This is a genomic window from Azoarcus sp. DN11 (assembly GCF_003628555.1).
Taxonomy (GTDB): domain Bacteria; phylum Pseudomonadota; class Gammaproteobacteria; order Burkholderiales; family Rhodocyclaceae; genus Aromatoleum.
Map to the genome: position 1 here is coordinate 2,547,939 of NZ_CP021731.1, position 915,990 is coordinate 3,463,928.

Below are 915,990 nucleotides of genomic sequence, written 5' to 3' on the forward strand. Positions count from 1 at the left end.
CTCCAACCTCGACGCCCAACTGCGCAGCACCGCGCGCGACGAGCTGCAGCACTTCCAGCGGCGCCTCGGCACCACCACCATCTACGTGACGCACGACCAGATCGAAGCGATGGGCTTGGGCGACCGCATCGCCGTGCTCGATCACGGCCGCATTCACCATCTCGGCACGCCGCGCGAAATCTACGTCGATCCGGCCGATACCTTCGTCGCCACCTTCATCGGCTCGCCGCCGATGAACCTTGTCGAAACGGACGACATCATCACCGGATTCCGCCCCGAACAGTTCATGCCGGTCGAGGCGCGGCCAAAGGACGAACCGATGCGCCGCTTCACCCTCGACGTCGGGCGGGTCGAGTACCTCGGCGCCGACCGTCTGGTGTACGGCACCCTGGCGCCGCCGCTACCCCCGAGCCGCGTCATCGCGCGCCTCCCGGCCGGCCCGGAGCTGCCGGTGTCCGCGGGCGAACGCCACGAATTCGCCGTCCGCGAGCGCGACCTGCGCCATTTCGACCGCGCCAGCGGCCGGCGGGTGAGCTGAGATGCGCGCGCCCGCCGCCCGGCACGGCCCGACGCTGTTCGACGACGAGCGCTGGCTCGGGCGGCTGCTGCTCGCGCCGGCGATCCTCTACATCGTCCTGCTGGTCGGCTTCCCCTTCGCGATCGGCCTCTACTACAGCGTCAGCGATGCCACGGTGGGCACGCGCACCTTGCACTTCGTCGGCCTCGACAACTTCCGCCTCGCGCTGGAGAACGCGACCTTCTGGCAGTCGCTGCGCAACGCCGTGGTGTTCACGCTGATCTCGCAGGCCTTCGTCGTCGTGCTCGGCAAGATCCTCGCGATGGCGCTGTACCGCGACTTCCGCGGCAAGTGGCTGGTGCGCTTCCTGATCCTGCTGCCATGGGTCGCGCCGATCTCGCTCGGCAGCATCGGCTGGCTGTGGATCTTCGACCCGGTCTACAGCATCATCAACTGGATTGCCCGCGGCCTGGGCCTGCTGGCCCCGAACGCATGGCCGATCTGGCTGGGCCAGCCGGACCTCGCGATGGCCTCGGTGATCATGGTCAACGTCTGGCGCCTGCTGCCGCTCGCGACGGTCATCATCCTCGGGGGCCTGTGCTCGATCCCCCAGGACATCCACGACGCGGCGGCGATGGACGGCGCCGGCTTCTGGCGCCACCTCTTCCTCATCAACATCCCGCTGGTCATGCCGATCATGCTCGTCGCGCTGCTCTTCGGCATCGTGTTCACCTTCACCGACATGATCGTGATCTACGTGCTGACCCGCGGCGGCCCCTACGACACCACGCAGGTCATCGCCAGCCTCGCGTTCTTCACCGGCATCCAGGGCGGCGACCTCGCGGGCGGCGCCGCGATCGCGCTCTTCCTGTTCCCGGTGCTGGTCGCGGTGGCGATCCTGTTCCTCACGCTGGCGCGGCGGGCGGAGGTGACCTGAGATGAGCACATCCACCATCACCATCAAACGCTGGGCCGCGCGCGGCGGGCATTTCGGCCTGCTCGCCGCCTTCGTCGCCTTCTCGGCCTTCCCGTTCTACTGGATGCTGATCACGACCTTCAAGGAGACCAACGACCTCCTCGCCACCGCGAACAACCCCTTCCTCTTCAACCATCCGCCCACGCTCGAACACTTGCGCGTGCTCGTCGTCGATACGCAATTCGTCCGCTGGCTGGGGAATACCACGCTGGTCGGCGTCTCGGTCGTCGCGATCACGCTACTGCTCGCCGTCCCGGCCGGCTACGCGCTGGCACGCCTCGCCGGGCGCTGGGGCCAGCAGATGGCGATCGGCATCTTCCTCACCTACCTCATCCCGCCGACCATCCTGTTCATTCCCTTTTCGCGCATCATCGCCTCGCTCGGGCTGCAGGATTCGCTGTGGTCGCTGGTGCTGGTCTACCCGAGCTTCACCGTGCCGTTCTGCACCTGGCTGCTGATGGGCTTCTTCAAGGCCATCCCGCGCGACATCGAGGAAGCCGCGATGATGGACGGCTACTCCCGCTTCGGCGCCTTCCTCAAGGTCGTGGTGCCGAACTGCTCGGCCGGCATCCTGACGGCGGTGATCTTCGCCTTCACGCTGGTGCTGCAGGAATTCGTCTACGCGCTCACCTTCATCACCAGCTCGTCGCAATACACCGTCAGCGTCGGCGTGCCGACCTTCCTTGTGCGCGGCGACGTCTATTTCTGGGGCTCGATGATGGGCGCCTGCCTCATCGTCAGCGTCCCGATCGCCATCGTCTTCAACCTGTTCGTCGACCGCTTCGTCGCGGGTTTCACCGTGGGGGCGATCAAGTAGCGGCATCACCGGGAACGCAGGGCGCCCGTGCGCCGTGACTGGAAAAAGCGGCAGGGCTCTCCCATAATTCCCTGTCATGAAACAGACACTCCAGCCCATCGCCCAGGCCTACAAGAGCGACCGCGAATCGGTTTACAACACGTGGTTTGTCAGCAGCGAGGATCGCCTCAAGGCGTTCCGCAGCATCCGCCGCGGCGTCGGCACCGTCGTCGAGGACATCCGGCAGCACCGTTTTCCGAACGACTTCAAAGGCTCATCGCTGGAGTTCGTGCTGAGCTGCATCGCCGAGCAGAAGCAGGTGTTCGAAGGCGCCGCGCATCCCTTCTACTGGAAACCCAAGCTTCGCATCCCGGACATCTACGAGAACGACGCCAACAAGCAGGCTTTCGGCGAATTCCTGCATGCCTGCCTCAAGACCACCGACGTAGGGGCCCTGGAGAAGGAGGTCCTGAAGCTTGCCGGCCGCGGCATCAAGGGACTCGGGCCGGCGGTCGCCAACATCCTCTACTTTCTCCATCCCGAGCTCTTCCCGCCCTTCAACACGGCCATGCTCAACGGCTTCAACGCGCTTTTCCAGGCGAGGAAGAAACTGGGATCGTGGGAGAGCTATCTGGAAATGCGCGAGACGATCATTCAGGCCAACTCGACGCTGGGCACACTATCCAGGGATCTCGGCGCATTCAGCGGAATGTTGTTCGAGATCGGGGTAGGGCGGCTCGCACCCGACGCCAGCGGGCAGGGCACCCTGGTTGCCGCGCAGGAAAAGCTCGAACAGCTTCGGCGCAAGCGCCACGCCCAGATCGAGCAGGACGTCGCGGAAGAACGCCTCCACACCAAGGTCCAGTACCAGCTATCCGAACTCGGGCGCGCGCTCGGGTATGACATACTCGTAGCACGCAACGATCGTAGTGCCCAATACCAGGGCCGCGCGCTCGGATACCACAGCCTGGAAGGGCTCCCGGACCTGGGGCTCCCGCCGGAAGTGCATGCGACGGCAGAGCTGATCGATGTCCTTTGGCTGTACAAGGGAAAGGCGCAAATCGCCGCCGCCTTCGAGGTCGAGAAAAGCACCTCCATCTATTCCGGCATATTGCGGCTGACCGACATGGCGCTCTCCATCCCCGGCAAGGAAGAGCATCTCTACCTGGTGGCACCGGCCGTTCGGGAAAGGGAGATCATCGAGCAGTTGAAGCGCCCCATGTTCCGGCGGCCGGACGAGTTCTCCCTCGGGTACATCCTGTTCGAGGATCTCGATCGCCATTTCGAATCGCTCTGCAAACTCGGCGAAGATCACCGCATCCTCGACAAATTGGCCTGCCGCTGCTGTTTTTGACCGGGTGGCTGTGGTTTTCGCCTCAAACCCGCATCCCGCCGTTTGTGTCGAAGAACTGGCCGGTGATCCAGCGGGCATCGTCGGAACACAGAAAGGCGACCACGTCGGCGATGTCCTCCGGCGTCCCCAGGCGACCGAGGGTGGTGCTGGCGATCATCTGCTTCTTCACATCCTCGGGCAGCAGTTGTAGCATGTCGGTGGCGGTCGCTCCGGGGGCGACGGCATTGACCGTCACGTGCTTCACCCCCAACTCCAGTGCGTGCGCGCGCGTCAGCCCCTCGACCGCCGCCTTGGACGCGCAGTAAACGCCCGCCCCCGGCACCGCGGCGCGGGCACCGCCGGACGAGATGTTGACCACTCGTCCCCCGTTCGTCCCGATCCGGCGTGCGAACTCGGCGGTCGCCAGGAGGGTGGTCAGGACGTTGGCACGGAACACCTTCTCGAAGTGGGTCGTGTCCGCGTCCTCAACCGATCGAAGCTCGTGCACGCCAGCATTGTTCACCAGAATTGAAACCGGACCGAACGTCTGCTCGGCCGCGTCGAACAATTTGGCCACGGCCGCAGGATCGCTCGCGTCGCACTGAAACGCGATCGCTTTCCCGCCCGCCGCAGTGATCTCAGCCACAGTCTTCTCGGCCGCCTTCGCGCTGGTGCCGTAGTTCACGACTACCTTCGCACCGTCGGCGGCGAGGCGCTTGGCCGTCGCCGCCCCGATGCCCCGGGCCGCTCCCGTCACCACCGCCACTTTACCCGTCAATCGTGTTTGTACCATTGGCTTTCTCCTTTTCCTGTTGCTAACGTTGATCACCGGACGGCGCGGCTTTTTGCGCCCGTCGGATGCAGAGAATTGTTAGCGCCAATCTGCATGCTCACATTCATAGTTAATTTGCCAGAAACCTCCCTCATCAATCGAAGGGTTCGCACGGCACTCCACCACACCGTCAACATCAATTACAGCGGCGTTAACTGTGAAAGGCCCCATATTTTCATCAAGACCTACCCAGGCATATAGAAGGGCTGACTGGTGACTCAAAAGCCCCCTCCGAAATTGTTCTTTCGCCCAATCAAACGAGCCAGGGCGCAAAAACCCGAAACTGGCAACCAGCAGACTAACTTCTTTGCTATTGGCGGGATTTAGCATCTTCTCGATAGTGTGCTTACACCGCGAATCCTTGTTTTCCCTTTCCAGATATAGGTACGCTTCTTTACTACCGAATGGCACCCAGCAGAGATCTCGCGGGAAGTGCCAATTCATTTCTCTCCGTACCAGGTATCCGAGCTTCGCGCCCAGCTCTGAAAAATGTCCAAGCTCGGCTGCTGTGATGTCAGAATAGTTAGAAGTTGTATGCCACGACAACTTTCTAAACGAAAGAACATACCCTTCAAATAGCCTTTGTAGAAATATTCGGGAATTCATCGCAACTCTCTTGGCGCTAAATGTTCGACGCGAGGGGCGGCCCGCTTGCGGTACGTCCCTTTGAGGACGGGGTTAGGGCGCTGCATCGAAGAGCGCAAGAGAGAACCCATAGTAGGAGCCGGACTCAAGCTCCTCGCACCAGAGACGCCGAATTTCTGTGTTTGACGCGAAGTACTTCATGCCTCTCAACCACGACTGCCAAACTTCGGTGTCAATGTAGCCCGACTTGAAGTACAGGTATTCCTCGGCGCACAGGTTGAAGTAGTCATAGAGCAATTGCTTGTCTTCGATTGTCAGCAGGAGGCTGCCATCCCTGAGCAGGAGTGCATTCAACCGATTGTTCAACCTGTCATAGTGGGCATTGAAGTCACGGAACAGGCTGATGAAGCGCTCCGTATTGTGATTGTGCTGCGAATACAGGAAGTGGACCAGAGCCGCGACGGCGCCGGTTACTGAAAGGAAGAGCTCCGGTGACAGCCTTGTCGGTAGCAGCGAGAAGGCTGCCGCGTTGGCGGCGACGGCAAGCCCGATGAAGAGCCAGGGATAGTAGTTGCGCTGGCGAAGACCGAAGGGGGTTCGCATTGGAGCGTCCGTAGTTTGGATTCACCGGGCTGCGCGGCTTTTCGCGAAGGTCCGGAGGGAATGGGGTGGGCAACTTTGGCATCGTTCAGGCGCGATGATCTGCTGTGGCTCCGTGAGATTGCAGCAAGCGGACCATTTGCTTGTCTCCGCGCTTCTCGGCAAGATCCAGCAGCGAATTACCGTTCTCATCGGTGCCCGTTGGCTTTACGCCATCGCTAAGCAAGTTGCTTGCGGTAGCCCAGTTGCCTTCCCATACGGCAATCGCAAGCCTAGGGTCCACAAGCCCGCTAAGTTCGCGTCGAATTCTTTCCAATTCCCCTACGTGGGCAGCTTGCTCCGCTGCGGCTTGCTCAACGCGAGCTCTCGTGGAGGCAATTAGTCGCTCCGCCCGCTGCTTGATATACATGACCTTTGTCTGCTTTTCGTCACCGCCACACTCGCCGAATAGACGAATCCACAATCCTTTATCATAAGATCCAGTCTCAAGCTCATCGGCGATCTGACAATAAATGCGATCTTCGTCAACGTTTAACCGTTGGATATCGGTAAATTCATGATCAGACCGCTGAAGAAATTCTCGAGGGATGTTCTGCTCAGTTTCCTGAGCGGATGACGTTGATTCCCGAGTTGTAATACTGACTTCACCGGAGGCTACCGACGGTCGCGCGATCAACCAAATAAGGTACGGGATGAGTGGGATGAGTAAAGCAGCGACAAGCCATACCGCCTTCTGCCAACCTTCTGTTCGTGGTGAAACTGCAATGTGAACAATCATCGCAAGATTGGCAATCATAAACAAGACGCTGATCAGGTGCCAGATTGAAAATCCACCCATCGTATTTAATTCCTGGAGTGCATTGGTAGAAAAAATCCGTGCGTCGCCATTCCACCTATCTAAAAATTACGATAGCAACCGAATGGGATCCGTGCAACCATTTATTACAGCACAAACATAGGCGACGCATATGGCTATGTCAAACTCACCGGCTATAACGGGGAAATGGGGTCAAGTTTCCGACGAATTCGATATATGGCACCGAGCGATGGGATGAGATCGCCCCACGTTTAAAATTTTGTAGATTACGGGCACAAAACGGCCCTGAGACAAGGCGCCCCCGCCGCGGAGGCCCATGAACGCGGTCCTTCTTGACGGTCCACTGCATTCCAGCGTTCAGGTCGCAGTGAGCGCCGGTTGGAGGCCCAGGTGCTCTACAAACGGATCAAAATCCCTGTCGCTGTACAGCAAGGCCATCCCGCTTTCGATGCAGCGGGTAGCAATCACGGTATCGATAGTCTTCCGTACCGTTACACCCAGCGCCCGCAACGAACGAAAATTTCTGGCCGCTTGAATGGCAATTTCTTGCCCACCCAGCTCAACAATTACCAGCGAGGTCATAAGCGTTCTGGCCTGGTTGAAGTCACGCTCGCTTGCGAAGCCTTGCAGTACCTCAGTCAGGATCAAGTCGCCTGTAATAATGAGCTCTGTTCCAAGCAGCGAGTCCAGCTTTTCCGTCTGCGGGATCACGGTTCCGCGGAAGTAGTCGATTCAGGCACTGGACTCGACCAGGATCATTTTTCGGTCCTCATCGTGTCGAGATCGCCTTGCCAGTCGAGCTTGCCACGAAACCGGCGGATCTCTTCCTGCTGACGAAGGCGAAGAAGCGTCTTGAGGGCGAGTTCCACCGCTTCGCGCTTGGTCTTCAAGCCGGTTACGCGGAGCGTGTCGTTCATCAGCTTGTCGTCGATCATAATGCTGGTGCGCATGATGCGTATCCCCTCATTCCGATATGCACACGCTAATCCCCGTCGGCCAGACCGCGCAACCTGACAATGCCCCAGGACGTCCCGTCGCAGAAACTCAGGCCCGTTGATACCAAGCCTTCGAAGCGTTCACGATCCTGACCACCAGCAACATCACCGGCACCTCGATCAGGACGCCCACCACGGTTGCCAGTGCCGCGCCGGATTCGAATCCGAAGAGGCTGATCGCCGCCGCGACGGCCAGTTCGAAGAAGTTGGAGGCGCCGATCAGCGCCGACGGGCACGCGACATCGTGCTTCTCGCCCACGGCACGATTCAGCCAGTAGGCGAGCGCCGAGTTGAAGAACACCTGGATCAGGATGGGCACGGCGAGCAGGCCGATCACGAGCGGCTGCTTCAGAATCGCTTCGCCCTGAAACGCGAAGAGCAACACCAGGGTCGCCAACAGCGCCGAAATCGACCACGGCCCGATCTTCGCCATCGCCGCATCGAAGGCGGCCTGTCCTTTAGCGAGCAGGGAACGGCGCCACAGTTGGGCGAAGACGACCGGGATGACGATGTAGAGCACCACCGAGGTGATCAGCGTGCCCCAGGGCACCGTGATGGCCGAGATGCCCAGCAGGAAGCCGACGATGGGGGCGAAGGCGAACACCATGATGGTGTCGTTGAGCGCGACCTGGGACAGGGTGAAGAGCGGATCGCCGTTGGAGAGCCGGCTCCACACGAACACCATCGCCGTGCAGGGCGCGGCGGCCAGCAGGATGAGGCCGGCGATGTAGCTGTCGAGCTGGTCGGCCGGCAGCATCGGCGCGAACAGGTTGCGCACGAAGAGCCACGCGAGGAAGGCCATCGAGAAGGGTTTCACGAGCCAGTTCACGAAGAGCGTCACGCCGATGCCGCGGACGTGCTGCCTCACTTCATGCAGCGCACCGAAATCGACCTTCACCAGCATCGGGATGATCATGACCCAGATGAGCAGGCCGACCGGGATATTGACCTGCGCGATCTCCATGCGGCCGATGGCCTGAAACAGGCCGGGTGCCGTCTGGCCGACCACGATGCCGGTGACGATGCACAGAAACACCCAGACGGTCAGGAAGCGTTCGAAGACGCTCATCGGAACGCCAGTAGCGACTTTGGCGGTGACTTCACATTGGGCGGACATATCGGCGCTCCCTACAGACCCAGGGCCTGGCGAACCGCCGGGACCAGGCGGGCGCGGATGTCGTCGCGCACCGCAACGAAGCTTTCCAGCGGCTCGCCGTGCGGGTCGTGGAAAGGAAGGTGAATGCACCTGACCGCGCCGGGGAAGACCGGGCAGGTCTCTTTCGCGTTGTCGCAGACGCTCACCACCAGATCGATCGGCTCGTCCGTCAGGGCGGCGACATCCTTCGGATACAGCCCCTCGGTCGGCAGGCCGGCGAGCTTCAGGGCTTCGATGGCGCCGTCCGCGACCTTCGCCTGCGGCCGGGTGCCGGCGGAGATTCCACGCACGAGACCGGCGAGGTCGTGATTGAGGATCGCTTCGCCCATCTGCGAGCGACAGGAGTTCCCGGTGCACAGCACGAGGACCGTCTTGAGCTTGTTCATGGTTTTCAGTCTTGCGGATTGGATGTCGGGCGGCGACGCTTCTGCACCGTGCCGCATGTCGTGGCCGCGGGCAGGCAGGCCTTGCCCTGGCAGCAGTTCCTCGTCAGGAAGGCAATCAGCTCATCCATCGTCTCGTACGCGGCCGAGTAATGGATGAACCGGCTTTCCCGTTCGCCCTTGATGAGACCGACGCGCGCCAAGTGCGAAAGGTGGAAGGAAAGCGTCGCGCCGGGGAGTCCGAGATGCTCGCCGATGGCGCTGGCATTCATGCCCTCGGGGCCGGCTTCGACCAACAGGCGGAAGATGGCAAGACGGGATTCGTGCCCGAGGGCAGCGAGAAGTTCGGCGGCGTTGAGCGTTTCCATATTTCCAAGTTTATGGAAATATGGAAACAAGTCAAGATGAAGGCCGCGCCCGCGTCTTCTTGTGCGGGTTCAGTTCCCGGTATTCGGGGCGAGCTTGTCCTGCGTGCGCAGCTCGAAGTCGCTGGCATCGTGCCGTTCGTGGAGTTGCTCGGCCGGTTCGCCCCAGGTGCGGTTCACCTTGCGGCCGCGTTGCACCGCCGGTCTTCGTGCGATCTCGTGTGCCCACCGCAGGACGTGCGTGTAGCTGGGGGCGTCGAGGAACTCGGCTGCGTCGTAGGCCTGGTTCAGCACCAGCCCGCCGTACCACGGCCAGATGGCGATATCGGCGATGGTGTACTCGTCGCCGGCGATATAGGGGCGCTCGGCAAGCAGGCGATTCAGCACGTCCAGCTGCCGCTTGACCTCCATCGCGTAGCGGTTGATCGGGTATTCATACTTTTCCGGGGCGTAAGCGTAGAAATGGCCGAAGCCGCCGCCGACAAACGGGGCGCTGCCCATCTGCCAGAAGACCCACGACAGGCATTCGGTGCGCGCGGCGGGCTCGCGCGGCAGGAAGGCCCCGAACTTTTCCGCGAGGTACAGCAGGATTGAGCCGGACTCGAACACGCGGAGCGGCGGCGTGACGCTGCGGTCGAGCAGGGCGGGGATCTTGGAGTTGAGGTTGATCGCGACGAAGCCGCTGCCGAACTGTTCGCCATCGTTGATGCGGATCGGGTAGGCGTCGTATTCCGCTCCGGCGAAGCCGCGCGCGAGCAGCTCCTCGAGCATGATCGTGACCTTCACGCCGTTCGGGGTCGCCAGCGAATAGAGCTGCAAGGGGTGCTTGCCGACCGGAAGCTCCTTGTCGTGCGTGGCGCCGGCGACGGGACGGTTGATGTTGGCGAACTTGCCGCCGCTGGGGGCTTCCCATTTCCAGACCTTGGGCGGTGTATATGTGGTGTCGCTCATGACTGCTCCGTTGTGCTTGTCGGGGGCGGGCTCGGCATCCGCCACGGGAAGCATAGCAAAGGAGGGATCGATGGGTCGCCGCATTGCGGAGGGCGCCTGTCGATCGGGCGGGGCTATCTGCCGAGCCGGGGTCCGATCGATTAGCATTGCCTTCCATCGGAACCGGATCGCGAGGGTGAATGTTCATGAGAGTCTTCCAGGTCGAAACAGCGTGGTCGGACGAGAACCTGCGGATTGGCGAACGCCCGGAACCGACCGCCGGGCCGGGCGAGGTCAGGCTGAAGATGACCGCGTCCGCACTCAACTACCGTGATCTGCTGGTGCCGCGGCGCGGCTACGGGTCGCGGATGAAGGCACTGCCGCTCATCATGCTGTGCGATGGAGTGGGGCGGATCGATCAGGTCGGCGAGGGCGTCGATTCGTATCGGATCGGCGATCGCGTCTGTCCGCTGTTCTTTTCGACCTGGCCCGCGGGCGAACCGAGCGCCGAGCATCTGGCGCACAGCCTGGGGTGCGAGATCGACGGCACGATGGCCGAGTACATGGTCGTTCCTGCGTCCAAGGTTGCGGCGGTTCCCGCCCACCTGGACGACGTCGAGGCCGCCACCTTGCCAACGGCCGCGGTCACCGCATGGCGGGCGCTCGTCACGGAAGGGCGGGTGAAGGCGGGTGACACGGTGCTCGTGCAGGGCACGGGCGGCGTATCGCTGTTTGCCCTGCAGTTCGCGAAGATGCTCGGCGCGAAGGTGATCTGCACCTCGTCCAGCGACGAGAAGCTCACGCGTGTGCGGGCGATGGGGGCGGACGAGACCATCAACTATCGGACCACGCCGGAATGGGGCCGCGTCGCCCGCGACATGGCAGGCGGAAGCGGCGTCGACCACGTCGTGGAAGTCGGCGGACAGGGCACGCTGCCGCAATCGCTGCGCGCGGTGCGACCCGGCGGCACGATCAGCATGATCGGCGTGCTGGCGGGGTCGGTGATGGACGCGCCCTTGGGGATGATCGTCACACGTCACGTGCGCCTGCAGGGCATCACCGTGGGCAGCGGCGAGGATTTCAGGGCGATGGCGCGTGCGATCGCACACCACGGCATGCGGCCCGTCGTGGATCGCGTGTTCGCGTTCGATCAGTTGCGCGAAGCGATGCAGTACCTCGCCAGCGGCCGCCATTTCGGGAAGGTTTGCATCCGCCACTGAGGAGCGCAATCCGGGCGCCTTCGGGGGTAGCGACCGGCGCCCGGCAATTCTATTTTTCCCCGAATTTGATTTCTGTCACCGCAACTGCCCCCCGGAACCGTTATACAGGCAGGGAGGTCTTTCGCGGGGTGAGAGAATCATGAAAAGCCACGTTGCCGAGCAGGTGCTTCCTGCCAATCCGCGCTTTCATCTGCGCCGTCACGACGGGTTGTTCCTGCCGATTTCCTTCTTTCTCGTGACCGAGCGGATGCGGGCGGATATCGAGCAGGAGCGCGAGCTGATCATCGAGACGCTTCCGCCGGCGCAGCGTGCGAAGCAGGAGATGCTTTTCAAACGTTATGATCCGCGCAAGAGCGTGCGCGTCTTCGAGGACATCCTGCGGCTGTTCGGCATTCCGCGACGCTCCTGAATTCGGGGACGCACCACGGATTCAACCGTCGAGGGCTGCGTGCAGCTCCTGTGCCATCGACTCCACCTCGTCCGTCAGGGCCAGATAGGCTTCGCCGAGTTTTGCGCGTTCCTGCGCAGCGCTGTCGTAGTCCTTGTTCATCCACTCGAAATGGCCGCCTGCCATCACGTTGCCGATGTAGATGATGTCGGCGAGGTTGCGCGGGTACTCCGGCACGGGGCGCGGGTGGTCGTGGTCGCGCGTGGCGACGGCGATGTCCTCGGGGATGCCGAGCGAGAAGAGCAGGGATTCGCCGATGCTCTCGTGCCATTGGTAGACGAGGTGGCGCACGGTGTCCGGCCGTTCGCGCAGTTCCTCGTACTGCGCGGCGCGGTACAGCATGTAGCTTGCGCCGAGATCATGGACGAGGCCGGCGAACATTGCCTGGTCGGGCGTGACGCGGCCGAATTTCTGCGCGAGGACGGTGCAGGCGGCCGCGCTCGTGACCGAATGCTTCCACAGGCGCGTCGAAATGCCGTCGAAATCGGTGAGGCCCTTGCCGAGCAGGAGCTGCTTCATCGCGAGCGAGAGCGCGAGGGCGCGGACCGACTTGGTGCCGATGCGCATGACCGCGCCCTGCAGATCCTTGACGGGCGGACCGTTGCGGCGGTTGAGGACGGAATTGGCGACGCTCAGCAGCCGGCTGCTGATCAGCGGGTCGAGGCTCACGGCGGCGCTGATCTTCTCGATCGGGACCTCCGGGTCATCGAGCAGTTCGCGCAGGCGGATGGTGAGATCGAAGCAGGTCGGGAAAACGAGTTTGTGCGACAGTTCGCCTGCGATGTCTTCCAGCATGTGGAAACGCTGGGCCTTCAGGGCGTCGCCGGTCTTGTCGTCTTCGCGTGAGTTGGGCATTGCGATGTAACTGCGCTGGGTTATTCGTCGGGATTGCGCCGATGCCGGTCCCGCGAGTCCATCTGCACGGGGCACCTTCGGAGCATGGCGGATTATGGAGTGCGTGTCAGCCGCAATTCAGCGCTGCTCGTCCGGCCGGGGCGAAAGGATGTGCTCGATGAAGTCCCGCAAGGGCATGCGGAAGCCGGCCGCGTTGGGGTGACCGCCTCCGCCGTAGTGTTCGGCAAGGCGCGCGACGTTGACGACGTTGCAGCCGCGCAGCGAAACCTTGACCACGCCATCGCCGGACAACTGCCACACGAGGCCGAACGTCTGCGCGCGTTCCGCGAGGCGTCCGCCGAGTTCGGAGGCGAAGGCCGCGCTGGCATTGATCGCCAAGCCGCGAACCAGCGTATCGGACGCGGAGGCCGCTTCGCCCGGCGCGGCGGTCGCTTGCAGGGTGACCGGCATCACCAGCGCACTCGACGCGAGCCGCTCGACTTCGATGGCGAGGAAGCGGTCCACGGCTTCGCCCTCGTCGAGCAGCGCGCGGTGTGCGGGGGAGGCGGGATCCTCGCTGGCGCGCACGATCGCATCCCACGCCGCGAAGGCGAAGTCGCGCATGCGCAGGGCGCGGCAGAACGGGCGCGTGCCGGCAAGGCGAAAGCGCCACATGTCCTGGTCCTCGATGTGCGCGAGCGCGGCCGGGACCGGGCTTTCGGGGTGGAAATGTTCCCAGGCGAGCCGGGCGCCGGAGTGTTCCAGATCGAAGATCACCGTGAGCCTGCGGGCGGGATCGTCGTAGCGGGCGCGACTGGCCCCGTCGTCTGCGCGCAGCAGCTCGGCCCAGGCCGCGCGGGCGCTGGCGTGGTGGTCGATCAGGCAGACCGAGCGGGCGTGCGCAGCCATCTGTTCGAGTTCTGCGCGCGGAAACGAGAAATCGAGGATGAACACGTCGCGGTCGGCGACGTCGTCTACCGTCCAGCGGTTTCCGTAATGCACGGGCAGGTAGCGCGCGGCGTCGCCGTGACGGCGCCACGCGGCATAGGCGGCGCCGAAGCCGTCGAGGCAGTCGGCGTGATAGAAGATGATGGCGTGTGTCGTCATGATTCGTCCGATCATGCCACAGCGCGTGCGGGGCGCGCCGTCCGGGTGTCAGGCGAGGCCGGTTTCCGGCTTGCGGAAGGGCAAATGGCTGCGCGCATCGTCCTGCCAGGCGGCGACGCCGGCCTTCTGGCGTTCGAGGTGCGGGGCGATCAGGCGCCGCATGTCCGGATCCGGAATCCAGTGCGCCGAACACACGACCTGCGGCGTGAAGCCGCGCGAGATCTTGTGTTCGCCACCGGCGCCGGGCTCGAAACGGGTCAGGCCGTGGCGCAGGCAGTAGTCGATGCCCTGATAGAAGCACAACTCGAAATGCAGGCTGTCGATGTGCCGGCTTGCCCCCCAGTAGCGGCCGTACAGCGTGTCGTCGCTGCGAAAGCACAACGACACCGCGACCGGCACATTGCCGTCACTGGCCGTGAAGACCATCATGCGATCGCCGAGGGTTGCGGCGAGGGCGGCGAAGCATTCGATGCTGAAGGCGGCATGGTTGCCAAAGCGGTCGAAGGTCGACTTGTACAGCGCATGCAGCGCCGGCCACTCGTGCGCGCCGATCTCGCCGCCGTGGCGCACGGCAATGCGCAGCCCAGATTCCGCCGCACGCCGCCGCTCGGCGCGTACCTTGCGGCGCTTCTCGGCCGAGAAGGATTGCAGGTAGCCGGCGAAGTCGCCGAAACCCGCGTCGGACCAGTGGTACTGCACGTCGTGGCTCACGAGCAGCCCCGCGGCGTGCAGCTCCTCGATGTCCGCGGGCGAGGCGAGGGCGACATGCCAAGTGGAAAAACCGTTCTCCTCGACGATGCCCTTCGCGACTCCGATCAGCGCGTTGCACACCGCCGTGGCGTCTGCGGCACCACGCGCGACCAGCAGTCGCGCCCCGGCGACCGGCGTGTAGGGCAGGCCGGAGATCAGGCGCGGGTAGTAGCGGCGGCCGAAGCGTTCCCACACCGCTTTCCAGCTCCAGTCGTAGATGAAATCCCCGTGCGAGTGACTCTTCAGGTAGAGCGGCAGCAGGCCGACGATCGCGTCGTCTTCGCTCGCGACAAGGTGCAGCGGCTGCCAGCCGGCCTCGGGTACGGCGACCCCCTGTTCCTCGACGATGCGCAGGAAATCGCCGTTCAGGAAGGGGTGGCCCGGTTCGGCGAATGCGCTCCAGGCTTCATGCGGGATGTCGGCGGCGCGTTCCGCGATGCGGATCTTCAGGTTGCTCATGCGTCGGGTTGCCATTGCTGAGTTGGGGGCGCGGGCAGTTGGACAATGGCACGGACAATCGTTCAGTGGCGTGAACCGAGCTCACCGTGGGTGACCCCATGCCGTATGATGGAACGATGCAAATCCATCGAATCAGCCTGAACCGCCTCGTGCAGGTGTCGCACGACTTCGACGCCGTCGTCGCGATCGACGTGCTGCGTTCCTTTTCCACCGCAGCCTACGCGTTCGCGGCGGGCGCGTCGGAAATCCACCCGGTCGGGACCGCAGGCGAAGCCGATCGCCTGCTCGATCTCCTGCCCGACGCGCTGACGGTGGGGGCCTTGCCCGGGGGGCGTCCGATGCCCGGCTTCGACCTGGGGAACTCGCCCTCGCGCGTGCAGGATCTGAAGCTCGCCGGGCGGCCGGTGATCCTGTCGACCGCGGCGGGTGTGCAGGCGCTCCTGCGCTTTCGCACGGCGCCGCGCCTTTTCGCCGCGAGCCTCGTGTGCGCCGGCGCAACGCTGCGCGCGTTGCGGGCGGCCCCGCTGGAGCGGGTCGCACTGATCACCACCGGGGAATGGATCGACCGCGACGGCGACGAGGACATCGCCTGTGCAGATTACCTCGCCGCCGGTCTGCAGGGCGAGCCGATCGACCGGGAAGCGCTGGCCCTGCGCGTGCGCAATTCCGATTTCGGCCGGCGCTTTGTCGCGGGCACCGACCCGGCGCTGCCACTCGCCGACCTGAATCTGTGCATGCAGGTCGACCGCTTCGATTTCGCGATGCCGGTGACCCGGGGGCGCTACGGGCTGGAGATTCGTCCGCTACTGCCGCAGACTTGATGCCAGTTGCGGGTCACTGTCCGCGCTTGCGCCGAACTGTCACGCTCTCGCCCGCAATTCCCCAGTTGTCGGTATCGACCTCGTCGATGACGACGACGGTGGTCTGCGGATTCTTGCCGAGAACATCCTGCAGCAGCCGCGTGACGCCGCGGATCAGTTCGGCCTTCTGGTCCGGGGTGGCACCTTCGCGCGTAATCTTGATGTTCACGTAGGGCATGTTTCGTCTTCCGGTGTCGGTGGATCAATGTGAAAGCGCAGGCTACCGGCGGCAACGGATCACGTAAAGTGAATTATTCTGATGCAATGCATCTCGAAATCGAATGCTTGGAAAGGATTCGACATTCGCGGCACGTCCTGCCTCCGGATACGGCCGCCGAACGGCACTTTCACTACCCGGCCCGGACGTGAGACTCTCCATCCTTTGATTCGCGGAACACCTTAATTGGAAGACGATTTCTTCATCGACCCCGAGGACGTCGTGCCAGCCGGGGAGGACCCGGAGGGCGACGATTCGCTGCTCGACGTGGCCCGCGAGCTGCATCTGTGGCTTCAAAGCTTCAACGCACGCCTCGTGCACAACGAGGGGGCAGTGGCAATCGAGGTCGCCGGCGAAGTGGAGGCCGGCGGGCGGCGTTTCCCCTATCGCCTGGTGCCCGAGCGCTGCGTGCTGGCGCGCGTGCAGAAGTGGCGCAAGCTGCCCGAGGAGAAGCATCTCGCGCTGGTGCGCGAGCGGCTCCACATGTCGTCGGTCGCCGACTTCGAGGCCGACGTGCGCGCCTTCGTCACCGGGGTGCTGCAGCGGGCGCAGGCCGAAGGGCTGGACGGTGCGCGCTTCCTGCGTGCGCTGGAAACCGGCAAGGAACTGGCAAGCCGGCGCTTCCGCATCGTCGAGGACCGGCTCGCGGAAGCGGCCGCGCGCCGCCGCGTGGAAACGCTGGCCGAGGCCGCGCGCGACACGGTCAAGCTGACGCGCTATCCGGAGTCCTTCGAGACGGCGTTCATGATGCGGCGCCGTTTCATTGCGATCCTGGGGCCGACCAATTCGGGCAAGACGCACCAGGCGATGGAGGCGCTGGCGCAGGCGGCGAGCGGCGTGTATCTGGCGCCGCTGCGCCTGCTGGCACTGGAAAACTACGAGCGCCTCGCGGACCGCGGCGTCGCGGTAAGCCTCGTCACCGGCGAGGAGCGGCGCATCACCCCCGGCGCGACCCACGTTGCGAGCACCATCGAGATGCTCGACACGTCGCGGCCGGTCGAGGTCGCGGTGATCGACGAGATCCAGATGCTGGAGGACCTCGAGCGCGGTTCGGCGTGGACGGCGGCGGTGTGCGGGGCCGCGGCGAAGACCGTGTTCCTGCTCGGCGCACTGTCCGCGCGTCCGGCAGTGGAAGCTCTCGCCGAGCGCCTCGGCTGCGAGCTGGAGGTGCGCACGCTCGAACGCAAGTCGCCGCTGGAGATGGCGCCGCGTGCAGTGGGCAATATCGGGCAGTTGCGGCGCGGCGACGCGGTGATCGCGTTCTCGCGCCGCGACGTGCTGAACTGGGCGACCAACATCGCCGAGGCGGGTTTTCGCGTCGCGACGATCTACGGCAACCTGTCGCCGGAGGTGCGACGCGCGCAGGCGCAGCGCTTTCGCGACGGCGAGGCCGACATCGTCGTCGCGACCGACGCGATCGGCATGGGGCTGAACCTGCCGGTCGCGCGGGTGGTGTTCTCGACCGCGAAGAAGTTCGACGGCATCTCGGAGGACATCCTGCCGCCCTGGCTCACACACCAGATCGCCGGGCGGGCAGGGCGCTTCGGCCTGCACGAGGCCGGCCTCGTCGCGGGCTTCGACGACCACACGCACCGCATCGTCGCCCGGCTGATGCGCACGTCGGCCGATCCGCTGTCGAGCCGCGGCTTCTACGTGACGCCTTCGCTCCATCATCTCAAGAGCATCTCGGCCGCGACCGGCGAGCGCGCACTCGCGCGGCTGCTCGAACTCTTCTCGCGCAACATCGACCTCACCGACGACTTCTTCCTGCCCGGCGACCTCACCGAGCAGATCGAGCGCGCGCGCTGGCTCGACACGCTGCCGCTGTCGCTCGAGTACCGCTTCACGTTGTCGCTCGTACCGGTATCGACGCGCGTCGAGTCGCTCAACCAGGCGTGGCAGGAATGGGCGCGCGCGCTGTCGAAAGAGCGCACCGCGCATCTTGCGATCGAGCCGATGGGCAGCGGGCGTTACGCGCTGCAGGCCGCCGAGGATGCGTGCAAGAAGTACTCGGCCTATGCGTGGCTGGGCTATCGCCTGCCGAAGCATTATCCCGACGCCGAAGTCGCCGTGGCGCTCGCGCGCAGCACCTCCGAAACGATCGACGAAATGCTTGCGCGCCAGCACGGGCGGCGGCGCGATTCGAAGGGCCGCGGCGGCGGGCGCGGCAAGCCGCGACGCAATGAGGCCCCCCGGCGCCAGACGACCGGGCAGCGCAAGCCGCGGTGATCCGGCGCCGGGGTGCGTCGGTCAGGCGGCAGGGGATGCAAGCTGGCCGGCGTCGCGCTCTTCCAGAAGCTTCACCAGGCTGTAGAGCACGCGGTTCACTGGTGTTGCGACGCCCAGCGCCTTGCCCCGGCGCAGCACAAAGCCGTTCAGGTGATCGATTTCGCTGCGCTTGCCGCGCGCGAGATCCTGCGCGGTCGACGAGAACTGCGCCGGCATCGTCTGCGCGATCCGCTGCACCGACTCCCAGCTGTCGCCCGGCACCGTGATGCCTTCGGCCCACGCCAGGTCGAGGCATTCCTGTACCACGTCGCGCATCACGTCCTCGACGCTGTCGCCGGCCGCGAGCCGGCCGTAGGGCAGTTGCGTGATCGCCGACAGCGCGTTGTAGGCGCAGTTGAGGATCAGCTTCGCCCACAGGGCGCCGACGACGTTGTCCGAAACTTCGACAGGCACCCCAGCGGCGGCGAACAGTTCGACGAGCCGGGCGGACGCGTCGGACGGCCCGATCACCAGCTCGCCGCGGCCGTGGTGCTTCACATGGCCGGGGCCCGCCATCTCGGTCGCCACATAGACCACGGCGGCACCAACCTCACGGCCCAATAGCGCCTGCAGCCGCTCCGCATTGTCGACGCCGTTCTGCAGGCTGAGCACGATCGCTTCCGCCGCGAGGTGCGGCGCCAGTTCCGCGGCGGCGCTGGCGGTGTCGGTCGATTTCACGCAGCACAGCACGAGCTGCGCACCACGCACGGCCTCGGCGCTGGTGCTCGCCCGCACGGGCACGCGCTCCTGGAAATCGCGCGTGTCGAGCAGCAGGCCATCGCGCGTCACGGCATCCACGTGCACGGGACGGCCGATCAGCGTCACCTCGTGGCCGGCGCGCGCGAGCATGCCGCCGTAGTAGCAGCCGACTGCGCCGGCTCCCATCACTGCAATCCTCATCTGCTCTCTCCGTTGTCGTTCTATTGGTAGCAGTCGCGGGATGCGCCGTTGCGATCCATCATCCTGCGAACGGTGCTGGCCCGACGGACAAGTACCGTTCGGGCTGAGCCTGTCGAAGCCCTGCGCCGCCCCGCCCGCCATTCGGCCGCCGGGGCGATCAGGCTACATGTTAGACCCATGCGGCGGCCCGTGCGGCACGGCCGCGAACGGAATTCGCCGCGCGACTGCAGACCGCGCAGGCAGGAAAAAACCCGAAATCGCGCCGCACAATCTGGTAGTGTTGCGCTCCTGCCTGGTGGCCCGGCAAAGGTCCTGGCCGCCGGCGTGCCGGCGCACCGGAATCCTCCGGATGAAACAGCCTGGTTTCCCGTATCCCGCCTGATGACTCCGCAGCACATCTTCCGACCTGTTCCCGCTGTTCTCGGCCTGGCCGCCATGCTGGGTGGCTGTGCCTCCGTTACTGAACCTGCCGCCGTGCAGGCGCCCGCTCCGGTGGAAATGCGAGCGCCCGACGCGTCTTCGTCGGCGTCCGCCCTGCCGGTGCCGGGGGTGCCATCGCCGGGTGCCGTGCCGCTGCCGCCAGGCGCTGCACCGGCCCCTGGCGTCGTTCCGCCGCCTCCGGGAGCCGTGCCGCCAGCCCCGGCAGACGGCCGCTTCGTCCCGGGTTTCCCGCCGCGTGCGCACGAGCAGGAAGCGCGCCGGTTCGTGTATGCGCTGCTGCCCCCCGGTGTCGCCCGCGAACGCGACGAGTGGGCGGCGGACATCGTCGCAGCCTTCATGGGGCTGCACCTCGCGCCCAGCGCGGAGAACTTCTGCGCATCGATCGCCGTCATCGAGCAGGAATCGGGTTTCCAGGCGGATCCCGTGGTGCCCGGTCTGTCGCGCATCGTGTGGCGCGAGATCGAAACGCGGCGCAAGCACTACCTGATCCCGAAGATGGCGCTGGATGCCGCACTCGCGAAGCCTTCGCGCGACGGGCGGACGTACCGGCAACGCATCGACAGCCTGAAGACCGAGCTCCAGATGAGCATCCTCTACGGCGACATCATCGACGAGGTGCCCGGCGGCAAGCGACTGCTCAGCGGTTATAACCCGGTGCACACGGGTGGCCCGATGCAGGTGAGCGTCGCGTTCGCCGAAGCGCATCTGCGCGAGAAACCCTACGCGGGCGTGACCAACGGCAGGGTGCGGGAGGCCGTGTTCTCGCGCCGCGGCGGGGTCTATTTCGGCATTGCGCACCTGCTGGATTATCCCGCGCCATACCGCAGCCCGCTCTACCGCTTCGCAGACTTCAACGCCGGCCGTTACGCGAGCCGCAACGCCGCGTTCCAGCTGGCGCTGGGCAAGGTGGCGGGGCGGCCGCTGGTGCCGGACGGGGACCTGCTGCGCTACGAGGATGGCCGCCCCAGCGCCGCCACGAGCGATACGCAGCGGGCCGTCGCGAAAATTTCGCGGCGCCTGCGGCTAAACGAGGCCGAAATCGACTCCGCGCTGCAACAGGAGAAAACCGAAGCCTTCGGCCGGACGACGCTCTACCAGCGGGTGTTCGCGCTCGCCGACGAAGCGGCCGGGCGCCCGGTGCCCCACGAGGCGGTTCCGCAGATCCGGCTGAAGAGCCCCAAGATCACGAGCAAGATCACGACGGAGTGGTTCGCCAACAGGGTGAACATGCGCTATCGCAGCTGCATGGACCGCGCAGCCGCAGTGCCCGATCTGCAGGTGCAGGCGAACGGCAGTCGTCGGCTGTGATGGCAGGCGCGGGGCGGAAGCTTTCGTCCCGCCCCGCGTGCTGGTTCAGTCGGCCATGTTCGCGAAGCCCGACTTGGGCCGTCCGCAATCCGGGCAGCCCCAGTCGGACGGGACCTGCGCCCAGCGCGTACCCGGCGCGATGCCGTCATCGGGTTCGCCGATCCGCTCGTCGTAGACATAGCGGCATGCGCAGCACTCGTGGCGCTGCATGCCGTGTACGAGTCCGCCCCGCCGAGGCCGGACCGGGGTTGCACTGTGCGTCGGATCCACGAATCGACCTCAGCGGTGAGTGAAGCGCGGCGGACGCTTCTCGACGAAGGCGGCCATGCCTTCCTTCTGATCCGCCAGACCGAAGGTCGCGTGCAGCGTGCGCCGCTCGAACAGCAGGCCTTCGTTGAGCGGTCCCTCGAAGGCGCGGTTCACCGTTTCCTTCATCATCATCAACACCGGCAGCGAGAACTCGGCGATCTTCGCGGCCGCGGCGAGCGCTTCGTCGAGCACGCTTTCGGGCGGGAAGATGCGCGCGACCAGGCCGCTGCGCTCCGCTTCCTGCGCGTCCATCATGCGCCCGGTGAGGCACAGGTCCATCGCCTTGGTCTTGCCCACCGCACGCGGCAGGCGCTGCGTGCCGCCGGCGCCGGGAATGGTGCCGATCCTGATCTCCGGCTGGCCGAAGCGGGCATTGTCGGCAGCGAAGACGATGTCGCACATCATCGCCAGTTCGCATCCACCGCCCAGCGCGACGCCCGATACCGCGGCGATGGTCGGCTTGCGGAAGGTCTTGAGGCGTTCCCAGTTGCGCGTGATGAAGTCGCCCTTGTAGGCGTCCATGTAGTCCATCGCCCGCATCGCCGCGATATCTGCGCCGGCAGCGAAGGCTTTTTCGGAGCCGGTCACCACGACGCAGGCGATGCTGGGGTCCGCATCGAAGCCGTCGAGCGCCTCGCCGATCGCGGTCATCACGTCGTCGTTGAGCGCATTGAAGACTTCCGGGCGGTTGATGCGGATGAGGCCGACTTTGCCGCGCGTTTCAGTGAGGATTACCGAAGTCATCTTGTCGTTTCCCGCCGTCATCACTGACCGTTGCCGAAGGACTTTGCGGTCTCGCGCAGCTTGAACTTCTGCAGCTTGCCGGCCGGCGTGCGGGGCAGGTCCTCGACGATCTCGAGGCGCTCGGGGTAGTACTGCTTGGCGACCTGCTGCTTGTCGAGATAGGCAGTCATGTCGTCAAAGCTGAGCGTGCAGCCGGGTTTCAGCGACACGAACGCGCACACGCGCTCGCCCAGGCGCCGGTCGGGGTAACCGACGACGGCGACCGTGGTGATCGAGGGGTGGCGGTAGAGCAGGTTCTCGATCTCGACAACCGGGATGTTCTCGCCGCCGCGGATCACGATGTCCTTGCTGCGGCCGTTGATGCGGATGTAGCCCTCGCTGTCCTGGTAGGCGAGGTCGCCGGTGTCGAACCAGCCCCCGGCGGTGACGCCGTTGAGCTGCGGGCGCTTGAGGTAGCCGGCGAACAGCGAGGAACCGCGGATCAGCAGGTTGCCGGTCTCGCCGACGGGTAGTTCTTCGGTGCCGCTGGCGTCGGTGATGCGCACTTCGATGCCGGGAAGCGGCCGGCCGTCGGAGATGCCCGATTTTTCCAGCGAACGCGCCGGTTCGGTGACCGTCACGGCGCCGCTCTCGGTCATGCCCCACGCGGAGCAGACGCGCATGCCCATCAGGTCCCAGGCACGCTGGACCACGACCGGCGGAATCGGCGCGCCGGCGCAGTTGAACTTGGTGAACTGCGGCGACACCGGGGAACCCGCTTCGACTGCGGCGCACAGGTCGGCGATGAAGGCGGCCGATGCCATGCTGAAGGTCACGCCTTCGTCACGGACGATCTCGAGCGCGCGCGCCGCATCCCAGATTTCCTGCAGCACGGTGGTGGAGTTGAGGATCAGCGGCAGCATCGCGAGGTAGCCGTAGCCCGTGAGGTGCGCCATCGGCGACGCACCGAGGATGATGTCCGAGGGGCTGAGCTCCATGGTCGCCATGTAGGCATGGAGGTTGGAGAAGAGCGTGTTCGAGGTGTGCATCACGCCCTTGGGCTCGCCCGTCGTGCCCGACGTGTACATGAGCAGCGACACGTCGTCGGGCGCGAGCCCCGGGCCGGAGAGCGGCGGGGTGTCCTCGCGCATGAGCACGTGGTCGAAGCTGTCCTCGCCGTCGCCGTCCACGACCACGACCTGCTTCAGATGCGGCAGCTTCGGCTGCAGTTCGCGCGCCATCGAAGCGTGGTCGAACTTGCGGAACACCGTCGGGACGACGAAGACCTTGGATTCGGCAAAGTTCAGCATGTAGCCGAGTTCGTGCTGGCGGAAGATCGGCATCACCGGGTTGGCCGCAGCACCGAGGCGCGCGCACGCGAGCGACAGCGCGACGAATTCCCATCGGTTGGGCAGCTGGAAGGTCACGACATCCGACTTGCCCACGCCCAGTGCCGCGAGACCGCGGGCGATCAGGTCGACGCGCCGGTCCAGTTCGCGATAGCTGAGGCGAACTGGCTCCGGCTGTCCGTCGCGGTAGCCGACGACGGCCAGCTTGTCGGCGCAGTTTTCGAGCGCACGCCGGAAATGCACATCGATCGTCTCGTCGCGCCACACGCCGGCGGCCTTCATCGGGGCCATGCGGTCGGCGAGCAGCACCGGGTCGAAATTCATGTCCTTTTCTCCTCTCTCGGCGGGCTCGGCCCGCGCAACCTTCTGTGATGTCGTGCGAGATCGCAGCTCATGCCATCGGACTCGCGACAAGAGCAGGGGACCGCAATGCTGAAGTCGTGTCCCCCTGCCGCTGCCACGCCCGACGTCGGGGCGTGTCTCTCTCCGTGATCTCGGCCCCGGCCTCCGCCGACGGCGAAGCGAAAGCTATTCCGTTCGAAATTATAAGTCAATAGCTTTACACAGCATGGCGATACACCAAAGCGGCTGAGGGTCATTATAGATCTACCGTAAACCTTTTGTAGACCAAGGCGCCGGCACATATTTTGACCATGGCGCGCCGAACACAAACAGCCCGTCCTCGGAAAATTATTTATCAATGTATTGACACATTTATTTTGTAATCCCTAGAATGCGCAAAACCCACAAAGGAGGAGCAGCGATGGATTTCAGTCTCAGCCCCGAGCAGCAGGCGCTCGTCGATACCGCCAGCCGTTATGCCCGCGAGCGTCTCGCCCCGAGCTACAAGGCACGTGAAAAGGCCGAGCGCATCGAGCGCGAAGTGATCCGCGAGATGGGCGAACTCGGCTTCCTCGGGCCGGAGCTGTCGGAAGCGCACGGCGGCCTGGGCGTGGACTGCGTGACCAGCGGCCTGCTGCTGGAGCAGATCTCCTACGGCGACTTCAATGTCTCGTACGTGAACCTCCTCACCTCGCTGTGCGGCCAGATCGTCGCCAACTATGCGAAGCCGGAGATCGCGAAGGAATGGCTGGGCCAGGTCATCGCCGGCAAGAAGTCGATCGCGATCGCGCTGACCGAGCCGAGCGCCGGTTCCGACGCGGCGCGCCTCAAGCTGAAGGCGACGCGCGACGGCGATTTCTGGGTGCTCAACGGCGAGAAGACCTCGATCTCGATGGCCACCCAGTCGGACGTGGCGGTGGTGTTTGCCCGCACCGGCAGCGACGCCGACCGCGCCCGTGGCATCAGTGCCTTCCTCGTGCCGATGGACTTGCCGGGCATCACCCGCACGGCCTTTGACGATATCGGCACCCGCCCAGTGGGTCGCGGCTCGATCTTCTTCGACGACGTGCGCGTGCCGGCCGAGATGATGCTCGGCGACGAGGGCAAGGGTTTCGTGCAGGTGATGCAGGGCTTCGACTACAGCCGCGCGCTGATCGGCATCCAGTGCATGGGTGTGGTGCGCGCCTCGCTCGACGAGACCTGGCGCTATGTGCAGGAACGCGAGGCCTTCGGCAAGAAGATCGGCGAGTTCCAGGGCGTGACCTTCCCGCTGGCCGAAGCCGAGACGATGTACGAGGCCTGCCGCGCGCTATGCCTGAAGACGCTGTGGCTGAAGGACCAGGGCCTCGAGCACACGGCCGAGGCGGCGATGTGCAAGTGGTGGGCGCCCAAGCTGGCGTGCGAAATCATCCACCAGTGCCTGCTCACGCACGGTCACGGCGGTTACGCGAGCGACTACGACTTCGGTCAGCGTTATCGCGATGTCATGGGGCTGCAGATCGGCGACGGCACCGCGAACATCATGAAGATGATCATCGGTCGCCAGAAGATCGCGGCGCACCAGGTTTAAAGCTTGGCCATGTTGCGCTGCAAGAGGCTGACGTAATGGATGAACTGCAGCCGGTCGTCGAACGAGAAGCCTTTCAGCGCCTGGTCGTAGAAGTCGTGGATGGGATCGGCGAGCTTGACCCACAGCTCCTCGCCCTTCGCGCTGAGCCTGACCTTGACGGAGCGGCGGTCTTCTTCGCTCGTCGCACGCTCGATCAGGCCGTCGCGTTCGAGGCGCGTGAGGATGCCCGACAGGTTCTGGCGGCTGACGAGGAGGAAGCGCGACAGCTCCCCGACGCCCATGCCTTCCTTGACCTTGGGTCGGGACAGGGCGCCGAGCACGGACCACTGCTGGGTCGTCACGCCGAACGCGTCGAGGGCCTGGGTGCCCTTGGTGTGCAGCGTGTTCGCGGCCTGGAAGAAACGGAAGAACAGCCGGTTGCTGATCTCCATCGTGGCGAGGTCCTTGGCAGCGGAAAGGTCTTTCATCGGGGCGTCATGTCGTTTGCGAACGGCGCCCATTGAAGCGCAAAGCATGGCCCGGATGCAACGGGCGGAATTGATGGTTACCCAACAGGAGGAAGCAAAATGAGAGGTCTTGAAGGCAAGGTCGTGATCGTGACGGGTGGTGCCGGTGGCATCGGTTCCGCAATCTGCCGCCGCTTCGGCGAAGAGCGCGCGAGCGTCGCCGTGTTCGACATCAACCGCGAAGCGGCCGAAGCCGTCGCCGCGGAAATCCAGTCGGCCGGCGGCAAGGCGCGCGCCTATGCGGTCGACCTGACGAGCCAGGATTCCGTGATCACCGCCGTGACCGCCGCCGAAGGCGAACTCGGCCCGATCGACGTGCTGGTGAACAACGCCGGCTGGGACAAGGTCGGCAACTTCCTCGATACCGAAAAGCCGCTGTGGGACAAGATAGTCGCGATCAACCTGTACGGCGCGCTGTACATGCATCACGCGGTCGTCAAGGGCATGCGCGAGCGCGGTCGCGGCCGTGTCATCAACGTCGCATCGGACGCCGGTCGTGTCGGCTCGTCGGGCGAGGCGGTGTACTCCTTCTGCAAGGGCGGCCTGATCGCGTTCTCGAAGACCATGGCGCGCGAACTCGCCCGCCAGCAGATCAACATCAACGTCGTGTGCCCCGGCCCGACCGACACCCCGCTGCTCGACGACATCTGCGGCGAAGGCGAGCGCGGCGAGAAGCTGCGCACCGCCTTCACCCGCGCCGTCCCCTTCGGCCGCCTCGGCCAGCCGGGCGACCTGCCGGGCGCCGTGGCGTTCCTCGCCAGCGACGACGCCGCGTTCATCACCGGTCAGGTGATGAGCGTGTCGGGCGGCCTGACGATGGCCGGTTAACGAACTTCAGCACGAATTCAAGCAATCGAACCAGGAGCAGACCATGGAATACCAGGACATTCTCTACACCAAGCAGGACGGCATCGCGACGATCACGATCAACCGCCCCGCGCAGTACAACGCCTTCCGCGCCCAGACCTGCGAGGAAATGATCCACGCGCTGAAGGATGCGGACTTCGACCGCAGCGTCGGCGTGGTCGTGCTGACCGGCGCCGGCGACAAGGCGTTCTGCACCGGCGGTGACCAAGGCACCCAGGACGGCGGCTACGGCGGTCGCGGCACGATCGGCCTGCCGATCGAGGAAGTGCAGAGCGCGATCCGCGACATCGCCAAGCCCGTGATCGCCCGTGTGAACGGCTACGCAATCGGCGGCGGCAACGTGCTCGTCACCATCTGCGACCTCGCGATCGCGTCCGACAAGGCCCAGCTCGGCCAGGCCGGCCCGCGCGTCGGCTCGGTCGACCCCGGCTTCGGCACCGCGCTCCTGGCGCGCGTCGTCGGCGAGAAGAAGGCACGCGAGATCTGGTACCTGTGCCGCCGCTACACCGCGCAGGAAGCGCTCGCGATGGGACTCGTCAACGCCGTCGTGCCGCACGACCAGCTCGACGCCGAAGTGAAGAAGTGGTGCGAAGAGATCGTCGAGAAGAGCCCGACCGCGATCGCGCTGGCGAAGAAGTCGTTCAACGTCGATACGGAAATGATCCGCGGCATGGGCGGCCTGGCGATGCACGCGCTGAAGCTCTATTACGAAACCGCCGAGTCGGCCGAGGGCGGCAACGCCTTCCGCGAGAAGCGCAAGCCCGAGTTCCGCAAGTACCAGAAGTAAGCAGCGTCCGGTCATGCATTCCGGCCGGGAGCTCCCGGCCGGGACGCGGACCATTGCATCACCTGACAAACACAACGCAGCATCGGAGAGGGAACACGACATGATCCGCGACCAGGAGACACTCAACATTCTTCTCGACACGATCTCGCGCTTCGTGCGCGAGCGCCTCGTGCCGCAGGAGGCGCACGTCGCCGAGACCGACCAGATCCCGGCGGAGCTGGTCGCCGAAATGAAGGAGCTGGGGCTCTTCGGCCTGTCGATTCCCGAGGAATTCGGCGGCATGGGACTGACGATGGAAGAGGAGGTCCTCGCGACCTTCGAGATCGGCCAGACCTCCCCGGCCTTCCGTTCGCTGTTCGCGACCAACAACGGCATCGGCGCCCAGGGCATCGTCATCGACGGCACGCCCGAGCAGAAGCGCGACTACCTGCCGCGCCTCGCCTCCGGCGAGATCATCGGCTCCTTCGCGCTGACCGAGCCGGACGCGGGTTCCGACGCCGGCAGCCTGCGCACGAACGCACGGCGCGACGGCGATCACTACGTGATCAACGGCACCAAGCGTTACATCACCAACGCGCCCGAAGCGGGGATCTTCACGGTGATGGCGCGCACGAACCCCGACGCGAAAGGCGCCCACGGCATCTCCGCGTTCATCGTCGAGAAGGGCACGCCGGGTCTCTCGCTCGGCCACATCGACAAGAAGATGGGCCAGAAGGGCGCTCACACCTGCGACGTGATCTTCGAGGACTGCCGCATCCCGGCCGCGAACCTGATCGGCGGCAAGGAAGAGGTCGGCTTCAAGACCGCGATGAAGGTGCTCGACAAGGGCCGCATCAACATCGCCGCGATCTGCGTCGGCGTCGCCGAGCGCATGCTGGCGGATGCGCTGCGCTATGCGATGGAGCGCAAGCAGTTCGGCAAGCCGATCGCCGAATTCCAGCTCATCCAGGCGATGCTCGCCGACAGCAAGGCCGAGATTTACGCCGCCCGCAGCATGGTCGTGGATGCCGCCCGGAAGCGCGACGAAGGACGCGACGTCGGCACCGAGGCCGCCTGCGCCAAGCTCTTCGCGTCCGAGATGTGCTGCCGTGTGGCCGACCGTGCCGTACAGATCTTCGGCGGCGCCGGCTATCTGTCGGAATACGGCATCGAGCGCTTCTACCGCGACGTGCGCCTGTTCCGCATTTTCGAAGGCACGAGCCAGATCCAGCAGCTCGTGATCGCGCGCAACATGATCCGGGCCGCCGGCGAATGAACGCGCGCGTGCGGGACGATCCCGTCGTCTCGTTCGGCGGCGACGAGGCGGTGCTCGACTGGCTGATCTCACGCCGCCGCTCGATACGGGCATTCCTCTCGGTCCCCGTCGATACGGGCACGATCGAAGGCATGCTGCGGATCGCCGCGCGCGCCCCGTCCGGCAACAACATCCAGCCGTGGCGCGTGCACGTCGTCGCCGGCGCGCAGCGCGATGCGCTGGTGGATGCCGTATGTGCGGCGTACGACCAGGGCGACGACCGCCATGTGCCGGAATACGCGTATTATCCCGCCGAGTTCGTCGAGCCCTATCTCGGCCGGCGGCGCCGCAGCGGCTGGGGCCTGTACGCCCGGCTCGGCATCGAGAAGGGTGATCGCGAAGGGGTGCGGCTCCAGATGCGGCGCAACTTCCGCTTCTTCGACGCCCCGGTCGGACTCTTCTTCACGATCGACCGGCGCCTAGAGCGCGGCAGCTGGCTCGACTACGGCATGTTCCTGCAGAACGTGATGCTCGCGGCTGAAGCGCGCGGGCTATCCACCTGCGCGCAAGGGGCGTGGCTGCCGTACCACCGGATCATCTCGGACATGCTCGGCTTCGGCGAGCACGAGCAGCTCGTGTGCGGCATGGCGCTCGGCTACGCCGACCCCGACGCGCCCGAGAACGCGCTCGTGACCGAGCGTGCGCCCCTGTCGGAATTCGTTGTCATGCACGGCGAGGCTGCCGTTGCCGAACACTGAGGTTTATTCGTGGGACGGTCTCATTGAGCGTCCCGCCTCCGGCGCAGTTCTTCCTGCTCCCTTCTCCCGGACTCGCCGGAGTTGTGGCCGGCTCGACGCCTTCGCGTCGAGCCGGGTTTTTTCATCAGCTACGCTTTTTCTGCTCGCTCAGCGGCACGATCTCGGGCATCACGATGCGCTTGCGCCCAGGCTCCACCGCCGTCAGCGCGTCGGTCTCTTCCATCGTCGCGAGGCAGCGCACCGTCAGGTTCTGGTAGATCCCGGTGCCGCGCACCTTCCACGCCATTTCCTGCTCGCTGAGCTCGCGCACGACTTTCGCCGGCACGCCGGCCACCAGCGAATTCGCCGGCACTTCCATGCCTGCCTTCACGAAGCTGCAGGCGGCGACGAAGCTGTTCTCGCCGATCACGGCGTTGTCCATCACGACCGCGTTCATGCCGACCAGCGCGTTGCGCTTGATCGTGCAGCAATGCAGCACCGAGCCGTGCCCGATGTGGCCGTTCTCCTCGACCACCGTGTCGTGCTCGGGGAAGCTGTGGATCACGCAGGTGTCCTGCACGTTGACGCCCGCCTGCAGGATCAGGCGGCCGAAGTCGCCGCGCAGGCTGGCACAGGGGCCGACGTAGCAGCCGGGGCCGACGATCACGTCGCCGATCAGCACGGCGCTCGGATGGACGTAGGCAGTCGGGTCGACGACCGGCACGACGCCGTCGATGGCGAATACGCGGGGTGTGTTCATCGGGTCTCCTTGTGCGCCCGCAGCGCGGGCTCGTGGGGTTGGTTCAACGGAACGAGTGCTGAAAGGCATTATATTGCCCGGTCAATCGATTCTAGGGGTTTATCCTTGCACGGAAAAGCAGTATCGTGCATTTTCCAAAATAGTCAGAAAAACGGTTCGCAGTGCGGACCCAAGGAGAGCGAGAGATGGATGCAGTAGTCGTCGAACGGCCCAACCCGCAGGTTGCGGTGGTCCGGATCAACCGGCCGGAAGCCCGCAATGCCCTGAACCAGCAGGTCCGCACCCTGCTGGCGGAGCACTTCACCGCGCTCGGGCGCGACCCCGAGGTGCGCGCGATCGTGCTGACGGGCGGCGACAAGTATTTCGCCGCCGGAGCCGACCTGCGCGAGTTCGCCGAAGCGGGCGCGATCGAGATGATGCTGCGCAACACGCAGCGCCTATGGGGCGCCATCGCGAGCTGCCCGAAGCCCGTGATCGCCGCGATCAACGGCTTCGCGTGGGGCGGCGGCTGCGAACTGGCGATGCACGCCGACATCATCGTCGCGGGCGAGGGCGCATCCTTCTGCCAGCCGGAAGTGAAGGTCGGGATCATGCCGGGGGCGGGCGGCACGCAGCGCCTGTCGCGCGCGGTGGGCAAGTTCAAGGCGATGAAGATGGTGCTGACCGGCCAGCCGGTGACCGGGCGCGAGGCGGGCGAAATGGGCCTCGCCAGCGAGGTCGTGCCGGATGCCGAGGTGCAGTCGCGCGCGATGGAGCTCGCGACGCAGATCGCCGCGCTGCCGCCGCTGGCGATCACGCAGATCAAGGAAGTGCTGCTCGCCGGCCAGGACGCCTCGCTCGACGCGGCGCTGATGCTCGAGCGCAAGGCGTTCCAGTTGCTGTTCGCGAGCCGCGACCAGAAGGAAGGCATGCAGGCCTTCTTCGACAAGCGTCCGGCCGGTTTCGAGGGGGTGTGAGCGATGTTCGATGCGATGCGTAATGACTTGACGCTGGGTGTCGTCGGCACCGGCCTGATGGGCCGCGGGATCGCTCAGATCGCGGTGCAGGCCGGCGTGGCGGTGCGGCTCTTCGACACCCGCGCGGGTGCGGCGGGCGAGGCACGCGATGCGGTCGGCGGCATGCTCGCGAAGCTCGCCGAGAAGGGCAAGATCGACGCCACCGAGGCGCGCGCGGCGACCGAAAGGATGACGGTCGCGTCTAGCCTCGCCGAGCTCGCCGGCTGCGACGTCGTCGTCGAGGCGATCGTCGAGAACCTCGAGGCCAAGCGCGGCCTGTTCCGCGACCTGGAGGAAGTTGTCGCGGACGACTGCGTGCTGGCAACCAACACGTCCTCGCTGTCCGTGACCTCGATCGCCGCCGCGTGCCGCCGTCCCGAGCGCGTCGCGGGCCTGCATTTCTTCAGCCCCGTGCCGCTGATGAAGGTTGTCGAGATCATCGACGGCGTGCGCGGTGACCGGGCCGTGGGCGATGCGCTGATGGCGCTCGCGCGCCGCATGGGCCACACGCCGGTGCGCGCCGCCGACACGCCGGGCTTCATCGTCAACCACGCCGGGCGCGGCTACCTCACCGAGTCGCTGCGCGTGCTCGGCGAAGGCATCACCGACTTCGCGACGCTCGACCGCATCCTCAGGGAATCGGTCGGCTTCCGCATGGGGCCGTGCGAGCTGCTGGACCTGACCGGGCTCGACGTGTCGCACCCGGTCATGGAGTCGATCTACGACCAGTACTACCAGGAGCCACGCTACCGCCCGTCGCCGATCACGCGCCAGCGCCTCGCGGGCGGCCTGCTCGGGCGCAAGAGCGGGCAGGGTTTCTATGTATACAAGGACGGCGCCATGCAGCCCGTCGCCATGCCGTCCGTGCCGGCCGTCGCGCCGCAGCCGCTGTGGGTGAGTCGGCGTGACGCGGCCCTGCATGCGCGTGTCGTCGCGGTGCTGGAGGCGCAGGGCGTCGCGCTCGACCGCGGCGAGCGTCCCGCCGCGGCTTCGGTGTGCATCGTGCTGCCGGTCGGCACCGATGCAACCAGCTGCGCGCTGGCCGAAGGGCTGGATCCGAAACGCACGCTGGCGCTCGATCCGCTGTTCGTCGAAAAACACCTGACCCTGATGACGACGCCGTTGACCGCGGCCGAAGCGCGCGACGCCGCGTGGGCCGCGCTCGCCGCCAGCGGCAAGAGCGTGTCGGTGGTGCGCGACAGCGCCGGCCTCGTCGCGCAGCGGGTCGTGGCGACCATCGTCAACATCGGCTGCGACATCGCGCAGCAGCGCGTCGCGACGCCGGAAGACATCGACTCGGCGGTGCGCCTGGGCCTCGGCTACCCGAAGGGGCCCCTGGCGCTGGGCGATTCGCTGGGCGCCGCGACCGTCCTCGCGATCCTGGATGGAATGCACGAGTTCTACCGCGACCCGCGTTATCGCCCCAGCCCCTGGCTCACCCGTCGCGCGCGCCTGGACGTGTCGCTGACGACGCCGGAAAACTGACAACCACACACACCAAAGGAGATTCCATGCTCGACGCCTACCTCTACGCCGGTCTGCGTTCCCCGATCGGCCGCCACGCCGGCGCGCTCGCCCCGGTTCGCCCCGATGACCTCGTCGCCACCGTGATCCGCGAAGTGGTCGCACGCTCGTCGTTCGCGGCGGCCGATATCGAGGACGTGGTGCTGGGCTGCGCCGCGCAGGCGGGCGAGGATTCGCGCAACGTCGCGCGCCACGCCGCGCTGCTCGCGGGTCTGCCGACGCAGGTCGGCGGCCAGACGATCAACCGCCTGTGCGGCAGCGGCCTCGCCGCCGTGCTTGACACGGCGCGCGCCGTCACCGTGGGCGAGGGCGAGCTGTACGTCGCCGGCGGCGTCGAGAGCATGAGCCGCGCCCCCTTCGTCGTCGCGAAGGCGGAATCCCCCTACAGCCGCGACTTCAAGGTGTTCGACACGACGATCGGCGCGCGCTTCCCCAACCCGAAGATCGTCGAGCAGTACGGCAACGACAGCATGCCGGAGACGGGGGACAACGTCGCCGCCGAGTTCGGGATTTCGCGCGAGGATTCGGACCGCTTCGCCGCCGCATCGCAGGCGAAGTACGCGGCCGCGAAGGAAGCGGGTTTCTACACCGGCGAGATCCTGCCGATCTCGGTGCCGACCGGCCGCAAGACGCCGCCGCTGCTCGTCAGCGAAGACGAGCATCCGCGCCCCGAATCGACCTACGAGTCGCTCGCGAAACTGAAATCCCTGTTCCCGAACGGCGTCGTCACGGCGGGCAACGCCTCGGGCATCAACGACGGCGCGGCGGCGCTGCTCATCGGCAGCAAGGCGGCGGGCGACAAGGCCGGCGCGAAGCCGATGGCGCGCATCCTCGCCGGTGCGGTCGCGGGCGTCGAGCCGCGCATCATGGGTGTCGGGCCAGCCTACGCGATCCCGAAGGCGATCGCGCGCGCCGGGCTCACGCTAAAGGACATGGACGTCATCGAGCTCAACGAGGCCTTCGCGCCGCAGGTGCTGAGCTGCCTCAAGCTGATGGGCGTCGCGTTCGACGATCCGCGCGTGAACCCCAACGGCGGCGCAATCGCGATCGGCCACCCGCTCGGCGCATCCGGTGCCCGTATCGCGCTGTCGGCCGCGCGCGAACTGGAACGGCGCAACGGCCGCTACGCGGTCGTCAGCCTGTGCATCGGTGTCGGCCACGGCATCGCGCTCGTGATCGAGCGCGTCCCGGGCTGAGCCGTTTCACTTCCGGCCGACCAGATAGGTCACCCCTTCCGGGCCGTAGCGCTCGGCATGGGGCTGGCCGGCGGCGAGGTGGAAGGTTTCGCCCACCCGCACGGTCTGCGTGACGCCGGCAGACTCGATGAGGATCTCGCCGCCAGCACCAGCGCTTTCGCTTCGAAGGGGTGCGTGTGCAGGTCGAGCGCGCCGTCCGGCTCGCGCTCGACCGTCACGAACTCCTCGAAACCTTCCTCGCGCAGCCGGCGCATGAATTCGTCGCGGTCCATTGGCTCTCTCCCAAGGGCAGTGTGCATCAAGTAAGCTTTGCGGACGAACATCGAATCGCGCGGAGGTGAGGATTTGGAAGATCGCCCCAAACCGTCGGCGGGCATCGTCGGCATCCTGCTCGCGGCCGGGCAGGGCTCACGCTTCGGCAGCAACAAGCTGTGCCACGCGCTTGCGGACGGCACACCGGTTGCCGTGCGCAGTGCGATGAACTTGCGCGACGCGCTGGGGGAAATGATCGCGGTCGTGCGCCCCGGGGATTCCGTGCTGCGCGGGCACTTCGACGCGGCCGGTATTGCGTACGTCCTGTGTGCCGACGCCGCGGAGGGCATGGCGGCGACCCTCGTGTGCGGCATCCGCGCGACGCCGGGGGCAGCGGGCTGGGTCATCGCGCTCGGCGACATGCCCTACATCCGCCCGGACACGATCGCTGCAGTTGCGGCCGCGATCGCCGATGATGCACGGCTCGCCGCATCCTTCTTCGACGGTGGGCGCGGCCATCCGGTCGGGTTTGCGGCGTCGCTGAAGGACGAGTTGCTGGCGCTGCAAGGCGATGAGGGCGCGCGGCGCGTGATCGTCGGCCACAAGGAACAGCTGCGCCGGATCGACTGCGATGATCCGGGCATCCTCGCCGATATCGACGTTCCGGCCGACGTGCGCCCCTGAATTCAGTCGCCCAGCAGTGCTGAAGTCAGCGCAGCGGGCGTCGGAAACGCACGCCAGTGCGCGGCCATTTCCTCTGGGACCAGGCTGCCGTACCCCCAGGTCGCGGCGAAGAAGGGCAGCTTGTTCGCATCGGCCGATTCGCCGTCCTCGCTGCGATCGCCGACATACACCGACACGTGCTCGGGGATGTCGTGATCGGCCATCAACCGGGCGATCATCGCAGCCTTGCCCGGCAGACGCGGCTCGAAGAGGTCCAGCGCATACACGGTCTTGAAGTAGCCGCTCCAGCCGAGGTGATCGAGGATCAGTCGCGTCGGGTGGAGGCGCTTGTTGGTCGCGATCGCGAGCGTACGCCCGCCCGCCGCGAGCCGCGCCAGCATGTCACCGACGCCGGCGTAGGCGGCGGTCTCGCGGTAGCCCGTTGTGTCGTAGCTCGCCTTGAAGTGGGCGGCGAGTTCGTCGATGAGCCGTGCATCTTTCGTCCCCGTGAGGATCTGCAGCGTCTCGATCAGCGGCGGGCCGACGATGGACTCGTCGATCGCCACCACCGGCGTGCGTCCGGCGACCGCGAAAGCCTGACGGTAGCTCGCGAGGATCGCCGGTGCGGAGTCGATCAGTGTGCCGTCGAGGTCGAAAAGGACGTACTGGAAGCGGGACATGGGTGGTCGAAAGCTTGCGGTCGGGCGTGCATTTTACGGCGCTTCGCGTCCCGGCGAATTACCGATCAGCCGGCGGCGACTCTCCCTGCCGGTGAACACTTCGGGCGGAACTGCCGCGTGTCGCGGTAATACATGACGGACTCGTTCTCCGACGTGACGCCCGGAATTCCGAGCAGCGGCAACGGCGCAAGATCGCGCGGCGGGCGCAGCAAGTCGGCCTCGAGGAGTTGCGCGGCGAGCCATGCGTCCATCTCGGCTTGTCGTTCGGCGGCCGGCAGGGCCAGCCATCCGGCATCGACGACGCGGTTGAGCGCCTTGCCGCACAGTCCGAAGAAGGGCTCGCGCAGCTGATCCCACGTGCCGTGACCGAACACGAGGAAGCGGGTCGTCTCGAGCAGGCGGGCGCGCCGCGCCCACAACACCTCCTCCCACTCGTGCGCAGCGAGGAGGGCGGGAATCTCGGGATCGCTCGAGACTACAACGATGCCGCATTCGTCGAACTGCGTCAGCGCGTCGCGCCGTAGTCCGCGGCCGGGCAGCCCGGCGGCGATGCGTGCTTCGCGCTCGCGCCGATGGACGATATTGCAGGCCGCCTTCGTGCGCGGCCACACGCACCACGCGAGCGCGTTGAAGAAATCGTGCCAGTCGTCGGCGCGGGTCGGGACTTCGCCGGTCGCGAAGATATGGTCCTCGTAGGCGAGGGGGCCGGTCGGAGGCAGGACGAAGCGGATCGGCTGTCCGTCCCCGCTCGCCGCGTGCGGAGCGACGTCCCGCAGCAACGCGTCGAGCTGCGCAGCGGCGGGCAGCCCGGGCGCGGTGAAGTGTGCGAGCAGCGCCGCGATCGGTTCGAAGAGCGGCCGGGCGGCGAATGCCGCGGGGGTGTCTGGTCCGGCCGTCATCGATCTCCCGTGTTATTTCGTGCTGATGCGCTTCACCCCGGCGACGAAGCGCGACAGCGTCGTCGACAGCACGCCGCGCGGGATCGTCACCTCGATCAACTGGAAGCGGCCGCGCGTCGCGATCGCCTTGTCGAGCGCGGCTTTCAGCTCCGCGCGCGTCGACACGCGCACTCCGTCCCCGCCCAGGGGCGCGGCTATCTCCGCATAGCCCCAGTTGCCGAGGTCGTTGAAGCCCGATTCCGGCTGGAAGGTGCGCAGCATCTCCCAACTCGCGTTGTTGAACAAGAGCACGATCGGGTCGAAGCCGTAGCGCTTGCAGTTGCCAAGTTCCCAGCCGGTCATCTGGAAGGCGCCGTCGCCGACGAGGATCAGCGGGCGTTGGCCGCTGGTCGCCTGCAGGCCGAGGCCCGCCGGCACGCCGAAACCCATCGTCGCGTAGTAGCCTGGAGCGATGAGCGCGGTCTGCTCGATCTCCATCGCGGTGAACAGGCAGTCGCCGATGTCGGACGCGATCGGCAGCTTGCCGTGCTCGGCGAAGAGGTCGTTCACCGCCTTCGCGATGTCCGTCGGCGCGATCGTCTCGCCGTCCGCGACGAGGCCCCGCGGGTATTGATGCGGGGCGACCGGGAAGGTCTTCTCGGCGCCGTTCTTCACCCGGGCAAGCATCTCGTCGACGAGCGCGGCGAGCGGCATGTTCGCGTAGCTGTGGTAGCCGAGTGCAACCTGGCCGTTGTGCGCCTGGATGGTCTTGCGCAGGTCGATGCGCGTCTCCGACACGGCGAAGTTCGTGTCCGAGATGATTTCGCCCAGCAGGAAGAGGCCGTCCGATCCTTCGACGAGCTGGGTGACGTCCGGCAGTCCCGCGACGCCCATGTAGGTGCCGACCAGCGGTGCGTCGCAGTCGGTGAGCAGGCCGCGGCCCATGAAGCTCGTGACGACCGGGAGGCCCAGTCGACGCGAGAGCTCCGCGACCTTTTCCTCGAGGCCGAAGCGGCGCACTTCGACGCCCGCCATCAGCACCGGACTCTTCGCGACGTCGAGCCGGGCGAGAATTTCATCCACGCACGCGCCCAACGCGTCGCGGTCGATCGCACGCGGGGCCTCGCGCGTCACCGGTGCGCACGGTTCGCGCACCATGTCGCGCGGAATCTCGATGTAGACCGGCTCGGAGTTGCGCAGGCAGCTCGCCAGCACGCGCGCGATATCGGCCGGCGCCCGCGCCGCGTCATCGAGCTTCACCTGATCGCAGGTGATCTCCTTGAAGATCTGCAGTTGCGAGTCGAGCGTCTTGGCCTGATGGTGCAGCAGCAGGCCCGAACTCGCCTCGCCCTTGCCGGGGCCACCCGAGATGACGACCACCGGCGACTTCTCCGCATAGGCGGCCGCAACGGCATTCACCATGTTGAACGCACCCGCGCCGTAGGTGACCGCCGCAACGCCCAGTCCGCCGCGGATGCGCGCAGTCGCGTCGGCGGCGAAACCCACGCCCGGCTCGTGCGAGAGCGTGTAGAGCGGCAGGATTGCCGACTCCTCAATGATGCGGAAGTAAGGCAGGGCGAAATCGCCGGGGATTCCGAAGATCTCGTGGGCGCCGTGATCCTTGAGCACGTGCAGCAGGGATTCGACCAGGTTCATGCGTTGCTCCTCCTATCGTTATGGCGAGCATTATTGCGCGCAATCCGCGCACGTTGCGTTCGTTATGTGCGCATAATGGCGCAGTTAAAGCACGAAATGCGCATAAGGATGGAGAACGATGCAACAGATCGTCGTGGACAAATTCGACCTGCAGATTCTCGATGCCTTGCAGCGCCGCGGCAACGCGACGAACAGCGCGCTCGGGGAGGAAATCCACCTCTCGCCGTCGCAGATCAGCCGGCGGATCAGCCGCATGGAGCAGGGTGGCATCATCGCATCCTACGCCGCGCTGCTCGATCCCGCGGCAGTCGGACTGGACGTCTCCGCCTTCGCGCAGGTCACGCTGGAGCGCCACGGCGAGTTGCGCAGCGACGCGTTCGAACGCGCCGTGGCGGCAGTGCCCGAAGTGATCGCGTGCTTTTCGGTGAGCGGCGACGCGGACTACGTGATGCACATCGTCGCGCCCGACCTCGTGGCGTTTTCCGAAGTCATGATGAAGCGCATCATGCGCCTGCCGGGGCTCGCGCACCTGAAGACCAACATCGCGCTGAAGACGGTGAAGCAGACGAGCGTGCTACCGCTCGACCACATCATGCACGCGCCGCAACCGCGGCGGCGGATGCAGTTCGCGTCGGTTTAGCCGATCCAGTGGCGCACGCGGCCGGTATCGAGGTGCACGAAATCCGATTCCGCGTAATAGCCCACGCCGCCCGCCTGCAGCGCGAGCGCCGCATCGCGCAGCGCGGCCGTGTCGAAGCCCGGGATGCGCACGTCGATCGCGCGGCCGTCCATGTGCAGGCTGCGCGTCGCGACGCCCTTGCCATCGGCCTTGTGCAGCATCGTGTTGGTCGCCGGGGAGCGGAAAGCCGAGATGATCTCGAAACTTTCTCCACCGCAAACCGTCCGCAATGTATGGAGAATATCCAGCAGGCGTGGATCGATGCGCGCGACGTCGCCGGTGCGGAAATCGCGCAGCAGCCAGTCGATCCGCGCCAGCGCCGACGGGATATACGAGCCGCTGCTGCGATAAACGATGCGCAGGGCCTCGTCGGTGTGCGTGTGGCGGAAGCACAGCTCGCAATCGGCTTCCTCAACGCTTGCCTGCGCCCGGCCCATGCTCAGGCCCAGGGGCAGGGCGGCGAGACCCTTGAGCAGGAGCCGACGACCGGCGGCGACGGAATGGAGATGCTTCGACATGATTTTTCGGGTGGCAGGGCGATGGCGCGCGGAAGCAATCGTAAACGCTGCGGCACGAATCGGGTGTGCGATTCGTGGGGTGTTCGTCGTGATCCTGCTTGCACTCGCCACCGTGGCCCTCGCCGCGCCGTCGACCGACGCCCCGCTACGGGACGCCCCGCTACGGGACGCCCTCCGCGAGCGCACCGAAGCGCTGCGTAACAGCCGCGACGTGCGCCCCGGGGGCGGCGTCATCGCCGCACGCAGGCTGATCCCGGAGTTCTACGAAAGCCGGGGCTTCGCACCGGTGTGGACCGACGCCGACCGCCGCCATGCGCTGCTGACGACAGTCCGCGACAGCGTGAGCCACGGGCTCGATCCCGCCGACTACCAGATCGACGTACTGGACAGGGTGGCCGATGCGGCCGGCAGGGATCCCCGAAAGATGGCGGACCGCGAACTGCTGTTCACGGAGGCGCTGATCCGGCTGGTGTATCACCTGCGATTCGGCAAGATCGACCCGCGCGAACTCTACCCGGAGTGGAATTTCTCGCGCTCCCTGGGGGCAGTGCAGCCGGTACAGGCGCTCGAGGCGCTGGTACGTGCGGACTCGCTTCACGACGCCGTCGAGCGCTACGCACCGCAACTCGAATCCTACCGCCGCCTGCGCGGCGCGCTCGCGGCCTACCGGGCAATCGAGGCGCGCGGCGGCTGGCCGGCGCTTCGTCCGGGGCCGACGCTGCGGCCCGGCGAGCGGGATGCCCGCGTCGCGGCCCTGCGTGCGCGCCTGGCGGCGAGTGCCGACTACGTGCCGTCCGGCACTCCCGAACCGGATCTGTTCGACGACGGACTGCGCACGGCAGTGATCGCCTTCCAGTCACACCATGGCCTGGAGCCTGACGGCGCGGTCGGCCGCCTCACACTCGCCGCGCTGCAAATCGACGTCGGCCGGCGCATCGAGCAGATCCGCGTGAATCTCGAACGCCTGCGCTGGGTTGCGCAGGACATCGAGGGCGACTACCTGATCGTCGACATCGCCGGGTTCAGCGCCCGGCTGTACCTCGACAACCGGCTTGCGTGGCAGTCGCGCGTGGTGGTCGGCCGTCCTTACCGCAAGACGCCCACCTTCCGGGCGGTGATGCAGTACCTCGTGCTCAATCCGAAATGGGTCGTGCCGCCGACGATCCTGCGCGAGGATGTCGTGCCCAAGGTGCTCCGCGATGCCCGCTACCTCGCCGAGAACGACATGCGTGTCGTCGATGGCTCCGGGCGGGCGATCGCACCGGCCGCCATCACCTGGGCGCGCTACCGCGACGGCGGTTTCCCGTACCAGATCATTCAGGCGCCGGGAGCGGAGAATCCGCTCGGGCGGATCAAGTTCATGCTGCCGAACGAGTACTCGGTGTATCTCCACGACACCCCGTCGAAAGCGCTGTTCGGGCGCAGCGAGCGGGCCTTCAGCTCGGGCTGCATCCGCCTCGAGCGTCCGCTGGAACTGGCCGTGCTGCTGCTCGACGACCCCGCGCAGTGGAATGCGGAGGCGCTGCAGAAGGCCATCGAGACCGGTGAAACGCGCACGGTCCCGGTCGAGCGCCGCGTGCCGGTGATGATCCTGTACCACACCGTCGAAGTCGGGGACGATGGCAAGGCAAGCTTCCGGCCCGATCTCTACGATCGCGACGCCGAGATTTCGGCGGCGCTGGCGCGCCCGTTCCGGTTCAGCCCGGTCGGGCGGGCGACGAAAGCGCGGTGAGGGGCTCGTCGCCGCGCCCCTCCTGCCGCGCGACCCGACTAAACAACTAGGTCGGGGCGCTCAGATCGGCAATCACCGCAGCAAGGAAGCGTCCCGCCTCGCCACCGGTGACCACGCGGTGATCGAACGTGAGGCTCAAGGGCAGGACGCGATGCACGGCCGGCTTGCCGTCGAAGGCGACGACCTGCTCATGCACGCGGCCTGCGCCGAGGATCGCGACCGTCGGCGGCACGACGATGGGCGCCGCGTACTTGCCCGCGATCATTCCGAAGTTGGACAGCGTGATCGTGTTGCCGCGCATCTCCTCGGCGGGAATCTTGCGCGCCGCGACGTCTGCACGCATGCGGTCGAGCCCCGCGCGCAGGTCGGCCGGGTCGCGGTTCGCGGCGTCGCGCAGCACCGGCACGAAGAGTCCGTCAACGAGGTCAACAGCGATCCCGACATCGATCTTCTTCAGGATGCGACGGCCCATCGTGTGGCTCTCGTACCAAGCGTTAAGGCCCGGTTCGGCCTTGCAGCCCGCGACCAGCGCGCGGATCAGGCGCACAGTGATGTCGGTGCCGGCCGGCCACGCATGGATGTCGGCGTCGTCGATCACCGTCGCGGCAGCGACCTCGCTCTGCGCAAGCGCCATGTTCTGCGCCATCGCGCGCCGCACGCCACGCAAGATCTCGGGCGGGCCCACTTCGGCGAGGATCTTCGCCACCCGCTGGACGTCCGCGAGCGTGATGAGTCCGTCCGGCCCCGAGGGCGTGACCATCGCCAGGTCGACGTCGAGCTGCCGCGCCTGCGCGCGCACCGCGGGAGTCGCCTTGATCGCCGCGGCCGGGCGCCCGACCGCGGCCGGCGCCTCCTGCTGCACCTGCGTGCCGACCTTCACTTCCCCGACCACCGTACCGCTGTCGGCGTCGCCCGCAGCCCCCTCGAAGCCGATCAGCGGCGCACCGACCAGCACGATCTGGCCCGCCTCGCCGAACAGCTTCTCGATGCGTCCGCCCCACGGCGCCGGGATCTCGACGATCGCCTTGGCGGTCTCGACCGACAGCAGCGGCTGGTCCGCCTGCACCTCGTCGCCCGGCTTCACATGCCACTCGACGATCTCGGCTTCCTGCAGTCCTTCGCCCAGGTCGGGCAGTTTGAAGATCTTCATGCGCCCTCCAGCGTTTTCATGACTGCCGCGACGATGCGCTCGACGCTAGGCAGGTACTGGTATTCGAGCCGCGAGAGCGGCACGACCACATCCCACGCGGTGACCCGCTGCACTGGCGCGAGCAGCGAATACAACCCGTGCTCGGCGAGGTTCGCCGCAATCTCCGCGCCGAAGCCGCCGGTACGTGTCGCCTCGTGCACGATCACGCAGCGTCCGGTGCGGGTGACTGATTCGAGGATCGTCGTCATATCCAGCGGCTTGAGCGTCGCGACGTCGATCACCTCGGCCATGATGCCTTCCTGCGCCAGCGCTTCGGCCGCGGCCTGCGTCTCATTGAGCATCGCGCCCCAGCTCACCAGCGTCACGTCGGTGCCCGAACGCAGCGTGAAGCACACGTCGAGCGGCAGCGCCTCGCCGTCGTCGGCCACTTCCTGCTTGAACAGGCGGTAGAGCCGCGTCGGTTCGAGGAAGATTACCGGGTCGGGGTCGCGGATCGCCGCGAGCAGCAGGCCGTAGGCGCGCGACGGGGAGGAGGGGATCACGACGCGCACGCCGGGCAGATGGGCGAACAGCGCCTCGGGGCTTTCCGAATGATGCTCGGGTGCATGGATGCCGGCGCCGCAGGGCGAGCGCACGACCAGCGGACACGACAGCCGCCCGCGCGTGCGGTTGCGCAGCCGCCCCGCGTGGTTCCAGATGTGATCCATCGCCGGATAGATGAAGCCGGAGAACTGGATCTCCGCAACGGGCTTCAGCCCCATCGCCGCCATGCCGATCGCCGTGCCGACGATGGCCGTCTCGGCGAGCGGCGTGTCGATCACGCGCTCGGGGCCGAAGCGCTCCTGCAGGCCGAGCGTTGCGCGGAACACGCCGCCGTTGACGCCCACGTCCTCGCCGAGCACGACCACCGACGGATCGTGCGCCATCTCCCACACCAGGGCGCGATTGATCGCTTCGACCAGATTCAGCTCAGCCATGGCTGCTTCCTCCGTCGTGGGACGCGAACCACTGCGCCGCGTCGAACTGCTCCTTCATCGCCGCCGGCAATTCGGCGTACAGGTGGTCGAACATCGCCGCCGCCGTGGGTGGCGGAATCGCGAGATAGGCGTCGACCGCGGCGGCGACCTGGTCCGCACATTCCTTCTGCAGCCGCTCCTCCTTCTCCTGGTCCCATGCGCCGATGCGCGCGAGATGGTTGCGCAGGCGGCGGATCGGCTCGTTCGCCCACTGCTGTTGCACGACGTCCGGATCACGGTAGCGCGTCGCGTCGTCGGCGGTCGTGTGGTCCCCCAGACGATAACTGATCGCTTCGATCAGTGTCGGCCCGCCGCCCGCACGTGCCTTGTCGATCGCCCGGCGCGCCGCGTCATGCACGGCGATCACGTCGTTGCCATCGACCTGCACGCCCTCGACGCCCGCGGCGATCGCCTTCTGCGCCAGCGTCGGGGTGATCGTCTGGTGTTCGCGCGGCACTGAGATCGCCCACTGATTGTTGTTGATGACGACCAGCAGCGGCGCGCGCCACACGGCGGCGAAATTCAGCGCTTCGTAGAAGTCGCCCTTCGACGTCGCACCATCCCCCAGGAAACAGGCGGCGATGCGCGCTTCCTTGCGCAGCTTGAACGCGTAGGCCGCGCCCGCCGCATGGCACACCTGGTTGCCGATCGGCACGCAACTCGGGAAGTCCTCGCGCGGCACGGCAAAATTGCTGCCGCGCTCGTCGCCGCCCCAATACAGCAGGCTTTCGGTCATCGTCACGCCGCGCACAAACTGCGCCGCGTGGTCGCGGTAGGAGGGCACTAGCACGTCCTCCTTGCGCATTGCGCTGGCGACGCCGATCCCGATCGCTTCCTGCCCGAGTGCGGACGCGAAGGTGCCGATCTTGCCCGTGCGCTGCAAAGCGATCGCCTTCGTATCGAACGCGCGCGTGAGCTGCATCGCCCGATAGAGGGGAATCAGGTTGGCGGGATCGAGGGCAAAAGCAGGCAGCTCCTGCGTCGCCTCGCCCTCCGCATTGAGAAACCGGGTGAACTCGACCTCGAACCGCGCTACGGTGGTCATGGCTTGCTCCTCGCCTCTCGCATTTTTTTGGGTCAGTTTAGCGCACACCATCGGCATTCCGCCCGTGCGTGGCACGACAAAGGAAGGACGTCACGGCGAACCGCAAATTCCCGACTCTGCCCCGCGCAGCCGCAGGCATGCACCCTGGCGAACGATCGAAAGCGCCCGTCGCTGCCATGTCGACCACGCACGTGCGGATCAGTTTCAGGACATTGTCGGTCACGCCGCACGCCATACGCATGCCTATGGCGAAAGTCAGAGGCCGTGGCCCGGTGCGCTACCGGCGTTCCAAAACAGCGAAATGGACGGGGAATATGTGGTTCTTCCGCATGAGGACCGCTTGCCGCGTGGTTAGAATGTTCGCGTGACCCAAATCGGGTTTCATGTTGCGGGGATGGGCGGGTTCGGCCGGAAGTGGGAGGCGCCGTTCCGCAGTCCGAAGAGTTTTCACACTCTCGGCGAGAGTGAAAGGTAGAAGAAGATGCTCCGATTCTCGGATATCAAGATTTGGGTGCGCCTGACGGCGTCGATCTGGACGCTGCTGATCGTCGTTTGGGCGGGAACGATATTCTGGGAAAGCCAGAATAACCGTAAGATGGCCATCGAGCAGGCCGTCGATTTCTCGCACAGCATGTACGACTCCGCGCTGGCGGGGCTGACGGCGATGATGATCACCGAGACCATGCACAAGAAACACGTGCTGCTCGACCAGATCGGCAGTCTCGCGGTGATCCGCGAATTGCGCGTGGTGCCGAGCGAGGTCGCGCGCGAGGGTGTCGAAAGCTCGAAGGATGCGGGCAAGCCGCGCAACGACCTGAAACCCAACGACATCGAAGCGCAGGTCATCCGCACCGGCAAGGAGTTCATCGACGTGCGCGAGGACGACAAGGGGCCCTACCTGCTCGCGATCCGCCCGGCCAAGAACGTCAGCAAGTATCTGGGCAAGAATTGCCTTGAATGTCATGACGCGCCGGAGAATGCGACCCTGGGCGTGATCAGCATAAAGATCTCGCTCGACAAGATGGACAAGGCCATCTCGACGCAGCGCATGCGATCGCTGGGCATCGCGCTGCTCGCCAGCCTCGTGCTGCTGGTCTTCATCTGGTGGTTCATCCGCGGCGCCGTGACCGGGCCGCTCGAACGCATGGTGGCGGGCCTGCGCGCGATCGTGTCCGGCGAGGGCGACCTGACGCGGCGGCTCGAGGTGCGCGGCAAGGACGAGATCGGTGTCGCATCGTCCGTGTTCAACGAGATGATGGCGAAGATCGGCGCGCTGGTGCGCCACGTCGGCGAGTCGGCGTCGCAGGTATCGAGCGCCGCGTCCGAGCTCGTCGTGCGGGCCGATCAGGTGGTCGGATCCTCGCAGAGCCAGAACGCCACGTCGGCCACCACGGCGCAGGCGGTCGGGCAGATGGTGGCAAGCATCGCCACCGTCGCGCGCAGCTCCGAAGACGTACGCCAGCTGTCGCGCGAGAGCCTGCGGCGCTCCGACGAGGGGAACTCCAGCCTCACGACACTGGGCGATCGTGTCGGCATGGTTGAAACCACGGTGCGCGGGATCGCCGATTCGGTCGGTGAATTCGTGTCGAGCACCACTGCGATCACGCACATCACCAGCGAGGTCAAGGAACTCGCCGAGCAGACCAACCTGCTCGCGCTCAACGCCGCCATCGAGGCAGCCCGGGCCGGCGAACAGGGCCGCGGCTTCGCGGTGGTCGCCGACGAGGTGCGCAAGCTCGCCGAGAAGTCGGCGTCGTCGGCGAACGAGATCGACGCCATCACGCACACGCTCGGCAAGCAGTCCGAACAGGTCACGCGTTCCATCGCCGATGCAATGGATCACATCGCGACGAGCCGCGAATCCATGATGACGGTAAACGGCGTGCTTGCCGCAGCCAGCGAGTCGGTCGTCGCGGTCGGTCGCGGCCTCGACAACATCGCCGCTGCGACCCAGGAGCAGGAGCGCGTGAGCGCCGACGTATTCTCGGGTATCGAGACGATCAAGCAGATGGCTCAGGGCAACAGCGAAGCTGCCGGCAAGACGGCCGCCGCGGCTCGTAACATGGGCGAACTGGCGGAAGAACTGCAGGGGGCCGTGGGGCGCTTCCACACCTGATCGCCGGCGCTTGCCCCGGGCAGACGGAGGGAAGGGCGAGTCGGGCGGCTTGCACGCGTCGCGCATGGCAGGGACCGACATTCCCTTCACCCGCGCCGCCGCGCGGCCGATAATGTCCCGCGACCCGAAAGGATAGGGAGCCAGGACTGGAAATGAATGCCGAGTATGCGACCGTCGCCCCCGACCGCAAGGAAATCGATGCGCTGAAGGGAGCGACGGTACTGGAGTTTGGCACCGGATGGTGCGGTTACTGCCGCGGCGCACAGCCGCTGATCGCGGAGGCCTTTGCCGCCCATCCGGGGATTCGCCACCTGAAGATCGAGGACGGGCCGGGGAGGCCGCTGGGGCGCTCCTTCCGGGTCAAGCTCTGGCCGACGTTAGTGTTCCTGCGCGACGGGGTGGAAGTCGCGCGCATCGTGCGTCCCGGCAGCGCCGCGGAAATCGCCGAGGCGCTGCGGCAGCTGGAAACTGGTCCGGCAGCCGCTTAGCGCCGTAACGGCGGCACGGGCGCGGCTCACTCAGCCTTTCGGCACCCGCAGGGCGATGCGGCCGTCGCTCATGGGCGGACACCAGTAGTAGCCCCCGGACGTCGGATGGCTGAAGCGGAACAACGCGTCGACGATACCGTCGTCCAATCCGGCCAGGCGACGCAGCTGCGCTTCGAACGCGTCGAAGGAGCGCCCGAAGGCGAGAAACGCGAGACCGGCCCGGGCGCCATCCGACCACGGCATGGAGCGCCGCAGCACGAAGGCTTCGGGGTCGAAGCTTTCCTGTGCCGTGCGCTTCACGTGCGCGGACTCCGGTGCATCCTCGAGCTCCTCGTTGTCGCCCTTCCTCCGGCCGATGATGTGATCCTGTTCGTTCGCAGGCAGGCGATCGAAGTGGTCGAGATCATGCTGCCAGTGCTGAACGGCGGCAAAACTGCCGCCCCGGCACTCCTTCGGACCGGTGGACGCGAAGGCCACGGCGACCGCTTCATCCCCCTCCGGATTCTCGGTGCCATCTTCGTAGCCGGTGAGATCCAGGCCCTTCCCATAGCGGAAGGCATCGGTCGCCAGCACCAGCCGCAGCGCAGGCGCCACTGCCGCTTCGATGTGCCGGCTACGGTGCAGCAATTCGCCCCGGTCCTCGCCGCGCAGCCAGCACCACAGCGCGTGTTGCGTCGAAGGAATGTCGACGGCGCTGCCACCCAGCACCGGGAAGGCACGCAGTCCATCGACGCGCCCCCCAGCCGCGCGAACGAGCGACTCGCCAAGCCCGACGACGGTCGTGTCGCCGTCCGCGAACCTTGCCAGCCGATCCAGCGCGTCGTGCAGCCCGTCGGCGGCGTCGAGAGTAAAGAACAGGTGGCGTGCCAACGGTGGCACGGCCTTCATGATGCCTGGTTGATACGGGGTCATGTCCGCTCCCGATGGAACAAGGAATTCAGGTGCCGGCTCGGCTGCCGATCAGCCGTGCGCATGCAAACTGCAAGGGTAGCGCATCCCGTTCGAGGTCTGTAGCCCGCGACCGGGAGCCCCTGCGGACGCGGCGCGGCGCCTACGTTGCCTATCAATGCAGCAGAAGGCGAATTGCCAGTCCGCAGAAGGGCTTGTGCGTGTCATCCAGCACCGGCTCACAGACTTATCCACATTCGCTGGGGAAAACTCACGCTATTTCCACATCGAACGCATCTTCTCGGCGAGGTCGAATGCGATGCGACGCGATTCCATCGTGGGGCGCGGCGCCACGGCCGGCGGCGGCCACGAGGTCTGCTCGAAACGCTCGAGGATGCGGTTGGGAATGAAGCGCGTGCGGCTTGCATACACGTGGCGGTCGCCATGGCCGGGCTGCTGCGAAACATGGAAGCGCTGCGGCACGATCAGGTCGAGCTGGTCCTTCGCGCGCGTCATCGCGACGTAAAGCAGGCGCCGCTCCTCCTCGATCTCTCCGCTGCTCCCCGTCGCAAGGTCGGAGGGCAGGCAGCCGTCGACCACATTCAGCAGCGTCACGGCGGACCATTCCAGCCCCTTCGCCGAATGGATTGTCGACAGGATGAGATAGTCCTCGTCGAGAAGGGGAATCCCCGACTCATCGCTCGTGGCGCTGGGCGGATCGAGTGTGAGTTCGGTCAGGAAGCGCTCGAGGTTCGGGTAGGTGGCGGCGATGCGCGCGAGCTGCTCGATATCGCCCGCGCGGATTGCAGCGTCGTCGTACATCCGCGGCATCTCGTCGACGTACCACTGGCACACCGGCTCGAGGTTCGCGGGCCACGTCGCCGACGCGACTGCTTCGAGCAGACCGGAGAATCGGCTCCACGCGCCCCGCACCGCTTCCGGAACGGGCTGCTCGGCCAGCAGCACGCAGCCCGCCGGCGCCGCAGCAATGTTGTCGAGGACACGGCCCGCCGTCTTGGGCCCAATCCCGGCGTGAAGCTGCAGAGCACGGAACCCGGAGACGCGGTCGCGCGGATTGATGGCCCAGCGCAGCACCGCGAGGACGTCCTTGACGTGGGCGGCCTCGAGGAATTTCAGACCGCCGAACTTCACGAAGGCGATGTTGCGGCGGGTGAGTTCCACTTCGAGGCGTGCGCTGTGATGCGATGCGCGAAAAAGTACCGCCTGCGACTTGAGGCGGATTCCCTCCTCGCGCCGGGCGAGCACCGACTCGACGATGCAGGCAGACTGGTCCGCATCGTCCTTGACCGCGACCAGGCGCGGCCTCTGTGTGCCGTCGCGCGCGCTCCACAGGTCCTTCGTGAAACGTTCGCTGGCCAGGGCGATCACGGCGTTGGCCGCACCAAGGATCGGCTGGGTGGAGCGGTAGTTGCGGTCGAGCGTAACCTGATGGGCGGGCGGATCGAAATGGCCGGGGAAGTCGAGAATGTTGCGCACCGTCGCGCCGCGGAAGGCGTAGATGGCCTGCGCGTCGTCACCGACCACCGTGACCCCACACCCGTCAGGCTTCATCGCGAGCAGGATGGCGGCCTGCAGGCGGTTGGTGTCCTGGTATTCATCGACCAGGACGTGGGAGAAACGCCCGCCGATTTCCTTGGCAAGGTCGGGGTCGGTCAGCATCTGCGCCCAGTAGAGCAGGAGATCGTCGTAATCGAGCACCTGCTGGGCCTGCTTCGCCTCGACGTAGCCGAGGAACAGCCGTTTCAGATCCGCTTCCCACTCCGAGCACCAGGGGAAGGATGTTTGCAGCACCTCGCCGAGCGGTGCCTGGGTATTGACTGCGGCCGAATAGATGGCGAGGCAGGTCCCTTTCATCGGGAAGCGCTTCGTTTTCGCGGACAGCCCGAGTTCGTGCCGCACGAGGTTCATCAGGTCACCGGAATCCTCGCGGTCGTGAATCGTGAAGCCGGGCTCAAGGCCAATGCGCCCGGAGAACTCGCGCAGCAGACGTGCACCGATGCCATGAAAGGTTCCGGACCATTCGAGCGTTGCGCCGGCAAGCCGCGGCCGGTCTTTCGACAGCCGGGAGATGATGCGCGTGACGCGGCGGCTCATCTCGTCGGCGGCGCGGCGCGAAAAGGTCAGCAGCAGGACCCGCCCGGGGTCCGCGCCGCTGGCGACGAGGTGTGCCACGCGATGGGCGAGGGTGGAGGTCTTGCCCGAACCCGCACCCGCGATTACCAGAAGCGGAAGCGCGTGATCCGCCGATCCCGGTTCCGTTCCAAACAGGACTGCCGCACGCTGTGCGTCGTTGAGGTGATCGAGGTAGGCTGCCGGCTCCTCCACGGTCGCTTCGTCGTGCATGTTCACCGGCATCCGCTCCGGACATCGGCATCGCACCTGGACCACGCGGACGCGGCGACGGGTTCCTCCACATCCGTGGTGTCCGCACCGGATCGCTGCAGCCACGGGGGAATCCGCGGGGCGTCACGCAGGGCGAAGAACACGGCCTCGTCGCAGGCCGGGCAGATGCGGTATTCGGCGAGGTCGCTGTAGGCGCGCTCCATCGCATGCGGATTCAGCGAGGCATGGCAGTGCGGGCAGATGAATCGGGCGGTCATGGCTTCGTCCTCCATACCTGTAACTATATACAGTCTTCCAGCATTTGGAAATCACATGCCGGTGCACGCTTCCTTCCTCACCAGTTTCGCGCCTTGCTCCCTCAGGGTGCGAGGGAAGCCACTTTCCTGACGACCGTCGTTGTCCCAGCCGCTAACAAATTCGGTGTACGCAAGCGGGCGATACGCAGGTAGAGTTCGCATCGTGTCTCGGCTAGAATCCAACGACGTCAGGGAGATCACATGCTGCAGATCGGTGATATCGCGCCAACGTTTTCACTGCCGGATGCGGACATGGAGGATTTCGACCTCGCCGCAGAACGCGGCAGGCATCATGTGGTCCTCTACTTTTACCCCCGTGACAACACGCCGGGATGCACCCTGCAGGCGGCCGACTTCACCGACCATGAAGAGGACTTCGCCCGCTACGGCTGCATCATCGTCGGTGTCAGTCCCGACGATTGCCTGACCCATGCCGAATTTCGCGACGAGCACGGCCTGTCGATACGTCTGCTCTCGGACGTCGAGACCGAGGTGTGCAAGCTCTACGAAGTGTGGCGGCCCAAGGAAGTCGATGGTGTGAAGAAGATGGGTGTGGCACGGACGACCTTCGTGATCGACAAGGACGGCGTCGTCCGCTACGCACTCCACGACGTAAACCCCCGCGGCCATGCGGCGGGGGTCTTCGAACTGGTCAGGAAACTGGAAACCGAGAAAGCCAATGGAAATTGTCAAGAACACCGTCGTAACGCTTAAGTACACCGTCGTCGATCCGGACGGCAACATGATCGATGACGGCCAGCAGCCGCTGGTCTACATCCACGGCGGCTACGACGGCATCTTCCCCGCCATCGAGGAAGCGCTGCACGGCAAGAAGGTCGGCGAGCAACTGAAGGTCAAGCTGCAGCCCGAAGACGCGTTCGGCGAATACGACGAGGAGCTGGTGCTGGTCGAGGACGTCAGCCAATTCCCCGAGAACATCGAGGTCGGCATGTCCTTCGAGCGCGTCACGGATGACGGCGAAGAGGAAATGATCTACCGCATCACCGACATCGCCGACGGCAAGGTCGTCGTCGACGGCAACCACCCGCTCGCGGGCACGGCGCTGGTGTTCGACGTGACGGTCGCCGAAGTGCGCCCCGCGACGGCCGAGGAGCTGTCGCACGGCCATGTGCACGGTGCGGGCGGCCACCATCACTGATCGGTTTGTCATCGCACAACTGATCGCCAGGGGGCCGCGCAAGCGGCCCCTTTACCGTCCACCGCTCATTCCCCACTCCTGCGCCCGATGACCGCCTTGACCGGAAATGCCATTCCGCAACCTGAAAGCCGCGATCGCGCGCCCGTCGCTCCGCTTCTCGATGTAAGCGGGCTGCGTGTGCATATCGGCACGTCCGGACGGCCGGTGCGGCCGGTGGACGGCGTAGGCTTCTCGATCGGGGCAGGGGAGACCTTCGCCCTGCTGGGCGAGTCTGGCTGCGGCAAATCCATGACCGCGCTGGCCCTGCTGCGCCTGCTGCCGGACGCCGGGCGCATCATCGCCGGAAACGTGCGCTTTGCGGGCGACGATCTGCTCGCGCGCACCGAGGCCGACATGCGCGAAGTGCGTGGGGGAAAGATCGCGATGATCTTCCAGGAGCCGTCGACCAGCCTCAATCCGGTGATGACCGTGATGACTCAGATCGGCGAGGTCCTCGCGCGCCACCGCCGGCTGCGCGGCGCGGCCGCCCGGGAAGAGGCGCGACGGCTGCTCGACGCGGTGGGAATTCCCGACGCCGAACGCCGCCTCGACGACTATCCCTTCCAGTTTTCGGGCGGGATGAAGCAGCGCGTGATGATCGCGATGGCGCTCGCGGGCGAACCCGAGCTGCTGATCGCCGACGAGCCGACGACGGCCCTCGACGTGACGATCCAGGCGCAGGTGTTGGACCTGCTCGTCGGGCTCCAGGCCGAGCGGGGAATGGGCATGCTGCTGATCACCCACGATCTGGGCGTGGTCGCGCGCATGGCGCAGCGCATCGGCGTGATGTACGCCGGCGAGCTCGTCGAGACCGGCGCGCGCGACGACTTCTTCCGCGCCCCGCTGCACCCTTATTCGCGCAAACTGTTCGCTGCGCTGCCGACCGACGCCCAGCGTGGCCGTCCGCTCGCGGCGCTGGGCGGGCAGGTGCCGCCGCTGGACCAGCCCTTCGCGGGCTGCCGCTTCGCCGGACGGTGTCCCGATGTCTTCGCGCGCTGCCACGACGAGGCGCCCGCCTGGCACGTCGTCGGCGCCCAGTCCGTGCGCTGCCATCTGTATGCCGGCGCGCACCGCGCGACGGAAACGGTCCGGGGCGCGGAAGGCACGATCCTGCGGCAGCCGTCCTCGCAACCGGTCGCACCGCTGCTGGACGTGCGCGACCTGCAAGTGCATTTTCCGGTGCGCAAGGGGCTGCTGCGCCGAGAGGTCGCGCGCGTACGCGCTGTCGACGGCGTGAGCCTGACGCTCGCGCCCGGGCGCACGCTGGCGCTGGTCGGCGAATCGGGTTGCGGCAAGACCACTGCCGGCAAGGCGATCCTTCAGCTCGTGACGCCGACCGGAGGTGAGGTGTACCTCGACGGCACGCCGCTCGCCGGTCTGTCGCAGGCGGCCTTGCGCGAACTGCGACGCGACTTCCAGATGGTGTTCCAGGATCCCTTCGCGTCGCTCAACCCGCGCATGCGCGTCGGCGAGATCATCGAGGAGGGCTTGCTCGCGCTCGGCGTGGAGCCGGATGCGCTGAAACGAGCCGCGCGCATCGACACGCTGCTCGCGCGCGTGGGACTCACGCCGGACATGAAGCTGCGCTATCCGCACGAATTTTCCGGCGGCCAGCGCCAGCGCATCGCGATCGCCCGTGCGCTCGCGGTGCAGCCGAAGCTGATCGTCTGCGACGAACCGACGAGCGCCCTGGACGTCTCGGTGCAGGCGCAGATCCTGAACCTGATGCGCGAGCTGCAGGCCGAATTCGAACTGGCCTACCTCTTCATCACGCACAACATCGGGGTGGTGAGCTGGATGGCCGACGACGTCGCGGTGATGTATCTGGGGCGGATCGTCGAGCAGGGGGCGGTCGCGAAAGTGCTGGAGGCGCCAGCGCATCCCTACACCCGCGCATTACTGGCCGCCGTACCGGACATCGCACGTGAAACTGCAGTCAAGGCGGGGGAAGCAGGCAGGATTGCCCGGACGACCGCTGCCGCCGATCTGCCATCGCCGCTGGCCCCGCCGTCCGGTTGCCATTTTCACCCGCGCTGCGAACGCGCCACCGACATCTGCCGCGCCCAGTATCCGGCGCAGACGGAGCTGCGCGGCGGGCGCAGCGTGCGTTGCCACTGGCCGCTCTGAAACTCGCGACGGAGTTAGCGTTTCTTCGCGTGCGGCTTCGTTGTCGACTTGCCCGCCTGCTTGGTCGCCGGCTTGGCGCTGGTCTTCGACTTGGTGCCGGACTTCCCGGCTGCTCGTGTCGCAGCCGGGACCTTGGCCGACGTGCCTTTGCGATTGCCGGCCGCGGATTTGCCCGTGTGCGTCTTTCCGCCGGCGTGTGCGCCTTTCCGGCCGCCCTTGCCGTTGACCTTGCCCGCCGACGGCGGCGGAATCGTGCTGGTGTCGAGTGCCGCGGCGCGGGGAATCATCCGGGCCGCGGCAAGAGCGCCAGCCATTTCCCCGCCCTCGGGCACTAGCAGCGTGTAGCCGGCGCTGACCCGGCTGCGGGCGTCCAGTCCGTTGATCTGCTGCAGTTCGCTGGGCGAAAGGCCGAAGTCGCGCGCGACGGATGCGAGGGTGTCGCCACGCTGCATTTCGTAGGTGCGCCACTGCCGGCCGGCGTCTTGCCGCTCGGCGAGGCGCGCGCGGAAGCGTTCGGCCCGGTCAACCGGGATCACGAGCGAGTTGGCCTGCGCGATGGCGGGGCGGTTGTACGAGGGATTCAGTGCGAGAAACTCGTCGAGCGGCATTTCGGCAAGCCGGGCTGCCGTGGCAAGATCGATGCCCGCGGGCGCCGTAACGGTGACGAAATGGCGAGTGTTGGGGACGTAGGGCAGTTCAAAGTGGAAGAGTTCGGGCTGCGCTACGATATTCTTCAGTGCCTGCAGCTTGGGGACGTAGTTGCGGGTTTCCTCGGGCATTCGCAGCTGGCTGTATTCCGCGGGAAGCCCCGCGGCGAGATTCTTCTGGACGGCCCGCCCGACGGCACCTTCTCCCCAGTTGTACGACGCGAGGGCAAGGTGCCAGTCGCCTTGCATCTCGTAGATGGTCTGGAGATAGTCCAGCGCAGCGTTGGTTGAAGCGATGACGTCGCGCCGCTCGTCCACCCACTTGTCCTGCGTGAGGTTGTAGTTGCGGCCGGTCGAGGGAATGAACTGCCACAACCCTGACGCACGGGCGCGCGAATAGGCCATCGGGTTGTAACTGCTCTCGACCATCGGCAGGAGCGCCAGCTCGGTCGGCATGCCGCGGCGTTCGAGCTCGTCGACGATGTGGTAGAGGTAGCGTCCGCCGCGTTCGAACACCTTCTTGAGGAAGCCCGGGCGGTTGAGGTAGAAGAGCTGCTGCTCGGCGACGGCTTCGGTGTCGAGATCCGGCATCCCGAACCCCCGCCGGATGCGGTCCCAAATGTCGTTTGCGTCACGCGTCAGGTCGAGCGTCAGTACACGGGGAGTCGGATCGCGCAGTTCGAGCACCTGGCTCGGGGAAGCGGTCAGGCCTTCCGTTGATCGCGCTGCGGTCCGCGGTCGCAAGCTCCCGAGTGCCGGTACGTCGGCGGCCTGCGCAGGGGGGGCTTCGGCGGGCGAGGGAGGCGTGAGGGGCGCGGGCGCAGGCTCATCCTCGGCGGTCGCGGAGGAAATGGTCGCGACCAGCAACATGGTCAGCAGCAGAATTCGCAGGAGTGAAATCGCCATCAATCCGGCGCCCGTTCGACAGACAAAGAGGGTGGACTCTAGGGCAGTGTCGTAGGTGCGTCAAACCCGGCGTCGGATGCGCCGGACGGCGGCCAGCCACCGCGATTCGATCCGGCAACGAGCTGCCGTTCGGGCTGAGCCGGTCGCAGTCCGGCCCATGCCTTTCGAACAGGCTCGGAGCAAGCGGTCATATCGGCTTGCCGCCCTTAGAACACGTCCTTCCAGCGGCGCAGGGCGGCGAAGCATTCCGCGGAACCCGTCGGGCGCTGGCCGTCGCGTGCGGTGACGGCATCGATCAGCGCCGATGACTCGGTGCGCAGGAAAGGATTGATCCGGCGTTCACGCTCGATGCTGCTGGGCAGGGTCGGGCGGCCGGCCGCGCGCCGGGCTTCGCATTCCGCAAGCCAGGCGTCGCGCGCGGGGTTGTCGGATTCGGCCGCGCGGGCGAAGGCGAGGTTCGCGAGCGTGTATTCGTGTGCGCAGTGGACCGCGGTGTCACCGGGAAGCTGCGCGAGGCGCTGCAGGGATTGGTGCAGTTGCGCGGCTGTACCGCCGAGCAGGCGGCCGCAACCGGCGCTGAACAGCGTGTCCCCCGGGAACAGGATGCCGGGCGCGTAGTAGGCGATGTGCGTGGCCGTGTGGCCCGGGATGCCGAGCACCGAGAAGCGCAGGCCGAGCGCATCGAGGGCGACTTCATCGCCCTCGCCGACGTGGCGGGTGATGGCGGGGATGTCCTCGCCGGCAGGGCCGAGGACTTCCGGCCGATGGCGTGCCGCCAGCTCGGCGACGCCGCCGATGTGATCGCTGTGATGGTGGGTGAGCAGGACCGCCACGAGGCGCAGGCCCTGTTCGCGCAGGGCCGTTTCGACGACCGAGGCGTCGCCGGGATCGACCACGGCCGCCGCCGGGCCATGCCTGAGCAACCAGATATAGTTATCGCGGAAAGCCGGAAGAGGGATAATGTCGCTGCTGCGGAATTTTGAGTGCTGATCGTTCATGTCCATCCTCAGTCTGTCGGACTGGCTTGAAACCCCGCAGGGAAGCTACCTGCTGCGGTGGGAGCAGGCGAAGTTCGATCTCATGGTAGCCGACATTTTCGGCTACAACGCAGTGCAGATAGGCCTGCCGGAACATAATTTCCTGCGCGCCAACCGCATTCCGTACCGGTTTCATTGCGCGCGCTCGGGCGACATTGCGGTCGTCGCGAACGGTGATGCGCTGCCGTTCGCGGCCGCGAGCATCGATCTTGTGCTGCTGCCGCACGTGCTCGAATTTTCGCCCCACCCGCACCAGGTGCTGCGCGAAGTCGAACGGGTGCTGGTACCGGAAGGAAGCGTCATCATCGCCGGGTTCAATCCCTTCAGCCTGTGGGGTTTGCGGCGGTTGGTGGCGCGGCGTTCAGGCACCTACCCATGGCGCGGGCAATACCTGTCGGTGCGGCGTACGAAGGACTGGCTGGCGCTGCTGGGTTTCGAAACGCAGGCGGGGAGCTTCGGCTGCTATGCGCCGGCGTTCACGCGCACCAAGTGGCTGGAGCGCTGCGGCTTCATGGACAAGGCGGGCGACCGCTGGTGGCCGATCTGCGGCGGCACCTACATCATCCAGGGCATCAAGCGGGTGCAGGGGATGCGATTGATAACGCCGAACTGGCGCGATGCGCGCGCCGCGGCAAAGCGCCTTTCACCGGTGGCCCAGCGCGGGCGGCAGGTGACGGGCGTACAGAAAGTGGAATAAATGGAAGAAGTCGAAATATTCACCGACGGGGCCTGCAGCGGCAACCCGGGCCCCGGCGGCTGGGGCGCGATCCTGCGCAGCGGCCTGCACGAGAAGGAAATCTGGGGCGGCGAGCCCCAGACCACCAACAACCGCATGGAACTGCTCGCAGTGATCCGCGCGCTGGAGACGCTCAAGCGTCCCGTGGCGGCGCGCGTGCACACCGACAGCCAGTACGTGCAAAAGGGTATCTCGGAATGGATCCACGGCTGGAAGAAGCGCGGCTGGAAGACCGCCTCGCGCGAGCCGGTGAAGAACGAGGATCTGTGGCGGGCGCTTGATGAGGCGGCGAGCCGGCACAAGGTCGCGTGGATCTGGGTGCGCGGTCACGCGGGCCATGCCGAAAACGAGCGCGCGGACGAGCTTGCGCGACGGGGCGTCGCGGCCGTGCGCGCGCAGGGCAGGGCCGTTGCCGAGATCTGATCAACCGGCCCGCGAGGGCGCGAACAAATTACCAGGGATGAACCCTTGAGACAGATTGTCCTGGATACCGAAACGACCGGCCTCGACTGGCGCAATGGCGACCGCGTGATCGAGATCGGCTGCGTCGAACTGTTGAATCGCAACCTGACGGGGCGGCACTACCACGTCTACATCAACCCCGAACGGGGGATCGATGCCGAGGCGATCGCGGTGCACGGCATCACCGAGGAGTTCCTCGCGGACAAGCCGAAATTCCGCGATATCGCCGACGACTTCATGGATTTCGTGCGCGACGCGGAGCTCGTGATCCACAATGCGAGCTTCGACGTGGGCTTCCTCGACCACGAGCTGTCGCTGCTGCGGCATCCGAAGCTGGATGCACTGTGCGCGGGCGTGATCGACACGCTGCGGATGGCCAAGGAGCAGAATCCGGGCAAGAAGGCGTCGCTCGACGCGTTGTGCGATCGCTATGAGATCGACAACGCCGCACGCACGCTGCACGGGGCGCTGCTCGACGCGGAGCTCCTCGCCGAGGTCTACCTGGCGATGACCCGCGGGCAGGAAAGCCTGATGATGATGCTCGACGACGAACCTGCGGCGGGCAGCGGGGAAGACGGCGGATCGCCGGTCGAGCGGCCGCCGCTGCGGGTGCTGCGTGCGTCCGCCGAGGAATTGGGCGAGCACGATCGCATCCTGCAGGACATCGCGAAGGCGAACAAGGGCGCCTGCCTGTGGATTCCGCCGGTGCCGGCCGAGGAAGCGCCCGTGGCCTGATCCGGCGGAAGCGGGCTGCAGGGCGGATCAGGCTTTACGCCATCCGCCGTGCGGAATGCGCGCTCAGAGGATCAGCCGTCCGCCCGGCAGACTTCCGGCCTTCTCGAGCCGCGTGACAGTGGGACCGAGGTCGAGGCCGGTCTTGTCCTTCAACGCCCGTGCGCGCTCGCGCAACTCCGTTACGGGAAGGTCGACCTGTTCGCCTTCGGCCCCGAAGGCGACGACGTTGCCGCTGTCGCAGGACGGAAAGGCGATTGCGCGGTCGTCGAAGGCCGTGATGATGCGCTCGACGCTGGTGCGGAAGCCGCGCGAACGGCCGAAGAGATTCACCGAGAGCAGGCCCTGTTCGGACAGCCTGGTGCGGGCCGCCGCGTAGAACGGCGCGGTGTCGAGTGCGCCGGCGCGGGCGTTGCGATCGAAGCCGTCGACCAGGATCAGGTCGAACTTGCGCTCAGTTTCCATCACGTAGCGCACGCCGTCACCGACGTGGATCGCGAGCCGTTCGTCCTCGTCCGGCAGCTTGAAGAACTGGCGCGCGGCAGCGACGACACGCGGTTCGATCTCGACGACCTGGACGCGGGTCTGCGGGCAATGGTGGTGCAGGAAACGCGTCAGCGATGCCGCGCCGAGGCCGATCACGAGGGCCGTGCGCGGCCACTCTTCGGCGTCGCGCAGCAGCAGGCCGGCCATCATTTCACGCGTGTAGGCGAGTTCCAGCGCGTTGGGACGCCGGATGCGCATGGCGCCCTGGACCCACTCCGATCCGAAGTGGAGGTAGCGGACCCCGCCGTCCTCGCTGATGTCGATCGGGGTGCTCATGCCGTCATCCGTTTCAGCGCATAGAGGTGTTCGAGCGCCTCGCGCGGGCTGAGGCTGTCGGGGTCGAGTTCGGCGAGCGCGGTCAGGGCCGGGTGCGACAGCGGTTCGCCCTCCGGTTCGGGCAACGCGGCGAAGAGGTCGGCCTGCGGGCCGGCGCCGACTTCGCGGTTTTCCAGCGCCCGCAGGCGGCGCTTGGCGTCGCGGACCACCGAGCCGGGGATGCCGGCGAGGGCCGCGACCTCGATCCCGTAGCTCTGGCTCGCGGGCCCTTCCTCGACGGCATGCAGGAAGACGATGCGGTGCGCGTGCTCAACCGCGTCGAGATGCACGTTCGCGCACTCGGGGTAGTCGGCGTTGAGGCGCGTGAGCTCGAAGTAATGGGTCGAGAAGAGCGTCAGGCAGCGGTTCTTTTCGAGCAGATGGCGCGCGATCGCGAAGGCCAGCGCGAGACCGTCGAAAGTCGAGGTGCCGCGGCCGATCTCGTCCATCAGCACGAGGCTCTGGTCCGTGGCGCCGTGCAGGATCGCGGAGGCTTCGGTCATCTCGACCATGAAAGTCGAACGGCCCGACGCGAGGTCGTCGGAGGCGCCGATGCGCGTGAAGATCGCGTCGAGCGGACCGATGCGCGCCGCCTGCGCGGGCACGAAGGCGCCGACGTGGGCGAGCAGGGCGATCAGCGCGACCTGCCGCATGAAGGTCGATTTGCCGCCCATGTTGGGGCCGGTGATCATCAGCATGCGCCGGGTCGGCGCGAGGCTGCAGTCGTTGGCGATGAAGTTCTCGACCTGGCGCTCGACCACCGGGTGACGGCCGCCGATGATGTCCATGCCCGGCTGGTCCGAGAACTGCGGGCGGACGTAGCTGTAGCGCACGGCGGCCTCGCCGAAGGCGCCGAGGCCGTCGAGGCAGGCCAGCGCGCGCGCGATGTGCTGCAGCGTCGGGATGTGGGCGGCGAGGTCTTCGAGCAGGGCCTCGTAGAGCATCTTCTCGCGCGCGAGGGCGCGCTCCTGCGCCGACAGCGCCTTGTCCTCGAAGGCCTTCAGCTCGGGGGTGATGTAGCGTTCGGCGTTCTTCAGCGTCTGCCGGCGGCGGTAATCGTCGGGAACCTTGGCGGCGTTCGCGTGGCTGACTTCGATGTAGAAGCCATGCACCTTGTTGAACTCCACCTTCAGGTTCGCGATGCCACTGCGTTCGCGCTCGCGCACCTCGAGCGCCATCAGGAACTCGCCGCAGTTGGTCTGGATGCCGCGCAGGTCGTCGAGCTCGGCGTCGAAGCCGGTGGCGATCACGCCGCCGTCGCGCACCGCCGCGGCAGGCTCCGGCGCGACCGCGCGCACGAGGAGATCGAGGGCGGCTTCCGGCACGCCGAGCGCGGCCACGAGCTGGGCGAGCAGGGCGAGCAGGGCGGACTTCGAAGCGCGTCGTGCAGTTCGGGCAGGCGCGCGAGGCTGTCGCGCAGGGCGGCAAGATCTCGCGGGCGGGCGCTGCGCAGCGCAATGCGCGCGGTGATGCGATCGACGTCCGCAACGCCGCGGAGCGCCTGGCGGGCGTTCGCGAGCATGCGTGCGTCGCCGGTGTCGTTGCCGATCAGCTCGCTAACGGCGCCGTGGCGCGCGGCTGCATGGTGACGGTCGCGCAGCGGGTGGTGCAGGGCGTGGCGCAGCCAGCGCGAGCCCATGCTGGTGACGCAGGTGTCGAGGAGCGAGAGCAGGGTGGGCGATGCTTCGCCACGCAGCGTCTCGGTAAGTTCGAGATTGCGGCGCGTCGCGGCGTCGAGCCTGAGGTATTCCGATTCGCGCTCGACCTTGAGACCCGTCACGTGTTCGAGGCTCTGGCGCTGCGTGCTGCGCGCGTAGTCGAAGAGCGCCGCGGCTGCGCCCAGGGCGACCGCCATGCCCTCGACGCCGAAGCCCGTCAGGTCGCGCGTGCCGAAATGACCGGTCAACAGGCGTTCGCCCGTTTCGCCATCGAACTGCCAGTCAGCGAGGCGGCGCAGCACCGGCGAGAGCGTTTCGACGAGTGGCAGGGCGAGGCCGTCAGGCACCAGTACCTCGGCCGGGCGCAGGCGCTCGAACTGCGTCTGCAATTGCTCGGCGGGGCATTCCATGACGCGCAGGTCGCCGTTCGCGAGGTTAAGCCACGCGAGCCCGAGCACGCCGCGATGCAGGTTCGCCGCGAGGAGCAGCGAATCGGAACGGTCGTCGAGCAGCGCGGCGTCGGTCAGCGTGCCGGGCGTGACGATGCGGCTGACGGCGCGCTCCATCGGCCCCTTGGTCGTACCCGGGTCGCCAACCTGTTCCGCGATCACGACCGATTCACCGAGCTTCACGAGTCGCGCGAGGTATTGTTCGACCGCATGGAAGGGCACGCCGGCCATCTTGATGGGCTGCCCGGCAGACTGCCCGCGCGTCGTCAGCGTGATGTCCAGCAGCCGCGCCGCCTTCTCCGCGTCGTCGAAGAACAGCTCGTAGAAATCGCCCATCCGGTAGAAGAGCAGCGTGTCCGGATGCTGCTGCTTGATCCGGAGGTATTGCTGCATCATCGGGGTGTGCTCTTTGGCAACCAGACCGTATCCCGAGTTATCTGATATTTGCATTCAAGTTGTGAGTGAAAGCCGGCCAGCGTAGGCAACGAAGGCGCTATTGTCTTCGAAGACAACCTCGGACGCGACCGCGACATCATTTGCAATGCGCGAACGGCGTCCGAATTACGTTGGGCCAAGCCTTTTTGAAGTGCCGCCTGCGGCTGACAGGACTTTTAAGTGACTCCGGGTTACAACGGGATGAGACGGCATGGAGTGCCCTGAGGGCAGCACGCCGCGTCAGCGATCGGCCGGATGAGCGAGCGGCTTGTCCATAAGATGAATCAAAAATATTGCTTTTGACGGGGCGGGTCAATAACATATCTTTGCACAAAGATAATTTTCAAAAAGATTGTTGACCCCACAGAGGTGACTGTTCGTCATGGACATCCCGTTGCTGTTGCTTTCGTCGTTCATCATTGCCGTGACAGGCTTGTTGTTCTTCATCTGGTCCCTGCGCAAGGGGCTTCTCGACCCCCATGCCGCCGCGGCCAAGGTCATCTTTTCATCTGGTGAGATCGGTCGGATCGAGGAACCGGCCGCGACAGCGGCGAAGCAACGGGACCTTCAGCGGGCGATGACGGCGTCGCACTCCGAACCCGACGCCACTGAGCTGCAGGCGCGCCTGGCGGCGGATGCCTCGTCGGCTCGACCGGCCTTCGTACTGCTCGGTTTCGCGGTCTTCTGGCTACTGGTTGCTTCGATTGCGGGCCTCACGAGCTCCATCAAGCTCCATGAGCCGGACTGGCTGACGCAATATGCCTGGCTCAGCTTCGGCCGTATCCGCACGATCCACCTGAACGCGGTCGCCTACGGATGGGCGCCGATGGCAGCGCTCGGCATCGCCTTGTGGATGTTGCCGCGGTTGCTGAAGACCACGCTGGAGGGTGCGCGCTTCGCGGTATGGGGGGCCATCCTGTGGAACATCGGACTCGCGGTCGGCATCGGCTGCATCGCGGTCGGGATCAACGATGGCATGGAGTGGCTGGAAATTCCGGGGCAGGTCGGCGTGCTGTTCGCGGTGGGCGGCGCCATGATCGGCCTGCCGCTGGTCTTCACGCTGCGCCGACGCAAGGTCGAGCACCTTTACGTATCCGTCTGGTACATGGGCGCGGCGCTCTTCTGGTTCCCCGTCCTCTACATCGTCGCAAAGCTGCCCAACCTGCACTTCGGCGTCGAACAGGCGACGATGAACTGGTGGTTCGGCCACAACGTGCTGGGGCTCTTTTACACGCCGCTGTCCCTCGCCGCCGTCTACTACTTTCTGCCCAAGGTCATCGGCCGGCCGATCCAATCGTACAACCTGTCGCTGATCGGTTTCTGGTGTCTCGCGTTCTTCTACGGACAGGTCGGCGGCCACCATCTCGTCGGCGGTCCGGTGCCGGAATGGCTGGTCACGCTGTCGATCGTGCAGAGCATCATGATGATCGTGCCCGTCGTCGCGTTCTCGCTGAACCAGCACCTGACGATGCGCGGGCACTTCGCCGCCCTGAAGCACTCGCCGACGCTGCGCTTCGTCGTGCTGGGCGGGATGATGTATACGCTGAGCTCGATCCAGGGCTCGTTCGAAGCGCTGCGCAGCGTCAACACGATCACCCACTTCACGCACTTCACCGTCGCACACGCTCACCTCGGGCTGTACGGCTTCGTCACGCTGGTGATGTTCGGTGCGATCTACTTCGCGATGCCGCGCATCGTCTCGCGCGAATGGCCGTATCCGAAGCTCATCGCCGTGCACTTCTGGCTGGTTGCGATCGGTTTCGCGATCTACTTCGTGTCGCTGACGACGGCCGGGCTGCTGCAAGGCTTCGCGATGCTCGATGCCAGCAAGCCTTTCATGGAATCGGTGCGCGTCACGCTGCCCTGGCTGGAGGGGCGCTCGATCGGCGGCGCGTTGATGACGCTCGGCCATTTCGCGTTCGCCGCCCACTTCGTGCTGATGGCGCTGGCCCGCGGGCCTCAGCGTAGCGGCGCCGCCATTCTCCGTCCCCTTGCCCGGACTGCCTGAACCATGGAAAACCACGTCAAACTGATCTCGGGCGCGATGGTGACGCTCGCCATTGCTACCGTCTCACTCGTCGTGCTGCCCTATCTGCAGCTTCGTCATGAACCACCCACGGCTGGCCTCAAGCCCTATACCGAAGTGCAGCTGCGCGGACGGCAGGAGTACATCCGCCAGGGCTGCGTCTACTGTCATTCGCAGCAGCCGCGCGACCCCTCGCAGGCGCCGGACGACAAGCGTGGCTGGGGCCGGCCTTCGGTCGCGGGCGACTACTACTACGACCGCCCGCATCTGCTCGGCACGATGCGCACCGGGCCTGATCTGCTCAATATCGGCGCGCGCCAGCCGAGCGCCGACTGGCAGCTCGGCCACCTTTACCAGCCGCGTGCCTACACGCCGGGCAGCATCATGCCGGCCTATCCCTTCCTGTTCGAGCTCAAGAAAGAGGCGGGCCCGGGCGACAAGGTCGTCGCGCTGCCGCCACAGTTCGCACCCGGCGGAGGGGTCGTCGTCGCCACGCAGGAGGCGCAGGACCTTGTGGCCTATCTCCTGTCGCTCGATCGGACCTTCCCCGCGCTGGCGCCGCTCGCCGACGCGAGCCCGGCCTCCAAATGACTCGCAGCCACTTTCCCGACATGTCAGCCAAGACTCGTAACGATCACGCCCAGCGGCGCGAAAACGTCGATCCGCATGAATCCCTCAATCCCGTCCCCCGCCTGATGCTGGGCCTGATCGGCCTGCTGCTCGTGTGGGCCGTCTACTACATCTATACGGCGCATCCCGCTACGCGTCCCGCCCTCGGAGACCGCCGCAACGTGGAGATCCTCGCGGCCGTGCCGAGCAAGGCCTTCGATGGCGCGCAGATCTTCGGCGCCAATTGCGCGGCCTGCCATCAGGCCGCAGGCACCGGCATTCCCCAGGTCTTTCCGCCGCTGGCGGGTTCCGCCTGGGTCAATGGCGGCGAACAAGTCGTGATCCAGATTCTGCTGCACGGGATCAACGGCAGCATCGAAGTCGCCGGCAACACGTACAACGGCGTGATGCCGGCGTTCGGCGACAAACTCGGCGATGCGGAGATCGCCGCCGTCGCGAGCCACATCCGCAGCCAGTGGGGCAATCAGGCTGCGCCGGTGACGGCGGAATCGGTCGCGGATCAGCGCAAGCGCACGGCAGACCGCAGCGCCCCGTGGAACGGCGGCGCGGAACTCGCGACGCTGAAATAGGCCGCGTCGCCACAAGCCATGCGTACTGCCATTACCTGCGCGCTGATCCTGCTGTTGGGCCTCGCGGCATTCTCGGAGGTCAGCGCCGGCTTCCGGGTCGTCACGAGCGAGGCCGCGCGCCGCCTCGACGTGCGCGAGCACGCGCCGGAAATGCCCGACGCAGCGCTTGTCGGCGCCGGCGCGTCCGCCTACTCGCTACGTGGGGATCTGGCGCGGGACGGCCGCATCGCACTCGTCGACTTCATCTACACCCGCTGCGAATCGGTGTGCAGCGTACTGGGCACGGAATTCCAGCAACTGCAGCAGGAGATCCGGAAGCAGGGGCTACAGGACCGCGTTCGCCTCATCAGCATCAGCTTCGACCCGGCAGACGACGCCGACGCATTGGCGCGCTACGCAGACCGCATGCACGCCGAGGGCTCCGTCTGGCGCTTCGCCAGTGTCGTCGACCCGCAGGCGTTGCGGCCGCTGCTCGACGCCTTCGGCATCGTCGTCGTGCCCGATGGAATGGGGGGCTTCGTGCATAACGCCGCGATCCACACGCTCGCCCCGGACGGCCGGCTGATCCGCATCGACGACCTCGGTGAGGCCCGCATCGCGCTGCGCTCCGCGCTCACTCACTCGGAGCTTGTGTCACGATGAGCCGCCGCCGATTTGCTTTCCTTGGCGTGGCACTCCTGGCGGCTGGCACTGTGCCATCGCTACGCACCTGGCTCGAGGCCGACATGGCGCGCCACATGCTCATGCAGTTTCCGCTGCTGATCCTTACCGGCGCCGCATTCGCGTCAGCGTTGCCGGCGCGCTTGCGCGGCGCTGTCGCTGCCGTCAACGCGCACGGCCTCGCGGGCCTGCTGTTCTGCCTGTTGGTCTCGGCGTTCTGGATGGTTCCGCGCGCTCTCGATCAGGCTTTGCTGTCGCCCCCGGTGGAAATCGCGAAGATCGCGGCGCTGCTCGTGGCCGGAGGCGCGCTGCGATTGTCATGGCGCCCGGCCGGCATCGTCGTCCAGACCTTCTTCATCGGAAACTGGGCCTGGATGACCGCGGTCGTCGGGCTTCTCTACCAGGACATGAGCACGCGCCTGTGCAACGGCTATCTGCTGGATCAACAGGTCATCGCCGGACAGGGACTCGTCGCCCTGGCGATCGTCCTGCCGACGGCATTCATCGCGCTTCTCGCAAAGCGGGGAGTGCTCGCAGGCGACGCGTCAGAAGCGACTCAGGGCTACCCAACGGGAAGCACTGCGCAGTAGCGGAATTCAGTCACCAGCCGTGTTGATCGCTTCGCCCACCGCTCGCGCGAACTCTTCGGCAAATTACGGCACGATCAGTCCGGATTGGCGACCGCGATAGCAGCGTCACGATCCAGGGCCGGCGGATAGATCCATTCCCGCTCGAGCGACCAGGCGTCCTCTCGCATCAGAGTGATCTGCGAGGCCCAACAACCTTCAGTGTAGCGAGCCCCACGCCTGCATTGGTTTACATAATGCCAATTATGGCGGTTTTACATCGAGCAAGATGCTCCCCGCGAAACTTCCATGATCGCTGCTGACGCAGTTCGGTTGCAGCGCATCGATCACATCGACGCCCACCGTCCGCGGCACGCGGCGCCACCGGCCTTCAGCAGATGTGTGATTTCGTCTGCGGGCTCGGGTTTCCCGGTCAGGAATCCCTGAACGTAGTGACAGCCGTGGTCACGCAGAAAGGCTAGCTCGCCCTCTTGCTCGACCCCCTCGGCGACAACCCTCAGGCCGAGTCCGCGCGTGATCGAGAGCAGGCCGGTGATGATCGTCTCATTCGCCGGGTCGCTTGCAAGATCCTGCACGAAGTCACGGGCAATCTTCAGTGTATCGACGCTCATCCGTTTCAAGTGCATCAGCGAGGAAAAGCCCGTTCCGAAGTCGTCGAGTGCGATCGAGACACCCAGGCTGCGGAGGGTCTCGAGCGTACGGATCACGAGCTGATCGTCGTGCGAAAGATGGCTTTCGGTCAATTCCAGTTCCAGCAAACCTGCGGGCATGCGCGATTCCTGCAGGATGGCGACGACCTTGAATGGGAAGTCTCCCGCACGCAGTTGCACCGGGGAAACATTCACCGCGACCCGCAGGGGCATGATCCCTGCCGCACACCATCGCCTGTGCTGCGCGCAGGCTTCACGCAGCACCCATTCGCCGAGGCGGCCGATTTCGCCCATCCGCTCCGCGATCGGGATGAAGATCTCGGGGGGGACGCACCCAAATGCCGGGGAGAACCACCTCAGCAGGGCCTCCACTGCGACGATACGCCCGCTGTCGAGACAGACTTGCGGTTGATAATGCACGGCGAACTCTCGTCGGTCGAGCGCGCGGTACAGTGCAGCTTCAAGCCTGTCGTCCCTCTCTTCGCCAGCCCCACGAGCACGCAAGTCGGCGGACGGGGCGCTCCAAACACCCCGCGCGGGCACCTTCATCGCGTTTCCGCCAAAGTGGCGCAGACCAAACGCACCGCCGAACACTCCCGCCACGTGGCCGGAAATCAGGTCAACCAGACGTGCCATGCTTTACTCCCCTCCCCTGGACCGCCCGCCTCCCGCACTCGAGGATGCGCCGGACAGCCTGCCTCACCCCGTCCGCCAACGCCGGCAACTCATGGGCGCCCGCGACGGTTCGAGTGCGGCGCCCGCAGGGCGCCGCACAGGTTTGTCACACGATGTTGCGCGGCTTGAGGCTCATGCGCGCGAACTCATGCTTGTAGGGCGATTCCCCAACCTTGCTCACAACGCCGCGGCCGAGCTTGTAGCGGTAATTGTTCGTCATCGGGTCGGGCACCGCCGAGACGACGGCGTTGGCGGGCGACTTCGGGAAGTTGAAGTTCGCCTTGGTGACGCCCGGGCGCATCTCGTCGGAGACGATCGCGACGGTGCGGAAGCGGCCAACCGTGGTCATGATGTGGCCGTCGCGCATCAGGTCGTTGAAGTTCAGGTCCGCGTCGAGCACGCCCTGCGGTTGGCCGGTCTGCACATACACCGTGTCGTTGACGACCTCGACGTAGTCGCCCGACTCGATGCCACGTTTGGCTGCGTCGTCGGGATGGATGAACAGGAAGGCCTCCGGCCAGCGCTGCGACAGATAGGGCTTGCGCAGGTCGTCGAAGCCCGACTGCCAGGTCTCGTTGACGCGCCCGTTCGTCACCCACAGCTCGCCCTTCTCCGCACGCGGCTTCACCGCCTCGTAGAACTGGATCCAGCCGGCGTACTTCCACGGCGACTTGAGCAGGATCGCCTTGCCGCTCTGGGTGTTGAAGGCGGTAAGCACCTTGGTTTGCACGGTCACGCCTTCGAGTTCGCCCCAGTCGTTGGTCGGGTCGTGCAGGCGTTGGGTACCGACGAGCTTACCGTCGCGCTTGCGGATCGGAGTCTGGATGCCGGTCGTGCCGTAGGTGCGCAGCAACTCCTGCGCCTTGACACCCTTCGTCTTCGCCTCGTCGGTCAGCACGTGGTAGCTCAGCACGCCGTTTCGCGAGTAACGCGAACCTTCCTCGAAGACGTCGTTGGAATCCTTCCAGTTGTAACCGCCGTCCTTGTCCAATCCCATCTTCTGAGCGAATTTCTGGATGATCCACCAGTCGGGCTTGGCCTCGCCCGGCGCATCGTAGAACTTGCTGTACAGACGCAGGCGGCGCTCGGAGTTGCAGCGCGTGAAGTTGTCCTCGCCCCAGGTCGCCGCGGGCAGCACGATGTCGGCGAGCTCGGTGCCGATCGGCATGACCGGGTAGATATCGGAATTGACCATCACCATTCCGCCGCCGTCGACGCGGCGCTTGAGCGTCTCGAAGATCGAGCGGCGGTCGAGATGCGTGATCTGGTGCGGACTATCGACGGTCAGCTCGCGCATGCGCTTCTCGAGCGCGTTCGAGCCCATCATCGCGGCAATCCAGGTCGTGCCGATGACCCAGGCGAAGCGCAGGTTGCCTTCCATCAGCCACAAGTCGAGGTTGAAGCTCTTCTTGCGCCGGCCGGGATATTTTTCCGGCGAGAGCCAGCTGGAGCCGCCGCCCGCCACCAGGCCACCGCGCTGGTGGCCACCGCCGCGCGAGATCATGCGCCCGGGCCGGTTACCGGCGCCGCAGATAAGACCGAGCGACGCGAAGGACGTCGTGTTCATGTAGTTGTTGGACCAGTAGTTGCCCTTCTCGCACATGAAAGAGGTCTTCGGCAACGAGCCGTCGGCCTTGCGCTTGGCGATCCACTCGGCGGCCTTGACGATGTCGGCCGGGTCGAGGCCGGTGATCTTCGCCGCGACGTCGAGTTTCGACTCTTCCTGGCTGAGGATGAATTTCTTGTAGTCGGGCCAGTCGCTCTGCCACGTTCCCCAGGTGGTGCGCCATTGCCAGCCGGTGTTGCGCGTGCCACGGCCGTAGCCGGAGTCGACCTCCCACGAGTTTGCGATCCACTTGTCGATGAATTCCTGGTCCTGCCAGTTGTTCTCGATGATGATGCGTGCGAGCGCCATGTGCAGCACGGTGTCGGTGCCCGGGATCACGGGCAGCCACAGCCCGCGCCCCTCGCGCAGCGACCAGGCGACGCCGGTGGTCTTGTGCGGGGTGACGAAGATGAATTTCTTGTCGCCGGGCATCATCCACGTGGTGAACAGTGTGGTCTTCGTCTCGTAAGGATCGACGCCGGACAGGAAGGCCACTTCGCAGTCCGCCCAGTCCTGGTAACTCGACGCGAACGAGTCGATGCCGGCGTCGTCGAGACCGGTCGCGTCGTTGGTGTTCGACGCCTTGTCGTGCCATGCGAAGGCCGGCGTGCCGATCGAGGTCATCGCCAGCTTGGTGATCGCGTACGTGTTCTCGAAATACTGGTAGGAATAGGTCTTCATTCCCCATGCATGTTCGCCGTACTTTGTGAGGATGTACTGCGAAATGTCCGCCATGACCTCCGTGGCGAGATCCCAGGTGACCGGCGTGAGCCGGCCATTGACGCGGATCATCGGGTGCTGCAAGCGCTCGCGCGTGAGGTTGTCCGGGTTGTAGCACTTCTCGGCCAGCGTACCGCCGCGGATGGAGTGGTTGCCGCCGACATTGACCACGGTCGCGTCCTTGTCTGGCACGACTACCACGTGGTGGGGCTTGCCCTTGAAACTGACGACGTTGTGCTGCGAAGGGCTTACCCAGGCGGACATCATCATTTGATGCGGGAAGTCGGCTCGCAGTGCGTTCTGCGCAGCCTTCGCGCCGCCTTCCCTGCCCACCGGCCAGCGATACACCTTGTAGCCGCAGGCAACGGTGCAGTAATCGCAGGCGGTCGTGAAGACGTCGGCGTCCTTCGGCGGCAGAGGTACAAAGTCCTTTGCCGTGTTCTTGTCGTGAATGCTCATGCTGGTTCTCCTCAGGCGCGGTGCTCGGCGGTCATCGCGCTGTAGCCGTAGACCAATCCCATCACGCCGACGGCGTAGATGTCGTCACCCTGCACTTCCAGCGTGATCTGCGGCAGGCTCTCGGTCGCGTGGCCCGCAACCACCATGCCGTGGCGTGTAAGGTCGAAGCTGGTGAGGTGCAGCGGGCACGGCCCGAGCACCTGATGCCCGGGCTTGTAGGTGCCGTCGAGCGGGCCGCCCATGTGCGTGCATTGCTGGTTGAAGGCAACGATGTCGCTGTCGGGGCCGATGCCGCCGCCGGCCGGCGCGCCCAACTTGACGAGGATGTTGCGCACGTCGGCATAGGGATAGTTGAAGGTCAGCGGCTCGCCGACCTTCAGGGCCGACAGGCTGCCGATCTTCTGCCGCGCGTAGCTTGCTTTCAGCAACTGCGCGGCTTCGGCGAAGCCGGGGATGCCGCCGAGGCTGACCAGCGCGAGCGCCGCGCCGCCGGTCAGGAGGAAGCTGCGGCGGCTCATGCATGTGCGCCCGCCTTCGTGATCGTGATCGTGTCCGGCGGGCTGCCGGATCTGGATCGCCCTCTGGCTCGATGTCTGGCTCATGTTCAGGCTCCTTACTTCGTCGGCGCGGGCAGCGGCTGGTAGGCGCCCGGCAGCTTGGGTTCGTCGTGGATCAGCGGTTCGCTCATCGACAGGGCATCGAGGAAAGCGAGCAGGTCGGCCTTCTCCTGTGCCGTCAGGCCCAGTGGCTTGAGCAGTTCGCTCTTGTTGGCCGCGTTTCCGCCGCCCGCATCGTAGAAATCCACCACCTGTTCCAGCGTCTTGAATACGCCGTTGTGCATGTAGGGCGCGGTGTATTTCAATTCGCGCAGCGATGGTGTGCGGAACTTGCCGATGTCCTTGGGATTCTTGGTCTGGAAGTACAGCCCGTAGTCCATGTCGGCACTGCGGTACTTCTGCTCCGCGACGCCCTTCTGGTAGTGTTCCCAGCGATGCGTGACCTGATACAGCACGTCGGTCTTGAAACCTTCGAAGTCGGGCAGACCAAGGTTGTAGAACTTCTGGTCGGAGGCAAGCGGCCCGTTGTGGCACTGGATGCATCCGGCCTTGCCGTTGAAGAGCGTCATGCCACGCTTCTGCGCGTCGTTCAGGGCTTTCCTGTCGCCATTTGCGTAGCGGTCGAAGGGCACTTTCGACGCGTCGGAGACGACGGTGCGCTGGTAGGACGAGATCGCGCGGTAGGCGTCATTCATGCGCGGCCACTCGGCGCCAAACACCTTCTTGAAGGCTTCGACGTACTCGGGCAGGAAGCGCATGCGCATTTCCATCACCGAGGGGTCGCCGTTGCCGGCGACGCTGCCTTCGGCTGCCGATGAGGCCTCGGACTCGAGACTGGTCGAAGTCCCGTCCCAGAACAGCTTGTTGTAGTACGCGGCGTTGAGGATGGTCTGCGAGTTGCGCCAGTGCTGCGTGCCCGGGTAGCCGCGCGAGATCGCGTTGTTGTCGCCCCAGCCGAGCGCAGGCAGGTGGCAGGATACGCAGGGCATCGAGCCATCGCCCGACAGACGGCTGTCCCAGAAGAGCTGCTTGCCGAGCGCGATCTTCTCCGGGGACTGCGGGTTGTCCTTTGGGGACGGCACGGGCGGTAGTGGCGCGAGCGGCGGGAAGGTCTGGCCGGTGGCGGCCGTTGCGGTGAGCACCACCGCGAAGGAGGCGGCGATCGCCGAGAGCTTGAGCGTTGTGCGGTTTTTCATCGTGCGTCCCTCAGTTCTTGCCGAAAGTACGGACCTGCATGTCGGGCTGGCCCGGGTTCGCCACGACGACCGGATCACCCGACAACGTCAGCAGGAAAATCACGAGCGCCTTCTGTTCGCCGGCCGAGAGGTTCAGCGGCTTCAGCCCCGAGCCTTCGCCACCGCCCCGGTTGTAGAACGCGACCACTTCATCGAGCGTCGCGAAGACGCCGTTGTGCATATACGGCGCGGTGTATTTGAGGTCGCGCAGCTGTGCGGTCTGGAACTTGCCGATGTCCGCGGGATTCTTCGTGATCGCGTAGGCGCCGACGTCGGTGCGCGCGCTCATGTAGTTCGGCAGGCCGTTCGTCGCGTAGTGGCGCAGCATCGTGATCGTGCGCAGCGGGTTCGCGAGCACGTCCGGATGCTCGGGCACGCCGGTCTTGTACAGCTTGCCGTCCGAGCCGATCGGGCCGTTGTGGCAGGCCACACAGCCGGCCTTGCCCTTGAACAGCGCATAGCCTTCCTTCGCCTCGGCGCTGATCGCGTCGGCGTCGCCCCTGGCGAATTTGTCGAAGGGCGCGTTGGTGGTCTCCAGGCTGCGGATGAACTCGCCGATGACGTTGAATACGCGCATGCCGTTGATGTCGTCGTTGCGCCACTTCTTCCACAGCGCGTCGTACTCCGGCACCTGCTTCAGGCGCTCCTGCATCAGGCGCCCGTCCATGTTCATCGTGTGCGTCTCGGTGATCATGTCGCGCACGAGGGTGCCGGCGTCGGTGCCGTCGAGGCGCCCGTCCCACATGAAGCGCTGGCGATACTTCGCGTTGAGCACGGTGGGCGCGTTGCGGAAGTACTCCATCGACGGATAGCCCGTCGACAGGGCCTGGCCGTCGCCCCAGCCCTTGGCCGGGTCGTGACAGGACGCGCACGACCGGCCCCAATCGCCGGACAGGCGGCGGTCGAAGAAGAAGTATTTGCCGAGCTCGATCATTGCGGCATTGCCCGGCTTCACTTCGGGCATCGGCGCGAGGTCGGGAGCGGCGCCCTGGGCGCCGGACGGGAGCAGCCAAGCCGCCGCAGCCATGCTGCAGGCAGCGAGGAGGCGCCCCGTGCGCGTGTTGTTCGTCGTTTTCATGATTTCCCCTTGCACGAAGAAAGACCCGACTATCGCAAGGGGTACTGCAAACCCTGTGCCATTTTCATGACACATGAAAACATTCAATAAATCATGGATTTGCTGACGAAATAGGGAAAACGGGCGGTGGTTGGAAATTGACCAGCCGATCAATTTTTGACCGGTTGAAAACCATCCCCGCCACCTTCGCCCGCGCCCGGTTGCAGCTCGTATTCGCGCAGCTTGGTGCGCAGCGTCAACCGGGTGATGCCGAGGATCTCCGCGGCCCGTGTTTTGTTGCCCGCGACGTGGTCCAGTACGCGCAGGATGTGCTGGCGCTCCACCTCCGCCAGCGACATCGGGGTCGCAGCTTCATCCGCGGCTACTGCACTTTCGCCGCTCGCAGGCGCGGCGGCGTGCCCGAAGGGCAGCTGCTCGACCGTGATGACGCCATCCGACGCGAGGATTGCCGCGCGCTCCATCACGTTGCGCAGCTCGCGGATGTTGCCGGGCCAGCGGTACGCGAGCAGGCGCGACACCACTTCGGGTTCGATCGCCGGGCTCGTCATGCCCAGATGCAGCGCGGCCAGTTCCAGGAAGTGGCGTGCCAGCGGCAGGATGTCGGCGGCGCGTTCGCGCAGCGGCGGCACGGCGATGCTGCCGACGTTGAGGCGGTAGAAGAGATCCTCGCGGAAGCTGCCGTCGCGAACCATCACGGGCAGGTTGCGGTGCGTTGCAGCGACGAAGCGCACATCGACGCGGATCTCCTTGCTGCCGCCCAGGCGGCGGAAGGCCTGGGTCTCCAGCACGCGCAGCAGCTTGGGTTGCAGGGCGGGCGACAGGTCGCCGACCTCGTCGAGGAACAGCGTGCCGCCGTCGGCCAGTTCGAGCAGGCCCTTCTTGGCCTGGCGCGCGTCGGTGAAGGCGCCCTTCTCGTGGCCGAACATCTCCGATTCGAGCAGCCCTTCGGGCAGCGCCGAGCAGTTCAGCGTCACCCACGGCCCCGCGGCGCGGGCCGACAGGCTGTGGATGGACTGTGCGATGTGTTCCTTGCCGGTGCCCGACTCGCCGAGGATCAGCGCCGGCACGCGCCCCGCGGCGGCAATCTTGCGTGTCGTCTCGAGCAACTCGCGGAACGCGGCGCTGTCGCCGATCAGCCCCGGCACGACGTCCCCGCCCGCCTGCGCGCGGCGCCATTCGACCTCGCGCCGCAGCTGGCGCGTCTCGAAAGCCCGCCGGATCAGGCTGTCGAGGTCATCGAGGTCGAAGGGCTTGTTGATGTAGTCGTAAGCCCCCGCCTTCAGTGCCGCGACAGCTGTGCGCACCTCAGGGTAGGCCGTCATCGTCACGACCAGCGCGTCCTCCTCGAACTCGTGCAGGCGCGCGATCACCTCCAGTCCGGGGATGTCGGGCAGGCGCAGGTCGAGCAGGATCAGCCCGAAGCGCGTCTCGCGCGCGAGCGCCAACCCGTCGAGGCCGCAGGCGGCGGCCTGCACTTCGTAACCCTTGCGCGACAGCAGGCCCAGCAGGGTCAGGCGCAGGGTCTCGTCGTCTTCAATGATGAGGATGGTGTTGCTCATGCCCGCTCGCGGAATGTATTGGCCACAGCAGCGTGAAGCAGCTTCCATGCCGTCCGTCGCTGTTCACCCCGATCTCGGCTCCATGCTCCTCCACGATCTTGTGCACGATGGACAGCCCGAGCCCCGAGCCGCCCTCGCGCGTCGTGAAGAAGGGTTCGAAGATGCGCCGCTGCAAGGTCTCCGGAATGCCCGGCCCGCTGTCGCGCACGTCGATGCGGACCCGCTCGCCTTCTGCCCCGGCTGCGATGACGACGGTACCGCCGTCGGGCTGCGCGCGCAGCGCGTTGATCACGAGGTTCAGCAGCACCTGCTTGAGCTGCGCCGGGTCGGCGCGCAGCGGCGGCAGTGTGTCGGGAATGTGCGTCGTGATCTCGACCTTCTGGTTGCGTGCCTCCTTGCGCGTCCAGAACAGGATGTCGGTCAGCGTCTCCCCCAACGGCGTCGCGCGCAGGTCGGGCGCCGTGGGAGCCGCGAAACCGTGGAAGGTGCGCAGGAAATCCGAGAGCCGGTCCGTTTCCCCTTCGAGACGGCGCAGCGCCTCGAACACGCCGGGAGGCAGGTCATCCTCGTACTGCAGGGCCTGGGCGACGGCCTTCATGCCCGCCAGCGGGTTGCCGATCTCATGCGCGAGTCCCATCGCGAGCTCGCCCATGGTGGCCATCTTGTCCATCTGGAACAGTTGCCGATCGAGCTCGCGGCGCTCGTCCTGCAGGCGCCGCTCGTCGCTGATGTCGCGGGCGACGACCAGGAACGAGCGTCCGCCGCTGACATCGCGCGTCGAGGTGATCGACAGCGCGAGCACCCTCCCCCGGGTCTTGAGATCGCGGCGCACGGGCATGTCGTCGGCGATATCGGCGGCGATACTCGGCCATTCGCTCCAGAATTCGGCCAGGCGACTACCGGCGACCTCCGCATCCGAGCCCAGCAGCTCCCGCGCTGCGCCGTTCGCCAGCGTGATCTCGCCGTTTTCCGCAACGACCAGGATGCCGTCGCCGGTATGTTGAATGATCGCGGCAAGCCAGGCACGCTCGTGAGCGAGTTCCCGCGTCCGGGCGCCAACCTCGTCTTCGAGCCGGTCACGATGCGCTGCGAGCTTCCCGTAAAGCTCGGCGAGGCGGTCGGTCATCGCATTGAACTTGGTCCCGAGGTCCGCGATCTCGTCGTCGCCGGAAATGCTCACGCGTCGCGTGAAATCGCCGGCGGCGATCGCCTCCGTCTCCTGCGCCAGCGCGTCCACAGGGCCCAGAAGACGGCGGGACAACGCGTAGCCGCCGATCGCCGTGACAATCATCGCGACAACGAGGACGGCATACAGGACGTACAGGTTGACGACAGAGAAGAACAGCGCCTGTTGCGCCATGTCCACCGCGATCACCCAGCGCCCCCCGGTCGTATCCGGAAAGGCCTGGCCGAATTCGATCGGTGCGTACGCGACGATCCGCTCTCCGGTCATCAGCGTGCCTTCGCGCCCGCTCTGCACTGCGGGAAGATGCGACGCGCCGAACACGTCCTGGAGGGCATCGACCGACTGCATCGCGAAGCCCGACGCGGTCTCGCGCGAGCGCGACAGGAAGTGCCCCGCGCGATCGAACAGATATGCCGTACCGTCGCGTGCAACCGCCATCTGCTCGATCTGTGCGAGCAGGATGTCGGCGTCGAGATTCACCACCAGGATGCCATCCGTGGCTGCACCCCGTTCGCCGAGCGCAATCGCGACCCGCACGACCGGATGCTCGGGTGTTTCGATCTGGCCGAACTCGACGTTCAGGTCGAGCGGCGAGACATACAGGCTGCCGGGTTCGATCTGCATCGCGTCGCGGAAATAATAGCGGTCGGACTTGTCCTGCAGTTCCTCCCCCGATACCACGATCACGTCGTGGCCGCGCCGGTCGACACGCACGCGCTCGTGGCCGTCCCGGCTGAGGAAACGGATCTGGTAGATATGCGGATAGGCCGACGCAAGCGCGCTGTAATCGTGTTCCAGGCGCCGCGTGGCGGCTTGTGCGCGAGCACCGTCTTCCTGCCGGATCGCGCTGCGCAGTTCCGCGAGTGCCGGCGCACCGGCAAGGTAGCGCAGCTCCGCGGAGAGCTGGTTGAAGAAGAGCGACACGCCCTTCGCACGAACCGACACTTCCTGTCTCAGATGGCGCAGGGTTTCTTCACGCAATTGGTCGACCGAAAGCGTCACCCCGATGATGCCGGCAATGCCGGTGGGGATGACCGCGGCGGCCAGGAATGCGAAGTAGATGCGCCGCGCAAGGCCGCCGCCGCCGAGCGCGCGCTTTAGTATGCGATCCAGCAAGAGACCTCCGTGGGTCGGCGCCACACTGCGGCGCGGTGCTCCGGACGGGAGCCACGCGCTTTCGCGCCTCGAAGCTTTCCGGGCACGGATCTTCGCATGAAATGCAGTTGCCGTAACACGCAGCCATGCTCTCCGGCATCCGCGGGAAAATGCGCGCCCCGCGCGGAACCATTGGTGCAACAATTCGGGATTCTTCCCGCTCGGGAGTCTCCCAATGAATCATCTGCGTACCCGTGCCGTCCATGCCGGTCAGAAACCGGACCCCGCGAGCGGCGCGATCGCCACCCCCATCAACCAGACATCCGCCTTCGCGTACGGCACGCTCGGCAACGGTGCCGCGATCTTTGCCGGCGAGGCGGACGGCTATCGCTACAGCCGTTTCGCCAATCCGACGGTCAAGGCGCTCGAAGACAAGATCGCCGACCTGGAAGGCGCCGCGGCGGCGGTCGCGTTCAGTAGCGGCACGGCCGCGGTGTCATCGACCGTGCTTTCCCTGCTCGCTCCCGGCGACGAAATCGTGTTCCTCGGGCCGCTCTACGGGGGAACGGAAAGCCTGTTCAACGCGTTCGGCGGGCGTTTCGGCATTCGTGTCGTGGACGCCACGGAGCGCGGGCTCGAAGCGAGCCTGTCGCCCGCGACGCGCCTGATCTGGGTCGAGACGCTGACCAACCCCACGCTGCGCCTGCACGACCTCGCGGCCGTCGCGGCGCTCGCGCGGGCGCGCGGCATCACGACGGTCGCAGACAACACGTTCTGCTCGCCATGCCTGACGCGTCCGCTCGAACACGGCATCGATCTCGTGATGCATTCGATGACCAAATACCTCGGCGGACATGGTGACAGCACCGGCGGCGTCCTTGCCGGCGCGGAACGGCTGATCGCCCCGGTGCGGGCGACCGGTCTCGGGCACGTCGGCGGCAATCTCGCACCGAACGAGGCCTTCCTGATCCTGCGCGGCGTCAAGACCCTGCCCCTGCGCATGGCGGCGCACTGCGAAGGCGCCGCGGAGGTCGCCGCCTTCCTGTCGGCGCATCCCGCGGTTGCCGCGACACACTACCCCGGGCTGGCGACACACCCGCAGCACGCGCTCGCGCGCCGGCAGATGGAGGGCGGCTACGGCGGTATCGTTTCGTTCGAGCTTGCACGAGGCACTCGTCGCGCGGCGGCAGCCCTGCTGGACAACCTGAAGCTGTTCACGCAGGCGGTGTCGCTAGGCGACGTCGACAGCCTCGCGTGCCATCCCGCGAGCACGACGCACAGCTTCGTCTCGCCCGAGGCACGGGCGCGGAGCGGGATCGACGAAGGATTGATCCGCCTCAGCGTGGGGATCGAGCACCCGCAGGACCTGATCGCCGACCTGGGCGAGGCGCTGGCCGCGAGCGTTGCCGCGGCCTGAGCGGCGGCGGCCTACTGCCGCTTCCTGCCCATGATCACCGCAGCGATGCCGGTCAGGACCGCCACGGAGGCCAGGATCAGACGCGCGGTGATGGCTTCGTCGAGAAACAGCGCAGCACCCAGGGTCGCGATGACCGGCACGCTCAGTTGCACTGTCGCGGCGCTGCTCGCGCGCAGACCCGGCAGGGCGCTGTACCACACGGCGTAGCCCAGCCCGGAAGCCAGGGCGCCCGACGCCACTGCGTACAGGACGCCCGCGACATCGGCGTCGAGACGCGGCAGCATCAGAAGGCTCAGCATCGCTGCGAAAGGCAGCGCGCGGATGAAATTGCCGCCGGTACTCGCGGCGGGATTACTGCCGCCCCGCCCGCGCAGGGAATAGATGCCCCAGGCGACACCGGCCACGATCATCAGCAGGGAGCCTTCCAGTGGCGGCGCCGACAACCCCGGCCGCAGCAGGATGACCAGGCCCGCAAACGCAAGCACCAGCCCGCCCGACTGCACGACGCCCAGGCGTTCGCCCCGCCACAGACCGTAGCCGATCATGGTGGCCTGGACCGCGCCGAACAGCAGCAAGGCCCCGGCTCCGGCCGGCAACGTGAGGTAGGCGAAGGAAAAGCCGGCCGCGTAGGCGAACAGTACGGTCGCGGAAAGCCAGTTGCCGTGACGGGAGGATGCGCCACCGCGCAATCGCACGATCAGCCACAGGATGAGCGCCCCGGAAGCCAGACGGATGCTGGTGAAGCCCGCAGCGTCGATGTGCGCTTCCCGCAGCGCCAGGCGGCACAGCAGCGAATTGGCCGCAAAGGCGATCATCGCCAGCGTCGTCAGCAGTACCACCTTGGTCTTGGTCATGCAGGTCGTTCCGTTTATGCCGGCGAGGTCGGCGGTTCAAGGGGGAAGATTCCGTTAACCGTTGTCGCAGGGTGCGCACTGCATCGCACGCAGAATGCCCTACCCCCTATTCGCTTCGCAACTTCAGTGAAGAGCGGACGAGGAGTTGCGGCACGTGCTTGCTCACGGACTCAGCACCACGCCCCAGAACGATACCGAATTACCCATATTCGGGGATTCCCCCACCATAAACGGGTGCACTCCACCATCAATGGGGCAGAACCCCCAAACACCCCTGAAACGGCCGGCACGCCAGGGCAGCGAGGCGGATGACCCAAACTATGCAATGTCGGCAACTGCGCCCAGCGCTCCGGCCTCTGCACGTGCCGGTTTCAGTGCGATCAAAATGACATTGGCAATATTGACCGGTTTGTGATGATGCCCGCCGCCTGATGCATCCATGCCAGAAGAAAGCGTCTCAGCGGACGGGCCGGACGGTGTAACCAGGTGTTGCGCGCGGCACGGGAATTGCCCTGCGCCCTCGTCGGCGTTGCCGCTCATCAAAAACGGTGCGGCCACGCAGTGCCTCGCTCCAGCGCTACCGTTCCACGAGAGCGGCGCCGAGCGGTTCGAGCAGTACCTGCAAGCCCGACATGAGGGAATACCATGAAAAAGCAAAAAAGCTCGTTACCCGTCTACCCGGTCTGCGCGACGCTGTTGTCCGTCACGTGCCTGCTGGCCGCCGGCCTCGGCCAGCCCGCCATCGCCCAGACCGCGATAGCCCCCGACCCCGCCCAACTCCGGGTCCTGGCGCTCAAGACGACCAATTCGCTGAAGACCGTCGGGGTCCCCAATCCCGGAAATCTCAAGGATTTTGTCGTCAACCGCGGCACGCTCATCAAGCTGGGCAAGGCCCTGTTCTGGGACCAGCAGGTGGGCAGCGACGGCCAGGCCTGCGGCAGTTGCCATTTCCACGCGGGAGCGGACAACCGCTCGCTGCATCAATTGAACCCCGGTTTCCGCAACCAGACCCCGGGAGCCGACCCCAACGCGTTCAGGGATGCGACCTTTTTCGGCCCCAACCTGACCACCTTCGGCCCCAATTACCAGTTGAAGCCCGATGACTTTCCGTTTCACAAGCTGGTCAACGTGAATGACCGCGAATCGGGCGTGCTTTCCGATACGAACGACGTCGTGTCGTCCCAAGGCGTATTCAACGCGACCTTCGGTGCCATCGGTGCCTCTAATGCGGCGATTTTTTCGCGGGACAGCGGGACGACCAATCTCGTGGGGCCCGGTGCGGTATTCCAGATCGGCGGCAGGCTGGTACGCAACGTCGAGCCGCGGAACACCCCGACAAACATCAACGCGGTCCTCAACGATCGCAATTTCTGGGATTCGCGTGCGCGGAACGAATTCAACGGTGTGAACCCGATTGGCGCCCTCGATCGGACCGCGATGGTGGTGCAGGTCAGTCCTGGCGGCCCGCCATCGCTGGTCGCGGTACGCATCGCCAATTCCTCCGCCGCCTCGCAGGCGGATGGTCCGCCGCTGAGCAACCTGGAAATGTCCTTTGCCGGCCGGCGATTCCCCGAACTGGGCCGGAAGATGCTCAACCCTGACCTCGTCGCGCTGGGTAGCCAGTTCGTCGCGAAGGATGACAGCATCCTGGGCGCCGACAGCAACCAGAACACGATTCCGGGAAGCCGGGGCATCAAGCCGAAATACGCGGTGCTGATCCAGAAGGCGTTCAGCCCCCAGTGGTGGAATGCGCCGGGCTGGTTCGTTGATCTCGGCACCGGCACGCCCGTCCTGAGGCAAGGCACGCCCTCGCGGCCGAATCAGTTCTCCGTCATGGAGTACAACTTCAGCCTCTTTTTCGGGATGGCGGTGAACGACTATGAAAGGCTGCTGATCTCGGATGGTTCGCCGTTCGACCAGTTCATGGAAGGGGTCGGCACGATCACGCCGGCCCCATTGCCGCTCTCGGACGCGCAGTTGCGTGGCCTGCAGACCTTCCTCACCAAGGGCGGATGCATCAACTGCCACAGCGGCCCGGAACTCACCAACGCTTCCCTCAGCAATGTGCTCAAGTTCGAGATCCTCGAACGCATGATCATGGGCAATGGCGGAGTCGCGGTGTACGACAACGGCCACTACAACGTCGGCGTGCGTCCGACGCTCGAGGACGTCGGCATCGGCGCCACCATCGGACCGGACAACCTGCCGCTGTCGAACACGGTCTTCTTCCAGAACTGCGTCCGCAAGGTAATGGGCGACGTCCCGGGAATTTCCGTTGCCGCGGCGAATCAGCAGTGCGGGGTACCGCAGATCGTGGCCCGGCCGGCAGAAGCGGCGGTGCTGCTGACCAGGGCGGTACAGTTGACGGAGGACGCTGCAATCCGCGCGGGAGCCGAGGCACGGATAGCGAGCGCCGAGGCCCTGCTGACGCAGGCCGTTCCCGACCTCGTAGGGGCCTCCTGCAAATTGGCGCGCAACCCGATACTATGCCCTACGGACCAGCCGGGTGCCGCAGACCTGCTTGCCACGGTCAACTTGCCGCCACAGGCACTGACGGACCTGCTGGCTGCAGCGGCGAGCCTGCTGCCGGATCCGGTCTCGCCGGGCACCTCGGCACGACTCTTCGCCCCGCCGCTTGGTCCCGATGAACGCGTGGCAGTGATGGGCGCGCACAAGGTGCCTTCCCTGCGCAACGTCGAGCTTACCGCGCCGTATTTCCACAACGGCGGGCAGGCAACGCTGCATCAGGTGGTGGAGTTCTACAACCGGGGCGGCGACTTTTCCGCCGTGAATCAGGATGATCTCGATCCCAACATCCATCCGCTGGGGCTGACCGACGAGGAGAAGGACGACCTCGTGGCGTTCCTGACGTCGCTCACCGACGACCGCGTGCGGTATGAGCGGGCCCCCTTCGATCGGCCGAGCATCAGCATCCCCAACGGGGCCCCGGCCGATGTGGCGGCGGCGATCTGCCTGTTTACGCAGGATGCGTGCGCAGTTGAAGCCCGGGTCGAGATTCCGGCAGTTGGCGCGACGGGCCATGTGCAAGCGCTGGGCACGCCGCACACGCCTTATGCGAACTTCCTTGACCCGCTGACACCGTAACGCATCCGCCTCTGCGGTGACAGCGGAGCGGCGGCCCTGCGGGGCCGCCGCGGCTTTTTGCCCGTGTCAGAAACTCTTCGACACGGCAAACACGTAGCGCTGCTTGAAGATCTCGCGCCACATCCCCTCCCCGTTCGTCGCGGCCAGCACTTCATAACCCTCGCACACATCCAGGCGCGCGCTGGTGACCGGATCGTCATCAACAACGAGAAGTCTGGCGGGTCGGTTTTCGATCAAGGCGGACTGGCGGGAACGGTCGGGGACAGGCCGGCAATAATATCGGGATTCACCTTCGCGCCGTCCGGGGATGCAGGCAGCCACAGGCAGACCTCGGCCTGCCTCAGACCGAGGAATCGAAGATTTGCGAACTCCTGTGGTCCGCTGTCGATCCAAGAAGGTGGAGTTTCATCCTCCGACAGCAGGGGACGCTCGAATGACGATGTTGAGGCTTTCCTCCCCCTTGCGCGATTCGATCCTCTCGGCGGCGCAGGCGGGTTACCCGAACGAGGTGTGCGGACTGCTTCTGGGGCAGCAGGACGGCGACGTGGTGACCGTGTGCACCGTGCATCCTGTGCGCAACGTGCATCCGGACCGCACCGCCGATCGTTTCCTGATCGAGCCGCAGGACTACCTCGACGCGGAATATGCCGCAGCCGCCGGCGGCGTGCAGGTGGTGGGCGTGTGGCATTCCCACCCCGACCACCCGGCGAGACCCTCGGCAACCGACCGCGAATTCGCCTGGGGCGGCTGGTCGTATCCGATCGTGTCCGTGAAGGCCGGCGTCGCCACCGAGTTGCGTTCGTGGCGGCTCGACGGCGAAGCGTTCGGCGAAGAGGAGGTGCTGTCATGAGCCGGGTCATCGTTCGCATTCCGACCCCGCTGCGCCCATATACCGGCGGGGCCGACGAAGTCGAGATCGAGGCCGCGACCGTCGGCGAAGCGCTCCGCTCGCTGGGTGGCCGCCACGAGGGCCTGCTGGCACGGGTGTGCGCGGCGGATGGCAGCCTGCGTCCGTTCGTGAACGTCTATCTCGGCGCCGAAAACGTGCGCGACCTGGGCGGGCTTGACGCCCCCCTGCCGCGCGACGGCGCGGTGCTCGCAATCGTCCCGGCGGTGGCGGGCGGTGCCGGCAGCGCGCGCGAGCGCCGGCTTGCGGAACTGAAGGCCAGCGTACCCGAGGTCAGCCCGGGCGAAGCCCTCGCGCGGCAGGCGCAGGGCGCCGCACTGATCGACGTGCGCGAGGCGGAAGAGATTGCTCAGGGCAGCCCGCGTGGCGCACTCCGGCTTGGTCGCGGTTTTCTCGAACTGCGCATCGAAGAGGCCATCCCCGACACCGACCGGACGATCCTCGTCATGTGCGGGGGCGGAACACGCTCGCTGTTTGCCGCCGAAGGGCTGCAGCGGCTCGGCTACCGCAACGTCGCCTCGGTCACGGGCGGCTTCTCGCGCTGGAAGGCCGAGGGCCTGCCGTTCGAGACGCCGCGCGGCCTCGATCCGCATGCGCGCGAACGCTACGCACGCCACCTGACGATGCCCGAGGTCGGCGAAGCCGGCCAGCGGCGCCTGCTCGACAGCCGCGTGCTGCTGATCGGCGCCGGTGGGCTCGGCTCTCCGGCGGGGCTGTATCTGGCCGCAGCCGGCGTCGGCACGCTGGGCATCGTCGACCACGACGTCGTGGATCGCTCCAATCTGCAGCGCCAGGTCCTGCACAACGACGAGCGCATCGGCCAACCCAAGGTCGAATCGGCGCGCCGCACGCTGCAGGGCCTCAACCCGTCGGTGAATATCGAGACCTTTGCGGAGCGCCTGAGCTCGGCGAACGTCGAACGCATCCTCACGGGCTACGACGTGGTGGTCGACGGTTCCGACAATTTCCCGACCCGCTATCTCGTCAACGATGCCTGCGTGCATCTGCAGATCCCGTGCGTGCATGGCTCGGTGTACCGCTTCGAGGGCCAGGTATCGGTGTTCTGGCCGCAGTGCCCACAGCGCCGTGGCCCATGCTACCGCTGCCTCTATCCCGAGCCGCCGCCCGCCGAATTCGCGCCCTCATGCGCAGATGCCGGGGTGCTTGGCGTGCTGCCCGGCGTGGTCGGACTGCTCGAAGCGGTGGAAACGGTCAAGCTGCTGCTGGGCCTGGGCGACCCGCTGGTCGGCCGCCTGCTGCATTACGACGCCCTGCACGCGCGCTTCGACGAGTACCGCCTGGCGGCGAACCCCGACTGCGCCGTGTGCGCGGAAGGACGTCCGTTCCCCGGCTATGTCGATTACGAAGCATTCTGCGCGACGGCGGCCTGAAAGGCGCCCCGCGACGGAAGACGGTCATGGCAGCGATCCCCGTACGTGAATCCCCCCTGCTCGCCCGCGTCGGCCACGTCCCGCTGGTCGAGGTCGGCAGCGCCTGCGAACTGGCGGGATGCCGCGTGTTCGCGACGCTGGAAGGCACGAATCCGGGCGGCTCGATCAAGGACCGGCCGGTCGTGCGCATGCTGATGAAAGCCTTGCAGACCGGTCGCCTCGACGGCGAACGGCGGCTGCTCGATTCGTCGTCGGGCAACGCCGGGATCTCCTATGCACTGTACGGGGCCGCCCTGGGCGTGCCGGTAACGCTGGTCGTGCCGGGCAATGCCAGCCGCGAACGGCTCGACCGCATCCGCGCGAGCGGCGCCGAACTGATCCTCACTGATCCCCTCGAAGGCTACGACTTCGCCGTCGCCGAGGCACGCCGCCTCGCGCGCGAACAGCCCGAACGTTACTGGTACTGCGACCAGTACTCGAACCCGGAGAACTGGCGCGCGCATTACGACACCACCGGCGTGGAGCTGCTGCGCGGCATCATCGCAACGACCGGCCGGCCGCCGGATGCCTTCGTCGCGGGCATCGGCACCGGCGGCACGCTGACCGGGGTCGGGCGCCGACTGAAGGAGGCCCACCCGGCAACGCGGGTGGTCGCGGCCATCCCGGACGAATTTCCCGGCATCGAGGGCCTCAAGCCCCTCGGCCATCCGGGCGACATGGTGCCGGCGATCCTCGACGAAAGCCTGATCGACCGCCGCCTGCCGGTGCGCATGGAGGATGCGATACCGATGTGCCGCAAGCTCGCGAAGGCCGGCCTGTTCGTCGGCCCGTCGGCCGGGGCCTTGGTGCACGCCGCGTGCCGCGTGGCGGCCGAGGACGACGTGCGGTGCATCGCGACGGTGCTGCCGGATACCGGCGAACGCTACGTGTCTACCGGTCTGTGGGCATCATGAGACAACGGGAGTGACAGGGAGCCAGGAACTCACGGAGGTTTGAAATGGCATTGCGGCTAGGCGACGACGCACCGGACTTCACGGCCGAAACGACCCAGGGAAGGATCCGGTTCCACGAATGGATCGGGGATGGTTGGGCGATCCTGTTCTCACATCCGAAAGACTTCACGCCCGTCTGCACCACCGAACTCGGCTACATGGCCGGGCTCAAGAAGGAGTTCGACAAACGCAACACCAAGATCATCGGCCTGAGCGTGGACAGCGTCGGCGACCACGAACGCTGGTCGAAGGACATCGAGGAAACGCAGGGCCACAAGATCAATTACCCGCTGATCGGCGACCCGGACCTGAAGGTGGCCAAGCTGTACGACATGATCCACCCCAACGCCAGCGGTAGCGCGAAGGAACGCACGGCGCAGGACAACCTGACAGTGCGTTCGGTCTTCGTGATCGGCCCCGACAAGAAGGTCAAGCTGATGCTCACCTACCCGATGAGCACCGGCCGGAACTTCGACGAGGTCCTGCGCGTGCTCGACTCGATCCAGTTGACGGCAAAACACAAGGTGGCGACGCCGGTGAACTGGAAGTCGGGCGAGGATGTGATCATCGTCCCCGCGGTCTCCGACGAAGAGGCGAAAACGCGCTACCCGGGCGGCTGGAAGGCAGCAAAACCCTACCTGCGCATCGTGCCGCAGCCCAAGTAGCCGTGCACGGACCGCTTGCGCAGGCGAATTGCCGGGTGTAAACCTCTTGCGACGGGAGGGGATGCTGCTATACCAAGAACGATCCCCTTCCGACGCGAGAGAGGAGCAGAACATGTCCAAACAGACCCTGGCACAGAACTCCCGACGAGCGCCCCAGAAGGAGCGCCCATCCCAAGCGCAAGAGACTACCCCGTCGCCGATGACCGAGCTGGCCGCCGCCATGATGGGCGTGCCGTGGCTGAACCTGTGGTCGGACGCCTGGACGGCGTGGCTGCAACAGTGCGAAGCGAACATGTCGGCGCTGCAGGCCGGAAATGCCGAATCCCCGGACCGTCGCCAGAACGGCACGTCGTGGCTGCCGCAGTTCGAGTCGAAGGTTATCCCCTTCCGCCGCAGCGACGACAAGCCGGGCGTCGAAGCTACCAAGCTGTCGATGCGTTTCCGCGTCCCGGCTTTTCCGTGGATGGTGGGAAGCAACATCATCGCGATCGACACGGTGATGCCTCGCCCCGTCGAGCCGTCCGACGAGAGGTTCCGCACGCCGGAGAAGTGACGAGACACCGCAGGGCCGGGCACGAAACAGGTCCGAGCCGCGGCACCGTCCGCCGCCGGCCATCTGCGCACGGATCCTTGCCGCATAGGGTATCATCATGGCATCCGCGAGCCCGCCCTCCCGGCGGGTTCCGCTCGTTCGAGGGATGCGATGATGGTCTGGTCATTTGTTCGCCGCTTTCCGGTAATCCTCGTGCTGCTTGCCGCCATCGGCCTCGGCGGTTGCGGCTACAACGACTTCCAGCGGCTCGATGAACAGAGCAAGGCCGCGTGGGCGGAGGTGCTGAACCAGTACCAGCGCCGCGCCGACCTCATTCCCAACCTCGTCGCCACCGTCAAGGGCGAGGCGAGCTTCGAGCAGGAAACGCTGACGAAGGTGATCGAGGCGCGCGCCAAGGCAACCGCGATCCAGGTCACGCCGGCGATGCTCAACGATCCCCAGGCGATGGAGCGTTTCCAGCAGGCACAGAGCCAGCTGGGCGGGGCCCTGTCGCGCCTGCTTGCCGTCGCCGAGAACTACCCCAGCCTGAAAGCCAACCAGGCGTTCCAGGATCTGCGCGTGCAACTCGAAGGAACCGAGAACCGCATCGCTGTCGCGCGCAACAGCTACATCAAGTCCGTGCAGGCGTACAACATCCTCGCACGCAGCTTCCCCACCAACCTGACCGCGATGGCGTTCAGCTACGCGCCCAAGGCGGGCTTCACGGTCGCGAGCGAGCAGGAGATCTCGCGGCCGCCGTCCGTCGATTTCGGCGGCGGCGCAGGGAAATACTGAGACTATCCCCGCCGGCCTGCAACCGACCGATGCCCGCGCGCGAATTTCTCCTGCGGCTGGCGTTGTGCATCGGCGCGCTGCTGGTGTGGCCGGGGATCGCCGGCGCACAGGAGCTGCTCCCGGTACCCCCGCTCACGGCACGCGTCATTGACCAGACGGGCACGCTTTCGTCCGGCGAGCGGCAGGCGCTCGAACAGAAACTGGCGGCATTCGAAAAAGAGCGCGGCAGCCAACTGGTCGTGCTGATCGTCCCGACCACGGCACCGGAGGACATCGCAGCCTTCGCCAATCGTGTCGCCGCCGACTGGAAGATCGGCCGGCGCGACGTCGGCGACGGGTTGCTGCTGGTCGTCGCCAAGAACGACCGGCGCGTGCGCATCGAGGTCGCCCGTGCGCTGGAAGGGGCCGTGCCCGATCTCGCCGCCTTCCACATCATCGACCGCGCCATCACGCCCGCCTTCCGCGAGGGCCGCTTTGCGGCCGGCATCGATGCCGGCGTGGAGGCGCTGATGGCGCGCGTGCGCGGCGAAAACCTGCCCCTTCCCGAACCCGAAACCCGCGACTCGGGCGGCTTCGGGTCCCTGCAGGACATCGCGGCGTTCATCATGTTCGGTGTGCCCATCGTCGGCGGCATCCTCGTCGCGATCCTGGGGCGCAAGCTCGGTGCGCTGGCAACCGGGGGCGTCTTCGGCCTTCTTGCGAAATTGCTGCTCGGCAGCCTCGTGCTCGGCGTCATTGCCGGCGTGCTCGCCTTCATCTTCGTCCTGGCGCTCGGCACCGGCACCGGTGGCGGACGGGGTGGGCGGGGCGGGCCCGGCGGGCCGATCATCTGGGGCGGCGGCGGCCGGGGCCGGTTCGGTGGAGATGGAGGCGGCGGATTCGGTTCCGGCGGGGGCGGGAGTTTCGGCGGCGGAGGCGCGTCAGGGCGATGGTAGGGAAAACGCACGCCATGTCGGAGGGCAAGCGATGAGCGCCCTCGCCCGCCTCGTCCGCCACCTGTGGCTGGACACTGCCGACGCACGACGGGCGGTCGGTGCCGAGGCGATACGGCGCCTGGAGGCGCGCGTGCGCGAGAGCGAGCGGCAGCATACGGGCGAGATCTGCCTGTGCGTCGAGGCGAGCCTCCCCATGAGTTACCTGTGGCGCCATCTCAAGGGAGCGCCGATCGACGTCGTCGTGCGCGAACGCGCCGTGACCCTGTTCGGGAAGCTGCGCGTCTGGGACACGGAGCTCAACAACGGCGTCCTGATCTACCTGCAACTGGCGGAACGCCGGGTTGAAGTCGTCGCCGACCGCGCCGTGGCACGGACCGTGAGTGACGCGGCATGGGAGCGCATGATCGCCGACGTCACGCCCGCATTCCGGGCGAACCGCTACGAGGAAGGACTGGAGCGGACGATCGACGCCGTGAGCGCGGTGCTCAGGTCCGGTTTCCCCGCGACGGATGCCAACGGCACGGCACGGCCGAACCAGTTGCCGAACCGGCCCGTCGTGCGCTGAGCGGCGCCTGGCGATACCCTCAACCGCGCAGGCCCCGCCACGCGAGCAGCAGCCAGCCGGCAATCATCAGCGTGCCGCCGATCGGCGTGATCATCCCCAGCACGCGCCATCCACTCAGCGCCATCACATACAGGCTGCCGGAAAAGATCAGCGTACCGAGCGCGAGCAGCACGGCTGCGGGCCCCGCGTTCGGGAGCCGCCAGGCGCCGAGCGCGAGCAGCCCCGTGGCGTGCCACATCTGGTACTGCACGGCAGTGGTCCACCAGCCGAGTTCGGCAGGACCGAGCACATTGCGCAGGGCGTGCGCGCCAAAAGCCCCGAGGGCAACGCCCAACCCGGCGAGCAGGCTGCCCGCGATCAGGATGAATCGGTTCATGAATTTTCGCCCGCTGCGACGCAACGAATGCCGTGAAGCATTGGATTCCCGCACGGCACGTGCCGTGCAGAGGAGTGATCGTCGGGAAAACTGCCGGACGATAGGAACGGTTAGTGTCCCCTGCCGCTCCCGTCCACGCAATCCCCGGGCGTGCAATCTCATGAAACGCCGGATTGTCGCCCGCCCCGACTACGGGGCGGGCCTGACGGGCAGCCTTACTCGGCCACGACGCCGATTTCACCGGCAAAGGCGAGCGGCTCCTCTTCCTCGGGCGCGTGCGGGGCGCTGCGGGCCACCAGCGATACGGCGAGTGCCGCAATGGCGCCGGGAATGGCGAAGAACAGGAAGTTGAAGTGCAGCGGCATCGCCATCGCGAGCAGCGTGCCGCCGACGATGGGGCCGAGGATCGCGCCGCTGCGGCCGACGCCGGAGGCCCAGCCGATGCCGGTCGAGCGGATCGCCATCGGATAGAACTGCGCCGCATAGGCGTACAGCAGGATCTGCGAACCGATCGTGGTCGCCCCCGCCAGCGCGACGAGGACGTACAGGACCTCGGTCGGACTCTTGTAGCCGAGCAGGCTGATCGAGGCTGCGCCGATCACGAAGAAGATCGTCAGCACGGTCTTCAGGTGCAGGCGATCCGCCACGACCCCACCGCCGACGGCGCCAAAGATGGCACCGAGATTCAGCACCAGCAGGAAGGAGAGGCTCGAGCCGAGCCCGTAGCCCGCCTGCGTCATCAGCTTCGGCAGCCACGACGCGAGCGCGTAGACCATCAGCAGGCACATGAAGAACGCGACCCAGAACATCAGCGTGCTCAGTGCGCGGCCGTGCTTGAACAGTGCCACGAGCGGGACGTGGCCGGTCTTGCCCGTCGGGAAGTCGTAGCGGTCACCGGGTTGCGGCACGAAGCTTCCTTCGACGCGCGCGAGCAGGATGGCGGCCTCGCGGTCGCGCTTGGCGTGCAGGAGGAAGCCGATCGATTCGGGCAGCAGGTAGATGATCGCGGGCAGCAGCAACAGCGGCAGGGCGGCGAGGAAGAACACCGAGGACCAGCCGAAGGCCGGGATCAGGTAGATGCCCAGTCCTGCCGACAGCATCCCGCCCACCGAATAGCCGCTGAACATGATCGCGACGAGCGTCGTGCGCAGCTTCTTCGGTGCGTACTCGGTCATCAGGGCGACGACGTTGGGCATCACGCCGCCGATCCCCAGTCCCGCGATGAAGCGGCAGACCGCGAACTCGGTGACATCGCGCGCGAAACCGTTGATGAAGGTGAACAGGCTGAACAGGGTCACGCACACCGCGATCACCTTCTTGCGCCCGAAGCGGTCGGACATCGGACCGAAGATCAGGGCGCCGAACATCATGCCGAACAGCGCGTAGCTGCCGAGAGTGCCGGCCTGGATCGGCGTGAGGTTCCATTCCTTCATCAGCACCGGCAGCACGACGCCGTAGATCACGAGGTCGTAGCCGTCGAAGATGATGATCAGGGCGCACCAGAACAGGACCTGCCAGTGGAAACGATTGAAATTCGCCTCGTCGATCAGTTTGTGTACATCGATGTTTCTCATGCTGCCGTGTCTCCGTGAATCGTTGTAATACCGCGCGGCCCCCCGAGGAGCCGCGCGGTTGGGTGATGCTTCAGTGGCGGTTTATGGTGGTGGGCGGTCAGCTCACGCCCAGGTGCTTATGCAGCACGTCGGGGTTCGCGCGTAGTTCGGCGCTGCTCGCCTCGTGGGCGACCTGGCCTTTCACGAGAATGACGTTCCGGTCGGAAATCGACGTCACTGCCGCATGGTTCTTGTCGATGACGATGGTGGCGATGCCGGTGGCGCGGATCTGGCGGATGATGTACCAGATCTCCTTGGCGATCAGCGGCGCCAGGCCTTCGGTCGCCTCGTCCAGGATCAGCAGGTCGGGGTTCGTCATCAGCGCGCGGCCGATCGTGAGCATCTGCTGCTCGCCGCCGGAGAGCTGGTGGCCGCCGTTGGTGAGGCGTTCGCCCAGGCGCGGGAAGGTGTCCAGCACGCGCTGGTAGGTCCAGTCGCGGCGCCCGTCGACGCCCGGCTTCGCGGCCATGAGCAGGTTCTCGCGCACCGACAGGTTCGGGAAGATCCCCCTGCCCTCGGGCACGTAGGCGATGCCCTTGCGCGCGATCAGGTAGGGCCGCGCGCCGGTCATCGACTTGCCGCGCACCGCGACGCGGCCGTGGCGCGGGCGCACGTGGCCGAGCATGCTGCGGATCAGCGTCGTCTTGCCCATGCCGTTGCGCCCCATCAGGCCGACCGTTTCGCCGCGGCTGATGCGGAAATCGATGCCGTGCAGGATGTGGCTCGTGCCGTAGAAGGAATGCAGCCCTTCGGCTTCCAGAAGGATGTCACTCATCGTCGGGTTCTCCTGCGCCGAGGTAGGCTCCCTGCACCGCCACGCTTTCGCGGATCTGCTCCGGCGAGCCGCTCTCGAGCACCTGCCCGGTCACCATCACGGTGATCACGTCCGCGACGGCAAAGACGGCGTCCATGTCGTGCTCGACGAGCAGGATCGCGTGGTCCGGCGTGAGCTTCTTCAGCAGCGCAACCATCGCCTGCGATTCCTCCGGTCCCATGCCGGCGAGCGGCTCGTCGAGGAGCAGCACCGAGGGGGCGGTCGCGAGCACCATCGCGATTTCCAGCTGGCGTTGCTCGCCGTGGCTGAGCGTGCCGGCGACGACGTCGCGCCGCGCAGCGAGCCCCGCCTGCCCGATCGCCTTGTCCGCGGCCTCGCACAGGTCGGCATAGCCGGTGGCGTGCGAGAAGATGTGCAGCGCCCGCGGTGTGCGCGACTGCGCGGCGAGGCGGCAGTTCTCGAACACCGTGAAGCCGGGGAAGATGTTGGTGCGCTGGTAGCTGCGGCCGATGCCGTTGCGCGAGCGTCTGTCCGGACTCCAGCCCGAGATGTCCTGCCCGCGAAGGAGGATCTGCCCGCCCGACGGCGGCAGGTCGCCCGAAAGCAGGTTGATCAGCGTCGACTTGCCCGCACCGTTGGGCCCCAGCACCGCGTGGAGCACGCCCTTGTGCATGTCGAGCGAGACGTCCTTGTTCGCGTACAGGCCGCCGAAGCGCCGCGACAGCCCGCGCGCGGAGAGCACGAGTTCAGCCATTACGGGCACCTCCTCCGATCAGCAGCCCCTTCAGGCGTCTGGGCAGGCTGGAAAGCCCGCCCGGCAGGACCATCACCACGGTGACGATCACCGCCCCCATCAGCAGCTGCCAGTGCTTCGTCAGCGCGCCGAAGACTTCCTGCAGCACGACGAACGCGAAGGCGCCGATCGCCGCGCCGTTGAGCGTGCCCATGCCGCCCAGGATCACCATCAGCAGCACGTTGCCGGACTGGTGCCAGGAGAGGATTTCCGGGGTGACGAAGCCGAACTGGCAGGCCGAGAGGAAGCCGGCCAGTCCCGCGAGGCCGCCTGCGGTGACGAAGCCCGCGAGCTTGTAGAGAAAGACCGGGAAGCCCAGCGACAGCATGCGGTGCTCGTTGCTCTTGATGCCTGCCAGCGCGTGCCCGAGCGGCGAGCGCAGCAGCACGCGCAGGAACACGTAGGCGACGACCAGGAAGGCGAGCACGACGTAGTAGAACTGCATCGGCTCGTTGAGGTCGAGCAGCACTTTCTCGCCGATGCGCAGTTCCGGCTTCACGTTCAGGAAGGCGCCGTCGGAACCGCCGCCGAGCGGCGTGTCGTGGAAGACGAAGTAGATCATCTGCGCGAACGCGAGCGTCACCATGATGAAGTAGATGCCCTTCGTGCGCAGCACGAACAGCCCCACGACGAAGGCGACCGCGGCGCCGGTGAGGATCGCCCCCGGCAGCACGAGCCACAGGTTCCCCGGATCGTACTTCGGCGACAGCAGCACGACGCTGTAGGCGGCAACGCCGAAGAACGCGGCGTGACCGAAGCTCACCAGGCCGGTGAAGCCGACCAGCAGGTCGAGGCTCATCGCAAAGATCGTCATGATCATGATCTTCGCGATCAACTCGTTGTAGTAGGTCGAGCCGAAGATCGGGAACAGGGCCAGCACCAGCAGCACCAGCGGGAGGTAGTTGCGCTTCTTCTTGGCGGCCAGCGGCATGTCAGATCCTCCGGAAGATGCCTTCGGGCCGCCACAGCAGCACCGCGGCCATCAGCACATACACGGCCAGCCCCGCGTAGTCGGGCGCGATCACCTTGCCGAAGGTGTCGGTCAGGCCGATCAGCAGCGCCGCGACGAGCGCGCCCCACACCGATCCGACGCCGCCGATCACGACGACGACGAAGCAGATGATCAGCACCTGGTTGCCCATGCCCGGATACACCGACGATACCGGCGCCGCGAGTATCCCCGCGAAGGCCGCGAGCGTGACACCGAGGCCGAACACGATGCGGTAGATCAGGTCGATGTTGATGCCCAGCGCCTGCACCATCTCGCGGTTGGAGCTGCCCGCGCGGATCATCATCCCGAGCCGCGTGTAGCGGATCAGCCAGTACATGAGCGCGGCGAGCAGGATGCACACGCCGGACATGAACAGCCGATACACCGGGTAGCTGAGGGTTTCGCTCAACTGGATCGATGCCGACAGGAGCTCGGGGATCGGCACGCCGTGCACGTCGTCACCGACGATCAGGCTGCGCAGTTCCTCGAAGATGAGGATCAGGCCGTAGGTCAGCAGCACCTGGTCTAGGTGGTCGCGCTTGTAGAGCCTGCTGAAGAGCCCCCATTCGAGCAGGAAGCCGATCAGCGCGCTGAGCGCGATGCCAACGATGACGGCCACGAGCAGGTTGCCCGACAGTGCGGTCAGCGAGAACGCCATGTAGGCGCCCATCATGTAGAAGCTGCCGTGGGCAAGGTTGATGATGCCCATGATGCCGAAGATGAGCGTCAGTCCGCTGGCCACCAGGAACAGCAGCAGGCCGTACTGAAGCGCATTCAGCAACTGGATCAGGAAGGTCGAGAAATCCATCGCCGTGTCCCTCCGGGCGCAGCTCGCGCCCGCGTGAAGGTGAGCCGGATCGGGCGCGCGCCGCCACGAGGGCGAACGCCACCTGAAGAAGCAGTGGTGCCGCGCCGGCGGGGCGTGTACTGCGCGGGGGCGTCCCTCTACGTCGCGCCCGCGCACGCCCCGCCGGGGCTGGCAACCGGGTTACATCCGGCAGCCGCGCGCCGGATCGGCCAGCGCCTTCGCGGCGACCGAGATAACCTTGTTCTGCTTGGCCTCCACCTTGCGGAGATAGATGTCCTGCACGGGGTTGTGCGCCTTCGACAGCGTGAAGCGCCCGCGCGGACTGTCGATCGTCGCCTTCTCCATTGCCGCGACCAGCCCCTCGCGCTTCGTGACGTCACCGCCGACCCCAGCAAGTCCCGCCGCGAACAGCTGCGCCGCGTCATAGCCCTGCACGGCATACACGTCCGGCTGCATCCTGAACGCCATCGCGTAGGCGGTGCGGAAGGCCTTGTCCTTGGCGATGTCGAGCCCGTCCGCGTAGTGCAGCGTGGTCAGGATGCCTTCGGCGGAATCGCCCTGCGCTTCCAGCGTGCCGTCGGTGAGGAAGCCCGAGCCGTAAAGCGGGATGGTCTTCTTGAGACCGGCGGCGTCGTAGTCCTTCACGAACTTCACCGCGCCACCGCCCGCGAAGAACACGAACACGGCGTCGGGCTTGAGCGCGGCGATCTCGGTGAGGTAAGGCTGGAACTCGACGTTCGGGAACGGCAGGTACATTTCCTTCACGACCTTGCCGCCCGCTTTCTCGAACGCCTCCTTGAAGCCCGCGACCGACTGCTCGCCGAAGGAATATTTCCAGCTCAGCGTGACGACGTTCTTGTGCTTCTTCTCGGCCATCACCTGCCCCATCGCGTAGGCAGGCTGCCACGCCGAGAACGAGGTGCGGAAGATGTTGGGCGAGCACAGCGGGCCCGTGATCTCGTCCGCGCCGGCGTTCGGGACGATCAGCAGCGATTTCGTCTCGCGCGCGACGCGCGTCATCGCGAGCGCCACGCCCGAATGCACGGTGCCGATCAGGACGTCGACGTTGTCGCGCTTGATCAGCTTGTTGGCATTTTCGGGCGCCTTCGCCGCGTCCGACTCGTCATCGACGGTGAAGTACTCGATTTGGCGTCCACCGAGCTTGCCGCCGCTCTGCTCCACGGCAAGCTTGAATCCGTTGGTGATCGCGTTGCCCAGCGACGCGTAAGTCCCGGTGTACGGCAGCATCAGGCCGACGCGGATCTTGTTGGCGCTCTGAGCAAAAAGCGGTGCTCCGGGCAGGGCAAGCCCACCCGCAATACCGGCTGTGGACAGCAGGAAACGACGGCGATTGAATCCTTGCTCCATTTCACACTCCTCCTTTGGTTAGGCCGCTTGAGCGGCTCTACTTATGAGTGCGCTGCGGGATCTACGCCCCTGACAGCGTGCGCAGCTTGAATCGCTGGATCTTCCCTGTCGCCGTTTTCGGCAACTCCTCCACGAATTCGAGCCAGCGCGGATACTTGTATGGCGCAAGCTTGGTCTTCACGTGAAGCTTCAGCTCATCCGCAAGATCCGCCGCAGGCATGCGGCCCGGTTTCAGCACGACGAAAGCCAGCGGCTTGATCAGGCCATCATCATCGGCCTTTCCGACTACTGCCGCTTCTAGCACTGCAGCATGAGTGATCAACGCCGATTCGACTTCGATCGGCGAAACGTAGATGCCGCCGACCTTGAGCATGTCGTCGTTGCGGCCGGCGTACACGAAGTTGCCGTCCGCATCCTGGCTGTACTTGTCGCCGCTGCGCATCCAATGGCCGATGAAGGTTTCGCGGCTTTTCGCGCGGTTGTTCCAGTACAGCGCAGCAGTGGTGGGCCCGCGCACCTGCAGCTCGCCGGCATCGCCCGGTTCAACCTCCTGCCCGTCATCGCCGATCAGGCGCAGTTCGTATCCGGGCACCGGCTTGCCGCTGGTGCCGTAGCGCACGTCGCCTGCGCGGTTCGACAGGAAGATGTGCAGCATTTCGGTCGACCCGAGTCCGTCGAGGATCTCGACGCCGAAATGCTCGGTCCAGCGCTTGCCTACTTCAGCCGGCAGGGCCTCGCCGGCCGAGGAGCAGCGGCGGATCGACAACTCTTCCCGCCCGGGGAGCGCCGGGCTGGCGAGCATCGACGCGAACAAGGTCGGCACTCCGCAGTAGATGGTGGGCTGATGCTGGCGCAGCACGCGAAAGACGGCGTCCGGCGTCGGCCGTTCGGCCATCAGCACGGCGGTGGCCCCGGCCGCGAACGGGAAGGTGAGGCCATTACCGAGGCCGTAGGCAAAGAACAGCTTCGCCGCCGAGAAGATCACGTCATCCTCGCGCACGCCCAGGATCGGCTTCGAATACAGCTCCGCGGTGTGAATGAGGCTGGAGTGCAGGTGCACCGTACCCTTGGGCGCACCGGTCGAGCCGGACGAATAGAGCCAGAAACAGGGGTCGTCGCAACAGGTGGGCGCCGCTTCGTAGGGCGGACGGGGTGCGGCGATGAGTTCGTTGAAATCGAGATGACCGCCGCGTGTCCCCGCATCGCCTCCGGACACCATGACGTGCTTGATGAAGGGGCTGGCTTCGATCGCACTGGCGAAAGCCGGCAGTACACCGGACGACACCACCAGTCCGCGGGCCCGGCTGTCGCGCAACATGTACGTATAGTCGGAAGCCGTCAGCAGCGTGTTGACCGGAATGGGCACCACGCCCGCCTTGATGCAGCCGAGGAACGCGGTCGGGAAATCGACCGTGTCGAGCAGGCACAACAGTACCCGCTCTTCCATGCGAATGCCCATTTCCCCGAGGGCATGGGCGAAGCGGTCGATGCGCTCGGCGAGCTCCGCATACGTGTAGCTGCCCGCCTGGTCGATGACCGCGGTCTTGCCGCCCCGCCCTGCACGCAGATTGCGCTCGATCAGGTCGTGCGCGGCGTTGTATTCGCGCGGGATCGTGATTCGCGGCGGGCTGACGCTCTGATCCGCGACGCTTAGCTCTGCCATTTTCTCCTCCTCTCCTTGTCGTTCGTGTCGGTCTGGCATCTCCTTGCGGCGGCGGAATCTAGTGAATCGTCATTCCACCGTCTGCTGCCAGTATCTGTCCTGTCACGTAGCTCGCCGCGTCCGAGGCGAAGAACACGAACACCGGCGTGATCTCCTCCGGCTCCGCCCAGCGTCCGAGCGGAATGCGGTCGAGGTACTTTTCCTTAAAGCGTTCGTCCGTGCGGATCGTCTCGGTCATCGGCGTGGCCGCCCCCGGTGCGATCGCATTCGCGGTGATGTTGTAGCGCGCGAGCTCCTTCGCGGTGCTCTTGGTCATGCCGAGCACGCCGGCCTTGGCCGCGCTGTAGTTGATCTGCCCGATCGTGCCGAGCACGCCGGCGGTGGACGTCACGTAGATGATGCGCCCGTACTGGCGCTCGATCATGCCGCCGACCACGGCCTGCAGGCAGTTGAATGCCCCCGTGAGATGCACGGCGAGCACCTGATTCCACTGGTCCGGGGTCATCTTGTTGAGCATCGCCGTGCGCGTGATGCCGGCGTTATTGACGAGGATGTCGATGCGGCCCCACTGCGCGTTGACCTTGCTGGCCATCGCCTCGACCTGTTCGCGATCCGCGACATTGCATGCCACGCCGATCGCCTGTCCGCCGGCCTCGACGATCTGTCCGGCCACGCGGTCCGCCGTTGCCTGATCGAGGTCGATCACGGCAACCTTCGCCCCCTCTTTTGCATAGGCCTTCGCAACGGCCGCCCCGATGCCCTGCCCCGCTCCGGTCACGACTGCGACCCTGTCTTTCAACTGCATGCGAGTCCCCTATCACTGCATGGCGGTCGTCGATCCGCCGGTGAACTGCAATGCTCCCCCCGGTAGCGAAAAGGCCGGGGTGGGAAGAGACGGCCGATGCCGCATCCACCACCCCGGGAAGGGAGAGACCTTATGAAACGTTTAGCCGCCCAGGCATCAGGCCTTGGGCTTCGCCAGGACCTGCTCGGCGAAGTTGTCGTCGAACATGGCGCCTTCGGCGACGAGTTGGCGGAACTTGATGAAGTCGATGACGTCCTTGCCGGTCGCCTTCTTGTTGTTGAAGGCGGTGAAGCCGAGGTACGCCTCGTGGTTCATGTTGGCCGCGAGCCAGTGCCGGTTCGCGAGCTTCATCTGATCCCAGAAGAACTTCTTCTTGCCGCGGATGCCGTCGATCGACTTGATCAGGCACTGCGGGAAGAGGTTCGTGAACTTCCACACGAGCGCATTGACTTCCGCGTCGAGGCGCGAGAAATCGGTCGTGCATTGGCCGATCAGCTCCTTCGCCGCCTGGACCTTGTCGGCCGCGACCGGCTCGCCGTACACCAGCTCGCCGTCATCGACGTAGGCATCGGTGCGGACGAGCGGGTTGCGGACCCATTCGCCGCCCTTGCTCTTCAGCACCGGCACGACCTTGGTGATGAGGTTCTTCGACTTCATCTTGTACGCGCTCCACGGCTCGCACGAGATGCAGTTGTACATCGCGTCTTCCATGTTGAGCATCCACGGCAGGAAGTCCGTGGAGCCGCCATCCGGCGCGCTGCCGTGCTTCGGGCCGGCCTGGCCGAACACCGCCATGTCGGACGTGATGGTGATGTCCGTGGCCATGCCGATTTCCTGGCCGCCGCCGACGCGCATGCCGTTCACACGGCAGATCACCGGCTTCTTGCAGTTCAGGATGCCGTCGACCATGGCGTTGAACAGGTCCATGTACTCGCCGTACTCGTTCGGGCGGCGGGCATAGTAGGAAGCGTATTCCTCGGTGTTGCCGCCGGTGCAGAACGCCTTGTCGCCCACCGCGGTGAACACCACCGCGGTGACCGTGCGGTCCCCGGAGGCGCGCTGGAACCCGGCGATGACGCCCTTGACCATCTCGGTCGTGTAGGAGTTGTACTGCTTCGGGTTATTGAGAATGATCCACGCGGAGTACAGGCCCGGAACCTGATTACCCTGCGGGTCCGTCACCGGACGCTTTTCGAAGATGACCGAGGGCGCCTCGGTGCCGAAATGCTCGTGACCGAGCAGGGCGTGATCCTTGGTTTCGTTGTCGCGGGGCAGCCAATCGAGTGCCATGAGATGTCTCCTGTTTTGTCCAGTGGTGTGCGTGATCAGAAATCGGGCGTCAGGATGACGCGCCGCTTGAGCTTGCCGTGGTGCGCCTCGTCGAACACCTGCTCGATCTGGCTCATCGGACGCGTCTCGACGAAAGGCCCGAGCTTGATGCGGCCGTCCAGGCACATGTCGCGCACGGCGGCGTAGCGGTCCGGCGGGCAGCCCCAGGTGCCGATGATCTCGGCATCGAAGGCCATCAGCTTCGACAGCATGTAGTTCGTCTCCGCCGTGCCATAGCCGACGATCACGAGCTTGCCGGTGAAGGACAGCAGCGACAACGCGAGCTCCTGGCCGGGCTTGCTGCCGGTGACCTCGAAGATCTTCCAGCCGTAGTTCGACGGCAGGCCGCGCTCCTTGCAGAAGCCCTTGAACAGCTCCTTGACGTCCTTCGCGCTCTTGTCCTTCGGGTTGATGATGAAGTCGGCCCCGAAGTCCTTCATCATCGTCAGTTTTTCTTCGTTGATGTCGATGCCGATCACGGCCTTCGCGCCCATGCCCTTCGCGGTCTGCACCATGAAGCTGCCGACGCCGCCCGCGGCGCCGATAACGATCACCAGGTCGTCCTTCTTCAGGTCGGCGCGCACCGCGGCCTGGTAAGGGGTGGTCACCGCATCGGCCACGACTGCGAGATGCTCGAGCGGCGTGCTGCCGCGGTTCTCGACCACGCACAGGTACTTCGACTGCGCGACGATGTGGCTCGAGTAGCCGCCGTAGATGCCCATCGAATTGCCCGGCATCTTCTGCGACAGGCAACGGTTGCCGCGGCCCGTCTTGCACAGCTCGCACTCGCCACACGGGATCACAGCCGGCACGATCACTTCCTTGCCGATCATCGACGGCTCGCCACCGATCACCGTGCCCGAGATCTCGTGGCCCAGCGACAGCGGGGGCTTCTGCACCGTCGGCACACCCATGTAGTAGTACGACAGGTCGGTGTGGCAGACGCCGCAGCCGGCGATCTTCACCACGACGTCGCCCGGGCCCAGCGCGGGCATCGGCACACGGGTCTTCTGCAGCTTGCCCGGCTCGGTCATCTGCCAGGTATCGATGAATTCAGGAATCACGCTTCGTCTCCCACTGTTCTATTAATTCGCTCAACAACAAGGTCATTTTCTGCACGATTCACGAGAAGCCACGCAGCAGCTCCCGTCGAGGCGTGTTTCGTGCCGAAGCGTCCGCTTGTGCCAACGAGGCGCGGAACACGCCTCGACGGGAGCGGGCCGCCGGCACAAGCGCCGGTCAGCTGTTCTTCCACACCGGCTTCCGCTTCTCGAGGAAGGCAGCCAGCCCTTCCTTCGCGTCGTCGGTGTTCATCAATTCCTTCAGGTAGATGTTCTCGGCGGTATCGAGCGCCGCACCGAACGGCTTGTCCGCCACCGCACGGATCGTCTTGCGGGTGCTCGCCAGTGCTGCACGGCTAAGTGTCAGGAACGGAGCGACGAAAGCCTGCACGTCGGCGGCGAACGTCTCCTTCGCAAACACCCGGTTCACCAGCCCGATCGCCTTCGCCTCGTCGGCGCCGATGTTCTCACCCCCGAGAAGCAGTTCCAGCGCACGCGCCGGCGGCACCAGGCGCGGCAGCAGCACCGCGGCGATCGGCGGGAACACCGCCAGCTTGATCTCGGGCTGACCGAACTTCGCGTTGGAGGCCGCGACGAGCATGTCGCATGCGATCCCCACTTCCATGCCGCCACCCAGAGCCACGCCATTCACCGCGGCCAGCGTCGGGATCGGCAGCTGCTGCAGGCGGCGGAAGATGCCGTGGAACACCTCGATCATGCGATCGACCTTGTCCGGCGTGTGGTCCGCCACCTCCACGCCGGCCGAGAAAGCCTTCTCCCCCGCGCCGGTGATCATCAGCAGCTTCACGCTGTTGTCCGCAAGGCAGCGGTCCAGCGCGACGTTCATCTCCTCCATCGTCGGGATGTCGAGGACGTTGAACGGCGGGCGGTTGATCGTCAGCGTCGCCAGGCCGTCGGCCACGCCGTAAGTGATGAACTGGAATTGCGCACTACTCATCTCGTGTCTCTCCTCGTTCTCGTTCGTTTTGCGCGTTTCGTACTTCAGTTCTCGTTCTTCATCTGCAGCCGGTACGAGCAGACCGCGTCGCAGTCCGCGCAGCACACCTCACCGTCGCAGCGGATGTGCCACAGATCCGCGCCGCAATTCGTGCACCGGCACTTGGCTTCCGGCTTGACGGCCGGGCGGATTTCTTCCGCCGACCAGAAATCGATGACCTGTCCCATGGCGGCCTCCGATCAGAACAAATCGTCGAGCTCGTCCGACCCGCCGCCCGGCATCTTTCCGTACTGCTGCAGGTAGGCCTGGATCATCTGGCTTTCGCGTGAGGTAAAGAGCGCGGCTTCCTCGAACACGAAGTTCGTCGCGTCGCCCCCGCGTTCAAGCTGCTCCATCAACCCGGCGCGCAGGTTCTCCACACCCTTGATCATCAGCACGTTCTTGTCGCCGTCAAGCAACTGGAACACGCCAGATTCGGTTGGCACGGACGCGATCGTCGCCTCGTCGAATTTCAGCGACGACTCCGGCGGCAGCACCGCCTCGGCGATCTTCGGCGCGAGGTTGCACTTGAAGCAGCGGGCCGCCTCCGCCCGCGCCGTCGCGTCGTCGAAGCCCAGCTCGACCTCGTCCCAGCCGGTACGCTGCTCGGGCGCCAGCATGATCGGGTGGAACTTGCGGATCTTGTTGAAGCCTTTCTTGCGGCCGATGTACGGGCTGGTCTCCCAGCCGTCGCGCAGCAGCACTTCGGAGATGTCGCCATCGCCGCCCAGCACGATGTCCATCGCGGAAGCCGCCACCCGGCCCTGCGCGACCGACTCGATCAGCGTCGAAGGTCCGAGCACGCAGTCGCCGCCGGCATACACCTTCGGCCGGCTCGTCAGCATCGAATCCTCGCGCACCGTGATGCGGCCCTTGCGGTCGGTCTCGACGCCGAAGCCTTCGAAACGCTTCGGGAACTGGCCGATCGCGGCGATCACCAGATCCACGCCTTCGACGACTTCCTCGCCGGTCTCGACCGGCTTGCGGCGGCCGGAGGCATCGGCCTCGCCCAGCGCCATCTTGGCGTAGGTGATCTGCAGGCGGAAGCCGTTGGTGCCCGGCTCGATCTTCTTCGGCGCGAGCAGGTAGCGGATATTCACGCCCTCCTCCACGCAGCCCTCGAATTCCTCCAGGCGCGCCGGCATCTCTTCGCGGGTGCGGCGATACACCATGTCGACCTCGGCACCGAAGCGGCGCGAGGAACGCGCGTTGTCGGTCGCGACGTTGCCGCCGCCGATCACCGCGACCTTCTTGCCGGTCTGGATGCCCTCGGGGGTATTCACGAGGCCCATCGTCACGGCCTTCAGGTAGGTCGGACTGTCGACCACGCCCGGCAGGTCGTCGCCGGGGATGCCCAGCTTGTCGCCGCCCTGCGCGCCGATGCCGACGAACACTGCACCATACCCATCGTTGAAGAGGGTATCGACGCTGTCGACCTTGGCGCCGAAGCGGAACTCGACGCCCAGGGCCGAGACTTCCGCGACCTCGTTGTCGATGACTTCTGCCGGCACGCGGTAGGACGGGATGCCGTAGCGCGCCATGCCGCCGGCGGCCGGCTGCGCGTCGAAGATGGTTACGCCGTGGCCCTGCTTCGCGAGGTAGTACGCCACCGTCAGACCGGCCGGGCCGGCGCCGATCACGGCGGCCTTCTTGCCGGTCGCCGGCAGCTTCTTCGCGTGTTCGCGCCAGATCCCCGTGTCGTTGTCGGCGGCGATGCGCTTGAGGTTGCGGATCGACAGCGGATCGTCGAGATCCTTGCGGCGACAGGCCGATTCGCACATCGCGAAACAGGCACGGCCGAGGATGCCCGGGAACGGCAGCTTTTCGCGCACCACGGCGATCGCCTCGCCATACTTGCCTTCGGCGGCGAGCTGCACGTAGCGCGGCACGTCGATGCCGGCGGGACAGGCATTCCGGCACGGCACCATCGACTCCTCGCGCTTCGCGGGGTCGAGCGTGCGGTCCATCAGCGCGCCGGTCGGGCACACGGTCACACAGGCCTGGCAGAAGGTACAGCCGGATTCGATCAGCGTCGGCGCGATCGTGCCGACATAGGTGCGCGTGCCTTGCGGCGTCTCGACTTCCTTCACTTCGAGACAGCCCACGCCGCGCACGTCGTTACAGGCGACGAGGCAGCGGCGGCAGTCGATACAGAGGTTGTAGTCGCGGTCGAAGAACGGCTCGTCCTTGATGATCGGCAACTGCACCGGCTTGTACGGCGGCGTGGTGTTCGGAATGCCGATATAGTCGGAGACCTTGCGCAGCTCACAGGACGAGAAGATCGTGCAGCAGCGCGTTTCCTGCGGATTGCCGTAGGAGCACTGCGAGCGCGAACAGCCGTCGCGCTGCGGACAGGTGAGACAGACGTGCGGGTGCGGGCCGAGGATCTTCGCGAGATTCTTCTGGCGCACCTCCTGGATCGCTGCGGACTTCGTCGTCACGGTCATGCCGGCCGTGACGGTGGTCGAACAGGCCTTCGAGAGGCCGTCCGTGCCATCGATCTCGACCATGCACAGATTACAGCCGCCGTCCCCCGCGCCGCGCTGACCGGCAGGCGGCAGATCGGGGTGCGCGCACAGCGCCGGAATGTAGAGACCTGCGGCGGTTGCGGCATTCAGCACCGACGCGCCCGCGGGCGCCTCGATCTCCACGCCGTCGATCGTCAGCTTCACCGGCGCGCCGAACTCGGTCATTCCGACCGGCTTGCTCGCTTTCCACCACCTGATTTCCGATGTCTGCACGGCTTCCATGTCTCTCTCGTCCTCTATTCTGCTCCGGGCTTAGCGTGTGCCCGGTCGGTTCTTATGCTGCCTGTGCGAGCTGCTGGTAACCCGGGTAATAACTCCCCTGGCACGCTCCTGCCCGCACCGCGGCAATGAAACTCGCCATGTCGGTGACGGTCTGCGAGAACTTCGTCGCGCACCGGCCGACCGCAATCGTCTTGTGGCAATCGCTGCCGCCCAGCGCAGGCAGGGCCATGTGGCGAGCGGCACTGATTGCCAGATCGTTGTCGCTGTCGAGGTTGCCGCCGTTATGCGTTTCCACGGCGGCAATCCCGGTGAGGTCGAGCAGGCCGTGCAGCAGGCTGGCCACGCCGACCTCGCGGAACGGATGGGCCGGCACGCAGATTCCGCCGATGCTGTTGATGTGCTCGATGACGTCGTTCATCGGGAGGTAATTGTCGCGCCCCCAGATGTTCCAGCCGTCATCCTGCATACCGTACGCCAGCATGTGCCCGCGATCGGTTGCGATCTCCACGCCGCGCAGCACCAGGAAACCCTCGTCGCGCGCGACCTGCTCGACCGGCCGCGACGCTTCGTACGAGTAATGCTCGGTGATGCAGACTCCGTCGAGTCCCAGCGCCTTCGCACGGCGGATCAGATCCACCGGCTCCAGCCAGTTGTCGTAGGAGTACTTGGTATGGCAATGGCAATCGATCCACATCGGACGGACTCCGCGCGCCGGCCTGGCCGCTCAGGAAACGGTGTACTCGAGGTTGATGCGCTTGGACGGCGAGAAGCGCTGGCGGGAGAAGAATTTCTCCAGCGCGAAGTCGTCCCAGTTCACCAGCGTGTAGACCTTCTTCACGCCCGCGGCCTTCATGTTCATCATGAACTGGTCGAGCAGCTCGCTCGCCACGCCGCGGTTCTGGAAGCGCGGATCGACGCCGATCGTGTCGATCGTCGCGGTCGACTCGGGAATGCCGAACTCGCCGAAATACACGTCGCCCATCACGAAACCGGCGATCTTGCCGTCGATCTCGCACACGAGCGACGAATTGATGTTGTGGGTCGGGTTCAGGATCCCTTCAAGCTTGCGCTCGTAGTAATCGCGGCGATTCTGCTTCGAACCTGCTGCGTCGATCTCGACGATCGCATTCAGGTCTTCCTTCTTCAGCACCCGCATCACACGCTTCTGATCAGACATTTACCTATCTCCTTTGGTTGGCAGTTCCGCGTCCGTTCGCGTCGCCGCCTCTCAGAACAGTTCGTCTTCCTGCTGGGGCTTCGTCGAGCGGCGCGTGTACACCGTACCGATGATCTTCCCCATTTCCTGGTCGGTGTCGAGGCAGGTCGTGCAGCCGTCACCTTCGGTCTGATAGCTCTCGACGTGCACCTCGAAGCCCATGCCCCGGTACGCTTCGGCGATTTCCGACAGCCGCGGCTCGCCGATCGTCGTCAGGCGCTTCCAGCCTTCCCGCAACAGGCGATCCTCGACGTCCTCTTCGCGCGCGGCGCCGGCCAGCTTGATCGGGATCGTCTTCTTCGTGCTCATCTTGGAACCCTCCGTCATCGCCGGGAACATGGTCTACTCCTTACCAGGAATGCTTGATCGCGCCCGGCGTACAGGCGGAGGTACAGGGCAGGCTGGTGTAGCCGCCCGCCGGCTTGCACGCGGCACAGTCATAGGCGAGCGCCCGCGTTTTCTCCTTCTTCACCCACGCCACTTCGTCGTCGTAGTCATCGGTGATGATTTCGAACATCTGCTGCGGACAGGCCTTCAGACAAGCCCGCTCGGCCGCACAGTCGATGCACTTGTCCGTGTCGATGCTGATGTAGTACTCGCCGGAACCGTCCTTGTAACCGTAGTTCGCGATCATTTCCCTCTCCTGGATTCATTGCGCCGCGGCGCCCTTGCGGAGCACCGCGGCCCCGGCACCAATTACTTGGCGGCCTGCTTCTGCATCAGCGTGTAGCCGAACAGCGCGGCACCCAGCGCGCCGGCGATCTGGCTGTCGATCTTAGTCTCGAGCTGCTTGATGCCCAGCAGCTTCTCGATCCGCTTCACGACGCCCGGGTTCTTCGCGATGCCGCCGGTGATGAAGAAGCCTTCTTCCACGCCGATCCGCTCCAGCAGGCTCACGACGCGCTCGGCCATCGCCTGGCAGTACGCGGCGATCACCTTGTTCTTCGTGTAGCCGGCCTTCAGGAGCGCCAGCGCCTCGGACTTCGCGAACACCACGCAGATCGACGACACGGCTTCCGGCTCGACGTCGACGTCGAACGAACGCGGGCCCAGCTCGGCGATGGGGATCTGCATCAGGTCGGAGATGACTTCCATGCCGCGCCCGGTACCGGCCGCGCACTTGTCGTTCATCAGGAAGTTCGTGACCTTGCCCTTGTCGTCGCAGTGGATGGCCTTGCAGTCCTGGCCGCCCATGTCGAGGATGGTGCGCACCTTGTTGCCGCCCATGTAGTTCGCGCCGCGGGCGTGGCACGCGATCTCGGTGATCGCCTTGTGGGCGAAGGGCACGTTCACCCGGCCGTAGCCAGTGCCGACGACATAGTTGATGTCCTCGAGCTTCATGCCGATCTTGTCCATGATGCCCTGCAGCGCATTCTTGGCCGAGTCCGGCGAGTTGTTGCCGGTGCGCATGCTGTTGTAGCCAAACAGCTCGCCGTCACACACCAGCACCGCCTGCGAGGACACCGAACCGACGTCGATGCCGCAGGTGATGATCTTGGCGTCCTTCCAGTTCTTCGTCTCGTCGAACCAGGTGTTTTCCTGCCAGCGCCAGAATTCCTTTTTCTCGGGGGCGGCGGTGGCGGCAGCAACTTCTGCATTCATTTGATCGCTCCTTAATCCGTATCTGTTCGCGTGTCGGTTCAGTGCACTCGTTCGGCTGCAATCAGCGCGCAACCCAGGGCGCTGACGAACTCGGGCAGTTCAGGCAGAAGAACCTCTTCGACGTCCATCGCATTCTTCAGCGACTGGACGAAGCCGGGGTTGTGGCCCATGCCGCCGATCAGCACGACGTTGCCTTCGATGCCGACGCGACGCACCATCGCGCACACGCGACTCGCCACCGCGTCCAACACGGCCTTCGCAATGTCTTCCTTCGGCGTCGAGGAGTGGATCAGCGACACCACCTCCGACTCCGCGAACACCGTGCATTGCGCGTTCATCGGGATGCTCTTGTCGGACTTCAGGCTCGCCTCGCCGAACTCCTTGAGCGACAGCTGCAGCGCGCGGCTCATCGCCTCGGCGAAGGAACCGGCGCCCGCGGCGCACTTCTCGTTACCGGCGAAGTCGACCGCCTTGCCGTCCGAGTCGGTCTTGATGCCGCGACCTTCCTCGGCGCCGACGTCCACCACCGTGCGAGCCTGCGGGTACATGAACACCGCACCGCGTGCGCCGGCGGTCATCTCGGTGACGCCTTCGGTCGCGAAGGCCACCTGACCGCGGCCGGCGCCCGTCGCGAAGACCGACTTCACCTGATCACGGCTCACTCCGGCTTCGGCGAGCGCAGTGTCGAAGGCTTTCTCGGCAGCCTGATCGGCGTCGAGGTCACCCGGCATCATCAGGTGAGCCTTCTTGACCGCGAAGCTTGGCTCCTTGGCACCTTCAACCTTGATTTGTTCCAGCAGCACCACCTTGACGCTGCGGGAGCCCATATCGATTCCAGCGGTAATCATTCTCGTCTCCTCTTGGCTCTGTTTCGGATCAGGCGGCCTGACGGCGCACCCCAAGCTGTTCCATGAAGGCGTCGACACGTGCCTGGGTACGCACTTCGTCGAATTCGCGCTCGTCGCCCATGTTCCCTTCGAACGTCATCACCGGCGTGCCCGACTTCGCGATCGCGAGGCGGTTTTCCATGATGCCGACCGACAGGCCTTCGCAACCGCGGTTCAGGTGCAGCATCACGCCGTCGACCTGCCATTCCTTGATGATGCGCATCATCATTTCGCTCTTGATGCGCGGATCGTAGAAGTGCTGCCACTGCGGCTTCGACAGGTTCCAGTCGGCGTACAGACGCACGGCGGTGTCGCGATCCTTGATCTCGATGCCCTTGTTCCACGGCAGCGTGCGACCACCCCAGGTACCGTCGGCCTTCTCTTCCCAGATGCCTTCGAGGGCGAAGGTGTAGAGCGAGCCGATCGACACCGCACCGTAGGTTTCGAGGTAGCGGAAGATCTTCAGGAAGGACCAGGGCGGCTGGGTGTCCGTCATCAGACGGATGGTCTCGTTCGGCACTGCGGCGATGCCACGGGCGACGCGATCCTTCACTTCCTCGTACAGCTCGTCCATGAAGTCGGCGCACCACTTCGAGGACTTCGACAGCGTGCAGAGCACGTACAGCGAGTACATCGTCTTCTCGTCGAGCGGCGCCGGCTTGACCTTGTTCAGCGCGCAGATATCCGCCCAGCGGGAGGTCGAACGCATCTCGTTCTTGACTGCCTCGATGAACAGCTCGTCGCTGAACTCGCGCCCGGTGGCCTTCTGCACGAATTCGATGCCGTCATGCAGCTGGTTGGCGACATAGTCCAGGCGGGCGTCCGTCATGTCCTTGTACGGACCGACGCCGACGTCCAGGTAGAACTCGGGGATCTTCTCTTCCTTCGCGACGTGCTGGTACCACTTGGAGTGCGAGCAGCAGATCTGCGTCTGGAACACGAAATCGGGCTTCGGGAACTCGCCGCCGAAGGCGTACTTGTTCAGGTGCATGCCGCCCCAGTAGATCCGCATGTACGAGCACAGGTCACGGGCGAAACCGTAGGCTTCGGCCGCGTCCATGCACTCCTTGGCGAATTTGCGGTCGTGGGCAACGGCAGCGGCGTACGGCTCGCCGGTCAGCGAATAGACATCCTCGCCGAGGCCGGCGGGAACGGCGTCGAGCGCCCAGGCCGAGCCGGACCAGCGGATGCCGCCCTTCTCTTTCGCACGGGCGTAGTTCATGTAGTACTGCTCGCGAAGCTCCTTCGCCTTCTTCCAGAGCTTCAGCGGCTCGGTCGGATACAGATTTGCCATGGCGTTTACCCCTCTTTCCCGTCAGTTCAGAACAGCTCTTCTTCGCTCAGCGTCTCGAGGAATGCCTCGATACGGATGCGGAAGGGCCCGATCGGATTGGTGATGTCGAATTCCAGGAACAGCGTCGGAATCCCGTTATCCTCGAGATGACGCTTCAGATCCGGGTAATCGCCCTCGTGCGGATCGCAGAACTTCTGCTGCAGGAAGATCGCGCCTTGAACGCCGTAGTCCTTTGCCAGACCGAGAACGTGATCGAAGCGGGTGTGCGTCGGGTAATCCTTCGTCGGACAGGCCGGACGATCACAATAGCGCTCGGCAATCGCCTTGATGACATCACCTTCGGGCTTCGAGGCATTCCAGAAGTAGCGGCTGCCCGAGCACTGGTCATCGACGACGATGGTTGCACCAACCGACTCCACCATACCCATGAACGCGACGTCGTCGTTCTCGGAACCGATGGTCATGAAGCGGGCACCGGTCTTGCGCTCGACCTTGCGGGTCGGCAGCGCAGCGAGCACCTTCTTCAGCATCTCGTTGTGCTCGCGCTTGTCGATGAACTGCGCGGTCAGCGATGCATACAGGGCTTCGACGCCGGTCACCTTCGGGTCGGCTTCCTTGCGGAGCTCATACAGTTCGCGCAGCAGGCGGCGGTTCTCGTCGCACACGGCCAGCGCATCCTTGAGCATCGCGTCGGTGATTTCCTTGCCGGTCAGCGTCTGCAGGAACACGCGGAAGGACTGCACTTCCTCGTAGTGAGCCTTGCGCGAATGCTGCGACTGGACTTCGTTGGGCATCGGCACGTAGTAGTCCCACTTCACCGTGGGGACGTGCAGGCGCCAGGAACCGAAGGTCTGGCGATACTGGATGCACGACTGGGTCAGCGTCACGCCTTCGGCGTAGTCGAAGCGGCCCAGCAGGCCCTGCGCGAGCGAATCGCGGCAGAACGGACAGAACATGCCGAAGATGTGCGGCTCGGTCACGTTCTGCGGCTCGTGAGCGCCGAGGACGCGCACCGGCAGCATGCCGGCGGCGATCAGCAGCTCTTCGGGCGTATAGGTGCACATCGTTGCCACCACCTGGCCACCTGTCCGCGCCTTCCAGTCGCGTGCATAATCGTGGCGCTTCTCGTACCAGGTCTTGAACTGGTCGAACAAACCATCGCTCATCGAACTATCTCCTCTGATGTGTTCGCGGATCCGTTCCCCGACTCCGCGCTTGCTGCATTATTGTTCCGGCCCTGCATGATGTCGCATGTTACGCACTGGAGTGCATGCGATGTTGACCTAAATCAAACGACTGGCAGGTTGATATGCACGGGACTGCATTTTCAGTGGGCCAAATTGCAGTTAATTGCATTGCAGTGCACAATTAACATGCAATTTGCTGCATTGCAGCAGCAGCGCACGGCGCAGGCAGGCACGACAGATGGCGTTGCGGACCGCGCCGGAAGCGGCGCCGTGAAAGCCGGTGGGACTTCAGGGCATGCGGCAGCCGGCGACAAACCCGCCTCGCCGGCGGGATGTTGCAGCGCAAACCCGGCTGGCGGAGGGGTCAGGGGAGGTGTCGGCGAGCGGGGCGTGTCAGCGCGCGCCCTGTTTCATTCGGCACGCGCACGGGTCCGAATGGCGCGCAGGCCGCCGGATCAGCGGCTCAGGACTTCGAGGATGTCGAGGAAGGATTCTTCGGCCGTGCGGCCCGAAGTGTCGATGATCGCATCGGCCTTGCTGTACATCGCCGTGCGGCCGGCCAGGATGCGCTTGAGATCGTCCATCGCCTCCTGGTTCCCGTTCATCGGGCGGTAATCGCCCTGCGCCATCACCCGCGCCATATGCTCTTCAGGCGACGCGCGCAGCCAGATCGTGAAGCACGACGACAGCAACAGGTCGAAGTTGGCCGGCTCGGAGACGATACTGCCGCCGGCGATGAGGACGAAGGACTCGTTGTTCGCGACCACGGATTCCAGCCCGCGCCGCTCGTAGCGCCGATAAGCCGACTGGCCGTAGAGCGAGAAGATTTCCGACAGGTCCGCCCCCGCTTCCTGCTCGATCACTTTCGCCAGTTCGAGGAAAGGTACGTCGAGATGGTCGGCGAGCATCGTGCCGAGCGTCGACTTCCCCGCCCCGCGTAGCCCGATGAACGCAATGCGCTGCCGTCTTGCTGTGCGCCCGTTCGACTCCAGTTCGCTCTGCAGCAAGCGGCGCGCCCATTCGTGCGTCTTGGGCGGGAAGCGACCCAGGTACTGGATCAGAAGTGTCAGCTCCGGCGACTGCTCGGGTTCCTCGCGCACAAGATCGACGATCGGAAAACCGAGGCCCTGTGCGATCTGCCGCAGCAGGATGATCGAGATGTTGCCGTGCCCCGTTTCCAGCTGGGCAAGGTAGCGCTCCGACACGCCCGACTGCTGCGCCAGCATTTTGCGCGTCATTCCCCGCTGCGCGCGCAAGTCGCGAATGCGGTCGCCGAGCATCAGCAGGTAGTTGTTTTCCTCTACCGACAGATCCGGACGCTTGAGGCGCGACGAATTTTCATCGTTGGACATTTGGGGCCATCCTTGTAAACGGCAATAAAGTGCCGATGAATTATAGTGCGCAAGGTCGGGCCGGATTGCAACATGCAAACGTCGCGTCGGGCATTCGTACAAACCGCAGAAATTCGCGGTCAAGCGTCTGGGAAACGGATCTCGCATCGCGGATGATGCATATGGCATCATCCGGATTTTTTGCCGGCGCATGAATTACATGAAACGAACACGAGCCGTTCTCCCCATTCTTTTCTCGGCTGCCCTCGCATTCGGACAACCCGCGCACTCCGGCCAGGTATTCAAGTGCGCTTCCGACGGCGGGCGCGCCACCTATCAGGCCCTCCCCTGCCCGACTGAAGGCGATCGCATCGAACTGCGCGCACACGACCCCGAACCGGGAGAGCGCGCGGCGGCGCACAAGCGGGCTCGCAAGGAGCGGCGCTTCGTCGAGGCCATCGAGGCGGAACGGGAAGCCGCAAGGCGTAGCGCGCAAGCGCAACAGGATCTGCGCGACACGGAACGGCAGTCCCATGAAACGCGTTGTGCGAGCTACGTCGAGCGTGCAGAGCGCGCGGAAGCCGATGCGCGGATGCATGTGAAACGCAACCGCTACAAGCGCGACCACGAATTGCGCGCGCGCACCTTGCGGGATCGGCACTTCACGGAATGCTTTGCGGCCGGTTGAAACGGCCGCCGCAAACGAACGTCAGACGTAGCGGGCCATCCGGGCCAGTACGCGGTCGCGCCCGAGCACTTCGAGTACGGCGTCGATCGCCGGCGTCTGCGCGACGCCCAGCGTTGCCACACGCAGCGGAATGGCAACCTGGGGCATCTTCAAGCCATGTTCGGCCATCGTATCCTTGATGGCCTGGTTGAGCGTGGCCTTCTCCCACGGCGCGGATTCGAAGCGCGCCTTCAGGCTCGCAAGCGCGATGCGTGCTACCTCGCTCAGGTGCTGCGCGATGAGTTCGGGCGCCGGATGGACCTCGACGCAGTACAACTCGACCGAGTCTGCCAGTTCGCTGAGATTGGCGACACGTTCCTTGTACAGCGCGACGACCGACTCCAGTTCAGGTCCCGTTTCGGGATCGACACCGCGGCGGGCAAGCCGGCGCGAGACTTCGCCGGCAAGGCGGGCGTTGTCGGCCTGCTTGATGTAGTGCGCGTTCAGCCAGTTGAGCTTTTCGGTGTTGAACTGCGCGGCCGAGGGGGTGATGTGATCAAGGTCGAACCACTCAACGAATTGCTCGCGCGAAAAAATCTCGTCGTCGCCGTGACTCCAGCCGAGGCGGCCGAGGTAGTTCACGACCGCTTCAGGCAGATAGCCGTCGTCGTCGTACTGCATGACGCTGACGGCGCCATGCCGCTTCGACAGTTTGGTGCCGTCGTCGCCGAGGATCATCGACAGGTGGGCGTACAGCGGCACCTGCGCGCCGAGTGCCTGCAGGATGTTGATCTGGCGCGGCGTGTTGTTGACATGGTCGTCGCCGCGGATCACGTGCGTGATCCCCATGTCGAGGTCGTCGACAACGACGCAGAAGTTGTAGGTCGGCGTGCCGTCGGCACGGGCGATCACGAGGTCGTCGAGTTCGGCATTCGCAATCTCGATGCGCCCCTTGACGAGGTCGTCCCAGGCGACCACGCCTTCCGCCGGGTTGCGAAAGCGCACCACCGGCTGCACGCCCTCCGGCGGCGTCGGCAGGACCTTGCCCGGCTCGGGCCGCCAGCGGCCGTCGTAGCGCGGCTTCTCCCCCCGGGCGCGTTGCTCCTCGCGAATGCGGTCGAGTTCCTCGGGCGATGTGTAGCAGTAGTACGCCGTGCCGGCCGCCAGCATCTGCTGGATGACTTCCTTGTACCGGTCCATGCGTTGCATCTGATAGATCGGTCCCTCGTCGGCGTCGAGCCCCAGCCAGACCATGCCGTCGAGAATCGCCTGCACCGCCTCGGGCGTCGAGCGCGCGACATCGGTGTCCTCGATGCGCAGGATGAACGTGCCGCCGTGCCGGCGCGCAAACGCCCACGAGAACAGCGCGGTACGCGCGCCGCCGATGTGGAGGTAGCCGGTGGGGCTGGGGGCGAAACGGGTGCGAACGTTGGAAGCCATCGGTGGGAACTCGGGACCGGATCTAAAGACGCGGATTCTACGCCATCGGCCCGCATCCACGGCACGGGAGGCAAGGCAGCGGAATCCGCACGCAAAAAAACAAAAGCCCTGAAACCGAAGCTCCAGGGCCTTGCATTGTGGTGGGCGGTACTGGGATCGAACCAGTGACCCCTGCCGTGTGAAGGCAGTGCTCTACCGCTGAGCTAACCGCCCGGTATTCCGTGCGTCTTCGTCATCGACTGGTGGGCGGTACTGGGATCGAACCAGTGACCCCTGCCGTGTGAAGGCAGTGCTCTACCGCTGAGCTAACCGCCCAGTGTGGCGAAGAGGCGCGATTGTAGTGGGACGGGAATTCTTTCGTCAAGCGCGGGAGCCTATTCGCACCTGCGACTGCGCGTCATATGCCGCATCGCTGGCGCCACTGACCGGTGAGCGCCCGCAGCCTCGCCGCCTTGTCATCAATCGTGCCAAAATATTCCTTGACGTCCCTCGACGGACGTTGCCGAAAGAATAATCAGGAGACAATCAATGGGAGTGATTTTCGCGAAGACGGCGAAGGGACAGGAGGAGTTCGTCAGCCGTAGCGGGGGGCTGTCGCCGCGCGTGCGCAGGGTGCTGATTCTGGTCGATGGCCGGCGCACCGTCAGCGAGCTGCGCGAGCTGGTCGCCGCGGACGATCTGACACATACGCTGGGATCGCTCGAGGAACTCGGGATGATCGAAGTGTGCCAGTCGCCTTCCGCGGCCAGCCAGGAGCCTATGGATCGCCTGCCCTCGATCACGGCGTTTCGCGAACTGCCCGAGGCACGCAACGCGAAGGAGCTCGATATGGCGCGGAACTTCATGATCAATACGCTGAAGAACTTCTGCAGCCTGTACGGCCCGATCTCGCTGATGAGTCACATCAACTCGGCGGATTCGCACGAGAATCTGCGCGACCTCTACCCCGAGTGGTATCGGCTCATCGTGGAAAGCCGCTCGGGTCGGCGCCGGGCGGAGGATCTGCGCAACGACCTGCTGAAGGTACTCTGAGGAAAAGCCTCAATCGACCCACGACGATGGCAGGGCTGCGATGACGGGTCTGGGCAGGCGCACCAGGTCCGTCCAGACCGGCAGTTCCGCCAGCGCATCCGTGGCCAGTCTGCGCGTCTCTTCCGGCGTCAGGTCGAGAATGGCGGCGCGCAGATAGACCGTGCCCACGGTCTCGGCATCAGGCTGCGCGGCCAGGCAGGTCTCGGAAAGCCGGGTCGCCAGCTGAAGGCCGCAAGCGAGGCGGTAGGAGCGCGAATCGGGATCGAAGCCACCGCCTTCGGGATCGCGTTGCCAATACACGACATCGGCGAGCGCCGTCGGAATACCCCAATCCGCGAGGAGGACGGCCGATAGTTCGTGGCGGTCGAAACCGAAGGTCGCGATCTCGGCGGTTTCGACCGGATCGGCGCTGCGCGCGGCCTGCTCCAGGGTGAGGTCGTAGGTCGCGGGCGCAGCCGTGGCGAAGGCGAGCGTGCCGATCTCGCTCAGCAGCCCCAGCGTGAAGGCTTCGGAAGCGGGCAGGTCGCCGCGGTGGGCGGCCAGCGCCTCCATCACCGCCGCATTGAGGAGCGACGCGGTCCAGAAAGCGTTGTAGTTGAAGCGCTTCGAGGTCACTTTCGGCCGGTTCGCGACCAGCGACAACGCGACGGCGTGGGCGCGCACGATGTTCATGCCCAGGCGGATCACGGCCTGCTGGAGATCGAGCGAGCGCTCGGTGCGGCCGAAGCGGGCGGCGGACGCCGCGCGCAACACGAAGCCGGACAGGGCGGGGTCCGAGCGGATCACGCGCACGACGGCGTCGATGCGGACTTCGGGGTCGCGGGCGAGCTCGATCAGCTTCAGCGCGGCGCCGCGCGGGCTCGGGAGTTCATCCGCAGCGAGCAGGAAGTCGCGGATGTTCCCGGTCACCTGTCCGCGATCACGCTGGTTGCTGGCTGAATTCATTCACGTTCCCTCTAGTGATGCGCAGGCGGCTGGCGTTGTTGCCATATCGATGGCGCCGGAGCGCGCCTGCATGGTTCTCTCTTGCTGTCTTGCAGTTCCGGTTCGCGGCAGTGCGCGCCGCCGGCTGGCCCTGTCCGCGCCACGTTCAGCCTCGCAACTCGTCGAGTACGTCGTCCACGACGCGGTCGAGCAGCGGTTCCTGGTCGGCGGTCGACGCCTCTCCGCTGGCGAAGCGCCGCGTGAGTTCTGCGCGCGTCAGGGCTAGCGCGCGCTGCCCCTGGCGATTGGCGAACAGGTACATGGTGCGCGCGGGGCTTATCCAGGTGAGGCGCACGCGACGCACTTCGCCTGATTCGTCCCTGAGTTCGACCCAGCTGCCGCGGGTGAGAAGGTCGAGTTCGAGCATTTCCGGGGTGGGATCGTCGCCGATGGGCTGAAGCCCCGGCAAGGGCCCGGCCCGGCGTGCCGGCGCATTCGGTGGCGGCGGGGGCGCAGGCGGTGGCGCAGCGACGAGCGGGGCCTTCAGCGCGGCGGCATGACACTGCACGAGTTCGGAGAAGAACGCCTTCTGGCGCACCTCGTCGATCGCCGCTGCCGTCATTCCCGCTTTCAGGTTGCGCAGCATCACCGGAAGCTGCTTCACCATGCGCTGGCGCTCTTCCATGCTCCGCTTGGGCAGGACGCTCCACACCAGATCGGCGATTGCGGTGATGGCGTTGGTCCAGCGTTCGCTATTGGTCGGCGGCGTGCTCGTGGCGCCGCTCTCGAGCGCTGCATGTGCAAGCACCCGCGTCCAGATGTCGCGGATGAAGTCCCGCACGGCGGCAGGAAGCTCCTCGTTCGCGAGATGATCGGCCATCGCGTCCTCCCCGATCTTGCGGGCGAGGTCGATGCGTTCGCGCTCCTTGAGGCGCTCGGTCAGGGTCGCGGCACGTTCGTCGGCATAGCGCTCCTGCTCGGTCAGGTAGTTCTCGAACTCCTGCAGGCAGGACGCGAACACGCTCGCATCTTCGGCGAACTGGTTCTGGATGCGGACGACGGCGCCTTCGGCGGCGCGGTACAGCGAGCTGTCCTCAGCCAACGGTCCGTCCCAGGTCACGCTCGCCTGCGCGAGCGAATTGATCAGGCGGCGCGCCGGATGGGTGCGGTTGGAGAAGAAGCCGTGATCCATCATGGCAAGCTTCAGCACCGGGATCTGCAGGCGCCCGATCAGCCCCTTCATCGCGTCAGGGACGCGCGAGTCGTCGAAGATGTAATCGAACAGGGTGGCGACGACATCGATGACGATGCCGTCGATGGAGTTTGCCTGTTTGCTGAGCCCGGCCTCGATCAGTGCGCTGATGATGTTGCCGGTCGCGTCCACGTCGGCCGGTAGGGCAAAGCTCTGGCCACCGAATTGCAGGTCGCCCTGCCCCTGCTGCAGGCCGTTCAGCAACTGCATGAGGTCCGGCGTTCCGGTGCGCTGCCTCCAGTCGCTTTTTTCGACCGCAGCTGCCTTGGCCGTGAAGATCTGCTTCACGAGGTCCGATGGATCGGGTTCTCCGGGAAGCGCGCCCTTGCGCGCGGCCATCCGCTGCGAGGCCTTGCCGCGGCGCGCCCGGGGGCGAACGTTGGGCATGACGCGCCGCGCCACCAGCAGCGCGTTGACATCGTGATAGACGGTCGACATCTCTCCGGCCAGCCGGCCGACCAGGAGTTCGAGCGCGGTCGCGCGCAGCCCGCCCGACGCGTCCTGCTCCCAGCAGATGTTCTTGAGCGCCTCGCAGATCGCCGCCGGCCCGATCGGATTCGCGGCGCCATCGATGTCGTTTTCGCCGAGCATGAAGGCGACCCGGGTCTGGAGGTCCTGGTTTTCCGCTTCGCACGCCCGTTCGAGGCGCGTGGCGAGGTTCTTCACGGCGATCGTGGTGTCGATTTCGGTCTCGTCGACCAGTTTGAGCTCTGGAAAGAAACCCATCTCGCTCCCGTCCTCGTAGAAGGTGCTCGCGACACTGGAGGTCTTGGCCCGCTCCTGGAACTGGTCCTCGAAGCCGGTGCTGAAAGTGCGGTCGATTTCTGCTCCGATGGTGTGCAGCAGTGCCTGCAACTCGATCAGCTTCTGGGCTTCCTCGGCGTTCTTCGCGGCCAATCGACGTGCCTGCAGTTCGTCGCGAAGCTCGCCGACCGACCGCGCGAGCGCCTCGCGCACGCGCTGACCGACGAAGTCGCGGCATTCGAGCAGGACACCCTGATGCGGACGGAATGCGTCGGGGACTCCGGTCTGGCGCGATAAATGTTCGTTGGTCACGACATGCTCCGCTTTCATGGCGGTACGGGACAAGGGCGATGATTGTCGCCGGCTTACCAAGGCTTTATTCAGTTTGACACATTTTGCATCCCGCCACCGATGGAACGACGCTGCGACGCGCCATGCGGGCCGTCGGCCACCCGTGCGCCGCGAAATCTGCGGACATCGCCGCCGGGGAGTGCTCCGTATAATGATTACGGACCGGAGCGCAAACTCTTTAGCGATATTCACATGCCACGAATCAAGATCGACCTGCCCGCGCGTTTCACGTTCGCGACCGAAATCCCGGTGCTCGCACATCACGTCAACTGGGCCGGCCATGTCGACAACGCGCAGCTGGCGGTATTGCTCTCCGAAGCGCGCATCGCCTATTTCGCCAGCCTGGGCTACACGCAGGAGAACGTCGAGGGGGTCGGAACGATTGTCGCCGACATGGCCATCCAGTACGTTTCCGAAGCCTTCGAGGGAGAGACGCTGGTCTTCGACATGGCGGCGGACGATTTCAACAAGTACGGCGCCGATCTCGTCTCCCGCGTGCGCGATCGCGACAGCGGGCGGGAGGTTGCCCGGGCCAAGATCGGGTTCGTGTTCTTCGACTACGCGGCGCGCAGGATCGCGCCGGTGCCGGGGCGTTTCGCGGAGCGGGCCACGGCCGCCTGATTCGCGATGCCCCGCTCAGCCGGGGTCGAGCCGCAGGATCCGGCCGTCGGTTTCGTCGAGGAGGTAGAGCTTGCCATCGGGCCCCTGGCGTACGTCGCGAATCCGCTTGCCCAGCTCGGTAAGCAGGCGCTCCTCCCGGACGACCTTCTCCCCGTCCAGCTCGAGCCGGGCAAGCAACTGGCCGCGCAGCGCACCGACGAACAGGCTGCCCTTCCATTTCGGAAACGCGTCGCCAGTGTAGAACGCCATCCCGGACGGCGCGATGGAGGGGATCCAGACGCGGACGGGCGGCACCACGTCGGCCCGTTCCGTCCCCTCGCCGATGCTGAATCCGGTGACGTACTCTTTCCCGTAGGTGATGACCGGCCAACCGTAGTTGCCGCCGGCGCGGACCACATTCACCTCGTCTCCGCCCTGCGGTCCATGCTCGTGTGCCCACAATTTTCCGGTGACAGGGTGCAGCGCGGCACCCTGGACGTTGCGGTGGCCGTAGGACCAGATTTCCGGTTGGACACCGGCCTTGCCGACGAAGGGATTGTCCGGCGGGATGCCGCCATCGGGGCGGATCCGGACGATCTTGCCGAGGTGGCTCCCGAGATCCTGCGCGCTGTCCCGGTAGGAAAAGCGGTCGCCGAGGGTGACGAAGAGGTTCCCTTCGCGGTCGAACACCAGGCGCGATCCCCAGTGGTTGCGGCCATCGGGGTCTTCACGCTGGGCGAAGACGATCTCGACGTTCTGCAGGCTGCGGGCAGTGTCGTCCAGCCGTGCGCGAGCGACCGCCGTGCGCGCGCCCTTGGACGTCGGCTGTGCGAACGAGAGCCAGATGAGCCGGTCGCGGGTGAAGTTCGGGCCGATGACGACGTCGAGCAAGCCGCCCTGCCCCACGGCATGGACCCGGGGAACGTTGAGGATCGGCGCGGAAAGCTTTCCATCGGGCGAAACGAGGCGCAGACGTCCCGGGCGTTCGGTGACCAGCATGTTTCCGTCGGGCAGGAAGGCGAGCGACCAGGGCGTTTCCAGCCCGCTCGCGACTTCGGTGACACGGACCGGCCCCGCTTCGCTGCGCACGATCGTCTGCGCGTCTGCGACGGGGGGAAGGCCGAAGGACACGATCAGCGAGCACGTGGCGGCGACGCAGCCCCGCCAGCGCTTCCGTCGGCCTGCGCGCACGCCAGGCTCGGTCAGAGGTGACGACGAGAATCGATTCATGGAAATCTCCCTCGCAGGAAACCCGAACTCCCGGATCGCGTGTTCGCCCCCGGATTTGACGGGTATCAATGAGATGCGCCCCGCCTTGTTGAGATCCTTGAAACATGAGGGCAGGGGCGGCGACGCCCGAACCCGACGCCGCGTGACCAGTGCGCGGCCCCGACAACACTCCGAAGGATACGAGGTCGCAGATGGCTTTTCCGGATTTTTTCGCCGACGCAAGACGAATCGAGCTCCGCGATCCCCTCGCGGCGTTTCTTGGCGCCAGTGAGGGGGGCGTGTTCGCTTACGGTTACGAGGATGCCGTGAAGCTCGCCGGCCACTCCTGCCCGACCGTGGCCTCGGCCTACATGCTCACCCTGCATGCCCTGCGGGCGCTCTATCCGGACGAGATGCCCGAGCGCGGCGGCATCCGGGTCGCGTTTCGGGGGCGTATCGACGAAGGCGTCACCGGCGTCATCGCCAGCGTCGTCACGCTACTGACGGGCGCCGCCCACGACGGTGGATTCAAGGGGCTCGGCGGCCGCTTCGTGCGCCGCGGGCTGCTCGATTTTGCTGCCGATGTGCCGTTGGCGATGCGGTTTACGCGCGTCGACACGGGCGCAGCCGTCGATGCGCAGGCGGATCTCTCGTCGGTGCCGGCCGATCCGGAGATGCCGGAACTGCTGATGCGCTGCCTTCACGGACCCGACGCCGGCGAACTGACGCGCCGTTTCGGGCAAATGTGGCAGGACCGGGTGCGCCGGATCCTGATCGACCACGGCGACGATCCGGCGGTATTCCGGATCAGCGCGTCCAGCTGATCCGATCCCGGCCAGGGCCGGGCGGAGGGCCGGGCGGAGGGCCGGGCGGAGGGCCGGGCGGAGGGCCGGGCGGAGGGCCGGACGCGGACAAAGGGCGCGTGCGAAGGGTGGATATGCTAGCCTCGGGGCTTACTGCACCGAATGTCTCCGCCGATGAACGCCCCTACCCTGCCCGAACTGCTCGTCGTCTGCCTGTGCGCCGAATGGTGCGGGACCTGTCGCGAGTATCGCGCCGGGTTCGAGGCGCTCGCGGGGCAATGGCCGCAGGCCGCGTTCCACTGGGTGGACGTCGAGGACGATGCGGACGTCGCCGGCGACCTCGACATCGAGAACTTCCCCACCTTGCTGATCCAGCGCGGGGATCTGGTGCTGTTCTTCGGCACGATGCTGCCGCAGCACGTCTTCCTGCAGCGCACGCTTGAAACGCTCACCGCCCTCGGCGAGGACGAGGCGCGCGCGTACGCGTTCGCCAACGACGAACGGCGCGCCTGGCAGCAGGAATGCAATCTTCGCCCCGCGCTTGAACAGCATCTCGCGCGCAAGGCTGCCTGACCGCGCCTTCCTTTCCGTTTCACCTTCCATGCCCGTCCAGCCCGCCGACCGCAAGCGCTGCGTTTCCTGCAAACGCTGGGGAGGCGCGCGCAAACCCGGCGCCAATCCGGGCGAAGTCGAGTACGAGGACGACGCGCGCGGTGCATGCAACGAGGGGCCGTGGCACGGCACCCTGCGCAGTCCGCGCAACGCCTGCGGGCAATGGGTGATGTGGGCAGCGCTGAAGCTTCCCGAAGCCTGACGCAGGCGCCCGGCGCACGGGCGAAACATCGGCAGATCGTTATATTGCAGTGCAGCTTGCATTCCGTTCCACGGGCGGGTAATTTTGCGCCGCTCCGTATAACGTATACGATCTTACGCAAAACCCATCCATGGCTTCGCCACTCGAACAACTCGCAGTTCCGCGCGTATTGCGGCTCTCGGCATCCGACCAGATTGCCGGTTCGCTGCGCGACGCTATTGTCGGGGGGCATCTCGCGACCGACGAGGTGCTGCGCCAGGATGAGATCGCGGCTCGTTTCCATGTCAGCAAGATCCCGGTGCGCGAGGCACTGAAGCGGCTGGAAGCGGAAGGCCTGGTACGTTTCGCGAAGAACCGTGGTGCTGTCGTGGCCGGCCTCTCGCAGGCCGAGATCCTCGAGTACATGGACATCCGCGCGCTGCTGGAAGCGCGCGCAGCCGGGCTCGCCGCAGCCCGGATCAGCGATGAACGCCTGAACGACGCACGCCAAAAGCTTGCGGAGTTCGGCGCGTCGCAGGACCCCGGACGCTGGGGCGAACTGAACTGGCTGTTCCACTCGACGCTGTATGCAGACGCCGACCGGCCGATCCTGCTGGCGGAGATCCGCGCGCTGTACGACAAGCTGGAACGCTACGTGCGCGCGCTGCTCGCGATGACGGCGCAGACCGAGATGCCCAAGACGCAAAGCGAACACAGCGCGATCCTCGATGCGTTCGCAAGGCGCGACCCCGACGCTGCGGCGTCCCTGACGCGGGCCCATGTGCTCGATGCGGGGGCGTCGCTCGTGCAGTACCTGAAGAACCACAGACACCACGGAGGAAACACATGAAGAAGACCCTGATTGCGACCGCCTTCCTCGCGCTCGGCGCGCAGGCCCAGCTCGCCCACGCCGACCTGACGGTGGCGATCGCGGGCCCGATGACCGGCCAGTACGCCTCGGCCGGCGACCAGATCCGCCGCGGCGCGGAGATGGCGATCACCGACATCAACGCCAAGGGCGGCGTGCTCGGTCAGAAGCTCAAGCTCGAAGTCGGCGATGACGCCTGCGATCCGAAGCAGGCGGTGTCGGTCGCGAACACGATGGTAAACAAGAAGATCGTGTTCATGCATGGCCACTGGTGCTCGAGCTCGACGATTCCCGCCTCCGAAGTGTACGTCGAGGCCGACATCCCGATGGCGACCGTGTCGACCAACCCGCAGGTCACAGAGCGCGGGCTGAAGAACGTCTTCCGCATCATGGGCCGCGACGACCAGCAGGGCCTGGTTGCGGGCGGCTACATCGCCGACCACTTCAAGGGCAAGAAGGTCGCCGTGCTCGACGACAAGAGCGCCTACGGCAAGGGCCTGGCCGACGAGATGGCCAAGGCGATGACCGCCAAGGGCCTGAAGCCGACGCTGCGCGAGTCGATCACCGCGGGCGAGAAGGACTACTCGGGCATCGTGACCAAGCTCAAGCAGGCCGGCGTCGAAGTGCTGGCCTACGGCGGCTACCACACCGAAGTCGCGCTGATCCTGCGCCAGGCGCAGCAGGCCGGCCTGAAGCTGACCGTGATGGGCGGCGACACGATGACCAACTCGGAACTCGTCACCGCCGCGGGCGCGAACGCGGACAACGTGATGTTCACGTTCTCGCCCGATCCGCGCAAGAACCCGGATGCCGCGCCGGTCGTGAAGCGCTTCCGCGACGCCAAGGTCGAGCCGGAAGGCTACGTGATGTACGCCTACGCCGCATTCCAGCTCTTTGCGGAAGCCGCAACCCAGGCCAAGAGCACCAAGTTCGCCGACCTGGAGAAGGCGATGCGCGGCGGCACCTTCAAGACGGTGATCGGCGACCTCTCCTTCGACGCGAAGGGCGACCAGAAGAAGCCCGGCTTCGTCGTCTACCAGTGGAAGGGCGGCCAGTACGACTACGCTGCCAAGTAATCCTGCGTAGTTTCTGTCACCGGCCGGGCGACCCGCCCGGCCTGCGCGCCGCCGGTCCAAAAGGCCGGCGGCGCCATCTCCCGGATGAGTTCGGCGCGGTCGGCAGCCCTGCCCGCTGGCATCGCGCGCGAGACATCCGCACAAAACGACAAAGGAGACTGCTGTGGCATATGCATTGCAACAGCTCATCAACGGCCTGACGCTGGGGGCCGTGTACGGCCTGATCGCGATCGGCTACACGATGGTGTACGGCATCATCGGCATGATCAACTTCGCCCACGGCGACATCTTCATGGTGAGCGCGTTCATCGCGGTCACCGCCTTCACGCTGCTGGCGGCCTTCGACATCACGTCGCTGCCGCTGGCGCTCACCGCGGTGCTGATCACCGCGATCTTCTTCACGTCGGCCTACGGCTGGGCGGTCGAGCGCATGGCCTACCGGCCCCTGCGCGGCTCGACCCGCCTGGCGCCGCTGATCTCCGCGATCGGCATGTCGATCTTCCTGCAGAACATGGTGCAGCTCACGCAAGGCGCGCGCGTGAAGCCGATTCCGCCGGTGATCGAAGGGGGCATCGAGCTGTGGCGGACGGCCGACTTCACGGTGCAGGTGTCGTGGACCCAGATCATGATCATGCTCGTGACGATCGTGCTGATGGTGGCCTTCACCTGGCTGATCACGCAGACCGCGTTCGGCCGCCAGCAGCGCGCCTGCGAGCAGGACAGCACGATGACGGCACTGCTCGGCATCAACGTCGATCGCACGATCTCGGCCACCTTCATGCTCGGCGCGGCGCTGGCCGCCGTCGCGGGCGTGATGGTGACCGTGTACTACGGCGTGGTCGACTTCTTCATCGGCTTCGTCGCAGGCATCAAGGCCTTCACCGCCGCGGTGCTGGGCGGCATCGGATCGCTGCCGGGCGCGATGCTCGGCGGCCTCATCATCGGCCTGATCGAGTCGTTCTGGGCGGCTTATCTCTCGCCCGAATACAAGGACGTCGCGACCTTCGCGATCCTGATCCTCGTGCTGATGTTCCGCCCGAGCGGACTCCTCGGCCGTCCTGAAGTGGAGAAGGTCTGATGAGCGCCGTCATCATCGCGCGCCACGCGCGCACGCCGGCCGAGCGCTTCAAGGACGCGGCCTGGGTGGCTTTCGTCGCGCTGCTGCTGGGCATTCCGATGGTCGGCCTGACGACCGTCGACCAGGGCGGCGCCCTGACCGTCCAGACCCGTTTCGGCATGCTCGGGATCTTCGTCGGCGTGTCCTTCGCCGGCCGTTTCATCTTCCGCTGGGTCATGGACCAGATCCGTGGCCGTCGCGCGGCGAAATCCGCGGTGGCGAAGGTCGATCGCACGCCGCTGGCGATCAAGGTGATCGGCTGGGCAGTGCTCGGTGCGTCGGTCGCACTGCCGATCATGTTCTCCGAAAACCGCTACATGATCGACACGGCCACGACGGTGCTGATCTACGTCATGCTGGGCTGGGGGCTGAACGTCGTCGTCGGCCTCGCCGGCCTGCTCGACCTCGGCTACGTCGCCTTCTACGCGGTCGGTGCCTATACCTACGCCCTGCTCTTCTCGCACTTCGGCTGGACCTTCTGGGAGGCCTTGCCGGTAGCGGGCGCGATGGCGGCGACCTTCGGCATCCTGCTCGGTTACCCGATCCTGCGCCTGCGCGGCGACTATCTCGCCATCGTGACGCTGGGCTTCGGCGAGATCATCCGCGTGATCCTCGTGAACTGGACGGAGCTCTCGAACGGCCCCAACGGCATCGGCTCGATCCCGCGCCCGACGCTGTTCGGACTGCCCTTCGAACGCAGCCCGGCCGAAGGCACGCAGAGCTTCGCGACCTTCTTCGGCGTCGAATTCTCGGGCATGCACCGGATCATCTTCCTGTACTACCTGATCCTGGTGCTCGCGCTGCTCACCAACGTGTTCGTGTCGCGCCTGCGGAAGCTGCCGGTCGGCCGTGCGTGGGAAGCGCTGCGCGAGGACGAGATCGCGTGCAAAGCGATGGGCATGAACGTGACCAACGTGAAGCTGTCGGCCTTCGCGATCGGCGCGATGCTGGGCGGTTTCGCCGGGGTGTTCTTCGCGGCGCGCCAGGGCTTCATCTCGCCCGAGAGCTTCACCTTCACCGAGTCGGCGACGATCCTCGCGATCGTCGTGCTGGGCGGCATGGGCAGCCAGCTGGGCGTCGTGCTCGCGGCGCTCGTGCTGGTGCTGCTCCCGGAACTGGGCCGCAACTTCTCCGAGTACCGCATGCTGATGTTCGGCACGGCGATGGTGCTGATCATGGTGTGGAAGCCGAGCGGCCTGCTCGCGTCGCGCGAACCGACGATCCGTCTCAACAAGGCCGCGGCCACGGGAGGTGAAGCATGAGCGCGACCCTGCTCTCCGTCGAGAACCTGACGATGCGGTTCGGCGGCCTCACTGCCATCGACAACCTGTCGGTGTCGGTGCCCGCCGGCAAGATCACGGCGATCATCGGCCCGAACGGGGCCGGCAAGACGACCTTCTTCAACTGCCTGACCGGCTTCTACAAGCCGACCACCGGCGGCGTGCGCCTCGCCCATCCGAAGAAAGGCGAGATGTGCCTGGAAACGATGACCGGCCACCGCGTCGCCCGCGATGCGCAGGTCGTCCGCACCTTCCAGAACATCCGCCTCTTCCCGAAGATGACGGTGCTGGAGAACCTGATCGTCGCGCAGCACAACTTCCTGCAGGATGCCTCGCGCTTCTCGATCGCCGGCATCTTCCGGCTGCCGGGCTACCGCAAGGCGGAGGCCGAGGCGCTGAAGACGGCCGCGCACTGGCTCGAGCGCCTGGGCCTCACCGACATCGCCGACGTTGCGGCGGGCGACCTGCCCTACGGCACGCAGCGGCGCATCGAGATCGCGCGCGCGCTGTGCGTCGATCCGGTGCTGCTGTGCCTCGACGAGCCGGCGGCGGGCCTCAACCCGCGCGAATCGGCCGAGCTCAACACGCTGCTGCTGTCGCTGTGCCGCGAGGAAGGCATCGCGATCCTGCTGATCGAGCACGACATGAGCGTCGTGATGAACGTGTCGGACCACATCTGCGTGCTCAACTACGGCCGCAAGATCGCCGAGGGCACGCCCGAGGAAATCCGCAACGACCCGCAAGTCATCAAGGCCTATCTCGGCGAGGATGACGAGGACACCGCATCCGGGGAGAAAGCCGCATGATGCTGCACTTGGAGGGCGTACACGCCCATTACGGCCATATCCACGCGCTGCGCGGCATCGACGTCGAGGTGCAGGTCGGCGAGATCGTGACGCTGATCGGCGCCAACGGCGCGGGCAAGTCGACGCTGATGATGAGCCTGTTCGGCAAGCCGGGGGCATCGCAGGGCCGCATCGTGTTCGACGGCGAGGACATCACGCGCGTGCCGAGCCACCTGATCTCGCGCCGCGGGATCGCGATCGTGCCCGAAGGCCGCCGCATCTTCCCGCGCATGACGGTGATGGAAAACCTGTTGATGGGCACCGCTTTCGCCGACCCGGCGAACTTCGATGCCGATATCGGGCGCGTCTACGCGATGTTCCCGATCCTGGGGGAACGTGCGGCACAGCGCGCCGGCACGCTGTCGGGCGGCGAGCAGCAGATGCTCGCGATCGGCCGCGCGCTGATGAGCCGGCCGAAGCTCTTGCTGCTCGACGAACCCTCGCTGGGGCTTGCGCCGATCTACATCAAGCGCATCTTCCAGATCATCCGCGAGCTCAACACCGAGCACGGCATGACGGTGCTGCTGGTCGAGCAGAACGCCCACCACGCGCTGCGCGTCGCCCATCGCGGCTACGTGCTGCAGCACGGCGAGATCGTGCTGGCGGGGACGGGGCAGGAACTGCTCGCGAGCCCCGAGGTACGCGCGGCTTACCTGGAGGGCGGGCATTGACCGATCGCGCTGCCGCCCCGCCCCGCTGGCTGCCCTTTGCCGTACTCGGCATCGGGCTGCTCGCCGTTTCGTTCGGCGCGATCTTCGCCCGCCTGGCCCAGGGCGAAGGTGTTCCGTCGTTCACCGTGGCGACCTGGCGGCTGGGGCTGGCGGCGCTGATCATCACGCCCGTCGCGCTGTTCCAGTCTCACCGCGCGCTCAAGGACCTGAACCGGCGTCAGTGCCTGCTTGCGCTGGCGGCCGGTTTCTTCCTCGCGCTGCATTTCGCGACGTGGGTCAGCTCGCTGGAGTACACCTCGGTCGCCTCCAGTACGGCCCTGGTCACGACCAACCCGTTGTGGATCGGACTGGTGTCCTTCGTGCTGTTCGGCGAGCGGCCGGGCCGCATGATGCTGGGCGGCATCGCGCTGTCCTTCGGCGGCAGTCTGCTGATCTTCTGGAGCGACAGCCAGACCGTAAGCGCCGGGGCGAATCCGGTGCTGGGGAATGTGCTCGCGCTGGCGGGTTCGTGGTGCTTTTCCGCCTATCTGCTGATCGGCAGGCGCCTTCGCGCGGGGCTTCCCCTGCCCGCCTACGTATGGCTTGCCTACGGTGCGGCCGCATTGCTGCTGGCCGGGGCGAGCGGCGTGTCAGGGGCTCCGCTGAGCGGTTTCGGCACGACTGCCTGGGCAATGCTTGCCGGCATGGCGCTCGGCCCGCAGCTGCTCGGACACACGGCCTACAACTGGTCGCTGCGGCATGTTTCGGCCACCTTCGTCGCCGTGGTTACCCTGGGCGAGCCCGTCTGCAGCGCAGCGATGGCTTTCGTCCTCTTCGGCGAGGGCTTCGCGCCGCTGCAGTTTGGCGGTTTCGCGCTGCTGCTGGCGGGCATTTATCTGGCCGCGCGCGGCGAGAAGGCCTGACGCCGCCTTTGCAGATCAACCCCTGATCCAGCCGCGCTTCAGCGCGTAGCTCGCGAGGCCCGCCGCGGTCTCGATGCCGAGCTTGCGGCGCAGGTTCAGGCGATGTGTCTCGACGGTACGCACGCTGACGTCAAGCTTCTGCGCAATGCGTTTGTTGCTGTCGCCCTGGGCGACCAGGATGAGCACCTCCCTCTCGCGTTCCGTCAGTGTCGCTGCGTCGTCCGCTGGCGTCGACAGCGCGGCGGTCAGGGCACTGCTGAAATAGGCGCCCCCGGCCGCGACCGCGCGGATCGCCGCGATGATCTCGGCCGACGGGGCGTCCTTGAGCACATAGCCGCGCGCGCCGGCGCGCATCGCCGACATCACGTAACCCTGGCTGTCGTACATGCTCAGGATCAGCACGCGCAGCTCGGGGCGCTGCCGCGCGAGTGCCCCGGTCAGCTCGATGCCGTTGATGTCGGGAAGGCCGACGTCGACCAGCGCAAGATCCGGCCGCAGGGCCTCGGCGGCCGCCAGGGCCTGCTGGCCGTTGGCCGCCTCGCCGACGATTTCGATCTCCGGGATGTCCCCCAGCCGCGCCCGCAGGCCGTCACGCACGAGTTGATGATCGTCGACGAGCAGCAGGCGAATCGTTGCGTCGGACCCGGTTGTTTCGCTCATGACACGCTCCCCTTCTTCGCATTCGGGCACGGCAGCACGGCCCTGAGCGCGGTGTGTCCCGGCATCGAGTTGACCGCAAGTTGTCCGCCGTGGTGTTCGATGCGCTCGCGCATGTTGCGCAGGCCGATGCCGCCACTGCGGGGATAATCGATCCGCGCTGTGTCGAAGCCGCGCCCGTCGTCCGCGATCACGAGGTGCACCGTGCCTCGCCCGGACGCCAGGGTGAGGCGGACATGGCGCGCGTCGGCGTGACGCTCGATGTTCGTCAGCGCTTCCTGCGCGATGCGATACAGCGTCGTTGCACCGGCCGCATCGGCCGACAGGTCCACTTTGGCGATATCGGCATCGACGACGATGCCGGTACGCACGCGGAATTCGTCGAGCAGCTGCTGCAGCGCGGCCGGCAGGCCGAGGTTGTCGAGCAGCGAGGGGCGCAGATTGTACGAGATGCTGCGGATCTCGCCGATCGCCACCCCCAGGCCATCGAGCCCCTTGCCGATGTGTTCCGCGACGTCGTCGCGCCCGGCAAGCGCCCGCTCCTTCGCGAGTTCCAGGTGGTACTTGACCGACACCAGCAACTGGCTGAGCCCGTCGTGCAGGTCGCGGGCGACCCGCGTGCGCTCCTCCTCGTGCGAGGTCACGATGCGCTGCGCCAGTCCCTTCAGGCGGCGGTCCGCGAGCTGGTGTTCGCTGAGGTTCAGCGCCATGCCGCCCGCGAACACGATCAGGGCCGCGACGATCCCCACGACGGTGAAACCCAGCACGGTCGCCGCGATGCGCGACGCCATCTGGTCGCGCAGCTTGTTCCGGACGGCCTCGACGTCGTCGAGGTAGATCCCGGTCCCGAGGACCCAGCCCCAGCGATCGAGCCTCACGACATAGCCCAGCTTGGCGGTTTCCTTGCCCGTCGAGGGCTTGTTCCACTTGTACTGGAGAAACCCGTCGCCAGAAGTGGCGGTCGCGATCAGGCGCTGGATGACCGGAAGCCCTTCAGAGTCGTGCTTCTCCCACAGGTTGTGGCCGACCAGCTCCGACTGGCGGGGATGGACGATGTTGAGGCCGGAGATCTCGTAGGCAAAGAAATAGCCATCGTCACCGTAGTTCATCTCGTTGAGGATGCGCTTGGCCTCGTTCTTGGTTGCCTCGTCGTCGCGGCCGGAGGCATACAGGTGGTCGATCGAGGTTTGTGCGAGCTGCACGTAGTGCTGCAATTCCGCGCGCTTGGCGACCAGCATCGCCTCGTTCAGCACGACCTCCTGCTGGCGCTCCAGGTCGCGCGCCTGCACCGCGACCATGATCGCGATCGCCGCCACTGCGGCGACGAGCGGCAGCACGGCCAGGACGATGACCTTGTGCTTGAGACGCAAGTGGTGCCCTCCCCCCCGATTCGCCTGCGATTGTAATGCGCCGGGAACGCACGCCGGCGCCCGTGCGCGCCATTTCTACGTAGAACTACGCAGCTGCCGAAAGTAGTAGTGCGAATGGTCCGGCGCGCACCGTTCCGCGACATTAACGTGTGATCCCCGGCACAGGGGTGCCGGGACCCGAGACCAGATCCGGTAAGACCAGAGCCTGAATCAACGGCCTATCCGGAGAGAGGAGGAGTATAAATGGCCACGCTGTCCAGGCACGCGCTATGGGCGCTTGTCGGCATCTTAGGCGCTTTCGCGCTCGCATATGTCGCACTCAGCCGCGGAGAAACGATCAACGCCCTGTGGATCGTCATTGCCGCGGTTTCCGTGTACCTCATCGCCTACCGCTACTACAGCCTCTTCATCGCGAAGCGGGTGATGTCGATCAATCCGGACCGCATGACTCCGGCCTACCGGCACAACGACGGCCTCGACTACGTACCGACCAACAAGTACGTGCTGTTCGGCCACCACTTCGCCGCCATCGCCGGCGCCGGCCCGCTGGTCGGCCCCGTGCTCGCGGCGCAGATGGGCTACCTGCCGGGCATGCTGTGGATCCTCGCCGGCGTCGTCATCGCCGGCGCGGTGCAGGACTTCATGGTGCTGTTCGTGTCGACGCGCCGCGACGGCCGCTCGCTGGGCGACCTAGTCAAGTCCGAACTCGGCCCCGTCCCGGGAGTCATCGCGCTCTTCGGCACCTTCCTGATCATGGTGATCATCCTCGCGGTGCTCGCGCTGATCGTCGTGAAAGCGCTGGCCGAAAGCCCGTGGGGCACCTTTACCGTCGCGGCGACGATTCCCATCGCGATCTTCATGGGCCTCTACACGCGCTACATCCGTCCGGGCCGCATCGGCGAAGTGTCGGTTATCGGCTTCATTGGCCTGATGGCCGCGATCGTCGGCGGCGGCCAGATCGCCGCGAGCCCGACCTGGGCACCGCTGTTCACCTTTACCGGTGTGCAGCTCACGTGGATGTTGATCGGCTACGGCTTCATCGCCTCGGTGCTGCCCGTGTGGCTGCTGCTCGCGCCGCGCGACTACCTGTCGACCTTCCTGAAGATCGGCGCCATCGCCGCGCTCGCGATCGGCATCCTCTTCGTCGCCCCCGAGCTGAAGATGCCCTCGGTGACGCGCTTCATCGACGGCACGGGCCCGGTCTGGGCCGGCAGTCTCTTCCCCTTCCTCTTCATCACGATCGCCTGCGGCGCCGTGTCCGGTTTTCACTCGCTGATCTCGTCGGGCACGACGCCGAAGATGATCGAGAACGAATCGCACATGCGCCTGATCGGCTACGGCGGCATGCTGATGGAGTCCTTCGTTGCCATCATGGCCCTGGTCGCCGCGTCGATCATCGAGCCGGGCATCTATTTCGCGATGAACAGCCCGCTCGCGGTGCTCGGCCCCACCGCCGAAAGCGCTGCGCAGGTGATCTCGAACTGGGGCTTTGTCGTCACCCCCGACGTACTCACGCAGACCGCTGCCGCGGTCGGCGAACACACCATCATCGCCCGCGCCGGCGGCGCGCCGACGCTCGCCGTCGGCATGGCGCAGATCTTCTCGGTGATGTTCGGCGGCACCGCGATGATGGGTTTCTGGTACCACTTCGCGATCCTGTTCGAGGCGCTCTTCATCCTCACCGCCGTCGACGCCGGCACCCGCGCAGGCCGCTTCATGCTTCAGGATCTCCTCGGCACCGTCGTGCCGGCGATGAGGCGCACCGATTCGTGGGTCGGTAACGCGATCGCGACCGCACTGTGCGTCGCCACCTGGGGCTACTTCCTGTACCAGGGCGTCGTCGATCCGCTCGGCGGCATCAACACCTTGTGGCCGCTGTTCGGCATCTCCAACCAGATGCTCGCCGCGGTGGCGCTGGTCCTCTGCACGGTCGTGCTGTTCAGGATGAAACGCGAGCGCTTCGCGGTGGTGACGGTAGCCCCGACGATCTGGCTGATTGCCTGCACGCTGACCGCCGGCTGGCAGAAGCTCTTCGACGCGAACCCGAAGGTCGGCTTCCTCGCGCAGGTGTCGCGCTACCAGGGCGCACTGGAGCGGGGCGAGCTGCTCGCTCCGGCCAAGAACGTCGGCCAGATGAAGCAGATCATCCTCAACAACCAGATCGATGCTGCCCTGTCGCTGTTCTTCATGCTGGTCGTCGTGAGCATCCTGGTGTACGGCCTGCGTTCGTGCTGGCAGGCATACCGCGCCGCGCATCCGACGACGCAGGAAATCGGCGCGCCGGATGCATCCTCGCAGGGCGCTGCGGCGTAAGCCCGTGTTCAACGATCTCACCAAGCTCGGCAAGTATCTCGGGCAGGCCGCCCGCCTGATGGTGGGCCTGCCCGACTACGACACCTACGTCGCGCACATGAAGGCGACGCACCCGGACCGCCCGGTGATGAGCTACGAGGAATTCTTCCGCGAACGGCAGGAAGCGCGCTACAACGGCGGCACCGGCCGCTGCTGCTGATGAGGCACCGTGATCGGCCAAGGATCAAGCATGCAACACCCCAACCCCTCCATCCCTGTTCCGGTCACGGTCCTCACCGGCTTCCTCGGTGCCGGCAAGACGACACTGCTGAACCGTATCCTGACGGCGGCCCACGGTCATCGCATCGCGGTGATCGAGAACGAGTTCGGGCCGGTCAATATCGACAGCGAACTGCTGGTGCAGCAGAGCGCGGAAGTCGTCGAGATGACCAACGGCTGCCTGTGCTGCACCGTGCGTGGGGATCTGGCAAGGAATCTCGTCGATCTCAAGGCCCGACGCGACGCCGGTGAGCTCGCCTTCGACCGCATCGTCATCGAGACCACCGGCCTCGCCGACCCCGGCCCGGTGATCCAGACCTTCTTCGCCGAGCCCGAGCTCGCGGAGACCTATCTCCTCGACGCCGTGCTCACGGTCGTCGATGCCGTTCACGCTCCGCGGCAGCTCGACGAACACCCCGTGCTGCTGAAGCAGGTCGGCTTCGCCGACCGTCTGCTCGTGTCAAAGAGCGAGGGCGTCGCGGCCGATGCGCTCGACGCGCTGCTCGAGCGGCTCGCACGCATCAACCCGCGGGCGCCGATCCGCCAGCTGGTCGCGGGCGAACTCGACATCGGCTTCCTGCTCGACATCCGCGGCTTCAACCTCAACGAGAACCTGCTCGCGGAAGACGCCCCCGCGGCTCCGCGCTTTCGCCCGGCCGCGCAGGATGGCCGAAAGCTGTTCGGCGGAACCGCGCACAGCGACGAGATCGGCTCGCTGCTGCTGGAACACGCGGGCGATGTCGACCTCGACCGCATCGGCGCCTTCGTGCAGGGCCTGCTCGACCGCCACGGCGACGACCTGCTCCGTTACAAGGGCGTGCTCGCGATCCCCGACCAGGCGAACAAGCTCGTCTTCCAGGGCGTGCACCGCCTCGCGGGATTCGACTACGGCGAACAATGGAATGCCGATGCGCGGCGTTCGCGCATCGTGCTCATCGGCCGCCGGCTGCCCGAAGCCGAACTGCGCGCCGGATTCGCGGACTGCGTGATCGCCGCGTGATGTCTGGCGCGGTGGTCGACGCGCCTACAAGGTCTTGTGCGTCCCGTCGCAATACGGCTTGTTGCCGGTGCGCTTGCAGCCGCACAGATAGGCGGTGCCCGTCTCGGCCGCGGTGAACCTGACCGGCAGGAAAGGGCCGCCCTTGTGCGATCCGTCGCAGAACGGCTGGTGCTTGCTGTTGCCGCATTGGCACCAGTAATACTCCTTGCCGGCTTCCAGTTCGACGGCATACGGCCCTTTCTGCGCAATGTTGGGAACGGGATCGGTCATGGCGCGTTCTCCTGAACGTCATCACGCGGATCGCGGCCCCGCGATCCGCACCGTTTCAATCTAGACTGCCGCACGCGCGAAAGGCCAGGAAAAAGTGCCGCGGCCGGATGCCGCGCGCTCGGCGATCAGCCCGCGCGGGTGACGGAAGGGCGGCCGCGACACCGTCTCGAATTCGTCCTGCCCGGCAGCTTGCGCACCGGTGCGGCATCGACGGCCAGGTCGCCCGCGACCAGGATGCGCGCGATGCCGTTCATGCATCCACGCTCACGAGCGTCGGGCGGCGGATTTCCCAGTCGGCAACCCAGTCGGGGACCTGCTCGGCCGGCATGGCCCTGGAAACGAACCAGCCCTGCGCAAAATCGCACCCCATCCCTTGCAGGAAATCCCAGTCCTCGCGGTCCTCGACACCCTCGGCCACAACCTTCATGCCGAGTTGCCGCGCCATGCCCAGGCTCGCCTCGAAGATCGCGCGCAGCGAAGCGTCACGGCCGGCCCCATGCACGAAACCGCGATCGATCTTGAGTTCCGTGAAGGGGATGTCGCGCAGTTGCGCGAGCGACGAATGCCCGGTGCCGAAATCGTCGATCGACAGCCCGATCCGCTTGAGCCGCAGGCGCGTGAGGATCTCGAGCGGCGTCAGCGGATCCTTCATCAGCCGGCTCTCGGTCACCTCGAGCATCACGCTGGCCGAAGGCAATCCCGATTCGTGCACCGCGCGCTCCACGACATCCGGAAAATCGAGCGACACCAGGTTGTCCATCGACACGTTGATCGCAACCTGAAGCGGCAGCCCGTCCTCGTGCCACCGGCGCGCGTGACGCAGTGCCTCGAGCAGGACCGTTCGCGTCAGTTCGCCGATCAGGCCGTTGTCTTCGGCAAGTGCGATGAACTGGTCGGGAAAGATCAGGCCGTCCTGCGGATGCGCCCAGCGCACCAGCGTCTCCACGCCGGTCACCGCTCCGGTCGCGAGATCCACCTTGGGTTGGTAGTGATTGACCAGGTTGCCAGCGGCGATGGCGTGACGCAGCGCGTCCACCGTGTAGGCGTTCCCGCTGGCACGGGCGGCAGCCGGTTCGGACAAGGTCCGCTGCTGGAGGACATGCCGCAGCTCGTCCATGGTCACCGGCTTGCTCAACGCGCCCAGCACCCGCAGACGGTGGCCCTGGGCGAGCTTCTCGGCCGTTTGCAGGATGCGTTCGCTCTCGCCGCTCACGAGGACGAGCTTACCGGCATATTCCTGCCGGGTCAGGTGGCGCACGAACTCGATCCCGTCCATCCCCGGCATCTGCAGGTCGCAGAAAATGAGATCGATGCCGTCGCTGGCCGTGGCGAGTACCGTCAGCGCGTCGTAACCGCTGGCACAGGCTTCGACATCCTCGATACCGAGCCGGCCCAGTTGATGAACGAGCAGCTTGCGCGGAATCGGTTCGTCGTCGACCACCAGGATTCTCATCTGACTTCTCCGCGCAGTGGCAGGGTCTCCGCCGAAAGATCTTCGATAACCCGCGCCATCGTTGCCTCGAACGATGCGGTAAGGCGCGCCATCTGCTTCGCGATCAGGGTGCGATCCCCTTGCTTGGCGTGCTCCTCGAGCGCCGCACAGACGTCACCCAGCAATAGCGCGCCCACTGCTCGCGCTGACGATTTCAGCATATGCGCCGTCGCGGCGATGACGTGAAGCTCGCCGCGCGCATCGGCGTCCTCCATCGTTGCCATGTGCCCCCGGGCAGATTCCGCGAACTCCTGCAGGAATTCCCGTATGACAGTTTCTTCCTCGCCGACCAGCTTCGCAAGCGTCGAGAGGTCCAGCAGCGGCAAATCGCCCGTCGGCTCGAGGCCGACCCGCTGCACGGGCGGTCCGGCCGCCGGCGGCACCTCGCCGTCCGGCAGCCATTGCCGGATCGTCGCGCTCAGGGTGTCGAGCAGCACGGGCTTGGTCAGGTAGCCATCCATTCCCGCCGCATAGGCTCGGCGCTCCTCGCCACGCAAGGCGTTCGCCGTCACGGCCACGATCGGGATCCTCCCCTTATCGCCTTCCTCGCACCGGATCGACTCGGTGAGCCGGTAGCCGTCCATCTCGGGCATGTGGATGTCGGCCAGCACCAGCGCGTAACGGCCCTTGCGCCACATCTGCAGGGCCTCGGCTCCGTCTCCCGCGAGTTCGGCCGCATACCCGAGCAGCGCGAGCTGATGGATCATCACCTTGCGATTGATTTCGTCGTCGTCAGCGACCAGGACCAGGCGACCTTCGCGACGGGCCTGCTCGACGTCGGGCATCGTCAGCGTCGCAGCCTGCTCGGGAACAGGCTGCGACGACTGGAATGTCTCGGGCGACGCCAGCCCCGCCGCGACAGCCACCGCACGTAGCAGCGTCTGCCTGCGCAAGGCATTGCCGTCGATCGTGACCGTGAACGGGTCGCTGATGCGCGGACGCTGGCGACGTCCGCGCTTGATGCAGACGCGCCGGACGCCGTCGAGCGCTTCGGCAATGCGCTGCTCGTTCGCGCCATGGCCTACAAAGCCGATCACGATCGCCGGCGCGCCGAGCGCTCGCACCGCCGCGGCGGCCGAGCCCACGTCGGCAGCGACTTGCACCTGCGCACCGGCATGTTCGAGATAGATGCGCAGGTCGTCGGTCGACAGCTCCGCATCATCGATGAGGATGCAGCCGACTCCGCCGAGTTGTGTGCCCTGTTGCGCCGACTGCGCGTCGGACGCCGGTTCCAACGGTAGGGTCACCGTGAAACGCGCGCCCTCCCCGGGACGACTCTCGACGGTCACGTCGCCATTCATGAGCGCGACGAGCCGCCGGCAGATGGCGAGTCCCAGTCCCGTTCCGCCGAAGCGGCGCGTCGTGGAGGTCTCGGCCTGGGTAAAGGGATGGAAGAGCTCGTTCACCTTGTCGGGGGCAATTCCGATTCCGTTGTCGGACACCGCGATGGCAACGCACAGCGGGTCGCGCTGCGCCATGGTCACGCGGATCCCGACCCGCCCACGGATGCCCGGACGCCCCGCCGAAAACTTGATGGCATTGCCCACCAGGTTGTACAGGATCTGCCGCACGCGCATCTCGTCGGCCACCAGCAGTCGCGGAAGGTCGGGCGCGACGAAGATGGAGAGATCGACATCGCGGCCGTTTGCGACCGGTGCGAGCGACGTGGCCAGCCCCTCGGCCAGTTCCTCCAGTGCGACCGGCGCCGCGTCGAGTTCGAGCCGTCCGGCCTCGATCTTCGAGAAGTCGAGGATGTCGTCGATGATTCCCAGCAGGGTCGACGACGACGAACGTATGGTCGCGATCAGGTCGGCCTGCTGTTCCGTCAGCCCGGTGTGGGCGAGCACTTCGACGAGTCCGACCACGCCGTTCATCGGGGTGCGGATTTCGTGGCTCATCGCGGCCAGGAACGCGGACTTCGCCCGACTCGCCTGCTCGGCATCGTCACGCGCCTGCTGCAGCGCAGCGATCAGCGTCTTGCGCTTGGTGATGTCGTGCAGCGTGCCGATGAAGAATCGCTCCTTCCCGATGCTGTATTCCGCGACACTCAGTTCGAGTGCGACGGTATGACCGAGCTTGTGCCGCCCCTCCACCTCGCGCCTCGTGCCGATGACGGAGCGTTCGCCGGTCTTGAGGTAACGCCGCAGGTAGCCATCATGCCGTTCGCTGTCCGGCGACGGCATCAGCATCGCGACGTTCTGTCCGACGACCTCTTCCGGCGCATAGCCGAGCACCGGGTGGATGGCCGGGTTCGCGCGCTGCACCACGCCGCGCTCGTCGATCGTGATGACGCAGTCAAACAGGTGATCGAGCACCACGCGGAGCTCTTCCTTCTTTTCCCGCAGCGCGTCCATCGCTGCGGTGTGCTCCTCGACCCGACGAGCCAGTACGGCATTCAGCTGGCCGAGGCGCAACGCATGCTCGTGGCGCTCGGTACCGTCGGTTGCGGAACAGAAGATCAAACCGTCGGGCTGCGGCAAGGCCTTCCACTCCAACCGGCGCCAGGAGCCGTCCTTGCACCGGTAGCGGTTTTCGAACCCCTGCGTCGGAATCCCCTCGGCAAGCCTGCCCATCTCGGCCTGCGTTGCCGCGCGATCGTCGGGGTGAACGAAATCGAGGAACGGATGCGCGAGGAGTTCGTCGTCGCTCCACCCGAGCGTTTTCCGGAAGGCCGGATTGACGCGCTTGAAGTATCCGTCGACACCCGCGATCCCCAGCAGGTCCAGCGGGAGGTTGAACAGGCGGTCGCGCTCGTCCTCGGCGCTGCGCCGCGCCTGGAGTTCGTCCTCGAGCTCCGCGGTGCGCTTTGCCACCGTCCGCTCGATTCCCGCCGCATAGCCCGCGGTGCTCAGTGTGCCAAAACTCACGAGGAGCGCCACCAGAACCGAGAACACATGAAAGATGTGCGACTCGGCCCCGTAGGCCGTGACATCGAATCCCGAGCCGGGCTGCATTTCGAGCCGGAAGCTGTGACCGGCGATTTCGATGTCGCGCGTCACGAGCGGTGGCACGTCCGCCGTCAGCCCGTCGACGAGCGTGTACGCCGTCCCGCCGCCCGTTACGTCCCGAACACGGCAGAGCACCCCGCGCGCCCGCGCCGCATCGAGCAGAGGTGCGAGCAGCGCTTCGACGTCGTATACGCCGACCACGTATCCACGGATCTCCCTGTCCCGGGCCCCTGCCTCGGCGGCCCCTGCGGCGTCTTTGGCGAGCACGCGCTGGAACACCAGCAGGGACGGCTTCACGGTCCGGAGAAGGCGCGACCTGTGCATCAGATGGAGAGAACCCGACTCCGAGGCATGGCGCATCTCCGCCATGCGCTCGAAATCGAACGCGTGATCGAGGCCCACGATCATCCGGTTCTTTTCAAGCGGCTCGGTGAACAGCACGGGGTAATACTCCGCCCGCTCCCCGACCGGAAGCGGAGTGCCGTCGGCGTCAGGCTCGAAGATCCGGTAGTCCTGGAGGCCGCCCGCCCGTGCTGCCGACTCGAACGCGGCGCGCTGCTCGCGCGTGACGCGCGGGGCCCAATCCACCGATGACAGCGCCGGATGACGCGTTATCCAGCGGGTATACGCGGCGAACCCCTCGGGCGTCAGGGCGGCATTTGCCGAAATGAAGCGCTCGACGCCTTCCAGCATGGCGACCACGTTCGGCAACGGCAGAAAGCCCAACTCGACGACCTCGTCCATCCGCAGGGCGATGCCCGCACGCTTTCGCTCCGCCTCGATGCGATGCACTCCAACCCCGCCGACACCGAGGAGAATGGCAGTGGCCAGCAGGGTGACTGCGACACGGAAACCGCTTCGGCCGCTGGCTACCCACGCCGGCCGGGCGCCCGGCATGACGAGCAGCCCGAGCGGCGCGAAGAGAAGCACGCCGATCGTATCGCCGGCCCACGCCGCCAGCCATTCGTCGGCGGCACTGGCCGGCGCGAGCCGCGCGAGTCCGACCAGGGCACCGGTTCCGAACGTGGGCGAAACGATGCACGCAACCGGCCCGACCAGCAAAAGAATCCGGACCAGCCTCCAGTGGCTCGCCAGCGCAAACGGCGAGCGAAGGTAGCGCCGGGCAAACCAGGCGCCGAGCACCGCCTGCAGGGTTGCGCCGGTGGCGCAGAACGCGGCGGAGAGAGCGCCAGTCACGCCCGTCGCCGGAGTGAAAAGCAGGTTGAACAGGAGCGCCCCCAGCCATACGCCGGGAAACGACCGGATTCCGAACAGGATCAGGCACGCCAGCGCCACCCCCGCCGGCGGCCAGAGCGATGCGGCAAAACCCGGCGACGCCGCGAGCAGCCTCGAGGCGAGCGCCGCAAGCGCATAGATGGCGGCGACGAGAAGGATGCGCGCCCACAGCTTGTTTACGCGTCCGGTTGCCGGATCGAAGCCGGGGGATGCAACCTCGGCGCACGCCGGCTCCGGCTCGACGGAAGCCTGGGCATGCGCGGTGGAAATGGCGCGGGTCATCGGCGATTTTCTCCGGCAGCGGACCAGCGGTTGCTCGCCGCCATCCGCGTGGTTCATTTGTCACCCATGAACAACCATGCGGTTTCCTTCCATTCTGGCAAAGGCGAAATTCGAACTCAATAATGCGGCGGAATCTCGTCGCGCAGATCGCGGCGCTCGCCGGGCGATCCGGTCGCGGTCTGCCGGTGCAGCTCCAGGATCTGCTTCTGCAGGCGGTCGATCTGCTGTTGCTGCCTGAACACCGTCAGGTTGAGCTCGTCGATGGCGTCCTCGGCCAGCGCGAGCTTGCTTTCGATGCGGTCGAGGCGCTCGTCCATCATGCCTCCTCCGCCACGACGGTCACGTCGCCGAGGATGGATCTCGCCACCGCCTCGGCCACGCGGATGCCATCGACGCCCGCCGACAGGATGCCGCCTGCGTAGCCCGCACCCTCCCCGGCGGGGTACAGGCCCTTCACGTTGAAACTCTGGCAATCGGCGCCGCGCGTGATGCGCAGCGGCGACGAGGTGCGTGTCTCGACGCCGGTGAGCACCGCGTCGCGCATCGAGAAGCCCCTGATCTGCCGCTCGAAGGCGGGCAAGGCTTCGCGCACCGCCTCGATCGCGTAGTCGGGCAGGCTCGTCGACAGGTCGCCGAGCTTCACGCCCGGCTTGTACGAAGGCTCGACCGATCCGAGCACGCTCGACGGCTGGTTCCTGATAAAGTCGCCGACGAGTTGCCCCGGCGCGATGTAGTCGCCCCCGCCCAGCTCGTAGGCGCGCGACTCCCAATGGCGCTGGAAGGCGATGCCGGCGAGCGGCCCGCCGGCGTAATCCTCGGGCGTGATGCCGACGACGATGCCCGCGTTGGCGTTGCGCTCGTTGCGCGAATACTGGCTCATGCCGTTCGTGACGACGCGGTTCGGCTCGGACGTCGCCGCGACCACCGTCCCGCCCGGGCACATGCAGAAGCTGTACACCGACCGGCCGTTCTTCGCGTGATGCACGAGCTTGTAGTCGGCCGCGCCGAGCAGCGGATGGCCCGCATTGGGACCGAAGCGCGCCTTGTCGATCAGCGATTGCGGATGCTCGACGCGGAACCCGACCGAGAACGGTTTGGCTTCCATGTACACGCCGCGCGCGTGCAGCATCTCGAACGTGTCCCGCGCGCTGTGGCCGAGCGCGAGCACGACGTGGTCGCTGCGGATCTGCTCGCCGCTCGCGAGCACCACGCCGCGCAACTGGCCGTCCTCGATCAGCACGTCGGCCATGCGCTGCTGGAAGCGGATCTCGCCACCCAGCGCGATGATCTCGGCGCGCATGGTCTCGACCATGCCGACGAGGCGGAACGTTCCGATGTGCGGCTTGCTCAGGTACAGGATCTCTTCCGGCGCGCCCGCCTTCACGAACTCGGTCAGCACCTTGCGCCCGAGGTGCTTCGGGTCCTTGATCTGGCTGTAGAGCTTGCCGTCCGAGAAGGTGCCCGCCCCGCCCTCGCCGAACTGCACGTTCGACTCGGGGTTGAGCACGCTCTTGCGCCACAGGCCCCAGGTGTCCTTGGTGCGTTCGCGCACGGCCTTGCCGCGCTCCAGCACGATCGGGCGAAACCCCATCTGCGCGAGGATCAGCGCTGCAAAGATGCCGCAGGGGCCGAAGCCGACGACGACCGGGCGATGCGCGAGCCCTTCCGGCGCCTTGCCGACGAAGCGGTAGTTCGTGTCTGGCGTCGTCGTCACGTTGCGGTCGCCGGCGAACTTCGCGAGCAGCGCCGCCTCGTTCGCGACGGTCATGTCGATGGTGTAGATCAGCGTGATCGCCGTGGATTTGCGCGCATCGTAGCTGCGCTTGAACACGGTGAACTCGCCCAGCTCGGCAGGCTTGATGCCCAGGCGGGCGACGATGGCGTCCCTCAGGGCGCCCTCGGGGTGGTCGAGGGGCAGCCTGAGTTCGTTGATTCGCAGCATTGGTGATTCCGGTTGCAGGTTCTCTGGGACGTGCCGGGCACGTCGAAACCCGCGATTTTAAACGGGATTACCCACCGTTACCGCGTTTTCGCGCGACCGCGCGGCCATGCCCCGGAGCACTGCGACCAGAATCGTCCCGACCGCCATCACCACCGCCGCCATGTAGAGGCCGTCGGCGTAGCTGCCCCCGCGCGCCGCGAGCGAGCCGGTGACGGCCGGCCCGGCGATCTGCGCGACCCCGTAGGCGATGGTCATCTTGCCCATCATCTTCGCCGGACGCGTCGGATAGTAGCGGCCGGCCATCGTCAGGACGAGACTCACCGCGCCGATGAAGTTGCCGCCGAACAGGATCGCGCCGGCGAACGCCGGGATCAGGCCGCCCGCGAGCGGCAGCAGGATGCCGACGATCTGCAGCACGTAGGACAGCAGCAGCGAATTCAGGTAGCCGACGCGACGGGCGATGAAATCCCACACGATGCAGGCCGGTGCGGCCGAGAGGCCGAGCACGAGGAACACGAGCGATCCGCGCCCGCCCAGCCCCGGCAGCTTGTCGATGATCGCGACGATGAAGGTCGCGCTGACGACGTAGCCGACGCCGGCGCAGAAATACGCCGCCATGAACACGCGCAGGAAGCCGGCGCCGGGCGGGTTGTCCTCCATTTTCTGGCCGCCGACGGTGAAAGGTGTCGTGTCGGGCCGCGGCAGCCAGCGCCATGCGGGGAAGAGCAGGAGCACGCCCAGCGCACTGAACACGAACCACTGGGTGCGCCAGTCGAGCCACTGCGTCATCAGCGCCACCGCCGCGGCACAGCCGGCGATGCCGAGACCGATGCCGGTGAAGTGGATCCCCAGTTCGGAACGGTGCTGGTGACGGATGAGCCAGTTGAGGATCAGCCCGGTGCCCAGCAGCATGCCTCCCGCGGTGCTCAGTCCGGCAAGGAAGCGCGACACCGACCACCAGAAGACGCTGGTCGTGAGGCCCATCATGATCGTCGTAAGCACGGCGACGACCAACCCGATGCGGTAGAGGCGGTCCTTGAGCACGAGGTCGCTGATCATCGAGGCGATCAGCGCGCCGCTGAGATAGCCCGCGTAGTTCCACGCCGCCAGCCAGCCGGCGTCGGCCACCCCGAGGCCCGCGTGCTGCTGCATCAGCGGCAGGAGCGGCGTGTAGGCGAAGCGCGCGACGCCCATCACCAGGATCAGGCTCAGGACGCCGGCCGCGAGGACCTTCATCCGCTGCATCTGCTCTCTCATCGAGGGTTGTCCTTATCGTTGGTCTCGATACGGTATGGTATGGAAGGCGGCGGCGCAAGCTATCCTGATTCCGACATAAATCCCCTTGATATGACCCGAGTACTTGCCGGACGGAATACGACATCCGCAGCGTGACGCACGCCACGCCACGCCACGCACGGATCGTCACGCAGCGGCGTCCGGGCAAGGCCGGAACGCTTCTCTATACTGGGAGCGCTGCCCGTTCAATCCTCGAGGAGAGCGCGATGTCCGCCCACACCTACAAGCTCGTCGAAATCGTCGGTTCGTCTCCCGACAGCGTCGATGCCGCGATCCGCAACGCCGTCGAGGCCGCGGGCAAGACGATCCGCCATCTCGACTGGTTCGAGGCGACCGAGATCCGCGGCCACATCGCCGACGGCAAGGTCGCGCACTACCAGGTCAAGCTGAAGGTGGGGTTTCGACTGGAGGATTGATCCCGCGGTCGCCTTCGAGCATCGCGCGGCGCGTCTCGGGTGTTTCGAGGCTGATGCGGCCGAGCGCGCCGCTGCGGTAGTCCGTGAGCAGGATCTGCGCGGCCTTCTCGAGGTCGGGCGCCCCGCCCTTGAGACGGCAGCCGCGGCGTGCGGCTACGGTCTCGACGACGCCGACGCCGTCGAGCGCCTCCATGCGCTCGGGCGCGATGCCGTAGCGCTTGGCGACGAGATCGGGATAGCGTTCGAGCAGCAGGTTGCCGAGGAAGGCGGCGACCTCCTCGTCGATCACCGCATTGCGGCCGATCGCGTGGCTGGCGGCGAGCATGAAACCGTCCGAGTCGTGCTCGATCTTCGGCCACATCAGGCCCGGCGTGTCGGTGATCGTCATGCGCGAACCGAGATCGAAGGTCTGCTGCTGCTTGGTCACCGCCGGTTCGTCGCCGACCGCCGCGACACGCCGCTTCAGCAGCGCATTCATGAGCGTCGATTTGCCGACGTTGGGGATGCCCATGATCATCAGGCGCAGCAGCTTCGTGCCGTCGTTGCGGTGCGGGGCCAGCGCCTGGCACAGGCCCGGCACGCGCGCGACGTCCCCCGGCTTCTTGCACGACAGCGCCACCGCCTTCACGCCCGGCTGGGCGTTGAAAAAATCCAGCCACGCCCTGGTCGCGACCGGATCGGCGAGGTCGACCTTGTTGAGCAGCTTGAGGCACGGACGCTGCCGGAACAGGCGCAACTCGCGGATCATCGGGTTGCTGCTCGCCTCGGGAATGCGGGCGTCGAGCACCTCGATCACGACGTCGGTCATCGCCATGGTCTCGGCCGCCTTCTTGCGCGCCGAGGTCATGTGACCGGGAAACCACTGGATGGACATCTGGAACGTTGGCGGTGGACAAGGCGCGCATTATCGCCTCGTTCGGTCCGCGATTGGGGCAAAATGGCGGCCTTTCGAGGGGTGGTGAATGAATCGTGACGAAGTGATCGCGGCGACGCGGCAGTGGATCGAGAAGGCGGTGATCGGGCTCAACCTGTGCCCGTTCGCGAAATCGGTGTATGTTAAGAACCAGGTGCGCATCGTCGTCAGCGAAGCGAAACACGTCGATGCCTTCCTCGAGGACCTCGACCGCGAACTCGAATTCCTTGCCGCCGCCGATCCGGCGGAGGTCGACACGACGCTCCTCGTGCATCCGACCCTGTTCCCGGACTTCCTCGATTTCAACGAGATCGCCGGCATCGCCGAGGAAGCTATCGAGGAACACGAACTCGAAGGCATCCTGCAGGTCGCGAGCTTCCACCCGCGCTTCCAGTTCGAGGACACGGCCGAGGACGACATCGAGAACTTCACCAACCGTTCGCCCTTCCCCACGCTGCACCTGCTGCGCGAAGAGAGCATCGAGCGTGCGGTCGCGGCTTACCCGGAAGCCGAGGCGATCTACGAGCGCAACATCGAGACGATGAAGAAGCTCGGGATGGAAGGCTGGAAGGCGCTCGGCATTCCCGGCCAGTGGGACCAGGTGAGGGACGAGAAGAAGTGAGTCGCGTGCGCCACAAACCGGCGTCTACGACGCCAGTCCCGCCTGCCGCACCCGCGGCAATCCCCGACGTCCGGCCGGGGCAGTCGATCGAGCTCCTCAAGGAGCTCCACATCCTCACGCGCGACGGCAAGCTCAACCAGGACAGCCGGCGCAAGCTGAAGCAGGTATACCACCTCTACAACTTCATCGAGCCGCTGCTCGACGAAGTCATGTCGACGCGCAGCGACCTCACCCTCGCCGACCACGGCGCGGGCAAGTCCTACCTCGGCTTCATCCTCTACGATCTCTTCCTCAAGGCACAAGATCGCGGCCACATCTACGGCATCGAAACGCGCGAAGCGCTCGTCGCCAGTTCGCGCGAGCTCGCGACCCGGCTGGGCTTCGAGCGCATGAGCTTCCTGAACCTCTCGGTCGAGGAATCCATCCATTCGACCGAACTGCCCGAGCGCATCGACATCGTCACGGCGCTGCACGCCTGCAACACCGCGACCGACGACGCGATCCGCTTCGCGCTGGAGAAAGACGCCCGCTTCATCGTGCTCGTGCCCTGCTGCCAGGCCGAGGTCGCCGCCACGCTGCGCAAGCACAAGAACGAATCCTTCGGCCGCACGCCGCTGTCCGAGCTGTGGCGCCATCCCATCCACACGCGCGAGTTCGGCAGCCAGATCACCAACGTGCTGCGCTGCCTGCTGCTCGAATCGCACGGCTACCAGCTCACCGTCACGGAACTCGTCGGCTGGGAGCACTCGATGAAGAACGAGCTGATCATCGCCCGCGCCACCGGCCAGCACCGCGGCAATGCGCGCGAACGGCTCGAACAGATCCTCGCCGAACTGAACCTCGAGGATCTGCGCGAGCGCTTCGTCTATTGACCGGACACGCGGCGTGAAAAACTTGATCGCGGTGAAGTACGAACCGGTTGCACCGGGGTAAGCTGACAACTCACAAACTCCGGGGTGCTCCCATGTCCGACGTCCCCTTTCCCGTCCTGGTCGCGGCCGTCTTCCTGTTTACCTCGCTCACCATGGTGCACCTGGCGATGCGGCATCAGGATGCGCAGCTCGCACTGCCCGAACGCGACGCATATCTCGCCGCGCACGAGCTGCAGTCGGTGACCTGCGCACACTGTCAATCCACCGAGATGCGCGAATTCGGCTTCAACGATGCAGACGACGACCGGCGCATCGTGACCTGCGCCAGCTGCAGGAAAGCGCTTTTCCGCTACACGCGAGGCGCCGCGCCGCACGCATAGAACATTCGGGTTCCCGCGGGGTCAACGGGGCATCGTGGCCCCGGAGTCCGTCATGGAACTCGCATCGCTGACCTCGTCCCTGCTTGCCCGCTTCGGCGTCGCCGCCGAGTGCTTCGACCACGGCGACATCGCCGTGCGCAGTCCGATCGACGGCAGCCTCATCGGCCACGTCGCTTCGATTTCCGCGCCCGCCGCAGATACGGCGCTCGCCACTGCGCACGAAGCCTTCGAAGCCTGGCGCACTGTCCCCGCGCCGCGGCGCGGCGAGCTCGTGCGCCGCTTCGGCAACCTCCTGCGCGAATACAAGACCGACCTCGGCACGCTGGTCACGATCGAGACCGGCAAGATCCGCCAGGAGGGCCTCGGCGAGGTGCAGGAGATGATCGACATCTGCGACTACGCCTGCGGGCTGTCGCGCCAGCTCCACGGCCTGACGATCGCCAGCGAGCGCCCCGGCCATCGCATGATGGAACAATGGCATCCGACGGGCGTCGTCGGCGTCGTGTCCGCCTTCAACTTCCCGGTTGCGGTGTGGGCGTGGAATGCCACGCTCGCCTGGGTGTGCGGCGACAGCGTAGTGTGGAAGCCGTCGGAACGCACCCCGCTCAGCGCCATCGCCTGTGCGGCCCTGTTCGAGCGCGCCTGCCGGGGGCTTGGCGAGGCGCCGAAGGGGCTGCTCGGACTCCTGACGGGCGGTCGCGCGCACGCCGAACTGCTCGCCGACGACCGGCGGATCGCCGTGTTTTCCGCGACGGGGTCGTGTGCGATGGGGCGCGCACTGGCGCCGCGCGTTGCGGCACGTCTCGGCCGCGCTATCCTCGAACTCGGCGGCAACAACGCGGCGATCGTCTGTCCCAGCGCGGACCTCGCCCTCGCCGAGCGCGCGATCCTCTTCGCCGCTGCGGGCACCGCAGGCCAGCGCTGCACGACGCTGCGGCGGCTGATCGTGCACGAATCGATCGCCGATGCGCTGATCGGGCGCCTGCGCGCCGCATGGCGGCGCATCCCGGTCGGCAATCCGCTCGACGCAACCTCGCTCGTCGGCCCGCTGATCGAGCCGGCAGCGGGCGAAGCGATGGCCGTGGTACTGTCCGAAGCGGCCGCCGCCGGAGGAATGGTGTTCGGCGGCGATCCGGTGACGGTGCATGGCTGTGAAGGCGGCTGCTACCGCCGCCCGGCGCTGGTCGAGATGCCCGCCCAGACCGAACTCGTCCGGCGCGAGACCTTCGCCCCCATCCTGTACGTGCTGCGCTACTCGAGCTTCGACGAGGCGATCGCGCTTCACAACGACGTGCCGCAGGGACTGGCGTCGTCGGTCTTCACGCAGGACCTCGGCGAGGCCGAGCGCTTCCTCTCCGCCGCGGGCAGCGATTGCGGCATCGCCAACGTGAATATCGGCCCGTCCGGCGCCGAGATCGGCGGCGCGTTCGGCGGCGAGAAGGATACCGGCGGCGGCCGGGAATCCGGTTCGGACGCGTGGAAGGGCTACATGCGGCGCGCGACCTGCACGATCAACTATTCGGGCGCCCTGCCCCTCGCGCAAGGCATACGTTTCGGGCTCGACGAATCCTGAGGTGACGGTGACGTCCTACTGCGTGTGCTGGTCCGGGGCCTCTCGTGTTACGAGCAGTTGATCGATCCGGTAGTTGTCGATGTCGACCACCTCGAACTTGTAGCCGCGGTAGGTCACCGAATCGGTGCGCTTGGGTACCTTCCGCAGGGCATACATCACGAACCCGGCGAGCGTCTCGTAATTCTCGCTGCCTTCGAACTCGTCGATCTCCAGCGCATGCATGACGTCCTCGATCGGCGTGATGCCGTCGATCAGCCAGGAGTCGGCGTCGCGCTCGACGATGAGCTCCTCCTGAAGCGCGCTGCCCAGCTCGCCCATCACGGTGTTCATGACGTCCTGGAGGCTCAGCAGGCCGACGATCAGCGCGTATTCGTTAACGATCAGCGCGAAGTCCTCGCGCGCGGCGCGGAAGCGGTCCAGCGCCTCGAACAGCGTGAGCGTGTCGGGAATCACGAGCACGCTGCGCAGCATCGGGTCCGCGCGCAGCGAGAGCTTCTGCCCCGACAGGATGCGCGCGAAGATGTCCTTCAGGTCCACGTAGCCGACCACCGCGTCGATCGTGCCCTCGCACACGGGGAACTTACCGTGCGGCTGTTCCGTGAGTTTCTGGCGGATGCTCTCGTCCGATTCGTTGAGCGTGAAGAAGACGATGTTCTCGCGGTTGGTCATCGCCGACCCCACGGTCCGGGTATCGAGCTCGAACACGTTGGCGATCAGTTCGCGCTCCTGGTTCAGCAAGGTGCCGGTCGCGGCACCGGCCTCGGCCATCGCGACGATGTCCTCCGACGTGATGTCCTCGGAACGCACATTGGGCAGCTTGAAGAGCGCAAACAGGCGATTCGCCAGTCCGTCGAAGAACCACACGGCCGGGGCGAAGACGATCAGGAACACCCGGATCGGCTTGACCACCGCGACGGCGACGCGCTCGGGCGCGACCATCGCCAGGCGGCGGGGAATGAGATCGGCAAACAGGATGAAGAGCGAGGTGACGACCGCGAAGGACAGCACGAAGCTGAGCGAGTCGAGCAGCGGCCCGTCATAAACCAGGGAAATCAGCTCGGACAGCGCCGGCGACAGCGCCGATTCGCCGACGATACCGCCAAGGATCGCGATCGCATTCAGGCCGACCTGCACGACGGTGAAAAAATGCCCCGGGTTCGCCTGCAAGGCCAGCACGCGGGCGGCCTCGGCGTCGCCATTGTCCGCCATCAGCCGCAGCTTGATCTTGCGTGCCGCCGCGAGCGATATCTCGGAGATCGAAAAGAACGCGCTCAGCGCGATGAGCACGGCAATGATCAACAACTGATTCGACAAGCTCACGATGCGACTCCGGATTCACCCGCAGCAGGTCGCGCACGCGGCGATGCGCTGTCCTCTTGGCCGGTGCTCCGGGCCCCGTCGCGCCGGCATTCGTCATCCGACGATACCCACACTCCTGGTTAATGCCAAGCGCTTCGGTCTCACATGTGGCGAATTCGGGCCGAGAGCGCTAGCTGCGCGGCGACATCAGGCGTTCCGGCTCGACGGCCACCGTTGCGGAGCCGTCGGTGATCCAGACCTGCCCGTCCTGCAGCGTGCATTGCAGCCGCATGCTGCGCGCGGTCATCGCCGCGAGCGCCGGCGGGATGTCGCTGGGCACGTTCAGCACGGTCAGGTTCGTCAGCCGCGTGAGCTTGTCGCGGATGCCGTTCCACCAGATGTCGGCAGCCCGTCCGTAACTGAGCACGACCACCTCGCGTGCCCGCCCGCTGGCCTTGCGGATCCATTTCTCGTCCGGCTGGCCGACGTCGATCCAGCGCTCGACGAGGCCGGTCAGATCCTTCTGCCACAGGTCCGGTTCGTCGTCCACGCACAGGCCCTTGCCGAACGCGAGTGCGGGGTCCGCGTAGAGCGCGAATGCGAGGATCCGCACCATCATCCGCTCGTCGGTCTCGGAAGGATGGCGCGCGAGCGTCAGGTTGTGGTCGCCGTAGTAGTTGCGGTCCATGTCCGCGACCGCAATTTCCGCCTTGTAGATCGTTGCCTTGAGGGCCATGTCGTCGGTGTCCCGCTGCTGCGATGAGTGATCGGGTGAATCAGTGCGTCGAACTGCCGCCTGCACGGCGGGCCTGCTGCCATCCGAGCACGGCCTGCGTCGCATGGGCCATCACGCGGTCGCGGAATTGCGCGGGGAGTTCCTTCGCCAAGGCGCCGAACAGTGCCTCGTTCATTTCGCGCGCCAACCCGTCGGCGGCCAGACCCTCGGCCAGACACTGGATCTGGATGTGCGCGAGCGCATCCGCCACGAGGCGCCAACCGAGCACCGGCATCCTTTCGGTCAGCGCGAACATCATCCCGCCGAGTCGCGTGAGGATCGCCGTTGCCTGATCGGGCTCGTCGCTCGCGATCATCGCGTGCCACAGGGCGAGGTGGATGCCGCGCCGCAGGTCGATCTTGAAATCGATCGCATTGCCCTCCGAGGCGTCGAGGGCGGCGAACTGGCGCTGGAAGCGCGCATCCTGCTCCGGCCCAAGCGCGGTGCGAAGCGCACCGAGGAGTTCCGACAGCCCCGGGATCGCCACCAGACCGAACGCCTGGCTGTACGCGAGGCCCCACTGGTCGAGCCCCGACACGAGCATCGCGAGGCGCAAGGCCCGGACGTCATCCCCGTCCGCCGCCCGGCTCCAGTTCCCGAGCGCCGTCGCCAGAGCTTCCACGCCGCGGGCGCGGCCGGCATCGTCCTCGTCGAGCGTCAGGCGAAACACCTGCGCGAAGCCGTCCTGCGCCATGCGCGCGGCGAGCTTCTGGACGTCGACGGCCGCCAGCGCGGCGAGCGAGTCGGTCGGGATCTGTTCGGCGGGGGCGTGTTGCGTCATGTCTGGTGTCCAGGCCAAAGGGGCTGCAAAGGGGCCGTATTCTGAGCCGCCCGCAGCCGGACGGCAAATGTCGCCGGTCGATTCACGGGGGGACGTGCCCGCGACACTTGTGCAATGCGCCATTCCTGACAGAATGCGCCCATCCTGCCCCCGCGACGCCGACGACCATGTCCGACCTCCCCTTCGAATCGCTGACCCCCGACCTCATCCTCGATGCCCTGGAGCGTGTCGGGCTCAGGCCCGACGGCCGCATGCTGGCGCTGAACAGCTACGAGAACCGCGTCTATCAGATCGGGATCGAGGACGCCCGGCCGGTGGTCGTCAAGTTCTACCGCGCCGCACGCTGGAACGATGCAGCGATCGCCGAGGAGCACGCCTTTGTCAGCGATCTCGCCTCGCGCGAGATTCCGGTGGTCGCACCGCTGGTGCTCGCCGGCGCCACCTTGCACCATTTCGCGGACCAGCGTTTTGCGGTCTTCCCGCGCGTCGGTGGTCGCGCCCCCGAGCTGTCCGACCCGGCGACGCTCGAATGGATGGGGCGTTTCCTCGGGCGCATCCACGCCGTCGGTGCGCTGCAGCCCTACCTTGCGCGCCCAACGCTCGATATCCAGACTTTCGGCATCGAGCCGCGGCAATACCTGCTCGACAACGGCTTCATCCCTGCCGACCTGCTCGCCTCATGGACCAGCACCGTGGACCAGGCGCTGGACGGCGTGCGGCGCTGTTTCGACCGCGCCGGCTCCGTCGTGCACCTCCGGCTGCATGGCGACTGCCACGCCGGCAACGTGCTGTGGAGCGAATCCGCAGACGCTCCGGGGCCGCAGTTCGTCGACTTCGACGACAGCCGCATGGGCCCCGCCGTGCAGGACCTGTGGATGCTGCTGTCGGGATCGCGCGAAGACATGAGCCGGCAGCTCGGCGACGTGCTGGCCGGGTACGAGGATTTCCACGAATTCTCGCCACGGGAATTGCACCTCGTGGAAGCGTTGCGCACGCTGCGCCTGATCCACTATTCGGGGTGGATCGCGCGCCGCTGGACCGACCCGGCCTTCCCGCGCGCCTTCCCTTGGTTCAACACCCAGCGCTACTGGCAGGACCGCGTGCTGGAGCTGCGCGAGCAGATCGCCGCGATGGACGAACCGCCGCTCTGGTCCGTGTGAGCGCCGCGGGCGGCCGGTCGGCCGCGAACGCAACGCGGTGGGGACAGGGACAGGATCGCGCTATACCATGTAAGCCTCGCGCCGCTTCACCTGGAACCGGCCGTTCAACTCCCTCGAGGCAGGAAGTGTCCCGATGAACGATTCCGACGAACACCACCCGCCCTATCCGCGCTGCACCGGGGTCGGCATCCCGCGCAGCGGGCGCTTCGACGCGGCAGCCTTCGAACGTGCGGTCGGCGACCTCCTGGCCGCCTGCGGCATCGCGCCCGACACGACCCACATGGGCCGGACCGCGACTCGCGTGCGCGAACTGTGGCAGCGCAGGCTGCTCGGCGGTTACGAACTCGATCCGGCTGAAGCGCTCGGCGAAGGCTTCCCGGACGAGCGCTCCGACCTGATCGTGATCCGCGGCATCGCGGTGCATGGCGTCTGTCCCCACCACCTCGTGCCTTTCCGCGGCGTCGCCCATGTCGCCTACCTGCCCGGCGGGCGCCTGCACGGGTTCGGCCGCATCGCCCGCCTCGTCGACGCGATCGGGCACCGCTTCACCTACCAGGAGTGGATGACCCGCGACATCGCCGACGCCCTGTTGCAGCACGGCCGCGCGCGCGGCGCTGCCTGCATCATCGAGGCCGAGCAGCTGTGCCTGCTGCTGGGCGAGGACCGGCGCGGCGACGAGCGCGTCGTCACGCAGGCCTTTGCCGGTGAATTCGAGACACGCGAACACTTGCGCGCGGAGTTCCTCCACGCCGTCGCCGGCCGCAATCCGCGCTGATTCTCGTGCTCAGTGCAGTGTAAACACCGGTGCCCGCGGCTGACCGACTTCGATCATCACGACCTCCTTGCCGCGCAGCATCACCGAGCCGCGTACCCGGTCGTTGCCCGACACCGAATACTCGAATTCATAGACACGTTGCGGGCACAGGCGGCCATCCTCATCGCGAACGAGCCGGAACGAACGGCTGGAAACGGTCTCGTCGAGGAACTGCACGCCCTCGCGGCGGCACGCCGCCCGCGCCGCCTGCACGCCGATTTCCCGGGTACGCACGCCGTCCAGCCAGAACCAGCCGCACAGGCACAGCAGCATCAGCGCTAACAATTCGGCGAAGCTCATGGGGACTCCGTTGGAGTGAATTCGAGCCGCGTCGCGATCAGAGCGCCACGCGGCGCATCATGACGAAGAATGCGGCACTGAAAAGCGCCGACAGGGGCACCGTGAGCAGCCACGCCACCGCAATGCGCATCAGCTGCTTGCGCGTGACAAGTTCCTTGCGATAGACCTCGCGCAGTTCCCTGCGCTCCCGCTTGGAAAAATTTGCCGGGTCCGTCTTCTGTTTCGAACGCGCCTTCAGGTCGGCCAGCATGGCCTTCTTTTCCGGAACGCCGGCGCGCTCGAAGCGGCGGAGGAAATCGTCGATTGCCGCCTGGTCCCCTTCGGGATGCTGAGCCTTCATGTACACGAGCATCCGCTCGTGGTGCCCCTTCAGGTACTCGCGCAGGAAGCCGACGCCGATGACGCCCCCGACCGCAATATGTGTCGAGCTCACCGGCAAGCCGAGCACGCTGGCGGTGATCACGGTCACGGCTGCGGACAGTGCGACGCTGAACGCACGCATCTGGTCGAGTTCGGTGATCTCCTCCCCGAGCGTGCGGATCACGCGCGGACCGAACAGCGCGAGTCCGACACACAGGCCCAGCGCGCCGGTCGTGAGCGCCCAGAATGGAATCGGCGTCATCGGCGACACCGCACCATCCCCGCGGGCCAGCGAATCGATGATCGACGCAAGCGGCCCCACCGCGTTGGCCACATCGTTGGAACCGTGCGCAAAGCACAACAGGGCCGCGGCAAAGCTCAGCGGCAGGTTGAACAGTCGATTCACCCCGGACTTGGTATTCGCGATGATGTAAGCCGGACGCGACAAGGCGCGCTGCACGAGGACGAATACCGGCCCGGCGGCCAGGACGCCACTGCCCGCGGCCAGGGGGAAGTCCGCGGCCCATGCGCTTCCGAAGCCCTTCATCAGCAGGAACGTCCAGAAGGACCACGCCATGAATGCCACGAGCCCCGGCAAGGTCCGCCGCGCCGCGGCAACCATGTCGGCCTGATAGGTGATGCGGCGCTTGATCAGGTACAGGAACAGCGCGGCGAACGCTCCCGCCAGGAGGGGCGACACGACCCAGCTCGCGACGATCGTACCGACGACCGGCCAGTTCACGATGTCCGTCCCGACCGCCGCCACGCCCGAACCGAGCACCGCGCCGACGATCGAATGCGTGGTCGATACCGGCATGCCGAACGCCGTCGCGACGTTGATCCACAGACCGCCGGCCAGCAGCGCCGCCATCATCACCCAGACCATGGTTTCACCGTCGCCGATGCGCGCCGGATTGATGATGCCGCTGCGGATCGTCACGATCACGTCCCCCCCGGCGATCAGCGCGCCGGCCGCCTCGAACACCACCGCGAGGCCCAAGGCTCCGACCAGCGTCAGCGCCCGCGCGCCCACCGCCGGCCCGACGTTGTTCGCAACGTCGTTGGCGCCGATGTTCATGGCCATGTAGCTTCCGAGAACGGCAGCGATCACCAGCAGGACGCCGCCGTCGGGACCACTTTTCGCGGCCGCGTACAGCATCACCCCGACGACGAAGAGCATGGTCATGCCCAGGCGCAGCAACTCCGCGTGCCCCTGTCGCGTGGCCTTGTCGATTTCGTGGATGTGCTTGATGTCCAACTGCAGGCCCGTTATACGGCAGAAAAGTCGTTCATTTTATAAGACATACGCATTTCACAGGCGATCGTATTTGTCGGACCTGCCGCGCGCCTTCTCGACCGGATAACGTTCCGCGTTGATCTGCATCTTGCGCCGTGCCGCGTCCGCGAGGTCGATGTCGAGCACATCGGCCAGGCGCACTAGGTACAGCAGCACGTCGGCCAGCTCCAGCGAAACTTCCCCGCGCGTCGCCTGCGGCAGTGCCACCGACTCCTCGCCGCTCAGCCACTGGAAGTGCTCGATCACCTCCCCCGCCTCGCCCGCCAGTGCCATCGCCAGGTTCTTGGGCGTATGAAAGCGCTCCCAGTCGCGCTCGCGGGCGAAGGCACGCATCGCGTCGCGCAGCTCGCCGAGGCTGTCCCGTTTGCTCATTCGATGTGATGCTCCAGGTCAAAGCCCGCGTCGCCGTTCTCGCCGAGGGCGCGCACCAGCCACGGCATCACCGACTCCAGCACCTGCGGCAACACCCACGGCGGATTGATGATATAGAGCCCGCTGCCGAACATGCCGAAACCGTCGCGCGCCGGTTTGCGCACGGCGAGGCGCACGTCGAGCCAACTTTCGGCGCCGAGATCGGCCAGGCGCTCCGGAAGCTGGCGTGCCTCGGGCCGAGCGAGCATCGGATACCAGACGGCGTAGGTTCCGCCGGGGAAGCGCCGGATGGCGTCGGCGACGGTATCGACGACGCGCCGATAATCCTCCTTCACCTCGTAGGGCGGATCGATCAGCACGACCGCCCGCCGTACCGTCGGCGGCAACAGGCCGCGCAAGCCGCTGAAACCGTCGGCCTTGCGGATCAGCACGCGCTCAGTGTCACGCGCGAAGGTCTGCCCGAGCAGCGCGACGTCGGCCGGATGGAGTTCGAACAGGCGCATCCGGTCCTGTTCGCGCAGCTGCGTCATCGCCAGCGCCGGCGAGCCCGGATAGAAAGTCAGCCGTCCGTGCGGATTGAACTGGGCGACCGCGTCGATGTAGGCGCGCAAGGCCTCCGGCAGGTCATCGCGGCCCCAGAGACGCCCGATCCCGCCGGCGAACTCGGCATTCTTGCCCGCCTGCTCGCTGTCGAGTGCATAGCAGCCGGCACCGGCATGCGTGTCGATGTACCACCACGGCTTGTCCTTGCGGTTGAAATAGCGCAGCAGTTCGATCAGGACGAAGTGCTTGAGAACGTCGGCGTGGTTGCCGGCATGGAAGGCGTGGCGGTAGCTGAGCATGAACGGTGCGGGTCGGGGTCAGGCGCCGAATGCTAACACCGCCTGCTATGATTGCGAGCTGCCGGCACGCATCGCCGGCCCCAAAGGAGAAAGGAAAAATGGCGATTTACGCTCTGGGTGAACATAGCCCGAGCTTCGGCGAAGGGTGCTGGGTCGCGGACAACGCCACGGTGATCGGGCGCGTGGAAGCCGGATCGAACGTGAGCGTCTGGTACAACGTCGTGATCCGCGGCGACAACGACCCGATCACGATCGGCGACAACACCAATGTGCAGGACGGCTCCGTCCTGCACACCGACGACGGCGTGCCGCTGAAGATCGGATCCGGCGTCACCGTCGGACACATGGTCATGCTGCATGGCTGCACGATCGGCGACGATACGCTGATCGGCATCAACGCAGTCGTCCTCAACCATGCCGTGGTCGGCAAGAACTGCATCATCGGGGCCAATGCGCTGATCCCCGAAGGCAAGGTCATCCCGGACCGCTCGCTGGTCGTCGGTTCGCCGGGCCGCATCATCCGCGAACTCACCGACGAGGACATCGCCGGCCTGCGCACGAATGCCGCGAATTACGTGCGCAACTCGCGCATGTACGCTGCCGAGCTGCGCCACATCACGCCCGACCTGCCCAAGCGCCGCGACTGAGACCGGCGCCGCGATTTCGATGGGGAGCGCGCACGGCGTTCCCCGTTCAGTCGGCCGGCGCGTGGCGCGCGAGCCAGATCACCGCACCGAGGATCACCGCGCCGCCCAGCACCTGATTGACCTGGATTGCCTCGCCGAGGAAGATCGCCGCCAGCACGAAGGTCACGACCGGCTCGAGGGTGGACAGGCTTGCGGCATCGGCGGCACCGAGCTTCTGCAGGCCGACGAAGAAGCTCACCATTGCAATGACCGTGGACACCACCGCGATCAGCAGCACCGCGCTCCACCCCATCGCCCCCCGCGGCCACGCGGCGCCCGAAACACCGACGACGGCACCGAACACCACCGCAGCCGCAATCATGACGACCGTCGCGCTCGCCAGGGGCGCCTCCTGGCCCATGACGCGGGTGCCGACGAGGATGTAGACGGAATAGATCAGCGCCGCGCTCACGCCGAGGGCGACCCCCAGCGGGCGTCCGCTGAGTTCGCCGCCAATCGTCAGCGCCGTTCCCGCGAGCGCGATGAGGACTGCCAGCACGCGCCCCATCGTGAGCCGCTTCCGCAGGAATACCGCGCCCAGCATCGTCACGAGCACGGGATACAGGTAGAGAAGCAGCGCCACCAGGCCAGCCGATGCGAAATTGAGCGCCTCGAAGAACGCGTAGGACTGGGCGACGTATCCGACCCCACCCATCGCAACGAGAACCGCCGCATTGCGGGCGGAGGGCCAGCGCCGCCGCGTCGCGAACATCACGGCGGACATCAGCGCGGCAGCGATCAGAAAGCGCAGGAACAATACCGTCACGACGTCCGCGCCGCTATCGCGGGCAAACCGGGCGAAGATCGCCATCGCACCGAAAGCCGATGCCGACACCGCCACATACGTCGCGCCGACCAGGCGCTCGTTACGCATTCGCTCTCCCCGCAAATCGTCAAGCTTGCCGAAGCCAGGCGGGGAGGTCAATGACGCGGGTCGCCCGCGCCCCGGCCACGCACTTACACACATTTACAACACATCGGCATCGGATGCTTGCCGTCGTGTGTCGGAGCGTTACACTTCGCGCCTTGAGGTCTTCCACACGGAATATGCTCCGACGCTGCTTCCTGATCTTCCTGCTGCCGCTGCTTGTCCCCGCCTGGAGCCACGCAGCCGAGGAAAAGACCGGCAGTGGGGCGACGACGGCAGAGCTTTCGGCCGATGCGAACCGGGCAGCCCCGAACGACCTTGCCACCGCGACGCTGTATTTTCAGGCGGACGACAAAAATCCCGCGCCCCTTGCACGGCAGGTGAACTCGGTGATTGCCGCGGCCATCGAGCAGGCAAAGGGGTATGCGAGCGTGAAGGCGAAATCCGCGGGCACCAGCACCTTCCCCCTCTATGGCAAGGAAGGACGACGGATCGAGGGCTGGCGCATGCGCTCGGAAATCCGGCTCGAAGGCCGTGACCTTCCCGCCATGACCGAACTGGTCGGCAAGCTCCAGGGGACGCTCGCGCTGTCGAGCCTGACGATGCAGCCCTCGCCCGAGACGCGCAAGAGCACGGCCGACCTGGCCGCCGCCGATGCGATCCGCGCTTTCCAGGAGCGCGCCCGCAACATCGCCGCCACGCTCAACAAGTCCTGGCGCCTCCGTCACCTCGCCGTCGCCTATGGCGGCGACCCTCGCCCCGTCTTTCCGACCGCACGTGCAGCCACGTTCACCGCCGACGCGTTACCGCTACCCGTCCAAGCCGGAGAAACGGACATCGTCGTCACGGTCAGCGGAACCATCGAACTGACGGATTAACGCGGCACGCCAACGGCGACGCCGCTCGACACTGAAGAAACCTCATGCACCTGAATCGCCAATTCGCAGCCCTCTCCGCACTGCTCATCGGTGCCATTTCACTCGCTGGCACGGCCTGGACCCGCGATGGCTCGCATGTCGTCAGCTATGCCTGTGCCGGCGGCGAGCAATTCACCGTCGAGTACTTCGATGCGCACGTCCGCCTGCGAACCGGCGCAGGGGTCTTCGCCCTCGCCGGGAAACAGGTGAGCAGCGGCGAGAGATACACGGACGGATACACGGTCTTCACCGTGAACGGCAACCGGGCAATGCTCGAACGGCCGGGGCTGCCGGAGAGCACCTGCAGCCCCATGCCCAGGCCGTCTCTTTGATCACGGCGCACCCGGCGCCGGGTCGCGGGCCGGGGCGCTGGACATGTCGTGGCAATTTTCCTATCGTTGCGGGATAAAGAACGAGGGAGCCCGATGACTGTCCGCAAGCTGCTTCAGGGTCTGGCGGGGTTCGCCGTCGCGGCACTCGTCGCCGCATGCGGCAGCGTTCCGCCCCAGCGGCCGGACATCCCGTCGATACCGCCGTCATCGACAGGGCGCGCCGCCGCCGATTACTTCTTTATCGAAGATCCCGAATATTCGCGCGAACTGGTCATTTACGCGCTGGGGCTGCTCGACACCGGATATCGTTTCGGGGGGCGGAACCCGGAAGCCGGTCTCGATTGCAGCGGCATGGTTTCCTTCATCGTCGAGCAGGTATCCGGACGCAAGCTCCCCCACAATGCCGCGCAGATCGCGGGCCAGACCCGGCCGATCAGCCTCACGGCGCTGCAGCCCGGCGATCTGGTGTTCTTCAATACGATGAACCGGCCGTACTCGCACATGGGGATCTACATGGGCGACGGCAAGTTCGTGCATGCGCCTTCGAGCCGCGGGCGTGTCCGCGTCGAAAGGCTCGACAGCCCCTACTTCAAATCCAGATTCGACGGCGCCCGGACCCTCGCTGCCGAAACCTGAGGCGGACGGCGCCAGCAAATCACGCAGCGCAGCCGACGACCCTCACTGCTTTTGCTGCGAAGAGTTCTGTGGGGTGTGGACGAAAACCTCACCGGGCTTGGTCAGCCCGAGTTCGAAGCGTGCGCGCTCTTCGATCGCCTCGTTGCCCGACTTGAGATCACGCACTTCGGCTTCGAGACCGGCGTTGCGCTGTTCCAGCGTGCGGTTCTTTTCGCGCTGTTCCTGCAATTGGCGGTCGACATCCCATACACGCAGCCAGCCGCCCTTGCCCAGCCAGAGCGGGTACTGCAGTGCTGCCACCAGCAGGACGAGGATGACCAGGGGCCAACGCATACGCAACCAACCTTGCCTTAACCAAAAGAAGGCCGGCGAATGGTTCGCCGGCCTTTCGTGTCGTACTTGTGCGGACGGCCCTCGCAGGCCGTCCCGTGGTGCGTAGAGTTTAGCGCACGCGCAGGTTGTAGAAGGCGCGACGGCCCGGATAGCTGACGGTATCGCCCAGGTCTTCCTCGATGCGCAACAGCTGGTTGTACTTCGAGATGCGATCCGAACGCGACAGCGAACCGGTCTTGATCTGCATCGCGTTGAGGCCCACGGCGATGTCGGCGATCGTCGAATCTTCGGTTTCGCCCGAGCGGTGCGAGATCACGGCGGTGTAGCCCGCGCGCTTGGCCATTTCGACCGCTGCGAAGGTTTCCGACAGCGTGCCGATCTGGTTGATCTTGATGAGGATCGAGTTGGCGACGCCCTGGTCGATACCCTGCTCCAGGATCTTCGTGTTGGTGACGAAGAGGTCGTCGCCGACGAGCTGGATCTTGCGGCCGAGCTTGTCGGTCAGCGTCTTCCAGCCGGCCCAGTCGTTCTCGGCCATGCCGTCCTCGATCGACACGATCGGGAAGCGGTCCGCGAGCGTCGCGAGGTAGTCGGCGAAGCCTTCGGAAGTCAGCGTCAGGCCTTCGCCGGCCAGCACGTACTTGCCGTCCTTGTAGAACTCGGACGCCGCGCAGTCGAGCGCCAGCACCACGTCGCGGCCCGGCTCGTAGCCGGCGGCGGCGATCGCGTCCTGGATCATGTTAAGCGCTTCCTCGGTGCCGCTGACGTTCGGCGCGAAACCGCCCTCGTCGCCCACGGTCGTCGGGTAGCCCTTCTTGTCGGTGAGCTTCTTCAGGTGATGGAAGATCTCGGCACCGCAACGCAGCGCCTCGCGGAAGCTGGTCACGCCGACGGGCATGATCATGCATTCCTGGATGTCCAGGCTGTTGTTGGCGTGCGCGCCGCCGTTGATGACGTTCATCATCGGCACCGGCATGGCCATCGGGCCCGATCCGCCGAAGTAGCGGTACAGGGGCAGGCCGGCCTCTTCGGCCGCGGCCTTCGCGACGGCCATCGACACGGCCAGCATCGCGTTGGCGCCCAGGCGCGACTTGTTCTCGGTGCCGTCGAGCTCGATCAGGGTGCGATCGATGAAGGCCTGCTCCTCGGCGTCGAGGCCGATGATCGATTCCGAGATTTCGGTGTTGACGTTCTCGACCGCGCGCAGCACGCCCTTGCCCAGGTAGCGCGCGGCATCGCCGTCGCGCAGTTCGATCGCTTCGCGCGAGCCGGTCGAGGCGCCGGACGGCACCGCGGCACGGCCCATCACGCCGGATTCGAGCAGAACGTCCGCTTCGACGGTCGGATTGCCACGCGAGTCGAGAATTTCGCGCGCAATGACATCAACGATTGCACTCATGGGTTTTCCTGTCCTTCCAGGGGTCAAAAATGGGTAGATCGAAACGCGGGCCGCCTCAGCCCGCCAATTCCGTGAAACCGTGGCTCTTCACGAGCTTGTCGATATCCTTCAGCGTCGCCAGCAGCGCCTTCATCTTCGGCAGCGGCCAGGCGTTCGGCCCGTCGGACAGGGCCTTTGCCGGATCGGGATGGGTCTCCATGAACAAACCCGCCACGCCGACGGCCACCGCCGCCCGCGCGAGCACCGGCACGAATTCGCGCTGACCGCCCGAGGCCGTGCCCTGCCCGCCCGGAAGCTGCACCGAATGCGTCGCATCGAACACGACCGGGCATCCGGTTTCGCGCATGATCGCAAGGCTGCGCATGTCCGACACGAGATTGTTGTAACCGAACGATGCGCCGCGTTCGCACACCATGATGGAGTCGGCGCCGCCGTTGGCTTCGCGTGCCTTGTCGACGACGTTCTTCATGTCGCCCGGCGCGAGGAACTGACCCTTCTTGATGTTCACCGGCTTGCCGCTGGCTGCGACCGCATGGATGAAGTCGGTCTGGCGGCACAAGAAGGCCGGCGTCTGCAGGACATCGACGACGGCGGCCACGGCCGGGATTTCCTCGATCGCATGCACGTCGGTGAGCACGGGCACACCGAGCTGCTTGCGCACGTCGGCGAGGATCTCGAGCCCCTTCTCCATGCCCATGCCGCGGTAGGACTTGCCCGAGCTGCGGTTGGCCTTGTCGTAGGAGGACTTGTAGATGAACGGGATCGCCAGCTCGGCGCAGATTTCCTTCAGTGCGCCGGCCGTTTCGAAGGCCATTTCACGCGATTCGATCACGCAAGGCCCGGCGATCAGGAAGAAAGGCTTGTCGAGCCCGGCCTCGAATCCGCAGAGTTTCATTCGCAACTCCCTCAGGCCGCGGCGGCGGCCACCTTGCGCGCCAGCGCTGCCTTCACGTAGGCGGTGAACAGCGGGTGGCCCTTGCGCGGGTTGGAAGTGAATTCGGGATGGAACTGGCAGCCGACGAACCACGGGTGCACGTCCGCCGGCAGTTCGATCATCTCGCACAGATCGGTGCCGGGCGCGCGGCCGGAGACGACCAGCCCCTTCTCCTCGAGCTGCGAGAGCAGCTTGTTGTTCACTTCGTAGCGGTGGCGGTGGCGCTCGACGACGTCGGCCGAGCCGTAGACCTCGCGCGCGAGCGAGCCGTCGGTGAGGTGGCACAGCTGGGCGCCGAGGCGCATCGTGCCGCCGAGGTCGGACGATTCGGTGCGTTTCTCGACCTTGCCGCTGCGGTCCTGCCATTCGGTGATCAGGCCGATCACCGGATGCGCCGTGTCGCGCTCGAACTCGGTCGAATGCGCGCCGGGCATGCCGGCGACGTCACGGGCGAATTCGACCACCGCGAGCTGCATGCCGAGGCAGATGCCGAGATACGGAACCTTGTTCTCGCGTGCGTAGCGGATTGCGGCGATCTTGCCTTCTGTACCGCGCTTGCCGAAACCGCCGGGCACGAGGATGGCATCCATCTTCTCGAGGGGCTTGCAGCCTTCGCGCTCGATTTCCTCCGAGTCGAAATAATGGATGTTCACCTTGCTCTCGGTGTGCATCCCCGCGTGGTTGAGCGCCTCGATGAGCGACTTGTAGGATTCGGTGAGGTCAACGTACTTGCCGACGAAGGCGACGTCGATCGCCTGCTTCGGGTTCTCGAGCGCATGGACAAGCCTGTCCCAGACGCTCAGGTCGGCCGCGCGCGCGAGGATGTTGAGCTTGTGGCAGACGATCTCGTCGAGCATCTGGTCGTGCAGCTGCCCGGGGATCTTGTAGATCGAGTTCGCGTCGAGACACTCGATGACCGCTTCGGGCATCACGTTGCAGAACAGCGCGATCTTGCGCCGCTCGTCGGCCGGGATCGAGCGGTCGGCGCGGCACAGCAGGATGTCGGGCTGGATGCCGATCTCGCGCAGTTCCTTCACCGAATGCTGCGTCGGCTTGGTCTTCAGTTCGCCCGCGGTAGGGATGTAGGGAACCAGTGTCAGGTGGATGAAACAGGTGCCGGCGCGGCCCTCTTCGATCCCCATCTGGCGGATGGCTTCCAGGAAAGGCAGCGACTCGATGTCGCCGACCGTGCCGCCGACCTCGACGATCGCGACATCCGCGCCTTCGGCGCCGCGCTTGATGTACTGCTTGATCTCGTCGGTGATGTGCGGGATGACCTGCACTGTCTTGCCGAGGTATTCGCCGCGGCGCTCCTTCTTGATCACCGACTCGTAGATCTGGCCAGTGGTGAAGTTGTTGCGCTTGCTCATGCGCGCGCTGGTGAAGCGCTCGTAGTGCCCGAGGTCGAGATCGGTTTCCGCGCCGTCTTCGGTGACGAAGACTTCACCGTGCTGGAACGGACTCATCGTGCCCGGATCGACGTTGATGTACGGATCCAGCTTGAGGTGGGTAACCTTGATGCCGCGGGATTCGAGAATGGCCCCCAGCGAGGCCGCTGCGATGCCTTTGCCCAGGGAGGACACGACACCGCCGGTAACGAAGACGTATTTGGTCATGGGAACGTTGCTGCGGGAAAGCGCGATGATAACCGAAGTGCCCTGCGGGCCGGAAGCGATGTGCGGGACCCGCCCTTTCCCCGACCGGGGAACGGTGCCATGCTAGGCGCATGACTGACGCGATCCGGTGCGAAGCGCCCGCTGAAGGGCGTCGCGTAATCCTTTTCGGCGCCTTCGATCGCCACAACTTCGGCGATCTCCTGCTTGCCCGATGTGCCGCAGCGGGCGGCTCCGCGGGGTGCGTGTTCGCCGGCCTTGTCGCGCGCGACCTGAGCGAATTCGGGGGTTTTCGCACCGTGCCGCTCGCCGCCGCCATCGAGCGCTACGGCAACGACGAGGCGGACTTCGTGCATGTGGGGGGCGAAGTGCTGACCACCACCGCGTGGGAAGCGTCGGTCATGCTGCAGCGCGCCGAGGACGTCCCGCGCATACTGGCCGTCCACGACTACTCCGATACCGCGCGCGACGAGTGGGCGGCCGCATGCCTCGGCACCGCCCGCCGCATCCCCTACGTCGTTGCGAAGGACGATCTGCCCCGCGCCTGGCGCACGCACTTTCGCGGTGTCGGCGGCGTGGCGTTCGATGCGCTCCAGGCAGCGGACAGGCATGAAGTGCTGCGTGCCCTCGCGGGCGCGACGACGCTCGCCGTTCGCGACCGCAGCACCTTCGAAGCCCTTCGCCGCGCCGGGCTCGATGCCGACCTCGCGCCCGACCCGGCCATCAAGACCCCGGCTCTGCTCGGCGACCTGATCCGGCAACGCGCACGACAGGGCGAAGTCGCGTCGCTCCAAGGACGCATGCAGTCGTGGATGGCCGTCCAGCTTGCGGCGGAATGGGGAGACGATGCGACGCTCGAAGGCGTTGCGCAGTTACTGCGTGCCGAAGCCGAGGCACGCGGAAGCGGCATCGTGCTGTTCCGGGCCGGACTTGCGCCGTGGCACGACGACCTCGAAACGCTCGGGCGACTGGCCGATCGCCTGGCAGCCAGGGTGCCCGTCGCGCTGTTCGAATCTGCCCACGTGCTCGACATCTGCGCCCTGCTCGCCGGAGCGAGCACCTACGTCGGGACGAGCCTGCACGGCTGGATCGTTGCGCACGCGTTCGGCGTCCCGGCGCGCAGTCTCGTCCACGGTCCCAGCGACAAGGCCGCGTGCTATCTGGACACGTGGTGCAGCGTGCCACGCCAATGGCGCACGACGGGCGAATCCGTGCCGCTTTTCCCGCGCACGGTCAGCGGATGAAGTCGCGATTCACTTCGCGGAAAAGATCCGTACCGCCGCGCTTCAGCCATTCGAACGCGACCATTTCGCGCGACACGATCTCGATCCCGTGGCCACGCATGCGCGCGAGTGCGAGTTCGCGGTCGCTGGCCCGACGCGAGCCGGCAGCGTCCGCGACGACGAACACATCGTGTCCGGCCCAGCGCAAGCCCAGCGCGGTCTGCTGGACGCAGACATGGGACTCGGTGCCGCAGACGATGATCTGCCGGCGGTCGTCGATGGCGGTGCCCTTCAGGCAGCCGTCGGCTTCGGCGGAGAAAAACTCCTTCGTGACGAACTGCGCCCCGACAGCGACCGCCGCGGCCTTCACTTCCGCCACCGTGCTGCCGATCTTTTCCGGGAAGTGCTCGGTCACCACGACGGGCACCCCCATCCGGCCCGCCACGCCGGCCAACCAGGCACAGTTGCGCACGACCGCGTCGCCGTCGTCGATCGCCGGTGCGAGACGCTCCTGGACGTCGACGATCAGGAGGACGGACTTTTCGCGGTTCATCAGCATATTCGGGCTCCGATGGGATGTTCCGGCGTGCGGGGCACGATCCGGCGGCAATGACGCAACAATGATCGATCAGAGCATGCCGCGAAGTCCATCCGGAATGGGGACGGACTTGTTGGTCGCCACGTCCGTCCACACGACTTTCGAGGCGCCTTCGGCATACAGGCGCTCGTCGCCCTCGACGAAGATCTCGTACCAGGTCATGACACTGCTGCGGCCCGGCATGCCGGCATAGACCTTGACGATGACCGTCGCCGGGTAATTGACCGGGAGCAGAAAGGTACAACTGGCGTTGATCACGACCGGACCCTCGCCCCGGTTGGGATCCACCGCGAAGCCGAGCGTCTCGATCCATTCGACGCGAGCCTGTTCGCAAAAGCGGAAGTACACCGTGTTGTTCACGTGGCCGTAGTAGTCCATGTCGCCCCAGCGCACCGGGATACGGGTGGTATGAACCAGCTTGCGCTCCTGCTCCATTCGATCGCTTCCTCTTGGTTTGGCTCGACAAGGCACTGTAACATACGGTACCGTATGTTTGACATGGCCGGGGCAATCTATTGGTATGGGCATGCCGAGGCGTGCATGTATTAAACTGCAGCCCGCCCAAACAAAACCAAATGCGCGTATTCAAATGGAGAACTGAATGGAACGCGAATCGATGGAATTCGACGTCCTGATCGTCGGCGGCGGCCCTGCGGGCCTGGCGGCGGCGATCAGGTTGAAACAGTTGGCCGCGGAAAAAGGCAGCGACGTCTCGGTCTGCCTGATCGAGAAGGCCGCCGAGATCGGCGCGCACATCCTCTCCGGCGCGGTCATGGACCCGCGCGCGCTCAACGAACTGTTCCCCGACTGGAAGGAACAGGGCGCGCCGCTGAATACGGAAGTCACCGAAGACCGCGTGATCTTCCTGAACGAAACCGGCGGGCGCAAGGTGCCCAACGGCCTGCTGCCGGACTGTTTCCTGAACCACGGCAACTATATCGTGCGCCTGGGCAACCTCGCCAAGTGGCTCGGCGAGCAGGCCGAAGCGCTGGGCGTCGAGGTCTATCCGGGTTTCGCCGGCGCCGAGATCCTGTATGACGAGACGGGCGCCGTGAAGGGCGTGGCGACCGGCGACATGGGCGTGACGCGCGAAGGCGAACAGGGCCCAGCCTTCCAGCCGGGCATGGAGCTGCACGCGAAATACACGCTGTTCGCCGAAGGCTGCCGCGGCCACCTGGGCAAGCAGCTCGAAGCGAAATTCAATCTGCGCGACGGCGTCGATCCGCAGACCTACGGCATCGGCCTGAAGGAACTGTGGGAGGTGCCCGCCGAACGCCACGAGAAAGGCCTCGTCGTGCATACGACCGGCTGGCCGCTGCCGTCGGACACCTACGGCGGCGGATTCGTCTATCACCTCGAGGACAACCTCGTCTCGATCGGCTACGTGGTCGGCCTCAACTACACCAACCCGCATCTGTCGCCCTTCGAGGAATTCCAGCGCTACAAGACGCACCCCGAGATCCGCAGGTACCTCGAGGGCGGCAAGCGCCTGGCCTATGGGGCGCGCGCGATCGCCGCGGGCGGCCTGCAGAGCCAGCCGAAACTGGTGTTCCCCGGCGGTGCACTGATCGGCGACGACGCGGGCTTCCTCAACGCCGCGCGCATCAAGGGCAGCCACGCCGCGATCAAGAGCGGCGCGCTTGCCGCCGAGGCCGCCTTCGACGCGGTCACGGCGGAACGTCAACGCGACGAGCTTGCCGCTTTCCCCGAAGCCTTCCGCTCGAGCTGGCTGTACGAAGAGCTGCACAAGACGCGCAACTTCAAGCCCTACATGAAGAAGGGCCTGTGGATGGGCTCCTTGCTCTTCGGCATCGATCAGAAGGTGTTCGGCGGCAAGGCGCCGTGGACGCTGCACAACAGCTCGGACCACGACAAGCTCAAGCTCGCCTCCGAGTGTCCGAAGATCGACTACCCGAAGCCGGACGGCGTGCTGACCTTCGACCGGCTCTCGTCGGTGTTCCTGTCGAACACCAATCACGAGGAAGACCAGCCCTGCCACCTGCAGCTGAAGGACGCGTCGGTGCCGATCGCGGTGAATCTCGCGAAGTACGACGCCCCCGAGCAGCGCTACTGCCCGGCCGGCGTGTACGAGATCGTGCGCGAGGAGACCGGTCCGCGCCTGCAGATCAACGCGCAGAACTGCGTGCACTGCAAGACCTGCGACATCAAGGACCCGACCCAGAACATCAACTGGGTCGTACCGCAGGGCGGCGAAGGGCCGATCTACCAGGGGATGTAAGCCCGGGCCTGCTGCCAGCGAGTACGGCAGCCTGTGGTCAGGAAGGGGCGGCTCCGGCCGCCCTTTTTTCGTCCGGCTGCAAAAATGCCTCAGGGGGCGATGCAGGCCGGGCGCGTTCAGCGTGCATGGACAGCGTCCCCGATCGTGCCCAGCGGCCGGACCGAGGCCGTGACCTCGACAGTCTCGCGCTTGCCGTCTCGCCCTTCCACGGTCAGCACCAGCGGCACACTATCGCCCGGATGCAGCGGTTTGCGCAGATCGAGCAGCATCATGTGATGCGCCCCCGGCTTGAGCTCCACGGTCTGGCCGGCGGGAAGCTCCACCCCCGCGACCGGACGCATCTTCATGACATCCTTGTCCATCGCCATTTCGTGGATCTCGACGGTTCCCGCGACCGGCGAACCGGCTGCGACAAGTTTTACGTCATGTGACGACGTGAGCCGCATGAAGGCTCCGGTGACTTTCTGCTGCGGCACGGTCGCGCGCACCCACGGGGCCTCGACCTTGACGTCCGCGTGTGCAGGCAGCGCGAGGATCAGCAGGGACAGGGCTGCTGCGATAGATGACTTCATTTTTCCACTCCGTTCCGCTTTTGGGCAGTCGGCTGCATGACGCCGGTCAGCCGAGCCAGCGACGTGCGTTGCGGAACATCCGCATCCACGGCGAATCCTCACCGAGCGTCGCGGGATGCCAGCTCATCTGGATAGTACGGGCGGTGCGCTCGGGGTGCGGCATCATGATCGTGAAGCGGCCGTCCGCCGTCGTCACGCCGGCGAGACCGTCGGGCGAGCCGTTGGGGTTGAACGGGTAGCTCGCGGCGGGTTTGCCGTGGTTGTCGACATAGCGCACAGAGGTGAGCACGCTGCCGCGATCCGTGTCCTTCGCGAACACCGCCCTGCCCTCGCCGTGGCTGACGACGATGGGCATGCGGCTGCCCGCCATGCCGGCGAAGAGGATCGACGGGTTCTCGGGGATCTCCGCCATCACGAAGCGCGCCTCGAACTGCTCGCTGCGGTTGCGATGGAAAGTCGGCCAGTGGTCGGCGCCCGGCACGATCGCGGCGAGGTTTGCCATCATCTGGCAGCCGTTGCACACACCCAGAGCGAAGGTGTCGCTGCGTCCGAAGAAGGCTTCGAACTGCTCGCGCAGCCCCGGGTTGAACAGGATCGACTTGGCCCAACCCTGCCCTGCGCCGAGGACGTCACCGTACGAGAAACCGCCGCAGGCTGCCAGGCCGTGGAAGTCGGACAGGTGATGGCGGCCGGCCTGCAGGTCGGACATATGCACGTCGAAGGGAGCAAAGCCCGCACGTTCGAACGCGGCCGCCATCTCGGCCTGCGAGTTCACGCCCTGCTCGCGCAGGATCGCGATCTTGGGCCGCGCCCCGGTCGCGATCATCGGTGCGACGATGTCTTCCGCCGGGTCGAAGCTCGTGACCACGCTCAGACCGGGATTGGAGAGGTCCGCCAGGGCCTCGAACTCTTCGCGCGCGCAATCGGCGTCGTCGCGCAGGCGGGCGATGCGATAGCTGGTCTCCGACCAGGTCTGCAGCAGCTCGGCACGCCGGGCGTTGAACACCAGCTTGGCATTGCGCCACAGGCGGATCTCGTCGCGCTCGTTCGGCTCGCCGAGGAAGTGATAGGTCAGCCCGGCTTCGCGCAGCGGCGCCGTGACGCGCGCGCGGTCGTCGCGGCGGATCTGGATCACCGCGCCCAGCTCCTCGGCGAACAGTCCGCCGAACAGGCGATCGTTGAGGCGACCCTTGATCGTGTCGGGCTTCTTGTCGAGGCCGTCGACGTCGTTCATGTACTGGTCGTAGCAGACGGTGTCGAGCACGACCGACAGGCCGCACTTCGACGCGAAGGCCATCTCGCACAGCGTCGCGAAGAGGCCGCCGTCGCTGCGGTCGTGGTAGGCGAGCAGCAGGCCGTCCTGGCGGAACTGCTGGATCAGCTTGAAGAAGGCCGCCAGTTGCGTCGGATCGACGTCGGGCGCGTGCTCGCCGACCGAGCCGAACACCTGCGCTAGCGCCGACCCGCCGAGGCGCTTGCGGTCGTTGCCGAGGTCGATCAGCATCAGCTCGGTGTCGACGCCCTCGGGGAACTGCAGCTGCGGCGTGAGCGTGCGGCGGATGTCCTCGACCGGGGCGAAGGACGTGACGATGAGCGACAGCGGCGCGACGACCTGACGGTCCTGGCCTTCGTCCTGCCATGCGGTCTTCATCGACAGCGAGTCCTTGCCGACCGGGATCGCGATGCCCGCCGTCTGGCAGAACTGCGACACGGCGCTCACGGTGTCGTAGAGCTTCGCATCCTCGCCGCGGTGTCCGGCGGCAGCCATCCAGTTGGCGGACAGCTTTACCCTGCCGAGATCCGCGATATCCGCGGCGGCGAGGTTGGTGATCGCCTCGCCTACGGCCATGCGGCCGGATGCCGGCGCGTCGAGGCAGGCGACCGGTGTGCGCTCGCCCATCGCGAAGGCCTCGCCCTTGTAGCCGTGGAAGCTCATCGCGGTGACCGCGACGTCGGCCACCGGCACCTGCCACGGGCCGACCATCTGGTCGCGCGCGGTCATGCCGCCGACCGAGCGGTCGCCGATCGTGATGAGAAAGTTCTTGGAGGCCACCGTCGGCAGGCGCAGCACGCGCAGGCACGCCTCCTTGAGGTCCACGTCGGTGACGTCGAAGGGTGGCACATGCACGGCGCGGCGCGACACGTTGCGCGTCATCTTCGGCGGCTTGCCGAGCAGGACCTGCATCTCCATGTCGACCGGCTTGTTGTCGAAGTGGCGGTCGCTCACGGTGAGGTGGCCGTCGGCCGTGGCGGTGCCGAGCACGGCAAACGGGCAGCGCTCGCGCTCGCAGATGGCACGGAATTCGGCGAGGCTTTCCGGCGCGATCGCGAGGACGTAACGTTCCTGCGATTCGTTGCTCCAGATCTCGCGCGGGCTCATGCCCGGCTCTTCGATGTGCACTTCACGCAGTTCGAAGTGCGCGCCGAGGCTGGCCGAGTCGGCGAGTTCCGGCATCGCGTTCGACAGGCCGCCCGCGCCGACGTCGTGGATCGACAGGATCGGGTTCGCCTCGCCGCGCTGCCAGCACGCGTCGATCACTTCCTGGCAGCGGCGCTGGATCTCCGGGTTGCCGCGTTGCACCGACGCGAAGTCGAGGTCCGCGGTGTTCGTGCCGGTCGCCATGCTCGACGCCGCACCGCCGCCGAGGCCGATCAGCATGCCCGGGCCGCCGAGCTGGATCAGCAGCGTGCCTGGGGCGAACTGGATCTTGTGCGACTGCTGGCCCTGGATGCTGCCGAGGCCGCCGGCGATCATGATCGGCTTGTGATAGCCGCGCACCTCGTTCTGCACTTCCTGCTCGAAGGCGCGGAAATAGCCGGCGAGGTTGGGCCGGCCGAACTCGTTGTTGAACGCCGCGCCGCCGATCGGGCCTTCGATCATGATGTCGAGGGCGGAGGCGATGCGTTCCGGCTTGCCGTAGGGTTTCTCCCACGGTTGCGTGAATTCGGGAATGTTGAGGTTCGACACCGAAAAACCGGCGAGGCCGGCCTTCGGCTTCGAGCCGCGGCCGGTTGCCCCTTCGTCGCGGATCTCGCCGCCCGCGCCGGTCGCGGCGCCCGGGAACGGCGAAATCGCCGTCGGGTGGTTGTGGGTCTCGACCTTCGCGAGGATGTGGGTTTCCTCCTCGCGGAAGCGCCACTGCCCGTCCGGGTCGGCGTAAAAGCGGTCGACGACGGCGCCTTCGATGACCGAGGCGTTGTCCGAGTAGGCCACGACCGTCCCTTCGGGATGCGTCTTGTGCGTCTCGCGGATCATGCCGAACAGGGTCTTGTCCATCGTGCGCGCGTCGATGACCCAGTCCGCGTTGAAGATCTTGTGGCGGCAGTGCTCCGAGTTCGCCTGCGCGAACATCATCAGTTCGACGTCGGTCGGATTGCGCCGCATGCGCGTGAAATTGTCGACGAGGTAGTCGATCTCGTCGTCCGACAGCGCGAGGCCCAGTTCGCCGTTCGCGGCGATGAGCGCATCTCGCCCGCCGCTGAGGATATCGACGCTCGTCAGCGGTTTCGGCTCGTAGTGATGGAACAGCGCTTCGGCCGCATCGACGCTCTGCAGCACCGATTCGGTCATGCGGTCGTGCAGCGCCGGCAGGACGGCGGCAAACTGGCGATCGTCCAGGCCGCCGCGGACGTCGAGGGAATAGGCGACGCCGCGCTCGATGCGCACGACCTTGTCGAAACCGCACTGGCGCGCGATGTCCGTGGCCTTCGAGGACCACGGCGAGATCGTCCCGAGCCGCGGCACCACGACAAGCAATGTGCCTGCCGGGACTTGCGGGGTGGTCGGCACGGCACCGAGCAGATCGACCAGGCGCTCCAGTTCCATCCCGGTCAGCGGCGCCTTGATCTCGATGAAATACCAGAGCTCGGCTGCGAGTCCCTTCAGTTTGGGCAGCGCGTCGGCAACGGTACGCGAGAGCCGCTCCAGACGGGATGAAGAGAGCGCCGCAGCGCCGCGCAGCTTGATGATTTCGGCCATGTGAGTCGGTACGAAGGGTAAGGAAGGACGCGAACGAAGTCCGGCGTACGGAAAAGACCGTAATTATACCCGACGGCCGTGCCCGCTCCCGCTGGGAGTTTCCGTACGTGGCAAGAGGGCGGCCAGCGTGCATCGGCAATGCCTCTCGCGTCGTTCAGGGAGCGCGTGCCGAGATCGGGTAGAATTACATGTTTTGTCCAACGCCGCCTGATGATCTCTGCGCCCCCGTCTCCTTGCTCACGCCAAAGCCTCCGCCGGATCGGCCTCGCCCCGGCGTCGGACGGGAGCAATCGCGAGGTGCGCGCGTGAAGCGACTGCTGGCGATCGCCGCAAGCCTCGCCCTCCTCGTGTGGTTCGCGAGCGATGCGCGATGGGTCGGCCTGATCGACGCGTTCGGGCGCTTGAGCGCTCCCGCGCTGGCGGCCGGTGTGATTGGCTTCGGCGTGAGCTACCTCCTTCGCGCGGGCCGCGTCTACGACGAATTCCGTCGCGACGCTCGCGGCCGATTCGGCGCCTGCCTGCGCATCGTCCTGATTCACAATGCAATGGTGAACGTCGTTCCCTTCAGGGGCGGCGAAGCGGCGTTTCCGATCCTGCTCGGACGCAATTTCGGCACGCCGCTGGGCCGGGCCGTGGCGTCGCTGTTCTGGTTTCGCCTGCAGGATGCGCTGGTGGTCGCCGTGCTTGCCGCAGCCGTCTGGCCGGGCCTTCCGCTGCTGCTGCGGGGCGCGGGCGTTCTCGCGCTGCTCGCGTTCGCGTGGTATCTGCCGCGCTGGGCACGTGCGCCGCATGCGTGGGCCGAGCGTGGCGGCACCGCCGCGAAACTCGCCAAGCTGCGCGACGCCTTCGCCGAGTCGACGCGGCATGCCCGCTTCGGCTGGCTATGGACGCTCGCAAACTGGTCCGTGAAGCTCGCGACCCAAGCCTGGCTCCTCGCCGCCCTCCTCCCGAGCGCCGCCGCCGTCGGAGCCGCCGGCGCACTCGGCGCGGAACTCGCTGCGATCCTTCCGGTCCAGGGGGTCGCCGGCTTTGGCACCTATGAAGCCGGCGCTGCAGCGGCCATGCTGCCTCACGGCATCGTCTTCGCGAGCGCCCTCCAAGCCGCCCTCGCCCTTCACCTTTTCGTTATCGCGTGCGCGGTCGTGTCCGGCGCCCTGGGCTGGCTCATGCCGGCGCCACCGGCTGCCACGCCCGCAGATCGCTCGCCTCTTTCCGGAAAATACTGATTCGAATGAACAAATCGCCCTTGCCGCCGGCCGAGCCGCAGATTCCTGCGGACATGCCCGAACATACCCTTTCCGTCGTCGTACCGATGTACAACGAGGCGGAAAACGTCGAGCCGCTCCTGGAGCGCGTGCATCTCGCGCTCGGGCCCTACCCGTGGCCGTGGGAAGTCGTGCTCGTCGACGACGGCAGCTCCGACGCGACGCCTGCCGAGCTGGCCCGCTGCGCCGACAAGTACGGTCCGCGCGTGCGCATCGTGGAGCTGATGCGCAACTTCAAGCAGACCGCCGCGATGCAGGCGGGCCTGGATGCGGCGCGCGGCAGCGTCATCGTCACGATGGACGGCGACCTGCAGAATGATCCGATCGACATCCCGCGCATGGTCAACCGCCTGCTGACCGAAGACCTGGACCTCGTCGCGGGATGGCGCAAGGACCGGCAGGACGGCCTGCTGCTGCGCAAGGTCCCCTCGCGCATCGCGAACCGCCTGATCGCGCGCATGACCGGCGTGCATCTCAAGGACTACGGCTGCAGCCTCAAGGTTTTCCGCGCGAGCGCGATCAAGAGCGTCCGGCTCTACGGCGAAATGCACCGCTTCATCCCCGCGTGGCTGGCGACCGTAACGACGCCGCGCCGCATCGCCCAGGAAGTGGTCACGCACCATGCGCGCGTCTTCGGGCAGTCGAAATATGGAATCTCGCGCACTTTCCGCGTGGTCCTCGATCTCGTCTTCGTCTACTTTTTCATGCGCTACCGCACCCGCCCCGGGCACTTCTTCGGCGGCATCGGAATCGGGCTGGGCGCGCTCGGCAGCGTGATCCTCGCCTACCTGCTCGCGCTGAAGGTGTTCCACGGCGAGGACATCGGCACCCGCCCGCTGCTCTTCGGCGGATTTTTCCTCGTCATTGCAGGCGTCCAGATGGTCACCTCCGGCGTGCTCGCCGAACTGCTGGCGCGCGTGTATTACGAATCGGGATCCTCGCGTGCCTATCTGGCGCGTCCGACGGGCGCGCTCGACGACTCCGACGGGTGGCACCGGAACGAGGCTCGATGAGCGATTCCGCCGCGCCCCTGCCTCAGCCGCGTTCCTGGCAGGTCGTCGCAATCTTCCTGCTCCCGCTGGTGGCGTTCTGCCTGCGCCTCGGCGGCGCGCCCCTTTTCGACGTGGACGAAGGCGCGTTCTCCGAGGCGACGCGGGAGATGTTCGAACGCGGCGATTTCCTGTCGACCTATCTGAACGGTGCGCACCGTTTCGACAAGCCGATCCTGATCTACTGGCTACAGGCACTGGGCTATCTCCTGTTCGGCGCGACCGAGTGGGGGTTCCGGCTGCCCTCCGCCGTAGCCGGCATCCTCTGGAGCTACGCGACCTGGCATTTCGCGCGCGAGCGCTTCGGCTCCAGTACCGCGCTTGCCGCGCTCGCCGTGGCATCGACCGCGCTGGGGCCGTTCGCGATCGGCCGTGCCGCAACCGCTGACGCCCTGCTGAACCTGCTGCTGGCACTTGCGCTCTTCGACGCGTGGCGCCATCTCGAATCCGGCCGCCGTACGCCGCTCCTGCGCAGCTTCGTCTGGATCGGACTCGGCGCGCTCACCAAGGGGCCGATCGCGCTGATCGTGCCGGGAACCGTCAGCCTGCTCTACTGCGCGAGCCGGGGAGAATGGAAACGCTGGGCGCGCGCCGTGTTCGACCCGGCGGGGCTGGTCATCCTCGCCCTGATCGTCGTTCCGTGGTACGCGGCGGCGCTGGCGATTCACGGCCAGCTTTTCATCGACGGCTTCATCCTCAAGCACAACGTCGAGCGCTTCACGGGTACGCTCGAAGGGCATGCCGGCAGCCTCTTCTACTACGTGATCGCGGTGCCGCTGCTGCTGCTGCCGTGGACGGGCCCCCTGCTCGCATCCGTCCGCCACGTCCGGGGCGATGTCGCGACCGGCGTGCGTCGTTTCCTCTGGATCTGGGCGATCTTCGTCGTCGCGTTCTTCTCGGTCTCCGGCACCAAGCTGCCGCATTACGTGCTGTACGGATCGACACCGCTGTTCCTCCTGATTGCGGTCCATCGCAACGAATTGCAGCGCACCGCACTGCACCTGATCGCGCCGACGCTGTTCCTGGCCGTCTTCCCGTTGCTGCCAGCGATCTTCAACGCCCTCGCCGCGAGCGACGCCGGCAGCGCGTATTACCGCGCCCACCTCCAGCTCGCACTCGCGGAAGCCACGCCCGAGTATTACCTGATCACGATCGGCGGCCTGCTCGCATGGCTGTGGCTCGCCGCACGATGGAATGCCGCCGCGTGGATGAAAGTCGGTGCCGCCGCAGCGATTCAGGTCGTCGTTCTAGCCGGGGTCGTCGTTCCCTGGGCCGGGGCAGTGCTGCAGGGACCCGTCAAGGAGGCCGGCCTGCTCGCCCGCGAAATGGGCGAACCGGTCATCGCCTGGCGCTACTACGCGCCAAGCTTCAGCGTCTATCGGCAGGGCGTGACACCAGGTCGCGCGCCCGAGGCGGGAGAACTCGCGATCACCCGCGCCGATCGCCTCCCGGCCAGCGGCGTGGACGTCCTCTACCGGAAAGGCGGGGTCGCGCTGGTCCGCAAATTGGCCGACAGCGAGCCCAACTGAGGCTCCCGGCATCACTGAAGGAAGTGTCGCATGCGTGAAACCCGCCCTCCCCTGGATCATTCGGCTGCCGGGCAGCCCGGGGGCGGAAAGCGCTTGCCGATGAGCGGGCTGACGCTCTGGATGGTCGGTACGATGCTCGCGTGCGCGGCGCTATTCACGGTCCTGCCGCAGATCGATCTCGCCGTGTCGGGAGTGTTTTACGATCCCGTGCACGGTTTCACCGGCGATTACAACGCCGTCGTCCAATCGCTGTATCGTGGCATTCCGCTCATGTCGAAAGCGGCAGTCATCGGGCTCTTCATCGCCCTGTTCGCCTACTCGTTCCAGCGTGGCGCCACCGGCCGCAAGCGGCGCATCCAGGTTGCCTATCTGATTACCGCGCTGATCCTCGGACCGGGGCTGCTGGTCGATGTCGCACTCAAGGACGCATGGGGCCGCGCGCGTCCCGTCAAGATCGCCGAATTCGGGGGCGCCAGGACCTTTTCGCCCGCCCTGCGGCCGTCGGACCAGTGCGACAGCAACTGCTCGTTCGTCAGCGGACATGCTTCCGCCGGCTTTTACCTTGTAAGCCTCGGGTTCCTTGGCGGCGCGGCGGCCCGGAGGCGCTGGACTCTTATCGGTCTCGCGGCCGGGTCGGCCTTCGGCATGGGACGGATCGCCCAGGGCGGACATTTCCTGAGCGACATCGTCTTCAGCTTCTACGTGACGTGGTTCGCCGCATGGGCGGCGTGGGCGCTGTTCCGGCGCCTGCACTGGCTGCAGGACGACACGGACTTCCAGGTCGGCGCCCCCGGCTCCGGGAGCTAGCGCCCCCCGGCTGCCGCAGCCGGACCGGCCAGCTCGATGACGTTGGCCGCAGGGGCCTCGTCGCCGAGCTTCTCCAGCTTCCCATCGACGACGGCGCCGCACTCCATCTGCAGCTGCCGATACACGATGTTGCCGGATATCCGCGCATTCGACTGCAGTTCGAGGAAATGTTCGACTTCGAGGTCGCCGGTGATGACGCCGTTGATCACGGCGTCATAGGCGCGCACGCGCCCGTTGATCGACCCCTTCTCGCTCAGCACGAGCAGGCTGCGTTCGCCGTCCTGGTTGATGACATTACCCTGGATCCGGCCATCGACCCTGAGCCCGGCAGAGAACAGTACATCGCCGACGATCTCGAGATTGTCGGCGACCAGGCTGGAAAGCTTGGTCATCTCTATCGTGTGCTTGCGCTTGCGTCGCAGCATTAGTGTTGCTCCCTGATTGCAATTCTTGTTTTTACAGCCCCCGCGGGCCAAATCATTTCGCCGGACCGCGCGCACCCGCGGACTTGAGGAACGCGAGCTCGTCGCCCACCTGCTTCAGCTGCTCGTTCAGCGTGGCGACCTGACGCTCCAGTTCGTTCCGCGTGGCCAATTCGACCTGGAGTTCGAAGCGGAGCCTGGAAACCTCCTTCCGGAGTTCGACATTCTCCGCGCGCACGTCCGACAGGAACGACGCCGGGGCGAGATGGTTCTCGAAAAAACGGAAGCCGGCTACGGCCAGCACCAGGATCGCGACGAGCGCCCCCAGGAAGAATGCCACGCGCCCGAAGCCACGGGAGACCGGGCTCAGTGTGTATTCCTTGCGGGTCAGGTCGTGATTTGGCGAACGCGGCGACGGCTTCATCGGCGGCGCTCAGAAGCGTGCCAGGTAATACGCGGGGTCGACGACCAGACCGTCCTTGATGACCTCGAAGTGCAGATGAGGCCCGGTCGAGCGCCCGGTCGAGCCGACCTCGCCGATCTTCTGACCCGGTATCACGATCTGGCCGGGCACCACGGTGAGCCTGGAGGCATGGGCGTAGCGCGTCACGAGACCGCCGCCGTGATCGATTTCCACCGTCTTGCCGTATTCGACGCGATGGCCGGCGTAGGTCACGCGTCCGCCGCCGCTGGCAACGATCGCAGTGCCGCGCGGGGCGGGATAATCCACACCGCTGTGAAAGGTACGATGCGTCGAGGTAGAAACTCCGCGAGGCCGCCCGGTTCGCGGCCGCAGTGCGCAGGCAGGTAGCCCCATTACACCGGAACGGGCGCTGCCCCCTCTGTTCCGCATCCCCGCAACGCACTATCATCGCCCGGAAGGCACAATACGGAACCGTACGTTCCCGGCCCATAAGACGGACACCCGAGGAGACCTGAATGACCGCCGCCCCCCCTTATCCGAATCTGCTCCAGCCTCTCGAGCTCGGCTTTTGCACGTTGAAGAATCGCGTGCTGATGGGCTCGATGCACACGGGACTCGAAGAGTCCGGTAACGGCTTCCAGAAACTTGCGGCGTTCTATGCAGCACGGGCCAGGGGCGGCGTCGGGTTGATCGTGACCGGGGGAATCTCGCCGAACTCGGAAGGCCTGATCTTCCCCGGTGCCAGCGCCCTCACCAACGACGAGGAAGTCGCACAGCACCGCCTGATCGCCGACGCGGTGCATGCGGAAGGCGGACGGGTCTGCATGCAGATCCTGCACACGGGCCGCTACGCCTATCACCGCGGCTCCGTCGCGCCCTCCGCGCTCAAGGCGCCCATCTCGCCGGCGACGCCGCGGGAAATGACCGAGGAGGATATCGAGCGCACGATCGAGGATTACGCCCGCTGCGCGGCCCTCGCCCGGCGCGCGGGATACGACGGTGTCGAGGTGATGGGTTCCGAGGGCTACCTGATTAACGAATTCACCGTGCTGCAGACCAACCAACGCACCGACCGCTGGGGCGGCAGCATGGAGAACCGCCATCGCTTCCCGGTCGAGATCGTCCGGCGCGTACGCGAGCGGGTCGGCACCGACTTCATCATCATCTACCGCATCTCGATGCTGGACCTCGTCGATGGCGGCGCCCCCTGGCAGGAAATCGTCGCCCTCGCGAAGGCCATCGAAGCGGCCGGCGCGACGCTCATCAATACCGGCGTGGGCTGGCACGAGGCGCGCATCCCGACGATCGCCACGATGGTGCCGCGCGCCGCGTTCAGCTGGGTCACGCGGCGGATGAAGGGCGAAGTGAGCATCCCGCTGATCACCTCGAACCGGATCAACACTCCGGAGGTCGCCGAGCAGGTGCTCGCCCGCGGCGACGCCGACATGGTCTCGATGGCGCGGCCCTTCCTCGCGGATCCGGATTTCGTCATCAAGGCCGCCACGGACCGCGGCGACGAGATCAATACCTGCATCGCGTGCAACCAGGCCTGCCTCGACCATATCTTCGAAGCCAAGCCCTGCTCCTGTCTCGTGAATCCGGTCGCCTGCCGCGAGACCGAGCTGCTGATCTCGCCCGCGATCGCGAAGAAGCGTGTCGCCGTGGTCGGGGCCGGCCCGGCGGGCATGGCCGCGGCGGCGACGGCGGCGGAGCGCGGCCATGCGGTGACGCTGTTCGACGCGGCCGCGCAGATCGGCGGCCAGTTCAATCTCGCGAAACGAATCCCCGGCAAGGAAGAGTTTGCCGAAACATTGCGTTACTTCGACCGGCGTCTCGAAAAGGCCGGCGTCGAGGTGAAGCTGAACCACCGCGTCGGCAGTGACGAACTGGTCAGCCGTTTCGATACCGTGCTTCTCGCGACCGGGATCACGCCGCGCACGCCGGACATCCCCGGCATCGACCACCCCAAGGTCGCGAGCTACATCGACGTGATCACCGGGCGCCAGCCGGTCGGCAGGAAAGTCGCGGTGATCGGCGCCGGCGGCATCGGCTTCGACGTCAGCGAACTGCTCACACATGCCAACCTCGCCGAGGATCCGGTCGAACACTACCGCCGCGAATGGGGAATCGACGCCACCTACGCTGCGCGCGGCGGCCTGTGCCCCCCGATGGAGGAAGCGCGCGAGCGCCAGCTGTGGCTGCTGCAGCGCAAGCCGACGAAGGTCGGCGAAGGTCTGGCAAAGACCACCGGCTGGATCCGGCGCACGCTGCTCGGCCGACGCGGGGTGAAGATGCTGGCCGGGGTCAGCTACGAAAGGATCGACGACGCCGGCCTGCACCTGCGGCTCGGCGACGAACTGAAGCTCCTGCCGGTCGACACGATCGTCGTGTGCGCCGGTCAGGATCCGCTGCGCGATCTGCACGCGCCGCTGCAGGCGGCCGGCATGGACGTGCGGCTGCTGGGTGGGGCGGATGTGGCCGCGGAGCTCGATGCGAAGCGCGCCATCGATCAGGCAACGCGCGTCGCTGCGGCACTCTGACGACGCGAACGGCCGGGAGCGCAGCTCGCAAGGGCTGCGCCGTCCGCCGCCTGCCGTGGGCCGTGCGTGCCGCGCGCTTACAACTGCAGCTCTACCCGATCGACGTCGATCACCAGGACACCGCGCGCCCACGGGAATGCCGCCTTGGCACGATCGACCAGCCCCCCCTCGCTCAGGATCGAGGCGGTCCCGTGCAGCAGGCAACCCTGGCCCGGCCCGTGACTGCCATCCACGGCGCGAGATGCGGCCAGCACCTGTACCCGCGCGTTGCGGCGCAGATTTTCCTCGGTCTTGCGGTAGTACCCGGCAGGGAAAACCAGCCGATCGCCGTCGAAGCCCATGCGGCGGAGGTACTCCCCCCAGTTGCCGACGACATGCGGCCCGTCGGGCCCTTCCGTGACGATCGTCAGAAACTCCGTTTTTTCCAGAAGATCCCGGACCGCGCCTTCGATCACACTCATTGCTCGCTTCTCCCGTCAGTCATGACCGTGCGCATCAGCGCGCACGAAGGAATTTCAACGCAAGGCTGTTGCTGAACAGCGCCAGGATCACCAGCACCGCGCCCGTCAGCTCCGCAGCAACAAAATGCTGTCCCTGGTAAATCCCGATCACGAAGGCCGTGATCGGTACCACGTTGATGAAAAGCATGCCGCTGAGCGGGTCGAGCGCACGAATCCCCGCATTCCAGGCAAGGACGGCGACGATGGACGCCAGCAGGACGAGATAGACCAGTTGCGGCGCAACCGGAGCAAGGCTCTGCAGGGACGGTGTGGTCGAGATGCCAGTGATGGTCGTGAACGCCGTCACGGCGATGATCGCCACCTCGCCGGTCAGGCAGGTCAGCGCGGTGTAGCGGAGTGGCGACCAGCCCGGAAAGCTGCCCGCGGCCAAGGTGTAGACGACCCAGCTGAGCGCACCGAGCACGATCAGCAGGTCACCCCACCCCGCGCCCGAATACAGGTTCTCGATCTGTCCGCGCGTCACCACGAGGAACACCCCGGCAAAGGCCGCCGTAATGCAGATGAGCGTGATGCGGGGCGGCCGATGCCCCTGCCACAGCCAGCGGACCAGTGCGCCGATCATGGGCTGCATCGCCATGATGATCGCGCCGTGCGAGGCCTGGGTGTGAGCGAGCCCGACAAAGGCCAACAGGCTGAACCCCCCGAAGCCGATCGCGCCGAACAGGGAGGCGCGGATCAGATGCCCGTCGTATCGCAGGGCCTTGCGTCCCTCCGCGAGCCACAGGATGGCGATGAACACGACCGCCGTGACGCCATAGCGAAGCGTATTGAGGTAATACGCATCCACCGTGTGGAGCGCGTCCTTCGCTACCGGGAACATCCCGCCCCACAGCACGGTCGCGGTCAACAGCAGGGCACACCCCTGCAGGGCGACATTGGGCCTGGCCATCAATTTCCCCGAATTTGTTTTCTGGGAAAATAATAAGCGATGATTAGCATCCGCCGCAATCGGCGGGGCTTCGGGTGGCCACTGACAAGAAAACGGCGGCTGCCGCCGCCGTTTCCCTTCTGCAGCGTGTTACTTGCTGGCGTGCGCGGAGAGCTTGAGCCAGGTGTCGACGACCGTATCCGGGTTGAGCGAGATCGTCTGGATGCCCTGGTCCATCAGCCACTCGGCGAAGTCGGCGTGATCCGACGGCCCCTGGCCGCAGATCCCGACGTACTTGCCAAGGCGGTTGGCCGAGCTGATCGCGAGCGACAGGAGCTGCTTGACCGCTGGATCGCGCTCGTCGAACGCATGCGCAACCAGGCCGGAATCGCGGTCGAGGCCCAGGGTGAGCTGGGTGAGGTCGTTCGAGCCGATCGAGAAGCCGTCGAAGTGCTCGAGGAAGGCGTCCGCGAGCAGCGCATTCGACGGGATCTCGCACATCATGACGAGCTTGAGATCGTTCACGCCACGCTTGAGGCCGTGCGCCGCGAGGAGATCGACGACGCCCTTGGCCTCCTCCACGTTGCGCACGAAGGGCACCATGATCTGGACGTTGGTGAGTCCCAGGTCGTTGCGCACCTTCTTCATCGCGATGCACTCGAGTTCGAAGCAGTCGCGGAAGCTGTGCGCGATGTAGCGCGACGCGCCGCGGAAACCCAGCATCGGGTTCTCTTCTTCCGGCTCGTAGATCTCGCCGCCGAGGAGTTTGCGGTATTCGTTCGACTTGAAGTCGGACATGCGCACGATGACGGGCTTGGGATAGAAGGCCGCGGCGATCGTGGCGACGCCTTCGACCAGCTTCTCGATGAAGAACTGCTTCGGCGTCGCATAGCCGCGCGAACGGCGAGTGATCTCGTCGCGCAGGCTGGCGGGCACCTGGTTGAGCTCGAGAATCGCCTTCGGGTGGATGCCGATCATGTTGTTGATGACGAACTCGAGGCGCGCGAGGCCCACGCCGCCGTTCGGGATCTGCGCGAACTCGAAGGCGAGTTCGGGGTTGCCGACGTTCATCATGATCTTGACCGGGATCTCGGGCAGGTTGCCCATGTCCGTGGTCGTCACTTCGAAGTCGAGCTTGCCGCGATAGACGTAACCGGTGTCGCCTTCGGCGCAGGACACGGTCACCGAGTCGCCCTCGTTCAGCACGTCGGTCGCATTGCCGCAGCCCACGATCGCCGGAATGCCCAGCTCGCGCGCGATGATCGCCGCGTGGCAGGTGCGACCGCCGCGGTTGGTCACGATCGCGCTGGCGCGCTTCATCACCGGTTCCCAGTTCGGATCGGTCATGTCGGTGACGAGGATGTCGCCCGCCTGCACGCGGCTCATCTCGGAAGCGTCGGCGACGACGCGCACGGTGCCCGCGCCGATCTTCTGGCCGATCGCGCGACCGTGCGTGAGCGCCTTGCCGTACTGCTTGAGGCGGTACTTCTCCATCACCAGGCCGTTCGCCTGGCTCTTCACGGTCTCCGGACGGGCCTGCAGGATGTAGAGCTTGCCGTCCTGGCCGTCCTTGCCCCACTCGATATCCATCGGGCGGCCGTAGTGCTTCTCGATCACCACCGCGTAGCGCGCGAGTTCCAGCACGTCATCGCTCGTCAGCGAGAATTTGACGCGATCGGCTTCAGGCACGTCGACCGTGCGCACCGATTTGCCGGCTTCCTTCTTGTCGGCGAAGACCATCTTGATGAGCTTGGAGCCGAGGTTGCGGCGGATCACCGCCGGCTTGCCCAGTTCGAGCGTGGGCTTGTGCACGTAGAACTCGTCCGGGTTCACCGCGCCCTGCACGACCGTCTCGCCCAGACCGTACGAGGCCGTGATGAAGACGACCTGGTCGAAGCCCGATTCGGTGTCGATCGAGAACATCACCCCCGAGGCACCGGTATCCGAACGCACCATGCGCTGCACGCCCGCGGACAGTGCGACGTCGGCGTGGGCGAAGCCCTTGTGCACGCGGTAGGCGATGGCGCGGTCGTTGTACAGCGACGCGAACACTTCCTTCATCGCATGCAGGATGTTCTCGTAGCCGTGGATGTTCAGGAAGGTTTCCTGCTGGCCGGCGAACGAGGCATCCGGGAGGTCTTCCGCGGTCGCCGACGAGCGCACCGCGAAACTGCCCTCGCCTTCCGCGGTCAGTGCGTTGTAGGCTGCACGAATCTCGTCTTCCAGCTTGGCCGGGAAGGGAGTTTCGACGACCCACCGGCGGATCTGCGCACCGGTCTTCGCCAGCTTTTCGACATCATCCACGTCCAGTGCATCCAGCGCCGCGCGGATCCTGTCAGCGAGTCCCTGGTGGGCGATGAACTCGCGGAACGCGTACGCAGTGGTCGCGAAACCGCCAGGAACCCGCACGCTCGAGGGCAGCTGACTGATCATCTCGCCGAGCGAGGCGTTCTTGCCACCGACCTGCTCTACGTCCGACATGCGCAGTTCAGTGAAGGGGATGACATAACGGGACATGAATGGCCTTCCGGTTTTGTTGGGGAGAAAGCAAAATGTAATTTTAACGAAATTTGCTGCTCTGCCGCACGGCAGGTTTTCCCGTATGTAACGATCTTCGGCCACCAATCATGAGCGATCATCCCTCCCGGACCGTATTCTTCATCTCCGACGGCACCGGCATCACGGCCGAAACGCTGGGCCACAGCCTGCTGGCACAGTTCCCGAAGTCGGGGCTGCGCCAGGTCCGCATCCCCTTCGTCGATGATCTCGACAAGGCACTCGATGTGGCGCGCCAGATCCGCGAAGCGCGCGCCAACGACGGCGTCCGCCCGATTGTCTTCAGCACCCTCGTGAATCCGCACCCGGAAAGCGGATTGCGCGATTCGGACGCGCTGTTCGTCGACCTCTTCGAGCAGTTCATTGTGCCGCTGGAAGCCGAACTCGGCCAGCGCTCCACACATACCGTTGGACGTTTCCACGGCATTGCCGAGAGCCAGGACTACAAGGCGCGCATCGAGGCGATCAACTTCGCGATGGCGCACGACGACGGCGTCTCGTCGGATGGCGAACTCGCCGACGCCGACGTGATCCTCGTCGGCGTATCCCGCTCGGGCAAGACACCCACGAGCCTTTACCTCGCCATGCAGTTCGGCGTGAAGGCGGCCAACTACCCGCTGATTCCCGAGGATTTCGAGCGCAACAAGCTGCCGGGCGAACTGCATCGCCACCGCAGCAAGCTGTTCGGGCTTACCATCTCGCCGGAGCGGCTCGCGCAGATCCGCCAGGAGCGGCGTCCCAACAGCCGCTACGCGGCGATCGACAACTGCCGCTTCGAGATCGAGGCCGCGCAGAGACTGATGCGCCGAGAGAACATCCAGTGGCTCGATTCGACGACGAAATCGATCGAGGAGATTTCCGCTACCATCCTGCAGGCCGTAAGGCTCAACAAGCCCGCCTACTGAGCTGTACGGGCGCAGCAACTTCCCCAAACAGGAAATTCCATGAAGAGACCCCGTCAAAAACGCCGCGGTGGTTTGGGCCGTGACGCCGAAAACCTGATCTGGCTCGCAACGGGCCTAGCCGAATCCGGCAGCCGCGCGGAGGACCGTTACTGGGACCATCTCCTGTGCGACAACCTCGACCGCATCCTCGATGAAGGCGGCGAGGACACACTGAACGCCGCGCTCGATCATCTCTATGCGGCGGACGCACGTGCCTACGACGAGCTGGCCGACTACATCGAATCGCGCGCGGAAAGCGCCCCGGGCGTATCGCCCGATCACGACGTCGTGCTGATCGCGGCCCCGGTGCTGGCCTGGTCGCGCTACCGCATCCCCTCGAACACGATTCCGTCCGCGGTACTGGCCAACCTGCGCGTGCACCTGCAGGCGCATGTGCTTGCCGACAAGGTGAAAGTCGCTCTGTCCGACTTCCTCTTCAGCCCCGACCAGCTGCCGCAGGGCTACTGTGCCACCGCTGCGTTCGCGGTCGCCCTGGGGCGTGCCGCGGTTGCGGGGAAGGATCTGCACATCGAAACGGAGGGCATGCCGGAAACCGCCCAGTTCCTGTCCGACACCCGTTACCTGCTGGCGGCGGTCGCCGTCCCGAAGGGCGAGGCGCTGTTCGCATGGCAGGAACCCGAGCGCACGCGCGAACAATGCATGGCGCAATGGCGCATGCAGGGCGGGGCGTGCCTCGCACCCCTTCTGCCAGGCTGCGCGATGGAAGTGGTACTGCCGGAAGCCTATTTCGCCGCGAGCCGCCAGGCCGACAAGGACAGCCGGCCGTACGCGATCCGCGCCTCGGTCGCTTTTCTCGGTGCCGAACTCGATACGCCGGCCGCGAACGTGCGGGCCGTCATCGCGCCCTTCCACGAACGCGAGCTCGAGGAGTACCGCGTCGGCCTGACCTTGAAGGGCAAGGAAGAGGTGGTGCACGGCGTGGTGTGGCCGCTGCTTGGTGCGGAGGACGAGACGACGGACGCGAACGCCGAGATCGAAGCGGTACTGCGCGACTGCGGCGTGACGGAAATCGTGAACCTCGAGCACCGTTTTCCGCTCGAATACTGCGACGACTGCGGCGCGCCGCTCTACCCGTCCCCGGAGGGCGAGATCGTGCATGCCGAGATGCCCGACGAGCACGGGGAACAGGCTCCTCGCCATCTGCATTGACAATGGGGGCGCGCGGCCCGGATGGAGGTGACTCATGAATCGCAAGATCGAAAAGACCGACGCCGAGTGGCACGCGCAGCTGACGCCAATGCAATACCAGGTCGCCCGCCAGAAAGGCACCGAGCGTGCCTTCACGGGCGAATACTGGAATTTCTGGGAGAACGGCGAGTACCGTTGCGTGTGCTGCGGCGCGCCGCTGTTCGACTCGGAACACAAGTTCGACGCCGGCTGCGGCTGGCCGAGTTTCTGGACCGCGGCCACGCCCGAAAACGTGGAGCAGGCGGCAGACCACAGCCACTACATGCATCGCACCGAGGTGCTGTGCCATCAGTGTGGCGCGCATCTGGGGCATGTGTTCGAAGACGGCCCCGCGCCGACGGGACTGCGCTACTGCATCAACTCCGCATCGATCCACTTCGACCCGCGGCGCCCCGCTGATGAAACCGTCTGACCGGGCGTGGCCGCCTCAGGGTACGTGGTCGTCGAGCGCGTCGAGCGCCGACGAGGCGAAGTCACGCCGGTAGAGCACGACCACCACGATCGTCGTCAATGCCAGGAACAGCCACGGCTGGATGAACCAGGTGACCGCGGCGAGGCCGAAGTAGTACGCGCGGATGCCGCGGTTGAACTCGTCGCCGGCCAGCGAGTTCACCAGCGCAACCCGCTGCACCATGCGTTCGCTGACTTCGCTCGATGGTCCGGTCGGACTTGCTCCTATCAGTATCGAGAGCATGTTGAACTGGCGCAGCGACCACGTGAACTTGAAGTACGCGACCACGAAGACCGCGAACAGCAGGAGCAGCTTCATCTCCGCCAGTTCGCGCGAGGTCACGCGCGCGAACGGCAGTTCTGCGGCGAAACGTATCGCCTGGTCCAGCGCGCCGAAAACGGCCAGCAGGCCGGCGATGATGTAGATCGTCGTGTTGGCATAAAACGACACGCTCTGCATCAGGTTCCCGACCAGGGCCGCGTCGCTCACCCGGGTCTCGCGTACCAGCATCTCGCGCGCCCAGTCGAGCCGATAGCGGTGGCTGACGACCATCAGTCCGCGCCGCGACCATCGGCTGTTCTCCGAGAACCAGCCGTAGCCGGCCCATGTGGCGAGAAACCAGCCGAGCGCGACCCAGTCGAGTGTCGATATGCCGCTCATGAGCTCCCTATTCCCCGTGCCGGCCAGGTCATCGTCCGCTCAGGAAGTCGCGCACCAGTGCGATCTGCGCACTGTCCATCAGCACGGGGGCGTGACCGACGCCCGGGATCTCTTCGAGTCGCGCGCGCGGGCCGGTTTCGCCCATCTGGCGGAAGATCTCCGGTGCCAGCAGGTCGGATTCGGCGCCCCGGATGACCATCGTGGGGCAGCGGATCGCCTTGTAGACATCCCACAGATCGACATCGACGGCCACGGGGGCTTCCCGGAAGACGTCCCCGAGTCCCGGGTCGTACACCATCGCGAAGCCGCCCTCCACCGGACGGACCGAGTAGCGGGTCAGGTGCAGCCACTGCTCGTCGGTGAGCGGCCCGAAGGGGGCGCTGACCACGCGGATCCAGGCCTCGGCGTCCGCCATGCTGGAGAATTTGGGCGCCTTCCCGACATATTCCCCGATGCGCTTCAGTGAAACCGCGGTGATCACCGGACCGACGTCGTTAAGGACGAGCCGCGAAATGGGTGTGTGGGGCTTGTTTGCAATCAGCATGCCGATGATCCCGCCCATCGACGTGCCGACCCAATGCACCGTCTCGACATCGAGGCGTGCCAGCAGCGTGACCATGTCGGCGACGTACACGGGAAACCCGTAGTCGGACTTCACGCCCAGCCAGTCGCTGCGCCCGCGCCCGACCACGTCCGGGCAGACGATCCGGTAGTCGTCGGCGAGTGCCTGCGCGAGAAAGTCGAAATCGCGCCCGTTGCGGGTCAGGCCGTGGGCGCACACGAGCACCTTCCGGCTCGCCGGATCGCCCCATTCCGTATAGGCCATGCGGTGGAAGCCGTGCGGGCCGACGCATTGCACGGATTTCTCGCGGACACCATGCCACGGACGCTCGAGTGCGACGTCGGCGGTCGGCGACGAATACGGTTCCGGTGGCAACAGACGGCGCAGGGAGTCGAGCAGGCTCATGGCATGTAGGTCTGGCAGGCAGCGGATTGGCGAAGTGTAACAGGACGACGGGCTAGTGCCCGTACCAGTACCGCGGTGCCAGCTCGCGCTGGCCGGCGATCTCGACATCGCGCGCGCCAACATCGACCCGGACCGCGCCCTGCCCGTCCGTGCGCCAGTTCGTCGCCCCGCTGTCGCTCCAGCGCTGCAGCACCGACGGATGCGGATGATGGAACTGGTTGAGATACCCCGCCGAATGGATGGCGGCGCGCGGCGACACGGCCGCGACGAAGGCCTCGCCCGACGACGACTTGCTGCCGTGGTGGGGAACAACGACCACGGTGCTGGCGAGCGCGGGGCCTTCGCGATCGACCAGTTGCTGCTCTGCGGCACGCTCGATGTCGCCCGCGAGCAGCGCCGAACCACCCGGCGCCGCGACGCGCAGCACGCAGGAGGCGTCGTTGTCCGAGGTCCTGCCAAGCTCCTCGGAGCGCGGATGCAGGACACGGAACTCGACACCGTCCCACACCCACGCCCCGCCGGCCGTGCAAGGCCGCACGAGCGGCCTTTCCTTCCCGTCCTCCGCACCGCCTTCCAGTGCGAAATTGGCGGCGATGTCGCCCACGCCGGTGCCCGCGAGCACGGACGACAGGCCCCCCGAATGGTCGAGGTCGTTGTGCGACACGACCAGCCGGTCGAGGCGAGCGATGCCCGCCGCCTGCAGGTAGGGGACGACGACGCGCGCCCCCGCGTCGCTGCCCTGCCGGTAGGCCGGGCCGGTATCGTAGACCAGTTCGTGCCGGGCAGTCTGCACGTGCACGGCGGTGCCCTGCCCGACGTCGAGCACCGTCATCCGGAACGTGCCCGGAGCCGGACGTTCGGGCACCCACGCAAGCATCGGCAGGATCGCCAGCACGCCCGCGGAGCGGGCGGGCGTTCCCCGCGGCAACATCAGCCACACGACGCCCGCGATCGCGGCGCCGGCGAGCGTCGCCGGTGGCGCAGCCTGCGACCACATCGCGAAAGGCAAGGCGGCAAGCCACTCCAGGAACACCATGAGGAGGCCGAAAAGCCCGTGCGCCAGATCGAGCAGTCCGGTCAAGGGTAGGACGATGGCGAGCAGCGTCAGCGGCGTGATCACGAAGCTCACCAGCGGAATCGCCAGCGCATTGGCCAACGGCGACACCAGGGAGAAGCCGTTGAACAGCACGATCAGCGCCGGGATGGTCGCGAGCGTGATGCCGAGCTGACTACCCACCGCGGCGCGCCAGCCCTTGGCGGCAGCCACCCGCCCGCCGAGCAGGAACATCAGGATCGCGACCGCGCCGAAAGACAGCCAGAAACCGGCCGCCAGGACCGCCCACGGATCGAACGCGAGCACGCACACCAGCGCAAGGCACAGGACCTGGCTCCCCGACGGCTGGCGCCCGCCGAGCAGCGCAAGCGCGACCACGGCAAGCATGATCAGCGAGCGCTGCGTCGGGATTCCCATGCCCGCCAGGATCGCATAGGCGGCCGCCGCAACCAGTCCGGCTGCGGCGGCCGCCTTCATCGCGGGAAGGCGCAGCATGCGCCGGGACGACCGCCGCCACGCCTTGCCGACCAGCCATGCGACGAGGATTCCGACCATCGAGACATGCAATCCGGAGATGCTTATAAGATGACTGATCCCGGTATTGCGGAACACCGTCCATTGCGCGTCGGGAATCGCACGCTGGTCGCCTACCGCCAGCGCGATCAGGACGCCTGCGTACTCCTTGCCCGGCAGCGCAGCCGAGAAGCGGTCACGGATCGCGTCGCGAAGGCGATGGACGAGAATCATCGGCCGGGGAACGAAGCGCTCCAGCAGCGCCGGCGGCGGCCCGGTGCGGACGCTCCCGGTCGCACGCACCCCGCGCTCCAGCAAGGCGGCTTCGTAATCGTAGCCGTTCGGATTCACCAGTCCGTGCGGTTTCTTGAGCCGCACGGTGAAGCGCCACCGCTCACCCGGCCGTACAACGGGCGGTGATGCCGAACTCTTGCCACGCTCCTTGCCGTACCACGACAGCAGAACGCGCTGCGGCACGGGGCCTGCCGCCTCCTCCACCTGAAACACGAACCGGACGCCCTGCTCGGAGGGTTCGGGCAACTCCGCCACAAGTCCGGTGACTGCGATGTCGCGCCCCTCCCACTCCCGCGGAAGCTCGTCCGCGATCCGCCACGTCGCGCGCCACTCCGACCACGCAAACCCGACGCCTAGCGCCACCAGCAGCACGAGGGCACGAAACAGGTTTTCGCGCTGCACACCCGATCTGTACCAGTGCAACAGTGCGGCACCGCCGATGACCAAACCGGCCGTAAGCAGGATCTGCGCCGTGCCGGAAAGTAATCGAGGCTGGTATTGGGCGATCCAGATACCGGCGGCGAACGCGATAATTGCCATTTGCATAGACCGGATCATGCACATGGCACGCTACGCGGGCAAGTACCACCTATGACGGCTGCACCTGGAAAGGCGGTCGCTTACGCCGCAGCGCCGACTCCCGGGTGCGCTCCGCTCAGACCAGCCGGCCGTCCTCCAGACGGAGGGTGCGTTGCGTGCGCCGCGCAAGCCCCTCGTCGTGCGTGACGATGATGAAACTCGTCGCGCGACGCTCATTGAGACTGAGCATCAGGTCGAAAATGACTTCGGCGGTCGCGCGATCGAGGTTGCCGGTCGGTTCGTCCGCCAGCACGCAGGCCGGCTCGGTCACCAATGCCCGCGCAATCGCCGCGCGCTGACGCTCTCCGCCCGACAGTTCCCCCGGCGCATGATCGAGCCGATGGCCCAGGCCCACTTCCTTGAGCATCGCTTCCGCACGCGCTTCCGCCTCGGCGCGATCCAACCGGCGGATGAAGAGCGGCATGGCGACGTTCTCGAGCGCAGAGAACTCCGGCAGCAGGTGGTGGAACTGGTAGACGAAACCGAGCGTCTCGTTGCGCACCCGCCCCCGCTCGGCATCCGACATGCCCGAAAACGCGCGCCCATTGAGCTCGACCGTACCGGAGCCGGGGACGTCGAGGCCGCCGAGAAGGTGAAGCAGCGTGCTTTTCCCGGACCCGGATGCGCCCACGATGGACAGCCGCTCGCCGCGCCTCACCTCCAGCGTGACGTCGTGCAGCACGCGCACCGCGTCGGCGCCTTCGCGAAAAGTCTTCGACAGGTTGCGGCAGGCCAGTACCGTCGCGTTCATCGGTTCACTCATAACGCAGCGCCTCGGCAGGGTTCACGCGGCTCGCCCGCCAGCTCGGATAAAGGGTCGCGACCAAGGTCAGCACGAAGGACACCGATACGATGGTGACGACGTCGGCGGCGAGCACCTTCGACGGCAATTCGCTGATGTAATAGATTTCCTTGTTCCACAGGGTCGCGCCGGTCACGGCTTCGAGCGCGGGGATCACGACGTCGAGGTTGTTTGCCAGCAGCAACCCGCCGACCACGCCGGCGGCGAGCCCGACGAGGCCGATGATCGCCCCCTGCAGCACGAAGATGGTCATGATCGAGCGCGGGCTCGCGCCGAGCGTGCGCAGGATCGCGATGTCCGCGTACTTTTCCTGTACCGCCATCACCAACGTCGAGACGATGTTGAAAGCGGCCACCGCGACGATGAGGAAAAGGATGATCGTCATCATCGTCTTCTCCAGCGCAACGGCGCGGAAGAAGTTTGCATGGCTGCGCGTCCAGTCGCTCACGACCAGGTCCGCATCGAGCCGCCCGACGAGTTCGCGCGCCACGCGGGGCGCCGCGAAGAGATCGTCGAGCTTGAGCCGCACCCCGCTCACGCGGTCGCCCATGCGATAGAGCACCTGCGCATCCTGCAGGTGCACGAGCGCGAGGCCCGCGTCGTACTCGTACATCCCCGCCTCGAAGATGCCGACCACCTCGAACTGCTTGACCCGCGGCAGCACCGCAGCGGGCGTCACGAGGCCCTGCGGCGCAATCAGCGTGACCTTGTCGCCCACCTGCACGTGCAGCGCGAAAGCCAGATCGCGCCCTAGCACGATCCCGAACCGCCCCGGCTGCAGCGCGTCGAGGCTGCCCGCCCGCATGTGGCGCGCAAAGTCCGCAACCTTGTCTTCGGAGCCCGGAAGCACGCCACGCACAAGCGTGCCGCGCACCGCCTGGTCGAACGACAGCATGCCCTGTTCCTGGACGTAAGGGGCCGCCGCGAGGACGTGCGGATTCTGGCTCGCCCGATCCGCCACCTGCTGCCATGATTCGAGTTCGCCGTCGGGGCCGGAAATCTGGATATGCGACGCGACGCCGAGGATGCGCGTGCGCAATTCCTCCTGGAATCCGTTCATCACCGACAGCACGACGATCAGGGCCGCGACGCCCAGGCCCGTACCGAGCATCGAGACGAGGGAAATGAAGGAGATGAAGCGATTGCGCCCCTGTGCGCGCTTCCGCGAGCGGGTGTAGCGCAGTCCAACCAGTATTTCGTATCGCATTTGCCTTGGGCGGAAGTTGCCGGCAAAACCGGAAAACCCGCCATTGTGCCCCTTGTGCAGCCGCTTGGGGAGTTCGCGCGCCACCCATCCCGCATTCGCTCGCACCCCGTTTGCGAGAGCATATTCAGTACGGGTTTTCCCGGACAGGGAATACCCCCGTAGCTTGTCTGACAACATCTTCGTATCGTACGCAGCGCGCCGGAAATTCCGTGCACGGTCGACAAACAATCAAGGGGGCACACCACCGTGGTCTGGCAACAGCTTTACGATCCGTTCAACAACATCTGGCTGTCGAGCGCAGTTGCGGCGATTCCCGTCGCAGTGATGCTCGTCGGGCTCGGGTTCCTGCACATGAAGGCCCACGTCGCTGCGGCGCTCGGGCTCGGCAGCGCGCTCCTCATCGCAATCTTCGTGTTCGGCATGCCGGCCTCAATGGCCGGGAATGCGACCTTGTACGGCGCGATGTTCGGCCTGCTCCCCATCGGCTGGATCGTTCTCAACATCATCTTCCTGCACCAGCTCACGACCGAGAACGGTTCGTTCAAGGTGCTCCAACAAAGCCTCACCGGCATCACCGATGACCGACGCCTGCAGCTGCTGCTGATCGCGTTCAGCTTCGGCGCATTCTTCGAAGGCGCTGCCGGCTTTGGCACCCCGGTCGCCGTGACCGGCGCGATCCTGATCGGCCTCGGCTTCTCGCCGCTCGCCGCCTCGGGCCTCGCGCTGATCGCGAACACGGCGCCGGTCGCCTACGGTGCGCTGGGTACGCCGGTGATCGCGCTGGCGTCGGTGACCGGCCTCGACCTCGGTCACCTGTCGGCGATGATCGGCCGTCAACTGCCCTTCTTCTCGCTGCTGGTGCCGTTCTGGCTGATCTGGGCCTTCGCCGGCTTCCGCGGCATGATCCAGATCTGGCCGGCGATCTTGGTGACCGGCGTGTCGTTCGCGGTCCCGCAGTACCTCGTGTCGAACCTCCACGGCCCGTGGCTGGTGGACGTCGTCGCGGCACTCGTTTCGATGATCTCGCTGATTCTCTTCCTGAAGGTCTGGAAGCCGAAGGAAGTCTGGACCTCCACGGCGCTCAAGGGCCGCAAGGACGACTCGGCGAGCCAGGTCGCCCCGGAGGCCGCCGCGCCCGCCTCGAACGTGCGTCCCGATCGCCGCGCGGTGATCGCTGCCTGGGTGCCCTGGATCGTCCTCACCGTCTTCGTGTTCATCTGGGGCATCCCGGATTTCAAGAAGTGGCTCGACACGGTCTCGGTCCTCAAGATCCCCTTCTCCGGGCTGCACAACCTGATCGAGAAGGTCCCGCCCGTCGTCGCCACCCCGCACAAGGAAGCCGCGGTCTACACGTTCAACTGGCTGTCGGCGACCGGTAGCGGCATCTTCATTGCTGCGATCGTTTCGGGCCTGATGATGAAGTTCAGTCTGGGACAGCTGTTCGGTGTCTATTGGCGCACGATCAAGATGGTCAAGATATCCCTGCTGACGATCGTGATCATGCTGGGGCTTGGTAACCTGACCCGCTACTCGGGCCTCGACGCGACGCTGGGCCTCGCCTTCGCGAACACCGGCTCGCTCTATCCGCTGTTCGGCACCCTGCTCGGCTGGCTGGGCGTGGCGCTCACCGGATCCGACACCGCGGCGAACGTGCTGTTCGGCGGCCTGCAGAAGGTCACGGCGGAACAACTGGGCCTGAATCCGATTCTAATGGCGTCGGCGAACAGCTCGGGGGGCGTGATGGGCAAGATGATCGACGCCCAGTCGATCGTTGTCGCGAGTACCGCTACACGCTGGTTCGGCCACGAGGGCGACATCCTGCGCTACGTGTTCTTCCACTCGATCGCGCTGGCCGTTCTCGTCGGTCTGCTCGTGACGCTGCAGGCATACGTGCCGCCCTTCACCCTGCTGGTGCCGTAACGCAATGGAACGGGCTGGCGCGTGCCCGGCGGGCGCGCCCGGCCCCACCGCGGGAAGCCATACATCCCGTATCAATCGGAGCATCACATGTACAAGAGAATCCTGGTAGCGATCGATGACAGCGCGACCTCCAGCGCCGCACTCGACGAAGCGATCACGCTCGCCAAGGCCATGGGCGGTGCCCTGCGCATCGTGCACGTCGCGGACGAAGCGCCGATCCGCAGCACGGTCGGACTCGAGGCATTGCTGGACGTTGCACAGGTCGAGGAGGCAATGCGCAAGGCGGGCATCGCGCTGCTCGACGCGGCAGCCAGGAAGGCTGCCGATGCCGGCGTGCAGGCTGACACGGCGCTGCTCGAAGGCGAGGAGAAGATCGAGCTCGCGCACAAGCGTGTGGCGGAGTGGATCGTCGAGGGCGCGACCGCGTGGCAGGCCGACGTCATCGTCGCCGGCACGCATGGGCGTCGCGGCTTCGCACGTCTTTTTGTCGGCAACGTGGCGGAGGATCTCGTTCGCCTCGCGACAACCTCGCTGGTCCTCGTCCGCGGGCAGTAAGCAACACTGCCGGACGCGCGCAAGCGTCCGGACTCCGAGCGCTCGGGCGCCCCGTGGCCATCGTCGATGGCTGCCGGGCGCCCGAATCGTTTTTGCGCCAGGCGCTCGCCTACGAAGAACCATTCGGCGCTCGCCATCAATCCTATTGTCATTTTGTAATGACAGTACAATAATGACGGCCGCTCGTATTGAGCGCAAAACAGGAGAGTCCGATGAATCCGTCTCGCCGCAGCATGCTGAAACTGGGTGGTATGTCGCTCGCCATGATCCCGATCGTCGCCTTGGCCGCAAAAAACGACGGCATCCGCAGTTCGATGAAGTACAAGGACGCACCCGACGGCGACAAGAAGTGCGCCAGCTGTAATCTCTTCGTCCCGGGCGCATCGCCGGCCGATCTCGGCGGCTGCAAGGTATTCCCCAACGACACGGAGATCTCGCCGAACGGTTACTGCATGGCCTGGGCGAAGAAGGGCTGAGCCCGAGCCGCCCGACGGATGCGACAGCCTGCCTCGTCATGTGGCGCCGGCCTTCCGGCGGCGCAGAAGGTCGCGGAGCTGCCGCATCCTCTCCCGCCCGGTCCGGGGTTGCCGCCGGCCGGGCAGCCCCGATATGCTAGACTCGCTGCCGGATTTTGAACCGGCGCCCCATGCAGATTCATCTCGTCGTCCCCGGCCTCATCTGGCCGGGCATCTCGGCTCTCGGCCCTGCTTCCGGACTCGACCTGACCTCGCTCGCCTGGCTGCTCGGCCAGGGAAAGCGCCATCTCGCGCCTTTCGAGCCGCTCGATATCCAACTCGCGCGCCTCATGGGCTACCCGGACGATGCGTGTGCCGAACCTCTCCCGCTCGCCACCCTCCGTCGGCTCGGCGAGCCGGCTTTGCCTGCACCGGCGCCGGGCACCGATTGGCTCTGTGCCGACCCCGTCAATCTGTCGTTCGCACGCGAGCATCTGCTGCTGAACGAATTTCCCGGGAACGAACCCGCGCCGGACGAGGTTGCGGCACTGATTTCCGCGCTGAACGATACGTTCGGCGACCTCGGCAGCTTCGAAGCCGCGGCGCCGAACCGGTGGTATCTGCGCGCGGCCGCCCCGACCCGGGCGCGTTTCTTTCCGCTGCACGACGTCGTCGGCCGGCCCGTGCGTGATTTCCTGCCCGAGGGGGAGGACGCGCGCCGGTGGCAGCGGATTTTGAACGAGCTGCAGATCGTGCTGCACAACCATCCTGCGAACCAGGCGCGCGAAGCGGCCGGACACCGGCCGGTGAACAGCCTCTGGTTCTGGGGGGGCGGCACGCCTCCTTCGAATACCCCCCGCCCGCACGGTGCGATCCAGACGGACGATCCGCTGATGCGCGGCTTTGCCATCGCCGCGGGCTGTACGCCGGACACGCCGGATTGCGACAAGGCGCTGGGGCAGGACACGCTCGTCGTGCTCGAGGATCTGCTTCTGCCCGCGCGGCATCTCGACATCGACAGCTGGAGAGGCCGCCTCGAGCAGCTCGAACACGCCTGGTTCGCCCCGCTTGCGACTGCGCTGCGAAGCAAGCGATTGAAAGAGCTTCGTATTACCGCAGCGGGCGACCGCGGGACCCTCGAACTGACCGTGCGCACGGCCGACGCCTGGAAATTCTGGCGCAAGCCGTTCTCCCTGGACCTTCTGCTGAAATCCTTCGCACTCACTGCCGCGGCCGACGGCGGCCAACGCCAGCCATTCTCCCAGGCAGCCCCCCGATGACCCGAATCCAGCCGCGGGCAGTCCCGCCCCGAGCCGTGCAGCGCCTGATCGACGCCGGCACGCATCCTCTTCTCGCCCGCATCTACGCCGCGCGCGGGATTGCCCGTCGCGACGAGCTCGACTACTCACTCAAGGCCCTCATCCCTCCCGCAGCGCTGAAGGGGGCGCGCGAAGCGGCCGAGCTGCTTGCGGATGCCATCGAAGCCGGCGCGCGCATGGTGATCGTCGCCGACTACGACTGCGACGGTGCAACTGCCTGCGCGGTCGGCGTGCGCGCGCTGCGGGCGTTCGGCGCGGACGTCGGCTACCTGGTGCCGAATCGGTTCGAATACGGTTACGGGCTGACACCCGCCATCGTCGAGCTCGCCGCGCGCATGGAGCCGGACGTCCTGATCACCGTCGACAACGGCATCGCGAGCGTCGAAGGGGTTGCGGCCGCCCGCAGCTACGGCATGGCAACGGTGATCACCGACCACCACCTGCCCGGCGATACGCTGCCGGAGGCCGACGTGATCGTGAACCCGAACCAACCCGGTTGCGATTTCCCGAGCAAATCCCTGGCCGGCGTCGGCGTGATGTTCTACACGATGCTCGCCCTGCGGGCCGAGTTGCGTGATCGCGGCGCGTTTGCCGGCCGGCAGGAGCCGAACCTGGGTGAGCTGCTCGATCTCGTCGCGCTCGGCACGGTGGCCGATGTCGTGAAGCTCGATCACAACAACCGCATTCTCGTTTCGCAGGGGCTCGCACGGATGCGGGCGGACCGCATGCAACCGGGGGTCCGCGCGCTGTTTTCGGTTGCCGCCCGCGAGGCCGCCCGGGCGAGCACTTTCGACATGGGGTTCGGACTCGGTCCGCGGCTCAACGCCGCCGGCCGCCTGTCCGACATGAGCCTCGGTATCGAATGCCTCATCACCGACGACATGGGGCGCGCGCTCAACATCGCGCAGGAACTCGACCGGCTGAACCGCGAACGGCGCAGCATCGAGCAGGACATGCAGGAAGCCGCCCTCGCCCGCCTGGCGGGTTTCGAGCCGGGGAACACGGCAACGGCCAGCCTGTTCGAGCCCGACTGGCACCAGGGCGTGATCGGCATCGTGGCCGGGCGGATCAAGGAAAAGCTGCACCGCCCGGTGATCGCGTTTGCGCGGGGGGACGAAGGACAGCTCAAGGGTTCGGGCCGCTCCATCCCGAACCTGCATCTTCGTGACGCGCTCGACCTCGTCAGCAAGCAGCATCCCGACCTGATCCTGCGCTTCGGGGGGCACGCCATGGCGGCAGGGTTGACGATCCTGGAGGGCGACTACGATCGCTTCCAGTCCGTCTTCGAGGAAGTCGTGCAGTCGCTTGTCGATCCGTCGGACCTGACCCGCACCCTCGAAACCGACGGCCCGCTCGAATCCGGATACATGAGTCTCGAGGCGGCGCGCCTGATCGAGCAGGACATCTGGGGCCAGGGCTTCGCGGCGCCACTGTTCGACGATGTATTCCGGGTCGATAATCAGCGCCTCCTCAAGGACAAGCACCTGAAGCTCCAACTGTCAAAGAACAACGTCCGCTTCGACGGCATACGCTTCAATTGTGTCGATGGTGCGCCACCGCAAATCCGGGCAGCTTTCCGCCTTTCACCAAACGAATACAACGGTGTCACGAGCCTTCAGTTGATGCTGGAGCACTTCGAGACAGCCTGAATCCCGCGTCTTCCAATGCAATCTGGCCCCGGCCGACATCTCTGGATGTCGCCCGGGGCCTGTTTTTTGATCCTTGTCAAACATGAGTGATTTATTTGTGCGGCGCACATATCCACGAAAGAAAAGTGGGTAATATCGCCCACATTCAATCACGTCATGCAAAGGGAGTATGTTATGAAGAAATCGCTTGTCATCGCCTCCATGCTCGCGCTGGGTGTCGCCAGTCCCGCTGCGCACGCCTACAAGGCAGGCGACTTCATCGTCCGCGCGGGTGCGGCCAAGGTCGATCCGGAAATCGGCGAGTCGCACGTGTCGTCGACCGCGACCGGCAGGATCCCGGGCTCCAAGGTGGACGTGAGCGACGATACGCAACTCGGCCTGACCTTTGGCTACATGCTGACGGATCACGTCGGCGTCGAGCTTCTCGCCGCCACTCCGTTCAAGCACTCCGTCAGCGTCGGCGGGCTCCCGGCCGGCCTCAACGGCAAGCTCGCCACGATCGAGCAACTGCCGCCGACGGTGACGGTGCAGTATTTCCCAATGGATGCCAGCTCGAAGTGGCAGCCATACATCGGTGCCGGCATCAACTACACGACGTTCTTCAATGAGAGCCTGACGAGCGCACGCAAGGCACAGGGATTCTCCGAGCTGGACCGCAAGCATTCCTTCGGCCTCGCGCTGCAGGCGGGCGTCGACTACATGCTGACCGATCGGATCGTGCTGAATGCGGCGGTCTGGCGGATCGACATCGACAGCGAGGCGACGGCCCGCCATGCTGCGCTGGGCAAGGTCAAGGTCAATGTCGATATCGATCCGTGGGTCTACATGGTCGGCATCGGCTACAAATTCTGACCAGGGCTCACACCGGCACACGGAACGGCGATCTGCGGGTCGCCGTTCTGCTTTCAGTGCCGCGAAGATGACCTCGTCAGCGCGCGAAGCGACCCGAACCGGGTATACTTATTGGTTTTCCAGATTTGCCCGGAGCCTGCCATGGAAGCCGAACGCCTCAACGCCATCGCCCAGAAACTCGACGACCTGCAGGCCCGCGGTCGCGAACTTCGGAGGTATCTTTGACTACGACGAGAAAGCGTCGAAGCTCGAAGAAGTAACCCGCGCACTGGAAGATCCGGCAGTCTGGAACAATGCCGAAAAGGCGCAGGAGCTAGGCAAGGAAAAGCGCCAGCTCGAGGACATCGTCGTCAATCTGCGCGACATCGAGCAGATGTCCATCGACCTGAAGGACCTGTTCGAACTGGCCCAGGCCGAGGATGACGAGGACACCCTCACTGCGGTCGAGGACGATCTCGCGCCGCTGGAGGCCAAGGTCCACACGCTCGAATTCCGCCGGATGTTCTCCAATCCGATGGACCCGAACCCCTGCTTCATCGAAATCCAGGCCGGCGCCGGCGGCACCGAGGCCCAGGACTGGGCCGGCATGCTCGAGCGCATGTACCTGCGCTACTGCGAGCGCAAGGGCTTCAACGTCGAGGTGATGGAAGAGTCCGAAGGCGAAGTGGCCGGCATCAAGGGCGCGACGATCAAGGTCAGCGGCGACTACGCCTATGGCTTCCTGCGCACCGAATCCGGCATCCATCGCCTCGTGCGCAAGAGTCCGTTCGACTCCAACGCGCGGCGCCACACCAGCTTTTCGTCGGTGTTCGTGTATCCCGAAGTGGACGACTCGATCGAGATCGACATCAACCCCGCCGATCTGCGCATCGACACCTACCGTGCGTCGGGTGCGGGCGGCCAGCACATCAACAAGACGGACTCCGCGGTGCGCATCACGCACGAGCCGACCGGCGTCGTCGTGCAGTGCCAGAACGACCGCTCGCAGCACAAGAACAAGGCCGAGGCCATGTCGATGCTGAAGGCCCGCCTGTATGAACTGGAACTGCGCAAGCGCCAGGCCGAACAGCAGAAGCTCGAGGACTCGAAGAGCGACATCGGCTGGGGTCACCAGATCCGCTCGTACGTGCTGGACCAGTCGCGCATCAAGGACCTGCGCACCAATCACGAAGTCGGCAACACGCAGGCCGTGCTCGACGGCGACCTCGACGACTTCATCGCGGCGAGCCTCAAGCAGGGCGTGTAAGCGTCATTCCCGCACGACCTGAATGACGCCCGACCTCGCCGATTTCCTCGCACCCGGCGTCGCCGCGGACGACGTGCCCGAACTGGGCGCGCTCGCCGCGGCACGCCCGCTGATCGACGCCTTCATCACGCTGTTCCGCGGCTCCGAGGCGGAAGTGCTGCTGCGCCTGCTGGTGCTGCGCGAGATCGGCCAGGAATCGGAGGCGCCGCGCTGGTCCCCGGACGCGCTGCGTGCGCGCTTCACGTTCCTGGATCCGGTGAAGCTGGAGACGGTGCTCAAGCGCCTGCGCGACAACGCCCTCCTCGCCTACGCGGACGACGGCCAGTACCACCTTTCCGACCTCGGCCGCAACGCCGTCGCCGCGATCGCGATGCTGCTGCGCTTCTCGGCCGAGGAGGACGCCGAACTGGGATTCCTTACTGCGCAGCTCGCGGGCCTGCAGGCAGTCGGCGGCGTTACGCCGGATGCGCTGGGACACCTGCTGTCCAAGCTCAACGACCTCACCTGGCACTTCGAAGAGGCCATCGCGTCCGGCTCCGAGTTCCGGATCCTCGGCGCACGCCGGCGGCTTTCCGCGAACGGGCGCTGGCTCGCGCGCGGTACCGAGATCCTGAAGAGCCTGCTGGCCGATCCGGAGGTCGACTTCGACATCGCCCGCATTGCACAGCGCATCGGCCTCGCACAATCCAAGCTGGCACGCGTGGATGCGGGCTTCCAACGCGCGCTGAACAAGATCGAGGCCCAGCGCGTCACGCTGGGAGCGTCGGGGATCTCTTCCTCGGACGTCGCGGCCTGGCTGCGCGGGCTCGATGCCACCTCCTTCGCGGCTTTCGCCGAAGGCGCCCTTTTCATGGTGCCCGAGCTGCCGCTTCTCGCCGGCGGGCACGAGCTCATCGACCGTGCGGAAGGCGTGCTTTCCGACGAAGTCCGTGCCCGCGAAACCGATACCGAACTGCCGCCTCCCGATGCGGCGGAGGTAAACGCCGCGCCTGAGCAGGACGATCTCGCCCTGCTCGAGCACTTTGCCCGGCGCCTGGACACCCTGCCTGGCTCCGCTCCCCTGCACACGGTGGTGGCCGGCGGCGGCTTTGCCCCTGCCTCTTACCGGCTGTCGCTGCTGGCACTGCTTGCCGACGGCGGGTCGGCCGGCCCGGCCGACGGTCCGATAGGCGAATTCATGCGCCTGCCCGTCGATATCCACTTCGGCGACGCGCTCGTACCGGTCGGCGAAGACGAGATCGCCGCCATGTCCGAGGGCAGGGTGATCCCCCGCCCGACCTCCTCCGCATCGGCGGGACCCATGAACGCGCGCCCCCTCATCGACGCCTGATGGAACACGAACTCAAGACCCTCACCGCGCGCCTGCTCGCCCATCGCTGGCTGCCGCGCAACGACCGGCAGGTGCGCCGCGCACTGGTCGACGAGACCTTCCGCGTGGAACTCGATCACCGCCTCGCCGCCATCGGCCTGCAACTCCAGGACAACCCCTACGCGGACCACGTCGCGGCCGTCCTCACGCCCGAGATGTTCGAGCCGGTGTTCGGCGCCCGGCGCGAATACGCGGCGAGCAACGTGGGCCTCACGCGCGACGAGATCGCACTGCTGATCGTCATCTGGTCGCTCATCATCCTGCCCAAGCGCGAGCGTCAAGTGACCCGGCGCGAACTGGCTGACGACGGCCAGGGCGACATGTTCGGCGCGGACAAGCCGGTCGCGCACGGCGCGGCGGTTTCCGGGGGACTTTCCGAAGCCTCCCTCATCGCCGACTTCGGCCCGCTGCTGGGGGGCAAGACCAAGGTCAAGAACTTCATGCTCGGCAAGCTCGCCCGCCTGGGCTTCATCGAACGGCGCAGTGGCGTGCTCCACGAAGGGCCCCTGCTCGACGTCGCGCTCGACTATCGCGTGCTTGCCGACCGCATCATCCACGGGACGCTCGCAGACGTGCTCAAGAACGCGGGGCATGCCGTTCCCGACACCAACGCCTTCGAGGACGCCGAGGTCCTGTCCGACGCGGGCGACGGGGAGGAGGACGCCTGATGTTCCACATCAAGCAATTGGAACTCGTCCATTGGGACTACTGGCGCCGGTTCACGCTGCCGCTGGATGCGCAGATCATCACCATCGTCGGCCCCAACGGTTCGGGCAAGACGACGCTGCTCGACGCCCTGCGCACGCTTTTCGCGCTGCGCTGCTCGGGCAAGCGTGATTTCCGCCGTTACGTGCGCCGTGCCGAACGCAGCTTCGCGTGGATCCGGGCCGTCGTCGCCAACCAGCCGGGTTCGACCGGCCGCCGCCCCTTCTTCCCTTGCCTGCACGACGAGGTCACGCTGGCTTGCCGCATCCGCCGTGCCGGCGGCGAATGGACGCGCGACTACACCATCATCGACGGCGATCAGCCGATCGAGGTGCTGGAACAGTCGGAGGACTGGGTCGGCCTGCGCGACTACCAGAACCGGCTTGCGTGGGGCGGGCTCACCCCCGCGATCGCCAAGGTGCTTGCGCTCGAGCAGGGCGACACCGACAAGCTGTGCGAATATTCGCCGCGCGCGCTGCTCGAGCTCGTGTTCGACGTCTTCGGCGACAAGGAAGTGCTCGACAACTACCAGGCCGCGCGCGAGGAACAGAAAAGCGCGGAGCGCGAGCTCGCCGATCTCGGCCTGGATCTCGACCGCCTGCGCACGCAGGCCGAGGGGCGGCGCCTCGAAGCCGACAACTACCTGCAGTGGAAGCAGCTCGCCGACGAGACTCACGCGCTCGAAGCCGAGATCGTCCCGCGCCTGGAGGCGGCGGAACTCGCGCGCGAGGTCGCTACCGAGCGCAACGAGTTCGTCCGCCAGCGCGGCGAATACACGCTCAGGCAGGCTGAGCGCCGCGCCGCCCGCCAGCGTCTGGACGAAGTCCAGGCCGAAAAGTCCGAGGCGGAAGCCCGCCGCAACGCGCTTCGCGCCGAACACGACGCCGCCGGGGCGATCCACCTGCAAGCGCACGATACGGTGCGCGATTTCGAGAAGCTCGTCGCCGAACGTGACAACCTGCGCACCCAGCTCGCCGCCGAGCACGGAGCAGACGCAGTCGCGCTGGAGGCGGAGCACGAAGCGGCCGAAGCGCGCCTGCGCGACCTGAAAGCGCGGGAGCGCGCCCTCGTCGCCGAATTCGAGGACAAGACCACTTCGCTGCGCAACGCCAGGAGCCGCTCGGGGCCGCCGTCCGATCCGGAAGTCGCCCGCTTCCGCGCACTGCTCGACGCCGACGGCATCGGCCACTGTGGTCTTGCCGAAATCGTCGAGGTCACGGACGCCGCGTGGCAGGCCGCGCTCGAAGCGGTGCTGCGCCCCTATCGCCACGTGATCCTGCTCGACCGCGAATCGGACCGCCATGCCGCGTGGGCGCTCGGCGAGCGCGAGCACTTCCGCCACTTCGTGGTACCCGAGCGCGAGGAGGCCCCGCCGGCGGTCGCCCGGAGCCTGGCCGAAGTCGTGCGCTTCTCGGCGCCGGTCCCGCGCTGGCTCACAGACCTGCTCAACCGCATCCGGCGCGTCGACAGCGTCGCCGCCGCTCGCGACCTACCACGCGAGATCGAATGGATCACGCGCGACGGCTACCACCGCGAGCGCCGCGGCGCCCGCCACCTGGGCCGGCCCGCCGAATTCCATTTCGGCGAACTCGCCCGCCAGGCACGCATTGCGCAACTCGACGGCGACATCGCCGGGCTCGATCGGCAGCTCCAGCACTTGCGCCCTCAAGTCGCCCGGGCAGGCGACGAACTCACCACGCTGCGCCAGCGCCTGCTGGGCCTGCAATCCGCACAGCTGCTGGCAGCACGGGCCGAAAGCTACGCCGAGGCCGAGACCGCGCTGCCCGCTGCCCGTGCCGCGCTCACCGCGGCGATCTCCCGATGTGCCGAGGCGCAGGGGGCGCTCGACGAACTCGCAGGCCGCATCAATGGTGTCGTGATCGAAATCGACCGCCGAAACCGCGAACTGCGCGCCTGCGACGCCCGCATCACCGAACTCGAAACCGGCGCCGCGCCACGCCGTCACGTCCAGGCACAGCGCATGCAGCGCCTGCGAGCCCTGCGTCGCGGCATGCCGGCACACTGGCGCGATCCGGCCGAGATCGCGCTGCTCACCGACCGCTACGAAAACGCCGCGGCGGCCAGGCGTGAGCGCGACCGCCTGCGTGCGCGACTCGACGAAGGCGACTGGGTAAAGGATCCCACCGTCATCACCCTGTCGGAACGCCTCAAGGCCGATGTTACCCAGCGCGAACGCGACTACGTCGAGCGACAGGGCTACTGCGCGACCGCGCGCCGACTCACCGAGGAGGCGCGCAGCGCCTATATCGCCAAGCTCCGCGCCACGGTCCGGCAGTACGCCAGGAATCTCAAGGCACTCGGCGAACTCGCCGGCGTCGGCGTGGACTGCCCCACCCCGGCGTTGGGCGACGACGATCTCTCGCTCAGCCAGGCCGGGCTCGAAGTCCGTTTCGACTTCGACCGCAAGGGCGCCGTCGGCCTCAACGATGGCGAAGCATCCGGCGGCCAGCAGGTCATGAAATCGCTGATCCTGCTCATCGCGCTGCTGATGGACGACGCGCGCCCCGGAGGCTTCGTCTTCATCGACGAACCCTTCGCCCACCTCGACGTCGCCAACATCGACCGCGTCGGCACCTTCCTGCGCGCCACCCGCGCGCAGTATCTCATCACCACGCCCGTCACCCACAACGCGAACGTCTTCGCACCGGCCCAGCTGACACTCGTCACGCGCAAGAAGAAGCCGGGCGAAGAGTGGGCGCCAACCATTGGCGTGCTGGCGCGCGCGATTGGCTAAAAACCCGGAATGAACACCGTCATGGAGTGAATGCAGCGTTCAGTTGCGCGCAGGATCATCCAACGCGTCCATGGTCAGGGCAACCTCTGACGGTGCGTCGAGGAACAGGACGCTGCACATCTGTTTCGCGCCGCACATCACGGCTTCCGCCAGCTCGCGCACAAAGCTGCGGTCGCTCGATTCGGTGAAGAGCGGAATCGCGATTGTTTGTCCGGCAAGCTTTTCCGGCTCCGCCAGGATGGCATGCACGATTTCCGGCAAGGGACGACGACCGCGCGGGACGACGCCGGGCTCGACGGCGGCAGAAGACGACGCAGCGCCGGCCGGGCTCGTTGCGATGTCGCTCGCGAGGCGACAGTGCATCTGCGTACCCCGGAGATACCAACAGATCCAGGTAGGCTCTTCCGGGGATGCCGTTTGCGCGCTCGCGCCGGTCCCGGTGAATGCCAGGAGCAAGCTGCAGATCAGCCGCATTGCCGACCAGGAGCGGATTTTCGCGGATAGCAGCAGGAATTCGGGTTTCATGGAGGCACCGTTTTGAGCGACGCCTCGAGTCTATTCAGAATGCGTAGTGGGGAAAATTCGCAATTCACCCGCTGGCGCTTGGTAGAACTACGTACACAGACGTTCTGCTTTCGGGGTTGCAGCCGAAGCCCGCAACAGACCCTGCCTTCGACGCAGGGCGCGCCGGGTTCGAGCACGTCTTCATCCCCGGCCGTCCTATGGCTCGTACCCGCCACGGCGCCCCTTTGACATCCGTCAACACTTGCTCATAACTAGTTGCATTGAGCAACTAGTAAGTTTATTTTTGCAACTGTTGAAGTTTGCAACTTACGGCTTCGACGTCAGAGCACCGACTGCACCTCCGCGTCACGCGCGTCGGCAGCGAATCGAGTCAGCAAAAAACTATAGGTGAGCAACATGTCCAATGCACTAGCCACAACCCAGGCATCGGTAGATGCACTGGCATCCGGTTACCGCGGTACCAATCGCCTGATCCTGAGCATGTGTCTCGGTGTATCGACGTACTGGCTCTTCGCTCTCGCCATGACGGCCCTGGTGCCGACCATCAGCGCCGCCTTCGGCATCACCGCCGACGAGTTGGGCCTGCCGATCAGCATCACCGCGCTGATGTCCGGCGTCTTCATCGTCCCGGCAGGCAGCATCGCCGACAAGATCGGACGCGTTAAGATGGCCCGCGCCGGCCTGGTGGTGGCGATGATCGGCGCCGCAGTGTGCGGCCTTGCTGAAAACACCACGATCCTGACCGTCGGCCGCGCCCTGCAGGGCATCGCCGCGGCGATGATCATGCCCTCCACGCTGGCGCTGGTGAATGCCTATTACACCGGCCCGGAGCGCCTGCGCGCGCTGAGCTTCTGGTCGATCTCGTCGTGGGGCGGCGGCGGCCTGTGCAACCTCTTCGGCGGCGCGGTGGCCTCGTACCTCGGCTGGCGCTGGGCCTTCTGGCTCGTGATCCCGGTCGCGCTGATCGCGCTGTACGGCATGGCTGAAACGCCGGAAAGCCGGAACGAGCACGGACCGCGCGACCAGCGCTTCGACTTCATCGGCCTCGTCCTGCTGGTCGTGGGCCTCCTGACGCTGAACCTGAGCATCACCAAGGGCCGTTCGCTCGGCTGGACCGACATCCTGATCGTCAGCGGCTTCGTCATCGCCTTCGCGCTGCTGCTCGCCTTCACCTTGTATGAGAAGCGCTGCAAGTCGCCGCTGGTCGACCTCTCGATGCTCAAGCGCCGCTCGTACAACGGTGCTGTGATCTCCAACTTCATGCTGAACTCGACGCTCGGTAGCCTGATGATCCTGATGACCTACCTGCAACAGGGTCGCGGGCTCACCCCCTTCGATGCCGGCATGCTCACCCTCGGCTACACCGCCGCCACGCTCGTGATGATCCGCGTCGGCGAGAAGATCGGCCGCAAGTTCGGGGCACGCAGCCCGATGCTCGTCGGCTGCACGTTCGCCGCAGTCGGCATCGCGATGCAGGCCCTGACCTTCATCGACGGCACTTCATATCTTGTGCTGGTGGCGGTCGGTCTCGCGCTGATGGGCCTCGGGTTCGGCATCTCGGCCACCCCTTCGACCAACATCGCGGTCGGCGAAGCGCCCCCGGAAAAGGCCGGTTCGGCTTCGGGCATCTACAAGATGGCGAGCTCGCTCGGCGGCAGCTTCGGCCTGGCGATCGCGACCGTGGTGTACGGCACGATGATCTCGGCCAACCCCGTGGGACTCGCAAGCGCGGCCTTCGGCGGAATCATGACCGGTGTCGTCGCCTGCGTGATCGCGCTCCTCGCCGTCCTGATCTGCGTCCCGACTGCAAAGAAGAACTGAGCTCGGCACCGGCTTCGTGCGGGCGGGGACACCCCTTCCCCGACCCCTCCCGGTCCCCGCCTCGCACGACCCCATGCGCCGGAAGCCAGGCCACCCCCTTCGTCCAACAGAGGTGAAGACATGAACATGCTGCTGCAAGAACTCGCGAACGACGAGAAACAGATCACCGGCTGGCGCCATCACATGCACCGCCACCCCGAACTGGCCTTCGAGGAGCGCCACACCGCCGAATACATCACCGGCCTGTTGCGCTCCTGGGGCTACGAGGTCGCCACCGGCGTCGGCAAGACCGGCATCGTCGCCTCGCTCAGCGCCGGCGACGGCAAGAAGGCGATCGGCCTGCGCGCCGACATCGACGCGCTGCCCGTGACCGAAACGGCGGCCGGCGACCACCGCAGCACCGTCGAGGGCCGCTCGCACACCTGCGGCCATGACGGCCACAGCGCCATGCTGCTCGGCGCAGCGCAGCACCTGGCGCGCACGCGGAACTTCAACGGCACCGTGCGGCTGATCTTCCAGCCGGCCGAGGAAGTAATGGGCGGCGCGCTGGCGATGATCAACGACGGCCTGTTCGAGCGCTTCCCGATGGACGCCGTGTTCGGCATGCACAACATGCCCGGGCTCGAGCAGGGCAAGATCCACTTCACGACCGGCCCGGTGATGGCGGCGGTCGACAACTGGGAAATCGAACTCGGTGGCAAGGGCAGCCACGGCTCGATGCCCGAGCGCAGCATCGATCCGGTCGTTGCCGGCGCCGCGCTGGTGATGGCCTTGCAGACGATCACTTCGCGCAACGTCGCGCCGCTCGATTCCGCCGTGGTGTCGGTCGGCGCGTTCCTTGCCGGCGACGCCGGCAACGTCATCCCGCAGTCGGCCCTGTTGCGCCTGAGCATCCGCACGAGCCGGCCGGAAACCCGCGAACTCGTGCTCGGCAAGGTGCGCTCGATCACCGCGGCGCAGGCGGAGTGTTACGGCGTGACCTGGGAAATCCGCGAAGGCACGCCCGGCGCCGTGCTGGTGAACGATGCCGAACAGACCGCGTTCGCGGCCAGCGTGGCGAAGGACCTGCTCGGTGCCGACAGGGTGGTCACCGACGGCCCGCGCTTCATGGGCAGCGAGGATTTCGCCTTCTTCGCGCAGCGCAGGCCGGGTACCTACTGCTTCATCGGCAACGGCGACACGCCGATGGTGCACCATCCGCAGTACGACTTCGACGACCGTAACCTGCCGGTCGGCGCGGCATATTGGGTCGCGCTCGCGGAATCCTTCCTGCGCTGAGCGCGCCAATTATCAGCTTTCGCTGTTGCGCGGGGGGCAACTCCGTCATAATCGGGGCGCCCCCTTTCACGCGCCGACGGAGTTTTCCGCGCGACATGGTCGCCGGCAACGCATTCTGATGAACGACACCAACGCGCCCTACCTCACCTACAAGCTCGACCTGATCAAGACCATCTCGATCAAGGCGGGCAACACGTATTACAAGAAGGCCTTCGGACTGGGCGTGCGCGAGCTGCGCGTGCTGCGCCTCGTGCATGACCACCCCGGCATCACGGCGAAGGATCTCGGCAACATGCTGGTCCTCGACAAGACGCTGCTGTCGAAGAACATCGCGTTTCTCGAGGATCGCGGCCTCATCACGCGCAGCCCGAACGCGAACGACAACCGTCAGCAGTTCCTCGCCCTCACCGAGGTCGGCATGCGGGTGTGGCGCGAAGGCGAAGAGATCGGCCGCGGGCTGGAACGCGAGATGTTCGCGGACCTGAGCAGCGAGGACTGGAACCACCTGCACACCCTGCTGGACAGGGTGCTGGTTTCGCTCGACAAATGGCAGGAGTCGCACCGCAAGTAATGCGCGGTCCTCAATACGCCGCGGTCGCGCCGGCTGCCCAGAGGTGGGCGGCCACCAGCGCACGCCACGGCGCGTAACGGGCAAGCCACGCCTTCGCCTCGGCTTCGCCCACCCTGCCCTCCGTCCCGAGCAGCGCCTGCAGCCCCCTGCGCACGGCGACATCGCCGTGCAGCGAGCCGTCGAGCCAGCCAAACCCCCGCAGCAGTACGTAGTCGACGGTCCACGGCCCCACCCCGCGCACCGCGAGCAGGCTCGAGCGGATCTGCTCGACGGGGGCAGCCTCCGCCCACGCATCGAGCGGCAGTTCCCCCTCGGCCACCAGCCGGGCCAGCGCCCGCAGCGTGCGCGCCTTCGCGGACGAAAAACCCGCCGCGCGCAGGTCCTCCTCCTCAAGCAACGCGAGCCGCGCCGCATCCGGGTAGCACAACAGCCCCGAGACATGGCGCACGCCGGCAGCGACGATCAGCCGCCGCCGCAGCGACACGGCGGCCTTGAGGCTGATCTGCTGCCCGGTCACCGCCCAGGTGAGCGCCTCGAACGGCGTCGCGGTGAGCGGCACGCGCAGGCCCGAGCGGACCGCGATCATCCGACCGATGGCCGGATCACCGCGAAAACGTTCCTCGAAGGCCTCGACCGTCTGCTCCAGCCCCAGCATGCGCCGCACCATCGGTTCAAACCGGGCCTCGAGGTCGCGCCCCGCGTCAGCATCGAGCGTGATTGCGGCAGTGGCGACAGCCGTATCGAAATGCACGCTCAGGCACGCGGGCGTTCCGTCCCAGAGCATGCCCTTGCACAGCGAATGGTCGGTCACGCGCTCGGCGACCTCTTCCGCATCACGACGATGGAAGGCGAGGATGTCGGCCGGACGAAAACCGGCGGGCAGAGGAATCGAGACGGCGGCCTGCTGCGTCATTTCGCCGCTTCGCGCGCCAGCAGGAGCCGCTTGCGCTCGACGCCCCACCGGTACCCCGACAAGCCGCCGTCGCTGCGGACCACCCGGTGGCAGGGAATCGCCACGGCGAGGCGGTTCGCCGCGCAGGCTCCGGCCACCGCACGCACGGCCTTCGGCGCGCCGATGCGCTCGGCGATGGCCGTGTACGTCACCGTCTCGCCGGCCGGAATCGCCTGCAAGGCCTGCCACACGCGCATCTGGAACGCGGTGCCGCGCACGTCGAGCGGCAAATCCAGCCCGAGTCCGGGCGCTTCGACGAAGCCGACCACCGTCGCCACGACCCGCTCGTAATCGGCATCGCCGCCGATCAGGTCGGCGCGGGGGAACCGATCCTGGAGATCACGCACCAGCACGTCCGGATCGTCGTCGATGAGAATCGCGCACACGCCGCGTTCGGTGCTCGCGACGAGGATCGCGCCGAGCGAACATTGGCCGACGGCGAAGCGGATCTGCTGCCGCGCACCGCCCGCGCGGTAGCTGCCGGCGCTCATCCCCAGAGTCCGGCCGGCCTCCTCGTAGAAGCGCCCGCTCGATCCATAGCCCGCCGCGTAGATCGCCCCGGTCACGGTTTCCTCTGCATTCAGCGTCGCCTTCATCCGCGCCGCCCGGCACGCCCTGGCGTAGGCACGCGGCGTGGTGCCGGTCACGGCCTTGAACACCCGATGCACATGGAAGGGGCTCAGGTTCGCCGCACGCGCAAGCTCCTCCAGCGTCGGCGGACGCTCCGCCAGCGCGATCTGCCGGCACAGGCCCGCCACCATCTCCGCCTGCTGTTGCGACGGTGCCCGCCCCGAAGGCGAGCAACGCCGGCACGGCCGGTACCCGGCTCCGACCGCTTCTGCGGCCGTGGCAAAGAATTCGACGTTCTCGGGCCGCGGCAGGCGTGCCGCACAGGAGGGCCGGCAATACACGCCGGTCGTCCTCACCGCGTAGCAGAACTGCCCGTCCGCCCGCGCATCGCGCGTCTGCACCGCCGCCCAGCGCGGATCGGCCGTCGTTGTCGCCGCGCGCATCTCGATCTGCCTCGACATCTTCATCGCCTTGTCCGATTCCGATGCATCACACTCTAGGCGTACGCCGCGCCGGGCGCACTCCGCTCCTTGCTGTCGAATTCGACCGCGCGGCGGTCACTTTCTCAGCGGCTTCAGCAGGTCGGACAAGCCGTTGTGGTCGAGTTCGTGCATCAACGCGAGCAACTGCCCCAGCCTGCCCGGCGGGAAACCTTCGCGCGCGAACCAGTTCAGGTAATTCCCGGGCAGGTCGGCGATCAGGCGCCCCTTGTACTTGCCGAAGGGCATCGCGGTCGTCACGAGAGCTTCGAGGTGCTCGGAATTCATGCCGCGCTTTTCCCGGCAGTCGCGGCGAGGATCGCGCCCAGCAGATGCCACACGCGCCCCACCGAGGCGATCTCGACGCGCTCGCCCGGCGCATGGGCGCCGCGTATCGTCGGGCCGAAGGACACGATCTGCATGTCCGGGTACTTCGCCGCGATCAGGCCGCATTCGAGCCCCGCGTGGATCACCTGGACCTGCGACTCGGCCCCGAACTCGTGCCGATACACGTCCCGGCACAGCGCGAGCAGCGGCGAATCGGCCTGTGGCGCCCAGCCGGGGTAGTGGCCTGAAGTCACCGCGGACGTCCCCGAGAGCCCGAACAGGCTCACGATTTCCTCGCCGAGCGCGATCGCGGCGCCATCGAGCAGCGATCGCACCATGAAGCTGCACGAGCCGCCATCCGGCCGAAGCACGACGATCCCGAGATTGTTCGAAGTCTCGACCACGCCCGGCACGCTCAGGCTCCGACGCCGTACCCCGTGCGGCGCGGCGTGCAGCGATCCGAGCCACATCGCCTGTTCCGGCGCGGCCATCACCGGCCTAGTCTCCGCCACCGGGACGACGCGCACGCTCACGCCCTCGTCCACACCGTGCAGCTCCTCGCGCAGCCGCGCCTGCCACGCCGTCAGCACCGCTTCCAGTTCGCCTCGACGTCCGGCCGGCAGCGCGACCCTCGCCCACGCGTCGCGCGGCAAGGCATTGCGCGCGGAGCCCCCTTCGAGCTCCGCGAGGCGCATGCCGAATCGCCGCTCCAGGTCACGCAGCACGCGCACGAGCAGCTTGATCGCATTGCCGCGTTCCTCGTGAACATCGACGCCCGAATGCCCGCCACGCAGGCCATGCACCGCGACCCGCCACTGCTCCATCCCGGCCGGGCACGCCTCCGCCCGCCCCGCGCGCTGCACGTTCACGTCCAGCCCGCCGGCGCAGCCGATGAAGAACTCGCCCCACTCCTCCGTGTCGAGATTCAGCATCAGCCGCCCCTGCAGCACGCCCGCCGCGAGCCCCTGCGCGCCACCCATGCCGGCTTCCTCGTCCACGGTCAGCAAGGCCTCGATCGGGCCGTGCACGAGCGTATCGTCTTCCAGCACCGCGAGGATCAGCGCCACGCCGATGCCGTTGTCGGCACCGAGCGTCGTCTCGACTGCGGTGAGCCAGTCGCCGTCCCGCAGCACCCGGATCGGATCGCGAGAGAAGTCGTGCGGCGAATCCGCCGTCTTCTGGCACACCATGTCCAGATGCGCCTGCAGCACGACGCCCGGCGCCGCCTCGCAGCCACGGCTCGCCGGCTTGCGGATCAGCAGGTTCCCCGCGGCATCGACCGACACCGCCAGCCCCCTCGAGCTGGCTCGCTCGCTGAGCCGGTCGCGCAGCGCGTCCTCCGCCTTGGACTGGCGCGGCGTGCCGCACAGCGTGGAAAAATGGGCCCATACGGCGGCAGGTTCGAGGGCGGAGAGCACGGACGGGAGAGATTCGGACATGGCAGGGTGATCGGGGACAAGGGGCGGCAACCAGGGCGCCATGGTAAGCCACGCCGGCCGCACGGTGTCCGCGCCGCACGCAACGTCGCCATCGAATCAACGTTCGCCGAAAATTCCATCGCCATTCACCTTTCCAAAGGCCATACTTGAATCGTGTGGAAACCGTATCGGCGCCCTGCCGGGCGCGCGAACAAGGGGACTGTCATGAGCGAAGAGTTCGAAAAGGTTGAACGCGACGTGGAAGCGGCGGTCGACGGCGACCCCGCTTCGGTCGCCGAGAGGGTGCGGACGATCACACTGGGCGCGCTGTCGCACGGCAAGCTGGACGCCGACGCGCTGAAACAGGTCACCAACGCCGTCCTGAAAGGCGCGCAGCAAGGTATCGAGCGGCCGGACCGCGAGCGCATGGAAGCGATCCGCGAAGCCGTGCGCGGGCTGGACGAAGCGCTCGCCACAGCGGCCCAGGCGACGCTGCTCGCAGTCAAGGAGGCCATCGGCCGCGGCAGCGAATACTCGCGCCAGGAAATTCGCGGCACGCTCGATCAGCTCGACGCGATGGAGTCCGACTTCCTGCGCACGCTGGCCGATGCCGGGCGCGGCGCCACGGGCCTCGCGCGCACGACCCTGCATGAGCTCGCCGAGCACGCCCGCAACAGCGGCACCGCGATCGGCGGACGCGTGGCGAGCGCCGGGGCCGACCTCGCCCGTGCGGTCGCGGATCTCACGCGCGAGCAGGTGCAGAGCGGCGCGCAGACCCTGCGCAACGAAGCGGGGCTGCTTGCCGCACTCGCCTCCGGCATGCTCAGGGGTGTCGCCGACCGCCTGCACCCGGCGGCCACCGACGAGGCCAAGGGCCAACCGCGCGATCCGCAGGCCTGATGCTGTGGAAAGCGATCGGCGCCGCGCGTGAGCTGACACGCGCCCACGACATCGCCGCAATCCTCGTCCGTTACGGCTTCGGCGACCTCGTACGCCGCATAGGCATGGCCGACGCGCTCGAGCGCGCCGGACGGGCCCTGCACTGGCACGAACCCGAGGAACTCGCGCGCCTGGAGCCGCCGGCCCGGGTGCGCCGCGCGTTCGAGGAATTGGGTCCGACCTTCATCAAGCTCGGCCAGATCCTCGCCACGCGGGTCGACCTGTTCCCGCCCGAATGGATCGTCGAGTTCGGCCGCCTGCAGGATGCCGCACCGGCGGTCCCGTTCGAACAGGTGCGCGAACAGCTCACCGAGGATCTCGGCGAAGCGCCGGAAACCGCGTTCGCCGAAATCGACACGCAGCCCCTCGCCGCCGCCTCGCTCGCCCAGGTTTATCGCGCACGCCTGCACGACGGCCGCGCGGTCATCTTGAAGGTTCGCCGACCGGGCATTCGCCCGACCGTGGAAGCCGACCTGCAGCTGCTCACGCGCGTCTCGGAAATCATCGAAGCCGAGGCCCCGGACCTGCGCCGCTATCGGCCCCGCGAGATCGTGCACGAATTCACCCTGTCCTTGCGCCGCGAAATGGACTTCGCCGCCGAATGCCGCTATGCGGAACGCGTCGCGGCGAGCTTCGTCGAGCGGTCGGACATCGTCATTCCGCGCGTGCACTGGCAGTGGTGCGGCGAACGCCTGAACGTCCAGGATTACATCGACGGCATCCCCGGACGCGATCTCGCGGCCGTCGATGCCGCGGGGCTGGAACGCAAGCTCCTCGCGCGCCGTGGCGCATCGGCGGTCCTGAAGATGATGCTGGAGGACGGCTTTTTCCATGCCGACCCGCACCCCGGCAATGTCTTCTACCTGCACGGAAACCGCATCGCCTTCATCGATTTCGGCATGGTCGGCCGGCTCTCCGAAGCGCGTCGCTACGAGCTCGCGGTCCTCCTCAACGGCCTCGTCTCGAACGACGCCGCCGCGGTTGCCGACGTACTGCTCGAGTGGCGCGACGCGGAAGCCCCCGAAACCGAGCCGGAGCGCCTGCGCCACGAGATCGACACCTTCGTCGACCAGTACAAGGGCGTGCCGCTGAAGCAGCTCGATATCGGCGCAATGCTGTCCGATCTCGTCATGATCCTGCGCGAACACGGTCTGTCGCTGCCGCCCGACCTGTCCCTGCTCATCAAGGCCTTCATCACCCTGGAAGGCATGGGCCGGCAGCTCGATCCCGATTTCGACATGGGCGCCGAGGCCGCGCCTTTCCTGCGACGCGTGCTGCTCGCACACCATGCGCCCGATGCGATCGCCCGCCGCAGCTGGCGCACGCTTGGCGACGCGGTCAACCTCGTCACCGGCCTGCCGCACGACCTCAGCCAGCTCCTGCGCTCGGCCCGGCGCGGGAAACTGCAGGTGCAGGTCGACATCGTCTCGCTCAAGCGTCTCGGCGAGCAGCTCGACCGCGCCGCCACGCGCATGACCATCGGCATCGTCACCGCCGCACTGATCATCGGCTCGGCGATCGTCATGACCGTGGTGGGCGATCCGGGCTTTGCCGGCCTGAATACGCTCGGCCTGCTGGGCTTCTTCGGCGCGGTGGCCGGCGGCGTTGCCGTGCTCCTGTCCATCTGGCGCGGCGGGCGTCGCGATTGATTCTGCCGCGCCGCGGCCTGCCGGACGGAAGACTCACGCAGCGCGGCCCTCGCCCGCCTCCTCGTAGGTCCGCCCGTCGCGGATGCGATAGATCCGTCGGAACGTCGGAATGATCTTCTCGTCGTGCGTGACGACGATGATCGCCGTGCGGTACTGCTCGGCCATCCGGTTCAGGATGCGCACGACGTTCAGCGCGCGTTCGCTGTCGAGCGGCGCGGTCGGCTCGTCGGCGAGCACGACCGGCGGGCGGTTGATGAGCGCCCGCGCGATCGCGACCCGCTGCTGCTCGCCGCCGGACAGCTCCGCGGGTGACGCCTTCGCGCGGTGGCCGACGTCGAGCGCCTCGAGCAGCTCGACCGCCATCCGCCGCGCCTCGCGGTTGGGTTTCCCCGCGAGCATCGGCAGCAGCGCGATGTTGTCCGTGACGTCGAGAAACGGAATCAGGTAAGGCGCCTGGAACACGAAACCGATGCTGTCGCGCCGCAGGCCGCGCAGATCGCGGATCTTCCAGCCGCCATCGAACACCGGCACGCCGCCGAGCGCCATGAACCCCTTCGTCGGCTCGATCACCGCGCCGAGACACTTCAACAACGTGCTCTTGCCCGAACCGCTCGGCCCGATCAGCCCCACCACCTCGCCCGGAGCGATCGTCATGTCGACGCCCTTCAGCGCATCGACCGCGGCATCGCCCTCGCCGTAACGCTTGCCCAGCCCCCTGACCTCGATCGCCGGCGCATTCATCTCAGCCCCCGATCGCGGTCGCCGGATCGACCTTCAGCGCCACCCGGATCGCCACCAGGCTCGCGATCGCGCACACCACCATCGTCGCCGCCAGTCCACGCACCGCGTCGTCCGGCAGCAGCAGGACGTACTTCGGGAAATACGGCGCCCACAGCGTCGCAACGGTCTTGCCGATCACGAAACCGATCAGGCCGAGGCCCAGCGATTGCTGCAGGATCATCGCCGCAATGGTGCGATTGCGCGTGCCGATCAGCTTCAACACCGCCAGCTCGCGCACCTTGCCCAGCGTCATCGTGTAAATGATGAAGGACACGATCGCGGCGCTCACGATCGCGAGGATCACGAGGAAGGTCGCGATCTGCCGCGCCGACGTCTCGATCAGCTTCGACACGAGGATGTCCTCCATCTGCCGCCAAGTGTAGGCCTCCAGATGCTTCCAGCGGCGGATGTTCTCGGCCACGCGCTCCGCGTCGTGACCGCTCGCGACCTTGACCAGCACCGCGTTCACGCTGCGGCTCGACGTCTGCGACGCGAGGAGCGCGTCGAGCAGCCCCGGCACCCCCGGCCGGTTCAGCCCCGGATTCGCCGCCGTGCGCGCGCGCTCATTGACGATCGCATCGTTGTCCTTCAGGAATTGCGCCTCCTGCGCATCCTTCAGCGGCAGGAACACCATCGGATCGCTGCTCGACGACACCATCCGCCGCGTCAGGCCCACGACCTCGTACTCCTGCCGCCGGATGCGGATGCGCTCGCCGAGGCGGAAGCCGGTCCGTAAGTCGGCGACCACTTCGTAATGGCTGCGCACCACGCCGCGACCGGCGACGAGGAAAGGCGGCTCGCCTGAACGCCCCGGCTCGAAGCCCACCGCCATCACGCGCACGTCGCGCTCGCCCTGACGGATCTGCATCGTCAGATACGTCACGTTGGCCGCATCCGCGACACCCGGCATGCCGCGCAGCGCCCGGTACGCGTCGTCACGCACGCTCGACGGCTCCGCATAGGGTCCGAGCGTCTCCTGCTGCACCACCCAGATGTCCGCCGCGCTGCTGCGCAGGAGCACCTGCGCGTCATCGACCATGCCGCGGTAGATTCCCGCCATCGACAGCGTCACGCCGATCAGCAGTCCCAGACCCACACCGGTAAAGACGTACTTCGTCCAGTGATGGAGGATGTCGCGGCCGGCGAGACTGATCATCGGCGCGTCCCTTCGAGCGATTCGACCACCGCCACCCGCTCGCCAGCGCGCAACTCGCGCTCGCTGTGCACGATGATGCGATCGCCCGCCTGCAGTCCCTCCAGCACCACGGTCCGCCCGTCGAGCGAGGCTTCGCCCGTGCGCACCGGCACGAAGGCCGTGGCCCCGTCCGAGACGGTCCACACGCCGCGCCGGCCGCCGTGCTCGTGCACCGCGGCGCCCGGCACGGCGAGCACGTCAGCGCCCCGGCTCGTCGCGATCGTCACCTCGGCCAGCTCCCCGAACGCGAAGTCCTTCGGCGGCTCGTCGAACACGACCTGCACGATGCGCTCCTCGGTCACCGCGTCGCCATTGAGTTCGACGCGCGAGACCTTGCCCGGCACGGTGAGTCCCGGTCGCGAGCGCAGCACGATCGAAGCCGCCTGCCCCGCACGCACGCCCCCCGACCGCCCCTGGTCGATCCGCGTGCGGACCCGCACGCTGGCGGGATCGACCATGCGCAGCACGCTCTGCCCGGCGACCAGCGTCGTTCCCGGCTCCGCGTCGCGCGCGGTCACGACGCCCGCGACCGGCGCCACCAACCGCACGTTCGCCCGCTGCCGCTCCACCGCCACGCGCTCCGCATCCAGCCGCTGCAGATCCATCCGCGCCGCATCGAACTGCGCGCGGACAGCCTGCAACTGCGCGCCGGCGGAATCCGCCTCCTGCCGCTTCGCCTCGACCGCCGCGTCGCTGAAGAAGGCCCGCTCGCCCAGCGACGCATAGCGCCGCGCGTTACGCCCCGCGAGCTCCTGGCGGACCTCCGCATCGCGCACCTGCGCACCGGCCGATTCCAGCGCATGCACGGCGCGCGCCGAAGCCGCCCGCGACGCCGCCAGCCGCGCATCGAGCTCCACCGGATCCATCTCGGCCAGCAACTGCCCCGCACGCACTTCGCTGCCGACATCGACATGCACCGCCAGGATCCGCCCCGGACTCGTCGGGCCGATCGCGTAAGCCCGCTCCGCTTCGACCGTGCCGATGCCGAAGACGGCATTCTCGAACGCCCCGCGCTCGAGCACCGCCGTCGTCACGCGCACCGGTGCCAGCGGGCCGCTTCGCACCATCAGCAGGACGAAACCCGCCAGCAGCATCAGCCCGAACACCGACAGGCCGACTGCACGAATCACGCGCCGATTCATCGCCGCCTCCCCGTGATGCCCGACAGAAAGACCCCGAACACGCCTTCCGCGGACTCCTCCACGCCGCGCATCCCGCCTGCAAGCATCGACTGCATCACCAGCCCCTGGACGGCGCCGATGAAGAGCGTCGCGGCGTGCTCTGCATCGACTTCGCGCGCAACCGCCCCACACTCCCGGGCGCCTTTCAGGATCTGCAGCAAAGTCCCCCGGTAAGTCCCAAGCAGCCCGCGGATGCGCCGCTTCACCGCGCTGTCGCCCGGTTGCTGCAGCTCATGGAAGATCAGCCGCGGCGCCCCGGGGTAAGTGACGGCGAACCCGACGTGCGCGCGAAACATCGCCCGCAGTTGCTCCAGCGGCTCGCCGCTCGTGAGCGACGCCTCCTCGATCGCGCCGAGCAGCGTCTCCTCGATCCATCCCGCCACCGCCAGCCAGATCGCCTCCTTGGTCGGGAAATGGCGAAAGATCGCCCCCTGCGTCAGCTTCATCGCGCTGGCGATGCGCGCGGTCGTGATGTCCGCCGGGCTGCACTCGGCCGCCAGCGCGACGACGGCCTGAACGATCTCGGCCTGCCTGAATTCCGACGAGCGCCGGACGCGCGCGGTTTCCATCGCGATGCCTCGCATGTAAGTAATTGCTTACTATCTTAGTATAAGCAAAAAACGATGTACACCTGAAACCGCATTCACTACCTCAGCGGTCCGGCGGCTTGCAGCCTCAGGCTTCCAGCTCGCGCGCCTGCTCGATCGCTTCCTCGATCCGATCCACCGCGATCACCCGCATTCCCGCAATCGCCTGCTTGGGCGCGTTGGCCTTCGGAATGATCGCGACCGTGAAGCCGAGCTTCGCTGCTTCCTTCAGGCGCTCCTGCCCGCGCGGCGCCGGACGGATCTCGCCCGCGAGCCCCACTTCCCCGAACACCACCAGCTCGCGCGGCAAGGGCCGGCTGCGCAGCGAGGACACGATCGCCAGCAGCACCGCAAGGTCCGCTGCCGGCTCGGCGATCTTCACGCCCCCCACCGCGTTCACGAACACATCCTGGTCGAAGCACACCACGCCCGCGTGGCGGTGCAGCACCGCGAGCAGCATCGCCAGCCGGTTCTGTTCCAGGCCGACCGAGAGGCGGCGCGGATTCGGGCTGTGCGCGCCATCGACCAGCGCCTGGATCTCCACCAGCAACGGCCGCGTGCCCTCCTGCGTCACCAGCACGCAGCTGCCCGCCACCTGCTGGCTGTGCTGCGACAGGAAGATCGCCGACGGATTGCTCACGCCGCGCAGGCCGCGCTCGGTCATCGCGAACACGCCCAGCTCGTTCACGGCGCCGAAACGGTTCTTGAACGCCCGCACCAGGCGGAAACTCGAATGCGTATCGCCTTCGAAGTACAGCACGGTGTCGACGATATGCTCCAGCACCCGCGGCCCCGCCAGCGTGCCATCCTTCGTCACGTGACCGACCATGATCAGGCTCGTGCCGCTCTGCTTCGCAAAGCGCGTGAGTTGCGCCGCGCACTCGCGCACCTGCGCCACCGAACCGGGCGCCGACTGCAGCGCTTCCGAATACACCGTCTGGATCGAGTCGATCACCGCGATGCGCGGTTTTGCTTCCTTCAGCGTCGCGAGGATGCGCTCGAGGTTGATCTCCGGCAGCAGCTTCACCCCCGCCGGGTCGAGCTGCAGGCGCTGCGCCCGCAGGGCCACCTGCTCGCCCGACTCCTCGCCGCTCACGTAGACCGCCGCCTGCCGCGCCGCAAGCGCCGACAGCGCCTGCAACAGCAGCGTCGACTTGCCGATGCCCGGATCGCCTCCGATCAGCACCACGCCGCCCGCCACCAGCCCGCCGCCGAGCACCCGGTCGAACTCCTCGATCCCGGTCGGCGTCCTCGGCTCCTCGCGCGGCTCCAGTTCCGCCAGCGACTGCAGCTTGCCGGTCGTGCCGGCGAGCGCCGCGAACCGGCTGCTCCCCGGCCCCGGCGCCTCGATCACCGTCTCGACCAGCGTGTTCCAGCCCTTGCACTGCGGGCACTGCCCCTGCCAGCGCGGCGCCTGGCCGCCGCATTCGCTGCAGACGAAGCTCGTCTTCGCTTTCGCCATCACGCGTTCGCGTCGGCCGTGGCCATCTGCTTGAACCCGGAAACCGCGTATTCCGCGAAAGTCGTGATGAGGCGCGAACGGAACTTGTCGCGCGGCACGATCACTTCCAGGGGCGTGAATTGGCGCGGCTCGAGCGGGATGCCGACGAGGCGGCCGTCGCGCAGGTCGCGCTGGATCGCCGCCCGCGACGCGATCGCGAAGCCCATCCCCTGGGCCGCGAGATGCTTCACGGTCGCCAGGCTGCCCAGCTCGGCACACACCGTCAGTTCGTCGATCCCGATGCCGTCCGCGGCGAAGAACTCCTCGGCCAGCACGCGGATCGCGTTGCCCGGGTCGCGCGTGATCAGCGGGTGATCCTTCAGGATCTTCGCGCTGACGCTCTTGTGCTTCGCCAGTGCATGCCCGGGGGCGCAGATCACGTAGAGTTCGTCGCGCGTCGCCGTCATGCGCTCGATCGCCGGCTGTTCGGACACGATCTCGATCAGGCCGAGATCCAGTTCGCGCGACGCGACACGATCCTCGGTCAGCTGCGAATTGCCCACCACGACGCGCGGCACCACGCGCGGATACTTGCGCTTGAATCCTTCGAGCAACTGCGGCAGCCAGTACGCCGCGATGGTCGTGCTCGCGCCGATGTTGAGTGCGCCGCCGAGCTCGTCGGTGAGCTCGGACACGCGCGATTCCAGCTCATCCGAGAGGTCGAGGATCCGCTCGGCGTAGGCCAGCACCACCTCGCCCGCCGGTGTCAGGCCCACCCGCCCGTGCCCGCGTTCGAGCAGGCGCGTGTTGAAATGCTCCTCCAGCTGCTTGATCTGGAAGGTGACGGCGGGTTGAGTCATGAACAGATGTTCCGCGGCCCGCGTGAACGAACCGTACTTGGCCACGGCGCTGAATACCTGAAGTCTGCGATCAGCCACGGCTGCTCCATAAGTCTGGTTTATAACAGCAATTAAATCACAGCCGGACCGATACGCGAAATGTCTGACAACTTACTGACAACACCGCGCGCGCACCGGCAATGAGCCAAATCACAACAAACACACAGTTGTCGTGATATAAACCGCGCTTCACCTTTCAGACGGCCGTCTCCCACCGATGCCGCTCGGCTTCTACATCATCATGGCGGCGCAGTTCTTTTCTGCGCTGGCCGACAATGCGCTGCTGATCATTGCCATCGCGCTGCTGCGCGAGATGTCCGCCCCGGCAACGTACGAACCACTCCTGAAACTGTTCTTCACCGTTTCCTACGTCGCGCTGGCCGCCTTCGTCGGCGCGTTCGCCGACTCGATGCCCAAGTGGCGCGTGATGTTCATCAGCAACACCATCAAGATCGGCGGCTGCCTCATGCTGCTGCTCGGCGCGCACCCGCTTTTCGCCTACGCGGTCATCGGCCTCGGTGCCGCGGCCTATTCGCCCGCCAAATACGGCATCCTCACCGAGTACCTGCCCCACCGCCAGCTGGTGGTCGCCAACGGCTGGATCGAAGGCCTCACGGTCGGAGCCATCATCCTCGGGACGGTCATCGGCGGCGTCCTGATCCGCCCCGACGTCGGCAACTGGATCGTCGGCCTCGGCCTGCCGATGGTGCATTCCAACCCGCTCCACGCCACCATCGCCATCGTCAGCCTCCTCTATCTCGCCGCCGCAGCGTTCAACCTGCGCATTCCCGACACCGGCGTCGACCACAAGCCGCTCAGGAGCAACCCGATCTACCTGATCCACGACTTCACGCACTGCATGAAGCTGCTGTGGCGGGACAGGCTCGGCCAGATCTCGCTCGCCGTCACGACGCTCTTCTGGGGGGCTGGCGCAACCCTCCAGTTCATCGTGATCAAGTGGGCGGAGCACAACCTGGGATTCGACCTCTCGAAAGCATCGATGATGCAAGGCGTGGTCGCGCTCGGCGTCGCGCTCGGCGCGGTCCTTGCAGCGCGCCTGATCAGCCTGCGCCGCTCCGTTCAGGTGATTCCGCTGGGCATCGCGATGGGGCTCGTCGTCATGGTGATGGTCGTCGTCACCCAGCCGTCGCTGGCGATGGTGCTGATGGTGGTGGTGGGCGGGCTGGCCGGCTTCTTCGTCGTCCCGATGAACGCCCTGCTGCAGCACCGCGGCCACATCCTCATGGGAGCGGGCCACTCGATCGCCGTGCAGAACTTCAACGAGAACCTGTCGATCCTGATCATGACCGGCCTCTACGCGCTGCTGATCATGTCCAACCTGTCGATCAGCGCCGTCATCGTCATGTTCGGCCTGTTCGTGGCCGGCGCGATGTACCTCGTGCTGCGCCGGCATAACACGAACCAGCGCGAAGTGGACTCCATCGCGCTGCTCGACGACCACCCGCACTGAACGCCGGCGGTCGCACGCACTGCCCCGGCATCCCGCGCCCCGCCCAAATCCCGCCTAAACCATTCCGCCTGCGTCGCGCATCACGCGACGCGCAAAGCACAGATCCTCCCAGGCCTTGGCCTTGTCGGCCTGATTCCTGAGCAGGTAGGCGGGATGATAAGTCACCACCACCGGCGTCTCACCGCGCTGGAAGATGCGCCCGCGCGACGCCCCGATGCTGATTTCGGCATCCAGCAGTGCAAGCGCAGCCGGGCGGCCGAGCGCGATCAGCACTCGCGGCTGCACCAGCGCGATCTGGCGTGCAAGATACGGATGGCAGGTCGCGATCTCGTCCGCCTGCGGCGTGCGGTTGTGCGGCGGCCGGCATTTCACCGCGTTCGCGATATACACGTTCTCGCCCCGCTTCAGGCCGATCGCGGCCAGCATCGCATCGAGCAGCCTGCCCGCCGCGCCGACGAAGGGCTCCCCGCGCAGATCCTCCTCGGAGCCCGGCCCCTCCCCGACAAACATCCAGTCCGCGTGCCGATCGCCGACGCCCGGAACAGCCTGCCTGCGCTTCTCGCACAAGCGGCACGCCCCGCACGCGCGGATATCGGCTTCCAGCGCGTCCCAGTCCATCCGCGCGATGCGCCCGGCCCGCCCCGCATCGCCTCCTGAAAGGGGGGCAGCAACCACGGGCGGATTCGTCGGCGTCCTGGCAACAGGAACCCGATCGGCACCAGGCACAACCGGGCGCGCAGCACGCGATTCGGGAGCGGTAGATGGCGCCATCGCCGACATCGGCGGCGGAACATCGATCGCCCCGGATGTGTCCGCGGCGACACTCACTGCCTCCCCGCCCGGCGCCGTGCCGGCAGAGTCTTCGACAGCGTCGGCCGCAGCCGTGCGCAGGCGCCAGATGGGGGCCAGCCCCATCTCGCGCAGCACGGCATCCCGCCGTACCCGGCTCACAACTCGCGCCTCATCACGATCGCATCCTCGCGTTGTCCTTCCGGCGCAGGATAGTAGTTCTTCCGCCGCCCCACAGCCGCGAAGCCATGCCGCTCGTACAAGGCCAGCGCCGGAGCGTTCGTCGGCCGCACTTCGAGGAAGAACTGCGTCGCCCCCACGCGGCGGGCCTCCGAAAACAGGTATTCCAGCAGCGCTCCGCCGATGCCGCGGCGCTGCTCCGTCCGCGCGACGCTGATGTTGAGAAGATGGGCCTCGTCTATCACCGTCAGCATCACGGCATAGGCTACGGGTCCTGCACCATTTCGCATGACCCAGCAGTTGTAGCCGGCGCACAGCGAATCGGCGAAGTTTCCCGCGCTCCACGGGAACGCGTGCAGCTCGCGTTCGTTCTCGACGACCCAGGGCAGGTCAGTCTCCGACATGGGCACGAAACTGAATCCGCCCGTCACGCCCGCCCTCCGCGCGCCAGGCGTTCCGCAGTCGTGAGCGCCACCTTGTCCCGCACATACAGCGGGGCGGCTAGCTCCGCAGCAACCAGCCCGCCGTCGAGCGCGAGACGCGCCCCCAGGCGCGCGATGTCCGCCGCGCGCGCTACCGCATCGCGTTCCACGGCGCCAAGCGCCTCCAGCACGGCAGGCGGAATGCGGTCTCCATAGGCGGCGAACGCCGAACCGATCCCGAACCACTCGCCATCCCCGGGCAGCGTCATCAGTTCCGGCGCACAGCAGCACGGTGGCGCCACTTCCACCGGAAAGCCGTCCCGCATCCGATACGCGGCGGAATACACTTCCCCCATGCGCGCATCGGTCGCGACATGGATCGAATCCCCGACTCCCTGCATCGCCAGCGCTTCCAGACTGCACACCGGCGCCACGCCCAGATCCGCGCCCATCGCCAGCCCCTGCGCCACGCCACATGCAAGGCGCAGGCCGGTGAACGCCCCGGGACCCGCGCCGAACGCGATCGCGTCCAGCGCAACGAGCGCAAGGCCGGCATCCGCTAGCAGGATCTTCAGGGTGGGCAGCAGACGCTCGGAGTGGTTCGAATGCCCTTCAAGACGACGTTCGACGGTCTCGCCGTCAATCAACAGGGCCACACTCGCGTGCTCGCACGAGGTTTCGATCGAGAGAATTTTCATAGGCCGCCCATTTTACCGGCAGCGGCCCGCGATTCGCAGCGAATCGGGAATTCGCCCGCGGGTGGCGCGCCTTCAACGCTCCGTCACGCTGCGGGGCCGTTCCGCATCGCGCATCGCTTCGCGCAACTCGCGGTTCAGCGTCTCACGCTGCTCGCGCGACAGCCGCCGGCGCTCCTGCGTCGCCGGATGCGAAACTTCCGAACCGTTCATGAGCGCACGGCGGAGCTCGGCCCGGCGCTGCTCCCTGGCGTTCGGGTACATCGGTGCCGTCACGCTTTCATCGGCCGAGGGAGCAGACAATGCGCCCTCGCGCGCGAACCCGCTCTCGCGCGCGTACCCTGTGCCGGCTGCAAGTGTCGACGCAAACGCAAACAGCATCGCCACGAGGGTGCCTGCCGGCCGCCACCTGGACTGTCCGCGCTCCCGCCTCCCGGAGTGCGGACAGGATGCTATGAAGAAGAATGAATTGCGATTTGCCATGTTCGCTGCGGGATGGAATTCGCTCACGGTTCGGACGATGAGAACATACCTTCATATTGGGAATTTCGGCACTGACAGGTGAAGATTTAGCAGGCAACGTGTAAGGGCGTGTTGCGTATATCCCAAGCCCTTACGAAACGTTACCCGTAGCGCGCGAATGAACGAATGCGGTGCTGGCACGCCAAAATGTAACCGGATAGGATTCGCCCCATGAACACAAAGATCCGATATCGAGTATTGCTGGTCGACGACGATGCGCGCCTGCGCGAGTTGTTGTCGCGTTACCTGCAGGAGCAGGGGTTCACCGTCAAGGCGGTCGTGGATGCTCCGTCCATGGATCGCGCGCTCCACCGCGAACATTACGACGTGATGGTGCTCGACCTGATGCTGCCGGGTGAAGACGGCCTTGCCATCTGCCGCCGCCTGCGGGCCGACCAGAATGCCATCCCAATCATCATGCTCACCGCCAAGGGCGACGACGTCGACCGCATCATCGGCCTCGAGATGGGTGCCGACGACTACCTCGCCAAACCCTTCAACCCGCGCGAACTGGTTGCCCGCATCCACGCCGTGATGCGCCGCCAGCCGCCCACCCTGCCCGGCGCCCCGACCATCGAGGACGAGGTCGTCAAGTTCGGCAACGTGCAGGTGAATCTCGGCGTGCGGTCGCTCACCCGCGACGGCGAAGAGATCTCGCTCACCACCGGCGAGTTTTCCCTGCTGAAGGTCCTCCTTCAGCATCCGCGCCAACCCTTGTCACGCGACAAGCTGATGGAACTGGCACGGGGGCGCGAGTACGGGGTCTTCGATCGCGCCATCGACGTGCAGGTGAGCCGGCTGCGCAAGCTGGTCGAAGAGGATCCCGCGAAGCCGCGCTACATCCAGACCGTGTGGGGCTTCGGCTACGTGTTCGTACCGGATGAGTCGAAGCCCGCCAGTGAAGGCTGATTTGCCCGCGGCGCTCGCCGAGGAGTCGGCGCCACGCCCCTCGGCGTGGCGCGTACCGAGCCTGTCGCACTTCCTGCCACGGACGCTGCTGTGGCAGACCTTCTTTCTCATTGCGCTGCTCCTCACGCTCGCCCTCGCGACGTGGTCACAGATCTTCCGTCACTTCGAAGAGCCGGCTCGCGCCCGCAACCTCGCCCAGATGGTCGCAAGCGTCGTGAACCTCACGCGCACCGCCCTTATCAACTCGGAAACGGAACGCCGCACCGAACTGCTGATCGAACTGGCGGCGCTCGAGGGCATGCGCATCTATCCGGCCGAGGCCAGCGACGAGCTGAAACCGCTGCCGGATACGCGGGCGATGAAGCTGCTGACGGAGGAAGTGCGCCGCCAGCTCGGAACGCACACGCGCTTTGCCTCACGCTGGAAAACCCTCGACGGTTTCTGGGTGAGCTTCCGGCTCGATCCCGACGACGAGCAGGATTTCTGGCTCATGCTGCCGTCCGAACGCATCGAACAGACGGGCGCACTGGAATGGCTCATCTGGGGAGGCGGCGCGCTGCTTGCCGCACTGATCGGCGCCTACATGATCGTGTCGCGGATCGGCGTACCGTTGCGCAACCTCGCGCGCGCGGCGCGCGTCGTCGGCAGCGGACGCACCCCGCCGCATCTGCCGGAAAAGGGACCGCTGGAGATCGCCACCGTCGCCAAGGCCTTCAACCAGATGGCCGGCGACCTCGCGCGCACCGACGCCGACCGCGCGCTCATTCTCGCCGGCGTATCCCACGACCTGCGCACACCGCTCGCACGACTGCGGCTCGGGATAGAGATGTCTGGCGCCCCCGACACCGACGTCCGTGCAATGGTTGCCGACGTGGAGGAGATGGACCGCATCATTGGCCAGTTCCTCGATTTCGGCCGCGGCGAGCCGCAGGAACCCCTCAAGGTGGAAGACCTGCCGGCCCTCGTCGCCGACATCGCGGAGCCCTACCGCCTGCGCGGAATCAAGGTGCGCATGGACGCCCCGAAGAGCCTCGAGGTACCGGTCCGCACCCTGCCTCTGCGCCGTGCGATCCGCAATCTCATGGACAATGCCGTGCGCTACGCCGGCGAGGACAACCCGATCAGCCTGAGCGTGTCGGCCCGCAACGACGAAGCGCTGATCGAAGTCGCCGACCGAGGTCCCGGCATTCCCGAAGCCGACATGGACCGCATGCGCCACCCCTTCACCCGCCTCGAAGAGGCGCGCTCCAACACGAAGGGGGCCGGTCTCGGCCTCGCGATCGTCGAACGCATCGTCACCTCGCACAAGGGGCGGCTCGAACTGCGCTCCCGCAGCGGCGGCGGCCTGCGCGCAATCATCCACCTGCCGATCCACGACGCGAGGCGCGGACGCGCGCGCCTGTTGGCGCCGGACGATACCGCCAGCGAGTAGCACAGGACCGATCGCCGCGCCGAATGGCTATAATCCCCACGCATGAAGATTCTTTTCGACCTGCTTCCCGTCTTCCTTTTCTTCGTCGCCTACAAATTCGCCGGCCACGACCCTGCCGTGGCCCATGAACTTGCTACCCGGGTTCTCGGCGGCGGAATCGAAGCCACCCAAGCCCCCATCCTCATCGCCACCGCGGTCGCAATCGTTGCCACAGCCGGCCAGATCGCCTGGGTCTGGCTGCGGCACCGCAAGGTCGACACGATGCTGTGGATCAGCCTCGGAATCATCGCCGTATTCGGAGGCGCGACCCTCTTCTTCCACAACCCCACTTTCATCAAGTGGAAGCCGACCGCGCTGTACTGGCTATTCGGCACCACCCTCGCCGGCTCGGAACTGCTCTTCCGCCGCAACCTGATCCGCAGGATGCTCGAAGCCCAGGTCCGGCTCCCCGAGCCCGTGTGGGGACGCCTCAACCACGCGTGGACCGCATTCTTCCTGGGCATGGGCGTGCTCAATCTGTACGTGGCCTACAACTTTTCCGAGGAAGCCTGGGTCAACTTCAAGCTCTTCGGCGGCATGGGCCTGATGCTGCTGTTCGCGCTGGCCCAGGGCCTCTACCTCTCCAAACACATCCAGGAGGAAACCAGCTGATGCTATACGTGCTGATGGGCGAAGACGCCCCCGGCAAACTCGAGGTGCGCATGGCCGTCCGCCCTGCGCACCTCGCACGCCTCGAAGCGCTGCGTGACGAGGGACGACTGCTCATGGCGGGGCCGATGCCCGCGATCGATTCGCCCGACCCAGGCCCGGCCGGCTTCTTCGGCAGCCTCGTCGTCGCCGAATTCGCATCCCTGGCAGACGCGGAAGCCTGGCTCGCGGCCGACCCTTATGTCATCAAGGGCGTGTTCGCCCGCACGAGCGCGCGTCCGTACAAGAAGGTCCTGCCGTGACGGTGATCGACGAAATCAGGGAGCGCCTCGCGGGGCTCAATCCGCTTTCGCTCGAGATCGCGGACGACAGCGCCCTGCATGCCGGTCATGCCGGCGCGAAGAGCGGCGGGCACTATCGCATGACGATGGTGTCGGACGCATTTATCGGCAAAAATACGGTGGCACGCCACCGACTCGTATATGGCGCACTGGGCGAGCTGATGCGGACCCGCATTCATGCTCTCGCCATTCTCGCCCTGACGGCCGAAGAGGCCAAAACTCAACCCACCAGGAAGGAACCTTGATGATCCGTTTTCCCAGCCGTCTTGCCCTTTGTCTCATGGCCGGCCTGATCGGCCAGGCGGCTTATGCCGCTGGTGCCGCGCCGACCGCCACCGTGAACGGCACCGCGATCCCGGCTGCGCGTGCCGAGGTCATGTTCAACGAGCAGCGAGCCCAGGGTGCGCCCGACAGCCAGCAGTTGCGTGACGCAGTCCGCGAGGAGCTGATCCGCCGCGAAGTTCTCGCCCAGGAAGCCACCAAGAAGGGCCTCGACAAGAAGAGCGAGGTCCAGGCTCAAATGGATCTCGCCCGCCAGGCCGTGCTGCTGCGCGCCTATATCCAGGACTTCGTGAAGGCGAACCCGATCAGCGAGGCGGATCTCAAGAAGGAATACGACAGCGTCAAGAGCAAGATGGGCTCGAAGGAATACAAGCCCCGTCACGTGCTGGTCGAAACCGAGGACGAAGCCAAGGCGATCATCGCCAAGCTGAAGGCCGGCGAGAAGTTCGACGTGCTCGCCAAGCAGTCCAAGGATCCGGGCTCGAAGGACAATGGCGGCGACCTCGGCTGGAGCAATCCGGGCATGTTCGTGAAGCCGTTCTCCGAAGCGATGGTGAAGCTCGAGAAGGGCAAATTCAGCGAGACGCCGGTCAAGAGCGATTTCGGCTACCACGTCATCCAGCTCGACGACGTGCGCGACCTGAAGGCGCCGGACTTCGCCGAAGTGAAGCCGCAACTCGAGCAGCGCCTGCAGCAGCAGAAGATCGAGAAGCACATCGCAGACCTGCGCGCGAAGGCGAACGTCAAGTAAGCGCTTCGGACCGCGCAAAACGAAAAGGGCCGCCCCGGATCGGGGCGGCCCTTTTTCTTTTTCTTTTTCTTTTCGGATCGCCGGCGAGACGGGGCAGCAAGCCGCCCCGTCGCGGTGGTCAGAACTGCGCTTCGTCCAACTCCAGCGCGCCGGCGGCACCGTTCACGACTGCGTAGGACAGCCCCGAAGCCTGCGACAGGACGTGGTCGGCATAGAAGCGCGCCGTGACGAGCTTCGCCTTGTAGAAATCGTCATCGGAACCCTCGGCGAGCCGCCTGGCCGACACCAGCGCCGCGCGTGCCATGAGCCAGCCGCCCGAGACGATGCCCAGCAGCTTCAGGAAGGGCACCGAGCCGACGGAAGCCGCCTTGATGTCCTTGCCGTAGGTCGCAACGATGTACTCGACCGCGGATTCGAGCGCGGCGATGCCGGACTCGAGGGACTTGCCGATCGCCACGAAGGCGTCGCCCTGCTGCTCCGCCAGCTGCGCCAGGAGGCCGCGCATCTCGGCGGCCAGTGCCTTGACCGTGACACCGCCCTCGCGGGCGATCTTGCGCCCGATCAGGTCGTTGGCCTGGATCGCCGTCGTGCCCTCGTAGATCGTCGTGATGCGTGCGTCGCGCAGATGCTGGGCAGCGCCGGTTTCCTCGATGAAGCCCATGCCGCCATGCACCTGCACGCCGGTGGAGGCGACATCGATCGAGTTCTCGGTCGACCAGCCCTTGACCACCGGAATCATGAGGTCGACGAACGCCTGATTCTCGGCGCGTACCGCGGCATCCGCGGAGCGGTGGGCAGCGTCGTTCGCGGCCGCCACGACGTAGGCCAGCGCACGCATCGCCTCGGTCTGCAACTTCATCGACATCAGCATGCGGCGCACGTCCGGGTGACGGATGATCGAGACCTTCGGGCCGCCCCGCACCCCCATCTCGGTGCCCTGGATGCGGTCCTTCGCGTAGGCCAGCGCGTGCTGGTAGGCACGCTCGGCCAGCGCCACGCCTTCCATGCCGACAGCGAAGCGGGCCTCGTTCATCATGATGAACATGTACTCGAGGCCGCGGTTTTCCTCGCCCACGAGGGTGCCGATCGCGCCACCGTGGTCACCGAACGCGAGCACGCAGGTCGGGCTCGCGTGGATGCCGAGCTTGTGCTCGATCGACACGCAGTGGACGTCGTTGCGCGCCCCCGGGGTACCGTCGGCATTCAGCAGGAACTTGGGCACGACGAAGAGCGAGATGCCCTTCACGCCTTCCGGTGCATCCGGCAGGCGCGCCAGCACGAGGTGGACGATGTTGTCCGTCATGTCGTGCTCGCCGTAGGTGATGAAGATCTTCTGGCCGAAAATCCTGTACGTGCCGTCGCCCTGCGGTTCGGCACGCGTGCGCACGGCGGCCAGATCGGAACCGGCCTGCGGCTCGGTCAGGTTCATGGTGCCGGTCCATTCACCGCTCACCATCTTGGGCAGGTAGGCCGCCTTCTGTTCGTCGGTGCCGCTCAGCGTGATCGCCTCGATCGCCCCGTTCGTCAGCATCGGGCACAGGGAGAAGGCCATGTTGGCCGACTTCCACATTTCCATCACGGCAGTCGCGACCAGCTTCGGCAGACCCTGACCGCCGAACTCGGGTTCGCAGGCGACCGCGGTCCAGCCGGCTTCGGCGAACTGCGTGTAGGCATCCTTCCAGCCCGGAGCAGTCGTGACCTTGCCGTTGTCCCATTTGGCGCCTTCCTGATCGCCCGTCCGGTTCAGCGGAGCGAGGACCTCGCTCGCGAACTTGTTCGCCTCGTCGAGGATCGCGTCGACCAGATCCGGAGAAACTTCCTCGCATCCGGGCAGCTTCGCGACTTCGTCCAGTCCCGCCAGTTCGCGCATGACGAACTGCATGTCCCGGATCGGCGCAGTGTAATGGCTCATGTGTTCTTCTCCCGATACCTGTTCATATTGTGAAACTGCGCCCGGGTGGGCGCAGTTTTCCGTACAGCTTTTTATAGTTTTTACGGCATTCAACCGACCGCTTTGGCCAACTCCGGCACGACCTCGAAGAGGTCACCGACCAGGCCGTAATCCGCCACCTGGAAGATCGGCGCTTCGGGATCCTTGTTGATCGCGACGATCACCTTGGAGTCCTTCATGCCGGCCAGGTGCTGGATCGCGCCCGAGATGCCGACCGCGATGTAGAGCTGCGGCGCGACGATCTTGCCGGTCTGGCCGACCTGGTAGTCGTTCGGCACGTAGCCCGCATCGACCGCGGCGCGCGACGCGCCCAGCGCCGCACCGAGGGCATCGGCGAGCGGCTCGAGGAGCTTGTGGTAGTTCTCGCTGTTGCCCAGACCGCGGCCGCCCGAGACGATGATCTTCGCGGCACCGAGTTCCGGACGCGCGCTCTTGGTGAGCTCGCGACCCTTGACGCTGGTCAGGCCCAGGTCCGCAGCGGCGGCCACGGCTTCGACCGCAGCCGACCCGCCCTGCCCGGCCGCCTCGAAGGCGGTCGTGCGCACGGTCATCACCTTCACGGCGTCGGCCGACTTCACGGTCGCCATCGCGTTGCCGGCGTAGATCGGGCGCACGAAGGTATCGGCCGATTCCACCGCGACGATGTCGGAGATCTGCGCAACGTCCAGCAGCGCAGCGACGCGCGGGGCGACGTTCTTGCCGATGGCGGTGCTGGGAGCGAGGATGTGCGTGTAGCCCGCGGCGTTTGCGACGACCAGCGCGGCGACGTTCTCGGCGGTCTGCGACTCGTAGTGGGCGGCATCGGCCACGCGCACCTTGGCGACACCCGCGACCTTCGCGGCTTCCGCGGCGGCTGCGCCGCAGTTGGCGCCGGCGACCAGCACGTGGATCTCACCACCGAGCTTGGCGGCGGCCGAGACGGTGTTGAGGGTGGCGGCCTTCAGGCTCGCGTTGTCGTGTTCTGCAATAACCAGGATCGCCATGTTCAGATCACCTTCGCTTCGTTCTTGAGCTTGTCGACGAGTTGCGCAACGTCCGCGACGCGCACGCCGGCGCTGCGCTTGGGCGGCTCGGCGACTTTCAGCGTCGCCAGGCGCGGCGCGACATCGACGCCGAGGTCCGCGGGCTTCACGGTGTCGAGCGGCTTCTTCTTCGCCTTCATGATGTTCGGGAGCGTCGCGTAGCGCGGCTCGTTGAGGCGCAGGTCGGTGGTCACGACCGCGGGCAGCTTCATCTCGACGGTCTCGAGGCCGCCGTCGATCTCGCGCGTGACGGTCGCGACGCCGGCACCCAGCTGGACCTTCGACGCGAAGGTGGCCTGCGGCCAGCCCATCAGCGCCGCCAGCATCTGGCCGGTCTGGTTCGAATCGTCGTCGATCGCCTGCTTGCCGCAGATCACGACGGTCGGCTGTTCCTTGTCGCACAGCGCCTTGAGGAGCTTGGCGACGGCGAGCGGCTGCAGGTCCGCGTCCGACTCGACGAGGATGCCGCGGTCGGCGCCAATCGCCATCGCGGCGCGGATCGTCTCCTGGCAGGCTGCGACACCGCAGCTCACCGCAACGACTTCGCTCGCCACGCCCGCTTCCTTCAGGCGCACGGCCTCTTCCACTGCAATCTCGTCGAAGGGGTTCATCGACATCTTCACGTTCGCAATATCAACGCCCGTGCCGTCTGCCTTCACTCGCACCTTGACGTTGTAATCGACTACGCGTTTGACGGGTACCAGGATCTTCAATGCCGCGCTCCTTTGCGTGTTTGGGTCGGTCGAATTGTGGAAAGGGAATTATCGCACCGCCGCACCGCGAAAAACACGCTGATACGATGGACACTTGACCGCCGACCAAAAAAATCGTTCCATACGCATAAGTATGGATTGCATACGGTACCGTATGGTCATCCTTTAGTCAATACTAGGTCGTATGGAAAACAAGCTCTCAAAACCGCGCGTCCAGCTCGATCGCAATGCCTGGGTGAGTGCCGCCACGGAGGTCCTCGCCGAGGAAGGGATCGCCGGGCTGCGGGTCGAAGTGCTCGCAAAACGCCTGAAAGTCACCAAGGGCAGTTTCTATTGGCATTTTCAGGATCGCCGCGACCTGCTGCTCGCCGTCCTCCAGGTGTGGAAGGACGGGCGCATCCGCGACATCGTCAAGCAGACGCGCGCCCAGCCGGGCCGCGAGCTGGAGCAGATATATCACGTCATCGACGTCTACAGCACCAGCCGCAGCCGGCGCGGTGCGCTGATCGAACTCGCGGTGCGCGACTGGGCGCGGCGCGACCCGGATGCTGCGGCGATCGTCGCCGAAGTGGACGACATCCGCCTGCGCTGCGCACGCGATCTCTTCCTCGCCTGCGGCGTGCCGATGGAGGAAGCGTCGAGCCGCTGCATGCTGCTCTACGCTTACGTGTTCGGGATCTCGCTGATGATCTACGACAAGTTCGACAGCGACGTCGCGCGCCTGAAGCGGGATATCGCAGATCTCATCGCGCAGTCGGCCAGCATGAAGCTGAAAGCGGCAACGGCAGCCTCCTGAGACGGGTCGCGCGACGCGCCGGTCATCCCGGCGGCAGCGCGGGAAAGATCGCGCGGGCGTTCCGGCTGGTCGCGGCGACGATCTCCGGATAAGGCACGGCACGGAGGTCGGCCAGGACTTGCGCAAAGCGCGCGATGTTCGCCGGCTCGTTGCGCCCGCCCTGCGCCCAGGCCGGTGGAATGTCCGGCGCGTCCGTTTCAAGCACGATCGACTCCAGCGGCAGGGTGGCCGCGAGCGAGCGGATGCGGCGGGAGCCGTCGAACGTCATCGCCCCGCCGAACCCCAGCTTGAACCCCAGCGCGGCGAAGACGTCGGCCTGCTGACGGCTGCCATTGAAGGCATGCGCGATGCCGCCCGGAACTTCGATGCGGCGCAAGTGCTTGAGGATGTCGTCCACGGCGCGGCGGACGTGCAGGATCACGGGCAGCCCGAATCGGCGGGCAAGCTTCAGTTGCGCGACGAAGAACAGCTCCTGCCGGGCTCGGTCCAGATCGTGCACGAAAAAGTCGAGGCCGATCTCCCCCACGGCAATCGCACGCCCGTTTGCGAGGCGCTCTTCGAGGATGCCGAGATCGTCCAGTTCGGCATGGTCGACGTACAGCGGATGGATCCCGAAGGCATGGGCGATGTCCAGGTTGGCAGCCGACAGCGCGGCCACCCGGTCGAAACCGGCCGCGTCGACGGCCGGCACGACGAAGCCGCCAACACCCGCCGCACGCGCGGCCGCCAGGACCGCGGCGCGGTCGCCACCGAACTCGGCGGCATCCAGGTGGATGTGCGTATCGACGAGCATCGTCCGGGCACCGGCTTGTCAGGCAGGGCTCGCCGGCCCCGCCCCGATGCGCTCAGCGGCCGCGCCACTCCGGCTTGCGCTTGGCGATGAAGGCGTCGATGCCCTCGGCGGCGTCCTCGCTCATCATGTTGCACGCCATCGTCTCCGCGGCCATCTGGTACGCGGCCTCCATGCCCATCTCGAGCTGGCGGTAGAACATCTGCTTGCCCATGCGGATCGCGAGTGGCGACTTGGCGCAGATGGCGGCGGCGAGCTTCGCGATTTCGGCGTCGAGCGCATCGAGCGGCACGACCCGATTCACGAGCCCGCGGCGCTGCGCTTCCGCGGCGTCGATGAAATCGCCGGTGACGAGCATCTCGAACGCTTCCTTGCGTCCCATGTTGCGCGACAGTCCCACGCTCGGGGTCGCGCAGAAGAGGCCGACATTGATGCCGGAAACCGCAAAACGCGCCACGTCCGCGGCGACGGCGAGGTCGCACATCGACACCAGCTGGCAGCCGGCCGCAGTCGCGATGCCGTGGACACGGGCGATGACGGGCTGCGGCAGCTCGGTGAGCTTGACCATGAACTTGCCGCAGAGGCGGAAGAGGTCCTGCTGGAACTGCAGGGTGTGGTTGCCGCGCATTTCCTTCAGATCGTGCCCGGCGCAGAAGGCCTTGCCCTCGCCTGCCAGCACCAGGACGCGCACGCTGCCGTCGCGGGCGATCGTGTCGACCTCGGCGATCAGTGCTTCGAGCATCGCGCGCGAGAGGGAGTTGAACTGTCCGGGACGGTTGAGGGTGAGCCAGGCCACGCCCCCTTCGTCGCGGCGCAGCAGGAGCGGTGCGTTGTCTGACTGCCGAGGCAATGCGCTCATGGTCTTGTCTCCCGGGATCGTTCTGTAAGTGCTGGAAATCCGATTTTGCCCCATCCGCGCGGCGAGCGGATTTCGGCAAGCAGCCCGACGGCCTAGCGACGGCAGCCCGAGCGCACCTCGGCCGCGCCCGAATCGACGCTGGCGAGCCAGGCCGCAATTTCCCGCGCCAGCTCATCGCCCGCCTTGCGGAAGGCAACGACGCCGCCCCTCGCGTCCCGCGTGGACGCGGGCTCGCGCAGGTCGAACGCCCGCCGCGCCAGCACATTCTCCCCGCGCGGCGACAGGAGCTCGGCGCGTGCGACGATGACGGCCCTGCTCCCTTCTGCCGAGTCGAACACCTGCGCAAACTCGTCGAGATCCAGGCGCAGGCGGCATCCGGCTGCGGCTGACGGTGGCACGGAAAAAGCCTGCAGCAGGCGCCGCTCCAGCAGCTCCGCAGGCGCCGCCGCCCAGCGGCTTTCGGCATAAACCTGGCGCTGGGCCGGCTGGCGATAGTCCAGTCGATACTGCATCGCCGGGGTCGCGAGCCAGGACGGCGCACGAACTTCCAGCTTCGCCGGCGCAACCGCCGGACTCGCCCCAACCGCTTCGGCCAGCCCGAGATCGTACAAGGCGGGGGCTTCCGGCCGCGCCGGAAAATTACCGCATCCATACAGGGAAAGGCCGAGTCCGAGGATGAAAACGGCTCCTGCTGCCCGCCTCCAGGCGCGAAGTTTCATGTGGCTCTCGTGAAGATTCATTTTGCCGGATGCGCTGTTTCCTCGAACCCCGGTTCGCCCGGACCAGGCGGTGCAGGCGGGCGTCCGAGGAGCAGCATTTGCGGGGAGGCATCGACTTCCGCAGCAAGGAGCCCGATGCGCTGCGACGTTCCCTTCAGTTCCTTGAGTAGCGCTTCGAGTTGCGGCAGGGTCTCGTCGGTGAGCCGTTCGCCGGTCGCCCCCGTGGCGGCATCGACACGCTCGGCCAGTCCCTGCAGCCTCGCCATCAGGGCCTTGAGTTCGCCGATGGCCGGCCCGGCATCGGCACTCGCGCGTTCGAGGTTCTGCACGGTGTTCGAAAGCCGGGCGAGGTTTTCGCGGTTCAGCGCCGCCCGGATGGACGCCAGCGTCCTCGGCGCGTCGGCAAAGGTCCGGTCGGCGCCTGCCGCCACCGACTCCAGCCGCTGCAGCGTGCTGCCGATCCGCCGGATGTTCTCGTCGGTGGCCAGCTCGCCGAGCTTGTCCGCCACGTGCTTGAGCTGACGCGCGGCATCGAGGGCCGTATCGGTGAGGCGTTCCATGGTCCCCGGATCGAGCTTCAGCCTTGGCGGCTCCTCGCCCTCGCCGACCAGCGGCGCCGGATCCTCGCCGCGATCATTGAGCTGAACGTAAGCCAGTCCCGTAACCCCCTGGTAGGCGAGCGTGGCCCGGGTTCCCCGCGTCAGCGGGATGTCGTTCCGCAACCGGATCACGACCAGGATCTTGCGCGGGTCGTCGGGGTCGATCGTGATATCGGACACTTTTCCCGCCGGGATGCCCCGGTAGCGCACCCTGGCCTCGAGGTTGAGGCCGGTGACATTGCCCGAAGATTCCAGGATGTAAGTGCGCTGGGAATCGCTGTCGTCCGAGAACCACCACAGGGACGCGATCAGCGCGGTCCCGAGGACGATGGCAAAGAGTCCGGCCGCGAGGGCGTGCGAACGATTCTCCATCAGCGCGCGCTTCCGGTCCGGGCGATCGACCGCAGCCCCAATGGCTTGCGGAAGAAACTCTCGACAAAGGGGTGGTCCAGTTCCATCGTTTCCTCGAGCGCGGCACAGCTGACGATCCGTCGATCGGAAAGTATGGCGATTTTCGTCGCCAGCGCGGCGAGCGTGTCGACATCATGACTCACGAGCACCACGGTCAATCCCAGTTGCCGCTGCAGGCTGCGGACGAGTTCCACGAACGCCAGGCTGCGATCCGGGTCGAGCCCCGCCGTGGGTTCGTCGAGCAGCAGCAGTTCGGGCTCCAGCGCGAGGGCACGCGCCAGGGCAACCCGCTTCACCATGCCGCCGGAGAGTTCCGCCGGCATCAGCAGGGCTGTCGAGGGCTCGAGTTCGACCATGGCGAGCTTGAGTGCGACCAGGTTGGCGATTTCGGCGTGAGTCGCGAGGCGCAGTTCCCGCAGCGGGAAGCCGATATTCTCGGCGACATTCAGCGCCGAGAAGAGCGCGCCGTGCTGGAACAGGACGCCGAAGCGGCGGCGGCGCGTGCGTTGTTCCTTGATACTGCCGGAAAACAGCGGAGCGCCGAAGACCGACACTTCCCCCGCGGCCGGACGCGTGAGGCCGATGATGTGGCGCAGGAGCGTCGTTTTGCCGCTGCCCGAGCCGCCCACCAGCGCGACGACCTCGCCCCGCGCCACGGTGAGATCGACGCCCTCGTGCACCACCTTCGTACCGAAACGCGTGACGATGCCGCGCAGTTCGATCACCGGTCTGGCGTTCACCGCGGCACCCCGATCGAGCGCGTGGCGATCGCGAACAAGGCATCGACAAGGATCACGACGGTGATCGAGGAGACGACCGAGGCGGTCGTATTCGCCGACAGGCTCTCCGTGTTCGGACTGGTGCGCAGCCCGAAATGGCAGGCAACGAGCGCGATCATCAGCCCGAACGCGGCGCCCTTGCCGAAGCCGATGAAGAGGTTGGCGAGCGGCACCACCTGCGGCAGGCGCTCGATGAAGAAAGTCATGCCGAGATCGAGCTGGAGCCACGCCGACAGCATGCCGCCGAGGAGCGCGACCCCCGACGTCCACAACACCAGCAGCGGCATGGCCAGGGTCAGCGCGATCACCTTCGGCAGCACGAGCCGGATCGTGCGCGAGATGCCCATCGCCGACAGCGCGTCGATTTCCTCTGTCACCCGCATCACGCCCAGTTGCGCCGTCATGGCCGACCCGGAGCGCCCGGCGACCAGCACCGATACGAGCACCGGCCCCAACTCGCGGATGATGCCCAGCCCAAGGATGTTGACGATGTAGAGATCCGCCCCGAAGGCGCGCAGCTGAAGGGCCGACAGGTAGGACAGCACGACGCCGATGAGGAAGCCCACCAGCGCCGCGACCGGCATCGCCTTCAGGCCGACTTTGTAGACGTTGGCCGAGATCTCGCGCAGTGGCCACTCGCGCGGGTGGCGCGTCAGATAGGCGAGATCGAGGAAGAGCTGTCCGAACAGACGGATGAAGCCGAGCGCATGCCCCCCGAATGCCAGCAGGGCGCTGCCGAGCGCGATGATCGCGCCGAGCGCGCTGAATCCCGGCCGCCGCGGCAGGCTTGCATGCGCGTTTTCGGCGATTCGCGCGATGATCGCGCGCAGTTCGTCGCCGATCTCGACAGACGCCGGCCAGCGCTTTCCCCACGCATGCCACAGCAGCGCCGCCCCGAAGCTATCGAGCCGCGAGATGTCCTGCAGCGACCACGTGACTTCGTCGCGTCTGGCCGCCAGTTCCGCGCGGAAGGCGTCGAGGTGCGGCGCGAGGGCCCGCAGGGTCCAGTCTCCCTGTAGCCGCACCACCCGCATTGCCGGATCGGCGACGATGCCGGGGCTGCGCATCGCGTCCTCAGGCCGCGAGCGTACGACCGGGATGCATGTGCAGGACGAGGCTGCGGCCGACCGAGAACCATTGCCGCTGTTCTTCGTCGATCGCAGCCGCCGTAAGCGGCAATTGCTTGAGCCAGCCTTCGCGGGCGGTCACGACAAAACCGCGGCCATCGCACCGGATCTCGACCGGGGGGACGCCGCGGCCGTCGCGCGCGCGATGCAGGACGGCGGCCAGCCGCAAGCACAGGATCAGCTGCCAGTCGGGGCTGTCCGGATCGAGTGCCGCGACCCGCTCGAGCTTGCCGCGATGAGCGAGCACGAGGCGCGCGAGCCGCCCCTGGTCCATGCGCGAGAAACCCGGCATGTCGGCGTTCGCGAGAATGTAGGCGCTGTGCTTGTGGTAGCTGGAGTGGGCGACGGAAATGCCGATCTCGTGCAGCATGGCGGCCCAGCGCAGGAAGCGCAGGTCGGGATGCTGGCCGTTGCCGTTGCCGCTGTTGTTCGCACTTTCGGGAACGAGGCCCGCGAACAGGTGCGCCGCGGTGTTCGCGACTTCGTCGGCCTGCCGGCGATCGACACTGTAACGCGCGACGAATGCCGATACGGTCGCATCGCGCAGGTCGTGGTGATGGTACCGCCCCAGGAGGTCGTACAGCACGCCCAGCCGCAACGCACCCTCCGAAAACACCATGCGCTCGATGCCGAATTCCTTGAATACGGCGGACATGATCGCAAATCCGCCCAGAAGAACGGGCAGGCGGTCCGCCCTGAGCCCGGCGAGCTGGAGGCGGTCGAGACTCCCGGCACGCAACAGCACGGCCTTGAGGCGCTCCAGACCCTCGCGGGTGATGCCGCCCTCCGACAGGCCGTTCTGCTCCAGGATCTCGATCAGCGCCTTGGCCGAGCCGCTGGAGCCCACCGCCACTTCCCAGCCGGCCTCGCGGTAGGCGTGCGCAATCGTCTGCAGTTCCCGGCTGGCTGCCATCTCGGCATCCTTGAGGGCGCGCTTGTCGACCCGCCCGTCGGGAAAGTGCTGGAGGCTGTAGCTGACGCAACCCATGTACAGCGATTCGAGGAGGATGGGTTCGAAGCTCTTGCCAATAATGAATTCGGTCGAACCGCCGCCGATGTCGACCACCAGCTGTTGGCGGTGCGGATCCGGCAAGGTGTGCGCGACGCCGACGTAGATGAGTCGTGCCTCCTCGCGCCCGGCAATGACTTCGATCGGAACGCCGAGCGCGGCCTCGGCCTGTACCAGGAACTCGGGCGCATTCTTTGCGACCCGCAGGGTGTTCGTCGCCACGGCACGCACGGAATCGTTGTCGAACCCGCGCAGGCGCTCGTTAAAACGCAGCAGCGCCGCGAGGCCGCGCTGCTGCGATGCAACATCCAACACCTTGGCGGGGGACAAGCCCGCTGCCAGGCGCACCGCCTCCTTCAGCCCGTCGAGCGGATAGATCTGGTCGTTCACGATCCTGCCGACCTGCAGCCGGAAACTGTTGGAACCGAGATCGATCGCGGCGATCAGCTCTTGCATCATGGTTTTGGGTTCGGGGCGACGGCGGGGGTGCAATGCGCGGGATTCTATCATCCCGCCGGAGGATGGTTTTCGGCGGCGACGGCTTTTACGTCGATGCTGCGGCGCACACGGACACCGGGAACACTTCACGCCGTCATGTTTTCGCAACACGAATGTCACATAATCGCATGAACGATCCCCTCCCCGCGCCCTTCCCATGCACAGGCCAGCCCGTCAGCAGCAGTTTCCGACCGACCACTTCATCAATCGCGAGTTGTCCCTGCTGCAATTCCAGCGCAGGGTATTGGCACAGGCCGCCGACAAATCAGTCCCGCTGCTCGAGCGGCTGCGTTTCCTGTGCATCGTGTCCAGCAACCTCGACGAGTTCTTCGAGATCCGCGTGTCCGGGATCAAGGAGCAGATCCGGCTCGGCAGCGGCAGCCCGGGCACCGATGGGCTGACGCCGGGCGACCTCCTCGACCGGGTCAGCCTGGAAGTCCATGCGCTGATCGCCGAGCAGTACGCGCTGTTGAACGAGGATATCCTGCCGGCGCTGGAAGCCGAAGGCATCGTCTTCCTGCGCCGCAGCGTGTGGAGCGAGGCCCAGCGCGCCTGGGTGCGCGACTATTTCCTGCGCGAGGTGATGCCCGTGCTGACGCCGATCGGGCTGGACCAGGCGCATCCGTTTCCGCGCGTGCTCAACAAGAGCCTGAACTTCGCCGTCGAACTCGAAGGCCTGGATGCCTTCGGGCGCGACTCCGGGGCCGCCATCGTGCAGGCCCCGCGCGCCCTGCCCCGCGTGATCCGCCTGCCGCGGGAAATCTGCGAGCACGAGTACAGCTTCGTGTTCCTGTCCTCGGTCCTGCGCTGCCACGTCGGCGAACTCTTCTCGGGCATGCACGTCCACGGCTGCTACCAGTTTCGCGTGACCCGCAATTCCGACCTGTTCGTGGACGAGGAAGAGGTGAAGGATCTGCGCGCGTCGTTGAAGGGTGAATTGCAGCAACGGCATTTCGGCGATGCCGTGCGGCTCGAGATCGCCGACAACTGCTCGGAGGAAATGGCCGCCTTCCTCGTGCAGCATTTCCGCCTGACGCCGAAGGACGTGTACCGCACACCGGGTATCGTGAATCTGGTTCGCCTGATGCAGGTGACGGACTGGGTGAATCGGCCCGAGCTGAACTACCCGCCCTTCCAGCCGCGCCTGCCGAGAACGTTCGACCAGCGCCTGGAGATCTTCGATGCCATCCGGCGCCAGGACATCCTGCTGCACCACCCGTTCCAGAGTTTCAGTCCGGTGATCGAACTGCTGCGCGCGGCGGCCGACGACCCGCAAGTGCTGGCGATCAAGATGACCGTGTATCGGACGGGGACCGACTCCGTGCTCATGGAGCACCTCGTGCGGGCAGCGCAAAAAGGCACGGAAGTGACGGTCGTGCTGGAACTGCGCGCGCGCTTCGACGAAGAAGCCAACATCAACTGGGCGAACAAGCTCGAAGAGGTCGGCGCCCACGTGGTGTACGGCGTCTTCGGTTACAAGACCCATGCGAAGCTGCTGATGCTGGTACGGCGCGAGGACGGGGGGTTGCGCCGCTACGTGCATATGGGCACGGGCAACTACCATCCGCGCACGACGCACTTCTACACCGATTTCGGCCTCCTCACCTGCAACGAGGAGATCGGGCAGGACGTCGCCGAAGTGTTCAAGCAGCTGACCGGCCTCGGCAAGGCATCCACGCTCAAGCACCTCTGGCAGGCGCCCTTTTCGCTCCAGGGCAACGTGATCGCCGCGATCGAGGCCGAAGCGGCGATCGCGCGCAGCGGCGGACGCGCGCACATCATCGCCAAGATGAACGCGCTCCTCGAACCGGAAACCATCGAAGCCCTCTATGCGGCCTCCCGGGCGGGCGTCGAGATCGAGCTCATCGTGCGCGGACCGTGCGCGCTGCGGCCAGGCGTTCCCGGCCTGTCCGAAAACATCCACGTACGCTCCATCGTCGGCCGCTTCCTCGAGCACCATCGCATCTTCTATTTCAGTGCCGGCGGCGAGGACAAGGTCTATCTGTCGAGCGCGGACTGGATGGACCGCAATTTCTTCGGTCGGATCGAGATCGCTTTCCCCGTGCTCGACCAGCGGCTGAAGCGGCGCGTGATCAAGGAAGGCCTGCGCGCCTACCTCGGCGACAACTGCCAAGCGTGGGAGATGCTGGAGGATGGCCGCTACCGCCGCAAGACGCCGCGCGGCGTGCACCGCTCGGCGCAGACCATCCTGCTTGCCGACTTGGCACGGGGACACTGAGGCGTCCGCGCCCGGGCGCGGCTTCGCCTGAAAGCCGGCGCCCCGCCGTCAGGCGCGCGGCCTACTTGCGCTTCACGTCCAGCACGTCCCGCACCTCACCGATCAGCGTGATCGCGCGCTGCACCTGCGCAACCCCGCTCACTTCCATCGTGAAGCGCATGAACGCCGTGCCCTTCTTCGTCAGCGTATTCACGGCAACGACATTGAGTTTCTCGCGCGACAGGACCTCGGAGATGTCGCGCAGCAGACCCTGCCGGTCGGCCGCCTGGACCGCGATGTCGACCGGAAAGACCGACTCGCGGCTGTTGAAGGCCTTCTCGCCCCATTCGGCCTGGATCACCCGCTCCGGGTGAGTCTGCACGAGGCGCTGGAAATCCGGGCAGTCGATGCGGTGGATCGACACGCCACGCCCGCGGGTGACGAAACCTTCGATGGCATCGGGCGGCGCCGGCTTGCAGCAGCGTCCGAGCGAGGTCATCAGCTTTCCGACGCCGACGACGAGCACCTTGTCGTTCGAATCGTCCGCGTGGCGGCGGCCGATGACGATCTCCGGCTCCGCGGCCGGCGCTTCCGGGGCCTCGCCTTCGCGCAGAGCCATCTGCACGGCGCGCACGCCCACTTCGCCCCGGCCTGCCGCGAGGAACATCGATTCGGCGTTCTTGAACCCCAGCTTGCCGGCCAGCTCGTCGATGTTCGCGCGCGACTGGCGCTCGCGCTGCAGTTCGCGCGTGACGAAAGTGCGCCCGCGGGCGAGGAGCTCTTCCTCTTCCTGCTGGCTGAAGTATTGCCTGATCTTGTTGCGCGCACGGCTGGTGGCGACGTAGCTCTGTACCGGATTCAGCCAGTCGCGCGACGGGCCGCCCTCCTTGACGACGTTGATTTCGACCGTCTGCCCGTTTTCCAGCTGCGTGTTGAGCGGAACGAGGTGCCCGTCGACCTTGGCGCCGCGGCAGCGGTGGCCGAGATCGGTGTGCAGGCGGTAGGCGAAATCGATCGGCGTCGCGCCGCGCGGCAGATCGACGACCTTGCCCTGCGGTGTCAGCACGTAGATCGCGTCGTCGAGCGATGCGCGCTTGAACTTCTCGACCCATTCCGCGGAGTCGGTGACTTCGTCGCGCCACGACAGCAGGCTGCGCAGCAGGGCGATCTTCTCGTCGTAGTCGCTGCCGTGGCCCTTGGTGCCTTCCTTGTAGCGCCAGTGCGCGGCCACGCCGAGCTCCGCGTGGCGGTGCATTTCGTGCGTGCGGATCTGCACTTCCAGCGCGCGCCCGTCCCCCGCCAGCACCGCGGTATGCAAGGACTGGTAGTTGTTGCCCTTGGGGTTCGTGATGTAATCGTCGAACTCCTGGCCGATCGGCTGCCACAACTGGTTCACGATGCCGAGCACCGTGTAGCAGTCGCGCACGTCGTCGACGAGCACCCGCAGCGCACGGATGTCGTACACCTGCGAGAAGTCGAGGTGCTTGGCGCGCATCTTGTTGTAGATGCTGTAGATGTGCTTCGGCCGGCCGTAGACCTCGGCCTCGATGCCGACCGCAGCGATCTCCTTCTGCAGCCGCTCGATCGAGGCCTGGATGAATTCCTCGCGCTCGACGCGGCGCTCGTCGAGCATCTTCGCGATGCGCTTGTAGGTGTCCGGCTCGAGGAAGCGGAAGGACAGGTCCTCGAGTTCCCACTTGAGCTGCCACACCCCGAGACGGTTGGCCAGCGGCGCGTAGATGTCCAGGCTCTCGCGCGCGATATCGACGCGCACGTCCACCTTGTGCTCGGTGAAGTAGCGTAGCGTCTGGGTGCGCGACGCGAGCCGCAGCAGCACGACGCGGATGTCCTCGACCATCGCGAGCAGCATCTTGCGCAGGACTTCGGTCTGGGCACGGATCTCGGGCGCCGTGGCGGTCGCGGTCATGCGGGTGAGCAGGCGCAGTCCGTTGAGACGGCACAGTCCGTCAACGAGCCTGGCCGCGGGATCGCCGAACTTTTCGGCGATCCTCTCCGTGGCCTCCTCGATGTAATCCCCGACTGCAAACAGGATCGCCGCGACCCGCGTCTCGACGTCCAGGCGCAGCGAAGCGACGATCAGCGCCATGCCGATCGCGTGGGTCCAGACCGATTCGCCCGTGCCGAGGAAGTGCCCTTCATAGACCCCCTCGGCAAGCGCAACGGCGTCGACGATGGCCGCGCGCTCCTCGGCGCTCAACCCTTCGGCGAGCAGGTCGATGGGGGCCGCGGATTCAGACTGGGAGATGGCGTGGGTAACGGAAACCATGTGCGGATTATCCCATACGGCCAGCCGATCACGGCATGCACCACGCCACAGCGGCCCCGTGTGAGATCATCTGGCCCGACAGATGCGTCCCGTTCGCGCCCATGATGAAAAAAGAGTTCACCACCCCCTGCGTCCTGCTCCCCCTCACCGTCAGGGTGCTCTTCGGCATCGAAGGCGACAACGCCTTCACCGGCGTCACGCTCCGCCCCACGACCGCGAGGGGTGCAGCACTCCTCAACTCCTTCAACCCGATGGCGGCAATCGGGCGTCGCCCCCACGGGCCCGGGCGCTGACGACATGTTCGGCATTCTCGAGCGGTTTCGACGGTGGCGCCGGCAGCGGCGCACCGACGCCGTACCGATTTCCGGCGAGATGTGGGCGCACGCGGAAGCGCACCTGCCCTTTCTCGACTACCTCGAACCCGATCAACGCCACCGCCTGCGCGAACTGGCACGCGCCTTCATCGCCGAAAAGCAGTTCTACGGCGCCCAGGGTTTCGCGCTCAGCGACGAGGTCATCGTCACGATCGCCCTGCAGGCCTGCCTGCCGGTGCTGCGCGTCGGGCTGCGCGCGTACCGCGGCTGGGTCGGCGTGATCGTCTATCCGGGCGATTTCGTCATACCGCGCAAGGTGATGGACGAGACCGGCGTCGTCCATGAGTACGACGACGAAGTCCTCGGCGAAGCCTGGGAGGGCGGGCCCGTACTCGTTTCGTGGCACGACGAGGCCGACGCGCCCGAAGGTGTGAACGTGGTGGTCCACGAATTCGCCCACAAGCTGGACATGGAGAACGGCGAGGTCGACGGTCTGCCGCTGCTCCCTCCCGGCATGCCGCGCAAGGCCTGGGCCGAAGCCTTCTCGAGCGGCTACGAGCGCTTCTGCGCGCAGGTCGATGCGGGCGTGGAAACAGCCCTCGACCCCTATGGGTCCGAAAGCCCGGGCGAGTTCTTCGCCGTGGCCTCCGAGGCGTTCTTCGAGGCGCCCTGCGCGCTCGAAGAGGATTTTCCCGCGATCTACGAGCAGCTGCGGGCCTTTTACGGCGCCGATCCGGCCGAAGGCGAGCGGCGCCTCTACGGCGAACCGCCGCGGGGCGCGACCATCGAAGCGCCCTGAGCGGACGCAAACGCTGGAAGACCGTCGCGGAACCGGCGCATCCCCCAGCCTGGCGAGGATCCCGGAAAGCCTTCGCGCGCGGCCCTGCGCCGGGAAATCTTCGGAACATCCGGGCACCTCTCCCCGCACGAAGATTGTTTTGCACGAATATGCCTGTAGGATTATCCGGCGTATGCAAAATAGCCGGGATTTCCTTTGAATCCGCACCAGGCAAGGCTTTCCGGAATCGCTGAAAAACCTGCAGACGAAATCCGATTGCGATTCCCGGATGGCAGGTCTAAGCTGGAATCGCTGCATCCGAAGGCGCAGCCTGCTGTTCGTTCGACTCAAATCCCGGAGGACGATTCAATGGCGATTACCTGGATTCTGGTTGCCAATGCCAGCCTGGCCAAACTCTATGCGCATCTTGGTCCCAACAAGGGCCTGACGCTGGTTAAGGAGCTGATCCACCCCGAAAGTCGACAGAAAAATTCTGACCTCGTAACCGATCGCGCCGGCGCCTCGCCCTCGGCAGGCAACGCTTCCGGCTCGAAACAGCCCCAGACGGCACCGAAGACGCACGAGGCCAAGGTATTTGCGCAGGAGATTGCACAGGAGCTGTACAAGGGACGGGCCTCGAACGCGTTCGGAAGGGCCATCGTCATTGCGCCCCCCTCATTCATGGGGATGCTCAACGCTGTGCTCGACAGTCCGACCGCACAGTTGATTACGGACCGCTTTGAAAAGGACTACACGAAGGAATCCGAACCGACGCTGCGAGAACGCCTCTCGTCGTGCCTGTTCGTCTGATACCGACCGATTCTTCAAGCGTCTCTCTTCAGGAGACGATGGGGCCGCGATGAGCGGCCCCGAAGAGCAGCGGGGCGCTTGGGCGCCCCGCTTTTTTTGTCGCGCCGGATATGCGGCAGCGGGTCAGTGATGCCACTGACGCCCGCTGAAGTGCAGCCGCTGGGCGTTCTCCATTTCCATCATGGTCATGAAGTCGCTGCGGCTCATCTGGATGATCTTCTCGTGGTCGCCGGACTCGAAATAGATCTCGTCCTGGTCGGCGAGGTTTTCCTCGACGATCATGCGCATGCCATAAACGGCTCCTAGCGGCGGAACTGCGCCGGCTTCGCAATCGGTGAACAGCCGCGACAGTTCCGGTTCGCTCGCCAGGCGCAGCTCACGGTGCATCGCCTTGCTCAGGATGCCCAGCTGCACGTGCTGGGTCGACGGCAGCACCGCCATCAGATAGCCGTGGTCGTCTTCGAGCACGACCGACTTGGCGAGGCTGCCCGCCGGGACGCGCGCGAGGTGCGCCGTATCCAGGCTGTTCCGGGAGTGGGGATGGGCGAGCACGTCGTAGCGCAGGCCGTGCTCCATCATGAATTCGTTGACCTTCGACGGGATTGCCATGGCAGTTCTCCTGGTGTCACGTGCGGGCAATCCTTGCGGGTCGCCCTCAGCGAAAGAAATGGAATCCGGAAATCCTCCCTGCGGCGCCCCTTCGCGTTCGCCGACATTCCATTTTAGGCCGCAGCCCTCGACCTTGCGATCCCGGATCTGCCCGCGCCCCGGCGCAGCGTCTGCGTACGCCGCCTCAGCGTCCGCTCGCCCCGGCGGCGGGCCATGACTTCAGCACCGCGTAGTGCGCGCCATCCTGTGCGCGGTCGGACTCGATGAGCGCAAACGCGTGTACGGGCCATTCGATCGGGGGAGCGATCTCCGAGGCGGGCAGTTCTCCGCGCGCGTTGCGCAGCAGCGTGACGTGCGCAGAGAACTTTCGCGGCTCGACCGGAAAACCTGCATCGGCCAAAACGGCGTTGAGCTGTGACACCAGCGACTCCAGTTCGGGCGGCTGCACGCTCGCACCGGCCCACACGATATGGTTGTGCCGCCAGGCCGCAATGCGATCGAGGGCCAACGCGAACGGGGTGAAGGCGACCTTGTCCGCGCACGCGAGCAAGGCGTCGAGCCGCTCGCGCGGCATGTCGCCGATGAAGGCGAGGGTCAGGTGCAGGGTGTCGCGGCGCATGCGGCGGCCGCCTGTCGTTACATGGGCGCGCTCGCCTTCCTTGTGCAGCCGGCGTGCGATCGCGGGCCCGGGCCACAGGGCGAAGAACACCCGCATCCGCCGGGCCGCGGACGATGGGGGGTCAGGCGGCCGCGTCATCCCGCACGAGCAGTGCCACGACCTGGGCCGCGATGCCCTCGCCGCGACCGGTGAAGCCCAATTTCTCGGTGGTCTTCCCCTTGATATTGACCGCCGATGCCTCGATGTCGAGATCGGCCGCGATGTTGGCGACCATCGCCGGCGCGTGCGGAAGGATCCTGGGGGCGCGGCAGATCACCGTGGCGTCGACATTGACGACGGCGAAGCCCGCGCGCCGCACGGCGGCAAAAGCCTCGCGCAGCAGCACGCGGCTGTCTGCGCCGGCATGCCGCGGGTCGGTGTCGGGAAACAGCCGGCCGATGTCGCCGAGGCCCGCTGCACCGAGCAGCGCATCGGTCAGCGCGTGCAACAGCACGTCGGCGTCCGAATGCCCGAGCAGGCCGCGTTCGTAGGGAATGGTGACGCCGCCGACGATGAGCGGGCGGCCCGGCACCAGGGCGTGGACGTCGAAGCCCTGGCCGATGCGGAACGGAATCTTCATGTCAGCACGAGCCCCTGTTGTCGAGTATCCATTCGGCCAGGTGCAGGTCGAGCGGATAGGTAACCTTCAGATTGGTGGCGTCCCCCTCGACCAGGCGGGGCCGCAGGCCGGCGGCTTCGATCGCGCTGGCCTCGTCGGTGACGTTGGCGGCCGCCTCGAGCGCACGGCGCAGCATCACGTAGCGGAACATCTGCGGCGTCTGCGCCTGCCACAGGCTGTCGCGCGGAACGGTTTCGAGCACATGGCGGTGCGCGTCGGCACGCTTGAGCGTGTCCGCGACCGGAACCGCGAGCAGGCCGCCGACTTCGTCATGCGCAAGGTCGCGGATGAGCTTTTCGATATGCCAGCGCGCCAGGCACGGCCGCGCCGCATCATGCACCAGCACCCAGTCCGACTGCTCCGCCTCGTGCACGATCGCGCGCAGGCCGCCGAGCACGCTGTCCGCCCGCGTCGCGCCGCCGCAGAACAGCGGCACCAGTTTCGGACCGAGATCCGACCAGTCGTAACGCTTCCACTCGGCATCCCCCACGGAGAGCACGACGAAGACCTTGTCGATCTCGGGCGTCGCACACAGGACTTCAAGCGAGTGACGGATGAGCGGCTTGCCGAGCAGCTCGAGGTACTGCTTGGGCTGCGATGCGCCCATGCGGCTGCCGCTGCCTGCAGCCGGGACGATGGCGAAATGGCGGGGACGAAAGTTCTGCATGGCGCGGATTCTAACCGCGCGGCGGCGCACCTGGCGAAGCGAGGCGATCCACGTGCGCCCCGATGACAATTTGGAATACAGTGTGAAGCGGAAGAAGGCGTGAATCCGCGCCCCCGAGATCCGTGCGGCGCGCCCCGAAAGGAATGCACGACATGCCCTTTGCAAAACCGGTCGATCTCGCGCAGATCGAGGCTTTCCTGATCGCGCTCGGAATCGGCCTCCTGATCGGACTCGAACGCGAGCGGGTGGCGTCGGCGCGGGCCGGCGTGCGCACCTTCGGCCTGGTCGGCCTTCTCGGCGCCCTGGTCGGCATGCTCGGCGAGCACCTCGGCTCAATTGCCCCGGTCGTCGTCGGCATGGTCATTGTCGGGGCGATGCTCATCGGCGCCTACCTGCGCCATCCCGATCCCGTCGACCCTGGCACGACCTCCGTCGCGGCGATGCTGGTGTGCTACTGCCTGGGCGTCGCCGTGTGGCTCGGGCATGCGATGGTGGCCGTCATCCTGGCGGTCACGACGACCATCGTGCTCTACTTCAAGACCGAGCTGCGCGGCGTCGCCACCCGGCTGGAAGCGAAGGAATGGATCTCGATCTTCCAGTTCGCGGTGCTGTCGCTCGTCGTCCTCCCCTTCCTGCCCGACGAGACCTTCGACCCCTTCAACGCCATCAACCCGCGGCAGGTGTGGTGGATGGTGGTCCTGATCTCGGGCCTGAGTCTCGCGGGCTATGCCACCCTGCGCCTGATCGGAACCCGCTACGGCGCGGCCTTTGTCGGCATCGCCGGCGGACTTGCCTCGAGCACCGCGACAACCCTCGTCTATGCGCGTGAAGCGCGCGAGGAACCGCCCTCCGCCTCGATGGCCGCGCTCGTGATCGTGCTGGCGAACCTGGTCATGATGATCCGCGTGGCGGTGATCACGGCCGTGGTCGCCCCCGGCGTGGTCAAGTCGCTGGCCATGACGATCGCACCCGCCCTGTTCCTCGGCGCGATCAGCCTCTTCTGGTACTGGCGCGAACAGTCCAGCGGCCAGGCCTTCATGCCCGAAACCCGCAACCCGACCGAATTGCGGGCGGCGCTGGGATTCGGCGCGATCTATGCGGCGGTGCTCTTCGTCTCGGCGTGGCTGTCGGAGGTCGCGGGCTCGCAGGGGATCTACGTCCTCGCACTCGTCTCCGGGCTGACCGACATGGATGCCATCGCCCTGTCGAGCATGCGGCTCTTCAACCTCGGGAAACTGGCGCTCGACGTCACGGTGGTAGCCATCGGGCTGGCCATGATCTCGAATCTCGTCTTCAAGACCGGGATTGCCATGGTCATCGGCGGGCGCCCGCTCGGTCTCAAGATTCTTGGCGGCATGGGCGCCGTCGCGGTGGGGCTCGGCGGCGGGATCGCCTGGTACGCATTGTCCGCCGGGCGCCTATAATTCAGCAGTAAACGCTGAACCACGCATTCGGGTCGCCACCTTCCCCGAAAGGAGCTCCATGGCCACTGCTTCGATTCGCCCGGCTGCGGTCGCCGGATACTTTTATCCGGACGACCCCCAGGTGCTGCAAGCCCAGATCGGCGAGATGCTCTCGACCGCCGTGCCGCTCGAAGCGGTATCCGCTCCCAAGGCGCTCATCGTGCCGCATGCGGGTTATGTGTATTCCGGCCCGGTTGCCGCCAACGCTTACGCCACGGCGGCGACGCTGCGCGACGTGGTGCGGCGGGTGGTGCTGCTGGGGCCGGCCCATCGCGTTCCGGTCGCGTCCTTCGCCCTGCCGGCGGCGCAAGTGTTTTCGACGCCGCTCGGCCCCGTGCCGATCAGCCGCAAGGACTGGCTCACCCTGCAGCAACGTATCGACGTCGTCGTCGATGACCGCCCGCATGCGCTCGAGCATTGCCTGGAAGTTCAGCTGCCCTTCCTGCAGACCATCCTTGACGCCTTCGAACTCGTTCCGCTGCTGGTGGGCGGCGCGAGCGGCGAACAGGTCGCGGAGGTCCTCGACGACCTGTGGGGCGGACCGGAAACCCTGATCGTCATCAGTTCGGACCTTTCGCACTATCACCCGTACGCGCAGGCGTGCTGCACGGATCGCAGCTCGGTGGACCAGATCCTCAAGCTTCGCACCGGCCTCGACCACAATCAGGCGTGCGGTGCGACACCGATCAACGGGCTCCTGCGCGTCGCCGCCCGTCATGGCATCGAGCCGCATCTGCTCGACCTGCGCAATTCCGGCGACACGGCGGGCGACCGCGCGCGGGTCGTCGGATATACCAGCATCGCCTTCTGCGAATCGTCCAGCCATGCCGCTTCCGCCCGCCACTGAGCTCGGGGAGATCCTGCTCGCGCGCGCACGCCTCGCGATCGCCCACGAACTCGGCACGGAAGCCGCCGCGCCGGCGGACGATCCGCGACTCGCCGACCGCGGTGCGACCTTCGTGACCATCAAGCGCAACGGCGAACTGCGCGGTTGCATCGGCAGCGTGCGCCCGCAACGATCGCTCGGCGAAGATGTCGTAACCAATGCGGTGGCTGCCGCAACCAGGGACCCGCGATTTCCCCCGATGGCGCGCAGCGAACTCGGCAAGATCGAGATCGAGGTGTCGCTGCTGTCGCCGGCGGAATTCGTCGAGTTCTCCGGCGAGGATGAGCTGTTGGGCAAGCTGCGGCCCGGCATCGACGGCTTGGTACTGTTCTCCGGCTGTCGCAGCGCGACCTTCCTGCCGCAGGTGTGGGAGCAGCTCCCCGAGCCGCGAATGTTTCTCGCAGCCCTCAAGCAGAAGGCCGGACTTGCGCCGGACCGTCCCGCTCCGAACCTGATGGCGGCGACCTACACGGTGCAGAAGTGGAAGGAGCCGTGAGATGAACTACCCCGGGCGCTACTGGCATCGGCTCGACGACGGGCGCATCCAGTGCGACCTGTGTCCGCGCTACTGCCGGCTGCACGCGGACCAGCGTGGCGCCTGCTTCGTGCGCATGCGCGAGGGCGACGCGATCGTCCTCACGACCTACGGCAGGAGCTCCGGATTCTGCATCGACCCGATCGAGAAAAAGCCGCTCAACCACTTCTACCCCGGCACCAGCGTATTCTCGTTCGGCACGGCGGGCTGCAACCTCGCGTGCAAGTTCTGCCAGAACTGGGACATCTCCAAGTCCCGCGACATGGACCGCCTGATGGACGCAGCCGCGCCCGGCGAGATCGCGCGCACCGCCGCGGACTGGGGCTGCACCAGCGTCGCCTTCACCTACAACGACCCGGTGATCTTTGCCGAGTACGCGATCGACACCGCGAAGGCCTGCCACGAGCGCGGGCTGAAAGCCGTCGCCGTCACCGCCGGCTACATCACCGAAGTCGCGCGCCCCGACTTCTACGCGCACATGGATGCGGCGAACGTCGATCTCAAGGGATTCACCGACGAGTTCTATGTCAAGGAATGCGGCGCCCACCTGCAGCCGGTGCTCGACACGCTGAAATGGCTGGTGCACGAGAGCAAAGTGTGGGTCGAGATCACGACGCTGCTGATCCCGGGGCTCAACGATTCCGAGGACGAAGTCCGCGCGCTGTCGCAGTGGGTGGCGAAGGAGCTCGGCACCGAGGTGCCGCTGCACTTCACGGCCTTCCATCCCGATTTCAAGCTCACCGACGTCCCGCCGACCCCACCCGCGACGCTGACGCGCTCGCGCCGCATCGCGCTCGCCGAAGGGCTGAAGCACGTCTATACCGGCAACGTGCATGACCGCGAAGGCGGCGTGACCCGGTGCACGAACTGCGGTGCCGCACTCATCGAGCGCGACTGGTACGAGATCCTCGGCTACACCCTTGACGACCGCGGCGCGTGCCGCAACTGCGGGACGCCCCTCGCCGGCCGCTTCGGCCGCTTCTCGTCCGCTTTCGGTGCGCGCCGCGTACCGGTGGCGATCCACCGTCAGCCGGCGCGTGCAAGACCCTGATCCGGAACCGAAAACGTGAGACTGCGCACAACCGACATCAGCATTCCCTTCGAGCGCATCTGGTTGAACGGTGAGCTGGTGCACGCACCGGACGTAGCCGGGCTGGCCGTGCTCCTGCGGCCGGCGGGCAGCCCGTTCGCGCAATCCCGTGACCTGAGGGTCGCGCACCAACTGCAGGGCGCGGGATTTGCGACACTGCTGATCAACCTCCTCACCACCTACGAGGAAGCGCGCGACCCCGATGCCCGCTTCAACGTGCCGCAGATGGCCAATCGCGTCATTGCCGTCCTCGACTGGGTCGGCCACCAGCCGCCGCTCTCCGGACTCGGAATGGGCCTGATCGCGTCCGATACGGCGAGCGGGGCCGCGATCCGCGCCGGCGGGAAGGCCGGCGAGCGGGTGGCGGCAATCGTCTGCCGGGGCGGGCGGCCCGATCTCGCCGGCCTGACGCCGCTCAACACGCTCGCCGTCCCGCTACGGATGGTCGTGGGCAGCGACGACCCCCATGCCGGGATGATCCGCCAGGCCTGCGATCATCTCCGCAGCGCACACGACTGGCACGTGCTGGCAGGCGTGTCGGAGGAATTCCGCGAACCCGGGGCCATCGAACGTTTCGGCGAGCTGGCCGCCGCATGGCTGCGCGACAAGCTGCCGCCGCCTGGGCCCGTCGAGCAGCGCATCCACGCCCCCTCTGTCGGTGCGGACGAGCAATCCGAAGGGCCTTCGGACCAATCCGCCGCGCCGCATCCCCTATAATTCGCCTCCTGATTCCGCCTCTTTCCTCCACATCCGTTCGATGTCCCGACCGCTCGACGCCCTGATTCCGCAGCTCGCCTCCCTGACTTTCCCGAAACCCGGCGTACGCCTCGACCTCCCCGCCCTTGCCGGTTCGGCCGACGCCCTCGCCGTCGCCCAGCTTGCCGCGCGCGGGCGCTGCCTGCTGCTCGTCACTGCGAACCCGCTCGACGCGCAGCGCCTGCAGGACGAGATCGCATGGCTCGCGCCCGGCGTGCGCACCCACCTGCTGCCGGACTGGGAGACGCTGCCGTACGAGAGCTTCTCGCCGCACCAGGACCTGATTTCCGAGCGGCTGTCGACGCTTTACGCAGTGAGTCGCGGCGACGCCGACATCGTGCTCGTGCCGGCCTCGACGGCGCTCTACCGCATGGCGCCGCCGGCCTTCCTCGCGGCCTACACTTTCTTCCTGAAGCAGGGCGCGAAGCTCGACGTCGACCAGCTGCGCAACCAGATGGCCGTCGCCGGCTACACCCACGTCACGCAGGTCGTCAGCCCCGGCGAATTCTCGGTGCGCGGCGGGCTGGTCGACCTATACCCGATGGGCGCGGCCCTGCCCTTCCGCATCGACCTCTTCGACGACGAAGTCGAGAGCATCAAGACCTTCGACCCCGACACCCAGCGCACGGTCTATCCGGTGCCGGAAATCCGCATGCTGCCTGCGCGCGAATTCCCGATGGACGAGAAGGGGCGCACGCACTTCCGCAGCCGCTTCCGCGAAACCTTCGAGGGCGACCCCTCGCGCGTGTCGCTCTACAAGGACGTGTCGAACGGCATCGCGCCCGCCGGCATCGAGTACTTCCTGCCGCTGTTCTTCGACGACACCGCGACGCTGTTCGACTACCTGCCGTCCGACACCGCGGTGGTCCTGCATCGCGACGTTCCTGCCGCGATCGAGGAGTTCTGGCGCGACACGCGCTCACGCTACGACTTCCTCAAGGGCGACCGCACGCGCCCGGTCCTGCCGCCGGAAGCGCTGTTCCTCGGGCAGGAATCCTTCTTCACCGCACTCAAGGATCGCCCGCGCATCCAGATCGGCGCGCCGGACGCGAGCACCGAGGCTGCCGCAGCATCGCCCCTGCCCGACCTTTCGGTCGAGCGCAAGGCAAGCGATCCGCTGCACCGCTTCAAGACTTTCCTCGAAGGCGACTGGGCTCGGAGCGGCGGGCGCGTGCTGGTGCTGGCCGACGCGCCGGGCCGGCGCGAGACGATGGCGGAATTCTTCGCCGAGTACGGCGTAAAGCCCGCCGCAAGCGCGGATTTCGCAGGTTTTCTCGCGTCCGCCGAGCCGCTCGCGCTGGGCGTCGGCCCGCTCGCGACCGGCTTTCTGCTGCCGGACGCGAAGCTCGCGATCATCACCGAATCGGAACTCTACGCAGCCACCACCCGCACGCGCGCACGCCGCGACACGCGCAAGGCGGCCACGATGGAGGGCTGGCTGCGCGACCTCTCCGAATTGAAGCCGGGCGACCCCGTCGTGCATGAATCGCACGGCATCGGCCGCTACCTCGGCCTGCTCCACATGGATCTCGGCGAAGGGCAGACCGAGTTCCTGCACCTCGAATACGCCAACGGCGACAAGCTCTACGTGCCGGTCGCGCAGCTGCACGTGATCTCGCGCTACGCCGGCGCCGACCCGGAAGCGGTCGAGCTGCACCGCCTCGGCTCCGGCCAGTGGGACAAGGCCAAGAAGAAGGCCGCGATGCAGGTGCGCGACACCGCCGCCGAGTTGCTCGCCCTGTACGCGCAACGCGCGGCGCGTCCCGGCCACCGCTTCGACTTCAAGCAGCACGACCTCGACGCCTTCGCCGAAGGCTTCGGCTTCGAGACCACGCCGGACCAGCAAGGCGCGATCGACGCCGTCATCGCCGACATGCAGTCGGGCCGCCCGATGGACCGCCTCGTGTGCGGCGACGTCGGCTTCGGCAAGACCGAAGTCGCGCTGCGCGCCGCCTTCATCGCGGTGGCCGACGGCAAGCAGGTCGTCGTGCTGACGCCCACCACGCTGCTCGCCGAACAGCACTACCAGACCTTCGCCGACCGCTTCGCCGACTTCCCGATCCGCATCGCCGAACTGTCGCGCTTCAAGAGCGCCAAGGAACAGGCGGAAGCGCTGAAGCTGCTCGGCGAAGGCAAGGTCGACATCATCATCGGCACGCATCGCCTGCTGCAGAAGGACGTCCAGTTCAAGCGCCTCGGCCTCGTCATCATCGACGAGGAACACCGCTTCGGCGTGCGCCAGAAGGAGGCCCTGAAGGCGCTGCGCAGCGAAATCGACATCCTGACGCTCACGGCGACGCCCATCCCGCGCACGCTCGGCCTCGCGCTCGAAGGCCTGCGCGAGTTCTCGGTGATCGCGACCGCGCCGCAGAAGCGCCTCGCGATCAAGACCTTCGTGCAGCGCCACAGCAAGAGCATCGTGCGCGAAGCGGTGCTGCGCGAGTTCAAGCGCGGCGGCCAGGTGTACTTCCTGCACAACGAAGTCGAGACCATCGAGAACGTACGCAACGACCTCGCCGAGCTGCTGCCCGAGGCGCGCATCGTCGTCGGCCACGGCCAGCTGCCCGAGCGCGAACTCGAACGCGTGATGCGCGACTTCACCGCGCAACGCGCCAACCTGCTGCTGTGCACGACCATCATCGAGACCGGCATCAACATCCCCACCGCCAACACCATCATCATCAACCGCGCCGACCGCTTCGGCCTCGCCCAGCTGCACCAGCTGCGCGGCCGCGTCGGCCGCAGCCACCACCAGGCCTACGCCTACCTGCTCACCGACGCCCACGCCAAGCCCACCGCACAGGCGCAGAAGCGCCTCGAAGCGATCACGATGATGGAAGAGCTGGGCTCCGGCTTCTACCTCGCGATGCACGACCTGGAGATCCGCGGCGCCGGCGAAGTGCTCGGCGAGAACCAGTCCGGCGAAATCCAGCAGGTGGGCTTCAGCCTGTACACCGAGATGCTCAAGCGCGCCGTGCGCGACCTGCAGGCCGGCAAGGAGCCCGACCTGACCCAGCCGCTGGAAGTCGTCTCCGAGATCAACCTGCACACCCCGGCACTGCTGCCCAACGACTACTGCCCCGACGTGCAGGAGCGCCTGACGCTCTACAAGCGCCTCGCCAACTGCGAGGCCGACGACGAACTGCGCAGCCTGCAGGAAGAGCTGATCGACCGCTTCGGTGAACTGCCCCCGCAGACCCAGGCGCTGATCGAATCGCACCGCCTGCGCCTGCTCGTGAAGCCCTTCGGCGTCGCCAAGCTCGACGCCAGCGACGCGCAGATCAGCGTCCAGTTCGGCCCCAATCCGCCCATCGACCCTGCGAAGGTGATCTTCCTGATCCAGAAGGATCGCAACACCAAGATGTCCGGGCCTGACCGCCTGATCCGGAAGGCGAGTCTGCCCAACCTGAAGCAGCGCGTGCAGGGCATCCGGGAGTTGCTGGAGGCGGTAAGGGCGTAAATCGCAGGGCGAGCCACAGTCGCGCACTGGCGTGTGATAATTTCACGAACTGACGATTGGATTCCTATCAATGAAGCATCCCACCTTCGAGTGTCTGGGCGAACAATATCCTTCCCATCTCGAAGAGAAATTCGATCGCATCCTCACGCGCATCGAGTTCCTGTGGGACACGCCCGAGATCCACGACTACTTCAGCGATCTCCTGATCGACAAACGCGGCGGCCGGCAGGGCTTTCCGCCCCAGGTGCTCGCCGACATCATCAGACTGCGGGAATTCCGCGAGCTGGAGACGTTCCGCCAGGCCGAGCGCCGCGAACACGCGGTCCGCGAACTGGCCGACCGCGGCGTCCTTGTCGACCGCGAGGCCTTCCTGAGCGCGCTGCGCGCCGGCGACCGCGAACTCGTCGATCTCCTCGTGCGAGCCGGATTCAATATCCACTGCACCGAGGTCGACGGCACGCCGCCGCTGCTCTATGCACTGAAGAAAGGCTTCACGGTCATCGCCAGCATCCTCGTTAACGCCGGCGCGGACGTGAACGCCCGCGATCGCCTGGGCCTCACGCCGCTGCTGGTCGCCTGCGGCAAACCGACCCAGGGTTATCGCAGCATCGCGGAGGCGCTCATCCTCCGCGGCGCACAGGTGAACGTGCGCGACCCGCTGGGCAACACACCCTTCCTCCTGTCCCTGTCGGGCGGGGTCGTCGACATCGCCGAGCTGCTGGCCGAACGCGGGGCGGACATCTTCGCGAGCACGCGCAAGGGCGAATCCGCGCTCGCGCTGGCACGCAGGCTCGACACCCCGGAGGGCGCACGCGTTGCCGAACTGATCCGCGAAAAAGGCGCCACGCGCTAAGCTAAGCTGCTAGTGCGGCAAGCAAATACGTAACGTCAGGTCGAGCGCTGCACGGTGGCTCGCGCGGGCATCCCCCCGTTACGCCGCGAAGCCACAGGAGGGAAATCATGAACCCCAGGCTGACGCTCATCACTCTCGCGGTCGACGACCTCGAACGCGCCCTGCACTTCTACCGCGACGGACTCGGCCTCGCGACCGCGGGAATCGTCGGCACCGAGTTCGAATACGGCGCCGTGGCCTTCTTCGACCTTCAGCCGGGCCTGAAGCTCGCCGTCTGGCCGCGGACCAGCCTCGCCCGCGATGCCGGAATCGGCGTCGGCGCCCGCTCTTCGACCGAATTCTCGCTCGCGCACAATGTCGCGAGCAAACAGGAGGTCGACGCAGTCATGGAGCAGGCACGGCGTGCCGGTGCGCGAATCGTCAAGCCGGGGGGCGACACCTTCTGGGGCGGCTACGCCGGCTACTTCGCTGATCCGGACGGCCACCTGTGGGAAATCGCCTGGAACCCGCAGCTCGAAATCGCGGAATAGATCCGGCGCATCGAGTCCCGCCGGACGGATGTGCCGATCCCGGCGGAATCAGAACAGGAACGGCTGCCGCGCCGCCGGGCCGGTCGCCTCGACCGCGAAGACCTTGGCCTGGCGCGGCTTGATCCACACCGTCTTGCCGACCGGCAGGTCCAGGCTGGCGGCCCGCTCGCGCGTCAGCTCCACCTCGATCGTCTCGCCGTCGTGCTCGAGCTCGACGCGCACGACCGGCCCGATGCGGTGCACATGGAGCACGCCCGCGGTCATCCCGCCCTTCAGGGGCGCGACGTCGAGCTCGATGTCATGCGGGCGCACGAAGGCGATCGACCCCGATCCGGGCTCCTCCCCTTCGCGCTCGACCTCCGCCCACGCCCCGTGCAGGCGGCTGTGGAAGACGTTCACGTTGCCGAGGAATTGGTACACGAACGGCGACGCCGGACTCGAATAGACCTCGTCGGGCGAGCCGATCTGCTCGATGTGGCCGCGGTTCATCACGACCACGCGGTCCGCGACTTCGAGCGCCTCCTCCTGATCGTGCGTCACGAACACCGACGAGATGTGCATCTCGTCGTGCAGGCGGCGCAGCCAGCGGCGCAGCTCCTTGCGCACCTTGGTGTCGAGCGCCCCGAACGGCTCGTCGAGCAGCAGCACTTTCGGCTCGACCGCGAGTGCGCGGGCGAGCGCGATGCGCTGGCGCTGGCCGCCCGATAGCTGCGACGGATAGCGCGGCGCCAGCCAGTCGAGCTGCACGAGCTTCAGCAGGCCCATCACGCGCTCACGGATCTCGGCCTCGCTCGGCCGGTCCTTGCGCGGCCGCACGCGCAGCCCGAACGCGACGTTCTCGAACACCGACATGTGGCGGAACAGCGCGTAATGCTGGAACACGAAGCCGACCTGGCGCTCGCGCGCGTGGATGTGCGTCGCCTCCTGCCCGCCGAACAGCACGGCGCCGGCGTCCGGTGTTTCCATACCGGCGATGATGCGCAGCAGGGTCGTCTTGCCGCAGCCCGACGGGCCCAGCAAGGCAACAAGTTCGCCGGTCGGGATGTCGAGGGACAGGTTGTCGAGCGCGGCGAAGTTGCCGAAGCGCTTGCTGATGTTGCGGATTTCGATGCTCATGGACGCTCCGTGGCCGGGATCGGCGGCAGTTCGGTCTTTTCCGGCGGCAGCTCGGCCGTCAGCATTTCGGTTTCCTTGCGCATGCGCCACTCGACGATGGTCTTCGCGACCAGCGTCACCAGCCCCAGCATCGCAAGCACCGTCGCCGCGGCAAAGGCGCCGATCTGGTTGTACTCGTTGTAGAGAATCTCGACGTGCAGCGGCAGCGTGTTCGTCTCGCCGCGGATGTGCCCCGACACGACGCTCACCGCGCCGAACTCGCCCATCGCGCGGGCGTTCGCGAGGATCACGCCGTACATCAGGCCCCACTTGATGTTCGGCAGCGTCACGCGCCAGAACATCTGCCACCCCGACGCACCGAGCGAGATCGCGGCCTCCTCCTCCTCGCGGCCCTGCGCCTGCATCAGCGGGATCAGCTCGCGCGCGACGAAGGGGAAGGTCACGAACAGGGTGGCGAGCAGCATCCCCGGCAGCGCAAAGATGATCTTGATATCGTTGGCGGCGAGCCACGAACCGAAGAAGCCCTGTGCGCCGAACAGGATGATGAAGATCAGGCCGGCGACGACGGGAGACACCGCGAACGGCAGGTCGATCAGCGTCGTCAGCAGGCTCTTGCCGCGGAATTCGAACTTCGCGATCGCCCACGCCGCGGCGACGCCGAAAGCGATGTTGAACGGCAGCACGAGCGCCGCGATCGTCAGCGTCAGCAGCATCGCCGAGCGCGCCTCGCTGTCCTTCAGCGCCTCCCAGTACGCCTGCGCGCCCTGCGCGAACGCTTCCCAGAACACCGCGATCAGCGGCAGCACGAGGAACAGGAACAGGAAGCCGAGGGCGACGGCTATCAGCAGCAGGCGGACCCAGCGCGGTTCCGCAGTGGCACGACGGGGGGTCATGGACGGGCCTCCACCAGTGCGGCAGGAACAGCGAGCGCCGCGACCGGCGCCTCACCGCCCTTCACATGGCGGTTCGCGGCCCACCATTGCAGCAGGTTGATCACGAGCAGCATGACGAAGGAGATGACCAGCATCACGACCGCGAGCGAGGTTGCGCCCAGCAGGTCGTATTGCTCGAGCTTGGAGATGATCAGCAGCGGCGTGATCTCGGAGATCAGCGGCATGTTGCCCGCGATGAAGATCACCGACCCGAACTCGCCGATCGCGCGCGAGAACGCGAGCGTGAAGCCGGTCAACCACGCCGGGAAGATGCCCGGCAACAGCACGCGCGTGAACGTCTGCCAGCGCGTCGCGCCCAGCGACGCGGCGGCCTCCTCGACCTCGGCTTCGATATCCTCGATCACCGGCTGCAGGGTGCGGACGACGAAGGGCAGCGTGACGAAAATAAGTGCGACGACGATGCCCAGCGGCGTGAAGGCGACCTTGATGCCGACCCTGGCGAGAAACTGCCCGACCCAGCCGTTCTCCGCGTACAGCGTCGCGAGCGTGATGCCGGCGACCGCGGTCGGCAGCGCGAAGGGCAGGTCGACCAGCGCATCGACGAAGCGTTTGCCCGGAAAGGAATAACGCACCAGCACCCAGGCCACGATCAGCCCGAACACGGCGTTGATGATCGCCGCGAACAGCGACGCCCCGAAGGTCACGCGGTACGACGCCATCGCGCGCTCGGCGGTGGCGATCTCCCAGAAGCTGCTCCAGCTCAGCTTGCCGGTCATGAGGATCATGCCGGCGAGCGGAATCAGCACGAGGAGCGTCAGGTAGGTCAGCGTGTAGCCCAGCCCCAGACGGAAGCCGGGCAGCACGCCATCCCGTTTGGCGGGAGCGGGAAACATGTTGTCGATCGAACGATGAAAGCCTGCAGGCAAAAAGCGAAGCGGCCCGCGATGGGGCCGCCGGTCGCGGGAAATATGCAATTTTACTTCTGAGCGTAAATCTGGTCGAACGTGCCGCCATCCCTGAAGTGCCGGGCCGACGCCTTGCTCCAGCCCCCGAAGACCTCATCCACGGTGAAGGTCTTGATCGCCGGGAACTGCGCGGCATGCTTCTTCAGGATCTCGGGATTACGCGGACGCAGGTAGTTGGCCGCGGCATTCTCCTGGCCTTCCGGCGACCACAGGTACTCGAGATAGGCCTGCGCGAGCTTGCGCGTGCCTTTCTTGTCGACGACCTTCTCGACGATCGCGACGGGGAACTCCGCGAGAATCGACATGCTGGGGTACACGACCTCGAATTCGCCGCGCCCGAATTCCTTTGCGATCAGCTCGGCCTCCGACTCGAAGGTGACCAGCACGTCGCCGAGCTTGCGCTGCATGAAGGTCGTGGTCGCGTCACGTCCCCCGGAACCGAACAGCGGCGCGTTCTTCAGCCAGTTGGCGACGAATTCCTGCGCGGTCTTCTCGTTGCCGCCGGGCTGCTTCAGCGCATAGCCCCATGCGGCCAGGTAGGAGTAACGGCCGTTGCCGGTATTCTTCGGGTGCGGAATGATCACCTGCACCGCGCCCGGCTTCGCGATGTCGTTCCAGTCCTTGATCCCCTTGGGATTGCCCTTGCGCACGATGAAGACCATCGTCGAGGTATACGGTGAGGCGTTGTCGGGGAACTTCTTCGGGTAATCCTTCGCGACCAGCCCCTTCTCAGCGAGGAAATCGACGTCGGTCGCCTGGTTCATCGTCACCACGTCGGCCTCGAGGCCGTCGGCGACCGCGCGCGCCTGCTTCGACGAACCGCCGTGCGACTGGCGCAGTTCGACGGTCTCGCCGGTCTTCTCCTTCCAGTGCTTCTGGAAAAGCGGGTTGTAATCCTTGTAGACATCGCGGGCCACGTCGTAGGAAACGTTGAGCAGGTTCGGCTGGGCGTACGCGCCGGTTGCAAAGGCGAACCCGGCTGCGAGCAACAGGCTGGTCAGTTTCTTCATGCTGGATCCGATAGCGAACGATGAATGGAGAAGGCCTTGACGATAGCCGATGCCAGAAAACGTGACAACGCATGAAACCTTATTTCCATATAACCAAATTTGCAAATACCGATGGATCCGGGGCACCCGTCCGTGACCGGATATAATCCGCCCCTTTCGCGAAGGGGCCCGCACGGCGCATGACGCGCCACATGGCGGCCCCGCGTCTCCCCCAGGACACCCGATGAGACAGAAAGCCCCGGCCTACGTGATCGGCCACATCACGATCAAGGACCGCGCCAGATGGGACGAGTACCGTTCCCGCGTGCCCGGCACGCTGGAGGGATGGGGCGGGGAGCTGGTGCTGCGCGGCAAGCGCGTGACGGTGCTCGGCGGCGAACATGCGCACACGGATACCGTCGTCCTGCGTTTTCCCGACATCGACTCGCTCAACGGCTGGTTCAACTCGCCCGTGTATCAGGCCCTCATCCCGCTGCGCGAACAGGCTGCCGACGTCGTCCTGATTTCCTATGAAAGCTGAGCGGAACGCAGCGTCCGCGGCGGGCTGGTCACCGCTGTTCGGCGCATGGCTCGTGGCAGCCTCGTCCCTGCTCGGCGCGCTCTTCCTCGGCGAGGTCATGGACCTGCCACCCTGCGTGCTGTGCTGGTGGCAACGCATCGCGATGTTTCCGCTGGTGCTGATCCTGCCGGCCGGCATGTTCCCGCTCGACCGCAACGTCATTCGCTACGCATTGCCCCTGGCGCTCGCCGGCTGGATGGCCGCCCTCTTCCACGTCCTGCTCGTCGCCGGCGTGATTCCCGAGCGCATCCAGCCGTGCTCGCGCGGGGTGTCGTGCAAGGAAATCCAGATCGAATGGTTCGGCTTCCTGACCATTCCGATGCTGTCCCTGATTGCCTTCTCCCTGATCGTCGGATTGCTGCTTCTCGCCAAACACAGGATGTCCAGATGAACCAGAAGTACATTTTCGGAATCGCCGCGGCACTGATGGTGGCGGTGTTCGCCACCGCAACCCTCGTTCATGACTCGGAAAAGAAAGCCCACCGCGCCCAGGTCGCCGAGCAGAATACGCCCGCCCTTGTTCGGGATCACTCGCCAACGCTGGGCGAAGCCGAGGCGCGCGTGCATATCGTCGAGTTCCTCGATCCCGCCTGCGAGACCTGCCGCGACTTCTTCCCCTACGTCAAACAGCTGATGGCCGCAGCCCCCGGCCGCATCCGCGTGACCGTGCGCTACGCGCCCTTCCACGACGGATCTGAGCAGGTCGTGAAGCTGCTGGCGGCGGCAAAGCTCCAGGGCAAGTTCTGGGAAACTCTCGAGGCGCTGTTTACGGCGCAACCGAACTGGGCGTCGCACCACGATCCGCAGCCCGAGCTGGTATGGAACTTCATCAACGGCGTCGGCCTGGATATCGCCAGGCTGAAGACCGACATGGCCGACCCGGCGATCGATGCGGCCGTGAAGCAGGATCTCGCCGATGCGCGCACCTTGAACGTCACGCAGACACCGGAGTTCTTCGTCAACGGGCGCCCGATGCCCAGCTTCGGCTACGAGCAGCTCAAGCAACTCGTCGAGGAAGAATTGGAAGCCAGCTACTGAACGATACGCTAACCCGCCCGCACCAAAAAAACCGGCCCTGCCATGAGAGGCAGGGCCGATTGCATTTCGAGGAATCCCGGGGCCGGGGCGACGCGTGAGCGTCGTCTCCCCGCCACACCCGATCCTTACTGGCGGATACCTTCGATCGACAGGGCGATCTCGACAGAATCGCCAACGACGCGCGGCAGGCCGTAGTTCATGCCGAAATCGCTGCGCTTGATCGTAGCGACGCTTTCGAAACCCGCACGGGTGTCGCCGCGCGGCCCCTTCCCGGCCCCCGTCAGCTTCAGGTCGAAATCGACGGCCTTGGTGATGCCGTGAATCGTCAGGTTGCCCGAGAGAACGCCCTCACCCTTGTTGTTCCAGCGCACCCGCGTCGATTCGAAAGTCATGTTCGGAAACTGGGCGGCGTCAAAGAAATCCGCGCTCTTGAGGTGATCTTCGAGCTTCTGGTGCTTGGTATTGACGCTGGAGATCGGCACCGTCGCACTGACTGCGCTTTCGGTGGGTTTCTGGCCGACCACGAAGGTGCCCTTGATGTCGTCGAAGCGGCCCATGAAGCGGCTCACGCCGAGATGCGAGATGAAGAAATAGACGTGCGAGTGGGCGACGTCGATGACGTAATCCCCCGGCACGAGCTCGTCCGCGGCCGGCTTGGCAGCGGTGGCGGTGCGTGCAACCGTCTTGGTCGCAACGGCACCGGAAGCCGAGTGCTGCGCGTATGCGGGCAGTGCAAGGGAGGCTCCCAGTGCCAAGGTCAGGAGCAGTGGGCGGATAGCGATGCGCATGGCTTTTCCTTCTCGTGAAAGTGCCGGTTGAATCCGAAATATTCAGGGACCGAAAGTCTCAGCGGGAGCGCGCCTTGAGGCGGACGATCATCGCTTCCATCGTCACGCGCATGCGCTCGAGCGAGGCCGCAAGACGTTCGAAATCCTTGACCCCGCCTGCCTCGAATTTCTTGCCGAGGTCGCCCAGGCTCATCTTGTCGGCAGACTCGACGAGCGATTCGAGCGGCCGGGTGATCGACGCGGGAATCGTCGTGAGGAGGCCGGCCGCCAGCAGCAGGCCGGCGATGGCGAAGCCGATGTTCACGTAACTGACGACGTTGAAGTTGCTGCGGATGCGCTGATAGGCCAGGGCGGACTCTTCGGCGCGAGCGCTTGCCAATTTCGTCGCCCCCTGGATCAGGACGGTATCGAAGCGCTCGACGACGGGGCGAAGTTCCTCGTTGGCGCGCACCGCCTTGTTATAGGTCTGGGATCTGCCCCCGGCACCTTCGTCGAGTATCGACACGTCGTAACTGAAGCCTTCGATGATGTGGGTGAAGCCCTGCTGGTAATCGTCCAGCGCCGCTTTCCACTGGGTGAATGCCGTGGCGTCGCCCGGCAGGTAGATGCCCTTGCTGTTGGCCACCATCGCCTCGAGCTGGCCGAGGACGCGCCCGTACGTGGCGTTCCAGCTCTCGAGCACCTTGTTGCGCCCGTCGACGTCGCCGACATAGATCAGGTATTCCTTTTCCAGTCGCCGCAACTGTTGCGCCGAGGCGAGCAGGTCGGTGATTTCGCTCGTCGCGATGAAGTTGCGGTTCACGGCGGCGTCGACCAGCCCCTGGGTGCGCGAACCGTAGAAAAAACTGGCGGCGCCTTGCACGAGGATGAAGGCGAGCAGGACGGAGAAGCCGAGGATCAGCTTGTTGCGGATGGACATGGCGGTCACGCGTTTGGAGTTGAGAGGAGTCCGGCCACAAGTTCCTTGACGATGGCATCGCGGTCCACCGTTTCGGGCAGCTCCCGTTGCAGGCGGGCGAGAAAGCTCATCAACTGCCGTGGAGCCAGTTCTCCGTCCTCGAAACCGAGATCGAAGAGAACGTCGTCGACAATGATTTCGGCCAAAACACCTATCTCTCGCGAGAGGCGCTCGACGGTGAGCTGCTTCCAGGACGGATTTACTGACATCGGATATTTCGCAGTTTGCCGGATGCACGACATCCGGCGTGGAACTTGTAAGTGAATATTACCGGTATGAATCCCGGCCGATCAACAACAAACGGCATTGGAATGCCATAAAATCTTTCACACTCAAACACAATATTTCATTAATCCGCGCCCCGCCTTGTTTCCGCCCTGCCCAGGCACTTCGCCACGAGAATGTAACAAATTATCGGTAGCCTCCCGGTCCTGCCCATCCATCGATCGACCGGACACCCGTGCTGCGCTCCATCCTTCTCGGCAAATACCGCGTGCTCGTGTTTGCCGTCGCTGCGTTTTTCCTCGTGAACGTCGGCGTCTTCACGCTGAACTTCGTCCTGCTGCAACACGTCGAGCGCGACGCGGCGAGCATCAACGAAGGCGGCAAGCTGCGCGGATACTCGCAGCAGCTTGCCAAGGCCTTGCTCACGCTGTCGCATGAGTCGCTCGCCGGCGACCCCGTGCAGACGAGCCAGGCGCAGATCTCGGAAGCCTACCAGGCCTTCGACGAGGCGCTGGCGCAGGTGCAGGCCTTCGCGGCAGCAGCGGAGGACCATTCCGTGCTCGAACAGGCGGAAAAGCTCGATCGCCAGTGGCAGCCCTTGCGTGACGCCGCCATCGCGCTGCTGGGCGAGGCGGTTCCGGCCCCGGACGCGATCGAGAGCGCCGTCATCCTGAGCAACACTCGCAACGTGCGCCTGCTGCAGCTGGCCGACGACCTGACCGAGGAACAGGAACGCATTGCGGCGGACCGGGCACACTGGATGCGTACGCTGCAATCGGGTGCGATCGGGGCGGCGCTGCTGATGTTCGTCTTCATCGTGCTGCACGTTGCGCGCCGCCTGTTTCGCAGCGACCGCGCCGCGGAACAGTCGCGGCGCGAAATGACGGACATCCTGCGCACGGTGCGCGAGGGGCTTTTCCTGATCGACCGCAATGGCCTCGTCGGCATGCAGCGCTCGGATCATCTCGCCAAGGTGATTCCACAGCCGCTTGCCGCCGGGGACAACTTCCTCGTGACGCTGGCGGCACTGGTTTCGCCGGACACGATGGATTCGGCGCGGCAGTACATCGAGCTGCTGCTGAACGAGCGCGTGAAACCGGCCCTGCTCGCGGATCTCAATCCGCTGCAGCGGGTCGAGCTCAACCGGCAGGGCAGCGCACGCCCGAAGTACCTGAACTTCAGTTTCCAGCCGGTGCGCGGCGACGCGGGCGAAGGCATTACCGGTCTGCTCGTCGCCGTGGCCGACGTGAGCCAGGAGGTGCGGCTCGAGCACGAACTGGCCAGCGCCGAGGAGCGCGCACGCAGCGAAGTGGCGCTGCTCCTCCAGGTGCTGGACAACGATCCGGACGACGTGGACCGCTTCCTCGGCGACGCCAGGGCGAAACTCGATCGCCTGAACACGACACTGCGCGACGTGAGGCCCGACTCGCGGGAGTATGCGGCGGTGGTGACTGGGGTGTTCCGCGACGTTCACTCGATCAAGGGCGAGGCGGCGGCGCTCTCGATCGGCACCGTGACGGCACAGACCCACCGCTTCGAGGAGGCCCTGACCGGGCTGCGCAACCGCCGGACGCTCACGGGCGACGACCTGATCCCCGTCGCCACCGGTATCGGGCACCTGCTGCAGGAGCTCTCCAGGGTCGAAGCGGTGATCTCGCGCATCGCAGCCTTCGCCCGCCAGCCGGCCGATGCCGGCGGCGGTGCGATTCACGCCGGGACGCCCGCAGCGGAAGATGGCGTGTTCCAGTCGATGCAGCGGATCCAGCGGCTCGCGCTTGCCGTGGCGTCCGACCTGAACAAGAAGGTGCGCGTCGAAACCTCGCTTCCCCACGTTGGGGTGATTCCCGAGCCGGTTCATCGGCTTCTGCGTGAAGGGCTGCCGCAGCTCGTCAGGAATGCGGTGGTGCACGGCATCGAGGCATCGGACGAGCGGCGGCGCGCCGGCAAGCACGAGGAAGGCCGTTTGCGCATCGAGCTCGTGCGCTCCGCGGACGGCAGCCTGGAGCTCACGGTGGCCGATGATGGCCGCGGCATCGACGTACATGCGCTGCGCAGCCGACTGGTCGAAAGCGGGCACCGCACCGCCGAGCAGGTCGCCGCGATGAGCGACCGGGACGTCGTCGCGACACTGTTCGAACCGGGGGTTTCCACCGCCACCACCGTCGATGAGCACGCCGGCCGCGGCGTCGGCCTGGACGTGGTCGGGACGCTGGCACGCGAAACCGGCGCACGACTGCGGCTGGCGTCGTCACCGAGCGAATACACGCGTTTCACCCTGCAATGGAGTCCTGCATGAAGGCAAGACTGTTGATCGTCGATGACTCGATGGTCATCCGGAATCTGATCGCACGCCAGATGCTGGACGAGCGTCTGCCGCCGATCGATCTGGTGGGACTCGCCGGCGATGGCGAACAGGCGCTGACGATTGCGACGGCGCGGAAACCCGACTTCATCACGATGGACCTGACGATGCCCAACATGGACGGCGAAGCCTGCATCGAACGGCTCGCCGAGGTCCTGCCGAGCGCGCGCATCATGGTGGTGTCGGCGCTGAGCGACAAGACCACCGCACTGCGCGCCATCAGCAAGGGCGCACATGGTTTTCTGCACAAACCTTTCACCGAAGAACAACTGGTTGCCGCCCTGCTGGAGCTGATGAGTTGAACTACCGCGCGCTGACCCACGAGGACATCGAGGTCTTTTCCGAAGCCATCTCGGTTTTCTTCCTCAACATGACGCACGAAGCGGCGGTCGTTCGCACGGCTTACATCCTCGACGGCACCTCTGCGCCGCTATGGGGCGATTTCAACGGCGTGATCGACGTTTCCGGGGGGTTTCGCGGCAGCATCACGTTCTCGGCACCCTACGGAATGCTGTCGCGGGTTCTGGAGGCGATCGGCGAGCGCGAGCACTCGGTCGATCGCTGCCTGGACGTCGTCGGCGAGATCGCCAACATGATGTCGGGCCGGGCAAGGCGCCATTTCGGCGAGGAACTGGCGATCTCGACGCCCGCCTCCCGCCTGCGCACCGCAGCTCCCACGCCGGTGCAGGCAGCCGGCGCCCCGTTCGCGATCCCGCTGCGCTGGCACAACTTCGAGGCCAACCTCGTCGTGCATCTCGACATCCGTCGCTGAGCGCTGATCCGATCCCCCGTGCGGTGCTACTCCTCCGCGCGGAGGGCCGCACCCATCGAACGCATGCATTCTCCGGCCCATGCGCCTAATATGCGGAACTCCCCCATCCCGCAGCGGCCCTGACGCGACCTCACCGATTCCGGCGGGCCCGCACACGATCCGATTCATGACGAAAATCTCCGCAAGATTCCCGGTCGTCGACGCCCAGGTGTCACCCACCGGACGCATGGAAGTGCTTTCCCGCACCGAGGCCGCCCGCCTCTCCAGCCAGGGCCACGGCGGCCTGCGCGAGCTCTTCCGCAACTGCGCCCTCGCCGTTCTCAACTGCGGCAATCCGCTCGACGACGGCAAGGAGCTGCTCGCGCGCTACCCCGATTTCGAGATCCACATCATCCAGCGCTCGCGCGGCATCAAGCTGGACATCCGCAATGCGCCGGCAAGTGCCTTTGTCGACGGCACGATGATCCGCGGCATACAGGAACATCTCTTCGCGGTGCTGCGCGATGTCCTGTATGTCAGCAGAGAGGCCGAAGGAACGGCCGGCGCCGCACCGACGCGTTTCGACTTCGGCACGTCCGAGGGCATCACGGACGCCGTGTTCCAGATCCTACGCAATGCGGGGATCATGCAGCCGGTCACCCAGCCCAGCGTCGTGGTGTGCTGGGGCGGACATTCGATCAGCGGCGCGGAGTACGACTACACGAAGCGCGTCGGCTACGAACTGGGCCTGCGCGGGCTGGACATCTGCACCGGCTGCGGGCCCGGTGCGATGAAGGGGCCGATGAAGGGGGCAGCCATCGGGCACGCCAAGCAACGCATCGGCAAGGCGCGCTATCTCGGCTTCACCGAACCCGGGATCATCGCTGCGGAATCGCCCAACCCCATCGTGAACGACCTCGTGGTCTTCCCGGACGTCGAGAAACGGCTGGAGGCCTTCGTCCGTACCGGACACGGCTTCGTCGTGTTTCCGGGCGGGGTCGGCACGGCGGAAGAAATCCTGTACGTGCTGGGGATCCTGCTACACCCGGCCAACGTCGATCACCCGCTTCCCCTGGTCTTCACCGGCCCGAAGAGCGCCGAGGAATACTTCCGCCGCATCGACAGCTTCATCGCGGAGACGCTGGGCGACGAGGCGCGCAGCCGTTACCGCATCATCATCGACGATCCGGCCGCCGTCGCGCGCGAGATGCAGGGCGGAGTCGCAAAAGTGCGCGCCTTCCGCAAGGAATATCGCGATGCCTACTATTTCAACTGGCTGCTGCGCATCGAGCACGAGTTCCAGCACCCCTTCCGCCCGACGCACGAGAACATGCGTCGTCTCAGGCTGAACCGCAATCAGCCGCGCCACCTCCTTGCGGCGGATCTGCGTCGCGCGTTCTCGGGCGTCGTGGCCGGCAACGTCAAGAACGATGGCATTCGCGAGATCGAGCAGCATGGCCCGTTCGAGATCCATGGCGATGCAGGAATCATGGGCCCCATGGACGCGCTGCTCTCGTCCTTCGTCGCGCAGGGGCGCATGAAACTACCAGGGGCGACTTACAACCCCTGCTATGTGGTGGTCTCGGGGAAGCACAACGTAATACGGTCTTAACCATTGGCAGGTATAGTGCCGATACGAGACATCAACACCCCGAAAAATAACCATGAAAAGCCACGCAGCAGAGAACTTCCTCCCCGCAGAACCAGGTTTCCATCGCACGCGCGCCGACGGGCTCTACGATCCGATCCGCTTCGTCTTCGTGAACAAGAACATGCGCGAACACATCCTCAACGAGCGGCGGACCATACTGGATGCCCTCTCTCCCTTGAGCCGGGCGCGCCAGGAACGGATCTTCAACCAGTACGACCCGGACGAGCGACACCGCAAGTTCCGCGAGATCCTTTTGATCTATGGCCGCCCGGTAAACGCCTGAGCGAGGTGCGGCCACGCCGCACGACGATTCTCCCAAAAGCAGAACGCGGCCTCGGCCGCGTTTTGCTTTTGTCCGCCACAGCGATCAGGCTGTTCCCAAACGAAGTCGGTACTGCGTCACTCCCCGGCACGAAGATCCGCGATGCGCTGCCGCGAACCGACCGCCACACCCAGGCCGGATGAATCGGGCCTGGCGCAGGGCCGCGCCCCAACGTGCGCGGCAAGATCTGCAAGCTCCGGCGGAAAATAGAGCACGAGCTCGCAGTGCAGGCCCCCGTGGTTCTCATGCCGCATCAGTACCGCGGTCGTCGCGTTGCGATCGCCCAGTTCCCCGAATAGCGCGCACACGCGATCCAACTCGTCGCCGGCGAGCATCGCATCACCCAAATTTGCCACGAACCATTGTTCCATTCTGTCCACCACGAGATGAAACTCCACGATACCCAGAGTTGGGGCCCGAACCCCTGCTTTCCGGGCAACTCAACCCTGTTCGTCCGGGAACACCGCGCGATAGAGCGCTTCGGTCGCAAAGGCCGCGATCGGTAAGGTCACCATCAGCAGCAGGGGCACGAAGATCGACGCGATGATCGTGCTTGCCAACAGGAAACTCCACGTCAGGTTTGCCGGAATGCTGCGGAAGATGGCGCGAACACTCGCGCTCACGGCCACGACGAGATTGGCGCGGCGCTCGATGAGCAGGGGCACGGCATACGCGGTGATGCTGAACGCGATCACCGCAAAGAGTCCGCCCGCCACGACCGCGCCAACGTGGAAACGCAGAAGTTCAGCGGAAAACGGGAGCAGCATCTTCCAGCCGGTATAGCTGCGACCCAGCATGAAGCTGTAGAGGATCCCGGCATCCGTCAGCCAGATCACGAAGAGGAAGAGGCAGACAAGTACCAGGCCCCAGAGTGACGGCGGTGACTGCAGGAAGCCACCGCCCACGTCCCGCCACGTAGGTTTCCGCCCGCGGCGCTGTGCGGCCGACATGGCGAAGAAGCCCGTCAGCAATGCCGGGGCGACAATCAGGAAGCCTCCCACCAGCGGCAACGCCATCGGCGCCAGGCCGAGCGCAACCAGCAAGGAAATGAACCCCGCGCCGAGCACCGCGAATCCCCCCGCATACGCCAGCGACAGGGGGGCCGTCTGTACGAACACGCGCAGGCCCGACGACACGGCAGCAACGACCTGCCGGGGGCGGACATGCCGCGGTTCCGGGCGACTGACATTCATCGACATGGGGCACCACGTGGCAAATTGTCCATTTCATCCTAGCCCGAATCTGTCATCTGGCATCATCGGCATGCCAGCTCTGGAAGTACGCTTAAGATGCATTTTTGTTGACTCTTTTGCAAGTCCCACTATAGTCAAGTGGACCGCCGCTTTGCGCTGATGCGGAGTCAGGCGTGCAACATGCGCACAACGCATGGCGAAGGATGCCCCCGAGGACGCGACTGCCGCCGGATCGATAAACAGCGCAAGGGAGACCGAGATGCGAGCACCGCCGCAAGCGGCGCCAAAATTCCTGAACCTGCTGCAGATCCGCTTTCCGATCGGTGCGATCGCGTCCATCGGGCATCGGGTTTCCGGCGTGCTGCTCGCCTTCACCCTGCCCCTTCTGGCGCTCACGCTGGACCGTTCACTGAGCAGCGAGGTCGAATTCGACGCCGTGCGGAACCTGGTGTCCGCACCGTGGCGGGCCCTTTTCCTCGCCCTTATCGTCTGGGCCGCCGCGCACCACCTCATGGCCGGCGTGCGTCACCTGCTGATGGACCTCGGAATCGGCAGCCGCCTGTCGCAGGCGCGCACGAGCGCATGGGCAGTGATCGTCGCCGCTGCGATCGTCGCCCTCGCCTGCGCGGCGCGGTGGCTGTCATGAGAATCTTCCTCGGACAACGGGCATGGCTGCTGCAGCGGGTGACCGCACTGGTGCTGCTGGTGTTGCTCGCGCTGGGCGCAGCAACGCTGCTGGCGGGGCCACCGTTGAACTACGCGCGCTGGCACGCACTGGCGACCAGCACGCACGGCGCGGTGCTGATCGTGGTGTTCTTCGCAGCGCTGTGCCTGCACGCCTGGATCGGCATTCGCGACATCACCCTCGACTACGTTCATCCGCCGGTCCTGCGCCTGGGCGTGCTGTCGATCGTCGGCGTGCTCCTGACTGCGATCGTGATTCGCGTCGGGCTCACGATGGCGGCGCATCTTGCGGGCGGCGGATGAGGGCGGAGCGCGGCAGGGAGGGATCATGCGACTGAGCATCTACCGCTTCAATCCGGAAACCGATGCGCGGCCGCGCATGCAGGATTACGACGTCCCGACCGAGGCGGACGACCGGAAGCTGCTCGACGTCCTGATGCGGTTGAAAACGATCGACGACAGCCTGTCGTTCCGGCGTTCCTGTCGCGAGGGCGTATGCGGATCGGACGCGATGAACATCAACGGCCGCAACGGGCTGGCCTGCCTCACGTCCTTGCCGGGGCTGAAGGAGCCGGTCGTACTGCGGCCCCTGCCCGGTTTCCCCGTGATTCGCGACCTCATCGTCGACATGACCCAGTTCTTCGCGCACTACCACTCGATCAAGCCTTACCTGATCAACACCACCGAGCCTCCCGAGCGCGAACGCCTGCAGTCGCCCGCCGAGCGCGAGAAGCTCGACGGGTTGTATGAATGCATCCTGTGTGCATGCTGCAGCGCCTTCTGCCCTTCGTTCTGGTGGAATCCCGACAAGTTCATCGGGCCGGCAGGGCTGCTGCAGGCCTACCGCTTCATCTCCGACTCGCGTGACACGGCGACGGCCGAACGGCTGGCCTTCCTCGACGACGTCTACCGCCTGTACCGCTGCCGGACGATCATGAACTGCACCGAGGTCTGCCCCAAGGGACTGAGCCCGTCGCACGCGATCGAGCGTATCCGGCAAGCGCTGGTGCGCGAATCGTCGTAGGGTCTCCGCCATGGGACACGCGCCGCCCTTGTCCGCCCTGTGCCCGCAGCCCGGCCCGCTCGCCGGGCACGGGGGCGCATTCGCCACGGCACTGGCGCAACGGCTGGGCGCGCTCGACATCTTCTCGCTGCTGCCTCCCGCGAATCTCGAATCCCTCGCGCAAGGCGCGCGCTCGCGCCGCATCGGTGCGGGGGAATCGCTGTGGTTCGCCGGCGAGCACGCGAAACATTTCGCGGTGATCGAAGTGGGCATGGTCGAGATCCGGCGGATGACGCCAACGGGCGAAGGGATCGTCATGGGACTATTCCGGCGTGGCGACGCAGTCGGCCTGGTCGCCGCACTCGAGAGCGGCAGCTTCCCGGCGGACGCCATCGCGCTCGGCGGAACGGCGGAAGTCCTGCTGATCCGCGCGGAGGCGTTGCGAGAAGCACTGGGCAACTCCGTGGCCGTCGGGCTGGCGGTAAACCGTGCACTGCTGCAGCACACGGCTGCGCTGCGCGCGAAGATCGACATCGTCAGCGCGGGCTCCGTACCGCGCCGCCTCGCCGCGCTGATGCGTTACCTGATCGGGCGATTCGGCCAACCGACAGAAGCCGGCACCCTCATCATCGACGCACACCTCGGCCGCGACGAAATCAGCCAGCTCGTGAGCGCGCGGGTCGAAACGGTGATCCGGATCCTGAGCCGGTGGCAGAAGGCCGGCTGGCTCGCCTCGCGACCCGGCAGGATCGAGATCCTGCGTCCCGACATGTTGCAGCGGATCGGTGAATCCTGACCCGCCGCGCGCAGATCTTCGTCGTCAGCGCTCGAGCAGCTTGAACTTGTCCTTCACGGTCGCCCAGAAACCGGCATCCTCAGGCGCCGGCTTCACCTCGACGATCGGGATCCACTTCCTGGCGAGTTCCTCGTTGAGCGGAATGAAATGCCGCTGGTCGGCGAGCACGTCATCCTCCGAATAGATCGCATCGACCGGACATTCGGCGACGCACAAAGTGCAGTCGATGCATTCGCTCGGGTCGATGACGAGGAAATTCGGGCCTTCGCGGAAGGCGTCGACGGGACAGACATCGACGCAATCGGTGTGCTTGCACTTGATGCAGGCTTCGGTGACGACATAGGTCATGATTTTGCTCTCTCGGGGTGATCGGGTCTTGCAGTGCGGGACCAATGTAGGGCGGATGCGCCGCGGCCTGAATGACAAAAATCATTCCCCGCGCCGGACCTGCTCCCTAGGATGGAATCACACCGCACAGACCGGCTCCGCGACAGCCGGATGCCGGAATCGCCCACGATTGCTGGAGATCGCCATGTCCGGACACATCCTGAAGTGGCAAGCCGAGCACGCCAACTACCACAAGCTGCTCGACCTGCTGCAATCCCTTGCCGAAACCTTCATTCACGGCGACGAGCCGGATTACGACCTCATGTCCGACATCGTCTACTACATGACCCAGTATCCCGACCACTACCACCATCCACGCGAGGATGTCGCATTCCGGCGCCTGCTTGCGCGCGACCCGGCCATCGCAGCCATCGTCGACGAACTCGCGCACGAGCACGGTGCGATATCCGAATGCAGCACGGCGCTGGCAGCCGATCTCGCTGCCGTGGCCAATGGCGCGATGATGTCGCGCTCGACGCTGGCCACGGACGTCCGCAACTACGTCGCCTTCCTGAAAAATCACATGGATGCCGAAGAGCGCGAGCTCTTCCCGCGACTTGCCGCCGCGCTCGATGACGAAGACTGGTTCCTGGTCGATTCCGCGATCCATTTTGCTGCGGACCCGATCTTCGGCGATTCCGTGCAGGAGCGCTTCAGGGCCCTCCATCGCCGGATCGCAGGCCAGGCTCACTGCGGATGCAAGATACCCGCCGCGACCGTCTGCTGCCTCGAATGAGGTCGGGCGCTGGCGGGGAAAACGCCCGGCGCTCCGATCAGGCGGAGGGCCGGGGCCTGTTCCGCTTGTCCGCGTACATCGCCTCGTCGGCGTGCTTCAGGATATCGTCCAGATCCTGTCCGTGCCCGGGATGGAGCGCCACCCCAATGCTCGCCCGGGTACGCAGTACCCGCGCGTCGAGATCGAACGGATGGCTGATCACTTCCCGGATCTTGACCGCAACCTGGTGTGCATCCTCGGGCGTCTGGATGTCCTCGAGCAGCACAACGAATTCGTCACCGCCCAGACGTGCTACCGAATCGGCCGCGCGCACACAGCGTTGCAGCCGGCGTGCCACCTCCCGCAGCAGCCGGTCTCCGCACGCGTGGCCGAGCGAATCATTGACCTGCTTGAAATCATCGAGGTCGATGTAAAGCACCGCCATGAGCGCCTGAGTGCGGGCGCATCGGGTCACGGCCGCATCGACGCGCTCCTTGAAAACGCGGCGATTCGGCAGCCCGGTCAGCTCGTCGTAGCGCGCCGCCCGCTGCAGCTCCGCCTTCGTCTGGGCCCGATCGATCGCGATCGCGACCTGGTCCGCGATGAAATGCAGCAGCTTCCGATCCTTGTCCGAATACTGCGTGCCCGGATCGCTCTTCAGCACGAGGACCCCGATCGTGTCGTACTGGACGATCAACGGCAGTGCCAGCCAGGAGCCGTCGTCGTCGACATGCACATGCCCAGCCTCTCCGCACGACGCGGTCAACGCGGCGCCGCGCAACTGCAACGGCCGACCGCCGCAGAGCACCTGGGTGCAGAATTCGCATGCAAGCGGTTCGGGCAGAAGGGGCGAATTCCCCTGCCCGTCCATCTGGTAGGAGAAATCGAGCTGCCGCGTCCGCCTGTCGCAGGTGGCAAGCGCAAAACCGGCTACCGGCACAAGACCGGCGACGATGCGGTGTATCTCGCGCAGCAGGACGTCGAGGTCCTCGGCATCGTGCACGGCTTCCGAAATTGCGTACGTCGCGCGCTGAATGGCCTCGGCGCGCTTCAACTCGGTGACGTCGCGCGCGACCCCGATCCGCAGTTGGTCCTTCTCGGACCAGCATGCCGACCACATGAGGTCGACGCGATGCCCATTCTTGTGGACGTAGCGGTTCGCGAACCCGACGCGTGCACGACCGGCGACGATCTCACCAGCCTCCTGCATTGTCCGCTCGCGGTCTTCCGGGGCGAGAAAATCGAACAGGTGACGGCCGACCATTTCATCGGCCGAATAGCCGAGAATCCGCTCGCACGCAGCGCTCACATACACGATGCGTCCACCGGGGGCGACGAGGAACACCACGTCGAGGAGCAGATCGACGAAGTTGGGCAGACGATCATCGCGCGGGATCGCAGACATCCGGATAGATTACTATCGAAAGGGCAAGGTATGCAGGGAGCTTGACACGGATTCGGCGAGGGAAGCCTGTGCCCCGCATCGGCCACGTCCCGAATTTCGCCGGCCGGGCCGGCGGCGCGTCAGGCCTTGCTGCGGCCCGACCTGCCCTTCTTCTCGCGCTCGCCTTTCGCTCCTGCTTTCCTTGTGGCGTTGCGGCCTGCTTCGGCCTGGTCTAGCCATAGCAGGGCATCCACGTAGGTCATGAATTGCTGCAGGTACTCCGGCGATATTTCGCGCATCTGCCGGAGCGACTGCAGGACGAGGAAATGCGAGTTGAGCGGGCCGGCGTTCTCCGGCGCCTGGGCGAACGCCTGCGACAGCTGCCGGTCGACGCTGAGCCGCGACCAGGTGCTGCGGAAATACCTGACCGATCTCAGTTCCGCTTGCGGTTCGGCGACGGGATCTGCTGCCGGTATCGCTCCGCCCGCCTCGCCGTCCGCCCCCTGGCGGGCAATGTGGGCCAGCAGCTCACCCAGGGGCGTGCCACCCTGCCCTTCGGGCCGCACGAGCGGCTCGTGGTCCTTGTCCTCCACTCGCTCGAAGCGTTCGCGATAGTCGCTCACCACACTGGCCAGCCGGGTATCGAGAAGACGTCTGGCATCGCCATGACAGGCCAGCGAGCGCCGCGCGAGCGCCTCGATGAAGCGAAAGCGGATCGGATCGAAGCGCTCCGCACCGCGTGCGCGCAGGGATTCCATCAGCCGGTCGGTATCGATTCTTGCAGGCGGATTCCGCGCCGGCAAACCGCACCCGGCCGGATCAGCCATTCCCGCCACCCGCCTTGCCTCCCTTGGGAACCGGCGCCATCTCGACGCGACGGTTGCGGGCACGCCCATCGGCGTCGGCGTTGGACGCCACCGGCTGCTCCTGCCCGAAGGCCGCAGCAAACACCGAGGACGATGGAACGCCCTCGTCGACCAGCGCCCGGGTCACCGTCAGGGCGCGCTGGGCCGAGAGTTCCAGGTTGTCGGCGAACTGCCGGTTGGTGTCGCGCACAGGCCGGTCATCGGTGAAGCCGCTCACCATCAGCATCTCGTCGTTCACGGCGAGATAGGCGGCCAGCGGCGGCGCCAGGCTCCTGAGCAGCTGCCGGCCTTCCGGCTGCAGCTCGTCCGAATTGAGTGCGAACAGCACGCTGCCACTGATGCCGATGCGCCCATCGTTGAGCGTCACGCGCCCCGCGGCGAGCGGCACCGCGAGGGCTTTCTCCAGCGCCGCGCGCCGCTGCTCCTCGGCGTTGCGCTTCCGCACCTCCGCCTCGAGGCTGGTCACGAGATCGAGCTGCACGCCGAGCACGCCGACGAGTATCAGCACGAACGCCCCCAGCAGGCCCGACATCAGGTCGCCGAAGACCGCCCATACGGGCGTCGACTGTTCGATGCCTGCTTCGAGCTCGTCCATCCTCAGACCTCGCCGGCGACGAGCGCCTGTCGTCCGGAAAGCGCCTGCAGGTCATCGACGATCTGTCGCTGCGACATGATCGAGAGATCGATGATTTCCCGCGCCTGGGCCACGTAATAGGCAAGCTGCTCGTCGCTGCGCGCGAGCGACTTGTCCAGCGCCCCTTCGATGCGCTGCAGCGTCGTCATGAGCCTGTCGTTGGATTCGGTGAAGAGCTGCACCGCGAGCCCGAACGCCTCGCTCAGGCTGGCAACCTCGACCGCTCCGCCGGTAATCTCGCTGGCGACTTCGACCATCCGCGCCGACTCCGCGTCGATGTTCTCCACGAAGCGGTTGCCGGCACGCTCGAGCATTCCCGACGACGAAGCCACCAGCGCGTCGATCGCCTCCCTCTGTTCGGTGGATGCGCGATTGATCGCATCGAGCAGCGTGTTCAGCGTTTCCATGATGCGGCTGCGCTCGGCCAGCAGTTCGTTGTCGCGCGCGCTGCTCGCCGAAAGCTCGTGCCGCAGCTGGCCGATGACTTCCGCCGCAGCCCGTGGCGCTTCGGCCGCCGTCAGCATGAGGCGGGAGACTTCGGCAATGGTGTTGCCAGCCTGGGCTTCCACGGAAGTCGCGATGTCGCGGGCAGTCTCACCCAGGGTCTCGCAGATGTGCTCCTGCCGCGCCAGCGTCTGCGCGCCGACCTCGTGCCACTCGCGCTGCAGCGACACTGCCATCGACTCCAGCGCCCGGGTCTGTGCAACCCGTCGCGCCTCGTCGCCGGCCGCCAGCTCGGCCTGCAGGGCTCGTGCCGATTCGGCGATCGTCGCGACGAGCGCCGTCGAGCGCTGCGCGAAGGTATCGGCAAAGGCTTCGAGCGACGTGTGCAGATCTCCGGCGAGGCGGTCGCTGGTGCGTTCATGCTGGGTCAGCGCCGTCGTCCAGGTATCCGCCACCGCGGCGACGCTCGCGTCGAAGCGTTGGGCAATGCCGTCGAGCTGCGTCCCAACCGCCTGCGCGACGCGTTCCTGCAACGCGGCGGTTTCGCGCGCAATCCCGTCCATCGTGGAGGCGACCACGGGCTGGATCGTCTCGCCGGCCAGGCGGGTGCTCTCGGTCAGGCTCGCCCTGAGGGATTTGTCGACCGAACGCGCCAGATCCGAATACATCTCCCGCGCGTCGCGGTGGAAACGCTCCTGCCCGGAAACCAGTTGCTCGTTCAGTTCCCTGCCCTGCCGGTCCATCTGCGCCATCATCGCGTCAAACTTCGCTACCAGCTCCGGCAGAACCTGTGCCTGCAGCTGCAGGGCCTTGTAGGTTTCCTGGCGTTGATGGGCGAGCAAAAATCCGCGCAGCGTCGTGGCGATGCGGGTGTCGAGCAGCTGTCCCGCCTGCAGCCGCTCGCGCCGGCACACGGCGGAAATCAGACCCAGCATCGCGGAGGCCGCGACACCGGCCACCGAGGTGCCGAACGCCACCCCCAGGCCCCGCACCGGCGCAGCAAGCGATGCACGGATCGCCTCCAGGTTCGTCGTGCTTTCCAGCGCGATGACGGCTCCCTTGAGCGTCACGACCATGCCGAGAAAGGTCCCCAGCATCCCCAGCAGCACCAGCAGGCCCACGAGGTATGGCGTCATCGCCGGGCCCGGGAGCCCGACGCGCTCGCCCTCGATACGCAGGCGCACCGGGTTCTGCAGCGAACCCGGCAAGCCGCGCAGCCACTCGCCCGCGTTCTCCAGCCCATCGGGAATGACGTCGAGCGCCCGTGCCAGTGCCGACGTGCTGCGATGAAAGTGCAGCAGTTCGACCGCGCCCGTCACGTACACGAAACCGATCAGCGCCGTCATCGTCAGCGCCAGCGCACTCGACCCGACATACCCGGCGCCGACCCACAGCACGGCAATCAGGCCGACGGCGAAGGCCACTCCACAGATCGTTCTATTCATTGCTTCCCTGTTGCCACATTCTCGAGTGCCGCGATCATCCCCGCGACCGGTTGCAAGCGAAGGTCCAGCTCAGCCAGCAGCACGGACTGCATCTCCCGGCAGAACCCTGCCAGCCACCCGCCGGGCTGCATCCACCGGCCAGAGTCGTCAGCAGCCTGCGCCTCGGCCAGCTTCAGCTGATGCAATTTGTACAAGTGATCGAAGCGCCTGCCCAGGAGCCCCGGCACCGTCGCCAGCAGGTCACGCTCGCGGCCGGCCAGCGCCTGCTCCATCACCGCATCGAGCGCCGCGAGCCGCGCGAGAGCGGGCGTCTGCCCGGACAGCGCCGCGCGCACCGTGATCCGCAAGGGGCCGATGCTCGCGCTCATGTCCCGCTGATGGGCGAGGTAGTACCGATGGTAGGGCGCGAAATCGGCCGCGCTCTCGATGCTCGCCTGCGGATCCGGCGTCGGCAGCTCGATTCGCGCCCGGCCGGGCCTGATCACCCCATCGGTGGTGATCGACTCCACCAGCGCAGCACGCACACGGGCCAGCGCCTGTCGTGCGGCCGAGCTTTCCGCCGAAGGGGCCGCGGCCAGGACGTCAGGCGCCGCCTTGTCGGCATTGATCACCGAGAACAGCGTCAGCGCGTCCGCGAAACCCAGCCATTGACCGAGCCTGTCCGCAAAAGACTGCTTCGACGCGGCCACGTCCGCGACCGCGAGATCGGCAAGCGCGCGTACCAGATTCGAACTATTGAATCGCGTACGCGGCAAACCCTGCGCCATACCGAAATCGACGCCCGATCGGCGAGACAACGGGAGAGGCTGCTACGACCCGATCACTCCCACTCGATTGTCAACAGGACCATGGAAACCTTTGTGTAGCAAGGCTTCAGGCCTGATGCGGGTGGCTAATACCGACAGCGATACCGACAAGTTGCCGCGCCTCGACGAGGCGACCTGATAGCTCCATATAGGCTCATGTTGCCCCGTCGTACCGACATCGCCCTCGGCTCCCTCAAAACTGCCCGACTGAGGGGTGGATTAGCCCCTTCCAACTGGCAGAACCCCGTCGAATGTTGACGGTTAACGGTATCAAAGGCGGCCTCCACCCCTGCTCTGACATAGCAGCGGCAGCGTCTTCAGAGGGGCTAACGGTATCAGACCCGGAGTCGCCCCCCGTATCTTGACGGTATCAACGAGTGAAGGGTCTCGGACACCCGTTCTGATACCGTCAAGTCAGCGTCAAGTCGTCCCTTAGGGCGCCACCAAAGCCTACCGACGCGGCTAAAAGGACGCATCAACACCTCCGACGCCCAACAGCCTGTTTGATGCTCCTCAAAGAATTCGGCAATGGCCGCCTCACACTGCCGTATTTGCAAATATATAACCAATCGTAAGTAAACTGCGATTACCGAACTTCATTCAAAGCTTGCCAAGCAATTGACTCGGTGCTAAATATCGCAACATGGCTGCGACTGAGCGAAACAAGCTAAACAACCTCTACCGCCACTGGGCCCCAGGCACGCCGCTGACCTCCAAGGATCTGGCAGCGCTGGGCATTTCAGCCGATTTGGCGGTGCACTACGTGCGCGCCGGTTGGATGACACGGCTGCTACGCGGGGTCTATAGCCGGCCCAACGATGTGCTGGCCTTGCACCCCTGCCTGGTACTGCTACAGCGCAGCATCGAGGGCTTGCATGTGGGAGGCAAGACGGCGCTCGATTGGTACGGAGTGCGGCACTATTTGGCGCAGCAGCCGGTGCTGCAGTTGTACGGGTGGGCGGCGGCCCGACTACCCGATTGGTTCTCCGAGCGTTTTCCGGCGGAGTATCACCGCAAGCGCCTATTCGATGAGGCACCGGACGATCCCTTGCACGCGGCGCCCTTTGAGAAGCGCGATGGGGCCCCACGGGTGTCGGCACCAGAACGCGCACTGCTCGAGTTGCTCAGCGAGGTTGGCGTGCGCCAGCCCTTGCAGGAGGCGCGTGAACTGATGGAGAGCGCATACAGTCTGCGCGCCGACGTGCTGCGCGCCTTGTTGCAGCACTGCACGAGCGTGAAGACGGTGCGCCTGTGCCTGCAGCTTGGACGTGAACTCGCCCTACCTTGGGCAGCGAAACTGGATGCAGCCGAGTTGCCGACCGGCAGCGGACGCGCCTGGGTATCGCGCTCCGCGGATGGCTTGCTGGTGCTCAAGCCATGAATCCACTCTACCTGGACACCGCGCGCCTGCTGACGCAGGTCGCACCGTTCGTTTTTGCAGACGGAACATTCGCGCTCAAGGGCGGCACGGCGATCAATCTCTTCGTTCGCGACATGCCCCGCCTGTCGGTCGATCTGGACCTTGTGTTTACCGATCACACCCAGCCTCGCGAGGCGGCACTGGCTCATATCAACGACGCGATCCGGAAAGCCTCCGAGCGCCTGAAGGCGCGGGGCTTTCAAACGCATGCGGTGGCTGCGGCCGACATTGGCGAGACCAAGCTGCTGGTGCGGCGTGGCGGCATCGAGGTCAAGATCGAGGTGAATTTCGTGATGCGGGGCACGGTGCATCCGGTGCGCTTGGCCGGTCTCACGCCTCTGGCACGCGATACGCTGCTCGCAGACTTGGAGATTCCCGTGGTTTCGCTGGAAGACGTCTATGGCGGCAAGCTCGTCGCGGCCATGGACCGGCAGCATCCGCGCGATCTGTTCGATGTCATGCAACTGTTCGCGCACGAGGGCATCACCGCGGGCATCCGGCGCGCCTTCGTGGTGTATTTGGCCAGCCACAACCGACCGGTGCATGAGGTGCTGTTCCCTGCTCACCGCGACGTCCGACAGGAGTATGAGCGCAACTTCCGAGGGATGACCGCCGAATCGGTGGAGCTCGACGCGCTGTTGGCCGTGCGTGAACGCATGGGGCGAGAGCTTCAGGCTAACTTGGATGCCGATGAACGACGGTTTCTGCTGTCGCTGGTGGCTGGCCAGCCTGAATGGCCACTGCTGGGCATTGCGCATATGGAACGACTGCCAGGAATCCAGTGGAAGCTCCGCAACCTCGAACAGCTAAAGCTCAAGAATCCGAAGAAGTTTGACGAGCAAGTTGAAACGCTGGCGCTGCGTCTGCGGTAATGCCTCTTGAGAAAACTTGGCTACCCTCTACGATTTCAGCATCAACCAAGGACGATACTGGCCGGTACGCCTCTTGATCAATGAAACGCCCATGGCAACGCATCAGTGGCAGCAGCCGTTGGTCTGCAGTACCCGCTTATTCCGAGCATAGACTTGACCCGGATAAGAATAAATTTCAATGACTTGCGATGACAAAATTTTTGTTGATGATTGCACATGAATCATTTCCAACGAACCGCAAGCAACTGAGTTATAAAGACATATTCCTTCAGGTCACTCCCACTCGATTGTCAATCTCACCGTCCACCGCCAGTATTGGCGCCGCTTTTCGCATATTCCCACTCATCAATACTGTCAGCGATACCGTCATAGTTCTACGGCTTGGAACCGTCGCCCTGCCACACTCACTTCCGCGTCCAACCGGACCTGGTTGTCCGAAATCAATCCACATTTTTCGGACACTTATTGGCTCTCGCCTGCCGAATTGTAACCGGCCGTGCCGTGCCCATCATCCAGCCACGCCAAGGTTTGGTCATTGAACGAACGAGAAGAAACCGGCAGCAGCGCTGCCTTGTTGCCTTCCTCGTCATCCCCTGCTGCGCAACGCATCCGCCAACACCGAGAACGCATCGGCAAGTCGTCTTGCCGTTTCCGGCGGCAGCAGCGGCAGCGGCAGCTTGAGATTACGCACGCCGGTTGCAGTGTCCCGCTCAATCCATGGATGCGACGGAGTCGCCGGGTCGCTCGCCGCCGCCAATGCGGAAACCAATTGCGTGCCAAACTGGGCCAAGGCCAGCCAGGGATCGGCGTCGATTGGCGGTGGCGCCTCCCGCTCCGTCACGTCGGCGCCGACACCCGTCTCCACCGCGTCCTCCGGACCGGCCCCGGTTTCCGGCGGAGCTGCCGTACCTGCCGTCTCCTCAGCCGGCGTCATAGCCTCGCCTTCGCCCACATGGTTGGTCACGTTCTCGACCTCCTTCATGAAGCGGTTGAGGCGCGAACCGCCCAGCGCGATCTCTCCCGTGCCACCGTCGAGAATTCCGGCCGACAGCGAACGTTTGAAAGCCAGCACCGACAGCATGCCCTCCTCGATCGTGCCCTTGGCGACGAAATTGACAATCTGCACCGACCGCTTCTGGCCCATCCGGTGGATTCGGGCGATGCGCTGTTCGAGCAGCGCCGGGTTCCACGGTAGATCCATGTTCACCAGGATCGAGGCGTGTTGCAGGTTGAGACCAGTGGCGCCGGCATCGGTGGACAGGAACACCCGGCAGTCGGGATCGTCCCGGAAGCGCTCCACCAGCGCCGGCCGCTTCTCCGAAGGCACCCCGCCGTGGAAGCTGACGTAGCCGATGCCGCGCGCTTCGAGCCGGCGAATCACGATGTCGTGGGTGCGTGTCCATTGGCTGAACACCACGGCCTTGGCCTCGGGTTGCTCGAACAGGCCGTCGAAAAGCGCTGCCAGTTCGTCCGCCTTGACGCCGTGGTCGCTTTCCTGATCGAGCAAGTAGGTGCTGTTGCAGGACATGCGCATGTTCTGCAGGGCGCAGGTCAGGCGCCGCTGATCCCTGTCGGAGAGGAACTTCGTCTTGCGCCAGCGCTGGACGATCTTGGTCACGATCTCCGCGTTTTCCTGATGGTAGGTCATCTGCGCTTCCGTCATCGGCACCAGCAGATTCTGGTCGGTGCGTTCCGGCAATTGCGTCAGGACTTCCGATTTGCGGCGGCGGATCATGATCGGCGCCAGCGTTTGGCCGATCCTGTCCAGCCCGGTGTAGCCGGTGACCCGCCCACCCTCGTCCTTGACCTGGTGCGCGTGCAGCAGCTTCCAGGTGGGGCCCAGGCGGTGCTGGTCGACGAACTGGACGATGGAGATGAGTTCCTCCAGCTTGTTTTCCAGCGGCGTGCCGGTGAGCACGACCGCGTAGGGACTGTCGATGCGCTTCAGGGCGCGGGCGGCGATGGTGTTCCAGTTCTTCACCCGCTGTGCCTCATCGACGATCACCAGTTCCGGCGCCCAGGCGGCGATCAGGTCGAGGTCGGGCTGAAGCTTTTCGTAGTTGGTGATCTTGCAGAAATCGTCCACCGCATAGTCCTTCTGCCGCTGCGCCCGGCCGCCGGCCATGACGCGCGCGCCGTTTTCACCATGGCGCCCGGAAAAGCGTGCGATTTCGCTTTGCCACTGGTACTTGAGCGAGGTCGGACAGATCACCAGCACTTTGGCCACGCCAAAATGTCGGGCCAGGATTTCGGCGGCGGCAATGGCCTGGATGGTCTTGCCGAGACCCATTTCGTCGCCGATCAGCGCCCTGCCCGCCCGGGCGGCAAACAAGGCTCCCTCGGCCTGATATGGATAAAGCGGCACCTTGAGCAGTTTCTTGAGCCGGGGATCGTCGCTACCGTGGGGGAAAATGTCGTCCAGCGCTTTCCCGCGCCGTTCGGCATCACGCCGGCCGACGATGAAATCGAGGGCATCGTCGTAGGCACGCAGGTCGTGGCCGGTCTTGGAAACAGCGGTAAGGAAATGCTCCAGTTCACCCAATTTTTCCGGCGGCAGCATTCCGTCGCGTCCAACGTCGAACAGCCGCCCGGCCGCCTTCGCAACGGCGGGCGGGCAATCCGTGCCGACGCGCAAATGGATCGCCCGTCCGCCGTCGTTGCGCAGGTACAACTCCGAGAACGGTGGATGGTAGCCACGGGCGAAGGCCGTCTTGGCACCGCGCTTCTTCTCCAGCCGCGCGAGAACGAACTCGATGTGCTTGCAGGTGCCCAGTTCGTTGGTGGCGTAATCCGGGCAGGCACAATAGTTGTCCCCCGGCTGTTTGCCACGGATCGCCACCCGATAGCTGCTCTTCGACTGCGGATTGTCGACGCGGAACTCGGAGAAGAACGGTTCCGTGCCGATATTTTCCAGCTCGAACGCCTGCTCGCGGCCAAACTGGCGACGCAGCTGCCGCTGCCATTCCACGGGGGAAATTTCGGTCGGGGCGTGAGTCCGGGAGAGTTTGGGGTCCTTCGGCGGCGATTTCCGGGTACCGCGCGACTTGGTCGATTTGTTGGGCATGAACACCAATCCCTTTCAGTAAATGTTTCTTGCGGACTCACCGCAACAACAGGTCGAGCCGGTTGCGCACCCAGCCGAAGGCAATATGCTCCTGCTCCAGCCGCAGCCGTTCGCGGATGCGGTTGTCGCGCAGATCGTTGTACAGAGCGAGTTCCTCTGGTGTCAGCCGGCGCAGATCAGCGATGAACGGCTTGTCTTCGAAGCCCCACAGGGGGCGATGCGCTTCAAGGGTTGCCCGGTCCATCAGGAAGGACGTGACGTGCTCGAAATGGCCACGCAGCTGATCCAGGATAGCGAAACCGTGGGTATCGATGTCGCCCCAGTAATGGATCGCACACCGCCCCAGCCATTTGGCCCTCGCCAGAGCCTCCCAGCCATAGCCGGCGCCGAAAACGGCGATGCTCCCAGGGAGTTTCGGCAATGCCAGAAAGTTGGTTTCGTTCTCGGTAATGATTACCCGATTAACATCCAGGGTCAGGCGCCCGAAGCTGTCGGCATCCAGGGTAATATCAGGGCACGCTGCGCCCGGCACCGACTGGATGGCCGAGTCGAGAATCCGGAAACGAATCCGCGTCGGTTTTTCCAGAAAGCCGTAGCGGGCGGCAAACTGGGCAACGCCGGTTTTCGCAGGATCCACGCTGCCGAGAGGCAGGCACAGGTCGAGCAGGTCAGCGAGCACGGCGCGATGCGCTTCGATGAACTTGCTGTGGACACTGGGCACATCCACCTGACGCAGGTGGATCCCGGGACGAGGATGGGCGCTCAGCCAATCCACCACGGCCAACAATCGGGGCCAGTCAGCCGCCAGTTCCAGGGCCTGCAGCGGCCTTTTTTCCAGCCAAGGCAGCAGGCCCGGGTTGACTTGCCGGGTCATGGCGACCTGAGCCGCGAACCGATCCCATTCACGACGTCTGTCCAACCACGCAAGCGCATCTGTCAGAGAATCGATCCAGATGCTGGACGGAAGCCGTTGCAGCCCCTGCACCCGGTGGCGAACTTCCCGCCACTCGAGGCGCAACGGGGCCGTATTGGCCAGCTCCGTCGCCCACTTACGCACCGCCTCGAAGCGATCGGTGATGTCGGCCGAGCCGGGGCCTTTGCAGGCCAGCCGCAGCGGGAAACGGACGTTGCCGGTCACGGCTTTACGCAGCAATTCACCGCGCTCCCACAGACGCGCCAGCTGCCCCTTCAGGTCTGCGGGGGTCGTCCACGCCATTACTGCAGGACTGCCTGCATGCCGGATGCCTTCTGCGCGCGGTACGCCTCGATCGACAGATTGAGCAGCCTGGACGCCCGACCCCCCTCGTTGTGCACATAGCCGACACCCGCGACGAAGGGTTCGATGATGTGGATCTTCTGCAGCGGGGTGACGATCAGGAGCTGCAGATTGAGTTGCCGGAACAGCTTCAACCCATACTGCGCCGACTCATCCGAGCCGCGGCCGAACGCCTCGTCGATGACCACGAAGCGGAAGGAGCGCGAGCGCACCGCCCCCCACTCCAGTCCGAACTGGTAGGCCAGGCTGGCGGCGAGGATGGTATAGGCCAGCTTCTCCTTCTGTCCGCCCGACTTGCCGCCGGAATCCGAGTAATGCTCATGCTCGGTGTTGTCTTCGCGCCAGCGCTCGCTGGCAGCGAACAGGAACCAGTTGCGCATGTCGGTGACCTTGGCCGTCCAGCGCCGGTCCTGCTCGGACAAGCCCTCGCGGCCGCGGAATCGGTCGATGATGGCCTTCACCTGCAAGAACTTGGCCTCCGAATACTGGCTGTCGTCGGAACCGGTCACCGCACCCTCGGTACAAGCGCGCAGGTCCTGCTGGAAATCGCGGATCTCGGCATCGGGGCTGGCCTGCGATTCCAGCACGATGTATCGCCCCGGGTTGTAATCGATCTCGCCCAGCGATTTGTTGATATGCGCGATGCGCTCCTTGATGGTTTCCCGCTCGCGGGCCAGCTGCGCGCTGAAATTTGCGATTTCGTTGATGGTGTTGACGTTGAGCAACTCCTTGAAGCGGGCGACGAAGCGGGGCAGGTCGTCGCCGTTCAATTGCGTCAGCAGCTTTTCATACTCGAAGGCGGCTTCGAGGCTGGCATCGATCTCGGCCGTCTCGAGTTTGAAGGTGTCTTTGAAGGACGCCATCGCCTTGATGATCTTTTCGGCCAGGCGCCTGAGTTTCGCGTCTTCGGCGTCAATTCGCGCCTGCAGCCAGGTTCGCGCGTCCTGCTCGCGGTTGTCGCAGGACTCCACGGACAGCTGATGCTCACCCAGGGCTTCGGCACGCATGGTTTCCAACGTTGCTGAAAGCGCTGCATCCTCGATCACGCCCGAGATCAGCAACGCAGTTTGTCCTCGCAGGTCCTGTGCATCCGAGCGCCGCTGCTCGACCTTGGCGCGCCTGTCGCGCGCACCCTGCAATTCGCCCTCGGTAGTCTTGAGCGCCTGTTGCAACTCCCGCAGGCGCTCGTTCAACTGTTTGAGGATGTCGGAGGCCGACTCCAGTGCTTGACGCTCATGCTCCAGCGATGCGATTGCCACTGCCACGCTGGACCAATCGAGCTCTTCGAAGGTGGTGAACTCTTCGAGGCGGGTCAGCGCATCGAGCCGGTCCCGCAGCGCCCGGCGCGCTTGCTCGATCTTGCCGATCTGGCTACCCACCTCGCCCAGGCGAGCTTCGAGTTGCTGGCGTTTGGCTTCCAGAGCGGCAATCTTCGCGCTGTTGCTCCAGCCCAGGACGTAGCGGCTCCGGTCGTCGATGCGATGGCGGTCGTCCTTTTCGTGGCGGCCGCTCGGGTCCTTGATCTGCCCGGCGCGTGTAATGGCGCGGGTTTCGCGCCGGAACTGCTCGGGCGTGGCGCAGCACGCCACATCGAAGCGCTGGGCGAGCTCGCGCTCCAACCAGTCGTAATGGGGCGAATCGGGCTTGACCGCCAGCTTGCGAACCAGGGAATCCCGGTGCAATTCGGGCAACTCCGCCGCCTTGCGCACGCGAACATGGAAATACACCAACCGCCCCCGCAGATGGCTGCCATCCACCCACTCGGCCACCGCCTTGTAGTGGGCATCGGGTACCAGCAATGACAGCCCGAATCCACGCAGCAGGCGCTCCGCCGCGCCCTCCCAGTCGCGCTCGTCATCCCGCACCTGGATCAGCTCGCCGGCAAAGGGCATGGCATCCACGTCCAGGCCCAGGGCGGCGCATATCGCGGCACGGATCCGGATTTGCTGATCATCGATGTTGCTGCGCCGGCGCTTGAGGCTGTCGATCTCGGCTGCGAGCTGGTCATGCTCCAGCTTTCCTTGACGCAACGTCACGCCGTGCTCGGTCAACGTGTTCTGCAAATCGGCATCGCGGTTGTGAGCATCCTCCCGCCAAGCCTTGAATTGCGCACGCTGCGCTGAAAACGTGGCCTCGTCCGTGGCCGCGGGCTCGCCCAGGACGGCCGCGAGCTCACCATAGCGGGCCGCCTTGGCCTGCCGCCCATCGCGCACTTGCTCCTGCTTGCGGATCTCGACGGCCAGACGCTCCAGCCGATCGCCGCCGTTGTCGTTGATGGCCTGCTTCAGCTCATCAATCTGGCGACCGTGCGCTTCGCGGGTGGCGTCGAGGCGGCGCACCTGCCCGTCGATCTTATCCCATTCGTCATCGAGGAGACTGAGACGCTTGTCCAGCAAGCCCAGTTTCAGGCCGGCAAAGTGCGCTCGCAAGCCTTCGCGGCAGTGGCGCAGGTTATCAACCTCGGCAGCCAATGCACCATGACGACGGCAATCGGCCACCAACGGGGTCAGCAAGTCCACTTGCTGCTGCGCCTTGAGCACCGCCTGATGGGCCCGGTTCAAGTCGTCGAAATGACCGATCAGCGCCTGAATGCGCGGCGCTACCTCGAAGGGCTCGAGCATGTGGCCGCGCACGAAATCGGTCAGATTGCCTACCGACTTCATCGACACCGTCTGGTGGAAGAGCTCCAGCGCCTGATCGTTCTCGATGCCGAAGCGGCGGCGGAACCATGCGGCATAGGGAGGAAAGCTGTCCTGCACCTCGGCGCCCTGCCCCCGCAACCGCTTGCGCAAGGCGGCAATGTCGGAACCGAAGTTGGCGAAGTCCTGCGCAATCGCGAGCCCGCGTTCCGCCCCCACGAAGAAGCGAGCCGGCTGCCCTTGGGCGTCCTTCATCCAGAACACCTGGGCCAGGCTCACCGTCTGGTCGTAGCCCGCGTTATGAAAGACACCCAGAATGACCGAGTAGCTGTTGTGATCGCGCAGGGAAACCGGTCTGGCGGCACCGGTGACTTCATTGCGCTCCGACTTGTAGTGCCCGAGGACGTAGGATCGCAAGGTGCGCTCCTTGCTGTCGGCGCCGGCCGCCTTGTTGTAGGCGATGCGCTGAGCCGGCACGAGGAGCGTCGTGATGGCGTCCACCAGGGTCGACTTGCCGGAACCGATATCGCCGGTGAGAAGGCCGTTCTTGCCATCGAGTTGCAGAGTCCACACCCGGCCATCGAAAGTCCCCCAGTTGAAAACCTCCAGGCGGGCCAGGCGGAAGCCGGACAGGGTATCATCCGCCGCAAAGTCCAGCCCGAGGGACAAGGGCTCATTCATGGTTTCGCCCCCACCCCCGACAGGGCCGACTGATAGACGGCCAGGCGGGCGTCGAATTCGGCCAGCCATTGGGCATCGACGAAGGCTTTCAGGATGCGCCGCACCTCATAGTGGGCGGGACCGGCCGACGCGGTCTTGAGCTTGTGCAGGAAGCCAAGCTCCACCACCTTGTTGAGGGTGGACTCGATCTGATCCACCAGCCTGGCCTCGTTCGGACCACCCGGCAGAAACACGCGCACCAGCTCGACGATCTCATCCCGACTCAGCACCAGGCGCGTATCGCCGCCACCGGCATCGAACTCGGCCAGCTTCTTGCGCAGCAGCGCCAGCAGCGCCAGCAGCAGGCTGACCGGAAAGGACAGCGGACGGCGCGCCACCAGCCGTGGCAAACGCGGTGCCGGATCATCGTCGGCCGGCTCCGGGCGGCTTTTCAGGAAAGCATGCCCCTCCGCCTCGTCCAGAACCAGTTCGAGATTGAGCACCGACACATAGTCGCGCACCCGGGCTTGCAGGTTCAAGAGTGCGGCCCACTGGCGCTCGTCGCCCTCACGGTAGAGCACCCCCTTGAGCAGGCCGATAACGAGCACCGACAGGTCGGTGCCGTCGGCCGGGGTTACCGGCACATTGCTGAAATCGTCCATCCCTTTTGCTTCTCTTTGTTCATTTCCAGTCAGCGCAGAAAGATCACGCGGGGAAGGCGCGCGCATCGGGTAAGCGGTTCGCCGCTAGCCTGCCAGTGAATGAATTCGGGTGTATTTTCGTCGATCACAGCCTTGAAGGCATCACTGCCGAGTTGCAGATAGGCCACCAGTTCGGCCAGGCCCTGCTGCAAAGGCTGGGCGCCCACCAACTCGAAGAGCGTGATCTGCGCCTTGTCCTGCAAGGCATGGCGGATATGGCGTGCGAGGCGAGCCTTGTCCACCACCACCTGATCGAAGAGTGCCTGGGGGTCGATGTCTTCATCGCCTGCCTGCAAGACCAGGCTGGCGATGACCGGCTTCACCGCCGGGGTGAACAAGGGACGTTCCATCGCCAATTCGATATCGGCGCCGCTCTCGGCCATCTCCATCACCGGGCCGGCGGGGGGCGTCTCGCGCAGCGCCAGTGCCTTCGCTTCGATGCCGTGCAGGATGTCCATGATGCGGCGGTTTTCAAGCCACGCCTGGTCGTCGAGAAAGCGCCGCAACTGCTGCGACAGGGCCGCCACGGTGCGCTGGGTGTGCTCACCGGCTTCCAGCCAGTCGTAATGCACCCGGCGGGTGCGGGCATCGGGTTGCAGGGAAGCCACGGCCGGCAAGGCCAGCACCCGGTCCAGCAGGTCGGTCAGTTCCTCCTGGCGACGGCTGGACAGCAGGAATTCCCAGAAGGCATGGAAGCTCTTGCCCTGGTCGGAATCGGCAATCGCGTCGCGGTCGCCCATGATCTCTTCCAGCAAGGCCCCCTTGCTGCCCTCCCACAAGGCGATGCGCTCGCGCACCCGCCGGTCGAGCTGGCGGAAGTTGTGTTCGACCTCGCGAAAGTCGGCAAGCAACTCGCGCGCGCCCAGCATGAACTGCTGGAAACGGTCCTTGAGCGCCGTGTCGTCCAGGAGCAACACATCGCCCGCGAGCACGCGCGCGATCTCGGCGTCGATGTCGTCGCGCTTCTTGTGCAGTTCGGCGATCCGCTTGGTCGGGTCGGTCTCGCTGCCTTCGCTCATCTGCTTGAGCAGATCGAACAAGGTGAGCAGGCGCGATTCGGTGCCCACGAACTGCCGCTCGGACAACTGCACGAGCCAGGCGATGGCCTTTTCGGTGGCCGGCGTCAGGTCGAATTGGGCCTCGTCCGTACCGGGTTTGTAGAATTTGCGCAGCCAGCCCTTGTCGGGTGCAGCCCAGTCGTTCAGGTACTCGAGCGCGGACTTCGGGAACGCATCGTCGCCCCGTTGCAGGCGCAGTGCGTACAACTCGTCCTCCAAGGCTTCCGCCAGATCGGCCGCTGCCATCACCCGCACATTGGGGCCGACAAACACCCGATGCAGAAAGCTGGCCACCAGCGGCGCATGGTCCGAACGCAGCAACCGCCACGCGGGGTGGTAGGTACGCAGGGCGTCGAGGGCGGCGAAATCGAGGGTCATTTGACCCAACGGTGGGTGTTGGCGGGCACGAAAGTCAAGACAAATGCATCTCTCGCCATCACCATCAAGATCAACCCACGACAGTCTCCGCAATCAGCACCTCGGCCGGAATACCCAGGCCCAGGTGCAATCTGCGGATCATGGCCAGCGTCAAGGGGCGCTTGTGATTCAAGATTTCGTAGACCCGGTTGCTTTTGCCGATGAACGGCTCGAGATCCTTCACCGACAGTCCGCCTTGCTCCATCCGGAATTTGATCGCTTCGACCGGATTCGGCGCGCCGATGGGGAAGTGTTTGGCTTCATAGGCTTGCACGAGCGTGACCAGGATATCCAGGCGGTCTCCCTGCAGGGTACCCACATCGGGGTCGAGTTCCATCAAGGCTGAAATTTCCTTCAGCGTGGCCTTGTAATCTGCTTCGGTGTGAATGGGGTGGATGTCCATGTAGTCCTCCATGGTCCCTCAGACCATTTCAACGGTTTCGGCGTCCACTTCGTCGTATTCCTTGTGGGTGCCGACGAATTTCACGTAGACCACCTGCAGCCTGTAGGCGATAGCCACGATCAGCCGGTAGTCGTTGCCTTTGATGTTGAAAACGACGCGCCGGTTCTTCAGGATGCTGGCGCTGCCGTACTGCGCCTTGAGATCTGACGGCTGCGTCCAGGACGCTTTGGAGGCTTCCTCAAACCAAGCCTTCAGAGGCTGCTCGGCATCCGGATGAAGTTTCCAGAAGTCTCGAAGTGTGGAGACGGCAATCACTCGCATCCGCGCATCGTAGTCCCAAGACGGGACCAGCGCAAGTGGCCTATAACATCAGGTTTCGGGGGTACTCGGCTGGTAGTAGCACCTATGGCCCGATACCGTAAGCATTTCTGACAGTATCAAAAAACAGTTCCTTCGAAACCGCCTTCTGATACCGTCAGGTATACCGTCAGGTATACCGTCAAAATTGGGTTGCTTGCCCTTGCAATAGCCGCGACTAAGAAGAAAAACATTATTTTAATTTCAATAAGTTACAGAGTCAGTACGCCTATTGATGATTCGCTTCGAATTATTCAACAGCGGCGCAACTTATTAATTTAAAACAATTTTTTATCAACCCATCACTCCCACTCGATCGTTGCCGGCGGTTTGCCCGAGATGTCGTACACGACGCGGTTGATCCCGCGCACCTCGTTGATGATGCGGTTCGACACCTTGCCGAGCAGGCTGTGCGGGAGTTCCGCCCAGTGCGCGGTCATGAAGTCCTGCGTCTGCACCGCGCGCAGCGCCACCACGTACTCATAGGTGCGCCCGTCGCCCATCACGCCGACACTCTTCACCGGCAGGAACACCGCGAACGCCTGGCTGGTCTTCTCGTACCAGTCCGCGGCGCGCAGTTCGTCGATGAAGATCGCATCGGCACGGCGCAGCAGGTCGGCGAACTCCTTCTTGACCTCGCCGAGGATGCGGACGCCGAGCCCCGGACCGGGGAAGGGATGCCGGTAAACCATGTCGTGCGGCAGGCCCAGCGCGATGCCGAGTTCGCGAACCTCGTCCTTGAAGAGTTCACGTAGCGGCTCCAGCAGCTTCAGGTTCAGCGTCTCAGGCAGCCCGCCGACGTTGTGGTGGCTCTTGATCGTGTGCGCCTTTCCGGTCTTCGAACCGGCAGACTCGATCACGTCGGGATAGATCGTGCCCTGCGCCAGCCACTTCGCGTTCGGCAGCTTCTGCGCTTCGGCCTGGAACACTTCGACGAACTCGCGGCCGATGATCTTGCGCTTCGCTTCCGGATCCGAGACACCCTTGAGGTGCCCCATGAACTGCTCGGTTGCATCCACGTGGATGACTTTCACGCCGAGGTTGCGCGAGAAGGTCTCCATCACCTGTTCGGCCTCGTTCAGGCGCAGCAGGCCATTGTCGACGAACACGCAGGTGAGCTTATCGCCGATCGCGCGATGCAGCAGTGCCGCCACGACCGACGAATCAACGCCGCCGGACAGGCCGAGGATCACCTCCTCGTCGCCCACCTGCGCACGCACCTTCTCGATCGCCTCGGCGACGTAATCCGGCATGTTCCAGTCGTGCCCGCAGCCGCAGATCTCGTGCACGAAGCGGGCGATCATTTCCTTGCCCTTGATCGTGTGCGTGACTTCCGGATGGAACTGCACGGCGTAGAACTTGCGCGCTTCGTCGGCGATTGCCGCGATCGGGCAGGCTTCGTTGCTCGCGATCACCTTGAAGCCCGGGGGCATCTCGGTGACCTTGTCGCCGTGGCTCATCCACACGTCGAGCAGGCCGTGGCCCTCGCCGTTCGTGCGGTCCTCGATACCGCGAAAGAGCTCCGAATGCCCGCGCGCGCGGATTTCCGCGTAGCCGAATTCGCGCTTGCCCGAATTTTCCACCTTGCCGCCGAGTTGCTGGGCCATCGTCTGCATGCCGTAGCAGATGCCGAGCACAGGGACCCCCAGCTCGAAGACGGCCTGCGGGGCCTTCCAGTCCAGCGCCTCGTACACCGAATTCGGTCCGCCCGACAGGATGACGCCGGCCGGTGCGAACTCGCGCACGAAATCATCGGAAACGTCGAACGGGTGGAGTTCGCAATACACCTGCTGCTCGCGCACGCGGCGCGCGATCAGCTGGGTGACCTGGGAGCCGAAATCGAGGATGAGGATTTTCTGGTGAGCCATGGCGACGGTCTCGGGGTACGAAAAAAGGAAAGGCGGCCCGCGTGGGCCGCCTTCGGTGTCGGGATCGGGTCAATCCACGTGGTAGTTCGGCGCTTCCTTGGTGATCTGCACGTCATGGACGTGCGACTCGCGCACACCCGCCGCAGTAATCTCGACGAACTCCGCCTTCTGGTGCATTTCCTCGATCGTGGCGCAGCCGAGATAACCCATCGACGCGCGCAGACCGCCCACCAGCTGGTGGATCACCGCCGTCACCGCCCCCTTGTAGGGCACGCGCCCCTCGATGCCCTCGGGGACGAGCTTGTCGGCATTGCCGTCGGACTCCTGGAAATAGCGGTCTGCGGCCCCTTGCTGCATCGCGCCGAGCGACCCCATGCCACGGTACGACTTGTACGAACGCCCCTGGTACAGCACCGTCTCGCCGGGCGCTTCTTCAGTGCCGGCGAACAGTCCGCCCAGCATCACCACGTTCGCGCCGGCGGCAATCGCCTTGGAAATGTCGCCGGAGAAGCGGATGCCGCCATCGGCGATCATCGGAATGCCCGTACCCGCCAGCGCGGTGGCGACATTGTCGATCGCCGTCACCTGCGGCACGCCGACACCGGCGACGATCCGCGTCGTGCAGATCGACCCTGGCCCGATACCGACCTTGACCGCGTCGGCGCCGGCGTCGGCCAGTGCTTTCGCCGCAGCTGCCGTCGCGATGTTGCCGCCGATGACCTCGACGTGCGGGAAGTTCTTCTTCACCCAGTTGACGCGGTCGACAACGCCCTGCGAATGTCCGTGCGCGGTATCGACGACAACGACGTCAACTCCCGCTTCGACCAAAGCCTCGGCACGCTCTTCGGTTCCCGCACCCACGCCGATCGCCGCACCGACGCGCAGACGACCGAGGTCGTCCTTGGCCGCGAGCGGATGCTCGGTGGACTTCATCATGTCCTTCACGGTGATCAGGCCGCGCAACTCGCCCGCGTCGTTCAGCACCAGCACGCGCTCGAGGCGGTGCTTGTGCATCAGGCGGCGCGCATCCTCGAGGCTGTCGCCTTCCCTGACGGTAACGAGGCGATCCGCCGGCGTCATGATCGCCGACACCGGCTGCTCCAGGTTCGTCTCGAAGCGCACGTCGCGGTTCGTCACGATACCCACCACCCGCTTGCCCTCGACGACCGGCAGGCCGGAAAACTTGTGCTGACGGGTGAGCGCGACGACGTCGTGAACACTCATCGTCGGTGGAATGGTGATCGGATCCTTGAGGACGCCCGACTCGAAGCGCTTCACCTTCGCGACCATGCCCGCCTGCTGCTTGACGGGGAGGTTCTTGTGAATGATGCCGATACCGCCTTCCTGCGCCAGCGCGATCGCCAGGCGGGATTCGGTCACCGTATCCATCGCTGCGGATACCAGGGGAATATTGATGCGAATGTTGCGCGTCAGCTGTGCCCGCAGACTGACATCGCGGGGGAGAACCGTAGAGTGGGCGGGGATGAGAAGGACGTCATCGAACGTCAGCGCCTTCTGAATCACTCGCATGGCTTCTATCCTTTCGACCAAATCCGTATTATACAGATGCCGCGAACTCATGGTAAGCGGCGCTTTTCAACGGAGCCCACTCGATGCGTCGCCTTAGCCTGCTTGTGTTGAGCATGATCCTTGCACTGCCCGCCGCGGCCCAGGTGTATCAGTGGCGCGACGCGCAGGGGCGCATCAATTACTCCGACACCCCGCCTCCCGCGGGCGCGGCGAAAACCGTCAAGCCCGCCGCACGAAGCCAGGCCCCGGCGCCCGCCAATGACGTCCCCGACCAGGCGGCCGACGCCGGGACGCAGAAGCCCGCTGCCGATGGCAATGCGCAGGGTACCGCGGGCGAGGCGGGCAAATCCGCCGCGGGGAAGGCCGATCCGTCCAAACCCAAGACGATGACGGAGAAGGAAACGGAATTCCGTCAGCGCCGCGTAGCCGTCGCAGAGGCCGAGGCGAAAGCCGAGAAGGAACGGCAGAAGGCGGCAGAGCTCGCCCGCAGTTGCAGCGAGGCGCGCGCCCAGATCGTCGGCCTGCAGAACAGCCGCCGCATCTCGCGCTACAACAGCGAAGGCCAGCGGGAACTCGTGAGCGGCACCGAGCGCACGGCCGAAATCGATCGCTCGCAACAATATCTCGACCAGAACTGCAAGTAGCGCAGATGCCCCACGACTTGCGCGGGCGGCTGGAGTCCCTTATTCCCCGGCGGGGCCGCCGCCCTTCTTCAGCACCTTGCCTTCCTCGGCGCGTTGCTTGCGCACCGCCTTCGGATCGGCGATGAGCGGCCGATAGATCTCGACGCGGTCGCGGTCGCGCAGCACGGTGTCGAGCCGCGTGAGTTTGGCAAACACCCCGACCTTGTTGCGCCCGTCGAGTTCGATGTCGGGGTGCTTCCCGAGAATTCCCGATGCCTCGATGGCGTCGCGCACCGTCGCCCCCTCCGCCACGCGGACCTTGATCAGATCCTGCTGCGCCGTCAGCGCGTACGCAACTTCCACGTCGATGAATGCGGTCATCATCATCCCTTGGGATACACCTGCTGCGCGCGTTTGATGAACGATTCCACGAAGGTGCTTGCGATGTGGTTGAACACCGGCCCCAGGACCTTCTCGAGCAGCTTGCTCGAAAACTGGTAATGGAGATTGAACTCGACCTTGCAGGCGGTATCGCCGAGCGCCGTGAAACGCCACAGCCCGTCGAGGTGCGTGAAAGGCCCCTCCCTGAGGCCGATCCTCATCTCGCGCGGATATTCCTTCGTATTCTCGGTGGTGAAATTCGCCTTGATGCCGTGATAACTGATGTGCAAGGTCGCGACCGTCGTGTTCCCGGTGCGCGTCAGCAGGTCTGCGCCGCCGCACCACGGAAGGAATTGCGGATAGTCTTCACAGCGGTCGACGAGCTCGAACATCTGCGCGGGGGTGAACTCGATCAGAACCTGCTTCCTGACGTCAGCCATATGCGTGTGGGGCCGGCGCTTCGCCGAACTGCTAAAATGCGCGATTCTACCGCAATGCACCCGCCACGGCCGCTCCCCGCGCCATGCCGTGCCGCCGCGACGCACAGGATCCTGAACCCGCATGAGCATCATCGACAACCGCAAGGCCTTTCACGACTACTTCATCGAGGAGAAGTATGAAGCCGGGCTTGTGCTCGAGGGCTGGGAGGTCAAGGCGATCCGGGCGGGCCGCGCCAACATCAAGGAAGCCTACGTCGTCATCCGCAACGGGGAGATCTTCATCCTCGGCATGCACATCACGGCGCTGGCCGCGGCTTCCTCGCATATCAAGCCCGACCCCGTGCGCACCCGCAAACTCCTGCTGCATGCGAGCGAGATCTCGAAACTCATCGGCAAGGTCGAACGCGCGGGATATGCCCTCGTGCCGCTCGACCTGCACTACACCAAAGGCCGCATCAAGGCGCTGGTCGGCCTCGCGAAGGGCAAGAAGCAGTACGACAAGCGCGAGGACGCGAAGCAGCGCGACTGGGAGCGCGACAAGGCGCGCCTCATGAAGACCAAGGTGTGATCGGCGAACCGCGCTACGAACTGCACGACAGCATCGAGCAGCCTGCGCGATTGCGTGCCCAGTCGGGCCGCCGCGCCGCGAAGCGCTCGCGCCCCGGCTGATCGTCGTAGGGACGGCGCATCACGTCGAGCAGCTCGGACACCCGCGCATCGTCGCCCTGCTCCGCTGCGTCGATCGCCTCCTGCGCGAGGTAGTTGCGCAGCACGTAGCGCGGATTGACCGCATCCATCCGCGCCTGCCGTACGCCGGCGGGCAGGCCGTCGGCGAGCACCCGCGCTGCGTAGCGGCCAAGCCACTCGGCGAACGCCACCTCGTGCGCCTTCGCCTTGTCTTCCACGTAGAAGGCGTCGCGCAGGGGATCGAGCGTGGGCGCCTGCGCATCGACGCGGGCGAGCCCGCGGAAGAAGATCGTCATATCGACTTCGGCTGCGGCCATGAGCTCGTGCAGGGTTTCGACGAGTGCATCGTCCTCTTCGCGCAGATTCTCGAGGCCGAGTTTCGCCGCCAGCATGCGGCGGCTCTCGGCCTCATACACGGCCGCGTAGCGCGACAGGCCGTCCTGCAGGGGTTCGACGCTACCAAACGCCGGATAGAGCGCGTTCGCGAGCTGGAGCAGGTTCCACTGTGCAATGTGCGGCTGATTGCCGAAACGGTAGCGGCGCCCCTCCGCGTCGGTCGTGTTGGGCGTCCATCCGGGATCGAAATTGTCGATCCAGCCGTAGGGGCCGTAGTCGATCGTCAGGCCGAGGATCGACATGTTGTCGGTGTTCATCACGCCATGCACGAATCCGACGCGCATCCAGTGGGCGATCAGCCGCGCGGTGCGCTCGCACACCGCGTGGAACCAGTCCGCGCGTCGGGTGGCGGTATCTCCGGAGAGCTCCGGAAAGTCCCGCGCGATCGTGAAATCGACCAGCTTTTCCAGCAGGGCCTGATCGCCGCGTGCGGTAAAGATCTCGAAGTTGCCGAAACGGATGAACGACGGCGCAACACGACACACCACGGCCCCCGGCTCGGGACGTGGCCGCCCGTCGTAGAACATGTTGCGGATGACCGCCTCCCCCGTGCCGACGATGCACAATGCGCGCGTCGTCGGGATGCCCAGGTGGTGCATGGCCTCGCTGCACAGGAACTCCCGTATCGACGACCTCAGCACCGCACGCCCGTCCGCACGCCGCGAATACGGCGTCGGACCCGCGCCCTTCAGCTGCAGTTCCCAGCGCCCGCCGGCCGCATTGATCGTTTCCCCGAGAGTGATCGCCCGTCCGTCGCCGAGTTGGCCCGCCCAGTTGCCGAACTGGTGTCCGCCATAACAGGCGGCATACGGCTCCATACCGGGCAGCAGCGCATTGCCGGCGAACACCCGCGCGAACTCGGGCGAACGCACCTCGGCCTCGTCGAAGCCGACCAGCCGCGCCACCTCGGGCGACCACGCAATCAGGCGCGGTGCCGCGACGGGGGTCGGCCGCACGCGCGAATAGCAGGCGCCATGTACCTGCCGGACATGCGGAGAGTCTTCCGGGTCGCCGGGCAGATCCCGGACGAAGCGGTTGTCGAATTGGAGGGTTTTCATTATGTGGATGATGCGCGGGGTTGGGGTACTGCCCAATTGAGACGGTGCCGGCGGCGCTTGGTTCGCCGCCGTCGTCCCTTGCGTATTCAGGAACGTCGCGGATCGAAGGCGTCGCGTACGACGTCCGCGAACAGGTTGGCCGAGAGCACCAGCACGAACATGAAGGCGAAGGCCGCCATGAGCGACCACCACACCATCGGTTCGCGCGCGAGTTCGGTGCGCGCCATGTTGATCATGGTCCCGAAGCTGATCGTCGTGGGATCGACGCCGATACCGACATAGGACAGGACGGCCTCGGCGAGCACCAGTCCGGAGAAATCCATCACCAGCGCGATCAACACGATGTGCATCACGTTGGGGAGCACGTGCCGCCGCAGGATGGACGGCGTGCGCACGCCGAAGGCGCGCGCGGCCTGCACGTACTCGAGTTCGCGCAGCTTCAGCGTCTCGCCGCGCAGCAGGCGGCACAGGCCGGTCCAGCTCGTGACGCCGAGGATCAGGCACAGGGCCATCAGGCGCGCATCGGCGCGTTCGGCCGCGGTCGAGAACCACTGCGGATGGGTATCGATCACGACCTGCATCATCAGCACGGCGGCGGCGATCAGCAGCACGCCTGGGATCGCGTTGAGAACCGTGTAGACGTACTGGATCACGTCATCGACCCAGCCCCCGAGATATCCGGCCATGATGCCGAGGGCGACTGCGAACGGCATCATCACGAGCGTCGTCAGCGTGCCGATGATCAATGCGGTGCGCACGCTCTTGAGCGACAGGTAGAGCACGTCCTGCCCGACCTTGTCGGTGCCGAACACATGGTAGAACGGCGCGAGCTGGATCGCGAGGATCGTCACGAGCAGCACGCACGCGAGCGTGCCGAGCGCGGCGCGCCACGCGAGAACCGTCCGGCCCCGCCACAGGGCGCCGGCCGCTTCGATCATCCCCTTCCTGCGTCTGCGCGCCAGCGCGAAGACGAGGATGGCCACGACCGCAATCCAGGCTTCGGCCGCCCCAGTCACCCCGGCCGCGATCCGTTGCGCGACGTCCGCATCGCGCCGGTCGGTCGCTTCGCCCAGGTGGGCGCCGCCCCACACCAGGCGTGGAAAGATGCGGGCCTGGCCGCCACCGGGAAGTTCGACCGTTTCGCGCGCGTACAACTCGGTCGCGAACGGAGCCGAGTAGGTTTTTTCCACCTGCGTGCGCACGGGCGCGATCAGGACGTCCAGCGCGCTGAGCACTTCCGACGAATACGCGACCTGCGTGTTCGCGGGCGCGCCCTCCGGCGCCGGCAGCTGCGCGCGGAAATGCAGGCTGTCGGCGATCCCGACGGCGAGGAAAGCGAGCAGGATCACCGCCGACGCCATGCCGCTGGCGCGGCTGCCCACGCGTCGCCACGCGCCACGCAGCGGCTCGTCCCGACGGACGTGAATGACCGTCATGCCACCGATCGCGAGCAGCAGGAAGAAGAGCGCATCGGTCCACAGGAGGACGGGCAGGAACCCCATCGCCTACTCCAGCCTCACGCGCGGATCGACCAGCGTGTAGGAGATGTCGGTGAGGATCAGGCCGACGATGTAGAGCACCGACCCGATGAACACCATTGCCCGCACGACCGCGAAGTCCTGCGCGTTGATGGCGTCGATCGTGTAACTCCCCAGGCCGGGAATGCCGAAAAAGGATTCAACCAGCAGGCTGCCCATGAATAGCAGCGGAATGACCACGACCACCCCTGTCAGGATGGGGATCATCGCGTTCTTGAGCACATGCCGGAACAGCACGACGCGCTCGGACAATCCCTTCGCGCGCGCCGTTCGCACGTAGTCGCGCGAAACCTCCTCGAGGAAGATCGTCCGGTACCAGCGCGCATTCGACCCCACGCCGGCGATCACGCTGATCGCCACCGGCAGCACCAGGAAGCGCCAGGCGTCGAGCCCCGGGGCATAGCCGGAGATCGGCACCAGCGCCCACAGTTTCGAGATCAGCCATTGCCCGCCGATGATGTAGAAGAGGCTCGATATCGACATCATCGCGACGCACAGCACCACCCCCCAGAAATCCAGATAGCTCGCGCGGAAGAACACCAGGATCAATGCAAACGAAATCGACGCGAACACCCCCAGTACGAAGGTCGGCAACGCCAGCGCCAGCGAGGGCCCCATACGATCGCGCATCTCCTGGGCGATGTCGCGTCCATCGTCGGCGCGGCCGAAATCGAACGTGAACATCCGCAGCGACTTCTGGAAGAAGATCGTGTCCGTCACCCGTCCGCTCCCCTGCGCCTTGGCGTTGAAGAACAGCGGACGATCGTAACCGCGCTCGACCTTCCAGCGCTCGATCGCCTCCGGCGTCACGCGCTTCACTCCGAGCTGCATGCGAGCCATGTCGTCCGGCGAGTTGACAACGAAAAACAGGCCGAAAGTGACCAGATTGACCCCGATCAGGATCGGCACGGCGTAAAGGAGCCGGCGCACGATGTAGGCGAACATCAGCCGCGCCCTCCCACGGCCGTCGCGCGCTCGCGCCGCCGGTAATGCACGAATGCGGGCGCCAGCGCGGCCGCGGCGAGCGCCGCCAGAAGCCCGAGCGGCCACACGATCGGCCGATTCCACTGCGCGCGCGCCGCGTCGCGCCGGGCAACGTCGAGGCGCTGGTACTTCAGGGTGTTGCGCACCATGCTGCCCGTCTTGCGATTGAGCACCCAGGCATGCTGCAGCGAATACGCCTTGGGATGGAAGCCGAAAACCCAGGGGGCATCCTGCTGCAGGATCGCAACCATGCGATCGATCACCGCCTGGCGCTCGGGTCCGTCCGGCATGCTCTTCATCTTCTCGAACAGGCGGTCGTATTCCGGATTCACATAGTTCGCCGCGTTCTGGCCCGATTCCTTCACCTTGGCCTGTGCGCCATGCAGCAGGAAAAGCATGTTTTCGGGATCCGGATAGTCCGCGTTCCAACCGAAGAAGAACATCTGCGCATTGCCTTCGCGGATCTTGTCCTGGAAGCGGTTGTAATCGGTCGGGCGCACGACGAACTGGACACCCAGGTCCCGAAACTGCTTCGCGAGCCAGTCGGACCGCGCCTTGTCGCCGAGCCCGCCTGGCGTCGTGTCGAGGTTGAGGATCAGCGGTTCGCCCGTCTTCGCGTCGCGCCCATCCGGGTAACCGGCCTCGGCCAGCAGACGTCGCGCGACCTCCCGGCTGCGCCGCACCGGGCGCCCGTTGCGCCACTCATAGACCACCGGATTGATCCCGGCCTCGCCTTCGCGGGCGCCGAAAATGCCGGGCGGAATCGGGTGCATCGCCACCACGCCGCGCCCGTTGAGGAAGATGGAGATGAATTCGTCCATGTCCAGCGCAATCGAGATCGCCTGGCGCAACTTGCGCGCCCGCGCCTGTCCCTCGGCGCTCCCGCCGCCCCCGACGACGTTGTCCAGCATGTTGAAGCCGAGGTAGAAGATCGACGGCGACACGGAGGTCAATAGCCGGATTCCCTGCGCACGCATCTCGTCGGACAGCATCACATCGCCCTGGCTGGTCATTGTCACGGCCTGGTCGAAATTGTCCGACGAAACACCGGAGGCATCGTAATACCCCTGCAGGAACTTGTTCCAGTACGGAATGCTCTCGCGCTCGCGCGTGAAGACGACCTCGTCGATGAAGGGCATCGTCTTGCCGCAGTCGTCGAGCAGGCCGGCTTCCCGATCGCCACGCTCGCCGTCGCACGGATAGGCTTCGCCGCGGAAGTTCGGATTCCGCGCGAGCACCATGCGTGCGTTCGGATTGTTCTCCGCCAGCATGTAGGGGCCGGTCCCGATCGGCCACCAGTCCAGCGTGAGGTTGCGCTCCGCCATGCCCGGCTGCCCGTAGAAACGGTCCGCCTCGGGCGGGATCGGAGCGAAGAACGGCATCGACAGCCAGTACAGGAACTGCGGATAGGCACCCTTCAGGGTGATGCGATAGGTGTAGCGATCGACGACCTCCACGCCCGGCACGGAATGGCGCTCCAGGTCGATCCGGCCCGCATTCCGTGCGGCCTCCTCGGCGAGCTCGTTCTGTAAGGTCTTCAGTCCCGGCAGATACTCGGCGATCAGCTCGAAGATCGGGGAATGCAGTCGCGGGTGCGCCAGACGCTTGATCTGATGGACGAAATCCCCCGCCTCGAGCTCGCGGGTGCCTGTTTCGGCAAAATCGCCAATCCCGCGGACGCCGGCCAGATCCTCGGCACGCAGTTCGGCGTAGCGCAGCGTGCCATCCGCCCGCCGCGCCAGTGCCGGATGCGGTTGGTAGAGCACTCCCGGCCGAATCCGGATCTCATACACGCTCTTCGCAACCTGCGACGCCGGTGCGGTCGCGGGAAGCTCCCGTCCTGCGCCGTCGTACCTGCGCACCTCCGGCATGGCCGCCGCGCTGCCCGGCACGAGTGTGTACGGGCGCTTCAGGTAGTGGTACTGGAGGGGCGGCTCATAGATCTGATAAAGGAACGTGGCCTCGTCCTCGCTGTACGATTGCACCGGATCGAGGTGCTTCGGGCGGTCCGTAAAGGCCGAGTACATGATGTTCCGTCCGTGCTCGGCCGCCGGATAGGGGTCGTTCCACACCGGCCCGCAGGCGGGCAGGAGCAGGCAAGGCAGGAGCAGTAAACAGATGCGCCGGAACATGAGCGGCGATTCTACCCGCAAGGCTGCATAATTCACTGCCGACGACACTCCTCTACTGGCACGCCCGTCGACCATCGTCGCCCTTCGGCTATAATCCGCCGACTATCAAGAAGGAGCATTACCAAAAATGGGCTTTCTCGCCGGAAAACGCATTCTGATCACCGGACTGCTCAGCAATCGCTCGATTTCCTACGGCATCGCCAAAGCCATGCACCGTGAAGGCGCCGAACTCGCCTTCACGTATCAGAACGAACGCTTCCAGGACCGCGTAGCCAAGATGGCTGCCGACTTCGGTTCGGATCTCGTCTTTGCGTGCGACGTGCAAAACGACGAGGAAATCACGGCGCTGTTCGAGCAGCTGGCGCAAAAATGGGACGGCCTCGACGGCCTGGTCCATTCGATCGCCTTCGCCCCGAGCGACGCGCTGGAAGGCGATTTCCTCGACGGTTTCTCGCGCGAGGCCTTCCGCGTCTCGCAGGAAATCAGCGCCTGCAGCTTTCCGCTGCTCGCCAAGGGCGCCCGCCCGATGATGAAGGGCCGCAGAGGCGCGCTCCTGACGATGTCCTACCTGGGCGCAGTGCGCACCATGCCCAACTACAACATCATGGGCCTCGCAAAGGCCAGCCTCGAAAGCGCGGTGCGCTATCTTGCCGTCTGTCTCGGCCCCGAAGGCACGCGCGTGAACGCCATCTCCGCAGGCCCGATCAAGACGCTTGCGGCTTCGGGAATCGGCAGCTTCAGCAAGCTGCTCTCCTTCAACGAGCACAACGCACCGCTGCGTCGCAACGTGACGATCGATGAAGTCGGCAACGCCGCCGCCTTCCTCTGTTCGGACCTCGCAAGCGGCGTCACCGGCGAGATCATGTACGTCGACGGCGGCTTCAACACCACAGCGCTCGGCAACTCCGAGCAGCCCTGAAGCGGATGTCTGCGGCTGGCTGCGCCACGTGCAGCCAACCGCCAAAGCAAAACGCCCGATGTGCAAGCATCGGGCGTTTTGCTTTGGTACCAGGGCGTACCGACCGGCAGCGCCCTGGTAAAAACCTTACTGCTGCTGCGCCCGGATCGCCGCCGTGTTGATGTTCACCGCGTAGCGCTGCCGCAGCGAACTCAGAAAGGCATTGAAGTCGCGCTGGCCAACCAGCCGCTGGTACTGCACTTCAAGCGCCTTCAGTCGCGAATCGTCCTTTGCGATGTCGGGGCGCTTCACGCTCTCGATGCGATAAACGGAATAGCCGCCCCCCTGCATCGGCGCCCCGACGTAGGCGGGCAGTTTTCCACCCGGTGCGCCGAACACCGCAGACATCGCCGCCTGCGACAACTCGGATTTGCCACGCTGCACCGTGCGTGCCGCACTCCATTCACCCGCCGCCGACTCGCCCTTTTGCAGCGAAGCAAGCACGGCCTCTCCGCGTGCGGCGGCGAGTTTCGCCGCCTCCTCGGTCTTGAGCTGTTGCTCGATGGAAGCCTTCACCTGCTCGAACGGGGCCCGCTGTGCCGGCTGATGTTCGATGACGCGGGCAGACACCAGCGTCCCGCGCGATACCTCGACGGCCTCGACGTTGCGCCCCTTCGTCATCGCTTCGTCAGAGAACAGCGCATTCAGCAGTTTTTCGTTCGTGTATTCACCCACGGCCCCGCCGACCCGCTCGATCCAGTCGGTCGTGCGGATCTTCAGCTTCAAGGCGTCGGCCACCGGCTTCAGGCTGTCGGACTGCTCATAGACGGTGTTCGAGAAGAGCTCCGCCTGCTCGGCAAACTTCTTGCTCGCCTCCTGGCGCTTGAGTTCCTCGACGATCTCGCCCTTCACTTCCTCGAACGGACGCGCATGCGCGGGCCTGATGTCGGTGACTTCGATGATGTGGAAGCCGAAATCCGAGCGCACGACGTCGCTGATCTGCCCCTTCCCGAGACTGAACGCGGCATCCTCGAACGGTTTCAACATCGTCCCGCGTCCGAAGAACCCGAGATCCCCGCCGCGCGAGGCCGAGCCGGGATCCTGCGATTCGGCCTTCGCCAGCTCGGCGAAGCGCTTCGGGTCGGCGCGCAGCTGTTTCAGTATCCCGGCGGCCTTGTCGCCAGCCTTTGTCACTTCGGCGGCCGGTGCATCCTTGGCCACGGAAATCAGGATATGTCGCGCGCTGCGCTCTTCAGGCTGGCTGAAGCGTTCGGCATTGGCCTCATAGAATTTTCGTGCCGCCTCATCCGAGATGCTGATTTGACCGAGAACCGCATCCTGGTTGAAAACCACATACTCCGCACGCAGGCGCGACGGCCGCTCGAAGCGCGCCGCATTCGCGTCGTAGTACTGCTTCGCCGCGTCTTCCGCGAGCTTCACCTCGCTCATGAACCGACTCGCCGGAAACTGCAGCTCGCTGATCTTGCGCTCCTCGAGTTGAGCCGTCATGAAACGCCTGATCGACTCCCGCGATACGAACGCGGAATCGCCGACGGCCTGTGCCACCTGCTGGATGCGCAGATCCTGCGCGAGGCGCGATTCGAACATCGCCGGCGTCATCCCCTGCGCACGCACCGCCGCTTCGTAACGCTCGATCGCAAACTTTCCGTCCTGCTGGAACGCTTCCACGCTGCCGATGACCTGCTGCAGTTGCTCCGGTGTCACGACCAGGTGCCGGTCTGCCGCGTGCAGTGCGAGAAGACGCTGATTGACGAGGCCCTCGACGACCGAACGGCGGATCGGTTCCGAATCCAGCAACGCCCGGTCAACTTGGCCCCCCATCGATTCGCGCAGGCGGTCCTGCTGCTCGCGCAAGGCGCGATCGAACTCCGCGATCGAAATCTTGGACTTCGCGACCGTGGCAATGTCGGTTCCGCCCGGCCCATTGGAAAAGTAGGAATCCAGCCCGAAGAAGGCGAAGGGAACGACCAGCAGCGCCAGGATGAGCTGCGCCACGCGTTTGTTATTGCGAACTGATTCCAGCATCGTCTGTGTCCGTGAGATCTCAGAAGGGAGGCAGGGCGACCAACGTCGCCAAGCAAAGCGCCCGATTATCGCATCGTGCAGGCCGGCGGGCCAAACCTTCGGGGTGGAATTGCCGACGGGATAAGCGGCGGACGAAGCGAAGGCAATGCGCGTCAACCGGCCGTGTGGCATCCCTCTGCCCTGTCGGGTGCACGGAGCGTCGGGCAGGCGGAGGGCCTGCCCGCTCCATCACGACGAGCCGATCAGCTTTCGGCGAACGTGATGTGCCCGTCCGCCGCATCGACCTTGATCTTGTCCTTCGCGCCGAACTGCCCTTCAAGAATGGCCCTGGCCAGCGGGTTCTCGATCCGTTCCTGAATCGCTCGCTTGAGCGGGCGGGCGCCAAATACGGGATCGAAGCCCGCCGTCGCAAGCTCCGCGAGCGCCGCGTCGGTCACGTCGAGCGCCATGTCGAGTCGCGCGAGCCGTTTTTCGAGGTACTGCAGCTGGATGCGCGCGATGCTGGCGATGTGCTTTTCATCGAGCGCGTGGAAGACCACCACTTCGTCGATGCGGTTGACGAATTCGGGGCGGAAGAAGGTCTTGACCTCGGCCATGACGGCAAGCTTGATGACCTGATAGTCGTCGCCCGACATCTGCTGGATCATCTGGCTGCCGAGGTTGGACGTCATGACGATGACGGTGTTCTTGAAATCCACCGTGCGCCCCTGCCCGTCCGTCATCCGTCCGTCGTCCAGCACCTGCAGCAGGACGTTGAAGACGTCCGGGTGCGCCTTCTCGACCTCGTCGAAGAGGATCACGCTGTAGGGCTTGCGGCGCACCTGTTCGGTGAGATAGCCGCCTTCTTCGTAGCCGACGTAGCCCGGCGGCGCACCGATCAGCCGCGCAACCGAATGCTTCTCCATGAATTCGCTCATGTCGATCCGGATCAGATGCTCCTCCGAATCGAACAGGAACTCCGCGAGGGTCTTGCAGAGTTCCGTCTTGCCGACGCCGGTCGGCCCGAGGAACAGGAAGGAACCATAGGGGCGATTCTCGTCCGACAGGCCGGCACGCGAACGGCGGATGGCGTCCGAGACCAGGCGCACGGCTTCGTCCTGGCCGACGACACGCGAATGCAGGCGCTCTTCCATCTTGAGGAGTTTTTCGCGCTCGCCCTGCATCATCTTGCTCACCGGGATGCCGGTCGCGCGCGAGACGACTTCCGCGATCTCCTCGGTGCCGACCTGCGTGCGCAACAGCTTGAACTTGCGCTCGCCGCTTCCCGCCGTCTCGGCGGCCTTCAGCTGGGCCTCGAGCTGCGGCAGCTTGCCGTACTGGAGCTCCGCCAGCTTGTCGTACTGGCCCTTGCGCTGCATTTCCGCCATCTGCGCGCGCAGTTTCTCGATTTCTTCCTTGATGTGCTGGCTGCCCTGGACGCTGGCCTTCTCGGCGCGCCAGATTTCATCGAGGTTGGCGTATTCGCGCTCGAGCTTTTCGATTTCGTCCCGAATCAGCAGCAGGCGCTTCTGCGAAGCCTCGTCGGTTTCCTTCTTGACGGCCTCCTGCTCGATCTTGAGCTGGATGATCCGGCGTTCCAGCTTGTCCATCGATTCCGGCTTGGAGTCGATTTCCATCTTGATCCGCGCTGCGGCCTCGTCGATCAGGTCGATCGCCTTGTCCGGCAGGAAGCGGTCGGTAATGTAACGATGCGAAAGTTCGGCCGCGGCGACGATGGCGGGGTCCGTGATGTCCACACCGTGGTGCAACTCGTATTTCTCCTGCAGGCCGCGCAGGATGGCGATCGTGGATTCGACCGAGGGCTCGTCCACGAGCACCTTCTGGAAGCGCCGTTCGAGCGCTGCGTCCTTCTCGATGTGCTTGCGGTACTCGTCGAGCGTGGTCGCGCCGATGCAGTGCAGTTCCCCGCGCGCCAGGGCCGGCTTCAGCATGTTGCCGGCGTCGATGGCGCCTTCCGCCTTGCCGGCCCCCACCATGGTGTGGATCTCGTCGATGAAGACGATGATCCGCCCTTCTTCCTGGGCGATTTCCTTCAACACCGCCTTGAGCCGCTCCTCGAATTCCCCGCGGTACTTGGCACCTGCGAGCAATGCAGCCATGTCGAGCGACAGCACCCGTTTGCCCTTGAGCGTTTCGGGCACTTCATCGTTGACGATGCGCTGCGCGAGGCCTTCGACGATGGCCGTCTTCCCGACGCCGGGCTCGCCGATCAGCACGGGATTGTTCTTCGTGCGGCGTTGCAGGATCTGGATGGCGCGGCGGATTTCGTCGTCGCGGCCGATGACGGGATCGAGCTTGCCGGCGCGGGCGCGGTCGGTGAGGTCCAGACAGTACTTGGTGAGCGCCTCGCGCTGTCCCTCCGCATCCTGACTGCCCACGGCAGCCCCGCCCCGTACCGCCTCGATCGCGGCTTCGAGCGCTTTGCGCGCGAGTCCGTGCTCCTTGAGCAGGCGTCCGGTCTCGCCCTTGTCCTCGGCAAGCGCGAGCAGGAACATCTCGCTCGCGATGAACTGGTCTCCGCGTTTCTGCGCTTCCCGATCCGCGAGGTTGAGGAGATTGGACAGGTCCCGCCCGATCTGGACCTCGCCGCCGTACCCCTCGACCTTGGGCAAACGGGTGAGCAGCTTGTCCAGCGCGGTCTTCAGGGGCGGGACGTTCACTCCCGCACGCTGCAACAGCGAAACCGTTCCGCCATCGTCCTGTCCCAGCATTGCGAGCAGCAGGTGGACGGGCTCGATGAACTGCTGATCGCCGCCGATGGCGATGCTCTGCGCATCCGCAAGCGCCTGCTGGAATTTCGTGGTGAGTTTGTCGAAGCGCATTTCCGCTGTCCTCGTTCCGGTATGGGGTTGGCTGTGATATGGGGTCGCCCCATTCCAATTCAACCTTCGCGCGCAGCCACCGGCCCATTATGGGCAGTTCGATAACGGGCTGCGACCGAATTCTGCACGCGTGCGCTTGCTGCGTTGCAGCAAGCGTGTTCAAATAGGACGGATAACTTTCCGCAGGCCTGCCGATGTCGAATCGGCATGCTATGTTGAAGGAATCAGCAGGCGTGTCCAGTAGCCAACGTCGCAAAAAATTTTCAGCGCTCGTGGAGGAAGAACATGGCGATCAAGCAGGAACAGTTCAACGAAATCCAGAAGAAGAACTTTGAAGCGGCGATGCGCTTGGCGCAGATGTCGATCGAGAACTCCCAACGCATCATGGAGCTTCAGGTCGCGACCGCGAAGAGCCTCTTCGAAGAAGGCGTGCAGAACGCCAAGGCGCTCTCCTCCGCGAAGGACCCCAAGGAAGTCCTGGAACTGCGTTCGCACTACACCCAGAGCGCGACCGAGAAGATGCTCGCCTGTGCCCGTGAAATGGCCGAACTGGCGAGCCGCACGCAGGCCGAAGTCGGCAAGCTCGTTGGCGAACAGTTGTCCACCGGCAGCAAGGACGTTTTCGAATCGATGCAGAAGATGTTCTCGGGCATGCCCATCACTGACCAGAACGCCATGTCCGCGATCCAGAACGCAATGGACACCACCCGCGCCGCGTTCGAACAGATGACCCGCGCATCGACCGAAGCGTTCCAGCTGTTCACGCAGCAGACCGGCAAGGGCAAGAAGTAAGCGGGTTCCCCGACCAGAAGAAACGGCGCCCGCGGGCGCCGTTTCTTTTTGGCAGGTCAGGCGCGCAGTCCGGGCCCTACTGTTCCCAGCGTGCGGCTGCCGAGTCGTCGCTCTCCCGCGCGTCAACCCAGCGTGCCCCGTCGGGGGTTTCCTCGAGTTTCCAGAACGGCGCCTGCGTCTTCAAATAGTCCATGATGAATTCGCACGCGGCAAAGGATTCGCCGCGGTGCGCACCGGCAACGCCGACAAACACGATCTGTTCGCCCGGCTCCAGCCGGCCGAAGCGGTGTATGACCCGCACCGCGTACAGCGTCCAGCGTGCCCGGGCCTGATCGACGATTTCTTCGAGCGATCGCTCGGTCATTCCCGGATAGTGTTCGAGCGTCATCGCACCGACGTGCGCGCCGTGGCTCACGTCGCGCACTAGCCCGACAAAGCTGGCGACCGCGCCAACCTCGTTGCGTCCCGCAGACAGGGCCGCGATCTCGGCACCCGCATCGAAGTCTTCCCGCTGCACGCTGACCGACATGACTCAACCTCCCGTCACGGGGGGGAAGAACGCGACTTCATCTCCGGGAAGCACCGGATCGGCGGGAGCCGCCATCCGCTGGTTTCGCGCCGCCCGGATGTTCCGCCCCTCCCCCAGCGCGTTCCAGGGCTCACCGCGTCCGGCGAGAAAGGTCCGCAGTTCGCCGATCGTCGACACGCCGGACGGCAGCACGAAATCCTCGCCGGCGCAGCCGAGCGTTTCCTTCAATGACGCGAAATACAGGATCTTGACGGTCATGGTGTCAGTACAGGAGTTGGCCATAGGGCAGGAAACGTATCGTTTGCCCCCTATGGATGGGCGTCTCGGCCGGCACATCGGCCAGCCCCTCCGCCCACACGATGGACGACAAGGCGGCGGCGCCCTGATTGCCGTATAGCTCGACCGCGCCGGCATCGTTGACGCGGGCTCGCAGGAATTCGCGGCGGCGATCCGGTCTGGGCCAGTCGAAATCCGCCTGCAGCATCAAGGCCTTCGGCGTCACCGCGGTGGCGCCCTGTGTCGCCAGGATGAACGGCCGGACCATGAGCAGGAAGGTCACGAAACTCGACACCGGATTGCCGGGCAGGCCGATGAACGCCGCGGCGCCGACCTGCCCGTAGGCAAGCGGTTTGCCCGGCTTCATCGCGATCTTCCATAGATCAAGCGAACCCTCGGCCTGAACCGCCGGCTTGACATGATCCTCTTCGCCCACCGACACGCCGCCGCTGGTCAGAATCAGGTCATGCCCTTCCGCGGCTTCGCGCAACACCGAACGCGTAGCCTCCAGGCGGTCGGGGACGATACCGAAGTCGGTCACCGTGCAACCCAACTGCTCGAGAAGCACGCGCAACTGAAACCGGTTCGAGTTATAGACGCCGCCTGGCGGGAGCGGCTCGCCGGGCATCACGAGTTCGTCGCCGGTGGAAAACAGCGCGACACGCATCCTGCGCACGACGGGAACCTGCGCGATGCCGACCGAGGCCGCCAGGCCGATCTCCTGGGCCCGAACGCGAGCGCCGGCAGGCAGGACGACATCGCCGGCCGCAATCTCGCTGCCGGCAAGCCGCACCGCTTCGCCGGCACGGGGAAGGTGGTTGATCGCCACTTCGTCGCCGGCATGCTCGCACAGCTCCTGCATCACGACCGCGTCGGCGCCGGGCGGCAGGGGCGCTCCGGTAAAGATGCGCGCCGCCGTTCCCGGTTCAAGGGCCATTCCCACGCTTCCGGCGGGAATACGCTGCGACACCGGCAGGCGCGTTCCACTCTCCGCGACATCGCCCACGCGTACCGCGTAGCCGTCCATCATCGAGGTGTCCAGCGCGGGGACGGCGATCGGCGAGCGCACGTCCGAGGCCATGACGCGCCCGTGCGCGACGAGCGTGTCCGCCATCTCGATTTCGCGGAGCGGGCGGGCTTTCGCCAGCAGCGTGGCGAGCGCTTCGTCAAACGACAGCATGTTTGGATTCATGGCGGGCAGCGTATTCGAGAATGAACCGGACGATTTCGGATGCATCGTTGAGTGACAGGCGGGGCACGGGGCATTCCAGTTGCGCGTCCGACGCGACTGCCACCACGTGGGGGTTTTCAATCCAGAGCGGCGGCTTGCCATGCGTCGGCCGATGGACCTCGATCTTGGGGACTGCGGCAGCCTTGAAACCTTCGATCAGCACGACATCGCACGGCGACAGCACCCGCAGCTGATCGTCGAGCGTCGGTTCGGGCGAGCCTCTCAGCTCATGCATCAGCACCCAGCGGTCGTTGGAGAGCATCAGCACCTGGCTCGCCCCCGCTTCCCGATGGCGATACGAGTCCTTCCCGGGCTTGTCGAGATCGAACCCGTGATGAGCGTGCTTGATGACGGACACCGAAAGCCCGCGGGCTGAAAATTCCGGGATCAGTTTCTCGATCAGCGTGGTCTTGCCTGAGCCGGACCAACCGGCGATACCGAATACGATCATCGTGTTGGCGCCAATGTTTTCACGGATTCAAAGCATACCTCAGGGATTACCTCTGCGCTCACGGCAACGCAACGACGGTGGCGAACCCGCCGCCGGGGGTGCGGAAATTGGTCGTCTGGCCACGATACAGCCGTGCCGCCGCGAGCTGAATCGCGCCCCGGTACGCATAGACGCGCAGGTCCATCTTGAGATCCGTCACCACCCCGCCGACGGACAGGCGCCGCGCGCTCGGGGGGACGAGCTGCTGCGCGATGTAATCGCCCGCAAGGATGTTCTCGAACACGCTCTTGGTGAGCTTGTCCCCGCGGTACGCTGCCCTGCTCCCGAAGCCGGTCGCAGGCTTGAAGAAAAGCTCGCGGCGATTCTTCCACAGGGCTTCGGCATCTTCCGGACGCACGCGCACCGTATGGGGAATGCCGTTCGCGAGGACGGTCCGGGTGGGCAAATCAGCGCCGATCGATTGCAGGAAGCCATCGTCGCACAGCAAGGAGAGGTTCCCCTTGTCCGCGTAGAGCGCATGTGCGCGGGGATGCGGGGTGATCACGGCCGCCTGCGCATGCCATGCCTTGGCCAGCGCAGCCGAAGCCGGTTCGCCCAGACTGAAATCCGTCAGCCGGTTGTAGACCAGATCGACTTCGTGCTCCTCGAGCAGCAGCCGACCGTCGACGAAGCGCAGGGCTTCGGGATCGCAGATCCACGCGGTCAGGCCATGGCGCTCGAACATCCGCTGGAACAGCAGGAACTCCGGCAGGAGGTACTGGTTCTGCGGTTCGCGATCGACGATCGCGACCGTCCGCAGCGGAGCGTCGCCGCGCATGGCGCGCCACTCGGCGCGGAACATGTCCATGAACGCGTTCTCGGGATCCCCTGCGGCGGTCGCTACCGCCAGTGGCGCCACCTCCGCGCAACAGGCTCTCTGCGCACGCGCGAGGGCCACGTTCAGCAGCCCGCCGCCGGCGTTGGTATTGATCTCGATGAGCTTCGGCCCCTCGGGACCGAGGTGAAAATCGAAGCCGAGAAATACGCCGGACGCCGCGCAATCGATCGCGGCGCTCGCGGGAGCGTGTTCGAGTACGGCCGATTGCCACGCCCGCAGCTTCACCACCCGCTCCACCGCCGCCACGATCCCGGCCGCCGCCTCCAGATGGCTGGCCGCGACGAAGGCAACCGAATCGGCGAACAGGTGGGGGCGCGTCGCATTGATGGTCGCCAGCAAGGCGCCGTCACGCGGATCGCGCTCGAGTTCGGCCTTCAGGCGACCGTGGTCGAGTGAAACGCACTGGCAGCCGCGGTTCATGCGTTCGGCGATGTCCCGATGATCCCCGCCCGCAATGGCCCGGATGAGGGGATCGCTTTCAACTGTAGGTAATGCGGTCATGCAGCCCCCGGATCTGTCGAACGCCCGCTCAAGCACCGGCAGGCGGCGGGAGTTGTTCAAGGAATGCGACGGCGTCCGCTTCGGCACGCGTGCGTCGCATCGGTGGCAGGCTGCGCCACACGACCTTCCCGTATTGCTTCTCGATCATGCGGGGATCGCAGATGCACAGCACGCCGCGATCACGCTCGCTGCGAATCAGTCGCCCGGCCCCCTGCTTCATGTTGATGACCGCACGAGGCAGTTGATAATGCATGAAGGGGTTGTGGCCGCTCTTCTGCAGGTGTTCGACGCGAGCGGCGAGGACCGGATCGTCGGGCGGGGCAAACGGCAGCTTGTCGATCACGACGACCGACAAGGCATCTCCGGGCACGTCCACCCCTTCCCAGAAACTCTGGCTCGCGACAAGCACCGCATTGCCGAGGCGTCGAAAGCGATCGAGCAGTTCGGTCCGCGAACCTTCGCCCTGCAGCAGCAGGGGCAGCTTTTCGCCGGCGCGTTCGAGCCCATCGGCGATCAGGCCGTGAATACGCTTCATCGCACGCAGGGAGGTACAGAGGACGAAGGTGCGCCCGCGCGCCGCGCGGATCAGCGGCAAGGCGATCCGGGAAACGGCCTCCGCGTATTCGGGGTGGTTCGGGTCGGGCATCCCCGCCGGCGCATACAGCAAGGCCTGCCGTTCGTAGTCGAACGGGCTTCCCCATACGGCAGTCACGGGTGGGGGGTCGATCCAGCTCAAACCCATCTCGTTGCAGTAATGGCTGAAGCTCTGTCCTACAGCCAGCGTCGCGGAGGTGAAGATCCACGCCCGCGGGTGGCTCTCCAGCTGGCGGCGAAAGACTCCGGACACGTGAAGCGGCGTGGCATTGAGCGCGGCAGACTGGCTGAACACCTCGACCCAGCGGATGAACTCGCCCACCTCCGGCGAACGCCATCGGACCAGCCGTTCCCCCACTTCGGCCGCGCGACGCAGGCAGTTCGCGAGTCCTTCGCTACGCTCGGCCTGCGTTTCCAGCACGGCCGAAAAGGCGTCGAGTTCCTTGCAAAGGGCATCGAGGCTTTTGTCGAACTCCGGCAAGGCCGCGACCTGCGCCGCGGAAAGGCGGGCCGGATCCGCACCGAATGCGAGCCGAAGATCACGCGCAGCCTTCTCAAGCGCGCGCGTCGCATCGATGAGCGCGCGACAGTCACGCGCACCGGCCAGGGTCTCGGAGCGCGTGTCGCGTGCGAGCTCCAGGACCTGAGCCGTCGACACGCTCTCACCGAAGAACAGGCTCGCGGTTTCCGGAAGCTGATGAGCCTCGTCGAAAATGACCGCGTTGCACGACGGCAGCAGCTCACCCATTCCTTCGTCGCGCAGCATCACGTCGGCGAAGAAGAGGTGATGATTGACGACGACGACCTCCGCGTCCATCGCCGCGCGCCGCGCTGCCAGCACGAAACATTCCTTGACGTTCGGACACTCCTGCCCCAGGCAGTTGTCCCGCGTCGAAGTGGCGGCAATCCAGGCGGGTGAATCTTCGCGCACTTCGGAACACTCGGCCTTGTCCCCGCTTTGCGTGATCTGGGCGAACCGCACGATCGAGCGCAAGTCTGCCGCGTCCTGGGCGGTGGCGAAGCGCCCGTCGCGCGCGTTCCGCTCGAGATGGTACGGACACACATAATTCGCGCGCCCCTTCAGGAGGGCGATCGTGACCGGCACCTTGAGCGTCGCGCGAATGGTCGGAAGGTCGCGATTGAAAAGCTGATCCTGGAGCGTCTTCGTGCCAGTGGACAGGATGATCTTTCCGCCCGACAACAACGCCGGAACGAGATAGGCGAACGTCTTTCCGGTGCCCGTTCCGGCTTCGGCAACCAGTACACGATTATCCCTGAGGGCATCGGCGATATGACGTGCCATCTCGAACTGCTGCGGACGCGGACGAAACGAAGGCACTGCCGCAGCAAGCGGCCCGTCCGGCGAGAAGACGGTTTCCAGATCGGTCATCGGTAATCCACGGACCTGTCGAAGCGGGTGCGCCTCTCAGTCGACACGGTGCCCCTGCGCGAGATATTCACGGCTGCGCATCTCGATCAGCCGGCTCACGGTACGGACGAACTCATGCGCGTTGTGCCCCTCGGTGTAGAGTTCGGGCGCTTCGACCGCCGCACTCATGATCAGCTTCACCCTGTAGTCATACAATACGTCGACCAGCCAGGTAAAGCGCCTCGCTTCCGACGCATTGCCAACGTTCATGCACGGCACGCCCGACAACAGGAGCGTGTGATGTTCGCGAGCAATCTCGAGATAATCGTTTTGTGATCGGGGGCCGCCGCACAGCGTCGCGAAGTCGAACCAGATCACGCCGGGGCCATGTGCCAGCACCGGCATCTTGCGCTCCAACAGGTCGATTTCTCCGGCTGTTGCCTCGGCGCCCGAGAGACGACGAAAGTCCCCCCGCATCTTCCGGTCCGACTCCTTGTTGGAGGGCACCAGGTAGATCTCGATCCGCTCGAGTGTCCGCAATCGATAGTCGGTCCCGTGATCCACTTCGATGACGTCGAAGCGGCGCTTGATCATCTCGATCGCCGGCAGGAAATTGATCCGCTGCAGACCGTTCGGGTATAGCCCCTCGGGCGGATAGTTCGAGGTCATCACGAAGATGACTCCCCGTGCAAACAAGGCATCGAGAAGCCGGCCCAGGATCATCGCATCGGCGATGTCCGACACGTGGAACTCGTCGAAGCACAGCAGCCGTGTCTGCCGCGCGACCCGGTCCGCGACACGCTGCAGGGGATCGGGTTCGTTGTTGAAGTTCTTGAGGTCGTTCTGCACCTCCTGCATGAAAGCATGAAAGTGCACGCGACGCTTGCGCTGGTAGGGCACGGCGTCGAAGAAGCAATCCATCAGGAAACTCTTCCCGCGGCCTACCCCCCCCCCAGAAATACACGCTGCGCGGCATGCGCGGACGCGCGAACATCTTCCTGAGGGTTCCCCGCCGCGCCGCCTTGAACCCGACGAGTTCGGTGTACATCTGCTGGAGCCGCTGCGCAGCCGCACGCTGCTCGGGATCGGACTTGTAGCCGCGCGACTTCAGCTGCGCCTCGTAGGCGTCGAGCATGCCGTGCTGCGGGACGTTCAGGACACGGTGGGGCATGGAAACTGTGTGAAGCGAGAATCGATAAAGAAACGAGGGGTGGCCCGGGATTATCCCGCACCACCCCTCCCCGGACCAGCGACCGATCAGAAGTGCAGCGGGCGCTTGTCCACCGCGAGAGCCGCCTCATGCACCACCTCCGACAGCGTCGGGTGGGCGTGGCAGATCCGCGCCAGATCCTCGGAAGCGCCACCGAATTCCATCGCCACCACCGCCTCGGAAATCAGCTCGGAAGCATTGGCACCGATGATATGCACGCCGAGGATGCGGTCGGTGCTGGCGTCGGCCAGCATCTTGACGAAGCCGGTCGGATCGCCGGAACCGAGCGCGCGGCCGTTCGCCATGAACGGGATCTTGCCCGCCCGATAAGCCACCCCCTCGGCCTTGAGCTGCTGCTCGGTCTTGCCGACCCACGCGATCTCGGGCGAGGTGTAGATGACGCCCGGGACGGTGTCCATGTTGCAGTGGCCGGCCTGTCCCGCGATGATCTCGGCGACCATCACGCCCTCTTCCATCGCCTTGTGCGCGAGCATCGGGCCACGCACGACGTCGCCGACCGCGAACACGTTCGGCAGGTTGGTCTTGCAGTGTCCATCGACCGCGATCTGGCCACGCTCATTGACGTTGAGGCCGATCGCCGCGGCATTCAGGCCCTCGGTATTCGGCACGCGGCCGACCGACACGATCAGCCGATCGCATTCGAGCTTTGCTTCCTTGCCGTCCTTGTCCGTATAGGCGAGCGACACGCCCTTCTTCGTCACCTTCGTCTCGCCGATGGTCACGCCGGTCTCGATCGCGAGCCCCTGCTTCTTGAAGACCTTCAGCGCCTCCTTGGCGACATCGACATCTGCGAAGGACATGAAGTCCGGCAGCGCTTCGAGCACGGTCACTTCCGCGCCCAGGCGGCGCCACACCGAACCCATCTCCAGACCGATCACGCCGGCGCCAATCACGCCCAGCTTCTTCGGCACCGAGTCGAAATCCAGCGCACCGACGTTGTCGCAAACGATCTTGTTATCGACCGGGATGCCGGACAGGTGACGCGGCTTCGAGCCGGTCGCGATGATGACGTGCTTCGCCTCGATCGTCTCGTTGCCGACCTTGACGACATAACCCCCCGCACCCGCGCTCTCGAAGCTGCCGTGCCCGGCGAGGAAGGTCACCTTGTTCTTCTTGAACAGGCCCTTGATCCCCGTGGTGAGCTGGTCGACCACCTTGTCCTTGCGGGCGATCATCGTCGGCACGTCGATGCTCGCCTTGCCACCGAGCTTGATGCCCTGCCCTTCGAAGGAATGCTCCGCCTCCTCGAACAGATGCGAGGTGTGAAGCAGCGCCTTGGACGGAATGCAGCCCACGTTGAGGCAGGTTCCGCCGAGCCGGGGCTCGCCCTTCGGATCGGCATACGGGTTGGATTCGGCGCATGCCGTCTTGAAACCGAGTTGAGCAGCACGGATTGCCGCCACGTATCCGCCCGGGCCACCGCCAATGACGAGTACGTCGAATTGCTTGTCAGCCATTATTCTTGACTCCGAAAAAGGAAAAACGTGACGCCGCGCCGGGCGCTTGCGTCCCGGCGCGGCGTCACGTGTGCGTGAATTACACGTCGAGGATCAGGCGGGCCGGATCTTCCAGCGCTTCCTTCATCGTCACGAGGCCGAGCACGGCTTCGCGGCCGTCGATGATGCGATGGTCGTACGACATGGCCAGGTAGTTGATCGGACGGATCACGATCTGCCCGTTCTCGACCACCGGACGGTCCTTCGTCGCGTGGATGCCAAGGATGGCGGACTGCGGCGGGTTGATGATCGGCGTCGACAGCATGGAACCGAACACGCCACCGTTGGAGATCGAGAAGGTGCCACCCGAAAGCTCCTCCAGCGTCAGTTTGCCGTCCTTGGCCTTCTGACCGTACTCGGCGATCTTCTTCTCGATGTCGGCGATCGACATCTGATCCGCGTCGCGCAGGATCGGCACGACCAGGCCGCGCGGCGAACCGACGGCGATACCGATATCCACGTAGCCGTGGTAGACGATGTCGCTGCCATCGACCGACGCGTTCAGGATCGGGAACTTCTTCAGCGCGGCAACGGCAGCCTTGACGAAAAAGCCCATGAAGCCCAGGCGCACGCCATGTGCCTTCTCGAACTTGTCGCCGTACTGCTTGCGCAGGGCCATCACCGGCGCCATGTTCACTTCGTTGAACGTGGTCAGGATGGCGTTCTCGTTCTTCGACTGGATCAGGCGCTCGGCGATGCGGGCGCGCAGACGGGTCATCGGGACGCGCTCTTCCGGACGCTCGCCCGTCAAGGCAAGCGGCGCGGGCGCAGCAGCGACTGCCGCCGGGCGCACCTGGGCAGCAACCGCGTCTTCCTTGGTCACGCGGCCACCACGGCCGGTGCCCGCCACATCCCCAGCAATAATGCCCTTCTCTTCGAGGATCTTGCGCGCTGCGGGGCTGGCCGTACCGGCTGCCGCCGCGGGCGCTGCAGCGGCGGGTGCCGCTGCCGGAGCGGGCGCCGCTGCAGCACCTGCCGCAGCCTTCGCTTCGGTGTCGATCTGAGCGATCAGCTCGCCCGAGTTCACGTTGTCGCCGTTTGCCTTGATGATCTTCACGAGGACGCCGTCGGCGGGGGCCGGGATCTCGAGCACGACCTTGTCGGTTTCGATGTCGATCAGGTTCTCGTCGCGCGCGACGGCGTCCCCTTCCTTCTTGTGCCACGACACCAGCGTGGCTTCGGAGACGGATTCCGACAGTTGCGGCACTTTTACTTCGATCAGCATGTAAGGAACTCCCGATTGCTATATTTATTAGTTAGTTAGGCGATTGCTGCGTCGTGTCCTGAATCGGACCGAAGGCATTCTCGATGACGGCCTTCTGCTGCGCGTTGTGCTTCGCGTAGTAGCCGACCGCGGGCGATGCCGAGGCAGGACGGCTGACAAGCAGCAGGCGGCGCTTGCCGAGCACGTTCACGAGGTGCTGGCGCGAGGCGAGCCAGTACCATGCACCCTGGTTGCGCGGCTCTTCCTGGCACCACACTACTTCCTTGGCGTTCGGGAACTGGTTGATCGCCGCGGCGAAGGCTTCCGTCGGGAACGGGTAGATCTGTTCGATGCGGACGAGCGCCGTATCGGTGATCTTGTTCTCGCGACGATGCGCGAGCAGTTCGTAATAGATCTTGCCCTGGCACAGCACGACGCGCTTGACCTTCTTCGGATCGAGTTTCTCGACCTCCGGGATCACGGTCTGGAAGCTGCCGTTCGCCAGTTCGTCGATCGTCGAGACCGCTTCCTTGTGACGCAGCAGCGACTTCGGCGTGACGATGATCAGCGGCTTGCGCAACTTGCGCACCATCTGGCGACGCAACAGGTGGAAGATCTGCGCCGGCGTGGTCGGCACGCACATCTGCCAGTTGTTTTCCGCTGCGAGGCTCATGAAACGCTCCGGACGGCACGACGAGTGCTCCGGTCCCTGGCCCTCGTAGCCGTGCGGCAGCATCATCACGAGTCCGCTCAGACGGCCCCACTTCGCCTCGCCGGAGCTGATGAACTGGTCGATGACGACCTGAGCGCCGTTCACGAAATCGCCGAATTGAGCTTCCCATACGACGAGCTCGTTCGGTTCGGTGGTCGAATATCCGTACTCGAACGCCAGCACCGCCTCTTCCGACAACACGGAATCGAAGCTCTGGAAGCCAGCCTGGCCTTCCTGGATATGGTCGAGCGGCTTGTAGATGCCCTCGTCCCAACGCTCGCGCTTCTGATCATGCAGAACGGCATGGCGATGGAAGAAGGTGCCGCGCCCCACGTCCTCGCCGGAGAGCCGAACGCGATAGCCCTGCGCAAGCAGGCTGGCGTAGGCGAGGTTCTCGCCCATGCCCCAGTCGAGCGGCAGTTCGCCGCGCGCCATCGCGGCGCGGTCGTCGATGATCTTCTTGACCCGCGAATGCAGCGCAAAGGTCGACGGAATCGTCGACAGGCGCTCACCCAGGCGCTTGACTTCAGGCACCGGGATGGCCGTGACGGCTGCGTCGGTATACGGCTTCTTCAGGAACGGCGTCCAGTCCACCGAGAACTGGCGGTTATGTCCCGGCAATACCGGGTTCGACAGCAGCTCGCCGCGATCCAGGTGCTCGCGGTACTCGGCGATGATGCGATCGGGTTCGTCGGTCTTGCAGGTGCCTTCGGTGACCAGGCGATCCGCGTAAAGCTTGCGCGTGCCCGGGTGCTTGTGGATGGTCCGATACATCAGCGGCTGCGTCACCATCGGCTCGTCCTGCTCGTTGTGGCCGAGCTTGCGGAAGCAGATGATGTCGATGACGACATCCTTCTTGAATTCCTGGCGGAATTCGACCGCGAGTTTCGTCACGAACGCGACAGCTTCGGGATCATCGCCGTTCACATGGAAAATCGGCGCTTCGACCATCTTGAAGAGGTCGGTGCAATACAGCGAGCTGCGGTAGTCACGCGGATCGGAGGTCGTGAAGCCGATCTGGTTGTTGATGACGATGTGGATCGTGCCGCCCGTTCCGTAGCCGCGCGTCTGGGAGAAGTTCAGCATCTCCTGGTTCACGCCCTGGCCGGCGACCGCCGCGTCACCGTGGATGAGCACGGGGATGACCTGGCTCTTGCTTTCGTCGCTGCGCCGGACCTGGCGGGCATACACCGAACCTTCGACCACCGGGTTGATGATCTCGAGGTGGGACGGATTGAACGCCAGCGCCAGGTGCATCGGCCCGCCCTGGGTCATGACGTCGCTGGAGAAACCCATGTGATACTTGACGTCGCCGGCGGTCAGATCGGCAGCAGCCTTGCCTTCGAACTCCGAGAACAGCATCGACGGCGACTTGCCCAGCGTATTCACGAGCACGTTGAGACGGCCGCGGTGCGCCATGCCGATGACGACTTCCTGCGCACCGAGCCCGCCGGCGACGTTGATCAGCTCGTCCATCGCGACGATCGCCGATTCGCCCCCCTCGAGCGAGAAGCGCTTCTGGCCGACATACTTCGTGTGCAGGTAGCGCTCGAGCGTTTCAGCGGCGGTGACGCGCTCAAGAATGCGCTTCTTCTTCGCCACGTCGTAACGCGGCGTCGCACGCACGCTTTCGAGACGGGCCTGGATCCAGCGCTTCTGCGCGATCTCGGAGATGTACATGTACTCCGAGCCGACCGCGCCGCAATAGGTCTGGCGCACGGCCTCGAGGATCTCGCGCAGGGTCGCGTGATCGGTCGAGAAACCGTGGAAGGAGCCGGTGTTGAAGCTGCGCGAGAGGTCAGCTTCGGTAAATCCGTAATAGGACGGTTCAAGCTCGGCGATATGCGGGCGCTCGGTCCGGCGCAGCGGATCGAGGTTCGCCCAGCGGTTGCCAAGGAAGCGGTAAGCGTTGATCAGTTGCAGCGTGCTGACCTGGCGCCGGTCGTCGCCTTCCGGCTTCACGGAGCGCACCGGGCCGCGTTTGGCCATTTCCGCGAAGGCCGCGATCACCGGGCCATGCGCCACGTCGCGCAGTGCGGCACCGCTCTGCGCCTGCAGATTGTCAAAGTATTCACGCCACGATTCGGACACCGACGCGGGATCCGAAAGGTAATTCTCATAGAGCTCCTCGATGAACGGCGCATTGCTGCCGAACAAATGAGAAGTCGCCTTTTTCTGAGTCGTCATTGTGATGCCACCTGTAGTCTTGTTGCTCTGCTTGGGCTATTCGACGCTAAAGCCCGGCGTCTCCGAACAAAAACGGGATGGCCGCGTCGAACGACCATCCCGCGGAGCTCACAGCCGGGATTCTCTCCCGCCCCTGGTCAGCATCTCTTACGGACGCTGAGCCAGTTCCGGCACATTACGGCGCGCCGCGCCGATATACAGCTGGCGCGGACGCCCGATCTTGTATTCCGGATCGGTGATCATTTCTTCCCACTGGGTGATCCAGCCGACCGTGCGGGCAAGCGCGAAAATGCAGGTGAACATCGACGTCGGGATGCCGAGGGCCTTCTGCACGATACCCGAGTAGAAGTCGACGTTCGGATACAGCTTCTTCTCGACGAAATACTCGTCTTCGAGCGCGATCTTCTCGAGTTCCTTCGCCAGCTTGAACAGGCGGTCGTTCTCGAGGCCCAGTTCCCCGAGCACATCGGCGCAGACCTTGCCCATGAGCTTCGCACGCGGGTCGAAGTTCTTGTACACGCGGTGGCCGAAGCCCATCAGCTTGAAGCTGTCATTCTTGTCCTTGGCACGCTTGATGTACTCGCCGACGCGCGACACGTCGCCGATTTCCTCCAGCATGTTCAGGCAGGCTTCGTTCGCACCACCGTGCGCCGGGCCCCACAGGCAGGCGATGCCCGCCGAGATGCACGCGAACGGGTTGGCGCCCGAGGAACCCGCGAGGCGGACCGTCGAGGTCGAGGCGTTCTGCTCGTGATCGGCGTGGAGCGTGAAGATGACGTCGAGCGCACGCACCAGGACCGGGTTCGGCTCGTACTTCTCGCACGGCGTGCCGAACATCATGTGCATGAAGTTCGCCGTGTAGTCGAGATCGTTGCGCGGATACATGAACGGCTGGCCCATGTTGTACTTGTAGGCCATCGCCACGATCGTCGGCAGCTTCGCGATCAGCCGGTTGATCGAGATGTTGCGGTGCGCTGCATCCGAGAAATCCAGCGCGTCGTGGTAGAACGCCGACAGCGCGCCCACGACGCCGACCATGACCGCCATCGGATGCGCATCGCGACGGAAGCCCGTGTAGAACTTCGTCATCTGGTCGTGCAGCATCGTGTGGTTCTTGATCGTCGTCTCGAACTCGGTCTTCTGCGTGGCGTTCGGCAGGTCGCCATTCTTCAGGAGATAGGCGACTTCCAGGAAGTTGCACTTCTCGGCCAGTTGCTCGATGGGATAACCGCGATACAGCAGCTCGCCCTTGTCACCGTCGATGAAGGTAATCGTAGACTTGCAGCTCGCGGTCGAAAGAAACCCGGAGTCATAGGTGAAGAGACCGGTTTTGGCGCCCAGCGTGCGGATGTCGATGACATCATTGCCATGGGTGCCGGTCATCACCGGGAATTCGACGGTCTTGCCATCGACGGTAAGCGATGCGGTGCGTTCAGTGCTCATAGGTCGTCCCTTATGCGTGCCCGTATTAACTACTTGCTCCCTGTAATGACCGCCCTGCCGAGTCAACCCTGACTCAGCAGGCCGATCATCTCTTTCCAGCGATCGACCTCGCACGGATTGCTGCCATTGACCATGGCCCACAGCTCATGGTCCTCGCAGCGCAGCAAATCCTCGAGGTCCGCCAATTGACCGTCCGTGAGGCGGTCAAAGTCCCTTTCCAGAAAACGTGCGAAGACAAGGTCGAGCTCCAGAAGAGCCCGACGGCATTGCCAGCGCACGCGTCCCCGGTTGATGCTCATACTGCGCGGCTGACCATCATGTCCTTGATCTTGCCGATCGCGCGCGTCGGATTCAGACTCTTCGGACACACATCGACACAGTTCATGATGGTGTGGCAGCGGAACAAGCGATACGGATCCTCGAGGTTGTCGAGGCGTTCGCTGGTCGCCTCGTCGCGCGTGTCGGCGAGGAAACGGTACGCCGCGAGCAGCCCCGCCGGCCCGACGAACTTGTCCGGGTTCCACCAGAACGACGGGCAGGACGTCGAGCAGCACGCGCACAGGATGCACTCGTACAGGCCGTTGAGTTCCTCGCGGTCTTCAGGCGATTGCAGGCGCTCGCGCTCGGGTGCCGGCGTGTCGTTGATCAGGTACGGCTTGATCGAGTGGTATTGCTTGAAGAACTGGGTCATGTCCACGATCAGGTCGCGGATCACGGGCAGCCCGGGCAGGGGGCGCAGCACGATGGGCTGCGGCAGGCTGTCGATGTCGGTGAGGCACGCGAGACGGTTCTTGCCGTTGACGTTCATTGCGTCGGAACCGCAAACGCCTTCGCGGCAGGAACGGCGGAAGGACAGCGAATCGTCCTTCGACTTCAGGCGAACCAACGCGTCGAGCAGCTTCTTGTCCGACGGCTCCAGTTCGAGAGTGTAGTCCTGCATGTACGGCTTGTCGTCCTTGTCCGGATCGTAGCGGTACATCTTCAATTGAATGGTGCGCTTGCTCATTTCAATATTTCTCCCGCGCTCAATAGGTGCGCTTTGCGAGCGCAATCGGGTCCACATCCTGCGACAACGGCTGCATCGTCACCGGCTTGTATTCGAGCCGGTTTCCGTCTCTGAACCACAAGGTGTGCTTGAGCCATTCATTGTCATTGCGGCCGTTGGGGAATTCCGCCGTATCCGGGGCGTCGTCGCGCACGTGGGCGCCGCGGGATTCCTTCCGCGCCTCGGCCGACACCATGGTCGCCTTCGCGACTTCGATCAGGTTGTCGAGTTCGAGCGCTTCGGTGCGTGCAGTATTCCAGACCTTCGACTTGTCCTTGATCTCGGTGCGCTTCGAGCGTTCGGCCACGTCGAGGATGGCGGCGGCGCCTTCCTTCAGCAGCTTGTCGAAACGGAACACGCCCGCGTGCTTCTGCATCGTGCGACGCATTTCGAGGCCCACATCGAACACGCTTTCGCCATTGGTCTGCCCCTCGAGGCGCGCCAGACGCGCGAGCGAGACATCGGCGGCGTCGGCCGGCAGCGGCTTGAGGCTGAGGTTGCCACTGCTCAGATCCTCGACGACCGACTCGCCGGCCGATTTACCGAACACCAGCAGGTCGAGCAGCGAGTTGGTGCCGAGACGGTTGGCGCCGTGCACCGATGCGCAGGCACATTCGCCCGCCGCGTAGAAGCCGGTGACCGGGGCGTTCGGGTTGCCGTTCTTCGGCGCGACGACCTGGCCCTTGTAGTTGGTCGGGATGCCACCCATCTGGTAATGCGCCGTCGGCACGACCGGGATGGGCGCCTTGATCGGGTCCACGCCGGCAAACTGGATCGAGATTTCGCGAATGCCGGGCAGGCGCTTCATGATCGTTTCGGGCGACAGGTGCGTGATGTCCAGCAGCACGTGATCCTTGTCGGGTCCGCAGCCGCGGCCCTCGTTGATCTCGGTGACCATCGAACGCGAAACGACGTCGCGCGACGCGAGGTCCTTCAGGTTCGGCGCATAACGCTCCATGAAGCGCTCGCCGGACCCGTTGCGCAGGATTCCGCCTTCACCGCGCACGCCTTCGGTGATCAGCACTCCCGCGCCGAACACACCGGTCGGGTGGAATTGCCAGAATTCCATGTCCTCGAGCGGAACGCCGGCGCGCGCCGCCATCCCCAGACCGTCGCCGGTATTGATGAACGCGTTCGTCGAGCTGTGGAAGATGCGGCCCGCACCACCGGTCGCGAAGATCGTCGCCTTGGCATGGAAGATCGAGACTTCGCCCGTTTCCATTTCCAGCGCGGTCACGCCCAGGACGTCGCCGTCCGCGTTGCGGATCAGGTCGAGCGCCATCCACTCCACGAAGAACTGCGTATTGGCGCGGACGTTGCGCTGATACAGCGCATGCAGCATCGCGTGGCCCGTGCGGTCGGCCGCGGCACAGGAGCGCGAAACCGGCGACTTGCCGTAGTTCTGCGAGTGGCCGCCGAACGGACGCTGATAGATCTTGCCGTTGTCGGTGCGGTCGAACGGCATGCCGTAATGCTCGAGCTCGACGACAACCTCGTTCGCCTTGCGGCACATGAATTCGATGGCATCCTGGTCGCCCAGCCAGTCCGACCCCTTGACGGTGTCGTACATGTGCCAGTGCCAGTTGTCCTCGGTGGAGTTCCCGAGCGACGCCGCGACGCCACCCTGGGCTGCCACGGTGTGCGAACGGGTCGGGAAGACCTTGGTCAGCACGGCCGTCTTCAGGCCGGCTTCGGAAAGTTGCAGGGCCGCACGCAGGCCGGCACCGCCGGCGCCAACGATAACTGCGTCAAAAGTACGCTTAGCGACAGTCACGCTCACAGCCTCCAAAGAATCTGGGCAGCCCAGCCGGCGTAGCCGACGAGCACGAAGATCGTTACAAGATGCAGCGCCAGGCGGACACCGACCGGCTTGATGTAATCCATGAAGATGTCACGCACCCCGATCCAGGCGTGATAGAAGAGCGCCAGGAAGAAGAGGAAGGCGAAGAAGCGGACGAGACCGTTGCGGAACAGGCCGGACCACGTCTGATAGGTCATTTCCGGCAGACCCAGGGCAGCCGCGGCAAACAGGATGGTGAAAATCACCATGAACAGAGCCGTCGCACGCTGCGCGATCCAATCGCGCAGACCATAATGAGCGCCCACGACGATACGCTTTACCATAGCTTCACCCCAATGATCACGGTCAGCGCAATGCTGACTCCCAGCACGATGCGCGAGCTGTTACGGGCCGACTGGAGGTCGATGCCCTTGTGAAGATCGAGCAGAAGGAAACGGATGCCGGCGCAGAAGTGATGCATGTAGGCCCACAGGAGCCCCAGCAAGAGAAGCTTGACGAGAGGATTACCGACAACACCCTTGTACGCCGCAAACGACTCCGCCGATCCAAGGCTGCGATCCAGCAGGTACAGCAGGAACGGCAACATCAGGAACAGCCCCACCCCGCTGACCCGATGGAGAATGGAAACGATACCCGGCAGCGGGAGCCGGATTTCGTGCAGCGCCAGGAATTTGGGCCGCTGCTTGCGCGCTATGGCTTCTGACATATTGTTTTACCCCTAGATGAGCGACGGTTGCCCGCCGCGGTTCTCCCAACTTGTAAAGCGCGAGAATTATATACGCGGAAACCCTTACATCCGCCGGCTCGCCGATCAGTTCAGCTCGTTCAGATAGAAATGCTCCGCCGTGGAATACAACCCTCGCCTCCACTCCACCGGCCTGTCCCCGTACGTGTACGTAACGCGCTCCACGGACAAGAGCGGCGTTCCCTCGGCCACCCGCAAGGCCTCGGCCGTCGATCGATCGGCACCCACTGCCCGTATCCGTTCCTGAGCCCGGATCATGCGCAGGCCAAAGCGAGCTTCGAACAGGCTGTAGAGCGAACCGTTCCAGCTCTGCAGCACTTCCAGCGTCAATCCCTGGAATATTTCGCCGGGCAAGTAGATTTCATCGATCACGACGGGTTTCTGTGCAAATTTGAGCACGCGCCGCACGATGATGATCGGCTCGCCCTGCTCGATGCCAAGCATGCGCGACGCCTCCTGGCCAGCCCGGGCGCGCCAGCAGTCCATCGGCACGCTTTGCGGATGGGCAAGGTCACCATCCATCGGAACGAGACGCAGAAAACGAAACAAGGCACGCGGATCGTTGTGGGACGCGACGAACGTCCCCTTCCCCTGCTTGCGCACGAGAAGATTCTCGGCAGCCATCTCGTCGATCGCCTTGCGGACGGTGCCTTGCGAGACGCTGAACCTCGATGCGAGCTCCTGTTCGCTCGGAATCACCTGACCGGGGCGCCATTCACCCGATTCAAGCGCCTGAAGAATCAGGCTCTTGATCTGCCGATACAGCGGACTGAAGGTTGGGGATTCCTGTGCCATGGGCGCATTTCATCATAAAAATTTTCCAGCGTCCATTATCGGTCTAATGTCTTATATAAGACAAGTGACATTCATTGACACACAACCGACTTGCTTCTACCATCCTTTCGCCCCGGAATCCGGTTTCCGGCTACCCAGATTCGAACGCCCGAGCTGCAGTCGCGGGCGCACGATCTACAATCAATACCGTCTTCAATTCGCTTTAGAGGGAGTACTCAGATGAGCAAAGCCCCCGTCCGTGTCGCCGTCACCGGCGCCGCAGGCCAGATCGGTTACAGTCTGCTGTTCCGCATCGCCAGCGGCGAAATGCTGGGCAAAGATCAGCCCGTGATCCTGCAATTGCTCGATCTGCCGCAAGCACAGAAGGCGGTCAAGGGCGTGATGATGGAGCTGGAAGACTGCGCCTTCCCGCTGCTCGCCGGCATGGTCGCCACCGACGATCCCAACGTCGCATTCAAGGACGCCGACTACTGCCTGCTCGTCGGTGCCCGCCCGCGCGGCCCCGGCATGGAGCGTGCTGACCTGCTGCAGGCCAACGGCGCGATCTTCACGGTGCAGGGCAAGGCCATCGCCGAGAACGCCAAGGAGGGCGTCAAGGTTCTGGTCGTCGGTAACCCTTGCAACACCAACGCCTACATCGCCGCTGCCGCCGCGAAGAAGGTCGGCCGCACCAACCCGAACAACTACCACGGCATGCTGCGCCTGGACCATAACCGCGCCCTGTCGCAGCTCGCTGCCAGGACCGGCCGTTCGGTCTCGAGCCTCAAGAAGATGGTTGTGTGGGGTAACCACTCGCCCTCGATGTACGCCGACTACCGCTTCTGCACCTCGAACGACGACTCGGTGAAGGCGCTCGTCAACGACCACGCCTGGAACAACGACGTGTTCCTGCCGACCGTCGGCAAGCGCGGCGCGGCCATCATCGATGCGCGCGGTCTTTCGTCGGCCGCTTCCGCCGCGAACGCGGCGATCGACCACATGCACGACTGGGCGCTCGGTTCGGACGACTGGGTGACCATGGGCGTCCCGTCGGACGGCTCCTACGGCATTCCCAAGGATGTCGTCTTCGGCTTCCCCTGCGAATGCAAGAACGGGCAGTTCAAGATCATCCAGGGTCTCGAAATCGACGAGTATTCGCGCGAGAAGATCAACAAGACCCTCGCCGAGCTCGAGGACGAGCGTGCCGCAGTTGCCGACATGCTGAAATAATCGGTTGCCGCAACACCGCACCCGAGAGCCGCGGCGAAACGCCGCGGCTTTTTTTTGCCCGTGAATTTCCGCAAAATCAGTCCATCAGGAAGCACCGTGGATAACCGAATGAAACATCCTGCCGAAGTTCTTTTTGCCGGCGAAAAGCCGTTTCCGGTCCTGCCCGCCGTGGATCACTACGCCGGCTCGGAGAAATTGATGCGGAAAGCGCTCCAGCTTCAGCAGGAGCTCGGGCCCATCTTCGATCTCACCTGCGACTGCGAAGACGGCGCCCATGCCGGCGCTGAAGCGGAGCATGCGGCCATGGCGTCGGAGATCATCCTCTCTGCCGACAATCATTTCGGGCGCGTCGGAGCCCGCATCCACGACATCACGCACCCCCATTGGCGCAAGGATCTCGAAATCCTCGTCGGAAACGCCGGACGCCGGCTTGCCTTCGTGACCCTGCCGAAAGTGCGTACGGCAGCGGATGCCGCCGCACAGATCGACGCGCTGCGGGCCGTCGAGCAGGCCCACGGGCTTGCAACGCAAATCCCCGTGCACGTGTTGATCGAAACGCATGGAGCGCTTCGCGAGGCGTGGGAGATCGCAGCGCTGGAGAGCGTCGAATCCCTCGATTTCGGCCTGATGGATTTTGTTTCAGGGCACCACGGAGCCATTCCCGGAAGCGCGATGACGAGCCCGGGACAGTTCACGCATCCCCTGATCGTTCGCGCCAAGGCGGAGATTGCCGCGGCGGCGCTGGGCAACGGCGTTGTGCCGTCCCACAACGTCACGACCGAACTCAAGGACGTCGCATTCATCCGCAGCGACGCCGAACGCGCCCGCCGCGAATTCGGCTACTTGCGCATGTGGAGCATCCACCCCAACCAGATTCGCCCCATCGTGGAGGCGATGCGCCCGGATTTCTCCGAGGTGGAAGCTGCCGTGGAAATTCTTGTCAACGCGCAGGCCGTTGGCTGGGGACCCACGCAGCACCACGGCAAGCTCCACGATCGGGCGTCTTACCGGTACTACTGGGAGCTGCTGTCACGCGCCAAGGCGACGGGCATGGCGATCGGCGACGAGGCGGAACGGCGCTTCTTTCGCTGAAGCGCGGCTGGGCTGTATTTGCAGGTGCGCAGATACGTCTACGGAGCCCCGAATGCGGTGGGCGGAATTCTGACGAAGGACCTGCGGGGGAGCGCTACGGCGCACCCGCGCCTTCCTGCGCGGCCCGTGAGCAAGCGCGATGCGCAATGACGCATCAACGCCGGCGCTGGTGCTGATGGGCCGACGTGGAGGCATCGGGACGCTCTTCCTTGTGGCGAAAGCTGATGCGAGCCTTCGTGAGGTCGTAAGGAGAGAGCTCCACGCTCACCCGGTCGCCCGCAAGGATGCGAATGCGGTGTTTGCGCATCTTGCCCGACGCGTAAGCCTGAACCTCGACTCCGTTTTCCAGCGTTACCCTGAAGCGCGTATCGGGAAGCACTTCATTCACGACGCCCTCCATTTCCAACAGTTCTTCCTTCGCCATTTCAACTCCTTCAAAACGAGCAATGTCCGCGCGTCGCCCTCATGGAGGCTCCATCGGCAAGGCTGCACCAAGGATAGGGACCACGCCACGACGACGACCGGAGCAAACCGGACCAATCCTGACGGGCGATGGCGTCTCGGCTGAGACGTCAGGGATGACCGGGACAACCGGCAGAGAACCGGCCGGAATGGCTACCCGGCCATGAGACCGGATTTTACATTGTACCTGTTCCGGAAGGCACTACCCGGCCCAAATCCCGAAGCGCCCACATGCGAATATGCCTCCCGCCCGCCGGGTTTCCCTATAATGAAAAAATGAGTGTCCTCGAATCCGTCCCCGACGCCTGCACGGTGTTCTTCGCCGACTTGGCCGGCAGCACCCGTCTATACGAACGGGCGGGGGACGCCGTTGCGTATCGCCTTGTCGAACAATGCCTGCAGGGAATGCGCCAGGAGGTCCAGGCCTGTGGGGGCCGGGTCATCAAGAATACGGGTGACGGCCTGCTGGCGGTTTTTTCCGACCCGAATGGTGCTCCCGAGGCCGCGATACGGATTCATAACGTGGTTCAGGACCTGCCTCGCGTATCCGGGCAGAAAATGGCGGCCCGCATGGCCTTCCACACCGGCACGGTCATCGTCAGCGATGAGGACATCTTCGGCGACACCGTAAACGTTGCCGCGCGGCTGCTCGAACTGGCAACCCCCGGGCGCGCCATTGCCTCGGAGCAGAGCGTGCAGGAACTCCAGCCGGAATGGCGCAGCCTGCTGCACCCGCTTCAAAGCCGAAGCTTGCGCGGCGTGTCGCGACTCACCGCCCCGTTCGAACTGGTGTGCGAATCAGTCGGCGATCTGACGGTCGTGCAAACGGTCAACCTGGACGCGGACAATGCTCCGGAACTTCGACTGACCTCTGCAAGCCGCTCGCTGACCCTGAATGCGCAAACGCCGAGCGCCCGCCTCGGCCGCGCCACCTCGTCCGATATTCGCGTGACGGATACCCGTGCATCCCGTGAACACGCGCACATCGAGTTGCGTGGCGACAAGTTCGTGCTGGTCGACCGCAGCAGCAACGGGACTTTCGTCGCCATCGACGGTGAACGCGAATTCGTCCTGTCGCATGAGGAAGTCGTCCTCAGAAAACGTGGCCGCCTGGCGCTCGGCCGTTCAGCCGCCGACAGCCAAGACATCATCGAATTCATCTGCCTGTAACGAGTCCGACCGCCTGCAGCCTGTCGATCACGTTTCCGGCGGATTTCAATGCTTCGCGCATTCGCGCGAGCAGTTCGCGCAGTTGCTCCGATCAACGCGTTTGCCCAGCGCCTGCTGCAAGGCACATACGGATCGCCGGCAACACACGACCGACGCGCCCTCCCTGCTGGCAGCTTCCCGAAAACGCTGCATCACGTTATGCCCCAGGAAGTCGGTAAACAGAATCACCATGCCGATCCCTGCCGGCAATGATGCATTTCGCCGCTGATGGGCGGTTTCACGACCGCTGACGTGCGCGGCGATGCGAATGCCAAATTCCGAAAGGACGTTCGGAATGTTCCCGAGACGATCAGCTCCGACGATTAGCGCGTCCATGCCATCCCCTAAAATCAGTATTGAGAAGAGTTCTCATCCATACTGAACCCAATGGGAATTAATTGCAAGTAGGAATTGTTCTCGTTAGTATTGTGCCATTATTAGTCCACGACCACGCAAGGGAATCACATGAAGAAGACTCTCCTCGCCGCCGCCCTTCTCGGTTTCGGCACCGTGACCGTCCAGGCCTTCGCTGCGGACAACGAACTGAACCTGTATTCCGCGCGTCACTACCAGACTGACGAGGCCCTATACTCGAACTTCACGAAACAGACGGGCATCAAGATCAATCGTATCGAGGCGAAGGAAGATGAACTCCTGGAGCGCATCCGCAACGAAGGTGCGAACAGCCCCGCGGACGTGTTCATCACGGTCGACGCCTCGCGTCTGGCGAAGGCCGACGAGTTGGGCATCTTTGCGCCAGTAAAATCCAGGATCCTGGAAGAGCGCATCCCGGCGCATCTGCGTGCCAACAACTGGTACGCGTATTCGACGCGCGCCCGAGTGATCGTGTACAACAAGGAATCGGTCAAGGCGGAGGACGTGCAAACCTACGAAAGTCTTGCCGGTCCGGCGCTCAAGGGAAAGGTGTGCTCCCGCTCGGGTAGCCATCCCTACAACATCTCGCTGGGCGCAGCGCTCATCAAACACAACGGCGCCGAAGCGACCGAGACTTGGGCGAAGAACCTCGTTGCCAACTTCGCACGAGCGCCCAAGGGCGGCGACACGGACCAGATCAAGGCAGTGGCTGCCGGCGAATGCGGCGTCACGATCGCCAATACCTATTACCTCGCCCGTCTGATGAATTCGGACAAGGCCGAGGACAAGGCCGTGATGGCGAAAGTCGGAACGGTTTGGCCCAACCAGAAGAGCTGGGGGACGCACATCAACGTTTCGGGTGCAGGGATGCTGAAGAATGCGCCGAACAAGGGCGCCGCGGTGAAATTCCTCGAGTACCTCGCCTCTGACGAAGCGCAGGCCTATTTCGCCAACGGGAACAACGAATGGCCCGTCGTCGGAAGCGTCAAGGTCAGCAATCCGGCGCTCGACACCTTGGGCAAATTCAAGGCCGACGCCCTGCCCGTCGGTGAACTCGCAAGCACCGCGGCAGAAGCGCAGAAGATTTACGACCGCGCGGGATTCCGCTGATCGGCCGGAATCTGCGAGGGGCTCGTGAACGAGCTTCTCGCAGAGATCGCCCGTCTGCGGGCGAACGCACAAAAGCAAAACGCCTTCCGGTGACTTCGGAAGGCGTTTGTGTTTGCAGCCTGAATCTCGGGGCCGGCAGTCCCCGGCGGGTTGCCTATTCCGTCTGCGCAGGCGGCGCAGAATTCGGCTTGGGAGAACGTTTGCGGAACTTGCGCGCGGGTTTCTTGGCGGGCGCATCGTCGCCCGACGCCGCGGCCGCAGCCACATTCTTGGGTTGTCCTGCAGGTTTTGCCTGAGCCGGCGGCTTGCCTTGTCCGCCGCCCTTCTGTTGTTGCCGCCCTCCCAACCTCGGGCCGCGGGGCGGCTTGGGTCCGACCAGTCCCGTGGAAGGAGTCGGGCGCCTCAGGTTCGGGTCGGGGGCACCTTCGCGGTTTCCGGGCGCGAGACTGATTTCGAGTTCATTCAGTTCGTCCCATTCGGCGTCGGTGCGCTGATTGTCGGGAATGGCCAGCAGTTCTTGCAGGCGACGACGTGGAGAAGTCGATTGCGGTGCATTCATCGGTGAATTATCCCATCGTTCGGGCGTCGCCGCTCTTGTTCTTTCTCAAAAAAGCGCAGTTTGGTCACATATGGCGAGGGTGCGGTGCGTGGCGTTCGAGCCGACGGCCTCATTTGGGGAAGCGGCGGGAGACGCGTTCGACGATCGATCCCTTGGCGGCCACCTCCGTCGCGCCAGCCTGCTTTGCCGCCTGAAATGCATCCGGGTCGAAATGGGGGCCGAAAACGACGATGTCGACCTGTGGAAAGGTTTCCCGCAGCTGTTCGATCTGGGTGCAGGCACTGCGCATGCCGAGATCCACGACGATACAGTCCGGAGTCTCCGTGCTCTGCTTCTTCAACATGGTGGCACCCGCCGCCTTCCAGGCGGATTCGAGGCGCATGCGACTCATCAGGTCGTCGCACCGCAGCAATATCTTGATTGTCATCCCAAAATTCCGTAGACGTGAATCCGGTTCGATCCGTGCTCTAGACTTCTGTCTCTTCGACCGTACGGCGGCTCCCGCGCACGATCTGCCGCGAGATGATGAACATCGGCAGCAGGCCGACCGCCACGATCGTCACGGCCGCCGTCGATGCCTCGGCCAATCGCTCGTCCGACGCGAGAATATGCGCCTGAGTTGCCAAGGTATCGAAATTGAAGGGCCGCATCACCAAAGTCGCCGGCAGCTCCTTCATGACATCCACAAAAACCAGCAGGCCTGCGGTCAACAGGCTTCCGCGCAGGATCGGCACGTGGACACGCCGTAGCGTAGCCCACTTTCCGGCCCCGAGGCTACGGGATGCGTCGTCCATGCTCGACGTGATCTTGCCCAGACTGCTTTCGACGGTATGGAGCGCCACCGAAAGAAAGCGACTCAGGTAAGCATACACCAGCGCCGCGATTCCTCCGGTCAGCACGAGCCCCGGATTCACGCCGCCCATCTCCTGCCACCAGCCTGCAATCACATGGTCGAGCCGTGTCACGGGAATCAGCACTCCGACGGCGATGACGGAACCGGGTACTGCGTAACCCAGCCCGACGGTGCGATTCAGGGCTCGCGGCAGACGCGAGCGCGCGAGCCGGGCCGCGTAGCCGAGGACGATTGCGAGCAATACCGCGAGCAGTGCGGTGACCGAGGCGAGCACGAAGCTGTTGCGCGCCAGTTGCACGAAGCGGGCGCCGAACTGCGCATCGCCCTCGACGAGCGCCATGCGCAGAAGCAGGGCCGCAGGCAGCAGGAAACCGAGGAGAAGCGGCAGGAAACACAGCAGCGTGGCCAGAAGGCCGAGGGCGCGTGACAACTTGACGGGGGTCGGCGCCGTCTGCTGGCGCGAGGTGTTGTTGAAGCGCGCCCGCCCGCGGCTGGCATGCTCGAGGACCAGGACCACGACGACAAACGCGAGCAGCGCAGCCGAGAGTTGCGCCGCGGCAACGCGGTCCCCGAGCGAGAACCACGCGCGGTAGATTCCGGTCGTGAAGGTCTGCACACCGAAATACGAGACGGTTCCGAAATCCGCGAGCGTTTCCATCAACGCCAATGCCGACCCGGCAACCACGGCGGGTCGCGCGAGAGGCAGCGAAACGCGGAAGAAACTGCCCCACGGACCAAGTCCCAGCGAGCGCCCGGCCTCGAGCATGCCGGACGCGCGCTCCAGGAAGGCCGTTCGGGCCAGGAGGTAGACGTACGGATAGAGGACGAACATGAACATCGCCACCGCCCCTCCTGCCGTGCGGACGTCGGGAAACCAGTAGTCACCCGCCTTCCATCCGGACACTGCGCGAAGCCAGCTCTGGAGCGGCCCGACGAACTGGAGGAAGTCGGTGTAAACATATGCCATCACGTAGGCGGGAACCGCGAGCGGCAGGACGAGCGCCCACTGGAAGAAGCGGCGTCCGGGAAAGTCCGTCATCGTCGTCAGCCAGGCAGTCGTCACGCCGATGCTGGACACGCCGAGACCGACACCGATGCAGAGAATCAGGGTGTTTCGGAGAAATTCGGGCAGGACGGTGGCGGAAAGGTGGCTCCAGGTGCCCGACGTTCCTCCGGCAAAGACGTTGGAGAATACGGAGATCACGGGTATTGCGATCAGCACGGAGATCAGCAGCGAACCGGCCGTCAGCGACGACCAGCGCTTGTGCAACCTTCCCAGCCCTTCCTTGAATTTCATCTCGCTCCCGAGGCATCACGCTGCGGAGTCCATCCCGCGCAGCAGGCAGTCGAGAATTATAATTCATCGCATTTAGATGCAATAATGGCATCGCACAACACGAACGCCGTATCGGATTCTTAATGTCCCATCTCGAGCTCGCCGGCATCGATCTGGCGTATGGCGGCCATCAAGTCGTCCGCAAATTTTCGCTCCGCCTGGAAACGGGCAGCATCGGCTGCCTGCTGGGGCCGTCCGGCTGCGGCAAGACGACGGTGTTGCGCTGTATTGCCGGGTTCGAGCCGGTATTGGCGGGGGAGATTCGTCTCGACGGGCAATTGGTGAGCGGGTGCGACGAGCATCTACCCCCCGAGCAGCGGCGCATCGGCATGGTGTTCCAGGACTACGCGCTCTTCCCTCACCTTTCGGTCGCGGACAACATCGGCTTCGGGCTGCGCCGAGTGGAACCGCAGCAACGCCGCGAACGCATCGGCGAACTGCTGCGTGTCGTGGGGCTTGCCGATCAGGGTCACAAGTATCCGCACGAGATGTCAGGCGGCCAGCAACAGCGGGTCGCACTCGCGCGCGCGCTCGCCCCGCGCCCCAGCCTGCTCCTGCTGGACGAACCTTTCTCGAATCTGGACGTGGAGTTGCGGGAGCGCCTGTCCTACGAGGTGCGTGACATCATCAAGGCGACGAACACGACCGCGATCCTGGTGACGCACGACCAGAACGAGGCCTTCGCGGTCGCGGACGAGATCGGGATCATGAACGAGGGCCGCATCCAGCAGTGGGACACGCCCTACAACCTGTATCACCGCCCGGGCAACCGCTTCGTCGCCGATTTCATCGGACAGGGGGTCTTCCTTCAGGGAGTCGTCCTCAACGATCACCAGGTGCGGGTCGAACTCGGTACGCTCAATAGTGCAATCCCGGTCGAATGCGGCATCGGTTGCGAAAACTGTGGCCGAAACTGCATGGTGTCGGTCCTTCTGCGGCCCGACGACATCGTGCATGACGACTCGAGCACGATGAAGGCGGAGGTGATCCACAAGGCATTCCGCGGCGCCGACATCCTGTACACGCTCAGGCTGAAGAGCGGGGCGAAGGTATTGTCGCTCGTGCCCAGCCATCACAATCACGCCATCGGGGAAAGGATCGGCATCCGCCTGGATGCGGATCACGTGGTGACCTTCCACGACGGCTCCGACGATGCGGTACGCACCCTGCCCGTTCAAGGATCGGTTGCCGTGCACAGATGATTCCCTGGCTGACGGGCGCACCGCATTTCCCCCCCGTCGAGAGCGCGCTCGACGAACCGCCCGGCCTGCTTGCCGCCGGTGGCGCGCTCACGCCGGAATGGCTTCTGGCGGCGTACCAGCAGGGAATTTTTCCGTGGTACAGCGCGGGGGAACCGATTCTCTGGTGGAGTCCCGACCCGCGTCTGGTGCTGGCCCCGGCCCGGATGAAAATCTCGCGCTCCTTGCGCCGCACCTTGCGCCAACCCCGGTTCGAGATCCGCTTCGATACTGCCTTCCCGGCGGTCGTCGAAGCATGCGCCCAGCCGCGCGAACCGGGCGGGAGCACCTGGATCACGGCCGAAATGCAGGTCGCCTACCGCCGCATGCACGAACTCGGATATGCCCACAGTGTCGAAGCGTGGGATGAGGAGGGGCTCGCAGGCGGGCTTTACGGCATCGCGGTGGGAAGGGCATTCTTTGGCGAATCGATGTTCAGCCGCCGTACCGATGCTTCGAAGGTCGCCCTTGCTCATCTGGCTCGCTACCTCGAGTCAAGGGACTTTGCCGTGATCGATTGCCAGATGACCACGCGGCACCTGCTTTCGCTTGGCGCCTTCGAGATCCCGCGTGCCGAGTTCCGCGCCGGTCTGGCGACATGGACGCGGGAGGGGGATGGCCCGGGGCGGTGGTCCGAAGATGCGAGCCGAGGATTGTTCTGAGCGCACATTCGCCGAGATGCAGAAAGATTACCCCTACGCACTCATCCAGTTCTACGCGACCGCGCCGTATGCGTGTTCGTACCTGCCCGAGCGGGTCGCCCGCTCGCAGGTCGCGACGCCGGGCCATCTCATCGATGCGGCGGTGTACAGCGAGCTGGTCCGCAACGGTTTTCGCCGCAGCGGCATGTTCACCTACCGCCCGTATTGCGATCATTGCCGCGCCTGCGTTCCCGTCCGCGTTCCGGTCGAGGCGTTCGTCGCGGACCGCAGCCAGCAGCGCAGTTGGGCGCGGCACCGATCCCTCGAGGCGAGCGAAAGGGATCTCGCTTTTTCGGAAGAGCACTACACCCTTTACCAGCGCTACCAGGGCTCGCGCCATGCAGGCGGGGGGATGGATCAGGACAATCGCGAGCAGTACACCCACTTCCTGCTGCAGAGCCAGGTGGACACCCGCCTCGTCGAATTCCGTGAGCGGGGGGTCCTGCGCATGGTGAGCGTCATCGACCGCCTCAGCGACGGCTTGTCCAGCGTCTACACCTTCTTCGATCCGGACACGCCGAAGGCCAGCTATGGCACTTACGGGGTTCTGTGGCAGATCGAGGTGTGCCGCCGCCTGCACCTGCCGTACGTGTATCTCGGGTACTGGATCAAGGAGAGCCGGAAGATGAACTACAAGACCCGCTTCCGCCCGCTCGAGGGGCGAATCCGGGGTGAGTGGCGAACCCTGGACCCCTTGGCCGACGCGGAATCGGAATAGGCCGCGCTTGGCGCCGGACGGCCCGCGAGGGGCGCATCGTTCGGAAATCCGCGGGGCGAGGTCCCGCACGAAACGGTAGAATCCGCGGATGCTATACGACATCGCGCGCCCCATCCTGTTTTCGCTCGACGCGGAAACCGCCCACGAATTCTCCCTCGCCGCACTCAACCTCGCCGGCCGCCTGCTGCCAACCGGAAAGCCGCTGCCGGCAGATCCGGTCGAGGTCATGGGACTGGAGTTCCCCAACCGCATCGGACTTGCGGCCGGCCTCGACAAGAATGGTGAAGCCATCGACGGCCTGGCCCGGTTCGGCTTCGGCTTCCTCGAGATCGGCACCGTCACCCCGCGGCCCCAGCCGGGAAATCCGCGGCCACGCCTGTTCCGGCTGCCCGAGGTGCGCGGGATCATCAACCGCATGGGCTTCAACAACCACGGCGTCGACGCACTGGTGGCAAACGTCAATGCCGCCCGGTTCAAGGGCATTCTCGGGATCAACATCGGCAAGAATTTCGACACGCCGATCGAAAATGCCGCCGACGATTACCTCGCCTGCCTCGACAAGGTGTACGCGCTGGCAAGCTACCTCACGGTCAACATTTCCTCGCCCAACACGAAGAACCTCCGCCAGCTGCAGGGCGAATCCGAACTCGACGATCTGCTCCGGCGACTCAAGGGGCGGCAAGCGCAACTGGCGGACAAGCACGGCCGCTACGTTCCGCTGACGCTGAAGATCGCCCCCGATCTCGAGCCGGCCCAGGTGGTCAACATCGCCGACGCCCTGCGGCGCCATCGCATCGACGGGGTCATCGCGACGAACACGACGATCTCGCGCGAGAAGGTGCAGGGAATTCGCTACGCCGAGCAACAAGGCGGCCTGTCCGGCGTTCCGGTGTTCGAAAGCTCGACCATGGTCGTCTCGCTGCTTGCGCAGGCGCTTGCCGGAGAAGTCCCGATCATTGCGGCGGGAGGAGTGCTCGACGGACGCAGCGCACGGGCGAAACTCGAAGCCGGCGCAAAGCTCGTGCAGGTGTATAGCGGGCTGATCTACCGCGGACCGGGTCTTGTGGAAGAGTGCGTGCGCGCGACTGCTTCCGATGGCTTTGTCGTCGCTCGCTGAAGCGGCCCGCTTGTTCCCGGGACAAATGCCTGTGAGCGCTCCAGGGTTGAGCAGGGCATAAGGGCGGGCGATAATTTCGCGGTTATCAGGCGATCCGGGATCATGACCAGCTACATCTTCATCGTCATCGGCGCTGTTCTGGTGAACAACGTCGTCTTCGTGCGCATTCTCGGCCTGTGCCCCTTCATGGGGGTGTCCAAAAAGCTCGAGACGGCGATCGGGATGGGCGCGGCAACGACCTTCGTGCTGACGCTCGCCAGCGGCACGAGCTACCTGATCGACCACTACCTGCTGCAGCCGTTCGATCTCGCGTTCATGCGCACGCTCGCGTTCATCGTCGTGATTGCGGCGATCGTGCAGCTCACGGAACTGGTCATACAGAAGACCAGCCCGATTCTGCATCAGGTCCTCGGCATCTATCTTCCGCTCATCACGACGAACTGCGCAGTGCTGGGCATCCCGCTGCTGAATGTCGCACTCAAGCACAACCTGCTGGAGTCCCTTCTGTTCGGCTTCGGATCATCGATTGGTTTTACAATGGCCCTCGTGCTGTTTGCGGGCATTCGCGAACGCCTCGACGGCGCGGACGTGCCGGCCCCGTTCCGCGGTACGGCAATCGCGATGATCACGGCTGGATTCATGAGCCTGGCCTTCATGGGATTCGCCGGACTGGATCGCTTTCACTAGGGCTCCCCGGCGAGAAATCATTTCATGTCTGAAATTGCGCATGCACCCCGCGGCGGGCACTCCGCCGCCGCCCTGCCCCTGCCCCCATGCTGACCTCCATCCTCATCATGACTGGGATAGCCATCGTGCTCGGAGCGGCACTGGGCTACGCCTCGATCCGGTTCAAGGTCGAAGGCGATCCGCTGGTCGAAAAAATCGACGCGATCCTTCCCCAGACGCAGTGCGGCCAATGCGGCTACCCGGGCTGCAAGCCCTACGCGCAAGCCATTTCGAACGGGGAAGCGGATATCAACCAGTGCCCTCCCGGAGGCGCGGAAGGCATCCGCAAGCTCGCCGACCTGCTCGGACGCGAGGTGAAGCCGCTCTCGGAAGAACACGGAACGGAGAAGCCGAAGTCGGTCGCGCGCATCGACGAACAGGCGTGCATCGGCTGCACGCTGTGCGTTCAGGCCTGCCCGGTGGACGCCATCGTCGGAGCGGCAAAACAGATGCACACCGTGGTCGCGCCCCTGTGTACGGGCTGCGAACTGTGTGTCGCGCCCTGCCCCGTCGATTGCATTTCCATGACGCTGGTCGCGGAAACCGTGGAAACGTGGAAATGGAAATATCCGGTGCATGAACTGAGGTCCGCGGCATGATTTCCCGCCTGTTCAATTTCCGCGGCGGGGTCAAGCCGGAGCCGCACAAGAGCGAGTCCTCCGGCACGCCCATTGAAAAGGCGCCGCTGCCGAAGCGGCTGGTGATCCCCCTGCGCCAGAGCCTCCGATCGACCGCGCGATGCCTCGTCGAGCCCGGGCAGAAGGTGCTGAAAGGCGAGCAGATCGGCCAGGGCGAAGGGGCGCTCGGAACCGGCGTCCATGCATCCACCTCCGGCACCGTGGTCGAGATTGCGCCGTACCCGATGGCGCACGCGTCGGGACTCGAAACCTTGTCGGTCGTCATCGCGCCCGATGGCGAGGAGCGCTGGATCGATCGTGCGCCGTTCGATTACCGCAAGGTGTCGCGTGAGGAAGCGCTCGGCTGGCTCAGGAGCTGCGGCATTCTCGGCTTGGGCGGTGCGGGTTTCCCGACTCACGTCAAGCTCGGGAGCGGGACGGGCATCGACACGCTGGTGATCAACGGGGCCGAGTGCGAACCGTGGATCACCTGCGACGACCGCCTGATGCGCGAGCGTGCGGCGGACGTGCTTTCGGGGGCCATGATCCTGCGCGAGCTGATAGGTGCCCGCCGGGTGCTGGTCGGCATCGAGGACAACAAGCCCGATGCGATCGAGCGCATGCGGGCTGCGGCAAGCGGCGTCGGCGATGACGTCGCGGTCGTCGCGGTACCGGCCCTCTACCCTGCCGGCGGCGAGAGGCAGCTGATCCGGGTTCTTACCGGAATCGAAATTCCCCAGGGCAAGTTCGGCACGGATTTCGGCGTCCAGTGCTTCAACGTCGGCACGGCAGAGGCCGTTCATCGTGCCATCCAATTCGGCGAACCGCTGCTTTCGCGCATCGTCACGCTGACGGGCAACGTTGCGCGCCCCGGAAACTACGAAATCCTGCTCGGCACGCAGGTCGCGGAGCTGCTCGCACTGGTCGGCCCCAAGGCGGACACCGATCGCTACATCATGGGCGGGCCGATGATGGGAATCGAATTGCAGAGCCTCGGTGTCCCCGTCACCGCGACCACGAACTGCATCATTGCCGCGTCGCCCGCGCTGTTCCCCCCGCCTCCGCCCGAACAGCCCTGCATCCGCTGCGGCGAATGCGCCCGCGCCTGCCCGGCCGACCTGCAGCCTTTCGAGCTGTACTGGTTCTCGCGCGCGAAAAACTTCGGCAAGGCCCGGGAGTATCACCTCTTCGACTGCATCGAATGCGGCTGTTGCGCCTACGTGTGCCCTTCGCATATCCCGCTGGTCGACTACTTCAGGTTCTCGAAGGGCGAAATCCAGGCCCGTGAGCACGAACGGACGGCGTCGGAGCAGGCACGCACGCGCTTCGAGTTCCGCAATTTCCGCCAGGAGCGGGAGAAGGCGGAAAAAGCGGCGAAGCTGGCCGCCAAGGTGGCCGAGACACGCGCCAAGCGCCCCGAAGCCGCCACCGCACCCGAAACCGCCGCCGCCCCCGAACCTGCGGCATCGCCGGAGGACCTGAAGAAGGCGCTGGTTGCCGCCGCGCTCGCACGCGCGAAGCAGCAGAAAGCGGCCGTGACGCCGAAGAACACCGACAGACTGAGTGCCGAAACTCAGGCCGAGATTGCCGCAATCGACGCGCGGCGCGAAAAGCTCACCACCCAAGACGCCGACAAGACGCCCTGACATGCTGAATTCCCCGTATATCCGCAAGCCGGCCAGTGTTCAGGGGGTGATGCTGGCCGTCCTCGTTGCGTTGATTCCGGCGCTTGTCGTCTACGCGTGGCAGATTGCCGCGGTGGTGTTGGTGAATCTCGCGATCGCCACGGCGACGGCCATGGCGGGCGAAGCGTTCGTGCTCAAGCTGCGCGCTCGGCCGATCGCGCCGGCGCTGTCCGATCTTTCGGCGGTGGTCACCGCCTGGCTGGTCGTCCTGTGCTTCCCCCCGATTCTTCCCTGGTGGGCGACGGTGCTGGGCGTGCTGATCGCCATCGTCGCGGTCAAGCACCTTTATGGCGGCCTCGGACAGAATCCGTTCAATCCCGCGATGGTGGCCTACTGCGCGATGATCGTCGCCTTCCCCGCCCTGATGTCGCAATGGCCGCCCGCCGGCCAGCTGGACTTCCAGACGCAGCTGGGGCTGGTGCTGGGGGGCGTGCGGGAACTCGACGGGATTACCGGGGCCACCGCGCTCGATACGGTCAAGACGGGCTTGCGGGCGGCGGGCGCGACCGTGGAAACAGTCATGGCCCAGGGCAGCTTCGGCCTGGTCGGCGGGCGCGGTTGGGAATGGCTGGCGCCGGCCTATGCGGCGGGTGGCGCCTACCTGCTCGCCCGCCGGGTCATCACCTGGCACATGCCCGCCGCCTTTCTCGTTGCGCTGGCGATGATCTCCGGCGCGTTCTGGCTCGCAAACCCGGGGCAGTTCACCTCGCCGCTGTTCCACCTGGCCAGTGGCGGTGCCATGCTCGGGGCGTTCTTCATCGTCACCGATCCGGTCTCCGGTGCGACCACGCCGCGCGGCAAGCTGATCTTTGCGGCCGGTGTCGCCCTCGTCGCCTACGTCATCCGCGTCTTCGGCGCCTTCCCGGAAGGCATCGCCTTTGCCGTCCTGCTGATGAACATCTGCGTGCCGCTGATCGACATGAACACCCAGCCACGCGTCTTCGGCTACCGCGGAGACAAGACACGATGAGCGCCCGCGACACCGCTGCGCGGACCTCGCTGCGCACCGCAGGCATTCTGGTGATGTTCACGGTGGTCTTTACCGCGTTGATGTCGGCCACCTTTGAAGTGACCCGCCCGACGATCGAAGCCTCGGCGCAGGAAGGGAAGATGCGCCTGATCAACGAGGTGCTGCCGCGCGTCAGCTACGACAACGCCCTTCTGGACGACTTCGTCACGCTCGGCCCGACCCCGGAACTCGGGCTCGATGAAGGCGGGCGCATCTACCGCGCGCGCAAGGCCGGCGAGCCGGCGGCCCTGGTGCTGGAGGTCATCGCGCCGGACGGCTACGCCGGCCGGATCCAGATGGCGGTCGCGGTCGGCGCCGACGGGCGGGTGAATGGGGTGCGCGTCACCGGGCACAGGGAAACCCCCGGCCTGGGCGACTACATCGATCCGCGGAAGGATCGCAACAAGTCGCAGCCCTGGATCGGGCAGTTTGCGGGCGTCTCCTTCGCCGACATCGGCCTCGACAAGTGGAAAGTCGGGCGCGACGGCGGGGTGTTCGCCTCCCGCACTGGTGCGACCATCAGCGCACGCGCGGTGACCAATGCCGCGGCACGCGCTGCGGACTACGCGATTCGTCACCGCGATGCGCTGTTCGCCGCCCACGCGGGCGGGCGACTCTGACCGGAACATGGCCATGAACCTGCAAAGCTTTCGCGAATCGGCCTGGAACGGCCTCTGGCGCCAGAACACCGGGCTCGTTCAACTGCTCGGCCTGTGCCCCATCCTCGCGGTGAGCACCAGTGTCGTCAATGCAGCGAGCCTGGGCCTCGCGACCGTTGTCGTGATGGCCGTCTCTAACTTCGCCGTCGCCTCCCTGCGCAATTTCATCCCCTACGAGATCCGCATTCCGGTCTTCATCCTGATCATCGCGGCGCTCACCACGGTCGTCGACCTCTCGTTCAATGCCTATTTCCACGACCTCTACCTCGTGCTGGGCATCTTCATCCCGCTGATCGTGACGAACTGCATCGTCCTCGCCCGCGTGGAAGCCTATGCCGCCAAGAACGATCCGGTGTCGTCGACCGTGGACGGCGTGATGATGGGCCTGGGCCTCGTCTGCCTTCTTGCCGTCCTGGGCGGATTGCGCGAACTCGTCGGCAACGGGACCCTGTTTTCCGGCATCGAGATGGTGTTCCCGGGGCTTTCGGCGATCTCGCTGTTCGGCCCCGACTATCCCGGTTTCCTGATCGCCATTCTTCCGCCCGGAGCGTTCTTCACGCTCGGCTGCCTGATCGCACTTTCGAACCTGATCCGCAGCCGTGCGGCAAGGCACAAGACGGCGGCCCCGCACCCGACGGTCCCCACCCCGGCGACCGACCAGCCGGCGTCGGCGGCCTGACCCGCATGCCAGGCATGAATCGGGAATCCGTCCGCGAGTTCTTTCGCCGCCTTGCCGCCGCGAATCCGCATCCGACGACCGAACTCGAATACGGTTCGCCGTTCCAGTTGCTCGTTGCGGTCGTCCTGTCGGCGCAGGCGACCGACAAGAGCGTCAACCTTGCCACGCGCGGGCTGTTCGAGGCGGCACCGACCCCCGAGGCGATGATCACCCTGGGCGAGGAAGGGGTGGCCGCACACATCCGCACGATCGGCCTGTACCGGAACAAGGCCAGGAATGTGGTCGCGCTGTCGCACTTGCTGCTCGAGCGTCACGGCGGCGAGGTGCCGCGCGACCGCGTGGCGCTGGAGGCGCTCCCCGGCGTAGGACGAAAGACGGCGAATGTGGTATTGAATACGGTCTTCGGCGAGCCGGTGATGGCCGTCGATACGCACATCTTCCGCCTGGCCAATCGTACCGGCCTCGCACCCGGCAAGGATGTCCTCGCCGTGGAGAATGCCCTGATGCGCCGCGTGCCCAAGGATTACCTGCGCGATGCGCACCATTGGCTGATCCTGCACGGCCGCTATGTCTGCACCGCGCGCAAGCCGAAATGCGCCGGGTGCCTGGTGCGGGACTTGTGCGCGTACCGCGACAAGACCGCTTGATCCATCACTTATCGAGACGAAATGTTCAATCCATCCCGCGATCAGGTCCGTTCCTTCTTCATCGAGAGCTGGCGAAAGTACCGTGCAAAGGAAGTCCAGACGCCGCTCGAGCACATGGCGAACGACTTGATCCTCCTGCATCCCGAATACCACGCCCTGCTCGAGGACCCCGAAGCGGTCGACAAGGAGTTCTCGCCCGAAGGCGGACAGCTCAATCCCTTCCTGCACCTTTCGCTGCATCTGGCGATCGAGGAGCAGTTGTCGATCGACCAGCCCCCCGGCCTGCGCGCCGCATTCGAGGCGTGCCAGGTCCGGCGCGGCGACCGTCACGACGCGTTGCACGACGTGCTCGAGTGCCTTGGCGAAACGATGTTCGACTCTCAGCGGAACAACACCCCGCCCGACGGTGCGGCGTACGTCAGCTGCGTCCTGCGTCGGGCCGGTTGACGAGGAACAGGCTGCGTTGCGAGCGTCAACGCTCGTGTCTTCGGTTGGACACCCTATAATCGGGGTTCGCCAATGAAAGGATTTCTCCGATGCGCTTTGAAGGATCACGCGACTACGTTGCCACCCCCGACCTGATGCTCGCGGTGAATGCGGCGATCAAGCTCCAGCGGCCGCTGCTGATCAAGGGAGAACCCGGCACCGGCAAGACGATGCTCGCCGAAGAGGTGGCCGAATCGCTCGGGCTGCCGCTGCTGCAGTGGCACATCAAGTCCACGACCAAGGCCCAGCAGGGGCTTTACGAATACGATGCGGTTTCGCGCCTGCGCGACTCGCAACTGGGCGACGACCGCGTCAAGGATATCGCCAACTACATCGTCAAGGGCGTGCTGTGGCAGGCCTTCGAGTCCGACACCCCGTGCGTCGTGCTGATCGACGAGATCGACAAGGCGGACATCGAATTCCCCAACGACCTCCTGCGCGAACTCGACCGCATGGAGTTCCACGTGTACGAGACGCGCAAGACGATCCAGGCGCGCCACCGGCCGATCGTCTTCATCACGTCGAACAACGAGAAGGAGTTGCCGGACGCCTTCCTGCGCCGCTGCTTCTTCCACTACATCCGCTTTCCCGACCGCGACACGATGCAGCAGATCGTGGATGTCCACTTCCCCGACCTCAAGAAGGATCTGCTGCGCGAGGCGCTGGAAGTGTTCTTCGGCCTGCGCGACGTTCCCGGCCTGAAGAAGAAGCCCTCGACCTCCGAACTCATCGACTGGCTCAAGCTGCTCGTGGCCGAGGACATTCCGCCCGAGGCGCTGCGGAGCCAGGATCAGCGCGCCGTCGTGCCGCCGCTTGCCGGCGCGCTGCTCAAGAACGAGCAGGACCTGCACCTGTTCGAACGGCTGGTCTTCATGGCCCGGCACAATCGCTGACGAGCGGACGCGTTCGGAAGCCGTGAGGTCACGCCTAGGGCGAATTACATGCTCATCGATTTTTTCCTGCATCTGAAGGCGAGCAAGCTGCCTGTCTCGACGCGCGAATTCCTGACCTTGCTGGAGGGGCTGCGCGACGGCGTGTGCGGGCACGCGATCGACGAGTTTTACTTCTACGCGCGCACCTGTCTGGTAAAGGACGAGTCGCGCTACGACCGCTTCGATCAGGCGTTCGCTGCGTACTTCAAGGGCGTGAGCGAGATTCCCGGCCTGGACAAGGAACTGCCGGAGGAGTGGCTGCGGGCGATGATGAAGAAACATCTGTCGCCCGAGGAAAAGGCACAACTCGAGAAGCTCGGCTGGGACAAGCTGATGGAGGAGTTCCGCAAGCGCCTCGAGGAGCAGAAGGAACGCCACCAGGGCGGATCGAAGTGGATCGGGACCGGCGGCAAGTCGCCGTTCGGCAACGGCGGCTACCACCCCGAGGGCATTCGCGTCGGCGGGGAATCGGCAGGCAATCGCACCGCGATCAAGGTCTGGGAAAAGCGCGAATACCGCAACCTCGATGACTCCATAGAACTCGGTACGCGCAACATCAAGGTCGCCCTGCGGCGACTGCGGCGCTTTGCGCGCGAAGGCGCGGCGGACGAGCTCGACCTCGATGGCACGATCGCGGCGACCGCGCGCAACGCCGGCTGGCTGGACCTGATGATGCGCCCCGAGCGTCACAACGCGGTGAAGGTGCTGCTTTTCCTCGATGTCGGCGGCTCGATGGACGATCACGTGAAGGCGTGCGAGGAGCTGTTCTCGGCCTGCCGCGCCGAGTTCAAGCACCTGGAGCACTTCTACTTCCACAACTGCGTATACGAGGGCGTGTGGCGGGACAGCCGCCGCAGGCATGCGGAAACACTCCCGGTGCATGACCTGATCCACAAGTACGGACCGGACTACAAGCTGATCTTCGTCGGGGACGCGACGATGAGCCCGTACGAGATCCTGCACCAGCACGGCTCAATCGAGCACATGAACGCGGAAGCGGGAGCGACCTGGCTGCGGCGCCTGCTGGACGCCTGGCCCGCCGCTGCCTGGCTCAATCCCGAACCCGAGCGGCTGTGGCCTTACCGTCAGTCCATCGAGATCATCAGCGGCATCATGGGGCAGCGCATGTATCCGATGACGCTGGAAGGGCTCGAGCGGGCGATGCGACAGTTGTCGAAGAAGACCTGAACACCGGACGTGCGCCCCGCGGCGCCGTCCTTACTCCGCAAACGGCAAGGGCTGCATGCCGAAGCCCTCGTCGAGATCCTTGATCTGATGCAGCAGCCCATCGAGTTCTTGCTGCAGGCGTGCCTGCGCCTCTTCGTCGAGCAGGCGCAGGGCTTCGGGCAGCACGCCGCGCGCAGGCGACGGCGCGCGCGCGAGCAACTGGCGCCCGGCCGGCGTCAGCGACAGACGCACGACCCGCTGATCGGCACTCGTTCGCGCCTTCACGACGAGCCCGTTCGTTTCGAGCTTGTCGATCATGTTGGAGGCGGTCGACTGGTGCAGCGCCATCCGCTTGGCCAGCTCTCCGACGCGCAGGCCCGGTTCCTCGAGAAGTTCCTGCAGGGCCCAGAGCTGGGCGCCGGTCACGCCGCTTTGCTTCTCGATCCACTGGGAGTGGCGCTGCGCCGTGCGGATGAGTACCCGGAAGCGCTGCAACACGGACAGTGGCGACACCTGCGCCTGCTGGTTGCGGTCGGTGGGCTTGATCACGCTTGAAGCTCCCCTTTGCTCAATGCCGGGAAACCCCGGAAAATATTTTCACAAATGTTATACCGGACGCTTCATGTCCGGGTACCGTCTTTTACGGATATCGTAGCGGAGACACCGCTCATCCCCAACCAATCCGGACCTTCCGGACTTCGATCGCAACGGAGCATCGTGTCGCCCCCCAAGCTGCAGACGGACGAGAAACGCGCCTCTCTCACCTTCCGTCAGATCGCGCGTACCGGCCGCCGCTACACCAACCCGCTCATATCGGTGGGCCATTGGCGCAGACGCGCGCTCCTCGTCGGCGCAGCGCTGCTCGCCGGGCTCATCGCCATCGTCTTCGCAATGGGATCGGAACGTGCAATCGGCCTGCACGCCCGGCTCATTGCGACCTCGCCGTGGCTGTCGCTCCTGGTCGCCCCGGCCGGATTTGCCGCGATGGCGTGGCTCTCCGGCAGTTTCGTTCCCGCGACCCAGGGCAGCGGCATCCCGCAGACGATTGCCGCTTCGCTCAGCCCCGATCCCGCAGTGCGTGGCCGGCTGCTGTCGCTGAAGATCGCCGTGGCCAAGGTGTTCCTGACTCTGGGCGGCCTGCTCTGCGGGGCATCCATCGGCCGCGAGGGGCCGTCCGTCCAGATCGGCGCATCGGTGATGCATGCGCTGGCCGGGCGGCGTTTCGGCCGCATCGCATCCAGCCGCAACCTGATCGTCGCCGGCAGCGGAGCAGGCATTGCTGCTGCATTCAACACACCCGTGGGCGGAATAATGTTCGCGATCGAGGAGATGTGCCGCGATCACGCTTTCCGCGCGAACGGCACGACGCTGACGGCAGTGATCTTCGCGGGCCTGATGTCGCTCGGCATCCTCGGCAACTACACTTACTTTGGCAGCACGCATGCCTCGCTCGATTGGCCGCTCGGCATCTGGCCGGTCCTGCTATGCGGTACCGCCGGGGGCCTCCTGGGCGGCACGTTCAGCCGGCTGCTCGTCGCATCGGCACGCGGCCTGCCGGGCCGCGTCGGCGAGTTCGTCGCAGCGCGCCCGATCGCTTTCGCGGGCGGCTGCGGACTCGCGACCGCCCTGGTCGGACTCGCGACGGGAGGCGCCACCTACGCGACCGGCTACGCCGAGTCGAAGGCGGCCCTGGAAGGCATCGCCCCTTTGCCGGTCTACTTCTTCGCGGCGAAAATGCTGGTGATCTGGCTCGCCTTCGTCAGCCGGATTCCCGGCGGTCTCTTCGCCCCCGCGCTGGCGGTCGGCGCGGGGCTGGGTTCCGCCCTCGTCGGCCTGAGTCCCGGGAATGCCGAACCCGCGCTGGTGATCCTGGGGATGGTCGCCTTCCTTTCAGGGATGACGCTTGCCCCGATCACGTCCTTCGTGATCGTCATGGAGATGACCGCCAATCACCAGATGCTGATCCCGCTGATGGCCGCCTCCGTGACCGCTTACGGCTTTTCCAGGTCGGTGTCGCCGCGCGCCCTTTACGACGCCCTTGCGGTACCCGCCCTGGACCGCGCCCAGGCACAGGTCGCCTCCGCGGCCTCCGCGAAGCCGGGCGCCGCGTAAACGAAAAACCGCCCGCAAGGCGGGCGGCTTCAGCGGTGCCGTCGAGGCGGCGGACGCGGATCAGTTGCCGCTCATCGCCATCATCAGCTGGTTGATGCGCTTGACGAAAGTGGCCGGGTCGTCGAGCGTGCCGCCTTCGGCGAGCAGCGCCTGGTCGAAGAGCACCGCGGCCCAGTCGTCGAACTGCTTTTCCTCGTACTTCAGGCGCATCACCGCCGGGTGCTGCGGGTTCACCTCGAGGATCGGCTTCGACACCGGCGCCTGCTGGCCCGCGGCCTTCAGGATGCGGGAAAGGTTCATCCCCATGTCGTGTTCGTCGGCGACCAGGCAGGCGGGCGAGTCGGTCAGGCGATGCGTGACGCGCACGTCCTTGACGCGCTCGCCGAGGCTCGCCTTCATCTTCTCGAGCAGGTCCTTGTACTCGTCGGCGGCCTTCTCGGCTTCCTTCTTCTCGGCTTCGTCTTCGAGGCTGCCCAGGTCCAGGCCGCCCTTCGCGACCGAGACGAGCGGCTTGCCGTCGAATTCCGTCAGGTTGCCGATCACCCACTCGTCGACCCGGTCGGAGAGCAGCAGCACTTCGATGCCCTTCTTGCGGAAGATCTCGAGGTGCGGACTGTTCCTGGCGGCGTTGAAGGTCTCGGCGGTGACGTAGTAGATCTTGTCCTGGCCTTCCTTCATGCGGCCGATGTAGTCGGCGAGCGACACGGTCTCGTCCGGCGTGTCGGCTTGGGTCGAGGCGAAGCGCAAGAGGCCGGCGATCTTGTCCTTGTTGGCGAAGTCCTCGCCGACGCCTTCCTTCAGCACCTTGCCGAATTCGTTCCAGAAGGTCGCGTACTTCTCCTTCTCGGCGGCGTCTTCGCTGGTGGCTATGTCTTCGAGCAGGCCCAGCACCTTCTTCGTGCAGCCGGCGCGGATCGTGTCGATGTCCTTGCTTTCCTGCAGGATCTCGCGCGAGACGTTGAGCGGCAGGTCGGCGGAATCGACGACGCCGCGCACGAAGCGCAGGTACATCGGCATCAGCTTCTCAGCGTCGTCCATGATGAACACGCGCTTCACGTACAGCTTGATGCCGTGGCGCGCATTGCGGTCCCACATGTCGAACGGGGCGTGCGACGGGACGTAGAGGAGCTGGGTGTATTCGTGGCGGCCTTCGACGCGGGCGTGGCTCCACGCGAGCGGCTCGTCGAAGTCGTGGCCGACGTGCTTGTAGAAGGCCTTGTACTCGTCCTCGGTGATGTCGCTCTTCGCGCGCGTCCACAGCGCGTTGGCCTGGTTGACGGTCTCGTCCTCGTCCCTCGTGACCTGCTCGTTTTTCTCCTGGTCCCACTCTTCCTTCTTCATCAGGATGGGCTGGACGATGTGGTCGGAGTACTTGCGGATCAGGCTGCGCAGCTTCCAGCCGGAAAGCAGATCGTCCTGGTCGTCGCGCAGGTGCAGCGTGATCTCGGTGCCGCGGCCGGGCTTGTCGACCGCTTCGACGGTGTATTCGCCGGCGGCGTCGCCGACCATCGAGCATTCCCACTTCACCCCCTCACCGGCAGGAAGGCCCGCGCGGCGCGTGACGACGGTGACCTTGTCGGCGACGATGAAGGCCGAGTAGAAGCCGACGCCGAACTGGCCGATCAGGTGGGCGTCCTTCTTCTGGTCGCCGGTGAGCTGCGAGAAGAATTCCTTGGTGCCGGACTTGGCGATGGTGCCGAGGTGGGCGATCGCTTCGTCGCGGCTCATGCCGATGCCGTTGTCGGCGACGGTGACGGTCTTCGCGTCCTTGTCGAACGAGATGCGGATCGCGAGCTCGCCCTCGCCTTCGAAGAGCGCCGGCTGGTCGAGCGCCTCGAAGCGCAGCTTGTCGCAGGCGTCCGACGCGTTCGAGATCAGCTCCCGCAGGAAGATCTCGCGGTTGGAGTACAACGAATGGATCATCAGGTGAAGCAGCTGCTTCACCTCGGCCTGGAAATTGAGGGTCTGGGCGCCGGCGGCGGTGGTCATCGATGGAAACTCCGTTTACACAGGAACGCGTCCACATGTGGGGTGTGTTCCGGGAATTTCAAGTGCCGCCGGACGGATCACTCGTAACGGATTTCGACGACCTCGATCTCGCGCGGACCCGCCGGGCTCTGGAAGCGCACGATGTCGCCCTCGCGCGCCTTCATCAGTGCGCGCGCAAGCGGCGAGATCCAGCTGATGCGGCCCGAGGTCGCGTCCGCCTCGTCGACGCCGACGATCTGCCAGGTCTGTTCGCCTTCGCCGCTCTCGTCCTCGACGTCGAGCACCGTGACGGTAGCGCCGAAGAACACCTGTTCCATGCCCTGCTGGCGCTCGGGATCGACGACCTCCGCCGACTCGATGCGCTTGATCAGGAAGCGGATGCGGCGGTCGATCTCGCGCAGGCGCTTCTTGCCGTAGATGTAGTCGCCGTTCTCGGAGCGGTCGCCGTTCGACGCCGCCCAGGCTACCGTCTCGACCAGCTTGGGGCGCTCCACACGCACCAGCAGGTCGAGCTCGACCCGCAGCGCGTCGTAACCACGACGCGTCATGTAATTCTTGCTGCCGGGCGGCAGGCGTACCGACGCGGGGACGTCGTCGTCTTCGTCCTGGCCTTCGCCTTCCTTCGTGAATGCCTTGCTCACCTTGGGGTCCATCCTGTTGCGGGCGTTCTGTTACCGAGTGAAACCGCATTGAAGGCTGCGGCGTCGGCGCTTCATGATAGCGGACAAGTGCCGCGGCGGCGCACCGTGCGCCAACAGCCGTGGTGTCCCGGCATGGCTGCACGCATCACGCGGATCCGTTAGACTGCAGGGTTTTGACAAACATTTTGCAACCGCGAGCAGCTATCGTGACCGGGCGCCCTTGCGCCAGACTCCGGTACGCTCGCGACCGGTGTGCGCCGCGCCTTCGGGGACGTGCACCGCCGCAGAATCAACACCTCTCTCGCTCATCCATGAACCAAGCCGCCAATTCCTCTTCCGCCGATCTCGACGCACTGCGCCTCGAAGTGGCGGCACTCGTCGTCGAAGCCCTCAACCTGGACACGGCGCCCGAGTCGATTCCGGCCGACGATTCGCTGTTCGGCGAGGGCCTCGGCCTCGATTCGATCGACATCCTCGAAGTGGCCCTGGTCGTGTCGAAGCGCTACGGCTTCCAGCTGCGCGCCGACAACGAGGACAACGTCAGGATCTTCCGCTCCCTGCGCAGCCTCACCGAGTACGTCGCGGCCAACCGCACGAAATGAGGGCCGGACTTGCCCGCGCGGCACGCGGGTTGGTGGTCGCCGTCGTCGTGATCGCCTGGGCGGCGATCGCGCATTACACGAGCGCGCTGGTGGACGAATCGTCCTGGGGCGCGCTGCTGGCGATCGCCCCTTTTGCCGCGATCGCGGCCGGCTTTGCATGGCAGTCGCCGCGGCGCGGCGCGATGTTCGCGCTGCTCGCGGCCGGATCGTTCGCGCTCGCACTGGTCTGGCCGACGCTCGCGCACAACGTCGGGTGGCTGTATTTCGTCCAGCACGTCGGCACCAACGTCCTGCTCGTGATCGGCTTCGGCCGCACCCTCACGGCCGGACGCGAACCGATGTGCACGCGCATCGCACGGGCCATGCACGACGCGATCAGCCCCGCGCTTGCCCGCTACACCCGGCAGGTGACGGTCGCCTGGACCGTGTTCTTCATCGCGACCGCCGCGATTTCGTGCGCACTGTTCGCGTTCGGGACGCTCGAAGCGTGGTCGACGTTCGCCAACCTGCTGACGATGCCGCTCGTCGGCCTGATGTTCGTCGCCGAGTACCTGGTGCGCTTGAAGGTGGTGCCGGAAGACCGCAGCAGCATCCTCGACGCCGTCCATGCGTATCGGCGGACTTCATCGACGACAGGCACGGCGCCGGTGAACGAGCGATGACGCCGCCGCGCCCCGCGGCACTGCCGCTCCTTTCGCACGAACGATCCAACGCCGTGGTCGCCTGGCGGCCCGATGGCCCGGTCGCGGCCGGGCGCTTCCTCGCCGACGTGCGACGCCTTGCCTCGGATTTGCCCGCAGGCGGCCATGTCCTGAACGTGTGCGCGGACCGCTACCGTTTTGCCGTTGGCGTCGCGGCGTGCCTGGTGCGCGGCAAGATCAGCCTGTTGCCGTCCACGCATACGCCGGAGACCGTCCGCCAGCTGCGCTCGTTCGCGCCCGACGCGTTCTGCCTGACCGACAGCGCCGCGTGCGATATCGACCTGCCGCAGCATCGGTACCGCGAATCCGGCACGGCAGAGGCATCGCCCGAAGGCTTGGCGGTGCCGGCGATCGACGCCGACCAGATCGTCGCGTACGTCTTCACGTCCGGGTCGACCGGCACGCCGGTGCCGCATCGCAAGACCTGGGGTCCGCTGGTGCGCAACATCGCGGCGGAGGCCGACCGGCTCGGCGTCGTTGGCACGCCCTTCACGCTCGTCGGCACGGTGCCGCCGCAACACATGTACGGCTTCGAGTCCACCGTGCTGCTCGCGCTGCTGTCGGGCGGCGCGATCTGGTCCGGGCGGCCGTTCTATCCCGCGGACATCGCGGAAGCCCTGGACGCCGTTCCCCGTCCGCGCGTCCTGGTGTCGACGCCCTTCCACCTGCGCACGCTCCTCGCGGCCGACGTGAGCGTGCCGCCGGCCGATCTCGTCGTGTCGGCGACGGCTCCGCTATCGGGCAACCTCGCGGTTGCGGTCGAAGCGCGCCTGCAGTGTCCGCTGATCGAAATCTACGGCTGCACGGAGACGGGCCAGACGGCCACGCGGCGCACCGCGGAGACGGCCGAATGGCAGCTGATGCGCGGCCTGCAGTTGAGCGTCGAAGACGGCAAGACCTGGGCGCATGGCGGCCATGTCGAGACGCCGACGGCGCTCGGGGACATCATCGAACCGACGTCGGGCGACCGCTTCCTGCTGCATGGGCGCGCGGCCGATCTCGTGAACATCGCCGGCAAGCGCAGCTCGCTGGGCTATCTGAACCACCAGTTGAATGCCATCCCGGGCGTCGTCGACGGCAGCTTCTTCGTGCCCGACGACGAGACGGACGGCGTGGCCCGCCTCACGGCCGTGGTCGTGGCGCCGGAACTGGACCGCGCGACCTTGCTGCAGGCCTTGCGCGAGCGTATCGACCCCTTGTTTCTGCCGCGCCCCCTGCTCTTCGCCGACGAGCTTCCGCGCAACGCCACGGGCAAGCTTCCGCGTACCGCGCTCGACGCGCTGCGGCGAAAACTGGGCGACGCGGAATGATCCACGAGTCCACCGTCGCCATCGCCGCCGATCATCCGGCGTTCGCGGGCCATTTTCCCGGACGCCCCATCCTGCCGGGCGTCGTGTTGCTCGGGCTCGCCGTCCGTGCGCTCGGCAACGTGAGCGGACATCCGGTGCCGCGCTGCGAGATCGCAGCGGCGAAATTCCTGCGGCCGGTCGGCCCGGACACCGAACTGCACATCCGGCTCTGCGAATCCGCGTCGGGCTGGCGCTTCGACATCTTCGCTGCGGACGACGTCGTCGCGACCGGAACCCTGCGGGTCGGCACGCCATGACGGATACTTCCGCCGAACGCGCCCCCCGCGGCAGCGCGGAATGGGCCACGCGGACGGAACGCAGCAACTACGCGACGCTGCGCCTGATGACGTGGATCTCGCTGCGCCTCGGGCGCCCGACGGGCCGCGCCGTGCTGGGGCTGATCGCCGCCTACTTCCTACTCTTTGCCCCGAAGGCCCGCCGTGCGTCGCGCGACTGGCTCGCCCATGCGCTCGGCCGCAAGCCGTCACTGGGCGAGCTGTTCCGGCATGTCTACACCTTCGCCGCGACCATCCACGATCGCGTCTATCTCGTGAATGAGCGTTTCGACCTGTTCGACATCCGCGTGCACGGCGGCGAACTCGTCAAGGACGCGGTGGCGCGCGGCGCAGGGGTATTCCTGATGGGCGCGCACGTCGGCAGCTTCGAGGTGATGCCGGCGATCGGGCGCCAGCAGCCCGGCATGCGCGTCGCGATGGTGATGTACGAGGACAACGCGCGCAAGATCAATGACACGCTCGCGGCGATCAATCCGGCGGCGCGGCAGGACATCATTGCGCTGGGCAAACTGGACTCGATGCTGCAGGTGAAGGAGCGGCTCGACGACGGCTCGCTGGTCGGCATCCTTGCGGACCGGAGTCCGGGCGACGAACCTGGACAGATCGTGGAATTCTTCGGCGCGCCGGCAAGCTTTCCCGTCGGCCCGTGGCGCCTCGCCGCAATGCTGAAGCGCCCGGTGATCCTGATGGTAGGCCTGTATCGCGGCGGCAATCGCTACGATGTGCATTTCGAGCAGATCGCGGATTTTTCCGCCGCAACGCGCGAGAACCGGGCACGCCTGCAGCACGCCGCAATCGAACACTACGCTGCCCGTCTTGCCCATTACGCGCGGCAGGCGCCGTTCAACTGGTTCAATTTTTTCGACTTCTGGGAAAGCGCGCGCCACCGCGACGCCCGCTGACCGAAGGGAGTGGAGTTTCCGTGTTCCGAACCGCATACCTGCGCTGCTCAATCGCGATCCTGCTTGCACTTGGCGCCGTCCTGGACATTGCGGGGCCGGCCGCTGCTGCCGAGGGCTGGACCGTCGCGCAGCTGATGCAGACCCTGGGCAAACAGAGCAGCGGTCAGGCGACGTTCGTGGAGCGGAAGCACCTCGCCGTCCTCGACCAGCCGGTGGAATCCTCTGGCGAGTTGCGTTTCCAGGCACCCGACCGCCTCGAGAAGATCACGCTCAAGCCGCGGCCGGAATCGCTGGTGCTGGAGGGGAACACCCTGACCGTCACCCGCGGCAAGAAGCAGTTCAGCGTCCGTCTGTCCGATTACGGCGAAGTCGCCGGTTTCATCGACAGCATCCGCGCCACCCTCGCCGGCGACCGCGCGACGCTGGAGCGCACCTACGCCTTGCATCTTGCGGGCAGCGCCGAGCGCTGGACGCTGACGCTGCTGCCGCGCGATCAGCGCATGGCAGAGATGATCGTACGCATCAACATCGCCGGAACACGCGGGCAGTTGCGCGAGATCGAGATCATGCAGGCCGACGGCGACCGCTCGGTGATGGAGATCGTCACGATGGGGCAGACGCGGTGACGCGCCGCTTCGTGCCGGCCCTGCTCCTGTGGCTGGCCTTCGTCGGGACCTGCATCGCCGTGGCGGGCCAGACGCGCTTCACGACCGACCTGTCCGCCTTCCTGCCCGAAGCCCCCAGCGAGGAACAGCGCGTTCTCGTCGAACAGTTGCGCGACGGCGTCGTGTCGCGCCTCTTGCTGGTCGGCATCGAAGGCGGCGACGCGGGCCAGCGCGCGCAGCTGTCGCGCGGACTCGCGCGACAGCTGCGTACCGACGCGGCCTTCGGCATGGTCGCGAACGGCGAACCCGTGCATCGCGAACGCGACCAGGCGCTGCTGTTCACGCACCGCTACCTGCTGAGTCCGGCGATCGGCGCCGAACGCTTCACGACGGCCGGGCTGCGGCAGGCGATCGGCGAGTCGGTCGATCTGCTCGCATCCCCGCTCGGCATGCTCACGAAGGCGCTGCTGCCGCGCGATCCGACGGGCGAGCTGATGCAGTTGCTGGAGCGGCTCGACGGCGGTGCGCGCCCGGCCACGCGGGACGGCGTATGGGCCTCACGCGACGGTCGCCGCGCACTGCTGCTGGCCCAGACACGCGCTTCGGGCTCGGACCTCGACCGCCAGCAGGCGGCGATCTCGACCTTGCACAGCGCCTTTGCGGAGGAGGCGGCGAAACTCCCCGCGGGAGCGAACCTGAAGCTGCTGATCTCGGGCGCTCCGGCGTTCGCGGTCGATTCGCGCGCGACCATCGAGAGCGAGGTCACGCGCCTCGCCCTGGTATCGACGGCGATCATCGTCGCCCTGCTGCTCTTCATCTATCGCTCGCCGACGGCGCTCGTCCTCGGCCTGCTGCCGGTCGTGTCCGGGGCGCTGGCGGGGGTTGCCGCGGTGAGCCTCGGGTTCGGCATGGTGCATGGCGTGACTCTCGGATTCGGCACGACGCTGATCGGCGAGGCCGTCGACTACGCGATCTATCTGTTCGTGCAGTCCGGCACGCGCGACGGCCGCGATACCTTCTGGCCGACGATCCGCCTGGGCGTGCTGACCTCGATCTGCGGTTTCGGCGCGCTGATGTTCTCCGGCTTTCCCGGACTCGCGCAGCTGGGGCTGTATTCGATCGCCGGACTGGTCGTCGCCGCGCTGACGACGCGCTTCATCCTCCCGCATCTGCTGCCCGCCAGGTTCGCGATCCGCGACGTCACGCCCCTCGGCATGCAGCTTCGCGGACTGCTCGCCGCTGCCGGAAAACTGCGCTGGCTTTTGATCGCGCTGGCCTTCGCCGCGGGCGGCGTGGTGTATGCGCAGCGGGACCGCCTCTGGAATCACGAGCTGTCCGCGCTGAGCCCGGTGCCGCCGGCGGCCCAGGCGCTCGACCTCGCCTTGCGCACCGATGTCGGTGCGCCTGACGTGCGCTACATGGTCGTCGTGCGCGCGGCCGACCCGGAAGCGGCGCTGCAAGCTGCCGAGGCGGCTTCCGGCCGCCTGCAGCCGCTCGTCGAGTCCGGCGCGATCGGTGGCTTCGAGAGCCCGTCGTTCTACCTGCCTTCCCGCGCGCGGCAGCTGGAACGGAAGGCGGCGCTGCCCGATGCGGCCGAACTTCGCGCCCGCCTGCCGGAAGCCACGCGCGGGCTCCCTCTCCCGGCCGCACGGCTCGAACCGTTCGTCGAGGACGTGGCCGCGGCACGCGAGCGCGCCCCCCTGACACGTGCCGACCTCGACGGCACGAGCTTCGCCATCGCCGTCGATTCGCTGCTGATGCGCCAGGGCGAACGCTGGACGGCGCTGCTGCCGCTGCGCGCGCCGACGACGGGAGCGCATCCGGGCGAGATCGACACCGCCGCCGTGCGCCACGCGCTCGAAGGCGCACCGGGATCCGACACCCTGTTCATCGACATGAAGGGCGAATCCGACCGCCTGTACGCCGGCTATTTCAGGGAGGCGCTCCTGCTCTCGCTCGCCGGCGTGCTGGGCATCGTCGCCCTGCTCGGGGCCACTCTGCGCTCGGCACGGCGGGTCGTCCGCGTGCTGCTGCCGCTCGCGGCATCCGTGCTGGTCGTGGTCGCCGGGCTGCTGCTGGCCGGCGTCGCGCTGACGATCCTGCACCTCGTGGGGCTGCTGCTGATCGTCGCCGTCGGCTCCAACTATGCCCTGTTCTTCGACGGCAAGGGTGACGGCAGCGCCCCCCCGCCCGGCACGCTCGCCTCCATGCTGTTCGCCAACCTCACGACGGTCGCCGGCTTCGGCGTCCTCGCCTTCTCGTCGGTTCCGGTGCTGCAGGCGATCGGCGGCACCGTCGGCCCCGGCGCCCTCCTCGCGCTGCTGTTCGCGGCAGCCCTCGCACGCCCCTCATGCCCCGCCGCTGGCGCCCCGGAGCGCTGATCCATCTCTCCGCCGCCCTTCACGCGGCCGCGGCGGCCGGGGTCGTGCTGCGCCCCGATTCCTGGCCGTGGGCGGCCGGTGCCCTCGTCGCCAACCACGGCCTGCTGACAGCCGCCGGACTGCTGCCGCGCTGCGGACTGCTCGGGACCAACTGGACGCGACTCCCTGACGCCGCCGCCGCACGCGGCGAGCTTGCGCTGACGATAGACGACGGCCCCGACCCCGAAATCACGCCCCGCGTGCTGGATCTGCTGGACGCCCACGGCGCGCGCGCCACCTTCTTCGCGATCGGCCGGCAGGTGCGGCACCACCCGGCCTTGGCCCGCGAAATCGTCGCACGCGGTCATGCCGTCGAGAATCACAGCGAGCACCACCTCAAGACCTTCTCGCTGCGCGGGCCGCGCTGGCTCGCACGCGAGATCGCCACCGCGCAGGAGACGATCGCGCAGACCTGCGGCCGCAAGCCGTGCTTCTTCCGCGCCCCCGCCGGACTGCGCAATCCCTTCCTCGAACCCGTCCTCGCGCAGCTGGACCTGCAACTTGCTTCATGGACACGGCGGGCCTACGACACGCGCAACAGCGATGCGGAATTCGTCGTCCGCCGGCTCTCCGACAGCCTCGCGGCGGGCGACATCCTCTTGCTGCACGACGGCAACGCGGCGCGGACTACGTCGGGCCGGGCGGTGATCCTCGACGCCCTCCCACGGCTTCTCGAGCGCTGCGCCGGCGCCGGCCTTACCCCCGTCACCCTTGCCGCAGCGCTGGCATGACTGCCCCTTCCCTGCGTACCTTTGCCTCGCACGCGGCGAGTAGCTGCCGCCCCGCCGAAGAGCGCGTCGCAAATGCCGTCTTCGCTTCCGGCCCTCCGGACCCGGCCGTGCCCCCTTGCGCCCCGACGGAGTCCGGATGCGCCCGGCCTTTTGCTAAAATACCGTTTTTTCATTAGCTTCCGAGGCGCCGTGCATCCGTTGCTGATCTCCTCCTACACCGCGACGACCTGCCTCGGGCGCGGCCGGGAACCGCTGCGCGAAGCCCTGCTCGCGGGCGCATCCAGCCTCAAGCCGTGCGATTTCGAAACCGTCGTCCTGCCCACCTGGATCGGCGAGGTCGCAGGTACGGACGAAGAAAAGCTGCCGGCCGCGCTCGCCCGTTTCGATTGCCGCAACAACCGCCTCGCCCAGCTCGGCCTCGTCCAGGACGGCTTTGCCGATGCCGTTCGCGCCGCCGCGGCCCGTTACGGCAACGACCGCATCGGCGTGTTCCTCGGCACCAGCACCTCCGGCATCCTCGAGACCGAACTCGCCTATCGCCGACGCGATCCGCAGACCGGCGCCTTGCCGCAGGATTTCGACTACGCGGGCTCGCACAACACGTTTTCCGTCGGCGCCTTCGTGCAGGCTTGGTTCGGGCTGAAGGGACCCGCCGTCGTCGTGTCCTCGGCCTGCTCGTCGAGCGCGAAGGTCTTTGCCGCTGCCGCACGCATGATGACGGTCGGGCTCATCGATGCGGCGGTCGTCGGCGGCGTCGATTCGCTGTGCCTGACGACCCTGTACGGTTTCAATTCGCTCGAGCTCACGTCCTCGCACGCCTGCCGGCCCTTCGACCGCGCGCGCGACGGCATCTCGATCGGCGAGGCCGCCGCCTTCGCGCTGCTCGAGCGCACGCCGGACGCATTGCCGCCGGACGCGATCCTGCTGCTGGGCAGCGGCGAATCGAGCGACGCCTACCACATGTCCTCGCCGCATCCCGAGGGGCGCGGCGCGCGCCATGCGATGGCGGCCGCGCTCGCGAGCGCCGAACTCGCGCCGCAGGATATCGACTACATCAACCTGCACGGCACCGCGACGCCGAGCAATGACGCGGCCGAAGGCCGGGCCGTGGCGGACCTGTTCGGCAACGCGGCGCCCTGCAGCTCGACCAAGGGCGCGACCGGGCACACGCTCGGAGCCGCCGGCGGCGTCGAGGCCGTGATCGCCGCACTGGCGATCCGCGACGGCATCATTCCCGCCGGCGCCGGGACGAACGATCCCGAGCCGGGACTCGACTACGTGCTCGCGACGCGCCGCCGCAGCGTGCGGCGCGTGCTCAGCAATTCCTTCGGATTCGGCGGCACGAACTGCAGCCTGATCCTCGGCCGCGCAGCATGAATCCGACGATGCCCCCCCGCCTTCCGCCTCGATCCGCAGCATCGGCGTGCTCGGCCCCGGACTCGCCGACTGGCCCGCCTGCGCCGCGATCCTCGCCGGCGAGGCCGCCTGGGTCCCGCAGAAGACCGTCCTCGCCGCACCGGACCTCCTCCCGCCCGCCGAGCGCCGGCGCGCCGTGCGCGTCGTCAAACTCGCCCTGACCGTCGGCCTCGAAGCCACGCGCGCCGCCGGCGTTGATCCCGCCGCACTCGCGACGGTCTTCTCGTCATCCGGCGGAGACGGCGTCAACTGCCATCAGATCTGCGAGACGCTCGCCTCCGACGACCGGCAGATCTCCCCGACACGCTTTCACAACTCCGTACATAACGCTGCCGCCGGCTACTGGAGCATCGCGACCGGCGCGACCGCGTCCGCGGCAGTCCTGTGCGCGTACGACGGCAGTTTTGCTGCGGGGCTCCTCGAAGCGATCACCCAGGTCGCGGTCGATCGCGCGCCGTGCCTGCTGATCGCCTACGACGCCGACTACCCCGAACCCCTGCGCGCGAAACGCCCGGTCCCGGACGCCTTCGGCGTTGCGCTGCTGCTAACGCCCGAGGCCGACGGGCAAGCGATCGGCCGGATTTCCGCCCGGCTCACGGATGCGTCCGCGGACTCGCTCGCCGACCCGGCGCTCGACGAACTGCGCCGCGCGATCCCCGCCGCCCGCAGCCTGCCCCTGCTGGCCGCGATCGCGCAGCACTGTACCGGCCGCGTCGTGCTCGACTATCTCGATCACACCCGCCTCGCGGTGGATCTCAGCGCATGAACCGGCCAGCCGCGCCCCTCGACCGCGCCGCCATCGCACGGCGCATTCCGCATCAGGGGACCATGTGCCTGCTCGCAGGCGTCGACGCATGGGATGCCGACACGATCCGCTGCCACGCGACGAGCCACCGTGACGCCGGCAACCCCTTGCGCGAAGCCTGGGGGCTGCCGGCGACGAGCGCCATCGAGTACGCCGCGCAGGCCATGGCGGTGCACGGCGCCCTGCTCGCGCCTTCCGGCGAGGCCCCGCGTGCCGGCTACCTCGCCAGCGTGCGCGGCGTCGAGATCGGCGTCGAACGCCTCGACACGCTCGCCGCCGATCTCGACATCCGTGCCGAACGCATCGCCGGCAACGACAACCAGATCCTCTATGCCTTCACCGTCGCGGCCGCCGGCCGCATGCTCGTCTCCGGGCGTGCCGCGGTGATCCTCGACGCGGGCGTCCTCGCCGGCGCCCCCAACGGGAGTCAATCTTGAAGCACGCCCTCGTCACCGGCGGCAGCGGCGGCATCGGCGCGGCGATCTGCCGCCGCCTCGCCCGCGACGGCCACCACGTCTTCATCCACGCCAACCGGCAGGCCGACAAGGCCGAAGCACTGGCGCGCGAAATCCGTGCCGCGGGCGGCAGCGCGCAGGCGGTCGCGTTCGACGTCACCGACGCGGCCGCAACCGCCGCCGCGCTCGAAGCGATCACGGCCGACGCTGCGCTGCAGATCCTCGTGAACAACGCGGGCATCCACGACGACGCCGTCTTCCCGGGCATGCGCGCCGACCAGTGGCAGCGCGTCATCGACGTGTCGCTGAACGGCTTCTTCAACGTCACCCAGCCGCTGACGATGCCGATGATCCGCACGCGCTGGGGGCGCATCATCACGGTCTCCTCCGTCGCGGCCATCACCGGCAACCGCGGCCAGGCCAATTACGCGGCCGCGAAGGGCGCACTGCATTCGGCCAGCAAATCGCTCGCGCAGGAGCTGGCCAGCCGCGGCATCACGGTGAATGTGGTCGCCCCCGGCATCATCGACACGGCCATGAGCGAACACGCCTTCGACGCGGACGCGATCGCCCGCATCGTGCCGATGAAACGTGCCGGCAAGCCCGAGGAAGTTGCCGACCTGATCGGCTTCCTGGCATCCGCCGAGGCGGCCTACATCACCGGGCAGGTGATCTCGATCAACGGCGGGATGATCTGACGCGACGCGCGACGAGCATCGGCAGGCGCACGAGAAAACCGAAGAACAGGCGCGTGTGCATCCACGTCAGCAGCAGGTTGTCGCGCGCGTAGTTGAAATGCGACACCCCGCCCTCGTCGGCACCGAAATACTTCACCGGCGCCGGGCGATTCACCGGGGGCACCCCCAGCCAGGCCATGCGCACGACTGCCTCGGGGTCGAAGTCGAAGCGGCGCATCCAGCGCTGGCCGTGCATCACCTGGGCGAGCGGGCCGATCGGATACACGCGGAAGCCGAACAGCGAATCGCCGATCCCCATCCACAGCGTCTCGAGGTTCGCCCACCAGTTCGACACCTTGCGTCCGCGCACGCGCAGCGCCGGCGCACTGGCGTCGAACACCGGCATGCCCAGCACCATCGCCTCGGGCCTGGCCGCCGACGCCGCCATGAAGTCGGGAATCAGCTCCGCGGGGTGCTGGCCGTCCGAGTCCATCGTCAGCACATGCGTGAACCCCTGCTTCGCCGCGAGTTCGATACCGTGCAGCACCGCTGCGCCCTTGCCCGAGTTCCGCGGCAGCACGATCACGCGCAGCCCCGGATCCTCTTCCGCCATGCGGCGCAGCCCGTCGGCCGTGCCGTCCGTGCTGCCATCCACGACAACCCACACCGGCATCCACTGGTGGCGCGCGGCACGCACGGTCTCGAACACCTTGGGTCCCGGGTTGTAGCTCGGAATCAGCACCAGATGCGTGGACGTCGGGGCGGCCACCGGACTCGGCAACGGCGCGGATTTCGGCAGGGTGACCTGATGGAACGTCATGGCTGCAACCGGAACAGGGTCAGATCGTGGACGACGACATTTTGCCACCGTCGCCGCGCGGCGGTCGCGGGAGAACCGCACCCGCGAGTTCGGCAACGAAATAGCGCTCGAGTTCGGCCATGAACGGTTGCACGCTGACCGGCGGGTCGAAGCGGCGCCCCAGCCGGACGCGGTAGGTCACCGGCATCTCGGGTTTGCGGAAGAGCGGCCAGCCCTTGCACAGATAGGGCGATTCCGTCTCGATGAAGATCGTCTGCACCGGCACCTTCGCCCGCCGCGAAATCAGTCCGATGCTGCTCAGCAGCGGATTGAGGGGCATGCGCGTCGTGCGGGTGCCTTCGGGGAACACCAGCAGGAAGCTGCCGGCCGACAGATCGCGCGTCGCGCTGCCCACCATGCGCAGCGGCGAATCGTTGCGGATGTAGCGTGCGAGCCGTGCCCCGGCGCCGAGAAAGATGTTGTCCATCAGCCCCGCCTTCATGATGCACGCGACGTCCGGCAGGCGGGAGATCACCATCACCGCGTCGAGCAGGCTCGGGTGATTCGGTGCGAGGATCAGCGGCCCCTGCCCGCGCAGCTTGTCCAGTGCCGACAGGTCGAAGCGGCAGGCCCCGATCAGGGTCAGGAAGCGGATGTAGCTATTGAAGCCCTGGTTGATGATGAAGCGGCCGAGCCGGCGCCCGGCCTGCGCCGGCAGCAGCGGGTGCAACACCATCGCGAAGGGCGTCCACAGGAGGCAGATCGTGCCGAGGTAGCCCAGCCCGAGATAGAGCAGCACGTACTCCCGCAGCCGGCGCACCAGGCCGGGCCGCGTCCCGCCGCGCTCACTCATCGGCCTCGACCCGTCGCGAAGACTCGCCCAGCACCCAGGTCACCGCCAGGCCCGCGGCGACGTAATCCTTGCGTTTCACGAGGGGACTGTCCTCGAACACCGCTCCCCGGAGGCTGTCGTAGCGCACGAAGCCCCCGACCCACCAGCCCGGAAACCGCTTCCACAGCGCGGCAAGCACCTGTGTCCCGCCATAGCCGCCGCGCGCATCGAATGCCGGGCGGAGCGGCGTCGCCTGGTTCGCTTCCACGGCGTAGAAATACCGATGCTGCCGCCGATCGCCATAGACGGGCCCGGCCACGATACCCAGCGTCCAGCCCGCCATCCCGGCCGGCTCGCGCCAGTCCAGGTTGAGCTGCGGGGAGAACTGCCAGCCCGTCGATTCCGGGCTGCCTTCGACCGTAAACCCCGCACGCAAGGGCAGCCGCGTGCGCAGACGCAGGCGCTCGTCGCCGGACCGCCACAGCCGCACATCGAGCGACGGACCAAGCTCCACCGTCGGTTTCAGGTCCGGCATGCCTTCGCGCGCCTTCACCCGGTCGCTGCTCACGGGCGGCGACGCACCCAGACTCAGGCTCGCTTCGACACGGTCGCTATCGAAGAAGGTGCCGCGGATCCCTTGCCGGTCGGCCTTCAGGAATTCGCCCCGGTACACGACGTAGGGAACGGGAAGCACGAACAGGCGATTCTCGTCCGAACCGCGATAGGCGGGGAACTGCAGCACGGTGAGGCCAGCACCCAGTTCCCACAAGGGCTTCTCCGCAGCCATTGCACCACTCGCATGGAGCGAAGCGAGCGCCAGCACGAGCGGGAACACTGCCTGAGCCGGCATTCCACGCACCGCCACCGCATCAGCCATCCTCATCAAGCCTCCTCCAATGCATGCCCGCCCGAGGCCTCTATCTCGACCAGCAGATCGGCTCGACACACATCGGCTTGCACGAACACCACCGGCACCTCGCTGCCGACGTGCTCGCGAACGCTCGCCCGCACTGCGCCCAGATCGGCGGGATGGCGTACGTACACCTTGTAGGAAAGGTCCCGCAGCCCGAACCCGGCACCATCTGGTGCAACCCGTCGCGCCTCGGCAAGCACCGCCGCGATGTTGCGGAAGGATTCCTCCGTCTGCGCCACCACGTCCCCTGGATGCAGCGTCCTGTGCCCGACGATGCTTGCCGTTCCCGACACGAAGAGCACCGGCGGCGCCTCGGAGAGGGCCAGGCTCGCACGGGCGAAGGTCGGACTGCGCGGACCGTACTGCAGCGGGTAATGATACGCGCAGACCTGGCGCGGATTCTCGATGGCAACGGGCGCCTCGCGCAAAGCCAGGAAATACAGGGTGAAGGGTCCGTCCGCCGTCCCCAGTGCGCATGCGGCGGGAACGCGTCCGGTCGTGCTGCGGCCGCCGGCGCGGAAAGCTTCCTGGCGCCCGGCGTTGAACTGCCGGTAACGCTCGCTGCCGTCGGCCTCGACGTTGATCCCGGGAAAGTAGTTCCAGGCACGGAAGAGCGCCCGATAACCGCTTTCGTCGAGCAGGCCGAACACTTCCCGGTAGGCAGCCTCCGTCGCCCACTGCAAGCCCGACACCGACGCCCCGATCGGCACGGCGTCCTCCCCGATCTCGAGGGCACCCAACAGCATCGTATCGCTGCACCGATAGCGGACCCGCCCGCGCAAGCCCGTCTCCAGCGGCCCGCGCGTGCGCCAGATCTCGCACATGGACCGAGGCCCTTCAAGGACGGGGGTGGCAATGCTGGCAACCGGGATTGCGGGCGGTACGAGGCTGGCGTCCCCGCCGCCGAGAATTGCGATGCCGAGCACGTCGTCCCACCACTGTTCCGGGCACGCCCGGAGCGAAGCCGCCGGCATGAACGCCAGCGACAAACCGCGAACCGCTTCCATCAGCACACCACGCCTTCCTGCCCCGGGGCGAACACGCCCGGGAAACGATTGATTTTTTCGGGAAGCCCATGCCGGACGCCGGAAGTCCCGCAAGCCGGGACGGGATCGCGACCGGGGAAACGGGGTTTCCCCGCACGGCAGGAAAGGAGATTCCGGGGCCTGCCGAAATCTCGGCACACTACATGTTTTTTATTACAAAACATGTAGTTATCAATACACAACGCATACAAGGGGCGAATCTTCACATACCGTCCGACAAGTTGCAAGAAGCGGCCGATTTCCGCTCGCGGCGAAGCTTGCCGCGGTGGAACGATGCGCGCGACACGTCCGGCACCGCGCGCAGCCGCCAAGCGGCCGTCGCGAATCTCGCAACGGTTCAGGCCGATCGATCAGAACTTTTCCACCCACGGGCGCAGGTCCAGCTCCTGTGTCCAAGCGCTGCGCGGTTGCCGGTACAACTGGAAGTAGGCCTCGGCGATCGCATCCGGATCGAGCAGGGAATCCCCGTCCGCCACGTCCGTATGCTCGACCACGCTGCTCGGCCTGATGCGGCCGTCGATGATCACGTGCGCGACATGGATGCCCTTGGGCTGGAGCTCGCGCGCCATGCTCTGGGCGAGCGCCCGCAGGCCGAACTTGCCCACGGCGAGGTTGTGAAAACCCGCGCTCCCGCGCAGGCTCGCGGTCGCACCGGTGAACAGGATGGTGCCCCCGGCACCGCCCTGCCCGATGCGCTCGAGCATGGCCCGCGCCGCCTCGCGCCCCACGAGGAAGCCGCCCAGGCAACCGACGCGCCAGCAGCGCTCGAATTCTTCCGCGCTCGTCTCCACGATGCCGCGCGCGAGAAAGGCACCCGCGTTATACACGACCACGTCGGGACAGCCGTAGTCGCCGCGGACCGCCCGGAACAGGGCCGCCACGTCCGCCTCGCGGCTCGCATCACAGGAATAGGCATGCGCACCGCGGCCGATGCCCGCGCATTCCACGCTCAGGTTCTCCAGCCGATCGACATTGCGCGCGGCGAGCGCCACATTCATCTCGGCCGCACCGAAACGGCGCGCGAGCGAGCGTCCCAGCCCCGGCCCCGCGCCGACGATCAGTGCAAGTTTCCGCTGTTCCATGACTGCCTCCTCTGCCGCTCGCGTACCGTGCGACGGCACGGCCGCCGGTGAGTTCAGCTTAGATCACGTCCACCGCTCTCGCCTCGCCCACCGACGCGGCGCGGTGTGCAAGGCGTTGGCGCGCAGCCGCGTCCGGAGTTATCCTCGTCCGATGAGGCCCCCCGCGCCTCCACACGATGGCGAATGCGTAGCGAGGAAGATCCGCAATGACTGGCGACGTGATGGAAGAGAGCTGGCGACAGAACCTCGACGGTCGATTCGGCGAGCGCCTGGGGGTGCCGCGGGGTCCGGACTGGTGGACGGCCCTGCCGCCCGAGCGCTGCCCCGGATGGACTGCAGACGGCGTGCTGACGTCGCTGCCCTTGCCGAACCTTGCAAGCTGCACCCGTGCCGAGGTGCGCGCGTATTTCGACAATGGCTGGACGCTCACCGAACTGCTCTTCTCCGCGCTGCTCGGCGAGGAGGCGTTCTACCGCCCGCCGTACCATCACCTGCGCCATCCGATGGTGTTCTACTACTGCCATCCGCCGGCGCTGTACGTGAACAAGCTGCGGGTCGCCGGTTTGATCGCCGAGCCGCTCAACCCGTACTTCGAGCGCATCTTCGAGACCGGCATCGACGAGATGCGCTGGGACGACATGTCCAAGAACGCGATGCGCTGGCCCGCCTTCGATGAGGCGCAGGACTATCGCAAGGCGGTGTATGCGCTGGTCTGCCGGGTCATCGACGAGCATCCCGGCCTGGCCGACGGCCACCCGCCGATCACGCAGCAGGACCCGCTGTGGGCGCTGTTCATGGGTTTCGAGCACGAACGCATCCACCTCGAGACCTCGTCCGTCCTGATCCACGAACTGCCGCTGCGGCTCGTGCGCAGACCTGCGGGCTGGGCGCCGCTGCATCCGTCGGCGACGCGACCCTCGGCATTCCCGCCGGTCGCCGGGCGCGACTACCCCGAAATGGAACTGCTGCCGGTCGGCGCCGCGAGCCTGCGCCTCGGCAAACCGGCGGACTGGCCTTCCTACGGCTGGGACAACGAATACGGCAGCCGCCGCGTCGACACCCAGCCGTTCCACGCGGGCCGCTGCCTGGTCACGAACGGCCAGTTCTGGGAGTTCGTCGCGGCCGGGGGCTATCGCGAACAGGGCTGGTGGTCGGACACGGGCTGGGCGTGGCGCACCTACCGCAACCTCAAATGGCCGACCTTCTGGGTACCCGACGGCCCCGCGGGTTCGCACCAGTTCCGCCTGCGCACGCTGTTCGAAGTCATCGACATGCCCTGGGACTGGCCGGCGGAAGTGAACTGGCACGAGGCGAGCGCCTACTGCGTGTGGCTGAGCGCACGCGACGGGGTGCCCTGCCGCCTGCCGAGCGAGGCCGAGCACAACGCGCTGCGCGACCCCGTCGGCGCCGTCGCGGACGACCCCGTCATGGCCGCCGACGGCGCGACCCTGCTGCGCGAACGCGGCCTCAACCTCAACCTCGGCTGCGGCTCCTCGACGCCCGTCACCAGCGGACGTCCGACGGCGCAGGGTTTCCACGATGTCTTCGGCAACGTGTGGCAGTGGCTGGGCGACCAGTTCAACCCGCTGCCGGGCGCGCAGGTGCATCCGTATTACGACGATTTCAGCAGCCCGTGCTACGACGGCGAGCACCAGATGATCCTCGGCGGATCGTGGGTCTCGACCGGCGACGAGGCGAGCGTGTGGTCGCGCTTCCATTTCCGCCCGCACTTCTTCCAGCACGCCGGCTTCCGGATCGTGCAGGCCGCGCACGACGGCGGTGCCGTGACGCTCGACGAAACGGGCGCGCGCGGCAAGGTGTACGAAAGCGCCGAGGTCACCAACGAATACCTGCTGCTGCACTACGGCAGCGCCGAGGAGCAGATGCCCTGGGCGTCCGGGCCGCGCGACGCGTGCCAGTTCCCGCAGCGTTCCGCGCGCTGGCTGATCGACGGCGCGCGCGAGCTCGGCGTGACGACCGAGCGGGCGCTCGACGTCGGATGTGCGGTGGGTGGCGCCAGCTTCGAACTCGCGCGCACGTACGGCGAGGTGCTGGGCGTCGACCTGAGCCGCGCCTTCATCGACGCCGCCACGGCCCTGCAGCGCGACGGCGCGCTGGACTACGATTGCCGCGACGAAGGCGACCTCGGCCACCCGCTGCGGGCGCACGTCGACCCGGCGATCGACCGCAGCCGGGTCAGCTTCCGCCAGGCCGACGCCTGCTCGCTGCCCGCGGAGCTCATGGATTACGACGCCATCCTGCTCGCAAACCTGCTGTGCCGCCTCCCCAGCCCGAAGTCGCTGCTCGGACGGCTCGGCGGACCCTGCGGGCTGGTGCGCGTCGGCGGGGTCGTCGCGATCCTCTCGCCCTACACCTGGATGGAGCAGTTCACCCCCCGCGGCGCCTGGCTGGGCGGCTACCTCGACGGCGAGCGCCCGGTGCGCAGCGGCGACGCGCTGAAATCGCTGCTGACCGCGGACGGCTTCGAACTGCGCCGCGAAACCGAACTTCCGCTCGTGATCCGCGAGCATGCACGCAAGTACCAGTACATCGTCACGCACGCCATGCTGTGGCAGCGCGTACGCTGACGCCTTCCCTGAAAACCGACTCCCGTCACCCATCATGAGCTTCCGATACCTGCAGAGCCTGTTCAATCCGCAATCCATCGCCGTCATCGGCGCGAGTGCCCGCCCGCGCCGCATCGGCAGCGTCGTGATGCGGAACCTCCTCGCGGGGGGCTTCGGCGGCGTGATCATGCCGGTCAACCCCAAGCGCGACGCGGTCGCAGGCGTGCTGGCCTACCCGAGCGTGGACGCCCTGCCGCGCACGCCGGATCTCGCGATCATCTGCACCCCGCCGTCCGCGATCCCGGGCATCCTCGAGCAACTCGGCAAGCGCGGCACGCGCGCCGCCATCGTCATGGCCAGCCAGCTCTCGACCACCCTGGGGACCGACGGCCGGCCGCTCGACGTCACGATCCTCGAGATCGCCCGGCGCCACGACATCCGCATCCTCGGCGGCAGCACGCTCGGTGTCATGGTGCCCCAGGCCGGCCTCAACGCGACCTTCTCCAAGGTCGGCGGGCTGTCGGGCAACATCGGCTTCGTGTCGCAATCGGACGCGGTGGGCACGATGGTGCTCGACTGGGCGCTGCCGAAAAAGGTCGGCTTCTCGCACTTCGTGTCGCTCGGCGATGCGCTCGACATCGGCTTCGGCGAAGTCCTCGACTTCCTCGGCAGCGACCCTGGCACGCGCGCGATCCTGATGTACATCGAATCGATCCGCGAGCGCCGCGGCTTCATGGCTGCCGCACGCGCCGCAGCCCGCAACAAGCCGGTCGTCGCGATCAAGGCCGGACGCGCGCAGCGCGCCATGCACGACGTCGGCGACCCGCTGTTTCTCGACAGCCCGGGCCTCATCGGTAGCGACGACGTGGCCGACGCCGTGCTGCGCCGCGCCGGCATCCTGCGTGTCGACCACCTCAACGAACTGTTCGGCGCCGTCGAGACCGTCGTGCGCTCGCGGCCGATCCACGGCGACCGCCTCGTCGTCATCAGCAACGGCGGCGGCGCCGGCATCATGGCGGAAGACAGCCTGCACCTCGGCGGCTACGCGCTGCCGGACCTCCACCCGAACACGCTCACCCGCCTGCGCCGCCTGCTGCCGCCGGAATGGAATGGCCGCAACCCGATCGCGATCCGTGTCGACGCGCCACCCAAGCGCTACGAGGACGTGCTGAAGATCCTGTGCGAAGAACAGGACGGCGACGCGATCCTGCTGATCCACACGCCCAACGCCCTCACGCCGAGCACCGAGATCGCCGAAACGGCGATCAAGACGATCCGCAGCGTCGGCGGCAACCTGCTCACCTGCTGGATCGGCGACGAGACCGCGGCGACCGAGCGCAAGCTCTTCGTCGACGCCGGCATCGCCACCTTCGACACGCCGGAAAACGCCACGCGCGCCTTCCTGCACATGGTCAACCATCGGCATACCCGCGAAGTGCTGATGCAGGCCCCCCGTCCACCTCGGTCGACTTCCGCCCCGACGTGGACGGCGCGCGCGCCGTGGTGCGCCGGGCGCTGGCGGAAGGCCGCACGCGCCTGACCGAGCCCGAGGCGAAGCACATCCTCGCCGCGTACGAGATCCCCATCGTCCCGACCCACCTCGCGGCAACGCCGCAGGACGTGTCCGCGATCGCGACGGAGCTCGGGACGCCCGTCTCGGTCACCGTCATGTCGCGCGACATCCGCCGCAAGTGGGAAGTCGGCGGCGTGGCCCTGGACCTCGAAACGCCCGAAGCCGCCGAATCGGCCGCCAAGGCCATGCTCGCGCGCGTCGCCACGCTGCGACCCGAGATCGCGATTTCCGGGTTCGCCGTGCAATCGATGGAAACGCGGGCGCATGCGCGGCAACTGATCGTCGGGGTCGTCACGGACCCGCTGTTCGGGCCCATGATCGTGTTCGGCGAAGGCGGCCGCGGACTGGAGGTGTACCGCAACCTCGCGATCGGCCTGCCGCCGCTCAACCTGCCGCTCGCCAACGATCTCATCAACCGCAGCCGCGCTGCCGGCCTCCTGAATGCGTACCACAACCACCCGGCGGCCGATCGCGACGCCGTCGCGCTGATGCTGACGCGCATCTCGCAGCTGGTCGTGGACCTGCCGGAAATCGAGGAACTCGCCATCAACCCGATGTTCGTCGACGACCAGGGGGTCCTCGCCGTCGACGCGCACATCCAGGTTTCCGCCGCGCCGCCGAACCCCCAGCGCCTGTCGATCCGCCCCTATCCCGAAGCGCTGGCCGAAACGGCCAGATTGCGCGACGGCCGCAGTGCCGTGCTGCGCCCCATCCGGCCCGAGGACGAAGCAACGCACTACGAATTCCTGTCCCGCGTCACGCCCGAGGACATCCTCTTCCGCTTCTTCCATTACGTCGGAACGCTCCCGCGCTCCGAGATGGCGCGCCTGACACAGATCGACTACGACCGTGAGATGGCCTTCATCGCGAGCGGCAAGGACAGTTCCGGTCGCCCGGAGACGCTGGGCGTGGTTCGCGCCGTCGCCGATCCCGACAACCACGCGGCCGAATTCTCGATCCTCGTGCGCTCCGACATGAAGGGGCTGGGGATCGGCTCGACCCTGCTGAAGAAGGTCATCCACTACGCGCGGGAACGGGGCCTGCAGGTGCTGACGGGCGAAGTCATGGCGGAGAACGAGCCGATGCTCAAGCTGCTCAGGCACTTCGGCTTCACCATCAAGGGTTCCGAGGAACCCGGGATCCTCGCGGTGCGGCTGCCGCTGCAGGAGCCTTCGGTCAAGGCCTGAGCGCGAGTCCGGCCGCCCGGACTCGCACGGGCGGCCCGCTCCCGGCAGGGCGCCGATTCGGGCAGATGTGGCGCCCGAAACGATTCCGGAAATTTCGTTCCCGGCTCGGGCTGGTCCATGCCGGCAAGTGGCGCTATTATATAAATATTCAGTACATACCCCCCAACCGAACCGACAGGACGCTCCTTCTCAAAATTGCAGCCGGATATCCCCATGAACAGCCGCAACCATAACCTGACCGCCCGGCAAGGCGAAATCCTCGAATTCATCCGCCAGACGGTCGAATCCGAGGGGCGTCCGCCCACGCGGGCCGAAGTGTGCAGCGCGTTCGGCTTCCGCTCGCCGAACGCGGCCGAAAGCCACCTGCGCGCGCTCGCCGCCAAGGGCGCGATCCTGCTCGAGGAAGGCCGGGCGCGCGGCATCCGTCTCGCCGAAGCGCTGGGTCTGCCGCTGATCGGGCGGGTCGCCGCCGGCAGTCCGATCCTCGCGGTGGAACACATCGAAGCGCGCCACCAGATCGATCCGGCGCTGTTCTCGCCACGCGCCGACTACCTTCTGCGCGTGCGCGGCCTGAGCATGCGCGACGCGGGCATCCTCGACGGCGACCTGCTTGCCGTGCATCGCAGCCCCGAGGCGCGCGCCGGCCAGATCGTGGTCGCCCGGGTGGAAGACGAGGTCACCGTAAAGACCTTCTCCCACAAGGGCCCCATCGTCAGCCTGCTGCCGGCCAACCCCGACTTCGAGCCCATCGTCGTCGACACCCGCAGCACCTCCCTGACGATCGAGGGGATCGCCGTCGGCCTGGTGCGCAACGGTTCGCTGTGAAGCCTGCCCCCGTGCCCTCCCGGCTCCGCCCCCTCCCCCCCGATGTCCGCCCTCGCCCAAGCCACCCTCGCTGCCCTGCCGCCCGGCCTCGTCTGGCAGGCCGACCGGCTTGCACAGCCGGCCGAAGCAGGCATCGCAACCGGTTTTGCGGCGCTCGACGCCCAACTGCCGGGAGGCGGCTGGCCGCGTAACGCCCTGATCGAACTGCTGTCCGACAGCCCCGGCATCGGCGAAATCGGACTGCTGCTGCCCGTCCTGCGCACGCTGCCGGCCGAACGCTGGATCGTCTGGGTCACCCCGCCCCATCTTCCCTATGCCCCGGCCCTCGCCGCGGCAGGCGTGCCGCTGGAACGCCTGCTGCTGCTCGAAGCCGCCAGCCACGCCGAAACCCAGTGGGCGACCCGCCAGGCGCTGATCTCGGGCGGCAGCAGCGCCGTGCTCGCTTGGCTCGCGCGCGCGGACACCGCCGCCTTGCGGCGCCTGCAGCTCGCGGCCGAATCCTCCGCGACGCCGCTGTTCCTGTTCCGCCCCGCGTCCGCCGCACGCCAGCCGTCCCCCGCGAGCCTGCGCCTGCGGCTTGCCGCGCGCGACGACGGACTCGTGATCGATATCCTCAAGCGGCGCGGCCCCGGCCTCGCCGCACCGCTGCGCCTGCCGCTTCCGCAACGCCCCGGCCCGCGCCGGGCCCCGGTCTTCAACGATGCTCTGGTTCGCCCTGATCCTGTCCGACTTGCCGCTGCAGGTATTCACGCGCGGCGTGGATGAGCCGGGCGAACTCGCGGTCGTCGAGCATGCGCCCGGCGCGCGCGTGGTCGCGGCCACGTCCACGGCACTCGCGCGCGGCGTGGAGGCCGGCCAGGGCGTTGCCGGCGCGCTCGCCGTCGCCCCGGCGCTGCACTTGCGCGAACGCGATCCCGCGCTCGAAGTGGCGACCCTGGAGGAGTTCGCCGCCTGGGCCGCGCAATTCACCCCCTGCGTCAGCATCGATCCGCCCGACACGCTGGTGCTGGAAACGAGCGCCAGCCTGCGCCTCTTCGGCGGTGTCACGGGGCTGGTGCGGCGCATCCGGGCTGGACTCGTTCCGCTCGGCCTGAACGCCGCGATCGCCGCAGCCCCGACCCCGCTCGCCGCCCGCTGGCTCGCCCGCACGCACCCGGGGCGGCAGATCCGGGCCGCTGCCGGGTGGTGGCGCCAGCTCGATGAGCTTCCCGTGGAGCTCCTCGGCAACGGTGCCGAGGTGGCGCGCGCCACGCTCGACCTGCTGCACGGCATCGGTGCCCGCCGTATCGGCGATGTCGCCCGCCTGCCGCGCGACGGACTGGCGCGGCGCCAGGCCGGTGCCGTGCTCGACACGCTGGCGCGCGCACGCGGCGAGCGTCCCGACCCGCGCCGCTGGTTCATTCCGCCGGAACGCTTCGAATCGCGCCTCGCCCTGCCGGCGAGCATCCTGCACACCGAGCCGCTGCTGTTCGCCGCCGGACGGCTGTTTGCGGGGCTTTCCGCCTGGCTCGCGGCCCGCCACGCCGCGCTCGACCGCTGCTGCCTGTGCCTGGAACACGAGGACCGCCCCGACACCGTGCTCGAGATCGTCACCGGAACGCCCGGACGCGACGACGGGCGGCTGCTGATGCTTGCCCGCGAACATCTGGCCGCGCTGGCGCTGCCGGCCCCGGTGGAGGCATTGCGCCTGTCGGCCGACAACCCGGTCAGCACGCCCGGCCGCACGCAGGACCTGTTCGGCGATCCGGACAGCGCGCGCGACTCGGCCGCGCTGCTGCTCGACCGCCTGCGCGCCAGGCTGGGGCGCGACGCGGTGCGCACCGTGCACCCCGTTTCCGAACACCGCCCGGAACGCGCCTGGCGACCGGCAGAACCCGGTCGCCTCGCCCCCCGCCATGTCCCGCCGGCAGCCGGGCCGCGCCCCCTGTGGGTGATGCGCGAACCGCGCGCACTCGACTCGATCCGCGCGCTGACGCTGCTGAACGGCCCGGAGCGCATCGAGTCCGGATGGTGGGACGGCACCGACGTGCGCCGCGACTACTACGTCGCCCGCGCACCCGATGCCGCACTGTGGTGGGTGTTCGAGCTGCAGGACCCGCCGGGCGGCTGGTACGTGCATGGCTATTTTGGCTAGACTCCGCAGTTTCCGCACCCGGACGTCGCGTCCGGCCCCGACCTCATGAGAGGGAGAGAGATAAACCCGGACGTAGAGGCTAGATAATTCTGGGACCAACCACAACCGAACGGGATGGGATGAAACGGGCCGAGGAAAATCTATTAGTTGTGTGCGTCAAGTTGTGCAATTTGGGTTGAGCACGGCTTGGTTGATGTCATTTCGCTTTCGGCGCCGCGGAGGGCGTAGCCCGAAGCGGCGCTAAAAGCGGGTGCGGCCTCACGCGGCCAGCCGCAGGGCCTCCTTCTTCTGCTGGGCGAGCAGAGTCATGTTCAGATAGCGGTTGTCCTCGAGCCAGCTCTCGTGCGTTTCGACGCACAGCGCGCGGATCAGGCGCAGGCACGAATCGGTATTGGGGAAGATGCGCACGACGTGGGTGCGCCGCTTGATCTCCTCTACATGGACTCCCCCGATTTTCAAGGGGCTTTTTCTAGGCCGTCATTCAATACCGACTCCTCCGATCTCGCGCTCATGGGGTTTCGTCGATCCGGTGAAGGACAAACTGCAGCTCTACATGCGGCCTGTTGGTGAGCGACATGCGCTCTGGCCCTGATGACAATGCGCCGCGCGGGGCCCTCATTCGTTAGCCGGTCTGGCTTTGCCGCCTTGGAGTTAACCAGGGTCGCCCGCGTCGGTTTGAACCGTCATCGCATCAACGAAATGTCCTCGCAGCGTGAGGGAGTGAGACGCTTCTTTCTTTCTTCCTTCCTTCCTTGCAGACTACACAGCGGCCGGGCGCCGATACGCGTCGCCCTTGGCGAGGATCGCCCAGATCATGCGTGCATGTTTGGCGGCCAGCGCAACAGTGGCCTTGCGGTAGCCGCGCCGTTCGATCAGCGAGCGGATCCAAAGGCTCAGCCGGTCATTTTTGGTACCCAGTGCTGCGAGCACCGCGCGGGTGCCGTGGATCAGCAGCGTTCGTAGATAGACGTCGCCCTGTTTGGTGATGCGCCCCAGGCGCACCTTGCCGCCGGTCGAATATTGACGCGGGACCAAACCGAGCCAGGCGGCGAATTCGCGCCCGCTCTTGAAGACCTTCATGTCGGCGACGCTCGCGACGATCGCGGTGGCGGTGATCGATCCAACGCCGGGCATTTCCATTAGGCGCTGCGCCGCTTCGCTGTGGCGGGCCAATGCTTCAATCTCGCGGTCGTAGGCGAGAATTTGCGCATCGAGCGCGCCAATGCGTTCATTGACCTCGCGGAACAGGCGGCGCGCGAGCTCGGGGATGCCGTTGCCGGTGTCTTCAAGCACTGGCGGCAGTTTGTGGCGGAAACTGTAGCGGCCGCGCGGCAACACCATGCCGAATTCGCACAGCATTCCGCGCAGCTGGTTGATGAGCGCCGTGCGCTGGTCGGACACTTCCTTGCGCACGCGATGCAGCGCCAAGATGGCCTGCTGCTCGACCGATTTCACCGCGACGAAGCGCATGTTCGGCCGCGCGACCGCTTCGCAGATCGCCTCGGCGTCGTTGCCGTCGTTCTTCCCGCTCTTACGGTACGGGGCGACAAAGCGCGGGGCCATGATCCGCGCGTCGTGGCCGAGCCGGCGCAGCTCGCGTGCGAAATGATGCGCCCCCGAACACGCTTCCATACCGATCAGGCACGGCGGCATCTGCGCGAACATCGGCAGCAGATCGGCCCGTCCGACACTTCGCCTGAGCAGCACCTTGCCATCCCTCCCGACCCCATGCACACTGAATACATTCTTCGCCAGGTCGATACCGACAGTGGTAACGTTCATTTCGACTCCTCCTCACCGTGATTGAGACTTTCGCAATCCCAATCTGGCACACCGATGCCCCAGGTGCAGGGGGAGTCCATTTCATTCGTTGAGCCGTTCGAGCATGTTGGTGCTCTTCATGTGCTTGTGATGCTGGCGCGGCAGGCGGTAGAAGGTCAGCGTCTGGCCGATGTTCGATTCGGCCCAGTCAACAAGCTTCGGATACTTCGTCTGCCACTTGCCGATCCACGCGACGAGGTCGCCGTGGGCCTCCTGCAGGTCGCGCCGGTCGTAGATCCAGCGCAGCTCCTGCAGACAGTCGTCGTCGGCCTTGCGCGGCAGGTAATCGAGGGCGTTCCTCAGGAAGTGGACATAGCAGCGTTGCCACGCCGCTTCGGTCAGCACTTCGGAAATCGCCTTCCTGAGCCCGGCGTGATCATCCGAGACGACAAACTCCACGCCCGACAACCCGCGCTCCTTGAGTCGCAACAGGAAATCCTTCCAGCTGCTCTGACTCTCGCGGTTCGCGAGTTCCACCGCCAACACCTGGCGATGCCCCTCCCAGTTGATGCCGATGGCGATGAGCACCGCTTGGGCACGAATCACACTAAGAACGAGTGAGATATTCCCCAGGGACCCGGCGAGATAATTGCAGGATTTAGTGGTACCAGCCTGAATTTATCTGGATGTGGCGCAAAAGGGTGTTTGCTGTGGAGAAACACCCGCGCCGCCGGGAATCGGACCGGTCAGGTCGCCTCGGCGGGACGCTTCGAGGCCGGCAAACCGAGGGCGCCAATCGCGGCGACGACGCTCGCCGAAGAGGCTGACGTACGGATGGCAATCGGGTCGGAACCATCGGTGTCGAGCACGATGACGACGGTCTCGCGTCGGCCGGTCGGAGAACGCAAGTCGGCGGCCTTGAGCCTCTGCGAATAGCGATGCAGGGCGCTACGGGAGAGCCGGATTCCGGCCGCAGCCAGCTCCTCTTTCACGGTGTCGCAGCAGGCATAGGCATGGCGCCTGAGCAATGCGTCCACGTGGTTCTGTTGGTTCGCCGGCAGCTTCACAATTGTGCTTGTGCGTCCCATGCGCGCGTTCCTCTCATCAGCCGGCCGGGATGGCGGCATGCGACGAGGCTACGGGCAATTCCGGCAACATACCAAGGAACGGGCTTCACTGCCTGCAGCGCCGCCGCGCGAGGGCGTCAGGGGATCAGCCGTGGCGTGCGGGCGGCCTCGATCGTGCTGTTGAGGTGGTAGGACTTCGAGGGGCGCAGCGTCCGCCCGTCCGGGCTGCAGATGATCACGTCTTGCGAGCGGTGCAAGTTGGCTGCGGCCTGGATGAAATGCATGGTCGAGCCCGGCGACTGCGCCGCGTAGCGCTCCACCAGGTCGCGCAGGCGGACCGGGCCGGACTCAGCAAAGATGAGGCGTCCGAAGTGCTCGTGGATGCCATTGACGCAGGCCTCGCGCGACGAGTCGCCAAAGTCGAAGGTCTCCTGGCCGGTGTATTCGTGGTCGCGGTTCGCGTCGTAGCCCTGCATGAAGACGCCGGGCTCCAACTCGTGGCCGAAGGCCGTGGCGTTGTCCCAGTGCAGGTTCTTCATCACCTCGTGCGCCTTGTAGCGGTTCGACAGGTGGATCAGCCAGTAGTCCCACGGCGTGGCGCCAAGCGGGCGCACGAAGAACAGCGTCGCGAAGCGCGCGCCCGCCTCCTGGCGGATGCCATAGTGTCCGCGCGCGTTGAATTTTGACCCCCCGTGTGCACCGAATTCTGACCCCGGGGGTTTAGCCGTTCATCATTGATTGGCTGTATTGAAGTGTAGTCGTATCGACCGAGGGGGAGGAAGCGGCGAAGGGCGTAGCCCGCAGCCGCTTCCTCCCCCTCGGCTCAGAATGGCGCGTCCGGCTCCGCGGTCACATCCAGGGACTCGACGGGCCGCGTCGCCCGGCTCGCCTCGCGCGCCCGGACGCGCGCCTTGGCCGTCTGACTGCTTTGCTGGAAACGGAAGGATTCGTTGCCCGTTTCCACGATGTGGCAGTGGTGCGTGAGACGGTCGAGGAGCGCAGTCGTCATCTTCGCGTCGCCGAACACGGAGGGCCATTCGGCAAAGGTCAGGTTCGTCGTGATGATCACGCTGGTGCGCTCGTAGAGCTTGGAGATCAGGTGGAAGAGCAAGGCGCCGCCGGCCTGGCTGAAGGGCAGATAGCCCAGTTCGTCGAGGATCACGAGGTCGACGTGCATCAGCGCGTGCGCGAGCCGCCCCTGTTTGCCGGCGGCCTTCTCCAGTTCCAGACTGTTGGCGAGCTCGACGGTGGAGAAGAAGCGTACCCGCTTGCCGTGCTCGGTGATCGCCTTCACACCCAAGGCGGTCGCGAGATGAGTCTTGCCGGTCCCGGTTCCGCCGATGAACACGACGTTGGCGGCGGCGTCGGTGAAGGCAGCGGTGGCGAGCTCGTGGATCAGCCTCGCATCGACCTTGGACTTGCCGAAATCGAAGCCGGCCAGATCGCGGTGCATGGGGAAGCGCGCCGCCCCCATCTGATAGCGGATCGAACGCACATGCCGGTCGGTGACCTCAGCTTCGAGCAGACACTGCATGAGCCAGCCGGCACTCTGGATGCCGACACCGCCTTCCGCGAGCAATTCCTCGTAACGCTGGGCCATGCCGTGCAGACGCAGCGATTTTAGTTCGGCGACGATCTCACGCATGACCGTTCTCCGCGTGCAGACGGTCATAGCGGCCGGTGTCGGCAATCGGCACTTCGGTCACTGCGAGTGCCGTCTCGAGGGGGGCCGGCGGGGGCGCCTGGCGCAGGCGGGCGAGCACATTCTTGACGTGCTCCGCGCTGGGCGAGCCGGATTCGAGGATCACTTCGACCGCCACCAGCACGGTCTCGAGGCCATGCCGGGGGACGTGCGCCAGAATGTCGGCCATCAGCCGATCGCCGCCCGGGCGTTTGACGAGCAGTGTCCGCAGTCGCTGCAGCGGCACCGGCAAGCCTTCGAAGGGTGCTCCGTTGCGCAAAGCGCCCGGCTTGCGTTCGAGCAGCGGCAGGTAGTGCTGCCAGTCGTAGATGACCTGGCCACGCTCGAAGCTGCGCGCATGGGTGGCGACGAGACCGTCCTCGGCATGGATCTCGATCCGCTCGGGGTACAGCCGCAGACTCACCTTCTGGTTGGCGAAGGCGCACGGGACCGAGTAGCGATTGCGCTCGTTCGTCACGAGACTGGTACTGGAGACCGGCACGATGGCCTCCACGTAGCTATCGAAGCTCGGCACCATCGGCATCAAGGCATCGCGCTCGAGCGCGAGGGCGTCGGCGATGGTGAGGTGCTCGGCGTCGGGGAACGCCAGTTCCGACCACAGCGCCTGGCAGCGCACCTCGAGCCAGGCGTTCAGTTCGGTGAAGCTGCAGAAGCGCCGTTGTAGCGCCTCATGCCACAGGCGCCGCCGGCTGTCCTGCACGTTCTTCTCGACGACCCCTTTCTCCCAGCCGCTGGCAACGTTGCAGAAGTCCGGATCGAACAGGTAGTGCGCCGCCATCGCCGCGAAGCGCGTATTGACGATGCGCCGCTTGCCCACGCCAACCTTATCGACAGCGGTCTTCATGTTGTCGTAGATGCCGCGCCGGGGAATGCCGCCGAACACCCGGAATGCACGCGTGTGCGCGTCGAACAGCATCTCATGGCTCTGCGTCGGGTAGGCCGCGAGCATGAAGGCGCGGCTCGCACAGAGCTTCGTGTGCGCGAGCAGCACCTTGCGATGGAAGCCGCCGATCACCAGCGCTTCCTCGCTCCAGTCAAACTGGAAGGCCTCCCCGAATTCGAATTTGAGCGGGATGAAGCTCGATTTCGCAGGCTTCCCACCGGCCTCGCGCCAGCGTCGCACGTACTCGCTCACCCGCGAGTAGCTGCCCGTGAAGCCCAACTCCTTCAACTGCCGAAACAGCACCAGCGCCGTGCGCCGCTCCCGCTTCGCCCGTCGGGCGTCCGCCTCGAGCCACTGCACGAGCCGCGTCTCGAAGGGCGCCAGTACCGTCTCCCGCGCCGTTCGCCGGTACTTCGGTTCGGCTCCCTCGCCAGCCCTCAGCCATTGCCGCACGGTGTTGCGTGCCAGCCCCGTGCGCCGGCAGATCTCCTTGATCGACAGACCGTCGCGAAAGTGCAACCGCCGAATCTTGCCCAGCATGTTCATGGTGATCATCTCCTCGAACCCTGCTCAAACATCGAGCAGGCAGGTTAATCACCAGGGTCAATTTTCAGCGCGCACAACCCGCGAAAGGGGGTCAATTTTCAATGCGTAGCAACAGCGCAAAAGCTGCTCGGCCACTCGAAACGCGAGATGACCGAGCATTATGTCCGCAAGCGTCGAGGCGAGAAAGTGAGCCCCGTAAAGTGAAAACGGCTCGCTTTTCAGCGAGCCGTTTTGTAGAACGATTGGCGATTTGTAGATTGCCTACTTTTCCCCAAGTCCTTGATTACTTGGGGCGACATACCGGGATCGAACCGGTGACACCTGGAGCCACAAGACTGGTTACTAATACGTAAAATCAAACACTTGCGTCACTTTATTTTCAAAACAACGTCTTCCCACTCCCCGCAACGGCGCGGAACTACGGCGGACTTTTGAAAGTTCTTTGGGTGCAATCCGACCTTTCCAGCGTCCTAATCAAACGCCCGTCACCACGGTCACGGCGGCTGGATCACTGCCACGCACCGGGGGAGCAATGACAGGTCGAGCAACGGCGGTGCGAGTATGACCCGTGATTCCGCACGAATCAGATCGGCCTTCTCCGGAGAGCCCAATCATCGGGAGCGCTCTCGGCCGGGTCGAAGTCGAGTTCGACTTCGACCCCGTTCGGATCCGTGAAGAAGACCTGCCACGTGCGCAGTTCGCCCGGCGCGCGAATGATGCGGTAGCTGACGCCGGCCGCATCCAGGCGATTCAGCGTGCGCACTAGTCCCTCAGCGCGAAATGCCATGTGGTCGAGAACGCCCCGACGCGGCTCGGGCATTTCTTTGACACTGATGACGTGCAGCACGGCTTGCTGCGATATGTAGAGCCAGCAGCCGGAGACGGGAAAAGGCGGACGCGGCCCTTCCTCCATCTCGAGCAGTTCCGTGTAGAAGCGACGCGTCACATCGAGGCGATCGGTAACGATCGTGAAGTGGTCCATTCGCGTGATCATGAATTGCTCCGACGGAGGTTGAATTCTGTAAGGCGGCAGGACGCCGTGGTTTGCAGCGGGTGAGCGCTCTTACATGAGCCCGCTGTAGCTTCCACCGTCCACCTGCAAGTTCTGTCCCGATATGTAGGAAGCCTGCATTGAACACAGAAACGCACATGCGGCGGCGAACTCCTCGGGGCGGCCGAATCTGCCTGCAGCGACGGGCTTGAGCATGTCATGCCGGGCCTCCTCGAAGCTGCACCCGGCTCTCGTCGCCTGCTGTTCGATCAAGTAGCGCAGCCGGTCGGTTTCGATCCGCTCCGGCAGCAGGTTATTGATCGTGACGTTGTCGCGCGCGACGGCTCGCGATAGTGCCTTGGAGAAGGCCGTCAATCCTGCGCGCGCGGCAGTCGAGAGCCCGAGCGGGAGCTGCGGCGATTTCACCATCGCGGAGGTGATATTGACGATGCGCCCGAACTTGCGCTTCCGCATTCCCCCCACGACGGCCTGGATGAGGAGTATCCCGGACAGCATGTTGGCTTCGATGGCGCCCAGCCACGCTGCGTGATCCCAATCCTCGATCCTGCCGGGTGCGGGCCCGCCGTTGTTGGTGACGAGGATGTCCGGTTCATCGCATGCGGCGAGCAGAAGCTGCCGCCCTCGCTCGGTATCGAGGTCCGCAGCAACGGTGACGGGCCTCACTCCGGTCTCCCGCGCGATCTCGTCTGCCGCCAAGGTCAGGCGCCCCTCGTCACGTCCGTTGAGGAAGACCGTACAGCCTTCCCGCGCCAACTCCAAGGCACAGGCTCTTCCAAGGCCGCGTGAGGACGCGCACACGATCGCCCGACGTCCATTGATTCCGAAATCCATTCAGCTCTCCTGCCACGTCTTGAATTTGCCTCACAGGGACGGCCTTGATCCACTTTTTTGCAAAAGTGTTCAACTTCACCAAAGCCGCGCAAGCCTGCGGATGTCGCGCGTAGGCGAGGCACCATCGGCCATTTTTGTTGACATAGATCAAATCGCACCATGAACAACGGTAGGATACTGCGCTTAAATTATACATCTTTTGTGTTTATGTTCAGTTTTTAAGCGCAGACGAACGGACGACCTTCAAGGAGGAGGAACACATGGACAGAAAATCAAACCCGAAACTCTCGGACGGCACACTGCTTTCCGACCTGATCAACCTCGAAACCCGCGAAGTCAAGATGCGGGCGCTTTCCGATCCCGAACTGTTCGAGCTCGAGATGGAGCGCATCTTCGCCAAGACCTGGGTATTCCTGGGGCACGAAACCGAAATCCCGAACAAGGGCGATTTCGTCGTCCGCGACATGGGATCGGATTCCGTGCTGATGGCACGCGGGGCGGACGGCGAGGTGTACGTCTCCCTCAACGTCTGCCCCCATCGGGGCATGAAGATCTCGACCCATGACGTGGGTAACACGATGACTCACGTCTGTATCTACCACGGCTGGGCATTCAAGCCGAACGGCGACTTTATCGGCGCGCCGGTCGAGAAGGAATGTATGCACGGGAAGATGATGACCAAGCAGGAACTCGGCCTGAAGAAGGCGCGCGTCGCGATCTATGGCGGCTTGGTCTTCGCGACGTGGAACGTCGAGGGCCCTAGCTTCGAGGACTTCCTCGGCGACGCGAAATGGTATTTCGACACGCTCTGGTGCCGCACAGACAAGGGCATGGAAGTGCTGGGTCCCCCGCAGCGTTTCACGATCCGTGCGAACTGGAAGACTGCCTGCGAGCAGTCGGCGTCGGACGGATTCCATGTTCTGACCCTGCACCGCTGGCTATCGGAAGTCGGCCCCTATCGCAAGCCGGGCAGCGAAGGTGGCGGCGGCGACCTGACACCGGAGATGTACGGCACCGAGGTCTACACCGCGCACGCACATACCATGCGATGCATCGAGCTGGACCGCAAGATCCGACGCCTGACGGGGAAGGACCCGAGCGAGTTGTCGATCAAGGAGAAACTCGAGGCGCTGCCCCCGCCGGGCATCACGCCCGAGATGCTGCCGGAAGTGCTCCGTCGCTTCAGCGATGACCAGCTGCGCGTCATGGCCTGGCGTCCGCCCCAGGTGGGCAACTTCTTTCCCAACGGGCTGTTCGAGTTCGTCTACATCCCCTCGCCCGATGGCGTGATCGGGGTCATGGCGCTGCACGCCTATGTCCCGAAGGGGCCGGACAAGCTGGAATTCGTGAACTGGATCCTGGCCGAGAAGGACACTCCGCCGGAACTCAAGGCCAAGATGCTGCGCCTCGGCGTCCAACTCCTGGGCACCTCGGGGATGGTCGAGCAGGACGATTCGGACACCTGGCCGCACCAGACGCTCGCGGCGAAGGGTGCCGTGAGCAAGCACATCACGATGAAGTATCAGTCGATGTACGAGAACAACAGGCTCGAAGGCTGGCCGGGCCCTGGCGATGTCGGTGACGGCTTCACGAAGGACGACACCCAGTGGCGCTGGTGGGAATACTGGTACGAACTGATGACTGCCGAGAACTGATCACAGCGCGACTACTTACCCCTATTTCAGGAGACCTCCATGCTTCAGCAACTGCTCGAACCGACTCCGCTGCCGCCCTCGATCAAGGCGAACCGTATTCCCTCCGGCAGCGATACCTACAACGAGGTGCTCGACTTCCTTTATGACGAAGCCGAAATGCTCGACAACCTGCGCCTCGGCGAATGGGCGGAGCTGCTCACCAAGGACCTCGAATACAACGCGCCCCTGCGCCATACCCGTTCGACGTCCCAGTTCGACCAGACCTATTCGCGCAACGTCCAGCACCTACACGAGAATTACGGCTCGATGCTCATGCGGGTCAAGCGCATTACCGACACCAAGAGCGCCTGGGGCGAGGATCCTCCATCGCGCATCAAGCGTCTGGTCACGAACGTACGCGTCTACCGAATCGACGACAGCGATGACCTGAAGGTCGAGAGCTATCTGCTCCTTACACGCAGCCGTTTCGATTTCGACTACTTCGACCTGATCCCCTGCGTCCGCCACGACGTTCTGCGCCGCGAGGATGGCGCGCTGAAACTCGCTCGCCGCGAGATCCTGCTCGACCAGGTCGTCATCGGCACCCCCAACCTGGGCGTGATCCTTTAGACGCGTAACGGCGACCACTACCACAAACATACCGTCTGCATGCCGCTCGGCCACGTGCGCGGCATGCGAAGGCGGAATCGGAGACAACACGCGATGAAACTTGAAGATCTCATCCTCGTCAGCATCGACGACCACGCCATCGAACCCCCGAACGCCTTCGCGCGACACATGCCGGCCCGCTTCAAGGGGCGCGAGCCTCACATCGAGAAGCATAAGGGTCGTGACGTGTGGGTTTTCGAAGGACGGGCAACGGGCTACATGGGCCTCAACTCGGTCGTCGGTCGCCCCAAGGAAGAGTACGGCATGGAGCCGCTCGGTTACGAACACATGAGGCGCGGCACTTGGGACGTCCAGGCGCGCGTCGACGACATGAACGCCAATGGCGTGCTCGGCTCGCTGTGTTTCCCGACCTTCCCCGGCTTCGCGGGGCAGCGCTTCCAGCAGTACGACGACGCGCGCGACGTATCGCTCGCCGCCATCCAGGCCTACAACGACTGGCACCTGCACGACTGGTGCAACGCCGCCCCGGGTCGCTTCATCCCGATGGCGCTGATTCCCTGGTGGGATCCGCAGGCGGCCGCCGCCGAAATCAAGCGCATGGCGAAGGACGGGGTGCATGCGATCTCCTTCTCCGACAACCCCGCCCTACATGGCTTCCCGTCGATCCACGATTCGTACTGGGACCCGGTGTGGAAGGCCTGCGCGGACAACGCGGTGGTCATCAACTGCCACATCGGCACCGGCGTCAAGGCCGAGCACGCCTCCGACCTGTCGCCGATCGACGCGTGGATCACTTCGATGCCGATCTCGATCGCGAACTCGGCGGCCGACTGGATCTGGGCTCCGATGTGGAGGAAGTTCCCGAAGCTGAAGATGGCGCTTTCCGAGGGCGGCATCGGTTGGATTCCCTACCTCCTCGAGCGCGCGGATTTCACCCACCGGCATCACAAGGCCTGGACGAATGCCAGCTTCGGCGGCAAGAAGCCGAGCGACATCTTCAAGGAGCACATCATCACGTGTTTCATCGAGGACGACTTCGGGCTGCAGAACCTGAAGCACATCGGTGAAGACATGGTTGGCTGGGAATGCGACTACCCGCATTCCGATTGCACCTGGCCGAATTCTCCGGAAGTGGTGTGGGAGAGCTTCAGGCACCTCCCCGACGAGACCATCGCCAAGGTCACTCACCGGAACGTGATGCGCGAATACAGCTACGACCCGTTCGCGATCCTCGGCCGCGAGAACTGCACCGTCGGCGCGCTGCGCGCGCAGGCTCGCGCCAAGGGCATCGACACCTCGCCCACGCAAGGCATGGGGGGCGCGGCACCGAAGCGGGAAGCCGGCAAACCGGTCACTTCGGGCGACATCAACGCCATGTTCAAACAGGCGGACGCCGAAACCGCACTCTGATCCGGGGGTGCTTCACGGCGCCCGCAGCACGAGAGGAAGACATCCCGCGCTATCCCCGATAGCGCGGCGGGGGCCCTCACGCCCGACGATGGAACCGATAACGGGAGATATCCATGAGCGAACAATACGACATCGTGGTCGCCGGTGGCGGTCACAACGGTCTGGTGGCCGCGTGCTACCTGGCGAAGGCGGGACTGAAGGTATGCGTCGTCGAGAAAAACGACAAGGTCGGCGGGGGCGTCATGACGCGCGAGCTGACGGCGCCGGGCTTCAAGCATGACGTCTGCTCGGTCGCACATACCCTGCTGCAGGCCAACCCATTGCTGCGCAACGACGAACTGCAGCTGAAATCGAAGTTCGGGCTGAAGTACATCAACCCCGACAAGATGACTGCGATCTTCTACGACGACGGGACCACGCTCGAGTTCTACACCGATCTCGAACAGACTGCCCAAGCGATCGCAAAATTCTCGCAGAAGGATGCGGAAGCCTACCGGCGCTTCAACAAGGAGGTGTTCCAGAACCTCGACATGATGGTGATGGGCATGTTCCATGCGCCCCCGAACGCGGGCGCCCAAGCCGTGATGATGGAGCAGAGCGTGGTCGGGCAATCGCTGATGCGAGCCCAGTCGATGAGCGCATGGGACTTCATCTGCGAATGGTTCGAGCACCCCAAGGTGCGCATCGCGTTGGCCCGCTATGCCTCGGAAGCCATGATGAACCCGTTCAACAACGGCACGGGATTCGGCTTCTACATCATTCTGCCCTTCATGCACCGCTACGGTGTCGGCATTCCAGTCGGCGGCTCGGGTGCCTTCGCGGACAAGCTGCGGGAGTGCTTCGAATCGCATGGCGGCGCGGTACGCGTCAATGCGCCCGTCAAGCAGATGCGCATGGATGGCAGCAAGGTGACGGGCGTCGTGCTCGAATCGGGCGAGGAGATCGTCGCGAAGAAAGGCGTCATTTCGACGATGCACGTGCAACAGGTGTTCCCGCACATGGTGCCGGGCGCGAATCTGCCGGAAGGATTCGAGCCGCGGATTCGGGGGCTGAAACGCAACAGCTTCCAGCCCTTCAACCTGCACCTCGCGCTGCACGAGGCGCCGCAGTACAAGGTCGGTCCGGCGGTGGACGATTTCTTCTGGGTCGAGCGTTCGCACTCCGACTGGGAGGAGTTCGCACGCGCCTTCTCCGATCTCGAATACGGCATCCCGCGCCGCGACTTCGTCGCCTACGTGATGCAGGACGTCTATGACAAGACGCGGGCACCCGAGGGCAAGCGCGTGCTCAACATGTACGCTTTCTGCCCCTACAACGTGAAGGGCGGCCCGCAGCGTTGGGACGAGATCGGCAAGGAGATCGCTTACGGATTCCTCGACGACCTGCGCAAGCTCACGACCAATATGAGCGACGACAACATCATCGGTTTCTCGTGGTTCACCCCGCTCGATATCGAGCGCCACAACAACGCGATGATCGGTGCGGACATCCTGCACTTCGGCTCGTACAACTGGCAGATCGCGGGCAACCGCCCTGCCCCGGGCTACGGGCAGTACAAGTCGCCGGTGGCGGGTCTGTACATGGCGGGCGCCTCCACCCATCCGGGGGGCGGGGTCACCGCAGCGTCCGGACGCAATGCGGCGCAGGTGGTGCTGGAAGACTTGGGCATGGATTTCGACGACCTCATCGAAAACTGACCCGTGGAACGCCGCGACCGCGTCGCGCGGTTGCGGTCACATCCAACGTGATGGAGAGCGGCAGCCGTGAAGATGTTCAGCAAGGAAGGCGTGGAGATGGTCGAAGTGAAGTCCATCCAGCGAAAGGACGACACGCTGGTCATGAAGGGCAAGGTCATGGGCTCGATGGCCACCACCATCCTGATCCGCCCCGAAGACTGCTGGCAGGCGCTCCAGCTGCTCGGGTGGCGGACGCTACTGCGGATGCCGCTGATCCTGTTCAGGGGTTACCGCCAGGCCGCAAGATCAAGCTGATTCGCCGTCGCGCGCAGATAGCGCAGCCGGTGAAGGAGTAGACCCTCATTGATGGGCCTCGGAGAAGCTGGACAGGCGGCCCGCCACGACCACCCCGAGGACGCCGCACAGGGCAAGAGCAGCGGCTCCCAGCGCGAGAGACAACAGCGAATGCCACATCAGTGGCGCCAGCACCGCGGCAATCCAGGCGTTGAATCCCGTCTGGATGAACAGCTGAACCGATGAGCCGGTGCCGCGGCGCTCCGGTACACAATCCAGGCCGCGCACCGTGATCGTTGGAATCATCACCGACATGCCCAGATTGAAGAACAGGAGATACGCCACATACCACGCCGTGCCGCCGGGTTCGACGAGGCACACGGCGAGATTCCAGAGCGTGGCGGCAGCCATGATCGCGAGGCCGGCCTTTAGCGTGGCGGCCGTGGACCAGCGCTGCGCAAGGCGGCCCGCAAGCGCGGAGCCCAACATCAGACCCACCGTCGCGGGTCCGAACATCCACAGGAAATCGGTCTCGCCCAGGCCAAGGTGCTCCATCAGGAACACCGGCGCAGACAGGACGTAAAGGAAGAAGCCGCCAAACATGCAGGCATACGCCAGTGCCCAGCTCATGAAGCGCGCGTTTCCGAGCACGGACGCGTAACCGCGAAGCACACCCGCCGGATTGAACGGGTGACGCTGCGAGGCGGGCAGGGTCTCCGGTAATCCGAAAAACACGGCCACGAGCAGGCTGGTGGCAAGCAGGCACAGGAACACGAAAACGGACCGCCAGCCCATCGCGACCTGCAACCAGCCGCCCACCAAAGGAGCGACGGCGGGTGCGATCGAGAACATCAACACCACCTGCGACATCATGCGCTGCGCACGCGGCCCTTCATGCAGATCCCGGACGACGGCGCGACCGATCACGATCCCGGCACCCGCCGAGAAGCCCTGGAGTGCCCGCAGAACCCACAACTGCTCCACTTGCGTCGCAAGCGCGCATCCGAGCGACGCCAATGCATAGACGACCAGACCGGCCAGCACCACGCGGCGGCGCCCGAAGGAATCCGAGATCGTGCCATGCCACAGGGCCATGAAGGCAAAGGCGGCGAAGTAGATCGCCACTGTCTGCTGCAACGCGACTCGATCCGTGCCGAGCACCACCGCCATTTCCCCGAAGGATGGCAGGTAGGTGTTGATCGAAAACGGGCCGAGCATCGCCAAGCCCGCGAGGATCACGGTCGTGCCGAGTTGCCCTGTACCGGGACGGGGTCCGGATTGCAGAAATCAGCCCCGCATGCCGAGCACTGCCGAAATGTCGGCACTCGGGTCGGCATCGGCGCCGTAGCCGAAGTCCCCGCGCTGCTGCCTCTCGGCGAGACGCATCATCAGCAATCGGTAGCGATTGCCGGGGCCGTCGAAACGCGAGCTCAGGTCGCGGCGCTCGGTGGACTCGAAATAGCGCGCGTTCTGAGGGCGCAGCACCGAGTTGTCCTGTGGCTGGATCACGTAGGAGATGCGCGGCATCAGCCAGCGAAACGGTGCCGGCGCGTGGACAGTGTAGTTCGTCTGGTCAACACGAGAACGGTGCTTGCCGACAGGCACAAAGGGCTGCACGTTCGGAATCGGATAGCCCGGGGTAAAGTTCGGGTAAGAGATGCACACGTTGTTGCGCAGATGGACATGCAGAACTGCGCGCAGATCCTGGTACTGGGCGCGTACGCCTCCGATCCAGCGCATCACCGGTGCCACCGACTTGCGGGTGACGTTGCGGATGCGAGTCACCGTCTCGGAGGTCGAATGGACCTCGACGACATCGTTCTCGGACTGGCCGTCACCGATCGCATTGGCATGCAGAAAGTCGGCATGTGTCAGATCGATGAGGTTCTCGACGGACAGCGGCGAGGCCGCATCGAAGCGCACCGCGCGCTGCGTGTAGCGGGGGATCCCCTGACCATCGGGGGGCAGGAAGGGGATGCTCGGGATCAGTTCCTCGTGCGCGTTATCGGGGTTTCCGTACCACGCCCAGATATACCCGTAGCGCTCGACAGCCGGATAGAAACCGGAGCCGTTCGTGAAGGCACTTGCGCCGGCGCGCATCGCGTCAAGGCGGTCGGGGCGAAACTCGGCCGCATATAACCTCACGCCGTCGCGCCATAGATATACGTCCTGCGCATGGACGATACGGCGTACCGCCCGCTCACCGATGTCCGCACTGTAGGCGACGGGAAACCAGGTGTCGCGCAGATCGAGATTGATCGGTACCCAGTCGCGCTTGGAGGTCGCCTCCGCTTCGCGCCCTGCCGCATCCATCATCGGGACTTCGCTCATACTGCGCACCTCTCCTGCACGGTCACCACGCGCCCGGCCGGCGTCCTCGTATCGGTCTTCGCCAATCTGCGATCTCGTGACGGTGCGACTTCGAGTGCCGCCACGGCTGCGCCGTCGATTTGGGGGAAGATTGCGAACGGAGCACGTCCGATCGCCCGCGCGATTCGCCACCGCCACGACAGCGGCGCTGGCGTGGCATGAAGAAAACCGCGCCAGACCAGACTGGTGGTACCCCGCCTGTTCTCGCTGGCAGCGATGAAGATCGTGACGAGCGGATCTTCTTCGGCGCTGAGGAGTTCCACGCGAATGTCGCCGCCCCTTACCGGTACGCGAGTACGTACCCACAGCGAATGGTCTCGCACGAAGGCCGGCCCATTTCCCTTGCCCTTCCACACCGCGCCTCGATCGAGGACAAGATGCTCGCCGTCGCGGCGCGGATCGCCGAGGAAGAAATCGGTGATGTGCACGCCGGGGAAGGAAAGCAGGCATTCCGGGCCGTCGAGCATCACGTCGAGATATTGCTCGAACGCGATATTGGCCACTGTTGAACCGGTCTGTTCGCGACCTGCCGCGCGATACGACGCGCCCGGCAATACGGCGGCGGGAGTTCCCGCCCCCCGCCAGACGTGGATGAAGCCGTTCGCCTCGGCCGCCGGAAAGGCGCGCGCCGCATAACGCGCCGGCACCCGCTCATCGCGACGCAGGTTGGGAATGTCATTGCACAGGCCCGTCGCGCCGTCGAAGGTCCAGCCGTGGTAGGGGCACTGCAGACCACCAGGTTTCACGGGTCCGGGCGACAGCGGCACACGCCGGTGCGGACACCGGTCCTCCAGCGCGAACACTACGCCCCTCCCGTCGCGAAACACGGCGAGTTGCTCGCCTTCGCAGGTCACCGCGAGCGCCTTGTCACCTTGCACCGCCTCGGACAGCGCGACCGCCCACCATCGTCCCATGCCCAGCCTCCCCTGCCCCTTGCCGGTCAGCCCCTGATCCGCGCGGTGATCTTCGCGTGCGGTCCGGCAATCTGCGACGCCCAGGCTTCGGCAGCCTGATCCAGCGTATAGTCGGCGTAGTCGACCTGGATATTCTCTGTGCGTGCGATGCGCAACAGGCGCTCCCAGATCGCGCGGCGATCGGCCGGCGGGCGCTGCCCCGTACCCACGCATGACAGCGTGCGGAAAAGCAGATCGGCGATATCGAGATTGATCTGACGCCCTGCACCCGTGCCGATCGTCACGATGCGTGCGCCCCAGCGGGTCGCCTTGAGGGCGTTGAGCATCGGTTGCCCGCACACCAGATCGAGCACGACGTCGAAACCGTCGCCCGCCGCGTCCTTCAACGCCGCGACATCGTTCTCGCTACCGAGGGCTACGACTTCGTCGGCAATCCCGCGCGTCTTCAGGCGCTGCAGGGTCTCGGCGGAGCGTGCGGCCGCGACGACCCTGCCCGCGCCGAGATAGCGGGCGAGTTGCAGCGCCACCTGCCCGAGCGTGCCGGTCGCACCGAGGACCAGAACCTGCTCACCCCGCTGGATGTTGGCCTGCTCGAGCGGCACCAGTGCGCCGGTGGCAGCGATGCCCATCGTGATCGCGGTCTTGTCGTCGACCTCGTCGGGCACGTCCCAGACCTCATCGGTCGGCACCAGCGTACGCTCGGCCCACGCCCCGAAGGGCATCACCGAGCGCTCGCCGAAATACACGCGGCGGCCGTCCGGTGCCCTGCCCACGCCTTCGCCGCGGATCACGCACGGGTATTGCACGCCCAGCCGGTACGCGCCGAGTACGTCCCAGCCCCCGAGCCCTGCCGTGTCCATGTCGATGAGGACGGCGCCTTCCTGTGGCGCCGGTTCCGGAAACTCCTGCACGACCGGAGCGGCACCCCGCTCGCTGATGACAGCTGCTTTCATGGACGACCCCTTACATACTCTTCGCGCCGGTCTGCGCGAAGAGAGCCTTCATCGCGACAAGCGAGGGCGTGTGGCATGAGAAACCGCCATCGGCGACCAGCGTCGTGCCGGTTACGAAGGACGACTCGTCGGACGCGAGGAAGGCCACCACGTCGGCGATCTGACGCGGGGTGCCGACATCGGGCGTGAGGTGGTTGTCGCGGATGATCTGGATCACGGCCGGCGGCATGCTCCCATGGGCATTCTCTGCTGGCGCGAGTCCGATCTGCAGCGCGTTGGAGCGGATGCCCTCCTTGCCGTACTGGGTCGCAATCGACTTGCTGAGCATCATCAGCGCCGCCTTCGAGGCGGCGTAGGCCGACAGCGACAGGTCGCCTTGGGCGCCGAGTCCGGAGGTCGCGAAGATCAGGGAGCCTTTCTTCTGCTTGAGCATCTCGCGAATCGCATACTTGGCACACAGCATCGCACCGCGCAGATTCACCGCCATCGCGCAATCCCACGCCTCGACGTCCATGTTGGCAACGTCGCGGTCGCGCTGGCGTTGCTCGACGCTTAGGATCGCCGCATTGCTGTACAGGACGTCCACTCGCCCGAAGCGGTTCACCACCGCCGCGACCATCGCCGCGACGTCCGCCTCGGACGAGACGTCTGCCCGCACTGCAATCGCGTGCCCACCGCCCGACTCGATCTCGGCGGCAACCTTGCGTGCGCCGTCGAGGTCGATGTCCGTGATTGCCACACTCGCACCGTGCATCGCCAGCACGCGGGCCGATTCGGCGCCGAGGCCGCCGGCCGCACCGGTCACGATCGCGACACGGCCATCCAGTTTTCGCTCGCTCATCTGTCTGTCTCCTGATTCTTGTCTGCGCGGAGCGCGTCGCTTAGCGACCGGTGAAGCGCGGTTCGCGCTTTTCGCGAAAGGCGGTCGCCGCCTCCCTCGCGTCGTCGCTGGGTTTGAGCAGTGCAAAAAGATCCAGCTCGAGGTCCAGGCCCTTCTTGAGGTCGACGTCCAGTGCGGCACGCGCAGCGCGCTTCACGCACAGCGTCGCCGCCGGCGCGCGCGAGGCGATGCGCATCGCGAACGCGCGCACCTCTTCCACCAGCTTGTCCGGCGCGCTCGCCACCCGGGTGACCAGGCCGATCGCCTTCGCTTCATCGGCGCTCAGGCGGTCACCGGTGAGCAGCAGGTCCATCGCCCGGCCCGGACCGACCACGCGCGGCAACCGCTGGGTCCCTCCCCCGCCGGGAATCAGGCCCAGGGCAGTCTCAGGCAGACTGAAAACCGCATCGGGCGTGGCAAAGCGGATGTCGCAAGCGAGCGCGAGCTCCATGCCCCCTCCCATGCAATAGCCATGAATGGCCGCAATCGTGGGTTTCTCCGCGGCATCGAACGCCTCGACCCAGCGCGCGCCCTGCATGCGCCGGCGCACTTCGATCGAGGTCTCCGGGCCACGCAGTTCCTTGATGTCGGCGCCCGCGCAGAAACCCCGCGGGCCATCCCCGCGAATGACGATCACGTGGATCGCCGGGTCTGCCTCGAGATCCTGCAGAGCCTGCGGAACGCCGGTGCGAATGTCGTCGTTGATCGCATTGATCTGGGCCGGGCGGGTCAGCACGACCCAGCCGATACTGCCCTGACGCTCCACGGCCACGGCGTCGTTGAGCGGGACCGCCATCGACTCGGCGCCCGCATTCTTGACCGCAAGGTCGGATGCCATGTCAGACCTCCTCGAACTCGATGAGCTGCCCGCGCATCTCGCTCGGATCGATCCGGATCATCGCGCCGCCGCCGACGGCTTCGGACTCCTCGATCCATTGGAAACGGGTCCCGCGCGCGCGCAAGTCCTCGGCCTTGGCCTTGAGGCCGCTCACCGCGATGCGAATGTAGTAAAGCCCCGGCCCCCAGTTGTTCAGGTACAGGCCCGCGTCGCTGTTCCAGCGGCTGGGCTGGATCACGTCAAGGCTGGCGCTGTTGGCCACGGTAAAGGGCATCGTCGCGCGGCGGTATCCCTCGCGATGCAGCGCTTCGACTTCGCCGCTCGGCTCCCAGTCGAGATTCGTCGAACAGCAGCGCAGCGTCTCGTCCAGATCGCGGACAAGGAATCCGCGCGCACTGACGCGCACCATGTCGCCCGGCTTCGGGTCGCGCGGCTGCATGGGTTCCGCGGCGAATGTCTCGGACGGCATCTGCAGCGGTTCGGTCGGCATCACCTCGATGCACAGGCCACCATCCACCACCGGGGTGTAACGCGGCCGCTCTGGCGTCGCGCCGAGCCACAACCGGTCGAACGGCATGTCCGGCGTGCGCTGGGCCATCCGGAACGGCAACCCACGCCGCATCAGCTTGTCGACAAAGGCGTCGAATTTCGGCCCTTGCAGCGCGAGCACGACCGAGTGCGTGAGCATCGGACGATGGCGTCCCTGGTAGTCCTTCAGGCTTTCGAGGAACTCGTGGAACATCGGGTCGCCGGGGTTCTCGCGATCCAGATGCCATTGCGGCTCGAGCCGGGTCGGAGACACCGCCAGCGACTTGTGCACGCGCAGGAAATGCGCGACGTAGGGATGATCGTCGAACGCCTGACGCCAGTTTGGATGGCCATGCACGCCGAGCTTGTTCACCAGCCGCGCAGCCATGTCGTCGGGATCAGGCAGCATCATGTCGGCACTCAGCAAGAGGTCGAACATCGTCTTGTCTCCAGTTGTGGTCTGTCTTGTCCGACAGTCGCCCGCCCGGGCGATGTCGGCTTTCTTGAATTTCTTGAGGAATCAGGCCGCCGCGCGCAAAAGGGTTCCGCGTGCGCCGCTCGGTTCGCGCGGGTTGAGCATGAAATGCGACAGCGCCGGGATCAGGATCAGGGCACCGAGCATGTTCCACAGGAACATGAACGTCAGCAGGATCCCCATGTCGGCCTGGAACTTGATCGGCGACCATGCCCAGGTGATCACGCCGGCAGCCATCGTGAGTCCCACCAACGCGACCACCTTGCCGGTGAAATCGAGCGACTTGCGATAGGCATCGCGCAAGCTTCCCCCGCGGCGCTGGACGGCAATCTGCACGCTCAGCAGATAAAGCGCGTAGTCGACACCGACACCGACGCCGACCGCGATGACCGGCAGGGTCGCGACCTTGAGTCCGATACCGAGCCAGACCATCAGCGCCTTGCAGAGGATCGTGGTGATGACGAGCGGGATCAGTGCGACGATCGTCGCGCGAACGCTGCGGAACGTGATCAGGCACAGCAGCGCCGTTGCACCATAGACCGCGAGATACATTGTGACGATGCTCTTCTGTACCTCGATGTTGGTCGCCGCCTCGATACCAGCGCTGCCCGCAGCCAGCAGGAACTGCACCGGCTCCTTTGCATCGGGCGCGGTATTGTTGGCAGCCGCGTACGCTTCCGCAGTCTGCAGGATGCGTCCCACGGTATCCGCCTTGTGGTCCTTCAGGTAGGCGACCAGGGGCGACACGGAGCAACTCTGGTTCGTGATGTCCGGCGTCGCGATCACGGCTGCCGACACGGAGCCGTCGGTGATCGACTGGTTACGGCTGATCGTGAGCCACTTGCCACTGCCCTCGAACATCGCCGAGGTCACGAAACGCACCGTTTCGGCCAGTGAGGTCGTCGTCTGGACCGCCGGATCCTGCCGCAGCAGTTGTGCCAGCCCGTCCATCTTCTGCAGGCTCGAATACAGACGACAGCCCTCGTCGCCGGTCTTCATGATGACCACGAACTGGTCGCTGGAGAGCCCGTAGTGTTCCGTGATGTATGCGTTGTCGCGGTTGTAGCGCGACTCGGGCCGAAGTTCGGGCGCCCCGGCATCCAGATCTCCGATGCGAAGGTCCTGCATGACGATTGCAGAGACGACGGTCACGACCGCGGCAATGGCGATGACCGGAATCGCCCACCTCCGCTCGGTGAGTTGGTCCAAACCGTGCCAGATCCGCCCCGGCAACGAACGCCGCCCGCCCGCCTTCATGTCGTCCGCCGTGGCATGCCGGATGGCCGATTCGCTCACGCCGAGATAGGAGAGTGCGACCGGGATGAGGAAAAGCTTCGTGAAGATCAGGACCGAAACGCCGACGCTGGTTGTCAGGGCCAGATCGCGGATAACCGGGATGTCGATGATGATCAGTACAGCAAAGCCGACGATGTTCGCCAGCAGTGCCGTGAGACCGGCCATGAACAGGCGCCGGAAGGTGTAGCGTGACGCGACGTACTTGTGGGTGCCGCGGCCAATATCCTGGATGATGCCGTTCATCTTCTGCGCGCCGTGCGACAGCCCGATGGCGAAGATCAGGAAAGGCACCAGGATCGAATACGGATCGAGCTCATACCCGAGCAACTGCATCAGCCCGAGCAGCCACACCACGCCGATCACGGCGACCGTCACAAGAAGCATCGTGCTGCGCACGCAGCGGGTGTAGAGATAGACGAAGAACGCGGCAATGACGACTGACACCGCGAAGAACATCATCACCTCGCGCAGGCCCGCGATCAGATCGCCGACGATCTTCGCGAAACCGACGATGTGGATGCCGACCTTGTCACTCTCGTAGGTGCGGATCTTCGCTTCGAGGGCGTCCGCAAACTCGCCGTAATTCAGCGCTTCACCGGTTTTCGGATGGATCTCCAGCAGCGGCGCCACGATCATGCTCGACTTCATATCGTTCGCGACGAGTCTGCCGACGATGCCCGCCTTGCCGATGTTCTCGCGCAGTTTCGCGATCTCGTTTGCGCTACCGTCGAAGCTCGCGGGCATGACCGCACCGCCGGTGATGCCGTCTTCGGTCACCTCCCGCCAGCGGACGATCGGCATCCAGATCGACTTCATCCACGAACGATCGACGCCGGGAATCAGGTAAAGGTCATCATTGACTTTCTTCAGCACGTCGAGGTACCCGGGGTCGAAGACGTCCCCCGACTTGTTCTCCACGACGACCCTGATCGTGTTGCCCAGGCCCGGCAACTCGCTTTTGTTATCCAGGTAATTCTTGATGTACGGGCTGCCGAGCGGAATCATCCGCTCGAAATTCGCATTGACCTCGATGCGCGTCGCGGCGAAGCCGAGTACGAGAGTCGCCACAAGGCATGCCAGGAGCACGACGATGCGATTGTTGAAGATGATGCGCTCGAGCACGCTACCGGAACCGAGATCGAAGTCCTTCAGGTCCCGAATCACCGGCATCACTCTTTGTTCGCTGTGGCCTGCCATGCTGTGTCTCGCAAATTTCAGTATCGGAAGAGGCCGTTACCGGAGGGGCAAACGGATCAGATCAACGCCATTGACCCGGGCGAGCAGGAGCTCTTCCGGGCCGGCCATCGCGGCGGCGAATACCTCGCCGCCGCGTGGCACCTCGAGCGCCGTCACGCTCGCCCCATCGTCATTACTCAGCAGGACCTGACCGGTTTGGGTCACGAACACCAGCCGTCCCGCGCCGCGGTCCAATGCGGCAACAAGGCTCGCATCGCTGCCCATGGCGAGAGACGACCAGCTCGCCGCCCCATCGCGGCTGATATAGGCATTGCCGCGCAACCCGTAGGCGATCAGCTTCGCGTGCCCTGCCGTGATGCCGAAATACGTACCCTTGTAGGGCGTTTCGACGGTCTCGAACCGGCCCGCGTCCCGATCCAGGCGACGCACCAGACCTTGCTCTCCGGCAAGAAACACCCCACCGTCGGGCGTCGGCTCGATCGCATACAGGTGCATGCGACGCCCGTTGTCCGCGCGTTCGATCCATGGCTCCCATGTGGCGCCGCCATCCGTCGTATGCAGCAGCAGACCGAAAGCGCCGGCCAGAAAACCCTCGCCACGCTCATTTACGTTGATGTCAAAAAACGGATAGGCCAGCACGCCCGGCGTCGCGGACTGCTCGGCCGCCATCTCGACGTCCCGCAACACGCGTCCCGCCTCTTCATTGCCCGCATTGGCCAAAGCGCCGTAGTGTTTGGAGAGCAGCTCGAAGAGCGCATGACCGTCCATCACCCGGGACCAGGTTTCCCCGCCGTTATCCGAACGCAGGACGACTGCATCGTGTCCGAGTGCCCATGTGGTGCTGCCCGCCCCGAAACGCACCGTCGTCAAGTCTGCGCTCACCGGCACGACGAGCTGGGACCAGTTCCGACCGGCATCGCGTGACAGCAGAATGATCCCGCGCGGCCCGACGGCCAGGGCGCGTCCATCCTTGCTTGCGATACCTGACATGGCACCCCGCAAGGACTGGGGAGAGATCACCGCCGGGACGGCCAATACGTCGCGCACGGCGGAACCTGTGGCGAGCGCCACGCCTGCCGCGCCGAGAACCGCTGCCGCAAGGGTCAGACGCAGACGCCGGCCCGGGACCACGGAACGGGAGATCGAACGGGTAACGCGATTCAAGAGACAACTCCTTGTCGATGCGATCTCCCCGCCCACAACAAGCACCGGGCGGGGGGATCTATCTGGAGTGAGCCGGAACCGGAAGGGGCAACACGGCAAGCCGCACTGCCCGCTTCCACATGAGGGCTGACGATCAGCGCGCGGTTTCCTGCGCGACGATTGCCTCGGGGTTGAGTTCGCGGTTGGCCATCGGCGCCTTCAGGACGCCATAACCGCCCACCAGGCCGTCGTTCACCAGCGCGTACATGCCCTTGTTGAAGTCATACACCACGTTCTTCACGGTGTAGGGCGCCTGGACGTCGTACAGCTGAACCATCGAGTTGAAGATCGAGCGATACAACTGGCCGCTCTGGTCGAACGCGTCGTACAGGCCTGCGCCGTAAGTGTCCTCGTCCAAGTAGTACATGCGCTTGGCGTACACATGGCGGACGCCCGGCTTCAGCGTCGCTTCCACGACCCAGACGCGGTGAAGCTCCCAACGCCAGCAGGCCGGATTCGGGTGCTTGTCCATGAACTGCTCTTCGACGCCGCAACCGAAATAAAGCTTGTAGGCGTTATAGGGGATGTACATCTCCTTCTTGCCGACCAGCTTGAATTCGAAACGGTCCATCTGTCCCGAGAATACGAAGAGCTCGTCGAACAGCGTGACGCCGCCCATGCTCGCGACCGGTGTGTCGTAGGCGAACTCCGGGGCAAGCTTGATGCGGCGCTGACCCGGCGTGTAGCTCCACGCGCGGCGTGGCTTCTCGGTCGGATCGAGGAAGTCCGAGAGGCCGGTCGCCTCGCCGGCCTTCCGGATCGGCGCCTGCGTTACCGAGTAGGTGCGCCAGTAGAGCTTTGCGTCGCGGCCGTCCAGGTCGTCATGGTAGTAGGGCGTCTCTTCCATCGTTTTCTGCTGCGCCGCCATGACCACCTTGCCGTTGGAGTCCACGACCCACGAGCGCGACGACTTGGTGGTCGTATCGGCCTTGTAGCGAAGCTGCTGATTCCACATCACCTCGTAGCCGGTCTTGGGAATCGGGAACGGCAGACCACCCCGACATGCATCCTCGACGGAGAGCCCGTTCTTGGCGGTATTGCACGTCGTCGCATTGCGCACCGTGTTGTTCAGGATCTTGGCGGGATAAGACGCCGTACGGTGCGACGGATAGATATCCATATAGAAGCTCGGGTACTTCTTCAAGAGCTCCTTCTGCCCTTCCGACAGCTTGTCTGCGTGCTGCTGATAGTTCTTGCCGTCAATCCGGAGCAAGGGCTTCTCGTCCTTGAACGGATCGGCCCAGAAACCGCTGTCGGGCTTGAAGTCGGCCGGAGCCTTGGTCAGCCCCCCGGTGTATTCCGGGATCGTCCCTTCCTTGTTGCCCGCCTGGATCGCGCCGTACTTGGTTAGCGTCGCACCGAGCTGTTTCGCGTCTTCTGCTGTAACCGCCGCCATCGCTTGGCTCGAGAGGACCGCCGCGGCGGCCCATACGAAATTGCGCATCTTCATGTCTCTCGTCTCCTGTTTGCGGCCTGTCAGAAAGCCGTCTTGAACGTGAAGGACAGCCAGCCACGGTCGATCACACCAACCGAGGAGTTGCTGTGGGCCGCACCGCCGGTAATTCGTTCCTCACCGCGAACGACGCCCTTGCGCACTGGCAGGGTGCGGTCGGAGTAGTTGAGGGCGAATTCGTACTTGGACGCATAGGTCCAGGTAGTACCGATCGACCAACGCAGCTCACCCTCTGTGCCGCCACCTGAAGAGGGTGCGTTTCCGGAAAGCCCGTAGTTGATGCTGACCGGCACCGCCAGGTCCCATGACGGAAAGATGTTGAGATATTGCGGCGAGAACCTGAAGGCGAGCTGCAGGGCATCGACGGTCGAACAGCCGTCGCGCTTGGTGCCGGTCCCCGGGCGTCCGATTGCCGAATTGACGCAACTTGCCGCACCGACCTTGCGATACAGCTGCTCGTTCTCGGTCACGCGATCGAGTCGGTTGTATGCGATCTCGGCGATCAATGTCCCGGTATCCCACATCGGCGTCTGCGGTAACAGATAAACGCCATTCACCACCGCATGCCAGGTGTCGCCGCGCGCGCCCGAGTCGAGCGTATGCGACGCCGGCGTATTCAAAGGCCCGTTCTTGCGGTACGACAACTCGGTACCCACGCTTACGCCACCGATCACACGCGAGAAGCTCACACTGTATTGCTCGATATCCTCGGGATACAGGAAGCGTGCCTTGCGGGGCAATACGGCGGGACCGAGGCGAACGAAGTCCGAGAGCTGCACACCGAGTTCCGGCGCGTAGTCGTCGAACTTGCGGTAGTAGGCACCGAAGGTCGACTCGATCGCCTCGGCATTCCAGCGCGCACCGACGCCCCAATTGCCGCGCTTGCTCGGTTCCTTCGCGTCGATGATCGAGGCCTTGAGCTGGCCGATCCCGAAGGAAAGGTTATCGGACGACGGCGCGGTGTCAGCACCCATCAGGTAAGTGCCGGCGTGCGGTACGCGGGTCGGTTCCCAGTCGTAGAAATACTGCCCGACGACGGTCACGCTGTCCGTGAGCTGGGCACTTGCATGCACCTGCCCGATCGGGAGGAAAACTTCCTTGGTCTCGATGCCGGGGTTGGTTACGGCCTTCACGCCGTCGACCGGGGACTGTCCGTAAGAGATTGCATGCGCACCGATCAGCAGGCCTTCACCCCACACGTTGGTCTGGCGACCGACCTTCAGGTTGAGCGGCACCTTGCCGAGATCGAGGTTGGTCCAGACGAAGGCGTCGAGGATTTCGCCCGAGGGACCATTCACGTAGCGCTTGACCGTGCCGTTGTACTTGTCATTGCGATAGGCGGTGGCAGTGCCGGTCGGCGCAGTCACCGAATGATCGTCGTAGGCATGGTCGTACCACGCCGCACCGGTCACACGAGCGCCGAATTTGCCGCGATAGCTCACGTCGAATTCGGAGAGCAGGTCGAGACGGTTGGTCACGATGTCGCCTCGATCGAACTTGCTGTCGCCCTCGTCGTAGACCGGATTGCGCATCAGCTTCTTGTCCTGATCCTCGACGCGCACGCCCGCCGTATATCGGATCGTGTTATCCCAACGCATCTTGACGTCCGGGTTGCCGGTTTCGACCTCGAACGCCGACGCCCCCCCCACCCATGCAAGTGCAAGCGCGGCAGTGACGCCTCGCAGCGCGAACCGGGTACGGACAGACCTGCTGCCATTATTCATGAATTTGTCTCCTCTGGTTATATCGATGACCGTGACGCCCTGACCTTGTCTTTTCACGCCTCATTGGTGGGCGAATCCGGCCTGTTTTCAGATCGATCGCTGTGTCCCGGTACGGCGGGTTTTCACACAACTGAATTGTAGCGGGTAATTTCTTATAATTCTACAGTCGGATTTAACTTCTATGATTAGAATTCAAGCCCGCACAACCCGCCTGCTCATTAATTCAATTGCCATAGTAAAAACACACACCGATCCGGGTCGGCACCGACGAATCAGACTGTCGCCGAGCCCTCATTGCGCCGCTTCACGGCTTCGGTGAAATCGCGCTTGAGTGTCGGGTAGTACGCGATCTGGCCCTGCAGCCCGCCGGCGATATCGATCGAGGCCGCGCTGATGAAGCTGGCGTAGTCGCTGGCGAGGAACAGCGCCATGCCTGCCACGTCTTCGGGCTTGCCGAAACGCCCGATCGGCACCACCTTGAGGACCATCTCGTTGAACTCCTCACGGGAGACTCCGGGGCCGACCTCCCTGAAATGGCGCTCCCACTGGCCGGTGTCGATCCAACCCATGTTCAGCGAGTTGACGAGGATGTTTTCCTTGGCGAGCGACATCCCGAGGGACTTGGAGAGCGCGAGGCAGGACGCACGATTGATGACCGACGGGATGCCGTCGGGCGTCGGGATCGCACCGGCCAGCGCGTTGATCTCGATGATGCGACCCCAGCGCTGCCGGCGCATGTACGGCACCACCGCCTGCACGAAGCGGAAGTGCCCCATCTGGAGAATGTTGGCGTGCTCGAGAATCGCCTCGGGGGTGAGCGTGTCCAGATTCCCCCCCCGCCCCTGGCCGGCATTGTTAACGAGGACATCGACCCCGCCCCAGCTCTCGGCGACCTCATCCACGAAGGCCTTCACACCCGGCGTGTCGGTCACGTCCACCGCGCGCGCGATAACCGCCTGGGCCTGCTGCGCAAGCTCCCTGCCCGTCTCTTCGACCGCTTCGGGAGTGCGTGCGCAGATCGCAACGCGCGCCCCTTCGGCGGCGAAGGCGCGGGCGATCGCACGCCCGATGCCCCGTGAGGCGCCGGTTACGATTACGCGCCGGTCGCTAAGGTCGATGTTCATGTCGTCTCTCCTGTCGTTTGCCTGCCGCGGCGCCCGCTTACATGCGCTCGATGATCGTCGCGGTGCCCATGCCGCCCGCGCAGCAGATCGCCTGCAAGCCGTAGCGCGCGTCACGTCGTTCCAGTTCGTGCAGCAGCGAGGTCATGATGCGCGAGCCGCTTCCGCCGAGCGGATGCCCGAGGGCGATCGCTCCGCCATTGACGTTGAGCCGCTCGTGCGACACACCGAGCTCCTTCATCCACACCATCGGCACCGGCGCGAACGCCTCGTTGATCTCGAACAGATCGATGTCCTCGACATTCAGCCCGGCCTGGGCGAGCACCTTCCGGGTTGCGGCAATCGGCCCGGTCAGCATCAGCGTCGGGTCGGAGCCGACCGTGGTGAAAGCGCGGATGCGTGCCCGGGGCTTTACGCCGAGCCGGTCGACCGCCTCTGCGGACATCAGCAGCAGCAGCGCTGCACCGTCGGAGATCTGCGACGAATTTCCGGCGGTCATCTTGCCGTTGTCGCGAAAACTGGTCTTCAACGTGGCAAGCTTCTCGGCACTGGTGCCGGGGCGAATCGTTTCGTCCGCGGCGAAGACTTCCGGTGCGGGCTCGACGTAGTCTCGGTCCTTGAGCGCGGCGACAGGCACCGGCTCGATCTCCTTGCGGAAATATCCCGCTTCGGCCGCGGCTGCGGCGCGGCGGTGACTCTCCACCGCGAAGGCGTCGAGCTGGGCGCGAGTCAATTCCCATTTGTCCGCGACCCGCTCGGCCGCCTCGCCCTGGCTGGTCAGCTCATAGCGCTCGGAAGCCAGCCAGCCGAAGGGCTCGCCGTAGATTTCGCGGTTGCCGCCCATGCGCACGCGGCTCATGTTCTCGGCACCGCCCGCCACGACGACCTGCGCCGATCCGGCGGCGATCAGTCCTGCGGCGACGTGTACCGCGGCCTCGCCGGAGCCGCACTTGCGGTCGATCGTGAGGCCGGGAATCGCATCCGGCCAGCCGGCCCCCAGCAGGGAGGTGCGCGCGATGTTCGCGGATTGTTCGCCGACCTGGGTGACGCAGCCGAAGATGACGTCATCCACCTCGGCCGCCGAGATGCCCGCGCGCTCGACCACGGCGTTGAGGACGTGGGCGCCGAGGTGATCCGCGCGTACGCCGGCCAGACTCCCCCGGTACTTGCCGACCGGCGTGCGGACGGCCTCGACTATGAAGACGTCGCTCATAGGTTGCTCGCCTTCAGGCCCGAGCCCGGAACGCGCTGGCCAGTCTCGTCATACTTGTATACTCCGTGCCCGGTCTTGCGCCCGTAGCGGCCGGCCGCCACCATCTTGATGATCAGCGGGCAGGGACGGAACTTCTCGCCGAGCGTCGAATGGAGGTAGCGCAGCACCGACAGGCGCGTATCCCAGCCGGTCAGGTCACCCAGCTCCAGCGGCCCCATCGGGTGGTTGAAACCCATCCGCAGCGCGGTGTCGATGTCCTCTGCGCTGGCGGTGCCTTCCTGCAGCATCCACATCGCTTCGTTCCCCAGCATCGCGGACATGCGGCTAGTGGTCAGGCCGGGGGACTCATTCACCAGGATCGAGGTCTTGCCGATCGCATCGCACCATTCGCGGCTGGTCGCGACGGTGGCTTCGTCGGTCGCGATACCGAGCACCAGCTCGACGAGCTTCATCTTGTGCACCGGGTTGAAGAAGTGCATGCCGATGACGCGCTCGGGACATGGCACCGACGCGGCAATCTCGGTGACGCTGAGCGCCGATGTGTTGGTCGCGATCACCGCGTTCGCGGCCAGCACGGGAACCGCCTCGCCCAGCACCGCCTTCTTGACCGCGAGATTCTCCGAGACGGTCTCGACCAGAAGGTGAGCCCCCTCGGCAGCCTGTTTCAACACGGTATTCGTGGAAAGACGTGCCTTGGCGGCGTCCGCCACATCCACGGCGAGCTTCCCGAGCTTCACGCCACCATCCAGGATGCCGTGAATGCTCTTCTCCGCCTTGGCGAGTGCCTCGGCGCTGGTATCCACCAGTTGCGTCGCGAAACCGCTGCTCGCGAACGCATGCGCGATTCCGGTACCCATCAGGCCGGCACCGACCACCACAACCTTGTGATTCTTGTCGAGCATTTGTCTTGCCTCCTTGCTCAGACGCCGGGTTTGGGCCCGACGACGTTCGTGATCGTCCCGACCCCCTCGATTCCGGCTTCGACGACGTCGCCGGGATTGAGGAATCGGCCCGTACCCTGACCCACGCCGGCCGGCGATCCGGTAAACAGGATGTCGCCGGGCGCGAAACTGGAACGCTCTTCGACGAACTTCACCAGCTGCGCGACGTTCCACGTCATCTCGCCGGTATTGCCGTCCTGGCGCGTCTCGCCGTTCACCTTCAGGGTCAGGCGCAGCTTCGGGCTCCCCTCCGGGAACTCGTCGCGCGTCACGATCCACGGACCCACTCCCGTGCTGCGGTCCTGGCTTTTCGCCGCGAAGAGATCCATGCCGATGCCGGCCGGACCGCTGCGCTGCAGGTCGCGCGCCGATACATCGTTGCCCACGGCATAGCCGAGAACGCTGGCGAGCGGGTCTTCCGGGTCGACCGGCACATCCCCCACGATGACGACGAGTTCGACCTCGTGATCGAGTTCGTTCGTCAGCGGCGGATAGCGGATCGGATCATTGGCACCGATCAGGGCGCCGTAGGCTTTGAGGAACGCGATCGGCTGCGGGGGAGACTTCAGGCCGAAGTCGTCGGCCAAATGCTTCGCGTAGTTCGCGCCCGCGACGACGACCCGATTGACCGGCTCGATCGGCGGCAGCAGCCCTACCGAATCGAGCGGCCGGGCGTCGCCGTCGGGCGTCAGCAGCGAATGTGCTGCTCCGCCCTGCCCCGCGGCAATCGCGCGGGTCAGCGCAGGTCCCCAATCCGCGAAGCTGCCGACGATCGGGGTGACCGTGCGGGCTTCGGCATTGACGACGGCCCAGAATGGCGCGCCGCCATCGCTGCAGCGCGCGAGCTTCATGCCGCCACCTCGGCCTTTGCGACGGCGCCCACTTTCGCGGGGTCGAGGTGGAGCAGTTCGCAGGCATTCTTCCAGCGGATCTTCTGCAGATCCTCCTCCGAAAGGCGCAGGCCTTCGGTGAGGTCGTGACGCACCGCATCACTGCCTCCGAAGTTCGAACCGTAGAGGATGCGGTCGGCGCCGATGACGTCGATCAGCGCCTGACGCATCGGCAGTTCGTGCAGTTCCACGTCGAACCAGAAGTTGCGCATGTACTCCAGTACAGGCTTCTTGTTGTGGTACGTGTCGAGGTTGGGGTTGGTTTGCGCCAGTCGGCCGAGCTGATAAGGCACATAGCCGCCGCCGTGCGTGATATAGACCTTGAGCTTGGGGAAGCGGTCGAACACTCCGCCGTTCACCAGGTACCAGAAGGCCTTCGTCTCGTCGTAGTTCATGCCGACGATGGCCGTGGTTTCGTAGCGGTCGGTGTTGGCCTTCTTGCCCCACGTCACCGACTGGTTATAGCCATGCACGAACATCGGCAGGTCGAGGTCGCACAGGGCCTCCCACACCGGATCCATCTCAGGCGAATCGAACTCCAGGCCGCCGAAATTCGAACCACCCGCACCCAGACCCTTTGCGCCCAGTTGCGTGCACGCGCGGCGAATTTCCTTGGCCGCCTCTTTCGGATCCTGCAGGGGCGCCTGCGCCCAGAACATCAGCCGGTCGGATGCCGCCGAGCAGTATTCGGCGAGCACGTCGTTGACCTTGCGCGAGAACGGGATCGCGTAGTCGAGCTCCGTCCAGTACATGTAGCAATGCGAAGGCACCGAGACGACCTGGGCGTTCTGGCCGGCTGCATCCATCCCCGCCAGGCGGGTCTTGGGGTCGCGCCAGCGGCTCATGTAGTCCTGCACGTTCAGGGCATTGCCCTCGGCCTTCGCTTTGCGCAAGGCGGCTTTTCGCTCGGGCGCGCCGAGTGTGAGGATCCAGTCGCCGACGCGAAGCTTGATGTCGCCGTCGGGCTGCGATTCGAAAGCCGGCCCCCAATAGGGGTGCTGGTCGTAGTAATCCGGATGGGGGGCGTGGGCGTGAAGGTCGATGAGCATGTGGTGTCTCCCAGTGCAGGTTGGTGGAACCTGCCGAGTGCCGCAATCGCGGACGGGAGCATCGATGCGCCGGACGGACCTCGCCTGACTATCGGGGATTTGTCTCCTGCCTGCGACACTCGACCGGTGTCTTTGCAACGATGAGATTCATCATGCCAAACATAAACAGATTTTGCAAATCTGTTTATGTTTTTTCTTTTTCGCGGCGTCGAGAGCCCGTGGAACGTGTCGGCGCAGCCACCTCGACAGCCTCATCGCCCTTGGTGGCAGGAAAACCGATCAGCGAGCGCACGAGACGCTCGATGCGCGCAGTGCCTTCGTTTACGCGCTCATTGGGGACGAGCTGTTCGCTCAATACGTAGCGGATCAGCATTTCGCACACGAGCTCGCGATCGATGCTGATGCCGAGACGCCCATCCCACGCGTCGAACACGGCCCTGAGGACGTCCTGCAAGCGCACGCGCGCGTCGTTGAAGACGCGGCGAAAAAAGCCCATCGCATAATCGGGCGCCACCACCAGCAGACGCCGCGCCTGTCCGTGCGCCGCGTAGTGCTCCAGGTAACCGATCAGGGCACGAAATTTCTCGTCGGGGTCGTCGTAAGGGGCGGTCACTTCCTGCATCGCCCGGTGAAAACCCTCGCGTTTGTGGCGCGAAAACGCATCGAGCAGATCGTCCTGCGACGAGAAATAGCGGTAGAACGTGCCCCGCGAGACACCTGCGTCGTCGCACACGTCGATAATGGAAATGCGCTCGGCACCTCCCTTGAGGATGATCCTTTCCGTCGATGCCAGAATTCGTGCAATGGTCGCGTCCGAGCGGCGATTGCGCCGAGCGGACTCCATTACCGGTCCGTCTTCAGCGACTGTCTCGGCTTCGTCGTTCATGCGTGTGCCTTGGGAATGGACGGACCGCGGGGCGAACCGCAGGGCCCGTCAGAAATTCGATTCAGTATTCGCGCACCGGCACATCCGCCGGACGCGAGTTGTAGCCGGGCAAGTGCAGCCCGCCATCGACATGCAGCATTTCGCCGGTGACATAGCGGGACATGTCCGATGCAAGAAAGACCACTACGGGGCCGATGTCGAGTTCCGGATCGCCACACCGGCCGAGGGGGCGCATCGCGGCAGAGCGTTCGGCGAAACCGGGGTTCTCCGCGGCCAGCTTGTGGAAGGTCGCGCCCATCGCGGTCGGGGCGACGGCATTCACTGTGATGTTGAAGCGCCCCCATTCCGCCGCAGCACTGCGCGTGAGGCCGACGATGCCGCCCTTCGCCGTGTTGTAGTCGGCATGCAGCCACGCGCCGATCTCGACGTCGATCGAGTAGAAATTGACGATCTTCCCGCCCCCGCGCGCCCGCATGTGCGGCAGCGATGCCTGCATCGCCCACCACGACGCCTTGATCGTCGAGGTCAGCGTCTGCTCGAGCATTTCGTCCGTCTTGTCTTCGAGGCGCACGTTCGGCGTCGGCACGAAGGCGTTGTTCACGAGGATGTCCAGCCCGCCGAAATGGGCCACTGCCGCCTCGATCGCGCCCGTCACGGACGCCTTCTGCATCACGTCGGTACGCACGAACAGCGCCCGCCCGCCCAGCTCCTCGATCTCGCGCGCCACCAGGGCTCCAGTCTCTTCGTTGATCTCCGCGATCACCACGGCAGCCCCCTCGCGCGCGAAGCTGTGTGCCACGCCGCGGCCGATGCCGCCGCCGGCCCCGGTAATCAACGCAACCTTGTCCTTCAGCAAGCCCATTTTCGTCTCCTGTCGTTATTGCACACTATTTTTGTTATTGTACACTTTAAGAAGAAAGAAACACTCCCCAACGGAAGCCATTGCAATGCCCTCCTTTTGCCGACGGATCCAGCTTGAAGGCCGCCAGACCAGCGATGAGGGCGAAGTCCGTGCCGTCCTCGAAGACGACTTTCACCACTTCCGCGTCGCGCTGCGTCATCGCCTCGGCCGCGTGATCGAAATCTCCGCCGAGGCTCCGCGACATCCGTTCACCGAGTGCCCGAATGCCGCCGCACCGCTGAACGCACTACGCGGCATGCAACTGGACCCCATCGCCAGCGCAGTAACCCGCCATACCGACGCCAGCCTGCAATGCACGCATATGTTCGACCTCGCCGGCCTCGCGATCGCCGCAGCGGCGCGCGGCATCTCCCATCGCCGCTTCGACATCGAAGTTCCCCGTCATGTCGACGGCCGTTCGCACGCCCGTCTGGTCCGTGACGACGGCTTGCGGCTCGACTGGGAAGTGCAGGACCGTACGATCGTGTCCCCCTCGCCCTATGCCGGCGTCGACATGAGCCAGGGCATGGCGCGCTGGGCGCTGAGCAGTCTCGCGCCCGACGAGGCGGAAGCGGCCCTCGTGCTGCGCCGCTGTGCGCTGATCGCCCTCGGACGTCTGCGGGACATCGACAAGGACTTGCACGCCCGCCCGAGCGGCCGTTGCTTCGTGCAGCAACCCGAACGCGCGCCCCAGGCGATTCGCATCGTGGGCTCGACCTGGGACTTCACCGCACATCCGGAACGCCTTTGCCGCGACGACCAGTCCTGGCTCCACTCTTTCGCGGAGTAAGCACGCTGCAGATTTCGGCGCGACCGACATGCGGCGGATGCCGACATGCGATCGCGCCGAGTAGCACACCGGACGATCAGGGCCGGTTGGCCGCTTCCCAGGCTTTCAGATCGAAATCGGGGGCAGCGGCGGTAGCGGGCGTCAACGCCGGGGGGCGTGCGAGGATCTTGCGTGCGAACACGTGGTCGCCGGGGCGGTTGCAGGACTCGACCGCGATCAGCTCCTCCCCGCGGAAGCACAGCACCGAGAGCTGTTGCGCGGCGGCATCGCCCAGCGTCACGTAGTTGTCAGCCCCGATCGACAGACCGGCGATCTGCAGCTTGAGATTGCCCTGGTCGGTCCAGAACCAGGGCAGCGCTGTGTAGGGTGCGGGTTTGCCCACGAGGCGGGCCGCGATGAGCTTGCCTTGGTCGACGGCGTTCTGCACGGACTCCAGGCGCGTGAGATTTTCGCCGTTTTGCACGCACGGGAAGGCGGCGACGTCACCCAGCGCGGAGATGTGGGGGTCCGAAGTGAGGAGACTGGAGTTGACGCGAATCCCGTTATCGATGTCGAGTCCGGCCTCGAGCGCGAGCTGCACGTTGGGAATCACGCCGATGCCGAAGACGACCAACTCGGCAGGCAGACGTCGTCCATCCGATGTCGTCACGGCACTCACCTTGCCGTCCTCGCCTTCCAGCTCCGCCAGACCGGTACGGAAGTTGAACTTCACGCCCCAGCCTTCGTGTGCGGCACGGAAGAGCTCCGACATCTGCGGGGACACTGCCCGTGCCATCGGGCGGTCGCCGAGTTCAAGCACTTCGACCGCAGCTCCTTCGGCCGCCGCCACCGCAGCGAACTCCAGACCGATGAAGCCGGCACCGATCACGACGACGTTCCTGGCCTGCTTCACCAGCGGCGACAGGAAATCGGCATCCGCCTTGGTCTTGATGCCGAAGATACCGCCCAGCGTCGAACCCGGCACGTTGAGCGGCCGATTGTGGGCGCCGGTCGCGAGCACCAGATGGCCGAAGTCGAGCGCACTCCCCGAGTCGAGCATGACACGACGGTTCTGCCGATCGATCGCCGCTACCCGATCATGGACGAGCTCGATGCGCTGATCCGCGTAAAAGGTCTCCGGCCGGAAGAGCATCGCAGTGGCGTTGATCTTGCCGAGAAGGTAGGCCTTCGACAGGGGCGGTCGCTGGTAAGGCAGACCGGGCTCGTCGTTCACGAGCACGATGCGGCCCCCGAACCCTTCCTGGCGCAGCGAAATCGCCACTTGCACGCCCCCGTGCCCCGCCCCCACGATCACCACTGAATCGAGCGACATCTTCCCGTCTCCTTATCGTTTTTCAGATCGCCGTCTTCAGAACTGCGCAGCCGGCAGCCGCAGCGTGAGGCCGTCCATGTCCGCTCCGACGACCAGCTGGCACGTAAGCCGACTGGTAGGCTGGCGCTCGACGACGTTCTCCAGCATGTCGTATTCGGTACCTTCGGCGGGCGCAAAACGCCCCGCCCAGGCGTCGTCGACGTAGGCATGGCAGCTGGCGCAGGCGCAGGCGCCGCCACAGTCACCGGGAATGCCGGGAACGCCGGCAAAGGTCGCGGCCTGCATGGCCGACTGGCCGACGTCGGCGTGCACTTCGTGCCGGGTGCCGTTGTGTTCGATGAAAGTGATCGTGGGCATTTGTTGGCTCCGATGAGAGGGATGAAATCAGGCCCGCTGCACTTCGGCGTGCAGGGCAAACTGGGGACTGCGCCCGAGCGTCAGCAGCAATGACGCGCCGAGCAGGGTGGCCACGGTGCAATAGACGAGCATGGCAAAGTAGGTACCGGTGACACTCAGCATCGCAGCAAACATCAGCGGCGCGGCTGCCGACGCGACCGTGATGAGCCCCTGATGCACGCCGAACAACCGGCCGTAGTCCTTGAGGCCGAAGTAGCGTGCGATGAGGAAGGCCGCGATGTCGAATTCGGCGCCCGCGCCAAGTCCGACCAGCGCCGCTGCAAGACTCATGACGGCCGGATCGGTGGTTCCCGACAGGAAGATCAGACAACCCACCCCGGGCAGGGAAAGGCTCAAGGCTGCCACGCCGGGCGGCCACAGCCGGTCGAGCAGGTAGCCGACCACCAGGCGACCGCAAATCAGCGCAATGCCGAAGTAACCGAAGACCAGGGTCGCATCCGCCGCCGACAGCCCTTTGTCTCGCAACATCGGCACGGTACTGGTGACGAGGCCCACCACCGCCGACACGACCAGCGACAACGCCACGTTACAGATCCAGAATCGCGGCAGGAGCATTCCTTCCTGGAAGCTGACGCCGCTCCGCACCAGCGGCGGACCGTCGTCTGCCTTCGTGCCGCTTACCGGACGTTCGCCAGGCAGGCGGAACCACCATAGGGTCAGCGGCAGTCCCACCAGCACATTGAGCAGCGCCAGGATTACGAAGGCGGCCCGCCAGTCCCAGTTCTCGACCCCCCAGTCCAGTAGCCTCGGTACCAGCGCGGCGGTGATACCGGTGCCCGAAAGCCCGATCGCGAGCGCCAGTCCGCGGTTGCGGTGGAACCAGAGATTGAGGAGTTGCGTCCAGGTGACCGCCAGCGAACCCATGCCGATGATCGGGAGCAGGAAAAATGCTGCGTAGAGCGACCAGATCGAGCCGCCAATCTGCGTCGTCGCCAGATAGCCGAGCGCCATCAGCAGCAGCGAAATCACTGTCACGCGCTTCATGCCGAAACGCAGGTTGAGCCAGCCGACGAGTTGCAGGCCGAGCACGGCGCCGCCGAACAGAAAGGTGATTGCTGCTTGCAGCGAACCACGGTCCCAACCGAAAGCCTGCTCGAGGGGGATCACCAGGACGCCGAAGCCATACAGCAATGCGGCGTTGATGCTGATCGCCACCCCGATCACCGACAGAACAACGACCTGCCAGCCCTGCCTGAACTCGGTCAGATCGATCGCCGCGTGATTTCCGTTTGATGCCATTTTTCTACTCCGCTCCCCGTCCTGGCTCTCGTACCAGCCTCGTGCCGAAGGACAGAACGGGCACCGTCCGATCCGTAACCGGACCGGCGGCGCCCGGGTTGCCTAGAGGAAGATCGCAAGGTTCGGCGTGCCCAGCACCGCCTGGTCGAGAATGACTTCGCGACGCACGAGCTTGAATCCCTCGCCATCGACGCGCAGCAGATCGTTGCGCTCGCCGCTGATGACATCCATATCGGGAAAGTCGAATCGGCTGCGTGTCAGCAGCAGATAGCTCACGACCGCGAATTCGTCGGGCCTGTCGGTAGCGAATACCTGCACGTTGCTCACCATGCGGCGGGTGCGTGACGGGGGATCCTCGGCCCACGCGCTACGTGTCTCGGTGAGCCGCATGATGCGCCCCATGATCGAGCGGTAGTTGTCGTGGTAGTGCTGCACCGTGCGGATAACCGACTGGGCCTGCTGGGACATCGGGCGGGTCTGTCGCAGAGGCACGGTGTAGACCAGGTCGGGCGCAAGCGTCGCGCCCCACTCCTTGAGACGGATCGTGTCGAGCAGGGTCGCTTCCTGGTAGAGGAAGCCGACGATGCGGTTATAGACTTCGGCCCCGACCGGGATCGGGTTTCCGATGACGGGGGCGTTCTCGGCAACTTGTTGTGCGGCGCTCATGTGTCGCTCCTTCGAAGGTGTTGGGTCGGACCGGACGGCTCAGGCCTTGGCGTTCATCAGTTCGTTCCAGTACAGCCACCAGTGCCACTGGGTGTCGTCCTTGGTGAACCCTTCGTTGACGATGCCCGGCCCGGGCCAGCCGGCGGGGGCGCCGGTCTCGTACACCGCCTGGTACTTGAGGGTCGAGCGACGCCCGCGCGCGCCCTTGGCGGCGAGGGTCATGTGGGGCCAGGTATCGGAATCGTCCTGCTCGACCATGCCCGAGGTGCCGAACAACTGGATGCTCTGCATCAGCATCCTGTCCTTGAGCTCCTGCGGGGCATCCTTCTCAGCGAGCACCCAGTTCACGAACTCGAGTTGATCCGGCCCCTTCGGCACGTAGGCGTGCAGCAGCGTGAGGCCGAGCACGGAGCCGTCGGCCTGCGGGATGTACACGAACGCGAACAGCACGTTGGGGAAAATCCCGCCCACCTGCGGCGGCATCGACACCATCACTTCGAGCTGCTCTTCGCTCAGGTGCTTCCTGAGCTGAGGCAACATTTCACGCGTCATCCCCGGCGGCGGCAGTGCTTCGAGTTTCTGCTCCACCGTCAGCTCCGCCGGATCGAGGCCGGAGAGCTTCTTGATCTTGCGTCCGAGGTCGATGCAGCGCAGCGCATGGCCATGCGGCGAGCTCACCTCCACGCCGTACATCTCGGGCGACAGGTCCGCGCTGCCGCCGTCGCCACTCTTGGAGTAGTTGCCGACCTCACCGAGCCAGCGGTGCAGGGTCAGCGTGTGGTAGCCGTCGGCGGCCGACTGTTCGCCCGCGGCTTTCCAGTTCGCGCGCACGATGAAACGCTGCGGCGGGCCGAGCACTTCGAGCCCCTTGTCGCTGCGCTCGAACAGGGTGTCGAAGTACCATTTCGCATCACCAAGGAATTCTTCGAACGACGGTCCCTCCAGGTCCCAGGTCGCGAAAATGATGCCGCCGTAGAGCGTCACCCGTGCCTGCGGCAGGCCCAGGTCCTCCTTCGGCATCATTTTGCCGTGCATGCACTCCTTCTCGACAGGCGCTCCGATGAACTCGCCGCTCGGCTTGAACGCCCACCCGTGGTAGATGCACTTGTGAATCTGGGTATTGCCCGCGTCGACCGTCGAGATGCGCATGCCGCGGTGGGGACACACGTTGAGCGAGACGTGTATGTTCCCGTCCTTCGCTCGGGCGACGATGACCGAGTCCGACCCCATGTCGCGCACGACGAAGTCGCCGGAGTTGGGCACTTCGGATTCGTGCCCGAGCAGCAGCCAGGTCTTGCCGAAGACGCGATCCATCTCCAACTGATAGATCTCCGGATCCGACAGGGCCCGCATCTGGACTTCCCGCGTCGGGACGCGAACCAGATCGGACAGCGGCGTGCCGTCCGCCAACGTGTAGCTTGCCTTGGTCAACATTGTCATCTCCTGTGGAGTGAAGCCGTCCGTAAGGACGACCCTCGTTCGATGGGCCTGACGGCCACTTCTTGTGGGTTGTTCAATTGCTCGGGCACCGGTGTTCGGCACCCTGTACGTCGGCAGCCGTTGCCCACCGGCTGACGTCCTTATTGCGAAGGCCTGCGTCTTCCCGTCACGGCTTCGTCACGCGCGTGCGCAACGTGCCGATCGCCTCGATCTCGAGTTCGACCACGTCACCCGGTTTGAGATAGCGCAGCTGCTCGAGTCCGCAGCCGTTGCCGACCGTGCCCGAGCCCAGCACTTCGCCCGGATAGAGCGTTTCCGAGCGGGAGATGTGCGCGATCACGTCCGCGAAGGTCCAGCGCATGTCTCGGGTAGTGCCACGCCCCCATTCCTCACCATTCACGCGCGCGATCATCTGCAGGTCGTAAGGATCGGGCACCTCGTCCGCAGTGACGAGGCAAGGCCCCATCACGTTACCGGTATCGAAGTCCTTGCTCTTCGCCGGGCCGAGCATGCCGGGCATCTCGAGGGCCTGCGCATCGCGGGCGCTCATGTCGTTGAAGATCGTGTAGCCAACGATGTAATCGCGCGCCTTGTCGCGCGGCACGTCCTTCCCCTTGCGGCCGATGTAGCACGCCAGCTCGAGTTCGAAGTCCATCGCCTTGCTGTACGCCGGCCACACGACGTCGTCGTCGGGACCGATCACCGCGAAGCGATTGCACTTGTAATAGATCGGCTGGCGATTGAAGGTCTCGATGACGCGTTCGTCGGCGCGCGTGTTCATCTGCCGCAGCGCCTCCTCGGGGTCGGGCAAGTGCGCCACGCGGGCGCGCCGCGCTGCGGCGAAGCTCTGTCGCAGGTGTAGCTCGAAACAGGAGCAGTCGCGCATCTGCGGCGGCGGCTGGATGGGGGCGCACAGTTTCACGCCCTCACGCGCGATGACCGCCGCCGACGGAGCTTTCCGCACCAGGACGCGCGCCGCTGCAAGTGCCTCCTCACCGGCCTCGACCAAACCGAGCACGCTCGCGAAGATGGGGGACCCATGGCCGTTTACGACTTCGCAAGCCGTGGCGAGGTCGACGATCGCCGAATCCGATTCGATCAGCGCGCCGGCACGCTGAAAGCCGTGAGAGTCACGATATGTGACGAGTCGCATCTATTGTCTCCTGTCGGGGACTCGTCCCGCTCGATGCGGGCGAATCCTCTTTTCTTCGAGTTCTGCCCCTCCCCACGGGAGAGGCGCTGGCGGTTGCTACACCCGGCCGCTCACCGGCACGCAGGCTCCGGTGACGGCTGAGGCGTCATCCGAGAGCAGGAAGGCGATTACCGCGGCGAGTTTGTCCGGCGCCACCCAGCGGCTGGCATCGGCGTCCGGCATGTCGGCGCGGTTGGTGGGGGTATCGATGATGCTCGGCAGCACCGCATTCACGGTGACGCCACGGTCCTTGAGCTCTTCGGCAAGTGATTCGGTCAACCGCGCGACGCCGGACTTCGATGCGGCGTACGCCGCCATCCCCATTCCGGCCTTCTGCGCGGCCAAGGCGCCGACGTTCACGATGCGCCCCGCCCCACGCGCCAGCAGATGCGGCAGAGCCGCCCGGCAACTCGCTACGGCGGTACGCACGTTCATCGTGTACAAGCGATCCCAGGTCTCGAGCGCTCCGCCTTCGATCGGCTCCCACGCGAAGCCACCGGCCACATTCACCACGCCGTCGATGCCACCAGCAGCCACACGCACGCGCGCATAGGCTGCCGCGCAGGCCGCTTCGTCGCTCAGGTCGACCTCGCCGAGCACAACCGCGACGCCTGCAGGCAGGCCGCCAGCGGGCGCCGCCGCACGGTCCACAAGCGTGACGTGCGCACCGTCTTCCACGAGGCGCTGCGCGACCGCGCGACCGAGCGCGCCGAATCCACCGGTTACGACGATACTTCTGGCTTCGAGTCGAGTACTCATGGGATCAGAGTTCCTTGTATGGCCTCCGCGTCGTTGCACGCTGGCAGGCAGGTTCTTGCGACAAACTTTAGACAGATTTTTCACTTCTGTCTATATGTGCATGTAGAATCCCGCTTGACCGATCGTCAAATCGTCGAGAGCGCGCAGAACATGACCCGAAAACTTCCCCTCCTTACCGAGGACAACACCCCGTTCTGGCAGGGCGGCGCGCAGGGGCGCCTGCTCATACATCATTGCGCGGACTGCACGCGCCTCTTTCATCCGCCCGCCCCGATCTGCCCGCACTGCGGCAGTTTCGAGGTGGCACCCCGGGCGGTCTCGGGCAAAGGCAAGGTCCTGAGCTACACGATCAATCACCTGGCATGGCGCCCCGACCTCATCGAGCCGTATGTCGTGGCGATCGTCGAACTCGCGGAACAGGCCGGCCTGCGCTTCGTCACGAATATCGTGGGACTTCCCGCCGAGGCGGTGCATATCGACATGCCCGTCAGGGTGCGCTTCGAGCAGCACGAGGACGTGTGGCTCCCCCTCTTCGAGAAGGACGCATGATGTTCGACCGAATCTTTGAGAAGGACGTCGCCATCACCGGTGTCGGCCAGTCCGCGGTGGGACGCCCGGTTGCACGATCGGGCATGCGACTCACGCTGGACGCTTGCCTCGAAGCGATCGCCGACGCGGGACTCAAGCGCGCGGACATCGACGGCGTGGCGTGTTGGCCGGGCGACAACAACAATGGCGATGCCTTCTCGCCCGTCGGCCCCAACGCGCTGATCGGCACCCTCGGCCTCCAGGTCAACTGGTACGGAGGGGGCTACGAAGGCCCCGGACCGCTCGCAGGCATCATCAACGGCGCGATGGCGATCGCATCCGGCCTGTGCCGCCACGTGCTGGTCTTCCGCACCATCACGGAGGCGAGCCGCCGCAAGGTCGACAAGAATGCCAGCGCCCTGACGAACAAGACGATCGGACGCGACAGCAGCTTCTTCTGGCAGTGGTACACGCCATTCAATGTGCTCTCCGCGATCAACCTCATGGCGCTCTACACCCAGCGCCACTTTCACGAATACGGCACGACGCCCGAACAACTCGCCCAGATCGCCCTCACCTGTCGCACCAACGCCGCGCTGAACCCCAAGGCGATCTACCGGACGCCGCTCTCGCTCGATGACTACTTCGCCTCGCGCATGATCTCGACTCCCCTGCGCATGCTCGACTGCGACGTCCATTGCGACGCCTCGACCGCGATCATCCTTTCGCGTGCCGACGTCGCCAAGGACGGGCCGAATCCACCAATCCGCCTCGAAGCGATCGGTGCCGCCCTGCACCAGCCCTGGTCGTGGGACCAGATCGACCTCACCGCGACTGCCGCGCGCGATGTCGGCGAAATGATGTGGGCGCGCACCGATCTCAAGCCCAAGGACGTCGGCTCAGCCCAGCTCTACGATGGATTCTCGATCCTCACGATGATCTGGCTCGAAGCGCTCGGGCTATGCCCGCGCGGCGAAAGCGGCCGCTTCGTCGAAGGTGGCCACCGCATCGCCCGCGACGGCCAGTTGCCGATCAATACCAACGGCGGCCAGCTCTCCGGTGGACGCACGCACGGTCTGGGCTACGTTCATGAAGCCTGCTCGCAGCTGTGGGGACGCGCGGGCGAACGACAGATCGCGCCCCATCACGTTTCAGTGGTTGCGGCAGGCGGTGGACCGCTGGGCGGCAGTGTGTTGCTGGTCCGTGACTGAGCCCGGCCACGGTCGCAGGCAGATTCCTTCACAATCAGATTTACTGTCCAGTTTTCGACTATTCGGAGGGGAGCATGGCGATAAGAACACTCGTGATGGGACTGTTCGTTCTTGCGAGCACCTGGCTGCCGCCGGCAAGCGCGGCCGAAGCGGTTACGGGCAGCCAGGTGTCAGCGCCGGCCTCCGCCGCACGCGCGCAGGCTTTGCTGCAGAAGGCCACAGCCCGACTTCGTACCGTCGGCGACCAGGCATTGGCGGAATTCGGCCGGCAGGGCGACTTCATTGACCGTGAGCTCTATGTGTACGTGCTCGACATGGACGGCACCATGCTGACGAGCGGTGGCTCGTCCACGACCTTGATCGGCCGCAAGGTTTCCGAGATGCGCGACGCCAGCGGAAAGGCCTTCTTCGCGGAGATGCTGAACAAGGCGCGTACCGATGGCCGCGGCGAAGTCGAGTACCGCTGGGTCAACTGGACCGACAACACCGTGCAGCGCAAGCATGCGTTCTTCGAGAAGGTCGGCGAACGAGTGGTCGCGGTCGGTTACTACATCAGCCGCTCGTCCCCGGACCAGGCGCTGGCCTTCCTGGAACAGGCCGTTGCGGCGATGAAGGCCGCGCCCGCCAGCGCAATTGCCGAATTCAACCGCATCGAAGGCCGCTTCGTGCAAGACGATCTCTACGTGTTCGTGATCGACCGGAAAACGGGACGCTTCGTCGCCCACGGCACGATGCCGCGCCTGGTCGGCTCCGACGGTCGGGACCTGTACGACCAGGCCGGCACGCCCATCGTTCGCAAGATGCTCGAGCAGACCGCGAACCGACCGCGAGGCGAACTCGACTACCTGTGGAAAAACCCGGTCACGAAAAAAACAGAGGAAAAGCACACGCTGTTCGAAGTCGTCGGCGACCACATCATCGCGGTGGGCTACTTCAAACCCTGAGGGCCATTTCCCCTTGTCCTAAGCGCGCCCGGCTGTCGCCTTTTCGTCGTCGCCGTAGTATTCTGCGGACAGAATTTAATTCTAATACGCAAACACAAAACCGTTTTGCGTGCAGATTCTCCGGCTCACGGATGGACACCCTTCCTAAGGCGCCTCGCCTCGGGCGCACTCGAGGAAGACGTCTCCCGCTTGCCGACCGGGACGCCTGCACGACGGACGGAGGAGACAAGGGATGGACACCACACAAGAGGATGAAACCGCAGGCCGGTCTTCAAGCGGAGTCACCGTCAAGCCTGTCGTCAATGCGGTGCGGATCCTGCGCTTTCTGACGGAGACCGACACCCCGGAGCGCGCGGCGGACATCGCCCGGCAGTTGTCGATCAACCCCAGTACCTGCTTCAACATCCTGCGCACACTGGCCGCCGAGGACATGGTTGCTTTCGATCCCGCGTCGAAGACCTATTCGCCAGGCCTGGGGCTCGCCAAACTCGTAGGACACCTCGTAACACAAGGCCAGCGGCTCGATATCGCGCGCCCACTGCTGCAACAATTCGCCGCCCGCTTCCATGTCACGGTCACCCTGTGGCGCCAGATGGGATACGACCGCATCGTGCTGGTGAGTTCCGAGGCAAGCCCGACCGATCTGCGCATCGACATGGCGATCGGTCAGCGCCTGCCCATCTTCATGGGCGCCAGCGGCAGACTGTTCGCGGCGGAGGTGGATCTCGACCCGACCGCGATGCGCGCCGCATTCGACAAGATCCGCTGGGCCCGACCGCTGGAGTTCGACGAGTACTGTCAGCAGGTGCAGTTCGCCAGGGAACACCAGTGGGCGATCGATGACGGCTACTTCTCGGCCGGCATCATGGCTATCGCGGCCCCCGTGCGCGATCGCGCCGGTGCCATTGCCTTTGCCGTATCGGCGGTGATGTTCCGGGGCCAGTACATCGGGGCCGACGCGGACAAGCTCGGAAGCGAGGTGCGCAAACTCGCGGACAAGCTGTCGAACCTGCTGTTTTGAGGGTCGTCGCGAGGGCTACCGGCGGTCCTTGAGCAACCCTTTTTGCGGCCCCCGCGACACGTCCCGCAAAAATAGTGACACTTTTTCGTTTTCTGTGCATAATCATCTCGCAGGCCTCGATGGCCCCGAGCAGATGAGGAGACACGCCATGAGCGAACAGAACGAAAAACTTCACAAGGTTATTGTCGATCGCAGCCGCTGCTGCGGTTACGGATTGTGCGCGGCCCTGTGCCCCGACGTGTACAAGCTGGACGGCGACGGCATCGTCTATCTCGACAGCGAGTTCGTCCCCGCCGGCCAGGAAGAGGCCGCGATCGAGGGGGCTGCCGCCTGTCCCGCCGAGGCGATCCGCGTCGAAGCACCGGGCGCCTGAGCTCTTCGCCGGACTGGTAGCGCGAAAAGCGCTGGAACCGCCCACTTCGCGGAGATCCGAATGAATCGTCTTGAAGGAAAAGTAGCGCTGATCACCGGCACTGGCGGCGGTCAGGGTCGTGTCGCAGCCTTGCGCTTCGCGCGCGAGGGCGCCGTGGTGGTGGGTTGCGATACGGATGCCGCGGCCCACGCCGAAACGCGCCGGCTGGTCGAGGCCGAAGGATTCGAGTTGCACGGCTCCGCCCCGGTGGACCTCGGCGACCACGAACAGGCCCGCGCCTGGGTCGAGTCCGCGGCGGAACAGTTTGGGCGCATCGACGTTCTCTACAACAACGCATCGGCCGCGCGTTTCGGACCGGTGGCGGAATTCTCGATCGCTGACTGGCACTACACGATCCGGAACGAGATCGACCTCATCTTCTACACGACCAAATACGCGTGGAAGCACCTCGCCGTGCGCGGTGGCGTGATCATCAACATCGCCTCGACCGCCGCTTGGGGCGGCTCCAAGGTTGCAGGCATCAGCGCCCACTGCGCCGCCAAGGGTGCGGTCGTCTCCTTCACCCGCCAGCTGGCGGTCGAAGGGGCGCCGGTCGGCATACGCGCGGTCAGCATTAGTCCGGGCTTCGTGAAGACGCCCGGCACCGCGGCCTTCGTCGAGAACCCCGTCACCCGCCGGGCGCTACTCGATGGCGTGCTGCAGGATCGGCCGGGGGAACCCGAGGAAGTCGTGTCGCTGGCCCTGTACGTGGCGTCGGACGAAGCCGCCTTCATGACCGGTTCCGACCTCGTCATCGACGGGGGTCTGCTCGCAATCTGAGCACGAGCCCAAAGGTTCGCGACCCAACAGTGAACGAACGGACGCATTGCCGCTGCGGCACCGTCCGAAGTCTGCGCAAAGCGCGGTGCAAATCGCGGGCGCAGGTCGCTCAAAACAGGAGGAAGACAGCATGGACATCATCGGTATCGGCTACCTGGGGTTCGAATCGGCGAACCTCGATGCCTGGCGCGAATATGGCCCGAAGGTCATGGGCTTTCAGATCGGGACATCCCCGACTGCGGATCCGGACACCCTCTACTTCAAGCTCGATGACCGTCGTCATCGGCTCGCATTCCATCCGGGCAAGATCGACCGCCTCGCTTACATCGGCTGGGAAGCCAAGGGCAAGCTGGAGTTTCACGCCGCCGTCGAGCGCTTCCGCAGCCATGGTGTCGAGGTAAGCTTCGGCGATCCGGAACTGTGCGACAAACGCGGCGTGAAGGAGCTGATCCGTTTCCGTGATCCGGTCGGATACCAGCACGAGCTGTTCTATGCCCAGAAATGGAGCCCGCGCTCCTTCGTGCCGGGCCGTCCGCACGGCGGATTCGTCTGCGGCGAACGGGGCGTCGGCCACATCGTCGTGATCACGCCCGAATACACGCCCGAACTCGAACACTTCCTCACCGGCATCATGGGCATGCACTGGTACGGCTCGGGCGCCGGCAAGGGCAAGACGGGGTTCTTCCGCTCCAGGCTCAACGACAAGACGAGCCACGATATCGCTTACGGTTTCGGCCCGGGCAAGGCCGGCGTGCAGCACATCGGCCTCTTCGTGCGCTCGGTTCGCGACGTCGGCGAAACCTACGATCTGGTCAAGAAGAACGGGCTGCAGATGATGATGACGTTGGGACAGCATTCGCAGGACCCGCACATGTCCTTCTATCACTTCACGCCGTCCGGCTTCGCGATCGAATGCATCACCGAACTCGAACCCTGGCACGATGACGGCTTCGAACTCAATCCGGAGCAGCTCTCCACTTGGGGTCATGAGATCGTCGGCCCCATCCTCGGCCCCAGCGTGCGCACGCCAGCGGAGGTCTTCGACCCCGAGGTTCTCCACGCGAAGGGTTGAGTGCCTGCGCGCGCACCAGCCGGACCGGGTTCCGCACCGCGCGCCCCGGTTGCGGCGCCGACCGCTACCGCGCACCCTATCGACATCATCTGAATGCAGCCACCGGAGCACGCGATGTACAGCCATATCCTCGTTCCGACCGACGGTACCCATCTCGCCAGCCAGACGATCTCTCAGGCCGTCCAGTTCGCCCGCAGCGTGGGGGCGCGCATCACGTTCTTCTATGCCGATCCGGATGCCGGCGCCTCTCTGACCGACGACGGTGCGCTGATCCACCTTCTCGACCCCGGCCTGTATCAGGACGACTTCGGCGGGCGCGCCCGCGAGATCCTCGCCAAGGCCGAGGTGTCGGCGCGCGCGGGCGACATCGACTGCGAGTGCGTGACCCGGCGGAGCAACCGGCCGCACGAGGCCATTCTCGCCGCCGCGAAGGAACTGGGCTGCGACCTGATCTTCATGGCATCGCACGGGCCGCGCAGCATTGGCGGCGTCATGCTCGCCTCGGAAACGCTCAAGGTGCTAGCTGGTAGCCGCATCCCGGTACTCGTGTCGTCGGTCGAAAAGAATGACCCGAACCCGGCGATGACGAAGGTCTGCGCGATCATCAAGGACGAGCACCGCTCGATCGCGGTAGTGTCCTACGGCATGCGGATGCTCGCTGGCGGACTGCGCGACGGCAAACCTGCGGATATCGGCCTGCTCGACGGCATGCTCACCTACCTCGACGAGTTCCCGGCCAAACTGCACCATCCAAAGGAAGATGCCTACCTCTTCGCGGCACTCAGGAGGCGCACGACGTCGCTCGACCAGGTCATCGACGATCTGCAACAGGAGCATCTGGATGGCGACCGACAACTTGCTGCCCTGCGCGCGGCCGTCGCCCACTATCAGGCGTCCCCCGACCCCGACGCAGAAACGCTCGCAAGCGCCATCGACGCCTTCGCCCTCGGGCAGCTCAGGCATATCGCACTCGAGGAGCGGGCGATCATCCCGGGCGCCTGCGACCACCTCGCGGAACAGGACTGGAAGGAGATCGTGGCGGCCTTCGGACCGAACGGCGACGCGCGCTTCAACCATCGCGAACGCGAGACCTACCGACGCCTGTATTCGCGAATTGCCAACCTGCACCAGACGCTGCCCCGCATGAGCACGCCCGGCCAGTCATGACGACTCCGGTGCCCCGCCCGTGAGTGTCGAGCGGAATGCCACGGGTGCGTGGGCGCCTCTCCTCCATCGGCCGTTTCGCGCGCTGTGGATCGCGGCGATCGCCGTCAACCTGTCGATGTGGATGCAGAACATCGGCGCCGCCTGGATGATGACCGAACTGCGGCCCGATTCGCCGCTGATGGTGTCCTTGGTCCAGACGGCGATGGCGCTGCCGGCCTTTCTGCTCGGGCTCCCGAGCGGCGTGATCGCCGATCTGGTCAACCGCAGGCGCCTCCTTCTGATCACCCAGACCTGTTCCCTCGCATGCGCCTGCCTGCTCGCAGCCACGGCCCTGGCGGGCGGCATCGGCGCTTGGCTGCTCCTCGGCCTCACCTTCGCGCTCGGGTGCAGCAACGCGTTCGGCATGGCGGCGTGGATTGCCGCCAACATCGACAGCGCGCCGAAGGGGCAGATACCGGCAGCGATCGCCCTGTCCACGGTCACGCCCAACATCGCGCGCGTCGTGGGACCGGCCGCCGCGGGGGCATTGATTGCGTTCGCGGGCGTCCCGACGCTGTTCGTCGTGGTCGCGGTCGGTTTCTTGATCTCACTGGGGCTGCTGCGCGCCCTGCCCGACACGGATCTGCGGCCCGGTCTGCCGCCCGAGCGGCTGTGGAGCGGCATCCGCAGCGGCGTACGTTACATGCAGCATTCCGCGCAGCTGCGGCTCGCGCTGCGACTGGTCTTCGCTTTCGTGACCGCAGGCAGCGCGATCTGGGCATTGCTGCCACTCGTCGCCCGTGACCAGCTCGGGCTCGCTGCAGGCGGGTTCAGCCTGCTCCTCGGCAGTCTCGGCGCGGGCGCAGTCATCGCGGCATTACAGGTCACCCGACTGTATCGTCGATTCTCCGTGCGCCGCATCGTGACCGGCGGCGGCCTGGTGTTCATGGCCGTCACAGCGCTGATTCCGGTGGTACACCATCTCTTCGTCATGAGTGCACTGCTCTTCGTCGGCGGAATGGCCTGGATGGCTGTCAATACCACCACCGGGACCGTGATCCAGACCTCCGCCGCAGCCTGGGTACGTGCTCGCGTTGCGTCGGTATACCTGCTCGTCATCATGGGGGCGATGGCAGCGGGCGGCGTATTGTGGGGCGCGATCGCCGAACGCATGGGCGTCGGGGCGAGCCTGTGGATTGCTGCCGGGTCGATTGCGGCCGGACTGATGCTGACCGGACGAGCTCGCATGCAAATGGGATCAGAGTCCGATTTCAGCGTCGCCGACACGCAGGAAACGGGGCCCGCTGCCAGTCCGGCCGACCATGAGCAGGGACCGGTTGCGGTCGAAATCACTTACCACGTACCGGCCGAGCGGCATGAGGAGTTCGTGCGCGCGGCCCACGAACTCGGCATCTCACGCCGACGAAACGGGGCGATCGCCTGGCGCCTCTATAGGGATCTCGAACACACGGATTGTCTTGCCGAACGCTTCCTGGTGGACTCGTGGCTCGACTACCTGCGCCAGCGCGACCGTGTCACCCGGCAGGACCGCGACATCGAGCGCCGCCTGGAGGCCCTCACGACGGACGGGAACTCGCGCACACGCCGCTTCATTGCGGAAGCGTGACGCCTGAAGCCGGTCGGGAGGAACTTCCGCAGCGTTCCGGCGCGGCCGGGGACGCATTGACGTCCCCTCCACACTTAGCGGTGCATCAATACCATGCCGACGAACTCGTTCATCGTCTTGTGCGCATAGAGATGCGACACCGCATACGCGTGACTCTCCAGCGTCCCATCGCACGATGGAGCTGAAGCACACGCCTGGGTGACACCTGGGGGGTGCAGCGAAACGAAGGAACCGTCGGTAGCGGTCAGCAACGCCGCCGCGACGGCGCTGATGCCGAGTGTTCTGATAGCCATGATGTCTCCTCCTGTCGAAGGTGCGCCTCTATCGGGCGGCGTTTCTTTATTTACACACTATATGTGCTTTTGTTCAAGAGTAGACAATACCCTGAACGAGCGCAAGGATTTTTTGCCGTATCCCTGGCGTGGTTGAATCAAAAAAAACCCACCGGCTTTCGACCGATGGGCGAAGGGATCTTCGGCAGGGATTGCAGCGGGAGAGGAATAGCTGCCACCGAAGAATCCAACGGGAACGGGTTGGCATCACGGCCAGCGAATCGGCATGACCTGCGGATCAAAGGCTCGCGGTCAGTTCGGGAACTGCGGCGAACAGATCCGCTACAAGGCCGTAGTCCGCAACCTGAAAGATCGGCGCCTCGGGGTCCTTGTTGATCGCGACGATCAGCCTGGAATCCTTCATGCCCGCCAGATGCTGGATGGCGCCGGAGATGCCGATCGCGATGTAGACCTGGGGCGCGACGATCTTGCCGGTCTGGCCGACCTGGTAGTCGTTGGGGACGAAGCCCCCGTCGACCGCGGCGCGGCTCGCTCCGAGCGCGGCGCCGAGCTTGTCCGCGAGCGGCTCGAGCAAGGTGCGGTAGTTCTCGCCGTTACCCAGCCCCCGGCCACCGGAGACGATGATCTTGGCGGCACCGAGTTCGGGGCGCTCACTCTTCGTGAGTTCGCGGCCGACGACACGGGTAAGGCCGAGGTCCTTCGCGGCGGGCACGGCCTCGATCGGCGCGGAGCCGCCGAGCGGCGCGGGGTCGAACGCAGCGGTGCGCACGGTCACGACCTTCACGCGGTCGGTACTCTTGACGGTCGCTAGCGCATTGCCGGCGTAGATCGGTCGCACGAAGGTGTCGGCCGATTCGACCGCGACAATGTCGGAGATCTGCGCGACATCGAGCAGTGCGGCGACGCGCGGCAGCATGTTCTTCCCGGCGCTGGTTGCCGCGGCGAAGACGTGACTGTAGTCGGCGGCGAGCGCGCGCACGAGCTCGGCGACGTTCTCGGCGGTCTGAGCTTCGTACTGGGCCGCGTCGCATACCAACACCTTCGCGACGGCGCCGATGGCGGCGGCGGCTTGGGCAGCGATGGAGCAGCCGCTGCCCGCGACCAGGACGTGGATGTCCGCTCCGACCGCTTGCGCTGCGGTCACGGCGTTGAGAGTCGCGGTTTTGATCGACTGGTTGTCGTGTTCCGCAATGACGAGGACGGCCATCAGATCACCTTTGCTTCGTTCTTCAGTTTATCGACCAGCGTCGCGACGTCCGGAACCAGCACGCCGGCACTGCGCTTGGACGGCTCGGCCACTTTCAGGATCGCCAGACGCGGAGCCACATCGACTCGCAGATCCGTGGGCTTCACAGTCTCGAGCGGCTTCTTTTTCGCCTTCATGATGTTGGGCAGCGTCGCGTAGCGCGGCTCGTTGAGGCGTAAATCCGTGGTGACGACCGCGGGCAGCGTCATCTCGAGGGTTTCGAGGCCGCCATCGATCTCGCGCGTGACCGTGGCAAGTTTCCCGTCCAATGACAGCTTCGACGCAAAGGTGGCCTGCGGCCAGCCCATCAGGGCGGCGAGCATCTGGCCGGTCTGGTTCGCGTCGTCGTCGATCGCCTGCTTGCCGCAGATCACCAGCTGGGGGGCTTCCGTGTCGCACAGGGCCTTCAGGAGTTTGGCGACGGCGAGCGGCTGCAGCTCCGCGTCGCTCAGTTCACCACAATCGACGAGGATGCCGCGGTCGGCCCCGATCGCCATCGCCGCGCGTAGCGTCTCCGCGCACACCGCCGCGCCGCAGCTCACCGCCACCACTTCGGTCGCGATGCCGGCTTCCTTCAGCCGCACCGCCTCTTCCACCGCGATCTCGTCGAAGGGGTTCATGGCCATCTTCACGTTAGCGAGGTCCATGCCCGAACCGTCCGCTTTCACGCGGGCCTTCACGTTGTAGTCAAGCACGCGCTTGACGGGTACCAGGATCTTCATGAGTCTCCTTGTTGCCGATTGTTGGTTGATTCCAGCGCTCCGTACGACCATCAAGGGCACGAGCGCCTCGACGTTGTCGTACGGCGCGCTTCAGGCTGCCCGTTCCGACCGGCCAGCCTCGAACCGGGCCTGCAGCTCTTCGCGACGCTTGGCCGCGCCGGCCATGCTGCGTTCCTTGACGTGGCCATAGCCACGAATCTCCTCCGGGATGCGCGCAAGCTCGATCGCGACCTCCAGCCGGTCTCGCGACAGGCCGTCGCAGATGCGGTCGATGAAGACGAAATAGTTCTTCACCAGCTCGCGCTCCTGGCACCGCTCCACGCTCCGGCCAAAGGGATCCAGGGCGGTGCCACGCAGGCCCTTGAAGCGGGAGAGCAGGCGGAAGGTACGCATCATCCACGGACCGTAGGCGCGCTTCTGCGGCAGGCCGTCAACGCCACGCTTCGCGACCAGGGGTGGCGCGAGGTGGAAGTTGAGCCGGTAATCCCGCCCGGGCTCGCCCTCGAACTGTTCGCGCAACTGGGCGAGGAATTCGGGCGCGCTGTGCAACCGCGCCACCTCGTACTCGTCCTTGTACGCCATGAGCTTCGCGAGGTTGCGCGCGACAGCCTCGGTCAGGGCGAGTCGGCCTTGTCCAACCACCGCTCGTTCGGCCTCTCGCACCCGCGCCACGGCATTTCGGTAACGCTCGCCATAGGCGACATTCTGATAATCGGTGAGCAGCCGCACACGGCGTTCGATCAGCCGGTCGAGCGACTCTGGCATGGCCAGCACCACCGCCTCACCCCGCCCCGAAGCGTCGGCCACCGGCAGTTTTCCCGCATCATGTGCTGCAAGCCGTCCCCACTCGAACGCCTGCTTGTTCTTTTCGACCGAGACGCCATTCAGCTCGATCGCGCGCAGCAATGCCGCTTTGCCGACCGGAATCCAGCCTTTCTGCCATGCGAACCCCAGCACGAGCGGATTGGCGTAGATCGTGTCTCCGAGCAGCCGCAGTGCAAGCGCGTTCGCGTCGATGAATTCACAGGCATCGCCCACACTGGCGCGGATGTCGCCCTCGGCCGCCGCCCCCGGAAACTTCCAGTCGGGATTCGACAGGAACTCCGCCGCCGGGGTCTGCGCGCTATTGACCACCGCTCGCGTGCGTCCCTGCCGTACCTTGGAGAGCGCTTCGCCCGAAGCCGAGACGATCTCGTCGCAACCGATCAGCACGTCGGCCTCGCCGGTAGCGATCCGGGTGGCGTGAATGGCCGACGGGGTCGCCGCGATCTGCACGTGGCTCAACACCGCCCCGCCCTTCTGCGCGAGCCCGGTCATGTCGAGCACGGTGACGCCCTTGTGTTCCAGATGAGCCGCCATGCCCAACAGCGCACCGATCGTCACCACCCCCGTTCCGCCGACCCCCGTCACGACGATACCGCAGGGTTTGTCCAGCCCGGGCAGTGCAGGTTCAGGCAGCGCATCCGCGGCAATCACCGGCGCCGACTCGCCCGCTGCGGGCTTGCGCAATTGCGCGCCCTCGGCGGTCACGAAGCTCGGGCAGAAACCCTTCAGGCAGGAGAAGTCCTTATTGCAGCCGCTCTGATTGATCTTGCGCTTGGTGCCCAGCGGCGTTTCCAGTGGCTCGACCGACAAGCAGTTGGAGGCCACGGAGCAGTCGCCACAGCCCTCGCAGACTGCCGGGTTGATGAATGCGCGGCGGGCCGGATCAGGGTAATCGCCGCGCTTGCGGCGGCGGCGCTTTTCGGTGGCGCAGGTCTGATCGTAGATCAGGATCGACACGCCCGAACTCTCGCGCAGTTCGAGCTGCAACGCGTCAAGCGCGTCGCGATGGTGCACCGTCACCGCATCCGGCAGACCGGCGCGCGTCGCGTACTTCTCCGGCTCGTCGCTCACGATCAGGACCCGGCTAGCGCCCTCGGCGCTCACCTGCTGCGCGATCTGCGGAACGGTCAGCACCCCGTCGACCGGCTGCCCCCCTGTCATCGCCACCGCGTCGTTGTAGAGGATCTTGTAAGTGAGGGTCGCCTTGGCGGCGATCGCCGCGCGAATGGCGAGCAGACCCGAATGGAAATAGGTGCCGTCACCGAGGTTCACGAAGACGTGCTTGTCGCCCGAGAAGTGCATCTGGCCGAGCCAGCTCACGCCCTCCCCGCCCATCTGCGTGAAAGTCTCGGTGCGCCGGTCCATCCACATCGCCATATAGTGACAGCCGATGCCGGCGAGCGCGCGCGAGCCTTCCGGCACGCGGGTGGACGTGTTGTGCGGACAGCCCGAACAGAACCAGGGCTTGCGCTCGACGGTCACGCGAGGCCGCGCCGCTTCGCGCTCCTTCCCCTCGATGACATCGATACGCGCGAACACGCGGGCGCGAAGGTCCTCGGGCAGCCCCACCCGCTCCAGTCGCGCCGCGATGGCCTTGGCGATGATCGCCGGCGACAGCTCGTAGCGCGCCGGAAGCAGCCATTGCCCACGCGGCACCGACCACTCGCCCCCCGAGTTGTCGCGCTCGTCGAACTTGCCGTAGACGCGCGGGCGGACGTCGTCGCGCCAGTTGTACAGTTCTTCCTTGAGGGCGTACTCGAGAATCTGGCGCTTCTCCTCGACCACCAGGATTTCTTCCAGTCCGGTCGCAAACGCGCGCGCATCGTGGGCGTCGAGCGGCCACACGCAGCCCACCTTGAACAGGCGGATACCGATGCGTCGGCAGGCGTCGTCGTCCAGACCCAGGTCCGCCAGCGCCTGACGCACGTCGAGATACGCCTTCCCTGCCGCCATGATCCCGAAGCGCGCGTCGGGCGAATCGATCACGATACGGTTGAGCTTGTTCGCGCGGACGTATTCGAGCGCCGCATACCACTTGTAATCGAGCATGCGCGCTTCCTGCGCGAGCGGCGTATCCGGCCAGCGGATATTGAGCCCGCCGTCAGGCATTGCGAAGCCATCCGGAATGACGATCTGCAGGCGGTCCGGGTCGATCTCGACCGATGCGGTCGACTCGACGACATCGGTGACGCACTTCATCGACACCCACAATCCCGAGTAGCGGCTCATCGCCCAGCCATGCAGGCCGAAGTCGAGATATTCCTGCACGTTCGCCGGGTACAGCACCGGAATGCCACAGGCGATCAACAGGTGCTCCGATTGATGCGCGACCGACGACGACTTCGCCGCATGGTCATCGCCGGCGAGCATCAGCACGCCGCCATGGGGCGAGGTCCCTGCGGCGTTCGCGTGCTTCAGCACGTCGGCCGAGCGGTCCACGCCCGGCCCCTTGCCGTACCACATCCCGAATACCCCGTCGCGTTGGGCGTTGGGGTAGAGATTCACCTGCTGCGTGCCCCAGACGGCGGTCGCGGCGAGGTCTTCGTTGAGGCCGGGCTGAAAGACTACGTCATGGGAGGCAAGATGCTTTTTCGCCTTCCACAGCGCCATGTCCAGCCCACCCAGCGGCGAGCCGCGATAGCCCGAAATGTAGCCGCCGGTGTTCAGCCCGGCGCGCCGGTCGCGCTCCTTCTGCAGCATGGGCAGGCGCGCCAAGGCCTGCGTACCGCTCAGGTAGATGCGTCCGGACTCCTGGGTGTACTTGTCCTCCAGCGTGACCGAAAGCAGTGCATCTCTCGCCTCGGCAGACAACGGTGAGTTCATCATCCCCTCCAGACCCTCTATTTATATCGACACATAGTACGAATCTGTCTATGTATCGTAAAATCACCAATACTGAGTTCTGGTATTAGGAAAACGGATGCCGGTCGACAACAACGTCACCCTGCGCCAGCTGCGCTACTTCATCGCCGCCGCGGAGACCGGCCAGTTCTCGATGGCCGCCACACGCGCCCACGTCTCGCAATCGGCCATCACCAATGCGGTGCTGCTCCTGGAAGAATCGCTGGGCGTACGCCTGTTCGACCGCAAGCCGCACGGCGTCGGCCTCACCGCGGAGGGGCACGGCTTCTATCGACGCACGCGCGACATCCTCGACTCGCTCGAAGACGCCCTGCGCGAACCGCGCTTCCAGGCCCACCACCTGAAAGGCGCGATCCGCATCGGTGCTTCCTACACCGTGCTCGGATATTTCCTGCCCCCGCTACTCGCCCGCTTTCGCGCGAATTATCCGGACGTCGAACTGGACCTCAACGACATGAACCGCGAAGCGATCGAAGCCGGGGTCGCGGCCGGCGACATCGAGCTGGGCGTGGTGATCCTGTCCAACGTCGTCGAGCGCGAACGCTTCGGCCACCACGTGCTGCTGCGCTCCCGCCGCCAGCTATGGACTTCGGCCGCCCACCCGCTCCTGCAGAAAGACAACGCGGCCCTCGCCGACGTCGCTGCCTATCCCTACATCCAGGTCACCGTCGATGAAGGCGAACTGTCGACGCAGCGTTATTGGGCAGCCAAGGGCATTCAGCCCGACATCGCGTTTCGCACCGGTTCGGTCGAAGCGCTGCGCGGGCTCGTCGCGCACGGCTTCGGCGTCACTATCCTGTCGGACATGGTGTACCGGCCGTGGTCGCTGGAAGGCAAGAAGATCGAGGCCCGCCCCATCCTCGATGTGGTACCCGACATGGAAGTCGGGCTGATCTGGAGGCACGACGGCGCGCTGGAACGACCCGCCGACGCGTTCAGGCAGTTCCTGATACAGGCTTGCGGGAGCTGAGCGGCGCGGCGGCCGTCACGGGCACTTGCGACGGGATGGTCTAGCGGCGACGGTCGGACGACGAGTACTCGGCCTTGGACTAAACCGCTCGCGCGGTAGGGCGGGCTGAACCGCTTCGAACCGTCAGGACGTCGCGGGTGCGCATCGGCAGTGCTCTGCCATGTTGGAAATGAGGCGATCCGCCTCGTTTTCGACAGGAGCACATCATGGAAACGACTGTCCGCCCCGTCAGCCCGCTGCGCCAGCGCATGATCGAGGACATGCGGATGCGCAAGCTGGGCGACAGAACCCAGGAAGGGTACGTGCGCGCCGTGCGCTACTTCACGAAGTATCTTGGGTGCGCGCCGTGCGCTACTTCACGAAGTATCTTGGGCGCGCTCCGGATACCGCGACCATCGAGGATCTGCGGAACTACCAGCTGTACCTCGTTGATCACGGGACGTCGCCCACGTCGCTCAACGCGGCAATTTCTGGCTTGAAGTTCTTCTTCACCGTCACGCTCGACCGTCCCGAGCTGATGGCCAAGATGCAGCCGGTGCATCTGCCGCGCACGTTGCCGGTGATCTTGAGCCCGGACGAGGTGAAGCGCCTGATCGCTGCGGCGGGCAACCTGAAACACCAAACTGCCCTGGCGCTGGCCTATGCGACGGGCCTACGAATCAGCGAAGTCGTGTCCCTGAAGGTCACCGACATCGACAGCCAGCGCATGACCCTGCGGGTTGAACAAGGCAAGGGCCAGAAGGATCGTAATGCGATGCTTTCGCCGTTGCTGCTGGAACGGCTGCGCGTGTGGTGGCGGGTGGCCCGCGCGCAGGGCAAGATGCTCGATGGCGGCTGGCTGTTCCCGGGTCAGGATCCGGTCCGGCACCTCAGCGCCCGGCAACTCGACCGTGCCATCCACGCCGCTGCCGACGAAGCCGGCATCGAGAAGCGGGTGTCGATGCACTCGCTGCGCCATGCCTTTGCCACCCACCTACTGGAGCAGAAGGTCGACATCCGCCTGATCCAGGTCCTGCTCGGGCACAAGAAGCTGGACTATCTCCCGCGCCGGACTATGTCCCGCTGCGCCGCCTGCCCCCTGGTGACGAAGGGGTGTGTGACTCCTGCGGGACATAATCGGCACGGCTACAGACTCTTCAGGAAGGCCAACAGGCGATCGTCGGGTCGATACCTGCCGGGTTTGCCCTCGGGAGGTGTGGTCATGTCCAGAACCCGCTGCTTCAACTCAAGGTTGGCATCCAGGTAGATCTGCGTCGTCTCGATCGACTCATGACCGAGCCACAACGCGATCACGCACTGCTCGGCACCTTCGCGGAGGAGGTCCATTGCCGTCGTGTGCCGAAGCACATGAGGACTCACCCGTTTATGCTTCAGCGATGGGCAGGCGTTGGTAGCGACGGCAACGTGTTTGGCCAACAGGTAGTGCACGCCATGGGCGCTCAATTGCCCGCCTCTCGCGTTCGGGAACAACGGCTGAGCGGTTGCCCTGACTGGCTCTCTCACCCAGGCAGCCAGGACGGCTCGGGTGTTCTTGCTCAGCGGCGTACACCGCTCCTTACGCCCCTTGCCGATTACGCGCACGTGCGCGCCGCACCCCAGATGCAGATCCTCCTGCCGAAGGCTGGTTAGCTCCGACAGGCGCAACCCTGTCTGCACCGCCAGCAGAATTAGCGCGTGATCGCGGCGCCCTGACCATGTGCGCTGATCCGGCGCAGCGAGTAACGCATCGACCTCTTGTCGATTCAGGAACGGGACCAAGGCACGCGTGAAACGCTTGGCTGGAATGGCCAGCACGCGCTGGATCTGCGCGGCATGGACGGGTGCCTCGAACGCCGCGTAGCGGAAGAACGAGTGGATTGCCGTCAGGCGTAGGTTGCGTGTTCTGGGGGTCACGGCGCGGACCTTCTCCATCTCGTCGAGGAAGGCAACGACCAGTGGAGCATCTATGTCCTCCATCTCCAGCGTCGAAGGTGCCTTGTGAAGTCGTTTCTGCACGAACTGCAGTAGTAGCCGGAACGTGTCGCGGTAGGAGGCGATCGTGTGGGCACTGGCTTGACGCTGCTGCATTAGCCGCTGTGTGAAGAAGCCTTCCAGCAGCGGGGCAAAGCTCGCCTGGCTCCTCATGATGACTCTCCCCAGCGCCGCTCCAGTCGCGCCATCGCCTGCGCCATCAGCTCGGGGCAGCTACTCAGATACCAGTAAGTGTCTGCCACGCACACGTGCCCGAGGTAGGTCGACAGAACCGGCAGGCGCCGCGCCGGACTCGCCTGGCTCCTCATGATGACTCTCCCCAGCGCCGCTCCAGTCGCGCCATCGCCTGCGCCATCAGCTCGGGGCAGCTACTCAGATACCAGTAAGTGTCTGCCACGCACACGTGCCCGAGGTAGGTCGACAGAACCGGCAGGCGCCGCGCCGGATCCTCTCCAGCCTCGTACCAACGCGTAAGCACCTGGACGGCAAGACGATGGCGGAAGTCATGCAGCCTGGGGCCTTTGCTTGCGCCGGGCGCGCGCAGGCCGGTTTGCCGCGACAGCGCGTAGAAGGCTCGATGAACTCGGCCAAGGTCCAGCCGGGTGCCACGGTTGGAGACAAACACGTAGGCAGAACCGCGCGGTCCCAGGAACTGTTCGCGACGCTCAAGGTAGTCGGCGAGCACCGTGCGTGTGCTCGGATGGATGGGTACCAGCCGAGATCGGCCAAGCTTGGCAGCCCGAATCGTCAGCAAGTCTTGATTGAGATCGACGTCGCCAAGTTTCAGATCGAGTGCCTCGGAGATCCTTAACCCCGTGACGCTGAGCAATCCCAGAAGGCAGTAAAACACCCATGGCCGCAAGGGCGTCGACGGCCATTTCGTCGGCAGCTTCAGTGCCGCATCCAGCAAGCGTTGCACTTCCAACTCGGTGTACAGGTAGGGCCTGGCGCGGGTCGATCGGTGCGGCAACAGCTCCGGCGGAGGAACCTCGGTGAGGGCGTCTGTGATGCTGCAGTAGCGAGCGAAGCCGCGCACGAAGCCTAGACGTCGGGCCCACTCCGCAGGTTGAACGCTCTTGGACTGTTGCGCCCACTCCAGAGCCAGTTGGACGGTGATGTGGTGTGCCTGATGCTCATCCATGAAGGCGACGAACCGTGGCAGCAGAAGGCCGGCGTCGCGCATCTTGAAGCCCAGTCCACGGCGCAGTGCAAGGTAGCCCAGCAAGGTCTCACGAAGCGTGTTCATCGTGCACCTCCTGGCCAGGGCAAGGCCAAGGACCGCAGCGACTTGATGTCCACCGTGGCATAAATGGACGTGCTCTGTGGGCTGCGATGGCGCAAGACCTCGCCGATCTCGGGGAGCGAGGCACCACCTTGCAGCATGCGCACGGCCAAGGCGTGCCGGAACTGGTGCGACCCGCGGTGGGCTGCATTGACCTGGCCGCGCCGGAGCGCGTAGCGCACGATGGAGCCGATCCCATCGGAGCCTTCCAGCAGGCCGCGGATCGGCGCCATAGAGCGCAGGAACAGGTGCCGATCCGTGCTGGTGGGCCGCCCATGTTCGAGATACACAGCGATGGCCTCGCCGACATCGGCCGGCATTGGCAAGAGGCACTCTCGCCCACCCTTGCCCCGCACTCGCAGGTGCCCTGTGTCCCAGTCGCAATCCTCGAGCGTCAGCGCGATGATCTCGTGAGCGCGCAACCCCAAACGGGCCAGGAGCAGCAACACAGCGCGGTCGCGCCGGCCGATTGCAGTGCTGAGGTCGCAGCTGTCGATTGCGCGTTGCGCATGAGCGGGCGATATGGCCTTGGGCAGCCGTGGCGTGGTGGTCCAGGTGGCCACGGATGGCACGGATGCAACGAGTCCGGGGGCCACCTCGCCACGATACTGCGCGTAGCGAAGGAACGAACGCATTCCGTTGACGACACGCTTCAGCGACGGCGGCTGCATGCGTTTGGTTCGGCATTGCACGAACTCGATTACATCGGCGGCGCGCAGCACGCGCAGATCGACCCTGTCGCGTTCGAAGCGCTCAGAGAGGAACTCCCGTGCGACAGTCGTGTAGCACTCGATCGTCGCGGCGGCCAAGCCTTGGTGATTCTGAAGGTGCTGTCCAAAACCGGCAGCAAGTTCGTCCGCCTGTGTGGCGTCGACGCGGGCAACTTCGCATACACCGTGACCGCGCAAGAATCGCAGCAGGTCAGTTACTTCATAGCACTCGCGGCGCCGGGTCTCGGCGCGGATGCGCCGGCGCCAACGTCGCCGGCGGCGCTGGTACTGCTCGATGTGAGTTTCGCAGAGCTCAGCCAACGCCACGCCATGCTTTGCAAGCCAACGGTCGAACGACACTGCGTGCCGCGCCTTGATGTGGACGACGCTCGCTGCGTACTGTTGGTCGATCAACGATGCGACAAACGCGCCAAGATGTCCGGCAAGCGGGCCAGTGGCCCGGCAGACAAGCGCCACAGCGCTCTCATACGACGGTTCCATGACTTTCTCCTTGCTGTAGGCAGTAGTGCCTACAAGGAGTGTCGCTATGTACCGTGTGCTGAGCACCGACCCATGATGTTCCAACCCGTATCACGATCACGGGACATAGTCCGGCGCGGGAGATAGTCCCGCCTATTGCCAGCTGGCAATAGGCTCGAAACAACCGCCCTGTACGCCCAGGTCGCCACCGACATCCTGCGCGAGGTCGTCAGCCCGCTGGAGAGGCTGAACTCCCCGTAGCGCCGCCATGGGGCGGCCTGCCCTGGAGGTCGCCGACATCTTCCGCACCCATGGCCCCGCGTGGCGAGCAAAGCAGTCAGGCCACCTGAGCCTCGGTCAGCTCAAGGTCATGTCGGCCATCGAACAGTGCCGCACCGCGGCGCTGGGCGGACACGCATTGCGTTGCAATGGCTGCGGGCATGAGGAGATCAGCTACAACTCCTGCCGCAACCGGCACTGCCCGAAGTGCCAGGCGCGTGCCGCCCAGCGCTGGCTCGAGGCCCGACAAGCCGATCTGCTGCCCGTCGAGTACTACCACGTCGTCTTCACGCTGCCCGAACCGATCAGTGCCATCGCCTACACCAACAAGGCGGTGCTCTACCGGCTGCTGTTCGACATGGCGGCGGAAACGCTGACGACCATCGCCGCCGATCCGAAACACCTCGGCGCCCAGATCGGCGCCACTCTGGTCCTGCACACCTGGGGTTCGGCATTGACGCATCATCCCCACGTGCATGGCATCGTCCCCGGCGGCGGAATTTCTGCAGATGGGAAACGCTGGATCGCTTGCCGGCGCGGGTTCTTCCTGCCGGTGCGCGTGCTGTCGCGCTTGTTCCGTCGGCGCTTCATCGAGGAACTCGAGAAGCTGTATCGTGCCGGCCAGCTGCAATTCTTCGGGGAGCACGCGCCCCTGGCCGATGCCGGCGCATTCGGCCGGTGGTTGGTGCCGCTGCGCCGGTGCGAGTGGGTGGTGTATGCCAAGCGTCCGTTCGCCGGTCCCGAGGCCGTATTGGCCTACCTCTCCCGCTACACCCACCGGGTGGCCATCTCCAACCGGCGATTGGTGGCGATGGATGAGCATGGCGTGTCCTTCCGCTGGAAAGACTACCGAGCCAAGGGGGGTTCCCGCCACAAGACGATGACGCTCGCCGCCGACGAGTTCATGCGGCGCTTCCTGCTGCATGTGTTGCCAACGGGTTTCCACCGCATCCGTCACTACGGACTGCTGGCCAATGCCGGGCGACAGCAGAATCTCGCCACGGCACGTGCCTTGCTCGATGTGCCTCGACCCGAACCGGTCGACAACGAAAGCGCCGCAACGCCACCGCCGACCTTCGTCTGTCGCTGCTGCGGCGGCGCCATGCTGGTCATCGAGATCATGATGCGTCGACAGCCGATTCGCGCACCGCCATGATCCACCGCTTGCAGCTCTTTCCTCACACGACAGCATCGGCGCCCGATTTCCCGGCGCCGGGAGCGGCCGGCTGTTGCTCGATGCCGTATCGCCAGCATTCGCCGCCTCTGGCACGTGTGATCGTGCCGCCTATGAGCGCCGTCGGTGCCGATCTGTGCGTTGCCGACGCTTCGATGCGCCAATCATCGGCCATCTTGGGAACACCGCCTGGCGTCAAATCCCCATAGGCCGTGCCCTACCCGAACCGCGCACCAGCATTCCGCGGTTTCGTCCCTGGAGGTTTATTCAACGTCTGCCCGCAGGCGCTCTCGCGTCATCCAGCCTCGTCACGTGAAGGGCAGACGTCAAACAAACCTAAACCAGAACGGTCATTGGAGACCGAAGCCGCCTACGACCGGAATGTGCAGGTCAGCGGTCATCGACCCCGAAATCGTCGCGAATGACTGCTTGGCACTTCCGCTTATAGCCGGACCCGACCCCGCGGCCGTTCGCTTTTCCCAAGAGCAGACGCTAAAGGCCTATCGCATGAAAGGCTGACGGCTTAAGCGTTTGTGTTTAACATCAGCGCTGTCACAATAAAAATGGCAGCTTGTATATGGCAAGATGCACGGCACCAGTACGTGGACACAAGTCGGCAGCAGCGGCTGCGGCCTGTCCTGCATGCAGCAGCCGCGGCTACCGCTACGGCGGTGGCTACAGCTACAGCTCGCCCTACTCCACGTCGGGCAGCGGAGGAGGTGACTACAGCAGCAGCGGCGGTAGCAGGTCCGGTAGCGGAGCAAGGCCGCGCTGGTCGCGAGCCGGGTCGTCCGTCTCGTACACGCCTTCCCAAGTGCAGTCACTCACGCCAATTCGCGAATCCGTTGAGAAGACAGCGGTAGAGCAGCCTGACCTTCGCGATTGCTTCCTGTGCCACGCGTGGGACGATCGGCAGGGGGCAGCCAAGGAGCTGTACGAATTGCTCGTGTCGGCTGGTGTCAAGGTATGGTTCAGCGAGAGGGACCTTGGCCTTGGCGTGCCGATGATGCGTGCCATTGACAAGGGCTTGGCGAATTCGCGCATCGGGCTTGTGCTGGTCACCCCGAACCTGTTGCGCCGCCTCCCGCAAGAGGGCGTCGCCGACAAAGAGCTTTCGGCCCTCTTGGCGAGCAACCGGCTCGTGCCCATCGTGCACCAGACGACGTATCCAGCGCTCCGGAATGTCAGCCCCTTGCTTGCTTCCCGAACTGGCCTGGACACTGCCGAAGACTCAATGGCGGTGGTCGCAACTAAGATTGCCGAGCTGGTCGCCATCTGGGCCTAGCAGGCTTTCTACCAACCGGCCGAGAGCCAATTACTGTTGGCTTCTACCATCTTTGAGCCCCTTGGTTTCGGCCTCGGGGCGTTGTTGTTTGCGCACCCCGCAACGAGAATTCTTCAGGCCGGCGAGTGGTCGGCCACAACGAGCAGGAAGCATACTGGAAGTTCCAAGCCGGTAGCGAAGGTCCGCTTGAGGCCGATCCTACCCTCCCGGCAGTGCGCCCGTCAGCGGCCGCTCGTCGCTTCATGCGCTCGCGTCGGGCGGCCGTGCCACTGTCAGATCTCGATCTGCTCAGAGATCTCCAAGGCATCATCGACCTCAATGCCGAGGTAACGGACCGTCGACTTTCGAGCCTATTGCCAGCTGGCAATAGGCGGGACTATCTCCCGCGCCGGACTATGTCCCGTGATCGTGATACGGGTTGGAACATCATGGGTCGGTGCTCAGCACACGGTACATAGCGACACTCCTTGTAGGCACTACTGCCTACAGCAAGGAGAAAGTCATGGAACCGTCGTATGAGAGCGCTGTGGCGCTTGTCTGCCGGGCCACTGGCCCGCTTGCCGGACATCTTGGCGCGTTTGTCGCATCGTTGATCGACCAACAGTACGCAGCGAGCGTCGTCCACATCAAGGCGCGGCACGCAGTGTCGTTCGACCGTTGGCTTGCAAAGCATGGCGTGGCGTTGGCTGAGCTCTGCGAAACTCACATCGAGCAGTACCAGCGCCGCCGGCGACGTTGGCGCCGGCGCATCCGCGCCGAGACCCGGCGCCGCGAGTGCTATGAAGTAACTGACCTGCTGCGATTCTTGCGCGGTCACGGTGTATGCGAAGTTGCCCGCGTCGACGCCACACAGGCGGACGAACTTGCTGCCGGTTTTGGACAGCACCTTCAGAATCACCAAGGCTTGGCCGCCGCGACGATCGAGTGCTACACGACTGTCGCACGGGAGTTCCTCTCTGAGCGCTTCGAACGCGACAGGGTCGATCTGCGCGTGCTGCGCGCCGCCGATGTAATCGAGTTCGTGCAATGCCGAACCAAACGCATGCAGCCGCCGTCGCTGAAGCGTGTCGTCAACGGAATGCGTTCGTTCCTTCGCTACGCGCAGTATCGTGGCGAGGTGGCCCCCGGACTCGTTGCATCCGTGCCATCCGTGGCCACCTGGACCACCACGCCACGGCTGCCCAAGGCCATATCGCCCGCTCATGCGCAACGCGCAATCGACAGCTGCGACCTCAGCACTGCAATCGGCCGGCGCGACCGCGCTGTGTTGCTGCTCCTGGCCCGTTTGGGGTTGCGCGCTCACGAGATCATCGCGCTGACGCTCGAGGATTGCGACTGGGACACAGGGCACCTGCGAGTGCGGGGCAAGGGTGGGCGAGAGTGCCTCTTGCCAATGCCGGCCGATGTCGGCGAGGCCATCGCTGTGTATCTCGAACATGGGCGGCCCACCAGCACGGATCGGCACCTGTTCCTGCGCTCTATGGCGCCGATCCGCGGCCTGCTGGAAGGCTCCGATGGGATCGGCTCCATCGTGCGCTACGCGCTCCGGCGCGGCCAGGTCAATGCAGCCCACCGCGGGTCGCACCAGTTCCGGCACGCCTTGGCCGTGCGCATGCTGCAAGGTGGTGCCTCGCTCCCCGAGATCGGCGAGGTCTTGCGCCATCGCAGCCCACAGAGCACGTCCATTTATGCCACGGTGGACATCAAGTCGCTGCGGTCCTTGGCCTTGCCCTGGCCAGGAGGTGCACGATGAACACGCTTCGTGAGACCTTGCTGGGCTACCTTGCACTGCGCCGTGGACTGGGCTTCAAGATGCGCGACGCCGGCCTTCTGCTGCCACGGTTCGTCGCCTTCATGGATGAGCATCAGGCACACCACATCACCGTCCAACTGGCTCTGGAGTGGGCGCAACAGTCCAAGAGCGTTCAACCTGCGGAGTGGGCCCGACGTCTAGGCTTCGTGCGCGGCTTCGCTCGCTACTGCAGCATCACAGACGCCCTCACCGAGGTTCCTCCGCCGGAGCTGTTGCCGCACCGATCGACCCGCGCCAGGCCCTACCTGTACACCGAGTTGGAAGTGCAACGCTTGCTGGATGCGGCACTGAAGCTGCCGACGAAATGGCCGTCGACGCCCTTGCGGCCATGGGTGTTTTACTGCCTTCTGGGATTGCTCAGCGTCACGGGGTTAAGGATCTCCGAGGCACTCGATCTGAAACTTGGCGACGTCGATCTCAATCAAGACTTGCTGACGATTCGGGCTGCCAAGCTTGGCCGATCTCGGCTGGTACCCATCCATCCGAGCACACGCACGGTGCTCGCCGACTACCTTGAGCGTCGCGAACAGTTCCTGGGACCGCGCGGTTCTGCCTACGTGTTTGTCTCCAACCGTGGCACCCGGCTGGACCTTGGCCGAGTTCATCGAGCCTTCTACGCGCTGTCGCGGCAAACCGGCCTGCGCGCGCCCGGCGCAAGCAAAGGCCCCAGGCTGCATGACTTCCGCCATCGTCTTGCCGTCCAGGTGCTTACGCGTTGGTACGAGGCTGGAGAGGATCCGGCGCGGCGCCTGCCGGTTCTGTCGACCTACCTCGGGCACGTGTGCGTGGCAGACACTTACTGGTATCTGAGTAGCTGCCCCGAGCTGATGGCGCAGGCGATGGCGCGACTGGAGCGGCGCTGGGGAGAGTCATCATGAGGAGCCAGGCGAGTCCGGCGCGGCGCCTGCCGGTTCTGTCGACCTACCTCGGGCACGTGTGCGTGGCAGACACTTACTGGTATCTGAGTAGCTGCCCCGAGCTGATGGCGCAGGCGATGGCGCGACTGGAGCGGCGCTGGGGAGAGTCATCATGAGGAGCCAGGCGAGCTTTGCCCCGCTGCTGGAAGGCTTCTTCACACAGCGGCTAATGCAGCAGCGTCAAGCCAGTGCCCACACGATCGCCTCCTACCGCGACACGTTCCGGCTACTACTGCAGTTCGTGCAGAAACGACTTCACAAGGCACCTTCGACGCTGGAGATGGAGGACATAGATGCTCCACTGGTCGTTGCCTTCCTCGACGAGATGGAGAAGGTCCGCGCCGTGACCCCCAGAACACGCAACCTACGCCTGACGGCAATCCACTCGTTCTTCCGCTACGCGGCGTTCGAGGCACCCGTCCATGCCGCGCAGATCCAGCGCGTGCTGGCCATTCCAGCCAAGCGTTTCACGCGTGCCTTGGTCCCGTTCCTGAATCGACAAGAGGTCGATGCGTTACTCGCTGCGCCGGATCAGCGCACATGGTCAGGGCGCCGCGATCACGCGCTAATTCTGCTGGCGGTGCAGACAGGGTTGCGCCTGTCGGAGCTAACCAGCCTTCGGCAGGAGGATCTGCATCTGGGGTGCGGCGCGCACGTGCGCGTAATCGGCAAGGGGCGTAAGGAGCGGTGTACGCCGCTGAGCAAGAACACCCGAGCCGTCCTGGCTGCCTGGGTGAGAGAGCCAGTCAGGGCAACCGCTCAGCCGTTGTTCCCGAACGCGAGAGGCGGGCAATTGAGCGCCCATGGCGTGCACTACCTGTTGGCCAAACACGTTGCCGTCGCTACCAACGCCTGCCCATCGCTGAAGCATAAACGGGTGAGTCCTCATGTGCTTCGGCACACGACGGCAATGGACCTCCTCCGCGAAGGTGCCGAGCAGTGCGTGATCGCGTTGTGGCTCGGTCATGAGTCGATCGAGACGACGCAGATCTACCTGGATGCCAACCTTGAGTTGAAGCAGCGGGTTCTGGACATGACCACACCTCCCGAGGGCAAACCCGGCAGGTATCGACCCGACGATCGCCTGTTGGCCTTCCTGAAGAGTCTGTAGCCGTGCCGATTATGTCCCGCAGGAGTCACACACCCCTTCGTCACCAGGGGGCAGGCGGCGCAGCGGGACATAGTCCGGCGCGGGAGATAGTCGAGCTTGGAATGGCCCAGTAGGATTTGAACGGCCCGCAGGTTCTTGGTCCGCTTGTAGATCAGGGTCGCCTTCGTCCGCCGCATGGAATGCGTGCCGTAGGCGGATGGATCCAGCCCCGCCGCTGTCACCCATTGTTCGACGATCCTCGCATACTGGCGTGTAGAGACGTGCGGCGAACGGTGCAGCCTGCTGGGAAAGAGAAAGTCCTCCGGCTTCAGCTTTGCCTTCTCGATCCATGTCGCCACCGTCGTTCGCGTCGGCTCGGTCAGTTCGAACTGGACCGGCCGCTGCGTCTTTCTCTGGACGACCGCGGTGCGGGACAGCACTTGGTTGCCGTGGGTCACGTCACGAACGCGCAGGGCGACGAGGTCGCATCCGTGTTGCTACGCATTGAAAATTGACCCCCTTTCGCGGGTTGTGCGCGCTGAAAATTGACCCTGGTGATTAACCTGCCTGCTCGATGTTTGAGCAGGGTTCGAGGAGATGATCACCATGAACATGCTGGGCAAGATTCGGCGGTTGCACTTTCGCGACGGTCTGTCGATCAAGGAGATCTGCCGGCGCACGGGGCTGGCACGCAACACCGTGCGGCAATGGCTGAGGGCTGGCGAAGGGGCCGAACCGAGGTACCGGCGCACGGCGCGCGAGATGGTACTGGCGCCCTTCGAGACGCGCCTCGTGCAGTGGCTCGAGGCGGACGCCCGGCGGGCGAAGCGGGAGCGGCGCACGGCGCTGGTGCTGTTTCGGCAGTTGCAGGATCTGGGCTTTGCGGGCAGCTACTCGCGGGTGAGCGAGTACGTGCGACGCTGGCGCGAGGCCGGTGGGAAACCGGCGAAATCGAGCTTCATCCCGCTCAAATTCGAATTCGGCGAGGCCTTCCAGTTTGACTGGAGCGAGGAATCGCTGGTGATCGGCGGCTTCCATCGCAAGGTGCTGCTGGCGCACACGAAGCTCTGTGCGAGCCGCGCCTTCATGCTCGCGGCCTACCCGACGCAGAGCCATGAGATGCTGTTCGATGCGCACACGCGAGCGTTCCGGGTGTTCGGCGGCATTCCCCGGCGTGGCATCTACGACAATATGAAGACCGCTGTCGATAAGGTTGGCGTGGGCAAGCGGCGCATCGTCAATACGCGCTTCGCGGCGATGGCGGCGCACTACCTGTTCGATCCGGATTTCTGCAACGTCGCCAGCGGCTGGGAGAAAGGGATCGTCGAGAAGAACGTGCAGGACAGCCGGCGGCGCCTGTGGCAGGAGGCGCTGCAACGGCGCTTCGGCAGCTTCACCGAACTGAACGCCTGGCTCGAGGTGCGCTGCCAGGCGCTGTGGTCGGAACTGGCGTACCCGGACGCCGAGCACCTCACCATCGCCGACGCCCTCACGCTCGAGCGCGATGCCTTGATGCCGATGGTGCCGAGCTTCGATGGCTACGTGGAGGCCATCGTGCCGGTCTCCAGTACCAGTCTCGTGACGAACGAGCGCAATCGCTACTCGGTCCCGTGCGCCTTCGCCAACCAGAAGGTGAGCCTGCGGCTGTACCCTGAGCGGATCGAGATCCATGCCGAGGACGGCCTGGTCGCCACCCATGCGCGCAGCTTCGAGCGCGGCCAGGTCATCTACGACTGGCAGCACTACCTGCCGCTGCTTGAACGCAAACCGGGGGCCTTGCGTAACGGTGCGCCCTTCGAGGGCTTGCCCGCGCCGCTGCAGCAACTGCGGGCGCTGCTCGTCAAACGCCCGGGGGGCGATCGGCTGATGGCCGACATTCTGGCGCACGTCCCCCGCCATGGTCTGGAGAGCGTGCTGGTGGCGGTCGAACTGATCCTCGAATCCGGCACGCCCAGTGCGGAGCACGTCAAGAATGTGCTCGCCCGCCTGCGTCAGGCGCCCCCACCGACACCCCTCGACACGGCACTCGCGGTGTCCGAGGCACCGCTTGCCGACGCCGGCCGCTACGACCGTCTGCACGCGGAGAACGGTCATGCGTGAGATCGTCGCCGAACTGAAATCGCTGCGTCTGCACGGCATGGCCCAGCGTTACGAGGAATTGCTCGCGGAAGGCGGGGTCGGCATCCAGAGTGCCGGCTGGCTCATCGAGTGTCTGCTCGAGGCCGAGGTCACCGACCGGCATGTGCGTTCCATCCGCTATCAGATGGGGGCGGCGCGTTTCCCCACGCACCGCGATCTGGCCGGCTTCGACTTCGGTAAGTCCAAGGTCGATGCGAAGCTGATCGATGAACTCGCCACCGCCGCCTTCACCGATGCCGCCGCCAACGTCGTGTTCATCGGCGGCACCGGGACCGGCAAGACGCATCTCGCGACCGCCTTGGGTGTGAAGGCGATCACCGAGCACGGCAAGCGGGTACGCTTCTTCTCCACCGTCGAGCTCGCCAACAGTCTGGAACTGGAAAAGGCCGCCGGCAAACAGGGGCGGCTCGCGCACGCGCTGATGCATGTCGATCTCGTGATCCTCGACGAACTCGGCTATTTGCCCTTCAGTCAGGTCGGCGGCGCCTTGCTCTTCCACCTGATCTCCAAGCTCTACGAGCGCACCAGCGTGATCATCACGACGAACCTGACCTTTGCCGAATGGCCCGCCGTGTTCGGCGACGCGAAGATGACGACTGCGCTCCTCGACCGTCTCACGCACCACTGCCACATCGTGGAAACGGGCAACGAATCCTTCCGTTTCCAGCAAAGCAGTCAGACCGCCAAGGCGCGCGTCCGGGCGCGCGAGGCGAGCCGGGCGGCGCGGCCCGTCGAGTCCCTGGATGTGACCGTGGGGCCGGACTCGACATTCTGAGCCCCGAGGGGGAGGAAGCGGCTGCGGGCTACGCCTTCGCCGCTTCCTCCCCCTCGGTCGATACGACTACACTTCAATACAGCCAATCAATGATGAACGGCTAAACCCCCGGGGTCAGAATTCGGTGCACACGGGGGGTCAAAATTCAACGCGCGCGGACAATACGGGAAGTCGCGGGTACGGGGGCTGTGGTTCTTTCGGCAGCACGACTTCTCGGTAACCAAGGACATCCCGGCTTTCCGCTTGGTGCTCGACGAGGAATCGAAGCGCTTCTCGGTGTGGCTACCGTCTCCGCGCTACTCACGGGACTGGGTGTCGGCGCGCGAAAAGGACGAGCCGCATTACTGGCAGCAGAAGGTCCCGCTCGAGGAGTTCGTCCAGGGTGCGCTCGCGGGCCGACTCAAGTACGCTCCGGCCCTAGGCCTGCGGGTACCGCTCGAGGTGTACGCCGGCTACGACCAGTGCTGGCGGTGCAAGCGCGAGACGGGACGCGTGCTCGAGCTGCGGTTCGACATCGGCCGCGTGCTGCCCGGATGCGCAGACCTCACGACCGACCTCTATGGGTTCGCCGAGCACTATCCGGACGGCGAGCGGCTCATTCACACGCTACTGCCGCCCGCGCGTCTGCGGGAAGTCGGCATCGGCCAGCTGCAGCGCCGCTTCAGCAAGACGGAGGGGCAGGCCTATCTGTCTAATGGCTGCGTTCACTGCGGCGCGCTACAGGGGCGTTTCTTCGACCACGAGTTCTACGACGGCGGTGACAAAGTCCTCGAGACCGAAGCGGTCCTCGAAGAGGCGTTCGTACGGCGGCGCGACAACCGGAACCGTGTCTACCGCTGGTGGTTCGACACGCGACCGAGCTCGATGCCGTCGGCGGCGCCGACCACCGCCCTGAGCAGCCGGGACTGCGAGTAGTGGTACTCGCGCGGGGCCCCCTCGTCGGAGACGCGCTTGCAGCCGGCGAGGGTCATGCTGTTGTTTTTGGGCGCTATCGCCATCTCAAGCATCAAGCTGTACTCGCACGACACTCCACTCAAACCGGGCCTCGAAGTCTAGTCCGAGTTCTCTGGACGCCGCGAATGGTGGCTTCGGCGCGTCTCGTGTGATTACGCGGCTCGAGCAAAACAAGTCTGCCTGCAATTTCGCCAAGCGTACGCCTCCGGTCGGGTCCGGCCGCATGAAGCCGCATGAACTGGACGCCCGGGGATTTCGGCCGAATGGCCGGCGTCGAGACGGCTGAAAGAGTGATCACGGCCAGAAGTTGACGCTCATCGGCGACGGCCTTAGACGCCTCTATCGAAAGGGCCCTGCGGCGCGCAGACGCCATTCCGGAAGTAGTTCACGGAGTCCTCCGTCGTCGCGCGGAGCAGAACATCTCACCAACTTCGCCCAATGTGGCGAGAGTGGGGGCCACGATCCACTGCTGCGTAGCTGTGATCGCCAGACCTTGACTCGGCATGTAGACTGCCGAGGAACCGGCGAACATGCAGGTGCCTTCCCAAGGACGATGACCTGAAGTGCAGCTTCAGGTCGCGCAACAGAAGAGTCAGGCAAGGACATGAAGTCTCACGACGTAAGCGCGGATAAAACCGTGCCCGAAACCCAAGAGCAAGCGCCCAGCCCTCGCGAACTGATGCGGGCTCGGCACCCCGATCTCTTCTCGGACTCGGTTGTCGAATCGCGTCCCGTTCTGGCGCGTCCAGTGTTCGATCACCACCTTGACACGCTGACCGCACGCAAGGAGGAGTATCAGTTTGAGCACTTCTGCCGGCTGATCGCCGAGAAAGAGATCTGCCCGAACCTGCGGATCCAAACCGGCCCCACAGGCGGCGGCGACAGCAAGGTCGACTCGGAAAACTATCCGGTCGCCAAAGAAATCTCCGAACGCTGGTGGGTCGGGGAACCGGCGGGCGGATCGGAGCGCTGGGCGTTCGCCTTCAGCGCCAAGAAAAAATGGAAACCCAAGCTTGAGGCGGACGTCGAAAATGTGCTCTCGACGAAGCGCGACTACAAGCGGATCTACTTCTTCACGAATCAGCTGGTCAGCGACAGGGTGCGGGCCAGCACCGAGGACGCGCTGACCAAGACCGCAGGCATTCCGGTCCACATCATGGACAGGAACTGGCTCGCTGACCGCGTCTACAGGCACGGCCACCTGGGGCTTGCCATCTCGGCGCTTCAGATCGAGGACGCGTCACACGAGGGCAGCGTGCGGCGCGGGCCCGAAGACACCAGGCGCAAGGCGGACCTGGAGGAGCTTGATGCACAGATCTCCGACCCGGGGCGCTACGAGGGCGCGCGGTACCAATTGGTCGAAGACTGCCTCCGCGCGGCCAATCTCGCGCGCGGGCTGGACAGGCCGCGTGTCGAGATCGAAGGCCGCTTCGCGATGGCCGACCGCATCGCGCGCGAGCTGGCAATCCCCAGCCAACTGCTGCGCGTCGCTTATCAGCGCGCCTGGACGGCCCACTGGTGGTTCGAGGATTTCAACGAGTTCCTCGCCCATTACGACGAGGTCGAGTGCCATGCAGCAGGCTCCACCGAGGCGCATGACCAGGAGCGTCTGCTCAACTTGAACCAGCTGCTGATCACCCTGGAACGTCGAAACCTGGTGCCAGCGGATCGAAGCCGCGCCACCGATCGGTGTCAGGCGCTGGTCGCCCAGCTGAAGGCGCTGGAGGGGGATGAGGCACGGCCGAACAACGCCTTGTTCGCGCGCATGTTGAGGACGTTCGTCAACCTGACCGATGCGATGTACGGCCGTGACTCCCAAGCGCTTTCGACGGCTTGGGCGGATTTGAAGGAGATCGCCGAGGCTTCAAAACAGTTGGGTCAGTTCCCCTTTAGCTCGCTGTTCGGGATGGTTCGCGAGATGAGTGAACTCTTCGACACCCCAGAGTTCGACAGCCTGTATGAACTGGTCGTGGATGTGCAGCGACAGCGCGTGAGCGACGGTGAGGCCGGCGAGTCCTTCAGGTCGCGTGGGCGGCAGAAGATGAGGAATGAAAAGCCCTATGAAGCTATCCGGTGGCTGGGGCGCGCCGAAGAGTTGTTCGTCAAGGAAGAATATCAACGCCAACTGATTCTCACCCTGCTGGATGGTAGCTACGCGTACGAGAGGGTTGGGCTGCTGTGGGCCGCGCGCAATAAGCTCATCGTGGCGATCGAGCGTGCCGTCCGCATGTTCCAGACTGTAGGGGAGATGCCCGGCCTCGCGCACCATTGCTTGCGGCGTCTAACCTGGATCGAGATGCAGCTGGGGCGGATTCCCCAGGTCCTCCAGGCAATCGTCTGGGCCCGATTCTGTGAGGGGCTGCTGACGTCGACCGGGCGTAGTGAGGCGCAGTCGGACCAAGAGACGATGTTGCTGCAGGCCGTGCTCAGCATCCACTTCCTGAACGTCCCCTTCTCTCGGATCTCGGCGCTCGAGCAACTGCCTGACGCCCTTGCCCGGCTCGATCTCGACATGCCGCGACTGGCCGTCCTGTACGCGCTCGGCCATGAAAAACGTGTTAACGAAGAGGGGTTCGCCGAGTCGCCCAAGAACACGAAGGAAATGCTCGAGCTCTTCGAGCGCTGGCAGGATCAGCCCGCCCGCGAGGATCTTCCGAACGAGCCCTCGCTAAACGAAGGGCCGCGCGCGCTGGTCCGCTCGATCATCCTGGGGGCCGAGTTCGCGGTCGATTGCCCGAACGATGCCGCGTCAATCGGCGTCGCAGAATCTTTGCTTGGTGCCATGGAAGCTTTCATGGCCACCAGCGACGAAGAGGATATCCTCCCGCACGCCGAGAGGACGGTCATCCGCGTGCGCAAAGTGAAAGAGCAAGCCACTGGGCCGTCATTCGCTTGGCTGGACAACGTCGCGGGTGTCCATGCGGAAATTGTCACCGGCGAGTGCGTTGACTTCCAGAATAAGGAAGCGCTGACACAGTTCACCGATTTCCTGTGCGATACCACGCTGACCGTTGCAGCGCGTCAGTTCATCATCCGCGATGCCGAAGCGTGGATGAGGAAGGTTGCCGGAGAGGAGCGAGGTTTGGCTCGAGCCGCAATGCTGGGCAACGTGGTCGCCATTGGACGAAACCTTTTTGGCAGCGACGCCAAGGTCCGGCTGTCCGATTGGATGGGCGACAACGACAAATACTACGACTGCCTGCGTGACCAGCACTGGCGGCCGAACCGCACTGTTTCCAAGCGCAACGACCTCAAGGGTACGATCAAGCCCGGCGACGGCCCTCCGCCAGATGAGCTGATGGACACCTCTCAGCGCAAGCACACCCAACGCAAGGTGTTCTCACCCATCGACATACCGGTCTGGGACAAAGCCGGCTGGGGCGGGACGTGCTACGGGTGGGACGACCGACAGCCACCATTCATGGGGCTGATGTTTAAGAACCTCGAAGCTGGCAAGAAGATCTTCACGGACTGGCTTGCCCGGTGGGGCCGCGATGAGCCCGAGGATGCTTTGCGCGTCACGATCGTCACAGGCATTTCCAAGAGCAACCCTCATCACTACGCCGTGGTCGTTGGGCCCAACATCGATCTCATCACTGCGGACGTTAGATCCGGGAGCACGGTCAGCATGGTCTCGCGCATCAATCGGATGACACCGGCAACGTCGGAGAACCTGACGAATTTCATGAAGGTGTTCAACAAGTTCGACGCCTTCTTCCTGATGCCCGCGCAGTTGCCCCGCAGCAAGCAAAGCAGCCCGGAGATCGAGTTCCAGCTCGGACTGCTCAAGCGCCACCTGCACGTCCGCCCCGCCTGGCAAATTGGCGAGAACGACCACGACATCGTCGCTCTGGACGATGAAGAAGACCCGTTCATTCCTGAGGGCGTCGTGGACGCTCCTGTGATCAAAGCAATGGCCGCGCGACGCGCCCGGAAGAACGGACGCATAGGGCCGGACTCCGGCGGTTTCCAATCCTGACCGCCGTCGCAGCATCGTTGCTGGTAGCTTACCGACCAGCAACTTTGGGGCGAAACGTTCAGGACAGCGAACGTGACTTCAGGGTCGACACCAGTTCGATGAACGAGAGACCTGCCGTTCGACGGCATTGAGGGCCGTACGGCAGTTGCCGGCAGCACTGCCGCCACTCATTCGGTGCGGCCTGGCCGGCAGCTGAGGCCGAACGACGGTCATTGCGCAGGGAACATCACAACTGAGCGATGAATGGTCGCACGAGTTACCCTTTGGATACTGCAGCCAACTTCACCGACCTAACCCGGCTGCCATAGCCGCCGCAGCACGCCTACCTACCCGACCTTCAGGTCGTCGCCGCGCGCTTCAGCACCAGCGGCACGCCGCCCGTGCTGCGCTTGACCATCCATTGCGCCAGCGCCGAATCCATGTAGGTCGCATGGCCCGGGAACCACTCCTCGAGCGCGACCGCGAGGCGGCGCCCGACTTCGATGTTGCCCGCAGCGACCATCTGCTGCACTTCGCGCACCGACGCCATGACCTTCTCGTGTTCCTCGACGTGGCAGTCCCGTGCCGGGAAGTTTCCCGCGGACATCCAGGCGGCTTCCTCCGCGAAGTGGTGCTCGGCGTGGGCGGCGAAACGGTCGAGCAGCGCCGGGAAGACTTCGTCTCCGACCACCTGCATGGCGTGCACAAGCTCGACAAACTCGTGGTGGATGTCGTCCATCGGCCCATAGCCGAGGAGGAATTCGTCGCTCCAGGGGGTCGCCTGCTCGCTCATTTCCGGTCTCCTTTCAGGTATTCGGCAGGCCACGCGGGCCGCCCATGCCGATCATCGCAAGGAATTCGCGCCGCGTCGAGGCGTCTTCGCGAAACGCGCCGACCATCCGGCTGGTGACGAGGCCTGCGCCGGGCTTGTGCACCCCGCGCGTGGTCATGCACTGGTGCGAGGCCTCGATGACAACCGCGACGCCCTTGGGTTGCAGCACGGAGTGCAGCGTGTCGGCGATCTGCACCGTCATTTTTTCCTGGATCTGCAGGCGTTTGGCGTAGATCTCGACCAGCCGCGCGAGCTTGGAGATGCCGACCACGCGGTGGTTCGGCAGGTAACCGATGTGCGCCTTGCCGATGATGGGCGCCATGTGGTGCTCGCAGTGGCTTTCGAAGCGGATGTCGTTCATGACGATCATCTCGTCGTAGCCCTCGACCTCGGAGAAGGTGCGAGCCAGGATTTCGGCGGGGTCCTGCGAATAGCCGGCGAAGAATTCTTCGTAGGCGCGCACGACCCGCGAGGGCGTATCGACGAGCCCCTCGCGGCCCGGTTCGTCGCCGGCCCAGCGGATGAGGGTGCGTACGGCGTCTTCCGCCGCCTCGCGCGATACCCCACCGCGCAGGTCCGGGTCGCCGGCGTCGTCGATTTGCCCTTCTTTCATGCTGCGTTCTCCCGTTTGTCCTGCGGCGTGCGGGGGCGCCCGTGACGCCGGGCGTCCCCACAGAAGAAAGAGCGGGACCGTGTTGCCGAGGTCCCGTAAACCGGCAGCGCACCGCGCACCGTCGGAGGAGAAGACATAATCTGCGTCACGCCCGCGCGGTCCGGTCTGCTCAGAGCGAGCGGGCGATGATTTCCTTCATGATCTCGGACGTGCCGCCATAAATGCGCGCGACGCGTGCATCGACCCAAGCGCGGCTGATCTTGTACTCGCTCATGAAGCCGTAGCCGCCATGCAGTTGTAGCAGTTCGTCGAGCACCTTGCCCTGCATCTCGGAGCCGACCAGCTTGCACATCGCGCCGACCTCGGGCGAGAGTTCGCCGCGCATGGCCTTGCCCAGGCAGTCGTCCACAAACACCCTCAGCATGGTCGCCTGCGCCTTGCATTCGGCGAGCTTGAACTTGGTGTTCTGGAAATCGAAGACCGTCTTGCCGAACACCTTGCGCTCGCGCACGTACTCGAGCGTGTCGTCGATCAGCGCCTCGATGGAGGCTGCAGCGCGAATGCCGATGATGGTGCGTTCCCACGCGAGCTGGTGCGTGAGATAGCCGAAGCCCTTGTTCTCGTCGCCGAGGCGATTCTCGACCGGGACACGGACTTCGTCGAAGAAGAGTTCCGAGGTGTCCTGGCCCTTCAATCCGATCTTTTCAAGCAATCGGCCCTTGGAGAATCCGGGGCGATCGGCCTCGACGCAGATTAGCGTGAGCTCCTTCGCATTCGGGTCGAGCTTGGTCGCGGTGACCATCAGGTCCGCGTTGCCACCGTTGGTGATGAAGGTCTTCTGGCCGTTGATGACGTATTCGTCGCCGTCGCGCCGTGCGCTGGTGCGCATCGAGCGCAGGTCGGAACCGATGCCGGGTTCGCTCATCGCGATGACACCGATGATCTCGCCCGCAACCATCCGCGGCAGCCACTTCTTCTTCTGCGCCTCGCTGCCGTAGGCAACGATGTAAGGGGCGACGATCTCGGAGTGGGTCGTGAAGCCGATCGCGGTGGCATTGACCCGCGCCAACTCCTCGATCATCACCGCCGAGTGGCCGAAATCGCCGCCCGCACCGCCGTATTCCTCCGGCACCGTCGAGCACAGCAGGCCGACCTCGCCCGCCTTGCGCCAGACCGACTTCGGGACGATCCCGACCGTCTCCCACTCGTGCAGGTGGGGGACGATCTCGTTCTCGATGAAGCGCCGCGCCATCTCGCGGAACATTTCATGATCTTCACGGAATACGGTCCGCATCCTTGTACCTCCGCCTGTTCTCGTGCAGTTTCCCGGCTCAGCGGCCGGTGAATTTCGGTTCGCGCTTCTCGACGAAGGCCGCGACCGCTTCCATGTGATCTTCGGTGTGATGGGCAAGCGCCTGGTAGGCCGCCGACATCTCCAGCAGCGAATCGAGACGCATGTGCTGGCCTTCACGCAGCAGGCGCTTGGTGAGGCGCAGGCCGTGGGCCGGATTTGCCGCCATACGCCGCGCAATGCCCAGCGCCGCGGTCTCGAGCTCGGCAGCGGGTACCACCTCGGTCACCAGGCCCCACGCGAGCGCGGTCTGGGCGTCGATCGTGTCGCCGGTAAACGCCATCAGGCTGGCCCTGGGCATACCGACGATGCGCGGCAGCAGCCACGCACCGCCATCACCCGGCACGATGCCGAGCTTCACGAAGCTTTCCGCGAACTTCGCGGTGTCGGCGGCGATGCGCACGTCGCACATGCACGCCAGGTCCAGGCCCGCGCCGATCGCCGGTCCGTTCATCGCCGCGATGACGGGCACGTCCAGGTCGTAAAGGCATAGCGGGATGCGCTGGATGCCGTTGCGGTAGCTCTCGCGCACCTCGTAGGGCGACCCGGCAAAGATGCCGCCGCGTTCGCGCATGTCCTTGACGTTGCCGCCGGCACAGAAAGCCGGTCCGTTGCCGGTGAGTACGACGACCTTGATCGAGCGGTCCGTACGGACGTTGGCGCACAGGTCGACGAACTCCTGCATCTGTGACGGGTCTGAGAGCGCGTTGCGCGTCTCCGGGCTGTCCATGCGGACGGTGAGGATAGCGTCCTCGCGTTCGAGGATCAGAAAGGGTTTCATGCTGCAGTCTCCTCGAATCCGGCGAGCACGCCGGCGGTAACCAATGGCCACAATGCCTGGGAGCCGGCGCCGCACAGCGCGCGACCGAGTTGCTGCGACCAGTCGGTGAGCGAGCCGAACTCGCTGCGCCACGACCACAGCCTGCGGGTCGTCAGGTGCAGGGCGTGTTCGTGGGTGAAGCCGATCGCGCCATGCACGGCGTGGGCGACACCGGCCCCGATCCCCGCGGCCTCGGAGGCGCAGATCTTGGCCGCCATCACCGGCAGGCGTGCGAGCCGATCGTCCGACTCGGCGAAGGCCGCTTCGGCGGACATCACGGAGGCCGCCGCATGTTCGGCGAGGACTGCAATCTGGTGCTGGATCGCCTGGAAACTGCCGATCGGCTTGCCGAACTGCACGCGCTCACCGGCATACGTGGTGGCCATCGCCAACACGGTTTCGAGCGCTCCCGCGATCTGCGCGGCACGCATCATTGCGCCGCCAAGCTTGAGCACGTCGGCCGACAGTGCCGTCGGCAAAGCCGCGCTTGCGAGCGGCACCACCGCTTCGAATTTGAGCGTGTCGCGCGGTTCGGCAGCCGTATTCACGGTACGGACCACGGTCGCCGCCTCGGTCGGCAGGAGCACCACCGCGGGCGCCGCGCCCGCTGTGACGGCCACCACGTGGCGGACGTGGCGCCCCCACGGCACATCGACAGCGGCCCCGGTGACACGGCCGTTTTCAAGGCGCAGTGTGCCACGCGCGGCAACACTCAGTGTTCCCGACACGGCGGCCAGTCCACTCGCACCCAGCAACCAGTTGGCGAGCATCGCTTCGGGCAGCGGCAGCGGGAGATTGAAGCGGCCGGCCAGACGCAGCACACCGCACACATCCGCCCACGCGGCCCCGGCACCGCCGAGCGACTCCGGCACCAGCGCCAGCGTGAAACCGGACGCTTCGACCGCCGTCCACAGCTCCGTCGGCCATTCGCCGCCCTCGCAAGCCAACACTGCATCGGCGGTGACGAGGTCCGAGAACAGGCGCTCGACAGAGGAATCGAATAGGTCTCTCATGATCAACGCAGCCCCAATCCGCGCGCGATGATGCCGCGGAGAATCTCCCGCGTGCCGCCGCGCAGTGAAAACGATGGCGCCATCTGGGTCAGATAGGCCAGCACCTGGGCGTGGTCGCTGCCGCCCTGAACGGTTGGCGGAAGCTCGCACAACAGCTGCGCGACTTCCGGAATCTCTTGCTCGAAAACCGCACCGAGATCCTTTACGACCGAGGCCTCCCACGCCGGGTTGTTGCCCGCCGCAAGTTGGGCCGTCACCGCCAACGACATGTTGCGCAGCGTCACCAGTCGCGCGGCGAAGCGGCCGATCTCCTTGGACTGCAGGGCATCCGGACTACGGCCCACCGCGTCGATGAGCGTGTGGAGCAACGCGATCGAGCTGAGGAAGCGCTCGGGACCGCTGCGCTCGAAGGCGAGTTCGGCGGTGACCTGCCCCCAGCCCTGCCCTTCGGTACCGATGAGGGCGTCGGCATCGAGTACGAGTTCGTCGAAGAAGACCTCGTTGAAATGCTCGGCGCCCGTCAGGTCCTTGATCGGCCGGATGGTGATACCTGGCAGACTGAGGTCGATGATGAACTGCGAGAGTCCTTCCTGGCGCTTGCTGTTCTCGCCGGTGCGTACCAGCGCGATCATGTAGTGCGAGCGGTGGGCGTTGGTGGTCCACACCTTCTGCCCATTCACCACCCACTTGTCCCCTTCACGGCGTGCGCGCGTCTTGATCGAAGCGAGGTCGGAGCCCGAATTGGGCTCGCTCATGCCGATGCAGAAAAACTGTTCGCCGCGGCAGATTGCCGGCAGGTGGCGTTCTTTCTGCGCATCGGTGCCGTAGTGCAGGATCTGCGGGCCGCTCTGGCGATCGGCGAACCAGTGCGCAGACACCGGCGCGCCGGCGGCGAGCAGCTCCTCGATCACGACGTAGCGCGCGAAGGGACTCGCCTCGCCGCCACCATGGCGCTTGGGCAGGGCCATGCCGACCCAGCCCTTCGCTCCCAGGCGACGGCTGAATTCGGCGTCGAATCCCATCCAGGAATCCGCCCGGCGGACCGCCGGGTAGTCCTTCAGGGCTTCGGCGAGGAAGGCGCGCACTTCCACACGAAGTGCTTCGGCCTCCGGCGGAATGCGACTGTACTTGAACTGGTCTATGGACATGGCGCGTTCGATAGTGGGCCGTCGGCTTGAGCAACGGCGTGGATGACCCGGGTCGCGTCGCCCGCGAACGGCACGGACGACCGTCGGCCGGCGGACACGCCCCGCGTGCCCGCCAACCGCACTGCAACCGGACTCAGAGCGCGGTCTGCGCGTCTGCCGAGGCGAACATCTTGTTGATGTCGCCCGACGTCACCGGTTTGCTGGGATCGCGTTGCGGAGCTGCGCCGCCGAGGCCCAGCGCCGGCTCGATGCTGACATGCGTCGCCTGCGCGCGCAGCGCACCGACGGTGCAGTTCTCGCGCCCCAGGATGGCGAACGGGTCGTAAGAGAATTCGCGCATCGCGTTGAGGTGGCTGATCTTGTTGATGATCTCGTCGGGCAGGTTCTTCGCCTGCTGCCAGAACACGTCCGCGGAGTTCGGCCAGGTGCAGTCCGAGTGCGGGTAGTCGCACTCCCACGTGACCATATCGACGTTGATCGAATCGAGGTTCCTGAGCCCGAACGCATCCTCGATGAAGCAGGTGATGAAGTGCTCGTTGAAGATGTCGCTGGGCTTCTTGCCGCCGAAGTTCGAGTTCGTCCAGGCGTGGTGGTGGTTGTGCGTGAAGTCGGCGCGCTCCAGCAGATACGGGATCCAGCCGATGCCGCCTTCCGACAGGGCCATGCGCAGCTTGGGGTACTTCTTCCACATCGGTGCCCAGATCCAGTCCGCCGCCGAGTTGGAGATCGAGATCGGCATGGAAGTGATCCACGCGTCGATCGGCGATTCATCCGAGGCGTGAGCCGCCTTCACGCCGGTGCCGATGTGGCAGCAGATCACGACATTGTTCTCTTCGCACGCCTTCCACAGGGGATCCCAGTGCGGGTTGTGGATCGACGGGTAGCCATGCACGGTCGGGTTGTCGGACAGCGTGATGGCATGCACACCCTGATCGGCCATGCGCTTCACCTCGGCCGCGGCCGCCTGCATGTCCCACCATGGCACCATCATCAAGGGGATGAAGCGCCCCGGGGCGGCGTTGCACCAGTCATGCAGGTGCCAGTCGTTGTAGGCCTGGATGGCTGCAAGGCTGACGTTCTTGTCCGGCATGACCTGGAAGCGCTGGCCGGCGAAACCGGGGAAGGTCGGGAAACACAGCGAGCCGAGCACGCCGTTCGCATTCATGTCGTCGACCCGCGCCTGGATGTCCCAGGTACCACGGCGCATCTGTTCGTAGGAGAGCGGCTCCATGCCGTACTCCTCCTTCGGACGCCCGACCACCGAGTTCAGCCCCATGTAGCCCGTTGCCTGCTCCTCGAACACCCAGATGTCGCGGCCGTTGCGGTTCTCAACGCGCGGTTGGCGGCCCTTGTACTTGGCGGGCATGTGGCGGTCGAAGGCGCCACGCGGTTCGATCGCATGGTCATCGACGCTGACAAGGATGAGATCTTCGAGCTTCATGTGTGTGTCCCCTGTTGGAGTGGCGTCCGCGGTGGGCGCGAACCGGTTATGAGCCTCTATCTTAGAGCAAGAATTTCGTTTTGTTAAACACTTTTTTGTTTTGTGTTCATGTTTAACGAAATTTCCAGTTCGGCCACTGGCTCAGCCGGTCCGCGCGCCACCTCAATCCCAGATGACCGGGACGGAGTGAGGGCCACGAAGCTGTGCGCCCGTAATCCGCGGCTTCGGCTGATCCGGGTCGAGGCGGATGTTGGGGAACAGGTCGAGAATGGCGTTCAGCGCCACCTGGAGCTCGGTCTTGGCGATGAACTGTCCGATGCACATGTGAGGGCCGAAGCCGAAGCCGAATGAAGGCTTGAGCTTGCGATCGATGTCGAACTCTTCGCTGTTCTCGAACGCTTCCTCGTCGCGGTTGGCGGAGGAAACGATGCACTGGACCATGGCACCCCTCGGGATCCGGACGCCGCCGAGTTCGAGGTCCTGTGCCGCCTGACGCACCTTGAAGGTCGCCACGGGCTCGAACCGAATCGCCTCGTCAATGGCCTTGCCGACCAGACTGCGATCCTTGCGGACCCTGTCGAGCACGTCCGGACGCTCGAGCAGCAACACCATCAGCGAGCCGAAGGTTCGCGTCGTGGTCTCACCGGCGGCCGGGAGCAGCGAACGCACGAAGGTCGTGATCTCGTGGTCATCGAGCTTGCGCCCTTCGTATTCGGCACGGATCAGGCGGCTGATGAGGTCGTTTCCTTCGGCGCCGCGTTGGCGCACGGCGACGACGGCTTCCTTCACCGCGTCGTAGAGCGCCTGAGCGGCTTCCATTGCAGCCTTGCGCGCAATCGCGGCCTTTTCGGCGTCCACCTGCGGGCCGGCAAGGATCGCCAGCGCCCACGCCGCGTACTGTTCGACCTTCTCGGGTTCGTCGTCGGGAAAGCCGATCAGCGCGTAGATCAGTCGAATCGGGAAGTGGAGGCCGAAGTCCATCAGATCTGCCTTCTTCTTCGGCACCAGCGGCAACAGGTACTCGTTGCGCACGATCGGATCCATCTTGCTGTCGCGCCACGTGTTGACCACGTCGGGCATGAAGATGGGCTGCAGCAGGCCGCGTGCCTTCTTGTGCGCCTCGCCGTCCATGCCGGTAAGGATCAGGCCGTCGAAGAAGGCTCCCAGCCCTTCGGCGATGAAGCCGCTGGTGTAGTTTGCGGCATCGCGCAGGACGGTCATCACGTCCTTGTATTTGAACACCGTGTAGGTCGGGCGGTTCGGATCCAGCCCTGCGATGTTCGGCACCCCGAGCTTGCCCATGAAGTTCTCGGCAATGATCGGCGAGTTCTTCCGCATCTCGCGGTAGATCGCATGCAGATCGACATCCTCACCGCGGTAGTTGTCGGCCACTCCGGCGAACGCGCTCTCCAGCGTAACGTCCTTGACACTGCTCATTTCATCTTCCTCCGTTGGCGCACCGCCCGGTTGTGATGGAACACGCTGTGCCGGCCATGTGCAATGGCCTCGACACGGTGCCTTCACGCCGGATAAGGCGGCGCTGTTTATGAACACTTTTGCGCATAGTGCTCCCTTTAATGCGTACTGCCAAGTGTTCAAGGAGGGACCGGACAGGCCGGAAGACACCTGCCCTGCCTGGGCGGGAATGCTGACGTGCCGCGCGTTAGTGCAGCCGACAGTGCAACGGGTCCCGCTCCTGCATCACGGAATCATGAGTCCACCGTCGACGGCCAGCGTCTGGCCGGTGATGAAGCGGGCCCCGTCGCTCATCATGAACACCACGAAAGGCGTCATGTCGCGATCGGGGTCGCCGAGCTTGCCGCCGAGCGGGATCAACCCGGCCATCATCGCGTCGTGCGCCCGCAGGGCATCCGCGTCCATTCGTGCGCGGTGGGCGTCGTACATGGGCGTCCACATGCCCGGCGCAGCGGCATTCACGCTGATGCCGTGTCGCCCCCACTCCTTCGCCACCGTTCGGGTCCAGCCGAGGACCGCCGCCTTGGCCGCCGAATAGTGGGCACATCCGGGCAGCCCCATGACCCCAGCCGCGGAGCCGAAGTTGAGGATGCGACCGCCCTTCTCCCGCAGATGCGGAAAGACGGCCTGGTTAGTGTTCAGGGTGCCGCGCGCATTGACGTCGAATATGAGGTCCCAGTCGGCGTCGACGATCGCTTCGGCCGGCGCCGCGCGCTCGACCCCAGCGATGTTCACCAGTCCGTCGAGGCCACCCAGCCAGGCGACGGCCTGCGCGACGACCCTATCGACTTCGGCACGCTCGCGAATGTCGCAGTGGAAATACCTCGCCTCGCCCGAGGCTCCCACATTGGCGCGCGCCACTTCCGCGCTGCCAGCCTCGTCATTCACATCCAGCGCCGCCAGCCGCGCACCGGCCGCCACCAGTCCGCGCAGTGCACTCGCACCGATGCCCCCTGCGGTGCCGGTCACGATGAGGCGTTTTCCGCTCAGCTGCATGTCCTCTCCTCCTGTTGTGGATGTTCCTCGCGGCGCGCGGGAGCCCCGTCGTCCGCCTCGATCCGCCGGGCCTGCAGGCCCCCGAGACCGAGCGCCGCGGCCATCACCCAGAACAGCACGGCCGCGCCGGCACTCGCCCCGATGGCGCCAAAAAGGAGGGGCATCGCGGTCATCGAGGTGTGCACCGTCATCGAGCGGAAAGCCAGCGCCTCGCCGTGCCGCTCGCGTGGCGTGACCTGATGCAGCGTCGCGAGAATCGTCGGTTGGATCGCGCCCAGCGCAAGGCCGAGGGTCGCGGCGCACAGCGCCATGGCCCATGCACTCTGGAGCAGTGGATACAGCACGAACACCAGACACGTGATGGAAAGCGCCCCCGCAAGCAAATGGCGTCGTGGCAGGCGTTCGGCCACAAACGGGATCAGGACGCGCACCGACATCGACGCGACCGCATAGGCCGCCAGCACCGCCCCCAGCGCCGATGCGCTGAAGCCGCGTTCGACCCCGAGAATCGGCAACGCGAAGCCATGCACATCCCAACTGGCCGACACCAGCCAATTGACGAGGAGCAGGCGCCGGAACGACGGCAGGCGGAGCAGGCCCCACGCGGACGGCTGCTTGCGGTCCAATGCGGAGACCGGCGCCCGGCTTTCATGCGGGACCGCCTGGGCGATCACCAGGGTCGCGAACGGAAGCAGCGCGAGCGCGGCGAACGCCGCCGAAAAACCGAGATGATCGATCAGCACGCCGGCCATCATCGGCCCGAAGAGTCCCGCCACGGCCGGAGCAAGCGCGATCCAGCTGAACACGCGAAGCCGGTCCGCCTCGTCCCGCGCGAATCGGCTGGCCGTGCGCTGAATCGCGATCATGCCGAAGCCCGAGCCCGCGCCGCACAACGCAGCGGCCGCACACAGGGCAATGAGATGGGGCACCGAAGCTGCGAGCAGCGCACCCGCGAGCGACAGGCCGGCCGCAATGCGCACCGGCAGATGGTAGCCGTGCCGATCAGCAAGCCGTCCGGCCGGGATCGCGAAGATCGCGGGAAAGAGCGCGAACATCGTCATCACGAGCCCCACGGCCCACTCGGAATGCCCCAGCCGCAGGACGCTCAGCGGCGCCGCCAGGCGAGCCCCCTGCACGCAGGCATGCAGTCCGACCTGGCATGCGACCAGCGCCACCAGGGCGCTGCGCATGGATGCAGGGGAAACCCCGTGCCCATTCACGCCCGCACCTCGATCCCCGCGATCGCCGCTTCGAGCAGGCGCACCGCGGACGCATGATGCTGCGCGCCGGTTTCCGCCGGAGCCTTGCCTGCGCAGGATCGCGCATGGCTGGCCTCGAGCATGATGCCGAGCTTGAAGCGTGCCATCGCGACGTACCAATTGATCGCCGACAGATCGCGCCCGCTGCCATGGCGATAGTGTTCGACGAGTTCGGCGGTCGAGGGAAGACCGTCGGCGGGCGCGATGCGGATGGTGCCGGCGCCCCGCCCGTCGCGGTCGGGCCAGGTCGCGACGAGCCAGCCGAGATCAAGCAGCGGATCCCCCAGCGTCGCTAGCTCCCAGTCGATGATCGCTGCAAGCGCGGGCCGGTCATGCCGGAACATCACGTTACCAAAGTGATAATCGCCGTGCATCAACCCCGGAACGTTGGCCGCTGGCACGTGCGCTTCGAGCCAGTCGGCCACCTCGCGCACGCCAGGCAGCGCCTGCGGCCCCGGCCAACCGGGCTGCTCCGCGCAGCGCTCGAGATGCGTGAGCCAGCGCGGCACTTGCCGCTCAAGAAACCCTTCCGGCCGCCCGAAGTCCGCCAGTCCGACCGCGCCGGGCGCGACCTCGCCCAGGCGCAGCAAGGCATCGACCATCGACAGCCCCATCGCATGGCGCCACGCCGGGTCGGTGACATAGGCCCCCCGGAGCGGCGTCGGCGTCGCTGTGAACCCATCCACCGGAGCCATCAGGTAGAACGGCGCACCGAGCACCGACGCATCCGTGCAGGCAGCAATCAGGCGCGGGTGTGGTACCGCCGTGCCGGCAAGTGCTCCGAGCAGCCGCGCCTCACGGAGAAAGGTCGCGTGGATCTCGGGCTTTGCGCCCGGCGGCGGGCAGCGCAGGACATAGTCGGCGCCGTCGCGAAAAAAGCGCAGCAGGATGTTCTGCGTGCCCCCGGTGAGCGGCGTGACCGAGTCGATCGCCCCACTACCCAGCCCCTGCGCATCCATCCATTCGGCGAGTCGTCCGAGATCGACCTCCGCCGCCCACCCGTGAGCGCTCATCCCAGCACCGCGCTGAACTTCGCCCGTGCAGCGGCCTCGGCCGTCGGCCGGTGATAGTCGGGGAACAAGTCCTCGCAACCGGTGTACTCGCGCAGCAACTGTTTGGCGACGGTGATCTTGTGCACCTCGGTCGGACCGTCTGCGAGCCCCATCTGGTAGGCGCGCACGATCAGGCCGACGAAGGGCATCTCGGACGACACCCCTATCGATCCATGCACCTGCAATGCACTCGACGCGATGTCGTGCAGCACCTTGGGCATCGTCGCCTTCACCGCGGCGATGTCCTTGCGCACCTTCATGTAGTCCTGGTACTTGTCGATGCGCCAGGCAGTGCGCATGACCAGCAGGCGGAACTGCTCGAGCTGGATCCACGCATCGGCGATCCTCTCCTGCACCATCTGCTTGTCCGCGAGCAGCGCGCCCTGGGTGCTGCGCGACAAGGCCCGCTCGCACAGCGCGTCGAGTGCCTTCTGCGACTGGCCGATGACGCGCATCGCGTGGTGCACGCGCCCCCCGCCAAGGCGCACCTGCGCGACGACGAAGGCCTCGCCGGGCGCGCCGAGCATGTTCTCCGCCGACACCCGCACCCGGTCGAAATTCAGGTAGCCATGAGTCGCCTCGGGATCGTCAGGGACGCCGACGTTACGGACGATCTCGATTCCCGGCGTGTCGGCAGGCACGATGAACATGCTCATGCCTTTGTAGGGCGACACGGTCGGGTCGGTGATCGCCATGACGATGTAGAACGCGGCATAGCGAGCGTTCGACGCGAACCACTTCTGCCCCGAAATCAGCCAATCGTTGCCATCCTGTTCGGCTCGCGTCGTGAACACTTTCGGATCGGCGCCCCCCTGCGGCTCGGTCATCGCAAAACAGGACACGATGCGGTTGTCGAGAAGCGGCTCGAGGTAGCGCGCCTTCTGTTCGGGCGTGCCGTAGTGCGCGAGGATCTCGCAGTTTCCCGAATCGGGCGCGTGCGCGCCGAACACGATGGGCGCGAACAGCGCGCGACCGAGGATCTCGTTCATCAACGCCAGCTTGACCTGGCCATAGCCCGCCCCGCCAAGTTCCGGTCCGAGGTGGCAAGCCCACAGATTCCTGGCCTTCACCTCGCGCTGCAGCGGGCGGACCAGCGCCTCGAAGCGCGGATCGTGGATATTCCAGGGGCTGCCGAGGACATGCTCGAGCGGCTCGACCTCCTCGCGCACAAAGCGGTCGATCCAGTCGAGTTCCTGCTGGAATTCCGGGTCGGTCTCAAAATCCCATGCCATCTTCGATCTCCATCAGGCGAGCAGCAGGCCGCCATCGACCAGCAGGGTCTGGCCGAGCATGTAGGACGCCAGCGGCGAAGCGAGGAAGAGCGCCGCACCGGCCATCTCTTCCGGCGTGCCGAGGCGGCCGAGGGGAATATTCTTGAGCGATGCCTCCAGGCGCTTGGGGTGATCCGTCGTGATGCGGGTAAGCTTGGTCGCGACGAGTCCGGGGGCGATGCCGTTTACGCGGATGCCGTCGCGTGCCCACGCTTCGCCCAGCGTGCGGGTAAGGCCGTAGGCCCCCGTCTTGGAAGCGTTGTAGGCCGGGGTGCCGACCGTGGAATGGAAGGCCGCGGCCGAACTCACGATGATCATCGATCCGCGGCTCTCGGCGAGCATGTCGTGGAACTTGTCGCCGCAGGCCATGAGGCTCACGAGGTTCACGTTCACGACCTCCCGAAAGGCCGGCACCTTGAACTCCTCGCGGTTGTAGCGCACCGTGCCTTGCGCGCAGATCAGCACGTCGAGCCGCTCGAACGGCACCGGCGCGCTCGCCACCGCATCGGCGTCGGCCACATCCACTTGCACATACGCGAGTCCCTCGAGGTTCGAGTCGGACGAATCGGCGTAATCGGCGACGGTCGGTCGCGTGCCCCAGACATGGACGTTCGCCCCGCGCCGACGAAAGGCCTGCGCCATGCCGTTGCCGATCCCGCTCGATCCTCCCACCACGAGTACCGTCTTGCCGCTGAAGTCCAGTTCGTTCACGTGTTCGTCTCTCCTTCGTCCATGCCTCAGGGATTGGTCACGGCCGCGGCGACCATGCTTTGAATCTGCCCTTCGTCGAGCCCGACCGATCGCCACACCCTGTGGCTGTGCTCGCCCAGCGCCGGTGGTGCCCGGTCAAGGGCGAGGGGCAGGTCGCAAAAGTTCCAGTACGCGCCGACCTGTTCGAGGTGCCAATACACCGCGTGCGGATAGGCGGCGTGCAGCCCCGCCCGTCGGCAGCCGTCGTCGTCGAGAAAGCTCAGACCCGGGTTTTCGAGCACGGCCTCGCAGGGCACGCCGGCGGAGGTCAGACAGTCGCAGGCCGTCTCGCGGCTAAGCGCCGCAAACCAGGCCTCGCGATCGCTCCCGGCCAACGCGGCGAGCGCCCGCGCTTCCTCCGGCCGCAGCGCGGCGACGGCCAACCAGCCGTCCGCGCAGCGATACAGACGGTGATCCGGCGACACGCCGGTCTGCGCCGCGTCGAGGTGATCGATCGGGGACAGACTGCCATCGGCGCGCATCACGGCCTCTCCCACGGTCAGTAGCGTCGCGCCGAGGAGCGATGCCGCCACCGCCTGTCCGTCGCCCGTTACCTGGCGCTGAAAATGCGCGAGCAGGAGTGCGAACACTGACGACAGCGCGGCCAAGTAGTCCCCGACGCCGAAGCGCAGCCACATCGGCGGCTTCCCCTCGCCGCCGCATTCCACTTCCCAGCCGCAAGCCGCCTGCATCAGCTGATCGAACCCGGGCCAGTCCTTGCGCGGTCCCAGCGGACCGTAGGAGCTGATGTGGCAATACACGAGCGCCGGATTGATCGCCTTCAGCGTTTCGTAGTCGATACTCAGCTTGTGCGCGGCCGGCAGGCGGACGTTGTGATGAACCACGTCGGCCCAGCGCACCAGCGCCGCGAGTGCCGGTTGTGCGGCCGGATCGCCGAGCTTGAGCGTCGCACCGAGCTTGCCACGCTGCGTGCCGGCGAAGATCCGTTCCAGACGGCGCATGGCATCGCCACCGGGGGGTTCCACCTTGATGACTTCGGCGCCGAGGTCGGCGAGGAGCTGCGTCGCGAAGGGCCCCGCGAGGTAGGCGCCCAGGTCGAGCACCCTGAGCCCTGCGAGGGGTGCGCTCCCCGGCTGCCCCTTCGGCGCGCCGTCGAATGCTTGCGCGCGCGGGACGCTCCAAGCCGGGTCCGATTCAAGCGGCCGCAACCCGCCGCGCAGGCGCGGGGGAGGGGCGGTGGTGTACGCCGGCCCCGGTTCGAACACGCGACCGAGGACGGGATCGTCCACCATCACGACAAATCCGTTGGCACGTGCCTGTTCGTCGCGGTATATCTCACCGAAAGGGGCCGCCACCTGTGCGGCCACGTCGTGCTGCCAGAAGTGTTCGACCCATTCCTGCGCGGGGCGCGTGGCAATGATTACCCTATTGGCGCCGAAGTTTGGCGCAACGTGGCTGGGCGGATATTTCGCGTTCTCGGCCGCGACCGCCTCGGGCCCCATCGCTACGAGCGCCTCTGCCATCCAAGGCGCCTTGTCCGGTGAGTAGTGCACATGGATCCAGCGCCCGTCGAAGCATCGGTGCAGCGGAATAGGCGTCGTCTTGTCGAGCCCTTTCGCGAACACCGGTGTCGGCGTCTCGGCGCGTGACCAGTGCATGCTCATCGGTGCGAGCGCGGCCTGGGCGAGGCTGGTGTGAGCCGCCCCGCCGCGCCCGTCGCGTCGACGTGCGATCAGACGCGCCATCACCCCGATGACGCAGAACCAGGCGGCGAGCCAACTCGCGAATGGCATGCGGACGAAGATCGGGCCCGGCCGATGACCAGGCTGCTCGTCGAGCAGACCCAAGCGCGCGAGCACGAGCGATTCCCGCGGCAAGGCCTCGGCGAGTGGATGCCGGGATGGCCAGCCGGTGATTGCCGAGACAACAAGCTGCGGGCATGCTGCAGCAAGCACGTCGTCCGCCAGCCCCAACGCTGCCGCACGGCTGGGTATGAAGTCGTGGATCAACACGTCGGCGTCGGCCAGCAAGGTATGCAGACGCCTGCGCTCATCATCGCGATCCAGGTCGAGTTCGACCCGACGCTTTCCCCTGTTGAGAACGGAGAACAAGGCCGTGCCCTGCTCCGCATCGCCGCCCGGCGCTTCGATGCGGATGACTTCCGCACCCGCCTCCGAGAGCTGTAATCCGGCCGCCGGACCGGGGATGCCGCACGCGATCTCGATGACGCGGATACCGGCGAGGATGCCTTCGTGCATCGCCCTACTCCGCGTACGCCTGCTGCACATACGTCATGCGCCCACCCGCGAGCATCAGCGCGCAGAACATGTTCAGCTCGACGATCTGGGCGGTAGAAAAATGGCGGCCGAGCTCGGCGAATACCGCGTCGTCGATGGCCATGTAGTCGGCCGCAAAGAGCTCGGCGTATCGCAGCGCCGCCTTCTCGTGCGGCGAAAAACGAGCATCGTCCGTGCTCAGGCAGGCGATATCCTCCTCGCTCACCGCGTCGTCCTTGCGCGCGAGCTGACACGCCTTGCAGGTCGTGATCGAGGCGATCCTGAGCCGCACCAACTCGCGGAGGCGGCCGTCGAGCACCCCGTTCACGTGCATCGTTTCCAGGGTCGCGAGCCAGGCTTGGGCAAGCTCGGGGCGATGTGCCCAGACCTGCACCGGGACGGTGGAACTCAACATGCGGTTGGCGCACCCCCGTGCCACTGCGTCGGCAAGCGGTTCAGGCAACGCATCGAGGGGAATGGGCTGGATTCTCGCCATGGTGGGATCCTCGGTTGGGATGAACGGGTTGCCCGGCGAGACGTCGGTCAGAACGCTCAGGCAAGGCTGCAGAACTTCGACGAGCCACCCGACCCTGCATGAAGCGCTCGATCGCGGGGTCGAGCGGCTTCACCGATGCACAGCCTCTCGTCGTTATATATTCAGTTTTTGCATTTCTGTTCAAATATACGGCTGAATCCCGTCCGAAACAAGAACGGCGTGATCTGACCGGGTGTCAGAACACGCCGCACCTGCTTCAGGATGTAGAGAGGACGCTCGCGATCGCGGTTTTTCCCGACCGCGTCGTTACTGCCCGTTCAGGGCTGACGAATGAAGTAGCGCACGTGGAGCTTGCCGCCCTCGTCGAAGCGATAGAGCTCGATGGTTTCGATCGTCACATCGGTCCCCTTCACCCTGTTGCGGTTGTGACAGGCCGCCTCGCAGCCATTGATGATCATCGCGACCTCCTCGATGTCGATCTTGGCGTTCTGCGCGGTCCACATCGCTTCAAGCACCGGCCACCCGTCGGCGGACGGTCGACCGACGTATTCGATGGTGAGACCGCCGGGTGCGACTTCGCGGTAAGCAGCCAGAAAACCTTCCTTGTCGGAGGCGTTCCATCGCGCAAGCTGTGTGTGCAGGAAATGCTCGATGACCTTTGCGTCGATGCTCATGGTGGTTCCTTTTTCGTGTCTCGTGTTCATCGAACGGTCAGAGTTCGCTGCCGCGCACATTGCGCGCGCTGCCGTTGCGGCGGTCCGATTCGCCCCAGGCCATCCAGCGATCCGGCTCGCGCGTATCACCCACACGCCTCCAGCGGCCCTCCTGTTGCGCGGTGATCGGGAACCCGCCGACGAAGTCCATCATTTCGCCTTTCGGATCAGGCAGGAACTCCCACTCCTCCCGGCCATCGACCACGATGCGGGCAGTTTCGGCGAAATAACTTCCCTCCTTGTGTCGCACCTCGCCCTCGATATCCGTCGTGCAATAGATCTCGCCCTTGTGGTTCTGGAAGATCGCGTAGCCCAGATTCTCATGGCCGACCATGAACGAGCCCGCATCCCAGGTCCCGTCCTTGTAGATCGTCGCGAACGACCACCAGATGACGTGCATCTTGTTGTTTACGACGAGGTCCTTCTGGAAGTGAATGGCACCGCCGTCGGCCATCCACGCCTGGTCGAGCGCGATGACGCCCTTCACCGGACGCCCCTCGCAGATGCCGGACACGTCGTAGAGTTGCGACACGTAGAAGGTGCCCCAATCCTCGCCGGGCAGGTACCACTGCATGCCGTTGCCGATAAGCGGCCCGCCGATGTCGAGAAGACCCTCCTCCTTCCAGCTGAAGCGCTCACCCGACGCGGTAATCAGCCACGGCTCGCCGGATTCGCCGTCCAGGCTGGACCAGCAGGCGGTATCGCCTTCCAGCCAGCGCTTAGGGAACATCGTCATCGCGCGAGGCAGGATCCTTTCCTTGTCGACACGGATGTGGCGCTCGTCAATCCGGGTGGACTGATAGATGAACTTCGTCGGGTTGGGGGAGCTGCCAGGCGCATTTACGGCACGGACGAAGGAATAGATGTGCCCTTCTTCGTCGCGCACGCTGCCGAAGGGCATGTGCTTGGTGAGCTTGAGCCCAAAGTGATCACGCAGGTCCGCGAGCTTGGCGCCGCTGACCTTCTGCGGTCCGACCAGGCATTGATAGGCGAAATCGCCCCGTTGGGGAACGGTCTTGAAGATTCTCATCGTTGAATTCCGGAAGAGGTCGGGAAGCCGCCCGTGCACGCGACGGGCGGGAACGGTGCCCGGGTTCAGTCCCAGATCACATGCACGTGGGACGCGCCGCGCAGCTGGGCACCTTCGATGACCGGTGCGGGCTTGTCCGGGTCCAGCCGCAGGTTCGGGAAAAGATCGAGGATCGCGTTGATCGCGCAATTGAGCTCCACCTTCGCAACGAACTGCCCGATGCACATATGCGGGCCGAACCCGAAACCGAAGGAAGGCTTGAGCTTGCGGTCGATGTCGAATTGGTCCGGATTCTCGAACACCTCCTCGTCCCGGTTCGCCGACACCACCATGCACTGCACGAACGACCCCTTGGGGATCGTTACGCCGTGCAGTTCCACCTCCTTGGCCGTCTCACGCACCTTGAAGGTCGCCACCGGTTCATAGCGGACGGTTTCGTCAATCAGCTTGGGCACCAGCGAGCGGTCGGCCCTGACGCGATCCACCAGCCCCGGCGTCGTCAGCAACAAGGTCATGACGGAACTGAACGTGCGCGTGGTCGTCTCGCCAGCCGCCGGCAACAGCGAGCGCACAAAGGTGATGACCTGATGGTCGTCGAGCCTCTCGCCCTCGTATTCGGCGCGCAGCAGGCGCCCGATGATGTCGTCGCCGTGGGAGCCCTCGGCGCGGCGCTTGACCACCACCTCCTGGATGGCGTCATAGAGCAGTTTGACCGCAATCCCGGCATTACGGCGCGCCTCATCGATCTTCTCGGGGTCGACCTGGTTGCCTCCGACCATCGCCAGGGTCCATGCCGCGTACTTCTTGTACCTCTCGGTGTCGTCGGTCGGGAAACCCATCAGCGCGTACATTTCACGGATCGGGAAGTACAGGCCGAAGTCCATCAGATCCGCCTTCTTCTGCGGCACCATCGGCTCGAGGAAGTCCTTGCGGATCACGTGATCGATCTGGCCCCGCCACTTGTTGACCGTATCCGGCATGAAGGCCGGTTGCAGCAAGGCCCGCACGCGCCGGTGCTGCTCGCCGTCCATCGCGAGAATGATCAGGCCATCGAAGAATGCCCCCAGTCCCTCGGCAATGAATCCGTTGGTGTAGGTGTCGGCATCACGCAGCACGTTCATCACGTCCTTGTAGCCGAACAGAGCGAACGTGGGCCGAGTGCCCTGCTTGAGGCCGGCGTTCGTCGGCACGCCGAACTGCTTGATGAAGTCCCCGACGTAGATCGGGGACTTGCCGCGCATCTCCCGGCACGCGGCGTGAATGTCGCCTTTGCCCTTGTAGGTTTCCGATACGGCCGTGTATGCGGTTTCGAGGTCGAGGTTGAGGATATCGGTGCTCACGGTTGTCTCCTGTGTGGCGCCCGTTGCTGCGGTTATCGAGAAACAACCGCCAGACACATGCGCATTTTTTGCAAACGTGTCCACATCCTAACCATCAAATCGAAGCAGTGGCCGATTCGACAGCGACTGTCGTTTGACCTCGAGTCAACTGCGCTAAGCTTCGCGGACAACGAGCGGAAACGAAATCTCCCAACATGCCCAGCTCTTCCCGAAACCCGAGCAAGTCGACCGAACGCGCAGCACCCGATAAGAGGGAGACCTTGCGCCGCATCAGCGCTGCGGCGCGACGAGAATTCGCCGCCAAGGGACTGGCGGACGCCCGCATCGACGATATCGCCCAGGCCGCCGGCGTCACAAAACAGCTCGTTTATCACTACTTCCGAAGCAAGGAGGAACTCTTCGCCTGCGTGCTGGAAGACTCGTCCGCGACGACCATGGGCGAACTCGTCGCGGTAGAACTGGATCACCTGGCGCCGCGTGACGCGCTGCGGGCACTCCTCAACCACATGATCCGGCCCTATTGCGACCCCATGCTGAGCGCGCTCGCACAGGAAGGGATCCGCTACCACGAGAGCCACGCCACGCCGCGCAACAGCTTTGTCGACCTCGCTCCCGAGCTCAAGCGCAAGATGCGCAGCGTCCTCGCGCGCGGGGCCGAAAGTGGCGATTTTCGTGCGAACGTCGACCCGGACCTGTTCCTCGCCGCAGCCGCGCAGGTGACCACCAGCGCCTTCGTCAGCCGCTACACCGTCGTCACCCTGTGCGGCCTGGACGTGGCGAACGCCGACGACGCGGACACATGGCGACGCTTCGCGGTCGACTTCGTGCTGGCTGCCGTGGAGCGCGAGCGCAGCGCCCAGCATCCGCTCACGCGGCCCGACGCCCCGCCGAAGACGCCGCCCGAAGCGGCCTGAGACCTTTGGCCCCCTTGCGCGACGCGCGCCACCTCAGCGTGCGAGGAAACGGTTCACCCGACTGGCGGCGATGCGTCCCGGCAAGCCGTTGACCCCACCACCCGGGTGGATGCCCGCGCCTCCGAGGAAGAGTCCTGCAACCGGCAGACTGTCCCCACCCAATCCCGCCGCCGGCCTCATCATCGCGGAACGCGTGGTGCTCGTATCCACATGCACCACGCAGCCGCGATGCACATTAAGCCGTTTCTCCAGGTCCGGCGCGGCCTCGACCCGACGACCGATCTCGAATTCCTTGAGACCCTGCATGTATTCGGCGGCCTGGTCGATGACCGTCTGCCCTACCCGGTCCCTGATGGCATCCCATCCTTCGCGCGGCTCGACCGGCGTCGCGACGGGATAGAGGTAAGCCACGTCCTGCCCCTCGGGCGCCTGCCCAGGGTCGACAGCAGTCGGCACCGTGATCCACATGTAGGGCAGCTTCGACACCTCGCCGCGCGCGGCGCAGCGGAAGTTGTCGAGCACGGCATCGGAGGTGCCGATCAGGAGGACGCTCTTGCGCAGACTCAGCCCGTCGGCCCGCAGGGCTTCGACGCGGCGGTAGTTCACCTGGCTACTGAGCGCGACATCGACCTTCAGTGGCGATGCCCCGTGGCCGTTGGCCGGCGCAAGCGCTACGCGAGTTAGCGTGCGCCGATCGAGCGCCTCGGGCGTAACCATTTCCAGCGCCATCTTCGGGTGGATCGACGCCACCACGGCTTTCGCCGACAGTACACGTCCGTCCTTGAGTCGCACCCCCTCCGCCCGACCATCGCCGGCAATGATCTCCGCCACCGGCGCAGACACCAGAATCTCCCCACCCAGCTCGCGCAACCGGGCCGCCAGCGCATCCGACAACGCCTGGGTTCCCCCCACGGCGCGGCCCAGCCCGAAGCGATGGATGAAGCCCAACAGCGCGAAGTAGATCCCCGTCGCGTCGTTCGCGATGGGTCCGGCCGCGCCAAGCAGGCAGCACAGCGCCGACTGTACGACCGGATGCTCGAAGCGCTCCATGATCGACGCGTACGCCGGGCTGCCGATGAGCGCCATGATTTCCGGTTTCAGATGGCGGTTCCTGAAGACCGCCTTCAGGGCCTGCCATTTCGCGCCCAGGTTGCGCTGCGCGGGGTCGACACGCATCATCGGGATGGCCATGTCGATGAAGGCATCCACGAGCTTCATCAGCGCCAGGAACTCCTCCGCATCTCGGGACGAGAAGCGCCGGATCTCGGCCGCAGTCTTTTCCGGCTCGCGCCAGAACACCAGCGAATTGCCATCCGGATGGACGTACACGTATCCCGGGGACATTTCGACCTGACGAAACCCATGGCGCTCGAGCTGCAGCTCCTGCGGCATCATGGGATGAACCCTGAGCGACATGAGATCAAGCGCGCAGGGGTTGATCAGATGCCGGGGCGCCTCCGGTATCAGGTAACCGCTGGAGGCCATGCCGCCGATCTTCTCGCGGGCCTCGATGACGATGACACGTTTACCTGCCTCGGCCAGATAACAGGCGGCCGCCAAGCCATTGTGCCCGCCACCGACGATCGCCACGTCATAACTGTTTGCGCCACTCATTCTGTCTCCCTCCGGGGTGTGCCGGATGCGCTTGTTGGTGAAATGCGTCCGATTCGACGAACTAACCGATTGAAGCACAGCGCCCCGGCCGGACACGGCGGGGCGGTTTGACGCGGAGTCAAAGCGCAGTGGAAGACGGACGGATGCCGCACACCCGCTCGCCCGCAGCGGCGAGCGGACGCGGCGTGCTCAGCGGCGGGAAACGCGGCCCTGCATCAGCATGGCGAACATCCGCTCGAGGCGGCGCGGTAGGCTTCGGCGCTCAGGGCCGGCGGGGACGAGAATCTCGCTGAGGATGTATCGGACCAGCAGCTCGCAGGTGAGCTCGCGGTCGATCTTGATTCCCGCACGCGACTCCCACGCATCGAAGACCGGCCCAAGCACGTCCTGGAACCGGATCACCGAGTCGGGGAAGATGCGCTGCAGCCAGCGCATCGCGTACTCCGGCGCAACCACGAGCAGCCGTCGTGCATTGCCGCGCTCGAGGTAATCATCGACGAATCGCAATACGGCGTCGAAACGCTCGTCCGGATCGGCATACGGGGCAGTCGCCTCGATCAGGGCAGCATGGAAACGATCGCGCCGGTGACGTGAAAACGCGTCCAAGAGATCGTCCTGCGACGAAAAATACCGGTAGAACGTCCCACGCGAGATGCCTGCGGTCTGACAAACGTCGAGGATGTTTACCCGGTCTGCTCCGGACTCGAGAACCACCGCTTCGGTAGCGTCGAAAATGCCCAGGATCGTGCTTTCGGACCGCCTGTTCCGGCGAACCGCCTTCACGGCCTTGACCGGCGCGGGCTCGGCGCCCTCCTTCGCAGGGGCGGTCGCGCGAGGCTTCTTCACCTTTGCCTTGCCCGCCTCGACTGCTTCCGCCATCTCCGCTCCCCGAGAATCCACCGATCGGTGATTGTAGCGTGCCCCAACCGCATGAACATCCGATCCCCCATCAAAATGATCATTACGCTTCCTTATATTTGACAGTTTTTCTATTTGTGTTTATGTTTTGCCATCACAACGAAAGCTGCACATCACCCCAACACGGCGAATCGGGACAGGAGACATCACATGGCAGGCATGGGCAATCAGGAAACCTGGTCGGTCGGCCCACAGGATACGGTCATCGCGGCACTCGACCGTGCAGTTGCAAAGCACCCCGAGCGGGTGCTGCTCGACTTCGGCGGCGAGCTTTACACTTACGGCCAGGTCGACCAGCTTTCGACGCGCCTCGCCCACTCGCTCGCAGCATTGGGCGTCCAGGCCGGGCAGACCGTCCTGAGCATGCTCGACAACAACATCGATGCAGTCGTGACCTGGCTCGCCATCAACAAACTGTGTGCCGTGAGTGTTCCTGTCAACACTGCGCTGCGGGGCGAGTTCCTCCGCCATCAGATCGCGGACTCGCAGGCTGCAATCGTGATCTGCGAGGCGGATTACGTCGAACGCATCGCGCAGGTTGCGGACGGATTGCCGGAAATGCAGCTGATCCTTCACCGCGCCCACCTCACCAAGGTCCCGGAGTGCCGCGCCCGCATCGCGCCGCTGGACGAACACCGCGGCCGGCGCGACGACGCGATCGAGACGAAGCCGAATCCCTGGGACCTCGCCTGCATCGTCTATACGTCGGGCACCACCGGGCCGTCCAAGGGCTGCATGCTGAGCTACAACTACATGTGCAATCTCGCCCGCCTCCAGCTGCGCGCGGGACCGGCAACCGAGAATGACATCACCATCACCCCGCTGCCGCTCTTCCACATGAACGCGCTGTGTGTCGGCATCCTCTCGAACATCATGGTCGGCGCCCGGGTCGCGATCGTACAGCGCTTCTCGGTATCCAATTTCTGGCCCGAAGTCGAGCGCAGCGGCGCCACCATCGCGTCGATCCTCGGCAGCATGGGCGGACTGCTCGCCCAGGCGCCGGACAACGAGTCGATGAAACGTTGCGTCGGACAAATCCACACCGTGCGCGGCAACCCCTTCACCGAGGAATCAAAGAAGATCTGGCGCGAACGCTTCGGCGCCAAGCAGGTGGGCGGCAATGGCTACGGCCTCACCGAAGCGAGCGTCATTACCTCGCTACCCGGCGGCGAGTACGCAGCGCCCGGCTCCTCCGGGAAGCGCATCCCCGACTTCGACGTGCGCATCGTCGACGACCTCGATCGCGAGCTTCCGGCCAACACGCCAGGCGAGATCGTCGTTCGCCCCCTGCGCCCCGACATCATGTTCATGGGCTACTGGGGACGCCCCGCCGACACCATGAAGCTGCTGCGCAACATGTGGTTCCACACCGGCGACATCGGAAAATTCGACGAAGAAGGTTTCTTCTATTTCGTGGACCGCAAGAAGGACTACCTGCGCCGGCGCGGCGAAAACATCTCTAGCTTCGAGATGGAAGCCGCCTTCGCAGCGCATCCGGCCATCGAAGAAGTTGCGGTCCACGCCGTGCCTTCCGACAAGGGCGAGGATGACGTCAAGGTCACCGCGATTCTCAAGCCCGGCAGCGCCCTCATGCCCGAAGAATTGTTCAAGTGGGCAATCGACTCCGTTCCCTATTACGCCCTCCCCCGCTATATCGAATTCCGCAGCTCGATGCCCAAGAACCCGCAGGGCCGGGTGCTGAAGTACCAGCTGCGCGAAGAGGGCAAGACGCCAACGACCTGGGATCTGGAAGAGACCGACATCAAGGTCAGCAAGCGCTGATCCCCATAGGGCAGAAAAACAGAGAGGAAGACACCATGAGCATCTTTACCCACGTCACGCTCGGGACGCGCGACATCGCGCGCGCGAAGACCTTCTACGATCAGGTTCTCGAACCGCTGCAGTTCAAGTGCCTGCTTGAGGTCGAAGGCAAGGCCTGCGGCTGGGGTATCGATGCACCGCAGTTCATGATCCTCTACCCCCGTAACGGGGAACCCGCCACTATCGGTAACGGCATGACCATCGGCCTCGGAGCCCCGAACCGCGCTGCCGTGCGCGAGTTCCATCGGCGCGCGCTTGAACTCGGGGGTACCTGCGAAGGCGCCCCTGGCCCCCGACCTTTCGCGCCGCATGCCTACGCCGCATACATACGCGACCTCGACGGAAACAAGCTCGTGGCCTCCTGCCGCAAATGTGAAGAAGAGGGATAGGCTGTCTATACTGAATGATGAGTACGCCAGCCAATGCTCAAATTGCACGACCCAACGCTTCGGCGACGATAGCCGACAACGAGAAGGAACTGCTTCGCGTCAACCGCGCCCTGAAGACGCTCAGCGCAGGCAACAGGACGCTGTTGCGGGCCAGCGATGAGGCCGAACTGGTGAATGCGATGTGCCGCGTCATCGTCGAGCAAGGCGGCTACCGCATGAGCTACGTCGGCTACGTACAGCACGATGAGCGAAAATCCGTCTCCCTGGCGGCGTTCGGTTTCGACGACCACTATGAGCAGGAGGAGGAGACGCTTCGAAACCTGTATGCGAGCTGGGCCGACAACGAGTTCGGTCACAGCGTGACCGGTATTTCAATCCGCACGGGCAAACCGTGTATCGTGCGCCACCTGCTGACCGACCCCGATCACGCACCGTGGCACGCGGAGGCGCTTCGCTTTCACTACGCATCCGCCAGCGCCTTTCCGCTGCACGTCGACGGCGAGGTGATCGGCACGTTGGGGATTGCGGCCTCGGAGCCGGACGCCTTCGATGACGCCGAAGTAAAACTGCTCGCGGAGTTGGCCGACGACCTCGCTTACGGCATCGGCAACCTGCGCTCGCGGCTTCGCCGCCAGGAGGCTGAAGCTACCATTCACCGCATGGCCTACTGCGATGCGCTGACCGGTCTACCCAATCGGGCGAGCTTATGCGAGCGGTTCGAGTCCGTTCTTGCTACCGCGGTTGCGCAGAACCAGCCGCTCGCGCTCATGATCGTAAGCCTCGACCATCTGCAGGAAGTCAATGACACCCTGGGCTACGCTCAAGGCGATCGGCTCATCCAGACATTCGCGCGCCGACTGATCGAGGCCAAGCTTGCCGAAACAGTCGCCCGGGTGGGCGAAGGCGAATTCGCGCTGCTGTTGCCGAATGCCGATTCGGCTCGCTCCTCCGCGACGGCACAGCAGCTTTCGAAGTTGTTGCACACCTCGATCGACGTCGAGGGGTTGGCGTTCGATGTACACACTCACACCGGTCTGGCCCTGTTTCCCGGCCATGGGGCGGACGCGGAGGTGTTACTACGACGCGCTCGCGTGGCGATGCGCGATGCGATGCAGGCCGGTCGGGACTACGCGGTCTTTGCACCGGCGCTCGATCAGGAAGCCTCGCGCAGGCTGGCGTTGATGGGGGAGCTGCGCCACGCGATCGAGAGGCACCAACTCGCGCTCCAGCTTCAGCCCAAGCTGCACCTGGCTTCGGCAGCGATCTGTGGCGCCGAGGCACTGGTTCGGTGGAAGCATCCACTGCTCGGCCAGGTCCCGACGTTCGAGTTCATCACGCTCGCGGAACAGGCGGGAATGATCACCCCCGTCACTCACTGGGTTCTCGAAGCGACGTTCCGCCAGCGCTACGCGTGGCACATGGCAGGAATCGAACTGCCGCTGTCGGTGAATCTCTCGGCGCACGATCTGCGCGACCCGACGCTGCTCGACAAGCTCAAGGGCCTGGTCGAGACCTGGGGAGCCCAGCCAGGCTGGATTCAGCTGGAGCTGACGGAGAGCGCGCTGATGGTGGACGCCTCGGCCGCGGTCGAGATCCTTCACTCCCTGAAGCGGCTGGGTTTTCAACTTGCCATCGACGACTTCGGTGCCGGCTATTCGAGCCTGGGTTATCTGCATCGCCTGCCCGTCGATGCCATCAAGATTGACCAGTCGTTTGTCATCCCGCTGGTACAGAGCGAGGATTGCGCGACCATCGTCAGCTCGGCCGCACAGATGGCGCACAAGCTGGGCTTCGAAGTTGTGGCAGAGGGCGTGGAAAGCCAGGATGCGTTGCGGCGCGTGACGGAACTGGGATGTGATATCGCGCAGGGCCATTTTGTGAGCCATCCGATGGCGGCCGACCAGTTCGGGGCGTGGCGGGCCGCTTCGCCCTGGTCGAGCCCGGCTTCACTCGCGCACTGAGCCCGCGCGGGGCGTTTTTACCCATTGCGCGATGCCCGGCAAAGACTCACATAGATCTCAACCACCTCCGTTGCACCGACCGTCAATCGCCGATCCTGGCTGCTTTTCCCGATACCGTCGCACGTCCGGCGGTAGCGCGACGTCCGGCCGGGCAGCGCGGAGCCAACAGGGAATTAGCATGCAGAACAAGTTCAACGAAACGGACAAAACGTCCGGTAGCGAGATCCTCCACGTCGCCGCGTGTCACTTGCCGACACCGTGGGCGACATTCGAACTCCACGGTTTCGAAGAAGTCGCCAGCGGACGCGAGCACGTCGCCCTGACGCTCGGCGCGGTGACCGACGGGGCGCCGGTGCTCACCCGCGTCCATTCCGAATGCCTGACCGGCGACGCGTTGTTCAGCCAGCGCTGCGACTGCGGCCCGCAGCTCGAAGCGGCGCTCGCCGCAATCGCCACCGAAGGCCGCGGCGTGCTGCTGTACCTGCGCCAGGAAGGCCGCGGGATCGGGCTGCTGAACAAGATCCGCGCGTACGCGCTGCAGGACCAAGGCGCCGACACCGTCGAGGCCAACGAACGTCTCGGCTTTCCCGCGGATAGGCGCGACTACTCGGTCGCGGCGGCGATGCTGCGCAGCCTCGGCATCGCGACGCTGAAGCTGATGACGAACAATCCCCGGAAGGTGCACGCGCTGGAGCGCTACGACATTGCGGTCGCCGAGCGCGTCCCCCACATCATCGAGCCGAACCCCCACAACGCCGGCTACCTGCGCACGAAGGCGGAGCGGCTCGGCCATCTGTTCCCTTGGCCGGAAGCTTGATCGGGGCGCATGTGTGCTCTGGACATTACGGCCCAAGGCTTCAATCGCGCCCAAACGAGCCAGTTGCGAAAGCGACGACTCCCTCTTCGCATGCCCGTACGTCAAGAGTATTTCGCGTAATTCAATTTGGTTGCAGCTACGCAGCGGGATTGGACCGAGACCGCAGCCTTGAGCGCGGGCACTGTGGTGGGCGCGCCGCCGTTCGCAGCTAGACGCAACAGTGAGCACGACATTTCACTTCTTGAAGTGAAACCGGTCACCGCGAGGCGACCGGTTTGGATTCGTCGCCGCTGTATCGTTTTCGCGCCCAACCAGAGGCAGGAGCTATCTCAGAGGCTGACCGGTCGCAACGCCCGGCTCGGCTTGGTCAACGGTGTGGATTCACGTCTCGCGCGCCGGCAGTCCGCCCGGGACAATCCGCAGGGCAACCACACCCGGCCATTGTCGCTGACATAGGCGACCTGATGGTCGCCGCTGTCGAGCACCTAGCCTCCTGCCCAATTGCCGGCGCCAGGCGCATACTCCGCGACAAAAGTACGCACGCACCAGCGCGCCTCATGCATCGAGGCGACTGGTGTCAATCGGTTGGCAATTCCCAGCAGCGGCAGGCCGGGATCCTGGCCGAGGTCCGGATTGCCGCGTGTGAGGAGTGCTACCAGCAACGGATGCATATGCCCCACTACACCATGGCAACCTCGTCGGCCTCGCGGTCGGCCTCGCGGTCGGCGTCACGGGCTCGGAACGCGCCTCGGCGCGACGCTGATATGAATCTCGCTCCAACTGCCGAAACCCGCGAATCCTGACCGTCCGGTGGCCCACCCATGCCCGTCGATCAGTGCATCGCACACGCGGGGACGCTAACCGTCTTGACCTGTGCACGCTACCTGAAACAGATGCAACCAGGAGAACGGCATGACCGGCACTATCCTCATCGGAACAGCCTCATGGACCGACAAGACCCTCATCGAGTCCGGACTCTTCTACCCCGACGAAGTGAAGACCCCAGCGGGCCGTCTCCATTACTACGCCACCCAATTTCCAGTCGTGGAGGCGGACAGCTCCTATTACGCCATGCCCTCGGTGAGAAACGCCTTGTTGTGGGTCGAGAGAACACCTCCCGACTTCACCTTTGACGTAAAGGCGTTTCGCCTTTTCACGCAACACCAGACCGATCCGCAGGCATTACCAAAGGACATCCGGGATGCTCTGGGAGCAGTGCAGAAGAAGAACGTGTATTACAGGGACCTACCGCCAGAGCTCAAGGATGAATTATGGACTCGGTTTGCAATGGCCGTGGAACCGTTACGTGCAGCCCAAAAGCTCGGGGTGGTTCTATTCCAGTTCCCGCCCTGGTTCGTGCCCTCCAGGGCGGCTTTCGATCACATACTGGAATGCGCTGAACAGCTCCGGGGATTTCAAGTGGCGGTGGAGTTCCGGAACCGGACTTGGTTTGAGGGCGATCGGGCAGCCCAGGTGATGGCGTTTGAACGGGAACATCGGTTGGCACACGTCGTCGTCGATGAACCCCAAGGCTTTGCCAGCAGTGTCCCGGCACTTTGGGAGGTGACGTGCCCGCACGTGGCGATTGTCCGGTTTCACGGGAGAAACACCGACACCTGGGACAAGAAAGGACTGAGCTCGTCCGGGGAACGGTTCAACTACCTCTATGCCGATGCGGAGTTGACCGAGTTGGCTCAGAAGGTCCGACAGCTGGCGCGGGAGGCCAAGTCCGTCCATGCCGTTTTCAACAACAACTTCGGTGACTATGCGCAACGGAACGCGGCCCAATTCCGGCAGATGGTCGCGAGAGCTATGACCGAACCCCGATAGCAACCTGCGGGCCTTGGGACTGATGCGCTCGCAGCTTCTCGAGCCGGGACCGGCGCACTATGACCGCACCGCCTCCTGGGCCTCGACCCTCCATGCAGCCTGCCCCGATGCCGACGGTCTGATCTGGCGATCGCGCCAGCACGACGACAGCGAATGCCTGCTTCTCTCTGGCGACCGCGTTGGTGAGGCGGAGCTGGTCGTCAGCGAGCGAATGAGCTTCGAACCGCCGAACGGGTGGCAGACCCTTCTCGCCGCGGCCGCACAGGCAGGCTTCGTTATCACCGAGAACTGAAATACGCTTCGCGCTGCCGGTTGTGACTGGCCGACCTCAGCGCAAGCAGGATGAGACAGGGGCAATCGTTTACGTGGCGTCGACAGCCGCCTCGCTCGTGGAACCAGCGAGCTCGCGCTTGGGTTTGTAGTCGGCTCGCTCGACCCGGCCCAGGCATAGCGTGACGTCGTCAGCGGTCACCTGGAAGCCGGGCACCTTGTCGGGGGCGCCCTCCGGCGAGTACATGAACTGCTTGAGGACGCCTTCGACCTGCACGCGCGCACCTCGCCGCAGCACGCGCGCGGCGTCCTCGCCGCGCTGGCCCCACAGCGACACACTCATCCAGAATCCGCCGACCTGCTGATATTCGTCGTTGGTCTGGTCGTAGGCGTAGTCGTCGAAGAACACGCGCATCTCGGCGACGACCTCATCGACCCCGTTGATTGGGACGTGCTTGAGGATCGGCGTATCGCCGAGATTGCCTTTCCCGCGAAATACGTTCGGCATGTTGCACTCCTTGGCGTCGACGTAGAACACGACGGTGGCCGACGCCGGTGCCCGCCGCCGTGCGGCATACTACGGATCGCGCTGCCGGGCATGCTTCAGGGCGAGGCGCGCCTCGATTTCACGCCGGTTGAGCTCGATGGCGCGCCGGTGGGTGCGCTCATACCACTCGCGCAGCGTCCCGGGGAGTTGGGCGAAATGGGCGTGGATGGCGCCCCAGGGGATGTGGCCGGCCCGGGGCCCGGCGCCTGCCGCACGCCAGCGCAGTTGCACCTGCCCGGTCACAGTGCGCCGGTGGAGCGCCAAGTAGAAGGTGCGCCCTCGCACTCGGCGTGTGATTCGCGACAGTTCCTCCTGTTGGCGGTGAATCGTGTCGACACGGGCCTGCGCCTGCCGCACGTCGGCGGGGGCGCCGCCCCTACCCGTAAAGGCCTTTGCGTCAGCATCCGGTTGACAAGGCTTACTGTCGCAGCGCTGGTCGACGACATCGGCAGCACCCGGCGGATCAGGTTGCGCCAACTCCGTTTCCGGCGCGTCAGTCGACCAGCCCATCATCCGTTGCCTCATCGCCCGCTGCGCCACGTTCCGAATCGATGGCGGCGATCTCAGCGGCCACGCGCTCGAGCATGGCCTTCTCGGTGTCCGAAATCGAAATACGGCGCTGGGAGTGGCGCGAGATCTGGTGGCCTGCGTAGATGCCTGCTGGCACAGCACCGAAGATACCGGTGACGGCTGCGACACGCTTCTGCGCATTGGCGTCGGCGCCGGGCAGGAAGTCGGCGCGGCTGAGCGGCAGCAGGTCCGGCTTGGTGAGCCAGTTCTCGAAGCGGATGAACTCCTCGAAAGCGGCGCGGATCGGCCGGGTGAATTGACGGATGGCGTCATGCGCCTCCTTGTCGGAGAACAGGGCCTTGCGGCCAAGCGTCTTGACCACCCGGATGTAGTAGTCGAACTCCACGATCAGCTCGGCAATGACATAGCCGTACGGGCTGCGGAATCCGAGTTCCAGGACCTTCGGCTCGCGGGACTTGAGGATGCCGAAGCCCAGTCCCTTGTCGGCCCGCTTCTTGAGTTCGGCGCTGAGCAGGGTCGCCTGGCGGTCGAGTGCCCGCCTGAGCTCCGGGATGCGGTGGTCGGCACGAAGGAGCGCCCAGTCCGCGTATGGGTTGTTGTTGCGCGTGAGCGCCCACAATGCTTTCAGGCTCGAAGCGACCCGTTTGCCGCCCGGAATCGCGTTGTAGTGCCCCGCCGGGTCGCGTCGGCGGCCCATGAACATCCGAAAGCCCTCTTTTGTATGGAGGGTCATGGTGTCGACACCGTCGTCCACCAGCGAGCCGAGATCGCGTAGCTGGGTCGCGACCGCGGGTTCGACCGTGGCGTCGGCTCCCGCGGTGACCCGGTATTCAGCCTCCATCTGCTTGAGCTTGTCGCAGCGTTGAAGGTAGAGCTCGTAGCGCGCCCAGCGCGGATCGTGGGGATCGGGGTCGTCTGCCTCGATGAGATCGGCAAGCTTCTCGCGCTCCTTGGCAATGCTGTAACGATCGGGAAACGGGGAGCGATCGTCGGTCTCGAAGGGGATTGGGGTTCCGCCTGGAAAGACGGGATCGAGGAGTCCGGGCTGATCGTCGACAGGTGCCAGAGAGGACCGGGGGATCGGTGGGGCGATCGGGTGGGATGACATTTGTCTTCCTCTAGGTGGCGTCGGTGAGGTCGTCCGCAGGCGACTCGACGGGTTGCAGTTGGGCCAGCGCCGGAATGGGCGTGAATCCGGGTAGGAAGTCGCATTCGGGAAGGGGGCCGCTCAAGAGGTGCCGGAGCGCCGCCATGTCGACGATGTACGCGCCGGTGGCGCAGCGGACCTTGCGACTGCGGATCAAACCGTGCCTTTCCAGGCGCAGCAAGGCGCGCTGGACAACCTGGTGTCCCAGCAGGGTGTACTCGGCCAGTGCGCGGCTGGAGATGCGCACTGGCGCCCGATCTGCGGCCCGCCACAGCAAGGCGAGGAGGACGGCGGTGGCGGCGTAGTCACCGTCCAGGCGAACGAGAACCTCGAGGGTGATCTGCGGCTCGGAAAGGGAATGTCCGGACATCGGTGAAGCACGGCTGGGTAAATGGAATCCCAACGAAGTCGGCGTTGCTGTTGGGTTGGATGAATCCAGTGGTTTACGGCTTTAACGTTGGATTGGATGAATCCAGAAAATCGATGCCCTCGACATCCGCGTCGAACTCATGCACGACATGCCACAGCGTGGCGATCGAATGGTCCGGGAATGCGCGATGGAGTTCTACGAACTGACGTTGTGGCGGGTGCGTGCATCGAATTCGCGACCAGGCGTTATGGATCGCTTCACGTACGCTCGGATCGGGAAGGGCCGGCCGGCCGCGAGGCGGCGGATCGGGGCACAGCAGCGCGCGGTGCTGCTGAATCTCCGTCAGGGTCATTTTGAAGAGGTGAACCAGGAGCGGAGGCTGGGCGCCGTGCATCACGTGATATTCCATCAGCTGCCGCATTTCGGCGATCGCGCAGTGCCGTCGATAGGCGGCCTCGAGCGTTGCGGGATCGAAATGAATGCAGACGTCGAGCTGAGGCATGCCGGCGATGGATGCGAGATCCCGTGCGGACGCGGCACGCAGGGTATCCAGAATCTCGGGGCTGAGCCCGGCCTCGAGCAGCGTCTGCAGCTCTCCGGTGTCGAGCAGGTGAATGAGATGCGACAGCAGCGCGTAGCGCAGCTGCTCACTTCTTATCGGGATCATCTCCTCCTCCTAGTTGTCCTCGGCGGTGGGTGGCTTCTCCGTGCATGCGCGGTGATACGCGTCGATCAGCGAACGCGTGAGCGACCACGACGCCGGATGTCGCAGCAGGGCCACAACGGGGTCGTCGGCTTCCCCATCGCCCCCCTCAGCCGACAGGGCGAGCTGCGCCAAGAGCCGGTGCGCCCCATGGCGTTCGGGCTCTCCGGACGCGTCGGAGGGCATGCGAAGCGGCTCAACGCTGAATCCCGCCCGCCGGCCGGCGTCCTGGCGAATGCAGTCCGAGAGCTTGAATGCGGCAGCGAAGTCGCCCAGCCGCCTCGAAAAGCGCGTGTCGGCCCGCCCCGCGGGGGTCACTCGCGCAGCGTGTCCGGTGCCGTCCGTCGCCTCGGGCACCGCCTCCTTCGGGGGCTCGGTCAGGAGGCGGTGGATCTCCGCAAAAGCAAGCTGCCCCTCGGCGCCGGCGACCGCCACGAGCGCACGCTCCACGGCCGCTTGCACGCATTGCGCGAGCGCCGCGAACTGGGCGGTCATGCGAGACAGGATCATCTCGACCTCGGGCTTGGTGAGCCGCGGCGGCTCGTCCATGTCGCGAACGGCATTGATCCCCGTCGCCACCTCGGCGATGAGCTCGTCGAAGGCGGTCTTGCGCACGTAGGGGGCCAGGTTGATCGCATCGGCAAGCTTTTCCAGGCACCCGAAACGGCTTCGAATGGCCCCCGCGCTCTCGTGGGTGAGGTGCGGGCCGATCGGCGCCAGGTAATCCACGGCGAAGAGGAGATTGGCGGCCGTCGCGCCATGAAGCTTCAATCCGCAACCCCGCGCGCGCTCCGCTAGCTCGCGCAGCGACAGAGGCCGCTTCAGCTCGCACTCGAGCTCGCTCTTGAGGAGCGCCACCCCTCGCCCCCGCTCCCAGAACGTGATGTCGCCTCGGTTCTCGTTCTCGGCCAGATGCGCCGCAATGACATCGCTTTCACTCACCCACGGGCGCACCACCACGTGGATCCATTCGTAGCGGGGATCATGGGTCTCAAGCCACAGCTCCTGCATGATCTGCAGCCGCGTGTTGCCGCCGAAATAGCACATGTACCGCCCCGCACCGGGCCGGCGCGTCACCGAGAGGGCTTCGGTGAGACCGCCGCGCGATTCGATCGATGCGCGAATGTCCGCATAGCGCGGATTGGTCCGGATTCGTGGGTTCTTGTCGTAGCAGTCGATCTCCATGCAGCGCATCAAGCTCCAGCCGTCCACGTCCTCGCCCGGCTGGAGGTCAGCCGCGGCGTTGGTCGGGCCCTTGACCGCCAGGCTATGCTGGGCGAGCAGCGCGCGACGCTCCCCGGTCGTGGCATTGGAGGACGCTTGCGGCTGGAGCTTTCCCCGCTTTTCCATGTGCTGGGCCAGCTCCTTGACGGAGATGGAGTCAGGCAATCGCGTTCTGGGCGTCATGGTCACCGCCAACCTCGCAGGGGGCTCCGGGCGGCACACCGGCGTGGATGCCGTCGAGGCTCGGAATGAGCTCCCACAGGAGCGCATGCATTGCAGGACACGCCTTGACCGGGTCGACCCAGTGGACCGGGACCTGGGCAGTGGCAGCATTGCGGTACGCAACGGCGTGCGGGATGACCGTCTTCAGGAGCAGGACCTTGCACTTGAGTTGCTGATAGCTCTCGCAAATGGCCTTGCCGATCTCACGTGCATCGCGGGTGTTCTCGTGACGGTAGATCATCGCCAGCATTTGCGGCACGGAGATGCCGAATGCAGCAGCCGTTTCGACGCGGTTCAGCAATTCCTCAGTGCCCGACAGGAACTCGCGCGCGGAGAGGATATCGGGCGAGATCGGCGAAAGGAGCACATCGGCTGCCAGGACTGCGGCATCCTGAAGGTGCCCCACCGCGCCCTGGGTGTCGATGAGCACGACATCGTAGTGCTCATGCAGCAGCGGACTGCGCAAGGCGAGCTTGATGCGCAGCGCGCTGTCCATGCGCGGCGCCAGCCAGTCCTGGAGCGTTCCCTGCGGCGCATCGGAGATGACGATGTCCAGGCAGCCATTCGGGTTGAGCCGCGGCTGGCGACGCAGTGGCATGGGCGCGAGCGCGAAGTCGATAGTCGAAATGCAGTCGTCTGTGAGCGCGCCCTGCTTGATCATTTGCGTCAGTCCGTGCCGCGCCCTCTTGGCAATGGGGTAATAGCGACTGAGGCTCGGCTGCACATCGGCATCGACCAGCAAGACACGCATGCCGATGTCAGCGAGCAGCGCGCCGAGGTTAGCGGTCAGGGTGGATTTCCCGACGCCTCCTTTAGTCGATACGGTGCTGTAGACGATCATCCGACCTCCTCCGGTGAAGCAGCGGCGAGCAGGGGACGAAAGCGAAGGGAAAGCATGGGTGCCGGCGAGGTGAAGCTGCGGCACATGCGCATGAAGCGACGAGGGCGTCCCGGATGGAATGGAGCGTATTCCTAAACAGAATTGAACATCATCCTCGGCTTGTCAACGCCGATACATCCCGAAACACGCAACTGGCATGGGGACCGGATCCCTGGTTGAGCAGGTTTGGCAACCGCGAGCAAGCGGATCACGAGGATGCACCGGATTGCTCGGACGAGTCGGGATCGACAAAGGACACAATGTTCGGATTCGATGGCGGGACAGGATTGAACCAGTGCTCGGGGTGCTTGATCACGACGGCTGCGAGTTTTCCTACGCGTTTTCCGCCGCGGCCGAGAACGCCGAAGTGATGAACGTTCGAGTTTCCGGGCCCGACCAAGTGCCAGCGCGCCTTGATGACTTGCCGCTGGATGCCGATGCCCAGCTTGTCCGACGGGCTCGCATCAGGATCCATCCCGTTGCCGTCGTCACCGTAGAGCGCCGCGAAGTCGCGGAATGTCCGCGGGGAGACGAGTGCCATCCCTTCTGGCACGAAATGGACCGGCGCGCCGGCTTCGTTGTAGGGGATGGATCCATCAGCGATCCCCTGTTGCAGCCACGCCATGAAGCGAACGGCTGCATCGCTGGGCGTCTCGTGAATGGACTTGGCGTCGTCGGTGTCCGACTTTGGCACGGATGCGAACGGAGTAACGGGTCGCGTGGCTGAAGGCGGTCGGCGGCGGGGCCTCCCGGATGTAGTGGCCGCGGATGTCACCGAGTCGTCATCCGAGAGGAATTCGTCTTTTCGGCCGAGATTCGCGGTCGTGGCTGGTACCTCGTGCCCCTTGGCTTCGCTGGTCTTCACCTCGCTCGTCGGCTGATCACGACCCGTGGATGGCCTGGTCGCCGCATGGGCGGGCTTGGGAGGAGGAATATCGGGCGGCGTCAGCGGACCCGAGGCGCGTTGCCGCTCAGGGCGATCACCGGGCTTTGGTGCCCCGCCCTGGCCGTCGCCCGGTGGTTCGTCCGCTCGCTTGTCCCGTGTCTTTCGGGGCGGTTTGACGACGAGTTCGCCATCGAAGTCGGACGGGTAGTCGTCGGCCGAATCGAAGAGCTTCACCAAGGGGAACTTCAGCACCGCGAACTCGTGGGCGTACCCCTCGCCGCGGACCTCCACGTACCAGATCGCCTGACCGGTGTCGGGGTTGCGCTCCAGCAGCCCGTAGTCCTGCCAAGTGTCGAACAGCCGGTCGTTCTTGGCCGGACCGGGAATGCTCGCGCCGTCGTCCGGATTGGTGTGTGCGATCTCTTCCCGTACCGTGTCCGCGAGCCGCTTCGCCACAAACCAGGCTGCGCCAGCGCCGATCCAACCTGCCGCGCCGTCCCGGTTGAGCGGCAACGCACCTTGGCGCAGCAGCCGGCGTATGGCGCTCATCAGCTGGTCGACCAGCGGGACGGCTGCAGCAGTCGCGAACTGGTTGCGTGGGCCATGCTGCAGGTTGGTCGCGGCCGAGCGGCGATCGGCTTGGCGCACAATCTCGGTCAGCACGCCGGTTGCGTCATCGCCCGACCAGGCAGCCTCGAGCTGGCGCATGACCGACGGTTCGCGCGCCACAAACGCCAGGGCTGTTGCAGGGACGATCCTCGGCGCCAGCACCAGCGGCAGGCGACGGTGCGCGCCGTAGTTGCGTTCGGCTTTCGGCGCGAATCGCACCTCGTATTCGACCGCGCCGGCGGTCGGCATGTCGCCGGATACCGGAAGCCATTGCCGTCCGGGGCCGCCTGGTCGGTCGGCGACACTCACCCGCAAGTCGGTCATCGGTTTGCCGATGTCGTGGAACAGCGCGGCGAGAATGACGGCGTAGGTCCAGTGATCACGCTGGGCGTCGATCGCCTCGGCGGCGCCGCCCTTGGGCAGCAGGTATCCATTGCGCAAGGTGACCGCTGCATGGAGTACCTCGATCGTGTGGGCGGCCAAGCCGCCGACATGGGCGTGATGGTGCGCTTCGCTGGCCGGCAAGAGCTGCACGAACCGCAGGTAGCCGAGGATCGCGGGCGCGACGTCGCGATCCCAAGTGGATTGGCTCAGTTTCGATTCACGATGGATCTGTTGCAGCGCGTTCGAAAGCTTGCATACCTGGACCAGGGTCGGCGCGTCGAGGACCCTGAGCCAGCCGCTTCGGCTGGCCGCCAGGCCGGGGGCGGCAAGGGCACCGGTGGCCGGTGCACCCGCCATCGTCTGCTCCGCATCGGCATCGGCCGGACGCTGTCGCACGGCCCGTTCGCGGTAAATGGACCAGCCGAGCCAGCCGGCCAGCGCTGCCGCAGCCAGGAAACATGTGGCGGCAAGAGCGGCCATGGGGTCAGCCCCGAAGGTTGCGGATCTGAGCCGCGCAGAACTGCGCCAGCAGCCACTTCTGCAGCACTTCCGGCGGTGGCGATGGTCGCTCGGACTCCCAGACCTCGACGGTCGTACCTCGGCAGAACGAGGAGAAGGTTTCGACCAGCGGCTTCCACTTCTCGTCGTCGCGTTTCGCGCGGTACCGACAGAACGGCAGGGTGGCCAGATCCGCCGCGAGCTGGGCTGGATCAGCCGGCCGCAGGGCATCCACGTAATGCGCCAGCAGGTCGCGGACCGTCAAGACCGGGTCATCCTCCGGATAGAGGTACGCCTCCAGGCCATCGTATCGTCCGAGCCAGCATAGCAGCACGTTGCGCCATCTCGGCTCTCCAAGGCCCTCCAGGAAATGACCGATGGTCATGACGGCCCGGGTACGGGCCTCCTGCTGGTGCGGGGGAATCGGCGGGGGCAGGTCGTTCATCACGAAAACACCTCTGAAAGGTGCGAGTTGTTCTTCTTCACGTCTTGGCCCAAGCCGTGGACGGCCGCTCGCGGCCGCGCATGGCACATCTCACTTTAGGCATAGGACAGGGGATTTGGCGAGGACTCGACGGCACCCGCGATTGCCGGATCGCGACTAGAGCGTGCCGCAATTCACCCTTTCTGTCCGCACCAAAATCGCGCCAGGTTTTTCGACTTTCCGCTTGACATGCCACAGTGGTTGTACCGGAACCTTTGGCGCATTTGCCGCCAGGCCGCTCCAGGCGGTCTGGCGGCCCGTCTCCCGTCGGCCTTTGCCGCAAGGCGCCCCGTACCGGTAAATCCTTCGCCCAGCGGAATTTGAGCTGGGCGCCCTTTCGGGTTGGGCCTGTAGTCCCGTAGAAGGCGGGCCGCCACCGGCCGCCCACCCTTGCGCCCTTTCGCCAACCATTTTCTTCCCCGCGATGCAAGGCGAAACTCGAAAAATGTTTTTCGAATTTCGGGCTGCAAGACGCAAACGCGCTCGCCACACTGCGCCCCGTGACTGGCCGCTGACCCCGGCAGCCCGGCGTCCTCACCGCTCCCGGCGGGGACGCCTCCCCTCACGGAGCAGACCCACATGCCTCGCCCTCTTGCGCTTGCGCTGCTGCTGGTTGTCACCGGTGCGTGGGCCACCCCGCCCGACCAGATCCGCCTTGCCCGTTTCACGGTCGCCGAACCTGCCCCTGCCGCAGCCGTCGTCGATCCGCTCACCGTAGTCGCAGCCGTCCACTTCCCGCGCGAGCATGTGCGAACCGTAGGCGATGCGGTCGCCTACCTCCTCCTGCGGACGGGCTACCGCGTGGCATCCGCCGACCCCGCTGCCACCGCCCTCCTGGCCCTGCCCCTGCCCGAATCACATCGCGTCCTGGGGCCCTACCCGGCCCGCGCGATTCTTCAGGTCCTCCTCGGGAACCCGTACAACGTGAATCCCTCGCCCGTCGATCGCACCCTGACGATCGCTTTGCGCGGCCCCAACTCTGAGGCCCCAAACGAGGTGGCGATTGTGGAAGCAGTCATCACCCGTCCCGTCGCACCTGTCACGCCACCGGAGACGATCGAATGAACGCGCCGCAAACTCCGCCCGTCGGCGCATTCTCCCGCTTCGCTCCACGCATTTCCCTGCGCGCGTCGGGCCACCGCGCGCGCGTCGTGTACCTGATCGCTGCCCTGCTCGTCGCCGGGGCAGTCTTCCTGGTCCTCAGCCCGAGCCCGTCGGCACCGCTGCGCAAACCCGAAGGTGTGGATCCGGTGCCGCAGCCGCTACCCGCGATCGCGGCACCCGAGCCGCCGCCCCCTCCTTCGCCACGGCCGGACCAGCTTGACGACCGCATCGCTGAACTCTCCCGCTCCTTCGAGGATCTTGGGGCCCGCTTCTCGGCCATCGAGGCCCAACTTGTCGCGTTGGATGAGCGCAATGACGACATTCGCACGCGGCTGGAAGCGCTCACCGCCCCACCCCGGCCGAAACCGGAGCCAGCACGGCGGGCCGCAGGCGCCAAGCCGTCCAAGCCGGCTGGGCCCGAGCCGCGGATGCCCACCGTCCTGTCGATCGACACCTGGGGCAGTAAGCCTTCTGTCGCGATTCGCGACCCGCAAGGCAACTTGGCGTTCTATCGCGAGGGTGATGCTGTCGGAATTGCGCGCATCGAGCGCATCGATTCCCAGGCGCGCCGGGTCCACCTCCGCCTGCCCGATGGCACCGTGACCGCCGTCGATGCCAAGAACTGAGGCGTGAGTCATGCGAAAGACCGTCCTGTTCCTCCTCGTCGCCGTGCTGCACCCGGCGGCGGCGGTCGAGACCGGCCACACGCAGCTGCGCGCCGTCCAACCTGCCACGACCGCCGCCCACCCCTCGGCCCCCGAGGCCACCGACATTGCGGCCGTCGATCGCGTCGAAGCCGGTTACTGGGGCATCACCCTCGAGGAGCTGCACCGCGCGCGACGCCTGATGCGCGGCCCACGCGGCGCCTTCAGCGTCGCCACCATCAGCCCGGTCGAAGTGCTTGGCATCCACGCACGCTCCGACGCGGAGCGAGACCGTTACGCGGAGCTCTTCGCCAAACTGTTGCACGACGATACGCAGCGTGTCCTCGCCTGGCAGCGAGCCGGTGATGCGGCCACGCGGCGTCTCTACCCACACGGCAAGGCGATCGACTTCGGGCGCGCTCCGAACGCCCCCACCCTCCCCAACTGGTATTTCACGCCAGGAGGTGCGGCGCAATGAACTCGTCTCCCGCACGTCGCACCTTCCTCGTCCGCCTCTGCCAAGGCGGGCTGCTCGCGGCAGTGCCTGGGCTCACCTTCGGCCACGAGCGCGCCCGCGTGGTCTATCCACCAGTCCCGCCCGCCTACCGCATCGTGGCCCAGTCGCTCGCGCTCCCGCCCAAGCTCCTTTTCGCCATCGCGATCCAGGAGTCCACCATGCAGTGGGGCGCGCTGGCGCTGCCCTGGCCGTGGACGCTCAATGTCCGCCGTAGCCCCCGCCGCTACCAACGCTATCCGGAAGCGGTCACCGACCTCAAGCACATGCTCGCCCAAGGGGTACGCAACGTGGATTGCGGCCCGATGCAGGTTAACTGGCACTACCACTCCGACAAGTTACGCACGCCCGAGCTTGCGCTCGACCCCTGGCACAACCTGCGGGTGGCCGGCGCGATCCTCCTCGAGAGGCGCCGTTCCGCAGCCAACTGGTTCGACGCCGCCGGCGCCTATCACAGCCCCGGCGACTCGGCGCGGGCCACCCGCTACGCGCGTTCCGTCTTCGCACGGATGGAAAGGATTCCCGATCATGCCTGACTTGCCGCATCGGACGCGTCTCACTGGCTTCCGCATCGGGGGCGACCGCCCGCACCTCTGCGCTGCCTCTGCCACCTTCCGTGCGGGATCCCATCGCGCCGGAACGACTCCGGCGCCATATCCCATCCACATTGCCTTGTTGTCTCCCTCCCCTCGCAGTTCTTGCGGGTCCTTGACCGCTGCAACGGCGGCTTCAGCACAACCATGGTCCTCTTCAACGGCCTCCTCCCTGCCGATGGACCATGGTTGTGCGCTCTTCTTGGGGAATCGCACATGAGCCATGGCACCATCGAAGCGTGGCTGCGCCCTCCCATCGAGATCTGGAGTGCCCTGACCGCGGCGTGCTGCGGCCTCGTCGCACTCATCACTCCGTGGGCGCTGATGATGCCCCCGGACCTCGGCCTGGGCACCGCCGCCCTCGCCTTCGCCTTCGCCGCCCTGCGCGCCCGACAGGCCTGGCGGGTATGCCGTTATCAGTACGGTCTCACCCGGTACAAGGCGACGACCATCGCGCCGCACAAGCTGCCGCGCATTCCGGGCAAGCTGTATCTGGGCGAAGGCTTCGCCTGGGGGCAACAACACACGCAGCGCCGCATGGACGCCACACGCCCGCAGGCCCAGCCCTACCTGGTCGAAGGCGCAAGCATCCGCGCAACGCGCGCGGTGCTTCGCGCGATGGGCGCCACACCGCTCAAGCCGATTGCCGCGGCGCTCGCGCTCCCCCGTTGGTGGAACCCGCTATCGGAGCCTGCCGATCTCGGCGGAACGCCGGTACTGCACGGCGTCGAGCCCAATGAGGCTCACGTCGCCCTCGGGCAGAAGCATCGCCCCGGTCACCTGGTCGTCCTCGGCACGACGCGCGTCGGCAAGACCCGTGCAATGGAACTCTTCGCCACCCAGGACATCCGCGACGGGAAGGTCGTCATCGTCATCGACCCGAAGGGCGACGCGGACCTCATGCTGCGCGTCCATGCCGAAGCTGCGCGCGCCGGGCGCCTCGACCACCTCTATCTCTTCCACCTGGGTTACCCCGAAATCTCCGCCCGTTACAACGGCATCGGCAACTTCGCCCGAATCACCGAGGTCGCGAACCGAACGACGAATCCCCTGCCCTCCAGCGGCAACTCGGCGGCCTTCAAGGAATTCGCATGGCGCTTCACGAATCTCGTCGCCCAAGCCCAGGTCGCCCTCGGGCAGGTGCCCACCTACAACCTGCTGCTGCGCGACATCACGGACATCGAACCGCTCTTCCTGCGCTACGCGACGCACGTGTTGCGCACGGAAGGCCCCGAGAACTGGGAGATCCTTGTCGAGGAAGTACAGACCCGCATCGAGAAACGCCAGATCACTGTTCCGCGCGCCCTGCAGGATCGCAGCGACCGCCTGATCGCCCTCGTGCACGTGCTGAAGGATCTGCAGCTTCCCGATCCCGTCCTCCAGGGTCTCGCCACCGCGGTCCGCTACGAGCGGAGCTTCTTCGAGAAGATCGTGGCCTCGCTCGGCCCCTTCCTCGAGAAGCTCACCACCGGCCCCGTCGGCAAGCTGATCTCGCCGGACTATTTCGACGCGACCGATATCCGGCCGATCTTCGACTGGATGCAGGTCATCCGGCAGGACGGCATCGTCTATGTCGGTCTCGACGCACTCTCGGACGCCACGGTCGCAGCGGCCGTCGGGAACTCGATGCTCGCCGATCTCGTCAGCGTTGGCGGCAAACTCTACAAGACCGGCCTCGATCCCCACCATCCCGAAGGCAAGATCATCCTGCCCGATGTGGCCTGCCACTTCGACGAGGTTAACGAGATCGCTGGACCGGAGTTTGTGCCGATGGTGAACAAGCTGGGCGGATCGGGCTTCAGCATCACCGCCTACACCCAGACCATTCCCGACATCGAGGCGAAGCTCGGAGACGCCGCCAAGGCCCGTCAGGTGCTGGGCAACTTCAACAACATCATCATGCTGCGGGTGAAGGATCCGGGCACTGCGGAGTTCTTCTGCAATCAGCTGCCTGAGGTCGACGTGCAGCACCTCATGGTCGTGACCGGCGTGAGCGACACCGACGGGTCGACCGAGACGGACTTCACCTCCCGCAACGAGGACCGCCTCACCACCCAGCGGGTCCCGATGGTATCCCCGGCTGACATCATGGCCCTGCCGCAAGGACAGGCCTTCGCCCTGCTGGAGGGCAACCGCCTCTTCAAGCTGCGCTTTCCGCTGCCCGATGCCACGAACGATCGCTTCATTCCGCCGTCGCTCCGCGAGGTGGCAGTCCAGATGCGGGCCAAGTATCGGACGGCCGAGCACTGGGCCGCTCAGACCGATTGGTTGAAGGACATGCCGGTCGGGCTCGTCGCGCCACTGGGCTTCGACACCTCGGACGATGACGCCGGGGAGGCGGCAGTGAGCACCCCCGCCCGGCCGCCCGAAGGGGGCGCTCCCCCTCCCTCGGGGAGGATGTCGCGTAGCGACAGGAGGGCAGTCCAGTGAGCACCGCCGCGTCGTCCGCAGGATCCGCCCGTCCCCCGGCGCCCCAGGCATCGGCCACACCGGCGGGCCGGTCCCGCGGCCCCATTGCTGCCCTGGCGAGCGTTGTGATCGGCCTCGCCTTTTCCACCCTGAGCTCCTGGATCTTCGGGACTGCCCTTACCATCCTAGGCGATCACACCTTCTGGAAGGGCCGCGGCGTCGAACGCGCCATAGCCGCCGTGGAGGAGGACTTCGGCTACCTCCAGGGCTATCCCCGGTCGCTCATGGTCGACGACACCGTCGCCTTTGCGCGCGACTTCGCCGAGCTCGTCGCGCGTCCGTTCCATTCGCTGGGCGCCCCCGCCTTCATCGCCCGTACGACTGCCATTGAGCCCGACGCGGTGGCGAATCCCCACGCGCGCGCCGTACGCTGCATCGTCAAGGAAGTCGGGCGCGCCGTCGAGACCGCCTACTACGTGGCCCAGGACACCGCCATCCGCCTGGCGATCGCCTTCTATGCGCTGCCGGCCTTCGCGATGGCCATCTTCATCGGCCTGATCGATGGCCTGGTCCGTCGCGACCTGCGCAGGTGGACCGGTGGCCGGGAGTCCTCCTACGTCTACCACCACACGAAGCGCTTCACGTGGTGGTTCCTCACTGCCGGTTTCACCGCCTATCTCGCGTGGCCTTTTGGCGGATTCAATCCCGCGTACCTCGTCCTGATCTTCGCAACCCTGGTGGCCGCGGCCCTCTCGACCACCGCCAGCACGTTCAAGAAGTACCTGTAGCAACCAAGGAGTCCGTCATGCCATTGCTGCTCCGCTTCACCATCGCCGCCCTCGTCGCAGCTACCACCTTGCCGGTGGCTGCCGACACCGACCGCGAGCGCGAGAACCTCGCGCGCCTGGAACATGAGCTCGCACTTCTCAGCTCCGAGGTTCGCGCAGCGAAGGCAGATGCCCCCTCCATTGCCCGCATCCATTTTCAGTACGACGAGCTCGCCCGCGACCTCGATCTCATCCGTGCGGGTATTGCGGACCACCTCGACGCACCACGGCATCCCCGCCCGATCGAACCGCTAAAGGGCGACTACCGGCGCTGAGCCCGGAGGTACCGCCATGTCGCCCCAGCAGTCCGCCGCCTTCGCCGCCGCGGCCGGCTACCAACCCGGCTACATAGGGCTCTTCTTCGCCCTGCTCGTCGGCGCTGTGGTCGTTCTCTGGGCCGCCGACATGGTGCGCAGACTCGGGATCGAAGGCCTCGACGACCCGCGCCGCCTGCCGATGCTCCTGTTCTACAAGCTGCGTGTGCTGATCATCGTTCTGCTGCTGATCTATCTGCTCAGCTAGATCGCGACCGCCTCGGCAGGCCGGGCCGCAGGCCTGCCGGCGTTCCACGTTGCGGCGCCTCACCACCTCACGGAGGAAACCATGAAACTCCTTATCCAACCTTCGGACGCAGCGAACGCCGCGGATCGTCACATGACGACAGCCCCCATGCTTCCCCAGCGGTGCTGGGCGAAAGCCACCGCCCGCATCGCTTTGCTTGGCCTTGGCGTCCTCGCCTCGGTCTTCGTCGCCGAACCGGCCCTGGCCGAGTTGCCGACGGCCGTCGCCGCGGACGGTGCCGCTTCGGGGGACTACATCGAGATCGGCAAGCAGTATTTCAAGAACGGCCTGCTCGTCCTGGGTCTCATCATCGCCACGCTGGGCTTCATCGCGGTCGCGGCCGGCGGAATCGCGAAATTCAACGAGTACCGCATGGGCCGGGCCGAACTCGGGGACTTGGGCGTGCTGGCCGTCGTCGGGGCCGTGGTGCTGGTGCTCATGGTCTACCTCCTCAACGAGGCGGCCACCATCATCGCCTAGGCGCCGCCATGGACTCCTCTAGCCCACAGGCGCCGACGCCCGATGCATCCAGCGGAACGGGCCGCGCGCCGCTGCCCGACCGCGTGAACGCGGAGCCCGCGATCATCAAGGGGCTCTCGTACACCGAGTCCAAGTGGGTCATCGGGCTGGCCTTCCTGCTGTGGTTCCCGGTGGGCGGCGTGGTGGGCCTGGCCCTGCAGCACTTTCCGGTAGCCGTCCTCATCATCGCCACTGGCCCCATCGCCACGGTCTGGGTCGCGGCGGGGTACCTCGCCACGATGAAGCGCAATCGCCCCGATCACTACTACGTTCAGCTGCTCAAGCGTCGCGCGGCGCGCCTCGGCCTCATCCGCTCTCATCTTGTTTCGCACGCGGGCGCCTGGGACCTCGGCCGCACACTCGTGCCCCCTAAGGTGGCGAAACGCCGGAACCCGTTGTGCTGAGCCCGGAGCATTGCCATGCCTGCCTACACCGACAACCTCGCAAACGCCCGCGCGACGATTCGCCTCCAGTCCTGGGCCATCCTCGTCGCGCTGGTCATCGTGCTGATCGCGGTGGCCGACCGCTTCGTGAGGCAGACGGACTTCACCGTGCATATCCCGCCAGACCTCTCCCGCGGGGCCACCATTCAGGCGGGACGTGCTCCGGAGGTGCCGCCTCCGAACGTCTATGCCTTCGGCTACCTCATCTGGCAGCAGCTCAACCGCTGGGCCAAGGATGGCTCCAAGGACTACGTCGCGCAGATCTACGCGCTCCAGAACTACCTGACGCCGTCCTGCCGCGAGCAGCTCCTCAAGGACGTCAGCGTCAAGTCCGGCGATGCGGAACTGATCCAGCGCACCCGCGCCCTCCTGGAGATTCCCGGGTACGGCTTCACGGCGAACCGGGTGACGGCGCACGGCAACGGTGGATGGACGGTGCTCCTCGATGCCCAGATCCTCGAGACCTCCAGGGGGATGCCCGTGAAGGACACCTTCATCCGCTATCCCCTGCACGTGGTGCGCTACGACGTCGACCGGGAGCGCAACCCCTGGGGCCTCGCCCTGAACTGCTTCGCCCGCCGTCATCCCGAACGGATCGACCCGCAGGCCCTGGAGGCGCCGATCGCCGCCCAGCCGGCGCCGGCGGTGCCGCTGCCTCCGTCCGCGGCACCGTCTGCCACCACTGCTGGTTCAGACCTGCCGCAGGCCGTGCCGCCGCGGCTCCCGGACACGAAGGAGGAGGAGTCATGATCGCCATTCGCGCCGCCACCGCGCTTGTTTGCCTCGGCGTTCTTGCTTCTGCCTCTGCGCAGGAGCCCGAAGCCAAGACGCCCTCCCCGGTTGGCCTGTCGCCCGGGCCTGTCGGATCGGGGACTGCGCCAACCTGGCATCCCGCCGGCACGACGACCATGGATCTCGGCACCCTCCCCCCAGAGCCGGCCCCCAAGCCCGTTCCGGCACCCGCACCCCAGTCCCACGGCTCAGCCGCCGGGAAGCCTGCAAATCCTCTATCGCCCCCGGAAACGCAGGCGCTGCCGCGGTCACCCGATCGCCCCGACGACCGCCAAACTAATGTCGGCCGCACCCAGCATGTGCTGTTCGAGCGCCTTCCCGTCCGGGTGCTCCTCAGCCCAGGGCGGGAGCGCCTGCTGCAGCTCCCGTTCGTGGCATTGATGGATGTGCCCGCTAGCCTGCAGGGTCTGCTCGAGGTCCAGATTATCGAGGACACCGCTTATCTGACAGCGAACGGACCCTTCCCGCGCGCCCGGCTGTATGCGCAGGCAATCGACGGCGGCGCGACGGTTCCGCTCGATATCGAGTCGATCGAAGGCGTCCAGGTCCCGCCGATGCTCCGCGTCCATCTGCCCGGTGATGCCGCAGAGAGTAACGAGCTTGCCGAAACCCGGCGGAACGACGAGCCGGCGGTCGACATGATCCAGCTCACTCGCTACGCGGCTCAGATGCTGTATGCGCCGGCCCGCCTGCTCCCCACGCAGCCGGGTGTACGCCAGGAACCGGTTGATCGGTCCCCCGTGGCCGGCCTCTACCGGGGAGGAGAGATCGAAACGGCGCCCTTGGGGGCGTGGTCGAGCGGGTCGCTGTACGTGACCGCCGTGCGCTTTACCAACCGCACCGGGCGCGCCATCGACCTCGAGCTGGACACGCGGTGGCTGCGCGGGCAGTGGATCGCCGCAACACCCCAGCACTGGCATCTCTTGCCCTATGGCTCCGAGGCCGACACGACAGCCGTCTACCTCGTCTCCGATCGGCCGTTTGCGGCCGTGCCGCTGTGGCGCTAGGAGCCTCGCCATGCAGATCGCACAGAACAGGCTCGTCCCCTTCCTCGCCGTGATTGCCCTCATCGTGACGGGCTACATCCTCTATCGGCAGAGCGAGACGCCGGGCGTCGAGCCGGGGCCGCCCCTGAACGCAGTGCCGGAAGTACCCCTGCCTCCCACCGCCAAGGGGGCCGACGCCGATACGCCGCAGGAAACCCTCAAAACCGTGGTCGCGGGCTACACCGAGTTGAACGACCAGGTGCAGTCCCTGATCGCCGAAAACCGGCGCCTGCTGGAGCAGAACGATCGCCACCAGCGTGGCGAGGATCGCATCCGCGAACAGCTTCGCCGTGAGTTGCGTACCGAAATGACAGCCGAAATGGACGCCCTCAAGCGCCAGCAGGGCGCCGCGGCCGACTCACAGGCATCGAGCGATGTGCTGGGATCAGCGATCGGCGCAGGCAACCTCCCTGCCGGCTTCGGCTTCGACAAGGCGAAACCTGATGCGGCTGCGCTGGCCGGGATCGCTGCACCGACCCGCGTCCTGCCGCTGGGCTACGAGATGGGCAAGGGCGCCGACGGAAGGCAAGGCGTCGTGCGCAAGGTCACCCTCGCCGAAGCGGCGCCGCCCGCCCGCCGTACGGCACGTGCCCCGGCCCGAACGGCGCCCCCTGCCCCCACGCCCTTCTACACGATCCCCGAGAACGCGACCCTGACAGGCGTCGCCAACATGACCGCGATCATCGGCCGCGTACCGGTGGATGGCAAAGTGACCGATCCGATGCAGTTCAAGCTTCTGCTGGGGCCTGAGAACCTGGCCGCCAATGGTCATTACCTTCCCCGCAACCTGGCCGGCATCGTGGTGTCGGGCGTTGCCATCGGCGACATGACGCTCTCCTGCGCCGAGGGCCTCATCCAGTCCATGACCTTCGTCTTCAACGACGGAAGCATTCAGACAGTCAGCCGTCGCCGCGACGGAACGACCCCGTTGTACGGCGCAAGCGGTGGGGCAGCCGGCGGCAAGCCTTCGCTCGCCGCGGCGCCGAAGCTCGGCTGGATCTCCGACCGCCACGGCAACCCATGCATCCCCGGGCAGTTCGTGACCAATGCCCCGGCCGTCCTCGCCGACACCATTGGACTGCGGAGCCTGTCGATCGCGGGCCAGGCGGCGACCGCGGCCCAGACCACCACCACGGAGAACGTCTTCGGCACAACCTCCAGCCGGGTCACCGGGAGCAAGGGCACCTACATCCTCGGGCAGATGGCGAGCGCCGGCACCGACGAGGTGACGAGCTGGCTGATGCGCCGGCTCGCCGACAGTTTCGATGCGGTCGTCGTACGCGCCGGGGGCGAGGTGGACGTGCACATCGACACCGAGATCCAGATCGACAAGACCCCCGACGCGCGGCGAATCGACTACGGGCGTCTCGACGCCCCGGCAACCACGACTTCCCATCTGCGAGGTAGTTACTATGGACTGGACTGATTTTCCGCGGTTCGCACGTCTCATCGCAGCTGCCACGGTCGCGGCCCTCGCCCTCGCCGCCTGCAGCGTGGCCGGGCCCCGCAAGTCGCCCTTGCCGGACGACGGGCCCACCGTCGAAGAAATCTACCGCCAGCGCACTTCCGAGTACCAGCGCATCCGGGCCCGCGAAGCCCTCCCGCTGCGGCCCGCCACCGAAGTCCTGCCCGGCCCCGTCCTGGAGCCGGCGATGCTCCAGCTCGAGCGCCGCTTCGCCCGGCTCCCCAACCCGGATCTCATCATGGTCGTGTTTCCCCACCTGTCCCGAGGGAAGTACCCGGCACCGGGATACGTGACGGCATTTCCGATGTACGAGCGGGTCGAGTACCTGGTCCCAGGCGAGGCGGACGCGCTGCGGCCGGCGCACGATTCCGGCGCCAGCCGGGTGGCCCACCCCTGAAGGAGCGACGGCCATGCTCGGATTGATTCGCATGCTGGGGCTCGCGCCAACCGCCGGGTCCGCCCCTGCCGACGCGGAGGTCTCGCGCCGCGAGCCCGCCGTGCCGAGGAACCCCCTCCCGGTGCGGGAGCGCCAGCGGCTCGCCTCCCGCCCACCCAGCATCACCGACCTGCTGCCTTGGCGGGACTTCGACGAGAAGACCGGCACCTTCCTCCTTGAGGACGGCGTCTCGCGCGCACTGCTCTACGAGCTCGATCCGATACCGAGCGAAGCCTGCGCCGATCAGTATCTCAAGGCGCGCTGCGCGGAGGTCCAGGCTGCGCTCCAGGCCCTGCCCGAGTACGACGAGGCCCCGTGGGTCGTCCAGTTCTTCTGCAACGACGACACGGATCTCTCGTGGCAGATCGAGCGCATACGCGACTACATCGTCTCGGTGCACGCCAAGGCACCCGAGCGGGCGCGGCAGATTCTCGCGAGCGACTTCACGCGCCACTTCCTCGCCGAGATGACGGAGCATTTGTCGCTCGTGGCCCGACCCGAGGGCCTCTTTCTCGATGAGGGGGTGTCGGGCAACCGGTGGCGCGGTCAGATCCGCCGCGTGCGCTGCGCCATCTATCGCCGTTTCCCGCCAGGCTTCGACTTCTCCCGAGAGCTCCTCGATCCGGTCGAGACACTGCAGCAGACGGCGCGCGGGCTCGTCGCCGGTCTGGCGCAGACCGGCGTCCATGCCCGGCCGATGAACGCCGCGGACTTCTACTCGTGGCTGTTGCCGTTCTTCAACCCGAAACCCGACTTCGCCAAAACCGTCGGTGACCTCCTCCGGCTGTGTCCGTACCCGCAACCCGACGAGGCGCCAGACGACCTCGATCTTGGGGAGTTGCTCTTCCTCGCTGCGCCGAAGTCGGATCCGACGGCCGGTCTGTGGTTTTTCGACGGCCGGCCCGTGCGGGCGCTGGCACTGCAGTCGATGCGCAAGCTCCCCGAGATCGGCCACTTCACCGCCGAGCGCGATCATGCCGGCAAGCTCTTCGCGCGCTTCGACCGCTTTCCCGCCGGCACGATGCTCTCGGCGACCGTCGTCATCTGCCCGCAGGACACGATGACCGGTCGCATCGAAACCATCAAGAGCGCCTCGCGCGCAAACATCCTCGAAGCCGCTCACACCTACGACGAGGCGGTGGCCGTCCTCGACAACATGCGCACCGACAAGCTCTACCCGATGTACCTCACGCTGTTCGTGCGGGGCGAAGACATCTCTCAGCTGGGGCGCACGGTGGCAGACCTCACCGCCGCCCTGCATACATCGGGGCTCCGGTTCATTCAGCCAGTGGACGAGCTGCACGGCTGCGACGTCTTCCTGCGCGCACTCCCGATGTGCTTCGACCCCCGGTTCGACGCGCGCCACCTGCGCCGCTCGCGCCTCGCCTTCGCCTCCCAGATCGCGTCCCTGCTTCCCCTCTATGGGCGCGCCCGCGGCACCGGCAACCCCGGCTTCTGGCTCTGGAACCGCGGCGGCGAGCCCCTCCTGTTCGACCCCTTGAATCCGCACGACCGCAACAAGAACGCCCACCTCCTCACCCTGGGTCCGACCGGCGCCGGCAAGTCAGCGACCCTGTGCTATCTCGCGATGCAGATGATGGCGATCTACCGACCCCGCTTCTTCATCATCGACGCAGGGAAATCCTTCGGCCTCCTGGGCGAGCACATGCGCCGCCACGGGCTCACCGTCAACCAGGTCGAGCTCACCCCCGATACGCATGTCAGTCTGCCACCCTTCGCGATGGCCCCGCGGCTCTTCGATCAGGAAGGCATCAAGGCCCTCGACGAGGCATTCGGGACGCCGGATGACGATGAGCTCCCGGACTCGGACCCCGACGGGCTACGCGCGTCGCCCGAGGACGATGACGAAGGTGCGGACCCCGGCAAGCGCGACATCCTGGGCGAGATGGTCATCGCGACGACGCTGATGATTACTGGCGGAGAGGAATGCGAGATGCGCAAGATGAGTCGCGCGGACCGCTACCTGGTCGCTCGGGGAATCCTGGCCGCCGCGCGCCAGGCCCGCGACCGCGGCCAGCCGCATCCCCGGGTGCAGGACGTCGCCCACGCCCTGATGGCCATGCGTGGCGACGAGAATCTGGGGCCCTCGCGGCGCGACCGAGCCGAGGAGATGGGCCAGGCCATGATGGTCTTCTGCGACGGTCTGCGCGGAAGGCTCTTCAACCGCTACGGCGCGACCTGGCCGGATGCTGACGTGACGATCGTGGAGATGGGCACGCTGGCGCAGGAGGGATATGAGGATGCCCTCGCGGTCGCCTATACGTCCCTGATCACGCACGTCCAGGCGCTGGCCGAGGCGACCCAGTATGACCACCGCCCCATCATCAACCTCACCGACGAAGGGCACATCATCACGGCCAATGATCTGCTGAACGTGTACTCCGTCAAGATCACCAAGATGTGGCGGAAGCTCGGCGCGTGGTACTGGCTCGGCACCCAGAACATGCAGGACTTTCCGGCATCGGCCTCCCGCATTCTCAACATGTGCGAGCACTGGGTGCTCCTCACCATGGATCGCGACGAGATCGCGCAGGTCGCCCGCTTCCGCACCTTGACCCCCGAGCAGCGCGCGCTGATGGAGTCCGCCCGCAAGGAGCCTCCGAAGTACACCGAGGGGGTGATCCTCAATCCGCAAATGCAGGCCCTTTTCAGGAACGTGCCCCCGCCGCTCGCCATCGCGCTCGCGATGACGGAGAAGCACGAGAAGGCCTGGCGCCTGGACATCATGAAGGCAACCGGCTGCACCGAACTCGAGGCGGCCTACGCGATTTCCCGCGAGATCGCGGCGAAGAGGGCAGCGTGATGGACACACAGGATCCGCGCGAACCCCTTGCCGCCGACCTTATCCTAGCCGCGCAGCTCGATCGGGTCACGGCCGAAGCCCGCGGACACCACCGGCTGCTCTTCCTGGAGTGCGTGCCCGACGACGCATTTGCCGTGTGGGCCCGCGCCAAGGCGCTCTCGGAGCCGGACGACGTGGCCTACATCCACCTTCTGGCGAGCGGCCAAGGCCTCATTTCCGGGGTCATCGTCGGCCTCGAGGTCGACGGCGACGATCTGGACGACGACCTCAACACCGTGCTCTTCGGGCGGGCTCTGGTCCTCGTGTCCGGCATCGAAAAAGCCCGCCAGCACCTGGGCGAGCGCCTGTTCCAGTGGCTGGAATGGGCCGCTATCCGGCTGCCACTGACGGTCGCCAATACCTCGGACGCGATGCCGTTCGTAAGTCGCCTCGGGCACCACCCCGTCGCCGTCGATCAGATCCTCGACGGCCGGTTCTCGGGCACAGCCGCCGAGCTCGCGGGCCGTGTCATCAAATCCTCACGGACGAACCCATGAAGACGATGCGAAGCATTACCACCGCCGTCCTCCTTGGCCTCGCCGCCACGGCCCTCCAGGCCGCGGACATCCCGAGCACCCGATCCGGCCTCTACTATCGACTGGGAGGCGGCGATTCCGCATCGCGTGCGGCCAACCCCCACGGCGTGCCCTACAAGCTCGCCCTGTCGGGGGTTGCCCGCCTCCACTACTCGTGCGGCGCCTATGACTTCGAGGTTTCGTTCCAGAACCTCATGAACCGGTTCGCGCAACTCGGCACCCAGGTCACGAACGCCGTTCAGGCTGGGATCGCCGCGTTGCCGCTGTACCTGTTCCAGCGGGCATCGCCCGGGCTCTACGAGCTATTCCAGACCTACGCGAAGAAGGCCGAGGTGGCAATCCAGATCGCCACCAAGAGCTGCGAGGAGATGGAGGCCCAGATCAAGGCCGGCGAAGATCCCTACGAGGATTTCATTCGCATGGCCCGGGGCGAGGCTTGGAAGCAGCAGGCGACCGTCACCAGGGATGTGGTGGTGGCGAAGGACAAGGTGGGTGCCAGTGCCGGGAATGAGGGTATCAGTTGGATCGGAGGGGAAAAGGCCGGGGGAGTCGCCCAGGAGCCTGTCCGAATAGTGCACGACACAGTATTCGGGGGCTTCAACGTCACAATGGGGCAATCGCCCAAGACGCCGGCTGCAGCCTATCCTGCTGTCAAGTTGACTGCGACCTTCCCCTCTCCGGGAAGCGCCGCCACGTTCGGAACAGACGTACTTGGCGACGTGGAGATAAGTACCTGCAAGGAAAATGCCTGCCCCGTCCCGCAGTCGAAGACCGGCCTTGGCCTAATTCAGAAGTTCGAGCTTGAAATCCCAGTCGTGCAAGGGCAAGTCGATGCTCTATTTGCCAACGTCGTGCCACGCGGGACGGATCTGGCGGCGGCCTCCGCTCCCGGTATCGTCGTGACCCGCGAGCTCGTCGACGCCATTCGCGAGCTCCCTGCCATCGAGCAAGGTATTGCGCGCCAGCGCCTGGTCCAGGACGTGGCACTGGCCAGGACCGTCGACAAGGCACTGATCATCCGGAACCTGCTCCTGACGGGACGGATGATCCCCGAGGTGTACAAGACCGCCAATACACAGATCGAATCCAAGCTCGCCGAGCTGAACCGCCACATCGACGACGTGCTCTATGAGGCCAACGTCCGTAAGCGAGTCATTTCCGAGACGGCAACCATTCTGCTGGACAATTATCACGCGGCCCGCGCCGCTTCGGCCGCGAACGCCGTACAGCAGCCGGTCGACCAGCGGCCCATGATCGACGGGCGGGTCAGGAAATGACCGTTCACCCGTTACCGTCGCGACGCCGACGCCTCGTCCCCCGTCCTCTCGCCCGCTCCGTCATGGCCGCCCTGCTGGCGGTTATTGGGCTCGCCGCCTTCGTCGTGGTAGCGCTGATTGCGCTCGGATTCCGCGACGATCTGGAGGTCCTGCATCAGGTCATCGGGCGGATCAAACCGTACCTTGCCGGATTACACCTCCTCGCGATCGGCGCCCTGTGGCTTGCCTGGCCGTGGCTCACCCGCCGCTTGCCGGCGCACTGGCCCGACGAAGCCCGCGCGGCCTTCCTGGGCGCGCGCCACCGGATCTGCATCGGCTTGCTCTTCATCGAGCTCATCGTGGTGCTCGGAATTCCATTCGGCCACAGCATGTAGGAGGACCTGCCGTGAGCGTCGACAGTTACCTGGAGCTCTTCACCACCATGTACGGCTGGGCGTTCGCGGGCATCTTTCGCGACATCCTCGTGGACACTGGCATCATCTTCCTCCCCTTCCTCTTCATCATCATTGGCACCTGGTTGCGCGCCCATGAAATGAACGCCGTCGAAGGCGCCGATGCGGCCTGGATGGTGAGGAAAATGGAGGTCGAGTTCTGGACCGCCATCTTCGTCATGGCCTTCTGCTTCACGCCGGTCGGCACCAGCCTCCAAAACGTCAGTCTCCGCCACACGCCCGCAGCGACCGCGCTCAATCCGGCTCCCGCCACTGCAACCGGAACGAGCTCGGACAGCACCTACGACGATGCCTTCAGCTCGGTGCCGCAGAACCTTGCGCTGCCCCCCTGGTGGTTTTCCGTCATGGGCCTGTCTGCCGGGTTCAATGATGCGGTGCGCGGCGGCATCTCGGGCGGCTTGAGCGGCCTCCGGGAAGTGGAAGAATTCGCCCGCTCCGCCGCGGTGGAGGATCCGACCCTGCGCGCGGAGGTGCAGCGCTTCTACAATGAATGCTACCTGCCGGGCCGGTCCCGTTATCTCGAAAATCCGCCATCCCCTGCCGCGGCAGCCGCGCTGGAGGCCTACGGCGAAGGGGATCCCGACTGGATGGGAAGCCACGCCTTTCAGGCCGACCCGAACCTCTACCCGGCCCTGCATGCGCGTGCCGGCGTGCCGGGGTTTGCTCTCGACAAGGCCGTCCGGGATGCGGATATGGATGCCAACACCGCAGTCCCGGACTACGGGCGCCCCACCTGTCTCGAATGGTGGGCGGATCCTGCGATCGGGGTGCGAGCCAAGCTGGTCAAGGGCGTCGGCAATCTCGCGGCGATGCCGACCTCGCTGACCGAGAAGGTGGCGCTGGTGTTCAGCCCAGTCGCCGTCGAGAAACGGGACGACGGATTGGCAAGGCTGGCCACGGGGCGGTCATATCCGGCGCTCGCGCCCGAGACGATGCTCCCCGATGACAATCGCCGCTGGTACCAGGCCTTACTCGGAGCCGGACCCGACGTCGCAGGGATGGCGGGGATGGTGAACAAGGCGCTCCACACCCAGGCTTCCCGCTTTCCCATCATCCAGTTTGCAACCCTGGCCCAGCCCCTGATCCTCATGGGCATCTACATGTTCCTGCCCCTGATCCTGGTCTTCGGGCGCTACAGCCTTCAAATCATGTTCCTGGGTGCGCTCGCGATCTTCACGGTCAAGCTTTGGGCGGTCCTCTGGTACATCGCGATGTGGATCGACGAACACCTGTGGATCGCGATGTACCCGGACGCCGAGCACCTTCTACTCAACGTCCTGCACCTGGAGTTCGACGCGGCGCTCAAGCGTAGCACCTTGAATACGCTCCTCATCGGCCTTTATCTCGGCCTACCCTTGATCTGGAGCGGGATGATGGGATGGGCGAGCCTGCACGTAGTGCATGGCATCGATGCCATGAAGCACAGTGCAATTACAGCGGGCATGGCGGCGGGTCAATCCGGAGCGCATATCGCCACCCGTTTCGTCGGTGGCGTCGGGCACACACTCCGGCGGGGACGATGATGATGGCGTCAGACTCAGAAATGGACGATCGGGTCGCCGGAATATGCGCCGACTCTCTCCCCGTTGCGACCGACAGAGACCGGTTCGCGACCATGCACCGTGTAACCGGTGTAAGCCCCCTCGGTAATGTCCAGGCCCCCAAAAGGTCCGTAGTCGAACGGCGCGATGTCATTTCGCCCGAACGCGTCAGTGCCGCGTTCATGATTTTCTGCATCCGCATCACGCCCTGGCGTCAGGAAGAAAGCCAACAGCTTCCCCATGCCCGCCAGAAGGGCAAACGCGCAAACGAACATCGCGCGGATCAGGTTCGCAATTGGCTTCATACGTACCTCCTACACGCGTGAGGAATGTACCAATGACAATCACCCACCCTAAAACATACGCCGCCCGACCCGGTACGTACACCTCGAAGATGTACCGCGCTGTAAGCCACGTGGTGGCGGGCGCGATCCTCCTGTCCTTCTCCGTCGGCATCGCTACGGCCGATCCAATCAAGGTGACCGACGACATCAAGGCCGCCGTCACGCGCAACACCGCCGGGCAGGTCCGGCCCGACTCGGTGGCCCCCACGCCAGTTTCCGGCATCTACGAGATCGTCAATGGAACGGACGTCTTCTATGTGGACGCGACCGGGCGCTACGCCTTCGCGGAGGGTCGCCTGGTGGACATGGTTGATCGCCGCGACCTCACGCAGGCGAGGCTCGAAGCGCTCGCGGCAATCCCCTTCGCCGATCTGCCGCTCGACCTTGCGATCAAGACGGTGCGCGGGAACGGCTCGCGGCGGCTCGCCGTGTTCGAGGATCCGGCTTGCCCTGCGTGCCGGTCGCTACAGCCCACGCTCGCCGCTCTCGACAATGTGACGATCTACACCTTCACGTACCCCGTTGTCTCCCCCGAATCGATTCCCGCAGCGGTGGCCGCCTGGTGCGCCACGGGCGGTCAACAGGCCGGTCAATGGCAGGCCTACATGGAAGGCGCGCCGGCGCCACGGCAGATTGAGCCCCACTGCGAGCCGGCCATGGAGCGGGTCGGGCGGATCGTCGAGTTTGGGCGTAGCCGTGGTATCCGCAACACGCCCACCCTCGTGCTGGCCGACGGGCGCCGGGTGGTCGGGGCGATCCCCGGCCCCGAGCTCGAGGAAGCCCTGACGCGCACTGTCGGGAAAGCAAGCAAGTGAACACGACGATGCGCCGGCTCGTCGCGTCGCTGACCTGCGCCGCCGCCCTTCCGCCCGTCCAGGCTCAGGAGCGGGTCGAGGTCTTCCTGCTCGGCACGCAGCACGTGCGCGGCACGGGAACGGCGACGGTGTATCACGTTGACGGCATGGAACGAATTAATGCCGCCCTGTCCGCCGGCCTACCCCCCGACCCCGCTCGGGCCGAAGCGATCGCCAGTCGCCGCTTCGAGGCGCTCACCGAGGCCGACCGCCTGGCGATCGGGGCCAGCGCACAGGGCTTGGCCGCGGCCATGCAGTACCGGCTCACCAAGGTGCCGGCAATCGTCTTCGATGGGGCGGCCGTGGTTTACGGCGTGGAGGACGTGAATCAGGCCCGCGCCATCTACCAGACATGGCGTGCCCGGCGCGGCCGGTAGGAGGAAGCGGCATGCACGCATATTCCGTCACCCGGTCGGCCGCGGCGCCGCGTCTGCACGCGCTCTTGGCCGCCTGCATCATTACCTGCGCGCCCCTGTCGGGTGCGGTGGAGTTCACCACCGCCGCCGCCCTCCTCGCCCAGGCTGTCGCCAGCTACCCGGCCTGCGGCGCGTGGCATATTTCGGGGATCTGCTACTGGTTGCAGTGCACGCCCGTCGGCTGCTCCATCCGCACGTCTACCCGCTTCAGCCACTTCGCCCCCGACCTGGTAGTGAGCACCTACCACGACGTGGCCACGCACCCCTGGCCCGAGATCGGCATCCCGCTCGCTGCCGCGAGCCAAGGTCTCCTCGGGACACTGCTCGGCGTCGACCTGGCCGACAGCGCCGGCACACATTCGCAGGCCGATCGCACAGACAAGCAGCGGCGCTTCCGCGACGCGGATGTTATCGGCCATCCCGCGGCTGGACTGCCCGACCTCGTCACCTGCCCCTCGGCTGTGATTCCCTTCGTGCCCTACTACCAATCGACCCTGGACGCGGCCGTGTGGCGTTCTTATCTGCCGGCAGAGCTCCTGCTTCCGGCCTCCTGGGTGCCGGGCATGCGCGAGGTCGGCACCTGGCCGCTCAACACCTGGGGCAACCTCTATCCGCGCACCGGCGAGGTGGTGCAGCAGCACGAGGTCAAGGCCGCCGCGGTCCTGTCGCAGCGCATCGCCGATTTCATCACCCGGCCGGCGCAACCGCACGTCTACACCTACGTCGCCTCGGGCGGCACACGGCGCCGGCGCGGTCAGCTGGTGTGGGATCCGCCGCCGGCGCGGGAGAACGATCCGATGGGGGGCCTGTGGCAGATGAACGTCGCGCTTCCCACACCCTGCCACATCTTCGGGCTCAATGACACTGCGAGCCCAGTCTCCTACGGCGACGCCATGACCACCCGTTCCGGAAGCTACGCCTACACGCTGTGGCGTCCGTACGCCTGCTGCCGGGTGCGCGGCCAGATCTTTCTCGGCAGCATCCAGTTCGGCTTGTGGTGAATGCGATGAATCCGATCCGTTTCATCCCCATGCTGGCCGTTCTTTTCGCCCCGCCGTCCTGGTCGGCGGCCCCCCTTGCAAGCCGGCCGCCCACCGTCATCCACGACGCAGGAGGCGTGCCGCTCGCGCCATACTTCGAGCCTTTCGCCGACGACGCGGCTCGCGAGCCGGCACGCTACATACCGGCGCAACCACAGCCGCCTCAGCTCTTCCCGGTGGTCTCGATCCGCGCGGGGCCCGGTCGGTTGCTGCAGAACCCAATGCCCAGCAAGCTGCCGGGCGGACCCGGGCAGTCCATCTTCATCGTCGGCGACGACCCGGCCTCCCTCGACTGGCTGCAACGCAACGCGGATGCATTGCGTCGGATGGGCGCGCGGGGAATCGTCGCGTCGGTGGGCACCCCGGAGGGTTTCCTGCGCCTGCGGACCTCGGTCGACCTGCACATGGTACCCATGTCGGCCGACGCGCTCCTCGAGGCGGCCGGGATTCACGTCTGGCCCGTCCTCATCGGCGCCGACGGGGCGATTTCGCAGTAGGAGGTTCACACCATGAATCAGAGAATCAACCTCCCGCAGGAGCTTGCCATCGGCCTTGCCCTCGCCTATTCGGGCGTGCCGCTGGCCGCAGACACGTCGCACGGCGAGTTACAGACCCTTGCCGCCGCGCTCTTCGCCGTGGTGCCGCCTGCCGCGTTGTCTCAAACAGACCGGGCCGAGCTCGCAGCCCTCACGCCTCTCGCCCTGCGCAACGGCGTCATCGTGAGCAGCCTCCCAGGCTGCGAAACGGCGATGCATCCCGAGGTGACCCTCGAAGACCTGAACGGCGACGGCAGCCCCGAGGTCTTCGTCGTCGCCGGCAATACCTGCACGTCGGGTATGACGGGCAGCAGCGTCTGGCTGTTCGCCAAGCGCCTCGACGGGCGCTGGAGCCCGCGTCTCGACGTCATGGCGGCCGCCTACCGCGTGCTGCCAACGACGACCCAGGGGTGGCACGACCTAGCCGTTGGCGGCCGTGGGTTGTGCCAAGGGGTGTGGCGCCTCGCCGCGGACGGTGCGTACGGGTACGCGCGCTCCATCAGGCCCGACGGGACACCGTGCCCAAGCCAATAGGAGGCGTGACATGAACACCCGTCTGCGGTTCGCATTCGTCCTGTTTCTGCTGGCCAGCCTCGTCTGGGCTGGCGTGGCCTACACTGATTTCCTCAAGGCGTTGGGGCAGCGGGAGAGCAGGATGAACCCAGAGGTCACCAACCAGTTCGGTTACGTCGGCCTCTTTCAGTTCGGTGAAGCCGCCCTGCAGGACGCAGGCCTCTACGCGGGCGACGGCACACCGAAGACCAACGACTGGGCAGGCCGCTTCACCGGTAAGTACGGGGTCAATTCGCTGGCCGATCTTCTCGCGAATCCCGACGCCCAGGTCCGGGCGGTAACCGCCTACCACGAGCAGGTGTGGAACACCCTCATGAAAGTCCATGGCGCCGAAAGCTACCTGGGGACGACGATCCATGGCATCCCCATCACCGCGTCGGGTCTCGTCGCTGCGGCACACCTCATCGGCGCTGGCACCGTGGGGGAGTGGCTGAAATCGGGTGGAGCAACCGATCCGGCCGACGGCAACGGCACCAAGCTCGTCTCCTACCTGCGGCAGTTTGCCGGCTATACGCTGGCCTTCACGCCCCCGAGCTACGCCGAGGTCCTCACCGCCACACCCACAAGCGGCTCGCCTGGCGGCTATGTCCATACCCCTGCCCCCTTGAAGCCGTCGGCTGGGACAGGCTCCGCCGCCTTGCTGAAGGGCACGAGCTCCGGCTACACCTCCGCCGCCCAAGGCTTCTTCGGCGCCACCGGCTACCAGATGGGGCAGGTCCGGCAGTTGCTGGTCGGAATTGCGGCAATGGCCCTCGTTACCTGGATCGCATGGGTCGTCGTCGCCAAGTGGCGCGGCCTGTCGGAGGGATTTGATACAAAGCGGGATCTCGCGGTCGACGTCGGTCGCGCTATTGTTCTGACATGGATTGTGCTGCTCATCATGATGTAGGTCTGATGACTTCCATGGAGGCGATGATGAAACGAACGCCATACCTGGCCGCCCTCCTTCTGGTGGCGGCCCTGCAGCCCGCTCGCGCCGACGTGCTCGACGGCCTGATCTTCGGCGCCAAGTGCATGGGCGCTAACGATCGCAAGGCCTGCGAGGAGCAAGCCAAACGCGAGGCCGACGAAACGCGCGAGCGAATGCGACAGCAGTCGAACCAGAGCGCACCGACCATGACGAATCCCGACTCGCCCGAAGATACCCTCGGCAAGAGGATCTATCGGAACTGGCGCAAGAACGTGGAGTGCAACCCATTCTCCACACGCTCCGTCCAAGACGTCGATTCAACTTATGCGCGAGTGATGAGCCGGTACAGCTTCGTTACTCCGAACCAGGCCAAGGTTCAATCAGGAACCGGCGAGGCGGGACTCTATATCGCGGGTTATCTCCACGAAACCACTCCCGGCGCCCTATATCGCCTCGAACAGGTAGTGCATTCGCCCGACGTGGCCAACGGCCAGCGCCAGTACAAGCTGCGACTCGACCTCGCCCGCGACGGCTCCGGCACCCGCGTCACCGGCCAGTATTGCGTCACCACCGATGACCCGGCCGGCTGGCAGGATCTGCCAGCCAAGATCCGCTCAAGCCTCGACAACACCTTCTAACCGTCTGGAGCCTCGCCATGCTCGACGACGAACACCCCTGCCCGCACTGCCGCGGTGCGGGCGAGACCCAGGTAGCGAGAGAGCGCACTTGCCACTCGTGCGGTGGCACCGGTCGCGACCGGTGCTCCTCGACCGACGATCCGCGGTTCGGCACCGACACCTGCCGGGCATGTCACGGATACGGCGTCGAGACGAGCAGAGAATTCCAGCTGTGCCCGTCCTGCAACGGCCGAGGTTCAATTCCTGGCTAACGACATTTCGGCACATTCGCACCTTTGTCGAACTGTGCGCTATACCCATGACAGCAAAGAACCTTCGCTGCTTATCCACAGATCTATCCCCAGTTTCTGTGGACAAGCGGGTTGGCGCCGGCGCGATTCGCATTGGCGTGAGCTCGGAGAGGCCGCGCACTGCCACAAGGGGTGCCGTCTGACATTGAAATCGTGCGACGCGCCAACTAGCATGTCTTCAACGCCCAGCCGCGCGGCTGCGTTGCGTCCGGTCAGCCCCTGTAACCGGAACGGCCTTCGGGCTCGGGGTCAAGGATCAGTTTCTCGTCAATCCCGTGGGGAGTTGTTTTCCCGCGGGAACACGGCGCTCCCCGCATTTCTCCAAGGAGACGCCGATGTTGTCCTTCTTTTCCTCTCAAACGTCCCTTGCGGATGCAGCACTGCTCGAGCGCTTCTTCGGCCCCGAAGCCGAGGACATCTGGGAGCACTGCGATGGATCCTGGAGCAAGATCGTCGAACTTGCCCGGGAGCCGCGCACCCCGGCATGGGAGGCGCTCGCCTGCGCGATCGAGGTTCTGCACCGCAGCTTCGCCGAGCAACTGACAACCCGGAACGTTCTCGACTCGCCTGATGTCGTCAGGCAGTTCCTCCGGACGTTCTTCGAGGGGCTGCCGTACGAGGTCTTCGTGGTGCTGTACCTCAATGCCCGAAACCACCTTATCCGCGCCGAAGAGGCGTTTCGCGGCACGCTGACCCAGACCAGCGTCTATCCCCGCGAGATCGTGCGCCGAGCGCTTGAGCTTCGTGCAGCCGGCGTAATCTTTTCACACCAGCACCCGTCGGGCGCGTCGGAGCCTTCGACGGCCGATGAACTCCTGACCCGGCGACTGAGGGAGGCACTCGCCACGGTCGATGTGCAGGTGCTCGACCACTTCGTCATCGCCGGCGCTGGGGACGTGTCCTTCGCCCAGCGGGGGCTCCTGTAGTCTTGCCTATCCTGCGGCCACCATAGCCGTGGCGTCGATCTGTCAGGGGAATTCGCCAGCGAATTCCCCTGCACTTGCCAAACCACGGTCTGGCCGGTATTTTTGTGCTGTCTCGAAGGCGCAATGCCGCCACTCGAGACCCGGCGGGGACGCTCTTGATCTCTCGCTTCGCGCGGCACTCGCGCATTTCCTTGCTCGTCGACCGGCGCCTCCCGCCGCTCTGACCTCGACCCGTCCTGATGCCCCGCCCCGCGGCCGATGCAATCGCCATCGGACTGCCTTGGCATGTATCGACCATCTCGGACCACGAATGCCAGCGAGGAAAGCACATGGAGGAATCACAGGCAGCATATCCCGGGCGTCAATTCGACGGCTTGATTCACGCCGATCAAGAGATGCGCTGTCCTCCTCGACCCACGGCCCGCGCGGGTGAGGTAGCGTCTTCGTGAGCATCAAGGTCATGTCCCTCGTGTGGGAAGGCTTCCCTGCGTCCGGAAGCGAGATGCTGGCAATGCTCGCCCTCGCCGACTGGTGCAATGACGAGGGCGGGAGCCTCCACCCGTCGATGAAAGCTGTTGCGGAAAAGATCCGTGTGTCGGAAAAGCAGGCCCGCAGGATCATTCACGGCTTTGAAGAGGCGGGATACCTCAAGGTGGTCGGGCATGCCAATGGTGGCGCGCCCGGCACCACCAAGCAGTATCAGCTCAACGTCGCGAAGCTAAAGGGGTTGGCGGACGGGGCGGCAGCCCGAAAGACGGCTCCCGTGGGTGTCACCCCTCCCGCCGATGTCACCCCTCCCACCAATGTCACCCCTCCCGTCGATGTCACCCCTCCCACCCAGGGGTGCGGAGGGCTCCCGCCCATGGGAGGGGAGGCCTCCCACGGGTGTCCCGAGACGCCTCCCACCAGTGGGAGCCAAACCGTCAGTGAACCACCAATGAACCACCAGTTAACCGTCAGGGGGACGGCGCCGTGTTCGGAGCCAGAACGCCTCACTGCTGTCGCCAAGGCGCCAGCCCCCCAGCAAGCCCCGCCCGGTGAGACCGCGCTGCAGTCCGCGTGTCGGGCGACATGGGCGGCCTACCGGAACGCCTATGCAGACCGCTACGGCGCCGCCCCAGTTCGAAACCAGAAGGTCAGTTCGCAGGTGAAGCAGTTCGTGCAGCGCATCGGCTACGACGAATCACCCTTGATTGCCGCGTGGTTCGTGCAGCACCCGGGGAGCTACTACGTTGGCCGCATGCACGACTTCGGCTGCCTGCTGAGCGACGCCGAGAAGTTGCGCACCGAGTGGGTGACGGGAAGGCTCATGACCGCCGGCAAGGCGCGCCAGTCCGACAGAGCCGGCACCACCATGGCCGCCCTCGCCGAGGTGCTGGCCGAACGAGGAGAGTCACTGTGAGCGCGAACACGCTGAAGGCCATTGCCATGACGGCTGAATTGACCGGGACCGAGCTGTCCGCGGCGGCACTGAAGGTCATGGATGCGGACCTGTCGGCCTACCCCGACGCCGACGTACTGCGCGCCCTGGAGCGTTGCCGCAAGGAACTGAAGGGCCGCCTGACCATGGCCGCCGTGCTCGAGCGGATCGCGGAGCTCGATAGTCGCCCTGGCGCGGAGGAGGCGTGGGCGACCGCCCTTTCCGCGGACGACGACGCCGCGACCGTGGTATGGACCGACGAGATCACGCAGGCACTGGCGGTGGCCAGACCGCTCCTTGATGCGCGCGACAAGGTAGCGGCGCGCATGGCGTTCTGCCAGGCGTACGAGCGTCTGGTGCGCGAGGCGCGCGAGGCGAGGGTGCCATGCCGGTGGTGGGCGTCGCTCGGCAATGACCCGCGACGGCGCGCGGCGACCCTCTCTGCGGCCGTCGTGGCGGGGCGGATCACGCAGGAGGCCGTCCAGCCCCTGCTGCCCGCGCCGGCAGACGGCGACCCGGTGATGGCGTCGCTCATCGGCGGCGACGACGCAAAGCTGATCGCCCACGTTCCGGAGGATGCCCGCGAGACCGCGACGCGCGGCCTCAAGCGCCTCCGGGCCCACCTCGCCGAACTGGGGGCCCGGGCGGCGAAACACGAGGCGCAGCGCGCGGCCGACGAGCGAGCGCGGCAGGCCGTGGTCGAGGCACGCAAGGCCAGCATGTTCCGCGCCGCGCAAGAGCGTATGAACGGCATGGGTTCGACGCAGCTCCCCCCTTGTACCGAAGAGCCGACCCACACAGAGGGCTGCGTGCATGTCAGCTGCTCGAATCACACCAGCCCGTCCAACGCGCGCATCCGGTCAGACCCTGGTACGCCTAACTGACCGGCGCGGCGAGGTCCACGAATCACCAACCCTTTCCGAGAAAGGCCGCCCTCGCCCCCCGACCATCCTTAATCCTTGAATGCCAGCCTGGCATGAACCACAATTGGATGACATTCTCCAGCACCGGCTCCTCGTAGCCGCGCGACCTGTCAGCCCCTGAAACAGGTACGGCATCAGCCCGGGGTCTTCGTCCCAGTTGCATCCAACTTTCCCTCCGGGATGATCCACGTCCCGGTCGCGGCTCGTGCGTTCTCCCGTCCAGCACCTACCCTCCGGGAGATCGCCAAATGTGGCACGACGAACCCGCAAACAGGCCGGGGCAGGATCCCCAAGCCTACCTTCCATTTGCCCACTGGGAGGACCGTTTTCGCGAACGCATCGCACATTACCAGGAGCTGCTACTCGTGTTTCCCGGCTCCGCTTACTTCGCAAACGAGCTCGCAAAGTACCAGCGCTGGTTCCATGAGCATCTCTTGCTGCGCCCCACCGGCTCTATCGCCGAAGAAGAGCTACCGTTCTAACCAGAAAGCGGCGTTCCGGGCAGATTTGGCCCGGAACGCTCAACACCGCCCGCGCAGCCAGCATGCCGCAATAATGCCTTGCCGATATTCGACTGACGCACTATCGTAAAGCCGTCCAGTCGACATTTCCTGCTCTCGCTCCCCTCGCTAAGCGACGCCTCTTCGACCCTTCGAAGCAGCTTCGCGTCTTGCTTTCCCTTCACTGCTGTCTGAGCGACTCGCCTAGGCGGGTTGCCTCGTCTCGTTGGATCCCTCGCGGCCGGCGCATGCCGGCACAGTGTCCAGGCGTCCCGCGCCTGGCGTCGCTCCGCTTTCGCGATCGGTGTCCGCCCGCCTCCACGCCCGTGCCTGGCTGCGACACGTCGAAAAGCCAAGAACCACGGCCGAGACATTTTTCGGCCACCGGCAACCGAGACACGGAGAGGAACAATGCAAACGACACGCAATCCCCCGGAACACCCGCATGGGTGGAATTGGAACCGACGGCGCAGCGTCCGGCCCGCGCGCCGGTTCCATCAAGCCACGGACGCGACGGCTCGCTCGCGCCTTCGGATCGGGCGAGACCTCCGACACGCCGTCGAGCATGACGAATTCGTCCTTCACTACCAGCCCGAGATCGACGCAAGCACTGGCCGCATGGTGGCGGCCGAGGCGCTGATCCGCTGGCAGCACCCCCAACTCGGCATGATCCGCCCCAACACCTTCATCCCGGTCGCGGAAGACCAAGGACTGATCGGCAAGATCGGACAATGGGTGCTTGAGACCGCGTGTGCGCAGCTTCACGCGTGGCACGCCGCCGGCCATGACCTGCGGGTCGCGGTCAACTTCTCGGTCGAGCAATTGCGCCGGCGCGACATCGCCGACACGGTCGCCAATGCACTCGAACGATTCGACCTACGGCCCGATGACCTGGTCGTCGAAATAACCGAGAGCATTTGCATGCGCGCCAACGATCGCGCGCGGGAGAACGTCGCCCGCCTCGCGCATCTGGGCATACGGCTGGCCATCGACGACTTCGGCACCGGCTACTCCTCGCTGAGCTACCTCAAGCGCATGCCGGTCCGCATCCTGAAGATCGACCGAAGCTTCGTCGTCGATCTCGCCGACCGCGCGGATTCGGCAATTGTGCGAAACATCATATCGCTCGCCCATGAACTGGATCTGGTCGTCATTGTGGAAGGCGTCGAGACGCCGGCGCAACACGAACTCCTGCGCATCATGGGCTGCGACATGGTCCAGGGCTACCTGCTTGGTGAAAGCCTGCCACCGGCACTATTTCACGATGCATTTCTCGCGCCCCGACAGCACACGATCGTCGAGCCGGCGCGAATCTGAATGGACACGTCGACCGACAGGCTGGCACTGCGCGCCAGCCCTTCCGGTGCAGCGTCAATTATCACGGAGGGAGCCATACGTGTACGTGTCGTCATCGAGACCGCCACCCTGCGGCGTCAAGCATCGATCGCTCAACACGCACCGCGACTTGCCGCGCGAAGCGACAATGCATTGATCCATTCGCATCCCCTATCCGCTCTATCCAGCGATGTGTCGGTAACCTGCCTTACAGCAGCCAAATAGTGTCTTCAGCAAACCGGCATTCCACGCGGTGCGGCCGTACTCGGTCTCGTAGAGCAGGAATTCGCCGGGTTGGGGGGGCTTGGAGGTCGGTAATCATCGATCTCAGCCCACCAATCTCGAGAGCTGTGGATCATTGCGCAGCAGCAGGCACCAGCGCGCCACTGCGGACAGCTCGGCGGCCGGATCTGTCATTTCGCGAATGCGGCCACGTACCTCCGTCAACTTGGCTTTGGCTACCGGGTTATTCCCTGCGCCGCAGCGTGCCTTGGCCTTGTGGAAATCCTCGATCAAGCCATCCACCGTTTGCCAGACCTTGCGGCGTGCTTCGGCGAGGGGGACGTGCTCGTTGAGCTTCAGGCGCTTGACCGTTTCTTGAACACGCTGCTCCTCCCAGTTTGATGCACCTGGCGCAGGGATGACCTTGCCCTCCTCGTCAAAGGCGATCAAAGAGACATCGTCATCGTCAATGGGGTCTAGCAGGTAACGAGCCTCCGACTCTTCGCAAGGCGCGGCGTAGGTCGAACACAGCGAGCCTTGCTGCAACGGAAACCAGCCGCCCTTTTTGCGATTCCCCACGTTGCCGCACGCCCGGAAATTCATGTAATCGAAGGCCAGCCACCAGTAGCCATCGCGTTCCCCGCCATCCAGCGTCTTGGCTTCTTTCTTGGGCCGGAAATGCTCTACGTCGTAGTGCGAATACAGCTCTCGCACCTCGGAAAACCAACACTTGCCGCCGGACAGCGCCAACAGCCAGTCTTTCAGGGCTCCCCAGTGCCCGCTATTGGCGTCAATCAGCGCATTGCGCTCATCGCGCTTGCCAGCGGCTTCCAGTGCCGCCATGTCGGCAACGAGCTGCTTGGACTTTGCCAGCCAGGCGTCCCATTGCGCCTGCGTCCACGGTGTCCAGCCCGGGATGTTGGTGTCTGTCGGCTTCTTGTTCTCCAGATCGATAAAGATCACTCGCCCCCCTCCTCTCGCAAGATTTCACCGATGATGTCGTCGGCGATGCGGTCCTGCTCGGCCTGCTCCTCGGGGGTGAGCGTCGGTTTGCGGAACTTGCGGTGCTGCGCCATCTTGCGCACGAACAACGCGTAATCGGGGTCGCGAAAATCGGCCGTGGAAAAACCCAGGTCAGCCAACTCGGCCGAAAGGCGGGAAAGCTCGGCGTCTTCCTCTGCCGTGCGGGGCAACTTCACGAACAACTCGTTGCGGCGGAACAGGCGCCGCTCCGTTTCGATGTCCAGCGTGGATGACAGGCCAAACAGATCGCTCTTGAGCAGTCCGGTCACGCCCATGCCCTGCGGGTGCTCGTCGGGCACCTCCACCACGGTACGCGGGCCCTGCCGGCGCAGGATGTGCACCTGCTCGCGCTTGAGGCTGCCCACCATCATCGGGTCATGGGTGGTGATCAGTACTTGCGACTGCACTTCGTAAGTGGATGAGCTAAGCACCAGCTGTCCCGACAGAGAGCTATCCGACTGGTGTTCCAACACACCTTCGATGTCGTCGAAGTAGCGCAGCTTCCAGATCGGGTTCAGGTGCGTATCCGGCTCGTCGAGCAGGAACAGGCAGTGGTCTTCGCGGGTGATGCGCATCAGGCCCAGCACAGTGAGCATTTGCAGCTCGCCTTCGGAGAGCTGGGTGAAGCTCACCTTGCCGTCGTGCCCATCGCCAACCTCGCGCTTCTTCACCGTGATGCGCACCTCGTCGATCAGGTCACCGATGTAGGCGCCTTCGGCGTAGCGGAAGAAGCTGTCGGTGCCGCCCACCAGTTCGCCCAGCTGCTTGAGCTTGGCGTGGCTGGGCACGAACAGGTAAAGCTGTTTCTGCTTCTCGGTACGGCCGCGAAAATCGATCTGCTTGGTGGCCTCCTGCTCGATGGGTGCCCACGCCACCTGCCACAGCTTGTCGAGGAACTCGCTGACCACATTGCCGCGCGCATACCAGAAGCGCGGGTCGCCCTCGTTCAGCTCGTTCTCGTCGAACTTGCCGCCTCGGCGCTTTTCGCGCAGGCGGTGCGGCTCCTTCAGCACGAACAGCGCGGATTCCAGCGACTCGATGTGCAGGTTCTTCAGCACCTTCTGGAATACCGGGTCATCCGACAGCAGGCAGGCCAGCAGCACCAGCTGGCTGTGGCCGCCGCGGCAGTAGAACAGCCGGCGCAGGCGGTCGTCGCCGGCCTGCTTCAGCCGTGCTTCGCGGCGGCGTTTGGCCTCTTCCAGGGCGCGGATGTCCGCCTCGCTGGCGGTGAAATTTTCCAACAGCTGCTCGGGCAACACCTCGTCGGTCGTAATCTCCTGGCGCTGGTTGAAACGGCGCTGGTGCTCCTGGAACAAGGCCTCGATGCGCTCGTTGCGACCGGAGTAGTAGGCAAAGATGTGCGAGGGCAGCAGCTCGCGGTTCTTCAGCAAATGGCCTTGCGACTCGCTCTTACCATCCACCCAGACGAAGGGCCGCTTCTGTTTGGCGGTGTCGGCCTGGAGGCGCACCGTGTGGCCCCGGATCTCGTATTCCAGCGTGTAGTCGAGCGCGGCATCGCGGTCGAGATCCACGTCGCGGAAGATGGTGATCAGCGCTTCGATCAGGTTGGACTTGCCGGTGCCGTTCTGGCCGATCAGTGCATGGCTGCGGATGGACTTGGGCGGCGCATCGGCAGCCGCGCCTGGCATGGGCGAGAGCTGCGTCGCGAAGTCCATCACCACGTCCCGCAGATTGCGAAAGTGCGGAATGGCCAAGTGCCGCAGCTGCATGCTCAGGCCCCTGCCGCTGCGGTGGACTTTTCGCGCACCTCGGCCACCGCAGGCTCGGCAATCCAGCCGTGCGCCACTTCCGTCTTGAGTTGCGCGTAGAAGGCATCGATCTCGCCGCCGAAGCGCTGCCACAGGTCGCGCGCCGACATCTCGCCGTTGTGACGCACAAGGAGCGTGGCCAGCGGGGCCTGGGCTTTCACGTCGGGCGGGGTGCCCAAACGCAGCGGTGCGATCAGCTCGGTTTGCGGGGCTTTCACGGGGGCTTCCTCTTCTTGTTCGATGGAAATGCCGGTGAGGGCGGCGACAGCGGCGGTGCAGAGTCTTGTCGCAACTTCGCGTTTGGCATCGAGTTGTTTCGCTAGGCCATCGCACAGTTGCTGATACCTGCGCAAGCTCGTCAGTATCTCGGGAAGAACAGGCGCTGGCGGAACTGGAATCGGGACACTACCCACCTGAGCAAGGTTCAAGCCAGGCTTGTCCCCGTAAATGTATCGGGCCAGGAAAGCTCGTCCGCCGAAAGCGTTGATCATCCAGAAGTGAATGAACTCAGACAGGCTCGACTCCTGAAGTCGAATCAGTGCAACGTGCTGGCTCACATATGCATTGTTTTGCAGCTCTGGAACGACTGCGCATCGTCCGACATTTCCACCGGTGATCGTGAGCAGAAGGTCGCCTGGACGAACGAGGGTTCTCTTTCCTTCCACTCGCTCCGGCAAAGTGACGAAAGCCGGAGAGTCGAAGATCAACGCATCCTGCCGAATGTCTTGGGAGCGGATGAATGAATCGCCCGCGCCCGTCATGTAGGTCTTCCAGCCTCGTGAGCCGCTCGTGATGTACTCGGACAGATCGGACAGTGTTTTCCATTCCCAGCCGATGGGAAGTGGGCCTCGCTCTTTGTCCGAAAAATCGCCGCTTGGGGTTAGCTTTGAGTCGGGCAAAAGGACACCCCGCAGCGCCAGATCGAAGAGCACATCGCGGAATAGCCGAACATCCTCCGGTTCACTAAACAAGCGCCCGAAGTTGGCTTGCAGGCGTTGCCAGCTGTCTTGCAGTTCGTGTGGGCTTTGGGCGCTGGCGAGGGCTTGCAGGGTGGACTGGCGCAGGGCGTTTTGCAGTTTGCGGCGGTTTTGCTGCTGCGTCTCCAACTGGTCGCACAAGGCCATCAGCTCATCGACTTTGGCGACGATGCGGGATTGTTCTTCGATTGGCGGGCAAGGAATTGGCAGTGCCCGCGCAGTACTGGTGGCCAATTCAACCTGCTGAGTTGTTCCTGACACCAGCGAATCTGGATGCGTCGGCTGAATGCGTGCCTGAACCCAGGGAGAAGCAATCACGCACCATACATAGCGCGGTGTGGCCACTGTGCTTAAGCGGATAACTGTGACGTGCGAGTCCGCTACACAACGCTTTTCCGATGCATCGGAGTAGATCGCTACCCGGCCGGCCGTCCCCGTGCCAGTTGAGTTCCAGAGCAGATCGCCATCGCACAGGAACCGCTCTGGCCCATAGCCAGCGACCGAGTCGTCGGCGACAAATCGCGCCTGCCGCGAATCAAAACCCGACCACTGAATGCACTTTTGCGAAACAACTAGCACGTCTCCACGGTCGGCATATTTTGGCCCCTTGCCCCTCTGGATATACAAGGACAAGTTTTCCAATAGCACCCACTGCCAATGTGCAGGAATTGCGTAGGGTGCTGCGCCAACAATCGTCGTGTGTAACCGAGCTGCGCGCAACCCCATGTCTTTGCCGTACTGCTGGCGCTGCTGTGCAGCGAGTTCCAGCGATTCAGAGATAGCCTTCGCAGAAATTCCGGGCTCAACCAAACGACCGGAGATCGCGAGTTGAAGCACCAACTCCCGCAACCGAGCCACGCCCCCCGGCGCATTGGCGATATACCCGAATTCCGCCAAAAACTGCTGCGCGTCCATCAGGCGTCCTCCCCGCCACGGTTTTCCAGCCGGGCGCGCGACAGCGCAATGGCTTCATGCAGCTTGGCTTGCAGCACTTCCCTGGGCGGCAGCACGGTCAGGTATTCGGCGACGTGGATGCCGCTGGCGTCCAGCTCCAGCAGCTCGATCTGCTCGCGTTTCTTGCCGCTGCACAGGATGATGCCCAGCGGCGGCGCTTCATCCGGCTCCTGTTCGTGTTTGGCCAGCCAGCGCAGGTAGAGCTCCATCTGGCCTTTGTATTCGGCCTTGAAGTCGCCCAGTTTCAGGTCGATGGCCACCAGGCGTTTGAGCCGCCGGTTGTAGAACAGTAGGTCGATATAGAAGTCGTCGTGGTCGATCTGGATGCGCTTTTGCCGCGCCACGAAGGAAAAGCCCGCGCCCAGCTCCAGCAGGAAGTGCTCCAGCTCGCGCAGGATGGCGTCTTCCAGATCCTTTTCCAGGTAGCGATCCTGCAAGCCGAGGAAGTCCAGCACGTAGGGGTCTTTGAGCACGAGCCCGGGGTGCAGCTCGCCGTCTTGTCTCAGGCTGGCCAGCTCCTGCGCGAGCAGGGCGTCGGGCTGCTTGGAAAGCGCGGTGCGCTCGAAGAGCTGGGAGTCGAGCCTCTCTTGCAGAGTGCGGGTGCTCCAGCCTTCCTGCTGGCACATCTGCAAGTAGAAGTCGCGCTTGAGCGGGTCGTCGATATAGATCAGGGTTCTGAAGTGCGTCCAGCTCAATTGTCTACGCGCTGCGGAGACAATCTGTACTTCCGGGAAGGCCTCGGCAAAGCGCAGCATGTGGCGCAGGTTCTTCTCGGAGAAGCCGCGCCCGTACTCCGCCTCCAATTGTCTCGACAGTGTCGCGACAATCTGTTCGCCATAGCCGGCCCGCGCTTCCCGGAGCACTTCGCTGCGGACGCGCTGGCCGATGTGCCAGTACAGCAGGGTCAGGGCACTGTTGACGGCGCTGGCGAGTTGCTGGCGGCTTTGCTCGATCAGCTGGCGGATGTCACCCAGAAGGTGGCCGGAAGCCTGGGCGGGCTGAGGCTTGGCAGACGGCTGCTTCATTGATCGGCTTCTTCTGTCGTGAAGTGGTGCGCCAAGGCGGCGGCGAGTTCGCTCTTCAGGCGGTTCTCGGTTTCTTCGATCTGGCCAAGCAGGGCCTTGTATTTGTCCAGCAGTACGTCCGGGTCGTGGCTTTCTTCTTCCGGCGCGTTGGGGTTTTTCAGGTCCAGGTTGTAGATGGGCCAGTAGAGGCGATCGCCGGCGGCTTGGGCGTCGCGGGCTTGCAGGCGCAGCCCCTCGGCCTGGGTGCGCAGGGTGTCGATCTCCTCTTCCACCGGCCGGCGCTGCTTGGCAGCGCTCACGCCCTTGATGGAGTCGCGCAGGTCGCGCACGCGGTTTTCCAGCGCGCTGGCTTCGTTGCTCAGCTGCTCGGCGCGATCCCAATGCGGCTGCGCGGCGGCTTCGGCCTGCTCACGCTTGGTCTTGAAGTCCACCTTCCAGGCGAACTCGCTCTCCACGCGGTCGGCAAAGTCGTTGGCTTCAATGCCCCACCAATCCTGCTCCGGCTTGAACTCCTCGAAACGGATGGGCTTGGTCTTGCTGTAGCTCTTGTAGCCCGGCGGATAGGGGTGCTCGTAATACCAGATGGTGTCGGTGTGGAAGTGTTCGCTGCCATCGTCCACCGTGGCGCCCTTGGTGAAGAAGAGCAGGTTGGTCTTGATGGTGGTGTAGGGCGCGAACACGCCCTTGGGCAGGCGCACGATGGTGTGGAGCTTGCAGTCGCGCAGCAGCAGTTTCTTCAGCGTCGCCTTGATGCCGTCACCAAACAGAAAACCGTCCGGCAGCACCACGGCGGCGCGGCCGTTTTCCTTCAGGAGCTTCTTGACGATGAGGGCCATGAACATGTCGGCCGTCTCGCGCGTGCGCAGGTCAGCCGGGTAGTCACTGCCGACGCCATCATCCTCGTAGCCGCCGAAGGGGGGGTTGGTGATGACGCAGTCCACCTTGCCGTGGGCGCTCCATTCGTTCCAGCCGATGCCCAGGGTATTCTTGTGCTCGATCTGGCTGGGCACATCGATGCCGTGCAGCAGCATGTTGGTGGTGCACAAGAGGTGCGGCAGCTGCTTTTTCTCGATACCGCGGATCAGCGTTTCGATGGCGGCCTTGTCTGCGGCACTGGACTTGGTGGAGAGCTGGTTGCGGAAGTGGTCGATCACGGCGGTCAGGAAGCCGCCGGTGCCGCAGGCCGGATCCATTATCGTTTCGCGTTGGGCCAAGCTGGGGCTTACGCGGTCGGCCATGAACTGGGTGATGGCCCGTGGGGTGTAGAACTCGCCCGCATTGCCGGCGCCGCGCAGGTCGTTGAGCAATTGCTCGTACACGTCGCCCAGGTTGGCGCGGGTCTTGAAATCGTGGAAGTTGATCGCTTCTTCGAGCTTCTCGATCACGGCCAGCAGCTGGGTGCCGGACTTCATGTAGTTGTTGGCGTCTTCAAAAACGCTGCGGATGACCTTGTGCTGCGGGCTGGCGTTGGCGTCCAGTTCCTTGAGCTTGGGGAACAGTTCGTTGTTGACGAACGGGATCAGCTCACTCCCAGCCTTCTGAGATTTGGTTTTTCCGTCCTGACCAGCCAGGTAGGCTGCCCAATTTCGCCAGCGAAACTCTTCAGGCAAGGGCGACTTGTACTTTTTGCCCTTCTCTTTGGCGTCGTCCTCCCACTCCTGTTCGCGCTGGTCGAAGACCTTGAGAAAGAGCATCCAGGTGAGCTGGCCCAGGCGCTGAGCGTCACCGTCGACGCCGTCGTCCTTGCGCATGATGTCCTGGATGGATTTGATGGTGCTGCTGAGGTTCATTGCGATGTTCTCGTTTCATGCAGCCTGACGCTGGGTCAGGCCTGCTTCTGTTCTGGCAGTTCGTAGAGCGCCTGTTCGAGTGCCTGCACGGCCTGGGTGTATTGCTCGACGCTGCCGAAGATGCCGCGCCGGATCTGGGTTTTGCTGCCGAACTGGTCGAAGGGCGGCAGCTCCAGCACTTTGGCGTCTTCAATGTCCTGCACGCCGTGGTCCGCGAACTTGTCGAGCAGGGCTTCGAGCACGGCGCGGGCCTGGTCGCCGTACTGGCCGAACGCATCGCGCTTCTTGACGTTGTTGGCTCGCTCACGGCGGGTGAGCGGCTTCTGGTCGAAGGCGACGTGGGCAACCAGATCGAACGCATCGAGCTCGTCGCCGCCCGGCACGGCCTGTTGCAGTATGTCCAGAGGCACGCCGTGGTCGGCCAGCTCCCCCAGCACCGCTTGCTTGCGCTCCGCGCTGCTCCAGCGGCGCAGGAATTCGGTGAGGCTGCCGAACTCGGCTTGCAGGGCGCGTCGGATGTCGTCCTTGAGCAGGACGCGGTAATCCTCGGTGATGAGCTTGCCATCGGCGTCGAGGTACTGCGAACGCTCGACGGCGACGCGCACGTTCACGTCATCGATCACGTATTTGGTGCGGCCTTCGCCACCGCCACCGGTACTGCCGCCGGGCGGCTTGTCGTCACCGCCTGCGCTGCCCGGGACATAGGGCGGCTGCTCGGGCTCGCCAAACCCAAGCGGATTGATGGTCTCGGGCGGCACCACGGGTTCGTCGGGCGTGGGTTCGTAGATCACCACGGGCTCGCCGTCAAAATCCGGGTCGGCGAACAGGCGCGTGGCGCCCTTGAAGTCCATGATGGTGAAGTAGAGCTTCTGGTAATCCTCGCGTAGCCGCGTGCCGCGACCGATGATCTGCTTGAACTCGGTCATCGAGTTGATGTTCTGATCCAGCACGATGAGCTTGCAGGTCTTGGCATCGACGCCGGTGGTCAGCAGCTTGGAGGTGGTGGCGATGACGGGATACGGCTCGTCGTTGTCGATGAAGTAGGAGAGGTGTGCCTTGCCCTCATTGTCGTCGCCGGTGATGCGCATCACGTAGCGGCGGTTGCCGGCGGCGGCCGGGATGATCTTGACCAGCTCCTGCCGCATGCGTTCGGCGTGGTCCTGGTCGTCGCAGAAGACGATGGTCTTGGCCATGGGGTCGGTGGCCTTGAGGTATTCCCACACCTTGCTGGCCACCAGCCGGGTCCGCTTTTCCAGCACCAGGTTGCGGTCGAAATCCTTGGTGTTGTATTGCCGCTGCTCCACGGCCTGGCCCAGCTTGTCGATCTTGCCCTTCTCGGGGGTGTAGCCCACTGCGTCGACATCGGTGGCGATGCGGATGACCTTGTAGGGGGCGAGAAAGCCGTCCTCGATTCCTTGCTTGAGTGAATAGGTGTAGACCGGGTCGCCGAAGTAGGTGATGTTGCTCACCTCCTTGGTTTCCTTCGGCGTGGCGGTCAGGCCCAGGTGCGTGGCGCTGCTGAAGTAGTCGAGCACCTCGCGCCAGGCGGAATCATCGGCGGCGCTGCCGCGGTGGCATTCGTCGATCACCACCAGATCGAAGAAATCCTCCGGGAACTGGCGGTAGATCTGCTTCCATTCCTCCCTGCCCGTCACCGCCTGATAGAGTGCCAGATAGATTTCGTAGTTCTTCTTAACCTCGCGGTTGGTAACCTTGTGCATCACTTCACCGAAGGGGGCGAAGTCCTGCTGCATGGTCTGGTCAACCAGGATGTTGCGGTCGGCCAGGAACAGGATGCGTTTCTTGGCCTTGGCTTTCCACAGCCGCCAGATGATCTGGAACGCGGTGTAGGTTTTGCCGGTGCCGGTAGCCATGACCAGGAGCACTCGCTGCTGGCCCTTGGCGACGGCTTCGATGGCGCGGTTGATGGCCACGCGCTGGTAGTAGCGCGGCTCCTTGCCGCTGCCGTCGGTATGGAACGGTTGCTCGACGAGTTTGACGGCGGCGGGCTCGGCGAGGCCCTTCCACTGCTGGTAAAGGGGCCACAGATCGTCCAGTGACGGGAACTCGGTGAGCGGGAGTTCGCGCTCGATGGGCTGCGTCAGGGCCGTGCGGTCGTGCAGCAGGAATCCATCGCCGTTGCTGCTGATGGCAAACGGGGCGTCCAGCATCTCGGCATAGGCCAGGGCCTGCTGCATGCCGTGGCCGACAGAAAACCTCGCCTGTTTGGCTTCGACCACCGCGATCGGGACATTGGGGCGAGCGTAGAGCACGAAGTCAGCGCGCTTGGGGCCACCTTTGGCTTCGGGGTTCTTGATGCGGGCAGCGAGCTTGCCGCGCACCATCACGCGGCCATCGGTGAGGTTCACTTCTTCGCGGAACTGGTGCTGTTGCCAGCCGGCTTGCTGGATGGCTGGAGTAATGAACTTGGTGCAGATGTCGCGCTCACTCAGCTGGCATTTGTCCATTCACCCTCCGGAAAAACGATGCAAACCACCTGATTACGCATGGGAACCCATGCGGCTTTCCTTCTCTTCGTCGGCGCCGCCCGCGCGCACCCATTCATCGACTTCGGAGAGCTGGAACTTCCACAGTCTGCCGATCTTGTGCGCGGGCAGGCCCTTGCGTTCCCGCCAGCGGTAGACGGTGTCCTTCACGACACCCAGATGCTGGGCGACTTGCTCGGCGGTAACCCACGGTTCAGCGTTCATGGCTTCGGTGCGCGGCTCGTTGCTTAAAGTCGTCTTAAATCGTCATCAGTCTAACAGGATGGCATTTCACCGACCAGTCGCCTTCCCTGCTCCAGCCGCTGAGGCTTGGCGGCAACTGCAATTTGTAACCTGCTCGTCAATGTGATCCTGGGCGAGTGGCAACAACGGGTCCATACCACCAGTCCGATGAACCGGAGACCTTCCCTTCGACGACGCTGAGCGCCGTGCGGCAGCTGTCGGCCCGGGGCCTCACTCCCGCCACTCAGTTTGCGTAGACCGGACGACCGTTCAGGCCGACGTCCCGGGATGGGAACGACGCACCGGGTGGCTAGTGGCTCCGATACTTGCCGTTCAAGTCCTGCGGACCTGAGAGACTGGAGTGGGCCGGGTCCGGCTGTAGCCTGAAGTGACAAACGGTCGTTGACCGAAGCAAGCAACTGAGCGGCAGGTGACCAACGCATTGCCGCCCGACACCGATCCAAAGGCCAATGACCGGTGTGGCCGAGTTGCACGCGTCGGCTGTCCGGCAGGTTTCCGAGCGAAGCAACCTCTCCAACGGCGGCGCAACCGAAACATCCGCAGCAGCAGTTGATCCGCGGCGGTCTCTGCACAGCCGTCCACTGACGTCCGCGGCAGTTCCGGGTCAGCGCCCCACGGTAAAGCTAGAGAAGCCGTCCCGGCGAGAGTGCCAACGGTTGCTGGATGCGGGAGCGAGGTGAAACCAGGACGAGGGCTGCCGCCCCCGCCCTGGCTTCGTCAGGCCGCCAACTTCTTGGCCAGCGCCACCTCGATGCTGTCACCGGTCTGATTGAGGACGTCGAGGCCCGTCTCCGGCATGTCGCCCGACGTCGATTGCGCCACCGCGATCTTCTGCGCCATCAATGTGAGGCAGTCCATTTGCGCCGATTCCGCGTATCCGAAGAAGTGCACGGCCACGTCGTTCCGCTGCCCGATGCGCCATGAACGGCGCGAGGCCTGCTGCAGGGTGTAGCAGTTGTAGCCCGACTGCATGTAGGCGATGGTCGGAAAGTCGAGCAAGTCGAGCCCGGTTTTCACGAGTTCCGGATTTGTGACGAGTACGTCGATGCCGCGTTCGACCTGGTCGGCCACCCAGTCCTCGCGCCGGGCTGCTTCGACGCTCGCGCGCAGCACGGCCACCTTGAAGCCGGCGCGTTCCAGCTGGACCCGAAGGCGACTCGTGGTGTCTCGGGTCCCGGTGTAGATGGAGTACGCGAGCACCTTGCGGCCCCTGCCCTTCTCATGACGGCAAAGCTCGATCAGCGCCGCTTCCTTCGGGCTCACGTCCCTGTCGCCGAAGACTGCCGTCTGATACGCAAGCTGGGCGCCGGTTCGAGGATGCCTGACGAGTTCGTCACGGAAGCAGCAGTCGGGCCACGCCAGCAGCACCTGGAGCACCACACCGAGCAGCGTCGCGTCACCGCAGCGCAGCGCTTGGCGCAACTCGGCCGTGAGGACCCTCGCGAGCTTCGTGTAGCCCTCGCGCTGGGCCTCTGTCATCACCACCGATTCGAACACCTCGCGGTAGGGCGGCAGAACGTCCCCGCCGATGTCCTTGAGCTTCAGGAAGACCGTGCAGGGCAGCACGTACCGCATGATGCCCTTCGGGCCGAAACCGGGGGCTTTGGCCGTTCGATGGCTGATCGTCTTGCCCTTCGCCGTCCGATGGGAGCGGCTTTCCGCCTCCCGGTAGATATCCTTCACGACACCGTGGTCGCGCATGAAGACCATTGCTGCCGGGCCCAGGCTGCGACGCACGTTCGGGCGATAACCATCGTCAATCATCGCCCTCGGATTGAGACGCCAGAGGAGATAGAACAGGTCATCGGCGTAGCCGCCCATCAGCGTGCCGGTGAGCAGTAGCGTCTTGCTGCACTTGGCGGCCAGGACGCCCATAGCTTGTCCCTGTGCGCTTCCAGCGTTCTTGTACTCATGCCCCTCGTCGACCACCAGCAGCCCGAAGTAGCCTTGGGGCAAGTACCGTTTGACGAATTCCGTCGCCTGGTAGTCACCTTGGCCGAAGCCGATCTCCATGGCGGCCATTGCGCGCTCCATGCGTGCGGCCTGACGGTCGGAGAAGACGAGTTCCCCCTCCTCGTCCATCAGGTTGATGAACTCGTGCACGTTGTCCGCCAGCATGGCGCCGAGCATCTCCTCGCCAAATCGTCGGACCAGGTTGTCAGCGGTCTTCACGCCGATGGTCGGCAACTGCTGCAACGCGTCCATGACGAGCTCGCGGTGCGAGCGCTGCGGCTTGCCCTTGCGGGTCAAGGTCCACAGGCGCCCGCTGCAATGAGGGCAAGCGCTTCGATTCTCGTCGAGCACGACCTTCGCGCGCGCCGCCGACATTGGCAGCTCGGAGTCGTTGGCCCTGTCCGTCAGCCATTGCCCGCAGTCCGGACACGCGGCGTAGGCGGCGACGTGGCGCGCGCCGAGCTCGTCCCGATAAGCCGTCCTGCGTACGGTGAACGCGGGTCGCCAATGAAAACCCATGCGCATCCGCACGCGCCCGAGCACGAAAAACTCCGGCACCGCGGGCACCGTGCACATCGCGCGCAGTGTGAGCAGCTTCTGCAGCGTGTCCGGCCCGTTGAGTATCCAGACTCGAGCATCCGGCACGGTCAGCATGATTTCCCTGCGCCACTTGTACACCAAGTGAGGCGGAGACAGTACAAGGGTGCGGCGGAAGCCCGCCTCGTGCATCACGACGGCCGCGGCGATCGCCATCATGGTCTTGCCAGTTCCCATCTCGGCGTTGAGGATCGCCGCCGGGTCGCCGGTGTTGAGCAGCAAGCGAGTCAAGGCTTGGACGGCATCGCGCTGCGCCGGAAAGGGCTTCCGGCGCAGCCGATCCATCAACTCATCGCGCCGCGGATCGGCTGCGCCGTCATAGACGGGAGGATTCTGGCGTCGAACGGCGTCCAGCAGGCTGGCGCCGAAGTCGTCGACGAACTCCGCCAGCGACAGCTGGGCAGGTCCCGGAAGGACGAGAGCCGATGCGAAGTCGGCATGTGCGAGTTGCATGGAGGTCTCCTCGAGAAGGCGGAGACCGAACCCATGCGGGTACGTGTCCCCGCATGGGTTTGATGTGGAAGAACGGGGCGATAGCCGAAGGCGGACGTATTCGCCCCGAACGCTTTTGCCTCAGTACTCTTCGGGCAGCAGCAAGGTCGTGACGCTGCGGTCCGCTTCAGTGATGAGCCACAACGTATTGGTGCCGTAGCCTGCGCTCGGCCGAGCCGGGTCGATCGGATACGCGGCGAGTATGCGGTCGCCCGACCGCACGGCCTCGTCGTTCTGCTCGGGTTCGGAACTCACCCCCCAATCGCCTCTTACGTAGGCGCCGAGACAGCGGTCGACGAGATCCGGATGGCGCTCGAGGAACGGCTCGACCCCTGCTGTCATCACCACGCGACCGAGCTCGAACAAGGGCTTGAACAGGGCCCGCACGGGCGGCAATGCTTCGGCGATCGCCTGGATTAGTCCCGCCGCGTCAGCGGACAGGTCGTCCGCCTCGAGCGTCAACACACCCTGCTTGACGGCCATCGAAACGATGTCCTGGAAGCGCTCCTCCAACGTGACGCGAACGCCGCCGACCTTGCCGAGCGGCGGGAACTTGAAGCGGCTCAGCGGCATGCAGAGCCGATCGCCCAGGCCGTCGAGCAGCGGATCGCGCCAGTGATCGAGGAGCGGCAGCGGGCTGAGGTCCCGGATCAGGGCCCACAGTTGGGAGCGCGGCACGTCGCGCTCATCACTCACCAGCCAGGCAGTTCCCCCCGGCCGGTCGAGCTGCACCAGAACCGGGTCGTAGAGCCACGTGTGGGTCAGGCTTCCAAACAGGTTCCGGTCGGGGAAACGGCCCGTGAATTTCTGGAGTCGCTCCGGCTCCGGGACGAAGATCGTGTATCGCGCTCCATCATCGGCCAGGGTGAAGGTGGCCTCCCCCGCCTGGAGCAGGCCGCCCTGATCACGAGACACGGAGAAGGCGGACATGAACTGCAGCACGGAGGTGTCGCGTCCGTACAAGGACAGCAGCAACAGTTCGCCATTTTCACCGCGGACGCAGGCATCCGCGTACAGATCGGAGAAACCCTCGATCGACAACATGATGAGTGCCTCCCTTCATTGGACGCCAATCGCCCATGACGATTGGTTTTCGGGTACGGAGGCGAACCGGACGCGGGACAAGCGCCTGGCGTCCGCGCCCGAGAGCGTGGCTTCGAGGTCGGTGAAATCGACGTTATTCATGGCAAAGCTCCTCGTGAAATGGGGAGATGCCGCGCCCCAGCGGGGAAGCGGATCTTCCCGATGGGGGTGGATGAAGGACGAATGCCCCGGGCCCCGAAGGGCCGTCGCTGTTTCAGGGGCTGACAGCGCGCGGCGTCGACGCGATGGCGTCGCCGGAAAACTACGTCTGGGAAACTGGTTGCGGCACTGCCCCGCGAGCGGGTAGCCACACCCGTCCGTTGTAACTCACGCAGGCGACCTGCTGGCCGCAACCGTCGAGGACTTGTCCGCCCACCCAATTACCGCCGCCGACTTGGTGCTCGACGATGAAGCGGCGGACAACACGGCTCGCGTCTCCAAGGGATGCCACCGGCGTCAGGCGATTCCGGACGCCGAGAAGTGTTTGCGCGGGGTCCTGACCGAGGTCCGGGTTACCCGCCGTCATCAAGGCGACGCGAAGTGGCTGACGCTGCGCAAGCTCGTACTCGCCCGCCATACGGTTGAAGTTTCGCGATGTGTGCATGATGCGCTCCTGAATGTCCCGTCGGTCGCCGCACCCGCCGGGCGTGCAACCCGACGGGTGATGAGGGAGGACAATGGAATCGCGGCACCACGGCCGCCCGAGGAGAAACTACGAATCGCTGATGCGCCGGACCGGAAGCAAGAGCAACTCGCCCTGCGCCAGCGCCGACATCAGCACCTTGTCGCTCGGCACACGCACCGACCGCGCGATCGCATCGAAGAACGGCGACTGATCGGTGAGATGGTCGGACAGAAGGCGCGCCAGGTCGGTCAGCACGTGGAGGACGACCTCGCCGGAAGTGTCGAAGTCATGCGTGTCCTGCAGTCGCTCCGCAACGTGCGTGAGGAGCGCGGCGCCCATCGGAAACAGGGCCTCCGGCCAATCGATTCCGCCGTCGGCTCCGATCGGGATCTCCATCTGGTCGGCACCCGCTTCGGGAAGCAGTGCGCACAGGCGATCCAGGGTACTCGCCAGTGCGTGGTTGAATTTGGCTCGAACCACTCGGATGGTCGTCCAGAACGTCTCGGCGTCGTCGGGCGCCCGGCACGCCAGCCGCCAGACGACCTCCGTCCGCGCGAGCGTGCCCGGGTGGCACAGCAGCGTGGTCTGAAGATACTCAAGGCAGCCCGCCCGCCACTCGCGATCCGTCGTCGAGCCGTTGCGGCCCGCGCGCGACAGTGCGGACACGTCACGGTGTCGCACGAGCACCCACATATCGATTTCCTGCTGCATCTCGTTCTCCCAAAGGATGATAGATGGCTGGAAGACAACACAAAGGCGAGCTCGCCCCCGAAGAGGGAGCCCGTTCGGGTTGCAGTGGTGGTGGTCAAAGCGCCGGCGCCGAGGCCAGCAAAGCGAGGCGGAGCGGCGCTCCGCAAGACCCACATGCAGTGCGTTTGCCCTGCTCTATTGGATCGTGACGATGGCCCCGAACCCGGGCCCTGGGGTGAAGTCGATCCCGCGTATCACGGGCACGAACCGATCGGTAAGAATGACGGTTTCACTGACGGTCCCCTCCGGGCCTTCCGAAAGCTCGACGGAGCGGACCCTATCCTTGTACGTGTCGCCCTTGATCAACAGGGTGCGACCGCTGCCGGCGGTCACGATTCCGTGAGCATGACCGGCCGCCAGCGCCAAAGCCAGGTGCCACCGCCCCATTGCAGTCAAGGGCGGACGGTGGGCGCCTTTCGTAACACCGAAGTGAGTCTGGAACTGCGGCCAGAGACTATGCGCATGCAGTCGCGCCACCTCGGCCGCGAGTTGGGCGGCGTCGATGCGGACCGCGTGAAAGCGGCCCTCCCCACCTGCAATCTCCGGAACGGCGTACGGCTCGTCGGTCCAGCACTCGGGCAATACCTGATCGAATGCTTCGCCCTTACCGGCAGCAATGAGCGCCGACACGGTGCGGGATTCCGGCCGATCCGAACGGCGTCGAACGCCGAACACCACGCACTGCTTGAACTGTTGCTCCGGAGCCATATGAAAGCGAATGCGATCGAAGTTGCGGGCAAGGAGACCTGCGAACTCCGCATCGAGCACGTAGTAGGGCACGATGAGAACGAGGACGCCGCCGAACGCAAGGGTTTGAAAGGTCCGCCGGAAGAAGATCTTCTCGAGTCGGTCCGGCCCTTTGTCGCCGGTCTGCGCCCGGTCCGCCACTGCGTCGCCATAGGGCGGATTCAGGAACAAGAGACCCATGGACCCGGGTGTTACGACGACGTCCTGAATGTCGGCGTGAATCGCAAGGTCCAGGACGGATTTCGCATGCCAGGCGCGCTCGGCATCGAACTCGACGCCGAATGCCTGAACAGCGGCACCGCATCCAGTCAGCGCTTCCCTGACCTGGTGGAGCGCAGCGCCTTCGCCGCAGCACGGATCAAGGATCCGTAGCTCATTGCCTGCCACATCGAGGGCGGCGACAATCCGCTCGAGCGTCGCCTGGTCGGTCGGGTAGTAGCCGTTCTTCACGAAATTGCGCGCCAGGCGCGGGAATATCAGGGCCATGGAACCTCCTCGGAGTCGGCGGGACGCATTGACCCTCGACGGGCCGATCGCGACCCGCAGGTTGTGGATGATGTCCCGGAGCGAGATGCTCGGTCCTGTTGCAGGGACTGACAGGCTGATGAATCTGGCAACACGCGCCACCGGCCGATAGCCGGACGGCCGCAAACGGATTTCCATCGTCGGTCTGCCTGCTGTGGGCCGACCATGGGAACCCGCTGGTTCCGCTTGGATGGGATTTGAACGATACCTTCGTCACACCCGCGGGCCTCAGGCGCGTTGCCGTGAGACCCCGTGGCTCGGATGCGAGGCACCCCAGTGGAAGGCGTGGGCGCCGATGAAAGGGCGCGCGGGAAAACCGCCGACGCAAATGCCGCAACACATCGGGCGTGTTGCTGCCCAGTTGTCGATGGAGCCCTCGCAGGCTTTCCGAATCACGCGCGTAGCCTGACGCACTGACCCGATTCGGAAAGCCCGCGCGCGGGCCGGCCGGAGTCGGCCGCGGGGATTGTTCTACGATGCGTCCGCCTTCGCGGCCAGGTAGGCCCGATACCGATCGGATTCCTCCGGATACCAGACCTGCTCTTCCGGCACAAAGCCGTATTGGAGTCCGGACTTCAGCCGATTGCGCTGCTCCCGGAAGCGCCGGCGGTCATCGATCGTCGGATCGAGCTTCACCGGTTGGCGCGCCGCGACCAGCCCGTGGAGCTCGTCGCCGAAGAGTTCGAGATCGGGCGATTCGTCCGAACCTGTGGTGGGCGATACCGGCGGCGCCCCGCCCTCCTGCCCTCGTTCGGGCGCACCGCTTCCCTCCAAATCGCCATTCCCGGCACCCGGACGCGCAGTCTGCGCTACCGCCTCGTCAGCGGGATCGGGTTCCATCGGGGCCTCGGGCAAACTCCTTTCCGTGCCGCTTTGAACGTGCAGATCGGCGAGTCGGGCGCGGATCTCCAACACGAGCCGACCGTTGCTGGCATAGGACCAGGGGAAGATGCGCTGGATGATATAGCGCCCCGTGTAGCTCCCTTCCTCGAACTGATCGAGGATCGGGTCCTTGACCCGAAACTCGCCGATATCGGTCAGCAGATCGCCGACACAGAACGGGCCATTGGCCCCCTTGATGCGCTTGATGTTCAGCGTGCCTTCGACAGTGATGCTCACGATCTCGATCTCCGAATGCGGTATCGGAGGCGTGCCCACCGAAGGGGACGAGCGCCCCCGATGGGTGGTTGAAAATCGGACACCGAACGGATCGAACCATCGGTGCGTGCGGTACAGGAGGGCCACCAACATGGTTGGTGGCCCCGGCTTTGAAAGAGGCACCGGTATTCCGGACCGGTACGGGATCGAAGCGGACAGGCAAGGCCCGACCGAGGACCCCAGGCCTGACGGCCGTCCCAGTTACAGGGGCTGACTGGGCGCACCACGCACGTTTTTTGCCGAAACGTGCAAAACGGGTGGAACCCACGAAAGGCTCCGAGCTTGGAACGGCTGATCGGGCGATCACCCGCTGGTGCCGGTGCGCTCCAGATGAGCGCTTTCGGCCGCTGGCTGAACATCCGTTGTCTTCGGGCGTTCGTAGACCGTTTGGCCGTCCACCTTGACGTGCGTCAGCAGTAGCAGCCGGCCCTTGATGATGACTCGCGGTTCCTTGCCGGGCGCACCGGTTTCGGAATCCTTGACGTCGGCATAGTAGAGATGTGGGTAGATGTCACCCACGCGGAATGACACAAAGACCTTGCGGTCGTTCTGGACATCCTGCTTGAAGCGTTCAACGAGCTCGGCACACTCGGCACCGACCACTCTGAGGTCAAAGTACGTGTACGCCGGTTCCGTGACGGACCCGTGAACAGCGTTGATTGCGCATGCGAGAAAGGGCTCGGCTCGACGGCCACCACCGCGCGGCTTCACCCACCGGACCCGGCCCAAATAGCCGCATCCCTTGGTATGCAGGTCGAAATGCTCCTTCTCGGGAGCGGTCTTGGAAGCAACTTGCGTGGATTCGGACATGACAGTCTCCAGACGAAAAAAATCGGGAGACCACACATCCCATGATCGGGAAGTGAATCTTCCCGATCGGGTGGGTGATACAAACGAAACCCCGGACCTGACGGTCGTTCCGGTTACAGGGGCTGACCGGACACAGTACAACGGCCGCATGGCCGAATACTCGTGACGATTCTACGCCAAGTGCCCGCGCCGTCAACGGGGCAACGGGGCAACGCCATCGAGCCAATGGCAGCATGCCACCGCCTCAGGAACAAGCACCAGCCGAGTTGCGCCCAGACAGTGACGCGACGACTCGAGCGCACCTTCAGCCTGACCAAACCGCCTTGCATTTCTTCGCTTGATCAGCGACATTCCCGCGAGGGAACGGATCTCATCCGCCCGACAGAAACCCTTCGCACACGATCGCGACCAGCCTGCTCGGCTGCACGACCTCTCGCATCTGCAACAGCACGCCAATGCGCCGGATTTGATGCCGCCCGCGCGCGTTTGACGCCCCAGACAGGGAGCTGGTGCCCACGGCGGGCCCATCCTGTGGTGCTCCCATCGTCTGAAAGGCCCCCCGCGCCAGTTGTTCTCCCCGATGGGGCTCCTCCGCTCGGGGGCTGCACCCGACTTGGCGCCATCCACACTGCAATCACATGACATTCCCCTGGGCATGGAGGTAAGGGTTATGAACGTCGTGCACATCAACACCCATCCGGCCCGTCTGCGACCGGGCGAGATGGCGATCCACCGCGAGCACGGATGGGTCGAGATCCTCGAACGCGCCGGAACACTGCTACGAATACGATGGATCGACCGCGCATTGGTAGCCCCCGACGCCCTCGAACCCGACGAGATCGACGGCGAAGTCCTGACCGTCTGGGAGGACTGGGTCGGGTGCGACAGCTTGAAGGCGATGCCAAGACCGTCAATCCGCGGCGAATCGGTAGCGCAAACGCCCCTTGACCTCGCGGCCCGACGACCTCCACGGGGGGCGCCAGCGACATGAGAAGTCTGCGAAACCGGACTCGCCAGGGCCACAAGCAGCGCCCCCCCCCACCGCTGACCGGGCTCACCTCGATCGAGGTCATGGGCGCTTGATTCATACCGTACCGTAACCTATCGTACGTAACGTATCGTACTGGAGACGTGAGATGCCTCGGGAAGCCAGCATCACGTACGAGCAGGTGGCGGCCATCGCCGATGGCATCAAAGCCGCCGGCGGGAAACCCACCCCACGCCAGATCCGCGAGCGTCACGGCAGCGGCAGCCTGGGCACCATCCATAAGCTGTTCCAACGATGGGAAGGCAACCAGCCACCCTCGATCGAAGCAGGTTCAGCCCTCCCCCCAGCGCTGCAACGGGCGATTCTCGATTGTGTGACGCAGGAAAGGGCAACGGCTCGGGCCGACCTCGACGCCAAACTGTCCGACATGCAAGCGGCCGCCAACGAACTCGCCGCCGAGAACGAGCGCCAGAGCGGCCACATCGAGACGCTGGAAAGCGCCCTGCAGACGTCTCAGGAAGAGAAGGCAGCGCTCGCCGGAAAAATCGAGCAGATGGAGACCGATCTCTCCGCCGCAAGAGACGAAGCCGCCCGTGAGCGCCACGCAGCCGAGGCCACCCGCACCGAGTTAGCCAAGGCACATGTCCGACTCGACACTATCCCCGTCCTCGAAAAGGACAACGAGCGGCTACGAAGTGCGGTAGACGCCGAGCGCGACGCTCGCACCAATGCCGAACGTCTGGCCGCGATCGCAGAGGCGAAGGCCGCAGGCCTCAGCGAGCGTCTGGCGGATAGCCAAGCCCGCCACACGCGTGAAGTGGCGAACCTCGACAGCCAGCTACAGGACCAAAAGCAGCGAAACACGAACCTCGAGGCTGATCTGTCGGAGATGCGCAAGGAGTCCCGCGACCTGGCCGCTCGCCTCGCTCAGGCGACAGGCGAGCTGGAAGCGCTGCGCACTCAGAACGCCGGCCATCTGGATGTCATCAAGGGCTTCACCGCGCAAGGCACCGTAACGGGCGCGTCGTAAAGGTCCAAGCGGCCGACGCTGACGTTGTCGTGCGCACGGGGGCCACTCCTTTGCCGGCAACCGTCGACGGAGAACCTGACCTGGCAATCGACACATTGTGAAGCGGCCCCTTGACGAGCCGGCGTATGGCGCCTACGAATATATTCAGCGTCCGGTCAGCCCCTGTAACCGGAACGACCTTCGGGTCCGGGGTCAGCCTCAAGATTCATGTCCATCTCGGTGGGATACGCCTCTCCGTAATTTTTCGAAGAGAGACCGATGTTCTCGTACTACCCCCCGCCTTCCGGCTCCCTCCCCGAGCGCCTCTCCTGCGGCCCTCCCTATCCTGAGGCCCTTCAGGTACCCACTTACATCAAGGATCGCGCCACGAAGGTGGGCGACACCGCGGCAGCATCCCGTCTTGGGTAATTCCGGGACTTGCCAAACGACGATCGTGTCGGTATTTTTCTCTCGTCTCAAAAGCGCTGCGCACGCCTTGAGACGTGGCGGGGACGCCTCGCTCTCTCGCTTCGCGCGACTCAATCGCTCATTTCCTTGCTCGTCAAGCGGCGCTTTTCGCCGCTCTGACTTCGTCTCGTCCTGATTCCCCGCCTTGCGACCGCTGCAATCGCCGTCGGCCGGCCTTGGCATGCATCGACTATTCGGACAACGAACGCCAGCAAGGAGAAACAGATGAAACATGAATCCCAGGCGGCGCACGCCATGCGCCGAACCGGCGGCCCGATCGGTGCCGATCAGAACCTTGGAGGAGACACAGTACCGGGCCAAGTAAACATCGAGGACATCGCCCACGTCCTCGCGAGCACGTGCTGCTTCGCGGGCCGTGCGCACACCTTCTATTCGGTCGCGCAGCACGACTATCTAGCGAGCACCATCGTGCCGCCCGATGACGCCCTGGCGGCGCTTCTCCTCCACGCCGGAGATGCGCTCAGGAAACTGCTCGCCGCCTGCCTCAATGCAGAGAGCCAGACGACCGCGGACATTCTGGCCGACCTCGGCGCCCCGCCCTACCTGCCGCCATCGGTCAAGTACGCGGACCTCGTACTCCGCGCCACCGAACGACGCGATCTCGATCCGCCCTATGAAGACGCATGGACCGGTACGACACAGTCCTCACCGCTGGCCCGGCCGATTCAGGCGCTAGCACCTATCGTGGCGAAGCACCTATTCATCGATCGCTACTACGAGCTCCGACCACAGGAGGACCGAAGAGCGTTCCCTACTGCGGACAGTGCCTCATGAAACAGCATGCCTTCGGTGTCGTTCCGGACACTGTGAGTGAGACTTGCCCCTTCCTGACGCTAGGCGGTCTTACGGGCGCAGCCGACGGCTTCGCCATGACCGCTCTGTGTATCACCGGCCTGCTCGGGAAGATTGCCTATGTCGGCCGAGTCGATGCCTGCCGGTCTTCTCGTCAAGACTTCCAGCGCGAAAACAACACCGGAGGTAGCCGGATCAAGGACGACCCATACTCCGTCGCAGACGCCGCCAAGCGGTAAGACTGCGCTGGAGGACGCGACCGAGGCGAAGCTACTGCCTGCGTCAAAAGAGGCATGACATGTTCCTGACCAAGGACGAACTCCGCAACCTCACCGGCTACCAGAAGCCGTCACTGCAAAAGCGTTGGCTCACGGATCGTGGCTGGCCATACGAGGAGAACGCAGCTGGCGATCCAAAAGTCCTGCGCTCAATCGTCGAGAAGCGCATGGGCGGTTCAACTGCATCTACCCATCGCAGACAAGGCCCCGATCTCGGAGCTATTCTGTAATGATGGGACGCCCGCGCAAAATTGATCTCAACCTGCCGCCCCGCATGTATCTCAAAGGGCGGTCGTATTGGTACGCCGCTAAGGGCGGCTGGATCAATCTCGGCCGCGACCTGTCGATCGCGCGCACGAAGTGGGCGGAGCTGGAGAACACGAACGCCCCCAAGGAAACGATGTCGGGCGTCATCGGTCGATACCTGCGCGAAGTCGTCCCGCAGAAGGCCGCGAGCACGCAGGCGGGGAATAAACTGGAAGCCTCCACTCTGACGAAGGTGTTCGGACAGATGAAGCCCGCCGACATCACCCCAGCCGACGTGTGGGACTTCATGCAGGTGCGCGGCCAGAAGTCGAAGGTGCGAGCCAATCGCGAACGCTCCCTTCTGCAGGACGTCATGCGGCACGCCATCATGTGGGGCCATTGCCGCGACAATCCAGTGCGCGAGGTGAAGCCGTTCAAGGAAATGCCGCGCACGCGCTACGTCACCGACGTGGAATTCGACGCCGTGAAGAAGGTTGCGCCTCCCCTCGTCGCGGCAATGATGGATCTCGCGCGCCTCACCGGACAGCGCCGCGGCGATCTCCTTGCTCTACGCCGCGATGCGATTACCGCAGAGGGCCTCCTGATCACGCAAGGCAAGACCGCACGGAGTCGCCCGGTGCAAATCTGCATCGGCTGGACGCCTGCACTACGTGCTGCGGTCGATGCGCTGAAGGACCTCGAACGCCCCATTGCGAGCACGCGGCTCGTGACGAGCCGCGACGGATCGCCGATGACGGTCGAAGGCTGGAAGACGGCGTGGCAGCGAACGATGGACAAGGCCACCGCGCCTGGACCGAACGGCGAGCCGCCGATCCTTGCCGAGCGGTTCCACTTCCACGACCTGCGCGCGAAGACGGTAACAGAATTGAAGGAAGCGGGCCGGGATGCGCGCACCCTTTCCGGCCATGCGTCCGATGCAATGATCGAAAAGGTCTATGACCGGCGCAGGGTAAAGAAAGCGACTCCGCTGGAATAAATCAGCGGGGAGTTTTGAAAAAACGCGGGAGTATTGAAAACGGCACCCCGAAGGGTGCCGTATCTCTTTGATTTTGGGGCGACATACCGGGATCGAACCGGTGACAACTGGAGCCACAATCCAGTGCTCTACCAACTGAGCTAATGCCGCCACTTCTCCGGCTGCAGAAACTCTACAGCCAAAAACCTCTTACTGGCCTGCCCGACAGGAATCGAACCTGTAACCCCCGGCTTAGAAGGCCGGTGCTCTATCCAGTTGAGCTACGGGCAGATCCCGCGGGCATCGGGGTTAGCTGGTCGGGGTGGAGGGATTCGAACCCCCGACATCTTGCTCCCAAAGCAAGCGCGCTACCGGACTGCGCTACACCCCGAGAGCCGCGAATAATACACACTCATTCCCTGCGCGTCAAACACGGACCGGTATTTTTTGCATCCGCACCGCAAATGCATGGCGATCCCGAGAACCGTGTCTTTACTTGCTCTGCGGGGCAGTTTCTGATATTAGTTCGACTCTTTCAATTACCAACCGGAAGTCGAAGTCATGCCGGACGATACACTGCAGAAACAGTTCCCGCCGTACGTCGCCGAAAAGGGCGAGGAATACATGAGCGAGAAGCAGCTGGCCCACTTCCGCGAAATGCTGGAATCGGTGAAACGGGAACTGGCTGGCGATATCGAGCGCACCGTTCATACGATGCAGGACGAAGCCACTGCTTTCGCCGACCCCAACGATCGTGCCAGCCAAGAGTCGGACATTGCGCTCGAACTGCGCAATCGCGACCGTGAGCGCAAACTGATCAAGAAGATCGACGAAGCCCTTGGCCGCATCAATGCCGGCGAATACGGCTATTGTGACAGCTGTGGCGTCGAGATCGGTCTCAAGCGGCTTGAAGCGCGCCCCACGGCAACGCTCTGCATCGACTGCAAGACGCTGGAGGAAATGCGCGAACGCCAGGTCGCGAAATAAGCAGCCCGATTGAACATCGCAGCGCTTTGCGCATAGGCATAAACGAAAAAGGGGCGCCGCGGCGCCCCTTTTTTCTGGTTCATCGCGTTTTTCCGGGGAAGGCGGCCTTGATCTTCAGGAAGAAATAGGCTGAGTCGCGGAACCCGTAGGCCATGCGCTTGATGACCTTGATGCGGTTATTGACGCCTTCGAGGACGCTGGTGTTGAGCGGGAAGATGGCTGAGGCGAGAATGCCTCGTAGGTACTTGCGCAGCCGTTTGGCGAAGGCGATGGCCGGCGCGATCCCGCTGTCGATGGCCAAGCGATACCAGTGCTTCCATCTTCGTGCCCCTTCTCGCACGGTCGGGGCGAACCAGACTTCCTTGATGGCCGTCTTGAGAAGATAGACAGTGGCCAGTGGCGCGTTGGCCGCCAGCAACTCGTCAAGCTTGACCGCCTGCTCGTTGCCGAGGTTGTCGCGGTTACGCAGCAACAGCCAGCGAGAGCGCTTGATCACCTGACGCTGTGCCGGCGCGCTGCGCAAGGCGTTGGCCTGATCGACCCGCACCCGATCGACCACTTCCCGACCGAAGCGCGCGACGACGTGAAACAGGTCATAGACTACTTCTGCGTTCGGACAATGGGCTCGCACCTCCAGATCGAAGGCGGTGTTCATGTCCATCGCGACGGCTTCGATGTGTTGGCAGCCTTCTTCGCCGAGCAGTTCGAAGAATGGTCGGATCGCCTCGCGACTGTTGCCTTCTCCGACCCACAGCACCCGCATGCGTTCAGCATCCATGATCACCGTCGCGTAGCGGTGTCCCTTGTGCAGGGCGAACTCATCCATCACCAGCCGACGCACCCCCTGGGCCTCGAAATCGCCGTACCGGGCCTGCAGGCGTCGCTGGTCGATGCGCTTGATGGTGTGCCAGTGCAAACCGGTCAGTTCGGCAACATGGGCAATCGGCAGCATCTGTACGAGCGCCTGGACCCAGGCTCGCAGTCGGTGCGTGATGCGCTCGCCCGCATCGAGCCAGCTCAGCCGCTCGGCCGCACGCGCGCCGCACTGATAGCAGTCGAGCCGCCGGATCGGCACGTCCAGCCAGACCCGTCGGTCAAACCAGTCTCGGTCGCGCACCCGGCGCCGCCGTCGCTCATGAATCAGGACGCACTCACTGGCGCAACGCCCGCATCGGGGACGGTAAGAGGGGACTTCAGAAAGGGACAGAAGCAGCGAACCGTCGGTTCGCTCCTGGGATGAATCGACGACATGGCCTTCCCAGAAGACCAGGCCCAACATAGCATCTCGCATGACGGGGAAGAGGAAGGGGATCGGTTTGTTTGGCGACTGCCAATCTACCAACCTCCGACCCGTCAACCTCTACTTTCCCCAGATCGCGCGAAGAACCTTTTTTCTTCCTGCAGCAACTTACTCGGCAGCCTGATCCAGCAGCGCCTTCATGCTCAGACGGATCTTGCCACGCTCATCCGTCTCAAGAACCTTGACGCGCACCGCCTGGCCTTCCTTGACGTAGTCCGCAACGTTATTGACCCGTTCGTTCGCGATCTGCGAGACGTGCAGCAGCCCGTCGCGGCCCGGCATGATGTTAACGATCGCGCCGAAGTCGAGCAGACGCACGACCGTGCCGTTGTACACCTTGCCCACCTCGACCTCCGCAGTGATCGCTTCGATCTTCTGCTTCGCGAGCTGCGCACCGTCGGCGCTCACCGACGAGATCCTGACGCTGCCGTCATCTTCCAGCTCGATGACAGTACCAGTCTCTTCCTGCAGCGCACGAATGACCGCCCCACCCTTGCCGATCACGTCCCGGATTTTTTCGGGATTGATCTTCATCGTGATCATGCGCGGGGCGAATTCCGACACTTCACCGCGATGTGACGCCAAGGAGCTCTTCATGATGCCGAGAATATGCATGCGCCCCTCGCCCGCCTGGGCGAGCGCGACCTGCATGATCTCCTTGGTGATGCCCTGGATCTTGATGTCCATCTGCAGCGCGGTTACGCCCTTCTCGGTACCCGCGACCTTGAAGTCCATGTCGCCGAGGTGATCCTCGTCGCCAAGGATGTCTGTCAGGACGGCAAAGCGGTTGCCTTCCTTGATCAGGCCCATCGCGATGCCCGCAACGTGGGCCTTCATCGGCACGCCGGCGTCCATCAGCGCGAGCGATCCGCCACACACCGACGCCATCGAGCTCGAGCCGTTGGACTCGGTGATCTCCGAAACCACGCGAACCGTGTAGCTGAAATCCTCTTGCGCCGGCAGTGCGGCAACCAGGGCCCGTTTCGCCAGGCGGCCGTGACCGACTTCGCGGCGCTTGGTGACACCCATGCGCCCGGTTTCACCGGTCGAGAACGGCGGGAAGTTGTAGTGCAGCATGAAGCTTTCACGGTACTCACCCGCGATCGCATCGATGATCTGCTCGTCCCGGCCCGTACCCAGGGTCGCAATGACCAGCGCCTGGGTTTCGCCGCGCGTGAACAGCGCCGAACCGTGCGTACGCGGCAGCACGCCGACGCGGATCTCGATCGGGCGGACTGTACGGGTGTCGCGTCCATCGATGCGGGGCTCGCCGGCAAGGATGCGGCTGCGCACGATACCCGCTTCGAGTTCGTGGAAGATGTCCTTGAGTTCGTTCGCCGACGGCGCAGTTTCCATTTCGGCGCCAACCGTCGCGAACGTGTTCTTGCGGATCTCGTTGACGCGCTCGGTACGGGCCTGCTTGCTGGTGATGCGGAACGCATCCTCGAGCTGGGCGCCCGCGAGCTCCTTCAGGCGGCTGATCAGCGCCTCGTTCTTCGCGGGCGGCTGCCAATCCCACTCGGGCTTGCCGGCGATCTCGACGAGTTCGTTGATGGCGCGGATCGCGACCTGCAGCTGCTGGTGGCCAAATACCACGGAGCCCAGCATGACTTCTTCCGACAGTTCCTGCGCCTCGGACTCGACCATCAGGACCGCGACCTCGGTGCCAGCGACGACGAGGTTAAGCTCGCTGGTCTTGAGCTGCTCGACAGTCGGGTTGAGGATGTATTCGCCGTTGGCGTAACCGACACGACACGCGCCGATCGGGCCGTTGAACGGGACGCCGGAGATCGCCAGCGCAGCCGAGGCGGCAATCATCGCGGGGATGTCGGAATCGATCTCGGGGTTCAACGACAGAACCGTGACGATGATCTGGACTTCGTTATAGAAGCCGTCCGGGAAAAGCGGGCGGATCGGGCGATCGATCAGGCGGCAGGTCAGCGTTTCCTTCTCGGTCGGGCGCCCTTCACGCTTGAAGAAACCACCGGGAATGCGACCTGCTGCGTAGAACTTCTCGACGTAATCGACGGTGAGCGGGAAGAAATCCTGGCCGGGCTTTGCTTCCTTGGCGGCAACGACGGTCGCCAGGACCATCGTGTCATCCATGTTCACGATGACGGCACCACCTGCCTGACGAGCAATCTCCCCGGTCTCGATGGTGACGGTATGCGCGCCGTATGCGAATGTTTTTTTGATGGCGGTAGGCAAGTTGAATATCCTTTAGATGAATGGAAAGCAGCAGACTACAACTGCAAGCAGCCCCGTTCGCGCATGGCAGCCAGCAAAAACAAAGCCGGTGCGACCCCGCGGGATCCGCACCGGCTTGTTCGCTACCTTGTCTTTTTCGACGTTGTCAGACGCGACACGGCCAGCGAATTACTTGCGCAGACCCAGACGTTCGATGAGGGTGCGATAGCTGTCGGCGTTCGTGCGCTTCAGGTAGTCGAGAAGCTTGCGGCGCTGGCTGACCATCTTGAGCAGGCCGCGACGCGAGTGGTGATCCTTCGCGTTGGCCTTGAAGTGACCAGTGAGTCCGTTGATGCGGGCGGTGAGCAGCGCAACCTGAACTTCCGGCGAGCCGGTGTCGCCTTGTGCACGCTGGAAGTCGGTGACGATCTGCGCCTTGGATGCGGTATCGAGAGCCATGTGGGTGTTTACTCTTTTCGTTTTCTGCCAATCAGAAGCGTGGGATTATACCCAACGCGCCATAAAAAACTCAATGTTTATCAAGACTGTTGCGTAGTTGTACCGGTTGCAACGAGGCGTTTTGGCGACAGGCGGCCATCATCAGCCAATTCCCCCAGCCCCAGAAAGCGCCCGTCCCCGTAAACCCTCACGAGCCCCCGCTTCCCGCAATCGACCGCCAGCACCCGCCCTTGCAGCAAACCCGTGGTCTGCGTGCGGGAGAGAGTAACTGCCGGCAAATGGGCCACGAGCGCGTCGGCAGGCGCAAGCAGCTGTTCACGCTCGTCGGCCGCAACGCCCTCGAGCGCCGCGAGCGTCACCGTGCCCGCCCCCACTGCAAAGGGGCCGATGCGCGTGCGCCGAAGCGCCGACAGGTGGGCACCGCAACCGAGCAGGCGACCAAGGTCGATCGCGAGCGTACGGACATAGGTCCCCTTGCTGCACGCCACGCGGACCCGGAAATTCTCGTCCCCCGATTCCAGCAACTCGAGGGCATGAATGACCACGCGTCGCGGCGTCAATTCGACTTCGATGCCGGCGCGCGCGTACTCATACAAGGGCTTGCCGTCGCGCTTGAGCGCCGAATACATCGGCGGGATCTGCTCGATCTCTCCCGTCAGGCATACCAGTGCCGCACGGATCGCTTCTTCCGTCACTGCCACCGGCGCACTGGCGGTCGGCCGGCCCTCGGCATCCCCCGTGTCGGTTTCGATCCCGAGGCGGACGGTTGCCTCGTACTCCTTGTCCGCATCGAGCAGCATCTGCGAGAACTTGGTCGCCTCCCCGAAGGTCAGCGGCAGCAAACCCGTCGCCATCGGATCGAGCGTCCCCGTGTGCCCTGCCTTTGCCGCGTTCAACAGCCGGCGCGCGGTCTGCAAGGCGGCGTTCGACGTCATGCCCTGCGGCTTGTCGAGCAGGAGAACGCCATCCAGCGCGCGCCGCTGGTGCCTGAACTGCTTCTGCGTCTTCAAGGCCGGTCAGTCTTCCGGCTCGTCCTTGTGCCGCGCGTCATCGTCGCGCACCACCTGGTCGATCAACTGCGACATGCGACTGCCGCGCTCGACGGACGGGTCGTACTGGAAATGCAGCTCGGGCAGCGTGTGAATGCGCACGCGCTTGCCAAGTTCGCGACGCAGGAAGCCGCTCGCGCGGCGCAAGCCGACGAGGATCTCGTCCAGCCCTTCCTCCCCGCGCATCGAGGTGAAGAACACCTTTGCATGCGCATAGTCGGGCGTGATCTCGACGTCGGTCAGCGTGATGAATCCCACCCGGGGATCCTTCACTTCGAGGCGGATCAGCTCGGCCAGCTCGCGGCGGACCTGCTCCGCCACGCGCTGGCTGCGGGAATACTCCTTGGGCATCTCTTATAGCGTCCGGGCGATTTCCTGGATTTCGAACACTTCGAGCTGATCGCCTTCCTGCACGTCGTTGAAGTTCCTGATCGACAGACCGCACTCGAACCCGAACTTGACTTCCTTGACGTCGTCCTTGAAGCGCTTGAGCGACTCGAGCTCGCCGGTGTGGATGACCACGTTGTCGCGCAGCACACGGATCTGCGCGCCGCGCCTGACGAGACCTTCGAGCACGTAGCAACCGGCCACCGAGCCGACCTTGGGCACGCGGAAGACCTGGCGGACTTCGACGAGGCCCAGCTGATTCTCGCGCCTCTCCGGCGAAAGCAGGCCCGACAGCGCAGCCTTCACGTCATCCACGGCATCGTAGATGATGTTGTAGTAGCGGATGTCGATGCCGAAGGTCTCGGCCAGCTTGCGTGCACCGGCATCGGCACGGGTATTGAAGCCGATGATGACGGCACCCGAGGCCTGCGCCAGGTTGACGTCCGACTCGGAGATCGCGCCGACCGCGGAGTGGATCGCGTTGACCCGAACTTCATCCGTGGAGAGCTTGTTGAGCGCCTGCACGAGCGCTTCCTGCGAACCCTGCACGTCGGCCTTGATGATGAGGGGGAGCGACTTGACTTCGCCTTCGGCCATCTGCTCGAACATGCTCTCGAGCTTGGCGGCCTGCTGCTTGGCGAGCTTTACTTCACGGAACTTGCCCTGACGGAAGAGCGCGATTTCGCGCGCCTTCTTCTCGTCGGCGAGCACGATCGCCTCGTCGCCGGCGGCCGGAACATCCGACAGGCCGAGGACTTCGACCGGAATGGACGGCCCTGCTTCGTCGATCGCCTTGCCGTTCTCGTCCAGCATCGCGCGGATGCGGCCGAAGGTGGCCCCCACCAGCATGACGTCGCCCTTGCGCAGGGTGCCGGACTGGACGAGCAGCGACGCAACCGGACCGCGCCCCTTGTCGAGACGCGCTTCGATGATGAGGCCCTTGGCCGGCGTATCGACCGGCGCCGTCAGCTCCAGGACCTCTGCCTGCAGCAGGACAGACTCGAGCAGGCTGTCGATGCCCACACCGGTCTTGGCCGACACGTTGATGAACATCACCTCGCCACCGTACTCTTCCGGCACCACGCCTTCGGCGATGAGCTCCTGCTTCACGCGCTCCGGGTTGGCCTCGTGCTTGTCGATCTTGTTGACGGCGACCACGAGCGGCACGTTGGCAGCCTTCGCGTGATGGATCGCCTCGCGCGTCTGCGGCATCACGCCGTCATCGGCGGCAACCACGAGGATGACGATGTCGGTCGCCTGGGCGCCGCGGGCACGCATGGCCGTGAAGGCCTCGTGACCCGGAGTATCCAGGAAGGTGAGCATGCCGCGCGGCGTCTCGACGTGGTACGCGCCGATGTGCTGCGTAATACCGCCCGCCTCACCGGATGCAACCTTCGTGCGGCGGATGAAGTCGAGCAGCGAGGTCTTGCCATGGTCGACGTGCCCCATGACGGTGACGACCGGCGCACGCGGTTCGACCGTGGCGTCGGCTTGCGCCTCGGCATCCTCGAGGAACGCGTCGGGATCGTCGAGCTTGGCGGCGAACGCCTTGTGCCCCATTTCCTCGACCAGGATCATCGCGGTTTCCTGGTCCAGCACCTGGTTGATGGTGACCATCGATCCCATCTTCATCAGGGCCTTGATCACTTCGGCCGCCTTCACCGCCATCTTGTGGGCGAGATCGGCAACGGTGATCGTCTCCGGCACGTGAATCTCGCGCACGACGGGCTCAGTGGGCATCTGGAATGCCTTGTGATCATCCTGCTGCCGCCCCTGACGGCCACCGCCGCGGGCCCCGCGCCAGGATCCGGTCGTCGCACCGACTTCGCCGCGCGTCTTGAGACCGCGACGCTTGCTGTCACCAGCACCGGCGCCGGCATCCGCGCCGCCACGCGCACCGCGCCTGCTGTCCTTGCTTCCCGGTTTCTCGTCTGCCTTGGCGGGGCGATGCAGGGTGCCGGTAGGCGCCTTCGCGCCTTCACGAACTTCGGGCTTGGCTGCTTCCGCGCGCTTCTCGGCCTCTGCCTTGACGCGCGCCTCCTCTTCCGCGCGGCGGGCCTCGGCGGCCGCGCGTGCAGCGGCTTCGCGCTCCTGCTTGGCTTTCAGATCCGCCATCTGGCGCGCACGCAATTCCTGGTGCCGACGCGCCTCGCGCTCGCGCGCGGCGCGCTCTTCGTCACTGAGGATCGAGACGCGCGGACGCGGCACGGACACCTCAGGCGCTGCCGGGGCTTCTTCAGCCGGCTCGGCGGCCACCGGCTGCACCGGCTCTTCGACGGGCGCAGGCTCTTCGATCGGGGCCTCCGCGACAGGTTCCGGCACGGGCTCGGGCTCAGGCTCGGGCGCCGCCTCGAAAACCGGCTCCGGCTCGACGACCGCAGGAGGGGGCTCGACCACGGGCAGCTCGGGCACGATTTCGGCCACGGGCTCGATACCTTCCACCGCGGCAGCGATTGCCTCCTCGACGGCGGGCGACTCGCCCGTGAGGGCCTCGCCGCCGACTTCGTCGCGCTTGACGAACACGCGTTTCTTGCGCACTTCGACCTGAACCGTGCGGGCACGCCCCGACGAGTCGGTCGCACGAATCTCCGAAGTCTGCTTGCGCGTCAGCGTGATCTTGCCTTTCGGCAGCCCTGCTCCGTGGGAGCGGCGCAGGTATTCGAGCAATCGCGCCTTGTCCTGCTCGCTCAGCAACTGGTCGGGGCTGGTCTTCTCAACACCGGCTTTCTGCAACTGCTCGAGCAATACCGCTGCCGGCATCCTGAGTTCGCCGGCGAACTGGTTTACGCTCATTTGGTCCATCAATCAGTGCCCTCCCCTCATTCTTCGAACCAGTGCGCGCGCGCGACCGAAATCAGCGCGCTTGCACGTTCCTGTTCGATTCCGGCGATTTCGACAAGCTCGTCGACTGCGAGATCGGCCAGATCATCGCGGGTGCGCACGCCGTGTTCGGCCAACTTGGCAGCGAGCGGCTTGTCCATCCCTTCGAGGTTGATCAGATCGTCGGAAACATTTTCCAGCTGCTCCTCGGTCACGATGGCCTCGGTGAGCAGGACGTTGCGTGCGCGGTTGCGCAATTCGTTGACCGTTTCCTCGTCGAAGGCCTCGATCTCGAGCATTTCGGCGAGTGGCACGTAAGCGATCTCCTCGAGCGACGAGAACCCCTCGTCGATGAGGATGTCGGCGAGCTCTTCGTCGACGTCCAGCCTGTCCATGAAGAGCTGGCGCAAGCCCTGGCGCTCCTGGCCGGTCTTCTGCGCGGATTCCTCTTCGCTCATCAGGTTGATCGTCCAGCCGGTCAGCTCCGTCGCGAGCTTCACGTTCTGCCCGTTGCGGCCGATCGCGATCGCGAGGTTGTTGTCATCGACCACCACGTCCATGCCGTGGCTCTCCTCATCGACGACGATCGACACCACCTCGGCCGGCTGCAGCGCGGAAATCACGAACTGGGCGGGGTCTGACGACCACACAATGATGTCGATCTGCTCGCCCGCGATTTCGTTCCGCACCGCCGTCACGCGCGAGCCGCGCAGGCCGACGCAGGTGCCGATCGGGTCGATGCGGCTGTCGTTGGACTGCACCGCAATCTTCGCACGCAGGCCGGGATCACGCGCGCAGGCCTTGATCTCCAGCAGTCCGTCCTCGATCTCGGGCACCTCGAGCTCGAACAGCTTGCCGAGGAATTCAGGCGCGGTGCGCGACAGGATCAGCTGCGGACCGCGGGCGCCGCGGTCGATGCGCAGCAGGAAGGCCTTGACGCGGTCGCCGACGCGCAGGTTCTCGCGCGGAATCATCTGGTCGCGCGGGATCACTGCCTCGAGACGACCGACCTCGATGATGGCGTTGCCGCGCTCCATGCGCTTGATCGAACCAGAGACGAGATGCTCCTTGCGCTCGAGGAAGTCGTTCAGCACCTGCTCGCGCTCCGCGTCGCGGATACGCTGGAGGATGACCTGCTTCGCCGCCTGGGCGCCGATGCGGCCGAAGTCGATGGGCTCGAGCGGCTCCTCGATGTACTCGCCAAGCTGGATGCCCGGCTTGACCTCGCGGGCATCGATGATACCCATCTCGGCTTCGTCGTTGACGACCTCTTCGTCCAGCAACACGACCCAGCGGCGGAAGGACTCGTAGTCACCGGTGTCGCGATCGATCGTCACGCGCACATCGGCGTCGTCATGGATGCGCTTCTTCGTCGCCGAGGCGAGCGCAGTTTCCAGGGCACCGAACACGATGTCCTTGGCTACGTTCTTCTCGCGCGCCAGCGCATCGACAAGCAGCAAAATTTCGCGGCTCATTAATCAAAACCTCCACATACGAATACTCAGAACCTGGGCACCAGACGCGCTTTCTCGATCTCGTCGAAGGGAAAGGCGACCTCGCCCTTCTCGGTGCTGAGCCGCACCACACCTTCGGAGAAGCCTTCGAGCACGCCGACGAAATTCCGCTGATTGCCGATGGGCATGCGCAGGCGAACCTGGACGTCACTCCCGGCGAAGCGCTCGAAATCGGCGGCTTTCTTGAGCGGCCGATCGAGACCGGGCGACGAGATTTCGAGACGGTCGTAATCGACGTTCTCGACTTCGAAGACCCGGGTCAGCTGATTGCTGACCGTTGCGCAGTCGTCCACGTTGACGCCGCGATCGATATCGATGAACACGCGCATCAACCGCCCCTTCGGGGAAGTCTCGAAATCCACCAGCTCGAAACCGAGGCCGGTGACAACCTGCTCGACCAGACGTTCGACGTCCATTTCATGCCCACAAATAAAAAATGGGCGTAACGCCCATCTTTGTTGATTCCATCCACAAAACGATCCCCGCGCGAACGCGGGTATCAAAGCTTTACAAGTATAACTGCTCCATTGAAAACAGGCAATTGCGAGCCCGGGCGACCGGCTCGCAATTCGTCGCCATCAGCGCGGAGTCGTCCGATGCACCCTGACCTGTCGCGCCTTTTCGGCCGTGCGCGCCGAAACCTGGCGCTGCGGGCGCGGCAGTCCCGCAAGCTCGCATACGTCTTCCTCCGCCATTTCCATCCACATGCCGCGCTTGAGCCGCGACGACAGCGTCACCGGACCGTAGCGAACGCGCATCAGGCGGCTGACCGTGAGGCCCACGGCCTCGAACATGCGCCGCACCTCGCGGTTGCGCCCTTCGGAAAGCGTGACCTTGTACCAGTGGTTCACCCCTTCGCCGCCCTGGTCAGTGAGTGTCGTGAAGCGTGCCAGGCCATCCTCCAGCTGGATGCCGGCCTTGAGCGACTCGTTCTGCTCTTCGGTCAGTTCGCCGAGAAGGCGGACCGCGTACTCGCGTTCCAGTTCGTAGCGCGGATGCATGAGACGGTTCGCCAGCGTGCCGTCGTTGGTGAAGAGCAGCAGCCCCGAAGTGTTGAAGTCGAGCCGGCCGACGGCGATCCAGCGCCCCTTGCGCAGGAGCGGCAGGCGCTCGAAGACGGTCGGACGCCCGTCGGGGTCCTCGCGCGACACGATTTCGCCTTCCGGCTTGTGATAGATCAGCACGCGCGGCGTGCGCGTCGCGAACTTCAGCGGAACGAGCTTGCCATTCACCTTCACGCGATCGCCGGGGCCGATCTTCTGTCCGAGCTCGGCCGGCTCGCCATTCACCTGTATGCGGCCCGCGATGACCCACTCCTCGATCTCGCGGCGCGACCCGACACCGAGCTGCGCGAGAACCTTCTGCAAGCGCTCCGGCTCGATCGTCTCCGCCGGCGCGCCGCGGGCGGGGGCAGCGCTCCGGGCGCGCACGGGCGAACGTTCGCCCCGCGGTTCGGCAGACGCACCCGCGTCATCCGGCGCCCGCGGACCCGACGTACGCGAGCGAGCGGGTGCGAAGTCGGCACCAGCGGGTTCAGTTTTCTTCTTCATTGGCGGCCGGAGCGGCCGCTTCGATTTCTTTGGTGTCGACAAGGTCCATGATCCTTTCGATTTCGGTTAGCGCGGGCAATTCGGTCAGGCTTCGCAGCCCGAGGTCGTCGAGAAAACGCCGCGTGGTCGCGAACAATGCCGGACGACCCGGGGTGTCGCGGTGGCCGACGATGTCGACCCAGCCTCTCGACTCGAGCGTTTTCAGCACATTCGGCGACACGGCGACGCCCCGGATGTCTTCGATGTCGCCGCGCGTGACAGGCTGACGATAGGCGATGATGGCCAGCGTTTCCAGCACCGCGCGCGAGTATTTCGGCGGTCGATCTTCCTTGAGGCGGTCGAGGAACACCTGGTATTCGGGGCGCGTCTGAAAGCGCCAGCCGGACGCCAGCTGGACGAGCTCCACCCCCCGGCCGGCCCATTCGGCACGCAGTTCGTCGAGCAGGCGGCGCACGAGGTCCGGACCGGGATCCGGGTCGAAGAGGCGCCGCAGGTCGGACCCCTGCAGGGGGGCCGCCGCGGCCAGCAGGGCAACCTCCATCACGCGCTTGAAGTCGTCAGGCGTCGTTGGCTGCATCGGCAAGTTTCACGTAAATCGGCGCAAAGGGTTCGTTCTGGGCGACCTGAACGAGCTTTTCCTTGACCAGTTCGAGCACGGCAAGAAAGCTCACGACGAGACTTGCGGCCCCGCGTGCGGGCTCGAACAGGGTGTCGAACACGACGAAGTCGCCATCGCCCAGCTTCCGCAGGATCGCCGTCATGTGCTCTCGCACCGACAGTTCCTCGCGACGCACCTGATGATGCTGCGTGAGACGCGCCTTCTTCATGATCTTGAGCCAGGCGAGCTGCAGGTCGTGCAGGCTCACTTCCGGCTGCCTCTCGACGATCTTCTCGGCGACGAAGACGCTGACCCATTCGTGGTCACGCTCGACGCGCGGCAGCGCATCGATCCGCGCGGCGGCCATCTTCATCTGCTCGTACTCGAGCAGGCGGCGCACAAGTTCGGCACGCGGGTCGAGCGATTCGTCCCCGCTTTCGCGTGGCGGACGCGGCAGCAGCATGCGCGACTTGATTTCCAGCAGCGTCGCCGCCATCAGCAGGTAGTCCGCGGCGAGCTCCAGATTGTGCCGGCGCATCGCCTCGACATATCCGAGATACTGCGCGGTGAGCGGCGCCATCGGGATGTCGAGGATGTTCAGGTTCGCCTTGCGGATCAGGTAGAGCAGCAGGTCGAGCGGCCCCTCGAAGGCTTCCAGGAAGACTTCCAGCGCATCCGGCGGGATGTAGAGATCCCTGGGCAGTTCGAGCAGCGGCTCGCCGTAGAGGCGAGCGACGGCCTCCACCTGGGCGGGCGTCTCGGCCGGAGCCAGATCGAGCGGCATGTTCATCGCGCAAGCATCCCCGCCGCCCGTGGGCGACCTTTCTCAGCGATACGAAAGGCCCATCGCCTCGCGCACGTCGCGCATCGTCTCGCGCGCGAGCACCCTCGCCCGGTCGTCGCCTTCGGCGACGATGCGGCGCAACAGCGCCGGGTCTTCCTCGTAAGGCTTTGCGCGTTCGCACATGACGGCCTGCTCCGCCAGCACGCCGTCGATCACCGGCTGCTTGCACTCGAGGCATCCGATGCCCGCGCTGCGGCAGCCTTCCTGCGCCCACTTGCGCGTGCTTTCGTCCGAGTAGATCTGATGGAACTGCCAGACCGGACATTTTTCCGGATCGCCCGGATCACTGCGGCGCACGCGTGCCGGGTCGGTCTGCATCGTGCGGATTTTCTTCACGATGCTGTCCTTGTCCTCGCGCAGGAAGACGGTGTTGCCGTAGCTCTTCGACATCTTCTGCCCGTCCAGGCCCGGCATGCGGGCCGCCTCGGTGAGGAGCGCGCCCGGTTCGACGAGGATCATCTTGCCGCTGCCTTCGAGGTAGCCGTGGAGACGTTCGAGATCGACATGACTGACGCTCTTTGCCTCGTTCAGCATCGTCCTCGCCTGCTCCAGAGCGGCACCGTCGCCCTCCTGCTGGAAGCGCTTTCGCAGCTCCTCGAACAGCTTGCTGTTCTTTCCGCCGAGCTTCTTCACGGCCTCCCGGGCCTTGTCCTCGAAGCCCGGTTCGCGCCCGAACATGTGATTGAAACGGCGCGCCGCTTCACGCGTGAATTCGACGTGCGGAACCTGGTCCTCGCCGACCGGCACCTTGTCGGCGCGATAAAGCAGGATGTCGGCCGACATCAGCAGCGGATAACCGAGGAAGCCGTAGGTCGCGAGATCCTTGTGCGCGAGCTTCAGCTGCTGGTCCTTGTAGGTCGGCACCCGCTCGAGCCAGCCGACCGGCGTGATCATCGACAGCAGGAGGTGCAGCTCGGCATGCTCGGGCACACGCGACTGGATGAAGATCGTAGCTTTTTCGGGATCGACCCCGGCCGCGAGCCAGTCGATGAGCATGTCCCAGACGCTGTCGGCAATGACTTCCGGGCTGTCGTACGCGGTGGTGAGCGCGTGCCAGTCGGCCACGAAGAACAGGCAGGGATAGCTCTCCTGCAGCTTGACCCAGTTCTTGAGCACACCGTGGTAGTGGCCGAGGTGGAGTCGCCCGGTCGGGCGCATGCCTGAGAGAACGCGTTCTGCGTACATGATTAGAACCCGAAAAGCGTCGCGAGGAAGATCTGGAAGATGGCCATCAGCGGCCACAGGATGTGGCCGAGGACGCCTGTGAAAAGGAGCACGAGAAGAATCGGGAAGCCGTACGGCTCGATGCGTGCGAATTTCCACGCCAACCGATGCGGCAGCAGGCTGACGACGATGCGACCGCCATCGAGCGGCGGGATGGGGAGCAGGTTGAGGAGCATCAGCACGGAGTTGATCTGGATGCCTGCCATGCCCATCTCGCGCATCGGCATGGCGTACAGCCCGCCCGGACCGGATATCCCCAGCTTGAGGAGCAGTGCCCAGCCCAGCGCCATCAGGAAATTCATGAACGGGCCGGCGGCAGCCACCCACAGCATGTCCGCCTTCGGCCTGCGCAAGCGGCCGAAATTCACCGGAACGGGTTTCGCCCACCCGAACAGCACGCCGCCACCGCCAAACAGCGAACTGAGGGCGAGAATGGCCCCGGGCACGAGAATGGTCCCCACCGGATCGATGTGCTTGAAGGGGTTGAGCGTGATGCGCCCCTCCTGCTCCGCGGTCGGGTCACCGAAATGCCGCGCCACATAGCCGTGCGCCGCCTCGTGCAGCGTGATGGCCAGCAGCACCGGCAATGCCCAGATAGCGAGAGTAGCGATCAGCGAATCCATGAACTTCGGCAGGTGAAACGGAATATTCTAGCAGAGCCGGCAAATCCCCTCCGGCTCGCGGCAAGGCCGGACGTGCTAGTCGTTCTCCAGGCCGAACGGTGCCAGATCGCCCCTGCCGGCGCGCACCAGGACCGGCGCACCCGACGTCAGGTCGATGACCGTCGTGGCCTCGGGACCGCAATAGCCGCCCTCGATGACCAGTTCGACCTGCTTCTCGAGGCGCTCGCGGATCTCCTCCGGGTCGGTCAGGGGCAGATCCTCATCGGGCAGCAGGAGCGTGGAAGTGAGGATGGGTTCATCGAGTTCCTGCAGCAACGCAGCCACGACGGCATGTTCGGGGATGCGCAGGCCGACAGTCTTGCGCTTCGGGTGCAGCACCCGTCGCGGCAATTCCTTCGTGCCTTCGAGGATGAAAGTATAGGGTCCCGGCGTCACCGCCTTGAGCAGGCGGTATTGCGCGTTATCGACGCGCGCATAGGTGGCGATCTCGGAGAGGTCGCGGCACATCAGCGTGAAGTGGTGGCGCTCGTCGACAGCGCGGATCCGGCGGATGCGCTGCAGCAGATCCGGATCGCCGGTGACGCCACCGAGGGCGTAGGCGGAGTCGGTCGGGAACGCGACGAGTCCGCCGGCACGCATGATCTCCGCGGCCTGACGGACGAGGCGCGGTTGCGGAAGCTCGGGGTGAAGCGAAAAGAACTGGGCCATGAATGCCTTCTTGTCCTGGTCAGGGGTGCATGTCCGCGATCGGTGCGGCTTCGGCGAGCCGCGACCAGACGGGGACGAGATCGGGCGGCAGCGGGTCGCAATGCCCCAGATCGACGGGGCTTTCGTCGCTGCCGTGAAAATCGGACGCGCGCGAGGCGAGCAGCCCCCGGCGTCGCGCGAGACTGGCGAAGCGCAGGACTTCAGGCTGCGCATGCGCGCCCGACACGACTTCCAGCGCCTCGCCGCCGCAGGCGACGAAACGGTCGAAAAGCGCATCCATGTCGTGCGCGGAGAGACGGTAGCGGCCCGGATGGGCGATCACCGCGATACCCCCTGCCCCGCGGATCCAGCTCACTGCATCCTCGAGCCGCGCCCAGGCATGAGGAACGAATCCGGGCTTGCCGCGGGCAAGATAGTAGCGGAACACGGCCGCGACATCCGGCATGAGTCCGCTCGCGACGAGATGCCGAGCGAAATGCGCGCGACCGACGAGCGCGGGATTGTGTGCGAAACGGCGCGCCCCCTCGAGCACGCCGTGGATGCCGATCGCATCGAGTGCATCGCTCATCGCCTGCGCACGCTGCTCGCGTCCGCTGCGCACCTGCATCAGGCCCTGGAGCAACTGCGGATTGCGGTGATCGATTCCCAGCCCGACGACATGGATGGTCTCCTCGCGGAAGGTCACCGAAATCTCGACTCCCGGCACGAACCGCAGGCCGCACCCGGCTGCCGTCACCGCCGCCGCGTCAAGGCCGCCGACTTCATCGTGGTCGGTGAGCGCGAGGAGCTCGACACCGTTGGCGGCCGCGCGCCGCACCACCTCGGCAGGCGTCAGCCAGCCGTCGGAGACGGTCGAGTGGCAGTGAAGATCGGCGTTCAATGGCATTGTCGGGGGTGCCCGCAGCGGCGATCCCGGCCGGAGCCGGGATCCATGTATTTTTCATTCATGATAGCAAACGGCAAGCCCGGTCCGACCGTTGCCAGCCCCGCCCCTTGGTGCTATCGTCCGCCCGTCGCGCGGGAGAGCACTCTCCCGGAGAGTCGCCGAAGGCGCAACCCCCCCGGAATCGCTCAGGCAAAAGGACCGCCGACGGAATACGAATCTGGAGAGCGATGCGGGCACGCAACCGATGGTGCGGCCGGCGCATCCACCGAAGGGGCACCGGCTTCGGCCGAAAACTCTCAGGTACAAGGGACAGACGGGGCGGAGCTCTGCGTCAGGAGCCCCGCCCCGTCACGCTTCCGCTGCATCGACAACCGATCGCGTATTCCTCCAGGAGCCGCCCGTGCCCAAGCAAACTCCTCTTCACGCAGCTCACGTCGCGGCAGGCGCCCGCATGGTCGACTTCGCCGGCTGGGACATGCCGGTCAACTACGGTTCGCAGATCGAGGAACACCATGCCGTGCGCCGCGACGCCGGCATGTTCGACGTCTCGCACATGCTTGCCCTCGACCTCGACGGCCCCGACGCAACGACCTGGCTGCGCGGGCTGCTCGCGAACGACGTCGCCAAGCTGAAGGAGCCCGGCAAAGCGCTTTACAGCTGCATGCTCAACCCCGAAGGCGGCGTCATCGACGACCTGATCGTCTACTACTTCTCGTCGACCTCCTTCCGCATCGTCGTCAACGCCGGCACCGCGGACAAGGACGTCGCATGGATGCGCCAGCGCATCGCCGTCACCGGCGCGAACGTCACCCTGGACAGCCGCCGCGACCTTGCGATGATCGCGGTGCAAGGCCCCAACGCCCGCACGAAGACCTGGCAGGCGTTGCCGCAAACGCGCGCGGCAAGCGAAGGACTCAAGATCTTCGCCGCAGCCGCGGTGGGTGAGCTGCTGGTCGCGCGTACCGGCTATACCGGTGAAGACGGCTTCGAACTCACGCTGCCCGCCGGTCAGGCGGAAGCCGTGTGGAGCGCCCTCGCGGCGGCCGGCGTGAAGCCCTGCGGCCTCGGCGCCCGCGACACGCTGCGACTCGAGGCCGGCATGAATCTCTTTGGCCAGGACATGGACGACGCGGTGTCGCCGCTCGACGCCGGGCTCGCCTGGACCGTGGATCTGAGTGACACCGCACGCGACTTCGTCGGCAAGGATGCACTGCTCGCGAATCCCGCCACGCGCAGGGTGCTGGGCCTGATCCTCGAGGACAAGGGCGTACTGCGCTCGCACATGACCGTATTCACCGCGCACGGCGACGGCGAAACCACCAGCGGCAGTTTCTCGCCCTCGCTGGAGAAATCGATCGCCTTCGCGCGCCTGCCCCTCGCCGTCGCGGCTGGCGACGCCGTCGAGGTCGATATCCGCGGACGCCGCCTGAAAGCCCGGACGGTCCCGCTGCCCTTCGTGCGCAATGGCAGGGTGCTCGTCTGACAGGGCGCCGCGCTCCTTTTCCGATGCCGTACCGCTCCCGGGCCACCGGCCCGGTATCCGCACCTATCACCCTTGGAGACTTCCATGAGCAACATCCCCGCAGACCTCAAGTACACCCAGTCCCACGAGTGGGTCCGCATCGAAGCGGACGGCACGCTGACGCTCGGCGTGACCGATCACGCGCAGGAAGCGCTGGGTGACGTCGTCTTCCTCGAACTGCCCGAAGCGGGACGGAAGGTCGCCGCCGGCGAGGCCTGCGCAGTGATCGAGTCCGTGAAGGCGGCGTCCGACATCTACGCGCCGGTTGCGGGTGAAGTGATCGGCTCCAACGAGGCGGCCGTCGACGCCCCCGAATCGGTGAATACCGACGCCTACGGAACCTGGCTGTTCAAGATCAAGCCCGACGCCGCAGCCGACCTTGGCACGCTGCTCGACGCAGCCGGCTACGAAGCCGTCGTCGCCAACGCCTGATCCCCCGCACGCATCAGCTCCCGGGCTGCCGCCGCGCGACCCGGTTCTTTCGCCGAGTTTTCCGTCATGTCGAACGCCCCTGTCTCTTCCGCCCTGCGCGCCCCCTTGTCCCAGCTCGAGCAGCGTGACGCCTTCATCGCCCGCCACATCGGCCCGAATCCGGCCGAGATCGCGAGGATGCTCGCGGCCATCGGCGCCCCCTCGCTGGACGCCCTGATCGACCAGACCGTCCCCGCGGCGATCCGCCTGCCCGCGCCGCTGCCGCTGGACGCCGCAAAGCCCGAGCACGAGGCGCTAGCCGAGCTGCGTTCGATCGCGCAGAAGAACATCGTGAAGAAGTCCCTCATCGGCATGGGTTACTACGGCACGCATACGCCGGCGGTGATCCTGCGCAACGTGACGGAAAACCCCGGCTGGTACACCGCCTACACGCCGTATCAGGCCGAGATCTCGCAAGGCCGCCTGGAGGCGCTGCTGAATTACCAGCAGATGGTGATCGACTTGACCGGTCTCGAACTCGCCAACGCATCGCTGCTCGACGAAGCCACCGCGGCTGCCGAGGCCATGACGATGGCGCGGCGCGTGAGCAAGGCCAAGGCGAACGCGTTCTTCGTCGACGAAGCCTGCTTCCCGCAGACCATCGACGTCGTGCGCACCCGTGCCGCCTATTTCGGCTTCGAACTGGTATTCGGCCCGGCGGCCGACGCCGCCACGCACGAAGTCTTCGGTGCGCTGCTGCAGTACCCGAACGAACGCGGCGAGATTGCCGATCTCGGCGATACGATCGCGGCGCTGAAGGCCAAAGGGGCCGTCACCGCCGTCGCATCCGACCTGATGGCTCTCGTGCTGCTCAAGTCGCCCGGCGCCATAGGTGCCGACATCGCGCTCGGCTCGGCACAGCGCTTCGGCGTACCGATGGGCTTCGGTGGACCGCACGCGGCCTTCTTCGCGACACGCGAAGCCAACGTGCGCGCGATGCCCGGCCGCATCATCGGCGTATCGAAAGATGCCCGCGAAAAGACCGCGCTGCGCATGACCCTGCAGACGCGCGAGCAGCATATCCGCCGCGAGAAGGCGAACTCGAACATCTGCACCTCGCAGGTCCTGCTGGCCAACATGGCCGGCTTCTACGCCGTGTATCACGGACCGGAAGGCCTGCGCACGATCGCGGCGCGCATCCACCGCCTGGCCGCGATCCTCGCCGAAGGCCTGCGCCGGGCCGGCTTCCCGGTACCGACGGCGGCCTTCTTCGACACGCTGCAGGTCGCGACCGGCGCACGCACGGGCGAACTCCTCACTGCCTGCGACGCCGCGGGCTTCAACCTGCGCAAGGTCTCGGACAGCATGCTCGGCATCTCGGTCGATGAGACGACGACCGCCGCCGACATCGCGGCGGTGCTGCAGTGCTTCGGCGCAGGCGCCGACCTCGCCGCGCTCGACGCCGCGGTGGCCGCGAACGGCGGCGCCATCCCCGCCGCGCTGCAACGCGAGGACGCCATCCTGAAGCACCCCGTGTTCAGCACGCACCACACCGAGCACGAGATGCTGCGCTACCTGAAGAAGCTGCAGAACCGCGACCTCGCCCTCGACCACTCGATGATCTCGCTCGGCAGCTGCACGATGAAGCTCAACGCGACGAGCGAGATGATCCCGATCACCTGGCCGGAATTCGCGAACATGCACCCGTTCGCGCCGCGCGAGCAGGCGGCCGGCTGCCTCGAGATGATCGCGGGCCTCGCCGACTACCTCAAGGCCGTCACCGGCTTCCCGGCAATCTGCATGCAGCCGAACTCCGGCGCGCAGGGCGAGTATGCGGGCCTCGTGTCGATCGCGCGCTACCACGCGAGCCGCGGCGAAGCGCACCGCAACGTGTGCCTGATCCCGAAGTCCGCGCACGGCACCAATCCCGCGACGGCACACATGTGCGGCATGGAAGTCGTGGTCGTCGCATGCGACGACAGGGGCAACGTCGACGTCGCCGACCTGCGCGCAAAGGCCGCGCAGCACGCCGACCGCCTTGCCGCGCTGATGATCACCTATCCCTCCACGCACGGGGTGTTCGAAGAGGCGATCCGCGAGATCTGCGCCATCGTCCATGAGCACGGCGGACAGGTGTACATGGACGGCGCCAACCTCAACGCCCAGGTCGGCCTGACCTCCCCCGCGCACATCGGCGCGGACGTCAGCCACATGAACCTGCACAAGACCTTCTGCATCCCGCATGGCGGCGGCGGACCGGGCATGGGCCCGATCGGCCTGGCGGCGCATCTCGCGCCGTTCATGGCCGACCACGTGGTCGCCGCGACCGGCGGCGAAGATCGCCCGAACAAGGGCCAGGGCGCAGTCAGCGCCGCGCCCTTCGGTTCCGCGAGCATCCTGCCGATCTCGTGGATGTACATCGCGATGATGGGCGGGGAAGGCCTCAGGCAGGCGACCCAGGCCGCGATCCTCAACGCGAACTACGTCGCCAACCGCCTCGCCGAGCACTACCCGGTGCTGTATACGGGCTCGCAGGGGCGCGTCGCGCACGAGTGCATCCTCGACATCCGCCCGATCAAGGCCGCCACCGGAATCAGCGAAGTCGACATCGCCAAGCGCCTGATGGACTATGGATTCCATGCACCGACGATGTCATTCCCGGTCGCCGGCACGATCATGGTCGAACCGACCGAGTCCGAGGATCTGGGCGAACTCGACCGCTTCATCGACGCGATGATTGCCATTCGCAGCGAAATCCGCGAGATCGAGGCCGGCCGCTGGACCGCCGAGGACAACCCGCTGAAGCACGCCCCCCACACCCAGGCGGATTTCCTCGGCGACTGGACTCGCAGCTATTCCCGCGAGCAAGCCGCCTTCCCGCTGCCGTGGGTCGCGGAAAACAAGTTCTGGCCCAGCGTCAATCGCATCGACGACGTCTATGGCGACCGCAATTTGTTCTGCGCCTGCGTGCCGATGGACGACTACGCAAGCTAAAATCCTGCCGCTTCTTTCCGACGGAAGCCACGCCCCGGCGTGGCTTTTTTTCGACCCCGCCCCGACGTCCAGACCACCGCGCCATGTCTCCGCACACCCCGCCCCGACCGCACGACCGCAACTGGCTCAGCCTCCTGCTGGTCGGCCTGACCATCTTGCTGGTCCTGGGCATGGTGCTCGTGCAGCAGACCCACCCGGTGCCGATGCACGACCTGAAACTCGCGGACGGGGAGCGCCTGAAATGCGTGTCCTATGCCCCCTACCGCCTGCCGGGCCAGACGCCCTTCGACGAAAAGCTCGTAATCACGCGCGAGCAGATCGCCGCGGACCTCACCGCACTGTCGAAGATCACCGAATGCGTGCGCATCTATTCAGTCGACCAGGGCCTCGATCAGGTGCCCGCCGTCGCACGCGAAATCGGCCTCAAGGTCCTGCTCGGCGCCTGGGTCAATGCCGATCCCAAGCGCAACATGAAGCAGCTCGACCACGCGATCGGGCTCGCCAACGACTACGCCGACGTGGTTCGCGTTCTGATCGTCGGCAACGAGGTGCTGTTGCGCCGCGAGCGCACCGAGTCGGAAATGCGCGAGCTGATCGAATACGCCCGCGCGCGGGTGAAGGTCCCCGTGACCTACGCCGACGTCTGGGAGTTCTGGCTGCAGCACCCGAAGCTCGCCGAGTCGGTCGATTGGGTAACAGTTCATATCCTGCCGTTCTGGGAGGACCACCCCGTCGCGATCGACCGCGCCGTCGCGCACGTCGCGGACGTGTTCGACGAAGTGCGCAGCCATTTCGACAAGCCGCTGATGATCGGCGAGACCGGCTGGCCCAGCGCCGGACGCCAGCGTCAGGGCTCGGAGCCCTCCCAGGTCAATCAGGCGCGCTACATCCGCGAATTCGTGCATATCGCGCACGAAAAGGGCTGGAACTACAACCTCATCGAAGCCATCGACCAGCCGTGGAAGCGCCGCCTCGAAGGCACCGTCGGCGGCTACTGGGGCATGCTCGGCACCGACCTGCACCCGAAATTCCCCCTCGCGGGCCCCGTCACCGAGCGCACGGGGGTCGCCTCGCTGCTCGCCGGCGCGGGTCTCGGTGCCGTGCTGTGCCTGCTGCTATCGATGGGCAGGCGTAACGGCCCGTTGCGTGCGGCGGCCCTGTGCACGACGGGCGCCGTCGCCGGACTGAGTGCCGTACTGGGCTGGGAACACGCGCAACTTGCCTGGCGCGACCCGTTCGAATGGTGGCTGCTCGGCAGCATCGGCGCGCTGGGCCTCATGACGGCCCTCGTCGCGTCGCACTGGTCCGCCACGGCACCGCTCACGAGCGCGAGCGAAGCGTGGGCCACCCTCCGCGAGGGCCGGCTGCACGCGCTCGACGCCGGACAGGCGCTCGGCCTGCTGCGCGGGCTGCTGCTGTTCGCCGCGGCCATCGCCGCCCTGCTGCTGTTCGCGGATCCGCGCTACCGCGACTTCCCCGTGTTCCTGTATCTCGTTCCCGCGCTCGTGTTCGGGGTCACCGGGTGGTGGGCGGCGAGCCGGCTCGGCGTGGAGGAAACGGTGTGCGGCCTCGTGATCGCAGTCTGCGTCGTCGGCCGCTGGTTACCGGAGCCCCTCAATCCCCAGGCCATCGCGTGGCTCGCAACCGGCCTCCTCCTTGCCGGCCCGTGCCTGCGCGCCGCCGTGCGCGAGCACCAGCAGCGAAAGCATGGCACCCACGGCGGCGTAGTCGAAGCTGTAAAGGACGAGACCTGCAATCCCGCATAGCCATCCGCCCCAGGCGAGCGGCTGCCGGCGTGACAGGAAGGCGCCCACGCCCAGGATGAGGCTCGCCCACCCGAGGCGTTGCTGGACGAAAGCCTGCACGAGCATCCATTTCACCAGGCACCAGCCTGACAGCCCATCCGCAAGCCGCGGCGCACACTCGGCCGGGAGCACACCCGCCTCGAGCACTGCGTAGCGCAGCAAGAGGACCGCCGCCAGCACGATCGAACTCACCCCCGCCAGTCGCGCGACCACGCCGCGCTGCTGCATTTCTTTTCCCGACAACACCTTAATTCCTTGCGATTCGCCGGGCCCGGAACGGGCCAGCACCGTGTTGCAAATTAAACCCATAATCCCTTTGCTAAGCAGCAGAAAAAGCGCATACACTCCGCGGCCATCGGCTGTACGGTCCCGTATGCGCGAATTCTGGCATACCTGAAGTATTCTATTGCACCGCAAGATCCTAAGCCTTGTCCGCCCAGGCGGGGCATAGAGGTGTTTGATACAGTCCTCGAGGGACACTGATCCTGATGAAAAACGCGGCTTCGCTGATTTACCGAATTATCGTAGCGCTCATACTTGCCGGAATCGTCGCCGGCGCGCAGTACCTGATAGCAGAACGCTGGAACCGCGGCACCGAATTCGTCGGCGCCGCCAACAGCATCCACGGATACGCCTACAGCCCCTTCCAGCGGGACCAGAATCCCCTGCAAGGCACTTACCCGAGCGAGGCCGAGATCGGCGCCGATCTCGACCTGCTCGCCCAGTCCGCCGAACACATCCGCACCTACGGCAGCCTCGAGAACCCCTCCATCGTCCCGCTCGCGGCCGATCGCGACCTCACCGTGATGGCCGGCGCGTGGATCGGGCCCGACGCTGAGAAGAACGAGAAGGAAGTCGACGCGGTCATCGAAGCCGCCCGCAAGTATTCGCACGTAAACCGCGTGATCATCGGCAACGAGGCGCTGCTGCGCGGCGACGTTACCGTGAAGGAGCTGGCCGTCTACCTCGACAAGGCGCGCAAGGCCCTCAGGCGCCTGAAGAAGCCGGTCTCGACCGCCGAACCCTGGCACGTCTGGCTGAAGAATCCCCAACTCGCCGACAGCGTCGACTTCATCACCGTCCATCTCCTGCCCTACCACGAGGGCGTGCCGGTCGAAAACGCCGTCGACTACGCGCTCATGCGTTACGACGAACTCGTCAAGCGCTTCCCGAAGAAGAAGATCGTCATCGGCGAAATCGGCTGGCCCAGCCGCGGCCCGATGATGGACAGTCTGGGCGGCGGCGACACCAAGGGGGTTGCCTCGGCCGAGAACCAGGCACGCTTCATCCGCGAGTTCCTCGCCAATCCGCGCTCGGCCTCGCTCGACTACTACATCATGGAAGCGATCGACCAACCGTGGAAGATCGAGATCGAAGGCTGGGCCGGTGCGTACTGGGGCATGTTCAATGCCGACCGCCATCCGAAGTTCGCCCTTGACGGCCTGGTCGTCAAGGACGTTCGCTGGCACGAAAAGGCGCGCTCCGCCGCGCTGATCGCCTTCCTGCCGATGTTCCTGCTCGCGTTCTTCCTGCGCGACTGGAGCGTGCTGGGCCGCCTGTGGCTTGCAGGGCTCGTGCAGGCCTGTGCCGCGACGCTCGTGGTCGGCCTCAACGTCCCGGCCGACTACTATCTCACGCAGCGCGACCTGATCGGGCTGACGATGCTGATCGGCGCAACCCTGCTGACGATCGCGGTGCTGCTGTCGCACGGTTTCGAATTCGGCGAAGTGCTGTTCAAGCGCCGCTGGAAACGCCGCTTCCTGCCCTTGCCGCCGCACGACGCCGACAAGGAACCCTTCGTATCGATCCACCTCGCGTGCTGCAACGAGCCGCCCGAAATGGTCATCGCGACCATCGACAGCCTCGCCGCGATGAAGTATCGGAACTTCGAAGTCCTCGTGCTCGACAACAACACCAAGGACGAGGCGCTGTGGAAGCCGCTGGAAAAGCGCTGCGCCGAACTGGGCCCGCGTTTCCGTTTCTACCACCTCGATAACTGGCCGGGCTTCAAGGCCGGCGCGCTGAACTTCGGCCTGCGCCAGACCGACCCCCGTGCCGAAGTGGTCGGCGTCGTCGATGCCGACTACGTCGTGTCGCCGGACTGGCTGTCGTGCCTGATTCCGCACTTCGACGACGGCGACGTCGCCGTCGTGCAGGCGCCGCAGGCACACCGCGACTGGGAAACCCAACCCTTCCGCCGCATGTGCAACTGGGAATTCGACGGCTTCTTCCGCATCGGCATGCACCACCGCAACGAGCGCAACGCGCTGATCCAGCACGGCACGATGACGCTGGTGCGCCGTCTCGCGCTCGACGAGGTCGGCGGCTGGTCGGAATGGTGCATCTGCGAGGACACCGAGCTGGGCCTGCGCCTTATCGAAAAGGGTTACGACACCCGCTACGTCGACCACATCCTCGGGCGCGGCCTGACGCCTGCCGACTTCCCCGCAATCAAGAGCCAGCGCTTCCGCTGGGCCTTCGGCGCGATGCAGATCCTCAAGCACCACCTGCCCGCGATGATCGGCCCGAGCCGGCTCAACCTCGCCCAGCGCTACCACTTCCTCACCGGCTGGTTCGCCTGGCTCGGCGATGCCCTGCAGCTCGTTTTCGCCTTCGCGAGCCTCGCCTGGACCGTCGGCATCCTGTTCTACCCGAAGGCCTTCGGGCTGCCGGTCACTTCGCTGGCGCTGCCCATCCTCGCCTTCATGGCCTTCAAGGCAGGCCTCGGCCCCATCCTCTACCGTCGCACGATGGATGCCCCGTGGAAGGACATTCTCGGCGCATCGGTGCTCTCGGTAGGCCTCGCCCACGCGATCGCACGCGGCGTGTTTGCCGGTCTCGTCAAGCGGCGCGGCGAATTCGTGCGCACCCCGAAGGGCTGGAAGGACAAGGGTACCCTCGCCTTCTTCTCGCCGCTGCGCGAGGAGATCGGGCTGCTCGTCGCCCTGATGCTCGGGGCGGCCGTACTGCTCTTCCAGCGCGGCTTCGAGGACCTCGAGGTGCAACTGTGGGTGGGTATTCTCGGCCTGCAGTGCATTCCCTACATCGCCGCCATCGCGTGTCAGGTCGCGTCCTACATGCCGGAAGGCAAGGCCGAGACGCCGCTGCCGGCCGGCACGGGCCTGCAGACCTGATCCCGGGACACCCAGGGCGCCGCGTGGCGCCCTTTTCGCATCCTGCCGTATTCGCCGCCGGCCGCGTACCGCTCAGGGGATATACGTCAACGGAATTTCGTCGCTGCGGCGAGCGCCAGCCGTCATCTCGCGACACAAGGCGATGAAGGCGCGCATGCCCGGCGTCGTGAATTTCTGCCGGTGCCAGAGAAAATGGAAGGACCGTTGCAGATCCAGTTCCGGCGTATCGACCGGCACCAGGCTGCCGCGCCGGAACGCTTCCCGCAGCGCGAGACGGGAAATGCAGCCGATTCCCAGCCCGGATTCGACGGCACGTTTGATCGCTTCCGTATGCTCCAGTTCCAGGCGCACGTCGATGCGTGACGCCACATGGCGCATGGCCTGATCGAAAGTCTCCCGCGTCCCCGAGCCGATTTCGCGCAGGATCCACGAGTGCCGGGCCAATTCGTCGAGGCTCGCGCGGCGGCTGCTTGCGAGCGGATGCGACGGCGCGCAAAAGACCACCAGCTCGTCATCGAGCCAGGGAACGGCCTCGAGATCCGGGTGGTGGCAACTGCCTTCGATCATACCCATGTCGAGCTCGAAGCCGGCGACCTGCTGGATGATGGTCGCCGTGTTATGCACGCTCAGGTGGATGTGGCTTTCCGGGTGGCGCCGCAGGAAAGCCGCGACGATCAGCGTGCCGAGATAGTTGCCGATCGTGAGCGTTGCCCCGATCTTCATGCTCCCGAAGCCCATTCCGCCCTGTAGCAGGTCCTCGATGTCCTCGGCGCGCGCGAGGAGTTCCACGGCCCGCGGCAGCAGCCGCTGGCCAAGCTCGTTCAGGCGCAGGGACTTGCCGACCCGATCGAACAGGCGCACGTCGAACTGCCGCTCGAACTCCGTGAGGCTGCTGCTTGCCGCAGACTGCGACATCGCGAGCCGCTCGGCCGCGCGCGATACGGTCCCGGCGCGTGCCGTGGCGACAAAGACCTCGAGTTGTCTGAGCGTATGCTTCATATCGATTTTCTGGATATTGATTATCTGAATAATCCACTCATCAGCATAAAGCAAGCCACTACAATCGGAAAATCCGATAATGGAGCGAAGAGCGAAATGAGCAACCTGGCGACCGAGCGTGTCCTGAGCGTGCATCACTGGAACGACTCTCTTTTCAGTTTCCGTACCACTCGCGACCGCGCGCTGCGCTTCACGAACGGCCAGTTCGTGATGATCGGGCTCGAAGTCGACGGCCGCCCGCTCACGCGCGCGTACAGCATCGCGAGCCCGAACCACGAGGAGCATCTGGAGTTCTTCAGCATCAAGGTTCCCAACGGCCCCCTGACTTCGCGCCTCCAGCACCTCAAGGAAGGCGACCCGATCGTCGTGAGCAAGAAGCCCACCGGCACCCTCGTGCTGCACGACCTCAAGCCGGGCAAGAACCTCTACCTGCTCTCGACGGGCACGGGACTGGCCCCGTTCATGAGCGTGATCCAGGATCCGGAAACCTACGAACACTTCGAACGCGTCGTGCTGATCCACGGCGTGCGCACCGTGTCGGAACTGGCGTATCACAAGTTCATCACCGAGGAACTGCCCCGGCATGAGTTCTTCGGCGAGTTCGTGCGCGAAAAGCTCATCTACTATCCGACCGTCACGCGCGAACCCTTCGTCAATCAGGGGCGGCTCACGGACCTGATCAACAGCGGCAAGCTGTTCCGCGACATCGGCCTGCCCGAGCTCGACCCAGCGGTGGACCGCGCGATGATCTGCGGCAGCCCGGCGATGCTTCAGGACTGCTGCGACCTGCTCGACGCACGCGGCTTCCAGATTTCGGCGCATATCGGCCACCCTGGCGATTACGTGATCGAACGCGCATTTGTCGAAAAATGATCCGGCGTCCGGCGAAAACGCCGGACCGCTGCAATTGCCCGGTACACAACTGCGGTGCGAGACGCTCCCGGCAGGAGTACACTGCGTGTAACTCGCAGCAAGCCGGATAGATGCATGGAATACCCCCGCAGGACGGTGGCACTCCCCTGGTATGCCACCGCACGCTTGTCTCTCCCTCTGCTCGCCGCGCTGGTGGCGCTGGCGCCTCAGGCGGCACGGTCCGCACCTCCCCCGGGACACCCCTCGCCGGGCGCTGCGATGCAGCTCATCCGGTCCGGCACCGAACATTCGGCGGCGCAGCGCCGGACCGGCGTCGCGCTCGATTCGATCGACGCCAACGAGTACACGTACATCGAGGTCGATGAGGCCGGCAAGAGTTACTGGATCGCGACGGCCCGCATGAAGATCATGCGCGGCGACATGGTGCAGTTCGAAGACGGCGTGACGATGGACCAGTTCTACAGCAAGCTTCTCAAACGTACCTTTGAGTCAGTGATGTTCGTCGATAACGTATCAACCACACCAGCCGGCAAACAGCCATGACGGGCCGGGTAGTCGAAATCCGCATGCCGAAGTTTCCGGAATGCTGGGATACCTGCGGGAACTGCCGGACCGAGGACGTCTTCGTGCAGAGCGTGCTGGTGCAATCAGGGGAGTCGATCGGCTTCGACGAACCGCTGATCGTGCTGGAAACGGGCAAGACGGCCATGGACATCCCCTCGCCCCACAAAGGGACCATCGTCGAGGTCAAGGTCGATGAAGGCGACCTGATCGACGAGGGCGACCTGATCGCCCTCGTCGAAATCGCCTAACGCCACATACCTCTCTCAGCAGACACGGCACGCACGGTTGCGCCCGCTGAGCTTCGCGCGGTACATGGCCGCGTCGGCGCGACACATCAGTTCGTCCTCGTCCTTGCCATCCTCGGGATAGAGCGCGATGCCGATGCTCGACGAGACGCAGGCCTCGCGCCCCTCGAGCATGAACGGCCGTTCGATGGCGGCACGGATCTTTTCCGCAACCGTTTCAGCGTCCTTTGCCGAGCCGATTTCCGGCAGCAGCACGACGAACTCGTCCCCGCCCCGCCGTCCGAGCGTATCCGACGATCGGATCGAACCCTGCATGCGCCGGACCGCCTCGCACAGCAGGAGGTCGCCGGCGTGGTGCCCCAGTTCGTCGTTCACCTGCTTGAAATGGTCCAGGTCGATGAACAGGAGCGCGAATTCGTGTCCCGCGCGGCGCGCCTGGGCGAGCGAGTACGCCAGGAGTTCGCCGAACATCAGTCGATTGACGGCTCCGGTCAGGATGTCGTGCGTCGCCATGTGCGCGATGCGCTGCTCGGCTTCCTTGCGTTCGCTGATGTCCGACAGGAGCGCGATCACGCCCTTCATCCGGCCCCATCCGTCAGTCAGTGGCGCGAGGGAGGCGAGGACGGTCAGCGTCGCGCCATCGCCACGCGTCATCCTGAGTTCGTAGCGCTTGCTCTCCCCTTTGCCGAGATGGGCGAGTATCCGTTCGCGGCTCTCACTGCCGCCCTCGCCCCATAACTCGTCGAGCGCCCGCCCGAGCAGCTTCGCCTCGTCGAGCCCGACGAGCTGGACAAATCCGGGATTGACGAAAGTCAGCCTGAAATCCGCATCGGTGGCGGCGATGCCGTCGTGGGCAAGGTTCACGAGCGCGCTGTACTTCGCCTCGCTGCGGCGCAGGGACTCGCTTGTCCGCGCCAGCTGTGTGGCCCGCTCGCGCGTGATCGAAAAAAACAGCGCCGTGAGGACGAGCAGGATGCCAACCAGCACGACCGAAACGAATTCCGCCTGCCTGACGTCGGGGTCGGCCTCGAACGCCGGCAGGGCTTCGAGGCGAACGATCCATTCGACCCCGCCGAGGATCGCGCTCCCGGTGCTGACCAATCCGGTACCGGCGGCGCTCAGCCCGGGATGGCTGTCGTACAGGAGGGATTCAGGTGATTCGACGCGGTCGAACACCTGCATCCGGATCTGCTCCGGGTGCTGCTGCAGCATGTGTTGCATCAGCCGGGCCATGCGGAAAGGCATATACACCCACCCCCTGAGCGCGATCCAGCGCTCGGCCTCGGTCGCTATCGGCATTCCGTCGCCGAACACGGGCATGTAAAGCAGCACTCCGGCCTGCACGTCCGTTTCCGTCTCCTGTACCAGGGTGGTCTTGCCGGTCAGGGCGGCCTCGCCGGACAGCACGGCCCGATTCATGGCGTCGCGCCTGACAGGTTCGGAGTACATGTCGAAGCCAATGGCGCGCACATTACGCCAGTCGGCCGGCTCGAGAACGACGATGCTGCTCAGGAACCGGCGCGGTCCTTCCGGCCATACCCGATATTCTGCGTTGCCGAGTGCGCGCATCGCGCGGGTGTGCGCCTCGAGTTGTCCCGGAAGGATCCACTGGGTGAACCCGATGCCTTGCACGCCCGGATAGTCTTCCTGGAACGTCAGGCGCTGCAGGTAGGTTCGCCACGCCGCAAGGTCAACCTCGTCACCGGCACGCAGAAATGCCTGGCCTCCCCGCAGCAGCATGCGGTAGGCGCGAAACCGCTCGTCCACCGTCAGGACCACTTCGGCATTGTGGCTCGCGAGATGTGCAAACACCTGCTCATGATGGCGCCTGGCAAGGTGATCCCACACGACGACCGCAGCACCGATCGCGAACGCAAGCGCAAAGACGATCAATGCGACGCCACCCGGCGAGCAGTTGCGGCGCACCGGCCCGGTATCGGCAACCCTGTCGTCGGCAGCGTGCATGCGGCGGTTCCCCGAGGACGAACGGCGCAATCGAATTGCCCTGAACGCTCTAGATGTAACAAACAATAACAGCAGAGTCCACGGGGAGGACGGGATTGTTTCTCACTCCCGTGACAGCGCAAGCACTCCCGGGCTTGAGGTATCCTTTCCGCACTTCATCATATACGTTCCTCCGAAACGAAAAAGCGACGCAATGGCCCAATATGTAATGTCTATGCTCCGCGTGAGCAAGGTCGTGCCGCCCAAGCGGCAGATCATCAAGGATATTTCCCTGTCTTTCTTTCCCGGCGCGAAGATCGGCCTGCTCGGCCTGAACGGTTCCGGAAAATCCACGGTGCTGCGCATCATGGCCAACGCCGACAAGGAATACGAAGGCGAGGTGCAGCACCTGGCTGGTATCCGCATCGGCTACCTGCCGCAGGAGCCGCAGCTCGACCCGACGAAGACTGTCAAGGAAGAGGTCGAGTCCGGCCTGGGCGAGATCGTGGAGGCCCGCCGCAGGCTGGAGGAGATCTACGCGGCATATGCCGAACCGGATGCGGATTTCGACAAGTTGGCCGAGGAGCAGGCGAAATACGAGAACATCCTGGCCGCGGCCGGCTCCGACATCGAGAACCAGATGGAGATCGCCGCCGACGCGCTGCGCCTGCCCGCGTGGGATGCCGCGGTCGGCAACCTGTCCGGCGGCGAGAAGCGCCGCGTCGCGCTGTGCAAGCTGCTGCTGTCCAAACCGGACATGCTGCTGCTGGACGAACCGACGAACCACCTCGATGCGGAATCGGTCGAGTGGCTGGAGCAGTTCCTGACGCGCTTCCCCGGCACGGTGGTCGCCGTCACCCACGACCGCTACTTCCTCGACAACGCTGCCGAGTGGATCCTCGAACTCGACCGCGGCCACGGCATCCCGTGGAAAGGCAACTACTCCTCGTGGCTGGAGCAGAAGGAGGAGCGCCTCGAACAGGAACAGAAGCAGATCGACGCCCACATGAAGGCGATGAAGACCGAACTGGAATGGGCGCGCTCGAATCCGAAGGCCCGCCAGGCGAAGTCCAAGGCCCGCCTCGCGCGCTACGAGGAGATGACGACCGTCGAATACCAGAAGCGCAACGAGACGCAGGAAATCTTCATTCCGCCCGGCGAGCGGCTCGGCGACAAGGTCATCGAGTTCAACGAGGTCACCAAGGCCTTCGGCGACAAGCTGCTGATGGACAAGGTCAGCTTCAGCATCCCGCCGGGTGCCATCGTCGGCGTGATCGGCCCCAACGGCGCCGGCAAATCGACCCTGTTCAAGATGATCGAGGAACGCGACAAGCCGGACTCGGGCGCGATCACGATCGGCTCGACGGTGAAGATCGCGGCCGTCGACCAGTCGCGCGAAGGCCTGGCGAACGACAAGACCGTGTTCGAAGCGATCTCGGACGGCGCCGACGTACTGACAGTCGGCCGCTTCGAGATGCCCAGCCGCGCCTACATCGGCCGCTTCAACTTCAAGGGCGGCGACCAGCAGAAGATCGTCGGCAACCTGTCCGGCGGTGAACGCGGCCGCCTGCACCTGGCAAAGACGCTGATCTCGGGTGGCAACGTGCTGCTGCTCGACGAACCATCGAACGACCTCGACGTCGAAACGCTGCGCGCGCTGGAAGACGCGCTGCTGGAATTCGCCGGCTGCGCCCTAATCATCAGCCACGACCGCTGGTTCCTCGACCGCATCTGCACGCATATCCTCGCGGCGGAAGGCGACTCGCAGTGGACCTTCTTTGCGGGCAATTACCAGGAATACGAGGAAGACAAGCGCAAGCGACTGGGCGAGGAAGGCGCCAAACCGAAGCGCATCCGCTACAAGCCGATCAGCCGCTGACGGAAAAACCGCCGCCCGCCTCGCGATGGCGGCGTTTGCGCCATTCTCAATGACATTTTCATCGCCACAAATCGACAGGAGAATATGAATGTACAAAAGCCTCCAGCGACTCCTCGCAGTGAGTGCCGCGCTGTTCGTGCTTGCACCGGTCGCCCCGGCGCTGGCCGAGGCCCCGGTGGCGAAGACCCAGGTCCCGGGCTACTACCGAACCATGGTCGGGCAGTTCGAGGTCACCGCGCTGTATGACGGAGCGATCGAACTGGACGCCAAGCTGCTCAAGAATGCCGATCCGGAAGACCTCAGCCGCCTGCTCGCCCGCATGTTCGTCGGCAATCCGAAGATGCAGACGGCGGTCAATGCCTACCTGATCAACACCGGCGGAAACCTGATCCTCGTCGACGCCGGCGCGGGCAAGCTCTTCGGGCCCGGTCTCGGCTTCGTCATCGACAACATGAAGGCGGCCGGCTACGACCCCGCACAGGTCGACACAATCATCCTGACCCACATGCACCCGGACCACATCGGCGGGCTCGGCGAGCCATCGGCTCCGCCGGTGTTTCCGAACGCGAACGTCTACGTGTCGGTACTGGACAACGATTTCTGGCTGTCGCAGCAGGCCGCGGCCGCGGCCAAGCCGGAGATGCAGAATTTCTTCAAGATGGCACGGGAGATCGCGGCTCCGTACCAGGCGCGCGGCAAGTGGCGCACGTTCGCCGACGGCACCGAGATTGCCAACGGCATTCGCGCGGCCAAGGCCTATGGCCACACGCCGGGTCACAGCGCAATCGCCGTCGAATCCGCGGGCCAGAAACTGCTGATCTGGGGGGATGTCGTGCATTCCCACGCGGTCCAGTTCCCGCTGCCAGGCGTTTCGATCGAGTTCGACTTCGACCAGGCCCAGGCAACAGCGACGCGACGCAGTCTGATGTACTCGCTCGCGGCGAGCAAGACCCTCGTCGCCGGCATGCATCTGCCCTTCCCCGGCATCGGCCACGTGCGCGCGGACGGCAAGGGCGTCTACGCCTGGGTCCCGATCGAATACGCGCCGCTGCCCAAGCCCGCGCATTGAAGTAGCGGGGGCGCGCCACAACCGGCGATGCGCGCAAGCGCTGCCGCCGGAGCGCTCCCTCGCCAGAGCCTCAACGCCCGGACCAGAACCGGTCCATCAGGGGTTTCACGCTGATGCCGTGGCACAGGATCGAGAGTGTGACGACGATCAGTGTCATGTGGATCAGTTCCAGCGCGAGCTTCTCCGGCAGGCCGTGCTGGATCGCGTACATCAGGTAGTAGAGCGAACCGATCCCGCGCACGCCGAACCAGCCGGCGAGAGCGCGGGCGTTCCATGGCGCGCGCGTGCCCGCCAGGCCGATGAAGACGCTGACCGGTCGTGCCACGACGAACAGAAAGACGGCGAGCGACACCGCGCGCCAGCTCCATGAATCGACAAACAGCGTTCCGCCGATCAGGAGGATGAGCACGATTTCGGAAAGGCGCTCGAGATGCTCCTTGAAAACGAGCGAACCCTCGCTGACCGACGTCGCAGCCATCCGTTCCGCATACCTGCCCGTTTCCGTCACCGCATCACCATTGACCTGCAGGCGCTCGGGTTCATCCGGGCTGGCCCCCGAGAGCCGCCGCTCGGTCTGTCGCAACGCCACGGCCGCGAAAAACACGGCGAGGAAGCCCCAGGCGCTGATCACGAGGCTGAGACCGTACACGACCGCAATCAGCCCCAGGCCCAGGAAGTCGTCCATCAGGCGGCGTTCGGTCCGGTTGTTGCGCAGCCTGTGCCCGACATGGGCAAGAGCGGCCCCCGCCGCCACGCCGAGCGCAATGCCGGCCGCCGTGGCCCACACCACATCCACGAGAACCCAGCGCATGCCGAATTGGCCGAGCTCGTGCAGTCCCAGGAGTCCCAGTCCCAGCATCACGAACGGGAACGCGCTGCCGTCATTCATGCCCGCCTCGCAGGTCAGCGTGAAGCGCAGACGGTCGCGATCGTGCGGGTGCCGGATCTGGACGTCCGTGGCCAACACCGGATCGGTCGGGGCAACGATCGCACCGAGCAGCACGGCAGCCCCGAGCGGCAGCCCCAGGGCGTAGTGGCCGAATGCGGCGACCAGCCCGACCGTGACCGCCATCGCCACGAAGGCGAGGAGGATGGGCGTGCGCCAGCGCGGCAGGCTCACCGGCACCGGCATCTTGACGCCAGCCGCATACAGCGAGATGAGCGCTGCCGCCTCGGTCAGCACCTCGAGCAGGGCCGATTGCTTGAGCGGATTGAAATGGAAGAGGTGCAGCACCGTCGGTCCGACCAACATACCGACGGTGAGGTAGATGATCGCGCTCGTGACGGGCAGGCGCTTGAGAATCGACGAGGTCAGCCCCATGGCCAGCAACAGGCCGCCGACCAGCAGGAACCACTGTGCGTTAGTCATCAAGAATCCGTGATTGCAGGGGCCGCGATTGCGCCCTGATGGTGCCCAAGAAGGGACTCGAACCCCCACGCCTTGCGGCGCCAGAACCTAAATCTGGTGCGTCTACCAATTCCGCCACTTGGGCCCCGCAATGCCCGCGTTGCGGGCTGCCGCCATTGCAGCGGCGCGCGCATTATACACGGCCTCACATCCGCAGGCGTTCGGCGTACCCGGTCATTTCGAGATAGCCGCGGCCGATTTCGCGCCCCGCCTCGAACAGTTGCACGGCCCCTTCCCAATAGACGGCGCCGGTGGAACGGCGGCTGTCCAGTTCCTGGTCGTCCATCAGGGGACGCAGCTGCAGGCGGCGGCCGTCGATGTCGATGGCCCATTCGACCGCATATTCGGCCCCCGTCCGCGGCGAACGCCAGCGTCGCAGGGGCGTAAACACCACCTGGCCGGCCCGCAGGGCGCGGGTTTCGCCTTGCGCGGTGCGCAGCGTGCCGGCGGCCCACATCGCTCCGCCCAACTCGTCTCGCATGCGGAAGGCCATCAGCGAGCCGCCGTCATTGAGATTGATGCCGATCCAGTCCCAGCCGCGTGCGCCCTCGGGTATCAGCTCGCTGGACCATTCGTGGTCCAGCCACGCCCGCCCCGTGACCGGCACCGCGGCGCCGTCGACTCGCAGGGATCCGGCGACCGCAAGCTGGGGCCGGCTGTAGTAGTAGCTGGCGTGCTTGGGGTCACCGGCCTTCTGGCTGAAACCGCCCTCGCCATTGAGAACGGGGGCCGCTGCGGGGTCGAGGCGCAGGTCGAACGCGAAGTCCTCGGCCTCCACGTGGCCCTGGTAGTGATCCCCGCTCCATTCGAGCCGCCAGTCGCGCGCCCAGACCTGCGTCCGCCCCGTGGCAGCGCCCGCGACCGGATCGAGCGCCCGTTCGCTGCGTTCGGCATGCCGCAGGCGGCCCACGGACGGGTCGGCCAGCGCGGCATGGGCGAGCACGAGCTGGTGCGGGGCAAACCGGCTCGGATTGTCCTCCGCGATGCCGGGCCGGACGCGGAAGAAGGTGACCTGGAAGCCGCGCTCGACGCCCTGCCCGTCGGTGAGCCAGCCCGTCACGTACCACCACTCCGTGCGAAATTGCGGATGCGCACCGCCGTCGTCGGGAAAGCGCAGGGCCTTGCCCGGCAGCACGGGCGGATAGCCGACCTCGGCCACCGCCGGCAACACGAGCGCCACGCACAGGCCGAGCAGCGCGGCATGCCGGATCCACCGCATCGCCATCACCAGTCCTCCCGCACGGCGAGTACGGCCGAATCGCGCATCGCCTGATACCCGGACACGCGCGCGGCCAACGCGGCGAGCGCGACCACGATGAGGGCAAATGCCAGCAAGGCGACGCCCGGAAGATGCAGATCCATGCTCCAGTGAAAGCTCTGACGATTCACGACTTCGATCAGCACGAGGGCCACGGCGGTTCCCGCGACAAGGCCGAGGGCGGTTCCGGCCACGGCCGTCAGCAATCCCTCGAGGGTGATCAGCCGACCGATTTCCCGCCGTGTCAGCCCGAGGTGGCGCAGCACGCCGAATTCCTTGCGCCGCGCGAGCGAGAGTGCCGCAAAGCTGGTGCTTACGCCGAACAAGCCGATGAGCACGGCCACCACTTCCATCACGTAGGTGACGAGAAAGGTGCGGTCGAAGATCGCGAGGCTCAGCGCGCGGATCTCGCCCGGTGCGGCAATCCTCGCCGCACTTTTGCCGAGCAGCGCGCGCACGGCGGCAGCAACCGCGTTGAAGGATGCGCCGTCGGCGAGGAAGACGGCGACATCGTTGGCGACGAGGTCGCCGGTCGCGGCACGATAGTCATCGAGATCGATCGCGACGGCACCCTGCTGCCGCGCGTAATCGCGCCAGACCCCCGCGATGCGGAAGGCGACCGGCTTGCCGGCGAGCGGCAGGACGAGGCGATCGCCGGGCTTCACCGCAAAAAGGTCGGCCACCGCTTCGGACACCCATGCGGGCTTCTCGTCGGCGGGCACCCGCGCCGTCGCGCCCACCAGCGGAAGGCGGCTGCCGCCGTCCAGCGGGCGTGCGATCAGGGTCACCGGCAGGTGGCGGTCATCCAGGCGCAGCGTGTCGAAGCGCACGGGCATGATTCGTGACACCCCCTGCAGCGCAGCGATCCGCTGCAGGGTTCCGGGTGCAAAGAACCCGCTCGTCCCCTGCGACGCAGCGCTGACGTAGAGGTCCGCGGGCAGCACGGCAGTCAGCCAGCGATCGACCGAATCACGGAAAGAGGCGACCATGATCGCCATCGCGACCGCGAGCGCGACACTCGCGACGACGCCGGCCCCTGCGACGACGGCCTGCCCCGGCGCCGCCGCGAGGCGCGCACGCGCAAGCTGCCACAGGATTTTGCGCGATCCGGCCGCGGGGTGCACTGCAGTGCGCACGATCATGGGCAGGACCAGCACGGCACCGACGAGGATGAACGCTACGGCCAGATATCCGAAGACCGGCATGCCGCCGACGGGGGGCAACAGGCACAGCGCGAAGGCCAGTCCGAGACAGCCAGCGGCGATTCGCGGGCGGGCGCGGAAACGGAACATGTGCGCCTCGTCGCCGGACTTGAGCGCACGTGCGGGCAGCATGCGCCGCGCGTCGCGTGCCGGCAGCCATGCGCCCGCCAGCCCGGCGGCGACGCCCAGCAGCAGGTAGGCGCCGCTCGCCGGCGAGTCGAAGTGCAGCGCAGGCGCAACGCCGCGGAAATAACCAGCTCCGAGATCGCCGCCGACGACGTCGAACGCGACGGCGGCGATGCCGTGTCCGACCGCGATCCCGAGCAGGCCGCCCGCCAGCCCGACCACCGCGCCTTCGACGAGCAGGCCGCGCATCAGCGCCCGGCGGTCGAGTCCCAGCGCACGCAGGAAGGCGAGCTCCTGCCGGCGGCGCGCGACCGACAGGAACTGTGTCGAGAAGACCAGGAACCCGCCGGTGACGAGTGCGATCGCCGCGAGCATCGTGAGATTCACGCGATACGCACGCGACAGGCCCGCCGACTGGTCTTCCGTCGCCTGCGGCGTGAGCACTTCGACGCCCGCCGGCAGTCCGGCGGCTAGCGCGCGGCGGGCGGCCGCGATGTCGACGCCGGGCTTCAAGCGCAGGTCGATGCGCGTGATGCGGCCCAGCCGGCCAAAGAGCGCCTGGGCGGCCGCAATGTCCATCACCGCGAGCGCACGCCCCTGCCCCGCGCCGGGCACCGACCCCGCGATATGCAACGATGCGACCTGCGTGCCGGCCTGCACGTCCAGCCGGCCCCCCGGGGCAACGCCCAGTTCCGCCTGCGCTGCCGGGCTCGCGAACAGCACGCCGGGCCGCAGCACCGTCAGGTCACGCTCGCCCCGTTGCGCTTCGGCCACCAGCGGCATCAGGGCCGGACTCACCTGCGCGACCCGCAGCGCGTCGATGCCGAAGATCCGCAGCGATCGGTCGCGCCCGGGCAGGCGGACGTCGAGTTCGAGGACCGGGCTGGCATCGGCGACCTCGTCGCGGATCGCGAGCCGGCCATGCACGGCATCGTCGAACCCCTCGCGCGGGCCGATCACCTGGAGATCCGCTTCGCCCGCCAGCAGACGCATGCCGCGGCCGAATTCGTCGAGTGCCACGCTGTGGATGATCTGCACCGCCAGCCCGAGAGCGACGCCGAGCGCGATTGCGAACAGCGACAGCGCCGTTGCAAGGCGTCGGCGCGCGAGGCTCGCAAGGAAGATGCGACGCAGTACCGCACTCACGTGCGCGCCGCCTCCGCGTGCAGGCCGCCGGCGGACAGGCGCAGGACGCGGTCGGCCCGGGATGCGGCGGCGCGCGAGTGCGTGACGAGAACGCCCATCGCACCGTCGCGGCGAATGCCCTCCAGGAGCAGATCGAGCACGCCCGCCGCGCGGTCGGGATCGAGATTGCCCGTCGGTTCGTCGGCGAGCACCAGCGCGGGCCGATGCACGAGGGCACGCGCGATCGCGACGCGCTGCAATTCGCCGCCGGAAAGCTCGCGCGGCCAGCCCTTGGCGCGATCGACAAGCCCCACCCGCTCCAGCATCGCCCGCGCGCGGTGATCGGCCTCGATGCCATGCTCATCGAGCAGCCACAGGGGAAGCGCGACGTTCTGCAAGACGCTGAGATGCGGAAGGATGTGAAAGGCCTGGAACACGAACCCGTAGCTGCGCCGACGCAGCCGCGCGAAGGCGTCATCGTCGAGCCCCACGAGTTCCGTGCCGTCCAGCCGGATGCTCCCGCCATCGGCCGGCTCCAGGCCCGCCATGCAGTTGAGCAGCGTGGACTTGCCGACCCCGGATTCGCCCATGATCGCGACGCACTCACCGCGCCGCAGCTGCAGCGACACTCCCTCGAACAATGGGCGGGGGCCCTCGCTGTCGAAGCGCTTCTTCAGACCGTCGATCTCGAACATCCGATCACACCTCATGTCGCAAACGTTGGCTCCGCATCGGGCACCGGGGGGCGACGGCGCCGTTGCAAAACCGCAACGCGGAACACGCGCCGAATCCGTCACATCCTTTCCGCCGCAGGTGTGCGGAATTTCCCACCGGGGAGGATGACACGACGCGCCACGATAAATTCAAGCCGCTTATGATGGGCAAATCCGGGATTGACTCGATCCGACTTAAATGGAAAGCTGCCTCATTTCATAAGCATCGTGTATGTACCCCGCGAAATGAGGATGATGGCCACCTTGGCCGGAATGCTCCCGCGCGCCGCCTCCGCAACGAGGACACACCGACCCGAAGCGAATCCTCTTGCAAGCATACGCCCCGGCTCCCGATTTTTCCCACGACGACCGTCGCATGCCGCACGTGACATGCTGAGCCAGCTCGTGCGCCTCCTTTTCGTCCTGACGATGCTGGCGCTGCTGGTGCGGCCGGCGTTCGCGCTCGAAGTGGCAGTGGTGCTGTCGAAACGGAGCGCGGTGCAGGAGGCATTTTCCGGGGCCCTTTTTCGCGAAGTTTCGGCCTCCCCTTCCGTGCGCCTGAACAATGCCGGCAGCGCTGAAGAATCCGTCGACGACGCAATCCTGAAGCGCGCGGACCTCGTGATTGCCGTCGGCGCGGAGGCCGCCGACGCCATCGCCGGGCGCAGTGCGGCGCCCATCCTGGTCACGCTGGTCTCAACCCCCAACCTGCGCACGCTGCAGTCCCGGCATCCGCGCGTCAAGTTGGGCGGGATCGTGCTCGACCAGCCGCTTGCCCGGCACATGCGCCTGATCCGTGCGACCAATCCGAAGACCACGCGGGTGGGCGTGCTGCTCGGTCCGCAGTCGGCACCGATGCGCAGCGCGCTCGCCGAAGCGGGAAGCCGCCAGGGCCTGAGCATGAGCTTCGAGGTCATCGAGGACACCGACGGATTGCTGCCCGCGCTGGAACGCCTGCTGGAAACCTCGGATGCGATCCTCGCAGTGCCCGATCCGGTCGCATACAGCTCCAGCACGGCACGCCCGATCCTGCTGACCACCTACCGCTACCGCAAGCCGCTGTTCGGCTATTCGCAGGCCTACGTGACGGCCGGCGCAATCGCATCCGTCTATACGGCGCCAGAGGATGCCGCCCGCCAGGTGGGCGAATGGCTGGCCTCGCACCCGAACCCGACGCACGTCGAGCTGCCGGCGGCGGAGGCGCCGAAGTATTTCAGTGTCGGGGTCAACCGCCACGTGGCGCGCTCGCTCCTGTACCCGGTTCCCGATGAGACGGCCCTCGCCGATGCGATCGAGAAAAGGAGGCCGCATTGAAGCCGAGCCGCCTCTCCCTGCACGACCGGTTGCTGCTCGTCGCGCTGCTGCCGGCGGCGCTGCTCGCCACGCTCGTGACGGCGCTGGTCCTCTATCGCGGTGCCCGGACCGTGGACCGCGCAGTTCATGATCACGGCACGGCCATCGTCAGCTTCCTCGCCCCGGCGGCCGAATACGGCGTGATCTCCGGCAATCGTGCCACCCTTCAATCCTTGCTGCAGGCCGCGATGGCGCAGCGCGAAGTGGTCGCCGCGGCGGTGTATAACGACCAGGGGGTGCTGCTCGCAAGCAAGGGGCGCATCGGCGTGCTGGATCCCGAGGCCCTGCGCAGCGCGGCCAACGGGGGGACGGCCCCGTGCGCCGCGCCCGACATCCTCACCGTCATCGCGCCGATCGAATCGGCCGGCATCAACATCGACGACGAGTACCTGGACGGTTGGCAGACGCGGGGCGTCGCACGCACAAGGACGATCGGCTGGGTCCACGTCGAACTCGACACCCGGCCTTCGTCGCGCGAGAAATCCCTGACCGTATGGACTTCCTTCGCGATCGTCGCCCTCGGCCTGCTGCTCACGGCGGCGATCGCGGCAGGGCTGGCCCGGTCGGTGTCGCACCCCGTCGCAGGCCTGGTCCGCGGCGTCAAGCAGATGGCGGCGGGCGCACTCGACGTCAAGATCTCCGAGCAGGCGACGAGCCAGGAACTGTCCGCGCTGGAGCGCGGCTTCAACACGATGGCGCGTGCGATCTCGGAAAACCAGCGCACGCTGCAGTCGCGCATCGACGACGCGACGGCGCTGCTTGCCTACCAGGCGCAGCACGACCCGCTCACGGGCCTGCCGAACCGCCGCGTGTTCGAGCAGAAGCTGGAGGAATGCGTCATCGCGTCACGCCGTGCAGGTGATCACGGGGCGTTGTGCTTCATCGACCTCGACCGCTTCAAGATCGTGAACGACACCTGCGGCCATGCCGCCGGCGACGACCTGCTGATGCGCATCGCGCTGCTGATCCAGCAGCGGCTGCGCGAACAGGACATCATCTGCCGCATCGGCGGCGACGAGTTCGCGCTGATCCTGCGCGGCTGCAGCCCGGAGGACGCGCTCAACATCGCCAATGAGCTGCGGGAGAGCATCTCCTCGTTCCGCTTCGACTGGCAGGGACACACCTTCTCGGTCGGCGCCAGCATCGGCATGGCCTGCATCGACGGCACGCACACCGATCCGTCGGACATCCTGATCGCGGCCGACGCCGCCTGCTACGACGCGAAGCGAAACGGCCGCAACTGCGTCATACAGCACCCGGCGCAGGATTGCACGCCCGGCGCCGCCCCGGACGTGGCCACGTCGCGCGGCGGGAACACGGCCTGACCGGTGGCCGGGCCGTTTCGCATGCGGCCGTGCTGCGCCGCTTCGCGTATACTCGCGGCGCCCCGATCATGCCCGTCGACCACTACGAAAATTTTCCTGTCGCCTCGCTCCTGCTTCCGGTCCGCCTGCGCGAGCCCGTGGAAGCGATCTACGCGTTTGCGCGCACTGCCGACGACATCGCCGACGAGGGCGACATCGCGCCTGTCGCGCGCCTGGCGCGGCTCAACGACTACCGCATCGAACTGAACGCGATCGCGGCGGGCGCCCCCCCGCGCGACGCCTCGCTCGCACCGATCTTCGCGCGCCTGGGCACGAACATCCGCACCCACAAGCTGCCGCTGCAGTACTTCCGCGACCTGCTCGACGCCTTCAGCCAGGACGTCGGCAAGACGCGCTATGCCGACTTCGCTGAGCTGCTCGACTACTGCCGCCGCTCCGCCAATCCCGTCGGGCGGCTGCTGCTGCATCTCTATGACGCCGCGACCCCGGACAACCTGCGGCGCTCGGATCTCATCTGCACCAGCCTGCAGCTGATCAACTTCTGGCAGGACGTCGCCGTCGACTGGCGCAAGCAGCGCATCTACCTGCCGCAGGCCGACATGGCACGCTTCGGCATCGACGAATCGCACATCGACGGCGGCCGCTGCGACAGCGCGTGGCGCGCGCTGATGGACTTCGAAGTGCAACGTGCGCGCGCGATGATGCTCGAAGGCGCCCCGCTCGCGCGGCAACTGCCGGGCTGCATCGGCTGGGAGCTGCGCCTGATGGTGCAGGGGGGCCTGCGCATCCTCGAACGCATCGAGGCGATCGATTACGACGTATTCCGCCGCCGGCCCACCCTCACCCGCGGCGACTGGCCGCGCCTCGCGTGGCGCGCCGTGCATTACCCGAGAAACCGATGAATCCGCACGAATACTGTCACGACAAGGCCGCGAAGAGCGGCTCCAGCTTCTACTACAGCTTCATGTTCCTGCCGCCGGAACGGCGCCAGGCCATCACGGCCCTGTATGCGTTCTGCCGCGAGGTGGACGACGTCGTCGACGAATGCCATGACGTGCAGGTCGCGCAGACCAAGCTCGACTGGTGGCGCAAGGAAGTGTCGCGCGCCTATGGCGGGACGCCCAGCCATCCGGTCGGCTTCGCGCTGAAGGACGTCGCCGGGCGCTTCAACCTGCCGCGCGAACAGCTCCTCGAGATCATCGACGGCATGGAGATGGATCTCACGCAGAGCCGCTATCTCGACTTCAAGGGGCTGCAGCTTTACTGCTACCGCGTCGCCAGCGTCGTGGGGCTGCTCGCCGCCGAGATCTTCGGCTACCGCGAACGGCAGACGCTGAAGTACGCGCACGACCTCGGCATGGCCTTCCAGCTCACCAACATCATCCGCGACGTTGGCGAGGACGCCCGTCGCGGACGCATCTACCTGCCGATCGAGGACCTGCAGCGCTTCAAGGTCCCGGCGAGCCAGATCATGGAAGGACGCCACGACGAGAATTTCCGCGCGCTGATGGCCTTCCAGGCCGAGCGCGCCGAGACGTTCTACGACCAGGCGCTCGCCCAACTCCCCGCCGTCGACCGCAAGAGCCAGCGTCCCGGCCTCGTGATGGCGGCGATCTACCGCACCCTGTTGCGCGAGATCGCCAGCGACGGCTTCCTCGTGCTCGACCGCCGCACCTCGCTCACCCCGGTGCGCAAGCTGTGGATCGCCGGCAAGACCTGGGTGCGCGCATGACGACCGGACGCAGCCCGCGATGACCCAGCAGGTCGCGATCATCGGCGCCGGTTACGCCGGCCTCGCGTGCGCGGTCGAACTCGCGCGGCGCGGCGTGCAGGTGACCGTGTTCGAGCGCTCGCACACGCTCGGCGGACGGGCGCGCGCGGTCGCGAAGGACGGGTGGCGCGTCGATAACGGCCAGCACATCCTGCTCGGCGCGTACGCCGAACTGCTGCGCCTGCTCCGCATCACGGGCGGATCGCCGAAGGAACTCGCCCATCTGCCGCTCACCCTGCACATCCCCGGGCACCTGCACCTGCAGGCCGCCGGCCTGCCCGCCCCGCTGCATCTGGCGTTCGGCCTGCTGCGCGCCAAGGGGCTGGACTGGGGCGACCGGCTCGGGTTGCTGCGGCTGATGCGCACGCTGAAGAAGCGGCGCTTCCGCGTCGACTCCGACCTGAGCGTGGCGGCGCTGCTGCGCGAACTGCGCCAGCCCGAGCGACTGACCCGGCTGGTGTGGGAACCGCTGTGCGTCGCAGCACTGAACACCCCGATCGCCGAAGCCTCCGCGCAGGTGTTCGCGAACGTGCTGCGCGACAGCCTCGCGGCCGGTGCCGCGGCGAGCGAGCTGCTGATCCCGCGCGTCGACCTGTCGGAACTCTTCCCTGTCCCCGCCGCGCGCTACCTCGCCGTGCGCCGCGGCAAGCTGCGCACCGGGACGGCGATCGAGGCGATCCACCACCTGCACGAAGGTTTCCGGCTGGAAGGCGACCCCTCTCCCCGGCAGGTCTATGCGCAGGTGGTGCTCGCCACCGCCCCGCACCACGCGAGCGCCCTGCTCGACTCGGTGGGCAGCTGCGATCGCCTGTCGGCCATGATCGCCGCGCTGCCGAGCGAACCGATCACGACCGTCTACCTCGCGCTCGGCGCGTCGATGCGCCTGCAATACCCGATGATCGGACTCACCCGCGGGCCGGCCCAATGGGTCTTCGACCGCGGCCAGCTCGGCGGCCCCGAAGGGCTCTTCGCGTGCGTCATCAGCGCGCACGGCCCACATGACGCGCTCTCGCGCGAGGATCTCCTGCTCGCCGTGCATGCCCAGCTCGAACAGGAACTCGGCCGGCGCCTGCCGCCGCTGCAATGGTCGCAGGTCATCACCGAGAAGCGGGCGACTTTCGCCTGCCGTCCGGGCGTATCGCGCCCCGGCGCACAGACGCCTGTGCCGGGACTGTGGCTGGCCGGCGACTACCTCGACTCGGATTACCCCGCGACACTGGAATCGGCCGCACGCTCGGGGATCAACGCGGCCTCGCGCGTCCTGCGCCGCATCGCCAGCTCCGCCGCCTGACCTGTCCCGTCTCAGGCGGTGCGGGCGGACTCTTCCACCAGCCGCCCCGCCTGCATGTGCAGCACGCGGTCGCAGCGCCCGGCGAGCGATTCGTCATGCGTGACGAGAATCAGCGTCGTACCGGACTCGCGGTTCAACGCGAACATCAGCTCGATCACCGCTTCGCCCGTCGCCGCGTCGAGATTGCCCGTGGGTTCGTCCGCCAGCAGCAGGCGCGGGTTGGGCGCGAACGCCCGCGCCAGGGCCACGCGCTGCTGCTCGCCGCCGGAGAGATGCTTGGGATAATGGCGCAGGCGGCCGCCGAGGCCCACGCGCTCGAGCCACTGGCGGGCCGTTGCGGCCGCCTCGCGGGCCCCCGCGAGCTCCAGCGGCAGCATGACATTTTCGAGCGCGGTCAGCGCCGGCAGGAGCTGGAAGGCCTGGAAGACGAAGCCGATCAATTCGCCACGCAAGCCAGCCCGGTCATCCTCGCCGAGGGCAAACAGGTCGTGACCGAGAATCCGGACACTGCCGGCGCTGGGAACATCCAGGCCGGCGAGCAATCCCAGGAGGGTCGATTTGCCCGAACCGGAAGCGCCCACGATCGCAACCGACTCGCCGGCGGCGACACCGAACGACACATCCTGCAAAATCCGGAGCGTGCCCTGGCCATCGGCCAGTTCGACATGCTTCGACAGGCTCGAGACCTGCATCACCGGGACGGAGAATTCAATGCCGCTGCGATCCATCGTGACCTTCTTGTTTGCAGTCCTGTTGTCGGGCGCCGCCCAGGCGGCAACGATACTCGTGTGGGGCGACAGCCTGTCCGCCGGCTACGGCCTGCGCTCGAAGGAAGACTGGCCCACCTTGCTGCAGACGCGGCTTGCGCGCGAAGGGTTCCACCATACCGTGGTCAACGGCTCTGTCAGCGGCGAAACGACGGCCGGCGGACGCTCGCGCCTCGGCACCGCACTCGAGCGCCACAAGCCGGATCTCCTGATCCTCGAACTGGGCGCCAACGACGGCCTGCGCGGGCTACGGCCGACGCTGATGGGCGAGAACCTCGTCGCGATGATCCAGGCGGCACGCAGCAAGGGGGCACAGGTGCTGCTGGTGGGCATGCAGTTGCCGCCGAACTACGGGCCGGCCTACAACCGCCGCTTCCAGCAAGCCTTCGCCGAGGTTGCGCAGACCGAGCGGGCCCCCTTCGTCCCCTTCCTCCTCGACGGCTTCGCCGACAAGCCGGAGATGTTCCAGTCCGACGGGCTCCATCCGACTGCCGAGGCCCAGCCGTTGATGCTGGAGACGGTGTGGAAGGTGCTGCGGGCGCTGCTCAAGAACTGAGCGTGAATCGCCGCGGGCGCGACCGCGCGTCGGTTCATTCGACGCGCAGCACCGCCCCGCCCGCCACCATGCGGCCGATCACCTGGCCCTCGCTGCCCTGCTCGTCGCGGATCGCCGCGAGCACCGCATCGACGCCGGACGCGGCGCACGCGATCAGCAGTCCGCCACTGGTCTGCGGGTCGGTGACGAGCTTGCGCTGCCACTCGGGCGCATCGGCCGGCATCACCACGTCCTGCCCGTAGCTCGCCCAGTTGCGCGTCGACGCGCCGGTGGCGATGCCGTCGCGCACGAGCTTCTCGGCGGCGGCGATCTTCGGCAGCGCGTCGAAGCTCACGGTCGCGCCGAGTTTCGAGCCGCGGCAGATTTCCAGCAGGTGGCCGGCCAGCCCGAAGCCGGTGACGTCGGTGACGGCATGCACGCCGTTCATGCCCGCGAGGCGCGCACCGACGCGATTGAGCAGCGTCGTCCAGCGCAGCATCTCGGCGTAGTCGCCGTCCGACAGCAGCCCTTTCTTGAGGCCCGCCGAAAGGATGCCGATGCCGAGCGGCTTGGTGAGGATCAGCACGTCGCCGTCCTGCGCGCCGGCATTCTTTTTCACTTCGGCGGGGTCGACCACGCCCAGGCCGACGAGGCCGTAGATCGGCTCCAGCACGTCGATCGAATGGCCGCCCGCGATCGGGATGCCCGCGTCGCGGCACACCGAGGCGCCGCCTTCGAGGATGCGGCCGATCACTTCCGGCGGCAGCTTGTCGAGCGGCATGCCGACTAGCGCGAGCGCCATGATCGGGCGCCCGCCCATCGCGTACACGTCCGAGAGCGCATTCGTCGCCGCGATGCGGCCGAAATCGAAGGGATCGTCGACGATGGGGGTGAAGAAATCGGTCGTCGCGACGATCGCCTGCCGCTCGTTCAACTGGTACACCGCCGCGTCGTCCGCAGTTTCAGTGCCAACGAGGAGCTCGGGCGGAACGATGCCGGCCGGCGCGTGGGCGAGGAGCTTCGACAACACGGCGGGCGCGATTTTGCAGCCGCATCCGCCGCCGTGGGAGAATTGCGTGAGTTTGATCTGATCCATGGAATCCAAAGGGGAAAGGCGGCCGCCCGGCCAGCACCGGCGCCGCGACAAGGCATGAAAAAAGGCATTGCGACCGTAGCACAGCTGGACACCTTTGACGAGTTCATCGACGCCCGCAGCCCGGCGGAGTTCCAGGAAGACCACCTCCCCGGCGCGATCAGCTGCCCGGTGCTGGACAACGAGCAGCGCGCGATCGTCGGCACGATCTACAAGCAGCAGTCGGCTTTCGACGCGCGCCGCATCGGCGCGGCGATGGTCGCGGAGAACATCGCCCGCCACCTGCGCGAGCGCTTCCACGACAAGCCCAAGGACTGGCGCCCCCTCGTCTACTGCTGGCGCGGCGGCCAGCGCAGCGGCTCGTTCGTGACCTGGCTGCGCCTGATCGGCTGGGACGCCTGCCAGCTCGAAGGCGGCTACAAGAACTGGCGCCGCATGGTCGTCGCCGAGCTCGAGACCCTGCCGAAACGCTTCGACCTGCGCGTGATCTGCGGCGCCACCGGCAGCGGCAAGACGCGCGTGCTCGAGGAGCTCGCCGCGCTCGGCGCACAGGTGCTCGACCTGGAGGATCTCGCGGCGCACAAGGGCTCGGTGCTCGGCGCGCTGCCCGACCGCCCGCAGCCCACGCAGAAGGCGTTCGAATCCCGCCTGTACGAGAAGCTGCACGGCTTCGATCCCGCGCGCCCGGTCTATGTCGAGGCCGAGAGCCGCAAGATCGGCCGCATCCATCTACCCGAGGGGCTGATCCAGCACATGCGTTCGAGCGCCTGCGTGGCCATCGACGCGACGCGCGACGCGCGCATCGAATTCCTCGTGCGCGACTACGCCTACCTGGGCGACGACGTGCCCGACCTGCAGCACCGCATCGACTTCCTGCACGGGCTGCAAAGCAACGAGGTCCTCGACCGCTGGAAGGATCTCGCCCAACAGCGCGACCTGCACACGCTGTACGGGGAGTTCATCGACCTGCATTACGACCCGCTCTATCACCGCTCCCAGAACCGCAACTTCGCGCGCTTCCCGGACGCACCGAGCTTTTCCTGCGACGACCTGACCCCTGCGGGAGTCCGCGCGCTGGCGCAACGGATCCTCATCGCGCAGGCGTGAGCCGTCAACACGCGCTCGTCACGCTCAGGCCGAACTTGTCGATGCGGTAGCGCAGCGTGTCGCGGCTGATGCCGAGCACGCGCGCCGCGCGCGAAACGTTCCAGCCCGTCTGGCGCAAGGCATCGAGCAGGGCCCGGCGCTCCATGTCCTCGAGCGTCTGCGGCGCTGCCGGCGCGGCGGGCGCAGGCAGCGCCGCGGCCTGGCGGACCGGCGCGGGCGCCGTCGCGACCACGGCCGACAGCGACAGCTGCGGCGCATCGATCGCGGTTCCCGTCGCCATCAGCACGGCCTGCTCGAGCACGTTGCGCAGTTCGCGCACGTTGCCCGGCCAGCGGTGCGCAAGCAGCACCGCATCGGCGGCGGGTGTCAGGCCGGGCTCATGCTTGGCGTAGCGCGCCGCGTGCAGGCGGATGAAATGGCGCGCCAGCGACAGGATGTCGGTGCCGCGCTCGCGCAACGGCGGCAATGTCAGCTGGAAGACGCACAGCCGGAAATACAGGTCGGCGCGGAAGCTGCCTTCGCGCACCAGCGCCTCCATCGGCCGATGCGTCGCGGCGACGATGCGGACGTTGACGCGCTGGTCACGCAGGCTGCCGATGCGGCGCACGGTCTTCTCTTCGAGCAGCTTGAGCAGCTTGGCCTGCAGCGACAGGTCCATGTCGCCGATCTCGTCGAGAAACAGCGTGCCGCCCTCCGCCGTCTCGACCAGGCCCAGCTTGCGCTCGCGCGCATCGGTGAAGGCGCCACGCTCATAGCCGAAGAGCTCCGACTCGAGCAGCTGCGCCGGGATCGACGCGCAGTTGAGCTCCACGAACGGCCTGTCGCGCCGCGGCCCGTTGAAGTGCAGCGCACGCGCGACCAGCTCCTTGCCGGTGCCGGTTTCGCCCAACACCAGCACCGCCGGGGCGTCGCCGTCCTGCAGCTGCGACTCCGCATCGAGCAGCTGGCGAAGGGTGTGCTTCAGTGCAACCATCGGCGGCGAATCGCCGAACAGGCTGGCGAGGTCGGTGGCGTCGGCCTCGCGGCGATGGTAGTAATCGAGCGCGCTGTCGCGCTGCTTCTCGTTGAACGCCTTGTCGACGAGGAGCTTGAGCTTGCCCAGCGCAACCGGCTTGGTGAGGAAGTCGCGCGCGCCCGCCTTCATCGCCTCGACGGCGAGTTCGACCGTGCCATGCCCGGTGATCATGATCACCGGGATGCCGGAATCGAAGGCGCGCACGCGCGTCAGCGCCTCCAGTCCGTTGAGCCCGGGCAGGTTGAAATCGAGGATCACCGCGTCGGGCTTGAAGACGTCGAGCAGCGCCAGGCCATCCTCCGCGCTGCCTGCGACACGCACGTCATAGCCGCTGCGTTCGAGGTAGATCCGAATGTTCTTGCCGAGGATCGCTTCGTCCTCGATCACCAGAATCGCGCGCTCCATCGCCCCCTCCGCTATCTCGGTCCCGTCCGTCATGCGCACGCCAGGACCAGCCGAACGGCCGTACCCTGACCCGGAGCACTGTCGATTTCCAGCATGCCGCCGTAGCGCTCGACGATGCGCCGCGCCAGAGCCAGCCCGACCCCCAGGCCCTGCGTCTTGGTCGTGTAGAACGGCTTGCCGGCACGCTGCAGCTGCTCGGCGGTCATGCCGGGGCCGCTGTCGCGCACCGCGAGCACCACCTGCCGGCCGCCGCGCTGGCTCTCGCAGCCGATCTGCAGCTTGCCGTCCGCCTGGATCGCCTCGATCGCGTTCGCCACCACGCTGTGCAGGACCTGCGCCAGCAGCAGCGGATCGCCCCGAACCTCGGGGATCTGCTCGGGCATCTGCAGCGATGCGGTGATGCGCCGCCGATGCAGCTCGCGCCCGAATTCGTCGACGCAGCGCGACAAAATCGGCCCGAGCGACACGGCCGCGGCCTTTTCCTCCAGCGGCCGGGAATAGGACAGCAGCTCGCGCACCCAGGCTTCCAGCCGGTCCGATTCGGAAATGATGTCGGCAGCGGCTTCACGGCCCGTTGCCTCGTCCGTGACGAGGATCAGCTCGGCGGAGCTGCGGATCGACGCCAGCGGGTTACGGATGCCGTGGGCGATGGCCGAGCTCATTTCGCCCACCACGGCCAGCGTTTCGGCGTCGACGAGGCGGCCCTGCTGTTCGGAAATCAGCAGATCGGCCCGCCGCGCGACGCCGAAAAGGGTCACGAACAGGAACAGGCCCGCCAGCGTGGCGCCGACCGCAATGCTGCGGTTGAGATACTGCAGCGCATTGAACAGCGCCACGGGGTTCTTGTAGAACTCGATCGCGCCCAGCACCTTGCCATCGGTGTCGTGCACCGGCAGGTAGATCTCGACGAAGAAGTTCGCCGCACGCGCGAGGTGCAGATGCTCGGCCTTTTCCTTGGCCTCGTGGTGCTTGCCGTGTGCGACGAGTTTCCCCGACAGGGCCTCGTCGAGCTCCTCGTTCGCACCGAACTGCTGACCGATCAGGTCCGCGTCGCTGGACCACAGGATGCGGCGGGACGTATCGTACAGATTCGACCGCAGCACGCCGGGCATGCGCGCGAGATGCGCGAACGCCCCGCCCGGTTCATCCTCGCTCGCCGGTATGCCCTCGACCAGCAGTGCGCGCATGGATTTCTCCGTCAGGACGAGATTCTCGACCATCTCCAGGGTGAGCTGCCCTTCCTGCCGCACCATGCGCTCGGTCACGAACTCCGAGATCAGGTAGCCGGCGATCGCCGAGATCGACGCGATCGACAACAGCCCGATCAGCGCAAACCAGCGACTCAGATTGAAGGGGCGGAGCACCATCGGCCCAGCGCGCCGTTCGCGTTTGGTTGCGGCCATCGCCTTCCCTCCAACCCCGGCAGCCTCCGCCGCCTCGGTTACCATGCTGCGCCTGAGCGGGCACCCCCGAAAAGGTGGCTGAACACCCGCACCCCCAGATTCCCCGCCGCATGCTGCGCCGGCAGCCATGCTCACCCCGCCTCATCCGCTTCACGCTGAAACAGGCGCCGGGTGCGTCCCCTCCGGCCCATCAGCTCAGCGGGCGTTCCCCATTCCAGCAGGCGCCCCACTTCGACGTACCACACGAGATCGGCCTGCATCATCCGCGCATAACTGTGCGTCACCATCAGCACGGTGCCGGCGAAACCATCCAGGATCTGCCCGAGATTGCGCGCCGACGCCGGATCGAGGTTCGCGTCCGCCGCGTCGAGCAGCAGCACGGACGGGCTCCCGAGCAGCGCCCTTGCCCACACGATGCGCTGGCGCTGCCCGTAGGACAGATTCGCGCCGGCATCCGCCACCCGGGTGCGCGCACCATCGGGCAGCGTCGCCAGCAGCTCGTCCACGCCGCACAGCGCGGCCACGCGCGCGACCTCCGTGTCCGGCGCATCGGGCCAGCGGTAGCGCAGGTTGCGTTCGAGCGTGCCGCGCAGCAAGGGCAGGTCCGGCGTCACGACGCCAAGCGCACGGCGCAGTTCCGACAGCCGATAGCGTCCGATCGGCGCCCCGGCAATGCGGATCTCGCCGCGGTCGGGTTCGAGCAGGCGCGCCGCCATCGCCAGCAGGGTTGATTTGCCCGCTCCGCTCGGGCCGACGATCGCCACCGTCGCGCCGGCCGGCACGCACGCACTGAAGCACCGCAGCGCCGTGCCGCTCGACACGCCGCGGAACTCGATCTCGACCGCCCCGCAGGGTGCGGCGAGCGGGGTCGGCGAAGTGTCGCCGTCGTCGTCCTGCGCACACGTTGCCAGGCGCGGCGTCGCAAGGAAGGTGGCGATCTTCTCGAACGCGGCCCGCGCCGACCGCCGGTAGCCCAGCGCCAGGCCGAAATCGCGGAAGGCGGGCGCGATCAGACCGACGGCGGTGATCGCGCCGACGACCTGGGATGCCTTGAGCGCACCGCCGGCCACCTCGAACGCGCCCGCCAGCAGGACGCCGGCAGCCGCGAAGGACGAACTGAACTCGGCCGCCGATTTCAGCAGCGCCATTCCCCGAGTCTGCGCGACCCCGGCGTCGGCAAGCCCCGCGCCCTGCCGCTCGAGCAGGGCGCGCTCGCGGGCGACCTGATCGAACACCTGCACCACCGCGATGCCACCGATTTTGTCATTCACGTTTGCAGCGAGCCGCGCCTGGCGCCGCCGCGCCTCGTGCACCGCGGGATCGACCCGATCGCTGAGCAGCGCCAGCGCAACCGCCACGCCGACGAAAGCCCAGCTCGCGACGAAGGCCATGGTTCCATTCACCAGGGCCAGCACGCAGAGCGCAATGGACGCACTCAATGCGCCGACCGCAATTCGTGGCAAGCCAAGACTCATCCAGCGCCGGATCCCTTTTACATCCTCGACGAAGCGCTGGATCGTCGCGCCGCGGCCGCGTGCCTGCATTCGCCGCGGCGGCTGCCCGGCCAGGCTGTCGTACAGGGCGAGTCGCAATTCCGCTGCGTAATCCTGCCCCAGACGCTCCGCCTGCACGCGTTCCACCACGCGCAGGGCGGCGAGCACCGCTCCCGCGCCCAGCATGGCGCCGATCAGCCCGAATGCCATCGCCGAACCGCCCGTGCGGTGGTCGATCACCATCTCGAAGAAGCGGTGCGTCAACCAGGCGCAGGCCAGCGCCGCAACCGCCTGGGCAATGCCGTTGAGGGCCAGCCCCGTCAGCATGAAGCGCCGCGCACCGGCCCACATGCGCGGCACGGCCGACTCCGCCCGACACATCACAGCACTCCGGCCGCGAGACCTTCCGTCGCCCGAAATCCAACGTAGCCGAGGATGTACGGGGTCTTCAGACGGGCGACACGACCGGCTTGGAGCAAGGTGACGTCAGGGGTATTCATTTCGGCCTCCGCTGAACTGATCATCCCGGACCAGTGGTGCCGGGTTGACAATCCCCACGCACACCGCGTGCCACAACTGGAAACATTTCCCATTCCCAATAGCCGCGCCCGCTTCCCGCCGCTACAGCCGTTCCCGCCCCCTCCTTGGGATACCGACAATGGGGTATATGCCCCAAATCTTAAACAAAAAATTTGGGGGCGCTCCCCAAATACTTCTCACTCCGTTGCGACTTCCCCTTGAACTCGCAGTTCGACGGAATCCGCCGGTCGCCTGGCGGCGCACACCCGCTGGACGACCGCCGCGCGCGGACGCGCCACGACCCCCTGCTCGAACGCAACCACCGAGAAGCCGGCGCCGATGCGTTCGAGCAGTTCGCCCGGACGCAACAGGAACTCGGGGCTCGACGGACGCCCGAAGCGCTCGTTGCCCAGCATGAACGTCTCGTAGATCAGGACCCCGCCGGGCGCGACGCAGGCGAGCAGATCGCCAAGGCGCGGCCGGAAGAGGTAGTTCGTGACCACCACCGCATCGAAGCGCTGCCCCGCAAACGGCCACGCGCCCTCCTCCAGGTCCGCGCAGCGCGTCTCGATGCCCGGCACGCCCGCGAGCGTTGCCAGCGCTTCGGCATTGCGATCGACCGCCACGACGCGGAACCCCTGCGCCGCGAACAACCTCGCGTGACGCCCCCCGCCGCATGCGTAATCGAGCACCGCGCCGCCCGGCACGACCAGCGGCATGAAGCGCCGCACCCACGCCGAGGCTTCGACCGGCAGTCCGTGAGCCGTCGCGATGCCCTCGCTCACCGGTCCACGCCCGCAATGCAGACCGACTTGATCTCGAGGTACTCGTCGATGCCATACACCGACCCCTCGCGACCGAGGCCCGACTGCTTGATGCCGCCGAACGGCGACACCTCGTTCGACATCAGCCCCGTGTTCACGCCGACCATGCCGTACTCCAGCTCCTCCGACACGCGGAAGATGCGCCCGACATCGCGCGAATAGAAATACGCGGCGAGGCCGTACTCGGTGTCGTTCGCCATGCGGATCGCCTCCTCCTCGGTCTCGAAGCGGAACAGCGGTGCCACCGGGCCGAAGGTCTCCTCGCGCGCGACGCGCATCGCCGGCGTCACGTCGGCCAGCACCGTCGGCTCGAAGAAGGAGCCGCCCAGCGCATGCCGCCGCCCGCCCGTCATCACCCGCGCGCCCTTCTGCAGCGCGTCGGCGATGTGGCCTTCGACCTTGGCGACCGCCGCATCGTCGATGAGCGGCCCGACATGCACCCCGTCCGCCGTACCGGGGCCGACCCGCAGTCCGCGCACAGCCGCGGCCAGGCGCTCGGCGAAACGGTCGTAGATGCCCGACTGCACCAGCAGCCGGTTCGCGCACACGCAGGTCTGCCCGGCGTTGCGGTACTTCGATCCCATCGCCCCTTCCACCGCCGCATCGAGGTCGGCATCGTCGAACACGATGAACGGCGCGTTGCCTCCCAGCTCCAGCGACAGTTTCTTCAGCGTCGGCGCACACTGCCCCATCAGCAGGCGGCCGACCTCGGTCGAGCCGGTGAAGGACAGCTTGCGCACGATCGGGCTGGCGGTCAGCGCGCCGCCGATCGCGACCGGGTCGCCGGTGACGACGTTGAATACCCCCTTCGGGAAACCCGCCTGCTCCGCGAGCGCCATCAGCGCCAGCGCCGTCAATGGCGTCTGCTCCGCGGGCTTCACGATCACCGTGCACCCCGCGGCAAACGCCGGCGCCACCTTGCGCGTGATCATCGCCGCCGGGAAATTCCACGGCGTGATCGCCGCGCACACCCCCACCGGCTGGCGGATCACCAGCAGCCGGCGGTCCTGGCCCACGGTCGGGATCACGTCACCCATCGCGCGCTTCGCTTCCTCGGCGAACCACTCGACGAACGACGCCGCATACGTGACCTCGCCGCGGGCCTCCGCCAGCGGCTTGCCCTGCTCCGCCGTCATCAGCGCGGCCAGCTCGTCCGCCGCCTCGACGATCAGTGCGAACCAGCGCCGCAGCAGGGCCGCGCGCTCCTTCGCCAGCGTGCGCCGCCATGCCGGCAGTGCCGCGTCGGCTGCCGCGATCGCGCGGGCGGTCTCCGCGGCGCCCATGTCGGGCACGCGCGCGATCGTCGCGCCGGTAGCCGGGTCGCGCACGGCAAACGTCGCACCGGAATCGGCGTCCGACCAGGCGCCGTCGATATATGCCTGCTGGCGGAAGATGGGGAATTCGGCGATGTTCTTCATGATGGAAAATCTGCCTGTGTGGCGGGGGAACCCCGAGGAGCCACCAATTTTAGTCCGATGCCAATCGGCACGCACGGAGCGGACACCAACCGGCGCCAAGCCTCGCGGCCCGCGCGGCGATACGGCCTTGCAGTTGGTACCGATCGGCTATTTTTGTCGTTTATGTCACCATTCGAATGGTGCACTGCGGTAAACTTGAGTTTCGAGCAGGGTATAACCACACTGCAACACCACGAACACGATTCACTCCGCATGCGCGGCAACGTGCCGAACCTGGCACTCCGAGACCAGCGAACCTGGATCAAGGCGAACCAACATGAAAGAAAAGCATTACCTGAGCCCCCTGCTCGAACCGAAATCGGTCGGAGTCATCGGCGCCAGCGAGCGGGAAAACTCCATCGGCCACGTGGTCGTCCGCAACATGCTCGCAGCGGGCTTCCGCGGCCGTCTGTTCGCCATCAACCCGAAGCATGAATCGGTACTCGGGGTCCCCTGCCACAAGACCGTCGAGGACGTGCCGCACCGCCTGGACCTGGCCGTCATCGCCGTGCCCGCGGAAAAGGTCCTCACCGTGGTCGAAGGCTGCGGGCGCGCCGGCGTCAAGGCGATCATCATCCTCTCCGCCGGCTTCTCCGAAAGCGGCCCGCGCGGCGCCACGCTCGAACGCCACGTGGTCGAGGCCGCGCGCCGCTACCGCATCCGCCTGCTGGGCCCGAACTGCCTCGGCATCATGCGCCCGGAACTGGGCCTCAACGCCACCTTCGCGCACGTCAGCGCGATCAAGGGCTCCATCGGCCTGATCTCCCAGTCCGGCGCCCTCGTCACTTCGATCCTCGACTGGGCGATGCCGAACAACATCGGCTTCTCCACGGTCGTCTCGCTCGGCTCCTCGAGCGACATCGATTTCGGCGAAGTCCTCGAATACATGATCTCGGACCCACGCACCGAGAGCATCATCATGTACGTCGAAGGCATCCGCGACGCGCGCCGCTTCATGAGCGCCCTGCGTGGCGCCGCGCGCGTCAAGCCCGTGCTGCTGATCAAGGTCGGGCGCCATCCGCAGGGCGCGCGGGCGATCCGCTCCCACTCCGGCTCGGTGAGCGGCGACGACACGGTGTTCGACGCCGCGCTGCGCCGCTCCGGCGTGATCCGCCTGTACAACATGGGGCAGCTCTTCGCCGCCGCCAACGCACTGTTCTCGCATTTCCGCCCGCGCGGCAACCGCCTCGCGATCGTCACCAATGGCGGCGGACCGGGCGTCATGGCGGCCGACCGCGCCGCCGACCTCGGCATCCCGCTGTCGGAGCTCTCCGAAGGGACGATGGAGAAGCTCAATGCCGCCCTGCCCCACGGCTGGTCGCGCGGCAACCCGATCGACATCCTCGGCGACGCCGACGTCGAGCGCTACCGCAAGACCGTGCAGGCCGCCATCGAAGGCCCCAACGTCGACGGCGTCCTCGTGATGCTGACGCCGCAGGCCACCAGCGACCCGAGCGCCGTCGCCGAAGCGATCGTCGAGCTGGAAAAAACCGCCGACAAGCCGGTGGTGACGTGCTGGATGGGCGAGGAACTGGTACGCAGCGGCCGCAAGGCCTTCGAGACGGCCGGCATCCCGACCTTCCGCACGCCGGAGCCGGCCGTCGAGCTCTTCAGCCACCTCTCCGCGTACTACCGCAACCAGAAGCTGCTGATGCAGACGCCGGCGTCCCTGTCGCACCTGAAGCCGCCGTCGATCGAAAGCGCCCGCCTCGTCATCGAGACGGCGCTCGCCGAGCGCCGCAAGGTGCTCAACGAGATGGAATCGAAGGCGCTGCTGGCCGCCTTCCGCATCCCCATCGCGCAGACCGTCGTCGCCCGCTCGGCGACCGAGGCGATGGTGCTGGCCGAGGAAATCGGCCTGCCCGTCGTCATGAAGATCGACTCGCCGTCGATCATCCACAAGGCCGACTCCGGCGGCGTGCGCCTCAACCTCGGCAGCCTCGCCGCGGTGCGCACCGCCTACCAGGAGATCCTCGAGGACGTCCGCCGCAACAAGCCTGAGGCCGCGATCAACGGCGTCGCGATCGAGCCCATGATCATGAAGCGCAACGGCCGCGAACTGGCCGTCGGCGTGCGCCGCGATCCCGTGTTCGGCCCCGTCATCACCTTCGGCGAGGGCGGCAACCGCGTCGAGGCCAACAAGGACCTCGCCGTCGCGCTGCCGCCGCTGAACAACTACCTCGTGCACGACCTCATCAAGTCGTCGCGTGTCGCCAGCCTGCTCGGCGAATTCCGCACCATGCCCCCGGTCGACATGGAAGCGCTGGAATTCGTCCTGCTGCGCGTGTCGGAAATGGTCTGCGAGCTGCCGTGGATCACGACGATGGAGATCAACCCGCTGATCGTCGACGAGCACGGCGCCGTTGCCGTCGACGCACGGGTCACGGTGGAAAACGTGTCCCCGTCGGTCGACCGCTACGCACACATGGCGATCCACCCCTACCCGTCGCAGCTCACCAGCACCTGGATCCAGCCCGAAGGCACCGTGGTCACGATCCGCCCGATCAAGCCCGAGGACGCCGAACTCGAAGTCGAGTTCGTGCGCAAGCTGTCGGCCGAGACCAAGTACTACCGCTTCATGAACACCATGCGCGAACTGCCGCCGGCGATGGTCGCGCGCCTGACGCAGATCGACTACGACCGCGAGATGGCCTTCCTCGCAACGATCCCGGCCGAGGACGGAACACACGAGATGGAGGTCGGCGTGTGCCGCTATGCGGTCAATCCCGACGGCGAGTCCTGCGAATTCGCAGTCGTCGTCGCCGACGACTGGCAGCACCGCGGCCTCGCACGCAAGCTGATGGGCGTGCTCATCGAAACCGCGCGCAACAAGGGCCTGCTGTACATGAACGGCGTCTTCCTCGCCAACAACGAACGCATGCTCAAGTTCGTGCAGGGCCTGGGGTTCGTGCTGTCGAACGATCCCGAGGACAACACCGTCAAACTCGGTGTCCTTGCGCTGCAGGACTGAAACGCACCCGATGCCCGCAACGATCGAAACCATAACCTTCCACGGCCAGCCCGCCCTCGCGCTCTCCACGCAGGCCGGCGCGCGCGCCGTCGTGTCGCTCTTCGGCGCCCAGATCCTGTCGTGGATCCCGGCGGGCGGCGACGAGCGCCTCTACCTCAGCCCCGCCGCCGTCTACGACGGCAGCACCGCGATCCGCGGCGGCATCCCGGTGTGCTTCCCGCAGTTCGCCGGACTCGGCAAGCTCCCGAAGCACGGCATCCTGCGCACGCGCCCGTGGGTCGTGGACGAACAGCGCACGGGCGACGACTACGCGCTCGTCACGCTGCGCTGCACGGAGACCGACGACACTTGGGCGATCTGGCCGCAGAACTTCGTCGCCGAGCTCACCGTGGTCGTCGAGGGCGAGCGTCTCGACGTCGAACTCGAAGTCGAGAACACCGGCCACGCCCCCTTCGCCTTCACCGCGGCGCTGCACACCTACCTGCGCGTGAAGGAGGTCGAGACGGCCCGCCTCGAAGGCCTCTACAGCCACGAATACCGCGACGCCGCCGACCACGACCGCATCAAGCGCGACTCCGGCGACGTGCTGGTGGTCGAGGACGAGACCGACCGCGTGTACCACGACGTCAAGCGCCCGCTGCTCTTGCGCGACGGCGACCGCAGCCTCGGCATCAACGCGGAAGGCTTCCCGGATGTCATCGTGTGGAACCCGTGGGAAACGCGCTGCGCCGCGCTCACCGACATGCCGGCGAACGGCTTCCGCCACATGCTGTGCGTCGAGGCCGCCGCGGCGCGCCAGCGCATCGAACTGGACGCCGGCGAAAGCTGGGTCGGGCGCCAGAGCCTGATCGCGCTCTGATCCGTCAAATTCTGCAACCGGGCGGCGCTTGCGTCGGCAGGCCCCCTGTTGCACCATCGCCCCCCTCGTTCCCCCTTTCCAACAAGACGGCGCTACCCCACGCGTGTGGTCACCGCGCCCGCCCGAGTCCATGCTTCCCCCGATCGAACACCGCATCGCCACCGAACTCTCGGCACAACCCCGCCAGGTCGTCGCCGCCATCCAGCTCCTCGACGAAGGCGCCACCGTGCCCTTCATCGCCCGCTACCGCAAGGAAGTCACCGGCGGGCTCGACGACACCCAGCTGCGTAACCTCGAGGAACGCCTCGGCTACCTGCGCGAGCTCGAGGATCGCCGCGCCGCCGTCGTCGCATCGATCACCGAACAGGGCAAGATGACCGACGCGCTCGCCGCCGAGATCGCCTCGGCCGAGACCAAGCAGCGCCTCGAAGACCTCTACCTCCCCTACAAGCAGAAGCGCCGCACCAAGGCGCAGATCGCGCGCGAAGCCGGCATCGAGCCGCTCGCGCTGGCGCTGCTGGAAGACCCGAACCGGGTTCCCGAGACCGAAGCCGAACGCTACTTCAACGCCGAAGCCGGCTTCGCCGACGTCAAGAGTGTGCTCGACGGCGCGCGCCAGATCCTCATCGAGCGCTTCGCCGAGGACGCCGAACTGCTCGGCACGCTGCGCGGCTGGCTGCAGGAAAGCGGCCAGGTCGCCTCGACGGTGGTCGAAGGCAAGGAAACCGAAGGCGCCAAGTTCCGCGACTGGTTCGATTTCCGCGAGGCGATCGCCACGATGCCCTCGCACCGCGCGCTCGCGCTGCTGCGCGGCCGCAACGAAGGCGTGCTGCGCCTCGCCCTCACCGTCGACCAGCCCGACCCGGACGCGCCCCACCCGTGCGAAGGACGCATCGCCGCGCGCTTCGGCGTCCGCGACCAGGGCCGCCCGGCCGACCGCTGGCTGCGCGACAGCGTGCGCTGGGCGTGGAGCGTGAAGATCTCGCTGCACCTCGAACTGGAGCTGATGAACGAGCTGCGCGAGCGCGCCGAAGAGGAAGCGATCCGCGTGTTCGCGCGCAACCTCAAGGCTCTCCTGCTCGCCGCGCCGGCCGGCGCCCGCTGCACGATGGGCCTCGACCCCGGCATCCGTACCGGCGTCAAGGTCGCGGTCATCGACCGCACCGGCAAGCTCGTCGACACTGCGACGATCTACCCTTTCGAGCCGCGCCGCGACCGCGACGGTTCGCTCGCGACGCTCGCCGCGCTGGCGAAGAAGCACGCCGTCGAGCTCGTCGCGATCGGCAACGGCACCGCCTCGCGCGAAACCGACAAGCTCGTCGCGGACCTGATGGAAGCGCTGCCGCAACTACGCCTGACCCGGGTCACGGTGTCCGAAGCCGGCGCGTCCGTGTATTCCGCGTCCGAACTCGCCGCGCGCGAATTCCCCAGCCTCGACGTGTCGCTGCGCGGCGCGGTGTCGATCGCCCGTCGCCTGCAGGATCCGCTCGCTGAACTCGTGAAAATCGACCCGAAGTCGATCGGCGTCGGCCAGTACCAGCACGACGTCAACCAGTCGCGCCTCGCGAAGAGCCTCGACGCGGTCGTCGAGGACTGCGTGAACGCCGTCGGCGTCGACGTGAACACCGCCTCCGCGGCACTCCTCGCGCGCATCTCCGGCCTCAACGCCACGCTCGCCGGCAACATCGTCGAGCATCGCGATGCCAATGGCCCGTTCGCCACGCGCGACGCGCTGAAGAAGGTCTCGCGCCTCGGCCCCAAGACCTTCGAGCAGGCCGCAGGCTTCCTGCGTATCCCCAACGGCGACAACCCCCTCGACGCCTCGTCGGTGCACCCCGAGGCCTACCCGGTGGTCGAACGCATCCTCGCGAAGGTCAGCCGGAACGTGCGCGAACTGATGGGCAACGCGAGCTTCCTCAAGACGCTGCGCCCGGCCGAGTTTACCGACGAGCGCTTCGGCCTGCCGACCGTGCAGGACATCCTCGCCGAGCTCGAGAAACCCGGCCGCGACCCGCGCCCGGAGTTCCGCACCGCCGCCTTCCGCGACGGCGTCGAGACGCTCAAGGACCTCGCCCCCGGCATGATGCTCGAAGGGGTGGTGACCAACGTCACCAACTTCGGCGCCTTCGTCGACATCGGCGTGCATCAGGACGGCCTCGTGCATATCTCGGCGCTGTCCGACCGCTTCGTGAAGGATCCGCACAGCGTCGTGAAGGCCGGCCAGGTCGTGAAGGTCAAGGTGCTGGAAGTGGACCTGCCGCGCAGCCGCGTCGCATTGACGATGCGCATGAGCGACGAACCCGTGCAAGCCCGCCCGGTCGGCGGACCGCGCGACACCGCCCCGCGCGGCCGCAGCGACGGTCCGCGCCAGGACCGCAACACGCCGCGCGGAAGCACGCGCGGCAACGAGCGCCCCGCCGCCGGCGGCGCGATGGCCGACGCGCTGGCACGCGCACTGCGCAAGTAAGACCATGAGCACGACGATCTACGGCATCAAGAACTGCGATATGATGAAGAAGGCCTTTGCCTGGCTCGACGCGCAGGGCATCGCCTACACTTTCCACGACTACCGCAAGTCCGGCATCTCCCCCGACACGCTCGCCCGCTGGTGCGACCGCCTCGGCTGGCAGGCGCTGGTCAACACGCGCGGCACCACCTGGCGCAAGCTCGACCCCGCGCAGCAGGCGATCGCCTCCGCCGCGGACGCCATCGCGCTGATGGCCGCGCACACCAGCGTCATCCGCCGCCCCGTGATCGAGACGGCCTCGGGCGGGATCGTCGCCGGATTCGACACCGAACGCCTCACCGCGCTGTTCGCGCAGGACGGAGCCCACCGATGAAGACTCACAAGAGCTACGTACGCCGCTTCCTGCTCGAGGACCTCGACATCCGCGGCGCCGTCGTGCGCCTGGACGACGTCTGGCAGGCACTGCAGAAGGGGCGCAACTACCCGCGCAACGTCGGCACCCTGCTCGGCGAGATGAGCGCCGTGTCGGCACTGATCACCGCGAACCTCAAGCAGGCCGGGCGCCTCACCTTCCAGGTGCAGGGCCACGGGGCGGTACGCCTGCTCGTGGTCGACTGCGACGAGACCCTGAACCTGCGCGGCTTCGCGGCCTTCGACGAGCCCGTACCGGACGGCGACCACCTCGCGCAGTTGGTCGGCGACGGCATCCTCCAGCTCACGCTGGACGTCGAAGGCATGGACCAGCCCTACCAGAGCCTCGTCCCGCTCGAAGGCAACAGCATCGCCACGGTGTTCGAGCATTACCTGCAGCAGTCCGAACAGCAGCCGGCCGGCCTGTGGCTCGCGTGCAGCAAGGACGCGGCCGCGGCACTGTTCCTGCAGAAGCTCCCCGGCGCCGACGCGCGCGACGAGGACGGCTGGTCGCGCGCCCACCAGTTCGCGCAGACCGTCACGCGCGAAGAACTCCTTGCGCTCGACCCCGAGACCCTGCTCGGCCGCCTGTTCGCCGAGGAAACCGTGCGCCTCTACGATCCGCGCCCGGTGACCCACGACTTCCCGCCCGACCGCGACAAGATCGTCGCGATGCTGCGCGCGCTCGGCGAAGGCGAGGTGCGCCGCATCTACGCCGAGCACGGCGAGCTGGTCGTGCGCGACGACCTGTCGAACCACGAATACCGCTTCGAACCGGACGAGATCGACGAACTCTTCGAGTCCGGCCCCGGCCCCGCGGAACCGCCTCCGACCCTGCACTGAGCGCGATTATGGCCTTCCGGTGCATGACATCATGCACCGGAAGATCCTTGCCCGATTCCACTGTCGTCATTAGACTTTCAAGCTTTTCGGCCTCATCGTACCCATGTCCGCTTCCAACGCCGCCCGCTCGATCGAGTTCCGTAATGCGACGCTCGGCGCCACCATAGCGGTCCTGCGCGAAACCGAACCGGCAAGGCTCGCCGACGCCCTGCACCTGATGCTCGGCGGCATGCCCGATTTCTTCAGCGGCGAAGCGGCCGTGCTTGATTTCGCCGACATCGCGGCCTACCCCGAACGCATCGACTGGGTCGGCCTCGCGAGCCTCTTCCGCCGCTACCGGCTGCAGCCCGTCGGCGTGCGCAACCTGCCGGAAGACCTCGCCGCGACGGCCCGTCAGGCGGGACTCGCGATCCTCGACGCGGCCGAACTGCGCGACCGCCAGGGCGCGGCACCCGCAGCGCCGCAACCGCACCCGGAACCCGCCCCCGCCGCACAGCCCGCACCGGCTCCGGCCGCCGCACCGGCAAGCTCCGCGAACACCCTCTACATCGACCGTCCGCTGCGTTCCGGCCAGCAGGTGTACGCCCGCGGCGCCGACCTCGTGCTCCTGGCCGGCGTCAGCAACGGCTCGGAAGTCATCGCCGACGGCAGCATCCACTGTTACGGCCCGCTGCGCGGCCGCGCGCTCGCCGGCGCCCGCGGCAATACCGAAGCGCGCATCGTGACGACCAATTTCGGCCCCGAACTGGTGTCGATCGCCGGCATCTATCGCACCTTCGAGCAGGGCATTCCCGCTTCGCTCGCCGGCCGTGCAGCGCTCGTGCGCCTCACGGACGGGGGCACCGACCAGAAACTTGACATCGAACCGCTGCAGCTCGGTTGAGCGCAGCGCACACTTTCAGGAAGGACAAACCGTGACTCGTGTCGTCGTCGTAACCTCGGGCAAGGGTGGCGTGGGCAAGACCACCACCAGCGCCGCCTTTTCCTCCGGCCTGGCCCTGCGCGGCTTCAAGACGGCCGTCATCGACTTCGACGTCGGCCTGCGCAACCTCGACCTGATCATGGGCTGCGAGCGCCGCGTCGTGTATGACCTCATCAACGTCATCAACGGCGACGCCAAGCTCAACCAGGCGCTCATCAAGGACAAGCACTGCGACAACCTCTTCGTGCTGCCCGCCTCGCAGACGCGCGACAAGGACGCGCTGACCGAGGAAGGCGTCGAGAAGGTGATCCACGACCTCGAGCACATGGGTTTCGACTACATCGTGTGCGACTCCCCCGCCGGCATCGAGCGCGGCGCCGTGCTCGCGCTGACTTTCGCCGACGAGGCGATCGTCACGACCAACCCCGAAGTCTCGTCGGTGCGCGACTCCGACCGCATCCTCGGCATCCTGCAGTCGAAGTCCCGCCGCGCCGAGGAAGGCAAGGAGCCGGTCAAGGAGCACCTGCTCGTCACCCGCTACTCGCCCAAGCGCGTCGACGAAGGCGAGATGCTGTCGTACAAGGACGTGCAGGAACTGCTGCGCGTACCACTGATCGGCGTGATCCCGGAATCCGAGTCGGTGCTCCAGGCCTCGAACCAGGGCATGCCGGCGATCCACCTGAAAGGCTCCGACGTCGCCGAAGCCTACACCGACGTCGTCGCGCGCTTCCTCGGCGAGAACCGCGAGCTGCGCTTCGTGAACTACGAGAAGCCCGGGCTCATCAAGCGCCTGTTCGGAGGCAAGTGAAATGTCCTTCCTGGCCCGCCTCTTCGGCGAAAAGAAGAAGACGGCGGAAATCGCCAAGAACCGCCTGTCGCTGCTGATCGCCCACGAGCGCAGCGGCGATGCGGCCAAGGCGGATTTCCTGCCGGCGCTGCAGCGCGAGCTGATCGACGTCATCTCGAAGTACGTCTCGGTCAATCCGGACGACATCAAGGTGCACCTCGACAAGCAGGACAACTACGAGGTCCTGGAAGTCAAGATCGAGCTGCCCGAACAGGCCCGCTGATCCCCCGCGGCACAGATCCGCGGCGCATGCCGCACGTCACCGGGCGCACCCCACGGCGCCCGGTGCTCTCGCCATTCAGCGTTCGGCGAGCAACGCCTCCGCCGGCATGCCGACGCGCACGTTGCCCCACAGCCGGCCGCCGATCATGATCGGCATCGACATGTCGCACAGGATCTCGCCGGTATCGCGCATGAAGGTCTGCAGCAGCAACGGATCGGTGTTCTTCGCCCCGCGCAGCTCCGCCACCCCCTCGAACTTGCGGCACGTGCGGTTGCCGACCAGGTCCGCCTCCCGGTTCCCCGTCAGCGGCTTCGAATACTTGAGGTTGTGCCCCGACAGATAGCTGTCGACGTTCAAGCCCACGGCATAGGCACAGCCCGGAATCGCCGCGAGGCACTCGTCGAGGATCTTCTGGCAACGACGGGTGTATTCGTCGCCCCACGACACCTTGAACTTCTGCGGGAAGGTGTCGGGAATCGGCTGGTAGCGCTTGTCGAACACGTCGAAGCGGTTGTTCCTCATCTCCTCGAGCTGGGCCTGCACGCGATCGCGGAAGATCCGCGCCTGCTCGACGGCGTGATCGAACTCGCCCTTGCCGATCTTGAAGCGTGACACCAGCTCCTGCACGGACTCGGTCGCGCGGGCGAGCTTCACCGTGCAGTCCTCGGACTCTTCCATGTGCTTCGCCACCGTACCCGACAGATCGTGGATCGTGGCCACGTTCTCGTGCACCTGCCCGTTGGTCGCCGAGAGCTGCTCCATCGCGGTCGCGATCTGCAGCAACTGCTCGCCGGTCGTCTCGAATTCGCCGACCATGAACTGGAACTGCATCGCCGAGCGCGCGACGACTTCGCGCGCCTGCAGCACGTCGACGTTGATGACCTCGTTCTCGGCGCGGGTGTTCATCACGCGGCCGATCATCCCGTCGATATTGCCGGTGATTTCCTCGGCCGCGGTATTCACGCGCTCGGCGAGCTTGCGCACCTCGTCCGCGACGACCGCGAAGCCGCGCCCCGCCTCGCCCGCACGCGCGGCCTCGATCGCGGCGTTGAGCGCGAGGAGGTTGGTCTGGTCGGCGATCTCGCGGATCAGCGACGCGATCTGCTTGACGCTCTCGGAGCGCTTCGACAGGTCGTCCACGGTCGCGTTGAAGTGCAGCACCTTCTCGCTCACCGCGTTGATCTTCTCCGAGATGTCGCGCATCTCCCCCAGTGAAGCACGCGCGATCTCCAGGTTCTTGGTTGTCGACTCGGAAATCTGATGTGTGCTCTCCGACACGCTCTCGATCGCGGAGGTCGATTCGGTGCTCGCGCTGAACACCACCTCGGTGAGCTGCCCTTGTCGGCGCGCGTCGTTCGCCGCCCCCTGGACGCGCGACTTCACGATCACGGCATCACGGGCGATGCTCACCGTCATCGTGCGCACGTCGCCGATGATCTGGCGCATCTTCTCGGCGAAATGGTTATAGCTGATCGCGAGGTCGCGCAGTTCGTCGTGCGTGACGAGCGGCAGGTTGCGCGAGAAGTCGCCCTCGCCGCGCGCAATCTCGTTGAAGATGTCGGTAATGATGCGCACCGGCCGGACGATGAGGTGCCGGATGTAGAGGATCTGCCCGACGATGACCGCGAGCACCACGGCCGTCACGATCGCCATCAGGTACAGCCCGGTCTCGAGCGAAGCGGAGACCTGCTGCGCCAGCTCGGGCGGAATCTTTCCCGCCTCGAGCAGCGCTTGGACCGCCATCTTCTGGTTCAGGTAGATCCCGACGTACGCCAGGTCGATGAAGAACAGCAACAGGAAGCTGCACAGCTTCTTGGTGAGCGAATTCCAGAACGTCTTCTCGATCGTTTCGTACAGGCTTTCGGACGAGCCCATTTCCTTCCTCCCCGCCTACGGTTTGCTTCGGATATATCGCGACTATCGGCCGCAGCGGGCGACACTTTAGCGCTTCGACCAATTTTGTGCCCCACCACGATGCGTGACGGCGAGCGGCGCGGATTTGCGGGGTATTCCCGGGCATGCCACAATTATCTTTTTAGCCGCAAGCCTGCCGATTCATGAGCGACCAGAACAACAACGCCCCGACCGTAGCCGACGAGAACCACATCATCGCCGAGCGGCGTGAAAAACTGGCCGCGTGGCGCGCCACCGGCCGCGCCTTCCCGAACGACTTCGCTCGCGAGAACACCGCGGGCAAGCTCGACGAACTGTACGGCGACAAGGAACCCGAGGCTCTGGAAGCCAACCCGGTCGAAGTGAAGGTCGCCGGCCGCGTGATGCTCAAGCGCGTCATGGGCAAGGCCAGCTTTGTCACGATCCAGGACCTGTCCGGCCGCATCCAGCTCTACGTGACGCGCGACGCAGTGGGCGAAGAGATCTACGTCGACTTCAAGCACTGGGACATCGGCGACATCGTCGGCGGCGTGGGTACCGTGTTCAAGACGCGCACCGGCGAACTGTCGGTCAAGGTGACCGAAGTGCGCCTGCTCACCAAGAGCCTGCGCCCGCTGCCGGACAAGTTCCACGGCCTCACCGACGTCGAGCAGAAGTACCGCCAGCGCTACGTCGACCTCATCATGAACGAGCAGACGCGCTTCACCTTCGTCGCGCGCAGCCGCATGGTGCAGTCGATCCGCAATTACATGGTCACTCACGGCTTCCTCGAAGTCGAAACGCCGATGATGCACCCCATCCCCGGCGGCGCCGCGGCCAAGCCCTTCATCACGCATCACAACGCGCTGGACATGGAGCTGTTCCTGCGCATCGCGCCTGAGCTCTACCTCAAGCGCCTCGTGGTGGGCGGCTTCGAGAAGGTCTTCGAAGTCAACCGCAACTTCCGCAACGAAGGCCTCAGCCCGCGCCACAACCCCGAATTCACGATGATGGAGTTCTACGAGGCCTACGCGGACTATCGCAGCCTGATGAACTTCACCGAAGGCCTGCTGCGCCAGGCCGCGCGCGAAGCGCTGGGCACCGAGGTGTTCGTGTACCAGGGCCGCGAGCTCGACCTGTCCAAGCCCTTCGCGCGCCTGACCATCGTCGAGGCGATCCGCAAGTATCACCCGGGCTTCACCGTCGAGCAGCTCAACGACGCCGCCTGGGTGCGCAACAAGCTCAAGGACCTCAAGGCCGAACCGCGCGACGGCGCCGGCCTCGGCACGCTGCAGCTGATGCTGTTCGAGGAAACCACCGAGGCCGAGCTGTGGGAACCGACCTTCATCGTCGACTACCCGGCCGAAGTGTCGCCGCTCGCGCGCCGCAACGACGCCAACCCGGACATCACCGAACGCTTCGAACTCTTCATCGTCGGCCGCGAGATCGCCAACGGCTTCTCCGAACTGAACGACCCCGAGGACCAGGCCGCGCGCTTCCTCGAGCAGGTGAAGGCGAAGGAAGCCGGCGACGAGGAGGCGATGTATTTCGACGCCGACTACATCCGCGCGCTGGAATTCGGCCTGCCCCCGACCGGCGGCTGCGGCATCGGCATCGACCGCCTCGTGATGTTGCTCACCGACAGCCCGAGCATCCGCGACGTGATCCTCTTCCCGCAGATGCGGCTGGAATGACCGGCAACGCTGCAACGAAACCCCGGGCGCCGCAAGGCGCCCTGTCTTTTTCGGCACTGGGTTCCTGAATCGCCATGCCCATCGAGCCCGCCCGACTGAGCTTCACCGAGGACGGCACGCCCTGTTCGACGGCCTTTGGCGACGTATATCACTCGCGTGACGGCGGCCTCGAACAGGCGCGACACGTCTTCATCGCGGGCGACGACCTGCCGGAGCGTTGGCGGCGGCGCGAGCGCTTCACGATCGTCGAGACGGGTTTCGGCCTCGGGCTGAACTTCCTCGCCACCTGGGCGGCATGGCGGGACGATCCGCAGCGCTGCGGGCGGCTGCACTTCGTGTCGGTCGAGCGCCACCCCTTCCGCCGCGCGGATCTGGCGACGCTGCACGCGCGCTGGCCGGCGCTCGCACCGCTGGCGGCCGAACTGCAGGCGCAGTGGCCGGTGCTGATGCCGGGCATGCATCGCCTCCACCTCAATGGCGGCCGCGTCATCCTGACGCTGATGCTGGGCGACGCGCTCGAACTGCTCCCGCAACTGCAATGCCGCGCCGATGCGTTCTATCTGGACGGTTTTTCCCCGGCGACGAACCCCGAACTGTGGTCCGCCGAGCTGCTGCGCGAGCTTCCGCGACTCGCCGCCCCCGGAGCGACGCTCGCGACCTGGTCGGTGAGCGGCGCAGTGCGCCGGGCGCTCGGGGAGATCGGTTTCCGCTGCGAGAAGGGCGCGGGTTTCGGCGGCAAGCGCGAGATGCTGCGCGCCCGGTTCGACGCTCCCGATTCGGCGCCCGCGGGGGACTCACCCCGGCACGCGCTGGTGCTCGGCGCGGGTCTCGCCGGCAGCAGCATCGCAAACCGCCTCGCCGAGCGCGGCTGGAGCGTGGAGGTGGTCGACGCCGCCCCCGGCCCCGGTGCCGGCGCGTCGGGCAACCTGAGCGGGGTGCTGCGGCCGCTGCCGAGCCTCGACGACAACCGCCTCGCCCGCATCACGCGCGCCGGCGCGCTGTACGGCCTGCGCCACCTGCAGCGTCTGAGCGAACTCGGCCTCCCGGTGCGCTGGGACGCCTGCGGCGTGCTGCACCTCGCACGCGATCCAGCGCACGAGGAGAAGCAGCGACGCGTCGTGGAGGCCGCGCAGGCCCCCGACGATTTCCTGCGTTTCGTCGACCGTGAGCAGGCCACGGAGCTCGCCGGCTGGCCGGTCGCACAGGGCGGCTGGTGGTTTCCGGGTGGCGGCTGGGTAAATCCGCCCAGCCTGTGCGCGGCGAATCTGGCTGCCTTTCCGCAACGCATCCGGTGTCATTACGGCCGTGGTGTCGCTGCGCTGGAGCAGGGTCCGGCGGGTTGGCGCGCACTCGATGCGGGCGGGCAGACGATCGCCGCGGCGCCGGTCGCGATCCTCGCCAACGGCACCGGCATCCGGCAGTTCCCGCAGGCGGCCGCCCTCCCCGTGCGCAGCGCGCGAGGCCAGGTGAGCCACCTGCCCGCCCTGCCAGGCAGCGCACCGCGCGTCGTCGTGTGCCGGCTCGGCTATGTCAGCCCGGAAATCGACGGCGTGCGCTGTGCCGGCGCCACCTTTTCCGTGGACGACGACGACCCGGCGCAGCGCCTCGCCGATCACCGCGAAAACCTCGCGAAACTGAACTTCATCCTGCCGGGCTTTGCCTCCGGCCTGGACCCGGCGCAACTCGACGGACGCGTCGGATTCCGTCCGGCCTCCCCGGATCGCCTGCCGATGATCGGCGCGATCCCGTCGATTCTCCAGGCCGAGCGCGGCACGCCGCTCGCGTCCATCCCGCGCCAACCGGACCTCCATGCGGTCGAGGGATTCGGCGCGCGCGGACTCGTGTGGGCCGCGCTCGCGGCCGAACTGCTGGCGAGCGAGCTTGCCGGCGACCCCCTGCCGCTCGAACGCCCCCTCGTCGACGCCCTCGACCCCGCCCGTTATCTCCTCCGCCCGCCACGCCGCGCCGTCGCGGAGGAATGAGGTGCTGCCGGCGATGGAAACATCGCGTTACAGGCACATCGCCGGTTCGTGGTATATGGGGAAAGATTCTACCGGTATGATCATCCGTCCGAGAACGGCCATCCACGCCGGTTTTATCCATTCGAAAAGAGTGGGTATGGATGCTTTTCGGATAACCTGTGCCCGGTGCCCGTGAGAACGCCGCGCCGGCCGGTTGAAATCGACAGGGAGGTTGTTGCTCTATCTAAAATGGAACAAAGAAGCTCAGACCCTGCACTGCCTTTCGAGCTTGACGCCCATCCATCGCCACCCGCCGGCCCGGTCGGAGGGGCGCGCGGATGTGTGCCCGCCACGTCATCCGTTTCGCAGTGAGATCGTCATGCCGCGGGAGCTCACCGATTACCGAGACAATGAAGAGGCGCTGCGCGCCAGCGAAGCGCGGCTGCACGAAGCGCAGGCGGTCGGCCGCATGGGCGATTGGGAGCTGGATCGCAACACGGGCGCGATGAGCTGGTCCCCGCAGCTTTTTCGTCTGTTCGAGCGTTCGAACGCCATGGGGACGCCTGACCTGAACGAGGCGCTCGGCTACTACTCGCTCGAATCCGTGGAGCTCACGCGGGCGGCGTTCTGGGAAGCGATCGATAGCGGGAACCGCCTCGACCTCGAGCAGACCGTGCTTCTGCCGTCGGGAGCAGAGCGCTACCACGCCACGACCATCGTTCCCGTGAAAGACGGCAGCGGCAGGGTGTACAAGCTGTACGGGACAACGCAGGACATCACCGAACGCAAGCTCGCGGAACAGGAACTCCGCCGCAAGACCCACGAGATCGAGGACCTGTACCAGAACGCGCCCTGCGGTTACTACTCGCTCGACGCAAACGGGCTGATCATCCGGATCAACGACACGCAGCTGCGCTGGCAGGGGTACGAGCGGGAGGAAGTCGTCGGCCGCATGCATGCCTCCGAACTCTTCGGCCCGGCCAGCCGCGCCTTGTTCGGGCAGGTCTTCCGCACGTTCAAGAGAATGGGCGTGCTGCACAACATGGACATGGAACTGTTGCACAAGGATGGCTCGATCCAGCCCGTTCTCATGAGTTCGACGGCGCTCTTCGATGCGCAGGGGAATTTCCTCGCCAGCCGCACGGTGCTGTCGGACAACACCGACCGCAAGCAGCTCGAGCTCGAACGCACGGCCCACGCGACCCGCCTCGCGGAGCTTTCGCGGCACATGGTCGACGTGCAGGAAAACGAACGCCGCAAGTTCGCCTCGGCGCTGCACGACCATGCCAGCCCCAACCTGGCCGCCCTGCAGCTCACGCTGACCAACCTCGCGCGGGCGCTGCCGCCGGTCGCGCTCTCCGAGCTCCAGCCCCTGCTCGACGACGCGCAGGCGCTGCTCCTCGACACGATCAGCGGCATCCGCGACATCTGCACCAACCTGCGCCCGGCCACGCTCGATTACGCCGGGCTGGTTCCTGCAGTGCAGGACTACGCCCAGCAGTTCAGACTGCGCACGGGGATCGACGTGCACCTCGACACCACCGGCTTCACGATGCAACTGCCTTCCAACCTCCAGTCGCTGCTCTTTCGCATCGCGCAGGAAGCCCTGACGAATTGCGCCAAGCACGCGCGCGCCAGGAACGTCCGTATCCATCTGTCGAACCGCAACACCCGCCTGCTGATGCAGGTCGCCGACGACGGCGTGGGTTTCGATCCACGCCACCTGGGCGAGACCGGAGCGACACCGGGACTCGGCCTGATCACGATGAGGGAGCGGGCAGAATTTGCCGGCGGACGGTTTTCGCTGCGCTCGCACCCACAGTCCGGAACCGAAATCCAGGTGACGTTCGACATCGGCGCGAGCGGGGTCCTCCTCCGGCCGTTCCGGCGAGCCAGCGACTTCGCGAAACGGCAGCCACCACCCACGGACACGCAATGACCAACACCAAGGTACATATCGCCCTCGCGGACGATCACCGGATGTTCCTCCATGCCCTGCGCGCGCTGCTGGAGAAGGAGCCCGGCATCGACGTCGTCGGTGTCGCGGGCACCGGCGAGGAGCTGCTGGCGATCGCTGCAGACCAGCCGGTCGACATCGCCTGCGTGGACATCGGGATGCCGGCGATGAACGGCATCGAGACGACGCGGCGCCTGCTCGCGCTGCGGCCGCACATCAAGGTGATCGGCGTGTCGGCATTTTCCGACCGCCAGTTCGTGCTCGACCTGCTCAACGCCGGCGCGCGCGGCTTCGTCACCAAGGCCGAAGCAGGCGAAGAGCTGTTGCGCGCGATCCACACGGTGCAGCTCGGAAAGACCTACCTGTGCCCGGACGTCGCCGCGACCGTCACGAATGCGCTGCTCGACAATGTCCCACGCGACACCGCCACGCCGCGCATCACCGCGCGCGAGCGCCAGGTGCTGCAGCTGATTGCGGAAGGGCACACCTCGGCACGCATCGCCGAACGCCTGCATCTCGCGGCCTCGACGGTCGAGGTGCACCGCCGCAACATCATGCGCAAGCTCGATCTGCACAGCGTCGCGGAGCTGACGAAGTATGCCATCCGCAACGGCATCACGACGATTTCGGGATGAGCCGGGCCACTCGTCAGAATACCGATAAACCAGTACGTAAAACACGCAGAACGATGTATGTCATACGCAATGTTTGCAACGTAGCATTCGAGTTCCCCCCCACCCTGCGCCCAGACGACAGAGATCCGACAGCGCGTGACCACACATATAGCTGAGGAGAGCTCGACATGAACAATTACGTATCCGCACAAAAATTCGCAAAGGCCACCAACGGCAACATCGAGGCCTTCCAGTCCTTCGCCGAAATCATCTTCAGTGCGACCGAACGCCTGATCGCCCTCAACATCGGCGCCGCCCGCACGGCCTGCGCCTGCGCCTCGGAGAGTGCCAGCCCGGTGGTCGATGGGGATCTGCGCGGGCAGTTCGCTTCCCGCATGAACGCCCAGGGCAAATCGCTCGAGCAAGCCGCGGAATACTTCCGCGGCATCAACGAACTGTTCCTCGAGACGCAGGGCGATATCGCAGCCTTCGGTACCCGGCAACTCAACGAACTCACGAGCGGTTTCGGTGAATTCATGGAGCAGGTCGCCCAGTCCGCGCCCGCCGGCAGCAGCGATTTCGTCGATGCGCTCAAGACTGCGATGACCAACGCCAGCGCGGCGTATGAAAACTTCGTCAAGACCAGCCGCGACGTTGCCGAAACCAACCTCGCAGCCGCCAGCAACGCGCTTCAGCCGATGCTGACCGCGCCGGCCAGCAGCGTGAAGGGCCGCAAGGCAGCCTGACCGGCCGAGGGCGCCCAAACGCCATCGAGCTGTCGACAAGGGGGCGGAAACGCCCCCTTGTCATTTCTACCGTACCGCACCATCAGCCCAGCGTTGCCCCCGGCGCTCGAGCTTCGGCGCCCGATGCGGAATGTCGGCTCATGCGGCGGGGCGTCTCGCCGTCCATTTAGCTTGACTTAAAATCGTTTTACTTCCACTCTTTTGGATATTCCGCCGCCACTTCGACAGAATGTCCATGAAGACCCTCGACAGCCCGACTGCGCTGGCGCTTCTTGCAGGTTGCCTCGCGTCGGCCCAGGTCGGCAAGGTACCCCCCGCACTCGCCGCGATTCGCGAACAGCTCGGGGTGAACCTCATCCACGCCGGCTGGATCGCGACGGCCATCAACGCCGCAGCCGCAATGTTTGGCGTGGCCGTAGGCCTCGCGCTCGCACGCCTGGGCGCTGAACGCGGGCTGCTGACGGGGTTGCTGCTGATGGGCATCGGTTCCGCGCTCGGGGCCGCCGCCCCGGACGGCCTGACGCTGATTGCGTCGCGCGCCTGCGAAGGCGCGGGTTTCGTGCTGGTCGTCGTCGCCGCCCCCTCGCTCCTCGCCGCCGCCGCGGCCGATGACCCCGCACGCCGGCGGCGCCTGCTGACCCTGTGGAGCTGCTACATGCCGACCGGCATGGGATTGATGATGGCCGTGGCGCCGCTGCTCCTCCAGCGCTACGGATGGCGCGGACTGTGGGCTGCGAATGCCGTGGCAGTCGCGGCCAGCCTTCTCGCGGCCGTGCTGCTGCATCGTCGCCTCGCCGAACGCGCCGGCCCGCGCCCGCCGCCGCTGCAGATATTCACGCGCGCACGTCTCACCCAGCCGGCCTTCTGGCTCATGGGTGCGTGCTTCGGGAGCTATGCGGCGACATGGTTCATGATCGCCACCTGGCTGCCCTCGTTTGCGGTCGAGCACATGGGCTACACGGCCGAGCACGCGACCTGGCTCACCGCGGTGGCCGTCGGCGGCAACATCCTCGGCAACCTGACTACCGGGCACTTGCTCGCACGAGGCGTTCCGCGCTGGACGCTACAGTTGGGCGTCATGGTGATGATGGGCGGGCTGGGCTGGTTCGTGTTCACGGCGGGCTACGATCCGCTGCTGCGGTCGGTCGCGGCGGTCGTCGCCTGCAGCGCCGGCGGCCTGCTGCCTGCGGCCGTCATGGGCGGAATTCCGCTGCATGCGCGCTCGCCGGCCGACATCGCGATCGGCAACGGCATCCTGATGCAGTGTTCGAACCTCGGGACTTTCGTCGGCGTACCGGCGATTGCCGCGCTCGCGACCGCTCTCGGGGGATGGGATGGCGGCCGCTGGCTGATTCCCCTGCTCGCGGGCGTCGGCGTGGCCGCGGCCTGGGCATTCCGGGGAGTCGAACGCCGGCACGATGTGAATGCGGCCACCGGGTCGCCTGCGGCCACCCTGGTCGAGCAGACTTAGGGCTTGCCCCTACGCCGGGGCACTGCAGTCGACCGCTTCGCGGTGTCCGAACCCGGCCGAGTTGTCGATGAAGTACAGGTGCTCGGGCTCGAAGCGGTACCAGCGCACCTTTGCGAACGCCTTCACGATGGCCGCGGGGGCCTGCGCGAGCTTGCCGACGATCGGGAATTTCGCCCCGTAGAGTTCGCGAGCCCGTTTTTCCTCCTCGCCGGCGATCTCGGCGGCCCGCCCTTCGGCCTGGATGCCCTTGATCTGCGGCCAGTCTGCGCAGTCCTCCTGGATCGTGACGGCGATCCGGGTGTCGTGCGCGATGTTGCGGCTGTGGCGCGAGGTCGGCGCGGAGAGGAAGTACAGCCGCAAGCCGTCGTTCACGTAGAAGACCGCGGCGGCCCATACCCCGCCCTCGCCAAGCGACGCGAGGGTCATCGCATGATGCGCCTGCAGGTAGGCGAGCACTTTCGCCCGCGATTCGCTCATGTCGGCCCCGGGTCGCGCGTTTCGCGCGGCATTTCGCCGGCCGCGCCGTCGCGCGCGACGGACTCCTCGTGCAGGCGTTTCAGGCGGTAGGCGAGCTGCGGGCGCGTGATGCCGAGCATGCGTGCCGCCCACGAGAGGTTGCCGCGAGCCTTGTCCATCGCGGCTTCGAGCAGCATCGCCTCGACCTCGTCGAGGGTCATCGCACCGTCGCACACGGCCTCGCACAGGGCGCGACCGGCGTGGGGACCGGCGATGTCCAGCTTGCCGTCGGAGTCGAGGCCCAGTTCCTGCACCTCGTCGTCGCTGCGCGACAGGAAGAGATGCTCGATCTCGATGCGCCCCCCCTGTGGGGCGAGAATCACGCCACGTTCGACGGTGTTCTGCAGCTCGCGGATGTTGCCCGGCCAGGCGTAACCGACCAGCGCCTTCTTCGCCTTGTCGGTGAAGCCGAGCAGCTTCTTGCCGTTGATCGCCGAGTATTTTTCGAGGAAATGCTTCGCCAGCGGCGAGATATCGTCACGCCGTTCGCGCAGCGCCGGAATGTTGATCTGGAAGGCATTGAGGCGGTAGTAGAGGTCGGCGCGGAAGCGCCCTTCCTTGACCAGCTGCGCGAGGCCGGCGTTGGTCGCGGCGACGAGGCGGACGTTGATCTTGCGCAGCCTGTCATCACCGAGGCGCTCGACTTCGCCTTCCTGCAACACGCGCAGCAGCTTGCTCTGCGCGGTGAGCGGCAGGTCGCCGACCTCGTCGAGGAAGAGCGTGCCACCGTCGGCCCGCTCGAAGCGCCCCGGGCGCGATACCTGCGCGCCGGTGTAGGCGCCCTTCTCGACCCCGAAGAGCTCGGATTCGACGAGGTCGTGCGGGATCGCAGCGCAGTTGATCGCCACGAGCGGCTTGTCGCGGCGGTTGCTCATCTCGTGCAGCGCGCGGGCGAAGAGTTCCTTGCCGACGCCCGTCTCGCCCAGCAGCAGGACGGTGATCTGCCCGCTCGCGGCCTGCTTGAGCAGGTCCAGCGCATGCCGGAAGCCGGGCGAATGGCCGATCATGTCGGCCGGGAGGTTTTCCTTCTCGGCGATCGTCGAGCGCAGCTGCACGATCTGGGTCTGCAGGTCGATGAGCTGGTCGGCGATCGGATCGGGCGCGAAGTAGCGCATATGCTCGTCGGCGTCCTCCCATTCCTCGATCGGCTTGCCGACGATGCGACAGCTTTCGTCGCCCATCCCGGCGCATTCGACTTCCTTGTACAGGATCTGGCGCCCCATGAAGGCCGAGGAGTAGCCGCAGGCGTAACCGATCTGCGTCCAGCACACGGGCTCGTTGTGGATGCCGAACTGTCGCCGGTGCGACTGCCCCTCCCACGAGTTGATCCAGCGGAATTCACAGTGGAAAGTCCCGGCCTCGCGATCGACTTCGACGCGGATCGGGATCACGCCGACGATGCCTTCGAGCGAGTGCAGTTGCGGGCCGGTCATGAAGGCGTCGACCTCGCTGAGTTCGGGCATGCGCGTGCGCACGAGTTCGGCGTCGCGCACCCCGGAGGCGTAGCCCATGCGCAGCAGCAGGCCGCGCGCCCGGGTCATTCCGAGCGTGTCGATCAGTTCCTTGCGCAGCGAGGCCTGTGCCTCGGCGTGCACGAGCAGCATGCGGTGCTCGTGCAGCCAGATCTGGCCGGTTTCGGCGCAGAAATGGACTCGCGAGCGCAGGTCGTCCGCCGCGACGCGCGCCTTGGAATGGGCCCTGGTCATTGCCTGGTCCTCATGCTGTCTCCTCCTAGAGCGCTCGTTCTACGCGCCGTCCCTGACCGCCGTATTGACCCAAATCAAACGATTTGAAGTCGTGCTTTTTGCTTGCAATTTCCCGCACTCGGGAGCCGGTTCACCAAATGATCAAACGGCCTGTCGACGCCCCAAAAAGCTTCATCAAATGATCAAGCGCCGGCATTGCACGTGACCGCGCATCCCGCGCGCGGCAAGCGTTTTCGCAGGTTTCCGAAAGATTTTTTTCCGCAACTGCGTCATGGGCCCGACGGCCTTGTGCCGCGGTCTCCGCCGCCCCGCACAGCACCCTCCTGGCATGCAACGTTGCTGCATTGCGTCAGCGTCTGCTGGCACAGCGGTTGCGATGGATGTTCCGCAACCGGTCGCAAAACGAGTCCGGCCAAATCCAAAAAACGACACAGCACGAGGGGACACAAAACATGAAGTTTCCTGTTCCGCACGACGTGAAGGGCAAGACGATCCCGGGCACCGAAGGCTGGGAGCTGATGTATCCGTACCACTACCAGTTCGTCACCGACGATCCCGAGCGCAACCAGTACGAGAAGGACACGTTCTGGTTCTACGACGGCCTGCATTACCCCGAGCCGCTCTATCCCTTCGACACGATCTGGGACGAGGCCTGGTACCTCGCGCTGTCGCAGTTCAACAACCGCATCTTCCAGGTGCCGCCGGTGCGCGGCGTCGATCACCGCATCATCAACGGCTACGTCTATATCTCGCCGGTGCCGGTGAAGAACCCCGACGAGATCGGGCAGCGCGTGCCCAACTTCATGGAGCGTGCCGGTTACTACTACAAGAACTGGGACGAGCTCGAGGCGAAGTGGAAGACCAAGATGGAGGGCACGATCGCCGAGCTCGAGGCGCTGCCGATCCCGCGCCTGCCGGAGGTCGAGGACCTGAAGGTGGTGACCGACGGCGTCGGCGAATCGACCGCCTACCACCTGATCAAGAACTACGACGACCTGATCAACCTCGGCATCCGCTGCTGGCAGTACCACTTCGAGTTCCTGAACCTGGGCTACGCGGCCTACGTGTTCTTCATGGACTTCACGCAGAAGCTGTTCCCGAGCATCCCGCTGCAGCGCGTGACGCAGATGATCTCGGGCATCGACGTGATCATGTACAAGTCCGACGACGAGCTGAAGGCGCTGGCGAAGAAGGCCGTCGCGCTCGAAGTCGATGACGTCGTGACCGCACACCGCGAGTGGGCGGACGTGAAGGCGGCGCTCGCCGGGCAGCGCCACGGTGACGAGTGGCTCGCGGCCTTCGAGAAGGCGCGTTACCCGTGGTTCAACATCTCGTCCGGCACGGGCTGGTTCCATACGGACCGCAGCTGGAACGACAACCTGAACCTGCCGCTGGACGGCATCCAGACCTACATCCAGAAGCTGCGCGACGGCCAGGAGATCGACCGCCCGATGGAGGCCGTGCGCGCCGAGCGCGACCGCGTCACCGCCGAGTATCGCGACCTGATCGACAACGACCAGGACCGCAAGCAGTTCGACGAGCTGCTCGGCTGCGCCCGCACGGTGTTCCCGTACGTCGAGAACCACCTGTTCTACGTCGAGCATTGGTTCCACTCGGTGTTCTGGAACAAGATGCGCGAAGTTGCCGCGATCATGCAGGAACATGGCCTGATCGCCGAGATCGAGGATATCTGGTACCTGCGCCGCGACGAGATCAAGCAGGCGCTGTGGGACATCGTCACCGCGTGGGCGACCGGTGTCACTCCGCGCGGCACGAAGACCTGGCCGGCCGAGATCGAGTGGCGCAAGGGCGTGATGCAGAAGTTCCGCGAGTGGGCGCCGCCGCCGGCGATCGGCATCGCGCCGGAGGTGATCCAGGAGCCCTTCACGATCGTGCTGTGGGGCGTCACGAACAGTTCGCTGTCGGCCTGGGCCTCCGTTCAGGAAGTCGCCGACCCCGACAGCATCACCGAGCTGAAGGGCTTCCCGGCGAGCCCGGGCACCGTCGAAGGCAGGGCGCGCGTGTGCCGCAGCGCGGAGGAGATCCGCGACCTGCAGGAGGGCGAGATCCTCGTCGCCCCGACGACCTCGCCGTCCTGGGCACCCGCGTTCGCGAAGATCAAGGCCTGCATCACCGACGTCGGCGGCGTGATGAGCCACGCGGCGATCGTGTGCCGCGAGTACGGCATGCCGGCGGTCGTCGGCACCGGCCATTCCACCCGCGTGATCAAGACCGGCATGACGCTGCGCGTCGATGGTTCGACCGGCCTGGTCACGATCGTCCAGTGAAGGGGAAACCAAGATGGGAAGCGCTTTGATGGCCGAAGAAGTCCGCCTCGCGCCCGGCCTCGACAGCCGGGCACCGAAGGTGTGCTTCTTCGAGGACTGCAACAAGGATTCCGTGCCGCTGGTCGGCGGGAAGTGCTCGTCGCTCGGCGAGCTGATCAACACCGGCGTAAGGGTGCCACCGGGCTTCGCGGTGACGACCGCGGGCTACGCGCAGTTCATGCGCGAGGCCGGCATCCAGGACGAGGTCCATGCCCTGCTGCAGGGGCTCGATCACGACGACATGGACCGGCTGGAGGCGGCGTCACGCGAGATCCGCGAGATGATCGAGTCGCGGCCGATCTCGATCGAGCTCGAGGACCTGATCGCGGAGGCCTACCGCAAGCTGTCGGTGCGCTGCTACCTGCCGGCGGTGCCGGTGGCGGTGCGCTCCAGCGCGACGGCCGAGGACCTGCCGGGCGCGAGCTTCGCCGGCCAGCAGGACACCTACCTGTGGATCCGCGGCATCGACGACGTGATCCACCACATCCGGCGCTGCTTCTCCAGCCTGTACACGGCGCGCGCCATCGCCTACCGCATCCGCATGGGCTTCCCGCACGAGCAGGTGGCGATCAGCGTGGGCGTGCAGAAGATGGCGAACGCCTACACCGCGGGCGTGATGTTCACGCTGCACCCCTCGACCGGCGACCGCTCGGTGATCGTGATCGACTCGAACTTCGGCTTCGGCGAGTCGGTGGTGTCGGGCGAGGTGACGCCGGACAACTTCGTGGTGAACAAGGTCACGCTGGACATCATCGAGCGGACGATCTCGACGAAGGAGATCTGCTACACGGCGGACCTCAAGCTGCAGCGCTCGGTCGCGATGGAGGTGCCGGCGGAGCGCCAGAACATCCAGTCGCTGATCGACGACGAGATCACCGAGCTCGCGTGGATGGCCAAGAAGATCGAGAAGCACTACGGCCGCCCGATGGACATCGAGTGGGCGATCGACAAAAACCTGCCCGTCGGCGGCAACGTGTTCGTGCTTCAGGCCCGCCCCGAGACGATCTGGAGCAACAAGCAGAAGGCACCGGCGACGACCGGAGCGACCTCGGCGATGGACTACATCGTCTCGAACCTGCTCGTCGGCAAGCGCCTGTCCTGAAGAGGAGATCAACGTGATCGTACGCAACTGGATGCAAGCCAACCCCGCGGTGCTCGGCAGCGACACGCTGCTGTCGGAAGCCAAGCGGATCCTGTCGGAGACCAATCTGCATGCGCTGCCGGTCGTCGATGACGGGCGGCTGCGCGGGCTCGTCACCCGCGCCGGCTGCCTGCGCGCCGCGCACGCCGCGATCCGCAGCCAGAGCCCGGATGAGCTCAACTACTTCTCGAACCACGTAAAGGTCAAGGACATCATGGTGCGCAACCCCGCCACTATCGACGCCAACGACACGATGGAGCGCTGCCTGCAGGTCGGCCAGCAGGCGGGCGTCGGCCAGCTGCCGGTGATGGACGACGGTCACGTCGTCGGGATGATCTCGGCGATCGAGATGTTCTCGCTCGCGGCGCACTTCCTCGGCGCGTGGGAGCGCAGGAGCGGCGTGACGCTGGCGCCGACGCGCATCGGCCCCGGGACGATCGGCCGCATCGCCGACATCGTCGAAGGCACCGGCGCCGAGGTGCATGCGATCTACCCGATCAGCCTGGGCCCGAAGGGCGTCGCGAGCGGCGATCAGGAGCGGAAGGTGATCGTGCGCTTCCACCACGCGGACACGGACGAAGTGACGCGCGCGCTCGGGGCTGCCGGCTACGAAGTCATCGAGTCGGTGCAGGCGATGCATTGATTCCCGTCACACAACAACCCCAACTTTCCCGCCAAGGAGACATCCGAAATGGATCTGAGATATTTCATCAACCAGTGCGCCGAAGCCCATGAACTGAAGCGCGTCACGACCGAGGTCGACTGGAATCTGGAGCTGTCGCACGTCTCGAAGCTCACCGAGGAGAAGAAAGGCCCGGCGCTGCTGTTCGAGAGCGTGAAGGGCTACGACACGCCGGTGTTCACGGGCGCCTTCGCGACGACCAAGCGCCTCGCGATCATGCTGGGCCTGCCGCACGACCTCACGCTGTGCCAGTCGGCGCAGCAATGGATGAAGAAGACGATCACGTCCGAAGGCCTGATCAAGGCGAAGGAAGTGAAGGAAGGGCCGGTGCTGGAAAACGTGCTGACCGGCGACAAGGTCGATCTCAGCATGTTCCCGGTGCCGAAGTTCTTCCCGCTCGACGGTGGGCGCTACATCGGCACGATGGTGTCGGTGGTGCTGAAGGACCCGGAGACGGGCGAGGTGAACCTCGGCACTTACCGCATGCAGATGCTCGACGACAAGCGCTGCGGCGTGCAGATCCTGCCGGGCAAGCGCGGCGAACGGATCATGAAGAAGTACGCCAAGATGGGCAAGAAGATGCCCGCGGCGGCGATCATCGGCTGCGATCCGCTGATCTTCATGGCGGGCACGCTGATGCACAAGGGGGCGTCCGACTACGACATCACCGGCACTGTGCGCGGCCAGCAGGCCGAGTTCCTGATGGCGCCGCTGACCGGGCTGCCGGTGCCGGCGGGCGCGGAGATCGTGCTCGAGGGCGAGATCGACCCGAACGCCTTCCTGCCCGAAGGCCCGTTCGCGGAATACACCGGCTACTACACCGACGAGCTGCACAAGCCGATCCCGAAGCCGGTGCTGGAAGTGCAGCAGATCCTGCATCGCAACAACCCGATCCTGTGGGCGACCGGCCAGGGCCGTCCGGTGACCGACGTGCATATGCTGCTCGCCTTCACGCGCACGGCGACGCTGTGGACCGAACTGGAGCAGATGCGCATCCCGGGCATCCAGTCGGTGTGCGTGCTGCCCGAGTCCGCGGGGCGCTTCTGGACGGTCGTGTCGGTGAAGCAGGCCTACCCGGGGCATTCGCGCCAGGTCGCCGACGCGGTGCTCGGCACGAACACCGGCAACTACGGCATGAAGGGCGTCATTACGGTCGATGAGGACATCCAGGCCGACGACCTGCAGCGCGTGTTCTGGGCACTGTCCTGCCGCTACGACCCGATGCGCGGCACCGAGCTCATCAAGCGCGGCCGCTCGACGCCGCTCGACCCGGCGCTCGACCCGAACTCCGACAAGCTCACGACCTCGCGCATCCTGATGGACGCGTGCATTCCGTTCGAATGGAAGCAGAAGCCGGTCGAGGCGCGCATGGACGAGGAGACGCTGGCGAAGATCCGGGCGCGGTGGCACGAGTACGGGATCGGGATCTGAAAGCTACTCGACCCGGGTTAGCAGGTCCCTTCCCCTTCAAGGGGAAGGACAGGATCGGGATGGGTTTCTTGCACACGCTGCGGAGTCCACCCATCCCCACCCCAGCCCTCCCCTTGAAGGGGAGGGAGTGGCCGGGCAAGGCTCAACTGAAGAGGGAACGAAGACATGGAAAAGGCCAAGAACATCAAGCTGGTGATCCTCGACGTTGATGGCGTCATGACCGACGGGCGCATCGTCATCAACGACGATGGCATCGAGTCGCGCAACTTCGACATCAAGGACGGCATGGGCGTGATCGTGCTGCAGCTGTGCGGCGTCGAGGTCGCGATCATCACGTCGAAGAAGTCCGGCGCAGTGCGCCATCGCGCCGAGGAGCTGAAGATCAAGCGCTTCTTTGAGGGCATCAAGAAGAAGACCGAGCCCTACACGCAGATGCTGGAGGAAATGAACATCTCCGACGCCGAGGTCTGCTACGTCGGCGACGACCTGGTGGATCTGTCGATGATGAAGCGCGTCGGACTGCCGGTGGCGGTCGGCGACGCGGTCGCGGACGTCAAGGAAGCCGCGGCCTACGTGACGGCGGCGCGCGGCGGGCACGGCGCGGTGCGCGAAGTCGCGGAGCTGATCCTGAAAGCGCAGGGTAAGTGGGACGCGATGCTCTCGAAGATCCACTGATACCACCGAAGCGAACAGCATATTCCTCACCAAGGAGACAGACGTGGGAAAGATTTCGGCACCCCGCAACAACCGTGAATTCGTCGAGGCATGCGTCAAGTCCGGCGACGCGGTGCGCATCAAGCAGGAAGTGGATTGGGATAACGAGGCCGGCGCGATCGTGCGCCGCGTGTGTGAACTGGGCGAAGCCGCGCCCTTCATGGAGAACATCAAGGATTATCCGGGCTTCAGCTACTTCGGCGCCCCGCTCTCCACCTACCGGCGCATGGCGATCGCGCTGGGCATGGATCCGGCCTCCACCCTGCCGCAGATCGGCGCGGAGTACCTCAAGCGCACGAACAGCGAACCAATCGCGCCGGTCATCGTCGACCGCCGCGACGCGCCGTGCAAGGAGAACATTCTGCTCGGCGACGACGTCGACCTGTGCAAGCTGCCGGTGCCGCTGGTGCATGACGGCGACGGCGGGCGCTACGTCGGCACCTGGCACGGCGTCATCACCAAGCACCCGGTGCGCGGCGATGTGAACTGGGGCATGTATCGGCAGATGATGTGGGACGGCCGCACGATGTCGGGCGCGGTGTTCCCGTTCTCGGACCTCGGCAAGACGCTGACCGACTACTACCTGCCGCGCGGTGAAGGCTGCCCCTTCGCGACCGCGATCGGGCTGTCGCCGCTCGCTGCGATGGCGGCCTGCGCGCCCTCGCCGATCCCGGAGCCCGAGCTGTGCGGCATGCTCGCGGGCGAGGCGGTGCGTCTGGTGAAGTGCGAGACCAACGACCTCGAAGTGCCGGCCGATGCCGAAATCATCATCGAGGGCATGATCCTGCCCGACTACAAGGTCGAGGAAGGCCCGTTCGGCGAATACACCGGCTACCGCACCAGCCCGCGCGACTTCCGCGTGACCTTCCGCGTCGATGCGATCACCTATCGCAACAACGCGACGATGACGATCTCGAACATGGGCGTGCCGCAGGACGAGGGCCAGTTGCTGCGCTCGTTCTCGCTCGGGCTGGAGCTGGAGAAGCTCTTGAAGAGCCAGGGCATCCCGGTGACCGGCGTGTATATGCACCCGCGCTCGACGCATCACATGATGATCGTCGGCGTGAAGCCGACCTACGCCGGCATCGCGATGCAGATCGCGCAGCTCGCGTTCGGCTCCAAGCTCGGCCCGTGGTTCCACATGGTGATGGTGGTCGACGACCAGACCGACATCTTCAACTGGGACGAGGTCTATCACGCGTTCTGCACGCGCTGCAATCCCGAGCGCGGCATCCACGTCTTCAAGAACACCACCGGCACGGCGCTCTATCCGCACGCGACGCCGCACGACCGCAAGTACTCGATCGGCTCGCAGGTGCTGTTCGACTGCCTGTGGCCGGTCGATTGGGACAAGACCAACGACGTGCCGTCGGTCGTCAGCTTCAAGAACGTGTACCCGAAGGACATCCAGGAGAAGGTCCTCAACAGCTGGGCCGATTACGGCTTCCGCGGCGCGAAGAAATAAGGAGCGGTCATGGCAAACAAGTGGGAAGTGTTCGTGATGGACCTCGCGGAACTCGCCGAGGGCAAGGAGCTGGAACTGACGATCCGCACGCTCAACGACGGGCTGCACAAATACACCTACCAGCGCGCGAAGGTGGAGGTGTCGAGCAGGCTCGACCAGTTCGCCGACAGCCTGCAGGTGCGGCTGGGGCGCGGGCAGCTGAGTGACCGGAAGTTCTCGATCCGGGTGATCGAACGGGTGGAGCGTTTGCCTGAGCGGTACCGGTAAGCAGACCGAACCGGGCGGGCCACGAGGCTCGCCCGAAGCATCCACGTATCATCGAACGGAACGCGAAAACGATGGCCTACCCCGACCTGCGCAGCTTTCTGGCCGACCTCGGCGACGACCTGCTGCACGTGCGTGACGAGTTCGACCCGAAGTTCGAGATCGCGGCCGTACTGCGCAGCCTACCGGCCGACGCGCCCGCGGCGATCTTCGAGAACGTGCGCGGCTACCCCGGCGCGCGCGTCGCCGGCAACCTGTTCGGCGCCCGCCGCCGCGTCGCGCTCGCTTTCGGCACGACGGAAGACCGGCTCGCGCAGGCCTGGCTCGCGAACAAGCAGCGCGCGATCGCGCCGGTCGTCGCGAAGAGCGCGCCGGTGCAGGAAGTCGTGCACGAATCCCCCGACGAGCTGCTGTCGCTGCTACCCATCCTGACCCATCACGAGAAGGACGGCGCACCGTTCATCACGACCGGCGTCGTGCTGTGCACCGACCCCGCCACGGGACGGCGCGGCATGGGCATTCACCGCATGATGGTGAAGGGCGGACGGCGGCTCGGCGTGCTGCTCGCCAATCCGCCGCTGTCGCAATTCCACGCGAACGCCGAGGCGGCGGGACGGCCGCTCGACGTCGCCATCGCGCTGGGCCTGGAGCCCGCGACGCTGCTCGCGTCGGTCGTGCGCAGCGGCCCGCAGGGGCCGGACAAGATGGCCGTCGCGGGTGGGCTGCGCGGCGAACCGGTCGAACTGGTGCGCGCGCGCAGCGTGGACGTCGAAGTCCCGGCGCGCGCCGAGATCGTCATCGAAGGCCGCATCCTGCCGGGCGTGCGCGAGAGCGAAGGCCCGTTCGGCGAGAACACCGGCTATTACTTCACCAACGTGAGCCCCGTGATCGAAGTCACCGCGGTCACGCACCGCGACAACTTCATCTACCCCGGCCTGTGCCCGTGGTCGGGCGATGTCGACACGCTGCTCTCGCTCGCCGCCGGCACCGAACTGCTCGGTCAGCTGCAGACGATGGTCGCAGGCGTCGTCGATCTCGACCTGACGGGCGGAACAGCCGGCTTCTCGGCCGCAATTGCGGTCAGGAACTGCCCGCGCCACGAGGCGCGCCGCCTCGTGATGCTCGCGCTGAATCTCGACAAGCGGCTGAAGACCGTCACCGTCGTCGATGACGACGTCGACATCCGCGACCCGCGCGCGGTCGCGTGGGCGATGGCCACGCGCTATCTGCCCGAACGCGACACCGTGATCCTCGGCGGCGCCGAAGGCTACGTCATCGACCCCTCTTCCGCCGGCAGCAGTGCCGGCTCCAAGGCCGGCTTTGTCGCCACTCGCGGCGCCGGCCCCGAATTCGACCGCATCACCCTGCCCGCCGCCGCGCTGGCGAAGGCGCAGGCCCTGCTCGCAACGCTGCACAAATAACGGAGACAGCACCATGAGAATCGTCGTCGGCATTTCCGGAGCAAGCGGTGCGATCTACGGCATCCGCATCCTCGAAGCCCTCAAGCATGCTGGCGTCGAGACCGACCTCGTGATGTCCGACTCGGCCAAGCGCACGATCGTCTACGAGACCGACTACTCGATCAACGACGTCAAGCGCCTCGCCTCCTGCGTGCATGACAACAACGACGTCGGCGCCTCCATCGCGAGCGGCTCGTTCAAGCACGCCGGCATGATCATCGCGCCCTGCTCGATCAAGACGCTCTCCGCGGTCGCCAACTGCTTCAACACCAACTTGCTGATCCGCGCCGCCGACGTCACACTCAAGGAGCGGCGCAAGCTCGTGCTGATGCTGCGCGAGACACCGCTGCACCTCGGCCACCTGCGCCTGATGACGCAGGCCACCGAGACCGGCGCGGTGCTGGTGCCGCCGCTGCCCGCCTTCTACCACCGGCCCAAGACCATCGACGACATCATCAACCAGTCGGTGACCAAGGTGCTCGACCAGTTCGACCTCGACGTCGACCTCTTCGGCCGCTGGACCGGCAACGAGGAGCGCGAGCACGCCAAGTCGCAGCGGGAGCAGCCGGCATGATGACCACCGCCACCAGCCTCGAACTCGAAGGCGAAGTCGCCGCAGGGCTCGGCGAAGGCTCGCGCTTCACCGCGATCGACTGGGTGATCCTCGAATTCCGCAGGAAACTGGGCTTCATCCCGTGGCCAGGCACCTTCAACCTGCGCATGCGTGGCACGGCCTGGGACTGGGCGCGGTCCCGCCTGCGCGCCGCCGCCGGCATCGCGATCACGCCGCGCGACGGTTTCTGCGCCGCGAAATGCTTCGGCGTGCATATCGCCGGCCACCTCACCGGCGCGGTCGTGTTCCCGGAAATGCCCGACTACCCGGACGACAAGTTCGAGATCGTCGCACCGCTGCCGATCCGCGAGACGCTCGGCCTGCAGGATGGCGACCTCGTGAACCTGCGCCTCGATCTTTTCCAGTCCGCCCGCGACGGCGCGGCGGCCGCCTGATCCCTCAAGGAGACCCATCATGGCCCACAAGTTCTGCCCGCAATGCAGCACGCCGCTGGTCCTCGCGAAGATCCACGGCCGCGAGCGCGAGACCTGTCCGGCCTGCGGCGAGACGGTCTTCCACAAGCCCTCGCCGGTCGTGCTGGCCGTGATCGAGCATGCCGACCAGCTCGTGCTGATCCGCCGCAATCTCGCCCCCCTCGCCGGCTACTGGGCGCCGCCCGGAGGCTACGTCGAGCTGGGCGAATCGCTCGAGGACGCTGTCGTGCGCGAGGCACGCGAGGAGACCGGGCTGGAAGTCGCCGTCGACGGGCTGATCGGCGTCTATTCGCAGACCGGCGCGCGCGCCGTGATCCTCGCCTTCCGCGCGCACTCGGTCGCGGGCGAACCGGTCGCGGGCGACGACGCTGGCGAGCTGGCCCTCATCGCGCCGGGCCAGATGCCCAACCAGGCCCCGCCCGAGGGCGCGCCGCTGCTCGACCGCTGGTTCTACGACGTCATTCACGAAGTCACCGCACCGTGGAAGTGGGGGCGCCAGACGAGCGCCCGGACAATGATGAGGAGATAGGAGAAACCATGAGCACCGCAGCCCCGATCACCCCGGACATGCCCGCCAACCTGCTCGACTACCTGCGTCGCGGCGGACCGGCCCTGCTGCTGACGACCGGCACCGACGGCTATCCGAGCTCGGCCTATACCTGGGCCGTCGCCCTCAACGGCAAGCGCCTTCGCTTCGGCGCGGACCAAGGCGGCTCCGGCTACGCCAACCTCCAACGCACCGGGCAGGCCGCGATACACATCATCGGCCCGGGCAATCTTGCCTTCCTCGTCAAGGGCACGACGCGGTTTCTCAAGGAGCACATCAGTGCCGCGTCGCCCGCCCGCATGGCGCTGTTCGAACTGGAAGTGGTCGGCGCCCGCGACCAGTCCTTCCCTGGCGTCACCGCCAAGCCCTTCACCTACGAATGGCCGGCTGCGCAGCGCGAGGCGCTGACGAGGATGGAACAGTCGGTCTTCACCGAAATGCGCGATTTCGCGAAGTAACAAACGCCGCGCCCTCCGCATCACCCGTGAGCAAGGTCAAGCACATGGACGAGATGGACATCGAAATCGAGCTGTGCAAGGGCACCGCCCCCGAGGTCGTGCGTTCGATCGCCAAACGCCTCGACTCGATGCTCGCGTTCCGCCCGCGCGTGCATAACGTCGGGCGCAGCTTCCACGTGAATCGCGCTGCATGAAGTTGCGCTGGGCTGCCTGCCGCTCCGATCCCGGACAGCGTGCGCCGTCCGCGCGCACCCCGGCCGGGACCGTCGTGTATGCGATCGGCGACATCCACGGCCGCCTCGACCTGCTCGATGCCCTGCTGCACGGCATCGCACTGGACGCAAGACTGCGCCGCGCCGAGCGCCGCGTGCTGGTGTACCTCGGCGACTACGTCAGCCGCGGCCCGGACTCGCGCGGGGTCGTCGAGCGCGTGATCGGCTGGCGGCCGGAAGGCTTCGAGGTCGTCGCGCTGAAAGGCAACCACGAGGAAGTGATGCTGCGCTTTCTCGACGGCGAGCTCTTCGTCGGCGGGCACTGGATGGACTATGGCGGCGCCGACACCCTCGCCCACTACGGAGTGGCGGTTGATGACCCGTCATGTCGCGATCCGGAAACGCTGGCGCGCCTGTGTGCACGCCTTAATGGCAGCATCCCGCCCGCGCATCTCGCCCTGCTGCGCGGGCTCGCGACGAACCACCGCGAAGGCGACTACCTCTTCGTGCACGCCGGCGTCCTGCCCGGCATCCCGCTCGACGAGCAATCCGAGCGCGACTTCGTGTGGATCCGCAGGCGCTTCCTCGTCTCGGATCGCGACCATGGCGCGGTGGTCGTGCACGGCCACTGCATCTCCGAGCACCCCGAGGTGCGCCACAACCGCATCGGTATCGACACCGGCGCCTGGCGCAGCGGCGTCCTCACCTGCCTCGTGCTCGACGGCACCGAGCGCAGCTTCCTGCAGGCCACGACGGACAACGGTAATGGCCCGGCCGAGGCCAGGGGCGCTGTTTGCCCTGATTCGTGCCAATGAAAGGCATTGCTTCAGCACATCAAAACAACCAGGAGGAGGAAGCATGAGATTCAAGCAGATCTGCGTGGCGGTGGCCCTGTCCGGGCTGGTCGCGGGCGGTGCATTTGCGAAGGAAGGTGGTGACCAGTACCCCAACGGCGGCGAGAACTTTTACGCCGGCGCCCTTCCCCCGCCGGGCGACTACTTCCTGAACTACTTCGGCTATTACAACGCCAAGCTGCGCGACGGGGACGGCGACAAGGTAAAGGGCGCATCGGTGCACGCGTGGTTCGACGCGCTGCGCTACGTGAAGGTCACCGACAAGCAGATTCTCGGCGGCAACTGGGCGATGCACGCGATCCTGCCGATCGTGAACCAGACCGTGAAACTCGGCGGCAGCAGCAAGACCGTGACCGGCCTCGGCGACCTCGTGTTCTCCCCGCTCGTGATCTCGTGGCACGCAGGAAACTGGCACTGGGCGACCGCGCTGGACATCTACGCGCCCACCGGCAAATACAAGTCGGGCGACCCGCGCGAGAGCATCGGCGCCAACTACTGGAGCGCGGAGCCGGTGTTCGCGGCGACCTGGCTGAACGAGGCCGGCTGGGAGGCGTCGGCCAAATTCATGTACAACATCAAGGCGAAGAACAAGGATTTCCGTCCTGCCCCCGGGGCGCCGAGGATGGATTACGAGTCGGGCGATGAATTCCACGTCGACTACTCCGCGTGCAAGCGCTTCGGGCCGTGGGCCGTCGGCCTCGCGGGCTACTACGTCAAGCAGACGACGAACGACAAGCTCAACGGCCGCACGATCTCGTCGGCGCTCGGACCATGGTCGTCCGGACGCAAGGGGGAGGCGTTCGCGATCGGCCCGAGCGTCAGCTACACGACGAAGACCGGCACCGCGCTGATGGCGGTCTGGCAGCACGAAACCGAAGCCGAAAACCGCTTCCGCGGTGACAAGGCGTGGATCAAGCTGGTGATGCCGTTCTGACAAGCCCGCGCGCCGCTGCCTGCATCACGGGCAGCGGCGTGCCTCAGAACGGCAGCCGGCGCTTCGGAGGCTGGACCGGCTTCTTCGCTGGCTCCGGCTTCACGGCCTTCACGGGTTTGCGCGGGAGATTCATCTCCTCGCGCGCAAAGCGCACCTTGCCTTCCAGCACGCAGCCACGCATGCCCGGTTCGCACACCGCGCCCTGCACGCGCTGGCACACGCCGTCGAGATCGTGCGGACAACTCCACGCACCGCTGCTCATCCCGAAACCCTCCGCTTGCTTCCGAAAGTCCGACCATAACCCGGAACGGCGTCACCGGAAATGATCGATATCAAACTGTGCAAGTCACGCGCTTGCGCAGGGACGGCGCGCCCCGCATCATGGCCCCACCTTTCGCCCACGTTCGCCCACCCCGCCATGTTCACTCCCGGATACCGTTCGCCCGCCCCACCTGCCGCCGCCGACCTGTGCTTCGTGTTCCGCAGCAACAGCGTGCTGGTCTTCGCCACCGGGGGCGACACGCGGGTGCCCGCGCGCAACGAGCTGCGCGGCCTGGAAGCGGCCGGGACGCACTACGTGGGCCTGCTCGCGGACCGGCACTGCTACGCGATGACCGTCGGGACGGAGGCGCCGGCCCCGGACGGCATGGAGTGGCGCGACCTGCGCAGCCTGTTCGGACGCATCGACGAGATGCTCTTCGGCGTCGCCGGACGCGCGATCCAGATCGTGCAGTGGGACCTCACGCACCGCTATTGCGGCCGCTGCGGCACGGCGACGGCGCCACACGCGAACGAACGTTCGCGCGTGTGCCCCGGCTGCGGCATGGTCCACTACCCCCGCCTCGCCCCCGCCGTGATGGCGCTGGTGCGCCGTGGCGACGAACTGCTGCTCGCGCGCTCGCCGCACTTCCCCGAAGGCATGTTCAGCGCGCTGGCCGGGTTCGTCGAACCGGGCGAATCGCTGGAGCAGACGCTCGCGCGCGAGGTGCGCGAGGAGGTCGGCGTCGAGGTCGCCAACGTGCGCTACTTCGGCAGCCAGTCCTGGCCCTTCCCGCATTCGCTGATGATCGCCTTCGTCGCCGACTACGCGGGCGGCGCGATCGTTTGCCAGCCCGACGAGATCGAGGCCGCCGCCTGGTTCACGATCGACCGCCTGCCGCGCCTGCCGCACCGCTTCAGCATCGCCCGTCGGCTGATCGACGCGACGGTGGACGCGATCGCGGCGGGCGCCGAGTGAAAACCGGCGCCCGCGCCGATCAGGCCGCGGCGCGGCGATCCGGAAAATCGATGACGGTATCGCGCTGGCGGCGCTCGGCGTACAGCGAATCCTCCAGCCCGCTGCTGCGCCCGGCAGCAACGTACCCGGCCGGCACCTTGCCGGCGACCGCCGCGAGGCTGCCCTGCGAGCCGGCCAGCAGTTCGTAGCACGACGCGGCAAGCGCCTCGATCCGTCGGGCGTTCCGGGCGTGCAGCGGCGAGAAGGCGTCGTCGGTCGATGCGGCGGGGTTCGACTGCTGCCGCAAGGCCAGTTCGGCGATCGCGATGTTCGCCGCCTCGTTCTGGATCTGGTAAAGCCGCTCGCGCAGCGCAACGAGCACCGTGTTCATGCGTGCGATGGTGCGCATCGTCGGCAGGCGCCGCATCGCGCCCTCCTCGGCCCGATCCGTCCATTGCGCGAGGCCGTCATCGACGGTCGCACGCGCCAGCTGCCACGCCACTTCGGCGTTCAGGCGCTGTTCCCATGCCACGTCGCGTGCCTCGGTTTCGCCGATCGGGGGGATGAACTCGTTCTCGAGTTCGATTACGGACAGTAGTTCGGTCGTTGCAGTGGTCATCGCGGTCTCCTGTACTGAACCTGGTTCGGACGCGGTCTTGTGCCGCTTCACCGATCGATACTAAACGCACCTCTTTGCAAAATTATTATCTGAATCAAAGGCTTTTCCGATACCGCGGGCGCGGTATCGGTCCTACCCGTATTCGGATCCCCGTTGGACCGAACGGCGCCCGGGGGGTTCGCGAAACCGGCACTGCTCAACGCGCATCTCCGCAAACATTGCTTACATTTGCCGTGGATCAAGACGGGAAGAATTTCAGGCGAATAGCATAGTCCGTGAACGCAGTCGCATCGAACAAACCATCCGCCTCCGTGCCTTCCGATGGCCACCGGAAAGGCCTGCATCGCGGACCGCCGGGGATTTCACGAATGCTGCGTCCTACCCTGATTCCCATCATCGCGATCAGCGTCATCAGCGGCTGCGCATCCATCGTCAGCGGACAGAATCAATCCCTCTCCGTGACGACACCCGGCTGCCCCGGCGCAAGCTGCGAGCTGAGCAACGATAAAGGCCGCTGGTATGTGCCGACCACCCCTGCAACGGTGACGGTAAACCGGTCGTATGCCGACCTTCTGGTCCGCTGCACGAAGACCGACCATGAGCCGGCCATCGAGTCGGTAAAGTCCGGTACCAAAGGAATGGCCTTCGGCAATATCGTCTTTGGGGGCGTGATCGGCGCCGGCGTCGATATCGTCAATGGATCCGCCTATGACTATCCGAACGAAATCAGCCTGCCGATGAAGTGCGCGCCGGGCGACAAAATCGCCACGCAACGCGCATTTACCCTGGGCTGCCGGGTCGTGGAACTGGCTGAGGCGCGGGCGGGGCTGAGTCGTGAAGCGCCCGTGCGGGAAGGCGTCGTGGTTACGGCGATCGATCGGGGAGGCCCTGCCGAGCGCGCCGGGCTGCAGGTCGGCGATCTACTCTTCGAGTTCGACGGAGCCGGCTTCGAGAATTCGGTCGAACTCAAGGAACTGTTGTCGAGGCACGACGCGAGCCGTGCCTTCCGCATCCGTTACTGGCGAGACGGCGCGTTTGGCGAGGCCGAATTGAAACCCTAGGGAGACATATCATAACAACCGCCCGACGCCTTACTCCGCTCCTCGTCGCCGCCGCACTCACCGCAGGCGGCTGCTCGTTTCAGGCGGGCGTGAATCCGACCTATTTCCAGTATCAGCCCCACAGCTACGACGCGAGGATCTCCGGCGTGGGAGCAGTCGAGATGCCCCGTGCGACGCAGGAGGAAGTGTTCAGCGGCAAGCCAACCAGCTTCACGGGAGGCGGGACCACCCTGACGCTGCCGCTTGGCAACATTACGCGTGATGCGGCCAACCTCGCCTTCAAGGACGTGTTCTCGGGTGGCGTGCGGGTCGTCGAATCGGCGTCGGGCGCGAAGGATTTCATCGCCGTCATTCGACCGAAGGTTTCGCGCTTCACCTACGAATACAACCAGTTGAAGAACGTCGGGTTCGCCGTGACGCCAACGGCCGTGATCAGCCTGTCCGTGACATTGGCGGACGCCGAGGGCAAACCGCGTTGGGAGCGCACCTTCGAATCGGGCAACTTCGAGGGCGAAAGTTACATGATCTCCGGCAGCCCGGGAGAAGAAATCTCCAAGGCCACCCACAAGGCCATGATGAAGGTGATGCAGGAGGCCGCCGACACGATCCACTCGGAACTCCGGACCAATCCTCCGTCGCCGCCGAAAGGCGAAAAGGCTTTGTGATCAGAATCCCGGCGGCGGCCACGGCCGCTCGCGCGTCAGGCGGCGTTGCCCGAGATCCGTGACCGCAGCGCCCGCGCGATGAAGTTGCGCGGCACGCGGGTGCGCGGGACGCGGTCGGCGAACCAGCCGCGCACGTCCTGCTCCAGGCCGATGCCGTGCATGTAGTTGTACAGCGCCTTGTTGAGGGCGATGCCGAGCGTGTCGTGATCGACGCCGGTTGGATCGACGAAGCGCACGTCGTTCTTGGCGAAGGTGATGGGCGGCAGCGGGACGAGCTTCACGCCGAACGCGTCCGGGTCCTGGCCGACCGGCGAATGCACCGTGCACGCGAAGCGATGGAAGAAGCCGGACTGGATGCAGCCGGATTCGAACAGCTGGCGCACGTATTCGAGCGCGTCGACGGTGTCCTGCACGGTCTGGGTGGGGAAGCCGTACATCAGGTAGGCGTGGACGAGGATGCCGACCTCGGTGAAGGCGTTGGTGACGCGCGCGACCTGATCGACCGACACGCCTTTCTTCATCAGCTCCAGCAGGCGGTCGGAGGCCACTTCCAGACCGCCCGAGACCGCGATGCAGCCGCTCTCGGCAAGCAGACGGCACAGCTCGGGCGTGAAGGATTTTTCGAAGCGGATGTTGCCCCACCACGAGATCGCCACGCCGCGGTCGAGGAGTTCCTGCGCGAGCGCCTTCAGCGCCTTCGGCGGTGCGGCTTCGTCGACGAAGTGGAAGCCGGTCTGCCCCGTCTCGGCGATGATCGCCTCGATGCGATCAACGAGCGTCCTGGCGCTGGCGCCGTCGTAGCGCGAGATGTAGTCGAGGCTCACGTCGCAGAAGCTGCACTTCTTCCAGTAGCAGCCGTGCGCAACGGTGAGCTTGTTCCAGCGCCCGTCCGACCACAGGCGGTGCATCGGGTTGAGCATGTCGAGCACCGACAGGTAGCGGTCGAGCGGCAGGCCGTCCCAGGTGGGAGTGCCGACTTCGGCGAAGGCGATGTCGGCCTCGCCGATGTTCACGTAGCGCACTTCGCCGTTTTTGCCCTTGTCACCCTCGGCGTCACGAAAGAAGGTGCGCACCAGGCGCGAACGGCCGCGCCCGCCCTGCAGGTGGTCGAGCAGCGCGAGGATCGGGCGCTCGCCGTCGTCGAGCGTCACGTAGTCGAAGTAGTCGAAGACGCGCGGCTCCTTCAGCTCGCGCAGTTCCGTGTTCACGAAGCCGCCGCCCAGCACCGTGACGATCTTCGGGTCCTGTGCCTTGATCGCCTGCGCGATGCGGAAGGCGCCGTACACCGCGCCGGGGAACGGGATCGACAGCAGCACGACCTGCGGTGCATGGCGGGCGATCGCATCGTGCGTGAGTTTGCGCAGCGTCTCGTCGACGAGGTTCAGGGGCTCGGCGAGCGCGGCGGCCAGCGGCTCGAAGCTCGCCTGGCTCTGCGCCAGCGATTCGGCGTAGCGGACGAACTCGAAGCGCGGATCGACCGCTTCGCGCAGCACGTCGGCCACATCGTTGAGGTACAGCGTCGCGAGGTGGCGCGCGCGGTCTTCCAGCCCCAGCGCGCCGAAGGCCCACGCGAGCGGATCGCCGCCTTCCGGGTCGATATACACGTCCAGCGACTCGAAGCGCGAGCCTTCGGGCAGGAAACTGCGGCTGCAGATGCGGTGCGCGAGCGTCGGATCGCGCCCCTGCAGGAACGCGACACCCGGATCGATCGTCGTGCGGTAGCGCTCGAACTGCGCGAGGAAGGCCTGCACGCGCGGGCTGCGCTGGCGCTCGGGCGTCGCCTCGATGCGGCTGCGGATCTCGACCAGCCCGTCGCGCGAGAAAAGGCGCAGCACGAGCGCCAGCGCGAGGTCCTCCTGCACCGCATCGACGCCGCGCGAGTGCAGGAAGCCGGTGAGATAGGCGGTGGACGGGTACGGGGTGTTGAGTTGCGTCATCGGCGGGATCACCGACAGGACGCGCAGGGGAGTCTCTGGCATGGCGGGCGGCAGCCGCGGAGGGCACCCGCCTCGTGCAAGGGGCGGCGCTCCGCGGATACCGAATCGTTCCGGTAATGGAACGGTGAAGCATACGGGCTAATCCTCCGATCGCCAACGGCAGCGGGGCCCCGCAGGGCCCCTGTCGCCGGCGACAAGTCACCAGAAGAAGAAGCGCAGGAGTTCTCCGAAAAGCCCGAAGAAAAACAGCGCGGTCAGCGAAGCGTTGAGCGGCATGACGACCTCCACACAGGATGGCACGTTGGGGAATGCATCGGTCCGGGCGCGGACCGCACGCCGGCCGGAGGGTCGTTCGCTTACGGCCGGGTCAGTCGGCCCCGGATCGGTGCGGGCATCGCGGGATTGCCAAGGCGTCGGAAACCTCCGCGGTGTTCACCTGCCCAAACACTATCGAAAACTTCCTGCCTCCACCCGGTACAGTTGTCCGCCCGTTGACCGAATTGTCCGGCCGGAGCGTTGAGACAATTCCGCGTCAGGAGCAGGACACGGCGGTTTGCCATGCTGCAGCTCGTGCTTGACCCCACTTCGGCCCTGCCGCTTTCCGAGCAGATCGTGATCGGCATCCGCGCGCGCATCGACGATCGGGTGCTGCGCGCCGGCATGCGTCTGCCGACCATCCGCGACTTTGCCGAACGCCACGGCGTCAGCCGCTACACCGTGGTCGAGGCGTATGACCGCCTGGTGGCGCTGGGTTACGCGCGCTCCCGGCGCGGCTCGGGCTTCTACGTCGAGGGCCGCCCGGCACCTGCGGCCGGAACACCGGCGCGAGGGGAACTGGCGCGCATCTTCGCCAGCGCCGGATTGCTGCACCGCAGCATGGACGAATCCCCCAACCAGTTGAAGGTGGGCCTCGGCTGGCTGCCGGCGGAGTGGTACGACGAGGCGGGCGTGCGCCGCCATCTGCGCGCCCTGTCGCGCCAGCCGCGCGTCAAGCTCACCAGCTACGGCAGCCCGCAGGGCTACGCGCCGCTACGCGAGCAGCTGTGCGTCAAGCTCGCGGAAGCCGAGATTCCCGCGTCGCCGGAACAGATCGTGCTGACCGGCGGCGCCACCCACGCGCTCGACATCATCGTCCGCCACCTGCTCAAACCCGGCGACTGCGTGTTCGTCGACGACCCCGGGCCATGGAACCTCTTTGCCAACCTGCGCCTGTTCGGCGTCAACCTGATCGGCGTGCCGCGCCTGCCGCAGGGCCCCGACCCGGCAGTGCTCGAAGCCCTGCTCGGCGAACACCAGCCGAAGATGTTCTTCACCCAGTCCGTGCTGCAGAACCCCACCGCCTGCGACCTGTCGCCCGCGAGCGCGTTCCGCCTGCTGCAGCTGGCCGAGAAGCACGACTTCCTGGTCGTCGAGGACGACGTCTACGGCGACTTTCACCCCCGCCCGCCGACCCGCCTCGCCAGCCTCGACCAGCTGCGGCGCGTGATCTATGTCGGCAGCTTTTCGCACACCCTGTCGGGCAACCTGCGCGTCGGCTTCGTCGCCTGCGAGCCCGAACTGGCGGCCAGCCTGACCGACGTGAAGATCGTCACCTGTTTGTGCAGTTCGGAATTCGCCGAACAGCTGGTGTACCGGATGCTGACCGAGGGGCATTACCGCAACTACGTGCAGCGGCTGCGCGAACGCCTGCTCAAGACCGGCGCACGGACGCTGCAGATGCTCGAACGCAGCGGGTTCACCGAGTTCGCGGAGCCTGCGGGCGGCATGTTCGTCTGGGCGCGGGCAAAGGGGCGCGAGGACGTCGCCAAGCTCGCCAGCCAGGCCGCTGCCGAGGACATCATGCTCGCTCCCGGCCACGTCTTCCGGCCGCAGCTGCAACCCACCCCCTATCTGCGCTTCAATGTCGCCTACGCGCAGGATCCGCGGCTGGAGCGCTTTCTCAGTCGCGCGGGCGGATCGGCGCCGGCCGAAGTCTGACGGGAAGGATCAGGGACGGATCGACAAGCGCGGTTCAGTGCAGTTGACTCGTCGCCGGCAGGGGGATGCAGCCGCCGTCCCGCACCAGGCTCGCGAAGGCGGCCGCCGGGATGGGCCGGCTGCAAAGGTAGCCCTGCATCTGGTCGCAACGATGACGCCGCAGGAAGTCCAGCTGCGCGGCCGTTTCCACGCCCTCGGCGACGACCGTCTGGTTGAGGCTGTGGGCGAGCGAGATGACCATGCGCGCGATCGCGGCATCCTCGGAGGAGGTCGTGAGGTCGGCGACGAAGGACTGGTCGATCTTGACGCTGTCGATGAGGAAGCGCTTGAGGTAGTTGAGGCTGGAATAGCCGGTGCCGAAATCGTCGAGCGACACGAGGACGCCGATTTCCTTCAACGTGCGCAGCATCACGATGGTCCGCTCCGGATTGCTCATGACGCCGCTTTCGGTGACTTCGAGGTGCAATTGCCGGGCGGGCACGTCGGTCGAGCGCAGGGCCGTGTCCAGCACGCCGACGAGGTCGGCCTGCTGGAACTGCCGCGCCGACACATTGACCGCGACGCTGACGTCCGGCAGCCCCTCCTCGCGCCATGCCTGCAACTGCCGGCACGCGGTGTTGATGACCCACTCGCCGATCGGCACGATGAGCCCGGTTTCCTCGGCGACCGGAATGAAATCGGCCGGCGAGACCATGCCCAGCACCGGATGGCGCCAGCGGATCAGCGCCTCGGCGCCGACGACGCGCCCGTGGGCGAGCTCGACCTTGGGCTGGTAGTGCAGTTCGAGCTCGTCCTGCTCGAGCGCACGGCGCAGGCCGTTTTCGAGTTCGAGCCGTTCGAGCATGCGCGCGTTCATCTCGGGCGCGTAGAAACGGAAATCGTTGCGCCCCTGTTCCTTCGCGCGGTACATCGCGACGTCGGCATTCCTCACCAGCACGTCCGGCGACTCGCCGTCGCGCGGGTACAGGGCAACGCCGAGGCTGCCGGTGACGACCATCTCGTGGCACGCGAGCCTTATCGGCGCGGACACGGCCTGCAGCACCTTGGAGGCGAGGGAGACGGCGTCGCGCTCGGTCGCGAGGTGCGACATCACGATCATGAATTCGTCGCCGCCGAGCCGCGCCACCGTGTCGCCCTGGCGCACGCAGGCCGCGAGCCGCCGCCCCACCTCGCAGATCAGCTCGTCGCCAGCGTCATGGCCGAGGCTGTCGTTGATCAGCTTGAAGCGGTCGAGGTCGAGCAGCATCACCGCCACGGCGCCGGTGTTGCGCTGCGCGTGGATCATCGCCTGCTGCAGGCGGTCGTTGAGCAGGTTGCGGTTGGCGAGCCCGGTCAGCGCGTCGTGGTTGGCCTGCTGTTCGAGCTCCGCCTCGTAGCGCTTGCGGTCGGTGAGGTCGTTGAAGATCGAGATGAAGTGCGACACGCGCCCGCTCGGGTCGTGCATCGATGCGAGCGAGACCTCGTTCCAGAACTGCGACCCATCCCGGCGATAACAGCGCAGCGTCACCCGCGCATCCCGCCCGCGGCGCACCGCCTCGCGCAGGCGTTCGATGTCGGGCTGGTCCCAGTCGGCGCCGATCAGCAGCCGCGTGTTGCGGCCGATGATCTCCTCGGGGGCGTAGCCCGTCATCAACGTGAAGGCGGGGTTCACGTAGATCACCGGATTGTCGGCCTCGCGGTCCGCAGCGCTGATCACGATCGCATTGATGCTCTCGTCGATGGCACGGTTGCGCAGGCGCAGCGTCTCCTCGGTGCGCTGCTGCACGATGCGCGCACGCAGCGTATGGATGCCGTAGGCGACGTCGTCCGCCAGTTCGCCGAGCAGTTCGAGTTCGTCCGCGTCGAAGGCCTCCTTCTCGCGCGTGACGATGCACAGCACGCCGAAGACGTCGTCCTTGAATACGAGGGGCAGCACCGCGGCAGCCTGGAAGCCGCGCCCGAGCGCCGCCTCGCGCCAGCGCCCGACGCGCGGGTCGGTGGCGACATCGTGCACGACCTGCGGCTCGCGCGTGCGCACCGCCTCGCCCACCGGGCCGTCGCCGCAGGCATTGTCCCCCCACGAGAAGCGGAAGGATTTCAGCATCGCGGCGCCCTCGCCCGCCGCTGCGACCGTTTCCAGCGTGCGATCCGCGTCGTGCCACGCCAGGCTCACCCACGCGATGCCGTAGTTCCCGAGCTCGACGAGGAAGCGACACATGTCGGAGAGCAGTCGGCGCTCGTCGGTGGCGCGCACGAGCGTGCGGTTGCACTCGGCCATCACCTTGCGTGCGCGCAGCACGCGCCGCAACTGCGCCTCGACGAGCTTGCGGGTCTCGACCTCGCTCGCCAGATCCGCCGCGCGGCGTTCGAGTTCGTCGGCCTTCGCTGCGAGCTTGTCGGTCAGCACGCGCAGGTGTTCGCGCTCGAATTCGCTGTCGCTCGCGGGCGCGCTCCCTTTCGTTGCCTGTCCGGTCGCCTGTCCGAGCACTTCCTCCATCGCCTGGACGATGTCGTCCGGATTGCACGGCTTCATGAGGATGCGCGAGACGCCGAGGATGGAGGCGAGGTTGCGCACCTCGCGCTCGTTGTAGTTGGCGGTATAGAAGATGACGCGAGTGTCGGCGACCTCGGGATCGGCACGCAGGCGCCGCACGAACTCGTACCCGTCCATGTTGGGCATGAGGATGTCGCAGATGACCACGTGCGGGCGCTGCACCCGCACGATGTCGAGGCCTTCGACACCGTCCCCGGCCTCGAACGCCTCGTGCCCCTCGTAGCCCGCCAGGGCAACGATCAGCTCGCGGTTCATGGCATCGTCGTCTATGACAAGGATCTTCGCCATCGGCACGCACCCTCACTCGTCGGCTACCGGACCGGCCTTGCGCCGCCCGGCGCGCAGATAGGCTTCGACCTCGCTGACGAAGGTCTCCGGGACGATCGGCTTGGAGATGTAGCCGTCGAAACCGGCGAGCATGACCCGCGTCTGGTCACCCGACATGGAAAACGCCGTGACTGCGATGATAGGAATGTTGCGCAGGGTTTCGTGCGTGCGGATGTGACGAAGCATTTCGAAGCCGTCCATCACCGGCATGCGCAGATCGCTGACAATGAGCTCCGGCAAGGGCTCGCGGCACGCGAGCTCCAGTGCCTGCTGCCCGTCCTCGGCGATCAGCACGGTGTGCCCGGCTGCTTCGAGCAGATAGCTGACCAGCTCGAGGTTCGCCGGGTTGTCCTCGACGAGGAGAATGCGTGCTGCCATGGTCACCCCTCCGGCAGGACGAGCGAGAACGTGCTGCCCGAACCGGGCGCGCTCTCGACGACGATCTGCCCGCCCATGCGTTCGGCGAGCTTCTGGCTCAGGTGCAACCCGAGGCCGGTGCCCTCGGCGAACTTCCCGCTGCGCGGCATGATGCGCGAGAACGGCGCGAACAGGCGCTGGCAATCCTCCTCGCCGATCCCGATGCCCGTGTCGCAGACGCTCACCACCACCAGCGGCCGGCCGTTTTCCTTGCGGCGCGCGAGCCGCAGCGTCACGCTGCCGCGCTCGGTGAATTTGATCGCGTTCTGCACGAGGTTGATGACGATCTGGCTGAGCGCCCGCCGGTCGGTCAGGAGCTGCAGCGGATCGTCGGCCACCTCCTCGACCGCGAACGCCAGCCCCTTGCCTTCGGCCTGCGGCCGCAGGGTTGCGACGATCTCTTCTATGACTGCCCGGCAGTCCACCGGTTCGACGTTCAGCTCGATCTTGCCCGCCTCGATCTTCGCGATGTCGAGGAGATCGTTGATCAGCTCGAGCAGGTGCTGGCCGCTCGACTTGACGCGGCGCAGCTGCTTTTCCTGCACCTCGTTGAGCGGCCCCGGCAGCTGCATCAGCAAGGTGCCGGTGAAGCCGATGATCGCGTTGAGCGGCGTGCGCAGCTCGTGGCTCATGCTCGCGAGGAAGCGGTCCTTCGCGGCGTTCGCCTTCGCGAGCTCCACGTTCTTCTCGTGCAGCGCGCGCTCGAAGCGCTTGCGTTCGGTAATGTCGCGGATCGCGCTGGTCACCAGCGTGCCCTCCTCCGTTCCAAGCGGGCTGAGGCCGATCTCCACCGGGAATTCGGTCCCGTCCTGCCGCAGCCCGTAGAGCTCCAGCCCCATGCCCATCGCCCGCGTGCGCATCTGGCCGAAGTAGCCCGAACGATGCGCCACATGGGCGCCGCGCAGGCGTTCCGGCAGCAGCGCTTCGACTGGCCGCCCCAGCAGTCGGCCGCCCTCGTAGCCGAACATCGCCTCGGCCTGGCTGTTCGCAAACACGATACGCCCCGACGCGTTGACCAGCACGATGCCGTCGGGCATGGATTCCAGCAGCTTGCCGTAGCGCGCCTCGACGAGCTTCGCGTCACGCATCACCTTGAGCTGGGTGACATCCTTCGCGCAGAGGATCACATACTGCGGCCGCCCCTGCCCGTCTCGCACCAGCTTCGCCGAGATCGACACATACACGAGCGAGTGGTCCTTGCGCCGGCGCAGCGATTCGATCGCCGCCGCCCCCGCTTCCAGCACGTCGCGACGCAGGCCGCGCTCCTCGTCCGCACAATCCGCCGGCACGATCAGTTCGAGCAGGTCCCGTCCGACGACCTCGTCGGCCGGGTAGCCGAAAATGGCTTCGGCACTCCTGCTCCAGTGCCGGACGATCCCCTCGGGCGACTGCACCACGAACGCATCGGGCAACTCGTCCAGCAGGAGACCGCAAACGTCCATCGTCATAGGCACTCCCCCGATCGCGGCCCGCCCTCGAGGAGATGGGTTCGTGCTACGGCAAAATATCCCCGTCGATGGCGTATCTATAGCAAATCGGCGCCCTATATCCAACCAATTCCGTCGGATAATAACCATTGATTTGCAATGGTTTTCTGCCCCGGATGCCTCGTGGCAAGCATGTTCCGCGCATCTGCGCGGAACTCAGAGCAGGGCGTCGTCGAAGGCCGTCAGCGGCGCGCCGGCCGACTGCACGGTGCGCAGGTGCGCCGCGGCCTGCGGCGCGAAACTCGCCATCCAGAACCGGGCCAACTCGACGAGACTCGCGTGGTAGGCGGCGTCGCCCTCGCCCGCCGCCAGGCGCCGGCGAGCGGCGAGCACGAGCCGCGCCATCTGCCAGCTGCCGCAGACGGTGCCGAGGAGATGCAGAAAAGGCACGGCTGCCGCGAGCGCCTCGGCGTAGCGCTCCTTGCCCGCGGCGAGCAGCCAGTGCGTCGCTTCGCTCAACGCCGCGACGTTCTCGGCAAGGCCATCGGCGATCGGGCCGAAACCGGGCTCGACACGCAGCGCCGAAACCGTCGCACGCAGCTCGGCGATCAGCTCGCGCAGGGTCTCGCCGCCCTCGCGCAGGATCTTCCGCCCGACCAGGTCGTTCGCCTGGATGCCGGTCGTGCCCTCGTAGATCGTGATGATGCGCGAATCGCGCGCGAACTGCGCGATGCCGGTCTCCTCGACGAAGCCCATGCCGCCGAAGACCTGGATCGCATCCCAGCAGGCCTGCTGCCCGACCTCGGTGCACCAGCCCTTCGCGACCGGCATCAGCAGGTCGACGTAGCGCTGCGCCTTGCCCGCGACCGCCGCGTCGGGATGATGGTGGGCGGTGTCGAACCACGCCGCCGCCGTGTACAGCAGCGCCCGCATCGCCATCACGCGCGCGCGCAGCGACAGCAGCATGCGCTTGACGTCCGGATGGCACAGGATGGGCTTGCCCGCCTCGCCGGTGATCGCGTCGCGCCCCTGCACGCGTTCGCGCGCATACGCGAGCGCCATCTGGTAGGCGCGCTCGGCCAACCCCGCGCCCTGCACGCCGACGCCGAAGCGCGCCTCGTTCATCATGATGAACATGGTTTCCAGCCCGCGGTTCGGCTCGCCGACCAGCCAGCCGACCGCCCCGCCCGCATCCCCGTAGCTCATCGTGCAGGTCGGGCTGCCGTGGATGCCCATCTTGTGCTCGATTGAAATGCAGCGCACGTCGTTCTTCGCGCCCGGGCGGCCTTCCGCATCGGGCAGGTACTTCGGCACGAGGAAGAGCGACAGCCCCTTCACGCCCGCGGGCGCATCGGGCAGGCGCGCGAGGACGAGATGGACGATGTTCTCGGTGAGTTCGTGCTCGCCCCAGGAGATGAAGATCTTCTGGCCGACCACGCGATACGTGCCATCCGGCGCCGGCTCGGCGCGGGCGCGCGTCGCCGCGAGATCCGAGCCCGCCTGCGGCTCGGTGAGGTTCATCGTGCTGCCCCACTCGCCGCTCACCACCTTGGGCAGCCAGGTCTGCTTCAGTGGATCGCTCGCCGCGATGCGCAGGGCTTCCGCCTGGCTCACGTTCAACTGCGGCAGCATCGTGAAGGCCATGTTGGTGGAGAACCACATCTCCCATACCGGCGTCGACACCAGCTTCGGCAGCCCTTGCCCGCCGAACTCGACCGGCAGCGACAGCCCAATCCAGCCGGCTTCGACGTACTGCTGCCACGCCTCCTTCCAACCCTCCGGGCTTGTCACGCGCCCGTCCGCCTCCAGGCGGCAGCCCTGCAGGTCGCCCGCGCGGTTGATCGGCGCGAGCACCCCAGCGGCGAACTTGCCCGCCTCGCCGAGGATTGCCTCGACGACGTCCGGTGTCGCTTCCTCGCAGCCCGGCAGCGCCGCGACGGCGTCGAGCCCCGCAAGCTCGCGCAGGATGAAATTCATGTCGCGCAGCGGCGCGGTGTAGTCGGTCATGGTCAGCAGTACCTGTTATTGACCCGGAAATCACTTGCCGTTCAGGCTGAGCCTGTCGAAGCCTTTCCCTGTCCAGCCCTTTCGACAGGCTCATGGCGAACGGATGTATTCGATCGCCGGGGCCGATCAGCAATGAGTCACCGCGGAGCGAGCCTTATCGCGCCATCCAGCCGAATCGTCTCGCCGTTGAGCATCGCATTCTCGACGATCGAGCGCGCGAGCTGCGCGTACTCGGCCGGTTCGCCGAGCCGCGGCGGGAACGGCACCGACTCGCCAAGCGATTTCTGCACGTCCTCCGGCAGCCCCTTCATCATCGGCGTCAGGAACAGGCCCGGCGCGATCGTCACGACGCGGATGCCGAAGCGGGCGAGCTCACGCGCGATCGGCAGCGTCATCGACACGATACCGCCCTTCGATGCCGCATACCCAGCCTGACCGATCTGGCCGTCGTAGGCCGCGACCGACGCGGTATTGACGATCACGCCGCGCTCGCCGCCGGCATTCGCCTCGCCCTGCGCCATCGCCTCGGACGCGATCCGGATCATATTGAAGGTGCCGACGAGGTTCACGTTCACGATGCGCGCGAAGACGTCGAGCGGATGCGGACCGTCCTTGCCGAGCACCTTCGCCGCCGTGCCGATGCCGGCACAGTTCACGAGCCCCTGCAGGCCGCCGAAGCGCTCCCGGGCGAGCCCGACGCAGCCGCGCGCGTCAGCTTCCGAAGCGACGTCGGTGCGATGGAAGGCCGCACGCGGACCGAGCTCGTCGGCGAGCTTCTCGCCGGCGGTTGAATTGAGATCGGCGATGACGACGTTCGCGCCGGCCGCGTGGAAGGCGCGCACGGTGGCTTCACCGAGTCCCGACGCGCCGCCGGTAATGATGAAGGTGCTGTGTTCGAGTTGCATGAGACTTCCTCGATCGTAGGGCGGATGAGCCGAAGGCGTTATCCGCCGAATGGATTTACCTACCCGGCCCTCGATACCGTTGGGGCCGAGCCTGTCGAAGCACCCCGCCCTTCAACGAGATGAGGCCTAAGGGGAGTGCTCGACATGATTGCCATGTCAATAATCGTTGAGCATTCGGCGGAAGGCGCCTTCGGCTTTTCCGCCCTACGCGTTGCTGTTCTCGACGACGATCGCCACACCCTGGCCGCCGCCGCAGCACGCCGACGACACCCCGTACTGCAGCCCGGCCTCGCGCAGCTCGCGCGCCACCGTCGTCGTCAGCCGCACGCCCGACGCCCCCAGCGGGTGCCCGATCGCGATCGCCCCGCCATGCACGTTGGTCTTGTCGCGATCCAGCTCCAGCTCCTTCTCGCACGCGAGGTACTGCGCGCCGAAGGCCTCGTTGATCTCGACACGGCCGAGCTCGCCCACCCTCAACCCCGCCTTCGCCGCCGCCACGCGGATGGCCGGCGCCGGGCCGATGCCCATGATCTCCGGCGGCACCGCCACCGAAGCGCCGGCGACGATGCGCGCCAGCGGCTTCACGCCATGCGCCCGCACCCAGTCGCCGTGCGCGACGATCACCGCGGCCGCGCCGTCGACGATCGCCGAACTGTTGCCGCCCGTCTGCACGCCGCCGAAGGCCGGCTTCAGCTTCTGCAGCGTCTCCAGCGAAGTCGGACGCACATGGCCGTCGCGGTCCACGCACTCGGCGCGATCAGCAAGCTTCAGCGCGCGCGGGTTGTAGCCCGGCAGATCCCACTTCGCATTGACGACGGGCACGACCTCGTCCGCGAAATACCCCGACTCCCACGCGGCGCAGGCGCGCGCGAAGCTCTGCGCGGCGAAGCGGTCGACCTCTTCGCGCGAGATGCCGTAGCGCTTGGCGAGGTTCTCGGCGGTGTCGCCCATGCTGTCGCCCGGCGCGGTGTCCTTGGTCGCCTCCCACAGGAAATCGCGGAAATCGAGTTGTCCCATGCGAAAGCCCGCGCGGTGCGTATAGGCGGCGATCGGGTTCCGCGACATCGACTCGGTGCCCACGCACAACGCGACCTTCGCCTTGCCGAGCGAGATCTGGTCGGCGCCCGCAAGGATGGTCTCGAAGCCGGTGCCGCACAGGCGCTGCACCAGCAGCGCCGGCACGGCCGGATTCACCCCCGCATACAGGCCGATATGGCGCGGCAGGAAGTAGGCGTCGAAGCTCGCCTGCGCCATGTTGCCGGCGACGATCGCGTCGATCTCGCCGGCCGGGATGCCGCTCTTTTCGAACAGCGCGCGCGCCGCGAAGATCCCGAGGTCGGTCGGCGACACATCGCGCAGCGGGCCGTTGTAGTCGGCGAAGGGCGTGCGCTGCCCGGCCACCAGCCAGATGTCGTCGTAGGCGCGCGCGTGCGCCGCGGCCTCGGATGCTGAGTAAGGATTAGTCATCGCTGCGGTCCCTGTCCCTTGCGTTGCAGGAAGTGCCCGATGCGCTCGGCGACTTCCGGGCTGGTCTGTGTCAGTGCGGCGGTCAGCGATTCGACGAACAGGCCGTCGTCGCTCGCGAGGTTGTCGATGCGCGCGACGGCCGTGACCATCGCCCAGTTCGCCATCGGTGCGTTCTCGGCGATGCGGCGCGCGAGCTGCTGCGCCTTCGCCAGCGCCTCGCCGGGGCCGACGAGGTAGTGCGACAGGCCGAGGCGCTGGCCCTCGTCGGATTCGAGGATGCGCCCGGTCAGCATCATTTCGCACATGCGCCCCGCGCCGATGATCTTGGCGACACGCACCGAGGCGCCGCCGCCGACGAAGATGCCGTGGCGGCCTTCGGGCAGCTGGTAGATCGTGTTCGGCTCGGCGACACGCACGTGGGTCGCCGTCGCCAGCTCCAGCCCGCCGCCGATCACCGCACCGTGCAGCGCCGCCACCACCGGGATGCCACCGTTCTGGATGCGGTCGAACACGCGGTGCCAGCTCCTCGAGTGCTGCATCACGCCGAAGGGGTCGCGGTGCTGGTGCTCGGTGAGATCCAGCCCGGCACAGAAGTGCTCACCTTCGCCGCCGAGCACGATCACGCGCGTGCCTTCGGGCACCGCGGCGAACGCGGCGTCGATGGCGTTCAGGAGGCGGTCGCTGATCGCGTTGCGCTTTGCAGGGCGCGCCAGCATCACCGTGTAGATGTCGTTCTCGAATGAGGTCTTGACCAGTTCTTCGCTCATGGGGCGATCCTTTTATTTAAACCCGGCAACTCACTTCCGTTCGGGCTGAGCCTGTCGAGGCCCTGCCTGTTTCCTTCGACAGGCTCAGGGCGAACGGCTGTCCTCGGTTGCCGTCTTGACGTTCATGCTGTGATGACCGCCTTGTCGGGCATTTCCGCGTACAGCGCCGCGACCAGATCCTTGCGCCGCGCCAGCACCGCGCGCTGATTGATGTAACCCTTGTCGGTGATCTCGCCTGCCTCCACCGACGGCGGCTCCGCCATCAGCATCGCCCGCGCCGCCACCGTCGAGGACCCGCCGCCGCCCTGCGCCAGCGCATTCATGCCCAGGCGCACGCGCGCCAGCACCGCCGGATTCGCCAGCACCTGCTCGACCGGCGCATCGGCCGGCAGACCGGGGCACAGCGAGCGGCACTCGGAAACGTTCGGGAACACCAGGAAACCGATCTCGTCGCGGTCGTGGCCAGTCACGACGATGTCCTGGGCGACGGGTTTCAGCGCGTCGATGCCCTTCACGCGCAGCGCGCCGACATGCACCCAGGTCCCGGTCAGCAGCTTGAAGTCTTCGCCGACGCGGCCGTCGAACAGCAGTCCCTGCTCGGGCCGCGCGGGATCGACAAACTCGACCGCATCGCCGATCAGGTAGAAACCCTCGTCGTCGAAGGACTTCGCCGTCAGTTCCGGCTGCTTCCAGTAGCCGGGGAACACGTTCGGCCCGCGCACGCGCACTTCCAGCTTGTCCGCGCTCGGCACGAGCTTGAGTTCCGTCCCGGGCACCGGCACCCCGATCACCCCCGAGCGCACCGCCTGGAAGTGGCAGTCGGTCGCGAGCGGCGCAGTCTCGGTCGAACCCCACGACGACACCATCGCGACGCGATGGCCCTTGGTGTCCTCGGAGAGGTTTTCCAGCTCGGCCCACAGGTGCTGCGGCAACGCCGCACCGGCGTAGAAAATCAGCTTCAGGCGCCCGAAGAACGCTTCGCGCAGTTCGCGATCGCGGCGCAGTTCCGGCACCAGCATGTCGTAGGCGCGCGGCACGCTGAAGTAGATCGTCGGCGACACCTCCCTGATGTTGCGCAGTGTCCTGGCAAGCAGCGCCGGCACCGGCTTGCCGTCGTCGATATAGAGGCTGCCGCCGCAGCGCAGCACCATGTTGAGGTTGTGGTTGCTGCCGAAAGTGTGGCTCCACGGCAGCCAGTCCACCAGCACCGGCGGCTCCTCCTTCAGGAAAGGCCACACCAGTTCCTTCGCGAGCTGGCTCGCGCACAGCATGCGTTGGGTGTTGATGACCGCCTTGGGCGTGCCGACCGACCCCGACGTGAACAGAAACTTGGCGATCGTGTCCGGCGTGATGCGGTCGAAAGCACGCATCACCGCAGCCTCGTCGCTCGCAGCCTCGATGTCGGAGAAGGCGATGCAGCCTTCCGTTTGCGCACTGCGGCGTCCAGCGACAACGACGCCATCGTGCAACGGCGCGATCGCCTCGATCGCCGCGCCGAATCGGGCGACGTCGTCGGCATAGACCACGCCCGGCCGCATCAGCTCGATGTTGCCTTTCAGCTTGGCGAAATCCTTCGACATCAGCGAATTGCCGGTCGAGATCGCGCACGCGGGCACACCGACGTGCATCGCCGCGTACATCAGCAACGCATGCTCGATGGAGTTGTCGGAAAGGATCACGACCGGCCGTTCCGCAGACAGGTTCTGCCCCAGCAGCCAGGTCGCGATCGCGACCACACGCCGGCGCGCCTCATCGTAGCTCACCCTGTCCCACTCGCCCGCCGCGTTGCGCTCGGCCAGGAACACGCGCTCGGGTGCTTCCCGCGCCCAGTGTTCCAGCCACTCGCCCACGCAGCGCGCATAAGCCTGCGGCAGCGGGATGCCCGAGCGCAGGACGCGGCTGCCGTCGGGCCGTTCCTCGATATTCACGACCGGGCGCGCGAACATCGCGTCGGTCTCGTTGATCACAGTACTCATGAATCGTCCCCGCGTGCGCCGCTTACTTGATCAGCTTGTAGTTGCCGCTGTCGATCTTCACCAGCACGTGCGAGCGCTCGTCCAGGCCGAAGTGGTCGTTCGCGTTCATGTTGAAGACACCGTGGCTCGCGACGACCTCCTTGTTCCCCTCGAGCGCATCGCGCAGGGCTACGCGGAATTCCGGGGTGCCCGCCTTGGCTTTCTTCAGCGCGACCGGCACTGCCTGCTCGATGAGCCGCCAGGCGTCGAAGGCATGGCCGGCGAAGGACGAGAACGAGCCGGCGCCATATTTCTCCTCGTACTTCGTGACGAGCCCCTTGCCCATGGCCTTCGACGGATGGGAATCGGGAATCTGGTCCGCGACCACGACCGGCCCGACCGGAATGATCACGCCGTCGGCCGCCTTGCCCGCGACCTTGAGGAAGGCCTGGTTCGCAACCGCATGCGTCTGGTATACCTGCCCCTTGTAGCCGCGCTCGACCAGCGTGGTCTGCGGCAGGGCAGCGGGGCTACCCGAAGCGGCGACCAGAATCGCGTCCGGCCGTGCCGACACCAGCTTCAGCACCTGCCCGCTCACCGAGGTGTCCGAACGCGCATAGCGCTCGGTCGCGACCAGCTTGATGCCCGCCTCTGCGGCCTTGGCGGTCACCGAAGCCAGCCAGTCCTCGCCGTACGCGTCCGAGAAGCCGATGAAGCCGAGCGTCTTCACTCCGCTCTGCTTCATGTGCCCGACCACCGCAGCGGCCATCACGCTGTTCTGCTGCGGGGTGCGGAACACCCACTTGTTGCGCTCAGCCGGCAGCGACACCGGACTGATCGTGACCTGCGGCGTCGCGCTCTCGTTGGCCACCTCGGCGATCGCGGCGGTCGCCGGCGTCGTCGACGAACCCACCAGCACATCCACCTTGTCCTCGCTAACCAGCTTGCGTGCGTTCTTCGTCGCCAGCGTCGGATCGGTCGCATCGTCGAGCACGATGAAATTGACCTTCTCGCCGCCGATCTGCGTCGGCAGCAGCGCGAACACGTTCTTCTCCGGAATCCCGAGCGAAGCACCCGGCCCGGTCGCCGACAGCGAAACGCCGATCGTGATGTCGGCGAGCGCCGGCGAACCGTACGAGGCGGCGGCGATCGAGCACAGCACTGCGAGTTTCTTCACCTGCATGTCTCACTCCTTTGGTCTCTTGACGCCCGACTGTGTCGGGTCGAATGGTTGGCGACTCGAGCCGCTCTGTCGCCGGTAGTCACTTCGTGCCGGCATGGTGTGAAAGTTAGCAGCGCTATTCTCACTTGTCAAACACTTGTTCAACTAGTTTGTAATGTTTTTGCGCCCCTATCCGACATCACCCCGCCAGCTTGTCCTGGTGCTTGCCGCCCAGCCCCAGATAGGACTCGATCACCCGCGGATCGTCGGCGAGTTGCTTGGCCGGCCCTTCCATCGAGATCTCGCCGGTCTCCAGCACATAGGCGTAGTCGGCGACCTGCAGCGCGGCGCGCGCGTTCTGCTCGACCAGCAGGATCGACACGCCGCGCCGGCGCAGCTCGCTGATGATGCGGAAGATTTCCCGCACGATCAGCGGCGCGAGCCCCAGGCTCGGCTCGTCGAGCATCAGCAACTTCGGTTTGGCCATCAGCGCCCGCCCCACCGCGAGCATCTGGCGCTCGCCGCCCGAGAGCGTGCCGGCCATCTGCGCCTTGCGCTCCTTGAGGCGCGGGAAGAGGCCATACACCTCCTCCATCGTCTCGCCGTGGTCGCGCTTGCCCATGCGGTAGCGCTGGAAGGCGCCCAGCAGCAGGTTGTCCTCGACGCTCATCTCGGCGAAGAGTTCGCGCTTTTCCGGCACGAGGTTCATGCCGCGCGCGACCATGCGCTCGACCCGCGGCACGTACTCGGCCTCGCCGTCGAAGGTGACCTGGCCGCGCGACTCCAGCAGGCCCATGATGGCGGAGAGCATCGTCGTCTTGCCCGCGCCGTTGGGGCCGATCACGGTGACGATCTGGCCTTCGCCGACGCGCAGGTTGGCGTTCGACAAGGCCTCAACCTTGCCGTAGGCGACGCACAGGTCGCGCACTTCGAGCACCGCGCGCGGGGTGCCGGGGGCGGTGTCGAGCGTCTGCTCGATCACGTCCCTCATCGCATTGATCTCCACGCTCATGCCGTTCATTCCACACCTCCGAGATAGGCTTCGAGCACCGCCGGGTTCTGCTGCACTTCCTCGGGCAGGCCTTCGGCGATCTTCTGGCCGAACTCCATCACGACGACGCGATCGACGAGGCCCATCACGAAGTCCATGTCGTGTTCGACGAGAAGAATCCCCATGCCTTCGCCCCTGAGCTTCTTCAGGAGCTCGGCGAGTGCCTGCTTCTCCTTGAAGCGCAGGCCGGCGGCGGGCTCGTCGAGCAGCAAGAGGCACGGGTCGGCGGCGAGTGCGCGCGCGATCTCGAGGATGCGCTGCTGGCCCAGCGCGAGGCTACCGGCGGCGTCGAACATGTGCTCGGCGAGCCCCACGCGCTCGATCTGGCGCGCCGCTTCGTTGAGGAGCCGCGCTTCCTCGCCGCGGTCGAGGCGCCACGCGGCCGGGAACACGCCCTTGCCGCCCCGCAGGTGCGCACCGATGGCGACGTTCTCGAGCACGCTCATCGTCGGCAGGAGCTTCACGTGCTGGAAGGTGCGGCTCATGCCCATGCGCGCGATTTCTCTTGAGCCGTGGCCGGCGACCGACTGGCCGAGAAACAGCACCTCACCCGAGGTCGGCGTGTCGACGCCCGAGATCTGGTTGAACATGGTGCTTTTCCCCGCGCCGTTGGGGCCGATCAGCGCGAGGATCTCGCCGGCCTTCACCGAGAGGCTCATCGCGTTGTTGGCGACGAGCCCGCCGAACTTCCTTGTGACCTCCTTCGCTTCGAGGATCACGTCCCCGCGCGCCGGCAAGGGCTTTCGCGGCAGCGGTTCGGCCGCGGCGTCGAGCGTGCGACGCGTCGCCCGCACCGGCACGAGGCGCGCGACGATCGGCCACAGGCCTTCGCGCGCGCGCTGCAGGATCACGACCATCATCAGGCCGAAGAAGATCACTTCGAAATTGCCGCTCTCGCCCAAGAGCCGCGGCAGGAGGTCCTGCAGCCACTGCTTGGCGATGGTGATGACGCCCGCGCCGAGGAGCGCCCCCCACACCTGCCCCGCGCCGCCCACCACCGCCATGAAGAGGTACTCGATGCCGATGTGCAGCCCGAAGGGCGTGGGGTTCACGAAGCGCTGCATGTGCGCGTACAGCCAGCCGGAGGCGCAGGCATGGAGCGCCGCGATGACGAAGATCACCATCCTTGAGCGCGCGGTATCCACGCCCATCGCCTCGGCCATCACCATGCCGCCCTTGAGCGCGCGGATCGCGCGGCCTTCGCGCGAGTCGAGGAGGTTCTGGGTGGTAAACACCGCCGACAGCAGGAACACCCAGATCAGGTAGAAGATCTGGCTGCCGTCGGTGAGTTCGTAGCCGAACACCGCGATCGGCGGGATGCCGGTGAGGCCCGTGTGGCCGCCCAGCGTCTCGAGCGTGCCGAAGAGGAAGTACAGGCTGATGCCCCACGCGATGGTGCCCAGCGGCAGGTAGTGGCCGGAGAGCCGCAGCGTCATCGAGCCGAGCACGAGCGCGACGGTGGCGGTGAACACGAGGCCGACGACGAGCGCGAGCCACGGCGAGCCGCCCGCCCACGCGAGCCAGGACGGCAGATCGGTCGCGGTGGTGAGCACCGCGGTGGTGTAGGCCCCGAGGCCGACGAAAGCGGCCTGGCCGAAGCTCGTGAGGCCGCCGACGCCGGTCAGCAGCACGAGGCCGAGCGCCACCAGCGCGTACAGGCCGATGTAGTTCAGGAGCGTGACGTAGAAGGGCGGCATCACGAGCGGCGCCCCCAGCAGCAGGGCCAGGAACAGGCCCAGGACAACGCGCGGCTTCATTCCTCTTCCTCCACGTGGTGGCTGGTGAGCGAGCGCCACAAGAGCACCGGGATGATCAGCGTGAACACGATGACTTCCTTGTAGGCGCTGGCCCAGAAGGAGCTGAAGGCTTCGAGCAGGCCCACCAGCAGCGCACCCGCGGCGGCGATGGGGTAGCTCGCTAGGCCGCCGACGATGGCGGCGACGAAGCCCTTGAGACCGATAAGGAAGCCCGTGTCGTAGTAGATGGTCGTGATCGGGGCGATCAGCACCCCGGAAAGCGCGCCGATCGCCGCCGCGAGGAGGAAGGTGAGGCGCCCCGCGAGCGCGGGCGAGATGCCCATCAGGCGCGCGCCGTTGCGGTTCATCGCGGTCGCGCGCAGCGCCTTGCCGTAAATCGTGCGGCCGAAGAACTGGTACAGCGCGACGATCAGCACGATCGAGGCGACGACCACCCACAGCGTCTGGCCGGTGACCATCATCGGGCCGAGCTCGAAGCGCGCTTCCGAGAAGGCCGGCGTGCGCGAGCCTTCGGCGCCGAAGAAGAGCAGCCCCAGGCCCACCATGCCGACGTGCACCGCCACCGAGATGATCAGCAGGATCAGCACCGACGCGGCGGCGACCGGCTGGTAGATCAGGCGGTACATCAGCGGCCCCAGCGGCACCACCACCAGGAGCGCCAGCAGCACCTGCACGGCGAGCGGCAAGGTCGCGAGCGGCAGGGCGTAGAGCAGGCCCGCGAGCACCAGCGGGTAGCCCGCGTTCCACGCCAGCACGTTGGCGATCCGCCCCTTCTGCCCGCTGGCGAGCGCATGGCGCGCATCGAGCGCCGCCGCGAGCACCCCCGCCCCGACGAGCAGCCACAGCGTCGCCGGCACCGTGCCGGCCTGGATCATGACCAGAGTGAGCGCGCCGTACGCGACAAACTCCCCCTGCGGAATGAAGATCACCCGCGTCACGGCAAACACCAGCACCAGCGCGAGCGCGAGCAGCGCATAGATCGCACCGTTGGTGATGCCGTCCTGCGCGAGCAACAGCGCTATCTGGAAATCCATGGACGAACTCCGGCTGTCCGCGTCGAGACGCGGAAACACAAGAGATGAAAAAAGGAAGGAAGTCGCGGGCCGCGAGGGCTAGGCGGGCGTCATCGACGCCGCACCGGCACGCCGGACGAGGGAATCGCGCACGGGCGGGGCCGGGGCACGGCTGAGGCAGGGGGTGGTGGTCATTGGTTTGTCTCCGGTCTTGGCCGCCCCGAAGCGGGTGCGGCGGGTGGCGACCTCGATGGTCGCTCTCGAGTTTTGCTCCCGCGGGCACGCCCTGACGGTGCCCGGACAAGCTACAGCCACCAAACAGACTTGTCAAACAGTTGTTCAAGTAGTCTAATCAACCCCGAAACGCGCACAGATCTCCGTCCGTACCCGATCCCGCGACGAATGCAGCGCAGCCTCCCGCACGCTATGATTCCCGCCCATCCCCCCACCGCACCAGCCTTGATGACCTCTGCCACGGCAGCCGCCCACGACGATCCGCCGCTTTCCCCGACCGAGGTCGGGATCCTGCGCCTGGCGCACGATGAGCCCGAACTCGGGCAGGCCGCCGTCGCCGAACGCCTGCGCCGCGCCGGTCTGACGATCTCCGCTTCGGGGGTGCGCTACATCTGGCAGAGGCACGGACTGGAAACGACCGCCAAGCGCCTGCAGGCGCTCGCCGACGCGACCCCCGAAGGGCTTGCGGCGCTCACCGACAGCCAGCGCGAGCTCCTCGAACGCGGCACGCTCAGCGCCCAGCTCGCGTCCGCCCCGTGCGACGGCACGCGCAACCAGGAGGAACCGCTCGACCGCCGCCAGATCATCCTCAACGCCGCGGCCGAACTGTTCTCTGACCAGGGCTACGACCGCAGCTCGATCCGCGACATCGCGCGCAAGGTCGGGCTGCTGCCCGGCTCGGTCTACCACCACTTCGCGTCCAAGGACGAGCTCTATCTCGCGGTGCATCGCGAAGGCTTCCAGCGCGTCATGGGCACGATCACAGCGGAAATCGAAGCGCTTTCCGATCCCTGGGAGCGCCTGCGTCGTGCCTGCGAGGTGCACGTCGCGCAGATGATCGAAGGCCCGGCGGTCGAACGCATCACCGGACACAGCCTCGCGCTCATCGGCAACCACGAACTCCTCGCGAAGATCCAGCCCGCACGCGAAGCCTACGAACAGCTCTTCCGCGATCTCGTCACCGCCCTGCCCGTCGTTCCCGGCACGGATCGCTCGCTGCTGCGCCTCTTCCTCCTTGGTGGCATGAACTGGGTCTATCTGTGGTACCGCGAAGGCCGCCGCACGCCGCGCCAGATCGCCGACGCGATGGTCGAGATGGTGCGCCGGGGCGTCGCGCCGTCCTGAGCCGACGCCCCGTGTCCTTGCCTTTCCGTCGCGATCCGCCATAACTCAAATGGGTGATCGGAGACAGCCATGTTCAAGGACAGGGAAGACGCCGCACGCCAGCTCGCGGCCAGGCTCAAGGGGCGCCCGCTGAAGGATCCGCTCGTGCTCGCCATCCCGCGCGGCGGCGTCGTCACCGGAGCCGTTCTCGCGCGCGAACTCGGTGCGGAACTCGACGTCGTGCTCGCGCGCAAGCTGCGCGCCCGCTACGACCCCGAACTCGCGATCGGCGCGATCGGCGAGGACGGCGAGGAATACCTCGCCCGCTTTGCCTACTCCGTGATCGGCATCGACGACGACTACCTCGTGGAGGAGCGGGCGCACCAGCTTGCCGAGATCGAACGCCGCAGGGAATACTTCCGCGCCGTGCGGCCCGCCGCCGCGATCGCCGGCCGCTCGGTCATCGTCACCGACGACGGCGTAGCAACCGGCGCGACGATGCTCGCCGCCTTGCACGTCATCCGCGCCAGGCAGCCGGACGAACTGATCGTTGCCGTGCCGGTCGGCCCCCCGGACACGCTCGACACGCTCGCACGTCACTGCGACCACGTCGAAAGCGTCCTGAGGCCGGCCTGGCTGGGCGGCATCAGCGGATTCTACGGCGACTTCACCCAGGTCGAGGACGAAGAGGCGATATGCCTGCTGCGCGACCACCAGCTTTCACGCGTCGCGCCGCGATGACCCCGATGCCGGGGCCGTATCTGCGCCTGTCAGCGTGCGAATCGGCCCCTCGAACGCAACGATCGTGAAATTTGCACGCGGCAAGCAAATAAGCAAGCTTGCATACTGCGCGGAAACACGTATACCGCGCATATTCAGTTACTATTACTTACAGTCCGTGACATATTATCGTGCTGCTAGCTGCGGACAAGGTGCGCAGTCGGCAGGCCCCTCACTGACAAAGGCCCCGGCGATCGAAGAATCCGACCAATGCGCGATCTACAGCTTCCGCACACCGTCACCACTGCGATCGAAGGCGCAAACGTACCGCCCTTGCCCCAGGTGTTGCTCCGCCTGATCCAGCAGGTCGATGACGAATCATCCACGATCGACAGCCTGGCCGCCATCGTGAGCCAGGATCCGGGACTCGCGGCGCGCATCCTGACCGCGGCCAATTCGGCGGCGTACTACCGCAGCACCGCATTGGGCGACATCAAGTCCTGCGTCGTGCTTCTCGGCACGCGAATGGTCCGCTCGATGGCGACCAGTCTCGCCGTCAAGCGCCTGTTCGACGCCGACCGGGGAGCCGTTGCTGCCGATCTCACCGATTTCTGGCGCCACTCCCTCGTGGTCGCCGAAACGAGCCGTGCGGTCGCCATCGCGACCGGCTATCCCAAGCCCGACGAAGCCTATCTCGCAGGCCTCCTGCACGACGTCGGCCAGCTCCTCCTGATGTCCGCCCTGGGCGAGCAGTACGCATGGCTGCTGTCGCAGACCGGGACCGAGGACAAGCTGCTCGAACTCGAACGCAGCAGCCTGTCGACCGATCATGGCGAAGTGGGCACCTGGATGGCAGACCAGTGGAAGCTCGACAGCGAACTCGCCGACGCGATCCTGTTCCATCATGCGGACGCGGCGGAGATCGCGACGGCTTCGTCCCTGCCGCGCCTCGTGTGGTTCGCCGACGCCCTCGCCCGCGGCGTGGAGGGCCCCGTTCCGTTCGAGGAACTCGCCATGACGCTCCTTGGGGCGGATGCGAGTTTCGACCCGGGCCGGACCCTGGCGCGCGCACTCGACCATGTGCAGGTGATCGCCACCGCGATGGGCGTCGCGGCGCGGCCCGAATCCGACGAAGCGTCGCCGGCGCGCACGCTGCCCAACGTCACGGTGCTCGCCCCCCCCAGCCCCCACCAGGAAGCGGATCGCGCCCTCGCCGACCACATCCGCGACATGGCGGTCATGCATCCGCTGCAACAGGACCTGTTCACGCTCACCAGCGACGAGGAACTGCTGGGCGCCCTGCGCGAATCGGCGCGCATCCTGTTCGAGCTCCCGCGCATGGGCTTTCTCCTCATCGACCGCGAGTCGGGCGAGCTCACCGGCACCTCGATCGCCGGGCAGGCAGCCATCTTCCGCCAGACGCGCATTGCGCGCGGCATCGATGCCGGCCTCGCGACACGCGCGCTTGCCGAGCGCGAGGTGTGCAGCAGCTTCGACGACGGCCCGGCCCATCGCGAATCCCTGCTTGACCGCCAGCTTGCGCGCACCTTCGGCAGCGAAGGTATCCTCGCCCTGCCGATGGTGGGCAAGCGGCGCATCGTCGGCGTGATGCTGTTCGCCCTGGGCCGCGCCGAGCATGCCCGGCTGAAGCGCCGCACGCCGTGGCTGCAGAACTTCGGCCGCATCGGCGGCATGAGCGTCGAGGCCTGGCAGGACGCGACCTCCTACCGCAAGCAGGCCGAGGACGAGGCCGCTGCGGCCTTCCGCCTCCAGGCGCGGCGCGTCGTACACGAAGCAGGCAATCCGCTCGGCATCATCAAGAGCTACCTGCGCATCCTCGACCAGAAGCTCCCGGAAAACAGCGAAGTCCGGCACGAACTCGACGTCCTGCGCGACGAGATCGACCGCGTGGCGGGTATCGTGCGGCGCATGAACGAGGTCCCGCCGCCCGCCACCGAAACCGCGTCCGTGGCCGTCAATGCGCTGGTGCGCGAGCTGCTCGCCCTGTACGCGGCACCGCTGTTCGGCGACAAGGGCATCGCCATCACGAAGCACCTCGGCGAGGACAGCGACCGTGCGGCTTGCGATCCCGACAGTTTGAAACAAATTCTCGTTAATTTATGGAAGAACGCCGCCGAGGCGACGCCTCAAGGCGGCCGGTTCGACATCTCGGTCCTCGACGGCGTCATGGAGAATGGCAAGCGACACGTCGAGATCCGCATGGAAGACAGCGGCACCGGAATGCCCGACGAGGCAATCCGCAACCTGTCCTTCCCGGACCCGTCGCACGCCCAGGCCGAACGCGGCCACGGGCTGTCCATCGTCGGCAGCCTCGCCGCCAGGATCGGTTGCAGAATTTCATGCCGCAGCAAGGCGGGCGTCGGCACCACGCTCTCGCTCCTGCTGCCGTGCGTTCAGGTTTCATGATGCTTGCGAGTCGGCACTGCGCGTGACGCCCGCTTCGGAGAACTTCGATGGAGATTGGCAACAGCCTGTTCTCGGCGACAAAGGCCGGCCCCCCCGCGCGCACCACGGCGCGGGTGCTCATCGTCGATGACGAACCGCGCATCCGCGAGGCCTATGGCGCGCTGCTCGCAGCGGAAGGACGCGAGGTCCTCACCTGCGCCAACGCCATGGACGCTATGGCGCACCTCGGCAGTGCCGACATCGATGTCATGGTCCTGGACCTGCACCTTCCCGACATGCACGGCACCGAGATCATGGCGTGGATGGGCGAAGCCGGCATCGACACCGCCGTGGTGGTCTTCAGCGGCGACGACGCCATCGACTCGGCCATTCTGGCGCTGCGGCGGGGCGCCTGCGAATTCATCCGCAAGCACGCGAACCCCGAAGAGCTGATCCGCACCGTCGACAAGGCCATCAGCCGGCGTCACCTCGAACGCGAGAACGCGCGCATGACGGCCCGCCTCGAAGAATCGGAGCGTCTGCACCGCTTCCTCGTGGAACACTCGCCCGACATCATCTACACGCTCGACCCGGAAGGCCACTTCGTCTTCCTCAATTCCCGCATCGAAACGCTGCTCGGCTACAGGCGTGGCGAACTGATCGGCAAGCACTACTCGCTGATCGTGCACCCCATGGACCTCGACCAGGCGCGCAGCGCCTTCGCCGAACGCCGGGTCGGCCTGCGCGCGACCATGAACCGCGAAATCCGGCTGCGCTGCCGCAATCTCGACGTGCGCACCTTCGAGAACCGCACCATCGTCGCGATGCTGAGCTCACAGGGCATCTACCAGCAGGAGGTCGATGACGGCGACGGGAAACGCTTCATCGGCACCGCCGGCGTCCTGCGCGACATCACTGAGCGCAAGCACGCCGAAGAGACGATCAGCTACCAGACCTACCACGACCTCCTGACCGGGCTGCCCAACCGCGCGCTGTTCCGTGACCGCCTCAAGCTCGCGATCAGCCAGGCACGCCGCCGCGGCGAGGTGGTCGGGCTGATGTACATCGACCTCGACCGCTTCAAGCTCGTGAACGACACGCACGGCCAGATCGAAGGCGACGAGCTGCTGAAAAGCTTTGCCCGGCGCGTGCGCGAATGCCTGCGCGCCGGCGACACGATGTCGCGCCAGAGCGGCGACGAGTTCACGATCCTGCTGCCCGACATCGCCGACGCGCAAGCGCTGCAGCGCATCGCCGAGAAAATCGTCGCCGCGCTGCGTGCGCCCTTCACCGTGGGCGGACGCGACTTCCGCTGCACGGCGAGCATCGGCCTGGCCGTCTTCCCGGACGACGCCGACAGTGTCGACGATCTGCTGCGCGATGCCGACATGGCGATGTGCCAGGTCAAGGCACAGGGCAAGAACGGCTTCATGCGCTATGCACCGGAGATGCACCGCAGCCACAGCGAACGCGTCGATCTCTCGAACGAACTGCGCATCGCCATCGAGAGCGATCAGCTGACGCTGCACTACCAGCCGCAGATCGACCTGGTGCACGGCCGCGTGACGGGCGTCGAGGCGCTGGTGCGCTGGCAGCATCCGGAGCGCGGCCTGCTCGGCCCCAGCATCTTCATCCCCCTCGCCGAGGAAGAAGGGCTGATCTTCCCGATCAGCGACTGGGTCCTCAACGAAGCCTGCCGCCAGCAGGCGAGCTGGCGACGTAGCGGCCTCACCGACCTGAAGGTCGCGGTGAACATCTCGCCGCTCGAATTCAACCGCGCGGATGTCGTCGAACGCATCCTCCTGCCGATCCGCACCCACCAGGTGCCGCCCGAGAGCATCGAGATCGAGATCACGGAGAACCTGCTGATGGACGACGCGGAGAGCGTGATCGCCAAGGTGCAGGAACTGCGCAAGCACGGCCTGCGCATCTCCATCGACGACTTCGGCACCCGCTACTCGTCGCTGAATTACCTGCGCCGCTTCCCCGTGAACACGGTCAAGATCGACCAGACCTTCGTCCGCGACCTGGACAGCACCGGCCGCCAGTCACCGGTCATCAGCGCGATCGTCGGCATCGCGCGCGGCTTTGGCCTGAGCGTGCTGGCCGAAGGCGTGGAGACGGCATTCCAGATCGAGGCGCTGCTGCAGCACGGCTGCGACGTGATGCAGGGCTTCCACTTCAGCCGCCCGGTTCCGGCCGAGGAAGTGCAGCGCTACATCGAGGCGCAGGCACTGGCAACGCTCTAAGAAGCTCTAACAAAACGAGAATAGGGGCTGTTCACCCTCGATTTCATTTGTAAACCTCTGGCACCGTCGCCTGAACATCCCGGGGCTTGCGAACCGGCGTCGCGATCCCCGAAACTCTCCGGACGCAAGCTGAATTGCCGGGGAGAAGAGGGAACTTGAGGACAGCAGCGCAAGTAGGGGCGGCGAGGGTGCCATCATGAAGCGGATCGATCTCGTCTCGATGCAGCTCTTTGTCGCGGTATGCGAGACAGGCGCGATTGCGAAAGGAGCGGAGCGCGAGCATATCGTCGCTTCGGCCGTCAGTAAGCGGCTCCTCGAGTTGGAACAGCTCTTCGGGCTACGGCTCCTCGAACGCGGCGCACGCGGCGTGAAGCCCACTGCCGCCGGCGAAGCGCTCCTCTTTCACGCGCGCAACGTGCTGCGCGGCGTCGATCTCCTGCATGCGGAGCTGTCCGAGTACGCCCAAGGCGTGCGCGGCCATGTGCGCATGCACGCGAACATCTCTGCGGTCGTCGAATTCCTGCCCGAAGACCTGCGCGCCTTCATGACGGCGAACGAAGGCATCAAGATCGACCTGCAGGAACATCTGAGCACCGACATCCTGCGTGCGGTCCGCGAGGGGCGGACCGATCTCGGCGTCGTGTCCGGCGCGGGCGAGCTCGACGGCCTCGAATACTATCCCTATCGCTGCGACCAGCTCGTCCTGCTGACGCGGCCGGACCATCCGCTCGCGGCGATGGAAGAGACGAGCTACGTCGCGAGCCTCGCCTACGACCACGTCGGCCTGAGCCAGAACAGCGCGCTCTTCACGCTGCTCGAAAACGCCGCGGCGGAGGCAGGCATGGCCCGGCGCCTGCGCATCCACGTCACGAGCTTCGACGCCCTGTGCCGCATGGTGGACGTCGGCCTCGGCGTCGGAGTCGTTCCGGAACGCGTCGGGAGCTTCTTCGCGTCCGCGCTCGGGCTGCGGCTGATCCGGCTGACCGACAACTGGGCGAAACGCCAACTCCACATTGTCGTCCGGGATGCTGCCTGTCTTCCCGCCGCGGCCCGCCTGCTGCTCGCGCACCTGACCGCCTGATCCGGCGAGCCGTCTCCAAACGAGATGGCTGCCATGGCGAAGCACCGTTTTTCAGCGACGCCCACGTTTGCCACCATGTCCTTGCGCTTAATCGGCCAGGAGCCAGGACACGATGGGAAAGACACTCTACGACAAGATCTGGGACGCGCACGTCGTCAGACAGGGCGATGACGGCAGCAGCCTGATCTACATCGACCGGCACATCATGCACGAGGTCACGAGCCCGCAGGCCTTCGAGGGCCTGAAGCTCGCCGGACGCAAACCTTGGCGCGTCAGCAGCATCGTCGCGACGCCGGATCACAACGTGCCGACGAAGGAACGCGAGAAGGGCATCGACGACGAGATCGCCGCGCTGCAGGTCAGCACGCTGATCGAGAACTGTAAGGAACACGCAGTCACGCTGTTCGGCCTCGACGACAAGCGCCAAGGCATCGTCCACGTCGTCGGACCGGAGCAGGGCGCGACGCTGCCGGGCATGACCATCGTCTGCGGCGATTCGCACACCAGCACCCACGGCGCCTTCGGCGCGCTCGCGTTCGGCATCGGTACCTCGGACGTCGAGCACGTGCTCGCGACGCAGTGCATGGTGATGAAGAAGTCGCGCAACATGCTCGTTCGCGTCGAGGGCCGGCTCGCGGCGGGCGTGACGCCCAAGGACGTCGCGCTGCACGTCATCGGCCGTATCGGCACGGCGGGCGGGACGGGGCACACGATCGAGTTCGCCGGCAACGTCTTCCGCAAGATGTCGATGGAAGGCCGGATGACGGTCTGCAACATGGCGATCGAAGCCGGTGCGCGGGCGGGGCTGGTGGCGGTCGACGACACGACGATCGACTACCTCAAGGGGCGCCCCTACGCGCCCTGCAGCAGCAAGTGGGATGACGCGGTCAAGGTGTGGAAGACACTGCATTCCGATCCGGATGCGGTCTTCGATCGCGTGGTCGAGATCGACGCCGCCGCCATCGAACCACAGATCACCTGGGGCACCTCGCCTGAGATGGTCGTGCCCGTCGGCGGCCGCACGCCGGACCCGTCCGCCGAAAGCGATCCGATCAAGCGCGATGCGATCGAACGCGCGCTCGCCTACATGGGCCTCGCGCCGCTCACGCTGATTACGGACGTCGCGATCGACAAGGTCTTCATCGGCTCCTGCACCAATTCGCGCATCGAAGACCTCCGCGCCGCGGCCAAGGTCGTCGAGGGGCGCAGCATCGCGGCCAACGTGAAGCTCGCGATCGTCGTCCCCGGTTCGGGGCTCGTGAAGGAGCAGGCCGAGCGCGAGGGGCTGGACCAAATCTTCGTACGTGCAGGCTTCGAGTGGCGCGAGCCGGGCTGTTCGATGTGCCTGGGCATGAACAACGACCGCCTCGGCGCCGGCGAGCGCTGTGCGTCGACGTCGAACCGCAACTTCGAAGGACGTCAGGGGGCAGGTGGACGCACCCACCTCGTGAGCCCGGAAATGGCCGCTGCGGCCGCCGTCGCCGGTCGCTTCGTCGATGTCCGCGAATTGAACTAAAGGGAAATCATGAACAAATTCACCGTCCTCAACGGCCTCGTCGCGCCGCTTGACCGGGAAAACGTCGACACCGACGCGATCATCCCGAAACAGTTCCTGAAATCCATCCACCGCAGCGGCTTCGGGCCGCATTGCTTCGACGAGTGGCGCTACCTCGATACGGGCTACATCGGCATCGACCCGGCGAGCCGCAAGCTCAACCCGGATTTCGAGCTGAATCAGCCGCGCTATGAAGGCGCGAGCATCCTGCTGACGCGCGAGAACTTCGGCTGCGGCTCGTCACGCGAGCATGCGCCGTGGGCGCTCGAACAGTACGGTATCCGTGCACTGATCGGGCCGAGCTTCGCCGACATCTTCTTCAACAACTGCTTCAAGAACGGCCTCCTGCCGATCACGCTGCCGGTCGAGGTGATCGACCGTCTTTTCGACGAAGTCGCAGCGACCGAGGGCTATCGCCTGACGATCGACCTGGAGAAGCAGGCTGTCGTGACGCCTTCGGGCGAGGCGATCCCGTTCGACATCGATCCCTTCCGGCGCCACCGGCTGCTGAGCGGACTCGACGATATCGGCGAGACGCTGCTCCACTCGGCCGAAATCGCGGCGTTCGAACGGGCGCATCTTGCGACCTCGCCCTGGCTCGGCAAACGCGTGGAGTAACTGCCTCCAGGTGTTAAGCGCTTTCGGCCGGCAGCCCCCGGGCGCGTCGGCATCAGCCAGCCGACGCCGCATCGACCTGCACGACGCCCCCTTCCACGCGCACCGCGAAGGTCGCAACCGGTTCGCACGCGGGCGGCGTGAGCGCAGCCCCCGTCACCAGCGAAAATCGCGAGCCGTGGCGCGGGCAGATCACCTCCTCGCCCTCGACGGCCCCCCACGACAGGACCTCGTCTTCGTGGCTGCAGCGATCCTCGATCGCCAGGAAGCGCCCGCCGACGTTGAACACCGCCACTTCGCGCCCGTCCTCGAGCGCAACGACGCGGACCGTGTCGTCGGCGAAATCGTCCGCTTTCGCAACATCCATCCACTCGGCCATCACAGCAACCCCAGTTCCAGGCGCGCGGCCTCGCTCATGCGCGCGGCGGACCACTGCGGTTCCCACACCAGCTCTACGCTCGCCTCGCTGACGCCGGCCACGTCCTCGATCACGCACTGCACGGTGCGGGGAAAGCTCGCCGCGACCGGGCAGCCCGGCGCCGTGAGCGTCATGCGGACGGCGACCTTGCCGGCCTCCTCGTCGACGTCGAGCCCGTAGATCAGGCCCAGATCGTAGATATTGACCGGGATCTCGGGGTCGTAGATGGTGCGCAATGCAGCGATGACGTCCGACCGCAGGCCCGGCCCTTCCGGCGCCGGGGCCTGCACCTCGTTCGCTTTCGCCTGCTCGGCGCGGTGCAGCCAGTCGAAGATGCTCATTTCCCGCCTCTTACCCTTGCGTTCCCGCTTGTCCATCTGCCGCTCGTCCCGTCGAAACCGGTTCCGCCTGCTCATCCGGTTCGGTCGTTACCGGCGCAAGCCTGTCCTGCAGGGCGGCGACCAGCGTGTGCCACGCGAGCGTCGCGCACTTCACCCGCGCGGGGAACTCCGCGACACCGGCCAGCACTTCCAGCTTGCCCAGCGGCGGCCCTGCCCCTGCGGCGCCCTCGTGTCCGGTGACCAGCGCATGGAAGCCGTCGAACAGCGCCCGCGCCTCGGCCTCGGTCCTGCCCTTCAGCGCCTCGCTCATCAGCGAGGCGGACGCCGTGGAGATCGCGCAACCGGTCCCCTCGAAACGCACGTCCTCGATCACGCCGTCGCGGGTCTTCACGAACAGCCTGATGCGGTCGCCGCACAGCGGGTTGAAGCCCTCGGCCTGATGGTTCGCATCCGCGAGCACGCCGTAATTGCGCGGCCGTCGGCCGTGGTCGATGATGAGTTCCTGGTACAGGTCGCGCAGCTCAGGCATCGCCGAACACCTCCCGCACCTTCTCCAGCGCGGCGAACAGGGCGGCGACGTCCTCATGCGTGTTGTACAGCGCGAACGACGCCCGCACCGTCGCCGCGACGCCGAAGCGCTCCATCAGCGGCATCGCGCAGTGGTGTCCGGTGCGCACCGCGACCCCCTCGTGGTCGAGGATGGAGCCGACATCGTGCGCGTGCACGTCCTCCAGCACGAAGGACAGGATCGCGGCCTTCTCGCGCGCCGTGCCGATCAGCCGCAGCCCCGGAAACGCCTGCGCCCGCTCCGTCGCATCACGCAACAATGCGTGTTCGTGTGCCGCGATCACGTCGAAGCCGACGCCCCGGACGTAGCGCATCGCCTCGGCGAGCGCGATTGCGCCGGCGATGTTGGGCGTGCCCGCCTCGAACTTGTACGGCAGGTCGTTGTAGGTCGTGCGCGCGAAACTCACCTGGCGGATCATGTCGCCGCCCCCCTGCCACGGCGGCATCGCCTCCAGCAGCGCGCGCCGCCCGTACAGCACCCCGGTGCCGGTCGGCCCGTAGAGCTTGTGGCCGGAGAAGGCGTAGAAATCGCAATCGAGCGCCTGCACGTCGATCGCCACATGCGGCACCGCCTGCGCGCCGTCGAGCAGCACCGGCACGCCGCGCGCATGCGCCTGCGCGATCAGCTCACGCACCGGGTTGATCGTGCCCAGCGCGTTCGACACGTGCGTCAGCGCGACGATGCGCGTGCGCGGCGACAGCAGCGTCCCGAAGGCCTCGACGTCCAGCTCGCCGCGCTCATCCACCGGCACGACCTTCAGCACCGCGCCGCTGCGCTCGCACGCGAGCTGCCACGGCACGATGTTGGAATGGTGCTCCATGCCGGTGATGAGGATCTCGTCGCCAGCGCGGAAATGGGCACCGAAACTGTTGGCGACGAGATTGATCGCCTCGGTGGTGCCGCGCACGAACACGATCTCCTCGCGCTGCGCGGCGTTGAGGAATTCCCGCGCGGTGTCGCGCGCACCCTCGTAGGCGTCGGTCGCCTCCTGGCTCAGTCGATGCACGCCGCGATGCACGTTCGCGTTGAGGTGTTCGTAGTAGTGCGCCTCCACGTCGATCACGCACCGGGGCTTCTGGCTGGTCGCGCCGTTGTCGAGGTAGACCAGCGGACGACCATTCACCGCGCGCGCGAGGATGGGAAAGTCCGCACGCCGGCGCGCGATGTCGCCCGCTGCGTCGGTGTCCGCCACCCTGCCCAGCGCCGCACGTTCCTTCGGGTCGTCGCGCATCGTCGATCTCCTGTATCACCTCAAGCGGCTTCGGGCAGCGCGCCCGGCAGCAGCGATTCGAGCCGCGCCCGCAGCGGGCCGTGTTCGATGCCGGCCAGCGCGTCGGCGGCAAAGGCGCGGATCAGCAGCGCCCGCGCGTCGCTTTCGCCGATGCCGCGCGCGCGCAGGTAATGCAGCTGGTCCGCGTCGAGCTGACCGACCGTCGCACCATGCGCGCACTTCACGTCGTCCGCCCAGATTTCCAATTGCGGCTTGGTGTCGACTTCGGCCTCTTCGGACAGCAGCAGGTTCCGGTTCGATTGCAGCGCATCGGTGCGCTGCGCATCCGGTCGCACGATCACGCGGCCGTTGAACACCGCCCGCGCCGCGCCGTCGAGCACGCCCTTGTAAAGCTCGCGGCTCGTGCCGTGCGGACTGGCGTGGTCGATGCACGTGTGATGGTCGATGTGCTGCCGCGCGCTGCCGACGTACAGGCCCGAGAGCCGCGCCTCGCAGCCTTCCGCAGCGAGGCGCGTCGCAATCGCGGCGCGCGCGAGTTGCCCGCCGAAGGCGAACGCGTGCGACACGAAGGCGCTGTCCTGCCCCTGCTCCGCCGCGACGTCCGCGACATGGAATCCCTTGCGCCCCTCCTGCTGCAGTTTCGTGTGCGCGATGCGTGCGCCGCGACCGAGCACGATGCGCGTCACCGTATCGCTCAGATAGCCCGCGCCGTCCGGCCCGACGTGGTGCTCAATCACGGTCGCCCGGGCGCCGGCCCCGACCCGGATCAGGTTGCGCGGAAACACCGCGAGATCGCTGCGCGTCGTGACGAACAGCAGATGCACCGGCGTGTCGAGTTCGACGCCGGGCGCCAGATCGATCCACGCGCCGTCGCACCACAACGCGTCGTTGACCAGCCTGAAGCCGTCCGCCCCCTCGCTGCCGTCGGCGAACCACTCTTCCGCGTCGCCGCCACCTTCAGCGACAATCGCCGCGAGGCTTCCGACCCTGGCCCCGGCCGGCAAGCGCCCCGGATCCGACAGCCCCGCCACGAGACGTCCATCGACGAACACCAGTCGCCGCGTCCCGCCGATTGCATGGCGCTGCACCACGGCGCGCACTGCGTCGGGTGCAACGGTCTCGCTCTCGACCCCGAACGCCCGCCGCGCGATCGCGGCGACGCTCGTGTATTTCCACTCTTCGTCACGCGTCGTCGGCAGGCCCCGCGCCGCAAGGCGCTCGATCGCCTCGTCGCGCCGGCGCCGCAGCCACGGCAACGTGGCCCCAGGGAGTCGCGCCGCGAGCGACGGGTAGGCCGACAGCAATCCCGGCACGCAGGGTTCATCCGGGCCGATTCTCATGCCTGCCCTCCCGCGACACCGGCCTGCGGTTTGCGCACTTCGGCCTCGACCCAGCCATAACCGCGGCTTTCCAGCTCCTGCGCCAGTTCCGGGCCACCCGACAGCGCGATCCGTCCCTGCGCGAGCACATGCACGCGGTCGGGCCGGATGTAGTCGAGCAGGCGCTGGTAGTGCGTCACGAGGATCATCGCGCGCGCCGCGCTGCGCATCGCGTTGACGCCGTTCGCGACGACCTTCAGCGCGTCGATGTCGAGGCCCGAATCGGTCTCGTCGAGGATCGCCAGGCGCGGCTCCAGCACCGCCATCTGCAGGATCTCGTTGCGCTTCTTCTCGCCGCCCGAAAAGCCCTCATTCACCGCCCGGTACAGCAGGGCCTCGTCCATCTCCATGAGCCTGAGCTTCGCCTTCACCAGCGTCAGGAAGTCCACCGCATCGAGCTCGGTCTCGCCGCGATGGCGGCGCAGCGCGTTCAGCGCCGCCTTCAGGAGATAGATGTTCGCAACGCCGGGAATTTCCACCGGGTACTGGAACGCGAGGAAGATGCCTTCGCGCGCACGATCCTCCGGCGCCAGCGCGAGGAGGTCGCGCCCCAGATAACGGATCTCGCCCTGCGTCACCACGTAGCCTTCGCGCCCCGCCAGCACGTGCGCGAGCGTGCTCTTGCCCGAGCCGTTCGGCCCCATGATCGCGTGCACCTCGCCCGCCCGCACGTCGAGATCCAGGCCGTGCAGGATCGGCTTGTCGTCCACCGTGACGTGCAGGTTGCGGATTTCCAGCATGGCGGCCCCTCAGTTGCGTTCCCTACCCGATACTCCCTTCGAGGCTCACGCCGAGGAGCTTCTGCGCCTCGACGGCGAACTCCATCGGCAACTGCCTGAAGACCTCCTTGCAGAAGCCCGACACGATCAGCGACACCGCGTCCTCGGCCGAAATGCCGCGGCTCTGGCAGTAGAACAGCTGATCCTCGCCGATGCGCGAGGTCGAGGCCTCGTGCTCAACGCGCGCGGTCGGGTTCTTCACCTCGATGTAGGGGAAGGTGTGCGCGGCGCAGCGGTCGCCCAGCAGCAGGGAGTCGCACTGCGTGTAGTTGCGCGCGCCGGCCGCGCTCTTCGCGACCTTCACGAGGCCGCGGTAGGCGTTGCTGCCGTGCCCCGCCGAGATGCCTTTCGACAGGATCGTGCTCTTCGTGTTGCGCCCGACGTGGATCATCTTCGTCCCCGTGTCCGCCTGCTGCCAGTGGTTCGTCAGCGCCACCGAATGGAACTCGCCCACCGAGTTGTCGCCGCGCAGGATCACGCTCGGATACTTCCAGGTGATCGCCGAACCGGTCTCGACCTGGGTCCATGAGATCTTCGAATTCGCCTCGCGGCAGTCGCCGCGCTTGGTTACGAAGTTGTAGATGCCGCCCTTGCCGTCCTTGTCGCCCGGATACCAGTTCTGCACCGTCGAATACTTGATCTCGGCGCCTTCGCGCGCGATCAGCTCGACCACGGCCGCGTGCAGCTGGTTCTCGTCGCGCATCGGCGCCGTGCAGCCTTCAAGGTAGCTCACGTAGGCGCCGCGGTCGGCGATGATCAACGTGCGCTCGAACTGCCCGGTGTTCTTCGCGTTGATGCGGAAGTAGGTCGACAGCTCCATCGGGCAGCGCACCCCCGGCGGGATGTAGCAGAACGACCCGTCCGAGAACACCGCCGAATTGAGCGTCGCGAAGAAGTTGTCGGTGTAGGGCACGACCGAGCCGAGGTACTCCTGCACGAGGTCCGGATGGTTCTGCACCGCCTCTGAAAACGAGCAGAAGATGATGCCCATCGCGCCGAGTTTTTCCTTGAAGGTGGTCGCGACCGACACGCTGTCGAACACCGCATCCACCGCGACGCCGGCGAGCAGTTCGCGCTCGGCCAGCGGCACGCCGAGTTTCTCGTAGGTGCGCAGCAGCTCGGGATCCACCTCGTCGAGGCTCTTCGGCCCGTCCGTCTTCGCGCGCGGCGCCGAGTAGTACACGATGTCCTGGTAGTCGATCGGCGGATGGCGCACCGTCGCCCACTGCGGTTCCGCCATCGTGAGCCAGTGGCGGAAGGCCTTCAGCCGCCATTCGAGCATGAAGGCGGGCTCCTGCTTCTTCGCCGAAATGAGGCGGATGACGTCTTCCGACAGGCCGCGCGGCACGGCATCCACGTCCAGCGGCGTGTAGAAGCCGTGGCGGTATTCCTGGCTGATCAGTTCGTCGAGTTGCACGGAGCGCTTGCCCATCCTGCGATCCTCCATGGCCGGAACACGCGGCCATCCTGACTAGTTAGGACCCGCACACCGGGGTTTCGTTCCGGGCCATTCCCACGCCAATGGCATGGTTTTTCCCGTGCGCGAACAAATGTCTCGCAAACTGCCGCCTCATCCAGTTTAATGATGAATGAAGCACCGGGAATCCGGAGCGAATATCTGGATGCAGGAGATCGTGACCATGCCCGCAGTCCCCCCGCTCGAACCGCAACAGTTGTGCACCCGCTGCGCCCCCGAACTTCTCGACTTCGACACGACCGACGCCCTCCCCGAATCCGACGCGATCTTCGGCCAGGAACGCGCCGTCGAGGCCGTGCGGCTGGCGCTGGAGATCGACGCCCCCGGCTACAACCTGTTCGTGCTCGGCGAACCTGGCGGCGGCCGCCACGCCACCGTCCGCCGCCTGCTGGAAGCCCACGCCGGCACGCTGCCGCCGCCCGGCGACTGGATCTACATCAACAATTTCGCCGAACCCAACCATCCCCACTCGCTGCAGCTGCCCGCAGGGCGCGGCGCACAGCTGCGCGACGACATGCAGCAGTTCGTCTCCGAACTGGGCCAGGCCATCACCGCCGGCTTCGACAGCGACGAATATCGCGCGCGTACCGAGGCGATCCAGGAGGAATTCAAGCAGCGCGAGGAAAGCGAACTGCGTGCGCTGGGCGACGAGGCGAGCGACAAGGGCGTCGCCTTCCTGCGCACCCCCCAGGGATTCGCCTTCGTGCCGATGAAGGGCGAAGAGAGCCTGGACCCGGAAGCGTTCAACGCCCTGCCTGAAGAGGAACGCGAGCGCATCAGCAAGATCATCGAGGCGTTGCGCGAAAAGCTGCACAGGCTGCTGCAGCATTTCCCCCGCCAGCGCCGCGAAATGCAGGCGCGCATGCGCGCCGCCAGCCGCGAGACGCTGGAACTCGCAGTCGGCCATCTGATCGAGGAACTGAAGGAACGCCACGCCGACCTGCCCGCGATCGAGGCCTTCCTCGACAAGGTCCTGCGCGACGTCGTCGAGGTCGGCCAGGAACTGCGCGAACAGGCGAGCAAGAGCGATTCGTCCGGCCCCGGCGAAGGCGGCATCTCGGCACAGCGCTACCAGGTCAATCTGCTCGTCGACCAGGACGGACGCAGCACCGCGCCAATCGTGTTCGAGGATCACCCGACCTTCCCCAACCTCGTCGGCCGAGTCGATCAGGTCGCCCACATGGGCACCCTGGTCACCAACTTCACCCTCATCCGCGCCGGCGCCCTGCACCGCGCCAACGGCGGCTACCTGATCCTCGACGCCGAAAAGATCCTGGTTCAGCCCTACGCCTGGGAAGGGCTGAAGCGCTCGCTCAAATCCGGGCAGGTACGCATCGAGTCGCTCGCCCAGGTGTTCGGCTGGGTCGGCTCGCTGCCCCTCGAACCCGATCCGATCCCGCTCTCGGTCAAGGTGGTCCTCGTCGGCCAGCCCCGCCACTACTACCTGCTGAAGGCGCTCGACCCCGAGTTCGACGAGCTCTTCAAGATCGGCGCCGATTTCGAGGACGTCGTCGAGCGCACGCCCGACAACACGCGCCGCTACCTGCACAAGGCCGCGTCGCTCGCCCGCCAGCAGGGCCTGCTGCCGCTCGACCGCGATGCGGCCGGCCGCCTCGTCGAATACGCCTCGCGCCTTGCCGAGGACGCTGGCAAGCTGTCGACGCGCACCCGCGAACTCGCCGACCTGCTGCGCGAAGCGGACCACGCAGCACGCGCGGCCGGGCAGCGCGCGATGCGGCGCGCGGACATCGAAGCGGCGCTGGCCGCCCGCATCGAGCGCGCCGACCGTCTGCGCGACGCCGTCCACGACGCCGTGCTGCGCGACACCCTGCTGATCTCCACGACCGGTGCCGAAGTCGGCCAGATCAACGGCCTCGCCGTCATCGACCTGGGCGACTTCCGCTTCGGACGGCCCACGCGCATCACCGCCACTGCCCGCCTCGGCGACGGCGACGTCATCGACATCGAGCGCAAGGCCGAGCTCGGGCGAGCCATCCACACCAAGGGCGTGATGATCCTGTCCGCCTTCCTCGCCTCGCGCTACGCCTCGAACCGCCCCCTGTCGCTGTCGGCGAGCCTGGTGTTCGAGCAATCCTACGGCCCGGTCGAAGGCGACAGCGCCTCGCTCGCCGAACTGTGCGCGCTGTTCTCGGCGCTCTCCGGCCTGCCCATCCTGCAGTCGCTGGCGATTACCGGCTCGATCAACCAGCACGGCAAGGTCCAGGCGATCGGCGGCGTCAACGAGAAGATCGAGGGCTTCTTCGACATCTGCAAGGCGCGCGGCCTCACCGGCGAGCAGGGCGTGCTGATCCCGCAGTCCAACGTCAAGCACCTGATGCTGCGCGACGACATCGTGCAGGCCGCCACGGCCGGACGCTTCCACATCTACCCCATCGCCACCGTCGACGAGGCGATCACGCGCCTCACCGGCGTCGCCGCCGGCGAAGCCGACGCAAAAGGCGCCTACCCCGAAGGCAGCGTCAACCAGCGCATCGAAGCGCGTATCGAAGAACTCATCGCCCTGCGCAAGGAATTCGCCAACGGCAAACGCGGCGCGAAGGGCAACGGCAAGGCGACGCGGACCCGGGAGCCGAATGACGGTCTAAAGTAAGTAGGCAGACGAACCGGAGGCGTGCGATGGCAAGTCCCGCCGCACTGAACACCCTGCAGCCCGGCGATGCCCTGGTCATCGTGGACGTGCAGAACGACTTTCTCCCCGGCGGCAGCCTCGCGGTGCCCTCGGGTGACGAGGTCGTGCCGGCGCTCAACGCACTGATCGCCCGCTTCGCGCGTCTCGGCCTCCCCGTTGTCGCCACCCGCGACTGGCATCCGCCGGGGCATTGCTCCTTCCGCGAGCGCGGCGGCCCGTGGCCCCCGCACTGCGTCGCCGGCACGCCCGGCGCGGCCTTCGCCGCGGGACTCGCGCTGTCCGCGTCGGCAATCGTCATCTCCAAGGCCGACACCGCGGACCGCGACGCCTACTCGGGCTTCGGCGGCACCGACCTTCACGCCCGCCTGCGCGATGCCGGCGTGCGGCGCCTCTTCGTCGGCGGCCTCGCGACCGACTACTGCGTGCTCAACACCGTGCGCGACGGCCTCGCGCACGGCTACGCGGTGATCCTCCTCACCGACGCGATACGCCCCGTGGACCTCGCACCCGGCGACGGCGAACGCGCCATCGCCGAGATGGCGCGCCACGGCGCCCTCCTCCTCACTTCCGGCGACATCAGGGGATCCCGCATGACCGCCTCCACCTCCGCCCTGCTCACCGACCTCTACCAGCTCACCATGCTGCAGGCCTACTTCGACGGCGGCATGACGAAGACGGCGTCCTTCGAATTCTTCGTGCGGCGGCTGCCGCAGCAGCGCAACTTCCTCGTCGCCGCCGGCCTCGAGCAGGTGCTCGACTACCTCGAAACCCTGCGCTTCTCCGACGCCGAACTCGAGTGGCTCGCGGGCAGCGGCCGCTTCCACCGCCGCTTCATCGACTGGCTCGCGACGCTGCGCTTCACCGGCGACATCGACGCGATGCCGGAAGGCACCGTGTTCTTCGCCGACGAGCCCATCCTGCGCGTCACCGCCCCTCTGCCGCAGGCCCAGCTCGTCGAGACGCGCATCATCAACCTGCTGCAGTTCCAGACGATGGTCGCCGCCAAGGCCGCGCGCTGCACGCTCGCCGCGCAGGGCCGCCTGCTGGTCGACTTCGGCCTGCGCCGCGCCCACGGCGCCGAAGCCGGGCTGCTGTCCGCCCGCGCCAGCTACCTCGCGGGATTCGACGGCACGGCGACGGTCGAGGCCGGCATGCGCTGGGGCGTCCCGCTGTACGGCACGATGGCCCACTCCTTCATCCAGGCGCACGACGACGAAGCCGCCGCCTTCGAGCATTTCGCCCGCTCGCAGCCCTTGGCGAACACGATGCTCATCGACACCTACGACACCGAATCCGCCGCGTGCAAGCTTGCGGGCCTCACCGCCCGCCTCGCACGCGACGGCATCGCGATCCAGGCCGTGCGCATCGACAGCGGCGACCTCGCCGAAAACGCCCGCCGCGTGCGTACGATCCTCGACGGCGAAGGCCTGCCCGGGGTACGCATCTTCGTCAGCGGCAACCTCGACGAATACGCCGTGCGCGATCTCGTCGCCGCCGGCGCACCGATCGACGGCTTCGGCGTCGGCACCCGCATGAACACCTCGGCCGACCAGCCGTGGCTCGACTGCGCATACAAGCTGCAGGAATACGACGGACAGCCGCGCCGCAAGCGTTCGGAAGGCAAGGCGACCTGGCCCGGGCGCAAGCAGGTCTATCGACGGCGCGACGCCGCCGGCCACCTCGCGGGCGACCTCCTCACGCTGCTGGAGGACAGGGCCGCGGGCGAAGCCCTGCTCGCCCCGGCGATGCGGGCCGGCCGGCGCCTCGCGGCGTCACCGCCCCTCGCCGCGGTGCGCGCCCACGCCGCCGCCAACCTCGCGGCGCTTCCCCCCGCCCTGCGGGAGATTGCGCCCGTCGAAACGCCTCCCGTCACCGTATCGGCCTCCCTGCGCGAGCTGGCCGACGCGGTGGACCGGAGGCAGGAAGCAAGCACCCCGGCAACGTACTGATGCCGGCGACCGACTGGAGGACCCGAAGATGCCCCTGACGCTGATGTCGACCGCTTTCGAACATGGTCACGCGATCCCCGCCGCCTACACCTGCGACGGCCGCAACGTGTCGCCGCCGCTGGCGTGGAGCGGCCTCCCCCCGGCCACCCGCAGCCTTGCGCTGATCGTCGACGACCCCGACGCGCCCGATCCCGCCGCACCGAAGATGACCTGGGTGCACTGGGTGCTGTACAACATCCCCGCTCAGGCTGCGGGCCTGCCCGAAGGCGTCGCGCCGGCCGCACTGCCGGCGGGCACGCTCGAAGGCCTGAACGACTGGAAACGCACCGGCTACGGCGGCCCCTGCCCGCCAATCGGCCGCCATCGCTACTTCCACAAGCTCTATGCGTTGGACGTCGTGCTGCCGGCGCTCGCTCCCGCCACCAAGTCCGGCCTCGAAGCCGCCATGCGCGGCCACATCCTCACGCAGACCGAACTCATCGGCACCTTCCAGCGCCACTAGTGCGAGGACGATCAGTCAGGCAACTGCAGACTCAGATCGCCGACCGGCACGTCCCCATCGAGCACGCGGACTGCCACTTTGCAGTGATCGTGCCCCCCGAGTTCGATCTGCACGGTAGCCAAGGGACGAGCGGCGTCCCCTTGAGTTACCACCCGCCCGCCTTGGCGTGTGCTTGATCGACCGGAGGGGCCTTCCTTGCTCGTGCTCATTTCGTACCGGAGCACGCGGCCCGCATCCGCGGCAACGTGGGGCGCCACGGTCCACCGGTTGCCGTCCCGCGTCACCTCTGCCCAGACACGCACCCCGGAAGAAGCAGCCATGGCGTCACCCACCCCAGCCAACAGCATGATCAGAGCATATCCCCACCAAGGCACATACATGGAATAATCGCCGACAGACTTCATTGCTCAGGTGCTCCCGGGAGCAAATCCCCCGGGAGCACCCTCCGGATCACGAAAGATCAGTTCTGCACAACCTTCGCGAAGTTGCCGCCACCACCCGACTGGTTGACGGTCGCGACATGGTTGAAACCGCTCTGATCGACGATCGCCAGATTATGGTTGGACGATCCCCCGAAGCCGGACTGGTTGATGGTTGCCACCAGCAGGGTTCCGTTTTGCGAAATCTCCGCGTCATTGAACGCACCGTTCTGGTTGACCTTTGCCAGGTTATCCGTGCCAATCTGGGTGATCTGGGCCGTCGAAGCGAAAGCCCCGGCCTGGTTCACCTCCGCGCCGTTGAGATCTCCCGTCTGAACGATCGAGGCACTCGAACGGTCGCTGATCGCAGTCTGCGACACCGACGCGTTGTTGTCGGTCCCCGTCTGCGAGATGGAGGCGGAGGAGAACCACGAATCATCCTGGAGCGTCGACGCATGCTGGTTGGCGCCCATCTGGTTGATGGTTGCGCTATCCCCCTGCGTCACATTCTGGGCGATCGTCGCCGAACTGTCCGGTCCCGTCTGGTTGATCAGCGCCGTATTGGTCGCCGTGCCTCCGCCGAATGCTACGCCACTCTGAATGATCGAAGCGGTCGAGCGCTGCGAGAGATCGATCTGGTTGATCGTACCTACCGCATTCGTCACCCCGTTCACTTGACTGATGCTCGCGATGGCGCCGTCCGTCGTTGCGCCACCGGTATTGGTACCCTTTTGGTTGATCGTGGCGCTGTCGTTGCTGCCCTGCTGAAGGATGGTCGCGCTGGCCACGTTCGCCCAACCGGCGGGAGAATTGTCCTGCGTGATCGCCGCAGTATTCGCCGTTCCCTCCTGGCCGATCGAGGCCTTGGCGGCAATCAGATCATGCTGATCGATGGTCGCGTTGTTGAAGGAACCCGTGCTTGACACGGCCGCCGCCGGACCATTCACGAAAATCTGATTCACTGCCGCGTTATTGGCTGTACCGTCCTGCTTTACCGTTGCCGTCGTCAGCAAACCAAAATTCGCACCGCTCTGCGTAACATTGGCCACGTTGTCGGAACCGTTCTGGCTCACCGTCGTTTCCGCCGCCCAGGCGGACGAAGCTAGGCCATAGGCGGCAAGAATGCCGAATGCGATCGTGCTGAGTTTCCTCTTCATGGTTTGATCTCCAGACCTTCGTTGACTCACTGCTCACGTTGCGAGGAAGACCGTAATCCCGCCTCTCCCGCCCCCTTGCTCGATACGAGGGTCGAGCACCCCTTGTTCAGTTCCGTTGCGTGACCCGTGACACGTTGTTGTTCCCGCTCTGCGTGACAACCGCCCGCAAGCCCTCGCCCAATTGAATGATCTGCACGAAGTTGTTGACGCCCCGCTGCGTCACAATCGCCTCGTCGCCCGAACCCGCCTGGACGATACCCGCCCGGTTGGCGCGCCCGTCCTGCGAAAGAAATCCCCTGTTGAACTCCCCCGACTGGACGATTTCCGCGAGGTTGCCGCCACCCACCTGCCGCGCGGCAATCACGTGCTGCTCGCCCGTCTGCATTGCGGAGAGCCCATTGGCCTGCCCCGCCTGCAGGATGTCGGCCACACTTCGGGCCGACGAAACGCTGCCGGAGAGTTTTGCCGCCTGCAAGCTTGCGGCGACTGTCAGTTCATCATCGGGTGCCAGATCGCTCAGCCCCCCTGCTGCGCCCGGGCGCGATGCGACCAGCAAGGCCACTACCGTGCCGAAGAGCATCGCGTGCCGAACGAAAGAAAGAATCACGGGGAGCCCCCTGCACAAATGCGATGGGGCGCAGCTTGCTCCGCCCTCGCCTCCCCGCACAATCAGGCAAGCAGCTGTGTAAACCGGATGGCCGTCGCTACGAAAATCTTCCTAATTGCGGAAATACCACTCGGAAATAGGGATGAGGCGATCCGTCCGCCGGGAATACCCCCCGTTTACGCAAAAGTGTCGAATTTCGCCGGCACGGACGCCTTGGTCGACCGCCCAACCTCCCCCTTTCGGAGTAAGAAGATCGGATGAAGCCTCAGCGTCACCCTTTCCCGATGTCGACGAGCAGAGAAAGAAAAGCGCAAAACATTGCCTTATTGGAACCGTGACCCATGTCACGCACATATTTAAGAAATCTCCACCGATCCGGCCCGACGCACTAATGTTTATCAAACTGTATCGCATCTGGTCTCAATCCCCTGCCGGGACAGACCATTCCCGCAACAGCTCGACGCAAGAGGCTGGCAAGTGCTCCGCGCGAGTTCCTTGCCCATTTCCCGCGGAAGGGGCGACGGGAAGATCGAAAAGGAATTGCGCCCCCCGAGGGCAAGATCTGGTTTTTGTGACTGGAATATGATGATCTGGAACGGGAAGCCAGACCGGGGACGGCCATCGATGTAAACAGGAGAATCATGTCGAAGCTTGCGCCCCAAACCGCCCTCCAGGCGATCAAAGGCGTCCTAATCGTCGGCCATCCCAGCATGCAGAACAAACTGCTGGCCGCGCTCCTTGAGCGCCGCCTGGGAAGTCGGTGCGTGGTTGCCACACTTGATGAACCCGGATGGCCGCAACATTCGGCCGAGTCGGTCGCGCTGCTGGATATCGGACTGTCGGTGGACGAACAGATAGACACCCACATGATGACCCTGGGCGGCGACGCGCTGGTCACTGCCATAGCGCTCTTCAACGCCGATCGCGACGTATCGAGCGCACGGCTGCTCCGCTGGCCCAAGTTCAAGGGCCTGTTCCACCGCGACACGTCGGAGGAACAGCTCCTCAAGGGCGTGCAGGCCATCAGCAACAACGACTGGTGGGTCCCGCGCAAGATGCTGACCGACTACGTCGAAGACACGCGGCCGGCAAGGCACCTGCAGGCAGGCGATGATCCCTCCCTCACCCCCAAGGAGTTGCAAAGCCTGCGCCTGATGAGCGATGGCGCCAGCAATGCGGACATCGCCCGCAGCCTGAACGTCAGTCCCCATACGGTGAAGACCCACATCTACAACCTCTTCAGGAAGATCAAGGTCACCAACCGCGTGCAGGCGGCGTCCTGGGCCATGAAGAACCTCGAACCAATGACACGGGATGGCAAATGATCAGGATCCTCCGCATCGGAGCGCTGCTGATCGGCTTGTGCCCGCCGCTTCCCGCGACCGCAGCGGACGACGATGGGCCGATCGACGGCGATGCCCTTACCGAATTGGCAAACGGCACGCTAGAGCAAGCCACCGGGTTCATTGTCGACCGCACGATCACCCATTTCGGCGGTGAATTCGTAAGGCAATTCGCGCAGTTCTGGCGCGCCCAGCCGGATACCGGCTCGGTCGACCTCACCATCGTCGAGAAACCGTCCGCCCGCTGGGGCAGCACGGTCTTCGTCGAGCACAACAACCGGCCTGTCGCACGGGTGTTCCTGCAGGCCGGCAGCAGCAACTCCATCCGGCCGCTGGCGCAGAACACCGCGCAGTACATGGCGGGGCGCATCGCCAGCATCACCCTGCTGAACCGCCTGACAGCCGATCCGGATCTCGGAAAAGAAGAACTGCCGTAAGCCCCCCTCAGCGACACGGCACTTGTCATTCTCCAGGAGACCAAACATGAAGCACCGCCAGAGTAAAGGCACGGCGCAGATATTCGCGGTCATGAGCCTGTGCGGCCTTCCGTCTGCCGTACTGGCAACGAACCTCGTCTATACGCCGGTCAACCCGGCGTTCGGCGGCAATCCTATCAACGGATCCGTACTGCTGAACAACGCAAATGCCCAGAATCGCCATACGGATCCATCGGCGAAAAAGGGCGCCTCGGGCTTCAAGCCACCCACGGCGCTGGAAACGTTCAACCAGCGGCTGCAATCGATGATCCTTGATCGCATCGCCACGAGCGTTACCGGGAGCATCTTCGACAGCAATGGCAAACTGAAGGCCGGCACCGTGGAGACAGACGCCTTCAGCGTTTCCATCGTGGACCTCGGTGGAGGTATGCTGAAGATCACCACCATGGACAAGGCGACCGGAGCATCGTCGACATTCGAAATCGGCACGGCGCCTTGAGGATGAGGGCCATGAACGAAAGAAAGACCCCCCGCTTGCAGGCTCGGCTACGGCCCCTTCTGGCAACCATCGCCGGCGTACTCCTGCTTTCGGGGTGCACCATCCTCGATACGCAACGCCAAGCGGTTCTCGACGCCAGGGGACAACCGGCCGAACTCACACCAGGCACCGGGATGAGCCGCGACCTAGCCAGCCTGCCGCCTCCCAAAGGAAAGATTGCCGCCGCAGTCTATGGATTCCGGGACCAGACCGGTCAATACAAACCCACCCCTGACAGTTCCTTCTCCACGGCAGTGACGCAGGGCGCAGCGTCCTTGCTGATCAAGGCAATGATGGACTCGAACTGGTTCATTCCTGTCGAGCGCGAGGGTTTGCAGAACGTCCTCACGGAACGCCGAATCGTCCGGGCCCTCGACACGCAGCAGGCCAACGGCGCCAATCTGGTGGGATTATTGCCGGCCAGCATTCTCCTCGAAGGCGGCATCATCACCTACGAGACGAATGTGCGAACCGGTGGAGCCGGCGCCCGCTACATGGGCGTCGGAGCGTCGGAGGAATACCGCACCGACCAGGTGACACTCAACCTGCGCGCCGTCGATATCCGCACCAGTCAAATCCTCGTGAGCACATCCACGACCAAGACGATCTATTCTTACAAACTGAGTGCCGATGTATTTCGCTTCGTATCCTTCAAACGACTGCTTGAAGGGGAAATCGGATACACGCGCAACGAGCCGGCTCAGCTATGTGTCCAGGAAGCCATCGAGGCAGCGCTGGTCAACCTGATCGTCCAAGGCGTCAAGGACAATCACTGGTCGCTGAAAAATCCGGAGGACATCAATTCGCCACTACTCCAGCACTATCTGGCAACCCAGAACTGGTGGCTCGACAGGGCCGAGGAAGACCGCCTGTCACGGCCCCGGGAGGAGCCGGCGATTCTGCCGCCTTACGGCAGTTAGGATGTCGGGCGGGCTGAGCGCGGCCATCCCGGCGCTCGAAGGCCTGAACGACTGGAAACGCACCGGCTACGGCGGCCCCTGCCCGCCGATCGGCCGCCACCGCTATTTCCACAAGCTCTATGCGCTGGACGTCGTGCTGCCGGCGCTCGCTCCCGCCACCAAGTCCGGCCTCGAAGCCGCCATGCGCGGCCACATCCTCACGCAGACCGAACTCATCGGCACCTTCGAGCGTCATTAGCATATGGGGGCGCCGCACGCTGCGGCCCCTCATGCTCGAAGGAGGTAATTACCGTGAAACAAGGATCGATCATTGCGACGCTCCTCACCCTTGCCACCGCCTTGTCGGCAACGACGGCGAACGCGGGGTCTGCCCCGCTGCAGGGCAAGTTCGAGGGCGTACCCTACCTGTCGGGCGGCGTGAGTCTCGACGAACGCGAGCAGCTCCTGTCCGCCGCGCCCGACTACAACCTGGAACTCATCTTCGCCCGGAAGGACGGCTCCTATCTCGCCGACACCAACGTCGTCGTGACCAATCCCGACGGCCGCAAGGTGCTCGAACTGAAGGGGCAAGGTCCGTTCGTCCTCGCCCGCCTGCCGACCGGCAAATATCACGTCACGGTGGCAAGCGCCGGCAAGGAGCAGATGCGCGACACGCAGATTCCGGCGAAGGGCCAGCGCCAGCTGCCGTTCTACTGGTAGCCCCGGGTAGCCCCGCAACACACCGCGGCCGCCCGGCGGCCGACGACGCTCAGAAGGTGCGGCAGAGCTCTTCGAGAACGCGCCGCACCCGCACCATGGCTTCCTGCAGCACCACCTCGATGCTGCTGAACTGAATCCCCGTCTCGCTCGCCCCGCGGCCCGCGGCAAAGTTCGCGACGACGTTGATCGCGGCGTACGGCAGGTTCAGCTCGCGCGCCAGCGCAGCCTCGGGCATGCCCGTCATGCCCACCAGGTCCGCGCCATCGCCCTCCATCCGGTTGATTTCCGCCGCCGTCTCGAGTCGCGGCCCCTGGGTTGCCGCATACACGCCGCCGTCGTACATCGCCTCGCCGACCACGGCAGCCGCCGCCAGGATGCGCTGGCGCAGGGGTTCGTCGTAAGGATGGGTGAAATCGATATGGTGCACCGCGGACTCGCCGCCGTCGAAATACGTGCTCTTGCGGCCCCACGTGTAGTCGATGATCTGGTTCGGCACCACCATCGCGCCCGGCCCGAATTCCGGCCGGATACCGCCGACCGACGCGACCGACACGATCGCCGAGACCTTCGCCTCCTTCAGCGCCCAGATGTTCGCGCGGTAATTCACCTGGTGCGGCGGGATCGTGTGACCATAGCCGTGCCGCGCGAGGAACACCACCGGCTTCTCCGCCAGCTTGCCGAAAGTGAGCGCCCCCGACGGTTCGCCGTAGGGCGTGCGGGCAACTTCACGTCGGGTGATTTCGAGCGTCGAAAGCTGGGTGAGTCCGGTCCCGCCGATGATCGCGAGCATGAAGCCTGTCTCCTTGGAAAACGGCGCCGATTCTAGCACGCAGCCACGGCACCGCCTCGGCCGCAGGACCCGAACCACCCGCGCCGCGCGGCCTCCGCCGCGCCGCCACGCCCCCCGTTCGATCGACGTTCCCTGCTGCGATGCCGCATCGCGTGCTAAAATTAAAAACTTTTCAAAGACTTCCGCCCCCAAATGTCCCGCTCCATCCGCAACATCGCCATCATCGCCCACGTCGACCACGGCAAGACCACGCTGGTCGACCAGCTCCTGCGCCAATCCGGCACCTTCCGCGAGAACCAGCAGGTCTCCGAACGCGTGATGGACTCGAACGACCTGGAGAAGGAGCGCGGCATCACCATCCTCGCCAAGAACTGTGCAGTCCAGTACGGCGACACCCACATCAACATCATCGACACCCCGGGACACGCCGACTTCGGCGGCGAGGTCGAGCGCGTGCTGTCGATGGTCGACGGCGTGCTGCTGCTCGTCGATGCGGTCGAAGGCCCGATGCCGCAGACCCGCTTCGTCACGCGCAAGGCGCTCGCGCTGGGCCTCAAGCCCATCGTCGTGATCAACAAGATCGACCGCCCGGGTAGCCGTCCCGACTGGGTCATCAACCACACCTTCGACCTCTTCGACAAGCTCGGCGCGACCGAAGAACAGCTCGACTTCCCGGTCGTCTACGCCTCCGCGCTGAACGGCTACGCGATGCTCGACGCTGCCACGCCGGGCACCGACATGAAGCCGCTGTACGAAGCGATCCTCGAACACGTGCCGCAGCCCGAAGTGGACGTCAGCGGCCCGCTGCAGCTGCAGATCTGCTCGCTCGACTACTCGACCTACATCGGCCAGCTCGGCATCGGCCGCATCAAGCGCGGCCGCATCCGCCCGAACCAGGAAGTCGTCGTGATGTACGGCGAGGAGAACCGCGGCAAGGCCAAGATCGGCCAGGTGCTGACCTTCAAGGGCCTCGAGCGCAGCCAGGCCGAATCGGCGGAAGCGGGCGACATCGTGCTGGTTTCCGGCATCGACCAGGTGAACATCGGCGTCACCATCTGCGATCCGGACAGCCTTGACGGCATGAAGCCGATCGCCGTCGATGAACCGACGCTGACGATGAACTTCCTTGTCAACTCCTCGCCGCTCGCCGGCCGCGAAGGCAAGTTCGTCACCAGCCGCCAGATCCGCGAGCGCCTGGAGAAGGAACTCCTGAAGAACGTCGCGCTGCGCGTGAACTACACGAACGACTCCGACGTGTTCGAAGTCTCGGGCCGTGGCGAACTGCACCTCACGATCCTGCTCGAGAACATGCGTCGCGAAGGCTTCGAGATGGCTGTCGGCCGTCCGCGCGTCGTGTTCCGCGAGATCGACGGCGTAAAGTGCGAGCCTTTTGAAATGCTTACCGTCGACGTCGAGGAAGAGCATCAGGGCGGCGTGATGGAAGAGCTCGGTCGCCGCCGTGGCGAACTGCAGGACATGCAGTCCGACGGCAAGGGCCGCACGCGCCTCGAATACCGCATCCCGGCCCGCGGCCTGATCGGCTTCCAGGGCGAATTCCTGACGCTCACCCGCGGCACCGGCCTCGCCAGCCACGTGTTCGACGATTACGGCCCGCTGGCCGGCGCGATGGGCGAACGCCGCAACGGCGTGCTGATCTCGCAGGACGACGGTCAGGCTGTCGCCTACGCGCTGTGGAAGCTGCAGGACCGCGGCCGCATGTTCGTCACGCACAACGACCCGGTGTACGAAGGCATGATCATCGGCATCCACTCGCGCGACAACGACCTCGTCGTGAACCCGATCAAGGGCAAGCAGCTCACCAACGTGCGCGCCTCGGGCACCGACGAGGCCGTGCGCCTCGTGCCGGCGATCCAGCTCACGCTGGAATCCGCGATCGAGTTCATCGCCGACGACGAGCTCGTCGAGATCACGCCGAAGTCGATCCGCCTGCGCAAGCGCTACCTCACCGAGAACGAGCGCAAGCGCGCCGCGAAGGCCGAGGCGATGTAACGTGCGCCCCGGCAGCTGCCGGGGTCGCCAAGAAAAAGGCGCTGCCGCGGCAGCGCCTTTTTCGTTTCGGGGAGCGAGCGAAACGTTCCGCCCTCTCCCGTCAGCCGTGCTTACGCACGCGCGGCCAGATAGGCGGCGAAGTCCGCGCCGGTTTCCGGATGGCGCAAGCCGAACTCGACGGTCGCCTTCAGGTAACCGAGCTTCGAACCGCAGTCGTAGCGCACGCCCTGGAACTGATAGGACAGCACGGCCTCCTCCTTCAGCAGCGAGGCGATCGCGTCGGTGAGCTGCAGCTCGCCGCCCGCGCCCGGCTTGATCGAGCGCAGGTGGTCGAAGATGTGCGGCGTCAGGATGTAGCGGCCGACCACCGCCTGCGTCGTCGGCGCGTCCTCGGGCTTCGGCTTCTCGATGATGCCGGTCACGCGCTGCACGTTGCCCTGCTGGCTGTCCGTGGAGACGATACCGTACTGGCGGGTGTCCTCGCGCGGCACGTTCATCGTGCCGAGCACCGAGCAGCGGTGGTAGTTGTACACGCCCACCATCTGCTGCATGATCGGCTCCGCCCCGTGGTTGTCCAGCAGGTCGTCCGCCAGCATCACCGCGAAGGGCTCGTCGCCGACCACCGGCGCCGCGCACAGCACCGCATGGCCGAGACCGAGCGCCTCCGACTGGCGGATATACACGCAGTTCACGCCCTTCGGCACCGTTCTCTTGACCATCTCCAGCAATTCCTTCTTGCCGCGCGCCTCGAGCTCGGTTTCCAGTTCGTAGGCCTTGTCGAAGTGGTCCTCGATGGAACGCTTCGTGCGGCCGGTGATGAAGATCATGTCAGTGATGCCGGCCGCGACCGCTTCCTCGACCGCGTACTGGATCAACGGCTTGTCGACGATCGGCAGCATTTCCTTCGGGCTGGCCTTGGTGGCCGGCAGGAAGCGCGTGCCCATGCCGGCAACCGGGAATACCGCCTTGGTGACCTTTTTCATTGGATGACTCTCCCTTGTTTCATCTTTCGGTTCAGCGCGGCGTCTGGTCCGTGCCATATCTTCAACCTTGTTCGAGCAGGCGCAGCAAGCCGTCCTGATCGAGGATCGCCACGCCCAGTTCTTCCGCCTTCGCGAGCTTGGAACCGGCTTCCTCGCCCGCAACCACGTAATCCGTCTTCTTCGACACCGACCCGCTGACCTTGCCGCCGTGCGCCTCGATCAGCGCCTTCGCCTCGTCGCGGCTCAGCGTCGGCAGCGTGCCGGTCAGCACGAAGACCTTGCCGCTGGCGCTGCCCGCCACCGGCGCTGCCGGCGCGCCTTCTTCCCATGTCACGCCCGCCGCGCGCAATTGCTCGATCACCTCGCGGTTGTGCGCCTCGGCGAAGAAGCGCGCGATGCTCTGCGCCACCACCGGGCCGACATCCGGCACTTCCACCAGCCGCTCGGACGTCGCCTCCATCAGCGCGTCGAGCGCGCCGAAATGCCGCGCCAGATCCTTCGCCGTCGCTTCGCCGACATTGCGGATGCCGAGCGCGAAGATGAAGCGCGCGAGCGTCGTATGCCGGCTCTTCTCGATCGCCGCGAGCAGGTTGGCCGCCGACTTCTCGGCCATGCGCGGCAGGTTCGCCAACGCCAGCACGCCCAGCCTGTAGAGGTCCGCCGGCGTCTTCACGATGCCGGCCTCGACGAGCTGGTCGACCAGCTTGTCGCCCAGACCCTCGATGTCCATCGCGCGCCGCCCGGCGAAATGCAGCAGGGCCTGCTTGCGCTGCGCGGGACAGAACAGCCCGCCCGTGCAGCGCGCCACCACTTCGTCCTCGGCCTTCTCGACGTGCGACGCGCACACCGGGCAACGGGTCGGCATCACGAAGGCCCGCTCGCCGCCCTTGCGCCGTTCGACGATCGGACCGACGACCTCAGGTATAACGTCGCCGGCCCGCCGTACGATGACCTGATCGCCGATCAGCACGCCCTTGCGCAGGATTTCCTCTTCGTTGTGCAGGGTCGCGTTGGTCACCGTGACGCCGCCGACGAACACCGGCTTCAGGCGTGCGACCGGCGTCAGCGCACCGGTGCGGCCGACCTGCACCTCGATGTCGAGGAGTTCGGTGATCTCTTCCTGCGCCGGGTACTTGTGCGCGACCGCCCAACGCGGTTCGCGCGTCACGAAGCCGAGTTCGCGCTGCAGATCGAAGCGGTTGACCTTGTACACGACCCCGTCGATGTCGTACGGCAGGCTGTCGCGCAGCGCCGCGATGCGGTCGTGGAATTCACACAGCCCGTCGACGCCGACCGCGACGACCCGGTGCTCGCACACCGGCAGGCCGAAGGCCGCAAACGCGTCGAGCAGCGCCGCCTGCGTCGGCGGCAGCGCCCAGTCGCCGGTTTCGCCCAGTCCGTAGGCGAAAAAGGACAGCGGGCGCTTCGCGGCGATGCGCGGGTCGAGCTGGCGCACCGCGCCCGCCGCCGTATTGCGCGGGTTGATGAAGAGCTTCTCCCCGGCCTGCTCCTGGCGCGCATTCAGGCGCTGGAAATCGTCGCGGCGCATGTAGATCTCACCGCGCACTTCCAGCAGCGCGGGCGGCTTGCCCGACAGGCGCAGCGGAATCTGGCGGATCGTGCGCACGTTGTGCGTCACGTCCTCGCCGGTCTCGCCGTCGCCGCGCGTCGCCGCACGCACCAGCACGCCGTGCTCGTAGCGCAGGCTGATGGCCAGGCCGTCGAACTTCAGTTCGCCGAGATACTCCACGGGCGCATCCGCGGGGCCCAGTCCCAGCGCGTTGCGCACGCGCGTGTCAAATGCGATCACGCCACCGTTCGTGGTGTCGGTCTCGGTGCGGATCGACAGCATCGGCACCGCGTGCCGCACCGCCGCCAGTTCGGGCATCGGCGCACCGCCGACCCGCTGCGTCGGCGAATCGGGTGTCGCCAGCTCGGGGTAGTCGCGCTCCAGCGCCTCCAGCTCGCGGAACAGCCGGTCGTATTCGGCGTCCGGGACCGTCGGCGCGTCGAGAACGTAATAGGCGTGATTGTGCGCTTCGAGCTCGCGCCGCAACCGGGCGGCGCGCTCGAATTCCAGGGCCGAAGCGATCATCAGGCGGAGAACAGGCGCTGCGCCACCGGGCCGCCCGCCGGCAGGTCGCCGCTCGCCATCTGCGTCTGGAACTGCTGGATCTGGCCACGGATCATCGCGGCCGCCTCGCTGCCGAAGGGCGCACGGTTGTCATCGACGACCGTGCCCTGCAGCGCGTCGGCCATCTGCATGGCCTGGCGCATCATGCGCTCGAACGCGAACACGCCGTTCGGCACACGCGGCACGTCGATCACCAGCGTCAGGCCGCTGGTGCTCATGTCGCGCATCTCTTCCGCGGCGAACAGTGCCGGCTCGATGTTGCTGAGCGTGAAGAGCGTGTTGCCCTCCTCGTCGCGCGCGTGGAAGGAGCCGTCGGGCCCCAGCACCATTCCATGCGACTCGGCGAGCGCGCGGACCTTGGTGCCGACGAAGGGCTGGCCAGTGCTCACGACGTTGATGCCGATCTGCACATCCACGCTCGCGCAGAACTTGTCGAGCTCGGCCGCATTGCGCAGCGCCTCGCCACGCGCGGGCAGGTCGGCCGGCACCGCGAGGAACTGGTCGGCCACGTGCTGCATGCCGCCCGAAAAACGCAGGAAGTCGTTCTCGCTGATCGGCCCGCGCCGATCCACCGTCTGCATCGCGGCGCAGAACCAGTGGTAGGCGCCGGCGCTATGCGCGTTGAGCGGCCGCCACAGGTTGGCGGCGTCGTCGAACGCAAACCAGCGCACCGGTTTCGCGATCCCGCTCAACTGCTCGCTCTGCACCGCCCACAGGCGCGGCGCGTCCAGCGGCTCGATCGCCTCGATGCGGATCACGCAGTCGATGCGCGGGTCCACGACATCCGGCACGCCCGGCGTGACCTTGCGCACACCCGGGTCCTGCGCCGCTGCGGGGGCGCGCCGGACTGCCGGTTCGGGATCGCCCAGCGACGGCTCGATGCGCTCCGCGGGGCGATCGTCCGCCCCGCTGTCCGTCGGCTCGAGCAACACGTCGCGATGGTCCGACTTGAAGGCCTGCTCGGCCTGCCGTCGGTGCTTGCGTTCCTGCCACTTGTTGTAGGCGACGATTCCGGCGACCGAAGCCACCCCCAGCGCCGCCAAACCGATCTGCAATTCGTTATCCATCTTCCTTCCCGTTGTGGTCCCGCTGCGTCAGGCAGCGGGCTTCGCAACCCATTGGACGTCGCAATCAAAATCCCTGCCGCGGCGCCCGTTCGGGACGGCGCGGCGCTCATGTTCAGGCCGCCGCCGGCTCCGCCAGGCGCAGCGCTTCCTCGATATCCACTTCCACGACGCGCGAGACGCCCTGCTCCTGCATCGTCACGCCCACCAGCTGTTGTGCGATCTCCATCGTGATCTTGCTGTGGCTGATGAAGACGAACTGCGTCTGCGATGACATCCGCTTCACCATCTGGCAATAACGCTCGGTATTCGTATCGTCCAGCGGCGCGTCGACCTCGTCAAGCATGCAGAACGGCGCCGGGTTCAACTGGAACATCGAGAACACCAGCGCGATCGCCGTGAGCGCCTTCTCGCCGCCCGACAGCAGGTGGATCGAGCTGTTCTTCTTGCCCGGCGGCTGCGCCACGATCTGGATGCCCGCGTCGAGGATCTCGTCCCCGGTGAGCACCAGCCGCGCCTGCCCGCCGCCGAAAAGCTGCGGGAACAGCGTGCTGAAATGCTGCGTCACGGTATTGTAGGTTTCCTGCAGCTGTTCGCGCGTCTCGCGGTCGATGCGCCGGATCGCATCCTCCAGCGTGTCGATCGCCTGCGTCAGGTCCTCGAATTGCGCATCGAGATAGCCCTTGCGCTCCTGCGCGCTACGCAACTCGTCGAGCGCCGCGAGGTTCACCTGCCCGAGTTCGGCGATCTCGCGCGCGAGCCGCGCGACTTCGCGCACCAGCGAATTTTCCCGCAGCTCCGGCGTGAGCAGCGGCTGCAGCACCGCCTCGTCGGCCTGCGCCTCGACCAGCCGTTCATCCAGCTGCGCCGCGGCGAGCTCCGCCGCCTGCACCGCCAGGCGCAGTTCGGCGACCCGCCCGCGTGCGGGCGCCGCCTCCTGCTCGGTGCGCAGGCGCAGCTCCTCGGTCTGCTTCAGCCCCATCGCCGCCGTTTCCAGCGCATCGCGCCGCGCCGCCAGCGCGGCCTCGCGGTTCCCTCGCAGTTCGAGCGCCGCCTGCAACGCGTCGCGGCTGCGGCCGCTGTCGGTCGCCTCCAGCTCGTGCCCGCGCGCCTCGATTTCGGTGACGATCCGCCCGATCTGCTCGGCCGCCAGTTGCAGGTTACGCGCGATATCGTCGAGCTTGCCTGCGCACTCGCGCTCGGAGAAGCGCGCTTCCTGCCGATCCCGGGCCAGCGCCTGCTCGAGCGAGCGCGTCTCCCGCAGCGCGTTGTCGCGCTCGGTCAGCACTTCCAGCGCGCCGTCGAGACGTTCGCGCTGCAGCTCGGCGAGTTCCTCCGCGCGAGCCTGCTCCATCTCCGCGCGGGCAAGGTGTTCGCGTTCGGTCGCTTCGAGGTGCTCGATGTCGTCGAGGTCGCGCGCGAGCTGCGCACGCCGCTCCTCCGCGCGCTGCCGTGCCTGCGTGAGCTTGAGGAGTTCGACCTGCTCCGCATGCACCTGTTGCTGCGCCGCCTGCAGTTCGCGCCGCAGCGCGTTGCCGCGCTCCTGCAACTCGGCCGCGACCCCTTCGGCCGCAATCAGCGCGTCGTGCGCGATACTGGCGTCCGTTTCGAGACTGCGCTGCTGCTCGGCCAGCCCGTCGATCTCGCGCTGGCGCTCCATCACGCCGTGCGTGCGGCTGTCCGGCGCGTAATGCACCAGCGCGTGCCGGGTCAGGATCTGACCCCGGGGTCCGACGATGCACTGGCCGGCCGGAATCTCGCCACGCCGCTCGACCCATGGCTCCAGCTCGTCGGCGGCCAGGCAGCCGCGCAGCCAGTCGGCGACGACCGGCCGCAGGCGTTCGTCGACGAAGCTGATCCTGTCCAGCAGCGCGAACGCCCCCGGCAGGGGCCCGGGCGCATCGACCGGAACCACCCCGTCGCCGAAGGCCAGCGCAAAGGAACTGGGCGGCGCGTCGCCGAACATCGCGCGCGCGGCTTCGCCCACGTCGCCGGTCAGCGCCGCGAGCCGCTCGCGCAGCATGGCCTCGACCGCCATCTCCCAGCCCGGCTCGACGCGCAGATCGCGCCACAACGGCGGCAGCTCCGTCAGCTTGTGGCGTTTCAGCCAGTCGCCGAGCTGCCCCTGCGACTGGACCTTGGCCTGCAGCTGGACGAGCGCATCGCGGCGTGCCCGCAGTTCCGTGAGGCGCCGCTGTACCTGCCGTTCGTGCTCGAGTGCGGCTTTCAGCGCGGCCTGCGCCTCCGGCAGCCGCGCCTGGGCGGTGCCGAGTTCTTCCTGGCACCGCTCCTGCTCCTCGCACAGGGCCTCGACGCGCCCCTCCTGCTGCGCGACGACGGCCTCGTCGGGGCCCTCGACGCCGCCCGATTCGCTCGCCAGGCGCCCGCGGCGCTGATTCAGCGCATCGATGGCGCGCACCGCACTCGCGCGATTCGCCTCCTCGACGCGCAGCTGCTGCTCGGTCTGCGCGAGCTCGCGCCGCGCCGACGCAACCGTCGTATCCGCCGCCTGCCGGGCGGATTCCGCCTCGGGCAGCCGGTCGGCGATCTCCGCGTGCCGCGCCTCGGCCTGCTCCGCGCGCAGCGCCGCGTTCTCCAGCAGCCCGCTCCAGCGCTCACGCTCCGCCCCCAGCGCCTCCTCGCGCGCACGCCAGTGCGCCTCGTCGGTCGCAAGCTGGGCAAGCCGCGCTTCGAGGCGCTTGCGCGCATCGTCCAGATGCCGCAGCTCCGCTTCCAGGCGCGTGACCTCGGCCGACACCGCGAAGAGGTCCGACTGCGCCGCGTGCGTCGCCTCGGACGCCTCGAAATGCCCCGCGCGCGCCTCCTCGACGGCGTTCTCCAGCTCCTGCAGGCGGGCGCTGTCGGCCTCCATCTTCGACGACAGCTGATTGAGCTCGCCCTCCAGCCGCGCCTGCCCGGCCCGCGCCTCGTTGCGCTTGAGCAGCCACAGGAGCTGCTGGCGCTGCGTGTGCGCGGCGTTCAGGTCGCGGTAGCGCGCAGCGATCTCCGCCTGCACCCCCAGATGGCCGATGCGTTCGCCCAGCTCCATGCGGATGTCTTCGAGGCGGGCGAGGTTGTCGCGCGCATCCGACAGCCGTCCTTCGGTTTCGCGGCGCCGCTCCCTGTACTTCGTGACGCCCGCGGCCTCCTCCAGGAAGCCGCGCACCTCTTCGGGGCGCGCCTCGATGATGCGCGAGATCATGCCCTGCTCGATGATCGCGTAGGCGCGCGGACCAAGGCCGGTGCCGAGGAACAGGTCGATGACGTCCTTGCGCCGGACCTGGACGTTATTCAGAAAGTAGGTGGACTCGCCGCTGCGGTCGAGCACGCGCTTGACCGAGATTTCCGCGTAGCGCGACCACTGCCCCGCCGCGCGCCCTTCCGCATTGTCGAACACGAGCTCCACGCTCGCGCGCGACACGGGTTTACGCGTCGTCGAACCGTTGAAGATGACGTCCTGCATCGACTCGCCGCGCAGGGCGCTGGCGCGCGTCTCGCCCAGCACCCAGCGCACCGCGTCGATGATGTTGGACTTGCCGCAGCCGTTCGGCCCCACCACGCCGACGAGATTGCCGGGCGTGAGCACCGTGGTCGGATCGACAAAGGTCTTGAAACCGGCGAGTTTGAGCTTGGAAAGACGCACGTCGGAACGGGGCCGGGTCGGATCGGAGCAGGAGTTAGGGCTGGCGTTGGAGCTGGAACTGGCCGGCCGGGGCCGGCGAAAGCGCGTCATGATACCATCGCGCGCTCGATGCCCCTGCCTTCAGACACAGGCGCATACCCACCGATACAAGCCGAAACAGTCCGCCGTGAATCCGAACCTCGACCGCCTCCAGCCCTATCCCTTCGAAAAACTGCGTGCGCTGCTCGACGGCGTCGTGCCTCCGGCCGACCTGAAGCTGATCCGCCTGTCGATCGGCGAGCCGCAGCACCCCACCCCGCCCTTCATCATGCAGGCCCTCACCGACAACCTGCAGGGGCTCGCGAACTACCCCGCGACGATCGGCGGAGACCCGCTGCGCGCGGCGATCGCCGGTTGGCTGGAGCGCCGCTTCGGCCTGCCGAAAGTCGATCCGGCGACCCAGGTCCTGCCCGTCAACGGCTCGCGCGAGGCGCTGTTCGCGTTCGCCCAGGCCGTGATCGACTCCGGCCGCCCCGGTGCCAAGGTGCTGAGCCCGAACCCCTTTTACCAGATCTACGAAGGCGCGGCCCTGCTCGCGGGCGCGGAACCGGTGTTCCTCAACAACCTGCCGGAAAACGGCTTCGGCTCGGATTTCGACGGCATTCCCGAGGCGGTGTGGCGCGACATCCAGCTCGTGTTCGTGTGCTCGCCGGGCAACCCGACCGGCCGCATGCTCTCGCAGTCGGAGTGGGCACGTCTCTTCGAACTGTCCGACCGCTACTGCTTCGTGATCGCCGCCGACGAGTGCTATTCCGAGATCTACTTTGACGACGACGCGCCCCCGATCGGCGCGCTGCAGGCCGCCCACGCGCTCGGGCGCACGGATTTCCGCAACCTGGTGATGTTCTCGAGCCTGTCCAAGCGCTCGAACGTGCCGGGCATGCGCTCCGGTTTCGTCGCCGGCGACGCAAAGGTGCTGAAGGCCTTCCTGCGCTACCGCACCTACCACGGCTGCGCGATGAGCCTGCCGATCCAGGCCGCCTCGGTCGCCGCGTGGAACGACGAGGCGCACGTGGTCGAAAACCGCCGCCTGTACCGCGAGAAGTTCGACCGCGCGATGCCGATCATCGCGCAGCACCTCAAGGTGCAGAAGCCCGACGCCGGTTTCTACCTGTGGGCGCAGACGCCCATCGCCGACACCGAGTTCGCCCGCCGCCTGCAGGCTGCATATAATGTCACGGTTCTGCCGGGCAGCTTCCTCGCCCGCGAATCGAACGGCGTCAATCCGGGCGCCGGGTTCGTGCGCATCGCCCTCGTGGCCGAAACGGCCGAATGCGTCGAGGCCGCCGAGCGCATCGCCGCCTTCTGCCAAACTCTTTGAAATACAAACGGACATCCCCCATGCAAGACCTGCAAAAGATCATCGACGACGCCTTCGAGAACCGCGCCAGCCTCTCGCCCTCCTCGGCCCCTTCGATCGTGCGCGACGCCGTTGCCACCGTCATCGCCGGACTGGACAGCGGCAAGCTGCGCGTGGCCGAGAAGATCGACGGCAACTGGACCGTCAACCAGTGGATCAAGAAGGCGGTACTGATTTCCTTCCGTCTGCGCGACAACGAGGTGCAGTCGGCCGGCGCGCTCAACTTCTTCGACAAAGTGCCGACCAAGTTCGGCGACTACACGCCGGAACAGTTCCGCGAAGGCGGCTTCCGCGTGGTGCCGCCGGCGGTGGCGCGCAAGGGCAGCTTCATCGGCAAGAACGTCGTGCTGATGCCGTCCTACGTGAACATCGGCGCCTACGTCGATGAAGGCACGATGGTCGACACCTGGGCCACCGTCGGTTCCTGCGCCCAGATCGGCAAGAACGTGCACCTGTCGGGCGGCGTCGGCATCGGCGGCGTGCTCGAGCCGGTGCAGGCCGGCCCCGTCATCATCGAGGACAACGTCTTCGTCGGCGCGCGTTCGGAAGTCGTCGAAGGCGTGATCATCGAGGAGAACGCCGTGTTGTCGATGGGCGTGTACATCGGCCAGAGCACCAAGATCTACGATCGCCAGACCGGCGAGGTCACCTACGGCCGCGTGCCGTCCGGCGCCGTCGTCGTGCCGGGCAGCCTGCCGTCGGCCGACGGCAAGTACAGCCTGTACTGCGCCGTGATCGTGAAGCGTGTCGACGCCCAAACCCGCGCCAAGACCGGCATCAACGAACTGCTGCGCGGCGCCTGATCGCCTGACTTGCTTTTCCGGGCGGCCACGGACGGCCGCCCGACACCGAAGCCCGCCCAATCACGCTCAGGAGAATCCCCGGATGATTTTCGACAAGCTGTTCCAACTGATGGCGGAAAAGCTCGCTTCGGACATCTTCGTCTCGGCCGGCGCACCGATCCACATCAAGATCCAGGGCATCACGATGCCGATCAACCAGCAGGTCATGGACCCCACCATGATCAAGCGGATGATCTACGAGATGATGAGCCCGGAGCAGATCGAGACCTTCGAGCGCGAGAAGGAGCTCAACCTGTCCTTCGGACGGCGCGACTTCGGCAACTTCCGGGTCAACGTGTTCTGGCAGCGGCACAGCATCGCGATCGTGGTGCGCTACATCCAGGGCGAGATCCCGTCGCTGGATTCGCTGGGCCTGCCGCCGGTGCTGTCCGAAGTCGTCACCGAGAAGCGCGGCCTGATCCTCGTCGTCGGTGCGACCGGTTCGGGCAAGTCGACGACGCTCGCGTCGATGATCGACCACCGCAACCGCAACCGCTCCGGCCACATCCTCACCGTCGAGGACCCGATCGAATACCTGTTCAAGCACCGCAAGTCGGTCGTGAACCAGCGCGAAGTCGGCATCGACACCCTCGGCTGGCACGAGGCGCTGCGCAACGCGATGCGCCAGGCGCCCGACTGCATCCTGATCGGTGAAATCCGCGACCGCGAGACGATGCAGGCCGCCCTGTCCTATTCGCAGACCGGCCACCTGTGCCTCGCGACGCTGCACGCGAACAACGCCTATCACGCGTTGAACCGCATCGTGAACTTCTTCCCGCTCGAGAACCGCTCGCTGCTGTATCTCGACCTCGCGGTCGCGCTGAAATGCATCATCTCGCAGCGCCTCGTGCGCAAGCCCGACGGCATGCGCATCCCGGCGGTCGAGATCCTCATGAACACCCGTCACGTCGCCGAGCTCGTCGAGCGCGGCGAACTGAACGAGGTCAAGGAAGCGATGCAGCAGAGCCTCGCCCCCGGGTCGCAGACCTTCGAGCAGGACCTCCACCGCCTGTACCGCGAAGGCATCATCACCTTCGACGAGGCACTCGCGAACGCCGATTCGCCGACCAACCTTGCCTGGCTGATCAACAACGCCCAGATCAACGCCGCGCCGAGCGCCGAGGGGGACGAACCTCCGCCGTCGGTCGATTTCGATTCGCAGAACAAGAGCACCGACGGCGCCTCGTTCAGCGAATTCGCGCTGCACCTCGACGATGATCCGGCGCGCTGATCCGCACTGACCAATCCTCTCGCGCCCCCGGCCCTGAACCAGGGCGGCACCTGCCGCCCGATCGCAATGACGAATCCTTCCCCGAACGCCACGTTCGCGCTCACCTGCGAACTCATTTCCCGCCCCTCGGTAACCCCCGAGGACAGCGGCTGCCTGGACCTCATCGCGTCGCGCCTCGCGCCGCTGGGCTTCCATTTCGAGCGCATCGACACCGGAGGCGTCTCCAACCTGTGGGCGCGCCGCGGCGACACCGGCCCCGTGCTGTGCCTCGCCGGCCACACCGACGTTGTCCCGACCGGCCCGCTCGACGCCTGGACCTCGCATCCCTTCGCACCGACCGTGCGCGACGGCCACCTCTACGGCCGCGGCGCGGCCGACATGAAGACCTCGCTGGCCGCCTTCGTCACCGCCATCGAACGCTTCGTCGCGGCCCATCCCGACCATGAAGGCTCGATCGCGCTGCTGCTGACCTCGGACGAGGAAGGCATTGCCGCCCACGGCACCGTGAAGGTCGTCGAGGCGCTGGCCGCACGCGGCGAAACGCTCGACTACTGCATCGTCGGCGAGCCGACGTCGGTGAAGGCCCTCGGCGACATGATCAAGAACGGCCGCCGCGGCTCGCTCTCCGGCACACTGCGCGTCAAGGGCGTGCAAGGCCACGTGGCCTACCCGCAGCTCGCACGCAACCCGATCCACGAGTTCGCGCCCGCGCTTGCCGAGCTGGCCGCGACGCGCTGGGACGACGGCAACGAATTCTTCCCGCCGACGACCTGGCAGGTCTCCAACATCCACGCCGGGACGGGCGCCAACAACGTGATCCCGGGCGAATGCGAAGTGCTGTTCAATTTCCGCTTCGCCTCGGTCAGCACCGCCGACGAACTCAAGCAACGCACCCATGCCGTGCTCGACCGGCACGGCCTCGACTACACGCTCGACTGGCACCTCTCCGGCAAGCCCTTCCTGACCGGCCGCGGCAAGCTGGTGGAGGCGATCGGCGGCGCGATCCGCGAGACGGTGGGCGTCGAGACCGAGCTGTCGACCAGCGGCGGCACTTCCGACGGCCGCTTCATCGCCGACATCTGCAAGGAAGTCGTCGAGTTCGGCCCGGTCAACGCCACCATCCACAAGCTCGACGAACGCGTCGCCGTCGACGCGATCGAACCGCTTTCCCTGATCTACGAACGCACCCTGCGCGCCCTCCTCGCGCGCTCACGAGACCGAGCATGACCGAACATTGCGAACACTGTGACAACGGCGAAGAACACGTCCACGAACACGAGAGCGGCCCCCTCGCCGAACTCGTGACGCTGCGCGACTGGCTGCGCTACGCCGTCACCCGCTTCAACCGCGCCGGCCTCTTCTTCGGCCACGGCTGCAACGACGCCTACGACGAAGCCGTGTGGCTGCTGCTGCATACGCTGTCGCTACCGCTCAACCGCCTCGAACCCTTCCTCGACGCCTGCATCACCGCGGAGGAACGCGAAGCGCTGTTCGAGGTCATCGAGCGCCGCGCCGAAGAACGTGTGCCGGCCGCCTACATCACGGGCGAAGCCTGGCTGGGCGACTTCCGCTTCCACGTCGATGAGCGCGTGATCGTCCCGCGCTCCTTCTTCGCCGAGATGCTCGAGAACGGCTTCGCCCCCTGGGTCGAGGACGCGGAGCGGATCGGCAGCGCGCTGGACTTGTGCACCGGCTCGGGCTGCCTGGCGATCCTCATGGCACACGCCTTCCCGAATGCCCGCGTGGTTGGCGCCGACCTTTCCGACGACGCGCTCGAAGTCGCGCAGCTCAACGTCGCCGAATACGGCCTCGAGGAACAGGTCGAGCTCGTGAAGAGCGACGTCTTCGACGGACTGGCCGGACGGCGCTTCGACCTCATCATCAGCAATCCGCCCTATGTCACCGCCGACTCGATGGAGACGCTGCCGGCCGAATACCTCCACGAACCCCGCATGGCGCTCGCCGCCGGCGAGGACGGTCTGGACGTCGTGCGCCGCATCCTCGCGCAGGCGCGCGCGCACCTCAATCCCGGCGGCGTCCTCGCCGTGGAAGTGGGACACAATCGTCACATCGTGGAAGCGGCGTTCCCGAAACTGCCGTTCGTCTGGCTGCCGTCTGCAGGCGGGGACGACATGGTTTTCGTGCTACGCGCCGAGGAACTGCCCAAGTCGCCGGCCTGAGGCCGGCTGGCAACACCGAGCCCCCGCCCGGGCGCACGAATGCGGGCGATCGACGACGGATCGCCCGCTACCGGTCGGAATTGAACTAACCTGCGGAAGGCGACGCCGGTTTCCGACGCCGCCGCGACGCCGCGGCTCAGGCCACTTCGTCGATCCAGGCCTGCTGGATGGCCTCGAGGACGCGCTCGCCGCAGTGCGTGGGATCGTCATCGAACTCGGGCAGGCCCATCACCCAGTTCATCAGGTCGACGAAATTCACGCGCGTCGGATCGGCTTCGGGAAACTTGTCCGCGAGCTGGATCGCGATTTCCTGCACCTCGGTCCACTTCATCAGTGCTTGCCCTCCCGGGCCATGTTGATGGTGTAGCGCGGAATCTCGACCACGAGCGGCGTTTCGCCGACCACCGCCTGGCAGGACAGGCGCGACTGCGGTTCCAGCCCCCACGCCTTGTCGAGGAGATCCTCCTCCTCTTCCTCCGCCTCGTTGAGCGAATCGAAACCTTCGCGCACGATCACGTGACAGGTCGTGCAGGCACAGGACTGCTCGCAGGCATGCTCGATCTCGACGCCGTTGCGCAGCAGCGCCTCGCAGATGGACGTGCCGGGTTCTGCCTCGATCACCGTCCCGTCGGGACAAAGTTCCACGTGCGGCAATACGATGATCTGCGTCATACCTGAATCTCATCCACCTTGTGACCCGCCAGCGCCTGACGGATGCTCTTGTCCATGCGGCGGGCGGCAAATTCGTTGGTAGCACGGGACAGCGCTTCCGTGCTGCGCTTGATGGCACGCGGATCGTGGCCGGCGGCCATGTCGCGCGTTTCGGCGATCGCGGCCTCGATGGCGGCACGCTCCTCGTCGCTCAGCAGGCCGCCATCCTGCTCCAGCGCGGCGAGCGTCGCCTCGATCACGCGATCGGCCTCGACCTGCTGCTCGCGCAGCGCGCGCACGTCGATGTCCTCGGACGCACGCTCGACGCCGTCGCGCAGCATACCGGCGATCTCGTCGTCGGTCAGCCCGTAGGACGGCTTCACCAGCACGCTGGCCTCGACGCCCGACGACATCTCGCGTGCCGACACCGACAGCAGACCGTCCGCATCGACCTGGAACGTCACGCGGATACGTGCCGCACCGGCCGCCATCGGCGGAATGCCGCGCAGCTCGAAGCGCGCCAGCGAGCGACAGTCGGCGACGAGTTCGCGTTCACCCTGCACGACGTGGAAGGCCATCGCCGTCTGGCCGTCCTTGTAGGTCGTGAATTCCTGCCCACGGGCGATCGGCAGCGTCGAGTTGCGCGGCACGACCTTCTCGGTCAGCCCACCCATCGTCTCGAGGCCGAGCGACAGCGGGATCACGTCGAGCAGCAGCCAGTCGTCGTCTTCCTTGCGGTTGCCTGCGAGCACGTTCGCCTGGATCGCCGCGCCCAGCGCGACGACCTTGTCCGGATCGAGGTTGGTGAGCGGCTCCTGGCCGAAGAAATCCGCCACCGCGCGCTGGATATGCGGCATGCGGGTCGCACCGCCGACCATCACGACGCCCTTGACGTCCTCGGGAGCGAGGCCGGCATCGCGCAGCACCTTGCGCATCGGTGCGACGGTCTTCTGCACGAGGTGCCTCGTCATGTCGGCGAACTGTTCGCGCGTCACGACCAGATCCACCTTCTCGCCGGTCGACAGCACCGCCTTGATCGTCGCCTCCTCGCAGGCGGTCAGCAATTCCTTGGCTTCGCGCGCCTTCATCAGCAGGCGTCGGGCGTCCTCGCTCGTGGGCGGATCGATCTCGCTCTGGTCCAGCGCCCAGCAGAACAGGCGGTGATCGAAGTCGTCGCCGCCCAGCGCCGCATCGCCGTTGGTCGCCAGCACCTCGAAAATGCCGTGCGAGAGCTTCAGGATGGACAGGTCGAAGGTGCCGCCGCCGAGGTCGTACACCGCATAGACGCCCTCCGCCGCGTTGTCGAGGCCGTACGCCACCGCGGCGGCGGTCGGCTCGTTGAGCAGCCGCAACACGTTGAGTCCGGCCAGCTTTGCCGCGTCCTTGGTCGCCTGCCGCTGCGCGTCGTCGAAATAGGCCGGCACGGTGATCACCGCGCCGGTGAGTTCGCCCCCCAGGCTCGCCTTCCCGCGCTCGCCGAGCACCTTGAGGATTTCGGCCGAGATTTCCACCGGGGACTTGATGCCCTGCACCGTGCGCAGGCGCAGCATTCCGCCCGCATCGACGAAGTCGTAGGGCATCGATTCGATGTAGGCGACATCCTTGAGGCCACGCCCCATGAAGCGCTTGACCGACATGATCGTGTTCTTCGGATCCGTCGCATGCGCGACCGCCGCACTGCGGCCGACCTCGACTTTGCCATCGGTGTGGTAGCGGACGATGGACGGAACCATTGACCGCCCCTCCTCATCCACCAGACACACCGCGATACCGTTGCGCACCGTCGCCACCAGCGAATTCGTGGTGCCGAGGTCGATGCCGACGGCAAGGCGGTGCTTGTGCGGCTCGGTCGACAGACCGGGCTCGGCAATCTGCAAAAGGGCCATCAGCTCTCCAGCGCCTCCAGGGCGTCGTCGATCTCGTGTTGGAGTTTTTCCATGAACATCAGGCGACGCACGGTCTCTGCGGCGCTCGCGTAGTCCTGCTCGTCGTCACACTGCCGCGCCAGTTCGTCGAAGACCTCGCGCGAATGCTGGCGCAGCCGCGCATGCAGTTGCGTGAGCTCCTCGGATTCACGCGCCGCGCGTGCTTCCTCGACCGCCTCGCGCCATTCCATCTGCTCCATCAGGAAGGCCGGGGACATCGCCGTATTCGTGTGCAGCCCGGCATCGACACCCATCAGCTCGAGCAGGTAGGTCGCACGCGGCAGGGGCTTGCGCAGCGTGCGGAAGCCCTCGTTCACCTGCGTCGCCCACTGCATCGACAGGCGCTTCTCGCTGTCGGGCAGATGCGCGAAGCGGTCGGGATGCACCCGCCCTTGCAGGTCATGGAAGGCGAGTTCCAGCGCGGCCTCGTCGATGCGAAACCGCCGCGGCAGCCCGAACAGTTCGAAGAAGTCCTGCTGGAAATCGATGCTCATCGGATCCGCGCTCGCCGCCTCAGACGTTGAAGCTCTCGCCGCAGCCGCACGAGTCCTTGACGTTCGGGTTGTTGAACTTGAAGCCTTCGTTCAGGCCCTCGCGCACGAAGTCGAGCTCGGTGCCATCGAGGTAAGCCAGGCTTTTCTGGTCGACGATGACCTTCACGCCGTTGCTCTCGAACACCACGTCGTCGTCATGCGTCTCATCGACGAACTCCAGACGGTAGGCCATGCCTGAACACCCCGAGGTCCGCACCCCGAGACGGATCCCCAAGCCCTTGCCGCGCTTGGCGATGAAGTTCGAAACGTGCTTGGCCGCGCTCGTGCTCACAGTGACGCTCATGATTCCGCCTCCCGATGTCAGCCTTCGTGCTTCTTCTTGTAGTCCGCCACTGCCGCCTTGATCGCGTCTTCCGCGAGGATCGAGCAGTGGATTTTAACCGGCGGCAGCGCAAGCTCGTCCGCGATCTGGGTGTTCTTGATCTCGAGCGCCTGTTCGACGGTCTTGCCCTTGACCCACTCGGTCACGAGCGAGCTCGACGCGATCGCCGAGCCGCAGCCGTAAGTCTTGAACTTCGCGTCCTCGATGACGCCGTCCTTGCCCACCTTGATCTGCAGCTTCATCACGTCGCCACAGGCCGGCGCGCCCACCATGCCGGTGCCCACGCCTTCGTCGTCCTTCGAGAACGCGCCGACGTTGCGGGGATTCTCGTAGTGATCGAGCACTTTTTCGCTGTATGCCATTTTCGTTCTCCTGTCTCAAGTGCTCAGTGGGCTGCCCACTGCACGCTATTCAGATCGACGCCTTCCTGCACCATTTCCCACAGCGGCGACAGTTCGCGCAGCTTGCCGATCTTCTCGTGCAGCAGGCGGATCGCGTAATCGACTTCCTCTTCGGTCGTGAAGCGGCCGATCGTGAAGCGGATCGAGCTGTGCGCCAGCTCGTCGTTGCGCCCCAGCGCGCGCAGCACATAGGACGGCTCCAGGCTCGCCGAAGTACAGGCGGAGCCGCTCGACACCGCGATGTCCTTGACCGCCATGATCAGCGATTCGCCCTCGACGTAGGCGAAGGAGATGTTGAGGTTGTGCGGAACGCGCTGCTCGAGGTCGCCGTTCACATAGGTCGCATCGAGATCCTGCAGGCCCTTCAGCAGGCGGTCGCGCAGCATGCGGATGCGCTCGTTCTCGACTTTCATCTCCTCGCGCGCGATGCGGAAAGCCTCACCCATGCCGACGATCTGGTGCGTCGCCAGCGTGCCCGAGCGCAGACCGCGCTCGTGGCCGCCGCCATGCATCTGCGCCTCGAGGCGCGCGCGCGGCTTGCGGCGCACGTACAGCGCGCCGATGCCCTTCGGGCCGTAGGTCTTGTGCGCCGAGAAGGACATCAGGTCGACCTTCAGCGTCTGCAGGTCGATGTCGACCTTGCCCGTCGCCTGCGCGGCATCGACGTGGAAAGTGATGCCCTTCTCGCGGCAGATCTCGCCGATCTCCGCGATCGGCTGGATCACGCCGATCTCGTTATTCACGAACATCGCCGACACGAGGATCGTGTCCGGGCGCAGCGCGTCCCTGAACGCGGCCAGATCGATCAGGCCGTTCTCCTGCACGTCGAGATAAGTCGCCTCGAAGCCCTGGCGCTCGAGCTCGCGGAAGGTGTCGAGCACGGCCTTGTGCTCGGTCTTCACCGTAATGATGTGCTTGCCCTTGCCCTTGTAGAACTGCGCGGCACCCTTGATTGCGAGGTTGTTCGATTCGGTCGCGCCCGACGTCCACACGATTTCCTTTGCGTCCGCATTGACCAGCGCAGCGACCTGCTCGCGCGCGTCCTCGACCGCCTTCTCGGCTTCCCAGCCGTAGGCATGCGAGCGGCTCGCCGGGTTGCCGAAATGTTCGGTAAGCCAGGGAATCATCGCCTGAGCGACGCGCGGATCGACCGGCGTTGTGGCGGAGTAGTCCAGGTAGATCGGAAACTTCAGCATCGGTATTCCTCCGTCGGTCGTTCGATTATTGGACCGCCACCGCGGTCAGGTTATTCAGTTCAGCGATCTGCCGGCCCAGGCAGGCCAGGAAATCGGTCACATCGTTTTCGCGCGTGTCGCGCCCCAGGCTGACCCGCACGGCGCCGCGCGCAATCTCGCGCTCGACCCCCATCGCGAGCAAGGTGTGCGACGGCTCCGGATTCGCGCTCGAACACGCGGAACCGCTCGCGCACGCGAACCCGGCGCGATCGAGCTTCGCCACCAGCGTTTCGCCGTCCAGACCCTGGGCGGCGAAGAATACGGTATTCGGCAGGCGCGGCACACCCGCGGAAAAAATCCGCATGCCATGCCCGGCCAATCCTGCCTCAAGACGATCGCGCAGCGCGGACAGCCGCGCATTCTCCTCGGACACGCGCGCCGCCGCCAGTTCGCAGGCGAGGCCGAAGCCGACGATCGCCGCAACGTTCTCGGTGCCGGAGCGCAAACCACGCTCCTGACCGCCGCCGGCAAGCAGCGGCGCAAGCTCCAGCCGCTTGTCGACCACCAGCGCACCGGCGCCCAGCGGACCGCCCACCTTGTGCGCCGACAGCGTCATCGCATTGACGCCCAGCGCGCGAAAATCAACGCCGATCTTGCCCAGGGCCTGCACCGCGTCAGTGTGAAACCAGGCGCCCGCTTCCCTCGCTTCGCGCGCCAGCGCCACGACATCCTGCAGCACGCCGGTCTCGTTGTTCGCGAGCATCACCGACACGAGCGCCGGCTTTGCCGCCAGCACAGCCTGCCAGTCGGAACTCTTGACCAGCCCCGTGCGGTCCACCGCGATCTCGCGCACCGTCCAGTCGGCGCGCCGCAACTGCTTCGCCGGCTCGCGCACACAGGGATGCTCGATCGCGCTGATCGCAATCAGCCCGGGCTTCATCAGGCCCGCAGCGCCCTTCACGAACAGGTTGTTCGCTTCGGTACCGCCGCTCGTGAAGATCACTTCGGTCGCATGGGCACCAACTGCGGCCGCCACCTTCGCGCGCGCCTCGTCGATCGCCGCGCGCGCCTGACGGCCATATTCATGCCGGCTCGACGCATTGCCGAAGCGGCTGCCCAGCCACGGCAGCATCGCCTCGCGCACCGCCGCATCGAGCGGTGCGGTAGCGTTCCAGTCGAGATAGACGGGGGCGAACACGCTGACGCGATCCCGTGTCAGGCCGCAGCCGCCTCGCGCATCGCAACCATCGCGCGCCGGCGCACGTCCTTGAGCACGCTCATGTCCGGATCCGCCTTGACCTCGCGATGGACCAACGCATTCAGCGTCACCGAGTCGAGATACTCATACATGCGCTTGTTGAGGTTCGCCCACAGGTCGTGGGTCAGGCAGCGATGCTCGTCCTGACAGTTCTGCTTTCCGCCGCACTGCGTCGCGTCGAGCGGCTCATCCACGGCGACGATGATGTCGGCGACGGTGATGCGCGACATGTCGCGCGCCAGCCGATAACCGCCACCCGGCCCCCGCACGCTGGAGACCAGCTTGTGACGACGCAGTTTGCCGAACAGCTGCTCGAGATACGACAGCGAGATCTTCTGCCGATCGGCAATACCCGCCAGCGTCACCGGACCCTCACTCTGGCGCGATGCCAGATCGATCATGGCGGTAACGGCAAATCGTCCTTTGGTGGTCAGTCTCATGTTGGAGCTCCTTCTATCGCGGAGATTCTCGCCCAGGGAAATACCCGAACGTTTCGCTCAACTATACGGAGCCCGACAAAATCAGTCAACTACTCGGATGTCACTCAGTCAACCATCTTCGATAGACGTTGCGCGTCGAACTCGTCGCTCTTCTCGATCGTCGCATCGAGGCTGAAACCCGCCTTCTCGAGCCGCTCGACCAGCAACTGGATGCGGCGATCGGTTTCCACCGCGTGATCGAGCAGGCCATGCAGCGCCTTCGTCAGCGGATCATCCATCTGCTTCGTCACGCCATAGGCCGAGAATCCCATCTGCTCGGCCTTCTGCTCGCGCGCACGGTCACGCGCGTTGTCACGGTCCGGCTCGATGACCCGCGCCGGGTTGCCCACGGCGGTCGCACCCGCCGGCACCGGTTTCACGACGACAGCGTTGGAGCCGACGCGCGCGCCATCCCCGACCGTGAAGCCCCCCAGCACCTTGGCGCCCGCGCCGATCACGACGCCCTTTCCCAGCGTCGGATGACGCTTGGTGCCGCGATAGAGCGAGGTGCCGCCCAGCGTCACCGCCTGATAGATCGTGCAGTCGTCGCCGATCTCCGCCGTCTCGCCGATCACCACGCCCATGCCATGATCGATGAAGACCCGCCTGCCGATCGTGGCCCCCGGGTGGATCTCGATCCCGGTAAGGAAACGGCTGACGTGGCTGACGAAACGCCCGACCCAGTAGAACCCGCGCGTCCACGCCGCATGCGCGAACCGGTGCATGAAGAGCGCATGCACGCCCGGGTAGCAGGTCAGCACTTCCCAGGTCGAGCGGGCCGCGGGGTCGCGCTCGCGAACGCTGGCCAGATCTTCGCGCAGACGTCTGAACATGAATGATTGCTCCGGTGTCCGAATGTCAATTCCCGACGATTTTAGTCAGCTTTGCGTTCAAACGCACTAATAATGCCGCGAAGGATGTTTACTTCCTCCCTTTCGAGCCGGACGCGACCGAACAGGCGCCGCAAACGCTGCAACAGACGTTTCGGATTGGCGGGATCGTAGAAACCGCTGACCGTCATCGCCCTTTCCAGGTGGCGATGAAAACCTTCCACGTCCTCAAACGGCGCCAGGTCGGGCAGCGACTCCGCGGGCGGCGCCGGATCCAGCGCCGTCATCCGCAGCTCATAGCACAGCAACTGCACCGCGGCACCAAGGTTGAGCGACGAAAAACCGGGGTTGGCCGGAATCGTCACCGGCATCGAGCAGAGCCCGACCTCGTCGTTCGTGAGCCCGCTCGTTTCGTTGCCGAACACCAGCGCCACCTCGCCCTTACCGGCGAACGACACCAGCTCCGGAGCGGCCTCGCGCGCGTTGCGCACCGGCACCGAGCGCTCGCGCCGTCGTGCCGTGACGGCGGCCGACAGGATCGTGCCTTCGAGCGCCTCCTCGAGCGAGCCGACAACCCGCGCGGCCGCCAGGAGGTCGCCGGCCCCGGAGGCGCGCGCGTCCGCCACCGGATCGGGGAAGGAGGCGGGCTCGACCAGCCACAGCCGGCTCAGCCCCATCGTCTTCATCGCGCGCGCAGCGGCGCCGATGTTGCCGGGATGGCTGGTACGGGAAAGTACGATACGGATGCGGTCGAGCGCGATGGCGCCGTTCATATTAAAATACTTCGTTTTATTGGAATTCTTTCGAGCGGGGCGCTCACCGGGCGCCCCGCTCCAACGAGACCGACGCGCATGCACCCCACCCTCAACATCGCAGTGAAAGCCGCCCGCCGCGCGGGCTCCATCATCAATCGCGCCTCGCTGCAGCTGGACCAGGTGTCGGTCCAGGCGAAGTCTCCGAACGATTTCGTCACCGAGGTCGACCAGGCTGCCGAAGCCGCCATCATCGAGGTCCTGCGCGAGGCATACCCGGAGCACGGCATTCTAGCAGAGGAGTCCGGCGTGTCCGCGGAGTCGTCCGACAGCGAATACCAGTGGATCATCGACCCGATCGACGGCACGACGAACTTCATCCATGGCTTCCCGCAGTATGCGATCTCGATCGCCCTCGCAAAAGGCGGCGTGCTCGAGCAGGCCGTCATCTATGACGTCACGCGCAACGAACTCTTCACAGCCACCAAGGGGCGCGGCGCCTTCCTCAACGACCGCCGCATCCGCGTCTCGAAGCGCGTGCGCCTGAACGAATCGCTGATCGGCACGGGTTTCCCGTTCCGCGAATTCGACAATGTCGACGCCTATCTCGGGATGTTCAAGGACCTCACGCAGAAAACCGCCGGCATCCGCCGCCCCGGCGCGGCGTCGCTCGACCTCGCCTACGTCGCCTGCGCCCGTCTCGACGGCTTCTGGGAAATGGGGCTGCAACCCTGGGACATGGCGGCCGGCGTGCTGCTGATCCAGGAAGCCGGCGGACTCGTCAGCGACCTGGCCGGTGAAACGGCCTTCATGGAAACCGGCAACGTCGTCGCCGGCACGCCGAAGATCTTCGGGCAGCTGCTGCCCATCATCCAGGCCCACCGCACGGCGACGCTGCGCGCCTGAGCAGGCCCAAGCGGACCGGGCAATCCGGTCCGCATTCGCCGGTCGACGCCACAACGGGCGAATTCGGTACGATGCACGCACAACCGGCACGTCCTCCCATCCTTCCCACTCCCGGACGCCCATGAATCCCACCGCCGAATCCTTTGCCCAGCTCGAGCTGAGCCCCGCCATCCTCGAAGCCCTGGCCGACATCGGATATGAGACTCCGTCGCCCATTCAGGCCGCCTGCATCCCGCACCTGCTCGCGGGCGACGACCTGCTGGGCGAAGCCCAGACCGGCACCGGCAAGACGGCGGCGTTCGCCCTGCCCCTACTCGACCGCCTTGACCTCGCCGTGCGGCAGCCACAGGTCCTGGTGCTCGCGCCCACGCGCGAACTCGCCATCCAGGTCGCCGAGGCGTTTCAGCGCTATGCGAAGAACCTGCCCGGCTTCCATGTGCTGCCGATCTACGGCGGCCAGAGCATGGTCGTGCAGCTGCGCCAGCTGAGCCGCGGCGCGCACGTCGTGGTGGGCACCCCGGGGCGCGTGATGGACCACATCGAGCGCCGCAGCCTCAACCTCGACGGCCTCAGGACCCTCGTGCTCGACGAGGCCGACGAGATGCTGCGCATGGGCTTCATCGACGATGTCGAGTGGATCCTCGAGCACGTGCCGGCAGAGCGGCAGACGGCGCTGCTCTCCGCGACCATGCCCGATGCAATCCGGCGCGTCGCGCACCGCTACCTGAGCGAGCCGCGGGAAGTGAAGATCAAGGCCGCCACCGCGACGGTCACGACGATCCGCCAACGTTTCTGCCAGATCGCGGTCGCGCACAAGCTCGACGCGCTCACGCGCATCCTCGAGGTCGAGGAGGATTTCGATGCCGCCATCGTGTTCGTGCGCACCAAGACCGCGACCGTCGAGCTCGCCGAGAAGCTCGAAGCACGCGGCTATGCGGCGGCGGCACTGAACGGCGACATGACCCAGCAGCTGCGCGAGCGCGTGATCGAGCAGCTCAAGGGCGGCAGCCTCGACATCGTCGTCGCGACCGACGTCGCCGCCCGCGGCCTGGACGTACCGCGCATCAGCCACGTCATCAACTACGACATTCCGTACGACACCGAGGCCTACGTTCACCGCATCGGCCGCACCGGACGCGCGGGCCGCACCGGCACCGCCATCCTCTTCGTCGCACCGCGCGAGGCGCGCATGCTGAAGGTCATCGAGCGGGCGACGCGCCAGCCGATCGAGCCGCTGCAACTGCCGTCGCGCGAAGCGGTCGCGGACAAGCGGGTTGCCGCCTTCCGCCAGCAGGTCGCCACGGTGCTCGAATCCGAGGACCTCGACTTCTTCCACGAGGTCGTCGCCGGCATCGAAGACAGCCACGCTGCGGACATCCACGACATCGCCGCCGCGCTCGCCTTCCTCGCACAGCGCGAACGCCCCCTGCAGCTGCCTGGCAGCGGACCGGACATCGCGATGCAATCGGTCCCGCGCCCGGAGCGCCCGCCGCGCGAGAACCGCGACGCGATCCTGCAGCGCCGGCGCGAATTCTCGGACGGCCACCTGCAGCGCTACCGCATCGAGGTCGGCCGCAACCAGCAGGCAACCCCGAAGGACATCGTCGGCGCGATCGCGAACGAAGCCGGCATCGAAAGCCGCTTCATCGGCCAGATCAACCTCTACGAGGATTACAGCACCGTAGAGCTGCCGAGCGATTTGCCGCAGGACATGCTCGAAATCCTGCGCCGCGTGCGCATCAGGCAGCGTCAGCTCAACATCCGCCCGCTCGACTACGACGAGGCGCAGCGCGACGCCGCCCGCCCGCGCCCGGGCCCCGGCCCGCGCTTCGGCACGAAGCCCGACCACCGCCGCGACGACGCCCCCCGCAAGCCCTTCGCGAAGCCTTGGGACAAGCCCGCAGGCAAGCCGGCCGGCGATCGCCCGCATGCGGACAAATCCTTCCACGGCGAGCGCCGCGACACGCGCAGCACAGGCTTCAAGCCGGGCAAGAAAAAACCCCAGCGCGATCGCTGAAGACAGAATGATTACAGGTAGTTGACGCCATCAAAATACGACCTATAATGGCGGTCTTTCGCGGGAATAGCTCAGTTGGTAGAGCGCAACCTTGCCAAGGTTGAGGTCGCGAGTTCGAGACTCGTTTCCCGCTCCAGATTTTCGGAAAGGCTCCGTAAAGCCTTTTCCCCGATCGAGACGCATCGGAAAGTCAGGCCAGACAAGTGGCGCGATAGCAAAGCGGTTATGCACCGGATTGCAAATCCGTGTAGGTCGGTTCGACTCCGGCTCGCGCCTCCAGAAGTACATGCGGGAATAGCTCAGTTGGTAGAGCGCAACCTTGCCAAGGTTGAGGTCGCGAGTTCGAGACTCGTTTCCCGCTCCAGCATTTGACAAAGGGAAGGTGCCGATGCACCTTCCCTTTTTGTCTTTTGCAGAGCGCTCGCCATGCCCCGCGTCCGTCACTCCGATTTTGCCGATCCGGAAAGGATCGCTCTCCCGCAGCACGCCGTGCTCCCGGATTACCGTGACGGCGGCCTCTTCGCCCTGATCCGGCAACTCCGCGACTATCTCGACGGCCGACCGTGGCAGCCGCCCGGGGCGCCCGCCGCCTCCCGTGTCGACACAGGTCCGCGCAAGCTTGTCTTCATCCTGATCGACGGCCTGGGCGACATGTTCCTGCAGCGCACCGGCACAAACGGCGCCCTGCTCGCACACCGCACCGGCCGGCTCACCTCGGTATTCCCGAGCACCACCGCGAGCGCCGTCACGACGACGATGACGGGCCTCGCACCAGCCCGCCACGGTCTCACCGGGTGGTTCATTCGCGACCGGCGCTTCGGTGGCGTCATCGCGCCGCTGCCGACCATGCGCCGCGATCGCTCCCCGATCAGGGCACCCCTCACCGTACCCCGCCTGTTTTCCTACCGCACGCTCTTCCAGCGACGCAAACATCCCTCGGTCTTCGTCTCGCCCCGCGATCTCGCCTTTTCCCCCTACTCGTCCCGCCACAGCCGCGGTGCCGATACGGTCGCGTACAAGGGCCTGCAAGGGATGATCGACGCCATCGTCGAGACGATCGCGGCGAGCGGAACCGGGCGGATGCTGGTGCACGCCTACTATCCGACGTTCGACGGCCTCAGCCACGCCTACGGCTGCAATTCCAACGAAGTCATCACGCACTTCGGACGCATCGACGCCGCGTTCAACCAGCTCATCGAGCGGCTCCGGGGCAGCAATACGGACATCGTCCTGACCGCCGACCACGGCTTCATCGATTCGCCGCCCGAATGCGCGATGGACCTCGACACGCTGCCCGGTTTGCACGGCATGCTCACGGCCCCGCTGTTCGGCGAGCGGCGCGCGACCTTCTGTGCCGTGCGTCAGGGCGCCGATCGGGACTTCGAGCAGATGGCGCGTGAATGCCTGGCAGGCAAGGCCACCGTGTCGCGCTCGGCCGACCTGATCGGCTTCGGCCTGTTCGGGCCGGGGAAGCCCCATCCGCGACTGCAGGAACGGGTCGGCAGCCATGCCCTGCTGATGGAGACGGGCTGGACGCTGCGCGACCACGTCCCGGGCGAGCAGGAACACGCGATGATCGGTGTCCACGGCGGACTGTCGGCCGACGAAATGTGGATTCCCCTGGTCGAGGCGCGCTGCTGAAGATCCGCCGGCCCCCCGGCTCAGTGCAGATCCTCGTCCGCCGGCAACGGCAGCACGGCGATGCCCTCGTCGAGCAATTCGCCGACATCGTCGCGCGTCGCGCGGCCGCGGATGTTGCGCGCCTGGCTCTCGCCGTGATGAATGCGGCGCGCCTCGTCGGCAAAACGGTCGCCCACATCCTCGGATTCGCGCCCCAGGCGGCGGAGCATCGCCACCGCGGCCGCCACGACATCCGGCTCGGCCGCGGCCGGTGCTGGCCGGGTCATCGCAGGCTGAGTGGGCGCTCCTCGATCGCGCACCGGCGCCGAGGCGCCAGTATTCACGTAGGGCGCGGAGGGGCGGCGCGAGATGGCCGTCGACCCGCACACCGGACAGGAGATCAGTTCCCTCTCGCGCTGGTCCTCGAAAGCTGCGGACGAAGCGAACCACCCCTCGAAGAGGTGCTCATGCTCGCAACTGAGGTTGAGAACGATCACGTGAACTTCCGGAGTCGGACAACTATGAGACAGACACGTGCCGACGCGCGGTGGTGCCGGGAACGGGACTCGAACCCGTACGCCAAGGGCCGCAGATTTTAAGCCAGAGCATGGAGTCCGCACCGGGGTAACGCTGGGCTTGGATACAGCTTGCTGTGGCAGGTTTTCCGTAGAGCCAACGTCTTGGATCATATGCCGGTGCGCGATGCAAACCGCCCCGGTTCTCTTTTGCTTGGCTCCTAGCCGGCTCCTGGAATCGGTGGACTCTAGGAGCGACAAATGGCAAAGATCAAGCTAACCAAAAGCGTTGTTGACGCGGCTCAGGCACAGACCTGCGACCTTGAACTCCGGGACACGATCGTTCCGGGCTTCTTGTGCAAGGTTACACCAACCGGCCGCAAAGTATTCATGCTTCAGTACCGAACGAACTCCGGCGTTCGCCGCAAGCCGGCGCTGGGCCAGTTCGGTGAACTGACCGTCGAACAGGCGCGGTCGCTGGCACAGGACTGGCTGGCTGAAGTCCGGCGCGGCGGCGACCCCGGCCACGACAAGGGCGAAGCCCGCAAGGCACCGACGGTCAGGGAACTGTGCGGCCGGTTCATGGAAGACCACTCCAAGCTGCACAACAAACCGAGTACGCAGGACGGCTACCAGTACCAGATCGACAACTTCGTCATCCCAGCCTTCGGAACGAAAAAGGTCCACGAGGTTACCCGCCACGACATCACCGCGCTGATGAAGCGCATGGAGAAGTCCCCCACGCAGGCCAACCGCGTGCTGTCGCTCGTTCGCAAGATGTTCAACCTGGCTGAACTGTGGGGCTACCGTCCCGACGGCTCTAATCCTTGTCGCCACGTACCCAAGTACCCGGAGAAAGGGTCGACCCGCCTCATCACCGACGAGCAGATGGTCAGCCTGTTCGCCTACTTGGACAAGGCCGAGGCCAAGGGGCTGGAGCATCCGATCTATCTGCTGGCCGTCCGGCTGCAATTCGAGTTCGCAGCCCGCATGTCGGAAATCCTGCTGTTGCAGTGGGATTGGCTCGACTTGCCCAATGGCCGGGTTGTCTGGCCGGACAGCAAGACGGGCGATATGTCGAAGCCGTTGAGCGAGGAAGCCCGTCGGCTGCTGACGAACGCGCCTCGCTATGGCAAATCGCCCTACGTCTGCCCTGCTATCAACGATCACGACAAACCACTCGGCCCCCATTCCTACTACCAGGCATGGCGCCGCATTCTCGACCGCGCCGGCGTGCCGAAGGTTGGCACCCATGGCATCCGCCACCGCTCGGCGACCGATATTGCCAACTCCGGTATCCCGGTCAAGGTTGGCATGGTGCTGACCGCGCACAAGACCGTGGCGATGTTCATGCGCTACGTCCATACCGAGGACGACCCCGTGCGCAAGGCGGCCGAATTGGTGGCGAGCAGGCGCAAGTCGGTCGTCGGTACGCGCCAAGAACCGAAGGAGGTGACCACATGACCAGTGGCCAGCGATCAACCCAGTCGGCCCGGCGCCCCTCCCCACCCGTGCATCGCGCGGCGGCCTGGAAAAGTGTGCCCGTTTCGGGTATAGTTTGGAGGTCAAGATGACGCGCGTTCTCAAGCGAAAGGACTTTGCGCGGTGGCAGGCGAGCGAAAAGCTGCCTGATGCCGCCTTGTGCAAGGCGGTTCAGGAGATGGAAAGCGGTCTGATTGACGCGGACTTGGGCGGCTTCCTCTACAAGAAGCGGGTTGCCCGCCCCGGCGGCGGCAAGAGCGGTGGTTACCGCACGTTGCTGTCGGCTCGGATCGGTAGCCGCTACGTGTTCCTGCATGGGTTCCCCAAGAGTGACAAGGCGAACATCACGCAGGACGAAAAGAAAGCGCTGCAATTCGCCGGTAAGGTGTTTCTGGAACTGTCCGCCGAGGCTTTGTCGAAGGCGCTGCAGTCGGGCGTGTTATTGGAGGTGCATTGTGAGCAAGATCATTGAATCCCTGCGTGGCGACCTGGCTGCGCTCCACGAAGCAGGAGCGATCAGTAAGGTGACGATGCGCGAGTTCGACGCGATCTGCCCGCCGCCGGTGCGGGAGTTCAGCGCTGCCGACATCAAACGCCTGCGCGAAGCCTTGAAGTTCAGCCAGCCGGTGTTCGCTCTGCATTTGCACACGTCGACCTCGACCGTGCGCAAATGGGAGCAAGGCGACACCCATCCCACGGGGCCGGCACTCAAACTGCTGAACGTCATCGCCGACAAGGGCCTGCAGGCCATCATCTGACGCTTGACGAGGGAGACTGGCATTGGCGACGCGAATTGACCCTTTCAGCTCACAGCATCTTGAAGCTGCGTGCCGCGTGCTCGCCGATACCGAGCACGGCTTGAGCGGCACGCAGATCGAACGCCTGCTGCAAGAAATCGAGATTGCCGACACGTCACCCGGCATGACCAAGTGGAAGCGGTTGTTCAATGCGCTGGCCGGTGCACAGAACCAGCATCAGATCGGCAACCATCTCATCATGTTCATCAACCGTGCGATGAACCCGGTGAACTACGCCCGTGACCCAGCGACGTTCGCCTGGCGGCGCGACGAACTCAATGTCGTCCTTGCCTTCTCCGGTTTCTACGTGCGCGACGACGGCAAGGTCGCGCATGCCGACAAGGCCACGACGCTTGATGCCGCGCGCGCACGAGCTGGACGACTCAAGGCCGCGCTGGAAAGCCGCGTCGTCCACGCGGAAGTGCTGAACTATTGCCGCGCCGAGCTGCTGGATGAAAACTACTTCCATGCCGTGTTCGAGGCAACGAAAGGCGTTGCGGAGCGGATTCGCCTGCTGTCGGGCCTGAACGGCGATGGCGCGGACTTGGTGAATAAGGCATTCGCTGGCCAGCAGCCCGTTCTCGCCTTGGGACCGCTCACCACCGAGTCCGAGAAGAGCGAGCAGAAAGGCTTTGCCAATCTGCTGATCGGCCTGTTCGGCGCCGTGCGCAATCCGCTGGCGCATGCACCCAAGACGAATTGGCCCATGTCCGAACAGGACGCACTGGACATCCTGACGCTGGTATCGCTGATTCACCGCAAGCTGGATGGCACCACGAAACTAGCGGCCGTATCGCCATAAGGGAAAGACAGGAATGGACGAGGCGATCGTTGTCTTCTCTCGAAAAGGGATTTTCCAGACCATGATCGCCGCGCGTGACGTTCGCAGCCGGGAACATGCACGCAAGCTGTGGCCCCTGGTGTCTCCCGGCGCATCACGACAGATGGTGACATGGGTCAGCCCCTCCTTTGAGAGCGGGAAGTTGCGTCGGCGATCCCACTTCCGCGTGCTTCCTGCCCAGCACACCTTTAATCCCAAAGCGCACTTCGACGATGAAGAAGCCAGCCGGTGGCACGCCGTACAGGAAAGCTCCGAACACCGGCAGGCGAAAGAACTGGTCGCGGCCGAACTCTCCCGACGCTTGAATGCGGGGCTTGCGATGCCGTGGGCGTTCAAGGATGCGGATGCGTCGGACTATCCGCTGGAAGGCAACTTGTTGCTCGGCGCCGACCGGGTGGCAACCGAGCATCCCCTGGAGACGCCTTTCGGCAGCAAATTCCGGCTTGACGTTGCCGTGCTCGGGCCGCCGGTCCAGGCCGAGCCGATGGTGCTGGGCGGCGTTGAAATCGAACTTGGCCACGCTTTCGATGGACGCAAGGCGCTGATCGGGAAGTCGCTCGGATTCCCGCTCATCTCCATCGACATCACCGAGATGACGCTGGCCGAACTCACGCCGGAATGGGCACAGCAGGTATTGACCGCAACCACGCGGAGCCACGAGCAAGGGCGCAGGCAGACCTACGTCTATCTCCACGACCTGCTGTATCCCCTCTACGCGCAATTGCCGGCGTTTCTCGACGACGAGCAGCGGCATCAATTTCTTGTGTTTGCGGACGATGAGACCCTGAACAAGTTGGTGCGCTGGATGAACCTGCTCGCCGAAAAGCTGGAGTACCCGAAGGGTGCGGTCGCCGTTGCCCTGGTCAATGGCAAGAACGAACAGTCGCGCAAGATGCTGGAGCGTGCTGGACAGGTCGTTGGCCCCGACTGGAGTGAGTTCAACGGCCAGCGATGCCTACGGCTGACCTTGCCGCGCCCCAAAGGCCCGGCTGATCTCCAAGCCCATCGCTTCCACATGACGATGGCGCGCATCCTGCTGTCGCACACTGATGCGCTCGTTGGCTACAAATACTGCAACGGCGTGGACAACAACCACCCCGAAGAAGACGTGTGGGTAGCACATCGCTGGATCGCCGACCTGAAAACTCATACCCAGCACCGCGTATTGCCGAAGCGGCTGGCCGAACCGATCAACAGGTTGATCGCGGTGGTTTCGGACCTGCATCGCAATCGAGTTGAAACTGGCCAAGAGGCGTGACCGTGACCATCCCGAATGTCGGAATCACCTTGCGGGCAAACACTACAGCGGAGCCAGGCGCCTGTTTGCTAGTTGGACAGATCTCAGTCCGTCGTCGGTTTTGGTGCTCTTTTTCGCGGGGCCGAAGAAGGCAAAGACGGCAAGCACTCGAATAGGCGTTCTGCATAGACGAACCCCATCCGCCTGACTGCGCTCTGATCGAAATACAGTAGCCAAGCGGCCAGTAACGCCAGCGAAATGAGCAGCGTTAGGCCTGCAGCGAGCCCCGGATCAGCAAAATGCACAGGTTCAAAATGTGGAGGCGCAACCTGCAAGATTTTTGCAATCAACAATCCATAAAGGATACCCAAGAGGCACGACAAAATGCCAACGGGTTTCATCGCTAACATATTGCGATGGAATCCGTATGCAATATTCTCTTTGAGTAGGAGCTGCTTGTTGGAACGGGTGAGTTCGCGGAGTCGCTTGGTTGCCCCAATGTAGGTATCGTCCGCCTTGTCCTGATCTGCTGATTCCTCTTCTGCGTTCGGCATGGCAATACCCAGCTTAGCTGTAATCGCGGTGTGATATCGCTGCTTGCTGACGCTATCCAGAAATTTGTCACGATGGCGCAGGGCGATGGTTGTTGGCATTCCGCCCCATTTTTTCACTAGGGACTCTTCCAACTTTTTTCCCCGTCCACGGGCTACGCTTGCGAGCGCATAAATGGCACCGCAGCCACCCAGCAGTCCGATCACGCCTGTAAGTACCGGGTGCTTTGCGCCGTAGACACACAACAAGGGAACGAGCAGCGGCAAAGCTACAAGAAGTCCTGGAATTACGCGCGCCTTGCGCTCGTAGGGGTCTTTGACCAGTTCAAAAATATTCGTCATAGGTGCTTAGCTTTGGGCCGACAAGGCATCAATATAGGGTTGAATTTCATCGCGGTTTTTCAAAGTGATCTGCTGCGCGAGGGGGTCGGGTGCTTCCTTGGTATGCAAGCCCAAACGCCTCAGTGTGTAGTACAGAAACGCTTGGCGGCATGGAAGTTTGACCTGTCCACCCTCCATTCCATAGTCCAACTCCAGGACTCGTTTCTTGGCAGCGGGCAAATCGGGATGCGGTGCAAGCACCAGCGTCAATACAGTTTGCCAATGCGAATCCTGGCTGGAGTCCACTTGGCTCGCCTCGAAGCCATCGATGCGCAGGATTCGGGCGAGGACAAAATCGCTGAAGCGCTGGCGCTTATGGCAAAACGCGCGCATGTGCCAGCGAAAACCGTCGTTGCCCAGAGCGTGCGGCGACAGCAGACGAACCGATTCGTCCAAGGACGTCATGGACTGGTAGCTCACCCAAATGGCTTCCTGCTGCCGAATTGCCCGGACCACTGCTTCGACGGCCTGTTCATTGATCGTGCGCCAAGGGGACGGTGCCCAATCTGCCTCAGGCGCTGAGCCAATAAAGCTGGCCGCTGGTTCGATGACTCCCATCTTGGTGGCCAGCAGCTCAGCTAGATAGTGTTGCGCCGAACTTCGCTGGTAAAGCGGATGAAAACTCGGTGCTGCCGTGTACGTCTTGGAACTGCGGTCATAAATCAGGTTGTTCGGCGCCAACTCCGTGTACTTGGCAATGTCCAGTGAGGCCTGTGGGACCGATATGCCGAAGTGCTCGGTGAGATCCATTCGATTGATACGCCGCTCCCAGCGCAAACGGAAATCGATGAATTGAAGTCTGCTCTCCAACCCCCAACTTAGTCCCTTGGGCTCAGCAGGATCGGCGGCAGTGGCAGGAGGCTCTTGCATTATTTACGCCTAAAAAGTAGACGGATATAAAAAATCGTCGTACATTAACTATACGCGATCATCCTTCGGTCGTCTACCCGGAGACCCCAATGCCTACTACCATCACGTTTTTCCCCGTCGACAACGGGGACATGACTCTCATCAAATTCGGCGACCTCGACGCAACGACGCTGCTGATCGACGTAAACATTCGGCAGGACGCCGACAACCCCGAAAAGGACGTGCGCGACGTTGCCAAGGATCTGCGTGAACGGCTGAAAAAGGATGAGAACGGCAGGCCGTATGTCGATGCCTTCCTGTTGAGCCACCCGGACCAGGATCATTGCCGTGGCCTGACGCGCCATTTCTACCTGGGACCGCTGGACAAGTACCCGGATGACAAGAAGGACGACAAGGACAAGAAAATCGTGATCCGCGAGATGTGGTCGTCCCCGATCGTGTTTCGACGCGCCAGCAAGACGCACACTTTGAGCGACGACGCCAAAGCATTCAACACGGAGGCACGTCGGCGGGTACAACTGAACCGCGACAAGAACTTCGCCGTCGGAAACGGCGACCGCATCCAGATCATGGGCGAGGACATCGACGGAAAAACCGTGATCTCACCTCAATTGTGCGGAAGGTGGACACGCGTTTCTCGACGATCAACGGCAAGAGTTCCGCATTCTTCTCTGCGTTTCTTTTGGCACCCCTGGATGCCCAGGACGACGAAGAAGAGGAAGAGTGCCTGGTCAAGAACCAGTCCAGCGTGATCCTGAACATCACATTGGCCGCTGATGCTCAGACGCCGGATGGCGCAAAGTTCCTTACTGGGGGCGATGCTGAGGTGTTCATCTGGAACCGCCAGTGGCAGCGTCACGAGGCCGAAACCGATGTACTTGAGTACGACATCATGCAGGCACCGCATCACTGTTCCTGGCATTCGCTGTCCTATGACAGTTGGTCCGACTACGGTGAGAAGGCCGAACTCGATGCCGATGCCCGCAAGGCGCTTTCGCAGACCCGTGACGGCGCCGTCATCGTCGCTAGTTGCAAGCCGATTGCAGACGACGACAGTGATCCACCCTGCATCCGCGCAAAGCGTGAGTACGTGGCAATCGTGGACGAAGCAAAGGGCGAGTTCTACTGCACGGGCGAATACCCGAGCGAGAAGTCCGTGGAACCCCTCGTTTTCACCGTCACCGCTCAGGGTGTGCAGCCTCCCTCGAAGAAGGAGTCCGGATCGAAGGCCGCTGCCGTGATCACCTCCGCGCGCACTCCGATGCCGCACGGGGCATCATGACGGGCGCCATCGCAGACGCACTACATCAACTTCAGCGGCATCGGGGCCTGATTCGCGTTGGCGAGCCAAAGGCAAGCGGTGCATCGACGCAAATAGAAGTCGATGTTGCCGTCCAACTGCCAAACAGGTCACGACGTAACGGCGTCTCCGAAACCGGAGTGCGCGCTGTCGAGACATGCGTGCTGGCATTCGGCAGTGATTGGCCCCTGTCTGCGCCCAATCCTTTCTTACGTGCGGACTTCCCGCTCAATTTGCCGCACATCAACCCCCATCGCGAAGGTGAGCTGGTCTCGCCTTGCCTGTTCGAGGGGTCGTTGGACGAGTTACTGCATCGGTTTGGCCTGGACGCCATTGTCGATCAGTTGGTCGATTGGCTCCACAAAGCCGCAGCCGGAACATTGCTGGACTTGGAACAGGGGTGGGAGCCGACGCGCCGAGACAGTTGTCCCTCGACCATTGTATTCAGTGCCGAGAAGGTCGCGGCTGCCGCACCCGCTGACGGCACGATTCTGGTAGTTCCGGCAGGCTACGTGACCATTGATGGCGGGCTATACGCCATCATCAATGCCGAACTGACCGCACAAATCGATGCAGTGTTCTTTCAGGAAGTTCACAACGACAAGTTGGGCAAGTGGGGAAATGGTCGTACTGCGGCCTTCATTGCGCGGGCTCCAATAACCGGCGGCCACCCGTATGTCGTCGGACACTATCAACCGGAGACGGTTGTCGATCTCGCTACGCTGCTTGATCGAGCAGCGGAACTCGGCATTGATCGCGACGCTTTGGCCCAAGGCTTGGATGGTTATTACGGACGCTCGATCCTGGATATGCAGCAGGACTCGCGCGGCTGGGTGCATGGCTTGTACGCGATTGTGATTCTGACTGTACAACGGCCAGCTTCGCTTGTGGGTTCACCAGGGAGAAGTATCGAGGTATTGCCCTATGTGGTGCGCTATGAACTCAATACCCAATCACTCCTAGAGCGAAACGCCACGGTTCACCCGGCCTTTCATGCGCATGCGCTGTCCCCCGAGCTATTGGCAAGAACGTCCGGCATTCCATCAGCAGCCACATCGCAGCCGCTGGTCATACTGGGCTGCGGAAGTGTGGGATCGAAAATCGCGATGCAACTGGGGCGAGCAGGTTTCGGCTCAATGACTTTCGTCGACAACGAATCCATGTCGCCTCACAACGCGGCGCGGCATGCACTCATTGAGCGGGCATCGGTACTGGTTCCACCTCGGAAGTCGGCACTGATGAAGACGGCCTTTGAGGAGCTGTCGCATCTTCAATCGCGCGCGTTCGACACCGACGCCGTGACCCTTCTGGTCGATCCGGCACAGTTCGCCACAGTCGTTCCGCAGGATGCGGCCCTCATCGTGGACGCGACGGCCTCACTTCAGGTGCTGGCCGCAGAAACACAATCAGCAGCACTGAACCAGTCTCCTGCCCGCCTGGTACGGATCGCGATGTATGGTCAGGGCCGCTGTGTCGCGGTTTTGCTCGAAGGGCCTGGTCGCGCCGGCCGCATTGACGACCTTACAGCATTCTTGTTCGAGTGCTGTCGGTTTGTGCCGGAACTGCGGGCATCGATTGCCGGGGATACGTCGGAGCCGACGCGCATTTTTGTGGGCGACAACTGCCGTTCACTGACGATGCCAATGTCTGATGCCGTTGTTTCGCGTTCTTCGTCACTGGCCGGCATGCAACTGGAACGCTGGCTCGTTGGCGGGCTTCCGAAGGAGGCAATGCTTTGCGCCGGGGTCTCGGATGCCGAAGGCCTCGGTATGGCATGGACCCGCGCCAACCTTGGCCCGACCACTGTGCTCGAAGTAGCTGACGATGGTGGCTGGAACATTCGGATTCTGCACCCGGTCGCGCAAGCGATCCATGCTGATGCGCTGCACTGGGGTTCCCTGGAAACAGGCGGAGCCTTGGTCGGCCGCATCTCGTTTGAAAATCGAACCATCACCATTGCGGGCATCGTGGACGCTCCGCCTGACAGCATTCGAGAGGCCGCCCGCTTCGTCCTCGGAACGGATGGACTTGTTCAGAATTTGCGCACGGCAAATGGAGCCTCTTTGGGGTATCTCGCCTTCATCGGAACTTGGCATAGCCTGTCCGCGCGCGTTGAATTTTGACCCCCCGTGTGCACCGAATTCTGACCCCGGGGGTTTAGCCGTTCATCATTGATTGGCTGTATTGAAGTGTAGTCGTATCGACCGAGGGGGAGGAAGCGGCGAAGGGCGTAGCCCGCAGCCGCTTCCTCCCCCTCGGCTCAGAATGGCGCGTCCGGCTCCGCGGTCACATCCAGGGACTCGACGGGCCGCGTCGCCCGGCTCGCCTCGCGCGCCCGGACGCGCGCCTTGGCCGTCTAACTGCTTTGCTGGAAACGGAAGGATTCGTTGCCCGTTTCCACGATGTGGCAGTGGTGCGTGAGACGGTCGAGGAGCGCAGTCGTCATCTTCGCGTCGCCGAACACGGAGGGCCATTCGGCAAAGGTCAGGTTCGTCGTGATGATCACGCTGGTGCGCTCGTAGAGCTTGGAGATCAGGTGGAAGAGCAAGGCGCCGCCGGCCTGGCTGAAGGGCAGATAGCCCAGCTCGTCGAGGATCACGAGGTCGACGTGCATCAGCGCGTGCGCGAGCCGCCCCTGTTTGCCGGCGGCCTTCTCCAGTTCCAGACTGTTGGCGAGCTCGACGGTGGAGAAGAAGCGCACCCGCTTGCCCTGCTCGGTGATCGCCTTCACACCCAAGGCGGTCGCGAGATGCGTCTTGCCGGTCCCGGTTCCGCCGATGAACACGACGTTGGCGGCGGCGTCGGTGAAGGCCGCGGTGGCGAGTTCATCGATCAATTTTGCATCGACTTTCGACTTGTCGAAGTCGAAGCCGGCCAGATCGCGGTGCATGGGGAAACGCGCCGCCCCCATCTGATAGCGGATCGAACGCACATGGCGGTCGGTGACTTCAGCCTCGAGCAGACACTGCATGAGCCAGCCGGCACTCTGGATGCCGACGCCGCCTTCCGCGAGCAATTCCTCGTAACGCTGGGCCATGCCGTGCAACCGCAGCGATTTCAGTTCGGCGACGATCTCACGCATGATCGTTCTCCGCGTGCAGACGGTCGTAGCGGCCGGCGTCGGCAAGCGGTGCCTCGGTCACCGCGAGTGCCGTGTCGAGGGGTGTCGGTGGGGGTGCCTGGCGCAGGCGGGCGAGCACATTCTTGACGTGCTCGGCGCTGGGCGAGCCGGATTCGAGGATCACTTCGACCGCCACCAGCACGTTCTCCAGGCCATGCCGGGGGACGTGCGCCAGAATGTCGGCCATCAGGCGGTCGCCGCCCGGGCGTTTGACGAGCAGCGCCCGCAGTTGCTGCAGCGGCGCCGGCAAGCCCTCGAAGGGTGCTCCGTTGCGCAACGCGCCCGGCTTGCGTTCGAGCAGCGGCAGGTAGTGCTGCCAGTCGTAGATGACCTGGCCACGCTCGAAGCTACGCGCATGGGTGGCGACGAGACCGTCCTCGGCATGGATCTCGATCCGCTCGGGGTACAGCCGCAGGCTCACCTTCTGGTTGGCGAAGGCGCACGGGACCGAGTAGCGATTGCGCTCGTTCGTCACGAGACTGGTACTGGACACCGGTACGATCGCCTCCACGTAGCCATCGAAGCTCGGCACCATCGGCATCAAGGCATCGCGCTCAAGCGTGAGGGCGTCGGCGATGGTGAGGTGCTCGGCGTCCGGGTACGCCAGTTCCGACCACAGCGCCTGGCAGCGCACCTCAAGCCAGGCGTTCAGTTCGGTGAAACTGCCGAAGCGCCGTTGTAGCGCCTCCTGCCACAGGCGCCGCCGGCTGTCCTGCACGTTCTTCTCGACGACCCCTTTCTCCCAGCCGCTGGCAACGTTGCAGAAGTCCGGATCGAACAGGTAGTGCGCCGCCATCGCCGCGAAGCGCGTATTGACGATGCGCCGCTTGCCCACGCCAACCTTGTCGACGGCGGTCTTCATGTTGTCGTAGATGCCACGCCGGGGAATGCCGCCGAACACCCGGAACGCACGCGTGTGCGCATCGAACAGCATCTCATGGCTCTGCGTCGGGTAGGCCGCGAGCATGAAGGCGCGGCTCGCACAGAGCTTCGTATGGGCGAGCAGCACCTTGCGATGGAAGCCGCCGATCACCAGCGATTCCTCGCTCCAGTCAAACTGGAAGGCCTCGCCGAATTCGAATTTGAGCGGGATGAAGCTCGATTTCGCAGGCTTCCCACCGGCCTCGCGCCAGCGTCGCACGTACTCGCTCACCCGCGAGTAGCTGCCCGTGAAGCCCAACTCCTTCAACTGCCGAAACAGCACCAGCGCCGTGCGCCGCTCCCGCTTCGCCCGTCGGGCGTCCGCCTCGAGCCACTGCACGAGCCGCGTCTCGAAGGGCGCCAGTACCGTCTCCCGCGCCGTTCGCCGGTACTTCGGTTCGGCTCCCTCGCCAGCCCTCAGCCATTGCCGCACGGTGTTGCGTGCCAGCCCCGTGCGCCGGCAGATCTCCTTGATCGACAGACCGTCGCGAAAGTGCAACCGCCGAATCTTGCCCAGCATGTTCATGGTGATCATCTCCTCGAACCCTGCTCAAACATCGAGCAGGCAGGTTAATCACCAGGGTCAATTTTCAGCGCGCACAACCCGCGAAAGGGGGTCAATTTTCAATGCGTAGCAACAACTCTCCCCTGACCAGAAAGGATCGCCATGCCGTTCATCACCATAACCACTTGGCCGACTTTGGGCGACCAAAAGAGTCAGGCTTTGATCGAAGCGCTGACGAAGGTCGTCCACGAGATTGCAGGCGTGCCCATGGACAAAATCGTCGTGATCATCAACGAAATCCCCCAGAACCGCTGGGGAGAAGGAGGCGTGCTGGGCTCGAACCCGGATTTCCCGGAGTTGAGTCGGCGCCGTACTGCGACCTGACTGTCCAAAGTCCGCGACCCTTTTACAGAGAGGACCCCTGAAATGAAACACACCTACGCATTTTTCGACGTCGATGGCACCCTGCTGAACATGAAGAGCATGTTCAGCTTCCACGACTATTGGTATCGCCGATGGAATCGCGTGAACGGCCAGGCAGTGTCGGAAGAGTTCGAAGACGTGACGGCCATTCTGCGTGGCCTTGCAGAAAGCGGCGCACTGCGCGAACTTATCAATCGCCGTTACTACGAGTTCTTCGCTGGCCGCTCTGTGGATGCCGTGACCGCCTGCGCGCAGGCTTGGTCTCGTAGTGCGTTGGCCGATCCGAACCTTTTTGTCACCGAAGTAGTGGACGAACTCGATGGCCTGCGCGCAAAGGGTGTCGAGCCGGTGTTTGTCTCCGGCTCATTCAAGGAAATCCTGGTACCTATTGCGGACCATCTTGGTGTGCAAGAAGTGCTCGCCACTAGCCTGCTTCATGCCAACGGCAAATACACCGGGCGCTTCGAAGCACCACAGACGATCGGTGACGGAAAGGCCGTAGCTATCGCGGAATTCCTCGCTCATCGTGCGGCAAGGGCGGACGACTGCTGGGCGTTCGGCGACGATGTTTCTGACGTTCCCATGTTGAGCGCCGTTGGTCATCCTGTGGCCGTCATCGGCGACCGCGCACTCGACTCCGTTGCGCTCAGCCGTGGGTGGCGTCGCCTGCATCTGGCAGCCCCCGAAGACCTGTCACTTGTCCATACGGACCTGTCCGCACTCGTCGGGGAGGCAATATGATCACACGGCGCAAGGCAATGGCAATGATGGCAGCAATCGTGCCTGCACTTGGCGTACCTGCTTTCGGCGCTCCACTGCGCTGGAATCGCGATCGCATCATCGCCAGGGGCCTTTCCTCACCGGTGGGTATGGCGGTCGATCGCGAGGGCCGTCTGCTTGTGGCCAACTGGAGTGCCGGCACAGTGGTAAGCGTTGCCGCCACCGGCGATGTATCGGTGCTCGCTGCCGATCTGAACGGTCCGTCAGGTCTGGCGCTCGGACCGGACGGAGATCTCTACGTCGCCTCCTACAGCGGCGATTTGATCTGGAGGATCAGCCGCTCAGGTCAGAGGGAAGTTTTTGTGCGCGGACTCGGTACACCGGCAGGTCTCTCTTTCGATCTTCGCGGACGCCTGTTGATCGCAAACCGAAGAACCAACCAAATCCTCGCAGCGGATACAAAGGGACGTCTCGCCATCGCAGTGGAAGGGGATCTACAGACGCCGGTGGGTGCCGTCCAACTTGCGGACGGCAGCTACTTCGTGTCGAACATCAACGGAGGTGTTGCCTTTGCTGGCTCCGACGGGCGCACTCGAACGGTTTCAAGGGAATTTGTGCAGCCGGGCCCCGGCATCGCCATTGCGGACGAAGAATCCGTCTACGTGGTCGACTACGGTGGTACCGAGGTCAAGCAAGTGCGCAAAGATGGGAACACGCTAGTCGTCGCCAACGGCCTCAGAAGCCCCGTCGGACTCGTTGTCTCTGCCGACCGTTCAACGGCTGTCGTTGCCGACTGGGGTACGAACACGGCCTACGGATTCCGTGTTGCCACGACTTGAGTAGGTCAGCAGTACACGCCCTCTGTCGAATCGACGAGAAGCCATCGCGATTGCCCATGACGCGCTCTCCGGGCTTTCCGGCGGCGCTTCGAGCGACGACGAAGCCAAGGCGCCGGAAGTTGCACGGTAAAGCAGGAGCGGCATGGTGACAGTGAAAGGCCAAATTATTGCGCCACCATTCGGTCGGTCAAGCAAAGCGATATCGGCAGCGTGTCCGGGCCGAAGTTATTTCCGCACATCTTCAACGGCTGAGCATTCCTGAACTGGAGGGAAGGCCGCCCAAATCGAACAGGGATGGACGGACGCAACATGGAACTACGCCATCTACGCTGCTTTCTCGCGGTCGCTGAGGAACTGCATTTCGCGCGAGCGGCCGAGCGGCTGCACATCGAACAGTCCCCGTTATCGCGTGCCATTAAAGAACTTGAGGAAGATCTTGGCGCGCAACTGTTCGCGCGAACCACTCGCAGCACCCGACTGACTCGCACGGGTCGGTTGTTCCTAGCCCACGTACCGCGGGTCTTCGCAGCCTTGCAGCAGGCACGGGACAGTGTGAAGGCAGCAGCCAACGGTTTTCATGGCCAGCTTCGCATCGCTTTGTCCGACGGCATCACGTCGTCTCGCCTGCCGAGCCTGTTAGCACTGTGCCGGCAAGAAGAACCCGAGGTCGAAATCCGTCTGTTCGAAACTTCCCTGTCACAGCAGATCAAGGGATTGCATGACGACCTATACGACGTCGGGTTCGCACTGTCTGACGAGGTCGGCGATGGCATCCTTGCCGAGCCGGTATGGAGTGATCCGCTGATGGTGGCAGTCCCCGCGCGGCATCCTTTGCTCGCTTACAAACGCATTCCGTTGGACGAATTGCTGCGCTACCCGCTGGTACTGTGCAATCCGCAGATATGCGAAGGCTACGCGCGCCAGGTAGATCGAGTGCTACGCGGTGTGGATCGGGAGCCGATGGTTGCCGAGCAGGTGGCGTCATTCGACCTGATGATGGCGCTGGTGTCGGCGGGGTTCGCCTTGGGGTTGGCCGGTTCGTCGCACATCCTCACCTGCCGCAAATCTGACGTCGTCGCGCGGCCACTGGCAGGAAGATCGCCAATGCTCACAACCTATCTGCTTCGTTTGGACGGAGAACAATCGGAGGCGTTGGCCTGCTTCATCGAAAGAGTACGTTCCATCGGATCTCATGAGAACGAAGAGCCAACGAAGTCCGCGCAATCCGATTCCCCGGAGGAAATCGAACCATGAAGAAGATTGTTCCGTCTCTACTTGTTGCAGTTCTGGTCGCCTGCGGCAAGTCCGAGCCAAGCAGAACGGTCACCACGACCGCCACGCCCGAAACGGTTGAATCGCTCGCAGCCAACCCCAAACGGTTGAAGGCACTGCGTCAGCAGTGCAAGACAGACCGCGCAACGCTCGGCGACGAACTCTGCAACCGGGTGGCCGAAGCCACGAATCGACGGTTTCTCGGTGACGGTAAAACACCCTACTCCCCGCCGAAGGAGCAGCCCAAGTTCTGATTTGGGGGCGACTTGCGACAAGACCGCATTTTTTTGCTCGATACGCCGCAGTGCTCCGTCGTTTGTGGCGGTTTTATTTGTTTCGCCGCTACATGAACTGATGTTTTCTAAAGCATCTTTGTCCCGATAACGGTCTTTGACCGTCCTTGATCCAACACCGAATCTCACGAGGGAGGCACCTTTTCGTGCCACTTGCCGCAGGAGAAATCGGGAGGCCAGGATGCAAGGTCAAGGCGTGCTGTTCGGGCAGATCGTTGCTGTTTTCAGCATCGTGATCGCCGGCGTGTGGGGTGCCACACAATGGACAGCCGCCGCTCTGGGCTACCAGCTACGCCTTGGGTCGCCCTGGTTCGATTTCTTCGGCACGCCGGTCTATCACCCTTGGCGGCTGTTCGAGTGGTGGTTCTTCTTCGATGCCTATGCGCCGCATGTCTTCGACATCGGCGGCGCGATCGCGGGTGGCAGCGGGCTGATCGCTGTCGTCGTCGCCATCGCCATGTCGGTGTGGCGTTCTCGGCAATCGAAGCTGGTTACGACCTACGGTTCGGCGCGCTGGGCCGATGCGGCCGACATTCGCAAAGCTGGCCTCAATCAGTCCGCCGGTGTTTTTCTTGGCCTGCATGACAGGCAATACCTTCGGCACGAAGGCCCCGAGCATGTCCTGACCTTCGCGCCAACGCGCTCCGGCAAAGGCGTCGGCCTGGTGGTGCCCACGCTGCTCTCATGGCCCGCGTCCGCCGTCGTCCACGACATCAAGGGCGAGAACTGGAGCATCACCGCAGGCTGGCGCTCGCGGTTCTCGCACTGCCTGCTGTTCAACCCGACCGATGCAAAGTCCGCAGCCTACAACCCGCTGCTGGAAGTCCGTCGCGGCGCCCACGAAGTGCGCGACGTACAGAACATCGCCGACATCCTGGTCGATCCCGAGGGCGCGCTGGAGCGGCGCAATCATTGGGAAAAGACTTCGCACGCGCTGCTGGTCGGCGCCATCCTGCATGTGCTCTATGCGGGCGAGGACAAGACGCTGCGCGGCGTCGCCAACTTCCTGTCCGACCCGGCGAGTCCCTTCGAGCTGACGCTGCATCGGATGATGACGACGCGCCACCTCGGGGAAACACCGCATCCCGTCGTCGCTTCGGCTGCGCGCGAGGTGTTGAACAAATCGGACAACGAGCGCTCGGGCGTGCTGTCCACGGCCATGTCCTTCCTGGGTCTGTATCGCGACCCCACGGTGGCCGAAGTCACCTCGCGTTGCGACTGGCGCATCGCCGACCTGATTTCGTCTGCGCATCCGGTGTCGCTGTACCTGGTGGTCCCGCCATCCGACATCAGCCGCACCAAACCGCTGGTGCGTCTGATCCTCAACCAGATCGGTCGGCGACTCACCGAATCGCTTGACGGCAGCGACGGCATCGCCCGCCGCCACAAGCTGCTGCTGATGCTCGACGAGTTTCCGGCGCTGGGCCGGCTCGACTTCTTCGAGACGGCGCTGGCGTTCATGGCGGGCTACGGCATCCGCAGCTTCCTGATCGCACAGTCGCTCAACCAGATCGACAAAGCCTACGGCCAGAACCATTCCATCCTCGACAACTGCCATGTCCGGGTGACGTTCGCCACCAACGACGAACGCACGGCCAAGCGCATCTCCGAGACGCTGGGCACCGCCACCGAACTGCGCGCACAGCGCAACTATGCAGGCCATCGGCTGGCGCCGTGGCTGGGGCATCTGATGGTGTCGCGCCAGGAGACCGCACGCCCGCTGCTCACCCCCGGCGAGGTGATGCAGCTTCCACCCGATGAGGCCGTGGTGATGGTGTCCAGTGTGGCGCCGATCAAGGCGAAGAAGCTGCGCTACTTCGCGGACGCCAACTTCAAGCGCCGCGTGCTGCCGCCTCCGGCTCTCGCGGCAGGGCCTTATGCGGATGCGCCGCCGTCGCGGCCCAACGACTGGAACGGACTGGCGATCCCGGCCGTACCCGCCGCGCCTGCAGCCGTGGGCCTGACTGGCAACGACACCGGTACCGGCGATGAAAGCGGCCCGCGCCGTCAGCCAGAACTGTCCGAGGTCGCCGAGTACCACCCCGAGCAGGAGCCCGCGAGCAACGACCTGGCGCTGCTTGATGACGACGACTTGCCGCTGCCGCTTCCCCGTCAGCTCGATCCGGCCATGCAGCGCACGGTCCGGCTGGCATCCCTCGACCCCGACGACGGAATCCAGCTATGAGCCAATACCGCCTCAACCTGTTCATCCCGCCCGAGCACGCCAAGCGCCTGGACGAGCTGGCCACCAAGAAAGGCGTGTCCAAGTCGTCCATCGTCGCGGCGGCACTGGCGTCCTGGCTCTCGCCGGACGCGGGCGACCAGCGCGAGGCGGCCATCGCCAAGCGGCTGGACCGGCTGTCTCGCCAGTTCGAGCGGCTGGAGCGCGACCAGAACATCGAGATGGAAACGCTGGCGCTGTTCATCCGCTACTTCCTGACCGTCAGCACGCCGGTGCCTGAAGCGCATCAGGACGCGGCCCGCGCCCAGGGCAAGGCCCGCTTCGAGCAGTTCGTCGAACAGCTCGGCCGCCACCTGCTGCGCGGACGTAGCCTGGTGCGCGACGTGGTGGAGGAACTTCAACCCGATAGTGCACGGATGGACGACGCGGCTGCGTTGGCCGAAGCGCAGGAGCGAGCCCAGTGAGTGCCGTTCCGCAGTCGCCCATCGCCACGTCGCTGGACCGCCGCATCCGCATGCTGCGCACGGCCATGGGGCCAGTGATCGCCTGCGCGCTGGAAGACCCGGACGTGGTGGAAATTATGCTAAACCCCGACCGGTCGCTGTGGGTAGATCGTCTTTCTTCTGGCCGTGCGCCGTTGGGCGTTGAACTGTCCGACGCGGATGGCGAACGCATCATCCGCCTCGTCGCCGCACACGTCGGCACGGAAGTGCATCGCGGCCAACCACTGCTGACCGCCGAGCTGCCCGAGACGGGGGAACGCTTCGAGGGCATCCTGCCGCCCGCCGCGCCGGGGCCGGCCTTCGCACTGCGCAAGCGCGCCGTGAACATCATCGGCCTGGATCGCTACGTCACCGACGGCATCCTGTCCGCTCTGCAGGCCGAGTTCCTGCGCCGCGCAGTGCGCGAGCGGCAGAACATCCTGATCGCTGGCGGCACCAGCACCGGCAAGACCACGCTGGCGAACGCCTTGCTCGCCGAGATTGCCGCCACCGGCGACCGCGTGCTGGTGCTCGAAGACACCATCGAGCTGCAATGCGCCGCCCGTGACCACGTTCCGCTGCGCACGCGCGCTGGCGTCGTGTCTATGACCGAGCTGGTGCGCGCCACGATGCGGCTGCGGCCCGACCGCGTGGTTGTTGGCGAAGTGCGCGGCGGCGAAGCGCTTGATCTCATCAAGGTCTGGGGCACCGGCCACCCTGGCGGCATCGCCACCATTCACGCCGGCTCCGCGCTCGGCGCGTTGCTGCGGCTGGAGCAGTTGATCCTCGAAGTCGCGGTAAATCCTCCGCGCGCCCTGATCGCCGAGGCGGTGAACGTCGTCGTGTTCATCGTCGGCCGTGGCCGCAAGCGCCGCATCGAAACCATTGCCCGCGTCGCCGGTTTCGACGGCACGGGCTACCGCTTGGCGGACATGCTGGAAACGCCGTTTCCAGAGCTGCTGCCGTTTTCTTCCATCGTTCCTTCCCCGTCCCCCAACCACTCTGGAGAACTGCCATGACGCACGCCCATGCTTTCCGCTTTTCTGTAAATCCGGTCTCCCACCTTGCACGCCTGCGGCGCCTGGCAGAGCCGGCGCATAACGGCCTGCTGTTGGCCGCTGCGATGCTGATGACCGCAGGCACTGCGAAGGCGGCCGGCTCCTCGATGCCCTGGGAAGGGCCGCTGCAATCCATCCTCGACTCCATCCAGGGGCCGGTCGCACGCATCATCGCCGTCATCATCATCATTTCGACGGGCCTGGCGCTGGCCTTTGGCGACACGTCGGGCGGCTTTCGCAAGCTGATCCAGATCGTGTTCGGTCTGTCCATCGCGTTTGCCGCATCCTCGTTCTTCCTGTCGTTCTTCAGCTTCTCCGGCGGGGCCGTCGTATGAGCACGGCCAACGATCTGCCGGGCTTCGAGATACCGCTGCATCGGTCGCTGACCGAACCGATCCTGCTGGGCGGTGCGCCGCGCACCGTGGCGATCGCCAACGGCACGCTGGCCGCCGCTGTGGGTCTGGGCCTGCAACTGTGGATTCCAGGACTGGTGCTCTGGATCATCGGCCATTCGCTGGCGATGTGGGGTGCGCGCGTCGATCCTCAGTTTATGCAGGTGTTTGCCATGCACCTGAAGCACAAACCGCTGCTGGACGTGTGAGAGCCATGCCATGCTGAACCTCACCGAATACCGCCAGAGCCCGGCCTTGCTTGCCGACTGGCTGCCTTGGGCTGGGTTGGTCGCGCCGGGTGTGGTGCTCAACAAGGACGGCAGCTTCCAGCGCACGGCGCGCTTTCGCGGGCCGGACCTGGACAGCGCAACGCAGGGCGAGTTGATCGCCACCACGGCGCGGCTGAACAACGCGCTGCGCCGGCTTGGCTCCGGCTGGGCGCTGTTCATCGAAGCCGAACGCCGGCCTGCCGCTGACTATCCGCACTCGGATTTCCCGGAACCGCTGTCCTGGCTGGTGGACGAGGAGCGACGTGCGACCTTCGAGGAGTCTGGCAGCCACTTCGAGAGCATCTATCACCTCACGCTGCAGTATCTGCCGGCGGAAGAATCGCGTGCTCGCGCGGCCAAGCTGCTCTACGAAAACACCCCCACACAGGGCGTGGACTGGCACGAACGCCTGTCGGCCTTCGTCGCGGAAACCGACCGCATCTATGACCTGCTCGACGGCGTGATGCCGGAGATCGTCTGGCTGGGCGACAGCCAGACGCTGACCTACCTGCACGCGACGGTCTCGACGCGGCGCTATCGGATCGGTGTGCCGGAAGTGCCGTTCCATCTCGATGCGCTGCTGGCCGATGCGCCGCTGATCGGAGGCCTCGCGCCCATGCTGGGCGACCAGCACCTGCGCGTCGTGACCGTGCGTGGCTTCCCGACTTCGACCTGGCCGGGAATTCTGGATGACCTCAACCGGCTGGGCTTCGCCTACCGCTGGAGCACGCGATTCCTCTGCATGGACAAGGCCGAGGCCGAGAAGGAACTGGGTCGCTTGCGCCGGCAGTGGTTCGCCAAGCGCAAGAACGTCCTCGCGCTACTGCGCGAAACCATCTTCCAACAGGAAAGCCCGCTGGTCGATACCGATGCCAGCAACAAGTCTGCCGACGCAGACGCGGCCTTCCAGGAGCTGGGCAGCGATCAGGTCGCCTTCGGCTACGTCACCGCGACCGTGACCGTACTGGATGTCGACCCCAACGCGGCCGACGAAAAGCTGCGTAGGGTGGAGCGAGTCATCCAGGGCCGTGGCTTCGTGACCATCCCGGAGACGCTAAACGCCGTGGAGGCCTGGCTGTCGTCGGTGCCGGGCAATGCCTACGCCAATGTCCGCCAGCCCATCGTCTCGACGCTGAATCTCGCGCACCTGATGCCGGTGTCGGCGGTGTGGGCCGGGCCGGAGAAGAACGACCACCTCGACGGCCCGCCGCTGATCGTCACGCGCACCGAGGGTGCGACGCCGTTCCGGCTGGTGACGCACATCGGTGACGTGGGGCACACGCTGGTGGCAGGCCCGACCGGCATGGGCAAGTCGGTTCTGCTCGCCACGCTGGCAATGCAGTTCCGCCGTTATCACGGCTCACGCATCTTCGCCTTCGACATGGGGCGTTCGATGCGCGCCACCATTCTCGGCCTGGGCGGCGAGCACTACGACCTGGGCGCCGATGGTGCGATCGCGTTTCAGCCGCTCGCCCGCATCGACCGGGAGAGCTATCGCACCTGGGCCGCCGAGTGGGTTGAAGGCCGCCTGCGGCATGAAGGCATTGCAATCGGCCCCGATGAGAAGGTGGCCATCTGGTCGGCGCTCGGAAGTCTCGCGGGTGCGCCTGTGGAGCAGCGCACGCTCACCGGCTTGTCGGTGCTGCTGCAATCCAACGTGCTGCGCCAGGCGCTCGTACCCTACGTGCTCGGCGGCGCCCACGGCAAGCTGCTCGACGCCGACAGCGACCGGCTGGGCGTGGGCGACGTTCAGGGCTTCGAAATGGAGGAACTGATGCACAGCAAGGCCGCCGTATTGGCCGTGCTGGGCTATCTGTTCGCGCGCTTCGACGAGCGTTTCGACGGCGCGCCGACGCTGCTGATCCTCGACGAAGCCTGGCTGTTCCTCGACGACCCGGTGTTTGCGGCGCGCATTCGCCAATGGCTCAAGACCCTGCGCAAGAAAAACGTCAGCGTCATCTTCGCCACGCAGTCGCTGGCTGACATCAAGGATTCGACCATTGCGCCCGCGATCATCGAGAGCTGCGCCAACCGCATCTTCCTGCCCAACCCGCAGGCGACCGAGCCACAGATACGCACGATCTACGAGGGCTTCGGGCTGAACGCCCGGCAGATCGAGATCGTCGCCACCGCCCAGCCCAAGCGCGACTACTACTACCAATCGCGTCTGGGCAACCGTCTGTTCGATCTTGACCTGGGGCCGGTCACGCTCGCCTTCGCAGGTGCTTCGACACCCCAAGACCAGCGTGCGATCGACGGTGTGCTGCGCGATGCCGGAACACCGGGCTTCGCAGGAGCCTGGCTGCGCCATCGCGGCCTCGATTGGGCGGCCGACCTGTTGCCGTCCGCTCCATCGGCCGCGTCCTTCCTTGCTTCCCAACCTCTGGAGGTTTCACCATGAGAAAACGTCTTCTTGCCATTGCTGTTGCTGTCTTGATTGGCGCCGTACCCGTCGCACACGCGCAATGGGTCGTCATCGACCCCACGAATCTGGCACAGAACATCCTGACTGCCGCGCACACGCTGGAGCAGATCAACAACCAGATCAGGCAGCTACAGAACGAAGCGCAGTCCTTGATGAACGAGGCTCGCAACCTCGCGAGCCTGCCGTTCAACGTGGTCAATCGCCTGCGGGCCAATCTGGATACAACCCGGCAACTGATCTCCCAGGCGCGTGGGCTGGCCTTCGACATTCAGAACATGGACCAGCAATTCGCGCAACTCTACCCGGAGCAGTACGCCGCCTCCGTGAGCGGCAACCAGATGTTCCAGGATGCGCATCAGCGCTGGCAGAACACGCTTCAAGGCTTGCAGACCGCCATGCGCATGCAGGCGCAGGTGTCGCAGAACCTGAACCAGGATGAGGGCGTGTTGGCCGATCTGGTCGATCAGAGCCAATCGGCCACCGGCGCCTTGCAGGCCATGCAGGCCACCAACCAGCTCCTGGCCCTGCAAGCCAAGCAGTCCATCCAGACCCAGCAGCTCCAGCTCACGCAAGGTCGTGCGGCCTCGCTGGAACTGGCGCGGCAAGCCGCCGCCGTCGAACGCGGACGTGAGGTGACGCGCCGCTTCATCGGTAACGGCACGGCGTACACGCCGCAGTCCGTGAACTTCTACGGCAATTGACGGATGCGGCCATGAACGACGTTTCCGTCATCGACCGCTTCCTCAACGTCTTCTCCACGTACATCGATTCGGGGTTCGGTCTGTTGCACGGTGAAGTCGCGTTCCTGACTGCAACGCTGGTAGCCATCGACATGACCCTGGCCGGACTCTACTGGGCGCTGGGTCATGCCACCGGCCAGGGCGAAGACGTGATGGCAAAGCTCCTGCGCAAGGTGCTCTACGTCGGCGCCTTCGCCTACATCATCGGCAACTTCAACTGGCTGTCCGGCATCGTGTTCCGGTCCTTCGCCGGCCTTGGCCTGACGGCTTCCGGTTCGACGTTGACCATGGCGACCTTCCTGCAGCCGGGGCGCCTCGCCAAGACCGGTATCGACGCGGCTGCGCCCATCCTGCAGCAGATCAGCGAGATGGCTGGCTTCCCGGAGGTGTTCATCAACATCGCACCCATCGCTGTGATGTTCCTCGCCTGGCTGATCGTCATCATCAGCTTCTTCGTGCTGGCGGTGCAGCTCTTCGTCACGCTGATCGAGTTCAAACTGACCACGCTCGCCGGATTCGTCCTGGTGCCGTTCGCACTATGGAACAAGACCGCGTTCCTCGCTGAAAAGGTGCTCGGCAACGTGGTGTCCTCGGGCATCAAGGTGCTGGTGCTGGCCGTGATCGTGGGCATCGGCACCGGGCTGTTCGCCGAGTTTCAGATCGCGCCCAATGAGCCATCCATCGACCACGCACTGGTGGTGATGCTGGCCTCGCTCGCCATGCTGGCACTCGGCATCTTCGGCCCCGGCATTGCCACCGGCCTGGTGTCTGGTTCGCCGCAGCTTGGCGCGGGTGCGATGGCTGGTGCCGCGATGGGCGCAGCCGGTACGGCCATCGCGGTCGGTGCGGCTGCGACTGGCGTGGGTAGCGCAGTGGTAGCTGGGGCGCGCATGGCACCCGCCGCCGCCAAGATGGCTGGCAATGGTGCGCGTGCCGCGGCCTCGACCGCAGGCAGCGCGCGATCGGCCTATCAAGCCGGTTCAGCAGCAACGGGCGGTGGCTCCAAGGGCGCGGCTGCCGGCGTGGGCAACGTCGCCAAGACCGGTGCGCAGGCCGTCGGCCAAAAGGCCGCCGCCGGGATGCGCTCGCTCAAGGAGCGCGCGGCATCCGCCTTCCGTTCTGACGAGGCAGGGCCGGCATCTGGAGGCGCCGCCGCATCAGGTCAATCCGCTGCCAGCGAAGCCAATTCCGGCGCTGCTGACCCGCAGCAACAGGCGCAACCCGCCTGGGCTAAGCGCCTGCACCGCCGCCAGCAGATCAGCCATGCCGCCACGACTGCTGCCCACACGCTGCGCGGAGGCGACGGCGGTGGTTCGAGTAGCGGCCCGAGTTTGCACAGTTCCGACGATTGAAGCGATTCATAAGGAGAACAAACCATGCGATTCAAACGACCGCAGGTGCGCTATGCCGATGCGCCGCAGCCTGCCACCCCCTACCAATCCGCCGCGCAAGTATGGGACGAGCGCATCGGCTCGGCCCGCGTGCAGGCCAAGAACTGGCGGCTCATGGCTTTCGGCTGCTTGTCGCTCGCGCTGCTGATGGCGGGCGGACTGGTCTGGCGCTCGGCGCAGTCCATCGTCACGCCCTACGTGGTGGAAGTGGATCAGGCTGGCCAGGTTCGGGCGGTCGGCGAGGCCGCCACGCCGTACCGGCCGAACGATGCCCAGATCGCATATCACCTGGCGCACTTCGTCGTGCTGGTTCGCTCGCTGTCCATCGATCCCATCGTCGTGCGGCAGAACTGGCTCGATGCCTACGACTACACCACCGACCGCGGTGCGGGCGTGCTCAACGAGTACGCCCGCACCCATGACCCGTTCGCACGCGTCGGCAAGGAGTCGGTCACGGTGCAGATCACCAGCGTTGTGCGCGCCAGCGATGCGTCTTTCAACCTGCGCTGGACCGAGCAGCGCTTCGTCAACGGCGCGCCGGCCGGCGCCGAACGCTGGAACGCCGTGATTTCCACCGTCCTGCAAACCCCGCGAACCGTGCAGCGGTTGCGCAAGAACCCATTGGGCATCTACGTCAACGGACTGTCGTGGAGCCGCGAACTCGATGCCGCCGAAGGAGCCAAGCCATGAACCAGTCTTTCCGCTTTTACGCTTTCGTGTTGACGCTTGCAGCGTCAGTTCTGTCGCTGCAGGGCTGCGCTACGAAGGGCGTGCCGTCGCCGATCATCTCACTCGATGAGCCGGTACAGGCCCAGCCGCTGCCCGAACCGCCCAAGCCGGTTGAAGTGGTAGAGGTGCCGAAGGTGCTCCCGATGCCGGCGCAGATGAAACCACTGGCGGAGAGCATCGAGGCCAAGGCTGCCCCTGAACCCGCCGATGAAAAGCTGCGGGTCTCGCGAGCCAACGCCGAGGCGCGTATCGCGCCCACACGCGAGGGCTACGTCAATGCCATTCAGGTCTGGCCCTTCACCGATGGTGCGCTGTATCAGGTCTATGCGGCGCCGGGTCGGGTCACGGTGATCTCTCTTCAACCCGGCGAGGAACTGGTGACGGTTGCCGCCGGCGATACGGTGCGCTGGATTGTCGGTGACACTTCCAGCGGCACCGGCGATGCGTTGCGTGTCAGCGTGTTGGTCAAGCCGATCCGCTCGGGCCTCAAGACCAATCTGGTCGTCACCAGCAGTCGGCGCACCTACCTGATCGAGCTGACCTCGACCGAACGCGCCTGGATGGCTTCGGTGTCGTGGGAATACCCGAAAGATCGGATGCTGGCCTTGCAACGCCAGGCGCAGGCCGCGCAGGCGATGGCGCCGGTCGATACCGGCCTATCGCTGGAGAGGATTCGCTTCCGCTATGCCATCAGCGGCAGCACGCCGCCGTGGAAGCCGATGCGCGCCTTCGACGACGGAGAGAAGGTCTATATCCAGTTCCCGCCCGGCATCGCCCAGGGTGAACTGCCGCCGCTGTTCGTGATCGGCGCTCAAGGCGACGGACAACTGGTGAACTACCGTTTCCGCTCGCCGTACTACATCGTGGATCGGCTGTTCGGCGCGGCCGAACTGCGCTTGGGCGGTGACAGGGGCGAAGTGGTGCGCATCGAGCGCACGGATGGCGTAGCACGGGGGAACTGACCATGAGCCTGGACGACACTCCCGACCTTGGCGCGCCGCAGGCGTCCAAGGAGGCCCCCGAGGCGGTGGCGCTACGCGCCCATCCGCGCCCCGTGACACGCTTGAACCGGCGCACATTGGCGATCTTGGCTGGTGGCCTCGCCGTGGCCGTGCTGGGCGCCACGATGTGGTCGCTGCAACCGCGCAAGCGCAGTGCAGGCGAACAAGCCGAGCTTTACAACGTGGATCGTGTTGCGCGCCCGGAAGGACTGGAGCAACTTCCGACCGACTATTCCAAATTGCCGCCGCATGTTCCTGAACTTGGGCCGCCGCTGCCGGGGGACTTGGGTCCGGCCATCGTGAAATCGCAGCAGCCAGTAACACCCAGCTACACCCCGCCCGGCCACGCTCCGGCTAATGCCGAGCACGACGCACAGCGCAAGGAAGCGGAAGCGGCCGCAGGGGCATCGGTGTTCTTCCGTTCCAGCAACCAGCGTGCCGCCGCCGCGCCAACGCAGGTGGCCACGGCCAGTCCTGCGTCTGGCCTTGCCGGCTTCGATCCGATGGCTGCCGGGCCGGCCTCGACGGCAGCACAGCCTGCTGATCCGACCGCCGCGCAGAACCGGCAAGACCAGAAAGAGGCATTCCTGAAAGCCGGAACTACGGAAACTCGCAATTCCGGAAACTTGAAAATGCCAGCTTCACCGTACCAGGTGATGGCTGGGACGGTGATCGCTGGCGCGTTGGTCACGGGCATCAAGTCCGATCTGCCTGGCGACGTGATCGCCACGGCGACGGAACCGATTTACGACACGGCCACCGGGAAGTTCCTGCTAATCCCGCAGGGCTCGCGCATCCTTGGTCGCTACAACAGCCAGGTGAGCTACGGGCAGAGCCGGGTGCAGGTGGTGTGGAACCGGATCATCCTGCCCGACACGTCTTCGCTGACACTGGACAACCTGGCCGGCACCGACCCGGCCGGCTACGCCGGTTTGGAGGATGGTGTCGATTGGCATTGGGACCGCATCTTTGCCGGCGCTGCGCTGACGACGCTGCTGGGCGTCGGCGCTGAGTTGGCTGCGCCGGAAAGCCGCCAGAATGGCAATCGGGTCATCATCGCCGGGCGCGACAGCCTGCAGGACAGCGTGAACCAGGTCGGTCAGGAGATGACCCGGCGCAACCTCAACATCCAACCCACGCTGACGGAGCGGCCGGGCCTGCCCGTGCGCATCATCGTCAATCGGGATCTGGTGCTGCGGCCCTATCAGCCACTGTTCTTCAATCGAGGGACTTCGCGATGAGCACCACGCGCAAGCTGCGGTTGGGCCCGCTGCCTAAGACCGAGAGCATCAAGCTGACTTTCACGTGTCCGGTCAGCCTCAAGGCTGACCTCGACCGCTACGCCGCGCTGCATGCGCAGACCTATGGCGAAACGGTCGATGCGACGACGCTGATTCCGCACATGCTGGATGCATTCATGGCGGGGGATCGGGGATTCAGGAAGGGGAGAACGGCCAAAGCCGGGCCGCCGAAGCCTATGTGACGAAGCGAAAACCCGTGCCCACATGCTCGAACGCGCAGCCCAAGGGCCGCGCGTTCGTCGTTCTGACTACGGCGATAAGCGGACGGGGGTTAGGAAGGGGCGCTATCCTCCCAGCGGACGGCCCGCAGAAATTCATCGTGGGTCAAGGAAGAAAGAGCGAACTCACCACGCCTGAGGGGGCATCCCAGCGAGCGGCCACGCCAGGGCTGACAAGGTAGAAGATATAGGGGCCAGCACTGAAGAAGACGTGTGCGTTTGTCCGTTCTCCCCTTCGCGACGGGGGCGCGCATCTCGTCGCCGATCCAAACATAGAGCATGCCTACGGTTACCCCTTACGCATCGGCAGGCGGCCAGCGCAGTTTTCCACGGCCGACGCGCAAGGCTTCCACGAGCCTAGTATTGCCCGGTAGCCGGCCCGAAAAGAGACTAGGTTTAGGATCGACCGCCGGCTTCTTGAACGCGGCGACCCGCTGGTAGTCGGGGGTTGCCAGCCAGGTCCGTCCGTCCCCCTCGTCGGTGACGACCCGATAGAGGCCGGCGGGCGGGACGGCCTCGATGTCAAGCAGGCGCTTGTAGCGTTCAACCGACCATCTCTGGATGCCGCCACTGAGAGCCTCCGTTCGGAAGCGCGCCCATAGCGCAGCGGTGTCGGGCGTCGGCCAGTCGCCGGCGTCGGTGTAGGCCGTAATCTCGTCGGATTCGAGCCAGGCCCGCATCTCCGCCGGTGTGACGAAGACGGGCATGGCGTCCTCAATGGCTGCCATCGCCGCGCGCCGTGACGGCAGGCCGGCGCGGATCAGCATCGCCATCATGAACTGCGGGACGCCGGTTTCGACCGTTGCCGCTGCGCCGCCCGCCACCATGTCCGGCGACCAACCTAAGGACATGCGGCGGGTGCGGACGGCTTCCAGCGCCCAGACCAGGCGATAGGTGAAGGCCTCTTCGACTGCTCGCATGTTCTGCGGTCCGATCTTGGCGACCTCTTCGCCGGACACCCAGCTTCGCAGGATGGCCTTCCAATTCGCCGGTAGCGCATTCGCTTTGTCGGGGATGAAGGGCCTCATGAATAGCAGGCGCTCGCCTAGACCGCCGAGGGCCTCGGCGAGTTCGTCGACGTCGCCGCTCAACGCTGCGTCGTCGGCCCGGTCGAGTAGCTCGGCGAGTTTGTCTGCCATGGCGTCGATAGATAGGCCAGCTTCGAGCCCAACGCCCATCGCGAAATGCCCACGCCGCGCCTGCGTCGTGGTAGTTTTCCAAATGAGGTCGGCGCGCGCCTCGAACACCTTCTTGTGCAAAGTGGCAACATCCTCTTCGTCGCGGGCAATCTGACGCGCCCACAGCGATCCTTTGAGCGCCTCGTCCAAGAGTTTCGGTAGATCGGCGCGATCGGCGTCCAGTGCTTCAATCAGACCGAACACGGTTGCATCGAGGCGTTCGATGAGCTGCGACAGTGGCTCCTCATCGATGCTCTCCTCGTCGTCGTCGCCACCTTCATCGTCGTCGTCATCGCCCTCGTATTCCACTGCAGTGGCGAGACGTTCGGCCACCGCTGCCTCTTCCTCGGGCGATCTCCAGGCTTCGCGGGCATTGGCGAGATATTCCCAGGCGTCAGCGCGACCCAGGACGCCCTCGCGCGACAGGCGCTCAAGGATCTCGGCGACGATCCGAATGAGGCCGCTTTTCAGTGTGCGGGCCTTGGCAGAGGCAACCAGTTTCCTCCACTCTTTTTTTCGCCAGTTGATGTTGTCGAACATGACGTGGACGATGAGACCTTCGACGTCCACGAACGCACGCCCGGCGCGGCCCGCGACGTTGGCGAACTCCTCGCCTTTGATTTTCTCGGCCGCCCGATATAGCGCAGGCACCAGCAGCACTGCGGCGTTGAGGTTTAGGCCCTGCGAGAGCGTCGGCGATGCGACGATGACCTTTAAGACACCCTCGGACAGGAGGACTTCCAGCTCGCGCAGGAACGGGCTCGGCAACCGGCCGTGGTGGATGGCGACACCCGCCTGCAGACTGGCCACGGCGGGATGATCCTCGCCAAGCCATTCCTTGCCGACCTCCAGGGCGCGTGCAATCAACGCCTCGTCCTCCAGCAGCGAGTCCAGGTAGCCGCGCTTGCAGAGGTCCACGACCTGTTTGCCGTAGCTCTCGACCCAGTTGGCCTGGGTGGAGAAGATTAAGGTGCGCTTGCCTTGGCTCGCGAACTCCCACGCCGCAAACAATGCGAGGTGCGAGTTCTTGCGTGGATAGGGCTTCTTCTCCTTCCCGAGCGCAGGTTTCTCCACGACGAACTTGTCGAGGAAGGGACCATCATCATCGAGGTCGAGCCGTAGCAGCGCGTCCTTACCGCGCCATGTGAGAGCGCCGAACCGCTGGCGTGTGGGACGCCAGTCGGAACGTACTGGTTCGCCGGGTTCGTCGGAGCGTATCCACGCGGTGAGATCGCCCAGTTCGTCGCCGCTTGGCAGGATGGCGGAAAGGCAGACGATCCGGCGATCGGCTGCGTCCGTGCGTCGTAGCAGACGCTGCACGAGCGTCTCGTAGCGGATTTCGCGCTCGCTCGGTCCGATCATGTGGCCTTCGTCGAGGACGATCAGGCCGACGTTATCGATCAAGGAAGGATCGCTCCGCAGCGCGAAGTCGAGCTTTTCGGGTGTGGCGATGATGATCTCGCGGGTACGTAGGGCGTCCTCGTCGCCCGCCGAAAGGCCGCTGGCCCCGTAAAGTGAGGAAACGCTGAACCCGAGTGGCGCGAATGTCTTTCGGAAAGAACGCTCGGTCTGAGCCGACAAGGCGCGCAGCGGTGTAACGATCAGGACTCGGCGCGCCAAGGATAACGTCATCAGAGTGGCGATCTCGGCGACCCGTGTCTTACCCGCGCTGGTCGGCAGGGCCACGACCAGATCGTCCGTCACGTCCGTGGAGCGTCGTGCGGCCTCGCGCTGTGAGGGCCATAGCTCCACCTCTGAGGTCTTGCGAGCATAGAGCGAGGAGATAAACAGCCGGCGCAGATCGGGGTATTTTTCTTCCGTCCCCTCAGGCGGTTCTGTCGGCAGACTCTGGTGAAGCGAGTGCTGCCATAGGTCGTCGATTAGGTGGTCGCATAGGTTCGAAATCCACCACAACGGCACGTTCTCGGCATTGTCAGCCAGGCTGACGGCGGTGGCGAGCAAACTCCGTGCACTTTCGATCGGCTCCTGTTCGCCCGTCTCGAGTGCGAAGTCGAAGAATGCCAGTGCCCGGCAGATCGTCGTATTGAGGATGGTGGACAACACCGCGTCAATGTCGGGCTCGTCGCCACTAAGTGCCTCGGCCATCTGCTCGTCGCCGTGGGCCTCGTTGCCAAGCCAATCACGAACGAAGCCACGTAGCTGGTCGAGGTCGCGCAAGATCAGGTGACGGATCGCCGTTTCGCCCGGCGTAGTGTTGAGGTCTTCCGCCGTCTCATTGAAGAGGGAGTAGGCTACGGCCGAGAAGCCGGCCAGGTGATAGGCAGCGGCGGCGATGGTGCGACGGAAGCCTCGATTGGGCGCCTCAGGATCACCATTTCGGACTAGGGCTTCGAAGGCGTTGGCGGCCCGCTCGAAAGCCTTGTTCGTCAGGTCAGAGGCGCCGGTCTTAGCACGCAGAGCCATGGCACCACGAAGTAGAGCGAAGCCATGTTCGGCGAGGTCGGTTTCGATGGTTGCGCCCAAGGGCGGAGCGCTTTGCGGCAACACGCCCGCTTCCCGCATCAGTGACCAAGCTGCGCCGCGATAGAGGAGCCGGCCGAGGATGCCGTCGACGGTCGCGGTGGCGAGGAAGGCAGTCAGTTCGTCAGGCGTCTCCAAGGTCTTCCGCCTCCCCGTACATGGCTGCGATAAAGTCCTGGTGGTCCTCGACGTGGATGTTCACGACGTAGTGGTCGCGGTTGGTCCCAGCAGCGTCGAGGTCGACCTTCAGCGCGGCGTGGGGGCCGTTACCCGATACGGTGAAGAGCATGTGGTCGATGCGATCGGCGCGGAGGGACTTGAGACCCACCTCGTCGCGGAGGTCACGACCCAGCGCGTTATCGTCAGGGTCGCTGCTCTCCAGCAGGCGGTTGGCGACGAACAGCAGCGAGTCCGGCGTGCAGCGGCCATTGTCACGATCGAGCACCTTGCGAGCGCCGGTGACCGTGGATTTGCCAAGCATCTTGTTGCTCTTGGCCTCACCCTTCAGGAGCCAGAGCTTCTCGCCCTTGCCATCGTAGCCGGCGCCGATGAAGTCATCGCCGCGCATCGCCATGTTGCGGCCGTCCTTATAGCGAAGCCGGCGCACGGGGACACGCAGGCCAATCTCTTCCTCCACCAGCTCAGTCGCGAGGATTTCGCCGAGGTCGCCGGAGCGCCCCTTGTCTGACTGAGGCATCGCCTCGCTGAGAATCTTGGCTGCGACCTTGTATCCGAGTCGCTCCACGTCATCGGCGATCCGTTCGAGTCGGTCGTAGTGCGAGCGGATGGTCTCAGCGAGGTCCTGCCGGATCTCGTCGCGACCGCCCTCCTTCTCGACATAAGTCCAGTAGTACTTGCGCTTGTCCTTTTCCTTGGTGGACTCGCACCACCTCTCATACAGCCCCACGGCGCCCCCCCCCCCGATCAATCAGTTCCTATCTGATAGCGGTCATGGCGCGCTGACGCGGATGCCGTGACGGCTTAAATTGCACTGTATGCGAACGTCGTGCAGCTTCGATCATTATACGAGTTGGAGAGTTGCCCGCATCCGATGATCCACCCACGATCGCCAACGGATATCAAGTCTTACCGCAGACCTTCTTGGCGGAGTAGCGTTAGCCAGCCAAGGGCGAAGCTATGGCAGGGGATCGAGGGGGCAAGTGGGAAAAGCCGCAGGTCGGGGAATCGCATAATGAAAAGGCCGCTTCTGCGTCGACAGAAGCGGCCCTTGAATTGGTGCCCGAGGCCGGAATCGAACCGGCACGCCTTACGGCGAGGGATTTTCTTACCACTTCGGCTTTCGCCGCCAGCGCATGCGCTGTTCGTGGTCTGGAGCACGCCTTCACCATAGCCTTGCGGCCGTAGGTGCCCGCCGTCTGCTCTCTACACCTTCCCACGCGTTGGGCCTGAGCTTGGCTCGGCGTTGGCTCGGATGCCGGGGCATCCAGGGCTTTCGCCGACTTTGACGGGCTTCACTTCGGGCGTTTCCACCCGAAGGCTCAAATTGTTTAAGTCCCTTGTGTCTACCGATTTCACCACTCGGGCATTACGTGCTGCTCAGGAGCCTACACTCTCTCTACTGGCTCCTGCTTGGCTCCTGACCATCAAGCCGAGCCGCGAAGATACGCCTTGGATGTTCGCAAACCATTGTCACTACTGACCTTCCGCCCTGGTGGTACGAGAGAAAAAAACTTGACAAAACAGATTTTAAGTCTGCTGTGTCTACCGATTTCACCATCCCGGCCCGCGAGGGCTGGGCATTCTACCGTGCAACGCGGCCCCTGCCCAGCATCGGCGGACACACTATTTGTTCCCTTCGTTCGCCAGATGGGGCATTGCGCGATGCAGGTAGTAACCCATCGACCACAGGGTCAAGGCCGCCGCGACATAGATCAGCACCTCGCCGATCGTCCGGACATTCAGGTGCAACAGGGGTGCGTCGTACAGCAGAAGCGGAATCGCGGTCATCTGTGCCGCGGTCTTCAGCTTGCCGACGAAGGCGACGGCGACGCCTGCGGACGCCCCGATGCGGGCCATCCACTCCCGTAGCGCGGAGATCGTGATCTCGCGCCCGATGATGACGACGGCGATCACCGAATCCACGCGCGCCAGCTGGACGAGCAGGATGAGCGCGGCCGCCACCATCAGCTTGTCGGCGACGGGGTCGAGAAAGGCGCCGAACGCGGAGGTCTGGTTCAGCGCGCGCGCCAAATAACCGTCGAACCAGTCGGTGACCGCCGCGACGATGAAGATCAGTGTTGCGGCGAGGTTCTTTTCCGGCAGATCAACCCAGCTTTCCGGGAGGTAAAAGACACCGACAAAGAGCGGTATCAGCGCGATGCGCGCCCAGGTCAGCGAGTTCGGAATGTTGATCTGCATCGAGAAAGTGAAAGAAATGCGACAACTGCATGTCAATGCAGGGCATTGTATATCGCTTCAGCGAGCTTTCGGCTCACGCCATCGACGCGGCACAGATCCTCGACCGTCGCGGCGCGCACGCCGTCGAGTCCGCCGAAGGTCGCGAGCAGGTTGCGGCGGCGGGTCGCACCCACGCCCGGAATGTCTTCCAGCCGCGACCCGATGCGCGCCTTGGCCCGGCGCGCACGGTGACCGGTGATCGCGAAACGGTGTGCCTCGTCGCGGATTTCCTGGATCAGGTGCAGGGCCGGATGATCCGATGCGAGATTCAGGGGCGTCCGCCCGTCCGGGAAGATCAGCGTCTCGAGGCCCGGCTTACGCTCCTCGCCTTTTGCGACGCCGACCATCGCGATGGACTCCAGCCCGACCTCGGTCAGCACCGCCAGGGCCGAACTGACCTGCCCCTTGCCGCCGTCGATCAGGATCAGGTCCGGACACAACCCCTCGCCGGCCGCGACCTTGCCGTAGCGGCGCTCGAGCACCTGCCGCATCGCCGCAAAATCGTCGCCGCCGGTGATGCCCGCGATGTTGTAACGGCGGTACTCCGAATTCTTCATGGCGCCATCGACACACACGACGCACGACGCGACCGTCGCCTCGCCCATCGTGTGACTGATGTCGAAGCATTCGATGCGCCGGGGCGCCTCGGCCAGGTCCAGCGCGTCGCGCAACGCCTCCAGACGCGCCTCGCTGCGCCCGGTATCGCGCGCGCGGGCGAGGATCGCGAGCCGCGCGTTGTTCTCCGCCATCTCCATCCACGCCTTTTCGGCCGTATTGCGCGGCACGACCAAGGCGCCAGGTTTGTCGCTGATCTCGGCCATCAAGGCCTTCACCGGCTCCAGCGAAACGTTGAGCAGCACCCGCGCCGGCATGCCGTGATCCCGATAGTGCTGCTCGACAAAGGCCAGTGCACCGTCGAGCGCACCACAGCCCGCTGCCGCGCTCGGAAACTGGGGGCGATCGCCCAGATGCCGGCCGCCGCGCACCATGGCGATATTCACGCAGGTCAGCCCGCCCTCCTCGACCGCAGCGATGATGTCGACATCTTCGTCCTTGCGGCTGTCGACGTATTGGCGCTGCAGCACCGCCTGCAGCACGCGCACCTGATCGCGGATCGCAGCCGCCTCCTCGAACGCGAGGCGCTCGGCGGCGGCGTGCATGCGCGCCGTCAGGTCGTCGATGACTTCGGAGGCGCGCCCGTCGAGGAAGCGGGCCGCAAGCTTCACGTCGGCGGCGTAATCGTCACTGTCGATCAGGCCCACGCACGGCGCGGTGCAGCGCTTGATCTGATGCAGCAGGCAGGGGCGCGAGCGGTTCTGGAAGACCGAGTTCTCGCAGGTGCGCAGCTGGAAGGTCTTCTGCAGCAGGTGGATGCTTTCGCGCACGGCCCAGGCGTTGGGAAACGGCCCGAAGTAGCGCGCGCCTTTCGTGAACGCACCGCGATGGTAGGCGAGGCGCGGGAACCCGTCGCCGGAAAGTTCGATGTAGGGGTAGGACTTGTCGTCGCGAAACAGGATGTTGTAGCGCGGCGCGAGGCTCTTGATGAGGTTGTTCTCGAGGATCAGCGCCTCGGCCTCGGAGCGCGTCGCCGTCACGTCGACGCGCCTGATCTGCGCCACCATCATCGCGATGCGCGGGCTGGGCTGGGTGCGCTGGAAATAGCTCGACACCCGCCGCTTGAGATTCTTGGCCTTGCCGACGTAAAGCACCCGCTCCTCGGCGCCGATCATGCGATAGACGCCGGGCTCCTCGGGTACGGTCTTCAGGAAGGCCTTGGCGTCGAAAGGCGCCACGGAGTCGGTCATGGGCGGCGAACGTGCGATCGGAGGCTCAGGCGATCTCTTCCGGGATCTCCGCGACGATTCCGCGCGCCTGCTGATAGACCGGGCTCAGTTCGAGCGCGAAGGCGTCCGGGAACTGCGGGCGCGCGCGCAAGGCCTCGATGCGCGCCCGGCTTTCCGGCTGCACGTCCGGCACCCAGCGATCCAGCAGATCCGCGGCCAGATCGGGACGGTTGCATACGAGCACCATGTCGCAACCCGCCGCATGGGCCGCCTTCGCGCGCGCGAGGATGTCGCCGGCCACTGCCGCCCCCTCCATCGTCAGGTCGTCACTGAACACCACGCCCGTGAAGCCGACGCGCGTGCGCAGCACGTCCTGCAGCCAGAAGCGCGAAAAACCTGCGGGATTCGGATCGACCTTCGGGTAGATCACGTGCGCCGGCATCACGCCGGAGAGTTGCCTGCCGATGCGATGCCGATACGGGACGATGTCCTCGTTCCAGATCGCGTCGAAGTCGCGCTCGTCGACGGGGATTTCCAGATGCGAATCGGCTTCGACGAAACCATGTCCGGGAAAATGCTTGCCCACACAGCCCATCCCCGCCTCGGCCATGCCCGCGGCCAGCGCCTGGGCGAGCGTCGCCGCAACCTGCGGATCGCGGTGGAAGGAGCGGTCCCCGATCACCCGGCTACAACCGTAGTCGAGGTCCAGCACCGGCGCGAAGCTGAGATCGACACCATGGGCCAGCAACTCGGCAGCGAGAACGAAGCCGACCGAGCGCGCGGCGTCGAGCGCGGCGACATGGTCCTGCGCCCACAATTGCCCCAGCCGGCGCATCGACGGCAGGCGCGTGAACCCGTCGGAACGGAAACGCTGCACACGGCCGCCTTCGTGATCGACCGCGATCACCAGCGCCGGATCGCGCAGCGCGTGAATGTCCGCGGTCAGCGCCGAGAGTTGATCGCAGTCGGTGAAATTGCGCGCGAACAGGATCACGCCGCCCACCAGCGGATCACACAGGCGCTCGCGCTCCTCGTCCGTGAGCGTCGTCCCCACGACGTCGAGCATCACCGGCCCGAGGGGCAGGCGGATCTTGTTTTCAGCAGTGGAATTCATGGTTTCTCGATCAGCGCAAACGCGACGACATAGTCGGCTTCGTCGCTCAGGCTCAGATGAGCGGTGAGGCCACGCTCCCGCATGTAGGCGGCGAGCCCGTCATCGAACAGGTAGACCGGCTTGCCGAGCTCATCGTGCCCGACCCGCACCGCGTGAAGGGTCGCCGGGACGGCGACGCCAGTCCCCAAGGCCTTGCCGAATGCTTCCTTGGCAGCGAATCGCTTGGCAAGGAAGCGCGCCGGATCACGGCTGGCCCTGAACCCCGCCCGCTCGTCGCCGTCGGCAAGGACCCGCGCGGCGAAGCGATCGCCATGCCGCTCCAGGGCAGCCCGCAAGCGTGCAATGTGAACGATGTCCGTGCCGATTCCGTGGATCATCCGGCGATGCTCAGCTGCCCTGCCCGGCTGCCTCGCGCATCAGCCGTTTCATCTCCCGAACGGCCTCGCGCATGCCGGCCAGCACCGCACGGCTGACGATCGAGTGGCCGATGTGCAATTCGCGCACGCCCGCAAGCCGCGCGATCGGCTGCACGTTGTAATAGTTCAGGGCGTGACCAGCATTGAAGCGCATGCCCAGCCCGCGGATCGCCTCGCCCGCCTCGCGGACCTTCCCGATTTCCGCGAGCACGGATCCACTCTCGGCGTCCCTTCCGGCATTGTGGAAGGCATGGGCATAAGGCCCCGTGTGGATCTCGCACACCCGCGCCCCGATCCGCGCGGCGGCCTCGACCTGTGCAACCTCGGCGTCTATGAACACGCTCGTGACGATCCCTGCGTCAGCCAGACGGCCGACCACGCCCTTCAGGCGCACCTCCTGCGCGACCACGTCGAGCCCCCCTTCGGTCGTCACCTCGTGCCGGCCTTCGGGCACCAGCATCGCCATCTCGGGCTTGAGCCGGCACGCGATCCCGACCATCTCGTCCGTCGCGGCCATCTCCAGGTTCAGCTTGACCTGCGTGAGCTCGCGCAAGCGGCGCACGTCCTCGTCCTGAATGTGGCGCCGATCCTCGCGCAGATGCACGGTAATGCCGTCCGCGCCGCCAAGGTGCGCCTCCACGGCCGCCCACACCGGGTCCGGCTCCCAGGTACGGCGCGCCTGCCGCAGCGTCGCCACATGGTCGATATTCACGCCGAGTTCGATCACAGCTCCAGCAACTCCTTTAGAACCCGGCGCGACTGCAGCGTCTGTCCGCCGAGGTAATGATTGATCAGCATTCGGAGCAGCGCCTTGCTCTGCACCAGCGTTTCCGCGCGAGAGAAATCCTCGTGCTCCAAGTCGAGCAGGGTCTGCCCGCTCACCGACGGCAGATCGCCCGTCGCGTCGGGCATCCGCACCGGACCGCGCTCGATTATATAGACGTAGCCCTCGCCGGGCTCGACGGGCTCGCCCGAGTCGCTGTCGGTATCCAGGCCGATTCCGTAGCCGAGCTCGCGCAGCAACGCGAGTTCGAATCGGCGCAGCACCGGCTCCTGAGGCTCATTGCGCGCCAGAATCGCGATCGCCCGTGCATAGGCGTCGAACAGGGCGGGATGCGGATCCTCGCGCGGCGTCAGGCGCACGAGCAATTCGTTCAGGTAATAGCCGCACATCAGCGCGCGGCCGGTCAGCAGCGGCTGCCCGCCGCCGCGCTCGGCGCGCACCAGCGTCTTGACCTCGCCGCCGCCCGACCAGTCGAGCAGGAGCGGCTGAAACGCCATGATGACGCCACGCAACGCCGACAGCGGGCGCCGCGCGCCCTTCGCAACCAGCGCGATGCGTCCGTGATCGCGCGAGAACGCCTCGACGATGAGGCTCGTCTCGCGCCAGGGATGCGTATGCAGGACGAAACCGGGCTGCTCGCCTACGCGCTGCTTCTGGCTCACGAGGACACGCGCCCGCAGGCCTTACTCGTAGCCCAGGCTCTTGAGCGCGCGCTCGTCGTCGGCCCAGCCGCTCTTGACCTTGACCCACACCTCGAGAAAGACCTTGCCGTCGAACAGTTGCTCGAGCTCCACGCGCGCTTCGGAGGCGATGCGCTTGAGCTGCTCGCCGCCCTTGCCGATGACGATCGCCTTGTGGCTGGCGCGGTCGACGACAACCGCGGCATGGATCCGCCGCAAGCTTCCTTCGGTCTCGAATTTCTCGACTTCCACCGCAATACCGTAGGGCAGTTCGTCGCCGAGCAGCCGAAAGAGCTTCTCGCGCAGGAATTCCGCCGCGAGAAAGCGCTCGCTGCGGTCGGTGACCTCGTCCTCGCCGTACATCGGCGCGCCCTCGGGCAGCAGCGGCGTCACCGCCTTCAGCAGCTGCTCGACGTTCGTCCCTCTTTCAGCACTGAGCGGCACGACCTCGGTAAAGGGATGGACATCCTTGACGCGCGCGATGAAGGGCAGCAACTGGGTCTTGTCGGCGAGTCGGTCGACCTTGTTGATCACCAGCACGACCTTCCCCTCGCGCGGCAGCACTTCGACCACCTTGCGGTCGTCCTCGCCGAAGCGACCCGCCTCGATCACGAAGAGCACGAGATCCACGTCGGCGAGCACCTGCGACACCGTGCGGTTCATCGAACGGTTGAGCGCATTGCGATGCTTGGTCTGGAAGCCCGGCGTGTCGACGAACACGAACTGCGCCTGCTCGTTGGTCAGGATGCCGGTCACGCGGTGCCGTGTCGTCTGCGCCTTGCGCGACACGATGCTGATCTTCTGTCCGATCAGGCGATTCAACAGCGTCGATTTGCCGACATTGGGGCGACCGACGATGGCGACGAACCCCGTGCGGAATCCCTCGGGCGTTGCTGCCGACCCGTTCTCGGCGTTTGCATCCAGACTCATGACTTCCTCAACTGCGCCAGCGCGTTCTCGGCCGACTGCTGCTCGGCGGCGCGGCGGCTCGCGCCGCGCCCGGTGGTACGGATCTTCAGCGCGTTGACCTCGCACGTGACTTCGAATTCCTGCGCATGCGCCTCGCCATGCACTTTCACGGTCGTGTAGGTCGGCAGCGGCAACCTGCGCCCCTGAAGGTGTTCCTGCAACGCGGTCTTCGGGTCCTTCGACGCGACGCGCGGATCGATTGCCGCAATGAGAGGCGCATACAGACGATCGATCACCGCCTTCGCGGCCTCGAAACCGCGATCGAGGAAGACCGCCGCGAACGTCGCCTCCAGCGCATCGGCCAGGATCGATGGGCGCCGGAAACCGCCGCTCTTCAGTTCTCCTTCGCCGAGACGCAGGTATTCGCCCAGATCGAGCTCACGCGCGATCCGGTGCAGGCCGTCCTGGCACACGAGCGAGGCGCGCAGGCGCGACATCTCGCCTTCGCGCAACTCGCCGAAGCGTTCGAACAGCGCTATCGCGATCACGCAGTTCAGGATGCTGTCGCCCAGGAACTCCAGCCGCTCGTTGTTGGGCTGGCCGAAACTGCGGTGCGTGAGCGCCTGCTCCAACAGCGAAGGGTCGCCGAACTGATGCCCGACGAGACGCTGGAGTCGATCCGGATTGGCTATCACTATCGTCCGGTCGAAGACGCCTGGAAGTCGATCAGCAGGCTGACATTAGCGACCACCGGAACCTTGCGGGCGTACTCGACATCGATCACGACCTTGTTGCCTTGCTTCCTGATGTCGAGATCCGCACCGGTGACCGTCACCACGTCATCGATCTGGCCACGGCGCTCGAAGCTCTTGCGCATGTCGGCGATCGACGCGCCCCCGTCGCCCTCGTCGGCCACCTTCTTGATGATGCGCTGGATCGCAAGGTATTCGTTCACCGCAGGCACGGCGCGAAAACCGATCAGCAGCACGAAACCCAGCAGGCCGCCCACAATCAGTACGCTGATCGGGCTCATGCCCTTCTGCCATTTCCTCATCCGCATGCCATCTCCGTATCAGTGGAATCCGCCAATCCGTTTCATGTCATTGAAGTTGAACCAGATGAAGAACGCCTTGCCGACGATGTTCTCATCCGGGACGAACCCCCACACGCGACTGTCGCTGCTGGCGTCACGATTGTCGCCCATCACGAAGTAATGCCCTTCGGGTACGGTGCAACGCACGCCGGCCGTAGTATAGGTGCAGTTCTCGCGATGCGGATAATCGAGCACCTGCGGCACGAAGGGCGGCACGTCGCGCTCGATCAGCACCGAATGCTCCACCGTGCCGAGCTTTTCCGAGAAGCGCGGCGAGTAGTACAGGCGATCGGGATGCAGGTAGTCGTCCTGCGGGGACATCGCCACCGGTTCGCCGTTGATACGCAGGTGCTTGTCGATGTATTCGATCTTGTCGCCCGGCAGGCCGACGACGCGCTTGATGTAGTCCATCGACGGATCGGCTGGGTAGCGGAACACCATCACATCACCCCGCCTGGGTTTATTCACCTCGATGATCTTCTTGTTGATCACCGGCAGGCGAATACCGTACGTCCACTTGTTCACGAGGATGAAGTCGCCGACCAGCAGCGTCGGGATCATCGAGCCGGATGGAATCTTGAACGGTTCGACGATGAACGAGCGCAAGCCGAAAACGATCAGGATCACCGGAAAGAAGCTCGCCCCGTACTCCACCCACCATGGCGTGGGCGCCCCAGGCGCGCGGCGCTTGCGCGCGTAGAACCGGTCGATGGCCCACAGGATCGCCGTCGCCACCAGCAGCAGGAACAATACCAGCGCAAAATTCACACAGACTCCGTTTCGTCGCGTTTCGATGGGCGGCGCGCCGCCTACTTGCCTTCGTCCACCCGCAGCACGGAGAGGAAGGCTTCCTGCGGAATTTCCACGTTGCCGACCTGCTTCATGCGCTTCTTGCCTTCCTTCTGCTTCTCGAGAAGCTTCTTCTTGCGGGTGATGTCGCCGCCGTAGCACTTCGCGAGCACGTTCTTGCGCAGTGCCTTGATCGTTTCGCGCGCGATGATGTGCGAGCCGATCGCCGCCTGGACCGCGACGTCGAACATCTGGCGCGGAATCAGCGAACGCAGCTTCGCCGCCACTTCTCGGCCGCGGTACTGCGCCGAAGCGCGATGCACGATCACCGACAGCGCATCGACCTTCTCGCCCCCGACCATCATGTCGAGCTTCACCAGATCGGCCGCGCGATATTCCTTGAATTCGTAATCGAGGGACGCGTAACCGCGCGACACCGATTTCAGCTTGTCGAAGAAGTCCATGACGACTTCGTTCATCGGCAGATCGTAGATCAGCTGCACCTGGCGGCCGTGGTAGCGCATGTCCACCTGCACGCCACGCTTCAGGTTGCATAGCGTGATGACCGGGCCGACATAGTCCTGCGGCATGAAGATGGTCGCCGTGATGATCGGTTCGCGGATCTCGGCGACCTTCGACAGGTCGGGAAGCTTCGAAGGATTCTCGACGTGGATCACTTCGCCGCTGTTCATCACCACTTCGTACACCACGGTCGGCGCCGTGGTGATCAGGTTCATGTCGAATTCGCGCTCGAGACGCTCCTGCACGATGTCCATGTGCAGCAAGCCGAGGAAGCCGCAACGGAAGCCGAAACCGAGCGCCTGCGAAACCTCGGGCTCGAATTGCAGCGAAGCATCATTGAGGCGCAGCTTCTCCAGCGAATCGCGCAACTGGTCGTACTCGCTCGACTCGACCGGATACAGGCCCGCAAACACCTGCGGCTTGATCTCCTTGAAGCCCGGCAGCGGCTCGGCCGCCGGCCGGCTCGCGAGCGTCACGGTGTCGCCGACCTTCGCGGCCTGCAATTCCTTGATGCCGGCAATGATGAAACCGACCTCGCCCGCCGACAGTTCGCTGCGCGCAACCGAGCGCGGCGTGAACACGCCGACCTGGTCGCACGGGTACTGCGCGCCCGTCGCCATCAGCAGGATGCGGTCCTTCGGCCGCAGCACCCCGTCGACGACGCGCACCAGCATGACGACGCCGACGTAGTTGTCGAACCACGAGTCGATGATCAGCGCTTTCAGCGGCGCAGCCGGATCACCCTTGGGCGGCGGCACACGGCGCACCACCGTCTCGAGCACATCCTCGATGCCAAGACCGGTCTTGGCCGAACACAGGACCGCCTCCGACGCGTCGACGCCGATGACGTCCTCGATCTCCTGGCGTGCATTGTCCGGATCCGCCGCCGGCAGGTCGATCTTGTTGAGGACCGGAACGACCTCGACCTCCTGCTCGATGGCCGTGTAGCAGTTCGCAACCGTCTGCGCCTCGACACCCTGCGACGCATCGACCACCAGCAGCGCCCCTTCGCAGGCCGACAGTGATCGGCTGACCTCGTACGAGAAGTCGACGTGTCCCGGCGTGTCGATCAGGTTCAGGTTATAGACCTGCCCGTCCTTCGCCTTGTATTGCAGGGCCGCGGTCTGCGCCTTGATCGTGATCCCGCGCTCGCGCTCGAGATCCATCGAATCGAGCACCTGCTCCTCCATCTCGCGGTCCGACAGGCCGCCGCAATAGTGGATGAGCCGATCGGCCAGCGTGGACTTGCCGTGATCGATGTGGGCGATGATGGAGAAATTTCTGATGTGTTGCATGCGCCAACAAAAGAAAGGTGCCATGCGGCACCCAGGATGAATCGGTTTGAATCGGCTAAACGGCGGATTCTAGCGGAAAACGCCCGCAATAGGCACGGATCACCGCCTCGTCCAGATGGTAGCGGCACAGTTCAGTGCTCCCGGCCAGAACGACCGGAACCAGCTCATCCCACCTGGCCTCCAGCATCGGGTCGGCATCCACGTCGAGGATGCGAACCGTCCATCCGAGTTCGTCGGCAAGCGGCTGCAACTGTCCGACGAGGTCGTGGCACAGGTGGCACCACTGCCGGCTCATCACGGTCAATTCGCGCGTGCGGCTCACTCTCCCGCCCTCAAGGTCACGTAGCTCGCCCCGGTACCCCGGTGCACCAGCAGGGTCACTTGCTGACCGTCCTTCACTTCGGAGGCCAGGCGCGCGAAGCCCTCGACCGTCTTCAATGCGACCTGCCGCCCGCTCATGACGACCGCAAGAACGATATCACCCGGCTGCAGGTCGGCCCGCGCCGCGGCGCCCTGCACCCGCTCGATCACCAGACCGTGCTCCACGTTCCGCTCGCGCTTCTGTGTCGGGCTCGGGACGGCGAGCACCAGCCCGAGCTTGTTCGGTGCCGGCTGGGAGTGCTCCCCCCGCCGGACGCGCGAACGCCCGTCGTCTGCCCACTCGCCGACCGTGATGTTGACCTCGCGCAACGCACCGTTCCGGTACAGCGAAAGGCCGACTTGCGCCCCCGGTCGGCTCGAGGACACGATCCGCGGCAGATCGCTGGACTCCTCGACCGTCTTGCCGGCAAAACGCACGATCACGTCACCCTGCTCGATTCCGGCCTTCGCCGCCGGCCCTCCGGCCTCGACGCCGCTGACGAGCGCCCCTTCCGCACGCGGCAAAGCGAAGCTCTCGGCAAGCGAGCGGGTCACTTCCTGGATCGCGACGCCGATGCGGCCGCGCTGCACTCGTCCGCTGGCCTTGAGCTGGCTCTGGATCTCCATCGCGAGGTTGATCGGGATCGCGAACGACAGCCCCATGAATCCGCCCGTCTGGCTGTAGATCTGCGAATTGATGCCAACGACCTCGCCCTTCAGGTTGAAGAGCGGCCCGCCCGAGTTGCCGGGGTTGATGGCGACATCGGTCTGGATGAAGGGCACGAAGTTCTCGTCGGGGAGACTGCGCCCCTTGGCACTGACGATCCCCGCCGTCACGGAATGGTCGAAGCCGAAGGGCGAGCCGATCGCGACCACCCATTCGCCGACCTGCAGCTTGTCCGGGTCCCCAATCGTCAGGCGTGGCAGGTCGGTGGCATCGATCTTGATCAGCGCCACGTCGGAGCGTGCGTCCGCACCCACCACGCGCGCACGGAACTCGCGCTTGTCGACGAGCCGAACGATGATCTCGTCCGCCTCGGCCACGACATGCGCATTGGTCAGGATGTAGCCGTCAGGGCTGACGATGAAGCCGGAACCCAGCGACTTGTTGTCGGGATCGATGCGGGGATGCTCGGGCTTGCGCGGACCAAAGCGCTTGAAGAAGTCGAACATCGGGTCGTCGGGACTCAGCCCGGGAAAACCCGGCGCGCCCGCCTTCCCGGCCTGCGCGGCACTGATATTCACGACCGCCGCGCTATGCCGTTGTACGAGTTGCGTGAAATCCGGCAGCGCGATCAGGCTGCCGACTGCCTCGGCTGCCGGCGCGAAAAACACACACACCAATGCGAAGATGCAGGCGTGACCTAGACGGAGCAGCCTCATTCCTGCTCCGCGCGAGTCGGGCCGCAACAAACGCTACCGCGCAGCACCTCGATTTCGAAGCCGCTGCGCAGCGTCCGGCTGCGAAACGCCATGCGATTGACCGCAAAGGCCATGACGAGACCGACAACGCCGCCGACCGCCGCAGCCAGATCCTCGCTTCCGGCATCGGCCACCGCACTGCCGATTGCCGCCCCGATCAGCAGCAGGCATGCAGACAGGCCGTAACCCATCAATGCCGCGCGCAGCGGCGCCCCTTCGCGCATGCGCAGGCGCACCGACTCGCCCGGCTCGGCATGGATCGGATTGGCAATCGAAAACACCGCGCTCGGCGCCTTGAAAGCATATGCGAGCCCCGTCGAACGGCATCCGCCGGGCTCGTCGCACCGCCCGCAACCGCCTGCCCGCTCGGTGAGGCGGACCCACGCGTGATCGCCCTCCAGACGTTCGATCACGCCTTGTGCTTCGTTCATCGCACCACCGGCTCGACCGCATCGCCCAGGCGCTGCACCGCACGTAACGGCACCTCGCCCAAAGCCGTCACGAGATGCCCCCCACGACGCGCTTGTAGATATTGATCGCGCCGCTGGCGAACGGCCCCAGGTCCGCGCGCGAGCCGTCATTCGGCTCGATGAACACCGAAATCGATGCCAGACCGTCGCTATACACCATGTGCAGCGCTTCGCCCCGGTCACGTCCGAGCGGCCTGCGCATCACCGACATGAGCGCAAAGCCATTCAAGGGCGTATTCAACACCCAGCCGCTCTCTTCCTTGCGCACCTCCACCCCGTTGGCCTGCACGATGCGCCAGTCGCTGTGCTTCACGTTGCGCGGGCGGAAAGCATCGCTGCCGATCTCGCCGCCGATCTTCACGTCACTGAAAGTGAATTGCTCGACGATCTCGCCGCGCTCGTCAACCGTGCGTGCCTTGAGCAGCAGTCCGGACTGCAGTTCCGCCCATAGCTGATATCCGAAGCGCAGGTCATCCTTCGGTTCGAGAATGATCTGCTGCGCGTCCAGCCCCGCCACGCGGCCCACATTACCTTTGCGGATGCGATAGTTCTCGGCCAGGCCACCGAACGCCACGGGCAGCCGCGAAGGAAATGCTCGACGGCTGCCGGGACGGTCCACGATGACGGTCTTCTGGTCCGGCAGCACGCATCGCACTTCGCTGTTGCTGCGGATCACCTCGCGCGGACTGCCATCGAGCACCTCGAGGCGCTCATGCTCACCGTTGGCATCGCTCATGTGAACGATGCGCGAAGTCTCGAAATTTTTGCCCGACTGATAGATGAAGGTGCCCGAATAGTTGAGGCGCTGGCCCGCGGTCGCCACGCGCCCGAGCCAGGACAGGGGGTCACCCAGGGATTCCGCAAACGCCGGCGCCTGCATCAATACTGCGCAGACCGCCAAGACAGCCGACAGACGCCTCATCGACCACTGTCCTGACCGACATCGGAAACGACACGCACGTGCTGGATCACGCTCGAGATCGACCCGCCGCCAGCCATCGCCTGATGGACGAAAAGATACTCGCGAGTCGGATCGACTACAGCGGCAGGCGTCGGAGCAACCGCGACGGATCTTACCGCCACGGGGCTGGCGACGACCACCGGCGCTCGCGCAACCGCGATCGCACTGCCCATTCCCGACCCCTGATCACTGTACAGCGCATGCGCGACCCAGCCGACGGCCGCCACTCCCATCAGCGAGGCGGCCAGCGGCATCAGCGAACGCCACGCGCGGCCGTTCCCCGGAGCCGTCTGCAATGGGGGGGCGAGCAAAGTCGGCTCATCGCTGATGCTCGCCATCACGCGTCCTATGAAACCGGCGCTGCCGTGACGGTCGCCGCGCAGCACATCGCCGATCACGCAATATGCTTCCCAGTCTGTGCGCAACGACGGATCACGTCTCATCGACTCGAACACCGGGTGCGCCGCCTGCTCGTCGAGATCACCATCCAGAAGTGCCGACAATCTGTCCTTCATGAGTACCACCTACCAACGTTTATCAGGTGCCGTGTCCAGCAGCGGCCGCAGTCTTTCCGCAATGGCCTCGCGCGCGCGGAAGATTCGCGAACGCACGGTTCCGATCGGACAATCCATGATGCTCGCGATCTCCTCGTAGCTCAGCCCTTCGAGCTCCCTCAGCATGATCGCCGTACGCAATTCCTCCGGCAGCGCCTCCATCGCCTGATCGACCGTCTGGCCGATCTGCCGCGTCATCATCAAGCGCTCAGGCGTGTTGATGTCACGCAACTGTTCGCCTTCCTCGAACGTCTCGGCCTCTTCCGAATCGAACCCCGTCGAGGTCGGTGCCCGTCGGCCCTGTGAAACCAGATAGTTCTTGGCGGTATTGATTCCGATACGATAAAGCCACGTGTAAAAAGCACTGTCGCCACGAAACGAACCCAAGGCGCGATACGCCTTGATGAAGGTTTCCTGGGCCACGTCTTCGACCTCGGCCGAATCACGGATCAGGCGGGACAGCAGCCTGTGCAGCTTGCGTTGGTACTTGGCTACCAGCAAGCCGAACGCCTGCTTGTCGCCGCGCTGAACGCGTTCGACAAGCTGCTGATCTATCTCGCGATCGCTCATGGGCGGGTCGTTTCTCTATGTTGGGCAAAATCCGCGCCAGTATAGCGACCCGACCGTGTCTCCGGCAAAGTCGAAGCTAATCAGAAGACCGACACGCCTTGAAATAGTTCAGACCGCAGAGGGGTTTTCCGCCGCGGACCCAACGCAGCCGCGGCCGGTGTTCCGGAGCAATGCGACGGACGTGATATAGTTTCCGACTTCACGATCATTTGCACAAAACGATCTTGTCAAAACAATACGACGTACTCATTCTCGGCAGCGGGGCCGCCGGGCAATCCATCGCACTGCGCCTCGCCGATCACCTCCGCGTCGGCCTCGTCACCAAGCGTGCGATTTCCGATAGCGCCAGCGCGTGGGCACAAGGGGGCATCGCTGCAGTCCTCGACACCTCGGACAGCATCGAAGCCCATATCCAGGACACCTTCATCGCGGGCGGCGGCCTGTGCGACCCCAAGGCCACGCGCTACGTCGTCGAACACGGCAAGGCGGCCATCGAATGGCTGATCGGGCGCGGCGTTCCTTTCACGCGCGAAGACGAGTCGAGCCTCGGCTACCACCTCACACGCGAAGGCGGCCACTCGCACCGGCGCATCATCCACGCCGCCGACGCCACCGGCGCGGCAGTCCAGGCGACGCTCAGCGAACAGGTCAGCAGGCATCCGAACATCGAGATTCTCGAGAACCACATCGCCGTCGACCTCGTGCTCGGCGACAAGGTCGGTCAACCCGGCAAGGGCTGCCTCGGCGCCTACGTGTTCGACATTGCCGCGAACCACGTCGTTACGATCGCCGCCCGCAGCACCGTCATTGCGACGGGCGGCGCCGGCAAGGTCTACATGTATACGACGAACCCGAGCGTCGCAACCGGCGACGGTATCGCGATGGCATGGCGCGCCGGCTGCCGCGTCGCCAACATGGAATTCATCCAGTTCCACCCGACCTGCCTATACCATCCGCAGGCGCGGTCCTTCCTGATCTCGGAAGCGGTGCGCGGCGAGGGCGGATTGCTCAAGCTGCCCGACGGCACGCGATTCATGCCCGCACACGATCCGCGTGCGGAACTCGCGCCACGCGACATCGTCGCTCGCGCGATCGACTTCGAGATGAAGAAACACGGGATCGACTGCGTCTATCTCGACATCAGTCACAAGCCCGCCGACTGGCTGCGCGAACACTTCCCGAACATTCATGCGCGCTGCCTCAAGCTCGGCATCGACATCACGCGCGAAGGAATTCCCGTGGTGCCGGCGGCGCACTATACCTGCGGCGGCATCGTCACCGATCTTGCCGCACGCACCGACGTGCCGGGACTGTATTCCGTCGGGGAATCGGCGTGCACGGGCCTGCATGGCGCCAACCGGCTCGCCAGCAACTCGCTCCTCGAATGCCTGGTCTTCGGTGAAGCCGCGGCCAACGACATCCTCTCCCGGCCACGCGACGCCCTGCCGAAACTTCCCGATTGGGATGAGAGCCGGGTCACCGACGCCGACGAGGAAGTCGTCATTTCACACAACTGGGCCGAACTGCGGCGCTTCATGTGGGACTATGTCGGCATCGTGCGCACGACGAAGCGGTTGCAGCGCGCACAACACCGCATCCGGCTGCTGGCGCGGGAAATCAACGAGTTCTATTCGCACTTCCGCGTCAGCAACGACCTGCTCGAACTGCGCAACCTCGTGGTCACAGCCGACCTCATCGTACGCTGCGCCCTGCGCAGGAAGGAAAGCCGCGGCCTGCACAGCTCCCGCGACTATCCGGACACCCTCCCGGTCGCGCGCCCCACTGTATTGCGGCCACCCCGTCCCTGAACGCGGGGCTTTCCCGGTTCTCGAGGATCAGGACAGACGCCGCGCTGGAGCGGCGTCTCCAGAGGTGTGCGTCTGCGCCGCGTCCACCTTGTGCCTGAGCCAGATCTTCAGCCCGCGCCAGTCACCCTGATTCAGGTTGCCCCGCACGAGCATCATCGCACCGACGAGGGGCCTCACCTTGGCCCCCCTGACGCGCGCACCGCGCCAGTGGATCCACACGACCCAACCGAAATCGGCGCAGCTGCCCTCCGCGGCCCCGTAAACCACGCGACGCGGGTCTCCCATTGGAGCGACGCGCAGTTCGCCCCCTTCTTCCAGCGTCAGCCGCACGCCCGCCTTGTCGCGTTCGATGCGGACGGTCTCCCGTAGCGAGACCACGAGCCAGCCGACGGCCACGATCACCAGCAGCAGAGGCAAGGACGAGCGCACAAATGCAAACGCCGCAATCACGTGGATCGCGGCGTTCGCCAGAAGCATCAGCCGCGACGGCCGAAGCTCAATTTCCAGCGGATAGCGCACGGGCTATCGCATCTGACGATCAGATGCGACGGAACGCGATCGTTCCGTTGGTGCCGCCGAAGCCGAACGAATTCGACAACGCCGCCCGGATTTCCATCGGCCGTGCCTTGTTGGCCACGTAGTCGAGATCGCAGCCCTCATCCTGCTCGAAGATGTTGATCGTCGGCGGCGCGATCTGGTGATGCAGGGCCAGCGCCGTGAACACCGCCTCGACCCCTCCTGCAGCACCCAACAGGTGGCCGGTCATCGACTTCGTCGAATTGACCGCGATCGACTTGGCACGATCCCCGAAGCAGCGCTTGACCGCGGTCGTTTCCGCGAGGTCGCCGAGCGGCGTGGACGTGCCGTGCGCATTGATGTAATCGACTTCGTCGAGCGACATGCCGGCATCGCGCAGCGCGTTGGTCATGCAGCGAGCCGCGCCGTTGCCATCCTCGCACGGAGCGGTCATGTGGTACGCGTCGGCGCTCATGCCGTAGCCGACGACTTCCGCATAGATCTTCGCGCCACGCGCCTTCGCATGTTCGTATTCTTCGAGCACCAGCACGCCGGCGCCCTCGCCCAGGATGAAACCGTCCCGCCCCTTGTCCCACGGACGGCTCGCCGTCTGCGGGTCGTCATTGCGCGTGGAGAGCGCGCGGGCCGACGCGAACCCCCCGACGGCCAGCGGCGTCACGGTCGACTCCGCGCCGCCGGCGACCATCACGTCCGCATCGCCATACTGGATGAGACGGGCGGCCTCGCCGATGCAATGCGTAGCGGTCGTGCAAGCAGTCACCATCGCGAGGCAGGGCCCCTTCAGGCCGAACATGATCGACAGGTTGCCGGCGATCATGTTGATGATGGTGCCCGGAATGAAGAACGGGGAAATCTTGCGCGCCCCCGCTTTCAGGTAATCGTCGTGGGTCGATTCGATCATCGGCAGACCGCCGATGCCCGAGCCCAGATTGACGCCGATCCGCTCGGCGTTCTCGGCAGTCACTTGCAACCCGGCATCCTTGAATGCCTGGATGCCGGCAGCCATGCCGTAATGGATGAACACATCCATGCGGCGAGCTTCTTTCGGCGAGAGATACGCACCGATGTCGAACCCCTTCACTTCACCGGCGATCTTCACCGGGAAGTTGGTGGTATCGAAGCGCGTGATCTCGCCGATCCCGGAGCGGCCGTTGACAATGTTGTCCCAGGCCTCCGGAACGGTATTGCCGACCGGGGAGATGATGCCCAGGCCGGTAATGACGACTCTGCGACGGGTCAAGGTTCGCTCCGGTAATCAGAATTACTTCTTCAGGTGGGCGTTGACGTAGTCAATCGCCTGCTGAACCGTGGTGATCTTCTCAGCTTCTTCGTCCGGGATTTCGCACTCGAACTCTTCCTCGAGTGCCATGACCAGTTCCACGGTATCCAGCGAATCCGCGCCCAGATCGTCGACGAACGAGGACTCGATCTTGATTTCCGACTCGTTCACACCAAGTTGTTCGGCGACAATTTTCTTGACGCGCTGCTCGATGTTCTCCATGAACTAACTCCTTCCCAGAATGATCCAGATATGTAAGAAAAAAAGCCGGCGTATTCTACCAAAAAGGATGGCAACCGCTATCGCGGCCGGCGATCACGACATGTACATACCGCCATTGACGTGCAGGGTCGTGCCCGTCACGTAAGCGGCAGCGGGCGAGGCGAGAAACGCCACCACCCCGGCGATTTCTTCCGGACGACCGAGACGTCCGAGTGCGATGTTGCCTAGCAGGGCGTCACGCGCGGCTTCGGGCAACGCGCGGGTCATGTCGGTGTCGATGAAGCCTGGCGCCACGCAATTCACGGTGATGTTGCGGCTGCCCAGTTCGCGCGCCAGCGCGCGGCTCATGCCGGCGACACCGGCCTTCGCGGCTGCGTAGTTCGCCTGCCCCGGGTTGCCGGCGCTGCCGACGACCGACGTGATGTTGATGATGCGACCGCCGCGCGCCTTCATCATGCCGCGCATGACGAGCCGCGACATGCGGAACACCGCCTTCAGGTTGGTGTCGATGACGGCATCCCACTCGTCGTCCTTCATGCGCATCGCGAGATTGTCGCGCGTGATGCCCGCGTTGTTCACGAGGATCCCGACGGCGCCGAAACGCTTCTCGATGTCGCCGATCGCCGCTTCGCAGGCAGCCGCGTCGGTGACATTGAGGGCCATTCCGCAACCCTTGACACCGGCCTCCTGCAGACCCGTTTCGATATCCGCGGCACCGGACTCCGAGGTCGCGGTACCGATGACGGTCGCACCGAGCCGCCCCAGTTCCAGGGCCACTGCCCGGCCGATTCCCCGCGAGGCGCCGGTAACGAGGGCCACCTGCCCTTCGAGCGAAAAACTCATCTGAATCACCTCAGGGCCGCAATGGATTGTTCGAGACTGGCGGCGTCGTGGATCGACCCGCCCTGGACCTCACCCGCGATCCGCTTGGTCATGCCCGCGAGGACCTTGCCCGGACCGCATTCGAGGATGTGTCCCATGCCACGCCGCGCCATTTCCTGTACGAGCTCGATCCAGCGCACCGGCGAGAAGGCCTGCCGCACCAGTGCGTCACGGATTTTCGCCGGGTCGTCGTAGGCCGCGACATCGACGTTGTTGAGCACGGCAATCCCGGGCTTGCCGATCGCCACCGACGCGAGGCGCTCGGCGAGGCGCTCGGCGGCCGGTTTCATCAGCGCGCAGTGGAACGGCGCACTCACCGGCAGCAGCATCGCGCGCTTCGCACCCCGCGCCTTCGCGGCTTCGATTGCACGCTCGACCGCCGCCTTGGCGCCGGCGATCACGATCTGGCCCGGCGCGTTCAGGTTGGCCGCCTCAACGACTTCCCCCTGCGCAGCCTCGGCGCAGGCCTCTCGAACCGCCTCCACTTCCAGCCCCAGCAACGCAGCCATGCCGCCTTCGCCGGCCGGAACGGCTTCCTGCATCGCCTGCGCGCGGAAACGCACGAGCGGCACCGCATCGGCGAAGGCCATCGCCCCCGCGGCGACGAGCGCCGAATACTCGCCGAGACTGTGACCGGCGACGAGTTGCGGCTTCGGGCCACCGGCGGCAAGCCATGCGCGATAGGCGGCAACACCGGCGGTCAGCATCAGGGGTTGCGTATTGACGGTGAGCGCCAGGCGATCGGCAGGGCCGTCATTGACCATCTGCCAGAGATCCTCACCGAGTGCATCCGACGCCTCGGCAAAGGTATCACGGACCTCGGCGCGGTCACCGTAAGCTGCCATCATTCCCACGGATTGGGAACCCTGTCCCGGAAACACCAGAGCAAAAGCCATTGTTCTTGTCCTGTCTCAGAATTGGAGCAGCGCGGCGCCCCAGGTGAAGCCTCCGCCGACGCCTTCAATCACGATTCGCTGCCCCGGGCGGATATGCCCGTCACGAACGGCCAGATCGAGCGCAAGCGGGATCGAGGCGGCTGACGTGTTGCCGTGGCGGTCGACCGTGGTGATCACCTTCTCCATCGGCACACCGAGCCGTCTGGCGGTCGCCTGGATGATGCGGATGTTCGCCTGGTGCGGAATCATCCAGTCCACCTGCCCGGCCTCGACCCCGACCTGCGCGAGCACTTCATGCGCGACTTCGCCCAGCACTTTGACCGCAAATTTGAATACGGCCTGACCATCCATGCGCAGGAACGGGTCCCCGATCACCTGCCCCGCGGCGACCGCGCCCGGCACGCAGAGGATCGGATGATGGCTGCCATCCGCATGCAGCGAGGTCGACAGGATACCCGGCGCGTCGGAAGCCTCGAGCACGACAGCGCCGGCCCCGTCGCCGAACAGCACACAGGTGCCGCGATCGGACCAGTCGAGGATGCGTGAGAACACTTCGGCGCCGACCACCAGGGCGCGCTTGTGGCTGCCCGAACGGATGAACTTCTCGGCGATCGTCAGGCCATAAACGAAGCCCGTGCACACTGCCTGCACGTCGAATGCGGCAGCGCCATTGCGAATGCCGAGTTTTGCCTGAAGCAGCGTCGCCGTGCTCGGAAAAATGCAATCGGGCGTGGACGTCGCAACGATAAGAAGATCGATGTCTTCCGGCCGAAGCCCTGCGGCCTCGATGGCACGACGGCTCGCTTCGCAGGCGAGATCGCTCGAGGTGACCTCCGGGGCAGCCAGATGGCGCGCGCGGATGCCCGTACGCTCAACGATCCACTGGTCGGACGTATCGATGCCGCGCGCCACCAGATCATCGTTGCTGACCGGATCGCCCGGCAGGAAGCTCCCGGTACCGGCGATTCGTGCATAGATCATGCTGCTCTCCCCATTGCCACCATGCGCTCGCTGATGCGCTCAACCAAACGGTTGGACGCAGCCTCGGCAGCCCGGTGAATCGCCTGCTCGAACGCATAGGCGTCGGCAGAACCATGGCTCTTGACCACCACGCCGCGCAGACCGACGAGGGCCGCACCGTTGTAGCGACGGTGATCGACGCGATTCTTGAAGCGCTTGAGCGCCGGCATTGCAACGACAGCCATTGCCTTCGTCAACAGGCTTCTACTGAATTCTTCCTTGAGGAAGGCCGCCAGCATCTGTGCCAGCCCCTCGGACGTCTTCAGGGCCACGTTGCCGACGAAGCCGTCGCACACGACCACATCGGTCGTTCCCTTGTAGATGTCGTCCCCTTCCACGTTGCCGTAGAAGTTCAGCCCGCTTGTGCGAAGCAGCTCGCCCGCGCGCTTGACGACATCGTTGCCCTTGATCGCCTCTTCGCCGATATTCAGCAGGCCGACCGACGGACGATCCACGTGCTCGACCGCCGACACCAACATCGCCCCCATGATCCCGAACTGAAGCAGGTGCTCGGGTTCGCAATCGACGTTGGCACCGAGATCGAGGACGTACACCTGCCCCTTGCGCGCCGGCAGGATCGTCGCGATCGCCGGGCGGTCGATACCGTCTAGTGTCTTGAGGACAAAGCGCGAGATCGCCATCAGGGCGCCGGTATTTCCCGCGGAGACGGCTGCCTGGGCCTTGCCAGCCTTGACAAGGTTCACCGCCACGCGCATCGACGAATCCTTCTTCGTGCGCATGGCAATTGCGGGCGGATCGCCCATCTCGACGACCTCGGAGGCCACCTGGACGGAGACGCGATCGCCAAAACCATGACCGATCGCGGCAACGGCCTGCTCGAGCGCATCCGCGCGCCCGACCAGAATCACGTTCGCCGCGGGATGGTTGCGCAAGAAGGCCTGCGCGGCCGGCACCGTCACGGACGGGCCATGATCGCCACCCATGCAATCTATCGCAACGGTGACACCCATCGTGTTTTCGTGCAATTCGAACAGGGAATCAGGATGAAAAAACGGCGCAGGCGCCCGAAGCGCTGCGCCGCCTTGAGGGACCGGACTTATTCGCCCTTGGTCTTGACGACTTTCTTGCCGCGATACACACCGCTCGGGCTGATGTGATGACGCAGATGAACTTCGCCGGTGGTCGCTTCGACCGCGAGCGGAGGGTTGGTCAGGAAGTCGTGGGCGCGATGCATGCCACGCTTGGAGGGGGATTTCTTGTTCTGCTGAACGGCCATGAAAAACTCCTAGTACAAATATCGCGCCTATTCCGCGCTGTCGGTCTTGCGCAACTTCTCAAGCGACGCGAACGGCGATTCCTTTACGGCGCCACCATCCGGGCGGGGCGCCTCACACTGTTCATGCCGAGGCGCGATTGGCACCGCCAGCACGATCTCATCCTCTACCAACGCCCTCACATCCATGTCGGGCGTCGCTTCAATCGCATCGAACTCGTCTTCTTCCAGCTCGTCTTCCGGGATCGGCTGACCGGGCCGGACCAGTTCGAACTGCACCTTCACCCCGAGCGGCCACGCCATCGAGCCGAGGCACCGCTGGCAGCGCACGCGCAGTTCGCCGGTAATGGCGAGCTGCATGCGAGGCTTGCGATCGATCCCCATCTCGCCGACCAGGCTGAACTGCACCTCGCCGGATTTGTCCAGCAGCACGTCGGCCAGGCGCGACAACTCAGCCAGCGGAATGGTGCCGATCAGGCTGCGGCCTTCAGCTGCGAACTTGAACGGATCCGGAATAACGCTTCGTTGCGGCATAAGGGGCGCATGATATTATTTTCGGCTTCCCCTGTCAAAAGTACCGACCCCCTGTTTTCAAGGGCTTGCACTGCCGACCGGATCGCGCTGCGCCGGAATGGCCCGACCGGCGCGCCAACAACCTCTCTGCGACCATGAAACTCGTACTTGCATCGACTTCCACCTATCGCCGCCTGCTACTCGAACGCTTCCAGACGCCGTTCGAAACAGCCAGCCCGCAGGTCGACGAAACCCCCTTGCCCGGTGAAACGCCTCCCGCTACCGCGAACCGCCTCGCGATCGAAAAGGCACAAGCCGTCGCCCGCAATTACGCCGACGCGCTGGTGATCGGCAGCGACCAGGTCGCCCACATCGGCGAGGAGATCTTCGGCAAACCCGGCACCGTCGCGCGGGCAATCGCCCAGCTGCACCGCATGCGCGGCCAGGCAGTGACCTTCCACACGGCGCTCGCCGTGGTGAACACGCGCACCGGACAGGTACGCAGCGAGAGCGTCCCGACCTTTGTGCGCTTCCGCGAACTCGGCGACGAGGAAATCCGGCGCTATGTCGACAAGGAGCGCCCACTCGATTGTGCCGGCAGCGCCAAATCGGAAGGGCTCGGCATCACGCTTCTCGAGTCGTTGTCCGGCGACGATCCGACCGCCCTCATCGGCCTTCCGCTCATCGCCCTGTCGCGCCTCCTGCGCGCGGAAGGCGTGCAACTCCCATGACTGCGCAGCGCGGCTCGCTTTTCCTTGTCCCGGTGAGCCTGGGCGACACGGCCTGTGAGCACATCCTCCCGCGCGACGTGGCGCGGATTACGCGCGGGATCCGCCACTTCGTCGTCGAGAACGCAAAGACCGCGCGCGCCGAGCTGAAGCGCCTCGAACACCCCGGCCCGTTGCGCGAGATCGACATCCAGCCACTACCCGAAAAGGGCGACAACGCATCGCTCGACGCCCTGCTCGCGCCGGCCTTCGATGGCCAGGACATCGGCCTGATGTCGGAAGCGGGCTGCCCTGCGGTCGCCGATCCGGGCGCGCGGCTGGTCGCACGCGCACACGCGCGAGGCATTCCCGTGCGCCCGCTGGTCGGCCCGTCGTCAATCCTTCTCGCCCTGATGGCGTCGGGCCTGAACGGCCAGAGCTTTGCGTTCAACGGCTATCTGCCGGTTTCCGAGGCCGAGCGTGACAGCCGCATCCGACAGCTCGAGGACGAATCGCGCCGTCAGCGGCGGACCCAGATTTTCATCGAAACGCCCTACCGCAACGAGCGGCTGTTCGACGCACTACTGGCAATCTGCCGACCGGCGACGCGCCTCTGCGTCGCGCGGGAACTGACGACAGCCAACGAGTGGATCGGCAGCGCGAGCATTGCGGACTGGCGCAAGGGACCGAAGCCCGAACTGGCGAAACGGCCGGCGCTGTTCCTGATTCTGGCGGACTGATCTACACGTTCAGGTGTTCTCACGGAGCCACAGCGCCAGCTCCGCCAGCGAGTCGACCAGACCGATCACTTCCTCGCCCTCCAGCACCGACCTCGGGTGCGCGCCGAAAGCCACCCCCAGCCCCGCGACCCCGGCGTTTCTCGCCATCTGCAGATCGTGGGTGGTGTCACCGACCATCAGCGTGCGCTCCTGTACGACGCCCAGCTCGGCCATGATCTCCTCCAGCATCGCCGGATGAGGTTTCGAGAAACACTCGTCCGCACAGCGCGTACTGTCGAAGAACGACCCGAGCCCGCTGCGCTCGAGCGCGCGATCGAGTCCCGGCCGGCTCTTTCCCGTCGCCACGGCCAGCATGCGACCGGCAGCCGCGAGTTCCTCGATCATTTCGTATGCGCCGGGGAACAGCGACAATTCATGATCCCGCGACAGGTAGTGATAGCGGTAGCGCTCGGCCATCCTGGGGTAATCGGCCTCGGGCAGATCGGGCACTGCATGGCGCAAGGCGTCGGCGAGCCCCAATCCGATAACGTGCCGCGCACGCGCCTCGGACGGCTCCGGCAGATTCAAGTCGCGTGACGCGGCCATGATGGCATGGACGATCGCGGCGGCCGAATCCATCAGGGTCCCGTCCCAGTCGAAAACGATGAGATCGTAACGATTAGCCATTCTTGTCTGACTCGCTTGCATCCAGATGATCGACAAAGCCTTGCAATTCATCGGGCAGGGGTGATTGCAGCGCGATCGTCTCACCCGTCAGCGGGTGCTCGAAGGACAGATAGGCGGCGTGCAGGAACATCCGCTTCAGGCCTTCCTGCTCCAGCGCCTTGTTACGCGGAAAATCCCCGTACTTGTCGTCGCCGCAGAGCGGAAAGCCAAGATGGGCGAGATGCACACGGATCTGATGGGTGCGGCCGGTCTTGAGTTCCACTTCGAGAAGACTGAAACGCTGCCAGCGCCTGACGAGCCGCACCACGCTGTGAGCGGGCTTGCCCTCGCCACTCACACGCACGCGGCGCTCGCCTTCTGGCGTCAGGTACTTGAACAGCGGTTCCTTCACGTGCTGCAAAGGGTTGGCCCAGCGCCCCGGCACCAGCGTGAGGTAGCGCTTTTCGACGCGCCCCTCACGCATCATGTCGTGCAGGGCCGTCAGCGCCGAACGCTTCTTGGCAATAATGAGCAGGCCTGACGTTTCCCGATCGATCCGATGGGCCAATTCGAGCATGCGCGCGTCCGGGCGTTGACTGCGCAACTGCTCGATGACGCCGAAGCTCACGCCGCTACCCCCATGCACCGCCTTGCCCGAGGGTTTGTCGATGACGAGCAACGCGTCGTCTTCGTACACGACCGGCAGCGGCTTGCCTGCAGGCGCAGCCGCGGGCGCATCGCGCGCCGCCACGCGCACCGGGGGAATGCGCACTTCGTCGCCGAGCGCGAGACGGTAAGTCGGGCCGACCCGCCCGCCATTCACGCGCACTTCCCCGCTGCGCAGGATCCGATAGACGTGGCTCTTCGGCACGCCCTTGCACACGCGCATCAGGTAGTTATCTATCCGCTGCCCTGCGACCGAATCGTCCACGCGCTCGCGTCGCACCGCGGCCACTTTGCCTTGTGCCATCATCCTGAAATATATTTGCCGCCGGTCAGTCCCGGTCTGGTCGACGTCCCTCGCGCAACGATGCGGAGGAAAGCGGTCGACAGCGAGCCCCAGAAGAGCTCCCGGACGACCAAAACGTGCTGTCGTTGCCGAAAAAGGCACCGATGGTAACGCAATCGACAATCTTCGATCCATTGGATTGAACAAAGACGCGTAACGCACACCCGCAGGATCAAGCGTTCCGGCCCGAAGGCGGGAGCGCGCGAAATTCGACCAGCCGACCCATCACAGCCTTTACCGACCGGAAAAAAGTAGAACAACCTACCCGCTCCTGATCACGTAACAAGCGCGATGGTGCGCGCCGTTCGTCCTGCCCGTGGGTTTCGCGCGGGGGAACGAAATCAATGAAGCGCATGCTTTTCAATGCGACGCAGGCCGAGGAACTGCGCGTCGCAATCGTGGATGGTCAGAAACTGATCGACCTCGATATCGAATCGGCCGCCAAGGAACAACGCAAGAGCAACATCTACAAAGCCGTCATCACCCGCATCGAGCCCAGCCTCGAAGCGGCGTTCGTCGATTACGGCTCGGAACGGCACGGGTTCTTGCCGTTCAAGGAAATTTCCCGCTCCTACTTCGCCCCGGGCGTGGATGCCGGCAAGGCACGCATCCAGGATGCGCTGAAGGAAGGGCAGGAGCTGATCGTCCAGGTCGAGAAGGACGAGCGCGGCAACAAGGGCGCCGCGCTCACCACCTACATCTCGCTGGCCGGACGCTACCTCGTCCTGATGCCGAACAACCCGCGCGGCGGCGGCGTGTCGCGACGCGTCGAGGGTGACGAGCGCAGCGAGCTGCGCGAAGTCATGGACCAGCTCGAAGTGCCGCAGGGCATGAGCCTGATCGCACGCACGGCGGCAATCGGACGCAACGCCGAGGAACTGCAGTGGGACCTCAACTACCTGCTGCAACTGTGGCGCGCCATCGACGGTGCTGCGCAGTCGCAGTCGGGCGCATTCCTGATCTACCAGGAAGGCAGCCTCGTGATCCGAGCGATCCGTGATTACTTCCAGCCGGATATCGGCGAGATCCTGATCGATACCGACGACGTGCACGAACAGGCGCAGCAGTTCATGGCGCACGTGATGCCGGGGAACGTGAACCGCGTGAAGCGTTACAGCGACGACGTGCCGCTGTTCTCGCGCTTCCAGATCGAGCACCAGATCGAGTCGGCCTACTCGCGCCAGGTGGGCCTGCCGAGCGGCGGCGCGGTCGTGATCGACCACACTGAAGCCCTCGTGTCGATCGATGTGAACTCCGGGCGCTCGACCAAGGGCGCGGACATCGAGGAAACGGCCTTCCGCACCAACCTCGAAGCGGCCGAGGAGATCGCGCGCCAGCTTCGCCTGCGTGACCTGGGCGGCCTGATCGTCATCGACTTCATCGACATGGAGTCGCAGAAGAATCAGCGCGAGGTCGAAAACCGGCTGCGCGACGCACTGCGGCATGACCGCGCGCGAGTCCAGACGGGGAAGATCAGCCGCTTCGGCCTGCTCGAACTGTCGCGCCAGCGCCTGCGCCCCGCCCTCGCGGAAACCAGCTACATCCCCTGCCCGCGCTGCAGCGGCACCGGCCATATCCGCAGCACCGAGTCGTCGGCGCTGCACATCCTGCGCATCCTCGAAGAGGAGGCGATGAAGGAAAATACGGGCGCCGTGCATCTGCAGGTGCCCGTGGATGTCGCAACCTTCCTGCTCAACGAGAAGCGCTCCGACATCGCGCATATCGAGTACCGGCACAAGATCCAGCTGATCATCATCCCCAACCGCCATCTCGAGACGCCGCACCACGAGATCATCCGTCTGCGCCACGATCAGCTGAACCTGGAAGAACTCACGTTGGCGAGCTACCAGATGGTCGGCAAGCCCCCGGCCGAAGTCGATCTGCGCCTGCCGACCAAGGACGACAAGAAGCCCGCGCGGGCCGAGGCGGTGGTGAAGGGTATCGCCCCCGCACAACCCGCGCCGGTCGTGGAGCCGAAGCCCGAGGCAGCGCCCGCTCCGGCCGCTCAGCCGGGCCTGATTGCCCGCCTGTTCGCCTGGCTGCGTGGCGAAAAGGCTGCGCCCGCCCCGCAACCCGCCGAGGAAGCACAACCCAAGCGCGAACCGCGCCCGCGCGGCGAGCGCGGCGAAGGCCGCCGCGGCGGCAATGGGCGCAACCGTCGTGAAGGTCAGCGCGGCGAACGCGAGGAATCCGCACAGGCCGCCCGCAGCGGCGGACGGAGCGAACGGCCCGAGCGCGCCGAGCGACCGGAGCGCGCCGAGCGACCGGAGCGTGCGGAACGGCCGGAACGCGCAGAACGCCCCGAGCGCGCGGAACGCACGGAGCGGGCCGAAGGCGGCGAAGGCCGCGCCCGGCAAGGGCGCGCACCACGTCAGCCCAAGGCCGTCGAGGCGGCAGAAGGCGCGATCGCACAGCCGGTCGTCGACACGGCCGCTGCAGCGGCTGCCCCGGGAGTGACCGACGCACCGGTCGCACCAGCCGGCGAGGAAGGCGCGCCCGAGAAGCGTCGCCGTCGCAGCCGTGGTCGCCGCGACCGCCGTACCGGTGAGGAGCAAGGCGCACTCGCTGCAAGCGCCGACGCAGAAGCCGCAAGTGAGACGGCCCAGCCCGAGCAGCCCGCGGAGGCTGTTGCCACCATCGCCGCGGAAACCCAACCGATCGTCGTCGCGGAAGCCGAAGCCCCCCTGCCAGTCGTTGCGAGCCCGGCCGAAGCCGTTCCCGCGGGGATCGAGGAGGCACCGATGCCGGTTCTTGCTGCCGCGACTGCGGCCGTCGAGCCGGCCGCTGGCGAACAGCCCGCCGAAGCTCCGCAAGCCGTTGAGCCCGCGGAAATGGCTGCCGAGCCGGTCATGCAAGCCGAGGAAGCCACCCCGGCCCCCGAGGCCGTTGTCGTGACCGAGGTCGAGGCGCCGGCCCCTGCAGAAGCTCCTGTCGTCATCGCACCGACCGTGGCGGCCGAATCGGTTGCCCCCGTCGAGCCGGTCGTGGTCAACAAGGTGTCGGAAGCCGCTCGTGCGCCGTCCGCCCCCATCGACCTTGGCAGCTCACTGACCGAAAGCGGGCTGGTGATGATCGAGACCAGCCGCGAGAAGGTTCAGGCCTTTGCCGAAGCGCACGCCGAAGAGGCCCCTGCCCGCCCGCTCGGCCGACGCCCCCGCCCGCAGAGCGTTATCGCGGACGAGCCGTTGCAGCAGGTGGAAACCCACAAGCCGCACTGACCTCCAGGTCACGATGCAACAGGGAGAGGGGCGCCCGGCGGGCGCCCCTCTTTTTTTTTTCGTCTGATGATTCAGCGCGACGACATCAGCGTGTGGAGCAGCCCGTCCACCGCATCCTCGCAATAGTCGAGCACCAGATCGAAGCCGCGTTCGCCGCCGTAATACGGATCGGGCACTTCCTCGGCAGTGAACCGGCGCGCATACCGCATGAACAGTTGCAGCTTTGGTCGATGCGCGTCGGGACAGTTGCGCTCCATGATCTCGAGATGCCCGAGATCCATCGCGAGCAAGAGGTCGAAGGACTCGAAATCGGCCGCAACGAGCTTGCGCGCCCGCTGCATCGAGAGGTCATAACCGCGCTTTTCCGCAGCCTTTCTGGTCCGCGGGTCCGGCGCCTCACCGACGTGGTAACCGTGCGTCCCGGCCGATTCGACCTCTATCAGGCTCTCGAGACCGGCCGTGCGGATGGCATGCCGGGCCACGCCTTCGGCGGTCGGCGAACGGCAAATGTTTCCGGTGCAGACGAACAGGATTCTCTTCAAGTCGGCTCCCCTCACGTCGTCCCGTGCTGATCTGCGCCGAAGGCACGCTGGCGCAGTCTGAACAATTCGTCGCGCGCCGCCGCGGCCTTTTCGAACTCGAGATTGCGGGCGTGCTCCTGCATTTCCTTCTCGAGCTTCTTGATCGCCTTCGCCACGGCCTTCTCGTCCATCGAGAAATACTCGGCCCTCGCCTCCTCGGCGACCGCGGCATTGCGCTCGTCGTTGGTCGAATAGACCCCGTCGATGATGTCCTTGATGCGCTTGCTCACGGTCTTCGGGACGATGCCGTGCTCGGCATTGAAGGCTACCTGCTTGGCGCGCCGCCGCTCGGTTTCGTCCATCGCCGCACGCATCGAGCGCGTCACGACATCGGCGTACAGGATCGCGCGGCCGTGGATGTGGCGGGCGGCGCGGCCGATCGTCTGGATCAGCGAGCGCTCGGAACGCAGGAAGCCCTCCTTGTCGGCGTCCAGGATCGCGACGAACGAGACTTCCGGGATGTCCAGACCTTCGCGCAGCAGGTTGATCCCGACCAGCACGTCGAACTCGCCCAGACGCAGGTCGCGAATGATCTCGACGCGCTCGACGGTGTCGATGTCCGAATGCAGGTAGCGCACGCGGATGCCGTTTTCCCCCAGATAGTCGGTGAGATCCTCCGCCATCCGCTTCGTCAGCGTCGTGACCAGCACGCGCTCCCCGGCCGCGATCCGGCGTTTGGCTTCCGACAGCAGATCATCGACCTGCGTGCTTGCGGGGCGCACTTCCAGCGCCGGATCGACCAGCCCGGTCGGCCGCACGACCTGTTCGACGACCTGCCCCTGATGCGTCGCCTCGTAATCCGCCGGCGTCGCCGACACGAAGATCGTTTGCGGCATCAGGCGCTCGAATTCCTCGAACTTCAGCGGCCGGTTGTCGAGCGCCGACGGCAGGCGGAAGCCGTACTCGACGAGATTCTCCTTGCGTGACCGGTCGCCCTTGAACATGCCACCCACCTGCGGAATCGCGACGTGCGATTCGTCGACGAACAACAGCGCATCGGGCGGCAGATAATCGATCAGCGTCGGAGGCGGCTCGCCCGGCCCGCGCCCCGACAAATGGCGCGAATAGTTTTCGATGCCCTTGCAGAACCCCATCTCGTTGAGCATCTCGAGATCGAAACGCGTGCGCTGCTCGATGCGCTGCGCCTCGACCAGTTTCCCCGCGCGCTGGAAATTGCCGACGCGCTCGCGCAACTCGTCCTTGATCGCCTCGATCGCCTGCAGCACCGTCGCGCGCGGCGTGACGTAATGGCTGGAGGGGTAGACGGTGAAACGCACCAGTTTCTGCTTGAGGTGCCCGGTCAGCGGGTCGAACAGCGTCAGATGCTCGATCTCGTCATCGAACATCTCGATCCGCACGGCGTACTCCGCGTTTTCCGCCGGAAACACGTCGATCACGTCGCCACGCACGCGGAAGGTTCCGCGGCGGAAATCGATGTCGGACCGCGTGTACTGCATCGCCACGAGGCGCTGAACCAGGTCCCGATGCGCGATGCGCTCGCCGTCGCGCAGGTGCAGGATCATCGCGTGGTAATCGACCGGGTCGCCGATACCGTAGATGCACGACACCGTCGCGACGATCACGACGTCGCGCCGCTCCATCAGGCTCTTCGTCGCCGACAGGCGCATCTGCTCGATGTGCTCGTTGATGCTCGAATCCTTCTCGATAAAGAGATCGCGCGACGGCACGTAGGCTTCGGGCTGGTAGTAGTCGTAATAGGAGACGAAATACTCGACGGCGTTCTCGGGGAAGAACTCACGGAATTCCGCGTACAGCTGCGCGGCGAGCGTCTTGTTCGGCGCCAGGACCAGCGCGGGCCTGCCGCACCGGGCGATGACGTTCGCCATCGTGTAGGTCTTGCCGGACCCCGTCACGCCGAGCAGGGTCTGGTACATCAGCCCGTCGCCGATCCCTTCGGTCAGCTGCCCGATCGCGACCGGCTGATCCCCCGCAGGCGGAAAGGGCTGATGGAGCCTGAACGGGCTGCCCTCGAAAGTCACTACCGGAACGCTGTCCGTCGAACTCGTCATGCTAGAATTTCCGGCTGTTTCAAGCGCTTGCCGGAGTGCTCCGACCAACGGAAGCACACCGGGCAAACGCGCATTATTTCGCAAAATGCGGCGCAAGGCACGGCAGGATGGACCAGTACGCGTGTGACAGGTTCAGTCTCCAACGCCCGCCGCGCAACCGTGGAGTTGTTTCTATGCCCGCTTCGATCTTCGCCGCCGTCGAGATGGCGCCCCGTGACCCGATCCTCGGACTGAACGAGGCCTTCAACGCCGACACCCGCACCGAGAAGGTGAACCTCGGCGTGGGCGTCTACTACGACGACAACGGCAAGATTCCGCTGCTGGCAGCCGTCAAGACTGCCGAAAAGGCGCGTCTCGAAGCGATGCCCCCGCGTGGCTACCAGCCCATCGAAGGCCCCGCCGCCTACAGCACCGCCGTGCAGAACCTGCTGTTCGGCAAGGACTCCGCCCTCATCGCCAACGGCCAGGTCGTGACCGTGCAGGCACTCGGCGGCACCGGCGCGCTCAAGGTCGGCGCCGACTACCTGAAGCGCCTTCTCCCCGGCGCGACCGTCTACATTTCCGACCCGAGCTGGGAAAATCACCGCGCGCTGTTCGAGTCCGCCGGCTTCCCGGTCGAAAATTACCCGTATTACGAACCGACCACCCGCGGCGTGAACTTCGCCGGCATGAAGGCCAAGCTCGAACAACTCGCCCCGGGTTCGGTCGTCGTGCTGCACGCCTGCTGCCACAACCCGACAGGCGCTGACCTGAGCGAAGCCCAGTGGGGCGAGGTCGTCGGTGCCTGCCGCGAACGCGGCCTCGTGCCCTTCCTCGACATGGCCTACCAGGGCTTCGCCGACGGCATCGAGCCGGACGCCATCGCCGTGCGCCTGTTCTCCGCCAGCGGGCTCCAGTTCTTCGTCTCGAGCTCGTTCTCGAAGTCGTTCTCGCTCTACGGCGAACGCGTCGGCGCCCTCTCCATCGTCACGGCCGCCAAGGATGAATCGACCCGCGTGCTGTCCCAGGTCAAGCGCGTCATCCGCACCAACTACTCCAACCCGCCGATCCACGGCGGCGCAGTGGTTGCGGCCGTGCTCAACTCGGCCGAGCTGCGCCAGATGTGGGAAAACGAACTCGCGGGCATGCGCGACCGCATTCGTGCGATGCGCACCGGCCTCGTCGAGAACCTCAAGGCGGCCGGCGTCGCGCAGGACTTCTCCTTCGTGATCCAGCAGCGTGGCATGTTCTCCTACACCGGCCTGTCGGCCGCCCAGGTCGAGCAGCTGAAAAACGACTTCGGCATCTACGCCGTGTCGACCGGCCGCATCTGCCTCGCCGCCCTCAACTCGCGCAACATCGGCTACGTCGCGAAGGCGATTGCCCAGGTTGTGAAGGCCTGAGAAACCCGCTCGATCATTATTGACGCATAGCCGCGCGCTACCTATAATGCGCGGCTCAATTCCCCGATAGCTCAGTCGGTAGAGCAACGGACTGTTAATCCGTGTGTCCCTGGTTCGAGCCCAGGTCGGGGAGCCAAAATTTGGCTCCTGCAGTTTTCCTGCGCGAGCAGACGATACCGATCCCCGATAGCTCAGTCGGTAGAGCAACGGACTGTTAATCCGTGTGTCCCTGGTTCGAGCCCAGGTCGGGGAGCCAGTAAAGCCAAGTGGATGGGTCACCCCTCTCGGGTGGCCCATTTGCTTTATCGCTGCGGAATTCGCAAATGCCTGCGTTGGCGCGAACGGGTTACGACACTCCCCGGTCACGCGGGCTGGTCAGTCGTTATCGCCCTCGTGCCGCCGCCGCGAGCGGCCGTGGCGGGCGGCAGCGCCATGATCGAAGGCATGCTTCGCCGCGATCATGGCGCTCAGCGCCGCAGCGACCCTGTAGTTGACCGTTGCCCGCGGCATCACGCCCTTCGCATCGGCAACACCGGCAGACAGGCCGGTGAGCACTTCCATCGCCTCGTCGACAGTCGCGACCGCAAAGATCCGGAACGTGCCTTTCCGTGCAGCCTCGACGACGTCCTCGCGCAACATCAGGTGACGCACGCTTGTCCGGGGAATCACGACCCCCTGTTCGCCGGTCAGGCCGCGCACTGCGCACAGATCGAAGAAGCCTTCGATCTTCTCGTTGACGCCGCCGATGGCCTGGACCTCGCCGAACTGGTTCACCGAGCCGGTGACGGCGAACGACTGGCGGATCGGAATCTGGGCGAGCGCCGACAACAGGGCGCAAAGTTCCGCGAGCGATGCGGAATCACCTTCCACGGGCGAGTAGGATTGCTCGAAGACGAGGCTCGCCGACAGGGACAAGGGCTGGTGGCGCGCATACCGCGCCGCGAGAAACGCCGACAGGATCAGGACGCCCTTCGAATGGATTGCGCCGCCTAGTTCCGTCTCGCGCTCGATATCGACCACGTCGCCCTCGCCCAGCCGCGCCGTGGCCGTGACGCGCACCGGATGCCCGAAGCGCTCTCCGGCCAACTCGACCACGACAAGCGCGTTGATCTGGCCGCAACGCGCCCCCGCCGTCGAGATGAGTGTCGTCCCGTCGATCATCGACTCGATCACCCGCTCGGCGTAGCGACCGGAGCGACGCAAGCGCGACGCGATGGCCGCCTCCACCTGCTCACGCCCCACAACCGCCAATTGCAGCGCGCGCGCGTGGAAATCCGCCTCGCGCATCACGTCCGCAAGCAGGCGCGTCTGCAGGCTCAGGCGGCCGGCGTCCTCGGCAAGCCGGGCGCCGTGCTCCACCAGACGGGCGATTCCCGTCCGATCGAACGGCAACAGCGCCGACGCCCGTCCGAGCGTTGCCAGCAGGGCCGCATAGCGTTCGACGTTTGCGTCGTTGCGCAGCATGTCCTCATCGAAGTCGGCCGCAACCTTGAAAAGTTCGGGGAAGTCGGGATCGTTCTCGGTCAGGAGGTAGAACATCTCGCGATCGCCGACCAGGACAACCTTCACATCGCATGGCACCGCCTCGGGCTCCAGCGTGAGCATGTTGCTCCAGCCCTGCGCTTCCGCCGGCGGCTCGATGCGGATTTCGCCCGAACGCAGCGCGCGCTTCAACCCCTCCCATGCGAACGGCTGCATCAGCAGGCGCTCCACGTCGATGACGAGGTAGCCGCCGCAAGCCCGATGAAGGGCTCCCGCCCGGATCAGGCTGAAATTCGTCACGAGTGCCCCCATCTGCGAGATGTGCTCGATGCGACCGATCAGATTGCTGAAGGTCGGGTTGTCCTCGCATACGACCGGAGCACCGCTGGTCGCGGAGTGATCGACAAGGACCTTGACCTGGTAGCGATGGAACGTCGTCCGGGCCTCGTCCTCCGCCCCTTCCTCCTCCTCGCCCTCCTGGCTCGCCCATTCGCCGCCGCTCGCCAGGATGTCGCTCCTGATCGCATCGAAAAAGCTCTGCACCGTCGGGAGGTCCGCGTAACGCTCGCGCAATCCGCGCATCAGATGCGACACGGCCGGTGTCAGCGCATCGTACGCCGCGCGCTGCATGGCCTCGTGAAGCTCCTTCCGCCAGCCCGGAAACCGCTCGAGCAGATCCGCCAGACGATCGCTCCAGGCACCGACTTTTTCCTCGACCGCAGCCCGGATCTCCGGCGCCAGGGCCTCGAAATCTTCCGGCGACATCGTCTGCCCGTCCTTGGTGGGCGCGAAGACGAAACCTTCCGGCGTCTGCAGCAGGGACACGCCATCGGCGGCACACGCCTCGCCCAGATCGCGCAGTGCCTTCTCCTCCCGCGTCTTGTGCGCATCCTGCAGCGAATCCACGCGATTGCTGTAGGTGTCGCTCGCAAGCGCCGCCTCGATCGCCGGCCCGAGGTCGGCGATGAACGCCTGCATGTCGGCACGCAGTGCAGCCCCTCGCCCGGCCGCCAGCGTCAGGAGGCGCGGGCGCTGGGGGTCGTCGAAATTATGCAGATAGCACAGGTCGGGCGGCACCTCGCCGATCGGCGAAAACTCGTGCAACAGGCGGAAGACCGTCGCATGCCGTCCCGTTCCCGGATCGCCGAGAACGAACACGTGGTAGCCGGGCTGGCGCATCGCCAGGCCGAAGCGCAATGCCTCCTCGGCCCGCCCCTGCCCCACCACCCCCGGCACGTCGGCAAGACTCGTCGTGTCCTCGAATGCGAATGTCTCGGGTGCGCAACGGACGCAGAGACTGTCCGCTGCGAGGGGGAGCAGGTCGGCCATCTTCTTGTTCTCCCGATGCTGCGATGAAAACGGGGCGCCCGGCGGACCGGACGCCCCATGATCCCTCTCGCCCGGCCGACAGGCAAGCGTGCCGCTAGCGAAGCCCTCGACGGGACAGATCGCCCCAGCGAGTGTCGTTGTGTTGCACCTCATTCTCGAACTGCGGAAACCGCCGGTCGTGCTCCATCAGCAGTGACATGATGGTTCCCGCATGCTCGGCCGGAAACCCCTGGCGCTTTCCGCCCCGCGTGTCCGTCATCAGCAGGAAGATGAACTTGCGGCACTCCGCCGTGCCCCACATACCGTCAATCTTTCGAAGATGCGGAAAACGCTCATAGAGCTTTTCGGTCGAAGTTTCTGTAACTCGTGTCGTCATCGCACAATCCCCCGAGGGAGTAGATGCAGCTGCCGGAAGATTAATACTTTTGCCCTATACCCGCGAACCGGCTTCCACGCTACTGTGGCATCTGCCAGCGCGGCACGGTGCGTAGCCCGGACACTGGCGCCGCCGCAGGCAACTGCGCCAACCATATTGCCTTCCGCCGCAACGATCGGTTAACTGTCGCAAAAATAAATCATGAACCCCCACCACAGGTTTCCGAGCGTTTTCAGCATGCACCATTTCAGGCCCCGACAGCCAGGTATCCGATGAAATCCATTCCGATCTACCCCGCGAGCGAGCCTCCCCCCGTCACCGCGGACGCTCCCGCACCGGGCGCCCGCCTTGCCGACAAGCGGGGGCGCATGGTTCACGACTTGCGCATCTCGGTCACCGATCGCTGCAATTTCCGCTGCATCTATTGCATGCCGCGCGAAGTGTTCGGATCGGATTACGCGTTCCTGCCCCGCAAGGAGTTGCTGTCGTTCGAGGAGATCACGCGGGTGGCGCGGCTCTTCGCCGAACGCGGCGTCCGCAAGATCCGCATTACCGGCGGCGAACCGCTGCTGCGCAAGCACGTCGAGAACCTCATCGCCCAGCTCGCCGAAATTCCCGACGTCGAACTCACCCTCACCACCAACGGCGTGCTCCTGCCCAAGATGGCGCGCACCCTGAAGGACGCCGGCCTGCATCGCGTCACGGTAAGCCTCGACGCCATCGACGACGCCACCTTCCGTGCGATGAACGACGCCGACTACCCCGTCGCGGCGGTCCTGAAGGGAATCGCCGCCGCCGAAGAAGCCGGGCTCAGCCCCGTCAAGGTCAACATGGTCGTCAAGCGCGGCGTCAACGACCACAACGTGATCGACATGGCCCGCCACTTCCGCGGCACGGGCCACATCCTGCGCTTCATCGAGTTCATGGACGTCGGCAGTTCGAACGGCTGGGAAATGAGCGCCGTCGTGCCGTCACGCGAAATCATCGAGCGCATCCATCGCGTCTTCCCGCTGGAGCAGATCGATCCCAACTACACCGGCGAAGTTGCCGAGCGCTGGCGCTATCGTGACGGCGGCGGCGAAATCGGCGTCATTTCCTCGGTCACGCAGGCGTTCTGCTCCACCTGCACGCGCATCCGCCTGTCCACGGAAGGCAGGCTGTACACGTGCCTCTTCGCCCAGAGCGGGCATGATCTTCGCACCTTGTTGCGCAGCGGCGCGAGCGATACCGAGCTCGATCGCGCCATTGCCGGCGTGTGGCAGAACCGTGAGGATCACTATTCGGAAATCCGCACCGCAAACACGACGGCATCACGAAAAATCGAAATGTCGTATATCGGGGGCTGATTCAAGACGGTGTGAATCTTGCTTGGTACGAATTTGAAAGTGGCATACCGCTTTCAAATTCGTTAATGACAAGTAGGTACCAGGGCGGGGTCGACGCGACCGCACCCCGGTCGCCGCATGATGACGCCAAGAGCTCCCCGACATCCGACACGAGCATTCGCTTCCATTCCGTTCGCACGGCAATTCCTCCTGGCTTGTGCCGCCGGGCTCCTTTCGGCTGGCTGCTCGACTTCGGGCGGCCCCGGGGATGAGCACGGCGACGAAAAGTACCAGCTCGAATGGCCCGGACCTCCCAGTCCAGCCCGCTTCGCCTATGAAACCAGGCTAAGGTCCGAGGCGGACATCCGACCGGAAACCGACGACGGGCGGATGCGGAAGGTGCTCACCGGCAAGGGCTCCGTGTCGGACGAACGCGCTTTCCGCAAGCCTGCCGCCATCGCCGCGAGCAATGGCCGCATCTACGTTGCGGACCCGCCGACAGGTGCCATCGTGGTATTTGATGCACAGCGGGCACGGGCCTTCCGGATGGGACTGCGCGAACCGAACAGGGTGCAGAAACCGGTGGCACTCGCGATCGACGGGCAGAACCGGGTCTACGTCCTCGACGGCAGACTCCGGCGCGTGCTGGTGTTCGACGCGCTGGGGCTGTTCCAGTTTGCGGTCGGCGATCCCAAGGCCCTGACCCAGCCAGCCGGTCTTGCGGTGAGCCAGGACGGGCAGCGCATCTTCGTGGTCGACCGCGGCAGTGTCGACGGCGAGGACCACAAGGTCGTCGCCTACTCGCCCGATAACCGCGAGCTGTTTCGCATCGGCCCGCGCGGAGCGGCGCCCGGATTTTTGAATATTCCGCTAGCCGCCGCCGTCAGCCGGGCGGGGAAACTACTCGTTCTCGACTCCGGGAATTTCCGCGTCCAGGCGTTCGACCTCGATGGCAAGTACATTTCACAGTTCGGCAGCGTCGGCAACGGACTGGGGCAGTTCTCCCGGCCGCGCGGCATTGCGGTTGATCCTGCAGGCAACATCTACGTCTCCGACGCCTCCTTCAACAACGTCCAGATATTCAATCCGGCCGGGGATCTGCTGATGTGGATCGGCGCGCCGGGAACGAGCGATTTCCCCGGAAAGTTCGCACTGATCGCGGGAGTCGCAGTCGACGAGACGGGACGCCTGTATGTCGTTGACCAGTTCCACCTGAAGATCGAGGTGTACCGCCCCGTTCAGGAGGCGAAACGGGGTTCATAGAACAGGCGGGCAATAATGCCTGGCGCCGTCAGAAGCTCCAAAAATCTCAACAGCATAATCATTGGCATATTAAATGCATAACGTGACACCATAAAACCAATCACGAAATGTCACCACGCTATGCACATCAGAAAACCGTTTGCGTACCTGTTGGCCGCGGGTCTGCTCGCACCCGCGCCCTCCTTTGCTGCCGGAGATCTTCCAACCAAGTTCTCCAATCAGGGCACGATCGCCAATACCCGGCACAACCTCACCCAGCGCCAGGACTCGGGGGGGCCGGCAGGGGCATCGATGGACCCGTACCGCAACGACTACCAGCAGGTATGCGTCTACTGCCACACCCCGCACGCGGCCAACCAGAACATCAATGCGCCGCTGTGGAACCGGACGGTGCGCACCACCACCTATACGCTCTACAGCCAGCAGACACTGTCGCAGGACGCCACCCAGCCGGGGCCGAACTCGCTGACCTGCCTGTCCTGCCACGACGGTCAGACGGCGGTGGACTCGATCGTGAACATGCCGGGGTCGGGGGGCTACAATGCCGCACTGGCGCTCAACCCCAGTGACACCACATCCCAGAGCCTGCTGGACACCTGGAACAACACGCGCGGCCCCGACGCCACCGTGCATGCCGGTTTGAATGGGGCGGGCTGCCTCGCCTGTCACGCACCGGTGAGCGGTCCCACCGACCCGCTTACCGTCGTCAAGGCCGGGGCGACCGATTTCTCGGCGTTCGCAATCGGCACCGATCTCAGCAACGACCACCCCGTGGGCGTCAAACTGCCGAGCGGCTCGGACTGGAACGTTCCGTCCGGCACGTACAGGAACATCCGCTTCTTTGACGCGAACGGCAATAACCGTCCAGACAAGGACGAACTGCGCTTCTACGATTCGGGCCAGGGCTTCGAGGTCGAATGTGCGTCCTGCCACGATCCGCATGGCGTACCCGGCACGGCCGCAACCTTCCTGCCCACCTTCCTGCGCGTAACCGCGGATGGCAGCAAGATCTGCCTGACCTGCCATGTGAAATAGGACAGGTCGCGTTTTCAAGCACAAGAAAGGCGCCCGAGGGCGCCTTTCTCAATTTCGAAAACGCCATAAGAATATGTCTTTGTATTGAGAATCATATTTTACAAAATGCAATCTGGTAATTCTCATGACAATCGGCGCAGACTGGTCGTCGGGGGCCGCGCGAGCAGTCTGCGCGTCCCGAGCCACCCGGCGAGCACCACTGCGCAGACGCCAACTGACAGGGCGAGCACCAACGGCCAAGGGTGCGGAACGTAAGACATCTTGAATGCAAAGCGGGCGAGAATCCGGCCCAGCGCCGCTGCGCCCATTCCTCCCAGCCCGCAAGCCACCACGGCAAGCACGGCAAACTCGGCCAGCAGTGCATGGCGCATCTGCGCGTTGCGGGCGCCCAGCGTCCGGAGCATCGCCAGTTCGTAATCCCGCTCGTCGTGCGTCGATTGCAGCGCGGAAAACAGCACGAGGAAACCGGCGATCACGGAAAAGGCACACACGAACTCGACAATGAGCACCAGCTTGTCGGTCATCGCACGGACCTGTGCAATCACCGCGTCGACATCGATGACGGACAGATTGGGGAAACGCTTCACCAGTTCGGCAGTGAATCGCGGATTACCCGGGGAAAGCCTGAAACTCGTGATCAGGCTTGCAGGATCGTCTTCGAGCATGCCGGGCGACGCGATGAAGAAGAAGTTCACGCGCATCGAGTCCCACTCGAGCTCGCGGACGCTGGTGATTGGCGCTTCGACGAGCCTTCCGGCAACATTGAAACGGACGCGGTCGCCGACCTTGAGCGAGAACGCCTCCGCAAGGCCTCGCTCGACGGAAAACTGCGGGGCCGTTTCCGAACCGTGCCAGCGTCCGTCGACGACGACGTTGCCGTCGGGCAGCCTGCCGCCATAACTGAGGTTGAATTCGCGCTCGGCAAGGTGTTGCGTGCGCTCGTTCTCGTAGTCTTCGGGACGCACCTCGCGCCCGTTGATGGCGTCGAGCCGGCCACGGATCATCGGGCGGACTTCCGGCGCCTGCAAACCCTGCTGAACGAAGAAATCCGTCAACGCCTGGCGCTGGTCGGGCTGAATATTGATCACGAAGCGATTGGGGGCATCGGGTGGGGTCATTGCTCGCCACCCGTCGAGCAGATCGCCGCGGACGATCGTCAGCAACAGCAGCGCGGTCACGCCGAGGCCGAGCGCCACGATCTGCACGACGCTCGCCCCGGTGCGGCGCACGAGGGAGGCCATCCCGTAACGCCAGCCGCTGCCACCGAACATCGCCCCTTTCCGCGTCAGCCCAAGCAGGCGCAGGATGGCCCAGGCTGCCGCCGCGAACGCAGCGAGGGCGAAACTGAAACCAGCCGCCACGTAGGACGCGAGCCGCAGTTCGCCGGCGATCCAGAAGACGAGCGCGAGCAGCGCGGCGGCCCCGGCAAGCCACGCGAAGGCGCTGCGCGTCTCGACGAGCGCGATCTCGCGCCGCAGGACCCGAAGCGTGGAGACTCGTCCGAGGCGCAGGAGTTGCGGCAGCACGAACCCGATCAGCAGGACCACCCCGACTGCGAGGCCGTGGAAAAACGGCAGCGGTGAAGGGGACGGCAGTGCGGTGTCCATGATCTCGACCAGGATCCGCGCCAGCCCCTGCTGTACCCCCCACCCGAGGAAGGAGCCGAGGGCGGCGGCAGCGAGTCCGAACAGTGCAAACTCGCTGACGACGAGTCCCAGCACTTGGCCTTGGCGTGCGCCAAGGCAGCGCATCACTGCACAGGCGTCGAGGTGGCGGTGCATGAAGCGGCGTGCGGAGATGCCGATCGCGACTGCCGCAAGAACCACTGTGAGCAGCGCGGCGAGGCGAAGGAAACGCTGCGCCTGGTCGAGCGCATTGCGGACCTCGGGCCGCGCGTTGTCGACGCCCTCCACCGTTTCGCCGCGTCCGAGATGCGCTTTCGACCAGTGCTCGAAGGCCTCCACGGCATCCGGCTCTCCGGCCACGTGCAGGCGCCAGGTTGCGCGGCTGCCCGCGACGAGGAGCCCGGAATCTGCCAGATCCGCGGCGTTGAAGATGGCCCGCGGGAGCAGGCTGAAGAAATTCGCCCCGCGATCCGACTCGAAGGTCAGCACGCCGCCGATCCTGAACTCCAGCCGCCCCAGTCCCACATGGTCACCGACCGAAACGTCGAGGGCCGCCAGGAGCCGCTCGTCGAGCCAGACTTCACCGCGTCCGGGAATGCGGTCGGCGATGGCATCCGCCTGGTTGGGGCCTGCCGCGATGCGGACATGGCCACGCAGCGGGTAGCCCGGGCCGACGGCCTTGACCCCGACGAGCTGGGCCGCGTTCCCGGTGCTCACCATGCTCGTGAACAGGACCGTGCCGGTGCTCGTGAGGCCGAGCCGCCCGGCTTCCTGCGCAAAAGCATCGTCCCACGGATGATCGGCGCGCAGGAGCAGGTCGCCGCCCAGCAACTGGTTGGCCTCGCGATCGAGCCCCCGGGCGACGCGGTCGGCGAGGAAGCCGACGCTGGTGAGACAGGCCACCGCGATCACGATGGCGAGGCCGACGAGGTGGAGTTCGCCCGCCCGCAGGTCGCGCAACATCATGCGCAGGGATAGCTGGAAGGTATGCATGCGCAGGTGGACGGCACAGGGCGCCGGAGGTTCAGGATTTGGGCAGCAGGCGCCGTGCGAGTTCGACCCAGTAGGCGACGCCGAACGGGATGATCGAGTCGTTGAAGTCGTAGTGCGGGTTGTGCAGGGTGCAGCCCCCTTCACCGGGGCCGTTGCCGATCCACACGTAGCAGCCCGGCTTGTGGCGCAGGTAGAAGGCGAAATCCTCGGCGCCCATGCTGGGGCGCTGATCGGTCAGCACGCTGGCGCCGGGCAGGCCGGCGGCCACTTCGGCACAGATCGCGGCTTCGTCGGAGGTGTTGATGGTTGGGGGGTAGCCGCGACGATATTCGACCTCGACGCTGACGCCGTGGCTCGCGGCGACACCCGCGCTGATACGCGAGATCGCTGCTTCGATGCGGTCCTGCACCGCCGCGCTGAACGCGCGCACGGTGCCGCACAGTTGCGCGCGATCGGGGATCACGTTGTACGCCTCGCCCGCGTGGAACTGGGTCACCGAAACGACAGCGGAGTCGAGGGGGTCGAGCGTGCGGCTGACGATGGTCTGGAGCGCCTGCACCAGCGCGGCACCGGCAGCGATGGAATCGGTGCCGAGATGCGGCATCGCGCCGTGCGCGCCCTGGCCGCGGATGCTGATGTCGAAACGATCGGCGCTTGCCATCACGGGGCCGTCATGCACGGCGAAGTGACCGGACGGCAGGCCGGGCCAGTTGTGCATGCCGAAGATCGAGGCCATCGGGAAGCGGTCGAACAGGCCGTCGGCGATCATCGCCGCACCGCCGCCCTCGCCCTCCTCGGCCGGCTGGAAGACGAAATACACGGTGCCGTCGAAGTCGGGGTTCGCAGCCAGCACTTCGGCCGCGCCGAGCAGCATCGTCGTGTGGCCGTCGTGACCGCAGGCATGCATGCAGCCCGGGTGCTGCGACACGTGCTCGAATTCGTTGCGCTCCTGGATCGGCAGGGCGTCCATGTCTGCGCGCAGGCCGATGGCGCGCAGGCTGCGCCCGGCGCGGAGCACGCCGACGACGCCCGTTCCGCCGAGGCCGCGGTGCACCTCGATCCCCAAAGCCGCGAGGCGGTTCGCGACGAGGTCCGCCGTCCGGCGTTCGGCGAACGCGAGCTCGGGATGGGCGTGGATGTCGCGCCGCAGCGCGGTCAGCGCCGGGTGGCACTGCCTGATCTTTTCGGTGATGCTCATGTCTGCACCTGTCGTCGCAGGTTTGCGATTGTGTGTCGGGGATGGTTCCGAGTTTAATGATCAATGGGCCGGGCGTCGATCTCGCGGACCCGCCGGCACGTGATTCCTTGCAAACCCCGTTCAGGATAGCCGTGTGAAACTGTTCTACGCCGACCACTTCGTGCTGCCCCTGCCCGCCGGGCACCGCTTCCCGATGGAGAAGTATTCGCGCCTGCGCGAGCGGCTGCGGAACAGCGGCCTGTTTTCGGGCGACGACTTCATCGTTCCCGAAGCGGCTTCGGACGCCGATATCCTGCGGGCGCACGATGCGGCTTACCTCGATCGCGTTGCGCGCGGAACGCTGGGTCCCGCCGAACAGCGGCGCATCGGCTTCCCGTGGTCGGCGCCGATGGTGGAACGTTCGCGCCGCTCGGCCGGGGCGACGCTCGCGGCCTGCCGGCACGCGCTGGTCGACGGATGCGCGGCGAACCTCGCCGGTGGCACGCACCACGCCCACCGCGACTTCGGATCGGGTTTCTGCGTGTTCAACGACGCAGCAATTGCTGCGCTGGCGATGCGCGCGGAAGGCCGGGCACGGCAGATCGCGATCATCGACTGCGACGTCCACCAGGGCGACGGGACGGCGACGATCCTCGCGGGGCTGCCGGACGTGTTCACCCTGAGCCTGCACGGCGAGAAGAATTTTCCGTTCCGCAAGGCGACCTCCACCCTGGACATCGAGCTGCCGGACGGCACCGCCGACGCCGACTACCTCGCGGCGCTGCGCGATGGCCTCGAACAAGTCTTCGCAGCCTTGCAGCCGGATCTTGCGATCTACCTCGCGGGCGCCGATCCGTATCGCGACGACCGGCTGGGCCGCCTCGCGCTGAGCGTCGACGGGCTGGTGGCGCGCGACGAGCTGGTGCTGCAGCACTGCGCCATGCATGGCACGCCGGTGGCGGTCGCGATGGCGGGTGGCTATGCGCGCGAGATCGACGACACGGTGACGATCCACGCGAACACGATCACGACGGCGGCGCGTTTCGCGCCCCTGCTCCGGGTCGCGGCAGAACACGGGACAGCCGGGTCACCCGGCGGCCAGGACACGCCTCAGCGATTGCCGGCCGCCTGACGACGGCTGCGTTCCGCACGCAGCAGGTCGGCGATGTCGGTGTTGCCGTTTTCGAGCGCCCAGGTTTCGGCGGTGAATCCGGCGTCGTTTTTCCGGTCGAGATCGATGCCCGTTTTCAGCAGTTTGCGGACGACGTCGATGTGGCCGTTTCGCGCCGCCAGCATCAGCGCATCGGACCCGTTCGGCGCCAATGCGGTGACATCCGCGCGGCGCGCCAGCAGGCGGTCGACGATTTCGGCCCGGCCCTCGAAGGCCGCGTACATCAGCGGCGTCCAGCCGTCGTGGTTCACCTCGGCGCCGGCGTCCAGCAGGACGTCGACGATCGCGGTCTCGCCCTTGAGCACCGCGAGCATCAGCGCCGAGTCGCCCGCCGCGTTGCGCAGCGACACCTTGGGGCGATGCTTGAGCAATGCCTTCACGGTTTCGAGGTTGCCTTCACGCGCGGCGAGGATCAGCAGCGAGCTGCCCTGGGCGTCCACCGTGTTCGGGTCGATGCCGCGTGCGATGAGCTGCATGAGCTGCGACGTGTCGCCCAGCCGCGCGGAGCTGAGCGCGTCCTCGTAGCTGTCGGCGAACGCCGCCGGGCTGCACAGCGAACTGGCAAGGATTGCGGTGACCGCGAGGCGCTTGATCGAATCAGTGAGCATGGGCATGACGAAACAGGCGGAAGAAGTTTTCGGTGGTGGCGGTTTCGATGCGCTCGAGCGGTTCGCTGCGCAGGCGGGCAAGCTCTTCGGCGACGTGCACGACCCAGGCGGGCTCGTTGGTCTTGCCGCGATGCGGGACCGGCGCGAGATACGGCGCATCGGTCTCGATCAGCAGCCGGTCGAGCGGAACGTACTGTGCGACGGCCTTGAGTTCCTTGGCGTTCTTGAACGTGACGATGCCCGAGAACGAGATGTGGAAGCCGAGGTCGAGCGCCGCTTCGGCCACTTCGCGCGATTCGGTGAAGCAGTGCATCACGCCGCCGGCCTCGCCGGCCCCCTCCTCGCGCATCAGGCGCAGGGTGTCGTCCGCCGCCGACCGCGTATGGATGATCAGCGGCTTGCCACACTTGCGCGCGGCACGGATATGCGTGCGGAAGCGCTCACGCTGCCATTCGGGCGCGTCCTTCTGCCAGTAATAGTCGAGGCCGGTCTCGCCGATCGCGACGATCTTCGGGTGCGCGGCGAGCGCGAGGAGGCGCGCTTCGTCCGGTTCGTCCACGCCCTCGTTGTCGGGATGCACGCCCACGGACGCGGACAGGTGCGGGTGACGTTCCGCGAGTGCGAGGACGCGGGGGAAATCTTCCAGCTTGACGCTGACGCACAGCGCGTGGCCGACACGGTTCTCGGCCATCGCCGCGAGGACGGCCTCTTCGCGCTCGGCCAGGTCGGGGAAATCCAGGTGACAGTGTGAATCTACGAACATCGACGAAGCATCAGAGGGTGTGGGTGGGGCGGTTGGAGCCGAGGTGGCCGGCGAGGATCTGTTCGATACGCCCGCGCAGCGCCTTGCCGGACTCGTCCGAGCTGAAATGCACGCCGATGCCCTGGGTCTTGCCGCCCTGCGCGCCGTGGGGCGTGACCCACACGACGGTCGCCGCGACCGGATGCTTGGTCGGGTCGTCCATCAGCTGCAGCAGCATGAAGACCTCGTCCCCGAGCGCATGCACGCGCGGCGTCGGTACGAAGATGCCGCCGTTGCTAAGGAAGGGCATGTAGGCCGCGTACAGCGCGGACTTGGAGTTGATGTTCAGCGACAGCACGCTGGGGCGTGCGACGCTCGATTTGGGAGCTTCGCTCATCGGCGGGTTCCGGTCACGGCGCGCGCATAGCGCAGGAGCATGTCTTCGAGCATCAGCCGGGCATTCAGCGGATGCTGTGCAACCCGGCGGATCCGGGCGAGTTCATTGTAGCAGTTCGTCACGGTGGCCACGCTCGTGCGCTGGGCGAGCGCGGCGATGACACCGTCCTCGCCGGGGAAGAAGCGCACGCGCCCGCCCAGCCGCAGCGACGCGAGGTCGGTGACCCAGCGCTGCATCCATTCGACGAGCTGCGGCATGCCGAAGCCGGCGGCGAGCGCTTCCTTCGACTTGAGCCAGCTTTCCCACTGGCCGGCGAGTTTCAGCGGATCGCCGGCGGGCAACTGGGCGAGATCCTTCACGAAGCGCCGCAGCAGCGCGTCCGAGCCGTTGCGGGCGAGGCGCTGCGCCGCGAGCGGCATCCCGCCCGTGAGGGCGAGCAGGTCCGCGGGCGGGGCTTCCGAGGCCGAGAGCCACTGCGCGACGGCCTCGCCGGCGGGGCGCGAGAAGCTCCACTGCTGGCAACGGCTGCGAATCGTGGGCAGCAGGCGGCGCGGCGCCGACGAGACGAGCAGGAAGACGCAGCCTTCCGGCGGCTCTTCGAGGAGCTTCAGCAGGGCGTTGGCGGTGAAGGCGTTCATCGCTTCGGCGGGATCGACGACGATCACGCGCCGGCTGCTCTGGTGGCCGGTCACGGCGAGCGCTTCCTGCAGGTCGCGGATCTGCTCGATCCGGATCTGCGAGGATTTTTTCTTGCCGCTGCCGCCTTCGCCCTCACCCGCATCATCACCGTCCCCTGGCTCTTTCCCGGACGCCGCATCGGCTTCCGGAACGACGGGCAGCAGGTCGGGATGGTTACCCGAGAGCCTCAGTTGGCAGGCCGCGCAGTGGCCGCAGGCGTGCCCGTCCGCGCCCGGGGTCGCGCACAGCAGGCGTGCCGCGAGCGCGTCGGCGAGGTCGCGCTTGCCGAGGCCTTCCGGGCCGACGAAGAGGAGCGCGTGCGGCAGCCGTGCGCCGAGGCCGACCAGCCGCTGCCAGGTCTCCTGCAGCCAAGGGTGGATCATCGGAAGAAGCGCTCCGCGACGATGGCCTCGATCTCGGCACGGATCTCTTCGGGCGGGCGGTCGGCCACGATCACGCGGATGCGTTGCGGGGCCGTGCGCGCGCGTTCGAGGTAGGCGGCGCGCACGCGCTCGAAGAAGTCGCGCTGCTCGCGCTCGAAGCGGTCCGGCGCCGCGCCGGTGTTGGCCACGCGCGCGGCGGCGACCTCGGGCGGCAGGTCGAAGACGAGGGTCAGGTCGGGCTGGAAGCCCGGATGCACCCAGTCCTCGAGGGCGGAAAACTTCGCGGCGTCGAGCCCGCGGCCGCCGACCTGGTAGGCGTAGGTGGCATCGGTGAAGCGGTCGGACACCACCCAGGTGCCGGCTGCGAGCGCGGGATGGATGCGGGCGGCGAGATGTTCGCGGCGCGCGGCGAACATCAGCATCGCTTCCGTTTCGAGGTGCATCGGTTCGTGCAGCAGCAGTTCGCGGAGCTTTTCGCCGAGCACGGTGCCGCCGGGCTCGCGCGTCTGGTCCACGGTCAGCCCGCGCGCCTGCAGGAGTGCGACGAGCGCCGCGATCTGGCTGCTCTTGCCGGCACCGTCGATGCCTTCGAAGGTGATGAAGCGCCCGCGGGCGCGCGTCTGGTTCAACTTCCCGATCCCCGCTGATAACGATTGACGGCCTTGTTGTGGTCGTTGAGGTTGGACGAAAACTCGCTGGAGCCGTCGCCGCGCGCGACGAAGTAGAGGTAGTCCGTCTGCGCCGGGTGGAGCGCGGCGTTGAGCGATTCTGCACCCGGCATCGCGATGGGCGTCGGCGGCAGGCCGGCACGCGTGTAAGTGTTGTAGAGGTGGTCGGTTTCGAGGTGCCACTTGCGCAGGCGGCCCTCGAACCCTTCGCCGTAGCCGTAGATCACGGCCGGGTCGGTCTGCAGGCGCATGCCGATGCGCAGCCGGTTGGCGAAGACCGAGGCGATCAGGCCGCGATCCTCGGGCCGCCCGGTTTCCTTTTCGACGAGGAACGCCAGGATCAGCGCCTCATAGGGCGACGCCAAGGGGACCGTCGGGTCGCGCGCCTCCCAGGCCTGCGCGAGGCGCTGCTTCATCGCGGCGTAGGCACGGCGCAGCACCGCACTCGCGCTCGACTGCTTGTCGAACAGATAGGTGTCGGGGAAGAACAGGCCCTCGGCGTGCGTTTCGGTCGCCCCGATCGCGCGCAGGATGTCGGCCTCGGCGAGGCCCGCGGTGTCCTGCTGGAGGTTCGGGTTGCCTTCCAGCGCGGCACGGACCTGACGGAAGTTCCAGCCTTCGACGAAGCGGATCTCGGCCTGCGAGACGTCGCCGCTGGAGAGCTTCAGGATGAGCAGCCAGGGCGTGACGCCGCGATGCACCTCGTAGCTGCCGGCCACGATGCGCCCGGCCTTGCCGCTGATGCGGGCGATCCAGTACAGCGCGCGGGGACTCACGTCGATGCCGGCCGCCGCGATCGCCGCCGCGGCCTGGCGCATCGTGTGCCCGCGCTGGACCGTGAAGTCGACGACCGGCTGCGCCAGCTCGAGCGGACGCTGCGCGTACCACCAGGCGGCCGCGGACACGGTCGCAACGGCGAACGCGAGTGCCATCAGCAGTCGGAGAACGAGGGGTTTCATCGAATTGGACAGGTCCGCGGAAGGGGCGGCGAGGCGTGTGCCGGAAATATTGGTCCGCAACCATTGCGTCAGGTGAGCCCTATAATACTTCATCCCCCTTTTCGACAACCCTCTCCCGCTCCGACAAACGCACATGAACACGCTCTGGACAGAATTTCTCGTACGCGAAGGCGCCACGCTGGAAGGCTCCGGCATCCGTTTCAATGCTCCGGAAACGGAGGTGCGCGCCGTCGAATCCGGCACCGTGGTCGTGCCGCTGGTGCACCTGGGCCTGATCCGCTGCGCCGGCGACGACTCGGTCTCCTTCCTGCACAACCTGCTGTCGAACGACGTCAAGAAACTCGGGCCGCAGGCGGCGCAGTGGTCCAGTTTCAACACCCCCAAGGGCCGCATGCTCGCGAGTCTGCTGCTGTGGAACGACGGCACCGGCCAGATGATCGCCACGTCCGCGGACGTGCAGCAGATGCTGCAGAAGAAGCTGTCGATGTACGTGCTGCGCAGCAAGGTGAAGCTCGCGGACGCGACACCCGACATCGCGCTGATCGGTGTCAGCGGCGCCGCGGCGGACGCCCTGCTCGCGGGCACGGGCATTGCTGCACCGCTTGCGCCGATGACGCAATCGGTTTCCGGGGAGTTGCGCTGCATCCGCCTCGACCAGCGCAATCTCGTGCTCGCGGTGCCGGCGGCGGCTGCGCCCGAGGTGTTCGCGAAGCTCGCTGCGGGCGGCGCGGCGAAGGCCGGCACGGCGGCGTGGCAGCTGGCGATGATCCGCGCCGGCCTGCCGCTCATCACCGCCGCGACGCAGGAGGAATTCGTCGCACAGATGCTCAATTTCGAGGTGATCGGCGGCGTGAGCTTCAACAAGGGCTGTTATCCCGGCCAGGAGATCGTCGCGCGCACGCAATACCTCGGCAAGCTCAAGAAGCGCATGTATCACGTGCATGTGCCGGCTGATGCGGCCCCAGTGGCGGGCGCCGACCTGTTCACGCCGGAGTTCGGCGAGCAGTCGGCGGGCAAGCTCGTGAACGTCGCCGCCGCGCCCGAGGGCGGCTTCGAGGCGCTGGCGGTGATGCAGATCAGCTGCGCCGAAGCCGGCGAAGTCCATCTCGGCAGTCCGCGGGGACCGCAATTGCAGTTCCTCGACCTGCCCTACGCCCTGCCCGAAAAATGAGCGGCGAAGCGGGCTGCGTGCATTACTACGTCTATTACCGCGTCCGTGCCGATGCCGGGCACGAGGACGCGGAAGCGACCGTGCGCGCGATGCAGACGACGCTGGAACGACGCACCGGCGTTGCGGGGCGGCTGATGGAGCGGCGCGAGGACGGCGTGACGTGGATGGAAGTCTATGAGAACGTGACCGATCCCGACGCCTTCGAAGCGGCCCTGCGCGTCGAGGCCGACGCCCACCGGATCGCGGACATCGTCGAGCCCGGTTTCGCGCGCCACACGGAACGCTTCGTCGAATGTGCCTGATCGTCGTCGGCTGGCAGGCCCATCCGGATTACCCCCTGGTCGTCGCCGCCAACCGGGACGAGTTCCTCGCCCGCCCCGCGGTGCCTGCGCACTGGTGGACGGATGCGCCCGACCTGCTCGCGGGGCGGGACCTCGAAGCGGGCGGGACATGGATGGGCGTCAGCCGCAACGGGCGCTTCGCCGCGCTGACGAATTACCGCGACCCGACGCTGCACCGCCCGGGAGCGCCGTCGCGCGGCACGCTGGTGCGCGACTGCCTGACGGGAAGCGATGATGCGACCGCGCGCCTGCGGGCCGTGGCCGAAGTCAGCGCGCAGTACGCAGCGTTCAACCTGCTGGTAGGCGACGGCCGGCAGTTCGGCATCCACGAGAGCACGACGGGGTCAGTGCGCCTGCTGGCGCCGGGGATCTACGGCCTGTCGAACCATGTGCTGGACACCCCCTGGCCCAAGGTGAAGCGGGCGCACGAGCGCTTCGCCGCGGCGCTCGGCCGCCTGCCCGATGCGGACGCGTTCCTCGGACTGCTGCGCGACGACGAGCCCGCACCCGATCATCACCTGCCCGAAACCGGCGTCAGCGCGGAATGGGAACGGTGGCTGTCGCCAGCCTTCATCCGCGCACCGGGCTATGGCACGCGCTGCTCGACGCTGATCCTGCAGGATCGGGGCGGCAACGTCACTTTCCGCGAATGGACCTGGAACGACAGCGGCGGCGAATGCGCGAGCGAAGTCGTGCACCGCTTCGCGGTTGCCGCCGGCGACTGAAGCCGTCAGCCGCGGCGCGGCGTCAGCGCGCGGCGCATCGTCCGGTGGCGGATGCCCGCCTCGACGAAGTCCTCCCCTTCCGGCGTGAAGCCGTGCCGCAGATAGAAGTCGACGGCGTCGATCTGCGCGTTCAGGACGACCTCGCGGAAGCCGAGCCGATCGGCTTCCGCGACGAGGGCTTCGAGCATCAACCCGCCGATGCCCCGGTTGCGCCACAGGGCGGCGACGGCCATACGGCCAATATGCCCGTCGGGCAGCAGGCGGCCGGTGGCGACAACCTCGCCGGCGGCGGTCGTCGCCACCGCATGGCGGCAGTGCGGATCGCTGGCGTCGCGTTCGAGTTCGGCCGGCACGCCCTGCTCCATCACGAACACCCGTTCGCGCAGCGGCATGGCGAGCGCCGCGGCGTCGCGCCAGTCGAGGATGCGGATCGTCGGCGCAGCGTTCATGTTCGTCGTCTCCTCGATATCCACTTGCGTTCCGGGCGGCACCAGGTCGAACAGCTCGATGACGTCGTCGTTGCGCATGCGGATGCAGCCGTGCGACAGCGGCACGCCCATCGGCTGGTCGTCCGGCGTGCCGTGGATGTAGATGTAGCGGCGCATCGAGTCGACCTTGCCGAGCCGGTTGCGCCCCGGTTCGCAGCCGCTGAGCCACAGGATGCGCGAGAGGATCCAGTCACGCCCGGGGTGCTGCGCAGCGAGTGCCGGGGTCCAGGTCTCGCCCGTTGGACGCCGGCCGCGGAAGACAGCTGCCTTCGCCGCGCTGGCGCCGATCTTTGCGCGGATGCGATGGCGGCCGCGGGGCGTGCAGCCGCTGTCGCGGACTTCGCCCGGACCATTGAGGGCCGTCGACACGCGGTAGCGGCGGATGCAGGTGCCGTCTGCCCCGAACAGGCTCAGGCGCTGCGTGGCGAGGTCGATCAGGATGCGCATGGTCGTTAAGCGACCAGCGTGCGGCCGCGGCGGGCCGCGAAGAAGCTCGACAGCAGGCCGCCGCACTCCTCGGCGAGCAGGCCGCCCGAGACGGTCGCGTGGTGGTTCAGGCGCGGCTCGGCGAAGAGATCGATGACGCTGCCGGCGACGCCGGTCTTCGGGTCGCGCGCGCCGAACACGACGCGCGCGATGCGCGAATGCATGATCGCGCCGCAGCACATCGCGCAGGGTTCCAGCGTCACGTAAAGCTCGCAGCCGGGCAGCCGGTAATTGCCGAGGCGTACCGCCGCATCGCGCAGCGCCATCACCTCGGCGTGGGCGGTCGGGTCGTGCCGGCCGATCGGCTGGTTGAAGCCGCGGCCGACGATCTCGCCGTCGAGCACGACCACGGCGCCGACCGGCACCTCGTCACAGCTTCCCGCCATGCGCGCCTGCTCCAGCGCGGCGCGCATGAAATCTTCCTCGGTCATCGACTCGCTCTCCTTGACCAGCCAGTTTACTGGAGAGCAAGCCGATGTGGCGGGTCAGGCTGCGGCGGTCGCCTTCTCGAGCTTGGCCTTGAGACGCTGGGCGGTCTTCTCGGCGCCGACGACGAAGCGGCTGTGCCTGCCGCGGGCGACTTCCTCGAGGGCGTCGCGCGCGGTGAATTCGAAGGTCACGGCGGGGCCGTTCACCTCCACGAGCTTCACGGTGATCTCGACCCACATGCCCAGCAGGGTCGCGCCGACGTGGTCGAGCTCAACGCGCGTGCCGACCGAATCCTTGCCGGCTTCGATGTTTTCCAGCAGCAGGTCGCGGCACACGACTTCGATGTCGTAGAGCAGCGCGGGGGTGGAGTAGACGCGGCAGTCGTCGCCCATGAAGCCGATGGTGCGGCCCTTGTCGATGTCGTAGCGGCGGGTGGACGTCAGTCCGGCTTTGAGTTCGCTCATCTTCCAGTCTCCTTGGTGTAGGACGCCGGTCCCAGCCGGCGTCGGATTCGGTGCGGTTTGGTAGTGCGTCAATGCTTACTTGTTGCGTTCGCGGATCGCGTAGGCTTCGAGGCGGGCCTCGACGTAGCGCGCGAGCGCCTGCGTGCCGCGGCCACAGTTGCGGAACACGCACACGCCCTGATCCATCAGCTTCGCGGCCATCGCGTCGTAGAGCGAGCCGCCGTCGACGATGCCGATGACGGGCTTGTCGCTCTTCGCGGCGAGCGGCGGGTAGATGTGCACCGTGCCGTTCGGATCGGACAGGTCGTAGCCGGGGCGCAGCTTGCTGGTTTCGAGGCCACGGATCGACGGCGCGGTCGGGTCGAGGCCGACGACGACGGCGTCGATGTTGGGGTCGTCGAGGAAGGCTGCGGTGATCTGCAGGTGAGCCTCGTCGTCGGCGCCGGGGTTGATGTCGATGGAGTTGCGCACCTCGACCAGCGCGGCGAGGCGCTTGGCGGCGAGGATGGCCTGTACGCGCTCGACCGTCGCGGCTTCGAGCGCGCCCATTTCGAGCGATCCCGTTTCCGTCGCGATCGAATCGGCCATGCCGACCGCCTCGAAACCCGCGCCGCTGATCGCGCCGAGGCGCTTGCCGACTTTCTTGCCGTGCAGCGCGCCGGCGATGTAGAAGAGGTCGTCGAAGGTGTTGAAGTCCTCGGCGACGATCGCGCCGGCCTGGCGCAGCACGGCCTCGAAGAGGACCGGGTCGCCGGCGATCGACGCGGTATGGCCCATCACGCCGCCTGCGCCCGCTTCGGTGCGGCCGGACTTGTACACCACGACCTGCTTGCCGTTTAGCACCGCCTTGCGCACCGCGCGCGCAAAGTCGAGGCCGTCGCCGTCCTTGAAGCCTTCGATGTAGATGCCGAGCGTGTCGATGCCTTCACGTTCGGCGAAGAAGCCCAGCATGTCGCCGTGCGTGAGGTCGGTCTGGTTGCCCAGCGCGAGCATGTAGGCTGGGTCGAGCCAGGGGTTCTGCGAGATGCGCGTGATCATGAAGGCGCCGGACTGGCTCAGCATCACCGAGTTGCGCTGGGCCTTCTTCTGCGGCTTGGGCAGGCGTTCGAGCGGGATGAACCAGGAGTCGTACCCGCCCGGGTGCGAGACGACGCCGAGGCAGTTCGCGCCGAGGAAGACGGGGCCGCCGCCCGGATTCGCGTGCGCGGCGTTGATCTTCGCGGCGAGCACCGCGGCCGGTTCGCGGCTCTTGGCCGTTTCGCCGAGGCCGCCGGGGATCAGCATCACGGATTCGACGGCGTCGGTCGCGATGATCTCGTCGACGAGCTCATACACCGCGTCGGAGGGGACCGCGACGATCAGGAGATCGAGCTTCGCCGGCAGCGCGCGCAGGCTTTCGACGCAGCGCACGCCGTCGATCTCGGTCTCGCCAGGGCGGATGATGGTCAGCTTGTTCTTCGCATAGCCGCTGCCCATCAGGTTCTTGAGGATGATGCGGCCGAAGTTCATGCCGCTCGCGGAGACGCCGACGATGCCGATCGACTGGGGGTGGATCAGCTTGTCGATCTTGTGCACGGGACGCGGCAGGCGGCCGGCGACGGGCTTGCCGAACTCCACGCGCGCGACGCCGACGGTCGGCTTCTTCGCGAACTGCACCTGATCGAGTTCGATGCGCTGGATGACGAATCCGGACTGCGGGTTCTGCGCCGAATATTCGCGACCGAGGCCCAGCATCAGGCCGAAGCAGAATTCCAGCACGGGGTCGGGCGCACGGCGGCCGTCGCGCTGCGCGAGCGCGGCCATCTTCTGGTAGGCGACGGTGCGGCGGAACAGGCGCAGGAAATCGGCGGCGTCGGTCAACTCGACCGAGGCGGAGACGGCGGCACGGTCCTTGCGGAAATTGGCGCGGTCGAGCGCACCGTCGAGGCCGCCCGCTCCCGCGGTGAGGACCATGCCGAATTCGCGCGTGTTTTCGAGGGCGATGCGCAGGTCGACGCCGCCGGGGGCGCCTTCGGCGAGCGCCGCGCCGAAGCTCGCGACGAAGCGTTCGCACTCGGCGGCGTCGAGGGCGTTCCTCCCCTGCCCTGCCGCCTGCCTGAACAGCTCGCCGGTCGCGGCATTCAGCGCGTCGCCGGGACTGATGGTGGTCCGATCATTCACTGTGTTGTCTCCGTCCGTGCCACATTTGCCGTGGCCGTTGTTTGTTTTCGTACCCTTGGCAAAACCCCCTGCATTACCCCTTCGGCCGCTTGTCGATCACGCGCTTGGCCTTGCCGACCTGCGTGCGCTCGATGCGGCCCGTATCGACGATCTGGACGTCCGCGCTCACGCCCACCCGGCTCTTGATCTCGTGCCGGATTTCGGCGGCGATCTTCGAGCGCTGGGCGTCGGTGAGCGCGTCGGACAGGTCGTGGCGCACCTCGGCGAGCACCGTGAGTTCGTCCATGTGGCCCGGCCGCGTGATCTGCAGCTGGTAGTGGCCGCAGAGTTGGTCGTGGCGCAGGATGATTTCCTCGATCTGGGTCGGGAAGACGTTCACGCCGCGGATGATCAGCATGTCGTCGCTGCGGCCGGTGATCTTGCCCATGCGGCGCATCGTGCGCGCGGTGCCGGGCAGCAGCATCGTCAGGTCGCGGGTGCGATAGCGGATGATGGGCAGGGCTTCCTTCGTCAGCGAGGTGAACACGAGCTCGCCGGGCGTGCCGTCGGGCAGCACTTCGCCGGTCACCGGGTCGATGATTTCCGGGTAGAAGTGGTCTTCCCAGATGTGCGGGCCGTCCTTGGTCTCGATGCATTCGCAGGCGACGCCCGGGCCGATCACTTCGGACAGACCGTAGATGTCGATGGCGTCGATGCCCAGCCGCGTCTCGATCTCGCGGCGCATCTCGTTGGTCCAGGGCTCGGCGCCGAACACACCGATGCGCAGCGTCGTCGAGGCGGGGTCGATGCCCTGCTCCTGCAGCCCGTCGGCGACCGTGAGCATGTAGGACGGGGTCGCCATCATCATCGTCGGCTTGAACTCGCGGATCAGCTGGATCTGCTTCTCGGTGTTGCCACCGCCCATCGGGATCATGGTCGCGCCCAGCGCCTCGCCGCCGTAGTGGGCGCCGAGACCGCCGGTGAAGAGGCCGTAGCCGTAGGAGTTGAGGATGATGTCGTCGGGGGTGCCGCCGGCCGCACGCAGCGAACGCGCGACCACCGAGCCCCACATCGCGATGTCGTTTTTCGTGTAGCCAACCACCGTCGGCAGGCCCGTGGTACCCGAGGACGCATGCACGCGCACGATGTCGCGCATCGGCACGGCGAACAGTCCGTAGGGATAGTTCTCGCGCAGCTCCTTCTTGGTCGTGAAGGGGAAGCGCGAGAGGTCGGAGAGCTGCTTGAGGTCCGACGGGTGCACGCCCGCCGCGTCGAAAGCCTGACGATAGTGCGCGACGTTGTCGTAAGCGTGCTGCAGGCTCCACTTGAGCCGTTCGAGCTGCAGCGCGGCGAGTTCGTCGCGGCTCGCCTTCTCGATCGGATCGAGCGTCTCCGGCGCCGCGCCCTTCCCCATTGCACCTTTAGCTGCTGCAAAACCGTCCCTAGCCGACATGTGCGTGCTCCGTCATACGTTCAACGAATTTCTGGTTTTCAACGACTTTCTTCTGGATGTGTTCGACCTGCTCCGGCGACAGATGGCGGAAGCGGCCCATCGCCTTGAGATAGTCGGTGACCGGCAGCGGATCATCCACCGATTTCGTGAAGTGTAGCCCGTCCTGCGGGGTATATTCCCACAGCATCACGAAGTTGGTCTCGACAGCCTTGCGCGCGACTTCCATGTTGAGGTTCGACGGGAAGCGCCAGCCGGTCGTGCAGGGCGAATAGACGTGCAGGTAGGCGAAACCGGTCTTGGACGCGGCGATGGCCTTGTCGAGCTTGTCGTAGAGGTCCTCCATGTAGGCCGTGGAGGCCGTGGCGACGTAGGCGCAGCGGTGGTTCACCATGATCAGCGGCAGGTTCTTCGCGTCCTGCGTCTTGCCGTGCGAGGCCTCGCCCACCGGCGTCGTCGAGGTCCAGGCGCCGTAGGGCGTGCAACTCGAACGCTGCATGCCGGTGTTCATGTAGCCCTCGTTGTCGACCACCATGAACAGCATCTGCTCGCCGCGCTCGGCCGCGCCGGAGAGCGACTGGAAGCCGACGTCCGACGCCCCGCCGTCGCCGGCGATCGCCAGCGCCTGCACGTCGCGGCCGACGCGCTTGTACTGGCGCTTGATGCCGGCCAGCATCGCCGCGGTGTTGGTGAGCAGCGGGTGGAAGACGGGAACCTTGGTGCCGGTGGTGCCGTTGAAGCCGACCGAGCCCATGCCCGGCACGCAGCCCGGGGGCGTCGCGAGCACGGTGTCGGGGCCGACGCGGCGCAGCGTGTGGCGCATCAGGAGTTCCGTGTTGCAGCCCTGGCAGCCGGCGAGGCCCGGTGCGAAGAGGTCTTCCCAGTCGCCGACTTCGTTGTAGATGTTGGCGGTGGTGACGTATTTCAGCGCGCCGTGCGGACAGGCGGGCACGCACGCCGGGTTGCCGTCGCAGGTGTCGCACTTCGACACGTGGCCTGCGGTTTCATCCAGCGCGATGCCGGCGTAGGCACAGCCGACGGTGCACAGGAGGCAATCGACGCATTTGCTCGCGTCCCAGCCGATCACGCCGGTGGTGCCATCCTTGTTCAGCGCGCCCGCGGGGCAGACGGTCACGCACTTCGGGTCGGCGCACTGGCGGCACAGCGCGAGTTCAAAGGTCTTGTCCGGCGCGCCCTCGCGGCCATAGATCTGGATGCGCGAACGCGCGATGTCGTCCGTGCCGGTCTTGGCCTGCGCGCAGGCCGTCATGCAATCGCCGCAACCGTCGCACTTGGCGGGGTCGAAGGCGATGGTGCTGTAAGCTCGTCCCATTGATGGCTCCTTAGCGCCAGGTCTGCGACATGATTTCGCGGCCCACTGCGAGCGGGTTCGCGACGAAGCGGCTGCGCAGCGGTGTGAGGTCGATGCGGCGCAGGATCAGCTGCGCCATGACGCCGCCGTCGAAGAATTCGTTCACCCCGAAGATGCCGGTGAGGCAGCCGTCCGGCGCGAAGATCGCCTTGAGGTAGCGCCCGGTCTTCTCGTCGAAGCGCGTGACCACCTCGCCCCCCTCCGGCACCGTGCTCGACCCGACCGAAATCGCGTGGCGGCCGAAGAAGTGATAGGTGTTGAGCGGCACGCCGCTCGCGTAATCCTTGATGCCGGGGTCGCCCGCCATCGCCATGCCGGCGACGCGCCCCTGGATCGTGGCGTCGGGCAGGATCGCGTTCATCACTTTCGTATCGGTGAAGAAGCCGCGCGCCTGCGCACAGTCGCCTGCGGCCCACACGTTGGCGGCAGTGGTCTGCATGCGGTCATCGACGAGGATGCCCTGCTGGTGCTCGACGCCACTGCCGTTGAGGTAGGCCATGTCCGGCTTCACCCCGGTCGCGACGAGCAGCAGGTCGGCTTCCAGCGTCGTGCCGTTTTCCAACGTGAGCTTCGCGCCCGCCGCCGAGGGTTCGAGGCGCACGACGCGGCTGCCGGTCATGATCTTCGCCCCCGCGTCGCGGAAGGCTTGCTCGATCATGTCGGCGGCGACCTTGTCGAAGTAGCCGGACGTGAGCTGGTCGCTCATCTCGACGATGGTGACGCTCGCGCCGGCTTTCACGAGGTTCTCGGCGGCGTGCATGCCGACGAGGCCCGCGCCGAGCACGACCGCCTGCTTCGATTTGGCGATCGCGCCGCGCAGCTTCAGCGCGTCATCCAGCGTGCGCAGCACGTGGAACGAGACCGTGTCGATGCCGGGGATGGGCGGGATCGCGGGCGAGGCGCCGGTCGCGAGCAACAGCTTTTCATAGACGACGGAGGATCCGTCTGCGAGCTCGGCGGTGTTGCGGTCGGCGTGCAGCGCCTTCAGCGCCGACTCGGGCCGGTAGCTCACCTTGTTGCGGGCGAAGAAGTCTTCGTCGCGCAGGAAGATGCGCGCGGGCGCGGACTTGCCGGACACGACGTAGGGCAGCACGGTGGGCGAGTACGGCAGGTGCGAATCGCGCGTGACGACGGTGAGGCTTCCCTCCGGGTCGTGCATGCGGATCGCGTTGATCGCCTCGAGCGCCGCGTGGCTGCTGCCGGCGATCAGGTATTTGGTGTGTTCGATGGCTCGGTCCATGCTGGCCTCAATCCTTTTCGTTGAGCCACACGGGCTCGGTCGGGGCGGCTACGCCGTTCAGGAGGGCTTCGGTCTCGGCGATCACGCGATGCACGTGTGGGATCGTGATGTCGGCACCGGCCAGCCCGCCGATGAAGCTCATCGAGGGGATGAAGCGGCCGAGGCGATACAGCACGCCCAGCGTCTCCTGGTACATCGGCCCGCAGTTCCAGCGGAAGCCTACCGAGCGGTCGATCACGCCCAGCGCCTTGACCTTGCCCAGCGCCTTCATCAACGCCTCGACCGGGAAGGGGCTGAAGGTCTTGATTTTGACGAGGCCGACCTTCTTGCCGGCGTCGCGCGCCTCGTCGACCGCGTCCTTCGCGGCGCCGGACATGCTGCCGAGCGTCATGATCGCGAAGTCGGCGTCGTCGAGGCGGTACTCCTCGACCAGCGGCGCGAAGCTGCGGCCGATGCGCTTCGCCCAGTCGGCGTGCACCTCCTCGATCACGCGCAGCGCATTTTGCATGCCGGCGCACTGGCCCTTGCGGTAGCGCACAAAGGTCTGCGGGCCCTTGCCGGTGGTGCCGCCGGTGAGCGGATCGACCGCCATCGGGCGCAGCGGGTCGAGCGCGACGTGCCAGTTCACGTCCTTCTCGCCCATGAATTCATCCACGTCCGCCTGGTCCGGCATCTCGACGCGCGAGGCGCCGTAGGACAGGTAGTTGCCGTCGAGGCACACGTTCACCGGCAGCATCACGTCGTGGTGCTCGGCGATCTTGAACGCCATCACGGTGGTGTCGAGCACTTCCTGCACGCTCTCGCAATACACCTGGATCCAGCCCGCCTCGCGCACCGTCATCGCGTCCTGGTGGCCGCCCCACACCGATTGCGGCGTGATGCCGTCGCGCGTGACGATGGTCAGCACGATCGGCAGGCGCATGCCGGGGGTGCGGAAATACGGCTCGAACATGAAGGCGAGGCCGGGGCCGCAGGTCGCGGTGTAGGTGCGCGCACCGGCGAGCGCCCCGCCCTGCAGCACGGACAGCACCGAGTGCTCGCCTTCGGCATCGACGATGTCGGCGTCCATGCGGCCGTCGGCGATCAGCTTCGCGAGGTGCTCGACGAGCGAGGACTGCGGCGTGATCGGGTACACCGACACCATGTCGGGCCGCGCGAGCGCGACGCCCAGCGCGGCGGCCTCGTTGCCTTCGGCGAGGATCACCTTCTGCTTGCGCGGCGCTTCGGCTGCCGCGGCCTTTTCCAGCGTGGCTGTCGTCATTGGGCTTCCCCCACCATCGTGATTGCCCGCTGCGGGCACTCGTTCGCGCAGATGCCACAGCCCTTGCAGGTCTTGAGGTTGAAGTCGAACCACGCGGCGTGCTCCTCGACGCACTGCACCGGGCAGTACAGCCAGCACACCGCGCATTTCACGCATTTGTCGCGGTTCACCACCGGGCGCATGCTGCGCCAGTCGCCCGGCAGCATCGGGCTGACGACGGTCGCGACCGGACAGAGGTCGTCGGGAACGCCGGCCTGCTCCAGGTTGAAGAGTGGATAACTGTGGTGCCGGCTCATGCCGCAGCCCTCCTTTCGATGCGATGCACGACCACCTCGGCGTAGCCGCGCTCCAGCGCCATCATGTTCTGCGCGAGGCCGGCGTCGCGGAAGTCGGAGTCTTCCAGCGAACGCTTGAGCGAGTCGAGCGACACGACGCCAGTCGTCTTGGCGAAGGCGCCGAGCATCAGCGTGTTGGTGATCGGGCGCTTGAAGATCTCGAGCGCGATCTTCACCGCGTCGAGCAGACCGACCGTGCCGACGCAGTCGGGCAGCGCAAGCTCCGCGAGCGGTTGGTGCGTGGCCTGCACCAGGGCGCCGTGCGCCTTCATGCCGGCGAAGATATCGACGGATTTCGTCAGCGCCGGATCGACGCATACGATGCAGTCGGGTTGGTAGATGTTCGTGAGCTGGCGGATCTCGCGGTCGCTCATTCTCAGGAAGGACACCACCGGCGCGCCGCGGCGCTCGAACCCGAAGGACGGGATCGACACCGCGTACTTGCCCTCCTCGACCATCGCCGCGGCCAACATGCCGGACGCCATCACCGAACCCTGGCCGCCTCGGCCATGGAATCTCACTTCGTACATCTGGTCTCCTCCTGCAGTGCAGGGATGGGGCTCGATGGCCCCGCGTTGTTGTTCAACTGCCTGTACGACGAAACACCCCCAAACCGTTCGGGCTGAGCCCGTCGAAGCCTTACCACTGCCCTCCGACAAGCCCAGGGCGAACGGAGCCTTATTTTCCGCTGCTAACTTGCGCCTCCCCAACCCGGCTTCACGCCGGCACCGGACGCTCCACGACCGCGCACCGGCAGGTGCGGCAGCGCGAAACCCTGCGTGAAAGCGGCGCGCCGGACCAGCGTGTACTTGAACCGCCAGCCCCCCGCGACGGCCGCAAGGCCGGCAAGGACGAGTGCCGCGCCGGCAACCGGCGCACCGAGCACGCCGACCAGCAGCAGGATCGCCGGCAGCAGGTTGCCGTATTTCAGGAACTGTCCGTCGATCGCGGAGAGCGCACGCAGGCTGCCGACCGGCGCACCATCGCTGCGCAGACCGCGCAGGTAGTTGCGCCACAGCAGCACGCGGATGAGGAGCAGCACCAGCACGCCGACTGCGACCGCGATCTGCCCGGCGGCGTGCGGAATCAGGAAAGGGGCCGCGACCGCCAGCAGGCTCGCGCCTTCGGCAAAACCCGTCGCAGCCACCAGTGGCAGGCAGCGCCGATGGCGCCAGGCCGGAATGCCCTTGTCGGCGGCGAGGATGCGCGCCTGCGCATAGACGAAGCAGGCGCCGAACGCCCCCGTCAGCAGCACGAAGAGGCTTTGCCCCGTTGCCAGCGCCAGCACGCCCGAACCGAACACGAAGGGCGCGACGGCCGCCTCGCGCGTCATCCACGAGGTTGCCGCATGACGATAGACGTTGAGCGCCCGCCACGGCTTGCCGATCTCGAACCACACGCAGGTGAGCCCTGCGCCGATCAGCGCCATGCCCGCGACGAGCAGCGCGCGCGCGTCCGCCCCCCACAGGCTCGCGAAGGCGGCGAACGCGAGCAACCCGCCGCCCGCACCGCCGGCGATGAAGTTCGACGCCGCACGCCAATCCCAGTTGTTTTGCTGGCGCGGCCCCACGCGGTCGCCGGCGCGCATCTTTCCCGATTGCTTGCTCATGTCTGACCCGCTCACGCCTTGTCCCAGATGTAATACACGCCCGGACCGGTGCCGAGCTCCTCGTGCATGCGGAAAGTCTTGTTCTCGGCGATCAGGCGGCTGACCTTGCTGTCCGGATCGTCGATGTCGCCGAAGGCCATCGCGCCCGAGATGCAGGAATTCACGCAGGCCGGCGTGACTTCCGGGTCGCGTCCCGGCACCTGGCCGGTCTTCGCCGCGAGGTCGATGCGGTCGATGCAGAAGGTGCATTTCATCGACACGCCGATGCGCGCCGGGTCGAAGCGGACCTCCTCCGACTGGATCGGCTTGTCGCCGTACGCGAACTTCGCCTCATGCACGATCGAGCGCGCCTCGTACGGACAGGCCATCACGCAGTTCGCGCAGCCGATGCAGGTGTCGTAGTCGATGGCGACGAGCCCGTCCGGCCGCTTGGTCGTCGCCTTGGTCGGGCACACTTCTTCGCACGGCGGCTCGTCGCAATGCATGCACGCGACCGGCAGGAAGCTGCGGCGCACGTTCGGGAATTCACCGGTTTCGAGGTCCAGCACACGCCGCCACTGCACGCCCGGCGGCGTCGCGTTGGCGTTCTTGCATGCGGCGGTGCAGGTCTGGCAGCCCACGCAGCGGCGCAGGTCGATGGCCATCACGTAGCGGGTCATACAGCCTCCTTGGACGCGACCTTGCGCACTGCAACGCGGACGATGTCCGAGCCCGAGCCCGTCGCGTCCGTCAGCTCCATCGACATCGGCGCGATCGAGTTCAGGCTGGGCATGCCGAAGTCCTTGGCGAGCGGCGTCGCCCAGTGGTCGAACTGGCCCAGGATCACCAGCGTGTCGGGTCGCACACCCTGCGCGAGCACCGCGTCGCCGTAGGTCGCGCCGATGTGCGAGCGCACCTCGATGCGGTCGCCGTCACTGATGCCCAGGCTCTTCGCGGTCTTCGCGTTCATGATCACGCCAGTATGGCCACGCACGTTCTGCGAGACCTCGCGCATCAACGCAATGCTGGCGTTGCCGCCGGTGTGGTACTGCATGCTCTTGGTCGCGAGCAGCCACAGCGGGAAGTCCTCGGGCTTGCCGCCCGCGTTGGCGATCTGCTGCGTCCAGCGGCCCGGCACGTCGTGCCATTCGGGCAGCGCGGCGTATTCGGAGAGCTGCTCGTCCCACCAGTGCATCTTCTGCTCGTGCAGGCGGTTGCCGAGCTCGCGGCCGATGCGCAGCAGACGCTCCTGATAGGGCATCTCGTAGCGCAGGCCCTGCTGCGCCAATGTCGGGCTCAGGTACCACTCGGTCTTCGACATCGGCACGGTGTAGAAGCCGTGCTCCTTGAACCACTCCAGGTCATGCACCTCGCGCCCTTCGGAAAGGCTCGCGCTCGACGCGCGGCACACGGCGTCCCAGATCTCCTCGACGCCGTGCTCGGCCTTCGTATCGAGGCTGTAGTCGTAGTGCTCCGCCTTCAGCGGCGCACCGCCGCCCGCGCCGCGGTTGAGCGCGTTGTTGTACTGTTCCAGCAGCCCGGTGCGCTTCGCAAGCTGGGTGCTGATCCACGTGAAGTCGCGCGTGTCGCCCTGCGGTTCGACCGCGGGCTGGCGCAGCACGACGCCGCGGTGCTCCCAGAACTGCTCGACGAACTTCGTGCCGCCGACCTTGATCATCTGCAGCGATTCGAGGTCGGTGGCCTCCGGCAGCAGCAGGTCGGCCATCCAGTTCGTCTCGTCCAGCGTGTAGGCGAAGGACACCGTGAAGGGGAACTTCGCGATCTCCTCGACCAGCGTGCGCGTGTCCCAGAACGAGATCGCCGGGTTGGTGCGGTAGATGAACCACACGTCCGGCATCGTCGGCATGGGCATGTTCCAGTCTTCCGGCACTTCGCGCTGGAACATCCACGCGAGCTGCGTCGGGCCGAGCGCCTGGCTCCACGCGGTATTGCCGACGATGGGCACCAGCGTGCGGTGGATGTTTCGGCCGGTCGGCTTCGCGACCCAGTGTTCCTTGTCCGTCGGATTGAAATGCTGCGCCATGAAGCCGTCTTCGCCGGCCTTCACGCTCAGCAGGCGATTGTCGTGCGGGCGATTGAGGCGGACAGTCGTGCCCAGCGTGCCGCCGGGGTTCTCCAGGGCACCCACCAGCGTCGCGAGCAGCGTGCGCGCCCAGCAGCATTCGAACGCGCCCCAGCCGTTGTTCACCGACTTGCCGAGCGTCACCGCGACCGGGCGCAGCGGCAGCGTCTGGCCGTCGATCTCGATGGTCTCGCCGATCGAGGCGTTTTCCAGATACTCGTTCGCGACACGGCGGATCGTTTCCGCCGGCACGTCGCAGATCGACGCGGCCCATTCCGGCGTGTATTTCTCCATGTGCTCGACGAGCTTGGTGTAGGCAGTCACGCCCTCGGCGACGTCGAACTGCTGGCGCGCATCGTCCGCGTCGATGCTGACCGCACCTTCCACACGGAAGCGTCCCGCCACGGCCGGCAGCGCACCTTCGGTGTCGAAAGGCACGGCGCGGCCGCTGCGTTCGTCCCACAGCAGCGGCTTGCCCGATTCCGCGTCGCGCAGGTACAAGCCATCGGGGCCGACCAGATAGGGCGAAGAGCTGCGATCGCGCAGGAAAGCCACGTCGAGCTTGTCCAGCCCCTGCTCGCACACCAGCACGTGGATCAGCGCGAACATGAAGGCCGGATCGGTCTTCGGGCGGATCGGCACCCACTCGGCCGAACAGGCACCGGTCACTGACAGGTGCGGCTCGACCTGCACGCGCTTGTAGCCGCGCACACGCGCATCGGCGTGGCGCGTGACCGCACAGGGCCCACCTGAAGCCTCGACGTTCGAGCCGATCGAGATCACGTAGTGCGCGAGCGGCGTGTCGGCCGCGACCGTGAAGCCGCGGTGCCAGAATTCGCCGTACAAGTGCTCCGAATGCACGCACTTCACACCCTGGCCCGAGCCAAAGCTGTAGTCGATCGCCCCCCACGCGGCGAGGAAGGCCGGCAGCGAGCCCATGTACATCCCGGGCGTGCCGCCGTGGCCGAAAGTGGCGGCGACGCGCGGCAGGCCGGATTCATCGACCAGCCCTTTCTCGCGCACCGAAGTCAGCTTCGCGCTGACGAGATCCAGCGCCTCGTCCCACGAGATCGCGACGAAACCCGGATCCTCGTTGCGCCCCTTCTTCGGGTTGGTGCGCTTCATCGGCTGCAGCACGCGGTGCGGGTTGTAGGTCTTCTGCACCAGGCCGTAGGCCTTCACGCAGACGCGGCCGCGCGCCGGATGGATGTCTTCGGCGGCGAAGTTCGGCTCGATCTCGGTCGCGACGCCGTCGACGACCTTCACGTTCATGAAATCCGGTCCGGCGACGCAGTTGTAGCAATAAGTCGGGACCTTCCGCACTGATTGCGGAGTGGTGCGTGTGGGCATGTCTCCCCCGTTTGCTTTTTTAGTGGACCCGCTCGGGATGCGAGTAGATGCTGTGGCGCTCGCCGCGCGCGAAGCCGATCAGCGTGAGGCCCGCGGCCTGCGCGACGCGCACTGCCATGCCGGTCGGCGCGGAAACTGCCGCCACCACCGCGATGCCGACCGCCGCGGACTTCTGCACGATCTCGTAGCTCGCGCGGCTGGTCATGAACAGGAAACCTTCGTTGAACGAACGGCGCTCCGCCGCGATGGCGCCGATCAGCTTGTCGAGCGCGTTGTGCCGGCCGACGTCCTCGCGCACGAGTTCGATATGGCCATCAAAACCGCACCACGCGGCCGCATGCACCGCGCCGGTGAGATCGAACAAATGCTGACGCGACTGGAGTTCGGCCTGGGCACGCTGCAAGGCGCCTGCGTCGAGCATGCCCGTCGCCCCGACCTTCGCGATCGGCCGACAGGCGAGCTGGTCGAGGCTTTCGACGCCGCAGATGCCACAGCCGGTGCGCCCGGTCATCGCACGGCGGCGCGCCCGCAGCTGCGCGAAGCGCTCGCCCGCCAGCTGCATCTGCACTTCGGTACCGTGCGCATGCTCGACGACCTCGATGTCGAGGATCTCGCGGGCGTTGCCGGCGATGCCTTCGCTCAGGCTGAAACCGACCGCGAAGTCCTCCAGATCCTGCGGGGTGGCCATCATCACGGCGTGCGAGAAGCCGTTGTACACCAGCGCGACCGGCACTTCCTCGGCCACCGAATCCTCGGCGCGCACCGCACCGTCGTCGGTCCACCGATCCACGCCGTACATTCCGTGAGCATCCGCCATTGAAACCGCACCCTGCCGCATCGTCCACCTCGCAAACCGGATTTCAGTCGCCTGCCGAGACCGACGCCTCACCCCCGACGCCTTGCGTTCACGATACAAAGTGATCGATATATGGTCAAGGTTTCTGTATCGCTTTTTTCCTCATTGTTTGACTTACATCAATAACGCCAAGCACTGCCAAAGCGATCCGTTTCAGACATCACCGCATGCTCGTTTCCAGCGCTTCCGGCATCGCGTTAGAATCAGCCCATCTACCCCATCCGCGACCTGCTGACATAACAAATAACGGTGCGAAATCAATGAAAAACCGTTTCCTCGAACAGTGGATCAGCGACTACCTGGCCGAGCGCCGGGTGCGCGCCAACTCGCTGATCATCACGGTGTACGGCGACTTCATCGCGCCGCACGGCGGCACCGTCTGGCTGGGCAGCTTCATCCGCCTCGTCGAGCCCTTGGGGCTGAACGAGCGCATGGTGCGCACCAGCGTGTATCGCCTGTCGCAGGACCACTGGCTGGAATCGGAACAGATCGGGCGCAAGAGCTACTACAGCCTGACGGCCTCGGGCCGACGCCGCTTCGAGCACGCCTACCGCCGCATCTACGACACGCCGCAGGACACCTGGAACGGCGAATGGCAGTTGGTCGTGCTGCCCTCCACGCTGGGTTCGCCCGAGCGCGACACGCTGCGCAAGGAGCTCTCCTGGGCGGGTTACGGCAACGTCGCGCCCGGGGTCATGGGGCACCCGTCAAGCGACACCGCGACGCTGATGGAAATCCTCCAGGACACCGCCACGCAGGACAAGGTCGTGCCGATGCAGGCGGCCACGCTCGGGGCGTTGGCGACCCGTCCCCTGCAGGATCTTGCGCGCGACTGCTGGAACCTCGACGAGATCGAGGCGACCTACCGGGAGTTCTCGGACCGCATGCGCCCGGTGCTGCGCTCGCTGCGCGCCACGCGCAACCTCGACCCCGAACAGTGCTTCCTGATCCAGACGCTGACGATGCACGAATTCCGCCGCGCGCTGCTGCACGACCCGCAGTTGCCGATGCAGCTGATGCCGCACGACTGGAGCGGCACCGCCGCACGCGCACTGTCGCGCGCCATCTACCAGATCACCTGGCGGCACGCGCAGCAGCACCTGATGGCGGTGTGCGAAACCCCCAACGGAGCACTGCCGGCCGCAGCCCCCTACTACTACAAGCGATTCGGCGGACTCGATCTCGAATCCGCCGCCAAGGAACTGGCCGAGAACTGAGCACCACGGGGTCGCGTATCAACGCCGCCCCGGATCGTCACCCCGAGCTTGCGGAGCGGGGCTGCCATCGCGCGCCATGCCGCCTCCGTTCAGGCGGCGGCGCGCAACCGCGCCGCATGCCGGCCATGGAGCAGGTAGAACGCCGCCATCGACAGGACGGCGAGCGCCGCCATGCTCCAGTACAGATTGCGGTAGCCCATGTGCGAGATCGTCAGGCCCAGGAGATAGGGGCCAAAACCCAGGCTGGCATCCAGGAAGATGAAGAATGTCGATGTCGCCATCCCCATCCGCTGGGGGACCACCACCTTGACGGCAACCGCATACAGCGCCGACTGCAGATTGCCGAACCCCAGGCCGATCAGTGCCGCCGCCACCAGCAGCATGGCCGCGGAATGCGCATTGGCCAGCACGGCCATCCCGACCGCGAGGAGTGCGCAGCATGGATAGACCACGACGCCGGAGCCCTTCCGGTCCATCAACCGCCCGGTCAGCGGACGCGAGCACAACACCACGACCGAATACACGATGAAGAAGAAGCTCGCCGCCGTCACGAGATCGAGCTCGACCGCATAGACATTGATGAAAGCCAGCACGCTCGCATAACACAGCCCCGCCAGGATGGTCACCGCGGCGATCGGCAGCGCCCGGCGCTCGAGCAGCCGGCCGAACGAGAATTCGAAGCCTCGCGCAGCCCGGTGCGCGGCATCCATCTCCGGCACCTGCAGCCGGGTGGCAGCCAGCAGGCCGAGCACCGATACCGTCAGGCTGGACGCGAAGATCCAGATGAAGCTTGCATGCTGCAGCAGCCACAGCCCGAGGAAGGGACCGATTGCGGAGGCCAGGGTGGTGCTGAGGCTGAAGTGGCCGATCCCCTCGGCCTTGCGGTCCGGCGGAATGATATGCGCCACCGCGGTGCCGGCTGCCGTGCTGCCCACGCCCAGCGCAATGCCGTGGAGAAAGCGCACGACAATCAGGGTCGCGACCGAGTCACTCAGGAAATACAGGCTGGTGGTCAGCGCAAAAGTCGCGGTGCCGACGATCATGGTCTTTTTCCGGCCGATGCTGTCGATCAACTGGCCGATAACCAGTCGCCCGAGCAGGGTGCCGATCACGAAGATCCCGGCGACAAGACCCGCCTCGCTCAGCGAGGAACCATAGGCCTCGATCGCATACGCGCCGACCACCACGATCAGCATGTAGAACACGAGGGCCAGAAAGAAATTCACACCCGAGACGATCAGGAAGTCGCGGGTCCAGAGAGGTGACGAAGGCATGTTGGGGTGAGCTTGTTATTTGAGGTTGCCGAGCAGTTGCCCGAAGACGGCGACGGTCCGTTCCAGAGGCCCCGGACCGATCCCCGCGGTGACGCGCTCCTCGAGCGCCGTGATCTTCGCCCGGCATTCGGAATAGACACGCATCCCCAGCTCCGTCAGCACAAGGGATTTCTCGCGCCGGTCATTGCCGGGAGCGCACGTGAGATACCCCAACTCCTCGAGCCGCTGCACCCTGCGCGTGACGCCGGGCTTTTCGATCCCGTAATACTGTGAGATCTCGACGAGCGAGGCGCGCGTGTGTTCCTTCGCATACACCATCACTTGCCACAGCGAGTAGGACAGCTCGCAGGGTTGAAGCAGCTCGTTCAGCGCGTGGATCAGGGGCCGGTACACCGACAGGTAGGATCTGAAGAAACCTTGCATCGCGCAGTATGGTTACCTTTGTTAATGATTAACAAACGCAACTATATGAGCGAGCGGCTCCGCAGTCAAATCGCCGGAGCTTCTGCGTCGGACGATTTGCGGCAGGTGCGGGGAGGAAGGAAGATACCCGGCCGAGAAGACCGGTCAGGGGAAACGCGGCAACCCGGTGCCGCTCGGGCTGAGCTCGTCAAAGCCCTGCCGAGTCCAGCCCTTCGACAAACTCGGGGCGAACGGATGGTGATCGATTAAATTGCGGTGTTGATGGTAATACGGCGCCAGGCAGGAGGAGCTCATCCTGCCCGGCGATTGATGATGCACCTCACGCAGCCCGCGGCACGATCGCGTCGACCGGGCAGACCTCCTTGCACTGCGGCGTGTCGTAGTGCCCTTCGCATTCAGTGCACTTCCCGGCGTCGATGACGAAATAGTCTTCTCCGGACGCGATCGCCTCGTTCGGGCACTCCGGAACGCACACGTCACAGCTGATACAGTCGTCGATGATTTGCAGCGCCATTGCCTGATCTCCTCGTTGTCTTAGAAAGATTCATCTCTGATGGGGTTGGGGGTGCGCCCGATGGAGCCGCACCCCGCGCTGATCGCCGTTACAGCGCGAAATCGGATTCCAGCTCCGCCACGGCCGCCATGCCCTTGGGCTCGGGCTGGTAGGCCGGCCGGTCGCCCTTGTACAGCACCTTGCCGACGTTGAAACCATCGTCGGTCATGAGCCGGCGGGCGGCGCGCGCGGCGTCGTCGGTGACATCCACCACCGCGGTGCGCACCAGGTGCTTCCATTCGAGCTGCTCGGAACGGAAAGTCACGCACGGGCTGAGCACCTGCACGAGCGAGAACCCCGGGTGGCGGATCGCCTGCGTGATGATGTCGGCAACGTTGTTGGGGTCCGAGCTCGAACAGCGCGCGACGAAGTTCGCGCCCGCGGCGAGCGCGACCACCAGCGGGTGGAAGGACTCGATGCCCGCGCCGTCCGGCGTGAGCTTGCTGCCTTCCCAGTCCGGATCGGTGGTCGGCGAGGCCTGGCCCTTGGTCATGCCATAGACCTGGTTGTCCATCACGATGTAGGTGAGGTCGACGTTGCGACGGCAGGCGTGCAGGAAGTGGTTGCCGCCGATCGAGAAGCCGTCGCCGTCGCCACCCGTCACCAGCACCGTGAGGTCGGGGCGCGCGATCTTGAGGCCCGTGGCGACCGGCAGCGCCCGCCCGTGCACGCCGTGGAAGCCATACACGCTGGTGTAGGCCGGGATGCGCGAAGAGCAGCCGATGCCCGACACCACCGCGACGTTCTCCGGCGCGAGCTGCATCGACGCCAACGCGCGGGTGATCGCCGCCAGCACCGAGTAGTCGCCGCAGCCCGGGCACCAGATCGGTTTGACCTCCGACTTGTAATCCTTCGCGGTGTATTCCCGCTGTTTTACGCAGGCATCCATGGTCAGCTCCACTGGGTGATTTGTTCGACGATGGCGCCGGGGCGGACCGCCAGCGGGCCGGGATTGTGCAGCGCGCGCACCTGGCGCGGCAGGTCGTACTGTGCGCGCAGGTAGCGGTGGAACTGCCCGCTGTGCGATTGCTCGACGACCAGCACGCGTTCGACGCCTGCGAGTGCGGCGGCGAATTTCTCCGGCTGCACCGGCGAGATCAGGCGCACCGCGACGAGCTTCACGCGGTGACCGGCGGCGCGCAGGCGGGCGAGCGCTTCGCGCGCCGGGCCGGCGCTGGAGCCCCAGGTGAGGATCGCGGTGTCGGCGTCGGCGTCCCCGGTGATGTCGGCCCAGTGATCGCCGTAGTTGTAGCCGGTGAGCTTTCTCAGGCGCTTGTCGAGTTGCGCCTGGTGGTCGGAGGCCTGCGACGAGGGCGTACCCGTCTCGTTGTGTTCGAGGCCGTCGGCGGTGTACGTGAACCCCGCCATGCCGGGAATCGCCATCGGCGACACGCCCGAGGCGGTATTCGCGTAGCGCTTGTAGTGCACGCCTTCGGCGAGCGCCGCGGGCTTCTCGCGCTGGCCGATGAAGCTCACCGCGGCCGAGCGCGGCATCACCGCCCGCGCCTGCCCCATCGCCTGGTCGGTGAGCACGATCGCGGCGGTCTGCAGGCTCTCGGCCAGATGCACCGCCCACTGCGTCGTGAACAGGCAGTCGGCGACCGACGTGGGGGCGAGCACGAGATGCGGCGCGTCGCCGTGCAGGCCGTACACCGCGATGTTGAGGTCGGCCTGCTCGGACTTGGTCGCGATGCCGGTCGATGGGCCGACGCGCATCACATCCACCACGACGATCGGCACTTCGGCCGCCACCGCGAGGCCGAGCGATTCGGTCATCAGCGCGAGGCCGGGGCCGGAGGTGGCGGTCAGCGAGGGCACGCCGCCGTAGGACCCACCGATGATCTGGTTGATCGAGGCGAGTTCGTCCTCGGCCTGCACCAGCACGCCGCCCACCTTGGGCAGCGCGGGCGCGAGCCATTCGAGGACTTCGGTCGCCGGCGTGATCGGGTAGGCGGCGACGAAGCGCACCCCGCCGCGCAACGCACCCATGCCGGTCGCTTCGTTGCCGGTGATGCTCCAGCGCTCGCTGGTGTCCGCCTTCATCGCAGGCAGCCGCGGCACCGCGGGGAAATCCGCGGCCGCTTCGACACCGGCGCGGAACGCGGCGAGGCTCGCGGCGATCGCCCCTTCGCCCTTGCGCTTCAGGGTGTCGCGCAGCACGCCGACGACGATGTCTTCGGTAAGGCCGATCAGGCCGGCGATGGCGCCGAAGGCGACCATGTTCGGGCGTCCGTCGGGAATCGTCTTCGCCAGCGCCTTCATCGCCAGCGCGATCTGCTGCGCGCCGCTGCGGGCGAAAACTTCCGGCACTTCGCCTTCACCCGGATCACCGATGATGAGGCTGTCCGGCCCCAGCGGGATCTCGGCGGCGAAGCGGCCGACGTTCTGCCAGTCGACCCCGACCAGCAGGTGGAAACAGTCGTCATGCGAGGCGAGCGGTTCCGTACCCAGCCGCACCATCACCGCCGCCTCGCCGCCACGGATCTGCGGGCCCGACGAGCGCGTCATGTACGCGTACCAGCCCGCCCGCGCAGCCGCTTCCAGCAGCAGGCTGCCCGCGGTCACCACCCCCGCGCCGCCACTGCCTGCCATCACCAGTGATACCGTCTGTCCGCTCATCCGCCCCTCCGTCATAGCCGACTGGAACCGGCGCGCACCCCACGCGCCTCGATGAGCCAACTCTATCGCCGTATTTGGTTCCTGTCAAATTGTTTGTCTTCCACTATTTTTATCATCGTTTGGGCGGCATACTTCGGGCACCCAACGTTTTGTTTTACACCCGATATTTCATGACCCTAAAAAAATCGACGGACAGGAAAGGGCTCGACTACGGCATGCTGCCCAGCCTGGCTGGCTACCAGTTGCGCCTCGCACAGATCGCGATCTTCCGTGATTTCGCCGAAGGACTCGGTGAATTCGACGTCACGCCCGGCCTGTTCGGCATCCTCGTGATCATCGAGTCCAACTCCGGACTCAAGCAGACCGAACTCGCCCGTGCCGCCCACCTCGACCGCTCGACGGTGGTTTCCGTCATCGACAACCTGGAACGCCGCAACCTCGTCGAGCGCCGACCAGCCGAGAACGACCGCCGCTCGAACTCCCTCGTGCTCACCCCCGACGGTTCCGCGCTCCTCAAGAAACTCAAGCGCCGGGTGCAGGATCACGAGAAACGCCTCGTCGAGCATCTCAGCGAAGACGAGCGCGCCACCCTCGTCGCCCTCCTGCAGAAGATCTTCCCCGAGCATCGCTGAGGCCTCATGACCTACGAAGAGCATCTCGACGAAGTCACGACGCTGATCACCGAGAAATACGACGTCGCAGACCAGGTCGCCATCGACATGGTGATGCGCGCCCAGGCCGACGATTTCTTCACTCTGCATGACGATGATCCGTCGATCTGCACGCTCGACCGCGCACACGCCGACGCCCGCGAGGTCTACAGGAAATACCGCTGAGGAGAACGCCGATGTCCAAGCACACCGCCGCCATCGAATGGTCTCGCGCGCCGCACGCGACCGACGCCACGACCTATTCGCGCAACCACGTCGCCACCCTCGCAGGCGGCCAGACGGTCACCATGTCCTCGTCGCCCACCTTCCTGGGTGACCCGGAAGGCGCCGACCCCGAGCAGATGGTGGTCAGCGCGCTCGCGAGCTGCCACATGCTGTTCTTTCTCGCGATCGCCGACCTCAAGGGCTTTCCGGTCGCGCATTACGCCGACACGCCGGCCGGCGAGCTCGGCAAGACCGAAAAGGGTCAGGCGCTCACGCACATCACCCTCTCGCCGCGCGTCACCTTCGTCGACAAGGCACCCGACGCCGCAACGCTCACGGCGATCCACAACAGCGCCCACAAGCGCTGCTTCATCGCGAACTCGCTGACGGCCGAAGTCACGCTGGATCTCGGCTGATTTCGCGGGGTAACGGAACGGCGGGAGCGATCCCGCCGTTCCCCTCAACCGCCCCTCAGAACGGCAGCACCAGCTTGAACCACGCCTTGTCGCCGCGGAAGCGGTTCTCGGCCTCGGTCTCGTGCTGCCACTGCACGATGAAGGTCGTGCCGTTCTTGTTCGTGTAGCCGATACTCGGGCCGATCGCGAAGACTTCGCCCTTGCGCCCGCGCGACCACAGGCCGGGCACTTCCGGCAGGGTCCTGCCTTCGAGCCGGTCGTTCTCCGTCTGCTTCAGGTAATAGCCGGACAGCCCCGCCGTCCACGGCCCGAAGTGCTTGCCGACCGTGTAATCCATGTGGAAATCGTCGCCCGACTCGTAATCCATCTTCGGCGCGCCGGGCGCCGGCCGGAAGTCCTTGTTCTTGCTCTTGATGTTGTACATGAACTTGGCCGACAGCTCCCACCCGTCGTCGGACAGCCAAGTCGCCGCGACGATCGGCTCGATGCTCCAGTAGTTCGTGCCGATGCTCTCGCGCGGATCGCCCGACTTGTACCTGCCGGTCGGCATGTTGAGGTCGAGCGCGAACAACCAGTGCAGGTTCTTGGCGTGCCACGCGACGATGAGCGGATTGAAGGTGATATCGCCGAGCCCGGTCACCGTCTTGCTGTCACCGCCGAGCTTCACCTTCTGTTGCACCAGCGGTACCACGAGATGCATCCCCCAGTCGCCGCCAAGGATCTTTGTGTCCGTCATCCTGATGAAGCGCAGCGCGTCGAACCACGCATCGACCGACGCCCTCGGCACCTTGTCGCCATCCCCGTCGCGCAACCGGGCGCTGTAATGGCCGACGTAGTTGAGGAAATAGTTGCCCGGCGGCGGGGCCGCGCCGGCGAGCCAGTTTTCGACGCCGTTCGGGTATTGGTCGCCGCCCTCCTTCGCCAGCGCATTGCCCATGCATGCCCCCGCCAGCACAACGGCCAGCATGATCGTCCTGATCTTCATGTCTCCTCCCTGATTTTCTTGTCGTTCAGAACGGGAACTGGCGCTGCCCCAGCTGCACCGTGATCCACTTGAGTTCGGTCATCTCCTCCATCGAAAAATGCCCGCCCTCGCGCCCGACGCCGCTGTCCTTGACGCCGCCGAACGGCACGTGCGGCTCGTCCATGATCGACGCATCGTTGATGTGCACCATCCCCGCCTCCAGCCGCAGCGACAGGTCGAGCGCCTTCTGCAGGTCATTCGTGACGAGGCCCGACGACAGCCCGTAGCACGAGTCGTTGGCGAGCCGCAGCGCCTCCTCGCTGTCTGCGGCGCGGATCACCGACACTGCCGGCCCGAAGCTCTCCTCCCGGAACACCACCATGTCGGGCGTCACGCCGGCGAGGATGGTCGGTTGGTAGAACGCGCCGTCGCTCTTTCCCCCGTGCAGCAGCTTCGCGCCCTTCGCGACCGCATCGGCGACGTGGCGATCGAGCACCGCGCACTGCTTGCGGTCGATCAGCGGCCCGATCACCGTATGCGGATCGCGCGGATCACCGACCTTGAAACCTGCGATCTTCTTCACGAGCTTGTCGCAGAAGGCATCGAAGATCGGCGCCTCGACGATCAGGCGCGAGTTCGCCATGCACACCTGCCCCTGGTGCAGGAAGATGCCGAAGGCCGCGGCATTCACCGCGTAATCGACGTCCGCATCCTTTAGCACGATCAGCGGGCTCTTGCCGCCCAGCTCGAGCGTGATGCGCTTGAACTGCCGCCCCGCCGCCGCCGACAGCTCGCGCCCGACCTCGGTCGAGCCGGTGAAGGTGATCATGCGCACGCGCGGATCCTCGACGAAAGTGTTGCCAAGCACCGAACCCTGCACCGGCACCACGTTCAGCACGCCCTTCGGCAGTCCCGCCGCCTCGAAGATCTCGGCGATCTTGAGTCCCGTCACCGGCGTATAAGTCGCGGGCTTCAGGATGAAGGTGTTGCCCGCCGCAAGCGCGAGCGCCACTTTCTTCGTCGCCAGCAGGAAGGGGAAGTTGAACGGCGCGATGCCGGCGATCACGCCCAGCGGCCGGCGCACGCTCATCGAGAACACGCCCGGGCTGTCGGAGGGCATCGTCTCGCCGGTGATGCGGCGGCACTCGCCCGCGGCGCTGCGCAGCAGATTGACGACGAAGCTCGCCTCGAACATCGCCTTGCCGAAGGTCGAACCGGCCTCGTCGATCAGCACCTCGGCCACTTCCGGGATACGCTTCTGCAGCTCGTCGGCCGCCCGCAGCAGGGTCGCTTCGCGTTCGTTCGCGAGCGTGCTGCCCCAGCTCTCGCGCGCCCGGTGGGCCGCGGCGATGGCCCGTTCCAGGTCGTCGGCGGAGGCCTGATGCACCCGCCCCCACACCTCGCCGGTCGCCGGGTTGAGGTCGTCGAGGATCGTTTCCGTCGACGACGGCACCCACTCGCCGTCGATGAACAGCTTGTATTCCTTCATGTTTCCCCCTTACAGGCTGATGCCGCACCGTCCCGGCGCGATGATGTTGTTGGGGTCCAGCGCCTTCTTCAGGCGCTTCTCGACGTCGCGCTTCACCGGCCCGTAAGTGGCGGCGACCTTCTCGGCGAAGGCCGTGTTCGCGCGGTACATGCCGTAGCCTTCCTTCGCGAAGGTATGCAGCAGCTCGTCGTAACACGCGTAGGCCTTCTGCATCTGCTCGGGGTTCGAGCGGTCGTACAGCAGGTCGATAACGTGGTGCATGTCGCGCCAACCGACGATGAACTCGCCGACGTAGTCGAAGCCGTATTTCGCGAGGATCGTCTTCGCCATCTGCATCTGCTTGAGCGTCTCGGCACCCTTGGCCTGCGACACCGGCGCAAACCAGATCGAACCGCCGCCGCCGCGCCAGTTGTACAGCCCGAACTCGCCCAGGTTGGGCTTGCCCTTCATCAGGTCGAAGCGGTATTCCAGCGCCTTGCTGCCCTTCGACTGCTCCTGCGTGATGATCTTGCCGCCGGTGGCCGCGGCCACCGCCTCGATGATCTTCCAGTTGGCGTCGTTGGTTTCCTTGGTGCCGTACAGGCCCGCGTACACGTTCCACGCACCGATGTTGTGATCCTTCTGGATCTTCTTCACCGCCTCGTCGGAAATCGCCCCCGGCCCCGTGTGGTAGTCCGCGCGTTTCACCGGTGTGCACGGCGCCTCCCACAGCGTGTGCGCGATCACCACCGCGTTCGGGATCACCATCGCGATGCGCAGCGGCCGCAGCGCCTCGACGATCTTCGTGATGTCGGCTTCGTTCGGATACTGGATGCAGAAGGGGCGATAGTCCGGCGGCGCGGGCATCAGCCACATGCCCATCTTGGTCACGACGCCGAAGTTCGACTGCGTGAAGATCCCGTCCAGCGTCGGTCCGTAGCCCCACTTGAACACCTGCCAGGTGTTCGAGTTTTCCATCGCGCCCATGCCGGTGCGCAGCACCTTGCCGTCCGCCAGCACCACCTCCATGCCACACGAGAACAGGAAGTGCTCACCGTAGGGCGTGTAGCCGACGCCGCGGTCCACCATGTTGCCCACCGGCCCGGCGATCGCCGACGGCGCCGGGCACGAGAACCACAGCGGCAGCTTGTGCTCCTGCAGGTAGTCGTAGAGCTGCTGGTAGGTCACCCCCGGCTCCACCAGCGCCGTGCACAGCTCGGGATCGACCTCGATGATGCGGTTCATGCGCCGCAGGTCCATCACGATCTGCCCGCGCTGCACCGGCGCCGCGGAACCGTAGCCCAGGTTCTTGCCGGTCGAGATGGGATACACCGGGATGCGGTACTTGTTCACCACCTTCATCACGCGCTGGATCTGCTCCACGCCATCCGGCATCACCGACGCCGACAGCTCGTGCTGCGCCTCCGGCACCGGCATCATGATCTTGCGGTACGGCGCGAGCTTGTCGTCATCGACGATCACATACTCGTCACCCACGATCGCGCGCAGCTCGCGCACCGCCTTGTCGAACTCCGCCGCGCTGATCCCCTTCGGCAGCGCCTTGCTCTTCGAAACCATTCGATTGTCTCCGTCGTATTTGTGATGACTGCGCGATGCGTCAGGCGTTGATCGCGAACGCGACGAGGCTCGCCACCCCGATGCGGCGGTAGGTATCCATGACCAGGCCGGCGCCGCGCGCCGCCGCGATCTGCTGGAAGATCACCGCCGAAGCGTCGTCCATCACCCCGATCACGCGCCCCGACCCCGCGCGATCGAGCAGGCCCGTCACGCCCGCGAAACTGCCCAGTTCGCCCCCGCCCGCCGCCACCGGCCGCACCCCCAGGCCGGCCGCCAGCGCGCGCGCCAGGGCCAGCGCCTGCGGAGAGTCCGCTTGCGCGATCACCGCCGCCGGCCGTCCCGCCGCGCCCGCCTCACCCAGGTGTGCCATCGCCGCGAGCGGCATCGCCCCCAGCGCCCCGCCCCCCGCTACGCCCTTCAGGAATCCCCGCCTGTCCATGTCGGCTCACTCCTGCGCCAGCGCCGCGCCGGTGCTGACGCGCCGCGCCACATCGGCCAGCGTCGCATCGTCGATCTCGCTCGGCCGGAACGCCGGCATCGCCCGATTGCCCATCCGCACCACGCGCCGGATGTACTCCTCCGGCAACGCCCGCCCCTTCAGCACCGGCCCCACGTTCGCCTCGTGGCAATAGCGGCACACCTTCTCGTAGACCTCGCCGCCATCCCGCCACGCCGCCTGTGCCCCACCCCCGGCCACCAGCGCCGCGATGGCCCCCAGGCAAACGGCCCATCTCCTTGCATGCATTTCCGTCTCCTCGTGATTGTTGGTCTTCCAACTGAATCAGGCGAGGCAATGCAAGCTCGATGCCCGTTTTGCGCGGACACCAGATAGTGTTTTATTTACAGATACTTGGGAATTCAAAACGGGACGATTGAGCGCGCCGGCCACAAGCGACGATTGTGCGGAATGCAGACACCTTCATCCCGCAAGCACGGAGCGACCCAGCAGCAACGCGGGTCGCGGCGGCACCATCGACGCGAACCGCAAAATCAGACACTGTCCAGATTTGCGACAATGGCCCCCGACCGGCTTCAGGTCACGCGATCCAGGGGGCTCACGACACCCCGCCCCCCGCGATTCAGCACATGCGTATAGATCATCGTCGTCGACACATCCGAGTGGCCGAGCAGTTCCTGCACCGTACGGATGTCGTAACCCGCCTCCAGCACATGGGTGGCAAACGAATGGCGCAGCGTGTGCGGACTGACCTGCTTCACGATACCCGCACGCTGCGCAGCCGCCTTCACCGTCCGCTGCACCCGCTTCTCGTCAACGTGATGCCGCCGGACCGCCCCCGACCGCGGATCGACCGACAGCCCCGCAGCTGGAAAGACGTACTGCCACCCGAGCGACTTGGCCGCCGACGGGTACTTCGCGGCCAAAGCATGTGGCAAGCCAACATCCCCGCGCCCCGCCTGCAATTCTGCAGCATGCAGCGCCCGCACCACGGAAAGCTGCGCCCGCAAGCGATCGGCGAGGCTCGCCGGCAACATCGTCACACGATCCTTGTTCCCCTTCCCTTCCCGAACAAGAATCTCGCCTCGCCCGAAATCCACATCCTTTACCCGCAGGCGCAACGCCTCCAGCACGCGCATTCCGGTTCCGTACAACAACGCCACGACCAGATTCATGAGCGGATCGTCCACCGCCGCGATCAGCCGCTGTACCTCCTCGCGCGACATCACCGAAGGCAATCTTGCGGGCCGCTTCGCCCGCGTCACCTCGTCGAGCCACGGAAGCGGCTGCTCCAGCACTTCCCGGTACAAGAACAAAATGGCCGACAACGCCTGCCCTTGCGTCGCAGCACTCACATCGCGCTCCACCGCCAACGACGTCAGGAACGCCTCGACCTCCTTCTTCCCCATGTCCTTGGGATGGCGCCGACCCTGGTGAATGATGTATCTTCTGATCCAACCAACATACGCCCGTTCGGTACGCAAGCTGTAATGCTTGAGCCGCAAACGCTCTCGCACCTGATCGAGCAGCCGCGGCGATGACGACGGAAGAATGGATTCTTGCATCTTATTGGACAATTAACTGTATGCCTATACACATCTTACCTTGTAAGACAAAGACATACCAGTTGTCGCCTGTTTATGCGACACGTCCAATAACGCTTTTAGCACGACACTTGGTGTCGACCATACGTTGAACTAAACCGCTTGCGCGGTGGCAGGCAGTCGATGCGTTTAGCATCGCCATCTTGTTCGCTGACCACTGCCTTGCGACAGGATTTTCCAGCAAATTTCGTCACCTGATCGATCCTGAAACCGGGAATGTTCCCGGCATCTTCAGGAGACGATCATGTCTGTCTTGCGCCAACGAATGGATGAGGCGATGGTGCTGCGCGGCTTCTCGGCGCGCACGCGCGAGTGCTACCTGCGCTGCGTGGCGGGGCTGGCGCGCCACTACCATTGCCCACCGGATCGGCTCGACGCGGCCCAGATCCAGGCCTATCTGCTGTACCTGATCGAAGAGCGCAAGCTCGCCTACGCGTCGGTCAATCAGGCCAATTGCGCGATTCGCTTCCTGTTGGCGCGGGTGCTCGGGCGCGAAGCGGGGGACTTCGAGATTCCGATGGCCAAGGTGCCCAAGCGGCTACCCCAGATCCTCACCCGCGAGGAAGTGGTGCGGCTGCTGGCGGCGGCTCGCAACGAACGCGCCCGCGCCGCGCTGACGACGGCCTATGCGGCCGGTTTGCGGGTGTCCGAGCTGTGCGCGCTGGAACTCTCCGATATCGAGTCAGCCTCGGATCGGATGTGCCTGAAGGTGCGGCAGGCCAAGGGCGGCAAGGACCGCTACACGCTGCTCTCGCCGCGGCTGCTCGAAGTCCTGCGCCACTACTGGCGCCTGTACCGTCCGGGGCGCTGGCTGTTTCCGAACGGCGCCGGCGACGGACCGATGGGCGCGGAAACGGCCCAGCGCATGTACTGGGCCGCGCGCGATACGGCTGGGATCGCCCCGGGCGGGGGCATCCATTCGCTGCGCCACGCCTTCGCCACCCATCTGCTCGAAGCCGGCGTCGATCTGCCGACCCTCCAGCGCCTGCTCGGACACGGCCATGTCACCACGACGATGCGCTACCTGCATCTGGCGCGCTCACGCCTGACCGGCACGACTTCGCCGCTCGAGCTGCTCGACCCGCACTGAGCGCCCGATGTGCCCGGCCGGCCTGGCCGAGGTGCTCGACACCTTCGGCCCGGCCTATCTCGCCACCCGGCCGCTGCCGCGCGGCGGCGCGAAGGTCTGGCGGGCGATCGCCGCCTGCCGCACGCCGGCCCTCGGCGGGCATCTCGAAGCCTGCGACTCCTGCGGGCGGCGCCGGCACGTCTATCATTCGTGCCGCAACCGCCACTGTCCGCAATGCCAGACGCGGGCGAAGGAAGCCTGGCTCGCCGCCCGGCGCCGGGAGGTGCTGCCGGTGCCTTACTTCCACCTTGTCTTCACGTTGCCGCACATCCTCAACGGTCTCGTCGCCGCCCGCCCGAGGGCTCTGTACGAGTTGCTCTTTGCCAGCGTGGCCGCCACGCTCACGGAGTTCGCGGCCAGCCCCCGCCATCTGGGAGGCGTGCCGGCGTTCTCGCTCGTGCTGCACACCTGGACCCAGGATCTGCGCCGCCACGTTCATGTTCATGCGCTCGTCGCCGGCGGCGCGTTGAGTTCAGGCGGCGAGTGGATTCGGCCGAAGAAGGGCTTCCTGTTCCCGGTGCGCGCGCTCTCGCGCGTGTTCCGCGGCAACTTCGTCGCCGGCCTCGCACAGCTGGCCGGCAGCGAGCACTGGCCGGCCGGCGCCGACTGGCTGCCCCTCAAGCGGCGCCTGCACGACCATGACTGGGTGGTCTACGCTAAACAGCCGCTCGGCGGGCCCGAAGCGGTCCTCGAATATCTCGGCCGTTATACCCACCGGGTCGCGATCTCCAACGAGCGCATCGTCGGCATCGACGGCGAGCAGGTCGCCTTCCGCGTGCGAGCGGAAGCCGGTGGCGGCAAGAAACGGACACTGCGCCTCCCGGGCGTCGACTTCATCGGCCGCTTCCTGCTCCATGTGCTCCCCGCCGGCTTCAAGCGCATTCGCCACTACGGCCTGCTTTCGCCGGCGCGCAAGCGCCCCGGCCTGGCCGCCGCGCGGGCCGCGCTCGCCGTGCCGGCCCCGTCACCGGCCACCGTCGAAACGGTCGCCGACTTCCTGCGCCGCGTGGCGCGGATCGAGCATCAGCGCTGCCCGTGTTGCGGCCGCGGAAAGATGCGCGTGGTGGCGCTCCTCCCGCCGGCGCATCGGACGCTTCACACGCGAGGGCCGCCATGAACGCGCCGACATGCCCACCAATGACCTGGATTACGGGCACGCCGGCGGGCGCCCGCGGCGGTGCTCGCCCCGATCCCGGCGCGGTACTGCCGTCCGGTCTCACCGTCCCGACGACCGTCCGAAAATGGCCGCTCCCGGACTCCGGATGGCCCGTTTCGCATGCCCGAAAGGGTGCTCGCCGCATGCCAAAGGATTGACGCCGCAGGATCGCCGCTTACAATCCCCATAGCATCCGCCGTAGCGGCGATTCAGTCCAACGAGGTTTATCCGCCGCCATGATCGCATTCACTGACCCCGCGCGCCCTCAGCGGCGGATAAACGCTATTCGTTATGCGTAACGCAAACAATAAGCTTATGCGCGTTCTGAACCTTCTCATTCTGTCGCTGGCGCTCACGTTGTCTGGCTGCACGACAATTCAGCGCACCGCACACATGTACTCAAGCGAAGCTCCGCAACCTCTTACATTTCAGTACAAGGATGGCGGTTCAAGCGTTTACTACTCGTTTGAGGTTGATCGCGCTTTGCAGCCAGATACTGTGATCTTCTTTTATGGTGCAACTGGCTGCCCAAGTTGGAAATCTGTAATGCCTGGCTACGTGAGCGGCCTTACGGTCAGTGCACGCGTTTTCGTGCTAAACAAACGATTCGTGCCTGACCGTTCAATGGGCCTGCTCGACTGTGGTCGAGACTTTCATCTCGCAAACAATCCTGAGCAGTGGGTCGCTGACTACTCCGAATTCATTTCCGCACAACTAAACGCGATCATTCCAAAGCCAACCAATGTTGTCTTAGTTGGCGTCTCTGAAGGCGCCCTTCCGGCGGCAAGAATAGCGGGGCAGTCGCCGGGTATCACACACCTTGCCATTATTGGCAGTGGCGGTTACTCAATGCGCAAGTCCCTTGGAACGCTTAAGGAGAGGGGAGCCACATCGTTTGACGTCCAGGCAGGCTGGGAAAAGATCGCGACCGATCCGCGAAGCATCGAAAGAAATTGGTACGGCAACCCCCATCGATGGTGGTCGGACATCATGGACATCGATCCGCTTACCGACTATGTCAAGCTCAACATTCCGATCCTACTGGGCATTGGCGAAAACGACGCGAGTGTTCCGGTTGAGTCTGCGCGCTTCTTGGAGTCAAAGTTCAAAGAGGCGGGCAAGCGCAACCTTATCGTCAAAGTCTATCCGGGTGCCGATCATCGCTTAAGCGGAAACGGCGCTTCATATCGTGCCGAGTTCTTTTCTGAATTGAGTCGCATGCTGCATACCCAACGCATAACATCTCCGAATAGCCCGCCTCGCGCGGTTGCCGGTTACCTCAACTACATGGACTCCCCCGATTTTCAAGGGGCTTTTTCTAGGCCGTCATTCAATACCGACTCCTCCGATCTCGCGCTCATGGGGTTTCGTCGATCCGGTGAAGGACAAACTGCAGCTCTACATGCGGCCTGTTGGTGAGCGACATGCGCTCTGGCCCTGATGACAATGCGCCGCGCGGGGCCCTCATTCGTTAGCCGGTCTGGCTTTGCCGCCTTGGAGTTAACCAGGGTCGCCCGCGTCGGTTTGAACCGTCATCGCATCAACGAAATGTCCTCGCAGCGTGAGGGAGTGAGACGCTTCTTTCTTCCTTGCAGACTACACAGCGGCCGGGCGCCGATACGCGTCGCCCTTGGCGAGGATCGCCCAGATCATGCGTGCATGTTTGGCGGCCAGCGCAACAGTGGCCTTGCGGTAGCCGCGCCGTTCGATCAGCGAGCGGATCCAAAGGCTCAGCCGGTCATTTTTGGTACCCAGTGCTGCGAGCACCGCGCGGGTGCCGTGGATCAGCAGCGTTCGTAGATAGACGTCGCCCTGTTTGGTGATGCGCCCCAGGCGCACCTTGCCGCCGGTCGAATATTGACGCGGGACCAAACCGAGCCAGGCGGCGAATTCGCGCCCGCTCTTGAAGACCTTCATGTCGGCGACGCTCGCGACGATCGCGGTGGCGGTGATCGATCCAACGCCGGGCATTTCCATTAGGCGCTGCGCCGCTTCGCTGTGGCGGGCCAATGCTTCAATCTCGCGGTCGTAGGCGAGAATTTGCGCATCGAGCGCGCCAATGCGTTCATTGACCTCGCGGAACAGGCGGCGCGCGAGCTCGGGGATGCCGTTGCCGGTGTCTTCAAGCACTGGCGGCAGTTTGTGGCGGAAACTGTAGCGGCCGCGCGGCAACACCATGCCGAATTCGCACAGCATTCCGCGCAGCTGGTTGATGAGCGCCGTGCGCTGGTCGGACACTTCCTTGCGCACGCGATGCAGCGCCAAGATGGCCTGCTGCTCGACCGATTTCACCGCGACGAAGCGCATGTTCGGCCGCGCGACCGCTTCGCAGATCGCCTCGGCGTCGTTGCCGTCGTTCTTCCCGCTCTTACGGTACGGGGCGACAAAGCGCGGGGCCATGATCCGCGCGTCGTGGCCGAGCCGGCGCAGCTCGCGTGCGAAATGATGCGCCCCCGAACACGCTTCCATACCGATCAGGCACGGCGGCATCTGCGCGAACATCGGCAGCAGATCGGCCCGTCCGACACTTCGCCTGAGCAGCACCTTGCCATCCCTCCCGACCCCATGCACACTGAATACATTCTTCGCCAGGTCGATACCGACAGTGGTAACGTTCATTTCGACTCCTCCTCACCGTGATTGAGACTTTCGCAATCCCAATCTGGCACACCGATGCCCCAGGTGCAGGGGGAGTCCATTTCATTCGTTAGCTCTCATCAAATCCATGCGCCTGACCAAACGAGTGTTTGTCATTGCTGCACTAGCCTTTTCATCTCTTGGCTTCGCACGACCTGCTGCTGCGCTACCCGGCCCGGTGGCCTGCGCGCTCATTGACGTTACGAATTTGGAATCGCTTCCGGATGGGACTCTAGTCCAGCCTTCCGCAACCGAGGAGCAGCGAAGGGAGTTCCTCGAATTGCGAGCAAAGGCGAAGGCTCGCATCACCTCTACCTTCGGCGAGCCTCACGCCCACCCCATAGTCGCTTTCATTCACCATCCCGGCAGTTTTTGGTCAGTTACTGCAAAATCTACGGGAGGCACTCATTTTGTCGGCTCTCGGGCATGCGTCATCCTCGGGCCCCAGGGAAACAATGTTGATGTTGTCGCGCATGAACTGATGCATGCGGAACTCTCTGAACGAGTTGGTTATTGGCGTCGCTTCACTGAAATTCCGACTTGGTTTGATGAAGGTATCGCTATGCAGGTAGACTTTCGTTCTCGCTATACCATGAGCGAACAAGGCGCTACTGATACTCGGTACGTTCGGCAGCTTACCTCGTTCGAACAGTTCTTCTCCGGTAATGAAATTGGCATTGTCAAAAATTACGCAGCCGCCAAGGTTGAAGTCAGAAATTGGTTGGAAGGCGCAGGCGCCGCGACGATTTACAGCCGCCTCGAGCGCATTCGCAACGGAGAGAGCTTCGATGCCGTTATTACCAGGTAGGCTGAGAGCTAACCCTGCCCCAAGGGACTTCTCGTCAACCCCTTCCTTGCAGACCGGCCGCAGGCCGAACCGACCGTTGATCATGTGCGCATCTTCATCTCCTGCCGAGCACGCCGGGGCGTGACCGGGTTTTGACTGCCGGCATTGCGATGGACAAGGACAGAACAGACTGCCTTTCCCCAATCGGCCTTGTTCGGCGCGTCAGCGCCGGGGCCCTGCGATTAACCGCACCGGCTGGCCTCAATCGCTCGTCGGCGCGACCGGGGCGCGGGGATCAGCCGCGACACCCTGCGTGGTCGGCCATCAGGTTAGCCAGGCTCTCAGCCGGTCGGTCTGACCTGTTTGTCTATCGCGGACGCGCAGTCATGGAAACACCCTCAATGGAACCTGCTGATTCAGGACGCGGGCTGTTCAGCCATGCCGTGCCCCTGGCGCCACGCCTCGGAGTTGTAGGCTTCGCCCCGGGCGAGCACCGCCCACAACAGGCGGGCGTGCTTGTTGGCGATCGCGACCAGCGTCTTGTGGTAACCGACCCGGCCGTTGAGCGTCACGATCCACTGTTGCAGCCGCGTGAGCGCCTCGGGGGCGGTTCGGTGCTTGCGCAAGGTGGCGGCGAGCACGCTGCGGGCACCCTGCACGAGCAGCGTGCGCAGGTAGTCGTCGCCGCGCCGGGTGATGCGCCCGAGTTTCGGTTTGCCGCCGCTGGAATACTGGCTCGGTGTGAGGCCGAGCCACGCGGCGAACTGGCGGCCGTTGTGGAACATCGTGGCGTCGCCGACGCTGGCGACCACCGCATCAGCGGTGAGCATGCCGACACCGGGCAGGTCGCGCACCCGCCGGGCGGCGGCGTCCTCGGCCTGTTGCGCGGTGATTTGCCGGTCGCACTCGGCGATGCGCCCATCGAGCGCGTCGAGCTGGTCGTGCACGGCTTGGATCAAGTGACGGATCGGCGCGGGCTGCGCGGTGTCGAATTCGTGCTCGGCGAGCTTATGCCGCAACCGCGTCGCGCCCGTGTCAACCACCATACCGAATTCGGCGAGCAGCCCCCGGATGCGGTTCAAGAGCGCAGTGCGCTCCTCGATCCAGCCCTGCCGCAGGCTGTGCCACGCGAGCCGCTGCTGCTGCTGCGCTTCAGTCTTGACCGGGATGAAGCGCATCCCTGGCGCGAGCAGCGCCGCGACGATCGCCGTCGCATCGGCCCGATCGTTCTTGACCGCCTGGCGCTTGCGGTACGGGCGCACGAATTCGGCCGCCATCAGCCGCGGTTCGAGCCCCAGCGCCTGCATCGTCCGGCCCCAGCAATGCACACCGCCGCAGGCTTCCATCCCGACGAGCGTGCCCTGCGGCAGCGTCGACAGCCACGCCACAAACCCCGTCCGGTTGAACTCCCGCGTCTCGATCACCCGCCCCGCCCCGCGCCATCGGCCACGCAGGCCACGAACACGTTCTTTGCCAGATCCACGCCGACCGTCGTAGTATTCATTTGGACTTCCCCTTTCGCCACCTCGGATTGAGCTTCAGCAATTCAATCTTGGCACTTCGATGCCGGGCGGCAAAGGCCGCCGGCGGAAGTGGGAAGTCCCTTTGTAGTCGGTCGAGGGGACGCCGAAAACACCGCCTTGGTTTTTCTCCGCCCGCCTCGCGCGGCGCCCCTCACCTCAACGTTGGGCAGCAAAAGGAGCGTAGATGGTTTCCCCCGCACAAACACCACAGCCGCCGTATTTCGCTGTCATTTTCACGTCCGTCCGCACTGACAGCGACAACGGTTACGGTGAAACGGCAAAACAAATGGTGGAGCTTGCCTCAAAACAACCGGGGTTCCTTGGCGTCGAGAGCGCACGGCAAGAAATCGGAATCACCGTTTCATATTGGGCAAGTCAGGAAGCAATAGCGGCCTGGAAGGAAGACATCACTCACCTCCAAGCTCAGGGGCGCGCAAAGGAATGGTATCAGACATTTCGTGTCCGAGTCTGTCGTGTTGAACGCGAGTATGGTTTCTGACTTTCTGCCCATCCCGGCAGTCGAGCGGACCTGCGCGAAAAGCCGCGCAGGCCGCTCACTTCTACGATGCGGCAAGATCGAATCTGTAACGTCCCACTGATGGAGAAGGGCTTATGAGTTCGTTGAACGTTGAACAGTGTGACGGCGTTGGTCATATCACGTTGAATCGGGTTGGCGTACTCAACGCGCTAAGCCGTGAGTTCTGCCACGAGATAGACGTCGCTCTGTGGGCCTTGGAAAATACGGAGAGTGTTCGCGCTATTCTTATTTCATCAGCACTCAAGCACTTTTGTGCGGGCGCGGACATCCGGGAAATGTCGGAGATGACAGCTGAAGAGGCAATCGCAGGCAATTTCATCGGTTGTGTTTCAAGTTTGCCGGAAATTTCAAAACCAGTAATTGTTGCTGTCAGCGGCTTGGCTGCTGGCGGCGGCTGCGAATTGGTCGAGATGTGCGATATCGTCATCGCGGCGGCCACTGCAAAATTTTGCCACCCTGAAATCACGTTAGCGGCGATGCCCGGAGCAGGAGGAACGCAACGACTGTCCCGAGTTGTTGGTAAACATATTGCAATGGATCTACTCTTAACTGGCCGAGCCCTAAGTGCAGACAAAGCTCTCGCTGCTGGGTTGGTTTCCAGAGTCGTTCCGGACGAACAACTGGAAGATGTGGCGTTGGCTGTCGCAAAGCAGGTAGCTTCATTTTCCGGTCCTGTTGCTCGTCGCATCAAGGCGTCGGTCAACGACACGCAAGTCAATCTGGCATCTGGACTAATTGCCGAGCGTGACCGCTTTTACTGTTGTTTCACCGAGCATGATTTTCGCGAAGGCGTTAGTGCATTTATTGAAAAACGGAACGCCCATTTTGTTCACCGATAGATGGGTTGATCACCTCAGCAAGAAATTGTATTTCAATATAATCGGTACAAATTTCACATAACACATCATTCCACTGGGCCTGCGCAAAAAGCCGCGCAAGCCAGAGAATTCCAACGTTATGGCACTTATGCCGAATTATTCAACCGCCAATGAACTAAACGTGCGTCGCACTCTTCTGCCTTCGTTGCTCCTGCCGTCCCTGGCCTACGCCGATGGCTATTCGTCTCCATACGGTAAATGGCCTGGCCAAACACAACAAATTCGGCGGCAGGTCTCAAAGTTGGGGGCAGCCTTGTCTTTTACCCCAAGGCAAGCTGCGAGAGCTGACCCCGCACCCGCACAAGATCTCACCCCGCTGCGCACTTGCGCACCCGAGCCTCGTCGGTAGTAAGCTTGCCGCGAAGCCGTCGAAACTCTTCCTGCTGCGCACGCCATGAGAACCATTCCAGACGAATCAGAAAGCTTGATACGGCCTGCGTCGCGTGGAGGACCGATGGTCGCTCAGCTCGCGGGCCTGTCGCCGGCATATTTCGGCATGGTCATGGCGACGGGCATTGTCTCGCTCGCGGCACACCTGCTGGCGATGCGATCCGTAGCCAAGGCGTTGTTCCTGCTGAATTGCGTCGTTTATATCGTGCTGTGGTTTCTTACCCTATTGCGCATCGTGCGCTACCCGCGGCGATTCTTCGATGACCTGATCGATCACCTTCGCGGGCCCGGTTTCTTCACGTCCGTGGCGGCCACATGCATTCTCGGCAGCCAGTTCGTGCTGCTGGCGGGGGAATACCGCATTGCCATGGTGCTCTGGGGAGGAGCGGCCGCGCTGTGGATCGGACTCACCTACGCGATCTTCACGGGCCTCACGGTCAAGGAGCACAAGCCGCCGCTGCATCAGGGGATCAGCGGCGCCTGGCTGCTCGCCGTGGTGGCCACGCAATCGATCGCGGTGCTCGGCGCATTGCTTGCGGCGCATATCGAGCAGCCAGGCCGGCTGGAGATGAACTTCCTGGTGCTTTCGATGTGGCTGTGGGGCGGCATGCTCTATATCTGGATGATGTCGCTGATTTTCTACCGCTACACATTCTTTCCGTTCTCTCCCAGCGATCTGTCGCCGCCGTACTGGATCAACATGGGCGCGATGGCGATCTCGACGCTGGCAGGGTCGCTGCTGATCCTGAACGGGCATGACGCGCCTTTCCTGCAGTCGCTGCTGCCTTTCATCAAGGGGTTCACCGTCTTCTACTGGGCGACCGGCACATGGTGGATACCGATGCTGCTGCTCCTGGGCGTGTGGCGCCACGGCTATCGGCGTTTCCCACTGCAGTACGATCCGCTTTACTGGGGCGCGGTGTTCCCCCTGGGCATGTACGCGACCTGCACGCACCGGATGATCGAGGCGATGGGTTTCGAATTCCTTGGCTTCCTGCCGGAGCTGTTCGTGTACATCGCGCTAGCTGCGTGGATAACGGTATTCGCGGGATTTTCCCGCTATCTCCTGCGACACATCAATGCATTTCGTTTCTAAACATCCTCCAGCGCAAGGCAGCTGACGAAGAGGTTAAAGATGAAGTGAGCTATGAGCAGATTAAAGACCCCAAGGTAAAGCAGCGGGCAGTTGCTCTCGGTACCGTAAAACAGTAGTCACCGCCGAGCTAACCATTGATTGCAGCGGACTGTCAAAATGCTGCGCATTTTTCCGTCCAGGGGCGCGCCGCAAGCGGCGCGCCCCTGGATTTTGAACGTCCGAACACCAAACCATTCGTTTTCCCCGGAGATGAAAATGCCGAAAATCGAACCAACTTCCGTAGAGATCAAGTGGCTTGATGAACCAGAGGAACATGACTATCCTGCTGCTGAATCCTATCTCCAGCTACTATTCAACGACCCCCAGTTACCCGAAATAATCAAAGGACTTCGTTCCGCTGCTATTCGCCAATTCAAAGCCAAGGACATTTTCAGGGCTTCCCAGCTATCTCTCCTCGGCGTAAGCAATTCACATGTCGAGAAGGACCGAAAGAAAATAAAAAAGGGGGTTCCCATGTCCCCTCTGCTTCTGGTGCGAGACACACAAAATAAAAAACTTATCATTGCAGATGGCTATCATCGCCTATGTGCAATATACGGGTTCAATGAGGACATACTGATTCCTTGCAAAATCATATAAGCTAAGCTGCTGCCGCTGCACGACTGAAGTGAAAACCATTGCCCTCTTTCTCGTCACCGCCGTCGCGGAAATTGTCGGTTGCTATCTTCCCTATCTCTGGCTGAATCAGGGAAGAAGCCCTTGGTTGCTCGTTCCGGCCGCGCTGAGCCTGACACTGTTTGCCTGGCTGCTGTCGCTGCACCCCACTGCGGCCGGTCGCGTCTATGCGGCCTACGGCGGGGTTTATGTTTTCGTGGCGATTCTTTGGCTTTGGCTCGTTGATGGCATCCGGCCTTCTGCGTGGGATATCGTCGGGTCGCTCGTGGCGGTCTCGGGGATGGCGATCATCATGTTTGCGCCGCGAAGCGCGTAACAGTCGAGAAGGTGTCCGCGATGCGTATCGCCTGGATTTCCGGCCTGACCGCACTGGCCTTGCTTGCCGGTATCGCCTGGTATCTCGAACCGCTCGGTCCCGGCGCGCTGGCGCTGCAGTTCGCCTTCACGCCCAGAGCTTTCGGCTGGATCATCCACACCTGGTCGCCGGCCGATCTCGCGCGTTATCGCGACTACCTGCCGGCCGATCTGGCGCTGCTCGCGGCGTACGGAGTGTTCGGGTATTTCGCCGCCACGCGTGCGAGCGTCTTCAGCGCCTGCTCTCCGTCGTTTCGCCGTGTCCTGAGCTGCCTTCTGCCCATTGCTGCCGCCTTCGGCGCGCTCGAAAACGCCTTGCATTGGTGGCTCACGGCGGCGCCCCGTTTCGGGGTTCCGCTCGCGTACGCGGTGTCGGCTGGCGCTTCCTTGCTGCAGTGGCTGCTGATCGTCGGCTTCGGTCTGCTGTCGATCCTTGCGATCCTGCGCGACGAGGCCTGATCCTGTGCCCGGCTCGGGGAGGCCGTGCGTCTCGAGCCTGATGGTCGGTTTATAATCAGCCGAGCTTATTATCCTGCAACGTCCCGTGCCCCTCAGCGAAACCAGCTTCACACTTCTGCTTGCGGATGCCGCGCGCCTGATGCGGCACTCCTTTGTCGACGCGATTCAGGGCAGCCCGCTGACGCTCGCGCGAGCGCGGGTGCTGATCCATCTCGAGCGCAACGAGGGCATCCGGCAGGTAACGCTTGCGGAACGGCTGAAGATCCAGCCGATGACGCTGGTGCGGATGATCGACCAGCTCGCGCGCGAGGGGCTGATCGAGCGGCGGCCGGATCCCGAAGACCGGCGCGCGCACCGGCTGTACCTGACCAAGGCGGCACGGCCGCAGCTCGAGATCATCGCGCAGGTCGGCGTGGCCGTGCGCGAAAAGGCGCTGGCCGGGATGAGCGAAGCCGAACGGACGCAGACGCTTGCAGTGCTCCAGCGCATCTGCCGCAACCTCGCGGCGGAGTAAGGGCTTCTCCCTCCCACCCCACCCTATTCGACGGCCGCCACCGCGCGCATCACGCGATAGACGGTCGAGCGCGACACGCCGAGCGCCTGCGCGGCGGCACTGACGTTGCCATCGAGGCGCTCCAGCACCCACGCCACGTAGTCACGCTCGACGTGCTCCAGCGGCAGGATGTCGGTGAATGCCGGTACAGGCGGGAGCGCTGCCGGCTGTTCCAGTGGCAAGCGCAGGATTGCGCACACGGCGGCCTCGTCGATCGTACGGTCGTCGGCGAAGGCGACGAGGCGTTCGACGGCGTTGCGCAGCTCGCGCACGTTGCCCGGCCAGGGGTAGGCGCACAGGCGCGCGAGGGCGGCGGACGTGAGCTGGAGCGGCGCCGCGCCGCGGGCGCTGCGCCGCATGAGGTAGTCGACCAGCAGCGGGATGTCCTCGATGCGCTCGCGCAGGGCCGGCACCGGGATGTGCATGACGTTCAGCCGGTACAGCAGATCGTGGCGGAACTTGCCTTCCGCGGCGAGCGCTTCGAGGTCGCGGTGTGTCGCGGCGACGACGCGCGCGTTGGTGCGCCGCAGTGCGGTGGCGCCGAGCTGACGGAATTCTCCAGAGTCGAGCACGCGCAGCAGCTTGGCCTGGCAGGCGGCCGGGAGTTCGCCGATTTCGTCGAGGAACAGCGTGCCGGCGCTGGCGACTTCGAAGAGGCCTTCCTTGTCGGCGGTCGCGCCGGAAAACGCGCCGCGCTTGTGGCCGAAGAGTTCGCTTTCGACGAGCTCGCCGTCGAGCAGGCCGCAGTTGAGCGGCACGTAGGCTTCGCCGGCGCGCGGGCTCCAGCGGTGCAGCAGACCGGCGACGATCTCCTTGCCGGCGCCGCTCTCGCCGGTGATCAGCACCGGCAGGTCGAGCGGCGCCGCCTTGCGCACCTGTTCCAGCGTGCGCTGCCACACCGCGCTGCGGCCGATCACGGCGGTGTCGTCGGACGCGCGCAGGTGCGCGACCTCGGCACTCAGCGCGGCACAGCGGCGGGCGAGCATGCGCTTTTCGAGTGCGCGCTCGACGACGATGTCGAGCTCGGTGAGCTTGTAGGGCTTGGACAAATAGTCGAACGCGCCGAGCTTCATCGCGGCGATCGCGCTGTCGACGTTGCCGTGCCCGGTGAGGATGACGACCTCGACCTGCGGGTCGAATGCCTTCAGACGCTTGAGTACCTCGATGCCGTCGATGCCGGGCATCTTGATGTCGACCAGCGCGAGATCAACGCCGCCGCGCTGCGCACACTCCAGGGCGGCTTCGCCGTCCGCGGCCTCGCTCAGGCGGTAGCCGGCGCGGCCGAGGCGGCTCGTCAGCAGCTGGCGGTACAGGGATTCGTCATCGACGATGAGGATGTGGCCTTTCATGGCAAACTCGTGTCGGCGCCCGCCGCGTCGGCGGGCAGGTGGATGCGGAACCAGGCGCCGCCTTCGGGGCGGTTGCCGCACTCGATGCGCCCGCCCAGTTCGGTCATGATTCCGTAGCAGATCGACAGCCCCAGGCCGGTGCCGCGCCCGGGCGCCTTGGTCGTGAAGAAGGGATCGAACACGTGGTCGATGACGCCTGCCGGCAAGCCGGATCCCTCGTCGAGCACTTCCAGATCGACGCCGCCCTCGGCGGGCCGCAGGATCACGCTGACCCGGCCCGCTCCGTTCATCGCTTCGCCGGCATTCTTGATGAGATTGCGCAGCATCTGGTCGAGGAGCGTCGGGTTGGTGGCGATGCGCGGCAGCGCCGCGTCGAGGGACAGGTCGACCGCGAGACCGCGCGTGAGCCCGATGTCGCGATAGGCCGACAGGCGCTCGCGCACCAGCATCCCCACGTCCACGACCTCGATCGGCACCGCCTGCTTGCGCGAGAACAGCAGCAGGTTGTCTGTGATGGCCTTGCAGCGATGCGCCTGCTCCTGGATCGTTGTCAGGCCCTGGCGCAGGACGTCGAAATCGGGGTTCGAGCGGGCACCAGGGATCGACTCCATCAGGGCCTGCAGTTCCTCGGCGAAACCGGAGACGAGGCCGAGGGGGTTGTTGATCTCGTGCGCGATGCCCGAGGCGAACTGTCCCAGCGAACTGAGGCGGTTGGCCTGCGCGAGCTGGCGCTCCATCTCGCGCCGCGCCGTGATGTCGCGCGCGACGCCGATCACGCCTTCCGGCCCGCCGGCGGTGGACAGGACTGCCGAACTGACCTCCAGCAGGCGGTTCGGCGCGCCGCTCGCAGCGAGCATGATCTCGAACGGCGGACCGCCCTCGCCGTTCAGGCGCCGACGGAAGTCGCGCTCGACGCGCTGCGCCGACGAATGGAGCATCAGCTCGCCGCAGCTGCGGCCGATCGCGCGGTCCGCCGGCACGCCCAGGAGTTCGGCCATGCGCGCATTCACGAAGCTGAAACGGCCGTCGAGGTCGAGGATGTAGACCGCGTCGTTGATGATGTCCTGGATCTGCTGCTCGCGGTTCTCCAGCCGCGCCGCGTACTCGGTGAGCTTGCGCTCGCGCTCCTGCTGCGCGGTGATGTCGATCGCGAGCCCGCTGTAGCCGACGATCCTGTCGCCCTTGAGGACCGGCTCCACCTGTAGCCGCATCGGCACCGGGCACCCTGCCGCATCGCGCATCACGACGTCGAGCCGCGTGGCGGTGCGGGCGGTGGCGATGCTCTTCAGGAAGTTCGCAGCCGCCCCCCGATGCGCGGGCAGGACGAGATCCTTCAGCCGCATGCGCGGCAGCTGCTCGGGCGAGATGCCCAGGCGCGTGCGCCCCGCCTTGTTGAGCTGCAGCATGCGCCCCGAGACGTGCAGCGCGAACACCATCTCGGGCAGGTCTTCGATCAGGTTGCGGTAACGCTGCTCGGAGGCTTCGAGTTCGCGCGTGCGCTCGTAGACCTTGCCTTCGAGGACGTTGATGCGGTCCTTGATGTTCAGCGGCTGGAAGTACTTGCGCAGGCCGGAGAACTCCGGCGCGCAGTCGGCCGCGTTCATCAGCGTCCACGCGCAGTGATCGTCGCCGCGCCCCTCGCAGGCGTGCTCGACGCAGATCATGTCGGTCTGGAACACGTAGGACGCGAAGCCCGACGCGTAGCCCGCCAGCGTCCAGCACACGGCCTCGTCGGACTGCCCGAAAAGCCGCAGATGCTGCTCGGCCTCGTAGGAATGGCGCCAGAAGCCGCTCATGCGGTAGTGGCCGCGCTCGCGGTCCACCTCGACGCTGTGCGTCTCGACTTCCGCGATGCCGGAGAACATGTGCACGCGCGGCCCGCCACGCACGAACTCCTCGACCGTGTCGGGGTGCATGAAGCCGGGGAGCAGGCCCGCGTCCTCGTGGCCGCTGCTGAAACCGTAGCGCGTCAGGATGACTTTGGCGATGTCGGCGCCGAGGGTCTCGACCAGCTCCTTGCGCAACGCGCCCATCGCATCGGTATGCAACAGGATCGCGCGTCGCCCGCTGAACTCGATCGCCCCCCGGTCCGGCGCGAACTCCACGAGGGAGTGGAAATCCAGCTGATCGGCGCGCATCTTGCCCTTTTCCTTACAATTTACGCGTCGATCATATCCCGTTCCCCCGGCCCGGCGCCTTCGCGACCCGGGCCGGAACGCTCCCCGCGTCGCTCAGTGAGCGCCCTGCATTTCCTCGTCGAGACGCGCCGGTGCGTCCGCCGACCGCTGCGCCGTCGCCGTTTCGGGGTGGGAGAACTGCTTGACCAGCAGTGCAACCGTCGCGAGCAGACCCGGAATGGCGACGACCATGAACACCTCGCTGAACCCGAGCTTCTGCCGCGTCAGCTCCGCGACCAGAAAGGAGCCCGCGATGCCGCCGAAGCGGCCGATCCCGAGCATCCACGCGACCCCCGTGGCGCGGCCCTGCGTCGGATAGAAGGCCGCGGCAAGGGCCGGCATCGAGACCTGGGCGGTGTTCATCAGCGTTCCGGCAACGAACACGACGACCACCAGTGCCCCGACGTTGCCGGCCGCCTGACCGATCGCATAGATCGCCACCGCCGTCAGCGCGTAGCCCACCGCGATGATGCGGTTGGCGTTGAAGCGGTCCATCAGCCAGCCGAAGAAGATCGCACCGCAGCCGCCGAGCGGGAACAGCGCAGCGACCAGCGTCGCCGTTTTCGGGTCGAGGCCCGCATCCTTGAACAGGATGGGCATCCAGTTGATCAGCGCATAGAAGATCACCAGGCCCATGAAATACGCGAGCCACAGCATCAGCGAGCCGACCGCGTAGGAACGCGACAGCACCACGCCCAGGCCGCGCTTGCCGGCAGCAACCGATTTCGTCTCGGTCAGCGTGAACGCGCGCGCGCCGGACGCCGCAGCCGAGATCCTGCCAAGTACCGCCCGGATGCGATCCGCCGGCAGCCCCTTCGCCACCATGTAACGCACCGATTCGGGCAGCGCCAGCAGCATCAGGACCACGAGAATCACGGGCGCGACCCCGCCGAGCACCAGCACGCTGCGCCAGCCGAAGTGCGGAATCATCCAGGCTGCGAGGAAGCCTCCCAGCGCAGCGCCGAGCGGGAAGCCGGAAAACATCGCGTTGGTGATCAGCGCGCGGCGCTTGCTCGGGGAATATTCGCTGATCAGCGTCACCGCGTTCGGCATCGCGGCGCCCAGACCCAAGCCCGTGGCGAAGCGCAGGACCGTGAGCCCCTGCAGATCCGCCGCGAAGGACGAAGCCAGGCACGCCGCCGCGAACACCAGCACCGATGTGTTGAGGACCATCCGCCGGCCGAAGCGGTCCGCCAGCGGGCCGGAGGCGAGCGCCCCGCCAGCCAGGCCGAACAGCGCCGCGCTCAGCACCGGCGCCAGCGCCGGCTTGGTGACGCCCCATTCCTGGATGAGCGAGGGCGCAATGTAGCCGATCGCGGCGGTGTCGAAACCGTCCAGCAGCACGATCAGGAAGCACAAGGCAAAGATGACCCACTGGAAGCCGGAAAACGGCTGGTGATCTATGAAGGACTGAACGTCGACGGCGTCATTGCTGGACACGGTGGTCTCCTCGATGGCCGAATAATGAGCGGCTGACGGGTGGCCCTTCCCGCGACAGCCTCTTTGCTGCAGGCGGGCGACCCTGGCGCCGGGTCGCCCTGGGCAGTTCGTCAGTTCCTCACGCGGCGGCCGCGGCGTGGCGCTCGTGCAGCGCGCGCAATCGTCCGCGCTGCAGCTTGCCGGTCGGCGTGAGCGGCAGGGCGTCGAGCCAATGCACCCAGCGCGGGCGCCGATGGCCCGGCAGTGCGGCGACGCCCTCCTCCACGCGCTGACGCGCCTCGGCCCAGCGTCCCGGCGCCGCCACGGCGAGCACTGCCAGCGCCGTCAGGCCGTCGGCCGATTCGACGCCGACCGCCGCGATCTGGTGCAAGGCATCGCCGCAGTGCGACGCCAGCGCCTGCTCGACCCACAGCGTGCTGACCCACTGGCCCGCGATCTTCAGCATGTCGTCGTTGCGCCCCGCGTATTCGAGGCGACCGTCCGGATAACGCAGGAACATGTCACCCGGCGAAAACCAGCCGTTGTCGAAATCGACCTGCGCGTCCGGCCGCTTCCAGTAACCGACCGCGACCGTCGTATGGCGCACCCAGATGCGCTGCGGCAGATCCGCACCGATCTCCGGATTGAAGCGCACTTCCGTCAGCGGCGTCGGGCGCATCAGGCCCGAGTCGTCGTCGCTGTAGAGCATCAGGCATAAGGTCTCGGACGTCCCATAGCCGCTGATCAACGTACAGCCGGTCTGCTCGCGCCACCCCTGGCGGATCGCGAACGGCAGCGCTTCGCCGGCCGACACGAAATGGCGGATGCCGCGGTCCGCCAGCCGCGCGGCCACCCCCGTCTGCAGCATTTTGTTATACAGCGTCGGCACGCTGAAGAGCAGCGTCGGGCGATGCTTTTCGACCATTTCTTCGACGCGCTCAGCTGTCGGCCATTCGCGGTCGAGAATCACCGTCGCGCCCGCACGCAGGCCCGCGAACAGGCTGTTGCCGAGCGCGTAGGCGAAGAACAGCTTGGACGTCGCGTACAAGCGGTCTGCCGCCGTCAGTCCCGCGAGATTGCAGGCGAAGGAATGCGCGTTCACGACGACGCGCTGCACGTGGATCACCCCCTTCGGGGTCCCGGTCGTGCCCGAAGTCCCGATCCACAGTGCCGGATCCTCGGCGTCGCGCTGCACCGCGTCGATCCCCCGGGCGTCTGCGAGCGCCCGCGTCCAGTCGGATTCCCCGCCGCTGACCACGGCCGGCCCGCCGGGGACTGTCGCGACCAGCCCCTGCAGATCCTGCACCAGATTCGGCTCGCACCACACGAAACGCGCTTCGCACTCTTTCAGGAGCGGGGCGAGTTCCGGCATCGACAGGCGCGGATTGACCCCGATCGCGACACCGCCGGCCCAGATCGCACCGAGATAGGCCACCGCCCAGTCGTCGCTGTCGGGCGCGAACACGATCACCCGGTCGCTTGTCCCAAGCCCCACTGCCTGCCACGCCTGGGCCGAGCGCCGCACACGGTCCCGCAGGTCCGCGTAAGTCACCCGCCGTTCTTCGCATTCGATCGCGATCGCCGTGTCGGCGCCAACCGAAAGCAGGATTTCAGCCGCATTCATTCGCATTTCTCCATAACGACAGGCTCCCGACGCGGGGCCCGCACAGTCTTGAGGTGAATCGAAGCACGCCGTTGGCCAACGAATTTGAGCGCACGATAGGTCGGACGCGAGACCGCAACAATACGTGCGAGCGGCTTTCTGCACCTTATTTGATTGATATCAAATTATCTTGCGGTGCACTACTTTCGCCGCTTGCACGGCTTTTCCCCCGGATTCTGTTGCGCATCCCGCGCCATTGCTGGATTCCTCACCATTCTCTTGCAAGCTCGTCACGAGTCCTGCTCCCGATCGCCCGCAAAACAAGGATTCACCCGCCTTTTTTGTTTGACTTCAAACAATTTTATTGCCACACTTGATTCAACCCCGGACACAGGAGAACGAGATGGGAATCAGGGACAAGGTTGAACAGCTCTGCTCGCGTCTGCACGACGGGCCGCAGTACGCAACGCAGGGTGCCGTGCTGTTCGTCGATCTGGAAAAACGCCAGACACTTCGCAAGTACCTGCCGCTCGAGGTGCTGCGCACCTACCTCGGCGGGCGCGGCGCCAACATGTACCTGCTCTACAACCTGCTGCAGGACAAGCGCGAAGCCCTCGATCCGGAAGTCCCGCTGATCTTCGGCGCCGGCACGCTCACCGGCGACATGCCGGCGGCCACGCGCGGCAACTTCACCAGCCGCTCGCCCGAGAGCGACGCGATCCTCGACACCAACGGCGGCGACTACTTCCCGTCCTTCGTCAAGCGCCACGGCTACGACCACATCGTCCTGTACGGCCTGGCGCCGCAATGGACGCTGCTGCGCATCGCGCACGACGAGGTCGAGTTCCATGACGCCACACCCTACCTCGGCCTCGACAACCTCGCCCTGCCCGGTGCGGTCGAACGCGATTTCGACTGCACCGAACGCAAGGACATGGCGCTCGCCCGCATCACCAGCGCCGGCGAGAACCTCGCGCTGTGCAGCGGCATCATGGGCGGCATCAAGGCGATCTGGGCGCGCGGCGGCGGCGGCGCAAAAATGGGTTCGCTGCGCCTGAAGGCCATCATGGTGCACGGCAAGCCCGACGAGGCGCCGAAGGTGGCCGAACTCAAGGCCCACAACAAGGTGATCGGCAAGAAGATCACCTCCACTTCGGTCATCAAGAACGCACTCAAACAGGTCGGCACGCCCTTCCTGTACAAGCCCTCGCGCGTGCTGGGCGCGCTCGGCACGCTGAACAACCAGAAGACCGCGTGGCACGAGACGCTCGACGCCGACAACTTCGACCCCTACCGCCCCGGCATGGACGGCTGTTTCAAGTGCCCGGTGCATTGCCGCAACCTCAACGACATGACGCCCGAAGGCAAGGGCGGCTGGGGCTCGGCGGCGCTCAAGGGGCTGAAGGGCAACGCCAGCTACGACAAGGCGCAGGCCGACATCGAGCACGGCAAGCAGCGCACCTACAACGGCATCAAGGGCGACGGCAAGTTCGACCAGTACGACAAGGGCGACGGTCCCGAGTACGTCACCGTCGGCAAGTTCGGCCCGATGATCGGCCTGAAGGAGCCGGAGCACATCCTGCGCCTGAACAATATCCTCAACGACCTCGGCCTCGACTCGTCCTCGACCGGCAGCGCGATCGCGTGGGCGATGGAGCTGTGGCAGCGCGGCATCATCGACGCGAGCCATACCGGCGGGCTGGACCTGTCGTGGGGCAACTACGAGACGGTCGAGAAGCTACTGTTCATGACCGCGAAGCGCGAAGGTTTCGGCGACACCATCGCCGACTCGGCACGCGCCGTCGAACGCGGCAAGTACCCCGCCGCGGCGCTCGACTATCGCATGGCGGTAAAGGGCCTGTTCCAGTCCGATCCGCACGACGCGCGCATCCTCAAGGCTTTCGCGCTCGGCCTGTCGGTCGCCACGCGCGGCATGGATCACCTGCGCAACCGCGTCACGCTCGAAATCAACGCCCGCATCAACGACGACGCCGCGTTCAAGACCGAACTCTACGGCGGTACCGTCGCGCCCGAGCCGAACCGCTACGAGGGCAAGGAAGTCGCCGTGCGCCGCTGCGAGAACACCTTCGCCGTGGGCGACTCGGTGGGCATGTGCCGCTTCAACACCAAGCTCTTCAACTCGCCGACCACGCCCGACTGCGGCGACTTCGCGACCCAGGTGTCGACCGCGACGGAGCTGGAGTTCACCGGCGAGCAACTGAACGAGATCGGCCGCAACATCACGGGTCTGGAACGCCTGCTCAATTTCCGCTTCGGCCTGCGCGCCAAGGACGACACACTGCCGAAACGCTGGTTCGAAGAGGAAATCCAGGTCGGCCCCTTCACCGGGGAGAAGGTGGACCGCAAGGAATTCGAGGCGATGAAGGCGCGCTTCTACGAAGTCACCGGCCTCAACGCCGAGGGCGTACCCAAGGCCGAGTGGCACGAACGGCTCGCCACCACCACCACCGGCTTCGCGGTGCGTGTCGAACTCCCCAACGTGCTGCCCGGCGCGCCAGAAAAGACGGTCGTGATCGACGAACCGGTCACCAACGTCGTCGCGCTGCGCGACGCCCTGGCCCGCCGCCTGCCCGAGGCTCGCGAGGCGCTCAACGACCACTCGTGGAACATCGCGGTGAATGGCCACATGGTCCTGTCGGGCGAGCGCAATGCCATGCTGCACCACGGCGACCGCGTCGCCTTCGTGCCCATCATCGCCGGCGGCTGATCGGGACGGGACACGCGGGCGCCCCCTCCCCCGCGTGCAAAAAAGCAAACGGCGGACGATATCCTCGTCCGCCGTTTTGCGTTTGTTGCGTGCTACTTTTCCAGCGGCCTTCCTACTGCCAGCCGCCCCCCAGCGCCTTGTACAGCGCGATACGGTTCGTACCGTCGGACTGGCGCACGGCGATCAGGTCGAGTTGGGCCGCATACAGGCTGCGCTGCGCATCGAGCAGGCCGAAATAACTGTCGACGCCGGCCTTGTAGCGCGCCTCGGAAAGCTTGAAGCTCTCCCCGGTCGCCTCGACCAGCTTGCGCCGTGCATCGAGCTGCTCGGCGAGCGTTGCCCGGTCGGCCAGCGCATCGGCCACTTCGCGGAACGCCGACTGGATTGATTTCTCGTACTGCGCCACTGCGATCTCCCGCTGCACCTTGGTCGCCTCCAGGTTCGCCGTGAGCCGGCCCGCCTCGAAGATCGGCAGCGAAATCTGCGGCACGAAGCTCCACGTGCCCGATCCCCCTTCGAACAACCCGTCGAGCTTGCTACTCGCGGTGCCCGCCGACGCCGTCAGCGAGATGCGCGGGAAGAAGGCCGCGCGCGCGGCGCCGATGCTGGCGTTCGCCGCGCGCAACTGACGCTCCGCCTGCAGGATGTCCGGGCGGCGGGTCAGCACCTCCGACGGCACGCCGGCCGGCAGCTCGGCCACCGCCGTGATCGACTCGGCGAAGTCCTGTGGCATCAGCGACGGCGGCACCGGGGCACCGACGACCAGCGCGAGCGCGTTCTGGTCCTGGGCGACGAGCGACGCATACCGCGCCACGTCGGCGCGCGCGCCCTCGAGCAGCGTCTGCGCCTGGCGCAGATCCAGTGCCGAGGTCGCCCCGACGTCGAAACTGCGCTTCGTCAGGTCGTAGGACTTCTGCCGCGTGGCGAGCGTATTGATCGCCAGGGTCTGGCGTTCGCGATCCGCCGCGAGCCGCAGCCACGCATCGGCAACTTCCGCGACGAGGCTGATCTGCGCGCTGCGGCGCGCCTCCTCGGTGGCGAGGAATTGCTCGAGCGCCTGTTCGTTCAGACTGCGGATGCGACCGAAGAAATCGAGCTCGTAGGCCGAGAACCCCACCGTCGCACTGTACTGCCGCGTCGTGCCCGCCCGACCGGTCCGGCTCAGTTCGGCCGGCAAGCGCTGCGCCGTCTGCCCGGCGTTCGCCGAGATCGACGGGAACAGGTCCGCGCGCTGGATACCGTACTGCGCCCGCGCGCGCTCGATGTTGAGTGCGGCGACGCGCAGGTCGCGATTGTTCGCGAGCGCGAGTTCGACGAGTTCGCGCAAGCGCCCATCCGCGAAGTAGTCGCGCCAGGCCGGCGCATCGGGGGCGCCAGCCGTCGCGGGCGCATCGGGGAACGCCGCCGGCACCGGCGCGGCGGGGCGTTCATAGGCCGGAATCAGCGAACAGGCGCCCAGCAACGTGGCGGCCATCGCGACGGCCAGGGTACGCAATGCAGTCATCACTCGGCCTCCTGCACGGCAGGCACTTCGGCCGCGGGCGACTCCTGCCGCGGTTTGTCCTTGAAGATGCGTTTGATCACGACGTAGAAGAGAGGGATGAAGAAAATGCCCAGCGCCGTCGCGGCGATCGTGCCGCCGAGCACGCCGGTGCCGATCGCATGCTGGCTGCCCGCGCCCGCACCGGTGGCTTTCGCCAGCGGCAGCACGCCCAGGCCGAAGGCGAGCGAGGTCATCAGGATGGGGCGCAGCCGCATGCGCACGGCTTCCAGTGTCGCCGCGATCAGATCCTTGCCCTCTTTCTCCATCTGCGCCTTCGCGAACTCGACGATCAGGATCGCGTTTTTGGACGACAGGCCGATGGTCGCCAGCAGGCCGACCTGGAAATACACGTCGTTGGACAGCCCGCGGCCGGTCGCCGCAAGGATCGCGCCGAGCACCCCGAGCGGCACCACCATCATCACCGCGAACGGCACCGACCAGCTTTCATACAACGCCGCGAGGCACAGGAACACCACCAGCAGCGACAGCGCATACAAGGCCGGAGCCTGGGCGCCCGCACGACGTTCCTCGTACGAGGTGCCGGTCCATTCGTAGCCGATGCCGGCAGGCAGCTTCGCCATGATTTCCTCCACGGCCGCCATCGCCTCACCGGACGACAGACCCGGCGCAGCCTGGCCCAGAAGCTCGATCGACGGCTGACCGTTGTAGCGCTCCAGGCGCGGCGATCCATAGACCCAGCGCGCCGTGGTGAATGCCGACAGCGGCACCATCTGGCCCTGCTTGTTGCGCACGTACCACTTGCCGAGATCCTCCGGCGTCATGCGCCCCGGCGCATCGGCTTGCAGATAGACCTTCTTGATGCGGCCACGGTCGATGAAGTCATTGACATACACGCCGCCCCAGGCCGTGTTCAGCGTGTCATTGACGTCCGCCACCGCCACGCCCAACGCTCCGGCCTTCGCGTGATCGATGTCAAGCTGGTATTCGGCAACGTCGTCCTGCCCGTTAGGTCGCACCGCGACGAGCCGCTTATCCTGCGCCGCGAGGCCGAGGAACTGGTTGCGGGCAGCGACCAAGGCATCGTGGCCCAAGCCGGCGCGGTCCTGCAGCATCAGGTTGAAGCCGTTCGCGGTACCCAGTTCGAGCACCGCCGGCGGCACGAAGGCAAACACCATCGCCTCGCGGATCTGCGAGAACGCGGCCATGGCGCGCCCGGCCACCGACTTCACGTCCCGTCCGGGTTCATGACGCTCGTCCCAGTCCTTCATGCCGACGAAACCGAGGCCCATGTTCTGGCCGCTGCCGCCGAAGCTGAAACCCGCCGCAGTGAAGATCGAGCGCACGCTGTCCTTCTCGGTCTCCAGGAAGTGCTTCTCGACCTTCTTCAGGACCTCGACCGTGCGCTCCTGCGTCGCCCCCGCCGGCAGCGTGATCTGCGTGAACATCACGCCTTGGTCTTCCTCGGGCAGGAAGGAAGTCGGCATGCGCGTGAACAGCAGCCCCAGCACCACGACGATCGCAACATAGATCGCCAGGAAGCGGACACTGCGATGCAGGATGCGGGCGACGGCCGACTCGTAGCGCTGCGTATTGCGCGCGAACATCACGTTGAACCAGTGGAAGAAGCGCCCGAAGAGGCCCCGCTCGCCGTGCTCGTGCCCCTTTTCCACCGGCTTGAGCATCGTCGCGCACAGCGCCGGCGTGAACACGATCGCGACCAGCACCGACAGGCCCATCGCCGCCGCGATCGTGATCGAGAACTGGCGGTAGATGACGCCGGTTGAGCCGCCGAAGAACGCCATCGGGATGAACACCGCCGACAGCACGAGACCGATGCCCACCAGCGCGCCGGTGATCTGGCTCATCGACTTCTTCGTCGCCTCCTTGGGCGACAGGCCCTCCTCGGTCATCACGCGCTCGACGTTCTCGACCACCACGATCGCGTCGTCGACGAGCAGGCCGATCGCGAGCACCAGGCCGAACATCGTCAGCGTGTTGATGGAGAACCCCGCGGCCGCCATCACGCCGAAGGTCCCGAGCAGCACCACCGGCACCGCGATCGTCGGAATGATCGTCGCGCGGAAATTCTGCAGGAACAGGTACATCACGAGGAACACCAGCGCGATCGCCTCGATCAGCGTCTCGACGACGCCTTCGATCGAAAGCTTCACGAACGGTGTCGTGTCGTAGGGCACCACCACTTCCACGCCGGGCGGGAAATACGGCTTCATCTGCTCCATCTTGGCGCGCACGGCCGCAGCCGTGTCGAGCGCGTTCGACCCTGCCGCGAGCTTGATGCCGATACCGGCTGCGGGCTCGCCGTTGAAGCGGCCGAGGATGCCGTAGTTCTCGGCACCGATCTCGATGCGCGCAACATCCTTGAGGCGCACTTCGCCGCCCTGCGCCGAGCTGCGCAGCAGGATCTTCTCGAACTGACCGACCGATTCGAGCCGGTTCTGCGCCGTGATCGTGGCGGTGAAACCTTGCCCGGATACCGCCGGCGTGCCGCCAAGCTGGCCGGCCGACACCTGCGCGTTCTGCACCCGGATCGCGTTCTGCACGTCACCGGGGGTGAGATGGAAATTGTTCAGCTTCGCCGGATCCAGCCAGATACGCATCGCGTACTGCGCACCGAACACCTGCACCTCGCCGACGCCCGTCACGCGCGACAGCGGATCCTGGACGCTGGAAACGAGGTAGTCTGAGAGGTCGGCCCGATCCTGCGTTCCGCCCTTCGCGACGAAACCCAGCACCATCAGGAAGTTGCGCGCCGACTTGGCGACCTGCACGCCCTGTTGCTGTACCGCCTGCGGCACCAGCGGCAACGCCAGTTGCAGCTTGTTCTGCACCTGCACCTGGGCGATGTCGGGGTTGGTTCCTGCATCGAAGGTCAGCGTGATCGTCGCGCGGCCGAAGGAGTCGGACGACGAACTCATGTACAGCAGCCCGTCGAGGCCGGTCATCTTTTGCTCGATGACCTGCGTCACCGAGTCCTGCACCGTCTTCGCCGAAGCGCCCGGATAGGTCGCGTTGATCACCACGGTCGGCGGCGCGATCGACGGGTACTGCGCCACCGGCAGACGCAGGATCGACAGCGCGCCGAACAGCATGATCACGATTGCGATGACCCACGCAAAGATGGGCCGGTCAATGAAAAAACGTGCCATCGTCGGCTACCTCACTTGGCGGCTGCGGCAGCCGCCCCGGCGGGCGCGGGCGCTCCCGCCGCACCGGCTTCCTGGGCCTGCACGGCCACGCCCGGGCGCACCTTCTGCAGCCCCTCGACGATCACGCGCTCGCCCGCGGCCAACCCGTCGGTCACGACCCACGCGTCCCCGTGCGACTGCGCGGCCGTCACGATGCGCGACTCCACCTTGCTCTCGCCGTTCACGACCATCACGGTCGCGTTGCCGCGCGCATCGCGGCTCAGCGCGCCGTGCGGAACGAGGATCGCGTCGCTGTTCACGCCTTGCGCAAGCCGTGCACGCACGTACATGCCCGGCAGCAGCTCACCTTTCGGATTCGGGAACACCGCACGCAGCGTCACGCTGCCCGTTCCCTGGTCCACGGAGATCTCCGAAAACTCCAGCTTGCCCTCGCTCCCGTACAGCGAACCGTCCTCGAGCACCAGCTTGACCGGCACCGCGTCGCCGCTGACGCGCTGCAGGCGCCCCTCGGCGAGGTCGCGTCGCATCTTCAGCAGCTCGGCGCTCGACTGCGTGACGTCCACATAGATCGGATCCAGCTTTTGCACCGTCGCGAGCGCGGCGGCCTGGTTGGCCGTGACCAGTGCGCCCGGCGTGACCGCCGAGCGTCCGATGCGGCCCGCGATCGGCGAAGTCACGCGGGTGAAATCGAGATCGATCTTCGCCTTGTCGACCGCAGCCTTCGCGCTCGCGACCTCGGCCTGCGCCTGTTTCAGCTGCGCGGCGGCGTCGTCGTTGGCCTGCTTGCTCACGGCCTCGATGCCGACCAGCTGCGCGTAACGCTCCGCCTTCAGGCGTGCCGCCTGCACGTTCGCCTCCGCACGCGCGAGGCTGGCCTTCGCGCTGTCGTACGTCGCCTGATACGTCGCCGGGTCGATCTGGTAAAGGACTTGTCCCTGCTTCACCTCGCTGCCTTCGGCAAACATCCGCTGCTTCACGATGCCGCCCACCTGCGGACGCAGCTCGGCAATCAGGTAGGGGGCCGTCCGTCCGGGAAGCTCCGTCGTCTGCGGCACCGGCTCGGCGCGCACCGACACGACGGTCACGGCCGGCACGGGCGGAGGACCGCCGGCCGCCTGCTGCGAATTCCCGTTGCTACAGGCACTCAGGACGAAGGCGCCGGCGAGGCCGGTCATCAGGGTGTAGAAAAACCGGTTGGGGTGGTTGTGCATGTTTCGTCTCGAGATCATCTCTGACCGCCGGTCGGGGCGAGTGGAAAAGAACTGATTGTGTCAGACTTAGAACGGTTATTCTAGATTGAACGCTCATTCTATGTTAGGCTACACCGCAACGCAACATTCGCGACAAATTTGTTTACCAGAACGAGAGGCCTCTCCATGCGCCCTGATTTCGTCGAACCTTCACGTGCCGAGGCACGCCGCGCGCAGATCCTGGCTGCCGCCGGCGACTGTTTCCGCAAACACGGATTCCACGGCGCGAGCATTGCACTGATATCGAAGACCGCCGGAATGAGCTCCGGCCACATCTACCACTACTTCGAGAACAAGGAAGCGATCATCTCGGCGATTGTCGCGCGCGATCTCGAACGTTTTTTGACACTGACCGCGGAGATTAGATCCGCCTGCAACGTCCGCGAGGCGATGCTCGCGCGAGTGGCCGAAGGCATCAACGACTGCCTCGACCAGGCCACCGCCGGCCTGAAGCTGGAGATCGTCGCGGAAGCATCGCGCAATCCCCATGTCGCCCAGATCGTGCATGAGGCGGACCGTGTTTGCCGCGAAAGCTTCGCGCTCACGATGCGCGACATGCGCCGCGCGTCGGGCCATCAGGACGATGACCAGGCGATCGATGCAATGGTCGAAGTCGTCATCGCAATGTTCGAAGGCCTGCAGATCCGCGCGATACGCAATCCGGACCTCGACCGCGGCATGGTCTCGCGGCTGTTCCAGAGCACCCTGCGCGACCTGCTCGACCAGCCCGCCTGAACCCGCGCGGCCGTCGTCCCCGCGACCCGCCGGCAGTATCCGCCTCTCCCCCGGATCCGGCCACACGACGCCCTCGCCCATGTCGCGCGCCTACCCACGCGGCAACTGTAACCTTTGTGCGTCCCCCGCCATCTAATGGGCAAAACCGGGAGCACACCATGACAACCGCCACCCCCACGCCCGAGTCCGACACCGCGCTGGTACAAGGAATCCTCGCCGGCAACGTCTTCGCCTTCGAGCGCCTGATGCGCCAGAACAACCGCCGCCTGTTCCGAGTCGCTCGCAGTATCCTGCGCGACGATGCAGAAGCCGAAGATGCTGTTCAGGACGGATACATTGAAGCGCACCGGGCGCTCGCGGGCTTTCGCGGTGAATCGCAGCTGTCCACCTGGCTGACGCGTATCGTCGTCAACCAGGCGCTCGCGCGCCGACGCGCGCGGCGGCCCGAGGCATCGGATATCGCACTCGACACCCTGGTCGACGAAGGTTCCGACGACATCATCCAGACACCGGAAACCGAGGCGATGCGGGCAGAGCTGCGCCGGATCATCGAAGCCTCGATCGACCGCCTGCCGGAGGGTCACCGGACGGTGTTCATGCTCCGCGCCGTGGAAGGCCTCAGCGTCGACGAAACCGCTACAGTCCTGGGCATCTCCGCGGGCAACGCCAAAGTCCGCTTCCTGCGCGCCCGTGCCCAGCTGCGCGAGGCCCTCGGTCAGCACCTCGGCACCTTGCTGGAAGACGTATTCACCTTCGACGGGGACCGTTGTGACCGCATCGTCGCGCGCGTATGCACGCGCCTCGGCCTGCAGCCCCCCGCCCCACCTGGCCTCCCCGCCCATGAGGACGAGCCGCCCCACACCTGAAAGGAGATCGCCATGATTGTCCAGATCAACCCCTTTGCCGCCCTCGAAGACATCAGCCGGCGGCGTTTCCTCTTCGGTTCCGGCGCGCTGCTCTCCGCCAGCGCCGTCGCCTTGCTCGCGAATCGTCCCGCCCTCGCCGCCGAATATGGCAAGAAGAAAGGCGGCGACACCGAGGCCGACGTCCGCATCCTCAACACTGCGCTGGGCGCCGAACTGGAAGCCATCGTTGCGTATGGCGTGGGCGCGCAGAGCGGACTGCTGCAAAAGGCGACGCTGGATCTCGCCACGCAATTTCAGGGACAGCACAAGGAACACGCCGACGTGCTCGCCAAGACGGTGCAGAAGCTCGGCGGCAAGCCCGTCGAAGCGAAAGCGCACTACGAGTTTCCGACCGACAAGCTGAAGACGCAGGCCGACGTGCTGGGCTTTGCGGCGGGGCTCGAGAAGGGGGCGGTCAGCGCCTATCTCGGCGCCGTGCCGCTCTTCAAGGAGCGCGATCTCGCCAAGGCTGCCGCCAGCATCCTCGGCGACGAGGCCATGCACTGGGCCATCCTGCGCCAGGCACTCGGCGACAACCCGGTCCCGGCGGCCTTCGTGTCATGAGCCGAAAGGCGGTCGCCACGCTTGCGCTGCTCGCGGCACAGTACGCCGCGGCGGCGCCCCCTCCACCCGGCGACCCGGCGCGCGGCGCGGCGATCTACGATCGCTGCGCCGCTTGTCACGCACTTGCGTACAACCGCACCGGCCCGAAGCATTGCGGCCTTTTCGGACGACGCGCCGGCAGCGCGCCGGATTTCGAGTACTCGCCGGCAATGGCGAAGGCAAAGTTCAAGTGGAACGCCGAAACGCTCGATCGTTTCCTCGAAAACCCCACGCGCACGGTCCCCGGCACCACGATGGGCTACGCCGGCATCCCCGATCCGCGGGAGCGCGCCGACCTGATCGCCTGGCTCCGGGTGGCGACGGCCGACCCGGCCGAGTGCCGGCGCTGACCCTCCGGCCCATCCGTTCTCCGGCCCATCCTCTGGCCGTGCCCTCACTCCGCCCCCGGATCCTCCGCCGGATCGGGAAACAGCACATCGGTAAAGCCGAAACGGCTCATGTCGCGCATGCGCATCGGGTACAGGATCCCCGCCAGGTGATCGCACTCATGCTGCACCACGCGCGCATGAAAACCCTCCACGCTGCGGTCGATCACGCTCCCGTCCGGCGCTGATCCCGCGTAGCGGATGCGCCGGAAGCGCGGCACCAGCCCGCGCAAGCCCGGCACCGACAGGCACCCCTCCCAATCCTCATCCTCCTCGTCACCGAGCGGCACAATCACCGGATTCACGAGAACCGTTCGCGGCACGGGCGGCGCATCGGGATAACGCTCGCTATGCTCGAAGCCGAAGATCACCACCTGCAGCCCCACGCCGATCTGCGGTGCAGCCAGCCCCACCCCGCCGGCCGCGGCCATCGTGTCGAACATGTCACGGATCAGCGCCTCGAGGTCGGGCGTCCCGAAGACGCTCACCGGCGCGGCAGGTTGCAACAGGCGCGGGTCGCCCATGCGCAGAATGGATCTGACAGCCATTGATCGCTCCGGAACGGTTCGGATGGATGGTGCCACGCGGCGAAAAGCGCGCCGGACCTCCCGACCCGTACCCGCGTGGCAGAACGCACTATAGTCACGTAAACGCAGACACGCGACCACCTCCAGGCCCGCGGCAACCGCCGCACCCGTAATCCCCAGACGCACCGCACACCGGAGATACCAGCCATGAAAACCTCCCTCGTCGTCACCCTGATCGGCCCCGACCGCCCTGGACTGGTCAACGCCCTCGCCACGCGCGCCACCGCTTGCGGAGCCGGCTGGATGGAAAGCAACATGGCCCAGCTCGCCGGCCAGTTTGCAGGTATCGTGCGGCTCGAGATCGACGAATCGGCCGCCGCCGACCTCGAAAAGTCGCTGCTCCAGCTCGAACACGAAGGGCTTCACCTGCGCCTCGAGCGCGGCATCCCGGCGACGACCAGTGCGCTGCGCAAAGCCCGGCTCGAACTCACCGGCCACGACCGCCCCGGCATCGTTCATGAGATCTCGACGGTCCTCGCACGTCACGGCGTGAGCATCGACAAGCTCGAGACCGCCTGCGAAAACGCATCGTTCAGCGGCGAACCCCTGTTTCGCGCCCATGCCGAGTTGCACGTGCCGCTCGCGGTTCACGCATCCGACCTGCGCCGCGACCTCGAAGCGCTGGCCAACGAGTTGATGGTCGACCTGAGCCTCGAAGACCAGCCGCTCCAGTGAACCCGTCCCACCCGCGTCGCCGAATTGAGCCGTTTTCCCCGCGCTTATCGACGCAGTGTCGATCTCGACGGCGCATTAAAGTGCTCCCATGTCCGAACCAGTTGGCACGAACGGACAAGGAGCGACAAGTGGAACTCGAATATCTGGAATACGACTGCGAAGTGATCGAACTCGACGACCTTTCGGCGCACTCCAGTGACGCACAGGCCGACGAGACTGCGGAGGCCGCGTTCGCGAGCTGGTTCACCGACGGGCGCAGCGGCAATGGCTCCCAGGCGAGCGCCAGGAAAAGCTGAGCCCCGCGGCGGTCGCCACTGAAGCCGACCGCGAACGGACCGCCCTTCGCCGCGTGATTCCGCAAACGAGCGGCACGATGACGCTGGATCTCTTCGAAACTGAAGACGCCTTCTCCACCGGCCGCGAAGAGCTCGCCCCCGGCGCCGTGGTCCTGCGCGGATTTGCCCGCGCAAGCGCAGCCCTCCTGCTGGCCGAGATAGAGCGCGTCGCGGCCCGCGCGCCCTTCCGCCACATGCTCACCCCCGGCGGCCAGCAAATGTCCGCCGCGATGACCAACTGCGGCCCCCTCGGCTGGGTCTCCGACCGGCGCGGCTACCGCTACGAACCGGCCGACCCGCAAAACGGTTGTGCCTGGCCCCCGATGCCCGAATCCTTCCGCAGCCTCGCGCACGACGCCGCCGCCGAGGCCGGCTTCCCGGCCTTCGATCCCGACGCCTGCCTGATCAACCGCTACGAACCGGGCACCCGCATGTCGCTGCACCAGGACCGCGACGAGCAGGACCTTGCCGTCCCGATCGTCTCGGTCTCGCTCGGCCTGCCGGCGACCTTCCTCTTCGGCGGCCTGAGCCGCGGCGACACCAGCGATCGCATCGCGCTCCGACATGGTGACGTGGTTGTGTGGGGCGGCCCGTCGCGACTGCGCTTTCACGGCATCCTCCCCGTGAAGGACGGCACTCACTCTCTTCTTGGTCGCCAGCGCATCAATCTGACCTTCCGCAAGGCAACCTGAGCACTCCTCTGGGGAAGGGAATTCCACGCTTCCAATGCGGCAAAACAAAAAACCCGCAGAGCCTTACGCTGTGCGGGTTTCTGATACTACTTGCCACGTGGTGGCAGGTGTTCTTGGTGGGTGCTAACGGGGTCGAACCGCTGACATCCTCCTTGTAAGGGAGGCGCTCTACCAACTGAGCTAAGCACCCGTGCCGGACAGGTGCGAAGCCCCCAATCCAACAAAGTCCGTCAGTTTACTGCATCTTTCAGGGCCTTGCCAGCCCTGAACTTCGGAACCTTTGCTTCCTTGATCTTGATGTTCTTGCCCGTGCGCGGATTGCGGCCGGTTCGCGCAGCACGCGTGCCGACATGGAAGGTGCCGAATCCAACGAGGGTTACGGAGTCGCCTGTCTGAAGCGCGCCCTTGACTGCCGCGATTGCTGCATCGAGAGCCTTTCCCGCAGCCGCCTTCGACAATTCCGCTTGTGAGGCGATTTGGTCGATCAGTTCGGATTTATTCACTTAAGTCCCCTTCTGGATATGAAAGCGATGACCCGAAATGCGCAAACCCTCTGCCGGAGCCGCATTCAGGGCGATTCCAAATGCGTTGCGAGAAGCACGGACTTTATAGCGCGCAGTATTCCGGAGTGTCAATACGCGCTGCAGCGTTTTACAACGCTACAGCGCGTATTGACGCGGGACTTGCCGAACTGTCGCCCCGAGAATCAGTGCGCGCGGACGGCCTTGCCGGTCGCAGTACTCTCGCCGGACTCGGTCGGCGGAGCCTCTTCCGTAGCGGTCTCCGGAAGCGGCTGGGGCCGACGTTCGAGCGCATGCTCAAGCACCTGGTCGATCCAGCGCACCGGAATCAGCTCGAGCACGTTCTTGATGTTCTCGGGAATTTCGGCGAGATCCTTGACGTTCTCTTCCGGAATCAGCGCCACCCGGATGCCGCCGCGCACGGCTGCCAGCAGCTTTTCCTTCAGGCCGCCGATCGGGAGCACCTCGCCGCGGAGCGTGATCTCTCCCGTCATCGCGACGTCGCAACGCACCGGAATGCCCGTGAGCACCGACACCAGCGCGGAGCAGATCGCGATGCCCGCCGACGGACCGTCCTTCGGGATCGCCCCTTCCGGCAGGTGGATGTGGATGTCGCTCTTCTGGTAGAAATCTTCCTGGATACCGAGCGAACGCGAACGCTTCCGCACCACGGACAGGGCAGCCTGGATCGACTCCTGCATCACTTCGCCGAGCTTGCCCGTCGTCATGACCTTGCCCTTGCCCGGCAGCGCAACGGCCTCGACGGTCAGGAGTTCGCCGCCCACCTCCGTCCACGCCAGGCCGGTCACCTGGCCGATCTGGTTTTCCTTCTCGGCCATGCCGAAGGAGTACTTGCGTACGCCCAGATACTTGTCGAGGTTCTTCGCGTTTACCACGACCTTGCTCGTGCGCTTCCTGAGAACGAGCGATTTCACCACTTTCCGGCAGATCTTCGAGATCTCGCGCTCCATGCTCCGCACGCCCGCCTCGCGGGTGAAGTAACGGCACACGTCGCGCAGCGCTTCCTCGGTCACGGACAGCTCGTCGCGCTTGAGCCCGTTGTTCTTCATCTGCTTCGGCAGCAGGTAACGCAAGGCGATATTGACCTTCTCGTCTTCCGTGTAGCCCGACAGGCGGATCACCTCCATCCGGTCGAGCAGCGCCGCCGGGATGTTGAGCGTGTTCGCCGTCGCGACGAACATCACGTCGGACAAGTCGAAATCGACCTCGATGTAGTGGTCCTGGAAGGTGTGGTTCTGTTCCGGATCGAGCACTTCCAGCAGCGCGGAACTCGGATCGCCACGGAAATCCATGCCCAGCTTGTCGACTTCGTCGAGCAGGAACAGTGGGTTCTTGACGCCGACCTTGCTCATGTTCTGCAGGATCTTGCCCGGCATCGAGCCGATGTAGGTCCGCCGATGGCCGCGAATCTCGGCTTCGTCGCGCACGCCACCGAGTGCCATGCGGATGAACTTGCGGTTCGTTGACTTCGCGATCGACTGGCCGAGCGAGGTCTTGCCCACCCCCGGGGGTCCGACCAGACACAGGATCGGCGCCTTGACCTTGTCCACGCGCTGCTGGACCGCAAGATACTCAAGGATGCGTTCCTTGACGCGCTCGAGACCGTAGTGGTCCTTGTCGAGGACCTTCTCGGCTTCCGCGAGGTCGCGGCTGACGCGCGACTTCTTGCGCCACGGCAGACCGACCAGCGTGTCGATGTAGTTGCGCACGACGGTCGCTTCCGCCGACATCGGCGACATCAGGCGCAGCTTCTTGAGTTCCGCCTGGGCCTTCGCGAGCGCCTCCTTCGGCATGCCCGCAGCCTTGATCTTCTTGTCCATCTCCTCGAGATCGGCACCTTCCTCGCCTTCCCCGAGTTCCTTCTGGATCGCCTTGACCTGCTCGTTGAGGTAGTACTCGCGCTGGCTCTTCTCCATCTGGCGCTTCACGCGGCCACGAATGCGCTTTTCGACCTGCAGGATGTCGAGTTCGGTCTCCAGTTGCGACAGCAGCCGCTCGAGGCGGTCACCGGTATCGAACATTTCCAGCACTTCCTGCTTCTGCTCGAGCTTGAGCGGCAGGTGCGCGGCGATAGTATCGGCGAGGCGGCCGGCATCGTCGATGCCGGACAGCGACGCGAGGATTTCCGGCGGAATCTTCTTGTTCAGCTTAACGTACTGGTCGAACTGGGCAATGATCGCCCGCCGCATCGCCTCGAGCTCGTTGTTGTCGGTCTCGGGAACGGGCACCGGCGTGACTTTGGCCACGAATACGCTGCGCAGATCTTCCACCGAGTCGACGCGCGCGCGCTGCACGCCCTCGACCAGCACCTTGATCGTGCCATCGGGAAGCTTGAGCATCTGCAGGATGTTGGCAATGCAGCCGATCTCGTAGAGATCTTCGGCCGCGGGCTCGTCCTTGGCAGCGGATTTCTGCGCCACCAGGAGAATGCCCTTGCCCGCCTCCATGGCGTTCTCGAGTGCCTTGATGGATTTCGGGCGACCCACGAAGAGCGGAATCACCATATGCGGGAACACCACCACGTCGCGCAGCGGCAGCAGCGGCAGTTCCATTTGCTCGTCGGGGAGGTCAAGCGGGCTTGACATGATTGTTTTTACCTCGAAAGGACTGGTCAGGCCCACATGGGGCCCAACCACGAAAAATCAAGCGGCGCCCAGAACCGATTTTTCGGATTCAGTTGGAACCCGATACCTTCTGCTGATCCGCATAGATCAGCAGCGGCTGGGCGCCTTCTTCGATCGTACCCTCGTCGACAACGACTTTTTCCACGCCCTTCAGCGTGGGCAGGTCGTACATGATGTCGAGCAGCGCCGCCTCGAGGATCGAGCGCAGGCCGCGCGCGCCGGTCTTCCGGCGGATCGCCTTGCGGGCCACGGCGTGCAGTGCCGCCGGGCGGATCTCCAGTTCGACCCCTTCCATCGAGAACAGCTTCTGGTACTGCTTGACCAGCGCGTTCTTCGGTTCGACAAGAATCTGGATCAGTGCCGCCTCGTCGAGTTCCTGCAGTGTCGCGACGACCGGCAGGCGGCCGACGAACTCGGGGATCAGGCCGAACTTGACCAGATCCTCTGGTTCGACTTGACGGAACGATTCGGTCAGGTCACGGCCCTGGCGGCTCTTGATCTCGGCGCCGAAACCGATGCCGATCTTTTCGGTGCGATTGCGGATGACCTTCTCCAGGCCATCGAATGCACCGCCGCAGATGAAGAGGATGTTGGTCGTATCGACCTGGATGAAATCCTGGTTGGGGTGCTTGCGCCCACCCTGCGGCGGAATCGAGGCCACCGTGCCCTCGATCAGCTTCAGCAGCGCCTGCTGCACGCCCTCGCCGGACACGTCGCGAGTGATGGACGGGTTGTCCGACTTGCGCGAGATCTTGTCGATCTCGTCGATATAGACGATGCCGTGCTGCGCCTTGTCGACGTCGTAGTCGCACTTCTGCAGCAGCTTCTGGATGATGTTCTCGACGTCCTCACCGACATAACCGGCTTCGGTGAGCGTCGTCGCGTCGGCCATCACGAACGGCACGTTGAGAAGGCGCGCGAGCGTCTGCGCAAGCAGCGTCTTGCCCGAACCGGTCGGTCCGATCAGCAGGATGTTGCTCTTCGACAGCTCGACATCGTCCTTGCGCCCCGAGATGTGGCGCAGGCGCTTGTAGTGGTTGTACACCGCAACGGCCAGGTTGCGCTTGGCCTGCTGCTGGCCGATCACGTACTGGTTGAGGATCTCGCAGATCTCCGCGGGAGTGGGCAGGCTGTTGGCGCCCCCTTCCCCGTCGGCCGATTGTGCAATCTCGTCACGGATGATGTCGTTGCACAGCTCGATGCACTCGTCGCAGATAAAGACCGACGGTCCCGCAATGAGTTTGCGAACCTCATGCTGACTCTTTCCACAGAACGAGCAGTAAAGCAGCTTTTCGCCACCCGTCTTCTTTTCCGTCATGGTCTTCCTCTCGTATGTCAGGCTTCGGACCGAGTCGTCAGCACCTTGTCGACAATGCCGTACTCCATCGCATCCTTGGCCGACATGAAGTTGTCACGATCCGTATCCTTCTCGATGCGCTCGAGCGACTGCCCGGTGTGCTTTGCGAGCATCTCGTTGAGACGGGCCCGGATATTCAGGATTTCGCGGGCGTGGATCTCGATGTCCGACGCCTGCCCCTGGAAACCGCCCAGCGGCTGATGGATCATCACCCGGGAGTTGGGCAGACAGAAGCGCTTGCCCTTCGCGCCGGCGGCGAGCAGGAAGGAGCCCATGCTCGCGGCCTGCCCGATGCACAGCGTGCTGACGTCGGGCTTGATGAACTGCATCGTGTCGTAAATGGCCATCCCCGCCGACACCGATCCCCCGGGGGAATTGATGTAAAAGAAAATGTCCTTGTCCGGATTTTCGGACTCAAGGAAGAGCAACTGCGCAACGATCAGGTTGGCGGTGACGTCGTTCACCGGCCCGACCAGAAACACCACGCGCTCCTTGAGAAGGCGCGAATAGATGTCGTAGGCGCGCTCGCCCCGACCGCTCTGTTCAACCACCATCGGGACCAGCCCGAGGCCGACTGGATCCCAGCTGCTGCTCGATTGAGGCGCCATATTGCTCATTCCTTGGTCTTTCGCGGCATCAGGCCGCGTTGTTACCCATCAGTTCGTCGAACGATACCGCGTTCTCGACGGTCTGGGCCTGCGTGGTGACCCACGCGACCACGTTGTCTTCGATCACGACCGCCTCGGCCTGTCCGAGGCGCTCCGGCTGCGCGTAGTACCAGCGTACCAGTTCCGAAGGATCTTCGTAGCTCTGGGCCATCTCTTCGACCAGCGCGCGAACCTGTTCCGGTTTCGCGTAGAGTTCCTTCGCCTTCACGAGTTCGGCCATGATGAGGCCCAGTTTGACACGACGCACGGCCTGATCGGTAAACCAGGCGGCCTCGACCGGGATGTCCTTCGTCTTCATGCCGCGCATCTCCAGGTCGCGCCTGGCGTTCTCGGCCAACTGATGGCTCTCGGCATCGACCAGCGCCTTCGGCACTTCGATCGGGTTGGCGGTCAGCAGCGCGTCCATGACCTGCTCCTTGACCTTGGCCTGGATGCGGCGCTTCACCTCGCGTTCGAGGTTGGCGCGCACCTCGTCGCGCAGCTTGGTGACATCGCCGTCGGCAACGCCCAGCGCACGCGCGAGGTCGGCGTCGACCGCCGGCAGGATCGCTGCTTCGACGCGCTTCACGGTCACTTCGAACTGCACCGCCTGACCGGCGAGGTTACGGGCATGGTAGTCCTCCGGGAAGGTCATGTCGAAGGTCTTGCTTTCACCGGCTGCCAGACCCGTCACGGCGGCCTCGAAATCCTTCAGCATCGAACCGGCGCCAATCACGAAGGGGAAGTCCTGCGCCTGGCCGCCATCGAACAATTCGCCGTCCTTGCGACCGGCAAAATCGATCACGACACGGTCACCCTCGCCGGCGGCACGCTCGGCGGTCTCGAAGCGGGTACGCTGCTTGCGCAGCACTTCGACGGTTTTTTCGACCTCGGCATCGCCGACAACCAGCGCCGGACGCTCGATCTTGCTCTGGGACAGATCACCCAGTTCGATCTGCGGGTAGACTTCGAACACGGCGCTGAATTCGAGCGTACCTTCGGCGGCTGCGTCCTTCGGCTCGATGCGGGGATAACCGGCCACGCGCAGGTTCTGCTCGCGCACGGAGTCGCCGAACGCCTTCTCGACGGCAGCGCCGATCGCTTCGGAGCGGGCCTGCGATTCGTAGGTTTGCGCTACGATCTTCATTGGCACCTTGCCAGGACGGAAACCCGGCATCTTCACGGTACGGGCCATGCGCTTCAGCCGGGCTTCGACTTCCTTGTCGATCTCGGCCACTGACACGGACATGTCGATGCGGCGCTCCAGTGCGCCCTGCGTTTCCTGGTTGGTCTGCATTAAGTAACGATCCCTGACAAGTCAAAGTTTGCCCACAAGGCACCCGCCGGGCTTCCGGGAGGCCAGCCCCCCGACCGCGGAGGGCAAACGGAGCGCGTAAAGATAGATTTTCGATTTTAGCACAGCACAGGCCCCTTCCTTCCAGAGTCCTTCCGGCCGCAGAATGAAGCGTGAGGACTTGCGCATGGAATGACGGAAACCACGGAACTTGAGCCCCCGGACACCCTCTGACGGGTGTCGGCGAACGGCTCGACCAGAGAGGAGAATCCAGATGACGATCTTCAATGCCTATCAGGCCCGTTTCGAGGCGGCCCGCGAAGAGGAGATGTCGATCCAGGAATACCTGGAGCTGTGCCGGTCCGACCGCTCGGCATATGCAACGGCAGCGGAGCGCATGCTGATGGCGATCGGCGAACCCGAACTGGTAGACACCCGCCTGGATCCTCGCATGTCGCGCATCTTCTCGAACAAGATGCTCAAGATCTATCCCGCCTTCCGCGACTTCTACGGCATGGAGGAAGTCATCGAGCACATCGTCTCGTACTTCCGTCACGCGGCGCAGGGCCTGGAAGAGAAGAAACAGATCCTGTACCTGCTCGGCCCGGTCGGTGGCGGCAAGTCCTCTCTCGCCGAAAAGCTGAAGTCGCTGATCGAGAAGGTCCCCTTCTACGCGATCAAGGGGTCGCCCGTACATGAGTCGCCGCTGGGCCTGTTCGACGTGAACGAGGACGGACGCCTCCTCGAGGACGATTTCGGCATCCCGCGCCGCTACCTGAACACGATCATGAGCCCGTGGGCGGTCAAGCGCCTGCATGAGTTCAACGGCGACATCACGCGCTTTCGCGTCGTGAAATTGCGTCCGTCGGTGCTCAAGCAGGTTGCGGTCGCCAAAACCGAACCGGGCGACGAGAACAACCAGGACATTTCGTCCCTGGTCGGCAAGATCGACATCCGCAAGCTCGAACAGTACTCGCAGGACGACCCCGACGCCTACAGCTATTCGGGCGGTCTGTGCCTCGCGAACCGCGGACTGCTGGAATTCGTCGAGATGTTCAAGGCGCCGATCAAGGTGCTGCACCCGCTGCTCACGGCTACCCAGGAAGGCAATTACAAGGGGACCGAGGGCTTCGGCGCGATCCCGTTCGACGGCATCGTGATGGCACACTCGAACGAGTCCGAGTGGGTCGCATTCAAGAACAACCGCAACAACGAGGCCTTCCTCGACCGGATCTACACGGTGAAGGTGCCCTACTGCCTGCGTGTGTCCGACGAGGTGCACATCTACGAGAAGCTGCTGATCGAAAGTTCGCTCGCGGCCGCCCCCTGCGCACCCGACACGCTGCGCATGATGGCGCAGTTCGGCGTGCTGTCGCGCCTCAAGGAGCCCGAGAACTCGAGCATCTATTCGAAGATGCGCGTGTATGACGGCGAGAACCTCAAGGACACCGACCCGAAGGCAAAAAGCTTCCAGGAATACCGCGACTATGCGGGCGTGGACGAAGGGATGACGGGTCTATCCACCCGCTTCGCGTTCAAGGCGCTGTCGAAGGTGTTCAACTTCGACCACCGTGAAGTCGCGGCAAACCCGGTGCACCTGATGTACGTGCTCGAACAGCAGATCGAGCAGGAGCAGTACCCGCCCGAGGTCGAGGCGCGCTACATGGGCTACATCAAGGAGTTCCTGGCGCCGCGCTACGCCGAGTTCATCGGCAAGGAGATCCAGACGGCCTACCTCGAGAGCTACTCCGAGTACGGACAGAACATCTTCGACCGCTACGTGACCTATGCCGACTTTTGGATCCAGGACCAGGAATTCCGGGATCCGAACACCGGCGAGATCCTCGACCGCTCGGCACTGAACGACGAACTCGAGAAGATCGAGAAGCCTGCCGGCATCAGCAACCCGAAGGATTTCCGCAACGAGGTGGTGAATTTCGTGCTGCGCGCAAGGGCGAAGCACGACGGCAAGAATCCGAGCTGGACGAGCTACGAGAAGTTGCGCGGGGTGATCGAGAAGAAGATGTTCTCGAACACGGAGGAGCTGTTGCCGGTCATCAGCTTCAATGCGAAGGCGAGCGCGGACGAGCAGAAGAAGCATCAGGACTTCGTCAATCGCATGATCGAGAAGGGCTATACCGAGAAGCAGGTGCGGCTGCTCTGCGAATGGTATTTGCGGGTCCGCAAGTCCTCGTGACCGATGCGTCGCCCGGGCGGCAAGTCCGGGCGACGTTCCGCACCCGTGCCGGAGACACACATGACCCGCATCATCGATCGGCGGTTCGACAGCAAGAAGAAGAGCGCAGTGAATCGGCAACGCTTCATGCGCCGCTTCAAGCAGCAGATCCGTCGCGCCGTGAACGAGGCGATCCAGGATCGTTCCATCCGCGATCTCGACAACGGCGAGCAGATCACGATCCCTTCCAAGGATCTGAGCGAGCCGCAGTTCCAGCATGGCCGCGGTGGCATCTGGGAGCAGGTTTTTTCGGGCAACGATCAGTTCGCCAGCGGCGATCTGATCAACCGCCCTCCTTCCGGGGGGGGCGGAGGTCGGGGCCAGGGCAAGGCGAGCAACGAGGGTGAGGGCGAAGACGATTTTGCGTTCCACCTCTCGCGCGAGGAATTTCTCGACATTTTCTTCGACGACCTTGCCCTGCCGAACCTGGTCCGCACGCAGCTCGCACGCATCACGGACTACAAGACGCAGCGTGCGGGTTTCACCTCCGACGGCACGCCGGCGAACATCAACATCGTGCGCTCGATGCGCGGGGCGCTGGGGCGCCGGCTTGCGCTCGGGTCGCCGTTCTCGGCGCGCCTGCGCGAGCTGCAGAAGGAGCTCGAGAAGGTCATCGAGGAGTCCGGCGAGGATTGCGAGGAAGCGCTGCAGCTCAAGGACGAGATCGGACGCCTGCGCGCGAAGATCGACGCGATCCCGTTCATCGACAGCTTCGACCTGCGCTACAACAACCGCATCCGCGTGCCGAAGCCGACCACGCAGGCGGTGATGTTCTGCGTGATGGACGTGTCCGGATCGATGGACGAGGAGAAGAAGGCCACCGCGAAGCGTTTCTTCATGCTGCTGTACCTGTTCCTGACGCGTACCTACGAGCAGATCGACGTCGTCTTCATCCGCCACCACACCGTCGCCAAGGAAGTCGACGAGGACGAGTTCTTCCACTCGCGCGAGTCGGGCGGGACGGTGGTGTCGAGCGCGCTGAAGCTGATGCATGAGGTGGTCACCGAGCGTTACGCACAGGGCAGCTGGAACATCTACGGCGCGCAGGCCTCGGACGGCGACAACTGGGACAACGACTCGCCCATCTGCCGCGAGCTGCTGGGCACGCAGATCCTGCCATGGTGCCAGTATTTCGCCTACATCGAGATCACGCCGGGCGAGCCGCAGAACCTGTGGCGGGAATACGAGAAGCTGTCGGGCGAGCACAAGAACTTCGCCATGCAGCGTATCGAGGAGCCGGCCGACATCTATCCGGTGTTTCGCGAACTCTTCAAGAAGACTCTCGCATGAAGCGCGCCTCCGCAAAGAAGCCGAAGCAACTGCCCGCGACGTCCGAATGGACCTTCGAGGCGATCGACGCGTACCACACCGAGATCGCGCGCGTCGCGGCGAATTTCCGCCTGGACGCCTATCCGGCGCAGATCGAGCTGATCACCTCGGAACAGATGATGGACGCCTATGCGTCGGTCGGCATGCCGGTGAATTACCACCACTGGTCCTTCGGCAAGCATTTTCTGTCGACGGAAAAGAGCTACCGGCGCGGACAGATGGGGCTGGCCTACGAGATCGTCATCAACTCGAACCCCTGCATCGCCTACCTGATGGAGGAGAACACGCTGACGATGCAGGCGCTGGTGATCGCGCACGCGGCGTACGGGCACAACAGCTTTTTCAAGGGCAACTACCTCTTCCGCACCTGGACGAACGCGGACGCGATCATCGACTACCTGGTCTTCGCGCGGAACTATATCGCGCAGTGCGAGGAGCGCCACGGCGAGGAGGAAGTGGAGCTGCTGCTCGACTCCTGTCATGCGCTGATGAACCTGGGCGTGGACCGCTACAAGCGTCCGCCCAAGTTGTCGCTCGCGAAGGAGAAGCTGCGCCAGGCCGAGCGTACGGAATACCTGCAGAGCCAGGTCAATGAGCTGTGGCGCACGCTGCCGGTCCACGACACCAAGCCGGGCAAGGTCACAGCGCCGCGCTTCCCGCCCGAGCCCGAGGAAAACCTGCTCTACTTCGTCGAGAAGCATGCGCCGCTGCTCGAACCGTGGCAGCGCGAGGTCGTGCGCATCGTGCGCAAGATCGCGCAGTACTTCTTCCCGCAGCGCCAGACGCAGGTGATGAACGAGGGCTGGGCGTGCTTCTGGCATTACACCCTGCTCAACACGCTCTACGACGAGGGACTGCTCGCCGACAGCTTCATGCTGGAATTCCTGCAATCGCATACCAACGTCGTCTACCAGCCCTCCTACAACGACCGCTGGTACAGCGGCATCAACCCGTATGCGCTGGGCTTCGCGATGTGGCAGGACATCAAGCGCATCTGCGAGGACCCGACCGAGGAAGACCGCGCCTGGTTTCCCGATATCGCCGGCAGCGACTGGCGCGAGACCTTCGACTTCGCGATGAAGAACTTCAAGGACGAGAGCTTCGTCGCGCAGTACCTGTCGCCGAAGGTGATGCGCGACTTCCGCATGTTCGCGATCCTCGACGACGAGCACGAACCGAAGCTGAGGGTTTCGGCGATTCACGACGAGCTGGGCTACCGGCGCGTACGCGAGATCCTGTCCGACCAGTACAACCTCGGGAGCCGCGAACCGAACATCCAGGTCTGGAACGTCGACCTGCGCGGAGACCGTTCGCTCACGCTGCGCCATCAGCAATACCGCAAGCGCCCGTTGGGGGGAAGCATCGACGAAGTGATGAAGCACATGGCGCGGCTGTGGGGCTTCACGGTACGGCTGGAGAGCCAGCACGAGGACGGCTCGGTCGAGCTGGTGCAGGAGACGCGGCTCGAAAAGCGCCGCGGACAATCCGAAAACTGACCTGCGACGGCATTCGATCGGCGTGCGGACAGATTGACGTCATAATTCGCATGAACGCGTAGAATCAGGGCTTTCCAGTCCCCGCCGGAGGCCCCATGTTTCTGCCGCCCAAGCCGATTTATCCGGTCGACGGCATTCGTGCGATCGAGGCCTTGGTCGCGCCGGATGCGCGGCCGAGCCTGATGGAACGCGCCGGACGGGTCGCTGCCGAGGAAGCCGTGCGCCTGACCCAGGACCGGGCAGGCCATGTGCTGATTGCGTGCGGCCCCGGGAACAATGGCGGCGACGGCTTCGTGATGGCGCGCCGCCTGCTGCAGGCCGGCCGCAACGTGACCGTTGCGTTCGCCGACGACCCGGCGAAGCTGCCGCGCGAGGCCTCGGCCGCATTCGCGGCGTGGCGGGCGGCCGGCGGCGAAACCGTATCGGATTTCCCGGCCGCCCCGGCAAACGGCTGGGCGCTGGTCGTCGACGCGCTGTTCGGCATCGGGCTGCGCAGCCCCGTGACCGGACGGCACGCGAAATGGATCGAGGCGCTCAACGCGCAGCACGCGCCGCGGCTCGCCATCGACATCCCGAGCGGACTCGACGCCGACACCGGGCGGGTGCTGGGCACGGTATTCCATGCGACGACCACGCTGACCTTTCTCGCGCTCAAGCCCGGACTTCTCACGCATGACGGCCCGGACATCGCCGGGGTCGTCAATGTCCACCGCCTGGACATCGACCCGCCTGACTACCTTCCGCCCAGGGGCTTGCAGATCCAGCCGGGAATCATCAAGCCCTTCCTCAGGCAGCGCCTGCAGAACACCCACAAGGGATGCTATGGCGACGTCGGCATCATCGGCGGGGCGCGCGGGATGACCGGCGCCGCCTTGCTGGCCGGCCGGGCAGCGCTGAAGCTCGGTTGCGGGCGCGTGCTCACGGGTCTCGTCGACGAGGCGGCGCCGGCGGTCGACTTCACGCAGCCGGAACTGATGCTGCAACGACCGGACGACGTGATCGAGTACGCAACCGTGCTGGCCGTTGGGCCCGGGCTGGGTCATGGCGACGTCGCCGCGGCGCTCCTGGAACGGGCGATCCGGCGCCCCCGCCCGATCGTCCTCGACGCCGACGCGTTGAACATCGTCGCGGCATCCGATCATCTCAGGTCCCTCGTCGCCACACGCGAGGCCCCGACGATGCTGACCCCCCACCCCGGCGAAGCCGGACGGCTGCTGCGATCCGACACGGCCACCGTGCAGAGCGATCGCGTCGCGAGTGCCCTCGAACTCGCGCGCACCTTCAACGCGCTGGTGGTACTCAAGGGCAGTGGCAGCGTGATCGCGACACCGGATGGCCGCTGGCTGATCAACAGCACGGGACACCCGGGCATGGCCAGTGCCGGCATGGGCGACGTGCTGACCGGACTGATCGCCAGCCTGGTTGCGCAGGGCTGGCCGGCCGAATCGGGCCTCATCGCGGCGGTGCACCTGCACGGCGCCGCGGCCGACCGGCTGGCACGCGAGGGCATCGGCCCGGTGGGACTGACCGCCAGCGAAGTTGCGGACGCTTCACGGGGCATATTCAACGGATGGACCCTGCAGGCGATCAGGGGGAGTTAGGGCGGGAACACCCCGGCACTCAGCCGCGACCGACTGAAACCGCCAACCTCGTTCATGCGAGAATCCTGACGCCAACAGAATCGCCAGGTCCAACTTCATAATCGACCAATGCCGCAGATCCGCGTCGACCGCCTCAGACCCGGGGTTTTCATATCCCTGTCATCCCTCGGCTGGATGGGACACCCTTTTTTGCTCAATCGCTTCTGCCTCTCGAGCGAGAAGCAGATTCAGGCGCTGCGCGAAATGGGCATCACGGTCGTCGAGTGGGACCCCGCGCGCAGCACGGCCGAACCGCTTCCCGAGCGCACGGCCAACAGCCCCGTCGCCGAGCAGGATTTCAGCAGCGCGGCGCTTGCGGGGATGCAGGACGAGAAACGCGTGCGCATCGCAAGGGTGCGCGAGCAGCGCGAAGGACTGGCACGGCGTGAACGGCTGTTCGAGCAGCAGGCAATCGCTGCGGGCGACATTTTCCGTTCGCTCCTCGGCCGCCCGCAGGACGCACAGCGACAGGCCAAGGCGCTGGTCGGGACGCTGGTGGAGAACCTGCTCGGCACCGACAGCATGGTGATCCATCTGGTGAGCCAGAAGAGCCGCGAAGGCGGCCTCGCGTTTCATGCACTGAACGTGATGGCCTTGTCGCTGATGCTGGGCAAGACGCTGCGGCTGTCCGAAGAGGAAATGCGGTTCCTCGGCCTGGGTGCCCTGCTCCACGACATCGGAAAACAGGAAATCCCGCCTCGCATCCTGCGCAACACCAGGCGCAGCAGCCCCGAGGAAGAGTTCTACCGCGCCCACGTCGGCTACGGCATCAAGGCCATCAGCGGCATGAAGGAGCTTCCCGTGGCGGTGCGCAACATCATCGCGTGCCATCACGAACTCTTCGACGGCAGTGGTTTCCCCAACCGCCTGGCTGGCGAGAAGATCCCCCGGCTCGCCCGCATTGCGGCCATCGCGAACCGCTACGACAACCTGTGCAATCCCTTCGACCTGCGCGACGCGAAGGCGCCGGCCGAAGCGCTGCGCCAGATGTTCCGCGCCGAAAGCGCGCATTACGACGGGCAGCTCGTGCAGTTGTTCATCAGGACGCTCGGCGTCTATCCGCCCGGCACTTTCGTCTCGCTGTCCAACGGCAGCGTCGGGATGGTCGTGGAGACCAATCCCGCGGACCTCCTGCATCCGCTCGTGATGCTGCACGATCCGGACATCCCGCGCGCGGAAGCCCTGCTCCTCGATCTGCGCGACGCCGACCTGAAGGTCGAGTCGGCCCTGAGCCCCGCCACCCTTTCGGTCGAAACCGTGGAATACCTGGCGCCGCGCGGCCGGCTCGACTACTACGTCGAAGGCAGCAAGAACTGATCGGTGCGTTTCGCCTGGCCGGCGATCAGCCCCGGCCCTGAAGGACTGCGAGCCTGCGGGGCGCCCGAATCACGCCGGTCGCGAGCCCCGTTCCCGCGAGGATCACACCGCAACCGGCAAGCATGTTGATCGTGACGACTTCGTCGAGCAGGATCGCGCCCCACAACATGCCGAACACCGGAATGAGGAAAGTGACCGCGATCGCACGCGCCGGCCCGACGTGCGCGATCAGGCGGAAGTACATCACGTAGGCGACACCGGTGCAGGCGAACGCGAGCAGGAGCACCGACGTCCACGCCTCGCGTCCGGGCATTGCCTCGGGCCACAGCCACACCGCGAAAGGCGCGAGCACGAGGGCGGCATAGAACTGGCTACCCGTGGCGATCGCCATCGGATCGACGCCGGACAGGAAGCGCTTGGTGAAATTCGCCGCGACGCCGTAGTTCAGCGTTGCGGCGAGGCACGCCGCCACTGCCCAACCCGAACCGCCGGCGCGGAACGACGCCTTGCCCCACACGAGAATCACGACGCCCAGCAGGCCGAGCAACAGGCCGGCCGTCGCAGCCGCCGAGAGGCGATCCTTGAGCCAGACCCGTGCGACCAGTGCCGCGAAGAGCGGCGAGGTGGCGTTGAGAACAGATGCGAATCCGGCCGTGACCGACAGTGCGGCCCACGCGTACAGCACGAAGGGCAAGGCGGAGTTCGTCACGCCGACGACAAGCAGCGGCCCGGCCTTGCGCCACAGCGGAGCGAGATTGCCGCGCCATGCGAGCACTGGCAGCAGCAGCAAGGCGGCCAGGCCGACCCGGAGCTCGATCAGCGCCGCCGGCCCGAACTGCGGTGCGGCGACGCGCATGAACAGAAATGAACCGCCCCACAGGGCGGCGAGGATCACCAATTCCGATACGTCACGTGGCCGCACTTCCGCTCCCGAAAACGATGGCCCGCGGTGGAGGCCGGATTGCCCCGGCACACGGCGGAACCGCTAGAATTCCTGCCTCATCATACCGATCCAGGCAAGCCATGAATCTGTCTCAACAACTGCGCATCGAGATCCAGCGCAACGTCGCCGCATCGCTCGCCGAGGACGTCGGCACCGGCGACCTGACCGCACGCCTCATCGCCGCCGAAACCGACGCCCGCGGACGGGTGATCACGCGCGAGGATGCAATCGTCTGCGGCACGGCCTGGTTCGACGCGGCCTTTGCCACACTCAGCCCCGCCGCCACGATCATCTGGCATGTCGCCGACGGCGATCGCGTCGAGGCGGGTCAGGCGCTGTGCGACGTCGTTGCGAATGCGCGGGTGCTGCTCACCGCCGAGCGCACGGCGCTGAACTTCCTGCAACTGCTCTCCGGCACCGCCACCGTCACCCGCCGCTTTGTCGACGCCGTTGCGGGGACCGGCGCCAGGATCGTCGACACCCGCAAGACCCTGCCCGGCCTTCGCCTCGCGCAGAAATACGCCGTTGCGGTGGGTGGCGGCACCAATCATCGCGTCGGCCTCTACGACGGCATCCTCATCAAGGAGAACCATATCATCGCCGCGGGCAGCGTCGCGCGCGTGCTGGAACAGGCGAAGAAGATCGCGCCGTCCAACGTGTTCATTGAGATCGAGGTCGAGACGATCGCGCAGCTCGAGGACGCGCTCGCGGCCGGGGCGAAGATGATCCTGCTCGACAACATGGACCTCGCGACGATGCGCGAGGCAGTACGTATTACCGCGGGCCGCGCGGAGCTCGAAGCCTCGGGCGGCGTGAGCCTGGAAAAGGTGCGGGCGATTGCCGAAACGGGGGTCAACCGCATCTCGATCGGCAGCCTGACCAAGGACGTGCGCGCGCTCGACCTGTCGCTGCGTCACATCGAGGAGTAAGCCGACGCGGGCACCGGCCGTCCGGCCCGATGCCCGCGCCTTCTGTTGGCACCTAGGCGCCGAGGTGCTCGACCATGAAACGCTTGATCGCGTCCACGTCGGGCGCCATCACCTCGACCCTCTGCGGCAGCGACTCGATGCCCTCGAGTTCCGCGGGACGCTCGGGCTCGCGCCCCAGCGCCGTGCGGAGGGTCTCGGCGAACTTCACCGGCAACGCGGTTTCGAGCACCAGCAGCGGCACGCCGGCTGGCACGGAGTCGGCGCAATCCCACGCGACCTTGACGCCATCGGCCGTGTGCGTATCGACCATCGTGCCGTAGGTCTCGAACACCTGCCGGATCGTCGACAGGCGGTCCTCGTGCGTGCTGCGCCCCGACACGAACGCAAAGTTCGTGAGGTGGGCGAATTCGGAGGTCGCGGAAAGGTCGAACGCCCCGCCGGCATCGACCGACTTCCACAGTTCCGCCACACGTTGCGGGTCGCGGCCGACGAGATCGAAGACGAAGCGCTCGAAGTTCGACGCCTTCGAGATGTCCATCGACGGGCTCGACGTGACATGCGTTTCCGCTGCGTTGCGCGGGCGATACACGCCGGTGTGGAAGAACTCGTCGAGAACGTCGTTCTCGTTGGTCGCGAGGATCAGGCGAGCGACCGGCAGGCCCATCTGGCGTGCGATGTGGCCGGCGCATATGTTGCCGAAGTTGCCCGACGGCACGCAGAACGCGATCTGCTCGTCGTTCGATTTCGTCGCGGCGAAATAGCCCTTGAAGTAATACACGATCTGGGCCGCGACACGCGCCCAGTTGATCGAGTTGACCGCACCGATCTTGTACTTGGCCTTGAACGCCGCGTCGTTCGACACCGCCTTCACGATGTCCTGCGCATCGTCGAACATCCCCGTGACCGCGATGTTGTAGATGTTCTCGTCCTGCAGCGAATACATCTGCGCGCGCTGGAACGCGCTCATCTTGCCGTGCGGCGACAGCATGAACACGGTCACGCCGTGCTTGCCGCGCATCGCGTATTCCGCCGCCGAACCGGTGTCGCCCGACGTCGCGCCGAGGATGTTGATCGTCTCGCCGCGCTTGTCGAGGACGTACTCGAACAGGTTGCCGAGCAGCTGCATCGCCATGTCCTTGAACGCCAGCGTCGGGCCGTTCGACAGTTCGAGCAGGCCGAAGCGGCCCGGTTCGAGCCAATGCACGGGAGTGATGTCGGCTGCGTTGTCGCCGGAACGGGCAAAGCGATAGACGTCGGCGGTATAGGTCTTGTCGCAGATCGCCTTGAGGTCGGCCGCGGGGATGTCGGTGATGAACTTCGACAGGATCGCGAAGGCGAGCTCCGCGTAGGACAGGCCGCGCCAGGCGTCGAGCTCGGCGCACGTGACCTGCGGATAGGTCTCCGGCAGGTACAGGCCACCATCGGGAGCGAGGCCGCCCAGCAGGATGTCGCAGAACTCGGGACGGGCGGCGTGGCCGCGGGTGGACAGGTACTTCACGGGCAAATCCTCAAATTTTCGTGTTCGTTCATGGACGGCAGGCACGGCGATGCAGAGCGCTCCGCACCCGGCCGTGCCTGCCGTCGCGCCGGCGCACTCGGATAGCGCGCCGGCCGTGGAGGAGAATTACTGCAGGCTTTCCATGCGCAGGCGGGTGAGCCTGCCCTGCACGACCGGCAGCGCCTCGATCTTCGCGATCGCGGCGTTGGCGTTCTTCTCGACCGTTTCATGAGTCAACATGATGATGTCGGTCTGGGAGGTGCCTTCGGGAGCCTCCTTCTGGATCATCGCCTCGATCGAGATGCCGCTGTCGGCGAGGATGCGGGTGATGTCCGCAAGCACGCCCGGTTTGTCCTCGACGCGCATGCGCAGGTAGTAGGACGTGATCACTTCGTCGATCGGCAGCACCTTCAGGTCGTGCACCTGGTCGGGCTGGAACGCGAGGTGCGGCACGCGGTGCTCGGGGTCGGCGGTGTGCAGGCGGGTCACGTCGACGAGATCCGCGATCACGGCGCTGGCGGTCGGTTCAGCACCGGCGCCCTTGCCGTAGTAGAGCGTCGCACCGACCGCGTCGCCATAAACGACGACCGCGTTCATCGCCCCTTCGACGTTCGCGATCAGGCGCTTGGCGGGGATCAGCGTCGGATGCACGCGCAGCTCGATGCCCTCCGGGCGCATGCGCGAGATGCCCATCAGCTTGATGCGGTAGCCGAGCTGTTCGGCGTAGGCGATGTCGACGCTGTCGAGCGCGGTGATCCCCTCGATGTGGGCGGCCTCGAACTGCATCGGCACCCCGAAGGCGATCGCGCTCATGATCGTCGCCTTGTGCGCGGCATCGACACCTTCGATGTCGAAGGTCGGATCCGCTTCGGCATAGCCGAGCGCCTGCGCTTCCTTGAGCACGTCGGCGAACGGCAGGCCCTTGTCGCGCATCTCGGACAGGATGAAGTTGGTCGTGCCGTTGATGATGCCGGCGAGCCACTGGATGCGGTTGGCGGAGAGACCTTCGCGCAGCGCCTTGATGATGGGGATGCCGCCGGCGACGGCCGCCTCGAACGCGACCATGACGCCCTTTTTCTGCGCGGCGGCGAAGATCTCGTTGCCATGCACGGCAAGCAGCGCCTTGTTGGCGGTCACGACATGCTTGCCGTTCTCGATGGCCTTGAGGACCAGCTCCTTGGCGACGCCGTAGCCGCCGATCAGTTCGACGACGATATCGATCTCGGGGTCGGTGACGACGGAAAAGGCGTCGTCGGTCAGGCGCGGGCCGTTGCCGGCGACCTTGCGCGCGAGTTCCAGGTTCTTGTCGGCCACTGCGGTAATGCGGATCGGGCGACCGGCGCGACGGGTAATTTCCTCCTCGTTGCGTTTCAGAACGGTGAAGGTACCGCCACCGACGGTACCGATGCCCAGCAGGCCAACATTGATCGCTTTCATAAGAACTCGTTGAGTTTCGTCTTCAGATGGTAAAACAAGTTGCTTCAGGTGCCGTAACGCTTCCGGTAGCCTTCAAGGAAGCGGGCGAGACGGCCGATGGCGTCGCGCAGATCGCCCTCGTGCGGCAGGAACACGAGGCGGAAATGGTCGGGGCGCGGCCAGTTGAAGCCCGTGCCCTGCACCAGCAACACGCGCTCCTGCTCGAGGAGTTCGGCGATGAAGGCCTGATCATCCTCGATGGGATACATCCCGGGATCGAGCCTCGGGAACATGTACAGCGTCGCCTGCGGTTTCACGCAGCTCACGCCCGGAATCGCCGTGATCAGTTCATAGGCAAGGTCGCGCTGCCGGCGCATGCGCCCGCCCTCGGAGACGAGATCGTCGATGCTCTGGTAGCCGCCCAGCGCAGTCTGGATCGCATACTGCCCCGGCACGTTCGCGCACAGGCGCATCGAGGCGAGCATGTTGAGCCCTTCAATGTAGTCCTGCGCATGCCGCTTGTCGCCGCACACGACCATCCAGCCGGCGCGATAACCGCAGGAGCGGTAGTTCTTCGACAGGCCGTTGAAGATGATCGTCAGCACGTCCTCCGACAGCGAAGCCATCGACGTGTGCGTCACGCCGTCGTAGAGCACCTTGTCGTACACCTCGTCCGCGTACAGGATCAGGCCGAATTCGCGGGCGAGATCGATGATGCCTTTCAGGACCTCGTCGGGGTAGACCGCTCCGGTCGGATTGTTCGGATTGATGACGACGATGGCGCGGGTGTTCGGCGTGATGCGCGCACGCATGTCCGCGAGGTCCGGCAGCCAGCCGCTCGCCTCGTCGCACAGGTAATGCACCGGACGGCCGCCCGACAGGCTCACGGCCGCCGTCCACAGCGGGTAGTCCGGGGCCGGCACCAGCACCTCGTCGCCGGCGTTGAGCAGCGCGTTCATCGCCATCACGATCAGCTCGGACACGCCGTTGCCGATGTAGATGTCCTCGATCGTCACACCCTTGATGTGCTTCTGCTGGGTGTAGTGCATCACCGCCTTGCGCGCCGCGAAGATGCCTTTGGAATCCGAATAGCCCGCCGAGTTCGGCAGGTTGCGGATCATGTCCATCTGGATCTCTTCGGGGGCGTCGAAGCCGAACGCGGCGAGGTTGCCGATGTTCAGCTTGATGATCTTGTGCCCTTCGTCTTCCATCTGCTTGGCACGGGTGAGGACGGGGCCACGGATGTCGTAGCAGACGTTGGCGAGCTTGGCAGATTTGTGAACCTGCGGGAGCCTCGGGGCTTCGGGCTGCCCCTTCGTTTGTTCGGGCGGGACAGCAACCCGCAGTTTCGGCTCGACGCTCATCGCACTCCGTCCTTTCTTTCGCATGTTCACTCCGCACCCGGCTTCGGGCGCGCCGCAGGATCGCCGGCAACACCGCGGGGAACTGCCGGGTGGGCCGGAAAACCAAAAGAATGTATCTTATCCAAGCCTGTATCCCCCGGCAATTTTGCCGACCGAGCGAACCCGATGAAGCTGAATCTCGAACAGAATCCCAACCTCAACGTCGTGACCGGCTACGGTACCGACCACCTGATGATCAACAAGGAACGCCACGACGGCAACGTGCTGGTCGCGGTCGACCGTATCGTGGGAGGCTGGGCCCCCGGCGGCTTCGCGAACCTGAGTGCGGACGATTTCGCCCCGGTGTGCGAGATGAAGCCCGAAGTCGTGCTGATCGGCACCGGCAGCCGCCTGCGCTTTCCGGCACCGGCGATCCTGCGCCCGCTGATCGAAGCGCGTATCGGCTATGAAATCATGGACTTGCCTGCCGCCTGCCGCACCTACAACATCCTCGCCGCCGAGGGCCGCTCGGTCGTCGCGGCCTTGCTCTTCGACGCGGCCTGACGCCAGTGTGCGGGCGGATGCGCGCCCGCCACACCCTCACGCGCATGCAGACGTTGTCTTCCGGCCGGCTCCTCCGCTACGCTGAGTGCGACAACTCACACCGGAGAGCCCGATGAGCACGGCAAGCATCCCGTCCATGCCCGACCTGACCCTTCCCGCGACGGGCGGCGACAGCGTCACCCTCGCGGCGCAGAAAGGCCGCAAGGTGGTGCTGTATTTCTACCCGAAGGACAACACGCCGGGTTGCACCAACGAAACCTCGGACTTCCGCGATCACCACGCGGCGTTCCGCGCCGCCGGATGCGACATCTATGGCATTTCGCGCGATAGCCTGAAGTCGCACGAGAACTTCAAGGCCAAGCTCGGCCTGCCCTTCGAGCTGATCTCCGACGCCGACGAGGCGGCATGCAATGCCTTCGGCGTCATCAAGATGAAAAACATGTATGGGAAACAGGTACGCGGCATCGAACGCAGCACTTTCGTCATCGATGCCGAAGGTGTCGTCCGTCGCGAATGGCGCGGCGTGAAGGTGGCCGGCCATGCGCAGGAAGTGCTGGATTTCGTGAAGACCCTGTAACCCCGTTCAACCCGACGCCCGAGCATCAACCACTCCATGACCAAACGCGCGCCCCGCAGCCGGGACACCAAGCTCTTCGTCCTCGACACCAACGTGCTGATGCACGACCCCACCAGCCTGTTCCGCTTCGAGGAGCACGACGTGTTCGTGCCGATCATGACGCTGGAGGAACTGGACAACAACAAGAAGGGCATGTCCGAAGTCGCCCGCAACGCGCGCCAGGCGAGCCGCACGATGGACGAGATCGTCAGCTCCTGCCCCGCTGACATCGCCGACGGCATCGATCTCAAGGCCCCCTCGCACGAACTGGCGACCGGCAAGCTGTTCCTGCAGACCGAGGCGATCAACCTCGCCCTGCCCCCGGCGCTGCCGACTGCCAAGGGCGACAACCAGATCCTTGCGGTGGTGATGCATCTGGTCGAGCGCTTCCCCAAGCGGCCGGTGATCCTCGTCTCCAAGGACATCAACATGCGCATCAAGGCCCGCGCGCTGGGCCTGGAGGCGCAGGACTACTTCAACGACAAGGTACTGGAGGACACCGATCTCCTCTACACGGGCTGGCGCGAGCTGCCGCCGGACTTCTGGGACACCCACGGCAAGGGCATGGAGTCGTGGAAAGAGGAAGGGCACACCTACTACCGCATCAATGGTCCGCTCTCGACCGGCCTGCTGGTCAATGAATTTGTCTTCCAGGATGGCGAATCGCCGCTGCAGGCGTGGGTCAAGGAGCGAAGCGGACGCAGCGTGCTGATCGAGACGCTGATCGACTACGCCCACAACAAGAACAACGTGTGGGGCATCACGGCGCGCAATCGCGAGCAGAACTTCGCGCTCAACCTGCTGATGAATCCCGAGATCGACTTCGTCACGCTGCTCGGCCAGGCCGGCACCGGCAAGACGCTGCTCACGCTCGCGGCGGCACTGACCCAGGTGCTGGAAGCCAAGCGCTATTCCGAGATCATCATGACCCGCGTGACCGTGCCGGTCGGCGAGGACATCGGCTTCCTGCCGGGCACCGAGGAAGAGAAGATGGCGCCGTGGATGGGGGCGCTGGAGGACAACCTCGACGTCCTCAACGGCACGACCGGCGAGGGCGGCGATTGGGGCCGCGCGGCGACGCGCGACCTGATCCGCTCGCGCATCAAGATCAAGAGCCTGAACTTCATGCGCGGGCGCACCTTCATCAACAAGTTCCTGATCATCGACGAGGCGCAGAACCTCACGCCGAAGCAGATGAAGACCCTGATCACGCGCGCGGGGCCGGGCACCAAGGTCGTGTGCCTCGGCAACATCGCGCAGATCGACACCCCTTACCTCACCGAGGGCAGCTCCGGCCTGACCTTCGTGGTCGACCGCTTCAAGGATTGGCCGCATTCCGGCCACATCACGCTGCAGCGCGGCGAGCGCTCGCGTCTCGCCGACCACGCGGCCGACGTGCTCTGACCGCGCCGGGGCGGCAGGGCTGCCCCGGCAATACCGCCCAAATACCCCGGGAAAGACACGGGAATTTGCCCTGGATCATCCCGGCCGGCCGGGTTGCATCCTATAATGCGCGGGTTTTTTGCCTGCGAAAGTTGCCATGCCTGCTACCGCCTCCGAGATGCTGGTCGGAGCCAGTTCGGACTTCCTCAAGCGCTTCTCGCCGTTCAACCGGATGGAGCCGGAGGCGCTCGGATTCCTGAGCGAGCGTGCGGTGCTGGCGTTTCACGCCCGCGGCAGCGAGATCCTGACCCCCGAGATGGGGCAGCCGACGCACTTCCACATCGTGCAGCGCGGCAAGGTGCAGGCCCGCCAGGTCGGCCCCGCGAGTGTCACCGACTACGCCGCGATGACGCTGGGTCCGGGCGAATGCTTCCCGATCGGCGCGATCTCGGCCCAGCGCCCCTCGACCAACGCCTACGCGGCGGTCGAAGACAGCTTCGTGTTCCAGCTGCCCGCGGACGATTTCCTCAAGCTCATGCAGATGAGCCCGGTCTTCCACGTCTTCTGCACCCAGTACATCGCGAGCCTGCTCAACCAGTCGCGACAGCAGCTGCAGAGCACCTTTGCGCAGCGCGCGGCGGAGCAGCAGACGATGACGACGCCGCTCGGCCAGCTCGTGAAGAAGGCGCCGATCTTCGTCACGCCGGACAGCTCGCTCCGCGCCGCGCTGGAAAAGATGTCCGAGATGCGTATTGGCTGCATGGTGGTCACGGACAGCGAACAGAAGCCGCTCGGCATCCTGACCCAGAGCGATCTGCTCCCGCGCGTCGTGCTGCCGGGCATCGATCTGCAGCGCCCGATCGGCGACGTGATGACGCGCACGCCGCACGTCATGTCGGCCTCGGCTTCGGCCTACGACGCGGCCCTCGAGATGGCGACGCACGGCGTGCGCCATCTGCTGGTGGTCAACTCGGAGGGTCGTCTGAAAGGCGTGGTGTCCGAGCGCGATCTGTTCACGCTGCAGCGCATCGGCCTGCGACAGATCCGTTCCAGCATCGAAGGCGCCGACGACCTGGAAGCGCTGCAGCGCGCCAGCCGCGACATCCGCCAGCTGGCGCTCAACCTGATCGCCCAGGGCATCGGCGCGGAACAGCTGACCCAGTTCATCTCCGCGCTCAACGACGCCCTCACCTGCCGCATCATCGATCTCGCGCGTGCGCGGCATGACCTGTACGGCGTCGACTATGCGTGGCTCGCCTTCGGCTCGGAAGGGCGCCACGAGCAGACGCTCTCGTCCGACCAGGACAACGGAATCATCTACGCATGCCCCGAAGGGGCGGACCCGGTCGAGCTGAAGAACCGCCTGCTCGCCTCGGCGAAGGAAGTGAACGAGAACCTCGCCGCCTGCGGATTCCCGCTGTGCAAGGGCAACATCATGGCGAGCAACCCCGAGCTCTGCCTCACGCTCGACGAATGGAAGGGGCGCTTCGGCGACTGGATTCGCGAACCGGACCCGCAAGCCCTGCTCAATGCAACGATCTTCTTCGACTATCGCGTGCTGTGCGGCAACGAGCGCCTGGGCGACCAGCTGCGCGCGTGGCTGAACCGCACGGCGAAGGCCAACGCCAACTTCCTGCGCATGATGGCGTCGAATGCGCTGCAGGCCGCGCCGCCGCTGGGACGCATCCGCGATTTCGTCGTCGATGACGACGGCACGATCGACCTGAAGAAATCCGGCGCCCGCCTGTTCGTCGACGTCGCGCGCATTCTCGCCCTGCGCACCGCGGTCGTGTCGAGCAGCACCGTGCAGCGGCTGCGCCAAGCGGGCAACAAGATGGGCATTCCGTCCGAGGAAATCGCCGCGCTGATCGACGGCTTCCACTTCATCCAGTTGCTGCGCCTGCGTTCCCAGCATCTCGACACCGAACACGACGCGCCGGGCGACAACCGCGTCAATCCCGACACGCTGAACGAACTCGACCGGCGCATCCTGAAGGAAGCGTTCCGCCAGGCCAGGAAGCTGCAGTTGCGGCTCAAGCTCGACTACCAGCTATGAATTGGCTCACCCGGCTCCTCGGCAACAGCGCAGACACGGCCACGCTCGACGTCGCGCTGCGCGATGCCCTCGCGAAGTGGGAAGCGCTGCCGGCGCCGGATCTGGGCACCGCCCACTTCGAGACGCGCTACGTGGTCATCAACACCGAGGCCACCGGGCTCGATCTCGACAAGGATCGCCTGCTCGCAGTCGCGGCGATCGCCGTCGACCGCGAACAACTGTCCCCGCACGACAGCTTTCATGCCGCCGTGGAACCGGATGCCGCGGCGGTACTGACGAGCCTCCTCGCCTTCGCGGGCAAGGGCCCGGTCGTGGTGTTCAACGCGTCGTTCAACCGCAGCCTGCTCGAACGTGCGCTCGACGAGCATCTCGGCATCACGCCGGACTGGACCTGGCTCGACCTGCACTGGCTCCTGCCGGCCCTCTACGACGAACACATCGACCGGCCGGCGCGTCTGGCCGACTGGATGAAGGCCTTCGGCATCGAGACCTTCCAGCGCCACCACGCGCTGGGGGATGCCTGGGCGATCGCGCAACTGATGCTCGCCGCGCAGGCACGCGCCCGCGCGCTCGGCCACAACACTCCACGCACGTTGGCGGAACTGGAACACAGCCGCCGGCAATTGAGGCGTCACGGATGAATCGAATTTCCCCCGCAAGCAACTTCCGCCGCTGCCTGACAACCCGCTTCGTCGCCCTGCTCGCCACGACCACCCTGCTGATCGCGCCACCTGCGGGCGCCGACGACACGCCCGCTCCGGCCGACCCGCCGGCCGCGACGACGTCGTCCTTCGGCCGTTACGGTACGGCGGCACAGGATCTCATCAACCAGGGGATGGAGTACATCGGCATCCGCTACCGCTTCGGCGGCAACTCGCCCGAAACCGGGCTCGATTGCAGCGGCCTGGTCCAGAACGTCTTCCGCAACGCGCTCGGCCTCAACCTGCCGCGCGCCGCACGCGACATGGCCCGCGTCGGCGACAAAGTCGGCATGCAGGATCTCAAGCCCGGCGACCTGGTGTTTTTCAAAACAATGCGCCATGCCTTCTCGCATGTGGGCATTTACCTCGGCGAAGGCCGCTTCCTGCACGCCCCGGCGAGCGGCGGAGAAGTGCGCATCGACGAGATGAGCCAGAGCTACTGGGCGAAGCGCTTCAACGGCGCGCGCCGCATGGTGCCGGACGCCGGCCTGCCGCAGGCCAACTGACAGGCGACGCCGGCGAGGCGCTGCGACGGACCGGGTTTTCGTCTAGGCTTCTATCGAGCCTGACGAGATTCCTGCAATGCTGATTGCCCAGTTGTCCGACCCTCACGTCGTCGCACCCGGCACCCTGCTCTACGACAAGATCGACACCGGCGCCCTGTTCGCCGCGGCCGTCCGGCGCGTTGCCCGGCTGTACCCGGTGCCGGATGTGGTCGTCGTCTCCGGCGACCTCGTGAATGAAGGCACCGCGCGGGAATACGCACGGGTCCGCGAACTGCTTGCGCCCTTGCCGGTGCCGTGGCAGCTCATGGCCGGCAATCACGACGACCGTTCGCAGCTCAGGAACGCCTTTCCCGATCAGGGATTCACGAACGACGACTTGTGCTGCGCGCGACGGATGCTCGGCGAACTGACCCTGCTGTTCCTCGACACCACCCTCCCCGGCGAGGAAGGCGGCGAGGTCGCCGACGAACAGCTCGCTTGGCTCGACCGGGCGTGCGATCCCGACCGCGACTGCCTGCTGTTCCTGCATCACCCCCCGTTCGCGACGGGGATCGCCGGGCTCGACACCATCGCCTGCCGAGGTTCCGCACGCCTCGCCAACTGGCTGCGCCGCCACGCCGAAGTGCGCGCCCTCGCCTGCGGCCACGTGCATCGCCCGATCTTCGCGAGCTTCGCGGGACGACCGTGCGTCACCGCCCCTTCGGTCGCCCACCAGATCGTCTGCGACCTGTCGGGCGCGCCCGATACGCTGGCCTGGTGCCGCGAACCGCCCGCCTTCCTGCTGCATCGCTGGCACGCTGGCGAGTTGGTCACGCACGTGCTGCCCGTCGACGAGAGCACGGCGCATCGCTACGACTGAATCGCCTTCGCCGGCACGGCCTATTCCGGCTTCGCCTCCACCAGCCGGCGATACTGCGCCATGTGGCGGATGGCTTCCCGCGGCTGCCTGAACTGCTCGCACAACAACGCCAGGTTGTAGTGGCAATCGGCGAGACCCGGATCGCCGCGCAGGGCCGCCTGGTAGGCGTCCATCGCCTCGTGCTTGCGGTCCATGTCGTCGAGCAGGACGCCGAGGTTGTACATCAGCGTCGGATCGGCTCCGCAGGCCGCGATCGCATCGTGGTAGACGCGTTCGGCCTCCGTCAGGCGCCCGGCCTCGTGCAGCAAGGATCCCAGATTGATGCGGGCATCGAGCAGGTTCGGCGCCTCGGCGATCGCCCGCTCGTACGCCCGCCGCGCGGACTCGGGTTCGTCGCGCTCCAGCGCAAGCGCCTGCTCGAACCAGTGCGCGGCGTGCGCCGGTGCGTGGGTGGCTGCGCTCCCGGCCTGGCTTGCAGCCGGCTTGTGCTCGATCACGCTCAGGGAGCCGTCGGCAGGATCGCCTTCGAACGCGAGCAGATACTGGCCCGACTCGGCCTGCCAGTGGCTGCTGCCCTCCCTGACCACGACGCGGTCGGCCACCACGCGCACGGACAGCCCCGAGAGGGGCATCTCCTCGGGAAGGCGGCTGCGCAGCGCCTTCATGGATCGCACGATGCGCCGGGGCGGGACCTGCGCCGCGGCGAGCGCCTGCGCGGTGCGCAGCACGACCAGATCCTGGAACGAGAACCGCCAGGCGTTGCGCGGGCCGCGCTCCGGCGAGACGAAGCCGGCCCCGATCAATGCACGGATCGTGCTGCGCCCCAGGCGCAGGAGTTTCTCGACCTCGCGCACGCCGTAGCGGTGCATCGGGAAACCTCGCTATTTTCTGGCCGTCTTGCGTACCGCCTGCTCGGCGGCAGGCTTCGCCCGCCGGGGCGGCTTGCGCGTCTCGGCCTGCGGCTGGGCGGACGACTCCGGCGCCGGCGTCTTCTTCTCCAGGCTTGCGCGCAGGGCTTCCATGAGGTCGATCACTTGGCCGCCGGCTTGGCCCTCCTCGGTCAGCGTGATCTCCTGGCCCTCGACCTTCTTCTGCACCGCCGCCTCGATGCGCGCGCGCACCGCGTCGGTGTAGGCGGCAGGATCGAAACGGTCCACGGCCTGCTGATCGATGAGGAGCTGCGCCAACTGGAGCTCGGCATCCTTGACCTCGGTCTGCGGAATGTCGAGGTCCCTGATCGAGCGCACGTCCGTGCCGTAGAGCAGCTGCTGCATGACGAGCCCGCTCATTTCCCCCACCTCGACCGGGCGGATCATCACGACATGCTGCTTGCCGTGCGCCGCCCAGCGGCCGAGCGCGCAGCGCCCCGCTGCCCGCAGCGCGCGGGCGAGCAGCGCATAGGGCTTGGCGCCACCCTTGTCCGGGGCGAGGTAATAGGCCTTGTCGAAATACACCGGATCGACGGTTTCGATGGGCACGAACTCGGTGATCTCGGCGCTGTGCGAGCCTGCCTCCTCGAGCGCCTTCAGCTCGTCGGCGCTGAAGGTCACAAACTGGTCCTTGGCGAATTCGTAACCCTTGACCATGTCGTCGCGCGCCACCACCACCTCGTCCTTCAGGCACACGTACTGCTGCTTGAGCCGCGAGCCGCAGCCCTTGTGCAGCAGGTTGAAGGAGACGGTCCGGCTCGCTTCGGTGGCGGTATAGAGTTTTACCGGGATGGCCACCAGTCCGAACGAGACCGTGAGCGATGCAATCGATCGTGCCGCCATGCTTGCCTCCGGGGGTCAGGGAGTCATGATCTGGCGCCCGACACGGCCTTTTCCAGACTCTGCTTGCGCTCCAGGGCGTCGTGCCAGTGATCACCCGATTGCGCCAGGCGCTGCGCGACGTTGGTGATCCTGAAGTCGAGCGGGTGCGCGCCGGCCAGCTCGTCCCAGGTGAGCGGCATCGACACCGGCGCGCCGGGCACCCCGCGGGGCGAATAGGCGACGTTCAGGGTCTTGCCGCGGACGTTCATATTGTAGTCAAGGAAGATCTTGCCGGTCCGCGCGCGCACGCTCCACTCCATCGTGATGTCCCGCGGATGCTGGCGCAGCAGGTGCCGCCCGACGAGTTCGCACACCTTGCGCGCGGCATCGAAATCGATCGTGCGCCGGATCGGCACGAAGACATGCAGCCCGGTCTTGCCCGAGGTCTTGACGATCGCGTCGAGCGCCATGCCCTGCAGCAGTTCGTGCAGCCAGAAGGCGACCTCCTTGCCCTTCTCGAAGGCGGCCGTGTTGAGCTCCGGCTCTGCCCCCGGCGCCTCGTGGCCGGAATAGATGTAGGGGTCGAGGTCGAACACCACGTAGTCGGGAAAGTTGAGCACCGAGGCCTCCAGGGAGGCGAGCGATCCGGCGTAGTCGGTCCCCTGCACCGCCGCATCCGCCCCGGCGCGTGCCCGCGAATGCCAGACGTGGAGCTCGATCGTGCCCGACTGCGCAAGCCACAGCAGCGTCGCCAGGTTGTTGCACACGAGCGCCTCATGGCTCTCGTCCTTGTGCTCGGAAAACACCGTGAGGGTGTCCACGAACCCCGGCCGCTCCTGCTCCCAGTGCTTCTGGAAGAATCGCTGCCCGCCGATGCCGTCGGGCATGCGGATCAGCGTCAGCGGACGGTCCGCGAGGTGCGGCAGGAGGAAGGGCGAAACCTGTGCGAAATAGCGCAGCAGGTCGCGCTTGGTCAGCGCCGGTTGCCTGAGTGCCGGATCCGCCGGCCAGTAGACGCGATCGAGATGCGTCAGCCGGATCCGGTGCGGCCCGACCGCGAGCGGAAAGGCCGCCTTGCCGTTCTCCAGTTGCCGCAGGATCTCGTCGATCTCGCCGCTTCCCCCCTCCGCGCCCGGCGCTCCCGCTGCGTGCGGCACCTGCGGCCTGTGCCCGGAACGCCGCACCGTCCGGGGGTCGATGTCGTCGCGCACACGCAGAAAAACCGGCGCGCGCAGGCTACCGTCCTCGGTCCACGCCTGGAACTGCACTTCGACCACCATCTCCGGCACGACCCACGTCGTCGGGCCGTTCAGCTCCGGCGGCTCCGCGAACGGGCAGGCGTCCGTTCGCAAGCCCTCCAGTCGCGCCCTGACCTGCGCCAGCGTCGCGGCGTCGAAGCCGGATCCGACATGCGAGGCGTACCGCAGCACGCCCCCATCCCGGTACCCGATCAGCAGCGCGCCCAGGGGTGCCCGCGATCCCTTGCCGCGCGTGTAGCCGCCGACCACGAACTCCGCGCTCTGCGCGGCTTTGATCTTGAGCCACGATGCCGAGCGCCGGCCGGCCTCGTAGCGGCTGTCCTTGCGCTTGCCGACCACCCCCTCGAAGCCGCTGGCGAGCGCCGCTCCATGCAGCGCCTCCCCGTCCTCCGCGACATGGACGAGCTGCAGCAGGGGCGAAGGCAGCAGGCATTGGGCGAGGTAGCGGCGGCGGTCGCGATACGGCGCTCCGCGCAGGTCGACGCCCGCGAAGTGCAGCAGGTCGAAGCAGCAGAACACCACCGGCGTGCTGCGGTCGGCGGTGGCGATGTCGCGTTCGGTTTTCAGCTGGAAGCGATTCTGCAGCGCATTGAACGACGGCCGGCCGGCCGCATCGAAGGCCACGATCTCTCCATCCAGGATCATGTCCGCCCCCTGGCCGCACAGTTCCGCAGCGAGCCGCGGGAAGGTGGCGGTCAGGTCGAGGCCCCGGCGCGAAAGCAGCTTCACCCGTATTTTCGCCCTCTCCCCGGAGACGAAGGCCAGCACGCGATAACCGTCGAGCTTCGGTTCCCACAGCCAGTCGGCATCAGCAAAGGGCGCCTCGCCGGTCTCGGCGAGCATGGGCGAGAGCGTCGCGGGCATCGCCTCGGGCCTGCCGCCAGGCACCAGCGTCGCCACCGGAATGCGGCGCACCGGCAGGACCTTGAGCTCCTCGACCATCAATCCGCTGAGTACCGAGCGGTTCCTCGCGCCGGGATCGGCCGGCCCCGCAAAGCGGTCCTTGTGCTTGATCAGCAGCCAGTTGCGCGGCTCCGACGTGCGGACGAGGGCGAAGGAGCCCTTCACCTTCTCTCCGCGCAGCAAGAAGCTCAGCTTGCCCTGCGCGAGCCCTTCGCGGACCCGCCGCTGCGCTTCGTCCCGATCGTCGAACGAATACGCCTGATCCTCGTCGGGTGAATAAACGCCGCAGTCCCACACGATCACTTCCCCGGCACCGTACTGCCCGGGCGGGATGACGCCTTCGAACGAGGCGTAGTCATAGGGATGATCCTCGGTCTGGACCGCAAGCCGCTTCTCCGCGGGATCGAGGGACGGCCCCTTGGGAACTGCCCAGGATTTCAGCACTCCATCACATTCGAGCCGGAAGTCGAAATGCAGCCGCCGCGCCGAGTGCTGCTGGATCACGAAGAGCAACGGCCCTCCGCCTGCCTGCGGCACCGCCGGCGCCGGCTCCGGCGTGGCAGCGAAAGTCCGCTTGGCGGCGTATTCGCCGAGTTCGCCAGGCGGGTCGGCCGCAGGTTGTCCCTTTGCCCGCCGCGCGGGCGGAACCGCCTCATGCCCGCGCGGCATGGCACAAGTCCTGGGAGCGGATGCGATGCGACTGTCGACCGGAACGAGCGGCTTTTCGTACAAGGAGTGGCTCGGCGCCTTCTACCCGGAGAAGCTCCCCGCGAACGCGATGCTGCACTACTACGCCGAGCGCTTCACGACGGTGGAAATCAACAACACCTTCTACCGCATGCCGGCCGAATCGATGCTGGCGCACTGGGCGGAAGAAGTGCCGCCCGGGTTCGCCTTCACGCTCAAGGCGCCGCGCCGCATCACGCACGAGGAGCGCCTGCACGGATCCGAGGCGAGCGTGGCCGAATTCGTGCGCCGCGCCGCCACGCTCGGGGACAAGCTCGGCGTGCTCCTGTTCCAGCTGCCGCCGTTTCTCGGAAAGGATCTTCATCGGCTGCACGATTTCCTGGCGGTATTGCCGTCGGACAAACGCTATGCCTTCGAGTTTCGCCACGCCTCCTGGCAGGACGGCGAAGTCTACGAAGCCCTGCGCTCACGCGGGGCGATGTATTGCGTCACCGACACCGACGAAGGCGAAACGCCTTTCGTCTCCACGACCGAGTCCGCCTACATCCGCCTGCGGCGCACCCACTACGACGACGCCGACCTGCGCACCTGGGTCGAACGCATCGCCGCGCAGCCGCTCGAACGCGCCTACGTCTACTTCATGCACGAAGACGAGGCGCTCGGCACGCGCTTCGCCCGGCGGCTGGAAGAACTGTGGCGGGAAGCGGGTGGAACGCCGTAAGCAAAGAAAGCCCGCACCACGGCAATGGTGCGGGCCTTCGAGGTGCTAACGGCTGCTGGAGACTTAAACCGTCACGGTTGCCGCAACGTCGCTGAACTCCGCGATCTGGTCGAAGTTCATGTAGCGATAGACGTCCGCGGCCTTGGCATTGACCGCAGCGACCTGCTCCATGTACTCGCCGACGCTCGGGATCTTGCCCATCAGCGCGCACACGGCGGCGAGCTCCGCCGAGCCGAGATACACGCGCGTGTCGATGCCGAGGCGGTTCGGGAAGTTGCGCGTCGAGGTCGACATGGCGGTCGAGCCCTTGCGGATCTGCGCCTGGTTGCCCATGCACAGCGAGCAGCCCGGCATTTCCATGCGGGCGCCGGACTTGCCGAGCACCGAGTAGTAGCCTTCCTCGTTCAGGATCATCGCGTCCATCTTGGTCGGCGGGGCGATCCACAGGCGGGTCGGGATGTCCGACTTGCCGTCGAGCACCTTGCCGGCCGCGCGGAAGTGGCCGATGTTGGTCATGCACGAGCCAATGAAGACTTCGTCGATCTTGTCGCCGGCGACTTCCGACAGCAGCTTCACGTCGTCCGGGTCGTTCGGGCAGGCGACGATCGGCTCCTTGACGTCCGCGAGATCGATCTCGATCACGGCGGCGTACTGGGCGTCGGCGTCGGCCTTCAGCAGCTCGGGCTTGGCGATCCAGGCTTCCATCGCCTTGATGCGGCGGCCCAGCGTGCGGGCATCCGAGTAGCCGTTCGCGATCATCCACTTCATCAGCGTGATGTTCGAACGCATGTACTCGATGATCGGTTCCTTGTTCAGCTGGATCGCGCAGGCGGCAGCGGAACGCTCGGCGGCGGCGTCGGACAGCTCGAACGCTTGCTCGACCTTCAGATCCGGCAGACCTTCGATCTCGAGAATGCGGCCGGAGAAGACGTTCTTCTTGCCCTTCTTCTCGACGGTCAGCAGGCCCTGCTTGATCGCGTAGTAGGGGATCGCGTTGACCAGGTCACGCAGCGTGACGCCGTTCTGCAGCTTGCCCTTGAAGCGCACCAGCACCGATTCGGGCATATCGAGCGGCATCACGCCGGTCGCAGCAGCGAAGGCCACGAGGCCGGAGCCGGCCGGGAACGAAATGCCGATCGGGAAACGAGTGTGCGAGTCGCCGCCGGTGCCGACCGTATCGGGCAGCAGCAGGCGGTTCAGCCACGAGTGGATCACGCCGTCGCCCGGACGCAGCGCCACGCCGCCGCGGGTCGAGATGAACGACGGCAGTTCGCGGTGCATGCGCACGTCGACCAGCTTCGGGTAGGCGGCGGTGTGGCAGAAGGACTGCATCACCATGTCGGCGGAGAAGCCGAGGCAGGCAAGGTCCTTCAGCTCGTCGCGCGTCATCGGGCCGGTGGTGTCCTGCGAGCCGACGGTGGTCATCTTCGGTTCGCAGTAGGTGCCCGGCAGGATGCCCTTGCCTTCCGGCAGGCCGCAGGCGCGGCCGACCATCTTCTGCGCGAGCGAGTAGCCCTTGCCCGGATCGTTCGGCTGCTGCGGCAGACGGAAGAGCGTCGACACCGGCAGGCCCAGCGCTTCACGCGCCTTGGTGGTCAGGCCGCGACCGATGATCAGCGGGATGCGGCCGCCGGCGCGCACTTCGTCGAGGATGACCAGTGTCTTCAGCTGCGACTCGGCGATCGTCGCGCCGTTCTTGGTGGCGGTGACCTTGCCGGTGGTCTGGTCGATCTTCAGCTCGATCTCGTCGCCCATGTCCATCTGGCCGGCGTCGATCTCGATCGGCAGCGCGCCCGCGTCTTCCATCGTGTTGAAGAAGATCGGGGCGATCTTGGAGCCGATGCACACGCCGCCGAAGCGCTTATTCGGAACGAAGGGGATGTCTTCGCCGGTGAACCACAGCACCGAGTTGGTCGCGGACTTGCGCGACGAACCGGTACCGACCACGTCACCGACGTAGGCGATCAGGTTGCCCTTCTTGGCCAGCGCTTCGAGCTGCTTGATCGGGCCACGCTCGCCAGCCTTGTCGGCTTCGATGCCCGGACGCGGGTTCTTCAGCATCGCCAGCGCATGCAGCGGGATGTCGGGGCGCGACCAGGCGTCCGGCGCAGGCGACAGGTCGTCGGTGTTGGTTTCGCCGGTGACCTTGAACACGGTGAGCTTCTGCGAGGCCGGCACTTCCGGACGCGAGGTGAACCACTCGGCGTCGGCCCAGCTCTGCATCACGGCCTTGGCGTTGGCCGCAGCTGTCCCGCTCGCGCCCTTCGCGAGCTCGGCGACGTCGTGGAAGTAGTCGAACACCAGCAGCGTCTTCTTCAGACCTTCGGCGGCGACGGCGCCCACTTCGGCGTCGGCCAGCAGGTCGATCAGCGGCTTGACGTTGTAGCCGCCCAGCATCGTGCCGAGGAGCTCGGTGGCCTTGGCGCGCGAAATCAGCGCACAGGCTTCTTCACCCTTGGCGACCTTGGCGAGAAACTCGGCCTTGACCTTGGCGGCATCGTCCACACCGGCCGGCACGCGGTAGGTGATCAGTTCGACGAGAGCGGCTTCCTCGCCCTTCGGCGGGTTCTTCAGCAGGGCAACCAGATCCTGGGTCTGCTGCTTCGACAGCGGCAGGGCCGGGATGCCGAGGGCGGCGCGCTCGGCGGCGTGGGCACGGTAGGCTTCAAGCACGGCGAATTCCTTCCTTATTCGTGACGTTGGCAGGGCGTCGGGGATGGGGACCCGATCGACGCCGCGAGATTATATGTCTTTTATAAGACTTGCGGTGCAATGCAACAACCATCGCTGGTCAGCGCGCGAATTCTACTCCTCCCCGCAGACCTGCGTACCCCCGCCGGACGCGGTCCCGGCGTTTGCCTTCGCCCCGTCCGTCGTCTACACCGGGCAAGGTGGCGCGGGAACGCATCGCAAACGCGCCGTTCCAACAGGTAGCCGGAGGCGGCACGACGCGGCTTTGCGGTCGTTCGCCTCGCACCTGAACCGATGAAAAGGAGATCCGACATGCCCCAAGCCGCGTTCGACACCCTCAGGCGCTTCGCTACCCCCTCGGGGGACGGTCTGTTCCATTCGCTGCCGGCGCTCGAAGCCGCGGGCGTCGGCCGGGTGTCCCGCCTGCCGGTGTCAGTGCGCATCGTGCTCGAGGCGGTGCTGCGCCATTGCGACGGCAAGAAGGTCACCGAGGAGCACGTCCGGCAGCTGGCGAACTGGAAACCGGCGGCCGCACGCACCGACGAGATTCCGTTCGTCGTCGCGCGCGTGGTGCTGCAGGATTTCACCGGCGTGCCGCTGCTGTGCGACCTCGCGGCGATGCGCAACGTGGCGGCCGGGATGGGCCGCAATCCCAAGCTGATCGAACCGCTGGTGCCCGTAGACCTCGTCGTCGACCACTCGGTGCAGGTCGACCACTACGGCACGCCGCTCGCGCTGCGGCAGAACATGGAACTGGAGTTCCAGCGCAACCGAGAGCGCTACCAGTTCATGAAATGGGGCATGCAGGCCTTCGACACCTTCAAGGTGGTGCCGCCGGGCATCGGCATCGTGCACCAGGTGAATCTGGAATACCTGTTCCGCGGCGTAAGGGCGCAGGACACGGGCGACGGCACGCTGTACTACCCCGACACGCTGGTGGGCACCGACTCGCACACGACGATGATCAATGGTGTCGGTGTCGTCGGCTGGGGCGTGGGCGGCATCGAGGCCGAAGCGGGCATGCTCGGCCAGCCGGTGTACTTCCTGACGCCGGACGTCGTCGGCGTGGAATTGACGGGGCAGCTCAAGGAAGGCGTAACCGCGACCGACCTGGTGCTGACCGTCACGGAAATGCTGCGCAAGCAGAAAGTCGTCGGCAAGTTCGTCGAATTTTTCGGCAACGGCACCGCGAGCCTCTCGGTCACCGACCGCGCGACGATCGCCAACATGGCGCCGGAATACGGCGCGACGATGGGCTTCTTCCCGGTCGACGAGAAGACCGTCGCCTACATGCGCGACACGGGACGCACCGCGGCCGAATGCGCGCTGTTCGAGGCATATTTCCGCGCGCAGGGCCTGTTCGGCATCCCGCGCGCGGGCGACATCGACTATTCGACGACGCTGAAACTGGACCTCGCGTCGATCGAGCCTTCGCTCGCCGGGCCGAAGCGGCCGCAGGATCGCATCGCGCTGAAGGACATGGAGGAAGTGTTCGACCGCCTGTTCTCGCTGCCGGTCAGCGAGAACGGCTTCGGCCAGCCGGAAGCCGCGCTGGGCACGCGTTTCCCGACCGCGCTGCCGGGCGTGACCCTGGGCCACGGCGACGTGCTGATCGCGGCGATCACCTCGTGCACCAACACCAGCAACCCGGCGGTGCTGATCGCCGCGGGCCTGCTGGCGAAGAAGGCGGTCGAAAAAGGCCTGTCGGTGCAGCCGCACGTCAAGACCTCGCTCGCGCCCGGCTCGCGCGTGGTGACCGACTACCTCGGCCGCGCCGGGCTGCTCGAACCGCTCGCGCAGCTGGGCTTCGCGCTCGCGGGGTATGGCTGCACGACCTGCATCGGCAATGCCGGGGATCTCGCGCCCGAACTCAACGACGCGATCAACGAGAACAGCGTGATCGCGGCGGCGGTGCTGTCGGGCAACCGCAACTTCGAGGCACGCATCCATCCCAACCTGCGTGCCAATTTCCTCGCGTCCCCGCCGCTCGTCGTCGCTTTCGCGATCGCCGGCCGCGCCAATGTCGATCTCACCGAGAACCCGCTCGGCAACGGCCGCGACGGGCGCCCCGTGTATCTGCGCGACATCTGGCCGACCTCCGAGGAGATCGCCGCGGTATTGCCCTTCGCGATGGACCCGGCGACCTTCACGCGGCTGTATGCCGATTTCACGAAGGATCACGACCTGTGGAACGCGATTCCGGCAACCACCGGCCAGGTGTACGAATGGCCGGACTCGACCTACATCGCCCGCCCACCCTTCTTCGACGGCTTCTCGGCGCAACCGGCGGCCGTCGGCGACATCGTCGGCGCGCGCACGCTGCTGATGCTGGGCGACTCGGTGACTACCGACCACATCTCGCCCGCCGGTTCCTTCAAGGACAGCACGCCGGCCGGCAAGTGGCTGCTGGCGCGCGGCGTCGCGAAGCAGGATTTCAACTCCTATGGCTCGCGGCGCGGCCATCATGACGTGATGGTGCGCGGCACCTTCGCCAACGTGCGCGTGAAGAACATGATGCTGCCGCCGCGCGACGACGGCTCGCGCGTCGAAGGCGGCTATACGTTGTTCGACGGCAAGCAGACGACGGTGTTCGACGCCGCGACGAGCCACATGGCGCGCGGCGTGCCGACGGTGGTGTTCGCGGGCGAGGAGTACGGCACCGGCTCGAGCCGCGACTGGGCGGCCAAGGGCACGCAGCTCCTCGGCGTGAAGGCGGTGATCGCGAAGAGCTTCGAGCGCATCCACCGCTCCAACCTCGTGGGCATGGGCGTCCTGCCGCTGCAGTTCAAGGGTGAGGACTCGTGGGAGAGCCTGAACCTGAAGGGCGACGAGAGCTTCGACATCCGCGGCATCGGTGCAAGCCTGCGACCGCGCCAGGACCTGACGCTGACGATCCGCCGCAGCAACGGGACGACGCAGGAAGTGGCGGTACTATGCCGCATCGATACGCCGATCGAAGTCGATTACTACCGCCACGGCGGCATCCTGCCCTATGTGCTGCGGGAAATTCTTGCTCGGCGGGACTGACATGCGGATACTTCCGACATGCTCGCGATCCCCTGCCCATGCCAATCCGGAAAGCCCTTCACCGAGTGCTGCGCACCGGTGATCGCGGGCGACCTGCCGGCCGAATCGGCCGAGGCGCTGATGCGCAGCCGCTACACGGCCTTCACGCTGTGCAACGAGGCCTACCTGCTCGACACCTGGCACAGTTCGACGCGCCCCGTGACGCTCGACCTGGCCGGTGGCGAGCCGGCGCCCAAATGGATCGGCCTGCAGGTGCGGCAGCATGTGCAGACGGGGAAAGACACGGCCATCGTCGAGTTCGTCGCCCGCTACCGTGTCGGCGGGCGCGCCCATCGCCTGCATGAGACCAGCCGTTTCGTGCGCGAGGATCGCCGCTGGTACTACGTCGACGGCGAGATCCAGGAATAAGGGCATTCCGGGCGCATTCGCCGCCGCATATAATCGGACTCGCAGTATGACCTTCACGTGAGCGCGCGCCGCCCCGGCGCTGGCGCCGCGTGCTGACCGCGAGACCGGCATGAACCTCGAAAAAGTCATCTTCGGCTTCTTTATCGTCCTCGCGGCCACGCTGAACTTCGGGTTCTTCGTCGGCGACCTCGACGACCCGGTGCACCATGAGATCAACGAGCTTTTCGTCGCGATCGTCGTCAACCTGATCGCAACGGTGCTCAAATTCGGCGACCGTACACAGATCGGCGCCATCCACCTCGCGACCAGCCTGGTCGCCGACCTGCAACTGATCGCCGCCGCGATGGTGTGGGGTTATGCCGAGCATGTCATGGGCACGGGCATGACGCCGATGATGGTCGCCCGCGTCGTCTCGCTCGCGGGCGGCGCGCTGTTCGCGAACATCGTCTCGGTGATCATCCTGATCGCCGAGACCATCATGCAGCGCCGCTAGCGGGTCCGCTGCGATGATGCCGCTGCTGCGCCATCAGAGCGTCTTCTTCCTGATCATGCGGCGCCTGCGCGCGCCGCTGATCCTGCTGATCGTCATCATCGCGATCTCGGTGTTCGGCCTCACGCTCGCGCCCGGCGTGGATGCCGCAGGCAAGCCCGCGTACATCAGCTTCTTCCACGCGCTGTACTTCATCAGCTACACCGCGACCACCATCGGCTTCGGCGAGATCCCCTACGCTTTCTCCGACCAGCAGCGGCTGTGGGTCATCATTTGCATCTACCTGTCCGTGGTCGGCTGGGCCTACACCGTCGGCACCGTATTCGCCCTGCTCGCCGACCGCAACCTGCAACAGGCGATCCGCACGCAGGGCTTCATGCGCGCGGTGCGCAACCTGCGCGAGCCCTTCTATCTCGTGTGCGGCTTCGGCGAAACCGGCCGGCTGATCTGCGACGCGCTCGACCGGCTCGGCGTCCGCGCGGTCGTCGTGGAGCTGGATGACACCAAGGTCGGCGAGATCGAACTGCACGGCTACCGCGCCGACGTTCCGGCACTGTGCGCGGACGCACGCAACCCGGAGACCCTCAAGTTCGCGGGCCTCACGCACCGCAGCTGCATCGGGGTCGTCGCACTGACCAACGACGACAGCGCCAACCTCGCGATCGCGATCGCGGCGCGGCTCCTCGCTCCGGGCATTCCGGCGCTGTGCCGCGCCGAATCGGCCGAAACGGCCGCCAACATGGCATCGTTCGGCACACGCCACATCATCAACCCGTTCGAGAAATTCTCGGAATACCTCGCGCTCGCGCTGCACGCGCCCGCCGCCTGGCACCTGCTGACCTGGCTCACCGGTGTCCCCGGCACGACGATGGAACGCCAGCGCAACCCGCCGCGCGGCGAATGGATCCTGTGCGGACACGGGCGCTTCGGCCGCATGCTGGCGCAGGTCCTCGAACAGGAAGGGGTGCCGCTCACGATCATCGATCGCAACGCCGCGCCCGCCGCGTGCCCGCCGCGCTGGGTGCAGGGCGAAGGGACGGCCGCCTCCGCGCTCGAAGCGGCCGGCGTCCAGTGCGCGGCCGGGATCGTCGCGGCCACGTCCAACGACATCGACAACCTGTCCACGGTCGTCACCGCGCGCGAGCTCAATCCGGCCCTGTTCGTCATCCTGCGCCAGAACCATTTCGCCAACAACGCGCTGTTCGAGTCCTTCGACTATGACGTGAACGTCGTTCCCAGCCGCATCATCGCCCATGAGTGCCTCGCGATCCTGACCACCCCGCTGCTCGTGCCCTTCCTTGAAGAGATGAAGCGGCGCAACGAGGAATGGTGCGATCGCCTGTTGAAGCGCCTGACCAAGCGCTTCGGCTGGGAAATCCCCACCGTCTGGAGCGAGCGCATCAACCTCAGCCGCGCCCCGGCGCTGTACCGGCGGCTGATGAAGGGGGCGACGGTCGAGTTGCAGGCGCTGCTGCGATCGCCGTCGAATCGCGATGAGCCGCTCGCATGCGAGGTCCTCTACCTGCGGCGCGATGACGACGACCACCTGCTGATTCCCGACGCCGACACGCAACTGCGGCCCGGCGACGAATTGCTGCTGGTGGGTACGACGGACGCGCAACGCGAGTTCGGGCTGATGCTGTCGAACGACCATGCCCTGGTGTACGTGCTCACCGGCAAGGACCTGCCCGGTGGCTGGATCTGGGAACGGCTGTCGCGCACTGCCGACGATCCGCACGGCAGCGCATAGCGCCGCCAAATCAGTCGGACGCCACCAGCATGACCGTTTCCCCCCCGAAACAGATGGTTGCGCCCGGCCGCAGCTTCGCGCGCTTGCGCGATTCGACCTTGCCGTCCACCGTCACCCGCCCCGCCTCGACGGCCGCGTGGGCCTCGCCGCCGGTACCGGTGAGCCCGGTCGCCTTCAGCAGCTGATCGAGCTGGATATATTCGCCGCGCACCGCAAACGAAACCGTCATATACACCTCCCGCACGCGCTTCACATGGCGCGATTCAAATTGATCGATCGGAAGCCGTCAGCCTACACTCCCGGCTATCCCCTTGTTCCTTCAGGCCGCCCACAACATGTCCGACGACCTGCTGCACCGGATCGACCGCACGCTCAGCCGCGCCGCCGACATGGGCGCGCTGCTGCCCATCCGCACCGAGCAGACACCGATCCGCGACGCCGGCATCGACTTCACGGTGCGCTGGGTCTCCACGCTCGCGCACAAGGATGCAGCGCGCGTCGAGGCCGCCGTGCGACGCGACCCGGACTTCAACCCCTTCCTGCCTCCCGACCCCGAACTGACGATCGGCCCGCTCGGCAACGAACACCTGGGCGTGCTCAACAAGTTTCCGGTCATCGACCGCCACCTGCTCATCGTCACGCGCCGCTACGAGGCGCAGACCGCACCGTTGACACGCGCGGACTTCATCGCGCTGGCGACGGTGATGACCACCAGCGGCGGCCTCGGTTTCTACAACGGCGGCGCCGAGGCGGGTGCCAGCCAGCGCCACAAGCACCTGCAGTGGATCCCGGACGCCACCGAGACCGCGCGCCTGAGCCGCTTCACCCACCAGCTGCCGCAGGACCTGCCCGCCGGAGAAATCGCCACACACCCCGCCCTACCCTGGCGCCATTGCTTCCTGCGCCTGCCACCGTGCGGCGATGCCGTGTCGCTGGGCGAAACGATGCACGCGGCCTTCGACCGCGCTTGCACGGCGGTCGGCATCCCCGCCTCCGCCGATCCGATGCCGCCGTACAACTTCCTCGTCTCGCGCGAATGGATGACGGTGATCCCGCGCACCTGCGAGCGCCACGAGAACATCTCGGTCAACGCGCTGGGTTTCGCCGGCTCGCTGTTCGTGCGACGCCCGGAAGAGATCGAGACCGTGCGGGCGATCGGCCCGCTCCGGCTCCTTGCCGCCGTCGCGACCCCGCGCTGATCAGGCCTCCTGCCTCGCCGGCACGATCGGCTTCAGTGCTGGCAGGCCGATCTGCGCGCGCAGCTCGTTGCATTTCGGATTCGGCGTGCCGTCGGCCTCGTGCGACGGAAACTCGCGGCACGGCGTCGGCCGCCGGTCGTAGATCGTGCAGGACACGTGCTCGCCGGGTTGCCCTTCCAGCGCCACACAGCGGCGCGGCACCGTGTTGCTCCCCGCCATGCAACGCCGGTAGGCGTCGAGCTTCTCCGTCAGCTCGGCAGGCACGAAACCGCCCGGCGCGTCGTCCGCCTCGCCCCAGTAGAACGACACGCGAAAATAGACGCAGCACATGCCACAATCGAGGCAGGGGTTGCCGTCGCTCATGACTCCGCTCGGAGCGGCGGCAAGCCGTGACGCCGGCGCGCCCGGTCGCACGCGTCCTCGCCGATGCCGAGCGCCGCGTACGGTGCGAAGTCGCGGCACGGCGACGGCCTGCCGGCATAGATCGAGCAAGCGACTCTTGTCCCGATCTCGCCCGAAAGCGCGACGCAGCGCGACGGCGCCTCGTCCGTCCCGCGCATGCGCATCAGCGCCCCGGTCACCGGCACCGTGAGCGCGTCCGGCACCCCGCCGGGCATGGCGCTGGCCAGTTCGGAACGATGGAAATCGACGCGGAAGGCCGCGCAGCAGGCGCCGCAGCGGGTGCAGTGATCGTCGCTCACGCGACGGCCTCCGGCAGCCCCGCGGCAGCCCTCATTCGACAGCGGCCCCGCAGCACTTCTTGTACTTCTTGCCGCTGCCGCACGGACAAGGATCGTTGCGTCCGACCGCCGCCGGCGTGTGCACCGCCGGCCCATCCACCGACAGCAACTCCGATTCGCCCAGCCCGAGCGCGCGCCACTGCCCGAGAATGACCTCGAGGCAGCTGACCGCCTGTTCCAGCCATTGCAGGCGCGTGTCCTCGTCCGCCATCTCCGCATCGTCGGCGGTCCACGGCGCCATCAGCTCGTCGAGTGCGGTGCGCACGGCGTCCGCCGCATCCTCGGGGAGGTCCGCATCCCAGTCCGCGGGCCACAGTTCCAGCCCCTGCGCAAAGCCTTCGATCCACTCCTCGCCGATCGCGATCGTATCGCCCTCGCTCGCCGCGTAGCAGAACGGCTCCCACCCCTCGGGCTGCCCCAGGGTCGTCGCGAGCTCGTTGTAATAGCGCCGCACGAGGCGGATCGCGCGCTGCAACTGGCTGCCCGATCCGAACGAGATCTCGTCGCCGTGCGCCGACCAGACCGGCGGCAGCCACTGCTCGGGGTCGATGGTGACCGGCGACGCGATCACGGCGGCAAGATAACCGTCGAGCATCTCGAGGTTCATGCAATCCTCGGGCACGACGTCCGACGTCAGCAGCTCCTCGAGCGCCTCGAATTCGTGGTCGTCCAGCAGATGGGGGTTATCGCTTCCTGCGTCCGCAGCGGTCTCGCTCGTCATGGTCGTTTCTCCAGAATTCCGTTCAGCGTGCGCCATCCGGTTGCCGCGCGCAAGCCTGCGCATCGAGATCGCAGACGAGCCGGTAGAGCGGCTGACCGGAATCGCGATACTTGCGCTCGAACGGCGTCAACGGCGCCGGCGCCTCGAAGGTTTCCCACGCCACGTCACGGCCGGTCGCGAGTCCGAGCGCACACGCGAATTCCTCGATATACACCCGCCAGTTCGTGCGGCACTCCAGCACGCCACCCAGCCGCGGGATGAACGGGAACACCGGATGCGCATGCCAGCGCCGCCCGAGGTGGCCGATCTTGGGCCACGGATTCGGGTACAGGATGTAGTGGCGGGACAGGCGCAGGCCCGCGTCGCACAGCAGACGCCAGTAATCGACGAGATCGGCGCGCACGAACACCATGTTCTTTGGCAGCAGCGCGTCCGGATAGGGCTTGCGGCGATTGAGGCGATCCTCGGACTGGTCGACGCCGATCACCCAATGGTCGGGAAACGCGCGCGCAAGCTGGATCGTGCTGTGACCGACGCCGCAGCCCGCGTCGAGGATCAGCGGCGCCTTGCGGCCCCAGCCCGCGAGGCTCGCCTCGAAGGCGGCACGGTTGTAGTCGAGACAGGGCTTGCGGAAGGGCTCCGCCAGGTGGCGCTCGACGCGGCGCACGAGCTGCTCGTGGATGCCTGCCTGGGCGCTGTCGGGAATGCGCGAATTTGCGTAACTCATCGATTTCGTCCGGTTCAGGCTGCGAGGGGCATCGCTGCGGAGGGGATGCCGTGCCGCCGCAGCGCCACGTCCACTTCGGGTGGCCGGCGCGCCGCCCGCACATCCTGGAACAGCTGCTCGGCCTGCGGGAAATTGCGGCGCAGCAGGTTGAGCCATTGCTTGATCCGGCCCGGCGAATGCTGCGGCTTCACTCTTTCCTGGACCTTGCGCCAGAAAAGCGCGAGGAGCGGCTGCAGCTCCGTCCATTCGGCGTCACGGTCGATCGCGATCTCATGCATGGCCCCCTCGTGCTCACGGAGCCGTCGTGCGAGGAAAGGATCCGCAACTGCGCCGCGTCCCAGCATGACGTCGGCGACGCCACTCTCCGCGCGGCAACGCCGCCAATCCGCCTCCGACCACACTTCGCCGTTGGCGGTGACGGGAATGCGGACAGCTTCGGCGATGCGTCCGATCCACGGCCAATGCGCGGGCGGGCGATAGCCGTCGAGCTTGGTTCGCGCGTGCACCACCAGGCCTTCCACGCCCCCGGCCGCGAGGGCCTGGGCACATTCGACCGCCCTGTAGGTATCCGCAACGCCCAGCCGCATCTTCGCGGTAAACGGCAAGCCGGCGGGGACTGCGGCGCGCACGGCAGCAGCGATGCGATGCAGCAGTTCCGGCTCGTCGAGCAGCACGGCACCGCCGCGATGGCGATTCACGGTGGGTGCGGGGCAACCGAAATTGAGATCGATCCCCGGGGGCGCCAGTTCGACGAGGCGCGCCGCGTTGTCGGCCAGACACGCGGGATCGGAGCCGAGCAGCTGGACGCGCACCGGAACATCCTTGGTCGTCTGCCCGCCCGCCAGCAATTCCGGGCACAGGCGGGTGTAGAAGCGGTGCGGAAGCAGGGTCCCGGACACGCGCGCGAACTCGCTCA

852 protein-coding genes, 12 tRNA genes, 8 pseudogenes and 1 riboswitch (2 of these 873 running past the window's edge) are annotated in these 915,990 nt (G+C 65.7%); of the genes and pseudogenes, 401 read left to right on the top strand and 471 right to left on the bottom strand.

Annotated features, from left to right (window positions below):
- The 4 genes from CDA09_RS11635 to CDA09_RS11650 all read left to right on the top strand — a co-directional run.
- A protein-coding gene (locus CDA09_RS11635) for an ABC transporter ATP-binding protein (RefSeq protein ID WP_121428787.1) crosses the window boundary here: on the top strand, positions 1–538 show its 3' portion. Its footprint begins 482 nt before the window's first position; the window shows 538 of its 1,020 coding nt (coding positions 483–1,020); its start codon lies beyond the left edge, outside the window; the stop codon is at positions 536–538.
- A gap of 1 nt (position 539) precedes the next feature.
- On the top strand, positions 540–1,454 hold the full coding sequence (locus CDA09_RS11640; RefSeq protein WP_121428788.1) for a carbohydrate ABC transporter permease: 915 nt from the start codon (positions 540–542) through the stop codon (positions 1,452–1,454).
- Position 1,455: 1 nt separating this feature from the next.
- Entirely contained in the window at positions 1,456–2,310 is an 855-nt protein-coding gene (locus CDA09_RS11645; RefSeq protein ID WP_121428790.1) for a carbohydrate ABC transporter permease, read from the top strand.
- A gap of 76 nt (positions 2,311–2,386) precedes the next feature.
- Complete coding sequence (locus tag CDA09_RS11650; protein ID WP_121428791.1) at positions 2,387–3,643, top strand: type II restriction enzyme NmeDI-related protein; 1,257 nt, start codon at positions 2,387–2,389, stop codon at positions 3,641–3,643.
- 22 nt (positions 3,644–3,665) lie between these two features.
- On the opposite strand, the gene CDA09_RS11655 is transcribed toward CDA09_RS11650, so the two are convergent.
- From CDA09_RS11655 to yghU, 10 genes are all read right to left on the bottom strand, one after another.
- Positions 3,666–4,415, bottom strand: coding sequence for an SDR family NAD(P)-dependent oxidoreductase (locus CDA09_RS11655; RefSeq protein WP_121428793.1), 750 nt, complete (start codon positions 4,413–4,415; stop codon positions 3,666–3,668).
- A gap of 78 nt (positions 4,416–4,493) precedes the next feature.
- On the bottom strand, positions 4,494–5,060 hold the full coding sequence (locus CDA09_RS23175; protein WP_128106561.1) for a hypothetical protein: 567 nt from the start codon (positions 5,058–5,060) through the stop codon (positions 4,494–4,496).
- Between the two features lie 72 nt (positions 5,061–5,132).
- Complete coding sequence (locus CDA09_RS11660) at positions 5,133–5,642, bottom strand: hypothetical protein (RefSeq protein ID WP_121428794.1); 510 nt, start codon at positions 5,640–5,642, stop codon at positions 5,133–5,135.
- Positions 5,643–5,727: 85 nt separating this feature from the next.
- Positions 5,728–6,477, bottom strand: coding sequence for a hypothetical protein (locus tag CDA09_RS23180; protein ID WP_128106562.1), 750 nt, complete (start codon positions 6,475–6,477; stop codon positions 5,728–5,730).
- Between the two features lie 336 nt (positions 6,478–6,813).
- On the bottom strand, positions 6,814–7,167 hold the full coding sequence (gene vapC, locus CDA09_RS11665; protein ID WP_217351245.1) for a type II toxin-antitoxin system VapC family toxin: 354 nt from the start codon (positions 7,165–7,167) through the stop codon (positions 6,814–6,816).
- A 44-nt stretch (positions 7,168–7,211) separates the two neighbouring features.
- Entirely contained in the window at positions 7,212–7,406 is a 195-nt protein-coding gene (locus CDA09_RS11670) for a type II toxin-antitoxin system VapB family antitoxin (protein WP_121428796.1), read from the bottom strand.
- A gap of 94 nt (positions 7,407–7,500) precedes the next feature.
- Positions 7,501–8,568: an ACR3 family arsenite efflux transporter gene (gene arsB, locus CDA09_RS11675; protein WP_174718437.1), complete on the bottom strand. Its 1,068-nt coding sequence runs from the start codon at positions 8,566–8,568 to the stop codon at positions 7,501–7,503.
- Positions 8,569–8,579: 11 nt separating this feature from the next.
- Complete coding sequence (locus CDA09_RS11680) at positions 8,580–8,993, bottom strand: arsenate reductase ArsC (RefSeq protein ID WP_121428800.1); 414 nt, start codon at positions 8,991–8,993, stop codon at positions 8,580–8,582.
- Between the two features lie 5 nt (positions 8,994–8,998).
- Positions 8,999–9,358, bottom strand: a complete 360-nt coding sequence (locus CDA09_RS11685) for an ArsR/SmtB family transcription factor (protein ID WP_121428801.1) — start codon at positions 9,356–9,358, stop codon at positions 8,999–9,001.
- 69 nt (positions 9,359–9,427) lie between these two features.
- Positions 9,428–10,306, bottom strand: a complete 879-nt coding sequence (gene yghU / locus CDA09_RS11690; protein WP_121430841.1) for a glutathione-dependent disulfide-bond oxidoreductase — start codon at positions 10,304–10,306, stop codon at positions 9,428–9,430.
- 179 nt (positions 10,307–10,485) lie between these two features.
- Between yghU and CDA09_RS11695 the strand changes: the two genes are divergently transcribed.
- Together CDA09_RS11695 and CDA09_RS11700 are read left to right on the top strand one after the other, a co-directional pair.
- A complete protein-coding gene (locus CDA09_RS11695; RefSeq protein WP_286164096.1) occupies positions 10,486–11,505 on the top strand; it encodes a zinc-dependent alcohol dehydrogenase family protein in 1,020 nt (339 codons plus the stop codon).
- Positions 11,506–11,644: 139 nt separating this feature from the next.
- Positions 11,645–11,914 (top strand): hypothetical protein, encoded by a 270-nt coding sequence (locus CDA09_RS11700; protein ID WP_121428803.1) that lies wholly within the window; start codon positions 11,645–11,647, stop codon positions 11,912–11,914.
- A gap of 21 nt (positions 11,915–11,935) precedes the next feature.
- On the opposite strand, the gene CDA09_RS11705 is transcribed toward CDA09_RS11700, so the two are convergent.
- From CDA09_RS11705 to CDA09_RS11715, 3 genes are all read right to left on the bottom strand, one after another.
- Positions 11,936–12,808, bottom strand: a complete 873-nt coding sequence (locus CDA09_RS11705; RefSeq protein WP_121428805.1) for an HDOD domain-containing protein — start codon at positions 12,806–12,808, stop codon at positions 11,936–11,938.
- Between the two features lie 117 nt (positions 12,809–12,925).
- Positions 12,926–13,894 carry a DHHA1 domain-containing protein gene (locus CDA09_RS11710; RefSeq protein WP_121430843.1) on the bottom strand — a complete coding sequence of 323 codons (969 nt, stop codon included), beginning with the start codon at positions 13,892–13,894 and terminating at the stop codon, positions 12,926–12,928.
- A gap of 48 nt (positions 13,895–13,942) precedes the next feature.
- Entirely contained in the window at positions 13,943–15,103 is a 1,161-nt protein-coding gene (locus tag CDA09_RS11715; protein WP_121428807.1) for a GNAT family N-acetyltransferase, read from the bottom strand.
- Positions 15,104–15,219: 116 nt separating this feature from the next.
- On the opposite strand from CDA09_RS11715, the gene CDA09_RS11720 reads away from it, so the two are divergent.
- Positions 15,220–15,924, top strand: a complete 705-nt coding sequence (locus CDA09_RS11720) for a 2-phosphosulfolactate phosphatase (RefSeq protein WP_121428808.1) — start codon at positions 15,220–15,222, stop codon at positions 15,922–15,924.
- A 13-nt stretch (positions 15,925–15,937) separates the two neighbouring features.
- Here CDA09_RS11720 and CDA09_RS11725 read toward each other — a convergent pair whose 3' ends face one another.
- Entirely contained in the window at positions 15,938–16,141 is a 204-nt protein-coding gene (locus CDA09_RS11725; protein ID WP_121428809.1) for a tautomerase family protein, read from the bottom strand.
- Positions 16,142–16,366: 225 nt separating this feature from the next.
- Here CDA09_RS11725 and CDA09_RS11730 point away from each other — a divergent pair, with 225 nt between their 5' ends.
- Positions 16,367–18,409 carry a helicase-related protein gene (locus CDA09_RS11730; RefSeq protein WP_121428811.1) on the top strand — a complete coding sequence of 681 codons (2,043 nt, stop codon included), beginning with the start codon at positions 16,367–16,369 and terminating at the stop codon, positions 18,407–18,409.
- Between the two features lie 21 nt (positions 18,410–18,430).
- On the opposite strand, the gene CDA09_RS11735 is transcribed toward CDA09_RS11730, so the two are convergent.
- Positions 18,431–19,348 carry a ketopantoate reductase family protein gene (locus CDA09_RS11735; RefSeq protein ID WP_121428812.1) on the bottom strand — a complete coding sequence of 306 codons (918 nt, stop codon included), beginning with the start codon at positions 19,346–19,348 and terminating at the stop codon, positions 18,431–18,433.
- A gap of 627 nt (positions 19,349–19,975) precedes the next feature.
- On the opposite strand from CDA09_RS11735, the gene CDA09_RS11740 reads away from it, so the two are divergent.
- Complete coding sequence (locus tag CDA09_RS11740) at positions 19,976–21,097, top strand: DUF1615 domain-containing protein (RefSeq protein ID WP_286164097.1); 1,122 nt, start codon at positions 19,976–19,978, stop codon at positions 21,095–21,097.
- A 45-nt stretch (positions 21,098–21,142) separates the two neighbouring features.
- Here CDA09_RS11740 and CDA09_RS11745 read toward each other — a convergent pair whose 3' ends face one another.
- From CDA09_RS11745 to aliA, 3 genes are all read right to left on the bottom strand, one after another.
- Positions 21,143–21,307, bottom strand: coding sequence for a rubredoxin (locus CDA09_RS11745; protein WP_121428816.1), 165 nt, complete (start codon positions 21,305–21,307; stop codon positions 21,143–21,145).
- A gap of 69 nt (positions 21,308–21,376) precedes the next feature.
- Positions 21,377–22,150, bottom strand: a complete 774-nt coding sequence (locus tag CDA09_RS11750; RefSeq protein ID WP_121430844.1) for an enoyl-CoA hydratase — start codon at positions 22,148–22,150, stop codon at positions 21,377–21,379.
- Between the two features lie 20 nt (positions 22,151–22,170).
- On the bottom strand, positions 22,171–23,802 hold the full coding sequence (aliA, locus tag CDA09_RS11755) for a cyclohexanecarboxylate-CoA ligase (protein WP_121428818.1): 1,632 nt from the start codon (positions 23,800–23,802) through the stop codon (positions 22,171–22,173).
- Positions 23,803–24,241: 439 nt separating this feature from the next.
- Between aliA and aliB the strand changes: the two genes are divergently transcribed.
- Positions 24,242–25,390 carry a cyclohexanecarboxyl-CoA dehydrogenase gene (aliB, locus tag CDA09_RS11760; RefSeq protein WP_121428820.1) on the top strand — a complete coding sequence of 383 codons (1,149 nt, stop codon included), beginning with the start codon at positions 24,242–24,244 and terminating at the stop codon, positions 25,388–25,390.
- Here aliB and CDA09_RS11765 read toward each other — a convergent pair.
- The gene (locus CDA09_RS11765) at positions 25,387–25,857 is read right to left on the bottom strand and encodes a MarR family winged helix-turn-helix transcriptional regulator (protein ID WP_121428822.1); all 471 of its coding nucleotides are present in this window, start codon (positions 25,855–25,857) and stop codon (positions 25,387–25,389) included. The genes aliB and CDA09_RS11765 overlap by 4 nt on opposite strands.
- Positions 25,858–25,956: 99 nt before the next feature.
- Between CDA09_RS11765 and badH the strand changes: the two genes are divergently transcribed.
- From badH to CDA09_RS11785, 4 genes are all read left to right on the top strand, one after another.
- Positions 25,957–26,724 (top strand): 2-hydroxycyclohexanecarboxyl-CoA dehydrogenase, encoded by a 768-nt coding sequence (gene badH, locus CDA09_RS11770; protein ID WP_121428824.1) that lies wholly within the window; start codon positions 25,957–25,959, stop codon positions 26,722–26,724.
- 43 nt (positions 26,725–26,767) lie between these two features.
- Positions 26,768–27,550: a 2-ketocyclohexanecarboxyl-CoA hydrolase gene (badI, locus tag CDA09_RS11775; protein ID WP_121428826.1), complete on the top strand. Its 783-nt coding sequence runs from the start codon at positions 26,768–26,770 to the stop codon at positions 27,548–27,550.
- A gap of 100 nt (positions 27,551–27,650) precedes the next feature.
- Positions 27,651–28,805, top strand: coding sequence for an acyl-CoA dehydrogenase family protein (locus tag CDA09_RS11780; protein WP_121428828.1), 1,155 nt, complete (start codon positions 27,651–27,653; stop codon positions 28,803–28,805).
- Positions 28,802–29,542: a nitroreductase gene (locus CDA09_RS11785; protein WP_121428829.1), complete on the top strand. Its 741-nt coding sequence runs from the start codon at positions 28,802–28,804 to the stop codon at positions 29,540–29,542. The genes CDA09_RS11780 and CDA09_RS11785 overlap by 4 nt, the downstream gene beginning before the upstream one ends.
- A gap of 124 nt (positions 29,543–29,666) precedes the next feature.
- Here the strand turns inward: CDA09_RS11785 and paaY are convergent, their stop codons facing one another.
- Positions 29,667–30,281 carry a phenylacetic acid degradation protein PaaY gene (gene paaY, locus CDA09_RS11790; RefSeq protein WP_121428831.1) on the bottom strand — a complete coding sequence of 205 codons (615 nt, stop codon included), beginning with the start codon at positions 30,279–30,281 and terminating at the stop codon, positions 29,667–29,669.
- A gap of 185 nt (positions 30,282–30,466) precedes the next feature.
- Here paaY and CDA09_RS11795 point away from each other — a divergent pair, with 185 nt between their 5' ends.
- From CDA09_RS11795 to CDA09_RS11805, 3 genes are read left to right on the top strand one after another with little or no spacing between them, the layout of a single operon-like run.
- Positions 30,467–31,237, top strand: a complete 771-nt coding sequence (locus tag CDA09_RS11795) for an enoyl-CoA hydratase (RefSeq protein ID WP_121428833.1) — start codon at positions 30,467–30,469, stop codon at positions 31,235–31,237.
- 3 nt (positions 31,238–31,240) lie between these two features.
- Positions 31,241–32,761 (top strand): 3-hydroxyacyl-CoA dehydrogenase, encoded by a 1,521-nt coding sequence (locus tag CDA09_RS11800; protein ID WP_121428835.1) that lies wholly within the window; start codon positions 31,241–31,243, stop codon positions 32,759–32,761.
- 26 nt (positions 32,762–32,787) lie between these two features.
- Positions 32,788–33,996, top strand: a complete 1,209-nt coding sequence (locus CDA09_RS11805) for a 3-oxoadipyl-CoA thiolase (RefSeq protein WP_121428837.1) — start codon at positions 32,788–32,790, stop codon at positions 33,994–33,996.
- A gap of 29 nt (positions 33,997–34,025) precedes the next feature.
- Here the strand turns inward: CDA09_RS11805 and CDA09_RS11810 are convergent, their stop codons facing one another.
- Positions 34,026–34,268 carry a hypothetical protein gene (locus CDA09_RS11810; RefSeq protein WP_217351246.1) on the bottom strand — a complete coding sequence of 81 codons (243 nt, stop codon included), beginning with the start codon at positions 34,266–34,268 and terminating at the stop codon, positions 34,026–34,028.
- Positions 34,269–34,341: 73 nt separating this feature from the next.
- Between CDA09_RS11810 and CDA09_RS11815 the strand changes: the two genes are divergently transcribed.
- Positions 34,342–34,932, top strand: a complete 591-nt coding sequence (locus tag CDA09_RS11815; protein WP_121428839.1) for a nucleotidyltransferase family protein — start codon at positions 34,342–34,344, stop codon at positions 34,930–34,932.
- Between the two features lie 2 nt (positions 34,933–34,934).
- Here the strand turns inward: CDA09_RS11815 and CDA09_RS11820 are convergent, their stop codons facing one another.
- The 3 genes from CDA09_RS11820 to ipdC form a co-directional block, all read right to left on the bottom strand.
- Positions 34,935–35,591, bottom strand: a complete 657-nt coding sequence (locus CDA09_RS11820) for an HAD family hydrolase (protein WP_121428840.1) — start codon at positions 35,589–35,591, stop codon at positions 34,935–34,937.
- Positions 35,592–35,656: 65 nt separating this feature from the next.
- The gene (locus tag CDA09_RS11825) at positions 35,657–36,490 is read right to left on the bottom strand and encodes a DUF3025 domain-containing protein (RefSeq protein WP_121428842.1); all 834 of its coding nucleotides are present in this window, start codon (positions 36,488–36,490) and stop codon (positions 35,657–35,659) included.
- 12 nt (positions 36,491–36,502) lie between these two features.
- The gene (gene ipdC / locus CDA09_RS11830; protein WP_121428844.1) at positions 36,503–38,125 is read right to left on the bottom strand and encodes an indolepyruvate/phenylpyruvate decarboxylase; all 1,623 of its coding nucleotides are present in this window, start codon (positions 38,123–38,125) and stop codon (positions 36,503–36,505) included.
- Positions 38,126–38,243: 118 nt separating this feature from the next.
- Between ipdC and CDA09_RS11835 the strand changes: the two genes are divergently transcribed.
- A complete protein-coding gene (locus CDA09_RS11835; RefSeq protein WP_121428845.1) occupies positions 38,244–38,765 on the top strand; it encodes an Lrp/AsnC family transcriptional regulator in 522 nt (173 codons plus the stop codon).
- On the opposite strand, the gene CDA09_RS11840 is transcribed toward CDA09_RS11835, so the two are convergent.
- Positions 38,762–39,322, bottom strand: a complete 561-nt coding sequence (locus CDA09_RS11840) for a YcbK family protein (protein WP_121428847.1) — start codon at positions 39,320–39,322, stop codon at positions 38,762–38,764. The genes CDA09_RS11835 and CDA09_RS11840 overlap by 4 nt on opposite strands.
- Before the next feature lie 79 nt (positions 39,323–39,401).
- Between CDA09_RS11840 and CDA09_RS11845 the strand changes: the two genes are divergently transcribed.
- Positions 39,402–41,054, top strand: coding sequence for a L,D-transpeptidase family protein (locus CDA09_RS11845; protein WP_286164098.1), 1,653 nt, complete (start codon positions 39,402–39,404; stop codon positions 41,052–41,054).
- A gap of 46 nt (positions 41,055–41,100) precedes the next feature.
- On the opposite strand, the gene CDA09_RS11850 is transcribed toward CDA09_RS11845, so the two are convergent.
- Genes CDA09_RS11850 through pdhA form a run of 3 tightly spaced genes read right to left on the bottom strand, consistent with a single transcriptional unit; the run spans position 41,101 to position 44,265 of the window.
- Positions 41,101–42,204, bottom strand: coding sequence for a dihydrolipoamide acetyltransferase family protein (locus CDA09_RS11850; RefSeq protein ID WP_121428851.1), 1,104 nt, complete (start codon positions 42,202–42,204; stop codon positions 41,101–41,103).
- The gene (locus CDA09_RS11855) at positions 42,201–43,181 is read right to left on the bottom strand and encodes an alpha-ketoacid dehydrogenase subunit beta (RefSeq protein ID WP_121428853.1); all 981 of its coding nucleotides are present in this window, start codon (positions 43,179–43,181) and stop codon (positions 42,201–42,203) included. The genes CDA09_RS11850 and CDA09_RS11855 overlap by 4 nt, the downstream gene beginning before the upstream one ends.
- Positions 43,174–44,265, bottom strand: a complete 1,092-nt coding sequence (gene pdhA / locus CDA09_RS11860; RefSeq protein WP_121428855.1) for a pyruvate dehydrogenase (acetyl-transferring) E1 component subunit alpha — start codon at positions 44,263–44,265, stop codon at positions 43,174–43,176. Before pdhA ends, CDA09_RS11855 begins: the two co-directional genes overlap by 8 nt.
- Before the next feature lie 481 nt (positions 44,266–44,746).
- Between pdhA and CDA09_RS11865 the strand changes: the two genes are divergently transcribed.
- Both CDA09_RS11865 and CDA09_RS11870 read left to right on the top strand, forming a co-directional pair.
- Positions 44,747–46,381 carry a methyl-accepting chemotaxis protein gene (locus tag CDA09_RS11865; RefSeq protein WP_121428857.1) on the top strand — a complete coding sequence of 545 codons (1,635 nt, stop codon included), beginning with the start codon at positions 44,747–44,749 and terminating at the stop codon, positions 46,379–46,381.
- A gap of 152 nt (positions 46,382–46,533) precedes the next feature.
- On the top strand, positions 46,534–46,869 hold the full coding sequence (locus CDA09_RS11870; RefSeq protein WP_121428859.1) for a thioredoxin family protein: 336 nt from the start codon (positions 46,534–46,536) through the stop codon (positions 46,867–46,869).
- 30 nt (positions 46,870–46,899) lie between these two features.
- Here CDA09_RS11870 and CDA09_RS11875 read toward each other — a convergent pair whose 3' ends face one another.
- The 3 genes from CDA09_RS11875 to CDA09_RS11885 all read right to left on the bottom strand — a co-directional run bounded on the left by CDA09_RS11875 (position 46,900) and on the right by CDA09_RS11885 (position 50,378).
- A complete protein-coding gene (locus tag CDA09_RS11875) occupies positions 46,900–47,781 on the bottom strand; it encodes a Dyp-type peroxidase (protein ID WP_121428861.1) in 882 nt (293 codons plus the stop codon).
- A 252-nt stretch (positions 47,782–48,033) separates the two neighbouring features.
- Entirely contained in the window at positions 48,034–50,121 is a 2,088-nt protein-coding gene (locus tag CDA09_RS11880; protein WP_121430845.1) for an ATP-dependent helicase, read from the bottom strand.
- Positions 50,122–50,123: 2 nt separating this feature from the next.
- Positions 50,124–50,378, bottom strand: a complete 255-nt coding sequence (locus CDA09_RS11885) for a hypothetical protein (RefSeq protein WP_128106563.1) — start codon at positions 50,376–50,378, stop codon at positions 50,124–50,126.
- 240 nt (positions 50,379–50,618) lie between these two features.
- Between CDA09_RS11885 and CDA09_RS11890 the strand changes: the two genes are divergently transcribed.
- The 3 genes from CDA09_RS11890 to CDA09_RS11900 all read left to right on the top strand — a co-directional run bounded on the left by CDA09_RS11890 (position 50,619) and on the right by CDA09_RS11900 (position 53,742).
- Positions 50,619–51,131 (top strand): peroxiredoxin, encoded by a 513-nt coding sequence (locus CDA09_RS11890; RefSeq protein ID WP_121430846.1) that lies wholly within the window; start codon positions 50,619–50,621, stop codon positions 51,129–51,131.
- Complete coding sequence (locus tag CDA09_RS11895) at positions 51,097–51,576, top strand: FKBP-type peptidyl-prolyl cis-trans isomerase (RefSeq protein WP_121428864.1); 480 nt, start codon at positions 51,097–51,099, stop codon at positions 51,574–51,576. The genes CDA09_RS11890 and CDA09_RS11895 overlap by 35 nt, the downstream gene beginning before the upstream one ends.
- Positions 51,577–51,663: 87 nt before the next feature.
- The gene (locus CDA09_RS11900) at positions 51,664–53,742 is read left to right on the top strand and encodes an ABC transporter ATP-binding protein (protein WP_121428865.1); all 2,079 of its coding nucleotides are present in this window, start codon (positions 51,664–51,666) and stop codon (positions 53,740–53,742) included.
- Positions 53,743–53,756: 14 nt separating this feature from the next.
- On the opposite strand, the gene CDA09_RS11905 is transcribed toward CDA09_RS11900, so the two are convergent.
- Both CDA09_RS11905 and gloB read right to left on the bottom strand, forming a co-directional pair.
- Positions 53,757–55,295 carry a transglycosylase SLT domain-containing protein gene (locus CDA09_RS11905; protein ID WP_286164099.1) on the bottom strand — a complete coding sequence of 513 codons (1,539 nt, stop codon included), beginning with the start codon at positions 55,293–55,295 and terminating at the stop codon, positions 53,757–53,759.
- Between the two features lie 206 nt (positions 55,296–55,501).
- Positions 55,502–56,293, bottom strand: coding sequence for a hydroxyacylglutathione hydrolase (gene gloB / locus CDA09_RS11910; protein WP_121428867.1), 792 nt, complete (start codon positions 56,291–56,293; stop codon positions 55,502–55,504).
- On the opposite strand from gloB, the gene CDA09_RS11915 reads away from it, so the two are divergent.
- From CDA09_RS11915 to dnaQ, 3 genes are read left to right on the top strand one after another with little or no spacing between them, the layout of a single operon-like run.
- A complete protein-coding gene (locus tag CDA09_RS11915) occupies positions 56,292–57,029 on the top strand; it encodes a class I SAM-dependent methyltransferase (RefSeq protein WP_121428869.1) in 738 nt (245 codons plus the stop codon). The genes gloB and CDA09_RS11915 overlap by 2 nt on opposite strands.
- On the top strand, positions 57,030–57,491 hold the full coding sequence (gene rnhA, locus CDA09_RS11920; RefSeq protein WP_121428870.1) for a ribonuclease HI: 462 nt from the start codon (positions 57,030–57,032) through the stop codon (positions 57,489–57,491).
- Between the two features lie 45 nt (positions 57,492–57,536).
- The gene (gene dnaQ / locus CDA09_RS11925; protein ID WP_121428872.1) at positions 57,537–58,265 is read left to right on the top strand and encodes a DNA polymerase III subunit epsilon; all 729 of its coding nucleotides are present in this window, start codon (positions 57,537–57,539) and stop codon (positions 58,263–58,265) included.
- Between the two features lie 63 nt (positions 58,266–58,328).
- Here the strand turns inward: dnaQ and CDA09_RS11930 are convergent, their stop codons facing one another.
- The 3 genes from CDA09_RS11930 to CDA09_RS23835 are packed head-to-tail and all read right to left on the bottom strand — an operon-like array spanning position 58,329 to position 61,626.
- The gene (locus tag CDA09_RS11930) at positions 58,329–59,084 is read right to left on the bottom strand and encodes a fused MFS/spermidine synthase (protein ID WP_121428874.1); all 756 of its coding nucleotides are present in this window, start codon (positions 59,082–59,084) and stop codon (positions 58,329–58,331) included.
- Positions 59,081–60,448 (bottom strand): DNA mismatch repair protein MutS, encoded by a 1,368-nt coding sequence (gene mutS, locus CDA09_RS23830; RefSeq protein ID WP_502697065.1) that lies wholly within the window; start codon positions 60,446–60,448, stop codon positions 59,081–59,083. The genes CDA09_RS11930 and mutS overlap by 4 nt, the downstream gene beginning before the upstream one ends.
- The gene (locus tag CDA09_RS23835) at positions 60,370–61,626 is read right to left on the bottom strand and encodes a MutS N-terminal domain-containing protein (RefSeq protein ID WP_502697066.1); all 1,257 of its coding nucleotides are present in this window, start codon (positions 61,624–61,626) and stop codon (positions 60,370–60,372) included. The genes mutS and CDA09_RS23835 overlap by 79 nt, the downstream gene beginning before the upstream one ends.
- Positions 61,627–62,047: 421 nt before the next feature.
- Here CDA09_RS23835 and CDA09_RS11940 point away from each other — a divergent pair, with 421 nt between their 5' ends.
- From CDA09_RS11940 to CDA09_RS11960, 5 genes are read left to right on the top strand one after another with little or no spacing between them, the layout of a single operon-like run.
- Complete coding sequence (locus CDA09_RS11940) at positions 62,048–63,673, top strand: cbb3-type cytochrome c oxidase subunit I (RefSeq protein ID WP_121428876.1); 1,626 nt, start codon at positions 62,048–62,050, stop codon at positions 63,671–63,673.
- Between the two features lie 3 nt (positions 63,674–63,676).
- Positions 63,677–64,282 carry a cbb3-type cytochrome c oxidase subunit II gene (locus tag CDA09_RS11945; protein ID WP_121428877.1) on the top strand — a complete coding sequence of 202 codons (606 nt, stop codon included), beginning with the start codon at positions 63,677–63,679 and terminating at the stop codon, positions 64,280–64,282.
- A 20-nt stretch (positions 64,283–64,302) separates the two neighbouring features.
- Positions 64,303–64,890 carry a c-type cytochrome gene (locus CDA09_RS11950; RefSeq protein ID WP_121430848.1) on the top strand — a complete coding sequence of 196 codons (588 nt, stop codon included), beginning with the start codon at positions 64,303–64,305 and terminating at the stop codon, positions 64,888–64,890.
- Between the two features lie 18 nt (positions 64,891–64,908).
- The gene (locus tag CDA09_RS11955) at positions 64,909–65,532 is read left to right on the top strand and encodes an SCO family protein (RefSeq protein WP_121428879.1); all 624 of its coding nucleotides are present in this window, start codon (positions 64,909–64,911) and stop codon (positions 65,530–65,532) included.
- Positions 65,529–66,140 carry a hypothetical protein gene (locus CDA09_RS11960; protein WP_121428881.1) on the top strand — a complete coding sequence of 204 codons (612 nt, stop codon included), beginning with the start codon at positions 65,529–65,531 and terminating at the stop codon, positions 66,138–66,140. The genes CDA09_RS11955 and CDA09_RS11960 overlap by 4 nt, the downstream gene beginning before the upstream one ends.
- A gap of 323 nt (positions 66,141–66,463) precedes the next feature.
- Here CDA09_RS11960 and CDA09_RS11965 read toward each other — a convergent pair whose 3' ends face one another.
- From CDA09_RS11965 to CDA09_RS11995, 7 genes are all read right to left on the bottom strand, one after another.
- Positions 66,464–67,423 carry a putative bifunctional diguanylate cyclase/phosphodiesterase gene (locus tag CDA09_RS11965; RefSeq protein ID WP_121428883.1) on the bottom strand — a complete coding sequence of 320 codons (960 nt, stop codon included), beginning with the start codon at positions 67,421–67,423 and terminating at the stop codon, positions 66,464–66,466.
- A 145-nt stretch (positions 67,424–67,568) separates the two neighbouring features.
- A complete protein-coding gene (gene idrA / locus CDA09_RS11970; RefSeq protein WP_121428884.1) occupies positions 67,569–70,247 on the bottom strand; it encodes an iodate reductase subunit IdrA in 2,679 nt (892 codons plus the stop codon).
- An 11-nt stretch (positions 70,248–70,258) separates the two neighbouring features.
- Complete coding sequence (gene idrB / locus CDA09_RS11975) at positions 70,259–70,849, bottom strand: iodate reductase subunit IdrB (protein ID WP_121428886.1); 591 nt, start codon at positions 70,847–70,849, stop codon at positions 70,259–70,261.
- Between the two features lie 11 nt (positions 70,850–70,860).
- Positions 70,861–72,000 (bottom strand): iodate reductase cytochrome-c peroxidase IdrP1, encoded by a 1,140-nt coding sequence (idrP1, locus tag CDA09_RS11980; protein ID WP_121428888.1) that lies wholly within the window; start codon positions 71,998–72,000, stop codon positions 70,861–70,863.
- Between the two features lie 10 nt (positions 72,001–72,010).
- Positions 72,011–73,117 carry an iodate reductase cytochrome-c peroxidase IdrP2 gene (gene idrP2 / locus CDA09_RS11985; protein ID WP_164844409.1) on the bottom strand — a complete coding sequence of 369 codons (1,107 nt, stop codon included), beginning with the start codon at positions 73,115–73,117 and terminating at the stop codon, positions 72,011–72,013.
- 149 nt (positions 73,118–73,266) lie between these two features.
- Entirely contained in the window at positions 73,267–74,676 is a 1,410-nt protein-coding gene (locus tag CDA09_RS11990) for a sigma-54-dependent transcriptional regulator (RefSeq protein WP_164844410.1), read from the bottom strand.
- Complete coding sequence (locus CDA09_RS11995) at positions 74,651–76,978, bottom strand: PAS domain-containing sensor histidine kinase (protein ID WP_128106564.1); 2,328 nt, start codon at positions 76,976–76,978, stop codon at positions 74,651–74,653. The genes CDA09_RS11990 and CDA09_RS11995 overlap by 26 nt, the downstream gene beginning before the upstream one ends.
- Positions 76,979–77,192: 214 nt before the next feature.
- Between CDA09_RS11995 and CDA09_RS12000 the strand changes: the two genes are divergently transcribed.
- Positions 77,193–78,374: a trans-sulfuration enzyme family protein gene (locus tag CDA09_RS12000; RefSeq protein ID WP_121428895.1), complete on the top strand. Its 1,182-nt coding sequence runs from the start codon at positions 77,193–77,195 to the stop codon at positions 78,372–78,374.
- Between the two features lie 11 nt (positions 78,375–78,385).
- On the opposite strand, the gene CDA09_RS12005 is transcribed toward CDA09_RS12000, so the two are convergent.
- Positions 78,386–79,228: a DMT family transporter gene (locus CDA09_RS12005; protein WP_121428896.1), complete on the bottom strand. Its 843-nt coding sequence runs from the start codon at positions 79,226–79,228 to the stop codon at positions 78,386–78,388.
- A 318-nt stretch (positions 79,229–79,546) separates the two neighbouring features.
- Positions 79,547–79,786 carry a hypothetical protein gene (locus tag CDA09_RS23185; protein ID WP_128106565.1) on the bottom strand — a complete coding sequence of 80 codons (240 nt, stop codon included), beginning with the start codon at positions 79,784–79,786 and terminating at the stop codon, positions 79,547–79,549.
- A gap of 87 nt (positions 79,787–79,873) precedes the next feature.
- Here CDA09_RS23185 and CDA09_RS12010 point away from each other — a divergent pair, with 87 nt between their 5' ends.
- On the top strand, positions 79,874–82,333 hold the full coding sequence (locus CDA09_RS12010; RefSeq protein WP_121428898.1) for a cytochrome-c peroxidase: 2,460 nt from the start codon (positions 79,874–79,876) through the stop codon (positions 82,331–82,333).
- Positions 82,334–82,399: 66 nt separating this feature from the next.
- On the opposite strand, the gene CDA09_RS23190 is transcribed toward CDA09_RS12010, so the two are convergent.
- Positions 82,400–82,654, bottom strand: coding sequence for a hypothetical protein (locus CDA09_RS23190; protein WP_128106566.1), 255 nt, complete (start codon positions 82,652–82,654; stop codon positions 82,400–82,402).
- 112 nt (positions 82,655–82,766) lie between these two features.
- On the opposite strand from CDA09_RS23190, the gene CDA09_RS12015 reads away from it, so the two are divergent.
- From CDA09_RS12015 to CDA09_RS12050, 8 genes are all read left to right on the top strand, one after another.
- Complete coding sequence (locus CDA09_RS12015) at positions 82,767–83,183, top strand: M67 family metallopeptidase (RefSeq protein WP_121428900.1); 417 nt, start codon at positions 82,767–82,769, stop codon at positions 83,181–83,183.
- A complete protein-coding gene (gene moeB / locus CDA09_RS12020; RefSeq protein WP_121428901.1) occupies positions 83,180–84,631 on the top strand; it encodes a molybdopterin-synthase adenylyltransferase MoeB in 1,452 nt (483 codons plus the stop codon). Before CDA09_RS12015 ends, moeB begins: the two co-directional genes overlap by 4 nt.
- 26 nt (positions 84,632–84,657) lie before the next feature.
- Positions 84,658–85,584, top strand: a complete 927-nt coding sequence (locus CDA09_RS12025; protein ID WP_121428902.1) for a PLP-dependent cysteine synthase family protein — start codon at positions 84,658–84,660, stop codon at positions 85,582–85,584.
- A 44-nt stretch (positions 85,585–85,628) separates the two neighbouring features.
- Positions 85,629–86,288, top strand: a complete 660-nt coding sequence (locus tag CDA09_RS12030; RefSeq protein WP_121428904.1) for a peroxiredoxin — start codon at positions 85,629–85,631, stop codon at positions 86,286–86,288.
- Positions 86,289–86,487: 199 nt separating this feature from the next.
- Complete coding sequence (locus CDA09_RS12035) at positions 86,488–86,841, top strand: hypothetical protein (protein ID WP_121428906.1); 354 nt, start codon at positions 86,488–86,490, stop codon at positions 86,839–86,841.
- Positions 86,842–86,994: 153 nt separating this feature from the next.
- Entirely contained in the window at positions 86,995–87,615 is a 621-nt protein-coding gene (locus tag CDA09_RS12040) for a LemA family protein (RefSeq protein WP_121430849.1), read from the top strand.
- Positions 87,616–87,644: 29 nt separating this feature from the next.
- The gene (locus tag CDA09_RS12045; protein WP_121428907.1) at positions 87,645–88,550 is read left to right on the top strand and encodes a TPM domain-containing protein; all 906 of its coding nucleotides are present in this window, start codon (positions 87,645–87,647) and stop codon (positions 88,548–88,550) included.
- 31 nt (positions 88,551–88,581) lie between these two features.
- Positions 88,582–89,115, top strand: coding sequence for a TPM domain-containing protein (locus CDA09_RS12050; RefSeq protein ID WP_121428909.1), 534 nt, complete (start codon positions 88,582–88,584; stop codon positions 89,113–89,115).
- A 19-nt stretch (positions 89,116–89,134) separates the two neighbouring features.
- Here CDA09_RS12050 and CDA09_RS12055 read toward each other — a convergent pair whose 3' ends face one another.
- From CDA09_RS12055 to CDA09_RS12165, 23 genes are all read right to left on the bottom strand, one after another.
- Complete coding sequence (locus CDA09_RS12055; RefSeq protein WP_121428910.1) at positions 89,135–89,491, bottom strand: DUF423 domain-containing protein; 357 nt, start codon at positions 89,489–89,491, stop codon at positions 89,135–89,137.
- A gap of 215 nt (positions 89,492–89,706) precedes the next feature.
- Positions 89,707–91,065 carry an MFS transporter gene (locus CDA09_RS12060; protein WP_121428912.1) on the bottom strand — a complete coding sequence of 453 codons (1,359 nt, stop codon included), beginning with the start codon at positions 91,063–91,065 and terminating at the stop codon, positions 89,707–89,709.
- 97 nt (positions 91,066–91,162) lie between these two features.
- On the bottom strand, positions 91,163–91,879 hold the full coding sequence (locus CDA09_RS12065) for an ABC transporter ATP-binding protein (RefSeq protein WP_121428914.1): 717 nt from the start codon (positions 91,877–91,879) through the stop codon (positions 91,163–91,165).
- Positions 91,872–92,633, bottom strand: a complete 762-nt coding sequence (locus CDA09_RS12070) for an ABC transporter ATP-binding protein (RefSeq protein WP_121428916.1) — start codon at positions 92,631–92,633, stop codon at positions 91,872–91,874. The genes CDA09_RS12065 and CDA09_RS12070 overlap by 8 nt, the downstream gene beginning before the upstream one ends.
- Positions 92,626–93,603, bottom strand: coding sequence for a branched-chain amino acid ABC transporter permease (locus CDA09_RS12075; RefSeq protein ID WP_174718438.1), 978 nt, complete (start codon positions 93,601–93,603; stop codon positions 92,626–92,628). Before CDA09_RS12075 ends, CDA09_RS12070 begins: the two co-directional genes overlap by 8 nt.
- A 1-nt stretch (position 93,604) precedes the next feature.
- Complete coding sequence (locus CDA09_RS12080) at positions 93,605–94,471, bottom strand: branched-chain amino acid ABC transporter permease (protein WP_121428917.1); 867 nt, start codon at positions 94,469–94,471, stop codon at positions 93,605–93,607.
- A 180-nt stretch (positions 94,472–94,651) separates the two neighbouring features.
- Positions 94,652–95,839: an ABC transporter substrate-binding protein gene (locus tag CDA09_RS12085; RefSeq protein ID WP_121428920.1), complete on the bottom strand. Its 1,188-nt coding sequence runs from the start codon at positions 95,837–95,839 to the stop codon at positions 94,652–94,654.
- Between the two features lie 61 nt (positions 95,840–95,900).
- Positions 95,901–97,502, bottom strand: coding sequence for a benzoate-CoA ligase family protein (locus CDA09_RS12090; protein WP_121428921.1), 1,602 nt, complete (start codon positions 97,500–97,502; stop codon positions 95,901–95,903).
- Between the two features lie 58 nt (positions 97,503–97,560).
- Positions 97,561–98,307: an SDR family NAD(P)-dependent oxidoreductase gene (locus CDA09_RS12095; protein ID WP_121428923.1), complete on the bottom strand. Its 747-nt coding sequence runs from the start codon at positions 98,305–98,307 to the stop codon at positions 97,561–97,563.
- Positions 98,308–98,463: 156 nt separating this feature from the next.
- The gene (gene oah / locus CDA09_RS12100) at positions 98,464–99,597 is read right to left on the bottom strand and encodes a 6-oxocyclohex-1-ene-1-carbonyl-CoA hydratase (protein WP_121428925.1); all 1,134 of its coding nucleotides are present in this window, start codon (positions 99,595–99,597) and stop codon (positions 98,464–98,466) included.
- Between the two features lie 35 nt (positions 99,598–99,632).
- Positions 99,633–100,700 carry a 6-hydroxycyclohex-1-ene-1-carbonyl-CoA dehydrogenase gene (gene had, locus CDA09_RS12105; protein ID WP_121428927.1) on the bottom strand — a complete coding sequence of 356 codons (1,068 nt, stop codon included), beginning with the start codon at positions 100,698–100,700 and terminating at the stop codon, positions 99,633–99,635.
- A 175-nt stretch (positions 100,701–100,875) separates the two neighbouring features.
- Entirely contained in the window at positions 100,876–101,655 is a 780-nt protein-coding gene (locus CDA09_RS12110; protein WP_121428929.1) for an enoyl-CoA hydratase/isomerase family protein, read from the bottom strand.
- A gap of 44 nt (positions 101,656–101,699) precedes the next feature.
- Positions 101,700–101,882, bottom strand: a complete 183-nt coding sequence (locus CDA09_RS12115) for a hypothetical protein (protein ID WP_121428930.1) — start codon at positions 101,880–101,882, stop codon at positions 101,700–101,702.
- Between the two features lie 12 nt (positions 101,883–101,894).
- Entirely contained in the window at positions 101,895–104,444 is a 2,550-nt protein-coding gene (locus tag CDA09_RS12120; protein ID WP_286164100.1) for an FAD-dependent oxidoreductase, read from the bottom strand.
- Positions 104,445–104,496: 52 nt separating this feature from the next.
- Positions 104,497–105,138 carry a CehA/McbA family metallohydrolase gene (locus tag CDA09_RS12125; RefSeq protein WP_121428932.1) on the bottom strand — a complete coding sequence of 214 codons (642 nt, stop codon included), beginning with the start codon at positions 105,136–105,138 and terminating at the stop codon, positions 104,497–104,499.
- 30 nt (positions 105,139–105,168) lie between these two features.
- Positions 105,169–105,621 carry a GNAT family N-acetyltransferase gene (locus tag CDA09_RS12130; RefSeq protein WP_121428933.1) on the bottom strand — a complete coding sequence of 151 codons (453 nt, stop codon included), beginning with the start codon at positions 105,619–105,621 and terminating at the stop codon, positions 105,169–105,171.
- A 51-nt stretch (positions 105,622–105,672) separates the two neighbouring features.
- Complete coding sequence (locus CDA09_RS12135; RefSeq protein ID WP_286164101.1) at positions 105,673–105,969, bottom strand: hypothetical protein; 297 nt, start codon at positions 105,967–105,969, stop codon at positions 105,673–105,675.
- 40 nt (positions 105,970–106,009) lie between these two features.
- Positions 106,010–106,294, bottom strand: coding sequence for a ferredoxin (locus CDA09_RS12140; protein ID WP_121428935.1), 285 nt, complete (start codon positions 106,292–106,294; stop codon positions 106,010–106,012).
- A 62-nt stretch (positions 106,295–106,356) separates the two neighbouring features.
- Positions 106,357–107,262 (bottom strand): benzoyl-CoA reductase, bzd-type, subunit Q, encoded by a 906-nt coding sequence (gene bzdQ / locus CDA09_RS12145; protein ID WP_121428936.1) that lies wholly within the window; start codon positions 107,260–107,262, stop codon positions 106,357–106,359.
- Positions 107,263–107,300: 38 nt separating this feature from the next.
- A complete protein-coding gene (locus CDA09_RS12150) occupies positions 107,301–108,110 on the bottom strand; it encodes an acyl-CoA dehydratase activase (RefSeq protein ID WP_121428937.1) in 810 nt (269 codons plus the stop codon).
- Between the two features lie 28 nt (positions 108,111–108,138).
- Positions 108,139–109,443, bottom strand: a complete 1,305-nt coding sequence (gene bzdO / locus CDA09_RS12155; protein ID WP_121428938.1) for a benzoyl-CoA reductase, bzd-type, subunit O — start codon at positions 109,441–109,443, stop codon at positions 108,139–108,141.
- Between the two features lie 26 nt (positions 109,444–109,469).
- Complete coding sequence (bzdN, locus tag CDA09_RS12160) at positions 109,470–110,609, bottom strand: benzoyl-CoA reductase, bzd-type, subunit N (protein WP_121428939.1); 1,140 nt, start codon at positions 110,607–110,609, stop codon at positions 109,470–109,472.
- A gap of 476 nt (positions 110,610–111,085) precedes the next feature.
- Entirely contained in the window at positions 111,086–111,982 is an 897-nt protein-coding gene (locus tag CDA09_RS12165) for a helix-turn-helix transcriptional regulator (RefSeq protein ID WP_121428940.1), read from the bottom strand.
- A gap of 199 nt (positions 111,983–112,181) precedes the next feature.
- Between CDA09_RS12165 and CDA09_RS12170 the strand changes: the two genes are divergently transcribed.
- Positions 112,182–112,649, top strand: a complete 468-nt coding sequence (locus tag CDA09_RS12170; RefSeq protein ID WP_128106567.1) for a hypothetical protein — start codon at positions 112,182–112,184, stop codon at positions 112,647–112,649.
- A 21-nt stretch (positions 112,650–112,670) separates the two neighbouring features.
- Here CDA09_RS12170 and gltX read toward each other — a convergent pair whose 3' ends face one another.
- The 3 genes from gltX to CDA09_RS12185 form a co-directional block, all read right to left on the bottom strand.
- Complete coding sequence (gene gltX / locus CDA09_RS12175) at positions 112,671–114,068, bottom strand: glutamate--tRNA ligase (protein ID WP_121428942.1); 1,398 nt, start codon at positions 114,066–114,068, stop codon at positions 112,671–112,673.
- A gap of 138 nt (positions 114,069–114,206) precedes the next feature.
- Positions 114,207–114,281 (bottom strand) — tRNA-Val (locus tag CDA09_RS12180).
- A gap of 27 nt (positions 114,282–114,308) precedes the next feature.
- Positions 114,309–114,383 (bottom strand) — tRNA-Val (locus CDA09_RS12185).
- A 213-nt stretch (positions 114,384–114,596) separates the two neighbouring features.
- Here CDA09_RS12185 and CDA09_RS12190 point away from each other — a divergent pair.
- The gene (locus CDA09_RS12190) at positions 114,597–115,100 is read left to right on the top strand and encodes a hypothetical protein (RefSeq protein WP_121428943.1); all 504 of its coding nucleotides are present in this window, start codon (positions 114,597–114,599) and stop codon (positions 115,098–115,100) included.
- Positions 115,101–115,109: 9 nt separating this feature from the next.
- On the opposite strand, the gene CDA09_RS12195 is transcribed toward CDA09_RS12190, so the two are convergent.
- Together CDA09_RS12195 and CDA09_RS12200 are read right to left on the bottom strand one after the other, a co-directional pair.
- Positions 115,110–116,045 (bottom strand): HDOD domain-containing protein, encoded by a 936-nt coding sequence (locus CDA09_RS12195; RefSeq protein ID WP_121428944.1) that lies wholly within the window; start codon positions 116,043–116,045, stop codon positions 115,110–115,112.
- Between the two features lie 145 nt (positions 116,046–116,190).
- Positions 116,191–118,332 (bottom strand): DUF1631 domain-containing protein, encoded by a 2,142-nt coding sequence (locus CDA09_RS12200; protein WP_286164102.1) that lies wholly within the window; start codon positions 118,330–118,332, stop codon positions 116,191–116,193.
- Positions 118,333–118,563: 231 nt separating this feature from the next.
- Here CDA09_RS12200 and CDA09_RS12205 point away from each other — a divergent pair, with 231 nt between their 5' ends.
- Positions 118,564–118,992 (top strand): acyl-CoA thioesterase, encoded by a 429-nt coding sequence (locus CDA09_RS12205; RefSeq protein ID WP_121428946.1) that lies wholly within the window; start codon positions 118,564–118,566, stop codon positions 118,990–118,992.
- A gap of 15 nt (positions 118,993–119,007) precedes the next feature.
- Here CDA09_RS12205 and CDA09_RS12210 read toward each other — a convergent pair whose 3' ends face one another.
- Positions 119,008–120,201 carry a PQQ-dependent sugar dehydrogenase gene (locus CDA09_RS12210; RefSeq protein ID WP_121428947.1) on the bottom strand — a complete coding sequence of 398 codons (1,194 nt, stop codon included), beginning with the start codon at positions 120,199–120,201 and terminating at the stop codon, positions 119,008–119,010.
- A 191-nt stretch (positions 120,202–120,392) separates the two neighbouring features.
- On the opposite strand from CDA09_RS12210, the gene CDA09_RS12215 reads away from it, so the two are divergent.
- The 10 genes from CDA09_RS12215 to CDA09_RS12260 all read left to right on the top strand — a co-directional run bounded on the left by CDA09_RS12215 (position 120,393) and on the right by CDA09_RS12260 (position 128,535).
- Positions 120,393–121,004, top strand: a complete 612-nt coding sequence (locus CDA09_RS12215; RefSeq protein ID WP_121428948.1) for a hypothetical protein — start codon at positions 120,393–120,395, stop codon at positions 121,002–121,004.
- A gap of 153 nt (positions 121,005–121,157) precedes the next feature.
- Positions 121,158–121,556, top strand: a complete 399-nt coding sequence (locus tag CDA09_RS12220) for a thioredoxin family protein (RefSeq protein ID WP_121430852.1) — start codon at positions 121,158–121,160, stop codon at positions 121,554–121,556.
- 28 nt (positions 121,557–121,584) lie between these two features.
- A complete protein-coding gene (locus CDA09_RS12225) occupies positions 121,585–121,797 on the top strand; it encodes a hypothetical protein (RefSeq protein ID WP_121428949.1) in 213 nt (70 codons plus the stop codon).
- Positions 121,798–121,927: 130 nt separating this feature from the next.
- The gene (locus tag CDA09_RS12230) at positions 121,928–122,626 is read left to right on the top strand and encodes a GntR family transcriptional regulator (protein ID WP_121428950.1); all 699 of its coding nucleotides are present in this window, start codon (positions 121,928–121,930) and stop codon (positions 122,624–122,626) included.
- Positions 122,623–123,720, top strand: a complete 1,098-nt coding sequence (locus tag CDA09_RS12235) for a branched-chain amino acid ABC transporter substrate-binding protein (RefSeq protein WP_121428951.1) — start codon at positions 122,623–122,625, stop codon at positions 123,718–123,720. The genes CDA09_RS12230 and CDA09_RS12235 overlap by 4 nt, the downstream gene beginning before the upstream one ends.
- A gap of 163 nt (positions 123,721–123,883) precedes the next feature.
- On the top strand, positions 123,884–124,798 hold the full coding sequence (locus CDA09_RS12240; protein ID WP_121428952.1) for an ABC transporter permease subunit: 915 nt from the start codon (positions 123,884–123,886) through the stop codon (positions 124,796–124,798).
- A complete protein-coding gene (livM, locus tag CDA09_RS12245; RefSeq protein ID WP_121428953.1) occupies positions 124,798–126,099 on the top strand; it encodes a high-affinity branched-chain amino acid ABC transporter permease LivM in 1,302 nt (433 codons plus the stop codon). The genes CDA09_RS12240 and livM overlap by 1 nt, the downstream gene beginning before the upstream one ends.
- A complete protein-coding gene (locus tag CDA09_RS12250) occupies positions 126,096–126,923 on the top strand; it encodes an ABC transporter ATP-binding protein (RefSeq protein ID WP_121428954.1) in 828 nt (275 codons plus the stop codon). Before livM ends, CDA09_RS12250 begins: the two co-directional genes overlap by 4 nt.
- Positions 126,923–127,633, top strand: a complete 711-nt coding sequence (locus CDA09_RS12255; protein ID WP_121430853.1) for an ABC transporter ATP-binding protein — start codon at positions 126,923–126,925, stop codon at positions 127,631–127,633. Before CDA09_RS12250 ends, CDA09_RS12255 begins: the two co-directional genes overlap by 1 nt.
- A complete protein-coding gene (locus CDA09_RS12260; protein ID WP_121428955.1) occupies positions 127,630–128,535 on the top strand; it encodes a DMT family transporter in 906 nt (301 codons plus the stop codon). Before CDA09_RS12255 ends, CDA09_RS12260 begins: the two co-directional genes overlap by 4 nt.
- A 15-nt stretch (positions 128,536–128,550) precedes the next feature.
- Here CDA09_RS12260 and CDA09_RS12265 read toward each other — a convergent pair whose 3' ends face one another.
- Together CDA09_RS12265 and CDA09_RS12270 are read right to left on the bottom strand one after the other, a co-directional pair.
- A complete protein-coding gene (locus CDA09_RS12265; protein ID WP_121428956.1) occupies positions 128,551–129,195 on the bottom strand; it encodes a response regulator in 645 nt (214 codons plus the stop codon).
- Positions 129,192–130,562 carry a cache domain-containing protein gene (locus tag CDA09_RS12270; RefSeq protein WP_121428957.1) on the bottom strand — a complete coding sequence of 457 codons (1,371 nt, stop codon included), beginning with the start codon at positions 130,560–130,562 and terminating at the stop codon, positions 129,192–129,194. The genes CDA09_RS12265 and CDA09_RS12270 overlap by 4 nt, the downstream gene beginning before the upstream one ends.
- Positions 130,563–130,805: 243 nt before the next feature.
- Here CDA09_RS12270 and CDA09_RS12275 point away from each other — a divergent pair, with 243 nt between their 5' ends.
- From CDA09_RS12275 to CDA09_RS12285, 3 genes are read left to right on the top strand one after another with little or no spacing between them, the layout of a single operon-like run.
- Positions 130,806–132,875, top strand: coding sequence for a carbon starvation CstA family protein (locus CDA09_RS12275; protein ID WP_121428958.1), 2,070 nt, complete (start codon positions 130,806–130,808; stop codon positions 132,873–132,875).
- Between the two features lie 4 nt (positions 132,876–132,879).
- Positions 132,880–133,074 carry a YbdD/YjiX family protein gene (locus CDA09_RS12280; RefSeq protein WP_121430854.1) on the top strand — a complete coding sequence of 65 codons (195 nt, stop codon included), beginning with the start codon at positions 132,880–132,882 and terminating at the stop codon, positions 133,072–133,074.
- Positions 133,075–133,104: 30 nt separating this feature from the next.
- Positions 133,105–134,133 carry a CobW family GTP-binding protein gene (locus CDA09_RS12285; protein WP_121428959.1) on the top strand — a complete coding sequence of 343 codons (1,029 nt, stop codon included), beginning with the start codon at positions 133,105–133,107 and terminating at the stop codon, positions 134,131–134,133.
- Between the two features lie 24 nt (positions 134,134–134,157).
- Here the strand turns inward: CDA09_RS12285 and CDA09_RS12290 are convergent, their stop codons facing one another.
- The 7 genes from CDA09_RS12290 to CDA09_RS12315 all read right to left on the bottom strand — a co-directional run bounded on the left by CDA09_RS12290 (position 134,158) and on the right by CDA09_RS12315 (position 143,560).
- On the bottom strand, positions 134,158–134,403 hold the full coding sequence (locus tag CDA09_RS12290; RefSeq protein WP_121428960.1) for a CDGSH iron-sulfur domain-containing protein: 246 nt from the start codon (positions 134,401–134,403) through the stop codon (positions 134,158–134,160).
- 125 nt (positions 134,404–134,528) lie between these two features.
- Complete coding sequence (locus tag CDA09_RS23655) at positions 134,529–134,657, bottom strand: hypothetical protein (protein ID WP_286164105.1); 129 nt, start codon at positions 134,655–134,657, stop codon at positions 134,529–134,531.
- Entirely contained in the window at positions 134,654–135,856 is a 1,203-nt protein-coding gene (locus CDA09_RS12295) for an EAL domain-containing response regulator (protein ID WP_121428961.1), read from the bottom strand. The genes CDA09_RS23655 and CDA09_RS12295 overlap by 4 nt, the downstream gene beginning before the upstream one ends.
- Positions 135,853–140,361, bottom strand: coding sequence for a PAS domain S-box protein (locus CDA09_RS12300; protein WP_164844411.1), 4,509 nt, complete (start codon positions 140,359–140,361; stop codon positions 135,853–135,855). The genes CDA09_RS12295 and CDA09_RS12300 overlap by 4 nt, the downstream gene beginning before the upstream one ends.
- Before the next feature lie 116 nt (positions 140,362–140,477).
- Positions 140,478–140,681 carry a SlyX family protein gene (locus CDA09_RS12305; protein WP_353616587.1) on the bottom strand — a complete coding sequence of 68 codons (204 nt, stop codon included), beginning with the start codon at positions 140,679–140,681 and terminating at the stop codon, positions 140,478–140,480.
- A complete protein-coding gene (locus tag CDA09_RS12310; protein ID WP_121428964.1) occupies positions 140,678–142,303 on the bottom strand; it encodes an NAD(P)/FAD-dependent oxidoreductase in 1,626 nt (541 codons plus the stop codon). Before CDA09_RS12310 ends, CDA09_RS12305 begins: the two co-directional genes overlap by 4 nt.
- Before the next feature lie 57 nt (positions 142,304–142,360).
- Positions 142,361–143,560, bottom strand: coding sequence for a YbfB/YjiJ family MFS transporter (locus tag CDA09_RS12315; protein WP_121428965.1), 1,200 nt, complete (start codon positions 143,558–143,560; stop codon positions 142,361–142,363).
- A 245-nt stretch (positions 143,561–143,805) separates the two neighbouring features.
- Here CDA09_RS12315 and CDA09_RS12320 point away from each other — a divergent pair, with 245 nt between their 5' ends.
- Positions 143,806–144,015: a dodecin gene (locus tag CDA09_RS12320; RefSeq protein WP_121428966.1), complete on the top strand. Its 210-nt coding sequence runs from the start codon at positions 143,806–143,808 to the stop codon at positions 144,013–144,015.
- On the opposite strand, the gene ylqF is transcribed toward CDA09_RS12320, so the two are convergent.
- Positions 143,981–144,889 carry a ribosome biogenesis GTPase YlqF gene (ylqF, locus tag CDA09_RS12325; RefSeq protein WP_121428967.1) on the bottom strand — a complete coding sequence of 303 codons (909 nt, stop codon included), beginning with the start codon at positions 144,887–144,889 and terminating at the stop codon, positions 143,981–143,983. The two genes, CDA09_RS12320 and ylqF, sit on opposite strands and share 35 nt — an antisense overlap.
- Before the next feature lie 88 nt (positions 144,890–144,977).
- On the opposite strand from ylqF, the gene CDA09_RS12330 reads away from it, so the two are divergent.
- From CDA09_RS12330 to amaB, 4 genes are all read left to right on the top strand, one after another.
- The gene (locus CDA09_RS12330; protein ID WP_121428968.1) at positions 144,978–145,550 is read left to right on the top strand and encodes a DUF1415 domain-containing protein; all 573 of its coding nucleotides are present in this window, start codon (positions 144,978–144,980) and stop codon (positions 145,548–145,550) included.
- A 5-nt stretch (positions 145,551–145,555) separates the two neighbouring features.
- The gene (locus CDA09_RS12335) at positions 145,556–146,422 is read left to right on the top strand and encodes a class I SAM-dependent methyltransferase (protein ID WP_174718487.1); all 867 of its coding nucleotides are present in this window, start codon (positions 145,556–145,558) and stop codon (positions 146,420–146,422) included.
- Between the two features lie 92 nt (positions 146,423–146,514).
- Complete coding sequence (locus tag CDA09_RS12340) at positions 146,515–146,802, top strand: hypothetical protein (protein WP_121428969.1); 288 nt, start codon at positions 146,515–146,517, stop codon at positions 146,800–146,802.
- A 52-nt stretch (positions 146,803–146,854) separates the two neighbouring features.
- Positions 146,855–148,375, top strand: a complete 1,521-nt coding sequence (amaB, locus tag CDA09_RS12345; protein ID WP_121428970.1) for an L-piperidine-6-carboxylate dehydrogenase — start codon at positions 146,855–146,857, stop codon at positions 148,373–148,375.
- Between the two features lie 15 nt (positions 148,376–148,390).
- On the opposite strand, the gene paeA is transcribed toward amaB, so the two are convergent.
- The 3 genes from paeA to CDA09_RS12360 form a co-directional block, all read right to left on the bottom strand.
- Positions 148,391–149,695 (bottom strand): polyamine export protein PaeA, encoded by a 1,305-nt coding sequence (paeA, locus tag CDA09_RS12350; protein ID WP_121428971.1) that lies wholly within the window; start codon positions 149,693–149,695, stop codon positions 148,391–148,393.
- Between the two features lie 169 nt (positions 149,696–149,864).
- Entirely contained in the window at positions 149,865–150,410 is a 546-nt protein-coding gene (locus tag CDA09_RS12355; protein WP_121428972.1) for a YaeQ family protein, read from the bottom strand.
- Positions 150,411–150,450: 40 nt separating this feature from the next.
- Complete coding sequence (locus tag CDA09_RS12360) at positions 150,451–151,230, bottom strand: hypothetical protein (RefSeq protein ID WP_121428973.1); 780 nt, start codon at positions 151,228–151,230, stop codon at positions 150,451–150,453.
- Positions 151,231–151,397: 167 nt separating this feature from the next.
- Here CDA09_RS12360 and CDA09_RS12365 point away from each other — a divergent pair, with 167 nt between their 5' ends.
- Positions 151,398–152,390, top strand: a complete 993-nt coding sequence (locus CDA09_RS12365) for a serine/threonine protein kinase (protein WP_121428974.1) — start codon at positions 151,398–151,400, stop codon at positions 152,388–152,390.
- 133 nt (positions 152,391–152,523) lie between these two features.
- Entirely contained in the window at positions 152,524–153,165 is a 642-nt protein-coding gene (gene folE / locus CDA09_RS12370) for a GTP cyclohydrolase I FolE (RefSeq protein ID WP_121428975.1), read from the top strand.
- Between the two features lie 9 nt (positions 153,166–153,174).
- Here the strand turns inward: folE (CDA09_RS12370) and CDA09_RS12375 are convergent, their stop codons facing one another.
- From CDA09_RS12375 to CDA09_RS12390, 4 genes are read right to left on the bottom strand one after another with little or no spacing between them, the layout of a single operon-like run.
- Positions 153,175–153,504 carry a DUF3301 domain-containing protein gene (locus CDA09_RS12375; protein ID WP_121428976.1) on the bottom strand — a complete coding sequence of 110 codons (330 nt, stop codon included), beginning with the start codon at positions 153,502–153,504 and terminating at the stop codon, positions 153,175–153,177.
- A gap of 37 nt (positions 153,505–153,541) precedes the next feature.
- Positions 153,542–155,122 (bottom strand): inorganic phosphate transporter, encoded by a 1,581-nt coding sequence (locus tag CDA09_RS12380; RefSeq protein WP_121428977.1) that lies wholly within the window; start codon positions 155,120–155,122, stop codon positions 153,542–153,544.
- Between the two features lie 54 nt (positions 155,123–155,176).
- On the bottom strand, positions 155,177–155,533 hold the full coding sequence (locus tag CDA09_RS12385) for a nucleotide pyrophosphohydrolase (RefSeq protein ID WP_121428978.1): 357 nt from the start codon (positions 155,531–155,533) through the stop codon (positions 155,177–155,179).
- On the bottom strand, positions 155,530–156,375 hold the full coding sequence (locus CDA09_RS12390) for a 23S rRNA (adenine(2030)-N(6))-methyltransferase RlmJ (RefSeq protein ID WP_121428979.1): 846 nt from the start codon (positions 156,373–156,375) through the stop codon (positions 155,530–155,532). Before CDA09_RS12390 ends, CDA09_RS12385 begins: the two co-directional genes overlap by 4 nt.
- A gap of 98 nt (positions 156,376–156,473) precedes the next feature.
- Between CDA09_RS12390 and CDA09_RS12395 the strand changes: the two genes are divergently transcribed.
- Complete coding sequence (locus CDA09_RS12395; RefSeq protein WP_121428980.1) at positions 156,474–157,022, top strand: gamma carbonic anhydrase family protein; 549 nt, start codon at positions 156,474–156,476, stop codon at positions 157,020–157,022.
- Positions 157,023–157,068: 46 nt separating this feature from the next.
- Here the strand turns inward: CDA09_RS12395 and CDA09_RS12400 are convergent, their stop codons facing one another.
- Positions 157,069–157,935: a DMT family transporter gene (locus tag CDA09_RS12400; RefSeq protein ID WP_121428981.1), complete on the bottom strand. Its 867-nt coding sequence runs from the start codon at positions 157,933–157,935 to the stop codon at positions 157,069–157,071.
- A gap of 173 nt (positions 157,936–158,108) precedes the next feature.
- Between CDA09_RS12400 and CDA09_RS12405 the strand changes: the two genes are divergently transcribed.
- From CDA09_RS12405 to CDA09_RS12415, 3 genes are all read left to right on the top strand, one after another.
- On the top strand, positions 158,109–158,807 hold the full coding sequence (locus CDA09_RS12405) for an SIMPL domain-containing protein (protein ID WP_121428982.1): 699 nt from the start codon (positions 158,109–158,111) through the stop codon (positions 158,805–158,807).
- A 44-nt stretch (positions 158,808–158,851) separates the two neighbouring features.
- Positions 158,852–159,178, top strand: coding sequence for an MliC family protein (locus tag CDA09_RS12410; RefSeq protein WP_121428983.1), 327 nt, complete (start codon positions 158,852–158,854; stop codon positions 159,176–159,178).
- A 93-nt stretch (positions 159,179–159,271) separates the two neighbouring features.
- Positions 159,272–159,814, top strand: a complete 543-nt coding sequence (locus CDA09_RS12415; protein WP_121428984.1) for a C40 family peptidase — start codon at positions 159,272–159,274, stop codon at positions 159,812–159,814.
- Between the two features lie 42 nt (positions 159,815–159,856).
- Here CDA09_RS12415 and ftsB read toward each other — a convergent pair whose 3' ends face one another.
- The 4 genes from ftsB to pyrG all read right to left on the bottom strand — a co-directional run bounded on the left by ftsB (position 159,857) and on the right by pyrG (position 164,096).
- A complete protein-coding gene (ftsB, locus tag CDA09_RS12420) occupies positions 159,857–160,147 on the bottom strand; it encodes a cell division protein FtsB (protein WP_121428985.1) in 291 nt (96 codons plus the stop codon).
- Between the two features lie 109 nt (positions 160,148–160,256).
- Positions 160,257–161,546 (bottom strand): phosphopyruvate hydratase, encoded by a 1,290-nt coding sequence (gene eno, locus CDA09_RS12425; RefSeq protein ID WP_121428986.1) that lies wholly within the window; start codon positions 161,544–161,546, stop codon positions 160,257–160,259.
- 55 nt (positions 161,547–161,601) lie between these two features.
- Complete coding sequence (kdsA, locus tag CDA09_RS12430) at positions 161,602–162,441, bottom strand: 3-deoxy-8-phosphooctulonate synthase (RefSeq protein WP_121428987.1); 840 nt, start codon at positions 162,439–162,441, stop codon at positions 161,602–161,604.
- A gap of 11 nt (positions 162,442–162,452) precedes the next feature.
- Complete coding sequence (gene pyrG, locus CDA09_RS12435) at positions 162,453–164,096, bottom strand: CTP synthase (protein WP_121428988.1); 1,644 nt, start codon at positions 164,094–164,096, stop codon at positions 162,453–162,455.
- Positions 164,097–164,206: 110 nt separating this feature from the next.
- Here pyrG and CDA09_RS12440 point away from each other — a divergent pair, with 110 nt between their 5' ends.
- Positions 164,207–165,337 (top strand): polysaccharide pyruvyl transferase family protein, encoded by a 1,131-nt coding sequence (locus CDA09_RS12440; RefSeq protein ID WP_121428989.1) that lies wholly within the window; start codon positions 164,207–164,209, stop codon positions 165,335–165,337.
- Here the strand turns inward: CDA09_RS12440 and CDA09_RS12445 are convergent.
- Both CDA09_RS12445 and CDA09_RS12450 read right to left on the bottom strand, forming a co-directional pair.
- Positions 165,327–165,875 (bottom strand): isochorismatase family protein, encoded by a 549-nt coding sequence (locus tag CDA09_RS12445; RefSeq protein ID WP_121428990.1) that lies wholly within the window; start codon positions 165,873–165,875, stop codon positions 165,327–165,329. The genes CDA09_RS12440 and CDA09_RS12445 overlap by 11 nt on opposite strands.
- 69 nt (positions 165,876–165,944) lie before the next feature.
- Positions 165,945–166,349 (bottom strand): acyl-CoA thioesterase, encoded by a 405-nt coding sequence (locus tag CDA09_RS12450; RefSeq protein ID WP_121428991.1) that lies wholly within the window; start codon positions 166,347–166,349, stop codon positions 165,945–165,947.
- A gap of 166 nt (positions 166,350–166,515) precedes the next feature.
- Between CDA09_RS12450 and CDA09_RS12455 the strand changes: the two genes are divergently transcribed.
- Positions 166,516–168,153: an electron transfer flavoprotein-ubiquinone oxidoreductase gene (locus CDA09_RS12455; RefSeq protein ID WP_121428992.1), complete on the top strand. Its 1,638-nt coding sequence runs from the start codon at positions 166,516–166,518 to the stop codon at positions 168,151–168,153.
- Between the two features lie 116 nt (positions 168,154–168,269).
- Here CDA09_RS12455 and CDA09_RS12460 read toward each other — a convergent pair whose 3' ends face one another.
- Positions 168,270–168,725, bottom strand: coding sequence for a copper chaperone PCu(A)C (locus CDA09_RS12460; RefSeq protein WP_121428993.1), 456 nt, complete (start codon positions 168,723–168,725; stop codon positions 168,270–168,272).
- 46 nt (positions 168,726–168,771) lie between these two features.
- Entirely contained in the window at positions 168,772–172,704 is a 3,933-nt protein-coding gene (gene purL, locus CDA09_RS12465) for a phosphoribosylformylglycinamidine synthase (protein WP_121428994.1), read from the bottom strand.
- Between the two features lie 305 nt (positions 172,705–173,009).
- On the opposite strand from purL, the gene CDA09_RS12470 reads away from it, so the two are divergent.
- The 4 genes from CDA09_RS12470 (at position 173,010) to CDA09_RS12485 (ending at position 177,354) form a co-directional block, all read left to right on the top strand.
- Positions 173,010–173,930 carry a lysylphosphatidylglycerol synthase domain-containing protein gene (locus CDA09_RS12470; protein WP_121428995.1) on the top strand — a complete coding sequence of 307 codons (921 nt, stop codon included), beginning with the start codon at positions 173,010–173,012 and terminating at the stop codon, positions 173,928–173,930.
- A gap of 5 nt (positions 173,931–173,935) precedes the next feature.
- Entirely contained in the window at positions 173,936–174,982 is a 1,047-nt protein-coding gene (locus CDA09_RS12475) for a glycosyltransferase family 2 protein (protein ID WP_121428996.1), read from the top strand.
- Positions 174,979–176,547: an ArnT family glycosyltransferase gene (locus CDA09_RS12480; RefSeq protein ID WP_121428997.1), complete on the top strand. Its 1,569-nt coding sequence runs from the start codon at positions 174,979–174,981 to the stop codon at positions 176,545–176,547. Before CDA09_RS12475 ends, CDA09_RS12480 begins: the two co-directional genes overlap by 4 nt.
- Positions 176,548–176,646: 99 nt before the next feature.
- Entirely contained in the window at positions 176,647–177,354 is a 708-nt protein-coding gene (locus tag CDA09_RS12485; RefSeq protein ID WP_121428998.1) for a phosphatase PAP2 family protein, read from the top strand.
- On the opposite strand, the gene CDA09_RS12490 is transcribed toward CDA09_RS12485, so the two are convergent.
- From CDA09_RS12490 to CDA09_RS12500, 3 genes are read right to left on the bottom strand one after another with little or no spacing between them, the layout of a single operon-like run.
- Positions 177,351–177,779: a bactofilin family protein gene (locus CDA09_RS12490; protein ID WP_121428999.1), complete on the bottom strand. Its 429-nt coding sequence runs from the start codon at positions 177,777–177,779 to the stop codon at positions 177,351–177,353. The genes CDA09_RS12485 and CDA09_RS12490 overlap by 4 nt on opposite strands.
- Before the next feature lie 52 nt (positions 177,780–177,831).
- Positions 177,832–178,200: an MreC domain-containing protein gene (locus CDA09_RS12495; RefSeq protein WP_121429000.1), complete on the bottom strand. Its 369-nt coding sequence runs from the start codon at positions 178,198–178,200 to the stop codon at positions 177,832–177,834.
- Positions 178,201–178,209: 9 nt separating this feature from the next.
- Positions 178,210–178,506, bottom strand: a complete 297-nt coding sequence (locus tag CDA09_RS12500; protein ID WP_286164110.1) for a M23 family metallopeptidase — start codon at positions 178,504–178,506, stop codon at positions 178,210–178,212.
- A gap of 209 nt (positions 178,507–178,715) precedes the next feature.
- On the opposite strand from CDA09_RS12500, the gene CDA09_RS12505 reads away from it, so the two are divergent.
- Complete coding sequence (locus CDA09_RS12505; RefSeq protein ID WP_121429001.1) at positions 178,716–180,740, top strand: NADPH-dependent 2,4-dienoyl-CoA reductase; 2,025 nt, start codon at positions 178,716–178,718, stop codon at positions 180,738–180,740.
- Between the two features lie 77 nt (positions 180,741–180,817).
- Here CDA09_RS12505 and CDA09_RS12510 read toward each other — a convergent pair whose 3' ends face one another.
- From CDA09_RS12510 to ppsA, 3 genes are all read right to left on the bottom strand, one after another.
- The gene (locus tag CDA09_RS12510) at positions 180,818–181,201 is read right to left on the bottom strand and encodes a pyridoxamine 5'-phosphate oxidase family protein (protein ID WP_121429002.1); all 384 of its coding nucleotides are present in this window, start codon (positions 181,199–181,201) and stop codon (positions 180,818–180,820) included.
- Between the two features lie 34 nt (positions 181,202–181,235).
- Positions 181,236–182,108, bottom strand: a complete 873-nt coding sequence (locus CDA09_RS12515; protein WP_164844412.1) for a DMT family transporter — start codon at positions 182,106–182,108, stop codon at positions 181,236–181,238.
- A 171-nt stretch (positions 182,109–182,279) separates the two neighbouring features.
- A complete protein-coding gene (gene ppsA, locus CDA09_RS12520; RefSeq protein WP_121429004.1) occupies positions 182,280–184,646 on the bottom strand; it encodes a phosphoenolpyruvate synthase in 2,367 nt (788 codons plus the stop codon).
- Between the two features lie 110 nt (positions 184,647–184,756).
- Between ppsA and ppsR the strand changes: the two genes are divergently transcribed.
- The 3 genes from ppsR to msrB are packed head-to-tail and all read left to right on the top strand — an operon-like array spanning position 184,757 to position 187,250.
- Positions 184,757–185,590 (top strand): posphoenolpyruvate synthetase regulatory kinase/phosphorylase PpsR, encoded by an 834-nt coding sequence (gene ppsR, locus CDA09_RS12525; protein WP_121429005.1) that lies wholly within the window; start codon positions 184,757–184,759, stop codon positions 185,588–185,590.
- Positions 185,591–185,629: 39 nt separating this feature from the next.
- Positions 185,630–186,799 (top strand): DUF2863 family protein, encoded by a 1,170-nt coding sequence (locus tag CDA09_RS12530; protein ID WP_121429006.1) that lies wholly within the window; start codon positions 185,630–185,632, stop codon positions 186,797–186,799.
- Between the two features lie 34 nt (positions 186,800–186,833).
- On the top strand, positions 186,834–187,250 hold the full coding sequence (msrB, locus tag CDA09_RS12535) for a peptide-methionine (R)-S-oxide reductase MsrB (RefSeq protein ID WP_121429007.1): 417 nt from the start codon (positions 186,834–186,836) through the stop codon (positions 187,248–187,250).
- 15 nt (positions 187,251–187,265) lie between these two features.
- On the opposite strand, the gene CDA09_RS12540 is transcribed toward msrB, so the two are convergent.
- From CDA09_RS12540 to CDA09_RS12560, 5 genes are all read right to left on the bottom strand, one after another.
- Positions 187,266–187,949, bottom strand: coding sequence for a DUF599 domain-containing protein (locus CDA09_RS12540; RefSeq protein WP_121429008.1), 684 nt, complete (start codon positions 187,947–187,949; stop codon positions 187,266–187,268).
- A 28-nt stretch (positions 187,950–187,977) separates the two neighbouring features.
- Entirely contained in the window at positions 187,978–188,916 is a 939-nt protein-coding gene (locus CDA09_RS12545) for an alpha/beta fold hydrolase (protein ID WP_121429009.1), read from the bottom strand.
- A 52-nt stretch (positions 188,917–188,968) separates the two neighbouring features.
- Positions 188,969–191,317, bottom strand: a complete 2,349-nt coding sequence (locus tag CDA09_RS12550) for a DNA internalization-related competence protein ComEC/Rec2 (RefSeq protein ID WP_286164111.1) — start codon at positions 191,315–191,317, stop codon at positions 188,969–188,971.
- A gap of 115 nt (positions 191,318–191,432) precedes the next feature.
- Positions 191,433–192,119, bottom strand: coding sequence for a lipoprotein-releasing ABC transporter ATP-binding protein LolD (gene lolD / locus CDA09_RS12555; RefSeq protein WP_121429011.1), 687 nt, complete (start codon positions 192,117–192,119; stop codon positions 191,433–191,435).
- Positions 192,112–193,365 (bottom strand): lipoprotein-releasing ABC transporter permease subunit, encoded by a 1,254-nt coding sequence (locus CDA09_RS12560; protein ID WP_121429012.1) that lies wholly within the window; start codon positions 193,363–193,365, stop codon positions 192,112–192,114. Before CDA09_RS12560 ends, lolD begins: the two co-directional genes overlap by 8 nt.
- 246 nt (positions 193,366–193,611) lie before the next feature.
- Between CDA09_RS12560 and CDA09_RS12565 the strand changes: the two genes are divergently transcribed.
- The 10 genes from CDA09_RS12565 (at position 193,612) to CDA09_RS12610 (ending at position 206,190) form a co-directional block, all read left to right on the top strand.
- Positions 193,612–195,285, top strand: a complete 1,674-nt coding sequence (locus tag CDA09_RS12565) for an L-lactate permease (protein WP_121429013.1) — start codon at positions 193,612–193,614, stop codon at positions 195,283–195,285.
- 87 nt (positions 195,286–195,372) lie between these two features.
- On the top strand, positions 195,373–195,840 hold the full coding sequence (locus CDA09_RS12570) for a universal stress protein (protein WP_121429014.1): 468 nt from the start codon (positions 195,373–195,375) through the stop codon (positions 195,838–195,840).
- A gap of 212 nt (positions 195,841–196,052) precedes the next feature.
- Entirely contained in the window at positions 196,053–196,316 is a 264-nt protein-coding gene (locus CDA09_RS12575) for a high-potential iron-sulfur protein (protein WP_121429015.1), read from the top strand.
- A gap of 170 nt (positions 196,317–196,486) precedes the next feature.
- Positions 196,487–197,575 carry a hypothetical protein gene (locus tag CDA09_RS12580; protein ID WP_121429016.1) on the top strand — a complete coding sequence of 363 codons (1,089 nt, stop codon included), beginning with the start codon at positions 196,487–196,489 and terminating at the stop codon, positions 197,573–197,575.
- The gene (gene recJ, locus CDA09_RS12585; RefSeq protein WP_121429017.1) at positions 197,572–199,263 is read left to right on the top strand and encodes a single-stranded-DNA-specific exonuclease RecJ; all 1,692 of its coding nucleotides are present in this window, start codon (positions 197,572–197,574) and stop codon (positions 199,261–199,263) included. Before CDA09_RS12580 ends, recJ begins: the two co-directional genes overlap by 4 nt.
- Positions 199,264–199,437: 174 nt before the next feature.
- The gene (locus CDA09_RS12590) at positions 199,438–200,115 is read left to right on the top strand and encodes an OmpW/AlkL family protein (protein ID WP_121429018.1); all 678 of its coding nucleotides are present in this window, start codon (positions 199,438–199,440) and stop codon (positions 200,113–200,115) included.
- Between the two features lie 141 nt (positions 200,116–200,256).
- Positions 200,257–201,361, top strand: a protein-coding gene (gene prfB / locus CDA09_RS12595) for a peptide chain release factor 2 (RefSeq protein WP_121429019.1) whose coding sequence is annotated in 2 segments (ribosomal slippage) — positions 200,257–200,337 and positions 200,339–201,361 — 1,104 coding nt in all. Because the reading frame shifts where the segments join, the coding sequence is not laid out codon by codon here.
- Between the two features lie 22 nt (positions 201,362–201,383).
- Complete coding sequence (locus tag CDA09_RS12600; protein WP_121429020.1) at positions 201,384–202,691, top strand: hypothetical protein; 1,308 nt, start codon at positions 201,384–201,386, stop codon at positions 202,689–202,691.
- Positions 202,691–203,398: a hypothetical protein gene (locus CDA09_RS12605; RefSeq protein WP_121429021.1), complete on the top strand. Its 708-nt coding sequence runs from the start codon at positions 202,691–202,693 to the stop codon at positions 203,396–203,398. Before CDA09_RS12600 ends, CDA09_RS12605 begins: the two co-directional genes overlap by 1 nt.
- Positions 203,398–206,190 (top strand): AAA family ATPase, encoded by a 2,793-nt coding sequence (locus CDA09_RS12610; RefSeq protein ID WP_121429022.1) that lies wholly within the window; start codon positions 203,398–203,400, stop codon positions 206,188–206,190. Before CDA09_RS12605 ends, CDA09_RS12610 begins: the two co-directional genes overlap by 1 nt.
- 39 nt (positions 206,191–206,229) lie before the next feature.
- On the opposite strand, the gene CDA09_RS12615 is transcribed toward CDA09_RS12610, so the two are convergent.
- Positions 206,230–206,715 carry a hypothetical protein gene (locus CDA09_RS12615; RefSeq protein ID WP_121429023.1) on the bottom strand — a complete coding sequence of 162 codons (486 nt, stop codon included), beginning with the start codon at positions 206,713–206,715 and terminating at the stop codon, positions 206,230–206,232.
- A 396-nt stretch (positions 206,716–207,111) separates the two neighbouring features.
- On the opposite strand from CDA09_RS12615, the gene CDA09_RS12620 reads away from it, so the two are divergent.
- The 3 genes from CDA09_RS12620 (at position 207,112) to CDA09_RS12630 (ending at position 210,385) form a co-directional block, all read left to right on the top strand.
- A complete protein-coding gene (locus CDA09_RS12620) occupies positions 207,112–208,536 on the top strand; it encodes an MFS transporter (protein ID WP_121429024.1) in 1,425 nt (474 codons plus the stop codon).
- A gap of 120 nt (positions 208,537–208,656) precedes the next feature.
- Entirely contained in the window at positions 208,657–209,814 is a 1,158-nt protein-coding gene (locus CDA09_RS12625) for a M20 aminoacylase family protein (RefSeq protein ID WP_121429025.1), read from the top strand.
- A 118-nt stretch (positions 209,815–209,932) separates the two neighbouring features.
- Positions 209,933–210,385, top strand: coding sequence for a MarR family winged helix-turn-helix transcriptional regulator (locus CDA09_RS12630; RefSeq protein ID WP_121429026.1), 453 nt, complete (start codon positions 209,933–209,935; stop codon positions 210,383–210,385).
- 10 nt (positions 210,386–210,395) lie between these two features.
- Here CDA09_RS12630 and CDA09_RS12635 read toward each other — a convergent pair whose 3' ends face one another.
- From CDA09_RS12635 to CDA09_RS12650, 4 genes are all read right to left on the bottom strand, one after another.
- Entirely contained in the window at positions 210,396–211,298 is a 903-nt protein-coding gene (locus CDA09_RS12635; protein WP_121429027.1) for a DNA-3-methyladenine glycosylase family protein, read from the bottom strand.
- Positions 211,295–212,374: a bifunctional DNA-binding transcriptional regulator/O6-methylguanine-DNA methyltransferase Ada gene (ada, locus tag CDA09_RS12640; protein WP_217351247.1), complete on the bottom strand. Its 1,080-nt coding sequence runs from the start codon at positions 212,372–212,374 to the stop codon at positions 211,295–211,297. The genes CDA09_RS12635 and ada overlap by 4 nt, the downstream gene beginning before the upstream one ends.
- Positions 212,375–212,464: 90 nt before the next feature.
- The gene (locus CDA09_RS12645) at positions 212,465–212,674 is read right to left on the bottom strand and encodes a DUF3820 family protein (RefSeq protein ID WP_121429028.1); all 210 of its coding nucleotides are present in this window, start codon (positions 212,672–212,674) and stop codon (positions 212,465–212,467) included.
- Positions 212,671–214,152, bottom strand: coding sequence for an aminoacyl-histidine dipeptidase (locus tag CDA09_RS12650; RefSeq protein WP_121429029.1), 1,482 nt, complete (start codon positions 214,150–214,152; stop codon positions 212,671–212,673). The genes CDA09_RS12645 and CDA09_RS12650 overlap by 4 nt, the downstream gene beginning before the upstream one ends.
- A gap of 204 nt (positions 214,153–214,356) precedes the next feature.
- Here CDA09_RS12650 and CDA09_RS12655 point away from each other — a divergent pair, with 204 nt between their 5' ends.
- Together CDA09_RS12655 and CDA09_RS12660 are read left to right on the top strand one after the other, a co-directional pair.
- Complete coding sequence (locus CDA09_RS12655; RefSeq protein ID WP_121429030.1) at positions 214,357–215,031, top strand: DUF6781 family protein; 675 nt, start codon at positions 214,357–214,359, stop codon at positions 215,029–215,031.
- Positions 215,031–216,719 (top strand): ABC1 kinase family protein, encoded by a 1,689-nt coding sequence (locus CDA09_RS12660; RefSeq protein WP_121429031.1) that lies wholly within the window; start codon positions 215,031–215,033, stop codon positions 216,717–216,719. The genes CDA09_RS12655 and CDA09_RS12660 overlap by 1 nt, the downstream gene beginning before the upstream one ends.
- Before the next feature lie 33 nt (positions 216,720–216,752).
- Here the strand turns inward: CDA09_RS12660 and CDA09_RS12665 are convergent, their stop codons facing one another.
- From CDA09_RS12665 to CDA09_RS12690, 6 genes are all read right to left on the bottom strand, one after another.
- Positions 216,753–217,460 (bottom strand): ABC transporter ATP-binding protein, encoded by a 708-nt coding sequence (locus CDA09_RS12665; protein WP_121429032.1) that lies wholly within the window; start codon positions 217,458–217,460, stop codon positions 216,753–216,755.
- A 1-nt stretch (position 217,461) separates the two neighbouring features.
- Entirely contained in the window at positions 217,462–218,655 is a 1,194-nt protein-coding gene (locus CDA09_RS12670; RefSeq protein WP_121429033.1) for an ABC transporter permease, read from the bottom strand.
- Positions 218,652–219,836: an efflux RND transporter periplasmic adaptor subunit gene (locus CDA09_RS12675; RefSeq protein ID WP_121429034.1), complete on the bottom strand. Its 1,185-nt coding sequence runs from the start codon at positions 219,834–219,836 to the stop codon at positions 218,652–218,654. Before CDA09_RS12675 ends, CDA09_RS12670 begins: the two co-directional genes overlap by 4 nt.
- Positions 219,833–220,459, bottom strand: a complete 627-nt coding sequence (locus CDA09_RS12680) for a TetR/AcrR family transcriptional regulator (RefSeq protein ID WP_286164112.1) — start codon at positions 220,457–220,459, stop codon at positions 219,833–219,835. Before CDA09_RS12680 ends, CDA09_RS12675 begins: the two co-directional genes overlap by 4 nt.
- A gap of 91 nt (positions 220,460–220,550) precedes the next feature.
- Positions 220,551–221,924, bottom strand: a complete 1,374-nt coding sequence (radA, locus tag CDA09_RS12685; RefSeq protein ID WP_121429036.1) for a DNA repair protein RadA — start codon at positions 221,922–221,924, stop codon at positions 220,551–220,553.
- On the bottom strand, positions 221,924–222,841 hold the full coding sequence (locus CDA09_RS12690; RefSeq protein WP_121429037.1) for a LysR substrate-binding domain-containing protein: 918 nt from the start codon (positions 222,839–222,841) through the stop codon (positions 221,924–221,926). The genes radA and CDA09_RS12690 overlap by 1 nt, the downstream gene beginning before the upstream one ends.
- A 178-nt stretch (positions 222,842–223,019) precedes the next feature.
- Between CDA09_RS12690 and lplT the strand changes: the two genes are divergently transcribed.
- A complete protein-coding gene (gene lplT, locus CDA09_RS12695) occupies positions 223,020–224,273 on the top strand; it encodes a lysophospholipid transporter LplT (protein ID WP_121429038.1) in 1,254 nt (417 codons plus the stop codon).
- 54 nt (positions 224,274–224,327) lie between these two features.
- Here the strand turns inward: lplT and CDA09_RS12700 are convergent, their stop codons facing one another.
- The 4 genes from CDA09_RS12700 to CDA09_RS12715 form a co-directional block, all read right to left on the bottom strand.
- A complete protein-coding gene (locus CDA09_RS12700) occupies positions 224,328–225,200 on the bottom strand; it encodes a uracil-DNA glycosylase (protein WP_502697067.1) in 873 nt (290 codons plus the stop codon).
- Between the two features lie 20 nt (positions 225,201–225,220).
- The gene (rimI, locus tag CDA09_RS12705) at positions 225,221–225,673 is read right to left on the bottom strand and encodes a ribosomal protein S18-alanine N-acetyltransferase (protein ID WP_286164114.1); all 453 of its coding nucleotides are present in this window, start codon (positions 225,671–225,673) and stop codon (positions 225,221–225,223) included.
- Positions 225,670–226,362, bottom strand: coding sequence for a tRNA (adenosine(37)-N6)-threonylcarbamoyltransferase complex dimerization subunit type 1 TsaB (gene tsaB, locus CDA09_RS12710; protein WP_121429039.1), 693 nt, complete (start codon positions 226,360–226,362; stop codon positions 225,670–225,672). The genes rimI and tsaB overlap by 4 nt, the downstream gene beginning before the upstream one ends.
- Positions 226,363–226,434: 72 nt before the next feature.
- Positions 226,435–226,746: a hypothetical protein gene (locus CDA09_RS12715; protein WP_121429040.1), complete on the bottom strand. Its 312-nt coding sequence runs from the start codon at positions 226,744–226,746 to the stop codon at positions 226,435–226,437.
- 306 nt (positions 226,747–227,052) lie between these two features.
- Between CDA09_RS12715 and ompR the strand changes: the two genes are divergently transcribed.
- From ompR to CDA09_RS12745, 6 genes are read left to right on the top strand one after another with little or no spacing between them, the layout of a single operon-like run.
- Positions 227,053–227,790: an osmolarity response regulator transcription factor OmpR gene (gene ompR, locus CDA09_RS12720; protein ID WP_121429041.1), complete on the top strand. Its 738-nt coding sequence runs from the start codon at positions 227,053–227,055 to the stop codon at positions 227,788–227,790.
- Entirely contained in the window at positions 227,780–229,222 is a 1,443-nt protein-coding gene (locus CDA09_RS12725) for an ATP-binding protein (RefSeq protein WP_502697068.1), read from the top strand. Before ompR ends, CDA09_RS12725 begins: the two co-directional genes overlap by 11 nt.
- 42 nt (positions 229,223–229,264) lie before the next feature.
- On the top strand, positions 229,265–229,873 hold the full coding sequence (locus CDA09_RS12730) for a septation protein A (RefSeq protein WP_121429043.1): 609 nt from the start codon (positions 229,265–229,267) through the stop codon (positions 229,871–229,873).
- The gene (locus CDA09_RS12735; RefSeq protein WP_121429044.1) at positions 229,873–230,172 is read left to right on the top strand and encodes a YciI family protein; all 300 of its coding nucleotides are present in this window, start codon (positions 229,873–229,875) and stop codon (positions 230,170–230,172) included. The genes CDA09_RS12730 and CDA09_RS12735 overlap by 1 nt, the downstream gene beginning before the upstream one ends.
- Positions 230,169–230,456 (top strand): BolA family protein, encoded by a 288-nt coding sequence (locus CDA09_RS12740; RefSeq protein ID WP_121429045.1) that lies wholly within the window; start codon positions 230,169–230,171, stop codon positions 230,454–230,456. Before CDA09_RS12735 ends, CDA09_RS12740 begins: the two co-directional genes overlap by 4 nt.
- Positions 230,456–231,244 (top strand): peptidylprolyl isomerase, encoded by a 789-nt coding sequence (locus CDA09_RS12745; protein WP_121429046.1) that lies wholly within the window; start codon positions 230,456–230,458, stop codon positions 231,242–231,244. Before CDA09_RS12740 ends, CDA09_RS12745 begins: the two co-directional genes overlap by 1 nt.
- Positions 231,245–231,362: 118 nt before the next feature.
- Here CDA09_RS12745 and CDA09_RS12750 read toward each other — a convergent pair whose 3' ends face one another.
- The 3 genes from CDA09_RS12750 to CDA09_RS12760 form a co-directional block, all read right to left on the bottom strand.
- Entirely contained in the window at positions 231,363–233,156 is a 1,794-nt protein-coding gene (locus CDA09_RS12750; RefSeq protein WP_121429047.1) for an acyl-CoA dehydrogenase, read from the bottom strand.
- 89 nt (positions 233,157–233,245) lie between these two features.
- Positions 233,246–234,178, bottom strand: coding sequence for an electron transfer flavoprotein subunit alpha/FixB family protein (locus tag CDA09_RS12755; protein WP_121429048.1), 933 nt, complete (start codon positions 234,176–234,178; stop codon positions 233,246–233,248).
- A gap of 2 nt (positions 234,179–234,180) precedes the next feature.
- Entirely contained in the window at positions 234,181–234,930 is a 750-nt protein-coding gene (locus CDA09_RS12760; RefSeq protein WP_121429049.1) for an electron transfer flavoprotein subunit beta/FixA family protein, read from the bottom strand.
- 184 nt (positions 234,931–235,114) lie between these two features.
- Between CDA09_RS12760 and CDA09_RS12765 the strand changes: the two genes are divergently transcribed.
- Positions 235,115–235,726 (top strand): TetR/AcrR family transcriptional regulator, encoded by a 612-nt coding sequence (locus CDA09_RS12765; protein WP_121429050.1) that lies wholly within the window; start codon positions 235,115–235,117, stop codon positions 235,724–235,726.
- A gap of 22 nt (positions 235,727–235,748) precedes the next feature.
- On the opposite strand, the gene CDA09_RS12770 is transcribed toward CDA09_RS12765, so the two are convergent.
- The 7 genes from CDA09_RS12770 to ppx form a co-directional block, all read right to left on the bottom strand.
- Positions 235,749–236,519 carry a TatD family hydrolase gene (locus CDA09_RS12770; RefSeq protein ID WP_121429051.1) on the bottom strand — a complete coding sequence of 257 codons (771 nt, stop codon included), beginning with the start codon at positions 236,517–236,519 and terminating at the stop codon, positions 235,749–235,751.
- Positions 236,520–236,571: 52 nt separating this feature from the next.
- A complete protein-coding gene (locus CDA09_RS12775) occupies positions 236,572–237,375 on the bottom strand; it encodes an enoyl-CoA hydratase (RefSeq protein WP_121429052.1) in 804 nt (267 codons plus the stop codon).
- 92 nt (positions 237,376–237,467) lie between these two features.
- Positions 237,468–238,094: an ABC-type transport auxiliary lipoprotein family protein gene (locus CDA09_RS12780; RefSeq protein WP_164844413.1), complete on the bottom strand. Its 627-nt coding sequence runs from the start codon at positions 238,092–238,094 to the stop codon at positions 237,468–237,470.
- Positions 238,095–238,111: 17 nt separating this feature from the next.
- On the bottom strand, positions 238,112–239,065 hold the full coding sequence (locus tag CDA09_RS12785; RefSeq protein WP_121429054.1) for an MlaD family protein: 954 nt from the start codon (positions 239,063–239,065) through the stop codon (positions 238,112–238,114).
- On the bottom strand, positions 239,065–239,844 hold the full coding sequence (locus CDA09_RS12790; protein ID WP_121429055.1) for an ABC transporter ATP-binding protein: 780 nt from the start codon (positions 239,842–239,844) through the stop codon (positions 239,065–239,067). Before CDA09_RS12790 ends, CDA09_RS12785 begins: the two co-directional genes overlap by 1 nt.
- Positions 239,841–240,950 (bottom strand): ABC transporter permease, encoded by a 1,110-nt coding sequence (locus CDA09_RS12795; RefSeq protein ID WP_121429056.1) that lies wholly within the window; start codon positions 240,948–240,950, stop codon positions 239,841–239,843. Before CDA09_RS12795 ends, CDA09_RS12790 begins: the two co-directional genes overlap by 4 nt.
- Before the next feature lie 7 nt (positions 240,951–240,957).
- On the bottom strand, positions 240,958–242,478 hold the full coding sequence (ppx, locus tag CDA09_RS12800) for an exopolyphosphatase (protein ID WP_121429057.1): 1,521 nt from the start codon (positions 242,476–242,478) through the stop codon (positions 240,958–240,960).
- A gap of 196 nt (positions 242,479–242,674) precedes the next feature.
- Between ppx and ppk1 the strand changes: the two genes are divergently transcribed.
- Positions 242,675–244,756 carry a polyphosphate kinase 1 gene (gene ppk1 / locus CDA09_RS12805; RefSeq protein WP_121429058.1) on the top strand — a complete coding sequence of 694 codons (2,082 nt, stop codon included), beginning with the start codon at positions 242,675–242,677 and terminating at the stop codon, positions 244,754–244,756.
- Positions 244,757–244,817: 61 nt separating this feature from the next.
- Here the strand turns inward: ppk1 and CDA09_RS12810 are convergent, their stop codons facing one another.
- Positions 244,818–247,022, bottom strand: coding sequence for a RelA/SpoT family protein (locus CDA09_RS12810; RefSeq protein WP_121429059.1), 2,205 nt, complete (start codon positions 247,020–247,022; stop codon positions 244,818–244,820).
- A 101-nt stretch (positions 247,023–247,123) separates the two neighbouring features.
- Between CDA09_RS12810 and CDA09_RS12815 the strand changes: the two genes are divergently transcribed.
- The 3 genes from CDA09_RS12815 to CDA09_RS12825 all read left to right on the top strand — a co-directional run bounded on the left by CDA09_RS12815 (position 247,124) and on the right by CDA09_RS12825 (position 248,924).
- Entirely contained in the window at positions 247,124–247,315 is a 192-nt protein-coding gene (locus tag CDA09_RS12815; RefSeq protein ID WP_128106568.1) for a hypothetical protein, read from the top strand.
- 4 nt (positions 247,316–247,319) lie between these two features.
- Positions 247,320–248,135 (top strand): M90 family metallopeptidase, encoded by an 816-nt coding sequence (locus CDA09_RS12820; RefSeq protein WP_121429061.1) that lies wholly within the window; start codon positions 247,320–247,322, stop codon positions 248,133–248,135.
- Positions 248,136–248,483: 348 nt separating this feature from the next.
- On the top strand, positions 248,484–248,924 hold the full coding sequence (locus CDA09_RS12825; protein WP_121429062.1) for a host attachment protein: 441 nt from the start codon (positions 248,484–248,486) through the stop codon (positions 248,922–248,924).
- A gap of 123 nt (positions 248,925–249,047) precedes the next feature.
- Here the strand turns inward: CDA09_RS12825 and CDA09_RS12830 are convergent, their stop codons facing one another.
- From CDA09_RS12830 to ispD, 4 genes are all read right to left on the bottom strand, one after another.
- Entirely contained in the window at positions 249,048–249,533 is a 486-nt protein-coding gene (locus CDA09_RS12830; protein WP_121429063.1) for an aminoacyl-tRNA deacylase, read from the bottom strand.
- Between the two features lie 184 nt (positions 249,534–249,717).
- Positions 249,718–250,248 (bottom strand): RNA 2',3'-cyclic phosphodiesterase, encoded by a 531-nt coding sequence (gene thpR / locus CDA09_RS12835; RefSeq protein WP_286164116.1) that lies wholly within the window; start codon positions 250,246–250,248, stop codon positions 249,718–249,720.
- A 25-nt stretch (positions 250,249–250,273) separates the two neighbouring features.
- The gene (gene ispF, locus CDA09_RS12840; protein ID WP_121429065.1) at positions 250,274–250,771 is read right to left on the bottom strand and encodes a 2-C-methyl-D-erythritol 2,4-cyclodiphosphate synthase; all 498 of its coding nucleotides are present in this window, start codon (positions 250,769–250,771) and stop codon (positions 250,274–250,276) included.
- 1 nt (position 250,772) lies between these two features.
- Entirely contained in the window at positions 250,773–251,477 is a 705-nt protein-coding gene (gene ispD, locus CDA09_RS12845; RefSeq protein ID WP_174718439.1) for a 2-C-methyl-D-erythritol 4-phosphate cytidylyltransferase, read from the bottom strand.
- Positions 251,478–251,629: 152 nt separating this feature from the next.
- On the opposite strand from ispD, the gene CDA09_RS12850 reads away from it, so the two are divergent.
- From CDA09_RS12850 to CDA09_RS12885, 8 genes are all read left to right on the top strand, one after another.
- The gene (locus CDA09_RS12850) at positions 251,630–252,901 is read left to right on the top strand and encodes an MgtC/SapB family protein (protein ID WP_121429066.1); all 1,272 of its coding nucleotides are present in this window, start codon (positions 251,630–251,632) and stop codon (positions 252,899–252,901) included.
- Between the two features lie 58 nt (positions 252,902–252,959).
- Complete coding sequence (amrB, locus tag CDA09_RS12855) at positions 252,960–253,787, top strand: AmmeMemoRadiSam system protein B (protein WP_121429067.1); 828 nt, start codon at positions 252,960–252,962, stop codon at positions 253,785–253,787.
- Positions 253,765–254,322, top strand: a complete 558-nt coding sequence (gene amrA / locus CDA09_RS12860) for an AmmeMemoRadiSam system protein A (protein WP_121429068.1) — start codon at positions 253,765–253,767, stop codon at positions 254,320–254,322. Before amrB ends, amrA begins: the two co-directional genes overlap by 23 nt.
- A gap of 1 nt (position 254,323) precedes the next feature.
- Positions 254,324–255,412 carry an AmmeMemoRadiSam system radical SAM enzyme gene (amrS, locus tag CDA09_RS12865; protein ID WP_121429069.1) on the top strand — a complete coding sequence of 363 codons (1,089 nt, stop codon included), beginning with the start codon at positions 254,324–254,326 and terminating at the stop codon, positions 255,410–255,412.
- A gap of 15 nt (positions 255,413–255,427) precedes the next feature.
- Positions 255,428–256,168: an alpha/beta hydrolase gene (locus CDA09_RS12870; RefSeq protein ID WP_286164117.1), complete on the top strand. Its 741-nt coding sequence runs from the start codon at positions 255,428–255,430 to the stop codon at positions 256,166–256,168.
- A 40-nt stretch (positions 256,169–256,208) separates the two neighbouring features.
- Complete coding sequence (gene mfd / locus CDA09_RS12875; protein ID WP_121429070.1) at positions 256,209–259,667, top strand: transcription-repair coupling factor; 3,459 nt, start codon at positions 256,209–256,211, stop codon at positions 259,665–259,667.
- 70 nt (positions 259,668–259,737) lie between these two features.
- Entirely contained in the window at positions 259,738–260,520 is a 783-nt protein-coding gene (locus CDA09_RS12880) for an ankyrin repeat domain-containing protein (RefSeq protein ID WP_121429071.1), read from the top strand.
- A gap of 107 nt (positions 260,521–260,627) precedes the next feature.
- Complete coding sequence (locus tag CDA09_RS12885; protein ID WP_121429072.1) at positions 260,628–261,050, top strand: VOC family protein; 423 nt, start codon at positions 260,628–260,630, stop codon at positions 261,048–261,050.
- 48 nt (positions 261,051–261,098) lie between these two features.
- Here the strand turns inward: CDA09_RS12885 and CDA09_RS12890 are convergent, their stop codons facing one another.
- From CDA09_RS12890 to CDA09_RS12905, 4 genes are all read right to left on the bottom strand, one after another.
- Complete coding sequence (locus tag CDA09_RS12890) at positions 261,099–262,166, bottom strand: sulfate/molybdate ABC transporter ATP-binding protein (protein WP_121429073.1); 1,068 nt, start codon at positions 262,164–262,166, stop codon at positions 261,099–261,101.
- Complete coding sequence (gene cysW, locus CDA09_RS12895; RefSeq protein WP_121429074.1) at positions 262,163–263,059, bottom strand: sulfate ABC transporter permease subunit CysW; 897 nt, start codon at positions 263,057–263,059, stop codon at positions 262,163–262,165. The genes CDA09_RS12890 and cysW overlap by 4 nt, the downstream gene beginning before the upstream one ends.
- The gene (gene cysT / locus CDA09_RS12900) at positions 263,056–263,952 is read right to left on the bottom strand and encodes a sulfate ABC transporter permease subunit CysT (protein ID WP_121429075.1); all 897 of its coding nucleotides are present in this window, start codon (positions 263,950–263,952) and stop codon (positions 263,056–263,058) included. Before cysT ends, cysW begins: the two co-directional genes overlap by 4 nt.
- Before the next feature lie 83 nt (positions 263,953–264,035).
- On the bottom strand, positions 264,036–265,034 hold the full coding sequence (locus CDA09_RS12905) for a sulfate ABC transporter substrate-binding protein (RefSeq protein WP_121429076.1): 999 nt from the start codon (positions 265,032–265,034) through the stop codon (positions 264,036–264,038).
- A 223-nt stretch (positions 265,035–265,257) separates the two neighbouring features.
- Here CDA09_RS12905 and CDA09_RS12910 point away from each other — a divergent pair, with 223 nt between their 5' ends.
- From CDA09_RS12910 to CDA09_RS12920, 3 genes are read left to right on the top strand one after another with little or no spacing between them, the layout of a single operon-like run.
- The gene (locus CDA09_RS12910; RefSeq protein WP_121429077.1) at positions 265,258–265,554 is read left to right on the top strand and encodes a DUF1330 domain-containing protein; all 297 of its coding nucleotides are present in this window, start codon (positions 265,258–265,260) and stop codon (positions 265,552–265,554) included.
- Entirely contained in the window at positions 265,544–265,984 is a 441-nt protein-coding gene (locus CDA09_RS12915) for a disulfide bond formation protein B (RefSeq protein WP_121429078.1), read from the top strand. The genes CDA09_RS12910 and CDA09_RS12915 overlap by 11 nt, the downstream gene beginning before the upstream one ends.
- Positions 265,981–266,631 carry a DsbA family protein gene (locus CDA09_RS12920; protein ID WP_121429079.1) on the top strand — a complete coding sequence of 217 codons (651 nt, stop codon included), beginning with the start codon at positions 265,981–265,983 and terminating at the stop codon, positions 266,629–266,631. The genes CDA09_RS12915 and CDA09_RS12920 overlap by 4 nt, the downstream gene beginning before the upstream one ends.
- Positions 266,632–266,756: 125 nt before the next feature.
- Here the strand turns inward: CDA09_RS12920 and CDA09_RS12925 are convergent, their stop codons facing one another.
- From CDA09_RS12925 to CDA09_RS12935, 3 genes are read right to left on the bottom strand one after another with little or no spacing between them, the layout of a single operon-like run.
- Complete coding sequence (locus CDA09_RS12925; protein WP_121429080.1) at positions 266,757–267,419, bottom strand: YceI family protein; 663 nt, start codon at positions 267,417–267,419, stop codon at positions 266,757–266,759.
- A gap of 58 nt (positions 267,420–267,477) precedes the next feature.
- Entirely contained in the window at positions 267,478–268,338 is an 861-nt protein-coding gene (locus tag CDA09_RS12930; RefSeq protein ID WP_121430861.1) for an MCP four helix bundle domain-containing protein, read from the bottom strand.
- Between the two features lie 5 nt (positions 268,339–268,343).
- The gene (locus tag CDA09_RS12935) at positions 268,344–268,586 is read right to left on the bottom strand and encodes a DUF8082 domain-containing protein (protein WP_121429081.1); all 243 of its coding nucleotides are present in this window, start codon (positions 268,584–268,586) and stop codon (positions 268,344–268,346) included.
- Positions 268,587–268,837: 251 nt separating this feature from the next.
- Here CDA09_RS12935 and CDA09_RS12940 point away from each other — a divergent pair, with 251 nt between their 5' ends.
- The 5 genes from CDA09_RS12940 to CDA09_RS12960 all read left to right on the top strand — a co-directional run bounded on the left by CDA09_RS12940 (position 268,838) and on the right by CDA09_RS12960 (position 273,649).
- Positions 268,838–270,898 (top strand): ATP-binding protein, encoded by a 2,061-nt coding sequence (locus CDA09_RS12940; RefSeq protein WP_121429082.1) that lies wholly within the window; start codon positions 268,838–268,840, stop codon positions 270,896–270,898.
- Positions 270,895–271,266, top strand: coding sequence for a response regulator transcription factor (locus CDA09_RS12945; RefSeq protein WP_121429083.1), 372 nt, complete (start codon positions 270,895–270,897; stop codon positions 271,264–271,266). Before CDA09_RS12940 ends, CDA09_RS12945 begins: the two co-directional genes overlap by 4 nt.
- Complete coding sequence (locus tag CDA09_RS12950; protein ID WP_121429084.1) at positions 271,263–271,736, top strand: chemotaxis protein CheX; 474 nt, start codon at positions 271,263–271,265, stop codon at positions 271,734–271,736. The genes CDA09_RS12945 and CDA09_RS12950 overlap by 4 nt, the downstream gene beginning before the upstream one ends.
- 166 nt (positions 271,737–271,902) lie before the next feature.
- Positions 271,903–273,327, top strand: a complete 1,425-nt coding sequence (gene ppnN, locus CDA09_RS12955) for a nucleotide 5'-monophosphate nucleosidase PpnN (protein ID WP_121429085.1) — start codon at positions 271,903–271,905, stop codon at positions 273,325–273,327.
- A gap of 52 nt (positions 273,328–273,379) precedes the next feature.
- Positions 273,380–273,649, top strand: coding sequence for a hypothetical protein (locus tag CDA09_RS12960; protein ID WP_174718440.1), 270 nt, complete (start codon positions 273,380–273,382; stop codon positions 273,647–273,649).
- Between the two features lie 116 nt (positions 273,650–273,765).
- Here the strand turns inward: CDA09_RS12960 and CDA09_RS12965 are convergent, their stop codons facing one another.
- Entirely contained in the window at positions 273,766–274,086 is a 321-nt protein-coding gene (locus tag CDA09_RS12965) for a hypothetical protein (protein WP_286164118.1), read from the bottom strand.
- Between the two features lie 42 nt (positions 274,087–274,128).
- Positions 274,129–274,887: a DUF2189 domain-containing protein gene (locus CDA09_RS12970; protein WP_286164119.1), complete on the bottom strand. Its 759-nt coding sequence runs from the start codon at positions 274,885–274,887 to the stop codon at positions 274,129–274,131.
- A 253-nt stretch (positions 274,888–275,140) separates the two neighbouring features.
- Between CDA09_RS12970 and sdhC (CDA09_RS12975) the strand changes: the two genes are divergently transcribed.
- Genes sdhC (CDA09_RS12975) through CDA09_RS12990 form a run of 4 tightly spaced genes read left to right on the top strand, consistent with a single transcriptional unit; the run spans position 275,141 to position 277,364 of the window.
- Positions 275,141–275,527 carry a succinate dehydrogenase, cytochrome b556 subunit gene (gene sdhC, locus CDA09_RS12975; RefSeq protein ID WP_121430863.1) on the top strand — a complete coding sequence of 129 codons (387 nt, stop codon included), beginning with the start codon at positions 275,141–275,143 and terminating at the stop codon, positions 275,525–275,527.
- Positions 275,524–275,868, top strand: coding sequence for a succinate dehydrogenase, hydrophobic membrane anchor protein (gene sdhD, locus CDA09_RS12980; protein WP_121429087.1), 345 nt, complete (start codon positions 275,524–275,526; stop codon positions 275,866–275,868). Before sdhC (CDA09_RS12975) ends, sdhD (CDA09_RS12980) begins: the two co-directional genes overlap by 4 nt.
- A 25-nt stretch (positions 275,869–275,893) precedes the next feature.
- Positions 275,894–276,589 (top strand): succinate dehydrogenase iron-sulfur subunit, encoded by a 696-nt coding sequence (locus CDA09_RS12985; protein WP_121429088.1) that lies wholly within the window; start codon positions 275,894–275,896, stop codon positions 276,587–276,589.
- Between the two features lie 10 nt (positions 276,590–276,599).
- Positions 276,600–277,364, top strand: coding sequence for a Crp/Fnr family transcriptional regulator (locus CDA09_RS12990; protein ID WP_121429089.1), 765 nt, complete (start codon positions 276,600–276,602; stop codon positions 277,362–277,364).
- 24 nt (positions 277,365–277,388) lie between these two features.
- On the opposite strand, the gene fdxA is transcribed toward CDA09_RS12990, so the two are convergent.
- Positions 277,389–277,712: a ferredoxin FdxA gene (gene fdxA / locus CDA09_RS12995; RefSeq protein ID WP_121429090.1), complete on the bottom strand. Its 324-nt coding sequence runs from the start codon at positions 277,710–277,712 to the stop codon at positions 277,389–277,391.
- 184 nt (positions 277,713–277,896) lie between these two features.
- On the opposite strand from fdxA, the gene CDA09_RS13000 reads away from it, so the two are divergent.
- On the top strand, positions 277,897–278,487 hold the full coding sequence (locus CDA09_RS13000; RefSeq protein ID WP_121429091.1) for a hemerythrin domain-containing protein: 591 nt from the start codon (positions 277,897–277,899) through the stop codon (positions 278,485–278,487).
- 37 nt (positions 278,488–278,524) lie between these two features.
- On the opposite strand, the gene CDA09_RS13005 is transcribed toward CDA09_RS13000, so the two are convergent.
- The 5 genes from CDA09_RS13005 to CDA09_RS13025 form a co-directional block, all read right to left on the bottom strand.
- The gene (locus tag CDA09_RS13005) at positions 278,525–279,871 is read right to left on the bottom strand and encodes a sensor domain-containing protein (RefSeq protein ID WP_121429092.1); all 1,347 of its coding nucleotides are present in this window, start codon (positions 279,869–279,871) and stop codon (positions 278,525–278,527) included.
- Between the two features lie 119 nt (positions 279,872–279,990).
- The gene (locus tag CDA09_RS13010; protein WP_121429093.1) at positions 279,991–280,677 is read right to left on the bottom strand and encodes a DUF2894 domain-containing protein; all 687 of its coding nucleotides are present in this window, start codon (positions 280,675–280,677) and stop codon (positions 279,991–279,993) included.
- Positions 280,670–281,311, bottom strand: a complete 642-nt coding sequence (locus CDA09_RS13015) for an OmpA family protein (RefSeq protein ID WP_121429094.1) — start codon at positions 281,309–281,311, stop codon at positions 280,670–280,672. The genes CDA09_RS13010 and CDA09_RS13015 overlap by 8 nt, the downstream gene beginning before the upstream one ends.
- Positions 281,312–281,313: 2 nt before the next feature.
- The gene (locus CDA09_RS13020) at positions 281,314–283,239 is read right to left on the bottom strand and encodes a DUF802 domain-containing protein (protein ID WP_121429095.1); all 1,926 of its coding nucleotides are present in this window, start codon (positions 283,237–283,239) and stop codon (positions 281,314–281,316) included.
- On the bottom strand, positions 283,236–284,006 hold the full coding sequence (locus CDA09_RS13025) for a DUF3348 domain-containing protein (protein ID WP_121429096.1): 771 nt from the start codon (positions 284,004–284,006) through the stop codon (positions 283,236–283,238). The genes CDA09_RS13020 and CDA09_RS13025 overlap by 4 nt, the downstream gene beginning before the upstream one ends.
- 682 nt (positions 284,007–284,688) lie before the next feature.
- Between CDA09_RS13025 and CDA09_RS13030 the strand changes: the two genes are divergently transcribed.
- The gene (locus CDA09_RS13030) at positions 284,689–285,426 is read left to right on the top strand and encodes a type IV toxin-antitoxin system AbiEi family antitoxin domain-containing protein (RefSeq protein WP_121429097.1); all 738 of its coding nucleotides are present in this window, start codon (positions 284,689–284,691) and stop codon (positions 285,424–285,426) included.
- On the top strand, positions 285,423–286,337 hold the full coding sequence (locus tag CDA09_RS13035) for a nucleotidyl transferase AbiEii/AbiGii toxin family protein (RefSeq protein WP_121429098.1): 915 nt from the start codon (positions 285,423–285,425) through the stop codon (positions 286,335–286,337). Before CDA09_RS13030 ends, CDA09_RS13035 begins: the two co-directional genes overlap by 4 nt.
- A 586-nt stretch (positions 286,338–286,923) precedes the next feature.
- Here CDA09_RS13035 and CDA09_RS13040 read toward each other — a convergent pair.
- The 9 genes from CDA09_RS13040 to guaB form a co-directional block, all read right to left on the bottom strand.
- Positions 286,924–289,401, bottom strand: coding sequence for a DEAD/DEAH box helicase (locus tag CDA09_RS13040; RefSeq protein WP_121429099.1), 2,478 nt, complete (start codon positions 289,399–289,401; stop codon positions 286,924–286,926).
- Between the two features lie 37 nt (positions 289,402–289,438).
- On the bottom strand, positions 289,439–290,617 hold the full coding sequence (locus CDA09_RS13045; protein ID WP_121429100.1) for a Wadjet anti-phage system protein JetD domain-containing protein: 1,179 nt from the start codon (positions 290,615–290,617) through the stop codon (positions 289,439–289,441).
- Positions 290,617–293,997 carry an ATP-binding protein gene (locus CDA09_RS13050; protein WP_121429101.1) on the bottom strand — a complete coding sequence of 1,127 codons (3,381 nt, stop codon included), beginning with the start codon at positions 293,995–293,997 and terminating at the stop codon, positions 290,617–290,619. The genes CDA09_RS13045 and CDA09_RS13050 overlap by 1 nt, the downstream gene beginning before the upstream one ends.
- Positions 293,994–294,638 carry a DUF4194 domain-containing protein gene (locus CDA09_RS13055; protein WP_121429102.1) on the bottom strand — a complete coding sequence of 215 codons (645 nt, stop codon included), beginning with the start codon at positions 294,636–294,638 and terminating at the stop codon, positions 293,994–293,996. Before CDA09_RS13055 ends, CDA09_RS13050 begins: the two co-directional genes overlap by 4 nt.
- A 29-nt stretch (positions 294,639–294,667) precedes the next feature.
- Positions 294,668–296,113: a DUF3375 domain-containing protein gene (locus CDA09_RS13060; protein ID WP_121429103.1), complete on the bottom strand. Its 1,446-nt coding sequence runs from the start codon at positions 296,111–296,113 to the stop codon at positions 294,668–294,670.
- Between the two features lie 70 nt (positions 296,114–296,183).
- The gene (locus tag CDA09_RS13065) at positions 296,184–296,555 is read right to left on the bottom strand and encodes a helix-turn-helix domain-containing protein (protein WP_121430864.1); all 372 of its coding nucleotides are present in this window, start codon (positions 296,553–296,555) and stop codon (positions 296,184–296,186) included.
- Between the two features lie 18 nt (positions 296,556–296,573).
- A complete protein-coding gene (locus CDA09_RS13070; protein WP_121429104.1) occupies positions 296,574–296,876 on the bottom strand; it encodes a type II toxin-antitoxin system HigB family toxin in 303 nt (100 codons plus the stop codon).
- Positions 296,877–297,214: 338 nt separating this feature from the next.
- Entirely contained in the window at positions 297,215–298,780 is a 1,566-nt protein-coding gene (gene guaA / locus CDA09_RS13075; protein WP_121429105.1) for a glutamine-hydrolyzing GMP synthase, read from the bottom strand.
- 69 nt (positions 298,781–298,849) lie between these two features.
- Complete coding sequence (guaB, locus tag CDA09_RS13080; RefSeq protein WP_121429106.1) at positions 298,850–300,310, bottom strand: IMP dehydrogenase; 1,461 nt, start codon at positions 300,308–300,310, stop codon at positions 298,850–298,852.
- A gap of 83 nt (positions 300,311–300,393) precedes the next feature.
- On the opposite strand from guaB, the gene CDA09_RS13085 reads away from it, so the two are divergent.
- Entirely contained in the window at positions 300,394–300,954 is a 561-nt protein-coding gene (locus tag CDA09_RS13085) for a DUF4124 domain-containing protein (RefSeq protein WP_121429107.1), read from the top strand.
- 39 nt (positions 300,955–300,993) lie between these two features.
- Here the strand turns inward: CDA09_RS13085 and CDA09_RS13090 are convergent, their stop codons facing one another.
- Together CDA09_RS13090 and CDA09_RS13095 are read right to left on the bottom strand one after the other, a co-directional pair.
- Complete coding sequence (locus CDA09_RS13090) at positions 300,994–301,314, bottom strand: RnfH family protein (RefSeq protein ID WP_121430865.1); 321 nt, start codon at positions 301,312–301,314, stop codon at positions 300,994–300,996.
- Positions 301,315–301,316: 2 nt separating this feature from the next.
- A complete protein-coding gene (locus tag CDA09_RS13095) occupies positions 301,317–301,754 on the bottom strand; it encodes a type II toxin-antitoxin system RatA family toxin (RefSeq protein ID WP_121429108.1) in 438 nt (145 codons plus the stop codon).
- A 121-nt stretch (positions 301,755–301,875) separates the two neighbouring features.
- On the opposite strand from CDA09_RS13095, the gene smpB reads away from it, so the two are divergent.
- On the top strand, positions 301,876–302,322 hold the full coding sequence (gene smpB, locus CDA09_RS13100; protein ID WP_121429109.1) for an SsrA-binding protein SmpB: 447 nt from the start codon (positions 301,876–301,878) through the stop codon (positions 302,320–302,322).
- 13 nt (positions 302,323–302,335) lie between these two features.
- Here smpB and CDA09_RS13105 read toward each other — a convergent pair whose 3' ends face one another.
- The 4 genes from CDA09_RS13105 to CDA09_RS13120 form a co-directional block, all read right to left on the bottom strand.
- Complete coding sequence (locus CDA09_RS13105) at positions 302,336–303,895, bottom strand: protein adenylyltransferase SelO (RefSeq protein WP_121429110.1); 1,560 nt, start codon at positions 303,893–303,895, stop codon at positions 302,336–302,338.
- A gap of 86 nt (positions 303,896–303,981) precedes the next feature.
- On the bottom strand, positions 303,982–305,397 hold the full coding sequence (locus CDA09_RS13110) for an ABC transporter permease (protein WP_121429111.1): 1,416 nt from the start codon (positions 305,395–305,397) through the stop codon (positions 303,982–303,984).
- Between the two features lie 3 nt (positions 305,398–305,400).
- Positions 305,401–306,378, bottom strand: coding sequence for an ABC transporter permease (locus tag CDA09_RS13115; protein WP_121429112.1), 978 nt, complete (start codon positions 306,376–306,378; stop codon positions 305,401–305,403).
- Entirely contained in the window at positions 306,378–308,549 is a 2,172-nt protein-coding gene (locus CDA09_RS13120; protein ID WP_121429113.1) for an ABC transporter substrate-binding protein, read from the bottom strand. Before CDA09_RS13120 ends, CDA09_RS13115 begins: the two co-directional genes overlap by 1 nt.
- Before the next feature lie 127 nt (positions 308,550–308,676).
- Between CDA09_RS13120 and CDA09_RS13125 the strand changes: the two genes are divergently transcribed.
- On the top strand, positions 308,677–309,468 hold the full coding sequence (locus CDA09_RS13125) for an enoyl-ACP reductase FabI (protein ID WP_121429114.1): 792 nt from the start codon (positions 308,677–308,679) through the stop codon (positions 309,466–309,468).
- A gap of 126 nt (positions 309,469–309,594) precedes the next feature.
- On the opposite strand, the gene CDA09_RS13130 is transcribed toward CDA09_RS13125, so the two are convergent.
- Together CDA09_RS13130 and clpB are read right to left on the bottom strand one after the other, a co-directional pair.
- Positions 309,595–311,493 carry a SurA N-terminal domain-containing protein gene (locus CDA09_RS13130; protein WP_121429115.1) on the bottom strand — a complete coding sequence of 633 codons (1,899 nt, stop codon included), beginning with the start codon at positions 311,491–311,493 and terminating at the stop codon, positions 309,595–309,597.
- 242 nt (positions 311,494–311,735) lie between these two features.
- Positions 311,736–314,315, bottom strand: a complete 2,580-nt coding sequence (clpB, locus tag CDA09_RS13135; RefSeq protein ID WP_121429116.1) for an ATP-dependent chaperone ClpB — start codon at positions 314,313–314,315, stop codon at positions 311,736–311,738.
- Positions 314,316–314,600: 285 nt separating this feature from the next.
- On the opposite strand from clpB, the gene CDA09_RS13140 reads away from it, so the two are divergent.
- Entirely contained in the window at positions 314,601–315,107 is a 507-nt protein-coding gene (locus tag CDA09_RS13140) for a phasin family protein (protein WP_121429117.1), read from the top strand.
- A gap of 76 nt (positions 315,108–315,183) precedes the next feature.
- Here CDA09_RS13140 and moaE read toward each other — a convergent pair whose 3' ends face one another.
- The 17 genes and pseudogenes from moaE to CDA09_RS13225 form a co-directional block, all read right to left on the bottom strand.
- Entirely contained in the window at positions 315,184–315,636 is a 453-nt protein-coding gene (gene moaE, locus CDA09_RS13145) for a molybdopterin synthase catalytic subunit MoaE (protein WP_121429118.1), read from the bottom strand.
- 3 nt (positions 315,637–315,639) lie between these two features.
- A complete protein-coding gene (gene moaD / locus CDA09_RS13150; RefSeq protein WP_121429119.1) occupies positions 315,640–315,894 on the bottom strand; it encodes a molybdopterin converting factor subunit 1 in 255 nt (84 codons plus the stop codon).
- A 4-nt stretch (positions 315,895–315,898) separates the two neighbouring features.
- Positions 315,899–317,104, bottom strand: coding sequence for a molybdopterin molybdotransferase MoeA (locus CDA09_RS13155; RefSeq protein WP_121429120.1), 1,206 nt, complete (start codon positions 317,102–317,104; stop codon positions 315,899–315,901).
- Positions 317,079–317,594: a molybdopterin-guanine dinucleotide biosynthesis protein B gene (gene mobB, locus CDA09_RS13160; RefSeq protein ID WP_121429121.1), complete on the bottom strand. Its 516-nt coding sequence runs from the start codon at positions 317,592–317,594 to the stop codon at positions 317,079–317,081. The genes CDA09_RS13155 and mobB overlap by 26 nt, the downstream gene beginning before the upstream one ends.
- Positions 317,595–317,652: 58 nt before the next feature.
- Positions 317,653–318,972 carry a hypothetical protein gene (locus CDA09_RS13165; RefSeq protein WP_121429122.1) on the bottom strand — a complete coding sequence of 440 codons (1,320 nt, stop codon included), beginning with the start codon at positions 318,970–318,972 and terminating at the stop codon, positions 317,653–317,655.
- 28 nt (positions 318,973–319,000) lie between these two features.
- Positions 319,001–320,956, bottom strand: a complete 1,956-nt coding sequence (gene yoaA / locus CDA09_RS13170) for a DNA repair helicase YoaA (RefSeq protein ID WP_121429123.1) — start codon at positions 320,954–320,956, stop codon at positions 319,001–319,003.
- Positions 320,957–320,992: 36 nt separating this feature from the next.
- Positions 320,993–322,106, bottom strand: a pseudogene (gene zapE / locus CDA09_RS13175) (cell division protein ZapE).
- An 86-nt stretch (positions 322,107–322,192) separates the two neighbouring features.
- On the bottom strand, positions 322,193–323,623 hold the full coding sequence (gene lpdA / locus CDA09_RS13180) for a dihydrolipoyl dehydrogenase (protein ID WP_121429124.1): 1,431 nt from the start codon (positions 323,621–323,623) through the stop codon (positions 322,193–322,195).
- A gap of 79 nt (positions 323,624–323,702) precedes the next feature.
- Positions 323,703–324,887, bottom strand: a complete 1,185-nt coding sequence (gene odhB / locus CDA09_RS13185) for a 2-oxoglutarate dehydrogenase complex dihydrolipoyllysine-residue succinyltransferase (protein ID WP_121429125.1) — start codon at positions 324,885–324,887, stop codon at positions 323,703–323,705.
- Positions 324,888–324,918: 31 nt separating this feature from the next.
- Entirely contained in the window at positions 324,919–327,765 is a 2,847-nt protein-coding gene (locus tag CDA09_RS13190; protein ID WP_121429126.1) for a 2-oxoglutarate dehydrogenase E1 component, read from the bottom strand.
- Positions 327,766–327,912: 147 nt separating this feature from the next.
- Positions 327,913–329,208, bottom strand: coding sequence for a citrate synthase (gltA, locus tag CDA09_RS13195; RefSeq protein WP_121429127.1), 1,296 nt, complete (start codon positions 329,206–329,208; stop codon positions 327,913–327,915).
- Positions 329,209–329,270: 62 nt separating this feature from the next.
- Complete coding sequence (locus CDA09_RS13200; RefSeq protein ID WP_121429128.1) at positions 329,271–329,507, bottom strand: FAD assembly factor SdhE; 237 nt, start codon at positions 329,505–329,507, stop codon at positions 329,271–329,273.
- Positions 329,504–330,214: a succinate dehydrogenase iron-sulfur subunit gene (locus CDA09_RS13205; RefSeq protein ID WP_121429129.1), complete on the bottom strand. Its 711-nt coding sequence runs from the start codon at positions 330,212–330,214 to the stop codon at positions 329,504–329,506. The genes CDA09_RS13200 and CDA09_RS13205 overlap by 4 nt, the downstream gene beginning before the upstream one ends.
- 19 nt (positions 330,215–330,233) lie before the next feature.
- Positions 330,234–332,027: a succinate dehydrogenase flavoprotein subunit gene (gene sdhA / locus CDA09_RS13210; protein ID WP_121429130.1), complete on the bottom strand. Its 1,794-nt coding sequence runs from the start codon at positions 332,025–332,027 to the stop codon at positions 330,234–330,236.
- 2 nt (positions 332,028–332,029) lie between these two features.
- The gene (sdhD, locus tag CDA09_RS13215) at positions 332,030–332,377 is read right to left on the bottom strand and encodes a succinate dehydrogenase, hydrophobic membrane anchor protein (RefSeq protein ID WP_121429131.1); all 348 of its coding nucleotides are present in this window, start codon (positions 332,375–332,377) and stop codon (positions 332,030–332,032) included.
- Complete coding sequence (gene sdhC / locus CDA09_RS13220; RefSeq protein ID WP_121429132.1) at positions 332,371–332,760, bottom strand: succinate dehydrogenase, cytochrome b556 subunit; 390 nt, start codon at positions 332,758–332,760, stop codon at positions 332,371–332,373. Before sdhC (CDA09_RS13220) ends, sdhD (CDA09_RS13215) begins: the two co-directional genes overlap by 7 nt.
- 105 nt (positions 332,761–332,865) lie before the next feature.
- The gene (locus tag CDA09_RS13225) at positions 332,866–333,594 is read right to left on the bottom strand and encodes a GntR family transcriptional regulator (RefSeq protein ID WP_121429133.1); all 729 of its coding nucleotides are present in this window, start codon (positions 333,592–333,594) and stop codon (positions 332,866–332,868) included.
- Positions 333,595–333,813: 219 nt separating this feature from the next.
- On the opposite strand from CDA09_RS13225, the gene CDA09_RS13230 reads away from it, so the two are divergent.
- Both CDA09_RS13230 and CDA09_RS13235 read left to right on the top strand, forming a co-directional pair.
- Complete coding sequence (locus CDA09_RS13230; RefSeq protein WP_121429134.1) at positions 333,814–334,803, top strand: malate dehydrogenase; 990 nt, start codon at positions 333,814–333,816, stop codon at positions 334,801–334,803.
- 108 nt (positions 334,804–334,911) lie between these two features.
- Entirely contained in the window at positions 334,912–335,895 is a 984-nt protein-coding gene (locus CDA09_RS13235; RefSeq protein WP_121429135.1) for an HpcH/HpaI aldolase/citrate lyase family protein, read from the top strand.
- Positions 335,896–336,049: 154 nt separating this feature from the next.
- Here the strand turns inward: CDA09_RS13235 and infA are convergent, their stop codons facing one another.
- A complete protein-coding gene (gene infA, locus CDA09_RS13240; RefSeq protein ID WP_121429136.1) occupies positions 336,050–336,319 on the bottom strand; it encodes a translation initiation factor IF-1 in 270 nt (89 codons plus the stop codon).
- A gap of 314 nt (positions 336,320–336,633) precedes the next feature.
- Here infA and CDA09_RS13245 point away from each other — a divergent pair, with 314 nt between their 5' ends.
- Positions 336,634–337,527, top strand: a complete 894-nt coding sequence (locus tag CDA09_RS13245) for an adenylate/guanylate cyclase domain-containing protein (protein WP_121429137.1) — start codon at positions 336,634–336,636, stop codon at positions 337,525–337,527.
- 45 nt (positions 337,528–337,572) lie between these two features.
- Here the strand turns inward: CDA09_RS13245 and CDA09_RS13250 are convergent, their stop codons facing one another.
- A complete protein-coding gene (locus tag CDA09_RS13250) occupies positions 337,573–337,902 on the bottom strand; it encodes a DUF2325 domain-containing protein (RefSeq protein ID WP_121429138.1) in 330 nt (109 codons plus the stop codon).
- Positions 337,903–338,031: 129 nt separating this feature from the next.
- On the opposite strand from CDA09_RS13250, the gene CDA09_RS13255 reads away from it, so the two are divergent.
- A complete protein-coding gene (locus CDA09_RS13255) occupies positions 338,032–339,051 on the top strand; it encodes a Fe(3+) ABC transporter substrate-binding protein (RefSeq protein ID WP_121429139.1) in 1,020 nt (339 codons plus the stop codon).
- Between the two features lie 154 nt (positions 339,052–339,205).
- Here the strand turns inward: CDA09_RS13255 and CDA09_RS13260 are convergent, their stop codons facing one another.
- The 3 genes from CDA09_RS13260 to CDA09_RS13270 all read right to left on the bottom strand — a co-directional run bounded on the left by CDA09_RS13260 (position 339,206) and on the right by CDA09_RS13270 (position 341,760).
- A complete protein-coding gene (locus CDA09_RS13260; protein WP_121429140.1) occupies positions 339,206–339,610 on the bottom strand; it encodes a hypothetical protein in 405 nt (134 codons plus the stop codon).
- Positions 339,611–339,719: 109 nt separating this feature from the next.
- Positions 339,720–339,992, bottom strand: coding sequence for a response regulator (locus CDA09_RS13265; protein ID WP_286164121.1), 273 nt, complete (start codon positions 339,990–339,992; stop codon positions 339,720–339,722).
- A gap of 85 nt (positions 339,993–340,077) precedes the next feature.
- Complete coding sequence (locus CDA09_RS13270; RefSeq protein ID WP_121429141.1) at positions 340,078–341,760, bottom strand: ABC transporter permease; 1,683 nt, start codon at positions 341,758–341,760, stop codon at positions 340,078–340,080.
- A 122-nt stretch (positions 341,761–341,882) separates the two neighbouring features.
- Here CDA09_RS13270 and CDA09_RS13275 point away from each other — a divergent pair, with 122 nt between their 5' ends.
- The 14 genes from CDA09_RS13275 to CDA09_RS13340 all read left to right on the top strand — a co-directional run bounded on the left by CDA09_RS13275 (position 341,883) and on the right by CDA09_RS13340 (position 354,201).
- Positions 341,883–343,001 carry an ABC transporter ATP-binding protein gene (locus tag CDA09_RS13275; RefSeq protein WP_121429142.1) on the top strand — a complete coding sequence of 373 codons (1,119 nt, stop codon included), beginning with the start codon at positions 341,883–341,885 and terminating at the stop codon, positions 342,999–343,001.
- Positions 342,998–343,699: a leucyl/phenylalanyl-tRNA--protein transferase gene (gene aat / locus CDA09_RS13280; RefSeq protein ID WP_121429143.1), complete on the top strand. Its 702-nt coding sequence runs from the start codon at positions 342,998–343,000 to the stop codon at positions 343,697–343,699. The genes CDA09_RS13275 and aat overlap by 4 nt, the downstream gene beginning before the upstream one ends.
- Positions 343,700–343,715: 16 nt before the next feature.
- Complete coding sequence (locus CDA09_RS13285) at positions 343,716–344,456, top strand: arginyltransferase (RefSeq protein WP_121429144.1); 741 nt, start codon at positions 343,716–343,718, stop codon at positions 344,454–344,456.
- A gap of 88 nt (positions 344,457–344,544) precedes the next feature.
- On the top strand, positions 344,545–345,573 hold the full coding sequence (locus CDA09_RS13290; RefSeq protein ID WP_121429145.1) for a quinone-dependent dihydroorotate dehydrogenase: 1,029 nt from the start codon (positions 344,545–344,547) through the stop codon (positions 345,571–345,573).
- Between the two features lie 102 nt (positions 345,574–345,675).
- Complete coding sequence (gene rsxA / locus CDA09_RS13295) at positions 345,676–346,260, top strand: electron transport complex subunit RsxA (RefSeq protein ID WP_121429146.1); 585 nt, start codon at positions 345,676–345,678, stop codon at positions 346,258–346,260.
- Between the two features lie 86 nt (positions 346,261–346,346).
- Complete coding sequence (gene rsxB / locus CDA09_RS13300; RefSeq protein WP_121429147.1) at positions 346,347–346,898, top strand: electron transport complex subunit RsxB; 552 nt, start codon at positions 346,347–346,349, stop codon at positions 346,896–346,898.
- Positions 346,895–348,562, top strand: a complete 1,668-nt coding sequence (gene rsxC / locus CDA09_RS13305) for an electron transport complex subunit RsxC (protein ID WP_121429148.1) — start codon at positions 346,895–346,897, stop codon at positions 348,560–348,562. Before rsxB ends, rsxC begins: the two co-directional genes overlap by 4 nt.
- Position 348,563: 1 nt before the next feature.
- The gene (locus tag CDA09_RS13310) at positions 348,564–349,571 is read left to right on the top strand and encodes an RnfABCDGE type electron transport complex subunit D (protein ID WP_121429149.1); all 1,008 of its coding nucleotides are present in this window, start codon (positions 348,564–348,566) and stop codon (positions 349,569–349,571) included.
- Positions 349,568–350,230, top strand: coding sequence for an RnfABCDGE type electron transport complex subunit G (locus CDA09_RS13315; protein WP_121429150.1), 663 nt, complete (start codon positions 349,568–349,570; stop codon positions 350,228–350,230). Before CDA09_RS13310 ends, CDA09_RS13315 begins: the two co-directional genes overlap by 4 nt.
- A gap of 13 nt (positions 350,231–350,243) precedes the next feature.
- Positions 350,244–350,948, top strand: coding sequence for an electron transport complex subunit E (locus CDA09_RS13320; protein WP_121429151.1), 705 nt, complete (start codon positions 350,244–350,246; stop codon positions 350,946–350,948).
- A gap of 14 nt (positions 350,949–350,962) precedes the next feature.
- On the top strand, positions 350,963–351,595 hold the full coding sequence (gene nth, locus CDA09_RS13325) for an endonuclease III (protein WP_121429152.1): 633 nt from the start codon (positions 350,963–350,965) through the stop codon (positions 351,593–351,595).
- A gap of 21 nt (positions 351,596–351,616) precedes the next feature.
- The gene (locus tag CDA09_RS13330; RefSeq protein ID WP_121429153.1) at positions 351,617–352,042 is read left to right on the top strand and encodes a DUF1841 family protein; all 426 of its coding nucleotides are present in this window, start codon (positions 351,617–351,619) and stop codon (positions 352,040–352,042) included.
- 89 nt (positions 352,043–352,131) lie between these two features.
- Positions 352,132–352,974, top strand: a complete 843-nt coding sequence (locus CDA09_RS13335) for an AAA family ATPase (protein ID WP_121429154.1) — start codon at positions 352,132–352,134, stop codon at positions 352,972–352,974.
- A gap of 48 nt (positions 352,975–353,022) precedes the next feature.
- Entirely contained in the window at positions 353,023–354,201 is a 1,179-nt protein-coding gene (locus tag CDA09_RS13340; protein WP_121429155.1) for a vWA domain-containing protein, read from the top strand.
- Between the two features lie 30 nt (positions 354,202–354,231).
- Here CDA09_RS13340 and CDA09_RS13345 read toward each other — a convergent pair whose 3' ends face one another.
- Positions 354,232–354,729 (bottom strand): MarR family winged helix-turn-helix transcriptional regulator, encoded by a 498-nt coding sequence (locus CDA09_RS13345; protein ID WP_286164127.1) that lies wholly within the window; start codon positions 354,727–354,729, stop codon positions 354,232–354,234.
- A 54-nt stretch (positions 354,730–354,783) separates the two neighbouring features.
- Between CDA09_RS13345 and CDA09_RS13350 the strand changes: the two genes are divergently transcribed.
- Positions 354,784–356,292 (top strand): chloride channel protein, encoded by a 1,509-nt coding sequence (locus tag CDA09_RS13350; RefSeq protein WP_121429156.1) that lies wholly within the window; start codon positions 354,784–354,786, stop codon positions 356,290–356,292.
- 60 nt (positions 356,293–356,352) lie between these two features.
- On the opposite strand, the gene htpG is transcribed toward CDA09_RS13350, so the two are convergent.
- Both htpG and greB read right to left on the bottom strand, forming a co-directional pair.
- Positions 356,353–358,281 carry a molecular chaperone HtpG gene (gene htpG / locus CDA09_RS13355; RefSeq protein ID WP_121429157.1) on the bottom strand — a complete coding sequence of 643 codons (1,929 nt, stop codon included), beginning with the start codon at positions 358,279–358,281 and terminating at the stop codon, positions 356,353–356,355.
- Between the two features lie 77 nt (positions 358,282–358,358).
- Positions 358,359–358,922 (bottom strand): transcription elongation factor GreB, encoded by a 564-nt coding sequence (greB, locus tag CDA09_RS13360; RefSeq protein ID WP_121430868.1) that lies wholly within the window; start codon positions 358,920–358,922, stop codon positions 358,359–358,361.
- Between the two features lie 311 nt (positions 358,923–359,233).
- Here greB and CDA09_RS13365 point away from each other — a divergent pair, with 311 nt between their 5' ends.
- The 12 genes from CDA09_RS13365 to fabG (CDA09_RS13415) all read left to right on the top strand — a co-directional run bounded on the left by CDA09_RS13365 (position 359,234) and on the right by fabG (CDA09_RS13415) (position 369,902).
- Entirely contained in the window at positions 359,234–359,524 is a 291-nt protein-coding gene (locus CDA09_RS13365; protein ID WP_121429158.1) for a phosphopantetheine-binding protein, read from the top strand.
- On the top strand, positions 359,521–360,186 hold the full coding sequence (locus CDA09_RS13370; RefSeq protein ID WP_121429159.1) for a COG4648 family protein: 666 nt from the start codon (positions 359,521–359,523) through the stop codon (positions 360,184–360,186). The genes CDA09_RS13365 and CDA09_RS13370 overlap by 4 nt, the downstream gene beginning before the upstream one ends.
- Positions 360,183–361,535 carry an AMP-binding protein gene (locus CDA09_RS13375; RefSeq protein ID WP_164844414.1) on the top strand — a complete coding sequence of 451 codons (1,353 nt, stop codon included), beginning with the start codon at positions 360,183–360,185 and terminating at the stop codon, positions 361,533–361,535. Before CDA09_RS13370 ends, CDA09_RS13375 begins: the two co-directional genes overlap by 4 nt.
- Entirely contained in the window at positions 361,532–361,831 is a 300-nt protein-coding gene (locus CDA09_RS23360; RefSeq protein WP_164844415.1) for an ApeI family dehydratase, read from the top strand. The genes CDA09_RS13375 and CDA09_RS23360 overlap by 4 nt, the downstream gene beginning before the upstream one ends.
- Positions 361,828–362,772, top strand: coding sequence for a lysophospholipid acyltransferase family protein (locus CDA09_RS13380; protein WP_164844416.1), 945 nt, complete (start codon positions 361,828–361,830; stop codon positions 362,770–362,772). Before CDA09_RS23360 ends, CDA09_RS13380 begins: the two co-directional genes overlap by 4 nt.
- Positions 362,773–362,792: 20 nt before the next feature.
- Positions 362,793–363,398, top strand: a complete 606-nt coding sequence (locus tag CDA09_RS13385) for a LolA family protein (RefSeq protein ID WP_286164129.1) — start codon at positions 362,793–362,795, stop codon at positions 363,396–363,398.
- On the top strand, positions 363,395–365,758 hold the full coding sequence (locus CDA09_RS13390) for an MMPL family transporter (RefSeq protein WP_121429160.1): 2,364 nt from the start codon (positions 363,395–363,397) through the stop codon (positions 365,756–365,758). The genes CDA09_RS13385 and CDA09_RS13390 overlap by 4 nt, the downstream gene beginning before the upstream one ends.
- On the top strand, positions 365,728–366,528 hold the full coding sequence (locus CDA09_RS13395; RefSeq protein WP_121429161.1) for a polysaccharide deacetylase family protein: 801 nt from the start codon (positions 365,728–365,730) through the stop codon (positions 366,526–366,528). The genes CDA09_RS13390 and CDA09_RS13395 overlap by 31 nt, the downstream gene beginning before the upstream one ends.
- Before the next feature lie 189 nt (positions 366,529–366,717).
- Entirely contained in the window at positions 366,718–367,905 is a 1,188-nt protein-coding gene (locus CDA09_RS13400; protein ID WP_121429162.1) for a beta-ketoacyl-[acyl-carrier-protein] synthase family protein, read from the top strand.
- Between the two features lie 46 nt (positions 367,906–367,951).
- Positions 367,952–368,710, top strand: a complete 759-nt coding sequence (locus CDA09_RS13405; RefSeq protein ID WP_286164130.1) for a beta-ketoacyl synthase chain length factor — start codon at positions 367,952–367,954, stop codon at positions 368,708–368,710.
- Positions 368,707–369,186, top strand: coding sequence for a hotdog family protein (locus tag CDA09_RS13410; protein WP_121429164.1), 480 nt, complete (start codon positions 368,707–368,709; stop codon positions 369,184–369,186). The genes CDA09_RS13405 and CDA09_RS13410 overlap by 4 nt, the downstream gene beginning before the upstream one ends.
- Positions 369,183–369,902 (top strand): 3-oxoacyl-ACP reductase FabG, encoded by a 720-nt coding sequence (fabG, locus tag CDA09_RS13415; protein ID WP_121429165.1) that lies wholly within the window; start codon positions 369,183–369,185, stop codon positions 369,900–369,902. The genes CDA09_RS13410 and fabG (CDA09_RS13415) overlap by 4 nt, the downstream gene beginning before the upstream one ends.
- Here the strand turns inward: fabG (CDA09_RS13415) and CDA09_RS13420 are convergent.
- The 5 genes from CDA09_RS13420 to CDA09_RS13440 form a co-directional block, all read right to left on the bottom strand.
- Positions 369,883–370,701: a glycosyltransferase family 2 protein gene (locus CDA09_RS13420; RefSeq protein WP_121429166.1), complete on the bottom strand. Its 819-nt coding sequence runs from the start codon at positions 370,699–370,701 to the stop codon at positions 369,883–369,885. The two genes, fabG (CDA09_RS13415) and CDA09_RS13420, sit on opposite strands and share 20 nt — an antisense overlap.
- Positions 370,702–370,720: 19 nt before the next feature.
- Positions 370,721–371,533: a lysophospholipid acyltransferase family protein gene (locus tag CDA09_RS13425; RefSeq protein WP_121429167.1), complete on the bottom strand. Its 813-nt coding sequence runs from the start codon at positions 371,531–371,533 to the stop codon at positions 370,721–370,723.
- Positions 371,526–372,395, bottom strand: coding sequence for a MipA/OmpV family protein (locus CDA09_RS13430; RefSeq protein ID WP_121429168.1), 870 nt, complete (start codon positions 372,393–372,395; stop codon positions 371,526–371,528). Before CDA09_RS13430 ends, CDA09_RS13425 begins: the two co-directional genes overlap by 8 nt.
- Complete coding sequence (locus CDA09_RS13435) at positions 372,395–373,432, bottom strand: chorismate transformation FkbO/Hyg5 family protein (RefSeq protein ID WP_286164490.1); 1,038 nt, start codon at positions 373,430–373,432, stop codon at positions 372,395–372,397. The genes CDA09_RS13430 and CDA09_RS13435 overlap by 1 nt, the downstream gene beginning before the upstream one ends.
- 389 nt (positions 373,433–373,821) lie before the next feature.
- On the bottom strand, positions 373,822–374,553 hold the full coding sequence (locus CDA09_RS13440; RefSeq protein ID WP_121429169.1) for an SDR family NAD(P)-dependent oxidoreductase: 732 nt from the start codon (positions 374,551–374,553) through the stop codon (positions 373,822–373,824).
- Between the two features lie 206 nt (positions 374,554–374,759).
- On the opposite strand from CDA09_RS13440, the gene ovoA reads away from it, so the two are divergent.
- From ovoA to CDA09_RS13465, 6 genes are all read left to right on the top strand, one after another.
- The gene (gene ovoA / locus CDA09_RS13445) at positions 374,760–377,141 is read left to right on the top strand and encodes a 5-histidylcysteine sulfoxide synthase (RefSeq protein WP_121429170.1); all 2,382 of its coding nucleotides are present in this window, start codon (positions 374,760–374,762) and stop codon (positions 377,139–377,141) included.
- Positions 377,142–377,175: 34 nt separating this feature from the next.
- Complete coding sequence (locus CDA09_RS23660; protein WP_286164131.1) at positions 377,176–378,660, top strand: acetate--CoA ligase family protein; 1,485 nt, start codon at positions 377,176–377,178, stop codon at positions 378,658–378,660.
- Positions 378,603–379,880: a GNAT family N-acetyltransferase gene (locus CDA09_RS23665; protein WP_286164132.1), complete on the top strand. Its 1,278-nt coding sequence runs from the start codon at positions 378,603–378,605 to the stop codon at positions 379,878–379,880. Before CDA09_RS23660 ends, CDA09_RS23665 begins: the two co-directional genes overlap by 58 nt.
- 213 nt (positions 379,881–380,093) lie before the next feature.
- The gene (gene lexA / locus CDA09_RS13455) at positions 380,094–380,705 is read left to right on the top strand and encodes a transcriptional repressor LexA (protein ID WP_121429171.1); all 612 of its coding nucleotides are present in this window, start codon (positions 380,094–380,096) and stop codon (positions 380,703–380,705) included.
- A gap of 42 nt (positions 380,706–380,747) precedes the next feature.
- Positions 380,748–381,470: a translesion DNA synthesis-associated protein ImuA gene (imuA, locus tag CDA09_RS13460; RefSeq protein WP_121430872.1), complete on the top strand. Its 723-nt coding sequence runs from the start codon at positions 380,748–380,750 to the stop codon at positions 381,468–381,470.
- Positions 381,406–382,839, top strand: a complete 1,434-nt coding sequence (locus CDA09_RS13465; protein ID WP_121429172.1) for a Y-family DNA polymerase — start codon at positions 381,406–381,408, stop codon at positions 382,837–382,839. Before imuA ends, CDA09_RS13465 begins: the two co-directional genes overlap by 65 nt.
- 258 nt (positions 382,840–383,097) lie before the next feature.
- Here CDA09_RS13465 and CDA09_RS13470 read toward each other — a convergent pair.
- From CDA09_RS13470 to CDA09_RS13510, 9 genes and pseudogenes are all read right to left on the bottom strand, one after another.
- Positions 383,098–383,274 (bottom strand): annotated as a pseudogene (locus tag CDA09_RS13470) (transposase); the annotation flags it as partial.
- A 324-nt stretch (positions 383,275–383,598) separates the two neighbouring features.
- Positions 383,599–384,621 carry an IS110 family RNA-guided transposase gene (locus CDA09_RS13475; RefSeq protein WP_121429173.1) on the bottom strand — a complete coding sequence of 341 codons (1,023 nt, stop codon included), beginning with the start codon at positions 384,619–384,621 and terminating at the stop codon, positions 383,599–383,601.
- 84 nt (positions 384,622–384,705) lie between these two features.
- A pseudogene (locus CDA09_RS13480) lies at positions 384,706–385,206 on the bottom strand (IS256 family transposase); the annotation flags it as partial.
- 140 nt (positions 385,207–385,346) lie between these two features.
- Positions 385,347–385,688, bottom strand: a complete 342-nt coding sequence (locus CDA09_RS13485; protein ID WP_121429174.1) for a phage protein Gp27 family protein — start codon at positions 385,686–385,688, stop codon at positions 385,347–385,349.
- Positions 385,689–385,804: 116 nt separating this feature from the next.
- Positions 385,805–386,281 (bottom strand): hypothetical protein, encoded by a 477-nt coding sequence (locus tag CDA09_RS13490; RefSeq protein ID WP_174718441.1) that lies wholly within the window; start codon positions 386,279–386,281, stop codon positions 385,805–385,807.
- Positions 386,282–386,490: 209 nt separating this feature from the next.
- Positions 386,491–387,312 carry an IS21-like element helper ATPase IstB gene (istB, locus tag CDA09_RS13495; RefSeq protein WP_121429175.1) on the bottom strand — a complete coding sequence of 274 codons (822 nt, stop codon included), beginning with the start codon at positions 387,310–387,312 and terminating at the stop codon, positions 386,491–386,493.
- Positions 387,305–388,798, bottom strand: coding sequence for an IS21 family transposase (istA, locus tag CDA09_RS13500; RefSeq protein WP_121429176.1), 1,494 nt, complete (start codon positions 388,796–388,798; stop codon positions 387,305–387,307). Before istA (CDA09_RS13500) ends, istB (CDA09_RS13495) begins: the two co-directional genes overlap by 8 nt.
- Before the next feature lie 583 nt (positions 388,799–389,381).
- On the bottom strand, positions 389,382–389,780 hold the full coding sequence (locus CDA09_RS13505) for a VOC family protein (RefSeq protein WP_232299209.1): 399 nt from the start codon (positions 389,778–389,780) through the stop codon (positions 389,382–389,384).
- An 81-nt stretch (positions 389,781–389,861) separates the two neighbouring features.
- Positions 389,862–390,641, bottom strand: a complete 780-nt coding sequence (locus tag CDA09_RS13510; protein ID WP_050416096.1) for an SDR family oxidoreductase — start codon at positions 390,639–390,641, stop codon at positions 389,862–389,864.
- A gap of 260 nt (positions 390,642–390,901) precedes the next feature.
- On the opposite strand from CDA09_RS13510, the gene CDA09_RS13515 reads away from it, so the two are divergent.
- From CDA09_RS13515 to CDA09_RS13535, 5 genes are all read left to right on the top strand, one after another.
- Positions 390,902–392,296: an aromatic ring-hydroxylating dioxygenase subunit alpha gene (locus CDA09_RS13515; RefSeq protein ID WP_050416097.1), complete on the top strand. Its 1,395-nt coding sequence runs from the start codon at positions 390,902–390,904 to the stop codon at positions 392,294–392,296.
- 39 nt (positions 392,297–392,335) lie between these two features.
- On the top strand, positions 392,336–392,905 hold the full coding sequence (locus tag CDA09_RS13520) for an aromatic-ring-hydroxylating dioxygenase subunit beta (protein ID WP_050416098.1): 570 nt from the start codon (positions 392,336–392,338) through the stop codon (positions 392,903–392,905).
- A 93-nt stretch (positions 392,906–392,998) separates the two neighbouring features.
- The gene (locus tag CDA09_RS13525; RefSeq protein WP_050416099.1) at positions 392,999–394,315 is read left to right on the top strand and encodes an amidohydrolase family protein; all 1,317 of its coding nucleotides are present in this window, start codon (positions 392,999–393,001) and stop codon (positions 394,313–394,315) included.
- 113 nt (positions 394,316–394,428) lie between these two features.
- Positions 394,429–396,012: a phytoene desaturase family protein gene (locus CDA09_RS13530; RefSeq protein ID WP_121429177.1), complete on the top strand. Its 1,584-nt coding sequence runs from the start codon at positions 394,429–394,431 to the stop codon at positions 396,010–396,012.
- Positions 396,013–396,084: 72 nt separating this feature from the next.
- A complete protein-coding gene (locus CDA09_RS13535; RefSeq protein WP_211168871.1) occupies positions 396,085–396,306 on the top strand; it encodes a hypothetical protein in 222 nt (73 codons plus the stop codon).
- Between the two features lie 45 nt (positions 396,307–396,351).
- On the opposite strand, the gene CDA09_RS13540 is transcribed toward CDA09_RS13535, so the two are convergent.
- From CDA09_RS13540 to CDA09_RS13625, 18 genes are all read right to left on the bottom strand, one after another.
- Positions 396,352–397,524: a multidrug effflux MFS transporter gene (locus CDA09_RS13540; protein ID WP_121429178.1), complete on the bottom strand. Its 1,173-nt coding sequence runs from the start codon at positions 397,522–397,524 to the stop codon at positions 396,352–396,354.
- 48 nt (positions 397,525–397,572) lie between these two features.
- Positions 397,573–398,616 carry an aromatic ring-hydroxylating oxygenase subunit alpha gene (locus CDA09_RS13545; protein ID WP_050416101.1) on the bottom strand — a complete coding sequence of 348 codons (1,044 nt, stop codon included), beginning with the start codon at positions 398,614–398,616 and terminating at the stop codon, positions 397,573–397,575.
- Complete coding sequence (locus CDA09_RS13550) at positions 398,613–399,569, bottom strand: Rieske 2Fe-2S domain-containing protein (protein WP_050416102.1); 957 nt, start codon at positions 399,567–399,569, stop codon at positions 398,613–398,615. The genes CDA09_RS13545 and CDA09_RS13550 overlap by 4 nt, the downstream gene beginning before the upstream one ends.
- A gap of 26 nt (positions 399,570–399,595) precedes the next feature.
- Entirely contained in the window at positions 399,596–400,522 is a 927-nt protein-coding gene (locus CDA09_RS13555; RefSeq protein WP_050416103.1) for a quinone oxidoreductase family protein, read from the bottom strand.
- A 10-nt stretch (positions 400,523–400,532) separates the two neighbouring features.
- Positions 400,533–401,363 carry an SDR family NAD(P)-dependent oxidoreductase gene (locus CDA09_RS13560; protein ID WP_050416104.1) on the bottom strand — a complete coding sequence of 277 codons (831 nt, stop codon included), beginning with the start codon at positions 401,361–401,363 and terminating at the stop codon, positions 400,533–400,535.
- A 40-nt stretch (positions 401,364–401,403) separates the two neighbouring features.
- Positions 401,404–402,198, bottom strand: a complete 795-nt coding sequence (locus tag CDA09_RS13565) for an enoyl-CoA hydratase/isomerase family protein (RefSeq protein ID WP_286164133.1) — start codon at positions 402,196–402,198, stop codon at positions 401,404–401,406.
- A gap of 43 nt (positions 402,199–402,241) precedes the next feature.
- Positions 402,242–403,207 (bottom strand): VOC family protein, encoded by a 966-nt coding sequence (locus CDA09_RS13570; protein ID WP_050416106.1) that lies wholly within the window; start codon positions 403,205–403,207, stop codon positions 402,242–402,244.
- Positions 403,208–403,288: 81 nt separating this feature from the next.
- Positions 403,289–405,736, bottom strand: coding sequence for an efflux RND transporter permease subunit (locus tag CDA09_RS13575; RefSeq protein ID WP_050416107.1), 2,448 nt, complete (start codon positions 405,734–405,736; stop codon positions 403,289–403,291).
- Between the two features lie 36 nt (positions 405,737–405,772).
- Positions 405,773–406,900, bottom strand: coding sequence for a WD40/YVTN/BNR-like repeat-containing protein (locus CDA09_RS13580; protein ID WP_050416108.1), 1,128 nt, complete (start codon positions 406,898–406,900; stop codon positions 405,773–405,775).
- 133 nt (positions 406,901–407,033) lie between these two features.
- Positions 407,034–408,389: a DUF1329 domain-containing protein gene (locus CDA09_RS13585; protein WP_050416109.1), complete on the bottom strand. Its 1,356-nt coding sequence runs from the start codon at positions 408,387–408,389 to the stop codon at positions 407,034–407,036.
- Between the two features lie 26 nt (positions 408,390–408,415).
- Entirely contained in the window at positions 408,416–410,173 is a 1,758-nt protein-coding gene (locus tag CDA09_RS13590; protein WP_286164134.1) for a DUF1302 domain-containing protein, read from the bottom strand.
- Positions 410,174–410,388: 215 nt separating this feature from the next.
- Entirely contained in the window at positions 410,389–411,240 is an 852-nt protein-coding gene (locus CDA09_RS13595) for an SDR family oxidoreductase (RefSeq protein WP_018990626.1), read from the bottom strand.
- 37 nt (positions 411,241–411,277) lie between these two features.
- Complete coding sequence (locus CDA09_RS13600) at positions 411,278–412,450, bottom strand: thiolase family protein (RefSeq protein ID WP_050416111.1); 1,173 nt, start codon at positions 412,448–412,450, stop codon at positions 411,278–411,280.
- Positions 412,447–413,352 carry a 3-hydroxyacyl-CoA dehydrogenase gene (locus CDA09_RS13605; RefSeq protein WP_050416112.1) on the bottom strand — a complete coding sequence of 302 codons (906 nt, stop codon included), beginning with the start codon at positions 413,350–413,352 and terminating at the stop codon, positions 412,447–412,449. The genes CDA09_RS13600 and CDA09_RS13605 overlap by 4 nt, the downstream gene beginning before the upstream one ends.
- A gap of 17 nt (positions 413,353–413,369) precedes the next feature.
- Positions 413,370–414,242, bottom strand: a complete 873-nt coding sequence (locus CDA09_RS13610; protein WP_050416113.1) for a fumarylacetoacetate hydrolase family protein — start codon at positions 414,240–414,242, stop codon at positions 413,370–413,372.
- Positions 414,239–415,330 carry an amidohydrolase family protein gene (locus CDA09_RS13615; protein ID WP_050416114.1) on the bottom strand — a complete coding sequence of 364 codons (1,092 nt, stop codon included), beginning with the start codon at positions 415,328–415,330 and terminating at the stop codon, positions 414,239–414,241. Before CDA09_RS13615 ends, CDA09_RS13610 begins: the two co-directional genes overlap by 4 nt.
- Before the next feature lie 184 nt (positions 415,331–415,514).
- A complete protein-coding gene (locus CDA09_RS13620; RefSeq protein WP_050416115.1) occupies positions 415,515–416,216 on the bottom strand; it encodes a TetR/AcrR family transcriptional regulator in 702 nt (233 codons plus the stop codon).
- A 61-nt stretch (positions 416,217–416,277) separates the two neighbouring features.
- A complete protein-coding gene (locus CDA09_RS13625) occupies positions 416,278–417,078 on the bottom strand; it encodes an SDR family NAD(P)-dependent oxidoreductase (protein ID WP_026296017.1) in 801 nt (266 codons plus the stop codon).
- An 85-nt stretch (positions 417,079–417,163) separates the two neighbouring features.
- Here CDA09_RS13625 and CDA09_RS13630 point away from each other — a divergent pair, with 85 nt between their 5' ends.
- Positions 417,164–417,907, top strand: a complete 744-nt coding sequence (locus CDA09_RS13630; RefSeq protein ID WP_050416116.1) for a DUF2889 domain-containing protein — start codon at positions 417,164–417,166, stop codon at positions 417,905–417,907.
- A gap of 76 nt (positions 417,908–417,983) precedes the next feature.
- Here CDA09_RS13630 and CDA09_RS13635 read toward each other — a convergent pair whose 3' ends face one another.
- The 7 genes from CDA09_RS13635 to CDA09_RS13665 form a co-directional block, all read right to left on the bottom strand.
- Positions 417,984–419,219: an NAD(P)/FAD-dependent oxidoreductase gene (locus tag CDA09_RS13635; RefSeq protein ID WP_050416117.1), complete on the bottom strand. Its 1,236-nt coding sequence runs from the start codon at positions 419,217–419,219 to the stop codon at positions 417,984–417,986.
- 36 nt (positions 419,220–419,255) lie between these two features.
- On the bottom strand, positions 419,256–419,576 hold the full coding sequence (locus CDA09_RS13640; RefSeq protein WP_018990617.1) for a 2Fe-2S iron-sulfur cluster-binding protein: 321 nt from the start codon (positions 419,574–419,576) through the stop codon (positions 419,256–419,258).
- 27 nt (positions 419,577–419,603) lie between these two features.
- On the bottom strand, positions 419,604–420,875 hold the full coding sequence (locus tag CDA09_RS13645; RefSeq protein WP_121429179.1) for an MFS transporter: 1,272 nt from the start codon (positions 420,873–420,875) through the stop codon (positions 419,604–419,606).
- A 102-nt stretch (positions 420,876–420,977) separates the two neighbouring features.
- Positions 420,978–421,541 carry an aromatic-ring-hydroxylating dioxygenase subunit beta gene (locus CDA09_RS13650; protein WP_018990615.1) on the bottom strand — a complete coding sequence of 188 codons (564 nt, stop codon included), beginning with the start codon at positions 421,539–421,541 and terminating at the stop codon, positions 420,978–420,980.
- A 39-nt stretch (positions 421,542–421,580) separates the two neighbouring features.
- Positions 421,581–422,975 carry an aromatic ring-hydroxylating dioxygenase subunit alpha gene (locus CDA09_RS13655; RefSeq protein WP_050416120.1) on the bottom strand — a complete coding sequence of 465 codons (1,395 nt, stop codon included), beginning with the start codon at positions 422,973–422,975 and terminating at the stop codon, positions 421,581–421,583.
- 172 nt (positions 422,976–423,147) lie between these two features.
- Positions 423,148–424,134: a fumarylacetoacetate hydrolase family protein gene (locus tag CDA09_RS13660; protein ID WP_050416121.1), complete on the bottom strand. Its 987-nt coding sequence runs from the start codon at positions 424,132–424,134 to the stop codon at positions 423,148–423,150.
- A 96-nt stretch (positions 424,135–424,230) separates the two neighbouring features.
- On the bottom strand, positions 424,231–424,932 hold the full coding sequence (locus CDA09_RS13665; RefSeq protein WP_018990612.1) for an SDR family NAD(P)-dependent oxidoreductase: 702 nt from the start codon (positions 424,930–424,932) through the stop codon (positions 424,231–424,233).
- 114 nt (positions 424,933–425,046) lie between these two features.
- Here CDA09_RS13665 and CDA09_RS13670 point away from each other — a divergent pair, with 114 nt between their 5' ends.
- The 9 genes from CDA09_RS13670 (at position 425,047) to CDA09_RS13710 (ending at position 433,673) form a co-directional block, all read left to right on the top strand.
- The gene (locus tag CDA09_RS13670) at positions 425,047–425,481 is read left to right on the top strand and encodes a Zn-ribbon domain-containing OB-fold protein (RefSeq protein WP_217351248.1); all 435 of its coding nucleotides are present in this window, start codon (positions 425,047–425,049) and stop codon (positions 425,479–425,481) included.
- Positions 425,478–426,671, top strand: a complete 1,194-nt coding sequence (locus CDA09_RS13675) for a thiolase family protein (RefSeq protein WP_018990610.1) — start codon at positions 425,478–425,480, stop codon at positions 426,669–426,671. The genes CDA09_RS13670 and CDA09_RS13675 overlap by 4 nt, the downstream gene beginning before the upstream one ends.
- A gap of 74 nt (positions 426,672–426,745) precedes the next feature.
- A complete protein-coding gene (locus CDA09_RS13680) occupies positions 426,746–427,615 on the top strand; it encodes a cache domain-containing protein (RefSeq protein ID WP_121429180.1) in 870 nt (289 codons plus the stop codon).
- Between the two features lie 232 nt (positions 427,616–427,847).
- Positions 427,848–428,636, top strand: a complete 789-nt coding sequence (locus CDA09_RS13685) for an IclR family transcriptional regulator (protein WP_121429181.1) — start codon at positions 427,848–427,850, stop codon at positions 428,634–428,636.
- A gap of 148 nt (positions 428,637–428,784) precedes the next feature.
- Positions 428,785–429,009, top strand: coding sequence for a ferredoxin (locus CDA09_RS13690; protein WP_018990607.1), 225 nt, complete (start codon positions 428,785–428,787; stop codon positions 429,007–429,009).
- A 60-nt stretch (positions 429,010–429,069) separates the two neighbouring features.
- On the top strand, positions 429,070–429,828 hold the full coding sequence (locus tag CDA09_RS13695; RefSeq protein ID WP_121429182.1) for an SDR family NAD(P)-dependent oxidoreductase: 759 nt from the start codon (positions 429,070–429,072) through the stop codon (positions 429,826–429,828).
- Positions 429,829–429,958: 130 nt separating this feature from the next.
- Complete coding sequence (locus CDA09_RS13700) at positions 429,959–430,900, top strand: 2,3-dihydroxybiphenyl 1,2-dioxygenase (protein ID WP_018990605.1); 942 nt, start codon at positions 429,959–429,961, stop codon at positions 430,898–430,900.
- A gap of 114 nt (positions 430,901–431,014) precedes the next feature.
- Positions 431,015–432,067, top strand: coding sequence for a universal stress protein (locus CDA09_RS13705; RefSeq protein ID WP_050416126.1), 1,053 nt, complete (start codon positions 431,015–431,017; stop codon positions 432,065–432,067).
- A gap of 19 nt (positions 432,068–432,086) precedes the next feature.
- A complete protein-coding gene (locus CDA09_RS13710; protein ID WP_121429183.1) occupies positions 432,087–433,673 on the top strand; it encodes an MFS transporter in 1,587 nt (528 codons plus the stop codon).
- Between the two features lie 74 nt (positions 433,674–433,747).
- Here the strand turns inward: CDA09_RS13710 and CDA09_RS13715 are convergent, their stop codons facing one another.
- From CDA09_RS13715 to CDA09_RS13730, 4 genes are all read right to left on the bottom strand, one after another.
- Positions 433,748–433,966 carry a hypothetical protein gene (locus CDA09_RS13715; RefSeq protein ID WP_121429184.1) on the bottom strand — a complete coding sequence of 73 codons (219 nt, stop codon included), beginning with the start codon at positions 433,964–433,966 and terminating at the stop codon, positions 433,748–433,750.
- Between the two features lie 277 nt (positions 433,967–434,243).
- Positions 434,244–435,173, bottom strand: a complete 930-nt coding sequence (locus CDA09_RS13720) for an electron transfer flavoprotein subunit alpha/FixB family protein (RefSeq protein WP_121429185.1) — start codon at positions 435,171–435,173, stop codon at positions 434,244–434,246.
- Entirely contained in the window at positions 435,173–435,934 is a 762-nt protein-coding gene (locus CDA09_RS13725; RefSeq protein ID WP_121429186.1) for an electron transfer flavoprotein subunit beta/FixA family protein, read from the bottom strand. Before CDA09_RS13725 ends, CDA09_RS13720 begins: the two co-directional genes overlap by 1 nt.
- A 90-nt stretch (positions 435,935–436,024) precedes the next feature.
- Positions 436,025–439,582: an indolepyruvate ferredoxin oxidoreductase family protein gene (locus CDA09_RS13730; RefSeq protein ID WP_121429187.1), complete on the bottom strand. Its 3,558-nt coding sequence runs from the start codon at positions 439,580–439,582 to the stop codon at positions 436,025–436,027.
- 97 nt (positions 439,583–439,679) lie between these two features.
- Here CDA09_RS13730 and CDA09_RS13735 point away from each other — a divergent pair, with 97 nt between their 5' ends.
- Positions 439,680–440,591 carry a LysR family transcriptional regulator gene (locus CDA09_RS13735; RefSeq protein WP_018990595.1) on the top strand — a complete coding sequence of 304 codons (912 nt, stop codon included), beginning with the start codon at positions 439,680–439,682 and terminating at the stop codon, positions 440,589–440,591.
- Between the two features lie 169 nt (positions 440,592–440,760).
- Positions 440,761–441,564: pseudogene (locus CDA09_RS13740) on the top strand (tyrosine-type recombinase/integrase); the annotation flags it as partial.
- Positions 441,565–441,716: 152 nt separating this feature from the next.
- Here the strand turns inward: CDA09_RS13740 and CDA09_RS23670 are convergent.
- The 4 genes from CDA09_RS23670 to CDA09_RS13755 are packed head-to-tail and all read right to left on the bottom strand — an operon-like array spanning position 441,717 to position 445,055.
- Entirely contained in the window at positions 441,717–442,715 is a 999-nt protein-coding gene (locus CDA09_RS23670) for a site-specific integrase (protein ID WP_121429188.1), read from the bottom strand.
- Positions 442,712–442,870, bottom strand: a complete 159-nt coding sequence (locus CDA09_RS23365; protein ID WP_164844417.1) for a site-specific integrase — start codon at positions 442,868–442,870, stop codon at positions 442,712–442,714. Before CDA09_RS23365 ends, CDA09_RS23670 begins: the two co-directional genes overlap by 4 nt.
- Positions 442,867–443,808, bottom strand: coding sequence for a tyrosine-type recombinase/integrase (locus CDA09_RS13750; RefSeq protein ID WP_121429189.1), 942 nt, complete (start codon positions 443,806–443,808; stop codon positions 442,867–442,869). Before CDA09_RS13750 ends, CDA09_RS23365 begins: the two co-directional genes overlap by 4 nt.
- Positions 443,805–445,055, bottom strand: a complete 1,251-nt coding sequence (locus tag CDA09_RS13755) for a tyrosine-type recombinase/integrase (protein ID WP_121429190.1) — start codon at positions 445,053–445,055, stop codon at positions 443,805–443,807. The genes CDA09_RS13750 and CDA09_RS13755 overlap by 4 nt, the downstream gene beginning before the upstream one ends.
- A gap of 247 nt (positions 445,056–445,302) precedes the next feature.
- Between CDA09_RS13755 and CDA09_RS13760 the strand changes: the two genes are divergently transcribed.
- From CDA09_RS13760 to CDA09_RS13785, 6 genes are all read left to right on the top strand, one after another.
- The gene (locus tag CDA09_RS13760; protein ID WP_121429191.1) at positions 445,303–446,469 is read left to right on the top strand and encodes an IS91 family transposase; all 1,167 of its coding nucleotides are present in this window, start codon (positions 445,303–445,305) and stop codon (positions 446,467–446,469) included.
- An 832-nt stretch (positions 446,470–447,301) separates the two neighbouring features.
- Positions 447,302–447,772: a toll/interleukin-1 receptor domain-containing protein gene (locus CDA09_RS13765; protein ID WP_286164139.1), complete on the top strand. Its 471-nt coding sequence runs from the start codon at positions 447,302–447,304 to the stop codon at positions 447,770–447,772.
- Positions 447,773–448,274: 502 nt separating this feature from the next.
- On the top strand, positions 448,275–449,525 hold the full coding sequence (locus tag CDA09_RS13775) for a tyrosine-type recombinase/integrase (RefSeq protein ID WP_121429190.1): 1,251 nt from the start codon (positions 448,275–448,277) through the stop codon (positions 449,523–449,525).
- A complete protein-coding gene (locus CDA09_RS13780) occupies positions 449,522–450,463 on the top strand; it encodes a tyrosine-type recombinase/integrase (RefSeq protein ID WP_121429189.1) in 942 nt (313 codons plus the stop codon). The genes CDA09_RS13775 and CDA09_RS13780 overlap by 4 nt, the downstream gene beginning before the upstream one ends.
- Positions 450,460–450,618: a site-specific integrase gene (locus CDA09_RS23370; protein ID WP_164844417.1), complete on the top strand. Its 159-nt coding sequence runs from the start codon at positions 450,460–450,462 to the stop codon at positions 450,616–450,618. The genes CDA09_RS13780 and CDA09_RS23370 overlap by 4 nt, the downstream gene beginning before the upstream one ends.
- The gene (locus CDA09_RS13785) at positions 450,615–451,613 is read left to right on the top strand and encodes a site-specific integrase (RefSeq protein ID WP_121429188.1); all 999 of its coding nucleotides are present in this window, start codon (positions 450,615–450,617) and stop codon (positions 451,611–451,613) included. The genes CDA09_RS23370 and CDA09_RS13785 overlap by 4 nt, the downstream gene beginning before the upstream one ends.
- 152 nt (positions 451,614–451,765) lie before the next feature.
- On the opposite strand, the pseudogene CDA09_RS13790 reads toward CDA09_RS13785, so the two are convergent.
- Positions 451,766–452,050: pseudogene (locus CDA09_RS13790) on the bottom strand (tyrosine-type recombinase/integrase); the annotation flags it as partial.
- A gap of 148 nt (positions 452,051–452,198) precedes the next feature.
- Between CDA09_RS13790 and istA (CDA09_RS13795) the strand changes: the two are divergent.
- The 4 genes from istA (CDA09_RS13795) (at position 452,199) to CDA09_RS13810 (ending at position 459,439) form a co-directional block, all read left to right on the top strand.
- A complete protein-coding gene (gene istA, locus CDA09_RS13795; RefSeq protein ID WP_121429193.1) occupies positions 452,199–453,692 on the top strand; it encodes an IS21 family transposase in 1,494 nt (497 codons plus the stop codon).
- Positions 453,685–454,506, top strand: a complete 822-nt coding sequence (istB, locus tag CDA09_RS13800) for an IS21-like element helper ATPase IstB (protein ID WP_121426748.1) — start codon at positions 453,685–453,687, stop codon at positions 454,504–454,506. The genes istA (CDA09_RS13795) and istB (CDA09_RS13800) overlap by 8 nt, the downstream gene beginning before the upstream one ends.
- 276 nt (positions 454,507–454,782) lie before the next feature.
- Positions 454,783–455,421 (top strand): hypothetical protein, encoded by a 639-nt coding sequence (locus CDA09_RS13805; RefSeq protein ID WP_128106569.1) that lies wholly within the window; start codon positions 454,783–454,785, stop codon positions 455,419–455,421.
- 643 nt (positions 455,422–456,064) lie between these two features.
- Positions 456,065–459,439, top strand: a complete 3,375-nt coding sequence (locus CDA09_RS13810; RefSeq protein ID WP_121429195.1) for a hypothetical protein — start codon at positions 456,065–456,067, stop codon at positions 459,437–459,439.
- Positions 459,440–459,776: 337 nt separating this feature from the next.
- On the opposite strand, the gene CDA09_RS13815 is transcribed toward CDA09_RS13810, so the two are convergent.
- The 18 genes from CDA09_RS13815 to CDA09_RS13900 all read right to left on the bottom strand — a co-directional run bounded on the left by CDA09_RS13815 (position 459,777) and on the right by CDA09_RS13900 (position 479,256).
- Positions 459,777–460,211 (bottom strand): hemerythrin domain-containing protein, encoded by a 435-nt coding sequence (locus CDA09_RS13815; protein WP_121429196.1) that lies wholly within the window; start codon positions 460,209–460,211, stop codon positions 459,777–459,779.
- 13 nt (positions 460,212–460,224) lie between these two features.
- On the bottom strand, positions 460,225–460,863 hold the full coding sequence (folE, locus tag CDA09_RS13820) for a GTP cyclohydrolase I FolE (protein WP_121429197.1): 639 nt from the start codon (positions 460,861–460,863) through the stop codon (positions 460,225–460,227).
- Between the two features lie 169 nt (positions 460,864–461,032).
- Entirely contained in the window at positions 461,033–462,157 is a 1,125-nt protein-coding gene (locus CDA09_RS13825; protein WP_121429198.1) for an acyl-CoA dehydrogenase family protein, read from the bottom strand.
- Positions 462,158–462,194: 37 nt separating this feature from the next.
- On the bottom strand, positions 462,195–462,995 hold the full coding sequence (locus tag CDA09_RS13830) for a crotonase/enoyl-CoA hydratase family protein (protein WP_050416192.1): 801 nt from the start codon (positions 462,993–462,995) through the stop codon (positions 462,195–462,197).
- The gene (locus CDA09_RS13835) at positions 462,992–464,047 is read right to left on the bottom strand and encodes an acyl-CoA dehydrogenase family protein (RefSeq protein ID WP_050416193.1); all 1,056 of its coding nucleotides are present in this window, start codon (positions 464,045–464,047) and stop codon (positions 462,992–462,994) included. The genes CDA09_RS13830 and CDA09_RS13835 overlap by 4 nt, the downstream gene beginning before the upstream one ends.
- Positions 464,048–464,049: 2 nt before the next feature.
- Positions 464,050–465,195, bottom strand: a complete 1,146-nt coding sequence (locus CDA09_RS13840; protein ID WP_050416194.1) for an acyl-CoA dehydrogenase family protein — start codon at positions 465,193–465,195, stop codon at positions 464,050–464,052.
- 133 nt (positions 465,196–465,328) lie between these two features.
- Positions 465,329–466,636: an amidohydrolase family protein gene (locus tag CDA09_RS13845; protein ID WP_018990586.1), complete on the bottom strand. Its 1,308-nt coding sequence runs from the start codon at positions 466,634–466,636 to the stop codon at positions 465,329–465,331.
- A 162-nt stretch (positions 466,637–466,798) separates the two neighbouring features.
- Positions 466,799–468,073: a cytochrome P450 gene (locus tag CDA09_RS13850; RefSeq protein ID WP_121429199.1), complete on the bottom strand. Its 1,275-nt coding sequence runs from the start codon at positions 468,071–468,073 to the stop codon at positions 466,799–466,801.
- Between the two features lie 264 nt (positions 468,074–468,337).
- Positions 468,338–469,108, bottom strand: a complete 771-nt coding sequence (locus CDA09_RS13855; protein ID WP_050416195.1) for an SDR family NAD(P)-dependent oxidoreductase — start codon at positions 469,106–469,108, stop codon at positions 468,338–468,340.
- On the bottom strand, positions 469,099–470,298 hold the full coding sequence (locus tag CDA09_RS13860; protein ID WP_050416196.1) for an MFS transporter: 1,200 nt from the start codon (positions 470,296–470,298) through the stop codon (positions 469,099–469,101). The genes CDA09_RS13855 and CDA09_RS13860 overlap by 10 nt, the downstream gene beginning before the upstream one ends.
- 26 nt (positions 470,299–470,324) lie before the next feature.
- Complete coding sequence (locus tag CDA09_RS13865) at positions 470,325–471,380, bottom strand: phosphotransferase family protein (RefSeq protein WP_050416197.1); 1,056 nt, start codon at positions 471,378–471,380, stop codon at positions 470,325–470,327.
- On the bottom strand, positions 471,377–472,651 hold the full coding sequence (locus CDA09_RS13870) for an acyl-CoA dehydrogenase family protein (RefSeq protein ID WP_018990581.1): 1,275 nt from the start codon (positions 472,649–472,651) through the stop codon (positions 471,377–471,379). Before CDA09_RS13870 ends, CDA09_RS13865 begins: the two co-directional genes overlap by 4 nt.
- A gap of 12 nt (positions 472,652–472,663) precedes the next feature.
- On the bottom strand, positions 472,664–473,401 hold the full coding sequence (locus CDA09_RS13875; RefSeq protein ID WP_018990580.1) for an SDR family NAD(P)-dependent oxidoreductase: 738 nt from the start codon (positions 473,399–473,401) through the stop codon (positions 472,664–472,666).
- Positions 473,402–473,427: 26 nt separating this feature from the next.
- Positions 473,428–475,659 carry a CoA transferase gene (locus CDA09_RS13880; RefSeq protein ID WP_121429200.1) on the bottom strand — a complete coding sequence of 744 codons (2,232 nt, stop codon included), beginning with the start codon at positions 475,657–475,659 and terminating at the stop codon, positions 473,428–473,430.
- Positions 475,660–475,663: 4 nt separating this feature from the next.
- Positions 475,664–476,173, bottom strand: coding sequence for a carboxymuconolactone decarboxylase family protein (locus CDA09_RS13885; RefSeq protein ID WP_121429201.1), 510 nt, complete (start codon positions 476,171–476,173; stop codon positions 475,664–475,666).
- A gap of 317 nt (positions 476,174–476,490) precedes the next feature.
- Positions 476,491–476,847 (bottom strand): nuclear transport factor 2 family protein, encoded by a 357-nt coding sequence (locus tag CDA09_RS13890; RefSeq protein WP_121429202.1) that lies wholly within the window; start codon positions 476,845–476,847, stop codon positions 476,491–476,493.
- A 37-nt stretch (positions 476,848–476,884) separates the two neighbouring features.
- Positions 476,885–477,916: a hypothetical protein gene (locus CDA09_RS13895; protein ID WP_121429203.1), complete on the bottom strand. Its 1,032-nt coding sequence runs from the start codon at positions 477,914–477,916 to the stop codon at positions 476,885–476,887.
- 65 nt (positions 477,917–477,981) lie between these two features.
- Positions 477,982–479,256: a cytochrome P450 gene (locus tag CDA09_RS13900; protein ID WP_121429204.1), complete on the bottom strand. Its 1,275-nt coding sequence runs from the start codon at positions 479,254–479,256 to the stop codon at positions 477,982–477,984.
- A 260-nt stretch (positions 479,257–479,516) separates the two neighbouring features.
- On the opposite strand from CDA09_RS13900, the gene CDA09_RS13905 reads away from it, so the two are divergent.
- The gene (locus CDA09_RS13905) at positions 479,517–480,170 is read left to right on the top strand and encodes a TetR/AcrR family transcriptional regulator (protein WP_121429205.1); all 654 of its coding nucleotides are present in this window, start codon (positions 479,517–479,519) and stop codon (positions 480,168–480,170) included.
- A gap of 33 nt (positions 480,171–480,203) precedes the next feature.
- On the opposite strand, the gene CDA09_RS13910 is transcribed toward CDA09_RS13905, so the two are convergent.
- Both CDA09_RS13910 and CDA09_RS13915 read right to left on the bottom strand, forming a co-directional pair.
- The gene (locus CDA09_RS13910) at positions 480,204–481,784 is read right to left on the bottom strand and encodes a phytoene desaturase family protein (RefSeq protein WP_121429206.1); all 1,581 of its coding nucleotides are present in this window, start codon (positions 481,782–481,784) and stop codon (positions 480,204–480,206) included.
- 189 nt (positions 481,785–481,973) lie between these two features.
- Positions 481,974–482,663: a TetR/AcrR family transcriptional regulator gene (locus CDA09_RS13915; RefSeq protein WP_121429207.1), complete on the bottom strand. Its 690-nt coding sequence runs from the start codon at positions 482,661–482,663 to the stop codon at positions 481,974–481,976.
- A 189-nt stretch (positions 482,664–482,852) separates the two neighbouring features.
- Here CDA09_RS13915 and CDA09_RS13920 point away from each other — a divergent pair, with 189 nt between their 5' ends.
- From CDA09_RS13920 to CDA09_RS13945, 6 genes are all read left to right on the top strand, one after another.
- Positions 482,853–484,484, top strand: a complete 1,632-nt coding sequence (locus CDA09_RS13920; RefSeq protein WP_121429208.1) for an ATP-dependent acyl-CoA ligase — start codon at positions 482,853–482,855, stop codon at positions 484,482–484,484.
- Positions 484,485–484,519: 35 nt separating this feature from the next.
- Positions 484,520–484,912, top strand: a complete 393-nt coding sequence (locus CDA09_RS13925; RefSeq protein ID WP_050416208.1) for a VOC family protein — start codon at positions 484,520–484,522, stop codon at positions 484,910–484,912.
- A 14-nt stretch (positions 484,913–484,926) separates the two neighbouring features.
- Positions 484,927–486,873, top strand: coding sequence for a putative bifunctional diguanylate cyclase/phosphodiesterase (locus CDA09_RS13930; RefSeq protein WP_050416209.1), 1,947 nt, complete (start codon positions 484,927–484,929; stop codon positions 486,871–486,873).
- Between the two features lie 178 nt (positions 486,874–487,051).
- Positions 487,052–487,690 carry a GTP cyclohydrolase II gene (ribA, locus tag CDA09_RS13935; RefSeq protein ID WP_018990568.1) on the top strand — a complete coding sequence of 213 codons (639 nt, stop codon included), beginning with the start codon at positions 487,052–487,054 and terminating at the stop codon, positions 487,688–487,690.
- Between the two features lie 912 nt (positions 487,691–488,602).
- Positions 488,603–489,520: a DUF72 domain-containing protein gene (locus tag CDA09_RS13940; protein WP_050416210.1), complete on the top strand. Its 918-nt coding sequence runs from the start codon at positions 488,603–488,605 to the stop codon at positions 489,518–489,520.
- A 22-nt stretch (positions 489,521–489,542) separates the two neighbouring features.
- Complete coding sequence (locus tag CDA09_RS13945) at positions 489,543–489,812, top strand: RES domain-containing protein (protein ID WP_050416211.1); 270 nt, start codon at positions 489,543–489,545, stop codon at positions 489,810–489,812.
- Positions 489,813–489,881: 69 nt separating this feature from the next.
- Here the strand turns inward: CDA09_RS13945 and CDA09_RS13950 are convergent, their stop codons facing one another.
- From CDA09_RS13950 to CDA09_RS23375, 9 genes are all read right to left on the bottom strand, one after another.
- Positions 489,882–490,298: a single-stranded DNA-binding protein gene (locus CDA09_RS13950; RefSeq protein ID WP_128106570.1), complete on the bottom strand. Its 417-nt coding sequence runs from the start codon at positions 490,296–490,298 to the stop codon at positions 489,882–489,884.
- A gap of 69 nt (positions 490,299–490,367) precedes the next feature.
- A complete protein-coding gene (locus CDA09_RS13955; protein ID WP_128106571.1) occupies positions 490,368–490,850 on the bottom strand; it encodes a hypothetical protein in 483 nt (160 codons plus the stop codon).
- Positions 490,831–491,976 carry a PFL_4669 family integrating conjugative element protein gene (locus tag CDA09_RS13960; RefSeq protein WP_121429209.1) on the bottom strand — a complete coding sequence of 382 codons (1,146 nt, stop codon included), beginning with the start codon at positions 491,974–491,976 and terminating at the stop codon, positions 490,831–490,833. Before CDA09_RS13960 ends, CDA09_RS13955 begins: the two co-directional genes overlap by 20 nt.
- Before the next feature lie 10 nt (positions 491,977–491,986).
- Positions 491,987–492,385 (bottom strand): hypothetical protein, encoded by a 399-nt coding sequence (locus CDA09_RS13965; RefSeq protein ID WP_121429210.1) that lies wholly within the window; start codon positions 492,383–492,385, stop codon positions 491,987–491,989.
- Positions 492,386–492,458: 73 nt separating this feature from the next.
- Entirely contained in the window at positions 492,459–493,052 is a 594-nt protein-coding gene (locus CDA09_RS13970; protein ID WP_121429211.1) for an STY4526/YPO1902 family pathogenicity island replication protein, read from the bottom strand.
- A 9-nt stretch (positions 493,053–493,061) separates the two neighbouring features.
- On the bottom strand, positions 493,062–494,495 hold the full coding sequence (locus tag CDA09_RS13975) for a ParB family protein (protein ID WP_286164140.1): 1,434 nt from the start codon (positions 494,493–494,495) through the stop codon (positions 493,062–493,064).
- Complete coding sequence (locus tag CDA09_RS13980; protein ID WP_050416218.1) at positions 494,470–495,375, bottom strand: ParA family protein; 906 nt, start codon at positions 495,373–495,375, stop codon at positions 494,470–494,472. Before CDA09_RS13980 ends, CDA09_RS13975 begins: the two co-directional genes overlap by 26 nt.
- 247 nt (positions 495,376–495,622) lie before the next feature.
- Positions 495,623–497,773: a MobH family relaxase gene (gene mobH / locus CDA09_RS13985; RefSeq protein ID WP_164844419.1), complete on the bottom strand. Its 2,151-nt coding sequence runs from the start codon at positions 497,771–497,773 to the stop codon at positions 495,623–495,625.
- Positions 497,774–497,777: 4 nt separating this feature from the next.
- Entirely contained in the window at positions 497,778–498,236 is a 459-nt protein-coding gene (locus CDA09_RS23375) for a hypothetical protein (protein ID WP_164844420.1), read from the bottom strand.
- A 618-nt stretch (positions 498,237–498,854) separates the two neighbouring features.
- Here CDA09_RS23375 and pilL2 point away from each other — a divergent pair.
- From pilL2 to CDA09_RS14080, 19 genes are all read left to right on the top strand, one after another.
- Positions 498,855–499,340 (top strand): PFGI-1 class ICE element type IV pilus protein PilL2, encoded by a 486-nt coding sequence (pilL2, locus tag CDA09_RS13990; RefSeq protein ID WP_121429214.1) that lies wholly within the window; start codon positions 498,855–498,857, stop codon positions 499,338–499,340.
- Positions 499,337–500,005, top strand: a complete 669-nt coding sequence (locus tag CDA09_RS13995; RefSeq protein WP_121429215.1) for a hypothetical protein — start codon at positions 499,337–499,339, stop codon at positions 500,003–500,005. Before pilL2 ends, CDA09_RS13995 begins: the two co-directional genes overlap by 4 nt.
- Before the next feature lie 10 nt (positions 500,006–500,015).
- On the top strand, positions 500,016–500,501 hold the full coding sequence (locus CDA09_RS14000; RefSeq protein WP_121429216.1) for a hypothetical protein: 486 nt from the start codon (positions 500,016–500,018) through the stop codon (positions 500,499–500,501).
- Complete coding sequence (locus CDA09_RS14005; RefSeq protein WP_121429217.1) at positions 500,498–501,073, top strand: transglycosylase SLT domain-containing protein; 576 nt, start codon at positions 500,498–500,500, stop codon at positions 501,071–501,073. Before CDA09_RS14000 ends, CDA09_RS14005 begins: the two co-directional genes overlap by 4 nt.
- A 273-nt stretch (positions 501,074–501,346) precedes the next feature.
- Positions 501,347–503,560, top strand: a complete 2,214-nt coding sequence (traD, locus tag CDA09_RS14010; protein WP_083447003.1) for a type IV conjugative transfer system coupling protein TraD — start codon at positions 501,347–501,349, stop codon at positions 503,558–503,560.
- On the top strand, positions 503,557–504,327 hold the full coding sequence (locus CDA09_RS14015) for a TIGR03747 family integrating conjugative element membrane protein (RefSeq protein ID WP_083447004.1): 771 nt from the start codon (positions 503,557–503,559) through the stop codon (positions 504,325–504,327). Before traD ends, CDA09_RS14015 begins: the two co-directional genes overlap by 4 nt.
- Before the next feature lie 17 nt (positions 504,328–504,344).
- On the top strand, positions 504,345–504,641 hold the full coding sequence (locus CDA09_RS14020; RefSeq protein WP_050416226.1) for an integrative conjugative element protein, RAQPRD family: 297 nt from the start codon (positions 504,345–504,347) through the stop codon (positions 504,639–504,641).
- Positions 504,642–504,657: 16 nt separating this feature from the next.
- Positions 504,658–504,888 carry a DUF3262 family protein gene (locus CDA09_RS14025; protein ID WP_121429218.1) on the top strand — a complete coding sequence of 77 codons (231 nt, stop codon included), beginning with the start codon at positions 504,658–504,660 and terminating at the stop codon, positions 504,886–504,888.
- A gap of 132 nt (positions 504,889–505,020) precedes the next feature.
- Entirely contained in the window at positions 505,021–505,407 is a 387-nt protein-coding gene (locus CDA09_RS14030; protein ID WP_164844421.1) for a TIGR03745 family integrating conjugative element membrane protein, read from the top strand.
- 8 nt (positions 505,408–505,415) lie between these two features.
- Complete coding sequence (locus CDA09_RS14035; protein ID WP_121429220.1) at positions 505,416–505,850, top strand: TIGR03750 family conjugal transfer protein; 435 nt, start codon at positions 505,416–505,418, stop codon at positions 505,848–505,850.
- 15 nt (positions 505,851–505,865) lie between these two features.
- Entirely contained in the window at positions 505,866–506,639 is a 774-nt protein-coding gene (locus tag CDA09_RS14040) for a PFL_4703 family integrating conjugative element protein (RefSeq protein ID WP_121429221.1), read from the top strand.
- Positions 506,636–507,688, top strand: coding sequence for a TIGR03749 family integrating conjugative element protein (locus CDA09_RS14045; RefSeq protein ID WP_121429222.1), 1,053 nt, complete (start codon positions 506,636–506,638; stop codon positions 507,686–507,688). The genes CDA09_RS14040 and CDA09_RS14045 overlap by 4 nt, the downstream gene beginning before the upstream one ends.
- Before the next feature lie 10 nt (positions 507,689–507,698).
- Positions 507,699–509,153 (top strand): TIGR03752 family integrating conjugative element protein, encoded by a 1,455-nt coding sequence (locus CDA09_RS14050; protein ID WP_164844422.1) that lies wholly within the window; start codon positions 507,699–507,701, stop codon positions 509,151–509,153.
- Positions 509,140–509,589, top strand: coding sequence for a TIGR03751 family conjugal transfer lipoprotein (locus CDA09_RS14055; protein ID WP_164844423.1), 450 nt, complete (start codon positions 509,140–509,142; stop codon positions 509,587–509,589). The genes CDA09_RS14050 and CDA09_RS14055 overlap by 14 nt, the downstream gene beginning before the upstream one ends.
- 13 nt (positions 509,590–509,602) lie before the next feature.
- Positions 509,603–512,452 (top strand): conjugative transfer ATPase, encoded by a 2,850-nt coding sequence (locus CDA09_RS14060; protein ID WP_121429224.1) that lies wholly within the window; start codon positions 509,603–509,605, stop codon positions 512,450–512,452.
- Positions 512,452–512,988 carry a hypothetical protein gene (locus tag CDA09_RS23380; protein WP_164844424.1) on the top strand — a complete coding sequence of 179 codons (537 nt, stop codon included), beginning with the start codon at positions 512,452–512,454 and terminating at the stop codon, positions 512,986–512,988. Before CDA09_RS14060 ends, CDA09_RS23380 begins: the two co-directional genes overlap by 1 nt.
- On the top strand, positions 512,985–514,304 hold the full coding sequence (locus CDA09_RS14070; RefSeq protein ID WP_164844425.1) for an integrating conjugative element protein: 1,320 nt from the start codon (positions 512,985–512,987) through the stop codon (positions 514,302–514,304). The genes CDA09_RS23380 and CDA09_RS14070 overlap by 4 nt, the downstream gene beginning before the upstream one ends.
- A gap of 62 nt (positions 514,305–514,366) precedes the next feature.
- Entirely contained in the window at positions 514,367–514,678 is a 312-nt protein-coding gene (locus tag CDA09_RS14075) for a hypothetical protein (RefSeq protein ID WP_121429227.1), read from the top strand.
- Between the two features lie 11 nt (positions 514,679–514,689).
- Positions 514,690–516,279: a conjugal transfer protein TraG N-terminal domain-containing protein gene (locus tag CDA09_RS14080; RefSeq protein ID WP_121429228.1), complete on the top strand. Its 1,590-nt coding sequence runs from the start codon at positions 514,690–514,692 to the stop codon at positions 516,277–516,279.
- A 14-nt stretch (positions 516,280–516,293) separates the two neighbouring features.
- On the opposite strand, the gene CDA09_RS14085 is transcribed toward CDA09_RS14080, so the two are convergent.
- Positions 516,294–516,602 (bottom strand): hypothetical protein, encoded by a 309-nt coding sequence (locus CDA09_RS14085; protein WP_121429229.1) that lies wholly within the window; start codon positions 516,600–516,602, stop codon positions 516,294–516,296.
- 32 nt (positions 516,603–516,634) lie between these two features.
- On the opposite strand from CDA09_RS14085, the gene CDA09_RS14090 reads away from it, so the two are divergent.
- The 12 genes from CDA09_RS14090 to CDA09_RS14150 all read left to right on the top strand — a co-directional run bounded on the left by CDA09_RS14090 (position 516,635) and on the right by CDA09_RS14150 (position 526,984).
- Entirely contained in the window at positions 516,635–517,456 is an 822-nt protein-coding gene (locus CDA09_RS14090) for a DsbC family protein (RefSeq protein ID WP_121429230.1), read from the top strand.
- A complete protein-coding gene (locus CDA09_RS14095) occupies positions 517,453–517,872 on the top strand; it encodes a TIGR03757 family integrating conjugative element protein (protein WP_121429231.1) in 420 nt (139 codons plus the stop codon). Before CDA09_RS14090 ends, CDA09_RS14095 begins: the two co-directional genes overlap by 4 nt.
- Before the next feature lie 11 nt (positions 517,873–517,883).
- On the top strand, positions 517,884–518,912 hold the full coding sequence (locus CDA09_RS14100; RefSeq protein ID WP_164844426.1) for a TIGR03756 family integrating conjugative element protein: 1,029 nt from the start codon (positions 517,884–517,886) through the stop codon (positions 518,910–518,912).
- A gap of 5 nt (positions 518,913–518,917) precedes the next feature.
- Positions 518,918–519,448, top strand: coding sequence for a PFL_4695 family integrating conjugative element protein (locus CDA09_RS14105; protein ID WP_121429233.1), 531 nt, complete (start codon positions 518,918–518,920; stop codon positions 519,446–519,448).
- Positions 519,449–519,460: 12 nt separating this feature from the next.
- On the top strand, positions 519,461–520,021 hold the full coding sequence (locus tag CDA09_RS14110) for a hypothetical protein (RefSeq protein ID WP_121429234.1): 561 nt from the start codon (positions 519,461–519,463) through the stop codon (positions 520,019–520,021).
- A gap of 10 nt (positions 520,022–520,031) precedes the next feature.
- Positions 520,032–520,949 carry a transglycosylase SLT domain-containing protein gene (locus CDA09_RS14115; RefSeq protein WP_121429235.1) on the top strand — a complete coding sequence of 306 codons (918 nt, stop codon included), beginning with the start codon at positions 520,032–520,034 and terminating at the stop codon, positions 520,947–520,949.
- Positions 520,950–520,954: 5 nt separating this feature from the next.
- Positions 520,955–521,608, top strand: coding sequence for a hypothetical protein (locus CDA09_RS14120; protein WP_286164143.1), 654 nt, complete (start codon positions 520,955–520,957; stop codon positions 521,606–521,608).
- 625 nt (positions 521,609–522,233) lie between these two features.
- Positions 522,234–522,824, top strand: coding sequence for a JAB domain-containing protein (locus CDA09_RS14130; protein ID WP_121429237.1), 591 nt, complete (start codon positions 522,234–522,236; stop codon positions 522,822–522,824).
- Between the two features lie 445 nt (positions 522,825–523,269).
- Positions 523,270–524,226, top strand: a complete 957-nt coding sequence (locus tag CDA09_RS14135; protein WP_128106572.1) for a helix-turn-helix domain-containing protein — start codon at positions 523,270–523,272, stop codon at positions 524,224–524,226.
- Positions 524,223–525,128 carry a serine/threonine-protein kinase gene (locus tag CDA09_RS14140; RefSeq protein WP_121429239.1) on the top strand — a complete coding sequence of 302 codons (906 nt, stop codon included), beginning with the start codon at positions 524,223–524,225 and terminating at the stop codon, positions 525,126–525,128. Before CDA09_RS14135 ends, CDA09_RS14140 begins: the two co-directional genes overlap by 4 nt.
- Positions 525,129–525,415: 287 nt before the next feature.
- Complete coding sequence (locus tag CDA09_RS14145) at positions 525,416–525,649, top strand: hypothetical protein (protein WP_121429240.1); 234 nt, start codon at positions 525,416–525,418, stop codon at positions 525,647–525,649.
- A 429-nt stretch (positions 525,650–526,078) separates the two neighbouring features.
- Positions 526,079–526,984: a putative bifunctional diguanylate cyclase/phosphodiesterase gene (locus CDA09_RS14150; RefSeq protein WP_121429241.1), complete on the top strand. Its 906-nt coding sequence runs from the start codon at positions 526,079–526,081 to the stop codon at positions 526,982–526,984.
- Between the two features lie 345 nt (positions 526,985–527,329).
- Here the strand turns inward: CDA09_RS14150 and CDA09_RS14155 are convergent, their stop codons facing one another.
- The 15 genes from CDA09_RS14155 to CDA09_RS14220 all read right to left on the bottom strand — a co-directional run bounded on the left by CDA09_RS14155 (position 527,330) and on the right by CDA09_RS14220 (position 546,252).
- A complete protein-coding gene (locus tag CDA09_RS14155) occupies positions 527,330–528,187 on the bottom strand; it encodes an HNH endonuclease family protein (protein ID WP_121429242.1) in 858 nt (285 codons plus the stop codon).
- The gene (locus tag CDA09_RS14160; protein ID WP_121429243.1) at positions 528,184–529,977 is read right to left on the bottom strand and encodes an AAA family ATPase; all 1,794 of its coding nucleotides are present in this window, start codon (positions 529,975–529,977) and stop codon (positions 528,184–528,186) included. Before CDA09_RS14160 ends, CDA09_RS14155 begins: the two co-directional genes overlap by 4 nt.
- 2 nt (positions 529,978–529,979) lie before the next feature.
- A complete protein-coding gene (locus CDA09_RS23525) occupies positions 529,980–531,908 on the bottom strand; it encodes a restriction endonuclease subunit S (RefSeq protein WP_217351249.1) in 1,929 nt (642 codons plus the stop codon).
- Positions 531,908–532,972, bottom strand: coding sequence for a PDDEXK nuclease domain-containing protein (locus tag CDA09_RS14170; RefSeq protein ID WP_121429244.1), 1,065 nt, complete (start codon positions 532,970–532,972; stop codon positions 531,908–531,910). Before CDA09_RS14170 ends, CDA09_RS23525 begins: the two co-directional genes overlap by 1 nt.
- A complete protein-coding gene (locus CDA09_RS14175) occupies positions 532,969–534,762 on the bottom strand; it encodes a type I restriction-modification system subunit M (RefSeq protein ID WP_121429245.1) in 1,794 nt (597 codons plus the stop codon). The genes CDA09_RS14170 and CDA09_RS14175 overlap by 4 nt, the downstream gene beginning before the upstream one ends.
- 35 nt (positions 534,763–534,797) lie before the next feature.
- Positions 534,798–537,230, bottom strand: coding sequence for an EcoAI/FtnUII family type I restriction enzme subunit R (gene hsdR, locus CDA09_RS14180; RefSeq protein ID WP_121429246.1), 2,433 nt, complete (start codon positions 537,228–537,230; stop codon positions 534,798–534,800).
- A 33-nt stretch (positions 537,231–537,263) separates the two neighbouring features.
- Positions 537,264–537,473 (bottom strand): helix-turn-helix domain-containing protein, encoded by a 210-nt coding sequence (locus tag CDA09_RS14185; RefSeq protein WP_121429247.1) that lies wholly within the window; start codon positions 537,471–537,473, stop codon positions 537,264–537,266.
- 756 nt (positions 537,474–538,229) lie between these two features.
- Complete coding sequence (locus tag CDA09_RS14190) at positions 538,230–540,515, bottom strand: DEAD/DEAH box helicase family protein (protein WP_121429248.1); 2,286 nt, start codon at positions 540,513–540,515, stop codon at positions 538,230–538,232.
- 120 nt (positions 540,516–540,635) lie between these two features.
- Positions 540,636–541,598 (bottom strand): hypothetical protein, encoded by a 963-nt coding sequence (locus tag CDA09_RS23530; protein WP_217351250.1) that lies wholly within the window; start codon positions 541,596–541,598, stop codon positions 540,636–540,638.
- Positions 541,599–541,613: 15 nt separating this feature from the next.
- Complete coding sequence (locus CDA09_RS23675) at positions 541,614–541,739, bottom strand: hypothetical protein (protein ID WP_286164144.1); 126 nt, start codon at positions 541,737–541,739, stop codon at positions 541,614–541,616.
- A 160-nt stretch (positions 541,740–541,899) separates the two neighbouring features.
- Positions 541,900–542,241 (bottom strand): hypothetical protein, encoded by a 342-nt coding sequence (locus tag CDA09_RS14200; RefSeq protein ID WP_121429249.1) that lies wholly within the window; start codon positions 542,239–542,241, stop codon positions 541,900–541,902.
- Positions 542,242–542,349: 108 nt separating this feature from the next.
- On the bottom strand, positions 542,350–542,973 hold the full coding sequence (locus CDA09_RS14205; RefSeq protein ID WP_121429250.1) for a hypothetical protein: 624 nt from the start codon (positions 542,971–542,973) through the stop codon (positions 542,350–542,352).
- Between the two features lie 174 nt (positions 542,974–543,147).
- Positions 543,148–544,245, bottom strand: a complete 1,098-nt coding sequence (locus tag CDA09_RS14210; RefSeq protein WP_121429251.1) for a DUF6094 domain-containing protein — start codon at positions 544,243–544,245, stop codon at positions 543,148–543,150.
- Positions 544,246–544,755: 510 nt separating this feature from the next.
- The gene (locus tag CDA09_RS14215) at positions 544,756–545,403 is read right to left on the bottom strand and encodes a DUF3275 family protein (RefSeq protein ID WP_217351251.1); all 648 of its coding nucleotides are present in this window, start codon (positions 545,401–545,403) and stop codon (positions 544,756–544,758) included.
- A gap of 342 nt (positions 545,404–545,745) precedes the next feature.
- A complete protein-coding gene (locus CDA09_RS14220; protein ID WP_050416265.1) occupies positions 545,746–546,252 on the bottom strand; it encodes a DUF3577 domain-containing protein in 507 nt (168 codons plus the stop codon).
- A 670-nt stretch (positions 546,253–546,922) separates the two neighbouring features.
- Between CDA09_RS14220 and CDA09_RS14225 the strand changes: the two genes are divergently transcribed.
- From CDA09_RS14225 to CDA09_RS14250, 6 genes are all read left to right on the top strand, one after another.
- On the top strand, positions 546,923–547,243 hold the full coding sequence (locus CDA09_RS14225; RefSeq protein WP_121429253.1) for a hypothetical protein: 321 nt from the start codon (positions 546,923–546,925) through the stop codon (positions 547,241–547,243).
- A 145-nt stretch (positions 547,244–547,388) separates the two neighbouring features.
- A complete protein-coding gene (locus tag CDA09_RS14230) occupies positions 547,389–548,270 on the top strand; it encodes a DNA-binding protein (protein WP_121429254.1) in 882 nt (293 codons plus the stop codon).
- A 672-nt stretch (positions 548,271–548,942) separates the two neighbouring features.
- Complete coding sequence (locus tag CDA09_RS14235; protein WP_050416268.1) at positions 548,943–549,512, top strand: hypothetical protein; 570 nt, start codon at positions 548,943–548,945, stop codon at positions 549,510–549,512.
- The gene (locus tag CDA09_RS14240) at positions 549,509–549,769 is read left to right on the top strand and encodes a hypothetical protein (protein ID WP_050416269.1); all 261 of its coding nucleotides are present in this window, start codon (positions 549,509–549,511) and stop codon (positions 549,767–549,769) included. The genes CDA09_RS14235 and CDA09_RS14240 overlap by 4 nt, the downstream gene beginning before the upstream one ends.
- A gap of 59 nt (positions 549,770–549,828) precedes the next feature.
- Positions 549,829–550,038 (top strand): DUF4224 domain-containing protein, encoded by a 210-nt coding sequence (locus CDA09_RS14245; protein ID WP_083447017.1) that lies wholly within the window; start codon positions 549,829–549,831, stop codon positions 550,036–550,038.
- On the top strand, positions 550,038–551,051 hold the full coding sequence (locus tag CDA09_RS14250; RefSeq protein WP_050416270.1) for a tyrosine-type recombinase/integrase: 1,014 nt from the start codon (positions 550,038–550,040) through the stop codon (positions 551,049–551,051). Before CDA09_RS14245 ends, CDA09_RS14250 begins: the two co-directional genes overlap by 1 nt.
- A 74-nt stretch (positions 551,052–551,125) precedes the next feature.
- Here the strand turns inward: CDA09_RS14250 and CDA09_RS14255 are convergent.
- From CDA09_RS14255 to CDA09_RS14265, 3 genes are all read right to left on the bottom strand, one after another.
- Positions 551,126–551,201, bottom strand: a tRNA-His gene (locus CDA09_RS14255).
- A gap of 43 nt (positions 551,202–551,244) precedes the next feature.
- A tRNA-Arg gene (locus tag CDA09_RS14260) sits at positions 551,245–551,321 on the bottom strand.
- Positions 551,322–551,344: 23 nt separating this feature from the next.
- Positions 551,345–551,421: transfer RNA gene (locus CDA09_RS14265), tRNA-Pro, on the bottom strand.
- Between the two features lie 170 nt (positions 551,422–551,591).
- Between CDA09_RS14265 and dksA the strand changes: the two genes are divergently transcribed.
- Positions 551,592–552,017: an RNA polymerase-binding protein DksA gene (gene dksA, locus CDA09_RS14270; RefSeq protein WP_121429255.1), complete on the top strand. Its 426-nt coding sequence runs from the start codon at positions 551,592–551,594 to the stop codon at positions 552,015–552,017.
- A gap of 79 nt (positions 552,018–552,096) precedes the next feature.
- Here the strand turns inward: dksA and CDA09_RS14275 are convergent, their stop codons facing one another.
- The 15 genes from CDA09_RS14275 to CDA09_RS14345 form a co-directional block, all read right to left on the bottom strand.
- The gene (locus CDA09_RS14275) at positions 552,097–553,308 is read right to left on the bottom strand and encodes an ISL3 family transposase (protein ID WP_121427713.1); all 1,212 of its coding nucleotides are present in this window, start codon (positions 553,306–553,308) and stop codon (positions 552,097–552,099) included.
- A 117-nt stretch (positions 553,309–553,425) separates the two neighbouring features.
- Complete coding sequence (pnp, locus tag CDA09_RS14280) at positions 553,426–555,525, bottom strand: polyribonucleotide nucleotidyltransferase (protein ID WP_121429256.1); 2,100 nt, start codon at positions 555,523–555,525, stop codon at positions 553,426–553,428.
- 168 nt (positions 555,526–555,693) lie between these two features.
- On the bottom strand, positions 555,694–555,963 hold the full coding sequence (gene rpsO, locus CDA09_RS14285; protein ID WP_121429257.1) for a 30S ribosomal protein S15: 270 nt from the start codon (positions 555,961–555,963) through the stop codon (positions 555,694–555,696).
- An 80-nt stretch (positions 555,964–556,043) separates the two neighbouring features.
- On the bottom strand, positions 556,044–556,973 hold the full coding sequence (truB, locus tag CDA09_RS14290; RefSeq protein WP_121429258.1) for a tRNA pseudouridine(55) synthase TruB: 930 nt from the start codon (positions 556,971–556,973) through the stop codon (positions 556,044–556,046).
- Between the two features lie 6 nt (positions 556,974–556,979).
- Entirely contained in the window at positions 556,980–557,363 is a 384-nt protein-coding gene (gene rbfA / locus CDA09_RS14295; protein ID WP_121429259.1) for a 30S ribosome-binding factor RbfA, read from the bottom strand.
- Positions 557,364–557,366: 3 nt separating this feature from the next.
- Entirely contained in the window at positions 557,367–560,201 is a 2,835-nt protein-coding gene (infB, locus tag CDA09_RS14300) for a translation initiation factor IF-2 (RefSeq protein ID WP_121429260.1), read from the bottom strand.
- A 17-nt stretch (positions 560,202–560,218) separates the two neighbouring features.
- Positions 560,219–561,694: a transcription termination factor NusA gene (gene nusA, locus CDA09_RS14305; RefSeq protein WP_121429261.1), complete on the bottom strand. Its 1,476-nt coding sequence runs from the start codon at positions 561,692–561,694 to the stop codon at positions 560,219–560,221.
- 26 nt (positions 561,695–561,720) lie between these two features.
- On the bottom strand, positions 561,721–562,149 hold the full coding sequence (rimP, locus tag CDA09_RS14310) for a ribosome maturation factor RimP (protein ID WP_121429262.1): 429 nt from the start codon (positions 562,147–562,149) through the stop codon (positions 561,721–561,723).
- Positions 562,150–562,311: 162 nt separating this feature from the next.
- Positions 562,312–563,283, bottom strand: a complete 972-nt coding sequence (rluB, locus tag CDA09_RS14315; RefSeq protein WP_121429263.1) for a 23S rRNA pseudouridine(2605) synthase RluB — start codon at positions 563,281–563,283, stop codon at positions 562,312–562,314.
- Positions 563,267–563,860, bottom strand: coding sequence for an SMC-Scp complex subunit ScpB (scpB, locus tag CDA09_RS14320; protein WP_121429264.1), 594 nt, complete (start codon positions 563,858–563,860; stop codon positions 563,267–563,269). Before scpB ends, rluB begins: the two co-directional genes overlap by 17 nt.
- A complete protein-coding gene (locus CDA09_RS14325) occupies positions 563,841–564,671 on the bottom strand; it encodes a segregation and condensation protein A (protein ID WP_121429265.1) in 831 nt (276 codons plus the stop codon). The genes scpB and CDA09_RS14325 overlap by 20 nt, the downstream gene beginning before the upstream one ends.
- 36 nt (positions 564,672–564,707) lie before the next feature.
- Positions 564,708–565,910, bottom strand: a complete 1,203-nt coding sequence (locus tag CDA09_RS14330; RefSeq protein ID WP_121429266.1) for a tryptophan--tRNA ligase — start codon at positions 565,908–565,910, stop codon at positions 564,708–564,710.
- 2 nt (positions 565,911–565,912) lie between these two features.
- Positions 565,913–566,572 carry a site-2 protease family protein gene (locus CDA09_RS14335; protein ID WP_121429267.1) on the bottom strand — a complete coding sequence of 220 codons (660 nt, stop codon included), beginning with the start codon at positions 566,570–566,572 and terminating at the stop codon, positions 565,913–565,915.
- 75 nt (positions 566,573–566,647) lie between these two features.
- Positions 566,648–567,280 carry an L-threonylcarbamoyladenylate synthase gene (locus tag CDA09_RS14340; RefSeq protein ID WP_121429268.1) on the bottom strand — a complete coding sequence of 211 codons (633 nt, stop codon included), beginning with the start codon at positions 567,278–567,280 and terminating at the stop codon, positions 566,648–566,650.
- A gap of 19 nt (positions 567,281–567,299) precedes the next feature.
- Positions 567,300–568,166: a 3',5'-nucleoside bisphosphate phosphatase gene (locus CDA09_RS14345; RefSeq protein WP_121429269.1), complete on the bottom strand. Its 867-nt coding sequence runs from the start codon at positions 568,164–568,166 to the stop codon at positions 567,300–567,302.
- A 122-nt stretch (positions 568,167–568,288) separates the two neighbouring features.
- A riboswitch (glycine riboswitch) is annotated at positions 568,289–568,376 on the top strand.
- Positions 568,377–568,617: 241 nt separating this feature from the next.
- Here CDA09_RS14345 and gcvT point away from each other — a divergent pair.
- The 5 genes from gcvT to CDA09_RS14375 all read left to right on the top strand — a co-directional run bounded on the left by gcvT (position 568,618) and on the right by CDA09_RS14375 (position 578,032).
- Positions 568,618–569,649 carry a glycine cleavage system aminomethyltransferase GcvT gene (gene gcvT, locus CDA09_RS14350; protein WP_286164491.1) on the top strand — a complete coding sequence of 344 codons (1,032 nt, stop codon included), beginning with the start codon at positions 568,618–568,620 and terminating at the stop codon, positions 569,647–569,649.
- Positions 569,650–569,733: 84 nt separating this feature from the next.
- Positions 569,734–570,120, top strand: coding sequence for a glycine cleavage system protein GcvH (gene gcvH / locus CDA09_RS14355; RefSeq protein ID WP_121429271.1), 387 nt, complete (start codon positions 569,734–569,736; stop codon positions 570,118–570,120).
- Positions 570,121–570,186: 66 nt separating this feature from the next.
- Complete coding sequence (gene gcvP, locus CDA09_RS14360; RefSeq protein WP_121429272.1) at positions 570,187–573,093, top strand: aminomethyl-transferring glycine dehydrogenase; 2,907 nt, start codon at positions 570,187–570,189, stop codon at positions 573,091–573,093.
- Positions 573,094–573,176: 83 nt separating this feature from the next.
- Complete coding sequence (locus CDA09_RS14365) at positions 573,177–574,859, top strand: glycoside hydrolase family 17 protein (protein WP_121429273.1); 1,683 nt, start codon at positions 573,177–573,179, stop codon at positions 574,857–574,859.
- A gap of 527 nt (positions 574,860–575,386) precedes the next feature.
- Positions 575,387–578,032, top strand: a complete 2,646-nt coding sequence (locus tag CDA09_RS14375) for a glycosyltransferase (protein ID WP_121429274.1) — start codon at positions 575,387–575,389, stop codon at positions 578,030–578,032.
- A 72-nt stretch (positions 578,033–578,104) separates the two neighbouring features.
- On the opposite strand, the gene CDA09_RS14380 is transcribed toward CDA09_RS14375, so the two are convergent.
- Positions 578,105–579,031, bottom strand: a complete 927-nt coding sequence (locus tag CDA09_RS14380; protein ID WP_121429275.1) for a LysR family transcriptional regulator — start codon at positions 579,029–579,031, stop codon at positions 578,105–578,107.
- Between the two features lie 96 nt (positions 579,032–579,127).
- Between CDA09_RS14380 and CDA09_RS14385 the strand changes: the two genes are divergently transcribed.
- The 3 genes from CDA09_RS14385 to CDA09_RS14395 all read left to right on the top strand — a co-directional run bounded on the left by CDA09_RS14385 (position 579,128) and on the right by CDA09_RS14395 (position 580,716).
- Positions 579,128–579,904 (top strand): ferredoxin--NADP reductase, encoded by a 777-nt coding sequence (locus CDA09_RS14385; protein ID WP_121429276.1) that lies wholly within the window; start codon positions 579,128–579,130, stop codon positions 579,902–579,904.
- A 114-nt stretch (positions 579,905–580,018) separates the two neighbouring features.
- Positions 580,019–580,447 (top strand): hypothetical protein, encoded by a 429-nt coding sequence (locus tag CDA09_RS14390; RefSeq protein WP_128106573.1) that lies wholly within the window; start codon positions 580,019–580,021, stop codon positions 580,445–580,447.
- A 23-nt stretch (positions 580,448–580,470) separates the two neighbouring features.
- Positions 580,471–580,716, top strand: a complete 246-nt coding sequence (locus CDA09_RS14395; protein ID WP_286164146.1) for a biotin/lipoyl-containing protein — start codon at positions 580,471–580,473, stop codon at positions 580,714–580,716.
- Positions 580,717–580,731: 15 nt separating this feature from the next.
- Here the strand turns inward: CDA09_RS14395 and CDA09_RS14400 are convergent, their stop codons facing one another.
- Complete coding sequence (locus CDA09_RS14400) at positions 580,732–582,678, bottom strand: sensor domain-containing diguanylate cyclase (protein ID WP_121429279.1); 1,947 nt, start codon at positions 582,676–582,678, stop codon at positions 580,732–580,734.
- A gap of 193 nt (positions 582,679–582,871) precedes the next feature.
- Here CDA09_RS14400 and ettA point away from each other — a divergent pair, with 193 nt between their 5' ends.
- Both ettA and CDA09_RS14410 read left to right on the top strand, forming a co-directional pair.
- Complete coding sequence (ettA, locus tag CDA09_RS14405; RefSeq protein ID WP_121429280.1) at positions 582,872–584,536, top strand: energy-dependent translational throttle protein EttA; 1,665 nt, start codon at positions 582,872–582,874, stop codon at positions 584,534–584,536.
- 88 nt (positions 584,537–584,624) lie between these two features.
- Positions 584,625–585,605, top strand: a complete 981-nt coding sequence (locus CDA09_RS14410) for an MBL fold metallo-hydrolase (protein ID WP_121429281.1) — start codon at positions 584,625–584,627, stop codon at positions 585,603–585,605.
- A gap of 70 nt (positions 585,606–585,675) precedes the next feature.
- Here CDA09_RS14410 and CDA09_RS14415 read toward each other — a convergent pair whose 3' ends face one another.
- The 5 genes from CDA09_RS14415 to CDA09_RS14435 form a co-directional block, all read right to left on the bottom strand.
- Positions 585,676–586,974 carry a cation:proton antiporter gene (locus CDA09_RS14415; protein ID WP_121429282.1) on the bottom strand — a complete coding sequence of 433 codons (1,299 nt, stop codon included), beginning with the start codon at positions 586,972–586,974 and terminating at the stop codon, positions 585,676–585,678.
- Positions 586,975–587,013: 39 nt separating this feature from the next.
- Positions 587,014–587,098, bottom strand: a tRNA-Leu gene (locus tag CDA09_RS14420).
- A 60-nt stretch (positions 587,099–587,158) separates the two neighbouring features.
- Positions 587,159–588,232 (bottom strand): lipocalin-like domain-containing protein, encoded by a 1,074-nt coding sequence (locus tag CDA09_RS14425; protein ID WP_121430877.1) that lies wholly within the window; start codon positions 588,230–588,232, stop codon positions 587,159–587,161.
- 5 nt (positions 588,233–588,237) lie between these two features.
- On the bottom strand, positions 588,238–590,745 hold the full coding sequence (locus tag CDA09_RS14430; RefSeq protein WP_121429283.1) for an FtsX-like permease family protein: 2,508 nt from the start codon (positions 590,743–590,745) through the stop codon (positions 588,238–588,240).
- Positions 590,742–591,419, bottom strand: a complete 678-nt coding sequence (locus tag CDA09_RS14435) for an ABC transporter ATP-binding protein (protein ID WP_121429284.1) — start codon at positions 591,417–591,419, stop codon at positions 590,742–590,744. The genes CDA09_RS14430 and CDA09_RS14435 overlap by 4 nt, the downstream gene beginning before the upstream one ends.
- A 408-nt stretch (positions 591,420–591,827) precedes the next feature.
- Here CDA09_RS14435 and CDA09_RS14440 point away from each other — a divergent pair, with 408 nt between their 5' ends.
- The 5 genes from CDA09_RS14440 (at position 591,828) to hpnE (ending at position 597,177) form a co-directional block, all read left to right on the top strand.
- Positions 591,828–592,751 carry an ABC transporter substrate-binding protein gene (locus tag CDA09_RS14440; protein ID WP_121429285.1) on the top strand — a complete coding sequence of 308 codons (924 nt, stop codon included), beginning with the start codon at positions 591,828–591,830 and terminating at the stop codon, positions 592,749–592,751.
- On the top strand, positions 592,748–594,115 hold the full coding sequence (locus tag CDA09_RS14445) for a sensor domain-containing diguanylate cyclase (protein WP_121429286.1): 1,368 nt from the start codon (positions 592,748–592,750) through the stop codon (positions 594,113–594,115). Before CDA09_RS14440 ends, CDA09_RS14445 begins: the two co-directional genes overlap by 4 nt.
- A gap of 68 nt (positions 594,116–594,183) precedes the next feature.
- Positions 594,184–595,017: a squalene synthase HpnC gene (hpnC, locus tag CDA09_RS14450; RefSeq protein ID WP_121430878.1), complete on the top strand. Its 834-nt coding sequence runs from the start codon at positions 594,184–594,186 to the stop codon at positions 595,015–595,017.
- Positions 595,014–595,847, top strand: a complete 834-nt coding sequence (gene hpnD, locus CDA09_RS14455; RefSeq protein ID WP_121429287.1) for a presqualene diphosphate synthase HpnD — start codon at positions 595,014–595,016, stop codon at positions 595,845–595,847. The genes hpnC and hpnD overlap by 4 nt, the downstream gene beginning before the upstream one ends.
- Positions 595,848–595,866: 19 nt before the next feature.
- Positions 595,867–597,177, top strand: a complete 1,311-nt coding sequence (gene hpnE, locus CDA09_RS14460; protein WP_121429288.1) for a hydroxysqualene dehydroxylase HpnE — start codon at positions 595,867–595,869, stop codon at positions 597,175–597,177.
- Between the two features lie 11 nt (positions 597,178–597,188).
- On the opposite strand, the gene CDA09_RS14465 is transcribed toward hpnE, so the two are convergent.
- Positions 597,189–597,905 (bottom strand): ABC transporter ATP-binding protein, encoded by a 717-nt coding sequence (locus CDA09_RS14465; protein ID WP_121429289.1) that lies wholly within the window; start codon positions 597,903–597,905, stop codon positions 597,189–597,191.
- Between CDA09_RS14465 and CDA09_RS14470 the strand changes: the two genes are divergently transcribed.
- Positions 597,889–598,500, top strand: coding sequence for an arylesterase (locus CDA09_RS14470; protein ID WP_121429290.1), 612 nt, complete (start codon positions 597,889–597,891; stop codon positions 598,498–598,500). The genes CDA09_RS14465 and CDA09_RS14470 overlap by 17 nt on opposite strands.
- 34 nt (positions 598,501–598,534) lie before the next feature.
- Here CDA09_RS14470 and selD read toward each other — a convergent pair whose 3' ends face one another.
- Positions 598,535–599,575 carry a selenide, water dikinase SelD gene (selD, locus tag CDA09_RS14475; protein ID WP_121429291.1) on the bottom strand — a complete coding sequence of 347 codons (1,041 nt, stop codon included), beginning with the start codon at positions 599,573–599,575 and terminating at the stop codon, positions 598,535–598,537.
- A 54-nt stretch (positions 599,576–599,629) separates the two neighbouring features.
- On the opposite strand from selD, the gene mnmH reads away from it, so the two are divergent.
- On the top strand, positions 599,630–600,679 hold the full coding sequence (gene mnmH, locus CDA09_RS14480; protein WP_121429292.1) for a tRNA 2-selenouridine(34) synthase MnmH: 1,050 nt from the start codon (positions 599,630–599,632) through the stop codon (positions 600,677–600,679).
- Positions 600,680–600,683: 4 nt separating this feature from the next.
- Here mnmH and CDA09_RS14485 read toward each other — a convergent pair whose 3' ends face one another.
- The 5 genes from CDA09_RS14485 to CDA09_RS14505 form a co-directional block, all read right to left on the bottom strand.
- Positions 600,684–602,099, bottom strand: coding sequence for a sigma-54-dependent transcriptional regulator (locus tag CDA09_RS14485; RefSeq protein WP_121429293.1), 1,416 nt, complete (start codon positions 602,097–602,099; stop codon positions 600,684–600,686).
- Positions 602,100–602,128: 29 nt separating this feature from the next.
- Positions 602,129–603,502: a sensor histidine kinase gene (locus CDA09_RS14490; RefSeq protein WP_121429294.1), complete on the bottom strand. Its 1,374-nt coding sequence runs from the start codon at positions 603,500–603,502 to the stop codon at positions 602,129–602,131.
- A 131-nt stretch (positions 603,503–603,633) separates the two neighbouring features.
- Complete coding sequence (locus CDA09_RS14495; protein ID WP_164844427.1) at positions 603,634–605,322, bottom strand: ABC transporter ATP-binding protein; 1,689 nt, start codon at positions 605,320–605,322, stop codon at positions 603,634–603,636.
- Positions 605,323–605,711: 389 nt separating this feature from the next.
- Positions 605,712–606,233, bottom strand: a complete 522-nt coding sequence (locus CDA09_RS14500; protein ID WP_121430879.1) for a class I SAM-dependent methyltransferase — start codon at positions 606,231–606,233, stop codon at positions 605,712–605,714.
- A gap of 62 nt (positions 606,234–606,295) precedes the next feature.
- On the bottom strand, positions 606,296–607,756 hold the full coding sequence (locus CDA09_RS14505) for an NAD-dependent succinate-semialdehyde dehydrogenase (protein WP_121429296.1): 1,461 nt from the start codon (positions 607,754–607,756) through the stop codon (positions 606,296–606,298).
- A gap of 316 nt (positions 607,757–608,072) precedes the next feature.
- Between CDA09_RS14505 and CDA09_RS14510 the strand changes: the two genes are divergently transcribed.
- From CDA09_RS14510 to minE, 8 genes are all read left to right on the top strand, one after another.
- Positions 608,073–610,766, top strand: a complete 2,694-nt coding sequence (locus CDA09_RS14510; RefSeq protein ID WP_121429297.1) for a bifunctional acetate--CoA ligase family protein/GNAT family N-acetyltransferase — start codon at positions 608,073–608,075, stop codon at positions 610,764–610,766.
- A 10-nt stretch (positions 610,767–610,776) separates the two neighbouring features.
- Complete coding sequence (locus tag CDA09_RS14515; RefSeq protein WP_121429298.1) at positions 610,777–611,625, top strand: D-hexose-6-phosphate mutarotase; 849 nt, start codon at positions 610,777–610,779, stop codon at positions 611,623–611,625.
- 130 nt (positions 611,626–611,755) lie between these two features.
- Complete coding sequence (locus CDA09_RS14520) at positions 611,756–614,092, top strand: Tex family protein (RefSeq protein WP_121429299.1); 2,337 nt, start codon at positions 611,756–611,758, stop codon at positions 614,090–614,092.
- A 4-nt stretch (positions 614,093–614,096) separates the two neighbouring features.
- On the top strand, positions 614,097–614,465 hold the full coding sequence (locus CDA09_RS14525; protein ID WP_121429300.1) for an ArsC family reductase: 369 nt from the start codon (positions 614,097–614,099) through the stop codon (positions 614,463–614,465).
- Positions 614,462–615,346 (top strand): Hsp33 family molecular chaperone HslO, encoded by an 885-nt coding sequence (gene hslO, locus CDA09_RS14530; protein ID WP_121429301.1) that lies wholly within the window; start codon positions 614,462–614,464, stop codon positions 615,344–615,346. The genes CDA09_RS14525 and hslO overlap by 4 nt, the downstream gene beginning before the upstream one ends.
- A 103-nt stretch (positions 615,347–615,449) precedes the next feature.
- Positions 615,450–616,229 (top strand): septum site-determining protein MinC, encoded by a 780-nt coding sequence (minC, locus tag CDA09_RS14535; RefSeq protein WP_121429302.1) that lies wholly within the window; start codon positions 615,450–615,452, stop codon positions 616,227–616,229.
- A 70-nt stretch (positions 616,230–616,299) separates the two neighbouring features.
- Positions 616,300–617,076: a septum site-determining protein MinD gene (gene minD, locus CDA09_RS14540; RefSeq protein ID WP_502697094.1), complete on the top strand. Its 777-nt coding sequence runs from the start codon at positions 616,300–616,302 to the stop codon at positions 617,074–617,076.
- Between the two features lies 1 nt (position 617,077).
- Complete coding sequence (gene minE / locus CDA09_RS14545) at positions 617,078–617,338, top strand: cell division topological specificity factor MinE (RefSeq protein ID WP_121429304.1); 261 nt, start codon at positions 617,078–617,080, stop codon at positions 617,336–617,338.
- Positions 617,339–617,413: 75 nt separating this feature from the next.
- Here minE and CDA09_RS14550 read toward each other — a convergent pair whose 3' ends face one another.
- Positions 617,414–619,213 carry a methyl-accepting chemotaxis protein gene (locus CDA09_RS14550; RefSeq protein WP_121429305.1) on the bottom strand — a complete coding sequence of 600 codons (1,800 nt, stop codon included), beginning with the start codon at positions 619,211–619,213 and terminating at the stop codon, positions 617,414–617,416.
- Positions 619,214–619,395: 182 nt separating this feature from the next.
- On the opposite strand from CDA09_RS14550, the gene lysS reads away from it, so the two are divergent.
- The 6 genes from lysS to CDA09_RS14580 all read left to right on the top strand — a co-directional run bounded on the left by lysS (position 619,396) and on the right by CDA09_RS14580 (position 627,653).
- Positions 619,396–620,904: a lysine--tRNA ligase gene (lysS, locus tag CDA09_RS14555; protein WP_121429306.1), complete on the top strand. Its 1,509-nt coding sequence runs from the start codon at positions 619,396–619,398 to the stop codon at positions 620,902–620,904.
- Between the two features lie 74 nt (positions 620,905–620,978).
- The gene (mnmC, locus tag CDA09_RS14560; RefSeq protein ID WP_121429307.1) at positions 620,979–622,886 is read left to right on the top strand and encodes a bifunctional tRNA (5-methylaminomethyl-2-thiouridine)(34)-methyltransferase MnmC2/FAD-dependent 5-carboxymethylaminomethyl-2-thiouridine(34) oxidoreductase MnmC1; all 1,908 of its coding nucleotides are present in this window, start codon (positions 620,979–620,981) and stop codon (positions 622,884–622,886) included.
- 358 nt (positions 622,887–623,244) lie between these two features.
- Positions 623,245–624,804 (top strand): PAS domain-containing sensor histidine kinase, encoded by a 1,560-nt coding sequence (locus CDA09_RS14565; protein ID WP_121429308.1) that lies wholly within the window; start codon positions 623,245–623,247, stop codon positions 624,802–624,804.
- Positions 624,801–625,457 carry a response regulator gene (locus tag CDA09_RS14570; protein WP_121429309.1) on the top strand — a complete coding sequence of 219 codons (657 nt, stop codon included), beginning with the start codon at positions 624,801–624,803 and terminating at the stop codon, positions 625,455–625,457. Before CDA09_RS14565 ends, CDA09_RS14570 begins: the two co-directional genes overlap by 4 nt.
- Positions 625,458–625,624: 167 nt before the next feature.
- Positions 625,625–626,182: a phasin family protein gene (locus CDA09_RS14575; protein WP_121429310.1), complete on the top strand. Its 558-nt coding sequence runs from the start codon at positions 625,625–625,627 to the stop codon at positions 626,180–626,182.
- Between the two features lie 235 nt (positions 626,183–626,417).
- Positions 626,418–627,653, top strand: a complete 1,236-nt coding sequence (locus tag CDA09_RS14580) for an MFS transporter (RefSeq protein ID WP_121429311.1) — start codon at positions 626,418–626,420, stop codon at positions 627,651–627,653.
- Between the two features lie 9 nt (positions 627,654–627,662).
- On the opposite strand, the gene CDA09_RS14585 is transcribed toward CDA09_RS14580, so the two are convergent.
- The gene (locus CDA09_RS14585; protein ID WP_121429312.1) at positions 627,663–628,130 is read right to left on the bottom strand and encodes a pyridoxamine 5'-phosphate oxidase family protein; all 468 of its coding nucleotides are present in this window, start codon (positions 628,128–628,130) and stop codon (positions 627,663–627,665) included.
- Positions 628,127–629,875, bottom strand: coding sequence for a sigma-54-dependent Fis family transcriptional regulator (locus CDA09_RS14590; protein ID WP_121429313.1), 1,749 nt, complete (start codon positions 629,873–629,875; stop codon positions 628,127–628,129). The genes CDA09_RS14585 and CDA09_RS14590 overlap by 4 nt, the downstream gene beginning before the upstream one ends.
- A 452-nt stretch (positions 629,876–630,327) precedes the next feature.
- Here CDA09_RS14590 and CDA09_RS14595 point away from each other — a divergent pair, with 452 nt between their 5' ends.
- The 15 genes from CDA09_RS14595 (at position 630,328) to CDA09_RS14665 (ending at position 643,411) form a co-directional block, all read left to right on the top strand.
- A complete protein-coding gene (locus tag CDA09_RS14595; protein WP_121429314.1) occupies positions 630,328–632,163 on the top strand; it encodes a PEP-utilizing enzyme in 1,836 nt (611 codons plus the stop codon).
- Between the two features lie 13 nt (positions 632,164–632,176).
- Positions 632,177–633,304, top strand: coding sequence for a PEP/pyruvate-binding domain-containing protein (locus CDA09_RS14600; RefSeq protein ID WP_121429315.1), 1,128 nt, complete (start codon positions 632,177–632,179; stop codon positions 633,302–633,304).
- A 13-nt stretch (positions 633,305–633,317) separates the two neighbouring features.
- The gene (locus CDA09_RS14605) at positions 633,318–633,986 is read left to right on the top strand and encodes a CBS domain-containing protein (RefSeq protein WP_121429316.1); all 669 of its coding nucleotides are present in this window, start codon (positions 633,318–633,320) and stop codon (positions 633,984–633,986) included.
- A 48-nt stretch (positions 633,987–634,034) separates the two neighbouring features.
- Entirely contained in the window at positions 634,035–635,456 is a 1,422-nt protein-coding gene (ppcB, locus tag CDA09_RS14610; protein WP_121429317.1) for a phenylphosphate carboxylase subunit beta, read from the top strand.
- A 165-nt stretch (positions 635,457–635,621) separates the two neighbouring features.
- Positions 635,622–636,131 (top strand): phenylphosphate carboxylase subunit delta, encoded by a 510-nt coding sequence (gene ppcD / locus CDA09_RS14615; protein WP_121429318.1) that lies wholly within the window; start codon positions 635,622–635,624, stop codon positions 636,129–636,131.
- Positions 636,132–636,174: 43 nt separating this feature from the next.
- Positions 636,175–637,635, top strand: a complete 1,461-nt coding sequence (ppcA, locus tag CDA09_RS14620; protein ID WP_121429319.1) for a phenylphosphate carboxylase subunit alpha — start codon at positions 636,175–636,177, stop codon at positions 637,633–637,635.
- A gap of 9 nt (positions 637,636–637,644) precedes the next feature.
- Positions 637,645–637,902, top strand: coding sequence for a phenylphosphate carboxylase subunit gamma (ppcG, locus tag CDA09_RS14625; protein ID WP_121429320.1), 258 nt, complete (start codon positions 637,645–637,647; stop codon positions 637,900–637,902).
- A 71-nt stretch (positions 637,903–637,973) separates the two neighbouring features.
- Positions 637,974–639,320 (top strand): UbiD family decarboxylase, encoded by a 1,347-nt coding sequence (locus CDA09_RS14630; protein WP_121429321.1) that lies wholly within the window; start codon positions 637,974–637,976, stop codon positions 639,318–639,320.
- Positions 639,321–639,333: 13 nt separating this feature from the next.
- A complete protein-coding gene (locus CDA09_RS14635) occupies positions 639,334–639,933 on the top strand; it encodes a UbiX family flavin prenyltransferase (RefSeq protein WP_121429322.1) in 600 nt (199 codons plus the stop codon).
- Entirely contained in the window at positions 639,930–640,367 is a 438-nt protein-coding gene (locus tag CDA09_RS14640; protein ID WP_121429323.1) for a DUF120 domain-containing protein, read from the top strand. The genes CDA09_RS14635 and CDA09_RS14640 overlap by 4 nt, the downstream gene beginning before the upstream one ends.
- 19 nt (positions 640,368–640,386) lie before the next feature.
- A complete protein-coding gene (locus CDA09_RS14645; RefSeq protein ID WP_121429324.1) occupies positions 640,387–640,935 on the top strand; it encodes an NUDIX hydrolase in 549 nt (182 codons plus the stop codon).
- An 8-nt stretch (positions 640,936–640,943) separates the two neighbouring features.
- Complete coding sequence (locus CDA09_RS14650) at positions 640,944–641,411, top strand: PNPOx family protein (protein WP_121429325.1); 468 nt, start codon at positions 640,944–640,946, stop codon at positions 641,409–641,411.
- Between the two features lie 26 nt (positions 641,412–641,437).
- Positions 641,438–641,605 carry a hypothetical protein gene (locus CDA09_RS14655; protein WP_286164150.1) on the top strand — a complete coding sequence of 56 codons (168 nt, stop codon included), beginning with the start codon at positions 641,438–641,440 and terminating at the stop codon, positions 641,603–641,605.
- The gene (locus tag CDA09_RS14660; protein WP_121429326.1) at positions 641,602–642,438 is read left to right on the top strand and encodes a metallophosphoesterase family protein; all 837 of its coding nucleotides are present in this window, start codon (positions 641,602–641,604) and stop codon (positions 642,436–642,438) included. The genes CDA09_RS14655 and CDA09_RS14660 overlap by 4 nt, the downstream gene beginning before the upstream one ends.
- 43 nt (positions 642,439–642,481) lie before the next feature.
- A complete protein-coding gene (locus CDA09_RS14665; protein ID WP_121429327.1) occupies positions 642,482–643,411 on the top strand; it encodes a SphA family protein in 930 nt (309 codons plus the stop codon).
- A gap of 43 nt (positions 643,412–643,454) precedes the next feature.
- On the opposite strand, the gene CDA09_RS14670 is transcribed toward CDA09_RS14665, so the two are convergent.
- Positions 643,455–643,673 carry a hypothetical protein gene (locus CDA09_RS14670; RefSeq protein WP_121429328.1) on the bottom strand — a complete coding sequence of 73 codons (219 nt, stop codon included), beginning with the start codon at positions 643,671–643,673 and terminating at the stop codon, positions 643,455–643,457.
- 156 nt (positions 643,674–643,829) lie between these two features.
- Between CDA09_RS14670 and nudC the strand changes: the two genes are divergently transcribed.
- Positions 643,830–644,648, top strand: a complete 819-nt coding sequence (gene nudC / locus CDA09_RS14675) for an NAD(+) diphosphatase (RefSeq protein ID WP_121429329.1) — start codon at positions 643,830–643,832, stop codon at positions 644,646–644,648.
- Between the two features lie 19 nt (positions 644,649–644,667).
- Here nudC and CDA09_RS14680 read toward each other — a convergent pair whose 3' ends face one another.
- Entirely contained in the window at positions 644,668–645,246 is a 579-nt protein-coding gene (locus CDA09_RS14680; protein WP_121429330.1) for a hypothetical protein, read from the bottom strand.
- Positions 645,247–645,614: 368 nt separating this feature from the next.
- Between CDA09_RS14680 and CDA09_RS23385 the strand changes: the two genes are divergently transcribed.
- Both CDA09_RS23385 and CDA09_RS14690 read left to right on the top strand, forming a co-directional pair.
- A complete protein-coding gene (locus CDA09_RS23385) occupies positions 645,615–646,307 on the top strand; it encodes a PDZ domain-containing protein (protein WP_164844428.1) in 693 nt (230 codons plus the stop codon).
- 89 nt (positions 646,308–646,396) lie between these two features.
- A complete protein-coding gene (locus CDA09_RS14690) occupies positions 646,397–646,972 on the top strand; it encodes a hypothetical protein (RefSeq protein WP_128106574.1) in 576 nt (191 codons plus the stop codon).
- Between the two features lie 35 nt (positions 646,973–647,007).
- Here CDA09_RS14690 and CDA09_RS14695 read toward each other — a convergent pair whose 3' ends face one another.
- Positions 647,008–648,951: a B12-binding domain-containing radical SAM protein gene (locus CDA09_RS14695; protein WP_121429332.1), complete on the bottom strand. Its 1,944-nt coding sequence runs from the start codon at positions 648,949–648,951 to the stop codon at positions 647,008–647,010.
- A 516-nt stretch (positions 648,952–649,467) separates the two neighbouring features.
- Here CDA09_RS14695 and CDA09_RS14700 point away from each other — a divergent pair.
- On the top strand, positions 649,468–650,886 hold the full coding sequence (locus CDA09_RS14700; RefSeq protein ID WP_121429333.1) for an aminotransferase-like domain-containing protein: 1,419 nt from the start codon (positions 649,468–649,470) through the stop codon (positions 650,884–650,886).
- A 34-nt stretch (positions 650,887–650,920) separates the two neighbouring features.
- Here CDA09_RS14700 and CDA09_RS14705 read toward each other — a convergent pair whose 3' ends face one another.
- The 12 genes from CDA09_RS14705 to CDA09_RS14760 form a co-directional block, all read right to left on the bottom strand.
- On the bottom strand, positions 650,921–653,707 hold the full coding sequence (locus CDA09_RS14705) for an EAL domain-containing protein (RefSeq protein ID WP_121429334.1): 2,787 nt from the start codon (positions 653,705–653,707) through the stop codon (positions 650,921–650,923).
- A gap of 12 nt (positions 653,708–653,719) precedes the next feature.
- The gene (locus CDA09_RS14710; protein WP_121429335.1) at positions 653,720–654,124 is read right to left on the bottom strand and encodes a response regulator; all 405 of its coding nucleotides are present in this window, start codon (positions 654,122–654,124) and stop codon (positions 653,720–653,722) included.
- A 2-nt stretch (positions 654,125–654,126) separates the two neighbouring features.
- Positions 654,127–655,611, bottom strand: coding sequence for a PAS domain-containing hybrid sensor histidine kinase/response regulator (locus tag CDA09_RS14715; protein ID WP_121429336.1), 1,485 nt, complete (start codon positions 655,609–655,611; stop codon positions 654,127–654,129).
- Between the two features lie 195 nt (positions 655,612–655,806).
- Positions 655,807–657,597, bottom strand: a complete 1,791-nt coding sequence (locus CDA09_RS14720) for an acyl-CoA dehydrogenase family protein (protein ID WP_121429337.1) — start codon at positions 657,595–657,597, stop codon at positions 655,807–655,809.
- A gap of 137 nt (positions 657,598–657,734) precedes the next feature.
- Positions 657,735–658,502 carry a 3-hydroxyacyl-CoA dehydrogenase gene (locus CDA09_RS14725; protein ID WP_121429338.1) on the bottom strand — a complete coding sequence of 256 codons (768 nt, stop codon included), beginning with the start codon at positions 658,500–658,502 and terminating at the stop codon, positions 657,735–657,737.
- Positions 658,503–658,706: 204 nt separating this feature from the next.
- Entirely contained in the window at positions 658,707–659,969 is a 1,263-nt protein-coding gene (locus CDA09_RS14730) for a thiolase family protein (protein WP_121429339.1), read from the bottom strand.
- Positions 659,966–660,736 (bottom strand): crotonase/enoyl-CoA hydratase family protein, encoded by a 771-nt coding sequence (locus CDA09_RS14735; RefSeq protein WP_121429340.1) that lies wholly within the window; start codon positions 660,734–660,736, stop codon positions 659,966–659,968. Before CDA09_RS14735 ends, CDA09_RS14730 begins: the two co-directional genes overlap by 4 nt.
- 122 nt (positions 660,737–660,858) lie before the next feature.
- The gene (locus CDA09_RS14740; protein ID WP_121429341.1) at positions 660,859–662,712 is read right to left on the bottom strand and encodes a feruloyl-CoA synthase; all 1,854 of its coding nucleotides are present in this window, start codon (positions 662,710–662,712) and stop codon (positions 660,859–660,861) included.
- A 22-nt stretch (positions 662,713–662,734) separates the two neighbouring features.
- Positions 662,735–663,874 (bottom strand): ABC transporter substrate-binding protein, encoded by a 1,140-nt coding sequence (locus tag CDA09_RS14745; protein WP_121429342.1) that lies wholly within the window; start codon positions 663,872–663,874, stop codon positions 662,735–662,737.
- 178 nt (positions 663,875–664,052) lie between these two features.
- The gene (locus CDA09_RS14750; protein ID WP_121430688.1) at positions 664,053–664,844 is read right to left on the bottom strand and encodes an ABC transporter ATP-binding protein; all 792 of its coding nucleotides are present in this window, start codon (positions 664,842–664,844) and stop codon (positions 664,053–664,055) included.
- A gap of 26 nt (positions 664,845–664,870) precedes the next feature.
- Entirely contained in the window at positions 664,871–666,661 is a 1,791-nt protein-coding gene (locus CDA09_RS14755; RefSeq protein ID WP_121429343.1) for a branched-chain amino acid ABC transporter ATP-binding protein/permease, read from the bottom strand.
- The gene (locus CDA09_RS14760) at positions 666,658–667,695 is read right to left on the bottom strand and encodes a branched-chain amino acid ABC transporter permease (protein WP_121429344.1); all 1,038 of its coding nucleotides are present in this window, start codon (positions 667,693–667,695) and stop codon (positions 666,658–666,660) included. The genes CDA09_RS14755 and CDA09_RS14760 overlap by 4 nt, the downstream gene beginning before the upstream one ends.
- A gap of 441 nt (positions 667,696–668,136) precedes the next feature.
- Between CDA09_RS14760 and CDA09_RS14765 the strand changes: the two genes are divergently transcribed.
- The 7 genes from CDA09_RS14765 to leuD all read left to right on the top strand — a co-directional run bounded on the left by CDA09_RS14765 (position 668,137) and on the right by leuD (position 677,641).
- Entirely contained in the window at positions 668,137–669,033 is an 897-nt protein-coding gene (locus tag CDA09_RS14765) for a TetR/AcrR family transcriptional regulator (protein ID WP_121429345.1), read from the top strand.
- Between the two features lie 69 nt (positions 669,034–669,102).
- Positions 669,103–669,753, top strand: a complete 651-nt coding sequence (locus tag CDA09_RS14770) for a phosphoribosyltransferase (RefSeq protein ID WP_121429346.1) — start codon at positions 669,103–669,105, stop codon at positions 669,751–669,753.
- Positions 669,754–670,002: 249 nt separating this feature from the next.
- Positions 670,003–672,159, top strand: a complete 2,157-nt coding sequence (locus CDA09_RS14775; RefSeq protein ID WP_121429347.1) for an HDOD domain-containing protein — start codon at positions 670,003–670,005, stop codon at positions 672,157–672,159.
- Between the two features lie 47 nt (positions 672,160–672,206).
- Positions 672,207–674,387, top strand: a complete 2,181-nt coding sequence (locus CDA09_RS14780; protein WP_121429348.1) for a putative bifunctional diguanylate cyclase/phosphodiesterase — start codon at positions 672,207–672,209, stop codon at positions 674,385–674,387.
- Between the two features lie 196 nt (positions 674,388–674,583).
- The gene (locus CDA09_RS14785; protein ID WP_121429349.1) at positions 674,584–675,468 is read left to right on the top strand and encodes a LysR family transcriptional regulator; all 885 of its coding nucleotides are present in this window, start codon (positions 674,584–674,586) and stop codon (positions 675,466–675,468) included.
- Positions 675,469–675,580: 112 nt separating this feature from the next.
- On the top strand, positions 675,581–676,984 hold the full coding sequence (gene leuC / locus CDA09_RS14790; RefSeq protein ID WP_121429350.1) for a 3-isopropylmalate dehydratase large subunit: 1,404 nt from the start codon (positions 675,581–675,583) through the stop codon (positions 676,982–676,984).
- A 9-nt stretch (positions 676,985–676,993) separates the two neighbouring features.
- Positions 676,994–677,641, top strand: coding sequence for a 3-isopropylmalate dehydratase small subunit (gene leuD, locus CDA09_RS14795; protein ID WP_121429351.1), 648 nt, complete (start codon positions 676,994–676,996; stop codon positions 677,639–677,641).
- Positions 677,642–677,693: 52 nt separating this feature from the next.
- Here leuD and CDA09_RS14800 read toward each other — a convergent pair whose 3' ends face one another.
- Genes CDA09_RS14800 through sufB form a run of 7 tightly spaced genes read right to left on the bottom strand, consistent with a single transcriptional unit; the run spans position 677,694 to position 683,786 of the window.
- Positions 677,694–678,005 carry a non-heme iron oxygenase ferredoxin subunit gene (locus CDA09_RS14800; RefSeq protein ID WP_286164151.1) on the bottom strand — a complete coding sequence of 104 codons (312 nt, stop codon included), beginning with the start codon at positions 678,003–678,005 and terminating at the stop codon, positions 677,694–677,696.
- An 11-nt stretch (positions 678,006–678,016) separates the two neighbouring features.
- Positions 678,017–678,397: a DUF59 domain-containing protein gene (locus tag CDA09_RS14805; RefSeq protein ID WP_121429353.1), complete on the bottom strand. Its 381-nt coding sequence runs from the start codon at positions 678,395–678,397 to the stop codon at positions 678,017–678,019.
- Positions 678,398–678,407: 10 nt separating this feature from the next.
- Positions 678,408–678,926, bottom strand: coding sequence for a Fe-S cluster assembly sulfur transfer protein SufU (sufU, locus tag CDA09_RS14810; RefSeq protein WP_121429354.1), 519 nt, complete (start codon positions 678,924–678,926; stop codon positions 678,408–678,410).
- Complete coding sequence (locus CDA09_RS14815; RefSeq protein ID WP_286164153.1) at positions 678,919–680,196, bottom strand: cysteine desulfurase; 1,278 nt, start codon at positions 680,194–680,196, stop codon at positions 678,919–678,921. Before CDA09_RS14815 ends, sufU begins: the two co-directional genes overlap by 8 nt.
- A gap of 20 nt (positions 680,197–680,216) precedes the next feature.
- Positions 680,217–681,536, bottom strand: a complete 1,320-nt coding sequence (gene sufD / locus CDA09_RS14820; RefSeq protein ID WP_121429355.1) for a Fe-S cluster assembly protein SufD — start codon at positions 681,534–681,536, stop codon at positions 680,217–680,219.
- On the bottom strand, positions 681,533–682,315 hold the full coding sequence (gene sufC, locus CDA09_RS14825) for a Fe-S cluster assembly ATPase SufC (RefSeq protein WP_121429356.1): 783 nt from the start codon (positions 682,313–682,315) through the stop codon (positions 681,533–681,535). The genes sufD and sufC overlap by 4 nt, the downstream gene beginning before the upstream one ends.
- Before the next feature lie 22 nt (positions 682,316–682,337).
- On the bottom strand, positions 682,338–683,786 hold the full coding sequence (gene sufB, locus CDA09_RS14830) for a Fe-S cluster assembly protein SufB (protein ID WP_121429357.1): 1,449 nt from the start codon (positions 683,784–683,786) through the stop codon (positions 682,338–682,340).
- A gap of 208 nt (positions 683,787–683,994) precedes the next feature.
- Between sufB and CDA09_RS14835 the strand changes: the two genes are divergently transcribed.
- Genes CDA09_RS14835 through CDA09_RS14845 form a run of 3 tightly spaced genes read left to right on the top strand, consistent with a single transcriptional unit; the run spans position 683,995 to position 688,932 of the window.
- Positions 683,995–686,442 (top strand): Lon protease family protein, encoded by a 2,448-nt coding sequence (locus CDA09_RS14835; RefSeq protein ID WP_121430881.1) that lies wholly within the window; start codon positions 683,995–683,997, stop codon positions 686,440–686,442.
- A 26-nt stretch (positions 686,443–686,468) separates the two neighbouring features.
- Positions 686,469–688,430 (top strand): nicotinate phosphoribosyltransferase, encoded by a 1,962-nt coding sequence (locus CDA09_RS14840; protein ID WP_121429358.1) that lies wholly within the window; start codon positions 686,469–686,471, stop codon positions 688,428–688,430.
- 28 nt (positions 688,431–688,458) lie between these two features.
- Positions 688,459–688,932 (top strand): YbhB/YbcL family Raf kinase inhibitor-like protein, encoded by a 474-nt coding sequence (locus tag CDA09_RS14845; protein ID WP_121429359.1) that lies wholly within the window; start codon positions 688,459–688,461, stop codon positions 688,930–688,932.
- 11 nt (positions 688,933–688,943) lie between these two features.
- Here CDA09_RS14845 and csgH read toward each other — a convergent pair whose 3' ends face one another.
- The 3 genes from csgH to CDA09_RS14860 all read right to left on the bottom strand — a co-directional run bounded on the left by csgH (position 688,944) and on the right by CDA09_RS14860 (position 691,115).
- The gene (gene csgH / locus CDA09_RS14850) at positions 688,944–689,336 is read right to left on the bottom strand and encodes a curli-like amyloid fiber formation chaperone CsgH (RefSeq protein WP_121429360.1); all 393 of its coding nucleotides are present in this window, start codon (positions 689,334–689,336) and stop codon (positions 688,944–688,946) included.
- Between the two features lie 56 nt (positions 689,337–689,392).
- Positions 689,393–690,508 (bottom strand): hypothetical protein, encoded by a 1,116-nt coding sequence (locus tag CDA09_RS14855; protein WP_121429361.1) that lies wholly within the window; start codon positions 690,506–690,508, stop codon positions 689,393–689,395.
- 106 nt (positions 690,509–690,614) lie between these two features.
- Positions 690,615–691,115, bottom strand: coding sequence for a hypothetical protein (locus CDA09_RS14860; protein WP_128106575.1), 501 nt, complete (start codon positions 691,113–691,115; stop codon positions 690,615–690,617).
- A gap of 641 nt (positions 691,116–691,756) precedes the next feature.
- Here CDA09_RS14860 and CDA09_RS14865 point away from each other — a divergent pair.
- From CDA09_RS14865 to CDA09_RS14890, 6 genes are read left to right on the top strand one after another with little or no spacing between them, the layout of a single operon-like run.
- Positions 691,757–692,440: a LuxR C-terminal-related transcriptional regulator gene (locus CDA09_RS14865; protein WP_121429363.1), complete on the top strand. Its 684-nt coding sequence runs from the start codon at positions 691,757–691,759 to the stop codon at positions 692,438–692,440.
- Positions 692,437–692,895, top strand: a complete 459-nt coding sequence (locus CDA09_RS14870) for a CsgE family curli-type amyloid fiber assembly protein (RefSeq protein ID WP_121429364.1) — start codon at positions 692,437–692,439, stop codon at positions 692,893–692,895. Before CDA09_RS14865 ends, CDA09_RS14870 begins: the two co-directional genes overlap by 4 nt.
- A 46-nt stretch (positions 692,896–692,941) precedes the next feature.
- Positions 692,942–693,394, top strand: a complete 453-nt coding sequence (locus tag CDA09_RS14875; RefSeq protein WP_121429365.1) for a curli assembly protein CsgF — start codon at positions 692,942–692,944, stop codon at positions 693,392–693,394.
- Positions 693,395–693,405: 11 nt separating this feature from the next.
- Entirely contained in the window at positions 693,406–694,353 is a 948-nt protein-coding gene (locus tag CDA09_RS14880) for a CsgG/HfaB family protein (protein WP_121430882.1), read from the top strand.
- A gap of 1 nt (position 694,354) precedes the next feature.
- Positions 694,355–694,591, top strand: coding sequence for a YbhB/YbcL family Raf kinase inhibitor-like protein (locus CDA09_RS14885; protein WP_286164154.1), 237 nt, complete (start codon positions 694,355–694,357; stop codon positions 694,589–694,591).
- A 53-nt stretch (positions 694,592–694,644) separates the two neighbouring features.
- Positions 694,645–695,052: a peptidase associated/transthyretin-like domain-containing protein gene (locus CDA09_RS14890; protein ID WP_286164155.1), complete on the top strand. Its 408-nt coding sequence runs from the start codon at positions 694,645–694,647 to the stop codon at positions 695,050–695,052.
- A gap of 49 nt (positions 695,053–695,101) precedes the next feature.
- Here the strand turns inward: CDA09_RS14890 and CDA09_RS14895 are convergent, their stop codons facing one another.
- Positions 695,102–695,842, bottom strand: coding sequence for an S-methyl-5'-thioinosine phosphorylase (locus CDA09_RS14895; RefSeq protein ID WP_121429367.1), 741 nt, complete (start codon positions 695,840–695,842; stop codon positions 695,102–695,104).
- A 192-nt stretch (positions 695,843–696,034) separates the two neighbouring features.
- On the opposite strand from CDA09_RS14895, the gene typA reads away from it, so the two are divergent.
- Entirely contained in the window at positions 696,035–697,852 is a 1,818-nt protein-coding gene (gene typA / locus CDA09_RS14900) for a translational GTPase TypA (RefSeq protein WP_121429368.1), read from the top strand.
- A 110-nt stretch (positions 697,853–697,962) separates the two neighbouring features.
- Here typA and galU read toward each other — a convergent pair whose 3' ends face one another.
- From galU to smc, 4 genes are all read right to left on the bottom strand, one after another.
- On the bottom strand, positions 697,963–698,835 hold the full coding sequence (gene galU / locus CDA09_RS14905; protein WP_121429369.1) for a UTP--glucose-1-phosphate uridylyltransferase GalU: 873 nt from the start codon (positions 698,833–698,835) through the stop codon (positions 697,963–697,965).
- A gap of 61 nt (positions 698,836–698,896) precedes the next feature.
- The gene (gene ligA / locus CDA09_RS14910) at positions 698,897–700,930 is read right to left on the bottom strand and encodes an NAD-dependent DNA ligase LigA (protein WP_121429370.1); all 2,034 of its coding nucleotides are present in this window, start codon (positions 700,928–700,930) and stop codon (positions 698,897–698,899) included.
- Positions 700,930–702,036 (bottom strand): cell division protein ZipA, encoded by a 1,107-nt coding sequence (locus CDA09_RS14915; protein ID WP_121429371.1) that lies wholly within the window; start codon positions 702,034–702,036, stop codon positions 700,930–700,932. The genes ligA and CDA09_RS14915 overlap by 1 nt, the downstream gene beginning before the upstream one ends.
- A 112-nt stretch (positions 702,037–702,148) precedes the next feature.
- Positions 702,149–705,676, bottom strand: a complete 3,528-nt coding sequence (gene smc / locus CDA09_RS14920) for a chromosome segregation protein SMC (protein WP_121429372.1) — start codon at positions 705,674–705,676, stop codon at positions 702,149–702,151.
- Positions 705,677–705,842: 166 nt separating this feature from the next.
- Between smc and dapC the strand changes: the two genes are divergently transcribed.
- The 5 genes from dapC (at position 705,843) to prmB (ending at position 711,328) form a co-directional block, all read left to right on the top strand.
- Positions 705,843–707,036 (top strand): succinyldiaminopimelate transaminase, encoded by a 1,194-nt coding sequence (dapC, locus tag CDA09_RS14925; RefSeq protein WP_121429373.1) that lies wholly within the window; start codon positions 705,843–705,845, stop codon positions 707,034–707,036.
- Positions 707,037–707,056: 20 nt separating this feature from the next.
- Positions 707,057–707,878 (top strand): 2,3,4,5-tetrahydropyridine-2,6-dicarboxylate N-succinyltransferase, encoded by an 822-nt coding sequence (gene dapD, locus CDA09_RS14930; RefSeq protein ID WP_121429374.1) that lies wholly within the window; start codon positions 707,057–707,059, stop codon positions 707,876–707,878.
- An 82-nt stretch (positions 707,879–707,960) separates the two neighbouring features.
- Positions 707,961–709,148, top strand: coding sequence for a PilT/PilU family type 4a pilus ATPase (locus CDA09_RS14935; protein ID WP_121429375.1), 1,188 nt, complete (start codon positions 707,961–707,963; stop codon positions 709,146–709,148).
- Positions 709,149–709,214: 66 nt separating this feature from the next.
- The gene (gene dapE / locus CDA09_RS14940; RefSeq protein WP_121429376.1) at positions 709,215–710,375 is read left to right on the top strand and encodes a succinyl-diaminopimelate desuccinylase; all 1,161 of its coding nucleotides are present in this window, start codon (positions 709,215–709,217) and stop codon (positions 710,373–710,375) included.
- Positions 710,372–711,328 (top strand): 50S ribosomal protein L3 N(5)-glutamine methyltransferase, encoded by a 957-nt coding sequence (gene prmB / locus CDA09_RS14945; protein ID WP_121429377.1) that lies wholly within the window; start codon positions 710,372–710,374, stop codon positions 711,326–711,328. The genes dapE and prmB overlap by 4 nt, the downstream gene beginning before the upstream one ends.
- 136 nt (positions 711,329–711,464) lie before the next feature.
- On the opposite strand, the gene iscX is transcribed toward prmB, so the two are convergent.
- The 11 genes from iscX to CDA09_RS15000 all read right to left on the bottom strand — a co-directional run bounded on the left by iscX (position 711,465) and on the right by CDA09_RS15000 (position 719,696).
- Positions 711,465–711,659, bottom strand: coding sequence for a Fe-S cluster assembly protein IscX (gene iscX / locus CDA09_RS14950; protein WP_121429378.1), 195 nt, complete (start codon positions 711,657–711,659; stop codon positions 711,465–711,467).
- On the bottom strand, positions 711,659–712,000 hold the full coding sequence (gene fdx / locus CDA09_RS14955; RefSeq protein WP_121429379.1) for an ISC system 2Fe-2S type ferredoxin: 342 nt from the start codon (positions 711,998–712,000) through the stop codon (positions 711,659–711,661). The genes iscX and fdx overlap by 1 nt, the downstream gene beginning before the upstream one ends.
- Complete coding sequence (gene hscA / locus CDA09_RS14960; RefSeq protein ID WP_121429380.1) at positions 711,997–713,865, bottom strand: Fe-S protein assembly chaperone HscA; 1,869 nt, start codon at positions 713,863–713,865, stop codon at positions 711,997–711,999. The genes fdx and hscA overlap by 4 nt, the downstream gene beginning before the upstream one ends.
- Positions 713,865–714,398 (bottom strand): Fe-S protein assembly co-chaperone HscB, encoded by a 534-nt coding sequence (gene hscB / locus CDA09_RS14965; protein WP_121429381.1) that lies wholly within the window; start codon positions 714,396–714,398, stop codon positions 713,865–713,867. Before hscB ends, hscA begins: the two co-directional genes overlap by 1 nt.
- Before the next feature lie 19 nt (positions 714,399–714,417).
- Positions 714,418–714,741: an iron-sulfur cluster assembly protein IscA gene (gene iscA / locus CDA09_RS14970; protein ID WP_121429382.1), complete on the bottom strand. Its 324-nt coding sequence runs from the start codon at positions 714,739–714,741 to the stop codon at positions 714,418–714,420.
- 17 nt (positions 714,742–714,758) lie between these two features.
- Complete coding sequence (gene iscU / locus CDA09_RS14975; protein WP_121429383.1) at positions 714,759–715,142, bottom strand: Fe-S cluster assembly scaffold IscU; 384 nt, start codon at positions 715,140–715,142, stop codon at positions 714,759–714,761.
- A gap of 23 nt (positions 715,143–715,165) precedes the next feature.
- Positions 715,166–716,377, bottom strand: coding sequence for an IscS subfamily cysteine desulfurase (locus CDA09_RS14980; protein ID WP_121429384.1), 1,212 nt, complete (start codon positions 716,375–716,377; stop codon positions 715,166–715,168).
- 25 nt (positions 716,378–716,402) lie between these two features.
- On the bottom strand, positions 716,403–717,554 hold the full coding sequence (locus CDA09_RS14985) for a cysteine desulfurase family protein (protein ID WP_121429385.1): 1,152 nt from the start codon (positions 717,552–717,554) through the stop codon (positions 716,403–716,405).
- Positions 717,555–717,571: 17 nt separating this feature from the next.
- Positions 717,572–718,054, bottom strand: coding sequence for a Fe-S cluster assembly transcriptional regulator IscR (gene iscR / locus CDA09_RS14990; protein ID WP_121429386.1), 483 nt, complete (start codon positions 718,052–718,054; stop codon positions 717,572–717,574).
- A gap of 104 nt (positions 718,055–718,158) precedes the next feature.
- Positions 718,159–718,926, bottom strand: coding sequence for a serine O-acetyltransferase (gene cysE, locus CDA09_RS14995; RefSeq protein WP_121429387.1), 768 nt, complete (start codon positions 718,924–718,926; stop codon positions 718,159–718,161).
- Positions 718,927–718,967: 41 nt separating this feature from the next.
- A complete protein-coding gene (locus tag CDA09_RS15000; protein WP_121429388.1) occupies positions 718,968–719,696 on the bottom strand; it encodes an RNA methyltransferase in 729 nt (242 codons plus the stop codon).
- 78 nt (positions 719,697–719,774) lie between these two features.
- Between CDA09_RS15000 and CDA09_RS15005 the strand changes: the two genes are divergently transcribed.
- The 6 genes from CDA09_RS15005 to CDA09_RS15030 all read left to right on the top strand — a co-directional run bounded on the left by CDA09_RS15005 (position 719,775) and on the right by CDA09_RS15030 (position 724,239).
- A complete protein-coding gene (locus CDA09_RS15005; RefSeq protein ID WP_121429389.1) occupies positions 719,775–720,581 on the top strand; it encodes an inositol monophosphatase family protein in 807 nt (268 codons plus the stop codon).
- A gap of 121 nt (positions 720,582–720,702) precedes the next feature.
- Positions 720,703–722,598, top strand: a complete 1,896-nt coding sequence (locus CDA09_RS15010) for a DEAD/DEAH box helicase (protein ID WP_121429390.1) — start codon at positions 720,703–720,705, stop codon at positions 722,596–722,598.
- A 60-nt stretch (positions 722,599–722,658) separates the two neighbouring features.
- Positions 722,659–722,734: transfer RNA gene (locus CDA09_RS15015), tRNA-Gly, on the top strand.
- Between the two features lie 69 nt (positions 722,735–722,803).
- Positions 722,804–722,877, top strand: a tRNA-Cys gene (locus CDA09_RS15020).
- 9 nt (positions 722,878–722,886) lie between these two features.
- Positions 722,887–722,962, top strand: a tRNA-Gly gene (locus tag CDA09_RS15025).
- 62 nt (positions 722,963–723,024) lie between these two features.
- Complete coding sequence (locus CDA09_RS15030; RefSeq protein WP_121429391.1) at positions 723,025–724,239, top strand: alkaline phosphatase family protein; 1,215 nt, start codon at positions 723,025–723,027, stop codon at positions 724,237–724,239.
- Between the two features lie 20 nt (positions 724,240–724,259).
- Here the strand turns inward: CDA09_RS15030 and CDA09_RS15035 are convergent, their stop codons facing one another.
- A complete protein-coding gene (locus CDA09_RS15035; RefSeq protein ID WP_121429392.1) occupies positions 724,260–724,715 on the bottom strand; it encodes a DUF1178 family protein in 456 nt (151 codons plus the stop codon).
- Positions 724,716–724,994: 279 nt separating this feature from the next.
- Here CDA09_RS15035 and CDA09_RS15040 point away from each other — a divergent pair, with 279 nt between their 5' ends.
- From CDA09_RS15040 to CDA09_RS15060, 5 genes are all read left to right on the top strand, one after another.
- Positions 724,995–726,197, top strand: coding sequence for a tyrosine-type recombinase/integrase (locus CDA09_RS15040; protein WP_121429393.1), 1,203 nt, complete (start codon positions 724,995–724,997; stop codon positions 726,195–726,197).
- 106 nt (positions 726,198–726,303) lie between these two features.
- The gene (locus CDA09_RS15045; protein ID WP_121430883.1) at positions 726,304–726,687 is read left to right on the top strand and encodes a type II toxin-antitoxin system RelE/ParE family toxin; all 384 of its coding nucleotides are present in this window, start codon (positions 726,304–726,306) and stop codon (positions 726,685–726,687) included.
- A complete protein-coding gene (locus CDA09_RS15050; protein ID WP_121429394.1) occupies positions 726,671–726,973 on the top strand; it encodes a helix-turn-helix domain-containing protein in 303 nt (100 codons plus the stop codon). The genes CDA09_RS15045 and CDA09_RS15050 overlap by 17 nt, the downstream gene beginning before the upstream one ends.
- Before the next feature lie 22 nt (positions 726,974–726,995).
- Positions 726,996–727,814 carry a TIGR02391 family protein gene (locus tag CDA09_RS15055; RefSeq protein ID WP_121429395.1) on the top strand — a complete coding sequence of 273 codons (819 nt, stop codon included), beginning with the start codon at positions 726,996–726,998 and terminating at the stop codon, positions 727,812–727,814.
- Between the two features lie 13 nt (positions 727,815–727,827).
- The gene (locus CDA09_RS15060; RefSeq protein WP_121429396.1) at positions 727,828–729,111 is read left to right on the top strand and encodes a hypothetical protein; all 1,284 of its coding nucleotides are present in this window, start codon (positions 727,828–727,830) and stop codon (positions 729,109–729,111) included.
- Between the two features lie 83 nt (positions 729,112–729,194).
- On the opposite strand, the gene CDA09_RS15065 is transcribed toward CDA09_RS15060, so the two are convergent.
- The gene (locus CDA09_RS15065) at positions 729,195–729,983 is read right to left on the bottom strand and encodes a hypothetical protein (RefSeq protein WP_121429397.1); all 789 of its coding nucleotides are present in this window, start codon (positions 729,981–729,983) and stop codon (positions 729,195–729,197) included.
- Between the two features lie 6 nt (positions 729,984–729,989).
- Positions 729,990–730,772 carry a WYL domain-containing transcriptional regulator gene (locus CDA09_RS15070; protein ID WP_286164158.1) on the bottom strand — a complete coding sequence of 261 codons (783 nt, stop codon included), beginning with the start codon at positions 730,770–730,772 and terminating at the stop codon, positions 729,990–729,992.
- Between the two features lie 742 nt (positions 730,773–731,514).
- Between CDA09_RS15070 and CDA09_RS23685 the strand changes: the two genes are divergently transcribed.
- A complete protein-coding gene (locus tag CDA09_RS23685) occupies positions 731,515–732,174 on the top strand; it encodes a hypothetical protein (RefSeq protein ID WP_502697095.1) in 660 nt (219 codons plus the stop codon).
- Entirely contained in the window at positions 732,171–734,315 is a 2,145-nt protein-coding gene (gene cap2-3, locus CDA09_RS15080; protein ID WP_286164161.1) for an anti-phage 6A-MBL system cap2_3 protein, read from the top strand. The genes CDA09_RS23685 and cap2-3 overlap by 4 nt, the downstream gene beginning before the upstream one ends.
- Before the next feature lie 233 nt (positions 734,316–734,548).
- Here the strand turns inward: cap2-3 and istB (CDA09_RS15085) are convergent, their stop codons facing one another.
- Positions 734,549–735,277 carry an IS21-like element helper ATPase IstB gene (gene istB / locus CDA09_RS15085; protein WP_353616648.1) on the bottom strand — a complete coding sequence of 243 codons (729 nt, stop codon included), beginning with the start codon at positions 735,275–735,277 and terminating at the stop codon, positions 734,549–734,551.
- Entirely contained in the window at positions 735,267–736,760 is a 1,494-nt protein-coding gene (istA, locus tag CDA09_RS15090; RefSeq protein ID WP_121429400.1) for an IS21 family transposase, read from the bottom strand. The genes istB (CDA09_RS15085) and istA (CDA09_RS15090) overlap by 11 nt, the downstream gene beginning before the upstream one ends.
- A gap of 141 nt (positions 736,761–736,901) precedes the next feature.
- Between istA (CDA09_RS15090) and CDA09_RS15095 the strand changes: the two genes are divergently transcribed.
- From CDA09_RS15095 to CDA09_RS15175, 17 genes are all read left to right on the top strand, one after another.
- Positions 736,902–737,123, top strand: coding sequence for a tautomerase family protein (locus tag CDA09_RS15095; protein ID WP_121429401.1), 222 nt, complete (start codon positions 736,902–736,904; stop codon positions 737,121–737,123).
- A gap of 42 nt (positions 737,124–737,165) precedes the next feature.
- The gene (locus tag CDA09_RS15100) at positions 737,166–737,903 is read left to right on the top strand and encodes an HAD family hydrolase (protein ID WP_121429402.1); all 738 of its coding nucleotides are present in this window, start codon (positions 737,166–737,168) and stop codon (positions 737,901–737,903) included.
- A 23-nt stretch (positions 737,904–737,926) separates the two neighbouring features.
- Positions 737,927–738,721, top strand: a complete 795-nt coding sequence (locus tag CDA09_RS15105; RefSeq protein WP_121429403.1) for an NHL repeat-containing protein — start codon at positions 737,927–737,929, stop codon at positions 738,719–738,721.
- Positions 738,722–739,015: 294 nt separating this feature from the next.
- Positions 739,016–739,975, top strand: a complete 960-nt coding sequence (locus tag CDA09_RS15110) for a LysR family transcriptional regulator (RefSeq protein ID WP_502697069.1) — start codon at positions 739,016–739,018, stop codon at positions 739,973–739,975.
- A complete protein-coding gene (locus CDA09_RS15115) occupies positions 739,972–740,247 on the top strand; it encodes an EexN family lipoprotein (RefSeq protein ID WP_121429404.1) in 276 nt (91 codons plus the stop codon). The genes CDA09_RS15110 and CDA09_RS15115 overlap by 4 nt, the downstream gene beginning before the upstream one ends.
- A gap of 235 nt (positions 740,248–740,482) precedes the next feature.
- Entirely contained in the window at positions 740,483–742,471 is a 1,989-nt protein-coding gene (locus CDA09_RS15120; protein WP_502697070.1) for a conjugal transfer protein TraG, read from the top strand.
- Entirely contained in the window at positions 742,468–742,932 is a 465-nt protein-coding gene (locus CDA09_RS15125; RefSeq protein ID WP_121429406.1) for a CopG family transcriptional regulator, read from the top strand. The genes CDA09_RS15120 and CDA09_RS15125 overlap by 4 nt, the downstream gene beginning before the upstream one ends.
- Positions 742,929–743,969 carry a P-type conjugative transfer ATPase TrbB gene (gene trbB, locus CDA09_RS15130; RefSeq protein ID WP_121429407.1) on the top strand — a complete coding sequence of 347 codons (1,041 nt, stop codon included), beginning with the start codon at positions 742,929–742,931 and terminating at the stop codon, positions 743,967–743,969. Before CDA09_RS15125 ends, trbB begins: the two co-directional genes overlap by 4 nt.
- Positions 743,966–744,343, top strand: a complete 378-nt coding sequence (locus tag CDA09_RS15135) for a TrbC/VirB2 family type IV secretion system protein (protein ID WP_121429408.1) — start codon at positions 743,966–743,968, stop codon at positions 744,341–744,343. Before trbB ends, CDA09_RS15135 begins: the two co-directional genes overlap by 4 nt.
- The gene (locus CDA09_RS15140) at positions 744,340–744,609 is read left to right on the top strand and encodes a VirB3 family type IV secretion system protein (RefSeq protein WP_121429409.1); all 270 of its coding nucleotides are present in this window, start codon (positions 744,340–744,342) and stop codon (positions 744,607–744,609) included. The genes CDA09_RS15135 and CDA09_RS15140 overlap by 4 nt, the downstream gene beginning before the upstream one ends.
- Positions 744,610–744,619: 10 nt before the next feature.
- Positions 744,620–747,070 (top strand): conjugal transfer protein TrbE, encoded by a 2,451-nt coding sequence (gene trbE, locus CDA09_RS15145; RefSeq protein WP_121429410.1) that lies wholly within the window; start codon positions 744,620–744,622, stop codon positions 747,068–747,070.
- The gene (trbJ, locus tag CDA09_RS15150; RefSeq protein WP_121429411.1) at positions 747,067–747,795 is read left to right on the top strand and encodes a P-type conjugative transfer protein TrbJ; all 729 of its coding nucleotides are present in this window, start codon (positions 747,067–747,069) and stop codon (positions 747,793–747,795) included. Before trbE ends, trbJ begins: the two co-directional genes overlap by 4 nt.
- An 11-nt stretch (positions 747,796–747,806) precedes the next feature.
- Positions 747,807–749,186 (top strand): P-type conjugative transfer protein TrbL, encoded by a 1,380-nt coding sequence (gene trbL / locus CDA09_RS15155; protein WP_121429412.1) that lies wholly within the window; start codon positions 747,807–747,809, stop codon positions 749,184–749,186.
- Between the two features lie 24 nt (positions 749,187–749,210).
- A complete protein-coding gene (gene trbF / locus CDA09_RS15160; RefSeq protein WP_121429413.1) occupies positions 749,211–749,915 on the top strand; it encodes a conjugal transfer protein TrbF in 705 nt (234 codons plus the stop codon).
- The gene (gene trbG, locus CDA09_RS15165) at positions 749,912–750,916 is read left to right on the top strand and encodes a P-type conjugative transfer protein TrbG (protein WP_121429414.1); all 1,005 of its coding nucleotides are present in this window, start codon (positions 749,912–749,914) and stop codon (positions 750,914–750,916) included. The genes trbF and trbG overlap by 4 nt, the downstream gene beginning before the upstream one ends.
- A 2-nt stretch (positions 750,917–750,918) precedes the next feature.
- Complete coding sequence (locus CDA09_RS15170; protein WP_121429415.1) at positions 750,919–752,196, top strand: TraB/TrbI/VirB10 family type IV secretion system protein; 1,278 nt, start codon at positions 750,919–750,921, stop codon at positions 752,194–752,196.
- A complete protein-coding gene (locus CDA09_RS15175; RefSeq protein ID WP_121429416.1) occupies positions 752,193–752,438 on the top strand; it encodes a DUF2274 domain-containing protein in 246 nt (81 codons plus the stop codon). The genes CDA09_RS15170 and CDA09_RS15175 overlap by 4 nt, the downstream gene beginning before the upstream one ends.
- 332 nt (positions 752,439–752,770) lie before the next feature.
- Here the strand turns inward: CDA09_RS15175 and CDA09_RS15185 are convergent, their stop codons facing one another.
- The 19 genes and pseudogenes from CDA09_RS15185 to rpoE all read right to left on the bottom strand — a co-directional run bounded on the left by CDA09_RS15185 (position 752,771) and on the right by rpoE (position 772,274).
- Positions 752,771–756,271 carry a DEAD/DEAH box helicase gene (locus tag CDA09_RS15185; RefSeq protein ID WP_121429417.1) on the bottom strand — a complete coding sequence of 1,167 codons (3,501 nt, stop codon included), beginning with the start codon at positions 756,269–756,271 and terminating at the stop codon, positions 752,771–752,773.
- Positions 756,258–757,040 (bottom strand): HamA C-terminal domain-containing protein, encoded by a 783-nt coding sequence (locus CDA09_RS15190; RefSeq protein WP_121429418.1) that lies wholly within the window; start codon positions 757,038–757,040, stop codon positions 756,258–756,260. The genes CDA09_RS15185 and CDA09_RS15190 overlap by 14 nt, the downstream gene beginning before the upstream one ends.
- A gap of 896 nt (positions 757,041–757,936) precedes the next feature.
- A complete protein-coding gene (pgsA, locus tag CDA09_RS15195; protein WP_121429419.1) occupies positions 757,937–758,512 on the bottom strand; it encodes a CDP-diacylglycerol--glycerol-3-phosphate 3-phosphatidyltransferase in 576 nt (191 codons plus the stop codon).
- Between the two features lie 32 nt (positions 758,513–758,544).
- On the bottom strand, positions 758,545–760,356 hold the full coding sequence (gene uvrC, locus CDA09_RS15200; protein ID WP_121429420.1) for an excinuclease ABC subunit UvrC: 1,812 nt from the start codon (positions 760,354–760,356) through the stop codon (positions 758,545–758,547).
- A gap of 25 nt (positions 760,357–760,381) precedes the next feature.
- Positions 760,382–761,449 carry a beta-N-acetylhexosaminidase gene (nagZ, locus tag CDA09_RS15205; RefSeq protein ID WP_121429421.1) on the bottom strand — a complete coding sequence of 356 codons (1,068 nt, stop codon included), beginning with the start codon at positions 761,447–761,449 and terminating at the stop codon, positions 760,382–760,384.
- Positions 761,446–761,826, bottom strand: a complete 381-nt coding sequence (gene acpS, locus CDA09_RS15210) for a holo-ACP synthase (protein ID WP_121429422.1) — start codon at positions 761,824–761,826, stop codon at positions 761,446–761,448. The genes nagZ and acpS overlap by 4 nt, the downstream gene beginning before the upstream one ends.
- Before the next feature lie 10 nt (positions 761,827–761,836).
- Positions 761,837–762,592 (bottom strand): pyridoxine 5'-phosphate synthase, encoded by a 756-nt coding sequence (locus tag CDA09_RS15215; protein ID WP_121429423.1) that lies wholly within the window; start codon positions 762,590–762,592, stop codon positions 761,837–761,839.
- Complete coding sequence (gene recO, locus CDA09_RS15220) at positions 762,589–763,311, bottom strand: DNA repair protein RecO (RefSeq protein WP_121429424.1); 723 nt, start codon at positions 763,309–763,311, stop codon at positions 762,589–762,591. The genes CDA09_RS15215 and recO overlap by 4 nt, the downstream gene beginning before the upstream one ends.
- A gap of 21 nt (positions 763,312–763,332) precedes the next feature.
- Positions 763,333–764,259, bottom strand: a complete 927-nt coding sequence (era, locus tag CDA09_RS15225) for a GTPase Era (protein WP_121429425.1) — start codon at positions 764,257–764,259, stop codon at positions 763,333–763,335.
- Positions 764,256–764,933, bottom strand: coding sequence for a ribonuclease III (rnc, locus tag CDA09_RS15230; RefSeq protein ID WP_121429426.1), 678 nt, complete (start codon positions 764,931–764,933; stop codon positions 764,256–764,258). Before rnc ends, era begins: the two co-directional genes overlap by 4 nt.
- Entirely contained in the window at positions 764,933–765,298 is a 366-nt protein-coding gene (locus CDA09_RS15235; RefSeq protein WP_121429427.1) for a DUF4845 domain-containing protein, read from the bottom strand. Before CDA09_RS15235 ends, rnc begins: the two co-directional genes overlap by 1 nt.
- A gap of 12 nt (positions 765,299–765,310) precedes the next feature.
- Positions 765,311–766,099 carry a signal peptidase I gene (lepB, locus tag CDA09_RS15240; RefSeq protein WP_121429428.1) on the bottom strand — a complete coding sequence of 263 codons (789 nt, stop codon included), beginning with the start codon at positions 766,097–766,099 and terminating at the stop codon, positions 765,311–765,313.
- 41 nt (positions 766,100–766,140) lie between these two features.
- Positions 766,141–767,937, bottom strand: a complete 1,797-nt coding sequence (lepA, locus tag CDA09_RS15245; RefSeq protein ID WP_121429429.1) for a translation elongation factor 4 — start codon at positions 767,935–767,937, stop codon at positions 766,141–766,143.
- A 55-nt stretch (positions 767,938–767,992) separates the two neighbouring features.
- Entirely contained in the window at positions 767,993–768,232 is a 240-nt protein-coding gene (locus tag CDA09_RS15250) for a glutaredoxin family protein (protein WP_121429430.1), read from the bottom strand.
- Between the two features lie 23 nt (positions 768,233–768,255).
- Positions 768,256–769,680, bottom strand: a complete 1,425-nt coding sequence (locus CDA09_RS15255; protein ID WP_121429431.1) for a Do family serine endopeptidase — start codon at positions 769,678–769,680, stop codon at positions 768,256–768,258.
- On the bottom strand, positions 769,677–770,150 hold the full coding sequence (locus CDA09_RS15260) for a SoxR reducing system RseC family protein (RefSeq protein WP_121429432.1): 474 nt from the start codon (positions 770,148–770,150) through the stop codon (positions 769,677–769,679). The genes CDA09_RS15255 and CDA09_RS15260 overlap by 4 nt, the downstream gene beginning before the upstream one ends.
- A pseudogene (locus CDA09_RS15265) lies at positions 770,147–771,111 on the bottom strand (MucB/RseB C-terminal domain-containing protein). Before CDA09_RS15265 ends, CDA09_RS15260 begins: the two are co-directional and overlap by 4 nt.
- Entirely contained in the window at positions 771,108–771,665 is a 558-nt protein-coding gene (locus CDA09_RS15270) for a sigma-E factor negative regulatory protein (RefSeq protein ID WP_121429433.1), read from the bottom strand. Before CDA09_RS15270 ends, CDA09_RS15265 begins: the two are co-directional and overlap by 4 nt.
- A gap of 9 nt (positions 771,666–771,674) precedes the next feature.
- Positions 771,675–772,274 (bottom strand): RNA polymerase sigma factor RpoE, encoded by a 600-nt coding sequence (gene rpoE, locus CDA09_RS15275; protein ID WP_121429434.1) that lies wholly within the window; start codon positions 772,272–772,274, stop codon positions 771,675–771,677.
- 224 nt (positions 772,275–772,498) lie between these two features.
- Between rpoE and nadB the strand changes: the two genes are divergently transcribed.
- Positions 772,499–774,082: an L-aspartate oxidase gene (nadB, locus tag CDA09_RS15280; protein WP_121430885.1), complete on the top strand. Its 1,584-nt coding sequence runs from the start codon at positions 772,499–772,501 to the stop codon at positions 774,080–774,082.
- Positions 774,083–774,109: 27 nt separating this feature from the next.
- Here nadB and CDA09_RS15285 read toward each other — a convergent pair whose 3' ends face one another.
- The 9 genes from CDA09_RS15285 to CDA09_RS15325 all read right to left on the bottom strand — a co-directional run bounded on the left by CDA09_RS15285 (position 774,110) and on the right by CDA09_RS15325 (position 780,686).
- The gene (locus CDA09_RS15285) at positions 774,110–774,601 is read right to left on the bottom strand and encodes a protein YgfX (RefSeq protein ID WP_128106576.1); all 492 of its coding nucleotides are present in this window, start codon (positions 774,599–774,601) and stop codon (positions 774,110–774,112) included.
- A 19-nt stretch (positions 774,602–774,620) separates the two neighbouring features.
- Positions 774,621–775,859: a beta-ketoacyl-ACP synthase II gene (gene fabF / locus CDA09_RS15290; RefSeq protein WP_121429436.1), complete on the bottom strand. Its 1,239-nt coding sequence runs from the start codon at positions 775,857–775,859 to the stop codon at positions 774,621–774,623.
- Between the two features lie 21 nt (positions 775,860–775,880).
- On the bottom strand, positions 775,881–776,120 hold the full coding sequence (gene acpP / locus CDA09_RS15295; protein ID WP_004255952.1) for an acyl carrier protein: 240 nt from the start codon (positions 776,118–776,120) through the stop codon (positions 775,881–775,883).
- A 93-nt stretch (positions 776,121–776,213) separates the two neighbouring features.
- Positions 776,214–776,963: a 3-oxoacyl-ACP reductase FabG gene (fabG, locus tag CDA09_RS15300; protein WP_121429437.1), complete on the bottom strand. Its 750-nt coding sequence runs from the start codon at positions 776,961–776,963 to the stop codon at positions 776,214–776,216.
- Between the two features lie 5 nt (positions 776,964–776,968).
- Positions 776,969–777,898: an ACP S-malonyltransferase gene (gene fabD, locus CDA09_RS15305; RefSeq protein ID WP_121429438.1), complete on the bottom strand. Its 930-nt coding sequence runs from the start codon at positions 777,896–777,898 to the stop codon at positions 776,969–776,971.
- Positions 777,899–777,913: 15 nt separating this feature from the next.
- Positions 777,914–778,879, bottom strand: coding sequence for a beta-ketoacyl-ACP synthase III (locus CDA09_RS15310; protein ID WP_121429439.1), 966 nt, complete (start codon positions 778,877–778,879; stop codon positions 777,914–777,916).
- Positions 778,876–779,889, bottom strand: coding sequence for a phosphate acyltransferase PlsX (gene plsX, locus CDA09_RS15315; RefSeq protein ID WP_121429440.1), 1,014 nt, complete (start codon positions 779,887–779,889; stop codon positions 778,876–778,878). The genes CDA09_RS15310 and plsX overlap by 4 nt, the downstream gene beginning before the upstream one ends.
- 86 nt (positions 779,890–779,975) lie before the next feature.
- Positions 779,976–780,155: a 50S ribosomal protein L32 gene (gene rpmF / locus CDA09_RS15320; RefSeq protein ID WP_018992335.1), complete on the bottom strand. Its 180-nt coding sequence runs from the start codon at positions 780,153–780,155 to the stop codon at positions 779,976–779,978.
- Positions 780,156–780,182: 27 nt separating this feature from the next.
- Positions 780,183–780,686 (bottom strand): YceD family protein, encoded by a 504-nt coding sequence (locus CDA09_RS15325; RefSeq protein ID WP_121429441.1) that lies wholly within the window; start codon positions 780,684–780,686, stop codon positions 780,183–780,185.
- 134 nt (positions 780,687–780,820) lie between these two features.
- On the opposite strand from CDA09_RS15325, the gene CDA09_RS15330 reads away from it, so the two are divergent.
- Positions 780,821–781,396 carry a Maf family protein gene (locus CDA09_RS15330; protein WP_121429442.1) on the top strand — a complete coding sequence of 192 codons (576 nt, stop codon included), beginning with the start codon at positions 780,821–780,823 and terminating at the stop codon, positions 781,394–781,396.
- Complete coding sequence (locus CDA09_RS15335; RefSeq protein WP_121429443.1) at positions 781,393–782,112, top strand: SAM-dependent methyltransferase; 720 nt, start codon at positions 781,393–781,395, stop codon at positions 782,110–782,112. The genes CDA09_RS15330 and CDA09_RS15335 overlap by 4 nt, the downstream gene beginning before the upstream one ends.
- Positions 782,113–782,121: 9 nt before the next feature.
- Here the strand turns inward: CDA09_RS15335 and CDA09_RS15340 are convergent, their stop codons facing one another.
- A complete protein-coding gene (locus CDA09_RS15340) occupies positions 782,122–782,778 on the bottom strand; it encodes an HAD-IA family hydrolase (protein ID WP_121429444.1) in 657 nt (218 codons plus the stop codon).
- Complete coding sequence (locus tag CDA09_RS15345; protein WP_121429445.1) at positions 782,771–783,730, bottom strand: RluA family pseudouridine synthase; 960 nt, start codon at positions 783,728–783,730, stop codon at positions 782,771–782,773. Before CDA09_RS15345 ends, CDA09_RS15340 begins: the two co-directional genes overlap by 8 nt.
- Before the next feature lie 380 nt (positions 783,731–784,110).
- On the opposite strand from CDA09_RS15345, the gene CDA09_RS15350 reads away from it, so the two are divergent.
- Positions 784,111–786,984, top strand: a complete 2,874-nt coding sequence (locus CDA09_RS15350) for an Rne/Rng family ribonuclease (RefSeq protein ID WP_121429446.1) — start codon at positions 784,111–784,113, stop codon at positions 786,982–786,984.
- 71 nt (positions 786,985–787,055) lie between these two features.
- Here the strand turns inward: CDA09_RS15350 and CDA09_RS15355 are convergent, their stop codons facing one another.
- A complete protein-coding gene (locus CDA09_RS15355) occupies positions 787,056–787,526 on the bottom strand; it encodes a low molecular weight protein-tyrosine-phosphatase (protein WP_121429447.1) in 471 nt (156 codons plus the stop codon).
- A gap of 11 nt (positions 787,527–787,537) precedes the next feature.
- Entirely contained in the window at positions 787,538–789,595 is a 2,058-nt protein-coding gene (uvrB, locus tag CDA09_RS15360; protein ID WP_121429448.1) for an excinuclease ABC subunit UvrB, read from the bottom strand.
- Positions 789,596–789,768: 173 nt separating this feature from the next.
- On the opposite strand from uvrB, the gene CDA09_RS15365 reads away from it, so the two are divergent.
- The 3 genes from CDA09_RS15365 to CDA09_RS15375 all read left to right on the top strand — a co-directional run bounded on the left by CDA09_RS15365 (position 789,769) and on the right by CDA09_RS15375 (position 791,233).
- Entirely contained in the window at positions 789,769–790,977 is a 1,209-nt protein-coding gene (locus CDA09_RS15365) for an amino acid aminotransferase (protein WP_121429449.1), read from the top strand.
- 60 nt (positions 790,978–791,037) lie between these two features.
- Positions 791,038–791,113 (top strand) — tRNA-Asn (locus CDA09_RS15370).
- A 44-nt stretch (positions 791,114–791,157) separates the two neighbouring features.
- Positions 791,158–791,233 (top strand) — tRNA-Asn (locus CDA09_RS15375).
- Between the two features lie 119 nt (positions 791,234–791,352).
- Here CDA09_RS15375 and CDA09_RS15380 read toward each other — a convergent pair.
- Together CDA09_RS15380 and CDA09_RS15385 are read right to left on the bottom strand one after the other, a co-directional pair.
- A complete protein-coding gene (locus tag CDA09_RS15380; RefSeq protein ID WP_121429450.1) occupies positions 791,353–793,788 on the bottom strand; it encodes a Lon protease family protein in 2,436 nt (811 codons plus the stop codon).
- 94 nt (positions 793,789–793,882) lie between these two features.
- Positions 793,883–794,164: a hypothetical protein gene (locus CDA09_RS15385; RefSeq protein WP_121429451.1), complete on the bottom strand. Its 282-nt coding sequence runs from the start codon at positions 794,162–794,164 to the stop codon at positions 793,883–793,885.
- A 272-nt stretch (positions 794,165–794,436) separates the two neighbouring features.
- Here CDA09_RS15385 and moaA point away from each other — a divergent pair, with 272 nt between their 5' ends.
- From moaA to CDA09_RS15400, 3 genes are all read left to right on the top strand, one after another.
- Entirely contained in the window at positions 794,437–795,510 is a 1,074-nt protein-coding gene (moaA, locus tag CDA09_RS15390; protein WP_121429452.1) for a GTP 3',8-cyclase MoaA, read from the top strand.
- Between the two features lie 378 nt (positions 795,511–795,888).
- On the top strand, positions 795,889–796,752 hold the full coding sequence (locus CDA09_RS15395; protein WP_286164165.1) for a 6-bladed beta-propeller: 864 nt from the start codon (positions 795,889–795,891) through the stop codon (positions 796,750–796,752).
- A 120-nt stretch (positions 796,753–796,872) separates the two neighbouring features.
- A complete protein-coding gene (locus tag CDA09_RS15400) occupies positions 796,873–797,787 on the top strand; it encodes a cytochrome c3 family protein (protein ID WP_121429454.1) in 915 nt (304 codons plus the stop codon).
- Between the two features lie 122 nt (positions 797,788–797,909).
- Here CDA09_RS15400 and CDA09_RS15405 read toward each other — a convergent pair whose 3' ends face one another.
- Both CDA09_RS15405 and CDA09_RS15410 read right to left on the bottom strand, forming a co-directional pair.
- On the bottom strand, positions 797,910–800,405 hold the full coding sequence (locus CDA09_RS15405; protein WP_121429455.1) for an ABC transporter permease: 2,496 nt from the start codon (positions 800,403–800,405) through the stop codon (positions 797,910–797,912).
- Positions 800,406–800,436: 31 nt separating this feature from the next.
- Positions 800,437–801,603 (bottom strand): M20 aminoacylase family protein, encoded by a 1,167-nt coding sequence (locus tag CDA09_RS15410; RefSeq protein ID WP_121429456.1) that lies wholly within the window; start codon positions 801,601–801,603, stop codon positions 800,437–800,439.
- Between the two features lie 133 nt (positions 801,604–801,736).
- Here CDA09_RS15410 and CDA09_RS15415 point away from each other — a divergent pair, with 133 nt between their 5' ends.
- Positions 801,737–802,714, top strand: a complete 978-nt coding sequence (locus CDA09_RS15415; RefSeq protein WP_121429457.1) for a histone deacetylase family protein — start codon at positions 801,737–801,739, stop codon at positions 802,712–802,714.
- Here CDA09_RS15415 and CDA09_RS15420 read toward each other — a convergent pair.
- The 6 genes from CDA09_RS15420 to mltG are packed head-to-tail and all read right to left on the bottom strand — an operon-like array spanning position 802,693 to position 807,188.
- Positions 802,693–803,367, bottom strand: coding sequence for an ankyrin repeat domain-containing protein (locus CDA09_RS15420; RefSeq protein ID WP_121429458.1), 675 nt, complete (start codon positions 803,365–803,367; stop codon positions 802,693–802,695). The genes CDA09_RS15415 and CDA09_RS15420 overlap by 22 nt on opposite strands.
- Entirely contained in the window at positions 803,351–804,124 is a 774-nt protein-coding gene (locus CDA09_RS15425; RefSeq protein WP_121429459.1) for a TatD family hydrolase, read from the bottom strand. The genes CDA09_RS15420 and CDA09_RS15425 overlap by 17 nt, the downstream gene beginning before the upstream one ends.
- Positions 804,125–804,134: 10 nt before the next feature.
- Positions 804,135–804,500, bottom strand: coding sequence for a PilZ domain-containing protein (locus tag CDA09_RS15430; RefSeq protein WP_121429460.1), 366 nt, complete (start codon positions 804,498–804,500; stop codon positions 804,135–804,137).
- Complete coding sequence (holB, locus tag CDA09_RS15435; RefSeq protein WP_121429461.1) at positions 804,497–805,561, bottom strand: DNA polymerase III subunit delta'; 1,065 nt, start codon at positions 805,559–805,561, stop codon at positions 804,497–804,499. The genes CDA09_RS15430 and holB overlap by 4 nt, the downstream gene beginning before the upstream one ends.
- A complete protein-coding gene (tmk, locus tag CDA09_RS15440) occupies positions 805,558–806,190 on the bottom strand; it encodes a dTMP kinase (RefSeq protein ID WP_121429462.1) in 633 nt (210 codons plus the stop codon). Before tmk ends, holB begins: the two co-directional genes overlap by 4 nt.
- Positions 806,187–807,188 carry an endolytic transglycosylase MltG gene (mltG, locus tag CDA09_RS15445; RefSeq protein WP_121429463.1) on the bottom strand — a complete coding sequence of 334 codons (1,002 nt, stop codon included), beginning with the start codon at positions 807,186–807,188 and terminating at the stop codon, positions 806,187–806,189. The genes tmk and mltG overlap by 4 nt, the downstream gene beginning before the upstream one ends.
- Before the next feature lie 133 nt (positions 807,189–807,321).
- Here mltG and ygfZ point away from each other — a divergent pair, with 133 nt between their 5' ends.
- Genes ygfZ through CDA09_RS15460 form a run of 3 tightly spaced genes read left to right on the top strand, consistent with a single transcriptional unit; the run spans position 807,322 to position 809,425 of the window.
- Positions 807,322–808,359: a CAF17-like 4Fe-4S cluster assembly/insertion protein YgfZ gene (gene ygfZ / locus CDA09_RS15450; RefSeq protein WP_121429464.1), complete on the top strand. Its 1,038-nt coding sequence runs from the start codon at positions 807,322–807,324 to the stop codon at positions 808,357–808,359.
- Positions 808,356–808,661: a DUF4936 family protein gene (locus CDA09_RS15455; protein WP_121429465.1), complete on the top strand. Its 306-nt coding sequence runs from the start codon at positions 808,356–808,358 to the stop codon at positions 808,659–808,661. Before ygfZ ends, CDA09_RS15455 begins: the two co-directional genes overlap by 4 nt.
- Positions 808,652–809,425, top strand: a complete 774-nt coding sequence (locus tag CDA09_RS15460; RefSeq protein WP_121429466.1) for an NRDE family protein — start codon at positions 808,652–808,654, stop codon at positions 809,423–809,425. Before CDA09_RS15455 ends, CDA09_RS15460 begins: the two co-directional genes overlap by 10 nt.
- A gap of 5 nt (positions 809,426–809,430) precedes the next feature.
- On the opposite strand, the gene CDA09_RS23465 is transcribed toward CDA09_RS15460, so the two are convergent.
- The 15 genes and pseudogenes from CDA09_RS23465 to fdhD all read right to left on the bottom strand — a co-directional run bounded on the left by CDA09_RS23465 (position 809,431) and on the right by fdhD (position 824,909).
- Entirely contained in the window at positions 809,431–809,874 is a 444-nt protein-coding gene (locus CDA09_RS23465; RefSeq protein WP_174718492.1) for a GNAT family N-acetyltransferase, read from the bottom strand.
- Between the two features lie 9 nt (positions 809,875–809,883).
- Positions 809,884–810,360, bottom strand: a pseudogene (locus tag CDA09_RS23470) (L,D-transpeptidase family protein); the annotation flags it as partial.
- Between the two features lie 5 nt (positions 810,361–810,365).
- Positions 810,366–810,830, bottom strand: a complete 465-nt coding sequence (tadA, locus tag CDA09_RS15470; RefSeq protein WP_121429468.1) for a tRNA adenosine(34) deaminase TadA — start codon at positions 810,828–810,830, stop codon at positions 810,366–810,368.
- Between the two features lie 54 nt (positions 810,831–810,884).
- Positions 810,885–811,292, bottom strand: coding sequence for a thioesterase family protein (locus tag CDA09_RS15475; RefSeq protein ID WP_121429469.1), 408 nt, complete (start codon positions 811,290–811,292; stop codon positions 810,885–810,887).
- A gap of 75 nt (positions 811,293–811,367) precedes the next feature.
- A complete protein-coding gene (locus tag CDA09_RS15480) occupies positions 811,368–813,452 on the bottom strand; it encodes a CoA-binding protein (RefSeq protein ID WP_121429470.1) in 2,085 nt (694 codons plus the stop codon).
- Positions 813,453–813,525: 73 nt separating this feature from the next.
- Positions 813,526–814,845, bottom strand: a complete 1,320-nt coding sequence (paaK, locus tag CDA09_RS15485; protein WP_121429471.1) for a phenylacetate--CoA ligase PaaK — start codon at positions 814,843–814,845, stop codon at positions 813,526–813,528.
- Between the two features lie 28 nt (positions 814,846–814,873).
- Complete coding sequence (padI, locus tag CDA09_RS15490; protein WP_121429472.1) at positions 814,874–816,214, bottom strand: NADH-dependent phenylglyoxylate dehydrogenase subunit beta; 1,341 nt, start codon at positions 816,212–816,214, stop codon at positions 814,874–814,876.
- Between the two features lie 10 nt (positions 816,215–816,224).
- On the bottom strand, positions 816,225–817,493 hold the full coding sequence (gene padH, locus CDA09_RS15495) for an NADH-dependent phenylglyoxylate dehydrogenase subunit epsilon (protein ID WP_174718442.1): 1,269 nt from the start codon (positions 817,491–817,493) through the stop codon (positions 816,225–816,227).
- Positions 817,494–817,500: 7 nt separating this feature from the next.
- The gene (gene padG / locus CDA09_RS15500) at positions 817,501–818,754 is read right to left on the bottom strand and encodes an NADH-dependent phenylglyoxylate dehydrogenase subunit alpha (protein WP_121429473.1); all 1,254 of its coding nucleotides are present in this window, start codon (positions 818,752–818,754) and stop codon (positions 817,501–817,503) included.
- On the bottom strand, positions 818,751–819,050 hold the full coding sequence (padF, locus tag CDA09_RS15505) for an NADH-dependent phenylglyoxylate dehydrogenase subunit delta (RefSeq protein ID WP_121429474.1): 300 nt from the start codon (positions 819,048–819,050) through the stop codon (positions 818,751–818,753). The genes padG and padF overlap by 4 nt, the downstream gene beginning before the upstream one ends.
- On the bottom strand, positions 819,047–819,619 hold the full coding sequence (gene padE / locus CDA09_RS15510; RefSeq protein WP_121429475.1) for an NADH-dependent phenylglyoxylate dehydrogenase subunit gamma: 573 nt from the start codon (positions 819,617–819,619) through the stop codon (positions 819,047–819,049). The genes padF and padE overlap by 4 nt, the downstream gene beginning before the upstream one ends.
- Before the next feature lie 161 nt (positions 819,620–819,780).
- Positions 819,781–820,698, bottom strand: coding sequence for a DmsC/YnfH family molybdoenzyme membrane anchor subunit (locus CDA09_RS15515; RefSeq protein ID WP_286164168.1), 918 nt, complete (start codon positions 820,696–820,698; stop codon positions 819,781–819,783).
- 11 nt (positions 820,699–820,709) lie between these two features.
- On the bottom strand, positions 820,710–821,357 hold the full coding sequence (locus CDA09_RS15520) for a 4Fe-4S dicluster domain-containing protein (protein ID WP_121429476.1): 648 nt from the start codon (positions 821,355–821,357) through the stop codon (positions 820,710–820,712).
- A complete protein-coding gene (locus CDA09_RS15525) occupies positions 821,354–824,110 on the bottom strand; it encodes a molybdopterin-dependent oxidoreductase (RefSeq protein ID WP_121429477.1) in 2,757 nt (918 codons plus the stop codon). Before CDA09_RS15525 ends, CDA09_RS15520 begins: the two co-directional genes overlap by 4 nt.
- Before the next feature lie 19 nt (positions 824,111–824,129).
- Positions 824,130–824,909, bottom strand: coding sequence for a formate dehydrogenase accessory sulfurtransferase FdhD (fdhD, locus tag CDA09_RS15530; protein WP_174718443.1), 780 nt, complete (start codon positions 824,907–824,909; stop codon positions 824,130–824,132).
- Between the two features lie 317 nt (positions 824,910–825,226).
- Here fdhD and paaX point away from each other — a divergent pair, with 317 nt between their 5' ends.
- Positions 825,227–826,183 (top strand): phenylacetic acid degradation operon negative regulatory protein PaaX, encoded by a 957-nt coding sequence (paaX, locus tag CDA09_RS15535; RefSeq protein ID WP_121429479.1) that lies wholly within the window; start codon positions 825,227–825,229, stop codon positions 826,181–826,183.
- 89 nt (positions 826,184–826,272) lie between these two features.
- Here paaX and CDA09_RS15540 read toward each other — a convergent pair whose 3' ends face one another.
- The 5 genes from CDA09_RS15540 to CDA09_RS15560 all read right to left on the bottom strand — a co-directional run bounded on the left by CDA09_RS15540 (position 826,273) and on the right by CDA09_RS15560 (position 831,052).
- Complete coding sequence (locus tag CDA09_RS15540; protein WP_286164169.1) at positions 826,273–827,379, bottom strand: MFS transporter; 1,107 nt, start codon at positions 827,377–827,379, stop codon at positions 826,273–826,275.
- A gap of 93 nt (positions 827,380–827,472) precedes the next feature.
- The gene (locus CDA09_RS15545; protein WP_121429481.1) at positions 827,473–827,880 is read right to left on the bottom strand and encodes a MarR family winged helix-turn-helix transcriptional regulator; all 408 of its coding nucleotides are present in this window, start codon (positions 827,878–827,880) and stop codon (positions 827,473–827,475) included.
- A gap of 319 nt (positions 827,881–828,199) precedes the next feature.
- A complete protein-coding gene (locus tag CDA09_RS15550; protein ID WP_121429482.1) occupies positions 828,200–828,394 on the bottom strand; it encodes a YfhL family 4Fe-4S dicluster ferredoxin in 195 nt (64 codons plus the stop codon).
- Positions 828,395–828,482: 88 nt separating this feature from the next.
- The gene (locus CDA09_RS15555; protein ID WP_121429483.1) at positions 828,483–829,322 is read right to left on the bottom strand and encodes a 2-oxoacid:ferredoxin oxidoreductase subunit beta; all 840 of its coding nucleotides are present in this window, start codon (positions 829,320–829,322) and stop codon (positions 828,483–828,485) included.
- 2 nt (positions 829,323–829,324) lie between these two features.
- Positions 829,325–831,052, bottom strand: a complete 1,728-nt coding sequence (locus CDA09_RS15560; protein WP_121429484.1) for a 2-oxoacid:acceptor oxidoreductase subunit alpha — start codon at positions 831,050–831,052, stop codon at positions 829,325–829,327.
- 170 nt (positions 831,053–831,222) lie between these two features.
- Between CDA09_RS15560 and CDA09_RS15565 the strand changes: the two genes are divergently transcribed.
- Genes CDA09_RS15565 through CDA09_RS15575 form a run of 3 tightly spaced genes read left to right on the top strand, consistent with a single transcriptional unit; the run spans position 831,223 to position 832,343 of the window.
- The gene (locus tag CDA09_RS15565) at positions 831,223–831,684 is read left to right on the top strand and encodes a MarR family winged helix-turn-helix transcriptional regulator (protein WP_121429485.1); all 462 of its coding nucleotides are present in this window, start codon (positions 831,223–831,225) and stop codon (positions 831,682–831,684) included.
- Positions 831,685–831,690: 6 nt separating this feature from the next.
- Positions 831,691–831,888, top strand: a complete 198-nt coding sequence (locus CDA09_RS15570; RefSeq protein ID WP_121429486.1) for a hypothetical protein — start codon at positions 831,691–831,693, stop codon at positions 831,886–831,888.
- Between the two features lie 11 nt (positions 831,889–831,899).
- On the top strand, positions 831,900–832,343 hold the full coding sequence (locus tag CDA09_RS15575) for an OsmC family protein (protein WP_121429487.1): 444 nt from the start codon (positions 831,900–831,902) through the stop codon (positions 832,341–832,343).
- A gap of 55 nt (positions 832,344–832,398) precedes the next feature.
- Here CDA09_RS15575 and CDA09_RS15580 read toward each other — a convergent pair whose 3' ends face one another.
- The 6 genes from CDA09_RS15580 to CDA09_RS15605 form a co-directional block, all read right to left on the bottom strand.
- On the bottom strand, positions 832,399–833,328 hold the full coding sequence (locus CDA09_RS15580) for a SphA family protein (RefSeq protein ID WP_121429488.1): 930 nt from the start codon (positions 833,326–833,328) through the stop codon (positions 832,399–832,401).
- A 25-nt stretch (positions 833,329–833,353) separates the two neighbouring features.
- Positions 833,354–834,796 carry an aldehyde dehydrogenase family protein gene (locus tag CDA09_RS15585; RefSeq protein WP_121429489.1) on the bottom strand — a complete coding sequence of 481 codons (1,443 nt, stop codon included), beginning with the start codon at positions 834,794–834,796 and terminating at the stop codon, positions 833,354–833,356.
- A gap of 9 nt (positions 834,797–834,805) precedes the next feature.
- Entirely contained in the window at positions 834,806–836,353 is a 1,548-nt protein-coding gene (locus CDA09_RS15590; protein ID WP_121429490.1) for an FAD-binding oxidoreductase, read from the bottom strand.
- A gap of 40 nt (positions 836,354–836,393) precedes the next feature.
- Positions 836,394–836,792, bottom strand: a complete 399-nt coding sequence (locus tag CDA09_RS15595) for a hypothetical protein (RefSeq protein ID WP_121429491.1) — start codon at positions 836,790–836,792, stop codon at positions 836,394–836,396.
- A gap of 6 nt (positions 836,793–836,798) precedes the next feature.
- Positions 836,799–837,098 carry a c-type cytochrome gene (locus CDA09_RS15600; protein ID WP_121429492.1) on the bottom strand — a complete coding sequence of 100 codons (300 nt, stop codon included), beginning with the start codon at positions 837,096–837,098 and terminating at the stop codon, positions 836,799–836,801.
- A 287-nt stretch (positions 837,099–837,385) separates the two neighbouring features.
- On the bottom strand, positions 837,386–838,387 hold the full coding sequence (locus CDA09_RS15605) for an integron integrase (protein ID WP_502697071.1): 1,002 nt from the start codon (positions 838,385–838,387) through the stop codon (positions 837,386–837,388).
- 271 nt (positions 838,388–838,658) lie between these two features.
- Between CDA09_RS15605 and CDA09_RS15610 the strand changes: the two genes are divergently transcribed.
- The 3 genes from CDA09_RS15610 to CDA09_RS15620 all read left to right on the top strand — a co-directional run bounded on the left by CDA09_RS15610 (position 838,659) and on the right by CDA09_RS15620 (position 842,118).
- Positions 838,659–839,504: a tyrosine-type recombinase/integrase gene (locus CDA09_RS15610; RefSeq protein WP_121427886.1), complete on the top strand. Its 846-nt coding sequence runs from the start codon at positions 838,659–838,661 to the stop codon at positions 839,502–839,504.
- A 7-nt stretch (positions 839,505–839,511) separates the two neighbouring features.
- Positions 839,512–840,660: an IS91 family transposase gene (locus CDA09_RS15615; RefSeq protein ID WP_121427887.1), complete on the top strand. Its 1,149-nt coding sequence runs from the start codon at positions 839,512–839,514 to the stop codon at positions 840,658–840,660.
- A gap of 354 nt (positions 840,661–841,014) precedes the next feature.
- Positions 841,015–842,118, top strand: a complete 1,104-nt coding sequence (locus tag CDA09_RS15620; RefSeq protein WP_164844429.1) for an alpha/beta hydrolase family protein — start codon at positions 841,015–841,017, stop codon at positions 842,116–842,118.
- Between the two features lie 177 nt (positions 842,119–842,295).
- Here CDA09_RS15620 and CDA09_RS15625 read toward each other — a convergent pair whose 3' ends face one another.
- A complete protein-coding gene (locus CDA09_RS15625) occupies positions 842,296–843,318 on the bottom strand; it encodes an IS110 family RNA-guided transposase (protein ID WP_121429173.1) in 1,023 nt (340 codons plus the stop codon).
- A 106-nt stretch (positions 843,319–843,424) separates the two neighbouring features.
- On the opposite strand from CDA09_RS15625, the gene CDA09_RS23195 reads away from it, so the two are divergent.
- Positions 843,425–844,144: a hypothetical protein gene (locus CDA09_RS23195; RefSeq protein WP_128106577.1), complete on the top strand. Its 720-nt coding sequence runs from the start codon at positions 843,425–843,427 to the stop codon at positions 844,142–844,144.
- 395 nt (positions 844,145–844,539) lie between these two features.
- Here the strand turns inward: CDA09_RS23195 and CDA09_RS15635 are convergent.
- Positions 844,540–845,627: pseudogene (locus CDA09_RS15635) on the bottom strand (IS110 family RNA-guided transposase).
- 203 nt (positions 845,628–845,830) lie between these two features.
- Between CDA09_RS15635 and CDA09_RS15640 the strand changes: the two are divergent.
- The 7 genes from CDA09_RS15640 (at position 845,831) to CDA09_RS15670 (ending at position 850,550) form a co-directional block, all read left to right on the top strand.
- A complete protein-coding gene (locus CDA09_RS15640) occupies positions 845,831–846,145 on the top strand; it encodes an antibiotic biosynthesis monooxygenase family protein (RefSeq protein ID WP_121429496.1) in 315 nt (104 codons plus the stop codon).
- Between the two features lie 113 nt (positions 846,146–846,258).
- Positions 846,259–847,023, top strand: coding sequence for an enoyl-CoA hydratase-related protein (locus CDA09_RS15645; protein ID WP_121429497.1), 765 nt, complete (start codon positions 846,259–846,261; stop codon positions 847,021–847,023).
- Between the two features lie 493 nt (positions 847,024–847,516).
- Entirely contained in the window at positions 847,517–848,548 is a 1,032-nt protein-coding gene (locus CDA09_RS15650) for a tellurite resistance/C4-dicarboxylate transporter family protein (RefSeq protein ID WP_121429498.1), read from the top strand.
- Between the two features lie 156 nt (positions 848,549–848,704).
- Positions 848,705–849,187, top strand: a complete 483-nt coding sequence (locus CDA09_RS15655; RefSeq protein ID WP_217351253.1) for a hypothetical protein — start codon at positions 848,705–848,707, stop codon at positions 849,185–849,187.
- Between the two features lie 28 nt (positions 849,188–849,215).
- Complete coding sequence (locus CDA09_RS15660) at positions 849,216–849,539, top strand: YnfA family protein (protein ID WP_121429500.1); 324 nt, start codon at positions 849,216–849,218, stop codon at positions 849,537–849,539.
- 20 nt (positions 849,540–849,559) lie between these two features.
- Complete coding sequence (locus CDA09_RS15665; protein WP_174718444.1) at positions 849,560–850,036, top strand: hypothetical protein; 477 nt, start codon at positions 849,560–849,562, stop codon at positions 850,034–850,036.
- An 85-nt stretch (positions 850,037–850,121) separates the two neighbouring features.
- Positions 850,122–850,550 carry a MarR family winged helix-turn-helix transcriptional regulator gene (locus tag CDA09_RS15670; RefSeq protein ID WP_217351254.1) on the top strand — a complete coding sequence of 143 codons (429 nt, stop codon included), beginning with the start codon at positions 850,122–850,124 and terminating at the stop codon, positions 850,548–850,550.
- 23 nt (positions 850,551–850,573) lie between these two features.
- On the opposite strand, the gene CDA09_RS15675 is transcribed toward CDA09_RS15670, so the two are convergent.
- The 4 genes from CDA09_RS15675 to CDA09_RS15690 form a co-directional block, all read right to left on the bottom strand.
- Positions 850,574–851,938, bottom strand: coding sequence for a sigma-54-dependent transcriptional regulator (locus tag CDA09_RS15675; protein ID WP_121429501.1), 1,365 nt, complete (start codon positions 851,936–851,938; stop codon positions 850,574–850,576).
- Positions 851,935–854,076 (bottom strand): PAS domain S-box protein, encoded by a 2,142-nt coding sequence (locus tag CDA09_RS15680; protein WP_121429502.1) that lies wholly within the window; start codon positions 854,074–854,076, stop codon positions 851,935–851,937. Before CDA09_RS15680 ends, CDA09_RS15675 begins: the two co-directional genes overlap by 4 nt.
- A gap of 93 nt (positions 854,077–854,169) precedes the next feature.
- Positions 854,170–855,555, bottom strand: coding sequence for an MFS transporter (locus CDA09_RS15685; RefSeq protein WP_121429503.1), 1,386 nt, complete (start codon positions 855,553–855,555; stop codon positions 854,170–854,172).
- Positions 855,556–855,673: 118 nt separating this feature from the next.
- Positions 855,674–857,158 (bottom strand): AMP-binding protein, encoded by a 1,485-nt coding sequence (locus CDA09_RS15690; RefSeq protein ID WP_121429504.1) that lies wholly within the window; start codon positions 857,156–857,158, stop codon positions 855,674–855,676.
- A gap of 382 nt (positions 857,159–857,540) precedes the next feature.
- Between CDA09_RS15690 and CDA09_RS15695 the strand changes: the two genes are divergently transcribed.
- Positions 857,541–859,865, top strand: a complete 2,325-nt coding sequence (locus CDA09_RS15695) for an aldehyde ferredoxin oxidoreductase C-terminal domain-containing protein (RefSeq protein WP_121429505.1) — start codon at positions 857,541–857,543, stop codon at positions 859,863–859,865.
- Between the two features lie 112 nt (positions 859,866–859,977).
- On the opposite strand, the gene adeC is transcribed toward CDA09_RS15695, so the two are convergent.
- The 3 genes from adeC to CDA09_RS15710 are packed head-to-tail and all read right to left on the bottom strand — an operon-like array spanning position 859,978 to position 865,747.
- Positions 859,978–861,369: an AdeC/AdeK/OprM family multidrug efflux complex outer membrane factor gene (adeC, locus tag CDA09_RS15700; RefSeq protein WP_121429506.1), complete on the bottom strand. Its 1,392-nt coding sequence runs from the start codon at positions 861,367–861,369 to the stop codon at positions 859,978–859,980.
- Complete coding sequence (locus CDA09_RS15705) at positions 861,369–864,536, bottom strand: efflux RND transporter permease subunit (RefSeq protein ID WP_121429507.1); 3,168 nt, start codon at positions 864,534–864,536, stop codon at positions 861,369–861,371. Before CDA09_RS15705 ends, adeC begins: the two co-directional genes overlap by 1 nt.
- Positions 864,537–864,547: 11 nt before the next feature.
- The gene (locus CDA09_RS15710; protein WP_121429508.1) at positions 864,548–865,747 is read right to left on the bottom strand and encodes an efflux RND transporter periplasmic adaptor subunit; all 1,200 of its coding nucleotides are present in this window, start codon (positions 865,745–865,747) and stop codon (positions 864,548–864,550) included.
- Between the two features lie 165 nt (positions 865,748–865,912).
- On the opposite strand from CDA09_RS15710, the gene CDA09_RS15715 reads away from it, so the two are divergent.
- The 4 genes from CDA09_RS15715 (at position 865,913) to CDA09_RS15730 (ending at position 868,379) form a co-directional block, all read left to right on the top strand.
- On the top strand, positions 865,913–866,521 hold the full coding sequence (locus tag CDA09_RS15715) for a TetR/AcrR family transcriptional regulator (protein ID WP_121429509.1): 609 nt from the start codon (positions 865,913–865,915) through the stop codon (positions 866,519–866,521).
- Positions 866,522–866,679: 158 nt separating this feature from the next.
- On the top strand, positions 866,680–867,387 hold the full coding sequence (locus tag CDA09_RS15720; protein ID WP_121429510.1) for an RNA polymerase sigma factor: 708 nt from the start codon (positions 866,680–866,682) through the stop codon (positions 867,385–867,387).
- 12 nt (positions 867,388–867,399) lie between these two features.
- Positions 867,400–867,990, top strand: a complete 591-nt coding sequence (locus tag CDA09_RS15725; RefSeq protein ID WP_121429511.1) for a ferritin-like domain-containing protein — start codon at positions 867,400–867,402, stop codon at positions 867,988–867,990.
- Positions 867,987–868,379, top strand: a complete 393-nt coding sequence (locus CDA09_RS15730) for a c-type cytochrome (RefSeq protein WP_121429512.1) — start codon at positions 867,987–867,989, stop codon at positions 868,377–868,379. Before CDA09_RS15725 ends, CDA09_RS15730 begins: the two co-directional genes overlap by 4 nt.
- 44 nt (positions 868,380–868,423) lie before the next feature.
- On the opposite strand, the gene def is transcribed toward CDA09_RS15730, so the two are convergent.
- Positions 868,424–868,963: a peptide deformylase gene (def, locus tag CDA09_RS15735; RefSeq protein ID WP_121429513.1), complete on the bottom strand. Its 540-nt coding sequence runs from the start codon at positions 868,961–868,963 to the stop codon at positions 868,424–868,426.
- Between the two features lie 186 nt (positions 868,964–869,149).
- Between def and CDA09_RS15740 the strand changes: the two genes are divergently transcribed.
- The 3 genes from CDA09_RS15740 to alkB all read left to right on the top strand — a co-directional run bounded on the left by CDA09_RS15740 (position 869,150) and on the right by alkB (position 870,704).
- Positions 869,150–869,677, top strand: coding sequence for a glycine cleavage system transcriptional repressor (locus CDA09_RS15740; protein WP_121429514.1), 528 nt, complete (start codon positions 869,150–869,152; stop codon positions 869,675–869,677).
- Between the two features lie 128 nt (positions 869,678–869,805).
- The gene (locus tag CDA09_RS23390) at positions 869,806–869,973 is read left to right on the top strand and encodes a hypothetical protein (RefSeq protein ID WP_164844430.1); all 168 of its coding nucleotides are present in this window, start codon (positions 869,806–869,808) and stop codon (positions 869,971–869,973) included.
- Between the two features lie 77 nt (positions 869,974–870,050).
- Positions 870,051–870,704 carry a DNA oxidative demethylase AlkB gene (gene alkB / locus CDA09_RS15745; protein ID WP_121429515.1) on the top strand — a complete coding sequence of 218 codons (654 nt, stop codon included), beginning with the start codon at positions 870,051–870,053 and terminating at the stop codon, positions 870,702–870,704.
- 114 nt (positions 870,705–870,818) lie between these two features.
- On the opposite strand, the gene CDA09_RS15750 is transcribed toward alkB, so the two are convergent.
- The 6 genes from CDA09_RS15750 to tig form a co-directional block, all read right to left on the bottom strand.
- Positions 870,819–870,894, bottom strand: a tRNA-Val gene (locus tag CDA09_RS15750).
- A 40-nt stretch (positions 870,895–870,934) separates the two neighbouring features.
- On the bottom strand, positions 870,935–871,207 hold the full coding sequence (locus tag CDA09_RS15755) for an HU family DNA-binding protein (RefSeq protein ID WP_121429516.1): 273 nt from the start codon (positions 871,205–871,207) through the stop codon (positions 870,935–870,937).
- Between the two features lie 203 nt (positions 871,208–871,410).
- Positions 871,411–873,831, bottom strand: a complete 2,421-nt coding sequence (gene lon / locus CDA09_RS15760; protein WP_121429517.1) for an endopeptidase La — start codon at positions 873,829–873,831, stop codon at positions 871,411–871,413.
- 88 nt (positions 873,832–873,919) lie between these two features.
- The gene (gene clpX / locus CDA09_RS15765; RefSeq protein ID WP_121429518.1) at positions 873,920–875,188 is read right to left on the bottom strand and encodes an ATP-dependent Clp protease ATP-binding subunit ClpX; all 1,269 of its coding nucleotides are present in this window, start codon (positions 875,186–875,188) and stop codon (positions 873,920–873,922) included.
- Positions 875,189–875,205: 17 nt separating this feature from the next.
- Entirely contained in the window at positions 875,206–875,835 is a 630-nt protein-coding gene (gene clpP / locus CDA09_RS15770; RefSeq protein ID WP_502697072.1) for an ATP-dependent Clp endopeptidase proteolytic subunit ClpP, read from the bottom strand.
- Positions 875,836–875,863: 28 nt separating this feature from the next.
- A complete protein-coding gene (tig, locus tag CDA09_RS15775; RefSeq protein WP_121429520.1) occupies positions 875,864–877,171 on the bottom strand; it encodes a trigger factor in 1,308 nt (435 codons plus the stop codon).
- A gap of 271 nt (positions 877,172–877,442) precedes the next feature.
- Here tig and CDA09_RS15780 point away from each other — a divergent pair, with 271 nt between their 5' ends.
- The 5 genes from CDA09_RS15780 (at position 877,443) to CDA09_RS15800 (ending at position 885,186) form a co-directional block, all read left to right on the top strand.
- Positions 877,443–879,365 (top strand): PrkA family serine protein kinase, encoded by a 1,923-nt coding sequence (locus CDA09_RS15780; protein ID WP_121429521.1) that lies wholly within the window; start codon positions 877,443–877,445, stop codon positions 879,363–879,365.
- 60 nt (positions 879,366–879,425) lie between these two features.
- Positions 879,426–880,694, top strand: a complete 1,269-nt coding sequence (locus tag CDA09_RS15785) for a YeaH/YhbH family protein (RefSeq protein WP_121429522.1) — start codon at positions 879,426–879,428, stop codon at positions 880,692–880,694.
- On the top strand, positions 880,691–882,229 hold the full coding sequence (locus tag CDA09_RS15790; RefSeq protein WP_121429523.1) for a SpoVR family protein: 1,539 nt from the start codon (positions 880,691–880,693) through the stop codon (positions 882,227–882,229). The genes CDA09_RS15785 and CDA09_RS15790 overlap by 4 nt, the downstream gene beginning before the upstream one ends.
- A 95-nt stretch (positions 882,230–882,324) precedes the next feature.
- On the top strand, positions 882,325–883,830 hold the full coding sequence (locus CDA09_RS15795) for an NAD(P)H-hydrate dehydratase (RefSeq protein ID WP_121429524.1): 1,506 nt from the start codon (positions 882,325–882,327) through the stop codon (positions 883,828–883,830).
- A 108-nt stretch (positions 883,831–883,938) separates the two neighbouring features.
- Entirely contained in the window at positions 883,939–885,186 is a 1,248-nt protein-coding gene (locus tag CDA09_RS15800; protein WP_121429525.1) for an HD-GYP domain-containing protein, read from the top strand.
- Positions 885,187–885,211: 25 nt separating this feature from the next.
- On the opposite strand, the gene CDA09_RS15805 is transcribed toward CDA09_RS15800, so the two are convergent.
- Positions 885,212–886,108 (bottom strand): DMT family transporter, encoded by an 897-nt coding sequence (locus CDA09_RS15805; RefSeq protein WP_121429526.1) that lies wholly within the window; start codon positions 886,106–886,108, stop codon positions 885,212–885,214.
- A 101-nt stretch (positions 886,109–886,209) separates the two neighbouring features.
- On the opposite strand from CDA09_RS15805, the gene nadC reads away from it, so the two are divergent.
- Positions 886,210–887,058, top strand: coding sequence for a carboxylating nicotinate-nucleotide diphosphorylase (gene nadC / locus CDA09_RS15810; RefSeq protein ID WP_121429527.1), 849 nt, complete (start codon positions 886,210–886,212; stop codon positions 887,056–887,058).
- Between the two features lie 52 nt (positions 887,059–887,110).
- Here nadC and thrC read toward each other — a convergent pair whose 3' ends face one another.
- The 3 genes from thrC to CDA09_RS15825 form a co-directional block, all read right to left on the bottom strand.
- Positions 887,111–888,556 carry a threonine synthase gene (gene thrC, locus CDA09_RS15815; protein ID WP_121429528.1) on the bottom strand — a complete coding sequence of 482 codons (1,446 nt, stop codon included), beginning with the start codon at positions 888,554–888,556 and terminating at the stop codon, positions 887,111–887,113.
- Positions 888,557–888,682: 126 nt separating this feature from the next.
- Positions 888,683–889,993 (bottom strand): homoserine dehydrogenase, encoded by a 1,311-nt coding sequence (locus tag CDA09_RS15820; protein WP_121429529.1) that lies wholly within the window; start codon positions 889,991–889,993, stop codon positions 888,683–888,685.
- 44 nt (positions 889,994–890,037) lie between these two features.
- Entirely contained in the window at positions 890,038–891,336 is a 1,299-nt protein-coding gene (locus CDA09_RS15825) for a pyridoxal phosphate-dependent aminotransferase (RefSeq protein ID WP_121429530.1), read from the bottom strand.
- A gap of 165 nt (positions 891,337–891,501) precedes the next feature.
- Here CDA09_RS15825 and CDA09_RS15830 point away from each other — a divergent pair, with 165 nt between their 5' ends.
- The 7 genes from CDA09_RS15830 (at position 891,502) to CDA09_RS15860 (ending at position 898,000) form a co-directional block, all read left to right on the top strand.
- Positions 891,502–891,879: an Mth938-like domain-containing protein gene (locus tag CDA09_RS15830; RefSeq protein WP_121429531.1), complete on the top strand. Its 378-nt coding sequence runs from the start codon at positions 891,502–891,504 to the stop codon at positions 891,877–891,879.
- A 112-nt stretch (positions 891,880–891,991) separates the two neighbouring features.
- Positions 891,992–892,456 (top strand): peroxiredoxin, encoded by a 465-nt coding sequence (locus CDA09_RS15835; RefSeq protein WP_121429532.1) that lies wholly within the window; start codon positions 891,992–891,994, stop codon positions 892,454–892,456.
- Positions 892,457–892,492: 36 nt separating this feature from the next.
- The gene (locus CDA09_RS15840; RefSeq protein WP_121429533.1) at positions 892,493–893,899 is read left to right on the top strand and encodes a PhoH family protein; all 1,407 of its coding nucleotides are present in this window, start codon (positions 892,493–892,495) and stop codon (positions 893,897–893,899) included.
- A gap of 136 nt (positions 893,900–894,035) precedes the next feature.
- Entirely contained in the window at positions 894,036–895,934 is a 1,899-nt protein-coding gene (locus tag CDA09_RS15845) for a DUF294 nucleotidyltransferase-like domain-containing protein (protein WP_121429534.1), read from the top strand.
- Complete coding sequence (locus CDA09_RS15850; protein ID WP_121429535.1) at positions 895,931–896,575, top strand: 3'-5' exonuclease; 645 nt, start codon at positions 895,931–895,933, stop codon at positions 896,573–896,575. The genes CDA09_RS15845 and CDA09_RS15850 overlap by 4 nt, the downstream gene beginning before the upstream one ends.
- Positions 896,572–897,141 carry a C40 family peptidase gene (locus CDA09_RS15855; protein WP_121429536.1) on the top strand — a complete coding sequence of 190 codons (570 nt, stop codon included), beginning with the start codon at positions 896,572–896,574 and terminating at the stop codon, positions 897,139–897,141. Before CDA09_RS15850 ends, CDA09_RS15855 begins: the two co-directional genes overlap by 4 nt.
- A gap of 76 nt (positions 897,142–897,217) precedes the next feature.
- Positions 897,218–898,000, top strand: a complete 783-nt coding sequence (locus CDA09_RS15860) for a phosphodiesterase (RefSeq protein WP_121429537.1) — start codon at positions 897,218–897,220, stop codon at positions 897,998–898,000.
- Between the two features lie 20 nt (positions 898,001–898,020).
- On the opposite strand, the gene CDA09_RS15865 is transcribed toward CDA09_RS15860, so the two are convergent.
- Genes CDA09_RS15865 through ligD form a run of 3 tightly spaced genes read right to left on the bottom strand, consistent with a single transcriptional unit; the run spans position 898,021 to position 902,582 of the window.
- Positions 898,021–898,869 (bottom strand): tetratricopeptide repeat protein, encoded by an 849-nt coding sequence (locus CDA09_RS15865; RefSeq protein WP_121429538.1) that lies wholly within the window; start codon positions 898,867–898,869, stop codon positions 898,021–898,023.
- A 12-nt stretch (positions 898,870–898,881) separates the two neighbouring features.
- Positions 898,882–899,772, bottom strand: a complete 891-nt coding sequence (gene ku, locus CDA09_RS15870) for a non-homologous end joining protein Ku (RefSeq protein WP_121429539.1) — start codon at positions 899,770–899,772, stop codon at positions 898,882–898,884.
- Between the two features lie 23 nt (positions 899,773–899,795).
- The gene (gene ligD / locus CDA09_RS15875; protein WP_121429540.1) at positions 899,796–902,582 is read right to left on the bottom strand and encodes a non-homologous end-joining DNA ligase; all 2,787 of its coding nucleotides are present in this window, start codon (positions 902,580–902,582) and stop codon (positions 899,796–899,798) included.
- Positions 902,583–902,607: 25 nt separating this feature from the next.
- Here ligD and CDA09_RS15880 point away from each other — a divergent pair, with 25 nt between their 5' ends.
- Entirely contained in the window at positions 902,608–903,321 is a 714-nt protein-coding gene (locus CDA09_RS15880) for a DUF72 domain-containing protein (RefSeq protein WP_121429541.1), read from the top strand.
- A 63-nt stretch (positions 903,322–903,384) separates the two neighbouring features.
- Here the strand turns inward: CDA09_RS15880 and CDA09_RS15885 are convergent, their stop codons facing one another.
- The gene (locus tag CDA09_RS15885; RefSeq protein WP_121429542.1) at positions 903,385–905,994 is read right to left on the bottom strand and encodes a bifunctional aconitate hydratase 2/2-methylisocitrate dehydratase; all 2,610 of its coding nucleotides are present in this window, start codon (positions 905,992–905,994) and stop codon (positions 903,385–903,387) included.
- Positions 905,995–906,324: 330 nt separating this feature from the next.
- On the opposite strand from CDA09_RS15885, the gene acnA reads away from it, so the two are divergent.
- The 4 genes from acnA to CDA09_RS15905 all read left to right on the top strand — a co-directional run bounded on the left by acnA (position 906,325) and on the right by CDA09_RS15905 (position 911,687).
- Positions 906,325–909,039, top strand: a complete 2,715-nt coding sequence (acnA, locus tag CDA09_RS15890; protein WP_121429543.1) for an aconitate hydratase AcnA — start codon at positions 906,325–906,327, stop codon at positions 909,037–909,039.
- 18 nt (positions 909,040–909,057) lie between these two features.
- Positions 909,058–909,447, top strand: coding sequence for a YchJ family protein (locus tag CDA09_RS15895; protein WP_121429544.1), 390 nt, complete (start codon positions 909,058–909,060; stop codon positions 909,445–909,447).
- Positions 909,448–909,556: 109 nt separating this feature from the next.
- Positions 909,557–909,940, top strand: coding sequence for a DUF6394 family protein (locus CDA09_RS15900; RefSeq protein WP_121429545.1), 384 nt, complete (start codon positions 909,557–909,559; stop codon positions 909,938–909,940).
- A gap of 13 nt (positions 909,941–909,953) precedes the next feature.
- Positions 909,954–911,687, top strand: coding sequence for an NAD-binding protein (locus CDA09_RS15905; protein WP_121429546.1), 1,734 nt, complete (start codon positions 909,954–909,956; stop codon positions 911,685–911,687).
- Between the two features lie 10 nt (positions 911,688–911,697).
- Here CDA09_RS15905 and CDA09_RS15910 read toward each other — a convergent pair whose 3' ends face one another.
- Positions 911,698–911,916: an RNA-binding S4 domain-containing protein gene (locus CDA09_RS15910; RefSeq protein ID WP_121429547.1), complete on the bottom strand. Its 219-nt coding sequence runs from the start codon at positions 911,914–911,916 to the stop codon at positions 911,698–911,700.
- Between the two features lie 106 nt (positions 911,917–912,022).
- Here CDA09_RS15910 and CDA09_RS15915 point away from each other — a divergent pair, with 106 nt between their 5' ends.
- The gene (locus CDA09_RS15915) at positions 912,023–912,886 is read left to right on the top strand and encodes an ATP adenylyltransferase family protein (protein ID WP_121430890.1); all 864 of its coding nucleotides are present in this window, start codon (positions 912,023–912,025) and stop codon (positions 912,884–912,886) included.
- On the opposite strand, the gene CDA09_RS15920 is transcribed toward CDA09_RS15915, so the two are convergent.
- The 5 genes in view from CDA09_RS15920 to CDA09_RS15940 are tightly spaced (at most 31 nt apart) and all read right to left on the bottom strand, a layout consistent with a single transcriptional unit that may run on beyond the window.
- On the bottom strand, positions 912,887–913,249 hold the full coding sequence (locus CDA09_RS15920) for a YkgJ family cysteine cluster protein (protein WP_121429548.1): 363 nt from the start codon (positions 913,247–913,249) through the stop codon (positions 912,887–912,889). It abuts the gene before it with no gap.
- Positions 913,246–913,587 carry a YkgJ family cysteine cluster protein gene (locus tag CDA09_RS15925; RefSeq protein WP_217351255.1) on the bottom strand — a complete coding sequence of 114 codons (342 nt, stop codon included), beginning with the start codon at positions 913,585–913,587 and terminating at the stop codon, positions 913,246–913,248. The genes CDA09_RS15920 and CDA09_RS15925 overlap by 4 nt, the downstream gene beginning before the upstream one ends.
- Before the next feature lie 31 nt (positions 913,588–913,618).
- Positions 913,619–914,347, bottom strand: a complete 729-nt coding sequence (locus tag CDA09_RS15930; protein ID WP_121429550.1) for a UPF0149 family protein — start codon at positions 914,345–914,347, stop codon at positions 913,619–913,621.
- 22 nt (positions 914,348–914,369) lie between these two features.
- On the bottom strand, positions 914,370–915,074 hold the full coding sequence (gene trmB / locus CDA09_RS15935) for a tRNA (guanine(46)-N(7))-methyltransferase TrmB (RefSeq protein WP_121429551.1): 705 nt from the start codon (positions 915,072–915,074) through the stop codon (positions 914,370–914,372).
- A gap of 14 nt (positions 915,075–915,088) precedes the next feature.
- Positions 915,089–915,990, bottom strand: the 3' portion of a protein-coding gene (locus CDA09_RS15940) for a tRNA dihydrouridine synthase (RefSeq protein WP_174718445.1). Its footprint extends 88 nt past the window's final position; 902 of the gene's 990 nt are visible here — the last part of the coding sequence; the start codon falls outside the window, past its right edge; it ends in the stop codon at positions 915,089–915,091.

Coding starts and splice junctions, on each gene's coding strand:
- CDA09_RS11640 (WP_121428788.1), top strand. CDS start 540: ATGCGCGCGCCCGCCGCCCGGCACGGCCCGACGCTGTTCGACGACGAG.
- CDA09_RS11645 (WP_121428790.1), top strand. CDS start 1,456: ATGAGCACATCCACCATCACCATCAAACGCTGGGCCGCGCGCGGCGGG.
- CDA09_RS11650 (WP_121428791.1), top strand. CDS start 2,387: ATGAAACAGACACTCCAGCCCATCGCCCAGGCCTACAAGAGCGACCGC.
- CDA09_RS11655 (WP_121428793.1), bottom strand. CDS start 4,415: ATGGTACAAACACGATTGACGGGTAAAGTGGCGGTGGTGACGGGAGCG.
- CDA09_RS23175 (WP_128106561.1), bottom strand. CDS start 5,060: ATGAATTCCCGAATATTTCTACAAAGGCTATTTGAAGGGTATGTTCTT.
- CDA09_RS11660 (WP_121428794.1), bottom strand. CDS start 5,642: ATGCGAACCCCCTTCGGTCTTCGCCAGCGCAACTACTATCCCTGGCTC.
- CDA09_RS23180 (WP_128106562.1), bottom strand. CDS start 6,477: ATGGGTGGATTTTCAATCTGGCACCTGATCAGCGTCTTGTTTATGATT.
- CDA09_RS11670 (WP_121428796.1), bottom strand. CDS start 7,406: ATGCGCACCAGCATTATGATCGACGACAAGCTGATGAACGACACGCTC.
- arsB (WP_174718437.1), bottom strand. CDS start 8,568: ATGTCCGCCCAATGTGAAGTCACCGCCAAAGTCGCTACTGGCGTTCCG.
- CDA09_RS11680 (WP_121428800.1), bottom strand. CDS start 8,993: ATGAACAAGCTCAAGACGGTCCTCGTGCTGTGCACCGGGAACTCCTGT.
- CDA09_RS11685 (WP_121428801.1), bottom strand. CDS start 9,358: ATGGAAACGCTCAACGCCGCCGAACTTCTCGCTGCCCTCGGGCACGAA.
- yghU (WP_121430841.1), bottom strand. CDS start 10,306: ATGAGCGACACCACATATACACCGCCCAAGGTCTGGAAATGGGAAGCC.
- CDA09_RS11695 (WP_286164096.1), top strand. CDS start 10,486: ATGTTCATGAGAGTCTTCCAGGTCGAAACAGCGTGGTCGGACGAGAAC.
- CDA09_RS11700 (WP_121428803.1), top strand. CDS start 11,645: ATGAAAAGCCACGTTGCCGAGCAGGTGCTTCCTGCCAATCCGCGCTTT.
- CDA09_RS11705 (WP_121428805.1), bottom strand. CDS start 12,808: ATGCCCAACTCACGCGAAGACGACAAGACCGGCGACGCCCTGAAGGCC.
- CDA09_RS11710 (WP_121430843.1), bottom strand. CDS start 13,894: ATGACGACACACGCCATCATCTTCTATCACGCCGACTGCCTCGACGGC.
- CDA09_RS11715 (WP_121428807.1), bottom strand. CDS start 15,103: ATGAGCAACCTGAAGATCCGCATCGCGGAACGCGCCGCCGACATCCCG.
- CDA09_RS11720 (WP_121428808.1), top strand. CDS start 15,220: ATGCAAATCCATCGAATCAGCCTGAACCGCCTCGTGCAGGTGTCGCAC.
- CDA09_RS11725 (WP_121428809.1), bottom strand. CDS start 16,141: ATGCCCTACGTGAACATCAAGATTACGCGCGAAGGTGCCACCCCGGAC.
- CDA09_RS11735 (WP_121428812.1), bottom strand. CDS start 19,348: ATGAGGATTGCAGTGATGGGAGCCGGCGCAGTCGGCTGCTACTACGGC.
- CDA09_RS11745 (WP_121428816.1), bottom strand. CDS start 21,307: ATGCAGCGCCACGAGTGCTGCGCATGCCGCTATGTCTACGACGAGCGG.
- CDA09_RS11750 (WP_121430844.1), bottom strand. CDS start 22,150: ATGACTTCGGTAATCCTCACTGAAACGCGCGGCAAAGTCGGCCTCATC.
- aliA (WP_121428818.1), bottom strand. CDS start 23,802: ATGAATTTCGACCCGGTGCTGCTCGCCGACCGCATGGCCCCGATGAAG.
- aliB (WP_121428820.1), top strand. CDS start 24,242: ATGGATTTCAGTCTCAGCCCCGAGCAGCAGGCGCTCGTCGATACCGCC.
- CDA09_RS11765 (WP_121428822.1), bottom strand. CDS start 25,857: ATGAAAGACCTTTCCGCTGCCAAGGACCTCGCCACGATGGAGATCAGC.
- badH (WP_121428824.1), top strand. CDS start 25,957: ATGAGAGGTCTTGAAGGCAAGGTCGTGATCGTGACGGGTGGTGCCGGT.
- badI (WP_121428826.1), top strand. CDS start 26,768: ATGGAATACCAGGACATTCTCTACACCAAGCAGGACGGCATCGCGACG.
- CDA09_RS11780 (WP_121428828.1), top strand. CDS start 27,651: ATGATCCGCGACCAGGAGACACTCAACATTCTTCTCGACACGATCTCG.
- CDA09_RS11785 (WP_121428829.1), top strand. CDS start 28,802: ATGAACGCGCGCGTGCGGGACGATCCCGTCGTCTCGTTCGGCGGCGAC.
- paaY (WP_121428831.1), bottom strand. CDS start 30,281: ATGAACACACCCCGCGTATTCGCCATCGACGGCGTCGTGCCGGTCGTC.
- CDA09_RS11795 (WP_121428833.1), top strand. CDS start 30,467: ATGGATGCAGTAGTCGTCGAACGGCCCAACCCGCAGGTTGCGGTGGTC.
- CDA09_RS11800 (WP_121428835.1), top strand. CDS start 31,241: ATGTTCGATGCGATGCGTAATGACTTGACGCTGGGTGTCGTCGGCACC.
- CDA09_RS11805 (WP_121428837.1), top strand. CDS start 32,788: ATGCTCGACGCCTACCTCTACGCCGGTCTGCGTTCCCCGATCGGCCGC.
- CDA09_RS11810 (WP_217351246.1), bottom strand. CDS start 34,268: ATGGACCGCGACGAATTCATGCGCCGGCTGCGCGAGGAAGGTTTCGAG.
- CDA09_RS11820 (WP_121428840.1), bottom strand. CDS start 35,591: ATGTCCCGCTTCCAGTACGTCCTTTTCGACCTCGACGGCACACTGATC.
- CDA09_RS11825 (WP_121428842.1), bottom strand. CDS start 36,490: ATGACGGCCGGACCAGACACCCCCGCGGCATTCGCCGCCCGGCCGCTC.
- ipdC (WP_121428844.1), bottom strand. CDS start 38,125: ATGAACCTGGTCGAATCCCTGCTGCACGTGCTCAAGGATCACGGCGCC.
- CDA09_RS11835 (WP_121428845.1), top strand. CDS start 38,244: ATGCAACAGATCGTCGTGGACAAATTCGACCTGCAGATTCTCGATGCC.
- CDA09_RS11840 (WP_121428847.1), bottom strand. CDS start 39,322: ATGTCGAAGCATCTCCATTCCGTCGCCGCCGGTCGTCGGCTCCTGCTC.
- CDA09_RS11850 (WP_121428851.1), bottom strand. CDS start 42,204: ATGAAGATCTTCAAACTGCCCGACCTGGGCGAAGGACTGCAGGAAGCC.
- CDA09_RS11855 (WP_121428853.1), bottom strand. CDS start 43,181: ATGGCTGAGCTGAATCTGGTCGAAGCGATCAATCGCGCCCTGGTGTGG.
- pdhA (WP_121428855.1), bottom strand. CDS start 44,265: ATGACCACCGTAGCGCGGTTCGAGGTCGAGTTCACCCGGTTTCTCAAT.
- CDA09_RS11865 (WP_121428857.1), top strand. CDS start 44,747: ATGCTCCGATTCTCGGATATCAAGATTTGGGTGCGCCTGACGGCGTCG.
- CDA09_RS11870 (WP_121428859.1), top strand. CDS start 46,534: ATGAATGCCGAGTATGCGACCGTCGCCCCCGACCGCAAGGAAATCGAT.
- CDA09_RS11875 (WP_121428861.1), bottom strand. CDS start 47,781: ATGACCCCGTATCAACCAGGCATCATGAAGGCCGTGCCACCGTTGGCA.
- CDA09_RS11880 (WP_121430845.1), bottom strand. CDS start 50,121: ATGCACGACGAAGCGACCGTGGAGGAGCCGGCAGCCTACCTCGATCAC.
- CDA09_RS11885 (WP_128106563.1), bottom strand. CDS start 50,378: ATGACCGCCCGATTCATCTGCCCGCACTGCCATGCCTCGCTGAATCCG.
- CDA09_RS11890 (WP_121430846.1), top strand. CDS start 50,619: ATGCTGCAGATCGGTGATATCGCGCCAACGTTTTCACTGCCGGATGCG.
- CDA09_RS11895 (WP_121428864.1), top strand. CDS start 51,097: ATGGAAATTGTCAAGAACACCGTCGTAACGCTTAAGTACACCGTCGTC.
- CDA09_RS11900 (WP_121428865.1), top strand. CDS start 51,664: ATGACCGCCTTGACCGGAAATGCCATTCCGCAACCTGAAAGCCGCGAT.
- CDA09_RS11905 (WP_286164099.1), bottom strand. CDS start 55,295: ATGGCGATTTCACTCCTGCGAATTCTGCTGCTGACCATGTTGCTGGTC.
- CDA09_RS11915 (WP_121428869.1), top strand. CDS start 56,292: ATGTCCATCCTCAGTCTGTCGGACTGGCTTGAAACCCCGCAGGGAAGC.
- gloB (WP_121428867.1), bottom strand. CDS start 56,293: ATGAACGATCAGCACTCAAAATTCCGCAGCAGCGACATTATCCCTCTT.
- rnhA (WP_121428870.1), top strand. CDS start 57,030: ATGGAAGAAGTCGAAATATTCACCGACGGGGCCTGCAGCGGCAACCCG.
- CDA09_RS11930 (WP_121428874.1), bottom strand. CDS start 59,084: ATGAGCACCCCGATCGACATCAGCGAGGACGGCGGGGTCCGCTACCTC.
- CDA09_RS23835 (WP_502697066.1), bottom strand. CDS start 61,626: ATGATGCAGCAATACCTCCGGATCAAGCAGCAGCATCCGGACACGCTG.
- CDA09_RS11940 (WP_121428876.1), top strand. CDS start 62,048: ATGGACATCCCGTTGCTGTTGCTTTCGTCGTTCATCATTGCCGTGACA.
- CDA09_RS11945 (WP_121428877.1), top strand. CDS start 63,677: ATGGAAAACCACGTCAAACTGATCTCGGGCGCGATGGTGACGCTCGCC.
- CDA09_RS11950 (WP_121430848.1), top strand. CDS start 64,303: ATGTCAGCCAAGACTCGTAACGATCACGCCCAGCGGCGCGAAAACGTC.
- CDA09_RS11955 (WP_121428879.1), top strand. CDS start 64,909: ATGCGTACTGCCATTACCTGCGCGCTGATCCTGCTGTTGGGCCTCGCG.
- CDA09_RS11960 (WP_121428881.1), top strand. CDS start 65,529: ATGAGCCGCCGCCGATTTGCTTTCCTTGGCGTGGCACTCCTGGCGGCT.
- CDA09_RS11965 (WP_121428883.1), bottom strand. CDS start 67,423: ATGGCACGTCTGGTTGACCTGATTTCCGGCCACGTGGCGGGAGTGTTC.
- idrA (WP_121428884.1), bottom strand. CDS start 70,247: ATGAGCATTCACGACAAGAACACGGCAAAGGACTTTGTACCTCTGCCG.
- idrB (WP_121428886.1), bottom strand. CDS start 70,849: ATGAGCCAGACATCGAGCCAGAGGGCGATCCAGATCCGGCAGCCCGCC.
- idrP1 (WP_121428888.1), bottom strand. CDS start 72,000: ATGAAAAACCGCACAACGCTCAAGCTCTCGGCGATCGCCGCCTCCTTC.
- idrP2 (WP_164844409.1), bottom strand. CDS start 73,117: ATGAAAACGACGAACAACACGCGCACGGGGCGCCTCCTCGCTGCCTGC.
- CDA09_RS11990 (WP_164844410.1), bottom strand. CDS start 74,676: ATGAGCAACACCATCCTCATCATTGAAGACGACGAGACCCTGCGCCTG.
- CDA09_RS12000 (WP_121428895.1), top strand. CDS start 77,193: ATGAATCATCTGCGTACCCGTGCCGTCCATGCCGGTCAGAAACCGGAC.
- CDA09_RS12005 (WP_121428896.1), bottom strand. CDS start 79,228: ATGACCAAGACCAAGGTGGTACTGCTGACGACGCTGGCGATGATCGCC.
- CDA09_RS12010 (WP_121428898.1), top strand. CDS start 79,874: ATGAAAAAGCAAAAAAGCTCGTTACCCGTCTACCCGGTCTGCGCGACG.
- CDA09_RS12015 (WP_121428900.1), top strand. CDS start 82,767: ATGACGATGTTGAGGCTTTCCTCCCCCTTGCGCGATTCGATCCTCTCG.
- moeB (WP_121428901.1), top strand. CDS start 83,180: ATGAGCCGGGTCATCGTTCGCATTCCGACCCCGCTGCGCCCATATACC.
- CDA09_RS12025 (WP_121428902.1), top strand. CDS start 84,658: ATGGCAGCGATCCCCGTACGTGAATCCCCCCTGCTCGCCCGCGTCGGC.
- CDA09_RS12030 (WP_121428904.1), top strand. CDS start 85,629: ATGGCATTGCGGCTAGGCGACGACGCACCGGACTTCACGGCCGAAACG.
- CDA09_RS12035 (WP_121428906.1), top strand. CDS start 86,488: ATGACCGAGCTGGCCGCCGCCATGATGGGCGTGCCGTGGCTGAACCTG.
- CDA09_RS12040 (WP_121430849.1), top strand. CDS start 86,995: ATGGTCTGGTCATTTGTTCGCCGCTTTCCGGTAATCCTCGTGCTGCTT.
- CDA09_RS12045 (WP_121428907.1), top strand. CDS start 87,645: ATGCCCGCGCGCGAATTTCTCCTGCGGCTGGCGTTGTGCATCGGCGCG.
- CDA09_RS12050 (WP_121428909.1), top strand. CDS start 88,582: ATGAGCGCCCTCGCCCGCCTCGTCCGCCACCTGTGGCTGGACACTGCC.
- CDA09_RS12055 (WP_121428910.1), bottom strand. CDS start 89,491: ATGAACCGATTCATCCTGATCGCGGGCAGCCTGCTCGCCGGGTTGGGC.
- CDA09_RS12060 (WP_121428912.1), bottom strand. CDS start 91,065: ATGAGAAACATCGATGTACACAAACTGATCGACGAGGCGAATTTCAAT.
- CDA09_RS12065 (WP_121428914.1), bottom strand. CDS start 91,879: ATGAGTGACATCCTTCTGGAAGCCGAAGGGCTGCATTCCTTCTACGGC.
- CDA09_RS12070 (WP_121428916.1), bottom strand. CDS start 92,633: ATGGCTGAACTCGTGCTCTCCGCGCGCGGGCTGTCGCGGCGCTTCGGC.
- CDA09_RS12075 (WP_174718438.1), bottom strand. CDS start 93,603: ATGCCGCTGGCCGCCAAGAAGAAGCGCAACTACCTCCCGCTGGTGCTG.
- CDA09_RS12080 (WP_121428917.1), bottom strand. CDS start 94,471: ATGGATTTCTCGACCTTCCTGATCCAGTTGCTGAATGCGCTTCAGTAC.
- CDA09_RS12085 (WP_121428920.1), bottom strand. CDS start 95,839: ATGGAGCAAGGATTCAATCGCCGTCGTTTCCTGCTGTCCACAGCCGGT.
- CDA09_RS12090 (WP_121428921.1), bottom strand. CDS start 97,502: ATGGCAGAGCTAAGCGTCGCGGATCAGAGCGTCAGCCCGCCGCGAATC.
- CDA09_RS12095 (WP_121428923.1), bottom strand. CDS start 98,307: ATGCAGTTGAAAGACAGGGTCGCAGTCGTGACCGGAGCGGGGCAGGGC.
- oah (WP_121428925.1), bottom strand. CDS start 99,597: ATGGCACTCGATTGGCTGCCCCGCGACAACGAAACCAAGGATCACGCC.
- CDA09_RS12110 (WP_121428929.1), bottom strand. CDS start 101,655: ATGAGTAGTGCGCAATTCCAGTTCATCACTTACGGCGTGGCCGACGGC.
- CDA09_RS12115 (WP_121428930.1), bottom strand. CDS start 101,882: ATGGGACAGGTCATCGATTTCTGGTCGGCGGAAGAAATCCGCCCGGCC.
- CDA09_RS12120 (WP_286164100.1), bottom strand. CDS start 104,444: ATGGAAGCCGTGCAGACATCGGAAATCAGGTGGTGGAAAGCGAGCAAG.
- CDA09_RS12125 (WP_121428932.1), bottom strand. CDS start 105,138: ATGTGGATCGATTGCCATTGCCATACCAAGTACTCCTACGACAACTGG.
- CDA09_RS12130 (WP_121428933.1), bottom strand. CDS start 105,621: ATGTCTGATCAGAAGCGTGTGATGCGGGTGCTGAAGAAGGAAGACCTG.
- CDA09_RS12135 (WP_286164101.1), bottom strand. CDS start 105,969: ATGAGCACGAAGAAGACGATCCCGATCAAGCTGGCCGGCGCCGCGCGC.
- CDA09_RS12140 (WP_121428935.1), bottom strand. CDS start 106,294: ATGATCGCGAACTACGGTTACAAGGACGGTTCCGGCGAGTACTACATC.
- bzdQ (WP_121428936.1), bottom strand. CDS start 107,262: ATGAATGCAGAAGTTGCTGCCGCCACCGCCGCCCCCGAGAAAAAGGAA.
- CDA09_RS12150 (WP_121428937.1), bottom strand. CDS start 108,110: ATGATTACCGCTGGAATCGATATGGGCTCCCGCAGCGTCAAGGTGGTG.
- bzdO (WP_121428938.1), bottom strand. CDS start 109,443: ATGGCAAATCTGTATCCGACCGAGCCGCTGAAGCTCTGGAAGAAGGCG.
- bzdN (WP_121428939.1), bottom strand. CDS start 110,609: ATGAGCGATGGTTTGTTCGACCAGTTCAAGACCTGGTACGAGAAGCGC.
- CDA09_RS12165 (WP_121428940.1), bottom strand. CDS start 111,982: ATGTCCAACGATGAAAATTCGTCGCGCCTCAAGCGTCCGGATCTGTCG.
- CDA09_RS12170 (WP_128106567.1), top strand. CDS start 112,182: ATGAAACGAACACGAGCCGTTCTCCCCATTCTTTTCTCGGCTGCCCTC.
- gltX (WP_121428942.1), bottom strand. CDS start 114,068: ATGGCTTCCAACGTTCGCACCCGTTTCGCCCCCAGCCCCACCGGCTAC.
- CDA09_RS12190 (WP_121428943.1), top strand. CDS start 114,597: ATGGGAGTGATTTTCGCGAAGACGGCGAAGGGACAGGAGGAGTTCGTC.
- CDA09_RS12195 (WP_121428944.1), bottom strand. CDS start 116,045: ATGAATTCAGCCAGCAACCAGCGTGATCGCGGACAGGTGACCGGGAAC.
- CDA09_RS12205 (WP_121428946.1), top strand. CDS start 118,564: ATGCCACGAATCAAGATCGACCTGCCCGCGCGTTTCACGTTCGCGACC.
- CDA09_RS12210 (WP_121428947.1), bottom strand. CDS start 120,201: ATGAATCGATTCTCGTCGTCACCTCTGACCGAGCCTGGCGTGCGCGCA.
- CDA09_RS12215 (WP_121428948.1), top strand. CDS start 120,393: ATGGCTTTTCCGGATTTTTTCGCCGACGCAAGACGAATCGAGCTCCGC.
- CDA09_RS12220 (WP_121430852.1), top strand. CDS start 121,158: ATGAACGCCCCTACCCTGCCCGAACTGCTCGTCGTCTGCCTGTGCGCC.
- CDA09_RS12225 (WP_121428949.1), top strand. CDS start 121,585: ATGCCCGTCCAGCCCGCCGACCGCAAGCGCTGCGTTTCCTGCAAACGC.
- CDA09_RS12230 (WP_121428950.1), top strand. CDS start 121,928: ATGGCTTCGCCACTCGAACAACTCGCAGTTCCGCGCGTATTGCGGCTC.
- CDA09_RS12235 (WP_121428951.1), top strand. CDS start 122,623: ATGAAGAAGACCCTGATTGCGACCGCCTTCCTCGCGCTCGGCGCGCAG.
- livM (WP_121428953.1), top strand. CDS start 124,798: ATGAGCGCCGTCATCATCGCGCGCCACGCGCGCACGCCGGCCGAGCGC.
- CDA09_RS12250 (WP_121428954.1), top strand. CDS start 126,096: ATGAGCGCGACCCTGCTCTCCGTCGAGAACCTGACGATGCGGTTCGGC.
- CDA09_RS12255 (WP_121430853.1), top strand. CDS start 126,923: ATGCTGCACTTGGAGGGCGTACACGCCCATTACGGCCATATCCACGCG.
- CDA09_RS12265 (WP_121428956.1), bottom strand. CDS start 129,195: ATGAGCGAAACAACCGGGTCCGACGCAACGATTCGCCTGCTGCTCGTC.
- CDA09_RS12275 (WP_121428958.1), top strand. CDS start 130,806: ATGGCCACGCTGTCCAGGCACGCGCTATGGGCGCTTGTCGGCATCTTA.
- CDA09_RS12285 (WP_121428959.1), top strand. CDS start 133,105: ATGCAACACCCCAACCCCTCCATCCCTGTTCCGGTCACGGTCCTCACC.
- CDA09_RS12290 (WP_121428960.1), bottom strand. CDS start 134,403: ATGACCGATCCCGTTCCCAACATTGCGCAGAAAGGGCCGTATGCCGTC.
- CDA09_RS23655 (WP_286164105.1), bottom strand. CDS start 134,657: ATGAACGGCATCGCGCGCATCCTGGTCGCGGGCGACCTGGCCGTCGAT.
- CDA09_RS12295 (WP_121428961.1), bottom strand. CDS start 135,856: ATGAGAATCCTGGTGGTCGACGACGAACCGATTCCGCGCAAGCTGCTC.
- CDA09_RS12300 (WP_164844411.1), bottom strand. CDS start 140,361: ATGACCCGCGCCATTTCCACCGCGCATGCCCAGGCTTCCGTCGAGCCG.
- CDA09_RS12305 (WP_353616587.1), bottom strand. CDS start 140,681: ATGATGGACGAGCGCCTCGACCGCATCGAAAGCAAGCTCGCGCTGGCC.
- CDA09_RS12310 (WP_121428964.1), bottom strand. CDS start 142,303: ATGCTGCGAATCAACGAACTCAGGCTGCCCCTCGACCACCCCGAGGGC.
- CDA09_RS12315 (WP_121428965.1), bottom strand. CDS start 143,560: ATGAGAGAGCAGATGCAGCGGATGAAGGTCCTCGCGGCCGGCGTCCTG.
- CDA09_RS12320 (WP_121428966.1), top strand. CDS start 143,806: ATGTCCGCCCACACCTACAAGCTCGTCGAAATCGTCGGTTCGTCTCCC.
- ylqF (WP_121428967.1), bottom strand. CDS start 144,889: ATGTCCATCCAGTGGTTTCCCGGTCACATGACCTCGGCGCGCAAGAAG.
- CDA09_RS12330 (WP_121428968.1), top strand. CDS start 144,978: ATGAATCGTGACGAAGTGATCGCGGCGACGCGGCAGTGGATCGAGAAG.
- CDA09_RS12340 (WP_121428969.1), top strand. CDS start 146,515: ATGTCCGACGTCCCCTTTCCCGTCCTGGTCGCGGCCGTCTTCCTGTTT.
- amaB (WP_121428970.1), top strand. CDS start 146,855: ATGGAACTCGCATCGCTGACCTCGTCCCTGCTTGCCCGCTTCGGCGTC.
- CDA09_RS12355 (WP_121428972.1), bottom strand. CDS start 150,410: ATGGCCCTCAAGGCAACGATCTACAAGGCGGAAATTGCGGTCGCGGAC.
- CDA09_RS12360 (WP_121428973.1), bottom strand. CDS start 151,230: ATGACGCAACACGCCCCCGCCGAACAGATCCCGACCGACTCGCTCGCC.
- CDA09_RS12365 (WP_121428974.1), top strand. CDS start 151,398: ATGTCCGACCTCCCCTTCGAATCGCTGACCCCCGACCTCATCCTCGAT.
- folE (WP_121428975.1), top strand. CDS start 152,524: ATGAACGATTCCGACGAACACCACCCGCCCTATCCGCGCTGCACCGGG.
- CDA09_RS12375 (WP_121428976.1), bottom strand. CDS start 153,504: ATGAGCTTCGCCGAATTGTTAGCGCTGATGCTGCTGTGCCTGTGCGGC.
- CDA09_RS12385 (WP_121428978.1), bottom strand. CDS start 155,533: ATGAGCAAACGGGACAGCCTCGGCGAGCTGCGCGACGCGATGCGTGCC.
- CDA09_RS12390 (WP_121428979.1), bottom strand. CDS start 156,375: ATGCTCAGCTACCGCCACGCCTTCCATGCCGGCAACCACGCCGACGTT.
- CDA09_RS12395 (WP_121428980.1), top strand. CDS start 156,474: ATGGCGATTTACGCTCTGGGTGAACATAGCCCGAGCTTCGGCGAAGGG.
- CDA09_RS12400 (WP_121428981.1), bottom strand. CDS start 157,935: ATGCGTAACGAGCGCCTGGTCGGCGCGACGTATGTGGCGGTGTCGGCA.
- CDA09_RS12405 (WP_121428982.1), top strand. CDS start 158,109: ATGCTCCGACGCTGCTTCCTGATCTTCCTGCTGCCGCTGCTTGTCCCC.
- CDA09_RS12410 (WP_121428983.1), top strand. CDS start 158,852: ATGCACCTGAATCGCCAATTCGCAGCCCTCTCCGCACTGCTCATCGGT.
- CDA09_RS12415 (WP_121428984.1), top strand. CDS start 159,272: ATGACTGTCCGCAAGCTGCTTCAGGGTCTGGCGGGGTTCGCCGTCGCG.
- ftsB (WP_121428985.1), bottom strand. CDS start 160,147: ATGCGTTGGCCCCTGGTCATCCTCGTCCTGCTGGTGGCAGCACTGCAG.
- eno (WP_121428986.1), bottom strand. CDS start 161,546: ATGAGTGCAATCGTTGATGTCATTGCGCGCGAAATTCTCGACTCGCGT.
- kdsA (WP_121428987.1), bottom strand. CDS start 162,441: ATGAAACTCTGCGGATTCGAGGCCGGGCTCGACAAGCCTTTCTTCCTG.
- pyrG (WP_121428988.1), bottom strand. CDS start 164,096: ATGACCAAATACGTCTTCGTTACCGGCGGTGTCGTGTCCTCCCTGGGC.
- CDA09_RS12440 (WP_121428989.1), top strand. CDS start 164,207: ATGACTGACGCGATCCGGTGCGAAGCGCCCGCTGAAGGGCGTCGCGTA.
- CDA09_RS12445 (WP_121428990.1), bottom strand. CDS start 165,875: ATGCTGATGAACCGCGAAAAGTCCGTCCTCCTGATCGTCGACGTCCAG.
- CDA09_RS12450 (WP_121428991.1), bottom strand. CDS start 166,349: ATGGAGCAGGAGCGCAAGCTGGTTCATACCACCCGTATCCCGGTGCGC.
- CDA09_RS12455 (WP_121428992.1), top strand. CDS start 166,516: ATGGAACGCGAATCGATGGAATTCGACGTCCTGATCGTCGGCGGCGGC.
- CDA09_RS12460 (WP_121428993.1), bottom strand. CDS start 168,725: ATGAAGTCATCTATCGCAGCAGCCCTGTCCCTGCTGATCCTCGCGCTG.
- purL (WP_121428994.1), bottom strand. CDS start 172,704: ATGGCCGAAATCATCAAGCTGCGCGGCGCTGCGGCGCTCTCTTCATCC.
- CDA09_RS12475 (WP_121428996.1), top strand. CDS start 173,936: ATGAACAAATCGCCCTTGCCGCCGGCCGAGCCGCAGATTCCTGCGGAC.
- CDA09_RS12480 (WP_121428997.1), top strand. CDS start 174,979: ATGAGCGATTCCGCCGCGCCCCTGCCTCAGCCGCGTTCCTGGCAGGTC.
- CDA09_RS12485 (WP_121428998.1), top strand. CDS start 176,647: ATGAGCGGGCTGACGCTCTGGATGGTCGGTACGATGCTCGCGTGCGCG.
- CDA09_RS12490 (WP_121428999.1), bottom strand. CDS start 177,779: ATGCTGCGACGCAAGCGCAAGCACACGATAGAGATGACCAAGCTTTCC.
- CDA09_RS12495 (WP_121429000.1), bottom strand. CDS start 178,200: ATGAAGCCGTCGCCGCGTTCGCCAAATCACGACCTGACCCGCAAGGAA.
- CDA09_RS12505 (WP_121429001.1), top strand. CDS start 178,716: ATGACCGCCGCCCCCCCTTATCCGAATCTGCTCCAGCCTCTCGAGCTC.
- CDA09_RS12510 (WP_121429002.1), bottom strand. CDS start 181,201: ATGAGTGTGATCGAAGGCGCGGTCCGGGATCTTCTGGAAAAAACGGAG.
- ppsA (WP_121429004.1), bottom strand. CDS start 184,646: ATGTCCCGTTATGTCATCCCCTTCACTGAACTGCGCATGTCGGACGTA.
- ppsR (WP_121429005.1), top strand. CDS start 184,757: ATGAGCGATCATCCCTCCCGGACCGTATTCTTCATCTCCGACGGCACC.
- CDA09_RS12530 (WP_121429006.1), top strand. CDS start 185,630: ATGAAGAGACCCCGTCAAAAACGCCGCGGTGGTTTGGGCCGTGACGCC.
- msrB (WP_121429007.1), top strand. CDS start 186,834: ATGAATCGCAAGATCGAAAAGACCGACGCCGAGTGGCACGCGCAGCTG.
- CDA09_RS12540 (WP_121429008.1), bottom strand. CDS start 187,949: ATGAGCGGCATATCGACACTCGACTGGGTCGCGCTCGGCTGGTTTCTC.
- CDA09_RS12545 (WP_121429009.1), bottom strand. CDS start 188,916: ATGAGCCTGCTCGACTCCCTGCGCCGTCTGTTGCCACCGGAACCGTAT.
- CDA09_RS12550 (WP_286164111.1), bottom strand. CDS start 191,317: ATGGCAATTATCGCGTTCGCCGCCGGTATCTGGATCGCCCAATACCAG.
- lolD (WP_121429011.1), bottom strand. CDS start 192,119: ATGAGTGAACCGATGAACGCGACGGTACTGGCCTGCCGCAACCTGTCG.
- CDA09_RS12560 (WP_121429012.1), bottom strand. CDS start 193,365: ATGCGATACGAAATACTGGTTGGACTGCGCTACACCCGCTCGCGGAAG.
- CDA09_RS12570 (WP_121429014.1), top strand. CDS start 195,373: ATGTACAAGAGAATCCTGGTAGCGATCGATGACAGCGCGACCTCCAGC.
- CDA09_RS12575 (WP_121429015.1), top strand. CDS start 196,053: ATGAATCCGTCTCGCCGCAGCATGCTGAAACTGGGTGGTATGTCGCTC.
- CDA09_RS12580 (WP_121429016.1), top strand. CDS start 196,487: ATGCAGATTCATCTCGTCGTCCCCGGCCTCATCTGGCCGGGCATCTCG.
- recJ (WP_121429017.1), top strand. CDS start 197,572: ATGACCCGAATCCAGCCGCGGGCAGTCCCGCCCCGAGCCGTGCAGCGC.
- CDA09_RS12590 (WP_121429018.1), top strand. CDS start 199,438: ATGAAGAAATCGCTTGTCATCGCCTCCATGCTCGCGCTGGGTGTCGCC.
- CDA09_RS12600 (WP_121429020.1), top strand. CDS start 201,384: ATGACGCCCGACCTCGCCGATTTCCTCGCACCCGGCGTCGCCGCGGAC.
- CDA09_RS12605 (WP_121429021.1), top strand. CDS start 202,691: ATGGAACACGAACTCAAGACCCTCACCGCGCGCCTGCTCGCCCATCGC.
- CDA09_RS12610 (WP_121429022.1), top strand. CDS start 203,398: ATGTTCCACATCAAGCAATTGGAACTCGTCCATTGGGACTACTGGCGC.
- CDA09_RS12615 (WP_121429023.1), bottom strand. CDS start 206,715: ATGAAACCCGAATTCCTGCTGCTATCCGCGAAAATCCGCTCCTGGTCG.
- CDA09_RS12620 (WP_121429024.1), top strand. CDS start 207,112: ATGTCCAATGCACTAGCCACAACCCAGGCATCGGTAGATGCACTGGCA.
- CDA09_RS12625 (WP_121429025.1), top strand. CDS start 208,657: ATGAACATGCTGCTGCAAGAACTCGCGAACGACGAGAAACAGATCACC.
- CDA09_RS12630 (WP_121429026.1), top strand. CDS start 209,933: ATGAACGACACCAACGCGCCCTACCTCACCTACAAGCTCGACCTGATC.
- CDA09_RS12635 (WP_121429027.1), bottom strand. CDS start 211,298: ATGACGCAGCAGGCCGCCGTCTCGATTCCTCTGCCCGCCGGTTTTCGT.
- ada (WP_217351247.1), bottom strand. CDS start 212,374: ATGAAGATGTCGAGGCAGATCGAGATGCGCGCGGCGACAACGACGGCC.
- CDA09_RS12645 (WP_121429028.1), bottom strand. CDS start 212,674: ATGAATTCCGAGCACCTCGAAGCTCTCGTGACGACCGCGATGCCCTTC.
- CDA09_RS12650 (WP_121429029.1), bottom strand. CDS start 214,152: ATGTCCGAATCTCTCCCGTCCGTGCTCTCCGCCCTCGAACCTGCCGCC.
- CDA09_RS12655 (WP_121429030.1), top strand. CDS start 214,357: ATGAGCGAAGAGTTCGAAAAGGTTGAACGCGACGTGGAAGCGGCGGTC.
- CDA09_RS12660 (WP_121429031.1), top strand. CDS start 215,031: ATGCTGTGGAAAGCGATCGGCGCCGCGCGTGAGCTGACACGCGCCCAC.
- CDA09_RS12665 (WP_121429032.1), bottom strand. CDS start 217,460: ATGAATGCGCCGGCGATCGAGGTCAGGGGGCTGGGCAAGCGTTACGGC.
- CDA09_RS12670 (WP_121429033.1), bottom strand. CDS start 218,655: ATGATCAGTCTCGCCGGCCGCGACATCCTCCATCACTGGACGAAGTAC.
- CDA09_RS12675 (WP_121429034.1), bottom strand. CDS start 219,836: ATGAATCGGCGCGTGATTCGTGCAGTCGGCCTGTCGGTGTTCGGGCTG.
- CDA09_RS12680 (WP_286164112.1), bottom strand. CDS start 220,459: ATGCGAGGCATCGCGATGGAAACCGCGCGCGTCCGGCGCTCGTCGGAA.
- radA (WP_121429036.1), bottom strand. CDS start 221,924: ATGGCGAAAGCGAAGACGAGCTTCGTCTGCAGCGAATGCGGCGGCCAG.
- lplT (WP_121429038.1), top strand. CDS start 223,020: ATGCCGCTCGGCTTCTACATCATCATGGCGGCGCAGTTCTTTTCTGCG.
- tsaB (WP_121429039.1), bottom strand. CDS start 226,362: ATGAAAATTCTCTCGATCGAAACCTCGTGCGAGCACGCGAGTGTGGCC.
- ompR (WP_121429041.1), top strand. CDS start 227,053: ATGAACACAAAGATCCGATATCGAGTATTGCTGGTCGACGACGATGCG.
- CDA09_RS12730 (WP_121429043.1), top strand. CDS start 229,265: ATGAAGATTCTTTTCGACCTGCTTCCCGTCTTCCTTTTCTTCGTCGCC.
- CDA09_RS12735 (WP_121429044.1), top strand. CDS start 229,873: ATGCTATACGTGCTGATGGGCGAAGACGCCCCCGGCAAACTCGAGGTG.
- CDA09_RS12745 (WP_121429046.1), top strand. CDS start 230,456: ATGATCCGTTTTCCCAGCCGTCTTGCCCTTTGTCTCATGGCCGGCCTG.
- CDA09_RS12750 (WP_121429047.1), bottom strand. CDS start 233,156: ATGAGCCATTACACTGCGCCGATCCGGGACATGCAGTTCGTCATGCGC.
- CDA09_RS12755 (WP_121429048.1), bottom strand. CDS start 234,178: ATGGCGATCCTGGTTATTGCAGAACACGACAACGCGAGCCTGAAGGCC.
- CDA09_RS12765 (WP_121429050.1), top strand. CDS start 235,115: ATGGAAAACAAGCTCTCAAAACCGCGCGTCCAGCTCGATCGCAATGCC.
- CDA09_RS12770 (WP_121429051.1), bottom strand. CDS start 236,519: ATGCTCGTCGATACGCACATCCACCTGGATGCCGCCGAGTTCGGTGGC.
- CDA09_RS12775 (WP_121429052.1), bottom strand. CDS start 237,375: ATGAGCGCATTGCCTCGGCAGTCAGACAACGCACCGCTCCTGCTGCGC.
- CDA09_RS12780 (WP_164844413.1), bottom strand. CDS start 238,094: ATGAAACTTCGCGCCTGGAGGCGGGCAGCAGGAGCCGTTTTCATCCTC.
- CDA09_RS12785 (WP_121429054.1), bottom strand. CDS start 239,065: ATGGAGAATCGTTCGCACGCCCTCGCGGCCGGACTCTTTGCCATCGTC.
- CDA09_RS12795 (WP_121429056.1), bottom strand. CDS start 240,950: ATGCGCAGCCCCGGCATCGTCGCCGATCCGGCAATGCGGGTGGTGCGG.
- ppx (WP_121429057.1), bottom strand. CDS start 242,478: ATGATGCAAGAGCTGATCGCCGCGATCGATCTCGGTTCCAACAGTTTC.
- ppk1 (WP_121429058.1), top strand. CDS start 242,675: ATGCACAGGCCAGCCCGTCAGCAGCAGTTTCCGACCGACCACTTCATC.
- CDA09_RS12810 (WP_121429059.1), bottom strand. CDS start 247,022: ATGGTTTCCGTTACCCACGCCATCTCCCAGTCTGAATCCGCGGCCCCC.
- CDA09_RS12815 (WP_128106568.1), top strand. CDS start 247,124: ATGATGAAAAAAGAGTTCACCACCCCCTGCGTCCTGCTCCCCCTCACC.
- CDA09_RS12820 (WP_121429061.1), top strand. CDS start 247,320: ATGTTCGGCATTCTCGAGCGGTTTCGACGGTGGCGCCGGCAGCGGCGC.
- CDA09_RS12825 (WP_121429062.1), top strand. CDS start 248,484: ATGGCGATTACCTGGATTCTGGTTGCCAATGCCAGCCTGGCCAAACTC.
- CDA09_RS12830 (WP_121429063.1), bottom strand. CDS start 249,533: ATGGCAATCCCGTCGAAGGTCAACGAATTCATGATGGAGCACGGCCTG.
- thpR (WP_286164116.1), bottom strand. CDS start 250,248: ATGCGGGTGTTCTTCGCCCTGTGGCCCGGGCCCGCGATCGCACGCCGG.
- ispF (WP_121429065.1), bottom strand. CDS start 250,771: ATGAAGATTCCGTTCCGCATCGGCCAGGGCTTCGACGTCCACGCCCTG.
- ispD (WP_174718439.1), bottom strand. CDS start 251,477: ATGCAGAACTTTCGTCCCCGCCATTTCGCCATCGTCCCGGCTGCAGGC.
- CDA09_RS12850 (WP_121429066.1), top strand. CDS start 251,630: ATGCCCTTTGCAAAACCGGTCGATCTCGCGCAGATCGAGGCTTTCCTG.
- amrB (WP_121429067.1), top strand. CDS start 252,960: ATGGCCACTGCTTCGATTCGCCCGGCTGCGGTCGCCGGATACTTTTAT.
- amrA (WP_121429068.1), top strand. CDS start 253,765: ATGCCGCTTCCGCCCGCCACTGAGCTCGGGGAGATCCTGCTCGCGCGC.
- amrS (WP_121429069.1), top strand. CDS start 254,324: ATGAACTACCCCGGGCGCTACTGGCATCGGCTCGACGACGGGCGCATC.
- mfd (WP_121429070.1), top strand. CDS start 256,209: ATGTCCCGACCGCTCGACGCCCTGATTCCGCAGCTCGCCTCCCTGACT.
- CDA09_RS12880 (WP_121429071.1), top strand. CDS start 259,738: ATGAAGCATCCCACCTTCGAGTGTCTGGGCGAACAATATCCTTCCCAT.
- CDA09_RS12885 (WP_121429072.1), top strand. CDS start 260,628: ATGAACCCCAGGCTGACGCTCATCACTCTCGCGGTCGACGACCTCGAA.
- CDA09_RS12890 (WP_121429073.1), bottom strand. CDS start 262,166: ATGAGCATCGAAATCCGCAACATCAGCAAGCGCTTCGGCAACTTCGCC.
- cysW (WP_121429074.1), bottom strand. CDS start 263,059: ATGACCCCCCGTCGTGCCACTGCGGAACCGCGCTGGGTCCGCCTGCTG.
- cysT (WP_121429075.1), bottom strand. CDS start 263,952: ATGTTTCCCGCTCCCGCCAAACGGGATGGCGTGCTGCCCGGCTTCCGT.
- CDA09_RS12905 (WP_121429076.1), bottom strand. CDS start 265,034: ATGAAGAAACTGACCAGCCTGTTGCTCGCAGCCGGGTTCGCCTTTGCA.
- CDA09_RS12910 (WP_121429077.1), top strand. CDS start 265,258: ATGAGACAGAAAGCCCCGGCCTACGTGATCGGCCACATCACGATCAAG.
- CDA09_RS12915 (WP_121429078.1), top strand. CDS start 265,544: ATGAAAGCTGAGCGGAACGCAGCGTCCGCGGCGGGCTGGTCACCGCTG.
- CDA09_RS12920 (WP_121429079.1), top strand. CDS start 265,981: ATGAACCAGAAGTACATTTTCGGAATCGCCGCGGCACTGATGGTGGCG.
- CDA09_RS12925 (WP_121429080.1), bottom strand. CDS start 267,419: ATGCGCATCGCTATCCGCCCACTGCTCCTGACCTTGGCACTGGGAGCC.
- CDA09_RS12930 (WP_121430861.1), bottom strand. CDS start 268,338: ATGTCCATCCGCAACAAGCTGATCCTCGGCTTCTCCGTCCTGCTCGCC.
- CDA09_RS12935 (WP_121429081.1), bottom strand. CDS start 268,586: ATGTCAGTAAATCCGTCCTGGAAGCAGCTCACCGTCGAGCGCCTCTCG.
- CDA09_RS12945 (WP_121429083.1), top strand. CDS start 270,895: ATGAAGGCAAGACTGTTGATCGTCGATGACTCGATGGTCATCCGGAAT.
- ppnN (WP_121429085.1), top strand. CDS start 271,903: ATGACGAAAATCTCCGCAAGATTCCCGGTCGTCGACGCCCAGGTGTCA.
- CDA09_RS12960 (WP_174718440.1), top strand. CDS start 273,380: ATGAAAAGCCACGCAGCAGAGAACTTCCTCCCCGCAGAACCAGGTTTC.
- CDA09_RS12970 (WP_286164119.1), bottom strand. CDS start 274,887: ATGTCGATGAATGTCAGTCGCCCGGAACCGCGGCATGTCCGCCCCCGG.
- sdhC (WP_121430863.1), top strand. CDS start 275,141: ATGCGAGCACCGCCGCAAGCGGCGCCAAAATTCCTGAACCTGCTGCAG.
- sdhD (WP_121429087.1), top strand. CDS start 275,524: ATGAGAATCTTCCTCGGACAACGGGCATGGCTGCTGCAGCGGGTGACC.
- CDA09_RS12985 (WP_121429088.1), top strand. CDS start 275,894: ATGCGACTGAGCATCTACCGCTTCAATCCGGAAACCGATGCGCGGCCG.
- CDA09_RS12990 (WP_121429089.1), top strand. CDS start 276,600: ATGGGACACGCGCCGCCCTTGTCCGCCCTGTGCCCGCAGCCCGGCCCG.
- fdxA (WP_121429090.1), bottom strand. CDS start 277,712: ATGACCTATGTCGTCACCGAAGCCTGCATCAAGTGCAAGCACACCGAT.
- CDA09_RS13000 (WP_121429091.1), top strand. CDS start 277,897: ATGTCCGGACACATCCTGAAGTGGCAAGCCGAGCACGCCAACTACCAC.
- CDA09_RS13005 (WP_121429092.1), bottom strand. CDS start 279,871: ATGTCTGCGATCCCGCGCGATGATCGTCTGCCCAACTTCGTCGATCTG.
- CDA09_RS13010 (WP_121429093.1), bottom strand. CDS start 280,677: ATGGCTGATCCGGCCGGGTGCGGTTTGCCGGCGCGGAATCCGCCTGCA.
- CDA09_RS13015 (WP_121429094.1), bottom strand. CDS start 281,311: ATGGACGAGCTCGAAGCAGGCATCGAACAGTCGACGCCCGTATGGGCG.
- CDA09_RS13020 (WP_121429095.1), bottom strand. CDS start 283,239: ATGAATAGAACGATCTGTGGAGTGGCCTTCGCCGTCGGCCTGATTGCC.
- CDA09_RS13025 (WP_121429096.1), bottom strand. CDS start 284,006: ATGGCGCAGGGTTTGCCGCGTACGCGATTCAATAGTTCGAATCTGGTA.
- CDA09_RS13030 (WP_121429097.1), top strand. CDS start 284,689: ATGGCTGCGACTGAGCGAAACAAGCTAAACAACCTCTACCGCCACTGG.
- CDA09_RS13035 (WP_121429098.1), top strand. CDS start 285,423: ATGAATCCACTCTACCTGGACACCGCGCGCCTGCTGACGCAGGTCGCA.
- CDA09_RS13040 (WP_121429099.1), bottom strand. CDS start 289,401: ATGCCCAACAAATCGACCAAGTCGCGCGGTACCCGGAAATCGCCGCCG.
- CDA09_RS13045 (WP_121429100.1), bottom strand. CDS start 290,617: ATGGCGTGGACGACCCCCGCAGACCTGAAGGGGCAGCTGGCGCGTCTG.
- CDA09_RS13050 (WP_121429101.1), bottom strand. CDS start 293,997: ATGAATGAGCCCTTGTCCCTCGGGCTGGACTTTGCGGCGGATGATACC.
- CDA09_RS13055 (WP_121429102.1), bottom strand. CDS start 294,638: ATGGACGATTTCAGCAATGTGCCGGTAACCCCGGCCGACGGCACCGAC.
- CDA09_RS13060 (WP_121429103.1), bottom strand. CDS start 296,113: ATGACCCTCGATTTCGCCGCCCTCGACGCCCTGCGTACCTACCACCCC.
- CDA09_RS13065 (WP_121430864.1), bottom strand. CDS start 296,555: ATGGACATCCACCCCATTCACACCGAAGCAGATTACAAGGCCACGCTG.
- CDA09_RS13070 (WP_121429104.1), bottom strand. CDS start 296,876: ATGCGAGTGATTGCCGTCTCCACACTTCGAGACTTCTGGAAACTTCAT.
- guaA (WP_121429105.1), bottom strand. CDS start 298,780: ATGGCTCACCAGAAAATCCTCATCCTCGATTTCGGCTCCCAGGTCACC.
- guaB (WP_121429106.1), bottom strand. CDS start 300,310: ATGCGAGTGATTCAGAAGGCGCTGACGTTCGATGACGTCCTTCTCATC.
- CDA09_RS13085 (WP_121429107.1), top strand. CDS start 300,394: ATGCGTCGCCTTAGCCTGCTTGTGTTGAGCATGATCCTTGCACTGCCC.
- CDA09_RS13090 (WP_121430865.1), bottom strand. CDS start 301,314: ATGACCGCATTCATCGACGTGGAAGTTGCGTACGCGCTGACGGCGCAG.
- CDA09_RS13095 (WP_121429108.1), bottom strand. CDS start 301,754: ATGGCTGACGTCAGGAAGCAGGTTCTGATCGAGTTCACCCCCGCGCAG.
- smpB (WP_121429109.1), top strand. CDS start 301,876: ATGAGCATCATCGACAACCGCAAGGCCTTTCACGACTACTTCATCGAG.
- CDA09_RS13105 (WP_121429110.1), bottom strand. CDS start 303,895: ATGAAAACCCTCCAATTCGACAACCGCTTCGTCCGGGATCTGCCCGGC.
- CDA09_RS13110 (WP_121429111.1), bottom strand. CDS start 305,397: ATGGGGTTCCTGCCCGTCCTCCTGTGGACCGATGCGCTCTTCTTCCTG.
- CDA09_RS13115 (WP_121429112.1), bottom strand. CDS start 306,378: ATGTTCGCCTACATCGTGCGCCGGCTCCTTTACGCCGTGCCGATCCTG.
- CDA09_RS13120 (WP_121429113.1), bottom strand. CDS start 308,549: ATGTTCCGGCGCATCTGTTTACTGCTCCTGCCTTGCCTGCTCCTGCCC.
- CDA09_RS13125 (WP_121429114.1), top strand. CDS start 308,677: ATGGGCTTTCTCGCCGGAAAACGCATTCTGATCACCGGACTGCTCAGC.
- CDA09_RS13130 (WP_121429115.1), bottom strand. CDS start 311,493: ATGCTGGAATCAGTTCGCAATAACAAACGCGTGGCGCAGCTCATCCTG.
- clpB (WP_121429116.1), bottom strand. CDS start 314,315: ATGCGCTTCGACAAACTCACCACGAAATTCCAGCAGGCGCTTGCGGAT.
- CDA09_RS13140 (WP_121429117.1), top strand. CDS start 314,601: ATGGCGATCAAGCAGGAACAGTTCAACGAAATCCAGAAGAAGAACTTT.
- moaE (WP_121429118.1), bottom strand. CDS start 315,636: ATGTCGGTCAGCGTGCAGCGGGAAGACTTCGATGCGGGTGCCGAGATC.
- moaD (WP_121429119.1), bottom strand. CDS start 315,894: ATGACCGTCAAGATCCTGTATTTCGCGTCATTGAAGGAAACGCTCGGC.
- CDA09_RS13155 (WP_121429120.1), bottom strand. CDS start 317,104: ATGAATCCAAACATGCTGTCGTTTGACGAAGCGCTCGCCACGCTGCTG.
- mobB (WP_121429121.1), bottom strand. CDS start 317,594: ATGATCGTATTCGGTATCGCCGGTTGGTCCGGCTCAGGCAAGACCACG.
- CDA09_RS13165 (WP_121429122.1), bottom strand. CDS start 318,972: ATGACCGCATTACCTACAGTTGAAAGCGATCCCCTCATCCGGGCCATT.
- yoaA (WP_121429123.1), bottom strand. CDS start 320,956: ATGACCGATCTGGAAACCGTCTTCTCGCCGGACGGGCCGCTTGCTGCG.
- lpdA (WP_121429124.1), bottom strand. CDS start 323,623: ATGGCTGACAAGCAATTCGACGTACTCGTCATTGGCGGTGGCCCGGGC.
- odhB (WP_121429125.1), bottom strand. CDS start 324,887: ATGCTGATCGAAGTAAAAGTGCCGCAACTGTCGGAATCCGTCTCCGAA.
- CDA09_RS13190 (WP_121429126.1), bottom strand. CDS start 327,765: ATGACGACTCAGAAAAAGGCGACTTCTCATTTGTTCGGCAGCAATGCG.
- gltA (WP_121429127.1), bottom strand. CDS start 329,208: ATGAGCACTGAACGCACCGCATCGCTTACCGTCGATGGCAAGACCGTC.
- CDA09_RS13200 (WP_121429128.1), bottom strand. CDS start 329,507: ATGAGCATCAACCGGGGACGCGTGCGCTGGCAATGCCGTCGGGCTCTT.
- CDA09_RS13205 (WP_121429129.1), bottom strand. CDS start 330,214: ATGAGCAAGCGCACCATTCAATTGAAGATGTACCGCTACGATCCGGAC.
- sdhD (WP_121429131.1), bottom strand. CDS start 332,377: ATGGTAAAGCGTATCGTCGTGGGCGCTCATTATGGTCTGCGCGATTGG.
- sdhC (WP_121429132.1), bottom strand. CDS start 332,760: ATGTCAGAAGCCATAGCGCGCAAGCAGCGGCCCAAATTCCTGGCGCTG.
- CDA09_RS13225 (WP_121429133.1), bottom strand. CDS start 333,594: ATGGCACAGGAATCCCCAACCTTCAGTCCGCTGTATCGGCAGATCAAG.
- CDA09_RS13230 (WP_121429134.1), top strand. CDS start 333,814: ATGAGCAAAGCCCCCGTCCGTGTCGCCGTCACCGGCGCCGCAGGCCAG.
- CDA09_RS13235 (WP_121429135.1), top strand. CDS start 334,912: ATGAAACATCCTGCCGAAGTTCTTTTTGCCGGCGAAAAGCCGTTTCCG.
- infA (WP_121429136.1), bottom strand. CDS start 336,319: ATGGCGAAGGAAGAACTGTTGGAAATGGAGGGCGTCGTGAATGAAGTG.
- CDA09_RS13245 (WP_121429137.1), top strand. CDS start 336,634: ATGAGTGTCCTCGAATCCGTCCCCGACGCCTGCACGGTGTTCTTCGCC.
- CDA09_RS13250 (WP_121429138.1), bottom strand. CDS start 337,902: ATGGACGCGCTAATCGTCGGAGCTGATCGTCTCGGGAACATTCCGAAC.
- CDA09_RS13255 (WP_121429139.1), top strand. CDS start 338,032: ATGAAGAAGACTCTCCTCGCCGCCGCCCTTCTCGGTTTCGGCACCGTG.
- CDA09_RS13260 (WP_121429140.1), bottom strand. CDS start 339,610: ATGAATGCACCGCAATCGACTTCTCCACGTCGTCGCCTGCAAGAACTG.
- CDA09_RS13265 (WP_286164121.1), bottom strand. CDS start 339,992: ATGCGCCTCGAATCCGCCTGGAAGGCGGCGGGTGCCACCATGTTGAAG.
- CDA09_RS13270 (WP_121429141.1), bottom strand. CDS start 341,760: ATGAAATTCAAGGAAGGGCTGGGAAGGTTGCACAAGCGCTGGTCGTCG.
- CDA09_RS13275 (WP_121429142.1), top strand. CDS start 341,883: ATGTCCCATCTCGAGCTCGCCGGCATCGATCTGGCGTATGGCGGCCAT.
- aat (WP_121429143.1), top strand. CDS start 342,998: ATGATTCCCTGGCTGACGGGCGCACCGCATTTCCCCCCCGTCGAGAGC.
- CDA09_RS13285 (WP_121429144.1), top strand. CDS start 343,716: ATGCAGAAAGATTACCCCTACGCACTCATCCAGTTCTACGCGACCGCG.
- CDA09_RS13290 (WP_121429145.1), top strand. CDS start 344,545: ATGCTATACGACATCGCGCGCCCCATCCTGTTTTCGCTCGACGCGGAA.
- rsxA (WP_121429146.1), top strand. CDS start 345,676: ATGACCAGCTACATCTTCATCGTCATCGGCGCTGTTCTGGTGAACAAC.
- rsxB (WP_121429147.1), top strand. CDS start 346,347: ATGCTGACCTCCATCCTCATCATGACTGGGATAGCCATCGTGCTCGGA.
- rsxC (WP_121429148.1), top strand. CDS start 346,895: ATGATTTCCCGCCTGTTCAATTTCCGCGGCGGGGTCAAGCCGGAGCCG.
- CDA09_RS13310 (WP_121429149.1), top strand. CDS start 348,564: ATGCTGAATTCCCCGTATATCCGCAAGCCGGCCAGTGTTCAGGGGGTG.
- CDA09_RS13315 (WP_121429150.1), top strand. CDS start 349,568: ATGAGCGCCCGCGACACCGCTGCGCGGACCTCGCTGCGCACCGCAGGC.
- CDA09_RS13320 (WP_121429151.1), top strand. CDS start 350,244: ATGAACCTGCAAAGCTTTCGCGAATCGGCCTGGAACGGCCTCTGGCGC.
- nth (WP_121429152.1), top strand. CDS start 350,963: ATGAATCGGGAATCCGTCCGCGAGTTCTTTCGCCGCCTTGCCGCCGCG.
- CDA09_RS13330 (WP_121429153.1), top strand. CDS start 351,617: ATGTTCAATCCATCCCGCGATCAGGTCCGTTCCTTCTTCATCGAGAGC.
- CDA09_RS13335 (WP_121429154.1), top strand. CDS start 352,132: ATGCGCTTTGAAGGATCACGCGACTACGTTGCCACCCCCGACCTGATG.
- CDA09_RS13340 (WP_121429155.1), top strand. CDS start 353,023: ATGCTCATCGATTTTTTCCTGCATCTGAAGGCGAGCAAGCTGCCTGTC.
- CDA09_RS13350 (WP_121429156.1), top strand. CDS start 354,784: ATGTTATACCGGACGCTTCATGTCCGGGTACCGTCTTTTACGGATATC.
- htpG (WP_121429157.1), bottom strand. CDS start 358,281: ATGACCACCGCCGCCGGCGCCCAGACCCTCAATTTCCAGGCCGAGGTG.
- CDA09_RS13365 (WP_121429158.1), top strand. CDS start 359,234: ATGAACCAAGCCGCCAATTCCTCTTCCGCCGATCTCGACGCACTGCGC.
- CDA09_RS13370 (WP_121429159.1), top strand. CDS start 359,521: ATGAGGGCCGGACTTGCCCGCGCGGCACGCGGGTTGGTGGTCGCCGTC.
- CDA09_RS13375 (WP_164844414.1), top strand. CDS start 360,183: ATGACGCCGCCGCGCCCCGCGGCACTGCCGCTCCTTTCGCACGAACGA.
- CDA09_RS23360 (WP_164844415.1), top strand. CDS start 361,532: ATGATCCACGAGTCCACCGTCGCCATCGCCGCCGATCATCCGGCGTTC.
- CDA09_RS13380 (WP_164844416.1), top strand. CDS start 361,828: ATGACGGATACTTCCGCCGAACGCGCCCCCCGCGGCAGCGCGGAATGG.
- CDA09_RS13395 (WP_121429161.1), top strand. CDS start 365,728: ATGCCCCGCCGCTGGCGCCCCGGAGCGCTGATCCATCTCTCCGCCGCC.
- CDA09_RS13410 (WP_121429164.1), top strand. CDS start 368,707: ATGAACCGGCCAGCCGCGCCCCTCGACCGCGCCGCCATCGCACGGCGC.
- CDA09_RS13420 (WP_121429166.1), bottom strand. CDS start 370,701: ATGACGTTCCATCAGGTCACCCTGCCGAAATCCGCGCCGTTGCCGAGT.
- CDA09_RS13425 (WP_121429167.1), bottom strand. CDS start 371,533: ATGAGTGAGCGCGGCGGGACGCGGCCCGGCCTGGTGCGCCGGCTGCGG.
- CDA09_RS13430 (WP_121429168.1), bottom strand. CDS start 372,395: ATGAGGATGGCTGATGCGGTGGCGGTGCGTGGAATGCCGGCTCAGGCA.
- CDA09_RS13435 (WP_286164490.1), bottom strand. CDS start 373,432: ATGGAAGCGGTTCGCGGTTTGTCGCTGGCGTTCATGCCGGCGGCTTCG.
- CDA09_RS13440 (WP_121429169.1), bottom strand. CDS start 374,553: ATGGAACAGCGGAAACTTGCACTGATCGTCGGCGCGGGGCCGGGGCTG.
- ovoA (WP_121429170.1), top strand. CDS start 374,760: ATGACTGGCGACGTGATGGAAGAGAGCTGGCGACAGAACCTCGACGGT.
- CDA09_RS23660 (WP_286164131.1), top strand. CDS start 377,176: ATGAGCTTCCGATACCTGCAGAGCCTGTTCAATCCGCAATCCATCGCC.
- lexA (WP_121429171.1), top strand. CDS start 380,094: ATGAACAGCCGCAACCATAACCTGACCGCCCGGCAAGGCGAAATCCTC.
- imuA (WP_121430872.1), top strand. CDS start 380,748: ATGTCCGCCCTCGCCCAAGCCACCCTCGCTGCCCTGCCGCCCGGCCTC.
- CDA09_RS13465 (WP_121429172.1), top strand. CDS start 381,406: ATGCTCTGGTTCGCCCTGATCCTGTCCGACTTGCCGCTGCAGGTATTC.
- CDA09_RS13475 (WP_121429173.1), bottom strand. CDS start 384,621: ATGAACGTTACCACTGTCGGTATCGACCTGGCGAAGAATGTATTCAGT.
- CDA09_RS13485 (WP_121429174.1), bottom strand. CDS start 385,688: ATGGGACGCACAAGCACAATTGTGAAGCTGCCGGCGAACCAACAGAAC.
- istB (WP_121429175.1), bottom strand. CDS start 387,312: ATGCGTGAGATCGTCGCCGAACTAAAATCGCTGCGTCTGCACGGCATG.
- istA (WP_121429176.1), bottom strand. CDS start 388,798: ATGAACATGCTGGGCAAGATTCGGCGGTTGCACTTTCGCGACGGTCTG.
- CDA09_RS13505 (WP_232299209.1), bottom strand. CDS start 389,780: ATGGACCACTTCACGATCGTTACCGATCGCCTCGATGTGACGCGTCGC.
- CDA09_RS13510 (WP_050416096.1), bottom strand. CDS start 390,641: ATGGATTTCGGAATCAATGGACGTCGGGCGATCGTGTGCGCGTCCTCA.
- CDA09_RS13515 (WP_050416097.1), top strand. CDS start 390,902: ATGGACAGAAAATCAAACCCGAAACTCTCGGACGGCACACTGCTTTCC.
- CDA09_RS13520 (WP_050416098.1), top strand. CDS start 392,336: ATGCTTCAGCAACTGCTCGAACCGACTCCGCTGCCGCCCTCGATCAAG.
- CDA09_RS13525 (WP_050416099.1), top strand. CDS start 392,999: ATGAAACTTGAAGATCTCATCCTCGTCAGCATCGACGACCACGCCATC.
- CDA09_RS13530 (WP_121429177.1), top strand. CDS start 394,429: ATGAGCGAACAATACGACATCGTGGTCGCCGGTGGCGGTCACAACGGT.
- CDA09_RS13535 (WP_211168871.1), top strand. CDS start 396,085: ATGTTCAGCAAGGAAGGCGTGGAGATGGTCGAAGTGAAGTCCATCCAG.
- CDA09_RS13545 (WP_050416101.1), bottom strand. CDS start 398,616: ATGAGCGAAGTCCCGATGATGGATGCGGCAGGGCGCGAAGCGGAGGCG.
- CDA09_RS13550 (WP_050416102.1), bottom strand. CDS start 399,569: ATGGGACGATGGTGGGCGGTCGCGCTGTCCGAGGCGGTGCAAGGTGAC.
- CDA09_RS13555 (WP_050416103.1), bottom strand. CDS start 400,522: ATGAAAGCAGCTGTCATCAGCGAGCGGGGTGCCGCTCCGGTCGTGCAG.
- CDA09_RS13560 (WP_050416104.1), bottom strand. CDS start 401,363: ATGAGCGAGCGAAAACTGGATGGCCGTGTCGCGATCGTGACCGGTGCG.
- CDA09_RS13565 (WP_286164133.1), bottom strand. CDS start 402,198: ATGGCGGTCCCGCTCAACGACGCCGTGGCCGTGGAGCGTCAGGGCAGT.
- CDA09_RS13570 (WP_050416106.1), bottom strand. CDS start 403,207: ATGTTCGACCTCTTGCTGAGTGCCGACATGATGCTGCCTGATCCCGAC.
- CDA09_RS13575 (WP_050416107.1), bottom strand. CDS start 405,736: ATGGCAGGCCACAGCGAACAAAGAGTGATGCCGGTGATTCGGGACCTG.
- CDA09_RS13585 (WP_050416109.1), bottom strand. CDS start 408,389: ATGAAGATGCGCAATTTCGTATGGGCCGCCGCGGCGGTCCTCTCGAGC.
- CDA09_RS13595 (WP_018990626.1), bottom strand. CDS start 411,240: ATGAACATCGACCTTAGCGACCGGCGCGTAATCGTAACCGGCGCCTCA.
- CDA09_RS13600 (WP_050416111.1), bottom strand. CDS start 412,450: ATGAGCGACGTCTTCATAGTCGAGGCCGTCCGCACGCCGGTCGGCAAG.
- CDA09_RS13605 (WP_050416112.1), bottom strand. CDS start 413,352: ATGCTCGACAAGAATCACAAGGTTGTGGTGGTCGGTGCCGGCCTGATG.
- CDA09_RS13610 (WP_050416113.1), bottom strand. CDS start 414,242: ATGAAGCTCGCGCGCTGCAGCGATGGCGGCGCGCCATTCTGGGCCGTC.
- CDA09_RS13615 (WP_050416114.1), bottom strand. CDS start 415,330: ATGCTCATCGACCTTCACGCCCACGCCCCCCATCCGGATTACTACGAC.
- CDA09_RS13620 (WP_050416115.1), bottom strand. CDS start 416,216: ATGAACGACGAAGCCGAGACAGTCGCTGAAGACGGACCGGTAATGGAG.
- CDA09_RS13625 (WP_026296017.1), bottom strand. CDS start 417,078: ATGGGCTTGCTGAAGGACAAGGTTGCGTTGATTACCGGGGCCGGCGGC.
- CDA09_RS13630 (WP_050416116.1), top strand. CDS start 417,164: ATGCCCTCCTTTTGCCGACGGATCCAGCTTGAAGGCCGCCAGACCAGC.
- CDA09_RS13635 (WP_050416117.1), bottom strand. CDS start 419,219: ATGTCGCTCGATTCAGTGGTGATCGTGGGGGCGGGGCACGGGGGCGTG.
- CDA09_RS13640 (WP_018990617.1), bottom strand. CDS start 419,576: ATGCCCACGATCACTTTCATCGAACACAACGGCACCCGGCACGAAGTG.
- CDA09_RS13645 (WP_121429179.1), bottom strand. CDS start 420,875: ATGGCATCAAACGGAAATCACGCGGCGATCGATCTGACCGAGTTCAGG.
- CDA09_RS13650 (WP_018990615.1), bottom strand. CDS start 421,541: ATGAGCGCCGCACAACAAGTTGCCGAGAACGCCCCCGTCATCGGAAAC.
- CDA09_RS13655 (WP_050416120.1), bottom strand. CDS start 422,975: ATGTTGACCAAGGCAAGCTACACGTTGGCGGACGGCACGCCGCTGTCC.
- CDA09_RS13660 (WP_050416121.1), bottom strand. CDS start 424,134: ATGCGACTCGTCACATATCGTGACTCTCACGGCTTTCAGCGTGCCGGC.
- CDA09_RS13665 (WP_018990612.1), bottom strand. CDS start 424,932: ATGAGTACTCGACTCGAAGCCAGAAGTATCGTCGTAACCGGTGGATTC.
- CDA09_RS13675 (WP_018990610.1), top strand. CDS start 425,478: ATGATGTTCGACCGAATCTTTGAGAAGGACGTCGCCATCACCGGTGTC.
- CDA09_RS13680 (WP_121429180.1), top strand. CDS start 426,746: ATGGCGATAAGAACACTCGTGATGGGACTGTTCGTTCTTGCGAGCACC.
- CDA09_RS13685 (WP_121429181.1), top strand. CDS start 427,848: ATGGACACCACACAAGAGGATGAAACCGCAGGCCGGTCTTCAAGCGGA.
- CDA09_RS13690 (WP_018990607.1), top strand. CDS start 428,785: ATGAGCGAACAGAACGAAAAACTTCACAAGGTTATTGTCGATCGCAGC.
- CDA09_RS13695 (WP_121429182.1), top strand. CDS start 429,070: ATGAATCGTCTTGAAGGAAAAGTAGCGCTGATCACCGGCACTGGCGGC.
- CDA09_RS13700 (WP_018990605.1), top strand. CDS start 429,959: ATGGACATCATCGGTATCGGCTACCTGGGGTTCGAATCGGCGAACCTC.
- CDA09_RS13705 (WP_050416126.1), top strand. CDS start 431,015: ATGTACAGCCATATCCTCGTTCCGACCGACGGTACCCATCTCGCCAGC.
- CDA09_RS13715 (WP_121429184.1), bottom strand. CDS start 433,966: ATGGCTATCAGAACACTCGGCATCAGCGCCGTCGCGGCGGCGTTGCTG.
- CDA09_RS13720 (WP_121429185.1), bottom strand. CDS start 435,173: ATGGCCGTCCTCGTCATTGCGGAACACGACAACCAGTCGATCAAAACC.
- CDA09_RS13725 (WP_121429186.1), bottom strand. CDS start 435,934: ATGAAGATCCTGGTACCCGTCAAGCGCGTGCTTGACTACAACGTGAAG.
- CDA09_RS13730 (WP_121429187.1), bottom strand. CDS start 439,582: ATGAACTCACCGTTGTCTGCCGAGGCGAGAGATGCACTGCTTTCGGTC.
- CDA09_RS13735 (WP_018990595.1), top strand. CDS start 439,680: ATGCCGGTCGACAACAACGTCACCCTGCGCCAGCTGCGCTACTTCATC.
- CDA09_RS23670 (WP_121429188.1), bottom strand. CDS start 442,715: ATGAGGAGCCAGGCGAGCTTTGCCCCGCTGCTGGAAGGCTTCTTCACA.
- CDA09_RS23365 (WP_164844417.1), bottom strand. CDS start 442,870: ATGAGGAGCCAGGCGAGTCCGGCGCGGCGCCTGCCGGTTCTGTCGACC.
- CDA09_RS13750 (WP_121429189.1), bottom strand. CDS start 443,808: ATGAACACGCTTCGTGAGACCTTGCTGGGCTACCTTGCACTGCGCCGT.
- CDA09_RS13755 (WP_121429190.1), bottom strand. CDS start 445,055: ATGGAACCGTCGTATGAGAGCGCTGTGGCGCTTGTCTGCCGGGCCACT.
- CDA09_RS13760 (WP_121429191.1), top strand. CDS start 445,303: ATGGGGCGGCCTGCCCTGGAGGTCGCCGACATCTTCCGCACCCATGGC.
- CDA09_RS13775 (WP_121429190.1), top strand. CDS start 448,275: ATGGAACCGTCGTATGAGAGCGCTGTGGCGCTTGTCTGCCGGGCCACT.
- CDA09_RS13780 (WP_121429189.1), top strand. CDS start 449,522: ATGAACACGCTTCGTGAGACCTTGCTGGGCTACCTTGCACTGCGCCGT.
- CDA09_RS23370 (WP_164844417.1), top strand. CDS start 450,460: ATGAGGAGCCAGGCGAGTCCGGCGCGGCGCCTGCCGGTTCTGTCGACC.
- CDA09_RS13785 (WP_121429188.1), top strand. CDS start 450,615: ATGAGGAGCCAGGCGAGCTTTGCCCCGCTGCTGGAAGGCTTCTTCACA.
- istA (WP_121429193.1), top strand. CDS start 452,199: ATGAACATGCTGGGCAAGATTCGGCGGTTGCACTTTCGCGACGGTCTG.
- istB (WP_121426748.1), top strand. CDS start 453,685: ATGCGTGAGATCGTCGCCGAACTGAAATCGCTGCGTCTGCACGGCATG.
- CDA09_RS13810 (WP_121429195.1), top strand. CDS start 456,065: ATGAAGTCTCACGACGTAAGCGCGGATAAAACCGTGCCCGAAACCCAA.
- CDA09_RS13815 (WP_121429196.1), bottom strand. CDS start 460,211: ATGAGCGAGCAGGCGACCCCCTGGAGCGACGAATTCCTCCTCGGCTAT.
- folE (WP_121429197.1), bottom strand. CDS start 460,863: ATGAAAGAAGGGCAAATCGACGACGCCGGCGACCCGGACCTGCGCGGT.
- CDA09_RS13825 (WP_121429198.1), bottom strand. CDS start 462,157: ATGCGGACCGTATTCCGTGAAGATCATGAAATGTTCCGCGAGATGGCG.
- CDA09_RS13830 (WP_050416192.1), bottom strand. CDS start 462,995: ATGAAACCCTTTCTGATCCTCGAACGCGAGGACGCTATCCTCACCGTC.
- CDA09_RS13835 (WP_050416193.1), bottom strand. CDS start 464,047: ATGAGAGACCTATTCGATTCCTCTGTCGAGCGCCTGTTCTCGGACCTC.
- CDA09_RS13840 (WP_050416194.1), bottom strand. CDS start 465,195: ATGTCCATAGACCAGTTCAAGTACAGTCGCATTCCGCCGGAGGCCGAA.
- CDA09_RS13845 (WP_018990586.1), bottom strand. CDS start 466,636: ATGAAGCTCGAAGATCTCATCCTTGTCAGCGTCGATGACCATGCGATC.
- CDA09_RS13850 (WP_121429199.1), bottom strand. CDS start 468,073: ATGAGCAGTGTCAAGGACGTTACGCTGGAGAGCGCGTTCGCCGGAGTG.
- CDA09_RS13855 (WP_050416195.1), bottom strand. CDS start 469,108: ATGCAGCTGAGCGGAAAACGCCTCATCGTGACCGGCACCGCAGGGGGC.
- CDA09_RS13860 (WP_050416196.1), bottom strand. CDS start 470,298: ATGCGCAGCGCCCTGGTGGCGCTGGTCGCATGCCAGGTCGGACTGCAT.
- CDA09_RS13865 (WP_050416197.1), bottom strand. CDS start 471,380: ATGAGCGCTCACGGGTGGGCGGCGGAGGTCGATCTCGGACGACTCGCC.
- CDA09_RS13870 (WP_018990581.1), bottom strand. CDS start 472,651: ATGGCATGGGATTTTGAGACCGACCCGGAATTCCAGCAGGAACTCGAC.
- CDA09_RS13880 (WP_121429200.1), bottom strand. CDS start 475,659: ATGCACGAAGGCATCCTCGCCGGTATCCGCGTCATCGAGATCGCGTGC.
- CDA09_RS13885 (WP_121429201.1), bottom strand. CDS start 476,173: ATGGCGAGAATCCAGCCCATTCCCCTCGATGCGTTGCCTGAACCGCTT.
- CDA09_RS13890 (WP_121429202.1), bottom strand. CDS start 476,847: ATGAGCATCGACGCAAAGGTCATCGAGCATTTCCTGCACACACAGCTT.
- CDA09_RS13895 (WP_121429203.1), bottom strand. CDS start 477,916: ATGAGAATCTTCAAGACCGTTCCCCAACGGGGCGATTTCGCCTATCAA.
- CDA09_RS13910 (WP_121429206.1), bottom strand. CDS start 481,784: ATGAGTGGCGCAAACAGTTATGACGTGGCGATCGTCGGTGGCGGGCAC.
- CDA09_RS13915 (WP_121429207.1), bottom strand. CDS start 482,663: ATGGCGGAAGCAGTCGAGGCGGGCAAGGCAAAGGTGAAGAAGCCTCGC.
- CDA09_RS13920 (WP_121429208.1), top strand. CDS start 482,853: ATGGCAGGCATGGGCAATCAGGAAACCTGGTCGGTCGGCCCACAGGAT.
- CDA09_RS13925 (WP_050416208.1), top strand. CDS start 484,520: ATGAGCATCTTTACCCACGTCACGCTCGGGACGCGCGACATCGCGCGC.
- CDA09_RS13930 (WP_050416209.1), top strand. CDS start 484,927: ATGATGAGTACGCCAGCCAATGCTCAAATTGCACGACCCAACGCTTCG.
- ribA (WP_018990568.1), top strand. CDS start 487,052: ATGCAGAACAAGTTCAACGAAACGGACAAAACGTCCGGTAGCGAGATC.
- CDA09_RS13940 (WP_050416210.1), top strand. CDS start 488,603: ATGACCGGCACTATCCTCATCGGAACAGCCTCATGGACCGACAAGACC.
- CDA09_RS13945 (WP_050416211.1), top strand. CDS start 489,543: ATGCGCTCGCAGCTTCTCGAGCCGGGACCGGCGCACTATGACCGCACC.
- CDA09_RS13950 (WP_128106570.1), bottom strand. CDS start 490,298: ATGCCGAACGTATTTCGCGGGAAAGGCAATCTCGGCGATACGCCGATC.
- CDA09_RS13955 (WP_128106571.1), bottom strand. CDS start 490,850: ATGATGGGCTGGTCGACTGACGCGCCGGAAACGGAGTTGGCGCAACCT.
- CDA09_RS13960 (WP_121429209.1), bottom strand. CDS start 491,976: ATGTCATCCCACCCGATCGCCCCACCGATCCCCCGGTCCTCTCTGGCA.
- CDA09_RS13965 (WP_121429210.1), bottom strand. CDS start 492,385: ATGTCCGGACATTCCCTTTCCGAGCCGCAGATCACCCTCGAGGTTCTC.
- CDA09_RS13970 (WP_121429211.1), bottom strand. CDS start 493,052: ATGATCCCGATAAGAAGTGAGCAGCTGCGCTACGCGCTGCTGTCGCAT.
- CDA09_RS13975 (WP_286164140.1), bottom strand. CDS start 494,495: ATGACGCCCAGAACGCGATTGCCTGACTCCATCTCCGTCAAGGAGCTG.
- CDA09_RS13980 (WP_050416218.1), bottom strand. CDS start 495,375: ATGATCGTCTACAGCACCGTATCGACTAAAGGAGGCGTCGGGAAATCC.
- mobH (WP_164844419.1), bottom strand. CDS start 497,773: ATGGCCGCTCTTGCCGCCACATGTTTCCTGGCTGCGGCAGCGCTGGCC.
- CDA09_RS23375 (WP_164844420.1), bottom strand. CDS start 498,236: ATGAACGACCTGCCCCCGCCGATTCCCCCGCACCAGCAGGAGGCCCGT.
- pilL2 (WP_121429214.1), top strand. CDS start 498,855: ATGCCTCGCCCTCTTGCGCTTGCGCTGCTGCTGGTTGTCACCGGTGCG.
- CDA09_RS13995 (WP_121429215.1), top strand. CDS start 499,337: ATGAACGCGCCGCAAACTCCGCCCGTCGGCGCATTCTCCCGCTTCGCT.
- CDA09_RS14000 (WP_121429216.1), top strand. CDS start 500,016: ATGCGAAAGACCGTCCTGTTCCTCCTCGTCGCCGTGCTGCACCCGGCG.
- CDA09_RS14005 (WP_121429217.1), top strand. CDS start 500,498: ATGAACTCGTCTCCCGCACGTCGCACCTTCCTCGTCCGCCTCTGCCAA.
- traD (WP_083447003.1), top strand. CDS start 501,347: ATGAGCCATGGCACCATCGAAGCGTGGCTGCGCCCTCCCATCGAGATC.
- CDA09_RS14020 (WP_050416226.1), top strand. CDS start 504,345: ATGCCATTGCTGCTCCGCTTCACCATCGCCGCCCTCGTCGCAGCTACC.
- CDA09_RS14025 (WP_121429218.1), top strand. CDS start 504,658: ATGTCGCCCCAGCAGTCCGCCGCCTTCGCCGCCGCGGCCGGCTACCAA.
- CDA09_RS14030 (WP_164844421.1), top strand. CDS start 505,021: ATGACGACAGCCCCCATGCTTCCCCAGCGGTGCTGGGCGAAAGCCACC.
- CDA09_RS14035 (WP_121429220.1), top strand. CDS start 505,416: ATGGACTCCTCTAGCCCACAGGCGCCGACGCCCGATGCATCCAGCGGA.
- CDA09_RS14040 (WP_121429221.1), top strand. CDS start 505,866: ATGCCTGCCTACACCGACAACCTCGCAAACGCCCGCGCGACGATTCGC.
- CDA09_RS14045 (WP_121429222.1), top strand. CDS start 506,636: ATGATCGCCATTCGCGCCGCCACCGCGCTTGTTTGCCTCGGCGTTCTT.
- CDA09_RS14050 (WP_164844422.1), top strand. CDS start 507,699: ATGCAGATCGCACAGAACAGGCTCGTCCCCTTCCTCGCCGTGATTGCC.
- CDA09_RS14055 (WP_164844423.1), top strand. CDS start 509,140: ATGGACTGGACTGATTTTCCGCGGTTCGCACGTCTCATCGCAGCTGCC.
- CDA09_RS14060 (WP_121429224.1), top strand. CDS start 509,603: ATGCTCGGATTGATTCGCATGCTGGGGCTCGCGCCAACCGCCGGGTCC.
- CDA09_RS23380 (WP_164844424.1), top strand. CDS start 512,452: ATGGACACACAGGATCCGCGCGAACCCCTTGCCGCCGACCTTATCCTA.
- CDA09_RS14070 (WP_164844425.1), top strand. CDS start 512,985: ATGAAGACGATGCGAAGCATTACCACCGCCGTCCTCCTTGGCCTCGCC.
- CDA09_RS14075 (WP_121429227.1), top strand. CDS start 514,367: ATGGCCGCCCTGCTGGCGGTTATTGGGCTCGCCGCCTTCGTCGTGGTA.
- CDA09_RS14085 (WP_121429229.1), bottom strand. CDS start 516,602: ATGAAGCCAATTGCGAACCTGATCCGCGCGATGTTCGTTTGCGCGTTT.
- CDA09_RS14090 (WP_121429230.1), top strand. CDS start 516,635: ATGACAATCACCCACCCTAAAACATACGCCGCCCGACCCGGTACGTAC.
- CDA09_RS14100 (WP_164844426.1), top strand. CDS start 517,884: ATGCACGCATATTCCGTCACCCGGTCGGCCGCGGCGCCGCGTCTGCAC.
- CDA09_RS14105 (WP_121429233.1), top strand. CDS start 518,918: ATGAATCCGATCCGTTTCATCCCCATGCTGGCCGTTCTTTTCGCCCCG.
- CDA09_RS14110 (WP_121429234.1), top strand. CDS start 519,461: ATGAATCAGAGAATCAACCTCCCGCAGGAGCTTGCCATCGGCCTTGCC.
- CDA09_RS14115 (WP_121429235.1), top strand. CDS start 520,032: ATGAACACCCGTCTGCGGTTCGCATTCGTCCTGTTTCTGCTGGCCAGC.
- CDA09_RS14120 (WP_286164143.1), top strand. CDS start 520,955: ATGACTTCCATGGAGGCGATGATGAAACGAACGCCATACCTGGCCGCC.
- CDA09_RS14130 (WP_121429237.1), top strand. CDS start 522,234: ATGTTGTCCTTCTTTTCCTCTCAAACGTCCCTTGCGGATGCAGCACTG.
- CDA09_RS14145 (WP_121429240.1), top strand. CDS start 525,416: ATGTGGCACGACGAACCCGCAAACAGGCCGGGGCAGGATCCCCAAGCC.
- CDA09_RS14150 (WP_121429241.1), top strand. CDS start 526,079: ATGCAAACGACACGCAATCCCCCGGAACACCCGCATGGGTGGAATTGG.
- CDA09_RS14160 (WP_121429243.1), bottom strand. CDS start 529,977: ATGCAGCTGCGGCACTTGGCCATTCCGCACTTTCGCAATCTGCGGGAC.
- CDA09_RS23525 (WP_217351249.1), bottom strand. CDS start 531,908: ATGGACGCGCAGCAGTTTTTGGCGGAATTCGGGTATATCGCCAATGCG.
- CDA09_RS14170 (WP_121429244.1), bottom strand. CDS start 532,972: ATGAAGCAGCCGTCTGCCAAGCCTCAGCCCGCCCAGGCTTCCGGCCAC.
- CDA09_RS14175 (WP_121429245.1), bottom strand. CDS start 534,762: ATGAACCTCAGCAGCACCATCAAATCCATCCAGGACATCATGCGCAAG.
- hsdR (WP_121429246.1), bottom strand. CDS start 537,230: ATGGACAAATGCCAGCTGAGTGAGCGCGACATCTGCACCAAGTTCATT.
- CDA09_RS14185 (WP_121429247.1), bottom strand. CDS start 537,473: ATGAACGCTGAACCGTGGGTTACCGCCGAGCAAGTCGCCCAGCATCTG.
- CDA09_RS14190 (WP_121429248.1), bottom strand. CDS start 540,515: ATGCAACTCGCACATGCCGACTTCGCATCGGCTCTCGTCCTTCCGGGA.
- CDA09_RS23530 (WP_217351250.1), bottom strand. CDS start 541,598: ATGTTGTCGATCGAGGGTTTCTCCGATCTGTACGCGGATGCCTGCGTC.
- CDA09_RS23675 (WP_286164144.1), bottom strand. CDS start 541,739: ATGAATAACGTCGATTTCACCGACCTCGAAGCCACGCTCTCGGGCGCG.
- CDA09_RS14200 (WP_121429249.1), bottom strand. CDS start 542,241: ATGCACACATCGCGAAACTTCAACCGTATGGCGGGCGAGTACGAGCTT.
- CDA09_RS14205 (WP_121429250.1), bottom strand. CDS start 542,973: ATGCAGCAGGAAATCGATATGTGGGTGCTCGTGCGACACCGTGACGTG.
- CDA09_RS14210 (WP_121429251.1), bottom strand. CDS start 544,245: ATGGCCCTGATATTCCCGCGCCTGGCGCGCAATTTCGTGAAGAACGGC.
- CDA09_RS14220 (WP_050416265.1), bottom strand. CDS start 546,252: ATGTCCGAATCCACGCAAGTTGCTTCCAAGACCGCTCCCGAGAAGGAG.
- CDA09_RS14225 (WP_121429253.1), top strand. CDS start 546,923: ATGAACGTCGTGCACATCAACACCCATCCGGCCCGTCTGCGACCGGGC.
- CDA09_RS14230 (WP_121429254.1), top strand. CDS start 547,389: ATGCCTCGGGAAGCCAGCATCACGTACGAGCAGGTGGCGGCCATCGCC.
- CDA09_RS14235 (WP_050416268.1), top strand. CDS start 548,943: ATGAAACATGAATCCCAGGCGGCGCACGCCATGCGCCGAACCGGCGGC.
- CDA09_RS14240 (WP_050416269.1), top strand. CDS start 549,509: ATGAAACAGCATGCCTTCGGTGTCGTTCCGGACACTGTGAGTGAGACT.
- CDA09_RS14245 (WP_083447017.1), top strand. CDS start 549,829: ATGTTCCTGACCAAGGACGAACTCCGCAACCTCACCGGCTACCAGAAG.
- CDA09_RS14250 (WP_050416270.1), top strand. CDS start 550,038: ATGATGGGACGCCCGCGCAAAATTGATCTCAACCTGCCGCCCCGCATG.
- dksA (WP_121429255.1), top strand. CDS start 551,592: ATGCCGGACGATACACTGCAGAAACAGTTCCCGCCGTACGTCGCCGAA.
- CDA09_RS14275 (WP_121427713.1), bottom strand. CDS start 553,308: ATGCGAGATGCTATGTTGGGCCTGGTCTTCTGGGAAGGCCATGTCGTC.
- rpsO (WP_121429257.1), bottom strand. CDS start 555,963: ATGGCTCTCGATACCGCATCCAAGGCGCAGATCGTCACCGACTTCCAG.
- rbfA (WP_121429259.1), bottom strand. CDS start 557,363: ATGCCCAAGGAGTATTCCCGCAGCCAGCGCGTGGCGGAGCAGGTCCGC.
- infB (WP_121429260.1), bottom strand. CDS start 560,201: ATGGACCAAATGAGCGTAAACCAGTTCGCCGGCGAACTCAGGATGCCG.
- nusA (WP_121429261.1), bottom strand. CDS start 561,694: ATGAGCCGCGAAATTTTGCTGCTTGTCGATGCGCTGGCGCGCGAGAAG.
- rimP (WP_121429262.1), bottom strand. CDS start 562,149: ATGGACGTCGAACGTCTGGTCGAGCAGGTTGTCACCGGCCTCGGTTTC.
- rluB (WP_121429263.1), bottom strand. CDS start 563,283: ATGAAGAAGAAAACTGAACCCGCTGGTGCCGACTTCGCACCCGCTCGC.
- scpB (WP_121429264.1), bottom strand. CDS start 563,860: ATGCAGCCAACGACGCCTGACGACTTCAAGCGCGTGATGGAGGTTGCC.
- CDA09_RS14325 (WP_121429265.1), bottom strand. CDS start 564,671: ATGAACATGCCGCTCGATCTGGCTCCGGCCGAGACGCCCGCCCAGGTG.
- CDA09_RS14330 (WP_121429266.1), bottom strand. CDS start 565,910: ATGTACGCAGAACGCGTTCTCTCAGGCATGCGCCCGACCGGGCGACTC.
- CDA09_RS14335 (WP_121429267.1), bottom strand. CDS start 566,572: ATGGATTCGCTGATCGCTACTCTCGCTATCTGGGCATTGCCGGTGCTG.
- CDA09_RS14340 (WP_121429268.1), bottom strand. CDS start 567,280: ATGGCCCAGTTCTTTTCGCTTCACCCCGAGCTTCCGCAACCGCGCCTC.
- CDA09_RS14345 (WP_121429269.1), bottom strand. CDS start 568,166: ATGCCATTGAACGCCGATCTTCACTGCCACTCGACCGTCTCCGACGGC.
- gcvT (WP_286164491.1), top strand. CDS start 568,618: ATGGTCGACTTCGCCGGCTGGGACATGCCGGTCAACTACGGTTCGCAG.
- gcvH (WP_121429271.1), top strand. CDS start 569,734: ATGAGCAACATCCCCGCAGACCTCAAGTACACCCAGTCCCACGAGTGG.
- gcvP (WP_121429272.1), top strand. CDS start 570,187: ATGTCGAACGCCCCTGTCTCTTCCGCCCTGCGCGCCCCCTTGTCCCAG.
- CDA09_RS14365 (WP_121429273.1), top strand. CDS start 573,177: ATGTCTCCGCACACCCCGCCCCGACCGCACGACCGCAACTGGCTCAGC.
- CDA09_RS14375 (WP_121429274.1), top strand. CDS start 575,387: ATGAAAAACGCGGCTTCGCTGATTTACCGAATTATCGTAGCGCTCATA.
- CDA09_RS14380 (WP_121429275.1), bottom strand. CDS start 579,031: ATGAAGCATACGCTCAGACAACTCGAGGTCTTTGTCGCCACGGCACGC.
- CDA09_RS14385 (WP_121429276.1), top strand. CDS start 579,128: ATGAGCAACCTGGCGACCGAGCGTGTCCTGAGCGTGCATCACTGGAAC.
- CDA09_RS14390 (WP_128106573.1), top strand. CDS start 580,019: ATGGAATACCCCCGCAGGACGGTGGCACTCCCCTGGTATGCCACCGCA.
- CDA09_RS14395 (WP_286164146.1), top strand. CDS start 580,471: ATGCCGAAGTTTCCGGAATGCTGGGATACCTGCGGGAACTGCCGGACC.
- CDA09_RS14400 (WP_121429279.1), bottom strand. CDS start 582,678: ATGCACGCTGCCGACGACAGGGTTGCCGATACCGGGCCGGTGCGCCGC.
- ettA (WP_121429280.1), top strand. CDS start 582,872: ATGGCCCAATATGTAATGTCTATGCTCCGCGTGAGCAAGGTCGTGCCG.
- CDA09_RS14410 (WP_121429281.1), top strand. CDS start 584,625: ATGTACAAAAGCCTCCAGCGACTCCTCGCAGTGAGTGCCGCGCTGTTC.
- CDA09_RS14415 (WP_121429282.1), bottom strand. CDS start 586,974: ATGACTAACGCACAGTGGTTCCTGCTGGTCGGCGGCCTGTTGCTGGCC.
- CDA09_RS14425 (WP_121430877.1), bottom strand. CDS start 588,232: ATGCGGTGGATCCGGCATGCCGCGCTGCTCGGCCTGTGCGTGGCGCTC.
- CDA09_RS14435 (WP_121429284.1), bottom strand. CDS start 591,419: ATGTTCGAGATCGACGGTCTGAAGAAGCGCTTCGACAGCGAGGGCCCC.
- CDA09_RS14440 (WP_121429285.1), top strand. CDS start 591,828: ATGCTGAGCCAGCTCGTGCGCCTCCTTTTCGTCCTGACGATGCTGGCG.
- hpnC (WP_121430878.1), top strand. CDS start 594,184: ATGCCCGTCGACCACTACGAAAATTTTCCTGTCGCCTCGCTCCTGCTT.
- hpnD (WP_121429287.1), top strand. CDS start 595,014: ATGAATCCGCACGAATACTGTCACGACAAGGCCGCGAAGAGCGGCTCC.
- hpnE (WP_121429288.1), top strand. CDS start 595,867: ATGACCCAGCAGGTCGCGATCATCGGCGCCGGTTACGCCGGCCTCGCG.
- CDA09_RS14470 (WP_121429290.1), top strand. CDS start 597,889: ATGCCGCTGCGATCCATCGTGACCTTCTTGTTTGCAGTCCTGTTGTCG.
- CDA09_RS14465 (WP_121429289.1), bottom strand. CDS start 597,905: ATGGATCGCAGCGGCATTGAATTCTCCGTCCCGGTGATGCAGGTCTCG.
- selD (WP_121429291.1), bottom strand. CDS start 599,575: ATGGATCAGATCAAACTCACGCAATTCTCCCACGGCGGCGGATGCGGC.
- mnmH (WP_121429292.1), top strand. CDS start 599,630: ATGAAAAAAGGCATTGCGACCGTAGCACAGCTGGACACCTTTGACGAG.
- CDA09_RS14485 (WP_121429293.1), bottom strand. CDS start 602,099: ATGGAGCGCGCGATTCTGGTGATCGAGGACGAAGCGATCCTCGGCAAG.
- CDA09_RS14490 (WP_121429294.1), bottom strand. CDS start 603,502: ATGGCCGCAACCAAACGCGAACGGCGCGCTGGGCCGATGGTGCTCCGC.
- CDA09_RS14495 (WP_164844427.1), bottom strand. CDS start 605,322: ATGCTGACGGGGCTGGCCCTCAACGGCATTGCCCAGGCGGTTGCGGCG.
- CDA09_RS14500 (WP_121430879.1), bottom strand. CDS start 606,233: ATGCCGCTGGTCGTGCCGGGCGGCGCGGTGCTCGATTACGCATGCGGC.
- CDA09_RS14505 (WP_121429296.1), bottom strand. CDS start 607,756: ATGAAGAACATCGCCGAATTCCCCATCTTCCGCCAGCAGGCATATATC.
- CDA09_RS14510 (WP_121429297.1), top strand. CDS start 608,073: ATGAAAGAAAAGCATTACCTGAGCCCCCTGCTCGAACCGAAATCGGTC.
- CDA09_RS14515 (WP_121429298.1), top strand. CDS start 610,777: ATGCCCGCAACGATCGAAACCATAACCTTCCACGGCCAGCCCGCCCTC.
- CDA09_RS14520 (WP_121429299.1), top strand. CDS start 611,756: ATGCTTCCCCCGATCGAACACCGCATCGCCACCGAACTCTCGGCACAA.
- CDA09_RS14525 (WP_121429300.1), top strand. CDS start 614,097: ATGAGCACGACGATCTACGGCATCAAGAACTGCGATATGATGAAGAAG.
- hslO (WP_121429301.1), top strand. CDS start 614,462: ATGAAGACTCACAAGAGCTACGTACGCCGCTTCCTGCTCGAGGACCTC.
- minC (WP_121429302.1), top strand. CDS start 615,450: ATGTCCGCTTCCAACGCCGCCCGCTCGATCGAGTTCCGTAATGCGACG.
- minE (WP_121429304.1), top strand. CDS start 617,078: ATGTCCTTCCTGGCCCGCCTCTTCGGCGAAAAGAAGAAGACGGCGGAA.
- CDA09_RS14550 (WP_121429305.1), bottom strand. CDS start 619,213: ATGGGCTCGTCCGAAAGCCTGTACGAAACGATCGAGAAGACGTTCTGG.
- lysS (WP_121429306.1), top strand. CDS start 619,396: ATGAGCGACCAGAACAACAACGCCCCGACCGTAGCCGACGAGAACCAC.
- mnmC (WP_121429307.1), top strand. CDS start 620,979: ATGCCCATCGAGCCCGCCCGACTGAGCTTCACCGAGGACGGCACGCCC.
- CDA09_RS14565 (WP_121429308.1), top strand. CDS start 623,245: ATGCCGCGGGAGCTCACCGATTACCGAGACAATGAAGAGGCGCTGCGC.
- CDA09_RS14570 (WP_121429309.1), top strand. CDS start 624,801: ATGACCAACACCAAGGTACATATCGCCCTCGCGGACGATCACCGGATG.
- CDA09_RS14575 (WP_121429310.1), top strand. CDS start 625,625: ATGAACAATTACGTATCCGCACAAAAATTCGCAAAGGCCACCAACGGC.
- CDA09_RS14580 (WP_121429311.1), top strand. CDS start 626,418: ATGAAGACCCTCGACAGCCCGACTGCGCTGGCGCTTCTTGCAGGTTGC.
- CDA09_RS14585 (WP_121429312.1), bottom strand. CDS start 628,130: ATGAGCGAATCGCGGGCGAAAGTGCTCGCCTACCTGCAGGCGCATCAT.
- CDA09_RS14590 (WP_121429313.1), bottom strand. CDS start 629,875: ATGACCAGGGCCCATTCCAAGGCGCGCGTCGCGGCGGACGACCTGCGC.
- CDA09_RS14595 (WP_121429314.1), top strand. CDS start 630,328: ATGAAGTTTCCTGTTCCGCACGACGTGAAGGGCAAGACGATCCCGGGC.
- CDA09_RS14600 (WP_121429315.1), top strand. CDS start 632,177: ATGGGAAGCGCTTTGATGGCCGAAGAAGTCCGCCTCGCGCCCGGCCTC.
- ppcB (WP_121429317.1), top strand. CDS start 634,035: ATGGATCTGAGATATTTCATCAACCAGTGCGCCGAAGCCCATGAACTG.
- ppcD (WP_121429318.1), top strand. CDS start 635,622: ATGGAAAAGGCCAAGAACATCAAGCTGGTGATCCTCGACGTTGATGGC.
- ppcG (WP_121429320.1), top strand. CDS start 637,645: ATGGCAAACAAGTGGGAAGTGTTCGTGATGGACCTCGCGGAACTCGCC.
- CDA09_RS14630 (WP_121429321.1), top strand. CDS start 637,974: ATGGCCTACCCCGACCTGCGCAGCTTTCTGGCCGACCTCGGCGACGAC.
- CDA09_RS14635 (WP_121429322.1), top strand. CDS start 639,334: ATGAGAATCGTCGTCGGCATTTCCGGAGCAAGCGGTGCGATCTACGGC.
- CDA09_RS14640 (WP_121429323.1), top strand. CDS start 639,930: ATGATGACCACCGCCACCAGCCTCGAACTCGAAGGCGAAGTCGCCGCA.
- CDA09_RS14645 (WP_121429324.1), top strand. CDS start 640,387: ATGGCCCACAAGTTCTGCCCGCAATGCAGCACGCCGCTGGTCCTCGCG.
- CDA09_RS14650 (WP_121429325.1), top strand. CDS start 640,944: ATGAGCACCGCAGCCCCGATCACCCCGGACATGCCCGCCAACCTGCTC.
- CDA09_RS14660 (WP_121429326.1), top strand. CDS start 641,602: ATGAAGTTGCGCTGGGCTGCCTGCCGCTCCGATCCCGGACAGCGTGCG.
- CDA09_RS14665 (WP_121429327.1), top strand. CDS start 642,482: ATGAGATTCAAGCAGATCTGCGTGGCGGTGGCCCTGTCCGGGCTGGTC.
- CDA09_RS14670 (WP_121429328.1), bottom strand. CDS start 643,673: ATGAGCAGCGGTGCGTGGAGTTGTCCGCACGATCTCGACGGCGTGTGC.
- nudC (WP_121429329.1), top strand. CDS start 643,830: ATGTTCACTCCCGGATACCGTTCGCCCGCCCCACCTGCCGCCGCCGAC.
- CDA09_RS14680 (WP_121429330.1), bottom strand. CDS start 645,246: ATGACCACTGCAACGACCGAACTACTGTCCGTAATCGAACTCGAGAAC.
- CDA09_RS23385 (WP_164844428.1), top strand. CDS start 645,615: ATGCTGCGTCCTACCCTGATTCCCATCATCGCGATCAGCGTCATCAGC.
- CDA09_RS14695 (WP_121429332.1), bottom strand. CDS start 648,951: ATGCCAGAGACTCCCCTGCGCGTCCTGTCGGTGATCCCGCCGATGACG.
- CDA09_RS14700 (WP_121429333.1), top strand. CDS start 649,468: ATGCTGCAGCTCGTGCTTGACCCCACTTCGGCCCTGCCGCTTTCCGAG.
- CDA09_RS14705 (WP_121429334.1), bottom strand. CDS start 653,707: ATGGCGAAGATCCTTGTCATAGACGACGATGCCATGAACCGCGAGCTG.
- CDA09_RS14710 (WP_121429335.1), bottom strand. CDS start 654,124: ATGGCAGCACGCATTCTCCTCGTCGAGGACAACCCGGCGAACCTCGAG.
- CDA09_RS14715 (WP_121429336.1), bottom strand. CDS start 655,611: ATGACGATGGACGTTTGCGGTCTCCTGCTGGACGAGTTGCCCGATGCG.
- CDA09_RS14720 (WP_121429337.1), bottom strand. CDS start 657,597: ATGACCGACTACACCGCGCCGCTGCGCGACATGAATTTCATCCTGCGC.
- CDA09_RS14725 (WP_121429338.1), bottom strand. CDS start 658,502: ATGCAACTCGAACACAGCACCTTCATCATTACCGGCGGCGCGTCGGGA.
- CDA09_RS14730 (WP_121429339.1), bottom strand. CDS start 659,969: ATGACTAATCCTTACTCAGCATCCGAGGCCGCGGCGCACGCGCGCGCC.
- CDA09_RS14735 (WP_121429340.1), bottom strand. CDS start 660,736: ATGAGCGAAGAACTGGTCAAGACCTCATTCGAGAACGACATCTACACG.
- CDA09_RS14740 (WP_121429341.1), bottom strand. CDS start 662,712: ATGAGTACTGTGATCAACGAGACCGACGCGATGTTCGCGCGCCCGGTC.
- CDA09_RS14745 (WP_121429342.1), bottom strand. CDS start 663,874: ATGCAGGTGAAGAAACTCGCAGTGCTGTGCTCGATCGCCGCCGCCTCG.
- CDA09_RS14750 (WP_121430688.1), bottom strand. CDS start 664,844: ATGAGGGACGTGATCGAGCAGACGCTCGACACCGCCCCCGGCACCCCG.
- CDA09_RS14755 (WP_121429343.1), bottom strand. CDS start 666,661: ATGAAGCCGCGCGTTGTCCTGGGCCTGTTCCTGGCCCTGCTGCTGGGG.
- CDA09_RS14760 (WP_121429344.1), bottom strand. CDS start 667,695: ATGGATTTCCAGATAGCGCTGTTGCTCGCGCAGGACGGCATCACCAAC.
- CDA09_RS14765 (WP_121429345.1), top strand. CDS start 668,137: ATGACCTCTGCCACGGCAGCCGCCCACGACGATCCGCCGCTTTCCCCG.
- CDA09_RS14770 (WP_121429346.1), top strand. CDS start 669,103: ATGTTCAAGGACAGGGAAGACGCCGCACGCCAGCTCGCGGCCAGGCTC.
- CDA09_RS14775 (WP_121429347.1), top strand. CDS start 670,003: ATGCGCGATCTACAGCTTCCGCACACCGTCACCACTGCGATCGAAGGC.
- CDA09_RS14780 (WP_121429348.1), top strand. CDS start 672,207: ATGGAGATTGGCAACAGCCTGTTCTCGGCGACAAAGGCCGGCCCCCCC.
- CDA09_RS14785 (WP_121429349.1), top strand. CDS start 674,584: ATGAAGCGGATCGATCTCGTCTCGATGCAGCTCTTTGTCGCGGTATGC.
- leuC (WP_121429350.1), top strand. CDS start 675,581: ATGGGAAAGACACTCTACGACAAGATCTGGGACGCGCACGTCGTCAGA.
- leuD (WP_121429351.1), top strand. CDS start 676,994: ATGAACAAATTCACCGTCCTCAACGGCCTCGTCGCGCCGCTTGACCGG.
- CDA09_RS14800 (WP_286164151.1), bottom strand. CDS start 678,005: ATGGATGTTGCGAAAGCGGACGATTTCGCCGACGACACGGTCCGCGTC.
- CDA09_RS14805 (WP_121429353.1), bottom strand. CDS start 678,397: ATGAGCATCTTCGACTGGCTGCACCGCGCCGAGCAGGCGAAAGCGAAC.
- sufU (WP_121429354.1), bottom strand. CDS start 678,926: ATGCCTGAGCTGCGCGACCTGTACCAGGAACTCATCATCGACCACGGC.
- CDA09_RS14815 (WP_286164153.1), bottom strand. CDS start 680,196: ATGCGCGACGACCCGAAGGAACGTGCGGCGCTGGGCAGGGTGGCGGAC.
- sufD (WP_121429355.1), bottom strand. CDS start 681,536: ATGAGAATCGGCCCGGATGAACCCTGCGTGCCGGGATTGCTGTCGGCC.
- sufC (WP_121429356.1), bottom strand. CDS start 682,315: ATGCTGGAAATCCGCAACCTGCACGTCACGGTGGACGACAAGCCGATC.
- sufB (WP_121429357.1), bottom strand. CDS start 683,786: ATGGGCAAGCGCTCCGTGCAACTCGACGAACTGATCAGCCAGGAATAC.
- CDA09_RS14835 (WP_121430881.1), top strand. CDS start 683,995: ATGCCCGCAGTCCCCCCGCTCGAACCGCAACAGTTGTGCACCCGCTGC.
- CDA09_RS14840 (WP_121429358.1), top strand. CDS start 686,469: ATGGCAAGTCCCGCCGCACTGAACACCCTGCAGCCCGGCGATGCCCTG.
- CDA09_RS14845 (WP_121429359.1), top strand. CDS start 688,459: ATGCCCCTGACGCTGATGTCGACCGCTTTCGAACATGGTCACGCGATC.
- csgH (WP_121429360.1), bottom strand. CDS start 689,336: ATGAAGTCTGTCGGCGATTATTCCATGTATGTGCCTTGGTGGGGATAT.
- CDA09_RS14855 (WP_121429361.1), bottom strand. CDS start 690,508: ATGAAGAGGAAACTCAGCACGATCGCATTCGGCATTCTTGCCGCCTAT.
- CDA09_RS14865 (WP_121429363.1), top strand. CDS start 691,757: ATGTCGAAGCTTGCGCCCCAAACCGCCCTCCAGGCGATCAAAGGCGTC.
- CDA09_RS14870 (WP_121429364.1), top strand. CDS start 692,437: ATGATCAGGATCCTCCGCATCGGAGCGCTGCTGATCGGCTTGTGCCCG.
- CDA09_RS14875 (WP_121429365.1), top strand. CDS start 692,942: ATGAAGCACCGCCAGAGTAAAGGCACGGCGCAGATATTCGCGGTCATG.
- CDA09_RS14880 (WP_121430882.1), top strand. CDS start 693,406: ATGAACGAAAGAAAGACCCCCCGCTTGCAGGCTCGGCTACGGCCCCTT.
- CDA09_RS14885 (WP_286164154.1), top strand. CDS start 694,355: ATGTCGGGCGGGCTGAGCGCGGCCATCCCGGCGCTCGAAGGCCTGAAC.
- CDA09_RS14895 (WP_121429367.1), bottom strand. CDS start 695,842: ATGCTCGCGATCATCGGCGGGACCGGACTCACCCAGCTTTCGACGCTC.
- typA (WP_121429368.1), top strand. CDS start 696,035: ATGTCCCGCTCCATCCGCAACATCGCCATCATCGCCCACGTCGACCAC.
- galU (WP_121429369.1), bottom strand. CDS start 698,835: ATGAAAAAGGTCACCAAGGCGGTATTCCCGGTTGCCGGCATGGGCACG.
- ligA (WP_121429370.1), bottom strand. CDS start 700,930: ATGATCGCTTCGGCCCTGGAATTCGAGCGCGCCGCCCGGTTGCGGCGC.
- CDA09_RS14915 (WP_121429371.1), bottom strand. CDS start 702,036: ATGGATAACGAATTGCAGATCGGTTTGGCGGCGCTGGGGGTGGCTTCG.
- dapD (WP_121429374.1), top strand. CDS start 707,057: ATGCAAGACCTGCAAAAGATCATCGACGACGCCTTCGAGAACCGCGCC.
- CDA09_RS14935 (WP_121429375.1), top strand. CDS start 707,961: ATGATTTTCGACAAGCTGTTCCAACTGATGGCGGAAAAGCTCGCTTCG.
- dapE (WP_121429376.1), top strand. CDS start 709,215: ATGACGAATCCTTCCCCGAACGCCACGTTCGCGCTCACCTGCGAACTC.
- prmB (WP_121429377.1), top strand. CDS start 710,372: ATGACCGAACATTGCGAACACTGTGACAACGGCGAAGAACACGTCCAC.
- iscX (WP_121429378.1), bottom strand. CDS start 711,659: ATGAAGTGGACCGAGGTGCAGGAAATCGCGATCCAGCTCGCGGACAAG.
- fdx (WP_121429379.1), bottom strand. CDS start 712,000: ATGACGCAGATCATCGTATTGCCGCACGTGGAACTTTGTCCCGACGGG.
- hscA (WP_121429380.1), bottom strand. CDS start 713,865: ATGGCCCTTTTGCAGATTGCCGAGCCCGGTCTGTCGACCGAGCCGCAC.
- hscB (WP_121429381.1), bottom strand. CDS start 714,398: ATGAGCATCGATTTCCAGCAGGACTTCTTCGAACTGTTCGGGCTGCCG.
- iscA (WP_121429382.1), bottom strand. CDS start 714,741: ATGAGCGTCACTGTGAGCACGAGCGCGGCCAAGCACGTTTCGAACTTC.
- iscU (WP_121429383.1), bottom strand. CDS start 715,142: ATGGCATACAGCGAAAAAGTGCTCGATCACTACGAGAATCCCCGCAAC.
- CDA09_RS14980 (WP_121429384.1), bottom strand. CDS start 716,377: ATGCTGAAGTTTCCGATCTACCTGGACTACTCCGCCACAACGCCGGTC.
- iscR (WP_121429386.1), bottom strand. CDS start 718,054: ATGAGACTGACCACCAAAGGACGATTTGCCGTTACCGCCATGATCGAT.
- cysE (WP_121429387.1), bottom strand. CDS start 718,926: ATGTTCAGACGTCTGCGCGAAGATCTGGCCAGCGTTCGCGAGCGCGAC.
- CDA09_RS15000 (WP_121429388.1), bottom strand. CDS start 719,696: ATGAACGGCGCCATCGCGCTCGACCGCATCCGTATCGTACTTTCCCGT.
- CDA09_RS15005 (WP_121429389.1), top strand. CDS start 719,775: ATGCACCCCACCCTCAACATCGCAGTGAAAGCCGCCCGCCGCGCGGGC.
- CDA09_RS15010 (WP_121429390.1), top strand. CDS start 720,703: ATGAATCCCACCGCCGAATCCTTTGCCCAGCTCGAGCTGAGCCCCGCC.
- CDA09_RS15030 (WP_121429391.1), top strand. CDS start 723,025: ATGCCCCGCGTCCGTCACTCCGATTTTGCCGATCCGGAAAGGATCGCT.
- CDA09_RS15040 (WP_121429393.1), top strand. CDS start 724,995: ATGGCAAAGATCAAGCTAACCAAAAGCGTTGTTGACGCGGCTCAGGCA.
- CDA09_RS15045 (WP_121430883.1), top strand. CDS start 726,304: ATGACGCGCGTTCTCAAGCGAAAGGACTTTGCGCGGTGGCAGGCGAGC.
- CDA09_RS15060 (WP_121429396.1), top strand. CDS start 727,828: ATGGACGAGGCGATCGTTGTCTTCTCTCGAAAAGGGATTTTCCAGACC.
- CDA09_RS15065 (WP_121429397.1), bottom strand. CDS start 729,983: ATGACGAATATTTTTGAACTGGTCAAAGACCCCTACGAGCGCAAGGCG.
- CDA09_RS15070 (WP_286164158.1), bottom strand. CDS start 730,772: ATGGATCTCACCGAGCACTTCGGCATATCGGTCCCACAGGCCTCACTG.
- cap2-3 (WP_286164161.1), top strand. CDS start 732,171: ATGACGGGCGCCATCGCAGACGCACTACATCAACTTCAGCGGCATCGG.
- istA (WP_121429400.1), bottom strand. CDS start 736,760: ATGAACATGCTGGGCAAGATTCGGCGGTTGCACTTTCGCGACGGTCTG.
- CDA09_RS15095 (WP_121429401.1), top strand. CDS start 736,902: ATGCCGTTCATCACCATAACCACTTGGCCGACTTTGGGCGACCAAAAG.
- CDA09_RS15100 (WP_121429402.1), top strand. CDS start 737,166: ATGAAACACACCTACGCATTTTTCGACGTCGATGGCACCCTGCTGAAC.
- CDA09_RS15105 (WP_121429403.1), top strand. CDS start 737,927: ATGATGGCAGCAATCGTGCCTGCACTTGGCGTACCTGCTTTCGGCGCT.
- CDA09_RS15110 (WP_502697069.1), top strand. CDS start 739,016: ATGGACGGACGCAACATGGAACTACGCCATCTACGCTGCTTTCTCGCG.
- CDA09_RS15115 (WP_121429404.1), top strand. CDS start 739,972: ATGAAGAAGATTGTTCCGTCTCTACTTGTTGCAGTTCTGGTCGCCTGC.
- CDA09_RS15125 (WP_121429406.1), top strand. CDS start 742,468: ATGAGCCAATACCGCCTCAACCTGTTCATCCCGCCCGAGCACGCCAAG.
- CDA09_RS15135 (WP_121429408.1), top strand. CDS start 743,966: ATGACGCACGCCCATGCTTTCCGCTTTTCTGTAAATCCGGTCTCCCAC.
- CDA09_RS15140 (WP_121429409.1), top strand. CDS start 744,340: ATGAGCACGGCCAACGATCTGCCGGGCTTCGAGATACCGCTGCATCGG.
- trbE (WP_121429410.1), top strand. CDS start 744,620: ATGCTGAACCTCACCGAATACCGCCAGAGCCCGGCCTTGCTTGCCGAC.
- trbJ (WP_121429411.1), top strand. CDS start 747,067: ATGAGAAAACGTCTTCTTGCCATTGCTGTTGCTGTCTTGATTGGCGCC.
- trbL (WP_121429412.1), top strand. CDS start 747,807: ATGAACGACGTTTCCGTCATCGACCGCTTCCTCAACGTCTTCTCCACG.
- trbF (WP_121429413.1), top strand. CDS start 749,211: ATGCGATTCAAACGACCGCAGGTGCGCTATGCCGATGCGCCGCAGCCT.
- trbG (WP_121429414.1), top strand. CDS start 749,912: ATGAACCAGTCTTTCCGCTTTTACGCTTTCGTGTTGACGCTTGCAGCG.
- CDA09_RS15170 (WP_121429415.1), top strand. CDS start 750,919: ATGAGCCTGGACGACACTCCCGACCTTGGCGCGCCGCAGGCGTCCAAG.
- CDA09_RS15175 (WP_121429416.1), top strand. CDS start 752,193: ATGAGCACCACGCGCAAGCTGCGGTTGGGCCCGCTGCCTAAGACCGAG.
- pgsA (WP_121429419.1), bottom strand. CDS start 758,512: ATGCAGATCAACATTCCGAACTCGCTGACCTGGGCGCGCATCGCGCTG.
- uvrC (WP_121429420.1), bottom strand. CDS start 760,356: ATGACCGACTCCGTGGCGCCTTTCGACGCCAAGGCCTTCCTGAAGACC.
- nagZ (WP_121429421.1), bottom strand. CDS start 761,449: ATGAATTCCACTGCTGAAAACAAGATCCGCCTGCCCCTCGGGCCGGTG.
- acpS (WP_121429422.1), bottom strand. CDS start 761,826: ATGATCCACGGAATCGGCACGGACATCGTTCACATTGCACGCTTGCGG.
- era (WP_121429425.1), bottom strand. CDS start 764,259: ATGAGTCTGGATGCAAACGCCGAGAACGGGTCGGCAGCAACGCCCGAG.
- CDA09_RS15235 (WP_121429427.1), bottom strand. CDS start 765,298: ATGCGGATGAGGAAATGGCAGAAGGGCATGAGCCCGATCAGCGTACTG.
- lepA (WP_121429429.1), bottom strand. CDS start 767,937: ATGCAACACATCAGAAATTTCTCCATCATCGCCCACATCGATCACGGC.
- CDA09_RS15250 (WP_121429430.1), bottom strand. CDS start 768,232: ATGAGCCGGCAGTGGTGCCACCTGTGCCACGACCTCGTCGGACAGTTG.
- CDA09_RS15255 (WP_121429431.1), bottom strand. CDS start 769,680: ATGAGGCTGCTCCGTCTAGGTCACGCCTGCATCTTCGCATTGGTGTGT.
- CDA09_RS15260 (WP_121429432.1), bottom strand. CDS start 770,150: ATGAACGAAGCACAAGGCGTGATCGAACGTCTGGAGGGCGATCACGCG.
- CDA09_RS15270 (WP_121429433.1), bottom strand. CDS start 771,665: ATGAAGGACAGATTGTCGGCACTTCTGGATGGTGATCTCGACGAGCAG.
- rpoE (WP_121429434.1), bottom strand. CDS start 772,274: ATGAGCGATCGCGAGATAGATCAGCAGCTTGTCGAACGCGTTCAGCGC.
- acpP (WP_004255952.1), bottom strand. CDS start 776,120: ATGGAGAACATCGAGCAGCGCGTCAAGAAAATTGTCGCCGAACAACTT.
- fabG (WP_121429437.1), bottom strand. CDS start 776,963: ATGAGTTTTTCGCTCGAAGGGCAGGTGGCCCTCGTTACCGGCGCCTCG.
- fabD (WP_121429438.1), bottom strand. CDS start 777,898: ATGGCTTTTGCTCTGGTGTTTCCGGGACAGGGTTCCCAATCCGTGGGA.
- CDA09_RS15310 (WP_121429439.1), bottom strand. CDS start 778,879: ATGATCTATGCACGAATCGCCGGTACCGGGAGCTTCCTGCCGGGCGAT.
- plsX (WP_121429440.1), bottom strand. CDS start 779,889: ATGGGTGTCACCGTTGCGATAGATTGCATGGGTGGCGATCATGGCCCG.
- rpmF (WP_018992335.1), bottom strand. CDS start 780,155: ATGGCCGTTCAGCAGAACAAGAAATCCCCCTCCAAGCGTGGCATGCAT.
- CDA09_RS15325 (WP_121429441.1), bottom strand. CDS start 780,686: ATGCCGCAACGAAGCGTTATTCCGGATCCGTTCAAGTTCGCAGCTGAA.
- CDA09_RS15330 (WP_121429442.1), top strand. CDS start 780,821: ATGAAACTCGTACTTGCATCGACTTCCACCTATCGCCGCCTGCTACTC.
- CDA09_RS15335 (WP_121429443.1), top strand. CDS start 781,393: ATGACTGCGCAGCGCGGCTCGCTTTTCCTTGTCCCGGTGAGCCTGGGC.
- CDA09_RS15340 (WP_121429444.1), bottom strand. CDS start 782,778: ATGGCTAATCGTTACGATCTCATCGTTTTCGACTGGGACGGGACCCTG.
- CDA09_RS15345 (WP_121429445.1), bottom strand. CDS start 783,730: ATGATGGCACAAGGCAAAGTGGCCGCGGTGCGACGCGAGCGCGTGGAC.
- CDA09_RS15350 (WP_121429446.1), top strand. CDS start 784,111: ATGAAGCGCATGCTTTTCAATGCGACGCAGGCCGAGGAACTGCGCGTC.
- uvrB (WP_121429448.1), bottom strand. CDS start 789,595: ATGACGAGTTCGACGGACAGCGTTCCGGTAGTGACTTTCGAGGGCAGC.
- CDA09_RS15365 (WP_121429449.1), top strand. CDS start 789,769: ATGCCCGCTTCGATCTTCGCCGCCGTCGAGATGGCGCCCCGTGACCCG.
- CDA09_RS15380 (WP_121429450.1), bottom strand. CDS start 793,788: ATGGCCGACCTGCTCCCCCTCGCAGCGGACAGTCTCTGCGTCCGTTGC.
- CDA09_RS15385 (WP_121429451.1), bottom strand. CDS start 794,164: ATGACGACACGAGTTACAGAAACTTCGACCGAAAAGCTCTATGAGCGT.
- moaA (WP_121429452.1), top strand. CDS start 794,437: ATGAAATCCATTCCGATCTACCCCGCGAGCGAGCCTCCCCCCGTCACC.
- CDA09_RS15400 (WP_121429454.1), top strand. CDS start 796,873: ATGCACATCAGAAAACCGTTTGCGTACCTGTTGGCCGCGGGTCTGCTC.
- CDA09_RS15405 (WP_121429455.1), bottom strand. CDS start 800,405: ATGCATACCTTCCAGCTATCCCTGCGCATGATGTTGCGCGACCTGCGG.
- CDA09_RS15410 (WP_121429456.1), bottom strand. CDS start 801,603: ATGAGCATCACCGAAAAGATCAGGCAGTGCCACCCGGCGCTGACCGCG.
- CDA09_RS15420 (WP_121429458.1), bottom strand. CDS start 803,367: ATGCCCATGCTCACTGATTCGATCAAGCGCCTCGCGGTCACCGCAATC.
- CDA09_RS15425 (WP_121429459.1), bottom strand. CDS start 804,124: ATGTTCGTAGATTCACACTGTCACCTGGATTTCCCCGACCTGGCCGAG.
- CDA09_RS15430 (WP_121429460.1), bottom strand. CDS start 804,500: ATGAGCGAAGCTCCCAAATCGAGCGTCGCACGCCCCAGCGTGCTGTCG.
- holB (WP_121429461.1), bottom strand. CDS start 805,561: ATGATCCACCCTTGGCTGCAGGAGACCTGGCAGCGGCTGGTCGGCCTC.
- mltG (WP_121429463.1), bottom strand. CDS start 807,188: ATGAAACCCCTCGTTCTCCGACTGCTGATGGCACTCGCGTTCGCCGTT.
- ygfZ (WP_121429464.1), top strand. CDS start 807,322: ATGAACACGCTCTGGACAGAATTTCTCGTACGCGAAGGCGCCACGCTG.
- CDA09_RS15455 (WP_121429465.1), top strand. CDS start 808,356: ATGAGCGGCGAAGCGGGCTGCGTGCATTACTACGTCTATTACCGCGTC.
- CDA09_RS15460 (WP_121429466.1), top strand. CDS start 808,652: ATGTGCCTGATCGTCGTCGGCTGGCAGGCCCATCCGGATTACCCCCTG.
- CDA09_RS23465 (WP_174718492.1), bottom strand. CDS start 809,874: ATGAACGCTGCGCCGACGATCCGCATCCTCGACTGGCGCGACGCCGCG.
- tadA (WP_121429468.1), bottom strand. CDS start 810,830: ATGACCGAGGAAGATTTCATGCGCGCCGCGCTGGAGCAGGCGCGCATG.
- CDA09_RS15475 (WP_121429469.1), bottom strand. CDS start 811,292: ATGAGCGAACTCAAAGCCGGACTGACGTCCACCCGCCGCTACGACATC.
- paaK (WP_121429471.1), bottom strand. CDS start 814,845: ATGGGGAAGGGCGCGGCGCCGGAGACGCTCGATCCGATCGAGAAGGCG.
- padI (WP_121429472.1), bottom strand. CDS start 816,214: ATGGGACGAGCTTACAGCACCATCGCCTTCGACCCCGCCAAGTGCGAC.
- padH (WP_174718442.1), bottom strand. CDS start 817,493: ATGGACCGAGCCATCGAACACACCAAATACCTGATCGCCGGCAGCAGC.
- padG (WP_121429473.1), bottom strand. CDS start 818,754: ATGACGACAGCCACGCTGGAAAAGGCCGCGGCAGCCGAAGCGCCGCGC.
- padF (WP_121429474.1), bottom strand. CDS start 819,050: ATGAGCCGGCACCACAGTTATCCACTCTTCAACCTGGAGCAGGCCGGC.
- padE (WP_121429475.1), bottom strand. CDS start 819,619: ATGTACGAAGTGAGATTCCATGGCCGAGGCGGCCAGGGTTCGGTGATG.
- CDA09_RS15515 (WP_286164168.1), bottom strand. CDS start 820,698: ATGAGCAAGCAATCGGGAAAGATGCGCGCCGGCGACCGCGTGGGGCCG.
- CDA09_RS15520 (WP_121429476.1), bottom strand. CDS start 821,357: ATGACCCGCTACGTGATGGCCATCGACCTGCGCCGCTGCGTGGGCTGC.
- CDA09_RS15525 (WP_121429477.1), bottom strand. CDS start 824,110: ATGCCCACACGCACCACTCCGCAATCAGTGCGGAAGGTCCCGACTTAT.
- fdhD (WP_174718443.1), bottom strand. CDS start 824,909: ATGTACGGCGTGGATCGGTGGACCGACGACGGTGCGGTGCGCGCCGAG.
- paaX (WP_121429479.1), top strand. CDS start 825,227: ATGAAAAACCGTTTCCTCGAACAGTGGATCAGCGACTACCTGGCCGAG.
- CDA09_RS15540 (WP_286164169.1), bottom strand. CDS start 827,379: ATGCTGATCGTGGTGGTCGGCGCGTATGCGATCGAGGCCTATGGTTCC.
- CDA09_RS15545 (WP_121429481.1), bottom strand. CDS start 827,880: ATGCAAGGTTTCTTCAGATCCTACCTGTCGGTGTACCGGCCCCTGATC.
- CDA09_RS15550 (WP_121429482.1), bottom strand. CDS start 828,394: ATGGCGCTGCAAATCATCGACGACTGTATCAGCTGTGACGTGTGCGTT.
- CDA09_RS15555 (WP_121429483.1), bottom strand. CDS start 829,322: ATGGATGCCTGCGTAAAACAGCGGGAATACACCGCGAAGGATTACAAG.
- CDA09_RS15560 (WP_121429484.1), bottom strand. CDS start 831,052: ATGAGCGGACAGACGGTATCACTGGTGATGGCAGGCAGTGGCGGCGCG.
- CDA09_RS15565 (WP_121429485.1), top strand. CDS start 831,223: ATGACCCTAAAAAAATCGACGGACAGGAAAGGGCTCGACTACGGCATG.
- CDA09_RS15570 (WP_121429486.1), top strand. CDS start 831,691: ATGACCTACGAAGAGCATCTCGACGAAGTCACGACGCTGATCACCGAG.
- CDA09_RS15575 (WP_121429487.1), top strand. CDS start 831,900: ATGTCCAAGCACACCGCCGCCATCGAATGGTCTCGCGCGCCGCACGCG.
- CDA09_RS15580 (WP_121429488.1), bottom strand. CDS start 833,328: ATGAAGATCAGGACGATCATGCTGGCCGTTGTGCTGGCGGGGGCATGC.
- CDA09_RS15585 (WP_121429489.1), bottom strand. CDS start 834,796: ATGAAGGAATACAAGCTGTTCATCGACGGCGAGTGGGTGCCGTCGTCG.
- CDA09_RS15590 (WP_121429490.1), bottom strand. CDS start 836,353: ATGGTTTCGAAGAGCAAGGCGCTGCCGAAGGGGATCAGCGCGGCGGAG.
- CDA09_RS15595 (WP_121429491.1), bottom strand. CDS start 836,792: ATGGACAGGCGGGGATTCCTGAAGGGCGTAGCGGGGGGCGGGGCGCTG.
- CDA09_RS15600 (WP_121429492.1), bottom strand. CDS start 837,098: ATGCATGCAAGGAGATGGGCCGTTTGCCTGGGGGCCATCGCGGCGCTG.
- CDA09_RS15610 (WP_121427886.1), top strand. CDS start 838,659: ATGTCTGTCTTGCGCCAACGAATGGATGAGGCGATGGTGCTGCGCGGC.
- CDA09_RS15615 (WP_121427887.1), top strand. CDS start 839,512: ATGTGCCCGGCCGGCCTGGCCGAGGTGCTCGACACCTTCGGCCCGGCC.
- CDA09_RS15620 (WP_164844429.1), top strand. CDS start 841,015: ATGCGCGTTCTGAACCTTCTCATTCTGTCGCTGGCGCTCACGTTGTCT.
- CDA09_RS15625 (WP_121429173.1), bottom strand. CDS start 843,318: ATGAACGTTACCACTGTCGGTATCGACCTGGCGAAGAATGTATTCAGT.
- CDA09_RS23195 (WP_128106577.1), top strand. CDS start 843,425: ATGCGCCTGACCAAACGAGTGTTTGTCATTGCTGCACTAGCCTTTTCA.
- CDA09_RS15640 (WP_121429496.1), top strand. CDS start 845,831: ATGGTTTCCCCCGCACAAACACCACAGCCGCCGTATTTCGCTGTCATT.
- CDA09_RS15645 (WP_121429497.1), top strand. CDS start 846,259: ATGAGTTCGTTGAACGTTGAACAGTGTGACGGCGTTGGTCATATCACG.
- CDA09_RS15650 (WP_121429498.1), top strand. CDS start 847,517: ATGGTCGCTCAGCTCGCGGGCCTGTCGCCGGCATATTTCGGCATGGTC.
- CDA09_RS15655 (WP_217351253.1), top strand. CDS start 848,705: ATGCTGCGCATTTTTCCGTCCAGGGGCGCGCCGCAAGCGGCGCGCCCC.
- CDA09_RS15665 (WP_174718444.1), top strand. CDS start 849,560: ATGCGTATCGCCTGGATTTCCGGCCTGACCGCACTGGCCTTGCTTGCC.
- CDA09_RS15675 (WP_121429501.1), bottom strand. CDS start 851,938: ATGAAAGGCCACATCCTCATCGTCGATGACGAATCCCTGTACCGCCAG.
- CDA09_RS15680 (WP_121429502.1), bottom strand. CDS start 854,076: ATGCGCGCCGATCAGCTGGATTTCCACTCCCTCGTGGAGTTCGCGCCG.
- CDA09_RS15690 (WP_121429504.1), bottom strand. CDS start 857,158: ATGAATGCGGCTGAAATCCTGCTTTCGGTTGGCGCCGACACGGCGATC.
- CDA09_RS15695 (WP_121429505.1), top strand. CDS start 857,541: ATGGGAATCAGGGACAAGGTTGAACAGCTCTGCTCGCGTCTGCACGAC.
- adeC (WP_121429506.1), bottom strand. CDS start 861,369: ATGACTGCATTGCGTACCCTGGCCGTCGCGATGGCCGCCACGTTGCTG.
- CDA09_RS15705 (WP_121429507.1), bottom strand. CDS start 864,536: ATGGCACGTTTTTTCATTGACCGGCCCATCTTTGCGTGGGTCATCGCA.
- CDA09_RS15710 (WP_121429508.1), bottom strand. CDS start 865,747: ATGCACAACCACCCCAACCGGTTTTTCTACACCCTGATGACCGGCCTC.
- CDA09_RS15715 (WP_121429509.1), top strand. CDS start 865,913: ATGCGCCCTGATTTCGTCGAACCTTCACGTGCCGAGGCACGCCGCGCG.
- CDA09_RS15720 (WP_121429510.1), top strand. CDS start 866,680: ATGACAACCGCCACCCCCACGCCCGAGTCCGACACCGCGCTGGTACAA.
- CDA09_RS15725 (WP_121429511.1), top strand. CDS start 867,400: ATGATTGTCCAGATCAACCCCTTTGCCGCCCTCGAAGACATCAGCCGG.
- CDA09_RS15730 (WP_121429512.1), top strand. CDS start 867,987: ATGAGCCGAAAGGCGGTCGCCACGCTTGCGCTGCTCGCGGCACAGTAC.
- def (WP_121429513.1), bottom strand. CDS start 868,963: ATGGCTGTCAGATCCATTCTGCGCATGGGCGACCCGCGCCTGTTGCAA.
- CDA09_RS15740 (WP_121429514.1), top strand. CDS start 869,150: ATGAAAACCTCCCTCGTCGTCACCCTGATCGGCCCCGACCGCCCTGGA.
- alkB (WP_121429515.1), top strand. CDS start 870,051: ATGACGCTGGATCTCTTCGAAACTGAAGACGCCTTCTCCACCGGCCGC.
- lon (WP_121429517.1), bottom strand. CDS start 873,831: ATGTCAAGCCCGCTTGACCTCCCCGACGAGCAAATGGAACTGCCGCTG.
- clpX (WP_121429518.1), bottom strand. CDS start 875,188: ATGACGGAAAAGAAGACGGGTGGCGAAAAGCTGCTTTACTGCTCGTTC.
- clpP (WP_502697072.1), bottom strand. CDS start 875,835: ATGGCGCCTCAATCGAGCAGCAGCTGGGATCCAGTCGGCCTCGGGCTG.
- tig (WP_121429520.1), bottom strand. CDS start 877,171: ATGCAGACCAACCAGGAAACGCAGGGCGCACTGGAGCGCCGCATCGAC.
- CDA09_RS15780 (WP_121429521.1), top strand. CDS start 877,443: ATGACGATCTTCAATGCCTATCAGGCCCGTTTCGAGGCGGCCCGCGAA.
- CDA09_RS15785 (WP_121429522.1), top strand. CDS start 879,426: ATGACCCGCATCATCGATCGGCGGTTCGACAGCAAGAAGAAGAGCGCA.
- CDA09_RS15790 (WP_121429523.1), top strand. CDS start 880,691: ATGAAGCGCGCCTCCGCAAAGAAGCCGAAGCAACTGCCCGCGACGTCC.
- CDA09_RS15795 (WP_121429524.1), top strand. CDS start 882,325: ATGTTTCTGCCGCCCAAGCCGATTTATCCGGTCGACGGCATTCGTGCG.
- CDA09_RS15800 (WP_121429525.1), top strand. CDS start 883,939: ATGCCGCAGATCCGCGTCGACCGCCTCAGACCCGGGGTTTTCATATCC.
- nadC (WP_121429527.1), top strand. CDS start 886,210: ATGAATCTGTCTCAACAACTGCGCATCGAGATCCAGCGCAACGTCGCC.
- CDA09_RS15820 (WP_121429529.1), bottom strand. CDS start 889,993: ATGAAAGCGATCAATGTTGGCCTGCTGGGCATCGGTACCGTCGGTGGC.
- CDA09_RS15825 (WP_121429530.1), bottom strand. CDS start 891,336: ATGAGCGTCGAGCCGAAACTGCGGGTTGCTGTCCCGCCCGAACAAACG.
- CDA09_RS15830 (WP_121429531.1), top strand. CDS start 891,502: ATGAAGCTGAATCTCGAACAGAATCCCAACCTCAACGTCGTGACCGGC.
- CDA09_RS15835 (WP_121429532.1), top strand. CDS start 891,992: ATGAGCACGGCAAGCATCCCGTCCATGCCCGACCTGACCCTTCCCGCG.
- CDA09_RS15840 (WP_121429533.1), top strand. CDS start 892,493: ATGACCAAACGCGCGCCCCGCAGCCGGGACACCAAGCTCTTCGTCCTC.
- CDA09_RS15845 (WP_121429534.1), top strand. CDS start 894,036: ATGCCTGCTACCGCCTCCGAGATGCTGGTCGGAGCCAGTTCGGACTTC.
- CDA09_RS15850 (WP_121429535.1), top strand. CDS start 895,931: ATGAATTGGCTCACCCGGCTCCTCGGCAACAGCGCAGACACGGCCACG.
- CDA09_RS15855 (WP_121429536.1), top strand. CDS start 896,572: ATGAATCGAATTTCCCCCGCAAGCAACTTCCGCCGCTGCCTGACAACC.
- CDA09_RS15860 (WP_121429537.1), top strand. CDS start 897,218: ATGCTGATTGCCCAGTTGTCCGACCCTCACGTCGTCGCACCCGGCACC.
- CDA09_RS15865 (WP_121429538.1), bottom strand. CDS start 898,869: ATGCACCGCTACGGCGTGCGCGAGGTCGAGAAACTCCTGCGCCTGGGG.
- ku (WP_121429539.1), bottom strand. CDS start 899,772: ATGGCGGCACGATCGATTGCATCGCTCACGGTCTCGTTCGGACTGGTG.
- ligD (WP_121429540.1), bottom strand. CDS start 902,582: ATGCCGCGCGGGCATGAGGCGGTTCCGCCCGCGCGGCGGGCAAAGGGA.
- CDA09_RS15880 (WP_121429541.1), top strand. CDS start 902,608: ATGCGACTGTCGACCGGAACGAGCGGCTTTTCGTACAAGGAGTGGCTC.
- acnA (WP_121429543.1), top strand. CDS start 906,325: ATGCCCCAAGCCGCGTTCGACACCCTCAGGCGCTTCGCTACCCCCTCG.
- CDA09_RS15895 (WP_121429544.1), top strand. CDS start 909,058: ATGCTCGCGATCCCCTGCCCATGCCAATCCGGAAAGCCCTTCACCGAG.
- CDA09_RS15900 (WP_121429545.1), top strand. CDS start 909,557: ATGAACCTCGAAAAAGTCATCTTCGGCTTCTTTATCGTCCTCGCGGCC.
- CDA09_RS15905 (WP_121429546.1), top strand. CDS start 909,954: ATGATGCCGCTGCTGCGCCATCAGAGCGTCTTCTTCCTGATCATGCGG.
- CDA09_RS15910 (WP_121429547.1), bottom strand. CDS start 911,916: ATGACGGTTTCGTTTGCGGTGCGCGGCGAATATATCCAGCTCGATCAG.
- CDA09_RS15915 (WP_121430890.1), top strand. CDS start 912,023: ATGTCCGACGACCTGCTGCACCGGATCGACCGCACGCTCAGCCGCGCC.
- CDA09_RS15920 (WP_121429548.1), bottom strand. CDS start 913,249: ATGAGCGACGGCAACCCCTGCCTCGATTGTGGCATGTGCTGCGTCTAT.
- CDA09_RS15930 (WP_121429550.1), bottom strand. CDS start 914,347: ATGACGAGCGAGACCGCTGCGGACGCAGGAAGCGATAACCCCCATCTG.
- trmB (WP_121429551.1), bottom strand. CDS start 915,074: ATGAGTTACGCAAATTCGCGCATTCCCGACAGCGCCCAGGCAGGCATC.